Raw genomic sequence first — 922,746 nt, 5'->3', positions numbered from 1 at the left:
CCCATGGGATTGAGGTTTACGTTCCGGAAGGCATCGGACGGGATTTCTTCGGTTTGCCCGGAGGCCGCTTTCTGTTCCTCAGCATGTACGATACGTTCAGCTACGCCCAGCGGAAAAATCCCCACGGCGCAATCGAGGCATTCCAGAGCGCTTTCGCTCCGGACGATCCGGGTGTCGGGCTCGTCATTAAAGTCAATAACCCGCAGTCGGAGATCGTGGAAACGGCTGCGGCAGAGCTGCACAAGCTGAGGGAACGGGTTGCCGGTTGGAGCAATATTTTCCTGATCGAAGGCACACTCTCGCGGGCGGAAGTGAATGCGCTGATGAACGCGGCCGACTGTTTCGTATCGCTGCACCGTTCGGAAGGCTTCGGCCTCGGGCTGGCGGAATCGATGTATCTCGGGAAGCCGGTTATCGGCACGAACTGGTCCGGCAATACCGATTTTATGAACAGCATGAACTCGTGTACGGTTGACTATCGGCTCGTTCCGGTCGGCGTCGATTACGGACCGTATAAAGCATATCAATATTGGGCGGATCCCGATATCGAGCATGCGTCGCACTACATGCGCAGACTGGTTCAGGATGCGGCCTGGCGGGAGCTGATTGCAGGCAGAGGGCAAGCGACGGTCCGCAGCGAGTTCTCCCCCCAGGCGGCCGGGGCGTTGATGGCTCAACGGCTGCGACGCATGAAGCTGCTCGGCTGAGATGAGCCCGAAGGGATGAGAGATGCCGAATGTTGACAACCCCTGTTGCCTTATTCATCTTTAAAAGGCCGGAAACGACTGCCCGCGTATTTGAAGAGATCCGCAAAGCTCAGCCGCAAACGCTGTTTGTGATCGCCGACGGCCCCCGGGCCGATCGGCCCGGGGAGGCGGAGGAGTGCATGGCCGCCCGCGCTGTCGTCAGCCAGGTCGATTGGCCTTGCGATGTTCGCACGAATTTTTCGGACGTAAATCTCGGGTGCGACGTCCGCATTACGAGCGGGCTGGATTGGCTGTTTGGCCAGGTGGAGGAAGCGATCGTCCTGGAAGACGACTGTTTGCCCCATCCGACGTTTTTCCCGTTTTGCCAGGAGCTGCTCGAACATTACCGCCACGATTCCCGGGTGATGATGATCTCGGGAAACAACTTTCAGGCCGGCCGCAAACGGACCGGGGCGAGCTATTATTATTCCCGGCTGTTTCACATATGGGGCTGGGCGACCTGGCGCCGGGCATGGCAGCATTTCGACGCCGGCCTTGCCCGGTGGCCCGAAATACGCGGCGGGGGTTGGCTCGCCGACGTGCTGGCCGACCCGCTGGCGGCGCGTTTTTTCGGGTACATTTATGACAGATGCCACGCAGGGGAAATCAATCCCTGGGATTACAGATGGAATTTCTCCTGCTGGTTGCAAAACGGAGTCAGTATCGCGCCGAACGTGAATCTGGTGAGCAACATCGGCTTTGGAGCGGATGCGGTCCATGCCACGAATCCGGACGACAGGTTGGCCGAAATTCCGGTGCAGGCGATGGAATTTCCGCTTGCGCATCCGGGTTTTATGATTCCGGATACGGTGGCTGACCGGCGTACGATGCAGCAGCAGTTTTATTTGCCCGAGGATAAAGCGGGCCGGCATGGGGCCGCAGCGCAGACGGACCCGGTCGCCCCGACCGGGCAGCAGCCGGATAAGCCGCACGGGCGGGCCTCGGCGCGTGCGGGCAAGAAGCGGCGCCGTCACAGGCGGACCGCTCGCCGCTCCAGAACGGCCAGGCGCATGCGGCAAAAACGCCGGCCACCCCGGAAGCGCAGACGTCCTGTTTGACTCCACGCTTCCGGCGCTTCGGGCGGGAGGGCCGCCGGTTTTTTTCGAGGCGGGCCGCCAGGCGGTTCCGACATCGAAGAAAACCGCCTCCCGTTCCGGAGCTCCATACATATATACGGCTGCACCCGCACCTCATCGAACGTGGGCGGGTGCCCCCATACGGCAGTCACGATAAGACGGTTGTCCCATATTTGTGGGCAGTTTATTCCCGGAATCGTACTCGTACGAAACTGGCTTTTTTTCGCTAAGGAATTATGCCCGGCTGATTTTGTGGAAAACCGGGGGCTCCCCCAAAAGTACCAGGAATAGGCTGCAAAGGTTCACTTCACTTTTGGGGGATTTGTTCCGCATATTCGCTCCGCTGCGACCGGCGAAAGCAGCATCGCGCATCGAAGCGCGGAAGCTGCTTGCAGCCGGTTGCCCTGGAGCGATGCATGGTCGGCGGCGGCTAGTCTCAATCAGGCCGTTTTTTTAATTTTCCTCGAACCTCTGCCGGCGGGTCGGACGACAGCGGATTTCTTTCTTTTGGTCCGGGGAGCTTTGGCTTTATTCGCCGCCGGTTTGCCCGGCTGACGCCGGCTGGCCTGTTTTCCCGCCGCCTGCTTCCGGCTAAAGCGCAGCGATTTGTGGCTCCTTCCGCGTCTCCGCCCGGCATGCGAAACGACAGGAGGGGCGGGATTCGGCATAAGCGGAGCGGGGGGCGCATCAGTCGGCGGCATGGGCACGGGCTCCGGCTGCCCGGCAGCCGGGGTGCCGACAGCTTCCGCAGGCGCTGCCGCAGCCCGCGGAGTTTCCCGGATGACCTTGAGGTAGTAATCGACGTACCGTTCGGTCATGACTTCGGCGGAGAAACGGCTCACCACATACTGCCGCAAAGCGTAAGGAGAGATTTGCGGCACGTCGAAGAGCAGTTTATTCACCATTTCCTCGGGAGATCGGCATATCAATTGGGGAAAGCCGGCCATCACCTCGGGAACGGAGCCGGTGTTCAGAGCAAGCACCCGGGTGCCGCAAGCCATCGCCTCAATCATCACGAGGCCGAACGGCTCCTCCCATAGGCTGGGAAAGAGTACGCAGTCGGCGTGCTTCAATAAATCCTGCTTTTGCTGTCCGCCTACGGAACCGACGTAGATGAGATTCGGATTCGCGAGCAGACGCGGTTCGATCATTGTGCGGAACAGCTCAGGATCATGCTTAGGACCTGCAATGATCAGCCTTCGGTTTGTCCTTTCGGCGATATCGAGCGCGAGCAAAATGCCTTTTTCCCGAATGATTCTGCCCATGAACAGCAAATAATTGTCCTTCAGATCGGAAAACTGATACTGTTCGAACCTTAGCCCGTTATAGATGAAATGCCCTATGTTTTTGCCGGTTTGCTCAAGCGCCCTTCGGCTGACATACACCGGATGACGGACGCCGTTGTTGTTCGTCAAATGCATCGTGCAGACGGTCGGGATCGGCAAATTCATTTTCCCGATGGCGGAGGAAAACGTATGGTCGTGGATCAGATCGGCGCCCTCGGGGAGCGTCCCCAGGACGAATTTTCCGATATCCTCCTCGCTGATCGGCTGCTCCGGGTAGCTGATCAGCTTGCCGCTGCTGCTGCTGCCCGGAGGGGCGAATAAAATGACCTCATGCCCTTTGGCTGCCAAACCCTCCGTCAGCTCGTGTATGGCCCTCTCTGTGCCGCCGTCTCTCGGGGGAGGTACTGTTTCGCAATAAGGAGCCACATGGACGATTCTCATACGTGGGTTTCACCACCTGCTTGCCGATACTCTTCAATTTGCCGGAAAGAGATTTCCTCGAGATCGCGGCCATCTTTGAATGCACGCATCCATTCTGCAATTTTTCCGATCGCCGTTTGCAAATTCCAGCGCGGGTGCCAGCCGAGCTCAAGCTTTGCCTTGGAACAGTCCAGCTTCAAATAATGAGCTTCATGCAGACCGTCCGTTTTGTGTACGACGTAGGAGGCATTGCCTCCCCACTCGCTGCAGATTTGCCGGACGATCCATTCAACCGGCTTCGCGTCGTCGTCGCCGGGGCCGAAGTTCCAGCCCTGGGCATATTTCGCCCCGTTTTCCGTCAAACGCTGAGCCAGCAGCAGATAACCGCTCAGCGGCTCCAGCACGTGCTGCCACGGGCGAATCGCCTGAGGGTGGCGGATGACGACCGGATCGCCGTTCAGCAGCGCGCGAAAGCAGTCGGGGATGAGCCGGTCCGCCGCCCAGTCGCCGCCTCCGATCACGTTGCCGGCCCGGGCGGTTGCAACGCCGACTCCGTGCTGCGCATAATCGGCGGGATGGAAGAAGGAGCTGCGGAAAGCGGCCGTAGCGAGCTCGGAGCAGGCCTTGCTGTTCGAATACGGATCGTACCCTCCGAGCGGCTCGTATTCCCGGTAGCCCCAAGGCCATTCCTTATTCTCGTAGCATTTGTCCGTCGTTACGTTGACGACCGCTTTGACGGCTCCGCCCCGCTGCTTCACCTGCCGGACCGCATCCAGCAAATAAACGGTGCCGAGCACGTTCGTTTCATAAGTCTCCACCGGCATCCGGTATGAATCGCGAACGAGCGGTTGGGCAGCCATATGGATGACGACGTCGGGATCGGCCTTTTGCAGGGCGTCAAGCAAAAGGTTGCGGTCGCGAATATCGCCGGTCACCGAATTCACATACCGGGATATACCGGCTTCCTCGAACAAGCTCGGCCGGGTCGGCGGCTTCAGCGCGTAACCGGTCACCTCGGCGCCGAGCAGGTGAAGCCACATGCAGAGCCAGGAGCCCTTAAAACCGGTATGGCCTGTTACAAAAACGCGTTTGCCTTCCCAAAACGGCCGGGATGCGCCCGGTTCGGCGGCAAGTGGGGCGGTCACTTTTTCCATGGCGCATTCCCCGTTTGCCACAGCTCTTCCAAATAGTTTTTATCCCGCAGCGTATCCATCGGATGCCAAAACCCGTCGAATTTGTATGCGACGAGCTGGCGATCCTTGGCCAACCCTTCGAGCGGTTCTTTCTCCAGAACGGTGTGATCGCCTTCGATATATTCGAGCACTCCCGGTTCCATCACGAAAAATCCGCCGTTAATCCAGCTGTTGTCGCCTTTCGGCTTCTCTTGAAAGCCTTCGACGACATCGTGCTCGTTGATTTGCAGCGCTCCGAATCGCCCCGAAGGCTGGGTTGCCGTTAGGGTAGCCAGCTTCCCGTGCGATTTATGAAACTTGACCAGCTGTTGAATGTCGATGTTGGCTAAGCCATCGCCGTAGGTGAGCATAAACGTCTCGTCTCCGATATATTCGGCGACCCGTTTGATCCTGCCGCCGGTCAGCGTATCTTTCCCGGTCTCCACAAGCGTCACTTTCCATGGCTCGGCGGCGCTTCGGTGAATGATCGCTTCATTTCCCCCCCTGAAATCGAAAGTGACATGAGACTGGTTCATGAAGTAATGCGAGAAATATTCAATAACGACATTGCTTTTATAACCGAGGCAGATGACAAAATCGTTAAATCCGTAATGGGAATAGATCTTCATGATGTGCCAGAGTATCGGTTTTTCTCCGATTTCAATCATTGGCTTGGGCTTGGAATGGGACTCTTCGCTGATTCGCGTGCCGAGTCCGCCAGCCAAGATGACAACCTTCATTCAGGCATCTTCCTTTCCTGTAATAATCAAAACCTATAAGTAATTCTATGTGCGTGTACCAAGCATTGCTTGTTGAACAAACCTATCTTTGCAAAGTTATGCGTTTGTCTTCCGGTTAAACGTCTATACGGATGGGGCAATGTATTCATATTTTATAAAGATCAAGAGATTAAAGGACAGATGCACAGTTCAGCAGGGCGGTGACAGTATGAAAATCGGGGTTTTATGTACGTATCCCGTCTTTGCGGCCGGGCAGGGCGGGCAGCTTCGGACTAACCGGATATGCCGTCGGCTTGGCCGCCGGCACGAGGTGACGATTGTAAGCCAAAACCAGTCTTTGTTTCAAGTGACCCGGCAAGAGCAGGGGTTTAAGGAAATTTGCATTCCGGTAAGCCGCAGCGTGATGGAAAATATCGCATCCTGGCAAATGGGAATGGACGTCTCCGTATCCGACATCGTGATGTCCATGCCGTCCGGCGTCACTCCGGGATTTCGGTCTGCTGCCGACCGGGTGATGAGCGAATCGGATGTGCTCATTGCCTCCCATCCTTATTTGTTCCATTTAATGCAAAAATACGAAGGCCATAAAAAAATTATTTATGACGCTCATAACGTCGAATACGATTTGAAATGCTCCATTCTCCCGGAGGGCACCGCTTCCGATCGTTTGCTGGCTCAAGTGCTGTATGCCGAGCGGGAGGCGGTCTTGAAGAGCGACGAAATATGGGCGTGTTCCTCCGAGGACAAAAATCGGCTGGAGCGGCTGTATTCGGTGCCCGGGCGAAAAATCCGCATTGTGCCGAACGGAGTGGACGTGCGGGAGTTTCCTTTTTACGACGGCGCCTCCAAGCAAAGCTTCAAACATTCCCTCGGCCTCGGCGGCAAAACCGTCGTCGCGTTCATCGGCAGCCTGCATAAGCCGAACATTGAGGCCGCGGAGCAAGTCATTGCATTTGCGAAACAGCTGCCGGATACGCTGTTTATGATGATGGGGGCCGTCTGCGATGCGGTCCGCCGAAGTCCGGTTCCGGCCAACGTCGTTCTTGCCGGGCAGGTGGATGACGAGCTGAAGCGGACCGTTTATCTTGCAGCCGATATCGCCATCAATCCGATGATCACCGGATCCGGATCCAATTTGAAAATGGCCGAATATATGGCTGCAGGTTTGGCTGTTGTTTCGACCCCTGTCGGAGCCAGAGGGTACAGGGTGGAAGATGGCGTACAAGCGCTGATCCGACCTCTTGCCGAATTTCCGGAGACGATATATGAGCTTAAAAAAGACGTTTCCTTGCGCTGGAGGCTATCCACCGCCGGAAGGGCCTATGCCGAACGGTACTTTTCGTGGGATGTGACGGCGGCCGATGTGGAGGAGTCGGTATCCGGCTGGAACGAGGGAGGGAGCGGGTCGTGAGAATGATACAGATGCTTCACAAGCTGTTTCATATCGGTTCGGATATGGAGTACATCGAGCAGCTGTATTGGGAACTGCTTCACCGGGATCCCGATCCGGAAGGGCGGCAGGCTCATGCCGCCGGTCTGAAAGGGCACGTATCCCGAATGAGATTGTTTGAAGCGGTCGTCCTCAGCGAGGAGGCTGCCGATATGGCCTCACGGTTTCAGCTCGCCAATATGGCCTACGAAGCGCCGACCATAGGCACATTGCTCCATAAGCTGCTGCAGCAAAACAACGAGCAGTACGTGATAGGACTTTACCGCGAACTGCTGTGCCGGGAACCGGACCCGGAAAGCTTTGCCCGCCATACATTAGCGTTAGCTTCCGGCGACTCGAGGCTGATCGTGTTTTGCCAATTTGCCGCTTCGGACGAATGCATGCGGCTTTTGTCCTTGCCGAGCTCCCGGCCTCTCGCGCATAAAATACTCGCTCATATTCTTTCTGTGCACAGGGGAAGTCAGGAAGCGGAATTCAACCGATTTTAGCCAAGCAACCGGCTGCCGAACCGGAACGTTTTAACGTATGAGGCGATCAAATAAATACCTCCTAGCTCACCGTTATGGTGGACTAGGAGGTTTTTTTCAATTCGGATGAGTTTCTCTTTCTACCCGTAAATCGGAACTCGCGAACAGCACGGTTTCCTGCGCATAAATCGTATTGTGTCCCAGATAGAATCGGTAGCCCAAGTCAAGACCATTAAGATATTTGGCAATATTGTCAAAATCGCCGATTTGGTGGTAAATCGTGACGGCCAGCTTCGGTTTGAACCTCTTTAAAGTTTGTTCGGCTCCCAAAAGAGCGTGCAGCTCCGCTCCTTCAATATCCATTTTGATAAAATCCACCCTGGAAAGACGATAGCGGGAAACGATTTCGTCAATCGTTATCGTGGTTGTTTCCTCATTTACCTGGTCCGTCTTGAAAAATGAGACGAAGCTGCCCGGACCTTGATCCTTATAATGCAGCAATTGGTTAGGAACATTCCAAAGCGGATGTTCCACTATGGTAATTTTGTCCCGTAGGTGCGGGTTGAGATTCAGATTGGTTTCCATGATTTCCAGGTTGCTGGGAATAAATTCGATGGTATACACATGTCCGGAGTTTCCGATTTCGTCTGCGAAAAAAAGGGCGGTATCGCCAAAGCATCCTCCCGCATCAATGACTATATCACCCGGATCCGTTTTTACAGGAGGGTCTGTTTTATCGTACACATATTGTTTTTCAAGAAATGTTGCGCTTAGGCCGATAGGGAAACAATACAGCTCGAGGTTGTACCCTAGAGGAAGCAAATGAAAATGGTTTAAGTCCCATTGATGGAACTTCGTTTTGAGCGTATTCGCGGAACATATCAATTTTTTAATAAATTGCCGCCTTCTCCAATATTCGGGGTTGTTTAAAGGAAGTTTCACTTTTTTATTTCCGAGTATTCGGAATGCCAAAACTTTAAGCAGCAATTCGCGCGAGGCTTGATCCGCAAGACAGTCGTAAAGGTTTGCGATTCCTTGCAGATGGTTGCGGATTCCCCGTTTTTCCGCTTCCGTATTAAGGACAATGGTATCTCTGACAGGTACCCGCATGAATTCAAATAACTCAATATCGATATTGTACACATAGTCATTTGCTGAGTGATGAAGCACCTCTTTGAGCAGCACATCTAAAAACTCGGTTGAAGGCTCTTCGTCCGTGAAATCAGTTTGAATGCGCCTTTCCGTTTCAAGAATCTTCGATTTTATGAGTTCCTTTTCCCCAGAGCTGCCGGACATCTCCAAAGCCTTGGAATAATACAACCTGGCTTCGGTAAATCGCCCCTGCGAGCTGCAAATATCCCCCAGCTGAAGCAGTAAGCTCCCATTCATGCCATCGAATATGACTGTTTCCTTTAAGGTTTTTTCGATGGCTTCGGTATCTTCCTGCATAGTTTTTTCACAACCTTCCGGATTTTTTCTTTTTAAGGGACAGCTTTAGTATTGATCATACCAATTTATGCACCGGCAAAAAGTTATGTGTGGTACATACGTATGGGGAAAGAACCTTGATTTCCAAGTGACTGGTTTTTTTAAAAAAAAAGCTGTCGAGACGGAGCCTCGACAGCCGATAATATTGTGACTCTTTTCTAACAAGCGAAGATTATCATGGGGGACCTTGGTCACCTTGAGGTCCTTGAACGCCTTGAGGCCCTTGGTCGCCCTGAGGTCCTTGGTCGCCTTGAGGTCCTTGGTCGCCTTGAGGTCCTTGAACACCCTGAGGTCCTTGGTCGCCTTGAGGTCCTTGAACGCCCTGAGGTCCTTGGTCGCCCTGAGGTCCTTGGTCGCCCTGAGGTCCTTGAACGCCTTGAGGTCCTTGAACGCCCTGAGGTCCTTGAACGCCCTGAGGTCCTTGAACGCCTTGAGGTCCTTGGTCACCTTGAGGTCCTTGGTCGCCCTGAGGTCCTTGGTCGCCTTGAGGTCCTTGGTCACCTTGAGGTCCTTGGTCGCCCTGAGGTCCTTGGTCGCCTTGAGGTCCTTGAACGCCTTGAGGTCCTTGGTCGCCCTGAGGTCCTTGGTCGCCCTGAGGTCCTTGAACGCCCTGAGGTCCTTGGTCGCCTTGAGGTCCTTGGTCACCCTGAGGTCCTTGAACGCCCTGAGGTCCTTGGTCACCTTGAGGTCCTTGAACGCCCTGAGGTCCTTGGTCGCCTTGAGGTCCTTGAACGCCTTGAGGTCCTTGAACGCCTTGAGGTCCTTGGTCACCCTGAGGTCCTTGGTCACCCTGAGGTCCTTGAACGCCTTGAGGTCCTTGGTCGCCTTGAGGTCCTTGAACGCCTTGAGGTCCTTGGTCGCCTTGAGGTCCTTGAACGCCTTGAGGTCCTTGGTCACCTTGAGGTCCTTGGTCACCCTGAGGTCCTTGAACGCCCTGAGGCCCTTGGTCGCCTTGAACGCCCTGAGGTCCTTGAACGCCTTGAGGTCCTTGGTCGCCCTGAGGTCCTTGAACGCCCTGAGGCCCTTGGTCGCCTTGAACGCCCTGAGGTCCTTGAACGCCTTGAGGTCCTTGGTCACCCTGAGGTCCTTGGTCACCCTGAGGTCCTTGAACGCCTTGAGGTCCTTGATCGCCCTGAGGTCCTTGGTCACCTTGAGGTCCTTGAACGCCCTGAGGTCCTTGGTCGCCTTGAACGCCCTGAGGTCCTTGAACGCCTTGAGGTCCTTGGTCGCCTTGAGGTCCTTGAACGCCCTGAGGTCCTTGAACGCCTTGAACGCCCTGAGGTCCTTGGTCGCCTTGAGGTCCTTGAACGCCTTGAGGTCCTTGGTCGCCCTGAGGTCCTTGAACGCCCTGAGGTCCTTGGTCACCCTGAGGTCCTTGAACGCCCTGAGGTCCTTGGTCGCCTTGAACGCCTTGAGGTCCTTGGTCGCCTTGAGGTCCTTGAACGCCCTGAGGTCCTTGGTCGCCTTGAACGCCCTGAGGTCCTTGGGCGCCCTGAGGTCCTTGAACGCCCTGAGGTCCTTGGTCGCCTTGAGGTCCTTGAACGCCTTGAGGTCCTTGGTCGCCTTGAGGTCCTTGAACGCCTTGAGGTCCTTGGTCGCCTTGAACGCCCTGAGGTCCTTGGTCGCCTTGAGGTCCTTGAACGCCTTGAGGTCCTTGGTCGCCTTGAGGTCCTTGAACGCCCTGAGGTCCTTGGTCGCCTTGAACGCCTTGAGGTCCTTGGTCGCCTTGAGGTCCTTGAACGCCCTGAGGTCCTTGGTCGCCTTGAACGCCCTGAGGTCCTTGGTCGCCTTGAGGTCCTTGAACGCCTTGAGGTCCTTGGTCGCCTTGAGGTCCTTGAACGCCCTGAGGTCCTTGGTCACCCTGAGGTCCTTGAACGCCCTGAGGTCCTTGGTCACCTTGAGGTCCTTGAACGCCTTGAGGTCCTTGAACGCCTTGAGGTCCTTGGTCGCCCTGAGGTCCTTGAACGCCCTGAGGCCCTTGGTCTCCCTGAGGTCCTTGAACGCCTTGAGGTCCTTGGTCGCCCTGAGGTCCTTGAACGCCTTGAGGTCCTTGAACACCTTGAGGTCCTTGGTCGCCCTGAGGTCCTTGAACGCCTTGAGGTCCTTGGTCGCCTTGAGGTCCTTGGTCACCTTGAGGTCCTTGAACGCCCTGAGGTCCTTGGTCGCCTTGAGGTCCTTGAACGCCCTGAGGTCCTTGAACGCCTTGAGGTCCTTGGTCACCCTGAGGTCCTTGAACGCCCTGAGGTCCTTGAACGCCCTGAGGTCCTTGGTCGCCTTGAACGCCCTGAGGTCCTTGAACGCCCTGAGGTCCTTGAACGCCTTGAGGTCCTTGAACGCCTTGAGGTCCTTGAACGCCCTGAGGTCCTTGGTCACCTTGAGGTCCTTGAACACCTTGAGGTCCTTGAACGCCCTGAGGTCCTTGGTCGCCTTGAACGCCCTGAGGTCCTTGAACGCCTTGAGGTCCTTGAACGCCCTGAGGTCCTTGAACGCCTTGAGGCCCTTGGTCGCCTTGAGGTCCTTGAACGCCCTGAGGTCCTTGAACACCTTGAGGTCCTTGGTCACCTTGAGGTCCTTGAACGCCTTGAGGTCCTTGAACGCCTTGAGGCCCTTGGTCGCCTTGAGGTCCTTGAACGCCCTGAGGTCCTTGAACACCTTGAGGTCCTTGAACGCCTTGGTCACCTTGAGGTCCTTGAACACCTTGAGGTCCTTGAACGCCTTGAGGTCCTTGAACGCCTTGAGGTCCTTGTGGCCCTGCCGGCCCAACCTCCCCGGATGTCCTTGCACCTTCGAAATGAGTATACATTGGATTCGTTACAACCCTAACGGTACCGGCGTTGGGTTGGAGAAATAACCTCACGCTGTCGCCTGGTGCAAGATTCATTTGAGCAGTGAAGTTTGCCACAAACGGCAGTTCGAGGTCGTCCGGGTCTCTGTCTACCAAAGTTGCAGAGGTGTTAGGTCCCACCAGCGCGAGCGCAACAAATTCAACGGAAGGATCTGCCGCCATCAAGAGGCTGACGCTGAACGTATATACGCCGCCCTGGCTGGATACGAATGTGGACGTAGCCGGGTTATATTCGCCGTTTAGATCGTACTCCACCGCTGCAAAGCTTACGAAGAACGGTCCGGCAGGCGTAAATAGTTGATCGAAATTTGCTGAAGCCCTAAAAGCGGATTCGGCCAAATGGATTTCACCTCCGAATATGGAATAGCCTCATTTTCTGAAAACAACTCAGGATCATGAAGCCTTCTAACATGATATGTGGCAATGCGGTACCAGCCTCGGCGGTTGCAGAGGTCAATTCGTATATTTTGGAGAGGCCTATTTTGCAATGATGGAACGTTAGCCCTGTCTCCCCCGGCAAAAATACATAAAATGAAGAAGGCGATAAGGCATCTATACTTGGAACAGGAGCTGAGGACACGTGGCAAAGCAGCAGAAGCAAAGCCCGTATCGCAACAAACCGAACCCTAAAGTGTCGGTGGTCATTCCTGTTTTTAACGAAAAAAAAACGCTGGGGCAGGTGCTTCGCGAGGCTTACCGCGTTCACCGGGATATGGAGGTGATAGTCGTTGCCAACGGCTCCACCGACGGTACTCGGGAGCTCGCCGAACGTTCCGGGGCGAAGGTGATCAGCTTCCGGGAGACGCTCGGTCACGATGTCGGCCGGAGCATCGGGGCCGGCGAAGCCAGGGGGGAAATCGTGCTGTTCCTCGACGGGGACATGGTCATTGCGGCGGCGGAGCTGATTCCGTTTATCCGAGCGGTTGAGCAGGGGGTAGACGTGGCGCTGAATCGGCATTCCGGGGTAACCGACCGCAAGGACGTGCATCAGGTCGTTGCCGCAAAGCACGCGCTTAATGCGATGATCGGGCGCCTCGATCTTGCAGGCGCGTCGCTTACGGCCGTTCCTCATGCGTTAAGCCGGCGAGCCCTTGATGTCATCGGCACGGAACATCTCTCCGTCCCGCCCAAAGCGCAGATGATTGCTGCGATCCGGGGACTCCGTATAGAGGCTGTTCACCATATCAACGTGAGGAAGCTCAACCCGGTGCGAAGAAGAAGCCGGTTTAAAGACCCTGTGGGCGATTTGATCGTCGGTGATCATTTGGAAGCGATCCGCTGGCTGACGGAGAATCGGGACCTTAGGGGCGGCAAGCCGGATTTGGGCCGGAAAAGGGAGATTGTGAGGTGACCGTGATGAAAACGCGCGTACCCCGAAAAGCGGGCAAAAGAAGTAACGCTCGCCGGGAAGCGAGGCAGCGGGTAAGCCTTGTGAAGCGGAGACCGCGGGTCACGGGGCGGAAGCGGCCGGCGAAGCGGGTGTATACGGTCCAAAGTGAAGCGGCATGGCGGCAATGGGGCCTGCAGGCGGGCGAGCAGGATGCCGGCCTTTATTCCATCGAAGGCGAAGGATACCAGAAAAAAGCGTTAAACCGTTACTGGGTGGAACGCGTGAGAAAGGAACAACTGCATTTTAAGACTTGGGAGCATTACTGGGAAGCCGTTAAGGGATATCTCGAAGGTTACGGGCGGAAGTCCGGCATCGCCACTTACGATTGGATGCTTATGCCTACGGACAAGACCGTATCCGCCGTAATGGCCGTAATGAACGAGGAAAAATCGGTGATGGAGGTTCTTCACGAGCTGCACCGGCTTCCGCTGGAGGAAATCATCATCGTGGTAAACGGTACTTCGGACAGCTCGTTCCGGAGTGTGCGGGAAGGCTCCAGCGCTTTGATCGTGCATTATGATGAGCCGCTTGGTTACGATGTCGGCAGAGCGGTCGGGGCGAAGCTGGCCAGCTCGGAAATCGTGTTGTTTCTGGACGGGGACATTCCGGTTCCGGCAGAGCAGCTGATCCCGTTCATCGCCGCCGTCGACCGGGGCACCGACGTCGCTCTTAACCGGATATCCCCTTTTTTGGGCACTTTCGATCAGTGGGATTCCGTCAGTATGATGAAGCAATTTCTAAACCGTATCCTCGGCAGGTCGGATTTGTCCGCGGATTCGCTGACCGCCGTTCCCCATGCGATATCGAGGAAGGCACTCGATACGATCGGCGCCGGAGCGCTGATGGTTCCGCCCAAAGCTCAGGCGCTCGCGATCGCTAAAGGTTTGAAGGTGCAATCACCGTGGAGCGTTGACGTCGTATTCCATAACAAGACGAAGCCGCTCAATACGGGAAGGCATAATCCAGTCGAAGAGATGATCGTCGGTGATCATATTGAGGCGATCGTCACGATGCAGGAGCTCGCCGGAGAACGGCTTGCTTTTCCCGATACTATTCGAAGAAGACATTATGCCGGACGGAGGGGGTAGCCATTGCAAAAGGCAAGCATCATTATTCCGAACCGGAACGGACTGTCTTATTTGCAGCAATGCATCGCCTCCATCGTACGGCATACGGACGTTCCCTATGAAATTATCGTCGTCGACAACGGCTCGAAGGACGGGTCCGTGGAATACTGCCTTAAAGAGCGCAGAAAGGTCCGGCTGGTGTCCGTTCCGTTCAATCGCGGGTTTCCGGGCGCATGCAATTTGGGCCTGAAGCTCGCATCGGGCGACGCGATGCTGCTGCTGAACAACGACGTCATCGTGACGCCGAACTGGCTGTCCAATCTGATGAGATGTCTTTACAGCAGCAGGGAAACCGGTATTGTCGGCCCGACGACGAATTACGCGAGCGGCAGGCAAAGGGTGGATTCCCCTTACGGAAGCCCGGAGCTGGCGGCGCAAGCACCCAATATTCCGGATGCCGGCAAATGGCAGACCGTGCCGAGGCTGGTCGGGTTTTGCTTTCTTATAAAACGCGAGCTGATGGAAACGATCGGGCTTCTGGACGAACAGTTCGCACCGGGCCATTTTGAGGACGACGATTATTGCTTCAGGGCGAGGCTGGCCGGGTTTCAGCTGAAAATCGCAGGAGATACGTTTGTGTATCACCATGGCAGCGCCAGCTTCGGCCAGGAAAGCGAGCAGGTGAAGTCGCTGATCCGCCGCAATTACGACAAATTCGTCGCAAAGTGGGGGTTCGATCCGCACAGCCTTATTTAACGCAAGGGGCAGCTTGACGAAGGTTATTTCTTAATTATAGAGGAGAATGTGTCAGGTAAACGAAAGGGGGAGGCCGGTGGGACAAAGCAGAAGAAAGCATGGCAAAGTCCGCACAACCCGCCCGGCTGTCTCCGGGCGGGACGGCTTTGCGGACGGGCTAAGAGAAGGGTTAAGGCAAGGAGAGGCGTACGGCTACCACGTCGGGGCGTGCGCAAGGATTTGTCAAACAATCCCGCAGGATGGGCGGGCGATGCGGGATGTTCGCGTGTTTTACGTGAAGGAAGGGTTCGCTTCGCTGGATCGCGGAATCATTCATGCGCTTCAGAAACTGGTCAGGGAAGTGGTGCCGCTGCACGAAGCGGACGATGCGGCGGGGCTTGCGCTGCGGCATCGTCCCGACCTCGTGCTCGTGCTGAACGGCACGCGTTTCCCGGTCAGCCAAGCCGATGCGCTGCGGGCTCAGGGGATCCGGGTCGCACTCTGGCTGGTCGACGACCCGTACCATACCGATCTGAGCAGCGTTACGGCGCCGCATTACGATATCGTGTTCACGCATGAGCTCGGCTGCGTGGAGTTTTACCGGCAGCTTGGCTGCCCGCAGGTGCATTACATGCCGCTGGCCGCCGGGCCGGAAACGTATTTTCCGAGAAGGGTGGACGCAGAATACCGCACGGACATTTGCTTTATCGGCAATGCATTCCGGAACCGGCTGGCGTTTATCGACGAGATCGCCCCCTTCTTGGCGGATAAAAAGGTGCTGATCGCCGGTTGGTGGTGGGATCGGCTTTCCCGGTTCGAGCTGCTGCGGGATAAAATCCGGCTGAATACCGACTGGTTGTCTCCGGAGGAAACCTGCAGCTATTACAACGGCGCGAAAATCGTCGTGAACCTGCACCGCGCGGATGACGATCCGTCCAACTTCAACAGCCGGGGCATCGCGGGGGTTTCCGTCAATCCGCGAACGTACGAGATTGGCGCGTGCGGTTCGTTCCAATTGAGCGATCTGCGCGGGGACACGGCCAGCCTGTACCGCCCGGGCGTGGAAATCGCGACATATTCTTCACCGGCGGAATTCATCAGTATAGCCGCATATTATCTTGAGCATGAGCGGGAGCGCGAAGGCATCGCGCTGCGGGGGCTGCGCAGAACGCTGGAGGAGCATACGTACGCGAAGCGGCTTGACTCGCTGCTTGAAGTCGCGCTGGCTTGACCGGCCCCGTTTACGCACGCAGAGGGGGATAGGATAATGACGAAGACGCGCTCATCCAGGAGGCGTTTGCCCGGGCCCGCCCGCAGGAAGGCGAAGCGGAAGAAATCCGCAGGAGCAAGGCGGCAAAGCGAGGCCTATCTCGCCGGCTGGCGGGCGGCGTACCCGCTTGGCTTATCTTACGGCCGCCGTGTCGGCGCTTGTGAAGCGGTTGCCGGCGGGGCAGCCGCAAAGATGACGGAGGCCCGGGTTTGGCCGGTACGCCTGCTGTTCGTGGTTTCCGGCCAGGGAGACCCTTACGCCGCGATCGAACGCGGGCTGCTGGCCAGCTTAAAGCCGCTGGTTGCGGAGGTGATCGCCGTCAGCCCGTTCGACAACGTCGTGCAGACGGCAATGAACGCAAAGCCCGATCTGGTGCTGGTGTTTAACGGCTTAAACTATGTGCATGGCGATACGGTTCAAGCGATTCGCGACTCCGGCATCCGCACGGCGGTCTGGTTTACCGACGACCCGTATTACGCCGATTTGTCCGGCGACATCGCGCTTCGCTACGACGTCGCGTTTACGCAGGAAATCAGCTGCGTGGAGTTTTACCGTAATCTCGGCTGTCCCGAGGTGCATTATTTGCCGCTCGGCGTCGCCGAGAGCATATACCGGCCCGTCCGGGCGGCTGCCGGCTTTCATACCGATATTTGCTTCCTGGGCAGCGGGTACCGGAACCGGATTGCGTTATTCGACGAGCTGGCCCCTTACGTGGCAGGCAAAAAGACACTGATTGCCGGCCGCTGGTGGGAGCGTCTGCAGCGCTACGATATGCTGAGAGAAGCGATTCGCGGCGACGAGGATTGGCTGTCTCCGGCGGATACTTGCGCGTATTATAATGGCGCGAAAATCGTGATCAACTATCATCGCGCTTATGACGACGACGAAATCAATGCCAACCGGCGAAGGCTGCCGGCTCTTTCCCCCAACCCCCGCACTTTCGAGATTGCAGCCTGCGGGGCGTTCCAAATCGTGGATGCGAGGGAGGATTTGGCCCGGTTTTACGTGCCGGGGCAGGAGATAGAAACGTTCTCCTCGGCGGAGGAGCTGGCGGCCAAACTGGATTATTATTTGGCGAACGAGGAAGCACGATGCCGGATCGCCTTAAACGGGCTGGCCCGCACTTTCCGGGAACATACGTACCGGTCGCGGCTGCAGGCGCTTTTGACGCTGGCATTCGGACCGTGACTCCGAGCGGAAATTATCATTGATACAGGCGGTGAGTCCATGAAGCGTGTGCGAAAACGAAAAGTGCCAACGATCGGAAAGAAACGGAGATTGCGCAAAGGCAAACGTACGAAGAAAACGGTCAGAGCCAGGAAAAAATTAATAACGAATCAGCCATTTACCGCCCAGAACATAGACCGCATGCTGGACGAATCTTACGATAAAGGATATAAAGCCGGCTACGGTGCGGGGGCGTTGGCATCGACCGATCAGGTCTCATACGAACGTGGTTACGACGACGGGTATAAGAAAGGATTATACAACGGCGGGGACGGGATCGTGGACTCTCTCCTTCCTCTTGACATTATACTTCCCGAGGTCCCGGTCAGTGAAATCATCGCAGCCGGCATCGAGCAGTTCAGGCACCGGTTTTATACGCTGCAAACCACGCAGGAGGTTGCGGAACAAATCAGCTCCGCGCTTGACGCCAAGCAGCCTTTTTCGCTGGTCCGGCTCGGCGACGGAGAGCTTCTGACGCTTGCCCAGGAGACTGTACTCAGCATCGATCAGGTGAGGAAGGAAGGGAGTTTTCTCCCGTATGCCGGAGTAAACATTCCGGACATCGCGGCGCGCGATCTACTGGTCTCCGCCATAAAACAAGCGACAGTCGTGGGCATTCCCAAGCTTCGCAACGCGACGTACCAGCCTCTGGCCTTCCAGGTGTTCCGGGCGCACGGTATCGATTACCAATCGCTGCGCCTGACCCATTCGCTTGTCAATTATTATTTTTCCCAGGAAGGCTGGCTGAGCAAGCTGCTGAATGGCAGAAAAGTGCTGCTTGTCGGCAATGTCGGCCCGGCGCTTGCGGGCGTGATGTCCGGGCACGGCGTCCGGGTTGCCGGCGTCGTCGCGCCCGTCGACGGCGTGAGGGACATACCTCGCGTCATGGAGGAAATCAAGCCTCGCACGTTCGATATCGCCCTCGTCGCGGCCGGCGTCGCAGCCGTCGTCATCTCGCAGCGCATCGCTACGGAGCTGGGCAAGGTGGCCATCGATTTCGGACATCTGGCCGATTCGCTCGCCAAACGAAAAGAGCCGTTTCGTTAACCCGCTACGGGAAGGAGGAGAAAGTGACGTGAAATTGCAAAAGACGACGAAGCGGCTGAGGCCGGAAAAGCGGATCAAGATCAGGAGGACCGGCAGACGGAGCGTTGCGCCGGGCCGGCAAAACGGGTTCCATACGGGTTACAAAGCCGGCTACGACGCGGGCTACAATATCGGCTTCGATGCGGGACTGACGAATTTTCATCAGCCCTTTTCCGGAACGAGCATCATCATACCGACGTTTAATCAGGTTGAGCTGCTGCGCGACTGTATCGAAAGCATAATCGCCCATACCCCCGAGCCGCACGAGATTATTGTCGTCGACAACGCATCGACGGACGGAACGGCGGAATATTTATATTCGCTTAGACACCAAATACGCTTCAGGATCAATCCGGCGAACATGGGTTTTGCGGGCGGGGTCAATCAAGGGCTCAAAATGGCCCGGGGCGAAACGCTGCTTATTCTGAACAACGATACTGTCGTAACGCAGGGCTGGCTGGCAAACATGCTGCGCTGTCTGAACAGCGACGGAAGAATCGGACTGGTCGGTCCGATGACCAATTACATCAGCGGCAAACAACTGCTGAATGTCTCCTACGGCTCGATCGCGGAAATGCATCGCTTCGCGGAAATGTTCAACCGGCCGGACCCGGCAAGATGGAGGAGGACGGATCGAATTACCGGCTTTTGCGTGCTGCTACGGAGGGAGCTGTTCGCCCGCCTCGGTTATTTTGACGAAGGTTTCGAGAAAGGGAACTGCGAGGACGACGATTTCTGCCTTCGTGTCAAGCTGCTTGGCCATGACCTCGTCATAGCGGGGGATGTGTTCATCCACCATGTGGGCAGCGTCAGCATGAAAGCGCTCGGGGCCGAGATGAACGAGGTGTACGGCAAAAACCTGGAGTTTTACGGCCAAAAATGGGGCAATCTCCCCGAAATCACCGAAGAAGCGAGGCTGTTGTCATCGGAAGGCAAGTCGATGCTCGACTTCTATCCCCGGGAAGCTATCGTATGCGGAAACCAGGGTATGCGATATTGGCTGGACGGCGGCGGGCGCCGGCCGATCCTCGAACAGGACGGCCAGTTATCGCCGGCCGTTCGCCTGTCGCACGTCGAGCTGAGAAGCTGGCCCCTTGGAGAGGCGGTTTCGGAAGCGGCAGTTCGGGAGCGCATAAGTCAGACCGCCGGTCAAACAGGCATTCGGGAAGGCGCTTTGCTTCAGGGAGAGTCGGGACGGATCTACCGTTACGAACAAGGCTCGCTTCGCCGGATCGTATCGGAGCTGGCACTGACGGTTTGGGGGTTTGACCGCAGCGAGACGATTGCTGCGGGCGATGCCGAGCTGGCGTCGCTTCCGAAAGGGCTCCCGATCATCGCTCCCATCTCCATAATGGCCGAAAATCTGTAAAGCCGGCGGACAGCTTTTATCCTTATTTAGGCAGCGAAGCGAGTAGCTTAATTCGGGGCCGGTGCATAAATTAAAACAGAATATGAGCAAGGGGCGTAAATACTTGGAGGAGGGAACTCCATTGCAGAACCATATAACCGACATTTTGTTCCACATGGCCAAATCGCAGGAGGAGATGGCTAATATTATCGAATCCAAACGGCATGTGGCGATGCACCTCGCGTCACTCAGCCACCACATCCCTCATGCGAACCCGGATTTTGGCGATATTCAGGCGCTCGTCGAGCATTCGCTGCTCGTAACGAAAAGCATCAGCGCTTATTTGAACAGCCTGGCCGATTTGGAGGATGCGCTTGGCGACAACCTGGAATGCGTCATGAAGGAGATGGGGGATGAGCCCTCGGAAGAATAACGCGGCTTAAGAGCCGACTATCCCGAAAAGCTGCAAAGCGAGGAGATTACATTGAGCAGAGCTGAATCTTATACAAGAATAATGCAAGCGGCCGCCAAGTTTCAATTCAATATCTCGCTGATTTTGGAGGCCAAGGCAGTCGAAGCCGAAAAGTCCCGCCACTGGATGTGCAACCATCTTTCGCCGGCGGCCTATGACGGACATGCGACGCAGGTCAAGGAAACGATGGACATTCACGACCAGTTGATCGAAGTGATCGACGGATTAACGAAAATGGAAAGCGCCCTGGCCAAAAATATGAAAATTATACTGGGTCACAACAAAGAAGAGGCCGACATGGGCGGTGGTGGCGGACTCGGGGATCTGTTTTCGTTAGGCGGAGGTTTGAAATGAGTTTGGAGCGTGAAAACCGCATCAAGCTTCATATATTGACCTCGCTCGCGCGAAGCCAGCGGGCGCTAACCAAAATGCTGGAGGCCATGGCCGATATTTGTGACGTATCCGGCGAAACCTCAAGGCGGCTCGCGGAAAATATCGAGGTCATAGGCAAATATCAGCGCATTTTAGCGGTTAAGATAACGGGCGTTTCCCCACGGCGCGTCAAGCGGGGTATACCCAACGGGCCATGGCTGAACCGGGAAAAGGTGACGGGGCATTGGCTGGACGGTCCGGACTTCGGTAAGTCCGGATCCTCCGGCTCGGAGATGGGGCAACATCCGCGTTAGAAGCGGTTTTTTGTCGCTTTGGAAAATATGCGCACGTAAAAGGAGGTAACCATAGTGGCTTTGACTTCAACGAAGAAGCGGCCGAAGCGAAAAAAACGAGCCGTCCGAGGGAAAATCGCCCGAAGCGGCGCCAAGCCGCGCAAAAAAAAGCATGCTGCGGGCAAAGGGGCATCCTCCTATCAAGCGAAGTTCAATAAAGGGTACGACGAAGGATACAACCAAGGGTTCGATATCGGTTATGCGGAAGGGTATGAAAAAGGGCACGAGCTTGCTTACAACAAGATTGACCCGTAGAGGGACATGCCCAGCGGGCAAGTCCGAAACGACGTTGAATCAGTCCGATTCGGCCGGGTGCCAATTTTCCGTTAAGGGGTGAGATAAAGCTGAAACTGATCGCCTTCTATTTGCCTCAATTTCATGAAACCGAGGAAAATAATCGTTGGTGGGGAAAAGGGTTTACCGAATGGACCAATACAAGAAAAGCGCAGCCTCTATTCCCCGGACACGACCAGCCGAAAGAACCGTACCAAGATTATTATTATGATTTGACAGACGAGTCTTCAAGAGCATGGCAAGCGCAAATTGCAAGACAATACGGCATTTATGGATTTTGTTATTACCATTATTGGTTTAAGGGAAAAAGGTTTCTTCATAAGCCGCTGGATGCCGTTCTTCAAAACGGGGAGCCCGATTTTCCATTTTGCCTTTCCTGGGCGAACGATCCATGGACAAGAACATGGACCGGTTCTAATCATGAAGTATTGGCCGGTCAGGATTATGGGGAAGAAGCGGATTGGAAAGAACATTTTGAATTTCTTCTGACCGTTTTTAAAGATAAAAGGTATATCAAAGTGGAAAATAAACCTTTATTTCTTATATATCGCCCCAGCGATATTCCACGGTGCGAGGAAATGTTGGAATGCTGGCGAAAATTGGCTGAAGAACATGGGCTGGATGGAATTTATGTTGTACAAACCTTGAATCGATTTCATAATCCCGATCTGAAAGGATTCGATGCCCGCGTCGAATTTGAACCCGGATACACGATGTTTTTAACGAGCGGTATCCATTGCGGAAGATCCGTCGACGGTTATAAGCAAAAGTTTGAACTGATGGATTACGATAAATACTGGTCTTATATACTGGATAGAGAACGGGACAATGCAGCATTGAAAACGTATTTGGGGGCTTTCCTCGATTGGGACAACTCTGCCCGGGTAGGCGGCAGATGGCCGCTCATTTTTACAGGATCGACTCCGAAAAAATTTTGCACCTACTTGACCCGTCAAATAAACAGATCGCTCGAAATAAACAGTGATCTTTTGTTTATCAACGCATGGAATGAATGGGGAGAAGGAACATATCTGGAACCTGATAAAAAGCACGGCTACCAGTACCTGGAGGCGGTTAAGAAAGCGATGGAAAACAATGGATTCCTTGTGAGGTGAACGAACATTACTGAACATCTTTTTCCGATCAGCCAATTATATCAGTACATTGATTCGGTCAGCGGGTGGTTAACGACGGCCGAGCAAACCGCCCTGCTGCATTTACCGTCACTCGTTGATCATTTGGACGGAGAAATCGTTGAGATCGGCTCCTTTAAGGGGAAAAGCACCGTTGCATTGGGGCTCGGGAGCAAGTGGCTGAGCGAGAAGAAACGAAAAATTGTTGCGATTGATCCCTTTATAACGAACGGGTATTATTTTGATTATTTTACAGAATTCCAGAATAATATTCTTAATTACCGTCTCGCAAACTATGTATCGCCGATTAAGAAATTCAGTCATGAAGCCGTTCAAGACTGTCCTGAGCTCATATCCGCCCTTTTTATAGACGGAGACCATAGTTATGCGGGGGTAAAAAGAGATATAGAGCTGTATGCTCCAAGAGTAGTACGCGGAGGATTTATCGCTTTTCATGATTACACAGCTTATGCCGATGTCAGAAGAGCTGTTGATGAACTGTGCGAGAGCAAAGAATATGTTCTTGTTTGCGATTACGACAGCCTGCGGCTCATACGCAAATTGAAACAACAGCTTTAACCAAAAGATCAGGATTCCGGCCGGACAATCCACGTCCACCGGAATCCTGATCTTTTCAAGGCAGCCAACTTCGTCCAAACTCACAAAGAATGTCCATAGCTTTTTTTCACGACGGCCGGCACGCCTGCAGCCATAGTGAAGTCGGGAATATCTTCTTTGACAAAGGCGCCACCCCCGACCATGGACCAGCAACCGATGCGCCGCTTCTCCCGAACCGATGCGCCGATGCCGATATAAGCTCCGTCGCCGATGGCAACGTTGCCTGCCAAATTCACACCCGGAGCGATGGTTACAAAATCGCCGATAACGGTATCGTGGCTGATGGTGGCGTTTCGATTAATAATAACATGACGTCCGATTCTGATATTGTCCGTCATTGTAACCCCATCGCAGATCATACTCCCTTCGCCGACCTCTGTTCTTCGGGATAGCCGGACACGAGGGTGTATCAGCGGGGCGGCGAGCCGGAATCCCGCGCGGACGGTATCATCGGCAAACCTTTTTTTTAAGGCCGGGTCGCCAACTCCGGCGCATACGATTTCCACCTCATGGCGCAGCGCTTCAATATCGGGGAGCGTTCCCAGTACAGGAACGCCGTTCACCGATCGACCTTTCATTTCGGGCCGTTCATCCAGGAATCCCGCGACTTCCACTCCAAGCTCTTCACAAAGCCAGTTTGTTTCGCGGGCGTGTCCACCCGAACCCCAAATCACGATTTTCCTCATTTGCTCGCTTCCCCTCCCATGCTAGCGAGCGCTCCTACAATTGTTTGAACGGTGGTTTCATTCATTTCCTCCCACAACGGCAAGCTGACGATATGTTTAGCCACATGCTCCGTTACACGAAGATTGGAGTGGGGATACCTTTTGAAATGCTTCTGCTGATGGCATGCAGGGGAAAAGTATGTTCTGGCCTCGATGGAATGTGCAGCCAATCGATGGACGACTTCCCGGTTGTCGAGAGAGCTTGGACTCAAGATGGAGAAAAATTGCAGGGGCACGTTTCCTTGTATCTTCTGCACCGACCATCCCTGTTCCAGCAAGCCGGTCCGGGCGAGTTCCCGGCGATAGGAATCGATGATCGCCTTTCGTTTGTCTATGGATGTCTGGAACTGGTCGAAGGTGGCTAAGGCGATTGCGGCAGTATATTCGGAGATTTTACTGTTTAAGCCCGGCATGACCGATTCCCTGGCGCTGGAGAAACCGAAATTCCCGGCCTGGCGAATACGCTGAATGAGGTCCCGGTCTGCACTGTAGACCAAGCCGCCCTCGCCGATACCGAACGTTTTGGTAGCGTGAAAGCTGAATACGACCGCTCCTGTAAAGCCTTTTCCGAATTGCGCGGCTTCCTCGGGAGTGACGGTTCCGAAGCTGGCGGCAGCATCGATGACTACGGGAATTCCTCTATGCACCAACATATTATATACGGATAAATCGATGGCCGTACCGAAAGTGGCGTAAGGGACGACGACCGCTATCTGCGGCCCCAGCTTCTCAACGGTCCGCTCCAACTGATCCCTGTTCATCTGCCAGTCATCGCGCTCGATATCCAGGAAATAGGGCTCAAGACCGCACCATTCGGCGGCGAGCGGGGTGGCTGCGAAAGTAAAGCTGGGCATCACCGCATATTTGCCCTGGGGCCGCTTGCTTTGGGAAATCGCCAGCATGAGGCCGAGAGTAGCGTTATGAACGGTTACCGCCGCCCCTGTACCTTGAAACATTTGATCAATAACGCGTTCCTCGAATTTTTTATTTAAAGGCCCGTAATTGGAGTAAATCCGGCTTTCTTCAATTTGTGCAAAATAGGAAAGCAGCCGCTCCTTTTTGACCAAATTAGGCCGTAGGAAGGGAATTTCAAACATGAGGTGCCCTCATTTCTCTCAGGATTTGCAATAAATGAACATTCACCTTATAGTATGAAACCCTTGAAAATGAGGAACGGCGAATACCTGACTTCCCGATCTTCAGAATTTTAAGAGTCTAGCGTTTTTAAGATCGTTTCAATTCTCAAGATATCCGCGGCAAAATACGGATGGTTTTTTATGCGCTGCTGATAAGACAATAGAGCGGTTTTATACAATTCGTCCGTTTCGAGAAATCCGTCTACTCTTGATGCAATCATCATATCCAACCATTCGCCGAATGCATGGACTCCCAGCGTATTGTTATTTTGATGGGGATGCAGTCGAAAATAACTCAGCGTTTCCGGAATATAAACCGCTTTTCCCTTGGAGAGGAGCGACAACCAGGACGCCAAGTCATTGAGAAGAGTATATTGTTTACCTTGATACATTCCGAACTCCCCGGTAAGGTCGGATTTTTTAAACATCACTGTCGTGGGTTCCCCTATGACATTCAAACAACGGGTTAATGCAGCGTTACCAAGCAATTTTCCGTCCATGATCCTCGTTTCTTGATATAATCGGGCCGTCGCATGGATGGGAGGAAGAACTTCCCCCGATGCACCGATGGTTTGCCGAAAAGACGTAACCAGCTTAATATTATCGAATTCATTAAAGAAGAAGAGCATTTTTGCAATTTTATCCTTATGAAACAAGTCATCGTCCATCAAGTAATTGATATATTCTCCCGATGAGAGATTGAAGCATTTATGCCAGTTTTCAATAAAAAGATTTCGTTCGTTCTTGTAGTATTTGATCTGGGGACAGGAGTTTAAATAAGCGGATTCAACCATTTCCTGCACTTCATTATTGGTGCTGTCGTCACAAATAACGACTTCGATATTCGGATAAGTTTGTTCCAACACACTGTCAATGGCTGCCCGCAGCGTAAGGGGACGGTTATAAGCGGGAATCAGTACGCTAACTAACGGCGATTGCAAGAGGACTCCACCTTTCTTCAAAAATGCCGATCAATTCTTAGGGTATGCGTCTTCGTGAGAAACGTTCATTCATTTTGGGCTGCGAAATTGTAGCACCGGAACAATGACGGAATACACTATGTTTGAAATACAACTTGGTTACAAGAAAAAAACCGGAACTTACGCTCGTTATTGGAGGGGCTTCTTGTTGTAACGAAAGCGAACTTTATGCTTAAGGATAAAGCGGCAAAATGAACGACAAGCTTATTTTTGCCGGAGGGACCGATGATGCGGAAGTCGGACCCGAGGCGGAGTCATGATGATTCATTTCGACATCAAAGAAAGGGGAATGAACTTGTCTTCGGATGCAACGCCTCTATTGACAACTCACCTATTTGTGCCAAGTTATATTTCAAAGGATAAATTGAAAGAAGCCATTGCGAGATTGGAAGAGAACTACATCACCGTTAAGCTGTATGGTCCGGATGATCCGTTATCGGATCGTTCCCCGCATAAACCCCGCGTTTACGTTTCGTTGGGGAAGGATTGGAGAGAATGTTCCACGCTTGTGTCGCTGCCTTTTCACGAAAAAAAGCGGTGGCTTCATTTTCCTTCGCCAGAAGAACTTCAACCGTCGAACGTATTTTATTGTTGGCTTAAACAGACCGACCCTCTCCCGGAAAACAAGCCGATGTCTCCTACCCGTTTTTCTTCAGATGTTCCCTTGGTTTCCGTATTTACAGCCACTTTTAGATCAAAGGATAAAATCGAGCGCCCTTACCGGTCGCTGCTGAACCAGACGTACACGAATTGGGAGTGGGTTATCGTGGACGACTCGGATGATGAGGAGGAAACCTACAAGCAATTTTTGCTTCCTCTGAACGATTCTCGCGTACGCAGGTACAGGCAGGATTCCCGTAACGGATACATTGGGGCGCTCAAGAGATATGCGGCCGGGCTTTGTACGGGAGAGATTTTGGTGGAGGTTGATCATGACGACGAGCTGACTCCCGACTGCTTGCAAAAAATCGTTCAAGCTTTCCGGCAAAATCCCGAATGCGGTTTTGTTTACGGGGATTGCACCGAGGTCTATGCGAGCAACCTCCATGCTCACTGGTATGGCTGGGATTGCGGTTTCGGATACAGTACCCATTACCGGGTTTGGCTGCACAAAATGAACCGGTGGCAAAACGTACAACGACATACGACACTCAATGGGAAGACCATTCGCCACTTGGTCGGTTTACCGAATCATCCCCGTGCCTGGACGAGGGATTGTTACCATTTGGTTGGAGGTCATCGCGATGAATTGCTGGTATCGGACGATTATGACTTGCTGATCCGCACGTTTCTATGCACGAAGTTTGCCGCTGTACCCGACTTGCTCTACATCCAATATCGGAACGAACACGGAAATAACACCACGCTCCTTAGAAATAAGCAGATTCAGATTCTCGTAAGGGAATTGGAGCGGTATTATCGCGACCGAATACGCGGCAGACTGGAGCAGTTCGGATTGCCGGAGCATTTGCCGTACAGACGCGTATGGGAAACCGCTGTGCATGATCCTGCCCGAAAAACGGCCCATATTCTTCATGAAGATTCTTCGAAGACTTCCATCCTGTTTCCCATACCCTTCTCCGCTTCCGAGAAGGAGCATACCCAGCTATGGAGGACCCTTCATAAGGGGGGGGAGACGGGCTTCAGGGAGACCGAGATTGTTGTCGTCGGCCGTATTCCGGCCGATATCGAAAGATTCGCGTCCGCAGCGCCTACGGGAGCCATTCGCTGGTGGCCTATGGAGCCGGATGCCTCGCTGGAAACCTGTATCCAATACGCAAAATATTGCGCTTCCTGTAAAGAGAAAATCGTTGTGCTGCCGTAGTTTCGGAAAGGGTGATTTATGGGAGGCTTTTACTGGAATCAAGCGTTTCCGCATAGGAGAATTTCAACAAAGCTGATCGGGAGAGGCCAATGATTTCATTCATGGGCCTCTTCTCTTTCTCCGTCTCACTTATCGAAGCTGCTCCAGCGCCAGAGCAGCCCCGCGTGCACGAGCCCTCCGCCGAAGCCGTACATCAGCACCGTATCGCCGTCCTTCAGCTGGCCTTCCCGGACGCCACGGTCGAGGGCGAGGGGGATGGTGGCCGCCGATGTGTTGCCGAAACGCTCGATAGTGTGAAGCGTTCGGTCCATGGTTATCCCGGTCCGCTCGCAGACGGATTCGAGAATGCGCAAATTGGCGCTGTGCGGGATGAACCGATCGATGTCGCCGGCGGTCAGCCCGGTTTGCCGGAGCAGCGCCTCAACTCCCGCGGGGACGGTGGTGACGGCGAATTTGTACACTTCGCGTCCGTTTTGCACAACGGTGCCGTCCGCTTTCAGCTCGCGGCCCTGCAGGCGGCTGCTTAAAATCGTGCGGTACAAATGGATCGCTCCCGTACCGTCCGAACCGCCATGGTAGGCAACGAAGCCGGGACGTTCGTCATCGCGTTCGACCAGCACTGCGCCTGCGCCGTCGCCGAACAGGATGCACGTTGTCCGGTCGGTGTAATCGGTCGTTTTCGACAATGCGTCGGCTCCGACGATGAGGATTTTGCGGTGAAGGCCGGCGGTGATCATGCCGTTTGCCAAATGCAGCGCGTAGACGAAGCCGGCGCACGTCGCATTGATATCGAGCGCTCCCGCCCGCGGAAAGCCGAAATGGCCCTGGACGAGGCATGCCGCGCTCGGACAAGCGAGCTCGGCCGTGTGCGTGGCGACGATGATCAAGTCCAAGTCATCCAGCGATACGGGATAGCGGGCGAGCAAATCTTTTACCGCGGCAATACAAAGGTCGCTCGTAAACTGGTCGGGCGCGCAAATGCGGCGTTCCCGAATGCCGGTTCGCTGTACGATCCATTCGTCGCTCGTGTCGACCATGCGCTCAAGGTCGGCATTGGTCAGTATACGTTCGGGGACGTAGCTGCCTATGGCGGTGATGCGGGCTCGGGAAGTGGATTTGGGAAGCCGGCCGATGCTGCCGGAAGCGGACGAACCTGTTGTTTTGAACGACATAAGATCACCTCATAACTTGATTGGAACTTGATATTAGTACCAAGTACTAATATCAGATTACAACATTGTGATTATTCAGTCAATGGTGTGATCTTAGTTTACTTGTGCCGGATCTGCGGGGCTTGATGTTTTCCGGCGATGTTACTTCCGGGAAGCGATTTTTTGCCGCAATGTTTTTTTATGATTCAGCCGAGAACACTTGTGACTTTAGTCATGAGATGAATCGCTTCGGATGTGATGTGCCCCAATTTTGGTGCGTTTTACATCCGGCACATGTTACGCTGTAGTATAAGAAAAAGACAAATAAATATTAGGACATCTTCACAAAATCTATTGACATATGTTATCCTCGGGTTAAGAGGTGGACAATGATGTCAGAAGTTAAACATGGACGAGGGTACGTCTATTCTATTCAATACCACATCGTATGGTGTGTGAAGTACAAGCATAAGGTATTGTCTGACCATGTAGATAAACGGCTCAAGGAAATATTACATAAAATTGCTTCAGACAATGAGATTACCATTACCGAGATCGAAAGCGATCTTGACCATATTCATCTTTTGGTGGACTGTACTCCACAACATTCTATTCCAAGCATAATCAAGGCTCTTAAAGGTGTTTCAGCAAGACTTCTATTCAAAGAGTTTCCAAAACTAAAGAAGGAACTCGGGGGAGGGAACATGTGGAATCCCTCTTATTTTGTAGCAACCGTAAGCGAACACACCGAAGCGCAAATTCGACAGTATATTCAAAATCAGAAAGGTGGTGAAAACCATACAAATCCATAAAGCTTACAAATTTCGTATCTTTCCGAGCCAAGAACAAATCACGCTAATCGCTAAAACAAAATCCGAATTTACACGGCTAAAAGAAGTGGACAGTATAGCGATTCAATCGTCCGTAAAGAACCTTGCGGATGAGTGCAATCCTATACAACCAAGTCGACAAATGGAAATATTGCTGTCATAGACAATAAGATCAAGTTGCCTAAATTGGGATTTGTTCGTATACCAAAACAAAGAGGTTAAAAATCTGAATCTTCGTGACTGGACCTGCCCTTCGTGCCATGAACATCATCAAAGGGGTATAAACGCAAGTCGAAATATTCTTGCCGAAGGCAAAGACTATTTTCAGCGTAAATCGTTATGCCAACCGTAGGGACTACGGGGGTAGCCTGCCTACCTTCGCTCGTTGGAGCGTTTAGCGCAGGAATCTCGCGACTTTAGTCGTGAGAGGTTCAATCGCCGTACATTGTATAAGGGCAATTGCAGTATCCCGGATGCGGAAAAGAAGAGGGGAGAACGGATGTCGCTCAAAACGCTGAAATTGTTTACGATTCTGCTGCCGCCGCTTATTATCGGAGGCTTTGAGTATTTTCGCCATGAAGTGCTGCTGCACATGCTTTCCATGGAAGTCGGCAATTTTTACATTACGGTGCTGACGCTGCTGCTGTCGTTTCTGTTCGCCCAATGGATGTTCCGCAAAATCGAGCGGATGAGCCGCAGGCTCGCCGAGGAACGGGCGCACCGGGCCGTTTACGAAGAGCGGGAGCGGCTTGCCCGGGAGCTTCACGACAACATCGCGCAAATGCTGTTTTTTCTGAATGTGAAGCTGAAGCAGGGGAAAACGGAGGAGGCGCGCTCGGCCGTTACCGAGATCGACAATCACCTGCGGCAGGCGATCTTTAACCTGCGGACGCCGCCGGGCGAAGGGATTTCGCTGCGCCACCGGACGCGCGTGTGGCTGCAGGAGTGGAGCGCGATGACCGGCATCGAAGCGGAGCTGCGCTACGGCGTGCCGGACGGTGTGTTCGACGTGTCGCAGGAGCTGCAGCTGTTCGGCATCATTCAGGAGGCTTGCACGAACATACGCAAGCATTCGCGCGCAAGCCGGGCCGTTGTGACGCTGGAATGGCACCGCGACACGGATGGTCGGCCGGCGGTGCATATTCGTTCGCGCGGCGAATCGCCTGTCACGGACAGCCGCGAGCCGGGCCGTTCTTCAGCGGCGGCCGGCCGCCTTAAGGGCGAAACGCCGGAGGGAAGCGGCGTACCGGCGGGCGGCGCACCGGCTCCCGGCTCCGGGTCGGCCGGGCCGGGCCCCGGTCAAGCGGCCGCCGCAGGCTGGCGCCTGTCGATCAAGGACGACGGCATCGGCATGGCCGTGCCGTCACCGGACCCGACCGCTTACGGGCTGACCTTGCTGCGCAAGAGAGCCCGTGAGCTGGGAGGCGAGCTGCGCGTGCACACCGCTCCCGGCGCCGGGACGGAAATCGAAATTGTGGGAAAGGGCGGATCGTTCGATGAAATACCGACTGCTGATCGCCGACGATCATCCGATGGCCCGTGAGGCCGTTCGCAGTTTGCTGGAGGAAGACCCGCTGTTCGAGCTTGTCGGCGAAGCGAAGGACGGCGAGGAGGCCGTCGCCCTGTGCGGGCGGCTGCTGCCGGACGTCGTACTGATGGATATCAGCATGCCGGGGGTGAGCGGCCTTGCAGCGACCCGCATCATCAAGATGAAGCATCCGCACGTCCGGGTGGTGATGCTGACCGTCTCCGACGATGTGGCCGATTTGTTCACCGCCATTCAATACGGTGCGCAAGGGTACCTGCTCAAAAACATGGACCCCGACGATTGGACGGCGTACCTGCACGCCTTGATGGACGACAGCTCCGAGCTGTCGCGGAATATGGCGGACAAGCTTTTTCACCGGTTTCGCTCGAACCTGCAGCCGGACAGCCCGGATCACCGCGTGCTCTCCGCGCGGGAGCTGGAAATCGTCGCGCGGATCGCAGCGGGCGACAGCAACCGGCAAATCGCCGAGCGGCTTTTTATCACGGAAAATACGGTGAAAAATCATATCAAAAACATACTGGGAAAGCTGGGTATGGATAATCGGGTGCAGCTCACCGCCTATGCGGTTCGGCACGGCTTGACACAGTCCGGACACAATGCGGCGCAGAAATAGCCCGATCGGGTCATGTTTAATTCGGCGAAGATCGGTTAGATTGAGTAATGACCGAGATTAACCGCCGAAAGGAACTGATTTGTTTTGAAGAAACACGTATTTATGCTGCTTATTTGCATGATGATCGCCATTCTCGCTTCCGGAGTAGCCAGCGCTCATGTCACGGTGCTTCCGAACCAGGTCGTTCAAGGAACGTATGAAAAATTCGCCGTCCGCGTGCCGACGGAAAAAGACGTGCCGACTGTCAAGGTGGAAGTGAAGTTTCCTGTAGACGATGTGTCGATTTCCCGTTTCGAACCGAAGCCGGGATGGAGCTATGAAGTGTCGAAAGACGCGAACGGCAAAATTACCGGAGTCGTTTGGACTGCGCAAGGCGAAGGGCTGAAGTCGACGGAATTCGGCGAGTTTTACATGCAGGGCAAAGTCGGCGACAACGCGTCCAAGCTCGTATGGAAAGCGTACCAAACGTACAAGGACGGCACCGTCGTCGAATGGACCGGAGCGGAGGGCTCGGATAAGCCGGCTTCGGTTACGGCCGTAAAGCCGAAGCCGACCGGAGCGGCGACCGACAGTCACGGCAACACCGCCGCTGCCGCCCCGGCAGCCGCTCAACCGGCCGCTTCCGCGGGCGCCGGCTCGCAGGCTCCGCTGTATATGTCGGCGGGTGCGCTCGTATTGTCGCTGATCGCACTGATCGCTTCGCTCACCCGCAGAAAAGCTTCAAGCCGCTGAGATTTCAGCGGCTTTTTGCTATGGCGTGGGGCCGTCCGCGTTTAGGGTGCGTTAGGGTGCGGACGCGCGGCTTGCCCGCCCGAAGCGGGGAGGCGAAAGTCGGCGGGATCCCGCCATAGCGGAAACGCCCCGAACGCTGTTCATAAGCTGTAACGGTTGTGATAGCGCTTATTTAGCTCAAAATACTCATTTTCAAATTCTAACGGTTGCCATTGAGCTTATATGTAGGATTAGCCGATAAGAGATCTGCATATTGCCCAAATAACCTTAACCAGAACCGTTACAATTTTAAAATCGGCATTTTCCCTGCAATAACCTCTGTGGCAACCGTTAAAGTTTTATCGCATCCCATTCATTTTATCGCCGATAATCGACGTGATGTATCTCCATCGAAATGACGTCGATCATAAGCTCTTCTTTTTGCAGCCGTGGTGTATTTTTCCATATATTTGGGGATAGTAAGAGGGACTAACATGAACCACAACGCCTAAGGAGGTCCTTCTAATGTTCACCTCGCGCAAAAAATGGCTTGCTCTGTCCCTGCTTTGCATCATGCTGATGCTCTCAGGCGTCTCATCGGCTTTCGCTTTCGGCAAAACAGCGAGCGGTCCCGACGTCTACGCGGTGCAGGGTATGCTCAAATCGCTCGGTTATTTTCAAGGCAATATTACCGGGTATTACGGTTCGTCAACCGAGACGGCCGTCAAGCTGTTCCAGAGAAGGTACGGCCTGCCGGTGACCGGCGCGGTCGACGACAAAACGTTGGAATCTATTTTGTGGGCATATGCCAACTTGAAAATTCAAAAACAACCGGCGCCTACACCGACTCCAACGCCCGAACCACCGCCGACGCCGGAACCGCCCCCTGCTCCAACGCCGGAACCAACACCTGCTCCAACGCCTGAACCGGCTCCATCGACAGAAATTAGCGCCGAGGAGCAGCAAATGGTCGATCTGGTCAACCAGGCCCGGGCGGATGCCGGTTTGCCGCCGCTGACGGTCGACCCGGCTCTGGTCAAGACCGCGCGGCTGAAAAGTCAGGATATGGTAAGCAACAACTACTTCTCGCACCAGTCGCCGACCTACGGCTCTCCTTTCGACATGCTGCAGAAGTTCGGCATCTCGTACCGCACGGCCGGCGAGAACATCGCCTGCAATCAAAACGTGAGCGCGGCTCACCAGGCTTTGATGAACTCGCAGGGGCACCGGGAAAATATTTTGAGCAAGGACTACACGCATATCGGCGTCGGCATCGTCGACGGCGGACAATGCGGCAAAATGTTCACCCAGCAGTTTATCGGCAAATAACGCAAGAACGACCGGTTTCCTGGCGTACAGGAGCCGGTTTTTTTAATGGCCGCGCCCCCGGCTTGACATGGGACAAAGATCGTTCATACTGGAATGTAGCTGATATTGCCGAAAAAAAGGAGGGGCCGCCATGGAGCCGATCCAGCTCGGTCCGCTGTTCGTGAAGGCGGAAGTTCTTCCGCTTGTCGCGGCGGCTATATTTATTTATGCGGCGCTGCGGCTCCGCTTCAGAAAAGCGGAGGAAGACGTCCGCCATATTCCCGATGCGTTTTTGAACGTGCTCTTCATTTCACTTATATCGTGGAAGCTCAGCTATATGTTGACCGACCCGGTTACGGTGCTGCACCGTCCGCTGGTGCTGCTTTATTTTGACGGGGGAAGCATCGGATATGGAATTGCGGCGTTGCTATCCGGATTATACATTTGGAGACTGACAAGGAAGCGCCGCATTCCGTTCGAGGCGTGGCTCGACGCGGTGCCCGCCGGCTGCTTTGCCGCTTTGTGCGGATATTATGGCGTATACGCCGTTTTGCAGCAGCCGGTCAGCGTGCCGCATCTGATATATGCCGCTGCCGCTGTGCTGCTGCTGGTGTTGTACATGGCCAAGGACGCTTCGGCCCGCAGCATGGTGCAAACGCAAAGAGGCCTGCTTGCCGCCGTGCTGCTGTTCGCGCTATTTACGCTCGGCGAAAACGTTTGGGCCAAGCCGCAGCTCGGCGTTATGCTCGAAGGCATCAAACCGGGGCAAACGGCCCCGGAATTCGAACTTCGCACCTTGGACGGGAAGACGGTCAAGCTGTCGGATTACCGCGGAAAAAAGGTGCTGCTCAATTTCTGGGCGAGCTGGTGCGCCCCTTGCCGCGCCGAAATGCCGGAGATGGAGCGGTTCTTGCAATCGGCCGCAGGCCAGGAGGTCGCCGTGCTTGCGGTCAATCTCGCACACACCGAAGCCCGCAAAACCGATGCCGCCGACTACGCGGCGAAGGAAGGGCTGACGATGACGATTCCGCTGGACGATGACGGTGCGGTGAGCCGCTCCTATCGGGTGATCGCGTATCCGACATCGTACTGGATCGATGCCGCCGGCATCGTCAGGGACCGCGTGCAAGGCCCGATGAGCGAAGCGGCGATGAACGACTACGCGGCGAAGCTGAACGAAAAATAACGAGACCGAGGGAATCGTATGGTGACCAGAAAAGAAGTGGCGGAGCGCGCCGGCGTATCGGTGGCGGTCGTCTCCTACGTGTTCGGCGGCCGGCAGATCGTGAAGGAAAGCACGCGGCAAAAGGTGCTGCAAGCGGCGAAGGAGCTTGGCTATCAGCCGAACCCGATAGCCCGCAGCCTGAAGACAAAGCGGTCGCAGCAGCTTGCGGTGCTTGTAAATCATTTGGGCAATCCGTTCGAGTCCGGCATTTTGCTGGGGCTTGAGCGGCGCGCCCGGGAAGCGGGATATTTTCTTTTCGTGCAGACGTATGCGGAGCAGTTGGAAGAGGAGCTGAAAGCGCTGCTGACCCGCAGGGCGGACGGCATTATTTTGCTCGGGCAAAACCTGAAGAGGTCTACGGTATCGCATTTTTCCGCTCTCGGCGTGCCGATCGTCTCGGTCACCACCCCGGTTGCTTCCAACGCGGCCGTCCCCGCCCTGGATATCGACTGGACCGCGGCATTCATGAAGCTGGTCCGCCACTTAAAGGAGGGGGGCCACAACCGCATCGGTTTTATGGGGAGCGAAAGCCCGTCTCATCACCATGCCTACCGATGCGGCGCTTTTATTCGGGCCGTGCGCCGGGAAGGGCTGGAATTCGATCCGCTCCGGCAGCTCATCTACGCCCAAGGCACCTACGAGACCGGCTATGCCGCGATGCTCGAACGGCTGTCTTCGCCCCATGCGCTACCTTATACCGCGCTTGTCTGCGCAAACGATTTGATGGCCGTCGGAGCTTTGGCCGCCTGCAGGCAGCAAGATCTTCGCGTTCCGGAGCAGCTGGCTGTCGCCGGGTGCGAGAACATCCTCATGTCCTCTCAAACCGCGCCGGCTCTAACCGTAATGGACTATCCGCGAAGCCTTATGGCCCCCGTGGCGGTGGAACGTCTGCTTGGCATGCTCGACGGCAAGCCCGGGGAATCGCTTTTGATGGAAGCGGAGCTGCTGGTCAGGGAGTCGACGGGGAAGACGAGCAGAGCGGAGTAGGTCTGGTGCTTTAGCTTTTACATGACGTTGGAGATATGGTTACGCAATCCTTGTCTTGGACCAACATTTCAAAGACGTGAATTGTACATTATCCATACAAGCAGAGAACATGTGGAGGTCATAGAGAATGGACTTACTCCAGTTTCATTATCCGTATCTTTTGAAGGTGAATCCGTTGTATTAAAAAATGTACTTTTGGATACGGACATTATGTCCTGCCGTTTACCCGGCCGGCGACCCGTTACTCGGCATCGGCGTATGAAGATGCTTCTGGATGAAGCGATAAAGAGCAAGCAGCAAAAGATGGGATACCGGATATATGGGAACCGAATAATACAACTTCCATGAGATATAGTTGAACACGCCGCTTAACACAAAAGTCCATTCAAATAAAACGGAAAATAGGGTCCAACCGATGATATAATAAAGCAGCTTGGTCCCGCGGATGTTCCATTTATCGTAAAAGTACAGAAAAACAAAAGCATAAGGAGGATAGATGAAACACTGAAGCACTCCCGTGGAAATTTCGTAAGACGTATTGTCTCCGCAATAATACAGCTGAAACGGAGTCGCCGCAATGGCATAATCGAATAACTCTACGAAATTGACGGTAAATATCCATATCAGGATTCTCGCGGAAAACGGAAAATGCTTTCGGATAATTAAAAAAAACGATGTACTGACCGTCGCCATCAAAACGACATACCATTCATTCCAACTCATTGTAAAGTTCATCGGTGTAAAGCCCCTTTTTCAGGTGTTTGCGGAAAAATTTCATAACGCCAACGGAGATCAGCAGGATGATGCTCCAGCAAAAAAAGGTCCACCAAACTTTCCAATGCACATGGACGCAGATCCCCAACCAATCCTCAAGCCATTCCATACCGCTCAGCAAAAAGACGAAGAACGCCAGCAAGACCAGTTTGGCTCCGGCCGTTTTCAAAATGACATACCTGTTCAGAAATATGATGCAAAGATACGGATAGAGAACCGTGCGGTTAATGAGATGCGACAATTCCAAGCTTAATATGTCTTGGATCACCAAATATTTAAGGTTCATAACGAACGGGGCTGTGTAATTTTGAACGAGAATCGTGATGCTGAACCAGTACATGGCAATTTCCAGAATATGCAGGTTTTTCTTTGTGAATTTCACGAATAAGGAGATAACGGTTGCATTTGCCAAAATAAAAAAAGCCAAGACCATCGTCTTGAGCCCCCCTAAGAGCGGATAAGGCATGTCCCCTCAAGTCCCCTCGTACCCATCATTGTTTACCAAGCGCATCCAGTGTACTCCTTGGATTCGCCTCGGATTTGGAGTTCCTCGAGTTTTGTCAGCTCTATATCTGCACGAATTCGGAATTCAGAAATCACCGTCTTATTGTTGACGACCGCTTAAGGATTTCATTTCAAAATAACGGACAAGCCTTTGGTTTCCTGCACTTATGAGCAGGCAAACAGGGTAGGCAATTGCAGAATACCAAATACTCCATTGATTATAATAGAGTATGCCAACCTGCAAACTAAGCCACTCATATCCCAATGCCAAAAGTGACCACGCTATGATATAGAGAGTTTGCTTCGAGACTCCTTTATCAAACGGAAAGAAATTGATAAAAGTGATGTTTACAAGCGGGTAGATGATGTAAATAACGAAATAACCCGGAATATCAATGCCTTTACTGAAATAACCAAAAAGCCCCAATTGTAAATTCAAACTGAAATCAATGAGAGTGTCGAAGCAAACGGCGAATAAGGCTGCTGCGTACAAGCACAACGGAGGAAGTTTCTTCGGCATTTTATAAGTTAAGAGCATCAGAACAACTATCGTGATGACAAGCACGGTTATTGCCATATATTCCTCCAAAAGTTTAAAGTGCATTATTTATTATTTCCAAGTATATGGAATCAAATTCCTGACGATTTCGCGGGTAAAAACAAAAAACCCCCTCCCGCGCGGCTCATGCGAACAGCGCAAGAAAGAAGGCTTTGTTTGATTTGCGGTGAAACGCCTCAGATTTGAAGCTCCCCGAGCTTTATCAGCTCTACAACAGCCTGAGAACGGCCTTTGACGTTGAGCTTTTGCATGACGTTGGAGATATGGTTACGCACAGTCTTTTCGCTGATAAATAATTGCTGTGCAATATCCTTAGTGGTTTTGTCTTGGACCAACAGTTCAAAGACCTCGCGTTCACGGTTCGTTAGTAGAAATTTGCTTTTATGATCGCTGCCCTTCAATGGTGTCACCCCTCCTTGCCCGGGTTTTGTATGTTACAAGGTGTAGGGATACAGTCAAAAATATAATATGAGAACGCTGCAAACTTGGTGCGGCAAACCCGCGCGGTTACGGGAAAATGGGCGGAGACACAGCGTTTTCGGGATCGACGCAATCCGCGGGTTGCTTCCGGTTTCGGCAGCAGGACCGTCTTCTCCTTAACGCAAAAAAACGCCGTCCACCGGCCGGTCAGGCACGGTGAAGGCGATTTTGATCGAAGCCGTCAAGGAAAAGTCTGCCGGGTTACACGGATGCGAATCACTACGGCTCGTCGACGTACTCCTCTTTATCGGCGATGGCGTCGGCCGGAACGTCCACTTGCCCCAAACCGGCGTCGGCGCAGCTGTCGTGGAATGACATGGTCTCTTCCTCCCTTTGCCGGTCTTGCTGCTCTTCTTTACGTGACATTCGGATAACCTCCTTTCCTCAGGATATTTTTCCCATATAGGCTAAACCGATTCATTTGATTGTCTTTGTGCACACAAGCCTAGTGTAGGTCAAAAACGGAAAAAAATTGAGATTTCGCACGATAATACAGGAAAAATGGCATTCTTTGGGGGTAATTCGGAAAATTCGAAAATAATGACTCTTGAAAAAGGGCGGGCATCGTTTTTATATTAGTATTAGCAGTCGTTAGTGACGAGTGCTAATACAATTTGACAGGAGGGTTCATTCCATGCTGAAGCCGTTAAGCGATCGAGTCATTATCGAAAAATTGCCTCAGGAAGAAACAACATCCGGCGGCATCGTGCTTCCCGACACAGCAAAGGAGAAGCCCACCCGCGGCAAAGTGGTGGCTGTCGGGGCAGGCCGGCAAGAGAACGGAAAGCGGGTCGCTCCCGAAGTGAGGGAAGGAGACATCATTCTTTACAGCAAATATGCGGGTACCGAGGTCAAGCTTGAAAATAAGGAATATTTGATTTTGAAGGAATCGGATATTCTCGCCATAGCGCAGTAATTCGGAGAACGAGGAGGAGAACGCACGTATGGCAAAACAAATTCGTTTTAGCGAAGAAGCAAGAAGAGCGATGCTGCGGGGGGTGGACACGCTGGCCGATGCGGTCAAGGTAACGCTCGGTCCGAAAGGGCGCAACGTGGTGCTCGGCAAAAAGTTCGGCTCCCCGCTGATTACGAACGATGGGGTGACCATCGCCAAGGAGATCGAGCTTGAGGATTACTATGAAAACATGGGTGCGCAGCTCGTCAAGGAAGTGGCGACAAAAACAAACGACGTGGCGGGTGACGGCACGACGACGGCAACCGTGCTTGCCCAGGCGATGATTCGCGAAGGACTCAAAAACGTGACGGCCGGCGCCAATCCGATGGCCGTGAGAGTCGGCATCGAAAAGGCGGTGCGCGCCGCCGTAGAGGAAATCCGCAGCATTGCGAAGCCGATTGAAGGCAAGTCGTCGATCGCCCAGGTCGCTACGATATCGGCGGCGGACGAATCCGTCGGCGAACTGATCGCCGAGGCGATGGACAAGGTCGGAAAAGACGGCGTCATCACGATCGAGGAGTCCAAAGGCTTCCAGACGGAGCTGAAGCTCGTGGAAGGGATGCAGTTCGACCGCGGCTACATATCGCCTTATATGGTGACGGACAAAGAGAAGATGGAAGCGGTGCTCGAGCAGCCTTATTTGTTTATTACGGATAAGAAGGTATCGAATGTTAAAGAGATGCTGCCCGTTCTGGAAAGCGTCGTGAAAAGCGGCAAGCCGCTACTGATTATCGCCGAAGATGTCGAAGGCGACGCGCTCGCCACGCTCGTCGTCAACAAGCTGCGCGGCACGATGAATGTCGTGGCCGTGAAGGCGCCCGGCTTCGGCGACCGCCGCAAAGCGATGCTGCAGGACATTGCCGTGCTCACGGGAGCGCAGCTGATCAGCGAGGAGCTGGGGCTGAAGATCGATCAGACGAAGCTCGAGCAGCTCGGAAGAGCGGAGCGCGTCATCATCCGCAAGGAGGAGACGATCATTACCGGAGGAGCCGGCAGCAAGAGCGATATCGAAGGGCGCATGCAGGCGATCCGCAAGCAGATCGAGGAGACGACGTCGGATTACGACCGGGAAAAGCTGGAGGAGCGCCTTGCCAAATTGTCCGGCGGCGTAGCCGTCATCCAGGTCGGAGCGGCTACCGAAACCGAGCTGAAGGAGAAGAAGCTGCGCATTGAAGATGCGCTGAACTCGACCCGTGCCGCCGCCCTCGAAGGCATCGTCGCCGGAGGAGGAACCGCCCTGGTGAACGCGATCAAGGCGGTCGAAGCGATCCGCCTGCAAGGCGACGAGCAGGTCGGCGTGAACATCGTAAAGCGGGCGCTGGAGGAGCCGCTGCGCCAAATCGCGGCAAATGCCGGCTGGGAAGGCTCGGTCATCGTCGAGCAGTTGAAGCGCGAGCCGGCAGGACGCGGTTTCAATGCGGCGACCGGCGAATGGGTCGACATGATCGGCGCCGGCATCGTCGATCCGGCGAAGGTGACCCGCTCCGCGCTGCAAAATGCCGCTTCCGTTGCGGCGATGTTCCTGACGACCGAAGCGGCGATCAGCGACAAGCCGGAGAAGGCCAAGAAGCCGGCGCCGGCACCGGATTATGAAGATTAACCTGCTCTCTGAAAGGAGCGCGGGCCATGCGGGAATTTCTGCTGATCTGCGAGGCGTGTGACGAATACACGTCCCTCGGAAGTTACGACGACCGGGAGCGGAGGTTTGAAGGCGAGTATTCCCTGCTTTATAACGAAAAAACGAACAACGACGAGGTGTTGGTCCGCTTCCTCCGCATTCACGCCGGACACCCGCTGTGCGCGGTGGTCAGCGGGTCGGAGGCGTATGCCAAAGCGATTGCTTCCGCACGCCATTTTATGGCCGACGATCTCGATAAAATGGTGGAGGAATCGCTGTGGCGGCAAGGGGAGAAGGAGCAGCAGCTCACGATGGACCGCGAGCTCGGCCGGCTCCAGCTTTCCGTGCTGCGCAAGCTGCTGGAGGAGGAAACGGCGGAGATCGCCGGAAGGACGGCGGCCAGCGCGGCCGAATCGCAGTTTTTGCTCGGCAAGGAAGAAGGGCTGAAGAGAGCGCTTGACATCGTGAGCGAGCTGCTGGAGAAAACCTCGGTTTATTATAGATAAGACATATAAGCCGAATGAAAGAAGAGGCATGATGCCGCCTGAAGAAAAGGAAAGTATCGGTGGCAATTATAAATCTATTACAAAAAAGAGAAGACGCAACTTTATCTGGTTTTTTTGCTGATCATGGCTTTGTTTGAACATGACCCGTAAAAAGATGCACAGGATAAACGGGCGGTCTTCTCTTTTTTCATTCTAACGGATCGGAGGGATTTGTTCATGAAAGCTCTGTTGCTAGCCGGAGGTTTGGGAACGAGGATGAGGCCTCTCACCGAAGGGATGCCGAAACCGATGGCGCCCGTCGGCAACCGCCCGTGGCTGGAGCATTTGGTGCTGCATCTGAAGGAGCAGGGGATTCGGGAATTCGTTATTGCGGTTAAACATTATCCCGACCTGATCCGCGATCATTTCGGGGACGGCGGCCGCCTTGGCGTGCGCATCGAATATGCCGTCGAGACGACGCTGCTCGGTACGGCGGGGGCGATCAAAAATGCCGAGCCGCTGCTCGGCGACCGCTTCCTCGTCATCAACGCCGATATTATTCATCAGCCCGCCGTCGCTCCGCTGCTGGAGGCTCATCTGATGCACGGAGGAGCGGTGACGATCGGGCTGACCGAGGTCGACGATCCTTCCCATTACGGGGTCGTCGAACAGACTCCGGACGGTCGCATTCTGCGTTTTGTAGAGAAACCGGCTCCGGGTGAGGCGCCGTCCAACCGGATTAACGCCGGCATTTATTTGATGGAGAGAGAAGTGCTGCGGCACATTCCGCAGGGACGGGAAGTGTCGATCGAACGCGAGACGTTCCCGCTGCTGATCGAACAAGATCACGGCGTATACGGAACCCCGGTCCGCGGCTACTGGATGGACATGGGAACGCGCGAGCGTTACCGCAAGGTGCACTGGGATTTGCTGGACCGCAAGCTGAACCTTCGGGTTCAAGGAAAGGAGCAGGGAAAAGGCATATGGCTAGGAGAGCATACAAGCGTTGGCGCTGGCGTCTTGTTCGTGCCGCCGGTGCTTATCGGCGACCGTGTCCGCATTGGTGAGCGCAGCATCATCGGCCCTTACGCCGTCATCGGGGACGATTGCGAGCTGGGCCGCGGCGTTCGATGCGCGCAGACGATTTTATGGGACCGCTGCAAGGTATCGCATGCGGCGCAGCTGAACCATTGTATTTTCGGGTACGATTTGGAGATCGGTTCCCGCCACATTTTGTATGAGGCGGTCATGAACCGGATGCCGGAGGTGGGACGCGTATGAATCGAATCGCCTATTTGGGAACGTATGTGCCGAAAAGATGCGGCATCGCGACATACACTCATCACCTGAGGCAAAGCGTAAGGGCGGCCAAGGGCTGGAAGGGCATCGATCCCGTTCTTGCGGTATCGGACCGCAGCGAGCTGGATGCGGGATACGATGCGGCGATTTGGCCGCTGGTCAAGGAAGAGCGGCTTTCGTACCGCAAGGCTGCCGACAAGATCAACGCCAGCGATGTGGCGCTGGTGTCGCTGCAGCATGAATTCGGCATTTTCGGCGGCCAGGCGGGGGCGTATGTGCTCGATTTTCTGGAGCGGCTGAAAAAGCCGGTGGTGACGACATTCCACACCGTGTTCGAGCATCCGCAGGAGCCGTACCGCTCCATCCAGCAGCAAATCGCGGACCGCAGCGACCGGATTTTGGTGATGAGCCGGGAGGCGATCCGTTACGTCGCGGACAGCTTTGCCGTACCGGAGGAGAAGGTGCGCTTCATCCCGCACGGAACGCCAGTTCCGGTGCTCGGAAAGCGACATGCGGTGCGTGACGAGCTCGGTTGGACCGGCCGCAAGGTTGTGATGAGCTTCGGTCTGCTCAGCCGGGGCAAGGGGCTTGAGACGGTGCTGCGCGCGCTTCCCGCCGTCGTTCGGGAAGTGCCCGAGACGCTGTATGCGATCGTCGGGCAAACGCATCCCGAGGTGAGGAAAACTGAGGGAGAGTCATACCGGGAGGAGCTTCGGGCATTGGTTGCCGAGCTCGGTCTTGCCGGGCATGTGGAAATGATCGACCGCTACATGGACGAACAGGAGCTTGTCGCCTGTCTGACCGCCTGCGATTTGTACGTGACGCCGTACCCGGGCCTGCAGCAAATCACGTCGGGGACGCTCGCTTACGCCGTCGGCCTCGGCCGCCCGGTGCTCAGCACGCCGTATGTGTATGCGCAGGATTTGCTGCGCGGCTACGAGGAGCTTCTCGTGCCGGCGCTCGACGTGGCTGCTTGGGAGCGCAAGCTGACGGCGCTGCTGTCCGACCGGATGGCGCTTCAGCGGTGGGAGCGCCGTATGGCGCGCATCGGCGCGGATATGCACTGGCCGCACGTCGGCCTGCAGCATTGGCGGCTGTTTAAGGAGCTGATCCGGGAAGCCGCTATGGACCGTCAGGCGGTGAAAGGATGAGCGGGCAGGCGTACAAGGGGGCTCGGCGGAACTTTTCCGTCGTCCTGCAGGCCCGCGGCGGTTCGGCAAGCGAAGTGCGGAAGGAAAATCGGTGCTGCCCGGTTGTTCCCGAAGTTCTTGATGAACGAGAGAACACGGGAGTGCATGAGGAACCGCAGGTTTTGACCGCCATACCGGCAGTTCGTGGCGAAAAGGAGCGCCGGCAAGAGCAGCTTGACACTCCCGCGCTGTGGAACAGCCGAACCGCCTGGTCCGGCGATACCGGTTCAGGCGGAGGCACTGCCCCGAGCTTCCGCCATTTGCGGCGAATGACGGACGACACCGGCCTGCTGGAGCACAGCCTTGGCAGCATCCCCCGCCGGCGGGAGGGCTACACGACCGACGATAATGCGCGGGCGCTTTGGCTGTGCCTGGAGTGGCTGGAGCTGGCGCCCGAAATAGCGGAGAAGGAGGGGCTTCAGGAGCTGGCCGATACGTATTTGGCGTTTTTGCTGTGGGCGCAGCGGGAGGACGGAAGTTTTCACAACAACTTCCGTTACGACCGGACCCCGGAGGAGGAGGAACATTCCGACGACTGCCTTGGCCGCGCGGTCTGGGCGCTTGCCCTGACGCACCTCGCCTATCCGGGAGGTGCCGGACAGCGCGGCCTCGCAGCGGAAGCGATGCTCGGCAAAGCGCTGCGCATCGTCCGCGGCATGCGTTCGCCGCGCGGCTGGGCATATGCGCTGTCCGCCTGCAGCCGCTTGTATCTTAGCGGCGGACAGGTGCCTTTTCAGCTGATCACCGATCTGGAGAGCCGTCTGCTGTCGCTGTACCGGACGTACGCAGACCGCTCGTGGCGCTGGTTCGAGCCGATCATGAGCTACGGCAACGGCCTTCTGCCGTGGTCGCTGTTCCATGCCTACGACGTGACCGGCAACCGGGATACTCTCGTTGCTGCCGAGGAAAGCCTCGCTTTCCTGATCGAGCGCATGACGGCCCCGCAAGGTTGGCTCCGCCCTGTCGGCAACGACGGCTGGTGCACGCGGGAGGCGTGCAGCCAGTGGGACCAGCAGCCGCTTGACGTCATGAAGCTTGCGCTGGCGGCGGCGGAAGGCTACCGGCTGCTGCGCCGAAGCGTTTACCGCGATGCGGTGGAGGCGTGCCGCGCCTGGTTTTACGGCCGCAATGACGCCGGCGTTCCGCTCGCCGATCCGGGCGAAGGGGCCTGCTGCGACGGCTTGACGCCAAGCGGACCTAATCGCAATCAGGGTGCGGAATCCACTTTGTCTTTTTTGTTGACGGAAGCTATCTGCGTTCGCGTTCGAAAATATGAAACGAGGGAGGACTAGTCGTGGTAAAAGCGGTGACCGGAACATGATTCGCTATCCCGTTAATTTTCCGCTGGGACCTTTCCGCAAATACCGCAAAAACCCGATTTTGGAGCCCCAAGGCGAGTCGTGGGAAGCGAAGGACGTATTTAATCCGGCGGCTGTGGTCAAGGACGGAGCGGTGTATTTGCTGTATCGTGCCGAAGACCGGACCGGGGCGGGCTCCTGGCACGGCACGTCGCGCATCGGGCTTGCCCGCAGCGAGGACGGCGTCCGCTTCGAGCGGCTGAAGGATCCGGTGCTGATGCCGACCGAAGCGCACGAGCAGCCGGGAGGCTGCGAGGATCCGCGCGTCACTTGGCTGGAAGGCACCTATTATATGACATACACCGCTTTTGACGGGGAAACAGCCCGCCTTTGCCTGGCGACATCGCGCGATCTGGAGAATTGGGAGAAAAAGGGGCTGATGCTGCCCGGCTGGAACCCGGGCGAGCGCTGCGAATGGAGCAAGTCCGGGGCCATTGTGCCCATGCGGCTGGGCGGCCGGATGGTGATGTATTTCGGCGATACGGACATCTGGATCGCTTATTCCGACGACGGGGTGCGCTGGGAGCCGCAGCCGGAGCCGGTTATGCGGCGCAGCCCCGATCCGGAAGCTTTCGACAGCGAGCTGATCGAGCCGGGCCCGGCGCCGATTTTGACCGAGGAAGGCATCCTGCTGGTGTACAACGGGGCCAAGCGGCTGCTGCGCGGAAAACGGCGCAACCTGCTGTATTACAGCGTAGGGCAGGCGCTGTTTTCCTACGACGATCCCGCGAAGCTGCTCAGGCGGACGGAACGCCCCGTTTTCGCTCCAAGCACGGCCTCGGAGAAGAAAGGCCAAATCGACGACGTCGTTTTTGCCGAAGGGCTCGTTTTTTACCGCGGCGTCTGGCGGCTTTATTACGGCATGGCCGATTCGCGCATCGGACTGGCTACGTTTTCGGCCCGATAATATGCATGAAGGAGATTGATGTTCTCCGCCCGTTCCGCTATGCTTATACATATTGCCATGTTATTATGCATTAGCAGAAACGAGGAGGATTCATCGATGTTGTTGGGTGCTATTGAAGCGGGGGGAACCAAGTTCGTCTGCGGGATCGGCAGCGAGCACGGAGAGATTTTCGAACGCGTGTCGTTTCCGACGACGACCCCGGAGGAAACGATGGGGCAGGTCGCCGCATTTTTCCGGGACAAGGCTGTGGAAGCCATCGGCATCGGCTCGTTCGGGCCGGTCGATTTGCACAGATCAAGCCCGACGTACGGCTACATCACGACGACCCCGAAGCCGCATTGGGGCAACTATCCGATTTTGGCGGAGCTGCAAAAACACGTCAATGTGCCTGTCGGCTTCGATACGGACGTGAACGCCGCAGCGCTCGGCGAAGCGGAATGGGGGGCGGCCAAAGGGCTGAGCAGCTGCATGTATATGACGATCGGAACCGGCATCGGCGCCGGGGCCATTGTAGAGGAGCGCCTGCTGCACGGTTTGCTGCATCCGGAGATGGGACATATTTTGGTCCGCCGCCACGAAGAGGACCATTTTGCAGGAAACTGTCCGTTTCATAACGATTGTTTGGAAGGCATGGCCGCAGGTCCCGCGATTGAAAAACGGTGGGGCAAGAAAGGTTTCGAGCTTCAGGACAACGCCAAGGTATGGGAGTTCGAGGCTTATTATTTGGCCCAGGCGGTCGTTAACGCCGTTTTGATGCTGTGCCCGCAAAAGGTCATCCTGGGCGGCGGCGTCATGAAGCAGGCGCAGCTGTTTCCGGCCGTCCGCGAGCAGGTTTCGCGCATGCTGAACGGATATGTGCAAAAGCCGGAGCTCGCCGGCGGCATCGACGATTATATCGTTCCGCCGGGCCTCGGCGACAATGCCGGCCTCAGCGGCGCTTTGGTGCTTGCAAAGAAGGAGCTGGAGCTGCAGGCTCAGCGGTAAAGATGGAGCGTCCCTTACGTCATGAAGACAGGGGGCGCACTTTTTTTTGTTCTTAGGAGCTTAGGAAATTATGCATGGCTGATTTTTGTGGATAACCGGGGTCCCCCTAAAAGTACCAGGAACAGGCTGCAAAGGTTCACTTCATTTTTTGAGGGATTTGTTCCCGTCCATCTTCCCCTCCGCCTTCAGAACGGAAGCTCCGTAAAAAAACGAAGGTCGATCACAAATTAGCGCATACCGCTTGAAAGGGCAAACGGTTTATTCTGGAAGAAATCGTCGCTTAAAGCTGATCATAATCCGGAAAGGTGTGGAAGGCATGGCAGATCACAAAGCATTCGTGGAAAAAACGATGCAGATGGACGTACTCGACACTCATACGCATTTGGTGGGCGACCGGCTGCCCGCCCGTGACTTTTGGGAGATCGCCCACTATTTCTGGTTGTTCCGGGAGCTTGAGGCGGGAGGATATCCGGCCGATGCCGCGGAGCTGCCGGAAAAGATGAGGATCGCCGCCTTCCTGGAAGCGCACCGGGCATCCCGAAATACGCTGATGAACTGGGTATTTACGAACATATTCAAGCAGCTCTACGGCATCGACATTCGCGACGAAAATTCGGTGCGGGAAGCCGACGAAGCGGTCCGCGCCTCATCGGCGCAATCCGGCTGGGCACAGTTGGTGGCGGACAAGCTGAACATCCGCGGGTTCGTCGTCAATGTTCCGGAGCACGCGGAATTTCACGGGATGCGTCAGGATGCGCTGCTCATTCCGCGAATCGACGGCAGGCTGAACGGATGGGTGGCGGCCATCCACCAATCGGCGGAACCGCATGCCGCCATGGAGGAGACGAAGCGGGTCATCGGCGAACTGCTGCAATCCTATAAACTGCAGGGCTGCCCCGGCATCATGACGACGCTGCCCCGCTATGAAGCGAGCGCTCACGAATCGTACACGCTCTCGGCCGAATCGAGCCGGGATCAAATTCTTATGATGCTGCTTCACGCGATTTGCGGGGAAGCGGAGCGGAACGGGCTCTTCGTGCAGCTTTTTTTGGGCGTGGAGCGGTCGTGGGGATCGACAGCGGTTCCGGCTAACGATCCGGCGAGAATTCTCAAGCTGACGGGGCTGTTCGAAAAGTATACGTGCCCGTTCGAGCTTGTCGTCGCGTCGGAGATCAACAATCTGGACGTCGTCCAGGCTGCATGGAATCACCCGCATGTCCACGTCGGGGGCTTGTGGTGGTACAATTTCCGCGCAAGCACATATCGGGACTGCATGCAGTATAGGCTGGAGGCGCTGCCCGGCATCAAAAGCTCGCTGATCGCGTCCGACGCCCGGTGCATCGAATGGAGCTTCGGCAAAATTTTGCTTGTCAAACGGCTGCTCGGCGAATTTTTGAGCGAAAAAATCCAAGCCGGCTGGCTGGATGAGGATACCGCCGAGCATGTCGCAAAATGCTGGTTGTATCAAAGCGCGGCTGACCGCTACGGTTTCCGCCCGTAGCTTCGACCGCCCGGCCGCAGGATTATCGGCAGTTCCATTAGAAACCGCGGCCGGTGCGGGGAGATCGATACGGGATGTCCGGATTCTGTATGAAAAATCGAATAGAAGTTCCCTTAAGACAGTAAATCGGTGAAATCTATATGAAAAATCGTATAAACATTTCTCCCCGCACGGAGGGATCTGATAATTTGTATGAAAAATCAGATAGAATTTTACTTTTGGCGCAAATCCCAACTATTCTATTTGAAAAATCATAGATACAAGGTAAAATTGAGACTGCACAAGATTTGAATAAATCCGGAACTCCCATATTTCGCCGACATCGTACACATTTAACCTGATATATCAAATTTGATATGCAAAAATTAACCTTCTTCCGATCGTCATCCCCAAAAAACCGTTCCAGATCTGCTCCGAACCGTCGGCTAAAATCGCAGCAAGTATGCGCAGCTTAACCTGAAATGCATAAACGTTGCATTCGGTATATAGATTGTTCTTCTGAAATCGGTTACAAATAAATTGTAAGCGCTTCATTAAACCCGATGATCTATTGACACACGAGCTGACAGGCAGATGCATTCCTTTGAAAAAGCGAAAGGGGAGTTAGCATGAACCAGAAACGATGGATGGGAAGCTTGGGAACGATCATAATGGCGACGGGCGTTATCGCCGGATGCGGCGGACCGGACAGCGGAAAGCCGGCGGCAGGGGGCTCTTCGCAAGGAGGCAAGGCCGAGGACAACAAACCTTTGGAAATATCGATGGTCGTCCCCCAGGTGGGTGAAGTTCCGGCCAAGGGCAACCCGGTCGAGCAGGAGATCGAGAAGTATACGAATACGAAACTGAACATTCAATGGGCTCCGAGCAATAACTACGACGAGAAAATCAACGTGATGATCGCTTCGGGCGAGCTGCCGAAAATCATGGTGGTCAGGTATTTGCCGAACATCATCGCCAGCGCTCAGGACGGACTGTTTTGGGAAGTCGGGCCGCTCATTAAAAATTACCCGAACCTGGCGGCGCAAAACCAGCAGTATTACGATAACATCACAATAGGGGGCAAGCTGTACGGCGTGCCGCTGTACAGGGAAATCGGTCGCCCGGCCATCGTGTTCCGCAAGGATTGGATGGACGCCATGGGCCTCAAAATGCCCAAAACGTTGGATGAATGGTACAATACGATCAAAGCTTTAACCTTGAACGATCCCGATAAAAACGGCAAAAACGATACGTTCGGCATCATGCTGGACAAAAAGTTCAACCAAGGGGGCAACTCCGTTTTAACCCGGATGGCGGTGGCGCAAGGAGGCTTTAACGAATGGGGTGTGGACAGCAGCGGCAAATTCACTCCTACATTTATGACGCCGCAGTTCATGGACGTGATGAAGCTGTTCCGCCGTCTGTATGCCGAGAAGCTGATCAACCAGGACTTCCCGGCTCTGGAGACGACCGATATGGATCAGAAGTTCGAGGCCGGAACGGTCGGCATCAAAATCAACGGCGTTGCGACCAACGCGGCGAACATTCAGGACCGCATCGTAAAGGTAGTTCCGACCGCTCAGCTGGACATTGCGCATTGGGAAGGACCGCAAGGCATCCGCATCAGCGGCCAGGCCGGAAACAACGGGATGTTCGTTTTCCCGAAAGCGAGCGTCAAAACGGAAGACGAGCTCAAAAAATATTTGAACTTCCTCGATAAAATGATGGACGAACCGATGTCCACGCTGCAAAAACGCGGTTTTGAAGGCAAGCACCATAAGAAAAACAGCGACGGCACCGTGGAATGGATCGATCTGACGGCATTTAACAAAGAGGTGAAGCCGTACCGCGACAACCTGCTCAACTTCGAAACGTACAAAGTGCCGCCACTGAAAGATACGCCGCTTGCGATGAAGGGATACAAAATGGAGCCGGAAGGTCTTAAATATGCGATCGCCAACCCGGCCCTGAACCTCACCTCCAAAACGTATTCCGAACGCGGACGCGAGCTCGACATCATGATTTGGGACGCCGAAACGGCCTATATTGCCGGTAAAATCGACGATAAAGGCTGGGCCGAAGCCGTTGCCAAGTGGCAGAAGTCCGGCGGCGACGCGATGATTAAAGAGTACGAAGAGGCATACGCGAAAAACAAGAAAAAGTAACGGATAAGGACCTTTCCGTAGGAATTAATAAAGCTCTCGCGAACATTGCTTCGCGAGAGCTTTCCTTTTCCCGGTACTCCAAGCCGGTACCGGCAAGGCCGGGGATATTGGGGCGGGTTATTTTCCGGACCGTACCGCTTCCGCGACGGCTTTCGCCGCCTGCTGCAGCGCGTCGCTGCGCGTGTTTTCCGGCAGATCGGCAAGATCGTTCTCCCACAGCTTCACAATGCGGGAAACAAGCTCGGAATCGGACAGTCCGGTCAACTGGGCGAGTGAGGCGCCGGCCTCATAAGCTTCCTTCATCTCCGGATAGATCAGATCGTCCTTGGTGGCTACGGTGTAAGCGTCGCTGACCAATGATTGGAGATGGTTTTTCAGCCAAGCCGAGGAAGCGGAATCGGAAGACGTCGTAGCCTGAGTTTTGTCGGGAGACGTAACGGCCGATTTAATGGAGGAGGCGGCCCGATCGCTCAGCTTGTCGCCCTCTTCCTTGCTGATCAGTCCGGTAGCTACCGCGTCTCCGATACTTTGCAGCAGCGGTGTTACCAGCACATTGACCAAGTCGCTCTCGTTCACGCGGGCGGCGCCGGCCAGCGATTCTCCTGCTTCCAGCCTGGTTTCGATATCGGCGGTTTCCTCCTGCGACAAGCCGACGGCAACGGATTTCACTTCGGCAAGCCGATTTTGAAGCAATGTATTGAAATCAAAGCTGCCCTTCATCGACGTTTTAGCGTATCCCGGAGTGGAAACGGCAGTTTGGATATCGGCATAAAGCTCCGAGCGAAGCTTCTCCAATTGTTCGCCCGTTAAAGTGTAACTTTGCAAAGCTTGATTAATATCGTTTTGCGCCAGCATTCTCAGCTTTTCGTTTAGCTCGGAGGTGCCGATGCCGGAAGCGTCGGCCAAGCTTTGCCCGGCTGAGAGCGCATCCTGAAAGTCGATGTATTCCTTATCGACGGTTAAGGCATACGTTTTTGTCGCGATCCCCTTCATCCAATCGGAAATGAAAAGCTTCGTGTCGAGCGGTGCTTTTACTTTGGTGAACACCGGCCCGTCGTCATCGGCATACGCTTTCGGAGTTAATGCAAGCCCACCGTTAAATAACAGCGCTGCTGAAACAATTGCGGCCACCCATGGTTTCTTTTTTCTCATACGATCTCCACCTTTTTTTGTTTATCATTTCGTACGGAAAATATTCAATGGACAAAATTTCGCATACGAAATATATCTTTATGAAAATATAGCACGGTGGAGAGCGATCGTAAATAGGGTGATCAGGCAAAAATTTGAATTTTATTTGAACGTGATCTTGACATGCAAAAAAGCCGCAACCCGGCGGGTACGGCTTTTTGTCGTTAAGAAAAGTACGTGCGGCTTTATGGGTAACCGGGGCGGTTGTTATTTCCGCAGCAGCTTGCGAACGGCACCGGCCAGCCCGTCCAAAATAATGACCACGCAAATGCATCCCATCGCATACGGAACGACAAGCGGAACGACGCGCAGGTCGTGGATATGGATCCATTTCAGAAAAAGCGGATACAGAAGAAGCAGCGCGATAAGCCCGACCGTTTTGACCATTGCGGGAGTCGTCTATGTTAACCGGATGACGGTAACCGTACCTTCTCCGTCGTTCACCTTCAGAATATGCTTGTTCTTGTCGTAGCTGACGGAGCCGGTACCGATGTCCATTACCGGATCTGCGCCGAGCCCGTAAAACAAATCGTCCGCCATCGTGCGGATGCATTCCCGCTGCTCGTCCTTGCCCATCGCCTGCCAATCGTCCGCTTCCATTTCGAAGAATGTGTATACGCCGCCGATCTGCACGATCGCCGCGGACAGCTCATCCACGATTTCCGAATACTCCCTGCCGAATTTGACGCCCAAGCTGCCATCCTCCTTTGCGATGCATTCGTAAATATTTAACTTGACGTTACTATACCATATTTCGCAGGCGGGAGAGAAGTTATAGGGGCCGAGGCTGCGGAAACAGCGCTTCTTGTGCCGTACGACGGGGCAGACGATTTTGCGTTGACAGCGCTTTATAACACGTGTTATATTCTCGGTGAGAAGGTGATGCCATGACAAAAAGAGTGACCAGCTTCGACGTCGCGAAACGCGCCGGCGTATCGCGCAGCATCGTTTCGGCCGTGCTCAACGGCACGCCGGGCATCGGCGTCAGCGAGGAAAAGCGGCGCGCCGTGCTGCAGGCGATCGAGGAGCTGAACTACAAGGTCGACGCTCAGGCCAAAGCGATGCGGACGGGCCGCAGCGGCTGCATCGGGGCATACGGCGACCTGAGCAATCCGCTGTTTGCGCAGATGCTGGAAGGGCTGCAGGAGGCTTGCGAAGAGGCGGGTTATCACGTGCTGCTGTGCGGCGTCAAGGACCGCTCCAAGCTGATTGGGCTGTACATGCAGCGGCGCATCGACGGCATTGTGACGAAGGATCCGACGGGGTTCTCCGATGAGGAATGGGAAAGGGAGCTGGCCGACCATAAGGTTCCGTTCGTTTCGGTCGAAGGTTTTCCCGAAGCTCCCGGCATCGCCTCGGTGCTGATGGATTACCGGCAGAGCGTGCATATGGCGCTTGATTATTTGCAATCGCGAACGTTGGCGCCGCCCGTCTACGTGGCTATCTATACAGGTGCGAGCCCTGCTCCGAATTGGGGGGACCGCGAGCGGCTGCGGGCGTACCGCGAATGGACCGAGGCGCGCGGCTTCGAGGCCCGCATCGAATGGCGCCGGGACCGGCCGTGGCCGGAGGCGGCTGACGAGTGGGTGCGCTGGCTGGAAGCGCAGCCGAAGCCGGCCGCCGTGCTGGCGAACTGGTCGCGCGGCGCCGTGAGCGTTTACCGCGCTGCCTATAAGCTCGGCTGGCGGATCGGCGAAGACGTGCGCGTGATGGCCGCGGACAACACGGAAAGCGTCAATGACCACCTCGTACCGGCGCTCACCGCGGTTGAGGTGCCCTATCGCGAAATGGGGCGGGCCGCGGCCGCGCGCGTGATCGACTACATCGAGGCGAAGCGACCGCTTGAGGATAAGGAGAAGCTGTGGGTACCGGCCAGGCTTGTTCCGCGGGAAAGCGTTTGAGGATGAACGGCGCGGGGTGAACGATTGCCGGCGAAGGCGAGCGGGGAGTACGGCGGCCGGGGTGCCGGTGAAGGCGAGCGGAGAATATGGCGGCCGGGATGGCACCCCGGCCGGAGAAATTGAAAGATGAGGATCCCGGATCATCGGGCTCTTGGAAACGAAGGGCTCCCGGGTTCTTTCACCGCTGATCATAACACGTGTTATATCCAATAGGCTTTTTCATTCACATGTTGTCTGCTGTCAACAGCCGATACGAAAACATTTTTGGGAGGCGAATCCGCATGTTTTGGACAAAAGAGAAGCTGGCTGCAAGGCTGAAGGAGCTGGAGCGTTTCCGCTACCGCGAGGAGCGGACACTGGCGGGCATGTGCAAGCAGGTAGACCGCGACGGAGCGGTCGGCGCATACCCGCCGGAGGGCGGCGAATGGGAGGACGTGCAGCTCGGCGACCGCTGGAAGGGCCGCGACTGCTACGTTTGGCTGGCCGCACAGGCTGAGATTCCGGCAGAGTGGGCGGGTCGGAAAATCGTCGGACGATTCGACTTCGGCCGTACCGGGGGAGGAAACAACAGCGGCTTCGAGTCGCTGCTATTTGTGAACGGTAAGCCGTATCAAGGCGTCGATTCGAACCATGAAGAAGTGTTTTTCCCGCAGCAGGCGGCAGGGACGACGGTGCGGCTGCATTTCCGGCTGTGGTCCGGACTGAACGGCTACGGCCCTGCGGCGGACATCGAGCATACGCTGCAGATGGCGCGGATCGGCTGGCTGGACGAGGCTGCGGACGACCTGTATTATACGGCTGCGGCCGCTTTGGAAACGGTGCTGCAGCTGGATGAGAAGCGGCCGGAATATCATGAGCTGCTGAAGGCGCTGGATCGCGCGTTTTTGCTGATAGACTGGTCGCAGCCCGGCTCGGACGATTTTTACCGAACGCTTGCGGGGGCTCGCGGGAAGCTGCGCGAAGAGCTGACGAGGCTGCCGAAGCAGCACCCGGTTACCGTCCGCTGCATCGGTCATACGCATATCGACGTGGCGTGGCTGTGGCGTTTAAAGCATACAAGGGAGAAGGCGGCCCGTTCGTTTTCAACCGTGCTGCGGCTGATGGAGCTTTACCCGGACTACATATTTTTGCAAACGCAGCCGCAGCTTTACGATTACATCAAAACCGACTACCCGGAAATTTACGAGCAGATTCGCCAAAGAGTGTCCGAGGGCCGCTGGGAAGCGGGCGGCGCGATGTGGCTGGAAGCGGACTGCAATCTGACCTCGGGCGAGTCGCTCGTGAGACAAATTTTGTACGGCACGCGGTTTTTCAAAAACGAATTCGGCACGGACTGCAAATATTTGTGGCTGCCGGACGTGTTCGGGTACAGCTGGGCGCTGCCGCAAATATTGAAAAAATCGGGCATCGACATGTTCATGACGACGAAGATCAGCTGGAACCAGTACAACCGCATGCCGCACGATACGTTTCTTTGGAGAGGGATCGACGGCAGCGAGGTGCTGACGCATTTTATTACGACTCCGGATCCGGGCGGAAGCGAAGGCGCTTTTTATTACACCTATAACGGAAAAGTGACGCCCCATTCGGTGCAGGGGATTTGGGACGCTTACCGCGACAAGGAACTGAACCAGTCGCTGCTGCTGTCATACGGCTACGGAGACGGCGGAGGCGGGGTCAACCGCGAAATGCTGGAAATGCGCCGCAGGCTCGAGACGATGCCGGGCGTGCCGAAGGTGACGACCGGGCGTGCGGATAGCTACTTCGAAGAGCTGCAGCGGACGGTGGCGGAGTCGGACCGGTACGTGCATACGTGGGACGGCGAGCTGTACCTGGAGCTGCACCGCGGCACCTATACGAGTCAAGCTTACAACAAGCGGGCGAACCGGAAGCTGGAGCTGCTATACCGCGAAACGGAATGGTTGAGCGCGCTGAACAGCGTGCTGCGGGGAGATTGGTCCGGGCACGGCCAAGCGGAGCTGGCCGAAGGCTGGAAAATCATCCTGCGCAATCAGTTCCACGACATCATCCCCGGTTCGTCGATTCGCGAGGTGTACGAGGACAGCCGGCTTGAATATGACGAAGCGTTTCGCCTTGGAAATGGCGTATGGGAGAGGGCGGCGTCGCAGCTGGCGGGGAAAGCGGGCGAGGATGCGGGGCCGCGCATGATCGAAGCGGGGGCCGAAGTGAGGTCCGTGGCCGAAGCGGAGGGCACAGATGCAGCTTCGTGCAGAGGAGCGTTCGCGGCTGAAGCCGGAAAGGCAGGAGAGCACGCGAGGGCAGGGGGGACGGAAGCAGTCCCAGCCGGAAGCGGGGGAGCGGTCCCGGGTGCAGACGCGGCGCGACCGGTGCGTTGGGGCGCTAACGAAGGGGTGCTGCCTTTTGTTGTATTTAACAGCGCTTCATGGGAGCGGAACGGCCTTGTGCAGATCGATGCCGGGGAAGGGCTCCGGTCGGGCATATGGAGCGATGCCGAAGGCAACCGGCTCGAAGCGGCATGTCATGGCGGACGGTGGCTGGTGAAGGCAGCCGGATTGCCGTCCATGGGGTACCGGACGATTTATTTTACGCCGCAGGCGGGCGGCACTTCTTCGGCTGCGGCAGTTTTCGAGCATGGGGCCGGTTGGCTGACTACGCCGCATTACCGGATCGAATGGAATGCGAGCGGGCAGCTGACAAGCCTATACGATAAAGCGCAGCAGCGCGAGGTGCTCGCGGAGGGGGCACGCGGCAACGTGCTTCAGGTGTTCGAGGATAAGCCTAAGAGCCGGCACGAAGCGTGGGACATCGATTTGTTTTATCAGGAAAAGATGCGCACCATCAGTGATCTGCGGTCGGTCGATGTGCTGGAGGAAGGGCCGCTGCGTCTGGTTGTCCGCTTCGAGTGGAGCTACGCGGGATCGACTGTTGCGCAAAATATGATCGTTTATGCGGACAGCCGCAGAATCGATTTCGAGACGAAAGTGGACTGGCAGGAGCGCAGGCAGCTGCTCAAGGTCGCTTTCCCGGTCGGCATCCGCAGCACGGAAGCGACGTACGACATCCAGTTCGGCAACGTCAAGCGGCCGACCCATTGGAATACCAGCTGGGATTACGCACGCTTCGAAACCGTCGGTCATCAATGGGCCGATCTGTCCGAACGCGGATACGGCGTCAGCCTGCTGAACGACTGCAAATACGGCTACGACATCAAGGATAACGTCATGCGTCTCACGCTTATCAAATCGGCGATGGTGCCCGATCCCGAGGCGGATCGGGGGGAGCATACGTTCACTTATGCCCTGTACCCGCACCGCGGCGATTGGCTGGAGGCCGGCACCGTTCAGGCGGCATGGGATTTGAACAGCCCGCTTCGGGCTGCGGAGTGCGGTTCCGCAGGACCGGACGGCGCAAGCGAAATGTCGCTGTTCTCGGCAAGCGGCGGACATATTATAATCGATGCGGTAAAAAAAGCCGAGGACCGCGACTCGGTCGTCCTGCGGCTGCACGAATATGCGGGCGCGCGCGGCAGCATAACGGTGAGAAGCGGCTTAAAGATCGCTTCCTGGCAGGAAACCGACCTGCTGGAACGTCCGGTAGCGGAGCCGGTGCAAGAGGCGGAGCTGCGTTTTGCGATCAAGCCTTATGAAATTAAAACGTTTATGATTGAATTTTTGAAATAAAAAATCAAAATAATGATTGAAACAATAATTTTTATGACGTAAAATAAGATCATGCTTTTCTGTAGGGGCGGCGAAATGCGTTTCGCCGCATTTCATCTTAGGGAGATGATCATTTTGGTCAAAGTCGCATTGATCGGAGCCGGCAACAGGGGAAGCAATTACGCGAGTTATGCTCTTAAACGCCCGCACGAGCTTCAGGTCGTCGCCGTGGCCGAGCCGGACGCGAAGCGACGCGGCAAGCTGGCGGAGCTGCACGGCATTCCCGAGGAGCGGCGGTTTGCGGACTGGAAGCAGCTGCTTGACCAGCCCCGGCTTGCGGACGCGGTCATGATCTGCACGCAGGATCATATGCATTTCGATCCTGTGCTGCAGGCGCTGGAGCAGGGGTACCATGTGCTGGTGGAGAAGCCGATGTCTCCCGAACCGAGGGAAGCGATCCGGATGGCCGAGGAGGCGGAGCGGCGGGGACGGATGCTCGTCGTGTGCCATGTGCTGCGGTATACGCCGTTTTTTTTCGCGGTCAAGCAGCTGCTGGCGGAGGGGCGTATCGGCCGGATCGTCACCGTGCAGTGGAACGAAAACGTCGGCTACTGGCACCAGGCCCACAGCTTCGTACGCGGGCATTGGCGCAGCTCGAAGCAGTCGAGCCCGATGATTTTGGCCAAATGCTGCCATGACCTCGACCTGCTGCAGTGGCTGATCGACGACGAATGCACGCGGCTTTCCTCATTCGGCGGCTTGACCTATTTCCGGCAGGAGAACGCTCCCCAAGGCGCGCCGGAACGCTGCATCGACGGCTGCCCCGTGGAGCACGAATGCGAATATTCGGCGCTCAAATGGTATTACAACGAGATCGACAAATGGCCTCAAAGCACCGTCAGCTTTGAGCCGACCTTTGCCGCCAGGGAAAAGGCGCTGCGGGAAGGTCCCTACGGCAAGTGCGTCTTCCGTACCGACAACGACGTCGTCGACCACCAAGTTGTGAGCATGGAGTTTGCCGGCGGAGCGACGGTCGCTTTTACGATGACGGCTTTCACCAGAGACAGCTCGCGGACGTTCAAGATTATGGGCACCAAGGGCGAAATTCTCGGCCATTTTGAAAAAAATGAACTGGAAATTCGCCACTTTTCCGGGAAAACGGAGATCCTTCGGCCCGAGACGGTCGACGGGAATCATAAAGGCGGGGACGTTGCGCTTATGCGCGAGTTTGTGCGCCTTATGAACGGCGGTGTCCGGGGAGGAGCGAAAACGTCGGGCACCGTATCGGCGCAAAGCCATATGCTCGCTTTTGCAGCCGAACATGCGCGCGTGACCGGCGCTGCGGTCGATATGAAAGCTTTCGCGCAGCAAGTGAGGCATGAGTAGCGCGGAGGCGGAGCTTTGGCGGAGTCGGGAGGAGAGGCGCAGAGCTCGGGGGAATGCTCGGGGGAGCACCGGGTTGCCCATGCGCCTGCTCAGCCGGCCGTTTCCGACAGATTAAGGTGTAGAGCGGGCGGGATGCCCGAGAGCACGGCTCAGCCGGTAGATTCCTGAGGTAAGATCAAGCTCGGAACCCGTGATTCGTTTGTTTGCTGAACGAATCTGCAGTTTCTGCCTTAAGGGAGCGAATAGACGCAATTATTTGTATTATCGCTTACTGTAACGTCCTATAAAGCATCGATAATCGCAAAAATTGGTATTACGTTCTACAAACTTGCGAAAAACAGTCGGCTGGTGCAGATATAAACCAAGTGATTGCGTTTATCGATGCGGATTTGATCGTTTTGCCCTTGAATAAACCAAGTTTTTGCGATTATCGCCGCATTGCTGAGAGCGTGTAAACGTCGGGAGAGCAGGGCGCGGGAAACCGTCGCAACTATTGGTGCGCTGGCAGGTGCCGCGGCAAGAGACATCGCAGCAACGAGCGGCGCGCTGGCAGGTGCCGCGGTAATAAACGGCGTAATATCGGACGGTTCGACGCAAATACGGCCGTTTTCTTTTTCGCATAAAATGAAAGAAACGGTCAAAATGTTGAACGTTCCGTACATTAATCAGAAGGAGTTGGGAAAAATGACGCAGTTCGGTCAATTGACTTATCCGGAAATCAGCTCCCAGGCGGAGGCGCTTCAAGCGGCCTGGACACATTTGGAAAAGCAGCAGGAATGGGTGGACCGGTATTTGGCAAACCGGGAGTATGACGAGGTTATTTTCATCGGCTCAGGCTCCTCGTATTATCAGGCGCAGACGATGGCGGCCACATTCCGCAAATGGACGGGACGCAGCGCGGCGGCGCATCCGTCTTCGGAAATCTTTTTGTTCCGCGAGGCGGCGGCACCGTCCGGTAAAAACTATTTGCTGATCGGCGTATCGCGCTCCGGCGAATCGACGGAAGTGATTTTGGCGCTGGAATCGGTCAAAGGGCTTGCGGGCTGGACGATCGCCGGCATTACGTGCTACGAAGACAGCAAAATGGCGCAAATCTCCGAATGTCTGGTATCGCCGCTCGGCAAGGAGCGCAGCACCGTGATGACGCGCTCGCTGAGCAGCATGACGTTTATGATGCAGGCGGCGATCGCTAAAGCGGCAGGCAACGCGCAGGCGCTGCAGGAGCTGGAGCGTGTCATGAAGCATGACGCGGACGTTGTCCGGACGGCGGACGATTTTATTAAGCCACTGGTGGACAAGGAGACGTTCAATAAATACATTTATTTGGGAATGGGCGCCTACGTCGGGCTGGGGCAGGAAGCCAGCCTGAAAATCAAGGAAATGTCCTATGTCTGGACGGAAAGCTACGGAACGCTGGAGTTCCGTCACGGCCCGAAATCGGTCGTCGATCCGGGCACGCTCGTTTGCTTGCTCGTTTCCGAGCAGGCCCGAGCTTATGAGCTGAAGGTGGCCGAGGAGATGAAGGGCTACGGCGCGTTTGTGCTGCTCATCACGGCAGCTGCGGGGAGCGATACGGCGTTTGCGGATGCGGTTTTTGAAATCGGAGAAGCCGGGGTGTCCGACGAGGCGCGCAGCGTGCTTTATTTGCCTGCGCTCCAGTACTTGGGTTATTATACTGCCATGAAGCGCGGAGTCGATCCGGACTCCCCGAAAAATTTGACGCAAGTGGTGAAAATTTGATTTTAAACGGAAAGGCCTGGGTGAAGGACGAATGAGCGGATCGGAGCAATCCAAAGGCGACAAGCGGCGCGAAGCGATCATGCAGATCGTCAAACGGCAGGGGAAAATTTCGGTTCAAGAGGTTATCGACAAATTTGACTGCTCGGAGGCGACCGCCCGCCGGGATTTGGATGTGCTCGTCAAGAAGGAAGGGCTGATCCGCAGCCTTGGTGGCGTTCAGCTTGGCGGCGCGGCCGCAGGCGTGTTGGGGGGACATGAGCTCCCTTTCCACGAGAAGAAGCAGCTGCTCTGGCTGGAAAAGGAAGCGATCGCCGCGAAGGCGGCCTCCATGGTGAAAGAAGGCGATATCGTCGGCTTGACCGGGGGGACGACGACGTTTTTGATCGCTCGCGCGCTGAAGACAAGCCGCCGCATCACCGTAGTGACGAACGCCGTCAACATTGCGATGGAGCTTGCAGAGGCCGAAGGCGTGCAGATCGTGCTCACCGGCGGGGTCATGCGGTCGAACAGCTTCGAGTTATGCGGCCCGCTTGCGGAAAAAATCGTCGGTTCGCTGCACATCGGACTCATGTTTATGGGGGTGGACGGCGTCACCGCAGAGCACGGGCTGACGACGTTTTCCGAGCAGGAGGCGGACATCGCCCGCCTGATGATGGGACGGGCGGTCCGCACAGTGGCGGTGTTCGACCATACGAAGGTGGGGCGGACGTCGCTGTTTTGCATCGCCCCGCTGGAATCGGTCAGCGCCTGTATTACGGATGCGGCGCTTCCGGAAGCGCTGGCCGGGCATCTGGAGCGGCAAGGTGTCGCGCTTCACGTGGCGGAGCTGTCGGCAGCGGTTGATTGAAGCGGGGGAAGGCGGTTGCATGCTGCGGAGCTGTGAATGGCAATCGCAATGCGGAAGCGGACGAAAAAAATGAACCTGCGGAAGGAAACCCGGTGCCGCGATGCGGCGATGCCGGTGAAACCGCTGCTGACCTAGCCTGCGGCGGCTGCGGTTGAGGAATCTGGAGAGAATTTGACGGCTTTATGCGGAAACGGAAAAAGGTGGGGAATACGATGCATTGTTATTTAGGAGCGGATATCGGCGGTACAAACATCGTCTGCGGCGTCGTCGATGGCGAAGGAAATCTGCTCGCTGCGGATAAATTGCCGACCGAAGCGGCGGGAGGATTCGCCAGCGTGGTCGGCCGCCTGGCCGAAGCGGCGAAGCGGCTGCTGGCCGCGCTGCCGCAATATACGTGCGTGGCGGCAGGGGTCGGCGTGCCCGGCTTCGTCGACCATGAGCGCGGCATCGTCGTGAAGGCCGTCAACCTAGGCTGGGACGACATGCCTCTTGCGGACGAACTGGGCCGGCAGCTCGGCGTGCCGGTACGGATCAACAACGATGTCCGCATGTACATTTACGGTGAAGCGACCGCCGGGGCGGGCCGCGGCCGCAGGTTCGTGCTCGGCGTCACGCTCGGCACGGGCATTGCCGCCGCCACCGTGAACGAAGGGCGGCTTCATTACGGGAGCGGCTCGCGCGCCGGCGAGCTCGGGCATTTCGGCATGCCCGGCATTCCGTACCGCTGCGTGTGCGGCCTGACGGGCTGCCTGGAGACGGTCGCCTCGGCAACGGGCATCGCCCGCCAGGCCCGCGATGCGATTGCGGCGGGCGAGCGAACCGTGCTCGCCGACTGGTTTCCCGGCGAGCGAGCCGCCGAGCTGACCGCCGCCGACGTTTCCCGCGCGTTCGATGCGGGAGATGAAACGGCGCGGCGCATCCTGCGCCATACGGGCACGATGCTCGCGCAGGGGCTGGCGCCGGCGATCTCGCTGATCAGCCCGGATATGCTCGTGCTCGGCGGTGGCGCTTCTAAAGCGGGCGAGCGGCTGTTTGCGCCGATGCGCGAGGAGCTCACGCGGATCGTTCATCCGATGTTTATGAGCGGACTGAAAATCGAGGTGGCCAAACATTTGGACGATGCCGGCATCATCGGCAGCGCCTTGTACGCCCGCGAGCAGACGGCGGCGGGCGGTTGAGAGATTACATTTAAAGGGAGGCACATATATGCCATTAGTATCGTCCACGCCGCTGCTTGCGGCGGCAAGAAGTCAGGGATACGGCGTAGGAGCTTTCAACGTGCATACGCTGGAAATGCTGCAGGCGGTGGTGGAAGCGGCGGAGGAAACGCAGTCACCGCTTATTTTGCAAACGACCGTCGGCACGGTCAAGCACCTCGGACCCGAATATATCGCGGCAGCGGCCACGGTCGCGGCGAATAGAGCCGGCGTGCCGATTGCGCTGCATTTGGACCACTGCACCGATTTCGATCTGATCGTCAGGTGCATTCGGGCCGGCTACACGTCGGTCATGATCGACGCGTCGATGTATCCGTTTGAGGAAAACGTCCGGCTGACGTCCAAGGTCGTCGAGGTCGCGCGCGCTGCCGGAATCAACGCGGAAGCGGAGCTCGGCAAGGTCGGCGGCGTCGAGGACGACATCGTCGTCGCCGAGCACGAAGCGCTGCTCGCCGATCCGGAGGAATGCGCGCGGTTCGTGGAGCTGACCGGCGTGCCGACGCTGGCGCCGGCGATCGGCACGGCCCACGGCATGTATAAGGGGGAGCCGAACATCGATTTCGACCGGATCGGCACGATCGCCTCGAAGGTCGCGGTTCCGCTTGTGCTGCACGGCGGCTCCGGCATTCCCGAAGAGCAGGTGAAGCGCTGCGTGTCGCTTGGTATGGCGAAGATGAACATTGCGACGGAAATCCGGATCGTCTTTTCCGACGCGATCAAGGCTGTTTTTGCAGCCAATCCGGAAGAAAACGATCCGCGGAAATATATGGTCCCGGCGAAAAAAGCGGTGAAGGAAGCGGCGATGGCGAAAATGGCAATGCTCGGCAGCTGCGGCAAAGCCAAGGCGTAAGCCTTTCGCTTACGGGGAGAGAGAACGATGACGATCACGACGGTCACTTTAAACGCGGCCATTGACAAAACGTATTTCCTGCCCCGCTTTCCGCTCGGCAAAGTGACGCGGGTGGGGCAGCTTTCCGCCGACGCAGGCGGCAAAGGCATCAACGCGGCCCGCGTCGCTTCGCTGCTCGGCGCGGATGTCACGGCGACCGGCTTTGCGGGCGGATTCAACGGGCGTTATATCGAAAGCGAGTTGGAAAAGCAGGGAATCGCTCGCGATTTCGTCCATCTGGATGACGAATCTCGAGTTTGTTTAAATATTATCGACGAAGCGGAGGGCACTTCCACCGAGCTGCTGGAGCCGGGCCCGACGATTTCCCCGCAGCAGATGGCTGCATTCAAGGAAAAGCTGGCACAGCTCGCCGCACGCTCCCGCGTTGTCATCTTTAGCGGCAGCCTGCCCGCGGGGGTGGAGAAAGACGCCTACGCCGAGCTGATCAGTATCGCCAAACGGCAGGGCGCCATCACGCTGCTCGATACGAGCGGCGATGCGCTGCGCCTTGGCATCGAAGCGGCGCCTTTCATGATCAAGCCGAACGAAGACGAGGCGGCGCAGCTGACCGGCGAGCCGGCCGATCCGGACCGGCTGCCGCAGCAGCTGGAGCGTTTCGCACGGCAGGGCATCGGCTGCGTCATCGTTTCGCTCGGTGCGGACGGTGCGGTCGCCTTATGGGGCGGCCGCGCCTACCGAGTCCGCGTGCCGCTTGTGCAGGCGGTGAACACGGTCGGCTGCGGCGACGCGTTTACGGCGGGGCTCGCGGTGGCGTTGACGCGTGGGCTTCCGCCGGAGGAGTGCCTGCGGCTTGCCGCCGCGGCGGGAGCGGCCAATGCGCTGCAGCGGCGCACCGGGTATGTCGATGCCGCGGACGTCACGCGACTGGCGGGCGAAGTCCGCGTCGAACATTTTGCATAAAGGCAAGTTAGCTCCGTCGGGAATCGTGGAATGCCGGCAATAAATATTTTATTTGCCTGAGGAGCTTCCGTCATGGTGCACCGAGTACAACGAATCGACGATTGACTCGCCGGGCTCGCTCATAGCTATTTGCCGATGATTATTGAGGCGAGCTCGGGTTTGGCCTGCAAATCGCCGGCCGGGTACCGGACATTCCGTTCGCTCAACCGCGACTTGCAGGACATGAAAAACAAGCTCTCCCTTCCAGAGCGAAAATAAGGCAATAAAAAGTCGCCGTTCCCGGCGGCTTATTTTTGCATGGAACCGGAATGAGTCGCCCGGACAGCGGCGGGGATAGCTGAGAGCAGGCAAAGCCGTCTCTCAGCGAGAAAGTGCGCCTCGCCCGCGGGCGAAAGCGAAAAAACGCGCTCTCAGGCGGGCTGAGCGGCATGGGAGCGCGTTGGAGATAGCTGAGAGCAGGCAGAGCCGTCTCTCAGCCGAGAAAGTGCGCCTCGCCCGCGGGCGAAAGCGCAAAAACGCGCTCTCAGGCGGGCTGAGCCGCATGGGAGCGCGATGGAGATAGCTGAGAGCAGGCAAAGCCGTCTCTCAGCCGAGAAAGTGCGCCTCGCCCGCGGGCGAAAGCACAAAAACGCGCTCTCAGGCGGGCTGAGCGGCATGGGAGCGCGGTCGGGATAGCTGAGAGCAGGCAAAGCCGTCTCTCAGCCGAGAAAGTGCGCCTCGCCCGCGGGAGAAAGCGAAAAAACGCGCTCTCAGGCGGGCCGAGCCGCATGGGAGCGCGATGGAGATAGCTGAGAGCAGGCAAAGCCGTTTCTCAGCCGAGAAAGTGCGCCTCGCCCGCGGGCGAGAGCGCAAAAACGCGCTCTCAGGCGGGCTGAGCCGCATGGGAACGCGGTGGGGAGCCGGGTGCTCTCGGCACGACCTGGATCGCGGATCCGGGCGAGGGACTGATGGCTACGCTCATGCTTCAGCTCCGCGGCGCACAGCTTCCCAAAAACAGCAAAATCGCATACGATTTCTGGACGATGATCTATCAGGCGATCGCCGATTGACCTCAAACAATGGGCGGCTCCGCCGAAGCGGAGGCGCTCTTTTCGAAAAAATGATTCAGCATACTTTCAGCTTCGCTTTAAACTTAATTCACCTTTTGCCGCTATGATGAAGGTAGATTAAGCCTTTAACCGGCAAAAGGAGCTGTTCGAATGAGCTACTTGATCAAAAATTTGCATTTCATCGTTATTCATATCCCCATCGCCATGCTGATCTTCGGTTTCCTGTTCGATCTGTTCGGCAAGCTGCTAAGAAAACCGGAATGGCATACCGCCGGGCTGCTTTGCTTGATCGTCGGCACGCTAGGAGCGATTGCGGCTGTGCTCACCGGTCCGGAAGACCGGAACCCACTCGTACATACGCACGAGTTTTACGGCAAAATAACGATGTTTCTGTTTATTATCCTGACGCTGGTACGGCTGTTTTTTCATTTGAAAAAGAAAAGGGAGCTCGGCGGCAGCGCGGCGTATTTGGCGGTAGCGCTTATAGGGGTACTGCTGGTCGGATATACCGGCCATATCGGCGGGCAGATGGTGCATCCGGACCGCAGCAAGTTTCCGCCGGGACAAATGCGCGAGGGCGGCCAGCAGCAGGGTGGCGCGAATGGCCAAGGCGGGCCGGGTCAAGGGCAGCGACAGGGCGGACCTAACGCGCAGGGAGGCGCAGGCCAAGGTCAAGGGCAGCGGCAGGGCGTACCTGATGCGCAGGGAGGCCCAGGCCAGGGGCAAGCCCCGCAAGGCGGCCAGCCGGCAGGCTCCGGTCAAGGAAGCAAGTAAACGGAGGTGCGGTTTCGCTGAAGCGGGCCGTTCTTTTTTTCGCTTGGGAGCAAACGTTCATTCCATATCCTGAAACCTGGCAAGGGGCGCGAACAAAGCGGTCATATCGATAGATACGCAAGCAAACAGCTCCGAAGTCAGGGTATCCCCTTCGCCATAGACGCCGCGAAGCTGAAGCTTGTCCTGTTCGAGGACGAAACGGTCGATCGTATGGTGGACCGGATCGGCAATCCAATATTCTTTGAGGCCGAACCGCTCGTACAGCGCTTTTTTGCGGATTTTATCGCGATTCGCCGTGCTGGGGGACAAAATTTCCACCAGCAGATCGGGAGCGCCTTCTATCCGCTTCCTGGTAATGATCCCGGCATTTTTGTTCAGGATAAAGATGACGTCGGGCTGAATGATGTTGTTATCGTCCAGATAAACGTCCATCGGAGCGAACAGGATAATTCCATTTGGTTGGCAGGTGCGATGAAGAGCAGTATACAAGCCGCCGATAAGTACTTGATGATCCACAAGGGGAGAAGGCTTCAAATCGTACCGGACTCCGTCGATGATTTCATAACGGTCGGACGGGTCGTAGATTTCCTGCTGTTCCTTCACTGTATTTGCCGCCATGTCAGGCTTGCGAAAAGTACTGTCACCGGAATTCATGGGTTATCACCGATCCTCTCCCCAAATATGCTCATGGCGCGCCCGCCCTTAGCGGGCGTTTTTTTGTTTAAATTCCGTTTAAAAAAGTTGCGTATGCTGGCTTATGGAAGTTGGCGCGAGCGGCCGCGAATGAGCGTATGCTCCCCTGCTAATCTTTCCTGTCCTTATCGACGGTCGCGAGAATACCCCCGAGTATGCGGATTAAATGCTGGCAGTCCTCATGGGATAGCCCGCCAAAATGCGCCTCGATGATCGACTTGCGGTGCGCCCGCATTTTGTCCAGCATGGCCCGGCCTTGCGGCGTAATCTCCAGATAGACGACCCGTCGGTCTTCCTCCGTCCGCTTCCTGATGGCATAGCCGGCCGAAATCAGTTTGTCCGACAGCGTCGTAATTGCTCCCGAGGTAAGGCAAAGCGCCTCGGCAATTTGCGAAACTTTAAGCGGGCCTTCGCTCTCCAGCCTTTCCAGAACAAAACCTTGTGACGAGGTGAAGCCGCCTTCGTCAACTTTGCCCCAGGCGGCGATGATGCGTTTAAGCAACTGCCTGAGCACATGCTCCAGTTCTATTAAATCCTGACTGTCCGACATAGGATGCTCCTTTACTGTAAAACGTTGTTGTCAACATTTTATCACATTTTACAAGAAAAAAATGTATTGACGGATGATTTTACCATATGATAATTTATTGGAGAAACATTTTACGATAAAACAATCTATTGCTAAATGATTTTACAGCAAATTTTTTAATTCGTAAATCATTTTGGAAAGGGGGATGCATACATAATGAATTGGGATCGAAAACTCGAAGAGTTTGAAGATCTGATTCGCATGGGGATACGCGCAACACGGGATCTCGGGGTCGAGCACCCTTTTTCCAAGCAGCAGATGCTGCTGCTTATGACTTTAAAGCGCATGGGCCGCATGACCGTCAGCGAACTGGCGGAGGAGCTGCATTTGTCGGCAAGCGCAACGACGATTGCGATCAATCGTCTTGTGAGGGACGGACATATCGTTCGCACCAGGGACGAAACGGACCGCCGGCTCGTCTGGGTCGTATTGTCGGAGCCTGTAAAGAATTTGATCAATGAATTTTGCAATAAGAGAAATGCGGTGTTGATCAAAATGTTTAATACTGTAACGCCTGAGGAAGTCGATCAATTTATGGCTATCGTGCGCAAAATGGTCGACGGACTGTCCAAACCGGATTGATGTACTTCGTAGAAAAGGCTTCTATCAGAAGCTTTTCGTATAGATGAAAGGAGCTTGTCATTTATGAAGAAAAAGGTGATCATGCTTACGATTCTTGCGCTGGTGCTTCTCGGCGGCGGTGCGGGAGGAACGTATTATTACGCAGTCGCCAGCAAGTACATCAGCACGGAGGATGCCCGCATCCAAGGGGATTTACGGGCGATTTACGCTCCGGGCGCCGGGAAATTGATCGAATGGAACTATAAGGAAGGCGATTCCTTCAAAAAAGGCGACGTGCTCGGCATCGTCGAGACGACACCCGCCCGCGGGAATACGCCGGCCGTGACGATGGACATCCTCGCTCCCGAGGACGGAACGATCATTCAGACGAATCTGATCAAAGATCAGATGGTGTCCGCCAGCAGCGCGCTCGCGCTCAGCACAAACCTCAGCCAGCTGTACGTAACGGCGAATTTGCAGGAAACCGAAATTGCCGACGCCAAGGTGGGCAGCAAAGTTACCATCAAGGTGGACGCTTTTCCGGGGGCTGTTTTGACCGGTCACGTCGAACGGCTCGGGCTCGGCACGAACTCTTCGTTTTCGCTGATGCCGTCCTCCAGCTCCAGCGGTAACTTTACGAAGGTCGTTCAGCGAATTCCGGTGCGGATCGCTTTGGACGATACGCAGGGCAAGCGGCTAGTTCCGGGACTTAACGTCGTGATCAAAATCGAAAAGTAACCGCATGACGGGCAGAAGTTTCTAGCTAAGAAGTTTATGCGAAGCTAATTATTCCGATAAACGGGGCCCTCTCGATACCGGAATTGATTTCGGAAAGCAGCGTCACTTTCAAGGGATTGTTTAGATAGAAGGGAGAGGAGCCTGCATGTCGGACAAAGACAAGGATGAGGCTTCCGGCAGCGCCCAGCAAGCCGGACCCGCTGCGGCGGGAGGCAATGCGATGGCGCAAAAGGGCCAAGGGCTGGCGATGTTTGCGATCATCATCGCGGTGTTTATGGCCATTCTCGATACAAGTATCGTCAACGTCGCGATTCCGAAAATGATGGCCGTTTACGGTGTCGGGCAAAACGATATCGAATGGGTCGTGACGGCGTATTCGCTGGTCAGCGGCGCCTTGATCCCGGTAACCGGATATCTCGGGGACCGCTTCGGCTACAAGCGGATGTTTCTGATCGCGCTTGTGCTGTTTACGATCGGCTCCGGTCTTTGCGGCGTCGCTTGGAGCAACAGCAGCATGATCGTGTTCCGGATTTTCCAGGCGGTCGGCGGCGGCGCGCTTATGCCGATCAGCATGGCGATGATTTTCCGCATGTTCCCGCCGGAGCGCCGGGGGATGGCGATGGGGCTGTTCGGGGTCGCGGTTATGTTCGCCCCCGCCACAGGGCCGACGCTCAGCGGATACATCGTCGAATATTTGGATTGGCGGCTTATTTTTACGATCAACGTGCCGATCGGCATTTTCGATTTCTTCTTGGGGATGGCGGTGCTGAAGGAATTTAAAGCTCCCGTTTCCAAAAAGTTCGACTACTGGGGATTTATTTTCTCCGCTACGGGGCTTGCTGCGCTGCTGTACGGCGTCGGCAAGGTGTCGGAGAAAGGCTGGACCGACTCCGAAGTGCTCATGTTCGTTGGAATCGGGCTCGTTTGTCTCATCATATTCGTAGCGATCGAACTTACGATCGATAACCCGATGCTTGATTTGACGCTGTTCAAGAGCTTGACGTTCTCGCTTTCGCTGCTGCTTTCGAGCGTTGCCACGATCATTATGATGGGCGTATTGTTCTTGCTGCCGGTGTTTTTGCAAAACTTGTCCGGATTGTCTGCGATCCAGACCGGACTTATCCTGCTGCCGCAGTCACTGATGGTCGGCGTGATGATGCCGATCGCCGGGGCGCTGTACGACAAGATCGGCGCCAAGCTGATCGGGTTTCTCGGCCTCTTGATTACGGCATATTCGCTTTACTTGACAGCCCAGCTCGACATCAGCACATCGTATGGGACGATCATCTGGTGGCTGATTATTCGAGCCGTCGGCATGGGACTGATGATGATGCCGCTGCAAACTGCCGGCATGAGCGCGGTTCCGATGGCGAAGCTCGGCCAGGGCACGGCGCTCTCGAATACGGTGCGGCAGGTCAGCGCCGCTTTCGGCATCGCGTGGCTGTCGCTGCTGTTTACGCAGCGCAAAGATTTTCACACCGCTACGCTGAGCGAAGAGCTGAACATGTTTTCCGCCTCCGTCGCGGACGGCTTCAATAAGCTGCAAAGCCAATATATCGCCATGGGACAGGGAGCGGTTCAGGCTCATCAAAGCGCACTCGCTTACCTGGGCGGGCAAATTCAGACAAAGGCGGTTATTTTCGGGCTTGACGACGTGTTTATCGTGACGGCGATTCTTTCCGGAGCATCCGCGTTCCTGGCTTTGTTCCTGAAAGGCAAAGCGAAAGGCGCCGGCGGCGAGAAGATTCACGTCATGGGCGAGTAGGCCGGCTTAATACCAAATCTTTATTCGGGGTGATTGGAATGACAAACAGGCTTGACAAACATATCCGGTGGAAACGCGTCGCCATGACGGGACTGGTCGTACTGGTCAGCGGCGCTCTCGCCGCCGGCTGTTCGGTGTCGAATGCCGGGGAAGGCCCCCGTTCGGTCCGGACGGAGCAGGCCGTAAAAGCAAAAATGAGCGATCAAACGGAAATCGACGCCGACGTCGTTTCCTCTTCGCAGGTGAATGTGGTTGCCAAGGTTGGCGGCGATGTGAAGGAGCTGCTGAAGAAACGCGGCGACGTCGTACAGCAGGGCGAGGTCATTCTCCGCATCGACAGCACGGACGCGCAGCGCAATCGGGAGAAAACGGAGCTGTCGCGGGAAAATTTGCAGGCGCAGCTCGATAAAACGAGCCAGGATCTCGTCACGAACAAGGCCGTGCTGAAAAATACGGTCGAGAAGCTGGAACTTACGCTGGCCGATCTGGAGAAAACGTACAACAACACGCGCAACGATTACGACTCGGGACTTGTGACGAAAACGCAGCTGGAAAAAGCGGAAACGGCGGTCAAGACGACCCGCCTCGACCTGGACACCGCGAAGAAGCAGCTGGCCAATCTCGAGCAGACCGATTCCTTGGCGTCCTTGCGCATTCAGCTCGATTCGACGGAGGTGTCGCTGCGCGACATCGACAAGACGCTGTCCGATTTTGAAGTGAAGGCGCCGATCAGCGGGATATTGACCGATTTTAACCCGGAAGCGGGCATGACGGTTCAGGCCGGATATGTGGCCGGCGTCATTCAGCAGCAAAATCCGATCAAAATCCACGCCGATTTGACGGAATCTGCGGTGAAGCTCGTCAAAGGCAAAAAAGAGCTGCCGTTTACGCTGCAGGGCGCAAGTGACAAATTCACCGGCACTGTCACGTATTTGGCTGACGTGATGAGCCCGCAGAGCAAGACGTACGTGCTTGAACTGAGCGCTTCGAACGCCGACATGAAGCTGAAATCGGGCATGCGGGTGAAGCTGCAGGTCGGCGGCGACTCCACGCAGGATGTGGTCACGGTGCCGACGGCCAGCATCGTCAAGGAAGGCAACGACAACTACGTTTACGTGGTAAACGGCGATCAGGCGGAGAAACGCAAGGTGACCCTGGGACGGACCGGCGATACCGGCCGGGAAGTGACCTCCGGCGTCAAGGAAGGCGAAAAGGTGATCGTCTCCGGCCAGCAGGAGCTCAAGGATAAAGATAAAGTCGCAGTCAGACAGTAAACGGCGTTTTCAACGATGCGGTAAACGGAGGTAAAGCTATGTATAAACCATTGAAAAAAGCGGTCTCGGCCGCCGTCATCTCATCCATGCTGCTCTCATTCCCTTATTCGGCTGCGTGGGCCGAAGACGCCGGCGCAGCCGTAGTGGACACGAGGTACCCGGTCGCTTTATCCGACTCGCTGCAGGTGAAGGTGACCGGCCTGCTCAGCGAGCATACGCTCAGCGGCACACGTGTTGCGGCCGTCGTCAAAATGTACAATGTGTCGGGCGATACGGTCCGCGTGCCGGATTACGAGGTGCGCGTCGTAGCCGGCGGAGCGAAATATACGCTGCGCGGAAGCGCGGATAACGCGGTGTCGGTCCCGCCGATGTCGAGCATCGAGCTCGGCTATATGGCGCAGATCGATTCCGCCGCCGATACCTTAAAGCCGACCGATCTTGTCTGGATCGACGTCAATAAGGATGTGTATCCGAAGGTCGAGACGACGATGCTCGATTTGCCGGTGGCGAACCTCGTCTGGTACGGCGACAGCACGCCGGTGACCGATCCGTCGCAGCTCGTCAAGTGGGGCGATACGTTCACGATCCCTTCGCTCGATTCGCCGCTCACCTACACGCCGGTGAGCCTGACGACCGATTACAAATCGCAAAACCCGGTGAAAGTGATCAAGCTGCTTGTTCACAATCCGGGCGGAACGACGGAAACGGTGCCGAACTTTTCGCTCGACGGCAGGTCCGACAAGCAGGTTTACAAAGGCGCCAGAGCCGACCAGGACGTCACGTCGCTGGATCCAAACCAGAAGAAGTACATTTACTACGCGGTCCCGACCGATCTCGATACGCAGCTGACAGGTTTTACGATCTCGACGCCGCAAAGCTACAAAATCCCGAACCGCACCGATGCGGCGGCTGTCGTCAGCTATTCGATAGGACGTCTCAGCCTGTCGCTGCCTCCGGAAAATGCGGCGCAGGACAGCACCGTTCCGACTTCGTATGTGATGAATACGGTCATCCCGGTCGATCCGCTCAATACGGCGATCAACCCGAACTTGTCCGTATCCGTCGTCGACCTGCAAATGTATGAAAACAAAGGCATGGGTTACCAGACGGGGATCGCCAAGCTGAGAATCCATAACCGCAGCGACAAGCCGCTTCCGGTGCCGCAATTTGCCGCAGAGCTTGCGAACGGCGGATTCTCGTATGCCGGCACCCGCCAAAACGCGACCGCGCAGGTTGTCGTGCCGGATACCGACTACGTCATCAACTATTCGTTCGTGCTGCCGCTCGGCGACGACAAGAACGAGTACATTCTGAAGCTGATCGACGACAAGACGGCGGCTCCGTACCGTTCGACCTTCGCCCAGGTGCTGGTCAGCGTAAACCGGCCGACCTTGGATAACCTGAAGCTGACGATGTACCCTTACGAAGTGACGATCCGCGATTGGGCTCTCAGCAATAAGGCGGGAGTCAGCGCGCTCACGCAGAGCTACAGCTACAGCTATAAGCTGCAGATCAATCTGGATCTGAAGACGCTCGATCCGATCATCGTCGACGGCGGCTACAACAAGCTGCTGATGGAGCTGGAAAACGAAGACGGGCGCAAAATCGCGTCCACGACTTCGACCTTGAACGGCGACAATCGCCTCATCACAGGCGAGCAGGTCATTTACTTCAACGACACCGCATCCGATTCGTTGGAGTACCCGCTCACTCTTAAAATCTACGAAGCGATCGATACGCCAAACGGTACGGCTCGCCGCCTCGTGTCCGCGCTGAAGCAGTAATTGGCGGGAATGGATATGTGCATTTCTTTTCGGATAGGAAAAATATAAAAATAAAAGCTTCATTCGGATAGGTTTTACTAAAAATAAAACATAGATAAAAAAAAGAAAAGGTGGAGATCTCTATGAGAAACCAAAAAGCTTGGATGGCAGCACTTCTTTCTACAACACTTTTGTTCAGCGGCGCGGCTTTGTCCGCTCCGAAAGCCTACGCGGACGATGACGACAGCCTTCCCGTGTTTACGAAAGCGAAGCCCGCTTTGGATACGAAACGGTTCGTCTCCGAATGGATGAGCGATATTTTCACCAAAGCGGTCGCCTTCGCGGGTACGGATAAAGATTACGCCGACATCCGCGACGCTTTGGCGGCAGGGAGCACCTTGGCGGAAGCTACCGGACTCGGATCGGAGCTGAGCCAAAAGCTGCTCGTGCTGGCGGACTCCGGATTGTCGCAGGTTTCGCAAAATTACAGCGTCAGCGCCGAACAGCTGGATACGCTCAGAACGGAGCTGTACAACGAGATTCAGGCCGCCGTGTCGACGCCGGGGTACGTTGCTGAAGTGGAAAAAGGAAAATTTGACTTCAGCAGCCTGCTCGGACAGCGCCTCGCGGAAGCAAAATCGATCGCAGTCGGCATGTCCGATGAAGAGCCGATCGATATCGAGGACGCGCTGAGTGGCGGCCAATCGCTCCTCGGTGCCGCTCAGGTCGACAAGGCAAGCCTGGTCAGCGCGCTTGCCGCTCCTGTGCTTGACGAGATCGAAGCGGCGGTAAACGCCAAGCGGATCAGTGCCGAGGAAGGCAGCAAGCTGACCGACAAGACGCTTTCTTCGATCGAATCGGCCATCGCGGCTCCGGGCGGCGTTCAAGCGGCAGCGGCTTCGTCGTCCGTGACTGCGTCCGTATATGCGCCGGCGAAGTTCAACGCCTCCGCATTCATCCGTCAGCACCTGCGTTCGATCGCCAGCGACGCTTATCTTGTGGCCGAAAAGGACGATCTGGAGTTTGACGAATTGAAACGGTCTTATCTGGACGGAGTTCCTCTTACCCAATTGACCGATCTTCCCGCTTATACGCTGGCAACCCGCATCTTGAAGCTGTGGGAGCCTGAGCTCGCCGACCTGCCGGAGGCAACCCGGAGCGATGTGCTGGAGCAAGCGCTCCGAAGCATCTCCGAAGCTGTCAGCACCGGCGTCAGCGCCAATAAGTAAATAAACCGCAGTCGGAAGCCGTATCCTCCCTTAACAGGGGGATGCGGCTTTTTCGCTTTTCCCTCCACGTAACTTTAACGATCTCTTAACACCGGCTACATATCGACAAGTTACGATAATGAATGAATGATCTCCCGATTCAGGGAAAGAAGGGAATGGTTGAAATGAGGAATATGCTTTCCCCGCAGCCGCATATTCACGAAACGGCGCAGGTCGGCAAAAGCACGGTAGGGGGCTGGACGTCGATAGGCGCGAGGTCGCGGATCAACGAGTCGAGTTTCGGGGACTACAGCTACTGTGTGGATGAAGTGGTTATCAACTATGCGGAAATCGGCAAATTTTGCTCGATTGCCTCCCATGTATGCATCAACCCGGTCAATCATCCGATGTGGCGGGTTACGCAGCATCATATGACTTACCGCCGTGCCGCCTACGGATTTAAAGACAGCGATGACGAGGAATTTTTCGACTGGCGCCGTTCCAATCGAGTGGAGATCGGCCATGACGTATGGATCGGCCACGGCGCTTTCGTCATGTCGGGGGTGAAGGTCGGTACGGGGGCGGTGATCGGCTCCGGCGCCATCGTCACGAAGGACGTCGAGCCCTATACGATTGTGGTGGGGGTTCCGGCGAGGCCTATCCGGGAACGTTTCCCCCGCGATATTGCCGCAAAGCTGCTCGATATCGCTTGGTGGGACTGGACGCGTGAGGAACTGGAAAAACGCTTCGACGACTTCAACGACTTGGCCGAGTTTTTGCGAAAATTTTCCAAATAGTAAGAATCTTCACGCAATCTTAAAATTTGTTTTACATTGCACTGATGTCGACAAGTTACGGTGTTGGTGTGGAAGCGAAAAACACGGAAGGTGAGGTGGATAATGAAGCTGTACGAAGAAGGGCGCAAGCAGATTGCCCGGCATGTGTTAATTGCCGATACGCTGCAATCGGAAATCGACGAAGGTCTTTATCGCGTCGGGCAGCGGCTGCCGTCGGAAGCCGAAATCTGCAGCCGGTTTAAGGAAAACCGGTATACGGTAAGGCAGGCTCTCGATCTTTTGGTCAATACCGGCGTTGTTCGCTCCCATCAGGGCAAAGGGCATTACGTATGCGAAAAACCGCTCGATATCGAATACACGATTACGCCGGGCATGCGTTTCTCCGATGTGATCAGCCGGCTCGGCTGCAAGCCCGGAGCGCAGGTGCTTTCACAGAGGGTTTGCGCGCCTCCTCCCCCTATTGCCCATCATCTGGCTCTGGTCGAAGGGGAACATGCGTACCGGCTCGAAATTCTTCGTTTTGCCGACGACATCCCGCTAAGCTGGAACATTACCTGGCTGCCGGAGCGTTATTTTCCCCAGCTGCTTCGGCACACGGAAACGTTCGTTTCGCTTTACGGTCTGCTATACGAGCATTACGGAACCCGGCTCCAGCGGCTCTGGTCGACGTTTCAGGCGATTTACCCGAACGCGCGGGAGACGCTGTATTTGCGGGTATCCCCGAATACGAATCTGCTTCACATCGAAAGCTTGATGAGAGATCAGCACGGCCGCCCGGTCGAGTATACTTCCGCCAAATACCGCGGAGATCTTTGCAAGGTGTCGATTCATTTTTAATTCGTTCGCTTTTTGATCACACTCTACTATTCCGATTGGAGGGGTTTACATGTTCAAAAAAGCAATGCTGACGATCGCTGCGGCGGTGCTTGCGATCACAGCCGGCTGCGGAACGACGGACAAGCAGTCGGCCGGCTCCGGCGCGCAGCAGGGAGCCCAGCCTGTGCAGGCGGCGGCGAAATGGCCGGAGGTGCTGCGCTTAGGCGTGCTGCCGGGCGAAGAGGAAGGAAAGCTGTCCAGAGGCAACAAGCAGTTTGTCGAGGATTTGGGTAAAGAGCTCGGCATCAAGACGGAGCTGTACATCGGCGAGGATTACACGGCGGTTGTGGAAGCGATGCGGACGAAGAAGATCGACCTCGCTTCGTTCGGTCCTTTCTCTTACATCATTGCAGCGGAACGGAGCGGCGCGGTCGCTATGGCGGTTAAAGCGAAAAACGAATCGGAAGCGTTCTACCATAGTCTGATCGTCGTGCCGGCGAATTCCAAGGCGCAGAAGATCGAGGATCTGAAAGGAAAAACGTTCCTGTTCGCCGATCCGGCTTCGACCTCGGGCCATCTGTTTCCGCGCGCGCTGATGATGAAGCAGCTGAACATCACCAACGATCAGGTGGAGAAATTTTTCTCCAACGTCTCGTTTTCAGGCGGCCACGACAAGTCGATTCTGGCGATCGCCAAAGGAACGGCGGACGGGGCGGGCGTTTGCGACTCCTGCATCAAACGCGTCGTCGACGCGGGGCTCGTCAAGGAATCGGATTACCGCGTCCTTGCCACCTCCGATCCGATTCCGCAAAGCCCGCTCGCTTACCGCAAGGATCTGCCGGCGGATCTCGTCGAGAAGATCAAGCAGTTCATTTTGAACTATCACAAGGATAACAAAAACCCGGCTTTCTTCGGGGGCGGCACGCAGCAGTTTTTCCTCGTGGACGACAGTAAATATCAGGTGGTCCGGGACACCGCCAAGGCACTGAATATGAGTCCCGAAGAGCTCCTGAAATAGGGAAGGGGATTATACGCGCCATGGCAGCCAGCATATTAAAAATCGAACGTTTGCGGAAGGTGTATGCCGACGGTACGGCGGCGCTGCAAGGAATCAATATGGAGGTCCGTCAGGGCGAGTTCGTGGCCGTCATCGGGCCGAGCGGGGCGGGGAAAAGCACGCTGCTGCGCTGCATCAACCGGCTCGTCGAGCCTACCGAAGGCACGGTCTGGTTTAACGGCATGGACGCGACGCGGGCGGGCGGCGGACAAATCCGCAAGCTGCGCCGCGAGGTAGGCATGGTATTCCAAAGCTTCAATCTGATTCAGCGCGTGTCGGTGCTGCGCAACGTGCTGAACGGCCGGCTCGGATATATGGGCAGCTTGAGCGGCGCTCTCGGGCTCTACTCCAAGAAGGATATTGAAGAGGCGAAGCATATTTTAAGCCGCGTAGGCTTGCGGGAGCAAATGTACAAGCGGGCGGACGAGCTGAGCGGCGGGCAGCAGCAGCGGGTGGGCATTGCCCGAGCCTTGTCCCAGAAGCCGCTGCTTATTTTGGCGGACGAGCCGATTGCCAGCCTAGACCCGGTCACCTCGGAAACGGTCATGGAGCATCTGCATTCCATATGCAGGGAGGACGGGATCACTTGTCTCGTCAATCTGCACCAGGTGGAAGTGGCTCGGAAATATGCGACCCGCATCGTCGGCATACACAAGGGCTCGGTCGTGTTTGACGGGCCGCCCGAGCTGCTGACGGGCGAAGTTACGGAAAGGGTGTACGGCCGATGAGCGGGACGGATATCGCCGGTCAATTGGATAACCGGGCGGATCATCGAGCGGAAACCCAAGCGGAGGAGCGGCTTCGGGAGCTGCATCGCCGGAAGCGGCAGATGAGCTGGTCGATCGCTGCAGTCATTGTGGGGATAACCGTGTGGTCTGCAGCCCGGACGGGGTTCTCGTTCAGGGCGCTTGCGGAAGGGACGGGTGAAATATTCCGCTTTATTTTCGTCGATTTTTTGCCGCCGGATGTGACGCGAATCGGCAAGCTGATCGGGCCTGCGCTCGACACGCTGTACATCAGCTTTGTCGCCATGGTGGTAGGGGCGTTTGTTTCCATGTTTTTCGCTTTTCTTGCGGCGCGTACGACAAGCCCGCACCCGCTCGTGCAGGTGGTCGTCCGAGCGCTTTGCTCCGTGCTGCGCAACATCCCGACACTCATCTGGGGTATTCTTTTTGTTGTCGCCTTTGGCCTCGGCACCCTTGTAGGCACGCTCGCTTTAATCGTGACCTCCGTCGGCACGCTGACACGCGCATATGCGGAAATTTTGGAAGAGATCGACATGGGCCAGGTGGAAGCTTTAAGAGCGGCCGGAGCCTCTTATCTGCAGGTGCTTTCGCAGGCCGTGCTGCCGCAATTCATGCCGGGTTTTATCGGATGGTCGCTTTATAAACTCGAGCTCAATGTCAGAGCTTCGACGCTGATCGGCATGGTCGGCGGCGGCGGTCTCGGGTTCGCGATTCAAAAGGGCCTTAAGCTGTTCCAGTTCAAGGAGGTCAGCCTGGCCATCATTATGGTCATAGCGCTGGTGCTTGTGACGGAATTCATTACGAGCAAATTAAGGGAGAGGATCCTATGAGTACGGAGTTTGTGCCGTCCCGGCGGACGGCAGCTGGCGGTGCGGGAGCTGCCGATGCCGCCGTCGCCGATTCCCGGATACATCCGGAAAAGCCGCGGAAGGACCCGGTTTTGCGGGGGGCGGCTGTGTTCGGCGCGTTTTTCTTTGTATTTTGCTTGCACCAACTGGATTTTAACTATACGGTGCTGTTTCAAGGAACGTGGAAGTTTATCCAATCGTTCGCGCTGATGTTTCCGCCCAATGCATCGGAATGGCAGCATGTGCTGGCGGCGGCGCTGGAGACGCTGCAGATCGCTCTGGTTGGGACCGTACTGGCCGTTTGCATCGCTTTCTTTCTCGCTTTTTTGGCCGCGGAAAATATTTCCCCCCGCACCGCTGCCGCGGTCAAAGGGTTTGCTTCGTTTCTTCGCTCGATCCCGACGCTGGTGTGGGCGCTCATCTTTATCGTAGCCGTCGGCATGGGGCCGTTCCCGGGAATACTGGCGATTTGCACTCATGCCACCGGCATGCTGACCAAAGTGTTTTCGCAATCGATCGAAGAGGTGGAGGAAGGCGTCATCGAGGCGATGCGGGCCACCGGAGCGAGCTGGCTTCAGATCGTGTGCCAGGGCATACTCCCCTGCGTGTTCACCTCGTTTTTGGCCTGGAGCGTATTCCGCCTGGAGGTCGATATCGGCGAATCCTCCGTACTCGGCGTCGTGGGCGCCGGGGGGATCGGCTTTGAAATCGCCAACGCCATGCGGGCTTACGAATTCGATTCCGCCTGCTTCGTCGCGCTTGTTATTTTTGCCATGGTATTTACGGTGGAGCTATGCAGCAACCGGCTGAAAACGAAACTTCGAAGGAGGGTTTGATTTGCTGAAAAGATCGCGAATGACGCGGATATTAATAGACGGCGACCCGGCGCTGCTGCACAGGCTGTGCGGGCAAATCGAAGCCCGCTACGAGCCGGCTGTCGTCAAGCCGCCCGAGAAATCGCTCGTCATGAGCAAGGCGCGGGATTCCGTCTCGCAGCAGCCTTTTTACTTGGGCGAGGTGCTTGTCACCGAGTGTACGGTGGCGATAGGGGATGCCCATGGCTTCGGCATTTTGATCGGCGAGGATGCCGAGCGCGCTTACGAGCTTGCCGTCGTCGACGCGGCTCTGAATGCAAAGCTTCCGGAGACGGAAGCGTGGGAGGCGGAGCTGCTGGAGGAAGAGCGGCGGACGGCCGAACGCCGGGCAAGAGAGCATGAGCTGGTGATGAAAACCCGCGTTCATTTTGACACCATGGAGGAATCTTATGGAAAAAAATAGCTCGCACGGGTTCGATCCGATTCACGATACCCAGAAGCTGTACAGGTCGCTGCTGGACGTTATAGCCCGCCCGGGAACGGTAGAACACGCGGTGGAGGACGCGGGTCGGCCGAGTGTGCCCGAGGGCGTCAGCGCCGCTGCAGCCGGAATCGCATTGACGCTGCTCGACGGGGAGGTCGGGTTTGCCGTCCGTTTGAAGGGGCAGGAAGGGCTGGCTGCTTACATCAAACGGATGACATTCAGCAGGGAAGCCGCTGTCGATGCAGCAGATTATATTTTCGCCGACGGTCTTGCCTCAGAGAAGGAGATCCGGTCCGTGATGGCTTCGGCGAAGCGGGGAACGCTCGTTGCGCCCGATCAAAGCGCGACTGTTTTCATCCGTGTGGAGCAGCTGGCGGAAGGCGGACGGGCCCTGCCCGGTGCGGAAGTGCTGCCGCTCCGCTTGAGCGGACCCGGCATACCGGGGGAAGCGGTATGCACAGTGGACGGATTGTCCCCGGTATGGCTGGAGGAGCGGGAGCGGGCGAACGGCGAATATCCGCTTGGCGTCGACTTGTTCCTGTATACGGAAGCGGGCGATCTGACGGCTTTGCCCAGAACGACTCAAGTAAAGGAGGTTGAGCGGCAATGGCATATGTAGCCGTAACGGGCGGCCGGGAGGCGATCGCGCAGGCGGATCGGCTGACGGAATACTACCGCGTGAAAGACACCCATGCCGTATTGCCGGTGGAAGCGGTGGAGAAGCAGCTTCGACTGCTCGTCGACCGGATTATGAGCGAAGGCGGACTGTACGCGCCAGAGCATGCCGCGCTTGCGTTGAAGCAGGCGGAAGGCGACCCGGCGGAGGCGGCGTTTCTGATTCGGGCTTACCGTTCCACGCTTCCGCGCAATCATTATTCGCTTACCGTCGATCCCGCCGATATGCGGGTCATCCGGCGCATCTCCTCGTCGTTTCGCGACATTCCCGGCGGACAGGTGCTTGGTCCGACCTATGATTATACCCACCGGATGCTGAAGTTTGGCCTTAGAGAGGAACGGCTGGACGATATCCGTTCGTTTGTCCGCGAATATTTGCAAGAATCTCTTGACGATTTTACAGCGGACGCTGCCGACGGCACCCCGTTCACCTTCCGCAAGGTGGCCGATTTGCTGCGCGAGCAGGGCTTGATGGGCGCTGCGGAGCGCGCGGAAGCGGAGCCGTTCGACATCACCCGCGAGAAGCTGACGTTCCCGGCGCCGCGCTCCGCCCGCCTGCAGACGCTGGCCCGTGGGGAGACCGGCGCGATGACGGCGCTCGCCTACAGCAGCATGCGCGGCTATGGGGCGGTGCATCCGACGATCGGAGAGCTGCGCGTCGGCTATGCTCCGGTGTACGTTCCGTATCCGGGCGGCGGCCCGGAAGATGAAGACGCGGAACAAGGTTCCGTTTACATCGGAGAAGTGCTGCTGACGGAGGTGGAATCGATCAATTCGTTCACCCAAAATAAACAGTCCGGGCAAGTGCAGTTTGTGCCGGGTTACGGACTTTGCTTCGGACAAAACGAGCTGAAGGCGATCTCCATGTCCATTTTGGAGCGCAGTCTGGAAACGGAAGGCTCGGCGCCGGCGCAGGACGAGGAGTTCGTGCTGATCCACATCGACAGCGTCGAATCGAACGGCTTCGTTTCCCATTTGAAGCTGCCGCATTATATTACGTTCCAGTCTTCTCTCGACCGAATCCGGGAGACGCAGGCGCGGTTTCAGGAACAGAAGAAGGAGGAGAAGGCGCATGAGACCGAAGTTCAACCCGCCGGCGTATAATTTTGCATTTCTCGAAGAAGGCTCGAAGCGGGAAATTCGCCGCAAATCGCTGAAGGCGGTAGCCATTCCCGGCTACCAGGTGCCGTTTGCTTCGCGCGAGCTGCCAATCGGCAGAGGCTGGGGAACGGGCGGCCTGCAGCTGACCCTGTCGATCATCGGGAAGCGGGATGTGCTTAAGGTGATCGACCAAGGCAACGACGACAGCGTCAACGCCGTCAGCATCCGCAGGCTGGTCGAGGAGACGAGCGGCATACGGACGACGGAGGATACCGCTGAAGCCGACGTCATCCAGTCGCGCCACCGGATTCCCGAGGAAAAGCTCCGCGCAGGCCAAATCCTCGTGCTGCAGGTTCCGCAGCCGGAGCCGCTGCGCAAGGTGGAGCGGAAGGAGCAGCTCTCCCGGCGCAAGCATGCCGAGATGGATTACAGCGCCATGTGGCTTACGCTTTATGAGGGCATCGTAAAGTGGGGCGACATTACGCTCGGCGCGGATTATCCGGTCATGGTGCATGAGCGGTACATCATGGCGCCGAGCCCGATTCCGCGCTGGGACAACGTGAAGCTGCATCAGGCCGAGCATCTGACGCTGTTCGGGGCAGGACGCGAGAAGAAAATTTACGCCGTCCCGCCTTTTACGAACGTGAAGCCCCTTGAATTCGAAGATTACCGCTTCAAGGTCGAGTCGTTTGCCGGCAAAAGCTGCCGTCATTGCGGCAGCGCCGGCACGTTTTTGGACGAGGTGGCCGGAGAGTACGGCGAGGGACCATTATACCAATGCTCGGACACCGCCTATTGCAAAAAAATGCAGCAAGCCGGATGGCAGCAAAAGGAGGCGGCATTATGAGCGCGATGCGGTTGGAACAGGAACAGGCAGACACAGGGCGTCTCCTCCTGGAGGAAAAGCCGCTGCTGCACGTACGCGGTCTCGACAAGCGCTTCGGGGCGGGCTGCACAGCTTGCGAGCATCCCCCGGCGGAGGATGCCGATTCGTCGAGGTGCCCGATCTGCGGAAGCATCTGGGCTTGCCGCTCGCTTGATTTTCACTTGTATCCCGGGGAAATTCTCGGTGTCGTCGGGGAAAGCGGCTCCGGCAAAAGCACGATGGTCAAATGCCTGTATTTCGACGAGGAAGTGACCGGAGGCGAGATGACGATCTCGACTTATAAGGACGGCCGGAGCAACCTGTTTCGGGAATCGTCGCAGCAAAAGCGGTACATCCGCAACCATGTGATGGGCATGGTGTATCAAAATCCGTTTCTCGGGCTGCGCATGGCCTTTTCTTCCAGCGGGAACATCGCCGAGAAGCTGTTTGCGGCGGGGCACTTCCACGTTGGCACGATCCGCAAGCGGGCTGCCGAGCTGCTGGACCGCGTCGAGATTCCGGTCTCCCGCATGGACGAGCCGCCCCGGCAGTTCAGCGGAGGCATGCAGCAGCGCGTGCAAATTTCCAAAGCGCTCGCCAACAATCCGCCTCTGCTGCTGCTCGATGAGGTGACGACCGGGCTCGATCTGTCGGTTCAGGCGAAGGTGATCGACCTGATCCGGGATATTCAGCGGGAGCTTCAGGTCGCGATGATCGTCGTTTCGCATGATCTCGGGGTTATCCGGATGCTGGCCGACCGTACGATGGTGATGAAGAACGGACGTATCGTCGAGCACGGGCTGACCGATCAAATTCTTGAAGACCCGCAGCACCCGTATACCCAGCTGCTTGTCCATTCGCTTTTGTAGGGGGCTCATATATATGCTTAAAGTAGATCAGCTTTCCAAAACGTTCGAGCTTTCGATGACGGGCAAAATGACGATTCACCCGTTTCAAGGCCTCTCATTCGAAGCGGCGAAAGGCGAATTTCTCGGCATAGCCGGCCCCAGCGGCATCGGGAAATCATCGATTTTGAAATGCATATACCGGACTTATCTTCCCAGCTCCGGTTCGATCCGGTACGATTCCGGGCTTTACGGCCCGATCGATTTGGCGGCGGCGCCGGAGCGCGCCATCGTGCACTTGCGCCGGACTGAAATCAGCTACGTCACCCAGTTTCTGAAGGTGATTCCGCGGGTTCCGGCCGTCGATGTCGTCGCGGAGAGGCTGCTGCCTCTCGGACTTTCGATGGATGAAGCTCGGAAGCCCGCCGAGGAAATGCTGCAGCGGCTCGGCATCCCCCGGGAGCTGTGGAAGGCGTTCCCGGCAACGTTCAGCGGCGGAGAGCAGCAGCGGGTCAACCTGGCGCGGGCGCTGATCGCAAAGCCGAAGCTGCTTATTCTCGACGAGCCGACCGCATCGCTCGATCACGAAACGAAGAAACGCGTGCTGAACCTTCTGAACGAAATGAAGGAGGAAGGGACGACGATGGTCGGCGTGTTTCACGATTGGGACGTCATGGGGAAGGTGGCCGACCACATCATGGATTTGCGCGCGGTGCTGGGGCAGACTGCGCATGCCCGCTAAATGTTTCGCCAAACATAATGCCACGGCAACTAAAGGAGAGAACTAACGCATGACGGATATTCGAAAAATCTGCGGGGGCCGCATCGTGACCCCGGACGGCATCATCGAGAACGGGACTCTGGTGATGGAGAACGGCGTGATCGCCGAGATTCTGAGATTTCCGCAGGTCCCGGGCCCGAACGATTTGGACGCCGGCGGCATGTTTGTTCTCCCGGGCATCATCGATACGCACAGCGATGCGATCGAGCACGAAATGCAGCCCCGTCCGACGAGCCTGTTCCCGATCGAGCTGTCCTTTTACGAGCTGGAACGGAAACTGGCCGCCCAAGGCATCACGACGATTTATCATTCGCTCAGCATGTGGGACGACAACTCGGCCAAAGAAATCCGCCGCAATCAGTCGGTGAAAAAGGTGATTCGCACGATCCGCGAGTTGGCCTCGCAAAGACGTCTGATCCGCCATCGGGTACACCTCCGCTTCGAGATCGTCAATCTGAGCGCCGTGCCGCATGTCGTGGAGATGCTGGAAGGAGGGGAGCTGGACCAGCTGTCCTTCATGGATCACACGCCGGGACAAGGCCAATACCGCAATCTGGAGGTTCAGAAACGGTTTGTCATGGAGCGGCAGAAGCTCTCGGAGGAAGAGACGCTGAAGCTGCTGGAGGCAAGAAGACAGCAGCCCAAGGTGAGCCGGGAAAACTTGAGCATGGTGGCGGAGCTGGCGAAAAGTAAAGGAGTTCCGCTCGCTTCGCATGACGACGATTCGATCGACAAGCTGGATCTGGTTGAGTCGTGGGGAGCTTCCATCAGCGAGTTTCCCGTCGATTTGCAGGTGGCGCTGGAGGCCAAAAATCGCGGCCTGCATGTCGTAATGGGCGCTCCGAACGTGATGCTCGGCCGCTCCCACAGCAACAATTTGTCCGCGCTGGAGGCGATTCGGGAGGGTGTGGTCGATATTCTTTGCTCCGACTACTACCCGCCGTCCATGCTGCAGGCGGCGTTCCTGCTGCACAAGCTCGGCTATGACCTGCCTTTCGCCTGCAACATGATTTCGCTGAATCCGGCGAAAGCGCTTGGCATCGGCGACCGGACCGGCTCTCTCGAGGCGGGTAAGGACGCGGATGTGCTGCTTGCCTATACGCGTGACGACCGTCCGGTCATCGATCAGGTGCTGGTCGGCGGGCAGACGGTGTGCCGGATGGCCTACCGTCCGGAATCGCCGGCAGCCGTCCGGTCATGAGAGGGGGGTTCGCATGAAGCTCAAGGGCATGGGAGTCAGCTTGCCGATCAGCGATACGACGAGCAATCTGGAGAAGCTGAAAACGAAATTGCATAAAATCGCCGAGCTTGGCTTTGAAACGGTCGAGCTGCCTGTTCAAGCGATGAATATCCTGAAAAACGGCATGATCGACCGCGACCGGCTGACCGCCTACCGCCGTTTGCTGGGCGGCTTTCCGCTCCGCTATACGACGCACGCTCCCTTCGATGTGAATCTGTTTCGCCAGGGCGATGCTTCGGCCGACGAACGGTGCCTGCTTGCCTCCGTGGAGATCAGCGGGACGATCGGGGCCGAGGTGATGGTGTACCATGTAGGCCGGTTCGTCGGGGAGGAGGAGTTTCTTTTCCCGCAGGTGTGGCGAAAGCATTCTTCCGAGGAGAAGGCGGAGCTGATGCTTCGGGAGAGGCAGTGGATGATCCGCGCTGGCGATCTCGGCCGGGAATGCGGCGTCGTCATTGCAATGGAAAATATGCGGCCTTATTTGGATTGTCCGGATTATGCTTATTCGGTCATCCCGCATGTACTTGCCGAGCAGCTTGAGGAGATCGGCCATTCCCATGTCGGGGCCGCATTGGATACGGGGCATTTGGCGCTTTCCGTCCATATGTACGGCCTGGACTGGCACGACGAAATCGAGAAACTTGCGCCCTACGTCGTTCATCTGCACCTTCATGACAATTTCGGCAAAGCCTGCTTTTCAACGGAAAAAAGCCAATACGACCTCACTCCGCTCGGGCGGGGAGATATGCATGCGCCGATCGGGGAGGGCAACCTCCCTTTCGAATTGCTTGCTGCAGGGCTGCGGGCGCGGTTCCACGGCCATGTCATCCACGAAATCCGCGACATGTACGAGCCGCTTTGGCCGGAGCTGCGGGCGCGGTACGAAAAGGCGTTCGGCCCGTATCAAAGAGGGATAAGGGAGGGAGCCGCGCTTGCATAAAGGAATCGTCGATTTGCACTGCCATACGCATCATTCCGACAATCCTTCGACGGTCCGGGAGGTCATCGCTCTCGCCAAGGAACAGGGAGTCAGCCATTTGGCCATTACGGACCACGATACGACCGATGGCCTGCATGAAGCGGCCCGGCTCGGCCGCGAGCTTGGCGTAGACATCGTGCCGGGCATTGAAATTTCCGCTTACGACACAGAGCGAAAACGCCGTGCGCACATTCTCGGCTACAACGTCGAGCCGGGGCATCCGTCGCTGGAAGCGTTATGCGGCCCGCTGCGGGCGAGAAGACATGAGATCTCTCAGCTTATCGTGCAGCGGCTTCAGCAGCACGGTTTCGACATTGCCTGGGAAGACGTTTTGCGTTATGCGCGTGCAGGAAGCACCGTGTTTAAGCAGCACATCATGCATGCGCTTGTGGACAAGGGCTACTGCACCCGTGTGAACGGCGAGCTGCAAAAGCGGCTGTTCGCGCGCGGAGGAGGCGGCACGGAGCCGGGCATCGCCTTTATTTCGATGGAATATGCGGACGCCCGCAAGGCGATTGCCGCCATCCGCGAGGCCGGCGGAGTTGCGGTGCTCGCCCATCCGGGCCAGCTCGGCAACTTCGAGGCGATCGACGAATGGGTGAAAGCGGGCCTGCAGGGCATCGAAGCCGCACATCCGTCGCACAGCGCGGAGGACGAAGCGCTCGCCCGCCTCTATGCGGCGAAGCACGGCCTCGTCATAACCGCCGGCTCGGATTATCACGGCGCGTACGGGAACGAGGCGCATTTGCCCGGCTGCATGGACGCCGGCTTGAATGCGGTCCTTTTGCTGAAGGAAATGTCGTCCGGGAGCCGATCCGTCTGCCCGTAGGTAGACTGGAGAGCGCCGCCTCATGTCATCAGCATAAACCGGGACCATAGAGGAACTATGGTTCGCTAAATGGGTCAATTTTGGTCATTTTTGAGAATTAGCGGAACTCAGGTTCGTTAGTTGTCTGTTTTCCTGCTCCTCAAGCCAGTTTTCGCCGATTTAGCGCATCTCAGTTCCTCTAATTTTTCGACGAGCCCGTTTATCCGAGGATAGCGAACGTGGGTTCCGCTATATGTAGTTCGTACGCTGTTCTGTTTGTCAGGCTCAATCCTCGATCCGTAAGCACCCCTTACCTTACAACAATGAAACGCATCCCTCCCCAATCGGGAAGGATGCGTTTTTCAATTTCGTGCCGAGGATGAACCTTTGGCAGGTAAAGGTATAAGGTACTGGTTAAAACAGCCTTCAAACCAACGGCGTTTAAGTGAAGTCTCTATGACGGAGAATCAGCATGTCCCACCGAAAGAGCGCGGTAATTCCATAACACATCGAGAACGTGAAGGGACTGATCCTCCGTACATTCAATGAGGACAGTGGCTTCACAGGGGATATGCGGTTTTTTAGCTTTTCGTCCGTTAATAAAAGAGCAGCAGCCCACTCCTACCCCAAATCCGGTAAGGGCGCCAATGATTCCCCATATTAGAGGGCCCCATGCGAGCGCAAACCCCATGCTTGCTCCAATAACGGCAAATCCTGTAGCGCAGGATATCCCAATCTCAAAGGGATGCGGACTATGCGGTTGATATTTGTGCTTCTTCCGATCTTTGTCCATGAAAACAACAAGGATTTTTTCTTTGCTGATGGAGCTGCTCTCCAGGTCGGCCAACGCCTGCTCCAGCTCGATCGATTGTTCAAAAATCCCGATAATCAACATGATTCAAGCACCTGCTCAAGGGAAAATTCGAAGCTTGGAGTTCCGGTATCGATTCGCAAGATAATAACGCTGCTCGATCCGAAAGAGATGGTTGTGCTCGCTGGCCGTACGGAAAGAGTGATAAATGGAACCGCCCATAACCGATGGCATAAAAAGCAGCCAATGCGGATGAAGCATGGAAATCGATTCATGAATATGACCGTGCAGCAGGCTTAAGAAAGATTCGTGCATTCTGGATAAGGCGAGGTAAACCCACCACCAAAATATGGCGTAGAAAGCAAGCCCGTACCGATGGTTGTACAGCTGCCCCAAGCCCGGGAAGAAAAAAGAGTATACCGCTCCAATATAGGGGGATTTTTTCTCGAGATATTGGATTTCACTGGGGGAAATGTCCAGGCTCCTTACCGGTTTATAATCTAATATTGCCAGATGGTAAAGCTTTTTTTGATATAAAGCTGACCGAAAGCTGTCTCCAATCGCAATTAAATAGATGATAAGATATCCGAAAGCCCATCGTGGTTCCAATATGGATGTGGCAAGGTCAAATTTGCCGCAAAACGAATACACCATGGCTTCGTTGATGTGGGCTAACGTATTGGTCGTCACTTCGGATAAGGTCAACAAAGTTGCCCTTACATATTGGTTAAGCAGATAATGGCCGAAACCCGGGAAAACAGCGGACCACCAGGCCACCATGTAAGGATTTTGCTGCTTCAATTGCGTAATTCCGAAAACACTGATTTTTGCAAGAGGTCTCCGATTCGGAATGTCCATTTATAAAACCTCCTTCAAAAAGTGTCTGTCATATTATGGTTAAAAGAAGATATTTCCATTCATGTAAATGGTAATTAATTGGAATTTGGGCGAATGTGATCATTGCTTTTACCGGCAATGCGAAGAATTATCAGGTGAGATGAATTTGACAACTGGGGATTACACTTGTAATATTAATTATGTATTACATATGTAATCAACCAAATTAAGGAGGCAAGAAGGATGAGCGATATTCCCAAAATTTCGGACGCGGAATGGGAAGTCATGAAGGTGCTCTGGTCTGATTCGCCCCTCACGGCCAGCGAGGTGATAGAAGCATTAGAGGACCGCACGGATTGGAAACCGAAAACAATAAGAACGCTGTTAAACAGATTAGTGCAAAAACAGGCCATATCGTATTCGCAGGAAGGCAAGATTTATGCTTACTTCCCTCTGGTATCCGAAGATGAGTGCGTAAAATCGGAGACCGCTTCTTTCCTGAAAAGAATTTACGGCGGTGCTTTTAAGCCGCTGCTCGTTAACTTTTTGAAAGAAGAAAAGTTATCTCCGGAAGAAATTAAGGAATTGAAACATATTCTGGAGGACAAAACGAAGGAATAAATGTTAGCTCTGCACCGTGCGGGCAGTCGTTATCTCATTCATTTCATTGGGGAAAGGTAGGGTGAACGTGGTTCGATTTGCGGAACTTTTTGCGGCTCTCTTCGATTGGGTTACCTCTGTCTCCATCATGGCTGCAATCCTGGTTGCATTGGTACGGGCGCTGCAGCAAGTGCTGAAGAATCGATTGAAGCCGCGGTGGCATTACTTCCTGTGGCTGATCGTTATTTTGCGGTTAATTTTGCCGTGGGGCCCGGAGAGTGAATTCAGCATTTATAATTGGATCGGTTATCCCCACTCCGTTTACTCCGCTGTGCAAATCAATCAGGAGGAAGTGTCGACAGCAGCCGATGAACAGGGGTCCGCTTCTCCGGCGGGCTATCGGGATGTATTAGCTGCACTATGGGCGGTTGGCGTATGTCTGCTTGCCCTTTATACCGTCTGGGTCAATTGGGCGTTTGCCCTCAGGATGAAAAAAGAAACCGTTAGGATAACCGATGCACGGGTGTTGGAGCTTTTTCAGCAATGTAAAACCATCATGAAGGTCCATACGCCCATCGGGTTGGTTCAATCCCGCCGTTTGGCGGCTCCAGCTCTATTCGGGTTTTTCAATCCCGTATTAATCATGCCCCACAACATTTCGGAAAGCTTGAACGACGAGCAGCTGCGGCATGTATTCCTGCATGAATTGGCCCATTGCAAACGGAATGACATTAGGGTCAACGGGCTCATGTATGCACTGCTCATTGTTCATTGGTTTAATCCGGTGTTATGGTATGCCTATCGCCGTATGCGGGATGATCAGGAGATCGCAAGTGACGCTCTGGCGCTCAGTTATTTGGCTCCTGACAAACGTCAGGACTATGGATACACGATTATCAAATTGTTGGAAAACTTCTCGCAGCCTGCCAGGGCTATCGGAAATGTATATCTTGTAGGGAACAAAGATCAGCTGAAAAGGAGAATGAGAATGATCAAACAGTTTCGGTCCGGTTCATACCGGTGGTCGTTTCTTGGCATAGCGATCATCATCTTCGTAAGCGGATGTACACTAACGAATCCTAAGGTCGATTCAAGTTCCGCACCTCTTTCCAGTTCAGCAATCTCCAATGAAAAATCGGCTGGAGCCGGGCAGTCACAGGCCCTGGGCGATACAACGCAGACGGCGGTTTCAGGGGATCAGCAGCGGAATGTCTCCGATGATGCAGCGAAACAATCGGCATCCTCCGGTGGGCAGTTGACGACCCCGGAATCTAAACCGGAGACGGCAGGTTCTCGTAATGCAGCATCGGAAGACAAGCCAAGGACCGCACCTTCCTTAAGAGAGCAAACGCCCGCACCGGCGACGCCAAGTCCCGTGCCTGCTGAAGAGACGCGAGCAGCAGCGCCGGAAGAAAAGCCGAGAAAAATGCCTTCGGTAAGAGAGGCGGCACCTGCACCCGCGTCCGCACCTGCAGCTTCACCTGTAAATACACCTGCACCTGCGTCCGCACCTGCATCGGCAGAATTACCGAAGATGTCCCCTGCGGATGGAACAAGAGCCGAAGCGCCGCAAAATCAGCCAAGAACGGTACCTTTCGTAGAAGTGGGAGCTTCTGCCGGAAAATAAAAAGAAATCGGAAGGAATCCGCATTGTAGGCCCGGTTGCGGCCGTATTTTCCTGAATGCCCTGACAACATAAGAAAAAACGAAGAAAAAGGCTGCCGGGTTCGGCGGTCTTTTTCTTTCTTTCGGGCCTGCCTCCGCACGAGGTTAATTTTGCAACAACTTTGGATAGTTTGGAAAATTCCAAAGCGGTTTGAAAGCGCTGTACGATACAGAAGAGGGACTATCCCTTAATCCGAAGCATAATGGAGGGATGATATTGGGAGCACCGGGAAAGCTTGGATCGCTTTTGGCTGGAATTGCGGTACTCGGCGGATGTTTGTTCGCGACGGATGGTTACGCCGCCACGCAGGCGCAGAGCGCTGCCGGAGTTCAATTTTTTGTCGCGCAGGACGGCAGCGATACGAATGACGGATCCCAGGGGAGCCCGTTTGCGACTCTGGAAAGGGCGAGGGATGCCGTACGCTCGCTTAAAAGCGGAGGGGGGCTGCCTGCCGGAGGGGTAACCGTTTACTTGAGAGGGGGACAATACAGGTTTTCCAGTACTTTCCAACTGGATGAGCGGGATTCGGGAACGGCGGAATCGCGGATCACTTACAAAGCTTACGATGGGGAAAAGGTAACCTTTGCCGGAGGCGATACGATCGATCCGTCCCGCTTCCAGCCGGTCGCCGATCCGGCCGTGTTGGCGAGAATTCCGCAGGAAGCGGGCGGCAAGGTGCTGCAGCTCGATCTGAAGTCGCTCGGCATAACGGATTACGGCGTACTCGGAGATAACAAAGCGGTAGCTCCGGAGTTATTTTTCAACGGCACCGTCATGACGCTGGCCCGTTTTCCGAATGCCGGATTTACGACCGTCGATGAGGTGGTGAAGGCCGCGGACAGCGCGGCGGGCACCGGCTATACGTTTACGTTCAAAGACACCGGACTCCACCGCTGGAAAAGCATCGATTACACGTGGATGCTCGGATATTGGGGAAACGACTGGGCGACCAACGATTTGCAAATCAAATCGATCGATTTTGACAAGAAAAGCATCGAAACCTATACGGGGACGAGTTATGCGATGAAGGCGGGCCAGCGGTTTTATTTTTACAATGTGCTGGAGGAGCTCGATTCGCCGGGAGAATGGTATTTGGACCGGAATACCGGCCTGCTTTATTTGTACCCGCCCGCGCCTGTGCAGGGGAAAAAGATTCAGCTGTCCTTGTTCACAGGCAGCATGATCAGCATGAACAACGTGTCGAACGTGACGTTCAGCGACATTGCGATGGAGGTCAACCGCGGCAGCGCGATCGATATCAATGGCGGGGAAAACAACCTGGTAAAAAGCTGCGAAATCAGCAAAATGGGCGGCTACGCGGTCAAAATAAACGGAGGAACAAACAACGGCGTATACGGCTGCCGCATTTACAGCATGGGCAACGGCGGCGTGTCCTTGAACGGCGGCGATGTTGTCACGCTGACTCCGGCGGGCAACTATGCGGATAATAACGATATTTACAACTACGCGAGAATCAAGCTGACCTATACGTCGGCCGTCGAGCTGAACGGGGTCGGCAACCGTGCATCCCATAACAAAATGCACGATGCTCCCCACCTGGCGATCCAGTTCCGCGGCAACGATCATCTCATCGAGTACAACGAGATTTACGATGTGGTCAAAGAAACGGCGGACGCTTCCGCGATTTATTCGGGAAGAAGTTTCGTTTGGCGCGGCAACGTGATCCGGTATAACTATTTTCACGATATTATCGCCAGCGATCTGAGGGTATCCACGGCGGCGATTTATTTGGACGACTACATGAGCGGCGTGGAAATGCGCGGCAACGTATTTTACAAGATCGGCAAGCAAGCGTTCAAACTCGCGAACGGCCGGGAGAATACGGTGGAGAATAACATCGTCATCGACACCGGCACATCGATCGGCTTCATGACGCGCGACTACAAGCCCGGGGAGAAAAACTACATTTCGCTGATGAGCAAATTCGATCAGGTTCCGTACCAAAGCGACATTTGGGCGCAGCGGTATCCGACGCTTCCGGACATTTTGAACGACGAGCCGCTGCTGCCGAAACGGAACGTCGTCCGCAGCAACGCCATCGTGAACAGCGGCGCCATCTCCGGCGACGTCAGCCGGAATATGGAGCTGGGCACCTTTGCCAACAACGCAACCTTTGCGAGCAAGGACGGACTCGGCTTTAACGATCCGGCCGGCGGCAATTTCGGTTTGAAAAGCGATTCGGTGCTGTTCACGCAAATTCCCGGGTTCCAAAACATACCTTTCGAGCAAATCGGCATTCAGGCCACCGGTCTTCCTCCCGCAAACTCGGGCCTCACGGCATCATATTTGACTCGCCCGCAAAATGCCGGCGATTTGACCGTCGGCTTGAAACTAAACGGCAATACGCTCGTATCCGTGAAGGACGAAACGAAGCTGTTGACGCCGGGCAGCGACTACGTCGTCCAAGGCAACACCGTCGTCTTGAAAAAGCAGTACCTGGATTCGCTCGATGACCGTCGAACCGCACTTGCGTTTTCCTTCAGCGCGGGCGATGACGCTTATCTCGTCGTGGATACCGCACCGCCGGCCGGCTCGGAGCTCGGCACGTCTTCCTTGAAATATGCGCTGAACTCGGGCGATGCCACGATTGCCGTCAACCTGAACGGCAATACGCTCGTTTCGGTCAAAGACGGCAGCCGCGTTTTGACGGAAGGCGTCGATTATGTCAACAACGGCTCTTCGGTCACTTTGAAGAAGGTGTATCTTGCGAACCTGCCGCTCGGAACTTACACGCTGACCTTTACGTTCAGCGCCGGGCGCGATGCGGTTTTGACGATGACGGTTGTGCGGGGGAGCCTGACGCTGGGCAAAACGTACGGGGCATCCTCGCAATGGAGCGGCAGCTATGACGCGGCCAAAGCGTTCGATTCGAATCCCGCCACCAGATGGTCTGCGGAAAAAGGAAAAGTAACCGATCAATATGTGTCCGTCGATTTTGGCGATGAAGTGACGTATAACCGGGTTGTCGTCAACGAAAGCTCTTATCCGCGAGTCGATTCTTACGTGCTGCAGTATTCGGAGGACGGCATTAATTACGTCGACATTCCCGGCACGGCGGGGACGTCGATCGGCGCAAATAAGGAGATTGACTTTGCTCCCGTCACGTCGCGATATTTGCGGTTGTGGATGTTTTCGACGAAGCTGGAAGCGGGGACCCGCAAGGAGCCGACCATCAATGAAATCGAAGTATACGATATGGAGGATACGATGGAGGATACGATTCCGCCCGTTATAACGGGAGCCGCCGCAGAGCCGCCCAACGGGAATAACTGGTACAACTCGGATGTTACGGTCCGCTTCACGGCATCGGACAGCGGTTCGGGCATCGCCTTCGTGACGCCCGACACGACGCTCAGCACTGAGGGAGCCGGCCAGTCCGTTGTCGGTACGGCGACGGACAAAGCAGGCAATACGGCTGCTTTCACGGTTTCGGACATCAACATCGACAAGACGTTGCCGACGATCGTCCTAAGCACTACGGCAAGCTACAAAACTACGGATACGTTGACGGTCACCTACGCCGTATATGATGACTTGTCGGGCATTGCCGACTCGGCGGCCGTTCTGAACGGGAAGCCGGTGGAAGCCGGGCAAGCGATCCGGCTGAACGATTTGGCCGGCGTGGGCCGGCTGGAAGTGACTACATCGGACAAAGCCGGCAACAAAGCGGTCCGGACAGCCGCGTTTGAGGTGCTGATTGCCGCAGCCGTTCGAGTGAATCCGGACTCGTTTAACTTAAAAAGAAACGGCGGCGCGAATTCGGTAACCGGGTATATCGAACTGTCTGCCGGATATGACGTATCGCAGACCGAGCTTGCTTCCGTCAGGCTGTCGGCCGGGACAGCTTCCGTTCCCGCGCAAGCCGAGCCATCGGAGATCAAAGACTACGACGGAGACGGGATCAAAGAACTTATGGTGAAATTCGACGGTCAAGCGGTGGCGAACCTGCTGGCGAACGATAGCGGGGACGTTACGCTTGAAGTCAGCGGCAGCCTGCGTGACGGAAGAAAGTTCACCGGTGCCGATACGATTAAGGTTTTGAAATGAAGATCGGTGTAAGAAGGATACGCTTCAATTAAAGCTGCCGCAAGGCGGCTTTTTTCTTTTGGGCGAGCCGAGTGCGAAATTTTGGTTCAAGAGGGCGGCAAGTTTTACAAAAAAAATAGTTGCAATAACATCCTATTCGTCGTATGATGAAATTAGTTGCAATGACATCCTATTTAACATCTCAGCCGGGCATGTGCCATGGAATTGAAATCGAAATCGGAAGCGGACTGCCGGAAGATACTTTAACCTGGCGGTAAATAAAATTGAAGGGTGAGATGAAAAATGATTAACGAGGCATTCCCGTATGAGAAAAAGCGCAAACAGGTATTCGGCTTGGAGATGGCCTATGTGGAGGAAGGAAGCGGTGACCCTATCGTCTTCCTGCATGGCAATCCGGCATCTTCTTATCTCTGGCGCAACATTATTCCTTATGCCCGGAAGTTTGGCCGCTGTATTGCGCCTGATCTCATCGGTATGGGAGATTCCGCAAAGCTTCCGGAAAGCGGGCCCCACTCGTACACCTTTGCCGAGCACCGCCGCTATCTTGACGAGCTGCTCGATCAGCTTGGCGTGAGCGAGCGTGTAACTTTTGTGATGCACGACTGGGGATCGGCACTCGGCTTCGACTGGGCGAAGCGCCATCCCGGTGCGGTCAAAGGCATCGCTTATATGGAAGCGATCATTAAACCGCGCAGTTGGAGTGAAATTCCGGAGAACGGGCGCAAGATTTTCCAAACGCTTCGGACGCCGGAAGGGGAGCGGATGGTGCTTGAAGAAAATTCGTTTATCGAGTTCAACCTGCCGGTGGGCATATTGCGCAAGCTGACGGATGAAGAGATGGCACAGTACCGCCGGCCGTTCCTGGAGCCGGGTGAAAGCCGCCGTCCCACGCTCAGCTGGGCACGCCAGCTTCCATTCGACGGAGATCCGGCTGATGTAACGGAGATTGTCACTGAGTATGGAGAATGGCTGGCGCAAAGCGCGGTTCCCAAACTATTCGTCCGCTGCGACCCCGGCTTGCTGCCGCAATCCCACCTCGATTTTTGCCGTACATGGCCATCGCAGACCGAGGTAACGGTCCCAGGCCGCCACTATCCGCAAGAAGACGCACCCGCTGAAGTGGGCGAAGCGCTTGCCGCATGGTTGAAAAGATTGGATTAACGTTACGTTTAACGAATGATAGGGGGGACAAATGTCGCCCTTTTTTGTCTTGTTCAAAAGTCCGTACGTCCAAAGCTGCCACTTTTCCAATGCGCACCTTTCATGATAAGGTAAACTATATGGCTGGAAGGCGAGGGCGGCTGTCGATGATGTGGAAAAAGAAAGCGCTGACAATTAAAGCGAAGCTGCTGCTTCTTATATTGTTTTTTCTATGCGTGCCGCTGCTTGCCTTCGGGGCGTCGTGGTACGCGAGCTCGACCGAGAGCATCGAGAAAAACGCGATCAGCTACAGCGAGCAGCTCGTGCGGCAGATCAACGGGCAGCTCGATTCGTATTTCGCCGACCTGGAGCGCGTCACGTATCCGCTGCTGCTGCATCCGCACATCCAGACGTTCATGAAGCTCGAGCCGAATGAGCAATACGAGCGGTTTGTGATCAGCAGAAAAATATCCGAAGAGCTGTTTCCGTCGATCATTTTCGGGCGTCCGGACATTTACGGCCTGTCGATTGTGTCCAAAAACGGCATCGCCACGGCCAGCTACAACGGATTAGCCGCAATGGAAAGCTACGAGCAGTACAAGGATGCGCTGCTTGGCGACCAGAACTATAAAATTATGGGATTGTCCTTCAAGGACTATACGCCGGTGCTGACGATCGCGCGGCGTTTTCTCGATACGCTGTCCTACCAGTCGGCGGGGATGCTTGTCGTCCACTTGCGAATGAATGAAATCATAAAAATTTGCGAAAAAATCAAGCTCGGGGAAAGCGGCTTCGTTTGGATCATGGACCAGCAGGGCAATATCGTGTACCACCCCGACAAGGAAAAATGGGGCAAGCCGGTCGGGGACCGCGGCATCCGTCTCAATCTGGACGACCGCAGCGGCTATTACGTGGAAAACGTCGCGGGGGAGAAAATGCTGGTCATATACGACCGTTCGCAGGCCACGGGCTGGACCTTGGTCTCGGAAGTGCCGCTTAGCCAGTTGAACGGCGATTTGGTTCGTTGGCGAAACGTCACCGTATGGATCGGGCTGCTTTTGGTCGGATTGGCGCTGTTTCTCGTCGGCGGCTTCTCGCTGTATATGACCCAATCGCTTTCGCATTTGCAGAGGCTGATGCGCCGGGCGGAGGAGGGCGATCTCACCATCCGGGCGCCGGAGCGGCGCGACGACGAAATCGGCAGCCTGAACCGCAGCTTTAACCGGATGGCCGGCAAAATCCAAAGCCTGATCGAGGAAGTGCAGCATTCCAAGCAAAAGGAAAACGAAATGGAGCTGCGACAGCGCGAGTCTGCGCTGCAGGCGATGCAGTCGCAGATCAATCCGCATTTTTTGTACAATACGCTGGAAATCATTAATTCGTATGCGATTATCGAGGGGGTAAAGCCGATCAGCCGGATGGCGACTTCGCTCGCCGGCATATTCCGCTACAGCATCGGCCACCCGCAGCAGACCGTCACGCTGAAGGAGGAGCTCCGCTACATACGGACCTATCTGGAAATTCAGCAGGAACGGTTCAAGACGCTCCATGTGGAAGCGGACGTGCAGGAAGACGAATTGGGCCGGGTAATGGCCCTCCGGCTGATGATACAGCCGCTTGTGGAAAATGCGTTTAAGCACGGGTATGACCGGCATAAGCTCAAGCCGACGTATATCGGGATTTTCGGAGAGAAGCGCGACGATGTTTACCTGCTGCGGATCGAAGATAGAGGGGGCGGGATGGATCCGGCCTTAAGAGACAAGTATAACGAAATGTTTATGGGAGGCAACGGCGGGACGGCGGAAGCGGGCGGCGATTCGGAAATGATCGCCCCGGCAGTGCAGCCTGGGGCGATAGGTTTGTGGAACGTCCATCAGCGCATCCGTTTAAGCTTCAGCGAGGGCTACGGCCTGTACATCGTAAAATCCGACGAAACGGGCACGATCGTGGAGATGCGGCTCAAATACATGGCTTGATTTCGGAAGGGGGAGCGGTATGTTCAAAGTATTGATCGTCGACGACGAGGTAATGATCAAACGAAGCCTGGCCAAGCTGATTGCGGACAGCCCGTTTGGCTTCGAAGCGGTCGGAGAGGCGGATGACGGAAATGAAGCGCTTGCGTTATGCGAAAAGCTGCGGCCGGACCTGCTCATCACGGACATCAGAATGCCCGTGATGGACGGCTTGGAGTTGGTCAGCGAGGTACGCCTTCACGAGTGGGACATGGACATCGCCATTTTGTCCGGCTACGACGATTTCGCTTACGCGCAGCAGGCCCTTCGGCACGGGGTCGCCGATTATTTGCTGAAGCCGCTGCAGGAAGAGCAGCTTCACGAGCTGCTCGCTAACGTTTCGGCCAGGCTGGAGGAGCGGCGCAGGGCGACGGCAGCGCGGAGCCGGTGGCTGAAGGAATGCAAAGCGCTCGGCGAGGAGCTTGCCGAGCGGCTTTGGCTGCTGAACGAAGAGGAAGCGCAGAGGCGGATGGAGGAAATTTGCGGGCGTTTGTCGGACGATGGGTTGCCCGCCGCCCAGCTCGCCAGCCGTCTGGAGGACGTGCTGGTCTTGGCGGAAGCGGGGCTGCTGGAGCGTGCGCAGGGCGGCTTGGCGGAGCTGGGCAAGCCGCTTCTTTCGGGTGCGGAAGCCCCGGGGCAGCTGCTGGCCCAAGCGAAGGAGGTGCTTCGGCGGCAGGCGGAGCTCATACGCGCGTCGCGCAATTGGGGGCAGCGGCAGTCGATCTCCCGGGCCGTCCGTTTTCTGGAAACGCACTTCGCCGAGGGGGATGTGACGCTGCAGCAGGCAGCCGAGCAGGCGGGCATGTCGGTGTCGTATTTCAGCCGCTGTTTCAAGGAGGAGACAGGGATGAGCTTCACCGACTACGTCATCAAGCTGCGCATGGACAAGGCGATGGAGCTGCTGCGCGACCCCTCCTGCAAAACGCTCGATGCAGCGCTGGCGGTCGGCTACGGCGACTACCCGCATTTTGCCAAGTCGTTCAAGAAGTATTGCGGGTTGTCGCCGAACGAGTATAAGAAGCGGATGGCCGGGGGGAAGTCGGGATAATGCGTGATGCATCATACGGGGGCCGGGATAGTCGGTTGTAGGAACCGCTGTTAATCGTTATAAGCTGAATTACGGGAATGATTCAATGAATTCAAAGCGATTGAGACGTGCTCTAAAAAAAATCAAAATATTCCTTGACGAGAATATTCCTTATGATGTATATTTGAATTGTCCGAAACAAAGAGATTGGATAAGGAGCAATGCCCCGGATAAGCCTGCGGCACTGCTTCGATAAACCGTCAGAGAGGAGGGCCGTTTCACATTAAGCTTTTCAAATAACATTCAAGGCATTTCGTATGTGGGATGATGCGGGAGCGCTCAACAATATAATCTATTAAAGTGAGGTAGGGAATTAATATGGAAACAGGTAAAAATGTAGAAATAACAGTAGAAGCGACTATTCATGCACCGGTTGGAGAAGTGTGGAAATTTTGGAACGAGCCGCAGCATATCACAAAATGGTGCGCCGCTGCCGACGACTGGCATGCGCCGAAAGCAGAAAATGATTTAAGGGTCGGCGGGAAGTTTACTACAAGAATGGAAGCGAAGGATGGCAGCTTTGGATTTGATTTCGGCGGCGTTTATGATGAAGTGAGAACAAATGAGTTTATTTCTTACACGATGGGAGATGGAAGAAAAGTTTCGATTACTTTTATCAGCCAAGGAAACGTCACTAAGGTTGTTGAAACTTTTGACGCGGAAACGACCAATCCTGTTGATATGCAGCAAGCAGGCTGGCAGGCGATTCTGGACAATTTTAAAAAATACAGTGAAGCCTCCAAATAAAATGAGGATAAAAAAACCTTCCTTAAAATTGGAAGGTTTTTTATTTGCAAAAAACGAACTAATGCCCTAAAGTACGAGCGAAAATTTGCAAATTTCTCGTCAAAAAATCCGTGCTGGCAAAAGAGGTTTTCTGAAATTGGCTGTTCATGTCCCGTAAAAAAACTTCCATACTCGACGTGTCCACGTCTGCGAAGCGGTTTTCGATCTTGGTGTTCCGCATATCTTTTATGAGCTTATCGGTTTCTTCCCTATATGTCGATACCCAATCTTTATTTTGGGGAACCTTCTTGGCGAATTCGATGAGAATCTTTCCCCAATCCCCGCCGTTTGTTACGGCATCCTGCAGCCGCTTGTAAGTCTCCGGCTCAAAACGTTTCATTAATTCTCCGGTATTGATGTAGTCATCGGGAGCGCCGATGGGCTTTTGAGGGGGCGTAACATAAGTGGCTTGACCGGTTTCCGGGTCTACGGTTCTTGTTTTGGCGATAGCTGCAATTTGCCGGATGACTCCCAAAAATTTGGAAGAGTCTTCGCCCGTCATATAACGGTCCGCCAAAAATTTCGCTTGAGATAAACCCGATTCCAGCAGGGCGGCTCGCTCCTCCTCGTCCGAGACGGAGCCGTCCGGAAGCAGATTCGATTGGATTAAAGTATAGACCGCTTTGCTGACTTCGGGCGACTTGCCGTTTAATAGACTTTGCAGCGAATCGTTTATTTCAGCCGTACCCCAATAATGCGCCGGCTGCAGCTCGATAGCGTCAACCGCCAATTGCCTGCCCTCCGGGCTGATTTCCAGCAAGTCATAAGACACTTTCGAACCGGGCGAGGTACCCGAGTACAAAGCGGGATGTTGTTGTACCTTTGCAGCGTAGAGGTTCAGAACCGATGAAGCAGCGTATCTGGTTATTTCCACACGGGACACCTCAATTTCTTTTTATTTTTTCTAAAATGTATATCGGAAGTTTCTTCCATAATGTTTATAACTTTCCGCTGTCGGTGAATGAACCCAACGCAACCTGGGGTTGCGGGGCCGCTCAACTAAAGTGGTCTTTACTTCTGCAGGCGGTTAAATCAAGATTAGCTTATCAGTTACAGAAAGGCAGCTGCCGCTATGGTCTTTGTGGAGAAAGCGATCTATTTGGCTTAACCATCGATGAGTTATTAAGGAGTGACGAGGAGTTGACCAATAAGGTGATCAAGAAAGCAAACAATTGGCCCATCCGAAATTAAAGTTTATTTTTGATTGATGCACACCGCACGCGGAAAATTACGCGGATGCCGATGAAGTATGGAGCTTAGACGGCCTTTAACTTACTTGAAAAGACCCTTTGAGCGAAATGGAAAAGTAATGACGGCATAGAAGTCGGTCGGCCATATGTTAAAGAATTAGATTGACAGTTTAAATTTACATGTGTAATAATAACGTTGTCAGATGAATTTACAGATGTAATAGTTTATTTCGGAAAGGAGGATAAGCATGCACAATGTTCCCAAAATATCGGAATCGGAATGGGAAATTATGAAGGTTATCTGGAAGCATAGCCCTATGACCTCAGAGCAAATCATGCTCCAGCTACCTGGTGGGATTGAGTGGAGCGATCAGACCGTACGAACGTTTATTAACAGGCTTTTGAATAAAAAGGCAGTCGGCTTCGAAAGATCGGGAAGAAGTTATCTTTATTTTCCGTTAGTCTCTGAGAAAGATTGCATTCGGGCGGCGAGCGAATCATTTCTCAAAAGAGTATTTAACGGGGCGGCTAACATGATGGTGTCGAATTTTTTGGAAGAAACCGATTTAACAGAACAGGATATCGATCATCTTCAAAAGATTTTGATAGAAAAGAAAAAGGAAAAGATAACGGAGCACAAGGATAATGCATAGAGATAAAATGGAGAGGTAAGCTCATGGATCATTTATATAGTCTCTTTGCATGGTTGTGTTACTCGACGTTGGCGGCGAGCGCCGTTGTCCTGTTTATCATGGTGATTCAAGCCTTGTTTCATCGACATATGAGCCCTCGTATGCGGCATGCGCTCTGGCTGATCGTACTGATTCGACTGCTCCTGCCGGATTTCCCCAATAGTCCTTTAAGTTTATTTAATGCTTTGCAATTGACTTCGGGTGCAGATAGAGCGGTTGCGGATATCCTGTCTTTTGAAACTAATATACCAGCGGAAGTATTACCCAATGATAGAGAGGTGCAACAACTACTTCTTCAGAATCAGAACAATATACCTCCTCAGAACCAGCATCCGATTCTGGAAGCCGTATCACCACATGAAACGGAGAACCAGACACCTTCTTTTACAGCAGTATACCCATTCGTCTTAAAAACTGTTTCGGTAATATGGCTTACAGGAGCGGCCGCAATTCTGGTCTATTTATTCGTGTATATGTGGAGGATCCGAAGAGCACTCAATTCATTTGAAGTCGTTACAGACCCTCGGATTGTCTCCATTATGAATGATTGCAGGAGCAAATTCGGTATTAAGAAGCCAATTGCCTTGTATACGGGACACGACATGAAAAGCCCGCATATTTCCGGGGTGATACATCCGTGGATTTATTTCCCCAAAGAGATAGGAAACCAAATGAATGATGTTCAGCTGTATCATATCATCTCCCACGAGCTGGCTCATTATAAAAGAAATGATATCGCATGGAATTGGCTTGGAGCCTTGGTTCTCGCGATCCACTGGATCAATCCTATAATTTGGATATATATGAAAAAGATGAAAGTAGATATGGAGTTGGCCTGCGATGCCTATGTATTGGAAGTTCTCGGAGAAGCCGAGGCGATACCGTACGGGATGACGATTGTTCAATTTCTGAAGCTTTATACAGTCAACCGCCGCAACCAACCGAGCCTGCTGTATTTCTTTGGAGCGAACAAGCGAAATCAGGTGGTAAGGAGAATTAAGATGATTACATCGTTCAAGAAAGGTACGTATAAGCTCTCATCGATCGCTGTCCTTTGCGTTGCCATCATGGGCTTAACGACGCTAACAAATGCGGCAGAGCCGATATCGGGAGATCCTCCGAAGGAATATGCTGAAGGCACTGCAATAACTGACAAAAGTGAAAATGATACCTCATCCTCCGATCAGGCCAAGCACGAATTGGAGGAAGTAGTAAAGGCTAATGCTAATGATACTAAGTTTAATATCCCAAGTTCTTTACCTGAGGAGTACCGCTTTGAAAAGGGCAATCTTCATACGAAGGGAATGGATGAAGGCAAGCAAACCGAAGTAGAGATACGCAATGTTGAACGCAAAGATGAGACTATATCCGGTAATGTAGATCACTTCGCCATTCATGAAGTAGCAGGATTGGAAGCTTCTTATCAATCTACGAAGGAATACGCTGCCCAAGCGGCAGCTGAGAAGGATGGAAAGGGTGCATTCTCCCCCGATCAGGCCAAGAACGAATTGGAGGAAGTAGTAAAGGCTGCTGGTTTTGAGTTTAAAATCCCGAAATCTTTACCTGAGGGGTATCGCTTCGAAGGGGTTAAGCTGACTACGAAGGGAACGGATGAAAGCAAGCAAACCGAAGTAGAGACACACTATGTTGAGCGCAAAGCGGAGGTTATATCCGGTAATGTAGATTTCTACGCCACTCATGGAGGTGCAGGATTGGAAGCTGTGTATAAATCGATTGAACAAGCCCTGGATACCAAAAAAAGCGGATGGGCGATAAGTCGAACATCTCTGAGAATGAAGGAACTGGGGCTGTTCGCCATGAAGGTGACGGTAAGTTATACAGGGCAAAGCGATAAGCGCTACTATGTATGGGAGGATAGAGGAGTTCAGTATCAATTCCAAGTAACGGGAAAACTTTCGGATCAAGAGCTCATCACTATCGTATCCTCCATGAAATACCCGAATGAAGAGATGAATAAGAGATAATCATGCACGACGAGGGCCGTGCCTCCATAAACCAAATTGAATCAAGGAAGGGTTGTTGAAGATGATTCCTGCTTTAAAGACAACGAAGAATAGAATTCGCCGCTTGATTGCAATCCCTGTAGCCGCTCTGATCGCTATGACCGCAATGGGGGCTTCCTTCACTGCACCCGTAGCCGTGGCAGCGCAGGCTGACGAGCAAGCTACCTCTGTAGATTCCCCATCTATGCTTATCGATGATAGTTGGCACTGGGGGCTAACTCAAGCTGTTAAGAGAGGACTGGCGTCCAAGGTTAATCAAAGCGTTACCCGCAATGGGGTTACGATTACAGTGAAGGAGATATTGTTTAACGAAGCGGAATTGAGCATTGGCTATACAGTGCATGTTGCAGAAGGGCAGCAACGACCTCGCACTAGCGGTACCATTATGATTTGGATCGGCGGGGAGAATTATATTGAGAACTCTATCAGCTCTACAGAAATCGATAGTCAAACGACTGCGCATATTGTGAGTTTGCCCAATATGGGGCAGATTCCCGATGAGTTTGAGCTGAAACTCCAGGAGTTCCGTTCCTTTGAGCAAACATCGCAAAGTCTTCCTGATCAGTGGGAGTTGACGATTCCGATAAAGAAAGATACGAGGGAAACCACTGTGCTCAAACCGATGAGGACCATGTCTTCTGGCGACACGACATATACGGTCAAGGAGATAGCTATAACACCTAGCGGGACTGCAGTCAAGTTTGAACTCGAAATGCCAAAATCTATGAGGGATGGCCTTCACCTTCCTCTTATGGAACTGGAAGATGAAGAAGGATTGAAACATAGCTCTTTAAATTTAAAAGAAATTGGTAGAACTAAGCCTACGGAAAAAGGGTATTTAATTGAGTGTGTTTATCACTTCAGCACTCTGCTGACAGTTCCTGAGTCGATCAAAATCAAGTTTGTTAATGCAAAGTTTTTATTTGAATATCAATTGAAAGTAGAGACTTATAAGACGACAGTGGATTACAAGCCGACCGCAGAGAATCCAATTATGCTGAATACAAGTAAGTCCAAGGTGAAAATTACGAATATCAGCTATGGCAAGGATAAGACCGAGGTTCATTACCAAGGGGATAGTCCCTATACGTTCGATTTGAGTCTGGAAGATGGATCGGGTGAGGAATTCTTATCAAGAAAAACAAGGTTGGTTGACCCGAAAACCTATTCGTTTGTTGCCGAGTTCCCTGCCCTTCCTCCTGACGCCAAGGTAACGATCGTTAATACCGAACGCCACGGGGGATCGAGCTATGTACCGGAGTTGGAAATGACAATTCCAGTCAACCTAAAAAAATAAGATGGCTGCAACGAGGCGGCTGATAAAAAAGGGGAAAGTAATTCCTCCAAGAAGGAGGAACCTCGCGGACATGCAGGGAACCACTGATAATCGGACTGTGCAGTAGCTGCTTTGCGTATCGCGGGCGTTAACCGCTTGAAGTGTGTATCTTAAGGTCATATGATCTAGTTGGATGTCCCCAATTCAAACATAAGATATAAAACGTGGGTGGTACCACGGGAGAATGTAAAAGAACAATCTCTCGTCCCTGACTTAGCTGGCAGGGGCGAGGGATTTTTTTAACATTATAACGGAGTTTTTTGAGAGCTTTCTCAATGTTGCTTTCGCATTCCTGAAGCAACTCAGCAGCTTGTTTGCGGGCTTTAATCGCATCGGAACGATCGCGTGCTTCTTGGGATTTACCCTTTTAATTAACTTACTCGAATAATCGTTCAATTCACTTGTTTTCGTGTCACTTACCTCCAGGCTTTTTATCAATGGAATCAGTGTGACTGTTCCACATATTGTGCAAATATATTGGCTCAACACTGAAGTCAGACCTTTACAAAATTATCCAAGGATGAAAATGGAAAAACATCTGCTATTCCTGTAAAGTTGTAAGTCCCCACCTTTTTCAATTGCTTAATTTCTCCTCATCATAAATTGTTAGCGTTTCACGAAATTGATTTATTATCAGCTTTCGCAGTTGCGGCGGCTCCTCAACAACGGCATCTGATTGGCAACCGATAAAGAAGGAAACCCCCACGTCATATAACCTGGAGAAATCCTTCTCCTAATATACCCGGTTCCGTCCTCAAAAACTGTTAATCCGCTCCCAACCCGGGTTCGACAGTAACCCTCGAAAAGTAGGCACCCTTTTGGGTGCTGTGGACAACTGAAATCCAGATTTGACGCGGCTTTTCGGACTTTTCCACAGGCACTACGACGCGAAAAAATCCAAAAAACTGTAGGCACTAAATTTTTGTGGATAATTAGATATTTTTGTTGCATTTCTTGTAGTATATATTATATCCTGTAGATATGTATATACGAACAATCTCTCGTAAAAATAAAAACGGTTCGATCACCCGTTACGTACAGCTCGCCCATAATGAGCGAAATCCTGTGACCGGAACTCCACAAGCGAAAGTCCTGTACCATTTCGGCCGCGCTGACGAACTGGACATGGAGGGCTTGAAACGTCTTGCCGCCAGCATCCACCGTTTTATTGGCGAGCCGCAAGCGCCCTCTCCATCTTCAGCGCAACCCGCTTCGGTTACGCTCCTTAGCAGTCGTTCGCTGGGCGGCGTATGGCTGCTCGATCAACTTTGGAAGAAGCTTGGTATCGGCGAAGCGATTACACGACGACTTGCCGACCGGGAATACCGCATGCCGGTTGAACGCGCCATCTTTGCCATGGTGGCCAATCGGGCGCTGGCACCAAGCAGCAAGCTGGCGATTGAAGATTGGGTGGATCGTGAAGTGGTCATCCCGGACCTTCCGGCGTTTGACGTGCAGCATGGCTACCGGGCAATGGATTTTCTGCTCACGTCGGAAGAAAGCATCCAGCGTGAAGTGTTCCATACGGTAGCGGATTTGCTGAATCTGGAAGTCGATCTGCTGTTCTTCGACACGACCTCCACGTATTTTGAGACGGAAGAGGACGACGAAGACGATTTTCGCAAAACCGGTTATTCGAAAGACCATCGCCCCGACCTTCCGCAGGTGGTCATCGGTTTTGCTGTCACGCGTGAGGGCATCCCGATTCGTTGTTGGGTGTGGCCGGGCAATACGTCGGATATGAACGTTGTGCCGCAGGTGAAAAAGGATCTGATCGGGTGGAAACTCGGGCGTGTGATTACCGTCGTCGACCGCGGTTTCTCCTCCGAAGACAATCTGCGCGTACTGCAACAGAGCGGCGGCCACTACATTGCCGGGGAGAAGATGACGTCGGGCAAGCCGACCGTCGAAGCGGCACTCGCGCATCCGGGACGTTTCAAAACGATCCGAGACAACCTGGAGGTCAAGGAGATCGTCGTGGGGGATGGCGAAGCGCGCAAGCGATACGTGCTCGTTCGCAATCCGGAAGAAGCAAAGCGGGATGCCGCCCGGCGCGAAGCGCATCTGGAGCAGCTGCGCACGGAGCTTGCCCGGTTGAAGGAACTGGACGGCGAAGCGCATACCGGGGCACACTGCCGTCTACACAGCCATCCGACGTACAAACGGTATCTCAAGACCGACAAGCGCGGCAATCTGCGTATCGATCTGGCCGCCGTCAAAGCGATGGAGCATCTGGACGGCAAATACTTGCTGCGCACCTCTGACGACACCTTGTCCACGGAAGACGTGGCACTCGGGTACAAGCAATTGCTTCAGGTGGAAGCAGCGTTTCGGACACTCAAGCAATCGCTGGAACTGCGGCCGGTCTACCACCGGAAAGAAGAACGGATTCGCGCACATGTCCTGCTTTGCTGGCTGGCCTTGATGCTCATCCGGATTGCAGAAAACCAAACCGGTCAAACGTGGCGCGAGATTCGTTCGCTCATGCAGACGCTGCATCTGGTTGAGTACCGTTTGGATGGTGGAAAGCTGCGGCAACGGACGGAATTAACGGACGAACATCGGGCAATTGTTTCGGCCTTGCAAATCGCAGAACCCCAGCAAATATGGGATATTTCGCTCTCTTGACCCCCAAAAGATGTAGGCACCACACGTAGTTATCCACAACTGCCGCATCCCTTGTCCCGCTTGGGTTTGAGACGGATTGTGCATCTACCGACTGTCGAACCCGGGCCCAAGCCAATCATCGTTTCTGCATAGGAGGACTCCGCGTCTTGTCAATCGAACTAACAATTCATATTCCTCTTGATGTTCCTCACGTTCCCGCTCTTTATCGAACCAATCCGTGATAAGCAGGTTGTCATGACTTTTTTTCTTGTTTGATTAGGGCTGATGGATACGGCCTTGATGCGGTTTGCGCGAAACAGACGGTAATCAGTGCTCTGAAAGTCGTAAGCGGGACAGTACCATTTTCCATTCATAGAATAGAGCCCTACCAATTGAATATCCCTTTCGGTAATTGCCTTTTCCGATTCATAGGTGATATGGAGTATCTTTTGTTCCATGGCTCCTTCAAGCAAGGAAGGCAGATGAAACGCTTCCCATCTCTGCACCGGCACCCAAAATAGAAGCGATGGGACTTATAGATAAATCCACAATTCAAATGCACTTTGTGAGCCAGGTAATTTAATTACCGCCCGATCGCATAGCGCAATTGAACGACGCCGCTGCCCAGGGGCTTGCAGTCCAGCAACTGCACATGCTTATGCTGGTAGTTATTTGTGTCGATTAAAAGATTTAACCCTTTCCCTTCCAACACCGGCGCCACATTGAAAATCACTTCGTCTACTAGTCCTTGGCTTAAAAACGAATTGTGAATATCCGCTCCGCCGCTGATGAGTGCGGTTTGATGGCCCTTTTGCCGCAAGTAATTCAATGCTTCCTGAGGCGATCTTACCACCGTTACGCCGGGGATGTCCTGGATGCTCTTGGATATAACGACGATATCCAGTCCGGCGAAAGGACCGTTCGCGTTTGCCTGCTCCTCTTGGGAGACTCTGCTTGAGTCTTGCATTCCCATAAACGTTCTGCGTCCGACTATGAAATTTCCGGCAGCTTTGGTGTGCGCGGCGAAGTCGTCCAGCGCTTCTTTTTTCGGCGGATTGTCCGGACCTGATTGCGCATAATTGCCGTTAGCGGTTAACGTTGCCCATAAAATAGTTTTCATCATAATACTCCTCCATGTTCTTGTAGTGTCAGGCGTTTTTTTCGGAATTGGCTGCTCCTGTCGATTTACATATTAATGGATCTGTGGTACTTTTGAAAAGTAGTTACAAAAAAGTGCAGTAGTTTCATAAAATGAACTATGGAGTGATAATGATGATGGATCGAACCTGTCCCGGCACTGTTGAACCTATCCTCGAGATCCTGGACAGCAAGTGGACGCTTCTGCTCTTGTTCGAATTGTTTAACGGGACCCGGCGTTTCGGGGAATTACGCCGCAGGCTGCAGCCCATTAGCCCGAAAACTTTGACAGACCGTTTGCGGATGCTGGAGGAGAAGGGAATCGTCACTCGCACTCTTTATCCCGGCGTACCGCTGCATGTCGAATATGAACTTACCGAGTCGGGGCAGGGGCTGCAGCCGATATTTGAGGCTATGTGGACATGGACTCAGCAGTTTGGCGCCTATCTGAAGAAAGAGACAAACGAGGCGGGGGAACAAGGAGAAAAGGTAATGTAATTGAGAGATGCAAAACATGCGATGATATTCAAACGACCTTCCTTTGCGGGAAGGTTTTTTTACTGCAAGTCAACCTCGGAGGCCGGTCGCCGCTTTTCGCTCTTTTTGCGCGGATGGAAGCCCATGCCGGCTATGCTGATCGGCTTTTGAATTTCCGCATAGTTTTCATCAATATCGCAGCGTATCGAATTTAGCAGATGAATGGCGTAAGCTCTGTCATTACCTTCCGGAATCAACTGCAGTAATTTCTCTAACTGTTTTAATCGTGTTTCCGTAACGAATTTCATTTCAAGCCCCCTCAACTTGTGCCCTGCCATATACCATTCGTCCTGATCCGGTAGTTTCGGTCGAAAAGATTTTGCGTACATCATGTGATTTGAATCTTTGCTCATTGACAGAACGCTATAGCCTTTGCTATGCTGACGTAATACCCATTTAATGGGTCAAATTCCAGGGGTGTTAATATGATGCTTCCCATCCACGAACAGTTTATCGAAAAAGTAAAAGAGAAGTTCATTCGGGATCGCCGGTTGGTCGGGCTGCTTGCCGGCGGTTCGATGATAACGGGCGAAATGGATGAGTATAGTGATCTTGACCTGGTTGTCGTGTATCGGGCGGCTTACCGGGAAGAGATCATGAACGAACGTCTGAACATAGCGGGGCAGCCGGGAGGTTTGCTTGCCGCTTTTACGGGCGAGCATGTCGGCGAGCCGCGGTTGATCATCTGCCTGTACGGTCCGTCACCGCTTCATGTCGATTATAAGTTCGTTTCACTTGAGGAGCTTGAGCACCGCATTGAAAATCCTCTCGTACTCTGGGAAAGGGGAACGGAAATCAGTGAAGTACTTCGGCGAACGCAGCCGCTGCATCCTGATCTCGACCCTCAATGGATCGAGGACCGGTTTTGGATCTGGGTGCATTATGGTGCAACGAAGCTGGGGAGAGGCGAATTGTTCGAATTGGTCGATATTCTGAACTTTATCCGCAGCACTGTGCTAGGGCCGCTCATTTTGGCCCAAAATGGGCAGCTTCCCAGAGGCGTGAGGAGGTTGGAGCAGCATGTCCCGGCTGCGATCGCAGAGCTAGAGGAAACCGTCCCCATGCACAGTTCGGAAAGCTGCTACCGCTCGCTGCAAGCGTCCATTCGCATATACCGCCGCCTCCGCGGACATGCGGCCAACCTGGCGGCGCACAGGGAAGATGCCGAAAAGGCATCGACAGCCTTCCTGGATCAGGTGTACGCTTCGCTACGTAAAAGCTGACCCTGAAATGTTACTTGAACAACCCTATCTGAATTTGCCGCCCGGGCACAAATCACCTATATAGCCAAAATGAGGAAGGGGCGATTACGGTAGTAGTATACACTACACAAAAAAATAAAATTGAAATGGGAGCTGCCGCAGTGGGCGGCTTTTTTTTATCGAGATTCATTCATGTAAGCGCACACATCAGGGTAAAAAAACACAACTTTTCGCATAACAACACATAGCGGACCGGATTGAAACCGTTTACTATGAGAGTACTGAAACAAAGTCGACCCCCTGAGAGAGAGGAGCAATCGAGCAATGGATGTGAGAGAGAAGCGGCTTGCTTCGGGGACGCCGGAACCATTTGCGTCCGAGACGCTGCCTGCTTCCGCAGATAACGTGACGCAACGCGTCGGGAACGCCGGAAGCGCCCGCAAGCCGTACGTGCTGAAATATTGGCAAATTTATACGATGGTGCTGCCGGGCGTGCTGTATTTCATCCTTTTCAAGTATGTGCCGCTTACCGGTATTGTTATCGCGTTCCAGGACTATAACGTGTTTAACGGCATTACGGGCAGCCCGTTCGTCGGGTTCAAGCATTTCGTCAACTTGTTCACGTACCCGGAGTTTTTGCGTGTGCTGAAAAATACGCTGCTGATCAGCGTGTACCAGATCGTTTTCGGGTTTCCGGCGCCGATCGTGCTGGCGCTGCTGATGAACGAGGTCAGGCGGATGCTGTTCAAACGGACGGTGCAGACGGTGCTGTACCTTCCGCATTTTTTGTCATGGGTTATCGTCGGGGGGCTTGTGATCAACTTCCTGTCCCCGAGCTCCGGCATGGTGAACGACGTGCTGCGCTGGATGGGGAAGGAGCCGGTGTTTTTCATGCAGGAGCCGGGTTATTTCCGGTCGATTGTCGTCATCTCGGGGATCTGGAAGGAGGTCGGTTGGGGAACGATCATTTATTTGGCCGCCCTGGCAGGCATCAATCCCGAGCTGTACGAGGCGGCGGAGGTGGACGGCGCCGGCCGGATGAGGCAAACGTTCAGCATCACGCTGCCGTCGCTTTTGCCGACGATCATGGTGCTGCTGCTGCTGCGCATCGGGCACATTCTCGACCTCGGCTTCGAGCAGGTGTACATGCTGCTGAATCCGCTCGTGACGTCGACCGGCGAAATCATCGACACGTACATTTACCGGATCGGCCTGCTCGGCGGCCAATACAGCTACACGACGGCGATTGGGCTGTTCAAATCGCTCGTCGGCGTCATTCTCGTGGTCGGCGCCAATCAACTGAGCAAAAAGACAACCGGAAATTCGATTTACTGAGGGGGCGGAAGGCATCATGATCAAAACAACCGCATCGCGGCAAACGTTTCTTACGCTCAACTATATCGTCTTGACGCTGACAAGCCTCGCCATGCTGCTGCCGTTTCTGCATATCGTGGCCGGCTCCTTCAGCGGAGGGACGGCGCTTTCGCAGGGGAGAGTCAGCATCGTTCCGGTCGATTTTACGCTGATCAACTATGCGGCCGTGCTGAAGAACGCCGCGATCTGGAAATCGTTCGGCGTTACGGTGCTGCTGACGGCGGGCGGTACGTGCATCAACTTGTTTTTTACCGCGCTGACGGCGTATGCGTTATCGAGGCCGGAGCTGAAGGGCCGCTCGGCGATTTTGCTGCTGGCGGTGTTCACGATGATTTTCCAGGTGCCGATCATTCCCGGCTACTTGCTCGTCAAGGCGCTCGGCCTGCTGAACACGCTGTGGGCGCTTATCATACCGGGCATGATCAGCGCGTTTAACCTGATCATAATGGTTTCCTTTTTCCGGGAAATCCCCGAGGGGCTTGTGGAGGCGGCCAAAATCGACGGAGCGGGAGAATACCGCACCTGGTGGAGCGTCGTGCTTCCGCTGTCGCTGCCGTCGCTCAGCACGATCGGGCTGTTTTACGCGGTGGGGCATTGGAACGGGTACTTCAGCGCGATCATGTACATCCGCAACCCCGGATTGTTCCCGCTGCAGGTCAAGCTGCGTCAGCTTCTCGTCGACAGCGATACCGAGGCGCTTACGCAAAGCGTCAGCCTGACGCTGCAGTCGGCCGAGGCGATCAAGATGGCCACGATCATCGTGGCGACGCTGCCCATCCTGTTTGTTTACCCGCTGGTCCAGAAGCATTTTATTAAGGGCGCTATGCTCGGATCGGTGAAGGGGTGAGCGTTTTTGAAAAAGGTTTGTTCGTCGGCTCGGCAAAAGACTGGTGAAAAAAGTTCCGCTCCGTGTACCGGCTCATTCCTTCGATCGCTCTTGTTCGCGGATTTCTTGATTATAACGCCATCCGGCGGTTGAAATCCGCTCACAAAGGCGACCGCTTGCGCTTCTCCGGAACGATTCCGTCCCACTCCGCTATTTTCACCGGACTTTTAAAGACGAAGAGCAAGAACCTTTTTTGAAAACGCTATAAAAATAATAATAAAAAAGGAGAAGGTCAAATGAACAAAAGATGGATGACGACGGCAATGGCGGTAACGGTGGCGGCAGGGTCGCTTGCGGGCTGCGCTTCGGACAATGGCAAGGGCGCTTCACCCGGCTCCGCGGGAGGCGGCAGCGACAGCAAGCCGGTCAAGCTGAAGATAGGGATCGGCACGGAAGGGCTGCAGTACATCGAGGGGTCGCCCAATATCAACGAGGATAAATATACGAAAAAGCTGCGGGAGCTGTCGAAGACGGACTTCACGCTCGATCTGATCCCGCACCGCGAGTTCGACCAGAAGCTGACGCTGCTGTTCGCCGGCGGCGAGCTGCCCGATTTGCTGCAAACGCACGGCATCAACAAACCCGAAGTGGCGCCTGCGGTCGACACCGGGGCGATCATTCCGCTGAACGACCTGATCGACAAATACGGGCCGAATCTGAAAAAGAACATTTCCAAGGAGGCGTGGGAGTTCGCCTCGGTCAGCAAAAACGGCAAAATTTACGGCATCCCGAACGTCAACGCCACTCCCAACGGCAACGTGATGATGGTGCGCAAGGATTGGCTCGACAAGCTGGGCATGAAGGCGCCGAAAACGATCGACGAATATATCGATATGCTGCGCGCATTCCGCGACAAAGACCCGAACGGCAACGGCAAAAATGATGAAATTCCGTATTCGGGAAGGGAAAAACTCGCCTTTACCGAGGCGTTTTTCGGGGCGTACGATGCGATTCCGGTCGATTGGAAGTTCGAAAACGGCGAGCTCGTGCCGAATATGATCCGGCCGCAAATGAAAACGGCGCTGGCCACCTACCGCAAATTGTACGAGGAAAAGCTGCTCGACAACGAAGTGTTCGTGCAGGTGGCGAAGGATTGGGACGCCAAAATCAAAGCGAAGGGCATCGTCGGCCTGTGGACCCATGCTCCGCGACTGGCCGACAAATGGTCGGCCGAGGTGAAGACGGGCACTCCGACGGGTGTAGTCGACATCATTCCGGCTCCGACCGGTCCTGACGGCAAGGGCGGATTCAGCATCGGCTCGACGGTCGGCGGCAACATATGGGTCATCCCGAAAACGACAAAAAATCCGGAAAACGCGATCAAGTTCCTCGACTGGTTTTACAGCGACGAAGCGCAGAAGTTTTTGACCTACGGCATCGAGGGTGAAGATTACACGGTGGAAAACGGCAAAATCAACTACAAGTATCCGGTGAAGCAGGAAGATATTTACCGCGAGGAAATGCATTTGACCTGGCTGCGTATGGTCGGCCCGCTTCATTTGACCGATACCGAGTTTATGAAAAACCGCCCGTCCGGCGATCTCGTGCTGAAAGCGATGGATATCGCGAGCAAGGAAGGCCGCAAAAACGACGGGCTCGGCATGCCGTCTTTGCCGACGCTGCAGGCGCGTCCGGAGCTGGGCCGCGACGGCTTGTGGCTGGAAACGGCGGCGAAAATCGTCACCGGCAAGGAGCCGGTCGACTCGTTCGACAAGTTTGTCCTCGACTGGAAAAAACGCGGCGGCGACCAGGTGATCAAGGAAGCGACGGAATGGTACAAGAGCACGCATAAATAAGCGGATAATCATAAGCCCGGGAGGGCCTGGCCGGAGTCAGTCAGGCGGCCGGGCCTTTCGTTTGACCATATCGGCTTGGCCTATCGATAGAAACGGAGGAGATTTGCGATGGTGGTGAATTCGGAGCATTTGGCAGGCACGCATGACTTGATTGGACTTCCCCTGTGGGGGCCGTACACGAAAACATATATGGGCATTTCGCACATCGCGGACGCGGAGCGGGGCATTCGCTTCGATCTGAGCGTATTTCCGGGATTTTACCGGAGAAAGGTGGATGTGCCGAATGTGATGTGGGAATCCGGCTATCATCCGTGGGAAGCGTCGCCGGATCTCGCCTACTTTGCTCATCGGCATGAGCTGGAATGGAAGGACCGCGTATATGCCGACATCGCTTATGCCGCTCCCGGTACCGGTACCACTGCCGGTGCCGGCGAAAATGTGCGGCTTATTCGCTGCAAGCTGGCGAACCGCACCGATATGGAGCAAAACGCGGTTTTGCATTTTATGGCTTCGCTGCATTTGCCGCAGGTGCGTCCGCACGGCGAGGCGCTGCAGACGGTCGGCGTCCGCCTGCCGGAGGGCGCGGTATGGGTGGACGCGCTCGATTACGCGGAGCTGGCCTTCGCCGTGCCGAGACCGAGCGACCGTCTCGTTTACGACGGCTTTTACCGCGCGGAGGTTCGGGCGCAGCGGTTTGTGGGCGGCTCCGCGGTCGGCGCGGGCTTCGGGCGGGATCCGGGCGATCGCGCCGTGTACCGCGTCCACGCGGTGCGGACGCTGGAGCAGGCGGTGCTGCTGCTCCGCTACCGGCTGCCGCAGGGCGAGTCCGCCGCCTTCGCGCTCGAAATCGCGGGCGGCTTCGCGGGCGAGCTGCGGCTGGAAGGCGGCGGCGACGCCGAGCTCGCGGCGGTGCCTTTGGGCCGGCTGGAGCCGGGCGAACACACGGTGTCGCTCGTCTCCGCCGGAGGCTCGGCCCGCCTGGAGCTGGACGGCTTTGCGATCGCCGAAGAGCGGCAGTGCGGACAGGTTGCTTTCGTACCCGACTCGCGCTGTCTGCGCCCGCGCATTGAAACGGGGCCTGCCGCAAACAGCCTGCTTTTGCAATACGAAGGCGTTGACCATGTATACGGCTTGCTTTGGCAGTTTGCCGATTTTGAGATCCGCGAGTTCCACTGCAGCGAGCTGGACCGGTTCATGCGGCATACGGTGCATCATCATGTACACTCGGTGTTTAAGGATGAGAGCGGAGGCGACGGCCATTTCACGAACGTGTTTCTCCGCCCGATCCCGCTCGCCCCGCAAAGCTCGCGGACCGTTTACGGCATGGTATGCGCAGGGAGCAGGGACGAGGTGTTGCGGAGGCTCGCCGCCTGGAACGGTGCGGGTGATCGCTATGCGGCGGCTTTTCAGGAGGCGGAGACAGGAGCCGCTCGGGTCGACCGTACGGCCAACGAAGGCGGGAAGCGGTATGCGCTCAGCCAGCGGTTGATGGCGGCGACGCTGCTCACCAACGTCGTGTATCCGGTATATACGAAGCGCAGCTACATCCGGCACAATACGCCGGGGCGCTGGTGGGACTGCCTGTACACATGGGATTCCGGCTTCATCGGCCTTGGCCTCTCCGAGCTGGATACGCAGCGAGCCGTCGAGTGCCTGAACGCTTATGTGACCGAACCCGGCGATCCGCACGCCGCGTTCATCCATCACGGCAGCATGGTGCCGGTGCAGCATTATCTGTTCCTCGAGCTGTGGAACAAGACGCAGTCGCAGGAGCTGCTCGCCTACTTTTACCCGCGGCTGCGCGAGTATTATTTGTTTTACGCCGGCAAATCGGCCGGCTCGACGACAAGCACGCTGAAGTCGGGCCTCTTGAAAACGTGGGATTACTTTTACAACTCCGGCGGCTGGGACGACTACCCGCCTCAGGTTCACGTGCACCGTGAAAAATTAACGGAGACAGCCGCACCCGTGTCCAATACGTGCCATGCCGTGCGCATTGCGAAAATTCTCAAAATGGCCGCCGCCGCCATCGGCGGGCTGGACGACCACATCGGCGAGTATGAACGGGACATCGCGGCATTCGCCGAGTCGGTGCAGCGGCACGCCTGGGATGAGGAAGCGGGCTACTTCGGCTACGTGCTGCACGACGAAGCCGGACAGCCGGCCGGGCTGCTCCGCCACGAAAGCGGGCAAAATTACAACATGGGGCTCGACGGCATTTACCCGCTCGTAGCGGGCATCGCAACGGCGGATCAGGAGCGGCGCATGGTCGGCCGTATCCAGGATCCTTCGCGGCTGTGGAGCCGCATCGGGCTGTCCACCGTCGACCAAAGCGCGGCCTATTACCGCGCGGATGGGTATTGGAACGGCGCCGTCTGGATGCCGCACCAATGGTTTTTCTGGAAAGCGCTGCTCGGGCTCGGCGAAATTGAAGCCGCCCGCCGGATCGCCCGGACGGCTCTCGATTTGTGGCAGGCGGAGACGGAAGCGACGTACAACTGCTACGAGCATTTTATCGTGCAGTCGGGGAGAGGGGCCGGGTGGCATCATTTCGGCGGTTTGTCTGCGCCTGTGCTTGGCTGGTTCGCCGCTTACCATCGGCCGGGGACACTGACCTGCGGCTTCGACGTTTGGGCGGAACGGGCGAAGTTCAGCGAAGACTGCACCGCATTAACGGCCGATCTTCGGTACTGCGACCGGGCGGACCGGATGCATGCGGCGCTTGTCTGCATGGCGCCGGGATACCGTTACCGGGCAAAATGGAACGGCCGGGAAATCAGCCCGTGCGGGCAGGAGGACGGCATGCTGGAAATGCTGCTTCCGGGTGAGGACGGACAATTGACCGTTGAAACGGAGGCGTAAAACCCGGCGAGGATTTGAGCGAAGACTCGTTCGGGGGCGCAGCGCCGGCGGCGGGAAGGGGAGGCTCGCCCTCCTGACTCCATGTAACATAAACAAACCGATCCCGATCCGGGTCGGTTTGTTTGCTTTTAGTCGACGGTGCTCGCATGCGCCTGTGAACTCCGAACCGAGCTCTTTGCAGAAGGAGGACAAGGGACACACGGAGAATTTAAATAATGAAGAGAAAACGCGTATGACGGTTTCGTTCATCCCCCCCGGGCAAACCTGACAGCACTCCACAAGCACTTAAGGCTCTGCGGAGCAAGGACGGCTTCGGAAGATTAGGGTCCCCGGTGGGTAATTAGGGGGCATTTCATTTTATTTCCTAAAAAAACAAACCTAATTTCTTGAATTTTTCTACTATACCGGGCTGCGAGCATAAACATAGAATGAAATCAGGCTGAATAAACGGGGGGATTCCAATCATGGGGAACACCAAATGCTTGGCCTTGCTTCTAACGATGCCTCTATGCGCGATTGCTGCCTGCAGCAATAATTTTGCCGTTCCTTCGGGTGGTCCGGAGAGCGGGGAAATCCGCGTCTCCGAGCAGAACAAAACAACGATCACCCTCCAAACGCTTCAGTCGGACAAATCGACTCCCGCCTATAAAATAGAAGAAAAACTCGTGAACGACTACATGGCGAGCCATCCCCGCGTCAAAATCGAATTCGACCGGTTAAATACCGAGCAGCAGAAAAGCAAACTGAAAACGCAGGCCGCCTTCGGCGAAATGGCCGATATTACGATGGTCAATCCCGGAGCGCAGATGAAGCCTTATGTCGACGGCGGCATGCTGGCTCCGCTGAACGACATGTTGGATGAAAAGCTGAAAGCGACGTTCCAAAGCGGCGTACTGAACTATTATACGTTTGACGGAAAATTGTATGCGCTTCCATATAATCTGAACATCGCCGGTGTGTTTTACAATAAAGAATTGTTCGCTCAGGCGGGTTTAACGCCGCCCGGCACATTCGAAGGTTTGCTTGAGGCGGTCGAACAGTTCAGGGGTCAGGGAATTACTCCTATGGTCATCGGCGCGAAGGACCGCTGGCCGACCTCGTTTTTGTTTATGGCTATCGTTCAGCGGCTGAACGGAGGCCCGGGTTTTTTGCAGGATGTCATCGACCGCAAGCGGAGGTTCGACGATCCCGTTTTCGTTGAGGCGATTGCGAAGCTGGAGGAGTTGATCCGGGCGAACGCCTTTCAGGAAGGGGCCGTATCGACCGATTCCACGACCGCTTCGGCGCTGTTCCGCAACGGTCAAGCCGCCATGTATTACACGGGCACCTGGGAGGTGCCGAAAATCGAAGTTTCGCCGATCAAGGACAATATCGGTTTTTTCAAATTTCCGACCGTGGACGGGAAGGGCGATTTGAACGATTTCATGATCGCCCCCGGAACGGCATATACGATTTCGGCGGGCAGTAAACATATAAAGGAATGCAAAGATTTTCTGAAATATTTCATGACGAATTACCCGAAGGTGGCGGTTGCGATGAATTCCGCCGTCGGTCTCAGCCAGAAGGTGGACGGCGACTTTCAGGCGGCCGGATATTCCGTGCTGCAAACCGAAATGATCGGGATGTTCAAGGACATTAAAGGGGGAGACATGAATTTCGATAACGTGATCGTTCCGGCTGTCACCCAAACGCATCTGGACAGGCTGCAAAATTTGTTCGTGCAGCCGGCGCGCCCCCTCGACGTGGCGATTGAGCACCAGCTTTCCTGGGAGGCAAGCACGAAGGAGGCGCGCCGATGAAAACATTCCGCTGGAACTCGATCAGCGTGCGGCTGTTCGTTTGGTTTCTGGTTCCGACGCTGTTTCTGCTGTTTTTGCTGACCGGCATTTTTTATACGTACAGCACCAAGCAAATGAACGCCAGAATGACGGAAATTTCCGAGAAAAACGTGCTGCAGGCAGGCGACACGTTCAGTCTGCTGGCCCAGAGCTACAACAGCATGTCGAAGTCGATCACCGCGAGCTCGGACGTGCAGCGGGTGCTGGCGGAGGGGGAGACGACGCCGGCGCTGCAGCTCATTAACGAACGGACGGTCGTGAATGTGCTGGAATCCGTTTTTAACAGCCGAAACGATTTGGCCGGTCTTCATATCATTACGAATTCCGGAAAAATTTACAGCTACGACATGTCGACACCGGTGTACCGTCCCTTTTTGCAAAGCCCATGGTACGAAGCGATCCGCCGCTCCCAAGGGGAAATGATCTGGTTCGGCATGAAGCAGCCGACCTTAACCGTGAAGGACGATCCGGTGTTTTCGTTCGGAAGGATCATTTATGATTTATATTCGCGCAAGCCGCTTGGGGTGCTATTGATCGAAGCGAATCCCCGGCCGATTGTATCGGCATTGGACAATCTTCGCATAGGTCCGCAAAGCAGATCCTACATCATGGACTCCGGCGGGCTCATTTTGGCGGAAACGGGAAAGGCCGAAACGCAGGCAGCGGACATCGACCGTTTGCTGCAAACGAAAGGGGCGGCCCGCATCGCCAGCTCGGCGGACGGGGCGAACCTGATCGTTGCCGCGGATGAACAGCTGTTCAAATGGACTGTGGTCAGCGTGATTCCGAAAGCGGGCTTTCAGGTTCAACTGGAGGAAGCGAACCGTTTTTTTCTCGTCGTGATCATCCTGCTCCTGGCTGCGGCCGTAGTGCTGGCGACGGTGATGTCCAGGTCGATTTCGGCGCCGATCGTCCGGCTCGTCCGGGAAATGAGAGCGGTGGAGCGGGGGAATTTGCATGCGCTGCTGGAGATCCGCTCCTTCGAGGAGATGAACTATTTGGCCGCGAACTTCAACTCGATGGTCGCCAGGGTCCGAAAGCTGGTGGAACGGATGCGCATCGCCACCGCCAGCGAGAAGAACGCCCAGATTTACGCGCTGCAATCCCAGGTGAACCCGCATTTTTTATACAATACGCTCGACATGATTTATTGGGAGCTGGACGAGAGCAACAACGAGAGATTGGGGAATATCGTTTTGGCTCTTTCGAAAATGTTCCGCTACAGCAGCGAATGGGAGCATTCCGACGTAACCTTGCGCGAGGAGCTGGACCAAACGCACAACTACCTTCACATCATCGAAGCCCGCTCCGGCAATTTCTCGGAAATCCGCATCGACATCCCGGACGAATGGCTGCATTTTCCGATTCCGAAAATGACGCTTCAGCCGCTGATCGAAAACGCCGTCATTCACGGCCTTTCCAAGCAGGAGAAGCCGGGGATCATTTGCGTCGACATGGAGATCGGCGAGCAGGATATGAGCATCCGCATCCGGGATAACGGCATCGGCATTCCCGCCCCCAAGCTGCAGGAGCTGCAAACGGTCCTGGACAAGGTGACGCAGCTGGAGATGCAGCATTTCGAAGAGGAGGAGCGGAGCCACCGGGTACCGGAGCCGTTCCATCCACGGGGAACGGAGAAGGCCGGGATCGGGCTGACGAACGTGCACCGGAGGCTTGTATTGAAGTTCGGCCGCCTGTACGGCCTGCATATCGACAGCGAGCCGGACCGCGGGACAACCGTCACGATCCGTTTGCCGAAAAGGGCTCCGGTCGTAAGCGGTGCCTATTCCATGCGAGGAGATGAAGCGTCATGAACGTTCTTGTCGTCGATGATGAAAGATCGATCCGCGAAGGGATCAAACGGACGCTTGCCGGCGCGTTTCCCCATATGCATGTCGCCACCGTCGCGTCCAGCCAGGAGGCGGTCTCCCTGCTGCTGAACGAACGCATCCACATCCTGCTGCTGGACATTATGATGCCGGGGATGAACGGGCTGGAGCTGCTCGCTTCGCTTCGCGAATCCCGGCGGGGAACGAAGGTCGTCATCGTTTCGGCCCATTCCAAATTTTCGTATGCGCAGGAGGCGCTTCGGCTGGGCGCCAGAGATTACGTGGTGAAGCCGGTCGGCAAGGAGCGGCTGATCGACGTCGTCGCCATGCTGGAGCGCGAGTGGCAGGACGATATGCGCCAGCTGTCGCAGAAGGATTGGCTGAAGCTGAACCTGAGTTACTTGCGGGAGGCTGTCTTCCGCCGCTGGATTCAGGGGCTTGACATCGGCAGCTTCGACTTGTCCCGGCTGGCGGAAAAGCACTTGCGGTTTCATTTGTTTTGCATCGAGCTGGAGACGAAACAGGACATGTCTTTAAAAAATTTTGTCGTGGAAAACGTGCTGTCGGAGTGGATCGAAATGAATGGCAGCGGGTTTGTCGTCAGTCTCGAGGCGAACCGCCTGATAGGCGTTGCGACGCTGCGGGACGGCGCCGATATTTTTGCCGTGGAGAAGGGGGCGAGGACCCATCTCGACCGTTGCTTGCGGGATCCTTATCGGATGGTCGTCAGCCGCGAGCTGACCGACTTTTATGCGATTCCGGACGAGATTCCGAAGCTGCTGTCCTCCGGAGTCGCCGTTATGGAGCCCCACGTGCCGGCAAGCAAGGGGGATGAGACGATTCAGATCGCTCTGCAATATATTCGAACGCATTTTCACGACAATTTGTCGCTGGAAAAAGTCGCCTCCATCGTGTACCTGAATCCGATCTACTTCAGCCAGCTGTTCAAGCAAAAAACCGGGACCGGCTACAAGGACTACGTCATCCAATTGCGCATGGAGCGGGCCAAGGAGCTGCTGATGAGCAGGGACCTGCGGGTGGCCGACGTCGCAAAGCTGGTCGGCTACGACGACATTCGCCATTTCACGCAGGTGTTCCGCAAAAAATATAACATGACGCCGACCGAGTACCGGTCGGCGTCGAAATGACCCGCTTGCGAGCGGCAGAGTCTCCCAAGGACGAAGGATTAATGACGCGGCCGGATTTTGGCTTAGTTTATTGCTCGTGTATCATTGCCTGATCCTGCAAAGACCGGTAGAATGTGGACATCGCTATTCTATCTTGTTTGCACAGAAAAGGAGGACATTTTCTTGAAAATAAGCGAATTGTCCAAAAGAACCGGCGCAAGTACCCGGTCCATTAGACACTATGAGAAGAAACAACTGATTTCTGCTATCCGTCTAGAAAACGATTATCGGCAATTCGATGAATCTGCTGTCGAACGTATCAGAACCATTCAATTTTATCTAGGTTTGGGGCTGACCACCGAGCAAATTGAGGAAGTATTGAAATGTGAAGATACCGGTCCGGAAGTATACGAGTTTTGTGATGAAGTGCTTCACACCTATCTAAGTAAGGCGGATCAACTCGCAAAACAAATCCGTACATTGGAAGATGTAAAGCGCCGATTGGACGATCACATTGTGCAAATGGTGGAAATGATGAGACAGCCTCGAGCAAAATAAAGTGAACCCCGGTCCTTAGAACCGGGGTTCATCATATGCTAAGCTGTCGGATCCCTCAGCAGCTCGGTTATGCGCGAGACGGCATCAGTTCCATAGCCCTTGTCGATGGCACGCTGGGCCGTGGCCTTTACGGCCTTAAGAACGCTGACGTCGATATGATGGCTTTCAGCTGTATCGATAATATGTTCTATGCTTGCGACGGCCGAGGCAATATTGGACATGTCGCCCGGATATTGCCTTTTGTCCACATGATCCGCTATTTCGCTGATGAGTTCCGGCAAGGTCTCTACCATAACCCGGGCAAAAACGGCAAAATCCTGGGCAGCAATATTTTCGGCGCCGGCAAGAGCGAGAGCATGTAAGTAGCCGCCCAGGGACGACCAGAAGAAATCCAACAAGGCGACATCATGTGCTGCAGCCCGGCCGGGATCCGCTCCCAGATAAGTAGCAGCACCGCCCAAACTTTGCAAGGTTGGTTGTACAGCCATAAAAACAGGTTCCGGCCCGCTGTACAAGATGGCGGATGCCGAAGTTCCGATGGCGGTCGGCGGGGTCATAATCACCCCGTCGATATATTCGATTCCATTCCGGGAAGCCCAAGCGGCCATCTGGCGGGATTGAGAAGGAGAACCGGTTGTCAGGTTTACCAAAATTCGTCCGCTCACCTCCTTTTTCGAGGGATCGAGGATCGCTCTTACAACGTTATAGTCCGATACACAGACGACGATCACCGGGCTGGCCGCGACTGCCTGAGCGATAGTACTCATCAGAACCGCTCCGTTCCCGACGAGAGCTTCGGCTTTATGTGCCGATCGGTTCCATAATGTTGTCGGATGCCCCGCCCGGAGGAACGCTCCGGCCAATGCCTGTCCCATCGGACCAAGTCCTATGACCGACACCGGCATATGATCCTCACTCAACATGTCATCCCCAGTCTTAACAAAACCTTCTCCTGCTTCATTTTTCTCCAAAGAAAAGTCTCCTTTCGTTATGGGTTCGGCCTTATTATAAAGGTTGACATTAGTGTGAAAGTCAATGATCTGCGGGGACAATAACTGTCGGGACTATGCCGAAAAAGCTTCGAAAGCCCATCCCCGTATGGAAGGATGGGCTTGTTCGATTCCTGGCTATTCAGCGGATCTTGCAGATCCGGCGGCCGGTTGCTTTTCTTCGGATGCTTGCGGATTCGGCTTAAAGTCGATCGGCGCAGCGCCTTCCGCCCGCCAAACTGTTCCTCTTCGTTCGTACTCGAACAACTTTTCCACGGCATGCGCGATTTGCGGCCCCAGCTCGCGCTCAACCAAATAAAAGGCTACGTCAAGCCCTGAAGTTACGCCTCCTCCGGTTACGAGGCGAGGACCGTCTACAACGACTCTGGCATCAACCGGAATGGCGCCGGCAGCTTTTAGCGCAGCCATGCCGATATGGTTGGTAACCGCATGCCTATCCTTGAGCAAACCGTCCATCGCAAGCAGCAAGGAACCCCCGCATACGGTTGCCACAGTGATTTCCTTATTGTCCATCGCTTGTTTTATCAAATCCGGCAAAGCTGTTTCCTTGGCTTTCCATAATATGTTCGGGATGGCGTCTTCCGAATTTCCCGCAGGCTTGCCGGAAGCTCCGGGCACCAAAATAATTCCCGGACGATTGGGATCCAGTGCGGCCTGAGCTTCGAGAGAAGGGCCGTTCAGTCCGCTTGGGACGGAACGTTTGCCTTCTGCCGATACCAACTCGACCGTAAGCGCCCCTTCCGAATACAATCCAGCGGCGGCGAATGTTTCATATGGCGCCAATGCGTCCAGCAGATCGAACCCATCGAATAATACGATTTGAACATGTACATTTTTGTTCTCTGATGCAGCAGGATTGTCCGTTGTTTCCGCACTTGCCGCAGGGGCAGCCAGACTTAAAACGAGCACAAGCGACATGAGCAATCCAAACATTTTTTTCATCCTTAACCCTTTCCTTTCGTTTATGGAGTAACCCGAGTATCTCCGGATTGGCCGATCGTTCTGATGATAATGTCGGGAATGACCAGCAGCAGCACAATGGAGCCGTAAACGCCAATGGTATAGCCGGTAACGTAATTGACGCCGAATCCCTGCTGAAAAAGCGAGGTGATGAGATGAATCAGCATGTTCGTAAAACAAAAGGCGTAACTTCGGATCATCCAGTTCCGGTGCCGGAGGGTCCGTTTCTTTTTGATTTGTGCGAGCGCCGTAACGGTGATAAGCAGCCAAATAATATTCAGCATATTGAATCCCATGCTGCTTATTTTTCCACCGGTGGCGTATGGCGCCATGTATCCGGAAGTCAGTACGACAACAAGTACGGATACGATATACACGTAGCCGTTGATGCGATGGAACTTGCGGCTTTTTTCAAAAAGTCGCTTGGAAAAGTTGAGCAGCCCCGCCGCCATGGCGATGCAGGCAAACGCAACGTGAACGCGCATAACGGTTAACCAGACCGGTAGATGAAGCTCGCGCTTAAGATCGGTTTTATGGCTCAAAAAGGCCTCGGCTCCGGGATCGATTATATAGTTGACCGCCAAAGCGTAAAGGATAAATAAAATATTGACGCAAGCTAAAAGTACATATAATGTGTTCCGCTTCTTCATGTGCTCCCACCCCCGCGGCTCCATATGTAGTGCCTATACGCAATTTCGGGTCAGGACACCCGCTTGCCTGTTAATTTCGATGCCGGCAGCATGCCGGCTTTGGCGATTCCGGTCATGTGATCTCCATCCGCGGCGACCTCGAATTTCAAATTTAAGCGCATCGGTTTCGTGATCTGCAGCGACCAGGCAAGCTTATTGTCCTGCAGTACGGGGTTCAAGAGCTCTACCGTCTCACTCCCTTGAGTTGCTTTGCCTTGGATCATTCCATTACTTGTGGAGATGGAGAGCTTGACCTGCAGTTTCCCAACCGGCGTGGCGATTGTCGTATCCCAATCCCCGTCGAATACGGACGTTTGAGTGATTTTGTTACCCGGACTGCCATAAGTGAATGGCGCTTTGTCCGCCTCGATGTTCGGTTCGCCGCCCGTCCTTGTTTGTTGACCGCCCGGCGCCCTTCCCGTTTCTCTCCAAACCGTCCCCCTCCGTTCAAATTCGAACAACTGCTCTACCGCATGTGCGATGCGCGGTCCCAGCTCGCGTTCCACCAAATACAGCGCTACATCGAGTCCCGAAGTTACGCCGCCGCCGGAAACCAGGTTGCCGTCGTCCACTACGCGTGCCGTAATGGGAATGGCCCCGGTTGCTCCAAGCAGATCCATGCCCAAATGATGGGTTACCGTGGGTCTGCCTTCCAGGAGACCCCCCATGGCGAGCAGCAGGGAGCCGCCGCATACCGCGGCAACTGCGACGTCCTTTTGCATGAGAGCCCGCCCCATCATACCGGTCAATTCCGTATTCATCGCCCGCCCCAGAATAGCCGGGATCGAATTCGGCCCATCACCGTCGACTTCCCCCCCTGCGCCGGGTACGAGAATGATACCCGCACGTTCCGGAGTCAACCTGCCGCTTGCTTCAATCTTTAACCCGCCTATGCCGCTGGGCACGGACCTCGGCCCTTCGGCGGTGACGAGTTCCACGCTTATCGCGTTTTCGGCATACAGTGCGGCGGCGCTAAACACCTCGTAAGGCGCAATGGCATCCAGAAGGTCAAAGCCGTCAAAAAGCACGATTTGAACCGTCAGCATCGATAAAACCTCCTCATATCCGTCTTCGCAAGCACCATTTTAACAAACGAATATCTCAAACGAAGCTGCAAAAAAGTCACAAAACAATAAACAATTCATCACAAATCGGGCGGTCCCGTTAGGTTCTTGCGGAAAAAATGATAAACTGGAATTCAGAGGTGGGATATTCATGAGCAAAGTAAACACGATACTGGTTGTCGACGATGACCCAAGTATCGTCGAACTGTTGAGAGATTTTTTGGAGTATGAAAATTTTCATGTGATGACCGCTTCCGATACCGCAGGGGCGTGGGCCGTGTTTGAGCGGAATACCGTTCATTGCATCATTCTTGACGTTATGATGCCGGGACAAAACGGCTTTGAGTTATGCCGCCGGATTCGGGCGGAGAGTAACGTCCCCATCCTTTTCCTCAGCGCACGCAGCGACGATGTGGACAAGATTCGAGGGCTGACGCTTGGCGGCGATGATTATATCGTCAAGTCCGCTTCGCCCGGCGAGATCGTAGCCAGAGTAAAAGCGGTATTGAGGCGTTCGTCTTCTCGGCTGCAATCGGATGAAAGGATCCTGGATTTGGGCCGCATCAAGCTGAACCTGTCCGCAAGAGAAGTATTAGTGGATGGGAAAAATGTAGATCTCACGCCGAGAGAGTACGAGCTGCTGCGATTGTTTGCCGAACACCCCAGACATGTTTTTTCATATGAACAGCTGCTTGCAAAATTTTGGGACGGGGTGGGCGATAAGCATACGATCCGGGTGCATCTCGGCCGGCTTCGCGAAAAAATCGAATCCGATCCGAACGATCCGAAGTACCTGGTCAACGTATGGGGAGTAGGGTATCGCTTCGAGGGAGGGTAAACATGAAAACGATTCGCCTGCGCAGTTTTTTATTGCTGAGTTTCTTCTTCATACTACAGATGCCTTGGATCTTCTTTATCACAGCACACTTCATGGAGACAAAAACGTTCAACTTGGACAAAAGCGGACCGCAAGACGAGATTCAGCAAAAACAGTTGATAGGCATCGTTCGCCTGATCGAAGCCGGCACGGACAAATGGAGCGATCCGATATGGCAAGATCAATTGCGTACCCAATTGCGGCAAGTGAAGATGGAGGCGGCTATTTTATCTGCGTCGGATCAGGAGATTTTTCGGACTAACCCGGAGCGCCTTGGCGCTTCGTCGTCAACCGAACGGTTCTCCGTCATAGTGGACGGTCAGTTACTCGGAAAGGTCGTCCTTTACCTGCCGAAGTCATATAAGGTTCAAGTGATTTCGATGTTTGCCGGACTATTTCTGGCTTTGTTTATTATCGGTGCTGCAATGCGAAGGTTCCTCCTTAACCCTCTCGAAAAAATGAGTTCAGCCGCCAGACAAGTCGCCGAGGGGGACTGGGATGCGAAGCTGCCTTTGTCCAGGATCACCGAAATCTCCGAAGTACGCGACGGCTTCGACGTGATGGTGAAGGGGCTTCGGGAATCTTTTCGGAAACAAGCGAAATTGGAAGAAGAACGCCGATTCGTGATCGCCGCCGTTGCGCATGATTTGCGGACCCCGCTCTTCGCCCTGCGAGGTTATTTGGACGGCCTGGAGCAAGGCATAGCCCAATCTCCGGAGAAAATAACCAAATATTTGGCGGTTTGCAAGGAAAAATCGGCGCAATTGGACCGGCTTGTAGAGGACCTTTTCACATTTACCAAGATGGAATATTTGGAAATGAAACTTCACTACAAGAGTATTGATTTCAAACACATACTCCAGCAGTCGATGGACAGCCTGAGTCCGCAAGCCCGGCAAAAGCACATCTCGATCGTATGCCATGCTGCAGACGGCTGCTTCATCAGCGGTGACGTGCATTTATTGGAGCGTTCCATCAACAACCTTTTGGATAATGCCGTCAGACATACCCCCTCCAATGGAGAAATTGCCGTTCAATGTTATTTAGAGAACGATCAAGTCAAGTTTACGATTCGCGATACGGGGCCGGGTTTCTCGGCGGAAGAGCTGGAGCGGGTTTTTGAGCCTTTATACCGGGGGGAAATATCCAGGAATCGTTCGACCGGAGGCAGCGGACTGGGGCTCACGATATCGCAAAAAATCATTCGGCGGCACGGAGGCGATCTTGCCGCGGGTAACCATCCGGAGGGAGGAGCGCATCTGGCCGGCTGGATACCGGCAGCGCCGATCCGATTTTAGCTTTGTTTGCCATAACTTTCATGTTTTCGCTTCGTCTAAATGATGGAGGTGATGTCCGGGTATGCGGATGAAAACAATTGCGATGTTGGGAGTGCTGCTGATCGGTTTAAGCCGTGCAGATCAAGTGCTGGATGCGCAGGCGAATACCGTGCAGGTCAGTTTCCCTGCGTTTCCCGTTGTCGTCAACGGGACTTACATGGATGTGAAACACAGCGAATATCCCCCGATTCTTTACAAAGACGTCACGTACTTCCCGATGACTTGGAAAAATACGTCGGCGCTTGGTTTGGCGGTTTCTTGGGATTCGGCGGAAGGGTTATCGCTGCAGAAAAAAGGCGCGTGTGCATCGCCTGAACAGGATTTGGTACCGCAGACGAACGCGGACGATACCGTCCAAGCAGCGGAATTGACACCATTTTCCGTCCAGGTGAACGGAAAATCGATCGATAACGCGAAAGAAACGTATCCGGTCCTGCTTTTCCGCAGCGTCACGTATTTTCCGATGACGTGGCGATTCATACACGATGAGTTCGGCTGGAAGACGAGCTGGGATGCAGCTCGCGGGCTGAGCATCGAATCGTGTGAAGAACAAACCGATAGGCAGGCGGAACAAACCGACTTTTTCAATATAACGAATGGCGGCCTTGTTGCCGTTCAGGGCGATTGGATTTATGCGAATGAGGATCGCAACAAGCTCATTAAATTCAATAAAAACGGGGGTGAAGAAATCAAGCTCGCGGACGATAATGCCGTATCGATCAATATCGTCGGGGAGTGGCTTTACTACGTTGCGGCCGGTTCGGAAGGCGGCATTTACAAAATCAAAACGGACGGAACGCAGCGCAGCCGGATCGTTAACGCACCGGATGCCGTAAGTACGATACGGGTAAAGGACAATTCCATCTATTATGTTCATCGATCGTTTCAGGACCCGGAAGGCGCAACCGGAGGCGATCATCGGCCCGACGGCATCCGCAAAATGAACATCGACGGTACGGGAGACGAGCTGCTCGTCGGCGGCAAAATCAATTATTACATGGCGCTGCATGGTGACAAAATTTATTATCTTCTGGAAGAAGGGGCTGCAAAACATTTGTACGTCATGAATCTTGATGGCTCCGGACAGACAAGGCTGCAGGATGATGTGTTGCGGATGACGGTCGTCGACGGATGGATTTATTTTGCACAAGACAATCAGCTTGGCAAGATGAGCCTTGACGGCTCCGTCGTCATTCCTCTATACAAGGCCGATAAAGTCATTACAGCGCTGAGTTATCGAGACGGGTGGATTTACTTGGCAAGAGGTTTGTTCGGCATCCAAGGGGCTGCAACGATCGAGAGGATCCGGGTGGACGGGTCCGGCCTCGAGGAGATCGCTATGGCGCGGACGACGAGCCTTTATTTTGCCGGGAACACGTTATATTTCCAGCAGGACAATAAGCTGGGTGGAAGTTATCGGTTGGAGCACATAGACATCGAGAAATCGCCTGACGCTGATTAAGGAAACAAAAGTATGAATTACTTGTTGCACCTTACGTAACGTCACGTTTTATACTGAAGACACCGGTAATCAGCTAGCGACAAAGAAAGGAGTGGGTTATGCCGACCGCCTTCCGTTGACGAATTTATTTTCTGGGATCACCTTTGCGACCAGCTTGGCGATTTTTTAAACAAAAATTGAATTGGGAGGATTCGTCTTATGAAACAGCGCTTTACGACTCATGCTACATTTAGCATTGAACGCATTTACCGAGCCGCACCCGAACGCGTATTTGCGGCATGGTCGGACCGGAACGCCAAAGCACGCTGGTATCCGGCTGCGGAGGTATTCGACTTCCGCGTAGGAGGGCGGGAGTTCACTCAAGGCGGGCCTGCGGGCGGGCCGGTCTTTACCTTTGACGCTTATTACCAGGAAATCGTGCCCAATGAACGACTGGTGTATACGTACAGTCTGGACCAAGGGGAACTCCGGATTTCGGTTTCCATCGCAACCGTTGAATTGACCCCCACAGGCGATGGCACTAAACTGGTGTTTACAGAGCAGGGAGCGTTTTTCGACGGCCATGATACGCCGGAACAACTTGAGCAGGGGACACAACAATTGCTGGACCTTCTAGGGAAATCGCTTGGGGAAAGTAATGCGGAAACTTTCGAACTCATATCCCGCCGCAAGCTGGATGCTCCTCGGAATTTGGTCTACCGCGCTTGGACGGAACCGGAACTGCTTGCCCAGTGGTGGGGACCTCACGGTTTCACGAATACGTTCAACTCGTTCGATTTAAGGCCTGAAGGTGTCTGGGAATATACGATGCATGGTCCGGACGGAACGGACTATCCGCACCGAAACGTATTTCAAGAAATCGGGCCTGAACGTATAGTGCTGCGGCACGAGACCGGACATCCCTTTATCGTGACTGCTACGTTCGAGGACACCCAAGGCGGGACAGAAGTTACTTTCCGGCAGAAACTTGCATCGAAGGAAGATTACGACAAGCTCAAACCCATTTGCGAAGAGGGGAATGAACAAAATTTGGACAGGCTCGGATCGCTCTTGAAGAAGATTTGAGAATAGGCTGGATAAATATGGATAATCCCGTCGGACAAGTCCGACGGGCCTCGGTTTGCAGTTCGCTACTTGCCGAGTTCGTCGGCGGTCGGGCCGTAAACGCCCGGGACCGGCTGGTCGAGCAGACGCAAATAGACGCCGAGCTGCGCGCGGTGGTGGACCATGTGGCTCATGCCCATCGTACGGAACGCGATCGCCTTCGGCTGAACGGCCATGACCGTATCGCCGCGACGAAGGGTCCAATCCGAAGCCAACGCCGCTTCGTCGATGGCGTCCAGCGTCCGCTCGAGCTCCCGGATGTTTGTGTCGAATTCGTCCAGCAGAGCCTGGCGGCTCGTTAACGCCGATCTTCGAGTAGACGTGATAGCCAGGTCGATACCCGGATCGCGAAGAATGCCCAACTGCCAATTCAATAGGTTGACGACGTGTGTCGCCAATTCCCCGAGCGTGTGCGACTTTGCGTGCGGTCTCCAACCGAGATGCTCGTCCGGCAAACTTGCCAACAGCCGGCGCGTCCCCGCCCACTCATGCATGACATCCCCGATCAGCAGTGCTTTGTTCAACATCGTCTTTCCCTCCTCATGCGAGCAAGTTTGTCTTGCCCTGCCCTGTCAGTACATATCCCCGGTAAAAGCTTAATCGAAGCCAAAGCGTTTGTAAAGCATGGTTCCCATTTCCATCATACATAAACTGGAAGCTCTATTCATATTTTTATTTTTTTGTGTTTTACTATTATTGAATGGTCTATTGGACCATACGTTTCTCCGGTGGCGGACTCTTTGCACAAGGGGCTAACGAACGAATACAAATTTGAGGTGATTGCTTGAATACAAGGGCTGCAAAAAATTCACGTGCCGCCGCTCCCGGGCTACGCACCGAAGTATCGGCCGCTCCCCGGCCGGATGCTTCGGGTCCCGCCGGTTTAAAGCAGCCGGTCGTGGGCGCCGCTCAACTCCTGCAGCTGCAGCGGACGATCGGCAACCAGTCGCTGCTCAAATGGCTGGGCGGGGAGCAATCAGCTCCGCTGCAGCGCTTCGTCGATCCCGCCGTGACAGGTCCGCTAGTGGGTGCGGTAACGCGCGGTCAAATCTACAACATATACGGCTCTCACGTATGGGAAGAGTACCTACGCGTGTCCGAGCTTATCAAGGAGCGACCCGATCTGAAAACCAAGGCCACCTCTCTGCGTAGAGCCTGGGAGGCTTTCATCGACGAGACGACGACGACTGACGGGCATCCCGATAGTCCGCTGCTCAATCATGCTCAGGCCATTGGTGCGCTCAACTCGCTTATCCAGCAGATCAATGCGGCGGAACAGTCGGTATATGATACCCCGCTATCAAGCGTTAACGAGGACATGAAGATCGGAACGGAGTTCACGTTCACCAATCCGGATATTGCACGACTCAAGATTGGGAAGGACGACTCCATTATGGAGAAGGCCAACGATTATATCAAACGCTGGACTTCCGGCGGTATCGAGATCCCCCCTCAAGGCAAGACCAAAAGCCCTAAAGCCCGGGCGTTCAAATATCAGCTCAAAGAGCTGCAGCGGGAATGGTGGTGGGTGCTCGATATCGATGACGGGTGCATTGAAACGCAGACGGCGCCCACCAGTCTGAAGGATCTCAAGGGCAGCAAGGAAATTCAACACATCATCGATAACGATATATTCAATGCCGCAAAGAAACTTAAACTGGAACCGGATGCCGAGATCGGCGGCGGTCATCTGTCGCTCGATCGGGCGTCCACGTTCGGGGAAAGCTCCGTGGCGTTTCGCAATTTTATTGTGCTTTATACCAATAACGCCGACCATTGGCGTAAACTGGATGCAGACTTCATCAACGCACCGCTCGTCCAAGAGCTGCCTAAGGAATTGCGGGCCGAATTTGTTCGGGTCATCCACGAATTCGATCAGGCGTATAACGGGCCGATACATCAGAAGTGGTCGATCGATCGCCTGGTCAACGAATTGATGAATCGTGTGTTTACATTCGTCAGGACTGTGGAGCAGGTGGGCAACGCACCGCATTATCAAGCGACCAACCTGGAGCATATGCAGGATAAGGACGTATCCGCCAGGCGCATCGAAATGCGCCGCTTTCCGGCGCAAAAAGGGATCAATGATCTGCTGTACGTACATCTGCAGGAGCTGCAGCAACTTATCATAGAGAGTCGCGATAAAAGATTGATTCCTCTGAACGAGATCGATACCGAAACAAATCTAAACGCCGACAAGATCGCGGCTGGCACCGAGGTTGATGTGGAGACGATCATCAGGGCGCAGCAAAAGCTGGACCAGAACAAAAAGCTGTCGCAAAAAGAAGAACGTGAGTACAACAAAAGGTCGCTGCTGGAATCGCCATAATATTTTCCGAATCTATAAATAATTCGTGCAGCAGGTGTGACGGCACTTCGGGATATTTACAGTTGCATGTGAGTCAGCTATACGGGCAGGCTAACGGTTGCCACCGAGCTTATTTGGCTCAAAAGCGTCATTTTTAAATCGTAACGGTTGTGGCAGAGCTTATTTCTCATCTTGAATCCCTCCATACGATGAAAGTTCACAAATAACGGCTCTGGCAACCGTTACCGTTCTGAAATCGCCGATATGGCCCCAATAAGCTCATCTGCAACCGTTACACCATGATCCGCATTATTCGGTGCGGCTTTTCATTTTTTTCAACTGCCGGAGGTATAAGTTTGTTTTTGAAAAAAATATTGCCTAAACTGGTAATGGTTTTCATGACCGTAACCATAATCATCGGCTGCAGCGTTACTCATTCGGTCAACACCAAGTCAACCCAGGAGTTAGCGAAAGACTTGAAGGGGATTTCGGGGTCCGTTGAAAATGTGAAATTTACATTTACCCGCCCCAATCTGCTTATCACGGTTGATGTTACGGAAAATCCGGGCAACGATGCGGTTGAGTCGATTTTGTCAAAAGTCAAGACGTTTGCAACCGTTGACAGCATGAATGAGATCGCCCGGTCCGTTAAATGGAAATTGGAAATATCCGAAATCCGCCTTGTAATCAACGGCGGCAAAGGCGATCAAGCCGGTAGGCGTGTCTATTTCGCACGATATTTCAAGACGTACGACGCCTCGGACAACTCGGAAGAGAATATCGACGGGTATAAGACTTGGTTTGAAGAGGCGGAAGAGAGTTCATTCAAGTAACATGAAGAGGAGCATTTGGGATGAAACCGCAAAAGACGCGGCGCGAGCGCCGATCTTCGCCGCCGTACTCGAGGAAGAGTTGGCTTCTGCTGATGGGCTTCGTCGCATTGGCGGCGGCATGTATCGTCGTGTACAACGGAAGATATTTTCAGGAATGGACTTCAGCGCTTAATCCAAAGGAGGGACGGACGGCGGATGCCGGGGCTCAGAGAGAAGAGGAGCCGGTCCGGCGAATCGCGATCGAGTTTCATATGTCCGACTTCGAAAATGGCTGGCTGAGATATCAGGACGGCGTGGTGAAGACGAATGACGGGGGCGGGCACTGGCAGGAAGCGGATGCAGGTTTGCCGGGCGATCAGGCTGCGGGCAATGTGGCCGCCGATGCGGTGACGTTCGGATTGCTTGACCCCGGCAAGCATCCGCAGCCCGACACAGTAACGGTGGGGTCTAAAACGTTTCTCGTCAAGCAGTCGCAATTTTTGACGGACCGGATCGGGTGGGCGCTCGCAGGCGATACGAAGGAGCTGCCGACTCCGATATTGGTGACGGCAGATGGGGGACAAACCTGGAGCAGCGAGGTCACACCGGACATTCGCGCGATCATGAACGAAGAGAAAGAGCGGCTTCTGCGTATGAAAAAGGAGGCGTCTTTGTACGCTTCGGCCGATATCGCCAAAGCCGTAATCCGCTCGGAGTGGTCGCTCCTTCCGGAAACATCCGCACCGGGCGACGTCGTGCTCGTACGCCATAACAAACCGGGGAAGGTCGAGTGGCTGGGTAAAACGTATGTCCTGCAGCCTTTTGCAGACGGCTATTTCACCTATCTCCCCATCACCATGGGGGCAAAGCCCGGGAAGTATCCGATCGGCGATCAAACGCTAACGATTGAAGCGAAGAAATTCGAAACGCAATACCTGAAAGTAACAAAGCAAATGGAAAGCATGCGCCAGGATACGCAGCGGATTCAGGCGGACCAGAAGAAAATCGATCTGGCGCGCAGCAAGTCGGAGCCGGAGTTTCTTTTTAACGGCCCGTTTGTCCAACCGGTTGAAGGGATTTTGACGACGCCTTACGGATATACCCGCTACGTGAACGGGAAATACGACAGCTCCCATATGGCTATTGATCTGGCTGCGAAGGAAGGCACCCCGATCAAGGCGACCAACGACGGTATCGTCGCATTGGCCGAAAGTTTGTATCTCACCGGGAATTCCATTTACATCGACCATGGAATGGGGCTTTTCTCGCAGTATGCCCATCTGTCCGAGCTGCGGGTAAAAGCAGGCGATCGGGTGAAGCAGGGCGATATCATCGGTCTCGTAGGCACCACCGGGTTCTCGACGGGACCGCATCTGCATTTCACCTTTTGGGCGCATAATGTGCAGGTGAACCCGAACCTCTTTTTCAATACGACACCGTTTCAGTGGCTGAAGGCCAAGTGAAGCCGGGTCCGACGTAAAGGAGCGTTTTCGCCCTACAGGAAAGGTACATTTGACCCTAAAACGGACGTTTGTCTCATTTTATAATGGGACAGGCGTCTGTTTTTTTGTCACAAAATGATAGCGCTATCATGGCGAGGGAGGGGGAACGTCCGCTTCACACAGCAAGTGGCATTTCGCACGATCACGCTTGCTTTCCATTTTCGGAGGAGGTGTCATCATATTGCGCATTGAAATTCAGCGCGTGCTTATCTTCGCATTACTGCTGAATGCGCTGCTTGGCGGAGGCATATGGCTGCAAAACGAGCCGGCGTTCGCCGCAGAGTCAGCGGGGACGGTTTTCATCGACGACGATTTTACGCAAATGGACGACGGTATGACGGCCGAGTCGCTCGGCTATTCGTTCACGGCTCCTGCGTCCGGCACGGGGGCTGCAGCGGTTATGGTCGACCCGAACGGCGGAGGCAAAGGCATGTACGTCGGCGTGGCGGGAGCGGGAACCGGAACGGCGAAAATTGCCAAAACGTTCGCTTCGCCGCAAAAAGGAACGGTCACGGCCGAGTTCAGCTTTATGCAGCCCGGCCCCAAAAAAGTGCAGAACGTCATGTTTTCCCTGATAAGCAGCCAAAACATCCCTGTCGTCCGCATAGGCACGGACAGCAGCACCTCGCGCGGTCTCGTTTATTTTCCGAATACCGCCATACAGGGGATTACCTCATCGTATAATGTGGACGCCTGGTATACGATCAAAGTCGAAGTGAATATGGTGACGCAGCAATTCAACGTCTGGGTGAACGGAGCTTTGTCCGCATCGAGGGCAATGGCCGACAGCAACCTGGACATTTCGCGAATCGAAATCGGCACGCCCAAAGGCGACGGAGGCGAGTACATCGGCAAGCTGAAGGTGAGCGCCGCCGAACCGAGCCTAATACCGAAAGCTCCGGACATTTACTCCTGGGTGCCGCGCGACCAGGAGATCGGCCTCTGGTTCGAATCGGTAACCGCCGCTTCCTACTATTATGTCAAAACGAGGGCGACGGCCGAAGATCCGTGGTATTTGCTGAAGTATACCGGGAAAAACGTTCCGACGGAGCGAAGCTCCGCGAAAAATTATTACGTCGGCACGACGGCCCCGCGGATCGTCAATGGCCAAACGTACGACGTCGGGGTCAGTGCGGTGCTGAAAGATTCCCGGACCGGGCTCTATCACGAGGGTCCGACAACGATCATTCAGGCGGCGCCGAACGCCAACGTTCCGGTTGCAACCCCGGAGAACAGCGTGATCGGCACGATTACGCTGTGGGCTTCCTACTACTCCGCCAATTGGTCGGTAAAATCCGGCATTCATGCCGGCGATGCGCCGTTTGCGTCAAGTACGTACCGGATTACCGGGCTGCCGGCCAAATATTCGCAGATGGACTGGATCAGTCCGGACATCAGATCCCAATCCTACTCGGACAAGCCGCAAATCGCCACGTTTCCGGCAAAAGACCGGGCGACCGTGTATGTGGCGATGGACGATCGGGCAGCGCTGCCCGCTTGGCTGTCCAGCTGGACCGATACGCAGGATAAAATCATACTCGACGGGGGAGCCGTTGCGCTGAAAGTGTACAAGCAGGATTTTGCCCCCGGCGCCACCGTGACGTTGGGTTTGAATACGGCCGCGCCGGCAGGTTCCGGCAATATCGGCTATTTTGTGCTGGCGGAAAGAACGCCGGTCGGCTTGAGCGTGAACCCGGTGAATCCGTGGGTGAATACCCCTGAACTGACGGTTACGGGTTCGGTGTACGAAACCGGCGCCACGCTCACCGTGTACAACAACCAATCGCCAATCTATTCCTCCGTGCTTGCCGAAAGCGCGTTTCGCGTGCCCGTTCCGCTGACGCCGGGAGAAAACCGGTTGGAGCTGACGGCGAAAAGAGCGAACGCCGCGCTTTCCGACCGGATCGCCGTTACGGTCTATTATGACGCGGCTCCGCCGGAGTTGACGATTGCGGCTCCGCCGGCTTCGGTGCGGGAAGCCGTGTATGCGATACAAGGCACGGTGAACGAAAACGCCAATATAACGGTCAAGCTTAACGGCGTTACGGTTGCGGACAGCGTATATGCCGCGGGCGGCGTACCTTTCTCTTATCCGCTGACCTTGGCGGAAGGCGCCAACCACATCGAGATAAATGCAGTTGATGCCGCAGGAAACGCGAGCTCGGCCGAATTGGATGTGACGTATACGTTTTGGGCCGGGGAACCGGAATTTTACGATTTGAACGGACAGCGTCTCGGCACCTTGCCTTCGTCCGGGGATGTGGTCGCGCGCAAGCAGGTTGCGAATACGACAGCCGCGCACAAGCAAATCAGCGTGTTTTTTGTCCTGTTCGACGGGGACCATACGATGATCGATTACTCCTGCGTTGCCACCGATTTTGCTCCCGGGGAGACGAGGACGTTAAGCACCGGATTTACGCTGCCTGCCGCAGGGAGCGGCTACAAGCTGAAGGCGTTTGTTTGGGACAACCTCGGCGGAATGAAGCCGCTCTCGGAAGAAGCCGGGCTGCCGTGATCACAGTCCGATTAGCTAATGCCTATTGCTTATGATGCCGGCTATTTTTCGGAAAACTTAGCGAATGCTTACGATGCAAGCTTTCCTGACGGAAAGCTTTTAGGAGGCTGCTGCATGAACAAAGCCCTGCGTTTAGGGATAAGTTTATTACTTGGAATCCAACTGATTCCGATTGGCTTTTGGACGGACGTTTCTTCGGCCGCGCCGGCTTCTGAGGCTTCGTCGGCGCCGGCACAATCGGCTCCGGTCACCGAGAGCCCGGCCGGCCTGAAGGCGGCTGCGGGCGACGGCCAGGTCGGATTGGCTTGGGAAGCCGTGCCGGGCGCCGCCTATTACAACGTGAAGCGCTCCGAGGTCAGCGGCGGACCGTATACGCAAATCGCCGGCAACGTGGCCGCGGCGGCGTTCACCGATACGCAGCCGGCGAACGGCACGGCGTATTATTACGTCGTAACGGCGGTGAGCGGAGGCACCGAGAGCATGATCTCGAATCAGGCGAAGGCGGTGCCGTACGTTCAGGTTCCCGGCGCGCCGGAGGCACCGGCAGGTTTTTCGGCTACGGCGGACGACGGAAGCGTCAGCCTGACGTGGGATCCGGCGCCCGGCGCCGCTTCCTATACGGTCAAGCGAAGCGAGGCCGCCGGCGGCCCTTATACGGCGGTGGCGAGCGCTCTCTCCGCAACGTCATACAAAGACACCGGCGTCATAAACGGGTCGACGTATTATTACGTCGTAACCGCGACTAATGGAAGCGGGGAAGGCCCGGCTTCGGACGAGCTGGCGGCCGCTCCCGCGAAAGTGATCGTCGTCGATCCGAACGGAAACGGCGATTTCACGACCGTGCAGGCAGCGGTGAGCTCCGTCCCGGCAGGCAATGCGGCCCGCACCGTCATTTTCATCCGGGAAGGGATTTACCGGGAAAAAGTGACCGTGGCCGCGCCCCTCATCAGCTTTGTCGGTGCCGGACGCGACAAAACGAAAATCGTCTGGAACGACTCGAACGCGAAAATGCCGAACCAGCCGCTGAATACGGCAACGGTTACCGTAAACGGCAACCGGTTTACGGCAAGCCACATCACGTTCGAAAACGACGCGCCGCCGTCCGAAGGCCAGGCTTTGGCCGCGGCGGTCAACGCCGATCAGGCCGTATTTGAAAACGTGAAGATGATCGGTTATCAGGATACGCTGTATGCCGGGATCGCCCTGACGAGTCCGCGGATCGGCAGGCAGTATTACCGCCACAGCGTCATCCAGGGACGCGTCGACTACATTTACGGACCGGCTACGGCGGCCGTGTTCGATCATGTGGACGCGGTCAGCATCAATACGCCGGAGACCGGCACCGGCGGCTACGTCACCGCGGCTGCGACGAAAAACACGTCCGATGCGGGGCTTGTTTTCATGAATTCACGTTTGGTGAAAAACGGCACTACGGCCGGCCAGCACTATTTGGGCCGCCCGTGGCAGGATTATCCGACCGTGCGTTACATCAACACGTGGATGGACGATCATATCGCTCCCGCAGGCTGGACGACGATGCAGGTGAATCCATATTTGTTTGCCGAGTATAACAGCATGGGACCGGGGGCAAGCCCGTCCACGCGCGTGCTCGGCACGCAAATGACCGCGGCCGAGGCGAGCGAGCTGACGGTGCCGCGCATATTCGGCGGCTGGGACCCGCAGTCGCAGCCGGTCATCCTCCCGCTCGCGTCGCCGCTAATCAAAGCGGAGGTAGCGCCGGGGCAGCCCGACGGGGTGAACGATACGTACACGAAACCCGTCGTCGTTTCGCTGGGCATCACCCACAACGAATACGGCGCGTACCGCGCGGAATACCGCGTGAACGGCGGGGCCTGGACCGGCTACGCGGCGGAGTTCGAGGTTAGTGCGCAAGGCGCGAACAAGGTGGAATACCGCCTCGTGGACGAGAGCGGCCGTGCGGGAACGATCCAAACGCTCACCGTAAAAATCGATCCGAACGCACAGCGCAAAGTTCCGGCGTTTCCGGGCGCGGAAGGCGGGGCCATGTATGCGACCGGCGGCCGCGGGCAGGACGTCTACGAGGTGACGACGCTCGAAGATTACGCCCCTAGCAAAAATGAAGCGCCGATTCCAGGCTCGTTCCGCGACGCCGTCAGCCAGGGCAACCGGACGATCGTTTTCCGGGTATCGGGCAATATCGGGCTGAAGGAGCGGCTGACGATCGGCGGCAAAAACCTGACGATCGCAGGCCAGACGGCGCCGGGCGACGGGATCGCGCTCAGCGGCTATTGGGTCAATATCGGCAGCGGCGACAGCAACATCATCATCCGCCACATCCGGTTCCGCGGCGGGATCAACCTGCTCGGAGACACGGCGGACGCCTCCGGCGACAACATCATCATCGACCACTGCTCGTTCAGCTGGAGCACCGACGAGACGTTTTCGCTGAAGGAGCATAAAAACATCACGGTGCAGTGGAGCATCGTCAGCGACAGTTTGAACCAGTCGATTCACGGCAAAGGCGCGCACGGGTACGGCGGCATTTGGGGCGGCACGAACGTGACATACCACCACAATCTGATCGCGAACCATGCGAGCCGCAACCCGCGCTTCGACAGGCAGGTCGACGCCGTAAATACGCCGACCAAAATCGATTACCGGAACAACGTCGTGTACAACTGGGGCTTCAATTCGGCGTACGGCGGCGAACAGGCGACGGGTATCAATATGATAAACAACTACTATAAACCCGGCCCGAGCACCTTTGACCGCGTGAAAAAACGGCTCGTCAATCCTTCCAGCCAATACGCCGGAACATGGTACATCGACGGGAACGTCATCGAAGGGTATCCCGACGTGTACGCGGACAACTGGGCGTCGGCCGTTCAACCCGATTACGGACTTTCGTCCGTGACGCGTTTGTCCAGGCCGGCAGCGCTTCCGGATGCGGACGATCCGATCGGCGGGCCCGTTTCCACGGACAGCGCGGAGGAAGCTTATGCGAAGGTGCTGGCCGGAGCCGGGGCTGTTTTGCCGAAGCGGGACTCGCTCGATGCGCGGATTGTAAACGATGTGATCCACGGGACGGGAAAAATCGTCAATACGATCGCCAGCGACGGAGGTTTGCCGGTGCTGAACTCCGAGCCCGCTCCGCAGGATAGCGATCACGACGGCATGCCCGACGATTGGGAGGCCGCGCACGGACTGAACCCGCACGATCCGGCCGACCGGAACGGAGATTACAACGGGGACGGCTATACGAATCTGGAGAAGTATATTAACTCCTTGACGACTTCGGGGTCGGCGAATCCGGATGTAAGCATTACGAATATAACGATGCACCAAATGTTTGCGGCCGGTACGGATATCGCCATCGAAGCGGAAGCGTCGGATAAGGACGGCACCGTCGCGAAGGTCGAGTTTTACGACGGCAGCGTCAAATTGGGCGAGACGGCCTCCGCGCCGCATGTCTTTACGTGGTCCGGCGCCTCGGAGGGCCAGCATTACGTGTATGCCAAAGCGATCGACAACACCGGCACGATGACGCTTTCGTCGGTCAAGATCATCCATGTGAACGGCCCGGAAAACGTGGCGCCGTGGGTTTCCGAAGATATCGGCCAGGTCCGCATTCCCGGGACGGCCAGCCTGTCGGGGACGACCTATAAGGTGAAGGGCTCCGGCAGCATCGGTTCCGGTAACAAGGACAGCTTTCATTATGTGTACCAGCCGGTGCAGGGCAATTTTGAAATGATCGCGAACGTCGCTTTCGCTTCCGAGATCGACAACGGCGTCAGAGTGGGGCTGATGGCCCGCGAGAGCCTGCAAACCGATTCGCGCGCCGCGATGATCGCTTTGTCGGAGGAGGAAGAGGTAGGCGTGCATGCGCAATTTTTGAACAGGAGTGTCCCGGGCGGCGCATTTACGGAGGACGCCGTCGGCAGTGATCTGATCCAGGCGCCTTATTGGTTCAAGCTGGTCAGGGAAGGCAGCGCCGTTACCGGTTACGTCGGCCAAGACAAGGAGCATTGGCGCAAGGTCGGATCGGCGGAGGTTCAGTGGCCGGATCAAATGTACATCGGCATGGCTGTCGATGCGAACAAGTCGACAAGCAACTTCGATTATTTAACAGCTGCAGCGTTTACCGATGTGAGCTTGAAGCGGGGACCGGCTTTCACCGTTACGAATCCGCCTTCCGAAACCGTGGCCGCTCCCGTTTATACGATAAGCGGGCACATGACGGATGCGGCGGTCGTTACGGTGAAAAATAACGGCGCGGTTGCCGCAGGGCCGGAATATATGGAAGCCGGTGCCGATTTTTCAAAAACGATCGCCCTTGCCGAAGGGGAGAATCGTATCGAGATTTCCGCGCAAAACAGCGACGTTTTCGGGGACATGGTCAATACCAGATCGCTAACGGTCATCTATAACAAGCAAGCTGCGATCATTACGCCGGTCGAACCCGTTCCCGCTGACGTTTCCGAGCCTGCGTACACCTTGACGGCCAGCGTCAATAAAGCCGCTTCGGTTGCGGTGAAGCTGAACGGGGAAACGTTGTGGGGCCCCGGGTCGGTGCAGGCTGGCGAACCGTTCAGCGTTCCGCTTGTTTTGCGGGAAGGTCCGAACGAAATCGAGGTTTCGGCTGTCGACGAATACGGCATCGGCACCGTGGGCAAGTACCCGATTCGTTACAACAAAGATTGGGGCGCCGGATTGTTTACGGTCTCGGGCATGACGCTCAGCGATCTGAACGGGGGAGCGATCCCCGGATTAAGCGGAGATATCGATACGCGGGCCGCGGCTTCGTTCCGCAACAACTCCGCCGTTCCGCAAAGCGGCGTCCTCGTTATAGCGCTTTACGACGGGCAGGACCGGATGGTGCGCTATGCGATGGTCGAGCAAACCGTTCCCGGAGGGGCGGAGGCGGCGTTCGAGGGACTGTTCAATTTGCCGGCGAACATAGCGGGTTATAAGCTGAAAGCTTTTGCATGGAACAGCCTTGCCGGCAAACAGCTTGTATCGAACGTCGTGACGAGTCCTTGATCTTGATGCGGCACGGATGCGGAAGGACGGCTTGAGCCGTTTCCTTCCGCCCCGCATTCGAAGGAGGAGAAAGCTTGAAGAGAACGATCATAATCATGCTGTCTTGTTTGTTGCTTATCGCAGCGGCAGTGCCTGCGGCGATGGCTGCGCAGCCGACAGTCGCCGCTTCGCTGAACGACAGCACGGGCATCGTAACGATTACCGGCAGCACGGGCGCCGCGGCCGCCGGTCTTGTCACCGTCCAGGTTCGCAATGCCGCAGGCCAAATCGATTTTCTCGATATGGGGACAAGCGACGCCAAAGGGGATTTCCAGTTCAGCTATAAGCAGAAAAAACGGATCCCCGGAACTTATGCCGTCAGCGTGGGAGGGCAGTTTGCCGGAGCGATCGGAACGACGTCTTTTCCGGTGAATGCTGCGCCGCACCGGCTTGCGGCCAAGCTGACACCCGAAGCGCCGGACGGCCAAAACGGCTGGTACCGTCAGCCGGTCCGGGTCGCTATCGAGGAGCAGAACGGTTCGGCGGATGCCGCCGCCGTTGAATACCGAATCAACCAGGGCGAATGGACGGCGTATGCCGATGCTTTTACCGTGGCCGCGGAAGGCACGAATGTGGTCGAGTACCGCAGCGTGGACGACAGTGGAGTGCGGGGAGATGTGCAGTCGACGACCATCCGTCTGGACCGGACGGCGCCGGTTACGACGGCGGCGGCGAGCCCGGTCGACGGCAAAAACGGCTGGTACGTTTCGAATCCGACCTTGACGCTCACGGCAACGGATAATGTGTCGGTTGCCGCAACGGTTTACCGGGTCGACGGCGGCTTGTGGTCGTCTTATACGCAGCCGGTTACGCTGTCCGTGTACGGCACCCACTCGGTCGAGTACAAAAGCGTCGATCAGGCCGGCAACGAAGAGACCGCCAAATCGGTCACGATGAACATCGACAAGGTACCGCCGACGGTTCGCGTCGTTCTGGACAAAACGACGCTCTGGCCGGCCAACAAAAAAATGGTTACCGTAACGGCCTCCGTTTACGCGGCGGATGACACTTCGCAGATCGACTCGGTCGTGCTGAAGTCGATCACGAGCAGCGAGCCGGGCGGTGCGGACGATATTCAGAACGCGCGGATCGGCACGTTCGACACTTCGTTCAGCCTCCGTGCGGAAAGGGAAGGCCGCGGCTCGGGACGGATTTATACGATCACGTATACCGCCACCGACAAGGCCGGGAACAAAGCCGATGCTTCGGCAACGGTCGTCGTTCCCCACGATCAATCGGGGAAACCGAAGTGAGGTCCGATTAGAGAAGCCGGCGTTCGCAGTTTATGCGGACGCCGGCTTTGTGCTTGTATAGGAAATTATAGCGGGTCTTTTTTTGTGGATAAAATTAGAGCTGAAATGGAGGTAATTATGCTACTGGGAAAATAAAGCATTAGACTCGTCGCTGGCATTAACGGGTCGATAGCTCAACGAACCAAGGAACAGCTCGCCGGTGGCATCTGTTCCTTGGTTGATTAAGCTAAAAAGGGTTTGGGACGCTTTAAGCGAATATATAAACAATTCCAAATCAAAAAAAGGGGTGCTTTTTATATGAAAGTAGGTTCAATAGTACAATTTCTCTATTCAGTTTGTGTATTTCTAGTTATTCTTATTGTTAGTAATGCATTGATAAGAGCTGTATTTGATGCGAATATGAAATCAAATCAGTTATCAAATCAAATAATTTTGGTACTCAGTATTGGCATATCTATTTATTTAACTAGAAAGTTTATTCGCCGCCGTAGTAAGGCATTGATGAAGAAATAGCCGAGATTTAAAGTTTTTTTTATCCAAAGGATTAACGGGTACGTTTGTATGGCCGCATGAAGTGGCTGAAATAATGGTGGTGAAAAGCGTGTGGCAAATAGCTCAGACTCTATTTTTTATAATGGAGTATTGGTATTATTTTGTGATTATCGCCTTATTTATTTTTGTTGTCATTTCATTTAATACTATAAGAAAGAGAAAGAGATTGGAGATCCATAAGAAGTATCGTGAAATGGGAGCTCTAGACAACAAGGATATTGCAAAAGGAGATTAATCAGTCACGAAGATAAAACTTACACACTGAAGCTGCCGCAGAACGATGCCGGCAGCTTCATTAAGAAAGCGGGCACGGGCTGTATTTATATAAATACTTCGACCATCAGTGGACAGACGAGTACCGTCGTCCGTTTATAGTAAAGGTTGATGGAGAGATTGCAGGCTTTGCTTTAATTATGCTGGATGTACCAAAAGAACTTATGAAACTAAGTACATCTCAAAAAACAAATGTAATAAGTGATTTCTTTATTATGAGGAAATACAGGCGTAAAGGGGTAGGTAGACATGTGGCTTATTCACTGTTTGAGATGTTCACAGGTACCTGGGAGATAAGACAAACACTTGCCAACAAGTCTGCATATACGTTCTGGAAATAAGTAATTTCCCAATATAAAGAAAACAAAATTTTTCAAGAACAGATTCTACAGGATGAAAAATGGAATGGTCCTGCATTTGTATTTGATTCAGGAACGATTTGAATTAACGGATACGATAGTTCAAACCTTTTCCTTCCCAAGCTCGTCCTGCGTCATTGTTGTTGAAATCCATATAACTTGAGGGACCAAAGGTGTCGAAGAAGGTTGAGTCAGAGTTTAAGCAATCATCTTCTAATTTAGTTGCATAATCCAAGAGAAATGAAATGCCGGAATGCATCAACGATATTATCAACAACTTGCGTATATCCGTGATCTTTCATATATTTTGTTTGATCCGTATTCGCTTGGTCGGCAGCCGATTTAGATGCAAGTGCATATTCAGCCGTAAGGTCGTTGGTATCCATTGCTGCTTCGATATCTCTCTTTAAGGCTGCAAATTTCGAGGTATTCCCGCATGCCTAAAAGGTCGCAGCTCGCCCCAGTGTAATGGACCTACTCGTAAAATGAAAGAAGAAAAGGCCGAGGGCTAGGATAGCCGTCGGCTAGATCTCTTTAAAGGTCACCCGAAGGGTGATTTTGTTCATCTAAGCATGCAAGCTCGTCGCTAAAAATTTGGAGCAGCGGCAATCCGCTTCCATAGATCAACCGAGATCGTGCAGGGTAACTTCGCTCCGAATAAGGAAACGGGCGTTGATTCCGGCCTGACCGATTCCTTTGGAAATGTAGAAATGGCCATAGGGTCCTGCGTGTAATCCCTTATAAATACCGGCAGCAGCCAGTTTGCCTTTCTTTTTGAATTTGAACAAAAACGGTATGTTGAACTGTTTACCGTGGAAATGGCCTGCCATCAAGTAGGTATACTTGCGATCAATATAAAGTACAAGATTGGGGTCGTGTGTCAGCACAAGGGTCGGTTTGCTTGGATCCACTCTCTTAAATGCGTTGTAAACTTTGCTATGCCTGCTGCAAAAATCATCGATGCCAACAATTTGAAGGTTACCGACGGATGTGGACTGATTGATAAGGACTTTGATGCCCGCGTTTTCGAGAACCCGGATCAGCTGCTTAAATGCAGTGGACTTCAATCGATGATCGTGATTCCCCAATACGGCAAAAACCGGAATACCCGGCTTGGCGATCGCTTGGGCATATCGCTGCACCTTTAATAAATACCGGGGTTTTTCCGTGAAGTCCCCCGTGAGAAAAATGTAATCGGGAGCTTCTTTTTGAATCAAGCGGGTCAATCTTTCCGAACTGATGCGGAGCTTCTCGACATGAAGGTCGCTGATTTGCAAAATCCGGACCCCAAGCCCGCAAGAATAGCGGACGCGTTCCACCTTAAGCCATTGGGTCGGAAAGATCAAAGCGAAATAGATGACGGCAGCGATAAACAAAATTATAATGATGATCATTGAACAAGTCCTTTGCGTGAAATGGATCCAGTTTATGGATTCCTTTATAAAATCATATTTGATGACAGGGATATTATCAATCAATCCTAAAAATATTTATTTCAGGAGCTTGTTCACCAAAACTTAATCTATATTTCATCCTCTCCTAACATCCGATCCTTATATTCGCATTAATTACAATATATAACATAATGCGGGGTATAAGGAAGCGACGGTACCTTGTGACAAGGAACAAGAGGGGAGGAATAGCCAGGTGGTCGGGTATAGCTGTTTGAAGTGCGGGCGATTGCTCGTTGACGAGCAAGAGGATGGTACGATTCGTATCCGGGCGAGACTAATCTTGGCCGTGCAGTCGAGGGAGGTTGTGCAGGTCATTTGCCCGCAATGCAAGGAAAAAGCCGAGCTCCCTTTTATGCTGAAGCCGCTCGGGCCAACGGAATAGCCGGTTTGATAGAGACACCGCTGCGAATTTCATTGAATTTTGTAGACGGCATATTAATTTTCGTGAAAATGATACAATTTGTTTCTTTTTTCGATACGCAACCTTTAAATTGCCCGTACATTCGCTTAACATATTTGTCCAAAAATCATGCTATACTCAATTTGCTGGTACAACGAAGTCCTCGGGACGGCCAAGCTTCTATGGCTGTTTCCCGGGGATTTTTTTGTTGGCGGAAAGGAGGGGAAATGCTGGAGTTCGGTAGGATACGACATGAACAGCGAAGGCGATCGTTACACGGCTGGAAAGGATCGCCAAGGCAGCATGGTCTTGGGCACACTGCATCCGCAATCGTCAGAAATGAAAAATTTGAGGAGGTAATGACCCTATGAAACTGTTCCGTAAATTCGCTCCGGCCTTCATGGCCGCAAGTTTGCTCGCATCCTTATCCCCTGTCGCTCCAGCAGCGCAAGCCGCTTCGAACACGGTTGTCATCGCCGAAGTGTTCAACGGTTCGGACGGCGCCGAAGAGTGGGTGACGCTCGCCAACCTGGGTACGACGGACATCGATTTGACCAACTGGGCTCTGCAGGACTACAGCGGCTCCGGTGCGGCGCAAGCCAAATGGACTTTCCCGTCCGGTTCGAAAATTCAGGCGAAGAAGCTGCTCGTCATTGAGAAAACGGCAGGCAACTCCGGTGCGGCGGCCAAAGGAGTGGCCACAATCACAGGCGGCAGCTTCAATTTTGCCGGCGCCAGCGACCGTCTCGATCTGATCAACGCCTCCAATGCGCTGGTTGACGGCTTAGCTTGGGGTTCCTCCAACTCGGTAGAGGGCTTCAGCATTGCCTCTTCCTCGACCAGCGGCTCGTCGTTCGAGCGCAAGACGGCAACGGACACCGACAAAGCTGCAGATTGGCAGGCGGTTTCCGGTACGGCAGTTCAAGCTTATGCGTGGGCTCCGCTTCCCGGGCAAACAACCAGCGCTCCTGTTATAACGGCAGTATCTCCGGTCGAGAACGCGGTGAATGTAGCTACTACCGCCAACCTGACGGTTACGTTTGATAAAACGGTAGCCCCGGGAACCGGCTCCGTGACGCTGCTGAACAAAACGGATTCCCTGTCGGTCGCCACGTTCAGCCACGCTGACGCCGCCGTCGATGTCGTCGGCAGCACGCTGACCATCGATCTGCCTAATCTGACAGCCGGCAAGGAATACGAGATTACGATTCCGGAAGGGTTTGTTTTAAGCGGCAGCAGCAAAAACGGGTTGAAAACATGGACGTTCTCCACGGCGCCGATCCTCTCTTCGAACATTTCCGCCGTTCGTTCGACTGCGGTCGGACAAATCGTCTCCGTACGCGGTGAAGTTACGGGTGTTTTTGGAAGCAATAATGTATGGATTCAGGATACGACAGCAGGCATTCGCGTATACAAGGCAAACGGGATCAGCGGCTTGACGGTCGGACAAGAAGTCGTCGTATTCGGCACAGTGGCCAACTACAATAACGATCTGGAGCTTGACGTTTATGACATTCAGGTGAAATCCGATAATCTGATCACGCTGCCCGCTCCTTCGGTCGTAGCCGTTAATCAGGTTGGCGAAGCTAACGAAGGCAAACTGGTGAAGGTGCAGAACGTGTGGATCAAATCCGATTATACAACCGGTGCCGGCGGTGTCGTCGTGACCGACGGTACGAACGATCTGGTCGTATATGCACAGGCAGGAACGGATGTGAAGACGTATCTGCAAGGCTTGCCGAAGTCTTCCGCAAACAAGTTCGACATCGTCGGCATCAGCTCCGTCTTCAATACGACGATCGAATTGCTGCCTCGCACAACTTCCGATATTACGGCAAAGTAAGAAGCGGATCATATGAATGAGTAACGGAATACAATCCGGATCGGCCTCCCCACAGGGGAGGCTTTCCGGGTGTTTCCCTTTTCAAAAGCTCGATAAATGGACGAGGAGGACTACAGTGACCAGACGCAAATGGAACAGCCGATTGTGGCTTGCAATGATTTTGCTCGCAGAACTCTGCGCTGCCCTGCTCGGCAGCCTGTCGTGGAGGATCGCCCCGGCGGCCGCTGCTGTCGCGCAAGAGGTGATGATCGTGAAATATCATGCGGGTTCTTACGGTTATTGGATTACACTGGCTAACGTGACGGACCGCGATATCGATCTGACGAATTGGCAAATGAACGATTACAATGCCCCGGGGGATCCGCCGACTGCAAAATGGAAATTTCCCGATCATACGATCATTAAAGCCAAATCGCTCTTGGTTGTAGAGCAGATAGCCGGTTCCGGCACCTCGGAAGCTGTGGCGCACGGAATTCCGGTGGTGAAATCGCCGGGGGAATTGTTATTCGGGTTATCCCGCGGCGGGGATAAGGTATTACTTTGGAACGCAGACGGCCAAATTGCCGATGAGCTCATATTTAATTGGGAGTACCCCGATTCGCCTTACATAATCGAAGGTTTTTTAGGAAGGAGAGAAGCGTACGAACGGGTCTCGACGACGGATACCGATACGGCAGCCGATTGGACGAAAATCGCGAGCCAGGAAACGCCGATTCCGGCGTGGGAGTGGGCACCGCTTGCGGGCAATCCGGCGCCGACCGCTGCGCCTGCGGCGGACAAGCTCCGGTTTGACAACGCGAATCCCGCGTCAGCTGAGGTCACCGGTCAGGATGGAGCCGTGGAAGCCGGCTCCACCGTCAAGGCGTACGGCAGCGCAGCCAAAGAGGCCGTCCTCGGTTCGGCTACAGCAACGGCAACCGGATCGTTCGCTCTGACGTTTAACAATGCGGCGTCTTTGCAGACGGTCTACGTAACGGCCACAGCGCCCGGCAAGTCGGAGAGCGCTGCAACCGCGCTCGGCGCCATTGTAACCGATACGGTCCCGCCGGTCAAAGTATCGAACGTTCCGGCAGACGGAGCGGCGGATGCGGAGCTTGACGCAATAATTAAGTTAACGTTCAATGAACCTGTCGCTGCGGGTTCTATGATACAAAATGTATCTGTAAAAGGTGCAAACAACAGCTCCGTGAGCGGAGTCCAGACGTCCGTAATCGGCAATGAACTGACAATTGCGCACGCTGCTTTCGAACATAACACGACTTACACGGTGACGGTGCCTGCTTCCGCAGTTAAGGATATGGCAGGTAACGGCAACGCGAGCGATATCGTCTGGTCATTCACCACCGTCGCCCGGCCGGAAGACAAAGTGTTGATTGCCAAATATCACGTCGGGAATTTCGGGGGCTGGATTACATTGGCGAATGTGACCGCTCATGATATCGATCTGACGAATTGGCAAATGAACGACTACGTTACACCGATGATAGAAAATCCGAAATGGAAATTCCCCGATCATACGATTATAAAAGCGAAATCGCTGCTTGTCGTCGAAACGAGGTATGGAACGGGTTCGGTCGGAGCTGATACGAACGGAATTCCGGTCGTCACGGCCCCGGCCAACGGCTTCAATATTGCTCATGGTGGAGAAAAGCTGCTGCTGTGGAATGCCTCGGGTCAGCAAGCTGACGAACTCATCTTCAATTACGATTATCCCGATTCTCCCTTCGTGATTCGGGATAATTTAAGCGATAAAATGTCGGTGTTCGAACGAAAATCGACTGACGATACGAACTCTGCGGATGATTGGAAGAAGACGACGGGCGGGACGCCGATCGCCGCATGGGTATGGGCGCCTCTTTCGGGTGACGTGAACCCTCCGCAAACGTCGGCGCCGGATGCCGGGCGCATTCAATTTAACAATGCGACGCCGTCATCGGCCAGAGTGACCGGGCGGGACGGCGCGGTTGAACCGAACGCGAAAGTGATTTTGTTTAACCCGCTCAGCTCGAGCCAAATCGAACAAACGACTACGGCCACCGGTACGGGATCGTTCGAGTTCACTTTCAATAATAGTAACAACCATAAAACGGTGTCCATATCGACGGTTGCGAAAAATAAAACCGGCAGCGCTACCGTGGAGTTGCCGGCGGCTTATGACGAGACGACTCCTGCACCGATCGCAGCTAAATTAAGAGCTGTCTATACCAGCTCGCCTGACGCGGTTGTGCTTGGGCCGGCCGATGCAATTCCTCAAAATGCATTTCTTACCATATATGCGAGTCCGGCCAAAGATACGGTGCTGGCCCAATGGATGATAGGCGGCGGAACCCCCTTTCCGCATACGCTTTATTTTACCAACAGCGGCTTGAACCCGATCGTCTATTTGTCGACTTTAGCGGAAGGGAAGAACGAGAGCGAGCTGGTTGCGCTTCCTGTCGAAACCGATACGGTAAAACCGGCGATTGTCTCCCTCTTTCCGCAAAATGGTGCAACCCAGGTGGCGGTTGATGCCGAAGTAAAAGCCGTATTCAACGAACATATTAAAGGTCATACGGCGTTTGACCAGATTTCAATCAAAGATGAAAACGGCGTTCCGGTATCATTGGTCAACCAGATCTGGAATGAAAAAGAATTCAGCCTATCGCATGCACCCTTTGCCGAAGGCAAGACCTATACGGTGAGGCTTCCGGCCAATTCTTTCTCTGATTACTCAGGAAATGTTGTCGACGAGGACATCGTCTGGTCCTTTACAACCTCCGGCGCTTCGGATACAACGCCTCCGGACAAGCTTTCGTCTTCTCCTGAAGCGGGAGCAACGAATGCGTCGCGGGATGCGGTCGTAAAGATCGTATTCAATGAGCCGATCGCAGCCGGTACGGCGCTCCAACGGATCGCCATCAAGGACGCGGGCGGCAATCCTGTGGCCGGGGTACAAGCTGCAATAAGCGGCAGCGAGCTGACGATTGCGCACGATGCATTCGCTGAAAACACCGTATATACGGTGACGGTGCCCGCCCAGGCCGTTAAGGATGCGGCGGGTAACGGCAATGCAAGCGAAATCGTCTGGTCCTTCAAGACGGCGGACGCGACGGCGGCCAAACCGGTCATCTCGCTGACGGCGAGCGAGTCGGAAGTGCCGGCAGGCACGCCGTTCACCGTGAAAGTGAACGCGGACGATTACACGAACGTATACGGCACGCAAGTGCAACTGACGTATGATCCTGCGCGGTTGCAGCTGCAGGATGAGAATGCAAGCGAGCCGGGAGTGCAGGTGAAAGCCGGAACGCTGTTCGCCGGAGGCGAATCGGCATTGATTGCGAATAAGGCGGATGCGGGAACGATTACGTTCGCCGGGACGCTCGTCGGAGGAACGGGAGGAGCAACCGGAACGGAGCCGGCATCGGTCATCGAGCTGACGTTTATTCCGACAGGCCCTGCGTACGGGGAGACGCAAATCGGGATTTTGAGCGAGCAGGTGAAGCTGGCGGGATATCCGTCGGCGAATCCGGCGGAATGGCAGCTTCCGTTCGACGTGACAGGCAGTCCGCTCAAGGTCAACGTGAAAGCGGGCGGTCCCGATACGGCAGCTCCAACGTGGCCGGAAGGCGGCAGGTTGGAAGCAGGCGGCGTTACGTCAACCGGCTTGACACTGAATTGGCCGGCAGCCAGCGACAACGTAGGTGTTATCGGCTATAAAATTTTGAAGGACGGAGCGGAAGTAACGACGGTTTCCGGCTCTGTGAACAGCTATACCGTGAATGGCTTGACGGCGAACACGGCATACGCCTTCGAGGTTCAGGCAGGCGACGCGGCGGGCAACTGGAGCGCGAAACTGAGCAAGACCGTGACGACTACAGGCGGCTCGCAGGCCGGCAAAGCAATCATCTCGCTGACGGCGAGCGAGTCGGAAGTGCCGGCAGGCACGCCGTTCACCGTGAAAGTGAACGCGGACGACTACACGAACGTATACGGCGCGCAAGTGCAGCTGACGTACGACCCTGCGCGTTTGCAGCTGCAGGATGAGAACACGAGCGAGCCGGGAGTGCAGGTGAAAGCCGGAAAGCTGTTCGCCGGACGCGAATCGGCATTGATTGCGAATAATGTGGATGCCGGGACGATTACGTTCGCCGAAGCGCTTGTCGGAGGAACGGCAGGCGTAACCGGTACGGAACCGGCATCGGTTATTGAACTGACGTTCGTGCCGATCGGCGGGACGTCCGGCAATACGAGCGTGACGATTGCGGCGGATCAGCTGAAGCTGGCGGGATATCCGTCGGCGAATCCGGCGGAATGGCAGCTTCCGTTCGACGTCACGGGCAGCCCGTTGACCGTGAATGTGAACACAAGCGGTCCCGATACGGCGGCTCCGACATGGCCGGAAGGCAGCAAGCTGGAGGCGGATAACGTGACGCATCAGTCCGTTACGCTGAAGTGGCCGCCAGCCACCGACAATACGGCAGTCAAGGGGTATAAGATTTACCGCGAGGAGCTGGCTACCGTCAGCGGAACTGTTTATGGCAGCAAGCGGGTGAATCTCACCGTTCTCGAATCGGTATACCGGGAAGAAGTCGGAACCACTCCGGAAACACTGTTTACGGTAACCGGACTGAAGCCGGATACGGTCTATAATTTCTTTGTGGAAGCCGGCGATGCTGCGGGCAACTGGAGCAAGAACGGCCCGTCCACGCAAATAACGACCAAGAGCGCTCCGCCCAGCGGAGATGCCGAAGCGCCGAGATGGCCGGAGGGCAGCAAGCTGGAGGCGGAAGCAGTTACGCAAACCAACGCGACGCTCCGCTGGACACCGGCTGTCGATAATATGGGCGTCGCGAATTACAAAATTACTAAAGACGGCGTTGAGATAGGATCGGTTTCCGGCGCTGTGTACAGCTACAACGTAACCGGTTTGTCGGCAGGCACGACGTATCTCTTCCAAATCCAAGCCGGCGACGCTGCAGGCAACTGGAGCGCGAACGGCCCGAGCGTACGCGTCACGACGAAGGCCGATACCGCCGGAGATACCGAAGCGCCGGTGTGGCCGCAAGGATCGAGGCTGGAGGCGGCTTCGGTCGGCAGGCACGACGTATCGCTGAAATGGCCGTCGGCAACGGACAACGTCCAGGTTACATCCTATCGAATTTATAAGGGAACCGAACTTCTTACAACGGTCAGCGGTGCCGTGTACCAATATTCGGTCGGCGGATTATCGAGCAATACGACATATGCCTTTGAAGTGCAGGCCGGCGACGCCGCAGGCAACTGGAGCCCGAAACTGAGCCTTTCGGTTAAGACGGATCGCTCCGGCAGCAGCGGTGGCGGCAGCTCCGGAGGCAGCTCTGGCGGCAGCGGCGGAAGTCCTGCCCCGACGACAACCGCATTGACACCTACGGATAACGGAATCGTAGTGCCGGCTGACATGATAAGCACGACCAAAGACGGAGCCGCCACTATCGTAACGATCGATGACAAGAAGCTGGCCGATGTATTTGCTCTCCTGAAGGGCCTAAATGCAAATGCGCAGCGAATCGTGTTTCATATCGACGGGGCAGAGCCGACCGTAACGCTTCGGCTTTCCGCCGGCGTGCTTGCGGATGCGGCACAAGCTGTGCCAAATGCCGTTATTGTCCTTCATTCCGGATCGACAAGCTACGAGCTCCCGATCAACCTGGTCAACCTTGCGCAAACAGCCAAGGAAATGGGGGCGGAGCTCAAGGATATGAAGCTGAATTTAACGTTGACGACTTTGTCAGGGACGAAGCTGAATGAATTGATCACGGGTATGAACGGCGCCACGCTGCTGTCTGCGGCGGAGTTCAAGCTGTCGGTAGAAAGCGCAAGCGGCAGCCGGACGATCGACAGCTTTAACGGCACGATGGTGAAACGGATGATCGCAGTTCCGTCCGGAGCGGACCTGAGCCAACTGACCGGCGTTCGCATCGAGAATGGGCAACCTGCATTCGTGCCGACGGTGTTCCGGATGAACGATGGCGTCATGACAGCGGTCATACTCAGTCCGGTCAACAGCGTTTACGGCGTACTGCAGCACAAGAAATCGTTTAACGATATTGCCGGACACTGGTCACGGGCGGATGTCGAGCTGCTCGCCTCCAAGCTGGTCGTGCAAGGGACCTCGGAAAGCACTTTCTCACCGGATACCGAAGTTACACGTGCGGAATTCGCCGCCCTGCTCGTCCGGGCGCTCGGAATGCCGGCGGGTGAAAAAGGAGCGTCTTTCGGGGACATCACTCCGAGCGACTGGTTCTACGGCGCGGTCAGCGCGGCTTCCAAGGCCGGATTCATCGAAGGCTTCGAGGACGGCTCCTTCAGGCCGAACGCGAAAATTACCCGCGAGCAAATGGCGGTCATGATCTCGCGCGCGTTGAAAGCAGCCGGCAAGTCGGCGGCAGGCGCAGCGAACGGACTGGATAAATTCAGCGATCAATCAAAAGTGAGCGGCTGGGCGAAGGATGCTCTGGGTCAAGCGCTGGAAGCCGGTATCATCAGCGGAATGACCGACTCTACGATTGAGCCGGCGCAAAATGCATCCCGTGCGCAATCGGCGGTCATGCTGAAACGACTGCTGCAATTTGTCGGATACATCAATCCATAACAAGCAGGAGGACAAATCGATGAAGAAACGAATCAAAAAATTATGGCAAAAAGCGGCTTCCAAAGTCTTAAACACAGCGCTGGGCTTAGGTGTTCTGTTCGGCGGATTTGCCGGAACGGGGTATGCGGATTCTTCCGCATCCCCTTCCTATGATGGAGAAGGTGTCATTTCGGCCTACGCGGCGACCGCGTCACCGCTGACCATCGCCCAGGCTCGCCGGCAAGGCAGCGGGAGCGCCACCGTTCGGGGAGAAGTTGTAGCCGTCTATCCGAAGTCGAACGCCTACATTTACGACGGCACGGCCGGGCTGCGAATTTACGGGAACGAAGCGGCCGGACTCGCCTTGGGCTCGGAAATCGAAATCACCGGCAGCCTGACCGATTATAACGGCGATCTGGAGCTCAAATTTCCGTTCACGATCAATCAGCTGACCGGTAACAGCTACCCGACGGCGCAGCCGCTTGAACTGCCTGTAAATCAAGTGGGCGAAGCGAACGAAGGACAGCTTGTGAAAGTGAAAAACGTCTGGATCACCGGCAACTACAGCAGCGGAGACGGCGGCGTGAACGTCACCGACGGCACAGGCAACCTTGTCGTATATGCGCTCGATCAGCCGGGCTTGAAAACGTATTTGCAAAGTCTGCCTACCGGGCAGAGCAACAAATTCGACATCATCGGCGCGAGCTCGGCATTCCGCAACACGATTCAAATATTCCCGCGCGGCGAGGCGGATATCGCTCCGGCTGGCAGCACCGGAGAGCAGAAAACCCCGGTCCCGTCGGCAGCCAGGATCACCTTTAACAACGACAACCCTGCGGCGGCATCTTTGACAGGCCAATCGGGTGCAGTCGCGGCATCGAGCATCGTAAACATCTACAATAACGCCTCCAGGCAGGTTAAAGTCGGCACGGTCACAGCCGATGCAGGCGGTGCGTTTACGCTCACTTTCAATAACAGTGCGTCGCAGTATTCCTCCGTTTATGTGACCGCCTCCGCAGCCGGAAAAACCGAGAGCGATCCGGTGCAAGTATCGGCGCAAACGAGCGGCGGCGAGTGGTATGAGGTAACGGTGACAAGCATTGCCGACGGCGATACGTTTAATTTTACCCCGACGCTGAATGTCGACGGCAGATCGGTAAGCACCGTCCGCATGCTGAACATCGACACCCCGGAAGTCGCGCAAGCGCCCCATGGCGATCAGTCGACCGAAGTGCTGAAATCGATGATCTCAAACGGCACGGCCGTGAAGCTGAGATTGGACCAAACGAAAGTGGACGTATACGGACGGCTGCTCGCCCACGTTTTCCGCAAAAGCGACAATCTTGACGTGAACAAAGAAATGCTGAGGCAGGGCGCCGCCGTCAACTATTACATTTACCCGAACATGCTTTATTTCGAAGAATACGGGGCTGCCGCCAAGCAAGCTGCGGATGAGGGCAAAGGCATCTGGAACCCGGCTAACCCGCTCTCCAAGCTGCCCTACGAATACCGCGCGGCCGGCTGCTCGGAACGGTACGTGGCCGACTACCGCACCAAGAAATATTACATCCCGAAGCGGTATAAAGAAATTCCGTTCGAATACCGCGTCTTCTTCGGTTCGAACAAGCAGGAGGCCAAAAATGCGGTATACACGCCGATTGATCCTGCCGACCCGAGCCACAATCCGCAGACCGATTGTACTACCGGCCAGCTCAAAACGATTTCCGAACTTCGCGCAAACTGGAATACGGAAGAGACGTACCAGGTAATCGGCGAAGTGACGGCGGTTCATGCGCCGGATCACGCCTTCGTGCAGGATGCGACCGGCGGCATCCACCTGTACGGGAAAATTCCGGACAATCTGGCTGTCGGTCAGGAAGTGAGAGTCGACGGCAACGTACAGGAGTTTTATGGCGACCTGGAATTCAAGAACGCCCGGATTGAAGTATTGACGCAGGATGCCATCCCGACGCCTCAACCGCAAGTGCTCAAACTGAACCAAATTAACGAAGCGACCGAAGGTTCGCTGATCGCCGTGAAGAACGTCTGGCTCACGACTAATTATGATGGCGGCAATGGCGGCGTGTATATGACGGACGATACCGGAGCCCGGGTCGTGTTGTACTCGCCGTTCCAAGGCGGCCCGTTCCTGGACGCGCTGCAGGCGCTGCCGAAAGGCACGCAAAATAAATTCGACGTCATCGGCAACGGCTCCGGCTGGAGCAACATTCGGGAAATTTATCCCCGATCACTCGCCGATATCGTTCCCGCGCAAGGCTCGGATCAAATGACGGCTTCACCGGTTGCCGCCAAGCTGACTTTCAACAATGATAACGCCGCGGCTGCTTCGGTTGCCGGTCAGAGCGGCGCGGTCGTGCCGTCCGCCGCAGTGAAGTTTTACAATAACGTTTCCAAGCAGGTTACGATCGGAACCGTCACGGCGGATGCGAGCGGCGCATTTGCGTTCACGTTCGACAACAGTGCCTCGAAGTATTCGTCCATCTATGTTTCTGCGAAAGCTGCGGGCAAAGAGGAAAGTTATTTGACTCAAGCCACGGCAGGAGGAGCCTCCGGGTCCACCATCGCCCAAGCGCGTCAGCAGGGCAGCGGCAGCGTTACCGTTCGGGGCGAAGTCGTGGCCGTGTATCCGAAATCCAATGCCTACATCTACGACGGCACAGCCGGTCTGCGGATTTACGGCAACGAAGCGGCCGGGCTTACCTTGGGTTCGGAAATCGAGATTACCGGCACTTTGACGGATTACAACGGAGATTTGGAGCTGAAATATCCGTTCACGATCAATCCGCTTTCAGGAAACAACTACCCGACGCCGCAGCCGGTTGAGCTTCCCTTAAATCAGGTAGGCGAAGCAAACGAAGGCCAATTGGTGAAAGTGAAAAACGTCTGGATCACCGGCAACTACAGCAGCGGAGACGGCGGCGTGAACGTCACCGACGGTACGGGAACCATTGTCGTCTATGCGCTCGATCAGCCGAATTTGAAAACGTATCTTCAAAGCCTTCCTACAGGACCAAGCAACAAATTCGATATTGTCGGAGCAAGCTCGGTATTCCGCAGCACGATTCAGATTTTCCCGCGTGGGCAGCAGGATATCGCACCGGCCGGACAGCAGAACGATAAAGGCTCGATCAAAGGTATGGTCAAGGCGGAAGGACGCCCCGTTCACAGTGCGATCGAAGTGGTAGCCAAGCATCGAGGAACGGGCCAGGAAACGAAGGTGACAACCGCAGCAGACGGTTCCTTTGCGATTCAGCAATTGCCGGGCGGCTCCTACACACTCAGTGCAAGCCTCAAGCATTACTTCCCCGTGCAAATGAACGTCACCGTTCAGGCCGGACAAGAAGCGGACGCCGGAAATTTGGCGGATTCCGGAAACGGCGGAACCGCCGACGGAATGATGCGCGCGGGCAACACATATGCGGGCGATCAGGAAGTCAACATCTATGACGCGGCCATTGTCGGCGCCAATATAGGCAAGACGACGACGGAAGCACTTTCCGCGGCGGACATTAACGGCGATGGCGTCGTCAATCAGGCGGATATGGATTTGGTGAAGAAAAACTTCTTCTACAAAAAAGCAAGCTAAATGCAGCAGCTTGGAGGGAAACGCCAAATGAACCGATTCCGAAAATCATCTTTCGGGAAATATGCAGCAATGATTGCCGGTTCCGCTTTGACACTGGGGGTGCTCGTTGCCGGGGCCCCCGGTATTCCCAAAGCGAAAGCGGCCTCGACCGGCGTTATGATTGTGGAAGTGTTTAACGGAGCTGCCGCCGATGATGAATGGATCACGTTGGCCAACGTTGGAACGCAGGATAAGGATTTATCGGGCTGGAAAATCCAGGATTACAGCGGCAGCGGCAAACCGCAGCAAAGCTGGGGTTTGCCCGGCGGCACCGTGATTAAGGCCAAGTCGCTCCTGGTCGTCGAAAGAACCTCCGGCGTTTCCCATGCCGCGGAACATGGGGGCACAACGGTAGTCGGCGGCAACTTCAACATCGCCCGCGACAGCGATAGAGTCGATCTGATCGACTCAAGCGGCAATTTGACGGACGGAATCGCATGGGGCGGATCGAATATAACGGAAGGGTTCAGGCTTGGCGAAAGCATCGGCCAATCGTCCTCTTTCGAACGCCAATCGTTGACGGATACGGACAGTGCAAACGACTGGCAGACGCCGACGACGGAAATCGAATCATGGACATGGGCGCCGCTCGATTTGGTCCCTGATCCGGACGGTCCGTCGGCTCAAGCCGTAACCCCGGCAGACGGCGCAGTGAATGCAGCCGTTGCCGACAATTTGACCGTTGTATTCGATAAACCGGTTAACAAGGGGAAAGGGAGCATCAAGATCAGGAACTTGACGGACAACGCCGAATTTCTCTCCATTCCTGTTCAGGATGCAGCGGTGTCGGTCGGAGGTGACGGCGGCAAGGCGCTGATCGTCAATCCGCCAACCGATTTCGAACCGGGCAAACTATATGAAATCACCGTGCCGGTGGGCGCGGTGAAGGCGGACGGCAAGAAAGGCCCCGCCAAAACATGGTCGTTCACCACAGTGGCAGCCGGCAATACGACGCCGGCTCCGGCAGCGGCGAGAATTGTTTTTGACAATACAACCCCCTCCTCGGCAAAAATGACCGGTTCTAACGGTGCGGTTATGCCGGGCAGCGATGTGAAGCTGTACGGCGCCGCGGATAAGCAGCAGCAGCTGGCATCGGCCAAAGCGGATGCGGGCGGAGCATTTTCGCTCACATGGAACAACGCGGCGGACCTGAAAACGGTCTACCTGACGGCGACGGAGTCCGGCAAAAATGAGAGCGCAGCGGCCGCCATCCATGCCAAGAAGGAAGGCGCGGTTTACGAAGTAACCGTCACTTCCGTTACGGACGGCGATACGGTTCACATCTCGCCTCCCGTACTTGGCGAGACGAGGGTGAGGATGCTCTCGATCGATACGCCCGAGAAATCGTATCAGGGACAATCGCAAGGACAGCATGCGACGGATGCGGCAAACAAGCTTGCCGAGCTTGTCCCGGCAGGCACCAAAATACAGCTGGAGCTCGGAACGGAGTCCAAGGATGCTTACGGAAGGCTGCTCGGACATATCCATAGAAGCTCCGACAATATGGACGTCAATAAGGAAATGATCCGAACCGGGCATGCCGTCATGTATTATATTTGGCCGAATATCGCCTATTTGCCGGAATACAGTGCCGCGGGAAAAGAAGCGAAAGACAACGGCCGAGGAATTTGGAACCCGTCTAACCCTCTGGAGGAGCTTCCTTACGAGTTTCGTTTCCGGGTGGACGGCCGCGGCCCCAACAAATATGTCGGCGATTATACAACCAAGAAATACTACGCTCCGGAAAAGTATAAAAGCATTCCTGTCGAAAATCGCGTTTTTTTCTTCGAAGGCCATGAACCGGCCGCGGCAGGCTACACCAGCGGCGACGGTCAACCGGACATCGGGCTGAAGACCATAGCCGAGGCCAGGAAGGGCAGCGGTGCCGTAAAGGTGCGGGGCGAAGTGACAGCCGTATTTAGCCGCAACGCATGGATTCAGGATACGACGGGCGGGGCGCGCTTGTTCGGAGATGCGGCGTCCAATCTGACCGTAGGGGATGAGGTGGAAGTGATCGGCGCCGCTTCCGAATATAATGGCGATTGGGAGATCAAGGATTTCTCGGCCGTCAAATTGAACGGAGATACGATTCCCCCTCCACAGCCGCTTGAGGTTACGGTCAGCCAGGTCGGGGAAGACAATGAAGGCAAGCTGATCCGCGTGAAAAACGCCTGGATTTCGGACAATTACAATACGTCCGCCGGCGGCGTGTACATTACCGACGGCTCAAGAGCCGTGATCGTCTATGATTTAAACGGAAATTTGAAAAACTTTCTGCAAAATCTCCCGAAAGGGGAAAGCAGCAAATTCGATTTTATCGGACCAAGCTCCGTTTACGGCGATACAAGACAAATGTACATCCGCACGCAGGCGGACGTCATTCCGGCCGGCGGCGAGCCGACGGGTAAAGGTGCCGTTAAGGGGAGCGTCAAAGCGGAAGGGCGATCGAATCATGACGCTATCGAGATCGTAGCGAAGCATCAGGGAACGGGGCAGGAGACCGCAGTCCATCCGGCGGCCGACGGCACCTTTACGATTCAGGCGCTGCCCGAAGGCGCTTATACATTGTCGGCCAAGCTCAAGCACTACTTCTCCTTGCAAACGAACGTCACCGTTCAGGCCGGACAGGAAGCGAACGCCGGAAATTTGGCGGCCGCCGGGAACGGCGGAACCGCCGAAGGAACAATGCGCGCGGGCAATACGTATGCGGGCGATCAGGAAGTTAACATCTACGACGCCGCTATCGTCGGCGCCAATACGGGCAAATCGACGCCGGAAGCGTTATCCGCCGCCGACATCAACGGGGACGGTGCGGTGAACGAAGCGGATCTGGAGCTGGTCAGGAAAAACTTCCTGCACAAGCATGTCAGGTAACTGAAAAAAACGCGGTTTTTCACGAAGCTGAACCGACAAAGCGAGGTCAATACCAGGGAACGACGCAAATATTGCGGGCGTTCCCTGTTTTTTTGCGCGGCGGCCGACCGGCGTTTCGTATATAATGGAGGCAAAAGACGCTGCCTAACTGCTCATAAGGAGAACTTGCCATGATGAACAATATAGATGAAATTCGGGAGCGGGAGGAACGATTCCGGATTATCGCCGAGAATACGTTGGATACGATCGTTTTGGTAAATCGCGAAGCTGTCGTCGAATACGTTTCTCCCTCCATCAAAATGCTGTCCGGCTACAGCGAGGACGAATACGAGGGGATGGATGCTTTTGATATCATTCATCCGGAGGACCGCGACCGCGTACGGGAAATTCATGCGGAAGCGGTGCGGCATAGGAAGAGGGCGGATCTGGAATACAGGATCGTGCATGCCGACGGCCGTGTGATGCATATTGAGGCCCGGGTCAAGCCGGTACTAAACGATATGGGGGAGGTCAAATACGTCGTAGCGGTGGCCAGAGATGTTACAGAGCGGAAAAAGGCTGAGGAGCTGCTCGAGAACATCCTGGACAACGTCAACGCCGCCGTTTGGTCGACCGATAAAGACTTTACCCGCTATACGTTTTGCTCCAGAAGCATGGCGAACATTTCCGGCATCCCCAGGGATGAATTCATCTCTTCGCCGATTCGCCTGCACGATCATATCCATCCCGAGGATAACGAGGCGCTAATGGGTGAAGTGAGGCTGAGGCTCGATCAAGGCTTGCCCGTACGCAGGGCGATCCGGTTCATTCATGTGGAAGGGGAGGAGCGGTGGGGGAGGCTCATCGTCCATCCGTGGCTGAACCATAAAGGAGAGGTCGAACGCCTCGACGGGCTCATCATGGACATAACGGACAAAGTCCGCTCCGAACTGGCTCTGGAGGAGAGCGAGCAAAGGTACAAATCGCTCTTCGAACATAACCTGGACGGCGTTTTTTCCATCGAGCTGAACGGCTTTTATTTTGTCAATGCCAATCCCGCATTCGAATTCATTACAGGCATGAAGCTGGAACGACTGAAGGGGCACTGCTTTTTGGGGGTGATCCATGATGAGGATCATCCGGTCGTATTCGAGTCGCTGCTTAAGGTCATGCAGCAGGGGAAGCCGACGCATACCGAGTGCCGCCTCGTCCGTTCCGGACAGGAGGACAAAATCGTCAGCATCACGTTCGTGCCGATTTTCCTTTCCGGCAGCCTGCACGGCATTCACGGGATCGTAAAGGATATCACGAAGCGGAAAATCGAAGAACGGGAGCTGATCCGAAGCGAGGAACGGTACAAGTTTTTGCAGCAAAGCCTGAGCTCGCTGTCACACGATCTTTCCGCAGTGATGAAGGTGTCGGAGCTGGAGCAGCGGCTTACCGAAGAGGTTAGAGCGGTGCTGCAGGTGGATAGCGTGTCTGTCGAAGAAGTGCCGCGGGGGCAGGAAGCCGCGCTAATGGACTCGCAGGACATGTGGATTCCGATCGGAGAGAAGCGGGAGCCGGTCTATTTGCGCATTGCCATGGGGCATGAGCTGATCAGGATAGAGCGGGAATGGCTGGAGACGGTCGTCCGTTATGTCACGCTGCTCTATGACAACCTTAACTTAATCGAAGACTTGATGAGCCGGATTGAAAGCTTGGCCGCCGCAGGCGATAAGCCGAAATGGATGCTGAGACTTCTATTTAAGCTGTCGGAAAAAGAAAGAGCTTCGCTGTCCGGCGATTTGCACGATTCCGTGCTGCAGGACCTGATTATTTGGTACCGCAAGCTGGAGTCGCTGCGTTCCGCAGGAACCTTCGAGCACAGCACGCAGCAGGAGCTGAAGCAGATCGAAGAAGGCCTCCTGGACGCGATTCATCAGATCCGAATTACCTGCAACGAGCTGCGGCCCCCGTTTCTGCTCAAGCTTGGGCTAGCCGAGTCGTTGAAAAGTCTTTTTGAATATACGAGGATGTTTGCTCATTATGAAATCGAATTCCGATCCGAACCGTCCGGGATTATGCTCGGTGAAGAACAGACGATCGGCATGTACCGTGTCGTTCAAGAGCTGCTTAACAATGCGTCCAAACATTCCAAAGCGGATAAAGTGACGATGTCGCTGAACGGCAGCGGGGAGCAAATCCATTTTTCGTATTCCGATAACGGTGTGGGGATGGATTTGTCCGCATTTGAAGGTTCGTTTCAGCATATGGGCATCGCCGGCATCGAAAAAAGGGTGCAGAGTCTGGAAGGGACCGTCGAGATTTGGTCGGCTCCGCAGCAAGGGTTTCACGTCACGATTCGGCTTCCAAAAATGTAGGGAAAGGTGAGCGAGATGGACATCTTATTGGTTGACGATCACCGTTCGGTGGTGGAAGGTACGAAAATGCTGATCGAATCCGAGCCGGGCATGAAGGTCACTATCGAAACCGATGTGTATAAAGTGCCCGACCTGGTTCGGCTGAAGAAGTTCGACGTCATGCTGTTCGATTTGTATATGCCGAATATGAACGGCGCCGATTTGGCGCGTAAAATTTTGGAGTACGTTCCGGACGCCATGATTCTTATTTATTCCGGCTTCGAAATTGCGCCGCATTTCAACCTGCTGATGGAGTCGGGCGTGTCCGGCTTCATTTCCAAAACGTCGACCCGGGAGCAGCTGATCCAGGCGATCCGCTGCGCCGCGAGGAACGAGGCGGTCGTGCCGGTCCGGCTTCTCAGGCAGCTCAGACGTCAGGAGATAGTCGTGCAGAGCGAGACGGGGAGCGAGGAAACGACGATCACGCAGGAGGAGGAGAAGCTGCTCCGGGAGCTGGCCAAAAGCAAGAGCAACAAGGAGATCGCGAAAACGTTGATGATCAGCCAGCGATCGCTTGAGTACAGCTTGACGGGGTTATTTCAGAAGCTGAACGTCGGCTCCAGAGTGGAGGTTATCAAGAAAGCGAAAAGCTTGGGAATTCTTCCCGCAGAGGATCTATATTAAACGAAAGACTGGTCGCGGCGGCCGGTCTTCTTTTTTTGCGCGAAAGGCGCAAATATTTGCGGACGGGGATGCATCGTTTGCGCGTTCGGCTGCCGCCTCGCGGTTTATGATGATTTCATGACAGAGAAGTCGCAGAAAACATCGGATGACCGGGAGGGCTATCAATCATGATCAAGCTTGAAAAAGTAACCAAAATATTCGCTTTGGAAGCGGGCAGCTACACCGCGCTGCAGGAGACCGATCTTCATATTCGGAAAGGCGAATTTATCGCCATCATGGGGCCAAGCGGCTCGGGGAAAAGCACCTTGCTGCAGTTGATCGGGGGCCTCGACCTGCCGACCGCCGGAAGCATTACCGTCGGCGGCATTCGCTTGGACGAATTAAGCGAGAAGGAACGGACATTGTTTCGCCGTACGATGGTCGGTTTCGTGTTCCAAAACTACCAGCTGCTTCCGATGATGACGGTTGCGGAAAATGTCGCTCTTTCCCTGGCGGCCGGCAAAACGCCGAAAGCACAGATCGATTCGACCGTGGAGCAGCTGCTCCGACAGGTCAATCTGGAAGGGAAGGCAGCGAATTTTCCGTCTCAGCTTAGCGGCGGACAGCAGCAGCGCGTGGCTATCGCCAGAGCGCTGGCGATGAAGCCGGGGCTGATTCTGGCCGACGAACCTACGGGAAATTTGGACCGAAAAAACGGTCAGGACATTCTCCACTTGTTATCCCGTTTGAACAAGGAAGACCACATGACCGTGGTGATGGTCACCCACGACCGGCACGCCGCAGAAACGGCGGATCGCATTATCGTACTTAGGGACGGAGCTGTGGTTGATTCGGCAGCGAAAGGAGTGGAACTCCATTGAACAGCTGGCAAATTGCATGGCGCAATCTGATGCGCCGAAAGCTGCGGACGCTGCTGACCGTGATGTCGATCGTGATCGGCGTAGCTTCCACCTTCGGGGTTATCGCTTCCGTCGATTCCGCGAAGAAAGCTTTCCCGCTTTATTTGAAAGCGGCCTTCGGCAAGGCGGATTATACGCTCAACGGAACCGAGGCATACTTCCCGGAAGAGGTGTACGGAGAAGCGCAGAAGCTGCCGAATTCGGTATCCGTTGCCGCGCTGAAACAAAATGCGAAGCTGCATTTGGAGCAGGATGGTTTGACGGCGATTCAAAAGAGGGTCGAGCTGAAAGGATACAGCCGCCTGGATACGGCACTCACCCAGTTCGATCTGATCAAGGGCGATTTAAATGCGGGGGGAGCGGTCATTACCGACCGAACCGCCAAGGTGTGGAAGGCCGATATAGGCGGGACGATCGCGTTCGATACCGACAACGGCGTGAAGACGATCGAAGTAACGGCCATCGTCAAGTATACGGCCGAACTAATGGGACCCTCTAGTTGGGGGATGGCCAAATACCATCCATGGGCGGTTGCCGTTCCGTTAACGGTTGTCCAGAATTGGTTCGGATTGTCCGGCAAAATCGAAAGCGTGCAGATCAAGGCGCTGCCCGGCCTTGACGCCGCAGCGGCGGCGCAGCAGGCGGACGGGCTGGCAAGACGATACGGCAATATCTACATGCAGCCTGTCATTCTTGATTTCGATTCGCAGTTTAGAGACGCGGACACGTTTTTCTTCGCGTTGTACATCGCCGGTTTCCTCGGCATCGCATTGAGTGCGTTTGTTATTTTTAATTCCCTGTACACGACGGTGCATGAGCGAAAGAAAGAGTTCGCCGTGCTGAAGACGATCGGCTATACGCCGGAGCAGCTGCGCGCATTTGTTTTGTTCGAGGTACTGCTGCTGTCATTCGTGGGAACGGCGGCAGGGCTGCTCATCGGGTATGGCCTCGCCCTTCTTCTGAAGTCCGTCATCTTTGCACTGTTCAGCGTCCATGATGCGGGCGGCATGGTGCTTGTTAAAGGGCTCGCCGTTTCCGTACTTGCGGGCGTGGCGATACCGGTGGCGGTTTCCTTATACCCGATGCGCAAGGCCGGGCAGGTCAGCGTCATTGCCGTGCTGAAGGAGAACCGCGCGGAGCCGGCTCCGTTCCGTTACTGGCCGGGTGTAATCGGGTTGCTGCTGATTGCGGCGGCTTTTCAAATCAAACATTTGCTTATGATTTTGCCGATGCTGGCTGGCTTCGCCCTCGTATTTCCTTACCTGTTCAAGATGTTCGTTTTGCTGCTGAAGCCGCTGTATACCCGGCTGGCCGGTTTTAACGGGCAGGTCTCCGCACGCAATCTAACGCGGAATATGAATCGTTCATCCATGACCTCCGTTATTCTTTGTCTGGGCATAGCGATGATTCTTCTGATGAGCTCCCTGAATTCCGCTGTGGTGCAAACCTACGAAAGGGCCATTTATTCTTCTTACGGCGGAAATCTGGATGTGATGTTTCATCATACGGAAAAGACGGATTTGGAGAAGCTGCGGGCCATTGACGGCGTAGCGGACGCGCAAACTTATCCGCTGCAGTCCGCCGTCTGGAATTTGCAGGGTCAAAAACGCAAGCTTCCGGTATACGGCGTCGGCGCGGATTGGATCGACCGGTTCCCGTTATTTGCGGTCCAAGGCACTTCGCACAGCGCTTTGATCCGGGCATTGGGGAATAATGAGATCCTCCTGGACAGATTAGCTTACGGAGCATGGGGTGGCAGCGTAGGAGAGAGCATTTCGCTGGAAACGCTGCAAGGCGTTCAATCCTTCAAAGTAGCCGGTGTCGTCGATACGATGAAAAATAGCGGCTACGGGGCGTTTATGAACGAAAACGGCTTTAGAGAACACTTCGGACTCAAATTCGAAAGAAATGCTCTCGTGCTTAGGAAAGAAAACGCGTCTCCGCTGCAAATAAGGGAAAATATTTATAACGAATTCGGCATCCGCATTGAGAAAATGTTCGGCCCCGAAGATATTGCATCGGTCGTCGGTTCTACGCTGACCGGATCCTTCAGCGTCATCAATTTTTTGATCGTCCTGTCTATCGTCATCTCGGGGATCGGGATTACGAATACGCTGATGATGAGCATTATGGAGCGGATTCGGGAGCTTGCCATGATGCGTGCGGTAGGCGTTACGCGCGGCCAGATCGTTCGCATCGTCGTACTCGAAGGTTTCGGCATCGGGCTTGCCGCAACCGCGATCGGATGTGCCTTCGGAATGCTGCTTATCTACGTGACGTCGACATTTCTTGAAATCCATTCGTTAACCTACCGGTTCGGCGTTTCCGGAATCATCCTTGCCGCCGTCGGATCGTTCGGGATGATCGTCAGTCTGCTCTCCAGTTTCACGCCGGCGTCGAGAGCCGCCAAAACCAATTTAAGCGAGGCGCTTCGTTATGAGTAAAAAATATATCGTCATTTTGTTCGGACTGCTGCTCTGCGTGCTGGTATCGGCGTGCGGAGCGGAACCTTCCTGGGAGAGCGGTAAAGTGACCGAAGCCGCTCCCAAGTTGTCTTCGGAGAATGTGCAGGCGAAATGGACTTTGAACGGCGGGGAGCTTCCCGCCGCCGGCAAGGAGACGCGAATTCAGCTGCAAATTGCGAAAAACGACGGGGCTGCAATCGAACAATTCGAAACGAACCATGAGAAGCTGCTCCATCTGATCGTCATCAGCAAGGATTTATCTTATTTCAATCACGTTCATCCGAGCTATAAGGGGGATGGAACATTCGAGATCGGGAATGTGTTCCCCGCGGGCGGCGAGTATCGGCTGATTGCCGATTTCCAGCCGTCCGGCGGCGATTCGATGACCAAGATGACCTGGACGCGAATCGGAGGGGAACAAACCAAGCCGGCACCGGTTGTGCCGGACAAAGAGCTGGTCCAAGTCGCGGAAGGGAAACGGGTTGCTTTATCCATAGACCGGCTCGAAGCGAAGACGGAGTCGAAGCTGGTGTTTTCGTTCTCCGATGAACGGACCGGAGAGCCGATTTCCGACTTGGAGCCGTATCTCGGGGCGATCGGGCACGTCGTCATTTTGTCGGAGGATGGAGAGCGGTATTTGCACGTTCATGCGGAAGAAGGTCAAACGGCGGGGCCGGAGGCTGTGTTTGAGACGGCGTTCCCGCAAAGCGGAACCTATAAGATTTGGGGCCAGTTTCAAAGGGCTCGGCAAGTGTTTACCGTCGCTTATGTCATAAAAGTACCTTAAAGGAGATGATTGCAGTTGAAAAGGATACTATCCCGAATCGTCGTTTATATTACCGTGACCGCCTTAATTGTGGCTGGGGTTGCCGCTTTCGGCTATTTCGGTTCGCAAAAAGCTTTCTGGCTGGCGCTTCGTGAGGAGCCCGTTCCTTCCCTGCAAAACGTGCAGAAACCGAAATACGATCCGGCAAAACCGACCGTTGCCGTTTTGCTCGGAAATGAAATTACGGAAGGACTTGATTTTACGATTCCGTACCAATTGTTTTCGATGACCGGCGCTTATAATGTGTATGCCGTTGCCGCGGATAACCGGGTGAAGTCGCTTTCCGGCGGCTTGGACGTCGTACCGCATTACTCGGTTCAGGAGCTGGATGATCTGCTGGGCAAAAGCGCCGACATTATTGTCATTCCGTTCATGACCGTAAACGATCCGAAGAAGTACGAGCCTCTCCGTGAGTGGATCATTACGCACAAGGAAACGACACTGCTGAGCATTTGCTCAGGAGCGGACAATTTGGCCGCGACCGGGTTGTTAAACGGCAAGCTCGCGGCGTCTCACTGGCAAACGATGTGGATCCTTCCCAAGAAATATCCGGAAGTGAACTGGCAAAGAGACAAGCGTTATGTGACGAATGCCGATAAAATCATTACTTCGGCCGGCATTTCTTCGGGAATCGACGCCGTTCTTTATGTCATTTCGCAAAAGCTGGGCGAGCCGGCGGCGGCAAAGGTGGCGCAGGAAATGAATTACCCTTCCTACCATTTCCTGAAAAATCCGACCGTAGAACCGTTTTATATGGATTACCGTTTTGCGACCTATGTTTTGAACAACGCTTTTCAATGGAATAAAACAAAGGCCGGCGTGCTGCTCTACAACGGCTTGGAGGAAATGGCCCTCGCCTCCGTTTTCGATATTTATTCCGATACCGGCACGACGCGGGTTCTTTCCGTAGCGGGCTCGGATCAGCCCGTCGTAACGCGGCACGGCCTGAACGTGCTTTCCCGGTATACGCTGGCCGAGATGCCGGCGGTAGACAAAATGATCGTGCCGGGCATCAAGGCCAAGACGCTGGCTGCGGAAGAGATCGCAAGCTGGAACGAAAAAGCGAATCGCATTGCGCTTCAGTTCGTGCACGCCGACAGCCCGAACCGGTTTTTGTTCGAGGTTCAGCTCGAAGATTTGGCGAAGCAGGAAGATCTTCTGACCGCCAAGCATGCCGTAAAGCGGCTCGAATACAGGGCTGACGATATCTATCTCGAAGGCAAGCCGTTCCCGTACGAAACCTATGGCACGCTGCTTCTGACCTTGGTGGGGGCTGGTCTTATCGCGTTTTTGGCGGACAGACGATTTATCGCGAAGCGTGCTTTGCGTGCCGCAGCAGGACGGTGATACAAATGTATCGTCTATCGCCCGGTTGCCGGGAGGCTATTTTGCTCCGCTTCGCCGTGTTCCTTTACCGCAAACCGGTATTGCCCCGAACCGACGCGGATCGCCAGCTCGCCTTCCGCGATGCAGGCGGATTCGATGCCCGGCGCCTCCGCATAGGGGACGCCGTTTTCTTCGACGAATATGTTGAAGTCGACGTCAGTCCGATCCGCCTCCTGATCGAACGCTTCGACAGGAAAGTACACATCGGCCGTACAATTGGCAGGGATGTCCACGCTGATTGACAGGTGCTTTCGGTCTGTGCGACGCCAAGCGACGCGAACCCGGCCTGAGGGGAGCCGGTGCTCGGCTTTGACCTCTTCCATACTGTTCAAGAAGGCCGGTCGGATGACCAATTGATACGTTTCGGAAACGGGATCGAACCGGTAATCGATGCCGGCAAGATAAACATACAGCCACTCCTCCAAATGGCCGAGCATAAAATGGTTTTGCGATTTGCCGACGGTCGGGCCATCCCATGCTTCCGTCAGCGTTGTTGCGCCGTGAACGATCTGGTAGCCGTAGCTCGGATGATCGGTTTGCCGGCTCATCTCGTAAATGACGTCCGAACGGTTATTCGTCGCGAGCGCCAGCAGCACGTAGCGGTGCCCGACATCTCCGGCCGTCGTATGGTATCCCCGCTGGCGAATGTCCTTCAGCAGCCGGGAAAGCACCGCTTCCCGGTGAGGCTCATCCGCAAGCCCAAGCACAAGCGGCATCGCCTGGGAAGATTGGCTGCCGGTGGCGTATTTGGCCGATTCCCGGTCGAAAAAAGCGGCGGCGAACGCCGATTTGACGCGTTCCCGCAAATCGGTGTACCGCTTGGCATCCTCATGACGTCCGAGCAGCTCCGTGATTTGCGCAAATACGTCGACCATATGGAAAAACATTGCCGTTTCCGTATGGGATACGGGTGTGTTCTGGGCGAATCCGGGCGTTTCCGGGCCGGCGTCGTACCAATCCCCAAGCCCTTGGCGGACGATCAAACCGTCCGATTGCGCGGTCACATAATCGATATACGCCTTCATGCCTTCATAATGCTCGGACAAAATCCGGATGTTGCCGTAGCGGGAAAACATATGCCAGCCTGTCAGCACATAGGCGGCGCCCCAAGAAACGGAATCGCGGAACATGCGCCACTCGTCTGCAAACTTCACATATTCGGGAGCGGTAGTGGGCACCATCCCGCCGGGCAGCTGGGCATCGCGGATATCCTCCATCGTTTTCGTCAGCAGCGGTTCGATTCCGTAATTGTAAGCGACGGCCGGGCCCATCAGATGGACCTGCTCCAGCCACCCGAGCTTTTCCCGGTGCGGGCAGTCGGTAAATATGCTTTTCATATTGCTCAGCATCGCCCAGTTGATGATCTCGTGCGTCCGGTTCAGCATCGCGTCCGAGCTCTCGAAGCTGCCTGCCGCCGGCGCATCGGGATAAATCATCCGGCCTTCGATGCGCAGCAGAACGGCGCCGCTTGAATCGGCGGAAGCGGAAGTATCGCCGGCGGCACTGCGCGCAGCCTCGGCAGGGACCACATCGACAACGCCGACAACTCCATCGGCTCCGGCTGCACTGCTATCCTCACTGGCCCATCCATCGGCTCCGACTGCGCCGCTATCCTCGCTGGTCCAGCCGGCGGGAACGGCGCCCTGAATTTGCACATAGCGAAAGCCGTAGTAGCTGAAGCGTGGAGACCAGCGCTCTTCCGTTCCGCTTCCGCTTAAGGTGTAGATGAAGCGGCAGGGGGAACCGGTCCATTTCTGGTTCGCCGTTCCATCATCCTTGAGCAGCTCGGCGGGGGTTAGGACCACCTGCGCGCCTGCCGGGCCGGTTACGGTAATTTCCGCCCAGCCCGAGAAATTTTGTCCGAAATCGGCTACATATACGCCGGGAGCAGGCTGCGATATGCTCACCGGCCGGAACCGTTTCATCACCTTCAGCGGATCGGTCGCCTGCGCTTTCAGCTTCCCGGCGGGGGGAACGACCTCGGCGGCGCTCCTCCAGGCGCCGTTTACGCCAAAGCCGGGCCGGTCCCAGCCGGCCTGCTCGCGGCGCGCGTCGAAGTCTTCGCCTCCGTAGACGCAGGAGAAGGTGATCGGCCCGGAAGCGGTCATCCAGCCTCGATCGCTGGCGATCGTGAGGCGGGTGCCGTCGGTATAAGCGATTTCAAGCTGAATGAGGCACCGCGGCGTGCCGAACGAGCCTTTGAATTTCGCGTAGCGGCCGCCTGGAACATGAAAAAATCCGTTTCCGAGCATGATGCCGACCGCATTGGCGCCTTGCGTCAAATATTCGGTGACGTCGTACACGCAGTACAGGCATGTTTTGTTGTAGTCGGTCCATCCGGGCTCAAGCACGCTGTCGCCGACCTTGCTGCCGTTCAGGCGCAGCTCGAAGTGTCCAAGCCCGCAAATGTAAGCGCGGGCCTGTGCCACCGGCTTATCCAGCGTAAAATCGCGCCGGAACAGAGGCAGCGGAGGCCGCTCGCCTGGCGCTTTGCCGGGCTCGTGCACCTCGTCCGGGGCGGACAACCCGGCTGGCTCGCCGATCCAGCGGGCGGACCAGTCGCTTTCGTGCAGCAGCCCCATTTCCCACCAGGCGGTGGGGCTTTCCGTCATCCGGCCGTGCCGGTCCCACAGCCGGACGCTCCAATAATAGCGCACGCGCGAACGCAGCGGCGGCCCTTCGTACAAAACGTGCACGTTCCTCCGGCTTGCCCGCGTGCCGCTGTCCCAAATGTCGCCGATTCCGCGCCGCGCGTTTTCTTCGCTTTCCGACACGATAATGCGGTAAGCCGATTGCATCTGACCGCGCTCCGGAGAGGGCCGGAAGCTCCAGGAGAACGCCGGCTGCAGGACGTCGACCCCGAGCGGGCATGTTTTGCTTTCCACAAACATTTCATCGATATACATTGGTTCGAATCCCCCTTATGGCAACGGACGGGAGGCAGCTACGGTGATCGTGCGGAACTCCTTGCCCCAGTTTTTCGTCGGATCGCCTTCCTTGTATTTGCGGGAGGCGCAGTAGAAGTGATAAAGCACGCCGTTATGTGTAATGACGGACGGCTTATGGGCGAAAATCTCATCGACGCTGCCTTCTTCGCCGACGCGGATGATCGGCTCCGGGTATTTCTCCCAATGCAGCAGGTCCCGCGAAATGGCGATACCCTCCTGCGCCTGCTTGTAGTTGTAGCCGAAGAAGTACATGACCCACCCGTCTTTGTCCCGCAGCACGCACGGATCGCTGACGAAGCCGGAGTCCCAGGCGTCCGGCGTGACACGCAGCACGGGGTTGTTTTCATACCGCCGCCAGTTCGTCAGATCTTTGGAAAAAGCGACGCCGGTCTGTTCGATCCATCGGCCGGTATTCGTGTTTTTCGCGTTGTAAAACAAATAAAAGGTACCTTCATGCTCGATCAGGCATTCCTTGTACAATCCGCCCTGCTCCCAGTCGGCTCCGTCCTCCGGAACGAGGATCGGCTCCGCAAGCCTGTGCCAGGTGAGCAAATTCTCGTCTTCGCACCAGGCGAGTCCGATTTTCGCCGAGCCTTTCTCGTATCCGAACTCGGGGTAAGCGTGGTAGACGAGCCAATATTTATCGTTCCATTTCTTCAGCACCGGCGCAGCGTCGATCCGGTTTTCCTTCAGAATCCATGTGCCCGCGATGTTTTTCGCATCCCAGTCGGAGCCTTCGTCGCGCCGCAAAATGACGCTCAGATGCTCAAAGTGAAGCAAATCGTCGCTTACGGCCAACGCGGTCTGGTAGCCGGTACCGTCAAATCCGACGTACATCATGTAAAATTTCCCTTTATGCTGAAAAACGAACGGGCAGTCGACCGCCCGCTCGTCAAAACGGCCCGGAATGCCCGATCCGACAAGAACCGGCTTGCCCCATTTATAGGGGGTCAGATACGGCTCGATATTCATTATCGCTGGCTCCTTTGCTTTTTTGGTGGATTTGTTCCTAGAGTACAATCTTACATTTTCGCGAATTGGGGGTAATCGAATCCGATATATAGGCCGATCGTATCGTCAGCCCCGGGATGCATTGACACCGTTTGCATGCGGACGTAGGATGAGGGAAAACCGGAGGATTTTGGCGGGAAAAAGGAGGCGGAGCGAATTGCGGCCGATATGAATATACCGAATGGGGTTTGGCCCACGATGATCACCCCTTTTACGGACGGCGGGGAGGTCGATTACGAAGCGCTCGGACGGCTTGTCGATTGGTACATAGCCGAAGGCGTTCACGGCTTGTTTGCGGTATGCCAGTCGAGCGAAATGTTCTTCTTAAGTTTGAAGGAAAGGGAGAGCATCGCGCGGTTCGTCGTGGAAAAAGCGGCCGGCCGCGTCCCGGTCATAGCCTCGGGGCATATTTCCGACGGCTTCGAACAGCAGGCCGAGGAGCTTCGGCGGATGGCGGCGACCGGAGTGGAAGCGGTCGTCATCGTCAGCAACCGGCTGGCCGGCCCCGATGAATCGGACGAGATATGGCTGAGCCGCGCACAGCAGCTCATTGAAGCGGTGCCGGACGTGCCGTTCGGCATTTACGAATGCCCTTATCCGTACAAACGGCTGATGACGCCGCGGATGCTGAGCTGGTGCGCGGACACGGGCCGGTTTTGGTTCCTCAAGGATACGTGCTGCGATCTGAGCAAAATCGCCGAAAGGCTCGATGCGGTGAAGGGAAGCCCGCTGAAAATTTTCAATGCGAATTCCGCTACGCTGCTGGAATCGCTAAGGCTCGGCGCAGCCGGCTTCAGCGGCGTGATGGCGAATTTTCACCCCGATCTTTACGTGCGGCTTACGGAGCGGTGGAGGGAGGAGCTCGAGGCCGCGGAAACGATTCAGGCGTTTGTCGGGGCGGCGTCGCTGATCGAGCTTCAAATGTACCCGGTCAATGCGAAATACCATTTGCAAAGCCTGGGGCTGCCGCTGTCGATTCGCTGCCGTTCGAAGGATGCCGGCGCGTTTGCGGAAAATCACCGGCTCGAGGTGAACCAGTTGGACGCTCTGTACCGGCTCGTCAAGGGGCGCTTGGAGGCGGCGGTTTCGGACATTGTAAGGTAGTGCGGTGAAACAAAGAGTGCGGTGGAAAAACCAAGCAGACGAAAAGGGTTTGTTTTCATCAACACGGTATTAGTCGATCGATCCCGGTCAGTGGCCGCTTGGCGATACGATGGCGACGGGATTGCAGGTGCGTCATGAATACGGGCAGGCTAACGGTTGCAGCTGAGCTTATTTGGCGTAAAAACGTCATTTTTAAATCGTAACGGTTGTGGCTGAGCTTATTTCTCATCTTGTCTGCCTCAAAACGATGAAAGTTCACAAATAAGCACTGTGGCAACCGTTACCGTTTTGAAATCACCAATTTGGCCCCCTATAAGCTCATCTGCAACCGTTACGCTATTCGCCGCATGAGCCGCAACCGGCTGACGCACCGAGTTCCGCATGAACTTAACCGACCGCCGCACCGAGTTCCGTATGAGCCGTGGCAAACCGCTGCACCATGTACCGCATGCGCCGTAGCCGACCGACGCGCCATGCCGCGATTAAGACTTATACGATTCGTTACCGCTTGGCCGCAAAAGTAGATTCTAAAGGGGAGGAAGCGCTGCGATGCCTTTTCAAGCAAAGGATAAAATCGTGTTTATCGGCGACAGCATTACGGACAAGGGGAGAAAGAAAGACCCGCTGAAGCTGGGCAGCGGCTATGTGCGTATGCTGCACGACTATCTGACTGCGGAATATCCGCAGCTGTCGCTGAAAATCATCAACGAAGGAGTGTCCGGCAACCGCGTGACCGATCTGCAGAAGCGGTGGACCCTGGACGTGCTGGACCATAAGCCGCAGTGGATTTCGATCTCGATCGGCATCAACGACGTGTGGCGGCAGCTCGATTCTCCGGACATCGAGCAGGTGTATCCGGACCGCTACGAGGCGGTGTACCGCAGCCTGCTGGAGCAGGCGAAGGAGCTGCCCGGCTGCCGCTTGATCCTGATGGAGCCGACGGTTATCAAGGAATATCCCGACTCGACGGGAAACCGGCTGCTTCAGCCGTATGTGGAGGCGGTGCGGCGCCTGGCGGAGCAGTTTGACGCCGTGCTCGTGCCGACGCACCGGGCATTCCTCGACTTCATCCGCTGCGACACCGGACAGGACCTGACGACCGACGGCGTTCATATGAACACGCTCGGCGACACGCTGATGGCGACGACGTGGGTCAAGGCGGTCATGGGGGCTTTGCCGCAAAATAAATAGCGCATTTCCAGGCTGCACGCCGTCCCGGTATAGGTGCAGCCTTTCTTTTTGCCCGGATGAGAGCGCTTCAGGTGAGAGGTGTCGGCCTATAAATTGGACGAATTCGGCCTATAAACGGCGGAGGCGATTCCTGTAAACTGTTACCGAACCTGAGTATGCCAAGGGGGAGAGCTTATGACATTTGAAACTTACGATGTTGCCGAAACGGCGGGAAACAGCGGGTGGTTTACGCACGACCGCTTCGGTTTGTTCATTCATTGGGGATTGTATTCGCTCGGCGCGCGACACGAATGGCTGCAGTCGCGGGAGAAAATGTCCGCGGCGCAGTACGGTAAATATTTCAAACGGTTCGACCCGGATTTGTACGATCCGCAGCTGTGGGCCCAGCTCGCTGCGGATGCGGGGATGAAATATTTCGTGGTGACGACGAAGCATCATGAAGGTTTTTGCCTGTGGGACAGCAAGCTTACGGATTATAAAGCGCCGAATACGCCGGCCGGCCGGGACGTGCTCAGGCCGATGGTCGATGCGTTCCGCGAGCGCGGAATGAAGACCGGCTTTTATTATTCGCTGATCGATTGGCATCATCCGCATTATACGGTCGACCCGAAGCACCCGCTGCGGCTGGACCCGCAGTTCATCGAAGATAGCGCGCGCCGGGACTTCACGCAGTACCGCAATTACCTGTTCGGGCAGACGAAGGAGCTTTTGACGGAGTTTGGCCAGGTCGATTTGCTGTTTTACGATTTTTCGTTTCCGGGGGAAAACGGGCTTGCGGGGAAAGGCAAAGACGACTGGGGCAGCGAGGAGCTGGTGAAGCTGGTGCGCTCCTTGCAGCCGGGCATTTTGCTGAACGACCGGCTGCAGGTCGGGGGCGACATCACAACCCCCGAGCAGTATATCCCGACCGATTGGGTCAAGGTAAACGGCAGACGGGTCGTCTGGGAAACGTGCCATACGTTCAGCGGCTCGTGGGGCTACCACCGCGAGGAGGAAACGTGGAAAAGCGTGGACGTGCTCGTCAAAATGCTGATCGACGTCGTGAGCAAGGGCGGCAATTTGCTGCTGAACGTCGGCCCGACCGGCCGCGGCGAATTCGACGAGCGCGCCGTGGACCGGCTCCGAGGCATCGGCGAATGGATGAAGCGGCACAGCCGTTCGATCTACGGCTGCACGCAGGCGCCGGAGGCGTTCGAATGCCCGCCGGACTGCCGGCTGACCTACAATCCGGAGAAAAACCGGATGTATTTGCACGTGTACAGCTGGCCGTTCAAAAACATCCACCTGCGCGGGTTCGCGGGCAAGGTGGAGTACGCTCAGCTGCTGAACGACGCGTCGGAAATCCGTTTCAAGGAAGGCTTCGTGCCGAGCGGCATGGAGGAAGGAGCGTTCCGCGAAGGCCGGGACGAACACACATTGACGCTGTCGCTGCCGGTCAAAAAGCCGAACGTGGCGGTGCCGGTGATCGAACTCTTTTTGAAGTAATGACGAATGGAGGACATCGCTTATCATGAACGCCGTCACTGTCGGATATGACCGTCATCCCGCGCCGCGGGTGGCACACGGAATTGGGCTGCTAATTCGGGCTCTGCAGGACTGCGGCTACAGCGTGCTGGAGGAGGAAGCGGCCTGGACATGGGACAGCTACCGTCTCTCGCCTGGGGATAAAATTTACGTCGGCAGCCGTCTCGAATCGGACCTGCTGCGGCAGCTCGAGGAGCGCGACGTCTTGTTATACCATACGGAAGCCCCGGAAAAAGAAGGCTTCTACATCGCCTCGTGCCCGGGCGGGCTGACCGCCGTCAGCGGCGGGAGCGACTCGGGCGCGCTGTACGGCTGCCTCGAGCTGGCACAGCGCATCCGCGCCGTCGGGCGGCTGCCGGACGACATCGCGTACGGCGATGCGCCGCGTTTTTCGCTGCGGGGGCCGGCGATCGGCCTGCAAAAAACCACGGTGGAGCCGCCGCGGCAGACGTACGAATACCCGATCACGCCGCAGCGGTTTCCATGGTTTTACGACCGCGCGCTGTGGCTGGATTTTCTCGATTTTTTGCTGGAGCAGCGCTGCAACATCGTCTATTTATGGAGCGGGCACCCGTTTTCGTCATTGGTGAAGCTGCCCGATTATCCGGAGGCGCTGGAAGTCACGGAAAAAGAGTTCGCGCTGAACGTCGATACGTTCCGCTGGCTGGCGGAGGAGGCGGACCGGCGGGGCATTTGGCTGGTGCTGAAATTTTACAACATTCATATCCCGCTGCCATTTGCCGAGAAGCACGGCTTAAAGCTGCATCAGCCGAAACCTTTGCCTCTTACCAGCGACTACTATAAGAAATCGATCGCCGCTTTTGTCCGGTCGTTCCCGAACGTCGGGCTGATGGTCTGCTTGGGCGAAGCGCTGCAGGGGCAAATTTACGGCGTCGAATGGTTCAACGAAACGATTCTCGCCGGGCTGCTGGAAGGTCTGAAAGATGCGAACGTGAAGGAAAAGCCGCCGATCATCCTGCGCTCGCACGCCATCGAGCCGCAAAAGGTGATCGAAGCCGCGCTCCCGCTGTATCCGAATTTGTATACGGAAGCCAAATATAACGGCGAGTCGCTGACGACGTATACGCCGCGCGGCAAATGGCAGGACATCCACCGGCGACTCGGCTCGCTGCAGACGGTGCATATCGTCAACGTGCACATTCTCGCCAACCTGGAGCCTTTCCGCTTCGGGGCGCCGTCGTTTATTCAAAAATGCATGCAGGCGGCCAAATACCGGCTGAAGGCGAGCGGGCTCCATCTGTACCCGCTGTTTTTCTGGGATTGGCCGTATTCGCCCGATGCGGCCGAGCCGCGGCTCAGGCAGCTCGACCGCGATTGGATCTGGTTCGCCGCGTGGTTCCGCTACGCGTGGAATCCGGACCGCGATCCGGAAGCGGAGCGGCATTACTGGGCTTGCGTTTTGGCCGGCAGGTACGGCAGCCTCGAGGCGGGGGAAGCGATACTGGACGCCTACGAGGCGTCCGGACAATGCGCGCCCAAGCTGCTGCGGCGGTTCGGCATCACCGAGGGCAACCGGCAGACAATGAGCCTCGGGATGACGATGAGCCAGCTGACGAACCCGGAAAGGCATATGCCGTGGCCGGATTTGTGGGAGTCCCAGTCGCCGCAGGGCGAGCGGTTGGAGGAATATGCGGTCCGCCAGCTGAAGGGCGAGCCGCATGTCGGGGAAACGCCGCCGGAGATTATCGCGGAGGCGAAGCGGCATGCGGAGGAGGCCGTGCAGGCGATCGAACGGGCGCGCGGGCACGTCACCCGGGGCAAGGAAGAATTCACCCGGCTGCTCGGCGACGTACAGGCGATCCATCATATGGTCCGGATGTACGGCCATAAGGTGCGGGCGGCGCTGCTCGTGTTGACCTACAAGCATACCGTGCGGGGGGATTATTTCCAGCGGCTCGATTTGCTCGAGGAAGCCTCAGTCCAGCTGGAAAAAAGCCTGGTTTGGTACCGCGAGCTGACCGCCTTGACGAAAAAAACGTATTTGTACGCGAACAGCATGCAGACTCCGCAGCGGAAGGTGCCGATTCGCGGCGGCCTTGAATACCGGCATTGGGCCGCTTGCCTGCCGGTGTACGAGAAGGAGCTCGCCTGCTTCAAGGCGCGGCTTGGAGAGCTGCGCTCCGGCGTGCTGCCGGAAGCGCTGCAAAACGCCGCGCAGCCGATCGCGGCGTACCGCGAGGCGCCGTTCACGCTGCGTACACCGGGCGTGGAACCGTTCCGCGTGGAGAAGGGAGCGCGCGTGTTTACGGACGGCGACATCCACATCGTCGGATGCGCCGAGGAGCTGAGCGGACTGACGGGCATCCGTTTCGGCCAAATGCAGGCGGGCTTAAGCGGAATCGCCGTCGATATCGAGCTGCTGCAGCCGTCCAAGGTGCTGATCGGCTATTTCAATTCGAAAGACGATCAGTGGCTGCAGGCGCCGAGCCTGGAAGAAAACACGCATGCCGACGACATGGGCGGCTACGAGCCGATTTTGCGGAAAGGGCTGCGCTTATACGCCTACCCTTCGGTTAACGTTCATGCGCTGCAGTTCGGGGCAGGGCGGCATACGCTCGATTTCGGCAAGGGTGCATATCTGATTTTGGGCGTCATTCCGGCCGATCAGGAAACCCGTCCGCGAAACGTCGAGCACAAAAACGACGGCATCGATACGCTCGATTGGCTGTATGAGTAACCCCCGCGGTGACAGGCTTAAACGATTTGGCACGCGGGAGCGAGGAGGAAGTTATGCCCGGTAAACGGCTTGTTTTATGGTACGATAAGCCGGCGGCGGACTGGTTCGGGGCGCTGCCCGTCGGCAACGGGCGTTTCGGCGGCATGGTGTACGGCGGCCCCGCCCGCGAGCGCATTTCACTGAACGAAGACACGCTGTGGTCGGGCGAGCCGCGCGATACGGTCCGCTATGACGCGCAGCACCATCTGGATTCCGTACGCAGGATGATTTTTGCCGGCCAATATGCGGAGGCGGAGGAGACCGTCGAGAAGTACATGCAGGGACCGGAGATCGAATCGTATATGCCGCTCGGCGATTTGGAGCTCGTCTTCGATGAAGGTGAGGAAGGCGGAGGCATCTCCGACTATCGCCGGGAACTCGACCTCGAGCAGGGAATCGTGCGCGTGCAATACAGGAAAGACGGCGTGTTGTACACCCGCGAGCTGTTCGTTTCGGCCGCCGACCAGGTGATGGCGATCCGCTTGCGCTGCGAGCGGAAAACCGGCTTTACCGCCGTTTTACACAGTCCGCTGCAATATTCCGTGCGCAAAACAGCGGAAGGCGGCATCTCGCTTTCCGGGCGCAGCCCGATTCATGTGGAGCCGAATACGGTTAAGTCCACCGATCCCGTTCAATATGCGGAAGGCAGGGGGATCGGCTTTGAGGTCCGCCTGCTTGTCAAGGCGGAGAAGGGCAGGGCGGAAGCGAGCGGCGGCCGGATTCGCGTCAGCGGCGGGAGCGGCGAGATCACGCTGCTGCTGGCCGCGGCGACAAGCTTCGCCGGCTTCGGCAGCGATCCGGCCGCCGGCCCGAGTCCGTCCGTGCTGTGCGAAGCCCGGCTGCGCGAGGCCGAAAGGCTCGGCTACGACAGCCTGAAGGAGCGGCATGTCCGCGAGTATACGGCGCTGTTCGGCCGCGTTGCTCTCGAGTTGGGCGGCGGCGGCTCCGGGGGTGACGACCTGAGCGGCATGCCCACCGACGCCCGCATCGAAGCGGTGAAAAACGGCGGCAGCGATCCCGATCTTGCCGCGCTGTTTTTCCAATACGGCAGGTATTTGCTGCTGTCCAGCTCCCGCCCGGGGACGCAGCCGGCCAACCTGCAGGGCATATGGAACGACAAAACGCAGCCGCCGTGGTGCGGCAGCTGGACGACGAACATCAACCTGGAAATGAATTATTGGCCGGCGGAAGTAGGCCACCTTGCGGAATGCCATCAGCCGCTTTTCGATCTGATCGAGGATTTGCGGATCACCGGGCGTCGCGTGGCCGGCGTCCACTACCGCTGCCGCGGCTGGACCGCACACCACAACATCGACTTGTGGCGGACCGCAACGCCGGTGGGCGGATCGCCGAGCTGGGCGTTTTGGCCGATGGCCGGTGCATGGCTAAGCTTGCATTTGTGGGAGCATTACGCGTTCGGCCAGGACGAGGCGTTTCTCGCCCGGGCTTACCCGGCGATGAAAGAAGCGGCGCTGTTTTGCCTCGATTGGCTCGTCGAGGGGCCGGACGGCCATCTCGTCACCTGCCCGTCGACTTCGCCGGAAAACTTCTTTATCGCTGCAGATGGGAAGAGAAGCAGCGTAACGGCCGGATCGACGATGGATTTGGCGCTGATCCAAGCGTTGTTTGCCCGGTGCATCGAGGCCGGGACCATTTTGAACCGGGACTCCGCGTTTCGCGCTCAGTTGGAGCATGCGCTCACGCGGATGCCGCCGTTTCGGATCGGAAAATACGGGCAGCTGCAGGAGTGGAACGACGATTTCGACGAGTGGGAGCCGGGACACCGCCATACCGCTCATCTGGTTGCGCTCCATCCGCTGGACCTGATCGCGCCATACGGCCAGCCGGAGCTGGCGGAAGCGTGCAGGGCGGCGCTCGAACGCCGGCTCGCCCATGGCGGGGCGCATACGGGATGGAGCTGCGCGTGGATGGTGAGCCTGTGGGCCCGGCTCGGCGAGTCGGAGAAAGCGGCGCATTTTTTGCATGAGCTTCTCGCCGGCCTGCACCCGAACATGATGAACGCCCACCGGCACCCGAAGGTGAAAATGAACATTTTCCAAATCGACGGCAATTTCGCCGGTGCCGCGGGCATCGCGGAAATGCTGCTGCAAAGCCACGCCGGTCTGATTCGCCTGCTTCCGGCCTTGCCCGCGGAGTGGAGCGAGGGCAGCGTCCGCGGTCTCCGGGCGCGCGGAGGCTTCGAGGTCGATATCGATTGGCAGGGCGGGCGGCTGACGCGAGCCATGATCAAATCGGTCGCCGGCAGGACGTGCCGGCTATGGGTCAACGGTCCGGTTCAGGTCAGCCGGGCCGGGCGAAGCGTCGATACGCAGCACGTGGAACCGAACGTAATTTCATTTCCAACCGATGCGGGGTGCCGCTACGAAGTAGTGCCCGGCTCTTCCCGGAATCATCGTCCGTTACGATCGGGGCGGGCCGAGGCGATGACCTCATCCGAAGGAGTCGATGCCTTTTGAAATACATAGGATTCAAGGAGTTTATTTTCGAGGAAGACCGCCCGTTCCGCAGCTGCCATGCCTCGACCCTGGAGCTGCTGCCCGGCGGCGAAGTGATCGCCGCCTGGTTCGGCGGAACGAAGGAAGGCGACGGGGATGTCGCGATATGGATGTCGCGCAGGAGCAAGCGGGGCGGCTGGACGCCTCCTGTCAAGGTCGCCGACAAGGAGGGGGTGCCCCATTGGAACCCCGTCCTTTTCCGAAGAGGGGACGGCGTTCTTTTTCTTTATTATAAAATCGGCGAACGCATTGCGGATTGGGTCACGATGGTGTGCCGTTCGGCCGACAACGGCGTTACGTGGAGCGAGCCGGTTCCGCTAGTGGCGGGCGATACGGGGGGCAGAGGCCCGGTCAAAAACAAGCCGATCGTGCTTCATGACGGGACGATCGCCGCACCCGCGTCACTCGAGCCCGCCTGGGATGCGTTCGTCGACCAGTCGCTTGACGGCGGCGAAACGTGGGTGCGCAGCGAAACGGTGCCGCTGGACCACAGCGTTTTGAAGGGAAAGGGCATCATTCAGCCGACCTTGTGGGAATCGGCCCCTGGTATCGTCCATATGCTGACGCGCAGCACGGAGGGGGCGATCTATCGCAGCGATTCGGCGGACGGTGGGAAAACGTGGTGTCCGGCATATCCGACCGAACTGCCGAACAACAACAGCGGAATCGATCTGGCGAAGCTGGATAACGGCACGCTGGCGCTCGTCTACAATCCGACCCGTCCCGACCCCGGCAAAACGAAAGGGCCAAGATCGCCGCTGGTGCTGCGGCTTTCCCGGGACAACGGCGCGACGTGGGATAACGAACTTATGCTCGATCACGGCGAAAGCCAGTACTCTTATCCGGCCATCGTCGCGAGCGGAAATGACCTATATTTGACCTACACTTGGAAGCGGGAGAGAATCGCCTTTTCCAAAATCACCATTTCGTGGTAGGGGGCGAAACGTGCAGTAAAGGCGCGATTGCCCTATACAATGAGCAAATCACACCATCCCAAACAAAGCGGAGTATTTTATACTATTCATATAGAGGTAATATAATACACCAATATCAAGATTTGGGATGGGGGGATTTTAGCTGAAAGGCACCGAATGGGAAGAAGATTTGCGTGCCGGAAAAAAGGCGCTTCGCACGCTGCCCGGAGCGCTTCTGCTCGGATCGACCGGCGCTCGGCTTTGGGCCGATTACCTGGAGGCGAAGCCCGGATTTTCAGGCAGGTTCGACTTTATTCATAAAGTCAACATTCCTCTTTTATTCGCAGTCGCGAACAATTTGACGGACAGCTGCGAGCCTTGCCGGACGGAATGGCTTCCGAGCCATCTTCATATGGAGTATACGAATCACCTGATTTCGTTCTCGGAACGGAAGTTTATTTCCTGGAACGACTGCGCCGTTTCGTGCCAGACCTGGACCAACCGCAGCGGCGAGGATCTTGTTTTGAAGCTTGAAACGTACGGCGACGCGTTTGCGAAGCGTCAAGGAAGTTATTTGCACGGCTTGTTTCATATCGAGCATTACAGTTTCGATATTGCCTGCGCCATTGCGGTCAGCGATCCGGATTTGTACGGGGAGGTGCGGCTGAAGCCCGGTGAATCGAAGCAGCTTGTGATCGCCGCAGCGCTTGGCATTGCCGGTAAAGACGATTTCGCTCTGCTGCAGAGGCGGGCCGCCGCGTTTGCCGAATCCGGCCTTACCGCCGACCAGGTCATGGAGCGTCAGCGCGGCGAATACGCGGAGTGGTTCGAAAAGGCGCCGCGGTTTGAAAGCAGCGACCCGCTTTTGGACAAAACGTGGAAATACCGGTGGTTTCTGCTCAGGCACAACCTCGCCGATCCGCAGTACGGGAATTTGCCGTATCCGTTGTTTTACGAGGGAAGATCCCACAAGAAAAGCAAGAGGCCGTTCGACAAAGGGGGATGGGAGTTCAGCAAGCTGATCAACCTGTCCGTGCCGCTGCACATCATGGATGCCCGGTGGTATCACGACCCGGTATATTGTGAAGGGGCATTGCGCAACATGAAGGAGCGCCCGGGCGAAGACGGTATGTTCTGCTGCCTGACGGTGGACACGGTGATGCATTCGTTCGCGAATTTCGGCTGCTGGGCGGCTTACCAGCTTTATCTGGTGCACCGCAATACCGCTTTGGCAGCGGAAATGCTGCCGGCCATGAAGGCGAACGTCGCGGCATGGAGCCGCGCTTACGGCAACGAACGCGACCTGCTGCTCATCGAGCCGAAGCATACGCGAACGGGCAAGGAATATCAGCCGAGCTACTGGTATTTCCACGGTTACCCGAAAAATCCGAAGGACAAGACGACGTATACGCATTTGAAAAGGGTCGACCGCGCCGTCTACCATTATCTCAACACGCTTGGGATTGCGAAGCTGTGCGAGGCAGTAGGCGACCCCGAAATGGAAGCGTTTACCCGGCAGGCGGAAAGCATCAAACGGGATATTCTCGGCAAAATGTGGGACGAGGAGACCGCGTTCTTCTACGATTTGCATTTTGAAACCGACGAGAAGGCGTTTGTTAAAAATATCGTCGGCATTTACCCCGGCTGGGCGCAGATGATCGATGAACGGTTCGACGGGATGATCGAGCATCTTTTTAACGAGCAGGAATTTCATACGAAATGTCCGTTTCCGTCGGTTTCCGCCGACTGCCCCGCTTACTCGAGCGAAGGCGGCTGGATGGGGCATTTCGTCAAAGGCCGCAACGGCTGCGTCTGGGACGGGCCGACCTGGCCTTACACGAATTCGATCGCGCTGGATGCGCTCGCCCGGGAAAGCAAGCGAAGAGGCCATCGGTTCGACAATCGGTTCGCCTATTATTTGCGCGAGTATTCGTTCCTGCATTTCATGCAGCGGGATTTGAGCCAGCCCGGTCTGGTCGAGCATTACAACAGCGCGACGGGCGAGCCGCTGAGCGACGAGCAGGAATACAACCATTCGTATTATATCGACCTGGTCGTGTCGCACGTGGCCGGCTTGTCCGTCGAACAGAACCGGCTCGTCCTCGATCCGCTTGATATCGGGCTCGATTATTTTTGCCTCGACCGCATCCGTGCCTGCGGCAAGGAGCTTCGCATCACGTATCGCAGCCCCCGGGCGGCCGAGGCCCGTCCGGATCTGGAGCCGGGCTACCGGCTGTACGTGAACGGCCGGCTCGCTTACGCCGCGGATCGGCTTCGCCGCACGGAGCTTCGCTGGGCGGAGCTTGAGCGGTAGCGGAGCGATCTTGAATTAAGGGCCGTTAGCTATAGGGGGCACCCGCCCATTTCACTCTAACGGACCTCAGTGCCGCTTATGCTTGCCATATGCCCGAATCGCGAATGTAACGGACACCAGCGCCGCTATTAGGCGAAAAAATCGTCTGTTTACGTGTTTTTGCGGTCAATAGCGTCTCCTGTGTCCGTTAGATTTTCAAAGCACTCTATTTTCTTCAATTAGAGGCCGCTGAGTCCGTTAGCGCAGTGGTCGTCATGTGATCGGAAGCACGCCCCGCGACACGGAGCGGGCATGTTTCACCAAGGTTTTCCAAAACTACCCAAACAAAAAAAGTTTGGGTGAGATCTTCAAGAACTTCGGTGAAACGAGCGAAGTGGACGGAGTCGTGCTGGAGAAGCGCAAGCGGTCGCCTTTGTGAACGGATTTCAACCGCTGAAAGCGGCCTAAATGATAGAAATCCGTGAACAAGAGCGATCGGAAGCACGATCAGGAAGCACGATCCGAGACACGCAGCGACATATGTTTCACCAACAATTTTTAAAACGCGAACCCAAAAAAGGAGCGACGAACATGGACCGATTTAACGGAATCGTCTCCCGCCCGGAGGCGGATCCGGACCGCCGGGAAGCCTATCTCCCCGTTCCGGGCCCGAGCGACAACCATGCGGCCAACCTGCTCGAGCTGGACAACGGCGATTTGCTGTGCGTCTGGTTTTCGGGAAGCGGCGAGGGCAATCCCGATACGAACATCGTGATGTCGCGGCTGCCGGCCGGGGCGGACCGCTGGAGCGCACCGCAGCAGCTGTCCGGTAACCCCGAGCGGTCGGAGCAAAATCCGGTGCTGTTTCAGGCGCCGGACGGCAAGCTGTGGCTGCTGCATACGTCCAACGAACCTCACGACCAGAAAACGTCGAGGGTTGTCTGCCGCATTTCCGAAGATCGGGGAGCTGCATGGGGCGAAACCACGGTGCTGCACGAGGGACCGGGGATCTTTTTGAGACAGCCTTTGCTCGTGCTGGCAAACGGGGATTGGCTGCTCCCGGCCTACTACTGCAAGCTGGGCGGACATTACAGCGTCGTGCTGATCAGCACGGACCAAGGCAAGACGTGGAGCGAATACGAAGTGGCGGACAGCGTGCACCGGGTGCAGATGAGCGTGGTGGCGTTGCAGGATGGAACGCTTTATGCGGTGTTCCGCAGCCGTCAGGCGGAGCGGATTTATACGAGCGTTTCCCGGGACAACGGCAGAACGTGGACGGCTCCCGCGAGGAGCGAGCTGCCGAACAACAACTCCTCCATCCAGCTAACGAGGCTGCAAAACGGCCATCTCGCGCTGATTTACAACAACTCCTCCATGGAACGCGATCAGTTCCGCTGGGTGCAGAGCAAGGGCGAGTTCCGCAGAAAACCGCTGCGCACGCCGCTGACGTTGGCCATTTCCGAGGATGAAGGAAAAACGTGGCCGTATTACCGGAACGTGCAGACGGCCGATCTGGAGTACAAGGAGTCCGAAATCGGCTACTCGTACCCTGCTATCGTGCAAAGCCGCGACGGAAAAATTCATATCGCTTTTTCGTATTTGCGCAAGTGCATCAAATATGTGTGCCTGGAAGAGGAATGGGTGAAGCAAGTTTGAGCTGATAGCGGTCCGCAGCCATAAATAGGGGGCGTGGGCACTTCCCGTGTTATGTTGACGGGTTAACGCACGCAATGGAAAACGTGATCTTATCCGAAACGGAAGCGACGCCGAACTGACTGCTTCATAAATTAGAGGAACCGACGTTCGCTATATGAGGTGAATAAGTACATCCGAAAAAAATAGAGGAACTGGGATTCGCTAAATCGTGGAAATTGGTATGCAGATCGTCAAAAATACGTAAATAACGAACCACAGTTCCTTTATTTTTCGCGGCACCTCCCAAATGACCATTTTAGCGCACTGCAGTTCCTCTATGAACCCGGCGACCGGCGACCGGCGGCGGCAAGCGGGGCAGGCGGGGCAAGCCATCCGGCCACATCGGCTTCCGCATCACCGCTCCGCTTGAAACACGCCATGTCAAATGACAAATCATGCACTGGGGTGATAGCATGAATGGGAGAATTGGACATTTAAGCGGCGAGCAGTTTTTTGACGAGAACATGGACATCTTCGTAAACCGGGAATTGGAATCGTTTACAACCCCGCAGCATACCCACGATTTCGTGGAAATCAGCTTTGTCGGGGAAGGAAGCGGTTATCATTACATAGAAGACCAGGTCATTCCCATCAAGCAGGGCGACCTGTTTGTGATTCCGATCGGGGCGTCGCATGTGTACCGGCCGTCCTCTCCGAAGCAGGATAAAATGCTCGTGATCTATAACTGCATTTTCCGCGTCGAATTTCTCGAGAAATGGAAGCATCTTTTGCAGAGGGATTCCTACACTTACGACATCATATATCAGCCCCATCAATGCCCGGCGCGTTGGCTCCATTTTCAAGACAAGCACGATACGTTTTCGACGATCATTCAAAGCATGTACCGGGAATATCTGAAGCGGAGCATCGGCTTCGAGACCTATATGACGGTGCTGCTCATCCAAATGCTGGTCACGATGCAGCGCTTCGAGCTGAAGCACGAAAATGAACCGGCTTCCTTCAGCAGGCTGGAGGAGGTCATTCATTACATCAAATGCAACTATACGCAAAACATATCGGTGCAGGACGTAGCCGACTACTTTTTCTTAAGCGCCAGCCATTTCCAACGGTTGTTCAAAAAATCGACCGGCGTCACATTTACCCAATACCTGCAAAACGTGCGGATACAAAAATGCTGCGAGCTGCTCAAATCGACCGACATTCCGATTTACCAAATAGCCAACCAGGTCGGGTATTTGGATATGAAATTTTTCCATGCGCTGTTCCGCAAAAAGACAGGGGTCACCCCCCGCCAATACAGGCAAAACTTCCAGGAATTCGAGGATAAAGAGATATCGCTTTAGAAGCGGATGAGGCTGCCAACAAGGAATAGCCTCTTTTTTGTGTTTTGGGGGACATCTGAAAGCATGATTCCCCTATAGAGTAAGTTATCATCACCTATAATCGCAAAAATGGATGGAGGTATAATGAGTACAATATTGAAACCGTTCTCACATTTTCACCACACCACTCTCCAAAAATGACGGGAGGTGCCGCATGGGGCGCATTCTTTTGAATCACGTGGAAAAACGATACGGAAAAGAACGGGGCTACGCCGTTAAAGATTTTCATTTGGAAATAAAAGACGGGGAATTTCTCGTCATGGTCGGTCCTTCCGGCTGCGGCAAATCGACGACGCTGCGGATGATCGCGGGCCTTGAGGAAATTTCGTCGGGAGAGCTGTATATCGGCGACCGTTTGGTCAACGATTTGCCGCCCAAGGACCGGGACATCGCGATGGTGTTCCAAAATTATGCGCTTTATCCGAACATGAGTGTATATGAAAATATCGCTTTCGGCCTTCGCTTGCGCAAAATGCCCAAACATGAAATCGACCTTTCCGTGAAAAAATCGTCGAGAACGCTGGAAATCGAGCCGTATCTCGGCCGCAAGCCGAGGCAGCTTTCCGGCGGCCAGCGCCAGCGCGTGGCGCTCGGCCGGGCGATCGTCCGCAATCCGCAGGTGTTTCTGATGGACGAACCGCTGTCCAACCTCGATGCGAAGCTGAGAGTCCAGATGAGGACGGAAATCATCAAGCTTCACAAGCAGCTCGGCGTGACGATGGTATACGTGACGCACGATCAGGTGGAAGCGATGACGATGGGACACCGCATCGTGGTCATGAAGGATGGAGTGATCCAGCAGGTCGATACGCCGCAGATGATTTATGCCAATCCGAAAAACATGTTCGTCGCCGGATTTATCGGGACCCCTCCGATCAATTTTGTCGAAGGCCAGGTTTTGGAAAGCTCGGACGGTTTGCTGGAATTTCATACAAACCGGTATTATTTGAAAATTCCCCAGGCGCAATCGAACATGTTAAGGGAAAAAAAGAAGCTGAACCGGACTGTCGTCATGGGGATACGGTGCGAAAATATTTTGCTCGACCCGGCGGCCCGCGAATCGCATCCCGGTGCGCAAATCGCCGGGGTTCAGAAGATCAACGAGCTGATGGGAGCCGATATGTATGTGTACCTCGATATCGGAGCGCCGGATCTGCTCATTGCGCGGACTCATGCAGGACACGACTTTTTGGAAAACGAGAGGATTACGCTGACGCTTAATATGCAGAAGGCGCTGTTTTTCGATAAAGAGACGACGGAAAATTTATCGTACTAAAGATACGGCGGAGGGATGGAGTTGAAGGCAATGCTACAATTTCGGGTTTGGACGTTGGCCGCGCTGTCGCTTGTCCTCGCGCTCGGTCCGGCCGTTCCCGGACTGGCGGAGGGCGGCGGTTCACCGGGAAGCGCCGTAACGGCCGCCGGCCGCGACGACGCGAATCGTTCCCAATCCGAAGTTTATTATGCGGAGGTGCTTGACCGGTGGAAGCGTGAAGGCGCCACGGCGGAACACTCCGGTCTGATCACGATACCCGGAGCGGGAACGGCGGGGAAGTCGCCGGACGCCCATGTATCCGTTCGGGATTACAACGGGAAAAACGGCGTGCTCGTCTGGAACGCTGCGGCCGACGAATGGATCGAATATGAAATCGACGTCAAGCAGGGCGGTTTGTACGCCATCGAGGTGTCGTATCACCCCTTTGTCGATGCGAAGCACCGCAAGCCGGTTTCCTGGAACGTCGCGCTGGACGGCTCCAATCCTTACCCGGAGGCGAAATCGATCCAGCTGTACCGGCATTGGAAGGACCGGCTGCCCGCACGGACGGACGATAGCGGCGATCAAATCCGGCCTATGGCGGAGGACGTCTCCGGCTGGCTGACCGCCCCGTTCCGGGATTTGGCGGGCAGCTATGAGGATCCGCTGCTTTTCCATTTAACCCCGGGCAAGCACAAAATCCGTTTCTCGGGCAGCGATCCGGTGGCGATCGAGTCGATCACGTTCAAGGCGCCGGAGGCGACGGAGGATTACAAAGCGGCGCGAAGCAGGATGCCGGCGAATGCTGCGCCCGTTAAGGCGGATCCGATCGTCATCGAAGCGGAGGCGGCGCAGTGGAAAAACGATTCCTCCATCCCGCTCGCCTACGATAACGATATCGCCTCCGTGCCTTACGTGCGGGGGAAAATTACGTACAACACGATCGACGGCCAGCGGTGGTCGACCGGCAACCAGGAGGTCAGCTGGAGCTTCGACGTGCCGGAGAGCGGCTATTACAAAATCGCGCTGCGCGCACAGCAGTCGTTTATGTCCAACCGTTCGTCGTTCAGGACGATTATGATCAACGGGAAGGTGCCGTTTTCCGAGCTGAAAGCGTTTCGATTTTTGTACTCGACCGGCTGGAAGGGTATCGTTCTTGGCGACGACAAGGGACAGCCATATGAATTTTATTTGTCCAAAGGAACAAATACGATTTCCATGCGCGTGACGCAGGCCCCGCTGAAACCGGCGATGGTCGAGCTGGAAAAGCATATCGCGGGACTGAAGCAGCTGGCCGCCGATATTAAAGCGCTGACCGGAGGGGTGGATGACCGCAACCGGACGTGGGACATCGACAAAGATTTGCCGGGGTTCACCGATCAACTGCGCGGGGTCAGGCAAGGGCTTGACGATATTCGCGCGCGGCTGGAAACGATCAACGGGCGCCCGGACGCGATTTCGCAAGGGCTTGTTACGGTCGTGGAAGAAATCGATACGCTGCTGGCCGACAAGGACGAAATTCCTTACGAAGGGAGCCGGCTCGTATCGCTGCAAGGAAAAGTGGGAGATTTGATCCAGCAGTTGAACAGTCAGCCGCTTCAGCTCGATCGTCTGTACGTCGTCCCGGTTCAGCAGGATTTTCCGAAAATGGAAGCGTCGTTCATACAAAAGCTGGAGGGTATGGTCGTTAATTTTCTGTACTCCTTCAAGCCGAAGGAAAAATTGAGCAATGTTCAGGACGACGTGCTGAACGTATGGGTTTTGCGCGGCAGGGATTACGTCAATTTGCTGCAGGATATGGCCAACGAGATGTTCACGCCGCAAACCGGGATCAAGGTCAAGGTGAACCTGCTGCCCGATGCGAGTTTGCTCGTGCTGATGAATGCGGCGGGCATCGCGCCCGACGTCACGCTCGGCCTCTCGCAGGATACGCCGTTCGAGTATGCGGTCCGAAACGGCATGTACGATTTGAAGCAGTTCGAGGACTTCGATACCGTGTTTAAACAGTATGCCCCGGGCTCGTGGACCCCGTTTTATTATAACGGAGGGTATTACGGCATGCCGGAGACGCAAACGTTCCAAATGCTGTTTTACCGCAAAGATATTTTGCAAAGCCGCGGGTTAAAGGTGCCGGATACGTGGGACGATCTGTACAAAATGCTGCCGGTGCTGCAGCAAAACGGCATGAACATCACGCCGGTCGGACATATCCCGTTTTTCTTCCAAAACGGCGCCGATTATTTCGAGCCGGACGGTTCGAAAACGGCGATCGGATCGGAAAAAGGGTTCGAGTCGTTCAAAATATGGACCGACCTGTACAACAAATATGCGGTGGACCGCACCGTTTCGAGCTTTTACCAGCATTTCCGCGACGGAACGATGCCGCTTGGCATTGCAGACCTCGGCATGTATATCCAGCTTGCGGTTGCCGCACCCGAGCTGAACGGATGGTGGGGCGTCGCCCCGATCCCCGGCATGAAGCAGGCTGACGGGACCGTTGCCCGCTGGATGGGCGGCGGCATGCAGGCTTCGGCGATTTTCAAGCAGACGAAGAAGCCGAAGGAAGCGTGGGAGTTTCTGAAATGGTGGTCGTCGGCGGAAGTGCAGGAGCGGTACGGGACCGATCTGGAAACGCTGAACGGCGTCAGCTTCCGTTGGAATACGTCCAACATCGACGCATTCGTGCGGCTTCCGTGGAAGGAAGACGATTTGAAAGCGATTATGGAGCAGTGGAGATGGTTCCGGGAAATTCCGAACGTGCCCGGCAGCTACTTCATGGAGCGCGAGCTGCAAAACGCGTGGAACCGCACCGTCGTCGACGGGATCAACTACCGGACCTCGCTGGAAACCGCGATCGTCGACATCGACCGGGAAATTCAACGGAAGATGCAGGAGTTTAATTTTATCGACGCAAACGGCAAGGTCATACGGTCGCTGAACCTGCCGAGCATCGACAAGCCGTGGGAAGGAGCGGATAAGTATGTTAAAAAGTGAGCCTTTGGTGCTGCAGAAGCCGCATTCTTCCGCGAACCGTCTGAGGAATAAGGCGGCTGCGGCGCTGCAAACCATATGGTCGTTCCGGGCCTCTTACATCTTCATCGCGCCGTTTATGGTCTGCTTTATCATCTTTATTATGGTTCCGGTCATCGCCGCGTTTGCGCTTAGCTTTATGTATTACAACTCGCTCGAGCCGCCGCGGTTCGTCGGGTGGGCCAATTTCCGCTACATGCTGTCGCAGGATTTGATCCTGATCAAGTACGCATTGCCGAATACGTTCAAATTTGCGGTCATCGTCGGTCCGGGCGGATACATCGCCTCGTTTTTGCTGGCGTGGCTGATCTCGATTTTGCCCGGCGTTTACCGCAAATGGTTTACGCTGGCGATGTACACCCCGTCCCTTGCTGGCGGGGTGACGATGGGCATCATCTGGATTCCGCTTTTGTCCGGCGACCGGATCGGGTATTTGAACAGCTTCCTGCTGAAGGCCGGCCTCATTAACGAGCCCGTGCTGTGGGTGACGAGCAAGGAATATTTGATGACCTCGATGATTGTCGTCACGCTTTGGTCGAGCATGGGCATCGGCTTTCTGGCGATGCTTGCCGGCATTTTGAACGTCAATCCGGAGCTGTACGAGGCCGCCAAGCTGGACGGCATCCGCAGCAGGCTGGAGGAAATCTGGTACATCACGATCCCTTCCACCAAGCCGCAAATGCTGTTCGGCGCCGTCATGGCGATCGTCGGGGCATTCAAGGCCGGAGGCATCGGGCAGCAGCTGTCCGGGATGAACCCGACGCCGCAGTATGCGGGGCACGTGATCGTCACCCATATTGACGACTACGGCTTCATCCGCTTCGAGCTCGGTTATGCGACGGCGCTCTCCGTATTTTTGCTGGTGCTGATTTATATGGCGAACAAGCTTTGCTGGAGGCTGTTCGGCACGAAGGAGGACGAATAGATGCAGGTCGCGGGGAAGCTGCAGAAGCTTTTTATATGGAAAAAGCGGTCCAAACTGCGCAGCTTGAGTCCGATGGAGAAGTTTTCGGCGATTGTTCTCGTGCTGCTCAGCATTTTTATGCTGCTGCCGCTCGTGTACATATTTAACCATGCATTTAAGCCGTATCAGGAGCTGTTTATTTATCCGCCGAACATTTTTGTCAGAGACCCATCCTTTCAAAATTTCGTGGAGCTGCTGTCCATTACCAAAGGAACGGCGACGCCGATCACGCGGTACATCTTCAACAGCGTGATCGTCGCGATCCTTTGCGTTATCATCGTCACGGTGGTCAGCGCGATGTGCGCTTACCCGATCTCCAAGCACAAGTTTCCCGGGCATAAGCTCGTGTTCGGCTCGATTTTGCTGACGCTGCTGTTCGCTCCCGAAACCGTGGCGATTCCGCGTTATTTGGTCGTCAGCAACCTGGGCATTATGAACACGTATTTGGGACACGTATTGCCGATGGTGGCCGTGCCGACGGGCGTATTTCTGATGAAGCAGTTCATCGACCAGCTTCCGAACGAGCTGATCGATTCGGCGAAAATGGACGGCGCGCGGGAGCATACGATTTTTCTGCGAATCGTCGTTCCGGTCATCATGCCGGCGGTCGCGACGATCGGCATCATCGCGTTCCATGCGGCGTGGGGCAATACGGAGACGTCGACTTTGTTCATGCAGGACGAGGAGATGAAGACTTTTCCGTTCTACATCCACACGCTGACGAGCGGCATGGCCAACAACGTGGCGAGGCAGGGGGCCGCCGCAGCGGCGGCGCTGCTGATGTTTCTGCCGAACCTGATCATCTTCCTGCTGTTCCAGAGCAAGGTGATCGCGACGATGGCGCATTCGGGGATCAAGTGAAGATAAAAGTCCGGCGATGCTCCGCTGCGTGCCCCGGATCGCGCCTTTGAGCGAACCTGTTCACGGATTTTTTGATTTCAGCGGTGAGCTTGTCGAAAAACCTTAAAAATCGGATGAATCCATTTGTCAGGGCGGGGATTCCCCTCCCCCTTATCAAGGGTTCATCTTCAAATCGTTTTTTTGGGGTAGCTTTATTGCTATTCAGCGGTTGAAATCCGTTCTCAAAGGCGATCGCTTCTCCGGTACGATTCCGGCCACTTCGCCGGTTTCACCGGACTTTTTAGAAAGGGGGGAAGAGGCAGTGCAAACCCGGCGTGAAGTCGAGAAATGGGACATATTTGAGCTTGTCCTGCAGGGCCCGTCCGAGGGCAATCCGTTCCGCGATGTCCGGCTGTCCGCACAGTTTCAGTACAAGAACCGGATCGTCAAGCCGGACGGCTTCTACGACGGAAACGGCACGTACCGCATCCGCTTTATGCCGGACCGGGCGGGAGTGTGGCGGTACGTGACCCGCAGCAGCAAGCCCGGGCTGGACGGTCATGCCGGCGAATTCGTCTGCGTGGAGCCGTCCCCCGGCAACCGCGGTCCCGTGCGGGTCAAGGACCGATATTTGTTCGCCTATGAGGACGGTACGCCGTTTATGCCGTTCGGCACGACCTGCTACCACTGGACGCATCACGGCGACGAGCGGATGGAGGCGCTGACCCTGCAAACGCTGAAGGAGTCCCCGTTCAACAAGGTGCGGATGTGCCTGCTGCCGACCCGGGATATGCAGCCTCCGGCTTTCGCTTTTGCCGGAACGTGCCCCGGGGATGCGGATACGACGCGATTCAACCCCGCTTTTTTTGCCCATTTGGAGAAAAGGATCGGGGATTTGCGGCAGCTCGGCATCGAGGCGGATCTGATCTTGTTCCACCCGTACGACAAAGGTCATTGGGGCTTCGACGGTATGGACGAGGAAACGGACCGGTTTTACTTGCGTTACGTCATCGCCAGATTGGCCGCCTTCCGGAACGTTTGGTGGTCGTTGTCGAACGAATACGATTTTAACAAAAACAAAACGGTGGCGGACTGGGACCGGCTCCTTCAGTACGTCCAGCGGTGCGACCCGTACCAGCATCTCCGTTCGATCCATAACGGGACGAAGATGTACAAAACGTCCACCTTGTACGATTATACGAAACCGTGGTTGACGCATCAGAGCATCCAGCATTGGGACGCGGAGCTGACGACGGAATGGAGGGAGCAAGCGGCCAAACCGGTCGTGATCGACGAAATCTCCTATGAGGGAAACAGCTCGAGACGGTGGGGCAACATCTCCGGGGAGGAATTCGTCCACCGCTGCTGGGAAGGGATGTCGCGGGGCGGCTTCGTCTCGCACGGAGAATCGTTCATCGACCGGGAGACGAGGGCCTGGATCTCCGCTGGCGGAGTATTGTACGGGGAGAGCCCGAAGCGGATCGCCTTTTTGCGGAGCATCATGGAGGCAGGCCCGGCGGATTGGATCGAAGCCGCGGAGAAAGGCGCATACCGGCTGCTGTACTTCGGACGGCGCCAGCCGGTTTACCGGCACGTGGAGCTTCCGGAAGATGCGGTCTACCGGGCGGATATCATCGACGCGTGGGAGATGACGGTGACGCCGTTGGACGGCACGTTTACGGGCCGGGTCAAGATCGGGCTGCCGGGCAAGCCCTACATCGCCCTGCGATTGGTGAGGGTATAGGCCGCCCGTGAAGGAGGCCGAGAGCGTGAAAAACCGCCTTTCGGCCTCGAGAAAGCGGCGGGTACAGGCCTGAGAGCGCGAAAAACCCGCTCTCAGGGCATTTCGCCCGCCAAACGGGGTGCCGAAGGAGGCCGAGAGCGTGAAAAACCGCCTTTCAGCCTCGAGAAAGCGGCGGGCACAGGCCTGAGAGCGTGAAAAACCCGCTCTCAGGGCATTTCACCCGCCAGACGAGTGGCCGAGGGGGGCTGAGAGCGTGAAAAACCGCCTTTCAGCCCCGATAAAGCGGCGGGCACAGGCCTGAGAGCGTGAAAAACCCGCTCTCGGGGCGATAAGCCCGCCAAACGGGGGGTTGAAGGGGGCTGAGAGCGTGAAAAACCGCCTTTCAGCCTCGAGAAAGCGGCGGGTACGGGCCTGAGAGCGCGAAAAACCAGCTCTCAGGGCATTTCGCCCGGCCAAACGGGGGGCCAGAGGAGCCCGAGACCGAAATTTCATCGAAGGAGGTGATCCCACTGATCGCAAGCAAGGAGACGGAGCGCTGGGGCGTGTTCGAGCTGGTGCTGGACGGACCTACCGAAGGCAATCCGTTTACGGACGTGCGGCTGAGCGCCCGCTTTAGGCAGGGACTGCTCGAGGCGGAGGCGGAAGGCTTTTACGACGGCGGCGGAATATACCGCATCCGCTTTATGCCTTCGAGCACAGGCGCGTGGACATATGAGACGTCGAGCAGCTGTCCCGGCATGGACGGGATCGCCGGCGAGTTCGTATGCACGGCGGCTCTGCCGGGAAACCGCGGCCCCGTCCGGGTGAAGGATAACGTCCATTTTCAGCACGCGGACGGGACGAAGTTTATCCCGGTGGGCACGGCGTGCCGCTCATGGCATTTGCAGAGCGGCGAGCGGCAGCAGCGGACGCTGGATACGCTGCGGCGGTCGCCGTTCAATCGGGTGAGCATGTGCGTGCTGCCGCACCGAAGCGCATTCGGCGACTGCGAGCCGGAGATTTACCCGTTTGCGGGTACGCCGGAGCGGGGGTTCGATTTTTCCCGCCCGAATCCCGGCTATTTTGCCCGGCTCGAGCAGAAGGTGCGCGATTTGGCCAAAATGAACATCGAAGCGGATCTTGTTTTGTTCCATCCGCATGACGAAGAGCGGTGGGGCTTTGACCGGATGTCTGCGGACGACGACGAGCGGTACGTGCGGTATGTCGTCGCACGGCTCGGCGCTTACCGCAATGTCTGGTGGACGCTGGCGGAAGACAGCGGGGCGATGCCGCACAAAACGGAAGAGATGTGGCGCCGGCTTTTTCTGACGGTTGAGGAATGCGACTGCGGCCGGCATCTGCGTTCGATTCAGGGCGGTCCGGCCGGATACGATTTCGGAGCTCCTTGGGTGACACATGTCAGCCTGCGGCATGACGACGTGCGGGCGGTGTCCGACTGCACGAGACATTTCGGCAAGCCGGCGATCCTTGGCGACTGCGGCTGCGAAGGCAACCTGGACGCCAAGGAATACAGCTTGACTCCCGAGGATATGCTTTTCCGCCTCTGGGAAGGCCATGTTCGCGGTGGTTATGCGACCCACGGGGAAACGTACGACGGCGAAGCGCTTTGGTCGCTGCACGGCGGGCGGCTTTACGGAAAAAGTGCGGAGCGGATCAGATTCATGCGCCGCATTCTGGAGGAAGCGCCGGACGAGGCCGTTTACGGCGGCGAACGGCTCGATGCCGCCATGCTGGAGGTAAGCGGGGAGTACTATTTGCAATATTTCGGCCCGCACCGGTTTTCGTTCAGGGAATTCGCTTTGCCGGAAGGAAGTTATGAAGTCGATGTGATCGATACGTGGAACATGACGGTTGCTTCGCTCGAAGGGAAGTTCACGGGAAGGTTCCGGGTCGATTTGCCTGCAAAGCCGTATTACGCTTTAAGAATCAGGAAAGTGAACGAATGAAAGCCTTTCGCTCAAGATGAAGTAGCAGGGAGAGATCGCAATGGACGATGTGAGAAAATTGGGTGCCGGCAGCAAGCTGTGGTACGAGAAACCGGCCAGAGCCTGGACGGACGCGCTGCCGATCGGCAACGGGCGGCTCGGCGCGATGATTTTTGGCAAAGTGAATCAGGAACGGCTGCAATTAAACGAGGACTCGGTATGGTACGGCGGGCCCGTCAGCGGAGACAATCCGGACGGCCGCAAATATTTGCCGGAAGTGCGCCGATTGCTTATGAAAGGCAACCATGTGGAAGCGGAAGAGCTGGCGCAAATGGGGCTCATGTCGATCCCGAAATCGCTGCATCCTTATCAGCCGCTCGGGGAGCTGCAAATTTATCACGACGGCGAGAAGAAGATGATTTCGAATTATTACCGGGATCTCGATATCGAAAAAGGTATCGCCCACGTCTGCTACGATCTGAACGAAGTGCCGCATATCCGCGAGCTGTTCAGCAGCGCGGTCGACCAGGTGCTCGTCGTCCGCATCACGTGCGGCCGCTCCGCCAAGCTGAATCTGCGGATGAATCTCAGCCGCAGACCTTTTGACGAGGGTACGAGCCGGATCGGCAACGATACGCTGGTGATGAGCGGGCAGTGCGGCAAAGACGGCGTGACATACTGCGCCGCGGTTAAGGCCGTCGCCGAAGGCGGCACGGTGAATGCGATCGGCGATTTTTTGTCCGTTCGCCATACGAATGTGGTGACGCTTTATATCGCCGCCGCGACGACGTTCCGCTTCGAGGATCCGCAGGCCGAATGCATACGGCAGCTTGAGCACGCCGCCCGCAAAGGCTACGAGCGGGTAAAGCAGGACCATGCGGCCGATCATATGTCCAAATTCGGACGGATGAAGCTGGAGCTCGGCCGGTCCAAAGAGGGAGGCGACCTCGCGGCGATGCCGACCGATGCCAGGCTGCAGCGGTTTAAGGAAGGCGGAGACGATCCGGGCCTTATCGCGCTTTATTTTCAATACGGTCGCTACTTGCTGATGGCCAGCTCCCGTCCCGGGTCGAATCCGGCCAATCTGCAGGGGATTTGGAACGAAAGCTTCACCCCTCCGTGGGAGTCGAAATATACGATCAACATCAATACCGAGATGAACTACTGGCCTGCGGAAGTGTGCAATTTGTCCGAATGTCACGAGCCTCTGTTCGACCTGATCGACCGGATGCGGCCGAACGGCAGGAAAACGGCGCAAACCGTATACGGCTGCCGAGGCATCGTAGCCCATCATAACACCGACATGTGGGGGGCGACCCACATTGAAGGGAACTTTATGCCGGGTTCGATCTGGCCGCTCGGCGCCGCGTGGCTGTCCCTTCATCTTTGGGAGCATTTCCGATTCGGCCAGGACGAAAGCTTCCTGCGCGAACGGGCGTATCCGGTGATGAAGGAAGCGGCCGAATTTTTCCTCGATTATTTGTTTGAAGACCAGCAGGGGCGCCTCGTGACCGGGCCTTCCGTTTCTCCGGAAAACAAATACATCGGTCCGAGCGGCAGCGTAGGCAGCTTGTGCATCGGACCGTCCATGGATACGCAAATCATTTACACGCTGCTGCGCGCCTGCATCGACGCCTCCAAGCTGATGCAGACGGACGAAGCGATCCGTTCCGAATGGGAGCGCGTGCTGCAAAAGCTGCCGAAGCCGAAGATCGGCAAGCACGGCCAGCTCCAGGAATGGGTCGAGGACTGGGATGAGGTACATCCGGGGCATCGCCACATTTCTCACCTGTTCGCGCTTCATCCCGGCGAAATCATCCACCCGCGCCATACTCCGGAGCTGGCGCAGGCGGCCAAACGGACGCTGGGGCGCAGGCTCGAGCACGGAGGCGGGCATACAGGCTGGAGCCGCGCGTGGATACTTAACTTTTACGCGCGCCTGGAGGACGGGGAACAGGCCTACGAGCATCTGCGCATGCTGCTGTCGCAGTCGACGCTGCCCAACCTGTTCGACAATCATCCGCCGTTCCAGATCGACGGCAATTTCGGCGGAACTGCCGGCATCGCCGAAATGCTGGTGCAGTCGCACCGCGGCGAAATTGCGCTGCTGCCGGCACTGCCGAAAGCATGGCAGCACGGCAAAATTTCCGGGCTGCGCGCCCGGGGCGGCTTTGAGCTCGACCTCGAATGGGAGGAAGGCGAGCTTGTCCGCTGCACGATCCGGGCGTCTAAAAGCGGCCCCTGCACCATCGTTTGCGGCCGCGGGTCCGCGCAGTTCTTCGTCGAATCGGATGGGATTCCGGCAGCCGTCGAAGCGGCGGAGTCGATGGTAAGGATCGATGCCGAAGCCGGCAAAACATACGTGCTCACCGCAAAAAAGCAGCCGCTGGGCAAAGCGGCGAATGCGGCCCCGGGCCTATAAGCGCGGAGCCGGAAACGGTTCGGACGATGCCGCCCGCATATGCGAGCGGCATCGTCTAACGGGTGCAGCCGAGCTTATTCGGCTCAAAAACGTCAATTTTAATTTGTAACGGTTGTGACGGAGCCTATTTCTCATCTTGTATCCTTCGATACGAGAAAAGTTCACAAATAACCGCTCTGGCAACCGTTACCGATCTGAAAATCGCCTATTTGGCTCCTATAAGCTCATCCGCAACCGTTACTAGCTAAAAACGGTCTGGCGTCTTTAAAAAAACTCCGATAAGGAGTTTTTCTTACTGATACGGATTGACTCCGCCCTGCTTAACCAGCTCCTGAGCCTCGCGAATCGTTTTGTTCATCGCATCTTCGGTCATCCTGAGCGCTGTCTGACTATCCTTGGATTCCTTCGAAATCAAATTCCATACCATATCCGTATTCGTATCGATAAACGTCAAACCGGGTTTGCGGAGCGTCGGCTTGGCGCTCGTTAAATAAAACAGCGACTCGACGCGTTTGCCTCTCCATTCCGCCAAATCTTTGGCGAAAGCTTGCTGTACCGCCGGATCCGCCAGCGTCGGGATAACCCCTTGTTTGGCCAATTCGATTTGATATTCGGGCGACAGCAAATAGGCAATAACCTGAAACGCAAGATCTTTCTTCGTCGATTGATTCGTGATAAACATCCCGTTTGTGTTCGGCTGGAATTTGGCTTTCGGCGCTTCCGGGAAAACAGGCACCGAAGAAATATCGAAATTGATATTTTTGTTTTCGTTAATCAATCTTGTGGCATTTTCCAACGAATCGATGATCATCGCCACGTTGCCTTTGGAAAATTGGTTCGTTTTGACGAGCTGGTTGCCGGGAATATCGTAAAACCGCCGGATGTTGTTGACGATTTTCACCCAATTTCCGGAAGTCAACGAAGCTTTGTCCTCGTTCGGATCCAGCCCGGACTCGCCAAGCTGGTTGAATTTCATATAGTGCGCCGGATTCATCTGGAACCCTTTGTAGGTGATGTCACCGTCCTGGCGCGTCAATCTCTTCGTTTTGTCGTACGCTTCGTCCCAGGTCATGCCGTCCTTCGGGTACTCCTCGCCGAATTTGTCAAAAATATCTTTATTGTAAATCAGCACCCACTCGTTGTTATTGAAGGGAAGGGAATACAGCTTGCCTTCCGATGCGGCGATCGACCGCTGCATATCCGAAGGATTGATTTTGCCGGTGTCGAAATTGTATTTTTTAATAAGCTCGGTCACGTCGTATTCCATCTTGAACCTGCCGACCTGCCTGTACGAGTTTCGCCGGACTTCATCGAAAATAATGTCGGGGATCGTTCCCGCCGCAATCAGATCCTCGTACCTCCTGCCCGGGTTATCCCAGGCGACGTGCTTGAACTGAACGTCCGGAAACTTTTTCTTGAGAAATTGCCCCACCTGTTTGTCGAAAATGTCTTCCTTCACATAAAAAGCCGGCCAAGCCGTGAAGATGAACAACTCGTTTTCCGGCGCTTTGACCGGAGCTTCCTTGACGGCAGCGTTTTCACTCCCGCCTGTGCATCCGCCGACGGCCGCGGCGGCCAAAGCCGTCGTCAGCGATGCGGCAATCAACCGCTTCTTCATTGGTTTACCTCCCGGGTCTTTGTTGGAACACGACTATCGTAACCTACGGCGCACGACCCGATAAATTCTAAAATTTTAAGAAAAGTGGACTGTTTTAAAGTGGATTGCTTCTCCGGGACGGTTCCGCCCCTCTCCGCTGTTTTCACCACGCTTTAATGGGGAGGGGGAGGAGAGCAGCCGCTACCTGTACAGCTTCTGAAATTCGCCCGGCGTTAAGCCCGTTGACTCCTTGAACACGCGGGAAAAATATTTGGCATCCGGGTACCCTACCCGTTCCGCCACTTCAAACGCTTTAAGCCTCGTTCCAACCAGCAGCTGCTTCGCTTTTTTGATGCGCATTTCCTTCAGGCAGGCCGTAAATGACACGCCCAGTTCTTTTTGAAACAAAGAGCTGAGGTATTCCGGCGTAATGCCGCAGGAGTGGGCGAGCTCCTCCAACGTAATTCCGCTTTGATATTGTTCCCGAATGATTTTCAGCGATTTATGGATTACCAGACTGCAGGACTGATGGCATTGCCCGCTGTCTGTGCCGGTTTGATCTTGCGGCAGATCCGGTTCAGGGCGTCCCGTCAAATCCTGCTCCGCCTTAAGCAAGGCATCCTTCAGATCGCCAACGGTAATCGGCTTGAGCAAATACTCGATCACGCTGCCGATCTGCAGCGCCTTACGCGCGTATTCGAATTCCGAATACCCGCTCAGGATGATCGTTCTTGGAATAGTGCCGCACAGCTTCAAACGCTCCAGCATGTCGATTCCGCTCATCATGGGCATGCGAATATCGGTGATGACGAGATCGGGAAGCTCCTGGCGAATGACGATTTCCCCGTCGAGGCCGTTTTCGCATTCTCCGACGACCCGATAGGCGCCGCTCAGTTTGCCAAGCAGGCGTACGATGCCTTGACGCGTTTTTTCCTCATCTTCCACAACTACGATTCTCATTTTTCACCGTCTCCTCAAACGCAGATTGAAAAGGGACCGTCAGGATGACCTTGGTGCCTGTCCCCGGCTCGCTTTCGATCGTGCACTGCGCGCGCTCTCCATAATACAAGTAAAGCCTCTCCGTGACATTGCGGATTCCGATCCCGGAACTACCCGCCGCAATCTCGCGGGCCCCTCTTTCCATTACGGCTCTAACGGCGGACCCATTCATTCCGCAGCCGTTGTCTTCGATTTCTATGCGCAGGCAGCCGGCATCCCCCGCAAAAAAGCGGATATGAAGAGCCGCGTCCGATTTTTTTCCTGCAAAGCCGTGAATGATCGTATTTTCCACAAAAGGTTGAAGCAGCAGCTTATAGATTTTGGCTTTCTTGACGGCCGGATCGAGATGAATGAAATACCGGAACGCATCGTTGAAGCGGGTTTTTTGCAAAAACAAATAATGCTCCAGCCATTCGAGCTCCTGCACAAGCGGCACCATCTGGTTGCTGTGGCTTATGCTGTAGCGGAGGATGTGGGCGAGGCCCTTCAGCATCCGGCTGATTTCGTACTCCTCTTTTTCAATGGCCATCCAGTTGATCGAATCGAGCGTATTGTATAAAAAATGCGGATTGATCTGTGCTTCCAGCGAACGGATCTCCGACTCCTTTTGCTTTTGTACGGCAAGCTTCGTCTCCTCCATGAGCCGGTTCACCGTGGTCATCATTTTGTTAAAGCTGGAGGCGATAATGGAAATTTCATCTCCTTCGGCATCGTCGATTTTGACGTTCAGATTGCCGTGCTCCGTCTGCTTCATGGCGTTTACGATTTTGGATATCGACTGCGTCAGCAGGCCGGAAAAATAATAGATGAGCAGCGTGGAGGCGAGAAGTACCGCAAATCCCGTCCACAGGTTCATGTTTTGCATCGCGTACATTTCTCCGAACATATTCGCCTCTCCCGTCATGCTGACGATGGTCCAGCCGGTTTTTTCGTTAGGGTAGTAGTTGAGAATGGAAGAACGGTTCAGCACCGAAGCCTGGTCGGGCAGACGGTCCTTGCTGAATTCCTTCACGCCCAAAATGTCGGAAAAACGCGCTCCGATCTTTTGTTTATCCGGGAAAGACACGATATTCAAGGCGGGATCGATCAAAAAATTGGCGCTGATCCCGGCGTTCGGCATGTCCATCAACGTCAGGCTGCACGCATCGGAAAGAACGGATTCCTTCAACGTCATGACCAGGTAACCCATTTCCTCCAGACGTTCGGACGTAATGCCGTATAGCCTGCGGGCGATATGAAACATGTAGTCGTCCTTGCCATCCCTGCTGACCGGTTCCGTAACGGTGATCAGCGGATTTTGCCGGATCGCATTGAGCTTCATCACGAGCAGAAACGGCGTCTTGTCCCGGCTCCATAACGAATCCGTTATCTTGTCGTAAGAGACGAGCACGTTGCCGTTTTTATCGAAATAGGTGAATCCGCGTATGCCGTCTCTGGAGTTGGCATAACCGGAAAACGTTTGCAAAAGTTGGTCCGAAGCGGCAAGCTGCTCGAAATCGGAGCCGTGGACCATTTTTTTGGTAGCGGCGATCACATCTTCGTTGACGACGACCTGATAGAGCACATTTTCGTAGTCGGACAAGACGGCGTTCAGGTTTTTATTCGTCTGGATCAGCGTATAGTTCACCAGCTCGTTAATTTTGGATTTCATGGCCCGCGTCGAATTGATATAGGTGAGATAATGCATGCAAAGAAGCGGCAGAATAGCGACGAGTACGAAGGTTGCAACCAGCTTGCCCCTGTAGCTGAGCTTTACTTTTCTTGCGATGCGGTGCACAAATCCACCTTCTTGGAAAAACAGTTTTCTCTATCATAAAAGCTTCCGGGCCGGCCTGCTATACGGCAACCCGTTCATATAGTAGGTGGATCGTCGCATCGTAACCTTTTTATTTTGCCGCGGCACTTATATAGTAAGAACATGGATGAAAGGAGGCGCGAAATATGCTTCATATCGTTAACGGAGATACCGTTGCCGACAAGCTAAGGCAAGGGGGAGTTGAGGGAGATATTTTGGTATGGAGGGAAATATACCCCGTAGGCCCGGTGTTCGGCGATATGGAAAACGAAAGCAACCGGGCGGCAAGGGCCGGGTATCTGGAACAGGTTATGGGAATACCGCAGGCCGAGTATATCGAAATATGCAGGACGCAGGAAAAAAAACTGCAGGACTTTAAGAAGTACGAAGAAGTCGTATTATGGTTTGAGCACGATCTTTTCGATCAGACGATGTTGTGTTATTTGCTCCATTGGTTTGCCAAGCGAGCGTTGGGCAAAACAAAGCTGAGTCTATTGTGTATCGGAGCGTACCCGGGAATCGAGTTATTTAGGGGGCTGGGGCAGCTTACGGCAAAGCAATTGGCGGCTTTGTCCGGCACTTGGCAGCTTGTCGGACGAAAGGAACTTGAACTGGGGAGCAAAATATGGGGGGCTTATTCTTCGGCAGAGATAGAGGATCACAACGGGGTACTTCGTCTGGATACGTCCATTCTGCCTTTCGTTCGCGACGCATTCGAAGCTCATCTGTCCCGGCTTCCGTCCGCCCGCAATGGGCTGGGCATCATAGAGCAAGCGACTTTGGAGACGCTCGCAAGCGGAACGTTAAAGCCGTACGAGCTTTTCCAAAAAGTGGGCAACCAATTGAACATTCTTGGTACGGGGGACTTGGAATATTGGTACCGATTGGCGAAAATGTCGGAAGAACCTTATCCATTAATTTCAATTCGAGGGCCGGTCAATTTTCCCGATTTCAACAATCCGGAATCTTCATTCCACGAATGCGCCGTTTCTTTGACGGAGCTTGGGAGGAACGTTCTGGATGAAAAACAAGATTGGGCAGCCTTAAAGGGACCGGACGATTGGGTTGGGGGACTGCGTCTTAAGGGCAAAGCACCGTTCCGCTGGGACCCGTCCGACAAGACCGCCATCAAGGTGCAAGACGAGGGGTGAAGACCCGCAATACGAATAATGCCGTCCGGCTGCCCGGACGGTTTTTTGCTTGTTCTGCCGATGCGAACGTGGTCGAATCATCCCTACAAAATAGCATGAACCGCCTATAAATGTTTTTTGGCAGTAGTGTAATGTTAGGGTTAGAGGTGAGACTATGGAATTTATAAGACCGGAAGATTATTTGCCAAGCAAGAAGCAGATTGCGGATACGGCGAAATACGGAATCGGCCTGATCGGGTGCGGCAGCATCGCCAATACGGCGCATTTGCCCGCATACCGGAAGTACGGCCTGCATATAGCGGCTTGCTGCGACGTCAATGAGGAAGCGGCGCGCGCCACGGCGGAAAAGTTCGACATCCCGTTCTGGACGACGAATGTAAGCGAGCTTCTCGAGAGGGAGGATGTCGGCGTCATCGATTTGGCGATTCACCCGGAGCCGCGGCTCGAAGTGCTGAGGCTGATCGGCAAGGCGCCGAGGCCGGTGCTCTGCCAGAAGCCGCTTGCGCTTGATCTGGCGCATGCCTTTAAGCTCAGCGAGGAGGCGAAGTGGCTCGGCATCACGCTCGGCGTCAATCAGCAGGCGCGCTGGGCACCGGCCCACAAGGCGTTGAAGCTTACGCTGGAGCAGGGGCTGCTCGGAAAAATATACAGCATTCACCATTACATGCGTTCGTTTCAGGACCAGCCGGGCTGGTGGTGGACGACGATGAAAAATTTCAACATCGTCGATCATGGGGTGCATTACGTCGATCTGTGCCGTTATTTCAACCCTTATCCGGAAGAGGAATGGTCCCGGGTGCACTGCACGACGGCGCAGCTTCGGCAGCAAAACGCGGTGGACCCGCTGATCTATTCGGCGAACGTCGAGTTCGGCCCGAAGGGCGGGCGAAATCGGCTGATGGCTTCGCTGCATTTTAACAATATCGTCAAGGCAAGCCGTTCCCACAGCCACACCTGGTGGATCGACGGCACGGAGGGCAGCGTCTGGTGCACGCAGGACACTTTGTATATGGCACTGAACAAGCATAAAAACGTCGTCCACGAGATCAAGCTGAAAGGAAGCTGGTTCCCGGACGCGTTCGCCGGTTCGATGATCGCCTTCATCGCCGCTACGGAGCAGGGCTCTCCTCCGCCGGTTACGCCGGAAGACAACCTGCAGACCGTCGCCATGACGACCGCGATGGTCGTCTCCAGCCAGGAAGGCTGCGTTGTCGAAAGGGCGGACATCCTGAAAAGGAGCGGGATCGAATGAACAGACTCGGTTTTATGAGCTACAACTATATGGGCTGGAGCGCGGAAGCGATGACCGAAGAGGCCCGCCGGCACGGCTTCGCTTATGTGCAGTTCGATCCGCGGCAGGCGGTGCAGGTAATGGACGAGAGGCCGCTGTCGCCGGAGCGGGCCGAAAAGATTCGGGGACTTTTCGAAGACGCGGGAATTTCCGTTGTCGGCCTTTCCGGGTATACGAATTTGATGAACCCGAATTTGGCGAAAAGGGAGCAAAAACTTCAGCAGCTGGAGCAGATGATCGACCTATGTTCGGCTTACGGAACAAGGTATATCGCGACGGAGACGGGCAGCCTGCATCCGACCAACTCCTGGAAGGATTGCGAGGAAAACCGGACCCCGGAAGCGTGGGATGAGCTGCTGCGTGTTGTCGACAGGCTGCGCGCCCGGGCGGCGAAAAACGGAGCTGTGCTGCTTATCGAAGGGTTTGCGCTTAATGTGCTGGCGACGCCGGAGCAGGCGGCGGACATGATCGGGCGGCTCGGCAGCGAAGGGCTCGGTCTTGTGATGGATCCGTTCAACTATTTGACGCAGGACGATTTGCATTCGCGTGCCCAGCAGGCGGCGATGGCGAACATTTTCGAGCGGATCGGGGCGCACTCCCCGGTTGCCCATGCCAAAGACTCGCTCTACGGCGAGGAGGGCTTTACGACGCCGAGGGTGGGCGCCGGGCAGGCGGATTGGAACATATATGCGGCGCTTCTGGCCGAACGTTTGCCTGATGTGCCGCTCATTCTGGAGCACGCCAAACCGGAGGAAACGGCGGAATGCCTGGAGCTGGTCCGGAAAGCTTTTCATCATGCGGCCGGGAAGTGATCGATCATGAAGGTGCACAAGCCGAAATTAGGTAGACCGAAATTAGGTATTCAGGGCCCCGTCGTCGCCTGGCAGGACCCGTGGGCGGGAGAGGCGTCGGAGCGAATTATGCGGACGGGAACGGGCAGCGTCTGCCCTTCGCAGGATCCGAAGCCGGAGCCGGGATCGTTTGTCCACGCCTTGCGAGGACTAGGGGCCGACTTTTACGTTCATCACGTGATCCCCGAAATGAAAGGGTATTCAGAGCTGCTTGCGGATATCGCGAACGCGGGTATGGACATTTGCCTCGGCAACGAATACGGCAACATCAACGGCCCGTGGGCGGAAGGAACGAACCGGTACGACGTCCCCGACGAAGCGGTGATTCAGGCGGCCCGTTCGGGGAGGTGCATCGGGCTGCTGTACGACGAGCCGGAGCATTTGCAAATCAATGCCGGGCAATACCGGCATGACGGCTGGTTTCCGCACTGGGGAGCCACCGACGGCCTCAGCCTGGCGGCATCCCGCGATAAGGTGCGGCAAGCTGCGGAAGCCCGCGTCCGGCATGTGCGGCGCGTGGCGGAACAGACGGAGGCCGCGGGCAAAGCGATTCCGCTTGTTTCGGAGCATGTGTTTCCGACGATGTTCCATACGTTTGCAAGAGCGGGAATGGACGTATGCCCGAAAATCATGAAGGAATCGTTCCAGTCGCTGCAGCTGTCAACCGCGCTCGGGGCGGCCAAACAATACGGCAGGGCGCTGTGGATTTGCGCCGATTTGTGGGGGCCGGACACGGGCGCGTGGTTTACCCGGTTTCACGGGTTTCCCGGCCATTCTCCGCAGGAGTTCGCATCGGCGCTAAGAATGGGCTACCTGATGGGGCCGACGCATTTGTTCGCGGAAAATATCGACGTGCTGCTGCGGCATACGCCGGCAGGATTCGAAGCGACCGAATTCGGCGAAGTGTGGAAGGAGTTCACCGGCAAATTCGTCCCCGAACATCCGCTCGGCTGGTCGCATTTAGAGGCGGACCCGGATATCGCAGTCATTCATTCGGATGACGGCAACTACGGGCAAAACGAGAGGTTATTCGGCAACCGGGAGCTTGCCGGCGAAGAACATTCGTCCAGCGTCTTTCACATCTGGCACCTGCTCAGCCGCGGAACGATCCCGGCGCACGGCGGCTGCATGCATATACCCGGCTTCGAGTTTCCGCGACATGAATTGAAACGCGAAGTGCCTTACGAAAAATATCCGCTGGAACAAGGGTATGTGTCCGGCCGGAGCAGGCCGGTTCACCCGTTATTTTATCCCGTGGGCAATGTGCTCGCCTTCGACGAGCAGGTTCGCGCGGATCAGCTCGGAAAGCCAAAGCTGGTGCTCGCCGGCGGTTCCTCCCTCTCCCTGGATGCGTGGAAGGCAATCGTCCAAAGAGCGGAGGACGGGGGCACCGTCATCGTTGCCCGCTGGCTGCTTCCCGAGGACTGCCCGGGCTATTTGCGAAGCAGCGGGAAAGTCGGCCTCGGGCAGTGGATCGTCACGGACGACTTTCTGGAGGCCGGCGTGAAAGAAGCCGCCGCCCCTTTCCTCGGGGAAGAGCGCCGCTGGACGCAGCGCTTCGGCAATACGGAAGTGCGGATATACTCCGCCGACCGCGAAGGATTTACTCTCGATTTTGAAATTGTTGATATTAAATAACGTCGGCAGGTTATTGCCGAATCTTTTTAAAGATTTGGTGAAAATAGCGGAGTGGGACGGAATCGTGCCGGAGAAGCGTAAGCGGTCGCCTTTGTAGTAGAATCAGAATTTATAAGCCGGAAGGCGTTAAACATCTGATTCGCAAGAAAAGCTTCCGCTTAAACACGGATGTACATCATCGAATTGGCATCGATCTGAAGCTTTTCTTAACGGATTTCAACCGCCGACAAGCGTTTAAATAAGGAAATCCGTGAACAAGAGCGATCGGAGGTACGATCCGGTACACGCAGCGGTATATTTTCACCGGATCTTTGCCACCGTCGAGGGGGAGTGCATATTGGAAAAAGCGAAGCCATTGGATCCGTTCGCGGAAATCGCATTCCGCGAACATCCCGGAAGTAAATACGAATTGCAGGAAATTCCCCCCATATCCTATGAGAAAAAACATTTCACCCCGGGTCCGGCGAAAGCGGAAAATGCGGCGGTCCCGTCTTACGAGGAGCAGCTCGCCCAGTTTCACGAAGAGCTTGAGCTGCTCCGCGAGAAGTACGCGCCGTTTATGCGGAATTTGACGCCGGCGCCCGGCATGAGGCGCGGCCGGCAGCCTTTTACGCAGTTTCAGTTCCGCTATCAGACGCCGGAGGATGCCCAGTTCAGCCGCGTGCTGGAAGGGGCGGGGGAATGGGAAACGGTGACGATCCCCGACTTTCGCGGGCCGACCGGCGAGACCGGCAGGTGGACGGGGTTTTACCGCACCGAGTTTGCCTATCATGCGGCTCCGGAGGGGAAGCGGGTCTATCTCGTTTTCAAAGGCGTCGACTACAAAGCGACGGTGTACCTGAACCGTAAATGTTTGGGCAGCCACGAGGGGTTTTTCGCTCCGTTCGAATTCGACGTCACCGATTTTTTGCGGGAGCACAACACGCTTGTCGTCGAGGTGCACAACGATTATCCGATGATGGGGGTCGGCGGCACGCGGCTGGACGGCGACAAAATTTATGCGGCGACCGGTCCGGGCTGGGACGACCCGTACAGCGGCTGGAATCATTGCCCGCACGGCGCGGGGATTTACAACCGGGTGTATTTGGAAGAGCGCCCGCAGCTGTTTATTCAGGACATCTTTGTCCGGCCGAACATCGATGAAGATTTCGTCGAAGTATGGATCGACGCGACCAATACGACGAATAAGCTGATGGAGAACTTCGAGCTCACTTTACAAGTGCTGCCGAAAAATTTTGCCGGGGAAGGCCTCGGGCCCATCTCGTTTCCGGTCGCGTACGCCGGGCCCGGCATCAACTTCTACCGGTACAAGGTGGATTTTCCGTCGTTTCGGCTTTGGGAGCCGGAAACCCCGTATTTATACGTGGCGCGTGTCGATGTCTTCGCAGACGGGGAGCGCATCGACAGCCGGGACCGCAGCTTCGGCATGCGGAAGTTCCACATGGACGAACAAAACGAGCCGAAAGGAACGCTTTATCTCAACAACCGTCCGATCCTGCTGAGAGGCGCCAACGAAATGGGCCATCTGCAGCAATGCGTGATGAGAAACGACTTCGCTCAGCTGGCGGACGATATTTTAATCGCAAAGCTGGCGAATTTGAACTTTTACCGGATTACGCAGCGGCCGGTTCAGGAAGAGATTTACGACTATTTCGACATGCTCGGCATGATGCATCAATGCGATCTTCCGACGTTCGGTTTTATCCGCCGCAATCAGTTTGTCGAAGGCGTCCGCCAGGCGGCGGAGATGGAGAGGCTGATCCGCAGCCATCCATCCTCGGTTATCGTATCGCTCATTAACGAGCCGTCCCGCACCGAAAAGCGCCGCAAAGGGCACCGCCATTTGCACCGGAACGAGCTGGAAGCGTTTTTCGTCGCCGCGAGGCAGGCCATTTTTGTCGAAAATCCCGATCGTGTGGTCAAAAACGCGGATGGGGACTACAATCCCCCCACCCGCGAAGGATTGCCCGATTTTCACTGCTATAACATGTGGTACACGAACAATACGATCCCGGTCGGCAAAATGTACAAAGGATTTTTGCCGGCCATCCGCAAAGGCTGGAAGGCCGGGTGCGGCGAGTACGGCACGGAAGGTCTCGACAACATCGAACTGATGATGAGCCGTTATCCGAAGGAATGGCTTCCGTCCGGGGAAAACGACGAAACGTGGCTGCCGAGCCGGATTCACGGCTCGCAAACGTACACGCTGCACGGCGACTGGTTTGCCGAGCAGCGGACGATGCGCGAATGGGTTGAAGCGAGCCAGAAGCACCAAAGCCTGGCGACGAAGCTGATGACGGATGCTTGGCGCCGGCGGGCCGATCTGGTCGTTTCCACGGCCATCCATCTGCTGATCGACGCATGGCCTTCCGGTTGGATGAAAGCGCTCGTCGGCGTCGACCGGATTCCGAAGCCGGCTTATTTTACGTACAGGGATTGCTTGAAGCCGGTGCGCGTCCATTTAAGGTGCGACAGATGGAAGGTGTACGAGGAGGAGACGCTGGAAATCGAAGCGTGGCTTCTGAACGATACGCCGAGGCCGCTCGGCGGATGCCGCATCGTGGCGACGCTGCGCGACGATACCCGCGACTTCGCCAGCTACGAAATCGCCGGCTCCGTTTCCGAAGCGACGTCGCGGTATGCGGGAACGATCCGCTTTTCCGTGCCGCACGTGCAGGACCGCCAAACGCTGCACATGGATGCTTGCCTGCTGGACGGAGCCGGGAATTTGCTGAGCAAGGAACGGTTTTCCTTCGAAGCGTTCGCCAAAACGGGCCGTCCGCAGCCGCGGCGGGCCGCGTTTCTCGATGCGGAGTCGGAGCTGCTCTGCTCGCTGCTCGGTATTTCCGCCGGGCAGTATGACGTGAACGCGGAGCAGTCGGGTCCCTTGATCGTATCCTCCAGAGAAACGTTCGATCGCCATCGTGATCAGGTTCTGGAACGGGTTCGGGCGGGTGCGACCGCGATGCTCGTGCTCAAAGGTCCCGACAGCGGGCCGTGGGACGTCGGTGACACCGTTATAGGAACCGCGAAGCTTAGGCAAATTTACGTCTTGTCGGCGGAAACCGGCGATCCGGGCCTTGCATGGATAAAACCCGACGATTTCGCTTATTTTTACAATTTGACAAGCGACCGGATCGACGGCATAAGCAACTGCCATCTGCTGGGCGACGGAATCGAGCCGATCTTGTTTGCATACCATCCGCAGGACGAACCGGGCGGCAAACGAAAGCTTCCTTTGGTCGGCGTGAAGCGTTTGGGGCAAGGACGGCTGGTTCTCGTGTGCCTGCCGCTGGAGGGAAGAGTCGGCTTCAATCCGACGCTGGACCGGTTTTTACTATCCATTCTCGAGGGAGGAGGGGCTGAAGCATGTACGCCATTGTTAGCCGAAACGGGCGAAGACGGGCAGAAGTTACGGCTGCCCCTGAAGGAATCGGACTCGTTTTACGGGACGGGGACGGAGACCCGGCTCATTTCGCAGGATATTTGAGCGACATGCTGCTTTGCTCGGCGGGCAGGCCATGGCGGCTGAGCAAAGCCGGACCGGAGGCGGTGCAAATCTCCCAAGAGGCGGATGCGATACAAATCAGCGGTACGGTCCAGTCTTTAAGCTTTACGCTAAAGCTGGCTTTCGACCCGCGCGGTTTGCTGGGCCTGCACGTGATCTGGGAAAACCGCACCGACCGCACGCTGCGCGATATGGCCGTAGGTCTCTTGTTCGAGCTGCCGGGGCGGGAAGGAGAGAAGGTGACGATTCCCCATATGATCTACAACAACAATCCTTCGTCCGATCCGACCAGGGCCGTCCCCCGGCTTGGCGAAGGCCCGGGCAAAGGGTTTATTTGCGAGGAGCACCGTTTGCCGATCCCCTGCGTAAACGTGGAATGGACGGACGGGCATAACGGCGAGGAGCGGTTTCTCTCTCTGTTTTCGCTTCCCTCTTATTTCGAGCTTGAGGACGGATCGGTGCAGTACGGCTCGCTCGGTGCGATTCGGGATGAGCATCGGCTGACCTTGGCCGCGCTGAGCGGCGTGCTGATGTTTAACGGCGAGAAAGACATGATCTGCATCGCCAAAAACAAAACCGAACGGTATCACGGCGGCTATACCGACTTTTCCCCCGGCTTTGCTTTAACGAAGGAATACGCTCTTGATTGGGGGCAAGTTGCGCGGCCCGGTCAAGGCTTCCGCGAAATCGTGCGCAAGGGATTAGAGCTGTACGCCCCGGAAGGGGCCAGGCCGCTTTCCCTTGACGAGATGATCCGGCTCAAGACGAATGCGCTGGACGACAGATGGAGAACCGATTGCTGCGGAGCCGCCGGTTACGTGAAATTTTCCGACTCGAACGACTTCGGCAACGTATCGAAGCATCCGCTGCATTTTATGTACGGCTGGACGGGGCAGTGTCTGAAGCTGGCCTGGTGCGATGCCAAGCTGGGGTTTGAAACCGGCCTGGAGGAGCGCGTCTTGAGGTGCCGGCAGGCCGCCGATTTTTATGTGCGCGAAAGCCGGACCGGGGTTCCCGGCTTAAGGCACGGCGTATACCGGCTCGGAGAGGGGCGCTGGGACGGTTTTAGCTGGAACAAGCAGCCCTCCGTCTCGAGCCGCGCCCTGGGGGAAACGATCGCCGATTTGGCGGAGATCGTGCTTTTGTTCCGGCGGCACAGCAGGGATTTGCCGGCAGCATGGATAGAGGCCGTCCGCGAGTCGGCCGACTTTTTCCTCGGCGCCGCGCTGCCGAGCGGCGTGTATCCGGCCGCATGGCTGCCGGAAGGCAGGCCGGCGGAAGAAATGATTACGGCGGCCGGCCTGCCCTGCCTGATCGCCGTCGCGAAAGCGTACCGGGTCACCGGGGAAAGCCGGTATTTGCAGCATGCCGAAGCGGTTATGCGGCGGTATTATGAGCTGCACGCCGAAACGTTCGATCGGCCGTTCGCCCGTTCCACGCTCGATGCGAAGTGCGAGGATAAGGAGGCGGGCATGTATTTTTTTCTGGCCGCCTACGAGCTGTTCCTGCTCACGAGCGAAACGCGCTACCGCGACTGGGCGGAAATTGCCGCAGATTGGCTCCTTACTTTCGTATATATGTGGAACCCCGCCTACGACCGCGGATCGAAGTTCAGGGATGAAGCCTTCCGCGCCGCCGGATGGCCGGGGGTGAGCGTGCAAAATCACCATCTGGACGTATTTTTCCCGACGTTCGAGCTGTGGCGGTTCGGCCGGCTTACAGGCAGCGCGCAGTACGAGCGGCTCGGGCAAATGATGCTCTACGCGATGGGGCAGGGCATCTGCACGAAACCAGGCGAGTGGAACTTCACCGTTGCCGGGGAGCAGGGGGAAGGTTTTTTCCAAACGAACTGGAACCACAGAGGACACAGCAACAGATGGAACCCGTCCTGGGTGGTCGCGCTCGTGCTGCAAAACGCGCTGCGATTCCGGGATGCGGCGGAAACGACGAATGAGGAACGGGAGATGACTGCGTGATGGATAAAGCGATCCCGGATTGGGAAAATATCGAGATCCTGGGACGGAATACGGAGCCGCCGCATGCCGGACTCATGCCCTACGGCGACGTGAAGTCGGCGCTTGAAGGGGAACGGGGGGCATCGCCTTATTACCGTTCGCTGAACGGCAGCTGGGCGTTTTATTATGCGGAAAGCGCCGCGCAGGCTCCCGACCGGTTTTACGATCCCGAATACTCTTCGGACGGCTGGAGCCGGATACCGGTCCCGGGAAACTGGCAGATGCACGGATACGGCCGGCCGCATTACTCCAGCAGCTATTATCCGTTTCCGATCGATCCGCCGCACGTGCCCGGCGATAATCCGGCGGGGTGTTACCGCAGAAGCTTTTTCGTTCCGGAGAATTGGGATGATCGGCAGGTATTTCTCGCTTTCGAAGGCGTCGACTCGGCTTTTCACGTATGGGTGAACGGGCGGCCTGCCGGGTACGGCCAAGGAAGCCATATGCGCTCGGAGTTTCGGATCACTTCTCTGCTTGTGCCCGGAGAAAACGTGGTCGCCGTGCGGGTATACCAATGGAGCGACGGCAGCTATTTGGAGGATCAGGACAAATGGCGGCTGAGCGGCATTTTCCGGGACGTCTATTTGAAAGCGGTGCCGCAGGTGCATATGCGCGATCTGTTTGTGCAAACGGAGTTCGATGAGAGGCTCGCGGATGCGAAGCTGAAGCTTCGTCTTCACGTGAAAAATTACGCAGACCGCGAAGCCGGCCCGCACCGGCTGCGAATATCGCTGCTGGATGCGGAGAGGAAGCCCGTCTGTGAAGGAATCTGCGAAGAGGTGCCGTCGCTCATTTCGAACGAAGAGAAGTTACTGCACGTGGACATCGCGGTCCCGGCTCCGCGCAAATGGTCGGCGGAGGAGCCGAACCTGTACGCGCTGGCGCTGCAGTTGGAGGATGGGCAGGGCGGTCAATCGGAAGCGGTGAGCGTAAACGTCGGATTCCGCGAAGTGCGGATTCGCGACGGGCGGCTTCTGGTCAACGGCAAAGCTGTGAAGCTGAAGGGTGTGAACCGCAATGAATTCCATCCGGAGCTCGGGTTTGCCATCCCGCTGGAATCGATGCTTGAGGATATTCGCCTCATGAAGCGGCACAACATTAATGCAGTCCGCTCCTCGCATTATCCGAACGACACGCGATGGCTCGATTTGTGCGATCTGTACGGCCTGTACGTCATCGACGAGGCGGATTTGGAGACGCACGGCGGCCATTTTATCGGCAATGAGAGCTTTTTGGCGGAAGACCCGCGCTGGAAGGAGGCGTTCCTCGACCGGGCGCGGCGCATGGTGGAGCGGGACAAAAACCATCCGTCGGTCATTGTCTGGTCGCTCGGCAACGAATCGGGCTACGGGCCCAATCACGATGCGATGGCCGAATGGGTGAGGCGCGCCGACCCGACGCGGCCCATCCATTACGAGCGTGCCAAGGACGCGCCGGTCGTCGATATCGTCAGCTGTATGTACCCTTCCTTGGACGTTTTGATCGCGGAAGGGGAAAAAACGGACGATCCGCGGCCTTTTCTGATGTGCGAATTCGCGCACGCGATGGGCAATTCGGTCGGCAATTTGCAGGAGTATTGGGACGCGATTTACCGCTACCCGCGCCTCATCGGCGGTCTGATCTGGGAGTGGGCCGATCTCGGTATCCGGCAAACGTCGGAAACGGGCGAAACGTGGTACGCATACGGCGGCGATTTCGGCGATCATCCGCACAGCGGGCATTTTTGCATCGACGGACTGCTGTTTCCGGACCGTAGGCCGAAAGCGTCGATCCTCGAGCTGAAAAAGGTGATCGAGCCGGTGAAAGCGGAGCTCGTCGATTGGCGGAAGGGGCTTGTGAGCATTCGCAATCTTTACGATTTCAGCACGCTCGCGCATCTGGCCGGATATTGGGCCTTGCTGTGCGACGGCGAAATCGTCGAGCAGGGCGAGCTTCCTGCGCTTGATGTGCCTCCCGGCGAAGAGGCCGCCTTCGTGATACCGTACCAAACGAAGCCGGAGCGTTTGGGCGGAGAAGTGTGGTTCCATCTCCGCTTTACGCTGCGCAAGGCGACAATTTGGGCTCCGCAGGGCCATGAGGTGGCGTGGGCCGATCTTCCGGTCCCCGCTGCCGCGCACGCGGAGCAGCCGCTGATCGCACCGGACGCGATGCCGCTTCTGCGTACGGACGAAACGGAGAAGCTGCTGCACGTCTCCGGGGAGGATTTTTCCATCGCCTTCGATAAAATTCGGGGGGAACCGGTCTCTTTCGAATACAACGGAATTCAGCTGCTGACGTCCGGCCCCAGGATCCATTTATGGAGGGCGACGATCGACAACGATACCCGACAGGCGAAGGAATGGAAAAAGGCGGGCTACGATATGCTGACCGTCCGTGTACAGGACGCGGCGGTTCGCCTGTACGGGGATCGCGCTGTAGAGATTACGGTGAAATCGTCGCTAGGGGCGGCGGGGCTCGGCGTCTGCTTTGCGGCGCAGACGATCTATACCGTGTACGGCACGGGCGACGTCACGATCGCGGCCCGCATCGCGCCGCTGCGCGAGGAGCTTCCGCCACTGCCGCGGTTCGGGCTGCAGTTGGCGATGCCCGGCGAGTTCGACCGGTTCGCATGGTTCGGGCTCGGGCCGCACGAATGCTACGCCGACCGCAAGGCGAGCGGGCGCCTGGGCGTATACGGCGGCCTCGTGCAGGACCAATACGTGCCGTATATCAAACCGCAGGAGAACGGCAGCAAAGCCGATGTGCGTTGGGCGGCGGTGACAAACAAACTCGGCGTCGGGTTGTTTGTAGGCGGCATGCCGCAGCTTGCTGTCGGCGTCAGCCACTACAGCACGGAAGCTCTTGCCAATGCGAAGCATACCGGCGATCTGGTCCGTTTAAACGAAACGATCGTCAGCTTGGATTATCGGCAGGCGCCGCTCGGCAACCACAGCTGTGGGGAAGCGCCGCCGCTGGAGAAGTACTTGCTGATTCCGCAGGAGATGGAATTTTCCTTACGGCTGAAGCCGTTTAGCGGTAAAGATTTGTCGCCGGCGAAGCTGAGCAAGCGGAGGCCGGGGCCGCTGCCGAAACGCGCCGGGGCTCCGGAGGCGCCTGCCGCAGCCGGGGTGGCCGGCTGGCTGCAAGCCCGCGCGCTGCCGATTGCAGCAGCGGAATCGGCTGCCGCGTCGGCGCCGAAACGGGAGGTGGAATCATGAACGGCCGGAAATTTCCGAAAATTATGTACGGCGGCGATTACAACCCGGAGCAGTTTCCGCGGGAAATTTGGGACGAAGACATGCGGCTGTTCCGGCTCGCCGGAATCGACATCGCGACGCTGAACGTATTTTCGTGGGCGCTGAACCAGCCGGACGAAGAAACGTACCGGTTCGATTGGCTGGACGAGATCATGAACAAGCTGCACGAAAACGGGATCCGCGTTTGCCTGGGGACGAGCACGGCGGCACATCCGGCGTGGATGGCCCACAAATACCCCGACGTCCTGACGGTCGGCTACGACGGGCGCCAAAGAAAGTTCGGCCGCAGGCACAACTCCTGCCCGAACAGCCCGACCTTCCGCCGTTACGCCGGACTAATGGCGAGGAAGCTCGCGGAGCGGTACAAGGATCACCCGGCCCTGCTGCTTTGGCATGTGAACAACGAAATCGGCATCCGCTGCTACTGCGGCAACTGCGAGAAGGCGTTTCGCGAGTGGCTGAAAAAGCGTTACGGCGCTTTGGAGGAGCTGAACCGTGCGTGGTATACGCGCTTTTGGGGACACACGTTTTACGACTGGGAAGAGATCGTTCTTCCGAGCGGCTTAAGTGAGGGGCTGTCGGGAGGCAACTCCGACCAGACGGCTTTTCAGGGAATAACGCTCGATTATTACCGGTTTAATTCCGACAGCTGGCTGGAATGTTACCTGATCGAAAGCAGTGCGATCAAGGAAATCATTCCCGATGCGGTCGTCACGACGAATTTTCAAGGGAACGGCACGTACAAGCCGCTCGATTATTTCAAATGGGCCGCCCATCTCGACATCGTCGCGCTCGATATTTATCCGGAAAACCATACGCCGGAAAGCTATATGGCGATGAGATACGACCTGATGCGCGGCCTGAAGGACGGCGCTCCGTTTATGCTGATGGAGCAAAGCCCCGGCGTCATCAACTGGAAGCCGGTGAATCCGTTAAAGCGGCCGGGCGTCATGCGGCTGAGAAGCTACCAGGCGGTGGCGCGGGGAGCGGAATCGGTCATGTTTTTCCAGCTGCGCCGCTCCCTCGGTGCCTACGAGAAGTTTCACGGCGCCGTCATCGACCATGCCGGCCATGAGCACACGCGGGTGTTTCGGGAGTGCGCGGAGCTCGGCGGCGAGCTGAGGCACCTGGGCGATCTTCTGCCGGACTCGCGGGTGACGAGCAAGGTCGGCATTTTGTTCGACTGGGACAACTGGTGGGCTGTGGAGCTCGGCGGCGGACCGTCGGCTCATTTGAAATATCTCGACCAAGTCCAGAAATACTACGATGCGTTTTACGAAAACGGCATCCAGGTCGATTTCATTCATGTCGGCACCGATCTCGCCTCCTACGATTTGGTGGTCGCCCCCGTGCTGTACATGGTGAAGCCCGGTTTCGCCGGGAAGCTGGAACGGTTTGTCCGGGGCGGCGGCACATTTGTCACGACGTTTTACAGCGGAATAGCAAACGAAAGCGATCTGGTGACGCCGGGCGGCTACCCGGGCGAGCTGCGCAGGCTGCTGGGCATATGGGTCGAGGAAATCGACGCGCTGTTTCCGGAGCAAAAAAACGCGATCGTCATGAAAGGGAAGCTCGGACAGCTTCAAGGATCGTACGACTGCGGGCTGATCTGCGAGGTCGTTCACCTCGAAGGGGCGGAAGCGCTTGCGGAATTCGGCAAAGAGTTTTACCGCGGCCGGCCCGCCTTAACGCGTCACCGCTTCGGCAAAGGGCAGGCGTGGTACGCCGCGACGGACCCGAGCCGCGATTTTATGCGGCAGTGGATCAAAGGTTTGTGCGAGGATAAAGGCATTTCGCCTACGCTTGCCGCTCCGCCGGGAGTCGAAGCCGTATGCCGCGAGAAGGACGGCATCCGCTGCCAGTTTATACTGAACCACACCGATCATCCGCAAAAGATCGATATCGGAGAGCGGGAGCAAAGGGATCTGCTCACCGGCGCCCTCCTCAGCGGCGAAGCGGAGCTTCCGCCCAAGGGCATCCTGATTCTCCAGGCTTAGCGGAGTGGCGAAAAAGCGAAGTGGACGGAATCGTGCTGGAGAAGCGTTAGCGGTCGCCTTTGAGAACGGATTTCCACCGCCTAATGGCGGAACATCATTGAATGGGGTCCCCACAAAGTATTTGGAAAAGCTTCATAGATTAACTTCACCTTTGTGGGGCAGAGGAGCGATCGGAAGCACGATCCGGGACACGCAGCGGAGATTTTCGTCACGGCAGCCCAACGGAAATGGAGGTGCAAGCATGAAAATAAGCTTCGGAGCAACGCTTCGCTTGTGGGCGGCTCTTTTGATCGTCCTGGGCGCGGTATGGTCCCCTGCGGCGGCGGACGCCGCAGTGAAATATTCGACCTTTACGAAGGACAGCTACAACAACCTGATCTGGCTGCAGCCGGCCTATTACCCGATCGGCGTCGTCGGACAGGATTTGTACGCGCCGGACCCGGGCAATCCGAAACTTTTGACGAAATCGCCTTTGAAAAATCCGAAGGATATTTTCGTCGATAGCAAAAACGAAATTTATATCGCCGATACCGGGAACAACCGCATCGTCCATATGACCGAAAAGGGGCAGCTGATCCGTTATATCACGCTGCCGGAAAGTCCGCTGAACAAACCGGAGGGGATTTTCGTCACAAAGGAAGGCGAGCTGTTCATCGCCGACTCGGGCAACAAACGGGTGGTCAAGCTGGACAAAAACGGCAAGCTGATGGCGGAGTTCAAGCGGCCCGATTCCAGATACATCCCGGAGAGGTTCGTGTTCGATCCTTCCAAGGTGATGGTCGACGAGCGGGGATTTCTGTACATCGCAGTGCACGGCGGTTACGAAGGACTCGTGCTGCTGGACTCCGGCGGGAAATTTCAAGGTTTCTTCGGCGCCAACAAAACGACCCTCTCCGCGCTCGATGCGCTCAAGCGCTGGCTGTACACGAAGGAAATGTACGCCAACGAGCTGGCCAAAAGGCCGGAGACGATCAACAGCGTCGCCACCGACAAAAACGGCTACATTTATACGGTAACCGGCGGGACGGCCAAATCGGACCAGCTCAAGAAGCTGAATATCAAAGGGGAAAACCTGCTGCGCAGCTCGCAAAAATCGTTCGGCGAGTCCCGCGCGATCGACATGCAGGCGGCGTCCACCGTCAAAGGAGCGCTGAATATTCCGCAGTTGATCGACGTCGCCGTCGACCAAAGCGGCAACATGATCGTGGTCGATCAGCAGTTCAAGTACATAAGCCATTACGACGCTTCCGGCAATTTATTGTATTTCTGGGGAGGCGCATCGGCGGTCGGTTCCTCCCAGGTGGGGCTGCTGAAAAGCCCGGTCGCCCTCGATGTGAATGCCGGCAACGAACTGTTCGTGCTCGACGATCAGGAAAATATCGTGCAGGTGTTCCGTCTGTCGGAGTTCGGCCAAAAGGTCGACAAAGCGAATTTGCTGACTCTCGCCGGAAATTATGAAGCGAGCGAACAGCCTTGGCAGGAGGTGCTGCGGATGAATGCGCAGTTCACCCCGGCGATTTTGGGGCTTGCCAAAGCGGCCATGAAAAAAGGGCAATACGAAGAGGCCAAGCGGCTGTTCAAAGAAGCGGGCGACCAGGAAGGATTTTCCGACGCGTTTTGGCAAATTCGCATGCTGTGGTTTCAGCAAAATTTTTCGCTTATCGCGAGCATCCTTGTAATCGGATCGATCCTTTACGTTGCGCTGGACAAATGGACGGCCAAAAGCAAGCTGCGGCAACGGTGGAGGAGCGGGAGAAAGACGGAAAACCGCTTCATCTTCCATCTGAAGCACGCCTTTTATGTGCTGAAGCATCCGATCGACGGATTCACCGCGATCCGCTATGAGGGGAAGGGCACATACTGGAGCGCCATACTGATCATGGCCGGCGTTTATGCCGCTTTGCTCGTCAAGGAGTTTGCCACCAGCTTCTCCTTTAACGCAGCGACGCGGGTGGATGTGTATTCGATTTTCACCCAATTTTTTATCGTTTGGATCGCCTGGGTTTTCGCCAACTATCTCGTCAGCTCCATTTACCGCGGCGAAGGGCGGTTTCGCGATATTTTCATCGGCAGCGCCCATGCGCTCGTTCCTTACATGATCGTCGGCGTTCCGCTGGCTATCCTGTCGAATTTTATGACGCAGAACGAGATGTCGATTTACAGCTTTTTTGCGGGCGGGATCGTGGTTTGGACGGGGCTGCTGATGTTCTGGAACATTCAGTCGATTCACAATTACAGCGTAGGGGAGACGGTTATGAACATCTTCCTGACGCTCTGCACGATGCTGACGATCGGCGTGCTTATTTTTATTACAACGGGACTGACCAACGATTTTATTTCACTAATCTACGAGATGAGTCAGGAGGCGCTTTTGCGATGACGTGGATTCAGAAAGTGAACAAAACCGCGGCTGCCGCCGGCATCCTGATTCTCGCCCTTATCTTTTACATCGCCGTCAACGTCAAAATCGAATTCAAATCGCCGGACCAGGAGCGCGCCGCCCGGCCGCCCGCGGAAGCGTCGACCGCGCCTCAAGGGTCCAGGCCGGCCGCGCTGCCGAAGGAAAGCGAATTTAAAAGAATAGCGGAAACCGATACGCTGCGCCTCAGCATGGACGACAAAACCGGCCATTTTACGGTCGAGGACAAGCGCAACGGAAATGTGTACCGCTCTTTTCCGAATCCGGAGTATTGGGCTCAGGAGACGATTTCCGAAACGTGGAAAAAACATTTGGCATCGCCGCTGATGGTGCAGTATGTCGACTTTTCGAAAAACATTTTGCAAGCGAAGGAAACGAATTTCGCCGCGGAGGGCGGACAGGTGAAAGACGTTCAGACGATTCCCGGCGGATTCAAGCTGGTATACGATTTGCCGGCCTCCGGGTTTACGATACCGGTCCAGGTAAAAATCGAACAGGATTACATCGAGACGAAAATTATCCGCGAAGGCATCAAGGAAACGAAGATGGGGCTTGTGTGGATCCGGCTGTTTCCTTTCTTCGGGGCGGAATATTCCGCAGGGCAGGATGGATACATGTTCATTCCGGACGGCGCAGGGGCGCTCATCCGCTTTAAGGACAACAAGCTGAACGTCAACAAGCTGTACGATGAAAGCGTATTCGGGCAGGACAACACGTTTGCGGGTTTAAGCAACAACCGGAACCAGATCGTCATGCCGGTATTCGGCATGAAAACGGGCGCCAAAGGGTTTCTCGCGGTGCTGCACGACGGCGAAGAATTCGCCAATATCGTCGCCGCTCCTTCGGGGGTGCTGAGCAATTACAACTGGGTCGCCGCGCAGATGAACTACCGCGCCAGCTTCCTGCAGTTTTCAAGCCGAAACGCTCCGGACGAGTGGGGGTATGTCGATTATAACCGGGATCAAATATTCGGCAGCGACCGCACCGTTCGCTACTACATTTTGGATGGATCAAAGTCGGATTACGTGGGAATGGCCCAGGCATACCGCGGTTATTTGATGAAGGAAAAAGGCGCGAAGCCTCTGGCTCCGAAAGATCCGCATCTACCGCTGCATGTGGACATCATCGGGGGAGACCGGGAAAAAGGCGCGGTGAGCGACCGGTACCTGAACTTGACAACGACGGAAGACGCCGTCCGGATGGTGGATTCCTTGCGCGATAAAGGCATACCCCATATGTCGCTCACGTTCAAAGGCTGGCAGGAGGGCGGCTACAGCTCGCTCGGCAGAACATTTCCGGTCGACTCCCGCATAGGCGGAGACAAGGGGATGAAGGCGTTTATCGACAAAGCCCACAGCTACGGATTTCCGGTTTATCTGGAAACCGAATACATGCTGAACAATACGGGCGCGGGCGGTTTTGATACAAAATTTCACGCGATGGTCAACTTGGCCGGACGAAATCTGATGATGAACGCGCTTTATAACAACGAGCGGGTGCCGGTCGTCAGCAATAAATACGCGCTTGAAATGGTGAACAAAGATCTGAACCGGTATAAGGAAATGGGCGTGGACGGACTCGCTTTCGGCATGATCGGAAGGCGGCTGTTCAGCGATTACAATACCGGGTTCGGAGCGGCCCGGGACGAGTCGCGGGACGTGCAGGAGCGGATTATGCAGCGGGTGAAGGAAACGCTCGGCGGCGTGCAGGGCCGGGCTTCCAATATGTACGCGCTGCCGTATGCCGGTCATATACAGGCGCTCGCCTACGACTACTCCTACGATCTGTTCACGGACGAGGTCGTTCCGTTCGTGCAGATCGCAACGCACGGACTCGTTTCGTACACTTCGGAATACGCGAACAATCGTCAGGAGGATGTCAACGACTTTTTGCGCGACATCGAATACGGGGCCGAACCTTCCTTCATCTTCACGCGGGCGGAAACGAAGGAATTCGTGAATGCGTACGGCATCCGGTTTTACAACACGCAGTTCGCCAATTGGGAGACGTTCGCCGCGGAGCAGTACAAACGGTACGACGAAGCGCTCGGCGACGTACAGGGTGAGTTCATTACCGGCCACCGGACGCTCGCGGACGGCGTCAAGGAAACGACCTACGCGGGCGGAAAGCGGATCATCGTCAACTACGGACTTACACCTTACCGCAGCGGCGATGTGACGGTGGACGCGCAAAACTTTGCGATCATTCGGGGAGGGGCAGGCCGATGAAATCGAGATTCCGATTAAAAACGTCCCTGGTCGAATATTTGGAAGGCGCTGTCTTTATCGCTCCCTGGTTTATCGGCTTTCTGGTGTTTATGGCGTTCCCGCTCGGCTATTCGCTGTTTATGAGCTTTCAGAAGGTGACGATCACCGCAACGAAAACGACGACCCAGTTCATCGGGCTGACCCATTACCGCCGCATTTTGTTCGAGGACGGCAGCATCCTGTACAACCAGCTGCTGCCGTTCCTCCGGCAGGCGCTGTTTATGATCCCGATCATCGTTGTCTTTGCGTTGATGATTGCGATCATCCTGAACCAAAATTTTTCCGGGCGGACGTTTTTCCGGGCCGTCTTCTTCCTTCCCGTGATCCTTGCTACCGGCGAGGTGGTCAGTGAATTTTTGACGGCGGGCGAAGGCGATCTCGGCTTTATGTCCAAGTACAACGTCTCCGGCCTGATCAAAGCCAATTTGTCCGCGACCTGGTCCGGCCCGCTCACATCGATTCTCGACTCGTTCGTGCTCATCCTCTGGTATTCCGGAGTGCAAATTTTGATTTTCCTCGGCGGCAGGCAGACGATTTCGAACTCGGCGTATGAAGCGGCGCGCATCGATGGAGCGGGACCGTGGGAAACGTTTTGGAAAATTACGCTGCCGGCGATGACGCCGTTTATTTTCCTGAACGTCATTTACACGATCGTCGATCTGTTCACGTTCCCGACCAACCCGATTCTCGGCAGAGTCCGGGAAAGCGAATACGGCGAATTCAGCGCGCTGATCTGGATTTATTTTCTCATCATCGGCTTCTTCCTGGCGATTTTCTTCCTGATTTTCGCCAAGGCGACCAAGTCGCAGAGAGGTGCGGCGTAACATCAAACACTATGAACGGGGTGATCTTATGATCGGGGTTAAGTTTAAAACGGAGCATGCACCCGCGCTTTTGAACCGGCTGAACAAAATCCGCTACGCCGTGCTGGGCAGGGAGGCGGATAAAGGGCTGCTGTTCAAGCTGTTCATTTACCTGATTTTGCTCGATACGGCCTATATCTATTTAAAGCCCATCCTGCACATGCTGACGACGATGGTGAAAAACGCGGACGATCTGCTCGATCCGTCCGTGAAATGGTTTCCGCGGGTCATCTACCTCGGTAATTTGCAGGAGGCGTGGGCATGGCTCAAATACCCGAAAGCTTTCGGCATCAGCCTGACGCTTTCGTTGTCCGTTGCTTTGCTGCAAACCTTTTCCTGCGCGGTGACCGGCTTTGCTTTTGCCAGGTTGAAGGTGCCGTTTAAAGGGCTGCTGTTCTCGTTTTTGCTGCTTACGTTTATCGTCCCCGTACAGGTCACGATTTTGCCGAACCTGATTTACGCCAGAGAGCTCGGCCTGCTCAACACGATTTATCCGATCATCGTCCCGGCGTTTTTCGGACTTGGCCTCAAGGGTGCGCTGTTCGTCATCATTTACCGGCAGTTTTTCTCGACCCAGCCGAAGGAGCTGGAAGAGGCGGCGAGGATTGACGGGGCGGGCGTGTTCAAAATTTTTATCAAGGTGATGCTGCCGCTTGCGAAACCGGCCATTCTCGTCGTGTTTTTGTTTTCCTTCATCTGGACGTGGAACGACTTTTACCTGCCGAGCATGTATATGACCGATATCGAAACGCAGCCGCTTTCGAAGGGGATTTCGCGCATCGCGACGGCACTGCGCCAGCAGGCGGAGCAGTACGGGCCGTCCGTCACGGATGAGGCGATCCGCATGGCGACGACGTTCCTGATGATCGTGCCGCCGATGATCCTGTATTCGTTTACGCAGCGCTGGTTCGTGGAAGGCGTCGAAAGAACCGGCCTGGTGGAGTAGTTTCGCAGCTATGGGCTGAGGGGCCGGTGGGCGGTGCTGAGAGGAGGAAAATCCCTCTCTCAGCCGCAGAAAGCGCCGCGCCGGAGCCTGAGAGCGGGAAAAACCCGCTCTCAGGCGGGAGAATGCGACGGCAGGTGCGGTGTGCGTAGCTGAGAGGAGGAAAATGCCTCTCTCAGCCGCAGAAAGTGCCGCGCCGGAGCCTGAGAGCGGGAAAAACCCGCTCTCAGGCGTGAGAATGCGCCGGCGAGGCCGGTGGGCGTAGCTGAGAGGAGGAAAATGCTCCTCTCAGCCGCAGAAAAGTGCCGCGCCGGAGCCTGAGAGCGGGAAAAACCCGCTCTCAGGCGTGAGAATGCGCCGGCGAGGCTTGTGAGCGTAGCAGAGAGGAGGAAAATGCCTCTCTCAGCCGCGGAAAGTGTCGCGCCGGAGCCTGAGAGCGGGAAAAACCCGCTCTCAGGCGAGAGAATGCGCCGGCTGGGCCAGTGAGCGTAGCTGAGAGGAGGAAAATGCCTCTCTCAGCCGCAGAAAGTGCCGCGCCGGAGCCTGAGAGCGGGAAAAACCCGCTCTCAGGCGGAAGAATGCGTCGGCGGGTGCGGTGGGTGTAGCTGAGAGGAGGAAAATCCCTCTCTCAGCCGCTGAAAGCGCCGCGCCGGAGCCTGAGAGCGGGAAAAACCCGCTCTCAGGCGGGAGGTTGCGCCGGCGGGGCCGGTAGGTGGCGCCTCAGCGTGCAACTGGGCCGGATTTTCCGGCTTTCAATTTGTCGAAACGGAGGGCTTGTGAATGAAACGTATGTTCGCTTTTTGCGCGGCCGCTTTATTGGCGGTCGCAATGACGGCCTGCTCTTCGGTGCCGGTCGGCTCGCAGGCGGCATCCGGCAACGCCAAGAAGGTGATGCTGGTCAGAGCCAAGGAAGGAGGCGGCGAGCAGCTGATCATCGACCATTTGAAAAAGATGGGCTACACCGTCTACGATGCCGTCGATGCCAGCTTCAGCGTGGAGGCGGCGAAGGATTACGGGGTCGTGTACATCAGCTCGGCCGTCAATTCGTCCAAAATCGACAGCAAGCTGAAGCAGCTCGCCGTTCCGGTGGTCGTCTCCAAAACGCAGGTCGCCTCCATGCTCGGCATGGGAGGAGCCTCCGGGTTTGGCGAGGCCCCCGGTGTAAAGACGGGGCAGATCAAGGACGGCAAACATCCGGCCGCGGCCGGACTCAAGGATACGGTGGCCATTTACAAGGAGGAGGGAAAAATCTCCTACAGTCTCAGCCCGAGCAGCGAAGCCGCCGTCATCGCGCTGAATCCGGTGAACGGCAACGCGAAGCAAAACACGATTTTCGCTTATGAGAAAGGTGCGAAAAATGCCTTAAACGAGCCGGTTCCCGCGCGGCAGGTGTTTTTCTCTTTGCCGACCGGACAGGAGACGAATTTGACCGACAACGGTTGGAAGCTGTTCGATGCGGCGATACAATGGGCGGCACAAGGCGGGAAGTAGAAGCTTTGTCGGTTTCGCCCAATAAATCCCAATCCATGACAGGAGGAATAAAAAAATGAAACGTTTTCTGGTCATGTCTATCGTTGCCGCGATCGTGTTCGTTTTAACCGCGTGCAGCGGAGCCGCCCCGGCCTCCAAGGACACGCCCGCAGCCGGGAATAAGGTGCTGTTAGTCGGAAGGGACGGGGGCGGAGATGCGATCACCACCAAACGTTTGCGGGAGGTTCACGGCTTCGACGTCAAGATCGTTTCGGACAAAGAAGTGACTTCGGAGCATGCGAACGGGTGTGTGCTTGTGTTTGTCAGCGAATCGGTTAACTCCGGCAAAATACGGGACAAATTTTCCAAGCTGCCCGTGCCGGTCATTTACACCGAGGGGCAATCGACCAGCGATACCGGCATGAGCGTAACCGACGGCTACGGTTCGCTTACGGGCGGAAACTCGGCGAAAACGATACAGATCAAGGACAGCAAACATCCGCTTGCCGCCGGGCTTCAAAACAACGTCGACGTTTACAAGGACAACGGAAAAATGGGCTACGCCACCCCCGGCCCGGAAGCGATCGTCGTGGCAACGGTGCCGAACGAAGACCAGAAAGCGACCATTTTCGCTTACGAGAAAGGTGTGAAAAACGCAAAAGGCGACGTCGTAACAGCCCGCGAGCTGTTCTTTTACATGTTCGAAGGGGAGGAAATCAACCAAACCGAAGACGGCTGGAAGCTGTTCGATGCGGCTGTCCGTTGGGTCACTTCGAAAAAATAACGCGACTCGGGGAGGAAAATGGCCGTGAGAATGTTGCTTGGCTTCATCGTGATCGTCCTGATGGCGTTTGCCGCTGCCTGCTCGGTGCCGGTCGGTCAAGGGGATAAAATCGGCGGTGCCGGTCAAAACAATAAGGTGCTCTTCGTCGGCAAAGACGAAGGGGGAGATGCGATCACCATCAAACATCTAAAAGGGCTTGGGCTCGAAGTGACCGTCGTTTCGGACAAAGAGCTTACTGCGGACGGAGCTTTGAAGTACGGTCTTGTCTTCGTCAGTTCCTCCACGGGTTCGCACCGGGTGGGCAATAAGCTTCTTGCCGCTCCGGTACCGGTTATTTATGCGAAAGCTAAAATATTGGGCGAAGTCGGATTGGCCGACAAGTCGGATACGGAATACGGCGATTTTATCGGCAGGTCGATTGCGATCAAGGCGGCGGACCATCCCCTTGCCGCAGGATTTACGGGCAGCGTGGACGTATTCAAGTCGGACGGCAGCCTCGGCTACGTTTTGCCGCAAGGTGGGCTTATTATCGCCGCCGCTCCCGATGACGAAAGGAAAGCTGTCATTTGCGCGTTCGACAAGGGCGCCAAAAACTTGAGGGGCGAACCCGTACCGGCCAGGCGCATGTACTTTAATTTATCCGGCGGAGAAGAGGTCAATTTGACCGAAAACGGCTGGAAGCTGTTCGAGACGGCCGTTAAATGGGCGATGTCGGGCAATTAGGCCAATCATGCCACAAACAACCTATAAATATAAAATATCACCCAATGAAAGCGTAATGATTTTGTAATAAAGTAAAAATGAACGAAGCGGGCCCGGCCGCTTGCCGATTGTTCCCCCTCTATTTCACTTGTAATTGGATACGTTTACATTACATTCGGAAGTGTGGTGAAGAAAGCGGGGTGAACGGAATCGTGCTGGAGAAGCGTTAGCGGTCGCCTTTGTGAGCGGATTTCCACCGCCGAATTTCGGAACTGCGGAATCCAATCCAAGGGGTCCCCGTAAAGTACCAGGATAAGCTGCGAAGGTTATCTTCACTTTATGGGGCGAAAAAGCGATCGGAAGCACGATCCGGACACGAAGCACGCCATTTCACCACACTTCCGGTCCTCACCCACAATGAAGGAGGTTCTACCGAACCATGAAAAAGCTTCTGAAAACGTGTTTGTTAATGACCTCGGCGATCGCGATGACGGCAGGCTGCACGGCGCTGCCCGCATCGACGGACAAAGCCCAGGAAACGAAAACCGAGAAACCGCAAGCGACCAAAGCGCCGGATAACGAATTGTTCATTTATACGGTATGGCCGGCGTTTTACGTCAAAGAGGAAATTTTTCAAAAGCAGATCGGCGAACCTCTCAAGAAGAAGTTTCCGAACATTACGATCAAACACGTGCATTGGGATAACCCCGGCAGACAATATAAGGATTTGATCGCCGCCGGCACCATTCCGGACATTATCATCGACAACGCCCGGGGCAATCTGCAGAAGGAAATTATGAAAAACGATCTGCAGTACGACATGACCGAGCTGATCAAGAAATTTAACTTTGATACGAGCAAGCTGAATCAGGCCGCTTTCGCACAGATGAAAAACGTGACTCCGGAAGGAAAAATATACGGCCTGCCTTTCCAGCTCAGCGATTTCGTGCTTTTCTACAACAAGGACATCTTCGATAAATTCGGGGTCGATTATCCGAAGGACGGCATGACGTACGATGAGGTTTACGAATTGGCCAAAAAGCTGACCCGCGTCGAAGGGGAAAATACGTACAAGGGCTATCAGCAGCATCCCGGACTGTATATGAACTACAATCAGCTTTCGCTGTCCCCGCTCAGCTTGACGGAAGATAAAGCGGAGCTCAACACGGAGGGATGGAAGCGGCTCGTCGACAACCTGAGAAGATTTTACGAAATTCCGGCCAACCAGTTTACGACCGTGGACGATTTCCCGAAGGGCAAAATGGCGATGTCCGTTCACGTTTCGGAAAAAATCATCCAATGGTACGAGCAAAACAAAAACTTGAATTTCGATATCGTATCGATGCCTTCTTTCCCGGATCTTCCGAATACGAAAGCGCAGCCTAATATGTATGCGGCGTATATTACGAAGCAGTCGACCAAGAAGGATTTGGCTTTCCAGGTGATTGACTATCTCTTGTCCGAAGAGATGCAGGTCGAGCTTTCGAAGGAAGGCATCATCGGACCCCTAGAGAGCAAAAAAGTGCAGGAAGCATTCGGGAAAAATCTCCCGCAAATGCAGGGCAAGCATACACAGGGGATTTTCGCCAGCAAAAACGCGATGCCTCCGGCGGCCCGTGCGAACGGTTTGACTTATGTCGACGTACCGGTGCACAACGTGTTCGCTCCGCTCATTTTCGGCGAATCGAAAGATTCCGCAACGGCGCTTAGAATGATCGAAGAGCAAACGACCAAGGGCATTCAAACCGCGAAGGCGGCAAAATAACGATTCATGCAAAAGGCAAGGGCTTCTTCAACAGGAGAGGCCCTTAAACATGGCCCGGCATACGGGCGAACGGGAGGGCAGTCTTGAGACGCTGCCCGAAGAGCGACTATTTTTTTGCGTAGGAGGAAGAAATTCATGAAGCGTTACTTGTTGTTGCTATTTACCGTGCTGATGGCGTTTTCGATCGCCGCCTGCTCCTCGTCTCCGGGCGGCCAGGCAGCGGGCGAGGCGCCGAAGGCAGCGCAGCCGACGGCATCGCCGAAGCCGACGGCGCCTGCGATCGCCGCATCCCCGTCTCCCGACGCGGGGAAATCTGCGGGGGCGGCAGCCCAGTCACCGCAGCCCGAAAGCAAGCCGTCTCCGTCTCCATCGCCGGAGCCGGGCGATAAAGCGGCGGCCGGGCAGTCGGGCGAAAGCAAGCCGTCTCCCGCCCCCGAGCAGGCCAAACCGCAGTCCGCGCCGCCGGCCGACACGAAACCTTCACCGGCGCCTGAGCCTGAAAAGAAGGCGGAGCCTACTCCGCAGCCCGAGGCGGCCAAACCGTCGCCGCAGCCGGAGGCCAAACCTGCGCCGGCCCCTCAGACCGATGCGAAACCCGCACCCGCATCCGCCCCGAAGGAGCAAATTTCCCCGAAAGGGAAAAAGCTGCTGCTCGTCGGCAGGGAAAACGCTCCGGACGATGTGGTGGTGTCCGCCCGGATGAAGGCGCTCGGCTTCGCGGTCACGATGATGATCGACAGGGAGTTAACCGCTGACGCTACGAAAGGATACGACCTGATTTACATCAGCCAAACGACCAATTCCAAAATGCTCAAAGGCGGGGTAATGAAAGATGTTGCGATTCCGACCGTTTATGTGAAAAACCACGGCATGTTTTACCTGGGGCTGTCTTCGGTCGAGGAAAATACGAACGTGATGAACGTCAAATCGATCGATATTGTCGATCCCGGCCACGAGGTGGCGGGCGGATTATCCGGTTCCGTCGACATTTACAAGGAAACGAACTCCAAAATCGGCATCAGCTACGGCATTCCCGGCAAGGAAGCGAAGGTGATCGCCACCGCCCCCGGCGATAAGGAGAAGGCGGCTATTTATTACTACGACAAAGGGACGAAAGCGGACAATGGGTACGCAGTGAAGGCGCGCATCTCGTTTTTCTTCCTGAACAACGGCTTGCAGGAAAATACGACCGATGAAGGTTGGAAGCTGCTGGATAATCTCGTCGTCTGGACGCTGCAAAACGGGTAGACCGCAAACGACATGGAAAGGGGATTTACCGAAATGAACAAAGGTTGGAAAAGCTCGCTGCTGCTCGCCACAACCATCGTTCTGCTGGCCGGATGCACGGCGATTCCCGCCGGTTCCGAGAAAGAGACGAAAGTCGAAAAGCCCAAATCGCCGGATAACGAATTGTTTATTTTTACGAACTGGCCTTCCTTTTACGTGAAAGAGGACGTATTTGACAAGCACATCGGTCAATTCCTGAAAAAGAAGTTTCCGGATATTACGATCAAACACGTGCATTGGGACAATCCGGGGAGAAGATATGAGGATTTGATTGCTGCCGGCACGATTCCCGACATCATTTTTGACAATACCCGGATGAACGTGCAGAGGTATATTTTCGCCAACGACCTGCAGTACGATATTTCCGAGCTGATCAAAAAATACAACTTCGACGTAAGCAAGCTGAATCCTGCGCTCGTCGCGCAGATGAGAAATTTGACGCCGGAGGGCAAGCTGTACGGCCTCCCTTATAACAACAACGATTTCGTGCTGTTTTACAACAAGGATATCTTCGATAAATTCGGCGTCGAATATCCGAAGGACGGCATGACGTACGACGAAATATACGAGCTGGCCAAAAGGCTGACCCGCGTGGAAGGGGAGATTACGTACAAGGGCTATTCGCAAAACCCCGGCCATTACATGAATTACAACCAGCTCTCGCTGTCCCCGCTCAGCCAGACGGAAGACAAGGGCAGCTTGAACACGCCGGAATGGAAAAAGGTCGTCGACAACCTGAGAAGGTTTTACGAGATTCCGGCGAACCAATTCGATACGGTGGAAACGTTCGCCACCAAGGGCAATATCGCGATGGCGGTCGCGACGGTCGATCACATCGTTTCGTTCCACGAGCAAAACAAAAACCTGAACTTCGACGTCGTTTCCGTTCCTTCGTTCGCCGATGCGCCGAATACGAGGTACCAGCCGAACGTGTATTCGATGTATATTACGAAGCAATCGACGAAAAAGGATTTGGCCTTCCAGGTCATGGCCGCCCTGCTTTCCGAGGAGCATCAGATCGAGCTGGCGAAGGAAGGCGTGATCGTGCCGATGGAAACGAAGGCGGTGCAGGAAGCGTTCGGGCAAAATTTGCCGCAAATGAGAGGGAAAAATACGAAGGCGATCTTTAACGGCAGCACCGCAATGCCTCCGGCAGCGCGGAGCGCAGGGCTGCTTTGGAATGACGTCCCGATGCAAAACGTATTCGATCCGCTTATTTTCAAAGAGTCCAAAGACTCCGCGACCGCGCTGCGAATGATCGAGGAACAAACGACGAAGGCGATTCAAACCGCGAAGGCGGCCAAAGCCGATGTCGACAAAGCTGCAAAGAAGTAAGCCGCACTGCAGAAGGTGCAGTGACTGCTGCGAAGGAGGATGACGGCCGTGGAATCGAGGTGGAGGCGTTCCTTGCTCATCGCTTCATCCCTTGCCTTGCTGGCGGGTTGTACGGACGCTCCGGCATCCGCCCCGGAGGCGGAAACCAAACCGCCCGCCGGGGCTCCGGAGAACGAGCTGTTCATTTATACGGTGTGGCCCGCCTTCTACGTGAAAGAGGATATTTTCGAGAAGCAAATCGGCCGGTTTATCAAGAAGAAATTTCCCGATATCAAAATCAAACACGTGCATTGGGACAATCCGGGCAGGCAGTATAAGGATCTGATCGCAGCAGGGACGATCCCCGACATCGTCATGGACGATTCTTTCCTTAACGTGCAGCGGTATATTTTCGACAATGACCTGCAGTACGACATGCGCGAATTGATCAAAAAGCACAACTTCGACACCGGCAGGCTGAACCCGTCCATGATGGAGAGGATGAAAAACTTGTCCAAGGACGGGGCGATTTACGGACTGCCGTTCCAGGTGGCGGATTACGTGCTGTTTTACAACAAAGACATTTTCGATAAGTTCGGCGTGCCTTACCCTCAAAACGGGATGACCTACGACGAAGCTTACGAGCTGGCCAAACGGCTGACCCGCGTGGAGGGGGAAATTACCTACAAAGGTTATTCGCAAAACCCCGGCCACTATATGAACTACAACCAGCTTTCGCTAAGCCCGCTGCATCAGACCGAGAACAAGGCGTATATGACTACGGACGGGTGGAAAAAGCTGGTCGACAACCTGAGGCGTTTTTATGATATTCCGGCGAACCAGTTCGACACGGTGGAAAAGTTTTCGCAGGGGAATATCGCCATGGCGGTGGCCGCCTCGGACAGAATCGCCAAATTTTACGAGGACAACAAAAACTTGAACTTCGATATTTCGACGGTTCCGTTTTTCGGCGATCTTCCGGACACGCGTTATCAACCGAACGTGTATTCGATGTATGTGACCAAGCAGTCAACGAAAAAGGATTTGGCTTTCCGGGTGATCGACTACCTGCTGAGCGACGAAATGCAGATCGAGTTGTCTAAGGAAGGCATTATCGGACCGGTGCAAACGGATGCGGTCAAAGCGGCGTTCGGCCAAAATCTGCCGCAGATGAAGGGGAAAAATATCGAGGCGGTCTTTTACGGCAAGTATGCCGCAGCCCCACCGGCGCGGGAGCCCGGATTGACCTATTATTACGTGCCGACGCAGTATGTGTTCGATCCGCTCATTTTCAAAGAGTCCAAAGATTCGTTGACGGCTCTGCGCATGACGGAGGAGATGGCGACCAAATCGATCATGGCCGAAAGGAGCAAATAACCTATAAACATGAGACAAAGCCCCTACATTTGGTCGGCGGTTTCGTATTAAGTTATAGGGAGAGTTTGCGTGGTACCGAAACTGATTCCGGGAGGTGCTTGGCGGACTGTAAACGCTTTATTCAATGCTTGGTTTGTCCAACTTATCATGAATCAAAGGAAGGTGTGCCCGAATGAAGAAAGTGATGACTCCTTTTTTATGCTTCCTGCTTATTGCGTTGACATTGTTTCCGATAGCTTTCGCATCGGCGGCCGGAGCGGATACTCCCGGTGCGAAATCCGTGAACGATTTTAAAGATTTGAAGGATCTTCCGCAGGACGTTAAGGCCAAATTCGACGAGCTGATCAAAGGCGGCGTGTTCAGCGGCGTTTCGGACGATACGTTCGGTTTGGACGCTCAGATGGACCGCGCCCAGTTCGCCAAAGTGGCTACGATCATTTTCGCGCTGCCGTTCGACAGCACGGTGACAAAGTCGTCGTTTGCCGATATTCCTTCCGGCCATTGGTCTTTGGCCTATGTCGAGGCGCTTAAGAAAGCCGGACTGACCAACGGCTACGACGCCGAAGGGAAAACGTACAATCCGTCCGGCGCCGTATCCCGCCAGGAGCTTGCCGCGTTCCTGATCCGCGGTCTCGGCCTGGACGATGCCGCCAAGAAGACGACGCCGATTGCCGATGCGACCGTGGACGATTGGGCGAAAGGTTATGCCGCCCTGGCGCTGGAAAAGAACCTCTTGACGAAGCTGGACGACGGCACATTCGGTGGAAAAGTGTCCGCTACGCGGAAAATGCTCGCGCTGGCCGGCTTCGAAGCGAAGAAGCTTTTCGCGGATAAGGGCCAATCCGGGCAAACCCCGGCACAGCAAACCCCGGCGCCGACGCAAACTCCGGGAACGCAGCCGGATACTCCGACGCCGCAGCCTTCGCAGTCCGGCAAGCCGTCCGTTAACGGGAAAAAAGTGGTGATAACGAGCGATATCAAAAATGGCAGCAGTGAATTTCGTGACGAGGAGAAAGCGATGGTGAACCGTCTTCAATCGATGGGCTTCACGGTAACCCGGCTCGCCAGCACGAAGCTGGAATACGACGCCGTGAAAGACTACGATCTGGTGGTCATCGGCTGGTCGACAAACTCCAAATATGTGAAGAAAAAGTTGAAGCCGCTACCGGTACCTATCATCTATAACAAGTCGGTATCGTTCGGCGACGCCGATTTCTCGACGGTTGCGGAAAAAACGAATGTTTCCAAACAAACCTCGATGACTATCAAGGACGGCAGTCATCCGCTCGCAGCCGGGTTGAAAGGCGAAGTGCCGGTCTATTACGAACCGGCTGACATTCAGTATGGAAAACCGAGCAAAGATGCGATCGTGATTGCCACTGCCAAAGATGATGCCGAATTAGGCACGATCATAGCGTACGAAAAAGGCTCTAAGAACGTGCTTGGCGAAACGGTCGCCGCCCGCACCGTTATGTTTGGTCCCGGCGCCCCGCAAATGAAGGAAAACAGCACCGACGAATTGTGGAAACTGTTCGAAGCGTCCGTGATGTGGGCCATCGGCAGCTCCGATTCATCTGCCAAATAGGTTATTTAAAACAAAAACTCCAGTTTGCGGACTGGAGTTTTTTGTTTGAATTGTACGCCCAGCATGGGCGTCATCTTTAGGGTGTAAGTCCCGAACGGGGGCTGGCGAGCGCCTACCGATAGCCGTACGGCAAGGGTGTCCGTCGCGAGGCGGAATCCGAAGGCAAATGCACGGGCCAAGGTACACGAACTCAATTTGAGGCAAGGATAATCGGATGAGTCTCCAATCCAAGACGAAATCCAGAGCCGCCAAAGATTATCATTGTAAACTTGAGTGGTCGCGGGCAGACAGATGGCGCTCTTATCTAGGGAGGCCTGCGGAATACGCGGAGTTACTTCGTAACCGCGGCTGAGAAGCCGCGCTGAATCCGCAGGAGTCAGCAGAGGCCATAGTGCGTGCGTGGCAGCACGATCATCAGGTGGGTTAAAGTCCCGCTGAGTCCCGGACTAGGGGGCTCATATCCAAACTCGGGGGTAACGCCTCGGGGGCCGGTAATTTTTTTTACCGGAGGGCAGGGCGTCTGCCGTGAGGCAGAGTCTGAAGGGCTTGAGGAGAAGTACCAGGCCGTAGTGAAACGGGGCTACCCGAACTCGCGAACCGGTCGGCCAAAGAGGGGGCAAGGTCGAGTCTGCACTATGGAGACGAAGGCGTTACTAGTCCACCTATCGCACCAAGGTGTGTGCGGGCGGCATGGTACGGAAGATGACGATGTGACCCGCGGAGATCTCGTCGCGTCTGAAACGAATGCACCTAAGGGACGGGTTGTAAACAAAGTCGAAGTGATCGCGCCGCGCCCATCACTTCGAAAGATAGCGCGGCAGATTCAGTAACGGTTGCTATAAGGAAATCCCGAAGGGCATACCTGACGCGCGGCGAGAAGTCGGAGAGCCGCATACTACTGTTGAACGGACGAACAACAGAAACGTCCGGACCAGTTACCTACGAGTAACGGGCTCTCTTACATCCAAAAGATGTCTCGAGAGGGGAAGGCGGCTCGCTTTATGGAGACCGGAACTAGAATGAGTTCCGCGAGTAGGCGGCAAGGGAAGGATAGTTCCCTATGCGAAAGACCCAGAACTTGCAGGCGGAGGATACGGAACACATGAAAGCAGACGGCACAGGACGGAAAGCTCACTCTTTAATCGACAAGGTGTATCATCCAACCAATTTGGAGATGGCGTGGGAATCAGTCAGAGTAAATGGAGGCAGTGGTGGAATCGACAAGGTATCCATCTCGGCGTTTCAAGCAGTTAGCCAAGGTGGAACTTGAACGACTGCATGAAGAACTGAAACAAGGAAAGTACCAACCGATGCCGGTCAGACGGATTCTCATTCCCAAGAAAGGGAAGCCAAATGAGAAACGTCCACTTGGTATCCCAGCGATACGAGACCGGGTATGTCAGCAAGCGCTGAAAAACCGATTGGAACCGATCTTCGAACCCATGTTTAGCGAATGTAGCTTCGGATACCGCCCCGGATGTTCTACGCACCAAGCCATGCGGAAGATCTACCTCGAAATTATGGATGGATGCGAATGGATAGTCGATGCAGATCTGCGGGATTTCTTTGGGACGGTTCGCCATGAACCGCTCATTGACATGATTGCGGAGCAAGTAAGTGACGGAAGAATCCTGAAACTGGTCAGACAAATGCTCGAAGCTGGGTATATGGAAAGCGGGAAGAAATATGAAACGCCACGTACACCGCAAGGCAGTGTCATTAGTCCGCTATTCAGCAACATCTACCTGAATCGGTTCGGCCATGAAATGACGGGAAAAGGGTACCGATTGACGCGTTTCGCCGACGATTGGGTGGTTCTCTGCAAAACGCAGGCGGAAGCCGCAAGGGCAATAAGGGATGCGAAAACGATACTGGAGTCCCTCGGGTTAACGCTTCACCCGGACAAAACAAAGATCACCCACATTAAATGGGGGTTTGAGTTTCTGGGTTACAAGCTGAAGCAAGGGAAAGGACTGTCGTTACCGCGGGAAAAGGTGAAGAAGAAACTCAGAACAAATATTTATGCCTATCCCAAGGACAAATCAATCAAATCGTTCATGGATATCATTAGAGTTCGAACGCACAGACGCATACCGCTCACTACCTTCCAAATCATCGACTCCATAAACCCTGTCATACGGGGATGGGGCAACTACTTCCGTAAGGCTCATGTAAGAAAATTGTTTAACCGCCTCCAACGATGGATTATTCGACGCATCTGGAGCCATCGATATAAATACTGGCGCAATGCCGGATGGAAGAAGCTACCGGAATCAACCCTCTATTCCAAATACAGGTTAGTATACCTCCTGTCGTTAATACCGGACTTGAACCTACGAACTGCACCCAGAGGGTGACATGAAGGAAAGCGAATTGCGGGAAAACTGAACGATCCGTTTGAACGAGCGGACGGAGGAAGGCGCAAGCCAACCTCCTTCGACTCTACACGCAAGGTGTTGCAACAGCTTGCGGAAGGGCCGAACCGAAAGGAGAGAGGAAAACGATGCGTTCGTATGAAGAGCAAAGACAGCAGAAAATCTCGCAAGAGAGCTCGCGGCAAAGAGAAGCGGTGAAGCCGTCAGGGTATGCCGGAGCGCCGAGTTCTTCGTCGGCACAAATCGCCCCTTCTCTCTCAAAGACCAAAACGACCTGCTGGAGCGAATGTTCGAAGGAGAGAACCTTCGGCAAGCTTACAAGCGAGTGGTGCAAAACGGAGGAGCCTCGGAGTGGACTGTGTAACGGTAGCGGAGCTACAAGCTTACCTGAAAACGCATTGGGAAACGGTGAAAGCCGAACTCCTCGCGGGAACGTACAGACCCTCGCCAGTCAAACGGGTGGAAATTCCCAAACCCGGAGGCGGCGCGTACGGCTGCTCGGCATCCCGACCGTGATGGACCGATTCCTACAGCAAGCGCTTCTACAAGTGATGAATCCGATCTTCGATGCCCACTTCTCATGGTACAGCTATGGCTTTCGCCAAGGGAAACGAGCACACGACGCGGTCAAGCAAGCACAGAGGTTCATCCAAAGCGGCCTTCGATGGATCGTAGACATGGACTTGGCCAAATTCTTTGATCGAGTGAACCACGATATGCTCATGGTGAGGGTGGCAAAGAAAGTGACGGACAAGCGCGTCCTGAAGCTGATTTGAGCCTACCTAAACGCCGGGGTCATGGCGGATGGAGCGCCAGAGAGAACGGAAGAGGGCACACCGCAAGGAGGCCCATTAAGTCCGCTTCTAACGAACATCTTACTGGATGATTTGGACAAGGAACTAACCAAGCGGGGACTGCGGTTCGTCCCCTACGCGGATGATTGTAACATCTTCGTGGCCAGCAAACGTGCAGGGCAGCGTGTAATGGATTAGGTGACCCGTTTCGTAGAAGGAAAGCTGAAACTAAAAGTGAATCGAGAGAAGAGCGCAGTAGACCGGCCTTGGAACCGCAAGTTCCTAGGATTCAGCTTCCTAAGTGACAGGAAGGCGACGATTCGCCTAGCCCCACAAACCTTCTCGCGAATCAAAGAGAAGGTAAGAGAGCTGACCAACCGAACGCGATCGGCGTCGATGGAAAGCCGAATAAAGCAGCTCAACCAATACCTCATTGGCTGGATAGGCTATTTCCGACTGGCTTCCGCGAAAGGCCACTGCGAGAAGCTTGGCCAGTGGATTCGTCGAAGGCTGCGCATGTGCCTCTGGAAGCAGTGGAAACGGGTGCGCACCCGAATTCGCGAACTTCGAGCACTTGGCGTACCAGAATGGGCCTGTTTTATGATGGCTAATTCCAGACGAGGTGCATGGGAAATGTCTCGAAACATAAATAATGCCCTTCCTACTTCCTATTGGGAAGCGAAAGGGCTGAAAAGTTTACTTTCACGTTACTTGGAGCTTTGTTAACCTTTCGGAACCGCCGTATGCGGACCCGCATGTACGGTGGTGTGTTGGTATGATAAACATGCGGGCTCGGCTCTGCTACAATCAGAGTAGGGTCTCGGAGAAAGCTGTATTCGGACCATGCTAAAAAAACAAGATTCATGCAGCTCTGATCCGAAATGGTATTCAGTCCCCATGGAGCGATCTTTTCGGAGTAAATGGGCGGAAATATCTTGAGAAAGTACGGTTGCCTGAAACAGTGCAAATTGTTGTGCATTCATCATTGAAACTACTAGATTCTGTTCAAAGCGAAATGAATGCACTAGAAGCCGATTTATTCGCCAGAGCTAAGACCAATCCGAATGTTCCCTTACTTATGGGAATACCAGGCATATCGGTATTAAGTGCGCTGACTAACCTTGCCGAAATTGGGGACATAACCAGATTTCTTTCCCCCAAGAAACTTTCATGCTATGCGGGGCTTGTTCCATCTGTTCATCAATCGGGAAAAACGCGATATACGGGGAACATAACGAAAGAAGGACGAACAACGCTGCGATGGATTATGGTCCAATGTGCACAACGAGCAATTCAGAGCAAAGGCAAATTACGTGCTTTCTACTTAGGGCTTAAGGAGAAGAAAGGACATAAGGTTGCGATTGTAGCAACGGCTCGAAAGTTACTGCACATTGTCTGGGCTGTGCTAATCAGGCAAGAGGAGTACAGAGACCTACTTAAGGACTTGCTCGAACGAAAGCTTAAAAAGATGAACAAGCAAGCTTTGAAGTACGAAACGTCTCTAGATGAGCTTTTGTTCATGATCGAGGATTTTGAACTTGAAGTATCTCAAGAATGGCCGGAGGATACTGGTACGGGATAATATTTATAGCTTGCGGCCTGAAAGCTTATAACCAAAGCCCGCTTCCGTCAAGGGGAAAGAACCTTGACAAAACCGAGCTTTGGTTATAAGAGGTTATTAAGCAAGCTAAGAAATAAACTGGGGAGCAATTGACCTACATAAAAAAAGAGGAAACAATATAGTCTCCTCTTATGCGGCAAGTAATGAACTTTTTAATAGATCTTCAGAGAATTTTGTATAGACAATGTGATCTTCTACTGAAAAGTTATATTATCGATATTAGCTCTTACAATCCTGAGACCGCTGGAGAATGCGACTAACTTAACCGTTACATACCCTGTGTATCCGGCAACGTCAATAGCTGTGGTTCCATTATCATAACTGCGATCATTATCCAAATCTATATATTCATTACTACCATCCCACCTATTAATTTCCAGTTCGACGCCGCCTATTCCACTATCCCATGAATCAAAACTCCAATCAATTAAAATTTGGTTTGCATTTGATACATAAGTCGTGCCTGAGACACCTGCCCAGCAAGGAACACCTGAACGAAGGTGCATGTAAGCATAATTTGTCGTACCACCACCTGCTATTTCTGAATCGTTTCGTTTGCACCCATATTCTTCTGCTACCGTCCATGAATTAATTGGTGTACCATCCGCAAATGCGGATTGCGTAAAGGTTAATAAAGCAGCTACCAAAGCAAAAATACTTAGCATTTTTTTAAACTTCATCGTTATTCCTCCAACGCATTTAGTTGTAACCGGCCAGTTACAATGACAAATATACCAAATAATTACATGGGAAAATATAGGGCGATATTATCTAATATATGTTTTGTCCGGGAAAAGCACGAACTGGATCAAATCAACCTACAAAGGTGAAAGAAAACCCTAAATCAAGACAGCGTTTTCATAGTACCGTTAATTTGTAATGCTTTCGGATGCAACATACTGGAGGATGGTTAAATTGCTCAAGAAACGGAAAAATCTTCTTCTCCCGATGCTGGTCCTATGTTGTGCGGTCGTCCCCTTGACCGGCTGCTCCCTGCTCCCGGTGGAAGAGGAGGAGCTGGCTCCGCCTCTGATCCAGCCGGTCAAAGAAACCTTCAGCGTCTACGAAGCGAAGCAGACGAATATCGCCAAACAAATTACCGGAGTGGCGACTTTCGCTTCGGACAAAATGGATTACTTGTATTACAAGGAATCGGGCGGCCGGCTCGTTTCGATGAACGTGAAGCTGAACGACAGGGTAAAATCCGGGGATGTGGTAGCGACGACGGAAACCGAAGATCTGGAAACGAAAATTCGCCTGCAGGAAATTGCGATTGAGAAAATCGAGCTGCAGATGAAGCAGGAAATTGCGGCCAGCGGCGAAGAGAGTCCCGAGTTCCGCTCGAAAATGCTCGATTTGGAAAGCGCGACCCTCCAATTGAAATCGCTGAAAAGCCAGCTCGATAAAGCGAGATTGGTCGCTACGGTCGACGGCATCGTCACGTACATCGATCCGATTCAGCCGGGCGAGCAGGTTACCGCCTACAAGCAGCTCGTGACGATCGCCGACCCGAAGCAGATGAAGCTTGTCTACACGGGATCCAGTCAAAACGACTTGGCCGGTGTGGAAATTCATATGGATGTCGACGTCAAGATCAAAGGAACATCGTATAAGGGGAAGGTCGTGCAAACTCCGATGACGGCACCGCCGAACAACAATAAGGCGATCCAGGACAAAAACGCGAAATCCCTTATCATTGCGGTGGAGGGGCTTCCGGCTGACGTCACGATAGGCAGTCAGGCGGATATTACAATTGTGACGGAAAAAAGGGAGAACGTGCTCGTTATTCCGAGAGCCGGGCTGCGCAGCTACATGGGGCGGGATTACGTGCAGGTGCTGGACGGCGAAAGCCGGAAAGAAATCGACGTGGAGAAAGGCATCGTGGCGGCGACGGAAGTGGAAATCCGCAAAGGGCTGACCGAAGGCCAAAAGGTCATCTTGAACAATTGATGGAACCGGATTGGATCAGGGGGTGGAACATTGGCACTGTTCGTGATGATTTTGCGCAAAATGATCAGCAACAAATGGCTCGAGCTCAGCCTCTTGTTCGGTTTGATATTATCCGTCGCGCTGGCCAGCAGCATGCCGATTTATACGAGCGCCATTCTGCAAAGATTGCTCATTCAGGAGCTGAAGCAGCTGCAGCTAAGCAGCAATCAATACCCCGGCATATATTGGCTGTCGGCCACCATGACCGCCCAGGACGGGCAGAAAAGCGCCAAGCTGCATGAAACCGACATTTTTTTGAAAAAAGCGAGCCCCAGGTTCGGGTTGCCCGTGCAATATTTCGTGCGCGAACGGTCGACCCAGCGGTACGGACTCACTCCCGCCGAGCCGGGCAAAGTGGATGCCGCGAAGCAGCGTTCGGCCGATTTTACCGCCATTGACGGGATGGAGGAGCATATGCGGCTTGTCGACGGGCGTCTTCCGGCCAAGGAGCCGGTAGGGGGCGTATATGAAGCGCTCGTCGTGGCGGAGGCGCTCACCGAGCTCGGAATGGTGCTGGGCACCGAATTCACGATCCAGGACGTGAATACGAAGCAAACGGTTCGCGTCAAGCCGGTCGGGGTATTCGACCGCAAAGATTACGCCGATATCTTTTGGTATAACATTCCGAGCAGCTATAAAAACAGCTTCCTGATCGATTTTGCTTTGTTCGAAAAAGACTTTACCGAAGGCGGCAAACTGAACGTGCAGTCGAGCTACTGGTACTGGGCGCTGGACTATACGAAGATGTCGCTCGCCTCCGCCCGCGATTACCTCGGCACCGGCCGAATGATCGACGAGCACTTGGAGGAGCGTTACGAAGCACATAACAACAACGCGCCGGCCATTGCGACGCTGAGCTCCTATTACGTGAAAGAGACGAATTTGCGGCTTATGTTATGGTCGCTTAACGTGCCGGTCATGCTGATGCTCGCTTTTTATTTGTACATGGTAGCCAACCTGATCGCGGAGCGGCAGAAGACGGAAATCGCCGTGCTGCGCAGCCGTGGAGCGAGCCGTCTGCAAATCGTGCTCAGCTATGTGGCGGAGGGGCTTGTTCTCGGTGCGGTCGCCTTTTTTGCAGGTCCGCATTTGGGGGCGGCGATGACGAAGGTGCTGGGCGCTTCCAGCGGATTTCTCGAGTTCGTGCAGCGCGCCAAACTGGAAGTGTCTTTGAACCGTGACGCCTACCTGTATGCGCTCGTTGCGGTTGGCGCTTCGCTTGTGATGACGCTGATTCCCGTTCTTTTGGCGACAAGGGCGACCATCGTCGGGCATAAGCAGCAATCGGCCAGACAGATGAAGGTTTCGTTCTGGCACAAATATTTCATCGATGTCGTGCTGATCGGGATCGCTCTTTACGGCTTGCAAAATTATAAAATCCGCACGCAGGAGCTGCTGTCGCTCGGTCTCAAATCGGGCGATTTGCGGGTCGATCCGCTGCTGTTTCTCATTCCCGCGCTGTTTATATTGGGGCTCGGCTTGTTCGTGCTGCGCCTGTATCCGTGGTTCATGAGGCTTATTTTCGGCATCGGCAGACGGTGGTGGCCGCCGTCCCTGTACTCCACGTTCATTCAGGTCAGCAGGTCGACCATTCAATACCAGTTTATTATGGTGTTCCTGATCATCACGATCGCCACCGGATTGTTCAGCGCGAGCGCCACTAGAACGATCAACATGAATACGCTTGACAAAATCCGCTATTCCGCCGGCGCCGACATCACGATGCAAATCCATTGGGAAAACGACGCTCCTCCGGCGATTTTGACCGGTCTGCTGGAAGAAGAAGCTTCCGAAGAGGAGGCGTCCGCGGAAACCCAGCTCTCCGATGAAGAACCGGAGGCGCCACATAAAACACAGTACACCGAGCCGTCCTTCCTGCCGTTTACGCAGCTGCCCGGCGTGGAGCATGCCGCCAAGGTGTTTATCAAAAAAGATGCGGTGTTCTCACGGGGCAAAGCGAGCGATACCGTGCAGCTCATGGGCATCGATACGAAAGATTTCGGCCAAACCGCCTGGATGCGCTCCAAGCTGCTCGGGCGTCATTTCAACGAATATTTGAACCTGATCGCGGTGAACCCGTCGGCGGTGTTAATTTCGAAATCGATGGCCGAGGAATACGGCATCAAACCCGGCGACACGATTACGATCGGCTGGTCGCAGGTGGAAAGCGCTCCGTTCACCGTATACGGGACGATAAACTACTGGCCGTCGTGGAATCCGAACCCGGGCGCGGGCGATCAAGTGACGGTCAAGACGAAGCAGGGGACGACCACAAAAGTAAAAAAGCCTATGCTGGTGGTCGGCCATTTGTCGTACATTCAAAACAATCTCGCGCTCGAGCCGTACGAGGTATGGCTGAAGCTGAAGCCCGGCGCAAGCGGCCAGGCCGTATATCAAGGGGTTCGCGATCATGGATATGAAATCGAATCGGTTCGGGATGCGAAGCAGGAGCAGATCAAGGCGATCAACGATCCTTTCCAGCTGGCGATTAACGGCGTGATGACGCTCGGTTTTCTCATATCGATCTGCATTTGCTTTTTCGGCTTCCTGCTGTACTGGATTTTGTCGCTATTTGCGCGAACGCTGCAATTCGGGATTTTGCGGGCGATGGGCATCTCGTTTATCCAGCTTATTGTCATGCTGGCTTCCGAGCAAATCTTGATTTCGGGCAGCGCGATGCTGATCGGGATCGTAACGGGCAACTTTACAAGCCGTCTGTTCGTGCCGTTATTCGAGCTGTCTTTTGACCCGGGCACCCAGGTTCCGCCGTTTAAAGTGACGTTCGATATAAGAGATCAGGTGCGGCTGTATTGGATCGTCAACGTGATGCTCGGCATCGGACTGGCGGTTCTCGGTTACATTGTTTCGCGCATTCGCATTCATCAGGCCGTCAAGCTGGGAGAAGATTAGATGAAAGTACTCGCAACCTATAAATATGCGATAAATCCCCTATAAACGGTGGCGTATCTTCATTTATTTTAGATCTAGTACAAGGTGCATTTATAATTTTACGAAGGAAGGTGTCTGTATGAGAAAGTGCGTTATGTTGTTGCTGTCGTTTCTTCTGCTTGCGACCAATGTGCCTGCGTATGCGGATACGGCTGCAACAGAAAGTTCGCCGGCTGCTAACGAGAGCAAAGCAGTCAAGACCGCCGACGATTTCAAGGATTTGCGGGAGCAGTCGAAGGACCTGAAAGACAAATTTAATCTGTTTATTCGCGAAGGTGCGCTCGCACCCGATTCCGATGAACTGTTCGGAGTCGACAGCATCGCGACCCGCGAGGAATTTTTTAGAGTCGCCAAGGTTGCTTTTTCTCGTTTAACCGATAAAGCGCTTACAAATAATTCCTACTTGGAACAATTTGAAAAGGCCGGACTTATCAATAACGAAGGCATTGTCTACGATGGGGATGACAAAATGAAACGGCAGGATCTTGCCAAATTCCTCATTTATGGACTTGGTATGGTGGATGCAGCAAGAAAAGTGACGCCGATTACAGACCAAAGCCCCGCGAATCTGGACGGCGTCGATAAAACGTTCAGCCGGTTTGTCACGATGGCGCTTCAGCTGAAGATTATGAAAAACCAGGAGGACAACCGTTTCCACGGCGACCGGATGGCGACCCGAAGAATGCTCGTGGATGCATTGTACGAGACGGGGAAATTGTTTGCGGAATTGAACGCCCCGGGCAAAGTATCTTTGACGGAAGCGAAGGCCGTCGGCGCGAAGAAAGTGTCGGCGACTTTCGACCGAATCGTCGATTCCGCAAAGGCGAAGCTCACCGTAAAACGGGACGGAAGCGAACTTGCCGGTACCGCCGAATGGTCGGGCGATCAGAAATCGGCGGTCATCACGCTGGAGGAAAAGTTAAAAAAAGGAACCTATACGGTTGAACTGTCCGGTTTGGACGAGGCAAGCGTGGATAAGAAAAGCGCGGAATTTACGGCGGAAGACGAGCAGATCAAAGCGATCGAGTTTGTCAATCCGTCGGATCAGCTGCCCCGTTCGAAAACGGTGATCGAATTCAAGCAAAAAAATCAATACGGCGAACAAACGGAGTTTACGCTCGGGAAATTTGATATTTATACGGGCAGGCAGCCGTATAAATACTTCCCGAACAATAAGCAGGCTTTTATTCTCGATTTAAGCGGCGAGAAACGCGGAACCCAAATCACCGTTATGGTCAGCGATAAAGAGCGTTCGTTATCGGCGACGAAGACGTTTAAGGTCGGGGATAAGACGCTTGTTTCGAAGGTCGAAGCGGGGGATCTGATTTACGAAGGCAACCGTCAGATCATACAACCCGGGCAAAAAGTGTATCTGCCGTTTGCCGCATATGACCAATATGGCAACCGAATATACGATCTCGATATATTAAAGGAAGGAGTCCGGGTAATGACCGCCGGTGCGCGGTTGTTCAAGGATGAAGACGAGAATGTGTTTTTCGATTACGATGGCGACGGCGTGGAAGAGCTTGAGCTTGTAGCCGACACGGAGGTCGATAAAGACTCGTCGGCGGAGCTGCAGCTCATTGCCCTGGATTCCGGGCAAAGCGTAACGAAAAGGCTCAGCGTGCTAACGCCGAAAAAACCGGCCACCGTGGAAATCAGCGATCCGCCCAGTTTTTTGGCCGACGGGGATGTAAACAAAGTCATCACCCTGATCGTCCGGGATGCGGAAGGCTATCAGCTTACCGCGGACGAAAAGGCAGCGCTGGCCAAAGCCGGGGAGATTCGCGTCACAAGCAAGGGCGGGATCGATCTGGAGTCGTCCGTTCCCGGCGAAACCGGTCCGATCGAGCTTTCCGGGGGAAACAGGGGCGATATTCGCATCAAGGAAGTGAGGGGAACGGCGGAAGGGTCCATTGAGGTCGAGCTGCGGACTAACGGGTTCAGGACAAAGGCTGACTTCGATCTCGTGGAGAAGCGGAAGCCGGTTTTGCTGGAGAAGGACGGTTTTGAGCCATCCCTCGAGTACATGATGACTCCGGGCTCATCCGCTGATTTCAAATCCAAGGTCAGGGATCAATATAATGACGAGTATACGATCACAAACAATGAATACCAGGTATTATACAAGCTGGAGAGGGTGGACGGTTCGCCAGGGGCGTTTACAGGGGAGTTTTCTTTGGGTTCGACGAAGCTTATACTGAACGATCAGAAGCCGACCTTGCGGTTAACGGCTAAAGACACCACGGGGAAAGGCGTTTCGTTGAAGGCGGATGCCAAGCTGAAAGGAACTTATCATATAACGGCGACTTTAGTGCAGGTAGCGGAGAAGTCAGGCGAAGCGGACCCTACGAAGTGGCCGATCGTTAACGAATTGTATTCGCTGACAGGCAAAGCAAAAACCTATACATGGGACGAACTGGAAGACGATGACGAATTAACGTATTGGATAGACTTTGATCCGAATATGTTCGCTTACGGCAAATATTTCGTTGAGAAGGGGTTGAAGGCGAATCCGAACAAGGATGACAGTAAGAAAACCGCAGATGCGGCGGATGCCGCTTATATTTTCGCAAACAACAGGGATCTGACCAAGGAAATTACCAATCAGGTTATCAGGGCGAACAATAAAGAAGGTACGGAGGTTCCATTTCCAAAAGAGGGATACAGGCCGGTTATTAAATTTGTAAATATTGAAAATACAAAAATAGTAGCCATCGATAAAACGTCTTCTTCCACTAGAATAATCGGACTCAATCCGGGCAACACCACAGCCCAGATCGGATTCGAGACGCCGAAAGGCACAAAGACGCTTAAAATTAATTTCAGCATATATACTTCAAATATAGACTTTGACTATATCAAGGTAGGCAACAATAAGGCAATAAATGCTAACGTCAATGAAATCGACGGCCGTTATATATGGGACGGCAAGCTGATGAACGGGGTTACGGTTGTCGATAAGTCAGGCAACTCGTTCAAAAACTCCGCTGATTTTTCGAAAAACACGAACACGGAAAATTTGACCCCGTTCATCGGCGATTTCGGTGTTTCGTTGACTCTGGAGGATATCGCCTACAAACCGGGAACAAAGGATGAAGATAAGGACACGTTTTATATGACGCCCGATTACAAGCTTGTCTTTAAGCCGAAGAGCGGCGTCTATACCGCCAGCAAAGTGAATCTGCAAAGCTTCAAGCTGAGGATGGTCGGCCCCGACAACAAACCGCAAGAAACTGTTGTGACTGTGAAGTAACGCCATATCGATTGCACCCCTGCCGGTTAGCCGGCGGGGGTTTTCACAATGCTGCGCGGTTCGGCATAATCGGCCTATAATCAAGGTCGTAATCGCTAACTCCAGGCTGCCGGCCTCCATTATAATGAGTGTGAAAGTCCGCCGGACTTGGAGATGGGAGGGGCAAGCTTTGGGCAAAAAAAGATACGTCATCTGCGGAGTCAGCACGCGGGCGAACGGCATGTTTATCCGTCCCATGCTGGAGACGTTTTCCGCGCATTGCGAAATCGTCGGCCTGCTCGACGCGGATCCCGGACGGTTCGAAAACTGCTTCCGGAAGTTCCCGACGCTTAAAGGGCTGCCCGTATATTTTCCCGGGCAATTCGGGCAGATGCTCCGGGAGACGGAGCCGGATGTTGTTATTGTCGCGGGGGCGGATTACACCCATGCGGATTATATAGTGCAGGCGCTGGAACATCATCTTGAGGTGATCTCGGAGAAACCGATGGTGACGAGCGGAATCGATTGCCGGCGGGTTTTGGACGCGCAGGCAAGCAGCCGGGGCAAGCTGTACGTCGCCTTTAACTATCGTTATTCTCCCATCCATACGCGAATCAAGGAATTGATTTTGGAGGGGCGGGTAGGCCGGGTAACGTCCATCGATTTGAACTGGTATCTCGATACGTATCACGGGGCGAGTTATTTTAAAAGGTGGAACCGCAAAAGAAGCCACTCCGGAGGGCTGTCGGTACATAAAAGCACGCATCATTTCGATCTGGTCAGCTGGTGGATCGGCCAGAAGCCGGTGGAAGCGTTCGCTTACGGGGCGCTGAACTATTTCGGTCCCGGCGGCGAGCTCAATCCGGCCAAGGAGGACGGCCGGTTTTGCGGCACGTGCCGGGTCAAGACGGATTGTGAATATTTCATGCGTTGGTCGACAAGGAGCAAGGAAATCGTACCCGAGGACGACCACCTGACCCAAATCGACGTGCAGCCGGGCAGCCGGACCGGGTACCGGGCGGACGGGTGCATTTTCGACTCGGAAATCGATATTGAAGATACTTACGCGGCCGCCGTCAAATACGACCGGGGGGCGCTTCTCAGCTACTCGGTCAATTTTTCGCTGCCTTACGAAGGGTACCGCCTCGCCATCAACGGGACGAAGGGGCGGATCGAAACGCAGGAAGTGATGACGAAGCGGACGTCGTATTCGGTCCCGGAACAAACGATCGAATATTTCCCGTTATTCGGAGGAAAGGAAACGATCCATGTCGTCCCGAGGCCCGGAGGGCATGGCGGAGGCGATCCGCTTATTTTGGAGGATCTGTTTCTCGGACCTGACCCGCGCCGGTCTTACGAAATATTGGCGGGTGCCGAGGCGGGGGCCGATTCGGTGCTGACCGGCGAAGCGGTGTGGAAGTCGGTCCAAGCCGGCAGGCCCGTACGTATATCCGATCTTTTGGCATCGGGAATTGCAGAAGGAGGATGCGGCAGCAGTGTTCGATAAACTGGAAAATTCGGGTATCGCCCATTTTGATGTAAAAAGCCAACTGCCCAGGTGGGTGTACGAATCCGCCATGCGTGCGGCGGAAAAAGGCGAGCAGGCGCGCAGCGCGATCGGGAGCAAGGAGGAGCTGAGGCGGCGGCAGCAGAAGATCCGAGAAGGGTTGGAGCAGTGCCTTGGCGGGCTGCCCGCAGCGGCCACCCCGCTTAACCCGCAAATTACCGGCTCCGTACAAGGGGAAGGCTTCCGGGTCGAGAAGGTGATTTTCGAGCCGAGACCTTGCGTGTACGCAACGGCAAACCTTTATATACCGGATGGAACGGACGGTCCACGCGGTGCCGTGCTGGTGTTATGCGGGCATCGCGAGCAGGCGAAGCACTGCGACGAATACCAAACGGTATGCCATTATTTGGTGCACGCCGGACTGATCGTGATGGCGCTCGATCCGGTAGGCCAAGGCGAGCGGTTCGGGTTCTACGATCCGGCTGCAGGGCAGGCGCCGATGACCAGCGTGACGGAGCATGAAAATGTCGGCCGCCAGCTTTTGCCGTTAGGCGACAGCCTGGCCCGTTACATGCTTCATGACGCCGAACGAGCGATCGATTATTTATGCAGCCGGCCGGAGGTCGATCCGCATCGCATCGGGGTCACCGGACATTCCGGAGGCGGTACGCAAACAGCGCTCGTCATGATGCACGATCGGCGGATCGCTGCGGCGGCACCCGGCGGGTTCATCATGAACCGGCCGTATTTTTTGCTGACCGGCAAGGCGCAGGACGCCGAGCAGAAGTGGCCCGGCTTCTCCGCGCTCGGCTTCGATCACGAAGACATCGTGCTGGCGATGGCTCCCCGCCCGGTGCTCGTGCTCGCTACGACGTACGATTCCGTGCCGATCGAGGGGGCGCGGCATACGGTTGCCGTGAACCGCAGGTTTTGGGACATGTACGGCCGGAGCGGCGATCTCGATATTTTCGAGGATGAGAATGTGCACAAGTTTACCCCTGCGCTCGCCCGGGCGGCGGCCCGGTTTTTCTCGGGGCATCTGCTCGGCAGGGAGGTCGACCCGGATGACGGTGCGATCAAGTTGTTTCCTGCCGAGCAGCTGTGGTGCACGCGGAGCGGCCAGGTGGTCGGCGAATTCGCGCAGGCCAAAACCACGCACGCGGAAAACGCCGATCGGCTTGCGGAGTTCGAGGTGTCGCGCCGGGCGCTGCCGGAGCGCGAGCTGAAAAGCCGCGCATTGGCTTGGCTGCACGGCGCCGTATTTTACAACAGGCGGCCTTGCGAGCTCAACCCGCGCATTTCCGGCGCCGGGGAAATCGAACATCTGTGGGTGCTCCGCACGATATGGTGGAGCCAGCACGGGCTGCTGAACCACGCGCTGCAGTTTTTCGACGCCGATGCCTGGGGAAAACGGCTCCCGGTGACGATTGCCGTTTGGGAAGGCGGGACAAGTGTGCTCGAAACCCATGCGGACTGGATTATGGAAACATGCGCCTCGGGAAGGATCGCGATGGTGCTGAATCCGACCGGGATCGGCCCGCTGCTGCCGCACCTGAACTCCCCTACGGATAAGCCGTTCAAACGGTTCGGCGTCATCGACAAGCATACCGACGAGCTGATGTGGCTTGGCGACAGCATGGCCGCCGTGCGCACGTTCGACGTGCTGCGCGCCGTAGAGCTGGCGGCCGGCTTGAAAAACGTCGACCCGGACGATATCCGGCTTTACGGCAGCGGCCGTTATGCCGTATACGCCGGGCTCGCCGCCCTGCTCGATCCGCGCATCCGCAGCGTGCGCATGGAAAACCGGATGAGCAGCATCGGCGATTGGATCCGGGAGCCGTTTTACGACGAAACGGACTCGTTAAGTTTTATTTTGCCGGGGATGCTCCGCTACTTCGATCTGCCGGATGCGGACCGGTGGCTTGCGGAAGAAGGCAGGCTGCAGCAGGTGGCTGCGGAGGAGAGCGGGAAAGAGGCCGCCGGCTAGCGGGGCGGGGGCGGCTTCCCATTGTTGCCAGATGAGACGTGCCATAGCGGAACTATGGTTCGCAGGGCAGGTCAATTTTGAAGGCTGCAGCAGGTGGCCGAAAAGAGCGGGAAAGAGGCCGCCGGCTAGAGGGGCTGTAGACGGCTTCCCATTGTTGCCAGATGAGACGCGACCATAGCGGAACTATGGTTCGCTAATCAGGCCAATTTTGGACGTTTTGGGAGTTAGCGGAACTCAGGTGCGCTATTTGTCTGTTTTCCCGCTCCTCAAGCCATTTTCCACTGATTTAACGCATCCCAGTTCCTCTAATTTTTTCAATGTGCTCATTTACCCAAGAATAACGAACGTGGGTTCCTCTATATTATTTTAGCGGGTTAACAGTTCCAACGTCGTTCTGTCCGTGAGGTTCAATCGGCGATCCATAAGCCCTTGTTAACCTGACGCTTTAGGCGGCTTCCCCGGCAATCCCGCCGACGGCCGCAATCGCAAGCCGGAGTGCAGAAGAAAGGAAGGAAGGACTGCCATGAATGCTACTTGGCTGCAAAAAAAGTTCGCGCAGGCGGATCCCCGCTTCGGCCCGGTGCCTTTCTGGTGGTGGAGCGCCGAAGAGGTCACCGCGGAACGGGTTCGCTGGCAAATGCGGAAGTTCCGGGACGGGGGCCTGCGCAATATCGGCATCATCAATTTGGCTCCGACCGGACCGCAGTACGGCAGTGTGAGCGACCGCCCGGCCTTCGCCAGCGAAGATTGGTGGCGCATGTTCGAGGTCGCGCTGCGGGAGGCGGAGCGGCTTGGCATGTATTTGTGGTTTTACGACCAGATCGGCTTTTCCGGATCGAACATGCCGGCCCGCATTGTCACCGAGCGCCCGGAGGCGGCCGGCTACCAGCTGCGCCGGTTCGCGTCCGGCGAGGAGCTGCCGGAGTTTGCGGACGTGCTGCACGAAACGGGCGACTATACGTACGCAGCGGTGCGCCAAGGCTTCAACTGGCTCGATCCCGCAGCTGCGGCCGAGCTGATCGATCGTGTTCACGGAGAGATGGAGCGGCGTTTTCCGCACGATTTGGGGAAAACGATAGCCGGCAGCTTCCAGGACGAGCTGCCGCCGCTTCCGCTATGGACCCCAAAGCTGTCCATGCTTTACGAAGAACGGTTCGGCGAAGCGCTCGCTCCGCTATTGCCCACCTTGTTCGATCCGCTGCCCGGCTCCGCCACGGTGCGCCGCCGCATGTATCGCCTGGCCGCCGAGCTGGCGGAGCAAGCTTTCTTTATACCGCTCGGCGAGTGGCACAGGCGGCGCGGGATGCTGATCTGCTGCGACCAGGCCGGCCCGGCCCGAAGGGCGGACCCGCATGGAGCGCAGCGCTTGTATTTGGATTATTTCCGCACGCACCGCTGGTTTAATGCAGCCGGAAGCGACATGGATGGGGAGATCAAGCCGCATTCGTCGATAGCACATTTGCACGGTGACCGGAATTCGCGGGTATTTTTGGAAGCGTTCCATTCCAGCGGCTGGGGCGGTACGCTCGAGGAAACGATGCATTGGCTGATCCCGTGGTTTCAGGCCGGGGCGACGGTATACAGTCCGCATGCGGTCTACTACAGTACGCGGGGCGGCTGGTGGGAGTGGGCCCCGCCCGATACGGGGTGGCGGCAGCCGTATTTTGAGCATTATCCGGTATTTGCCGATACGATCAGCCGCATTTGCTTTTTGCTCAGTCAAGGGACGCATGTTTGCGACGTGGCCGTACATTACCCGTCCTATGCGGTGTGCGGGTATATGTCGCTCGCGGACGGCAAACCGGGCGAGCATCCGATGGGAGTGGCGAACCGGGAGCCGAACGGTCAGGTGACGCATATTCAAAACGTCTACCGAAGCATCGCGGGCGGCTGGAACCGCCGGGACAGTGTACAGCCCGGCGTTCTGAAGAAAGCGCGGATCGATTTCGATATCGCCGACGACAGCGCGTTGGAGAAGGCGGTATCCGAAGGGGCGAAGCTGCGAATCACGGACGAACGGTTTTCCGCCCTTCTGCTGTGCGGTACGACGGTTATGGGTGACGCAGCACGCGAGCGGATCGAAGATTGGCTCGGGCAGGGCGGGCTCGTGATCGCCGTCGCCGTGCCGGAGGCGGAGCGGGACCTTGGCGGGGCCATTTACGTCGATACGGCCGAGGAAGCGGCCGCCCTGGTGCAAGCCCGCGTTCCGGCGAGAGCGGAAGGTCCGGGTGAATCGCTGCACCGCAGAACCGGGGATGCCGACATTTTCCTGCTGCTGCCGGAAAACGGAGCGCTGCTGGCGATGCATCAGCCGGCTTGCCCGGAAACGGTTATGCCGGAGCCGGCCGTTTACCGCCTCAAGACGGACCGCGTGCCGCAGCTTTGGGACCCGGTCACCGGCAGCGCCCGACCGCTTGCTTACAAGCGGGAAGGCGATTGGATCAGGCTGCGGGTTCCATTCGTCTCGTGGCCTGCGGCTTTGATCGTTTGCGCCGGAAAGGAGCCGATGCCGGCCTCCGCAGAGCGCATGGCGGAGGTTGCGGGAGACGGCGGACGAACAACTCCGTTTCCCGCTCCGGTTCGCCCATGGTCCGCATCGGTGCCGAAGCTGGAGCTGCCGGCGGACGGCTGGCGTATCCGCGTGGAGCCGACGCTGGATAACCGGTACGGCGATTTTGATCTGCATGGGGAGAAAGGCGGGTTTTTGCCGGTCGAACGGCGCATGGTGAACGTGCGGACGGAGGCCGAGGGGACGGACGGGGAGAAGGAAGGCTGGCATCTGCCGGACCTGGACGAGGCGGGAGATGGCTGGCTGCCGCGATTGTGGAGTGAATCCGCTTGCTGGCACGTATGCCCAGGGGATTCGTTCGAAAAATCGCGCTGCGCGCCGAAGGTGTACAGCAATGTATTCGGCGATTTGTCCATGCGTTCCTGGGCGGGCCGGATGGGCCGGGTGCCGCGCCGGTTTCTGAATCTCGGCGAGGCGAAGAAAGGCGATGCCGTTTGGGCCAAAACCTTTGTGCTTGCACCGGAAGCGGGGCGCTACTGGATCCGCGCGGAAAGTAACTCGAACCTGTCCGGCCGGATCAACGGGGCGGAAATCGAATGGAGCGGAGGGCCGGAGGAGCGGACGGCCTGGATCCGGCTGCGGGAGGGCGCCAACGAGCTGCTGCTCAAGGCCGAAGCGATCGGCAATGGGGCCATTCGGGCGGCCGTTGAGGTAAATCGCCTAGCGAGGCCGCCGCTTCCGAAATGGCTGTTCGCGCGAAACCCGCATCCGCAGTCGAGCCTGGTGAAGCGGATCGAAAGCGCCGGCGACCGTCCTATCCGGCGGGTGCGCCTCGTATTCGCGGCTCGCGGCAGGGCGGCGCTGTTCGTGAACGGAACGAAGGTGACCGAGCACGGAGACTTCAACCCGTATATCCGCCAGGGCCAGGAGGAAGTCGATGTGACGGCATGGTGGCGTTATGGCGTCAACGAAATCAAATTCGCTTTGCCCGAAGGCAAGGGAGAGGTGTTCGCTGACGGACTGGTCGAGCATGCGGACGGCGAGACGATTTCGTTTTGCACCGGGGAGGACTGGGCCGACGATCAGGGGCAGCCGCCGGGCATTCATCATTTCTCCGTGCTGCAGTTTGCGGAAACGGAGTCGCTGTGGATCTCGGCCAGGCCCCACCCGCTGCCGATGGTAGGCTGGCTTATGCCGGACTCCGTTCCGGAGCCGAAGCCGCTCGCTTTCTCGGCCGACCCTGCGGCAATCGGCCGTCCGGTATGGCTGCGCTTCCCGCTGCCCGCCGGCGCAGCAAGCATGCGCATCGTTTGTGCGGGGGAGATGCGCGTTTGGATCGGCGGCGCTGAGGCTGAAGCAAGCGGCGGCGTTGTCCGGTTTGCGCCGCAGCCGGCCGGGACCGTTGCCGCCGTCAAGGTTATACCGGACGGCCCGCTTACGGAGGCCGCCGTTTTGCTCGCGCCGATCCGCTTCGAAACGGTCCCGGCGCAAGGAGCGCTCGGCGACTGGCGAACCGCACTGTGCCTGCCGCATCACAGCGGGGCGGTGGAATACGAAACGGTTTTCGAGGCGCCGGCGCTTGACGAAGGAGAGCTTGATCTCGGTCACGTCCGGGGCACCGCGGAGGTTTGGCTGGACGGCGAGCCGCTCGGGGTACGGCTGTGGAGGCCATACCGGTTTGCGCTCCCGCAGCTCGCCGGAGGCCGACACCGGCTTCGTATCCGGGTGACGAACACGCTCGGCACTCACTACGAAATCGGCAGGCCGACCAGTCTGGTCGGCGGAAATCCGGCTGTAACCTACTGGAGCCGGGAGCGGGCGGAGGAGGAGCGGGAATGGCAGATATGGTTCCCCTCCGGCGGACTATATGGCCCGGTGCGGATTTTGGCCGGAGAGTCGGACGTTTGATTGATTTGCCGCAGATGCGGACGGTTGTCCGATCCCGACCTCTGCAGGACGAACCGTCCCGTCGCAACGGACACCACGGGCGTTATTTGTGCCGGGGAGGGCAAAATTCCGGGTGCCGTGGACCGAGATGACGTTATATCACTGAAAAAGCCCGTCAATCATATTCGAAAGGCCGGGTAACGTCAATCCTGTCCGTTAAAATTTCGATGCCGGAAAATCGGCCGAACAACGGCATCCCGGTCCGTTAGCGTACGTGCCGGAGCCGGATTGCCGGCAATTCTAATGGAGGTGTTACATGAGCGTCGTACTTCGCGGCATTACATGGAATCATACGCGCGGATACGTTCCGATGGTCGCGACTTCGCAGCGTTTTTCCGAGATGTATCCGGACGTTTCGATCGAATGGGACAAACGGTCGTTGCAGGAATTCGCAGACAAGCCGATCCAGTCGTTAATCGAACGATACGACCTGCTGGTGATCGATCATCCTTGGGCGGGCTTCGCAACCCGGTCGCGCGTGCTGCTGCCTTTAAACGAATATATCCCCGTGGAATTTATGCGGGATCAGGCGGACCATTCCGTCGGAAAATCCCACGAGAGTTACCTGTTTGACGGCTGCCAAACGGCGCTGGCTATCGATGCGGCAACTCCGGTCGCCTCCTGGCGGGAGGACGTTTTGCAGCGGCACGGCATGCAGGTGCCGGGGAACTGGCAGGAGCTGCTCCGGCTCGCCGGAAAAAATATCGTCGCCTTCGCGGCCATTCCGATCGACAGCCTGATGAATTTTTACATGTTTTGTCTGGCTCATGGGGAAGAACCTTTTGCCGGGGAAGATGAGGTTGTCTCGAACGATGTCGGACGCGCAGCGCTCGAAACGATGCGGGAGCTTGCTGCGCTCTGCCGGCCGGACATATTCCGCTGGAACCCGATTGCGGTATACGAAGCGATGGCCGGCACGGATGAGATCGGATACTGCCCGTTCGCCTACGGCTATTCCAACTATGCGCGCGAAGGCTATGGAAAACATCGCCTGTCCTTCGGCGACCTGGTCGCATTCGGCGAATCCGGCCGGCTGCGCTCGACGCTCGGCGGAACCGGCCTCGCAATCTCCTCCTCCTGCAAGCATAAGGATGAAGCGTTGAAATATGCGCAGTTTGCCGCGTCTCCCGAAATTCAGCGGACGCTGTATGCGGAAAGCGGCGGACAGCCGGGACACCGCAGCGCATGGACTTGCGACGAGACGAACCGGCGGACGGGAGATTATTTTATCCGCACGCTGCCTGCTCTTGACCGGGCTTATGTGCGGCCGAGGTATAACGGATATTTGCATTTTCAAGACCGGGCCGGGGACCATGTCCGCGAATATATGATGCAGGGCGGCAATCCCGGCGAGGCTCTCGAACGGATGAAGCGCTTGTACCGGGACTCGTTAACTATCGCAAAGGGGTGACACGTATGGCAGCAGCGGATTCCATTTCGTCGGACGGGTTTGAACCGCAGCCAGGTTCCCCTCCGCCGGCACGCTTTGAACCGCGGGGGGACGTTTACCCGCCGGCCGGTCGCGGGCCGAGAAACGTCTCCGACCCGGCGGATGGCCTTGGAAGAGAAGACCATGTCCGACCGCAGGTTGACAGCGGCACGCCGGAGAGCTTCAAACCTTTGGAAGGATTGCTTGTCCTCGATTTTTCCCAGTTTTTATCGGGTCCGTCTGCCGCTTTGCGGCTTGCCGATCTGGGGGCCAGAGTGATCAAGGTGGAACGCCCCGACGGCGGCGATTTGTGCCGCAGGCTGTACATTTCCAACCTGGAGCTGGATGGGGACAGCACGTTGTTTCATTCGATCAACCGCAACAAGGAAAGCGTTTCCGCCAATCTGAAAAACCCGGACGACCTCCGGTTCGTTCGCGCTTTGATCGAAAAGGCGGACGTGATGATCCAAAACTTTCGTCCCGGGGTGATCGAAAGAATCGGCCTGCATTACGAGGCTGTTCGCGAATGGAACCCCCGGCTTGTTTACGGTGAAATTACCGGCTACGGCAAAACCGGCCCATGGAGCGGCAAGCCCGGCCAGGATCTGCTCGTCCAGTCGCTCTCCGGGCTCGCCTGGCTGAACGGGGACGCCGGTCAGCCGCCGGTTCCTTTCGGCCTGTCCGTCGCCGATATGTTTGCCGGCGCGCACCTGGCGCAGGGCATTCTCGCCTGCCTCGTGCGGCGGGGAGTGACGGGTAAGGGAGGGTATGTCGAGGTCAGCCTGCTCGAATCGATCCTCGATTTGCAGTTCGAGGTGTTGACCACGCATCTGAACGACGGAGGCAAGCTGCCGGAGAGAAGTGCGGTCAATAACGCCCACGCTTACCTGGGAGCGCCATACGGCATTTACCGGACTTCGGACGGTTACATCGCTTTGGCGATGGGGTCGGTCATCCAGCTTGGACAGCTGCTTGAGTGCGAGGCTCTGGCGGCTTTTCACGATCCGTCCACCTGGTTTACGTGCAGGGACGAAATCAAAGCCATTCTCAGCGGCCATTTGGCAAAACGGCCCACGGCATACTGGATTTTCCGCCTGGAGCCGGCGGATTATTGGTGCGCCGACGTGCTGAATTGGAAGCAGCTGCTGGAGCATGAAGCTTTCCGCGCCCTGCATATGACGCAAACGACGGTCAACGGCAGCGGGGCGGCGCTCGCGACAACGCGCTGCCCGATCCGCATCGACGGCAAGATGCTGCTCTCCCCCGTAGGCGCACCGAAAATCGGCGAGCATAACAGCAAAATCAAAGCGGAGGTGTTCGGCGGATGATTCGCACCTTGTTTTTTGAAGACTACGAAGTCGGGACGGCGCGCGAGACGTTCGGCAGAACGGTGACGGAGGCGGATATCGTGCTGCACGCCGGGCAAACCGGCGATTTTTACCCGCATCATATGGATGCCGAATGGTGCCGGCAGCAGGATTTCGGCCAGCGCATCGCGCACGGAACGCTAATTTTCAGCGTAGCGGTCGGCATGACGGCGTCCGAGGTCAATCCGGAGGCGTTTTCCTACGGCTACGATCGGCTTCGTTTTGTGAAGCCGGTTTTTATCGGGGATACAATTCGGGTACGGGCGACGATTCATGAAAAAAAGGATCATCCGAAGCGGCCGGAATACGGCATCGTCAGCGAACGCTGCGAGGTGTTCAACCAGCGCGGCGAAACGGTGCTTGCCTGCGAGCATTTGCTCATGGTGAGGAAAAAGACCGTACATTGACGCACAGCGCATCGGACTATTCGTACCGGCTTTTGATGGGGAAGCAACCGTAAGCGGCGACTGCCGCTTCCCATCCTGCTGCAATGGAATCGTGTTTTGAGGGAGGGCTTGCATGGAAGCGAAACGGCTGAAGCTGATCTCGCGGGAGTTCGCCGGTTTTGAAGCGTCATTCGGAGTGCAGGCGCAGCACTTTGAAAACCTCCACCCCGGCTGGAAGATCGACCGCGAATTTGAAGAAATACACCGGCTCTACGAGCGGATGCTTGTCGAAAAAGAAGCGCTTTCCGGCCGGCACGATTTGTTTTTGTGCGTGACGGATTGGCTGCCGGAGGCGATTCGGCAAGGTTATCTGCTGCCGCTTGACGGCTATTTGCGCGAAGATCCGCCGGAGGGCTGGCCGGACGCGTGGGCACCCAGCATGCGCGGGCTGCAGATCGGCGAGGACGGGAAAACGTACGGCATCGCTTATCACGACGGGCCGGAGATGTTCATTTACCGCAGCGATCTGTTTTCCGATCCGCAGGAGAAGGCCGCTTTTTCGGGCCGCTTCGGGTATGAGCTGGCTGTGCCCCGCACCTGGACGCAGTTTGTCGATATCGCCAAATTTTTTACAAGACCCGAAGAAGGTTTGTACGGAGCTTTGACGGCGTCTTATCCTGACGGGCACAACAATGTGTACGACTTTCTCATTCATCTGTGGAGCCGCGGAGGGGAACTCGTGACGACCGGTTGGGAGCCCGTATTTCACCGTTGCGAAGGGCAGGAGGCCCTGCAGTTTTTGGTCGACCTGATCCACAAACACCGGGTGGTGCCAATGGAAGCGCTGGAGATGGACAGCGTGCGGAGCGGGAATTATTTTGCCCAAGGCGGCGTCGCGATGATGTGGAATTGGGCCGGATTTGCCGCCGTAGCGGAAATGCCCAGGGTGTCGCGGATCGCCGGAAAAGTCCGGACCGGCCTTATACCGGGAGGGGATGGACCGGGTGGCCGCCATATGTCGCTGAATATTTACTGGGTTCTCGGCATCGCGGCAGGCAGCCGAAACCCGGACATGGCTTACCGTTTCATCAAGGAAACGGCGTCGGCGGTTATGGACAAAGCAACGTCACTGTGCGGAGGAAACGGCACGCGCCTTTCCACGTGGCGGGACGAAGAGGTGCGCCGAAAGTTCCCGTATTACGAACATATCGAAGAAGTACATAAGCAGGTGAACAGTCCGCTGCCCATTCCGGAGTATCCCGCAATAAACGAAGTCCTGTCGCAAATGGCGGACGATGCTTTGCGGCTTCGCGTTTCCGTGCCGGATGCGCTCGAAAAGGCGGCCGAACAGGTGCGGATTATTTTGAAAAAAGCCGGCCACTGTTGATCGAAGGAATAAGGAGGAGCTTGCGATGAGTTTGGGCGAACTTGATGGCGGGCAGCCGCAGCTTGCATATAAACCGCAGCTGCCGCAAAACCGCACGATGGGGATCGGCATCGTCGGAGCCGGGGAAATTGTCGTGCACGCGCATTTGCCGGCTTACCGGATGGCCGGCTTTCGCGTTATCGGTATCTACGATGCCAATCCGGCCAAAGCGGAAGCGGCCGCGGGCGGCGATCCTTCCATTACGGTATTCCCTACGCTTGAGGCGATGCTTAAGCATCCGGAGGTGCAAATCGTCGACATCGCCGTGCCGGCCAAGTTTCAGCCGGGAATCGCCATACAGGCCGCGCAAAGCGGCAGGCATCTATTATGTCAAAAGCCGCTCGCGGAAAGCTACGGAGCCGCGAAAGAGCTTGTGCGCGCATGCGCCGAGTGCGGCATCAAGGCGGCGGTCAACCAGCAGATGCGCTGGTCCCCGGGCATACAGGCCAGCCGCTCCGTCGTGAAAAACGGGTGGTTGGGCGAGCCGCTTCAGGCGTCCATCCAGGTCAATGTCCGCACTTATTGGGAAAACTGGCCCTGGCTGACGCAAACGCCGACGCTGGAGGTCATGTACCACAGCATTCATTATTTGGACAGCATCCGTTATGTGCTCGGGCTCAGACCCGAATACGTATATGCCGACGGCGCGCGTTTTCCGGGGCAGCCTTACCGTGGGGAAACCCGGACGATGATTCATATCAAATTCCCCGGGGAAGCCCGCGGGCTCGTCCACGATAACCACAACAACCGGATGCCGCAGGACGACTGGTATGCGACATTCCGCTTTGAAGGGACGGAAGGGATCGTCAAGGGAACAAACGGTGCGCTCTATAATTATCCCGAAGGGCGCGAGGACACGGTCGGTTTTTACAGCGGTCGATTGGAATTGGGGAGTCTGTACGAGCCGAAGCTGGAGGGAAGATGGTTCCCTCACGCCTTTATGGGCACGATGGGCGAGCTGATGCGGGCCATTGAGGAAAACCGCGAGCCGGAAAACAGCGCTGCCGACAATCTGATCACATTGCAAACCGTTTTTGCCGCATACCGTTCCATGGCCGAAAATCGTGCGGTATACTTGGAGGAAGTGGATGCGTGAGGATTTTTGGGCAACCTCACGGCATGACCAGCTCAAAACGGGAGGGCGCGAAAATAGATGAGCTTTAATACCGATTTGTTTCTGCAAAATCTGTATGTCGAGGCGGAGCGGAGCCGCTCGTTTAACCAAGCTGCCGCAGGCAGCGCGAAACAGCTTCGGGAGACGCTGAAGAGCAGGCTGATGCAGGCGCTGGGAGGATTCCCCGAGCAAAAGGCTCCTCTTAATCCGGTGCTGCTGGACACGCAGGATTACGGCGACTTTGTGCTGGAGCGCGTGCAGTATACGACGATGGATCAGGTACTTGTCCCCGTCTATGTGCTTAAACCGAAGACGGGTGAGGGGCCATGGCCTGCCGTTCTGGCCTGCCATGGGCACGGCAAAGGGCAAAGAGATGCGCTTGGCATGGCGCCGGACGGAACCTTGCCGGATGAACCGGGAATCCATTCGCGCTTTGCCGTGGAACTTGTCCGCAGGGGACTTCTGGTCGTCGTTCCGGAAATTATGGGCTTCGGTGCAAGAAGGCTTGCGGCGGACATCGAAGCCGACCCGGACGGCGGACGCAGCTCGTGCGCCGTATTATCCGCACATCTGATCATGTACGGCAAAACGCTGGCCGGCATCCGGGTGTACGAGGCGATGAGAGCGCTCGACTATTTGCAAAGCCGCGAGGATGCGGATGCCACAAGGATCGGCACCTTCGGATTTTCAGGCGGCGGTCTGATCGGCGGTTTCACGGCGGCTTTGGATGAACGTATACGCGCGACGGTGATTTGCGGTTATACGAATACATTTCAGGGCAGCATTCTCGCGATGAACCACTGCATCGACAACTACCTGCCCGGCATTCTTCCATATGCCGAGCAGCCTGATCTGCTCGGGCTGATCGCCCCGAGGGACCTGTTCGTCGAGTCGGGCGAAGGTGACCGGATTTTCCCGGTTCGCCACGTGCACGCCGCTATAGACCGTCTCAAAGAAATTTACGCCGAAATGAATGCAGAATCGCATTTTGCAGCGGATTTATTTCCCGGGAAACATCAAATATCGGGCAGACAATCGTTCGATTGGCTGGCTGGGCGGCTTAAGGCGCTCTGACCCGCATTCGGCGGCGCTCCGGTACTACGCCAGGCTGGTTTCACTTTGTGAAATCCAGCCTTTTTTCATGAGGAAAACGACTCGAAAAACGATGAAAGCCGGCGATAGGCTTAACCAATTTCGCTCCCGCGTTCGTACGAATCGCGGATTGAAACTGATAAACCGAACGAAATAGTGACCATTATCCCGTTTAAATAAGCAGCCTAAAATAACATAGAGGAACACATGTTTGTTATTCTCGGATAAATGAGCACAAAAGACTAGAAGTTTTTACATAATTAATGTAGAATTTTGTCAGGCGATGCAGTCCATTACAAGATAGGAGAAGAGCGCAGATGAGAAAGACTCGATGGATGACGATCAAGTTTATGCTGGCAGCGGCAGTCTTTTGTATCTTGTTCCAATCAGCCGTACCGCATACTTTTGCTCAAGAGCTTCCAGACCCTTACAAAAATAAGGATATGACGGAACTAAGGAAGGTGCAGCAGGAAGGTTTGGATAAGATCAATGCCCTACGTAAAGATATGGGCCTCTCCGAAGTACGTTTGAATGAACAATTAAGCCGAAGCGCGCAGTCACACAGCAATTATATTGAATTGAATAAAATAGGATATGTATGTCACCGGGAGGACGAAGGTCATGAAGGGTATACCGCCAAATGGGGTTACGATCGCAATAAGCTATTCGGTTATAGCAACCCTACGAGTGAAGGTGTAACCTACGGAAAAATTTCCAGTGTGACAGAAGGCATCGACAATCTTTTTACTTCGCCTTATCACCGTCTAAGTTTTATACGGCCGGATTTGAGCGAGGTTGGTGTCGGATTCACCCTGAACGGATCTACCGTCATTGAGTTTGGCTATCCCAGCTACAACAGCACGTTGTCCGACAGTCAGATATACCCTTACGATAATCAGCGCAATGTGCAGCCTTACTGGCAAGACATAGAACTGCCTGATCCGCTGATCAGCTATAAGCTTCCTTACATGTCGTACGTGGGATATCCAATTACGATTAATACGGGCAATTCGGCGACTATGGATTTCAAAAGCGCTAAAATCACGAACACCAATGGACAGGATGTTCCTTACTATATCGCCGATCGCACGACAAATCCGGGTTATGGGAATAACTTTGTATTCCTTCTCCCCAAGACACCGCTCGAAATGAATACGAGCTACAAGGTCGAGTTCAAGGCAACGTATCAATCAGGGGGAGTGGAAAAGACGCTCGACAAATCATGGACATTCACGACAGGCAGTCAGATTGTTCCCCAGAAAAAGCTGGAATATCAGTCCAGGAAAGCTAGCGAATGGGCAATCCCTGAATTGGCAATGGCGGACAATAAAGGGCTTGTACCGAAAGCCGTTACTTTCAACAATGCCATTACTCGCGAACAGTTTAGTACGGTCATGACGAAGCTGTATGAAACGTTGACGGGCAAGACGGACCTGGAGACAGCGGACAATCCGTTCACCGATACGAAGAACAGCGACGTGCTGAAAGCTTACAAGTTAGGGATCGTCGAGGGGACATCCTCTGAGAAGTTTTCGCCCATGAACCCGGTGACTAGGGAGCAGATAGCGGTCATGCTGAAGCGTACACTGAGTGCGGCCGGTCGCGATTTGAAGACGACCAGTAGAACCTTCACCGATTTTTCCGACGACGCTTTGATTTCCCAGTGGGCGAAAGAGGCTATCGCCTCCCTCCGAGCCGCCGATGTGGTGCAGGGAGATGAAAAAAACTTCTTCAACCCGGTGCAATCGACTACGGTCGAACAAGCTTCGATCATTGCTTACCGAACGCTGTCCAGTGTCAAATAGTTGCAAGCAAACGATGGAACTAAAGCATTAGTTCAATGAAACAGCGACAGTCAAGGACTTTTCTCGTCCATGGCTGTTGCTGTTTCAATTTCTGGGGATAGTCTAATTTCGCTACCTCGATAAGAAGGACGATACGGAAAAAAAAGAAAGGTAAACAAGCTCATCGCATACCCCTCTACGCACCCAAGCCAAGCGAGTCCGGCATACGTTTTGCGGAAGCAAAACGATGCAGGACAATCGCGAACCCGAGGCACGCAGCCCCCCCAACCCCCTGTGCACTCAAGCCAAGCGAGTCCGGCATACGTTTTGCGGAAGCAAAACGATGCGGGACAATCGCGAACCCGAGGCACGCAGCCCCCCCAACCCTCTGTGCACTCAAGCCAAGCGAGTCCGGCATACGTTTTGCGGAAGCAAAACGATGCGGGACGTTCGCGAGCCCGAGGCACGCAGCCCCCCCAACCCTCTGTGCACTCAAGCCAAGCGAGTCCGGCATACGTTTTGCGGAAGCAAAACGATGCGGGACAAATCGCGAACCCGAGGCACGCAGCCCCACAACCCACCCGGCACCAAAAGTAAAGCGTGTCCGGCATAGGATTTTTCGTCCGCAGGCGAAAAATCCATGCCGGACAAACGCGAACTAGAAGCGAGCATTCCCGTACTACTGGCGGGTCCAGGGCGCCCGAGCGCCTGGGGTCCCCCCGGCGGGGGGATTTAGGGGGGCCTTAATTTATCAAACCAAACTCCTTAAGTTTATGTACTGTTCCAATCCGAAGCGGCGGCATAAAATGAATATACAAATAAATTCATGAATAAATACCCTTTAATGTAAATAAAAGCGCTTACTCACTATTGGTTTTTCGAAGTTATGAGCATTTGATCCCGGACATCCCCGACACTGCGTATATTCGAGGCGCCGATCAACACATCGGTCCTCCAATATAAATCATTCCAAATTAGCGGAGGGAAAACGATGAGGTTCAAAAAAGCATCCGGCCTTCTATGCGCGCTGCTGCTAGCCCCCACCATACTCGCGGCGTGCGAAGGGAGCACACCGCCCCCGACGACCAACCAGCCTCCCAAGCAGGAAGCGGCAAAGCCGCCTGCGACGACACCGCAACCCGCCACAGCCCAGCCGTCCGGCGGAGGAGGGGGCGACGCGAAGGAAACGCCGCGAAACGAGACGCTGTACGTCAACGGCTTGCAGTGGGGGGCGCCTACCAACTTTAACCTGCTCAGCGGCAATCCCGCATTCCCGATCAACTACGGCAACTCCCGCGAGCTCATCTACGAGACGCTGTTTATGATCAACATGAACGACGGCAAGCTGGAGCCGCTGCTCGGCACGAAATATTCGTGGACCGACGATTTGACGTTAAAAGTCGAGCTGAACAAAGATGCGAAATGGAGCGACGGCAAGCCGTTTACGTCCGATGACGTCGTGTATACGTACCAGCTCGGAAAGAAATACCAGATCAACTGGAGCAGCTTCTGGACTTATATGGAAGATGTGGTGGCGGACGGCCCGAACGCAGTGAACATCAAGCTGAAAAAAGACAACCCGAACAAGCTGACCATCCTCGACAGCATCGAGCTTATTCCGATGCTTCCGAAGCACATTTGGGAAGAGATCGAGAAAAAATCGAACAACGATCTGGCGACGATCCGTAAGGAAGTCAATGCAAACCCCGTAGGTACAGGCCCGTATAAGATGTACTTCTACAACGACCAGAAAATTACGATCGTGCGCGACGACAATTATTGGGGCAAGTCGCTGTTCGGCAAGCTGCCCGCTCCGAAGTACATCACCCACGTGATCTACAAGGACAATGCAGCCGGCGACCTTGCGTTCAAAAGCGGCCAGGTCGACGTATCGCAGCAGTTCATTCCGCAGGTGTGGAACATGTGGAAGGGCGGCGCTCCGGTCAAAACTTACCTGAAGGACGCGCCGTATTATTTGCCGGGCTCGATGCCTTCGATCTTCTTCAACTTGTCGAAAAAAGGGCTCGACAACGCCGACGTCCGAAGAGCGATTGCGATGGCGATCGATTACAAAAAGATTTCCGATCTCGCGATGAGCGGCTATTCGGCGGCGATGAAGCCGTCCATCACGCTCGATGCCGATGCGGAAAAGAAATACGTCGACCAGGATGCGATCAAATCGCTGCAGTGGACGACCGATGTCGATGCCGCCAATGCGCTGCTTGACAAAATTGGCGCGAAGAAGGGCGCGGACGGCATCCGCGTGCTGAACGGCACCCGGCTCGGGCCTTATGAGATCGAATGTCCTTACGGCTGGTCGGACTGGAACGCCTCGCTGGAGATCGTCGCGCAAAACGCCAAAGCGATCGGCATCGAAATTCGCACGAAGTTTCCGGAAGCGCCGGTATGGACCAACGATCTGCAAACCGGCAAATTCGATATCATCATGAACACGCCGGCCGGCGGCGTCAGCCCGAGCCAGCCGTGGAACCGGGCTAGAACGATCATGTACTCCAAAGGCGTCGCCCCTGCCGGCGAGCTGGCGTTCTGGAACTGGGGCCGGTACAAAAACGACAAAGCGGATGAAATCATCGACAAGATTCCGACGGTGAACGACGAAGCTCAGCTGAAGTCGCTTTACACCGACCTGACGAAAATTTGGCTGACCGATATTCCCTCCATCCCTCTGATGTACAGACCGTGGGTGTTCCATACGGTAAACGAATCGGTGTGGAAAGGGTTCCCGGCGCAAGGAGACGGCAGCAACATCCCGCCGCAAATCGCGATGGACGGGGCCGGCGTCAAGGCGCTCTACCAAATCCATAACTAACCGCACGGTCAAACGGACGAAGCCTATATTTGGCCGCACAATCCAAATATAGGCTTTTTTCCGAAAGCATATCGATCAGGAGGTGGGAAGTTTGAACGCTTACAGCAAATATTTTTTGAGGAAATTCGGCTGGTATCTCCTGACTTTGGTGATAGCGGTAAGCCTCAATTTTATGCTGCCGAGGATGATCAAGGGCAATCCGGTCAGTGTCATCGCCTCGCAAATGACCCAAGGGATGACGGACAGCGATACGATCAAGAAGGTGTATGAAACGTTCACGAAGGAATTCGGCATCGACAAGCCGCTGCTGACGCAGTACGGCATCTACCTGAAAAATTTGCTCACCGGCAATCTCGGCACCTCTTTCGGCCTCTACCCGAAAAAAGTAAACGATATCCTTGCTTCCGCCGTCCCCTGGACACTGGGCCTGCAGCTGCCGGCGATACTGACCGGCTGGATACTCGGCAACGTGCTCGGGGCGGTCGCCGCCTACAAAAGAGGCGTTTTCGACAAGGCGCTGTTCCCGGTTGCTCTGTTCATCAACTCGATACCGTTTTTTACGTTGGCGATCATTATGCTGTACCTTTTTGCTCTTAACCTGAAATGGTTTCCGCTTCACGGGGGCTACGACTTCCAGATGATCCCGTCGCTCAGTCTCGATTTTATATGGTCGGTCATCCGCCACCATACGCTGCCGTACCTGTCCATCGTACTCGTTACGATCGGCGGCCAAGCCATCGGCATGCGGGAGATGTCCATTTACGAGCTTAACGCGGATTACGTGTTGTACAGCAAGCTGCTCGGCATCCGCGACTCCAAAATCGCCCAGTACGTGTTCAAAAACGCGATGCTGCCGCAAATTACCGGACTCGCGCTGTCCATCGGCACGATGGTGGGAGGCTCGCTCATTTGCGAAATCGTGTTCAGCTACCCGGGCATCGGCACGTGGCTGTTCACCGCCATCCGCCAGCTTGACTATCCGCTGATTTCGGGCTGCACGCTGCTGATCGCGTTTTCGGTGCTGCTGGCCAATTTTACGATAGAGATCGTTTACGGCCTGGTCGACCCGAGAATCAAAGCGGCACAAATGGAGGAGCAATGATATGAAACATTCGCTTGCGATTTTGCTCAAATCCCCCAAATTCATGTTCGGAGCGGTGGCGTTTCTGTGCATGCTCGCGCTCGTTTACATTTATCCGCTGATCAATCGAAGCGACCCGCTGGAAATGATGGCGCTGGCGTTTCAGCCGCCCGATTCGAAGCTGCTGCTCGGCTCCGACAACTTCGGCAGAGATTTGTTTCTGGAGCTGATGTACGGCATCCGCACGTCGATCCGGGTCGGACTGATCGCCGGCGTATTCGCCACGATTATCGGCCTGATCATCGGATTGTGCGCAGGTTATATCGGTGGGCTCGTCGACAACATCTTGACGGCGGTTACGAACATTTTCATCGTCATTCCGTCGTTTATCATTTTGATTCTGATTTCCGTCAGCATCAATTCCCGCAGCTCGCTTGTCACCGCCATCATCATCGGCATTACGAGCTGGCCGTGGACGGCCCGGGCGGTCCGGGCGCAAACGACATCGCTGCGCAACCGGGACCACGTCAACATTGCGAAAATATCCGGACACAGCACGCCGCGTATCATCATATTCGAAATTCTTCCGTATATCGCGTCTTATGTCGTTATGGCTTTTGTTTTACAGACGGCATCGGGCATTTTGTCCGAAGCGTCGATTTCCATGCTCGGGCTTGGGCCGTACAATACGATTTCGCTCGGCATCATCATGAACTGGGCGCTCGTCTTCGAAGCTCCGGTTGCGGGAGCCTGGTGGGCGTTCATTCCGGCGGCATTCGCGATCGCGATCATCACGTTTTCGCTGTACATGATGAACACCGGGATGGACGAAATTTTCAATCCGAAAATAAGGAGCTGACCGGCTTTGAGTCAATATATATTGGAAGTGAAGGGGCTCAGAACGTATTACCGGACGCGGCTGAAGGAGCATGTATATGCGGTGGACGGCGTCGATTTCGTGCTCGAGGACGGCAAGACGCTCGGTATCGCCGGCGAATCGGGGTGCGGCAAATCGACGCTCGCGCTCAGTCTGATGGGCTTTTATTTCCCGCCCCTCCATTATCACAGCGGCTCCATCGCCATCGACGGCACCGACATCATGAAGCTGAACAAGGAGCAGCTCCGCAAGCAAATACTCGGCAGAGAAATCGCGTACATTCCGCAAGCGGCGATGAATGCGCTCAACCCGACGCTGAAAATCATCCGTTTCATCGAGGATATTATGAAGGAGCACCGGCCCGAGCTGAGCAAACAGCAGGTATGGGATATGGCCGCAGAGCGGTTCGAATCGCTGAATTTGTCCTCCAAGGTGCTGAACTCGTATCCGAACGAGCTGTCCGGCGGGATGAAGCAGCGCACCGTCATCGCGATTTCGACGATTTTGAACCCGAAGGTGCTTATCGCCGACGAACCGACCTCGGCGCTCGACGTCACCTCCCAGAAGGCCGTCATCAAGCTGATGAAGGAGCTGCTGGAGAAAAAATACATCCGTTCGCTCGTCTTCATCACCCACGAGCTTCCGCTGCTGTACCACGTGACGGACGATATCGTTGTTATGTACGCCGGGGAAATCGTCGAGCGGGGCACGGCGCACCAAATGATTTTTGACCCGCTGCATCCGTATACAAAAAAGCTGATGGGCTCCATCATCGTCCCCGAAGAGGGGATGAAAGGCCACAAGCTCGAGGCGATTCCGGGCGCGCCGCCGAACCTGAAAAAGGTGCCGCCGGGCTGCCGGTTCGCCGACCGCTGCGAATACGCGCAAAAATCGTGCCGCGAAGGCAAAGTGATGAGCAAGACGGTGGACGGGCGAATTTACCGGTGTTTGTTTGACGTGGGCACGCTGAGAAACTGGTACGAGAACGAGCATCGGAGCGAGGAGGTGAGCGGGAAATGAACGAGCGTCCGGTTTTGATCAGCGGTAAAAAGGTGACGAAGGTGTTCGGGTACGGGCTGAATAAAACGACGGCCGTAAACGGCGTCGATTTCAAGTTCCATGAGGGCGAAATCATCTCGATCGTCGGCGAAAGCGGCAGCGGGAAAACGACGATCGCGAAAATCATCATGGGTCTGCTGAAGGAAACGAGCGGCGAGATCGAATATAAAGGGGCGCCCCGCAAGCTCGGCAGCCATAAAGACCGCAAGATGTACTGGAAAGATATTCAGGCGATTTTTCAGGACCCTTTTTCCTCGTTTAATATTTTTCACAAGGTCGACAAGCTGCTGCTCGACTGTATCAAGCTTCAAGGACTTAAATTATCGAAAGATGAACAGTTTCGCAAAATGAAGGAAGCGTGCTCGTTCGTCAACCTCAAGTTCGAGGAGCTGCACAACAAATATCCGTTCGAGTTGTCCGGCGGGCAAATGCAGCGCCTGATGATCGCGCGGATTTTCATGATGCACCCGAAGGTGCTGATCGCCGACGAGCCGACCTCGATGGTCGACGCCTGCTCGCGCTCCACCATTCTGGATATGCTGCTCAAGCTGCGCGACGAAAACAACATGACGATCATTTTCATCACCCACGACGTCGGCTTGGCTTATTATGTGAGCGATACGATTTACATTATGGAAAAAGGCGTCATCGTTGAAAGCGGCAGCGCCGAGCGGGTGATTTTGACTCCGCAGCACCGGTACACGAAGCAGCTTATTTCCGATGTGCCCAAGCTTCATGAGGAGTGGAATTTGGCTTGATTTGTGCATGCGTAGGCGATAGGGTGGGGTTTGCCCGAGGCAAGCCCCTTTATCATTTTCAAAACGGATGGTTAGATCACACCTCCCGCACCAGTCTTTTTTTCCCCAGCGAAAAACTGATCAGGGCCGCCCCGAGCCCGAGCGTCACGATAACACCGGCCAGCCAAGGGTTATACAGGACGGTGGAAGAGGCGCTGACCATGAATCCCCCCGCTCCGGCTCCGGCTGCAAGCCCCAGGTGGATGATCGAAGTGTTCAAGCTGAGCACGAGATTGGCGGACTGCGGCGCCTGTTGAATAAAGTATGTTTGCACGGCGGGTCCCGCCACGAACATGGATGAGATGATGAACCCGATCAGCACGAGCCCGCCCCATAGCGACTGGGCGAAGAGGGGCAGAACCGCCAAAGCCGCCAAATGAACGATAATGCTGCCGGCAATGATCCGCGAAGCTCCCACCGATCGACGCCGTAACCTCCCAAACGGGAGCCGATCGCACCCAAAACTCCGAAGGCGAGCATGACCATACTGATGCCGGATGCGTTCAGGCCCAGAATATCCGTTATAAACGGCGTCAAATAGGTGAATAAGACGGAGTTGCCGGATTCCCTGAAAAAGGTAAGAAACAAGCCGCTGACGATGACGGCGCTGCCCAGCACCTTGATTTGCTCGCGGAACGGAATCGGCGCATCCCCTTCGATCTCCGGAAGAAGGCGGAAAATGATAAACGCAATCAACAAACTGAACAACCCCAGGATCATGAAAATCGCCTGCCAGCTAAGCCAGCCGGTAATCGCAATCCCGATCGGAACTCCCAAAATCATCGCGCTGCTGAAGCCGAGCACGATCGTGCCGATTGAGCCGCCGATTTTTTCAGGGGGCACTATTTTCGCGACGGCGCCGAACGCGGTAACGAGATAGACGCCGGAGCTTATGCCGAGGATGATTCGGGAGACCATCAAAATTGTAATGTTCGTGCTGGCGTAAGCAACGAGGCAGCCCAATATAAAAGCGGCAAGGGTTCCCGTGATCACCTTCCTTCGCCCCATGCGGGAGGTGAGAGACACCACGACGGGAGTGCCTATCGCAAAAGCGATAGAGTACGCGGTGATCAGTTGTCCGGCAAGGGCGATGGAGACGTTCAGGTCGGCTGCGATCACTTGCAAAATTCCGGAGACAACGAGCTCGGAGGTCGCCGTCAGAAATACACCTAAAGCAAGAATATAAACGGTCATTTTTTGGATTCGGTCCATGGGTATCATTCCTTTTTCCAGAAGTGTTTCGAGATCTCTTGAATGAATTATAAATGGGTTACTTTAAAAATATAAGGAGGCAATTCATTTTGCCATTGTCAAACTATTTGGATCAACTAACAAAAAGTTAGTTTAGGATCCGACGGTGTCTTTTGCGCCAAAATACGCAGAGCGATACATAGGTGACTCCAGCTGCCCTCCCATCTTCCAAAAAATAAGCGTTTTATGCTATCGATCGTCGTTTTCTCGTCTGACAAAAGGTTTGTGGGTCCTTTATCATAAGTGTTGTAGAGGGTTAAGACCCCAAATCGAAAATAACGGGAGGAACACGTATGATCACAAAGGGAAGTCCATTTTCGCTGAAGCAATACGAGGAGGAAGGGTACAGCGGCCCCGTGCAGGGCCTAAGCTTGGAGGAAGCCGACCGGTATTACAATCTGTTTTTCGATGCGCTGGGTCAAAATAAATTCGCTCCCGGACCGACAAAGGTTCCGCTCTCCGCCTGGCATCACAAGCACCGCTGGGCATACGAGCTGGCTACGCACAAGAGCATCGTCGATGCGATGACACAAATACTTGGCGACGACGTAGTGCTCTGGGCGATGCATTTCTGGTACAAAGAGCCGGGCAACGGCAAATACATTCCGTGGCATCAGGACATCAACTACTGGCCGATGGAGCCGGCCATCAATGCGACCGCTTGGGTCAGCCTCGGCTGGTCAATCAAGGAAAACGGCTGTCTGCGTGTCATTCCCGGCACGCATCGGCACCATGTGAAGCATGTGTCGCTGAACGACGGGCAGAGCACGTTTGGCGAAGGATTGCCGGCAGACCTAGTCGACGAATCGATGGCGGTCGATCTCGAAATGTCGCCGGGGCAAATCGCTTTTTTCAACGAAGCGACGATTCACGGGTCGGAGATGAACAGCTCGAACATTCCGCGTGTGGCGTTTTCGGTTCGATATACGACGCCGGAGGTCAAGTTCAAGATGGAGGAATGGGGCGGAGATACGAGTCGTATTCGCACGTTTTTGGTGCGCGGGGCGGATCGATTCGGTTACAACGATGCCATTGCCGGGATCGTGCCGACGGAATAAATGGGGTTGATCGATCAGGCCCCGATTGGATGGAGGCTGCCGTATTTTACAAGGACCGCGAAAAAGCGGCCTCCCTGTATGGTAAAATGGAGGAAACGACACGGAAGGAAGGGGCCGGGATGCTTCAAAATCAGTTCGCCGAATCGCTTCACGTCACGTTTCTGCATATTCGTGAATACGATCTTGACCATACATGGGCGGCCGCGGACCGCGAATTGGCCCATTCCGTGCTGTGGTGCGTGCGGGACGGCAAGTTCTCGCTGCAGCTCAGCGGGAATCGGTACAACGTGGAGGCGGGGGATTTCGCCTTGCTGCCGGCAGGCGCAGAGATCTCTTACCGGGCGGCTTCGACCGCCGTCCGGCTGGTCAGCATCAACTTCGATGCATCGGTGACGCTGCTGCCGGACCGCAGCTGGACGGAGCTGCTGTCCATGCCCGTCCGTTATCCCGAGGCTCTAAGCGGACTCGAGGCCGTGCTCGCCGACATGCTGCACGCATCCGGGACGGCCTCGGCCGGACAAAACCTGCTGCTGCAGTCCGGACTGCTTCGCATCTTGTCCGCTTTGCTGGATCGGCAGCCGGTTCGGCGGACAGAGCCGGGCGCGGACGGGATGGACCGGCGCATCCTCGGCGTGATCGAATACGTGGCCGCGCACCCCGCACTCATGCCCGATACGGCGCAGCTGGCCGAGCTTGCGCAGGTCAGCGAATCGCATCTGCGCAAGCTGTTCATGGACCATACCGGCTTGTCGCCGACCCGCTTCATTCACCGCCTGAAGTAGGAGCAGGCAAAACGCGAGCTCGCCGCGGGAAACCGGCGCGTATCCGAGATCGGCTATGCGCTCGGCTTTGCGGATGCGAACTATTTTACGCGGCTGTTCAAGCAGAAAACCGGCCTCACTCCCCAGCAGTACCGGCAGCAGTATCGGATTTTTGAGGTGTAGCCCCGATGGTTTCACTTTACCTCGCCTGTTTATGGTTACTTGGCAAATGGATTTGCACTTTTGTGCCGGTACCCGGTTTATTTTCGATGATATGAATTCGGCCGGCATCGCCAAAAAGCAGCTTCAATCTATGATTGACAGTCGACAGGCCGCCTACTCCGCTCCAAGCGATACCTTTTTGAAAGCCGACGCCGTTATCTTCCACTTCCACTACATAACCTTGGCCCGACCGGAAACCGTTTATCCTTATGTAATGATCCGGGTGTATCCCGTCTTTAAATCCATGGAGAACGCAGTTGTCCACTAACGGCTGCATTTCCAAAGTATTGTACAAAAAATGTTCGTTATACTGTAGCTTCAATGCGCTGTTTTGCAAATACTCCTTGTCGGTATTTTTTTGCATGTGCCTGATTTACGTATAAGCACGTACGCCGATGCGAGGAACGCAATCATACATATCGCGATGGCGACTTTTGCGGGGAACGATGTCCACCGATTCGGAATGTGCGGATTGCCGGCCGAAACGATTTCCATGCCGAGATACCCTTTTTCGGACCGAATGGTTACAGGTTTGCTGATCGAGTACGATCCGGAGTTATTGACGACCTGAAGACCGGGGGAATCGATTTCTTTCAGATCGATCGAATATTTCAATTCATTCCCCGATGTTACCGAAAACCCGGATGCCATGGATAACTTCATGAGAGCGATTTCATTTTTGTTATTTAAAATCGGGACAAAAATCTCCCTCTGAATAAGCTCTGTCAACTCATAGCGATCATAAGGATCCATCGAAGCGATCTTGTGAATCAGACGTTCGTTGCTGGTGATGCTTACGATTGCCGAATCCAGCAGCGTCTCGTATGGAGTAAAGTAATTGGTCATCAGCTCTTCGTTTCTACGTTCTTCCAATTCCTTATATTGGAACATTAAAATGCCGAATAAAATCGCCGAGGATAAACTGATCAGAACAATGCCCGCGGAAATCTGCTTGGATAGCCGGTAAGTCAGCCTATGTTGAAACGGCATAGACGCTTCCTCCATTTTATTGAAAAAATTAATAAATTCCATGTATTAACAATACAATATTTTTCCATTATTCAAAAGAGGGGGAAATCTAACGTCCGCGTATCCGCTGAGCAAAAGCAAAAGACCGGAACTCCTTATCCGTCGAGGAATCCTGGTCTTTTTAAGCTTGAAATTATTAGGGGAGCGACTGAAAAAAAGCGAATAATAGGCTAGTTATGGATTTAGGTTTCCTGGTGAAACCGCGGGCGAGTAAAACACGTCACTATGCATATGCCGGATTATGTCCCAGTTGCCGGGATTGGTCGTGTCTGGAATGCGGTGCTCCAGAATGGCTTGATATAGGGCGGTTTTTTGTTCCAAATGGGCAACGTGCCGCTTGGCTTCTTCGAGCTTTTCGAGCGCCGATTCCTTATGCTCCATCATGAGTGCGTAGCGTTGCGGAATGGTCGAATCCCCTTCGAGACAGAGATCGACGTACGTTTTGATGACTTCAATCGGCATCCCGGATTGTTTAAGGCATTTAACACCATGCAGCCAGTTGATCGATTCTTCGTCGAACATCCGAATGTTGTTTTGATTGCGCTGTACGCTCGGCACCAGGCCTTTATCCGTGTAAAAACGCACGGCGTGCTCGGTGAGCCCCGTTATCAAGGCGGCTTCTTTGACCGTGTACATGTGCAGCCCTCCCTGGAAAATAAATTTTTGAAGACGACTTGACTTCGTGTAACACGAAGGTTCTAAGCTTATTGTAATGCAAACCAGCCGTAAGCGGAATCCCCGCCGAGGTGCCCGATTCCGGATACGCGCCGTTTGCTGTTATCCATTGAACATGGGGAGGAATTACAATGCAAACCGTAACATTGAACAACGGAGTGAAAATGCCGATCATCGGCTTCGGTGTCTACCAAATTCCCGATGCCGAAGAATGCGAGAATGCGGTATATGAAGCGCTGATGACCGGTTACCGCCTGATCGACACCGCCGCCGGTTACCTGAACGAGGAAGCGGTCGGACGCGCGATCAAGCGCAGCGGCATACCGCGTGAGGAGCTGTTCGTCACGACCAAGCTTTGGGTTCAGGATGCCGGCTACGAGAGTGCCAAGCTGGCGTTTGCCAAATCGCTCAAGAAGCTGCAGTTCGACTATCTCGATCTATACCTGATTCACCAGCCGTTCGGCGATTACTACGGCGCTTGGCGTGCGATGGAAGACCTGTACCGCGAAGGCAAGATCAAGGCGATCGGTGTCAGCAACTTCCTGCCCGACCGTTTGATGGACCTCATCGTGCATAACGAAATCGTGCCCGCCGTCAACCAGATCGAAACGCACCCGTTCTACCAGCAGAACGAGAGCGCCGCTTTTATGAAAGAGCAGGGAGTGCAGCACCAGTCGTGGGCGCCGTTCGCTGAAGGACGGGGCAACATGTTCGGCAACGAAGTGCTGACCTCGATCGCGGAAAAACACAACAAGTCCGTCGCCCAGGTCGTACTGCGCTGGCTTGTTCAGCGAGAAGTCGTTGCTATTCCAAAATCGGTGCGCAAAGAGCGGATCGTCGAAAACTTCGACATTTTCGATTTTGAGCTGAGCACGGACGATATCGAACAAATTTCCGCCCTCGATACGCGGGAAAGTCTTTTCTTATCGTACCACGATCCGAAATTCGTCAAGATGCTGGGCACCTTGAGGGTCGATCTGTAACCTTTGATCGATCGTAAATCTATCACGTGTTTATCCTCATATGTATTAAGAAAGGACAGGGCGGCGCGAACTGTCCTTTCTTTGTTTCAATCCGTAATTCAGCACGCCAAGCCGTTTCCTTCATCGAATCCGAGCATGAGATTCATATTTTGTATCGCAGCCCCCGATGCGCCCTTGCCTAAATTATCGTACCTCGAAATGATATTGATTTTGTCGTTTTGTCCAAAAACAAAAATCTCCAAACGGTTCGTATTGTTGCATTCGGTTATCAGAAAATGCCCTTCGTCAAGATAAGCTTCCGAGTCGAACGGCATCACACGAACAAACCGCTCGGATTCAAAATATGTTGCCAATACTTCATGTACGTCTTTTGCGGAATAGTTTTTAGGCAAACTTCTGCTAATCAAGGGGACCGACATGGCGATGCCTTGGGCATAATTCGCTTTAATGGGCGTAAATAACGGTTCATATAAAAGTCCGGAGTAAAGCTGCATCTCAGGTAAGTGCTTGTGGTTCAGATGCAGCGCATAATGCCTTGGGACATGGAGATTTTTGGCGGCAGCCAACTCCGGGTTCTCATATTCCTCGATTCCGCTTTTTCCGGCTCCGGTATAACCCGTCACGGAATAACATGTAACAGGATAATCCTTTTGAAGAATGCCGGCTTCAATGAGCGGTCTGACGGTGAGAATTAAGCCGGTTGCATGACAACCGGGAACGGAGACTCTCGACGCGGTCCGTATCAATTCCCTTTGATTTTTCAACTCAGGCAAACCGAATGCCCAGTTTTTATCCGTTCTAAAGGCGGTGCTGGCATTTATGATTTTGGTTTTTTCATTTTTTACAAGCGAAACGGCTTCTTTTGCAGCCGAATCGGGAAGACATAAAAAAGCGATATCCGCTGCGTTAAGGAACTTGCTCCGCTCCTCGGGATCTTTTCTTTTGCCGGGGTCAATTCTTAGAATTTCGATGTCCGACAGCCTTGACAAATACTCAAATAGCTTCAAGCCAGTCGTCCCATCCTTTCCGTCAACAAATACTTTGTATTTCATAACCCTCCTCCTCGCATTGTATAATAATTCTTTAACATGAATAATTATACATCATTATTTGAGTCCATCAAGTTTTATTTATATCGATCGCAGGATCGTTAAATGTCTCCAGGGAAACGTGTAGTTTTTTTGGGCCAGTGGCGCCAGTTGTCGGGGCAAAGGTTTTGCGCCAGCAAAACCGAGCGTACAACCGCGAGCGCGAGGCACAAAATGAGCTCCACGCGGCCCCTCACCAAAAGTAAAGCGTGTCAGGCAAAGGTTTTGCGCCAGCAAAACCGAGCCGTCCAAACGCGAGCTTGAGGCACAAATGGCCTTCACGCGGCCTCGCGCCAAAAGTAAAGCGTGTCAGGCAAAGGTTTTGCGCCAGCAAAACCGAGCCGTCCAAACGCGAGCTTGAGGCACAAATGGCCTCCACGCAGCCCCTCGCCAAAAGTAAAGCGTGTCAGGCAAAGGTTTTGCGCCAGCAAAACCGAGCCGTCCAAACGCGAGCTTGAGGCACAAATGAGCTCCACGCGGCCCCTCGCCAAAAGTAAAGCGTGTCGGGGCATAGACTTTTTACCCCCAGGTAAAAAAGCCATGCCCCGACAGACGCGAACTAGCAGCGAGCAGCTTCGCAAACCGGGCGGGTCCAGGGCGCCCGAGCGCCTGGGGTCCCCCTTGCAGGGGGATTTAGGGGGTGAGCCTCGATTTAGGGGGGCATTTTCCTGACATTTTTGTCGTTTTCATGTATAGCTGCCCGCCGGCTTGGCGTGGTATATTAAATCATTACAGGATTTGTTAGCGCTTACACAACGCTGCATGTAGTACAATGAATATACAAAGCTCATCCGCGGGGGAGGAACGGTTCATGAATCAACAGCTGCTGAATGTCATCGTCGTGGACGACGAGCTGCCGCTTCGCCAGGAGCTGCGCTCGTTTCCGTGGGGGAAATGGGGAGCTGCGCTCATCGGCGAGGCCGAAAACGGCGCGGAGGCGCTGCAGCTTTGCCGCGATTATGTGCCGGACGTGGTCGTGACCGACATCACGATGCCGCTTATGGACGGCATTGAGCTGACGCGCGAGCTGCGCCGCCAGTTTCCGCAGGTGCAGGTCATTTTGCTGACCTGCCACAGCGATTTTGGGTATGCCCGCGAAGCGTTAAGGCTCGGGGCGCTCGAATACCTCGTGAAGGTGACACTCGAGGAGGAAGAGATGGAGCAGGCGCTGCACAAAGCGCGCGAGGCGATCGAGCGGGAACGCGCCCACCGCAAAAACGAAAGCGAGGCGCGCCGCCGCGAACAAGCCAAGCTGCTCGCCCGGCTGCTGAAGGATAAACAGACGCCCGACGATAAAATCGTCGCGGCTTTAAGCGCGGCGGGCTTGCTCCGCGAGCTGCCGACCCGCGTCGTGCTGCTGAAGGTCGAAGCGTCGGAGGAGGACATCGCCTTCGTGGGCCAGGAGCTGCAGCTTGCACTCGATCAGGCCGCCTCGCAAGCAGCCCCGGCGTTTTCATGGGTTCCCGTCGGAGGCACGGATTATTTGCTCGCCTTCGGCGAAGCGCTGCCTCCCGCTCAGCTGAGGCTGCGGCTTGACCCGCTGATCGGCGATTTGACGCAAACGATCGGCGACAACCTGCCGTTTCTCGGCGGGGAAGTGCGCCTGTACGCGGTGGTCAGCGAATCGGTTGCGAGCGGAACCGATTTTATCAAAGCGTTCGACCACGCGAAAATGTGGGAGGAAGCGCGGTTTTACGAGCGGGAGCCGCATCCGCCGGTGTTCGTCGGCCGCCCGGTGCCGCTCACTCCGCTCGGCAAAGCGCAGGCCGCGGAGCTGGACGAGCTGCTGCGCGGACTTAGGCTGCAAGCCGAGGCGCTGCAAACATATATGCGCGACACGTTTCCGCGCTGGTGCCTGAAGCACCGCTTCCAACCGGGCGAGCTGAAGAAAGCCGTTGCGGCCGGAATCAGCCTGCAGAGCGCCGCCGGCAGCGCGGATCAAGGCGCGTACGCGCCGCTTGAACAGGCGGAGACGCTGAACGAACTTACCGCTGCGGCGCTGCGCCTGCTCGAGACCCAAAGCGGCGGGCGCCACAGATACCGCAAAGAAGTCCGCGATGCGAAGCTGTATATCGAGCAGCATCTGGAGGAGCCGATCACGCTGCACAGCCTGGCGGAGCAGGTAAGCCTTAGCCCGCATTATCTCAGCCGGCTGTTCCGCGAGGAGGTCGGCGAATCGGTGAACGAATATATGACCCGGCTGCGCATCGAAAAGGCGATCGACATGCTGCAAAATACGAACCTGAAGGTGTACGAGGTGGCCGAAAAGGTCGGCATCCCGAGCTACCGTTATTTTTCCACGATGTTCCGCGAGCGGACGGGTCTGGCGCCGACCGATTTTAAAAAGCAGGCCACGGGAGAGTAAGGAGACGTGATGAACATGAACGGCATCGTTTACTGGTACCGCAGCCTCGGCATTGCCACCAAGCAATTCGTCTTCCTGTTCGTCGTCACGTTCGGCATGTTCATCGCGCTGGCGATGAGCAATTTGCAGGATGCGGAGCATCTGTTCCGCGAGCAGGTGATCAAGGACTCCCAGCAATTGATCGAACGGACGAACCAATATGTGGACTCTTATCTCGACAATGTGCAAAACATGCTCCTGCTGCTGTCGACGCGAAGCGATTTGTTCGAGGACGGCCGGGAGAAGGAAGCGGTCAAAACGCTGCAAAACTTCGCCAACTACAACAGCTCGGTTACCAGGACGCTGTATTTGATCCGCAAGGACGGCAAGGTTTACTCGAATACGCAAGCGTACTACGAAATTCTCGGTAACCCGCATCTGGACAATTTGTACAGACTGGCCGCCGCCAACTACGGGGCGATGAACGTCAGCGAGCCGTATGCGTCGCCGTTGTCCGGCCGGACGATCGCTTACGTACTGCCGGTAACGGACCCGGCGACCGCGGAGCTGCTTGGCGTCGTCGCTGCGGAAATCGACCTGGACCGGCTGACGGGCCGGATCGCTCCGCTGCTCGTGAGCGAGAACCAGACCTTTACGATCATTACGCGAAAAAATAACGTTATCACCCTGTCGGATCCGCAGGATAAGCTGCTGCAGTACGAGCCGGGCACGTTTCCGCCCGAGCTTAAAGAGAGCTTTCTCGAGCAGCTCGGGGATCTGCCGGTCGGAGTCAGAACGATCGACGGCCAGAAGGGCTCGCTCGTCGTGGTCAAATCCGCGGCGAACCGGCTCGGCTGGTCGCTGCTTTCTTTTATCAAGGAGGATTATTTTTACCAAAACGTGCTCCGGCTGTACGATAATTACCGCAATGCCGGCATGGTCTGGCTTGGCGTGCTGCTGGTCGGCACGCTCATCATGTCGCGCCATTTTACGAAGCCGGTGCGCACCCTTGTGGCGAAAATGGACCGCGTCCGCGATCTGGGCGTGCTGCCCTTCATTTCGATCGACCGTCACGACGAGATCGGCCGCCTCGCCAAAAGCTACAACGCGATGATGGAAAGAATTCATGCGCTCATTCAGGAGACGAAGGAGATGGAGGCGAAAAAGAAGCAATACGAGCTGAGCATGCTGCAAAGCCAAATTGCGCCGCATTTTCTGTATAATACGCTCGCATGCATCAGCAGCCTGGCCCGCCAGCGGCGGATCGACGATGTGCGCGAGACGATCAAATCGCTCGTTGCGCTGCTGTCGTTCAGCTTCAACCGGTCGAGCGAATTTGTCACGCTGGGCGAGGAGCTGGAGGGCCTCAAGCGGTACGTTCATATCCAGCGCGTCCGTTACGGCGACATGTTCACGCTGGAGATCGACGTCGAGGATGCCGCGCTGGGCTGCAAAATGCTGAAGCTGACGCTTCAACCTCTGGTCGAAAACGCCATCTTTCACGGCATCGTGCCGAAACGCGAGCCGGGCAGAATCCGCATCTTCGGCCGGATCCGCGGTCAAACGCTGCGGCTGTTCATCTCCGACAATGGGCTTGGCATGGATAAATCGACCGTTTCGCGGCTATTGGCGGAGCGCAAGGAAACGTCGCGCCGCAACACGTTTACCGGCATGGGCGTCATGAACGTGCACGAGCGGGTGCGCATTCACTTCGGGGCCGCATTCGGGCTGAAAATCCGCTCCCGTCCGGGCTGCGGAACGTGGATCAGGCTCAAGATGCCATACGACGAGTGGACGGGGGAGCCCATTTTGCCCGAATCTCCGTAACTCGAACACTTTTGTCGTTTTCATGTATATTCAGGCGTTCCCGATGGTTGCTATACTGGGGGCACGAAATGAAAGCGTAATCAAGAGGTGAACGTATGAAGCAAACCAGTTTGACTGCGGCAGCGGCGGCACCATCCGCACGAGCTTCGCGGCTGCGAGAAATAGGGCGGACGGTATGGCAGTTCCGAGCTTTTTATGCGATGCTGCTGCCAGGGGTAATCTATTATGTGATTTTCCGCTACATCCCGATGTATGGCGTCATCATCGCCTTTAAAGATTTCAACATGATGGAAGGGATCGTAGGCAGCAGTTGGGCCGATCCATGGTACAAGCACTTTCAAGCGTTTTACGAATCGCCGTATTTTTCCCAGCTGCTTACCAATACTTTGCTGATCAGCTTCTACAAACTGATCTTCGGCATGTTTCCGCCTATATTGATGGCGCTGCTGCTCAACGAATGCCGGGTGCGTTGGTTCAAATCGCTGATCCAGACGCTGACGTATATGCCGCATTTTTTGTCCTGGGTCATCATCCTGGGCATTCTGATCGCGCTGTTTTCGCAAAACTCCGGGATCGTCAACCGTTGGATCGTCGAAGCCGGAGGGCAGTCGATCCCGTTTCTCACCTCGACCGATTACTTCCGCAGCATCCTGGTCGGCTCGGAAATATGGCAAAATATCGGCTGGGGCGCGATCATTTACCTCGCGGCCATCGCCGGCATCGACCCGACGCTGTACGAGGCGGCGCGCGTCGACGGCGCAAGCAGGCTGAATATGATCTGGCACATAACGCTGCCGGGCATCCGCAGCGTCATCGTGATGCTGCTTATCCTGAAGCTCGGCCACATCATGGATGCGGGTTTCGATCAAATCTACATTTTATATAACATTCAGGTGTATCCGGTAGCCGACATTTTGGACACATGGGTATTCAGGACCGGCTTGCAGCAGCTGAATTTCAGCCTGGCGTCGGCGGTCGGTTTGTTCAAATCGGCGATCGGTCTCGCGCTGGTGCTGATTTCCAACCGGCTGGCCCGAAGATGGGGGGAAGGCATATGGTAAAAGGTCTCGAGGATCGCGTATTCAACTCCATCGTTTACCTGATTTTGGCTTTGGCCGGCCTGTGTGCGGTGTTTCCGCTTATGTATGTCGTGTCCGTTTCGATCACCCCGTTTGCGGAGGTGCTGAAAAACGGCGGCTTCATCCTGCTGCCCAAATCGATTACGTTCGATGCGTACCGCAAGCTGCTGACCGAATCGGGCATCCCGCGCGCCTTCTGGGTGACCGTGTTCATCACGGTCGTCGGCACGGCGGTCAACCTGGTGCTCACCACGCTGATGGCATACCCGCTCAGCCGTAAAAAACTGCCCGGACGCAGCTTTTTCCTGCTGCTCGTCGTGTTCACGATGTTGTTCAGCGGCGGAATAATTCCGACCTATTTGATCGTCAAAGCGATGGGGCTGCTCGACTCGGTGTGGGCGATGATTTTGCCTGGCGCGATCTGGAGCTTCAATGTTTTGATTATGAAAAGCTTTTTCGAGCAGCTGCCGGAGGAGCTGTTCGAATCCGCCCGGATGGACGGGGCGGGCGAGTTCCGCATCCTGTGGCAAATCGTTTCGCCGCTTTCGCTGCCGGTGATGATGACGGTCGGACTGTTTTATATGGTCGGCCATTGGAACGAATTTTTTCAGGCGATCATGTATGTGACCGACCGGACGTTGTTCCCGCTGCAGGTGATCGTTCGCGAAATATTGATGCTGACGCAGCAGCCGCTGGAGACGGTGGAAAACATGACGCCGACGGAAACGATGCAGATGGCGTCGGTGATGCTGGCCAGCCTGCCGATCATTATCGTGTATCCGTTTATTCAGAAGCATTTTACGAAAGGCATGCTGCTCGGCTCGATCAAAGGCTGACCAACCGCGATGACAATCGGCGTGCGTCAGGCCTGGGCCCGCCGGTTCTCATATATCCACATCATTGCATGGAAAGAAATTGTATGGAAAGAAGGGGAACGGTATGATGAAACAGAGACCGATTTTCGCAGCCGCGGCGGCGGTTGTCCTCACGAGCTCGATCCTGGCCGGCTGCAGCGGGGGCAAAACTGAGCAGCAGGCGGCAAATGCCGGGAGCAGCGGGAACACCGATACGAAGCAGGAAGCGCCCAAATCGAACAAACCGGTAAAACTCGACGTCATCGAGACCGGCAGCGGCTTGCCCGCGCCGGATCAGGACCAGATCAAGCAGGAAATCGACAAGGCGATCGGCACCGAGCTGAACTTGACCGTCTACGCTTCCGGCGACGATTACAAAAACCAGCTGAACGTACGCATGGCCTCCGGCAACTTCCCGGATCTGTTCGCGGTCGACAGGGCGCAGCTGAAGCAGTTTGCCGAGCAAGGGCTGCTTCTTGATTTGACTCCCTACAAGGACAAATTGAAGACGACCGTCGATTTCATCGGCGCGGACAGCCTGAAGAAAGGCACGCAAAACGGCAAGCTGTACGCGATCGCCAAATCGCCGCAAATCCCGTACAACACATTTTGGATTCGCAAGGACTGGCTCGACAAGCTGGGAATGAAGCCGCCGACGACGCCGGATGAGCTGTTGGAAGTCGCGAAAGCGTTTACGGAGAAAGACCCCGACGGCAATGGGAAAAAAGACACCTACGGCATCACCGGCGGCAAGCTCGGCGCATTTTCTCCTGTATTCGGCGCCTACGGCACCGGCTCGCCGGGCAACTTTTACGTGAAGGACGGCAAGCTGGTCAATGCTCTCTACGATCCGGCGATGAAAGATGCGCTCGCTTTTATCAAAAAGATGATCGATGCCGGCGCCGTCGATCCCGAGCTGCTGTCCAACAACAGCACGCAGCAATATCAGCAAAAGGGCATTAAAGGTCAGGCCGGCATCATGTGGATCGACTGGCCGAACGTGACGAAGGACGAATTCGTCGCCCAGATCAAGGCGGTCAACCCGAACGCCGACTGGATTCAGCTGCCTGCGCTGAAAGGTCCCGGCGGCCAGTTCGAAGGCTCGTGGGACATCGGGGCCACCCCGGGCATGTATGCGATTCCGAAAGTGCTGGAGAAAAATCCGGAGAAGCTGAATAAGGTGATTGAACTGCTGAACTTCGTATCGACGAAAGACACCGGATCCGCGCTCGTTCAGTTCGGCATCAAAGGCAAGCATTACAACCTCGAAAACGGCAAAGTGATGCCGACCGATTTGATGGGCAAAGAGGTAGGTTATTCCTGGCTGTACCAGTTTACCGGCCGTCCCGAGATGGAGTATCTGTTCGTCAAGTTCGCCAAGCAGGCTCCGTATATCGAGTTTGCCAACAAGCAGCCGCGCATTCAGGCCTTAAACGGCTTCGTCGACAATCCGACCGGTTACAACAGCGCGGATGCGCAGCGGTTCATGGATGAGGAACTGGCCAAATTCGTTTACGGCAAACGCCCGCTGACCGAATATGACGCTTTCCTCAAAACGCTGGAAACGTCGATGAACTACAAAGCGTATCTCGACGCAGCGACCAAACAGCTGAACGACCTTGGTTTCGGCAAGTAACACGGCGAATCCGGCATTGCGTTTAATTAGGAAGCAGGCGAACGAAACAAACCGTCGTCTGTTTCCCTTTTTCAATAAAATTTACTCGAGTAAAAAAAGGAGAAGATGACTATGATGGAACAAACCGTATGGACGGTAAGCGAAGAGCAAAAGGCGCAAATTCAAGACTGGATGGCGGAGTTTCGGGAAAAAGGCTACCTCGTGCTGCCCGGCGTTTTGCCTGCGGAGAAGGTGGCGCGGCTGAACGCAGCGGTCGACGAAATTTTGGCCGGCGAGCCGGACAGCCTGGCCTATAATATTTACAACTCGGTGGAGCGTCATCCGGAGATTGCGGAGCTGATCGACGAGCCAACGGTGCTGCCGCTGATCGTCAATTTGCTCGGCTACAACATCCAGCTTCACATCTCACATCTGACTATCCGCAAGCCGAACCCTAACAACGAGAAGACCGCCTCACATAGCTTCATCAACTGGCATCAGGACGGGCCGCACCCGCAGTTTCCGCGGATCGGCGGAGTTACGTCCACTTATTATATCAAAACGTGCTACATCCTTAGCGACATGTCTCAGCCGAACCGGGGCAACACGAAGGTGCTGCCGGGCAGCCATAACAAGCCGTTTCAGCCGCAGCACACGGATGTGAACGGGGTGCTCGAAGGCGAGGTGCAGGTATGCGGCCGTCCGGGCGACGTGTTTGTGTTCGCGCAAAACTTGTGGCACTCCGGCGCCCCGAACCACTCGGAATTTACCCGCCGCCAGCTGTTTCTCGGCTACAGCCCGATCTGGATGCGGCCGATCGATTACCGGACCGCATCGCAGCGTCTGCTACTGGATGCGACGCCGATTCGCCGCCAGCTGCTCGGCGTAATCGATGAGAACCCGTTCAAATATTACGTGCCGGGCGATGCGCTGTTACCTTTGAAGTCGCTTTACTTCGGCGGCGGCGAGCACAGCGTGTACGAGTAGCGCGGAGAGGGGGCGGGCGTGAGGAGAGAGGCGTAAAGTCTCTCTGCCGGGGAGCAGTCCGCAGGCGGAGAGCCGGAAAACCCGTCTCTCGGCCGTCCGGTCCTGCCTTGTCGGAGCCCGAGAGCGCAAAAACGCGCTCTCAAGCAAAATATTGCGCCGCCGAAGGCCGGGCCGAAAGCGGAGAGCCTGAAAACCCGTTTCTCGGCGGCCCGGCCCCGCCCCGCTGGTGCCCGAGAGCGCAAAAACGCGCTCTCAGGCAACAGATCGGGCCGCCGGAGGCCGAGCCGAAAGCGGAGAGCGGGAAAACCCGCCTCTCGGCGGCCTGGCCCCGCCCCGCTGGTGCCCGAGAGCGCAAAAACGCGCTCTCAGGCAAAATATTGCGCCGCCGGAGGCCGAGCCGAAAGCCGAGAGCCGTAAAAACCGCCTCTCGGCGGCCTGGTCCCGCCTTGCCGAAGCCTGAGAGCGCAAAAACGCGCTCTCAGGCTTTTTCACTCTCCTCATGCGCTACCCGAAACATATGTCCGTCGATATCGGCGAATGTGAACTCCCTTACTCCCCAGGGCTTGGATTCGATGTCCTGAACAATATCCACCCCATTGTTTTTATACGCTGCGTAAACCTCGTCGGCATTTTCCACAAACCAATACGAATGAGCCCGGTAAACGGCAAAATGCTCCTGCCTGTCCAAATGAATTTCAATTTCTCCACACCGCACCGCCGCATACCCGTCCTCGTCCCATACCCACGCGATCTCAAAACCAAGCTTGTCCCTGTAATACGTCAGCGACTCCGTGACACTTTTTACCGGTAAAATGGGAATTTGACAGCGAATATAGTCTCTCACCCGCTTCACGCTCCTTTCAACTCCATTTTACCGGAAAATCACGACCTCCGCTAAGTAGGGGGATACCAAGTCAGGAGACGCATCGGAATATATTTTTCTTAAAGACAAGCGCCGGGATGTGGTGGTACAATGTGGGTGCTTTTATGACCGGCAACGGTCATCATCGGTAGAGGTGAATCGAACATGACCCTATTTAATCTCAAAACCATACGGGCTAAGCTGATTTTGCTGTTTACGGTCTTTTTTCTGCTGCCGTTTGTTTTATTCGGTTCCATTTGGTATCAGCGCTCCACCGAACTGATCGAAGAAAACGCCATCGCGTCGGCGCAGAAATCCATCGGGCAGGCCAATACGTATCTGAACTATTATTTCGACGATATCGAACGCAGAACGCTTCCCTACATCACTCATCCGCTTATCCAAGCTTTTATGAAGATTACCCCGGAGGATACATACCAACGATACGCGATAACAACGCAAATTCAAAGTCAGGTCATCAACCAAATCATCAATGGGAAAAAAGAAATTTACGGCCTCTCCATCATTTCCGGAAACGGCGTCGTCGCTTCCAATTTGGCGGAAACGATGGACGGACTGACGAACCGCGATTTCAACCAGCTCGAGCCGAAGGGAGACCGCAAGACGAAATTCAATACGATTCATTGGGAAAGCGGCATACCGCTTCTGACGATCAGCAGGAAATTTTCGGATACAAGCACCTACCGTACGGACGGACTTATGTTCATCGATCTTCGGCTCAACGAGCTGTCGGCGCTCATCAGCAATATCGGATCGGGCCAGGCCGGGTTTACGTGGATTTCGGACGGGGAGGGCGGCATTTTGCTTCATCCCGATCAGAGCAAAATCGGCCAAGCCGTGCCCGACTGGTACAAGAACCAAATTCAAAATAAAGAGCGCGGGTCGCTGATTGCGGAGGATTCCGGGGTCAGCAAGCTGATCGTTTTCGAGCGGACGCCGTCGACGGGATGGACGCTGGTGTCCGAGGTCCCGCTGGCCGAATTGACCGGGGACTTGTTTGCGCTAAGAAATGTCACGATCGTGATCTTGTCTGCGGTTACCTTGATTTCGCTGCTCGTTCTCGGCGGATTTACGCTGAATCTGACGAATGCGCTGTCGCATTTGGGCAGGTTGATGAAAAGGGCGGGGAGCGGCGAGATGTTTGTCCGGGCGCATGTCCGTCACGGAAGGCAGGACGAAACAAGCGAGCTGTATGAAAGCTTTAACCACATGGTGGAGAAGCTGCAAAGATTGATTGAGGAAATCCATGCTTCCGAGCTGCGGAAGAAGGAACTTATCATCAAGCAAAGAGAAACGATGCTGAAAGCGATGCAGGCGCAAATCAATCCTCATTTTCTATATAACACCCTGGAGGTCATCAATTCTTATGCGATTTTGGAAAATGTGATGCCGATCAGCCGAATGGCGACTTCGCTTGCAGCCTTGTTCCGATACAGCATTACAAGCGGAGATACCAAGGTGACGCTGTATGAGGAAATGAAACATATCGAGACCTATTTGGACATTCAAAAAGAGCGCTTCGAGCATCTGACTGTCGAACTGCAGGTTGCCTGGAACGAGCTTCCCAATGTTCGCGCTTTGCGCCTCACCCTCCAACCGCTCGTGGAAAATGTTTTCCGGCATGCTTACGAGAAACACGAGCGTTACCCCGATTATATCGGCATACAGGGGGAGGCAGGGGAAACGGGTTATCGCCTGATCGTAATGGACAAAGGGGAAGGCATGCCCCCCGCCGTTATGGAGCGGTTAAACCGCTCCTTCCAGTCGGTAAGCGAAGAAGGCGATCCATTGCCGGAAAACGAACAGGACGATGCAAGCAGGTCCGGCAGGATGGGATTATGGAACGTCCATCAACGTTTGCGGTTAAGCTTCGGCGGCGGATACGGGCTGCATATTTTGAAGTCGGATGAAGAAGGAACATGGATTGAGGTTTATTTGCCGATCGTTACGGGGGGAAAACTGGATGCTTAAAGTCGTTATTGCCGACGATGAAACATTAATTAAAAAAAGCCTGAAAATGATCGTGGAAAAAACCGGACTGTTCGAGGTTGCGGCGGTTTTTACAAATGGCCGGGAAACGCTCGATTTCATGAGGGAAGATCCGGCGGACCTGCTCATTACCGATATCCGGATGCCGGTCATGGACGGCCTCAGCCTGATTTCCGCACTGCGTGAAGAAGGAAATGAAGCCGATGTGATCATCTTGTCCGGGTACGGGGAATTCGAATACGCTCAAAGGGCGATCCGTTTCGGAGTCACCGATTATTTGCTGAAGCCGATCGTGCCGGGGCAGATGCAGGCGATGCTGGAACAAATCGCATCGACACGAAGCCGGCGGAAGCAGCTGCAAGCTTTGCGGCAGGAATCGCTGTGGTATTGCCGGCGGCAGGCGGCGCGCCTGTCCGTCTTCGTGCGCGACATGGACAAGTCCGCCGTCGCTTTGCTGCTGCAAGAAGTCAACGACGGCATCATCCGCATATATGGGGATGATCCGAACGGTAGCATTGCGGTTTATGCGGATTTGCTGACATTTACCCGCAACGAATTGGCGGAAAGCTTCCCGGGTCTTAGCGAGGTTGACCCCGCCGAATGGAATATAACGAAGCCGATGGGCGCACTGAGAGCTCTGGCGAAGAGCCGGATAGACGATTGGATGCGGCATATTGCGTCCGTTCGAAACCACGGAACGGCTCTGGCGGCGAAGAAGGCGATCAAATACATTGAGGACCATATGTTTGACGAAAACCTGTCCTTGCAGTCGGTGGCCGATGAGCTGAATTTATCGGTTTCCTATACGAGCGAATGCATCAAGGAAGAGACCGGCGTCAATTTCACCCAATATGTGATGAACGCGCGCATGGAGCGGGCCAAAGAGTTGATGGCCGATCCGTCGTGTAAAATATACGAGGCTGCGTTTCAGTGCGGCTATACGGATTACGCCCATTTTACGAAAATGTTCAAACGGCATTACGGTTATTCGCCCAAGGAGTATCGCAAACGGCTGCTTGAACCGGGCCAAGGCGAATAACCGGCGAAGAAATGACAAGTTTTGCGGCGCAAACCACATGTACCTTCCGATTGTAGGCGTTTACACTTAGCTTAAACAAGAGGAAGGAGGTTGAGCTATGAGCAAGGGGGCCGACGTGAACGCTGCAGGAACCGTTCCATTAACGGAAAAACATACGCGCAGATCGTCATATTTTATGAAAAATTGGCAAATTTATTCGATGATCGCGCCGGGATTGCTGTTTTTTGTCGTATTTAAATATATTCCGCTCGCAGGGAGTGTCATCGCGTTTCAAGATTACAGCCCGTTCGGGGGAATTGCCGGCAGCCCATTCGTAGGCTTCAAACATTTTTCCGAGCTGTTCAGCTATGAAGAGTTTTTTCTGGTGCTGCGCAATACGCTGGTCATCAGCCTGTATCAGCTGATTTTCGGCTTTCCGGCGCCGATCGTGCTTGCGCTTTTGTTAAACGAGGTGGGTAAAGCTCTATTTAAAAGGGTTACGCAAACCGTCCTGTATATCCCGCATTTCTTGTCGTGGGTCATTGTGGGCGGTATGGTCATCAGCTTGCTTGCGCCGGATACGGGTTTGGTCAACCGGGTTTTGGCCGCATTCGGCACGGAGAAAATCTTTTTCATGCAGGAGCCGTCCTTCTTTCGCAGCATCGTCGTCGTTTCAGGGATTTGGAAGGAAGTCGGCTGGGGAACGATCATTTACTTGGCCGCACTGACCGGCATCAATCCGGAATTATACGAAGCGGCGGAAGTGGATGGTGCCGGGAAGCTGCGGCAGGTGTTCAGCATCACCTTGCCGGCGTTAATGCCGACCATTATGGTGCTGCTGCTGCTCAAAATCGGACATGTGCTGGATCTCGGCTTCGAGCAAATCTATGTACTGCTGAACCCTCTTGTTCGGGTGAGCGGCGATATTTTGGATACATACATTTACCGGGTGGGGCTTCTGGGCGGACAATACAGCTACACGACGGCGGTCGGGCTGTTTAAGTCGGTCGTCGGACTTGTCCTTATCCTCGGAGCGAACGCCATCAGCAAAAGGTCAACGGGGAATTCCCTGTATTAGGAGGAGGAGCATGGGAAGAGTCAGCCGGGCAAGAAAGTGGTTTATCGTCGGCAATTATACGGTGCTTACGCTTGTTTCCTTATGCATGCTGCTGCCGTTCGTCAATATGGTGGCAGGCTCCTTCAGCGGAGGAAACGCTATATTGCAGGGGCTCGTCACCGTATGGCCGGTGAACTTTACTTTGGAAAATTATATCGCCGTTATTAAAAATGCGGGCTTTTGGAAATCCTTCGGCATCACCGTTTATATCACGGTCCTCGGAACTGCGCTTAATCTTGCATTTACTACCCTGATGGCCTACGGCTTGGCCCGTCCCGATTTGAAAGGCCGATCGGCCATCATTCTCGTCGTATTGTTTACGATGATTTTTACCGCCCCGATCATCCCTTCGTTTTTGCTGGTCAAGTCGCTGGGCATGCTGGATACGCTGTGGGCGCTTATGATTCCGTCGCTCGTGAGCGGTTTTAACTTGCTGATTATGATTTCGTTTTTCCAAAACATTCCGGACGGGCTGACCGAGGCGGCAAAAATCGACGGCTGCCACGAATACCGGACGTTATGGAGCATCGTGCTGCCCTTGTCCTTGCCGGTGATGACGACGATCGGCATGTTTTATGCGGTCGGACACTGGAACGGTTATTATGCGGCGATGATGTATTTGCGCGATCCGGGCTGGTTTCCGCTGCAGGTGAAATTGAGACAGATCGTGGTGGACAGTGATACGGCCAGCGTGCTGAACTCTCTTTCTTCGGCGGAGGGCATCAAGATGGCGACGATTATCGTCGCGACCGTGCCGGTCATGATCATCTATCCGTTTGTTCAGAAGCATTTTGTCAAAGGCGCGATGATCGGATCGGTCAAAGGATAGGTTATTTTACTTTTGCAAACATAAGGAGGGTCATCTCTCGTGAAAAAGAAATTTGTAACGTTATTGCTTTGTGCGGCTTTACCCGGAAGTTTGCTTGCGGCCTGCGGGAGCAATGAGCCAAAACCCGCCGCAGGCGGCGAAGCCGCTCCACCTACGGTGAAGCTTGCGCTTAGCACGCGAAACTTTCCGTACATCGAAGCTTCTCCCAACATCAACGAAGATAAATACGTGAACAAGCTTCGGGAGCTTTCCAAAACGAACGTTCGCCTGGAGCTCATCCCGCAAAAGGAATATTCGCAGAAGCTCAATTTAATGTTTGCCGCCGGCGAACTGCCCGACGCGATTCAGGTCGTCAACGGCATAACCTCTCCCGAGGTGGCTCCTGCACTGAGCAACAACGCTTTTTACGACTTGAACGAGCTGATCGATAAATACGCGCCGAGTCTGAAAACGAAAATCGGCAAGGAGCTGTGGAACTCCGCTCTCGTCAGCAAGGACGGGAAAATTTACGCTATTCCGGCCGAGCGCGCGACCCGGAATAATCAAATCGTTTATATCCGCAAAGACTGGCTGGATAAGCTCGGGCTGCAAGTGCCCAAGACGGTGGACGAATATTTGAACGTCCTGCGTGCCTTCCGGGATAAGGATCCTAACGGCAACGGCAAGGCGGATGAAATTCCGTTCTCCGGCCGAATGAATTTCAATTATGCGGAAATTTTCTTCTCCGCTTACGATGTGAGCCTTTCCGGCTGGAAATACGAAAATAATCAGCTGGTGCCTAACTTCATCCGTCCGCAAATGAAAGAGGCTTTGAAGCTGCATCAAAGCATGTATCAGGAAAAGCTGATGGATAACGAGATTTTCCTGAATCAGCCGAAAGATTTTGACTCGAAAGTGAAAGCGACGGCCAGAGTCGGCATGTGGGTGCATGTGCCGGATTATCCGGATAAATGGGCGGCGGAAGTGAAAAGCGGCGATCCGAAGGCGGTCATCATGAATATCCCTGCGCCGATCGGACCGGACGGCAAGGGAGGAAGCTTGATCGGCTCGGCGGTCAATCCGCTTTCCGCATGGGTCATTCCGAGGTCGAACAAACATCCGGAAAATGTACTTAAGTTTTTGGAATGGTATTATTCCGATGCGGCTCAAAAGTTTTTGAACTATGGGCTCGAGGGCGACGATTATACGACTGAATCCGGAAAATTGGTTTACAAACAACCTCAAGTGCAGGCGGACATCGACAGGGAAACGATGCATCTTCATTTCCTCAGATTTATCGGTCCGACGCATTTAACGGATAAGGATTATATCAACGGCCGTGTCAACGGGGACTTGATCACAAAAGCTTTGCAAGTAGCCAACAGCGAAGGCCGTGTCAACGATGCGCTGGATATGCCAATTCCGCCGACGCTTCAATCCAAACCGGAGCTTGGTTATACCGGCCTTTGGATCGAAACCGCCGCCAAGATCATCACCGGCAAGGAATCGATCGACAGCTTCGACAAGTTTGTGGACGATTGGAAGAAACGCGGAGGAGACAAGGTGATTCAGGAAGCGACCGACTGGTATAAGAAGCAGGGGGGCGGCAAATGAGCGGAGCGTTAAGCCACAGAGAGAACATCATACGGAACGAAGGCAGCGCCTTTCCGGGAAAAACGTATACGGAGGTCGTTCTTGCGCCTTCCTATGACGAGGCCAAGCAGCATTTGCTTGGTCCCATGATGGCCATCAACAAGGCTCAGCTTATTATGCTGACGGAGCAGCATTTGATTTCCCCGGAAGAGGGCGGACGGATTGCCGAAGCGATCCGGAGCCTTGACCTGCAGACTATCCGCAGTTCACAATACTCGGGTGAAGTGGAAGATTTGTTTTTTCAGGTGGAGCGGGAGCTGCTTGAACGGGCCGGCGATATAGCCGGAAATCTGCACATCGCGCGCAGCCGCAACGATATGAGCATCGCCATGTTCCGGCTTGCGCTTCGCGATAAGCTGCAAACCGCTTTATCTTCCGTATTGTCCTTAAAAGATCAGCTGCTGGAGTTTGCCGCAGAACATGCCGAGACGCTGATGATCGGGTACACCCATACCCAGCAGGCTCAGCCGACCACATTAGGCCACTATATCATGGCCGTGGTCGATTCGCTGAACCGGGATATGCGGCGATTTGCGAATGCGTACCGCCATCTGAATCAAAGCTCGATGGGGGCAGCCGCACTGACAACCTCCGGCTTCAACATTAACCGGGACCGGATGAGAGAGCTGCTCGGATTTGACGAATTGATCGAAAATTCGTATGACGCGATCGGGGGAGCGGATTACATTGCCGAGCTCATGACGGTCACGCAAATTGCCGCGATCACGCTCGGCCGCTTCGTGCAAGATTTGCTGCTGTGGAGCACCCAGGAGTTTGCGGTTTTGCGGGTTTCCGACCCTTACGTGCAAACGAGCTCGATTATGCCGCAAAAACGCAATCCGGTATCCTTGGAGCATCTGCGTTCCCTGTTATCGAGCTGTGTAGGCAACACCCAGACGGTACTCACGATGATTCACAACACGCCGTTCGGCGATATCGTCGATACGGAAGACGATATGCAGCCGTACGCCTGGAGAAGCCTCGATCTGCTCGATAAGCTGTGCAGGCTGCTCGCCTGCGTGATCGGTACCGCGGAAGTGAATAAGGAAAAGCTGCGCGAACGGGCCGTGTCCAGCTTCGCGACCATCACCGAGCTGGCGGATACGCTCGTGAGAACGGATGGTTTATCCTTCCGCAAAGCTCATCACATTGCGAGCAAAGTCGTGAAGATGGCGTTATCCCAGGGAATCGGCGCTCATGAAGTTACACTCGGGCTTGTCAACGAAGCGGCTTACGAGGTGATCGGAAAACCGCTGCTCATTGACGAGACGAAATTAGTGCTGTCCCTGGACCCCGATTATTTTGTTGCCGTACGTTCTCTGCCCGGCGGTCCCAATCCGAGGGAAGTGAGAAGGATGATTGCCGAGCGAAAGCTTCAGCATGACGAGCACCTGTCATGGCTAAATGCCGCAAAAGAGAAGTCCCTGCAATCGTACCGCCAATTGGATTGGATAGTCGCAGACATGGCGCGGCAAGGGCGTTAATTTAGAATCGCAGGAACCCCGGAGATCAGGTCATCCGGGGTTTTTCAACCGAATGGGGTAAAAAAGAAAGCAGCGTAGGCACCCGCGAACATTCTATGGGTCCACGCATACACTGGAAGTACGAAATGACATTTTTGCCACCTTATTTCGACAAGATATGATATACTTATAGTAGAAATACGAAGTCCAATCATCCTCTTTCCCTTTACATCTGAACACAAGCAGATACCATTCCCTCATTCCTCCCTAATGTCCGTTTCTTTATTGCAAAAAGCACCCTAATAATGCAGACCGTACCTTAAAAATTTGAATTTGCCTTTATCTCAACAAATGGTTCCCGGCGTCACACCGGCTTTGAGACAACCGACACTTCAATTCAAAATCGTTCCTCGTTCCGCAGGCGATCAGTGAAATGGAGGTGCAGCGAAATGAACCGGTCCCAAAAAGCCATCACCAAGGCGGAGACTTACGGCGCAGGCAACTACAAGCCTCTGCCGCTTGTCATCGCCCGCGCCGAAGGGGTTTGGGTGGAAGATCCGGAAGGACGCCGCTACATGGATATGCTCAGCGCCTATTCCGCAGTCAGCCATGGGCACAGGCATCCGAAAATCATCCGGGCGCTTAAAGACCAGGCGGAGCGCGTCACCTTGACGTCGCGGGCGTTTCACCACGAGCTGCTCGGCGAGTTTTACGAGAAGCTGTGCCGTTTGACCGGCATGCAGCGCGTGCTGCCGATGAACACCGGCGCGGAAGCGGTGGAGACGGCGATCAAGGCGACGCGGCGGTGGGCGTACGACGTGAAGCGGGTGCCGGAGGGCAAGGCGGACATCATCGTATGCGAAGGCAATTTTCACGGGAGAACCGTCACGGTTACCTCGTTCTCGTCCTCGCCGGAGTACCGGCGCGGGTTCGGGCCGTTTACGCCGGGCTTCACCGTCATCCCGTACGGCGATACCGCAGCGCTGGAGTCCGCGATCACTCCACATACGGCGGCTTTTCTCGTCGAGCCGGTGCAGGGGGAGGCCGGCGTCGTTTTGCCGCCGGACGGCTTTCTGCGGGAAGCGGCGAAGCTTTGCAAGGAGCGGCAAGTGCTGCTGCTTGCCGACGAAATCCAGACCGGCTTCGGGCGGACCGGCCGGCGTTTTGCCTGCGATTGGGAAGGCGTCACGCCGGATATTCTGATCCTCGGCAAAGCGCTCGGCGGCGGCGTCATGCCCGTATCGGCAATCGCTGCGGACCGCGAGGTGATGGATGTGTTCGATCCGGGCTCGCACGGATCGACGTTCGGCGGCAACCCGCTCGCCTGCGCGGTCGCTATTGCGGCCATGGAGGTGCTGGAGGAGGAGAAGCTGGCGGACAGGTCGCAGACGCTCGGCGCGTATCTGCTGGAGCGGCTGAAGTTCATCAGCAATCCGCATATCCGGGACGTCCGCGGCAAAGGGCTGTTTATCGGCATCGAGCTTGACGTGCCGGCCCGGCCATATTGCGAGCGGCTGATGGAGCTGGGGCTGCTCTGCAAGGAAACGCACGAGCGCGTCATCCGGCTTGCTCCTCCGCTTATCGTCACGAAGGAAGAGCTTGACTGGGCACTCGAGAGATTAAGCGAAGTTTTGCACGAAAAAGAAGGGAGTGGGCAGCCATGATGCCGTATCGTCCGGAACCTTTCACCGATTTTCGAGACCCTCGGGAGGAAGCAGCGCTGCAGGCGGCGATCGCACAGGTGACGGCGCAGCTTGGCGGGACGTGCCCGCTTTTGATCGGCGGCAAGCCGATCGGCACGGAGCGGCACATCGTGTCGATCAACCCTTCGCAGACGGAGCAGGTAATCGGCCGCGCCGCGAAAGCCGATTTGGCGCAGGCGGAGAGCGCCGTTCAGGCGGCGCACGAAGCGTTCCGCACGTGGTCGCGGACCGGCGTGGAGACGCGCGCCGAGCTGCTCTTTAAGGCGGCGGCGATGCTGCGGCGGCGCAAGCACGAGTTTTCCGCGTGGCTTATGCTGGAAGCCGGCAAAAGCCGGGGCGAAGCCGATGCCGAAACGGCCGAAGCGATCGATTTCATGGAATATTACGGCCGGCAAATGTTGGCGCTCGCCGAGCGGGGCGGCCGCGAGCTTATTCCGCTGCAGGGAGAGCGCAACCGGCTCGAATACATTCCGCTCGGCGTCGGCGTCGTTATTCCGCCGTGGAATTTCCCGCTCGCGATTTTGGCCGGCATGACGACGGCCGCGCTTGTGGCGGGCAACACCGTCGTGCTCAAGCCGTCGAGCGCCACGCCGGTTATCGCTTGGCGGTTCGTGCAGCTGCTCCTTGAAGCCGGCCTGCCGGACGGCGTGCTCAGCTTCGTGTCCGGCAGCGGTGCGGAAATCGGCGATTACCTCGTGCAGCACAAGCTGACGCGGTTCGTTTCGTTTACCGGCTCGCGCGAGGTCGGCGTGCGCATGAACGAGCTTGCGGCGCAAACCGCGCCCGGACAAAAGTGGCTCAAACGGTTCATCGGCGAGCTCGGTGGGAAAGACGCGATCGTCGTGGACGCGGATGCCGATCTGGAGCAGGCCGCGCAGGCGATCGTCGTCTCCGCGTTCGGCTACAGCGGGCAAAAATGCTCCGCCTGCTCGCGGGCCATCGTGCACCGCGACGTATACGACGAGGTGCTCGAGCGGTGCATCGCGCTGACCGAAGCGCTGAAGGTCGGCGATGTGCGCGATGCCGCGAACTATACGGGACCGGTCATCGACCGCAGCGCTTATGCCAAAATCCTCGAATACATCGGCATAGCGCAGCGGGAAGGGCGGATCGTGACCGGCGGCGAACCCGCCGAAGCCGCATTCGACGGAGGGAGCGGCTCTGCCGCCGACGCCACTGCCTCTGCGTCCGCTGCTTCGGGTCGTTCCGGCGATGTCCGCGGTTACTTTATCCGGCCGACGATCGTGGAGGGTGTCCGGCCGGAGGCGCGCATCATGCGGGAGGAAATTTTCGGCCCGGTGCTTGCCTTCGCGCGCGCGGACGATTTCCGGCAGGCGCTGGACATCGCCAATGATACGGATTACGGGCTTACCGGATCGGTGTTTACGCGCAGCCGGGCGCATATCGACCTGGCGAAAGCCGATTTCCACGCGGGCAACCTGTATGTCAACCGCAAGTGTACCGGGGCGATCGTCGGCGTGCATCCGTTCGGCGGCTTCAACATGTCGGGCACCGATTCGAAAGCGGGCGGACCGGATTATTTGCTGCTCTTCACCCAGCCGAAGCTGACGTCGGAGCTGCTTTAGCGGATCGATCTTGAATGCAGCCGAGCGGCCGCCGGCAATTTGAATAGAAATTCCGGATCGTTCTGCCTTGAGCCCGCAAGGCCGGTTGGATTTGGCGAATCACCGTTAGCGATATTTTTTCGCCGGGCAGCCCGGCGCTTCGGGAGGAGGAATGGCTGTGAAAGCGGAGGACGTGTTGCGCAGGCTTATTTTTGCGGTGGCGGAAAACCGGATGGTGAGGCGTTTTTTTTACAAGTACGGAATGAAGCTGGGGGTCGGCCGATTTGTCGCCTCGGAGACGCTGGACGGCACCGTGGAAAAGGTGAAGGAGCTGAACCGGCAAGGGCTGGCCGTCACCCTCGATTACCTGGGGGAGAGCGTGACGGACGCGGGACTTGCGGAAGAGGCGGCGAACATGGTGCTGCGCGTGCTGGAAACGATCGACCGGAACCGGCTTGACGCAAACGTATCGGTGAAGCTGACGCAGCTTGGACTCCTGATCGATCCCGCCTTATGCTCGGCGAACATGGAACGCATTGTGACGGAAGCCAAGTCGCGCGGCAGCTTTGTTTGGATCGACATGGAGGATTCCAAGGTCACCTCGGACACGCTTGGCATTTACAAAGGCCTTCTGAAGCGATTCGGCTCCCGATTTGTCGGCATCGTCATTCAATCGTATCTGTATCGTTCCATACCGGATATCCGCGAGCTCGGGCGGCTCGGGGCGCCTATCCGCATCGTGAAGGGAGCTTATAAGGAGCCTCCGGAAGTCGCCTACCCCGATAAAAAAGACGTGGACGCCAGCTACCTGAAGCTGGCCCGTCTCCATATGGGGAATGGCAACTACACGGCGATCGCCACCCACGACGTATCGATCGTTGCCGAAATAAAACGGTACGTTCGGGAACGGGGGATGGGGACCGATCAATTTGAATTCCAGATGCTGTACGGCATCTCGGCGGGGCTGCAGCGCCAGCTTGCGGAAGAGGGCTACCGCGTGCGGGTGTATACGCCGTTCGGCGAGCACTGGTTTCCGTATTTTACACGACGCATTGCGGAACGGCCGGCCAATCTGTGGTTTGTCGCAAAAAACTTGCTTCGCCGTTAAGCGAAGGAGGGGGATGCAGCATGAATCGGTCAAAAATCGGTGACGTTGCATTGATCGGAGTACCGATGGATCTCGGCGCAGACCGGAGAGGAGTCGATATGGGACCGAGCGCAATCCGCTGCGCCGGGGTGACGGAGCGGCTTGCCGGGCTGGGGTTTGCCGTTCGCGATACGGGGGATATTGCGGTTCGCCGCACCGGGCGGCAAGAAAAAGCCGATGCCGAAGCGGCGAACCTCAAGTATTTGGCGGAAATCGCCCGCGTGAGCGGCAAGCTGTGCGACCGCGTGGCCCGCGAGGCGGGCAAAGGCCGCTTCCCGCTCGTGCTTGGCGGCGATCACAGCATCGCGATCGGCACGATCGCCGGCTTAAGCCGAACGCGGGCCCGCCTCGGCGTCATCTGGTACGACGCCCACGGAGATGTCAACACGGCGGAGACGACGCCGTCCGGCAACATTCACGGGATGGCCTTGGCCGCTTCGCTCGGCTTCGGTCACCCGGCGCTGACCGCCATCGGCGGCAGCTCGCCGAAAGTGCAGCCCGAGCATACGGTGCTGCTCGGAGTTCGTTCGCTCGACCCGGGGGAGCGCGTGTTCCTGAAGCAGCTCGGCGTCACGGTATTCACGATGCACGACATCGACCGGCTCGGCATCGCAAACGTGATGGAGCGGACGCTCGATATTGTGACGCGCGGGACGGATGGCGTTCACCTGAGCCTCGATCTTGACGCGCTCGATCCTTACGAAGCGCCGGGTGTCGGCACGCCTGTTCCGGGCGGCATCAGCCTGCGCGAGAGCCATCTCGCGATGGAGATGCTGGCCGACAGCGGCGCGGTCACAAGCGCGGAATTCGTCGACGTTGGACACGGTAAACCGCACCGCCAAGGCGGCGGTCGACCTGATCGCCTCACTGATGGGCGAGAAGATCATGTAGGCTCCGCGGATGCGGTTATTGTTTAAGAACGAACCTCTGGAACGGTTCGTTTTTTTGTTTTTAAGACGATATCCGGATACGATTGCGCGATCAAAGCGGAAGATGGCCAGGCACCTTCCGTTCAATATGAACAATTTGTAAATTTATTAAAAGGGGGCTGGGCTATTACCGTTACTGAACGGATTATTGCTCCATAACTTTGTAAGGTAATGTCACTCACCTTTCAAATGAAGGAGTCCCCGACATGAAAAAGACGACCCGGCTTAAACAATTGATCATTTCGCCATCGCTGGAATTTTTGATGGAAGCGCATAACGGCCTGTCAGCCGCCATTGTTGAAGAAACAGGGTTCAAAGGCATATGGGCCAGCGGGCTGTCGATGTCAGCATCGATGGGCGTCCGCGACAACAACGAAGCTTCATGGACGCAAATTCTTGACAATCTCGAGTTCATGAGCGACGCGACAGCCATTCCGATTTTGCTCGATGGCGATACCGGATACGGAAATTTCAACAATGCCCGGCGACTGGTCAAAAAATTGGAACAGCGTGGAATTGCAGGCGTTTGCATCGAAGATAAGCTATTTCCGAAGACGAATTCGTTTATCGATGGAGAAGCTCAACCGCTGGCTTCTATCGACGAATTTACCGGTAAAATCAAAGCGATGAAAGATACGCAGGCGGATGATGATTTCGTCGTTGTCGCCCGGGTGGAGGCGCTGATTGCAGGTTGGGATATGCAGGAGGCGCTCAGGCGTGCGGAAGCTTACAGATTGGCAGGTGCCGATGCCATCCTTATGCACAGCAAAAAATCCGATTGTACCGAAATTGAAACATTCATGAAGGAATGGGGCGTAAGCGCCGTCATCTGGGCCAACCATAATTTGCGCGCTTCCGTTGCGGCTATGCAGCTTATTTCAAAGCGAATCTTTCAGGAAGAAAGTCTGGTCGGTGCGGAAGGCACTGTGGCTAAGTTGGATGAGATATTCCGGCTGCAAAAGGCAGAAGAACTGCAAAGAGCTGAAAAAATATATCTTCCGACAGCGCGATTGGCAGAAGGTGGACATAGATGATCGAAACTGGAACATGGGGAGACGAACTTCAAAAACTCGGGTTTTCGTCTTTTGTCGGGGTGCCTTGCTCTTATTTGAAAAGCTTGATCAACTACGCGATTAACGAGTGCGATTATATCGGTGCGGCCAATGAAGGCGATGCCGTTGCCATTGCGTCCGGTGCATCTTTGGGCGGAAAAAAAACGGTTGTGCTCATGCAAAATTCGGGTCTTACGAATGCCGTCTCGCCTCTGGCATCGCTCAACTACCCGTTCCGGATTCCGCTGCTCGGATTTATCGGTCTTCGGGGAGAACCGGGAAAACCCGACGAACCCCAACATCAATTGATGGGACAAATTACGACGCGGATGTTGGACCTGCTGAACATACGCCACGCAATATTATCGGACGATCCGGAGCAGGCGAAGCAGCAACTGGCATGGGCAAGTCAGGAAATCGAGCTTCTTCACCCCTTCTTCTTTGTCGTGCGTAAAGACACGTTCACGGAAGTGCCGTTGCTGAAGCAAGAGCACACCTCCGCCAAAAACGTCTTGAAAAAAAAGAAAACGGCACCGGATGAGCTGCCTTCGCGCTACGACGCGCTGGCCGTTATCCACTCGTTAAAAGACGACAAAACGGTGCTTCTTGCCACCACTGGCAAAACCGGGAGGGAATTGTACGATATCGCGGATGCCCCCGGTCATTTGTACATAGTCGGCTCTATGGGGTGCGTCGGATCTCTCGGTCTCGGGCTTGCCCGCTCCGTCCCCGATCTGGATGTCGTCACGATCGACGGAGACGGCTCTCTGTTAATGCGAATGGGAAGTCTGGCAACAATCGGCTTTTGCCATCCGCCCAACCTGCTGCATATCTTACTGGACAATAACGCTCACGATTCGACCGGCGGGCAACGTACGGTTTCGCACCAAGTCGATTTTGCGGAGATTGCGGCTTCCTGCAACTATCGTTCCGTTGGTTATGCCCATAATTTGGATGAACTGAGATCGGCCATCAGCGAATGGAAACGAAACAAAGGACTGACCTTTATCCATATGCGAATTGCTCCGGGCTCCAAGCAGCCGCTCGGCAGGCCGACTATACAACCCTATGAAATAAACCAAAGATTGCAGCGTTTTATCACAGATCATCGCCTCCGGAGGAAGGATTGAAGCGCCATGGAAGCCGTAAAACGGAATATTCTGCTAACCCCCGGCCCCGCCACAACGACTGAAAGCGTGAAACGGGCTCAAATCGTCCCTGATATTTGTCCCAGAGAGGCGGAGTTCGGTTCTTTGCTCGCTTATGTCTCGGAACAATTGACCCGATTGGTTGCCGATCCGAATCTTTACACCACCGTGTTGTTCGGCGGTTCCGGCACGGCCGCAGTGGAAGCTATGCTCAGTTCTGCGGTTGGTTCGGAAGCTGCCGTTATTGTCAACAATGGTGCTTACGGACAGCGAATGTGCGACATTGCCGAAACATACGGCATTCCCTTTCTTGAATTCGTCAGTCCTCCGGCGGAAGCGGTCGATTTGGCTGCTTTAGAATCGTTTATTGCCGGATCCCCGCGCAAGATCTCGCACCTCGCCGTCGTACATCACGAAACGACGACGGGTCTTTTAAACGACGTCGCCTCCATAGGCGAATTGTGCCGCAACTATCGGATCGAGCTGTTGGTGGACGCCATTAGTTCCTTTGCGGCCGTTCCGGTTCGCATGTACGATTTTAATATCAGCTATCTGGCCGCCAGCTCAAATAAAAATATTCAGGGAATGCCCGGCATCGCATTTGTCATAGCCGATAAAAGCCGGTTGGAAAGCCTGCGGAACAACAAGCCGAGAAGCTACTACTTGAATTTGTTTGCTCAATATGACTATTTTGCCCGAACCCGCCAATTGCGGTTTACCCCACCCGTGCAAACGTTCTACGCTCTCAAGCAGGCGATCGAAGAACTGAAAACGGAAGGGATCGAGGCAAGATACAAACGCTATTCAGCCTCTTGGTCCGTATTAATCGAAGGTATTGCCCGACTTGGGTTAAAGCATCTTGTTGATCCCCGGCATCATGCGAAAATCGTCACCGCGATTATGGAGCCCTGCGCTTCCGGATACGATTTTCAGGAAATGCACGATTTTTTTTATGAGAAGGGGTTCACCATTTATCCCGGAAAACTTGATGGAATGAACACATTCAGAATCGCGAATATAGGGGATATCACCTTCAAAGATATAGAAGCCTTTCTGCAACTGCTGGGCGTTTATTTGGGCAACATCGGCTACACCAAACCGAAAGGAGGAGTCTGAGTGGCACTGAGCGGGAATAAGTGGAGGAAATACGTGTATATGAAGAGTTTTGCTGCTCTTGCCCCCCATTTGCCGAATACGAGGCTTATGTCGAAAGACGCTTTATGGCAAATGGTCGGCAAATACGGATACGCCATTGTGAAACCGGCTAACGGAAGCCGGGGACGAGGAGTCATCCAAGTGGCTGCGTTACGGAATGGCGGGTATGAGCTGCATTACGAAAACCGGAAGACGCGAGTTGGCGATTTCGAGCGGGTGTATGCCTATATTCGCCGCATTGTCGGTTCCTCATCTTACCTTGTCCAATGGCGGGTGCCGCGCGCGACGGTGAACGGCCGGCCTTTCGATTTGCGGGTCGTTGTTCAGCGGCGCAGAAATTCCAATAGTTGGAACGTGACGGGCAAACTGGCAAAAGTCGCAGGCAAAGGCTACATCGTCTCTAACATTACCCGGAGCAAAGGCCGCGTTCTCCCCGTTCATGCGGCCATCCGCAGGTCGACCATTATACGCAAGCAGGGTGCGGACGCGAGGGTCCATCGGGTCGCTTTGTTGTCCGCCCATAAACTGGGGAAAATGTATCCGGGGCATCGAATTTTCGGGTTGGATGTTGGACTCGACCGCAGCGGCCACGTCTGGATTATCGAAGCGAATCTTTTCCCGTCCATGTCCCACTTTCTGAAGTTGGGGGACAAAACGATGATCCAGCGCATCCGGGCGTTTAGGAACGGTTGATGTCTCGCCTGTTTTTGTCAGGTTCGTAAAGGAGCTGCGGTTCGCTATTTGCATGTTTGCCGCATTTACCATTTTCCGCCTTGATTGCATGTACGCCATGATACGGGCAGGCTAACGGTTGCAGCCGAGCTTATTTGGCTCAAAAACGTCTTTTTTCCATTGTAACGGTTGTGGCAGAGCTTATTTCTCATCTTGTATCTCTCCATACAAGGAAAGTTCACAAATAACCACTCTGGCAACCGTTACCGTTATGAAATCCCTCATTTAGCTCCTATAAGCTCACCTGCAACCGTTACACTATACCGCATGAGCCGAAACCGACCGCTGCACCATGTAAACGTTTTGTTCAACTTATATAGAAACGTTGCCCCTCTCCGAGAGTGCAAGTAAGACGAGAGTGGAAGTAAGCGTGAAGGCATAAGGTTTTGCGAAAGCAAAACCAAAGCCGACATTCGCGAGTTCGAGGCACAAATGACCACCTCACGGCACCGCATCAAAAGTGCTGCGTGTCCGGCTTAGGATTTTTTAACCGAAGGTAAAAAAACAAGCCGGACAAATGCGAACTAGCAGCGAGTACTCCCTCGAAGAGGGCGGGTCCAGGGCGCCCGAGCGCCTGGGGTCCCCCCAGTGGGGGGACTTAGGGGGGAGGTCAGCGAGCACTCCCTCAAACAGGGCGGGTTCAGGGCGCTTGAGACGCCTTGGATCCCCATTGGGGGGATCTAGCGGGGCCACACTCAGTTGCTTTGTCCCACCGCCACAGTTGAATTGCCGCTCCCGCTTCAAGCCGCCGTTGTACTATGATTAGCTGTACAACAGCCTAAAGGAGCCGATTCACGATGCGGAAAAGGATTTCCCTATTCAATTCCTACGTTTTTATATTTCCGAGCCTGTTTCTGACGCTGGCCTTGGGGATCTACCCGATCGTCTGGGCGCTTCGTTATATGTTCTACGAATATCCGGGATACGGCCAAGAGAAATTTGTCGGGCTCGCCAATTTTTCGCGGCTGCTGCGCGACACGGAGTTTTGGCATTCCGTGGCGAACACGTTCGTGTACGCAGCCGGAAAAATCATTATCGTTTTGCCGATTTCGCTGCTTCTGGCAGTCATACTGAACCGGGGACTGAGGGGCAAAGGGCTGCTGCGCGCCGTCTACTTTATGCCGACGATCATCAGTACGTCCGTCATGTCGATCGTGTTTTTCACCATTTTCAACTCGTATAACGGGCTGCTGAACCAATTTCTGCTCAAGTATGGCCTTACCTCAAAAGCGATCGACTGGCTCGGGCCCGATTACGCCATGCTGACCGTCATTATTACCGCCGTCTGGGGCGCGATCGGCAACTACATGCTGCTGTTCATCGCCGGGCTGCAGGGCATTCCCGAGGATGTTTACGAAAGTGCATCGATCGACGGAGCGAATGCGGTGCAAAAGTTCTGGCACATAACGATCCCGATGCTCGGTCCCGTATTACAGATGATCGTTATGCTCGCGATCATTACGGCGCTGAAAGGCTACGAGAGCATCATGGTCATGACCGAAGGAGGACCGGTCGGCAAGACGACGGTCATGTACCTTTACGTGTACAAGCTGTTTTTCCCGGTTTCCGTGACGAGCTCGACCGTTCAGGAGATTGGCTACGGCAGTGCGGTCGGGTTCGTGACGGCGCTGATCGTCGGAGTGATTACGATTTTCTACTTTTATATGTCGAGAAGGCTCAATCAGGATTAATCCGAACGGAGGTGACACCAACATGAACGTACATTCCAAATCCGGCACCTTCCAAGGAGGATATGTCGCCGGACAGCTCGTAAAGTGGATCTTTCTGCTCGCTACGGCGCTCGTTACGCTGTTTCCGATCGTAATGGCCATACTCGGTTCGTTTAAAACGAACGCGGAGCTGACGGCGGGAGCGACGATACTGCCTTCGGTATGGCAGTTTTCCAACTATGTGACGGCCTGGAAGCAGGCGAACTTCGCGCGATTTACGTGGAACAGCTTGTTCGTAAGCGTCGCGGTGACGGTTGGCACGCTGCTCGTCGCTTCCATGGCCGCCTATGCGATGGACCGCACGAGATTCCCGGGGAAAAAGCTGTACGCCGCCCTGCAGGCCGGCACGATGTTCATCTCGATCGGCGCCGTCGTGCTCCGGCCGCAGTTCGATCTGATGGTCAAGCTGGGCCTTAACAAATCGCTGTGGGGAGTTATCATCATTTTGATCAGCGCGCATGCGACGACGTATTTTATGCTGATCGGCTTTTTCAAAGCGATCCCGCGGGATCTCGACGAGGCCGCCTACATCGACGGCTGCAATTTCTACACCGTTTACTGGCGCATCGTGCTTCCGCTGCTTCGCCCGGCGCTCGGCGTCACCGCCTTGTTTACGTTTCGCGGGGCTTGGAACGAGTATATTTTGCCGCTCGTCTTTACAATGACGAATCCGAAGCTGCAGACGCTGACGGTCGGCCTTGCTAACCTGCGCTACGGGGTCGGCGCCGCCGCAGAGACGCAGCTGATGATGGCAGGAGCGTGCCTCTCTTTTCTGCCGATTCTGGTGGTATATATCGTGGCGAACAAGTCGTTTATGCAGGTTACCGCAGGCGCCGTAAAAGGGTGACGAACCTGGCGCTCGCGGATAAGCAGAAAAGCGTTTTTTCCCTCATCGAAAGTCGGATTGTCCGTCACCGTACCCGAGGACAAGCGATTATGATGGAAGCAGTTACAATTATACAGCCGCACGCGGCATAAGGTACAATGAAAAAGGAGGGTTTTCACACCATGAAGAAGAAACAAATGATGGTGAACGTTTTACTGGGCACCGCGATGATCGCATCGCTCGCCGCTTGCAGCAGCGGCCAACCCGAACAGCCGAAAAACTCGGCGGCGGCCGGAACTTCGGGCACTGCCGCAGGCGGCGCGAAGACGAAGCTGGCCTATTGGACGGTGGACCGTCACGATGCCGATTATATGAAGGATGTCATCAAGAAGTTCAACGAAACGAACAAGGACAACATCGAAGTCGAAATGACCGTGCTTTCCGATAACTTCAACCAGGCGATCGATATCGCCTTTGCCAGCAACCAGGCGCCGGACGTGTTCCGCACCAACGATTTCCCGAACTTTGTGAAAAAAGGATATTTGCTGCCGCTTAACGACCTGCTTACCGACGACATGAAGAAGCGGTTCGGCAATTTGCTGGTCGAAGAGATGAATACGATGGACGGCCAAATTTATTCGCTGCCGAATACGGGGCAATATTGGCGGCTGATTTACAACGTCGACTTGTTCCAAAAGGCCGGAATCAAAGAGCCGCCGAAAACGCTGAAGGAACTGGTCGAAGACGCGAAAAAAATTACGGAAGCCGGTAAAGATATCGGCGCATACGGCTTCGCGGAAAACTTCAAAAATGCGAGCTCCGCATTCAGCCGCATCGTCAACCCGGTCGCTACGCTCAGCGGAACCGGCGAGGTCGACGGCTACAACTACAAGACGGGGCAATTCGATTTCTCGGTGTACAAGCCGGTCGTCGAGGCGCTCCGTCAAATGAAGCAGGATGGCAGCATGCTGCCCGGCGTCGAATCGCTCGACATCGATCCGCTGCGCGCTCAGTTCGCCGCCGGCAAGATCGGCATGTACTTCAACCACTCCGGCGAGCCGGCCGTTTACCAGTCGCAATTCCCGACGAAAGTCAACTGGGCGGCGGCGCTGCCTCCGACAATCGACGGCAACCAGCAGGGAACGGTTTCGGTCATTGCCGGCAACTATATCGGCATCAACAAAAACACGCCGAAGAAAGACGCGGCATGGAAATTTATGCAGTATCTTTATACGCTGGACTTCCAGAAGGAATATCATGAAAAAGGCTTCGGCATTTCGATCGTTCCGGATGTCAATGCGGCCGCGAAGAAGCCGACGATGCCGGGAATCGAAGGTTTCCTGCCGAGCAAGTTCGACGGTCTGTACGCTCCCGCGCCGACCGGCGTGACGGAAGCGAAGGTGGAAGGCACGAAGACGGGCGATACCGTCCTTAAGTATATGCTGAACGGCGGAGACGTGGACAAGGTCTTAAGCGACCTCACCGCCCGCTATAATGCCGCACTCGAGAAAGCGCGCGCCGCCGGCGATACGAAGATGAAGGCGAATCCGGGCTTCGACCCGGGCAAGCTGCAGGGCAGCCTGGCGAAGTAAGCGGGCTTTTGGACGGGAGTAAAATAAGGAAGGGCGCGCTGCGGAAAGCAGCGCGTCTTCTTCTCTTTTGGAAAGAAGGGGGAAGCATGACAACATGGTATTACCGGCTTTCGCTTCGCCGCCGGTTATGGATTTCGTTTCTGCTCTTGACGGTGTTCTCCATAGCGGTAACCGGCATGATGTCGTATTGGATTGCCTCCCGGTCGATCGAGAAGGAAGCGTTTGTCTCCAGCCAAAATACGCTGAATAAATCGTCGCGCGTGTTGGATGAGAAGCTCAGGCACATCATCGTGACAACCTCGTCGATGATGCTGAGCGACGCCTTCAAGGCCGCGATGCAGGATGCCTTTACGAATAATACAGCCTCCTATTACACGAGGCTGTCCTCGATGCAGACGCCGCTCGAACAAATGAAGCTGATCGAACCTTCGATCAAGTCGGTTTTAATTTATACGCCGGTAGGGGAGCTGTACGCAACGACAGATCTGCGCAACAGCCAAAACCGTTTCAAGGATACGCTGTTTTCACGATATCTGGACAATACCGAACGCGTCATTTGGGTGGAGGACCACGAGGACCCGCTTTTTTTGGGGAATCAGCGGGTTATTTCCTTGGTCATGAAGCCGATTACGGATGTGAACGTTCATGATGTTTATGTCGTCGTCAACGTAAAGGAAGACGCGATTCGCGAGGCCGTCACCGACGATTTGCTCGAGCCTGCCGACAACATCTTCCTGATGGCCGCAGCCGGCGAAACCGTGCTTCCGCTCGGCAGCGGGACTGCTTCCTTTCAGCAGGATCCGGCTTTCAAAAAGCTGCTGCAGGATGAGCCGCGCGGATTTTTCAAATACAGCGTGGCGGGCAGTCCGTATCTCGTCAACTACTCCCGGCTGACGATGGTTGACAAGTGGACGCTGGTCAGCGTGCAGGCGCAGTCGGATTTGCTGCGCCAGGTGAACAAGATCAAAATGACCACGCTTTTGATCATGCTCGGCTGCGCCGTACTCGCGCTGCTCCTGTCCAACGTCGTTTCCAGCCTGCTGCTAAAGCCTCTGCACAAGCTGCAGGGGCTGATGAAGAAGGTGGAGCAAAGCAACCTCGAAGTGCGGTTTTCCAGCAAATACGAAGACGAGGTGACGCAGGTCGGACTCAAGTTCAACCGGATGCTGGAGCAGATCGCTTCGCTCATCGAAGATGTCAAAGAAGCCGAGTTCGATAAACGCAAAATGGAGGTCAAGGCGCTGCAGGCGCAAATCGATCCGCATTTTTTGTATAATACGCTCAATACGATCATTTGGAAATCCGAAGCGTCCCGAAACCAGGAGGTTACGGAAATGATCGCTTCGTTGTCTCTGCTGTTTCAGCTCGGCCTTAACGGCGGTAACGAGATGACGACGCTGGCGAAGGAAATCGACCACGTCCGGCAATATTTGCACCTTCAGCAAAAATGCTACGAAGGCCTGTTCGACTATACGGTGGAGGTCGAAGATGAGGCGCTGCTGGAGGAGCAGGTGCTCAAAATCATTTTGCAGCCTCTGGTGGAAAACTCGATTTTGCACGGGTTTCAGGAAATGGAGGGGCTGGGAGCGATCCGGATCTCCGTCACAAGCTCCGGCTCCTTTTTGCGGCTTCGGGTGGAAGACAACGGAGCGGGCATGGACGTCCAGGCCGTCGAGGCCGATATGCGGCTGGAGCAAACGCACAAAAAAAGCTACGCGCTGCGCAATGTATACGGACGTCTGCGGCTGTATTACGGCAGTGAAGCCGATATCCGCCTGTACAGCGAACCTTACGTTTCGACCTCGGTCACATTAACCATCCCACTTGCAAGCAGGTGATCTTTTGATGACAACTGAACTCAGAATGTGCGTCATTGACGATATCAAAACCGTCGTGCAGGGCATTTCAAGCCAAATCGATTGGCAATCTTACGGAATCCGCATTGCCGGCACGGCGGGCAACGGCGAGAAGGGCATCCGGCTGATCCGCGAGACGGCGCCGCACATTGTTCTGACCGATATCCGGATGCCCAGGGTGGACGGACTGGAGATGACCAGGCAGGTTATGGAAAGTTTTCCCGGGACCAAATTTATTTTTTTAAGCGGCTATACCGATTTCGAATATGCGCAGATGGCCGTTCAGCTCGGCGCATTCGATTATATCGTCAAACCGTTTACGCCGCAAAAAATCATCGATGTGGTGCTGAAGGCGAAGCAGGCGGTACTGGAGGAAATGGAGGAAGCGGTCCGCTACCAGGAGATGGAGAGAAAGCTGCGGGAGAGCTTGCCTTATTTGCGGCAGGAGTATTTTCAGCTGCTGCTGCAGTTTCGGACGACTCCCGAGCAGGCGGCAAGGCGCTGGGATTTTCTCCATATCGGACTCGAGCGGGAGCGCTTTGTCGTGATGCTGACGGAAATCGACCAATTCACCGAACAAACCGGTTCGCTTCCCGTACAGGAGGTGGAGCTGATCCGATTTACCGTGCAAAACATTTTGGAAGAGAGCCTGGGGCACTATACCAAAGGATTTGTGTTCCGCGATAACACGAACCGGTTCGTCGTTATTTTCAATCCGCCGCCGGCCGTCACCGTTGAGGCGCTTGCGGAGATGTGCCGCGAGAACGTCGCCAAGTATTCGAGATACACGGTATCCGTGGGCCTTGGGGAAGAAGTGCAGGCTATCCATCAAATTTCGTTTTCTTATGCCCAGGCGCTCTCCGCCCTTTCCTACAGCTTCTATACCGGAGGCAACGCCGTTTACGACTATCGCAAGATGAACCCGGTCCATCAGTCGGCACCGCGATATTCTCCGGAAAAGGAAAAGGAGCTGTTTTATTGCCTGCGCTCCGGCAACGTGGATAAAGCTTGTGCTCTGGTAGACGAATTTTTCGAGGAAACGACGGCAGCATCCGTGCCCCCGCCTCCCGAGGCGGTCAAAGGAGTGTGCGACGAGCTGGCTTTCCTGATCAACCGCGTGTTCCTGGAGAAACTGAATTCCGACGAAATGGTTCGGATCGAACGCCACTTGCTGCATATCAAAACGCTGTCATCGTACAAGCTGAGGGAGCTTAAGGAAAACATCAAGGAGCTGTGCAGAATGGGGTGCGAGCTCATTCAGAAGCGGCAGGCGGAGGACGCGAACCGGCTCGTGGATCAAGTGATCGATCATATCCGCAAAAATTTGTCCGCCAACATGACGGTGAACGATTATGCCAAACTTGTTTACTTGAGCGGCAGCTACTTTGCCAATTTGTTTAAGAAGGTAACGGGCGTGACCGTAGTTCAGTTCGTGACGGCGGAGCGGATGGAACAGGCCAAAATCATGCTCATCGAAGGAAAGCAGGTGCAGGAAATCGCGCAGGCGCTCGGATACGAAGACCGGCCTCATTTCAGCGAGTTGTTCAAGAAGCATACCGGCATGACGCCGTCGGAATTCAAACAGCTGTATAGCGCCAAAGGAACCGGATCGTGAGCAGCGGCGGCATCGGCGGAAACCGGAGCATGCCCGGTTATACGCAATGGGCGATTTGAAAAAATAGAGGAACTGAGATGCGCTAAATCGGTGAAAAATGGCTTGAGGAGTGGAGAAACAGACAAATAGCGCACCTGAGTTCCGCTAATTTCCAAAAATATCCGAAATCGACCCAATTAGCGAACCATAGTTCCGCTATGTTCCCGCCTAACCTGACAATATTGCGGTTACACGGGGCGGTCCGATTTCCGCATGTTGGCGCGAAAGACGGACGGTGCGCAGCCGTTCATTTTTTTGAACGATTTGCTGAATTGAAATTCATCGTTATAACCGCATGCCTCTGCAATCGATTTGAGCGGAATATCCGAATACGATAAGTACCTAATCGCATGCTCGTTGCGGATGCGTTCCAGATACGCTTTGGGGCCCATTCCGCAGCAGCGTGCGAACATTTTTCGCAAGTAGGAGGGCGAAACGGCATGCTTGCGGGCGAGCTCGCGAATGTGCAGCCCTTCGGAAAAATGCTCCTCCAGCTCGGCTTTGATCGCCTGCAGCTTCTGCATGCCGGAATCCGGCGAGCGGTCCGGCGAAGCTTTCCGATGGCCGTACTCCAAAATGGCGAGCAGGTGGCCTTTCGAGGGCAGCTCGCCGCCGGGTCTCGTCGGTATCCAGTCGCGGCAAAGCGCTTCGAACAGCTGGTCCATGCGGAGCGCACGGTCGCCCTCGAACGGCTGCAGAAACGGCAGATCGAGCTTTTCGAGCGGAGCCGGCGACCAGCGGCCGTCTTCGTACCCGCAGGACGAGCAGTCGAAGTACACCATCGTCATGACAAGCGGCGACTCGTCGCTGGAGCGCATGCTCATCTCAAGCCCCGGGGGCAAATAGGCAAGTGTTCCTTTGCGCACGCGAAACGATTCCGTCGTGCGGAATGTGCCCTCTCCCTCGTGAACCCAATAAAACGAATGGCGCGATTTGTTTTGCCGGATGTCCTCCCAGCCTTTGAACGTCATTTTCCTCAGCACCCAAAAAATATGGACGATCAGCCCGTTCAGGTCGTACAGTTCGTTCGGAGCGACAGGTCCGGACAAACCTGCCGGGAGGTTTGGGGCGTTTAAGCCGTCCGGGTGATTCATCGCTTTTAACATACCGTTCATCGATTTCACCGCCTTCCTTGCGCCGGCCCTTCAGCCTGCCGCATGAACCGCCTTATCCTTATTGTACAAGCAGGAGCGTTTTTGACAAGTGTCCGTATCATCCTTGCCATACCGAAGAAAACGCTTTACTGATACAATGAGGGTAGTATGTAATTCATAATCGGTGAAAAGGCGGGGATCCCCATGAATAGTTTCGGCTGGTGTACCGGAGTGCAAAATGCCGGGCTGCTTGCAAAGCTGGGTTTTGATTTTATCGAGCTGCCGCTCGCTCCGATGCAGCTGGAGCAGCCGGACGAGTACCGACGCCAGCTCGAGCTGGTGCTGCAGTCCGAGCTTCCGGTCAAGGCGTTTAACGTGTTTTTTCCAAAGGAAGTGCGGCTTGTCGGTCCCGAGGCCGACCAAGAGCGGATCCGCCGGTACATTGCGACTGCCGCGGACACCTTCGTGAAAACCGGCGCGAGCATCATCGTGCTTGGCAGCGGCGGAGCCCGGAACGTGCCCGAAGATTGGGACAGGGCGCAGGCGGAGGAGCAGTTTTTGCAGGTGCTCTCGTGGTGCGCCGCGGAGCTGAAAGGTACGGGCGTCACGCTTGCGATCGAACCGCTCAACCGCAAGGAATCGAACATCGTGGGCAGCGTCGCGGAAGGCGTCTACTTTGCCAAACAAATCAATGACCCGGCGATCCGGGTGCTTGCGGATTTTTACCATATGGACGAAGAGAAGGAGCCGCTGACGACGCTGCGGGAGCACGGGGAGTGGCTGGCGCACATCCATCTGGCCGATACCGGCCGGCGGAATCCGGGCACGGGGCAGTACGATTACGAAACGTTCTCGTCGCTGCTGAAGGAAATCGGCTACAGCGGCATGATTTCCGCGGAATGTTCGGTTGTGGAGCCGGAAAAAGATATGGCGGAAAGCCTGCAGTTTATGAAGAGCAAGTTCCTGTAGGGAGCCGGGCGACGAACCGGACGGGTCAAAGCGACCTGTCCGGTTTTTTTGTTTTCATACCTGGCCGCCGAAATACGCGCTCATCATGATAATGTTCATGTCCGGCGACAGCCTTCTCACTTCTCGCATAATCTCAAGCCCGTCCGGACCCGGAATGATCAAGTCGAGCAGGATGAGATCGATGTTCTCCCTCCGCACGATATCAAGAGCCGCATTGGCGTTCGAAGCCTGGAAGACGTTCGTAGCACGATGACTGCCGGCACGACAATCAGAGGAAACGAACACGAATCGGAGCGGCCCTCGGCGCCTTTTCGAAGCAAAACACCCTTCTTTGTAGTTTACCGAAGCCGGCCGGGCAGGGTACAGTGATGTCATCCCAACCACGCTACTAATCGCAAAGGAGTCAGCTCGAAATGAACAACGTCAATCTGCAAGTCCGGCGAAACGTCGATTCCGCATCGCCGGCACGCTTAGGCGCAATCGGACGCCGCGTCAGAACCTTCCGCAAGCATATCGGACTCACGCTGCTCGCCTTGCCCGGCCTCGTGCTGCTGTTCGTCTTCCATTATGTCCCGTTGTTCGGCCTGCTGCTTCCGTTCAAAAATTACCGCTACGATCTCGGCGTATGGCACAGTCCGTGGTCCGGGCTCGCAAACTTCGAATTTTTGTTCAAAGGACAGACGCTGATTCGAGCGACTCGCAACACGATCTCGTACAACCTGGTGTTCATCGTGCTCGGCACGTTCCTCGCCGTATGCGTGGCGCTCATGCTGTTCGAGCTGGGCAAAAGGTTCGTCAAGCTGTACCAGACGATTTTGTTCATCCCGTACTTCATCTCGTGGGTCGTCGCCGGCTTCGCGTTCCGAGCGCTGTTCGACATGGATTACGGCGTTGTCAACCGGCTTCTCGTCATGCTCGGCCGGGAGCCCGTTCTGTGGTACAACGACCCGAAGTATTGGCCGTATATTCTCGTTGCCGCAGCGGTATGGAAAGGGATCGGATACGGCGCGGTCATTTATTACGCCGCCTTGATGGGCATCGACTCCGAATATTACGAGGCGGCCCGCATCGACGGCGCGGGCAAGCTGCGGCAGGCGTTCTCGATCTCCGTGCCGCTTATCAAGCCGATCATCGTCATGATGGTCATTCTGCAGATCGGTAAAATCTTTTACAGCGATTTCGGGCTGTTCTACAATGTCCCGCTCAACTCATCGCTGTTGTATCCGGCTACGGACGTCATCGATACGTTCGTCTACCGGTCGCTCATCGATATGGGCGATATCGGGATGGCTTCGGCCGCCGGTCTTTTCCAGTCCGTCGTCGGCTTCGTCCTTGTGCTGATCACGAATTTCATCGTCAAGCGGACGAACGAAGAAAACTCTCTCTTCTAAGGAGCATGTCCCATGAACCGTAACCTGTCGCCCGGCAAGACGCTTATTCACCTGTTTCTGGCGGCCTTATGCGTCGCTTGCCTGTACCCTTTTCTCGTCATTCTCGGCACGTCGTTCCAAAGCCAGAGCGACATACTGAAGCACGGCTACTCGATCGTTCCGAAGGCTTTCACGCTGACGACGTACCGGATGATCATGCACGATCCGGGTGTTCTCATTCACACGTACGGGGTGACGATCGCGACGACGGTCATCGGAACGGCCATCGGCCTATGGGTGACGACGTCGTACGCATTCGCCATCTCGCGCAAAGATTACGCATACCGGTCGCCGCTTGCATTCTTCGTCTTTTTCTCGATGCTGTTCCACGGCGGGATGGTGGCGACCTACATCATGATGGTGAAGTGGCTCGGTCTCAAGAACAGTATGCTCGCGCTCATACTCCCGTACCTCATAAGCGGCTGGTTCGTTCTGCTCATGAAAGGGTTTTTGCAAACGCTGCCCGAAGCGCTGTTCGAATCGGCAAAAATCGACGGGGCGGGGGAGCTGTACATTTTCATCCGCATCGTCATCCCGTTATCGAAGCCTTCGCTGGCGACGCTGGCGTTGTTTCTGTCGCTGCAATATTGGAACGACTGGTGGCTGACGCTTCTGTACAGCGACCGGGAAAGCTTGATGACGCTGCAATATTTACTTATCCGCGTGCTCAAGAACATGGAGTTTCTGAACAGCTCCGAAGCGATCCAATACGGGCTCGTGAAGGAGGGGATGGAGGTGCCCACGCTCGGGGCTCGGATGGCGATGTGCGTCATGGCGGCGGGGCCGATGCTTGTTGTGTTCCCATTGTTTCAAAAATATTTTGTCCGCGGCCTGACCGTCGGCTCCGTGAAAGGGTAGCGGGTTGAGTTAGGCTTGATGGAGGAAAAAAACGCCATTCAACGAATCCATATACATGGGAATCGCCCGTGAATCTGTTCGCCATAGATCGAAATGAATATCGACAGTTCGAAAAGGGAGGCGCATTTTCAAATGATTCGCAATAAAAAAGCCGGAGCCGGCGTTTCGTTACTGCTGGTGACCTCTATTCTGGCAGGCGGTTGCAGCTCCAAATCAGAGGCCGATCCGACGCCGTCGGCAAGCACCAAAGATTTCGTCACCATCTCCTGGTACATGAGGAAGCCGGTCGATAACATGAAGGATCAAGAGGCGGTCGAAGCGGAAGCGAACAAAATCATCAAGGAGAAAATCAACGCGAACCTGAAGTTCAATCTCATCGACGTCGCCAGCTGGGAGGACAAAATGAAAGTGATGTCCGCCGCCGGCGAATCGTACGACCTCGTCTTGACGTCGAGCTGGACGAATCGGCTCGATCTGAACGTGCAGAAGGGAGCATTTCTGCCGCTTGACGACCTGCTTAAGATATACGGGCAGGACATTATGAAGAAGGTTGACCCCCGCGCGTGGAAGGCGGTGACGTTCAACGGCAAAATTATGGGCGTTCCGGCGCAGTCGCCGTATTCGCAGCCGACCGCTTACGTGTTCAAGAAGGATCTCGTCGACAAATACCAGTTCGACTACAAGAAAGTGAAGACGATTCAAGACTTGGAGCCTTTCCTCGAGACGATCAAGAAGAACGAGCCCGGCATCATTCCGCTGCTGGCCGTTGGAGGCGCCTTCATGCCGGGACTCTTGTCCTTCGACTACAACAGCGTTACGAACGGCGTGATGTACGACGAGAAGAATGACAAGGTGGTGCTGTTCTATGACGTCGCCGAGAATATGAATAACTACAGGACGCTGAACGGCTACTACAAGAAAGGCTACGTTGCCAAGGACGCCTCCATCAAGACGGACTGGATCGCCGAGGCGAAGTCGGGCAAATACGCGGTGCAGCGCGATTCGGGCGGCTACACGGAGGACGGGTCGAAGTCGACGGGATTGCTCGGCTTCCCGACGGCCGAGGCGCTCCTCGGATATCCGATGATCCAGACCGGATCGATGACCGGCGGCGTGACCGCGATCAGCAAGACGTCGAAAAATCCGGAGCGCGCCATGATGCTGCTGAACCTCGTCTGGAAGGATAAGACGCTGTCCAACACATTGGCTTACGGCGTGGAGGGCAAGAACTACACCGTCAAAAACGGCAAGGGGACGGACAATCCGACCGTCGAGGCGAACAGCGGAGCGGCGCAGACGTGGGCGATCTGGCACAACTGGCTCGGCCCGCTGTGGGATCAGTGGGATTCCAACTGGAATTCGACCAAGGCGCTCGAGACGATGAAGAAAAATAACGATACGGCGAAGACGTCTCGGCTGCTCGGGTTTATTTTCAACCCGGATCCGGTCAAGACGGAGGTGGCGCAGGTCAATGCGGTGTTTGCGGAGGCGAATCCGATCCTGAGCACCGGCTCGATGCCGGACTTCGACAAATACATTGAAGAATTCAAGCAGAAGCTGAAAAATGCGGGTATCGACAAGCTGCGCGACGAGGTGCAAAAGCAGATCGACGAGTGGAAGAAGCAGAACCCGTAACGGGTTTCAGAAGGTGACGGCGCTACGCAGGCACAGGAGATGGACACGGCAGCTGGAGGGCAGGCGGAGGCAAACTTTCGCCCGCACCTGTTGTCGGGGATAACCCCCAAATGAAGAGAGGAGCGATATGACGTATGAGGAAAATAGCTGTTTATGCGCTCGTGATGACGGTCGTAATGCTGGCTTCGCTTGCTTTGCCGATTGTGCCCATTCCGGCGACGGCGGCTTCGGCGGAAGCAGAGGCCGTGGCGGCGGAGGTGGCGGTTGCGGGAAGCACAGTGGGTTCCGCCCCCGATCCCGTACCGGTCGGTTACCTGATCGACGAAGATTTCTCTTTCCCGTACGCACGCGATCCGGGTGAGGTGAAGGTGTCCGGCTGGGACATCCGGCGGGCAGGCGGCAGCGTATCCTACGGATACGTCAACTGGTTCAAAATCACCGACGGCAGCGCCGTGCTGCCGGTATCGATGAATCGCAAGTTCGTCGCACAGAGCGCGGGAACCGTAACGCTCGAGTTCCGGTTCAAGCCGGCCGCGGCCATGGACGGGACGAAGTGGCTGCTACGCAGCGACAGTACGGACGCGGTCAGCGTGAAGCTGCAGAGCGGCAGTATCGTCTGGGAAGGCGGTGGCGGCCAGACGACCGTGCTGCAGCCCTATTCGGTCAATACGGAATACGGCGTGAAGATCGTGGCCGATATCGACAATGATCGGGCGGACGTGTACGTCAACGGGGCGCTGAAGGCGTCCGGCGCGGCGTTCAAGCAGGCGGTTGCGTCGCTGAACAACTTTCAGGTGCAGACCGGCGATTCGTCGACGGGGGAGCTTTTTTTCTCGCCCGTCAAGCTTTACAAGGGGTATGTCGTCAACGAGAAGTTCATCTCGCTCATGCCGGGCTTTCTGCCGCAGGATTGGCAGACGAACGCTGCGGGCGGTACGATCGCCGTGCAGGAGATGGACAGCGCCTCGCGGCCGGACGTGTACAGCTTGAAGCTGGACGCCGCAGGAGCGACGGGTGCGCTCAGCTTCGCGAAGACCATCCCGGCGCAGACTGGCAATCTCGTGCTGGAATACAGCGTGCTGATTCCACAGAAGAAGGACGGGCTGGCCGCCGAGCTGACGAGCGGCGGGAGCGCGGTTCTCAAGCTGACGACGGCGAACGGAAAGCTCGGTTATGTAGACGGCTCCGGGCAGTTCGTCGCGATATACGATTATGTTCCTAATCTGTGGTATAAGATCAAGGTGAAGCTGAATCGCGTCGCAGGAACGGCGGATATTTATGTGAACAGTAAGCTGAATACGCAAGCGGTTTCAATTGGGGCGGTTGCCGGTCCGGTTGACGGCGTACGATTCTCTATAGCGTCCGGTTCGGTCGGCGGCGTTATGTGGCTGGACGATATCGCGATATATCCGGATTTGCCGCTGCCCGCCGACTACGTGCCTGCCCCCATCGTACCGTCCTATTCCGGCGATCATCTGGTCGGGATACAGACGTGTCCGCTGTGGAGAGAAGGCCATCATCTGGGCTGGGATCCGATCAATCCGTATACGGAGCGGACGCCGTATTTGGGATTTTACGATGAAGGGAGCCCGGAGACTGCGGATTGGGAGATCAAGTGGATGGCCGAGCATGGAGTCGATTTTCAGCTGGCATGCTGGTTTCGGCCGCATGGAGGAAACGGCAATCCGGTTAAAGACCCGTACATGGGTTTCGCGATCAATGACGGGTATATGAATTCGCAATACGGCGACCGGATGAAATTCGCGATCATGTGGGAGAACGGCGCTTCCTCCGCGAACGGCAGCAGCGACTTCCGCAATAATCTCGTGCCGTACTGGATCGAAATGTACTTCAAGGATCCGCGCTATATGAAGATCGACAACAAGCCGGTGATGACGATTTACGGCATGAGCGGCTTGCTGCGGGACTTCGGCGGGACGGTGGCGGGCGTCAAGGCGGAGCTCGACTATTTGCGGAGCGCGGTGAAGCAGGCCGGCTTCGCCGATATCGTGCTGTTGACGACTAACAGCGGCACCGATCCGCAGCAGCTAAGCGACCGGAAGGCGGCCGGGTTCGACGCCATCTACACCTACTCGTGGGGCTATTCGGCCGGGCACGAGGAGCTGCAGAAGGAGATGCTGACGCGGCAAAGCGGCATCGGCGCCATCGACGTGCTGCCGACGATCAGCATGGGGCGCGACGATTTACCGTGGGGGCTGAGCTCGGGGTATTTTGCGACGCCGGGCGAATTTCAGTCGGTTGCGGAGTGGGTGAAGAATTCATATATGCCGTCGCTGCCGGCAGGCAATCTCGGGAAGCGAATCGTTATGCTGGACGACTGGAACGAGTTTGGGGAAGGGCATTTCATTATGCCGGCGGGACTTGCGGGCTTCGGGTATTTGGATGCGATCCGGAACGTCTTCACGGACGGTGGCGCGCATCAGGATGCGGTCCCCACGCAAGCGCAGAAGGACCGGATCGACGTGCTGTATCCGCACGATCGGGTGCCGCCGTTCCGGGCACCGGTTGCGCCGCCGCTGACGAACGACTACAAGAAGTCATGGACGTTCGAGTCAGCTGGCAACAGCGAAGGCTGGAGCCTTGAGAAGCAGATCGATCCGCTCGTCGTCCAGAACGGCGCTTATACGGGCACGTCGATCGCCAGCGATCCGGGAATACGGTCGGCGGACAAACTCGGAATCGATGCGGCGGATGTTCCTTATGTGAAAATCCGGATGAAGAGCAGCGTCGCTTCCGATGGGCAGTTATTTTTCATAACGGATCAGGATGCGGTATGGGATGAGAGCAAGTCGGTGCGCTTTTTCGTCCGGCATAAGGAAGATGCGTACACCGATTACGTTCTGGAGCTGTATAAGAACAAGAAATGGGCGGGCAAAATCCGTCAGCTCCGCTTTGACCCGATGACGACGACGGGGCAATTTGCGATCGACGAGATCGACTTGGTGAATTCGCCCGTGCCCGGAATCAAGCTTTACGTTAACGATACGCTGTACCGGTACAACGATGCGCCGCAAACGACGGACGGCGTACCGATGGTTCCGGGGGCGGACGTGCTCAAGCAGACGGGAGCGGTAACGGAGTGGGATTCGGCCAATCAGGAGCTGATCGCGGTCAAGGGCAGCAGCGTGTATCGGCTGCGCGTCGGCCAAACGAATGCGGCCGCGGACGGAAGGACGATCGCGCTGGAGCATGCGCCTGCCGCGCTTGCGAACGGAACGGTGATGATTCCCGCTTCGTTCTTCGCTCAGGCGTTCGGATATGACGTCTTGTGGGACGCGGCGGCGGGTACGATCAAGCTGTCGACCAAGACGTACGGCTGGGAGTTTAACGGCAGCGGCAGCGAAGGCTGGACGGCTAACGGGCAAATTACCGGTTTGCAGACCGCAAATGGCGAGCTGAGCGGGACATCGGTCGGGACGGACCCTTATCTCACCTCCTCGCACCTTAATTACGACTCTTCAACCATTAAACGAATTCGGATCAAACTCCGGAACGGGACGGCTGCGACGAAGGCGAAGCTGTATTTCACGACGACGGATTCTCCCGGGTGGGCGGAGACGAAGCGGTTCGCGTTCGATATTGTCGCGAACGATACGACGAGCCGCGAGTACGTTATCGATACGACCGGTGCAGCCGGCTGGAGCGGCACGCTCGATCAGCTCCGATTCGATCCGACGGATATGACTGGGTCGTTCGCGATCGACTACATCAGGCTGGACACGAGCACGGCCGTTGCCGTCACGGGAATCAGCCTGAGTAAATCCGCGATTCAGCTTCCGGTCAACCAATCGGAGAGGCTGACCGCGACGATCGCGCCGGCTAACGCGACGAACCGGAACGTTACGTGGAGCTCCGACAATTCGAGCGTGGCGACCGTTGATGCGAGCGGGAACGTGCTGGCGAAGAGGACGGGGAACGCCTATGTGACGGCCACTTCCGCCGACGGAGGGCTGAAGGCGAGCGCGCTCGTGTCCGTATCGCTCAACGCAGCGACGGGCGATAACCTGGTGAAAGATTCCGGCATGGAGGGAACGGCGTACAAGTACGGATCGTACCGCTCGACGCCGACGATGAGCACGGCGGAGCATCACGGCGGCAGCCAGTCTCTTCAAGTGGCCAAGACGGGGCAGTTCGGCAGCGTGTCGTTCACGCTGCCGATCGAAGCGGGCCAAGAGTATTATTACTCCGGCTGGTTCAAGTTGGGGGCGGATGCGGCGAACGGGGAAGTGCCCCGGCTCGGCCTGCAGTATGACGTGGATGGGGTTCGCAAGCAAATCATCATGATGACCGGCCCCAAATTGACGGCAGGAGAATGGACGCAGCTGCACGGTATTTACGCCATTCAAGAGACGGGGCAAGTGAAGAACGTGTCGGTTTACATGTACACCGACCAGCCCGACCGGGCGGATACGTTCTATGTCGATGATTTCGAGGTGCGCAAGGTAACCGCTTACGATTCAACTCCGCCGGTGACGAAGGACGACGTTAAGCCCGGCTGGCAACGCGAAGCGCAGACGGTGACGCTCTCTGCGGCCGACGATCTGACCGGTGTCGCGCATACGTACTATACCGTAGGAGAAGCGACCTATGGGTACGTGGAGGGCAGCGTCATCCATCTTGCGGGCGAAGGCGTGCATTCGCTCCGCTACTACAGTGTAGATGCCGCCGGGAATCGGGAAAGCGAGCATGCGACAACAGTGAAAATAGATAAAACCGCACCCGTCGTTGGCTGGCAGGGGGTTGTGGACGGCCAAAGCTACACCGGCCCCGTGACGCCGACCGCTCTAGCGAGCGATGCGTTAAGCGGCGTCGCGAGCGTCGAGCTGGAGCTGGACGGACAGCCGTGGACGTCCGGGACGGCGATCGACGGAGCGGGCGAGCATACGCTGAAGGTAACGGCGACCGACTATGCGGGGAATGCGATGGCTTCGAGCGTTCATTTTGCGATTGGGAGTGAGACGGCGCTGTCCGTGCAGAATACGGAGGGCGTCTACAGCGACGATGTGCGGCTCCATGCCGTCCTGACCGGACGCCAGGGTGCTCCGCTCGCCGGGAGAACGGTTGCGTTCCGCGTGAACGGAGCGGCCGTCGGCTCGGCGCAGACGGATGCGGCCGGGCGAGCGGAGCTGCGCTATCGCGTCGCGCTCGGTGCGGCGGCGGACGCGGAGTCGCGCGTCTACGACATCGCGTCCGAGTATAACGGTTCGAGCGGCAGCTACGAGCAAGCGAGCCAAGGCAGCGGGCGGCTGACCGTCCGCAAGGAGGACGCGTCCATCGAGTATAAAGGCGCGAGCTTCGCGTTCGACGGAAGCGTCGATCTGGCGGTTCTGGTCGGCCAGAAGGACGACACGCCGGGTGACGTGACCGGCCTGCCGGTACGGTACGCACTATGGCGGGTGCAGGACGACCTGACGGCGGCCCCTGTATCGAATGCGGTGACGCAAGCCGTCTATCGGACGGATGCGCAAGGAATCGCAGCGGTTCGCGCGAGCCTGCCGAACGGGCTGTATATCGTCCGGGCGAGCTTGACCGGCAACGAGTATTACAAGGAAACGGCTTCTCCGGCAGCGCTTCTCATCGTCTACGATCTGTCGTCGCGCAAGCTGACGGTGGATAACGAGGCGAGTGGGGCCACAGGTACAGGCGCAGGGCAGGAGCGCCTGGCGCTGAAGCTGCGGAAGTCCGACCCGGGCTTGACGCCGACCGGGAAACTTCATATCGTCACGCAGCCTCACGGAACGAACATCGAGCTGCAAATATCCGACTGGGCCGTCCAGGACGGCGCCCTGCTGGGAACGGGCGAGCACGGCGGACGAACGTACACCGTGCGGATCGCACCGTCGTTCGTGCCGGACGATAACGGCCGAATGACGCTGCCGGTCACGGTATGGGAAGGCTCGGACACCGCGCGCCCGCCGATTTATCGGTCGGCGGAATAAAATAATATTTCATGAAAAGACCCTTCCGTCGCCCGATCGGGCAACGGAAGGGTCTTGCTCGCTACGCCAACATTTCGGAGTGGGAGGAGGTTACCTAAGGGGCACTACCTGCACCTACCGGTTTGTGGTACGATCCCAGCGCCACCCCATATCGCCTTGGAAATGCAGGCCGCCGTACCATTCTTCCATTCCTGCCGCAATTAATCGACACGCACGCGTGGTCCGTTAGAGGCATGCGGCTCGATTCGAATTGCATGATACCCACTGGCCGAACTACTCCGTAACAACGAATGCCAGTGCCGCTTGCTGCGCTTGAATCACCTTGTCGCACCATATATCGAATTCGGGATCTTCCTTCTGGTACTCCGGATGTGCCAATACGTACTCTACCGTCTGCTTGATCCCTTGATCGAAGCGGGTTGTGGCGACGAAGTCCGGAACCAGTCGCTTCAGCTTCGAATTGTCGAAAACGACGGAGTTCGCCTTATCTCCGAGCAATCCGCCTCTGAAATCCTGTTTGCTGCAGGCAGCAAGAAACTCCGAGGAAACGTGGACCGCTTGAAGCTTTACCCCAAGAGCATCGGCGATCGCCTCATAGATTTGATTCCAGGTAAGGCTCTCATCGGAAGTAATTTGGACGGACTCCCCGATGGCGTGAATATTACCCATTAACCCGATGAACCCTTTGGCGAAATCGCTGCTGTGCGTCATCGTCCAGAGGGACGTACCGTCTCCATGAATGATCACCGGCTTGTTGTCCAGCATGCGTCTGGCTACCTGCCAGGACCCGTTCCGGCCGTGTACGCCAAGCGGAATGGAGCGCTCGTCAAAGGTGTGACTCGGTCTTACGATCGTAATCGGGAAGCCGTCTTCGCGGTATTTTTTCATTAAATATTCTTCGCATGCGATCTTATTTCTCGAGTATTCCCAATACGGGTTGGACAGCGGAGTGCCTTCGGTAATCCGATAATCGGACAGAGGCTTCTGGTATGCGGAAGCGGAGCTTATAAAGATAAACTGCTTCGTTTTCCCTTGAAACAGACGGTAATCTCTCGCCAGCTGTGCAGGTTGAAAGGCGATAAAGTCCGCCACGACATCAAAATTCAATTCTCGAATTAGCTGTGATACCCGTTCCTCGTCGTTAATATCCGCTTGAAGGATGTTAACGTTAACGGGAACACTCTCGCTTCGATTGCCCCTGTTCAGAAGATACAACTCGCAGCCCTTGTCTGATAACTGCTTGGTGATGGCCGAGCTGATCGTTCCCGTTCCTCCAATAAATAGCGCTTTCATGATCACACCTCCGCAAAAACTTCTCTATGTATATTCTCCACCATTTTCCACAATTTCGCAACAAAACGAGTCCAAGCTGCGTTTTGCTGAAGAATAAATGTAGATTTACAGTTATTTATCGTATTGGTAGGGGAGGCGAGTCAAATAACTGTACAATTGCAGTTATTTGTTTTTTGCGGACAACAGCACAAAAAATTGCCTTAACTTGACAATATTGCCCGTGCCCAACTCCTCACCCCCCACGCCCGGGCTCGAGCGTGGGAGCGCCGAACATGACGTCGGCCGTCTTCCGCAGCGCGTATTCCTTCGGTGTAGCGCCGAACCGCTTCTTGAACATGCTGAAAAAGTACGTATCGTTCAAAATCCCCACCTGCTCCGCGATTTCGTACACGCTTAGATGGTGGCGGACGAGCAGGTCGGCGGCGGTCAACAGCCGGACTTCGTTGATGTAGTCGGGGATGGACATATCCTCCGACTCCTTGTACAGCTTGCTTAAGCGCCGGGACGACATTTTCATCATGGCTGCGATCGACGTGAGGCACAGCCCCGGGTCGTGGTAGTTTTGGCGGATATATGCCTTGACCGCCTCGACGACGTAATGGTTCGGGCCGCTCATCTGCTGCTCCTCCTCCTGGCGGATCGACTCCAGAAGCGCATCGCGCATAAGGGACAGAATGTCGTCCATCGTTTCGTTCTCGACGATGCGGCGGCTGATGGCGGCGTAATCGAGCTTATCCTTAAGCAAGTTCGCGAGCCGCAAAATCGAGGCGAGCGCGTTGTAATAATTGAGCGCCGCCGTCTCCTCGAACAGCTCCGTCAACGCACACTCCGTGGCGCCGGCATCGCGGGCGCGAATGGACTCCAGCAGCCGTTCCTCCGCTTCCTTCGAGTACCCGGACTCCCGGTTCGACTCGTTGTCCCTTATGAGCTCCGGCGTTAGAATCGAGCCGTGACCCCAAATAAACCGGTACACGGCTTGATTGAGCGTAGAATGGTACGCCGCCGGCAGTCCCTGGATCGTCTCCGCCGCTTCGCCGATCGAGGCGGTGAACGTTATTTTGAAATAGCGGCCGACCGTCTCGCGCGCCTCCGACAACCGCACCCCCAGCACCGGCAGGAATGACACTGACTCATCACCCGGCGGCAAGCCGACGATCAGCACGACATGATCGTCCTTCATATCGAGCCCTTCGTTCGGATAAGACGAAGCGACGATTTCCGATGCGATGTTGATTATGGCAAACCGAAGCGTTTCCCGCTCCTTCGCCGGGAACGTCATCTGTATATCCTTGTACCTGTCGATCTTCAGCACGATAACGGCATATGGTCCGGTCGGCGGCAGCGAAATCCGCATGTTGCACAGAATAGTCTCCAGCTCCGGCGCGGCGGCGGACACCGGCTCCGTCAGCAGCCGGTTCAGCCAGTAATGCTTCATGACGTCTTTCGTTTCCCGGCGCTCCTTGTCGTACAGATCGAGCTTCTCCATCGATTGCCGGTAGACGGAGATCAGGTACGAGATTTCGTCACCTACGACATCTTTGGCGAAACGCCGGCCGCGATCCGATACGATCGTGCTGATCAAATTGCCGAGCGGCCGGTAAATCCGCTGCGAGATGCCGAACGACAGCAGCAGGGCGACGGCGAGAAAAACGCACGTCACAATCAACATATTCGTCCGCAGCGCGTTCATATATTTGTACACTTCGAGCACCGGCTGCGCCTTTAGCAACGTAAGGTCGGCGCTCACCGCGTTCGTGTACGTGATCATATATTGCTTGCCCTCAAAATCGGTCTTGAAATACCCGTCGGCCCCCGCCTGCGGATGAGACGTCTTATAGGCGTCGAACTGCCGCTTCAGCCATTCCATCATTGGCTTCGTGTCCGGCGTTTCACCCAGAAATTCCTCCTGGCGGTCCATGATGAAGATGCTGTCGCCCTTCTTCGGGTCGATCATATTGATCTGACGGATGTTCTCCAGCAGCCATTCGGGCTTGACGTTGATAACGACGACGCCGTCCGGCTTCTCGTCCGCGAGCGTGTCATAGATGAAATAGGAGAAGACGCGCTCCGTTTCCGTTCGCCCGTTCACGACTTTGCTGATGTCGCGGAAAATAGGGACAAGCCTCGGCAGCGTCTGGTTCGCATTCATGAAATCGACCAGCATCGGGTCGTTGGAAAAGGAGGGGGAACCGAGCGTATATGACTCGCCCAGCTTCGTGTTATAGACGGTGATGGAATGCAAATAAGGACTGGACGACATGAGCGAACTCTGGACTTTGTTCAGCTTGACCGAAACGTCGACGATATTCTCCTGCTCGGCGTACATGACGGACATAATATCGCTGCTTACATACAAATACTTGCACAGGTTGGTGACGGTTTGATCCATCAGATCGATATTGTATTTGATTTGGTACAGCAGCTTTTGGTTGGAATCGTTTTCATTTTTGTTCAGCACGTTCTGCGCATTGATATAGGCGGCGGCGGACAGCACGATCACGACGATCAGAATGACCGTGCTGACGAACAGAACCATTTTGGCAAAGTAGGTGCGGGGTCCGAAAAGCTTCCGTGCTCGCATGCGCCCATCCCTTTCCGACATCGTAATCATATGGTGTGTGAGACTACCATATCCAAATTAGAAATGCCTGTAAATGCCGATGCGCCATTTTATAGGAAATGAACACAATTTGAAGCAGGATTCATCCCGGCTGAGGAATCGAGCGTTGCCCCGCACCCGCTTCCGGTAAGCGAGCGGCGACTGCTTCGTGATCTGCTTGTACACGCAGCCGAAATGCGCGACGCTCTCGAAGCCGGCCTGCTCCGCGACGTTGACCGCTTTTACGTTCGTTTCCCGCAGCGGGCGCTGGGCCTCGCGGACGGTGTTGACGTATTCGACGAACGAGAAGCCCAGCGCTTCCTTGAAGCTGCGGCAAAAATACCCCGGGCTGATATAGCAGGTAATACACCTCATGGAAGTCGTGAAAATGGTTCGCCGCCATCTTGAGAGGGCCGGACATTTTGACATATTCCGCTTCGAAACCGACCCCGGCTGTGTCCTCTACAGCACGCTTTTCGTTCATTATATCAAAATATGCAAAGAAAGGCGACAATTGGAAAAAATAGATTAGAAGCCTTGTTTAAATATATAGAGTTTATATCGCTTGGCTCAAGGGAGTTGGGGGGGGGGGGGGATCAAAGCCCAGTTGGTCGCTATGCTGGCGGAGCTCTACAAGAACGTGAAAACCATAAAAGTTGTCGGGGCGTCCAATATCCAGGCAGAAATGGGGAATGGCGGCACGCACATCATGTTCGGCAGCACATCCGGCGTGAAAGGGAAAGCTACGGTGTATGTAACGGGTTACGACGGTTACAAAGGTTACTTGAATGTGACGACAGAATCGATTCATTAATAGCGGAAAAAAACCGGGCGTAGATCCTCCAAGGATCGCCCGGTTTTTGCATGGTGCGGAAAAGCTGCAGATCGAAAGCTGCAGAGCGTACGACAGGTTCGAGTTACAGATCGAGTAAGCTTTGTACCAGCAGAAACGGCAGTGCCCCGATAGACAGAAAAGCGAACAACAATCCTTTTAATACGGCTTTCACGTTGTCCATACACTCTACCTCCCTTAAGGTTGCCACAAGGGATATCCGGATGCGGGCCGGATCGCGATGTGTTCCATCTGTAAACTATTGTTAGTATAAAGGAAGACAGGCCAGGATTACCTTAAGATAAGCTGAAAATAACATAAATTTGCAAAAGGCAAGCGCGAGCCGCGCATTGCCTTTACAGGCGGTGTCTGCGCCGGTATTCGGACGGGCTGAGCCGCATTTTGCGGCTGAACAGTCTGCTTAAATAAAAGCCGTTTTCATATCCGCAGCACTGCGCGATTTGCTCCAGTGTCATATCCGTTTCCAGCAGAAGCTTTTGTGCTTTGTGCAGGCGGAGGGAGGTGACGTACCCGAGCGGCGTCACACCGTGGGCGGCATGAAAACGGCGCGTAAGCTGCACAGGGGTCAGGCCGAGCTCGCGGGCTACCGTTTTCAGGCTGAGCGGCTCGGCGATGCATGCCTGCAGACGTTCGGCCGTTTCGACCATCAGCGTATCGGCGGTTCGCCCGAGCGCGTCGGCCTGCTTCTGCTCCCATTCCCGGCACCATATATGCCACAGATCGGCCAGCAAATGGTCCAGCCTCTCGTGGCGGGCGGCATCCGCTTTGATCTGCTTCATGTAGGCAAAATCCGAAGCGAGCCGCGCCTGGTCGCGAACCGTTACAAGCCCGGCAGGCACCTGTCCTGTATGAACGGCCGCTTCCGTTTCTCCGGGGTCGGAGGATACCCAACGGACCGTAAAAAAATGAAACGAGACGGGGGAGAGCACCTTCCGGCAAAAAACGGCGCCCGGCGGGCAAAACACCAGATCACCGGCGCACGCGGTTCCGCTATGTTCGCCGATTTGGAAATGGAAGCTGCCTTCCTCCACGGCAAAAAGCACCCAATCCGAATAAGTATCCTCAGCGAGCAAAAAAGCTTCTTTGCGCAGCCAATAAGTGTGGCTCGCCAGATGCGGTTTTATCGTCCATGGGGAGTTCATTTGGGTTCACCTCGTCTTGCTTCCCGTTGTACAAGCTCTGCCTGCCAAATGAGCAGGGACGGTTTTGCTGCTTCCATTATACCACTGATATAATTGGGGAGTATGTACGGCGTTGCAAGTCAAAAAGCGGGGAGGATTTTAATGGCCGGAACGTCTTCATCTAAAATCACATTCGGTCTGGTCGGCGCAGGCTGGCGTTCGGAATTTTATTTGCGCATCGCGGAGGCTGCGCCGGAGCGATTTGAAATTTGCGGTGCGGTTGTTCGCGACGCGGAGAAAGGGCGGGTTTTTCAGGAAACGTGGGGAGTTCGCGCATTTCGCACCGTCGATGAGCTGCTGCGTGCCGCAGAACCCGCATTTATGGTCGTATCGGTACCATGGGCGGCGTGCCCGGATATGATCCGCCTGCTTGCGGAGCGAGGAGTGCCGGTGCTGTCGGAAACGCCCCCGGCACCCGATTTGGCGGGGCTGCTTTCGCTGGTGCCGCTGATGGAGCGGGGCGCGAAGGTCCAGGTGGCGGAGCAGTATCCGTTCCAGCCGATGCATGCCGCAAGGCAAAAAGTTGCGGACAGCGGCAAGCTGGGCACGGTCAGCCAGGTGCAGATGTCCGCTGCCCATGGCTATCATGGCGTGGCGCTGCTGCGCCGGCTGCTGGGCAACCGGTTCGAGCCGGCGCAGATCAGCGCCTATACGTTCGAATCGGACCTTGTCGCCGGTCCGGGCCGCCAAGGCCCGCCGCAGGAGCACAAAATCGTCCGCTCCAGACAAACCGTCGCGACTCTGCGGTACGAAAACGGCAAGCTCGGCGTGTTCGATTTTACGTCGGACCAATATTTCTCATGGATTCGTTCCCCGCGGATTCTGGTGCGCGGCGAGAGCGGGGAAATCGTGAACACGCAGCTTTCTTATTTGGAAAATTTCCAGACGCCTGTGAAGGTGGAGCTGCGCAGAGAGGATGCGGGGAGGGACGGGAACCTCGAAGGTTATTACCACAAGGGTATTTTGGCGGGAAGCGAATGGGTATACCGCAATCCGCTGGCGCCGGCTCGCCTTAGCGACGATGAAATCGCCGTGGCTACGTGCCTGATCCGGATGGCGGAGTATGCGCGGGGCGGCCCTTCCTTTTACGGCTTGGCGGAAGCCTGCCAGGATCACTACGTCTCCTTGCTCATCGGCCAAGCCGCCGAAAGCGGGGAAACGTTAACTTCGACGCAGCAAGCGTGGTGCCGGTTTCGGGAGGCTTAGCAGCTTGAACATTGGCGAAAGAGCCGGAGGCGGCAAAACCGCCTGACCGGCCGGGCCGGGCGCCTGGGGGAGCCATGTGCGGCGTCGAAAGGCGGAAAAACCGCCTGACAGGCTGAGCCGAGCGCTGGCGGAGCCTTGGGAGGTATCGGAGGCAACGCAAACAAACCGCCTTCTTCGGCAGCAAAGCTGCCGGAAGGCGGTTTGTTTGCAGCCGCTCGGGCTGCAAAAGTGTGCACGTTTATAACATAGCGGAACCCACGTTCGCTATTTTCGGATAAATGGGCACATTGGAAAAAATAGAGGAACGGAGATACGCTATATCGATAGAAAACGGCATTTATGTCGGCCAAACAGGCAAATAGATCACCTGAGTTCCGCTAATTTTTCACTATGTCCGGAATCGATCCGCTTAACGAACCATAGTTCCGCTATCGTCCCGCCGTTGTCCCGCCATAGCCACGCTATAGCCACGCAAAACCCGAAAACACCATGCCGATGCTCCTAAACGTCGGCAGCGCAGCGGAAGCCCATATTGCCGGTCGAGCTGTCCGGCGTATTGGCCGTGCGTGCCGCCACCCGGTACCGGTTGCAGTACGATTTGTGGCACAGGTAAGAGCCGCCCCGCATTGAGCGGGCTTGTCCGGTCGGCGGTCCCTTAGGGTCGATCGCCGAGCTTTTCAGGTGGTAATCGCGGCTGAACCAGTCCGCACACCATTCCCACACGTTGCCGGACACGTTATACAGACCGTAGCCGTTCGGCTCGAACGAGCGGGCGGGCGCTGTGGAGGTGTAGCCGTCGCTCATGTTGTTTTTGTCCGGGAATTTCCCCTGCCAAATGTTGCACATGTGCTTGCCGTCCGGTTTCAGCAGGTCGCCCCATGGGTAACGCTTCTGAACGAGCCCGCCGCGCGCGGCGAATTCCCACTCCGCTTCCGTCGGCAGACGTTTTCCCGCCCATTTGCAGTACGCCATCGCGTCGTTCCACGACACATGGGTCACCGGATGGTCCATCCGGTCCCCGATGCTCGAGTCCGGTCCCTCGGGATGCTTCCAGCAGGCGCCTTCCACGTTCCACCACCACGGAGTTTGCTGCACGACATGTTTCACCTTTTTCGCCGTCTCCGGCGAGACAAACAGATGGAACACGAACGACCAGCCGAATCTTTCGGCCTCCGTCACATAGCCGGTCGCAGCGACGAACTCTTGAAACTCGGCGTTTGTCACCGTACACGGATCGATGTAAAAGGGGCTGACCGTCACTTTGCGGATCGGCCCTTCGCCGTCCGACGGAAACCCCTCCTGATCGTCGGTGCCCATCAAAAACTCTCCGCCCACCAAATATATCATGCCGTCGGTCGGTTTTCGGCTTTCCGCCGACTTTCGTTCGGAAAAGGAAGTCAGCGTAATTTCAACGGGCATGGCATCGTGTTTTGTTTCGGAGCCGCGGCTGGCCGAGCAGCAGGCGGGTTTGGATGTTTGATCCATGAGCGGAGCCCCTCTTTCATCGTGAAGTATGGATTATTCCGTAAGTTTATTCGCAACCATGACGGCGGCTCCCGTGACGAGGGCTTCCTCTCCGAGCACGCCCTGGCTGAATTCCACCTGGTACTTCGGATAATAATAAGCGTTCCGCAAAGCGACTTCGGTCGAAACCTCGAAAAACAGCGGATGGCAGCTGATCAGCGAGCCGCCCAAAATCACTTTTTCCGGGTGCAAAATGTTAAGCAAATTCGCGAGGCCGATTCCGAAACAGGTGGCCGTCTGTGTAAAAATGTCCACCGTCAGCGGATCGCCTTCGTGCAGCGCCTGAACGAGATGGTGGAAGCCGATCCGTTCCGGATTCGGCTCCTTCTCCAGCAGCACGCTGCGGCGGCCCATTTTCAGCTTTGCCTGCGCCTCAAGCTCCAGCGCATGAATCGTCGCGTACGATTCCAGGCTGCCGTAATTGCCGCGGTCGCCCAGCCGCTTGCCGTCCGTCTGGATGATCATTTGCCCGATCGATCCTTCCATATCGACGGCGCCGTAAACGACCTTGCCGCCCGTCATCATCGACGAGCGAAGACCGACGCCTACGTGCACGTAGAGCAGATGCTGAGTGTTGTGGCGGCGGTCGGCCCAGTATTCGCCGAGAATCGCCGTGTTCGCTCCGTTGTCGAGCAGCACGGGAAAAGGAAAGCGCTCGCGGAAAAAATCGACGATCCGCACCTGAGTCCAGCCTTGGGCCGGGAAATACAGCGGCTCCAAAATGATGCCGCTGAAACGGTCGAGCGGACCGACCGCACCGATGCCCATGCCCAGCACATCCTGCCCGGCAATCCGGTGGCGCGCCAGCATGTCCGACATCGCGGCGGCCACTTCGCCGAGCAGAAGCTCCGGCGTCATGCTCTCCGTCATCGGCCACCGCTGCGAATCGAGTTTTCTCATGAGCAAGTCGCACAGCACCAGTCTGGAAGCAATCCGGGAAATTTCCAGTCCGAAAACGTACCCGTAATGAGGGTTGATTTCATATAAAATCGGCCTGCGTCCGCCGGTCGAATCTCCGAGTCCCGCCTCGAGGATCAGCTTTTGGGAGACAAGCTCCTCCAGGGTGCGGGTCAGCGTGCTGCCGGTCATCCGGCTTTGCTCCAGCAATTCGATTTTCGACACCGTTCCATGAAAGCGGATCAGTTCGTACACGTCTTTATGTTTACGGCTGGCAATGCGTTCTTCCAGTCGGTTCATGGTTACCTCGCAACATGGTTTTTCCCTCCATTATACAACACAGGATATGGAATTAACCATAGATAGCGATGCCGACCAGACCGGACAGGGCGATGACGTAGACCGGATGAAGGCGAACGAACATGAGGGCGTACAATGCAGCCAGGAATAAGACGACCGCAACGACCGTTTCCATCGAAATGTCTGCGATGATGTGGTTGCTTCTCGCAAACCGGATCGCCCCGTAAAACACGAGTCCCGTCACAATCGGCCGCAAACCGTAAAAAGCCGACTGCACCCAAACGTTTTTATGCACCTTGTAAAAAAACATCGCCACCACCACGACGATAACCAGCGAAGGTACGACCATGCCGAGCGCGGCGCTGACCGCTCCGGCCATACCCGCCGTATGATAGCCGACGAAAACGGCGCTGTTCGTCCCGATCGGTCCCGGCGACATGCCTGCTACCGCGATCGCATCGGTGAATTCCTGGGTCGACATCCAGCCGCGGGACGTCACTTCCCGCTCGATGACCGGAATCATCGCATACCCGCCGCCGAACGAAACGAAGCCGACGCATAAAAACGTCACGAATAAGTCCCACAGCATGAGTGCTCCCCCTCCCATTAACGATGGCTTGAACCACTCCGAACGAAAAACCGGTTTGAAGCAATTGATCAAATTCCGTCCCCGAGATAGTAGTCCGTATATTTGTATTGAACCTGGACCACAGGCTTCGCTTCTTCCTCTTCTTCCTTTTCAATAGGAACTTCGTAACCGAGCTTGATTTTGATCCGGACGAAGACGATGCCGAGAACGGCCCCAAGCATAATGAGAAGGATAGGGTTCAAGTGCGACCACAACATCAGCAGGACGGTAAGAGCTACGGTGAGCAAGGTCGTTTTGTCGACAACAGCCGTTCGCGCGATTTTAAAACCGGCATAGACGATCAGCGCTACGGTGGCAGCCCGAATGCCTTTAAACGCCGCCATTACCTTCGGATGGTCCTGAAATTCGATAAATGCGATGCATAGTCCCGTTACGATTAAAAAAGCGGGAAACAGCACGCCGCATAAAGCGGCGATGGCGCCGGGAATCCCGGCGATCCTATAGCCGACGAAGGTGGCCGAATTCAGCGCAATGGCGCCGGGTACGGATTCGGACACGGCAAAAACGTCCGCAATGTCTTTGCTGCGGATCCATCCCCTTCGTTCCACGACTTCGCGTTCGATGAACGGAATCATCGCGTAGCCCCCGCCGAACGTGACCGGACTGATTTTGAAAAACGACCAAAAAATGCCGAACAGCAGCTTCCACTGCGGAGGAGCTTTCATATCCGACCATCCCTTTTTGTCCTGATATGATCAGTATACATTGCTTTATTTCATTTTGGAATAAACAATTAAACTATTTTCTTAAAAACTAAGAAAATTCGTTTAAATACAGCGGATAATTCCGTCTAAGCTTATAGGGATTAAAGGTCGAACCTGAGTTTGTTTTCCATCTTTTCACCAAAATGAAATTAATTGCGGGTAAAGAGATAGGGTTTACCGTGATTTGCGTTATAAACACGGCGTCAAATGGCGTCAAATATGGTACAATAGCAGGAACGGTTTGTTTTGGAAAGGCAGATATTCGGCGGGAGTGATGGAACGTGTCTGATTGGTTTACCAAAAGTTTCGGCAGCGATTATTTGATCGTCTACAAGCATCGGGATTTGCAAGGGGCTCTCCTGGAAGTGAAACGAATGATCGATTGGCTCGGGTTGCCCCAAGGGGCGGAGGTTCTCGACTTATGCTGCGGCATGGGACGGCATTCGATGGCGTTGGACGAGTTCGGATATAAGGTGACGGGCGTCGACCTGTCGGACGTTTTGCTCGCGGAAGCGAAGCGGATGGATACCGGCGGCAAAGTGCGCTGGCTTAAAGGCGATATGCGCGAGGTGCCGCTTGCGGATACGTTTGACGCGATCGTCAATTTGTTCACGTCGTTCGGCTATTTCGAGGATGATGCGGAGAACGGCAAGGTGCTTCGCGAGATTGACCGGCTTCTGAAGCCGGGCGGGAAGTTTATTATCGATTTTCTCAACCCGGATTATGTGGCTGCGAGCCTTGTTCCCGAATCCGAGCGGAAGGAAGGCGATATGACCATTCGCGAAACCCGGCGCATCGAAGACGGCTATGTGCGCAAGAGGATTGCGATCTCGGAGCCGGGAGAGCCGGAGCGCCATTATCAGGAGCAGGTGAAGCTGTACCGTCCGGAGCAGTTTATGAAGATGATGGAAGGCACCAGCCTAGAGGTCGATCATCTGTACGGAGACTACAATGCTTCGGAGTACGATGCGAAAACATCCCCGCGAATCATCCTCGTCGGGCATAAGGAAGGGTAACGGAACATGGCGATACAGACAGTGCACATACATAATGAAACGATTATTCAGGTCAAGGTGCCGCTGCCGTTCCCGCTTCGCTGGGTCAACAGCTATTTGATCCGCGGAGAAGACGGTCTGACGCTGATCGACCCCGGGCTTCATACCGAGGAAGCGGAGGCCGTATGGCAGTCTGTTTTGGCCGGGCAGGGCTTCCGTTTTGCCGATATCCGCGATATCGTGCTGACGCACCATCACCCGGATCATTACGGCTTGGCCGGGTGGATGCAGGAGCGCAGCGGCGCACCGGTTCGGCTGTCAAGCGCGGGGCTCGGGCAGGTACGGCGGCTGTGGGGGGCCGGTCAGCCGATGACGGAGGCGCTGCTTGAGCTGTTTCGCCGCCACGGCATGGATGAGGCGTTGCTCGTTCCGATGCGGGAGCATATGGACGGCTTCGTTGCGGCCGTCTCGCCGCAGCCCGAAGTGAGCCTGCTCGAGCCGGGGCAGCGCGTGAGGCTGGGCGACCGCGACTACGAAGCGATTCATACGCCGGGACATGCCGCCGGGCACCTGGTGTTCTACGATGCGGAGGAGCGGATCATGTTTTGCGGCGACCACGTGTTGCCGCAAATTACGCCCAACGTAAGTTATCTCCCCGGCGGCATCGACGAAAATCCGCTCGGCTCTTTCCTGCGCAGCCTGGAGGACATCGGCCGCTACCCGGTGGCAAAGGCGTACCCGGGGCACCGCGAGCCGTTCGAGCGCTTCGCGGAGCGCACCGGCGAAATCATAGCGCATCATCACCAGCGAATCGAGCAGATGAGGCGGATCCTCTCGGCCCCGCAAAGCGGATTTGCGGTGTGCCGCGCGATGTTTGGCGACAAGCTGTCGCTTCATCAGCTGCGTTTCGCGTTGTCGGAGACGATCGCGCATCTGATTTATATGGAACAAAGCGGGATGGTGCGCTCCGTCGATACGGAGTCCGGCGTCATTTTGTATCAGGCGGGATGATTGCACAAAAGAAAAGTTGTCCGATGGAGAAAAAAGGAAATATGCCCATTGGTTAACCTTAATTATGCATGTGCGTCATGTAAAAGCAGATTAACGGTTGCTGTCGAGCTTATTTGGCTCAAAAACGTCACTTTTAAATGATAACGGTCGTGGCAGAGCTTAATTCTTATCTTGTACCCCTCAAAACGATGAAAGTTCACAAATAACGGCTCTGGCAACCTTTACAGTACAGAAATGACCCGTTTGGCCCTATTAAGCTCATCCGCAACCGTTACACCTTGTTCCGTATGAGCCGTACCGACCGCTGGACCATGTAAATGTCCGGTTCAACTTATACAGATGCCGGCGGATTTTACCCGCGGCTGACCGACGTCTACAGTAAGTCCTTTTACGGATAGGCCCATGAATTTATTCATGGGCCCGCCCGATTTTTTGCCGTCCCGGAGGGTTATACTACCCAAAAAGCCGCTTCCGGAGGGACAAGCGATGAACAAACAGTATATCATTTTCAACCTGGACGACACGCTGGCCCACTGCAACAAATATTTCGACGAGGTTATCGAGAGGTTCGCCGATACGATGATGGAATGGTTTTCCGATAGGGGAGTGAGCAGAGAGCAGATCAAGCGAAAGCAGCTCGACATCGACCTCGCTTCCGTCCATGAGCATGGCATCACTTCCGCGCATTTCCCGCAATCGTTCGTCGATACATACGAGTTTTTTTGCAAAGAGACGGCTACGGCTTCCGAGCCCGAAAAGGCCGAGCTGGTGCGGCAGTTGGGCAAAAGTGTTTACGACTACGAAGTGGAGCCGTTCCCTTATATGTACGAAACGTTGGATACGTTAAAGGACGAGGGGCATGAGCTGTTTTTGCACACCGGGGGGGATCCGCTGATCCAGCGCAAAAAAATAAGCCAGCTGCAGCTGGCCGCTTATTTTGAAAACCGCGTGTTTGTATCGACATTCAAGGATGCGAAGGCGCTGGATAAAATATTGGGCAGCTACCCGTTCGAACGCTCCCGGACGTGGATGATCGGCAACTCGATCCGCACCGACATCATTCCCGGGCTCGAGAACGGCATCAACGTTATTTATATACCGGCGCAAAGCGAGTGGCAGTATAACATCATGGAGATCGACATAGAACCGAAAGGCGCGTATCTTACGTTGCAATCGCTGAATGAAGTGCCCGAAGCGATCCGCAAGTATTCCATTTCGAATGCAAATTCCTCTTAAGCCAAAAACCTCACGGATCGCGCTGAAGCGCCGGTCGGTGAGGTTTTTTTAACGTCAGTTTTTCCGGTATAGGAAAAAATGGTCTTTGCCTTGATGTTTCGCCATATACATGGCGGCATCGGCCATTTGGATCAGCGTATCGCCGTTCGCGCTGTCTTCCGGATATAGAGACGCGCCCATGCTGCACGTCACTCTGATTTCATGGTCTTGAATATGGATAAGCCGGCTCAGCGATTCAATCATCCGTTTGGCGATCTTCTCCACGTCGCTTTCTTCGTCAAACTGCTGCAGCAAAACGATAAATTCGTCTCCGCCGAGACGGCATATCGTGTCCGGATCGCGGATGCAGTTGATGAGCCGGGCCGAAACGATTTTCAAAATCATGTCGCCGATCGCGTGGCCGTACGTATCGTTGATGCTCTTGAAATCGTCAAGATCGAGATACAGCAGTGCGAGCCGGTGCCCGTACCGTTTGGCGGAAAGCAGCGCTTGCTTATACCGGTCGTGAAACAGCCTGCGGTTGGCAAGGCCGGTCAGCGGATCGTAGTAAGCCAAATGCTGCAGCTCCTCCTCCGCTTTCTTCCGGCTGGAAAGATCGCGGGAGGCTATGAGGATAAGCTTCGGCTCATTTCCCTCTTCCACCGCCGTGAGCTTGCTCTCGATCCAGAGCAGCCCGCCGCTTGCGGTTTTGCAGCGGTATTCCAACGTGGTCGGCGGGGCTCCCTGCACCAGGGAGGGCCAAATCCGGCGCACGTCATCGACGTCCTCCTCGGCCAATCCGGAAAAATACGACTGGCCGACAAGCGCTTCCGGCCGAATGCCTGTCGTAGTGTAAAAGGATGGCGATGCATAACGGACCGTGCCCTGCCCGTCGGCAGCCAGCAGCAGATCCGGAATATGATCGACCAGCAATCGCTTGATGTCGTCGGTGTGATTCATCTCGTCTCACCTCGGTTTGTGCTTGCCCCGAAGCGGCAAATGGTCCGTTATGGGGCTTTTCTAAGATGCCGGTTTATGCCGCTGATTGAACCGTTTTTTGTCCTGAAAGAAAAAACTACCCGGAAATAGAGTAGTTTCGCCCGCAAGATGAAGCACTCTCTTATTTCGGCAACCTTGGCCGCCAAAGGCGGCTATCCGCCTTTCGGCTTGCGGTTTTGCGTCTATCGCTTTTCGGCGGGTTGCTTTTAACAAATAAGATTCGCACGTTCTTCATAAATTCAGACGTAAAACGGTCGCAACAGGTTATATCAACTTTGTTCATTTATATGGAACATCTTCTTTTATTATACTGGATTAATTTACCTGCAACAAGAAAGAGAGTGGTGTCGGCCAGCTTTTCTTGGGACAAATTGTTGGCATAAAACATTCGAAGGCTCGTATACATGAAGTAAAACTAAGCGATTGCTTACGAAGCCGGTTCCGGGGGCTCCCCCAAAAGTAACAGGAATAAGCTGCAGAGGTTGGCATCACTTTTGGGGGACTAGTTCCGGGGGCTCCCCCAAAAGTAACAGGAATAAGCTGCAGAGGTTGACATCACTTTTGGGGGACCGGTTACTGGCGCAAAAACTCTAAGGAGGCTGCATCAAATGAAACCACTCAAGTGGGTACGATGGATCGCGGCAGCGGGCATGGTCGTCCTGGTTACGTCGGGCTGTTCCGTTTTGGGCGATAAGGAAGCAAAGCAATCGATCGATCCTCCGCCATCCGGGGCCGAATCGGCGGTACAAGCCGTCCCCGCGAATGCCGGTGCGGTCAATTTATCGCAGGTGACCTTGTATGCGAAGGATGAGCAAGGATTCGTCGCGCCGGTCACGGTCGATTTGCCGAAAACCGAGTCGATCGCCAAAAAAACGCTCGAATACATGGTGGACGGAGGTCCCGGACAAGGTCTGCTGCCCGCCGGGTTCACGTCGCTTATTCCGAAAGGAACGGAGATCAAGGCGATCAATATTGACAAGAAGGTAGCGACCGTCGATTTTTCGAAATCGTTCGCAACCTACAATGCGCAGGACGAGCGGAAAATACTCGAAGCGATCACCTGGACGCTGACCGGCTTCCCGTCGGTGGAAAAAGTGCAGCTTTGGGTGGAAGGCAAGGCGCTGAAGGAGATGCCCGTAGCGAAAACGCCGCTTGACGATCCGCTTTCCCGGGCGATGGGGATCAACCTGGAGAAGCCGGAGGGCGTGGATTACGGCCAATCGACGCCGGTTACCGTCTACTTTTTGAACCAGAACAAGGCGAATTATACGTATTATGTCCCGGTAACCCGCCTGGTCAAAAGAACCGACAATATCGCCCAAGCGGCGGTCGAGCAGCTCATCGCCGGCCCCGATCAGAAAAAAGGGCTGGCCTCTGTCATGACGCCCGGCGCCGAGCTGCTGCAGCTCAAACAGGAGGGCGGCCTGATCACCGTCAATTTCTCCGACAAGCTTCTCGGACCGGATAAAAAAGTGCCGGCCGAAGCTTTGAAGGCGGTCGTGCTGTCGTTGACCGAAAACGCCGGCACCGGTTCGAAAGTGCAGATCATGGTCAACGGCGAAGCAAAAGTCGCTTCCACGGACAATCAAAACTATACGAAGCCGGTCAGCCGTCCGACACATCTCAATCAAACAAAAATGTAGAAAATATGGAAACTGGCGGGAGTTTTGCTCCTGCTCTTTTTTTCGTTTACAATGAGATGGGATCAAATAGAACCGGGAGGATCGAACAAACCGATGAGAAATGATGGAAGAGGGGCACACGAGCCGCGGGCGGTGCGCATTATTACGGATTACATAAAACATGCGGAAGGGTCGGTTTTGATCGAGGTCGGCGATACGAAGGTCATTTGCACGGCGACCGTTGAGGATCGGGTTCCTCCTTTTATGAAAGGTCAAGGTAAAGGTTGGGTGACGGCGGAATATTCGATGCTGCCCCGCGCGACCCAGGTCCGCAACCAGAGAGAGGCGGCGAAGGGGAAGCTGGGAGGCCGTACGATGGAAATTCAGCGGCTGATCGGCCGGGCGCTCCGTGCGGTCGTCGATCTGGAGGCGCTGGGCGAACGTTCGATTACGCTGGACTGCGATGTGATCCAGGCCGACGGCGGGACGCGCACGACTTCGATTACCGGGGCGTTTGTCGCCATGACCATAGCGATAGACAAGCTGGCCAAGGAAAAGAAGCTGGCCCGTTTTCCGATTACCGATTTTTTGGGCGCAATCAGCGTCGGGGTGATCGATGGGGAAGCGCGAGTGGACCTCAACTACGAGGAGGATTCCAAAGCCAAGGTCGACATGAACCTTGTCATGACCGGCGCAGGGAAATTCGTCGAAGTGCAGGGGACCGGGGAGGAAGCGCCTTTTTCGCGTGAAGAGCTTAGCGCGCTGCTTGAGCTTGGCGAGGCCGGCATTCGTCAAATGATCGGACTGCAGCGGGAAGCGCTCGGTCCGATAGCGCAGCAGATCGGGGGAGGCGTGCATGCAGCCGGGTAAGCAGGTGGTCATTGCGACACGCAACCGGGGGAAGGCGAAGGAATTCGCTTCGCTTTTCCGCGAAAAAGGCATTGAGGTGCTGAGCTTGGCCGATTTTGAAGGCGTGCCGGATATCGTCGAGGACGGCGCGACGTTCGCCGATAACGCGCTGATCAAGGCGCGGGCGGTCGCGCTTGCCCTGCACCTGCCGGCGCTCGCCGACGACTCCGGCCTGTGCGTGGACAAGCTCGGCGGTGCGCCCGGCGTCTACTCCGCCCGCTATTCGGGCGAAGGGGCGACGGACGCGGGCAACAACGCCAAGCTGCTCGCCGAGCTTGGCCGGCTGCGCGGCGAAGCGCCCGCGGACGCCGGCGCACCCGGCGCCGATGCAGGCCGGGCGGCGGAGCCCGCCGTCGTCGCGCAAGCGGGCGGCGGTGCGTCGCCGCTGCTTTCCCCAGCGCGCTTCGTCTGCGCGCTGTGCATGGTGAACGCCGCCGGCGAGGTCATCGCTTCCGCCGAAGAAACGTGCGAAGGCGCGATTATCGCCGAGCCGCGAGGGGAAGGCGGGTTCGGCTACGACCCGCTCTTTTATATCCCCGAGCTCGGCAAAACGATGGCCGAGCTCAGCGTCGCCGAAAAAAACGCCTACAGCCACCGGGGCAAAGCGATCCGCTCGCTTTGGGCACAAGTGTAGCAGACGATAGGGTGCCAGCCGATTTGCTTAGGATATGATGCGCAGGCAATTTTTCGTGGATTCCGGGGTTCTAACGGGCACACGTTACAACTTTACAAACGTAGCGGAACTCACGTTCGCTATTCCCGGATAAATGAGCACATCGAAAAAATAGAGGAACTGAGATGCGCTAAATCGGCGAAAAATGGTTTGAGGAGCGGGAAAACGGACAAATAGCGCACCTGAGTTCCGCTAATTACCGAAAACGTCCCAATTTGGCCTATTTAGCGAACCGTAGTTCCGCTATCGTCCCGCAGCCGAAGCGTAAACAACATTCGTCTCTACGAGATGCTGGGTTACGCCATCTTCGATACCAAACGCGTCAATGACCGTCTCAGCCTGGTGTTTATGGAAAAACGGATGGCCTGAGGGGACCTCGGAACATATTGGGGATTTCGTCCTTACGGACTCCGGAAGCCTTACGGGCAAAGCGGCTCCGTAAACGGGACACCTCTCTCCCGGAAGCAAAAGCCCGGCCGTCGCTCTGCCGAAAGCAAAGCGATTGCCGGGCCGTCTTTTTCCCGCGATTACCGGATCGATACTTTATATGTGCGCAGCCACGTATCCACTTGGGCCAAATAGGCGAACATTTGCGGTCCCGTCATCAGCTGCCCGAACCAGGGCAAATTGAACCGGTTGTCGTCCGTATTTGCGAGCTCGCGGATTTTTTCCACGTTGATGAACTGAAGAAGCGGGGACGCCGGATCGTCCAAAATATCCAGCACCCACCTTTTGACCGCAGCGGTGTAATTCGGATTGTGCGTTTTCGGGTACGGGCTCTTTTTGCGCGCCAGCACATCGTCGGGGAGAATGCCTTTGAGCGCGCGGCGCAAAATGCCTTTTTCGCGTTCGCCGGCCGTTTTCATTTCCCACGGAATGTTCCACACGTACTCCACGAGCCGATGGTCGCAAAACGGTACGCGCACCTCAAGGCCAACCGCCATGCTCATCCGGTCCTTGCGATCAAGCAGGGTCGGCATGAACCGCGTGATGTTCAGATAAGACATCTCGCGCATCCGGTTTTGCTGCGCGTTTTCGCCGGCCAGGCGGGGAACCTCGTTCAGCGCCTGCCGGTACCGCTCCTCGACGTAAGCCTCCGGCTTCACCCAGTCGACCAGCTCGGGCGACAGCAGGGCGATCCGGTCCTTCAGGAAAAGCGACCACGGAAACGTGTCCGCATTCAACGATTCTTCGCGGTGAAACCACGGATAACCGCCGAATACTTCATCCGCGGCTTCGCCGGAAATCGCCACCGTCGCCTCCTTTTTAATTTCCCGGCAAAAAAGCAGCAAGGACCCGTCGACGTCGGCCATGCCGGGCAGGTCGCGCGCCTTCACGGCCGCGGTAAGCGAACCGACCAGCTCCGGCGTATCGAATTCATGGTAATGATGGATCGTGCCCAAATATTCCGTCATCCGCTTGATCCACGGAGCGTCGGAATTGGGCTGAAAAGCGTTCGCTTTAAAGTGCTTGTCATTATCGACATAATCAATGGAATAAGTATGAATTGTGCCTTGACCGGTTTCTTTATAATAGTTTGCAGCGATCGTGGTGAGAGCGCTGGAGTCGAGCCCTCCGGATAAAAGCGTGCAAATCGGCACATCGGAAGCGAGCTGGCGCTTCACCGTATCGATCAGCAGCTCGCGCACCTTCTCCGCCGTCGTTTCCAGATCGTCCGTATGCACGCGGCTTTCCAGCTTCCAGTACGTGCGGATGCTGAAGCCGCCCCGGTCCATCAGCGCGCATTGGCCGGGCTTCAGCTCGTTTAAGTTGCGGTAGACGCCGTGTCCCGGCGTGCGCGCCGGACCGACCGCAAATATTTCGGCGAGCCCTTCTCCGCTGATTTGCGCAGGGAAGTCCGGGTGCGCCAAAATCGACTTCGGCTCCGAACCGAAAATCAAACGCCCGTCCGAATACGTATAAAAGAACGGCTTTACGCCAAGCCGGTCCCTGACCATAAACAGAGACTGCTCCTCCGAATTCCATACCGCGAAAGCAAAAATGCCGTTAAGCCGGTCTACGCAGTCCCGGCCCCATTCGATATATGATACGAGCAGCACCTCGGTATCGCAGGTCGTTTTGAACGTATGGCCGCGCTGCTCCAGCTCCTTTTTCAGCTCGGGCGCGTTGTACAGCTCCCCATTGTATACGATGGAGAAGGTGGCGTCTCCCTGCTGGCGAATCATCGGCTGCGCGCCGTTTGCAGGGTCCATGACGCTGAGGCGGCGATGCCCGAGGGCGCAATGTTCGGAAATCCACGTGCCGGAAGCGTCGGGACCGCGAGGGGTCAGCGTACCCGTCATATCGGCTAAAATGGACGGATACCGGGTCAAGTCCTTGTGCCAATCAATCCATCCAGTAATTCCACACATAGACTTCATCCTTTCTTGGAAAAGGTTGGGCATGCGGCGCCCGGGCTTAAGCGTAGCGATGATAAAGGTTATGCGTAGCATCGGGATAAAATGTCTGTCCAACAGGCGGGTTAGGATAGACAAAACCTCAATTTCCCTTTAAACTACGTATACGGTGTATAGAAATTCGCGCATTTTACCAATCTAACGTTATGCTGTACTTGATTTGGGATGCCGAGCAAATTTTAATCTGTCATAAAGGTGGTCGACATGTATGCCAAAGTTCGTTTTATATTCCCAACAGCAAACCGAATATAAAGTGGCCAAGGACAATTTTGAGAAAGCGAACAAAGCGTTCGAGAAAAAGCTGGCGACGGCAAAAACATTGGGAACTCCGACGCAGGAGAAAATCGAAGAGCTTGTGGAGGAAACCGGTCTTCATAACGCGCTCAACGCACTCAGCCAGGCGGAAAACAATCTGATTGCGTGGTCTCATAAAATGATTCAGGATCAGCCCGATTACGAGCAAAACAAACAGATCATCGACAACATGTACGCCAACATCCACAGGGATCCGCAAACCCGGGCCAAGCTCATTCAGGCTGCGATGAAGCTGACGAAATAAACCCGATTAGAGGGATTCGCCTCCTTTGTACAGGAGGTTTTTTTGCTTTCCGCGGCGAGTTCGGGTACACTGGCTACAAGCGAAAGCGGTCGGAACGAAAAGGCGGTGCGGCATGGACGGGCAAAACGGCGAAAACATTATTTTATTTCCGAAAACGGTCGAGTATTACCAGGCGGAGCTTACCCGGATGCTGGAGACGGAACGGTATGGCCAGGCGATCCGGATGCTCCGGTTTTTGCTGGCTTGCCAAAGCGGGAATCCGGAGGCGCAGCACGAATGGCAGTCTTTGCTTCAGTGGCTGGAGATGATGTTTCCCGAAGAAACTATCGAAGGGACGTTCGAAGGGTCATGGGGTGAAGAGGAGCCGGAACCGACGGAGGACGATCTGCTTCAGTCGACTGTTCGGCAAAAGGCCGAATCGGACCGGCAGTATGCGAAAAAGCTGCTGGCCGCGCTTACGCAGACGGGCAGCGCCGATAAGCAGATGCTCGCTCTCGACCAGCTCGCTTATATCGGCAGTGCGGATATCGACGACGAGGTCAAGCGGTGGCTCGAGTCGGACGAAATGCACCCGGCCGTTCAGTTCAAAGCGCTGCAAGTGCTGAAAAAACGCGGCGCCACAGGACTTATCGAGCTGGACAAATGGAATGAAAAGGTGCTGCTGGATCTGGAAGATACCCCTGCGAGCATGGACGATTTTCCCGCGCAAATCCGCGAAATCGTGCTGAGGGTGCAGGAAATCAGCGAAGTGAGCCAGCCGATGCTTTCCTATTTCGCGGAGGAGACGTGGCGGGACTTTTTGGCTTGTGTTTACGGCACATCCATGTACCGCCAAATGCTGAAGCAGGACGCGGACACCGTCGATGTGTGGGCGTCGGCTCTTCATCTTGTTTTGCAGGAAGCGATGTTTCAGCATGCCGACAAAGACGAAATTTTCGATATGTACGGCATCACTTCGCATATGGCTTTTGCCTGGGAGCAGGCGTACCGGATCATCAAGATGTACATGAGGACGATCGGCCCTCCGAACGTGTAGGAACACTTATCACGATGTAAAGTGAAACGTATAAACATAAAGTTTTGTGACAGCAAAATTCATGCTTACAAATGCGAAAAAGAGGCACAAATTCACTCCAATGGGCACCGCGCTCAACGTAGAGCGTGTCCGACATTCGTTTTGCGTCAGCAAAACTATGGAGGACAAACGCGAACTGGCAGCGAGCACTTCCTCCCTGCGGGCGGGTCCAGGGTGCCTGAGCGCAATGTTGTCAGGTTAAGTGGGAAATAGCGGAACTATGGTTCGCTAAGTGGGGCGATTTCGGACATTTTTGAAAATTAGCGGAACTCAGGTATCTATTTGTCTGTTTTCCCAATCCACAAGCCGTTTTCTGCCGATTTAGCGCATCTCAGTTCCTCTATTTTTTCGATGGGCCCATTTTTCCGAGAATAGCGAACGTAAGCTCCTCTATTTTATAAATTATAAATTACTTATTTTCGAGGAATAACAGTTTTCAAGCGTCATTCGGTCTTCTATGGTTCAGCCCTCGATTTCGTCCATACCTGTTAACCTGACAACATTGCGCCTGAGCGCCTTAAGGGCTTTGCGGAGCAAAGCCGGCTGCGGAAGCCTGGGTCCCCCTTTAGGGGGTGGGGGGTGTCCACTCGATTTAGCAGGTGGCCCCGCCTTGAAATCGAAAACTTATGTGTTATAATGGAATGGTTATATTGGCATATGGACAACCTTAACATTAGCCAGAATGCCGGAACGTGAAAAAGTTAATGGACAATTTTTGGAGGGGAAAGCATAAAATGAAAGCAAGCTGGGAAAAGATAGAGAAGAACGTCGGAGTTCTTGACATTGAGGTAGATGCGGAGCAAGTGGCCACTGCCCTGGACAAAGCTTTTAAGAAGGTATCGCAACAAGTGACCGTACCGGGATTCCGCAAAGGCAAAGTGCCTCGCGCCATTTTTGAAGCCAGATTCGGTGTGGAAAGCTTGTACCAGGAAGCGCTGGATATCATCGTTCCTGAAAGCTATATCGAAGCTGTGCGCGAAACCGAAATTCAGCCGGTAGACCGCCCCGAAGTGGATGTCGAGCAGTTCGGCAAAGGACAAACTCTGAAGTTCAAAGCAAAAGTAACCGTCAAGCCGGAAGTAGAGCTTGGCGAATATAAAGGCATTGAAGTTACCGAACCCGATGTGAAAGTAAGCGCGGAGGAAATCGACGCGGAGCTTTCCCGCTTGCAGCAGCGTCATGCGGAGCTGATTCCGGTCGAAGGCGATGAGCCTGCGCAAAACGGAGACGTCGTTTCGATCGACTTCGAAGGTTTTGTCGACGGAGAAGCTTTCGAAGGCGGCAAGGCGGAGAAGTATTCGCTCGAGCTCGGCTCCGGTTCCTTCATTCCGGGCTTCGAAGAACAGCTCGTCGGCTTGAAAAAAGGCGAAGAGAAGGACATTACCGTCACGTTCCCGGAAGAATACCATGCGGAAAACCTGAAGGGGAAAGAAGCGGTATTCAAAATCCAGCTGCATGATATCAAACGCAAAAACCTCCCTGCGCTGGATGACGAGTTCGCCATGGACGTGAGCGAATTCGAAACGCTGGAAGAGTTCAAAAAAGATCTCGAAAGCAAAATGCAGGAGCGCAAAAAAGCGGAAGCGGACAGCAAGCTGGAAAACGAAGTGGTCGAGAAAGTCGCTGCCGCCGCAACGATCGAGATTCCTCCGGTCATGATCGAAGACGAAGCGGAGCAAATGCTGAGAGAATATGAAAACCGTCTTCGCATGCAGGGCATGAGCCTGGATATGTACTACCAGTTCACCGGCCAAAACGCGGAAGCTTTGAAGGCGGGCTGGCGCGAAGACGCGGAGAAGCGCGTGCGCAACAACCTGGTGCTCGAAGCGATCGCCAAAGCCGAAGGGTTTTCGGTAACCGACGAGGAAGTGGACGAGGAGCTGGAAAAAATGGCTCCGGCTTACAACCGTTCGGCGGATGAGCTGAAGCGCATCTTGGCGGCCAACGGCAACCTGGGCAGCCTGAAAAACGACCTGCTGACAAGAAAAGCAGTTCGATTCTTGGTGGACAACAGCAAGAAAGTTGCTCCTGTCGCTTAACAAACATAATCTATGTCCTTGCGGAAGGAGGCCGGAGCTGGGCGGCTCCGGCTTTGCCTTTCGCAGCCCCGAATACTTGCAGGCACGTGGAACCGTTCAGCGTGCCTTTGTTTTACCCTTAGGAAATACATATACATATAGCTTGGCCGAAATGACATAACACCTTAAACGTGATACAATGAAGAGGTATCCTTTTTTGGGTACACTGAAGGGTGAAGGGGTTGAAAACCAAATGAGTCTGATACCAATGGTAGTTGAGCAGGAAGGCCGCGGAGAGCGTTCCTACGACATATACTCCCGGCTTTTGAAGGATCGTATCATTTTTATCGGAAGCGCTATTGATGACGATGTAGCCAACTTGGTTATTGCGCAACTTCTCTTCTTATCCGCACAGGATTCGGAGAAAGACATACATTTGTATATCAACTCCCCGGGAGGATCGGTTACGGCCGGAATGGGCATCTACGATACGATGCAGTTCATCAAGCCGGACGTATCGACCATCTGCGTCGGGATGGCTGCCAGCATGGGATCTTTGCTGCTGACGGCCGGCGCCAAAGGCAAGCGCTTCGCGCTTCCGAACAGTGAAGTGATGATTCATCAGCCGCTCGGCGGCGTGAGAGGCCAGGCGGCGGACATCAAGATCCATGCCGACTGGATTATCCGCACGAAGCAGAAGCTGAATCAGATCTATGTCGAGCGTACGGGCCAACCGCTGGAGAAGATCGAGCGGGACACCGACCGCGACAATTTCATGAGCGCCGAGGAGGCCAAGGAATACGGCCTGATCGATGCGGTCATTACCCGTAACGAGCTGACTTAAGGAAGGAGTGATTCCATGTTTAAATTTAACGATGAGAAAGGCCAGTTGAAATGCTCCTTCTGCGGCAAGTCGCAGGATCAAGTCCGTAAACTTGTTGCAGGGCCTGGTGTATATATTTGCGACGAATGCATCGAGCTTTGTACGGAAATCGTTGAAGAGGAGCTTGGACATGAAGAAGAGCTCGATCTGAAAGACGTTCCGAAGCCGAAGGAAATCCGCGCGATTTTGGACCAATACGTAATCGGCCAGGACTACGCCAAGAAATCGCTCGCCGTTGCCGTTTACAACCATTACAAGCGGATTAATTCGCAAAGCAAGCTGGAGGACGTCGAGCTGCAAAAAAGCAACATCGTGCTCGTAGGTCCGACAGGCAGCGGGAAAACGCTGCTGGCTCAAACGCTCGCGAAAATCTTGAACGTACCGTTCGCCATTGCCGATGCTACGTCTTTGACGGAAGCCGGTTATGTCGGCGAGGACGTTGAAAATATTTTGCTCAAGCTCATTCAAGCGGCAGATTACGATGTGGAAAAAGCCGAGCGAGGCATCATTTACATCGACGAAATCGATAAAGTGGCGCGCAAGTCGGAAAATCCGTCCATCACCCGCGACGTATCCGGCGAAGGCGTGCAGCAGGCGCTTCTGAAAATTTTGGAAGGTACGGTCGCTTCCGTGCCGCCGCAAGGCGGACGCAAGCATCCGCATCAGGAGTTTATCCAGATCGATACGACGAACATCCTGTTCATTTGCGGCGGCGCATTTGACGGTCTCGAGCAGATCATTAAACGGCGCATCGGCAAAAAGGTGATCGGGTTCGGCACGGACGGCCAAAAGGCCGATTTGAAGCCGGGCGAATATTTGTCGCTCGTTTTGCCGGAAGACCTGCTCAAATTCGGGCTAATTCCCGAGTTCGTCGGCCGTTTACCGGTCATCTCGACGCTCGAGCCGCTCGATGAGGCAGCGCTCGTCCGCATCTTGACCGAGCCGAAAAACGCGCTTGTCAAGCAGTATCAGAAGATGCTGGAGATGGATAACGTTACGCTCGAGTTTACTCCGGAGGCGCTGGAAGCAATCGCCAAGGAAGCGATCAAGCGCAACACCGGCGCACGCGGGCTGCGGGCGATCATTGAAAGCATCATGCTGGAAGTGATGTTCGAAGCGCCTTCCCGCACGGATGTGAACAACTGCGTCATCACTAAAGAAGTCGTTGCGGATAAAATCATCCCGACGCTGACTCATAAAGATGACCAGCCTTCGAAGAAAAAAGAGGAAAGCGCGTAAAGCCAACCTTACAATAAACCGTCAAACAGCCTCCAATTTGAGAAGCGGCGCTGCCGCTTTTCAGAGCGGAGGATGTTTGGCATCATGGGAGAGATCCATTTTATGTTTCATCGTACGGAAACGATCCCGGTCAAAGTAGGAGATTTGACGATCGGCGGCAGTAACGAAGTGATTATTCAGAGCATGTGTACAACCAAGACAGCCGATGTGAAGGCGACCGTTGCCGAAATTCACCGGCTGGAGGAGGCGGGCTGCCAGATCGTCCGCGTAACCGTCAACAACAAGGAAGCGGCTGATGCGATCAAAGAGATCAAGAAGCAGATCTCCATCCCGCTTGTTGCGGATATACATTTTGACCACCGGCTGGCGCTGGCCGCCATCGAAAACGGCATCGACAAGGTCCGGATCAACCCGGGCAATATCGGTCGCCGCGAGAAGGTGGAAGCAGTCGTAAAAGCGTGTAAGGAGCGGAATATTCCGATCCGGATTGGCGTCAATGCGGGGTCCTTGGAAAATCACCTGCTGGAAAAGTACGGCTATCCGACGCCAGAGGCGATGGTGGAAAGCGCTTTGTACCATATCGGGATCTTGGAGGAGCTCGATTTTCACAATATTATCGTCTCCTTGAAAGCGTCGGACGTGCCTATGGCGATTGCAGCTTATACGCAAGCGGCAAAAGCGTTCCGCTACCCGCTGCATTTGGGTATTACCGAGGCAGGCACGCTGTTCTCCGGTACGGTCAAAAGCGCGGCCGGTCTCGGTGTGCTGCTTAATATGGGCCTCGGCTCGACCATCCGCATCTCGCTGAGCGCCGATCCGGTCGAAGAAGTGAAAGTATGCCGCGAGCTGCTGAAAACGTTCGGGCTGATCACCAACGCTGCGACGCTCGTCTCTTGTCCGACGTGCGGACGTCTGGATATCGACTTGTTTTCGATCGCTAACGAGGTCGAGGAATACATCTCCAAGATCAAGGTGCCGATCAAGGTGTCGGTTCTCGGCTGTGCCGTCAACGGCCCGGGCGAAGCCCGCGAGGCGGATATCGGCATCGCCGGCGCCCGCGGCGAAGGGATGCTGTTCCGCTACGGCGAGATGGTCCGCAAAGTGCCGGAAGCCGACCTGCTGAACGAACTCAAGCGCGAGATCGACAATATCGTCAAGCATTACGAAGCGACCGGCGAAATCCCCGGCCGCAAGCAGCATGCCTGATTCGGGCATGTTTAAAAATCATTATGCAAGCCAAAAGGCCATGCCCGACAATGTCGGGTATGGCCTTTTTTTTGTACTGTACTGTGTGTGGGAGTTTGAAAAGTAGAGCGTGTCCGCCATCGGTTTTGCTTAGGGCAAAACCATGCCGGACAAACGCGAGCGCGAGGCACATATACGCTCCTATGGCACCGCTCAACTGTTAAGCGTGTCGGGCATAGGATTTTTTGCGCTGAGCCAAAAAATCCATGTCCGACAGACGCGACCTAGAAGCGAGCATTCCCGGACTACGGGCGGGTCCAGGGCGCCCGAGCGCCTGGGGTCCCCCCGGTGGGGGGATTTAGGGGGGCACAATGGGGCATACCAATACTAAGACCCCTGAAAGGAGGCAAACCTTTTGAAACGCAAATCAATTCTTGCCCTGATGTGCGCATTCGTTATCACAACCGGTACCGCGGCATCTGCGGAACCCGGCAAAGCGGGCGGCGTGCTGGAAGAGCTGCCTGTGCCGCAAACCGCCAAGAAGAAGGTCGCCATCGTTATAGACGATTTCGGCAACAGCATGACGGGCACCGAGGAGATGATGGAGCTGCCGATCCCTTTTACCGCGGCGGTGATGCCGTTTCTCCCGACGACGAAACGCGACGCGGAATGGGCGCACCGTACCGGCCGCCAGGTGATCCTGCATCTGCCGATGGAACCGGTTCGCGGAAAGAAAAGCTGGCTGGGACCGAAGGCGATTACAACCGATCTGAGCGATGAGGAAGTGCGCAAACGTGTGCTCGAGGCGCTTGATGACGTACCCCACGCGGTCGGCATCAATAATCATATGGGCTCCAAGGTGACGGCGGATGAAAGGATTATGCGGATCATTCTCGGGATTTGCAAGGAGAGAGGATTGTTTTATCTCGACAGCCGGACAACGCCGAAGACCGTAGTTCCTAAGCTGGCGGCGGAACTCGGAGTAAAAACGGTCGGCAACGATCTGTTTTTCGACGATATATATACGCGCGGTCACGTCTTGAAGCAAATGCAAAAGCTGCGCAAGCGGATCAAAGAATATGACACGTCCGTTGCCATCGGGCATGTCGGGCCCCCGGGGAAGCACACAGCGGCCGTAATAAAACAATCTGTACCGGGGCTGCAGGCTACCGTCGATTTTGTGCCCGTATCGAAGCTGGTTCGGTAACGAACCGGCTTTTTCAATGGAAATCTTCGAGTTACCGGTTCTTCAGTATCAAATATTGCCGCACCCCGGCGGCGATGCGGTCGGCAAGCAATCGTTGTCCCTGGGGAGTCGTCAAACGCGTACGGTCCTCTTCGTTTGTGATGAAACCAAGCTCCACGATGACGGAAGGTGCTTTCGAGTGATTAAGCAAGTAATAAGGTTTGCCGTACACAGGAAGTTCGGATGTGCCGCAGGCGTCATTCAGCTGTTTTTGCAGCAGCTGAGCCAGCAAAATGCTTTGCGGATTGCGTTGATACAGCACGAGCGGCCCTTTTTTATAAGGCTTGGGAGACCAGTTGATATGCAGGCTGATGACCGCTTTCGGTTTGACCTCGTTCGCCAAATGAGTCCGTTGAGCCAAATCCTTGCGATGGCGCGAATATGAACGCAGCCATTTATTTTCGTCGCTGAGCGCATAATCGTCCACTCGGTTGATCAGCACGGCAAGACCTTGTTTATGTAAATTTTCATAAGTAAGTTTGGCAATTTGCAGGTTCAGGTCCTTTTCGTCCAAATTGCCGTATTTGGTGCCGCTATCGATCCCCCCATGACCTACATCGATCATGACGTCGGTTTGTCCCAATATCGGGTGCGCTTCCGTAAAAGCGGCGAATCCCGCGGCAACCGTCAGGAGCATTACCCAAAGAATCAGTACACGAATGGATTGTCTTTCCATGTAATTTCCTCCCTGGATCAACCGTAAATTCATTTCTTTTCGAACGGATCGCGCCGCCTTATATTCAGTTTTAGCGTTCTCCTTTGCCGCAAAGTCATACATTCGAAGAAAATGTTTGCACCCGCAGGCGATTAACCCGAAAAGGGAAAGGCAATACTACCATGTATTAGCATTGCCGCCGAGTTTCCCTCGCGTTAGACAGCTGCTATTTTTTCCCATGAAGCCCGTGATAACTTTTGAAGCCGGTTTTTGCAGGGCGCAAAAACCATTAGGAGGAGATCAGCATGAGCTTAAGTTTGATTTTGATGGTCATTCAGTTGTTTTTTGCCGTTGTGATCGGGTTGTACTTCTGGAATTTGCTCCGCAACCAGCAGACGAACCGGACCGCTATCGATAAGGAATCGCGAAAAGAGATGGAAAAGCTGCGCAAGCTGCGTTCGATCACGCTTTCTAAGCCGCTTGCCGAAAAAACAAGACCTTCTTCCATGAACGATATCGTCGGGCAAAAGGAGGGACTTAAGGCACTTAAAGCGGCGTTATGCGGCCCTAACCCGCAGCATGTTATCATCTACGGCCCTCCGGGCGTCGGCAAGACGGCAGCGGCCCGCGTCGTGCTTGAGGAAGCGAAGAAAAACGAAAATTCGCCGTTTCGCCAGGATGCGAAATTTACCGAAGTGGATGCGACGACGGCCCGTTTCGACGAACGGGGAATCGCCGATCCGCTGATCGGCTCCGTGCACGATCCGATTTATCAGGGGGCCGGGGCGATGGGCGTTGCCGGAATTCCGCAGCCGAAAGCCGGCGCCGTGACGAAAGCGCATGGGGGGATCTTGTTCATCGATGAAATCGGTGAATTGCATCCTTATCAAATGAATAAATTATTAAAGGTGCTTGAGGACCGTAAAGTATATTTGGAAAGTGCCTACTATAATTCCGAGGACACGAATATCCCGAGCTACATCCACGATATTTTCCAAAACGGGCTGCCGGCCGATTTCCGCCTCGTCGGAGCGACGACGCGGATGCCGCAGGAAATACCGCCGGCGATTCGCTCGCGGTGCATGGAGATCTTTTTCCGGCCGCTGCTTCCAAGCGAGATCGGCGAGATTGCCGCCAACGCGCTGAAAAAAATCGGTTTCCCGGAAAGCACGGAAGCGATCGAAGTCGTGAAGAAATATGCCACGAACGGCCGCGAGGCGGTCAATATCGTGCAGCTCGCTGCGGGACTCGCGATGACGGACAAGCGCGACCACGTGACGCCGGCCGATATGGAATGGGTTATCAACAGCTCGCAAATCCCGCCTCGCCCGGAGAAAAAAATCGCCGCGAAGCCGGAAATCGGCCTCGTCAACGGCTTGGCCGTCTACGGGCCTAACCAGGGCACGCTGATCGACATCGAGGTGACGGCGATTCCCGTCCTTCATCCCGGGACAGGCAGCTTCAACATCACCGGAGTCGTCGACGAGGAGGAGATGGGCGGCGGCAGCCGCACGCTGCGCCGCAAGAGCATGGCCCGCGGCTCCGTGGAAAACGTGCTGACCGTACTCAAACGGCTCGGACTGACACCGCAAAATTACGATCTGCACATCAATTTCCCGGGCGGCATCCCGATCGACGGTCCGTCCGCCGGCATTTCGATGGCGACGGCAATCGCATCGGCCATTCATAAAATCCCGGTCGACAATAAAATCGCGATGACGGGCGAGGTCAGCATCCACGGCAAGGTCAAACCGATCGGCGGCGTTGTCGCTAAGGTGGAGGCGGCTTTTCAAGCCGGTGCGACCAAAGTGATTATCCCGAAGGAGAACTGGCAGGAGATTTTCAGCGGATTAAACGGCCTGGAGGTCATTCCGGTCGATTCGATCGAAGAGGTGCTTTACCATGCCTTAAGCATAGAGCTTCCGGGTTCGATCGATACGGTTCCCGCCTCGGATAGCCTGTCCGCGGCATCGGTGACGATATTGCATGCGGAGTCGTCCGAAAAGTAACGTCCTGAGCGTCGGCCTATCTTTGGCAGTGAAATTGGTGTTTTGCGGCTGAGTTTGATAAAATGTTAACTACAGCAGTGGGAAGTCAAACGGAGGTGCTGACAATGGGACCTAACAAACCAAAGCTGCGGAGGCTGCCTTTGCTGCCTTTGAGAGGGCTGCTCGTATATCCCAGCATGGTGCTCCATTTGGACGTAGGCCGCGAAAAATCGGTCAAGGCTTTGGAGAAGGCCATGGTGGAAGACAGTATGATCCTTCTCTGCTCGCAATCCGAGATTAATATAGAGGAACCGACAACCGAGGATATTTACCGTATCGGGACGATCGCGAAAGTAAGGCAAATGCTCAAGCTGCCGAACGGAACGATTCGGGTGTTGGTCGAAGGTGTCGTGCGCGCGGAAGTGACCGATTTTCTTCCGAACGACACGTATTACGAAGTGATGGTGAAAGAACTGCCGGAGCAGGAGACGACCGATCCGGAGATCGACGCCTTGATGCGAACGGTGCTGAACCAATTCGAGCACTACATCAACCTGTCGAAAAAGGTGACGCCGGAGACGCTCGCCGCGGTGTCCGATATCGACGAGCCCGGACGGCTCGCCGACGTTATCTGCAGCCATCTCTCGCTCAAAATCAAAGACAAGCAGGAAATTCTCGAAACCGTCGATGTGAAGGAACGGCTGGAGAAGCTGCTTAACATTTTGAACAACGAGCGCGAGGTGCTGGAGCTTGAGCGCAAGATCAGCCAGCGCGTCAAGAAGCAGATGGAGAAGACGCAGAAGGAATATTACCTTCGCGAGCAAATGAAGGCGATCCAGAAGGAACTTGGCGACAAGGAAGGCCGCGCAGGCGAAGTCGAGGAGCTGCGTAATCAGCTTGCGGAAGCGGGCGTGCCGGACAAAGTACGGGAGAAGATCGAGAAGGAGATCGACCGACTGGAAAAGATGCCGGCCACTTCTGCGGAAGGCGGCGTCATTCGCAACTATATCGACTGGCTGCTGACGCTGCCGTGGTCGAAGCAGACGGAAGACGACCTGGACATCAAGAAAGCCGAAGAAATTTTGGACGAGGATCATTTCGGCCTGGAGAAGCCGAAGGAGCGCGTACTCGAATATTTGGCCGTGCAAAAGCTGGTGAAAAAGCTGAAAGGGCCGATTCTCTGTCTCGTAGGGCCTCCCGGCGTCGGTAAAACGTCGATCGCGCGGTCGATCGCTCGTTCGCTCGGACGCGAGTTTATTCGCATCTCGCTTGGCGGCGTCAGAGACGAAGCGGAAATCCGCGGACATCGCCGCACGTATGTCGGCGCTATGCCGGGCCGGATCATCCAGGGGATGAAAAACGCCGGCTCGAACAATCCGGTGTTTTTGCTCGACGAAATCGACAAGATGGCGATGGACTTCCGCGGCGACCCGGCTTCGGCGCTGCTCGAGGTGCTCGATCCGGAGCAGAACAGCACTTTTAGCGATCATTTCATAGAAGTTCCGTTTGATTTATCGAACGTGATGTTCGTGACGACCGCCAATGCCATACACAACATTCCGCGACCGCTGCTCGACCGGATGGAAGTGCTGTACATTCCGGGGTATACGGAAATCGAGAAGCTCGAAATCGCGAAAAAATATTTGCTGCCGAAGCAGAAGCGCGATCACGGGCTTGAGGACGGTCAGCTTCACATCGACGAACAGACGCTCATGCGCGTTGTTCGCGAGTATACCCGCGAGGCTGGCGTGCGAAACCTGGAGCAGCAAATCGCTTCCCTGTGCCGTAAAGCTGCCAAGGAAATCGTGGCCGGAAGCTCCGCGGTGCATATTCACCCGGCCAACCTGAAGGATTACCTTGGACCGGCAAAGTTCCGCTTCGGCGTGGCCGAGGAGCGCGACCAGGTGGGCGCCGTAACAGGGCTTGCCTGGACGGAGGTCGGCGGCGAAACGATGGTTATCGAGGTGACAGTGATGCCGGGGAACGGCAAGCTGACGCTGACCGGCAAGCTCGGCGACGTCATGAAGGAATCGGCGCAGGCCGCTTTCAGCTATACGAGATCCCGTGTTGAGCAGCTGAATATACAGCCGGACTTCCATGAAAAATTCGACATCCACATCCACATTCCGGAAGGGGCTATTCCGAAGGACGGTCCTTCGGCCGGGATCACGATGGCGACGGCGCTTATTTCCGCGCTGACGAACATTCCGGTATCGAAGCAGGTCGCGATGACCGGAGAAATTACGCTGCGCGGCAGGGTTTTGCCGATCGGCGGTCTCAAGGAAAAAACGCTCGCTGCTCATCGCGCCGGGATCCGCACGGTTCTTTTGCCCAAGGACAATGAAAAGGATATCGAGGAAATTCCGGAGAGCGTGCGCCGCGAGATCAATTTCTTTCCGGTGTCCCATATGGACGAAGTGCTCCAGCATGCGCTGGTGAAACCCGTTCAGGTTTAGAAATTAATGATGCAAACCAGCTTATTTTGGGAAAGTGTGGAAAAACGATATGAAGGTCAATCAGGCTGAATTTATTATCAGCGCGGTTGGTCCCGCTCAATATCCTGCGGACGCCTTGCCGGAGATCGCTCTGGCAGGGCGTTCCAATGTGGGCAAATCGTCGCTGATCAATCGGATGATTAGCCGCAAAAATTTGGCGCGGACCAGCTCGAAGCCGGGAAAAACCCAGCAGCTGAACTATTACAAAATCAATCAGGACTTATATTTCGTCGATTTGCCCGGCTACGGCTATGCCCAGGTATCGAAAACGGAGCGCGCCAAATGGGGCAAATTCATCGAGCAGTATATTTTGAAGCGGGAATATTTGAAGCTGCTGCTGCATATCATTGACCTGCGCCATCCTCCGACGAAGGACGACCAAAGCATGCACGAATGGCTGAGGGCGAACGGTATTCCGGTATGTGTCGTCACGACCAAGGCGGACAAAATTTCGCGCGGCCAGTGGCAGAAGCACTTGAAAATTATCCGCGAAGGACTCGGCATGGACAAATCCGAGCCGATCGTGCTTTTTTCTTCCGAAACGGGGCAAGGAAAAGACGAATTATGGAGCATTATCGAGCAACATATCGGCTGGGGCGGGCAGGAGACAGAGCCGCCGGCACCGGACACAAGCGCGGAGAAATCCGAAGTTCTTTAATTACGGGAACTTCGGATTTTTTTGTTTAAGCACGGAATAGGCTTGAAGGCTGGCGGCACTTTTGGGGGATTAGCAGCAGTGAAAGCGCTTGTCCAATTTGTCGTCTACGGTAGGGAAACGCAGAACTTACGCAGGGATTCGGAGTTTTTTAAGGATCAGATGCATCTCCCGATGCCGAAATCGCGGATTTTACAGGTTTTCCCCTGAATTCAATGAAATCGTGAGGAGGATTATTAACGGATTATGTAGTATAATGTGATTAGAATAAGCGGAAAGTATAAAGCGTCATGGTTTGAAAACAATGAATCGAGGGATTTTTATGGCAATGAGGTTAGCGACTGAATATGTCAAAACCCGCATGCAACTAACGGAAGAGCAGTTCGCCGAGTTTATTCAAATGTTTGTGAACCATCAAGCTTCGCTCCAGGTCAAAGTGCTGGAAAACGGAAATCATGAGGTGGTACTTCAAGACGACGCGGGTCAAGACGTGATCCTCTCGTTCGAACGGAAATGGAATTATTACGTGCTGCAAGGTTCCTGCCGGATTACGAATATGAATCTGGTCAATCTGATGCGCAAGGCCGTATCATCCTTCAAAGGAAGCGCGATCGTGCACCGCATTTACTCTTCGTACACGATGGTCTATCAATACGAACGCGGAACCGTGGTTAAAATTACGGAAATGAGAGACACCGGGCAAAAAGTGATTTACGAATATCGGGATACCGCAGGAGAACTGCAGCAGCTGTTCCAAAAGGATGCCGTGGAACAGGAAATCGGCATGATTCAGGAGCAGATCGACGGCTTGCTCGATTTGCGGAACAGCATGACGGAAACGGAAATTCGCCGGCACATCGACGGCCGCTTAAAGGCGCTTACGCATCGGCTGTTCGTGCTGGAGGCTTAACTTATATAAATTGTGAGAGAAGAACTCTTTGCTTTTGCGAAGGGTTCTTTTTTGTGCGGAACAGCTTTGCGGATATGTGACGATTTGTTTACAATTGTAAAGAGGTGATGTTAAAGATGGCGGACAAAGATAAGCGCGAAAAAAAGGCGGAGCACGTTAAAGAAGAACCAATGACTTATGCGGAGTATGCGGCATTGCCGGACGACGGGCGGCTTTACGAGCTGGTGGAAGGCAGGTTGGAGATGCTGGCGAGCCCTGAGTTCAAACATCGGCTTGTCATTCGCGCAGTGGATCTAAAAATGAACGATTCCTGCAGGCAGGATTACATCATTGTGCAAGGCCCTGTTGACGTAGTGATCTCGGATTATGAGGTCAGAGTGCCGGATATCGTGATGATCCACCGTTCCCGCTTGAACGTAGCCACCCGCAAACGGATTATCGGACCGCCTGATCTCGTCGTTGAAGTGATGTCCCCATCGACCTTGCGCCGCGACCGGCTCGGCAAACTTCGCTCTTATGCCGCATTCGGCATTCCCGAGTATTGGATCGTTGACCCGAATAACGAGACGCTCGAGCAGTATGTGCTCCAGGATGGGCGCTACGAGCTGCACGAGGTTTATGCAGGGGACGATCAAGTGCGTTCCAAGCGGCTGCCCTGTGTGCTTTTTACAATGAATGAGGTCATGAAGGAGGTTCCCGACTTGCCCGACGAATCTTAACTTGTGCTGGAACACATGGCAAGCATTCGTCATATGTTGTGCATTGTGCGGCGGTTTTATAAGGGAAATACACCCTGCCCAAAAAAAAGTATTGCAATTCTGGTCAATAGATGTTATTTTTATTTTCGTTGAAAATCAATAGGAACCAGGATTCACTCAGGACATTGAATGTTGCGAGAGATTATTCCCTCGGGAAGTGAATGACGTAGGTCCTAGCGGATGAAATTTTCCACAAATTTTATTCCTGGGAAGGGGGAGCCGAAAGATGGAATACTCAACTTTCGGAAGACACGTAGCAGTTGATACTTGGGGAGTCGACTTCGATCTCCTGAACAACGCTGAATGGTTACAAGCGCAAATGGTAGAAGCTGCGGAAGTATGCGGAGCAACGGTTATGTCAGTGCAGTCGAAGCAGTTCGAGCCTCAAGGAGCAACAGTTCTTGTATTATTGTCGGAAAGCCATCTCTCCATTCATACGTATCCTGAGAAAGGGTTCGCGGCACTTGATTGCTACACCTGCGGAGAAACGGTAGATCCACAGCTGGCGATCGATTACTTGGTATCCGTTTTGAAGCCTGAAGTCGTTCATGCGAAAAAATTGGTACGGGGCATGGGCGAGCTGAAGGTAGAAACACCGGAAATGAAACTGGCTCAGCTGGTAAAGTAATATAAACGCTTTTCATTTAACCACGGCGCAATATGCCGTGGTTATTTGTTTTGGCTTTGTCCCATACAATGTTGAAAGGAAGGTTTGGGGGCTGGTTACGGGGAGGGAGCCGGTATGGGGAAAAGACGCACCCGCAAGCTTTGGATGTATGTACTGCTGGCTTTATTCATTGTTTGGCCGGTTTATCATATAACGGAGATGCTCGGAGGCGGAGAAGGGAAGCAGGACGCGACGAAGCTGCTTTATCAAGTATCGCTCTTTCAGATGGAGCTGCTTGGCGGATTTTTGAACGATGCGGCCGGGGCGCAAAATACGTCGGCTTTGAACGAAATGAAGCAGGTGCTTTATTCGGCGCAGTATGCTCACGAGCATCTGGTTTTGGCCGTGGGGGAAAAAGAGCTGTCGGCGCTGCCGTCTTTGAATCAGCTGCTGCAGTACGTTACGCGGCTGCAAATCGGCGGACAGCGGCCGCTCAAATCGGAGGAGGTACAAACGCTGCAGGAAGTGCACAAGCAGTTTGCCGAGCTGTACGACGCCTACAGCAAGCTAATGTCCTCCGGGGATGAAATCATCGGCTCGCAAAACAAGCGGCTGGAAAAGGCGGATAAGGCGATTGGAGAGGCCATTAGGAAGAGGAGCCCTTAACCCCTTGCCTACGACCCCCTAAATCCCCCTGGAAGGGGGACTCCAGGCGCTGCGCCCTGGACCCGCCACCGGTGGAGCTCATGTGTGCCGCAAGCCCGCGAAAGTCCTTCTCTACTTTGCTTACGCAAAGCTGGAGGCGGACTCGCTTTACGTAGGCGGACGGAGCGTAGAGGTGGAGAGTGCCGCAAGCCCGCGAAAGTCCGTCTCTGCTTTGCTTACGCAAAGCTGGAGGCGGACTCGCTTTACGTAGCGGACGGAGCGTGGAGGGGAGTATGAGCTGTGTGTGCGAGAGAGCGAACTCAAGGGGCCGCTTATGACCCATTTGCATAGGAATGGTATGAAAGGATGGAAACTTGAAGAAAATAGCAGGTAGCGTTAAGAACAAAAGTGCGTGAAGCCGGCTAAACAGTTATTCGTACGTCTTCAAATTTTGTTCAAAGATTTTGTCGAAGAAACTTGTCAATCTGTGCTATAATGAAAACAACTTTGAAAATGGGAAGGCAGGTGAACCACATGCACATCGTCGTAGTCGGCTTAAACTATCGTACGGCGCCAGTGGAAATCAGGGAAAAGTTTGCGTTTGCGCCGTCCGATTTGCCCCAGGCGCTGCGGGAGCTTAAGCAAACGAACAGCATCATGGAGTGTGTCATCGTGGGCACCTGCAACCGGACGGAGCTGTACTGCGTAGTCGACCGCGAGCACGTATGCGGGCATTACATTCGCGGCTTCATGGAAAAATGGTTCAGGCTGCCGCGGGACAAGTTCAGCAATCATTTGTACATTTACGAAAACGATGCGGCGATCGAGCATTTGCTGCGCGTGACGAGCGGACTCGATTCGATGGTCATCGGGGAGACGCAAATTTTGGGCCAGGTCAAGGATGCGTTTTTGCTTGCACAGGAGCAGGGGACGACCGGGATCATGTTCAACACGCTGTTCAAGCAGGCGGTGACCATGGCGAAGCGGGCCCATTCCGAAACGTCGATCGGAGAAAACCCGGTATCGGTCAGCTACGCGGCCGTAGAGCTCGGGAAGAGGATTTTCGGCAGCTATGAAGGCAAGACGGTGCTCATTATCGGCGCGGGCAAAATGAGCGAGCTGACCGTCAAGCATCTATACGGCAATGGAGCGGCCAAAGTCATCGTAGCGAACAGGACGCTGCAGAGAGCGCAGGAGCTGGCCGGGAAGTTTAACGGCGCAGCCGGCTCGATGGAGCAGCTGCCGGCATTTTTGGAGGAAGCGGATATCGTCATCAGCTCGACGGGAGCGGCGGATCTTGTGCTCACCCGCGGGCAGCTGGCACCGATTTTGCAGAAACGCAAATCGCGGCCGCTGTTTATGATCGATATTGCGGTGCCGCGGGATTTGGACCCGGGACTGGGAGAGCTGCCGAACGTATTTTTATACGATATTGACGACCTGCAGTCGATTGTAAACAACAACTTGCTGGAACGCCGCAAGGAAGCGGAGAAGATCGAAGCGATGATTCAAGATGAAATAGCCGCTTTCGAGCAGTGGAAAAAAACGCTCGGCGTAAGTCCCGTCATCCAGGCTTTGCAGGAAAAAGCGAACCTGGTGCACGAGCAGACGATGGAAAGCTTGCTCAACAAGCTGCCCGAGCTGAACGAGCGGGAGATCAAAGTCATCCGCAAACTGACGAAAAGCATCGTCAACCAGATGCTGCGCGATCCGATCGTGCGGATTAAGGAAATGGCGGCGGAACGTCATGGGGACGAAGCGCTGGAGATGTTTACGAAAATTTTCGCGCTGGAGGAAGTGCTCGAGGAGAAGCAAGCCGAGCAAGCGAGGCGGGAGCAATTGGCCAAGAAGCTGGCGGCCGCCGAAGCCGCGTCCTTCCGCAAAGAGGAAATGCATGGCCAAGTATCCGTACGGGCGGCCGATGCCTGGGCGAGAAATTAAGCCTTCAGGAGTGGTGCCATGATCACAAAGAGCTGGATGTACGATGCCATTATTTATATATATGCCCTGAGCCTGCTGTTTTACTTTTCGGATTTCGCGCATACGAACCGGGAAGCGAAACGGATGGGGACAGGGTTGCTTTCTTTTGTTTGGGGATTGCAGACGGTGTACTTGATCATGAGTCTGGTTTCTCATCCGGGTCTGAGCGCTTTTTCGGTGTTCGAATCGCTGTTTTTGCTGTCCTGGTTTCTGGTCACCGTATCGCTTGTCGTCAACCGGTTTTTCCGCATCGAATTGTTCGTCTTTTTGATAAACGTGATCGGGTTTTCCGTGCTGGCGCTTAACTTTTTCAGCAATCCGAACGTGTCTCCGACCTTGGGGTCGTGGAAAATCAACGACGAGCTGCTGTTTATCCACATTACGATGGCGATCGCCAGCTATGCGGCATTTGCGATCGCGGCGGTATTTTCCGGGATGCATCTGTTTTTACACCGAAAGCTTAAGGAGAAGCAGTTCACCCAGGTTGTGCGCCGCTTACCCAGCCTCGAAAATACGGACCGTTACGCGTATTTTTCCGTTATCGTAGGTGCGCCGCTCCTGCTGCTCGCGCTTGCTTTGGGAGTGGTATGGATCGTGCTCGAGGGCGACATGAGACTGCTTTATGACCCTAAGGTCGTGAACTCGTGGTTTGTGCTCGCCGCATATATTTTTTATTTGTTTCAACGTCTGGGGATGCGCACACCGGGGAATAAATTAGCTAGATGGAATTTGGCGGCTTTTGCCATTGTCGTGCTTAATTTTATCGTTTCCAACTTTTCCGAATTTCATCAATGGAGCTGAACAGGATGGCGGGACCGTATTACTCCATGATGGCCGATGTACGGGGCAAATTATGCGTCGTTGTCGGCGGCGGAGCTGTCGCCGAGCGGAAGATCGGCTCGCTGCTCGAAGCGGAGGCGAGGGTGTCCGTCATCAGTCCCTCCGGTACCCCTCAGCTGGAAATGTGGGCGGCGGAAGGGCGCATCGAGTTCATCCGGGAGCCGTACGCGGCGCAGCACCGCAGGCTCGTGGAGCAGGCGATGCTTGTGCTGGCGGCAACGGACCAGGCGGCGGTCAACCGCCGGGTGGCGGAGGATGCCGTTTCGCTCGGCAGGTGGGTGAACGTGGCGGACCAGCCGGAAAAAAGCAGCTTTATCGTGCCGTCCTCGCTTCGCAGAGGAAAGCTGACGATCGCCGTCTCCACGTCGGGTGCGAGCCCGGGCGTTTCGGCCCGCATCCGGCAGCGGCTCGAGCAGGAATACGGCGAAGAATATGCGGCTTACATCGACCTGCTCGAGGAGCTGCGAGAGCTGGTGCAGGATAAGCTTGCGGATACAAAAACACGCCAGAAGCTGTCCCGGGCGATGCTCGATTGGGAGCTGCTGCCGGTTATCCGCGCAGGGAAGCTGGAAGAAATTCGCGGCCGTCTTGTCGAGTTGGTTGGCGAACAGCCGGATTTAGACAGATTTGAATACATAGCACAATGGCTTAAGGAGGTGTCGGCATGCGCAAACTCGTAGTAGGAACGCGGCAAAGCGCGCTTGCCTTGACTCAGACGGGACAAGTGGTCGATCATTTGAAGATGCTTTGCAAGGAGCACGGAATCGACTGCGAATTTGAGATAAAAAAAATCGTCACCAAAGGCGATCGTATTTTGGATGTGACCTTGTCCAAGGTTGGGGGCAAAGGTCTTTTTGTCAAGGAAATCGAACAGGCGATGCTGGATGGGGAAATCGATTTCGCGGTGCACAGCATGAAAGATATGCCTGCCGAGCTTCCCGAAGGGCTCGTGATCGGCGCCGTGCCGGTCCGCGAGGATGCGCGCGATTGCATCATCTCGAAAAACGGCAAGGGCCTGGACGAGCTGCCGCAGGGCGCGCTCGTCGGGACAAGCAGTCTGCGCCGCAGCTGCCAGCTGCAGCACGCCCGGCCCGATCTGCGCATCGAGCCGGTGCGCGGCAACATCGATTCGCGGCTGCGCAAGCTCGAAGCCGAAGGCTTCGACGCGATCCTGCTCGCCGCCGCCGGGCTGCACCGGATCGGCTGGCAGGACCGCATCTCCGTTTATTTGCCGACTGATGTCTGCCTGCCGGCGGTCGGCCAAGGGGCCCTCGCTGTCGAGTGCCGCGGCGATGACAAATTCGTGCGCGATCTGCTCGCACTCTATAACGACCCGCCGACCGTGCTGGCCGCATCCGCGGAGCGAAGCTTCCTCGGCCGCCTGAACGGCGGCTGCCAGGTGCCGATAGGCGCCTTCGCCACCGTGCAGGAAGACGGCGCAACGATTCGGCTTACCGGCATGGTCGGCTCGCCGGACGGCAAACAGATGCTGAAGGAGACTTTTGCCGGAACCGATCCGGACAAGCTCGGCAAAGATTTGGCGGACAAGCTGATTGAACAAGGCGCCTCCGAACTGCTTGCCGAGGTAAGGGGATGATGCTGCGGTGAACAAGGGGACCGTTTATTTGGTAGGAGCCGGGCCGGGAGACCCGAAGCTGATTACCATAAAAGGGCTTGAGGCCATCCGGCGCTGCGACGTCATCGTGTATGACCGTTTGGCCAGCCCGAGACTGCTCGCGCACCTTAAACCGGGAGCCGAGAAAATTTTTGTCGGCAAGCTGCCCGATAAACATATGATGAAGCAGGAGGAGATCAACCGGCTGCTGGTCGATCTCGCGCTGCAAGGCAAAACCGTCACCCGCCTGAAGGGCGGCGATCCGAGCGTGTTCGGGCGGGTCGGGGAAGAGGCCGAACTGCTGGCCGAGCACGGCATCCCGTTCGAAATCGTGCCGGGAATTACGTCGGCGATCGCGGTACCGGCTTATGCCGGCATTCCCGTTACGCACCGCGACTTTACGTCATCATTTTCGATCGTAACCGGTCATGAATATAAAAACAAAACTTACACCAGCGTCAACTACGAAAATTTGGCCGGCGCTTCGGGCACGCTGATTTTCCTGATGGGTGTGGCGAACCTGGAAACGATCTGCAGCGAGCTGCTCAAATGGGGCAAACCGCCCGATACCCCGGTTGCGCTTATTCGCTGGGGCACCTGGATGGAGCAGGAGACGATCACGGGCACTTTAGCGGATATTTTGGAAAAAGTGCGCGCGGCGAACTTCCAATCTCCGGCCGTCACCATCGTCGGCAAAGTGGTGCAGCTCAGAGATAAGCTCGCCTGGTTCGAGAAAAAGCCGCTGTTCGGCAAGCGGGTGCTCGTCACCCGCGCGCGAAGCCAATCGAGCGACCTTGTCGCGATGATCGACGAGCTGGGCGGCGAAGCGGTCGAATTTCCGGTTATCCGGCTTCAGCCGCCCTCGGGCGAGCAGGCCCAACGGGAGCGTGACGAGGCGCTCGGCCGGCTGCCTGAATTCGACTGGGTCATGTTTACGAGCGCAAACGGCGTCGAGTATTTTTTCCAAAGGCTGAAGGAACTTAAGATCGACATCAGGGCACTGGCGAACGCACGGATCGCCGCGGTCGGTCCGAAGACGGCGGCGGCACTTGAAAGCCGGGGCTTGATGATCGATATGCTGCCGGCGAAGTTTCAAGCGGAAACGCTGTTCGAAACGATTCAGACGGAACTTAAGGCAGGTCAGCGGGTGCTGCTGCCGACGGCCGATATCGCCCGCGAGGAGTTGCCCAAACGACTGAAGGAGCTCGGCCTCGAGGTGACGGAAATCGACATTTATGAAAATGTCGTTTGTCACGACGGCGGAGCGGAAGTGATCGACATGCTTCAAAACAGGGCGATTCGCATCGTTACTTTTACCAGCTCTTCGACCGTAACGAATTTGCTGAAGGTTCTTGGCGACCTCGGCGTGGAGCAGCCGCTTGAGCTGCTCAAGGGCTGCGAAGTCGCCTGCATCGGTCCTGTGACCGCGCAAACAGCGCAGGAAGCCGGGCTCAACGTAACTTATATTGCTGAAGAAGCGACGGTTCGTTCGCTGATCGACAGTTTAATCCAACAGAAATAAGGTGAAATCATGAGTTTTCCAATCGTTCGCAACCGCAGACTCCGCGGCTCGCAAGCCATTCGCAACCTGGTGCGGGAAACGTCGGTGTCGGTAAATGATCTCATATATCCGCTGTTTGTCACACACGGTTCCAATGTAAAAGAAGAAATTCCGTCCATGCCCGGCGTTTATCATTATTCCATCGACAGGCTGGAGGAGGAGCTTGCCGAGGTTGTCGCATTGGGCATTCAGGCCATTCTCCTGTTCGGCGTGCCGGAGACGAAAGATGCGAAAGGCTCCTCGGCTTACGATCCGAACGGTATCGTGCAGCAGGCCACCCGCAAAATCAAGCAGCTGCATCCGAACCTGCTCGTTGTCGCCGATACCTGCTTGTGCCAGTTCACCGATCACGGCCATTGCGGCGTCGTACACGTGGACGAACACCGGAACTGCGCGGATATCGTCAACGACGAGTCGCTCGAGCTGCTTGTCAAAACAGCCGTATCCCAGGCGGAAGCGGGGGCGGATATTATCGCTCCGTCCAACATGATGGACGGCTTCGTTCATGCCATCCGCCAAGGGCTCGATGAGGCCGGTCTTGAAAACGTGCCGATCATGAGTTATTCAGTCAAATATGCATCGTCGTTTTACGGCCCGTTCCGCGATGCCGCCCATTCGGCGCCGCAGTTCGGCGACCGCAAAACGTACCAAATGGACCCGGCCAACGTACGCGAGGCGATCCGTGAAGCGGAAGCCGACGTCGTCGAAGGAGCCGACATGCTGATGGTCAAGCCGGCTCTCGCCTACATGGACGTTATCCGCGTGATCAAGGAAAACTTCGATCTCCCGCTGGTCGCCTACAACGTCAGCGCCGAATATTCGATGGTGAAGGCCGCCGCTCAAAACGGCTGGATCAACGAGCAGTCGATCGTGATGGAAACGATGATCGGCTTCAAACGCGCCGGCGCCGATTTGATCATCACGTATTTCGCCAAAGACGTTGCCCGTTGGCTGAAAGGGTAAGCCCGGCAACCACTCTAACGGACATCAGCGGCGTTATTGCCCGTCAAATGCGCGGACAGCGAATGTAACGGACGCCAGCGCCGTTATTTGGCGATAATCATCCGTTTACGCGACTTTCGGCCGGATAACATCTCCTGGATCCGTTAGATTTTCAAAAGCGATAAGATGTGCAACATTTTAAAAATCGACAAGCAAGGGGCTGTCCCCCCGAGCCGTGATGACAACGGCTTATGGGAAAGCCCCTCGTTTTATAAAGGCGGAGAAACTTTATAGTTGACGCCGGGCCTGGCCCCTAGCGTGTAGGAGGAGGCACGTCATCGCCGGCACTTAAACAGTGAAGCGTGGCGGCAGCAGATTTTGCTTCAGCAAAATCGATGCCAACAAACGCGGGCACGAGGCACATTCCCTTCCCCCGGCGTCGCGCCAAGAGTACAGCGTGTAAGCCATAGGTTTGCGGGAGCAAACCATGGCTGGCAAACGCGAGCTTGAGGCACGCAGCGACTCCCCGAGCATCGCGCCAACGTAAAGCGTGCCCTGGATGGATTTTTTGGGCGAAGCCAAAAAATCCATCCAGGGCAAACGCGAGCTTGAGGCACGCAGCGACTCCCCGAGCATCGCGCCAACGTAAAGCGTGCCCGGCATGGATTTTTTGGGCGAAGCCAAAAAATCCATGCCGGGCAAACGCGAACCAGCAGCGAGCAGCCCCTCACTGCTGGCGGGTCCAGGGCGCCCGAGCGCAATGTTGTCAGGTTAGGCGGGAACATAGCGGAACTATGGTTCGCTAATCGGGTCGATTTCGGATATTTTTGGAAATTAGCGGAACTCAGGTGCGCTATTTGTCTGTTTCTCCACTCCTCAAGCCATTTTTCACCTATTTAGCGCATCTCAGTTCCTCTATTTTTTCAAATCGCCCTTTTTTCCGAGAATAGCGAACGTGAGTTCCGCTATTTTTATAAACAATAAACTACTTATTTTCGAGGAATAACGTTCCTAGTGTCGCTCGCTCTTATATGGTTCAACCCTTGATTTCGTCCATGCCTGTTAACCTGACAACATTGCGCCCGAGCGCCTTAAGGGCTTTGCGGAGCAAAGCCGGCTACGGAAGCCTGGGGTCCCCCGGTGGGGGGATTTAGGGGGATACCGCCCAACTGTCATACATTTGTCGATATGTATCACAGCAAGTCGGTTGTTGCGCCGGAAAAAGTAGGGCATAATGAGGAGTAGAACTTGAGGGAATATACGGAAATGAGGCGTATGCTCGAATGAATTATAACGATACTTTCCTTCGCGCTTGCAAAAAAGATCAGGTTGACACGCTGCCCGTCTGGTACATGAGGCAAGCGGGACGGTACGACCCGGAATACCGCAAAATCAAAGAAAAATACAGCTTGCTCGAAATTTGCGAGCAGCCCGAACTTGCCGCCGAAGTGACGATGATGCCGGTGAAAAAGCTCGGGGTCGATGCGGCGATTTTGTACTCCGACATCATGAATCCGGTGGCATCGCTCGGCGTGAAATTCGACATCGTCAAAAATGTCGGTCCTGTAATCGAGAATCCGATCCTAACGGCCAAAGATGTAGCCGCACTTCAGCCGATTAACGTCGAAAAGGATTTAAGCCATATTATCAAAACGATCGAGATTTTGGTGCGCGAGCTGAAAGTGCCGCTTATCACGTTTGCCGGGGCGCCGTTTACGATCGCCAGCTACTTGATCGAAGGCAGACCGTCGAAAAGCTACATCCGTACGAAAACGATGATGTACAGCGAGCCGGAAGTGTGGTTTGCGCTGATGGATAAGCTCGGCGACATGGTCATCACGTACCTCAGATCGCATATCGCTGCCGGAGCGAAGGCGGTGCAGCTGTTCGACAGCTGGGTCGGGGCGCTGGCGCCGCACGATTTTGAAAAATACGTGCTGCCGACGATCACCCGTATCTTCGAAGGGCTGGCCGATTTGCCGCAGCCGAAAATTTATTTCCCGGGCGTCAGCTCGGGAGAACTGCTGCCGTACCTTAGCCGCATCCAGGCCGATGTCATCGGTCTTGACTGGCGAGTCTCCATATCGGAAGGCCTCCGCAGGACCGGAGGCAAGTTCGCCGTTCAGGGCAACCTCGATCCGTACGTGCTTACCGCACCGATGAATGTGATCGAGCAGCAGGCAAAGGCGATTATCGACGAGGGCGTCCGGCAGCCGGGATTTATTTTCAACCTGGGACACGGCTTGTTTCCGGAGGCTTCCTTGGACAAGCTGAAGGAGCTGACCTCGTTCATTCACGAATATTCCAAGGACGCGCTTGCCCGGCAAAGCTGGAATCAAAAAGAAAGAAGTGGTGTATAAATGGTGAAGCGTCGCATCGGCGTGCTCGTCATGTCGTACGGTACTCCGGAAAGCCTGGATCAGGTGGAGGCATACTACACGCATATTCGCCGCGGCCATCCGCCTACGGCGGAACAGCTTCATGAACTGACAAGCCGGTATGAGGCGATTGTCGGCGGTTTTTTCCCGCTGAGAGAAAATACGAACAAGCAGGTAGCCGCACTTGAAGAAACGTTAAACCGGACCTATCCGGACATTGAGTTTGTTTGCTACCAGGGGCTGAAGCACGCGTCCCCGTTCATCGAAGACGGAGTGCAGCAAATCGTCAGCGACGGCATAAACGAGGCGGTAGGCGTCGTGCTGGCACCTCATTACTCGGTGATGAGCGTCGGCGGCTACATCAAGCGGGCCCAGGAGAAAGCGGACGAATTGGGGCTTAAAATCACCTTTGTGAAAAGCTACGAGCTGCATCCGAAGCTGATCGAGGCGCTCACCATCCGGGTCAACAAAGCGCTCGGCAAATTCGAGGGTGTGCCGCGGGACAAAGTTCGCGTCATTTTTACCGCGCACAGCTTGCCCGAGCAGATTTTGCAAATGAAGGACCCGTACCCGGATCAGCTGCTCGCTACGTCCAGGGCGGTTGCCGAAAAGACCGGCGTAACGAACTGGCAGTTCGGCTGGCAAAGCGCCGGCAAGACGGCGACGCCTTGGCTCGGCCCGGATATACTCGACATATTGGAAAAAATCCGCAAGGAGGAGCAGGTCGAAAATGCGCTGATCTGTCCGGTCGGATTTGTTTCCGATCATTTGGAAGTGCTCTACGACATCGATATCGAAGCGCAGGCGCTCGCCAGGGAGCTCGGCATGCATCTGGAAAGAACGGAGTCGCTTAACACCGATCCTCTGTACATGGAGACACTTGCGGATGTAGTGCATGCGCAGATTGAGAGAGCCGGATAATAGAAAAAAAAGGGCGCTCCTTTTCGGAGACGCCCGGACTTTTCGTTTACGGGTATGTTCAACCTCTCAGCATCGTTAAATCGAGCCGCATTTCCTGGCCCTGAAATGTCAAAATCTGCTTTTCGTTCAAATCGCGCATTACCTGCATCAGAATCGGCTTCTGCACGCCGGCCATTTGCGAAAGTTCGTCGTAATTCAGCATCATGCGGATAAGGATCAGATTGCCTTGGCGGATGCCGTTTTTGTTCGCGAGCTTGATCAGGTTTTTGATTACGCGGGTCCGGGCATCGAGGAAGGTCAAATCGTACACGTGCTGGTTCGTGTCCCTGAGCCGCTGGCAAAGCTCCTGCATGATGCACAGGCTGATATCGAAATGATCCTTGCACAGCTCGAGAAAGTTGGGGGCCGTTAGCGCGATGAGCACGCTGTCCTCCAACGTTTGAGCGGAAGCCGAGCGGGGTTTGCCGTCGATCAGCGACAGCTCTCCGAAGCTGTCTCCGGATTTGAACAAGGACAATATTTTTTCTTCTCCGGAGTTCGATCTCGTATATATTTTGACGGAGCCGGAGAAAACGACGTAAAACGTGTTGCCCGGTTCTTTTTCGTTAAAAAGAACGGTCCCGGCTTTAAACGATTTTTTCGTGCAAATGTCGGCGATGGCTGTCAACTGGGCTTCGTTCAGCTTGGAAAACAACGAAACCTTTGTCAAATATTCAATCATGGCCTCTCCTCGTTTCTCTGAAACTATCCGTAGTCCGACTTATTATATATCTGTTTGCTATCGTATTACAAGTGAATTTTTAGTAATGACAATGTGCCGGGAGGGTTGGTTTTATGGAAAAAAAACAGAGGGCGGACGCAAAATCGGCCAACGCATTTGCCGAAGCGAAGAAGTATATTCCGGGTGGGGTTAACAGTCCCGTTCGGGCGTTCAAATCGGTCGGACTCACTCCCCTTTTCATGGAGCGGGGAGAAGGAGCTATCGTTTACGACATCGACGGAAACTCGTACATCGATTACATCGGCTCGTGGGGACCGCTGATCGTCGGCCATGCGCACCCGGAGGTGCTGGAAGCGCTGCGCAAGACGATGGAAAAGGGGACCAGCTTCGGCGCGCCGACCGAGCTGGAGACGCTGATGGCGAAGCTCGTCATCGAGCGGGTGCCGTCCGTCGAAGTGGTACGGATGGTCAACTCCGGCACCGAAGCGACGATGAGCGCGCTGCGCCTGGCCCGCGGCTATACGAAGCGCAGCAAAATCGTCAAGTTCGAAGGCTGCTACCACGGGCATGCCGATTCGCTGCTGATCAAGGCCGGATCGGGCGTAGCGACGCTCGGACTTCCCGACAGCCCGGGGGTGCCGGAAAGCATAGCGGTTAATACGATTACGGTGCCTTATAACGATCTGGAGTCGGTGAAGCTTGCCTTCGAACGTTTTGGCGAAGAGATCGCCGCGGTCATCGTGGAGCCGGTGGCCGGCAACATGGGCGTCGTTCCGCCGGGGCCCGGCTTCCTGCAGGGGCTTCGCGACATTACGCAGCGCTATGGCAGCCTGCTTATTTTCGACGAGGTGATGACCGGCTTCCGCGTCGGTTTGAACTGCGCGCAGGGGCTGTACGGCATTACGCCGGATCTCACCTGCCTCGGCAAAGTGATCGGCGGCGGCCTGCCGGTAGGCGCTTACGGCGGCAAACGCGAGATCATGGAAATGATCGCGCCGAGCGGCCCGATTTACCAAGCCGGCACGCTGTCCGGCAACCCGCTGGCAATGGCGGGCGGCTACACGACGCTGCAGCTGCTGGGCCGCCCGGGCGTTTACGAGGAGCTCGAACGCCTGTCGGCGCGGCTCGAGGCGGGTTTTGCGAAAAACGCGAAGGAGCTCGGCGTGCCGAGCACGATCAACCGCGTCGGTTCGATGATCTGCCCGTTTTTCACGGACCGGCAGGTGGTCGACTACGAAACGGCCAAGCAATCCGATCTGCAGAAGTTCAACCGCTACTTTGCCGCATTGCTCGATTGGGGCGTATCGATCGCGCCGTCGCAGTTTGAAGGGATGTTCGTGTCGACGGCACATACGGATGAGCTGATCGACCGCACGATCGAAGCGCATTATGAAGCGCTGAAGAGCTTGTAGAAAGCGAAACGGAGCCGCGGCAAAATTCCTGATAGAAACCCATGCCTGTTGAATAGGCATGGTTTTTTTTCTGTTGACCCGTAAAGTGCGCGGATAAACCAAATATATCCATAAAGGACTATAGCGAAGCTTGTCGAATAATTCTTAATTATGAACATAAGACGAATACTAACCGTTACTGTTATATTTATTTTGTTTTTAGCCGGGATACGGATGACGTGGATATTTGCCGGCTCGCCGCCCGTCCGGGCTATAGCGACACAGGGAATGCTTGATCTTCGCGGTGCGACATGGAGCCGTCCGGTACTTTTGGAGGGCGAATGGAAGTTTTTTCCGCAAAGTTTCCTGATGCAGCCGGGGAACGAAGCTGCGCAAACGGACGGCGTTTCCGCCGTCCTGCCGGGTTCATGGGGAGGCCTTTTCGCCGATCCCGGGCAGGTGACCGGATATGGGAGCTACAGGCTGCGCATACTGCTAGACGATTCAATGGTCGGGAAGCGGCTGACCATCGCGATGCCACCTACGATGTCCGCATCGGAGTTGTTTGTGGATGGAACGAGGCTCGGAGCGGCAGGCATGCCTGGGAAGACGGCGGAAGATACCGTCGCTAACGAGACTCCGTATAATGTCACTTTTATGGCTGACCGTTCCGAAGTGGAGATCATCGTTCACGTCGCCAATTTCGTCAATAAAGTGGGTGGCGGACTGCTCCAATCGATTCAGTTTGGAATCGAAGACGTGGTGATGAGTCACAAACGGTTTTCGATTGCGATGCAGCTGCTCGTCTGTTTTTTCCTGATGATTCATGTGGTGTATGCAGCCGTTTTATTTATGATGGGTGTCCGGCAGCGGGCGCTGTTCACGCTGGCGCTGATGATGATCTGCATCGGTCTTTCGGTTCTTGTCACCGATGACAAGCTGCTGGTCGCATGGCTGAATCTGCCGTACGGCATCAGCTTCAGACTTTATACATTAAGTTATCTTTGGGCAACCGCCCTGCTGCTCATTTTCATCAAACAGCTGTATCCGACGCTGGAGAAGCGGCCCTGGCATCGCTACTTCGGCAGCGCGGTGTTATGCTTGACGGTCGCGGTCGCGTTAATGCCTACGGTTTATGTATCCTGGGTTGACCTGTACTCGATCCCTCTGCTGCTTGCAGGCACCGTCTATATGCCGGTGCTCACACTGCGCGCCACGATGCGGCTTGACGGTGCTGCGATTTTTTTATGGCTCGCTTTTGTCGGCTTGACCGCGAACATGATTTGGGGCGTCCTGAACAGTTTCAGCTTGGTGTTTCGTTCCGTACATTTCTATCCGATCGATTTTATCGTTGCGTTCGTTGCCTTTGTTTGCTACTGGCTCAGAATGTATTTTCGGAATTTGCAGCAGACGGTACGATTGGCATCCGAATTGCAAAAAGCCGACAAGCAGAAAAACGATTTTCTCGCGAATACTTCCCATGAACTTCGCAATCCGCTGCATGGGATGATCAATATTGCACGGAGCGTGCTGGAGCAGGAAAGCGTCTCTCCCGACGTCCGGGAACGGCTTGGACTGCTGGTGACGGTCGGAAAACGAATGTCCATGCTGCTTAACGATCTCTTGGACATGGAACGGCTGCAGCACAAAGGGCTGAAGCTGCATTTGCAAGCCGTACAGGTACAAGCCGCCGTAGACGGCGCCTTCGATATGATCAGGTTTATGACGGAAGGCAAATCGATCGAGCTGCGGGGCGAAATTCCCGAATCGTTCCCTCCGGTATTGGCGGATGAAAACAGGATGATGCAAATTTTATTCAATCTGCTCCACAATGCAGTCAAGTTTACGTCGCAGGGCCATGTCGTCATCAGGGGATTCGTTCGCGGGGAGATTGCGGTGCTGGAAGTGGAAGACACCGGGATCGGCATGGATCGGGAGATGCTGCAGCGGATATTCGAGCCGTACGAACAGGCGGATTCGGCCGTGCAAGGCGGGCTCGGACTTGGGCTGAGCATCAGCAGACAGCTTGCCGAGCTGCACGGCGGGACGCTTGAGGCCGTGTCCGAACCGGGAAAAGGTTCTATCTTCAGGCTGGCACTGCCTTTAGCGCCGGCACCCATTTCGAGGCCGACCCCGATATTCGATGCAGCCGATTCAGGTAAGATGCACTTGGAGCATCACGCCGTAAAGGCAGCGCCGGATGCTGCAAGGACTGCCCCGGCGGCCCAGGTCAGAGCCGGAAAACAAAAGGTGCTTATTGTGGACGACGATCCTGTCAATTTGCACATTTTGAAAGAGATGCTGCCGCGGGATCGTTACCAGATATATGCAGCCAATTCGGCTAACGAGGCGCTTAGGCTTATCGACGAGAAGGAGTGGGATTTGGTCGTAGCGGACGTTATGATGCCCGGGATGTCCGGCTATGAGTTGACTCGTGCGATTCGGCTGCGCTTTGCGATGTCCGAACTGCCGGTGCTCCTCTTGACGGCTCGCAGTCATCCTGAAGATATCGAGGCTGGCTTTCAAGCCGGGGCCAACGATTATGTAACCAAACCGGCCGATGGTTTGGAGCTGCTGCATCGGGTACGGGCGCTGACCGAGCTGAAGTTCACGACTTCGGAACGGGTGCGCCTCGAGGCGGCCCTGCTGCAAGCGCAGGTTCAACCGCATTTTTTGTTCAATACGCTCAACTCGATCGCCGCGTTGAGCGAAATCGATACGATGCGGATGCGGGCATTGCTTTCTGTGTTCGGCGATTACCTGCGGGCAAGCTTCAACTTCCGCAATTCCGAGCGATTAGTGCCGCTAAAGCAGGAGCTGGAATTGGTGCGCGCCTATTTGTTCATAGAGCAGGAGCGATTCGGCGAACGGCTTCGCGTGCAATGGGACATCCCCGACCGGCTGCTGACCGCTCCGGTTCCTCCGCTATCAATCCAGACGTTGGTGGAGAACGGCGTGCGCCACGGCATTATGAAACGGAATCGCGGAGGAACCGTGCGCATTGCGGCGGAGGAAAGCGGCGATTGCGTCGACATCCGGGTGTCGGACGATGGCGTCGGCTTTGACGGAAAAATACTGCATCTGGTGCTGCAGGATCAGCCCGACCCGTCCGTCGGCATCGGGCTGCGAAACACAAACCGTCGTCTTCGCCAGATTTATGGCCGCGGGCTGGATATCGCCAGCATTGCCGGTCAAGGTACGACAGTCAAGTTCCGGGTAAAGAAAGGCGGAGTATAACGGGGCTGCAAAAAGAAAAACCCGCTTCTTGGTCTGTGAACAAGAAGCGGGTTTTTATGTATCAAAAACTACGGTGTCGTTTTTGGCTGCTGCTGCGTCTGCGTTTGTGCTTGCGCGTCCGGCTTCGGCGTAGGCGTAGGGGCAGGCGTCGACGTCGGGGCGGGCGTCGGCTGCGCGCCTGCCGCCGGTGCTCCAGCGCCGCTGCTTGTCCCGCCGCTCGGCGGCGGGCTGCCCGGCCCGATCGACGACGGCAGCGTCCCCGCGCCGCCGCTGTTCGGCGCGGCCGTTCCGCCTGCCGCGCCGGTGCCGGTCCCGCCGCTGCCTGCCGGCTGCCCGGCCGGAGCCTGGGCGCCACTGCCGCCGCCGGCAGGAGCGCCTCCCTGAGCCGGCTTCGTCGGCTCAGGCGAAGCTGTCCCGCCGGTCGTCCCGGCGGCGGGTTTGCTGCCCGAGCCGGCGGGCTCGCCGCCCTTCGGCTCGGAAGCGCCGCCCGGCTTCGCCGCGCCGCCGGTTTCTCCCGGCTTCGTCCCGGTGCCGTTCTCGCCGCTTTTCGGCGTCTCGGTTTTGCCGGGAGCCTCCGTCTTCGCACCGGACGATTCCGGCTTTTCCCCTGCCGGCGTATCGTTTTTTGCCGCCGGCGGGTTTTTCGCCTGGTTGGCTTTAAGCTGCGCTTGTTCCCTCAGGAAATCCGGATGGTCATAGGCACCGCCCGGATCGATTTTCGTGACGTTGTCCCATACCCGCGGCGCATGCACATCTTCCGGATGATCGTAGACGAGGAATGCCGAAGGCAGACGGCGTTCGCCGTAGCGGCTGGAAGGCTTGGTAACCACATCGCCGTTCACGACGAGCTCGGACGATGCGCCGCCGTCCAAAAATCCGGCGTTAATGCAGCCTTCCTCCAGCAGCAGGTCCTGAATCTCTTTGAGCGTCGCGCCTACGCTGTGAGCCTGCCGGCCGTCGACGACGACGAAGATGACCGTTCCGTCGGCCTTTTGTCCGACCGCGGTCCGCGGTCCGCGGCCCCAGCCGCCGTCGCCGCTTGTGATGAGCGGTTTGCCGTTGGCAATGACGCGGGGGTAAAACATAGCCGCCTCCGAGACGCCCAGTTCGCGCAGCTGGAATATATCATACTTGCCGATAACCAGCGTACCTTCCTTCGTAAAACCGACAGTATGCTGCGGCACGCTTCCGTCCTGGTCGGTATAGATCACATCGCCGCCGGCGATAATGGGGCCGATTGGCGCAAAGCCGTTGCCAAGTCCGTCCGGATCGACGAAGCCGCCGGCATTGACGCCGGCTACCGCGCCGGTCCGCTGCACCATGGACGAAATTTTTTCGCCTTCGCCCGGCTTCGACGGGGTCATGATTTTGATCGTCGTAGGATCGTAGACGTACATCTTTTTCCCTTTCCAGAACGGGCCGGAGATGTCTTCGACCTTGATCAGCTCGTCGATCGTGCGGTTTTTGCGGTTTTTGTTTTTGCCTGCAATCTGGATCATTCCGAGATCCTGCTTCTCCGCCGCCGCCAAATCGTAAGATGCCTGCAGCTTGCGGACCATGTAATCCCGCTGTTCCGCGCCCACGAATATCCACGCCCAGTCGCGGTGCTGCGTCGAGATGACGGTCTCGGCCAAAAACTCGCGAATGTTTGCCCCGCTCGGGGTTAAAAATAGAAAGCTCGACGTCAAAAACGTCAAAACCGATACGATCCATAGCAGCTTTTTGAACCAGCTCCAATGGCGGAACAGGTTTTTTGTCGATTGTAAAAATTCAATTGCCGTACTCAATGGATTCCTCTCCCACTTGAAAAAATAGCACTATCCTTAATTCTAGCACATGTAGATTTGATTTAGTAGTCTGCGAGAATGGAACGGACCTATAAGATTATGCCATTTGCATCCTTGAGCGGTATTGGTAAAATGTGCAGTAGGAACGACGCAGAGAGCGAGGGATCCGCAGCTGATGAACAGATACAATTTTTACGGAATTCCGATGGAGGTTTATTTGATGGCGGGGCTGTTTGCCGCCGCTTTGGCCGTTATCGTTTATTTCGCCTACAGGGAGGCCGCCGCGCCGGGGACACGCAGGAAAGATGCCGGAGGCAAGCGATGAGCGGCATTTCATGGAGCCGCAAAGGGGAGTGGCTGGAGCTCAGCGCGTTATCCGGCGTGCGAATGCCGGCCAAGCTGCTCGGCAAGCTGAAGGCGCAGGGCGGCGTCGTGGAACGGTCCGGACGGGTGCTGCTGCGGCTGTTCCCGGATGAGCCGCTACATTGTATGCCGCAGTGGGCGGATATAGAAGTGCTGTATGAGGACGATTTTTGTCTTGTCGTCCACAAACCGGCAGGCATGAAGGTGCATCCGACGGAAGCCGGGGAAGGCGGCACGCTCGATCACGCCGTAGCGTTTCACTACGAGAGCACCGGCCAGGCGTGCCGGGTGCGCCACATTCACCGGCTCGATGAAGATACGACAGGACCCGTGTTGTATGCGAAAAACGAATGGGCCCAGCTGCTGCTTGACGAAGCGATGCGTGAGAAAAAGATCGGCCGCGCTTATGCAGCGGTCGTTCATGGCCGGCCGGATCCTCCGCAGGGCACCGTCGACGCTCCGATCGGCAAAGATCGGCATCACCGCTCGAGAAGACGCGTGTCCGCATCGGGCGACCCGGCCATTACCCATTACGAGCTGGTCGCTTCTTATAAAAATGCTTCTCTGGTGCGCCTGACGCTCAAAACCGGGCGCACTCACCAAATCCGCGTGCATATGAGTTATTTGGGCCATCCGCTGGTCGGCGACGAGCTTTACGGAGGCAGGCCGGACGGGATCGCCAGGCAGGCGCTGCACGGCGAAACGCTTTCCTTCGAGCATCCGCTGAGCGGAGAACGGCTTACCGTCCACGCGCCTTGGCCGGACGATTTCGCCCGTCTGGTCGAACGGTTTGAAAAAATGTAGTCATCGGATTCCTCCCGGAGCCATATACATGTAGAGGCAAACAAACCAGGATTTCATTCCATCTTGAAGGTATAGAATGATTCCGGGAGGGAGGACTTATGGTATCCGAACATCAGATGGGCTTAAGATTCGACATTTACGAACGCGTTCATTTGTCCGAGGGGGCACTAGGCATCAAAGAGCTGGACGAGGTGGAGCTCGTTCCGCATATCCAAGTGCTGTCTCAGGGTGAACAAGCTGTCCTTAGAGGAAATTTGCTGCTGAGCGGCAAATATGTAGACGAGCAGAACGGAGCGGGACGTACGCTTGAGCATCTGATTCCGGTTGAGATCACGCTGCCGATGAACCGGGTAGGGCGCGTGGAGGACATCTCCGTCGATATTGAAAATTTCGATGTCGATCTGCTTTCGACCCGCAGCTTGAACGTTACCGGCGTGCTGTCGCTGAACGGACTTGAGATTGCGCCGGCGGAGCCGCAAAGCTGGCGCGAACCCGAAGAGGAAATCGTCTTTGTGCACCAGGCGGAAGAGGCGCCGTTTACGGCCGAAGAAACGGTCGCGGAAGCGGAGCCCGCGGACCTGTTCAGGGCCGGGCGTGAGGAGGCGCAAACCCATGTGAGTCCGGCGCCGGAGCCCGTCGTGCAGTTGGCTGCGGATGAGCAGGAAACCGCGCAGGTCAGCGCGGCTGCGGAACCGGAGCAGGCGGAGGAGGAAGAAGCGGCTGCGGTTTTCGCCCAGGAGGAGCAAGAGGCTGAATCGGAGCCGGTTGCGGCACAGCCGGCAGCGGAAGTTCCGGAAAAAAAGGAGCTGAAGATCGCCTTCTCGGGCAAAGCGGACCCGGCGGAGGAAGATCCCGTGAAAACGCACGGGTTCAAAACGCTCATACATAACGCGCAGTCGTCGCTCGGCAACGCGCCGCGGCCGCCGGAGCAGCCCGAACCGCGGCCAGCCGCGCCGTCCTCCGACGCCCTGGAATGGAAAAAGCTGTTCCTGAGTTCTGTCCCCGACCAGCGGGAGTTCAAGAAGCTCCGCCTCGTCATTGTCCAAAAGGAACAGACGCTGGAGGAGATCGCCGGCAAATATAATATGAGCCCGCGCGAAATAGCGCTGTTCAACCGGCTTGGCGAACAGGAAGTGAAGCCAGGACAAATCGTATATCTTCCGAGATAAGCGTTCTCGCAGCAGCAGCTTACCCGGCCCCGTTAAGGGGACCGGGTTTTATTTTTCCTAAAATACCTTCAGCAAAAAGCCCAGATAGGCAAGAAACAAAACGAACAAAATAAAGACGTCCAGGCCGTTCGGCAGCAGCAGCGTTCGGACGAACTGTACGCATATAAGCGGAAACAGGACGCCGCGCACGGTGTACCTGATGTTGTACCACCATCTATTCATACCGGTCACTCCTTCAAATGACTTATACCCATTTGTATGAAATTTTTTATGCGAAAGTCCCTGTTTTCGGTTTATAAACGGGCCCTTTCTGGATATGATGAAGATATCAGTATTTTGGGCGGCTCCTGTCAGCCTGAACATATTGACTCACCCGTTCTTGTCGTTTATCATAGAAAAATAAAATATATGGATGAAAAACGTGGAAAGAGAGTAGTACGCAGCCAACCCTTCAGAGAGCGAAACCGCAGCGCTGGAAGGTTTCGTAGGATGTAACTGCCGAAGTCGCTCTGGAGTTGCGCATCTGGCTTTATCGGGCCGGATGCCGCCGGTTGCAGCCGTTATCTGTCTCAAGTGTCGTGCGGTGCGATAGGCCCGCGCGAAATAAAGGTGGTACCACGGAAGCGGATCCTTTCGTCCTTTGCGGCGAAAGGATATTTTTTTTGAGGTCATACTGACGATTTGAAGCGAAAGAGAGGGTTCATCATGGAAGAAATCAAAGACAAGCAATCATCCGTGTCGATGCCGACAACCTACGATCCGAAGGAAGCCGAGAAGAAGTGGTACGACTACTGGCTGAAAAACGAATTTTTCAAAGCGGGGCAGCGCAAGGATGCCGAGACGTATACGATCGTCATTCCTCCGCCGAATGTGACGGGTATGCTGCACATCGGCCATGCGCTCGACTGCACGCTGCAGGATATCATGATCCGCTTCAAGCGGATGCAGGGCTTTGACGCGCTGTGGCTGCCGGGCACCGACCATGCGGGCATCGCGACGCAAACGAAGGTCGAGCAGATGCTGCGCGAGGCGGACGGGACGACGAGATACGACCTCGGCCGCGAGAAATTCCTCGAGAAAGTATGGGAATGGAAGGAAAAGTATGCCGGAACGATCCACGAGCAGTGGGCCAAAATGGGCTTTTCCCTCGACTACTCGCGCGAGCGGTTTACGCTCGACGAAGGGCTGTCCAAGGCGGTCCGCGAAGTATTCGTGAAGCTGTATGAGAAAGGCCTCATTTACCGCGGCAAATATATCATCAACTGGGACCCGGCCGCTCGCACCGCGCTTTCCGACATCGAGGTCGAATACAAAGAGGTGCAGGGGGCGCTGTATCATTTGCAGTATCCTCTCAAGGACGGCAGCGGCTCGATCACCGTCGCCACGACGCGTCCGGAGACGATGCTCGGCGATACCGCCGTGGCCGTTCATCCGGAGGACGAGCGCTACAAGCATATGATCGGCAAAATGCTCGTGCTGCCGATCATCGGCCGCGAAATTCCGGTCGTTGCCGACGAATACGTGGAAAAAGAATTCGGGAGCGGCGCGGTGAAAATTACTCCGGCGCACGATCCGAACGACTTCGAGGTCGGCAAACGGCATAACCTTCCGCAGGTGCTCGTGATGGACGAATCCGGCACGATGAACGAAAATGCCGGGAAGTATCAGGGCATGGACCGTTTCGCCTGCCGCAAGCAGATCGTCGCCGATCTGAAGGAGCAGGGCGTGCTCGTCAAAATCGAGGAGCACGTGCACCAAGTCGGTCATAGCGAGCGCAGCGGCGCCGTTGTCGAGCCGTACTTGTCCACGCAGTGGTTCGTCAAGATGAAGCCGCTGGCGGAAAAAGCCGTTGAAGTGCAAAAAAGCGGCGCCGGAGTGAACTTTGTACCGGACCGCTTCGAGAAAATATATTTGCATTGGATGGAAAATACACGCGATTGGTGCATCTCCCGCCAGCTCTGGTGGGGCCACCGCATTCCGGCGTGGCATTGCGCCGATTGCGGCCAGCTCACCGTTTCCCGCGACGACGTGACGAAATGCTCGCATTGCTCCAGCGCGAACGTGCGTCAGGATAACGATGTGCTCGATACGTGGTTCAGCTCGGCATTGTGGCCGTTTTCCACGCTCGGCTGGCCGGAGCAGACGGAAGACATGAAGCGGTATTACCCGACCAGCTTGCTCGTGACCGGCTTCGATATTATCGGCTTCTGGGTATCGCGGATGATTTTCAGCGCGCTCGAGTTCACCGGGCAAATTCCGTTCAAGGATGTGCTGATCCACGGGCTTGTGCGCGATTCGGAAGGCCGCAAAATGTCGAAATCGCTCGGCAACGGCGTCGATCCGCTCGAGGTTATCGACAAATACGGCGCAGATGCGATGCGGTTCATGTTGTCCACCGGCTCCACGCCGGGGCAGGATTTGCGCTTCCGCTGGGAGCGGGTCGAGCAGGCGCGCAATTTTGCGAACAAGATTTGGAACGCGTCGCGTTTTGCGCTGATGAACCTCGAAGGCTTCACGGCGTCGGACATCGATTTGAGCGGCGAGCTCGGCACGGCGGACCGCTGGATTTTGCACCGTCTGAATGAGACGGTTCGCGATGTGACCCGTCTGATGGACAGCTACGAGTTTGGCGAAACCGGAAGGCTGCTGTATAACTTCATTTGGGACGATCTGTGCGATTGGTATATCGAGTTCGCCAAGCTGCGCTTGTACGGAACGGATGCCAAGGCGAAGAAGCAGACGCAGTCGGTGCTCGCGTATGTGCTTGACCGTACGCAGCGCTTGATCCATCCGTTCATGCCGTTTATTTCCGAGGAAATATGGCAGCATCTGCCTCATTCCGGCGAGACGATTACGCTGGCCGAGTGGCCGAAATACGAGGAGCGCTTCGAGGCGGCGGAATCCGTTCGCGAGATGGAGCTGCTGATGGACATCATCCGCAGCGTCCGCAACATTCGCGCGGAAGTAAACGTGCCGATGAGCAAAAAGGTCGAGCTGCAAATCAAGCCGGCCGGAGACGACGCGCTCGCCATCCTGCGCCGCAACGAAGAGTACGTGCAGCGCTTCTGCAACACATCGTCGCTGACGATCGATCTGTCGCTTGCTGCGCCGGAAAAAGCGATGACCGGCGTCGTCACCGGAGCGGAGCTGTACCTGCCGCTTGCAGGGCTGATCGACATCGCACAAGAGGTGGCCCGTCTCGAGAAGGAACTGAAAACGCTGAACGGAGAAGTCGAGCGGATCGAGAAAAAGCTGGCCAACGAAGGTTTTGTCGCGAAAGCGCCGGCCAAGGTTATCGAGGAAGAGAAGGCGAAGCTGGCCGACTATGCCGATAAAAGGGACAAAGTGACAGCCCGCCTTGCGGAGCTGCGAAGCTGATACAGAAGTCCGGTGAAAAATAGAGGAGTGGACGGAGTCGTGTTGGAGAAGCGTTAGCGGTCGCCTTTGTTCTCGGATTTCAACCGCCGAATGGCGTTTAGATTGAAGAAATCCGAGGACAAGGAAGACCGGAAACACGATCCGGGACACGCAGCGAATGTTTTCGCCGGACTTCTCAACCAAAATGACGGATAGAGCAAGGGAATGACCGGTTTTTGCGAACAGCGGCCGGCGTTCCCTTGCTCGCATCCTATTCGAAAGGAAGGATTGTCATGAGTGAGCAACAAGCGGCCGGCGCTCCTTTTCAGACTGCTCAGGAGGCGATCGATTGGATCGTGAACCTCGTTCCGTTCGGCATTCGGCCGGGGCTGAAGCGTATGGAGAAGCTGATGGAGCTGCTCGATCATCCCGAACGGAGACTGAGATTTATCCATGTAGCCGGTACGAACGGCAAAGGCTCCACATGCGCTTATTTGAGCGAAGTGATCCGTCAATGCGGTTATGACGTCGGTCTTTTTACATCGCCATATATCGAGAAATATTCGAACCGCATCAAGCTGAACGGACAAGACATCCCGGATGAGGATCTGCTTGCGATCGTCAACCTGATCAGGCCGCTCGCCGAGCAGCTCGCGCAAACCGAATACGGACCGCCGACGATGTTCGAGGTGTCGACGACGCTGGCTATCGTTTATTTTGCCAGATATGCTTATCCGGACTTTGTCGTATGGGAAACCGGCCTCGGCGGCCGACTCGATTCGACGAACATCGTATCGCCGATCGTCACGGTCATTACGAACGTCGGCCACGATCATATGGACGTGCTCGGGGATACGCTGGACAAGATCGCCGCGGAGAAGGCGGGCATCATTAAAAACGGCGTGCCGCTGATCAGCGCCGTCGAGCAGCCGGAGGCGCTCGAGGTGATCGAGCGGATCGCCAAAGAACGGAAAAGCACGCTGTATTTGATGAACCGCGAATTCCGTTACGAACCGGTATCTTCCCGTGAAAATCATCAGGTGTTCGATTTCGCCGGACCGTTCCGCGAAGTCCGCGACGTCGCCATTTCCTTGAACGGGCAGCATCAATTCAAAAACGCCGCCGTGGCGCTCATGACCATCGAAGTGCTGCGGCAGTATTACGCGCTGATCGTAGAAGACGAGGATCTGCTCCGCGGGTTTAAAGAGGCCGCATGGCCGGGAAGGCTCGAAATCGTATCGGAACAACCGCGGATTTTAATCGACGGAGCTCATAACCCCGAAGGAGGCGAGACGCTCGCCCATGCTTTGCGGGATACGTATCATTATAAAAAGCTGCATTTTATGATGGGCATGCTGTCAACCAAGAATCATACAGGCTATCTTCGGCATATACTACCATTGGTAAATACACTCATTTTGACCGAGCCGAATTGGCATAAAAAAGCGGATGCGGCGCAGCTTGCCGATCTGGCCAAAACGCTGCTCTCCGAAATGGGCCCTGCAGGCCGTGAGGTGGAAGTGATTGTGGAGCCGGATTGGAAGCGCGCTCTGGAAATATTGAAAAATAAAACGGAACCGGGCGATTTGGCCGTCGTTTCCGGCACGCTGTATTTGATTGGCGACGTCCGTTCCTGGATTCTCCGACAAACCGATTCTGAAAAAGGCTGGTGAGCTTGAAACGTGAATACATCGGAGCATGTGCATTTTATAGGCATCGGCGGCTACGGTATGAGCGCTATAGCCAAGGTGCTTCTTGAAATGGGATACCAAGTATCGGGCTCGGACCTGGCACAGCAGGAGCTGACCGACAAGCTGAAAGCCAAAGGGGCGCAAGTCTACATCGGCCATGAAGCGGAACATGTGAAGGGAGCGGACCTCGTCGTTTATTCCACGGCGCTGCCAAAAGATAACGTCGAAATGCAGGCCGCCGAAGAGCTGAACATCCCGATTTTGCACCGTTCGCAAATGCTCGCCCGGCTTATGAATTCGAAAAAAGGAATCGCTGTCGCCGGGGCGCACGGCAAAACGACGACGTCTTCGATGATCGCTCTTGTGCTGGAGCAGTGCGCGAAAGATCCGACGTTCATTATCGGCGGAGAGATCATGAACGTCGGCAGCAACGCCAAGGCGGGCAAAGGCGACTATGTCGTCGCGGAGGCCGACGAAAGCGACGGCTCGTTTTTGCAGTACCGCCCGCTGCTCGCGCTGGTCAACAATATCGAAGCGGATCATCTGGAAAACTACGACGGCAGCTTTGAAAATTTGAAAAAAGCGTATGCGCAGTTTTTAAGCCAGGTGAAGGAAGACGGCAAAGCGATCGTATGCTACGACGACCCGCATTTGCGCGAAATGATTCCGAATATTAAAAGCGAAGTGATCACGTACGGGATCGATACCGAGGCGGACTTTGTCGCGCGCGATATCCGTTTGGGTGACCGCAAGGTACAATTTAAGGTTTACCGGCAGGGGACCTTGCTTGGCGAAATCCGGCTGTCGGTTCCCGGACGTCACAACGTGTACAATGCGCTCGCTACGTTAATTACGTGCCTGGAAACGGGTCTTGCGTTCGAGCAGATCGCCGAAGCGATTCAGGACTTCAGCGGCGCGAAGCGGCGGTTCCAGGTGCTCGGCGAAGTCGACGACATTCTCGTCATCGACGATTACGCACACCATCCGACGGAAATCGAAGCGACGATCAGCGCCGCCAAGGCGACCGGAAAGCGCATCATCGCGGTGTTCCAGCCGCAGCGTTATACGCGCACGTATTTCCTGTTCGATCAGTTCAGCCGCGCTTTCCCGGAAGCGGACGAGGTCATCATCACCGACATTTATTCTCCCGCAGGGGAAAAACAAATCGAGGGGATCAGTTCCGCGGGGCTCGTCGAGCTGATCAAGCAAAACAGCAACCGGAACGTCCGCTACATTCCGAGCAAAGAAGAGGTCCAGGCTTATTTGCTGGACCGCGTAGCGAGCGGCGACCTCGTGCTGACGATGGGAGCCGGAGACATTTGGAAAGCGGCCGACGGGCTGGCTAAATCGCTTCGCGCAAGGCACGGCGCGTAACGGTGCGGACAGGCAGCACGAGGCATGGCACATAAGAGCGCGGACGAAGTGCTCCGGCGAGCATCCCGCCGGTTTATCGGCTTTACAAGCAAAAACGCAGCGACAAAGGAACAAGCCGTTCCTCTTTCGCTGCGTTTTTTGCGTTTGCCGGAAATAACGGAACTTTCTCGCACCTTATTTTGTTTTGGCGCTGTTTTTCAGCTTCAGGATGAAATCGTCGAGCTCGGCGGTGAGCTCGGTCGGTTTGTATGCCAACTGGTCAATAAGAAGATTGCCGGAGTAAACGGCTTTTCGATTTCCTTGGTATAACGTCATGGCGTATGAGGTATTGTCCGGATAGTTATCGGCTAATTGGAGACGAATGTGCTGCATTCGTTCGGAGATGGCCTGAATGGTGCCCGGCGATTCAAGGATCTTCGTGCGACCCCTCTCGATTTCCAGCTCGATTTTGTCGATTCGCGTCAAATCCAGACCGAGTATCGTGCCAAGAGGCACTCCCTCCTCGCCGGACTTTGCGTCTTCGACGATAGCCAGCTCATAAGCTGCGGTTTGTCCGGGATAGGACAGGAGTGTGAGCTTCGCTTGCCACGCCTCTATGGTTTGGCCCACTTTAAGATCGTCAAATGTCAGCTTGCGATCGTCGCCTTTCCAATGGATATTCGTGTCCTCGGCCATCGAGAACCAATCCGCGTCGGGGATGGGATTTGTTATCCCGAACCTTTTATCGTAGCTAACGATAAGAGCGCGTTTCTTCGTTTTATCCAGCTGCATAAGTTTTCCCGTCAAATCGGGTTTTTCGGACAGAGTAAACGTCGTGACGGACAGCGGAAAAGTTCCTCCGACCGCTTCGAATATGGCGGTTTTCAGCGCCTCCGCTTCCTCGTCGTTTAATTTTTCACGATGATGATAAGGTTTTCGGACCTCGAGACGGTAGATATCGTTTTCCGTATAGCCCGCGACGGGCTTCAACGAGAACCGTTCTAAAATAGGCTCCAGTATACGGAGTTCGGAACTGAATTTCGCGAGGTAGAACGCCGACGAGGGGGTATAAGCCCCTTTCGCCTGCGGAATCTCATAGTGCTCGATTGCTTTGGCCGGGTGAATCCATTTGTCTCCCAAATAGGTACGTACGCGATACCACGGGTGGCATCGCTCCGATTCGGACAGGTCGCCGGCGGGGATGACGCCGTTGCAGAAGATGAGCTGTCCGATGGCCGTTACCTTCTGGGGGGAAAGCATTGCTCCGCTTTTTTGATCGTCCCGAGGCAGGTCGTACATGTCTTCCTCGCCCGTGAAGCCGACCTCCATATAAACCTTGTAATAACGGCCCTCAGCGACGGAAGGACCGCCCCGAACCCATTTCTCGCCGAGCGACGTTTGCACGAGATACCAGATCCCTTCGGTTTCCTCCTCGTCGTGAACCACCGCCGATACGGAAACCTGCTGGTAAGCCGATAAGACGCCAACTTGCCCGGCATCGGCGGAAGCGTCATCGTACAGAGGAGTATCGGCAAGCAGTGCAAGCTCCTCCGGCATTTTGATCTGATCCGCTTGCGCCGCAGCCGGAACCGCACATGCTGCTATTGCAGCGAAAATCAACGTCATAAACATCGTGATGGCACGCGATTTGGTCACGCTCTCCACTCCTTTCCTTAAAGAGAAACGATCGCAGCCCGGAAGACCGTTCCGTTACTTTAACGTCAAAATGAACGCATCCAGCTCGTTCGTTAAAGCCGTCGGGCCGTAGACAAGGTTCTGAATCCATAAATTGCTTGGATAAACGGCTTTCCGATTCCCTTGGTATAACGTCATGGTGTATGAACTTTTGTCAGGATCACGATTCGCTGTTTTCAGCCCGATGTGCTTCATCCGTTCGGAGACGGCCTGTAGAGCGGCTGCGGATTGAATGACGACCTGGCTTCCCTTCTCGAATTCCAGCTCGATTTTATCGATGCGCGTCAAATCGAGGCCGAGTATCGTGCCGAGCGGAATGCCGTCCACCCCCGGGGGAGCTTCTTCGACGATGACAAGCTCATAAGCGGAAGTTTGAGCCGGATAACTCATCGCTCTATATTTGCTGCTCCAGGCATTGACGGTTTGCCCTGCTTTGAGATCGTCCAACGTCAGCCGGCGAATCCCGACTTTTTGCCCTATGCAGGCATCTGCGGTCAGACGTACCCAAACCGCATCAGGATGGGAATTTTCAATACCATCCCTCTTCTCGTGGTTGACAATGAGCACTTTTCGATTCTCTTTATCCAATCCGACGATTTTTCCCGTTACATCGGGATCGGCAGGAAGCGTATAAGTTGTAATGGAGAGCGGGAAGGTTCCGCCGATCTCTTCGAACAGAGCTTTTTTCAGCGCCTCGGCTTCCTCTTCCGTTAATTTTTCGCGATGGTGGTATAGTTTGCGGACTTCCAAATAATTGCTGCCTTTTTCCCGGTACACTGTTAACGCCTCCACGCCCAATCGGGCAAAAAGCGGTTCCAGCTTCGGGATTTTCGAAGAAAGCTGAGAATAGCCTTCTGAACCTGACATCGAGGGCAGGTTTTTAGCCCGATTTGAACCGTATTGTTCGACGGCTTTGGCCGGGTGAATCCATTTTTCCCCTTGACCGGTTAAAATGTGAAACCAGCGCTGGCAGTTCGTTGACGAAGCGGACGAAGCGGAGCGGCTTGCCTTGCCGATATCGCCGGCATCATTGCAGACAACGAGCCGGCCGATCGCGGACACCGTCTGCGGGGAAAGCCGGGCGCCGTTTTTGCCGTCTTCGGCGGGCCGATCATAGACATCCATTTCCCCCGGGAACGTCACCAGCAGCTCGCCAGCCGAGTAATCGCCATTCACGATCGAAGGTCCGCTTCGCAGCCATTTTTCACCTAGCCACGTTTGCACGCGATACCAGCCGGGCTCGGACGGATCCGAGGAGGCCAATTCATCCCGGTCAGCTCCGGTTACGCGGACCGACTGGATAGCGGCAATGACGCCGACAGGATCATTTTCGTCGGACTTGGCATCGTAAACGGGTGTATCCTCGAGCACAGTCAGCTTCGCCGGCGATTCGTTTCCGAGCGCCTCGTCGCTCGCGTAGGTTACGATAACGTGCAATATGGATACGACAAACACTCCCGCTCCAAACAGTTTGAAAATCCGCTTAAAGAGACAGCCTTCCTTCAAGATTTCCACCCCCTTCCAATTCATTAGACGGCGCACGCATACGGAAAGTTTTGCCGGGAGGATAAAATTGGGCCAAAAGGCGGAAAGTAACAATGCGGCAGCAAATAACGGAAGGCAGGTGAACCTATACGATGACCCAGGATACGCAGCGCCACAACAACAAGAAACCTAACGACCAGCAACGGCTGTCCCAGCAGCTGCAGGGAGAACAGCCTTCGGCGGAGCAGGTGGGCGAGAATCGCGGACAGGCGATCGCCTCCGTTCAGCAAAACGACATGCAAAGCTGATTAAAAAATAAAAAATCCCTTCGAACCGCCGATGCAGGCAGTTTGAAGGGATTTTTTCATCGTTTCGGAGAGCTTACCACTCCAGCTTCGATTCGATAAACGCCTTGAGCTCGGCGATAGGCAGACGCTGCTGCTCCATCGTGTCGCGGTCGCGCACGGTCACGCAGCCGTCGGTTTCGGAGTCGAAGTCGTACGTGATGCAAAACGGCGTGCCGATCTCGTCGTGGCGGCGGTACCGTTTGCCGATTGAGCCGGAGTCGTCGTAGTCGACCATGAAATGCTTCGCCAGCTCGCTGAAAATCGCCTGCGCCGGTTCGGCCAGCTTTTTCGAAAGCGGGAACACGGCTGCCTTGTACGGCGCGAGAGCAGGGTGGAAGTGCAGCACGCTGCGGCTGTCATCGCCTTCAAGCTGCTGCTCCTCGTAAGCATCGATGAGGAACGCCAGCGTCACGCGGTCGGCGCCGAGGGAAGGCTCGATGCAGTAAGGGATGTACTTTTCACCGGTTTCCTGGTCGTGGTATTGGAAGTTTTCGCCGCTGTGCTCCATGTGCTGCTTCAGGTCGTAGTCGGTGCGGTCGGCGATGCCCCAAAGCTCGCCCCAGCCGAACGGGAACCGGTATTCGATATCGGTCGTCGCGTTCGAATAGTGGGACAGCTCGTCCTCGGAATGGTCGCGCAGGCGGATGCTCGCCTCCTTGATGCCGAGCTGGAGCAGCCAGTCGCGGCAGAAGCCGCGCCAATATTCGAACCACTGCAGGTCTTCGCACGGCTTGCAGAAAAATTCCAGCTCCATCTGCTCGAACTCGCGCGTGCGGAACGTGAAGTTGCCCGGCGTTATCTCGTTGCGGAAGCTTTTACCGATTTGGCCGATGCCGAACGGCAGCTTTTTGCGCATCGTGCGCTGCACGTTTTTGAAGTTGACGAAAATGCCCTGCGCCGTTTCCGGACGGAGGTATACGGTGTTTGCGGACGACTCGGTGACGCCCTGGAACGTCTTGAACATCAGATTGAATTGACGGATGTCGGTGTAGTCGAAAGCGCCGCAATCCGGGCATACGATGTGATGCTCGCGGATCAGCTCCATCATTTGATCGAAGGACAGACCGTCGACGACCATCTCGATGCCTTTGTCCTGAAGCGCGTTTTCGATCAGCTTATCCGCGCGGTGACGGGCTTTGCACTGCTTGCAGTCGATCATCGGGTCGTTGAAGTTGCCGACGTGGCCGGAAGCGACCCATGCCTGCGGGTTCATTAAAATCGCCGCGTCGAGACCGACGTTGTAAGGCGACTGCTGGATGAACTTTTTCCACCAGGCACGCTTGATGTTGTTTTTCAGCTCGACGCCGAGCGGGCCGTAATCCCACGTGTTGGCGAGACCGCCGTAAATTTCCGAGCCGGGAAAAATAAAGCCGCGGTGCTTCGCGACCGCTACGATTTGATCCATCGTAACGGCTTGTGTTGCTTTGTTTTCAGACATTGTTCATACCTCCTGATCATTTTCGCGGCCAACCTGCCGCAATGGTGCTGCACCACTCGGTGTTCATCAAAAAAGCTCCCGCCCCTGAGGGCAGCCTGCTTGCTGCCCAGGGACGAGAGCGTGCTCCCGCGGTTCCACCCTGGTTGACGCCTTCCTCGCAGGTAATCCACCCGCGCCTTAAGACGTCCGCCTTCGTTGTGACAGCTCCCGATCGCCGTTTCCTTGCCGCATGGTTTCGGGCTTCCACTGTCCCCGAATCGCTGAAAGCAGAGGCGTCAAGTACTTATTCATCGTTCACCGCTGTCCGGATATTTGCATTTGACAACATAGTACATAAACCGCGTACCCGATGTCAAGTCGGGAGGACCGATACGGGCTTCGCTGAAAGAAAATAATCATAATTCCTAGGTTTCTATCATATGCCTGTATTACAAGAATGGACAAGGGAGAGAGATGGGATGAAAAAGGGACGCATCACTTACCGTTTTAACAACGGACAGCGCGAAGAAATTATGCGAGAGACGGATGAAAGCAAAGTCATCCCGCTTTATAAAGAAGAGTTTGAAGTGAAGGAAGAAACGTACCGCGAAGCGGCGGGCGGGCAGCCGGCGCCTCCCGCGGCGGCGCCTCGGCAGCCTGCGGAAATTTTCGATACGCAGCCGCTTAACCCATATACAACGGACTACGGGGCATGGAAAAGCCCGTTCGAAGCCGAAGCGGACCGGATCGAGAAGATCATCCGCAATTCGCAGCCGCGCCGGGAGGAGTACGAGCCGGAAACCGGTTATTACGAGCGGCACAGCCGCTACGAGGAACCGCTCCGCGATCATCAGTATTACGTGCCGGAGGAGAATGTCCGCTACAATAAGCCTCCGGTCGGGTCCTGGCTGAAAATAACGGCGTCGGTTACCGGAGCGGTCGTCACCGGCGTAGCGTTCGGCTTCTTCGTGCTTTCGATGTTTTCCGATCGGGACGAAGGCTCGAAGACAAATCAGGCGGCCGGCACGGCTATCCCGCAAGTATCGGCCCCGGCGTCCGCCTCGAAGATGACGGCCGCCGATTCGGGGAAAACGTCCGCGGACAAGGCGGCTGCCGCCACATCGGCGGCAGGCTCCGCAAGCGCGGCGACGGCTGTGGTCAACATCGGATCGCAATCGTACACGTTCCTTCAGGCCGGCGTGTTCAGCTCCCAGCAGGGGGCGGAGTCCGCGCAGACGGATTTGAAAAAGAAAGGCTTCGGCGGAGCCGTCGACAGCGGCGATAAATTTACCGTATATGCCGGCATGGCGCTGACCCGCGACGACGCGCTCGGCATCAGCCAGCAGCTGAAGCAAAAAAATACGGAAGTGATGATCAAAAACGTCGAGCTGCCCGCTTTGACCAAGGTCAAGTGGAGCGGCAAGCAGACCGACGCGCTGCAAAACTGCCTGACGCAGGGAGCAAAGCTGATTCAGCTGATCGGCAGCCTCGCCCAGCCGCACCTGACCGAAGCGAAGCCGACTGCGCTGGACGAAAAGGCGTTGGCCGCCGTCAAAACGGCGCATCAAACATGGTCCGGCCAGCACGCGGGTATGCACGACGGGCTCCCCGAGAATGCGAAAGCGACGCACCAGCGGATGATCACGGCGATGAACACGGCGATCACTGCGCTGGACGAATACAAGAAAAATCCGGCCCCGTCCTACCTGTGGCAGGCGCAGTCCGCGATGATGCAGTACACGCTCTCGGACAAGGAGCTGCGCAAGGCGATTTCCGCGGAGTAAGCTGCGTAAACGGCCGCCTTCGCATAAATAAACCTTTTTTTGGCATAGTAACATGTGCCGGGAAAAGGTTTATTTTTTTGGAGGTGGCTTACTTGTGAACGTAAGAACAATCCGCTTTAAATGGACAGCGGCGCTGGTCTTATTCCTCTGCGTTTGCTGCGGAATGCCCGCAGTTTTTGCGGACGAGCCGAAGCAGCAAAGCGCTTCTTTCGCCGACCCGACGGCTGAACTTCCGAAGGACGGTTCCGTTCAGTGGGACGGTGAAGTGTATATAGCCCCATTCGCCCGCGTAGTGACGAGCGCAGGAACACGCGTGCAGCTCGGCGCCCGCTCGAACGTGCAGGACAACGCGGTGCTGGACGCATCGCGAAACGATATCGTGCTCGGCGAAGGTGCGATTATCGCACACGGCGCGATGATCAAATCTTCCCGGCCGGCGGCGGTGGCGGCGGAGACGGGCAGGCCGGGCTACGGCAACCCGGGGATCGATGCGCTTGAGCGCTATATGGCCGCCCATCCGTCCGCCTATAAGTGGGGGGCGCTGCCCGCATTCGTCGGCTTTAATGCGGTGGTGGACGGGGCGAATGTATCGGACGGCAGCATGGTGATGCATATGGCGATGGTCGGTCCGGGCATCACGATAAAAAGCGGCATTAAAGTGCTGGCGGGCAAGCGGGTCCGCACGCAAATCGAAGCGGATGACCCGGCGCGGGGCAAGGTCGTTTACTTGAGCGAAAAAGATGTGGAATTTATGAACGGTGTGGTCGAAGTAAATACCGCGCTTGCCGCCGGTTATTCGCAGCTTGCCCGCGAGCAGATAAGCTTCGTCCGGGGGATCGGTTACAATCCCGGCCTTGTTCCCGGAAACGAGCAGCGGGAGCTGCCGACGGTCGGCGGCGTCAAGACGAGGCAGCCGGACACCGGCACATACCGCTACCGGATTATCGGCAACGTGACGATCGGCGATACGCACGGCATTCGCGACAGAGTGTCGCTGCGCGCGGACGAAGGCCCGGTGTTCCGGATCGGCGCCGCGAACCGGTTTCTCGGAGCCAATACGTTTCATGCGCTGCAGCATACGGACATTTCCGCCGGGGACCGGGTGATTCTCGAACCGAACGCAATCGTTCACGGAGGGGCGGGGGAGCACCTTAAGGAAGGCAGGCGGACCGAAATCGGGGACGGCACCGTCATCGGAGCGGGATCGGTCGTATTCGCCTCCAGGCTCGGCTCGAACGTTCGCGTAGGCGCAAACAGTCTTGTCATGGATTCCGTCATTCCGGACGGCACCGTCATCCCGCCGGGAGAAGTATGGAGCGGAGGCAGAAAGCTGTACAAGGTCGAGTGGTGAAATTCGTTTGAAAAAAACGTACACGGCGCCCTTCCGTTTTGGTAGACTATTGCATAGTTAGCCAGTATAAGCGGGAGAGTGATCCAAGCATGCATTTGACGGATATTATCGAAGCTCTGCGGTCCGGAAGCGCGCAGAAATGCGAACTATTCCCCGAGGGGAGCTCAAGGTGGGCGGAGATCCGCACCGCCGCATATTTCAAGCCGCAGCTTGACGCGGTAAGACAGGAAGCTAATCGGCTGCTTCAGGAACCGATTTTGCAGCTTCCTTTTTCATTGTACAAGCTTTACGACGAAACGGGCTCCCGCAAGGAATACGAGAAGGAATATTTCAAGCACCGCCTGAGGCTCAATACGTTTGCGATTATGGCGCTGGCGGATGACGATCCGCGTTATTTGCATGCGCTCGAAGACGCGATTTGGGCGATTTGCGACGAATACACGTGGTGCTTGCCTGCCCATCATCGGGGTAACTTGCTTCGCGTTATCGAACGCGAGCGCCACGAGCGGACAACATGGGACACCTGGGGACCGGAGCCGCGCGAGCATAGGCAAAACGTCGACCTGTTCGCCGCGGAGACGGGTTTCGCTTTGGCGGAAATCACCCACCTGCTCGACGGCCGGCTCGCGGAACTGGTTGCGTACCGGGCGCGGCGGGAAATCCGCGAGCGGGTGCTGGAGCCGTACGCGGCGCCGAATCAGATGTTCTGGTGGGAGACATGCACGAACAATTGGGCTGCGGTATGCGCCGGGTCGGTAGGAGCCGCCGCGATGTACCTGATCCGCGACGATGCGATGCTGGCGCCTTTCGTTTCCCGCGTGCTGGGGACGATGGACAGCTACCTGAGAGGCTTCGAGGACGACGGTGCCTGCACCGAGGGCATCAGCTACTGGACGTACGGCTTCGGCTTCTTCACCTATTTTGCGGCGCTTCTCGAGCAGAGGACGGCGGGCCGGATCAACCTGCTTGACGGCGAAAAAGTGAAGAACATCGCGTTGTTCCAACAAAAATGCTACCTGAACGAAAACTTCACCGTCAGCTTTTCCGACGCATCGCTGAGCCAATCTTACATAGGCGGATTGACGCATTTTTTGAAAACGCGATTCGATGAGCTGGAGGTTCCGGACAGCCGGTACTGCGCCCCGTTTCCTTACGACAACTGCAACCGTTGGGGACATGCGATCCGCTGCCTCGTGTGGACGCGGCCGGATTTCGAAAGCCTGCCGCAGAACGACGCTTCTTATTGGCTGGAGGATGCGGAGTGGCTCATCTCACGTAAAACCGGGCCCGGCGGCGTTGTAGCTTTTGCCGCAAAAGGCGGGCATAATGACGAGCCGCATAACCATAACGACGTCGGTACGTTCATTTTGCATATCGGCGGGGAGACGCTGCTCACCGATACCGGTGCCGGCGAATATACGAAAGCTTATTTCGGCCCGGAGCGTTATTCGATTTTGTGCAACCGCTCGATGGGGCATTCCGTGCCGATTGTCGAAGGCGGCGAGCAGCAGGTAGGCCGCGCGTTTGCGGCGGAGGTGCGGGGCTGCCGGATCTCCGAAGAGGAGGACGTACTTGCCCTGGACATCGCCAAAGCGTACGGCAACGGCAATCTGCTGTCGCTCGTCCGCACGTTCCGTTTTGCGAAAACGGGACATCCGCGGCTGACGTTGACGGACGAGTTCCGGTTCGCCGCAAAACCGACTGCGATCGTCGAGCGGTTCGTCTCGTTTTGCGAGCCGGAGCCCATCGCGCCGGGAGAGATTCGGATTCGCGGGTCCAAACGCAGCGTCTCGATCTTCTACGAAGCGGACAAGCTGGAATTCGGCTTTGAACGGGCTGTCCATATGGACCACGGGTCACGGCCCCGGGATTTATATTTGCTCGATTTTACCGCTAAAAGCACGTCCGAACGGGAAACGTTCCGCTTCGAATTCGGGGAGGATTGACCTTGGAGCGGGACATAAAAAGCTTCCGATCAAAGAGCTGTCGACGTTGATACATTCGTGTGTTTGGGTGGAAGCTTTCCTTGCGTGCACAATGTTCTCATGCGTTAGCGCATTAATAAACTTTTGATACCATAAGGAAAAGCCGGGCCCTCTCTATGAGCAGAGGAGCCCGGCTTTTTTCGGCCGGCTTATTGAGGTTCCCCCGGAAGCACCGGGAATAGGCTTCGAAGAATCGCTTCACTTCCGGGGAACGGATTTGTTCAAATACTTGTCCAGCATCGCCGCCGCTTCCGCGCGGGTCATGCTGCGCTGCGGCATGAAGGCCGTATCGCTCATGCCGTCAATGATCCCGGCCGCACGAAGGCCGTAGATCGATTTCGCCGCCCAATAGTCGGCCGGCACATCTTTGAACGACGCCGCGCCGTTCCAGGCCGGTCCGAAGGAGGAGCCGAGCTGGCGCTGAAACAGCGCCGCCACTTCGGCGCGCGTAATCGGCTGATCCGGGCGCAGCGTGCCGTCCTCGTAGCCGTTAATGAGCCCGGCCGCGGCCGCTTTGGTCATTATGCCGTACGCCCAGTGGGTGGCCGGCAAATCCTTGTACGCTGCGGACGGCTTGTCCGCCGCGCTGCAGCTGTAGACCGCGCCCGTAACCGACGCCGAACCGGCGGAGGAGCACCCCGCGGCTTGTCCCGCCGGGGTCCCGAGCGTGCGGGTCATCAGCGCCACCCATTCGGCGCGCGTCATCGCCCGGTTCGGCTCGAAGCGGTTGCCGACCCCTTCGACGATGCCCTTCTCGTTAAGCCGCAGCACCGCATCGCGTACCCAGTGCCCGATCGTATCGGGCAGCACGTTCGGCGCTTTGTCGCTGACCGGCGGTTTGTACGCTTCGATGCCGTCCGCAATCGCATCGGCAAACTGCTGCCGCACCCCATCGTCGGCGAGCATGTCCGCATCCTGGCGATTGGATAAAAACGCCGTTTCCACCAAAATGCTCGGAACCTGCCCCATCCGAACGACATACACCGAGCTGGGCAGCAGCCCCTTATCGGTTACGCCCATGCTGCGGACAATCGAGGAGAGCACGTCCTGCGCCAGCTCCTTGCTTTGCGGAGTCAGCTCCTTCATTTCCTCGCTCGCCGGATATTGCGGGTTCGGGTACGCATTGTCGTAATAGAGCACCATCGCCCCCCGGGTCGCCGGATTCGAGTAGGAATTCGCATGAATCGAGACGAACAAATCCGGCTGTTTGTCGTTCGTAAATTCAACCCGTCCGCCGAGAGAGACGAACACGTCGGAGTCGCGCGTCATCGAGACGTCGTATCCTCTGGCCGTCAGCTCGTCCTTTAGTCTGCGGGCAATATCGAGGTTGACCGCTTTTTCCTCCAGTCCGTTCACACCTATCGCCCCGGGGTCGGACCCGCCGTGTCCCGCATCGACCACGATGCTGACGGCAAGCGCCTGAAATGGAAATGCCAATAAGATGAGCAGGACGCTTATCAGCAAAACGGTTTGTTTCTTCACGATACCCTTCCTCCCTGATCCCATGGTTTCATTGTACTTAGGAAGAGCTATGCTGTAAGCAGGTAACATTCCCCAGAACCTTTGCAAAATACGTTGCAAAAACGCGTTGTTTCCCCGGCCGGCAAACCTTATAATAGATTTGCCGAAAACTACCATGGAAAGGCTTGAACGTTCCTTGAAGAAAAACACGTTGACTCTTGTTCTTTTGATCCTCTTAGGGGTTGCCGCCGGAACGTTGGTCGGGCAAATGCTGGCGGCCGTGCCGGCTTTCGCTTTTATCACAAAACCCGTCGTCGACATATCGTGGCAGCCGAAAGCCGATCTGATTGTGCTCAAATACGATTTGCAGCTTTGGGTTAAGCTAAACTTAATCAGCATTGTCGGTATAGCCGCCGCCATCTGGATTTATCGCCGATTATAATCCATTCGAACATTTCCGTTTATTTAAGGGGGCTAAATATTCATGCCGCACTCCATACATAATGAGGTAAAGCCAAAAACGTTAATACTCGCTTCCTCATCGCCGCGGCGCCAGAAATTGATCCGCGCGTTTAGGCTTCCTTACGAGATTATCGTCAGCGACGTCGACGAGACCGTAAGCGAAAACCTTGCTCCGGCTCAGGTGGTCGAAGAGCTGTCAATGCGCAAAGCCCGCGCCGTTGCGGACAAAATAGAAGGCCGCGGCAGGCGGCCGGGCATCGTAGTCGGCTCCGATACGATCGTCGTGCTCGGCGGCCAAATTCTCGGCAAGCCGAAGGACGAAGCCGACGCACAGCGCACCCTTCAAGCGCTGCAAGGCCGCGAACATCTTGTTTACAGCGGCGTTGCCTGCATCGACCTGGAAACCGGCTCGGCGAAGGCGAGTCACAGCGTCACGCGGGTACACATGGCCCCGCTTTCCGACCGGCAAATCCGCCGCTACATCGAAACCGGCGAGCCGATGGACAAAGCCGGTGGATACGACAGCACAATGGTACTTAACGATTTTGTCATTGCTGTAAAATCTTTTGTTAAACAATGTAATCAATTACGCAAGGTGGGATAATAACATGAAATTAATCCTTGCTTCATCTTCACCTCGAAGACAAGAATTAATAAAAATGCTTAACATACCTTTTGAGGTTGTCTCAAACGACGTAGACGAGTCTGTAAGCGACGTATTGAGTCCGAGAGAGGTAGTGGAGGAACTTTCACTAAGAAAGGCGAGAGAGGCTTTTAAACGCTTCTCAGATAGTGAGGCGATATTTATCGGCTCTGACACGATAGTAGCAATAAATGGAGAAATTCTTGGAAAACCCGAGGATGACCAAGACGCATATAGAATGCTTAAGTTGATTCAAGGGCAAACTCATCAAGTCTATACTGGTATCACATGTATTTCAGCAATCAAAACTATTACAAAGAGTCGGCTTACAGAAGTAAAAATAAAGCCATTAAGCGACTCAAAAATATTGAACTATATAAACACAGGGGAGCCAAAAGATAAAGCTGGCTCGTATGCTGCTCAAGGTATTGGGGCAACATTAATTGAATCAATTGATGGTGATTATTTTAATGTCGTCGGTTTACCTATTTCTTTATTATCGGACATCCTTGAAGAAGAATTTAATATCTCTGTAATATAAAATTCTTAACTCGACTTTAAATTGTTGGTCGAGTTTTTTATTTTACCAAAAATCCTCCACACTCACATCAAATCCTCATCTCCGTAATCACCCCATTACATATCCTCATATGGTTTAATCAGACTCAGCTAAGAGGGAATTAATACATGATTGGTGTTATTGGATCAGGAGGGGCTAGAGGTAACATTGCTCAAATATCCCATAAAAGAGATTAATCCAAAATAACTTGATCAAATACTAGCGATAATCACAAGTGGATAACTATTTAATTATTCAGATATCTACAAATTTACCCACAAGTTATTCACATAATCAACACACAACACAATTTGGTTTGAGGGTTAGGTTTTCAATACTAATAAAGTAATAGACCGGAAAGAATTCCGGTCACTTTAATGCACTTTAAACTTAAGTCTTAGTAGGGATACCCCCATGGGTCTGTATGCTGCTTAGGCTTATAGGTTACCTTATATAAACCTTCTATCACACCCCAACTGTATAAATAAACGTCATATGTTTTTTCAGCATATTTATCAAGTAGCTCATCGGTATTTAAAATGATTCTGATTTGATTATAGGGGTAAGCATACACTTTCAGTTCATTGCGTGCTTGAAATACGCTCCCACTGCTTGGGACGATTTTAGTTTTAGAATTATCGACGTAATCAAATTTATCCGGTAATTTGCCAATATATTTGGGATCATCATAGGATATTTCGATTTTTTTCACAAACTTGGGCGGTAAGCTTACGTCGATGTTGCTCTTATTGATGGTGCCTTCCTTCGGAACAAAGCCGATGCCTTCAGCATGTGCTGTGATTGGAACACACATTAAGGCGACCATAGCCAAACTGGTAATTTTTTTCGTTACACTTTTCATTTTGTTTTCCTCCCGTATTCAATTGAATCGAACCATCATTCGATCTATGGCTTTATCATAAATGAAACAGGGATTGAGTGATATACTCGAATTTTTGAGTAAGTGAACAGCGACAACATGTCAGTGCTGAAAACAGATTAAATATGCGGGAGTGTCTACTTGGGTATTGTCTCCTCGATTATAACCATTTGCTGTATCACATAAAGGTTAGAAATTAATAAATCAGGAACCATTCCGTACTAATGTTCGTATGATCTCTATATAACATTTAAACTTATAAGAGGGGATTAAATGAATATCTTAGGAGAACATATCGACATTTTTAACTCTGGAGTTATTTCAGTGAAAGTCATTTTGTTATTTTTTTATTAATATTTTTGGGGTTAATCTTACTAGTGTTACGAAAGAAATTAAGCGGTTAAAGAACCTAAAGCGATTGGTTGAAAGTAAACGTTTCGTTTATTCTTATCGATGAGGACTGTCTTCACTCAATGGAGATAGTCCCCGTCTTTTTTATCTCTCATAAGGGAAATAAATAATAATAAAAAAGACAATACAAAAAGGACAATCAAAAATTCAACGAATGCTGTACTTGATTTTGGTTAATTGATAATTTACAAACAATATTGCTGTTAGTAACACTGAAAATCCAATTGGGTGCCCCTTTGAGGGGGGGGGGGCGGGGTGAATTTTGCCCTTGACAAACAAATTTTACGCAGTACAATTTAAGTCAGGAAACATTTCGGTTCAATGGTCATATATTTAAATCCATAACTGCGAAAGCCCTTTTTTTTACCATAAAAGTTGCGCAAGGACAAAAAAGTTAGCTTGACTCATAAATGAGCTGCAAAAAAGTGAGGTGTTCAACATGAACGAGAATGTTCAAGCTGCATTGGCTTCCGACGAAGGCTGGAAATCCGCATCCAAACGACCTTCGCTGCCCGAGGTGTACCGTTCGCTGAAGGTGCCGACGCACGGATCGTGGCTGAAGAAGTTTTTAGCTTTTGTAGGCCCCGGTTATCTCGTAGCGGTCGGTTACATGGACCCCGGAAACTGGGCGACCGACATCGCAGGGGGATCGATGTTCGGCTACACGTTGTTGTCCGTCATCCTGATCTCCAACCTTATGGCGATACTGCTTCAGGCGCTCGCCGGCAAGCTGGGGATCGTCACCGGCAGGGATCTTGCCCAGGCATGCCGCGATCATTACAGCAAACCGGTCTCGATGGTGCTGTGGGTACTGTGCGAGCTGGCGATTGCCGCTTGCGACTTGGCGGAAGTAATAGGCGCCGCGATCGCGCTTAATCTGCTGTTCGGCATACCGCTCGTCTACGGCGTGATCATCACCGTCGTTGACGTGTTCATCATACTGCTGCTGCAAAACAAAGGTTTCCGTTATATCGAATCGCTGGTCATCATTTTGATTTTTACGATCGGTTCCTGCTTTATCGTCGATATTTTCCTCTCCAAACCGGATTTCGCAGGGATTGCGGCAGGGTTTGTGCCGAGCCCGCAAATCGTGACGAACCCGGCGATGCTGTATATCGCGATCGGCATTTTGGGGGCAACGGTTATGCCCCACAATTTATACCTGCATTCCTCGATCGTGCAAACGAGAAAATTCGACCAGTCGCCGGCAGGCAAACGCCAGGCGATCAAATTTGCGACGTGGGACTCTTCGATCGCCTTGTTTTTCGCCCTTTTCATCAACGCGGCCATATTGATCGTATCTGCGGCAACGTTCCATAAGGCGGGCATGACGGAGGTGGCCGAAATCAGCGATGCCTATCAACTGCTGACGCCGCTGCTCGGCACGACGCTCGGCAGCATCCTGTTCGGCGTCGCGCTGCTGGCATCGGGCCAAAACTCTACGCTGACGGGAACGCTGGCCGGCCAAATCGTGATGGAAGGTTTTCTGAACATCCGGCTCCCCGGCTGGATTCGCCGCCTTGTCACCCGGCTTATAGCGATTATTCCAGCCGTCATCGTAACGGCTATCTACGGAGAGAGCGGCACCGCCCAGCTGCTCATTTTAAGCCAGGTCATCCTGTCGCTGCAGCTGTCGTTTGCGGTTATTCCGCTAGTCAAATTTACGGGCGACAAGAAGAAAATGGGCGAATTCGCCAATCCGCTTTGGCTCAAATGTCTGGCATGGTTCGTAGCGATCCTGATCGCCGGGCTCAACGTATACTTGCTGTTTCAAACGTTTTTCGGCGAATAAGCCCCCTGAAGGGACCGTGGAGCTTCAATGCTCCGGGTCCCTTTTTTGCCGTATCGTTTTCAGGGAATCATGCACTTGTATGGCGAACATTCCCAATTGGAATACATTTAGACAAAATGGTATAATGTGATGATTGGAAAACCATTAGCAAACAGACGAATCGAGGGGAACGAAATGGAATCGCGTGGACTAACCTTGCGCGATGTCCCAAGTGAGGAACGACCAAGAGAACGTATGCAGCAGCAGGGGGCACAAGCGCTTAGCAATGCCGAATTGTTGGCTATTTTGCTTAGGACCGGCACGTATTCGGAATCGGCTGTCCACTTGGCGCAGCGGGTCTTGCAGGAAAGCGGAGGCCTACGCCGCCTCGTCGAAATGACGATGGAGCAATTGACGGCGATCAAAGGCATCGGGGAAGCGAAAGCTTTGCAAATTCAGGCGGGCATCGAGCTTGGAAGGCGTCTTGCGCGCAGCTCGATGGGGGAGAAAGTGATCATCCGTTCCCCGCAGGATGCGGCATCGCTTTTGATGGAAGATTTGCGCTATCTGCAAACCGAACATTTCGTCTGCCTTTTTTTAAATACGAAAAACCACGTGATCGGCCAGGAAACACTCTCGGTAGGTTCCTTGAACGCCTCGATCGTGCATCCCCGCGAAGTATTCCGCGCCGCCATCCGGCGGAGCAGCGCCTCAATCATTTGCGCCCATAATCACCCGAGCGGAGACCCGACGCCAAGCCGCGAAGATATCGAAATGACCGGCCGTCTTATGGAAGCGGGGGAAATTATAGGGATTGAGGTTTTGGATCATATTATCATTGGGGACAACCGGTTTTCCAGTTTGAAGGAGCAAGGTTTAATGTAGTAATATGGGGTACAGGCCTTTTTTGGGACGTCTGCCCTTAAAAACGCGAATTGTGTCGAATCATCTGTGGATAAACATGTTTTAGCTTGGAAGGGAGATACATAAGATGTTCGGTGGTTTTACAAAAGATCTGGGAATCGATTTGGGCACAGCCAATACGCTTGTTTATGTTAAAGGAAGAGGCATTGTCGTCAGGGAACCGTCCGTCGTCGCCCTTCGTACCGATACAAAATCGATTGAAGCCGTCGGTAACGACGCGAAAAAAATGATCGGCCGCACGCCGGGCAACATTCGCGCCGTCCGTCCGATGAAAGACGGCGTCATTGCGGATTTCGATACGACGTCGACGATGATCAAATATTTCATCCGCCAGGCGCAAAACAAGCGCTGGCTGTTTCAACGCCATCCGAACGTGATGGTTTGCGTGCCTTCCGGCATCACGGCCGTTGAGAAACGCGCCGTGGAAGACGCCACCAAGCAGGCGGGCGCACGCGATGCCTATACGATCGAAGAACCGTTCGCAGCGGCGATCGGCGCGGATTTGCCCGTATGGGAGCCGACCGGCAGCATGGTCGTCGACATCGGCGGAGGCACGACCGAAGTGGCCGTCATTTCGCTCGGGGGCATCGTAACCAGCCGATCGATCCGCATCGCCGGCGATGAAATGGATGAAGCGGTCACTCAATATATCAAACGCACTTATAACCTGATGATCGGCGAACGCACGGCGGAGCAGATCAAAATGGAGATCGGATCCGCGCTCCGCATGGAGCAGACGGTGACGATGGAAATTCGCGGACGCGATTTGGTCAGCGGATTGCCGAAGACGATGACGATTACATCGGATGAAATCAGCGACGCTTTGTTCGATACGGTAAACAGCATCGTCGATGCGGTGAAGATTACGCTTGAGAAATGTCCGCCCGAACTGTCCGCCGACATAATGGACCGCGGCATCGTGCTTACCGGAGGGGGCGGGCTTTTGCGCAACCTTGACAGGCTGCTGTCCCGCGAAACCGGCATGCCGGTGCTTGTCGCGGAGAATCCGCTCGACTGCGTGGCGATCGGCACGGGGAAGGCGCTCGAGAACATCCACTTGTTCAAGACGCGTTCCGGCCCTACCAGCAAGTACAGAAGATAATCATTTGACTTCTCTTTGGATTTGGAAGGTGCGTAATCAGTGAGGCTTTTGGGGAACAAGCGCCTGCTTATCCTCCTCCTCGGATTGATCTGCTTCATCGCCTTGATGGGCTTGACGTTAGGTCAAAGAGAACGGATCAGTTGGCCGGAAAAGTTTGTTAAAGATACGATATCGTGGACGCAAGGTCTCTTTTACAAGCCCGCTGGATGGATAGCGGGCTTCTTTGAAGATATGCGCCAGCTGCGGACGATTTTTGAGGAAAACAAGGTGCTGAAGATGACTTTGGCCCAATATGCGAGAGATACGACACGGCTGAACGACCTGGAGCTGCAAAACAAACGCCTGAAGGAGGATCTCGGTTTTACGGAACGTCAAAAGCAGATGAACAACTATAAGTTCCGCATAGCCGAAGTCGTTGCCGCGAGCCCCGACCGTTTAAACAATACGATCACGATCAACCTGGGGGAAAAAGACGGGATGAGGCCCAACATGGCCGTCATGTCGGTCGAAGGTTTGGTCGGGCGCATCGTTCAGGTGTCCGCTTTTTATTCCAACGTGCAGCTGCTTTCGAGCATCGACGATACGGCGAGCGACAACAAGGCGATTTCCGTTACCGTGAAAAATAAAGAAAACGAGGCTTTCGGCATGATGGAAAGCTTCGATCCGAAAACCGGCCTTCTTGTCGTCAACAAAATCGAACAGAAGGATCATTTTGCCGTCGGAGACGTCGTCATCACTTCGGGACTCGGTCAAGTATTTCCTCGCGGCATCGAGATCGGAAAAGTCGTGGCCGTTAAAGACGGGGATTTCGGCATCACCTATACGGCAACCGTTCAGCCGTTTGCGTCGCTCGTCCATCTGCGGGAAGTATTCGTCGTTGAAGCTCCCGAAGGTTGAGGTGACCTATGACACGCAATCTGCTATGGCTGTCGATGCTGGGGCTGTTTGTGCTGGAAGGGTCTATTTTGCAATGGCTCATGCCAGCCGTATGGCAATCTAAAGTGCACGTGGCACCGCATTTCATATTGATCGTCGTTCTTTATATCGGACTGTATAAAAATCGGCATACCGCACTGTTTTATGGTCTCGGTTTCGGTCTTTTGCAAGATATGATTTATTATTCCCCGATGCTCGGTCCCATATCCTTCAGTATGGGGCTGGCGGGATATTTAGCCGGACTTGCTCACCGGAGAACTCATAACAGCATTGTGTTCAGCATGATCGTGATCTCTGTCGGCCTTTTGCTTTATGAAATGCTTGTGTTCGGCTTATATACGCTGTTCCGCGTCACCCACCTTGAGCTGCAATGGGTCTTTTTCCATCAAATGCTTCCCAGCATGCTGATCAATCTGCTGTTCGCATTGGCTATATATGTGCCGGTCCGCAAATTTTTCGAGAACGCGCAAAGCATGGCCGAGCAAGAAACGGATTAATTTTTCCGGTGCCCGGAAGGAGATCGGCGTCCACAGAACGAATGGTATAGGGATAAGCAAAAGTTGGGGGTAAAAAACGGAATGACGGCAGTCAAGCATCATGTGACCATCAAAGGTGTTAAGGACGGCCTTGTTTTTATGCTGGACGATACGTGCGATTGGGAAGAGGTGCTGAAGGAGCTTCAGCACAAGCTGGAGAAGACGCACGAGAAAATATTGACCGGGCCGATCATTCACGTGAGCGTGAAGCTGGGCCGCCGGATCGTATCGGACGAGGAAAAGGCCCGCATTCGCAGCATTATAAGCCAGAAAGGCAACCTGCTCATCCAGTCGATCGAGGCGCAAGCGCCGGACGCGCTGCCGAACCCAGATGATCCGAAGCTGGCGATGATGAAAGGGATTGTCCGCTCCGGGCAAACGATCCATCACGACGGCAATCTGCTCTATCTGGGCGACGTGAATCCCGGCGGCAGCATCTTTTGTACGGGCAGCATCTATATTATGGGGTCGCTGCGCGGGATGGCTCATGCCGGCATCGACGGAGACGAGCAGGCGATCATAGCCGCATCGCATCTGAGACCGACCCAGCTGCGCATTGCCGGCATCATCAGCCGCCCCCCCGACGAATGGGGAACAAGCGATACGTTTATGGAATTCGCCTATATCAAAGACGGGCAGATGCAAATCGACAAGGTTCATCAGCTGCACCGGCTTGTTCTTTAAACGTTTTGATTAAAGGAGTTGAGTTCAGTGGGTGAAGCAATCGTAGTCACATCAGGAAAAGGCGGCGTCGGCAAGACGACGACGTCGGCCAACTTAGGCACGGCCCTCGCGCTCCAAGGGAAAAAAGTATGCATGGTCGATACCGATATCGGACTCCGCAATCTCGACGTAGTGATGGGGCTGGAAAACCGCATCATCTACGATCTGGTGGACGTTGCCGACGGGCGCTGCCGGCTGCCGCAAGCGCTCATTAAGGACAAGCGTTTTGACGAGCTTTATCTGCTGCCCGCTGCGCAAACGAAAGACAAACACGCGGTTTCGCCGGAGAGTGTCCGGCAAATTGTGCAGGATTTGAAACAGGATTTCGAATTCGTCATCATCGATTGCCCGGCCGGCATCGAGCAGGGCTTCAAAAACGCCGTCGCCGGCGCCGACAAGGCGATTGTCGTGACGACGCCTGAAAACGCTGCGGTGCGGGACGCCGACCGGATCATCGGGCTTTTGGAGAACGAGAAGATTCATTCGCCGAAGCTGATTGTCAATCGGATTCGTCCGAGCATGGTGAAGAAAGGCGAAATGCTCGACATCGACGAGATTTGCTCCGTGCTTGCGATCGATTTGCTCGGCATCGTGCCGGACGACGAATACGTTATTAAAGCCGCCAATTCAGGGGAACCGACGGTGATGAATCCGACCTCCCGCGCTGCGATCGCTTACCGCAACATTGCGCGCCGCATTTTGGGCGATACCGTGCCGCTCATGTCGCTCGAGGAAAAACCCGGCATGATGAAGCGGCTTAAAAAATTCATGGGGATAGGATGATCCGCGGTGCTTCGCAAATTTAAAAACGTTGACGCATCCATCATCGTTATTTTGCTCATTCTCATGGCGATCAGCGGACTGCTCGTTTACAGCGCCACAGTGGACGATCCGAAAATCGGCTTCGATCTGAAAAAAATGCTGATCATCGACGGGATTGCGGTTTTGGCATTCCTCGGCGTAACCTTTATCGATTACCGGATAATGATGAAAATCGCTCCTTATTTATATATAACCGGCATAGCCCTGCTGGTGGCCGTATATTTGTTCGGGGTGGAAAAAAACAAAGCCAAGAGCTGGTTCAAGCTGTTCGGCAATTTGGAGTTTCAGCCGGCCGAGCTGGTCAAGCTGCTTCTGATCATCGCGCTGGCCGCCTTTTTGGCGAGGAAAAAAGGCGAAAACCTGAAATTCATCACCGGCGTCGTGCCGGTAGGGGTCCTTACGTTCGTCCCGTTTATTCTTGTGCTAATTCAACCGGATCTTGGCAACGCCATTATTTTTCTTGTTATTTTTATCGGCATGCTCTGGATCGGCAATATCAAATACACTCATTTCCTGGTCGGCCTCGCTCTGGCGGTGGGCGGAATAGCTTTGTTTTTATATTTGTTTTCGCATTTTCACGATCCGATCAAAGAGTTTCTCGTCAGCAAGGAAAAGGGCCACTGGGTTGCCCGCATCGATACGTTTCTCGACCCGAACTCGGCGACCTCGGACGAGAGATATCAGGTAGAAAACGCAACGAAAGCAATCGGCTCCGGAGCGCTGTTCGGGGAAAAATATTTGCACGGTTCGTCCGTTCATCGGGGTTATATCCCTTACGCTTATTCCGATTCGATTTTCGTCGTGGTCGGCGAAGAGTTCGGTTTTATGGGCGCGTCCGTGCTGCTGCTGTTATATTTTGTGCTTATTTACAGGATGATTCTGATTTCGCTTCAGTGCGGGGATCACGGAGGATCGTTTATTATAACCGGCATCGTCTCCATGTTCGTTTTCCAGATCTTCGAAAACATCGGCATGCTGATCGGAATTATGCCGCTGACCGGCATCACGCTGCCGTTTATCAGCTACGGAGGAACCTCGCTGATGATCAATATGATGTCGATGGGGCTGGTGATGAGCATCAAGGTGCACCAGGAGAAGGAGCCGAGCTACTGAGGCGGGGTTGGCCCCTCCTTAATTGTAGGGGTGCCCCTAAATCGAACGTTCTCCCCCCCCCTAAACAAGATGACAGAGCGTCACAATAAGATATGAAAATGTTCGAGCGGTTCACGGTTTAAACTCTGTTTAAACCGTGAATTCTTTTTACTACACAGTGCAGGTAAGTCGCCGGGATTTTGAGTGTACGACCTCGCCCCCTAAACTGACTTACCACACCCTGAGAACAAATCTTTGTCGCCACGAGCACACCCATCAAATTTCGGTCTGGGAGGGTGTTGGTAGCCTGTGTAGAAAGGATGATCTATTTGGATGCGATTCGTACTTGCTGCGCCGGCCTCGATGTTCATCAGGCCAACGTTGTTGTTTGCTTGTTAAAAGGCCCTCTTCATCAAAAGCCGACGAAAGTGATTCGGGAGTTTTCTACGGTACTCTCCGGCCTGCTCGAACTAGCCGACTGGCTCACTGAAGAAGGATGCACAGAGATCGCCATGGAAAGCACCGGCATCTTCTGGCAACCTGTTTACAATGTACTTGAAGCTTCTTGCACCATCACTCTGGCCAACGCTGCCCATATTAAAGCCATCAAAGGCCGTAAAACCGATATGAAAGATGCCCAATGGATCGCAGAACTTCATCGGTGCGATTTAATCCGCGGCAGCTTTGTGCCTCCTGTGGAAATCCGCGAATTGCGAGATTTGACGAGATACCGCAAAAAACTCGTTGGGCACGCTACCGCCGAAAGAAACCGCATCTTGAAGGTTCTCGAGATGGCTAACATTAAGCTCTCCACCTTTATGAGCGATGTTTTTGGCGTTTCCGGCCGTCTCATGCTTCAAGCTCTTGTGAATGGCGAAGTTATTGAACCCGCGCAAATCGCCGATCTTGCCAAAGCCTCTCTGCGCTCCAAGATTCCGCAACTCGTTTCTGCTCTCAATGGTCGCGTCACCAAACACCATCGTTCCATGATCGCTAGATCGCTCAAACATCTCGAATTTCTCGAACAATCCATCGCTGAGTTAGAGGCCGACATGGAAGTATACTTCGCACCGTATCAGCGGCAATTAGAGCTATTGGATAGTATTCCTGGTGTTGGCGAGCATACCGCCAAGATCATCTTGGCTGAACTGGGAACGGATATGTCTGTATTTCCCACGGAGATGCACCTATCTTCTTGGGCAGGGCTTAGTCCGGGCAATAATGAGAGTGCCGGTAAAAAAAAAGTACTACCATAACCAAAGGCGATAAAATTCTTAAGTCTGCTCTCACAGAAGCAGCCTGGGCCGCCAGCAACACGAAATCCTACTTAGGTGCAAAGTTCTGGTCCATTACAAGTCGGCGCGGGAAAAACAAGGCTGTCATTGCGATCGCCCATAAGATTCTAGTCATTGCGTACCACATCCTATTGAAGAACGAACCGTACAAAGAACTTGGTGCGGACTATTTAGAGAAACGACGAAGCATTTCCAAGGAAGAGCTAATGATTCGTAGGCTACAAAAATTAGGTTACTCGATACAAAAAGTAGACGAACTTCCCTCAACCAGTTAGGCTCTTTTAAAAAATATTCATTATGGGGACCGGGCATCCTATTGCCTTTTTTCGGCTTTTGACCTCATTTCAATCCATTTTCTCTTCGAAGTGACCTCGAGCTAAACGTTATTTTCCCATCAAATCGCAGTGCCACCCCCTAAATCCCCCTAAAGGGGGACCCCAGGCGCTCGGGCGCCCTGGACCCGCCCGCTGGGAGTTCATGCTCGCTGCTAATGCGCGTTTGTCCGGAATGGATTTTTCGCTGTTTGGCGAAAAATCCTATTCCCGACACGCTTTACTGTTGGAGCGGTGATGAGGGAGGGACTGCGTGCCTCTGGCCCGCGGTTGTCTGGCCATGGTTTTGCCGGGGCAAAACCTATGTCCCGACACGCTCTACTGTTGGCGCGATGTGCGATGTGTGATGCTGCGAGCGACTAAAGCGGAAAATGTAAGTTTGCACAATAAATCGGGTTACTTTAAGAGCAGGTGTCGGACCTGCTCTTTTTTTTAGTTGAAAATGCTTAACAAAAACTCAAATTACTCCGATTCATTATGACGCAGCTAAAAAAAGCGCCCTCACGGGTGCTTTTTTTGCGTACAAGCTCATAGGATGGAGTAAACGAGCTATTTTGCCAAAGAGGGTCGGGAGGAGAAAGAGATGGAAGTGAAGGACAAAGTTCGCCGGCGGAGAATGGACCGGATCAAAGAACTGCGCGAGACTGGCCCGCACGCATCGTTTCCTTTTAAGGAAGCGTATTACGGCGAAGAGGACAAGCAGCCGCAGCCGCCGCTCTATCATAATCCGTATCGGGACAACCACCCGATGAACGATCCGGAATACGTATGGAAAATGAAATGGGAGCGAGATATGGCCGAAGCGGGGAAGGAACGTTGGAATCCGGACGAGCGCTTTCGCTTCGAACCGCCTTCAAAAGGCCAGATCCGAACCAAGCTGATATTATCCGTTTTCGCGTTTGCTGCCGTTTGGGGATTGTTCCAGATCAATCACCCGTTTGCCCAGAAGGGACGCGACTATGTGAGGACCGCTTTGACGGAGTCGTACGATTTTAAACAACTGGCTGCGTGGTATGAAAAGCAGTTTAACGGCACTCCTTCGCTGCTTCCGGCGCTTCGTTCGATCAAGTCGGAGGAGGCGGAGAAGGTTTCCAATATGACAAAGCATTATTTTACCCCGGTACAAGGGAAAATCATCACTTCGTTCGAGCCTTCCCGCCTCGGCATCACCGTGCAGACGAAGGAAGGCAGCCCCGTATTCGCTCTTGATACCGGCCGCGTCATCTATTCGGGCAACAAAGAGGATACGGGGTACACCGTCGTCATCCAGCATGCGAACGGGCTGCAGTCTACTTACGGCTGGTTGGAGCAGCCAAGAGTGGAAGTAAATGATTGGATCAAGGGAGGGGAGACGGTCGGCACGGCGGGGAAAAATAACAGCGCTGCGCTTGGCGGTGCTTCCGGCGGACAAGGGGCGGCGCTTTATTTTGCATTGACGAGAGAAGGCAAGTTCATCAACCCGACGGAAGTGGTTTCCTTTGATTAAATGGGCCGGCTTGGAATGGGGCGGCTTCCGCTTCCGGTTTCACCCTTTGTTTTCGATCCTTCTGCTGTTCTCGGTCATTACGGGCTACGCAGCGGAAATGCTGATCCTGTTCGGCATCGTGCTCATTCACGAGCTTGGCCATCTCACGGCCGCCAAAGGGTTTGGCTGGCAGGTGAGAGAAATACAGCTGCTGCCTTTCGGCGGGGTACTCGTCGTTGACGAGCCCGGCACGGTTCCGGCATGGGAAGAAATCGCCGTGGCGCTGGCCGGCCCGCTGCAAAACGTGCTGATGATTGCTTTTGCCGCCGCCTGTAAATGGGCGGGGCTTTGGTCCGGCGGCTGGTGGGACTACTTTATGCAGGCCAACCTGATCATCGCGCTGTTCAACCTGATGCCGGTGCTGCCGCTCGACGGCGGCAAAATTATGCAAAGCCTGCTCAGCTACCATCTTCCTTATCATCGGGCCATTCAATGGTGTGCGGCGGCCAGCCTGGTCGTCAGCTTGACTATCGTCGGCATGGCTTTTCTCCGGATCGGTTCTCACGGTATCAAGCTGAATGTGCTGATCATCGGACTTTTTTTGATTTTTTCCAATTGGCATACGTACCGCAGCGTTCCTTATCTTTTTTTGCGGTTTTTGATGCATCGCGAAGCGAGGGCGGGAGGTTTTATCGTCAAAGGGGCGCTCGCCCAGCCGATCGTCGTGAACGGACGGCGCAAAGTAGCGGATATACTGCGTCTTTTTATAAAAGAGAAGTATCATCTTATTTATGTGATGGACGAGCGCGGCGTTATCCGTGCGGTGCTGCCCGAGCAGCGTCTGCTTCATACTTATTTCGTCGATAAAAAGCCGGGGTGTGCAGTTTCCGAGCTTTTGATGTAAAATGACATCAAGAGGTGTTCCTAATGAAGCTGATCGCAGTCCATTGCGAAGAGGGATCGACCCGCGTTGCGCTGATGGAGGACGGCAAACTTCAGGAATATTATGAAGAAGGCCAGAAAGACCATCATATTGCAGGGAATATATACATCGGCAAAGTAGTCAATGTGCTTCCCGGCATGCAGGCGGCTTTTGTCGATATCGGACTCAAAAAAAACGCATTTTTATATATAGACGACGTGCTGCCGGCTCATTTGGAAAAACAGCCGAAGGTGAAGCCTCCCATTTCCGATCTGGTCTCGGAAGGCCAGGAGCTTATGGTGCAGGTGATCAAGGAGCCTGTCGGCACGAAGGGGGCGCGCATTACGACGCATTATGCGATTCCCGGCCGTTGGGGCGTATACATGCCCTATGCGGATTACATCGGAATCTCCCGTAAAATCGATTCGGAGGCGGAGCGCGAGCGGCTTAAGGGGCTGACCGCAAAGCTGCTCAAGCCCGGTGAAGGTTTTATCGTCCGGACGATGGCCGAAGGCGAATCGGAAGAAGCCATAGCCGAAGATTTGCGGCTACTTAGAAGCGTATGGCGCACGATCGAAAAAGAGCGGACCTCCGCCACGGGAACGCCGCGGCGCATATACAGCGAAATGAGGCTTATCCCGCGGCTTGTTCGCGATCTTGTCAATCACGAGGTGGACGAGCTGGTGATCGATCATCCGCAGGCGCGGCTCGAGATCGAATCCATGCTGAAGTCCGTCTCTCCGGAATATGCGAATAAGGTGAGGGCGCATAAAGGACAAACGCCGCTGTTCCGGGAGCTCGGAATCGAAGATCAGCTGGAAAAAGCCTTCCATCGCAAAGTGTGGCTGGATAACGGCGCTTATGTGATCGTGGATCGGACGGAGGCGCTGACCGTGTTTGACGTAAATACCGGAAAATATACCGGGTCGGTCGATCTGGGGCAAACGGTGTTTGAAGTCAACATGGCTGCGGCGGAGGAGATTTCGCGGCTGCTGCGTCTGAGGGATATCGGCGGACTGATCATCATCGATTTTATCGATATGGATCACGAGACGCAGCGGCAGGCGGTGGTTCAAAGTCTGGAAGCCCATGCGAGACGCGACCGGACCAAAACGGTAATCGTCGGGTGGACGAAGCTGGGGCTGGTGGAGCTCACCCGCAAGAAGGTGCGGGAAAGCCGGGAACAGCTCGGGCTTGTCGATTGCCCGATCTGCCAAGGCAGCGGCAAGGTGAGGCCGACTTGAACGCCTCCCCAAAAATAAACATTGCAACTGCCGTTTCATTTGTGATATTATGATTTAGTGTGTTGCTATAGCATGCTGTAACCGCTCGAAACGGGTATGCAAGAACATCTGCTTTCATGCAGCGCTGTCACCTGCCGAGGCGAGTCTGAGACATGAGGAGGTGCAACTATGTACGCAATTATCGAAACTGGTGGTAAGCAATACAAAGTCCAAGAGGGCGATGTACTGTACATCGAGAAATTGGAAGCCGGCGAAGGTGAATCCGTTACTTTTGACCGCGTTCTTGCGGTATCCAAGGAAAGCGGGCTCGTTTTCGGAACTCCGACCGTTTCCGGCGCTAACGTTTCCGCGAAAGTGGAAAAGCACGGCAAAGGCGAGAAAATCATCGTTTACAAATACAAGGCTAAGAAAAACTACCACAAGAAGCAAGGTCACCGTCAACCGTACACTAAAGTTGTAATCGAGAAGATTCAAGCCTAAGAGCTGGAGTATTCCCGATGATACGCATAGCGATACGGAGATCGGATGATCGGCATATTGAAGGATTCAGCGTCGAAGGTCATGCGCAGTTCGACGAACCGGGCAAAGATATCGTTTGTGCGGGAGTGTCTGCCGTGACGGTCGGAACGGTCAATGCCGTTGAAGCGCTGCTCGGCGTAAAGCTGGGTCATCGAATGAAGCACGGCTTGCTGAAGGTGAATGTGCCGAAGCAGCTCGAGGCCTCTGTTCGCGATCAGGTTCAGCTTCTGCTCGAGTCCATGGTGGTCATGCTTAAGTCCATTGAACAATCTTACGGTGCATATATAGCAATGCAAGAAACAGGTTCAGACGACAAATTACAACACAAAAGAAGGAGGTAAACTCTCATGTTGCAATTGAATCTTCAGTTGTTCGCTTCCAAGAAGGGTGTAGGTTCGACGAAGAACGGCCGCGACAGCATCGCGAAGCGCCTTGGCGTTAAGCGTGCGGACGGACAAAAAGTGCTTGCGGGCAACATCTTGGTTCGTCAACGCGGAACGAAGATCCACCCGGGCAACAACGTGGGCATCGGTTCCGATGACACGCTGTTCGCGCTGATCGAAGGCGTTGTGAAGTTCGAGCGCTTGGGACGCGACCGCAAAAAAGTGAGCGTCTACCCGGTTGAAGTGGCTCCTGTAGCCGCAGCTGTGGAAGTGTAATAGAGCTAACGTTTAAGCCCTGGCGAACCCGGTTCGTCAGGGCTTTTTACTTTCGTGGGGATATTAGAGAAATGACGCGCATATCGTATAGCGTGTCCGGCACCAATTCGACAGCAGCCGAATCGTGCCGGACAAACGCGAGCCCGAGGCACTCCCTCCCTCACACGGCATCGCTCCAAAAGTAAAGCGGGTCGGGGGATGAAAGTTTTGTCTGCAGATAAAAATTCATCGCCCGACAATCGCGACCTTGGCGGCGATCATCCCCCCAGCGGGCGGAGCCGGGGCGCGTGGGGCGCAATGTTGTCAGGTTAAGCGGGAACATAGCGGAACTATGGTTCGCTAAATGGGAGGTTTCGGGCATGTTTTGGAAATTAGCGGAACTCAGGTGCTCTATTTATCTGTTTTCCCAGTCCATAAGCCATTTTCTGCCGATTTAGCGCATCTCAGTTCCTCTATTTTTTCAAACCGCCCAATTTTCCGAGAATAGCGAACGTGAGTTCCTCTATTTTTATAAATTTGGTCTTCTATGATTCAAGTCTCGATTTCGTCCATACCTCCTAACCTGATAACATGGCGCCCGAGCGCCTTGAGAGCTTTGCGTAGCCAAGCCGGCTTCGGAAGCCTGGAGTCCCCTCCTATTAAGGGGGCGGCTTACCGGATGGGGGAAATCGCTTGGTGAAGTTTTCCAAGCAACATGATATACTGAGTAGGAGTTCGGTCGAAATGCGAAATTGGAGAGATAGGTATGATTCGAAACAAGGGGTCGCAGCTGCTCGCGGGGTTGCTTATCTTGCTGTTACTGCTATGGCTGGTAGCGGGTACGATGGGGTGGATCGGACGAGGCGTAACCGGGCTTGCGCTTTTGCTGCTTTCGATCGTTTTGTGGAAAGGAACGGTCGCGTCGGAGCACCGTGAACGGGCGGCGCTGCTGCAATCCAAGCAAAGGGAATACGAGCACATGCTGATTCGAACGCTCAATCATCACCGTCATGATTGGATGAACGACATTCAGGTTTTGTTCGGATACATACAGTTAAAAAAATATGATAATTTACACCGGTATATGGAGAAAATAAAGTCAAAAATCGAGCAGGAAAGCGCGATTTCCAAATTGGGTGATCCTGCGCTTGTCGCTTATTTGCTTTCGTTCCGAACGCAAACGAACGATGTGCAGCTCGATGTGGAGCTGGAGCAAGATGTGCGGCTTGACGAGCTTCCGCTTGACCACGAAAAAGTCGGCTCGGCGATCATCGTCCTGTTGGATTCGTTCAAGTCGCATGCGCTTCCTTCGCAGGACGGGGAGAACGGGCTTAGTCTGGAGCTGGCGGTAGAGGATAACTATCTGCTGATCGACTGCGTGTACAAGGGGATGTACGCGGCCCGTGAGCTGAAGCAGACACTCGAGCAGTCGGTGCTGCGGGCGGATTCGCATTTGCGCGTGCTTCATGCTGATTTTGAAGAAGGGGAAGCGGTGGTTGCGATCAGCGTTCCTTTTAAATAACAGAGGTGGAAAAAGACGATGTTTGTAGATAAAGCGAAAATTTATGTCAAGGGCGGTGACGGCGGCGACGGGCTCGTTGCGTACCGGCGGGAGAAATATGTGCCGGAAGGAGGGCCGGCCGGCGGCGACGGCGGTAACGGCGGCGACGTCATATTCCGGGTGGACGAAGGGCTGCGCACGCTCGTCGACTTTCGTTACCAGAAGCATTTCAAGGCTGAGCGGGGGGAAAAAGGCCGCAACAAAAGCCAGCACGGCGCCAATGCGGAACATATGATCGTAAGGGTTCCGCCCGGCACGATCGTAATCGACGATGATACGAACGAAATCATCGCCGATTTGACCCGCCACGGTCAGGAGGTCGTGGTGGCCAAAGGCGGCCGCGGCGGCCGCGGCAATATGCGCTTTGCGACGCCGGCCAACCCGGCGCCGGAGATCGCCGAGAACGGCGAAGAGGGCCAGGAGCGCTGGGTCGTGCTGGAGCTGAAGGTGATGGCCGACGTCGGCCTGGTCGGGTTCCCCAGCGTCGGGAAGTCGACGCTGCTTTCGGTGGTATCCGCGGCGAAGCCGAAGATCGCCGCGTATCATTTTACGACGCTGACGCCGAATCTCGGGGTCGTCGACGTAGGCGACGGCCGCAGCTTTGTGATGGCGGATTTGCCGGGGTTGATCGAAGGGGCCCATACGGGGATCGGGCTCGGCCATGAGTTTTTGCGGCACGTCGAGCGTACGCGGGTCATCGTGCACGTCATCGACATGGCCGCGACCGAAGGCCGCGACCCCTATAAAGATTTCGTCAAAATCAACGACGAAATCAAAATGTACAACGCGAAGCTGGAGCAGCGCCCGCAGCTTGTCGTCGCCAACAAGATGGATATGCCGGAGGCGGAGGAGCATTTGGCGCGGTTCCGCGAACAGCTCGGAAAAGATCGGCCGGATGTGACCGTCTTTCCGATTTCCGCGATTTCGCGGCAGGGTGTGCAGGAGCTGCTGTACCGGATCGCCGACCTGCTTGAGACGGTGCCGGAGATGCCGCTTGTCGACGAAGTGTCGGAAGTGGAGGAACGTAAGGTATACCGTCTGGAGCGGCAGGATGACGACGAGTTTACGATACGCAGGGAAAACGAAATGTTTGTTGTGGAAAGTCCGAAAATCGAAAAGATGCTGAAGCGCAGCCAAATGAACTCGCACGATGCGATCATGCGTTTTGCCCGGACGATGCGAAAGATGGGCGTCGATGCCGAGCTGAGGAAGCTGGGCGCCGAAGACGGGCAAATCGTACGCATCGGCGACTTCGAATTCGAGTTCGTGGAACACGAATAGCGGCCGGCGTATTGCGGATAGTTAAAATGGCACGCACAAAACATGTCATGTACATGTTATGTGCGTGCCATTTATTTTTAGTGAAAACGCTGTAAACACGAACGATTAGTTAATAAATTAATGAAATGTTCGTATTTATTGAAAAATGACTCCATAAACAAGAATTTTAAAAAAAATATTTCGTAAAAACCTGAACTTTTTCTCGAAAAACTGTTGAACTTTTCGGAACTCCCTTGTATATTATAAACATGTAATAAAACATAACACGAAATACGAAAGAGAACTTAAAAACATGGGAGGTTATGAGAGATGGATGTAAAAAGCTTTAGGAAGGCGGGGCATACACCCAGTTTATTGTCAGCATTTCTCTACTTTGATGTTAGCTTTATGATTTGGGTGCTCTGCGGAGCCATGGCACTTTACATCACCAAGGATTTCGGTTTGACCGACGCGCAGAAAGCGACGATGGTCGCCCTGCCGAGCCTGGGGGGAGCGATTTTACGGATCCCGATGGGGATATTGGCGGACCGCATCGGCTGCAAGAAAACCGGAATCATCGGCATGTTGATCACGATTATTCCTCTGCTGTGGGGTTGGCTCGGGGGATCTAACCTTGATCAAGTTCACGCTATCGGCCTCTTGCTCGGGATTGCCGGCGCCAGCTTCGGAGTGGCTTTGCCGCTCGCCAGCCGTTGGTACCCGCCGCAATATCAGGGAATCGCGATGGGCATTGCCGGAGCAGGCAACAGCGGAACGGCGATCGCGACGTTTTTCGGTCCGAAGATTGCAGAGACTTACGGTTGGCACGCCGTGTTCGGGTTCGCCATCATTCCGTTGGTTCTCATTCTGATTTCCTTCCTGTTTATGGCGAAAGACAGCCCGAACCAACCGGCGCCGAAAAAGCTCGGAGATTACTTGTCGGTGTTCCGGTACGGGGATACATGGTGGTTCTGCTTGTTCTATGCGCTGACGTTCGGCGGCTTCAGCGGTCTGGCCAACTACTTCAGCATTTTCTTCTACGATATTTACGGCGACAAAGCGATGGCCGGCGGGCTGACCAAAGTGGAGGTCGGGTACCTCGTTACGATCACAGTTATCGCGGGAAGCTTCTTCCGACCTATCGGAGGATATATCGCCGACAAGATGGGCGGCATGAAATTTTTGCAAATATTGTTCGCCTGCGTAACGGTCTTCGCGTTTCTGGTAACGACCATGCCGAGCTCCTTCGTGACGATGCTGCTGTATACGAGCGTGATGATGGCTTGCCTCGGAATGGGGAACGGATCGGTGTTCCAAATCGTACCGCAGCGCTTCCAAAGCGAGATCGGCGTTGTGACGGGCATTGTCGGAGCGGCCGGCGGTTTCGGCGGGTTCCTGCTGCCCAACTACATCCTCGGTCCGCTCAAGCAGGCTACGGGCACGCATGTTGCCGGTTTTATGACCTTGGCGTCCATCGCTCTCGTCGTAACGCTGGTGTTCTATGCGGTATCGCGCAGCTGGAGAAAATCATGGGCTACCGCGGAGAGCGGAGTCAACTTCTAAATCCAATAAAAATGGCGGCCGATCGGCCTGCGGCGAAGTCCGCGGGTCCGGTCGTTCTATGCTTCGCGTGAGGAGGGTGAGACGAGATGAGCGATTTTTTAAAACATTTTCAAAAGCAGCAGACAGCCCTCCATCCCCGGGAAAAAACGACGAAAACGGAGTGCCCGTATTGCAGCGTTCAATGCACTATGAATCTGCATGAAGAAAAAACGATCATGGTCAGCCGTTATTCGGTTTCTCCCAACAAAGAGGACCCCGTGACCGAGGGGAGGTTATGCGTCAAAGGACTGAATGCGCATGCGCATACGATCGACGAGCGCAGGCTCAAATACCCGATGATTCGGGTCGGCGGCAAACTCCAGTCGCAGTCGTGGGAGGAGGCTCTGGATTGGATTCGCGGGCAAATTCAGGATGTGCAGCAGCGTTACGGGCGCGACGCGGTCGGGGTGTACGGAGGGGGAAGCTTGACGAACGAAGAGTGCTACCTGCTCGGCAAATTTGCCCGGGTGGCGCTGCAGACGAAATATATCGATTACAACGGGCGCTTCTGCATGTCGGCGGCGGCAGGCGCCTCAAATCTGACGTTCGGCGTCGACCGGGGACTGACCAATCCGCTGGAGGAAGTGCCTCTTGCCAAATGCATCATTTTGGCCGGCACGAACATTGCGGAATGTCAGCCGACCATCATGCAGTATTTCCGCAAAGCGCGGTCCGAAGGAGCGAAGATCATCGTCATCGACCCGCGCGAAACGGCAACGTGCTCGATTGCCGATCTTCATTTGAAAGTAAAACCGGGCTACGATGCGGCCTTGGTGAACGGCATGCTGAAGGTCATCGTGGAAGAAGGATACGTCGACCGCGATTTCGTGGAGCGCAGGACGAACGGTTTTGAGGAGCTGGCCGATCATTTGAAAAAGGTGTCGCTCGCCGAGGTGGCGGCCTTGACCGGCATCGCGCCGGATTTGATCGTGCAGGCTGCGCGTATGTACGGAGAAGCCGAGACCGGCATGGTGTTTACGGCGCGCGGTGTGGAGCAGCACGCCAGCGGCGTGGCCAACGTCCGCAACTTTCTGAATCTCGTCCTGCTGACCGGCAAAATCGGCAAACCGGGCTGCGGCTACGGCGCCATCACCGGCCAAGCGAACGGCCAGGGCGGCCGCGAGCATGGGCAGAAAGCCGACCAGCTGCCGGGCTACCGGCTGCTCGAAAATCCGGAACACAGGGCGTACATCGCGAAAGTATGGGGGTTTCCCGAAGACCAGCTTCCGCGGAAAGGGGTATCCGCCTACGAGATGATGGAGGCGATCGATCGCGGTGAGATCAAAGGATTGATCATTCTCGGTTCGAATCCGGTCGTCTCGAATCCGAACGCACATCTGGTGGAGCGGGCTTTGAAAAAGCTGCAGTTTCTGATCGTGATCGATCTGTTCGAATCGGAAACGGCCCGCCTTGCCCATATGGTGCTGCCGGGCTCCGCTTATCTCGAGGACGAAGGGACGATGACGCAGCTCGAGGGGCGAGTGTTGGTGCGCCGGGCGATTAAGCCCTTGCCGGGGAAGGCCCGGCTTGACTGGAAAATTCTTTGTGACATCGCCCACTCGCTTGGCAAAGGAGAATATTTCAATTACCGGAATGCGGAGGAAATTTTTGATGAGCTTCGCATCGCTTCGAAAGGCGGGAAAGCCGACTACTCCGGCATGACATACTCCAAGCTGGAGGAGCGGCACGGGATGTTTTGGCCTTGTCCCGAGGAAAGTCATCCGGGGACGCCCCGCATGTTCGAAGAGCGGTTCGAGCACGAAGACGGGAAAGCCCGGCTCGCGCCGATCGAGCATCAAAACCCGAAGGAGGTCGCAAGCCGGAAATATCCTTATCTGCTGACGACCGGACGGGTGCTGCAGCATTATTTGTCCGGTGTGCAGACACGAAATACGTCGGAGCTGAACTCCAAGTACCCGGAGCCGATGCTCGAAATCCATCCGGCGGCGGCGGGGGAAATCGGGCTCGTCAACGGCGGTCACGCGAAAGTGACCTCCAAGCGGGGAACGATCAAGCTGAAGGTCAAATTTTCGGGCAAAATACGGCAGGACACGGTATTCGTTCCTTTCCATTGGGGCGACGAGCAATGTATCAACCGGCTGACCAATCCCGCGCTCGACCCTGCATGCCGGATGCCCGAGTTTAAAGTGTGTGCGGTCAATATTACCCCTGTATAAGAGTGCAGGGGTCCCGAACGTAGGTTCGTAAGCCTGATTTTGGCTTGCGAACTTTGGCGTTTCATCCTATAAACTCCAGAAAGCAGGTGACCACATGAAACAATGGATCAAAGCGGTAGGTACGGGCAAAATAGGATCCCGCAACCTGTCCTACGACGAGGCCGTCGCCGCCGCCCATGCGATAGCGCGGGGGGAATCCACGGATGTGCAGACGGCGGCGTTTTTAATGGCGATGCGGATGAAGGGAGAAGCGGACGATGAGATGATGGGTTTCATCGATGTGTTCCGCAAATATTCGCTTCCTTTCCGGTCGTTTTCCCATTCGCTGAACAGTGCGGGTCCGTATGACGGCCGCCACTATTTTCCGGTGACGATTCCGGTCAGCCTGCTTCTCGCTTCGGTCGGGTTTCCCCAGGTGCTTCACGGGAGCGAATCGCTGCCTCCGAAGCTCGGGCAGTCGATCAAGGAGCTGCTGGAGGGGCTTGGCATCCGAGTGGAGCTCGAGGCGATGTCGTGGGAGAAAATTTTTGTGCAGCTGAACATCGGTTTTATTTGGACGGATTTGATATGCCCGCCGTTCGGCCGGGTGCGCCATGTACGGGAGCAGATGGGGCTGAGGACATTTCTTAACACGGTGGAGAAAGTGATCAATCCGGTGCATTCGCTGAGCACGATTATCGGCGTCAACCATAAAACGGCGATGGACCACCTTATCCAGCTGCTTCCGAAATCCGGTTTCGAGACGGCATACATCGTTCAAGGCATCGAAGGTTCGGAAGATTTGCCGATCTACAAATCGAGCGCCGTGCGCAAGGTGACGCCTTGGGGGGACGAATCGACGAGCATCGATCCGGCGACATTCGGCTTTCAAGGTCAGCCTCTTGAAAAAATGACTAAGGAGGATCAGCTTGAGCTGATCCAGCGGATCGTGCAGGGCGACGACGCGACGGACATACGCAACGAGAGGGAGCATGTTATTTTCAACGCAGGCTTGCGGCTGTATTGGTTCGATAAAGTCGCTTCTTACGAAGAAGGGTTTCAATTGGCCCGCTCGCTGCTGCAGCGGAAAGAGGCGCTTAAGCTGCTGAACAAATGGCGGGAGCTCAGCAATAAATCCGATTTTATGCCGAGGGCGCAGGCGAATTGACAGAACAGGCCGCTTTCGTATGAGCGGTCTTTTATTTATAATAATTATAAAATAATAATTGATTTAAATAACCAAATGGTGTAAGATAGGATTATACCATTTCAGATAGAGAAAGGATGAATGAACATGAGCCGGGTCGTCGAAGCGTTAAACCGTCAAATTGCCGGTTGGAACGTGCTTTATGTTAAACTGCACAACTATCATTGGAACGTCAAAGGACCGCAGTTTTTTACGCTTCATGCGAAGTTTCAGCAATTGTACGAAGAAGCGGCGCTTCACATCGACGAGCTTGCCGAACGGGTGCTCGCTTTGGGAGGCGCACCGATCGCCACCATGAAGCAGTATCTGGAGATCAGCAGCGTGCAGGAGGCAAGCGGTCATGAAACGGCGGAACAAATGGTTGCGGCGATCGTCCATGACTATAAAACCGTCATCGGGGAACTGAAGGAAGGCATGGCGCTCGCGCAAGAGACCGGCGACGAAACGACGTCGGATATGCTGCTGGCCATCCATACCGAGCTGGAAAAGCATGTTTGGATGCTGAACGCCTTTTTGCAATAATATTATTTCAATCAGGTTGTGTAACGTTCGAGGAATGCTTGGCAGACGTATTAGTTAAACTAATCGAGAGACTGTGAGATAAGGCGGGAGAATCCATGCTTTCTAACCAATTGCTGCAGAAACTGAACGAACAGATGAACTATGAGTTTTATTCCTCGCACGTCTATTTGGCGATGGCGGCGTACTGCTCGGCGGAAAGCTTCGACGGATTCGCCAATTTTTTCATCGTACAGGCCGAGGAAGAAAAGTTTCACGCCATGAAAATTTACCATTTCATCAACCGGCTCGGCAAGCGCGCGCTCATTGACGGCATGAAAGCTCCGGTCAACGAGTACGGCTCGTTGCTGGATGCATTCGAGCAGGCGTACGAGCATGAAAAAACCGTGACGAAACGCATCTACGACCTTTCCGACGACGCCTGGAACGAAAGGGAACATGCGACGATCAACTTTTTGAAATGGTTCATCGATGAGCAGGTGGAGGAAGAAGCGACGTTCGACAGCATCATCCAGAAGCTGCGGCGGATCGATAACGACAGCAACGCTTTTTACATGCTCGACGCCGAGCTGGCCAAACGGACGTTTACCCCTCCGGCCGGCGGTGCCGAGGCGTAATAAGACTTTAAACCCGGGTCATGCATAATAAAACGCCTCTTTCGACCATCCTTAAACAAAAGGAGGTGAAAGAGGCCATGGCCAAAGATGTGCTTTGCGAAGTGAATTCGTGCAAATACTGGGGAGCGAACAACAAGTGCAACGCTTCCTCCATTTATGTCGTCAGCCGCAGCAAGCAAGCGTCGAATTCGGAGGAAACGGATTGCAAAACTTTCGAACCTAAAATTTAAGATCGATCTGAGGAGTGTTGCCATGCAACCTCCTCTTTTTTTCGGGAAACTAATCCTATTATGTCCGGAAATGATAATCATTATCAATATTTAAAACTTTGCCCCCGGTACGACGCTTACACGCCGGGGTCTATAAGCTCCGTCCAGCGGACGATCGGGTTTGCGGAGTCATCGATTCCCGCCGTACCGACCCAAATATGGGGAGACGGCCCGTTTTCGAAATAATGGGCCAGGAGCGAGCGGAATATAAACGGGATGTCACGGTTCAGCACATCTTCGCGCGGAATCCAGTGGAGATCGCCCTCGTCGGTCTGCGCTACTTCCCGTTTAAGAGCTGTGGCCGTGTATATAAACTGCTGGCGCACTTCATTCCGGTTCAGGCGGAGCAAAATATATTGCAGCTTCAGATCACGGATATCGTCCTGCGTCAGACCGGTTTCCTCTTCGATTTCCCTCAGGCATGCCGCTTTCGGGTCGCTGATTTCGGAAGGCTCCAGGTGCCCGCCGACGACGGCCCACATGCCGGGGTTCAGCGTGCGCGTTAGAGAACGTTCCATCATCAGCAGATCGTTTTCATAAAACAGCATGGCGGCAGAAATAATTCTTGTGCGGATCAAACGGACAACGCCTCACTTTGACTCGGATTCGGAAACTCCCTTCACTACTTTACCATGTTCCGTACGGGCAAGCTATGGATAGGGGTCGTCGTTCACCGATTTGCCTATTGCCGTAAGCAATCGATTCCTGTATAATGTCCACATGACGAAAACAATCGTCTTTCCGGAGAGGACTGATAGTGTGCTGGAACGCAAGCCTACGGAGTCCAAAGAAACGCAGCAGGAGCGCTACTATTTGGTGCGAGAGGATATGCTGCCGGAAGCGCTGCTGAAGACGATTCAGGCGAAGGAGCTGCTGGCCCGCGGAGAAGTCAAGACGATTCACGAAGCTGTGGATAAAGTGGACCTGAGCCGCAGCGCTTTTTACAAGTACAAGGACGGCGTTTTTCCGCTGAACCGGCTGGAGAGGGAGCGCATCGTCACCATTTCGATGGATTTGGAGCATCGCGCGGGCATTTTGTCCCGGGTGCTGGCGATGATCGCCGGTCTCGAAGGCAACGTGCTGACGATTCACCAAACGATCCCGCTGCAGGGCATGGCTAACGTGGTGATTTCCGTCGATACGAGCATGATGGGCGAGCAGCTCGCCGTGCTGCTGGAGAAACTTCGGGATCAGGACGGCGTCCGCCGGGCGTCGCTGATCGGGCAAGGGTAGACAAAGAGTAAAACGCGGCGTGAATAACCAAAACGCGTTTACATATTACATTCGGGAGGGTACGAGATGAAACCGATCAAGGTAGGATTATTGGGACTCGGAACGGTAGGAACCGGCGTCGTGCGCATCGTGGAAAACCATCAGGACGATTTGCTCAGCCAGACGGGGGCCCCGATTGAAATCGCCAAAATTTTGGTGCAGGACTTGTCCAAACAAAGAAACATTCCGATCAGCCGCGATAAATTGACCGACAATCCGCGCGACGTGATCGAAAATGAGGATATCGACGTCGTTATAGAAGTGATGGGCGGCATCGAGACGGCCAAAACGTACATTCTCGAAGCTCTGGAAAGAGGAAAACATATCGTGACGGCGAATAAAGATTTGATGGCGCTGCACGGACCTGAAATTTTGGCCAAAGCTTCCGAAAAAGGCTGCGACGTGTTTTACGAAGCGAGCGTGGCCGGGGGCATTCCGATTATTCGCACGTTGATCGAAGGTTTTTCGTCGGACCGCATCACGAAAATCATGGGTATCGTCAACGGGACGACCAACTTCATTTTGACCAAGATGAGCCAGGAAGGCGCCGCTTACGAGGATGTGCTGAAGGAAGCGCAGGCGCTCGGCTACGCCGAGGCCGATCCGACCTCCGACGTGGAAGGCTTCGACGCGGCGCGCAAGATGACGATTCTCGGCACGCTTGGCTTCCGCGCGAATGTCGCGCTAGCGGACGTTTCCGTCAAGGGCATCTCGCAGGTGTCCAAGGAGGACATCGCTTACGGCAAAAAGCTCGGCTATGAGGTGAAGCTGCTCGGCATCGCCGAGCGCCAGGACGATCTGATCAGCATCAGCGTTCAGCCGACGATGGTGAAGCAGTCGCATCCGCTCGCTTCCGTGAACGGCGTGTTTAACGCCGTCTACGTATACGGCGAAGCGGTCGGCGAGACGATGTTTTACGGCCCTGGCGCCGGCGAAATGCCGACAGCGACGTCCGTCGTGGCCGATCTTGTCGCCGTCGTGCGCAACGTGAAGCTGGGCATTGGCGGCCGCCGCGCGTTCGTGCCGTACAAGGAGAAGAAGCTGAAGACCGACGAGCAGATCTCCGCGAAGCAGTATATTTTGCTGCATGTGGCGGACAAAGCGGGCGTGCTTGCGCAAATTACGCAGGTGTTTGCCGAATATGACGTCAGCCTGGAATCGGTGCTGCAGCATCCGAATCCGAGCAACCCGAATGCGGAAATCATCATCATCACGCATGAAGCGAACCAGGCGAGCATGAAGAAAGTGCTGAAAAAATTCGAGCAGCTGGACGTCGTCCATGCCATCAAGAGCGTATACCGAGTGGAGGGCTAACGAAACCAATGAGATACATGGGACTTTTGCACACGTACAAGGAATATTTGCCGGTAACTGACAAGACGCCGATGCTGACGCTGCAGGAAGGCAACACGCCGCTCGTGCGCGCGGAAAATTTGTCCGCCGAGCTCGATCTGGACATATATTTTAAATACGAAGGGCTGAACCCGACCGGTTCGTTCAAGGACCGCGGCATGGTGATGGCCGTAGCGAAAGCGATGGAGGAAGGCAGCAGGACGATCATGTGCGCTTCGACGGGCAATACGTCCGCGGCGGCGGCCGCTTATGCGGCGCGCGGCGGTTTGAACTGCATCGTGCTGATCCCGAACAACAACATCGCCCTCGGCAAGCTGGCGCAGGCGATCATTTACGGCGCGAAGGTCATCGCAATCGAAGGCAACTTCGACCGCGCGCTCGAAATCGTGCGGGAAATTACGGCGAAGCACCCGATCACGCTGGTGAATTCGGTGAACCCGTTCCGGATCGAAGGGCAAAAGACGGCCGCATTCGAAGTCGTGCAGCAGCTCGGCAAAGCGCCGGACTACCTGGCGATCCCGGTCGGCAATGCCGGCAACATTACCGCTTACTGGAAAGGCTTTAAGGAATTTTACGACAAAGGCATCTCGAAGTCGCTGCCGAAAATGATCGGCTTCGAAGCGGAAGGCGCAGCGGCGATCGTGCGCGGAGAGCCGATTCCGAATCCGGAGACGATCGCGACGGCAATCCGCATCGGCAACCCGGCGACATGGCAGGGAGCCGCTGCCGCAGCGAAAGATTCCGGCGGGCAGATCAACTTCGTGACCGACGAGCAAATTTTGCACGCGTACAAAACGATCGCCGCCCGCGAAGGCATCTTCGCCGAGCCGGCTTCCGCCGCCTCCATCGCCGGCGTCATGAAGCTGAAGCAGGAAGGATATTTCAGCAAAGGCCAGTCCGTCGTTTGCGTGCTTACCGGTCACGGTCTGAAGGATCCGAACATTGCGATCAAGAGCGTGAGCGCGGAGCCGATGGTCGTTCAAGACTCCGAGCAGGCGGTTATGGAAGCGATCAAGAAGCTGGAAGGCTAAGAGGAGCAGACGGCATGGCACACAATAAAGTTCGCGTCAAAGTTCCGGCCAGCACGGCCAACCTCGGGCCGGGTTTTGACACGCTGGGCATGGCGCTTGACGTATACGCCTGGATCGAGATGGGCATCGCCGAGGAGACTCGCATCGAGCTGTTCGGCGAGCAGATGAAAGGGATACGGGCGGATAAATCGAATTTGGTATATGAAGTGGCGCAGATGGTATTCGCCAAGGCGGGCGTCAGCCACCCCGAGCTGTATATCGGGATGTACAGCGACATCCCGCTCACCCGCGGCATGGGCAGCAGCGCCTCGGCGATCGTCGGCGGCCTTGCCGCCGCCAATGCGCTGATCGGCAGTCCGTTCAGCCGCGACGAGCTGTTTCAGATGGCGACCGCGCTGGAGAAGCACCCCGACAACGTCGGCGCATCTTTGTTCGGCGGCCTTGTCGTCGCCTTCTGGGACGGGGAACGCGCCGAGCATATCCGGATCGAACCTAGCGAACGGCTGGAAGTGCTTGTAGCGATTCCGGAGTTTCAGCTGTCGACGGAAAAAGCCCGCGGAGTGCTGCCCAGGCAGCTGTCCATGAAAGATGCCGTATTCAACGTCGGCCATTCGTCGGTGCTCGTGGCCGCGCTGTGCACGGGCAATCTGGAGATGATACCGCGCGCGATGAAGGATGCGCTGCATCAGCCTTACCGGGCCGCGCTGATCCCCGGCATGGATACGATTTTGCGCGAAGCGACGCAGCACGGCGCGCTGGGGGCCGCGCTGAGCGGCGCAGGGCCGACGCTGCTTGCGCTCGTAGACCGCGAAAGCCCGGAGAAGGCGGGGCTGGAGCGGTTTTTGCTGGAGACGCTCGGCAAGGAAAATATCGGAGCCCGCACGATGTGGCTGCAGCCGGACCGCGGCGGCGTCCAAGTGTTGACAGGTTTTGACGAAAGTAGTACATTATTCGAAAACATTAAAGGAGAGGTCCGGGCATGAAGCGTATCGCCTTACTCGGTCCGGGCACCTTCACCGAGGAATCGGCTCATTACTTTTTAGGCCGGGATTCGTTCGAGTATGTGGGCTGTAAAATGATCGACGACGTTTTTATGTCGACGGCTTCCGGCAAGACCGACCTTAGCGTTATTCCGATCGAGAATACGTTCGAAGGGTCGGTCCTGCTTCATGTGGACTGGCTGGTCAACGAAGTCGAGCTGCCCATTCAGGCCGAATGGGTATACCCGATATCCGTCTGTCTGCTCGGAAAGCGGATTCCCGGAGAAGATGACGCCGCGGCGTTCGGCCGGATCAAGAAAGTTTACTCGCACCATGTGACGCCGGCCCAATGCAGAGGGTTTTTGAAAAATCAATTGCCGCATGCCGATTTGGAGCTGGTCGGCAGCAACGGGGAAGCGGCCAGGCTTGTCCAGGAGATCAGCACCCCCGATGTGGCGGCGATCGGTCCGCTTGCCGCCGGGGCCGTGTACGGGCTCGATGTTTTGGCGGGAAATATCCAGGACCATCGCAACAACTATACCCGCTTCGTGCTGATCGGCAACGAGAAACCGAAGCTGAAGGAAACGGACCGCTACAAGACGACGATTTTGGTTACTCTGCCGGAAGACTTTCCGGGTGCGCTGCACCAGGTGCTCTCCGCGTTTGCCTGGAGGCGGATCAACCTGTCGAAAATCGAGTCGCGTCCGACCAAAAAGAAACTCGGCAGCTATTATTTTTACATCGATATCGAAGGATCTTTGGAATCCGTACTGCTGCCGGCCGCGTTGGAAGAAATTCGGGCGCTCGGCTGCCAGGTCCGCATTTTGGGATGCTACCCCACCTATTCTTATGAGCAGGAGCAAGGTTAACCGCCAAGCTTTCCATATAGCGAAGCTTGCGAGGCAATACAACTTTCAGGAGGTGCAGCCGCAATATGGCACAGTGGATTTATTTAAACGGGGAATTCGTTACGAAAGAGGATGCGAAGGTATCGGTATACGACCACGGTTTTCTTTACGGTGACGGTATATTCGAGGGCATCCGCATTTACGGCGGCAACATTTTCAAATGCAAGGAACATTTGGACCGGCTCTACGATTCCGCCAAATCGATCATGCTGGATATTCCGCTGTCTTACGATGAAATGCAAGCCGCGCTCGTGGAAACGATTCGCCGCAACGGTCTGAAGGACGGCTATATTCGTCTCGTCGTTTCCCGCGGTCCCGGAGACCTTGGCCTTGATCCCCGCCGCTCTCCGAAGGCATGGGTGATCATCATCGTCGAGCAGCTTGCCATCTACCCGGAAGAAGCTTACGTGAACGGCCTCAAAACCGTCTCCGTCTCCACTCGCCGCAATATTCCGGATGCGCTGAACCCGAAAATCAAGTCGCTTAACTATTTGAACAATATTTTGACGAAAATCCAGGCGAACCTCGCGGGCGTCGGCGAAGCGATCATGCTGAACTCGCAAGGATATGTGGCGGAAGGCTCATCCGATAATATATTCATCGTCAAACGCGGCGTCGTGTATACGCCTCCATGCTACTGCGGCGCCCTCGAAGGAATTACCCGCGCAGCCATCATGGAAATTTGCGGCCGCGTCGGGTATACGATCAAGGAAGAACCTTTTACGCTGCATGACGTCTACGTGGCGGACGAAGTGTTTTTTACCGGTACTGCCGCCGAGGTTATCGCCGTACGCGAAGTGGACGCGCGGATCATCGGCACCGGCAAGGCGGGCCCGATCACGACGCATCTGCTGCAGGAATTCCGCAAAATCGTGCAAGTGGACGGCGTCAAAGTATACGAATAACGCACAGCTCGGGAAAATCCCCGGTCTGCTCGCTCCCAGAGAGCGAGAGATCGGGGATTTTTTTGTTTTCGTAAGGTACAAATGCCCATCTGCTGCATACACTGTACTGTTATTATTCCGGCGCACCGCTGAGAAAGCCGGTTTCAGGCAAAATACATTTAGGAGGTTACAAGCAGTGAAAATCCATATCGTCAAAAAAGGCGACACGTTGTATGAGCTGTCCCAAAAATACAACGTCGATCTGGAGAAGCTGATCGCCGCCAATCCGCAAATTGCCGATCCGAATGTGATCGATGTGGGCATGAAAGTAAAAATCCCGACCGGCCCGAAGCCGGTGGAGCCGCCTGCGGATTATTTGTATAAACACGTGGTTGTTCAAGGCGATACGCTCTGGAAGCTGGGCAAAGCATGGGGGATCCCTCTCGCCGATATGATCGCAGCCAATCCGCATTTGAAAAATCCGAACATTCTTTTGACAGGCGATGTCGTATATATCCCGAAATTGAAGCAGCATCACGAACCATCCCATGTCTCGCATGGGCATGTATCCCACGGGCATATGCCTCACGGGCATATGTCTCAGGGGCACATGTCTCAGGGGCACATGTCTCACGGGCATATGTCCCACGGACACATATCCCACGGACATACGTCCCACGGACATATATCTCACGGGCATACGTCTCATGGACATATGTCTCACGGACATATGTCCCCCGGGCATGTATCCCCAGGGAATGTGTCCCATGGAAATATATCGCACGGGCATGTCTCCCATGGACAAATCCACGGATCTCCCGGGCATCATAAAAAGGATACGGGATACATCACGGAGCCCCAGGTTGCTCCTGTCCAGCCGATGCCGATGCCGGAAGTCGGCCACGTCAAGATGCCGGAACCGACCCCGCTGCCGCAGGTGGAGTATACGGCCGTAGAGCCGATGGTCGATCATACGAAACCTCAGCTTCCCGTCATCGAGCCGGCGATTCCGCAGCTGCCGTCGATACATCCTTTCGAACAGTATCAGGTGCCGGCGGTGGAAGTGTCGATTCATGAACAGGAAGTTAACGTTTATCAGGAAAAAGAGTGCCCCGAACCAAACGTATACCCGGGCATCGGCCCTGTGCATTGGCAAGAACCGGAGCTGCCGCAGATGCATCATTTCCAGCAGCCGTTCGACCACGGCCATTACGAGCCGCCGTATCCGATGATGCCGCTCGCGCAGCATTACGGCCCCGTCGCGGACTGCGGATGCGGAGGACCGACCGCAGCCGATTTTGCTCATATGTATGCGATGCATCCGGGCATGATGTCCGGTTACCCGCAGCAGTCTTATCCCTACCCCGAAGCGCAGCTGTCCTCGTATCCGGCGGCCGCGCCGTTTGCCGGGCATTACCCGAACCCCGGTTTCCCGCCGTATGCCGCTCCCGGTGCGTATCCTTACGGGGTGAATCCGTTCCAACCGGCGAAGGAAGATTGCGGCTGCAACCGGAAAGACGACCGTGAAGGTGAAGGAGATCAAAACGGGGTCGCCTCCGTCTCCTCGAAAAAAGCTGCCGCCACGGAAACTAAGAAAAAGACCGTCGTCAGCGCCGTGAAAAAAAGAAAAAAGAAGCCGGTGCGCCGCGTTCGTGAAAACACGCCTTGGCTTAGCCGGTAAAACACGAAAAGCTGCCCGTTTCAGGAGGCAGCTTTTTTAATGTTGTGCGCAGCTAACTTTTGCCGGATACCCGGGAGCCCGATTCAAGGAAAGGATTTGTTCACAAACGTTGGGTCGAGCCAGGTATATTATGCCGAAGGGTTGGGAAAAATAGTTAAAAACGTAGTGTCCATCACATAAACACAAAGTAGAGGGGATTGACATGATGTTTCGGGGCTGGCTCAAACAACTGAAGAAAAAGCTGCGAATGAGGCGCCGCACCTTGGCGTTCGGTCTGATTGTCCTTTTGCTCTGCGCTGTTTCGGCCGTCGTCTACCGGAATGGCTCCGTGGATTGGACAAGCTACGATGCCGATCGGAAAGATCAAAGCGTGTTCAGCCACATTCAGGCCCGGCAAACGCCGAATGAATCGGAGGAGCAGCTGGCGCTTATTCAGCAAGGGAAAGAAAGCAGGGAAACGTTTTACAAGAAATCGTATGTGTGCGGGGAAGAAATCAGCAGTCTCGGGACGATGAGCCCGGAAGAGATTTCGAACTATTACAAGGAGCATCCGCAGCTGGAAGTATCGCTGGATGCCTCCGGCAAAGTGTACGTTGTCGAAAAAATCGACGATCTGTCGCCGCAGTGCAAGGATACCGCATATTTCGGGCTTGACGACAAGGGCAACCTGTCTTTGTTTAACGGCGTGCCCGGCAAGGAGAACGTCATCCGCACCTTTTTTCAGCTCAACATATCGCACCTCGAAAGCAGCCTTCCGCATGATACGGTCAAGCAGCTGTACAGCGGGATTCGCGTAAAAGATCTCGAGGAGTACAACAGCGTCATTTCGACGTTCAGCGACTATGCCGTAGAGGAAACGGAGAAGGCGATGACGGAACCGCATATGTGAATAGCCATGCAGCATAAGGGATAGCCGATATCGGGCTATCCCTTTTTGGGCTTCTCTGCTATAATGGCATATAGAATACATATGTTCGCGTTTGCTTCGCGGACGATCGCGGTTTCGGTTCATGTTCATGGGAGAGTGTGCGGCATGAGAATATTGGGGATTGACCCGGGCATCGCCATCGTGGGCTTCGGGTTTATCGATAAACAGGGGAGCAGGCTTGTCCCCGTGCAGTACGGCAGCATTCAAACGGAGGCGCATACCGACCCGGCTTTGCGGCTGAAAAGCATTTATGAGGCGACACTGCAGCTGATTGACAAATACAAGCCGGATGCGATGTCGATCGAGAAGCTGTTTTTTAACCGGAATGTCACGACGGCGCTGACGGTTGGGCAGGCCCGCGGAGTGCTGATGCTCGCCGCCGTGCAGAGAGGTCTTGAGATCGCCGAATATACGCCGCTTCAGGTGAAGCAGGCGATCGTCGGGTACGGCAAAGCGGAGAAACGCCAGGTGCAGGAGATGGTCAAGATGTTCCTGCATTTGTCCGCCGTTCCGAAACCCGACGACGTGGCGGACGCTCTTGCGGTGGCGATTTGCCATGCCCATTCCTCCACGCTGCATCAAAAAATAAACGAGGTAACGAAGCGATGATCGATTTTTTGCGGGGAACAGTTGCACATAGAGAGATGGATTATGTGGTGTTGGACGTGAAGGGCGTCGGGTACCGCGTGTTTTGCGCCAATCCGTATGCCGTTCAGCATAAAGACGGCGAAGAAGTGACGATGTACATCCATTATAACGTGCGCGAGGATGCGCATTTGCTGTTCGGGTTCTTAAGCCGGGAGGAGCAGTCGCTTTTTCGGAGGCTGATCGAGGTGACGGGCATCGGCCCGAAGGTCGCGATCGGCATCTTGTCCGGCGGGCGCCCCGAAGTGATTGTGGCGGCGATCCAGCAGGAGAACCTGGCGTTTTTAACCCGGCTTCCGGGCATCGGCAAAAAGACGGCGCAGCGCATCGTGCTGGATCTGAAAGACAAGCTGGGCAGCTTGTTCGGGGCTGGAGCGGAAGCGGCCATTGCTCAAGCGGCGGCTAGCGAGCCGATGCTTGCCGGCGGAGCCGGCACAGGGGTGTGGGCGGAAGCGAAGGAAGCGCTGATGGCGCTCGGTTACACCGAGGCGGAAGCCGACCGGGCGGGCCAGGCGATCAAGGCGAAGCTGAAGGACGGCGATACCGTCGATACGGCGATGAAGCTGGCGCTGCAGGCGCTGTATCAGGGAGTGTAGCACGGGAGGAATAACCGATGGAAGACCGCATTATTTCGGCCCATTTGATGATGGAAGACCACACGACGGAGCTCAGCCTCCGCCCGAGGTATTTGAACGAATATATCGGCCAAAGCCAGGCCAAGGAAAACCTGAAAGTGTACATCGAAGCGGCCAAAATGCGCAAGGAAGCGCTCGATCATGTGTTGCTGTACGGGCCGCCGGGCCTCGGCAAAACGACGCTGTCCAACATTATCGCCAACGAGCTCGGCGTGAACATTCGGACGACGTCGGGACCGGCGATAGAACGCCCGGGCGATTTGGCGGCAATACTTACGAATTTGCAGGAAGGCGACGTGCTCTTTATCGACGAAATCCACCGGCTGCACCGCACCGTCGAAGAGGTGCTGTACCCGGCGATGGAGGATTTCGCGCTCGATATCATCATCGGCAAAGGGCCGAGCGCCCGTTCGGTGCGGCTCGATCTGCCTTCGTTTACGCTGATCGGGGCGACGACGCGGGTGGGGCTTTTGTCCGCGCCCTTACGGGACCGCTTCGGGGTTGTCAGCCGGCTCGAGTTTTACACGGTTGACGAGCTCTCCTACATCGTGAGCCGGGCCTCGGACATTTTGCAGGTGCAGATTGTCGGCGAAGCGGCGAGGGAGATCGGGATGCGCTCGCGCGGTACTCCTCGTATCGCCAACCGGCTGCTCAAGCGGGTGCGCGACTTCGCCCAGGTGAAGGGCGACGGCATCATTACGCTCGACATCGCCAAAACCGCTTTGCGTCACATCCAGGTGGACAATCTCGGCCTCGACGAGATCGATCATAAAATGCTGCGCGCCATTGTGCTGAATTTTCAAGGCGGTCCGGTCGGACTCGATACGATCGCCGCGACGATCGGCGAGGAGAGCCAAACGATCGAAGACGTATACGAGCCGTATTTGCTGCAGATCGGCTTTTTGCAGCGGACGCCCCGGGGGCGGATGATTACGCCGCAGGCTTGCGACCATCTGGGATTGCCGCGCCCCAATCAGAACGACTGAAAAATGAACTTAATTAGAAGAGAAACTTTTTCCTGTCCCCCGGAGTCTAATTTTTTTAGACACCTTATGAAGGGGGCTTTTATTTTTTTATGCTGCCGATTCGCCGTTTGTTTTTGTCATTGTGTGCTATCCTGCTGGCGATGAATTACATGCCGCCAACTGTACGGGCCGAGGCGGCCGTGCCGAAGCTGGAGCAAATCCGCGTGGCCTTGTTTATCGATACCGGAAAGTTCAGTCAGACAACGCCGTTTGTAACGATATCTGCGGATAAAAGCTTCGACCTCGCGCTGAAAAGCGACGGCGGCTTGAAGCCGATCGATGCGGGCTTGACGCTGGCCAAGGCGATGGCCGATCAATTTTACGTCGTGCTGCTGGAGACGGGCGATGCGTCCGGTGCCCAGACGCTTTACAAAAAGCTGGACGAGGCGGACAAGCCTGCCGGCATCATCATCAGGCAAAAGACCGGCCAACCTCTGTATCAGGTTTATGCCGGTCCGTATCCGACGAAGGAGACGGCCGCTTCCGCCAAAGATTCGCTTTCCAAGCAAGCGGCGGTCGCACAGTCGATCGGTTCGTTCGCGCCTTATGTGGCGGGAGCGCTTCATTGGAACGCCGGAACGTATGCTACGGAGGCGGAGGCGGTGAGTCAGGCGGCGGCGATCGAGCAGGCCGGATTTGCGGCGAGTGTCGCCTGCCTCGATAACGGCGGCGCCGTATCTTATGCGGTGCTGGTCGGAAACGAAGCGGATGCGGATGCGCTGAATGCGCTGAAATCCTCCTTAGGCAAGGCGCTGCCGAACGTGAGCCTGCAGCCGCTGGGCGCGAATGCCGCATACGTGATCAAGCGCACCGAGGCGGCGGCCGGACAAGCCGGGAGCGCGCTGAGTCAGTTCGTTCTCGGAGGAACGGCCAAATTGGCGGCGACCCCGCGGGAGCCGGGGATCAAGATCGCCGAAAAATCGGGACGCGCTTACCGCGGCAGCCTCGAGCTGTCCGTGCTGACAGGCAAGCTGGCCGTCGTCAACGAGTTGCCTTTCGAGGACTACGTCGCCTCTGTCGTCGGCTCGGAGCTCGGCGCCGGCTGGCCGGCCGAAGCGCTCAAAGCGCAGGCGGTGGCGGCGCGCACCTACGCCTTGAAGTCGGGCAACAAATACGGCATCGCCCATGTGTCGGATTCGACCGCGGACCAGGTGTACAAAGGGATGGCTGCCGAAGCCCCGGCGGTCGTCGATGCGGTGAACGCGACAAAAGGCGAGGTGCTGACCGATAAGGACGGACTTATCACTCCGTATTTCTTTTCCAATGCCGGCGGCATGACCGCAGACCCGGTGGAGGTCTGGGGCAAGCCGATTTCCTATTTAAAAAGCGTGCCGAGTCCCGATGAAGGAGCCGAAACGACCAAACCGACCCAGCCGACCTGGTACCGCGTCACGCTCGCAAACGGCACTTCCGGCTATATCCATTCCGATTATGTGCGGGCGACGGGGCAAAAAAACGACGCCGGGCTTCCGATTTACGAAGCGACCGGCACCAACGTCAACGTGCGGTCCGGTCCGGGAACGGAAAATCCTTCCTTGGCGAAAGTGAATACCGGAGACCGCTTTGCTGTGACGGATCAAAGCAAAGAATCCGGTGGTGGTGGTGCCTACTCGTGGACCCGGGGGCCTTTTACGGCGGACGAGCTGCTTGCGAAAATCAATTCGGCGCTTGCCACGCCGATTTCCAAACTCGAAAGGCTGGAAATAACGGCGCGCGGGCCATCCGGCAGGGTGACGGAAATGAAGGCGAACGGCCAGGTGCTGAAGGTGCCTTACCCGGACAGTCTGCGCAGCTTGTTCGGGGGACTTCCGAGCACGCGGTTTGAAATCGAAGTATCGGGAAGTTATACTATAGGGGGAACCGGCGGATCCGCTGAAAACGGTGCCGCTTCGCCGCCGGTGTATGTGCTGGGCGCAGGCCAGCAGGTGCAAAAGGCGGATGCGGCAAAGCTCTATGCCATTAACGGGAACAGCGAGGTCAAACCGCTGGCTCCTGCGAAGGGGCCGACACAACCGCAGTCCCAAACCCAACCCCAGCAAGGGCAGAGCGGTCCGTTTACCGTTACGTTTAAAGGAACCGGCAACGGCCACGGGCTGGGGATGTCCCAATGGGGAGCGAGAGGCTATGCGCAGCTCGGCTACGACTACATAAAAATTTTGCAAACCTATTACGTCGGGGTTAATATCGATAAGGAATGAAGACCGTATGAACGTGGATTTGTTTGATTTCGAGCTGCCTGAGGAACTGATCGCCCAGACGCCGCTCGCGGACCGGACCGCCTCCCGTCTTCTGACGCTGAACAAGGAAACGGGAGAGGTGCGGCACGGACATTTTGAAGATTTGTTAAACTATGTAAAAGCCGGCGATGTGCTCGTGTTGAACGATACACGGGTCATACCTGCCCGGCTTTTTGGTGTCAAGAGGGACACCGGCGCCAAAGCCGAGCTGCTTTTGCTGAAGCAGCTCGGCGACGACCGTTGGGAAACGCTGGCTCGTCCGGCCAAAAGATTGAAAGCGGGCACCGTGATCGATTTCGGGCCCGAAACGGCGGACGGACAATTAATGGGAGAACCGATGCTGTCCGCCGTCGTCGAAGAAGAAAACGACATGGGGGGACGTATCGTCCGTTTCCGGTACAGCGGCATTTTTAACGAAATTTTGGACCGTCTGGGGTCCATGCCTTTGCCGCCTTACATCAAGGAGCAGCTTCCGGAAAAAGAGCGCTACCAAACCGTGTACGCGAAACATGAGGGCTCGGCGGCCGCTCCGACGGCCGGGCTGCATTTTACGAAACCTTTTTTGGATAAGCTCGTAGTAAAAGGTGTAAAACTAGCCTATATCACCCTGCATGTCGGGCTTGGCACGTTTCGCCCCGTATCGGTGGACAAGGTGGAGGAGCACGAGATGCACGCGGAATTTTACCGCGTCCCGCAAGAAGCGGCGGATCTCATCAACGAGGCGAAAGCGCGGGGGAGCCGTGTGATCGCTGTCGGCACGACGTCGACGAGGACGCTGGAAACCGCGGCGAGGGACCATATGAAGGACGGTAAGCTTGAAGCTTGCCAGGGCTGGACGAGCATTTTCATCTATCCCGGCTACGAATTTCAAATGATCGACGCGATGCTGACGAACTTTCACCTTCCGAAGTCGACGCTGATGATGCTGATCAGCGCGCTTGCCGGGAGAGAGCGGGTGCTGGCCGCCTACCGGGAAGCGATCGAGCGACGGTACCGGTTTTTCAGCTTCGGCGACGCGATGTTTATTTACTAGAGAGAAGTGATCATGATGGCTGTTACTTACGAATATATTAAAACATGCAAGCAATCCGGCGCCCGTCTCGGAAGGGTCCATACGCCGCACGGCGTAATCGATACGCCGGCATTTATGCCGGTCGGGACGCAGGCGACGGTCAAGACGATGAGCCCGGAAGAGCTGAAGGCGATGGACGCCCACATCATTTTGAGCAATACGTACCATCTGTTTCTGCGCCCCGGGCATGAGCTGGTGAAGGCGGCGGGCGGGCTGCACAAGTTCATGAACTGGGACCGCCCGATTTTGACCGACAGCGGCGGCTTCCAGGTGTTCAGCCTCAGCGAGATGCGCAAAATCACCGAGGAGGGCGTCGAGTTCCGCTCGCATTTGAACGGGGACAAGCTGTTTATTTCACCGGAAAAAGCGATGGAAATCCAAAACGCGCTCGGTTCGGACATCATGATGGCGTTCGACGAATGCCCGCCTTTTCCGGCCGAGCACCATTACGTCAAGCAGTCGCTGGAGCGGACAACCCGTTGGGCGGAACGATGCCTGAAGGCGCATGCCCGTCCGCACGACCAGGGGTTGTTTGCGATCGTACAGGGCGGCATGTATGAGGATCTGCGCAAGCAAAGCGCGGCCGAGTTGACTTCCATGGATTTCCCGGGGTATGCTATTGGAGGACTTAGCGTAGGCGAACCGAAACCTCTGATGTATGAGGTGCTGGACTATACGGTTCCGCTGCTTCCGGCGAATAAGCCGCGGTATTTGATGGGCGTCGGCTCGCCCGATGCACTTGTGGAAGGCGCGATTCGCGGCATCGACATGTTCGACTGCGTACTGCCGACACGTATCGCCCGCAACGGTACGGTGATGACTAGCTCGGGCAGACTTGTCGTGCGCAATGCGAAATTCGCCGACGATTTCGGCCCGCTCGATCCGGAATGCAGCTGCTACACGTGCAGCAACTACTCGCGCGCCTACATCCGCCATCTCATCAAAGCGGACGAGTCGTTCGGCATTCGGCTGACGACGTACCATAATCTGCACTTTTTGCTGGAGCTGATGAGGAAAGTGCGCCGGGCGATTCAGGAAGACCGGCTGCTCGATTTTCGCGATGAATTTTTCGCCAAATACGGCATCGACGAGAACAGCAAAGGATTTTAAAGATCGATTTTAGACAAACGACGGTGAATAAAGTAACGGAAAGGGGGGAAATCGATGCGTTTTTTGGCAGAAGAACCGGCTGCTGCGGCAGGAACCGGTATTGAAGGCATGCTGGTCACTTACGGCCCGCTTGTGCTCATGTTTGTTGTGCTCTACTTCCTGCTTATTCGTCCTCAGCAAAAAAGGCAAAAAACACGCAGCATGATGCTGAATTCGCTCAAAAAAGGGGATAAAGTGGTGACGATCGGTGGCCTGCACGGCACCATCCTGGAAATCACCGACGATATCGTCGTATTGCGCGTAAACGACGTGACGAAGCTGACGTTTGACCGCTCGGCGGTCAACTCGGTCACGAGCTCGGCGACAGCCAGCGAGGAGAAGAAGTAGTCCGAAACGGTTCCCGCAAGGGAACCTGTTTTTGTATATTCGCAATTACGCGAACGGAACGAAGAAACGGTATGTACAGCAAAATGGACCGGTGAAGGAACAACACGTTCCCGAACCGGTCCTTTTTGTTTGTTTCGCTAAGGCCGGCATGGCTTGATGACGGTGGCCAGACCGGGTACCCTATTGCCGCAATAAACATGGTTTTACAAGTATTAACGGACTCAGGAACCCTTATTTCGCTCCGGACCGCTCTAATCTGCGGCAAGTCGGTGGAATAACGTCCTTCCAGTCCGCCGGTCGGAGGCACGCACTGACTTCTCAGCATCGCCGCTCCAAAGGTAAAGCGAGCATTCCCGTACTACGAGCAGGTCCAGGGCGTCCCATGCGCAATGTTGCCAAGTTAGGCAGGAACATAGCGGAACTATAGTTCGCTAAGTGGGTCGACTCCGGATATTTTTGGGAATTAGAGGAACTCAGGTGCGCTATTTGTCTGTTTCTCCGCTCCTCAAGCCATTTATCACCGATTTAGCGCATCTCAGTTCCTCTATTTTTTCAAACCGCCCATTTTTCCGAGAATAGCGAACGTGGGTTCCGCTATTTCTATAACAATTCCTAGTGTCATTCGGTTTTTCTATGGCTCAACCCTCGATATCGTCCATACCCGTTAACCTGACAATATTGCGCACAGGGCGCCTTAGGGGCTTTGCGGAACAAAGCCGGCTTCGGAAACCTGGGGTCCCCCGGTGGGGGGCCAAACTATCTCCTCGCATTGACCCCGATAATCCCCCCAATGGCCCCGGAGGCAAAAGTAAGCCCAAGCAAAATCAGTGTCTGCTTGCTGAATCCGGCGTCGTATGCCAGAAATGCCACGATGAAAATGATCGTGCTGTAGAGCAGGCCGAGCAGCCCGCCATGGTACCAGCCTCTTGTTTCGCTGCGCCTGCCGGCAGTCAGTCCGCCGACAAATAAGGAGAGGGCGTGTATTCCGTACGCATAGCCGAGCAAAGACGATTCCTGCATGCTGGTGGAAAACAAAATAAGCGAGGTGACGACCGTTCCTATCGCCATCGTGACGAGGGCGTACAGCAATCCGGAAAAAACGGGGGACGAGGGGCGAACCTGCTTCACTTTATTGATCGGAATCATAGGACTTCCTCCTGAATTCAAGCTCATCTACCACCATTGTATGGGCCCGTACCGGAAAATAGTACAGGTTATGCGCACTTTGCCGTTTGCCAATAATCGGGCGTTTTCCCCTTGCATGACAGGGCCGGTTCGAGGTCAAAATATCCAATGAACTTGAAGAAGGAAGGGGCAAATGGATGGAAATGTTGACCCTTTTTTTTCGTACGGTGTTCATCTATGGAGTCGTATTTGTCATTCTCCGCGTGATGGGGAAAAGAGAGATCGGCAAGCTGTCCGTGTTCGATCTCGTCATCTCCATCATGATCGCCGAGATCGCCGTGTTTGTGCTGGAGGATCTGAACAAACCGATGGTCGAGGGGATTTTGCCGATGGTTACGCTGATGGTCGTCCAACTGACGATCGCATACTTCTCGCTGAAAAGCCAGTTCGTTCGCCGTCTTTTCGAAGGGAACCCCAGCTACATCATTAAAAACGGGCAGTTGAACCGCGAAGAAATGAAGCGCCACCGTTACAATCTGGACGATCTGCTGCTGCAGCTCAGAGAAAACCGGGTGATGAACGTGGCCGATGTCGAGTTTGCGATTTTGGAAAATTCCGGCAAGCTGACCGTGGTCGAGAAAAAAGACAACGTCCCGGCGGCCGAACCCGAAAAGCCGGCCGCTGCCATCCGCTATGAAGGGCTGCCGCTGCCGCTTATCATGGACGGCAAAGTCCAGGATCAAAATCTCGAGAAGATCGGGAAAACGAGGTTTTGGCTGAAGCGCGAGCTGGAAACCAGGGGGGTTAAAGATTTTAAAGAGGTTTTTTTCTGTTCGATCGACCACCGGGGCAAGCTGTTTCTGGATAAAAAGCGGTAGCTCAAACGGGCTACCGCCATATTTTTTTACCGAGCATAAAAATGCGGAGCAAATCGGATTTGTCGATGAGCCGCAGCAGCACGATCATCATCAAATAAACGGCTACGCCGACGGAGCAGGAGAGCATGAAGCGAAAAAAGCCGCTTCCAACCCAATCGGCACCCATCGCCGAATAGCTGCATACTCCGGAAACGAGCATGGCCCCGCCGACTTTGAGAAAATCCAGCATGTCCATGCGAAATTTGAGCAGCCGGACGACGCTTTGAAAATGCAGCAGCGTAACGAGCACGATGTTCAGGTTGATGGCCAGCACGACGCCGAGAATGCCGAATTCCGGCCTGCTGGCGACCCAATAAATGCAGGCAAGCTTGACGACGGAGCCGGCCAGCGTATTGACGAGGGCGTTCCCCGGCCTTTCAAGCGCTTGAAGCGTCGCCTGCAGCGGGGCCTGGAAGTAGATGAACAAAGCGACCGGGGCCATCATTTTCAGCATCGTGCCGACCTGCTCCTGGTTGTATAAGTAAAGGCAAAGCGGTTCGGCAAGCACAAACATGATTGTCGCAAAAGGAGCCCCGGTGACGAGCGCCAGTCTTAAGGACTGGTGCAGGCGGGAATGGATCGTTTTCATGTCCTGATTGGCGGCGGCTTCGGATAAAGACGGCACAAGCGAAACCGAGAGCGAAAAGGTCAGGGCGCTCGGCAGCAGCAAAATCGGAATGACCATGCCCTGAAGGGCGCCGTATTGGGAGGTCGCCACGGCGGTGGCGATTCCGGCGGCGGCGAGGCTTTGCACGGTAAGAATCGACTCAAACAAATAGGAGCAGGATCCGACAAGTTTGCTGCCCGTTACCGGGACGGCGATTTTAAGCAGCTGTTTCAGGTTGGCCAGCCGGCCTGGCGCCAGTTTGGTGCCGATATGCGACTTGGGAAACGGGAACGCTCTGCTCCGGTCTCCCCGATACTGCAGCGCAAGAACGGCCAAAGCGGCAATCTCTCCGACGAGCACGCCGATCATCGCTCCCGCGGCGGCAAATTCCAGTCCATAGGGGAGCAGCATATAAGCGAAGGCGAGCACGGTGACGATGCGGACCGCCGTCTCGACGACCTGCGATAACGCGGTCGGAATCATATTTTGCCGGCCCTGGAAATAACCGCGAAACACTGCGGAAAAGCTGACGATCAAAATGATCGGACTCATGCAGATGAACGTATAATACACCCGCTCGTCCGTAAACAAATGGCGGGTAATCCAGCCCGCGGCGCCGATGCAGGCGGCGGTGAACAAAATGCCAAGCGTGCCGGCGATCGCCAGGGAAATTTTCAAGATGCTGCGGATTCGCGCCTCGTTGTGCTCGGCTTCCGCTTCGGCAACCAGCTTCGCAATGGCAATCGGAATGCCTCCGGCAATGATCGTCAAAACGACGATGAGAAACGGATATCCCATCTGATACAGGCCGACGCCTTCGGGACCGATGATTCGAGGTAAAGCGATGCGCGGAACGAAGCCCAAGATGCGGTTGACGATGCCTGCGGCCAGCAAAATCATAGTCCCTTGAATAAACGACTGCTTGGTCACTTGAACTCCTTCTTCCTCACATGAAAGGTATATATCCATGAATATGCGGAACGTGTCCAAGCTCATGCAAAATTTTTATCCGGGCGGCGTTGATGCAGATAGAGGAAAACGCGGATACGCAGCGAATTGTACATAGATAGACTCATAATCGGGAGGAACGAGAGCGGTGGAACAGGACGATCAACTGCAGCCCGGCAGCGCGGCCGGCGATAATGAGGATACCAAGCTTGCGGAAATCCCGGCCCCGGACAACCGGCTGCCGGAAGCGGCCCAGCCCGAAACCGCAGCCGTCTGGCAGGAGGAGGGCGGCGTCGAGAGTGGCGAAGAAGCCGAAGAAGACGAACCGGTAGAACTATCCGAATCCGATTTGAATGGAGTCATCGAGAGTATGTGCAACAGCAAGGCCGAGGAATTCCGGATGCTCGGATACGAACAGGTAACCGGAAGGGATATTTGGGACTGCGTCAGCGACAAGTACCATAAAACCGGTATGCCCGCTCTGCACCGGGTCGTCAACGACATTTTATCGCTGAAGGTGACGCAGTTTATGAATTGGATGACGATGAACATATATAAAGACCGCCCCTTTTAATGAAAGCGGGCTTTTTGTTTTAAACAAATTTCGCCAAATTCCATCAAAAGGGCGACATTTTTTTGACTCCATTTTTCGCGGTGGGTATAATAGGAATATTGATTATGGAAGGAGATCCGCTGTAGACATGAAAAGAATTTTGGCTTTTATAGGAATAGTGGTCATCGTATTTGCGGCCATCGGCCTCACGAGCCCGGCTTTGCTGAAGAACATCAAGCTTGGCCTCGACCTCAAGGGCGGCTTCGAGATTTTGTATGTCGCTCAGCCGATTGAGCCCGGCGGGGTCGTGACGCAGGATACGCTGCGCGAAACGGCAAGATCGCTCGAACAGCGGGCGAACGCTTCGGGGGTAAGCGAGCCGGAAGTGACGCCGGAGGGCAAGGACCGCATCCGCGTGCGCATCGCCGGCGTAGTCAACGAAACCGAAGTGCGGGCGATTTTGCAAAAGCCTGCCGAGCTGAGCTTCCGCGGACCGGACGGAACGAAAGAGATGGTCGGCAGCGACTTCGTGCAGGGCGGGGCGAAGGTCGGCTTCGACCAGAACAACCGGCCGGAAGTGCAGATCAAGGTGAAGGATCCCGAGAAGTTCCGCAAGGTGACGGAGAAGCTGACGGGACAGACGCTCGCCATCTATTTGGACGAGAACATGCTGTCGGCGCCGCGGGTCAACTATCCGATTACGGACGGCAACGCCGTCATTACGGGCAATTACACTTACGATGAAGCAAAAAAATTGGCCGATACGATCAATCTGGGCGCTTTGCCGCTCAAGCTGACGGAGAAATATACGCAGTCCGTAGGCGCAACGCTCGGGCAGCTGTCGCTGCATCAAACGGTGGAAGCCAGCATCATCGCCTCCATCTTCATCGTCGTGTTTATGCTGGTGCTGTACCGTTTGCCGGGGCTGATCGCAAGCATATCCATCGTCACCTTTACGTGGGCGCTGCTCGGCGTCACGTATTTGATGAACGCGACGCTGACGCTGCCGGGTATCGCCGCCTTCGTGCTCAGCGTGGGCATGGCCGTGGACGCCAACATCATCACTTACGAAAGAATCAAAGATGAGCTGCGCAGCGGAAAAAGCTTGCTGTCCTCGCTAAAATCGGGGTCGCGCAACTCGTTCAGGACGATTATGGACGCCAACATCACAACCATCTTGGCCGCCGTGGTGCTTTATTTCCTCGGCACGGGTTCGATTCAAGGCTTTGCGCTCACGCTGATTTTCAGCATTGTGGTGAGTATTGTGACCAACGTCTTCTTCTCCCGTTTGTTGCTGCACCTGCTCATTCGCAGCAATATTGCGACGAAGCCGGGCTACTATGGGGTAAAGGAGTCGGAAATCAATGCGCTTTAGTTTCGATATCGTCAAACAACGCAAAAAGTTTTTTGCTCTGTCCATCGCCGTTACCGTAATCGGGATTGTCACGATGCTTATATTCGGTTTGAATTACGGCGTCGATTTTAAAGCGGGTACAACGCTGGATATCAACGTCGGACAAACGATCGAAAAGGCAAAGGCCGAGGAGATTATTTCCGGGACGGGGGTCGCACCGGCTGTCGTAACGATAGGCGGAGAGACGAACAATCGCGTGACCGCCCGGTTTGACACGGTGCTTACCCAGGATCAGGTAAACAAGGTCGATAGCTCGTTTAAATCCCAATTCGGCGATAAAGTGTCGAAGGAAGAAAACACGGTGGACCCCGAGCTTGCAAAGGAGCTTGCTTATAAGGCGATTTATGCCGTGCTTATAGCCAGCGTCGGGATTATCATCTACGTGAGCATCCGCTTCGAATGGCGGTTTGCGGTAGCGGGGATCGTAGCGCTGCTGCACGACGCGTTTATCGTCGTCAGCCTGTTTTCGATTTTCCGGCTGGAGGTCAACTTGCCCTTCGTCGCCGCGATACTGACGATCGTCGGTTATTCGATCAACGATACGATCGTTATCTTCGACCGGATACGTGAAAATCTTCGCTTCGCCAAAGTGAAATCGTTTGACGATTTGGCGGACCTTGTCAACCGCAGCATTTGGCAGGTGATGTCGCGATCGATCAACACGGTGATCACGGTGCTCGTGGCTGCGGTTTGCTTGTTCATATTCGGCAGCTCGGCGATTCGCCTGTTCTCGCTCGCGATGATCTTCGGCCTTGTGAGCGGCGCCTACTCATCCATCTTTATCGCGAGCCCGCTTTGGCTCATTATGAAAAGCAAAACGATCGGCAGTTCTAAAAAGAAGGCCGTCGCGTAATAAATAAAGAAAATGCTTCGGACAGTTAACGAATGGCCGCGTAAGTTTTGCTTCCGCGGCTTTTCTTAATCAATGATCAAGGAGTGGCCACATGACAAAACAGCGGGTTCAGAAGGCGGAATTTGCCGCTTGGACGGGTATTGTGGGCAATGTATTGCTGACGCTGATGAAAGGCACTGTCGGGTACATGGCGGGCAGCAAGGCGCTGATCGCCGACGCGGCGCACTCCGCTTCCGATGTGGCGGGTTCCGTTGCCGTGCTGGTCGGGCTTAAAGCGGCGAAGCTGCCGCAAAATGACGACCGACCTTATAAGCACGGCAAATCGGAATCGGCCGCCGCAATCGTCGTCTCCGTTTTTCTCTTGCTAGTTGGCATCGAAATCGCCATCTCATCGGCAAAAGCGATTTATTACGGTGTGAAAACGCCTCCGGCTTGGTACGGACTGATTGCCATCATTATTTCGATTATTGCAAAAGAAGCGATGTTTCAATATAAGTACCGACTCGGAAAAAAGCTCGGCAGCCAATCATTAATTACCAGTGCGTGGGAGCATCGTTCGGATGTATACTCTTCCTTGGCTGCTTTCGCCGGTATTGGCGGAGCGCTGCTCGGCCAACATTTCGGCATCGGCTATATGGTTTATTTGGACCCGATTGCAGGGCTTGTCATTTCCGTCATGATTTTAAAAAGGGGCTACACCTTGCTGATGGAAACCATCCATACGACACCGGACCATGTACTGCACCAGGAAGAGGCCGAGGAGCTGCTCAAAACCGTGCAGCGGGTCAAAGGCGTTATCGCCGTAGACGACTTGAGAGCACGCGAGCACGGGCATTATGTAATCGTCGACGTCAAGATCAGCGTTAACCCGCGCATTACGGTCATGGAAGGCCACGACATCGCCAGAATGGTCAAGATGACCCTGATGAAGCGGTTCATCCACGTTACGGACGTATTCATTCACGTGAATCCTTACGATCCGGGATATCCGTATAAAAATAACGCGGATCCGGAGCAGGATGACGTTCCGCATTTGCTGCATTAGGAGTCTGGGCGGGCAGATTCCGTAAATGACGGCAGCATGCAATACTCGGAGGTGCATAGATGCTTCACCCGAAAGCCCGATGGAATCTGAATGAGGCCAGTCCCGGCACTGCGGAGCGGCTTGCAAGCGAGCTTGGCATTCACCCGCTTGTGGCGCGGCTGCTCGTCGTCCGGGGATTCACCGACATCGAAGAAACGAAAGCATTTTTGTACGCAGGGGCGGAGCAAATTCACGATCCGTACCTGCTCGGCGGCATGAAGGAAGCGGTGGAACGCATTCGGCTTGCTTTGGACCGGCGCGAAAAAATACGCATCTACGGCGATTACGACGCGGACGGGGTCAGCAGCACTTCGCTGATGATCCATTTGCTGCGCCAATTCGATTGCGAGTTCGATTATTACATACCTCATCGCGTACATGAAGGATACGGGCTGAACAACAGTGCGCTCGATCATGCGAAGCGCGGCGGAGTATCGCTGATCGTTACGGTGGACACCGGCATCAGCGCTTATGAAGAAATCGCTTATGCCCGGGACATCGGCATCGACGTGGTCGTGACCGACCACCACGAGCCGCCCGAGGTGCTGCCGGAGGCGACGGCGATCGTCAATCCGAAAAAACCCGGCTGTCCGTATCCGTTCAAGCAGCTCGCCGGCGTCGGGGTTGCACTCAAGCTGGCGCAGGCGCTGCTTGGCCGCTGGCCGGAGGAGCTGCTCGAGATCGCCACGATCGGCACGATCGCCGATTTGATGCCGCTGGTCGGCGAAAACCGGCTTATCGTGAAGGGCGGCTTGAAACGAATGCAGTCGACTTCCTACGTCGGTATCCGGGCGCTGCTCGGCATAGCCGGCGTGGAGTGCAAAGATGTGAACGCCTCGCACATCGGCTTCAGCCTCGGGCCGCGCATCAATGCGAGCGGCCGCCTGGGCAGCGCCGACGATGCGGTGAAGCTGCTGACGAGCGCAAGCGAGCAGGAGGCGGAGCACCTCGCTTTCGGCCTCGACCAGCTCAACAAGGAGCGCCAGCGCATTGTCGACGAAATGACCAAAATGGCGTTCGCCATGATCGAACAAAATCTTGAGTCGGGCGGCCTGCCCAACGTGTTCGTGCTGGCGCACGAAGACTGGAACGTCGGCGTCATCGGCATCGTCGCTTCCAAGGTGCTCGATAAATATTACCGCCCTACGATCATCCTCGGCATCGACCGCGAAACCGGCATGGCCAAAGGCTCCGCCCGCTCCATTATCGGCTTCGACATCCATAAGGCACTTACCCACTGCGCCGATCTGATGGATCATTTCGGAGGGCATCAGGCCGCCGCGGGCATGACTATACATAAAGATCATTTGCAGGAGCTGTCCGACCGTTTGAACCGGCTTGCCGAGGAATGGCTGACCCCGGAAGATTTCATTCCGATTTTGCAGGCGGATATCGAATGCTCGCTGGACGAGGTAACCGTGGACAGCATCCGCCAGTTGGAGCTTCTGGCTCCTTTCGGCCAAGGCAATCCGAGCCCCCGCTTCGTATTCAGCGGGCTTGCGCCGCGCGAGCTGCGGACGATCGGCAAGGATCAGCAGCACTTGAAGCTGTCGCTAAGCAAGGCCGAAGCCGCGGCGGGTGCTGCGCTCGATGCGGTCGGCTTCGGCAAAGGCGCCATGGCCGACTGGATCGCTCCGAGCTCGCGCCTTGATGTGCTTGGCGAGCTGTCGATCAACGAATGGAACGGCACGCGGAAGCCGCAGGTCATGATCCAGGACCTGCGCGTACCGCACGTTCAGGTGTTCGACTGGAGAGGCGCACAGGCCGCAACGGGCAAGCTGCAGGAGCTGTGCCGGAAGCTGCCGGACGGCCCGGCGGTCGTCTTTTTCGATCCTCCGCAGGCGGAGACCGTCGCACGCATGGCCGATGCGTGCGCTTTATGGCAATGTTCGCTTTCCGGCAGCTGGGAGCCGCTGAACGATAAGGCGAAGCGGAGCAGTCTGCAAGGCGCGACGGACGTCGTCATCGGCTCGCTGCCTCCGCTGCTTTCCGACGCGGAGACGTTGATCCGTCTGACGGACGGAGCGGAAAGATATTATGCGGCTTTTTCCGAAGCGCGGAGCGCGGATAGCGCCGTTTTGCCGTCGCGGGATATGTTCAAGGTCGTCTATACGTCGCTGCTGCACGAAGGAAACGCTCCCGACAGGTTTCCGGCGCTGCTGCGCGCTTTGTCCAAGCGGACGGGATTGTCGGAAAAGCTGATTCGGTTTATGATAGAGGTATTTGATGAGCTCGGATTTGTCGAGCGGCGGGGAGAAGCCTATGTGCCCGTGCCTTCCCCGCAGAAAAAAGATTTGTCGCTGTCGCGCAAATATTTGGCGCGCATGTCCCGCGCGGAAGTGGAGCAGGTTTTTGTGTATTCGTCCGGCAAGGAACTTGCGGAATGGATTTGCACCCGCAAGACGGACCGCAGCAGCTTCAAGCAAATTAACCCATTGGAGGAAATCATATGAGATACGAAGAGTATATCCGCGTCATTCCGGACTTTCCGCAGCCGGGCATCAGCTTTAAAGATATCACGACGCTGCTCAAAAACGGCGAGGTATACCGCCAGGTCATTCAGGATTTGGCCGATTATTATAAAGGCAAGGAGATCGACTGCATCGCAGGGCCGGAAGCGCGCGGCTTCGTGATCGGAGCGCCGCTGGCGGTCGCCCTCGGCGTAGGGTTCGTGCCGATCCGCAAGAGCGGCAAGCTGCCGGGCGAGACGATCGAGGCCGATTATGCGCTCGAATACGGCAAAGATAAGCTGGCCATGCACAAGGATGCGATCCAGCAAGGGCAAAAGGTTCTGATCGCCGACGATCTGCTCGCGACCGGCGGAACGATCGCCACGTCGATCAATCTCGTGAAACAGCTCGGCGGCGAGGTGATCGGCGCCGCTTTTATGATCGAACTTACGGAGCTCGGCGGACGGGAAAAGCTGGGCGATATCGACGTAATTTCCCTTGTCAAATACTAAAGACTGACGTCTGTGCGAAAAAAGACTGGTACCCGGAAACTGGGGGATACGGTCTTTTTTCACATTGCCGGCCCGAACAATTGACGAAAACCTCTAAAAAAAGGCATAATGTTATAAAAATCGACTTAAGGGAATGGGTAAAAACGCATGGGGATCGAACAGCTTCTGGAGAAGGCATCGGGCTACTTAAAAGAGAACGATTTAACGCGCATACGGGAAGCGTACGATTTTGCCGAACAGGCCCACTCCGGGCAGGTGCGCAAATCCGGCGAGCCCTATATACTGCACCCGCTGGCGGTGGCCGACATTTTGGTGAACATGCAAATGGACACCACTTCGATCATCGCCGCGCTGCTGCATGATGTCGTGGAGGACACCACCGTATCGCTCGAAACGGTCCGGGAGAAGTTCGGCCCAATTTGCGCCATGCTCGTCGACGGCTTGACCAAGCTGGAAAAGATTAAATTCAAGACGAAGGAAGAGCATCAAAACGAGAATTACCGCAAAATGTTCGTCGCCATGGCGCAGGATATCCGCGTCATTCTGATCAAGCTGGCTGACCGGCTGCACAATATGAGGACGCTGAAACACCAGTCCGAGGAAGCCCAGCGGCGCATCGCGGACGAGACGCTGGAAATTTTTTGCCCGATTGCACACAGGCTCGGTATTTCCGCGATCAAGTGGGAGATGGAGGACATCGCTCTGCGCTACCTCAATCCGCAGCAGTATTACCGGATCGTTAATCTGATGCAGAAAAAGCGGGCGGAACGCGAGCAATATATTCAGGACGTCATCACAAACGTAAGCGACAAGCTGCACGAAATGGGCATCGACGCCGACATTTCAGGGCGGCCTAAGCATATATACAGCATTTATAAAAAGATGACGACGCGCAACAAGCAGTTCAACGAAATTTACGACCTGCTGGCGCTGCGCATCATCGTTGACAATATCAAAGACTGCTACGCGACGCTCGGCATTATCCATACGCTTTGGAAACCGATGCCGGGCCGGTTTAAAGACTACATCGCGATGCCGAAGCCAAACATGTACCAATCGCTGCATACGACCGTCATCGGGCCGAAAGGCGAGCCGCTCGAGGTGCAAATCCGCACGTTCGAGATGCACAAAACGTCCGAGTTCGGTATTGCCGCCCACTGGGCGTACAAGGAAGGTACGGCCGTGCCGGCGGGAACCTTCGAAGAGAAGATGAACTGGTTCCGCGAAATCATCGAGCTGCAGCAGGAGACGAAGGACGCGTCGGAGTTCATGGAATCGCTGAAAATGGACTTTTTCTCGGACCTTGTGTTCGTGTTCACGCCGAAGGGCGAAGTCATCGAGCTCCCGGCCGGCTCCGTGCCGCTCGACTTTGCATACCGGATTCACACCGAGGTCGGCAACCGGACGATCGGGGCGAAGGTGAACGGCCGCATCGTGCCGCTCGATCATCGTCTGAAGACGGGCGACATCATCGAGATTTTGACCTCGAAGCATTCGTACGGCCCAAGCCAGGACTGGATCAAAATCGCGCAGTCGTCGCATGCCCGCAGCAAAATCCGGCAGTGGTTCAAGAAGGAAAAACGCGAGGAAAACGTCGAGAAAGGCAAGGAGGCGGTCGAACGCGAGCTGAAGCGGCTCGGGTTCGAACCGTCCGCGGTCATGACCGACGAGAAGCTGCTGGAAGTGGCGAAGAAGTTCAATTTCAACGAAATTGAAGATATGTATTCCGCCGTCGGTTTCGGCGGGATTACGGCGGCTCAAATATGCACGCGGCTGACCGACGGCATCCGCAAAAAAGCGGAGGAGGCCCAGCAGCAGTCGCTGCAGCTGACGACCGAATACAAGGAAGTGAAGGCGCCTGCGGAGAAAAAGAGCCGTCCCACGCACGGCATTCGCGTCAAGGGCGTCGACAACCTGCTCGTTCGTTTCGCCCGCTGCTGCAATCCGGTGCCGGGGGACCGCATTATCGGCTACATTACGCGCGGCCGCGGCGTTTCGGTCCATCGTCTCGACTGCACGAACATCCCGACCGTGGAGAGCGGCGAGGAAGGGAACCGCGTCATCGAGGTCGAATGGGCGGATTCGGTCGAAGCGAATTACAACGTGGAGATCGAAATTACCGGCCACGACCGGCTTGGCCTTCTGAACGAGGTGCTTCAGGCCGTATCCGAAAGCAAAACGCTCATCTCCGCGGTATCCGGCCGGTCGGACAAAAACAAGGTGGCGCTCATTCACATGACCATCCTGATCCGCAACATCGATCATTTGCATTCCGTCGTGGAGAAAATCAAACGCGTCAAGGACGTATACTCCGTTCAGCGGATTATGCAGACTTAAGGAGCACACGAAACATGAGAATCGTCGTTCAACGAAGCAAAGCGGCGCAGGTGACCGTAGACGGCCGCGTTGTCGGGCAAATTCCGATGGGGCTCGTGCTGCTCGTCGGGATCACTCACGAAGATACAGAGCAGGACGCCAAATATTGCGCCGAGAAGGTGGCGGGACTGCGCATTTTCGAAGACGAGTCCGGCAAAATGAATTTGTCCGTAACGGATGCGGGCGGCGATATTTTATCGATCTCCCAGTTTACGCTGTACGGCGATACCCGCAAGGGGAAACGCCCCAACTTTATGACGGCCGCCCGGCCCGAGCAGGCGGAACCTCTGTACGAGCGGTTCAATGCGTTTCTCCGCGAACAAGGGCTTCGTGTGGAGACCGGTCAATTCGGCGCAATGATGGATGTATCTCTGGTGAACTGGGGGCCCGTGACACTGATCGTGGACAGCAAGTAAAGTATGAATGGGTTCGCGTGTGGACAAGCCTCAGGATTACGTGCCGGGCCCTATGCTGGTTAGAGCCGGGCTATTCTGGCAACAATAGGCGTATCACCTTAAGCAAGGGAGCCTGGTTGCCATGCACCAATCGAGCAAAGAAAAGCTTGTGACGCGGCCGGAACACCAGCTTCTGGCTTACGAGTTCGCCGAAGCGATGTCGCTCGGACCGGCCATGAGCGAGGCGGAAATCGTCGCCGGCCATACGTCCGTACACGAAAAGCTGCGCAGCACGCCGCGGAAGACGTACCGGTAGCGCCCGGATAAGCGGCCGCGGTTGTTTTTGCGGGGAAGTCTGGTATAATGTTGTGGACGGGAACTCAGGGTACCGCGGATGCCGGAAATATCCACGACTGTATGATGGCTGCCTAAGGGCATGCCGCGTTGAAACCATGGTTGTAGACCGCGTGAGTAGGGGCTCAAGGGCGGTCTATTTGCTTTTTTGGGGGAAATAACTATTCGCTTCGGGGGTGGAGACCTTGAAAATCGAAGTACGGCGCAGCGGATTTTCCGAGCATACGACGGAAATTTTTCATATATGCAAATTGTTTTTCGAGGATGTTGAACTTGTATACGAGTCGGCGGACGACGCACCGATGCTGCTGAAGCTGGATGTGCGGGAGGATGCGGCCGCCGAAGAAGTTGAGGTCCGCGGGATGCTGCAGGATCGTGTCACAGGGGAGAGCAGGAGCTGCGAGCAGCGCAGAAGGCTGCCCGCAGGCGGCGGCGAGGTGCTGCGCAGCCGCACCGTCAAGCGGGCGGTCGGCAGCTGCCTGCTGCACATGCTGCAGCAGGCGACAGGGCTGGAGCAGCCTTGGGGTATCCTGACCGGCGTCAGACCGACAAAGCTGATGCATAACCTGCTGATGAAGCATACGCGCGATGAAGCGAAGCAGCTGCTCATCGACGAGTATCTGGTCACGGAGCCGAAGGCGGAGCTGCTGACCGAGGTAGCGGAAAAACAGCTTCAGGTCATACCGGACCTGTTTCATCTGGACCGTGAGGTGAGCGTGTATATCGGCATTCCGTTTTGTCCGACAAAATGCGCTTACTGCACGTTCCCGGCGTATGATATCCGCGGCAACAACGGTTCGGTCGACGCTTTCCTCGAAGGGCTGCATTACGAAATCCGCGAGATGGGCAGATGGATGCGCGAAGCGGGTCTGGATATCACGACGATCTACTGGGGAGGCGGAACGCCGACCAGCATTACGGCCGAACAGATGGACGCTTTGTTCGTGACGATGCACGAGGCGTTTCCCGATATGAGCAAGGTCAGAGAGCTGACGGTGGAGGCGGGAAGACCGGATACGATTACGCCGGAAAAAATCGCCGTCATGAACAAATGGAATGTCGACCGCATCAGCATCAATCCGCAAAGCTTCACGCAGGCGACGTTGGATGCGATCGGCCGGCACCACACGGTGACGGAGACGGTGGAGAAATTCCGGCTCGCCCGGGAAATGGGGCTCGACAACATCAACATGGACCTGATCATCGGCCTGCCGAACGAAGGGCTGAAGGAGCTTGAGCACACGCTCTCGGAAACCGAAAAGCTGATGCCCGAATCGCTGACCGTCCATACGCTGTCGTTCAAAAGAGCGTCGCGGATGACGAAAAACCGGGACGCTTACGAAGTCGCGGAGCGGGACGAAATCGCGGTCATGATGGAGCGGGCTACCCGGTGGACCGCCGGGCACGGCTACAAGCCTTATTACTTGTACCGTCAAAAAAACATCCTTGGCAATCTCGAAAACGTCGGCTATTCTCTCGAAGGCAGAGAGAGCTTGTACAACATCGTGATGATGGAGGAGCGCCAGACGATCATCGGGCTCGGCTGCGGAGCGGTCAGCAAAATCCTGTTTCCGGCCGAGCTGCGCGAGGACGGTTCGGAGCATCAGCGCATCGAGCGTTTCCCGAACCCGAAGGAGCCTTCCGTTTACAATCAAGCGTACAAGGAGTATATCGATAAAAAGATCCGGCTCCTGGACGAAGCGTACCCGGCATCGGTAAAAGCGTAGAGTTGTGCAACCTTATGGCCTGTATTGCCGTAATATATATGGGACGGCATGCAGGCTATTTTTTCATCCTTGGGGAATTGGTGGAAAGCCGGATTACGGATAATCGCGGGGGCTCCATCGGTTTCTATTTTTGCACGTACGATGCTTTATACGGTTACCGGACTAGTTGACGAACCTATTTTTTTACTCGAGGTGTACTATGAGCGAAGGCAATCAATGGCTTGGCAAAGAAAACCGCGGATACGCGATCATTTTGACGGCGATCGTCGTGATGGCCGTCGTGGCGGCCGGCTGGTACATATGGCAGATGAAGCATGGCGGGCCCCGCAAAGCGGCGGGCCAGCCGCAAAAGCTGATGGAGGTCAAATCGGTCGCCGACGTCAAAAGCAGCTACGACGTGATCGTCGTCGGCACCGATCCGGAAGGGGTTGCGGCAGCTGTTTCCGCGGCGCGGAACGGACAGAAGACGCTGCTCGTCGATGGCAAGGAGCGTCCTATTTTGGGCGGTCTGATGACGCTCGGCTGGCTGAACAGCATCGATATGACCGTCGAGCCCGGCAGCATGTCGCGGCAGCCGATGAACAAAGGCATCTTCAGCGAATGGTTCGGCAAAATCGAAGGCGACTCATTTGACGTCGTCACGGCGGCGAATGCCTTTTACCAGATGGTCGCCGCGGAGAAAAACATCGACGTGCTGCTGAAAGCAAAGTCGATCGAACCGCATCTGACGGTTAAAGGCGACGGCGGCAGGACGGTGACCGGCGCCGACATCATCAAAGAGGACGGCAGCAAAATAAGCGTGCAGGCCAAATCGGTGATCGACGCGACGCAGGATGCGGATTTCGCCGCTGCGGCGGGCGTGCCGTTTACGGTCGGCCGGGAGGATCTCGCCGATCCGAAAAGCCGCATGGCCGTTACGGTCGTTTTCCGCTTGAACAACATCACGCCGGAACGGTGGAAGCAGTTTGGCAAGACGATTGCCGCCGAGGATAAGGGCCAGGGCAAATACGGGATTAACGAGCACAGCTTGTGGGGTTTTGACAAAATGCAGGAATATCCGGCCGTCAACAAGGAGCGCGTGCGGATGCGCGGCCTGAACGGCGGACGCCAGAACGACAATACGATGCTCGTGAACGCTTTGCAAATTTTCGGTATCGATCCGTTCGATTCGAAATCGCGCCAGGAGGCGTTCCAGATTGCGAAGGACGAGCTGCCGCATGTGCTCGATTACCTGAAAAAGCAGTATCCCGGCGACTTCGAGGGCGTGGAGCTGGACGCGATCGCGCCGGAGCTGTATGTCCGCGAGTCGCGCCACATGATCGGCGAGTACCGTTTGTCGATTGTCGACGAGCTGGAAAACCGCGATCAATGGGACCGCATCGCCTTCGGCGGATATCCGGTCGACATTCAGCGGACGTCGCCCAAGGATAACGGAGCGGTTGTAATCGATCCCGACAAATATGCGATACCTTTCCGCTCTCTTGTGCCCCAGAAGGTGGACGGCCTGCTCGTCGTCGGCCGCGCGGCCAGCTACGACACGCTGCCGCACGGGTCGGCGCGGGTGATCCCGACCGGCATGGCCGAAGGCGAGGCGGCAGGCGCCGCCGCGAAAATCGCAGCGGACATGAAGCTTTCGTTCCGCCAGCTTTCCGCATCGAAGGATGGCATCGCGAAGCTGCAGGAGCAGCTGAACAAGCAGGGGATGGACCTGAAGCCGTATTCCCCTAAACCTCAGGCGTTTATGGAGAACAAGGCGTATCCCGGCCTGAAGGCGGCCGTTTCCTTGGGACTCGCCACGGGCGGCTACAAAAACGAATTCGATCTTGATAAACCTTCCAACATTCAAAGAATGTTTAACATCGTCGAAGGGACGAAAAAATTCAATCCGACGGCACTGACCGGAAGCGCCGCGAACTGGCTGAGCGGGCTGAAGAACCAGACGGACCCGGCCAAAACGCCGGTAACGCTGGATCAGGCCGCCTATATCATGGCCCAGACGCTTAAAGTTAGCGTGCAGCCGGATAAGGCGGTTGCTGAGCTGGAGAAGCGGGGCATTTTAACGAAAGCGACGCTGGATCAAATTTCGAACAAGCAGTCGCTGAACAACGGCGATACGTATATGCTGGTAAGGGATTGGGCGACGGCGCTCAAATTTAACAAAGATTTAAAATAGCATCCCCGGGATGTTTGACAAAACCAGCTTGACTTTGCCAATTTTCGATATTAAAATAAACTTTAATTGTGAAAGGCAAATCGATCCGTTGATGGGACAAAGTACTTCGAACCTTGCTTATTCAGAGAGGGAAGCCGCCGGCTGCAAGCTTCCTTAAGCGAATCGGACGAACAGACCTCCCGGAGGACATGCGGCGAACCCGAATGAATCCATTCGTTGCAGTAGCCGTATTGCGCAGGCGGGCGTTATCCGCTAGAGTGTGAATGCCGCTTGAACGGATCTGCGTACGCGCGGAACAGGCGGGTTCATAATGTGGGTGGTACCACGGGTGATTCGGTCGTCGATCTCTCGTCCCTGACAATGCTCAGGGGCGGGAGATTTTTTATTTTCAGAGTTGCCAAGTTTTCAGCGGAGCTGAACAATTCGGAAGCTTTTCTTAATTTGAAGAAGGAAGGAGTCAGGGATATGAGCATTCAAAAGCCGACAGGCACGCAGGACCTGCTGCCGGGCGATGTGGAGAAATGGCAGTACATCGAAGGCAAGGCGCGCGAGCTTTGCCGGAGATTTAATTATAAGGAAATCCGGACGCCGATTTTCGAGCATATCGAGCTGTTCCAGCGGGGGGTCGGAGAGACGACGGACATCGTCGAGAAGGAGATGTACGCGTTCAAGGACAAAGGAGACCGCGATCTCGCGCTCAGACCGGAAGGCACGGCCGGCGTCGTGCGGGCGTACGTCGAAAACAAGCTGTTCGGCGAACCGGACGTCAGCAAGCTGTATTATATCGGACCGATGTTCCGCTATGAGCGGCCGCAGGCGGGGCGTCAGCGCCAGTTCCACCAGTTCGGCATCGAGGCGTTCGGCTCGACGGACCCGAGCCTGGATGCGGAAGTCATTGCTCTCGGGTACACCTTCTACAAGGAGCTTGGCCTATCCGGCGTTTCGGTGGAGGTGAACTCCGTCGGAAATCCGGCGTGCCGCAGCGTGTACCGCACGAAGATCCAGGAGTTTTTCGCGCCGGTCAAAGATCAGCTCTGCAAAGATTGCCAGTCGCGTTACGACCGCAATCCGATGCGCATTCTCGACTGCAAGATCGATCAGAAGTACTGCGAGGGCGCGCCGACGATTCTCGAATATTTGGACGAGGAATGCCGGACCCATTTCGAAGCGGTGCAGCGCCACTTGACGGCGATGGACATCCCGTTCACCATCAATCCTCGTTTGGTTCGCGGGCTCGACTACTACACGCACACGGCGTTCGAGTACAAGGCGGCCGGCATCGGCGCGATCGACACGGTCGGCGGCGGCGGACGCTACAACGGCCTCGTGCAGCAGGTCGGCGGCAGCGACCAGCCGGGCGTCGGGCTCGGGCTCGGCATGGAGCGCATCCTGCTCGTGCTGCAGGCGCAAGGAGTGGAGCTGCCGCAGGCAAAGCCGCTTGACGTGTACTTGATCGGGCTCGGCGAGGCGGCGGAAAACGAAATCGTCCGGCTGCTGTTCCGGCTTCGCGAAGCGGATCTGACCGCAGAGAAAGATTACCTCGGCCGCAAAATAAAGGCGCAGATGAAGTCCGCGGACCGCTTCCATGCGAGATACGTAGCCATTCTCGGCGATGACGAGCTGCAGCGCGGCGAGATCACCGTCAAGGAGATGGCAACGGGTGAGCAGATGACGGTGCCTTTAAGCGAGTTCGTTCAGCGCATGAAAGATGCGGCGAATAAATAGCGAAACGGCCGTAAGCTTGCCGGAACGCGGCGGAAAGTAAACCAGTGCATATCAATAGCTCATTTTTCTAAAAATAGGAGGAATCAGTCATGCTGTTAAAAACGCATCATTGTGGGGAATTGACGAAAGCGAACGTAGGGGAAGAAGTCGTGCTGAACGGCTGGGTGTCCGTACGCCGCGACCTCGGCGGAGTTGTTTTCATTGATCTGCGCGACCGCAGCGGCATCGTACAGATCGTATTTAACCCGGAGTTTTCCGCGGAAGCGCATGCGGTGGCGGATAAATGCCGCACCGAGTACGTGCTATCCGTCCGCGGCAAGGTTGTCGACCGTGACCCGGAAACGGTGAATAAAAACCTGAAAACCGGCGAAATCGAAGTGCGCATCACGGAAGCGGAAATTTTGAACGCAGCCAAAACGCCTCCGTTTTTCATCGAGGACGGCATTGAAGTGGACGAAGCGGTTCGCCTGAAGTACCGTTACCTCGACTTGCGCCGTCCGGAAATGCAGCGCACGCTGATGCTGCGCTCCAAAGCCGCCAAGCTGTTCCGCGATTTCCTCGACGAGAACGGCTTCGTGGAAATCGAGACGCCGATTTTGACGAAAAGCACGCCGGAAGGCGCGCGCGATTACCTTGTGCCGAGCCGGGTGCATCCGGGCGAGTTTTTCGCGCTGCCGCAGTCGCCGCAAATTTTCAAGCAGCTGCTGATGGTTGCCGGCATGGAGCGTTACTACCAGATTGCCCGCTGCTTCCGCGACGAAGACCTGCGCGCCGACCGCCAGCCGGAGTTTACCCAGGTGGACATCGAGACGTCGTTCCTGACGCAGGATCAGCTGCTCGAGATGATGGAACGTCTCGTCGTCCGCTTGATGAAGGAAACGGCGGGCGTCGACATCGAAACTCCGTTCCAGCGCATCACCTACGCCGACGCGATGGGCAAATACGGCTCCGACAAGCCGGACCTGCGTTTCGGGCTGGAGCTCGTTGAAGTGACGGACATCGTGGAAAAATCGGGCGTTAAATTATTCGCCGACGTCGCCGCCAAGGGCGGCCAGGTGAAGGCGCTCAACGCGAAAGGCTGCGCGACGTGGAGCCGCAAGGAGATCGACGATCTGCTGCCGTTCGCCGCACGTTACGGAGCGAAGGGATTGGCGTGGATTCAAGTGAAGGACGGCGAATGGAAAGGGCCGATCGTGAAGTTCTTCACGGAGCAGGAAATCGCTGCGCTCGGTGAACGCCTTGGCGCTGAAGAAGGCGACCTGCTGCTGTTCTCCGCCGACACGAAAAAGGTCGTTGCCGACGTGCTCGGCAACCTGCGCCTGAAAATCGGCCGCGACCTCGGCCTGATCGACGAAAGCAAGTTCAAATTCGCCTGGGTCGTCGACTTCCCGCTCTTGGGCTGGGATGAAGACGACAAGCGCTGGGTGGCCGAGCACCATCCGTTTACCCGTCCGCGCGAAGAAGACCTGCATTATTTCGACACCGATCCGGGCAAAATCCGCGCTCAGGCGTACGACCTCGTGCTCAACGGCTACGAAGTGGGCGGCGGCTCGATGCGGATTTACAAGCGCGAAGTGCAGGAGAAAATGTTCGGCGCGCTCGGCTTCTCGAAGGAAGAAGCGAACGAAAAGTTCGGCTTCCTGCTCGAAGCGTTCGAATACGGCACACCTCCGCACGGCGGCATCGCCTTCGGCTTCGACCGTCTCGTGATGCTGATCACCGGCCGCAGCAACCTGAGGGAGACGATCGCATTCCCGAAAACGGCAAGCGCGACCGATCTGCTCACCGATGCGCCGGGACCGGTCGACGACAAGCAGCTGGAGCAGCTGTCGATCCGCCTTGCGCTTAAGGCACCGGCTGCGAAGTAATTCAATACTGAGCCTGGTCTCAGGGCTCTGCACCTTCGCCGGGAACATGCCGTTTAACGCGGTGGGTTCCCATTCGGGGGGCAGTGCCCTTTTTCCAAAGAAAAGGGGTTGTTACCGCTATGCTGCACCAGTTTTCCCGAACGGAGCTTGCGATCGGCCCGGAAGGCCTCGAAGTGATGAAAAACAGCACCGTCGCCGTGCTGGGCATCGGCGGCGTCGGCTCGATCGCCGCGGAGGCGCTGGCCCGCACCGGAGTCGGCCGCATCGTCATGATCGACAAGGACGTTGTCGACATTACGAACATCAATCGTCAGGTTCATGCGCTGATGACGACGGTGGGCCAGCCGAAGGCCGAGCTGATGCGCGACCGCATTTTGCAAATCAATCCGGAATGCGACGCAATTGCGCTGAAAATGTTTTATACGGAAGAGACGTATGAGAAGTTGTTCGAGTATCCGCTCGACTACGTCATCGACGCTTCGGATACGATCAGCTACAAAATCCACCTGATTAAGCAATGTTTGCGCCGCAAAATCAAGATCATTTCCAGCATGGGAGCGGCCAATAAAATGGACCCGACCCGCTTTCAGGTCGCGGACATTTCCAAGACGCACACCGATCCGCTGGCCCGGGTCATCCGCCAAAAGCTGCGCAGCGAAGGCATCAGCAAGGGCGTCAAGGTCGTGTTCTCCGACGAGACGCCGATCAAGCCGCGCGAGGATGTGACGCAGCGCATCGTGCCGGAAAACGCGCCGGAAATCCGCAAGGCGCAGATGCCGCCGGCCAGCAACGCGTTTGTGCCGCCGGTCGCCGGGCTGATCATGGTGAGCGTCGTCGTCCGCGATCTGCTGAAAAAAGCCGGTATTTAACCGGCTCAGATTGTTGAAAAGATGGCCGCCGAAGTGGAACATAAGCTTGCCTGCCCCGGTCATCGTCCAGCCTGTTCGTCCGTGCTGGCATGTGCAAGCACGAGAGCATAGCACCCACCTCGCTGTCATGGAGGCGGGTGCTTTTTTTTGTGATTTTGGAAATTATGCGCAGCCCTCGGTCACATGTGCGTCATGTACACGGGGAGGTTAACGGTTGCTATGGAGCTTATTTGGCTCAAAAACATCATTTTCAAATCATAACGGTTGTGGCAGAGCTTATTTCTCCTCTTTTTTTCATCAAAACGATGAAAGTTCACAAATAACCGCACTGGCAACCGTTACCGTTCTAAAATCACCAATTTAGCACTTATAAGCTCACCTGCAACTGTTACACCATGTACCGCCTGAGCCGAAAACGACCATTACACGCTACCGTTCAGGCATGGGTCGAAAACGAAACCGCACCATCGTCCCGAACAGATGTTTCATTCCCTGCCCGCACATGATACAATAAAAGGACTATCTTTCTACCGAAAAAAGGATTGAGGTTCGCGTTATGGACTTATTCGATTTAGCCGCTTCCAGCGATACGAAAAACCAGCTGCTCGCCGACCGGATGCGGCCGACGACGCTGGACGAATATATCGGGCAGCAGCACATCGTGGGCCCGGGCAAGCTGCTTCGCCGGGCGATCGAAGCCGATCAGGTGAAGTCGATTTTGCTGTACGGCCCTCCGGGCACCGGCAAAACGACGCTGGCGAATATTATCTCCCACTCGACCAAGGGCGAGTTTGTGAAGCTCAATGCCGTAGACGCCTCGGTTAAAGACGTGCGCGACGTGATCGAGCAGGCGAAGCACAATAAATCGCTGTACGGCAAAAAAACGATCCTGTTTCTGGATGAGGTGCACCGCTTTAATACGTCGCGGCAGGACGCGCTGCTCCCTGCGGTGGAGCAGGGCATCATCATTTTCATCGGGGCGACGACCGAGAATCCGTTTCACCACGTGAATGGCGCGCTCCTGTCACGTTCGACGCTGTTTCAACTGGAGCCGCTGACGAAGGAGCATTCGCTCATCGCTATGCGCCGCGCCTTAGCCGACAAGGACAAAGGGCTCGGCTTCCTGCCGCTTTCCGTCGACGAGGAGGCGCTGGAGCATCTCGCGCGCATGGCGAACGGCGACATTCGCCGCGCGCTCAATGCACTGGAGCTGGCGGCGCTGACGACGCCTCCGGAGCGGGACGGCACGATCCGCGTCACGCTGGAGGTGGCGGAAGAGTCGATCCGCCAGGCGATCGTGAAAGCCGACGAATCCACGCAATACGACGTGCTGTCGGCGTTTCACAAAAGCGTCCGCGGCTCGAGCGACGCGGCGCTGTTCTGGTTCCTTTACGCCGTCGAGAAGCTCGGCATGGACCCGATGACGTTTCTGCGGCGGCTTATCGTCGCTTGCAGCGAGGACATCGGGTTGGCCAATCCGCAGGCGATGGTGCAGGCGGTGACGGCGATGGACGCCTACCACAAAATCGGCTGGCCGGAGTCGAAATACGTCATCGCGCAGGCGATTCTTTTTGCCGTGGAAAGCCCGAAATCGAACTCGATCCCGATGGCCATTTCCCGGGTAATGAACGCGTTCGACCGTCTCAAATCGGCGGAGGTGCCGCTTCATCTGCGGGATGCGCATTATAAAGGCGCGGAGAAGCTGGGCCATATCGGCTATATGTATCCGCACGATTATCCGGGTCATTATGTGGTGCAGCAGTACTTGCCGGACGCGGTGAAGCATGAAACGTTTTATATGGCGACGGAGCAGGGAATGGAGGATAAAATCAAGCAAAACCAGGAGCGCCGCCAAAGGTTTAGAGAAAAAGGATAAATGTGATAAGGGATCCTCGATCGTTATCGATTGAGGATTTTTTGCTATATTGAGGGGAATCTCGTATGGCGAAGCAAATGCATTACAACTTTTAAAGGAGTGCAGGCACTGGAACAATATGGGGTAGTACCAGCGTAGCTGACACCACCCGCAAACATACATGGATAAAAATGTAAGAACTCTCCGCTTTTGGAGAGTTCTTTTATGGGTGATAAATGTACAATTGCTGCCTGTTTCGTTAAACTATCGTTTCCCGTTAGCTGAACGATGCTGAAGCCTTTTGGATTTGAACTATTGATCCTTTTTAGTTAACAAACTGGGGTTAAATAGTTTTTTCAAAGCATTTCTTGCACTTTCCCCTTCTCCATCAGACCACCTATTCATTTTTCTGAAATCTGTGTTGTCTGTAATCTGGTCTATATTACCAATCAAACGTTTTTTGGATAACTGTTGAATGTCTGTATCCACAATTTGATTTGCGATGAGGCTAGCAATTTCTTCACCGTTCATTACTTTAAAGGGACGATCAAAAAAGTATGAAACTTCATCAGGAATCCTTTCAGTGATCCCTAGTCCGTTGTGCATACTTGATAGATGTTTGTAAGCTTTATTCAAAGCATGCTCGCGTTCCCTCCATGTAACTGCCGTTTGAGCAGTCCAAAGGTGAGGCATTAGTTGATCAGAACACTTCAAACGTTTAAATGCAGTACCAAACCATTTTGGATAGGGTGCATATTGGCGCTCCATGAAAAAGCAGAGATTTATGATGTCGCGGACAAGGCGTGAAGTGATAATAGCTGAGCCAATTTCGTCACCTATAAAACCCGAACGAAGCATCAGATGTTCTTCTTGACCGATTCGCTGCCAGCTTGATGCCATAAGGTACAACCAAATATCGTGAGGATAATATTCGAATTGTTTGCGCAATTTGGAAAGTTGACCATTATCGTCCCTATAAACTTCCCCACGTGTTATTTCGAGAAGTGACTGTGAAGGAAACGTTAACCAATCTACTGGTTCTAATCGTTCATCTTTGTTAACTGCCAAGTAACCTTCGATGAACCTCGGCACCGTTGTAATTACGCTCTTCCTTATATCAACGGGGAAGCCATAGAACTGTTCCGGAGCTCGCTCGTGCAGAGCTGATTGTATTTGCTCTGAGTACCCGATATCTAGTTGGTCAAGAAAAAGATATACCCTAGGCACCCAATCGTGATCAGTCGACATTTCCGTATCATATCCAAGCACTTCGCTACCTGGACCAATTAGAGCCGATGAATAGGACAAGAAAGAGTAATTGTCCATCATTACAGGCTCAACGATTTCAATATGAAATCGACGGCATAATTCTATTCCTTTAATAAAAGACATTCCCTATTCCTCCAAGTCCATCAATCACAAACATCATTTTTAAGCTCACTTGCTCATTATTTTAAACATAAGCTGAACACAATGTATAGTTAAAAAATTATTTATTGTTGAACTATCGTTTCTCCGTAATGACCTAGTTTTATATACTTTTTCAGTAAACGATCATTGGGAATATCTAATGTTGCTTACCTCGAGAATTTGTCATTATTAGGGTTATTGCGAACAAGGACTGTAGTGTTGCTGCCTCCGGTAATAGTAGAAAATTGTAGCGCCCCCTAACGCAATCCCCCAAATAGGCATAAGCAGCAGCGGCGTTGATGCTCCCCAATTTTGAAAATCGCCGCTCAATGAAAATTGGATAAAGACTTGAATGCCAGAAACGGTTAACAGGATGGAGACAAACCCGGCAGGAACGACGGCTAGTGCAATAGGGACGCGCTTCCCGGCCCAAAACGGAAACCACCGAGGGAAGGTCTCCCCCCAAGGTGTTATAAGTCCATGCGTTAGAACGGCGCCACCAACCGATACCAGGGCAAGGCCCGCTCCAACCCAATCTGCACCTGAATCCTGAAGGCTTTGATACAATTCCTTTGTTACCCCTAGAGGGATTCCCAGCAGCCAGGCAATGCGGGTGATATCGTAATAAGCAGGGGCCAGGATCGCAACATAGGTCAACCACCTTCCCCAGCGCATGGCGGAGCTCGAATCTATCCAACGGCTCGTATCGCTTTTACGCCCGCAATAGGCGCAAGAGATACGGGTTTGACGTTGGAAGGACAACGCTGTCGCTGCCCAAAGCAAACCGCCTGCAAGGCAAATATATTGATTTATCACCGGCCATGTGAAGAAATCGAAATAGTGGAGCGACCGACCGAAAGTAGCCGAGATCAATGAAATAGGAGCATAAGCCACTCCAATGAGAGCGCGGGTATCCGGAATTGTGAAACAGAGAATCGTCGCGGTACTCCAAGCATAAAGAAGCAGAATCGTTCGGGTTACACCGTGCGTATTGAACTTGAACATGAACAGGGCTACCGCACCAAGGAAGCTTAGAATAGTAATGATAGGTCCTGCAACCGAGGGTGTCGCATGTCTAAAAGCCGAATATTGCGCAATAGGATCGTTTAACAAACCTAATGGAAAACCTGAGCCGCCTAACGACCAATACAACCCCAGCGCACCAAAGAAGAGAGTCCAACCAATCGCTGCGAAGCGAGCCCATTCCGGCCAGCGCCTCCACCAGCGCAACGCCGAAAGTTTCAAGCGAGTCGTTGTTGCATGGGATAAGCCACTCCCACTCCAATTTTTTGGTTTCATAGAGTTCACAACTCCTTATACAACTTTAGCTTCAGTATAAGGAGTGTAAGTAAACATGAAGTAAACGGAAGTTCAATTTCACACTAATTATGAGACGCTTGCAACCTGATCGAAAGTGTTGTCCCTTCGCGCGGCTTGCTGTGGACGACTAAATTTCCGCCATGGGCTGCTATAAATTTATTGGCAATGGATAATCCCATGCTCGAACGTGCGGAGGATGTTTGATCTTCATCGTTTTGACCAAGTGTCACGCTGAATCCGACCCCATTATCTTCGATCCGGATCTACGTCGTCCGATCATGAAGCTGCGTGATTCGAACCGCAATCTTGGTACCCTCTGGATTGTGGACGACGGCATTGACGAGCAAATTGCGGATAGCGCGCGTCATCAGCTTCGGATCGCAAGTTACCCAAATGCGGTCTGGATCCGGGTCCATCGAGAATAGATAACCGGTCGCCCAAGGTGCACAGCTGACATCTGCCACCGTTCTGCGCACGAACTCCATGATATCCGCTTCCTCGGCTATTAAAGGAATTTGTCCATGAGGCGTTTCATTAAGATCCTGTACCATTTCTTGCAGATGAACCACTTTTTGATGAATGATTGAAAGAAATTCCTTAAATCGGCTTCCCGAGATACCAACCAATAAGGAGCAAGGTTAGAAGAAAGAGCATGACGCACAAGGTCACCACAAAGACCGAACGATCCCGGACAACAATTGTGGCCAAAACAACCAGGCCGTAACGATCGTTATCGCTTGAATGCAAACGATCAAAACAAAAAAAGCCGTCTGGAGCTGTAGCGCTATGCGAAGTACAAGTTCACGGAATTAACCTCCTGTGGGCGGAACGAACTTGTATCCGATTCCTCGCAGTGTGACGATCAGTTTGGGACGGGTTGGATCGACCTCAAGCTTCTTTCGGAGTCTGGAAATATGGATTACGACCGTTTTTTCATCCCCTTGCACCATGGTGCCCCAGACTTGCTCATATAGTTGCTGAGCAGTGAACACCCGGTTCGGATGTTTGCAAAAATACAGCAGCAGTTCAAGTTCCTTGGCCGGACAAGGAATCTCCACATTGCCCACGATAAGCTGTCCGGTAGTCCGATTAAGGGTAAACGCATCGTACCGGTACACATTCTCCACGCTTATGACATCAGATGCATACAAGCGCTTCGTCTCAAATGAGCTTGAATCCGCGCAATAACTTCCAGCGGTTTGAACGGTTTGGTTACATAATCGTCTCCGCCTAAGAATAGCCCCTGCAGCTTATCCATATCGCTGGATCGGGCAGTTAGAAACAAAATAGGGGTTGTAATGGTCTTGCGTATTTCCGTGCACAGGGAAAATCCATCCATATCTGGCAGCATGACATCCAGAACGATCATGTCAAAACGTGTCGTTCTCATGGCCATAAGTGCCTCTTCGGAGGAACCGGCTTTCGTAATCCGGGTATATCCTTCTTTACGAAAAAGATTCTCAAGCATAATTAGAAAGCCTGCCTCATCATCAACCACTAATATCGATTCATTCCGCACTCCGACATCTCCTTATTTCAGCTCAAAATTTGAGGAAATCGAATACAATCGAAAGCGCAGCCAATGAGCGTGGGGACCAATAAGAGAAGAGGATGGACGTCTTTTCCACTAATCAGCGGCATCCATGACGGAATGGTTTTCCCCCATGGCTTGACGAGTCCTAACAAGTAGAAGCCAGCGAGCATGACCACGACGCCGGCGATATAACTTGCCATTTGAAACCCTTCAGGTTCGGCGAGTCTGCCCGGCAGTCCGATCGATCCACCCGCAGCTTGATAGAATCGAACGAAAACTGCAAATCGTAATTTACATACATACAGTATGTATGTTAATATAAAGACATAACAACCGAAAGGGGTTTTTATTGTGAAAATATCCAGCTTTTATCCAGTAGTTTTGACTGACCGAGTCGCCGCCACATCCGCATTTTACGTGGAGCACTTTGGATTCGAGCAGGTTTTTGAGGCGGAATGGTACGTAAGCTTAAAAATGTCCGGCTCCGGCACTCCGTTCGAGCTGGCTATTCTCGATGCCGCTCACCCGACTATTCCCGAGGCTTATCGGGCGAAGGCAAGGGGGTTGATCCTTAACTTTGAAGTGGAGGACGTTGATGCTGAATACGAACGGCTAATACGTAAAGCCCAGCTTCCTTTGGAGTACGATATCCGCAACGAGGATTTTGGCTAGCGGCATTTCATCACATCCGATCCGAACGGCATATTGATCGATGTCATCACCGTCATCCCTCCGACGGATAGCTATGGCAGTCAGTACACGGAAGAGATATGGAAATAAAGAAGCAAACGTTTTGCGACAGGAGAACTTGCCTACGATGAGAAGAAGCAAAGAGGAGACAAACGAGACGATTCGAAAACTGATGGAAGTAGCCAGAACACATTTTACCGAGCATGGATATGCCAATGCGGCTCTGGAATCGATCGTACAAGAAGCGAATTTGACGCGGGGAGCGGTTTATCATCATTTTCGCAGCAAGAAGGAATTGTTTCGCATCGTGCTGGAAGATGTCCAGCGAGAGGTCGCCGAAAGAGTGGAGCGGGAGGCGTCGGGCAGCGAAGATGTATGGCAGCAGCTGTACCTGGGTTGCCGCGCTTTCCTTATGGCTGCCGTCGAAGAGCGGAATCGGCGGATTATGCTGATTGACGGGCCTGCGATTCTGGGGTGGGAAGTTTGGCGTGAAATGGACAAAAACCATTCCATGCGTTTGCTCCGGGAGCAGCTTGAGATTATGCAGCGCCAGGGATGCTTTGCGAAGGTTCCCCTGGATATATTGACCCATTTTATTTCAGGCGGTTTGAATGAAACGGCGCTATTGCTCGCCAACGAATCTTTGCGGCAGGCCGATATGGATGAAACCATGAAGGTTGTCGCCGTATTTTTGGAAGGTTTTAAACAGAATACAAGCCACTCGCCCGATCCGAGCTAACCTGCAGGGACCTTTCGGCAACCCTATGGCAGCCTCGAACCCGAAATTGCGGAAATTTCCGCTTGGACTTCATCAGCGGATTTTTGCGCATAGTGTCATAGGGTCATGCCTGCAGGTATATACCTTAGTAATACATAGTTCGACTCAGCCGATGCTTACGAAGTAAGTTTTATCTCCGAAAAAACTTTTAGGAGGTGAACCTGTCTCCCCTTAGGGGCGGCAGGAAGCTCATTGAGCAGTGACCCGATACCGACCTGGCTCAGCATAAGTTTGGTCTTGCTGCTGGTGTTTTTGAACGGATTTTTCGTCGCTGCCGAATTCGCGATGGTGAAAGTCCGGCAAAGCCGCATCGACACGCTTGTTCAGCACGGCAACGTAAGGGCAAAGTTCGCACGGGCGGTCATTTCCAATTTGGACGCCTATTTATCGGCATGTCAGCTTGGCATTACTTTGGCGTCTCTCGGACTTGGATGGCTCGGAGAACCGGCCGCGGCGCGTTTGCTGAGACCGCTTTTATCCACGTTCGGTCTGCCTGAGCCGGTCATTCATACCATCTCCTTTATCATCGCATTTGCATTCATCACCGCGCTTCACATCACCTTGGGAGAACAGTTCCCCAAAACATACGCGATTCGCAAATCGGAACAGGTGACGCTTCTGTCTGCTGCTCCGATGATGATTTTTTACAAGCTGATGTACCCTTTTATCTGGTTTCTGAACGGCGTTTCGAACTGGATGCTGCGCAGGTCAGGCATCGAACCGAAGGAGAAGCGCGAATCGGCGCACAACGAAGAAGAGATTCGCATACTGATGAAGGAAAGCAACAAAAGCGGGCTCATAGACAACACCGAGCTTACGCTTGTTGACAATATATTTGAATTTGCCGAAACGACAGCCCGGGAAATCCGCATCCCGCGCACCGATATGATCTGTCTATATGCAAATCTGTCGTACGAGGAAAACAAGGCGATCGCCATTTCCGAGATGCACACACGTTATCCGGTTTGCGATCCGGACAAAGACAATATCATCGGGTTCGTGCATATTAAGGATTTGCTCAAGACGGAAGAGAGCTTCGAAAATATCAAATCGATCGCCAGGCCGATCATGGGCGTTCCCGAATCGATGCAGATCAGCGATCTGCTCAAGCTGATGCAAAAGAAGAAGGCGCAAATGGCGCTGCTGATCGACGAATACGGCGGAACCTCCGGTCTCGTTACGTTTGAGGACATCATCGAGGAGATCGTCGGCGAAATCCAGGATGAATTTGACGAGGAACGTCCGCAAATCGAGAAGCGGGAAGACGGTACATATTCCATAGACGGACGCATGCTGATCGAGGAAGTCAACAGCTTTTTCCAGCTGCAAATCGAATCGGACGATTACGATACGATCGGCGGCTGGATATACTCGCAAACGGAGATCCCCCCTAAAAAGCACCAAAAAATCGTACACGGTCAGCTCGAATTTATCATCGACGAGACCGATCATTTGAGAATTTCGCGCATCGTGGTTAAAAAAGGCGAAGATCACCGCATAAGCGGCGAAGGTATCGGCTTGTCGTCCTGACGCAGCGCCAACGTGAAAAAAGCGAGGCATTCCAGAATACTGGAACCACCTCGCTTTTTGAATCTCCACTTTGCTTGCCGCGCCGCCAATTACACCTGGGCGAGCCCGGTCAAAGCGTACCGTGCATCAAGCGGCACGACCGTATCGATGACGGCGCCGCCCAAGCACTCTTCACCGCTGTAAAAAACAACCGACTGCCCCGGCGTGACCGCTTTTTGCTTCTCGTCGAATGTGACTTCGCAGCGGCCGCCTCCCAAAAACTTTACCGTTACGTCTTGGTCGGGCTGGCGGTAGCGGAATTTCGCCGTGCACTTGAATTCGCCCTCCGGCAGTTTGCCGCTGATCCAGTTCAAATCGCTGGCGACAAGTCCGGTTGAATACAGACTCGGATGCTGCTCTCCTTGCACGACGTACAAAATGTTGCGCTCCAGGTCTTTTCCGGCGACAAACCATGGTTCGCCCGTGCCCGAGCCGCCGATGCCGAGTCCTTGGCGCTGTCCGAGCGTGTAGTACATCAGGCCGTCGTGGCGGCCCTTCAGCTCGCCGTCCCACGTGCGCATTTCGCCGGAGCGGGCGGGCAGATAGCCGCTCAGAAACTCCTTGAAATTGCGCTCGCCGATGAAACAGACGCCGGTGCTGTCTTTTTTCTTGGCTGTTGCAAGCCCCGCTTCGGCAGCCAAACGGCGCACCTCCGATTTCGGCAAATGGCCGATCGGGAACATCGCTTTCGACAGCTGAGCCTGGTTCAGCGCGTTCAGGAAATAGGTTTGATCTTTGCCGGCGTCGACGCCGCGGAGCAGCCGGTAAACGCCGTCCTTTTGCTCCACTCGGGCATAATGGCCGGTCGCCAAATAATCGGCGCCCAGCTCGATCGCCTTTTGCAAAAACTCGCCGAATTTGATTTCCCTGTTGCACATCACATCCGGATTCGGCGTGCGGCCTTTCCGGTATTCGTCGAGAAAATAAGCGAACACTTTATCGTAGTACTGCTTTTCGAAATTGACCGTATAATAAGGGATTCCGATTTGGGCGCAAACGCGGCGCACATCCTCCGCGTCTTCCTCGGCCGTGCAATGGCCGAATTCGTCCGTATCGTCCCAATTTTTCATAAATACGCCGATCACCTCGTAGCCCTGTTCCTTCAGAAGAAGCGCGGAAACGGAAGAATCGACTCCGCCGGACATGCCGAGCACGACACGTGCTTTTTTGCTCATTACGATGACACCGCCTTTCTTGTTGCTGGGGGGTCCCCAAAAAGATCTATCCCTCCATTATACATAGGTTATGCGAAATAATAAAATATTTCATGAATATGTCACGGTTTTTCTCCCACAATAAGCGGAATTATGATACCATAGAAATGATACAGATATGTATGAAATGTTTGCGGGATTTTTGGCAATCCTATATAGATATCGTCGATGCGAATGAGGTGCTAGTTTTGAAGATTTCTACAAAAGGCCGTTATGGACTGACCATCATGATGGAACTCGCGACCAAATACGGAGAAGGCCCCACCTCTTTGAAAAGTATTGCGGAGAAGCACCAGCTTTCCGAGCATTATTTGGAGCAACTTGTAGCGCCTTTGCGAAATGCCGGTTTAGTGAAAAGCATCCGCGGGGCTTACGGAGGATATATACTGTCGAAAATGCCGGAGGAGATTTCTTCAGGCGATGTTATCCGCGTGCTGGAAGGACCGATCAGCCCGGTCGATTTTACCGAAGAGGACGATCCCGCGAAGCGGAACCTGTGGATCCGGATTCGCGACAGCATCGCCGAGGTGCTTGATTCGACAACGCTGGCCGATCTCATTTCATTCAAGGATGAGGGCAAACAAGACAACTATATGTTTTACATTTAACGGTGAAGCGAATGAATATTTACTTGGATCATGCGGCAACGACTCCGGTCCGGCCGGAAGTGCTTGAAGCGATGCTGCCCTATTATAGTAACATTTACGGAAACGCCTCAAGCACGCACGGCTTCGGCCGGGAAGCGCGGGCTGCCATAAATGCGAGCAGGGATTCAATCGCCGAATCGCTCGGCTGCCGTCCGGGTGAGCTTATGTTTACAAGCGGCGGCACGGAAAGCGACAATACGGCGATTTTCGGGGCTGCCGAGGCGCTGCGTGAGAAGGGGCGGCATATCATCACGTCGCAAATCGAACATCATGCCGTACTGCACGCATGCGAGCGGCTGGAGAGATTGGGCTATGAGGTGACGTACTTGCCGGTAAACCCGGCCGGTCTCGTTTCCGTTGAGGATGTGGAGCAAGCGATTCGCCCCGATACGATCCTGATCACCATCATGTATGTCAACAATGAAGTGGGTACGATTCAGCATATAGAAGCCATCGGGGAGTTGGCCCGCAGGCATGGAGTGCTTTTTCATACGGATGCGGTGCAGGCGCTCGGCCATGTTCCGCTTACCTTAAGCGAACTGCCTGTCGACCTTGCCAGCTTCTCCGCACATAAAATCAACGGGCCCAAAGGGATCGGCGCTTTGTACATCGCTCCGAAAGTGAAGATTTCTCCTCTGCTGTACGGAGGCAATCAGGAGCGCAAGCGGCGTCCCGGCACGGAAAACGTAGCGGGAATTGTCGGATTTGCCAAAGCTTTGCAAATTTATGGCGAATCGATGCATGAATTGCAACAAAACTTGGAAAAACTACGTCAAGTATTAGTAGATGGGCTTGAGTCTCAACTCGCAGATTCGTTTGTCATCAACGGAGATCCGGTTCATCGCTCGCCGCATATTTTGAACGTCAGCTTTCCGGGTGTCGGTACGGAGAGCATGCTGATGAATCTGGACCTGGAGGGTGTCGCCGCAGCCAGCGGCTCCGCCTGCACGTCCGGTTCGCTCGAAGTATCCCACGTGCTGAAAGCCATGCGCCTGCCTGAAGAAGTCACGGCTTCCGCGATACGGCTGAGCTTCGGCTACGGCAATACGGTGGAGCAGATGGAAGAGGCCGTCCAGAAAATTGCAACCATTGTGCGGCGTATTCGTATTAAGTAATAGGCGCATTTGCATCATGGAGGGTACACATTTGAGAAAAGCGCGCGACGTGATCGGCCTGCCGGTGATCAGTGTCGATACCGGCAGACAAGTCGGATCGTCTCAGGATCTTTTGCTGAATGAAGAGTGGGAGATCGAGGCGATTCAAATGCAAGTAAAGATGTGGTTTTCTTCTGTGACATACGTCGAATGGAACGATGTGCTCGCCTTGGGCGAAGATGCGATTACGATACCGAGTGAGGATGTTCTTAAGGCGATGGAAGATGATCTTCCGCTTTTTTCGTTGGTTGGGGGCCACAAAAAAGTGAAGGGCATGCCCGTCATCACCGTAAACGGACAGCAGCTCGGGATAGTCGAAGACGTTTATTTGGATGATTTATTGGGAAAACATGTAATAGGTTATGAATTGTCCGAAGGTTTCATTACCGACTTGAAGGAAGGGCGCAAATGGCTGCCCGTTCCCGAAACCGTTATATTGGGCGAGGATGCGATCGTCGTTCCGGTCCGCTGTAATGAGCAGCTGGAAGAAATCTTCGTATCAAAAGTAGAATAGGGTGATAATGATGTTACGGTGTCCAAACTGCAATTCCAAAGATATAGGCAAAATCGGCTCGCACCAGTTTTACTGCTGGGGCTGCTTTATCGAACTGACCGTCAACGGAGACAAAATGTCCGTTTATCAAGTTGAGGAAGACGGCACGCTCAGCTCGCTCGACGATTTGTTTTTCCCGGAAGAGGAAATGCCGCAAGTTCACGCCAACTGAGGTTGGCGTTTTTTTTATGCATAGGAAATTATGCATGGCTGATTTTTGTGGATAACCGGGGGTTCTCCCAAAAGTACTAAGGCTGCAAAGGTTCACTTTTTGGGGGGATTTGTTTTGGCCTCGTGATTCCTACACCATTCATTTCTATTTCCTGTCCTGCTTAATTATGCTTCGAATGGATTAATTCCTACAGGTTGTACATATACTGTACAAGTGTAGCAGATTTCGGCATGGCGGGGAGGTAACGCGGATGGACCGCTTTTTGAAAAACAATACATTCGTCGTTATGGTATACGTGCTGCTTGGCCTGCTCATCCTTTACATGCTGCTGCAAATCAAACCGATCATCGTAGCGGTCTACGGATTTTTGAAAGAAATTTTGGCGCCCTTCATCATCGCGATGATCATTTCGTATGTGCTGAACCCGGTTGTCACATTGCTGGGTTCGCGCAAAGTGCCGAGGACGATCGCGGTGCTGCTCATTTACGCCGTCTTCATTACGTCCACGACGGTCGTGTTGATGAACATGATCCCGATGTTCATGAACCAGCTGCAGCAGCTCAACAACAGCTTGCCGCAAATGGCGATGAAAGCGCAGAGCCTCGTGGACGGGCTGAACGACTTCGAGTTTTTGCCGGACAGCGTCCGTACGGGCATCAACAATTCGCTGGCGAAGCTGGAGCACGGCATCAGTCTCGCGATTTCCAAATCGATCGACGGGATCGGCAGCACCATCAATATGCTCTTTATTGCTTTTATCGTCCCATTTTTGGCTTTTTACATATTAAAAGATTTCCAATTGATCGAAAAAGCGGTGCTTGCCATCGTTCCGAAGCAGCACCGCAAAAATACGACAAAGCTGCTCGTCGACATCGACACGGCGCTTGGTCATTACATCCGCGGCCAGTTTCTCGTATGCGCGATCGTCGGGTCGTGTGCTTACCTCGGTTATTGGCTGATCGATATGCCTTACCCGCTGCTGCTTGCGGCGGTTGTCGCGATTTTTAATATCATCCCTTATTTGGGACCGTTTTTCGGGGCGGCTCCGGCGATCATCATGGCATCCACCATTTCGCTGAAAATGGTTATGCTCGTGGCGTTCGTCAATTTGGTGTGCCAGGTGTTGGAAGGCAATGTGATTTCGCCTCAGGTGGTGGGGCGGTCGCTGCACATGCACCCGCTGATTATCATTTTCGCCCTGCTCGTCGGCGGGGAGCTGGCCGGAGTGATCGGGCTCATTTTGGCGGTGCCGTTTTTCGCCGTGATGAAAGTTATTTTGCAGCATGTGTTTTTGTACTATGTGCATAGACAACCACCCCCTAAATAGAGCGGAGCACCCCCTAAATAGAGCGACACCCCCTAAATCCCCCTTAAGGGGGACCCCAGGCGCTCGGGCGCCCTGGACCCGCCCGTAGGAGGTAATGCTCGCTGCTAGTTCGCGCCTGCCCGGCATCGATTTTTCGCCTGCGGCTCAAAAAATCGGATGCCCGACACGCTTTACTTTTGGAGCGATGATGTGGGGAGGTAATGCGTGCGGCGGGCTCGCGTCTGCCTGGCATGGTTTGCTGGCGCAAACCTGTGCCCGGCACGCTTTACGGGCGGCAGCTTTTAAAAAAATGAAACCATTCCCGGTTTTATCCGTATGAATATAAGGTTGCGCAGCACAACTACAAGTGAATAAGTTTTTGGTTTTTGGAGGAGCCTGTCACCAAGGGCTCCTCTTTGTCATTTTTAGGGATGAGAAAGGATGTAAACGGATGGAACAACAGGCATTGCTAGCAATCGGTATTTTTCTTGTTATTTATGGACTCATCGTTTCGGAGAAGATTCACCGGACCATAGTCGCGATGATCGGCGGCCTACTGATGGTCGTGCTGGGCATCGTTCCGCAGGAGGAGGCGCTGCATCACATCGATTTCAATACGCTCGGGCTGCTCATCGGCATGATGGTGATCGTCAGTATAACGGCGGATACGGGGGTATTCAAATACATCGGCGTCTGGTCGGCGAAAAAAGTGAAGGGCGATCCGGTGCGCCTCCTTATCGCTCTAGGCTTGGTAACGGCCGTCGGCTCGGCGTTTCTCGACAATGTCACGACCGTGCTGCTGATGGTGCCGGTGACCTTCAGCATTACCCGGCAGCTGCAGGTGAATCCGGTGCCGTACCTGATCTCGCAGATCATGGCTTCCAACATCGGGGGCACCGCAACGCTGATCGGAGATCCGCCGAATATTATGATCGGCAGCGCGGTGAAGGAACTGACCTTCATGGCGTTTATCCATAACCTGAGCCTGATTGCCTTCCTCATTTTATTCGCGACAATTCCGCTGTTGGTCTGGATTTACCGCAAGCAGCTTAAGACGACGGAGGAGCTGAGGCTGAGCGTCATGGATCTCGACGAGAAGGCGGAGATTACCGACCCGAAGCTGCTCAGGAAGTGCCTCGCCGTATTGGGACTTACGATCGGCGGATTTTTCGTGCATCAGATCGTTCATCTGGAATCCGCAACCGTCGCTTTGGCCGGCGCCTTTCTGCTGCTGCTGCTCACCGGCGAGCACCATATGGAGGAAGCGCTCGCCAAAGTCGAGTGGACGACGATCTTTTTCTTCGTCGGTTTGTTTGTCCTCGTCGGAGGTTTGATTGAAACCGGGGTCATCGCGAAGCTGGCGCAGTATGCGATCGATGTCACCGGAGGCGATGTGGCCAAAGCGTCATTCCTGATTTTGTGGATGAGCGCGATTGCTTCGGCATTTTTGGACAATATCCCTTTTGTGGCGACGATGATTCCGATGATTCAGGAGATGGGGCTGATGGGGGTCGACCGCCTGGAGCCGTTGTGGTGGAGCCTGGCGCTCGGCGCATGTCTCGGCGGGAACGGCACGCTGATCGGGGCCAGCGCGAATTTGATCGTAGCCGGTTTGTCCTCCAAGGAAGGGCACCCGATTTCGTTTATGACCTACCTGAAGATCGGCTTCCCGCTTATGATTATGTCGATTGTGATCGCTAATCTGTATATTCTTATCCGATATTTGTGAGGTGGCGATGCTATGATCTCATACGATTATGACAAGAAATGCCTGGAGATTTCGGAAAAAAGTAACGGTCCCGACACGGAGTTTCGCATTCGGATTTTATCTCAAGACCAGGACGGGCAGGAAGCGGCTCAGGCGCTTAAGAAAATTCGCTACGATTTCGAGCGGAACGACGTGCTGACCGATGTTTTGTTTTACGTTCACCCGAATCGCGATTACCAAATTATCGTGCGGAAGGACTATTATTTGGACTTCATGCTCAGCTTATTTAAATACGGCCTTTTGTCACAAATCAGCCATAATTCGTGAGAGAATGCAAGCAAAGGTGAGAGCAAAAGCTATGTAAGCGTTATTTTCAGCCGCCGTGAATAACGCCAACGTCAAGCTGATCTTTTTCCTGTTTTACTTTCCTTCATACGGGGAGTAAACTTCATTTTGCAACTGAATATGAAAAACGCTGAATTTTCCCTGAAACCATTCGGGAAAAGCGGGGGAACCAAACGAAATATGGGGTGAATCGGGCGTCATCCGCGCCCGTAGAGCTGCTTCTCACGGCTCGAATCCGACAGCTAACCTCGTAAGCGCTCGTGGGAAGGATAGAACAACCGGTGACAAAAACACAAGGTGCTACCCTTGTGTTTTTTTGTTGTGCGCTCATCCTGCAGCGATATTCAGGCAACGATAACAGGAAAAAGGATTGGATGAGATGACTGAGTATACGTTGAAAAGGCTGTTATTCGGAAAACCGCTTAAGACCAGCGAGCTAGAATCGGAAAAAATGCCGGTTTGGAAGGCGCTGCCGATCCTGTCGTCGGATGCGCTCTCCTCCGTGGCTTACGGCACGGAGCAAATATTGCTGGAGCTGGCCACCGTCGGGATCGCCGCGTTTTATTTTTCGCTGCCCGTGGCGATCTCGATCATTTTGCTGATCGGCATTCTGGTAATGAGCTACCGTCAGGTGATCGAAGCGTATCCGCAGGGCGGCGGCGCCTATATGGTCGCCAAGGAAAACTTGGGTATGACATGGGGACGCCTGACAGGGGTGTCGCTGCTGATCGACTATACGCTGACGGTAGCCGTCTCGATATCGGCCGGCGTTCAGGCGATTACCTCCGCTTTTCCGCAGGCGGTGCCTTACATCGTCGAAATCACCCTTTTGCTCGTATGGCTCATGGTATGGCTGAACCTTCGAGGCACCTCCGAATCCGGCAGCGTGTTCGCCCTGCCGACTTATTTCTTTATCGGCTGCGTGCTGCTGCTGCTCGGCAAAGGCGCCTGGGACCTTGTCACCGGCGCCGAAGCGGTATCGACGGAACTGGCGGTGCCTGAGGTAATGCCGCAGGGGTTGACGCTGTTTGTTCTGCTGAAAGCTTTCTCCTCGGGCTGCTCCGCTGTGACCGGGATCGAGGCGATTTCCGATGCGGTGCCTCATTTCCGCACGCCTTCGACAACCAACGCCAAGCGCACGCTCGTATCGCTCGGAGCGCTGCTGTCGGTCGTCTTCGGCGGTATCACTCTACTGACGCTCGCCTACGGCATAGCCCCGGATCCGCAGGGACATACGTCGGTGCTGTCGATGGTGACGGAGCATGCATTTGGCCGCGGCACGGTGTATTATGCGACGCAGTTCGCGACCATGCTGATTTTGACGTTGGCGGCGAACACCAGCTTTAACGGGTTTCCGATACTGGCGTCGATCATGGCGACGGACAAAAACTTCCCGCGCATGTTCGCCAATCGCGGGGACCGGCTTTCCTACAACTACGGCATCGTGACGCTCGGCATATTGGCCAGTATATTGCTGATTATCTTCGGCGGCAAAACCGATGCGCTGATTCCGCTGTATGCGATCGGGGTGTTTCTCTCCTTTACGCTGGCGCAAAGCGGACTTGTCCGAAAATGGTTCACGGAAAGGCCTAAGGGCTGGCGGCGCAAGCTGACGATCAACGGAGTCGGAGCGCTGTTGTCGCTTGTCGTGCTCATTATTTTCAGCGTCACCAAATTCGCCGAAGGCGCCTGGATCGTTATTTTCATTACGCCGATCCTGCTTATTTTTATTACGAAAATATACCGCCATTATGAGGATCTTGCCGCGGAACTGCGCATATGTCTGGACGACCCGGTTCCGCAAAAGGAATCGGTCATCATTATTCCGATCGCCGGCATTCACCGGGTCGTGCAAACAACGATCGCCTATGCCAAATCGCTTTCGCCGAATGTGATCGCCTTTTATGTGGCGTTTAACGACGAGGATGAAAAGAAGATGGAGGAGAAATGGGAAAAATGGAATCCGGGCGTGCGGCTTGTCATCTTTAAATCCCGTTACCGCGCGATCATTAAGCCGCTTATCGAATTTGCGGACAGAATCGATTCGCACGTCAGCGAAAGACAGACCGTCATGGTGCTGCTCCCCGAATTCATTACTCGCAAATGGTGGCACAGGCTGCTGCACAACCAGTCGGCGCGGCGCATCCGGTCGAAGCTGCTGAAACGCAAAGATATGATCGTCGCTACGGTTCCCTACCATTTGCATGATTAAACCGGCATCCTGCAGCACGGCGTTATTTTCCGGCGAAAAAGAGAAGCCCCTTCTGCCATCAGGCGGAAGGGGCTTCGTCTTGAGGTTTTGAGGTTGGGATTCCATGTTCATCCGCTTTGGCAAGCAGAATGATGAGGTTGGCTGTTGGTAATGAAAATCATTATCAATTGATGATTTTATTTTAATATGGATGAGAATCATTGTCAATAGGAAAATCACATTACTTTTCCGGTTCGTTAGTGTCTCCCCACGTCAGGGAAATATGTGATATACTGGCGTTATTATCCTGTTTACTGGGTAGAAACGGAGCAATTTCTGATGAAGCAAGCATTGATGCCGGCACCCGCTTCGGCGGGATACAAAGATCTTCTGCGCGAAGGAAAGCTTTTTACGCCGATTTTCGCAACCGCCGTTTTTTTGCTTTACCATATGCCTGACTTCGGGCTGGGATCGTTTTGGAAAGCGGCGGGACTCGGTTTTCTAGGCCTCTTTCCGTTATTCGCAGCTTACTATATATTCGATTTTCCGCTGTTTTTGCGGAACTACTTATGGATTCCGCTGGCCGCTTTTTTGCTCATATGGCAGGCAACCGTCGTTTCATTGGCTGCTTTGACCGTCGTGCTTTATTTATTGTTTGTCGCGTTGTTTTACGCGCCTTCACGTTCACGTCTGCAGAGCCGTTCCTTAAGGCCGAATGTGCTGCACCTGTGGAAGCTCGCTTTGAAAAACAGCGATTCGACAAGCGGAAACGTCCAGGAGCAGCTGCCCAAATGTTTGCTGCTGGTTATGCTGTGGGACAAGTTCGCCGAATTCGGCGTTCAAGGACATACCGATTCGGGCGGCCGTCTGGCGCTCGTCGGATTTGCGCTTTGCATCGCCGTATACGGCTGGGCGATTCACCGGTATTTGTTCGACTGGAAGCCCGCCGAATCAAACGGGCCTACCCGCGGGCGCTTCCCGGCAGGCGGCGCGGCGATGGCCAAAAAGGTGATCGTCATCGTCATCGGCGGTTTGCGCAAGGAAAGCTTTGCTTCGGCGGAGACGCCTTTCCTCGACTACTTATGTGAAAACGGTACGGAGTACACACATATGCAAACGGTCTATCCGGCTCGCAGCACCGTCAGCTTCACGTCGATGCTGACCGGAACTTACCCGCGCGAGCACGGGGGCGGGACGGGCCTAATGAACAAGATAGGCCTTCGCGAGGAAACGATTTTCGATGCGCTGCGCAAGGTTGGAAAGATCGGGCTGCTCGTCGGAAGCGCTCCATGGCTGAACTCGCTGGGCGAAGATGGCGAACAGGCGGCTGCGGGGCGGCATAACGGCAGTGCGGACCGCAGCGTTATCGCACGGGCCAAACGTATCATGACGGAGCAATCTCCCGAACTGCTGGTCGTTCATTTGACCGAAGCGGAGCTTGCCGGGTACCGCAGCGGCATATCATCTGACGAATATGTGCAAAAAATCGAAGAAACCGACGAGCTCGCCGAAGAGTTCGTTCATTGGCTGAAAAACCGGGGTTATTTGCGGGACAGCGTGCTCGTCGTTTGCTCCGACCGCGGGCTATCGGAAGGCTTCGGCGGGCATGGCCATATGGATGAAAACGAACGGTTCGTGCCGTTTTTCCTGTTCGGTCCGCGCATCAAGCGGGGGCTGAAGGTGGGTACGTCGTTTTCGCTCATTTCGCTCGCTCCGACCGCGGCATATTTGCTCGGAGCGCCTTATCCGGGGCGAAGCCGGGGGGACGTGCTGGCCGAGGGCATGGATATGACGGAACGATGGGAGTTGGAAAGGCCGGCAAAGGCGGCGGCGAAAGCGGCGCCAAGGGTGCAGACGGAGGAAACGGAAGACGATGTCCCTGTGCGCATCGCGGCGGAAGAGCCTCGCGGAGCGCAGCCGGCTGAGTTCGCCGAACGGCCGGTTCCCGCATGGAAAGCGGCGGTGAAGCCGGCGGATTCGGCGGAGCCGGAAATCGCTGCCGCGCTGGCGGAGGAGACCGCGCCGGAACCGGCGGAACTGGCCGAACCGGACGGCGAAACCGTGCCGGAGCCGGCCCGGGCTGCCGAAACGCCGGAACCGGCCGCAAGGAAGGAACCGGAAGCGACTTCGGCGCCTGAAGCAAAATGGGAGTCGCTTGTGGCGAATCCGCAGGAGCTCACTTCGCCGACGGGCTGGAAACGGCCTAGAGCCGATTATGTGCCGCGCAAAGTGAAAATCGCTCCTCCCGACGAAGAACGTACGGACGATGAACACCAAAGTTGACATCGCTTCGCCGTAAGCTTATAATTTCCTGTAATAACCGTGATTTATATGAAAAGCGTTGAAGAAAACAAGTAAGCCATAGACCGTTAGGCAGAGACGAGGTTTTGGCCGGAATTCGTCCGTAAGGATGCCAGCCAGCTGCGAGAACCTCGCTAATGAAGGATGGCCGAAGCTCTTTCGGAGCGCGGATGCAGCAAACATTCGCCGGCCGGACCCGTTAACGTCCGCAAGAGGAGATTGCGCTTAACCGTACGAGGCGCGCAATAACCAGGGTGGTACCGCGAAACTGATTCGTCCCTGCACGCAGCAGGGGCGTTTTTTAATTTTTAAGGAGGCCAATAAAGTATGAAAGCAGCAGAAATTCGCAAAAAGTGGCTTGACTTCTTCGCCAGCAAAGGGCACAACATCGAACCGAGCGCCCCGCTCGTGCCGCATAACGACCCGTCGCTTCTGTGGATCAATGCGGGAATGGCGCCGCTCAAGCCGTATTTCGACGGCCGTGTCGTGCCGGACAACCCCCGGATCGCCAACTCGCAAAAGTGCATCCGCACCAACGACATCGAGAACGTCGGCAAAACGCGCCGGCACCATACGTTTTTCGAAATGCTCGGCAACTTCTCGATCGGCGATTATTTTAAGGAGGAAGCGATCACGTGGGCGTGGGAGTTTCTGACCGACCCGAAATGGATCGGGTTCGATCCGAATCGCCTTTCGGTTACGATTTATCCCGAGGATACGGAAGCATTCGAATTTTGGAACAAAAAGATCGGCTTGCCTGAGGAGCGCATCTACAAGCTGCAGGACAACTTCTGGGACATCGGCGAAGGTCCGTGCGGACCGTGTACAGAAATTTTTTACGACCGCGGCGACAAATACGGCGATCTTAACGATCCGGAATGCTGGCCCGGCGGCGAAAACGAGCGTTTCCTCGAAGTATGGAACCTCGTGTTTTCGCAGTTCAACCATAACAAGGACGGCAGCTATACGCCGCTTCCGCAAAAAAATATCGATACCGGGGCCGGTCTCGAACGGTTCGCTTCGATCCTGCAGGACGTCGATTCGAACTTCGATACCGACCTGTTCCAGCCGATCATTCAGAAGACATGCGAGCTGGCCGGGGTACAATATCATGTGAATCCGGACCACGATGTGGCGCTGAAGGTGATCGCCGACCACATCCGAACCGTAGCATTTTCCGTGGGCGACGGCGTGCTTCCGTCCAACGAAGGACGCGGTTATATCATCCGCCGTCTGCTGCGCCGCGCGGTCCGTTACGGCAAGGTGCTCGGCATGGATAAGCCGTTCTTATACAAGCTGACATCCATCGTCGGCGACATCATGGGCGTCTATTATCCGGAGGTTGTGGAAAAACGCGAGTTTATCGAAAAGGTGATCCGCACCGAAGAGGAGCGTTTCCACGAAACGCTGTCCGACGGGCTGACCATTCTCGAAGAGATGACATCCCGCGCCAAAGCGGAAGGACGGACGCAAATTTCCGGACCGGACGCGTTCAAACTGTACGATACGTACGGCTTCCCATTCGATCTCACCGAGGATTTCGCCGCCGAGAAAGGCATGACGGTCGACCGCGACGGCTTCGACAAGGCGATGCAGGAGCAGCGTGAGCGCGCGAGGGCGGCTCGTCAGGAATCGGAAAGCATGAAGGTGCAGGGCGGACCGCTTGCCGATTTTACGGTTAAAAGCGAATTTGTTGGATATAATGAATTGGTAACAAGTGCTAAAGTGATTGCGATCGTTCACGAAAACCAGTTTGTCGATTTGGTCGGCACCGGCGAAACGTGCCAGGTCATTCTCGACCGGACGCCGTTTTACGCGGAAAGCGGTGGTCAGGTAAGCGATCACGGCGAAATCGTCAGCGGAGACCTGAAGCTGAAGGTGGACACCGTAAGCAAGGCGCCGCACGGGCAGCACGTGCATACGGTCATTGTCGAATCCGGCGTACTCCGTTCCGGTGAGACGGTGGAAGCGCGCGTATCCGAGGAGCTCCGTCAGGACATCGTGAAAAACCACACGGCGACGCACCTGCTGCACAAAGCGCTGAAGGAAGTGCTCGGCGAGCATGTCAACCAGGCCGGCTCTTTGGTGGCGCCGGAGCGGCTGCGCTTCGACTTCTCGCATTTCGGCGGCATCTCGGCCGAGGAGCTGCAGGATATCGAAGAGCGCGTCAACCGGCAAATTTGGAAAAGCACCGCGCTCGACATTTCGCTGAAGCCGATCGCGGAAGCGAAAGCGATGGGGGCGATGGCGTTGTTCGGCGAAAAATACGGCGATATCGTCCGCGTCGTCCGCGTCGGCGACTACAGCCTGGAGCTGTGCGGCGGCTGCCATGTGCAGAACACGAGCCAAATCGGGCTGTTTAAAATTTTGAGCGAATCGGGCATCGGCTCCGGCGTGCGCCGCATCGAAGCGGTGACCGGACGCCATGCGTATCAATTCCTTGAGCAGCAAATGCAGCTTCTGCGCGAGTCTGCGGCGCTGCTCAAGTCGAACATCCAGGATGTGCCGAAGCGCATCGACGGCTTGTTCGCCCAGCTTAAGGAGCTGTCCCGCGAAAACGAATCGCTGCGCGGCAAGCTGAGCAGCATCGAAGCCGGATCGCTTAAGGATCAGGTGAAGCAGGCGGCGGGCATCTCGCTGCTGGCGGCCCAGGTGAGCGCGGCGGACATGGATTCGCTGCGAACCATCGTCGATCAGATGAAGACGGACATCGGTTCAGGCGTCATCGTGCTCGGCGCCGTCGCCGAAGACAAGGTGAACCTGGTGGCCGCGGTAACCCCGGATCTTGTGTCCAAGGGCTACCACGCCGGTAAAATCATTAAAGAAGTTGCGGCCCGCTGCGGCGGCAGCGGCGGCGGCCGTCCGGACATGGCACAGGCCGGCGGCAAAGACGCGTCCAAGCTGAAGGAAGCGCTGGAGAGCGTAGAATCGCTGCTCTCGGAGCAAGCGGCGAAATAATATCGATACGGTTCCGGAGCCTCGGACGGGCGTCTTGCCCTTCCGGCTCCGAAAAATTTTTTCGCCGTCAACAGGAATATTTCGACAAATGGCGAATATATACAATTAGCAATATTTGGTTAGTGCAGTTTCAGTTTCAGGGGGTGCTGTTATGAGTTCCATGGACAAAACGATGAAGTTCAATGTAAAAGCGGAAGAGATCGAAACATCACCCAAAGAAGTGATTTTGGCCGTGTACGATGCGCTGCAGGAAAAGGGCTACAACCCGATCAACCAGATCGTCGGTTACCTGCTTTCGGGCGATCCGGCTTATATCCCGCGCCATAACAATGCGAGAAGCATGATCCGCAAACGCGAACGCGACGAGCTGATCGAAGAGCTGGTCCGTTCCTATTTGAATCAACATAAATCTTAAGGGATGCGGCCAATGAGGAATCATTGGCCTTTTTAGGAGAATCGGCATGCGCTGGATGGGACTGGACTACGGAGACAAAACGATCGGCGTCGCCGTCAGCGACGAGCTCGGCTGGACGGCGCAGGGGCTTGAGGTCATCCGCCGCCAGAAGGAAGAGCAGGATCTCGAGAGATTGAAGCAAATCGTGGAGCAATACGGCGTCACGGAAATTGTCGTCGGTTTGCCCAAAAACATGAACAATACGGTCGGCCCGCGTGGAGAAATTTGCATTGCATTTGCCCAAAGGCTGGAACAAACAATAGGATTACCCGTACATTTGTGGGACGAACGTTTGACAACCGTATCGGCGCAGCGAACGCTGCTTGAGGCTGATGTAAGCCGCAGGAAACGCAAGCTCGTCGTCGATAAAATGGCGGCAGCGCTTATTTTGCAAGGTTATATGGATTCCAAGAAGAGGTGAAGGCAAGATGTCCAAAGAGGAATTGCTGAATGAAGAAGAGCCGGAGATTATTTACATTCCCGATGATGAAGGCAACGAAGAAGAATTCGAAGTGATCATGAAATTCGAAGTGGACGGCTCGGACAAGAAGTACATGATGGTCGTTCCCGTTGACTCGGGCGACGAAGAAGAAGGCGAAGTATACGCATTCCGTTACGAAGAGGACGGCGACGATCTGCAGCTGTTTACGATCGACGACGAGGAAGAATGGAACATTGTCGAAGAAACGTTTAATACGCTGATGGACGAAATGAACGAAGAGGAAGATTAAAACGCTTCGAAAGCGAGGAACCGTTTTGGCGACATTAAACGATGTGAAAGAGACGAATCAGTTGCGCTCCCAATACGGAGATGATATTATTTTGTATGACGAGCAGGACGAATCGACCGTGTACCGCATTTTGGCCGAATTTTCGCTTGGGGATAAAAGCTATGCGGTGCTGCAGGACGATCAGCTGAAGAAAGAAGAGGAAGTGGCGATCTTTATCGTATCCTCCGGTCCCGGCGGCGAGCTGGAGCTGGAGACGATCGAAGACGACGACGAATGGGAGACGGTCTCCGAGCTTTACGACGAGATGACGTTCCCGGCGGATGTAGATCAGTAAATCTGTTTACGGGAATAAGAACCGAGCGGACGCCGATCCGCTCTTTTTCATTGCATAGGGAATTATAGGATGCCAATTTTTTAGATAACCGGTTAGTTGGTGATTTTTTGGAAGGGGCTTGTAAGGTGTGAGATTGACGCGGATTGCGCTCCTTGGCTTGTTCGTTTTGCTGGGAGCGGCGGCGGGAATATATGGGTATACGGTCAAGGCGCTGAAGCCGATGCCGGCTTCTGTGGAAGTTGTGCAACTCGACATCGCGCCGGGGACCGGACCCGCCGAGGTGGCAAAACAGCTGGAAAAAAGCGGGCTTATCCGAAATGCTTCCGTTTTTACGTATTATTTGAAATGGAAGAAGCAAGGGAGCAAATTCCAGGCGGGACGTTACGCCATGTCGCCGGGGATTACGGTTGATGAAATCATCGAAAAGCTCAATAAAGGGCAAATTGTGAAAGAGGAAATGCTGCGGCTCACGGTGCCGGAAGGCTACACGATCCGGCAAATTGCCGAGAAGATCGGCCAGCAGTTCGGAACCGATGCGGCAGCTTTTATGGGCAAAGCGGATGAGCCGAGAACTCTTGCCGCTAAAGCGGCGCAGGCGATTCCGGATAATCCGGCGATCAGGCACCGGCTGGAGGGGTATCTTTTTCCGGAAACGTATGAGTGGAAAAAGGATGTAACCGTCGACGAAATGATCGACAGGATGCTTTCGGAGCTCGACGTCAAGCTCGGAGAACTGCCCGCGGATTGGCCGGAAGCGTCGAAAGCGAAGGAGTTCGGTTTCCATCAGATTATGACGGTAGCCTCGCTGGTCGAACGCGAAGTGGCTTTGGACGAAGAACGTCCGATCGTGGCCGGCATTATTTACAACCGTCTCACGAAAAATATGAACCTGCAGATCGATGCGACCGTGCAATATTTGTTCGACAAGCCGAAGGAGAGGCTGTTCGAAAAAGATCTGCAGATCGAAAGCCCGTACAATACGTACCTTCATCCCGGTCTTCCGCCCGGCCCGATTGCAAGTCCGAGCTTATCTTCCATCAAGGCGGCGCTTTATCCGGCGGAGACGAAATTTTTGTTTTACGTGACGAAAAAAGACGGCAGCAAGGGACATTTGTTCGCGGAAACGTACGAAGAGCATCAGAAAAACATTGCCGCGAGCCAGAAGATGTCCGAAAAATGAATCCCTGAATGTTAGAGGTGTTGGATGTGAAAAAACCCGAGCTGCTCATTCCTGCAGGCTCCACCGAGCAAATGCTGCGATACATCGATGCGGGCGCCGATGCGGTCGAAGTCGGAGAGCTCCGTTTCGGCATGAGGCTGCCCGGCGAGATGAGGCCGGACGAGCTCGCCGAAGCGATTCCCGCGGCCCATGCGAAAGGCGCCAAAGTGTACGTGCTCGTCAACAACATACTGGACAACGATGCATTGGGCGATTTGCCCGCTTATTTGCAAAAGCTCGGTGAGCTCGGCGCCGATGCGATCGTGTTCGGCGATCCGGCCGTGCTTGTGGCGGCCAAGCAGCATGCGCCGGGAGTGGCGCTGCATTGGAACGCGGAAATGACGTCGACCAACTATGTGACGGCCAACTATTGGGCATCCAAAGGCGCATCGAGAGTGGTGCTCGCGCGCGAGCTCAACTTGGAGCAGGTGCTTGAAATCGGACGCCATGCGAAGATGGATGTGCAGGTTCAGGTGCACGGAATGACGAATATTTATCATTCCAAGCGATCGCTGCTGGTGAATTATATGGAGCATCAAGGCCAATCCCGCAGCAAGGAGGAGCTCGGTCAAAACCGCAAGCTGTTCCTGATTGAGGAGGAGCGCCGCGACGAACGTTACCCGATCTATGAGGACGCCGGCGGCACGCATATTATGAGCGCTGACGATATTTGCATGCTCGAAAGCCTTCATGAACTGATGGAAGGGAAACTCGACAGCTTCAAGATCGAATCGCTGCTGAAAACGACCGAATATAACGAAACGGTGCTGCGCAGCTACCGCCGGGCGATCGACGCATATTGCGCGAATCCCGAAGGGTATGAATTTAATGAGGAGTGGCTCTATGCCATTCGTGAAATACAACCGGAGGGCCGCGAGCTGAGCTTCGGATTTTTCTATAAAGAACAAGTATATTAATTGCTGAAGAGAGGAGTGACACTTTTATGGCTACGTTAACGAAAGAAGAGCTGCTCGGCAAGCGGGTGCGGCTGGAAAAACCCGAGCTGCTTGCGCCTGCAGGCAGCCTGGAAAAGCTGAAGTTCGCCGTTCACTACGGCGCGGATGCGGTGTACATCGGCGGGCAGCAGTACGGCTTGCGCTCGAATGCGGATAATTTTTCGTTCGAGGAGATGCGCGAAGGGGTGGAATTCGCCGCGAAATACGGCGCCAAAGTTTTTGTGGCTACGAATATATACGCCCATAACGAGGATCTAGCCGGGCTGGAAGATTATTTGCGGGGCATTCAGGATGCCGGCGTGGCGGCCATTATCGTCGCCGACCCGGCTATCATCGAAACGTGCAAGCGGGTGGCTCCGAAGCTGGAAATACACCTTAGCACGCAGCAGTCGACGATGAACTGGCAGGCCGTGCAGTTTTGGAAAAACGAAGGTGTCGACCGCGTCGTTTTGGCCCGTGAGGCGAGCATGCAGGAAATTAACGAGATCAAAAAAAATGTCGACATCGAAATCGAGGTGTTCGTCCACGGCGCGATGTGCAGCTCGTATTCGGGCCGCTGCGTCTTGTCCAACCATTTTACGGACCGGGACTCGAACCGCGGCGGCTGCTGCCAGTCGTGCCGCTGGAAATACGATCTGTTCACAAGCGAAGAGGATGCGGTACAGCCGCTCGGCGTGAACGAGCTTCCGCTGTTCGATTCGGAGGACGACGCATTTTCGATGAGCTCCAAGGACTTGTGCATGATCGAGCATGTCCCGGAGCTGATCCGCTCCGGCGTCGACAGCTTTAAAATCGAAGGCCGCATGAAAAGCGTCCATTATGTGGCGACGGTCGTGAACGCATACCGCCAGGCGATCGATTCGTATTTTGCCGATCCAAAGCGGTACGAACTGAAGCAGGAGTGGCGCGAAGAAATTTATAAAGCGGCCAACCGCCCGCTGAATACCGGATTTTTCTTCGATGAGCCGGGCCACGAAGATCACATTTTCGGACCGGAGGACAAAGCTATAGGTTACGATTTCACCGGTCTTGTGATGGAATACGACGAAGCTTCCGGCGAAGCGGTGATCCAGCAGCGCAATCATTTCAAGCCGGGGCAGGAGGTCGAATTTTTCGGACCGAACGGCACCTTTTTCAAGCAAAAGGTCGGAGAAATCCGCGATATGGACGGAAATGTGCTGGATGCGGCGAGGCATCCGCTGCAGCAAATTCGCATGAAGGTGCTGCAGCCCGTACAGCCTTTCGATATGATGCGCAAAAAAACAGGCAAGATGTGAAAATAGGCCTTTTTTCCCGGTGGCCGCCACGAATGGCCGCGGCGACCGGGAAAGAGGCCTTTTTTCATAAAAAATACGAGAAAAGTGTTAAATAATTCACGGGAAAAATGTCGTATCGGCAAGAGGATATTAAATAAATGTGTCGAATGTAACAATATACATAATTTTTTATGCCTAATTTTAGCGTGTAAGCGATTAAACTGGAGGGGAACTGTAGCCTATTGTCGAAATTTGTTTTGCAAGCGAACACGCGTATGCGGCCCGTATCGACTAATCAACATATCAATTACGAATCTGGTGGGTGATTTCTTTGAAGAACAAGTGGGCTGGAATCCAGGAGAGTTTGAAGAAGACGATGAGCAAGACGGGGGAGCTTGCCGGCAAAGCGAACGTGAACAAGCAAAACCTGCAGGCGGTAGGACAGTCGATGAAAAACGTTCGACTGGAGAACCCGGTGAAATCCGTCGGTATGAAGCTGTTTATTATGTTTTTTGTCAGCATTCTGTTTTTTGTTTTGACGGTGGGATTAACCTCGTACAATATATCCAAAGGCGTCATTCAGCGCAAAGTGGCGGATGCTTCCGAGCAAACCGTCATCCAGGCGGGCCAGAAGCTGGACCTTCTGTACGGCATTTATGAGGATCTTTCGCTGCAGATCATGCTTGATAACGATTTGAAAAAAATGCTTGACGATAAAGAAACGATCAATAAAAGCTCGTACGATTATTTGCAGCTGCGCAAATCTCTTTCCGACAAGCTGAACGTATTCATTTATTCGAATAAAACGATCCGTTCTCTTCATCTTTTATCGAAAGAAGGAGAACCGATCACATCCTCGGGATCGGGCAGCTTCCAAAACAGCGTGCAAAACGAAGAGTGGTTCAAGAAGATCATCGATGCCAACGGGAAAGCGCTTTGGCTCGAGACCAAGCCGAAAGGTTATGCCGACCAATCCGGAGCGCCGACCTTTGCCATCGGACGATCTTTGAAATCGTCGTCGAACAACAATGTGCAGGCTGTGATGCTCATGGAAATCGGCATCGATACGCTGGGCAAGGAAGTCGATCAGATCAATATGGGCGAAGGCGGCATCACGTCAATAGCTACCGGTAAAAACAAGGTGGTTTATACCGAAAACAAAGATCTGATCGGTGCGGATTCGACGACGCCGCTGACGGAAGCTGCGCTGCAGGAAAACAGCGGCAATTTGCTGAGCGCCAAGGGCGACATGCAGATCGTTTATTACAAATCGGCCAAGACGGACTGGTTCCTGGTAGGAGCGATGCCGGTAGGCGAACTCGTTAAAGACGCCAAAGTGATTCAGGGAATGACATGGCTAATGGCCTTTATTGCTGCCATTATTGCCGTTATTATCGGCTTCGTCGTAGCCCGGCAGATCGGAAGGCCGATCGTCATGATTCGCAACCTGATGAAGGAAGGCGAGCAGGGCAACCTTCGCGTCCGCACAAACATCAACCGTCAGGATGAAATCGGGCAGCTCGGCGCGAGCTTCAACCAGATGATGGAGAAAATCACCGCGCTCGTGCAGCAGACGAATTTGTCGGCTCAAGAGGTGCTTTCCACCTCGACCGAGCTGTCGGAAGCTTCAAAGAAAACGGCGATGTCGGCCAAAGAGATTGCCGTGGCGACGGAAGAAATCGCCGGCGGCGCATCCAGTCTGGCCGTCGAGTCGGAGCGCGGCAACGAGCTGACCGCACAAATCGGACAGCAGATGAAAGAGGTCATTCAGTCCAACGTGCAGATGGGTACGGCCGCCTCGGAAGTTCATAAATCCAGTGAGCAAGGGATTCAGTATATGTCCGAGCTCATTCAGAAAACGAACAAAACCGAGCAAATGACCCGTTCCATGGTTGAAAAGGTGGACAAGCTGAAGGAAAGCACGCGTTCCATCCGAAAAATTTTGGAGATGCTTAACAATATCACCAAGCAGACGAACATTTTGTCGCTGAACGCCACGATTGAGGCGGCGAGAGCAGGAGCTGCGGGCAAAGGGTTCATGGTCGTCGCCGACGAGATTCGCAAGCTGGCCGATCAATCCCGCCAATCCATCGAAGTGGTCGGGCAAATCACGGAGACCATTCAACGTGAAATCGACGAGACGGTCGGCGTGCTGTCCCAGGCGTATCCGATCTTCCAGGAGCAAATCGGCTCCGTTAAGGAAGCGGACGAAATCTTCAAGCAGGTTCAAGATCAGATGGGCGGATTCATCAATCAGCTGGAAGAAGTTACCGAATCGATCCAGAAGCTCGATCAGTCTCAGGTCGTGCTGTCCGATGCGATGTCGAACGTCAGCGCGGTAGCGGAAGAATCCTCGGCCACTTCCGAGGAGGTAGCCAGCCTCAGCAACGAGCAGCTTAACATCAGCAACGGTCTCGTTAAGCTTTCCGAGAAGCTGGAGGAGCTGTCCAATTCGCTGAAGGAGTCGTTGTCGAAGTTTACAGTGTAAGTCTTTGCCCCCCCCCTAAACAAGATGACAGAGCGTCACAATAAGATATGAAAATGTTCGAGCGGTTCACGGTTTAAACTCTGTTTAAACCGTGAATTCTTTTTACTACACAGTGCAGGTAAGTCGCCGGGATTTTGAGTGTACGACCTCGCCCCCTAAACTGACTTACCACACCCTGAGAACAAATCTTTGTCGCCACGAGCACACCCATCAAATTTCGGTCTGGGAGGGTGTTGGTAGCCTGTGTAGAAAGGATGATCTATTTGGATGCGATTCGTACTTGCTGCGCCGGCCTCGATGTTCATCAGGCCAACGTTGTTGTTTGCTTGTTAAAAGGCCCTCTTCATCAAAAGCCGACGAAAGTGATTCGGGAGTTTTCTACGGTACTCTCCGGCCTGCTCGAACTAGCCGACTGGCTCACTGAAGAAGGATGCACAGAGATCGCCATGGAAAGCACCGGCATCTTCTGGCAACCTGTTTACAATGTACTTGAAGCTTCTTGCACCATCACTCTGGCCAACGCTGCCCATATTAAAGCCATCAAAGGCCGTAAAACCGATATGAAAGATGCCCAATGGATCGCAGAACTTCATCGGTGCGATTTAATCCGCGGCAGCTTTGTGCCTCCTGTGGAAATCCGCGAATTGCGAGATTTGACGAGATACCGCAAAAAACTCGTTGGGCACGCTACCGCCGAAAGAAACCGCATCTTGAAGGTTCTCGAGATGGCTAACATTAAGCTCTCCACCTTTATGAGCGATGTTTTTGGCGTTTCCGGCCGTCTCATGCTTCAAGCTCTTGTGAATGGCGAAGTTATTGAACCCGCGCAAATCGCCGATCTTGCCAAAGCCTCTCTGCGCTCCAAGATTCCGCAACTCGTTTCTGCTCTCAATGGTCGCGTCACCAAACACCATCGTTCCATGATCGCTAGATCGCTCAAACATCTCGAATTTCTCGAACAATCCATCGCTGAGTTAGAGGCCGACATGGAAGTATACTTCGCACCGTATCAGCGGCAATTAGAGCTATTGGATAGTATTCCTGGTGTTGGCGAGCATACCGCCAAGATCATCTTGGCTGAACTGGGAACGGATATGTCTGTATTTCCCACGGAGATGCACCTATCTTCTTGGGCAGGGCTTAGTCCGGGCAATAATGAGAGTGCCGGTAAAAAAAAAGTACTACCATAACCAAAGGCGATAAAATTCTTAAGTCTGCTCTCACAGAAGCAGCCTGGGCCGCCAGCAACACGAAATCCTACTTAGGTGCAAAGTTCTGGTCCATTACAAGTCGGCGCGGGAAAAACAAGGCTGTCATTGCGATCGCCCATAAGATTCTAGTCATTGCGTACCACATCCTATTGAAGAACGAACCGTACAAAGAACTTGGTGCGGACTATTTAGAGAAACGACGAAGCATTTCCAAGGAAGAGCTAATGATTCGTAGGCTACAAAAATTAGGTTACTCGATACAAAAAGTAGACGAACTTCCCTCAACCAGTTAGGCTCTTTTAAAAAATATTCATTATGGGGACCGGGCATCCTATTGCCTTTTTTCGGCTTTTGACCTCATTTCAATCCATTTTCTCTTCGAAGTGACCTCGAGCTAAACGTTATTTTCCCATCAACTCCCCCCATCGGGGGGACCCCAGGCGCTCGGGCGCCCTGGACCCGCCTGCCGGGAGGGACTGTTCGCTGCTAGGTCGCGTGTGTCCGGCATGGATTTATTGCTGATTGGCAATAAATCCCATGCCGGACACGCTTCACTTTGGGAGCGGTGATGCGGGGAGAGGGTGCGTGCCTCGGGCTCGCGATTGTCCTGCACGTTTGGGCTGACGCCGAAAGACGTGCAGGACACGCTCTACAATCGAGAAACAAGGGACACACTTAACTTGAAATACAACGAATAAAATAAACTCAAAAACCTGTCCTTTGCAGACAGGTTTTTTTTGCGTGGAATTGCCCATAATGTCAAATATCGACATTATGGGTTTTATGTGCGGAGGGTTTAAGATGCAAACGGCTCCGGAATTGCGCAAATATCGTGCGTTTATAGCGCTGCTGATTATATCGGCGGCGCTGGTTGCGCTGCTCGGAAGGCTGTTTTATGTGCAGCTTGTCGGGGCGCGAAGTTTGACCGCGCATAAGATTGATCTGGTGGCGGGTTCTGTCTTGCAGAGGGAAAGCGGGATTATATTGGATAGCGGCAGAGGCGACTTTACGGATCGAAACGGGGTTCCGCTCACGGGCAAAACGTTGAATGTGCTGATCGCGTTTCCGGTGAGCCGGGAAGATCGCGGAGACTCCCGACAAATTGAACAATTGGCGGCGATTTTGAAAGTTTCGCCGGATGAGTGGAAAGCTTTTGCTGACCACATCGATAGTCCCCAAATATGGAGCAGCCATGGGCAGACGGCGCCGGCTTCCGGCAAGCCGCACTCCGGTTCCGATACGCCGATCGGCCTGACGGACAAGCAGGTTCGCGAAATCGAAGCGCTGGCGCTGCCACAGGTGAAGGTGGCGTCATACAAGCTGCGTTATGACGACGATCAAATCGCCCGGCATGTCATCGGCTTTATCGGGCAAAATCCGGAGCAAATTACTCGGCGATACGTCGACCAATTCCACAAGGGAGAACTGCAGCTGACGAGCAAAATCGGCGGCGCCGGCCTGGAGAGGACTTTGGAACCGTGGCTTCAAGGGATTGGGACGACATCGATCTCCCTGTTTACGGACGCGGCCGGGCATCCGCTGGATGGGCTGAATACGCGAATCGTTTCTCCGGAAAACGGCTTTTACCCGCTAAAGGCGGTGACGACGCTTGATGCGAACATTCAGCGTAAAATCGAGGAAGTGATGGATCGCCAGCACATCCGCGAAGGCGCCGTCGTTGTGCTGGATGCCGCAAGCGGCGATGTAGCGGCGATGGCCAGCCGCCCGCAGTACGATCCCCGGCACATCGATTTGCCCGGTGGAAGCTGGGCAAACCGCGCCGTCAAAGCGACGATTCCCGGCTCGATTTTCAAAACGGTCGTGGCCGCTGCGGCGCTTGAAGAGAAAGTGGCCAAACCTGGCGATACATTCGATTGCGGGGGAGCTCTGGGCAAATACGGCTTTACCTGCTGGAAAAAAGAGGGTCACGGCCATATTACACTGCGCGAAGCGTTCGCCCAATCGTGCAATATCGCTTTTGGCCTGCTGATGGAACGGCTGACCGGGGAACAGCTCGAGAGAACGGCGAAAAAGCTGGGAATAGGCTCGAAAGTGGGATGGAGCGGCGCATGGATGGGGCAGGACGATTTTCATCAATGGGATGCCGAAGATGCGGGGCAGCTTTTTGCCGTCGGCACTTCGAAAAACGATGAAGGAACATTGATGCAAACGGCTATTGGCCAAAGGGACGTGCGGGTGACGCCACTGCAGGCGGCCAATCTGGTCGTATCTCTCCTGAACAAGGGAGAGGTAAAGTCCCCGAGGGTTGTGCAAAACCTGCTGTTTCAAAACGGCCGGATGCTGGAAAAATTCGCGCCTCATACACTCATTCCGGCAAAGCGAGGCGTATCGGCCAAAACGGCGAACGAGCTGCTGGCATGGATGAACGACGTGGTGGATCACGGTACGGGCAAGCCGCTTGGACAAGCCAAATGGCGTATTGCCGGCAAATCCGGAACGGCGCAGGTAACGACAGGAACGGCCCCTGCCGACAATCAATGGTTTATCGGCTACGGACCGGTGGAGAAGCCCCGTTACGCCGTTTCCGTCGTTGTGGAAAACGTTTCTTCCGGCGAAAAAAACAGGTCGCTTCCGCTGTTCAAGGAAGTGATGGATGTTCTCGCGGCTTTGCGGGAGTAGTTATTTTTAAAGATCGCGGCTTATGCATTGGCGGAATTGTTTCGGAAACGGCGCGCTGATGCTATAATGTATGGGGAGTGATGGATATGGCAAGTCCTCATATTTTGGTCGTCGATGACGATCCGGCTATCGTGTATTTGATTTCCGAATCGCTGAAGGAAGAGAATTACAGCGTATTGACCGCCTTTAGCGGGAGGGAAGCGCTCGAAATCATTGCGAAAAGCGACATATCGCTGCTCATCTTGGATATCATGATGCCGGAAATGGACGGCCTTGAGGTATGCCGGACCATCCGCAGCCGGTTTGCCGCTCCTATTATTTTACTAAGCGGCAAAGACAGGAGCCTCGATAAAGTGATCGGCCTGGAAATCGGCGCCGACGATTATGTGACCAAGCCGTTCCACATCGGCGAGCTCGTTTCCCGCGTCAAGGCGCATCTTCGCCGGGAGGAGCGGGGAAAGGGCGAGCGGCAGCCGACACCGCCGGCGGTGATCAATTTCAAAAACCTTCGCATCAATAAAGATACATTCGAAGTATACAGGCATAGCGAACGGATAGAGCTTTCCACGAAAGAATTTCAGATCCTGGCGTATTTGGCGGAAAACCGCGGCCGAGTTTTGACGAGGGAACAAATCTACGGGGCGATCTGGGGCAGCGAATACGGCGACATCAGCACGGTTACCGTACACATCAAGAACTTGCGCGATAAACTGGATCCCGGAAACCGGCTTATTAAAACCGTTTGGGGAATGGGATACAAATTTGCCGTCGATGAGAACGATTAGGCGAAGGACGATACAGACTTTGCGCGGAGCATGGTCATGCATCGGGCGGAGTCTTTTTTTGTTGTTCAGATTTTGTTCAGGATGCTGTGGTAGGCTGGAAGTTAGGGAAAAGCACGCTTCGAAAGAGGCGTGATCTTTATTATTTTTAATTTTTATTTTATTTTTATCTAATTTTAATTTGTTATAATTGTGCATATAGGTATAATTGACTATGTATTCTTGGATCATTGTGCTTAAGGAACTATATTTATGACGTGTAATTTTCGGCGTCGCCCAACGGCCTATTTAATTGCCGGAATGTGGTAAGGAAGTCACACTGACGAATAAGCTGGTAGTAATATTATCCTTTTTCCAAAAAGGGCTATTTTACTTATAATAGAGTTAAGGTGAGAATAATGCGCGATAAAATACTCGTGATGCTTTCAACGGAAGGGACATACCCGTTTCACCAAGGCGGCGTGAGCACCTGGTGCGACATCCTTGTCAAAAAGCTGGTCGACGTCGATTATGTCGTTTACAGCATTTTGATGGATCCGTTTGTCACCCAGAAATTTGCGCTGCCCTCCCAAACGGGACTCGTTAAAATGCCTCTGTGGGGGACCGAAGAGCCTAGCGAGCATTTGTCCACGCCGTTCTCTCAAAACTATTTGGCGAAAAAGCGGACCACCCGCAAAATCGTTCGTGAGCAGTTTATCCCGTTATTTTGCGAGCTGATCGAGGAGATTATCGCCATTCAGAAAGATCCGCATCGGCTCGCCCGCATCATGCTGGCGCTTCATTTATATTTTGAAGAGTACGACTACAAGGAGAGCTTCAAAGCGGAAGAGACGTGGGAGACTTACAAGCAGATCATTTTTCGCCATCATGCCGATGGGGCCAACAAACTGGCGAGACCTGACTTGTACTGTTTGATTCAAAGTCTCGGCTGGGTATACCGGTTTATGAATATTTTGAACACGCCGGTTCCCGACGTCCATGTGACGCATTCCTCGGCAGCTGCGTTCTGCGGCATTCCGTGCGTGCTTGCCAAGATGAAAAACGGAACTCCGTTTTTGCTGACGGAGCACGGGATTTATTTACGGGAGCAGTACTTGTCAATCGGCAAGAGAGAGTATTCGTCATATCTCAATACTTTCCTGGTTCGCCTGGTGTTATCCATCACTTCCCTGAATTATACGTTTGCCGACCAGGTATCGCCCGTCTGCCAATACAACACGCGTTGGGAAACGAGGTTCCAGGTGCCGCCGGAACGGATTCAGGTGATATATAACGGGGTCGATAAAAATGTGTTCGTCGAAGCGCCGCATGGCGCCCAGGAACGGCCGACGGTCGTAACGGTCGCGCGGATCGATCCGCTGAAGGACATCTTGACATTGATCAAAGCGGCGGCCATGACCAAAGCGAAAATTCCCGACGTAAAGTTTATCATTTACGGTTCGGTGTCGGTGCCTTCCTACTACGAGGAATGCCTGGCGCTCAGGGAACAGCTCGAATTGACGGAAACGGTTATTTTCGCCGGACATACGTCCAACATGTCGGCCGCGTATCAAAGCGGCGATGTCATCGCGCTAACGAGCATTTCCGAAGCGTTCCCTTATTCCGTGGTCGAGGCGATGATGACCGGAAAACCGTGCATCTCCACCGATGTCGGCGGCATTCGCGAAGCGTTGGGCGAAACCGGGATTCTCGTAAATCCGCGCGATTTCGAAGCGTTGTCGGAAGGTCTGGTCAAGCTGCTGAAAAATCCGGACCTTCGCGCAGCGCTCGGTCAGGAAGGCCGCGAGCGTGCGCTCAGTTATTTCACGCTGGAGCGGGTGCTGGAGCTTCACTGGAAGAGCTACGTCAAGCTGGCGCTCGGAGCAAGCGATGCGGCTCTTGTGCAGGAGAAGGAAGACGAATCGCAATCGCGGGAATCCCGTCTGCACCGGCAGCGCGTGTTGGCCGAAAAAGCGTATTCGTTTATGGCCGGCGGCCAGTACCGCGATGCGATCCGGTATTTCAATCTGGCGCTGATGGAGGAGCCGGGTTCCCCGTCCTCGCCGGTGCTGCTGATGGAAATCGCCGAATCGTACAATCAGCTGGGCGAGTTTGACAAGGTGTTCGCAACGATGGAAAAGCAAGCGGCTTTGGCTTATTTGATCGAACACCGCAGCGCGTAAAGCGTGCTGCAACGAATATACGGAAAAGGAGGGGCCCGCATGAGAATGAGATGGAAACGATCGCTGATCGGTTATAAAAAAGATGAGGTTCTCCGGCATTTCTCATCGCTGGAAACCCTGTTTACGGAAACGAAAAAATCGTTGGAAGACGAGCTTGAGCGTCTTCTCGCCGAAAATCGCGGGCACAGCGCACCGACGGAGAGAGGCGGCGTTGTTCGCCCGGACCGGGCAAATCCGGTGAAGCATCATCGGCCGATTGCCGAAACTGGAAAGGATCTTCCAATCTGGGAGCCGAAGGAATTCAAGACGGTGCTGTTCGGATTGAACAGAAGATCGGTTAAACGGCATTTACATAAGCTGAAGCAGCTTCAAGAAAAACAGCTTATGGAGCTGCATGAGCAGATTGGTGCGCTGCGAGCCGAGGTCGGAAGCAGCATTCCGGAGGAGCTGCTGGATATGCCGGCGGAACCGGCATTTGAGCCGGAACGGCCGGTTGTAGCTGCTGAAGCGGCTGCCCCGGTCGAATCGGCGGAAGCATTCGAAACGGCTGGACCCGCTCAACCGGCGGAATCGTTTGAAGCCGCCGAATCGGCTGAGCGGGCGGAAACTTCGGAAGAACTGCCGTCCACGGAAGCCGGAACGTTAGAAGTTACTACGGAAATCCCGGCGGAGAAGGCTCCATCTATCCCTGACGCCGTAAATGCGGAGAAGACAGGGGCTTCGGAAGAAGCGGTCCGCATGGAAGAAGAAACGGCTTTGAAGGAGGCCGCGCCGGCTTCCGCCGCACCTGGAGAAACATTGTCTTCGCCGATAGCGACCGGCGGAAAGGTGATCACGTTTCGGAAACGTGCGGAAGAACCGGCTGTTCAAGCGGTGGCCGCCCCGCGCGAGGTACGGCCGGAAACGCTGCATGAAGCGGCGCAGCCTAAGCCCAAAGCGGTCGGTATGGGGTTTTGGGACAATGCGGACGAATATTTGGAGGCGATCACGGACAGCCGAATCGCTTTCGGCTCTGCGGCGCTGGAGCCCGCGGAAGCGGCCGACATGATGGACGTCGCCAGAACGGAAACCGGATTTTTTGCAAGCGAAGCGGAACCTGCCGCAATCGCGGCAGGTTCCGCCGTCGGCATGGAGCCGCTGCGACAGCCGGGTGTCAAGCCGGCTCCGCCAAGCAGTCCGACATCCGCCGATCCTCCCGCCGCCGAGGAAAAGAAAAATGAGCCGGCTCCGGTCCAGCGGACCGAAGCGGCACCGGCACCGGCAGGACCGGCGGCGACCGGCGGAAGCGAAGCGGTTACCGAAGAAATTCGTCACCTTCGCCGCAAATACATTTTGGGAAAATTGGCCGGAGCCGATTTGTACGATCGCAGCAATCGGCTGATCGTTGCCAAAAATGAGCCGATTACCGAAGAGGTAATGGTGCAGGCCGACCGCGAAGGAAAGCTCGCGGAACTGATCGTAAATATGATTGTTCCGGGGTTGGGGGAGTAACGGATGAATTTGAGCATAGCGGCGGAAAGCCAGGTGCCGGACAAAGATGCGATGCTGGAGCGGCTTCTGGAGGAAGTGCTGGAAAAGCACATGCAGCCGGAAGACCGTTACGAAATCGCCGCAATTCTGGAATCGCTCGGTTGGAACGATTTGCGGGCGGCGCAAACCTTCGGCGTCGAGGACGTATTCGAGCTGGCATCGGACCTCTGGGAGCGAAGCCATGCGAAGGCGAAGTACACGCCGTTCTCCAAAGTCGATCCGATGTCGCTGACGCAATTGATCGTGTCGCTCACGCGGACGTTTCTGCGGGGGGTGCTTTTTGCCATCCCGATGGCGATCTCCGTCATCTCCATGCTTTCTTTGAAATTTTCGTTATGGTCATATGAAAATTTGTCGGTCGAGCTCGCAACGGCTATCGCCATCGGTACAATCCTCAGTTTTGTAACGGTCGGGGGCTTTACTCAGGCTATTGCAAGGCGGGGATTTTTCTATATTATCCAAGGTTACTACAACATGGCCAGGCGGACGACGTTTCATTTTATCGGCAGCGGTTTTATTGTCTGTCTTCTGCTTTGCGCGCTGTTTTTTGTCCTGAATACGGTTATACAGATGTTCCCGTTTAAAATGGTGGGCGTCATCATCTTATATTTTTTCTTTTTGAACACGATCTGGCTGTCGGTGACGGTCATGTACATTCTCAAGAAAGAGCTGCTGTTTTCCGGGCTTATTGCGTTCGGGATCGGGATCGTATTCGTGCTCTTTAAATGGGTTGGCGTGAACATTATATTGTCGCAGCTGATCTCCTTGCTTTTTGTCTCAATGATCAGCATTGCGATCGTCGTCTGGCTGTTCAAGCAGGCCGAGAAACGAGGAGAGAAAGGCATTCAGCCGCAGCTTCCGAAAATGTCCGTCACGCTTTACTCCATCATGCCTTATTTTCTGTACGGATTCATGTATTTCTCGCTTTTGTACGTTGACCGGGTGATGGCTTGGTCGACCAATAACAAATTCACGATGCCTTTTTTAATATGGTTTCGCGGAGAATACGAGCTCGGGCTTGACTTTGCGCTGCTCGTGCTGATCGTGCCGATGGGGATCGCGGAGGTGGTGCTCACCAAGCTGATGATGGACGTGGAAATAAGCCAAAAGAGTTACTGGGGAGACGAAACCGATGTCATGAACACGACGTTCCGCGTGATCTACTACCGGAGGCTGCTTACCATCGGAAGCATTGCGGCGGTCAGCGCCGTCGCGCTCTATTTTACGCTTAAAATGGTATTCTACAAGCTTGACATTCCTATCGGCAAAACGTTGTTCGGCAGCGATCTGACGCATTTCGTATTTATCGTTGCGCTCGTGTCCTACATGTTATTGGCTATGGCGCTGATGAATGCGATCATTCTGTTCTCGCTGTCGCAGCCTTATCTGGTGCTTAGTGCCATCTGGCCTGCTCTTCTGCTTAATGTGACAACGGGATTTTTGCTAAGCCGCTGGCTCAGTTACGAGTATGCCGTATTCGGCCTTTTTCTTGGAGCCGCCGTCTTCATGATTTTATCCACGCGCAACGTCATCAAGGTGTTCCGCAATCTCGACTATTATTTGTACGCGGCGTCGTAAATGAAGACATTCGGACCCGGGGACCGCTTCACATTGAGCAAGGAAGGAGGGATATAACGTATGGAACCGGGCGCCTCGTCGCTTATGTTTATTAAAGTCGCTTTTTCCTTTACCGTTATGTTCATAGTTCTTCCTTCCTTGGTTACCAGATTTAAAGAAGAGGACGATACGATACTCGACAGGCTGTTTATTCCGCTTATTCATTCGACCTTATTCATCATCATTGCGGTTCACCTGCTCGTCGTATTGAAGCTGTTCGAAACGCTGTCGCTTATCGCCGTATGCGTTGCGGGGTTCGTTTATTTTTGGCGGAGAAAATTCGGCGTCGCCCGGATCGATTACGGTACGCGCGTCGTTACGGAGATCTTCGACGTTTCGGAGGATGTCCCCGGCTCTATGAGACAGACAAGGCTGTGGTTCGGACAGCTTTGGAATAACTCCAAAGCGCTGATGCAGCATATGATCCGCCGGATCAGGAAGTATCCGCTCGCCGCCGCTTTGATAGCCGTCACCTTGGGGTATGCGGCTTATGTGCGCTTTCATCATGCTTTTGCCCATCTGTATTTCGCCGCTTCCGACCCATACATTCACGCGAAATGGGCGAAAAGTTTGCTGAAAAACACCCTTTATGTGGATGGGGTTTATCCGCAGGGCTATCCAGCGGTTTTATCGGCAATAAGCGGGTTTTTTATGATCGATCTGTATGGCATCGTCCGTTTTATCGGACCGATCGCCGGCATACTGATCGTGCTTTCGGTAGGTCATTCGGTCAGAAAGTTCGGGGCTAATCCGTACGGCGTATTTATAGCGATGTTCGTCTATACCGGATTTGCCGCACTTCCTTCCTACGTATGGAGGCAGCTGTCCGCACTGCCGATGGAATATGCCGCCGTCTTCGTTCTGCCGGGCCTCGTCTATTGGGTGCTATTTTGCCGTTACGGCAGCAAGCATCATTTGCTGCTCGCGGCCGAATGCTTGCTGCTGACGCTGCTTATGCACCCTTTCAGCACGGCATGCCTTGGCGTCGCGATGGCGGTTGCAGGAGTTATTTATGCATACCGGATTTGGCGGCGCCGGCAGCTATGGACGGTGTTTGCCTACTTGGCGGGAGCGGGAGCGATCGGGCTGCTGCCGATAGGGATCGGACGGCTGCTGGGCATTCCGTTCTACGCAAGCTCTTTTGATTATGTCGTAAACAGTGTCCAGGCAGGGGAAAAGTCGCCTTCGTTCTCCCGGCTTTGGTCCGACTTCGCTGCAGGACCGAATGGCGTTATCCTGCTTTCGGCCGCATTCGCTGCCTTGCTTGCAACGGGGGTGTACATCATTCGTCGAGGGCGGCTAAAGCAGCGGGAAACCGGGCTTCCCGTCTTTATACTTATCAACGTCCTTTTTTTTATGATGTACAAGGCGAAGGAGATCGGGCTTCCGATGCTCGTTCCTCCGGACCGTATGGGGGTGTTTTTTTCGCTGCTGGCGGCTAATCTGTGCGGGTTGGCCTTGCTTGCGCTCGATCGTTTGATGGATGCAGGTACATACAAGCGGTATATCATCGCGGCGGCGGCAATGCTTTTTGCCGGATTTATCGTTATGACCGGTCAAACGGTCAAGGTTCCGATTGGCTACAGGTATCAATACGATGAGTCGGTGCAAGCGTATCTGCACATCAAAAATGAGTTTGAAGCGGGCAATTGGACGATCGTTTCCCCCGTGGAGGAGTATCCTTTGGTCGAAGCTTTCGGATACCATACGAACCTGTGGGAATTCGTGCAAAATATTAGCCCCGGCAGCAAAGAGAAGGTCGGATTTCCGACGGCGCACGTCTTTTTCTTCGTAGAAACGAAGCCGCTTGTCGGAGGGAAGGAAATCGCCCCGTCGGATGCGACAAAGCCGTTTCCCGGCCCGGTCGAAGGAGATTTGGCGGATTTTTATTACCGCAGCAACAACCGGGTCATTCTCGAAGCGAAGCTGAACAACTGGGTTCAGTGGTACATGAAACGGTATCCGGACAAGATGTCCGTTTATTACGATTCCCCTCAATTCAAGGTATATCACCTCAGGCAGTCAGCGGGAACGCCCCCTGCCGAGCTGCCGAAGCTGCCTGAAGAAGAGGTGGGAGTTTGGTAGCAGACAGCACTAACTTTTACAAGGAAACGGAGGGATGGCGTCATGGCGAGCATTTTTACCGTAGACGTGGAAGATTGGTACCAGACGAACGGGCTGAACATTGAGCCCTCGTCCTGGTCTTCCTACGAAGACCGCGTGTATCGCAATACGATGAAAGTGCTCGAGCTGCTGGGCCGTTTTGGGGTTAGTGCCACTTTTTTCGTGCTGGGCTGTGTCGCTCAAAAACATCCCGGGCTGGTGCGGGAAATTCAAAGAGCCGGCCATGAAATCGGGTCGCACGGCGGATGGCATCAGATGGTCAACCGCATGTCGTTAAGGCAGTTTCGGGACGACCTGAGGTTCTCGATCGATGTGCTCCAATATATTACGGGCGAGCCGGTGCGGTATTATCGGGCACCCTCGTGGTCTATTTCTCCTGACCGGTACGCAGCGCTTTCGATCATGGAGGAGGAGGGCATCGTTTGCGACTCCAGTTTACAGCCGTTTCGCACTCCGCTATCCGGCAACAAAGGCGTGCCCGTTCATCCGTTTCGTCCGGTCGTCGATGGGAGACGGCTAAATTTGCTGGAAATTCCGTCCACCGTGCTGAAATGGGGCGGGGCGACGATTCCGTTTTCCGGAGGTTTTTACCTCCGCTTCTGGCCGTCCTGGTTTTCCTCCTGGGCGTTGAGACACGTCCATTCCACGCGGGTAGGGATGATTTATATTCATCCGTGGGAGCTCGATCCGGATTTCCCCCGGCTGAAAAACTTGCCGCCGCTGATTCAGCTCGCGCAATATTACAACCTGCGGTCGATGGAGAAAAAGGTAGCGACTTTGCTGGAGCATTACTCATTTACGACGATGGGGCAATTTATCGCAGCTCATTCGTTTCCTGAATTCGAGCTTCATTCGCTGCAGAGAAGCGGCGTGCCCGAGCCGGGGCATGAGGGGATACGGCCATGAGAAGGCGATTGCTGGAGCTGGCAACAAACAGCGTGCTGCTCATCACGGCGATCAATGCGCTCGGGGCGGTATTGGCGTTCGTACGCGATGTCGTCATGGCAATGTACCTTGGGACGTCCGTGCATGCGGATGCGTTTACCTTGGCTTACTTCGTGCCGGACACGCTGGGCAATAACATTATCGGAACCGCGATCGGCACGGTGTGCGTTCCTGCGTTCGCCAAGCTGTACGCTTCACGCCTGCGAAAAACGTTTAACTCTTCCGTGATGCGGACTGCCGGTATCATGTTTGGCGGGTCGGTGCTGCTTTGGATAGGCTGCATGGCGCTGACGAAACAAATCTCGGTTTGGCTCGGCGGGGGAACGGGACTGCTTGCGCAGACGGTTCACCCGCTGCTCCTTATCGTGCTGCCGATTATGGCGTTATACCCCGCGGCGTTGGTCGGGGCGGGCGCTCATCAATCGCTCCAACGATTTATCGTACCGGTCACAGCCCCGATCTTGGTGAACGCAGCCATTTTGGCGGCCGTATGGGCCGCACTGCTCTTCAAGGTTCCCCAATCGGCAGGAGCGAGCTACGCGGCCTGGGGCGTTGTGGCCGGGACCACCGCCATGTCCGTTTGGATTTGGCTGCCGCTTCTCAAGGTATTCCGACGGCATGCGGACGATTCTCCCGATGCTGAAGGAAAAGCGGAACGGGATGAACGCAAGTTATGGCAATCGTTCGCCTTCTATGCGTTCATTCTGCTCGCGGCGCAGGCGGTGGGCGTGGCGGAAAGATATCTTGCGGCAAGAACGGAAACCGGAGCTGTGGCCGCGCTTAATTTCGCCTACCGGCTGGCGCAGTTTCCGGTATGGGTGTACGTGTCGGCTTTCGGCGTCGTGATGCTGCCGAAGCTGGCGCAGCAGCTGGCGCACGGCAGGACGGGCGAACTGCAAACGACGATCGTTCGTGCGTTGAGCAGCGTGCTGTTTGTCGCCATACCGGTTTCCGCGCTGCTGTGGCTGCTGCGGGAGCCCATCGTTTCGCTGTTGTTCGAGCGCGGCGCATTCGACAGTGCCTCCGTAGAGCTGACCTCCGGCATTCTGGAAGGCTATGCGCTGGCGATCGTGTTTCAGTCGATCAGCGTCATCGCGCTGAGATATTTCCTCGCTGTCGAATCGCTCACCTTATCCGCGGCGATGACGGTGCTCTCGACGGCAGCGACGATCGGTCTCGACTTCGCATTCAGTTCCAGATTCGGCGTTCGCGGGCTCGGCTTCGGTGCCGCGGTGGGCGCATTCATCAGTGCGGCGGGCTTTGCGGCGGCCCTGCATCGCCAGGTCAACATACGGGCCGCCGTACAGCCGGCTTTGCTGATGATTAGCCTTAACATTCCGGCGGCGCTATCGGTAGTCGGATTGGCGGCGTTTGTCAAACGTACCGCCTGGGAGTCGTCGTTCGTTCACAACCTGCTGTTTTTAACGGCCGCGGTTGCCCTTTATTCTACAATTTTGTTAGTGCTGTCTTTAAAATTCAACCTGTTTAATCGGTTATGGGGGGAAATCCAATGGCAGAAACCCTGATCATCATACCAGCGTTTAATGAGGAAAAAAGCATAGGTACGACGCTGCACGATCTGCTTCAATCCGTCCAAGGCGCCGACATTCTCGTTGTGAACGACGGCTCGGTGGATGGCACAGCCGCCATTTCGGGCGCATCGCCGATCTGGGTGCTCAATCACCCGGTCAATCTGGGGTATGGAGCCGCGCTGCAGTCCGGCTACAAGTTTGCGGCCAGACGCGGCTACCGTTACGTCGTGCAGTTCGATGCGGACGGTCAGCACGCTACGGGGGATTTGATCCGGCTGATCGGCGAAATGAGAAAAAACGATACCGACGTCGTGATCGGTTCGCGGTTTCTCGGCGACCCGAATTTTGATCCCGGACTGCGAAAGAAGCTGGCCATTAACACGTTTCGCTCCATCATTTTTGCTTTGACCCAAACGAGGGTGACGGATCCGACTTCAGGATTGCGCGGACTGCATGAAAAGGTATTCCGCTTTTATTCGGAAAAAGGCCGTTTCCCGAGCGATTATCCGGATGCGGATATTATTATCCACATGCTTTTGAACCGGTTTCGGATTCGCGAGTTTCCGATCGGTTCCCGCGAGCGCAAGGAAGGCATCAGCATGCACTCGGGCTTCAAACCGATCATTTATATGTTTAAAGTGATGCTCAGCATCCTGGCGGTGTTTTTAAATCATTGTCTCGTAGACCGGAGGAACCGACATGCCTAGCTTATTAAAATGGTTCGTGTTATTGCTCGGTTTTTCGTTTTCCGGCATCGTCATTTATTTGCTGACCCGCAAAAAAATCAACGAGAAAAACACGCTCGTTTGGCTGGGCGGCACGATCATCATTCTTGTGCTGTCCGTCAACCCGCATTTGCTGGATAGTTTGGCGAAAATCGTCGACGTGGATTATCCCCCGTCGCTGTTGTTTCTTTTTTCCGTGATGGTGCTGCTGCTGCTTAATTTATACCAATCGATCCAAATATCATCCTTACATGATAAAATTAAGGAGCTTTCGCAATATATCGCGCTGCGGGACGCCGAGGATCATACCGGGAGGAGAGAGCACCCGGAAAACGGCTAACGCCTACGGAATATCCATACAAGGAAGGGGGCGCAGGAGATGCCGGCATGGTTCGGGAAAGTTCCTTATCTGCAGCAAGTGCAGGACATGATCGAAAAAGCGGGGCTTACCCAAGATGCGCTTCTCATCATCGCAGCCGCCGCAGTGGCGGTGCTGCTCGCCGTCATTTGGGCTCTAGCGCTTCAGCGCAAGGCCGGTCATACACGCAAGCGGCTGGCACTCACCCGGAAAATCATTCAAACGGTAAAGCCCGATAAAGGGCTGGAAAACAATCTGATCGATCTGCTCGAATTTTTTGACCGGTTTGTCGAAGCTCCCGTGTATGCCTTTTATGTGCACGAACCGAGAAACAACAGTTATACGTTGAAGGCGGTCCGCCATAAGACGAAAGAAATCGGCAGCACAATGTCCGCTTCTGCGGAAAAGAAAAAAGAGAATTATCATCCGCCGCTTTCGGTTCAAGGCGATACCGGAATGATCCGTTCCGGCAAAATCGTCGAAGGGGAAGTGCCGCTGCTCGTAGTCCCTACGGGACAAGGGAAAGGTTTGGTGCGCATCGGTCCCTTATCCGGAAAGCCTTCGAAGAGAACGTTGGCTTCGCTGGACGAGCTCGGCGAGTTGATCGGCCAAATGCTGGACAATTTAACGGCGGCAGAGAAGCTGAAGGCGGAGTCGGATGTCGTGCTCGCTTCCGGCAAGGCGATGCAGCAGATCAATCAGATTGCGCTTCATCCCAGGATGACCGTCGAACTGATGATTCAATTGTCGATGCAAACGATGGCTGCCGCTGGGGGGTGCTACGCCGAGCGTACAGGCGACCGTTATCGGATACCGGTGAGCATTGGGCTGGAAGAGAAGCTGGCCGGCGAATTAACGGAAGATGTCCGGACGCTGGACATGCTCCATCAGCTTGCAGCGAATGAGGAATACGTGCTGCTCCGGCGCGGGGATGCCGTCTTTGCCGGTTTGCCCGCAGCCTTTAAGAGCCTCGGCATGGACGCGATCGTCGTGCTGCAGGTGAACATCGGCACGCCGAATTTTTTGATCTTCTGGTTCGATCGCTTCGGGGATGCGGGGACGGAGCAGGCGGCGCTCAGCACGATGAAAATGGTGCAGCGCGATATCCGCGGCATCATTTCGCATCAAATGTCGCTGAGCCGGCTGGCCGGAACGTATACGGGCATTTTAAAAGGGCTCGCCCAACTGCTCGACAACATGAGCCCATATACCGTCGGATATTCGGAGATGATGAGCCGGTACTCGATCATCATCGCCAAGGAGATCGGGCTCAGCGAGCCGGAGATCCGCGATGTGGCGCTCGCCGCGTATCTCAGCAACATCGGGATGTTCGGGATTTCGGTCAATTTGTATCAAAAAGAAGGCAAATACTCCGATCAGGAATTCGAGCTGATGAAACTTCACGCCGAAGTCGGCGCCTCGATCGTTCGCACGACGCTGGGCAACGAACGCGTGGCCGAATACATTTTGTATCACCACGAACGGATGGACGGAAACGGCTATCCGGCCGGCTTAAAGGGGCGCCAAATTCCGGCCGGCTCGAAGATCATTGCCGTCGTGCAGACGTTTCTCGCCAAAATTAACGGGCGGAAATACCGCGACCCGCTGCCGTTTCATCAGGCGCTGCAAACGCTGCGCGCAGCGAGCGGCACGCAGCTCGACGCTTCGATCGTCGATGCGTTTATCGCCTGGTTCGAACGCAAACAACGGAATCCGAATTTCAATGCCCGATCGCTCGGCTCTTGCTGGGAGATGTGCTGCGTGCCGTCCAGTGTGTGTGAACATTGTCCGGTATACGGCCGCATGGATGTGAATTGCTGGGAGGTCGCGGACAATAACTGTGCGACGCACGGCAAAAAGTGCGAGACGTGCTTCGTTCGCACGGAACATGCCCATCGCACCGAGTGGCTGAAACGGGCGAAGTAGCGACGGAAAAGAAAAACGGAATGCAAAGGAAGATCCCTTACATTCCGTATTTTTTTGCATAGTAGGAGCAAGTTTCCTGCATGCCTTCCTGCAGACTGTACTTCGGGGACCAGGCAAGCTCGCGGAGCGCGGCCGTATTGTCGAGCCGGCTGTGTTCGATATCTCCCGGGCGGGGAGGCCGATATTCCGGCGCGAACGGCTTTTCAAGCTGACGGCACATGATCCGCAGCAGCTCGGTTACGGTTGTCTGCTCGTTCCGGCTTATATTGAACAGCCCTCGGGAGCCCCGATCCAAAGCGGCGATGTTGGCGGATACGATATCTTTGACATAAATGAAATCCCGCGTCTGCTCGCCGCTGCCGAAAATAACCGGCTTTTCTCCGGATAGCAGCTTGTCGACGAAGATCGAAACAACGCCGCCTTCGCCTTTAGGGTCCTGCCTGATGCCGTACACGTTGGCGTAGCGCAGTATGGTGAAATCCAGCCCGTACAAATGGGCGAACGCTTCGATATAATGCTCCGGGGTATGCTTGGAGATGCCGTAAAACGATAGCGGCTTCAGCGGATGCTTCTCGTCCACGGGCAAATATTCGGGAGTGCCGTAGACCGCAGCGGAAGAAGCGTAGACGATTTTGCGCACGCCGTGCTCTCTGCAGTTTTCCAGCAGCTTGATTGTGCCGACAATGTTAATTTCGGCATCAAGCGACGGATGTTTGATGGATGTTTGCACGTCGATCTGCGCCGCGTGATGGATGACAACCTCCGGCTTGAACCCGGAGAATACCGCTCCGAGCGGGTCTTTCACGATGTCCGCTTCGTACAATCGGGCTTCCGGATTGGCATATTCGCGTTTGCCCGTACTGAAATTGTCGAGCACGGCGACGGAATGCCCGAGCCGGATCAGCTCGTCGACAATATGGGAAGCGATAAACCCGGCCCCGCCGGTTACAAGGATTTTCATTGGTGACGACCCCTTTTGGTGCAGATTTGGATTTTGTACGAAAAGATTTGAAATTTACCCTGGTACAGCAATGGTTAAGCGTGTCAGCATAGGGTTTTGTGAAGCAAAACCCATGCAGACAAACGCGAGCCCGAGGCACATATTCGCTCCCCAGGCGCCGCACCAAAAGTACAGCGTGTCCGGCATAGGAAGTTTTACCCTAAGGTAAAACTTCAATGCCGGACAAACGCGACCTAGCAGCGAGCAGCCCCGCTTTTCGGGCGGGTCCAGGGCGCTTGGGGCGCCTGGGGTCCCCCCGGTGGGGGGATTTAGGGGGGCGCGGCGAAGGACCAGCCTGGGGTCCCCCTAGAGGGGGATCTAGGGGGGGTTACACCAGCGACACCGTCCAGTTGGCTTCATCGATCCAACTGCGGTTCGAAAATTCCCTGCCGCGTACGACGACCCGGTCTTCGTATACCTGAATGTACATCCCTTGGGCAACCGAGCCGCTGCTCGAACGGGTGCGGCCAACGGATGCGTTATTGAACCAGTGGAACGTATTATCCTTGTTATAGTGGGACTCGCCGACAAAGTTGCGGTGCGTGTGACCGGAGAGCACAAACACATTTTTATACGGCTTCAAAATATTGCGGAACTCGGTGGCGCGAATAAGCTGATGGGTGCGCCCGTCCATCCCGAGCGCAGGCAGCGGCTGATGGATGAATATGAGCGCCGGCTTGCCGTCGGCATGAGCTTTCATCGTTTCCTGCAGCCAGGCAAGCTGTTCGTCGGAATACCAGGCGCCTTCTCCGACCTCGGGTTTTTCCTGGTAATAAGCTTCCTGGGAAACCATGATCAAATGCACGCCGTTGATCCAGACATCGTTATACGGCTTGCCGTAGCCGAAAAACTCCATAAACCGCTGACGGGACTGGGCATCCGTTTTTCCGTTCGGAACCGTATCGGTGGAAAACTGTCCGTCCTTGTTAAGCCAAACATCGTAATAATCGTGATTTCCCAAATTCGCATGTACGGGCGGAAGCGTATATTTGTCGAGAACGCTTTTCAGCAGCTTGTAATCGCTGGCGCGGCCGAAATCGGTCAAATCGCCGCCAAGGACAATCGCCTCAACCTTCGATTCGAAGTCGGTAACGTCCTTAAGCGCCCAATGCAGCTTCTCGGTCATGGACGACTCGCTTACGGAAATGTGCAGATCGCTGAGCAAAAACATCGACAGCAGCGGTTCCGGCGACACTTTTTTGGGCGGGGCGGGTTCGGAAGCCGACGGTTTCGCCGGTTCGGCCGCGCCCGGGTCCGTCTTGGACACGCTGCGGCTGAACCATTCGAAGAAACCCATGACCCCGAGTGGAATGAACGAAAAAAATACGGCCATCTTTTTGATAAATTTGCGTCTTGAAATCATAGCTAGGCATTCTCCCATGAATGTTGATGTTTTGTTAAGATTCATTATACCGTGGGCAAGGGAACATATACCAGAGCGAGCCCCCGTTTCTGCACAGGAAATCCGGGAAAATCGTGTAAAATTTTTGTGAAATATGAGGAAAGGAGGAGAAGATCAATGTACGCAAGTTTGGTCAATCATCTGGAAGAGGGCACTCATTACGCGTTAGCTTTTGCCGTATTATTTTGGTTCTGGCCCAAGCTCTTGCTTCAGAGGCTTTCGGGCGATACCGCGGAACGGGCGGCGGCGAACTTTATGCGCATGGTGCTCATCATTATCGCCATGGGATACATTTTGGTCGTTTTCCAATTAATGGAGATGATTGCGATCATTGCAGTGTTCGTCATATGGTCGCTGATCCGCTGGAATCGCAACCATTCCGCGGACAAACGCGCCTTTCAGCTGACCACGCTTGTTGCGACCGTCTTTGATTATTTGGAAGGCAGGAAAAAGCTTTTTTCCCGATTGAAACAAAGCTCCGGAGATTACGCGAAAGATTTGAAGCGAAGGCTGCTGCACAGGCTGGCCTCTCCTTGGATCGTCACGGAATGGCTGCTGCTGCTCGCCGTTTTGGCCGGATCGGCGTATGTCCGCTTTTACGATGCATTCATGAACGCCGCGCCGGCTATGTCCGACTCTTATACCGTGCTCGAATGGATGAAGCAGATCGATGAGCGGAAGCTGTTCGAAACGGGCATCTATCCGAAAGGCTTCCATATTTATCTGGACACGATTTTCAAATTTGCCAAAATCGACGCGCTTTATATCAATAAGTACAGCGGACCGTTAAATTCGATTTTGACCATGCTCGGCATCTACTTTGCCGTCTCCAGGTTTACGGGAAAAAAATACGCGGGCATCGTCTCCGCCGTTCTGTACGGATGGTTCGGGTTTATGATCGGTGCCGGCTGGGAACGCCAGGCGGCAACCAACTCGCAGGAGTTTGCGCTCGTATTTGTGCTCCCGACCTTATATTTCTTCCGGAAATATTTGCAGACGACGGACAAGCTGTATTTTTGGACGGCGGTATCCGGTCTAGCCGTAACAGGACTTGTGCACCAATTGATCTATGGCTACTTATGCATGGGCATAGCTTTTCTCGTGGCTGTCCATTGGCTGGGAGGAGTACGCAAGCATGTGAAGCAAACCGTATGGATTGTGGCGGCCGGCGCCGGTTCGGCGGTTATTTCCGCCATACCGGCAGGCATCGGGCTTGCGATGGGCAAAAAGTTTCAGGAGGCTGCACAGGATTTCCTCACAAGCACGGCGGCGAACCTGCATACCCCGAGTCTGGGGACAATGGATTACGCGGCACTCATAGCACTGGGTCTGCTGTTTGTCGGCGTCCTTATAGGCTGGAAAAACGAGAGGCTGCGCACGGCCGGCTTGTTCACCCTGCTTTTTTCGGGAACCACGTTTGCGCTTTATTACTGGGGTGGAGTGGTGACAAAAAGCGTCGTCATCGCGGCCCGCATGGTTGATCTGTGGAGTCTGGCGATTCCGATGACCATAGGCATGAGCTGGGGAGTCGTCTTTGCCGGATTTTCGAAGCGGCCGGCGCTGCGGCTCGCGGAGACCGTCATCGTCTGCGCGCTTATGGCCGGCGTCCTTTATCAATATCCGCTTGAACCGATCGTGCCTTATAAAATGGAACGGAACGATACGGTCGAGCAGTACCTGAGAATCAGCGAACGCCACGCCACGAAGACGTGGATGATCATTTCGCAGGAGGAAGGATACGCGCTGGTTCTTGGCTCGGGATATCACATGTACGTCCGGGAACTGCTGGAACAGTACGATCCGGCCCATAAATATTTGACCATGAAGGGTAAAGCCGAACCAAACAAAAACCTTCCTACCGATGTATACATCTTCGAAGAGAAGTCGGTGTTCCGGACCCATTTCGAACAATTGGCGCCGATTTACGACCGGCGCGAACGGGAATCAAAGCAGTTGGAGCAATGGATCTCGGCATACAAGGAAGCAAACGGCGGCATCGATGTTTTCTTCGAGGACGAGTTCCTGAAGGTTTACCATATTTCGCGTCCGCTTGAATAGCCGCACTCCTGGCCGAGGATGACGCGGAGGAAGCCGGGATATGGCAATATTGAAGGTCAGGAGGGGAATCGGTTGTACGCCAGCTTTTCGAATCATCTCGAACAGGGTGCGCATTACGCATTTGCTTTTGCCGTATTATTCTGGCTTTGGCCCAAGGTTCTATTTCATAGATTCGAAGGCGACACTGCGGAGCGGGCGTTAGCCAATTTTACCCGGATGGTGCTGTTGGTCATCGCGATGGGGTACATATTGGTCGTGACGCGGCTGTTTGAAATGATTGCGATTTTGACCGTACTTACATTTTGGGCGATGTTCAGATGGGTTCGCAAACATACGGCGGACAAACGCGGCAGCCAGTTGATCGCACTGGCCACGTTATGTTTTGATTATTTTGAAGGCAAGTATAAGCTGGTCCCGATTGTCAGGCAGCGGCTCAGCGATTACATGGCCGGTCTCGGAGAACGGTTCAGACGAAGGTTGTCTTCACCGGGCACGATCGCGAAATGGCTGCTTCTCCTCGTCGTAGTGGCCGGGGCGGCATACGTTCGGTTTTACGATGCGGTTAAGTTCGCGGCTCCCGGCATGTCCGATGCCTATACGGTGCTGGAGTGGATGAAAGACATCGATGACCGTGTGCTCTTCAAAACCGGCATTTATCCGAAAGGGTTTCACATCTACCTGGACACGCTGTTCAAATTTGCGAAAATCGACGCGCTGTACATCGATAAATACAGCGGTCCGCTGAATTCGATATTGACCATGCTCGGCATGTATTTTCTGGTATCGCGGTGGACGGGGCAAAAAATCGCAGGCATCGTTTCCGCCGTCGTCTACGGATGGCTCGGCTGGATGGTCGGCGGAAGCTGGGAGCGCCAGGCGGCGACCAACTCGCAGGAGTTTGCGATGGTGTTCCTGTTTCCGACGTTGTATTTTTTTCGAAAATATTTGCAAACCGGCGAAAGGAACTCCTTCTGGACGGCGGCATCCGGGCTTGCGGTAACGGGGCTCGTGCACCAATTGATCTATGGGTATCTCATCCTGGGCATCGCCGTTTTAACTGCGGTTCACTGGCTGGGAGGCATTCGCCCGTATCTCCGTCAAACGTGGCGGATCGTCATGGCGGGGGCCGGATCGGTTGTCGTATCGGCCATTCCGGCCGCAATCGGACTGTCCATGGGGAAAAAGTTCCAGGAAGCGGCTGCGAAATATTTGACCGGGACGACGTCCAATGTACGTTTTCCGGAGCTGTATGCGACGGATTATATGGCCCTGGGTGCCGCGGGGCTGATGCTTGTCTGCGGACTGGCCGTCTGGAAAAACGAAAACCGACGCACCGCTTATATGTTTACGAGTCTGTTCACCCTGCTTACGTTTGTCCTGTGTTATTGGGGCAGCGCCGTTACGCAAAGCATCGTAGTCGCCTCACGTTCGGTGGAGCTGTGGGGACTCATCGTTCCCGTGGCGCTCGGTATGAGCTGGAGCGTATTGTTTGCCGGTGCGGCGAATCGTACGCTTCGTTTCGTGGAAACCGCAGCTGTGATATCGCTGCTGGGAGCCACTCTGGTCTTTTATCCGCTGAAGCCGATCGTGCTTTATAAAATGGAGTGGGACAGCAATGTGGAGCAGTATTTGCGGATAAGCGAGAGCAATGGGCATCGTTCCTGGATGATCTTCTCGCAGGAGGAAGAATATCCGCTGGTTAAAGGCGAAGGGATTCATGCGTATATTAAGGACTTGCTGGAAAATTACGACCCCTCCTATAAATATTTAACCTTGAAAGGTGAATCGGAGCCGAATCGGAAAATTCCAACGGAGATTTATATTTACGAGGAAAAACAGGTATTTCGGACGAACAGAAGTTTCGATCCTGAAGCGGATAAGAAATTGGCCGCCGAATATGACCGGAGAGAAAAAGAAATGAGAGAATTGCAGAAATGGATCCAAACCTACAAGGAAGCGAACGGCGGCATTGAAGTTTTCTACGAGGACGATGTTTTAAGGGTTTATCATATTTCGCGTCCCCTCACGAGAGAAGAGATCGTTCAGCAAATATGGGGAAAATCGGATTAATTTACCGAACACAAGAAGATCGCAGTATTGACGAATTAAAAAGGAGGAGGAGCCATGTCGCTTTTAATCACGGACGGAATGCTTCGCATGGCTTTAGCGGCGGCGAGATCGGTGGGCCGTCGCGGTGTTTTCGTAGGGGTGGGGGAGAAGACGAGATTCACCTCTTCCGCGTTTTCCAAGTATTGCAAAGATCGGTGGGTGTACCCCGATCCGGCGGAACATCCCGATCTGTACTACGATTCGCTCCTCAGGCAAATCGAACTTGGAAAATACCGCGTGATGTTTCCGCTGGACGAGGTTACCTTGGGCGTCGCTTACCGGAAGCGAAGCGAGCTTGGCGAACTCCTCCATTTGCCGCTTCCTCCTGCGGAAAGCTTCAGGATCGCGCAGGATAAAGGGCTTTCCGCGCGTCTGGCGCTTGAGGCGGGCGTGGATGCGCCGAAAACGGAGTTTCCCGGCAATCTTGACGAAGTGCCTCATCTTGCCCGAAAGTTAAACTATCCGCTCGTCATCAAGCCGCGCATAAGCTCCGGGTCGAGAGGAATCCGGATTGTCCGCGATGAAGCGGAGCTCGTTTCAACGTACGGGGAGATTCACCGGATGTATCCTTACCCTGTGCTGCAGGAATACATTCCGCTCGGCACAAGGTACGGGGTCGGGATCTTGTATGACGGCAGCGGCAAACTGAGAGCGGCGTATGCGCATAAAGAGGTTCATCACTTTCCATATCCGATGGGCCCGAGCTCGGCGGTCGAAAGCGTCTGGATGCCGGAGCTGATCGAAAGAACGAAGGCTATTATGGATAAGCTCCCCTGGTACGGGGTCGCTCAGCTCGATTTTATGACGGATCCGCGCGACGGCATTCCTAAATTTATGGAAATCAATCCGCGTTTTTGGAACTCGCTTCAGCTTTCCGTGCAGGCCGGCGTCGACTTCCCGTGGCTGCTTTATCAATTGGCCGTAGGCAACCCGATCGAAGATGTGTTCGACTATAAAATCGGACAAATTTGCCGGAACCTTCTTCCCGGCGAGCTGCTTCATTTTGTGCAAAACCCGGACCGGCTGTCGATGGACCCGCCCCTGTGGGCAGGACCATCCAAGGTGAAGGACGATATTTTGTCGTGGTCCGATCCGATGCCGGCGTTCGGTTTTGCTCTGGCCTGCGGCGCCAACCTGTTCAACCGTAAGCTGTGGAACAAGCTGCTCAAGCGATAAAAGGCGGAATGGGACTGTGTTATGCGGGGCAAATTAGGAGAAGCAGCCGGCTTTGTCCGCCGGCAATCACCTGCATGTTTTCCGGAAAGGAGCACCGCGATGTCCAACTCCAAACAGCCGGATCGGGAAGCTGAAGGAGCGAGTGAGCGCCGAGACACCCTGCCCCTGCAGGAAGAGGCTGCGCTATTTGTTCGCTCGCTGTTCCCCGATCAAATCGATTTTCCTGACGAATACGAAGAAAATACGCAGCCCGAGCAGTAAGCGCGGACTGCGTGAGGACCCCTTATTCATGCGGAATAAGGGGTTTTTGTCTTGCGCCGTTAAGGTACTACGGAAAGTTAGTACTTTTTTTGGAAAACCGTTCGGATATACTGAGATTAAGACGTTGCAGCAGCGAGGTGAAAGGAAGCATGTCAAAAAAATGGGTGGAGCGCGAAGGATTGCGCTGGGTGGAGCAGCAGATCGTGACGCGCGAGCAGTACGAAAGGATTCTTTCTTTATACGATGGAAAAAAACAATCGCCCGGCCTTCTGCCGATATTCGGCAGCATTCTGGTAGGGCTCGGCGTACTCAGCTTTATCGCCGCCAATTGGCAGGATATTGCGGAAGGGCTGCGGCTTGCGATCATCATCGCGGCGATGGCCGGTTTTTACGCGGCAGGGGAAAGGTTGGCCGCCCGCGGTCAGGAAAAGCTGGGAATCGCGCTGATCGGCATCGGGCTCATATCGTTCGGCGGAGGAATCGTGCTGGTCGGACAAATGTTTCACCTGCTGGCGACCGGTGCCGGAGCGATGATCGTTTGGGGAGTCACGGGAATGGTGCTGACGTATTTGTATCGCAGCAGGTACCTGTTTACGCTCAGCCTGATTATTTTTAACATTGCGCAGCTGTACAGCACGATCAGCTTTCATACGTTCAGCTATACGGCGCTGGCGCTGATGACCGCCGGCTTGGGCTTCTACATCTGGAAAGTGAGGCAGAGCGCGCTGCTGATGTGGCTGCTCAATGTTAGCCTCATGATTCAGTCGCTTATTTTGATCGTGTTTATGGACTGGAAGCCGCTCTGGATATTGATTCCGGCATTGCTGCTTTACGCGGCCGGGGATTGGCTTGGGCAGCGGGACCATGCCGGCGCGTTTCAGGCGGCTCCGCTGATCGCGGCGTTTTTGATGGGCGTATTTCTCGTCCTGTTTTACGATGAGGCGTATGGAAACCTAGATTCGTTCCGGGCGGACGCGTCTCTATATTTGCCGGTGCTCCTCGCTCTGCTAGCGGTTTCCGCCGCCGGCAAATACCGCCGGAAACGGGAAGTCAGCGCCGCCGAGTGGCTGCTTTTCCTGCCGCTCATTTATTCGCCCGCCCTGGTGGAGCTGCTCTATCTGGTTGCGCTGTTTCTGTTTTCGCTGTACGTGCTTTGGCGCGGCTACAGCGAGGAGTGGGGCTTCAAAATCAATGTCGGCACCGTGTTGTTCATCTTTACGACGATGATCGCTTACGGCAAGCTGACGTGGGATTTTATGGACAAGTCGCTGTTTTTCGTGATCGGCGGAGTCATTCTGCTCGCGCTCAGCTGGTTTTTGAACCGGCGGCGCAGGCGGTTTTTCAGCGAAGGGAAGGAGGGAGAACGATGACGGAAAGGAGTGTGCTCAAAAAGCGAAGCGGCAAGCTCGGAATAGTTGTGGCCGCGCAAATTTTATTCCTGCTCGTTCTCGCCGGCTCCTACTGGGCCGCAGGCGTATGGGGCCGGGAAATCCGGCTACACACGATCCCGGTGGACCCCCGGGATATGCTGTACGGCGATTACGTCACTTTAACGTATGAGATGAGCCGGCTTAAGCCGGAGATGTGGAAGGAAGCCGGGAAAGCTCCCAAGAAAGGCGACGTCGTGTATGTCGTGCTAATGCAGGACAAGGACGGAGTGTTTCACCCGGAGGCCGCCTACGGCGCCAAACCGGCTTCCGTCAGCGGCGACATGGTCGTAATGAAGGGGCGGGTCGAATATGACATGGGCGAAGCGATAGCCGTCCGATACGGCCTGGAGCGTTACTACGTGCCTGAGGGAACAGGGAAGGAACTGGAGAAAAGGGCGGGAGATATGGTCGTCCGGGTAAAAATCGCCCCGTGGGGCCAGGCGAGAATCGTCGGTTTGGAGTCGTCCGGATAAATTGATTTTGCGCTTTATGCTTTCAGTCTGCAAGAGGAGCGTTAGCGGGGGTTCACGGCAGTTCCGACTCAAACTCAAGCAATTGTCTTGCGGCAAGCCGAGCGGTGGCTTACAATAAGCTTTAAATCGTTAACCGGAAAGGAAAAAGCCGCCATGAACCGAAGATTAAGCGTATGGCTGGAACAATTAAGTTTGCCCGCGGAGCTGCTCCTGCTGGATCGGACCCGGGAGTGGCACGACGATATCGCGTACCCGTTTGCACTGGATGAGCTGCTCTGCCGCAAGGTCGGGCAAGGGATGACCCCGGTGCTGCACATGTGGCGGCATCCGCAGGCGCTGGTGCTGGGCCTGCGCGACAGCCGGCTGCCCGGTGCCGTTCGCGCGATGCGCGAGCTCGAGGAGCAGGGCTGCCGCACCGTCGTGCGCAATTCCGGCGGCGCCGCGGTGCCGCTTGATCCCGGCGTGCTCAACGTCACGCTGGTGCTGCCCAAACCGCCCGGCGGCATCGGCTCGCCCGGCGATTTTCGCGGCGACTTCGAGCTGATGTACCGCATCGTCGGAGCGGCTTTGGAGACCGCCGGCGCGCAGGTGGACAAAGGCGAAATCGCCGGGTCGTATTGCCCCGGCGATTACGACATCTCGATCGGCGGCCGCAAATTTTGCGGGCTCGCCCAGCGCCGGCAGCTGAACGCTTATGCGGTGCAAGCGTTCATCGTGGCCGAGGGCAGCGGCGCCGAACGGGGCGAGCGAGCCCGCGCGTTTTACCGGACGGCGGCCGAAGGCGCCGCGGCGGAGCAGTATCCGCTCGTCGAACCCGAGCGGATGGCGAGCGTCAGCGAGCTGCTCGCGCCGATAACGGCGGAGCAGCTCGCGGGCCGGATCGCCGGCGCGCTGCGCGATGCCGGCGTGACTCTGCGTCCGGCCGCATCCGGCGATTTGCCGGATGCGGCGGACGTCGCAGCGATGGCCGCGGCGCTCCGGGCGCGCTACGCGCCGCCGCGCGCGGAGTAGCCGCAGCGGCGTGTCGCCGCCCGATCCCCCGCGATCGGCGATCGGTGCGGCATGCAGGCTGTTTCGCGCGTTGGATCATCATATGAATCCATTTATAATTGAGGTATATTATTGATTCGGGGAGTGGTTTTCCATGATCGATAAGAAGCAGTTGACCATTCGCTTTCCCCAACCCGTCGTCGATTACTTGACGATGCGGGCGGAAAGCGAAAAAAGTCGTTAAACCATATCGTCGTCGACATGGCTGAGGAATATATGAAGTGGCATGAGGGAGAAAAAGTGCTGCGGGATATTGCGCTCATACGGGAGAAAATTAAGGAAACGAGCGGCATTCACCCCGATTCGACCGGGGAGATCCGACGGTTGAGAGATGGTGAACGATGAGCCGGGTTTGCCTGGACGCAAACATATGGATCAAGGTGCTGACCGAAGAACCGGATACGCAGCTCGCACAGAAGCTTATCGTCCAACAAATACGGCAGCGCACGGAAATCATTGCCCCCAGCCTGATGAAGTTGGAAGTTGGCAGCATTTTGCGAAAAAAATGAAGCCGTAAACTTATAGATAAAGTATGGCTGGACGAGCTGTGGAGCAAGTTCTTATCGCTCCCCATTACATATATAAGCCAGGAGAGCGATGCGGCTTGGCGAAATCGCGGAGCAAAACGATCTTGTACATCTTTACGATGCCGTTTATGTCGCTGTTTCCGAGCAGAATGGCGCTGCATTTTGGACCGCAGATGAAAGCTTGGTGAACTCGCTTCGCCGGACGAAAACGAAGATCAAGCTGCTGCAGCGGGACATGGAGTAAATGTTGTCGCTGGCCATTTACCGCAGCAAATATTTGATCCCTTCGGGCAGCTCGTTTTGCCAAAATCCCCACAAATGTTTGCCGGGTTTTTCCACATACAGCATACGGGAGCTTCTCTCATCGAGAAGCTTTTTTGTTTTGCGGTTTTCCGCGAGAAAATCGAACGTCCCCCGCTCGGTCGTCACTTCCGTTTCGTCAAGGCCGATAAGCATATAAAGCGAAAGCCATGACAAATCCGTCTCCGCCGCGATGCGCTCGCGGGTTTCTTGCAAAAATGCGCCAGATAAGGATAACACCTTGCAAAAAAGGTCAGGATAATCTAAAGCAAGGTGCAGGCTGACAGTTCCTCCGAGGGAATCGCCCGCCAATACGCGATCCTCCGGAGCGGTTCGCACCGGGTAATTTTGCTGGATAAAGGGGATGAGCTCTTCGGCAAAAAATCGGCAGTACACCGGGAAGCGGCTTCCTTCGGGGGCATACTCCGAGGTCCGCGTTTTCGTATCGACATCGACGCCGACGATGATGGCCGGCTCGAAGCTTTCGTCGTAAATAAGCCGGTTCATATGGGTGGCGATGCGGCCGAAATTGAAAAACTGTTCGCCGTCCTGGCAGTAGATGACAGGGTATGACAAAAGCTCGTTGTAACCCGGCGGCAAAAAGATGCGGACCGGTCTTTGCTGCTGCAAAAAAGCGGAAGAAACTTCGGCTTTGACGATGGTGCGTTTGTAGTATAAAGCGTCGTCGGACATGGCGAAACCTCCCATTGTATTATAATAGCAGTGTAAAATCGGTCAACTGTATTATATATTTAGTGAAACTGTTATATTCAAAAAAGAAAATTAAGGCTTATGAAACAACACTTTATATATACAATTTAAAAAAACAGGATTATAATACTACTATAACAGAAAGATGCCGCTCTTTGGCACTTAATTTCAATATGAGGTGAACACGTATGAGCAAGCCTTATGAGGTGCGTGTCGAGAAGGTTCAACCTTTGTCGATACTTGCAACAGACGGTACGATTGTGAATCAGGAAGAAATGCCGAAATTGTCGGACGATCAGCTGCGCGAGCTGATGAGACGCATGGTATTTACCCGCACGTGGGATCAGCGCGCCGTAAACCTGACGCGTCAGGGCCGTCTCGGTTTCTATGCCCCGGTTTCCGGGCAGGAAGCGACGATGGTCGGCAGCGAGTTCGTACTGAATAGGGACGATTTTATTTGCCCGGGATACCGCGACATGCCGCAAATCGTTTGGCACGGTTTGCCGATGTACCAGGCGTTTCTGTATTCCCGCGGTCACCAGCACGGCGGCCAAATTCCCCAGGACGTGCACGTGCTCATGCCGCAAATCATTATCGGCGCGCAGTACCTGCACGCGATGGGCGTGGCGATGGCGTTCAAGAAACGCGGAGAGAAGCGCGTGGCGATTACGTACACCGGCGACGGAGGTTCGTCCGAGGGCGATTTCTACGAAGCGATGAACTTTGCGGGGGCGTTCAAGCTTCCGGCGATTTTCGTCGTACAAAATAACGGCTATGCGATCACAACTCCGTTTGCCAAGCAAACGGCAGCCGAATCGGTAGCGCACAAAGCGGTGGCTGCCGGTATTCGCGGCGTTCAAGTCGACGGTATGGACGTGCTGGCTGTTGCCAAAGCGGTGCAAGATGCGGCGGAGCGCGCGCGCAACGGAGAAGGCGCAACGCTGATCGAAGCGATCACGTACCGGTTCCTGCCGCACTCGATGTCCGGCGACGACCCGTCCAAATACCGGACGAAAGAAGAAACGGCCGAATGGGAGCAAAAGGATCCGCTGCACCGTCTTCGCGAGCTTTTGAAGTCGAAAGGGCTGTGGACCGAGGAAGAGGAGAACCAGATCATCGAGGAAGCGAAGGCGACGGTGGCCGAGCAGATCAAAAAAGCGGAAGAAACCGAAAAAATGACGGTTCCGGGCCTGATCGACAGCATGTTCGAAACGACGCCTTCTCATCTCGAAGAGCAAAAAGCCGAGTTTCTGGGTAAAGGAGAGAAGTAAGTCATGGCACAAATGACAATGATTCAAGCGATAAAGGACGCGATGCGCGTAGAGCTGCAGCGCGATCCGAACGTGCTTTTGTTCGGGGAAGACGTAGGTAAGGTCGGAGGCGTATTCCGTGCGACGGAAGGTCTTCAGGCCGAATTCGGCGAAGAGCGCGTATTCGATACGCCGCTTGCTGAATCTGCGATCGGCGGCTTGGCTGTCGGTTTGGCGGTGCAAGGTTTCCGTCCGGTGGCGGAAATCCAGTTTGTCGGATTTATTTTCGAAGCGATGGACCAAATCTGCGTGCAGGCTGCCCGTCTTCGTTACCGCTCGGGCGGCCGTTATCAAGCTCCGATCGTATTCCGCACGCCGTTCGGCGGCGGGGTTAAAGCGGCCGAGCTGCACACCGACCCGCTCGAGGGGCTTATGGTGCAGACGCCGGGTATCAAGGTCATCGTGCCTTCCAACCCGTATGACGCGAAGGGCCTTCTGATCTCGGCCATCCGCGACAACGATCCGGTCTTTTTTATGGAGCACCTCAACCTGTACCGTTCGTTCCGCGCCGAAGTGCCGGAGGGCGAATACACGGTGCCGATCGGCAAAGCGAACGTCGTTCGCGAAGGTAAAGACGTCACGATCATCACGTACGGCGCGATGGTTCATACGTCGCTCAAAGCAGCGGAAGAGATCGAAAAGCAGCGCGGCGTGAAAGTCGAAGTTATCGACCTGCGCACGCTGATGCCGCTCGATATCGACACGATCGTCGAGTCGATCAAGAAAACGAACCGCGCTATCGTCGTGCAGGAAGCGCAAAAATCAGCCGGCGTCGCTGCGGAAGTGATCGCGCAGATCAACGAGAAGGCGATCCTGCACCTCGAAGCTCCGGTGCTGCGCGTAGCGCCGCCGGATACGGTGTATCCTTTCGCGCAGATCGAAGATCAATGGCTGCCTAGCCCGGCTTCCGTCATCGCCGGTTTGAACAAAGTGCTCGATTTTTAATCGAGCGCCTACAGGCGGCTGCGGGTGGCGGTTAAATAAGGCGGAACCACGGTGCGCAGTTCGATGGAAAATGGACTCCGCCGGAAATAGAGGAACTATGGTGCGCTATTTGATGGAAAACGGACTCCGCCGGAGAAATAGCGGAACCATGGTGCGCTATTTGTCGGAAAATCGAGCTTTGTGCTAACAAAAGTGGCTTTTAGCGAATCCTAGTTCCGCTATTTTCCGAAAGGAACGGCAATGAGCATAGATAACGAACCTCAGTTCCTCTATTTTTTTAAGAACTTGTCGTTCGTCTTTAAAACTTGTCATACCCCGCTTCTGGTCGATAGGGCGGGAGAACTTGTGCAGCAGGAACATACTTACCGGCGAGGACGCAGGGAATAGGCTCAGGTCACTAATCAAGGAGGTCATGAATCGTGGCGATTTTCGAATATAGATTCCCCGAGCTCGGCGAAGGCATTCACGAGGGGGAGATCGTCAAGTGGCATGTAAAGCCCGGCGATGCGGTCAATGATGAGACGATCATCATGGAAGTGCAAAACGACAAGTCGGTCGTTGAAGTGCCTTCCCCGGTAGCGGGCAAAATCGTAGAGATCAAAGTAAGCGAAGGCACGGTGTGCACGATCGGCGACGTCATCGCCGTCATCGACGCCGAAGGCGAAATTCCGGCGCAGGCGCACGGCGGCCATGGCGGCGGACACGCCGAACCGGCCGCTCCCGCGCCGGCGGCAGCCCCGGCACCGGCAGCGGTCGAGCCGGTGGGCAGCGCAGTCGCAGCGAACGTAGCCGCTGCGAAAATCGAGACGCCGCTCGCAGGCGCAGCCGCGCCGGCGGCGCAAGAAGGCGCAGGCACGGCGCAGCTCGTGCTTGCCACCCCGAGCGTGCGCAAGCTCGCACGCGAGAAAGGCGTGCCGCTCGCGCAGGTGCGCGCGACCGGCAAAAACGGCCGCGTCACGCGCGAGGACGTGCTCGCGTTCGCGGCCGGAGGCGGCGCAGCCGCAGCAGCGGCGCCTGCCGAGGCGGCCGAAGCCGCAGCGGCACCGGCAGCGCAAGCGGCCGCGGCGCCTATGGGCGACCGCACCGAGGAGCGCGTGCCGCTGAAGGGCATCCGCAAGGCGATTGCAAGCGCCATGGTCAAGTCGGTGTACACGGCGCCGCACGTGACGCATATGGACGAGGTCGACGTCACCCAGCTCGTCGCGCTGCGTGAAAAAGCGAAGCCGGTCGCCGAGAAGAAAGGCGTCAAGCTGACGTACCTGCCGTTCATCGTGAAGGCGCTCGTCGCGGCAGCCCGCCAGTTCCCGGTCATGAACGCGACGATCGACGAGCAGACGAACGAAATTGTATACAAGAAATATTACAACATCGGCATCGCCACCGATACGGATGCAGGCCTTATCGTTCCGGTCATCCACGACGCCGACCGCAAAAACATCTGGACGATCGCCAGTGCGATCAAGGATTTGGCAACCCGCGGCCGCGAAGGCAAACTCGGCCCGAACGAAATGAAGGGCGGCACGCTGACGATCACCAATATCGGTTCGGCCGGCGGCATGTTCTTTACACCGGTCATCAACTTCCCGGAAGTGGCGATTCTCGGTACGGGACGCATCTCCGAGAAGCCGGTCGTGAAAAACGGCGAAATCGTCATCGCTCCGGTCATGGCGCTGTCGCTTAGCTACGATCACCGCATCATCGACGGCGCAACGGCACAAAATTTCTTGAACTATATCAAACAGCTGCTGGCTGATCCTGAGCTTCTCGTTATGGAGGTGTAAGCGATGGTTGTAGGAGACGCTTCTGTAGAAATCGACGTGCTGGTCATCGGCGCGGGACCCGGCGGATATGTGGCGGCGATCAAAGCCGCCCAGCTCGGCAAAAGCGTACTGCTTGTGGAAAAAGACACCGTCGGCGGAGTCTGCTTGAACCGCGGCTGCATTCCTTCCAAAGCGCTCATTTCTGCGGCCCATCAATACGAGGCGGCGCACGAATCTTCCGAGATCGGCATCACGGCGGAAGGCGTGAAGGTGGATTTCTCCAAGGTGCAGGCGTGGAAAGACGGCATCATTGAGCAAATGACCGGAAAACGCGGCATCGGCGCCCTGCTGAAGAAAAACAAAGTGCAGCTGTTTAACGGCGAAGCGCTGTTCATCAACGAGCATGAAGCCCGCGTGTTTAACGACAACGAGACGGCGCGTTACAAATTCAACCACTGCATCATCGCGACGGGCTCCCGCCCGATCGAACTGAAGGCGTTCCCGTTCGGAGGAAGAATCCTTTCCTCGACCGAAGCGCTCTCCCTCAAGGAGATTCCGCAAAGCCTGATCGTGATCGGCGGCGGCTACATCGGCGTCGAGCTCGGCCAAACGTACGCGAAGTTCGGCACCAAGGTAACGATCCTCGAAGGATCGGACCATATTTTGCCGGGCTTCGAGAAAGAACTGACGAAGCTGGTGGCAGCCAGACTGAAGAACAAAAACGTCGACATCGTCACTGAAGCGCTGGCGCAAAGCTGCGAGAAAACCGACTCCAATGTGACGGTCACTTACACCGTAAAAGGCGAAGAGAAGAAAGTGACCGCCGACTACGTGCTGGTGACGGTCGGACGCCGTCCGAATACGGACGGAGAGCTCGGCCTCGACCTGATCAACCTGGAGATGGGCGAGCGCGGCCTGATCAAAATCAACGAGAAATGCCAGACGAGCATCCCGCACATTTATGCGATCGGAGACATCGTCGCAGGTCCGGCGCTGGCGCATAAAGCGTCGTACGAAGCGAAGGTCGCTGCCGAGTCGATCGCCGGACTGCCTAGCGTAATCGACTACAAATGCATCCCGGCCGTCGTGTTTTCCGATCCGGAGATCGCCAGCGTCGGCCTCAGCGAAACGGAAGCGAAAGCAGCCGGCCACACGGTCGCAATCGGGAAATTCCCGTACGTGGCGAACGGCCGTGCGCTGTCGATGAACTCGCCGGAGGGCTTTGTGAAGCTGGTCGGCGATAAAGAGACGGGTCTTCTGCTCGGCGCGCAAATCGTCGGCTCGGAAGCGTCGAACCTGATTGCGGAGCTGGGCCTTGCCATCGAGATGGGCGCAACGCTGGAAGATATCGCGCTCACGATCCATGCGCACCCGACGCTCGGGGAAATGGTGATGGAAGCTTCGGAAGTGGGACTTGGCCAGCCGATTCATATATAAGATATGCCCGGCGGGCCGAAACGACGGCCTCCCGGGCTTTTTATTTTTTGTTTGAAGAGCAGTCCGTTGACGATAATAGTGACTCTCGAGTTCATTACAAGTTCGTAAGCCGCGGCCGGAGCTGCCGGGTGTGGGTCCGAACATACAAAAAAATCCGTTTCTTGATTCGATCAAGAGACGGATTTTTTCAAGGAACTTCTTACTAAATAACTGAGCACAACATTTACATGTTGTAACGGTTGCAGGTGAGCTTATATGGGCCAAATGAGTGACATCAGAACGATAACGGTTGCCAGAGTGGTTATTTGTGAACTTTCCTCTTTTTGAGGGGTGCTAGATGAGAAATAAGCTCTGCCACAACCGTTACAGGTCAAAAATGACGCTTTTGAGCCAAATAAGCTCGATGGCGACCGTTAGCCTGCCCGTATCTATGCGTACATGCAATCAAAGTTTCCAAACCTAATCTTTTCCTTGGTATTCTTTCAAAAAAAGCGGCATGCTGCCGGAGCCTCCCAACCGAAGCGCGCAAAATGAACGCATGATCTTCGAACGCATCCTTTCCGTTTGATTGATCGTCGGGCGAATTGGGAATCCTAATCAAGGCAAACACCTTTTTGCAGGAAAGGATGAACCTTGATGAGATTTCTCATAAAGTTGGTCATGAACGGAATTATCGTCGTCCCGATGCTGCTCTGGCTTTCGGAGGCTACATTCGTCCAGGCGGCCGTGTCCGCCGTATTGCTTTGCGTGATCGCGTATTGGCTCGGAGACCAGGTGATTTTACGAAATTCGAACAATCTGGTCGCCAGTGTGGCGGACGCCGGGCTCGCTTTCTTCTTTCTGTGGGCGGCTGCCGATTTCATGGACTGGACTTTGACCATGACCGACCTCGCCATTTTGGCCGTCTCCGTAGGCGTTGTCGAGTTTATTTACCACCGTCTTCTCGCCGCGTACGATGGAGCAAGATAACCTTGGCGTGAAACCGGCGCATTGTCTCCTTTTTCCTTGAACCGCCGGCCGGCATAGCTCATAATGATAGTAACGCTTGGCCGGAAGGTGGAGAAGCAGAGTGAAAATCGTCGTTTTGGACGGATATGCTTTAAATCCGGGGGATTTAAGCTGGAGCGGGCTTGCGGAGCTCGGAGAAACGGTCATATACGACCGTACCGCCCCCGGGCAGCTGCCGGAGCGGGCGCAGGGAGCCGATATGCTGTTCACCAATAAAACGGTGCTGGACGAGGCGGCCCTCGCATCGCTGCCCGGACTTCGGTATATCGGCGTGCTGGCCACCGGCTATAATGTGGTCGATGTGCAGGCGGCGGCGAAGCGGGGAGTCGTTGTTACCAACATCCCGGGCTATGGAACGAATTCGGTGGCCCAGCATGCGTTCGCGCTGCTGCTGGAGCTGTGCAACCGGGTCGGTCTGCACGGCGAAGCGGTAAACGCGGGGGAATGGCAGCGCAGCGCCGAGTGGTGCTTCATGAAGTCGCCGTTGACCGAGCTGGCGGGCAAAACGATGGGCATCGTCGGCTTCGGCTCCATCGGGCGGCAGGTGGCGCGAATCGCCTCCGCGTTCGGCATGAACGCCTTCGTTCCGGACCGCGGCAAACCGCTTCCGGCGGAGTTCGCCGCCTATGTCCGGGCCGTGCCGCTGGAGCGGCTGCTGGGTGAAGCCGATGTGATCAGCCTGCACTGCCCGCTAACGCCGGAAACGCAGGGGCTCATCCGCCGCGAAACCCTCCAGCTGATGAAACCAAGCGCGCTGCTCGTCAACACCGCGCGCGGAGCGCTCATCGTGGAGGAGGATTTGGCGGAGGCGCTGAACGAAGGGCGGATTGGCGGAGCTGCGTTGGACGTGCTGGCGCAGGAGCCGCCGAAGGCGGGAAGCCCGCTGATCGGGGCGAAGAACTGCATCGTTACCCCGCATATAGCCTGGGGGACCAAGGAAGCCCGGGCCAGGCTTATGGACTTGGCCGTGCAAAACGCGAAGGCGTTTTTGCAGGGGAAGCCGATCCATGTCGTTAGCCCGGCAAACTGATGAGGACCATGGATAATCGGTGTGCAGCAGATTCGTATTTCGTTTCGCGTGCTTTTTTCCGGCGGGTGCGTTACAATTAATTCTCGGAAAGACTAGCCCACCCGCGGATGGAGGTAGATTTAAACAATGCCATACGTCAATATCAAGATCACCAAAAAAGGCGCGACAGCCGATCAGAAGCAGCAGCTCATCAAAGGTGTGACGGAATTGCTGGAAAACGTGCTGAACAAAAAGCCGGAGTCGACGGTCGTCATTATCGACGAAATCGATACGGATAACTGGGGCATCGGCGGCGAGTCGGTGACGACCAAAAATTTGCGGGAGCAGTAGCCGCCGGGATTGCCTTGCCCGAATATGACTTGACTCATACATAAGACGGTTCTGTTTCCTTGTGGAGCGGAACCTTTTTTTCGGATCGGGACAGGTACGTACTTAAGCCACAGCCGACCTACTTGGGCGAGGCGATACCGATACACGGGGACGGAAGGCTGACGTTTGACCGGTAAAAATTAATAAATTCGTAAGATTTGCACGGGTAAATTCGTAAGATTTCTCAGGTACGATAGGGAAAACACGACAAAGGAGATTTTCCCGTGCCTAGAGATCACGCGTTTTTGCGCCTGGCCGCAATCACTACCGTCATTTTGCTGCTCATGTGCTCTTATTCGCTCGGCAAGCTGTAGATGCCAATTTACCTATTACTTCCATACGGATGCCTGCCGGTCGTTTTTTCCGGACGGGCATCCGTTTCATTTTCCCCGGCAGCAAATTTCCAATATTGCCCGGACCACTCCTCTAAATGATCGCAAATTCTTACTCAGGTCCCATTTTCAAAAATGACTTATCACAGCTTTCGTACTAGTGTCATAATTCGCGAAATTTGTCACTTCACGGCCTCTGACCTATTTGGTATGATTTATATGAACATACCCACTACTGTCTAAGGGACTACTAGTATGAACAAATGGATTATTGCAATATCGATGGTTTGCTGCTTGCTGACGGGGCTCCCTCTGACAGCCGCCGCCAAAGAGGTTCGGGAATCCGGGCCGGCAGCCGTTCAAGGAACGCTTGATGCGGCGGGCTGGAATTTTTCCGGGCAGGGTATGATTTATCTGAACGGCGAGTGGCAGTTTTATTGGCATGCTCTCCTTGAACCGAACGATTTTTCCGCAGCGGGCGCAGTCGTTCCGGAACCGAAGCTGGCGAAGGTGCCCCATGTATGGGGGAGCGGCGCTCCCGGCGATCCCGCACCGGACAATCTCGGCTATGCGACATACCGGCTCGATCTGAAGCTGGGCGAGGGAGATCCGGGCGTTAAATCAATATACATACCTGCGATTGCTACCGCTTATAAGTTATGGGTGAACGGGGAGCTGGCCGCCGAGGTCGGGACAGTAGGCACCGATCCCCACACGATGAAGCCGAAAACAGTCGCCAAAACCGTTCAATTCCATCCGCGGCCGGGAGCGAACGAACTCGTCATACAGGTGTCCAACTACGTGCAGCGCAAGGGCGGGTTATGGACCCCCCTCATGCTGGGCAACAGCAGCGACATCATGTTTCAGCGGGAAAAAAATATCGCCTCTCAGCTTGTCGTTGCCATCGGCCTTCTTACGCTCGGAGCTTATCACCTCGGCTTGTTCATGCTAAGGAAATTCGATACGTTAAGTTTGCTTATCGGCTTGTTTTGTGCGCTGCTTGCGCTGCGGACGCTGCTTCTCGGAGATACGCTGCTTGTGCGGTTTTGGCCGGGGCTCGATTGGGAAGTTGCGGTAAAGCTGGAATATTTGGCTCCTTACGTCGGGGTTCCGCTGTTCGGCTGGTATGTGCGCAAGCTGTACCCGCAGGATGCAAACCGCAGGCTGATTAACGTTTCTCTGGCGGTTGGGGCGCTGTTTTCGCTTGTTGTGCTGCTGTTTCCGGCAATCGTATACACGAGGACGATGCTGGCTTACCAAGCGTTCACGGTGCTCTTGTTCAGTTATTTGCTTTACGTGTTTATGCTGGCCGTCAAGCGAAGAAGAGAGGGAGCGCTGCTGAACGGGGCCGGGACGCTCATCATGTTTGCGTCGGTCATCAACGACGTGCTCTATTACAATCACGTCATCTCTTCGGTGGATTTTGTTCCGTACGGCGTTTTTATTTTTTTGTTCGTACAGACGATGGTCGTTGCGCTCAAATATACGAACGCCTATTATATGGTCCAAAACATGTCCGTGGAGCTTAAAGACGTCAACGCGACGCTGGAGGATAAAATCCGGGAACGCACCGAAGCGCTTGAGCTCAGCAACATGCAGCTGCGCGAAGCCAACGAACATCTGAAGGAGATGGAGGCGGTCCGCAAAGTGATTTTGACGAACATTTCCCATGAGATCGGCACTCCGATGACCGCCGTGCAAGGATACATCAAGGCGCTCCTCGACGGCGTCATTCAGCCCCAGGACCGCAAATACATAAGTATGATTTATGACAAGGTGCTTATGGTCAACCGGCTTACCCAGGATCTGTTCGACTTGTCGAAGCTGGAGTCCGGCAAAGCGAAGTTTGAGACGTGCGAGGTCGCTGCAGAGGATCTGTTCGAGCAATATTTCCGTGAATTCCAGTACGACGTCGAGAAGAAAAACATTCGCTTCGAGATGGAGGAGATCTCGGGCCTGCCGGCCGACCAGTTGGCGCTGCTGACGATCGATCCGGTCCGGATTCAGCAGGTGGTCGGGAATATTGTGTATAATGCGACGAAATTTACCGCACCCGGCGGGCTCATCCGCATCTCGGGCGAGCTGATGCGGGCCCCGGGAGCATCGCTGTGGGAGCTGGTTGTCCGCATTTCCGATACGGGCATCGGAATTGCGCCGGAAGCGGTTCCGCATATCTTCGACCGGTTTTACAAAGGCAGCGCGCCGGAGCATGCGAACAGCGAAGGAACCGGACTCGGGCTCGCCATTGCCAAGGAAATCATAACTTATCACGGCGGAACGATCGGCGTGGAAAGCGTGCTGCGCAAAGGAAGCACGTTTCATTTCACGCTGCCGGTCGAGCTGCTGCCTCTGGAGGTAGAGTAGATGTCAGAAGAACGATTGCTTCTTGTCGAGGACGACCCGGAAATTCGCCAGCTCATCCGGCTTTATTTAAACAGCAGCGGCTATGAGGTCGTCGTCGCGGATAACGGTGCGGAAGGGCTGCGTCTGTTCGAAGCAACGGCACCGGAACTCGTGCTGCTCGACATTCACCTGCCGGGAATGGACGGCTTCGAGGTATGCCGGCAAATCCGCAAAGTGTCGAACATCCCGATTATTTTTATCAGCTGCCGCAAAGATTCCGACGACGTTGTCCAAGGGCTGGAGCTCGGCGGCGACGATTACATCACGAAACCGTTCGATCCGGTCGTCGTGGTCGCCCGGGTACAGGCGAATTTGCGCAGAGCGCCGATTTTTCACCGCACCTGGCATGCGGAGAAGCGGCAGGATAAGAAAAGACTGCTTTCCTTCGAGGGACTGGATATCGATTTGACGCAATTTTGCGTTTTTGTGGGCGATACCCAAGTGGCTCTTTCGGCGAAGGAAATGCAGCTTCTCGTCTTTTTGGCGCAAAATCCGAACCAGGTGTTCACGACCGAAGAGCTGTACCGCAACATTTGGGGGGCGGAAAGCAACTCCGATACCCGCACGGTTCTCGTGCATATCAGCAGCATCCGGAAAAAAATCGAGAGCAATCCGTCCTTTCCCCGTTACATTCAAAACATTCGCGGAATCGGCTACAAGTTTAATGCGGGCTTTGCGGCCGAAGGCCAGTTAAACTAAATTTAAGAGAATTTGATGTTAATTTTAACGAAATCACCGTCATCTGATGGTAATATCAGATCAGGCGGTTGGATTTCTAAGGAGGACGGCATCGATGGACGGTCAATTGTTGAAGCTGCAAACGGAGCTGGCAAGCAAGGGACTTTTGATCTGCTTTACGGGAAAACTGACTCAGGGCATTATTGAAGAGCTCGGAGAGGCGGTCAAAAAGTATTTGGAGACAGAGGAGCGTCTCAAGGCGGACGTTTACGATATTTTTTCGATTTTTATCGAGCAGACGCAAAATATTAAAAATTATTGCAACAGCAAGGAAGGAGCCGATCTGTACGAACAAATCGCCCACTCGTGCATCGTTACGATCGGCAAGACGGAAACCGGCAATTACGTTTGCTCCGGCAACCGGATCGGCAACGAGGATATCGGCAGGCTGAAAGCTGCGCTCGACGAAATTCAGCCTCTCGGCAAGGCGGAGCTCAAGGCGCTTTACAAGACGAAGCTGAAGCAATCGCCTCCGGCGGACAGCGCAGGGGCGGGCATCGGTCTTATCGATATGGCCCGCAAGGCGAGCCGGCCACTCGAATATTCGATTGCCGGCATAGACGACAAGGTTTCCTTTTTTACATTAAGGGCGGAAGTATAGAGTCAGGGGGAAAGAGAATGGAAACTCTGTATGTCGAAGCAACCAAGAGTACGCCGGAGGTCCGCTTTGATCCGCAAAGCAGCGTGCTGTCGTTAAAAGGACAGTCTTATCCGGAAAATGCCTTTAAATTTTACGAGCCTGTTTTCGAATGGGTCGATCGATATATCGCAGCGCTCGGTTCCGAGGAAGTGAGCATCGTGCTGAACTTCCCGTACATCAACACAAGCAGCGCCAAATGCATCATGATGCTCCTGGACCGCTTTAACGACGCGCACCTGCAAGGGAAAAAGCTGCGGATCCAGTGGTTCTGCCGTGAAGATAACGAAAGCGAAATCGAGTGTGCGGAAGAGTTTAAGGAAGATCTGGAGCTGCCCTTTGAAATTATATTTCTTCGCGAGGACTAACGGATGAACAGCAAACCGAGCCGCCAAGTATTCGAAACGGAAATCGGGATTTTGAAGTCAGCCAAACGAACGGTTTTGGATCCGAGCCACGCGGATAACGTATTGACCCCACAATTCCGCGAATTGGTAAACCATTACGAACGTTTGCTTCGCATGTCGATCAAAATTTTCAATATCAGCGATATTCAAGGGAAGCATTTGAAGGAACACGAACTTGAGCTGCAGAGGGTCAACGAGCAGCTGAACCAGCTGGAGCAAGCCCGGCGGCAGCTGATTACCGACATTTCGCACGAGCTTGGCACTCCGATGACTTCGATTCAAGGTTACGTAAAGGCGATGCTCGACGGGATCATCAAGCCGACGCCGCATTATTTGAATCTTGTTCACGATAAAATCACTCATGTGAACCTGCTCGTCGATGAGCTTTTTGAAATATCCAAGCTGGAGTCGAGCCAAACGATGCTGGATTACGCCGATTGCTCGCTCGCCGATGTGCAAAACATGCTCGAGCATCGGCTCGAAGCCGAGGTGAACGGCTGCGGCTACGAACTCCGTTTGGATCGGTACGAAGGAACGGAGGATCCGGACCGGGTCAGGCTTTCCATCGATACCAGCCGTATAGAGCAAGCGACGCGTCACTTGGTATTTTATGCGATGAAGCATACCCCTCCCGGCGGCCGCATCGGGCTGCGGTTCGATCTGCAGGAGGCAAAAGCCGGCGGTGAAGCAGGCATAAAGGACAAGCGCAGCTGTGAGCTCGTCGTGACGATCAGCGACTTCGGCCTCGGCATCGATCAGGCGAATTTCTCATTGCTGATGGATCGCGCGCAAAGAAGCGATTTGGGGCTGACCATAGCCAAAATCATCGTACTTAAGCACCAAGGCCAGATGGGCGTCCGAGAGCCGGGAAAGAACGAGGGCAGCGAAAAATGCCGCGTGTACTTTTCGCTGCCCGCCGTGCTCGCGCCGTAATGCCGGAAAAGGAGGTCGCATGATCATATCCCGGGATAAAAGCGTGATGAGAGTGATCATGTTCGCCAGCGGAGTTATTGTGCTGTCTATTTTGCTGGCCGGCATGCTGGTTTATTTTTTGACGGAAAAAGAGGTTGTCCGTAAGCTGAAGGAGAAAGATCTGGTGTTTGTCGCCGGGTCCGTCGCTTCCAAGGTGGACAGCCGGATTCAACGGGCCAAGGAGTCGTCCCAATTGCTGGCGCAGGATCCCGGTGTCATTGCCTGGCTGCAAAGCGGGGAGAAGGACGAACGGCTTCAGCAATACGCGCTGGACAAGCTGAAGCAGCTGGCCAAAGATTACGACTACAGCAATTCGTTTATCGTAAGTGCGGTCACGAACCATTATTGGACGGAGGAAGGGCGCATCGTCGACACGATGACTCATGACAATCCGCAAAACGAATGGTTTTTCCGGACCATTGAGGCCAAGGTGCCGGTAACCGTTCAGATCGATTACAACGATAAACGTCAGGATACGTTTGCTTTTATCGATGTGTTGATGGGAGACCCGGAGAAGCCGCTCGGCGTGGCCGGAGTCGGCTTGAGCTTGAAAAGCTTGTCGGACGAGTTTGCGAAATACCGCTATGGCAGCAGCAGCCACCTGTGGCTTGTCGATAACTCCGGGACGATCAGCCTGTCGGATAATGTGTTTCACGACGGCAAATCGATCCGCGAATTTATTCCCGACGCGACGGTAAACCAGTTTTTGCCAGGCGGGCACAGGGCGGACAGCCGGGACGGGGGCAAAACGCAGGTGATGGAGTTCACCGATGCCGGCGGCCGGCGGATCGATCTGATCAGCTATCCGCTGCAATCGGCGGACTGGAAGCTTATTTTTCAAATCGACCGGAGCGAAACCGTCTCATTCCTGGAAAAGGTAAAGCTGCATACGTGGATCGCGACGTTTATTTGCATTGTGGCGATGACGTTTCTCTTTTACTTCGTTTCCCGTTATCTGGCCAACCCGTATAAACGGGCCGTCGAGCTCAACAAGCAGCTGGAGCAAATCGTTCAGGAGAGAACGAGGCAGCTCACCGAGCAAACCGTCAAGCTCACCGACAGTATCGACTATGCCCAGCGCATTCAGGAAGCGATACTCCCGTCCGGGGACGTGCTCAACCGCGTCATGAAGGAGTATTTTCTGCTGTGGCAGCCGAGGGATGCGGTTGGCGGAGACTTTTACTGGGTGAAGCCGGCGCGCGAAGGATATTTCGTGGCAGTTGGCGACTGCACGGGGCACGGAGTACCGGGGGCGCTGATGACGATGCTTTCGGTGTCGATCCTTAACCTGGTCGCGGATAACGAGCAGGAGGACAACCCGGCCGTGATTCTGAACAAGGTCAACAAGCTGGTGAAGCAAATGTTGAACCGGGACAGAAGCGGCCCGATCGACGACGACGGGCTCGATCTCGGACTTTGTCACGTGAACGGCCGCGAAATCGTTTTTGCCGGAGCCAAGTGCTCGCTTTATGTAAAAAACGGGCCGCAATTGAACGTGATCAAAGGAGACCGGCGCAGCATAGGCAGCCGGAGAACGGCGGATCACTATACGTTTGAGAATCACCGTCTCACGTTATCGGAGGACAATGCGATTTATATGACGACCGACGGGTATTTGGACCAAAACGGGGGTCTCAAAAACTATTCGTTCGGCAAACAGCGGTTCATCGAAATGATCGAAGCGTACGCAAAGAAGCCGCTGGCGGAGCAGGAACGGGTATTCCGCGAGCAGCTGCTGCGTTATATGGGCAAAGAGCCGCAGCGCGACGATATTACGCTGCTGGGATTCAGGGTTTGATAAGGAAAGAGCATGGGCCGGGCGCGAGAGCGATCCCGGTTTTTTGCGTTCCTGGGAGCTGTCGGGTTCGGGATCGCCGGATCGGCAATGTCAGTCCTCGGACTTTTCGAATCGTTTAAGCGGGGCAAATGCTGCGGACAGCTCGATGTTCACGCAGGAAAGGCGAGGGGAGGTTAAACGGTCTTCCTCACCGTAGGTGGCGGCCAGGTGGAGCTTGTCCTGCTCCAGAAGGAACTGATCGACCGTTTTCAAAATCGGATCGACGATCCAATACTCCAGGACGCCGAACTTCTCGTAGAGCGCTTTTTTGCGGATTTTATCATGGGCGCCGGAGCTGGGGGACAATATTTCGACGAGAAGATCCGGTGTGCCCTTGATTTTGCCGTCCTTAATGATGCGGTCGTTTTCATTGGAGATGAAAATCACGTCGGGCTGCACGACGTTCTCCTCATCCAGATGCACATCCATGGGGGCTACGACGACGATGCCGTTCGGGTTGCACGTGGTTTTCATCGAAGTCCCAAGCTCCATAACCAATACCTGATGGTTCAGCGCAGGAGAAGGTTTCATATCGTAGCGGATGCCGCCGATCAATTCGTACCGTTCCGGTACGTCGTACGTCACGTACTGTTCTTTTACGGAACCTGTCTTTTCTTTATTCGGGGAGGGCGGTTTGGTCATGCGAATCAGCTCCTTCGCGGTTTTTCCATTATTATACCAAATGCGGGGCGAAAGCGGGAGGGACAGGCCGTTGGGGAAATGGCGGCGGCAACACCTGACCGGTATCAAATCTCGCTTATGACAACGGATAATTTATAATTGACATAGCGGGTTAATTCGCCCAGAAACCGATCCAGTTCCTCGTTGGAGGGAAATCGGCATTCCAAAAGGTAGCAGCCCTCCCCGCTGATTTTATATTTATTTGCTATGAATTCGCTTTTCGTTTCCAGAAATGACAGGAACGGCTGATGATCGAAGCTCGTCGTAAAAATAGTAATAAACGAGTGGACGTTATAGCCGGTTTTTCGATAGTTAAGACGAACGGTATAACCTTCGATCACTTCTTCTTCTTCAAGTTTGACCACCCGATTGGCCGCCGCTTGACCGGTCAGATGAACTTTTTCGCCCAACTTCTTCATCGAAATCCGGCCATCTTTGACCAGCTCCTCGAGTATCCGTTTATCCGTATGATCCAGCATAAATCACAACCTCTTTCAAAAATCAAGATAAAACGCCCAACTGCTTGATTCGCATTATGTACGTGTGTTTATAGTAAATGTTAACCTAAAAGAGGAATTTATTAAAGGAGGCACTGACGCATGAAGATTAGACAAATTAGAAATGCGACGATCGTGCTTGAATATGGCGGTCTCACTTTTTTGATCGATCCGTATTTGGCGCCGAAGGGGGCTTATCCGCCTATAACGAACACGGCGAATCCGGTGAACAACCCGACCGTCGATTTGCCGGTTTCCGTAGAGGAAATCGTTCGAACGGACGCCGTCATCGTTACGCACCTGCATCCCGACCACTTTGACGCAGCGGCAATTCGGGCAATTCCGAAGGATGCGAACATGATCGCGCAATCCGAGGAGGATGCTGAAACGATCAGGCGGGAAGGATTTCACAATGTCCAAGCGTTGGATCGCGTTTCCCGCATGGGCGAAGTTCGATTATTTCGGACCCGGGGTCAGCATGGCACCGGTGAAATCGGTCGGTTGATGGGGGACGTTTCCGGTGTGGTTTTCAAACATCCGGACGAGAAAACCTTATATATCGCAGGAGATACGATCTGGTGCGCCGAAGTGGAGGAAGCGGTCCTCACGCATCGGCCGGAAGTGGTTGTCGTTAACGGCGGATCTGCACAATTCCTGCAAGGGGGCCCCATTACGATGGGAAAAGAAGACATCCGCCTTACATGCTCGGCGGCACCGCAGGCGACGGTCATCGTGTCCCATATGGAGGCGCTCAATCATTGCTTTTTGTCAAGGCGCGAGCTGAAGGGCTTCATTGAAGAGAAGGGTCTGGGTACCCGGGTACTGGTGCCTGCCGATGGCGAAACGGTCGAATGTTAATCAGGACGTCAGCCCATTTGTCCCCGGTGGATGCTCCGTCTGCGGAACCGCGATGGCGAGAAATTCATCGCCGCCGGAGCCGGCGGACTTTTCCCGCCGAGTGCGTTATGCAGCGGGCCTTGCATCGCTATGGCTGCTGTGGGGCTCGGTTTTTCTTGCGCTAAAGGTCGTCATTACGGAAATTCCGCCTTATTTGACCGGCGTACGTTTCGTTCTTTGCGGAGCGCTGCTGCTGCTGTGGTGTTTGTGCCGCATGCCCGCCGAAGCTCGTCCGTCCGGCAAACAATGGGCGAATGCGGCGCTCGTCGGCTTGCTGCTCATCGCCGGCGGACAAGGCATGGTTATCGCGGGAGCGCAGATCTTGTCTTCGGCCGTTACCGGCCTGCTTGTTTCTACAATGCCGCTGTGGACGGCGCTGCTGGAATGGGGGATTTTCCGCAGCAGGCCTAATGTAAAGGCCTCGGTCGGCTTGCTGCTTGGCTTTGTCGGCCTTGTCATCCTGATCTCCCCTTCGGGACAAGAGGGGTTAAACCGGATTGGGGTCATATGTATCTTGTCCGCCGCACTCCTGACAGCCGTTGGCACGATTGCCCTGCGGCGCACTGCGCAGCCCGGAGTCATGTACAGTACAGCGGTTCAAATGCTGACAGGCGGTATCGTCATTATGGGAGTCAGTCTCTCCAAAGGAGAATGGGCTCGGCTGCATTTCGCAGCTTTGAAGGGAACGCTGCTTTTGGCTATGGTCTATCTTCTGTTTGTAACCGTCAGCGGTTTTTTGCTGTATTCCTGGCTGCAGCGAAACAGCGCTTCCGTGGCGCTGCCGAACACCGTTTCGTATGTCAGTCCGGTGATCGCCGCTGTGCTTGGATGGGCTTATCTCGGAGAGCCGCTCACAATGCGGATGATCGGAGCAATCGTCATTATTTTGACCGGCGTCGCTTTTATTGTGCTTGCCTCCGGGAGGAAAAGCGGCAAGGTTTCCTGAGCAAATTGGCCGGGTGTCAGAACACCCGGCCAATGAATTATTTTCGTTGAATCCGATTCCGGTTATACTCTCGGCTTCGCTCGGTGTGTAGGCGGAGCGGACAGCGGATCGTCCGGCCAATAATGCTTCGGATACCGGCCTTTCAAGTCTTTTTTGACTTCGAAGTAAGCGTTTTGCCAAAAGCTGGCCAAATCCCGGGTTACCTGCACGGGCCGGTGTGCCGGCGAGAGCAGGTGCAGCGTGAGCGGCACTTTGCCCCGGCCGATGCGCGGCGTATCCGACAGGCCGAACATTTCCTGCAGGCGGACGGCCAGCACGGGGGCGGCGGGATCGCCGTAATCGACGGGAATGCGCGAGCCGCTCGGCACCTGGATATGCGTCGGTGCATGCGCATCGAGTTCCCGGCGCTGCTCCCATGACAGCATCGCTTCGAGAATGTCCGTCAGGTTAAGCCGCTGCAGGTCTCCCGCGCTTTTCATTCCGTGCAGATACGGAATCAGCCAGTCACCTGCGCTTGCGAGCAGCGCCTCGTCCGACATATCCGGCCAGCCCGGATCGACTCTGTGCATGAAGCCGATGCGCTGCCGCAGCTGTCTGGCCGTTTTGGACCACGGCAGCAGCTCCAGCCCTTCGCTCGCTAAAGCGTGCAGCCAGGTGGCGGCCGCCTGCTCCGGACCCGGCGCGTTGACCGGCACGTCCTTCAGCAGCAGCGCGCCGAGCCGGGTTTGCCGGCGCGCTCTGATGGCCCGGGCGTCCGGATCCCAGGCGACGGCCGTTTCGGTTTCGATCTGGTCGCCCAAGTGGCGCTCCAGATCGGCGATGTCCAGCGGCGCCGCCAGGAATATGCGGCTGTCCGCGCCTTGGTCGTCGAGCTCGGCGGCGACGACGTAGGGCTCTTTCGCGAGCGGCTGCACGCCCGCGAAAGCTGCGCCGCGGCCGCTGCGCAGCAGGTAGCGGCCGTCCGCCCGCCGCTGCGCGATGCGCTCCGGGTAGGCGAAGGCGAGCAGCAGCCCGGCCGCGTCGTCGCCGCCAGCGGCGCCGGGCGGCAGCCGCAGCGCCTGCCGCCACGCCTTCGCCTCGGCGAGCGCGCGCCGGCAGGCGGCCTCGTCGGCCGCGGCGCCCGGCGAGGCGCCCGCTGCGACGCGGCGCAGCACCGCGAGGCGCAGCCGCAAGTCCGCGTCCGGGGCGGCGCCGTCGCCGCGCAGGATGTCGCGCTCGCTGAGCAGCGCCGCGAGCTCGCACGCGAGCCCTCCGAGGCGGAGCTCCGCCGCCCGGAGGAGCATATGCGCGAGCCGGGGATGCGCCCCGAGCTCGGCCATCTTGCGCCCGTGGGCGGTGATCGCCCCGGCGCCGTCCAGCGCCCCGAGCTGCGTCAGCAGCTCACGGGCCTGCCCGAGCGCCGCCTGCGGCGGCGGATCGAGCCAGCGCAGCTCGGCGGGATCGGCGGTGCCCCAGGCGGCCAGCTCGAGCGCGAGCGGCGCGAGGTCCGCCGCGAGCAGCTCCGGCGTGCTGCGCGGCGGCAGCAGCCGGTCGTCCGCCTCCGTCCACAGCCGGTAGCAGACGCCCGGCGCCGTGCGCCCGGCCCGGCCGCGCCGCTGATCGGCGGAGGCGCGCGACACGGGCACGGTGATGAGCCGCGTCATCCCGGTCCGCGGCGAAAACCGCGGCGTGCGCGCCAGCCCGCTGTCGATGACGACGCGCACGCCTTCGACCGTCAGGCTCGTCTCGGCGATCGACGTCGCGAGCACGACCTTGCGCTCGCCGGCAGCGCCCGGCGCGATCGCGCGGTCCTGCGCCTCGTGCGGCAGGCTGCCGTGCAGCGGCATCACCCGCACGCGGGGGCCGAGCGCCAGCTCCGCGAGCCGCGCCTCCACGCGCCGGATTTCGCCGGCGCCGGGCAGAAACGCGAGGATGTCGCCGTCCTCGCGTTCGAGCGCATCGCGAACCGCCCGCACGACTTCGGGTTCGATCGGCCCGTCGGGCCGGCGCTGCAAATACCGTGTCTCGACGGGATAGGCGCGTCCTTCACTCGTTACAACCGGCGCATCACCGAGCAGCGCGGCGACCGGCTCCGCATCCAGTGTCGCCGACATGACGAGCACCTTCAGATCGGGGCGCAGCAGCTCCTGCGCCTGCAGCACAAGGGCCAGTCCGAGGTCGGCATGCAGGCTGCGCTCGTGGAACTCGTCGAACAATACGATGCCCGCCTGCTCCAGCGTCGGATCGTCCTGCAGCATCCGTGTAAGCACGCCTTCGGTGATCACTTCGATGCGCGTGGAAGGCCCTGCCTTCGTATCCATCCTCACGCGGTAACCTACGGTTTCGCCGACCGCTTCGCCGAGCTGTGCGGCCATGTAGCGGGCCGCCGATCGCGCGGCGATCCGCCGGGGCTCGAGCATCAGGATGCGCCGGCCCTGAAGCCACGGCTCGTCCAGCAAGGCGAGCGGCACGCGCGTCGTTTTGCCTGCGCCGGGAGACGCCACGAGCACGGCGTTGGCCGAAGCCCGCAGCCGACGGCGAAGCTCGGGAAGCGCGGCATCTATAGGAAGTTGATTCATAAACGGTTCACTCCTGCTTTTGCGGTGATGATGTTCGAGGTCTACTTGGCCAAAGAAAGTCGGCCTAAGTTGAACAAAATTTTACAAGGTGCAGCGGTTGAGCGGTTGGTCCCGGCTCATGAGGTACAGGGAGTAACGGTTGCATCGTTTGGTTCCGGCTCATGCGGTACGGGGAGTAACGGTTGCATCGTTAGGTTCCGGCTCATGAGGTACGGGGTTACGGTTGAGCGGTTGGTCCCGGCTCATGAGGTACGGGGTTACGGTTGAACGGTTGGTCCCGGCTTATGAGGTACGGGGTTACGGTTGCATCGTTCGATTCCGGCGCATGAGGTACGGGGTTACGGTTGAGCGTTCGATCCCGGCTCATGCGGTACATGTGTCATTGTGTAACGGTTGCAGGTGAGCTTATAACGGGCAAACGGGTGATATCGAAACTGTAACGGTTGCCAGGGCGGTTATTTGTGAACTTTCATCGTTTTTGAGGTTACAAGATGAGAAATAAGCTCAGCTACAACCGTTACGATTAAAAATCGGCGTTTTTGACTCAAATAAGCTCTGCAGCAACCGTTAGCCCGCCCGTACATATGAGGCACATGCCGTCAAGGTTCCCCATACGGGGAACTTTCCTCATTCCATCGTATCATACCTATTTTTTGTTCAACTTATATAGTTCACATCATACTTCATCGCGCGGAGCTTGTCACTTGTGCGCTGCCGTCCAAGGTACATGCCGGTGGCGCATCGGAAATGTACGCAGCTGCGAGCGGGCATGTTTGGAATGACTGAGAAATTAGGCGCGGCTGGTTTTGCGAACAATCAGCCTTGTATTTACAGATGCGGGGCGGACAACTATAATCAGATCAACGTTCGTTATGGAGACAGGCAGCTTGAAAAATAACGCGAAATAACCGAAGAAAGGAACGGATCGATGAACTTTCATTTAAAGGAAGCCATCCAGGTTCTGGAACGTACCCCGCAAACACTGGACTATTTGTTGTCCGGCCTATCCGGCAGCTGGCTGCAGAGCAACGAAGGCGAAGGAACCTGGAACGCCGCCGAAGTGGTGGAGCACCTTATTGAAGGTGAGAAAACCAATTGGATGCCCAGGCTCGAGTTTATTCTCCAGGAGGGCGAAGATAAGCCGTTTCCCCCGTTTGACAGGTACGCGCACTTGAAAGCAAAGGAAAAAACGATGGAGCAAAAGCTGCTTGAGTTTAAAACGCTGCGGGCGCAAAGCCTGGCCAAACTCCAAACGCTGATCCGTTCGGAAACGCAGCTGGAATTGACTGGGCGGCACCCGTCTTTGGGAGCGGTGAAAGCAAGGGAGCTGCTGGCCACTTGGGTTGTCCACGATTTGACGCATACCGCGCAAATCGTTCGGGTTATGGCGAAAAGGTACGGGGAGGACGTGGGAGCGTTTAGGGAGCTGCTGAGCATTCTCAAAGCATAAAACTAAGTTGAGACGAGGATCGGGGCGGGAAGCTTCGGTCTTTTTTCATTGAAATGCGGGGTCGATCATCCTCGAAGAACTTGCCAGAAGTTTTTATATGCTTCAGAAAACTTACATCAAGCGTAAGATGAGCCGTTTTCGCTGTATACGCTTACTTAAATGTTATATAATCTAACATAAATCAATGGGCAAACGCCGAAAATTCGATTTTATCTTAAAAATTTGAATACAATTGTAATTCTGTGGGATGGTTAAGCGGATACATGCCGAGATATAATGACGGTGTGAGGTTCGGTGTAAATAAAAATCACATAAATGAAGGAGAGGGTCCCATGAAAAAGCCGGTTCGCAAAACGATGCTGATTGCCGCTTCCATCGCTTTGACCGCAGCCTTAACAGGATGCGGAGATACTGCCGGTCCCACCCAGCAGCAAGGTTCCGGTCAGGCGAAGGACAAAAAAGAAACCGTCACGCTGACGATGGAATACAACTGGTCCACCCCGAACGTGGACAATACGCTGTATAAGGAAAGAATTCAAAAGTTTCTCGAGCAAAATCCGGATATCAAGATCGAAGCGCAGGACATTCCTTCCGCCCAATACCGCACCAAGCTCCGCACCGAGGCGGCAGGCAACAGCATGCCGGATATGTTCGTGCTTTTTCCGAGTGTGGAAATGGAGCCGTATATTGCCGCCGACGTGCTGATGCCGATCGACGAAATTATGGACAACTGGAAAAATATCCTGCCTCCGCAGGCGCTCGCCGGCTATAACGTGAACGGCAAGCAATATGCGATTCCGACCAAGATGACGTTTGTCGACATCATCTATTACCACAAGGACATGCTCGCCAAGGTCGGCTACAACGAGTTTCCGAAAACGTACTCCGACTTCCTGGAGCTGGTGAAGAAGCTGAAGGCTTCCGGAGTCACGCCGCTTGCGATCGGGAACAAAAACAGGTGGCCGATGCAGTCCACCTTCATGTCCGCGGTCGAAGACCGTATCACCGGAAGCGACTTCCTGCCGAAGGTAAACAAGGGGGAAGCGAAGTTTACCGATCCCGATTATGTGAAGGCGCTGAATGTGGTGTCCGATCTCGTCAAGCTCGATGCCTTCAATTCGGACATCAACACGATGGACGAAGTGCAGCAGCAGGACTATTTCCTGCAAAAGAAAGCGGCCATGACGATGACCAGCTCCACCATCGATACGAAATTCCGCAGCGGCAATTCGGATAAAGCGGCCGCCGACAATATCGGCATCGCGCTGTTCCCGGCGATTGAGGGCGGCAAAGGCGACCCGACGAAAAGCGCGGGCGTCATCCAATACGGCATCGGGCTCAGCAAATCGCTGAGCGGGGCGAAGAAGGAAGCGGCGCTGAAGTTTCTGAAATATTTTTACGCTCCCGAGCTGTATCAAAATCTGATGAGCAAAGGCATCGTCGTGCCGGCCAAGGTCGACGCTCCGGCGGATACGAACCCTTATTTGAAAGAGATGCTCAAGCTGACGCAAAACGGTTCGGCGCTTGTGTTCGACAGCGTCATGCAGCCGGCGGTCAAGGATGCGCTGGAAAACGGCATCCAGGCGATCATCACCAAGCAGAAAACCGCGGAGCAGATCGCCAAGGAAATGCAGGACGCCGTCGACAAGGGCAAAAAATAACGCCGCACCGGAGGCGGTTGATTAAATGGGAGGAGCCCATTCCCACCGATTTATCGGCAGCCCCACTTTCGCGTTAGCCGCGATTGCACGAGGGAGGTAAGTAAACTTTGAGCGCTTTATACCTGTCTAACGTTTCTATCGGAGGTTTCTCCTTTTATCAGCTGCTGAGCAGCGGGGAAATGGATATATTCGGATATCTGGAAACCGTCCGGCACCGCTTCGGGCTGCGGTCGGTCGATTTATGGAACGGATTTTTCACGAACCGGGACGACTTTTTCTATCCGGTTGCGGATGACGATACACTTCGAAAAATCAAAGCATCGCTGGATGAAAAAGAGCTGACCGTCGCCAATTTCGCGGTGGACCGGGCCCATATTTGGGACCCGGACCCCGTCATCCGGGAGCGGCTGCACCGAAACGCGCTCGATTATTTGCGGGCGGCCGAGCTGCTTGGCGCACGTACGGTTCGCATCGATACGAGCCGGGGGCCGGTGGAGCGCAGCGAAGAGCAGTTCGCCTACACGGTCGAACGTTACCGCGAATATGCGCAGCGCGCCGCCGACGGCGGATACACGGTAGGGCCGGAAAACCATACCGGCATCTCCCTGGACCCGGTATGGATGAAGGAGCTTGCCGAAGCGGTCGATCATCCGGGATACGGCGTGCTGCTGCACATCGGCCGCTGGCAGGAGGGAGCGCCGCAGGGGGAGCCGCTTCTCGCGCCGTGGGTAAACCACGTGCATCTCGACGCGAAAGCGGCAGCCTCGGAGGATACGGTGAACATCATGCGGATGCTGACGGATCGCGGCTATCGCGGGTACTGGGCCGTCGAGTATAACGCTCCGGCCCATCCTTACATCGAGCTGGAATGGGCGCTTGCTTCGGCGAAACGCTTGCTGGCGCGGGCCGGCTCGCCGGCGGACGGACAAGGAAACGGAGGGACGTAAATTGCGGCAAATCAGATTGGGCGTCGTCGGCGTCGGCATCATCGGAAAAGCGCACCTGGAGGAGTATGCGGGCATTCCCGGCGCGTCGGTGGTCGCCGTGTGCGACATTAACGGGCAGGAAGCCCGCGCGGTGGCGGAGAAATACGGCATCCCGCACGTTTACGCCGACTTCAGGGACATGCTGGCAAGAGACGATATCGATGCGGTGGACGTCTGCCTGCATAATAACTTTCATGCGCCGCTGACCATCGCCGCGCTTCGCGCCGGCAAACACGTATACTGCGAAAAGCCGATCGCCGGCTCCTATTTCGACGGGCAGGCCATGGTGGAGGCGTCCCGCGAATGCGGCAGGATGCTGCATATTCAGCTGGGGACGCTGTACAAGAAGGAGACGAAGGCGGCGAAGGCGCTGATCGCGGACGGGCAGCTCGGCACTTTGTTCCACGCGCGCTCGAACGGTTTTCGCCGCCGGGGCAGGCCTTTCGTAGACGGCTTCGGAACGGCGCATTTCACGCGGAAGGCTTCCGCCGGCGGCGGTGCGCTGCTTGATATGGGAGTTTATCATATCGCGCAAATGCTGTATTTGCTCGGCACGACCGGTGTGGTGCGGATGACGGGCAGAATGTACCAGGAAATGGACATGGACCGGCAGCGCCGCGAGGAAAGCGGCTTCGACGTGGAGGAGCTGGCGACCGGCTTTGTGACTTTGGAAAACGGCGTAACGCTGGATATTTTTGAGGCGTGGGCGGTTCACCTCGGAGGCGTGGAGGGCAGCAGCATCGTCGGCTCGAAGGGCGGAATCCGCCTTCCCTCTTATCATTCCGGCGAGCAGACCGGCGAATTCAGCTTCCATACGACCGTGGCCGACCTTGATTTGAACAGCACCGTCGATTTGAACCGGATGGACATTCGCTGGCACCGCATGAGGGAAAACGAGGATGCCTGCGATTCGTCGCAGCGCCACTGGATAGCGGCGCTGCAAGGACGCGTCCCGCTCTTGCCGACGGCGGAGCTTGCGCTGGCCGTGCAGCTGATCGGCGAAGGATTGTATATTTCCCACACGCAAGGCCGCGAAGTTACCGCGGACGAAGTCAAGGAAACCTCCCGTTCACTTGCTGTCAACATATAACCTTAAGGTCCGGCGAAAAGGGAGCGGAGGAATCGATACGCGACCGCAACTAACCCGTTTTCGCTCAGGCTGCGACAAGATACGTGAAGGGAGGGTGCGTATGCACGCATTGAAACGGGCCGGGTGGAGCGCATTTATCGGAATGCTGCCGGCGCTGGCGATTTATATCGGGATCGCGCTCGTGCCGATCGGCATGTCCTTCTATTATTCGTTTTACAATTGGGACGGATTATCCCCGATGAAATTCATCGGCATCGATAATTTTACGGCAGCTCTAAAAGATGACATTTTCTGGAAAAGTGTGCAAAACAACCTTTTCATGATGGTTACCGGCATTTTCGGACAAATGCCGCTCGGATTGTTTTTCGCGCTGCTGCTGAACCGGTCGCTCAAAGGGCTTAAGGTTTACCGGTCGGTGCTGTTTTTACCCGTCGTCATTTCGGCCGTCATCGTATCGATGATTTGGGGGATGGTGTTCCGGATTGAATCCGGCCTGCTCAACGGCCTGCTCGGTTTGATCGGCCTGGAGCAATGGCGGCAGGATTGGCTCGGCAGCCCGAAGCTCGGCATGCTATCGGTAAGCATTGCCTATATTTGGCAAAACTACGGGTTTTACATGGTCATCTTTCTTGCGGCTTTACAAAATATTTCCGAGGAAATAAAGGAAGCCGCCGTTATGGACGGGGCGACCGGCTGGAGACGATTTTGGTACGTGACTTTGCCGCTGCTGAAGGAAACGATCTGGGTCACGCTGATTTTCGCCATCAGCAACAGCTTCCGCGTTTTCGATCTCATTTACGTGATGACGGCCGGAGGTCCCGCGCATAACACCGAGGTGATGACGATCTACATGTACAACAATGCGTTCCAAAATGCGGACTTCGGTTACGGAAGCGCGATTTCCATGCTGATTCTGCTGTTCAGCCTGATCGCCATCTACGCGGCAAATTTGCTGACGAGGCGCAGCCGGTAAACCGTAACGGCAGAGAAGGAGGAGCCATGCAAACATCACGTTTTAAAATATCGGTCATCCACTCGTTTCTGGCCGTGCTTTGTTTGGCGAACATTATTCCTATCCTTTGGATGATCGTCAGTTCCTTCAAATCCGAGGAAGAATTTTCGGTGAACCCGGTAGGCTGGCCGAAGCTGTGGGATTTCAGCAACTATCCGAAGGCATGGAAGGTCGCCCATCTCGGCACATATTTCTGGAACAGCCTGCTCGTAACGGCGGCCGCAATCGTACTCACGGTGCTGCTCGGCGCCTTATGCTCGTATTTTATAGCCAGATTCGAATTTCGCTGGTCGAAGTGGGTGTACGGTCTCTTTATCGTCGGGATGACGATTCCGATTCACGCCACGCTTGTTCCTATTTTTTCCTTGATGAAAAAGCTAGGGCTGCTGAACACCCAGCTTTCTCTCGTGCTTCCCTACACGGCGTTCCATCTGTCCATCACGATATTTATTCTCGTCGGCTTCATGAAGTCGTTTCCGAAAGATATCGAGGAATCCGCCATCATCGACGGGGGAGGTGCGTACCGGATTTTCTGGTCGATCGTCCTGCCGATGACCAGGCCTGCGCTGGCTACGGTCGTCATCATCAACTTCATTTACAATTGGAATGAATTTTTGTTCGCTTTGGTATTAATCAGCAAAAACGGACTCAAAACGCTGCCGCTCGGGCTGGCGAACTTTGCCGGTACGGAAACGAAGTTTCAGACGATGCAGATGGCGGCTTTGACGATGGCGCTCGCGCCGGTGCTGATCTTTTATATGCTGCTGGAAAAGCAGCTGGTGCAGGGAATGACGGCCGGTGCGGTAAAAGGTTGAATATTTTCCGGTAGATTCCTCCCGAAACTTCTTTTATGATGGATAAAAAGGCGGCATTTTCGGCAGCTGATTCCTGATGAGAAGCTGCCCGTGCCGGGGAGGGGGAGCCTGCGTGAAGTGGAAGCCGGCGAAACTCGGGAGCGTCAGCTTGCGCAAGAAATCGGTTGCGATTTTCGTCCTCTTGGTCACGCTTCCATCGCTGTTTGTCGGGTATGTGTTTCTGAACAGATACGATGCGATCCTGCGGCAGCAGTTCGTCAGTTCCACCGAGAAAAACCTCGGAACGATCGAGATGAACCTGTTTGAGAAAATGAAGGCCGTGGAAGATATGACGGATTATATGATTTATCAAAAGGATTTCCGCAGCTTCATGCAAACTCCGGAAACGCCAGAGACGCAGGACCGGCTGAAGTCGGACCGGGAATCGATCGAAGGTTTCGTCGCCTTCCAGCTGATGTCCAAAAATTATATCAAATCGATTACACTGAAGGGCCTGAATGGCAATGCGATGCAGCTCGGCGAGCCGGTCGACGGGCCCGAGCAGCCCTGGATGGAGCTGGCCAGGTCGAACCGGGGCGGGGTCGTCTGGTCCGATTCGTACCCGTTGGTCAGCGCCTGGACCGGACCGAAGCGTGTCATTTCCTTATTCCGGTTGATCAATTCGTTTGACGATCCGGCCACCTCGGTCGGAATGGTCATCGTCAGGCTGAACGAAGCGGAAATTTCCACGCTTCTGGCCGCCGCCGTTCCGAAGGACCAGGGCTCGCTGTTCATTTTACGGCCGGACGGCACGGTGCTGTTCGATAACGACAAGCAGCTGATCGGCCGGCCATACCCGGTGCCCGGGCTGATCGAGACGGTCCGCCAATTTCCCGGGCAGGTGTCCGCCATCAAATATGAAGGCAAAACGTATTCGGTTATCAGCAGGCAGATGCGATCCACCGGCTGGAGTCTGGTCGCTTTGGTCAAGGACGAGGCGATCGTCGCCAAGACAAGCACGCTGAAAATATCGCTGCAGGTGCTGTTTCTGGCGCTTTTTGTTTTCGGCGTGCTGGCCTTGATCGGCTTTGAGCTGGCGATCATCCGCCCGATGCTGGAGCTGAAGAAACAGACGAGCCGGCTGAAGACCGGCGACTTTTCCGCCCGTGTGACGGTCCGCACGCACGATGAGATTGGCGAGCTGGGCCGACATTTCAACAATATGGTGCAGACGATCAAGGATTTGATCGACAACAAATACAAGCTGGAAATCCGGCAGAAGGAATCCGAGCTGCGCATTTTGCAAAGCCAGATGGATCCGCATTTTCTGTACAACACGCTGGACATGATCCGCTGGACGGCCCGGCTGGAGAAAGCCCAGGAAACGAGCCAGCTCATCGAAGCGCTGTCCGGCTTTTTCCGGATGAGCATGAACCGGGAAAAGCAGATCGCCACGCTGGAAGGCGAGCTCGAGTTCGTCCGCTCGTATTTGAATTTGCAGCAAAAGCGGATGGGCAGCAGGCTGGTTTTCACGCTGCATATGGAGGCGTCGCTGGAGAACGTCCTTCTGCCGCGCCGATTGATTCAACCGCTCGTGGAAAACAGCATCAAACACGGCTTTGTGGCGCGCAAGCGGGGCAGGATCGATGTGCGCTGCTACCGGGGGACGCAGGATGAATTGATCATCGATGTAGCGGACACCGGTGCCGGCTTTACGGAGGAGAAGCTGCGCGACATTCGCCGGGCGTTAGCGGAAAAAAACGGGGATGAGCGGCTGACCGGGCATGCGCTGTGGAACATTCACGAGCTCATCCGACTGATTTACGGCAGCGGCTACGGCGTGGAATTTCCCGCGGAGCTTAACCGGTCCGGAGCTTGCGTCCGGCTGCGGATTCCGATTCAGACGAACGGGCAGGTGGCTGTATGACGATCAAAATGTTAATTGTCGACGACGAACCGATCATATGCCGCGGGCTGCGGGAGACGATTCCGTGGGATACCGTCGGCGTCACGGTGACCGGCGAAGCTTCCGACGGAGCGGAAGCGCTGGAGCTGATCGCCCGGGAGCCGGTCGATCTGGTGCTGACGGATATTCACATGGACGGAATGGACGGTCTGGCTTTGTCCAGGGAGCTGAGAAGCAAGTATCCGCATATCCGCATCATTATTCTCAGCGGATACGACGACTTCGAATACGCCCGTCAAGCCATTCGCATCGGCGTGGAGGATTTTTTGCTGAAGCCCGTCGATATCGACGAGCTGATGGCGATGGTGCGCCGAATCGGAGAGGAGCTCGCACAGGAAGCGGAAGGCCGCAAGCGGCATATACGCGACGGCTGGCTCCATTGGCTGAACCGTTTGCTGCAAAGCGGCGGCTCCTTCCCCGAAGGGGAGGATCGGCCTGCGGTGCCGGAAGGAGCGACCGGCTTTCGGTTTGCCGTCAGCCAGTTGGAAAATTACGGGCTGTGGGCCGGCCGCCTGGCGGATGAAGAACGCAAGTCGCTGCGCCGCAATTGGGAGCATGCGCTTCACGATGCGCTGGGCGGGGAGGGGCTTGACGCGTATTCGCTGTTTTGGCATCCGAACGTGCTGGTCACGCTGTGCATCGAATTCCGTGCAGCGGACATCGATGGCTTGAGGGCGGCGCTGTCCGGGATTACAGTGCCGCAGGCGGAGGAAAGCCGTCTGCTGATCGGCATTTCCCCGGTTTTCCACGGGTTTTCCGAAGCTTATGCCCGCTTTGAAGAGGCCATGGCGGCGGTACAGCTCATTCCGACGCTTAAGGAGCGGACGGTGCTGATCGGCGAGGCGGCGGCGGTCCGCCGCAAAAACCGGGGCGCCTCGATCGCGGCCGAGCTGGAGACCCGGATGCTCGGCTTGCTTTTCGGCGACAGCGAGGCCGAGCTCGACATGGCGGCGGCGGAGCTGATGGAGACGGCCCGGGAGAAGGGCATCCATCCGGCCGACATTGCGCTCGCCGTCAAGGAGCTGAAGATCGCCGTCCGGCGCAGGCTGCGCAGCGGCAGCGCCGCCCTTTCGGAGGAGATCGAGGCGCTGCTGGCCGTTGACATCGATCTTTTTGCCCATAATTCGTACCGGTCGCTGGAGTCGCTCCTTCGCGGCGAGCTGAAGTCGCTGTTTAACCTGATCCGCTCCTCCGCCCACGGCAAAAACCACTGGATGATCGACCGCGTCAAAAAGTATATCGAATCGCGCTACAGCAGCGATGTGAAGGCGTCCGAAGTGGCGGCGTGGCTGCAAATTACGCCGAATTATTTCAGCATCGTGTTCAATCAATATTTCGGCAAAGGCTTTGCGGAATATTTGAACGAGGTGCGCATCGAGCACGCCAAAGCGATGCTGAGCGCTACGCACGACCGGGTGTTTGAGATCGCGGAAAAGGTCGGCTACAACGATTACAAATATTTCTGCTCGATCTTTAAGTCCTACACGGGGCTTACGCCTACGCAGTACCGTAAAATTGCCGAGTCGACATCCGCTTAAGGCGGCAGGCGGGTGCGGGTAAGGGGGTGAGACGTTATGGAGGCGGAGTCGGCCTGTCGGACGAACGTGCGGTCGTTTGCCGCGATCAAGGGCTTTAACTTTTTCATTTACGGCGCGATTGCGGTTTACACGTCTTTTTTTCCGCTTTATATGAAATCGATCGGCGTTTCGGCGCTGCACACCGGTCTGATTATGGCCGGCGGGCCGTTTATTTCCATTGTGGCGAATCCGTTTTGGGGCTACATGAGCGACCGCTGGAATAATATAAAACGGGTGCTGCTTGTGCTGCTGTCCGGCAGTACGGCCGTCATGCTGACGGTATTTTTCGGGGGCTCCTCTTCGCTTGCGGCGCTGTTTGCGCTGATGCTCGCATACTTTTTTTTCCAAAGCCCGCTTTTTTCGCAAAGCAACAGTTTGATCCTGGACGCGATCGAAAATACAGAGCTGCGCTTCGGCGCATTCCGGCTTTGGGGTTCGCTCGGCTGGGCGCTGATAGCGGCGGCCGCCGGCCCGGTTTTGGGGAGCATCGGCATCGGCCGCTTTTGGGCCGTATACGGCATTCTCATGCTCGTTTCCATCAGAATCGCTTTCGCGCTTCCGCAGGGGAAACCGCGGCCGAAGGCGGAAGCGGGGCATGGCGGGTACCTGCGTATTTTCGCGAGCAAGCGGTTTATTGCATTTTTGGCGATCGGCGTTCTGATCTCGATCCCGAACGGAATGAACACGGCGTTCGTATCGATCTATATGTCCGACCTCGGGGGGCATGAAGGGTTGATCGGGGTGTCCGCTTTTTTGACGTCGATTTTCGAGATTCCGGTGTTTCTGCTGTTCGACCGGTATTTGCCGAAAATCGGCCGAGCCTTGATCGGCTGCCTGTGCGCGGTAAGCCTTCTGTATGCGGCGAGGTGGCTGCTGATGTCTTCGGCAGGTTCCGCTTACGAGGTCGCCGTCATCCAAATGATGAACAGCGTCACGTTCGGAGGGTATTACTATATCGGCACGCAGCTTACATACTCGCTGGTGCCCCGCGAGTACCGGGCTTCCGGCCAGGCGCTGTATGCGCTGAGCTGGGGCGGGCTGTCTGGCATCATCGCCGGCATAGCCGGGGGCTGGGTGTTCCAGCACGAGGGTGCGGTCGCGATGTACCGGCTTGGCGCCGTGCTGGCCTTATTCGGGGCCGCCGGGTTTCTGGCCATGTTCGCGCTGGCGAAGCGAAAGGCCGTTTCGTCGGAGTGACGGACGAGCGCATGTGCGTCATGGGTATGGGTACGGGTACGGGCAGGCTAACGGTTGCCGGCGAGCTTATTTGGCTCAAAAACGTCATTTTTACATGGTAACGGTTGTAGATGAGCTTATTCCGCATCTTGTATCCCTCAAAACGACGAAAGTTCGCAAATAACCGCACTGGCAACCGTTACCGTTTTGATCTTACCCTTTTGGCCCTTATAGGCTCAGCTGCAACCGTTACAGCCTGTACCGTACGAACCGCATAGGCAAACCGACCGCTGCACATTGATTGCATAAACCGATACCATACGTAGAACCGAAACCTACCGTTGCACGATGTACCGCATGAGCCGAAACCAAACGTTACACCACGTAACGCATGAGCTGAAACGTCTGTTACACCATGTGCTGCATAGGTCGCAACCGTCCGTTACACCATGTACCGCATGAGCCGAAACCGACCGCTGCACCACGTAAATGTTTAGTTCAACTTGTATAAAACACAAATGTATCTTTATCGAAATGGCTTCGATCGGATAACTTCCGCCGAATCAGGGTCACTCATCCTCAAAGGACTTCGTCAGAGTTCATCTTTTACCTAATCTCAAGGAGGCGTTACGTTTATGGGCAAACTTAAAGTAGGCGTCATCGGCGCAGGTTCGATTTCCGCCATGCATCTGAGCTCGTATGCAAACAACCCGGAGGTCGAGCTCGCCGCCATTTGCGATATGAACCGCGGGCGCGCGGAGGAAAAGGCGGCGAAGTACAACATTCCAAACGTCTACACCGACGCTAGTGACCTGCTGGGGAACGGGGATGTGGATGCGGTGAGCATCTGCACCTGGAACAACACGCACGCCGAGTTCAGCATCGCCGCGCTGGATGCCGGCAAGCACGTGCTTTGCGAGAAGCCGCTTTGCCAGACGGTGGAGCAGGCGCTGGCGGTGCAGGAGGCGGTCCGCCGAAGCGGCAAGGTGTTTCAGGTCGGCTTCGTCCGCCGCTATGGCCAGACGACGCAAATATTGCGGCGGTTTATCGATGCCGGCGAGCTGGGCGAGATTTATTACGCGAAGGCGAGTTATCTGCGCCGTCTCGGCAATCCCGGCGGCTGGTTCAGCGACAAGGAGCGCTCCGGCGGCGGTCCGCTGATCGACATCGGCGTGCATGCGATCGATTTATGCTGGTATTTGATGGGCAAGCCGAAGGTGAAGTCGGTGTCCGGCAATACATACCGCAAGCTGGGCAACCGCGCGAACGTGCAGCATTTATCTTTTTATAAAGCGGCGGATTACGATGCGGACAAAAACGATGTCGAGGATTTGGCGAACGCGCTGATCCGCTTCGAGAACGGCGCGTCGCTTATGGTGGACGTGAGCTTTACGCTGCATGCGGTCAAAAACGAAACGACGATTTCGATCCACGGCACCAAGGGGGGAGCCCAGGTGGAACCCGAACTGCTGCTGGCCACGGAGCGTCACGACGTGATGTTAAACCTACAGCCGCAGGCCGACCGGCTATCGTTTGATTTCGAAGCGGGCTTTCAAAGCGAGATCGACCATTTTGTCGGCTGCTGCCAAGGACGTTTGGAGCCGGTCAGTCCCGTCGAGGACGGCGTCGAGATGATGAAAATATTGTGCGCCATTTACGAATCCGCGGCCGAAGGAAAAGAAATCCGCTTCGATGGCGAGCGCTGAGCCGCTTAAGGGGAGGAAAATCTTATGAAGCTGACGAACAAAATCGGCGTGATGGTGGACAGCTTCGGCGTCGGCGTGCGCCAAGGGCTGGTGAAGGCGCGAGAAGTCGGCGCCGACGGCGTGCAGATATATGCCGTTGCAGGCGAGATGGACCCGCGCGCGCTGACGGCGGCGGACCGCCGGGAACTGAAGACGTATATTGAAGATCTCGGCCTCGAGGTTTCCGCGCTGTGCGGGGACCTTGGCGGCCACGGTTTTCAGGACCGCAAGGCAAATCCGGAAAAAATCGACATGTCGAAGCGGATTTTGGAGCTGGCGCTCGATCTGGGCACGCGGATCGTCACGACGCATATCGGGATTGTGCCGGAGAACCCGGGCGACGAAGTGTATGAGGCGATGCAGACGGCATGCGAGGAGCTCGGGCAGTACGCGAAAAGCATGGACGCCTTCTTCGCGATCGAAACGGGGCCGGAGACGGCGGCCCATTTGAAATCGTTTTTGGATACGCTGAGCACAAACGGCGTATCCGTCAACTTCGATCCCGCCAATATGGTGATGGTGACCGGGGACGACCCGGTCCAAGGCGTGCGGCTGCTCAAGGACTACATCGTCCATACGCATGTGAAGGACGGTCTGCGGCTGCGCGAGGTCGATCCGCGGCTGGTATACGGCGCGCTCGGTTTCGATCCGATGGATCATGAGCATATTGCGCAGATGGCCGCGGGCGGCGACAGCTTCCGCGAGGTGCCGTTAGGCGAAGGCTCGGTCGACTTCGACAGCTATTTTGCCGCGTTGACGGAGATCAGGTACGAAGGTTATTTGACCATCGAGCGGGAAGTGGGCGAGCGCCCGGAGGACGACATCCGCAAAGCCGTGCAGTTCATTAAAAGGTACCGTTAAGCGCCGGATGGGGATATGGGAGGGAATAACGTGAAAACAAGCCTGAGCGTATGGAGCTGCCATTCGTATTTTTACAATCATACATGGAAAAACATCGACTTCATCCGGTTCGCGGGCCGCGAAACCCGCGCCGCTGGCGTGGAGCTGCTTCACCGCTTCTGGTATCCCGATGACGAGAGCCAATCTGCGATCGAAAGGGCGCTGCAGCAGGAAAATCTCGAGGTGGCCTGCGTCGGGGCGAGCAACAATTTCGCGCTGCCGGATGCACAGGAGCGCGCCGGACAGCTGCGGCAGATCACGGAATCGGTCGATATCGCCGCGGCTTACGGGGCGAAGGTCGTGCGCGTCTTTTCCGGCAACCGCCAGGAAGGCGTCGATTTTGCCGAAGCTCGGCGCTGGATCGTCGATGGGCTGAAAGCGGCGGCCGATTACGCCGGCCGCAAAAACGTCGTGTTATGTTTGGAAAACCACGGCTTGTTTGCCGGAAAGGCGGAGCAGGTGCGGGATATCATCCGCGCTGTGGACTCCGAGGCGCTGCGCAGCACGTTTGATATGGGCAACTTTTTGCTGGTCGGCGAGCTGCCCGGCGACGCTCTGGATGTGCTGCAGCCGCTCGTGAATCACGTGCATGCCAAAGATTTTGTACCGGTGGACGGCGGCTATGCCGGAAACACCTACTCGGCATTAAACGGCGACCGTTATGCCGGCAAAGTGCTGGGCGAAGGCGGCGTCGATGTGCACAGTCTGCTGGCCCGGCTTCATCAAGGCGGCTATGATGGGTGGGTCTCGGTCGAATTCGAAGGCGACGAGGAGCAGCGCGACGGTTCGATCCGTTCGGTGGAATATGTGCAAAAGGCGCTGGAGTCGATCCGCAGCTAAAGCGGGATAAGCGTCAAGTAAAACGGAGGACCCGCTTGTGAGATGATTCCCGACATTTCAAAGGAGGAGAATGTATTGCCGGAAACCCCTTGTTTGCTAATCGACGTACCGACGATGATGGCGAATATTCGCGTTATGGCGGACGCCGCGCAGCGCTGCGGTGTAGCGCTGCGTCCCCATGCCAAGACGCATAAAATCCCGTCCGTAGCCAAAGCTCAGCTGGAAGCGGGCGCGGTCGGCATCACCGTCGCGAAAATTTCCGAAGCCGAAGTGATGGCGGAGCACGGCATCGGAGATATTTTTGTCGCCTATCCGCTGGTGACGCCGTCAAAAATTGAAAGAGCGGCGCGGCTTGGCAGGAGGATCCGGCTAATCGTCGGCGTGGACGGCGAAGAAGGCGCGCGCCGGTTGTCGGAGGAGGCCGGACGGCTTGGAGTCACGTTCCAGGTGCGGCTGGAAATCGATACCGGGCTGCAGCGGACCGGCGTATCCCGGGAGCAGGCCGCGGCTCTGGCCCGGCGTATTCATGAGCTTCCCCATTTGCAGCTGACGGGCATTTTCACGTTCCGCGGCGCGCTCCTCGAGGGCAAGCCGACGATGGAATTGCAGCGCGCAGGCCGCGAGGAAGGCGAGCTGATGGTGCAGCTCGCCGAAACGATGCGGGCGGACGGGATCCCGATCGCCGACGTCAGCGTCGGCTCGACGCCGACCGGCCTTTACGCCGCGCAGGTAAAGGGCGTGACGGAAATCCGCCCCGGCACCTACGTGTTTTACGACCGGATGCAGGCCGCCTTCGGCGTCTGCTCGCTGAGTGACTGCGCGGCGTTCATCGAAGCGACGGTCGTCAGCCGCCCGTCGCCGCACTACGCGGTTATCGACGGCGGCAGCAAGACGTTTGCGACCGACGTTCAGCCGGGAACCAACCCGCTGCAGCTGAAAGGCTTCGGCCATATTCTCGAAGCGCCGGAGGCGGTGCTGGAACGGCTTTCCGAGGAGCACGGCGTCATTCGTCTCGAGCCGCATCACCCGCTCAAGGTAGGCGACCGCGTCCGCATCGTCCCGAATCACGTATGCAGCACGCTTAATTTGCACAATCATATTTATTTCGTGGACGGCGGCCGGGTGGAAAAGGTGCCCGTGCTGGCGCGGGGCATGCTGGAATAACGCCGGGTCAACCGGAAGCCGGAAGTCGGAAAGCCGGGAAATCAGGAGAGGGAAACTTCCGGGAAAGGGGACTTTGACGATGCTGGACTTAATTATTCGAAACGGGAAAATCGTCGACGGCACAGGCAATCCGTGGTTTTACGGAGACGTCGGCATAGCGGACGGCAAAATCGCCGCCGTCGGCCGGCTGGATGTGGAGGCGGGGCGGATTATCGATGCGCGGAAACACGTCATCTCGCCGGGATTTATCGACGGACACTGCCATTCCGATCTGATGATTCTCGATTATCCGTACAGTGAGATCAAGCTACGCCAGGGCGTTACGACGGAGGTGATCGGCAACTGCGGTCTCGCTCCGGCGCCGTTTGTCGCGGAACGGGCGGAAATGCTGCAAACGTACGTCCAGCCGGTGCTCGGCTCGACCAAATGGAAGTGGCCATGGGGAACGGTCGGCGAATATATGGATCATGTGGCCGCTTCCCGTCCGTCCGAGCATGTGGCGACCTATGTCGCCCACGGCGCGCTGCGCATCGCGGCGATGGGCTTCGCGAACCGGCCGGCGACGTCCGCCGAGCTGGGGCATATGAAGCGGCTGCTGGAGGAAGGGCTGCAGGCCGGCGCGATCGGCTTCTCGATCGGGCTGCTGTATGCGCCGGGCAGTTATACGTCCAAGGAGGAGTTGGCGGAGCTCTGCCGCGTGCTGCCGAAATACGGCGGCATCTTCTCCACGCACATCCGCGGCGAAGGCAACAATTTGCTTCCTTCGGTGAAGGAAGTCATCTGGATCGCCGAACAAAGCGGCGTCCCTCTGCATATCAGCCATTTGAAGGCAGCCGGCAAACGCAACTGGGGCCAAACGCTGGACGCGCTCGAGCTGATCGCGGACGCGCGAGCCCGCGGTCTGGACGTCACGTGCGACGTGTACCCCTACACCGCAGGCTCCACGATGCTGACCACGGTGCTTCCGCCCTGGACGCTGGAAGGCGGCATCGCCGGCACGCTGGAACGCTTCCGCGATCCGGCGCTGCGCAAGCGGATCAAGCAGGAGCTCGGCGAGGAGCAAACGGAGTGGGACAACCTCGTCTGCTCCACCGGCTGGCAGGCGGTGATCGTCTCGTCGGTCCGCCATCCCGGACACGCGGCGCTGGAAGGCAAATCGATCGCCGAAATCAGCGAGGAGCGCGGTCAGCATCCGGTCGACTGCGTGATGGATTTGCTGCTGGAGGAGGACGGTCAAGTATCCATCGTATATTTTCACATGTCCGACAGCGACGTCGACCAGGTGGTCGGCTGGGAGCAATCGCTGATTGCCTCCGACAGCCTCCACTGCGAAACCGGCAAGCCGCACCCGCGGCTGTACGGCTCGTTCCCGCGCCTGTTTTCCCGGTACGTGCGGGAGAAAAAAACGCTGTCGCTGGAGCAGGCCGTGCGCAAGGTAACCTCGTTCCCGGTGCAGCGGTTCCGGCTTGGCAAACGCGGGCTGATCGTGCCGGGCTACGCCGCCGATCTGACGGTATTCGACCCGGCGGCGATTCGCGACACGGCCACTTATCAGGAGCCGCGGCAATATCCGGAGGGCATCTCCCATGTCATCGTCGGCGGGAATTTGACGCTGGACGCAGGCGTACATACGACGGCGCGAGAAGGTATGCTCCTGCGCGCCGGCCTGTGCAGCTGCGGCTCGGGCTCGGGACATCATCCTCGGTGATTTTTATACTAACCACGATCTAAAGGAGTCGGTTCACATGTCCAAAATTGAAGCGCGTCTGAAAGAACTGAACATCGAGCTGCCCCCCGTGGGAGAGCCTCGTTTCTCCTATATTCCGTGCAACCGGACCGGCAATCTGCTGTACTTGTCCGGCCAGGACTGCCGCATCGACGGCGTCCTCATGTACGAAGGCAAGCTCGGCAGCGATCTGACGATCGAGCAGGGGCAGCAGGCGGCGCGGCAGGTGATCATCAATTGTCTTGCCGTCATGAAGAGCTACCTCGGCGACCTCGACCGCGTCGTGAAAATCGTCAAGCTGCTCGGCTTCGTCAACAGCGCGCCCGGCTTCGCCGATCAGCCTTACGTCATGAACGGCGCGTCCAATTTGCTGATCGACGTTTTCGGCGAGAGCGGGCGGCACGCCAGATCCGCCATCGGCACGAGCGATCTGCCTTTTCATACGCCGGTGGAAATCGAGCTGATTGTTGAGATTCGGGATTAGGCTCGTTCCGCGGCCGAAATACCCTCCGGAATGAATGCGATCAAAAGCCATGCCTTCTCTGCCAGCAGAGATGGGGCATGGCTTTTTTGCCGGCTGCTTCGATCCAGGAAATCGTCTATCTCTCCGTCCTGCGGAGAGTTAGTATTTTTAAGCTGTACATGCACGGTTAGGCACGGGCCCACATAAGATGATACTAATCTCATCATGGGGGTGGCTGACGTGCCTGGATTATTTTCCGCGATAGCACTGTTCATTAAAGAATTAATGCTGCTGGTTTCATATGTAAAAAACAATGCTTTTCCCCAACCGCTCGCCGAAGATGAAGAAGAAAAGCATTTGAGGTTAATGGCCCAAGGCAATCAGCATTCGAGAAATTTGCTCATCGAGCATAATCTGCGTCTCGTGGCCCACATCGTCAAAAAATTCGACAATACCGGTGAGGATCTGGAAGACCTCATCTCCATCGGTACTATTGGCTTGATCAAAGCGATCGAATCGTTTTCGCCGGATAAAGGCACGAAGCTTGCAACGTTCGCGGCACGTTGTATCGAGAACGAAATTCTCATGCATTTGCGTTCGCTCAAAAAAACACGCAAGGACGTCTCTTTGCACGACCCCATCGGGACCGACAAGGAGGGCAATGAAATCACGCTCATCGATATTCTCGGTACGGAGGCCGACGATGTTGTAGATAAAGTGCAGCTGAAGATCGAGAAAAGCAAAATTTACCGTAATTTGGATATATTGGACGAACGGGAACGGGAGGTCGTCGTCGGCCGATTCGGCCTCGAGGCCGGCGGCGAGGAGCGGACGCAGCGGGAGATCGCGAAGGAGCTGGGCATCTCGCGCTCGTACGTGTCACGGATCGAGAAGCGCGCGCTGATGAAGCTGTACCATGAGTTTTATAAGCAAAAACGCTGAATAATCGACCGAAAAGCTTCATTCCGCTTGATCGGATAAAGACACACGAAATGCTGTAAAAGCCATTTCTGAAGAGCCCGGCGCGGGAAAACCGTACGCCGGGTTCTTTGGGATTGGGGCCATCGGTTGGGTGTACCTCTCTACCCGGAGAAGGGAGTTAGTCACCCCCTCCTACTCGATTCGTTTGGGCTACCACGCTCTGCGCTGCTTCTGCACTCGCTTGGGGTCATGGCGGTCCAGCGCTTAAACTGGCGGCTGAAGTGGGCGCTTGATTTATACCGGAGGATCATGGCGATATGATCTATGGACAAGTCCGTCTGAAGCAGCAGGCGCCGGGCTTCGCTTAACAAAATTTCCGACATATATTTGCGGGGAGCCTTCCCGTAAACCTGTTGAAATATCCGGTTCACCTGGGATGGACTTAATTTTAAGGATTCGGCTATATCTTGGACGAATTTTCTTTCGCTGTCTTCCAATTGGCCATGAAGCAGGTTGCTGCGGATCGAAGCCTCAATATATTCGGCGATGCGGCTGGCCAGTAATTCCTTCTTCGTAAGCACGACGTTGTCAGTTTGAGACAGATGTTCCACCAACGTTCCCAAAAGCCCAAACACGGCTGCGTACACCTTCATGCTTTTTGCGGCGGAAAGCGATCGACTCTTGTTTTCAACCGCAAGATTGCATAAGTCCGTTAGGAAGGGAGTCAACTCTTTGACAAGGGGAGAGGAGGCTTCGTAGCAGGCGGCTTGATGGCGCTCCAGCTCTTTGGAGAAAGCGGGATCGGCTACACTGAAGTGCACGCAAAAATAAGTGAAACCACGAGAGCCTGCCGACTTGCACGAATGGATGATTCCCGGACGTATGAAAAGCAGATCTCCCTTTTTTTGATCGTAAATCTGCCCCTCGACGATCATCTTCATGTCCCCTTCGACCATCCAATGAAGCTCGTATATAGGATGTTCATGGGATGGATATGTCCACCGGGAACCCACTTCGCGAATATGCATCCCCATCAGATGAAAGGACATTCGAACGTCGGGAAGCCTGCCTATTTCAACGGAATCGACGATCATTTCAGACATAGTATACGTCCTCCTTGTTCTCCGAACTATTCCATACCCATTATACAGCGCTTTCAAATGGGAGGGAATGCAAGAAATGGGTAATGTTTTTCACGATTAGCGCATCGTCAACCTTGTTGTATTGGTGGTATGTTAGTATTATCACGGGCCGAATCCATGGAAAGAGGGCGGCCGGTTAAGCTTAATAATCGATCCGGCTCACTCATCTAACTGGTATACTAGTGTAACTAGTCATCCTAATTTTTGCAAGCGATTTTGCAAGCACTTAAAGAATGTATGGCGGCTCGTCGTGCTGGAGGAATCTTATGAGTATTCGGATTGACGTTTCAAGAGACAAAAGAGGACTCGTCCGGGATTTCGTTTACGAAACTTTGAAGAAAAACATTATGGAGCTGCGACTCGAGCCGGGGCGGTTTATCTTGGAAAAAGAACTGGTCGAAATGCTCCAGGTGAGCAGGACGCCGATTCGTGAAGCATTGGTTAAACTCACTCAGGAGGAATTAATCGAAACCACTCCTCAGAAGGGCTCCATCATATCGCTTATCGATTTGCAGCATGCGGAAGAATCCCGGTTTATCAGAAAAACCTTGGAATCCGCCGTTGTTCGGGAAGCATGCGAACTGCTCGACAAGGAACAGGTGCTTCATCTGCAAAATCTTGTCTCGCTGCAAGAACTGTGCGAATCCGAACAGAATTATGGGCGTCTGTTTGAGCTCGATGAAGAGTTTCACAAATCGATTATGATCGGCTGCGGCCGGGACCGTACGTGGGGACTTATTCAACAAATGGCGACGCATGACAACCGCATCCGGATTTTACGGCTTGCTTCCGATTCCGACTGGAAAATCATACTTGCCCAGCATCATGGAATTGTTCGCGCCATCAAGGAGAAGGACCCCGACCAAGCGGAAAAAATGCTAAGGGATCATTTGGAGCTGGTCTTGGTTGAAAAAGAAAGTTTAAAACAGAAGCACGCCAAGTTTTTTAAATAAATCTCAAGGAGTGAAAGACAATGATAAAGTAGCCTACCTTGCATTGCCGGACAGCGATATCGAACAAGCTCTGTCGTGCATCATGGGGAGGAACAGCAGCTTATATTCCAAGGGGAAAAGGCGAAAATTTCCGCACCCTGGAAGGTTTATGCATCCACCTCCATGATGTTTTTGTAACCGCTGTCACAGTGCCGGTAGACAGTGGGTTTATGATACTTACGCTCTTAGCAAGCTGAGAAACCAGTAAAATGGAGGTTGTAGTTTATGCAAGCAATGAATAGTAGTGTTGCTCTGGATAAAAAGGATAGCGTTGGAGTACCGCTGCAAAAAAAGAAAGGATTGTTTTACTATTTAAAATTTGATTATATGCTTTACCTTATGCTGCTTGTCCCTGTTGCTTACATAGTGACATTTAAATATGCACCGATGTATGGCATACAGATTGCTTTTAAGGATTACAACATTTTCCAGGGTGTCAGCATGAGTCCGTGGAATAATTTTGAAACATTCAAGCAAATTTTTTCATCGCCACAATTTTTTCAGGTTGTTAGAAACACTTTGATGCTGAACGGTTTGGATTTGCTTGTGGGATTTCCAGCGCCGATTATTTTGGCTATTTTAATAAATGAACTGGCATGGAATAAGTTCAAAAAGGCAAGCCAGACCATACTGTATCTGCCGCATTTCCTTTCCTGGGTTATTATCGGCGGAATTGTTGCTCAGCTGCTTTCTCCCACAGGTATGTTAAACTCCTTAATTAGCCATATGGGTGGGCAACCGATACCGTTCCTCACAAACAAATATGCATGGGTTGCAACTTATTGTTTAGTTGGAGTATGGCAGAACGCAGGATGGGGGACAATTTTGTATCTTGCTGCTATGACGGGAATTGACAAGCAATTGTATGAGGCTGCCGATGCAGATGGCGCGGGAAGATTCAGGAAAATATGGCATATTACACTGCCTGGTATCAGACCAACCATTGTGATCCTTCTGATCCTGCAGCTCGGTAATATTATGGCTATTAACTTCGACCGCCCATTCAACATTCAAAACAACCTTGTCATGGATTTTGGCGACGTTATCAGCACCTATGTATATCGGGTGGGTATTCAATCTGCGAATTTTTCGGTTGGTGCAGCCGTCGGCCTGTTTCAGTCTGTTATTTGCCTAATATTCCTGGTAACCTCCAATTTTCTTACTCGTCGATTAGGCGAAGACGGAATATGGTAAGGAGGTACTGACAATGTCGCAAACTTTAAAAAATAGAGCGGTTGACTATACAGCAGCATTTGTTATTTTAATTGCGGTTTTTATATGTCTGGTTCCTTTCCTCTATATCCTTTCGCAATCACTTAGCTCCAATAGGGCGATTATATCCCAGGCCGTTACGATCTATCCTATAGACTTTAATATAGAGGCCTACAAAGTTGTATTCGGGGATCCCGGTATGCTGTACTCATTGTTCTATACGATAATTCTGACGGGTGTATTTGTGCTTCTTGCATTGACCGTTACCATATTGGCGGCGTACCCGCTGACTAAAAAAAGACTCAAGGGCAGAAATGCTTTGCTGCTAATGATGCTGTTTACCATGTATTTTAGCGGGGGGTTGATCCCGGACTATCTGAATGTAAAGAATCTGAGCCTTCTTGACACGCCATTGGCATTGATTCTTCCGGGCATGATGAGCGTTTACTATATGATCATATTGAAATCGTTCTTTCAGAGCTTGCCTGATAGCCTGGAAGAAGCTGCACACCTCGACGGATGCAACGAACTGCAAATTCTGCTTAAAATTGTGCTGCCTCTTTCCAAGCCGGCACTTGCCACAGTCAGTTTACTATACGCCGTATTCCGGTGGAATTATTTTCAGGATGCTCTTTTCTACATCACAGATCAGGAATTTTATACGATACAGCTTAAGCTGTATAACGTTATCAATATTTCGCAGCAAATGTCCGGTGAGAATGTCAATGTAAATCTGCCTTCAGAGGCATTAAAAGCGGCAAGTATTATGTTTGGTACGGTTCCGATTCTTCTGGTATACCCATGGCTCCAGAAATACTTTGTATCCGGCATTATGATCGGTGCGGTTAAAGGCTGATATGGGTTTGTGAAATGGATTATTCATCTATTTCGCGAATTTGTATAATATTAAATTGAAAAGAGGAGTTGGGTTCTTTGAAGGCAGAGACAAGAAGATCCATCCGTGTTTCTTTGGCAGCGCTGCTAATTGCGTCTACTTTGGCGGCCTGCCAGAGTAATTCGTCAGGCGGCACAAGCAGCACAAGCGGCGCACAAAATGCTGCAGCAGGCGCTGCAAAAGAACATCGTACATTAACTGTTGAAGTTTTCGACAGAGGCAAACCCGGACAGCCGGATTTGAACGATAATTACTGGACAAAGTATATCAACGATAATTTTGGCAAGCAGTTTAATGCCACAGTAAAATTTGTTTCAGTTCCTAGAGCCCAGGAAGTAGACAAGCTGAACGTACTGATGGCAGCCGGCCAAGCACCTGACATTTCCTACACGTACAACCAGGGTGTTGTTTATAATTATGTACAGCAAGGTGGCTTGGCGGAGCTCGATTCAGCTCTCAAGCAGTATGGACCTGCTCTTACAAAGTATCTTGGCGATGATGTATTAAAGTACGGTAAATTTAACGGCAAGCAGTATTCCGTACCGGGCAAGAGGACTGTTCTTGCAGGTTCAAATACGTTTATCCGTAAAGACTGGCTCGATAAGCTGGGTCTTCCTGTTCCCACCACACCGGAACAGTTCTATGACACCATGGTTAAATTCAAAGAGAAGAACCCTGGAAATGTAAGCGGCGTCATTCCTTACGGTTATTCCCTGCAGCCTTTAAATCCCGGGCTGGGCTATATACCGGAAGCCTTTAAACCATCTAACCTTACTGAAGAGCAGTTTGCTACACTTCAGCCGCAACCTATCTGGTTGGCAAACTGGAGTATGCCGGGATTCGATAAAGCTGTTCAATATATGAACAAAATGTATCATGCAGGTTTGATTAGCCCGAATTTCGCAACGGACAAGGACGGAAAACTGCTCGACGCAGATATTTCCAACGGAAAAGTCGGAGCATTCCAGACGAACTGGGATGGTCCGTACAGAACGGCTCCCGGCACCTATGCCAACCTTGTCAAAAATGTTCCTGGTGCTCAGCTTATTCCGATCGACCCATGGCAGAATGATGCGGGCAAACATCCCAAGAACGGGTACAGCCCAAATGGTATGTATATAATCATACCTAAAACAAGTAAAAATGTTGACCTTGCTATACAGTACCTCAACTGGATGTGTGACCCCAAGGTAACACTCTTCCTCCAGAACGGTCAGGAGGGTGTGGACTACAACATGGTTAATGGGGTTCCGAAACAGACAGGAACGACAAATTCAGGCGATAAGATGATGACTGTTGCCAACAACCTCGACTATGATATCCTTTCAAACGGAATCGAACTTGGTGACCAAAAAAAGAATGATGCAGCAATTTCTGCGGGATATCCCGGTTATGAAAAGGATGTAGAGAATGCTTTGAAGGTAAGTATGGTCGATTATTATACTACCTACTTCTATTCAATACCGAATGCGGCTGATGCCAAAAACAACGCAGCGCTTAAGAATCTTTCGGCACAAATGCTTGCAAAACTCATTGTCGCTAAACCGGCTGAAGTGGAAGGCCTGTACAAATCTTTGGTTCAACAGTACATGGATCAGGGCGGCAAGGCAGTTGAAGAAGAGTATATAAAGAATTACAAGGCTCAGAACAGTAAATAATAAGCGATTGATGGTCTGGAAACTGCTCCGTTATGAGCGGTTTCTTTTTTCATGCCGCTACTGCGAACAACGCCATGCGGACGCAGATAGTCCTCCGACAGGCCGAACAGCACTCCATCCTTCTATTCATTATCACCAGGTGTTCCGCTTTAGTGGCAGCGGACATTTTCTATGCAGGAAGACAAAAATTGTTCAAACCGTCGAAATGGCCTGCCCATCAAGAACTGTCGCTTACATGCCGCAGGGGGACATTTTAAAATGAAAGCGTTATCTTTTATGGATAACTATACGATCCCAAGGGAGGGTTAACATGAAGTCAACTTTTCAAAATCGTTTGAACAGTGTACTGGCCTCCGTTCTTGCCGTCGGCTTGCTTGCAGGGTGCTCGGGGGGAGGCGCGCCTCCGGCCGGTGGGAATGACAGTGCTCCAAAACCGGCAGACAATAAGCCGGCCGAGCCGTTGAAGCTTCAAATGATGGTGCCGTCTTTTGCTGACGTGCCCAACATGAACGACGAATATTGGACGGAGTGGCAGAAGAGAACGAATACGAAGCTGGATGTGGAGTGGATACCATCCGGAGACTACGATACGAAGTTCGACCTGGTGCTCGCTTCCGGCAATCTCCCGGAAATTATCGTGGCCCAGTCGGCCACCCGGCCCACCTTGCTGAATGCCATCAAGCAGGGAGCGTTCTGGGACTTAAGCCCGCTGCTCGGCGATTTCAGCAAATATCCGAATTTGAAAAACAACAGCGAAGCGAACGTATGGAACTATATGAAGGTGGACGGTAAAATTTACGGTATTCCCCGCAACCGGCCGCTGATCGACTTGGGCATCAAGATGCGCAAGGATTGGCTGGATAAACTGAATATTCCGATCCCGACAACGATGGACGAATATGCCGCCGCACTGAAGAAGATCGTCGACGGCGACCCGGACGGCAACGGCCAGAAAGATACGATCGGCCTCCTCGGCCACGGCTTCCTGCTGGCCGACGGCGACGGCTCGCTTCTGGCCGCATTCGGCGGGTTAGATCCGATCTTCGACAAAGACGGCGGGCTCATGAAGGAAGCGATGACTCCGCAATACGCCGAGATGGTGGCATGGCTTCGCAAGCTGTATGCGGACGGTGTGCTCGCCAAAGAATTTTCGGCGATTAAGAAGACGCAGGCGGAGGAATTGTTTGCGACGGGCAAAGCGGCTTCCTATGTTCGCAATATTTGGCGCGATTATACCTGGGAACAGGACATTAAGAAGGTGCAGCCGAACGCCCAGGTCATTACATTGCCCCCGATGAAAGGTCCGGGCGGGTACAGTGTCCAGCTCGCGACTCCGTTCTTCGGCGCGATGTATATCTCGAAGAAAGTGCCGGAAGCGAAGGTGCGGCAAATTTTGGACTACATGGAAAAAACGACGACGATGGAATACACCGATTTCAACTACTTCGGCATTGAGGGCGTTCATCATAAGCTGGTGGACGGTCAGCCGGTGCTGACCGATCTCGGCGTGAAGCAGGTGACGACGAACGCGAACCAGGTGTTTGCTCTTGCCTTCAACAACAAGATGAAGGTGCTGAACCCGGCCGCTCCGAAGGCTTACAACGATGCGAAGCTGAAGGAAACCGAGGTATTCACGAAGGTCGGCAAGCTGAACATCTTCAGCATTATCTCGTCCGATACATGGACCAATGTTTGGCCGAAATTCGAAAAGGAATGGCAATCCATGGTGACGAAGGCGATCGTCGGGCAAATTTCGATGGACGAATACAAGGCCTATGTCGACAAGCTGAACGCCAACCCGGATTTCAAGAAGGCCTACCAGGAATTCGCCAAAGCCTACAAGGAATACTTCAATAAATAATGATTCCGACAGGCGTGGCGAGCTCTCGAGGCGGCTGCACCTACGACCTTGAGCATCTCTTTGCGCAAGCAAGAAGGCATAAGACTCATCCATCTCGTTAACCTGACCGGCGGCCGGCCGCGCATCGACGATTACGACATGCCCGTTTTTCAGGAGTAACCGCTCCATTCGGCAAAACTAGTGACAGTTTGACAAAGGAATCGACAAGACAAAAACCGAACTGGGTTAGGAGGTAACTACAATGCCGATTTACAAAGTGGATAATCAGCCGTTTACAGGTCCCCATGTTTTGGATAATCCGCCGCCGTTCCATGAAAAGCTTCTGGATTACGGCGAGCGGCCATACTGGTCGCCGGATGGCAAACGCATCGCTTTTATCGATAAAAACTATGGAGACGTATGCGAGATCGACCTGGAAACGAGACAGGTGCGCAATTTAACGAAAAACAACGGGGGGTACCATTCTTTTCTTAGGGTGCTGTTCCTCGCAAACGGCGATTATTTGCTTATCGGGCCTAAGGAGTTTAAGGACCGGCATACAAGCCGCCATCTGGAATCGGAGCTGTGGGTGATGGATAAAGACGCCAGCCGGCCTCCCAAGCCTCTCGGGCGGAGAATATCCGAAGGTGCCGGCGTATCGACTGTTGCGAACCGCATCACCTATTCCATGCATGGCGGCCATGATCCGAGGATCGGCACGACGCAGGACTACGAATGCCACGTGACGGAAATCGTGTACGGCCCGGACGGTCCCGAGCTGGGTGAGGATCGCGTCATCTACCGCAACGTCAGGGGACGGCACCCCGAGCCGCAGGACTTTAGGAACAACGATACGGAAGTGATCATGGCCGAATATATCGGAAGTCCGTTCCGGACCCCCGACAATTGGAAAACGGTCGTACGCGGTATTAACCTGAATACGCTGGATGTGCGCACTTACATTGACGAAGAATTGACGCATAACGAGTGCGAAGGTATTTTCCCGGACGGAGAGCATATTTGTTTGGAGTCCTCCTGCGATTTCGTTAACCAGTACCCACCTATCGATTTATGGAAGCTGAAGCTGGACGGCTCCGGCCGGCGCGTGAGGATGACCCGCGTGTTTGACCGCGCACCGTGGAGAACGAGCAATTCCAACGTCAGTCCCGACGGAAAATGGCTTGCTTTCATGGTAAACACCTATACCAGCGAAGCCGGATTCGGCATGGGACTCGGGCTCATGAATCTGGAGGAGTGGGAAAAAAGCGAATATGCCCAAATGTGGGAGACGCCGGAGGAAAGGGCCGCAAGCCGAAAATAATAAGCGAGCCGAGTCGGTCGGCTTGATGTTTTGGGAGGTCTTATGGTTAATTGGCTATCGACGATTCTGCGTCCTCAGTGTTCCAAGCGGCTGAGACAAGGGAAGTATTTGCACAAACTGATCTGGCTTGGCTGTATGTCCGTATGCATCCCGATCATTCTCGCGAGCGCGGTGTACTATCAGTTTTCCATGAACCGGGTGAAGCAGCAAATGACGAACGAAAGCGAAGCCTCCCTCACGATTTTGAAGGATAGGACGGAACGTGTGATGCAGACCATTGAGCAGGTATCGCTGCAATTAGCCATAGACCCCCAGCTTACCGACTTTTTCAACCGACAGCTGGCGGACATCGCTTTGAACTGGCACCGGCAATTTTTGGACCGGATTGCGCTGCTTAAAAACAGCAACAGCTTTATCGACGAGATTTACTTTTACAATACGGTGGAGGATCTGGTGTTGTCCAACCGTTACGGCGCGGTCAGCAAGGAGGCTTACAAATACAAGGCGGATATCGACCGTTTATTTGCCGACGGCCGTCTCTCGCAGTGGGCTTATTTGCCGATCAGCGGAAAGGAAGGGTTCATCACCTTCGCCCGGCTGCTGCCCGTCATCGGCAGCAGCACGCCGGAGGGCGTTCTGGTGTTTCAAATGGATATGTCCGTTATAGGGGACATGCTGAGCGCCAATACTTACGTGCTTCCGTTAGGGCAGGATCTGATGATAGCCAACGTTCAGAAGCACCCGGACCCAGGGAAATGGAGCCGGGAAGAGATGAACTCGCTGCTTGCCCGGCTGCCGGCGATCGAGCAAATTCGCACGTCGGACAAAAGCTCGGACCATTTTTTCGCCGAAGGGATCGACGGAGAAGGGGCGCAGTTCCTCTATATGAAAAATGTGTTCGGCCGCACTTACATTACGGTCGTTTCCGATCAGTTGGTAGCGGGCCAGCTCAATTGGATACGCGGAGTCGCCCTGCTCATTTTACTGATTTTTATTTTGGTCGGCGTCATCCTTACCTATTTCAACACCAAACAGGCTTACAACCCGATAGAGCGTTTGATCAAGCACAGCAGAGCGCTCAGCGTCGGGAGAATCCCTTCCAAAGAGGACGAATTCGATTATATTAAGGAATGCCTCGACTTCCTCAATCGGGAAACGGAGAAGCTAGGCGGCTATATGGAGAAAATCGAACCTACGCTCAGGGAAAAATGCATTCAGCAGCTGCTCGACGGAGACTATGTCAGACAAGAGGCGCTGCTTAAAGATTGCGGAACCTATGGCATTTCCGTGACTTCCACCAATGCGGTTCTGGTGGTGGAGGCTGAAAATATCAAGAAAGATAAGCGATTTTTACCGGAGGAAAAAGGGATCATTGCTTTTGTTATCGCCAATGTCATGCAGGAAATTTTGCAGCAGGACGAGGAACTGCAAGGCTTTGTGATCCCCTATCGGGGACGGGGAGTAGCGCTGCTGCAATTCCGGCAGGATCAGGAGCAGGGCAAGGCGCTGCAGAAGACAAAGCGCTACGCCCAATCGGTGTGCGCCTCGTTCAAAAACGCTCTGTCGATCGACGTATCCGTAGGGATCGGACGTTTCTACGCCCACGCGGCCGATGTGCCGGTATCCTACAAGGAGGCGGACATGGCTCTGCAGTATCGCATGTACAAGGAAACGGATCATGTGTTGTTTATTGAAGACATGGAGCATGCGAGAAAGCAGGCGACACTGAGATACCCGAGGCATCTCGAGATGAACATGCTGGATGCTCTGGAAAAAGGAGACGCGGAGGGAGCAGCCGCTTGCTTGTCCGAATTCACGGCCGTCATGCGCGCCTCCGAGTCGTATGTGTTCGTTTATCAAAGCTATCACATGCTTCTTTCCGCAGCCATCGCCTCCTTGGAGAAGCAGGGCGGCAGCATGCTGGATATATTGGAGCACAATTTGTTCGGCCAGCTGAAGGGCAAGATGACCTCTTCGGAAATTTACGATTGGTTTGTGGAAACCTTATTCCCTCTGTACAATTGGCTCGCGGAAAACCAGCGAGGCACGGCCGGGCAATCCGTCATTCAGCAGGTTTGCAGGCATATCAAGGCGCATTGCGGAGAAGGCGACGACGTGTCCCTGGTGCAGTGCGCGGACATGGTGGGGATGAGCCCGTCCTATCTCAGCCGGCTTTTTAAAAAGGAGACCGGCATGAACTTTCTCGACTTTGTCGTCGAATGCAAGGTGGAGGCAGCCAAGAAGCTGCTGACCGAAACGGATCGGACGGTGAGCGATATTGCGTCGGCTGTAGGCTATTCGGAGCGCAATTTGAACCGGATTTTCCAGCGTTTGACCAAGATGTCGCCAAGTGCCTTCAGATCGAAACACCGCTAGGATCGGACACTTCTTGACTCCGTCGGAAGAAATTTGACCGGCCGGAGAATTGCGGCGGAAGTGAACAATTGTCTCTTTCATGCCGCAGCAGCCGGACATACAATCACATTTGTAACCGCTAACAACAGGAAAGCGGCTTCCGGCATGGCTGCTTTAATGCTGCAAGCCTTGTACGGCAAGCCGCCTCTTTCTTAACAGGGGAAGGTGAGCGAGGATGGGGAACGAAATGCCGCAAGTTCCCTACGGCGCCGTATATTTCCGCAAATCGAATCCTCCGCGCGAGGATTGGGAAAGCGACTATGCGGTAGCCAAGGAGGACGGCATGAACCTGTTTCGCCATTGGTTCATGTGGGGGGCAATTGAAACGGCTCCCGGCGTTTACGACTGGCAAGATTATGACCGGCAGATGGAATTGGCGGCGGCGCAGGGGATGAAGACGATTATTGCGGAGATGATCACCTCCGTTCCCGAGTGGGTCGCGGCAGCGCATCCTCATGCGGTTCAGGTGCGCGCGGACGGTACGAAGGTGAGGACGAGGATGGGCGTCAGCAGCGCCACCGGCGGCTTTGGCGAGGGCTCCTCCGGCGTTCTGTGCCTGGACTGCCCCGATGCGATGGAACTGGCCGGACGATTTTTGAAGGAACTCGTGCTTCGATATAGAGACCACCCGGCCATGGCCGGGTACGACGTGTGGAACGAATGCAACTATTCCCCGCACGTATGCTACTGCGAGCATACGAAGAAGAAATTCCGCAGGTGGCTGCGGGACAAATACGGAGGTTTAAAGGAGCTCGGCCTCGCCTGGCACAGGTACAGCTACTCCAGCTGGGATCAGGTCGAGCCTCCCGTTCAGCTTGAGCCTTACCCGGAGTGTATCGATTGGCTCGATTTCAGGAAGATCAACTTCTACGAGCAAATGCAGTGGAGAATCGACCTGATCCGCAGCCTCGACCGGAAAAACCGGATGACCGCCCACGGCATTGCCGGCAGCATAAATGCGATGGCCCTAATGGGGGCGGACGATTGGCTTGCCGCCTCCAAGGTCGAGGTATACGGCTTCACCTGGGTCGCCTCCCGCAAAGGAAGCGAAGCGTGGAAGCAATGGCATGCGGTCGACCTGACGCGGGCCGCTGCCGGCGGCAAGCCGTTCTGGCACGCCGAGGCCCAGGGCGGTCCCCTTTGGCTGCAGCCGCAGGTACTCGGACGTCCCCGTGAGGACGGCCGGGTGACGGAGCCGGAGGACATCCGCATCTGGCAGATGACCTCGTTTGCCGGAGGTGCGAGAGGGCTGCTGTTTCCACGGTGGCGGCCGCTGCTCGACGGACCGCTGTTCGGCGCGTTCGGCGCTTACGCGATGGACGGCTCGCGCACCGAACGCTCGGCGATGGCCAGTGCTATCGCTAATTGGGCTAACGCCCCCAAGCAGAGGGAACTGTTCGAAGCGGCGCCGGTGCAGGGGGACATCGGCATTCTCGTTACGCCGGAAACGCAAACGTTCGATCTTTTGCTGAACCGGGAAGCGCGCGGGCCGTTTTACAGCCACTCCATGTGGGGGGCGTATCAAGGTTTTTTCGATAACAATATCCAAGCGGATTGGGTGCATATCGACCACATCGATCGTTACCGCACGTTATATTGGCCTTACCCGATCATGTGTCTTTTTAAGCATGCCGAGGCGATTAAGCGCTGGGTGGTGCGCGGGGGCGTACTGATCAGCGAAGGCTGCCCGGCCTATTTCGGGGACCGGGGCAAGGTGGGGACCGTACAGCCGAATCAGGGCTTGGAGGAATTATTCGGTGCGTTGCAGGACCGAGTCGAATTTATGCCGGACATCCTCGAAAATCTGACCTTCGAATATGACGGTCTGACCGTTCGCGGGGGCTTATATATGCAGTCTTACAGCTTGGCCGGCGGTACGGTGAAAGGGACCTATGAGGGCGGACTCCCGGCGGTTGTCGAGCATGATTATGGCCGGGGGAAAACGCTGCTGATCGGCACGTTTCCTTCCGAGGGATACTACCGGGGGCAAGACGAAGCAGGCCGCCGATTTTTTGCGGAAGCCGCCGCTTGGGCGGGGATATCGCCGCACGTTCACGTGTCCGACCGCCGTTTGACGGCCCGGTTAAGCGAACGTCCGGATGGATGCCTGTATCTTTGGGTACTGAACCCCGGAAGGGAGGAAGTCGTCGCGGATGTGCAGCTTTCGGCGGAATGGGGGGACCCTCGGCCGGACGGGGTTCATTGGGGGGACTCGGCTCCGGTGCTGTCCGAAAACGGCCTGACGGTCAGGGTACCCGCGAAGGATGCGCTGATCGTACGAATGAGGAAGGTTTGATTGTTGATATGGCTGCCTACGACCGTTAACGGAGGTGTCTTCAATGAAATTAAAAAGCATCGAATCGTTCAGCACACGCAATTTATGCATAGTCCGCGTGAAAACGGACGACGGACTGGAGGGCATCGGCCAAATCGCCCCTTACCACGCCAACATTTCCGCGCTTGTGCTTCATCAGCAGATCGCCCATCATGCGCTTGGCAAGGATGCGGACCGGATCGCCGAGCTGGCGGAGGCCATCGTCACCGCCGAACATAAATTTCCCGGCTCCTACGTATGCAGGGCCGTTGGAGGACTCGATACGGCGCTGTGGGATTTGAAGGGAAAGCGCCTGGGTAAAAGCGTTTGCGAGCTGCTCGGAGGGGAGCGCCGTCCTATCGAGGTATACGGCTCCAGCATGAAGCGGGATATCAGTCCGGAGAAGGAGGCGGAGAGGCTGAAGCGGCTGCAGGAAAAACACGGCTTCCGCGCCTTCAAGTTTCGGATCGGCAACAACTTCGGAGGCGACGTGGACGTGTACCCGGGCAGAACGGAGCAGATCGTGCCGGCGGTACGCAGGGCGCTCGGCGATGAAACGCTGCTGTACGTCGACGCGAACAGCGGCTTTACGCCTTCGCGCGCCATCGAGGTCGGCCGGATGCTGGAGCAGTACGGCGTCGTCCATTACGAGGAGCCCTGCCCTTATCCTTGGCTGGAATGGACGAAGCAGGTGACCGACGCGCTGGACGTTGCAGTGACCGGCGGCGAGCAGGACACCGACCTGGCCCAGTTTCATCGGATGATTTCGATGCATGCCGTCGATATCGTCCAGCCGGATATTTGTTACATCGGCGGGCTGAGCCGGGCGCTCGAGGTTGCCCGCATGGCGCAGGAGGCCGGCATGACGTGCACGCCTCATGCCGCCAACTTGTCCATGGTGACCGTGTTTACGATGCACATGGTCGCCGCCATACCGAACGCCGGCCGCTTTATGGAATTTACGGTGGAATCGGATGCCTGGACGGAAGATCTGTTCACCGCAGGCTTTGAGGTGCGTGACGGCAAGGTGGCAATCCCGGACGATCCGGGCTGGGGCGTGACGGTGCGGCCGGAATGGCTCGAAAACGCGGAGTATCGGATCAGCGAACTATAGGAGGGACGGTATGCAGCCGCAAATTCATCAGCTATTGATGCCGGAAAAGGTCATCTACGGACAAGGGGCGCTGGCTGAGCTAGGGACGGCGGCTTCCGCTTACGGTACGAAAGCGCTGATCATCAGCGACCCGATCATGCTGAAGAGCGGAGTCGTAGAGCAATGCGCCGCATCCTTGCAAACCGCCGCGATCCCGAGCGCGGTCTATACAGGCGTGCTCTCGGAGCCGACGCACCTCTATGTGGAGGAAGCGCTGGCGGCATGCCGGGAGAACGGCTGCGATCTGATCGTAGCGGTCGGCGGGGGCAGCTGCCTGGATACGGCGAAGGCGGTCGCGGTCATGATGCGGAACGGCGGATTTATCGGCGATTACCGGCGGCAGCGGTTTATGCATGCCCCGCTGCCGCTCATGGCCATCCCGACGACCGGTGGGACCGGCTCGGAAATGACCAAGGTCGCCGTCATTACGGATACGCGAAACGACGAGAAAATGATGATCTCGCAGCCTGAGCTGCTGCCCCGGGTCGCAATCGTCGACCCGCTGCTGACGCTGTCGTGTCCGCCGCATGTGACGGCGGCGACCGGCATCGACGCGTTAACTCACGCCGTCGAAGCATACTTATCCCGCAAAGCGCATCCGGTGACGGATGCATTGGCGCTCAGCGCCGTGCGCCACATCTCGGGGCACCTGCTACGCGCATACCGCGGTGGCTCGGATGTGGAGGCCCGCTCGCATATGATGATCGGCTCCATGCTGGCGGGGGCCGCCTTCTCGAACGCCTCCGTTGCCCTCGTTCACGGCATGTCGCGACCGATCGGCGCGCTGTTTCATGTTCCTCACGGCATCTCGAACGCCATGCTGTTTCCAGCCGTGCTGGAGTACAGCATGCCGGAAGCACAGGGCAGGCTGGCCGACATTGGAAAGGTCATGAATCCCGGGCTCGGGGCATCGGCATTGTCGGACGCCGAGTGGGCGAACGCCGTAATCCGACAGATCAAGCAATGGTGCGTGGAGATGAACGTGCCGAACCTCGGGCAATGGGGAATCGACCGGAAGCGGTTCGACGGCTTATTGGGTAAAATGGCCGCCGACGCGATAGCGAGCGGAAGTCCCGCCAATCATCCCAAGGTTCCCGGTGCGGAAGAAATCGTGAAATTGTACCGGGTATGTTACGAATACGATTTTAACCAATAATGGAGGGCTCATCGATATGACCAAAACTTCCTCAAATGCCGTATGGAACATCGTTAGAAATCCACAGGACGCCGTCGCGGCTCACGATTCCGTGATGTGGGCGACCGCACATTTGCAAGAGATATGCAGAGAACGGGGAATTACGCTGTCCGATGCCTCGGATGATCGTGCGGAAATTACTATTGTCATTGCCGGCGCAGCCGGGAAGAATGTGCCGGAGTCGCTTCAGCGCGCCGGACTTTCCGCAGGCGGAGCGGACTCGTTTGCTTTGGTAGCGGATCACGCGGACGGACGGACAACGCTAACGGCTGTCGGCGGCGACTCGCGAGGCCTGATGTACGCGCTTTTGGAAATCGCCGACATCATCCGCCATTCGGAGCGGCCTGCTGCTGCGCTGCAAGGCATCGCGGGGGTTGCGGAGCAGCCGTCGCTGCCTGTGCGAAGCATCAATCGGCTGTTCGTGAGCGAGGTCGAGGATAAACCGTGGTTTTACGATACCAAGTTTTGGAGCGAGTATTTGACGGAGCTGGCCACGCACCGGTTTAACCGGTTTCATTTGGCGCTCGGCATGGGGTATGACTACGGGCATGACCCGGGTGTTCAGGACAACTACTTCTGCTTTGCGTATCCGTATTTCCTTCAGGTGCCGGGGTACGACGTCAGCGTCAAGGGGCTGCCGGAAGGGGAGGCTGAGCGCAATTTGGCGGCGCTGCAGTTCATCAGCGAGGAGGCTCACCGCAGAGGCATCCATTTCCAGCTGGGCATCTGGACGCATGCGTACGATCCGAGCGAAAGCCCGAACGCCAAATACAGCATTGAGGGCGTTCATCCGCAAAATCACGCCGCGTACTGCCGGGATGGGCTTCGCGCTCTGCTCGAGGCATGCCCGCATATCGACGGCGTTACGATTCGCACGCATTACGAGGGGGGGATTCCCGAGCCGGCCCACGAGTTTTGGGCCGTGGTGTTTTCCGGCGTGGCGCAATGCGGGCGCAAGGTGGAGATCGATCTTCACTCCAAGGGAGTCGACGAGCAAATGCTGGGCGTCGCAGTCGATACCGGACTTCCGATCGTGGTATCGCCGAAATATTGGGCGGAGCATATGGGCCCCCCATACCATCAAGCCGCAATTCGGCCGTTGGAGCTGCCTGCGGCCAGTACGGAACGCCCGGATCTGATGGCGATTACCGCCACCTACCGCAGGTTTACGCGATACGGCTACGCCGACTTTTTACGGGAGGACCGCAAGTTCGATGTGCTTTTCCGCATTTGGCCGGGCACGCAGCGCGTGCTGCTGTGGGGCGACCCGGAGATGGCGGCGGGGTACGGCCGGATGGGCGGCTTCTGCGGAGCGCTCGGTGTTGAGCTGTGCGAGCCGCTCACCTTTAAGGCGCGCAAAGGCTCAGGGTCGCCGGGAGGACGCGATCCTTACGCGGACGAATCGTTGAAGCTTGGCGGCGCGGAATGGAAAAAGTATTTGTACAGCTACCGGATATGGGGCCGGCTGCTGTATAACCCGGACACAAATCCGAGCGGCTGGCGTCGTTACCTCTGCGCCGGGTTTGGCGAAGAAGCGGCGCCGTTCTGCGAAGCTGCGCTTGCGCATGCAAGCCGGATTTTGCCGCTGCTTACGGCGGCGCATTTGCCGTCCGCGGCAAACAACCACTTCTGGCCGGAAATGTACGCCAACCTGCCGATCGTAAATACCGGAGCAAGGTCGCATCTCGCCTTCGATACGCCTGCGCCGGGGACGTTCGGAGCGGTCAGCCCTCTGGACCCGGCGTTATTTTACCGGATTGACGAGTTCGCGGACGATGCCGCGCAAGGCTCCCGCCGCAAAGGGAAATATACGCCGCTGGAGGTCGCAGACCGGCTCGATTCTTGGGCGAAAACGGCTCATGAGCAGCTGGCGCAGGCCGCTGGGCGGCTTGGCGGGGCCGGCAGCAGGCCGTCCGTCAAGCGGTTCACGGTCGATGTGACGGTTCAAGCCGAGCTGGGTCTCTTTTTTGCGGAGAAGCTGCGGGCGGGAGTCGCTTACGCGATATTTGAACGTACGCAGGAGGTCTTTCAGCTGCGGGAGGCGGTCAAACGGTACCGGGCGGCGAGAGCGGCTTGGCTTCGGATCGTCGAGGCTACCCAAGGGGTATACCGTGACGACATCACGTTCGGTTATGTGCCTTACATGCGCGGCCATTGGGCCGATCGGCTGCCCGGCATCGACGAGGATCTCGCAGCGATGGAACAGCAGCTTCTCAGCGCCGGAGAGGCCGTCACCGCGGCGGATGTGGAAATTGCCAGCGCCGGCGATGCTTCGGCAGAAGTTCGGGAGCTGCCGGGCGTCCGGCATGACGCGCCCGCCCGTTTCCGCCGGAATGAGGCGATCCCGATCCGCATCACGGTAGAAGGGCAAGCCGCCTCCGCCCGGCTCCATTACCGGCTCGTGCATCAAGCTCAGCCCTACACGGAGGTCGAGATGGCCCGGACAGAGGACGGCGCTTATACAGCAGAAATTCCGGCGAGCTATACCGATAAGCCGTATCCGATCATGTATTTCTTCGAAATGGCCGCAGAGGATGGAACGGCGTGGCTGTCTCCAGGCTTTAACGCCGCCTTCTCCAACCAGCCCTACTATGTGATCCGGCAGTCCGATTAACCTCAACCAAGGAAGGAGCTGGACGTTATGCAGTCCACTGCGCTTACCGAAACCAAAGCTGCCGGCAGCACACGCGGGGCGTCGCGTCTGTGGGTTCGTATTTTGCGGCATAAGTATATGTATTTGCTCGCTCTTCCGGGGATTGCTTACTTTATTTTGTTCAAATTCGTTCCGATGTGGGGGCTTATCATCGCATTTATGAAGTATAACCCGTATGTCGGCATTACCGGCAGCGAGTGGATCGGGCTGAAAAATTTCACCGACCTGTTCACCGACAATAACTTTTACATGATGCTCCGCAATACGTTCGCCATCAACATATTCGGGCTGATTTTCATGTTTCCGGTGCCGATCGTTTTATCCTTGATGTTAAACGAGGTCCGCCACGAGGTGTTTAAGAGGGTGAACCAGTCTATCGTGTATTTGCCGCATTTTCTGTCCTGGGTCGTGGTGGCGAGTATGACGTTTTTCATCCTGTCCTCGGACGTTGGGATCGTCAACAAGCTTATAGCGGCCGCCGGCCATGAGCGCGTAGCCTTCCTGTCCAATCCGAATTATTTCTGGGGGCTGATCACGGCACAAAACATGTGGAAGGAAGCCGGCTGGGGCACGATTATCTTCCTTGCCGCGATGGCCGGGGTCGATCCGCAGCGCTACGAGGCGGCCGTCGTCGACGGAGCGGGCCGCTGGCGGCAAATTTGGCACATTACGCTGCCGGCCATCCGCCCGACCATCATTATTCTGCTGATCCTCCGGCTCGGCCATATGGCCGATGTCGGCTTCGAGCAGGTGCTGCTGATGACCAACCCGCTCGTAATGTCGGTGGCGGAGGTTTTCGACACCTACGCTTATACGATCGGTATTCTCAAAGGGCAGGTCAGCGTCGGGGTGACGGTCGGCATGTTCAAAGGGGTTGTGGGTCTTGTGCTCGTGCTCGCTTCGAATTACATCGTCAAGAAGCTTGGTCACGAAGGCATTTACTAGGGGAAGGAGGAGTTTGCATGAGTCTCGTTACTATGAAAAGACTGACGCTGTTCGATTACGTCAACTACTCGCTGCTGGCGCTGATCTCGCTTGTGTGCGTATTTCCGTTCATTTACGTGTTCAGTGTGTCCTTTACGGATCCGAAGGCGTACATTCCGCTCAAGTTTTACTTGTTTCCGGACCAATGGTCGCTGGCCGCCTACAAGTATATTTTGTCCACGAACAGCTTCCTGAACGCTTTAAAAAGCACCGTTTTCATTACGGTCGTCGGCACGGCGCTCAGCATCGTCACCTCGTTTACGTTCGCCTACGCACTTACCCGGAAAACGATGCCGGGCCGTTCGATCATGCTCAGCGCGGTGGTGTTCACCCTTGTGTTTAACGCCGGGATTCTTCCCAGCTACATTTTGGTAAAATCCCTAGGATTGCTCAACTCGCATTGGTCGCTGATTTGGCCCAGCCTGACCAGCGCCTGGAGTCTCATCGTCATCAAAAGCTTCCTGGAATCGCTCCCTTCCGAGCTGGAGGATTCCGCGCGCATCGACGGCTGCTCCGACATCGGCGTCTTTGTAAGGATAGTCGTTCCGCTGTCCATGCCGGCAATCGCCGCCTTCGTGCTGTTTTTCGCGGTGTCCTTCTGGAACACGTACTTCAATGCGCTCATTTATTTGACGGATGCGAAAAAGTGGACGCTGCAGGTGCTGGTCAAAACGCTCGTCATCGATTCCGATTCCACCGGAGTCGGTCAGGCGGGCGCCGGCGGAGACGACCGGATTGTGCCGCAGGAAACGATCCGCATGGCTTCCATCATGCTGGCCATGGCGCCTATTCTGGTCGTGTATCCGTTTTTGCAAAAGCATTTTGCCAAAGGAGTCATGCTCGGCTCGATCAAGGGCTGACATCGATTACACTGTGACGGGAGGCGGAGGTCCGGGAACCGACCCGGTTTTCCTTCGGGAGCGCTTGATTTCAAGAACATATTCAACTTTCCTGGCAGCGGAAATTTTCCATATCATCGAAGTCGTTTACAGGCTGGACAAACTGCGATAATCTAGTGGTGATGGAAGGCGCAAATGCCCTTGCAGTTTATAAAGACTTTTTTTCCGAAAACTTTCACGTTTTCTTGAAAGCCGCATTTGAAGAGCCGAATTTTCGAGAAAGGAGCTTTCCCATGACAACCACTGTAAACCGCTGCATCAGCGACGAGGCTTTGACCGCTGTCAGCTTATTCGCTATTGAGAACAAACGCGAGTTACATCCTTCTTACGGCACGTTGGACATGGTCTCCTTATTATGTTCTCATATTACGCAAGGTCATTTGATTTCTATCACGGATGCCGATGATCGGGTACTCGGGATGATGACTTACTATCACGGAACGCCGGATAAAGAATTCGAGGATAAGGAAGTCGCCTTCGTCAACTTTGCCATTATGGACAGAGCCTATCGAGGGACACGCCTCTTCGCTAAGGGACTGTATTACATGATGGAGCTCATGATCGAGACACATCCGGAGATACAGGAGCTCCAATTCAACGCGTTATCGGAAAACGCCTATTTATGCGGTCTTTATTCAAAATTTGCTAGTGCCAGTTATACTCAGTCGGGTGCACTTGGCGAAGAAATCGTGTTTTGTGTAAAAGTTCACCAATTAAGGTCTATCTTAACTCGGTTTTACAAGGTATAATTGAAGAAAATTTATTTATATTCGTTAGAAACGGAGGGTTACACATGTTTTTGCCACCACCCAATATCGACAAGAAAACTGGCGGTAAGCTTGGGAGATTCGCTATTCTCAACGACACCCTGAGAGCACTCCCGCAAATGCAACCCCAACCGCAACCTCAGCCGGCGAAGTAATGCTTTTCCTATGTCGACCGTGCACCACGGAACTGGATTACGAGGGTTATATGAAGTTTCTGCTCCGGCACTGCGCAGACCTGAACTTACCGTATGCGTTTGCCGTAAAGCTTAGCTTTATTAGCAGCCCGCTCATATTCGGCAGGGCGATGATGATTCTCTCGGAAGAGGATTACGATGTTGTTGGGGCTGCCGGGTTCGTCTACGGTACTGGTCCTAATGCCTATGAGGATCGCCATATCTGTCAAGTGGAGGTCGCGTATCTGCGTCCGGAATATCGACGAACGACCTTATTTATGCAAGGTCTGATGACGATTCTCGGTGAGATCAAAGCGGGTAGCCCGGATGTCGAAATGATTCAGTTTTGGGTAGCGGAAGCTCAAACGGTTGAGGAAAGGCTTTTCTCTAAATTTCTCGCCTTACCGGGTTCCAAACGGCTAATCGTGAACGGTCTGGCGTGTCATCAGATACTGTTTCGCGAGCTGGAGGACTATTGCCGGAGGTTCGAGGAACGGTTCCGAATGGCCCGGGGATATAGTGAATTCGAGGTATAGCAAAAGGCGCTGATCTACAAGATCAGTGCCTTTTGCTATAACGTACAGAACGGCAATACCGGGGAAGACCTCGAGGATCTTATCTCCATCGGGTAGCAAAAGGAAGCCACCGGCTAAGCCGGTGGTTATAATTTTTCCTGAACCCCCCCCCTGATTACCTTAAAACCCCATTGTGAACTTTTCACAGCTTGGTTACGAAGTAATGGAAATAAGGATTGCGACAAAGCCAGTACACTTGATTGGGCTGCAAAGTCGGTATTGATTTTACTGGAAGCTATGGTACAATTTACCCGGATAGGTGCTCTTCTCTTTGGGTGAGCATGTTTCATAAATTCAAAAGTTCGATACATGGAAAGTTTCAATCAATGAAAGATATCTAAGGATTTTCGGTAAAGGGAGGGTTTGCTTTGCTTAATGTCATTTTTGTAGACGACGAACCCTGGGCTCTTACAGGCATTAAAAATATTATCGATTGGAATAAAGCAGGATTTGACATCACCGGAGCTTTTTTAGATCCGCGGAAAGCACTTGAGAGCATCGTGAGTATTCAGCCGGATATAGTCTTTACCGATATACGTATGCCGGGGATGACCGGACTCAATCTGGTCAGGGAAGCCAGAGAAAAAGGAATTCATTCCGAGTTTGTCATCACAAGCGCTTATAGTGATTTCGAGGTAGCCCGCGGAGCCTTGCAGTATGATGTGTTTCACTATATTCTTAAACCTCTTGACCGGGATGAAGTGGGGACTGTTGCGGACAGGCTCAGGAAAAAACTTACTTCTGCCAACCACCCGGTTCTAATGAGAGTCTTTCAAACCGGCAAACTCATGAATGAAAGACAGAGAGAGGTGCTTGCGTCAGCTGCTGTCCATCCTCATTGTTATGTTGCAGTTGCCGATGCCAAAGATTACAACTGGCCTCCAAAAAAAGATATGTATGTTGGACGATTTTTGCTCGGCGATGGAACAAGCCTCTTTCTGCTTTCGTCAAAGCAGAATCTGGAACCCTTTTTCAACCAGTGGAGGATGTCTGCCGCTGCATGCGGGGTAAGCTTAGGTATAAGTGTACAACGTCCCGGTTTTGAAGATTTCGATCATATGTTTTCCGAAGCTGTCAGCTCCGCTCAATTGGGAATCGATTATTCTGCAAACTCCATAGTAGCGGCGATACAGGTTTATCTTAGCAATAATTACGAAAATGAACTCTCGCTTAGTGAGATCTCCGAAAGATTTTATCTGTCTGAAACATACTTATGCGAGCTTTTCAAGAAGCAGACGGGGATTACGCTAACAGGTTTTTTGACTGCGATCAGAATGAAGCGAGCGGCACACCTGCTTCTGGAAAACGGAGCACCTGTACAGCAAGTGGCTGATATGGTAGGTTATTCAGATTACGGTTATTTTGGAAGGTTATTTAAACGTTTCTTTGGATTTACTCCCAGCAAGTACCGAAAAATTCAGCATGCTGCAATCTACGACAAAAATCTCAGCATGCCGGAGGAGTAAAATTTGGGTTTAACATTGTAAGCGCTTTAGGTATACAGATGACGACTTTTGTGTAGTGACCCTTAACGGAGCGGACCTCAAAGCGATATTGGTCACCAAAGCTGTTCCTTAGACGCTGCTGGATATTATAAAGGCCTATATTCGTTTTTCCATGGGAAGTGCTATCGTCTGTCGGCAGGTTAACGTCATTTATTTTTTTGATATCCTCGTCGGATATGCCGGCACCATTATCGGCAATGTTTAGTAAAAGAGATCCATCATTTTGAAGCCGACCTGATATCCTTATGATGCAGGGCGGCATTTTTTCGGCAAAACCGTGTTTAATTGAGTTTTCTACGATAGGCTGAAGAAACATGGCATGTATAGGATGGTTCATTGCCTCAGGTTGTATTTCCAGCTTGATTGTGTATTTGCCCGGAAAACGCTGGCTCATTACTTTCATGTAGTCGCAAGTATGTTTTATCTCGTCTTGGAGGGTAACGATGGTTCTGGAGCTTATCGAATAACGGAACATGCTGGCCATTGATGTGCAGATATCCTCTATACCTCTAACGCCATAAGCTTGGGCCATGCTGCGCACGCACTCCAAGGTATTAAAAAGAAAATGCGGATTGATTTGGCTCCTGTATGAGAGCAATTCGGCCTTTTGCTGGGCAATCATGGATTGGTAGAGATTTTGCTGGGATTTTCTAATCTCTTTTTGAGAAAGTTCAATTCGCTCCAGCATATCATTGATATCCTCGGCAAGTCTGGCAAGTTCGTCAATTTTCGGTATGCTTATCCTGACTCTATCTTTCCGCAATGAAAGATTTCTCATATCACCGATGATCTGATCTATAGGATTGGTCACGGAGCGCAGCACAAGCTGCATCTGGAGAAAAAGAAGAAAACCGGCGGCAAGTATAATAAAGATGCCGATGCTTTTAATGGGAATAAGTTCGCGAATTAACGAATGTCTGGTGGTCAATGAAACAAAACGCCATCCGAATTCGGGTACCGACACGGAGCTGGTGAGATATTTTTCGCCATTGATGCTCGCTTTGCCACGGCCCTCTTTTGCATTCAGCAATATAGATTGCTCAACTTCATTCACCTCCCGGCTGGAATTTATGATTTTATCTTCAAATACGAGTGCGGTTATACCATCGCTCGATATGCCGGTGCTAAGCTCGCCTGTAAAAGATTTTAGATCGACTACAACCGTACATAAGGCTATATTTCTTTTTTCGCTATAACCTTCTAATATGGAACGGACAGGGAGAAAGTATAAAAAGTAAGGCCCGTTATTGCCGTTGCTATTGTCGAAGAATACATTACTAACGATCGGGCTCCGGAGTGTGATATCTCGAGCCAGTCCGTTTTCCGCCATTGCCTTTTCCCGAATCTCACGGAAACTGTCGCTAATATAAAAGTTATTCATGTTTCGGGATGTAAGGACAATGCTTTTTATATGTTTGCTGCTGTAAATAGAGTCATAAAGAACTTCGGTAGCCGAAGCCTTCAATTTAAAATATTCGGAGGGATTATCCGTTAACAGGAACTGCTGAACGGTAGTCGAGTAAGACACCCGCTTGGCGGCTCTATCGATTTCATTGATTGACATGGCAAGTCTCCGGTCTATCTCATCGGACAGCAGCTCGAACGTTTGATAAGCCCTGCGTTCGATGATAGATTCGATCCCCAAATTGTATATGAGTATTAGAACACCCATGGAGAAAAGAAATAGAAGTGTACTTCCTATCATGCGGCCTCGAATGGAATTGAACTTGCCAATCCTCAACATAGATAAACTCCCATCAAATGGATTGATGACGAACTACAATAATCTGTTTTCATTATATATAGGATTAGACAGTGTTCGCAATATTCGCAATATTCCTAATTTAATCCTATTTCAACCTAATCTAATGCGTATCGCCGTTTACTTGCATCCGCTAAAATTTAAGTATGTATGCGATTAAAAACTTACAAGGTTTATGAAAGCGTTTTAAGAGGGAGATGAAAGTATGACAAGGCTGAGGAAATTAGTAACGATTGGAACTGCTCTATCCATGTCGCTTAGTATTGCAGCATGCAGCAGTGACTCAGGGGAACAGTCGGATCAAAAAAGCACCGATAATTCCAAGCATGTCAAATTTACCATGGCGGCCGTACAAGGGATAGAAGGATTTAATTACACCAACGGCGATGCCCTTGCCAAGTATTATTCCGACAAGTTCAACTACGAATTGGATATGACGGCGCTGAACTGGGACAACTGGAATGAAAGACTCCGGATTTGGATCAACTCGGGCGACATGCCGGATATTGCGGTGTATAACTATATTCATGCGGATGCGGCTTCTTTTGTCGAGCAGGGACTTATCAAGAAGCTTCCCGACGACTGGAAAACCCGCTGGCCTAACGTAGCCAAAGTTTTTAGTAAAACATCACTCGGACCTCAGATGGAAAAAGTTTTCGGCGGAACCTACTTCATTCCAAGAGCGCGTTTTATGAGTAACTTGCCCGGAGATCCATTGCCGAATCATCCAGCCTTGTTTATACGTAAAGATTGGGCTCAAGCTGTCGGTTTCCCTATCAAGTCCGCCTATACGACCTCCGAGATTATTCAGTACGGCAAGCTGTTAAAGGAAAAGGATCCCGGAAAGGTAGGCGACAAATTAATTCCGCTTGCCGAGAATACGAATCATGCCGTTGACTTGTTTGTTGCAAGAAACAGCACTCATTACAATAACTTCTACAAAGACAAAGACGGTAAGTATAAATGGGGCGGAGCTTCCGAAGATACTCTGAGAGGGCTTAAGTTGTTCTCCGAAGCATACCGATCCGGTGTCCTTAGTAAGGACTTCTTCACCGTGAAAAACGAAGAGCATGGTTCTTACTTTAATGTCAAAGGCAATGCGGGTGCCACCTTCTTCCAGGCGCCGACATCAGCTCTTCAGACTTATTTTAATGATTTTCAGGCTAATACAAAACTTGACCCCTATCAAAACATTCATATGGCTATTGTGCTGGGGGAAGATGGCAATTATCATCAGGAAGACCTCATTAATTTCTGGGGCACAATCATCTTTAATCCGAAAATATCCAATGAAAAATTTGAGCGCTATATGGATGTGCTCGATTATAACGCTACTCAAGAGGGCAATACAATAACCAATATGGGGTTAAAAGATGTGGACTGGACTTATGACAGCAACGGCAAAGTAAAATCGCTCTACGACGAAGTAAAGGAAGGCAAGCCGCTTGGCGGTGCAAACGGAAAATATCCTTCCAACGGTTATCTGTTGGGCAGCACGATTCTGTTTGACGATTTCGCATTCGACAATCCCAATTCCGACCAAAGATTAAGGGATTTGTCAAAGCAGCTTTATGCCGAAAAATCGAAAAAAGGTACTCCCGACACTTTTACAAAAGTTAACTGGGATTTATACACCTACGATTCGCCAAGCAAGAGAAGAACCCAAATCGATTACAATACGGAGTACGCTAATCTTGTTACTATGCAGGGCGATATAGAGGCGAACTGGAAGAAATGGGTCGAATCGAAGATGCCGATCATACAGCCGGTTCTTGATGAACTGAACTCGAAATTGGCTAAATAGTCGGCAAATAACTCCGGGAGAGGGGGTTCATATGGAGAATATAGTGGCGGAAAAGAAGAAGGCATCCCTGGATACGAATCGTTCCTCCTTGATGAGCCGCGTGTGGAAGTCCAGGGAAGTGTACCTCCTGCTATTGCCGGGAGTCATATGGTATATCGTTTTTGCTTACATTCCCATGTACGGGTTAACATTGGCGTTTAAAACATATAAAGCCAATCTCGGAATTTTTGGCAGTCCGTGGATTGGACTTGACAACTATACCTATGTTTTTAGAGATCCCGCATTTATTGAATCGATTTGGAAGACGCTGTGGATCAACGCAGGGCGTATCCTGTTTCAGTTCCCCATTCCGATTATATTGGCCCTAATGTTGAATGAAGTGCGTGTGAACAGATATAAAAAGGCTATACAAACGGTCTATACATTCCCCCACTTTTTGTCGTGGATTATCGTTGCCAGCATTATGATTAATACTTTAAACACTCAAGGTATGGTAAACGGTATCATCAAAATGCTGGGCGGGGATGCGGTCAATTTTCTTGGTTCCACTGAAATCTTTAATTCTTTACTGTATTTGACTGAAAACTGGAAGTCGGCGGGTTGGGTCATGATCATTTATCTGGCCGCTATTTCAGGAATTGATACGGAACAGTATGAATCGGCCCAACTCGACGGTTCGAGCCGTTTGCAGACGATGTGGTATATCACCCTTCCGGGTATACAAAATACAATAGTCGTTATGTTGATTTTATCGGTTGGGAATCTGATGAATGCAGGATTCGATCAGATTTTTAATATCAGTAATGCGGCAACCGCCAAAGCCGGTGAAATCCTGGACATGTATATTTATCGAATTACATTTCAGTCTGCTGCCGACTTCTCTTTCTCAAGTGCAGTGAGCTTGTTTCGTTCTGTAATCAACTTTGCTCTGCTGCTGTTCGCTGACCGTGTCTGTAAATGGCTTGGTGCGGAAGGACTGTTTCCGTCCAGGAAAAAGACGGTTCGGGGATAAATCGGATGCGAATCTATATGGGAAAGGAAAGTGAGTATGGCGGGGGTTAAACCAGCATTTAAAAGAGCTTATCATCATAACCAAATACAGACGTTGGATATTGTCCTGTTGGTTATTCTCACATTTTTTGCGATCGCGATCATTTTGCCGTTTATCAACGTTGCCGCCATATCTTTTTCAACACAGCAGGAATATTTGAAAAAAACGGTATTATTGATACCGACGGAAATTACATTTGAAAACTTCAAAGCCTTGTTTGAAGACGGACGCATTTGGGTGGGGTATCGCACAACATTGCTGCTCCTTGTATTAGGATTGCCGCTCAACATGTTTCTGACCACCAGTATGGCTTATGGGCTTAGCCGCCCCGATTTTCCGTTTAAACGATTTTTCGTTTATTTTGTTGTCGTTACGCTGTTGTTTCACGGCGGTATTGTCCCCATGTACCTGTTAATGAAGCAGCTGAAATTAATCAATACAATTTGGTCTGTTGTGCTTGCCTATGGAGTTAATTCATTTTATTTAATCATCATGATGAACTATTTCATGTCGTTGCCGATATCGCTTATGGAGTCGGCCAAGCTTGACGGGGCAAGTGAATGGCGGATCCTCTTTAACATCATATTGCCTTTATCCATGCCTATCATTGCGACAATCTTATTGTTCTATGCCGTGGACCGTTGGAACGAATGGTTTAATGCCATGATATTCATAAGGAAAGGCAATCTTGTTGTCCTGCAGCTTGCTTTAAGGTCTATTGTTATCGATTCCCAGATCAGTCAGCAGATGAACATTTCGAATGTACAAACCGATGTAAAGTTTTCGGAAGGTATGAAAATGGCAGCCGTCATTGTAACGATGATCCCTATCATGTGTGTATTTCCTTTTTTGCAAAAGCATTTTGTCAAGGGGATGCTGGTAGGTGCAATTAAGGCTTAAGTAATTCAAGAAAGAGGTTTTTTCAATGATAAAAAAGGCAAAAGTGACTGTACACCCGGATTATAAGATAGGCAAGGTGGATAAACGTCTGTTTGGCGCTTTTCTCGAGCCGATCGGCAGTTGGGTCTATGGAGGCATCTATAATCCGAAGCACCCGACGGCGGACGACATGGGTTTTCGACGGGATGTCATAGACGCTGTCAAGGAGTTTGATCTTCCGGCCCTTCGTTTTCCCGGAGGCAACTGGGTTTCGGGCTGGGACTGGAAAGATTCCATCGGACCGGTTGAAAACCGTAAGGCGCAGTTGGACCTGGCGTGGTTCCAGATTGAGCCGAACATTATCGGCCATGACGAGTATTTGGAATGGACCAGGCGTGTCCATACAGAACCGATGTACACCATCAATCTCGGTACGGAAGGTATCAAAAGCGCCGCACACTTGGTGGAGTATTCCCGTCATACCGGCGGCACATATTGGTCCGACCTGCGCAAGCGGTATGGGCACCCCGACCCCTATCCCATCAAGACCTGGTATCTTGGAAATGAAATGGACGGCCATTGGCAGATAGGCTCCTGGGAAAAAGACCCTGTCGGCTTCGGTATTCGCACCCATGAGGTTTCCAAGATGGTCAAATGGATTGACAACAAGGCGGAAACCGTTTTTGCAGGCACCTCCGACCATTATAAGCATTTCCCCGAATGGGAAATGGCGGCGCTTGAGATGTGCTACGAATCGGTCGACTACGTATCCCTGCACCACTACCACTCCGCGCCTGAGGGCGACATCGCCAACTATCTCAACATTTCCTCCGTATTCGAAGACTACATCAAGACAACCGTCGCCATTTGTGACTATCTGCAAACCAAGCTGCGTACACCTAAAAAAATGTACATCTCCTTCGACGAATACGGCTGCAACTTTGGGAGGCAGGGCGAGGTTCTCTTCGGGCGCAGAGGCTGGCAGGATGTTACCAAGAGCTACTCTCAATTTGCTCCCAGAGACAATGTCTTTACAAGATATGACCCGGAAAATTATGTAGAGCGCAGGTTTGGTTCCCATCAGATGCTGAATGCCCTTGCCATGGCCTCGGTGCTTCTGACCTTCCTGCGTCATGCGGACCGGATCAAGATAGGATGCATGACCGGCGGCATTCGAAACGCCCTTGCATTTAACGGTGCACATGTGTGGAAGAACGCGGCATATTATCCCTACTATCAGATGAACAAGCTAACCCGCGATGGCATTTCGATCCTGCCCGTGGTCGACGGCCCGACCTTCAACACCGAGCAATTTGCCCTTACAGGCTCCAATCAGTGCCATGCCTACGAGAACGTTCAGGCTATAGAAGCCGCCGTTGTGCAAAATGAGGAAATGGGCGTGGTCTACATCTTCATGATCAACCGGGCAATCGGGGATGACATCGAGGTCAGCTTGGACGTTCGCGGCTTCGATGGTTATAAGCTCGTCGAGCATACGGAGATGTACACCGATGATCTGGAAAAGGGGAATAGCTTCGAAAATCAGGATGCGATAAAACCCATGAAAAATACCGAAACCAAGATGGAAAGCGGCAAAGTGACAGCCATGACCAAGAAGCTTTCATGGAATGTGATTCGCCTTGTGAAATAGCGAGCAAATAACTGAAGGGAGGCATCCAATATGCTTAGAGTGGTGAAAGTTGAAAACGGCATAGTTCAGGGGCTGCCCGCTGCCGACCCCCGTATAACAAGTTTCAAAGGTATCCCATTTGCCGCACCGCCCGTAGGCGAAAACCGCTGGCGTGCCCCACAGCCCGCAAAAGATTGGGAAGGTGTATGGAAAGCATTCGATTTCGCGCCGGCCTCGATGCAGGTAAGGCAAAAGATCGACGTAAATAACATTTATACCAGGGAATGGGCTGTAGATCCGGACATTCCCATGGACGAAGACTGCCTCTACCTGAATGTTTGGACTCCGGCAAACAGTCCCGATGAGAAGCTGCCGGTTTTTGTATGGTACTTCGGCGGCGGGCTGCAGGTCGGTCATCCGGCTGAGATGGAGTTTGACGGCGAACGCATCGCCCGCAGGGGAATTGTGGTGGTAACGATTAACTACCGCCTGAACGTGTTCGGATTTTTATGCCATCCTGAAATAACGGCGGAAGCTCCGGAAGCTCCCGCAAACTTCGGCCACCTTGATCAGCAGGCCGCGACGCAATGGGTCAAACGCAATATCGCGGCTTTTGGCGGCGATCCCGACAACATTACGATTGGCGGACAATCTGCCGGCGGCGGAAGCGTCATGAGCCAGCTCACTTCGCCTCAGAACGAAGGCCTCTTTCAGAGGGCAATTATTCAGAGCGGTGTCATAACCCCGCTTTACCCGGGAGGCCGCATGCCTAGAGTTAGACGCAATCTGGCGGAAGCCGAACAAGAGGGCGTGAAATTTTTTGAGTTTCTTGGAGTTCCCTCCCTTGCAGAAGCCCGTAAGCTTGATGCGGAATATCTCCGCGACAAAATGCTGGAATATAATAAGGGGTTCGGGTTTTGGGGGACCGTTGTTGACCATGTGTTCAGCGTAGGCAATGCATTTGAGCTTTTCCTTGAAAACAAGCGCTGGATGGTACCGGTGCTTTGGGGCCACACTTCCTCCGAATTTTTCAGCGTCCCGAATGTCGAGACACTTGAGGAATTCCGGCAACTGGCCGCCCAGATGTTTGGCGATGATGCCGACGAGTTTCTTGCGCTTTGCCAGGCTCAGTCGGACAACATAGATGAAATAGTGAAAAATGCTTCCGTGAGCGGTTTCGAATATGCGATCCGGATTGCCTCGCAAGCGAGTGCGGATACCGGAGCCAATATCCCGCTGTATTATTACAATTTTGATGCGGAAATACCGGGATGGGATAAACCCGGAACATTCCATTCGGTGGATCTCTGGTTCTTTTTTGAGACCCTCGCCAAATGCTGGAGGCCTTTTGTCGGCAAACATTATGATCTCGCCCGCCAGATGTGCAACTACTGGGCTAACTTTATCCGCACCGGGGATCCGAACGGGAAGGATTCCACGGATGAGGTTATGCCGCAGTGGGATCCCTACACTCCCGAGGCACCGTACGGAATGGTTTTCAAAGATAAACCCGAGTTTGTCAGGGAACAACCTGGCGATTTAATGAAATTCCTTGTGAAACAATACTTCAAGAAAAAAGGGGAACAATCTAATGAAACTGGTAAACGGTGACTATACCCTGATTTTTGAGGAAGGCGGCGTCCAGGTTCAAAAAAACGGCAAACTTCTCTATTTCAACAAACGTCCGATGTTTGTAACGGTAAAGACCGTTGTTGCCCTTAGCGAGTTTTACGACAAAGCTTACGGCGAGATTGCCGTTTCCGGCGATACAATCATCGCCAAAGGTACATTAACCGTGCCTTCCGGCTCTGAATTTTCCTTTGCGGATACTTATGAAGCGACCGGCGCCGGGTTTAAGATAAGCAGGAACGTAAAGGTGCTGAAAGCGGGGGACGAGCTTGGTTTTTCCACCAAGCTTTCCTTTGTAATGACGGAATCGGACGATCCGCATGACTATAACTGTTTCGCACCCGGCGTATGGTACAAGCAAAACGAATTCGCGCGTGAGAACGCCTTTGGCAAAGACCTGGATTGCGAGTATTTCTGGCGGCTGGAGACCGGCTGCGCCCTGCCCTTGTTCGCCATGCAAAACAACGCATCGGGCGAAATGGCGGCAATCTCGCGTTGGGCGGCGGACGTGACCATGCGGTCCCTGGATATTGTACAGGCTGCCAATTATGTGGATCCCAAATTTACCATTGGAGCCGTCGGCATGAGCAAGCCGGAAAGCAGAACCTTGAATTATCTGTATTATGGTTTTGCCGTGCGCAAGGAATTTGAGACGAAGGTCGACGGCTTGTCCATTGATTACGTATACCCGGGCTGCGACGGTCAGATGCCTGCAACAAGGAGGTATGCGGGACTTGATTTCAAGGATCAGTTCAAATCCTTCCAGCGCGTCTGCCATCCGGTGGAGATCGGCTTTGAGCAAAATTACGCCGTAGCAGTGAATTTCGGACACTATAGCAGCTTCCAGCCGATGATGAGAGACATCTGGAGGGTGACCTACGGCCGGCTGCGCGACAAGTTATTTGATATAGATAATGAGCTCCATTTTCACAACTGCATGAAGCTGCTCACCGAATATACGCAGCAGTACGGCGATTCGTACGGATTGCCCTTCTCCTGCCAACTGCCCGACATGGATGTATCCAGCGTGTCCTTCCAATTCGGCTTTGTCGGACAGCAGCCCGGAATCGGTTATCAGCTGCTGCGTTACGGCGATAAGGAAAACGTGCCCGAAGCTTTCGAAAAAGGCGTGAACATCGTTGACTTCTGGGTGCGGACGGCGATGACCGAATCCGGCTTGCCGCATATGTGCTACCATCCCGGCATCAAGAAGTTCGAGCCGTATCCCCATTATATCCGGATGCTTGCCGACGGGATCGAGGCCATTCTGGACGCGTACCTCTATATGCGCAGGATAGGCGACGAGCGGCCGGCGTGGCTGGAATTTTGCAAAAAAACCGCCGATTGGATTGTGAACATGCAAAATGAAGACGGCAGTTTTTACCGTGCATACAATACCGACAGCTCCGTCCGCATGGACTCCAAGGCCAACACGCCCAGCGTGATTCGTTTCTTGGTGCAGTTCTATCTGGTGTCGGGCGATGAAAGATATAAAGCCGCGGCGATCAGGGCGGGGGATTGGTCTTACGATAATGCCTACTTGAACATGGAATACCGGGGCGGCACCTGCGACAACATGGACATCATGGATAAAGAGGCCGGGATCTATGCATTGTTCGGCTTCCTTGCCCTGTACGATCTGACTGGCGAGGATAAGTGGCTGGAAGGCGCGATCGGCGCTGCCGATTATACCGAAACCTGGACCTATGCGTGGACATTCCCCGTGACTACCCCTTGGCCGAAGCATCCGTTCAACAAGTATTCCATCAGCGGACAGAGCATTATCACCATCGGCGGGGGAGCCGATGTGTATATGGCCGCCTGTTCATATACCTATTACCGGCTGTATGTGATTACGGGAGATGAGCATTATCTCGATTTTGCGGAGTTCATCGATAAGAATACCCGACAGTCCAATGATGTGGACGGCAGTATCGGATACATCATGCCCGGCTTGGGGCACGAATCGGGCAATTTTACCGGTCAGATCCTGCAAAGTCACTACCACTGGCTGCCCTGGTGCACTTTTGTGGAAATCGACCCCTCGTCGCGGATGTATGATACCTTTGGCGGCTACGAGATTGCAGATGCCCAAAAACTCAGTCCGGAAGAGAGGGCCAAGAGAAATCGGATTTATGATACAAGTTGTTGGATGTAATTAAACATAACACGAAATTGGATCATACGCACAAAAACAGTTGGCTATGTTATGTTATTTTACAAATATGTGCGGAAGCTGTGTTCGCCTTTTACCTCCCCCTTTATAATGAGAGCAAACGGGGGGAAGGTGGGGGAAAAATGATAAGACGTCTGTTCCATGGATCTTTAACGACCGTCATGGTGTTATTCACGCTTTTGGTTGGCTGCTCGCCGGCAGAGAAGCCCGCGGCATCGCAGCAAACGGATAAACCGGCGTCCGGCGTAAGTCCGGAGAAGAAGCTGGTCCCGATTACGCAGGTAACGAATTGGTTTGCTGAGCCGGAGCATGGGGGGCAATACGCCGCTTTGGCGAAGGGGTACTATAAGGAAGCCGGACTTGATATGAAGATCCAGTCGGGAGGGCCGCAAATTTCGCACATTCAGATCGTCGCCTCCGGCAAAGCGCAGTTCGGCATGGCCCAGGCGGATGAAATTTTGCTGGCCAGAGATCAAGGGATTCCGGTCGTTGCGCTGGCCGCTATATTCCAGAAGACCCCGCAGGCTATTATGTTCCATAAAGGAGAGCCGATCAAGTCGTTCGAGGATTTGAACGGGAGGCTGTCGATTATCGCATCCGGGTCCGCTTACTGGGAATATATCAAGAAAGCTCATAAACTGGATAAAGTCAGTGAGATGGCATATACCGGACAAATGGCCCCTTTCATCAACGATAAAACGGCGGTCATCCAAAGTTATATCACATCGGATCCGTTCACGATGAAAAAGCAAAATTTGGATGTCGATTTTCTTATGGTCCATGATTCCGGATATCAGCCGTACGCAGGCGTCTTATTTACAACCGAGAAATATTTGAAAGAAAATCCCGAGATCGTCAAAGGATATATTCAAGCGTCCATGAAGGGCTGGAACTATTACAAAACGAACTATGAGGAGATCAACCCGGATATCGGCAAAGCGAATCCGGATTTGTCCAAGGAATGGATGACATTCGGAGCGGAGGCGGAAATGCCGCTCATTTTCGGAGGCGATGCGGAGAAGGGCGGGGTGGGAACGATGACCAAGGAGCGCTGGTACGCACTGTCCTCGCAATTGTTCGAGATCGGACTCTTGAAGAAGCAAGAACCGGTTGAAAATACATTTACGACGCAATTTTTAAGCGGCGGCAAATAATTCCGGAGGTGCGTGGCATGTTGAACGATCCGGTAGTGACGAACGATTGGCATGCGGTCATCTTCGCCGCTGACTTGAACGAAACGCCAAGGCAGGTCATCCTCATGGGGGAACGTATCGTATTATTCCGGTCGGATGGGGTTGCCCGAGCGTTTAAAGACCTGTGCATCCACAGAGGGGCCGCCTTATCGCTTGGAAAGGTACAGGGCGGCTGTCTGGTTTGCCCGTATCACGGCTGGTCGTACGACGGCAGCGGCCGCTGCGTGTCGATCCCCCAGCTGCCGAAGGGCTCGGCGATCCCGCCCAAGGCGCAAGCGGCGGCGTATGCTTGCGCCGAGCGGTACGGCATCATATGGGTCAGTCTGAACGAACAAGCCGATACGGGCAAAATTCCCATCTATGAAGAAGCGGACGACCCGTCCTTCCATACCGTCCCGTGCGGCCCTTTTCCGCTTCAGGCCGCCGCTCCGAGGGTCGTGGAAAACTTTCTGGATGTGAGCCATTTGGCCTTTCTGCACGAAGGGTATTTGGGGGATTCCGGGCATCCGGAAATTTCGCCTCACGGAGTGCGGATGGATAACGGCCGCATAATTTCGGATGAGATCGGCGTATATCAGCCCGACCCGGACGGTCGTGGTCTCCCGATGGTCAATTACTACGTGTACGAAGTGTTGAGGCCTCTCACCGCAAGATTGAAGAAGACGAATAAAGAAACGGGCGAAACGTTCTCGATGCTGTTTGCCGCGCTGCCCGAAGGGGAACGGACAACGTCGGTTTTCATTCTCGTATCGCGCAATTATGCCTTCGATATGCCCGACGACGATTACCGGCAATTCCAGAAGCTCATTATCGAGCAGGATGCAGCCGTCGTCGAAAGTCAAAGGCCGGAGCTGCTCCCGTTGGATTTGCAGGAAGAGCTGCATCTGCGTTCCGACCGGATCAGCATCGCATACCGGAAGTGGCTGGCGGAGCTTGGTGTGAAACTGGGGACTTCAATGTAATAAACGGTGATGAGTTTTTAAGGCAAAACGGTGAAGCATACAACTTTATTTCCGACCCGGTCTGCAGTGCAGACCGGGTTTACTGTATGTGCTGCATCTGTTTTCAACAGGCTTTATACCAGGCGAAGGCACTTCAATCCTTGACTGTATCTCCGGGTACCTGTACCATTCTTTTTAGGTCGGGGATATTCGGTCCGGAGGAGCCTCGGGCAGCGGCAAGGAGGGGGCATTCAAGTGTGGCATAGAGCGGCAAAATGGAATACACTGCGCAATCAGATGCTGGCCGGATTCGTTTCCGTCATGATTGTTGTTTTGGTTTGCGCCGGCGTCATCACCTTTCAGTCAGCCTCGACTCTATTAAAAAATAAAGCCGAGAAACAGATAAAACAAACGGCGATCCAGGCGAACGGTAGATTGGAAGCGCTTGTCAACCAGATCGAGACGCTGACGACGCAGGCTGTGAACGATTCGCTTTTGCAGCAGTTGATGCTGTCCACCGCAAACGGGAAAACGGCAAGCTTCGGGCAAAGGCAATCGCTCATGCAGACGGCAAACAAGATACAGGCTTATTCGAGCGGGGTCAGCAGCGTTGAAGTATATACGAAGGACCACTTGCGTCTTTACCCGCTGGACGATCAAAGATTGTCGGACCGGGTGGGAGGAGAATGGATCGATCTGGCGGAAAAAGAAAAGGGCAAGCTTGTTTGGATCGGCATCGACCCGAAAGATCCGGAGTCCGTTCTGGCCATTCGCCGCATTAACTTGATCGATCAATGGTTTTCGAGCGGGGGATACTTGCTGGTTCGGTTGGAAAGGAGTTATTTTCAGTATCAGGCGGGTTTTTCGGACGAAGGGCATCCGGAAATCATGCTGCTCACCGACGCTTCGGCGAAGCCCGTCGTGGCGAGCGGGCCGATGCGGGCCGATTTGGGCGAGCTCGCCGGTGCCGATTCGCAAACGGTGACGTGGGAAGGTCAGCGGTACATCCTGGTCAAGCAGCGTTCCGAGCAAACCGGATGGATGCTGATGATCTTATATCCGCTCAGCGATATCACCGAGGGGATATCCGTATTGCGTCTGGCTATCATTGCAGCCGGGGCGGTAGGCTCCCTGCTGTTTATCATCTTATCGTTTCTCCTTTCGACCATGATTACGCGCCCGCTCAAAAAGCTGATGAGGGCCATGCGGAATACGCGGCAGGGCGTACTGACGCCGAATTCCGCCGTTTCCTTCACATCGGAAATCAATGATCTGAATGCGACATACAATCAGATGGTCGATCATATCAATGGGCTGATCAAGCTCGTTTACGAGAAGGAAATGCTGCAAAGCCGGACGGAGCTGCAGGCGCTGCAGGCGCAGATCAACCCGCATTTTTTGTACAACACGCTGGAAGCGCTGTACTGGTCGCTTCAGGAGAAGGAGCAGGAGGAGCTGGCCGACCTGGTGATCGCCATGTCCGAGCTGTTCCGCTACGTCATCGGGGTGGCGGACAAAGACGAATGGGTGACCGTCGGCGAAGAGCTTGAGCATGTCGAGAGATACTTGAGCATCATGAGCGTACGGTTCGGCTCCCGCTTGACGTGGGACATCCGGGTGGAGCACGGCTGCCGCACCGTCAGCATGCCCAAGCTGCTCATTCAGCCATTGGTGGAAAACGCTATCGTTCACGGGCTCGAAGGAAAGACGCGTCAAGGAACCGTTGTCGTCACCGCCGCATGGTCGCCATCGGACGGCCGCGCCGTACGGATAGCGGTGAACGATGACGGACCGGGCATGGAGGAGGCGCGCTGCCGGGAAGTCCAGGAAGCGATGGCTTCGGGCCGCGCCCTGCCCGGGAAAGGAAAGGGCATGGGCCTATCCAATGTGCAGCGGCGTCTTCAGCTGTATTATGCGCCGCCCGGCGCCGGCGGTCATGGGCTAAGCATCCGCAGCGAGCCCGGGCGCGGGACGACGGTCAGCTTCGATATTCCGGCCGAAGAGGAGGGGATTCATTTTGATACATAAAGAAAAAACGATTCTTGTCGTGGACGACGAACCGCTCACCCGAACCGGGATCGGGAAAACGCTGGAGGCTTGGTCGGCGGGCCGCCACCACATTGTATGCGCGGGCAGCGGGGCGGAGGCGCTGGCGATTTTAAACGGCCGGCCGGTTCACCTGCTCATTACCGATATTCGGATGCCGGAGCTGAGCGGACTGGATATGGTGGAGAAGCTGCGCTCCCAGGGGCAGAAGCTGGTTGTGATCGTCATCTCGGGGCACCCCGATTTTCAATATGCGCAGACCGCAATTCAGCTCGGGGTCGTCAACTATTTGCTCAAGCCGATCCATAAACGCAAACTGCTGGATGCCGTCGAGCAGGCTCTGCGAATCGAAGAAGACCGCGAATGGGTGGAGGCTCTGGAAAAAATGGCGGATCCGCTCCTGATGAGCGCCAAGCAGGAGAGGCAGTACAGTGCGCCCATACAGCAAGCCGTAAGGTACGTCGAAGCAAATTTGCGGGCGCCGCTCGGCATGCGCGAGGTAGCCGGCCACATTCATCTGAACCCGAGTTATTTCAGCGCGCTTTTTAAAGAACAGACCGGACTCACCTTCAGCGAATACGTCGCGCGGAGCCGGCTGCAAAAAGCGAAAGAGCTGCTGATCCAGACGCGGCTGCCGATTGCCGATATTTCGGAGCAGGTCGGATATCAGACGGCCAAATATTTTATCAAGCTGTTCAAAGAATACGAAGGGAAGAGTCCGAGCCAATACCGCAAGGAGGTCGCCGGCGACGAAGGCAAAATCTAAAAATCGTGGAATTTTTCCCGATGGTTGTGACCTACTGGTCTTCCCTTGTAAGCGCTACAATTGTAAACGGAATGAATGACTTTTGTCTTAGGGGGAATGATCGATGAAATCGGGAAAAGCGCTTACAACAGCTATGGCAATTGCAGTCGGACTGACGACGGTGCTTGCGGGCTGCTCGAGCACGGAGGGAAATTCGGCGGCAAGCGGGACGGGCGGAAGCGGCGGAGGCAGCGGTAGCAGCGCAGGCTCCAAGGTGACGATCAAAATGATGCACCTATGGCCTGCAGGAAGCTCGGCCACGCAGAACAAAATCGTGGGCGACATCATTAAGGATTACCAAACTTCACATCCGAACGTGACGATCGAACAGGAGATTCTCGAAAACGAGCAGTATAAAAACAAAATGAAGGTGTTGTCCACCTCCAACGCTCTTCCCGATGTGGGAATGACATGGGCGGCCGGTTACATGGAGCCGTATGTCAAAGGCGATATGTTTGCCCCGGTCGACGACCTGCTGCAGGGCGAGCTCAAGGACAAATTCGTCAAAGGCACTACCGAAGCTTATGCGTTTGGCGGCAAAACGTATGCGCTTCCCGTCGAGCTGAACATCGTTCCGGTTTATTACAACAAGGCGATTTTCGCCAAATACAACCTGCAGCCTCCGAAGACGTACGAGGAGTTCAAAACGATCGTCAAGACGCTCGCCTCAAACGGCGTCACCCCTATTGCTCTGGGCAACAAAGACCGCTGGACCGGCTCATTATGGTACATGTATTTGGCTGACCGCATCGGCGGGCCGGACGCGCTCAAAAAAGCGATCGACCGCAGCGGATCGTTTAACGATCCGAGCCTCATCCGCGCCGCTCAAGAAATTACCGGGCTGGTCGACATGAACGCTTTTAATAAAGGCTTTAACGGCCTTTCCAATGACGAAGGGAAAACCGAATTCATGAACAGCAAAGCCGCCATGTATATGATGGGCACGTGGGAGCTGCCGAACTACACGACCAACAAGGACGTGCCGCAGTCGTTCAAGGACCAGATCGGATTTTTCAAATTCCCGACGGTGGACGGCGGCAAAGGCAACGTCGACAGCTGGGTCGGAGGACCGGGCGTAGGACTGTTCGTCGCGAACAACTCAAAGGTAAAGGATGAGGCGAAAAAATTCGTCAGCTTCTTCGTGCAAAAATGGGGAGAGCTCGCCATCTCCGAAGCCGGCGTCATTCCGGCCACGAAGGTGGACACCTCCAAGGTGAAGCTGCCGCAGCTGTACATCGATCTGCTTAATGAGCTGAACAAGTCGAGCAATCTGACGTTGTTTGCCGATGTCCAGATGAAGCCGGCATCCGCGGAGGTGCACTTGAATATGATTCAGGCGCTGTTCGGCAAGGCGGCGACACCGGAGGAATTCGCGAAGAAACACGAGGAATCGTTGGCTAAAGAAGCCGGTAAATAAGCGGGCAAGACGGATACGGAAAGAACATATCCCCTATTCGCGGTATGTTCTTTCTTTTCGCTGTGGAAGGAGAGAAACATGTGGATAAAGTCATGTCCAACAAAACCGTCGTGGCGTTGTTTGTACTGCCTTCGCTGCTGCTGATCGCCGCCCTCATCTATATGCCGATCGTTTTAACAGGTTTCTACGGTCTGATGAAGTGGGACGGCGTCGGCAAGATGACATACATCGGCCTCGCCAACTATAAGGAGCTGCTCCGCGACAGCCTGTTTTGGAACAGCGTCAAGCATTCGTTTTTGCTGGCGGTATTTTCGGCGCTCAGCCTGCTGGTCTACTTGCTCGTTGCGCTGATCCTGTCGGCGCAAATCCGGGGGGCGGGTTTGCTGCGCAAGCTGTATCTGATCCCGATGCTGCTGTCCTCCGTCGCGATTGCCCAGCTCTGGTTGAAAATATTCCACCCGACCAGCGGCATCCTGAACCGGATGCTGGTCTCGCTCGGGGTGGAGCACACGCCGGAATGGCTGTCCGACCCGTCCATCGTGCTCTATGCGATCTTCATTCCGATTCTGTGGCAGTACGCGGGGTTTTACATCTTGATCTATTATGCCGCCCTGAAAAATGTGCCCGCCTCTCTGATCGAATCGGCCCGCATCGACGGCGCCGGCCCGTGGCGCATCGCCTTTGCAATCCGCATTCCGCTCATCGCCGAAATCTTCAAAGTGACGATCGTCCTTGCGGTCGTAGGCTCGTTGAAATATTTCGACCTGATTTACGTCATGACCGGCGGGGGACCGAACGGCGCCAGCGAAGTGATGGCCTCGTACATGTATCGCAAAGCGTTCAGCGGCTACGATTTCGGATATGCCAGCGCTATCGGCTTTTTCCTGCTGCTCATCTGCTTGTTCATGACATGGTTGATCCGCAAAGCGACCGCCGGGAAAGAAACGATTCAATATTCGTGACGGAAAAGGAGACTCCGATGAGAAACGAGACGATGGGATATGCGGCGAAGCCGGCCGCCTGGTCCGGCAGGCTGCCGGGCCGCCTCGGGTACGGCATTTTATATATCGCGCTGGCGGGAATTGCCGCCATTCAGGTGCTTCCCCTTTTGTGGCTGCTGTTGTTTTCGTTGAAAAACAGCCAGGAAGTATTCAACCTGGCGCCTTTTGCCCTGCCGGAAAAGCTGCGCTGGGAAAATTATGAGAAGGTATGGACCCAGGGGCATATCAGCACGTACTTTTTCAACAGCGTCTGGATGACGGTGGTCGCCGTTGCGGTGACCGTGCTGCTTGCCAGCTTCGTGACGTTCGCCGTGACGCGAATGAAGTGGCGGCTGCGATCGTTCGTGCTGGGTTTGTTTATGGTGGGGCTGATGATTCCCGTGCACTCCACGCTGATTCCGCTGTTCAGCCTGTTTACCAAGCTGCATCTGACCAATCAGCCGATGTCGGTCATTTTGTCGTATATCGCGTTTAATTTACCGATTACGATTATGATCAAGCTGGGCTTTTATTACACGCTTCCGCGGGAGGTGGAGGAGGCGGCCGTTATGGACGGCTGCTCCGTGTATCGGCTGTTTGCCGGCATAACGCTGCCGATGACGGCATCGGTCATTTCAACCGCGGTTATCATCAACATGATCTATAACTGGAACGAGTTTATTTTCGTCAATACGTTCATCAGCTCGGACAAATTCAAGACGTTAACCGTCGGGGTGCAAAATTTCGTCGGTCAGTATACGACGGACTGGGGGGCGATCGGCGCTACGCTTATGATCAGCATCATTCCGATCCTGCTCGCTTTCATCCTGCTCAGCAACCGGATCGTGGAAGGGATCGCGGCGGGATCGGTGAAGGGATAGGCATCCAAGGACAAAGGACAGGCGGCATCCAAGCGGCGCGAGCAGAAGCAAACATGCCCGGAGTGGGAGATTCCCACCCGGGCTTTTTCCCGTGGCGCGGGGTTGAAGTTTCGTGAAGCGAGGAAAGATTCGATTGAATTTGCGACGATCGTAAATTTGTCCCCCTGGTTTCTTAATGCAAGCTTGAGAAGCGCCGGAAATCATAATATTGTTCACCCAATGCGTGCAGATTTTAGGTTTTGGCAGTCTGAGAGGATCGTTACACTATGAAATGTAAACCCTTACATGTCGGATGGCTGTAAACGTTCATGTAAGGGGGTTACAGCGTGGAAACTTTCGATTGGAAGGAGGGGCATTTAATAGAAGGAGTCGTGATAGGCCTGGCGGATCTCCGTGTTTTATTATTTTTGAGGAGGTAATGGAATGGTTAAAAAAAGTTTGTCCGCTTTGTCAGTTACGCTGATCTTCTTCATGGTGATCGGCGTGGTCCCGGTTTTCGCCTCGAATGGACCTATTACATGGGGAACCACGGCAACGGTGACGAACATCAACACCTTTACGGATGCCGGTCCCGACGCCCGCGGAATCAGACCCGGTACATTCGGCTCGGAATATCCGCGGATGTTGAAGCTGGCTAACGGAAACTGGCTTGCCGTCGCGGCGATTTATGACAATAACGGTTATACCAAGGTATCGTGGGGCGGCACGCGCCTGCAGGTGTTCCGCAGTACGGACAACTGCCGGACATGGAGCTTGGCGGCCACGCTTTGGGAGGACGGACGGGACCTGGATAACGGCCAGTTAGCGCAGCTGCCGAACGGGGATATTTTACTTGCGATGCGCTCCGTCCGTTGGCAGGAATCTTACCAGCTGAAAGTGTATAAAAGCACGAATGGGGGATCGAACTGGAGTTATTTAAGCACCATCGATGAAAATAACGGCACACCGGGATCTCTTGGCAACCCGGACAAAGGGGTCTACGAACCGCATATGGGCTTTTTAAACGACGGTTCGCTGGCGGTGATGTATGCGAATGAGAAACACGTGACGGAAAATCCGTCTTACAGCCAGATCATTTCGGAGAAAATTTCCACCAACGGGGGAGCCAGTTGGGGCAGCGAAATTTTTGTAGCGTGGGATCCGGGCAACTCCGCATCCCGCCCCGGCATGCCTGTTTGGACGAAAATGGCGAATGGACAGTACATCGTATCTTTCGAAGTATGCGGCACGCAGGGCTGCAACATTTTTTATAAAAAAAGCGGCGACGGAAAGACGTGGTCCAGCGGCATCGGCACGAAAGTTTCGACCAATCAACACGGCGGGCCGTACATTATTTCCTTGACGGACGGAAGACTTGTGCTTAGCTCGAATTCAAACGTGATTTCAATCAGCAACGACTTCGGCAATACTTGGTACGACAACGACGTGCCGGCTTTCGGCAATACGTTATGGGGAGCCATTTATCAAACGGCGGCGAACGAGATTGCGTTTATTGATTCCGTCGACCGCAGCGTCGGCGGGCACAATATTCAAGTCCGGTTCGGCACGCTGACGACGGCGTATACCAACGATTTTGCTTCGAACGATAACGGCTGGGTTCGTTACGGGGGAAGCTGGAATGTGAGCGGAGGTACGTATAATCTGACCTCGGGCAGTGCGGACAAGTCGGTTCTTACCCCATACCCTTCCGGCCGAAACTACACGCTGGAAGGGGATATCAAGCTGAATAACGCAGGTCAGGGCAGCCTGATCTTCAACGTGACGAATCCTTCAACGGGAACGGACAGCCTCAAGGGTTATGGGGCCGGCATTGATACGGAGGGCCTCGTTTGGCTGGGGCGGTTCAACAACAATTGGACACCGCTGAGTACGGTGAATGCGGCGATCGCAGTCAATACCTGGTACCATATGAAAGTGGTTGTAAACAACGGCAATATCAAAGTGTACGTTGGCGATATGACAACGCCGAAGATCAGCTTTGACGATGCGACTTATACGAACGGTACGGTCGGCGTGCGCGGCGGGTTCGGCAACAGCGTCAGCTTCGACAATATCAAGGTAAACAATCAATGAGCGCGAGCAGAGGAGCCTCCGGGCTCCTCTTTATTTTTGCCTAGGGAGGATATTACATTTCGCCACTCATCGTAAGATCGTCTACCTTCGCCGCTTCTTTCACCGCGCAGACCTTAAATTTGTTCCCCCAAGTCGATCTTTTTATCGGTTCAGGACAAACGTTAATCGCTGTAAAGTATTAACCGAGAGGGAGACTTTTTACGCGAGTATGGAAGGGCTTTCTCCAATCATAAATCAGCGAGAGAGGGGTTTACAAAACAAATGAAAAAGAAGTTAACGAGCATGTTGACGGCAAGTATCGCGCTTGCCCTCGTCGTATCGGGCTGCTCGAGCCCGAAAGAAAGCGGTGCCAAAACCGTGGACTCGCCGGCAGCGGAAACGAAAGCGAACGGCCCGGTGGAAATTACGTTTTGGAATATGTTTGGCGGCGGTGAAGGCGATTTCGTCGATCAAATCATTAAAGGCTTCAACGAGTCCCAGAAGGAAGTGACCGTCAAGCAGCTCCGTCTGGAGTCCAACGAATACTATGCCAAGCTCGGCACGGCGTTATCTTCATCCAAAGGGCCGGACGTGGCGGTCGCTCACGTGGACCGCATCTCGCCTTTCGTAAAAGCGAAGCAGATCGTGCCCGTCGATCAACTGGCGACCAAGGTCGGATTTGATTTGAAGCAGATTGCGGACTCCAACATGAAAAGCGTCACCTATGACGGCAAGCCGTACGCCATTCCGCTCGATACGCATTTCCACATGTTTTATTACAATAAGGATCTGCTCAAAAAAGCCGATCTTCTGAACGATGACGGCACTCCCAAATTGGGCGATCTCTCGCCGGAAGGATTTAAGAAGACACTCGCACAAATCCAGGCTAAAGTGCCCGATGTGCAGGCGCTGGCGGTAAATACGCCTTATTTTCAAGAGCCTTTCCTGAATTTGTACTACGAAGCCGGCGGCGACTTGCTCAATGCGGATTTAACCAAAGCGGCGATCAACAACGATAAGGCACTCAGCGTATTGAAATTTTATTTGGATCTGTACAAGAACAAATACAGCGATGTGAACGACAAAAACCCGTGGGATTCATTCCACAACGGGAAAGCGGCGTTATGGTTCGGCGGCGTATGGGAAGCCGGGCTGCTGCTGGGCGATAAATCGCAGAACATCGGCGCCATGCCGCTTCCGGCGATTTTCGGCAGCCAGACGCATTGGGGCAGCTCGCACTTGCTTGTCGTTCCGTCGTATGTCACTCCCGAGAAGCAAGAGGCGGCGGCGAAGTTCATGAAGTACTTCTCGGCGGTTGGCGGCAAAACGTGGGCGCAAGCAGGACATGTACCGGCGAACAGCGCGGTTACATCGAGCGACGAGTACAAGAAGCTGCCGTACAGAAGTTTCTTTCTTGAAGCTCAAAAAACGGTGAAGTTCGCACCGAAAACCGACAAATACACGACGATTATAACGACGGTATCCGAAGTGCTGCAAAACATCGTTTTCGGCAAGCAAACGCCTGAGGAAGGCTTGAAAAACATGGAGAAACAAATCAACGATATTTTAGCCAACTAATCTTGCGGTTAGAAGCGGGTGAGGCTTCCGGCTTGGAACTAGGGCAGCCTCATCCGCGTTTTGCAGAAAGAGACAAGGAGAATAACCAATGGATACAAAGGTGAGAGAAAGCGAAGGGACATTGGTCCTCCGCAAACCATATGCATTAAGCTTTCTAAACGAATTAAAAGCGATCGTTTATCTGCTGCCGTTCCTCATTCCGTTTGCTGTCTTCTATCTTTGGCCGGTATGCCGCGGGGCCTGGATGAGTCTGCACGTCTGGGGCATTCAAGGGATGCAGAAGTTTGTAGGATTCGGAAATTATAAAAGGATTTTCACCGACCAAGACTTTTACTTGTATGTATGGCACTCTTTTTATTTTGTACTCATCTGCACGCCTACCGTTATCGCGCTCGGCCTTGCGCTGGCCCTGTTGATTAACCAAAATATCCGGTTTCGCACGGCCATCCGCTCCATGTTTTTTCTCCCTTATGTGCTGTCTGTCTCCGTCATCAGTTTTATTTGGCTGCGGCTGTTCGACCCTAAGTACGGTCCGATTAATGCGCTGCTTAAGCTCGTGGGTCTGCCCGGAGATATCCCATGGCTGACCGACAAACATTTTGCATGGTGGGCCATTACGCTGACGACGGATTGGTGGACGGTAGGATTCGTGATGGTGTTGTTTCTGGCCGGTTTGCAGGAAATACCGACGGATCATTACGAAGCTGCGAAAATAGATGGCGCAGGCACCTGGAAGCAATTTTGGCATATTACGCTGCCGGGTTTGTCGAGAGTCATGAAAATACAGGTGTTTTACCAGATCATCGCGAGTTTGAAGCTGTTCGGGCAAGTGCAAATCATGACGGGCGGCGGTCCGGGAGACTCCACGAATACGATGATCCGCTACATTTATGTCACCGGTTTTAAAAAAGATATGTTCGGTCTTGCTTCCGCGCAGTCCATCGTATTTTGCCTTATCATGCTGCTGATCGCAGCGATTCAACTTAAATTAACGGACAGTAAAGACTGACGGAGGTTGAACATGAAATCGATCGCGCTTAATGTCATCGCCGTGGTGCTCGCCATACTATTTATTTTTCCGCTCATCTGGATGCTGCTCGTGTCTCTTAAACCGGATGGAGTCCATGTCTATACGCCCCACGATTGGCTCAAATTTTCGGATCTGAATGTAAACAATTATGTGAAGCTCATTAAGGATTCGCCCATTTTGAGATGGACCTGGAACAGCGCGGTGATCGGTGTGCTGACGACGGTGCTTTCGTTACTGCTCAGCTCGCTCGCGGCATTCTCCTTCTCCAAACTGCCCTTTAAATCGAGAGCATGGTTCTATCTGCTGATCGTATCGGGCCTGCTCATTCCAACCGAAGCGATACTCATTCCGCTTTATGAAACGGCTCTGCACCTTAAGCTCATTGATAACATTTGGGCCATTATTCTTCCGGGGCTTACGAATCCCGTCGGCATCCTGCTGCTCAAGCAGTTCATGGATGGGGTCCCCAAGGATTATATCGAGGCGGCGCAGCTGGACGGGTGCAGGAATTTCGCCCTCTGGTGGCGGATTTGCCTTCCGCTTACGAGATCGGCTATGGTATCGGTGGGCATATTTTTCTTCATCTTATCGTGGAACAATTTTCTGTGGCCTTATTTGTCGATTACCTCACAGGAAAACATGATCTTATCGGCAGGACTTCCCACCTTTTTGTCGAATAATACGATGTCCTTAAATCTGATTATGGCGGCCAGCGCGCTTGCTGCGATTCCAACCATTCTGGTGTTCGCGATTTTGCAGCGTCATATCGTTCAAGGGGTGGCCATGTCGGGAATTAAAGGTTAACCCGGCTTCCCCCTAACTGGAAAGGGGGCTTCATCATTGACCCGGACATCAGGAACTTTCGGCCGATCCCGGTGGAATCGATTTATTTCATGGTTGCATATATGGACGAGCAGCATACGCTACAAATGGATGCTGCTTTTATTTCTTTTTTCGTTAACTCCTTTGCTCGCCATGGGGTTTATTTCTTATTCCATTTCCAAATCGGCGATAAATCATAAGGTGACGGAATACTCCGAACAGCTGCTGAAGCAAACGGCCGAGAACATAGATACCCGGCTGGGGATTTATAAAGATATGATGATGCAGGTCGTGAACAATAACGAAATCGTCTCCATGCTGCGGACGCTTGACAGCACACAAGGGGCACCGTATGACCTGGACAGCCTGACCCTGACGACGAAGTTATCGACGATCATTGCGATCAATCAGGACTTTCAATCGATCTCCTTTATATCCCCGAAGCATTATATAAAAGGAATTTACCGCTGGGGCGACCGCTCGAACGAAAAAGTGGCTCCGTTTCTGCAGACGCTGGAGGACGGAAGCAATTTTCGCTGGTTTCCGACCAGGCTGGGCACGTATGTAGACAGTTTAAATTCACAGAGTGTCCACGTGTTCTCGCTGGCCAAACAGATTTACAAGACGACGGACGACAGTCCGATCGGCATTGTTGCGGTGCTGGACATTCGCGAGGACGTGCTGAAGGAAATCGGCGCTAAAACGACGAAGAGCAACATCGATATCCAAAGTTTCGTCATCGACGGCAACGGACAAATCATTTCGTACCCGGACAGCCGGTTCCTGGGCAGCAGTGTGAAGACGGTCTTGGGCGAAAACGGTTACACGCAAATCGCACGGTCTCCCTTGGAAGAGTCCGGCTTTCCGCTTGAGAACGACGGTCAACGGCTGATCGTGAATTATAAAAAATTGCATACCAACGACTGGACCGTTGTGAATGTGATCTCGGAATCGTCCTTGTATAAGGACTCCAATCGGCTGCTGCAAATCATTATGATCATAGCGGCCATCTGTATTCTTTTTTCAATCCTGACGGCCATGTTCTTGGCCAATTCCATTTCCAGGCCTATCTTGAACATGATTCGTATGATGCGGCAGGTGATGTCGGGAGATTTAAGCGTTCGTTTCAAGGCGAAGCCGCGCAACGACGAATTTGATATATTGGGTGAAAATTTCAACTACATGGTCACCAGAATCGACGAGCTGCTCAAGACGGTTTATGAAGAACAGAATCATAAACGGGTGGCGGAGCTCAAAGCGCTGCAGGCGCAAATCAATCCTCATTTTCTGTATAATACGCTGGATATCATCAAATGGACGGCGCTGCTGCAGAAGGCGAATCATGCTGCGGAAATGGTCAGCCTGCTGTCGCGACTGCTCCGGATCAGTCTGGGCAAGGGAGAAGAAACGGTCACGGTTGAAGAAGAAATCGAGCATGTCCAATGTTACCTCGGAATTCAGAGGTTCAGGTTTAACTTTCATATTGAAACGTTTATTCATCTTGACGAGGGTGTTCATAGACTCCGGACGCCGAAGCTGATTTTGCAGCCGATTGTGGAGAATGCGATACTCCATGCCTTCACGGACCGGGAGACGGGCGGGGTGATTCATATCAGCTGCACGCACCATCCCGGAGCCGGCATCCGGTTTGAAGTGGCGGATAATGGGCGCGGGATGGAACAGACCGATGTAAGAGGCTACAATATGAATCGGGAGTCATCCGGTGAAAAAACAGGCGGTATCGGCCTGGCCAATGTGGATGAGCGGATCAAGCTGATTTGCGGTAAACAATATGGCATTGACATTATAAGCGAGCCCGGAGCCGGTACGCGGATCGGTATTCGGCTTCCTTATATGGAGTAGGGGGGATCCTTATGCTTCGCGTTGTGATTGTCGAAGACGAATATATTGTCAGGTACGGAATTCGCTCTATGATCGATTGGGAAAAGGTGGGATTAACCGTTATCGGCGAAGCTTCCAACGGACAGGAGGCCCTTGATCTCATCAGGCGGGAGCCGCCGGATATTCTGATCACCGACATTAAGATGCCGGTGATGGACGGACTGGCTTTAATAGGGGAAGTACGGAAAATAAGTCCGCACATGAAAATATTGATTCTCAGCAATTTGGAGGATTTTCAATACGCCAAGGAAGCGATCCGTTACGGGGTTTCGGAGTATTTAATCAAGTCGGATATGATGCCGCGGGATTTTGAAGAGGCCTTGATGAAGGTGAAGGAAGCTATTGAAGAAACCACTTCGATTAGCGTTGAGAAGCGGTCGGCAGCGGTTGAGCCCATGTTAAAAGAAAAGCTTCTGCTTGAGCTTGTTCAAGGCTCCCCGGCAGATTCCGAGCGGATACAAAATTCGATTGAAAGCCTGGGACTTCAGGATAACAGGCTGCCGATGTATGTGCTGCATCTCAGCAAGAACGCTTTGCAGCTCAGTGTCACGGAAGAGCAGGCCTATATAAGAAAGGCGTTGGAAAGCGTTGTGGCCGACGAACATGGCGCCGGCTGCGAAATGTTTCCCGATAAGCAGGGCGAAATGAATGTCATTTTATTTTCAGGCGCAGAAATCATTTTAGGTTCAAAGGCCGTGAGGGAGATTGCCGAGGCGCTCCTCGCTCATCTTATGGATAGCTATGCGATGGTTTGCACGATTGGGGTCAGCGGTGGGATCTTATCTTGGGGCGAGCTGCACCACGCTTATGAGCAAGCTTTGTCCGCGGCCAAGCATAAGATGTTTGTCGGCAGCGGCAAAGTCATTGTGTACGGCGTGGATTATGTTCCGGCAGAAAGCCGGCATGCCGAGAATCTGAAAGTCAGCACCAATCATATTCATTCCATGGTTTACGCTTATCAGTCCAAGGAATTGCAGGCGTACTTGGAAGATTTGTTCGGGCAGCTCGCTTCCCGCAAAGATCCCGAAATGGTGCACATCATATCTTTGGAGCTCTTGATTCTGCTTACGACCCTTTGGTCGGATGTATCCAGCGATCAGCGGAGCGTTCTTGATTTGAAGAAGCAATACTTCGAAGAGCTTTCCAAGCTCGAGACGATCGAGATGAGCAAGGCCTGGTTCCTGCAAGCATTCGAGGAGCTTGTCCGGCACATGATTCAAGTTTATAATAACGACCGTAACCGTATCGTTAAAGCGGCGCAATATATGCAGCAGCACTACCAAGAGGAAATTTCTTTGCATTCGATCAGCAGTTTGGTGCATTTAAGCAAAAATTATTTTGCCAACCTGTTCAAAAAAGAAATGGGCGAAAGTTTTCTGGAGCATTTAACGCGCATTCGCATCGAGAAAGCCAAGGAATTGCTGAGAAGCGAGCTCAAGACGGCGGACATAGGACATCTGGTGGGGATCCCGGATCCTAAATATTTTTCCAAGGTGTTTAAAAAAATCGTTTACGTTTCCCCCTCGGAATATCGGAATCGGTTTAGAGGAGAAAGCTAGCCGTCCCTTTCCCCTTGAATTTCACTGCAAACGCTTACTGTTCAACAAAGCAGGTTTGCTTAGGAGCGATGATCATTTTGATGTTCATAAAGCGTGAACGCCTTATCGTACCGCTCGTTTTCATGCTGATGCTCACCTTGTCGGGGTGCTTGAACACCCCGGATGGGAGTGCGGAGCAAGCCACGGCAAACAAAGAATGGAAGCCGGAAAACCAACCCCCCGTCGAGATTTGGTTTTGGAATCCGTTCGGCGGCGGAGAAGGAGATTTTGCCGGGCAAATCATTCAAAGCTTTAACGCTTCGCAGAAACAGGTTTTCGTCAAGCAGCTTCGTCTGGAATCCAACGAGTATTACGTGAAGCTGAGTACGGCGCTATCTTCCGGGAAGGGGCCGGATGTCGCCGTTGTGCATGCCGATCGAATACTGCCCTTCGTCAAGGCGAAGCAGATAACGTCGCTTGATAGTTTGGCAGGCGAAGCGGGTTTTGATTTCAGAGCAATTGAAGACGCCAACATGCGGGATGTGATCTTCCAGGGCAAACCTTATGCGGTACCGATCGATACGCATTTTCACATGCTGTATTATAACAAAACGATTCTGCAAAAAGCCGGTTTGCTGAATGAGGATGACACCCCGAAGCTCGGTGAGCTTTCCCCGGAAGGCTTCATCCGCATGCTGCGGCAAATTCAAACGAAAGTCCCGGGCGTTCAGCCTTTCGCGGTGAACACGCCTTTCTTTCAGGAGCCGTTTCTGGACTTGTATTATGAAGCGGGCGGCGACTTGCTCAGTCCGGATATGACGAAAGCGGCGATCAACAATGAAAAAGCGCTAAGCGTGTTGAAATTTTACCAGCAGCTTTATGCCAATCGTTTGACCGATTTAAGCGATAAAACCCCGTGGGATTCCTTCCACGAGGGGAAAGCCGCACTATGGTTCGGAGGCGTCTGGGAAGCTGGCCATCATTTAAGCGAAAAGTCTTTGCAGGCAGGCATTATGCCCCTTCCGCCCATATTCGGCAGCCCTATGCATTGGGGCAGCTCCCACACGCTGGTGGTCCCCGCTTATGTGAAAAAGGAAAAGCGGCTTGCGGCAATGACGTTTATGAAATATTTTTCCGAAGTCGGCGGGACCACCTGGGGGGAGGCCGGACATGTGCCGGCGAATCGGGCGGTCGTGCAAAGCGAGGCGTACCGGCAGATGCCGTACCGCAAGCTGTTCATCGAAGCGCGGCATCATGTGAAATTTGCGCCGCAAAGCGACAAATATACGGCGATCTATACAACGCTTTCCGAGGATCTCCAAAGCATCGTACTTAAGGGGCTCGATCCGCAAGAAGGACTCGCGGCGCTGGAGAAGAAGATCAACGATATATTAGCCTATTAAAATGCAGCGAAGAAGTCCTTGACTGCCAAGGACTTCTTCGCTTTGCGGGCCAAATCTTGCTTAGCTGCGAGTTGATGGGCTGGTTTATTACTCCGCTTCGATGCTCGGCTTTTGGCCTTCGTTGATTTGGCGAATCCACTCCAAAGGAATCTTCGGCTTGCGGTCGTAGGTAAGCAGCCCGTTGATCTCCTGCTCCACGTCCGTCAGCTGGGTATAGCAGAAGCCCTGCACAACCGGGGATTGCAGAAGAGGATGCACGACGGCCGTCAGGCGGTTGACAAAATCCTCGTCGCTGGCGGCCGAGGAGTAACCCCAGCCTTCCCAGTCGCTCTTGCGGAAGGAGATTCCGCCGAACTCGGAGACGATGATCGGTTCGTTCTCGTATTTATAGCCCGGAACATAAATCCAGCGGCGGCCCGGCTTCGCGCCGACTGCCTTCACCGCGGAGCTGTACCGCTCTGCAAGCACCTCTTCTTTGCTCTCGTAATCGTGGATCGTGCACAAGTCCGATTTTACATGCTCCCAGCCGTCGTTGGATATGACCGGACGTGTCGCATCGAGCGATTTGGTCAAATAATACATCGACAGGGCATGAAATTGCTGAAGCGAATCGACCAGGATGTTAGGAACTCCCCAGCTTTCGTTGATCGGCACCCAAGCCACAATGCAGGGATGGTTGTAATCCCGGTCGATTGCTTCGATCCACTCTTTCGTAACCCTTTCGACATAACGCTCCGAGTAGGCATAGGCGTTGGCCATTTCGCCCCACACGAGCAATCCGAGCTTATCGCACCAATACAAATAACGCGGATCTTCGACTTTTTGATGCTTGCGTGCTCCGTTGAAACCCATCGCCTTGGTCAATTCCACATCTTGTCGGATGGCGTCGTCGGAAGGGGGCGTCAAAAGACCGTCCGGAAAATATCCTTGATCGAGAACGAGCTTCATATAATAGGGTCTGTTGTTCAAAAGAAGCTGCCCGTCCACCACCGATATTTTTCTCATTCCAAAATAACTTCGAACGCGATCCACCTCCCGGCCGTCAACGGTCACAATAAATTCGATATCGTACAAGTTCGGTTTTTCCGGTGTCCACCAGCGTCCGAGCCCGTGGTCGTTAAAATCGTGAAGTTTAATCGTTCTCGCTTCTTCCTCTTGCTGCAGCAAAATGACGTCTTCGGCCACGATTTCTCCGCCAAACGATACGATTGTTTTAAGCATGGCGCCAGACTGTTTGAGCGGGCCGTTAAAGAACGCGCGCACGTGAATTTCGTTGCGGTCAATATCCGGTGTCAGCTTTGTCTTGGCCAAATAAATGTCATGTACGGGTTCCAACCAAACGGTCTGCCAAATACCGGTCGTACGTGTGTAAAATATGCCGCGCGATTTCTCCTCCCAATACTGCTTGCCCCGGGGAAGCGTAACATCCTTGCTGTAGTCCTGCGCGCGGACAACAATCGAATTGCTGCCGTCTTGCAAAGCGCCGGTGATGTCCGCGGAAAAAGGGGTATGTCCGCCTTCGTGCGCGGCAACCAGTTTGCCGTTTACCCATACGCGGGCATCGTAATCGACAGCGCCGAAGTGAAGCAGGACCCGCTTTCCCGCAAATTCGGGCGGCAGCGTCACGTCCTTGCGATACCAGACGATGTCATGAAATTCCGTTTCGCCAATTCCGCTAAGCTTGCTTTGGTAGCAAAACGGAACCTGGATGCGCCTGCCCATCGTCCTCCCCTCATACCAGGTCTGACGAATGCCTTCATCCTGATCGTCGTAGTCAAACTGCCATTCGCCGTTCAAGTTAAGCCAGTCGTTTCTGATAAATTGAGGACGCGGGTATTCCGGTCTAAGCATATTTTTCCACCTCGTAGACATTATGATATTCATATATACATTGTAATATTACAATATACATATGAATATGTAAATGATTTTAAAGCGGTTACATATAATTTTCCTTATGACCATCGATATTTTGCAATGTACGGGGAAAACAGGTACACTTACAAAAGAACAAACTGCCAAGGAGTGTATCCGTTGACGCAAACGAACGAATCGACGAAAAAAATAAGCGCCTCCCAGCTGCTGGAGGTAGCCAAGGCGCTTTCGAGCGAATTGCGGCTGCGAATATTGGAAGCTGTCAGTGAAAGACCGATGAGCGTCACCGAGCTTAGCAAACATCTGGGCGTCGCCCAGCCTACCGTAACCTTGAATATACAAATGCTGGAGGCTGCCGGACTGATCGAATCCGAGCAGAAGCTCGGGAAAGGGAAGATTTGCTCGCGGAGCAGCGATTATTTGCTTCTGGAGCTTCCCAGCGTCCCCATCGACATAGCCGAGCATTTGCAAACGATGGAGATGCCCGTAGGCATGTTCACGGATTTTCTCGTCAAAGCTCCTTGCGGGCTGGTCGGCAGGGAAGGGCTTATCGGCTACGCCGACGATCCGCGCACCTTTTATTTGCCGGAGCGAGCGGATGCGCAGCTCGTCTGGTTCAGCGAGGACGGATTTCTGGAGTATCGCTTCCCGAGCCTGCTACCCGCGCAATCCGGATTTTCATCCATCTCCATAAGCGCCGAAATCTGCTCCGAATATTTGGGATATAATGATGATTGGCTTTCCGACATTACTTTATTTGTGAACGGGCTGGAAATAGGAACATATACGAGCCCCGGCGATTTCGGCAGCTCGAAAGGGGCTTTGACTCCGGGGTGGTGGTACGGGGGAACGCAATACGGCAGCTTGACCGAGTGGACCATCGGTCCGACCGGCAGTCAGCTTAACGGCGAGCGCATCTCCGACGTGTGCCTGGAGCATTTGCAGCTGAGCGAGCAAAAACCGATCGTTATCCGCTTTGAAGTGAAAGCGGACGCCGCCCACCGCGGCGGACTCAATATTTTCGGCGCGGACTTCGGCAACGCCGCACAAGCGATCCGTCTCAGCTTTATACGCTAGGGCGACCGCCGAAAGTTTCCTGCGATTTGACCGGCAATATTGTCGATCTGGTACAGACCGTCAGGCTGTATGTTGACGCGCCTTTGAAGCATGGGTAAAAAACGCATATCCATGTTTTGTTAAATTTGCTACAATGAATGGTAAATACGACCCAAGGAGGCGTTGACATTGAGTAGTTCCAGAGTGCTAAAATGGCTGACCGGGGCATTCGAATTGGTTCTGGCTATTCCTGTGCTGGGCGGAGTCATTGTGATGGGCAGCTCCTACACGGTGCTCGGAATCATGTTTATCCTGCACCTGATCACCTTGATTCTTTCAGCTAACAACAAAGAACCCTTTTATGGTTCCGTGCTCGGCATCATCACGTCGCTGCTCGCGTGGATACCGTTTCTGGGCTGGGTTTTACACCTGATTACGGGGATTTTGCTGATGGTGACCGGGGCCCAACGTCCGAAGTATGGTTCGCCCCCATCCTATTGAGGTATAGCTTGCCGCCCAAAACCCGCGTTTTATGAACATTACATCGAAGTAAGCGCCGAAGCGTCGACTCCATTCAGGGGTCGGCGTTTTTAATGATATACATTTTTTGAAACGATTCAATTTTATAAACCGAATTTAGCATGATATTGTAATAATTTTAATAAAACAGATTGACGAAAGCGCTTATCGGCAGTATATTAATAAATGCGCAATAGCATTTCGAGGCGAAATTAAATTGAAAAAATTGAATCGATTCAAGTGAGAGCGGTGAAACTATTGACAACCATTAAAGACGTGGCCAAACTGGCGGATGTCTCGGTCGGAACCGTATCGAGATATATCAACGGGTACAAAATAAAGGAAGATAACCGGCTGAAGATCGAAGATGCCATCGAACGGCTCAATTTCTCTTTAAACCCGATTGCTAGAGGGCTCAGAACCAATAAAACGTTTACTGTCGGCGTGCTTATACCAAGAATAAGCGATATTTTTTGCACGCAAGTGATTGAGGGGATGGAAGAAGTTTTAAACCCGCTGAATTATGGAATTGTCGTGTGCAGTTCAAACGAAAATGTTATGCAGGAGAAGGAAAAGCTCAAATATTTAAAAAATAAATGCGTGGACGGCGTGATCGTCATGCCTGTCACCTCTACGGAACTGCATGTTGACGAAATGACGGAAAGCGGCATCCCTGTTGTTTTGATCGATCGCCTGGTAGAAGGCCGCGAATTGGATGCCGTCGTATGCGATAACGTCAATGGGGCGTATTCAGCCGTCGAAATGATTATTAACAAAGGGCATCAAAAAATCGGAATTATCGCCGGGCCGCAAAAAATTTATACGGCGAAAGAACGGTTAACCGGTTATCTTCGCGCTTTAAACGATTACAACATTGAAGTGAACGAAGATTACATCGTCTATTCGGAGTATTCTAAATTGGGGGGGATCGAAGCTTTTGATCAACTGATGAGTCTCGAGGACAAGCCTACTGCGATTCTTACGACCAACTATCCTATAACGGTCAACTCGATGAAAGTTTTAATGGAAAAAGGGCTTCAAATGGGCAAGGATATATCGTTATGCGGATATGACCAAACGGAGCTTTTCCAAATGTTTAATCCGCCCGTATCCGTCGTCGTACAGCCTTCCCGGGAAATCGGCATCCAAGCCGCGGAAATTTTGTTAAAAAGAATAAACGGAGATTACAGCCGATTTCCACAAATTCAGCGTTTGAAGACGCAGCTTATAGCAACAGATTCGGTCAAAACGATGTTTTAGATCGAATTTTCCATAAAAAAATGTTGCATCCAGCTTAACCAAAAAAAGGAGGAAGAAAAAAATGAACAAGGTTTTAAATGGTGGTTTGAAAGCGCTTGTAGTTTCCAGTTTGTTTGTTATGGGGGCATGCGGAACTAACACGGGAGCAGGCAGTTCTACGTCTAAAGACGCCAACTCCGCTGCGTCGGGCCAAGGCTCGGGCGCTCATAAAATTGTAATTGGCGCCTCTTTATTGACTCAACAGCATCCTTTTTATGTTTCTCTGAAAAATGCAATGGAAACGGAAGCGAAAGCAAAAGGCGTCGATCTGCAAGTATCCGTTGCAAATCAAGACTTGAATAAGCAGTTGTCGGACATCGAAGACTTTATTACCAAAAAAGTGGATGCGATCGTTATGAGTCCTGTCGATTCGAAAGGCGTTGCAGGGGCGATCAGCAAAGCGAAAGCGGCTCATATCCCGGTAATTACAGTAGACATTCCGGCTGTGGGCGGTGAAACGGACGTTCACGTCGCTACCGACAACTTAACCGGCGGAAAGATTGCCGGCGAAGAAATGGCCAAAGCGATCGGCGATAAAGGAAAAGTCGCTATTATCAGTTATCCTACCGTACAATCGGTTGTTGACCGGGTGACAGGATTTAAGGAAGCTCTCGCCAAACATCCCAACATTAAAGTTGTCGCTGAACAGCCGGGCATTACAAGACCGGAGGCTTTGACGGCAGCTCAAAATATGATTCAATCGAACGGCGATCTGGCGGGGATCTTCGGCTTCGGTGACGACGCAGCATTGGCTGCAGTGGCTGCGATCAAATCGGCAGGCAAAGAAGATCAAATCAAAGTCATCGGTTTTGATGGGATGCAAGAAGCGAAAGATGCGGTTAAAAGCGAAAAATCGTTCTTCTCCGTTATCACGCAGCATCCGGATGAAATCGGCAAGCAAGGTGTAGATGCAGCGTTGAAAGTCATTAACAAAGAGCCCGTCGACAAATTGATTCCGATTACACCAGGCGTCTTCTCCAAGGACGGAGAGAAGAAATAATCCTTCGATGCCTTCCAGGTAGGTACCCGGGAAGGCTTCTCATTATCTCATTAGAGGTGTTGTTATGCGTGACGAAACGATACTCGAACTTAGAAACATCAAGAAGTCGTTTGGAAGCGTAGCCGCCCTTTCAAACGTCAGCTTGCAGGTGAAGAAGGGACGCGTTCACACGCTTCTGGGCGGGAACGGCGCGGGGAAGTCGACGCTGATGAAAATCATTTCGGGAGTCCATCAGCCTGACGAAGGGGAAATCGTATTTAAAGGGGAGAGCATCCGGCTGCAAAATCCGAAGGATGCTCAAGAGAGAGGCATTAGCATTATTTATCAGGAGCTTAGTTTGTGTCCCAATCTAACCGTTGCGGAAAATATATTTGCCAATCGCGAGCCTGCGAACGGATTTTTTATTAACGACAAAAAATTAAATAAAGCTGCCGAAAAGCTTTTGCAGCAAATGGAACTGGACATTTCGCCGACTGCGCTTATTAAGGATTTGAGCATTTCACAACAACAGATGGTGGAAATAGCTAAAGCGTTGTCTTTTCAATCCGAAGTGATCATTATGGACGAACCTACCTCAGCTCTAAGCAGCAAGGAAACGGAAGTGCTGTTTGACAATATTGAAAAGCTGAAGGCAAACGGCGTAGCGATTATCTACATTTCTCACCGCATGGATGAGCTGCTGCAAATATCCGATGAAATTACCGTCATGCGCGACGGAACCTATATCGCTACGGTGGAGAAGAAAGAAGCGGATATTAACCGGTTGATCCAAATGATGATAGGGCGGCAATTAACGGACATTTATCCGACACGGGATTATGAAATCGGTTCGAACGTCGTGCTGGAAATAGAAAACTTTACGAAAACAGGTAAGTTCGAACAGGTCGATTTGCAAGTAAAATCAGGAGAGATTCTTGGCATTTTCGGTTTAATGGGCGCAGGTCGCTCTGACTTGGCTGAGGGAATCTTTGGCATTATCCGGCTTGACGCCGGAACGATGAAGATCAAAGGTCAACAAGTAAAAATCAACAATCCGCAGGATGCCATCAAAAACAAAATAGCGTTCATTACGGAAAACCGTCGCAAGCAAGGTCTTGTTGTAACGGATACCGTAAAAAGAAATATTACCGCTTTGAGTCTTGACAAGCTGCTGTCCAAACTCGGTTTAATCCATGACCCGACAGAAAACAAAATGGCCGAGAACGCCGTAGTCAGCTTAAATGTCAAAACGTCAAGCATTCATCAAACCGTCCTTAATTTAAGCGGCGGCAATCAGCAGAAGGTTGTTTTAGCCAAGTGGCTGGAGATGAATCCGGACATTTTGATTCTCGACGAACCGACAAGGGGCATTGACATCGCTTCGAAAAATGAAATCTATCGCCTGATGAGGCAGCTTGCGCGAAAAGGTACAGCCATTATTATGATTTCTTCGGAGCTTCCCGAGGTTTTGTTTATGAGTGACCGGATGCTTATTATGAGAAATAAAAAAATTGTTAAAGAAGTGACCTATTCAACGACTACGCAGGATGAAGTTATGCTTTACGCGACAGGAGGAAAGTGACCGTGGCGAATACCGATAGTACTGCGTCCGGCAGCAAAATGGCGAGAGTGTCCAATCTTCATTTGATGAAAACGTACGGAGGGATATTAGCCGGACTTCTTGTCCTGATGATTATATTTTCGATCTGTTCCCCTTATTTCCTTAAAGTCAATAATATTTTGAATATAATTCTTCAAGTCTCGATTATTGCAATAAGCGCGTTCGGCATGACATATGCTTTGATTATCGGAGGAATCGATCTGTCGATCGGATCGACCATCGCTTTATCGGGAACGGCTGCAGCGCTTTTGCTGCAAATGAATATTCCGTTCCTGGCGGTCATCTTGGCGGTATTGCTGATTGGGGTTGTCTTAGGGGCGTTTAATGGCGTCTTGATTTCGAAACTGCATATTCCCGCATTTATTGTGACCGTAGCTACAATGGGAATTTATCGAGGGATTGCTTATATTACAACGAATGGCGTACCGATTTCCATCAAAGATCCGTCGTTTTTGGCGTTAGGCAACAATGCCGTTTTGGGAATACAGATTCCGATCATCATATTGTTTGTGCTTTTCTTTATCAACCACGTGATTTTATCGAAGACGAAATTCGGCAGACGTGCTTATATTACCGGAGGCAATGAAGAAGCGGCGGTTTATGCCGGGATTCAAGTGCCGAAAATTAAAATTTGGGTTTATATCATTACAAGCTTGATGGCTGCCATTAGCGGACTTATCCTTGCATCGCGTCTTTATTCAGCCCAGCCGAACGCTGCCAGCGGATATGAATTGGATGCCATTGCCGCAGCGGTTCTGGGAGGAACAAGCCTGAGCGGAGGCAGCGGCAGAATACTTGGGACTTTGCTGGGCGCGATTATTATCGGAGTCATTAATAATGGAATGAATTTGATGAATGTCCCCTACTTTTATCAGCTAATTGTCAAGGGTTTAGTTATTTTGGTTGCCGTTTTTGTAGATGTAAGAAATAAAAAGAGATTGGTTTAATTAAGGAGCAGGTGAAATGGCGGAGATTTTGACCATTGGAGAGATACTGGTAGAAGTTATGGCAAAGGAAGTTGGACAAAAGTTTGAGGAGACAGGCGAATTTTTCGGGCCGTTTCCAAGCGGAGCCCCCGCTATTTTTATCGATCAAGCTGCCAAACTGGGCAGTTCCTGCACAATCGTTTCCAAAGTCGGGGATGACGGATTCGGCAAAATCAATGTTAGCCGTTTAAAGCAGGATGGAGTAGACGTTTCGCAGATCGGCGTTGTCCCGGACAAAACAACGGGCATTGCTTTTGTCACCTATAAGGAAAATGGGGATCGGGACTTCATCTATACGATCAAGGATTCCGCAAGTGCATGCATCTCCCGGGAAAACGTGCGTGAGGAGCTGTTTGCAGGATGCAATTATTTGCATGTGGTGGGCTGCTCAGCCTTTAATGAAGAAATGATTGCCGTTCTTCGTCAAGCCATTGTATATGCCAAAAAATATGATGTAAAAATTTCCTTTGATCCCAATATTCGTAAAGAAATTATGGAGAATGATCAAATTAAAGCGTTTATTTTGTTTGCACTGGCAAACTGCGATATATTTTTGCCCGGGCAGGAAGAGTTGAAGTGGATCACAGGCATTGAGGATGAGGAGAAGGCTGCCCGCTCAGTCCTGAATCAAAAAGCGGCATTCGTCATTGTAAAGAGGGGAAGCAAAGGGTGCCGGGTGTATGAGCCGCATGGTTTTTTTGACGTTGCTCCATATGAAATGAACGAGGTTGATCCGACTGGAGCAGGCGACTGCTTTGCAGGCGCTTTCGTTTCCTTGATGAATCTGGGATGGTCCGCTCAGGAGGCCGTAAACTATGCCAACGCAGCCGGAGCGTTGTCCGTTGCGAAAAAAGGACCGATGGAAGGGACGGTAACCCTCGAAGAAATAGACGCGTTTATGAAAGCGAAGCAAGTATAAAAAAACCGGATTGGACGGTGTGTTGGAATGGCATTAGTTTCGTCTACCCCTTTATTGATAGAAGCAAGAAAAAATGGCTACGGAATCGTAGCTTGCAATGTGCATACCCTGGAAATGCTTCAGGCCGTCGTGGAGGCCGCAGAGGAATGCAGCGCTCCTCTTATTCTTCAAACGACTGTGGGTACAGTTAAGCATTTGGGCATGGATTATATTGTCGCTGCGGCACAGACAGCAGCCCAAAAGGCAAGCGTTCCGATCGCCCTCCATCTGGATCATTGCCAAGAGTTTGAGTTGATTGTGCAATGTATGCGCGCGGGTTATACGTCCGTCATGATTGATGCTTCCATGCATCCCTTTGAGGAAAATGTGAAGCGAACGAAACATGTCGTCAAAATTGCCAAAGCTTTAGGGGTCAATGTTGAAGCGGAGCTTGGAAAAGTCGGCGGAGTGGAAGACGATATCGTAGTGGATGAGAAGGATGCCATGTTGGCCGATCCGGCAGAATGCGCTGAATTTGTCGAATTGACAGGCGTTCCGACACTTGCTCCTGCCATTGGCACAGCCCATGGGATTTATAAAGGCGAGCCCAATATTGCCTTTGACCGGATTTCCGAGATCGCGAGGAATGTATCGGTTCCCCTCGTACTGCACGGAGGTTCCGGTATTCCTGCGGAGCAAGTGAAGCGGTGCGTTTCCCTGGGGATGGCTAAAATGAACGTTGCTACTGAACTCAGGAACGCATTTTCGGGCTCCATTAAGCAATCGTTTATCGACAATCCGACGGAGCTGGATCCGCGCAAATACATGGTACCGGCAAAAGAAGCCGTAAAAAGGCTTGCGATCGAAAAAATCAGCTTGTGCGGATCAGTTGGAAAAGCACATGCGATTTCCTTCAAATAAGATGATGGATCGGATGAAGGAGTGTCATGTTTGTGATTTCTACGTTTACTTTAAATGCTGCCGTCGATAAGTTTTATGTCATTGACGATTTTCAGCTCGATTCGGTAAACCGGGTAAAGAAAATCATCGCCGAGCCTGGAGGGAAAGGCAACAATGTGGCGAAAGTGGCTCATCTTCTGGGTTCGAAAGTAACTGCCTCCGGATTCCTTGGCGGAGCGAACGGGCAAATTGTTCATCAGGAATTACAAAAAAGAGGGATTTCGAGCGAACCGGTTTTCATAGGAAGCCTTACTCGGGAAGCGTTCGCCATCGCGGATCACTTACGCGGAACACTAACGGAAATATTGGAGCCGGGCCCCCGGGTTGAACCTCAGGAATGGGAGCAATTGCGAAGAAAAGCAGGCGAGCTATCAGCTCGAAGCAAAGTGATATGTTTTTCGGGCAGTTTGCCGGCGGGGGCAGCATCCGATGCTTACGCTTCGTTAATCGGGATCGCCAAGGAGGCCGGAGCTTTGACGATTTTGGACAGCAGCGGCGAACCGCTTCGGATAGGAATAGAAAGCGCCCCTTTTCTTTGCAAGCCGAACAGGGATGAATTAGTCCAAATAGTGGGAAAATCGATAAATAGCGCTGCGGACATCATTGCCGCGGCTGAAAGCATATTAGCCCGAGGCGTGCGGCTTGTTGTTGTGTCCATGGACAAGGACGGCTCGATTGTCGTATGCCGTTCGAAAGCTTGGCAAGTCAAGCCGCCGGTCATTCGAACGGTCAACACGGTGGGCTGCGGGGATGCCATGGTTGCCGGCATCGCAAGCTACTTTGACCGCAAGGATGCGATGCCGGATGAGGAGGAGTGGGTGCAAGCCGTCATGTTGGGTACCGCCGCCGCGGCTTCTAACGCAATGCATGAGATTACCGGACATATCGATATTCATGAAGTTCATGATTTGTTGAAAGAGGTACAAGTCACCGAGTTTCTTCCCTACGGGTAACGCGAAAATTGCAAATGGTTGTCAAACTTTTGCAATGTATTGCGTTAAAGTGCTGAATTGCATTCTCCGGCAGAATCATGTATGTTTCAAAATCCAGGAGGTATTTCCTGGATTTTTTTCCTTTTATTTATCCGTTATCGTTGTCAATCTCCCGGTTGTTCCATTCCTTGAACTGATTCAAATCAATTCCCAGTTGCTCCAGAATGTCGTTAATCTCCAAGTTCTTCTTGGTTTCTTCCATCTTCCTTCTTCACTCCTCTTTGGGATGAAAGATGGCCGGTTGCACTACTAGCTCCGTCGAATCCAAGTGCCCAGATACAGATTCGAAATCATTGCGTCCACTTTTTTTGGATTCAGTTTACAGTATTCAAGCCGCGAAAACATGGGAAAAATGTCGAGAAAAAATAATAATGTATAAAAATTTGTTGTTTAGGTGCATGGTTTGCCAAAATGGATTTCCCAATGGCTGTCTGTTGAAGCAGCTTCGCATGGACGAAAACAAGCAGTCGAATTATTGCATAACAGATGTCGAAATATTTCATTGGCATCGGCCCGGGAATTCGGTAATCTTTAAAGGGAGACTGCGTTATGCCGCGAAAGGGGAATTCCGAATGCCGGAATCGCTTGTACGGTTATCCCGACTTTTCAAAGATATGAAGATCAAATACAAGCTGATGGTCGTGCTGCTGCTGCTGATCGCATTCATTTGCATTGTCGTCGTGGCTTCTCTGCAGTTCATTTTCCAGTCCTACGACGAAATGCTGTATGCGCAATCCGCCCGCACCATCTATAATTCGATCGGCGATATCGTACGGTTGAGACAGGAATAGGGATATAGAGAGGAGCTTGTCTACGGCAAGCTCCTCTGTCATGTGCGCAATTCAGCGCATTCTGTCTGCGTTTCTTATGGACTGCGGTGTAGTGGCGAAAACAGCAATCTGTAAGAAATACGACGTGGAGAATTGCCATACAATAAAATCATCTTGACGAATCGATTGGAAGGATGATGGAAAAATATCATGAGTATACTAACCCGGCAATATGAATGGATTCGCCAAACGAGGGAAGTGTTATTCCATTACTGCGAAACGCTCTCGACTTCGGACTATGTGAAGGACCATGAAAGCTTTGGCGGCGCATCGATGCGCAGCCTTCATGCGCATGCGGCGGATTGCTACCTTTTTTGGTTAGGCAGCTTCGCTCTGAAAAGGACAATCGCGCCCATTCCAGCCGAACAGTTTTCGAATGTTCAAGCCATGCGAAAAGTTTTTGCCGGAATCGACCTTCTGGTCGGAGATTTTTTGAACGAATTCGAAGATCAGCCCGATCTTAAAATCCCCGGGACGCCATCCTGGCAGGAAGAGACAATAATGCTAACCCCGCTCTGGTTGTTTACCCACACGACTACTCACGAATTTCACCACAAAGGACAGATCCTATCCATGAGCCGACAGCTCGGTTATATTCCGATGGTTACGGATTTGTATCATCCAACGAGGACGAATGGCTGATGGCGATCTCGTCAAGCTAACATCCAAAAATAAATAAGCGGGAAACAGAACAACATCCCCGTTCGGTAAACGGCACATTAACGGAATGCCGCGATCCGAATCGGGGATTTTTTTGCGAAAAACGTCGATTCGCAACCAATGACAACGAGTGCAACTTATGACTATTCCCGGCTTACCGCCATAGGAACGGCATGCGTCGGCCAATCTGAACAAGCAGGGACTATCGACGGCAATCGGATCCCCCGAGTATGATAAAGCTGCAGTTTCACGGTCATAACCAAATGCCATGGAGAATTGAAAGGAAGGAAGCAGCATGCAAACAAGTTTGAATGCGCGGGTCCCCGCATCTTCGTCCGCGAGGTCGGCGACATTGATGGGCAGACTCGTGCGGAACCGGTGGCTCTATTTTATGGTCCTCCCCGGTCTATTGTACTTTCTTATTTTTAAGTATTGGCCGATGTACGGAATTTTCATCGCATTTAAAGACTATCAGCCGTTTCTCGGCTTCTGGGACAGTCCGTTTGTAGGGCTCAAGCACTTCGACCGCTTTTTCAGCGATTCGAATTTTCTCGTCCTTTTCCGGAATACTCTCATTCTTGCCGCTTATAATATCCTGTTTTTCTTTCCGCTGCCGATCGTAATCGCGCTTATGTTAAACGAACTGAGGCAGGAATTCGTCAAGAGGACCGTGCAAACGCTGGTTTACGTTCCCCACTTTATGTCCTGGGTGGTCGTCGTGGGGATCGCCTACATCTTCTTAACGACGGAAGGCGGCATTGTGAACGAAATGCTCGTTCGTTTCGGCGGAGAAAAAATCAATTTTCTGGTGAGCAACGAGTGGTTCAGGACGATCATTACAGCCGAGGTCATATGGAAAGAAACGGGCTGGGGCACGATCATTTTCCTTGCGGCGCTGGCCGGCGTCGACCCGCAGCTCTATGAAGCGGCACGCATGGACGGCGCGAACCGGCTCCGCCAGCTGTGGCATATTACCCTGCCGGCCATTCGCAGCACTATCGTCATTTTGCTGATTCTGCGATTGGGTCATTTTCTCGATACGGGCTTTGAGCAAATCTTCCTGATGCTGAACGCGATGAACCGGGAGGTCGGAGAGGTGTTTGACACCTATGTTTACTCCGTCGGGATCAGTCAAGGACAATACAGCTTCAGTACGGCGGTCGGCTTGTTTAAGTCGGTCATCGGATTGATTCTTGTCGTCGTATCCAACTATTTGGCCAAAAAATTCGGAGAAGAAGGTATCTACTAGAGCGTGTTCAAAAAGTTATGTTGCTCGGAGGTAGGGATGTACTTCCGGTCGCTCTTGAAATCGTAAATGTATGAATTCATGTAAAGGTTAATTTACGATTTCAAAGGCGAACGCTAACGCTCCTCCAGCACATTCCCTTCTCCTTCGCACGTTTTTTTAACACACTCTACTAGAAAAGAGGTAATCACGTTATGCCGCTCAAGCCAAGCTGGGGAAGCCGCGCATTCGACAGCGTAAACATCGCGCTGCTCGTCGCATTTGCACTGCTTACCGTAATCCCGTTCATCTATGTCATTGCCGGCTCGTTCGCTACGCAGAAGGAATTGCTGCAGAGGGGATTCATCTTGTTCCCGACGGAGTTTTCCCTGGATGCGTACAAATATATTTTTTCGACTCAGACGCTGGTCAGAAGTTTGCTGGTTACCATCTACATCACGGTCACAGGTACGCTGATCAACATCTTCTTTACGTGCTTAATGGCATACCCGTTGGCCCGCAAAGACATGGATTTTCGCAAGCCGATCCTGATGCTGGTCGTCTTCACGATGCTGTTCAGCGGAGGAATGATCCCGACGTTCCTGGTGGTCAAGCAATTGGGAATGATCAATTCCTACTGGTCCTTGCTGATTCCGAGCGCTATCAGCGCCTTTAACCTGATCATTATGCGGAATTTTTTCCAACAGCTGCCGGACGGCCTGGAGGAATCCGCGAAAATCGACGGCTGCAACGACCTTGGAATCTTTTTCCGCATCGTGCTCCCGCTATCCATGCCGGCCATTGCAACATTCTCGTTATTTTATGCGGTGGGACATTGGAATACGTACTTTAACGCAGTGCTGTATATCAATGACAATACCAAATGGCCGATTCAAGTGCTCTTAAGGCAGATTGTCATTTTGGCCTCAGGCGGGATCGGGGACTCCACCGCGATGGATGCGGAATTCGCACCGCCGGAGCAATCGGTGAAGATGGCGGTTATTGTGATATCCACCCTGCCGATCCTGCTTGTATACCCATTTTTGCAGAAACATTTTGCCAAAGGGGTACTGCTAGGCTCGGTTAAGGGTTGAAGATATAATAGGATTAGGAAAAAGGGAGGATTTCTACATGTACAGAAGACATCGAAAGACGCTGGTCAAAACCGGAGCTTTGCTCGCTTCGGTAACGTTGGCCATTACCGCCTGCGGCGGGAAAGAGCAAGCTACCCAGGGAAACGGAGCGAATCAAGGTCCGCTTCAGCTGACGATGATGCTGCCGAGCTACAACGCGGAGCCGATGCCCGCAGACAGCTCGGTTCTCAAGCAGCTCGAGGAAAAAACAAATGCGAAACTTACCGTGTCGTGGGTGCCGGCTTCGTCCTACACGGATAAATTAAGCGCGACCGTCGCATCCGGCGAGCTGCCGAAAACGTTTGTGGCGCTGGAGCCGAAGGCTTCCTTCATTATTAACGCAGCCCGCACCGGCATGTTCTGGGAGGTCGGACCATATCTTAAAAATTACCCGAATCTGAGCAAGATGTCGGATATCGTATTGAAAAACGTATCGATCGACGGCAAAATTTACGGCTTGTACCGCGAGAGAGATCTCGCCCGCTTCGGCCTCATGATCCGTCAGGATTGGTTAACGAACCTGGGGCTGCAGCCGCCGAAAAATATGGATGAGCTTTATAATGTTTTGAAGGCCTTTACAACGGGGGACCCGGACAAAAACGGCAAACAGGACACGATCGGGCTTGCCGTGGGGATGCAGGGCGGAGTTATAGCCGGCTTTAAAGACATCCTGGCTTATATGGGCGGTCCGAACGAATGGGAGCTGAAGGACGGCAAGCTCATTCCGGCCCATATGACGCCGGCTTACATGGACACGATGAAGTTCTACAAAAAATTGTATGACGAGAAAATCATCAATCAGGACTTCGCGCTCATTCCGGATGGCCGGGCCGTGATGTACAAAGGCCAAGCCGGACTTTGGATCGATAATATGCTGGACGGCAAAGGAATAGAGGATAACATCAAAAAGGTCGTTCCGAGTGCGCAAATTAACCTGATCAACCGCATCTCCGGTCCGAAGGGTGAAAGAACCCGCGCCGGCTCCGGCTTTTTGGGCATGTACATGATTCCGAAAACAAGCGTGAAGACGGAAGCGGAGCTGAAGCAAATTCTCACTTATTTCGATAGAGTATCCGAGAAAGATATCCAGAACCTGATGAAGTACGGAATTGAAGGAAAGCAGTACACCGTGGAAAACGGCAGCTATAAGCCGAATACGGATCCGAAAATTAAGGCCGAAATTACGGACGGCAATCAGTTTATGGTTTTGCAAAACGAAGTTGTAAGTTATGGAACGGAATTGGAGAAGCTCAGCACAAAGCTGTTCCAGGACAACGCGAAGATCGCCCTGGCCAACCCTGCGGCGCCGTTTATCTCCAATACGGAGACGGAGAAGGGCAAGGAGCTTTCCAAGATCATTCAGGATGCCACGGTGAAATTCATCATGGGGGCCATCAATGAAAACGACTGGAAGCAAGCCGTGGATAAATGGCTGCAAAGCGGCGGAAGCAAGGTCATAGACGAAATGAATGCGGAATACGCCAAAGTGGCGAAGTGATCAGGCTTGTTGACGGAGGGAGGAAAGGGCCAGCGGACCTTTTCCTCCTGATCGCAAGCGGATCCGAAAGGACTATGCAATGGGAGAGGATTCGGAAGAAACGCCAAAGTTAGCATTTGATGAACAAACGAGTTCTTTGTTCCGTGCGCTCCTTACCCCTCTTCGCGGTATTGCCCCGGGGTCATGCCCACCATTTTACGGAAGGAGCGAATAAAGTTGGCGGAGTTGTTGTACCCCAGGCGTTCGGCGATTTCGGCAATTTTCAGATCGGACTCCTTCAGCCATTTCTTGGCCATGTCAATCCGGTACTGCGCCAAATATTCGCCGAAATTGGTGCCGGTTTCCTGACGGAAAACACGGCTCACATAATGAGGGTGATAATTGATGCGGGAAGCGCACTTTTCCAGCGTCAGGTCCGAATCGAATTCCCGATGAATCATATCGATAACCGCTTCCGAAATATGCTTGAACTGGGAATCGCGGCGGCTGCTCAGCTCCTGAATGTAAGGATGCACAAACGTCGACCGGAACCAAATCTCCATTTCCTTCACGTTTCGAAGCTTGAACAAAGACTGGATCAAGGAAGCTTCATCTTCGGAAATCCGATCCAGGGGAATAGACAATTCCTGCCCGAATTTGAGCAGGTCGACCAGAAACCGCAAGAGCGACAGCTGATAGTCCCGATGCTGCGTATTGGGCTGGAACAGCTCCCCGATAAAACGATTCAAGGCCGCTTCCGACTGCTCCGCATTCCCCGCCCGGATCGCATCGAACAAATTTTGCTCCACTTCATGCGGGAACATGTACAAATTGCTCTTCTGCGGCTGTACGTCCTCTATAAACAAAATCGATTCTTGTCCCAGCCCCACCCTGTATTTGAGCGAGGTCACGGCTTCGTGCAGCGCTTGCCGGGCTTCCGCGAACGAGCCGAACGGTCGGCTGATTCCGATGCTCACTTTCATGTCCAAATATTGATAAATGGCCTTTTGGATCTCGTCAGACAGGGCAAAGATCTGCTCTTTAAACTCGGCCCCTTCCTTCGGAGAGCCGATCAATGTCGCCTGGAAATCCGACGTGACCACCGGAACCAGCCTCTGCTCGGCCGGCACCAGCTCGCCGACAATATTGCCGATGGCGAACATGAGCAAATCCCGGTCCGTCTCCTCATACTTTGTATCCTTCAGCGTATCGATTTGAACGGCCAGCACGCACATGGAAGGCCACGGCTTATCCAAACCGTACAGGCCCAATTTTTCCTCGAAATCTGCCGGACGGATGGCGCCGCCAAACAATTTTTGCACGAAAAATTCCTTGAGCTGCACCTGCTGCCCCCTGAGCTCATTCATGATCAGCGATTGGTTTCGGATCAAATAGTTGACGCGTTCCCCGATCAGCTGAAGCTCGCCGGTTGGCTTCCGGGCGTCGCCCGTGGAAGGAATGCCGGTCAGAGCCGTATAGATGGATCGAATCGGGCTGTACATCTTCTTGGATCCGAACCAGGCGAGAATCAGCGTGACCAGCAGGATGGCCAAACATACGAGCAACGTCATCCAGCCGATGATTTTATTTTGCGCGTTCACCTGTTCGTTGGAGGCCACGGAAACATAATTCCAGCCGTTGTAGGAGGACTTCCGGTATGTGACGGTGACCGTCTCTCCATCCAGCTCGGCGGTATACTGGCCCAAAGCGTCCTGCGTTTCGAGAAGGGGCTTCAAGTAGGGTTGTTCCGACATGTTCTTTCCCAGCTGAGCCCGGTCGCGATGATCGATGATGCGGAAATTTTGATCCAGAATAAACGCGCTGCCGAGTTTGTCGTTCTGAGACGAAATAAACTCCTTCATCACATCGGACGACAGCACGACGCAAATGATCCCTTTCGGATTGACGGCGTTAAAAGGATACTTCTTCACAAAGTAGATGGACTGAAAGGAATTCGCCTGATTGTCCGCTCCTCGTGTCCAGAAGGAGCCCGCTGCCGCACGGGAGAAGGCTTCGAGCTGTGGCTTAAAGTCCAATGAGCTGTATTCGTTTACACCGGTGCTCGAGACCATCCAATCCTTGCTGAGGCTCAGCAGAAAAACATCTTTGATGCCGAGCTCGTAGGTTTGAATTTGCGCAATGCCTTTAAACAGCTCATGCACCATTTCGAAGTCGTGATTCGATATACTTTTATCGAAGGCGCCGGTGACGACGGGGGACTGCAGCAGCTGCGTTGCCGAGTTGTCAATCGTCCTGAGCGTCTGCTCGACGCGCATCTGCATTTGCTGCATAAGCTGCTTATTGCTCTCGTTTACCTTGTCCTGTACGGCCCTGGAGGAATTGTAGTAAGCAAAGGTGCCCAAAAGAATGACCGGTATGGTGCCGATCAAGATGGAAAATAACATCAGCTTGAATAAATAAGACGGTGATCGAAATTTCATAATGCCTCCATGTAGATTTTCCCTAAGTATTTCAATTTTACATGAATACTCGGCAATTAGCCATAAAATCTGCGGGGAGGGGGGAATTGAAAGAGCCGGGAGGCAGTGCCCCCCGGCTTCTTTTTCGCGACTTTATCTGATCTTAGCCTCCTTGGCGATTAAGCCATTTTTGCAGTACAACGGCGTGATTATGGATCGGGTCTTTGGCGGAATAGATCAATGTGACTGGCCGATCGGCGGCCGTTTCGAGCAGTCTGCGGACAAGCGGGATATGGGAAGGGTCTTCCTCCAGTTCACGTTCATAAAGTTTAGCGAATTCCGCGAATCGTTCCGGCCGGTGGCCGAACCATTTTCGGAGATCGGGACTGGGCGCGATCTCCTTCATCCACTCGTCGATTGACGCCTGATCTTTGGAAATTCCCCGTGGCCAAAGCCGGTCGACCAGGATACGGACACCGTCTTGCGGGGAGGGAGGGGCATATATACGTTTTACTTTAAATATGATTTCTTGAGAGTCGGACATTCGAATCCCTCCGTATGTGGGAATACTGATTTTTTACTATTATATGCGAGCTAAAAGTTTATCAAAAGCGTACATCCATAAAGGCAAGGAAATACGCGTTCTACAGGGCATTTAGTTCTGAAAGGGTTTACAATTCGTATGGACGATTTCCAAAATTTGTTGTATGATATTTTTCAGGATCCGGAGCAGCGCTGTAAGTGGACCGCCCCGGAAATCGGGAAGTCGATGATCGGCCGATTGGTACGGATGATGCCGGAGAATGACGCTCCGCCCGAGCAATACGAACGGCTGGGACTGACAGAAAGCTTGAGGAAGGAGTATCAAACGATCAATGTAGCGATGGGAGTGTTCGGTTATGAAAAGGTTACATGAACGTTTAAGTACGCTGCTTCAGGGATGGGTGGAAAAAGGGCCTGCCGGATGCGCCTGTACGGTGGTCCAAAACGGAGAAGTCGTGTATCGGGAGCACTTCGGGTATGCAGATCTGGAAAAGAAAACCGAAATAAAACCCGATACGATTTATCGCATTTATTCCATGACGAAAGTCGTTACCTGCGTGGCGGCTCTCAAGCTGTATGAAAAGGGACTTTATCTGCTGAACGATCCTCTCGAGGAGTATTTGCCGGAGTTTAAAAATCCGCAGGTTTACCGGTATAACGATTTTGGCGTAAGAACCGTATCCCCGGCAACCTCGTCCATACGGGTCAAAGATCTGTTCATGATGACTTCGGGGCTTACCTACGGCGGAGACGGCCTGGAAACCGAACGGCTCACCCGTGCGGCGCTGGCAAACGCTGCCGAAACGATGGACATGCGCGCATTGTCCAAAGCGCTTGCCGCCATTCCGCTTGCGTTCGACCCCGGCACGCACTGGAAGTACGGCACTAGCCATGATGTCCTTGCCGCATTGATCGAAGTGCTGTCCGGAGAAACATTCGGCGAATTTTTAAAGAAGGAAATATTCGAACCGTTAGGGATGCATGACACTTTCTTCCGTATTCCCGAGGATAAGCGCGATAGGCTTTGTACGATGTATGAGCGTTCGGAAGAAGGGACGCTGACCCCTAAATTGGATATGGAAGTCCCGTATCAGCCGGGATGCAGGTATGAAAGCGGCGGAGCGGGTCTTCTGTCGACGATCGGCGACTACACCCGGTTTGCGCAGGCGCTGGCGAGAGGCGGCGAGCTGGATGGAGCCCGGATATTGAGCCGCAAGACGGTGCAGCTGATGGCCTCCAATCATTTGGGACCGCAGCAGATGAAAGATTACAATTGGCTGCAGCAGAAAGGGTACGGCTATGGGCTGGGGGTACGGGTTATGGTCGATCCCGCGGAAGGCGGCTGCAACGGATCGATAGGCGAATTCGGCTGGGCCGGCCTGGCCGGATCGTGGGTGCTGATCGACCCTGCGGAGCAGCTTTCCGTCGTTTATATGCAGCAGATGCTGCCGAGCCTCGAGCCATACATTCATCCGCGTTTGCGCTCCGTCATCTATGGGGCGCTGGAATAAGATAACAGCCCGTCTTCTTTAATGAAGCACGGGCTGTTTCTTATTAAATATGTAGATATATTTATATCACTGAGCTGCGGCAATCGGCCGCCTTACGATTTTTACGTCATAAAACGAAATTTTATTGGAAACGATGTACTCCGGTATTTCTCTTCCATGGGAATGCGACTCCTTGAAGGCGTCGCTGCGCGTCCAGGCGTGGAAGCTTTCTTTTTCCTCCCACCTTGTGACGACAGTCACCTCGTCATACTCTTGGGTATTTTCCGTCAGTAGAACCTCCAGGCCAAGAAAACCGGGCATGGTTTCCACTTTGCCTACTTTGTCAAACCGCTCGATCAGCTTATGCGCATTTCCCTTCGTTATTTGCGATGTATTTGTAACGATGACCATTAATAACTCCTCCTGTTTGCCTCTAAAGTTTTGATAGGGATGATGATAGGGTATTCGTCCTCAAACTTTACTTTCGCTTCGATTCGGTACACTTTTTCCATAAAATGGGTATTGATTATTTCCTTTGGTTTTCCGGTTTCCAAAACTTTGCCTTGCCTCATGGCAATCATATAGTGGCAGTAATTTGCGGCCTGCTGGAGATCGTGCAGCACCATAATGACGGTAAGGCCGTGCTCCCGATTAATCTGCTGCAGCATGTCCATAACTTCCAGCTGATGGGCGATATCCAGAAAAGTGGTAGGCTCATCGAGCAGGATAATATCCGTCCTTTGCGCCAACGCCAGAGCAATACGAGCTTTTTGCTGTTCACCTCCCGATAAAGTATGGTACATCCGGTTTTCATGTCTTTTTGTCCCCGTCGCTTCCATGGCCCAATCCACTATGTTTTCGTCCTCCGACGTCATACGGTCGAACAGACGTTTGTAAGGAGAACGTCCGTACGAAACCAGTTCCCGAACGGTCAGATCGGGCATAACGTTTTTCGATTGGGGGAGCATGGATAAGGTTTGCGCAAATTGAACCGGCTTGTAAGATTTCAGCGGTTTTCCGTCGATGATCACCTGACCTTGATCCGCATTCAGCAAACGGGCGAAGACCTGCAGCAATGTCGATTTTCCGGAGCCGTTGGGACCGACGATAGCGGTAATTTGACCTGCAGGAATAGCCAGCGATATATCATGAAGCTGAAAAGCGCCCACCCTAAGCATAATATTCCCGGTTTGCACGGCTGTCATGGCATGATTCCCCGTTTCTTCAATAAAAATAGGAAAAACGGCGCGCCTAGTCCGGCCAGCAGAATGCCGACGGGAAGCTCGATCGGATCGAACCATGAACGGGCTATGGTGTCGGCCAGCACGACAAGAGCGGCACCTGCAGGTATGGATAGCGGAAGCAGGAAGCGGTAATCTTCGCCGGTCAGCAGCCGGATCGCATGCGGTACCACCAATCCGACAAATCCGACCAAGCCGGCTGCGCTGACAGCAGCGCCAGCGAGCAACGATGACAATAATATAAGAAGAAACCGTTGAAGCTCAACGTTCTGGCCGAGCAGCTTGGCTGAATCGTCGCCCAGGAGCAGAAGATTCGAAGGCTTCGCCGCAAATGCGGTCAAACAAAGTCCGACAAGGGCATAGGGGGCCATAAATCCGAGATGATGCCAGCTCCGACCGCTGAGCCCGCCGGCCAGCCAAGGCAGCACAGCCTGCACCCGGTCGCTGAATATGACCATAATCCCGCTTGTAACCGCGCCAAGTAAAGCGTTGACGGCAACTCCGGCCAATATGATTTTTAAAGGCGAGGCTCCTTTATCCCAAGCCAGCGAGTAAATAACAATTGAAGTGAGAAATGAACCCAAAAACGCCATCATCGGGAGCAGATAGCTGAGCTCGGGAAATACAATCATCGAGATGACGGCGGCCAAACCGCCGCCGGCCGATACTCCAATGATGCCGGGGTCGGCCAAAGGATTTTTCATCACGCCTTGCAGCAAAGCGCCGGAAGCCGCGAGGCATGCCCCGGTCAGCAGTCCGACCAATACTCTGGGCAGCCGTAAATTCATAATAATTTTTTCTTGAAACGGCTGCCCGTCGGCCGTGAAGACGGTCCATATATCATGAAGCGATATCGGGACAGAGCCGTAGGTAAGACCGTACAGGAAAGCAGAAACAAGAAAAATAGGCGTCAAAATGACGGTCAGTTTTCTTCTGAAGCTTCGCTGCTGAATATCCATCGTCATCACTTGGCCTTGTCAAGCAGCTGTTTCATCAGATCGAGCGCTTTGACGATACCGGTACCGGGATTCGTGCCGAATAAATCTGCCGGCAAAACCTCGATACGGTTCGCTTTAACGGCATCCAGGCTGTTCCAGGCGGCGTTTTGCTGCATTTCTTTAATAAACCCGTCTTTAACTTTATCCGCGTTTCCGTGGGTCATGATGAGAATAAGCTGCGGGTTCGACTTCACGATTTTTTCCGTATTGAGCTGGGCGTACTGCGGGTAGTTATCCAACGAGGGATAGTCGGCGGCAATATTTTCTCCCCCGGCTGTCGCGAGAATGTCGCCGCTTAACGAGTTGTTCAAAGCGGCCATATAGGTGCCGGGAGCGCCGTACACCAGCAAAACCCTCGGTTTCCCGGAGCTCTGCGCTGCTTTAAGAGCAGTTGCCTTGCCGTCTATGGCGGCGATCAGCTCACTCGCTTTCCGCTCTTTTTGCAGCATTTGGCCGAACAATTGAATCTGTTTTTTGATTTCGTCGATGGAGTTGGCGCTGCTTAACACCATTTTAGCGCCGGCGCCTTCAACGGCAGAGATATCCTTCATGTTAAGCGGATTGTTCCCAAGCACGGCGTCCGGTTCGAGAAAAGCGATTTTCTCCAAATCGATGCTGTGGGTGGAGCCGACCTGCTCCACATCCGACGCCTCCTTGACCGCAGCCGTTCCGGGCGAGTTCGGACGTCCCACCAGCTTGCCGCCAAGAGCGTAAACGATGTCCATTTCGCCATTGCCCAAAGCGACAAGTTTGCTTGGAACGGTATCGAACACGATTTTACGTCCGGCAAAGTCTGTGATGGAGATTGCCGGGGAAGCCGATTTTGCCGCTGCTTCGGAGCTGCCGCCGCCGCCCGAAGCCGTATGCGCGGAGCCTTCGGATGCAGATGAGCCGCATCCCGCTGTTCCAAAAAGAAAAAAAGCTGCAAGTAGCAAGCAGTATTTCTTCATGCGATTCCTCCCACTGCCAAATCAATTTGTAATTGATAATGAATATCATTGTCAATTAAATGATAATGAATCTCATTATCGGTGTCAATTCAAAATTTAGAAAAATTTGGGGCCGGCTCGTCCAAGTTATGAAGTGAGTTCCGAGGTTGACAATGCCGATATGGGTAGGATACGATCTTACACGTATTTATCTCAGCTATGTTTCTCCACAAAATTCCAAGCGAAAGAAGGGGATTGGCATGGTGTAAACCTGCGCTAAACATAACGGTTAACGTCGGTTGAATGTTGGTATGCAAGGCTTGCTTGCAGCAAAAAATCCGCAGTTTGCGGAGAGGAAGGAATAATTGCGACTATTAAGTGATAATGATTATCATTACCAAGAAAAAGGAGGATTAGATACACGTGAAAATCGTTAAAACTTGGATGATGATTCCGGCTTTATCGCTGCTGCTTTCGAGTTCGTTGTTTGCGGCGACGGGAGTGTTTGCTGCCGATAAATTATCCGACGGGACCTACACAGTCGGCTATTTGGTTAAACAAGCGGAGAACGATTCCGTTTCCATGGCTAACGATTATTTCGAAAAACCGGCCGAACTTTTTGTTTTCGACGGGCGGATGGAGCTGCAGGTTCAGATGAATCACAGCAAATGGATCACCGTCTTCAAGGCTCCCGATCGGGGAGGATTTAAGGATGCACAGATCGTAAGATCGGATGACGCCGCCGATACCCGAGTTGTCCGTTTTCCGGTGGACGACCTGTCGAAACCTTTGCCGTTGAAAATTCACGTTACCGTAGAGAAAATCGACTACGATCATGACTACACGATACGGTTTGTGTTCGACGAAAAAAGTATAAAAGCTGCGGAGGCTGCAAAACCGGGGGGCGGAAATGCTGCCGATAAGACTGCCCCGGCAATGGACGGAATGCCTGCGGCGACGGCCGGCGGCGGGGGCGTCCCGGGAGCGGGAGCAGCGATGAGCCCGGCGTCAGAACAGGCGGCGAATGCGCAGCCGGCGAGGGAATCCGAGCCGCCCGCCGTACAGGGAGGCGACGCCACGGCATCCGCGCCGGCGGGAGGGAGCGCACCATCGGCGACGGCCGGCGGCGGGGGCGTCCCAGGAGCGGGAGCAGCGACGAGCCCGGCACCGGAACAGTCGGCGAATGCGCAGCCGGCGAAGGCATCCGAGCCGCCTGCGATGCAGGGAGGCGACGCCACGGCATCCGCGCCGGCGGGAGGGAGCGTGCCTGCGGCTCAGGGAGTGCGTGTGCCCGTTGAGACCGGCAACCTATCCCCGGACGATGCCGGTAACGGCAAACCTGTGTCCGATAAATCCGGGTACATGTGGCCGATCGTGTTAAGTGCCGTCGTAGCAGCCGCACTTGTTGCGTATGCAGGCTACAGAGTAAAAATGAGGAAAAAGGGGTTGACATAATTTCTCATATATGTTTAAAATCATGGTGTCGACAGCGATGTACACGTTGCCGGCGTTGAAGACAAGGGGTACACGGTTGCGAAATGAAATGTACCTCTGCCACGGGAAGCATTTTTTTTACAGCATGATTGATAATGATTATCATTATCTCTGCATAGTCTTTTCTCTGTGGCACATATCCATGCGTCAAGGAGAGGGGGGATTGAGCCTGTTTCATCACCAAAGCCTGGGTAGAGCTTGATTTATTGCGGCTCCGGTGACGGATGTTTTGCACGGAGGAGTATGCGGTGTGCTTCTCACAGTCAGGCAGCTCTGCAGTAATTTTTTTTGTGATTGTATTGATAATGATTATTATTATCAATACAAAATCGCGTCTCTATTCTCGATTAACCCAAAATTTTCAAAAAACAAGGAGAGTGTTTATTTATGAGACTGTCGACAAAAAAATCGTTTTCGATGATGCTGTTGGTATTTATGATTGCTTTTGCGTTTGCGGTTCCGGCTTTTGCCGCCAGCTCATCTTATGAGTTCTACTATGACAATAACCCCTCATCGCCATTTAACTCGCATCTCAACGGGTTCATCGCCGGCCCTGCCGACGTAACCGGCACTACCGTTACCATTACTTTGGCGGGAGAATATTATGACTACCTGCAAGCCGATAACGGATCCGGCACTTTTGTAACCTACTATCCGACGGTTAACGCCAATGGCGATTCCGTTTTTACTTTCACGAACTCCAATCCTACGTCCGACATCAATACGTATCTTTATGTCAGTGTTCCCGGTCAGCATGCTGCGCTGTACCCTCTGACCATCCATTGGAACTGATATTTCATCCATAACAAAATGTGCCGAGGCGAAAAGTGGTCTTTATTTCCGACCGCTTTTCGTTTTGGCTTTGCTCCAAGACCGATAAAGAAGGAGTGTACCTAAGTGTTGAAAAGCAATATAAGGCAGTCCGTAGCTTTATGCCTGTCGCTGGCATTGTTCCTGTCGTCACTGCTGACCGCCCTGCATATAAATTCCGGAACAGCGGACGCGGCTGCAGCTATTCCGGATAATGTATATCCGGTCAGCTACCGGTATGTGAAGGATGGCACCGGTTATGACTCGGCTGCAAATCTGTATTTGTCCGTTCCCGGTTCAGGCAAACTTATCGTTCAAAACGGCAAAATAAAATTTGAGCATGAAATTGCTCCGCAATATTACGGCTATTTTCAATATCTCGCTTATCGTAATCCCGGCGCCGCCAAGGCGGTCATTAATGCGGCAGCCAATACGGCTGCAGGGACGGAAGGTTATACGCCTTTCCCTGTCCGGACCGCAGATAACGGATCCGGCAATTTAATCGCCACGATCAATATCGAAGACATTACCAAAAAACAAGATGTGCTCATGCATGTCGTGATCAAGAATGCTCCCGAGTTTGGAACCGGTTTTGAATATGATTATTGGTATAACGTTCAGTTGGAAATTGATACGTCAGGCCTTCCCTCGGGAGGAAACGACGGCGGGGGGACCGGCGGCGAGCCCGAACAGCCGGTAACGATCGTACAGCTGCAAAGTCTTGTGTCCGTCTCCAAATCTGTGTATGAAAGCACATATGAAGGGAACGGTTTGGGAGACGTGCCGGCAGGCAGCAAGCTGACGTTCTATACGAAGATCGTGCAGGCGGAAAATTTCATCGCATCCGGGAATACCTCATCCGCCGCAATCAAAGCAGCGTATAATGAACTGATGGCGGCTTACGAGACCTTTACAGCATCGAGATATTCCGCGGACAAAAGGGTCCTTCATTCGCTCATTGCCGTTGTAACTGAATTCAGAGACGGAATCAAAGAGGCCGGTTACGCGGAAGGCAATCCGGGCGGCACCCTCGTTCCCGTATCGCCGGGCGAGTTCATTGTAGGTCCTAAAAACACGATAACGAGTGCGATCGAGAAGGCGCGGAAAGTAGCCGACAATCCCAAGGCAACACAAGCTGAAGTCGACGATGCCGTGAGGATACTCACCGGACAATACAACTCCGCCAAGGATTCTTATTACATAATCAGTTCTGATTCGGTAAAAGTGATTGCCCTGGATTCGCTGAATCCGACAACCGTTCCATCTGCTCATTCATCGCTGATCGCCGGTACCGCTTCATTTATCGGTACTAAAGGAGCAGATACGGGGACCAAAGCGAACATCACGTTTAACACCTCATCGAATATTACCGATGTGAAGGCGCCGAACGTTTCAAGCACCGGCGGCTACACCGCCGTAGAGTCGGCCGTTCCCGCCTTTAAAAAAGGCACGGATACGAATAAACAAATGTTTCAAGTAACCGTCAGAAGATCGAATGTGAATGAAAATACAAAATGGCTCGGGTTAACGTATCTCCGGTATAAAGTGAACGGAGCGGACCAAGTCACTTACCTCAGCTTCAATGCGGATCAGCTCGATGCTTTGAGTCAAGCTGCGGCTGCAGCGCAAAAGCTGCTGGACGCGGCGGCTGTTATCCCGGGAGCGGAAGCGGCTTATGAGGCGGCAAAAAACGCGCTGCAGGCCAAGATTGCCGCAGCCAAGGAAACGGCGGCCAATTTGGCGGCGACCAGGCCGCAAATCTATGAAGCGGGCACGGCTTTGGATCAGGCGTTGAGCGCTTTTAAAGCGACGGTAACGGTATCTTACCCGCTTTACTACTCAACCGTTCATGCGACAAACGACGCTTTCTCCAGCGCAGACAGTTATTTCGTGAAACCGGCTGTCATCACAACGGACAACGACGTTACCTACGCTTCCTTGACGCTAAAAAGCAGCTCTCTCATCAAAGAATTCAAAGTGAAAACAGGCGGTCAATACGTCGATGCGTCTGTCGTTAGCGAGGACACGGCGGCAAATACGAGAGTGGTCCAATTCGCGGTCGACAGCTTGTCTTCGCTGCTTGACGCGAAGGTACGTATCGTAGTGCCTGCGCAATCTTATGATCAAACATACGATATACGCTTGAATTTTAATAATGTGGATAATGGCGCGCTGGCACAAGCTATAGCGGAAGCGACGGCGGCCTATCGGTCTGCGGTGGTTGGCACGGAGCCGGGCCAGTATCCGCAAGCGGCGAAAACGGCGCTTCAGACGGCGATTAATATCGCCGGGGCAGAAGCTTCCCGGTTAACGGGTACGGCCGCACAGTCCGCAGCTGCTCTGGCGGCGCTTCAGCAAGCTTTGAATACATTCAAAGCGTCCGTTATTGTGGCGAATCCTAATCCCAATCCCGGAACCGGAACGGGAGAAATTCCGGACGGCGAATACCCGATCGGCTTCACCATCTACAAGGAAAATACAAACGAGCCGTCGGTAATGTACGATTATGTAGACAAAACAAGCGGAAAATTATCCGTAAGAGGCGGCAAGAAATATATATCGTTCACCTTAAAGCAGGACACGGAAATTTTGAGCTTCAAAACGAAGCTGAATGCAAGCTCTCCGTTAACGGAGACAGCGGTGGTCGCTAGAAACAGTGCCGCCAACGAACGGACCGTGGAATTTGAAGTGGAGGATGTAACGAACAAAGTAGACGGCTGGGTAAAAATTTATTGGGTATTGCCGGCCCCGATTGGAATCTACGACCACGAATACAACGTTCAAATCGGCTTCAGCGACCTGCCGGTCATTCCGGGGCCGGTCAATAAAGCAGCTTTAAACGCGCTGATCGCCGATGCGCAGGCGAAGCATAACGCGGCCGTTGAAGGAACTGCGGCAGGACAGTATCCGGCGGGCTCGAAGGAGGCATTGTCGGCAGCCATTTCGGCGGCACAAGCTGTGGCTGCCAATACGTCGGCGGCACAGGAGCAGGTGGATCAAGCATTGGCCGCTTTGCAGACGGCAGTAAACGCATTTGCTTCGTCGGTTATCACGGCCCCGGGAACCGTTCAATTACCTGATGGCGAATACAAGCTCGAATTTATGATTTATAAAAAAGGAACGGCCGATCAGTCCGTTATGTACGATTATGTGGATCAAACAAGCGGCAAACTGAAGGTCGAGGGAGGCAAAAGATACGTCTCGTTTACTTTGAAGCAGGACGCGGAAATTAAAAGCTTCAAAACAAAGCTGAATGCGGACTCGGAGTTAACGGAAACGACCGTTGTCAGCCGAGACAGCGCAGCCAATACGAGAACCGTTCAATTTGAAGCGGAAGATTTGAACAAAAAAATCGACGGCTGGGTGAAAATTTACTGGGAGCTGCCGGCCCCGATCGGTATTTACGATCACGAATACGACGTTGAAATCGGCTTCGGCGGCATTACGGTGGCGGATTTGTCCAAACCGGTTAACGACGGTCAATACAGCTTCACCTTTGCAGCAGCACCCGATGATCCGGCTGCTGCTCCGATCGGCAGCTTGGTTGAATCCGGCGGCAGTCTGAAGGTCCAAAACGGCAAAAAGCTGGCGACCTTCAAGCTGAAAAACGGCGTAACGGCAAGCAAAATCGTACAGCTGAATGCCGATGGCACGGTGAACAAGGAAATCGTACCGCAGTACTCCGCGAAGCAGCAGCCGGGCCTCGTAAGAGTGCTGGCCGATGAACGGGCGGGTACAAATTTGCAGTTTGAAGCCGACGATTTGACGGCAACGTATGCAATCACGTTATCCTCGGGAGGCACTGAAACGTCGTATAAGCTGCTATTTCTTAGCGTATCTCCTGTAGGTACAGTGACGCCAACGAATCCGGGGAATCCGTCAAATCCCGGAAACGGCAGCGGCGGCACCGGCGGCGGTTCGACCGGAGGCGGGGGTACAGGCGGCGGATCGACGGGGGGCGGCAGCACCGGCGGCACCGGCGGCGGATCAACCGGCAGCTCCAACCTGGCCGAAGGCAAGTACACGGTGAACTACACGATTTTGAAATACGAAACCGACCAAAAATCCGTGATGCAGGACTATGTCATTACACCGGGTATACTTAGCGTCGAAGGCGGCAAGCAATATTTTTCCATGACGCTCAAGCAAAGCAAGGAGATTACTTCGTTTAAAACGGAAGTGAACGGTTCCTTGACGGAAACCGAGGTTATCGAAAGAAACCAGGATAAAAACACCCGTGTTGTCCGCTTTGAAGTGAAAGACTTGTCCGCGAAACTCAAAGGCTGGGTTAAAATCGATTGGGCGGAAATGAACTATTTCCACTCCTACGACATCGAGATATCGTTCGATAAAGCAAGCGCCAAAAAGGTAAGCTCGGATACGAACCTCGGCGGCGGCTCCGGCGCGGTAGTGGCCACGCTGAAAAACGGCGAATACGATTTGAATTTCAAGGTGCTGCAGCATCGGAACAACCTGGAATCCAGATACAACGACGTCTTCGAGCACCCTGCCAAATTGATTGTGAAAGACGGCAAGAGAAACGTCTCTTTGACGATCAACGACCATAAGCAGGTGGACGATTTCAAGGTGGAATCGGAAAAGGAGATTGAAAATGCCGCAGCATCCGGTTTGACGGTGACCACCGAAAAGGTTCTGAATTCCGCCACGGAAGTAAGCAAAGATGAGACGGCGAACAAACGGGTTGTCAGCTTTGAGGCGAAGGATTTGACCGTACCGGTGCATGTGCAGCTGGATATAGTCGTTCCACCGACGGAAGCCGAGCTGGAGCAGCATAAAAAAGATGTGGAAGCAGCGGAAGCAAGCAATGACGGTTATATTCCCCAGCTTCAGAAAAAGATTGAGAAGGTAGACGTCGATTTTGTGTTCGACATTGATGCGTTAGGCAAAAAAGTTCAGGACGAAGAGGCTGCCGGCTCCGAATCCGCAGCTGAAAATCCGGCTGCAACGGAAACAGGAACGCCAACGAGCCTGAGCGACATTGAAAACCACTGGGCTAAAGCAGCGATTGAACGTGCCGTGGCGCTCGGTATTGTCGACGGATATGAGGACGGCAGCTTCCGTCCTGATGGCGAGGTGAGCCGTGCCGAGTTTACGGCAATGATCGGACGTGCGCTCAAGCTGGAAGGCAAGCAGGCGGAGCTGGCGTATGCGGATATTGGCTCGATTCCGGCATGGGCAAAGCCATATTTGGAGCAAGCCGTAGGAGCGGGTATTGTGAACAGCTACGAAGATAATACGTTCCGTGCGGAACGGCAAATTACGCGTTCGGAGATCGCGGTTATGGTTGTCAGAGCGTTAGGCCTTCCGGTTGACCACAATGAAAGCTTGTCTTTCGCGGACGCGGGGCAAATTCCGCAGTGGGCGTACGCACAGGTGGCGGCTGCGGCGAAGAAAGGCATTATTAACGGCAGAGACAACAACGTGTTTGCACCGAACGACAGAGCAACGAGAGCGGAGGCGGTCACGTTGATTATGGCCCTGCTGAACGGCGGCAAGTAATTCGTGGCGTGGCTCTAATCCGATCGGGGATGCCGGGATACCGGCGTCCTCCATGATTTTTCGGATACAGGGGAAAGGAGGAGCAGCACCATGAAGACATGGCTAGGATCAGTGCTGGCTGCCGGCTTGCTGCTGCTGTTTGCAGGTTGCTCCGGGGGCACCGGAGAATCGATTGCCGCTTCGCCGCCGGGTGACGCGTCAGGTGACCGCAGGGTGGTCGCGACTACCGTGGCTGTTACGGAAATGATGGATGCGCTCGGGGTAGATTTGATAGGCATTCCGAAAAGCTATAAAAAATTGCCGGAACGGTATAATGGCGTCACACAAATCGGCAATCCGATGAGTCCCAATATGGAGGTCGTAAAATCGCTCGCCCCGACCGACGTATTGTCGGTTACGACTTTGCAGTACGATCTGGCCCCCGTTTTTAAAAATGCCGGAATCCATGCGGATTTTCTCGACTTGACCAGCGTGGAGAAGATGAACGAAGCGATACGGGCGCTTGGAACGAGATACGGTAAGGAGAAGCAGGCGGAGGCGATCATAGCCGAATTTAACCACACGATGGCTGAGGTGAGGGAACAAACGGAAGGTAAGAAGCAGCCGTCGGTTCTGATTTTATTGGGGGTGCCCGGCAGTTATTTGGTCGCCACCGAACGTTCTTATATCGGCGACCTTGTCAGGCTCGCCGGCGGGAAAAATATCGTGCAGGGAGAGACCGTGGAATATTTGGCTTCCAACACCGAATATTTGCAGCAGGCGAATCCCGATGTCATTCTCAGGGCGGCCCACGGCTTGCCCGAAGAGGTAGTGGAGATGTTCGACAAGGAGTTTAAGAAAAACGATATATGGAAGCATTTCGAAGCGGTCAAACACAATCGGGTATACGACTTGCCGGAGGAGCTGTTCGGCACGACCGGGAACCTCGCTGCGCCTAAAGCGCTCCAAGCTTTGCTGAAAATGCTGTATCCGTAAACGGCGGAAGCACGTTGCCATTATTTCGTATATGAAGGAACCATACAATGAAAAAAACATGGGCGAGTATGATTGTTGCGGTTGTTTTGCTGGTTGTGCTTACGGTGGTATCGGCAACCACAGGAAGCATCAAGGTGGGCGGTCTGGAGCTCATCCAAGGACTGATTAGCGGAACGAACAAAAGCGTGCAGGTGATTAAAGATTTGCGCTTGCCGAGAATTATTGTCGCTTTATTTGTCGGAGCGGCTTTGGCGGTGTCCGGTGTGCTCCTTCAGGCGGTGATGAGAAGTCCGCTCGCCGACGCCGGCGTCATCGGCATTTCTTCGGGATCCGGAGTGTTTTCCCTGCTGTTTGTCACCTTGTTTCCAACGTTTTTTTTCTGGCTGCCGTTGTTTGCATTTTTAGGAGGGGCTATAGCGTGTTTTCTCGTTTATTCGCTATCGTGGAAAAGCGGTCTCAGTCCGATCCGCATTATATTGGTAGGCATCGCGGTTAACGCGACCTTCGCCGGTTTGGGGCAATCGTTTAACTACCGGGGCAGCTACGCGGTGACGAGCATCAACCCGGCGACGACGTCGACATTTACGATGAAAACGTGGGGCGATGTTCAAGTGATGGCCATTTACGGCACTCTGGGACTTATTGTCGCGCTGATGCTTGCTTCATGGTGCAACCTGCTGTCCCTGCAGGATAAATCGGCCCAAAACCTGGGTCTTAACGTAACCAAGGCGCGGCTCGTTGTTTCGATCGTCGCTGTTTTGCTGGCGGCTGCCGCTACGGCCATCGGTGGATTAATCGCCTTTGTCGGACTTCTTATCCCGCATATCTCCAGGCTGCTCGTCGGCTCGGACCACAAGGTGCTTATCCCTTTTTCGGCTCTTGCCGGCGCCTTGCTGATTTTGCTCGCGGACACGCTTGGAAGGACCGTTCTCGCGCCTTCGGAAATACCGGCTTCCATTATTATGACAGTCATCGGCGGGCCGTTTTTAATATTTTTACTGAGGAAGAGTGAACGGCTTCATGGAAATTAGAGCGGTAACGTTTTCGTACAATAACAAAACCGATCAGTTGAAGTCGGTGAGCGGCACAATAGAAACCGGGAAAATAACGACGATTATCGGTCCGAACGGCTGCGGCAAATCGACGCTTCTCGGCGTGATGTCGCGCAATCTTACTCCGCGCAGCGGTCAGGTTGTCATGGACGGCAAGGCGATCGCCGCTTATAAGCCGAAGGAGCTTGCCAAAAAACTGGCTGTCGTGCACCAGCATAACGATGCTCCCTCGGATATGACGGTGGAGAGGCTGGTCGGCTTCGGACGGATGGCCCACAGAAGTATGTTTGCTTCTCCCGCCGGGGAGGACACGGAGGCTGTGGAGCAGGCGCTCACCCGCACTAATCTGCAAGCTGTCCGGAAGTTGACCATAGACCGGCTGTCCGGCGGAGAGAGGCAAAGGGTGTGGATCGCGATGTCGCTCGCGCAGAACACGCCGTTTTTATTTTTGGACGAACCGACGACATACTTGGATATTTATTACCAGTTCGAGCTGCTCGAACTGATCAAACGCCTGAACACCGAACACGGGCTGACTATCGTGATGGTGCTGCATGACATTAACCAGGCGATTCGTTACAGCGATCTGCTTATCGTGATGAAAAGCGGAGAGATCGTTGGGGCCGGCGCGCCGGATGAGGTGATTACGGAAGAAATGGTGAAAACGATATACGGAGTTGAAGTTGCCGTCAAGAAGGACCCGCTGGCAGGCATGTATATAGTTCCTTTAGGGATTTAACCCGATGGAACGGGACGAACTGCCCGATCCCTGAAACTCCAGGGTGAGGGCAGTTTTTTCGCCCCAAAACAAGATGGTGAGGCATGTTTAATTTGTCTTCTTGGATATCGACCCGAAATATTCCAAAACTACCTCGCGGAATTCCAGAGCCGCCCGCGAAATGTAACGGCTTTTGCGCCATAATAAAGCAATCTCCCGCACCAACTCGTGTCCCTCTACTTGGAGATAATGCATACGGTCCCGTAGATTCATTGCCGTGCTTGGTATGAAGGCAATGCCGATTCCGGCTTCCACAAGAGCGCTTAACCTGGCGGGTTCATTTCCTTCATACACATATTTGGGTGTAAACCCGACCGATTCGCATACAGAGTCCAATAGATCGCGAGTGCCGTGGCCTTTCCTAACGCCGACAAACCATTCATCCTTTAATTCCGGCAAGGACACGCTGCTTCGGTCAGTCAGCCGATGCCCCGCCGGAACAGCTATGAGGATGGGGTCGATGTATACGATTTGACACTCTATGTCATCTTCCTCAATAGGAGGGGAGGATAAGCAGAAGTCGACCTCTCCCCGATGAATAAGCGTAACCATTTCCTGCGTGGTCAGCATTTGCACATGAAAATGGATATGGGGCCGTTTTTTCCTAAACTCATGTAGGATATGGGGCAGCATACCTGCGGTATTCACCGCCAAATTCAGCGTGCCGTATTCCGGGTTGGACAAATCGCTGAGCTCCTGCCTCCCCTGTTCCAATTCAAACAACGCCTTTTCCGCCCGGCGAAGAAATCTGTTTCCGTATTCATTAAGCCGCAGCTTCCTCCCGGTCCGATCGAACAGGGGCACCCCCAGATCTTCCTCCAGGCGCCCGATCGTTTTGCTTAGCGACGACTGAGTAACATGCAGACTTCGCGCCGCTTCGGTCATATGTTCCAATCGGGCCACCGCGAGAAAATATTGCAATTGAAGAAGTTCCACTTCGACCCCTCCATTCATTCCTTTCAGTCAATGAAATCATAACATAAAATGCGTTGGAGTAAATAATTGATTTCAAGTACGATGTCATCAAGACATTATGGGAGGGAATCGAAATGAATGCTCGCAATTGGTGGTTGATGATTTCCGTAGGACTGGGGATGCTGCTCAACCCGTTAAATTCTTCGATGGTCGCCGTCGCTATTCCCAGGCTGCAGCATGAGTTCCAGCTTGACTTTACCGTTGTTTCCTGGATTATTTTCACCTTTTATATTGCAAGTGCTATCTCTAATCCTGTCGTGGGAAAGGCCAGCGATTTATTCGGCCGCAGGAACATATTCCTTGCCGGGCTTATTGTAGCCTTCACCGCATCGTTATCAGCTCCGCTGTCGCCAAACTTCGGGTGGCTCCTCGTGCTGCGCATTGTACAATCCATCGGAACAAGCATGACGATTTCGGCCGGAATGGCTATTATGCGTATTCATATTAAGGAGAAACAAGCGACCGCACTGTCCGTTGTGACCATCTTCCAATCCGGAGCGGCAGCCATTGGACCTTTTATCGGCGGAGTTTTGATTCACTGGTGGGACTGGCCCGCTATTTTTTTCGTCAATATTCCGTTCGTAGCGGCAAGCTTTCTATTCTCTTGGAGGATGATTCCAAAGGATGAAACCTCACCAACCGTTGTATCGGGCATATCCTTTCGTAAATGGTTGGATTTGATCGATGCGCCGGGGATTTTGCTCTTCACAGCGGGTTTGGTTCCCCTGCTCGTCGGATTATTGTCGGTAAAATCATCCGGGCATGTCTCGTTGGCATATGTCGTTGTCGGGCTGACAGGCCTTGTTCTTCTGGGTGCTTTCGTACGTCATGAGATAAAGACGTCGTCACCCTTCATACCTTTGCGCACATTGGCCAAATATCCGGCGATCACTTGGGTTAATGTCCAGTTCATGGTCGTAAACTTACTGTTTTACGCCCTCTTTTTCGGGATTCCGTCCTACTTGCAAACGGTGCGTCATATCAGCGAGTTTCATACAGGAGTTCTCATGTTAAGTTTGGGAGTATGCTCGCTCGTCGCTTCTCCGCTGGCAGGACGATGGATCGATAAATCGGGACCCAGGCCGGCATTGCTCGTGTCCGCAATCCTGATGACACTCGGGTCCGTATGGATCGTGACATGGAATCAAACTTCTCCGCTTATCAGCGTCTGTCTGGCATTGGCTGCATTCGGTATCAGCAACGGGTTGAACAATGTCGGCATGCAAGCGGCTCTATTCAAAAGTTCTCCAAAAGAAATCATCGGTGTGGCATCCGGTTTATTCAGTACATCAAGAAACCTGGGAGCCATTCTCTCTTCGCTGCTCATAGGCATCGTTATGGGAGGCGAATTCAGCTTCGGGGGATTTCAAGTGCTGGGAATTATCCTCACGGCGGTTGCATTCTCCTTGGTATTCATGAATCGGCGGCGCCAAGAGCCGAGGCAATGGCAAGAGCCGTAGGCGATCATCAGTAATTCCTGCATCGACAGCTTCAAAATATTCAGATAAAATAAATACAGCTTTGTAAGTATTTTGAAGCAAGGAGAGGTCGGGATCGATGGCCGCAAATTCCGCCAGTGTCTTGAAAATACTCATTGTCGACGATGAATATTTTGTCAGGGTCGGTTTGCAAACTACGATCGATTGGCATGAGCATCATCTTGAAGTCGTAGGCGAGGCCGAGGACGGGGAAACCGGCCTCGAGATGGCCGTCCGGTTAAAACCCGATATTATTTTAACCGATATGAATATGCCTTTTTTGGATGGGCTCGGGTTCATGGAACAAATGCGAAACCGCGGGGTCACGGCGAAGGTGATCGTACTGAGCGGATACGACGATTTTCAATATGCCCGGGGATCCATCGCGTACGGCGTTTCGGATTATTTGATGAAGCCGATCGAGAACGACAAGCTGCTCGCCTCGGTGAACAAAGTAGCGGACGCCATCCGTAAGGAAAGGATGACGGAGAGCATTTATAAGGCGAAGCTGATTCAAGATCTGCTTGTCGTCCTGAAGCAGCTTCGCAGCAGGAAAACGGCCGGCACGGACAAGGTGGTCAAAGATGCAATCGATTATATCCGGCGGAATTACGATAAAAATTTATCGGTCGGCGAGATAGCCGAAAAACTGTACACCAGCCCTTCGAATTTGATGCATGCTTTCAAAAAAAACACGTCGATGACCGTAAACGATTACATCACCGAATATCGGATCGAGAAAGCCAAAGCGCTGTTAAGCACGAACCGGTACAAAATTTACGAAGTTTGCATTCGGGTTGGCATGAAGGACCCGAGGCATTTCAGCCAACTGTTTAAAAGATATACGAATGTGACCCCGAAAGAATACATGAAAAGTCGTATTTACGACTGAACGGGGGGCAACCGGGAATGCTTGCATTAGGCAAAATGAAAATCAACAGCCGGATTTTCTGGCTTATTTTTATTTGTCTGCTGTTGTCGTCCGCCGCGATTTTCCAAACGTCCCGCATCGCCGTGCAGAAAAATATAGAAGACTCCATGTATAACTACGTGAGGCTGAATCAGGAAAAGGCCGGAGCGAACGTAGAGAGCGTCATCGACCAAGTCAATATGTTATCCGTTCGGCTGCAGACCAATAGCGAGATATACAATTTGCTGGAGGATGCCCGTCCGGAGGGGGAGAAGCAGGCGAAGCTGATCGATCTGCTGAACGATATGATGATCGACCGGACGATTGTAGGCGATATTGTTATTTTGACACACCATGGCAGCGCTTATAATTACAACAGACAGCAGCCGGCCGATATGCCCGGCCGCTCTTATCTGAATGAAATCGAACATTCGAATACCCCCGTCTGGGGCGGAGTGAAAAAGGATGCGGACGGAAATTCCCATATCCTGCTCGGCCGAAGATACCAAAACTTTTTCACAGGCCAAAATTTGGGCTGCCTTGTCGTTTATATCAAGGAGAGAGCCATTCATAATATTTTAAAAGATGTGATCGTCCCGGATCGGGGATATTCCTTTTTGACGGCGGACGATTCGTACATATTGTCTTATCCGGCGCCGGAGCGGGCAGGCGCAACGATATTCGACAACGATGTTTTTATGGCGGGATCCGAGCTGAGCTTTAAGAAAATCTCATTAGCGGGCAAACCCGCTATCGTGACCCGCTATCCGCTGCGCGGCAATTTGGCGAAGCTGGGGTCGAACTGGAGCATCGTCAGCGTCGTTTCCGACGAAAAGCTTTTGGAAAATGTGAATAAAATCAATACGTATGCGGCATTTATCCAGATCGCTCTGCTGCTTGTCGCCATCCTCATTTCTTATTATGTCTCCAAGCGGATCATTTTGCCCATCCGAAGGCTGAACGGCAAAATCAATCAATTTAACGGGGACGCGACAGTCGTTCCGTTTCGGAAGTCGAAGGACGAATTATGGGTATTGGAAAACAGCTTCAACGAAATGGTCGTCCGCATTCGCGAGCTGATCGAGCGGCAAAACGAGGAGAAGGACCGGCAGCGTGAAATGGAGCTGGTTGCCCTGCAGGCTCAGATCAATCCTCATTTTCTTTATAATACGCTGGATGCGATCGGGTGGATGGCCAAGATTCACAAGCAGAAAAATATCGAGGAGATTGTCGTGGCGTTATCCCATTTTTATCGGCTCGGGCTTCATAAAGGGGATAAATATATTACCGTTGAAGAAGAGCTGGGCATCGCCAGGAGTTATATTGCGATTGAAACGATGCGCACTCCCGGCAAGTTTGAAGTGGAATACGACATTTCCGGGGAAATATTACATTTTATGATGCTTAAAATGCTTCTGCAGCCGTTGATTGAAAATGCGATTAAACACGGAATTCGCGGGAAGCGGGGAAAAGGACGCCTCGTCATTAAAGGTTACCGCTCCGGGGACGAAATCCGGTTTGAAATTACCGACGACGGGGCCGGTTTTGCGGTGGGCGAGCTGGAGAAAGCGGACGCCGCGCCCCGTTATAACGGCGGAGGTTACGGAATCCGCAACGTTAACGAACGAATCCGTCTCGAATACGGCGCCGAATACGGCGTAACGATTATAAGCGCCATAGGGCGGGGGACCACTTCGATCGTGACGGTCAGGCCGAAGTGAGTTTACAAGAACGCCCGGATTTTTTTGTAAAGCTCGGCGAGAGGCCGGACGATGCTCCTTTTTAACAAAACGGCAAGCAAAACGGCAAGCGAGCTGGAGAGCAGCGTCAGCAGAAACAGGGACACTTTCAATGAATGAAGCTTCGACATGGCGTTCTCCAGCGGAATATCCATGACGATCTTGTCGGTGCCGGAGCCCAGTACCGGACGGAACAAAATAAGCCGGTCTCCGCTATCGGAAACAAACGCCCCTTCGGGGGCTTGTTGGATGATATCGAGGTCTTCCGTGTCGAGAGCGTCCTTGTTGGCGTCGGGGAGCATTCGGGCGATATTTTTGCCGTCGTGGAACAGGAACGTTTGGCTCCGGCGGAAAAGGGAATTGGTCGTATTGAAAAAATCCAAAGCTTTTGCGGCATCAAGATCGACAATCATGATGCCGAGCAGGGATCCGCTATCGTCGAAAGCTTTTAGCAAATAAGTTAAAGTTCCGCCCGAACGGTTCGCCGTGCCGCCGGCGCCATCCTCGCCGTCTCTGATCACCCACGCGGATTTTTCCGAAGATTGGCCGATGAAATTGCGGATCGCCCGGTTTTCCTGCAGCGTCTGAAACGGCGGCATGTTGGACATCCGACTGAGCGAATAGACGGTTCCGTCGATTTTATAGATCGATATTCCTAAAACTTTCAAATTCAGACCGACGGAAAGATTATCGAGCACCGGCTGCAGCTCCATCGATACTTTCGGCTGCCTGATTTCATCGGCCATCATCGGGTTATTCAAGATGACCTTCGCAGTTTCTTCGATCGAGTTCATATATTGAACGAGCTGTTCGTTGGAGTTGCGAAAATAATTGTTCGAGACTTCGATAAATTCCGCCTGAACGGTTCTTTTCGCCCATTGGAAAGAAAAGATGGCAATCAGGATGGTGCACACCGATATAGTTGAAAGCGCAATCATGACGATTCTGAGAGACAGAAGCCGGAACATCACCGCACCTCCCTATTCTGGAACGTATGTAGCTGCATTATAACAGTTTTACGAACATTTTTGCAGAATCGCATCATTTATCGCCCTGTAAGAAAGCGTTATTATTAAAGCAGCAACGTTGCGAAGAAACGAAAAATGAGACAAAAGGGCGGTGCACGCTGTTCTATGAAGAAACGATTGATGGCAGGACTTGGCCTCATGACCGTGCTGGCCACAGCTGCGGCTTGTTCGGGCAACAATGGTGCAAGCGGTACAAGCAACGACCCGTCAGCGGCAGCAGGAGGCACAAAGCAAGTCGTTTTTCATAACGGAGATTGGGTAAAGGACGAAGACAAAAGACTTCCTCAGTTCAACGCCTGGAAACAAAAGCTGGAATCGGAAAATCCGAATCTGAAGGTCGTTCCGGATTACTACGCTTACGATGTGAATACGTTTCTTCCGAAGGCGGAAAGCGGCCAACTGCCCAACATGTTCAATACCGTCTTTACGGAACCGACGAAAATTATTAATGCCGGGTATGCCGCGGACATTACCGAGTATATGAAGAAATACGGCTTCGATAAAGCGGTGAATCCGGACATGCTGAAGCTGGTTTCGAAGGACGGCAAAATATACGGAATACCCGATAGCGGCTATTACATGGGGATCTGGTATAACGTCAATTTGTTCAAGCAGGCCGGATTGCTGGATGATAAAGGCGTGCCGAAATTCCCGAAAACCTACGACGAATTGGCCGAAACCGCGAAAATCATTAAGGACAAGACCGGCAAAGCGGGCTTTTTCTTCCCGACCAAAAACAACCAGGGCGGCTGGCAATTTATGACCATCGCCTGGGCCTATGGGGCCGAGTTCGAAAAGCAGGTCGACGGCAAATGGAAGGCGGTGTTCAACAGTCCGGAAGCGGTTCAGGCTTTGCAATATGTCAAAGATCTCAAATGGAAATACAATGTGCTGCCGGACAATGTGCTGGTCAATATCGACGACGGATTCAAGCTGTTCGGGACCGACCAGGTCGCCATGGGATTTGCCTCGACCGACTGGGCTAAACACCCCGTTAACGATTATAAGATGAGCAAGGACAATATGGCGATGTCGGCGATACCGGCCGGCCCGAAGGGCCGGGTGGCCTTATTCGGAGGCAATCTCAAAATGTTCGCCAACAACGCGTCGCCGGAGCAAATTGAAGCCGGTTTCAAATGGATCAAGGTGGTCGGCAAGTCGCCGGATATAGATCCGGAATCGTTGAAAGGTTTGGAAGAGCAGCTTGCCAACGATAAAAACTTGAACCGGGTCACCGGGGTTCACGGCTTGCTTCCGTGGGTGAACAAGGAAAAGATCGATGCGATGAATGCGCTTTATGAGAAATATACCAACGTCAATATCGATCTTTGGAAAGATTACATGGACAACAAAGGGGTAACTATCAAACCGGAAGAGCCGATCAACGCCCAGGAGCTTTATAAAGGCTTGGATGCCGTCATCCAGGCGGTGCTCACAGATAAAAACGCGGATCCGAAAGCTTTGCTCGACAAGGCCGCTGCGGATTTTCAAAAGGATTATTTGGACAAAGCGAAGTAAATCCGGAAGGATGGCAGACCCGGCGTCTGCCATTCGTCCTCATCATTCGTAAAGGATGGATCGGCTTTGGATGCAGCGCAGCAGCAACAGAAACAGCATGCGGTACGCACCGCAGCGAAACCCGGGTCATGGAGGAAAACATTCGGGGAGATCACTTCATGGTTGTTGATTGTTCCCAGCCTCGTATTTTTTATCGTCTTTCACTGGGAGCCGCTCCTTTCGGGCATCGTCTTGTCGTTTTATAAAACCGAAGGGTACCGGGCTGTACAGTTTATAGGCTTGCAAAACTACATCGACGTGATCACAAATTCCGTTTTTCAGCAGACGCTTGTCAACACGTTTCTATATGTGATCTGGTCGCTGATTATCGGATTCCTCGTTCCGATTGCCGCAGCGATCATGATTAACGAGATGCGGATGTTTCAATCGTTTTTCAAATTTGCCGTGTTTTTCCCCGGAATGGTGCCGGGAATCGCTGCGGCGCTGCTTTACGTCATTTTGTTCGAACCCGGCGCGGGCGGAATTTTAAATGCGCTCATCGGCAAAATCGGATTGCCTCCGTCGCAATGGCTGCAAAATGCCCAGTTGACGATTCCTCTCATTGTACTGGTCATGACCTGGAGAAGCTTTGGAGCGACGGCGATCATCTACTTGGCGGGTCTGCAAGGAATCAATCACGAGCTGTACGAAGCCGCCTCGCTGGACGGGGCCGGAGTTTGGCGGAAGCTGAGGCATATCACGATTCCGCAAATATCTTCTTTTGTCGGGATGCTGCTGATCCTGCAGGTGATCGGCGTGTTTCAGGTGCTGTACGAGCCGCTGACGATGACCGAAGGCGGCCCGAACAACGCATCGATGTCGCTGAGCCTGCTCAGCTATCAATATGCGTTTCGTTATTTCCAGGCAGGCCAGTCGTTGGCGGTCGGAGGCATATCGTTCGTTATCATCTCGCTTATCACGATCGTTTATTACTTAATAAACAAAAAAGACCGGACCGACTAGGCGGTGGGAGAAAAAGCATGAAGGAAACAAACGGTATCATCAGTGCGCTGGATTATAAAAATCCCGGGGTTAAGCTGCTTTATTGGCTGGTTATGCTTGTGCTTTTTGGGATATCGCTGATTTGCCTGCTTCCCCCTTTATGGCTGCTGGCTTCAAGCGTGAAAAACATTAAGGAGTTTTTTAGCGTCCCTCCTACGCTTATTCCGCACTCCTTCGAGATTCATAAGCTGTGGGAAACGTGGCGCGAGCTGAATTTTACGCAGCTTTATTTAAACACGGCCTATATCACTGCAGGTTCGATCGTATTTGCCATCGTGTTTAACGGCATCATGGGGTATTTTCTGGCTGTGCTCAAACCTAGAGGCAGCAAATTATTGTTTGCCGTCATCATGTGGACGATGTTAATGCCGAACACGCTCGGCATCGTGCCGATATTCCAAAATATCATTTCTTTTCCGCTGCTTGGCGCGAATTTGATGAATTCATTTTGGCCGATGTGGATGATGGCGGGGTCCTCGGCTTTTTACGTCATCATTTTCAAAAGTTTTTTCGAAAAGATTCCTCCTTCTCTGATTGAAGCCGCGAGGCTCGACGGGGGAAGCAAGCTCGCCGTCTTCGGCCGCATTGTCCTGCCCATGAGCAAACCTATTCTCGCCACCATTACGATTTTTACGGTCAATGCGGCATGGGCCGATTTTTTCTGGCCGTTTATGGTGCTGAAAAAGAAGCAGATGTGGTCGGTGGCGGTGGCTGTTTACAATTTGAAAGAACTGGTGCCGATGGATATTCAGTTCATCGCATTGACGTTTGCGATTATTCCTCCTGCGATTTTGTTTATTTTATTTCAAAAGTATATTATGCAAGGTTTTACTTTCAGTGGAATCAAGTAAAAAAATCGCATCCCTGCAAACGCTGTCGGGATCAGCGAAGATTGGCGGTTTCCATGATTTAACGGAATATGATTGGAACCGTTTTATGGATTTTGCAGATCGATATCGATGAAATCGGGGTTCATGCGGCCTGTTCGGGTTCGGCTGCATGAGCCCGTTTTTTTTTGCACACCACAGCAAGATCCGTTAAATTCTCAGCAATAATCGACATTCCGGCCAATTTCATCTGTGATATGATCTGATTGTAAACGCTAACACGATATGAGGGAGTGTCGAAATGAAAACAAAAATAAAGTCGGCGATGTTATCCGTTCTTGCAGCTGTTACCGCTTTCAGCTTGACCGCCTGCTCGGGAGGCGCAAAAACCGGCGCACAAGATGCCGGAAAAAGCGACTCCGGCACCAAAAAGGAAGTCACCCTCGATTTTCTTTGGTTTACCGACGGCATTGAAGGCGATGTCATGAAAGGGATTGTAGCCGATTATCAGAAGCAAAATCCCAACGTGAAGATCAACCTGATCGATGTTGCCTATAAGGATTTGGCAACGAAGCTGAAAACGATGATTTCCGGCGGCAAACCGCCCGCATTGGCCCGCATGACCGATACGGGATTGTTCGCCAATCAAGCCTTGGATTTAACGCCGTATGTCGGCAGCGCGGACAGCTTTACCTCCCAGTTTATAGATTCCATCAAGCCTTATTATGTGGTGGACAACAAAATCATTGCCGCCCCGATGGACGTTACGGCTAACGGCATCATCTACAACAAAACGTTGTTCGATAAAGCGGGAGTCAAGGTACCGACCTCCAAAGATAACGTCTGGACATGGGACGAGTTTACCGCCGCTCTCAAGCAAGTCATGGATAAGGGCGGAGCCAAATACGGTCTCGTATGGGATTTCACGCCTCACCGGTGGTCCACCATGCTGTATCAATTCGGCGGCAGCATGATCAGTGCGGACGGTAAAAAAGCGGCCATTAACAGTCCGGAAGGCGTACAGGCATTGGAATATTTCGTCAAGCTGCATAAAGACGGCATTATTCCCCAATCGGTCTGGTTAGGCTCGGAAAACCCGAACAACCTGTTCCGTTCCGGAACGGTAGCTGTTCATTGGGCGGGCAACTGGATGCTCAGCAACTATAAGGACATCAACAACTTTGAATGGGGCGTCACCTATATGCCCAAGCAAAAAATCCGCTCCTCCGTACCCGGCGGCAAATATGTAATGGCTTTCAAAGGTTCGGGTGTGGAAAAAGAAGCGGCGGAATTTATCAAATATTTATCCTCCAAAGAAGTGAACGCCAAATACGACAAAGATTCGTTGTTCATCAGCCCGCGCAAAGACAATGCCAAGCTGGATTATGCCTTCGGCAAAGAGATGTTCGAAGTGTTTGCCGACGAGCTGGCCAATACGACTCCGCTTGCGGCTAACGATTGGTCCAGACAGGACGTCGTTCCGAAATTTTCCACCGATTTGAAAAATAACATCGTTGAGGCAATCTCGGGCAAAACGACCGCGAAAGACGCGCTGGACAAAACGGCCAAGCTGATCGACAAGGCGATCGGCGAGCAAGGCAAATAAATATTTTGTGCCATGTAAGGGCTACCCATGCGGTAGCTCCTTCTCTTTGGCAAAATCGATCAAGCAGGGAGCGTGGCGGCACATGGCGCATTATGCCCATTTTCCCACCAATACCGCATTGAAGCGGGAGCGCATCTACATTCGGCATCAGGTTTCGGAATGGCAGGACAGCTGGCCGCTTCACACGCACGACGGTTACGAAATATATTTTTTCCATCAAGGCAACGTCAATGTAATCGTCGGGAATGAAATTTATCAAATGCAGCCCGGCGACATGCTGCTGTTCAGCGGCGATGTGCTTCATCGTCCGAACCCCGCGAAAGACGTTCCGTATATCCGGAGCTACATCAATTTTACGGCGGACTACATCCAGGAGATGGCCGGCGAAGAGCTGCAGCAGAAGCTTCTCGGTTTGTTCAGCCATCCGAACGGCCTGCTGATCCGTTGGAGTGAAGGCGGCGCGAAGGAAATAGACGACCATTACGCCGCCATGTTTAACGAGAAAGAGAAGGAATCGATCGGAAAAGAATTTATGATGCAAAGCCTGATGGTGCAGCTCCTCCTGAAAATTTACCGCAAATCGAAAGAGATGTACGCTCATCTGACCGTGCCGGCGCAATCGCAGAAAGAGACGAACGTCCGCCGCATTTTAACGTACCTGAATCAGCACTATAAAGAGTCGATCGCTTTGGAGGAACTTTCCAAGGCGATGCATTTAAACAAATATTACATGTGCCATTCTTTCAAAGAGGTCACCGGGATATCCATCAACAACTATATTACGCGCAAGCGGATTGATGAAGGCAAAAAATTGCTGCGGTTATCGGACGAACCGGTCGGGCTCGTCTCGGAGCTTCTCGGCTTCAACAATCCGATCCATTTCAGCCGCATGTTCAAGCAGTATGCCGGCGTCTCTCCGCAGGCATACCGAAAATTACATCAGGAATGAAGGGAAGAATATAAAGATGACAACCGGCAGCAGCTATTTGACATATTCTCCGTTAAAGCTAAACCATCTTGTAATAAACCGCTGGCTGGTCAGCGGCATTTTGACCCGGAACGTACGGTTCGAACCGATGACGATGGAAGGGGATATCAACGACTGGCTGATTAAAGGTTTTTCCATTCATGAAAATCCTTGCCGCAAGGAATTTGTCGATGCAAGGCGCTCGTCCAAACCGGAGCTTCCGTTTTCCGGGCCGCCTTCGCTTGGCGGCAAAGTTTCGCTCTGGGGAGCGGAAGCGGAATGGGAAATTTATTTCCCCTGGGGAAACTCTCGGGTGGAAGAGTCCGGTTTTTATTATGTCCCCACGCACATGCTGCGATACGCTTACACGACCGTGGTCAGTCCTGCCGCGCACAAAGCGGTGTTTAACCTGAAAACGTGCGGAGCGGTGGCGCTCTGGGTGAACGGTCGCCAGGTGTGCGACTTCACGCCTTTCACAAGAAACATCGAACAGAAGACGCAGGTGGAAATTGAGCTCCAAGCCGGGGAAAACGAATTTATCGCCTGCCACGAGGACTTGGCGGAGCGCGATACGCTTTATCATTATACGTTGGAATACACAGGCTCCGAACAGCTTGAAATCCGCCTCCCACTTACGGAATCGGAATCTGCCAGGGATGTGGCGGCCATGGAAGATGCGTTCCACCGGGCGTATTTCCCGAAGGACAGCGTAACCGACGACGAGATCCGCATCGTCTTTGAACGGCCTTTTGGTCGGGGGATCACGTTCGATGTGAGCTACAGCAGTTTCTTCAGCGGGCAATATACGATGAAGAGAGAGCTTGAAGCCGGACGGCAAAATCTGATTTTGGGCCACACCTCCGATTTCGGAGTGGACTATAAATATTTTGAGCTGAGCACCCGCATCGGCAATGCGAAGATCCGCAAGCTGTTCGGCATCGAGCTGCACAACAACCGGTTCCAGCCTCAAAACAGCGAAGCGATGACGGTGCAGGAACGCAAGCGAACGGCGCTGGAGTGCGTTGCGGCGCTGGGCATTCCGAATATTCATACGGCGATCGCCAAGCTGAAAACCGGGGGAGCCCCCGAAGTAACCGGAGACATGATCCTTGACGGACTTGTCGGCATTCAGGAGAGACGGGACTGCGCCGATTTTTATTTGATCGCTTTGTTCCGCTTTTGGCGCGATTACCGCGACAGCGGCTTGTTCGACGAAGATTTCTGGGGCCGGGTCAAGGATACGATTCTTGGCTTCCGTTACTGGATAGATGAGCCGGGGGACGATGTGATGTGGTTTTTCAGCGAAAACCATGCGCTGCTGTTCCATAGCTGCCAGCTGCTGGCAGGCCAGCTGTTCCCTGACGATATATTTACAAATAGCGGCGAAACCGGGGCTGAGAGACAGGCGAAGGCGGAGCGCCAGCTGATCGGCTGGTTCGAACGATTTTTTGCCGAAGGATTGGCCGAATGGAATTCCAGCGCCTACATCCCGATCGATTTCCTCGGACTCATACAGCTTTACGACCTGGCCGAGCTGCCGGTTTTGCGGGAGCAAGCCAAGCGGGCGATGGACATGCTGTACGTGTACATGTTAACCGAAGCCCATGACGGCTATTTGACGTCTACGTTCGGGCGCAGCTACGAGAAAGAATTGCTCGGCAACCATGCGGCGGGAACGACCTCGCTTATTTGGGCCGGTTACGGCGTGGGCAACGTTAACAGCACTTCCTTTAATGTGTCGGTTTACTTGTCGGATTACACGCCGCCGCAGGAATTGGCCGAACTGACGAAGCTGAGCCCGGAGGAGGAGCTGGAATTCCGGCTGGAACAAGGCAAAGACGGGTACGCCAAGCTGATTCATTACCGGACGGGCTCCTTTGTGCTGTCGAGCATCTCCGATTTCCGCGCCGGCCTGAAAGGATACCAGGAGCATGTCCTGCATCTCGCCTTTTCCCCCGAAGCGCAAATCTGGGTGAACCATCCGGGAGAGATTTATTCCCACGGCTCGGGGCGGCCGAGCTTCTGGGCGGGGAACGGTTATTTGCCGAAGGTCGGACAAGTCAAGGGGCTTGGAATCTTACTTTTCAATATCGATCCCGAGCACGACGCCGACTATACGCACGCCTATTTCCCGACATATGCATTTACCCGGGTCGAGGCACGCGGATCGTGGTTTTTCGGCGAAAGAGAGGGAGGTTATGCCGCCGTTTACGCAGCAGGCGGCTTGGAGCTGAACCAAACCGGCATTACCCGCGGACGCGAGCTCATATCGAAAGGGCGCCGTAATATTTGGCTTGTGACGGCGGCGGGCCGTGAGGAATTCGGCTCGTTCGAGCAGTTCGTCGATGCCATGGTGAAGATGCCGTGCGAAGTATCGACGGAAGATTTGCAGGTGCGGCTCGCGGATCCGCGATACGGAGAAGTGCGTTTTGGCTGGCAGGGGCCGCTGACCGTAAACGGCGAGGCTGTGCAAATCGCGGGCTGCGGGGCGGAAGGCAGATTGGTGCGAAACAAAAGGGAGGTTTCCTTCAGATGAACCGTGAGACAATTTTAAGCGCGATCCGGCGTGTGTCCGATGCTATGAAGTCCATGAAAAACGAAGGAATGGACGAAATTTATCCGATAGGGCTCATTGACATTCATCTGTGGGAATGGCCGCAAGGCGTAGGGCTCTACGGGATGTATCAGTATTACCAGGAGACGAAGGATGCGGAAACTTTGCGGTTTTTGCAAGATTGGTTCGATGCCCGCATCCGCGAAGGATTGCCCGAGAAAAACGTCAATACGTGCTCGCCGCTGCTGACGCTGATCTCTTTATGCGAGCTCACCGGCAATGAAGAGTATATCCGGATTTGCGACGAGTGGAGCCGCTGGATCATGGACAATAAAGACGGCTTGATCCGGACCGGGGACGGTGCGTTCCAGCATATGATTACGGGAGATCCGAATGACGGGCAAATTTTGATCGACACGCTTTTCATGACCGTGCTTTTCTTTACGAAGGCGGGCGTCTATTTTGGGCGGCCGGAGTATGTCGAAGAGGCGAAAAAACAGTTTTTGATCCATATCAAATATTTGTACGACCGGCACTCCGGGCTGTTTTTTCACGGATGGGACTTTAATGGAAGGCATAACTACGGAGCCGTGCGTTGGGGGCGCGGCAACGGCTGGTATACGTGCGGCATCGTCGATTTTCTCGACATGGCCCCGATGGAGGACGGAATCAAGCAATATTTGCTCGATACGATGCGCAGCCAGGTTCAAGCCCTCGCTTCGCTTCAAACGGATGACGGCATGTGGCATACGGTGCTGGACGATCCTTCGTCCTATAAGGAAACGTCTTGTACGGCCGCTTTCGGCTACGGCATTTTGAAAGCTGTGCGCAAAGGTTACCTGGAGCACGATTATTTGCCTATCGGGCAAAAGGCGCTCGCGGCCGTGCTGGATCGGATCGACGCAAACGGCGTCGTGCAGCAGGTTTCGTACGGCACGCCGGTAGGCAATGATGCGCAGTTTTACAAAGATATCCCGATTTCCCCGATGACCTACGGTCAAGCTTTAACGCTCCTCATATTGATGGAAGGTTTGCGCCATGTCAATGGTTCGAACGGTTAACATTAAAAAAATGGCGTCATTCCGCTGAGGGATGGCGCTTTTTTTTTCAGCTGCATCCTATCGAACAAAACGACGACGGCTTCGAACAAAAGTGCAGCATGACCGCCATCCGCAATAAAAAAGCACTTAATCCAAACAAATGTCGGTCTGAAAACCTTTTCCGAACAAGTATAATAACAGCACCTTCATATTGAGGAGAGATTTACATGATATCGGTGGAAAAATATTGGGAAAATCTGAACGTCCTGCATGTGAACAGGGAGGCTCCCCGGGCGCATTACATTCCGTACTCCAGCGAAGCCGACGCATCGGCCGGCAAGCGCGGTCTCTCCCCGTATTATCAGACGCTGAACGGAAGCTGGAAATTCAAATATTACGCCAGCGTCAGGCTGGTGGAGGACGGATTTTACGAAGATAACGCCGAAGTCGGCGGCTGGGACGATCTGATTGTTCCGTCCTGCTGGCAGGTGAACGGCTACGATCAGTGCCATTACACGAATGTGAATTATCCGTTTCCTTGCGATCCGCCCTTCGTCCCTCAGCAAAATCCGGCCGGATTGTATGTAAGGGAATTCAACATCTCCGAGCAATGGGACGGAAAAGAGAAATATATCGTTTTTGAAGGAGTCAATTCCTGCTTTTACCTCTGGCTGAACGGCGCCTTTGTCGGCTACAGCCAAGGCAGCAGAGTGCCCGCCGAGTTTAACTTGACTCCCTATATCCGCAGCGGCAAAAACCGTTTGGCGGTGATGGTGCTGAAGTGGTGCGACGGGACATATTTGGAGGATCAGGATTTGTGGAGATTTTCCGGCATTTTCCGGGATGTCTACTTGCTTGCGAGAAGCCCCCGCCACGTCAGAGACGTGTTTAACCGTCAGGAGCTCTCCGCGGATTATGCGAAAGCATGGATCCGTTGCGAGATCGAAACGACCGGGTTATTGGATGTACAGGTGGAATTGAAGGACTCCCGTAACGGGACCGTCAGTATAGGGAAAGCGGAGATCGACGGAGCGGGCGCCGTGCGGCTCGAGGTCGATCGGCCGGCGCTTTGGAATGCCGAGAAGCCTGTTTTGTATCATTTATACATATCCGCCGGAGATGAAGTGCTGCGGTTTCAAGTCGGCTTCCGCAAGGTGGAAATCAAGGACGGGGTGTTTATGATCAACGGACAACCCGTAAAGCTGAAGGGTGTCAACCGCCACGATTCCCATCCGGAGCTTGGGCAGACGATACCGCTTCTTCATATGATCCGTGATTTGAAGCTGATGAAACAGCACAACGTCAATACGATTCGAACGTCGCATTATCCGAACGATCCCCGTTTTCTCGAGCTCTGCAACGAATACGGTTTTTATGTCATCGACGAAGCGGACCTGGAATGCCATGGCGTCCTTCATGCCGGCGATTATCATATGCTGTCGAAAAATCCGGCGTGGGAGTCCGCTTTTGTGGAGCGGGCTATCAGGATGGTGGAGCGGGATAAAAACCACCCTTCGATCATTATGTGGTCCATGGGGAACGAATCGGGTTATGACGCCAATCATATGGCGATGGCGAGGTGGACCAAAGCCCGCGACGCGTCGAGACCGGTTCATTACGAAGGCGTCGATCCGCGGCATAAAGGCAGTCCGGACACGGAAGTCATCGATGTGGAAGGCCGGATGTATTCCTCGCCGGAATATATCGAACAGTACGCAAAGGACCCGCGCAGCTTAAAGCCAATGTTTTTGTGCGAATACAGCCATGCGATGGGGAACGGCCCCGGCGATTTAAAGGATTATTGGGATGTGATTTACAAATACCCGAAGCTGATGGGCGGCTGTGTGTGGGAATGGTCGGATCACGGCATCAAAACGAAAACGGAGGCCGGAACCGAATATTTCGCCTACGGCGGCGATTTTGGCGATCAGCCGAACGACGGCAATTTCTGCATCGACGGGTTGGTCAGCCCGGACCGGGTGCCCCACAAGGGACTTCTCGAGCTGAAAAAAGTGATCGCTCCGGTGCGGTTTGAAGCGGTGGATGCCGCGGCCGGGATATTTCAAGTCACCAATTTGTACGATTTCTCCGATCTGTCGGAGCTGGTTCTAGTCTGGAAAATGGAAAAAGACGGCGCTGCCGTCGAGCAGGGGGAAGTTATCGATCTGCAGGTACCGCCGCACGAATCACGGGCGATTACGCTGCCGTACGCAGCGGAGCAATCGGAAGGGCGCCGCTTCGTCCATCTTTCCTGCCGGACAAAACGGGACAGCCGGTGGGCGGCAGCGGGGCATGAAATTACTTTCGAGCAGTTTGAGCTTCCGTCTGCGCCGATGCCTGCTGCTCCAATTCGGCGGAAGCTGCCCAAGATCCATGTGCAGCGCCAGGGTGAGCTTGTGATCGTCGAAGGCTTTGACTTCCGGCATGTGTTTGATTTGTATGACGGGACCTTCGTGAACATTTCCAAGCACGGCCTGGAGATGCTTCAAGCTCCGGCTTCTTTTACGATTTGGCGCGCGCCTACGGATAACGACCGGAAAATCAAGCTCAAATGGATGGAAGAAGGTTACGACAGAGCGCAGATGCGCGTTTACCGCGCGGAAATCGTGGAACAAACGGAGACGGCGCTTGACATCGAGGTTCATTTCTCCCTCGGCGGATATATCAAAATTCCGATTTTGCACGGAACAGCCCTTTGGAGAGTGGACGGATCGGGGGACATTTCGCTTAAGGTGAAGGTTCGCGTCCGGGAGGGGCTGGTGTTTTTGCCGCGCTTCGGTCTTCAGCTTGCCATGCCGAAAGGCATGGAAGAGGTGGAATATTTCGGCCTCGGACCGCATGAAAGCTACATCGACAAGCGCCACAGCGTGAAAAGAGGCAAGTATATCACGAGGGTGGATCGGATGATGGAAAATTATATCATGCCTCAGGAAACCGGCTCAAGGTACGGAACGGAATGGGCGATCGTCTCCAACGAGCAGGGGATGGGGCTGAAATTCAGCGCTCCGAATACTTTTTCTTTCAATGCGCTGCACTTTACTCCCGAGGACTTGACCGCCGCGACGCATAACTACGAATTGACCGCCGTTAAACGCGAGGAAACGATCGTTCACCTCGATTACAAAATGAGCGGCGTCGGGTCAAACTCGTGCGGACCGGAGCTTTTGCCGCAGTACCGTCTGGATGAAAAAGAGTTTGCATTTGAAATCGGCATCCAACCTATTTTTAATGAGGATGAATAAGGGCTCCACATTTGCGTCCCCTAAGCCGCCGCTTAGGGGACGTCCCCGTCCGCGGGGAATGTAGGATTATGTCGTTTTTTCGTGTATACTGTTAATAAATCAACGATAAGAAGGTTGAACCTATGGTCCACCGCGTGCTGCGATCCAGGGCGATGTCCCGCCTGCAAATAACGAAGAGCGTACACGCCAAGCTGGTTATGTTTTTTTTATGTGTGGCGATATTGCCTGTAGCCACGTTATGTTATTTCTCGTACAACAAATCGGCGCAAATCGTAAATTCGCAGTTCGGCAGTTATGGGATGTACGCCGTCGAGCAGTTAAAGCTTCATTTGGACACGAGCCTCAGGCAAATGGACAGCGTGACGGGATATATTCTCAACTACTTGATATCGTCGCCGATCGTCATTGAAAACGAGGCGCCGGGCACATACAGTCAGTTTTTGGAGGAGAAGAGCTTTAAACGGCTGCTGGCCTCTTTGGAGAACGCTAACATTTTAAGCGTGAACATCGTAACGACGTCCGGGAGGCTGATCGGCAACGACGCCATCAATCCGGACAAGCTGCTGAGTTCGTCTTTTTGGCATCGCGTTTCAGCGGGCGGAGGCAGGCAAGTGGTCATTCATAGGCCGGATTATTACAGCGCTTCGTCATCCGTAAACGAGGTCATCAGCCTGATCGTTCCGATTAAAAATCAGTTCGGTCTGCCGGCGGGCAGCAAAGTTTTGATCGATATGAAAGCGGATGCGATCATGAAGCTGGTACGCGACTTCGAAACGGATACCCGGTCGCATTTGCAAATCCGCAACCGGGATGGAGCCGTGCTGATTCAAACGTCCTCCGGATACGAGGCTTCCTCCAGCGATATCGTATGGTCGAAAAACCTGGAGACGGAAAACTGGGTGGTGGAGGCGAGAATCCCGTATCACGACTTCTACGAGTCCTCCGGCGTCATCCTGAAATATTCGCTGCGGATTGCGATTGTGGCGCTTATATTCGGGGCGTTGATCGGATGGTTTTTCTCGTTCCGGTTTACGAGACCGATTCAAAAGCTCACGCAATCCATACGCAGGTTCGGGGAAGGCGATCTGTCCATTCGGACCCCGGTTTATACGAAGGATGAATTAGGTTTTTTGAGCGAGTCGTTTAACCGGATGACCGGGCAAATCAGGGATCTTATCGAGGAAATCAGTCTCAAGGAGAAGCTGAAAAGCGAAGCCGAGTTGAAAACGCTTCACTATCAAATCAATCCCCATCTGCTGTTCAATACGCTCAATTCCATTCAATGGAAGGCGAGGCTGGCCGGACAGGACGATATTCAAAAAATGCTCCATCACCTGATCGCCGTATTGGAAGGGAGCTTCAACATTCAGCAGGTGCTGGTGCCTTTTCACAAGGAGCTGGAAGTTGCCCTGAACTATATGGAGATTCAGAGGTACCGGTACGGGGATGTATTCACCTATGCCGTGCAAGCCGAGGACCATTTGGCGGATTGCTTGATTCCGCGCATGGTTTTGCAGCCGCTGCTGGAAAACATTTTCTTCCACGGATTTGTTGACGGTAAAGGACATATCGACATCCGCATTACCGGCTCCGAACGGCTGATCCGGCTCGAGATTGCGGATAACGGCATGGGCATCAAACCCGAACATATGAAGTACATTGAGCAAGGTCAAAAAGTGCCCGGAAAAAAAGGAGGGCTCGGAATGCGGAATGTAGACGAGAGGTTCAAGCTGCATTTTGGAGACGGCTACGGGATAACGGTACAGTCGCAAAGAAATCAAGGCACGAAGGTGATTATGACATGGCCCAAAACGGTCTGAACGACAGCCTCATCAAAGTATTGATCGTCGACGACGAGCAGCTCGTACGAAAAGGGCTGCGCCTCACGGTGGACTGGGAGAAACACGGCATGGCCGTCGTGGCCGACGCTCCCAACGGCAGTCTGGGCTGGGAGAAGTTCCGGCAATTTTCGCCGCAGCTTGTAATCACCGACGTCGTCATGCCCGAGATGGACGGAGTCGAATTGGCCGCGAAAATCAAACAAGCGCGGCCCGGCACGAAAATATTGTTTTTAAGCTGCCATCGCGACTTTACCTACGCGGTGCAGGGCATCCAGGTGGGCATCTCGGATTATATCGTAAAAACGAGCCTTGACGATAAGGTTTTGGACGAGTGTCTGGAAAAAGTCAAAAAAGAGATTGTCGAGGAAATGAAGCGCGATGCCGCCGGCGGTCAAGCGGCTCAGCCTGAAGACGATGTGCTGGGCGACTGGCTTTGCGGCAGCTCGCCGGCGGCTTTGCAGCCGCTAAAACAGCGGCTCGAGAAAGAATGGAAGCCGCTGACGGCGGGCGCGTATGTCATTCATATTTACTCCGGCGCCCAGCCCGAAAGCAGTGTGCTGAATGCGGCTTCGCAGCGCATGGAGACCTCGTTCGGCCGGCAGGAGTTTGCCGCAGCCTCAAGCCTGCAAACCGGCTCGGTATTTTGGCTTTGCCGGCCGGAGACGCTTTATGTGGCGGACGAGGAGCTGGTGCGGATGAAAATGGCCGGGCCGGGAATCGTCTGGAGAAAATCGGGCATGGTGCAAAGTGCCGACCAGTGGCTTGCGGCCGTTCATCGTCTGCACAGGCTGAGGCTGATTGAAATGAATACCGTGCTGCAGGGAGATTCGCATAAAGAGGAGATTTTGCAGGCGATCGATTATATTGAGCAGCATTTGCACCTGGACTTAAGAGCGTCCGAGATTGCCGCCAAGATCGGAATGAGCCGCAGCTATTTCAGCACGATTTTTAAAGAGATGACGGGCGAAAGCCTGATATCGTTTATCTCCAAGCGCAAACTGGAACGGGCCCAACATTTGCTTCGGGCAACCTCGCTCAAGACGGAAGAGATCGCCGAAAAGGTCGGCATTTTCGACACCAAATATTTTTCCAAATGGTTCAAGAAATGCGCGGCACTGACGCCGGGACAATACCGTACGCAAACAAAATGACGATTCGTTCAAACAAATATACTGGGACGCCCGTGCCGGACGCGGCGTTCTTTTTGTTTCCGAATAAAAGTGCACCGATTCCAAACATCTGTCTGTGTGAAACCCCTTTCAACGGAGTTATGATGAAGGTGTAATCAAAAAAGGGAGGTTCAGAGATTCATGAGGAAAAAAGGTTGGTCCTTGGCGGTGGCGGCATGCATGTCGGCATCGCTCATCGTCAGCGCCTGCTCGAATTCGAATCCGGGCGAGGCGGGAAAAAGCAACGAAGGCTCGAAGCCGGCGGCTTCTTCGGAGAAGGTCAAGCTGGTGGTCTGGATTTGGGAATCGGCGAAGACGGGCCTGGATTTAAACATGGACGATTTTAAAAAGCAATATCCGAACATCGATATCGAATTTCAGCTTATGAAATCGACGGATTTGTACCAGAAGTACCTGGTTTCCTCCAACACCGGAGACGCGCTGCCGGATATCGTCGCGCTCGAATCGACGAATTTGTCGCAGATGGTGCAGATCGATTCCCTGCTCGATATCACATCCCGCGTACAGCCCTATAAAGACAAAATGAACGCCTACAAGTGGGAGGACGCCACCAAAGACGGCAAAATCTACGCGATGCCGTGGGACAGCGGCCCTGTCGTGATGTTTTACCGCAACGATATTTTCGCCAAAGCCGGCTTGCCGACGGACCCTCAGGAGGTTTCGCAAAAAATCCGCACCTGGGAAGATTATTACGAAGCCGCCAAGCTGATCAAGGAAAAAACCGGCGTGTTGATGTACGGCGATTCCAAAACGAACTCCAGCAACCGGATGTTCGAGTCCATGATGTGGCAGCGCGGGTTGTGGTATTTTGACAAGCAGGGGAATGTGACCGTCGACTCGCCGGAAGTGAAAAATGTAGCCGATTTTCTCGTCAAAATGCAAAAGGAAGGTTTGGTATACGATGCCCGCGCCAATACCGACCCATGGGGCAATGCGATCAAGGACGGCAAAATAGCCACGGTCGTAGGAGGCTCGTGGCATGACGCGATCATCGAAACCCAATATTCGCCGAACGATAAAGGCAAATGGTCGGTCGCGATGATGCCGAAATGGTCCAAAGACGATAAGTACACGGGAGCGAATCAAGGCGGTTCCAATATGGCCATCAACAAAAATTCCAAGCATCCGGAAGAGGCGTGGAAATTTATCGAGTTTATGTTGGGCAAGGAATCGTCGCAGGTAAAGATGATGACCAAGGCAGGACTGTTCCCGGCGCTTAGCACGGCTTACAGCGATCCGGCGATCAACGAGCCGTCCGCTTACTTTAACGGACAGCCGATTCGCAAAGTATACGCGGATTCGCTGAAGTCGACCTACCCGCTTGCCTACGGCTCGGACTTCCCGCTGGCCAACAAGCTGATGACGGACGTTTGGGCGCAAGTATTCCTGAATAACGCGCCGACGGACAAGGCCTTGAAATCGATGGCCGACGATCTTCGCCAAAAAACGAAGAGAAAGTAAACATCGTAAGTATTACCGGGCATCACTTCATTCGAGCGATTGCTGGAGGCAGCAGTTCATGGAGAATGCCCGGTTTTTTTGCCCGACAGGAGGAGAGACCGCATGAGAGCGTCGAGCTGGAAATGGCAGCTTAAATTTGCTCCGTACTTATATATTTCGCCTTATTTTTTATTGTTTTTGGTGTTTTCGCTATATCCGGCCTTCTACTCGGTATATATCAGCTTTACCGATTGGAACGGTTCCAAGGCCAAAGCCTTTATCGGCCTGGAAAACTACGCGGCGCTGTTTGCCGATTCCCGATTCTGGCTGTCGCTTTGGAACAGCGTGGTCATCTTTTTGTTATACGTGCCGTTGATGCTGTTTCTTGCGCTTGTTCTCGCCAGCTTGCTCAATGCGAATTGGATGGTAGGCAAAGGGTTTTTCCGGATGGCGCTGTTTGTTCCCAACTTCGTTTCCGTCGTGGCGGTGTCCTTCGTCTTTGTGCTCATCTTTAATACGCAGGACGGGCTGCTCAACAACGTGCTGAGGAATATCGGGTGGATCGGCCAGCCGATCCCCTGGCTGGAGTCCCCTTGGTATGCGAGAATTTCCGTGGCGTTGATGGTCTTGTACCGCTGGCTCGGCTACAACATGCTGCTTATGCTGACCGGGCTGCAGAGCATCCCGAAAGATTTGTACGAAGCGGCTTATGTGGACGGCGCCTCGAAGGTGAAAAGCTTTTTTCTGATTACGGTGCCGCTGGTCAAGCGCATTGCGCTGTTTTGCACGGTGTTATCGACGATAGGGACGTTTTCTTTGTTTACGGAGCCTTTTATCCTGACCAAGGGCGGACCGTTAAGCTCGACGTTAACGCCGGTGCTGATGCTGTACAGCGAAAGCTTCGAAGGTTTTCATTTCGGATACGGCTCCGCGATTGCCGTTTGTTTTTTCATTCTCATGATGTCGATTTCCTTCATCCAAATGCGATTGTTCGACGATAAACATTAAGGGAAGGCGGGAGCAGTTTTGGCCAGTACCGTACATTCTTCCAATGCGGCGCCGGGAACCGGCAGGGGAGCGCGCTGGCTGCCGGCGGCCGTTTTTTTGGGCTTGGTTGTCGTAGCCTTCTTCATGCTGGTTCCGCTCTTTTGGCTGCTTAGCTCGTCATTAAAGCAGATTAGCGAAATCTTCACAAATCCTCCGATCTGGATTCCCCGGACCTTGCAGTGGGGGAACTTCGCGGAGCTGTTTGTAAACCGCGGGTTCGGAACCATTGCCTGGAACAGTTTGCTGTTGTCCTCCGTTTTCACGGCAGCGGCGCTGCTGTTATGCGGCCTGGGGGGCTTTGCGTTCGCCAAATATCATTTTCGCGGCAAAAACGTGCTGTTTATGTTTGTGCTCGCTTCGCTGATGATTCCGCACGAAGCGACGATGATTCCGCTGTTCGTCATTTACAAGCAGCTTCATCTGATCGACAACATATGGGGCGTCATTCTCCCGGATCTGGCGAACGCCTTCGGCATCTTTTTCATGAGGCAGTATTGCGCGTCCCTTCCGGACGAAATGATGGAAGCCGCCAGAATCGACGGCTGCTCCGAATTCAAGCTGTTCCGCAAAATCATCCTGCCCAACTTGAAATCGGCGTTCGCCGCACTCGGGATTATTTTGTTTGTGAAGCAGTGGAACAACTTTTTATGGCCGGTCATCATCCTGCGCTCCAAGGAAAACATGACGCTCGCCGTTGCCCTGAAGGCGCTGGAGGACAGCAACAACACTCCGTACCATTTGATTATGGCCGGCTCCGTAATCAGCGTGGTTCCGCTTTTAATCATTGTACTCGTGTTCCAGAAGCAGCTGATTTCCGGCCTTACCGAAGGCTCCGTCAAAGGTTGAGCGAAGCGGGGGATCGGGAAGCGGACGCCGCAAACGGCAAAGATCGCCAAGACACCGCCTGTTTCGGCAGGGCGCCTGGCGATCTTTTTTGTGTTCCGACAACGGTTTGAACCTTCCGCCTCTTACCCCTTGGTTCCGCCCTGCAGGCCGAAGCCTTTGGACATAAATTGCTGGGACAGCATATAGAGCACGACCGACGGGATGGCATAAAGCACGGAAAATGCCGCCAATTTGCCGTAATCGACCATGCCGTATTGCCCGAAAAACTGATACAGCTTGAGCGCCGCCGGGAATTTCTCGGGCGTGTTCAAAAGAATATAAGGAACGAAGAAATTGCCCCAGCTTCCGGAAAACGTAAAGATGGCCACCGTACATATGCCCGGCACCATCAACGGCGCCACGATCTTGCGTATGCCGGTAAAGACGGAGGCCCCGTCGACCCAGGCGGCCTCCTCCATGTCGCTTGGCACCGAGTCCATAAAATTTTTGAGCATCCAGATGCCGTAGGGCATCGACGAGGCGACATGAAATAAAATTACGCCGGCGATATTGTCGTATAGCTTGATGCTCAGAAACAGCTGATACACCGGAACCATGACGGCCGTGATGGGCAGCGAAGTCATGAACAGGATGGTCAGCATAAACGGCTTCTTGTATTTCAGCTGATAACGCGATAAAGGATAAGCCGCAAGCAAACCCAAAAGAACGACGAGAGCGGCCTGGCCGAGCGACATGATCAAACCGATCAGAAACGCGCGCTGATTGGGCCGGCTGGCGATCACTTCCGCGTAGTTGTTGATCGTCACGGAGCCTGGCAGCTTAAGCGATTGCATCGCGTTGGGATCGACGGACGCAACAAGAACCCAGAGCAGCGGCAGCAGGAAACATATCCCGATGAACATAAGCATGGCGTAAGGCAGGATGCGGTAAATGATTTTACGCTGGTTCGCAGTCATACGTCGTCTCCTCGCAGTTTTACTCTTTCAAAGAGCGGATATAGAACAAGCTGAGCACAACGCCCATCAGCAGCAGCAGCAGCGATATCGCCGTACCGTACCCGAGCTGGTAATTGACAAACGCCTGGTTATACATAAAGATGGGCAGGGTAGTCGTTGCCGTTCCCGGGCCCCCGCCGGTCATCGCATAGATGAGTCCGAACACCCCCAACGTCTGCAGCGTAACGAGCATCATATTGGTCGTAATGGTTCCCTTGATATAAGGCAGGATGATGGTTGTTAAAATTTTCCATTTTGACGCCCCGTCCACCAGCGCCGCTTCTTCGATTTCCTGCGGCACATCGTCCAGCGCCGCCTGAAACACGAGCATGGAAAAGGCCGTGCCGTGCCAAATGTTGGCCAAAATAATCGTCAGCATGGGAACGGTATACAGCCAGGCGACCGTGTGTATGCCGAAAAAGGCAAGCAGTGCGTTCAGCGTGCCCTCATCGGCGAAAAAGCTGTACAGGCACAGCGCGCAAACGATTTCCGGCGTTACCCAGCCGGCCAAAACGACGGTTCCGATCGCCCTCCGAAACGTTTTGTTTTTATGCTTCATCAGGATGGCGATAATAAATCCGAGCACCTGTTGGCCGACGACGGCGGAGCCGAACAGAAAGACAAGCGTATTCCAGATGCTGATTTTCACGCTCGGGTCCGCAAACATGCGGATGTAATTGTCCAGGCCGACGAACTTGAGTTCCTTGGCGGATTCGCCGGTTAAAGCCAGGTTCGTGAACGAATAAAAAAACGTGAGCAGGATGGGATACACAAAAAAGACAAGCATGACGGCTACCGATGGAAATAAATAATAAATCCATGTCGGATGTTTTCTTTTTCCGGACGAAAGAGGGATTGCCGCACTACTCATTTATCGTGCTCCTTCCATTACTTCACGATGACGTTGTTTTCCCCGACAATTCTCGTGACGTCCTGCTGGTATTTTTTCTGCGCGTCGGCCGGGGATGTACCCGTCGCCACCGCTTCCACCATCGTCTGAATTTGCGTGGACACCTCGGGGTATTTGTCCCGGGCCGGTCTGAATTCGGCGTTTTGCAAATATTGCGTGGCAATATCGTTAAACGGCATTTTCGTATATTCCGGATCTTTTGCGACATCCGCACGGACCGTGATGTTGCCGGACGCAATGACGAGCTTTTTGGTGTTTTCTTTATTCAGCGCATACTTGATAAAATCCCACGCTTCGTCTTTATTTTTGGCATTGCTCGGAATCGACAGCGCCCAGCCGCCGGCCAGCGTAATCGACCCCGGAGCCTGCCCTTTGCTGGTCGGCATCGGGGCAAACCCTAAGACGTCCTTATATTCCGGCCACGGAGCCGCTCCGGTCGGCAAATAATTGCCCGTAATCCAGGAGCCGTCCAAGGAGATGGCCAGCTTGCCCTTCGGCAAATATTCGCGCGTGGCGGAGTTGCCGGCCTGCCCGTTCAACACTTTGGACAGCGGCGGACCGAGCTTCTCTTTGTTGACGGTATCCACGAAGGTAAGCGCATCCAATATGCCTTGGCTTTTCACGATCCATTTGGAGCTTGCATCGTCGAAGAGCCTTTCTCCCGTTCCGTAAAGCAGCATTTCGTAGGTTTGCATGGAGGTCGCTTCGCCGGTAGCTTTTCCCATGTTCATCCAAATCGGGACGACGTCGTTCGCCGCTTTTTGCTTGACCGTTCTCGCCGCATTCAGCACTTCGTCCCAGTTTTTCGGCTTCCAGTCTTCGGGAAGTCCGACTTGCTTGAAAATTTGCTTATTGTACCAAAGCCCCCTGGAGTCGGTGTTGTAAGGAACGCCGTATATTTTGCCGTCGCTCGCGGTAACCCCTTTTTTCATCGCTTCGATAAACGAACCGTTGCTCCAATCTTCCCAGCCTTTCAGCCTGTCGTCCAAAGGGGTGAGGAAGCCGGCGCTCGCATCGGAGTTGAGCATGAAGGTGTCTTCGGTGACGATATCCGGGGCCGTATCTTTCGATTTTAACGCCAGCGCGATTTTCGCAAAATAATCTCCCTCGGAAGCCTGGATGGGCGTCGGCTTAATTTCCACGTTTTTGTTCGGGTAGCTGGAAGAGACGGCTTTAATCCATTTGTAGAGCGTGCCGTTTTCGCCGGTGCCGTCGTCTCTGTACGTGATGGTGATCGTTTTCTTGGCCGTTTCGGCAGGCTGCGGCGCATCGCTTTTTTGGGGAGTCGGGGTTGCGCCGCCTCCGGGGGGCGGACTGGCGCTCGTCCCGCCGTTATTCGAACAACCGAACAACATGGACGCGCACAAAAAGCAAGCCGTGACGGTAAACATTTTTTTTTGGCTGGTAGCCATAGGGTTTGCCTCCTCGTATGAATGGTCGTGGAAAAAAAGGATAAAGAAGTTAAGCGATTACCTCCTTTGTTTCTAGATTATGTAACGGTCAATTATTCCATGCCAGATGAGGGGGATAAAGCCACCGGATCGCCCGGCTCAGGCGAGAGGCAGTCCCGCGAAATAAGGGGGTTATAGGAAGATGGGAAAAAAACGAGTATAATTTAAAAACATGAATCAAGCTTCCGTTTGGGCTCGGTTCATGTTTTTTCCAGGTTGGAGGGGGGACCCGGTTTATGAAGCTTTATTCGATTAAAAGGCTGTTTTTGCCCGCCGTGAGCATTCAGGGGAAAATCTTCGTTGCGTTCAGTCTGGTCACTCTGCTCGGAATCGCCGCCGTAACGGGCATCGTTTATCTGTATATGAGGGAAAACGTGAAAAACAACGCCTTCACCTCCGTCATGGACAGCATCCGGCAGGCCGACGAATCGCTGAACGTGCGGCTGGAGGAAATCGGCCGGTTAAATACGGTCGTCGCCACCAACAATACGGTGCTTACCACTCTGCAGAGCGAGACGGAGGAGCCGAGCTACGAATGGTTCCAGGAGCAAAAGCGGATCGAGGAGTTTTTATCTGCGGTGATCGCCTACAAGCCTTATATATCGCGGGCTGCGATCGCCGGATTAAACGGCAAGGTGTTTTTCGTCGGCGCTCCTTGGCTGGATAAAACCGTATTAAAGACGCCGATGATGAACTACTTGCTGCAAAACGGCTCGGGGCACGCCTATTTTCATCAAACCGGCGCAAACGACACCATCGTAACGGGCCGCGAGCTCCGCTATAACCGAAAGGTGATCGGTCTCGTCATGTTTGATCTCAGCGGCGATATTATCAAGAAAACGTATGATGTCAAACCTACGCCGGACAGCATGCTGTATGTGATCGACGATAAAAACGATTTCATCTACGAACCGAAGGCAAGCGCCGTGGACAAGGAAACGGTCATCCGGTTAAACGGGGAGCTGGCCGGCGCCAACGCTCCGGTGGAGCGGATCATCGATCAGAAATCGTATCTGGTCGTCAGCCGGAAATCGGATTATACGGGCTGGAGCACGCTGGCGCTTGTCCCGATGAAATCGCTTTTAAACGAAACGGTTCGCATACGCAACGTGCTGGCTCAAGTCGCCATCGTCGTATTTATTATCATCGTCATCGGCACCTTGCAGGTGTCTTCGAGAATTACAAGAAATATCCGCATGCTCCGTTCGATGATGATGCATGTGATGGAAGGCAATATGACGCTGCCCGCCGCAGAGATTCGCTCCAAGGATGAAATCGGCCAGCTTTATCAGGCGTTCAAGCGCATGGTGGCGGAGCTGAAGCGATTGCTTGAGGGGATCGTGACGACCGAACGGGAGAAACGCGAGGCGGAGCTGGCCGTGCTGCAGGCGCAAATCCGTCCCCATTTTCTGTATAACACGCTGAATACGGTCAAATATTTGGCCAAGCTCAATGGGGTGCCGAACATCGTGGAGGTATCCGAATCGTTGATCGAGCTGATGCGCGGCGTATTGGGGAACTCGAACGAGTACCTCACCTTGCAGGATGAGCTGCAGTATGTCCGCAGCTACGTAAATATCGAAAAATACAAGTACGTCGAACCTATCGATGTCCATATCGAAGTCGAAGACGACAAGCTGCTGCAGTGCCGTGTGCTAAAGCTGATGCTGCAGCCGATCGTGGAAAATGCGATTATTCATGGAATCGCTTCCGCTGAGCAAGAGGGTCTTGTGCACATCCGGATCAATAAGGAGCGGCAGGAGCTGCGGATCGAAGTGACGGACAACGGCAAAGGCATGACGAAGGAGCAGATGGAAGCGATTTTTGAAGCGAGAGACAACCGGAGCGGCCGCTTCAGCGGCATGGGGGTCCGCAACGTGCACGAACGCATCGTGCGTCTTTACGGGGAGCCCTACGGCGTGTTTCTTGACAGCGAGCCGGGGCGGTATACCCGGGTGCAGATCCGCTTTCCGCTCATTGAGAATACGGACCATATGCAAAAGGGGGAATAAACGATGTTTCGGGTATTACTTGTCGACGACGAGGCGCTGGCGCGCAACGATGTGAAAAGCTTGATCGATTGGGAGCGGCACGGGTTTACGATATGCGGCGAAGCGCAAAACGGCCCGGCTGCGCTTACGATGATGGAGCGGCAGCCTCCGCATATCGCGATATTGGATGTGAGCATGCCGGCGATGAACGGGGTGGAGCTCAGCCGCATCGTCAAGGAACGGTTTCCCCAAGTGAAAACGATCATGCTGAGCAGCTTTGACGATTACGATTACGTGCGGGCGTCCCTGACCAACGGGGCGATGGACTATTTGCTCAAGCACCGCTTGAAGCCGGCCGCTCTTCTGTCGCTTTTGAATAAAGCGGCCCGGGAACTGCAGCACGAAGAACGCGAGCATGAAGCCCGCAGCGCGCAAACTAAAATTATCGAACGTTTAAGTCCGGTCATTCACCGCGAATACGTATCGGGGCTCGCCAGTGATGCGCAGGACGCCGGCGAGGAGCTGGAGGCGTACGCGCGGGACAACCGGCTTTATCAAGGTTCCGTCATTTATGCGGCCGCGGCCGTGCAGATCGTTCCTTTCCTGCTTCTGACGGAGTCGTTGACCGATGTGCGGAAAAACGAATTTGTGCAGCGGGCCACCGATGTGATGCAGATGGCGGTCGGCGACATTCATAAACGGACGGTAGCATATGCGGGAGAGGGGCGTTTTGTCGTTCTGTTCTCCTCCGCGGACCGCAGCGAGCATGCGGCGACCGCCCAAATCAATCAAGCTTTATCCAGCGTGTCTCACTCTCTCGAGAAATTTCTGAACCTGAAATGCATCTATGCCGCAGGGCCGCTGTGCGGGAGCTTGAAGCAGCTTGCAGCCAGCTACAGCAAGGCGAACCGGCAAATCGGCGAAATGCTGCATCAGGGCTCCGGCACATCCGTTCATCGGGAGTCTCTGTTTATGGAGGAGCAGAAGCAGCTGCTGCTTTTTTTGGAGCAGCTGGACGAGGAACGGATTCGCCGGGTTATTTCGGCCATCTTTGACGCGCTAAGGGCCCAGCCGTTCTACTCCATGACGGTGCAGCTCATGGCCGGCGAAATGCTGCATATGGCGGAAATGGCATGGAAACGGCATTTACCTCATGCCTCGACGGCCGATCCGGAGCATATCCCGCCGCGAAGCGATCTCGGACGGATCGGCAGCACTGCCGAACTGGGAGATTGGTTCGCCCGTTACTTCGCGAAAATCGTGGAAGCGATCAAAAAGGAACGCGAGGGAGGACCGTATTCGCGCCATATTTCGAAAGCCGTCCAATTTATCGCGGACCATTACGCCTCCGATATTTCGCTGGACATGGCGGCGCATGCGCTCAATTTGAACTCCTCCTACTTAAGCAGATTGTTTAAAGAAGAAACGCAAATGACGTTCACCGAATACTTAAACCGGGTGCGCATTAAAAAAAGCTGCGTGCTGATGCAGTCCGGCGCCTATTCCTTGAAACAGATCAGCGGCGAGGTCGGGTTTGCGAATTATACGTACTTTTTCAAAGTGTTCAAGGCGGTCACCGGCATGACCCCTCAGGCGTATATGGACAGTTTGAAGCCGTCAAAGAAGTAGAATGGAAAGTCATAAATTTGCAATCGTCCGGCGGAAAAAAACGGTTACAATAGGAATCAACCTTTGGAAAACGCTTTCTTTTTCCGGGGCAACAACTTGATTGGAGGAGCTGGAAAAATGAAAAGAAATTGGGGGACAGCAGTGCTTTCCGCTTTGGTCGTGTCCGGGTTGACGCTTACCGCCTGCAATTCGAATACCCCGGGCAAAGACAATGGCGGCGAATCCAAAGACGGCGCCGCGAAAAATGTGGCTTCAGCCGGTTTTCCGATCGTCAAAGAGCCGATTAAGCTGAAGATGTTCACGAGGATCGCGCCGTCCAACGGACCGTTTAAGGATATGCCGGTATTCCAGGATTATGAGAAGATGAGCAACATTCAGGTGGAGTTTATCGAGGCGCCGACGGACGGTTTTAACGAGAAAAAGAACCTGCTCTTCGCATCGAACGAACTCCCGGATGCTCTGTACCGCGCCGGCCTTACCCCGCTGGAGGCGATCCGTTACGGTTCGGCCGGACAACTTATCCCGCTGGAGAAGCTGATCGATGCGTACGCGCCAAACTTGAAAAAGCTGATGGATACGTACCCGGAGATCCGCTCCTCCATCACAACGCCGGAAGGTCATATTTACGCGATTCCGGGCATTGTGACCGTAGGTTCGGCGAGAACCGACAAGAAATGGATCAATCAGGTATGGCTGAAGAAGCTTGGCCTCAAGGAGCCCGAGACGACGGACGATCTGTACGAGGTACTGAAAGCGTTCCGCGACAAAGACCCGAACGGTAACGGCAAGCCGGACGAAATTCCGATGACGGCGCGAAACGGCCTCAGCATCGTGCCGATCATGGCCGGTTCCTTCGGCCTGGACTTCCAGCTCGGGTACAACATCAACCTGGAAAACGACAAGGTGCAAATTTGGATGGGCAACGACCGGAATAAGGAATTGCTGATGTACCTGAACAAGCTGTATTCGGAAAAGCTGCTGGACCAGGAGCTGTTCACACAGAAAGAAGCTCAATATTTGGCCAAGCAGGGGACGGGAAACACCGGCTTCTTCTTCGACCAGACGAACAATCCGATGCTGGACGGCAAAGTGTCGGATCAATATATCGGCATAGCCCCGCCCAAAGGACCGCACGGCGACAGGCTGCAGCTTGCCGCTCCGGTGCCGAGGGACTTCGGAGCTTTCGCCATCACCTCGGTCAACAAATATCCGGAAGCGACGATGCGCTGGATCGATTACTTCTACAGCGACGAAGGGTCCACCATGCTGCGGTTCGGCCGGCAAGGAGAAAATTACGAGCTGCGGGACGGCATCCCTTATTATACGGACACTTTCCTCGCGACGGGCAACCAGTCGAAAATTACGCCGTATGCCGGAGGCGGGGCGCCGCATCTGATCAGCGACAAGGTCGCTTCGTTCATCAATCCGCCGCAGGTTCAGGAAGCGCAAAAGAAACTCGATCCGTACATGCCGAAAATCCGCTACGCATCCCCTATGTTCGACGAAGCGACGGCCCAGAAAATCAACGTGCTGCGCAACGATATCGACAAGTATTACGAGGAGCAGAGCACCAAGTTCATCGCAGGCGCACTCAGCTTCGACAAATGGGGAGAGTTCCAGGCTACGTTGAAGAAAATGAACATCGACGAGCTGCAGAAGCTGTACCAGGAAGCTTACGACAACCTCAAGAAGCAAAAATAACGACCCGAGAATAGCTGGAGGGCTGCACATGAAAAGTACGGCTAGTACGGCGGGCGCCGCGTCCCGGTCCAAACCGGGGCGCTCCGGCCTGCTTAAAGCGATGGCCAGTCGGTACGATCTTTACCTGATGCTGCTCATTCCTGTCGTTTGGTACCTGGTGTTCCATTACGGACCTTTGTACGGGCTGCAGATCGCGTTTAAAAACTTCAGTCCGGCCAGAGGGATCCTCGGCAGCAAATGGGTGGGCCTCGATCATTTCGAACGTTTCGTGGAGTCGTATTATTTCTGGAGACTATTGTGGAATACCGTTTCGATCAACCTGTTTTCTCTGCTGTTTGCGTTTCCGATTCCGATCCTTCTGGCTTTGCTCATTAACGAAATCCGCAGCAAAGCGTTCAGCAAAATCGTGCAAAACGTGACGTACATTCCGCATTTCGTTTCCGTCGTCGTCATGGTGGGCATGCTGATGCTGTTTTTGTCCCCGCGGGGAGGTCCCGTCAATGCGATCATTCAGGCGTTCGGCGCGGAACCGGTACGGTTTTTGGATTCGGCGGCGTGGTTCAAAACGATCTTTATCGGATCCAACATATGGCAAAACATGGGGTGGCAGTCGATCATTTATATCGCGGCTCTCAGCGGCGTTAACCCGCAGCTGTACGAGGCGGCCAAGATGGACGGAGCCAGCCGGCTGCGGCGCATTTGGCACGTATCGCTTCCGGGCATTCTCCCGGTCATCGTCATCCTGCTCATTCTCGATGTCGGGCATTTCATGAATGTCGGCTTCGAGAAAATTTTGCTCATGCAAAATAATTTAAATCTGGAATCGAGCGACGTCATATCCACCTTCGTCTACACGACGGGTATTCTGAAGGGCGAATACAGCTATACGGCGGCCATCGGTTTGTTTAACTCCGTCGTGAACCTGGCGCTGCTCATTCTGGTGAACCGCTTTGCCCGCAAAAAGGCCGAGACAAGCTTATGGTGAGGAGGGCCGTGCGATGACGAAACAACAAACGATCAAGATCGCGAAATCGGATGAAAAAATATTCGATGCCGTCGTGAACATACTGGCCGCCCTTGTATTGATAGCGGTGCTCTATCCGCTGCTCTTTATCGTCAGCGCCTCCTTCAGCGACCCCGCGCTGGTGCTGAGCGGCGAAGTGCTTTTGCTGCCGAAGCAGGTGACGCTGGAGGCATACAAAAATGTGTTTGAAAACGGTCAAATATGGAACGGATATAAAAATACGATCGTGTATACGGTGGTTGGAACCGCGATCAATCTGATCATGACGACGCTGGCCGCTTACCCGCTTTCGAGGCCCGATTTGCCCGGGCGGGGAGTCGTTATGTTTTTCATTACGCTGACGATGTTTTTCAGCGGGGGTCTCATTCCGTCGTATCTCCTCGTCAAAAGCCTGGGGATGGTCGACACGATGTGGGCTCTTATCATCCCGGGCGCTATCGCCACCTATAATTTGATCGTCATGAGAACGTATTTCCAGTCGAGCATTCCATGGGAGATTCAGGAGGCTGCACATATGGACGGCTGCTCGAACTGGAAGCTGCTCACCCATATCATATTGCCGCTGTCCAAGCCGATCCTGGCGGTGATGGTGCTGTTTTACGCGGTCGGCCACTGGAATTCGTATTTCAATGCGTTGATTTACATCCGCAGCAAAGATATGTATCCGCTGCAGCTCGTGCTGCGCGAGGTGCTGATGGTCAGCCAGGCGGATGCCGTGGACAGCAATGTGGGGCTGGAATCGAAAGTGCTGCTCGCCGAAAGCGTCAAATATGTGGTCATCATCATTTCCAGCCTGCCGGTATTGGTGATGTATCCTTTTGTGCAGAAGCATTTTGTAAAGGGCGTTATGATCGGTTCTTTGAAAGGATAACGGAATGAAAGGGAGATATGCGGTTATGGTGCAATCGACAGCCAAGATTCGGGTGAACCCCGGGCAAGCGGGCAAGGACAAAATCAACCCTTTTTTGTTCGGGCATTTTGTGGAAGATATCCGCGACCATATGGAAGCGATGCTCGCCTATCCGCTTGCGGATATGGATTTTGAAAGCACGGACGCGGTGCACAGAGGGCTTTCCGGCCGCTGGCGTCCGTATACGAACGGGAAAAGCACCGTCTATGCGCTGGAGCCTGCGGCTGCGCGCCATTCCGGGCACAGCCAGATGATCCGCATCTATAGCGACGACGAAGCTTATGCGGGCGTCAGCCAGGCCATCGCCGTGAAACGGGACGCGCAGGGTTACCGGTTGGCGGTTTATGCCAGAGCTTCGGTCGAGATCAAGTTCGTCGTTGCCGAAATTGCGGACACGATGAGCGGCGACGTGCTTGGCCGGACGCGGATCGATATCGTCAGCCACGACTGGCGGCGTTACGAAATGCGCCTTGCGGTGGAGCGGGATTGCGAGCATGCGGAATTCCGGCTGTACGTGCCGGCGGACCATGAGCGCTGGCTCGATCACGTATCGACGGGGATGCTGTGGCTCGATCATATTTCGCTGCTGCCTTCGGACAGCGTCGGCAACGTTCGCAAGGAAGTCGTCGATATGACCAGGGAGCTTAACGCCGGCATGATGAGGCTTGCCGGCAATTACATCAGCGCCTATCACTGGCGGCAGGCGATCGGCCCTGAGCTGGAACGGCCTTGCATCGTCAACGAAGCCTGGGGAGGCTGGACGAACAAATACTTCGGCACGGACGAGTTTATCCGGTTTTGCCGCGAATTGAACGTGGAGCCGCTCATTTGCGTCAACGACGGGTCGGGCACACCGGAGGAGGCGGCCGAGTGGATCGAATACTGCAACGGCGGCGCCGATACGCCGATGGGAAGGCTGAGAGCGGCGAACGGGCACCCTAAGCCGTACGGCGTGAAGTATTGGGAGATCGGCAACGAAGTTTGGGGAGCTTGGCAGGTCGGCCATTGCAGCGCCGAGCAATTTGCGGAGCGTTACGTTCGATTTGCCGAGTCCATGAAGGCCGCCGATCCGGGGATCGTGCTGCTCGCCTGCGGGCATACGAACATGGAGTGGAACCGGGTATTATTGGAGCGTGCCGCCGAGCAGGTCGATTATTTGACGCTGCATTTGTACCACGGATACAACCGGTTCGGGATGAACGACCGTACGCCGAGGGAAGAGCGGTATAAGGCGATCGTTTCGTACCCGGAATGGACGCGTGAATCGATGCGGCAGCTGCGCGAGATGTTCGGGTCGGATGAACGGTATGCCCATCTGAAGGTGGCGATTACGGAGTACAACACGATGTATTACCCGAACACCATGCGCAAAGGGCTCCCGGATGAACATACGCTCGAAGCGGCGGTGGCGAACGCGGCCAATTTAAACGAGTTTATCCGAAACAGCGATCTGATCGAAATCGGCAGCTTCTCGGATTTGGTCAACGGCTGGCTGGGCGGATGCATCCGCGTGGGGGATTATTACGCAGACCAGTTTCGCGGCAAGACGAAGGGCTGGAGCGGTAAATCGCTCGCCGTTTACGGCACTCCGTCCTATTATGTGATGAACATGTATGCGAACCGCGATCTGGGACACGTCGTAGCGAGCGAGACGGAATGCGGCGTCTTCAACGTGAGCAGCTCAGTGCCCGGCGCGCCGCAGCTGGATGAGCTGCCGAATCTGGACGTGGTCGCTTGCGTGAACTTCAGCGGGGATAAGCTGACGGTTTTTATCGTGAACCGGGGGCTGGAGGCGGCGTTAGCCGAAGTGCAGCTCGGCGGATTCGCCGAGTCGGGGACGGCCCGCCTGCTCGAATTGACGGCGAATCATTACGAAGCGATCAACAGCGTGCAGCAGCCGGACGCCGTCGTTTGCGAAGCTCATGATCTGCCGTTTTCGCAAGGAAAGGTGACCTGCCAGCTCAGAGCGTCTTCCGTCTATGCGCTCGAAATCGCGCGCTGACGGTTTCGCGCCTGCCCAGGAAGGAGGACGGACGATGCCGACCGGGAAAACGTGGACGTTGTTTTGTGCCGCAGGCCTTCTCGTCGCAGCGATTGCATTTGTCTCTCTCCAGCCTTCGGAAAAGAAAGGGGAGGACCGGATGGCGGTCACGCTGCGCCAAACGTACGAGAATCCGTTCGTATTGGATCGGGAATGGGAGGATTACGGCATCGGAGATCCTTACGTTCTCCGTTATGACGGCAAATATTATCTATATTGCAGCACGAAGGACCGGAGGGTCGGGGTTAAGGCATGGAGCTCCGACGATCTCGTCAACTGGCGCTACGAAGGCTTGGTGACGGAGGAACCCGTCAGCGAAGGCGCTTATGCGCCGGAGGTCGTTTATTGGAACGGATCGTTTTACATGTACACGTCCCCTGCGGGGAAAGGGCATTACGTCCTGCAAAGCGACAAGCCGACCGGACCGTTCGTGAAGAAGACGGACAATCTGGGCCTGACGATCGACGGCTCCGTTTTTATCGATGACGATGGGAAATGGTACTTTACGCACGCCAAATTCGGCGGCATCATGGCGAGCCCGATGAGCAGCCCTTATACGATCGAGCCGGGCAAGCAGTTAAACGCCTCGCTCGGGCATTGGACGGAAGGTTCGATGATCATCAAGCGAAACGGACGATATTTCATCACGTATACGGGCAATCATGTGTTCAGCAAAGGATACCGCGTCAATTACGGGGTAAACCGCGAATCTCCGATCGGCACGTATGCGATTCCCGAAAACAACCCGATTCTTATTTCCACCGCGAACGATTTTAACGGTCTAGGCCACAGCGCGACGGTGATGGGACCGGATATGGATTCCTATTATATCGTGTACCACAGCCTGGTCGGCCGCTCCGCGGAAGGCCCTCCCGTGCGCCGGCTGAACCTGGACAGACTCGTGTTTAACGGCGACAAAATGTCCGTTCTCGGGCCGACGCACGGGACGCCGCAGGAGGTGCCGGAGCTGCCGGTTTTCCGCGACTCGCCGGGTGCCGCTCCGTCTGCGGACCGCTGGGAGCGCGCCGGCCGGAACGGGGGCGGCGACGTTTTGCTGGCCCGGACGGGCACGGAGGGCCGGTACACCGCCGAATATAATTTCCGGCTCGGCGGTTCGGCCTCCTCGCTCGACGCCTTGTTCGCCTATGGGGACTCGGCCAATTACCGCGCCGCCCGCGTGAACGGGGCTGCAATGGAACTGGAGCTGATCGAAAGCGCGAACGGCAGCGAGACGGTCGCCGCCGCAAGGCCGCTCCCGGAGGGCACCGATCTGACGAAGCTGCACACGATCCGCATCGAGTCGGACGCAGCCGGTACGAAGCTTTTCTGGGACGGGCTGCTTCGGATCGAGCAGGACGGGGTGGCCGCAAAACCGGGCCGCATCGGCTATGCGTGGCCGCAAGGGGCGAAGCCGGAGCTGCGGTACACCGCCTTTTCCAATGAAGCAGGGGGCAGCAGCGACCGGAAGGCGATCAAACCGCTGCCCGGCGCAGTGGAGGCCGTTCACGGTTCTCACGACGGCAATCCGGCCGTCCGCTCGGGCATGACGCCCGACGGCAGCGATGCCGTGGTTCTGTCCAAGAAGGGAGACGGCCTCTCCTTCCCGGTGAACGTCCGCCAGGACGGAGATTATCTGCTATCGGTGAACGTGTCGAAAGCGTCGGCGGGTTCGACGCTGGCGGTGGAAATAGGCGGAGCGGAAAAGAAAATCAGGCTGGACGCTTCCCTGTTTGCCGGCGATGCCGATTGGACGAAAGTGCCGCTTGGCATATTCGCGCTGAAGCAAGGGCCGCAGTGGCTGACGCTGCGCCGGGAGAAAGGCGAGATCGCGCTTCGGTATATCGAAGCGAACGTGACGTCACCCGTGCCGGAGCAATCGGCCGTTAAGCCGGCGAGCGTCGGCATTTTCAATCGGTTCGGCGGCGATCCCGGCTGGACGGACTATACCGTGAGCTTCGATGTAACTTTGAAGGAAGCGGCAACGGAGGAGATCGGAGTGCTGCTGCGCACGTCGAACGAGTCCGAATTCCGCGACCAGGTCAAGGATGCTTTCATGGGCTACGCGCTTGCGTTCCGTAGCGGCAAGGTCGTCTTGTCGCGCGTGAGCTACGAAAATGCGGCGGAAAAAACATCCGCCCCGCTGACCTTTACGCCCGGTCAAACCCGCCGGATGACGGTGAAGCTGAAGGGGGCGTCGGTCGCGGTTTTCACCGGCGACGGCAGCGAGCCGATTTTGCAGTGGACCGACCCGAACGCATTTCTTCTCGGCCGCGTCGGCCTGCGGGGCGTATCGACCGCTTGGACAATATCGCCGCTGACGGTAAGTAAATAAATAATAATAATAGAAGAGTGGTGAAATAGCGAAGTGGACGGAATCGTGCTGGAGAAGCGCAAGCGTTCGCCTTTGCCCTCGGATTTCGACTGCCAAATGGCGTTTAATAAGAAATCCGAGGGCAAGTGCGATCGGAAGTACGATCCGGAAACGCAGCGGATAGTTCACCACTCTTCTAACAGAGAGGCAGGAGGAACGGGATGACAACCAAGAAATATATAAAAAATTACCCCAGACCCCATTTCGTAAGGGACAACTGGGTCGATCTGAACGGCGAGTGGCGGTTCGGCTTCGACGATGCGGACGCTGGCGAAGCCGCAGGATGGCCGCGGAACTTCGGCGGAGACCGCACCATCACCGTCCCGTTCACTTACGAGACGAAGGCAAGCGGTATCGGAGAAGAGGCTCACCATCCTTTCGTCTGGTACAACAGGCAGCTGGACATTCCAGCCGAAGCCGCCGGCAAGCGGATTCTGCTGCATTTTCAAGCGGTCGATTATATCGCGAAAATATGGGTAAACGGCGAATACGTCGGCAGACATCGTGGCGGTTATACGGCGTTTTCGTTCGACATTGCTCCCTATGTGAAGTACGGGGCCGTGAATGAGCTGACGGTCAAGGCGGAGGACAGCAAGGACGCCACCCAACCGCGCGGCAAGCAGCGCTGGGTGGACGACAACTTCGAATGCTTTTACGTGCAGACGACGGGCATTTGGCAGTCCGTTTGGCTCGAATACGTAGAGCGGGAATACATCGATTCGGTGAAAATCACGCCGGATTTGGATGCTTCCAGCGTGCTTTTCGAGTATCAAGTCAAAGGCGACGTACACCCCGGCAGCCCGCTGCGGCTGGAAACGGTCATCACGATGAAGGATCGTCAGGTCAAGCGGGCGAGCCTGACGATCGACCGTCCATGGCTTGCGCTGGAGGTCGATCTCGTACACGAGATGAACGGGCCGTGGAAGCGCTGCTACTGGGCGCCGGAACGTCCGAACCTGTACGATGTGGAGTTTATTTTGTACCGCGGCGATGTCGTGATCGACCATGTTTATTCCTATTTCGGCATGCGCAAAATATCCATCGAGAAGGGCCAAGTGCTGCTCAACAATGTGCCGGTTTACCAGCGGCTGCTGCTCGACCAAGGCTACTGGCCGGACAGCCATTTGACTCCTCCTTCCGAGGAGGCGCTGATCGAGGATATCGATCTGCTGCTGCGGATGGGGTATAACGGCGTCCGCAAGCACATGAAGGTGGAAGATGCAAGGTTCCTGTATTGGTGCGACGTCAAAGGCGTGCTCGTCTGGTCCGAGATGGCGGCGACCTTCGAGTTTAACGACAATGCGGTGCAGCATTTTACGGAGGAGTGGATGGAAATTGTCCGCCAGCAGTACAACCACCCTTCGATTATCACCTGGGTTCCGTTCAACGAATCATGGGGGATCATGAACATATACAAGGACCGCCGGCAGCAAAAGTTCACCGAGGCGATCTATCATTTGACCAAGGCGTTCGATCCGAACCGCCCTGTCATTACAAACGACGGCTGGGAGCATACGGTGTCGGATATTTTGACGCTGCACGATTACGTGGAAAAGAAGGAGCAGTTCCTTAAGCGTTACGCAGGCAAGGATGAAATCGTGAACAACGAGAAGACGTGTAACCAATGGAAATACGCTTTTGCTGACGGCTACGGCTATAAAGGGCAGCCGATTATCATAAGCGAATTCGGCGGCATCGCCTTCCAGTCCGACAAGGGCTGGGGCTACGGCAACCAGGTCGCTTCCGAAGAGGCGTTCCTCGAACGATTCCGCGGCATTCACGAAGCGATCAAGATGACGGATTACATCGTCGGGTACTGCTACACGCAAATTACCGACGTTCAGCAGGAGATAAACGGTCTGCTGACCGAGGATCGCAAACCGAAAGTGCCGATCGAGAAGATCCGGGAGATCAATCTTTCCTGAAAATAGCCATTTAACGGCGAAAAACGCCTTCCTCCGCAGCCAAGTAGGCGCGGAGGAAGGCGTTTTTTTATTTTCCAGGAAATTATGCGTAACTCGTTTGTGTCCATATCCGGCGGCTCTGTTCCCGGCAAATGTTGTCCGATGCTCGATGAATACTGACCCATGCGGATGCTCGTTGTTAAGAGATGATTGGTCACCGAAAGTAACCTGCTTTGCGAATATCATCGATGAGTGTCGGCCGCGATGGATTCCAGCCGAGTTGCTCTCGCGTTATTTCTGCCGAGACCGGAGCATCAAGCTCAGCGAAGTGCCTGAACCAACCGAAGTGCGCGGATGCTTCATCAGCGGAGATCGAAACAACGGGAATTCCCAGTCCGTGTCCGATCGCAACGGCAATTTCGCGGAAGGGGATGCCTGGCTCGGCGACGGCGTGAAAACGCGCGCCCGGTATTTTATTAGTGAGAGCGAGCCGGTAAAGGCGAGCCGAATCCAAGCGGTGAACGGCACTCCAACGATTATTCCCTTCACCGATGTAAGCTGAGACACCTTTCTCACGAGCAATGTTAATCAACAAAGGGATAAAACCGTGATCACCTTCTCCATGGACAGTAGGAGAAAGGCGAACAACGCTGATACACACTCCACGCGCTGCGACTGCGTCTGCGGCTTGCTCAGATAAAACACGCGGAAATTGTTGAGGGGTAAAGATCGAGCGGTCGGTTTCGCGTGCCAGCTTACCCGGCATAACCAACGCCGTTCCTGAGGTAACAATAAACGGGCGTTGAGATCCTTCGAGCACCTTTCCCATTGTTTCGATTGCTTGAAGATCGTTTTCACAGTTTTGCCGATGCTTAGCGGCTTCGTCATTTTCGCTAAACGCGGTATTAAACCCTGCGTGAATAACCGCATCGCATTCGCCGGCACCTTTGCGTAAGCTCGCCAGATCCTCGAGATCGCCGCGCAATACGTCGATTCCATCGCTTTCAAGTTTTGCCGCCGACTTGTCGGAGCGGGCAAGTCCCAAAACCTTATGACCGCTATGGATGAGCTCTTGGGCTATCGCTGATCCCACAAATCCCGTCGCTCCAGTCAAAAAGACTCTCATATTTCAACCTCCGTTATATACAGTGTTACTGACCAAATGGAGACGATCCATCCCGGACATCCCCAACTTCATAAGGATCAAGCTTTATGGTCAAAAGCAAATGATCGCTGAACTCTTTTGCATTAATTCGCACTTGATATCGTGCTCATCTTCGAAAGTTTCTGCAATGATCGAAGGCACCCGTCTTTATCACCCCTTTTCGTGCGGGCTTATGTTGTACGCCGCAGTTTTATAATAATGCTTCGCTCTCATGACAAACAGGACCGTGTTTATAACACTGTGGGGCATGTTAGTATTGAGGATACTAGTACAATTGCTATAATGATACCGAGGTGGTTTTCGTGGATAATGAAACAAGAAGAAAAGAACTTGCAGATTTTTTGCGTACGCGCAGACTGCGTCTGAGACCGACGGACGTTGGTTTAAAGATTGATACATCTCGTCGCCGGACGCCCGGGTTAAGGCGGGAAGAGGTTGCGAGTTTATCCGGCATTTCCCTCCCCTGGTACACCGCGCTGGAACAAGGAAGAGATATCCGAGTTTCCGAGCAAATACTGCTTAGCTTGGCAAGAACTCTTCAGCTCAACGAGGATGAGCGGAGTCACTTTTTTATTCTGGCGAATCCGTCTTCAACTGCACACGCATTGGTGGCAGCGGATGAACCCATCCCGCCAGCCCTTCAACAGATTCTCGACAGACTTGGCACCTACCCCGCCTATATATTCAATAAACGTTGGAACGTGATTGCATGGAACGATGCTGCCCGTGCTCTAATTGGAAATTTCGATCAACTTGAGGAAATCGAAAGGAACATCCTTTGGCGTGTTTTTACGATGGAAGAAAACAAAAAACATATTGTTGATTGGAAAAAATTCGCCACAATGATGGTGGCGCAGTTTAGAAGTCAATACGCCCTGTACATGAATGATCCATGGTATCAGAACATCGTTAGTCAATTAAGTGACGTCAGTGCTGAATTTCGGGAGTTATGGGGGCGGCACGATGTTTCTACAAGTACAGTAGGAAAAAAGGAGATTCTTCATCCCGAGGTGGGGCCGTTGGAATTTGTCTACACGACCTTCACGATTTCCGAAAACGGTGACTTAATGATGACCGTGTATACTCCGGTCGAAGGTACAGGAACCGATAAGCGGATGGAGAAATTCCTTGAACAAGTTGCGGGGAACCATCAAACAGACCGAACTAATAGGGGACTGTTATGCCGCTCATAAAGGTGCTCAAACATAGAGGAACTCACATTCGTTATTTTCGGGAAATAAGCGCATCTGAGTTCCTTTATTCTTGGCGAATCAGTCGAAATGGCCATGATAGCGCACTGTAGTTCCTTTATGACCCGGGGGGCAGAAGAACAGCTAGATGTTTGGACTTAACCTGACAACATTGCGCTTGGGACGCCTTGAGGGCTTTGCTCCGCAAAGCCGGCTTTGGAAGCACGGGGTCCCCCCCATTGGGGGGGCTCCATTTACGCATGATGTATACGCGGCATCGGCAGCGGTTCTTTCCCAAGCTCGGCCCAAACGTATTTGAGCAGCAGCTCGGATTTCAGCGCCGCATAACCCGGATCGTTCCATAAGTTTCGCAGCTCGCCGGGATCCTCCTGAAGATCGAAAATTTCCCCGTAAGTCTGATTATAGTAAACGGTGATCTTATACCTTTCGTCCACATACGTTTTCTGGTGGATCGTCGTAGGTTCATGGCGAAACTCGCAGATCGCATGGTCTCTTGCCTGGCTTTTGCGGCCCAACCAGACATCCCGCTGATCGACGCCGGTCATCGCAGGAGGGATCGGGATGCCGCAGAACGATAAAAACGTCGGCGCGAGATCGACGAGCGACTGGATCGCTCCCGACACTTGTCCGGCCGGCACTTGACCGGGGTATCTCACGATGAAAGGAAGCCTGATCAAATCTTCGTAATGAAAGCCGCCTTTCGCCTGAAGCCCGTGCTGGCCGTAAAAATGTCCGTGGTCCGTAGTGAACACGACGATGGTGTTTTCGGCAAGTCCCAGTTCGTCCAGCTTGTCGAGAATGTTTCCGATATATTTGTCCATCATGCTGATCATTCCGTAATAAACGGCCACCAGCTTCTTTTTGTCATAATCCGTCAGCCTGAACTTGGTTCCGTACTCGTAATAAAGATGGGAGCGGTAACCGTGTATGCCGAATCCCGTCTCCATCAAGTCGCTGAAGATCGGGTTTTCCTCCTGCGTTTTCGCGAAATGCGGCGGATTCTGGTCATGTTCGCCAGGCACGGCCTGCGGAATCGTCAGCGCGTCCGGATCGTACATCGTGTCCCAAGGCTCGGGCACCAAATATTCGGGATGAGGGTCGAAAAAGCTCGCCCACATGAAAAAAGGCTCCTCCGACTCCTTGTACCCGGCCAGCAGCGCGTTCGTGCGTTCGGCGATCCACGTATTATAATGGTACTCCTCCGGAATCGGCCACTTGTAGGTTAAGGAAGGATCCATCGTGCCGGTCGGAGGAAGGAAATAATCCCTCCAGTTCGCGCACCCTTTCTGCTCCATCCATAAAGCATAGTGCTGGCCGACATGAGCCTCGTTGGTATGGTTACGCGCCAGCTCCACGTGATCGAAGCCGTAAAACGGTCCGTTAAACGTTTTCCAAAACTCCAAATCCTGAAGAACCGGATACGCTTCCAGGGAAGGAAATTCGTCCGTCGACTTCAAAGGTTGAAAATGCGCTTTGCCGACGAGAGCGGTACGATACCCGGCGGCCTGGAAATCTTCTCCTACCGTATGCCTGTCTTCGAGCAGCTTTGTTCCCAGCGTCCATGCGCCGTGCTGGCTCGGATACATGCCCGTAATGATGGAGGCTCTGCTCGGCGTACAGGTCGGATTGGGGCAATATGCCCGGGAGAACGTCGTGCCCTCGCGCACCAACCGGTCCAAATTCGGAGTATGTACCTCCTTGTTAAACGCTCCGATCGTATTCCAATGCTGCTGGTCGCTTGTGATTAGCAAAATGTTAGGTTTTTTCATAATGAGAAATCCCCTCCTATTATGATAATATTGAATTTATAAGGAAATTCATATGGCATCTTGTTGTATATTGATTATCATTTTGTTATCTTCGGGAGTGACCTGAATGCAGGAATACGATCATGAGCTTGCGGAATTTATATACTATACGCCGGGGAGATTGGATAAGGAAAGTCAAATTTGGCCGGTTCGCGCAGGCCGCAGCATAGCGAAGCCGAGCTACAGGGTGGGACCGAAGAGGATCGAATGTTACAGTCTTCACTTTGTCGTGGAAGGAAACATTCATTTCGAGTTTCAGGACAAGCGAGTGGAGCTCGGAAAACATCATTTGTTTTGTTTGTTTCCCGGCTTCACCTATCATTACTCGATTGCAGCATCGGAACCGCCGCTCCGGTTAAGCTGGATCGCTATAGATGGGCCCAGGGCGAAAGCATTGCTGGAGCTCACCGGATTAACGCCGGAGAACCCGTATACTCATCTGGAAAACATCTCCGCCGTTGAAAAAACGTTAGAAGAGATCCATCAGTTGATGCGGGATGCGGCGGGCTGGAAACCGGCGGTGCCGCTGCAGCTGCAGAGCTTGCTGTTCGGGTTGTTTGCAGCTGTAACGCCGGACAACGTTCCGAAGCCGGAAAACGAACCGGCCGGCTGGATTCGCGAATGCATCGGTTTTATGGAGCTGCATGCGGCAGAGGGGATATCGGTACAGCAGGTAGCGGCGTTTGCGGGAGTGCACCGCTCTTATTTCTCAAGCGTCTTTACCCGCCAGGTGGGCATGAGCCCGCTGGGCTACCTGCAAAAAATCCGCATGGAGAAAGCGGGGCGGCTGCTTCGCGAAACGGACGCCGCCGTTACCGAAATCGCCTTGTCTCTCGGTTATCCGAATTTATTTTCATTTACGAGGGCGTTCAAAAATTATTACTCGGTAGCTCCGGGGATTTTTCGGTCCGGGGCTGGAGGTTAAGCCTGGAAATTGCAACTTAAGTCTCCCTGTCAATCCGTCGACTCGCCTCCTTGCATCGCGGCGCGGTAATCGCGGGGCGTTTCGCCCGTGCGTTTTTTAAACGCTGCGCTGAAATAGTATTGATTGGCATAACCTACTTTTTCGCTGATTTCCATGATCTTCATCTGAGTATGCGCGAGCAGTTCCTTCGCTTTATGGATCCGTACCGCGGTAATGCAATCGGAAATGGTTTGTCCTTTCGCTTTTTTGAAAAGAGCCCCCAAATAACTCGGACTTACATTGACGAAGGAGGAAATCGTTCCGAGGCTCAGATCCGCATCCATGTAGTGCTGATGAATATAGTCCATCACCTGTCCGGCGATCTGATTGTGGCTGGTTTCCACCGATTCCTGCAGCTTGTGGCAGGCCTGCGCGGAAATTTCATACAATCGCTCGCATAACGTCGCTGCGGTTTCATAACGGTCCAGCTTCGCAAACAAATCCGAGATCATTTCCAAAATGGGGCCCGCATCGATCCCGGTATCGTAGAAAAACCGGATTAACCGGGCAAGCAGCGAATAAACGAAGGCGATAATCCCGTTTTTGCCGGGATAACGGCTTGACCATTCCGATGCCAGGTTTCCGGTAAATTCGCGAATACCGGCGAGATCCTTCTCGGAAATGAGGCGGATCAGCTTTTCTTCATATCCGGACAAGAAGGAGATCGGAGCGGGAGGATGGGCCCGTACATCTTGAATATTAAAGATGCGGCCTTCCCCGAAAATAAATTTGAAGCCGGCCGCCGTTTTCGCATTTTCATAGGAGGAGGATATGTGCCAGATGCTTGGAACGATGTCCCCGATGCCTACGGTTAGAGACAGCGGCGCAGCCTCGTATTTTTCGTTAAGCTCCGATAGCCGCCCGTATACGGTTCGCAGGAGATTCGCATTGCCGCGGCCGCTGCTGCCCAAAATGACAATGATATGATTCGCCTGTGGGAAGCAGTAGGTCAAGCTGAGATCTGCAAACGTTTGTTCGATCTCGCTGAGCAGAGTGAGCAGGAGGACGTGGTAACGTTCGATGCCGAAGCCGGCTTTCGTTTCCGCGGAATTATCGATTTGAATGAGCGCGCAAACATATTCGTCCTGCCCGAGATCGATATTCAAGTAGGCAGCCTGGTCGGCCAAATGAAATTCCGCGTAATCGGGAGCGGCGCCGATCAAGTCCGAGAAAAACTTTTGCATCAGAGCGGGCCGGCTTTGCTTCAATTGCTCCAGCATCTTTTGCTCCTGCTCCGCTTTGGCGAGCACCTTCCGCGCAACCTCGGCTAGATAACCGAAATCGACCGGTTTCTCCACATAGTCGCACACACCGAGGCGGATGGCTTCCTTGGCATAATCAAAGTCGTCGTACGCGCTGATCAGAATGATTTTCATGTAAGGTTTATTTTTTAAAATTTGCTTCGACATGTCGAGCCCGTTCATTTGCGGCATCGCAATATCGGAAACGATCAGATCGACCTCGGCTTTTTCGAGCAGCTCAAGCACGTCGGCCGCCCTTGTAAAAACGGCGTAAACTTCCGCGCCGATGGCCCGCCAATCGATGTTTTTGCACAGCCCTTCCAATGCCAGTTCGTTATCGTCCACGAGAACCACTTTTTTCATTCCTTATGTCCCTCCCCTCACAATTCCATATTATCGGAAATCATTTGCGGAAACCGCAGAATGACCGTCGTGCCGGCTCCTTCTTCGCTGTCGATGTGCAGGCCTGCGGCCGATTTGCCGTACAAAATCAACCTCATATGGACATTGTTCAACGCGTAAAACCGCTCGGCATGGACCGACTTTTGCCCGAGCGAATCGCGTATCTGCTTCAGGCGATCCGCAGCGATCCCCGCTCCGTTGTCCTTTATATAAATGGCGATATCTTCGTCAAAATAATGGATGCCGACGGAAATGCGGAGCGTTTTCCCCGTGCCGGTCCATGCGTGGCGGATGCAATTTTCAAGCAGCGGCTGCAAGGAAAACTTCGGGATCAGAAAGTGCCGTATGCCGTCGTCCATCGTGACCGTCCACGAAAGAGCGCCGACATTCACCTTCTCCATGTCCAAATAAAGCGAAGCAATTTGCCACTCGTCTTCGATCGTAACGAGCTCGTCCCCTTTCCTCAGGATCAATCGGTAAAATTTGGCCAAGCGGGTGATCATCGCGTTCGCATCTTCTATGCGGCCCAGCGACTGGCACGTTTTGATCGACTCCAGGATGTTATAAAGGAAATGCGGGTTGATTTTCGATTGCAGCAGCTGGTAGCGCAGTTTTTCCTCCTGCAGGTTCAGCTCAAGCATCTTGTCGAAGTTGTCGTTTATTTTTCGAACCATCATATTGAAAACGTGGGCGAGGTGATCGAGCTCATCCCGGTAAATATGTTCCGGTACGACAGGAATATGCAGATCGGTCAGCTTCTCGTTGGTCTCCTGCAGAGTGAACGCCGACATCACCTTGGACATGCGCCGAACCTTCGTGCTCAGATTGTTCGATATGAAGAAGCTGGTCACAACGGCCGCAACAATGACGAGAAGTACGGTGATGAGCAGAATATCGACCAAAATGTTGATATGCTCCGTAACGTAACGGTTGGGAACATCGGTGACGACGTACCAATTCGTTACCGGGTTAAAATGGGCGATAATTTGCGATTGACCAAAGGAGAGCGGCCGGCCGCCGCTTTGAATAATGGCCTGCAGCTCTTTCGGATCGATCGCCGTATTCAGCTTGTCATGGTTCGGGTGCGAAACGATCCGGCCGCTCTTGTCGACGATATAACTTTGCACGGCCGGGTCGGGACTGCTGCCGGCGAGCACGGCGGAAATTTCTTTCTCGTCGATATCGATAAAGTAAGCGTATTCAAGATTGTCGCTGTCCTGCTTTTTGAAAGCATTGTATACGGTGATGTAATCCCTTTTCCCGGCGGGGCTTTGAACAACGAAGGGTTCCTCATAATTGGTCAGCAGCCGCCACTGCAGCCGGTTCACGTTTTGCTTCAGCACCTCCTCCGTGAAGCCCCGTTTGGACAAATCGGCAATCTTGAAAAACGTAATCCCTTGATTGCTGAACAGCAGATCCGGTTTGGTGTACACGTTAATGTTGACGAAATTGAAGGTCGAATCGAGGTTGGAAATATTGTTTTTGATGTAATTGAACCGGTCGAGCTGATCGGAGACCGAAATGCTGGGCTGCAAAATCAGCGTGTACATATAATACTGCATCGCATTGGAGGCATACTCCATTTGCTGGAACCGGTTCGTGAGCGACTCGTTCAGCCGGTTGCTGGAGTATGTGACGGAGTTCAAAATACCGTCCCGGGCAATATTGTAGGATAACCGGAACGATAACACGCCGACGAGAATAAGCGGGACGATCGCGATGAGAAGAAAGCTGAACGTCAGCTTGTTGCGAAAGCTGCTTAGCTTGATCCGAATCCAAAGCGGTATGGCTGACATGATCCGCATATTATTCACCGTTCGATTAGAATTTACATGAGTTATAACATATAGCCTGCCGGTTGGCAACCGCTCTGCACATAGTCGATGGAAAATTATAAATTCGTGATGGAATATTATATTTAAACGCTTTCATTCCAATTTTATAATCGAGTTGAAAAAAAACAGCAAACAAACGGGAGGTTCGCAAATGAAAAAGACAGCATGTTCATTACTGGCATCGTTGACAGCGGTTACATTAACCCTGGCAGGATGCACAAGCCCCGGTTCCGGTACGGGCACGGGAAGCTCCGGCTCCGGCGACGCAAAATCCGCTTCCGGCGGCAAAAACGAGATTACGCTTTATACGATCATGTCGACCAATCCGAAGTTTCAGGAATGGCTGGACGACGCCCAGAAAAAAACGGGAATCAAGATCAATGCGGTCGCCGCCCCGAGCGATTCCGACACCCGCCAGCAAAAAATCTCGACGATACTTTCGTCCAAGGACAGCTCGGTCGACGTCTTTGAGATCAACGATGAAATGGCCACATCCTTCAAAAATTCCGGATGGCTGGAGCCGTTGCAGGATAAGGTCATTACAAGCGATATCCGCAGCAAGCTGCCGCAGGGATATGTGAAAGACATGCTGACATCCGCCAAAGGAGATTTGATCGGCGTGCCTAGCTATCAAGGTTATTTGGCGCTTTGGGTCGATCAGAAAAAGCTGGATGCGGCCGGAATGAAATCGCTAGAAACCAAGGACGATTTCATCAAGTTTGCGAAGGCGAGCACAAAGGACGGCCAGTTCGGATACGGCGGATCCTGGGAAAAGACGTACGTATTTAACGAAATCGCCACTTTCGTTAACCTGTTCGGCGGGGATTATTTCGACTGGACGAATCCGGCCAGCCGGGAAGCGGTCAAATTCATGTACGATATGGCGAATACGTGGAAGGTGACCCCGGTGGACCAAATCGCCGACAAATACGAGCAGATGAATCAAAAGTTCATCGACGGCAAATATGCGATGGTCTTTATGTGGGGGACGGGAACCGACTACCAGAAAGCGGGCCGGTACGGCAAAGACCAGATCCATATTGTCAATACGCCGATGTTTGCCAAGAGAAGCGTATTCACCGACTCCTGGAGTTACGTCCTGAACTCGGCCTCGAAAAACAAGGATGCGGCCATCAAGTTTTTGCAGTATACCGCAAGCGAGGACGGCGAGCTGAAGGGCTGGACGAGTTTCGGCAGATATCCCGCAAGATCCGATGTGGCAAGCAAGCCGGAAGTGTCCGGCGATATTAAAGACATTTATTCCGTCATCCAATCGACGAACGAAATTCACGGCCGCCCGATGCTGCCGCAAACGATGGAGTTTATTTCCGAGATGGGGACCCTTTTTCAGAACTATATTCAAAATAAAATATCGCTCGACGAGTTTTGCGCGAAAGCCCAGGAAGCGGTCAAGAAGTACAAATAATACAACAGGAAAGGCGCGTTACCATGTATGAAGGCAAAAAATACGTAACGATAGCTTGGCTGCTCGTTCTTCCGGCGCTGCTCATCCGGGTTTTTACAACGATATATCCGATCGTGGAGACGTTCTACATCAGTTTTTTTGACGTAAAGCTGCTCAGAGGCATTCATCAATTCGTCGGCTTTCAAAACTACATCAATATTTTTCGCGATTCGAAAGTGCAGGAATCGATCGGTTTTACCGTAGTGTTCGTTGCAGGCTCCATGCTCGGCCACATCGTGCTGGGCATTATGCTGGCGCTCATCTTAAACATGAAAATAGCCGGACAGCGCGTGCTCCGAACGATCGTGCTGCTTCCGTGGGCGATGCCGATGGTGGTCATCGCCATGGCTTCGAAATGGGCGTTTAACAACGACTACGGCCTGGTCAACAACTTCATCCGCTGGTTTAACCCATCGTTTCAACTGGATTGGCTTATTCACGCGAACACAGCCCGCAATGCGGTGATCGCCGTCGATTTGTGGAAGGACCTTCCTTTTTTTGCGATCCTGATTCTTGCCGGCCTGCAGTTCATTTCCGCCGAAATGTATGAAGCGGCCAAAATCGACGGCGCCGGGGCCATTCGCTCGTTTTTCAAAATCACTCTGCCTCTGATCTCGCGAAATATTTTGGTGCTGAGCATCTTTTTTACGATGTGGCGAATCACCTCGTTTGATGTGGTGTACGCCATGACGAGCGGGGGGCCCGGCGAAAGCACCGCGCTGATCGCCTACCGCATCACAACGGAGGCGTTTACGAACCTGAATACCGGGTATGCCGCGTCCATTGCGGTCGTGCTGTTTATCGTGATGGCGATTTTGAGCGGAATCAGCATGGCTGCGGCCAAACGTTTCGATTATTAAGGAGCGATCAAGCATGGTTACCAAAGGCTTCAGGCCGATATTGCTGCGGTGCTTTATGTGGACGCTCGCGGCTATCGTCGCGTTTCTCATTTTATTTCCGCTGTGGTGGATATTTATTTCTTCGATCACCCCGGCCGGGGAGCTGTTCTCCAAGCCTCTCAAATATTGGCCGGTACATCCGACGCTGGAGAGCTACCAATATTTGATAGATCATGTAGGGCTGCTCTCGAAAATAGGGAATACGGTCATTATCGTCGGACTGTCCATTGTGATCGGCATGATTGTAGCCGTTATGGCCGCCTTCAGCTTCGCCCGGTTCAGAAACAAGGGGTTATCCTTGGCCGTTGCCTTTCTGCTCGGCTCGATGCTGATTCCCGACGTGGTGACGGCCCGGCCGCTCTACGACTTTTTGCGGCAAATGCAGCTGTACGATACGTATACGGGGCTCATCATCCTGTACATCAGCGGCCTTCTGCCGTTTACGATCCTCATCTTGCAAAACTTTCTGAACGATATCCCGGTTTCCATCGAAGAGTCGGCGTCGCTGGACGGCTGCGGGTTCTTGCAGTCGATGATGTATGTGACGCTGCCGCTATTAAGGCCCGCGCTTGCGACGGTCTGCATCGTCAACTTTATTACGTGTTTGAACAACTTTTTTACGCCGCTGTTTTATTCGAACGGAATTTCGGTGCTTTCCACCGCCATTACACAGCTGCCGCTCAGGGACAACATGTATGCGGTGCCGTGGGATTTGGTCAGCGCGATGGGCTGGATCATCATCCTGCCGATCATTATATTTGTCGCCGTCTTCCAGAGACAAATTATGGAGGGGATTATGGCGGGCGGCATCAAAGGATAAATTTCGAGAGGAGAAAATGCAATGAGTTATAATCCATTCCTGGGCGGCCTTTCGGCGCTCCCATTATTGAGCGGCGGCAGGAGCCGGGCGATCACCGCGGAAAATCCCGATGGAAAAATCGGCGGAGGAGGAACGGCCGCCAGTCACCTCGGCCCTTCGCGCAAAGGCTCGCCGTGTCTCCGCGACATACAGCCGGGCGCGACCGTCACGCTGGCCGAGATCGAAGGGCCGGGAGTCATCGAGCATATTTGGATGACGGTGACGGACCGTACGGAAAAGGACTGTTACGTGCTCAGGGATCTTGTGCTCAGGATGTACTGGGATGACGAAACGGCTCCTTCCGTGGAAAGCCCGCTGGGCGATTTCTTTTGCAACGGCTTTGCGAGAGGCTGCACCGTCAATTCCCTGCCTGTCGTTGTGAATCCGACCCGGGGCTTCAACAGCTATTTCCCGATGCCTTTCCGCAAGAAGGCGAAGATCACCGTTGAAAATCAGCATGAAGCGCCGATTCCCGCGTTGTTTTACCAAATCGATTACTGCCTGCACGACGAGCTGCCGGAAAACACGGCGTATTTTCACGCTCAGTGGAACCGGCAGCGGATCACCGAAAAGGCGCAGGATTACGTGATTTTGGATAACGTCAAAGGGAAAGGGCAATACGTCGGCACCTACCTGGCGCTTACGACCCTGGAAAGATACTGGTGGGGAGAAGGGGAAGTGAAAATATATATGGACGGCGACGATGCGTATCCGACGATCTGCGGCACCGGAACGGAGGATTATTTCGGCGGGGCCTGGAGCTTCGCAACGCAGAAAGACGGAAAAACCGTGGAAAATACGTACTGCACTCCGTTTATGGGGTATCCCTACTATTCGCGTCACGACGAGGTCGTTCACAATTTATATCATAATGACGATTGCCCGCCGATGAGAGGTTTTTACCGCTGGCACATTCTCGATCCGATTCGGTTTGCGGAAGACATCAAGGTCACGATCCAGCAGATCGGGGTATATAAAAAAGGGCTGTTCGAAAGGCAGGACGACGTCGCATCGGTCGCTTATTGGTACCAGACGGAGCCGCATAACGGTTTCAAGCCGCTGATGAGCAAGGAGGACAGATGGCCGAGGTAACGCGAGGGCACCGGTCATTGCATTATTTCCGGAAGCAACTTAAGATTAAAAAGGAGGGTCAGGCTGCCTTCAGGGCGGCCTGATCAGACTGTTGCAAAACCCCCATTTTTTTATCATCCCATGATAAGGGTGAGGGGTATTCGCCGGAGGAGTTTACGTCCGGCCTTTGAAATCGTGTGAATACCGCCTATTCTAATAAAATCACACGATGTTTATGGGGTCCCCGCAAAGTAATAGGAATAAGCTTCGAAGCAGATCTTCACTTTGTGGGGGGGAAGGAGTCGGCCGGAGGCGATACCCCCACCCATGACTTATGGATGAATTCTACCTTTGGGGGTTTTCAACAAACTCGTAGGCTGCCTTCAGGGCGGCCTGATCTTCCCGATCCCGCTGAGAAAGGGGGCTTCCTGGTGGGAAAAAGAAAATCCGCTGCCGCCGTTCAAATAGCTTTGGTTGTTTTAACCGGAGCACTTGCCGCCTGCAGCGGTAACAACCGACCGTCCGCGAACGTTCCGTCCGAAGACAAGGCCGGCTTGTCCGATCCGAATCGGACGATTACGATCATGACCCAGGACTCCGCACAAGCCGGTTGGCCGGCGTTCCGGAATAAAGTGCGGGACGCGACGGGCGTTACGCTGAACGTGGTCGCCACTCCGTCCAATCCCGACGACATGGTTGCCAAAATGACGACGCTGCTTTCTTCCGGCGATAACTCCGTGGACATTATGCACATCAACGACGAACTGATCACCGCTTTCTCCAGAGCCGGATATTTGGAGCCGCTGGAGAAGGAGATCATGACTCCGGATGTTGTGAAAAATTATTCCCAGCAATACGTGAAGGACATGATTATGTTCAAGGGAAGCATATTTTCGGTGCCGAGTTACCTGGAGGTGCTCGCCTTCTGGGTGAACCATGAGATGCTGAAGCAGGCGGGGGTGGACGTTCCGCGGACGAAAGACGAATTCCTCGCCTTTGCGAAAGCGGTTACAAAAAACGGCGTATTCGGCTATGGAGGCGCTTGGGAGAAAAGCTACGTTTTTAACGAAATCGGCACCTTCGTCAATTTGTTCGGCGGCGATTACTATGACTGGTCGAACCCTAAAACCCAGGAAGCATTGAGGTTTATGCACGACCTTGTCCATAAGGAGAAGGTGACGCCGATCTCGCAGCTGGCCGATATTTACGATCCGATGCTTCAGAAGTTCATCGACGGCAAATACGGGATGCTTTTCATGTATACCGGTGCGATTCCGACGCTGCAGAGAGCCGGCAAATACGGGCCGGACAAACTGGACATCGTGCCGATGCCGAATTTTGGCACAAATGACGCTTTCATGGCTTCGTGGCATTATGTGCTGAATAAATCGTCCGGGAAGAAGGAAGCCGCCGGGAAAGTGCTGGCTTATTTGGCGAGCAAAGAGGGCCAACTGGCCAACAGCGAGATGTCGGGCAGATTGGCCGCCCGGCTGGATGTGATCGACGATCCCGGCTATAAAGGCCTCGGCGTCGAGAAGGTGCGGGATTACATCAAACATAGCAATCTTCGCGGCAGGCCGATGGTTCCCCAGTCGATGGAATATATCAATGGCATCGGCGCTATTTTTCAAAAGTACGTTTCCGACGAAATCACCCTGGATGAGGCTGTAATCAAGGCGAAGAAGGAGACCGCCAGACTGGCTGCCCAATAACCGGCTTTGATCCGGCGCAGCCCGTCTTGCTTAATTCCTACTTGACAGGTTTGAATTGTTGGATTATTATTTCCCTAAATCGTTACAACCTTTGCAACGAAGCCCATTGGACAGCCAAAGGCTCCGGCAACCTCCCCTACGGGAGATCTGCAGGAGTCTTTTTTCCTGTGGAAAAAAATCGGCCAATAACGAAAAAGAGAAAGCAAGGAGAGGAACAAAGATGAAAAGATTAAGATTGCCTTTTATGTCCATGATCGCCGCCATAGTTATATTGGCGGTTGCCGGCTGCGCGAAACCCGCGGAGACGAAAACGGCGGCGCCGGCGGGTCAGACGCCTGCAGCATCGTCCCAGGCAGCGCCCTCCAACCCGGCGGGCGAGAAAGCGAAGCTGAAGGTCGGCATTTCCGCGGGGGTCGAGGAGGACATTTGGAAAAAAGTGAAGGAAGTCGCCGCAAAAGACAATTTGGAGATTGAGATCGTTACATTTAACGATTACATACAGCCGAACAAGGCGCTGGCGGACGGCCAACTGGACGCCAATGCGTTCCAGCACGAGCCTTATCTGAATCAGTTCAAGGCGGACAACAAGCTGGACATCGTAAAGCTGGCGAATACGCTTAATTTTCCGATAGGGCTGTATTCCAAAAAAATCAAAAACGTTTCGGAGATCAAGGAAGGCGACGAGCTTGGTTTGCCGAACGACCCTACTAACGGGGCCCGGGCACTCATTTTGTTCGAGCGGGCGGGCTTGATCAAGCTGAAGGAAGGCGTGGGAGTTAAAGCGACCGTCCGGGATATCGTGGACAATCCGAAGAAGCTGAAATTCAAGGAGCTCGAAGCCCCTTTCATCCCGAAAGCTTTGCCGGATTTGACCGCTGCGGTTATCAATACGAATTATGCGGTGGATAACGGTTTTGTGCCTACCAAGGACGCGATTTTTATCGAGCCGAAAGATTCCCCCTGGGTCAATCTGATTGCGGTGCGCACAGCCGATAAAGACAAACCGGTATTTCAAAGGCTGGTGAAAGCCTACCATTCCGACGAGGTGAAAAAATTCGTGGTGGATAAGTACGGCAGCTTCATCGTTCCATCCTGGTAAGCCGCCAGTACGGCAGAAGATGAGGGAGAGCGCTTCATGATTGAATTGATCGACGTCAGCAAAACGTTTGAACAAAAGGGAATACGCGTCGAAGCGGTAAAAAGGGCCAATATTCGTATCGAAAAGGGCGAAATATTCGGCATCATCGGGTACAGCGGGGCCGGCAAAAGCTCGCTGCTGCGCTGCATCAATTATTTGGAAAAACCGACCTCGGGAAGCATCCGGATCAACGGAGTGGAGATGTCGCAATTAAACGAGCGCGGACTGAGGGAGATGCGCAGAAAGATCGGCATGATCTTTCAACACTTTAACCTGCTTTCGTCGGGAACCGTCTACCAAAATGTCGCCGCACCGCTCGAGCTTGCCAAAGTTCCGAGGAAGCGGATAGATGCCAAAGTCGGAGAACTGCTTGAGCTGGTAGGACTTCAGGATAAAGAGAGGGCCTATCCGCGCCAGCTGTCCGGAGGGCAAAAACAGCGCGTCGCCATCGCCAGGGCGCTGGCGAACGACCCGGAAATTTTGCTGTGCGACGAAGCCACGTCGGCGCTGGACCCGCAGACCACGGATTCGATTCTCGATTTACTCAGCGATATTAACCGCAAATTCAAAATTACGATCGTTCTTATTACGCATGAAATGCACGTGATCAAAAAAATATGCGACCGGGTCGCGGTGATGGAAAAAGGCGTGATTGTCGAGCAGGGCCCGGTGATCGACTTGTTTTATTCGCCGCGAACCGAAACCGCCCGCAAGTTTATCCGAAGCGTTTTTGACGCGGATATTCCGGAAACGCTGCTGAACGAATTGGAGCGCCGGGGGAGCGGGCAGGGCGCTTTCATCCGCATCTCATTTATCGGCGAATCGGCGATGGAGCCGGTTTTGGCCGATTTAACGGCTCAATTCGCTTTGCGCCCCAGCATCGTGTATGGGAATATCGTTCAAATCAAAGACAAGCTGTTCGGCGCGCTGGTATTGTTCATAACGGGCGATCGCAATGCGCTGGAGAAGGGCATGCGCTTCCTGGAGAGACGGAATCTAAGGGTAGAGGTCATCCGGCATGTTGGATAAAATAGCGGAAAAAGCCGATCTTTATGTGAAATCGATCAACGAAACGGCGATCATGGTCGGATATTCGCTGGTCATCTCCAGCGCCATCGGGCTGCTGCTCGGCGTGCTGCTGGTAGTGCTCAGGCCCGGCCATCTGTATGGCAATTCAGCCGTTTATCATACGCTTAATGCCATCATTAATGTCATTCGCTCCATCCCTTTTATCATTATCATGGTGGCCATCATCCCGTTAACCAAATGGCTCGTCGGTACGACGATCGGAGTGAAGGGGGCGATCGTTCCGCTCGTTTTTTATACGGCGCCTTACATTTCCCGCCTCATGGAAACCGCGCTGCTTGAGGTCGACCCCGGAGTCATTGAGGCTTACAAGGCGATGGGGGCCACCAAACGGCAAATTATTTATCGCGTTATTTTGAGAGAGGCCCGGCCGGCTTTGATTCTCGGTCTTACGATCGCAACGATCGGGCTCGTAGGAGCGTCGGCGATGGCCGGCGTGATGGGAGCGGGGGGCTTGGGCGATGTAGCCATCCGGTTCGGATATCAGCGCTGGGAGCCGGACGTCATGTACACCTCCGTCCTATTGCTCATCGTGATCGTTCAGGTGGTTCAAACGGCAGGCAACTGGATCTCAAGGAAGCTTAGAAAATAATCAAACATCCTCGACCCAATGAAGAGAGGTTGAGGATGTTTTTGCGTTGGCAGAGCGCCGGATTCGACGAACCGTTACATCTGAGAGCCGTCGATCACGTTCCGGAGCACTTTGATAAACTCGCCGGCGGCCTTGGACATATGTTTGCTTTTAAGCCGAATCCATCCGAAATGAAGCATTAACTCATTATCCTTGATATCGAGCGGAATGATTTCCCCGGACTGGACGTAAGGGTCCTTCCTGATCGAGAAGTCCGGATAAAATCCGATGGCGACTCCTTCGGCGATCAATTTTTTGGCCGCCTCCGTATAGCCGATCGTCAGCAGCACGTTCAGCCGGTCGGTTTTCAGCAGCTTTTTTAAATATTCCTCCTGCCGGTAACCCGGCTTGAACGTAATGATCGGCTCATCGGCGATGACCTCCGCGGGCATGGGGTTATACAGGGGAACGGGGGAATGCTTGCCGATGCAGGCCACGTAGGTTCCGGTAAGCATGCGGTGAAATTCGATCCGGTTGTCGATCAGATCGCCCGGCTGCGAAGAGATGAAGCCAAGATCCGCCCGTCCGGCGATGACGTCCTGCATGATCTGCTTCGTGCCGTCCTCACTCACTTCGAGGCGGACGTGCGGGTGCTTTTTCTTGTAGATGGACAGCACGTCGCTCAGGAAGGCGTTGCACATGCTCGGGATGGCGGCGATTTGCAAGTTTCCCGTCAAGGACTGGGATTCGGCGCGGGCCTCGTCGTAAATATCCTGTACGAGGTTCAAGGCGCTTTGCGCTTTTTTCAGCAGCGTTTGCCCCGTCTTGGTCAGCTGAACGCCGGAGCGGGAGCGCTCGAACAGCTTGACGTTCAGCTCCTTTTCAAGGTCTGAGATTCCCTGGCTGATGCTCGGCTGGGAAATATGCAGATGCCCGGCGGCCAGCGAAAACGATTGATGCCTGGCTACTTCGACAAAGTATTGAAGCTGTTCGATACGCATTTTCGCACCTCCATTGTATAGGCATTGACTATATTAATATTAACATTCCGTATTTTACTTCAGCAATAGTTATATTTATGATGAAGATGAAAGCGCTTGAAATTTCCTTAAACCATGCAAGGAGCAGGTGATCATAACAACGATGGGACCGCTTACCGGAGTAAAAGTTATCGAAATTGCGCACTGGCTGGTAGCGCCTTACTGCGCCAATATGTTGTCCGATCTGGGAGCCGAGGTCATCAAGATCGAGCCGCTTTCGGGAGATCAGGTGCGGAGCTCCGGGAGTTATTTTAAAAATGGAGAAAGTTATTTGTTTGCCGCCTACAACCACGGAAAGCAATCGATCTCCCTCAATCTGAAAGATCCCGACGGGCTCGGCATAGCGCGAGACTTGTGCCGCGGGGCGGATGTCGTTTTGGAAAATTACCGTCCCGGCACGTGCGAGCGGCTCGGACTCGGTTACGAAAGCTTGCGGCGGCTGAATCCCGGCCTCGTTTATTGTTCGATCTCCGCATTCGGCGACACGCCGGGTTACGCCCACCGGCCGGGGATGGATCCGATCGTTCAGGGCATGGGCGGAGCGATGAGCGTGACCGGCGAGCCGGGCGGAAAGCCGGTGCTGGTCGGCATTCCGGTCGCCGACAACTCGACGGCCTACATCGCCTTCGGAGCGATCTGCGGAGCGCTTCTCGAGCGGGAGCGAACCGGGAAGGGACAGCGCATTCAACTGAACCTGATCGATACGATGGTGTTTAACCTGTCGACGCGCTTCGGGCAATATATCGCATCGGGGAAGCCGCCGTCCGCCATGGGCAGCCAGCACGCCGAAGTCGTTCCGTATCAGGCGTTTCCGACGGCGAACGGCTGGCTGATGGCCGGGGCCCAGTCCGATCGGGCGTGGGCGGTGTTTTGCGAGGCGATCGGAAGGCCGGAGTTGGCGAGCCACCCGGATTACGAAACGAACCGCCTGCGCGTCAAAAACAGGGAGACGCTGTCCGGGCTGCTCAACGGCGTATTCGCTCAAAAGCCGACGGAGGATTGGTGTGCGATTTTTGCCGAGCGCAATGTGCTTCACGGGCCGATCTGGAACGTGGAGGAGCTCGTGAACAGCGACTTGATTCGCGAGCACGGCCTGATCGAAAAGGTCGATCATGCGGTGTTCGGCAAGCTGCCGGTCATCCGGACGCCGATCGCTTACTCGGAGAGTGAAGTGAAAATTCAAGGCCCGCCTCCGCTGCTGGGCGAGCATACGCTGGACATATTGCGGAAGCTCGGTCGCAGCGAAGACGAGATTTCCGATCTGATCGCGCGCAAGGTCGTTTATGCGAAGCCCGGCCAGGCCGGAGATTACGCGGTGCAAGTGCCCGGGAGCGATACCGCATGAACTGGCCGCAGCACGTCAAGGTGAAGGAGGTCGGCCCCCGCGACGGCTTGCAGAACGAAAGCGTGTTCGTTCCGACGGAGCATAAAATCGCTTGGATCGACCGATTGTCTTCGGCCGGATTCGATTATATCGAAGTGACGTCATTTGTCAGCCCCAAATGGATTCCGCAGCTTGCCGACGCCATTCAGGTCGCAAGGGGGATAACCAGAAAACCGGGAGTCATCTATGCGGCGCTCGTGCCGAACATGAGGGGGCTGGAGCTGGCGCTGGAAGCGGGCGTCGACGAGGCGGCGGTGTTTATGTCCGCCAGCGAAACGCATAACCGCAAAAACATCAACAAGCCGGTTGCGGATACGTTCCCCATTTTGCGAGAGGTGGTCAACGAAGCGCGGAGCGCCGGCAAATCGGTGCGCGGGTATGTGTCCACCGTATTCGGCTGCCCCTATGAAGGCAAGGTGGACATCGACCGTGTCGTGCGGGTTGCCGATGAATTGTTCGCGATGGAAATCGGCGAAATCTCGCTCGGCGATACGATCGGTGCGGCGAATCCCAGGCAGGTGGAAGCGGTGCTGGAGCAGCTCCTGAGGCGCTATCCCGCCGAACGTCTGGCGCTGCATTACCATGACACAAGAGGCACTGCGCTTGCAAACATTCTGGTATCCATGAATATGGGCATAACCCGCTTCGATGCATCTGCCGGAGGACTGGGAGGATGCCCTTATGCACCCGGGGCAAGCGGAAATATGGCGACGGAGGATCTGGTTTACTGCCTGAGGGAGATGGAAATCGAAACGGGTGTCGATTTTGAAAAGCTTATGGATGCCGCACGGTATATTCAGGAGCAAATAGGGAGAACGCTGCCGAGCCGCAATCTGCTTGCGTGTCCGCCGCAAACAACGACGGAAGGAGACGGTCCATGAATTCCGCTATGATTGAACAAATTGAAAGCGGTTTACCGGCCGCAACGCACGAAACGGGTGTCTCCGAAGCTGTCCGGGTCGAAATGCGCGACGGCATTGCCTTGATGACAAGGATTTATTTGCCGAAAGGCGAAGGGCCTTGGCCGGTCGTTTTGATCCGCCATCCGTATCCCGGCATGCTTCCGCTGCTCGAGGCGACGGCGGCCGTCTTGTCGAAGCGCGGCTATGCGGCGGTCGTGCAGGACTGCCGGGGCACCGGGGAATCCGCGGGAGCTTGGGTTCCTTTCGTCCATGAAGGCGATGACGGCATCGACACGATCGAATGGATCAAACGGCAAGGCTGGGCGAACGGGCGCATCGGCACATACGGCGCATCGTATTTGAGCGCCGTTCAGTGGGCGATGGCGGACCGCGTTCCGCCGGAGGTGAAGGCGATGTGCATCAGCGGCTTCACGACCGAGCGGTACCGGCAAAATTATATGAACGGCATGTTCCGCCACGACGTTTACACCGGCTGGGCGATCGGCAACTCCGGCGTGAAGGATGTGCGCACGGAGGGCTTGTTTCGCAGAGCCGTTCAGGTGAAGCCGCACATCGCGATGGACCGCGAGTTGTTCGGAGTCGAGCTGCCGTGGTACCGCAAATGGATCACGAGCGTAAGCCCCGAAGACGAGTATTGGCAAAGCGGTTTTTGGGCGGAGCTGAAGGAGATCCCGAAGCGCGTGCGAACCCCGATCCTGATGGCGGACGGATGGTTCGACCAGCATTTGGACGGTATGGTGAGGGATTACGGAAAGCTGCCGGAAGAGACGCGCAGGAGAAGCCGGTTTTTCCTCGGCCCGTGGACGCACGCGATGGTTCCTTCGGGAGATTTGGACTATCCGGATCACGACCGTTTTGTGCTGCTGAGGGAAGCGCTGACATGGTTCGACCGCCATTTGAAGGGGGAGCCTTATCCTGAGCCGCTCGGCGATCTGCAGACGTACGTGATCCGCGAAGGTCGCTGGCGGCGCTGGGACGGGGCGATCGCTCCGACCGAAATGCGGCGTTTTTACCTGCACAAGGACGAGGATACCGGTTCGCTGCAGCTGACGGAAACGGCCCGGGACCGGAACGGCAGCGCCCGCTACACGTACGACCCGAGTTATCCGGTTCCGACAAAGGGAGGAGCGGCGCTGCTGCGTTACCTCGGAGGCGAGCCGGACGCGGCGAAAGCGGCCAGCGTCGTTCAGGACCCGCCGGGATACCGGGACGATGTGATTTCGTTCCTCTCGGAGCCGCTGCAGCACGATCTTCGCATCGCGGGTATGATGAAGGCGCGGTTAATCGTCAGCAGCGATGCGGAGGATACCGCCTTTACGGTAAACGTCATGGAGGTGTTTGCGGACGGTGCGGCCTATAACATCCGGGACGGGATAACGAGCCTCGCCTACCGGGGCGGCGCCCCGCGTCCGCTCGATTACCGGCCGCACGAGCCGGCCCGGATCGAAATCGAATGTTGGCCGATCACATGGACGCTTAAAGCCGGCTCGCGCCTCAGGCTCGACATCTCGTCCTCCAACTTCCCGGCTTATCATGCGCATCCGAATTTGGCCGGACCTTGGGCGCTGCAAACCGAAGTGCGTTTGGCGGAGCAGACCGTATATTACGGCGGGAAACATTCTTCCTATCTGGAAATACCTGTCGTCGATTGAAAGGAGGAAGACGGCTTGTCTTATGAGGATGTCGTTATTGTAAGCGCCGCAAGAACGCCGATCGGCAGCTTTGGCGGCGCGTTCAAGGATGTCCCGGCTGTGCGGTTAGGAGCGATTGCCGTGCGGGCCGCGATGGAGCGCGCCGGACTTGAGCCGGGGCAGGCTGACGAAGTGATTATGGGCAACGTGCTGCAGGCCGGATTGGGTCAAAATCCGGCAAGGCAGGCCGCGATGGCGGCCGGACTGCCGCAGGAGATTCCCGCTGTCACCGTGAACAAAGTTTGCGGCTCCGGCCTGAAGGCGGTTCAGCTCGCCTGGCAGTCGATCCGCGCTGGAGAAAGCGAGATTGTCGTCGCCGGCGGCATGGAGAACATGACCCTGGCGCCGTATTTGCTGCCGGGAGCACGGGCCGGATACAAAATGGGCAACCAGGCGCTTGAGGACGGCATGATTCGCGACGGCCTGTGGTGCGCGATTGCCGATTGCCATATGGGAATTACCGCGGAAAACTTGTGCGGCAGGTACGCCTTGACCCGGGAAATGCTGGATCTCTTCGCGTATGAAAGCCAGCGGAAAGCGGCTGCCGCCCGGGCGGCAGGGAAGTTCGACGAGGAAATCGTACCGGTCGAAGTTCCCCGGCGCAAAGGGGAGCCGCTCGTCGTTATAACCGACGAATACCCGCGCCCCGATACAAGCCCGGAAGCTCTCGCCAAGCTTCGCCCGGCCTTTAAGGAAGGCGGCCTCGTCACCGCGGGGAATTCCTCGGGCCTGAACGACGGCGCTGCGGCGCTGGTTCTGATGAGCGGCCGGAAAGCCGCAGCGCTGGGGCTCACGCCGCTCTCGGTCATTCGCGCGAACGCGGCGGCCGGCGTCGATCCGTCCGTCATGGGCATCGGTCCGGTTCCGGCTGCCTTGAAGGCGCTGGACAAAGCGGGACTGGCGATGGCGGATCTCGGGCTTATCGAGGCGAACGAAGCTTTTGCCGCCCAATCGCTCGCGGTTATCCGGCAGCTGGACGCGAATCCGGAGCTGGTTAACGTGAACGGCGGAGCCATCGCCCTCGGCCATCCGATCGGGGCGAGCGGCGCGCGGATTCTCGTCACCCTGCTGCACGAGATGAAGCGTCGCGGCCCGGTGCGCTTCGGACTTGCCGCGCTGTGCATCGGCGGCGGTCAAGGCATTGCGACGATCGTCGAGAAAGCTTAGCTCGTACCAAGATAAGGGGGATCGAAAAGTGAAGCAGGTTTTTCATTCGTTTGAGGAGGCGGTTCGGGCCATTCCGGACGGCGCCGTGCTGATGGTCGGCGGATTCGGCCTTGTCGGCATTCCGGAAAATTTGATCATCGCTTTGGCGAAGAGCGGCACGAGCAATTTGACCGTCATCTCCAACAACTGCGGCGTCGACGACTGGGGGCTCGTTCTGCTGCTGCGAAACAAGCAGATCAGGAAGATGATCGCCTCCTACGTAGGCGAGAACAAAGAGTTCGAACGGCAGGTGCTGTCCGGCGAGCTGGAGGTCGAGCTGCTGCCGCAGGGGACGCTCGCGGAGAAAATCCGCGCCGGCGGAGCGGGGATTCCGGCCTTTTATACGCCGGCCGGCGTCGGAACGCCGCTTGCCGAGGGCCGGGAAATCCGCCGCTTCGGCGGCAAGGACTATTTGCTGGAGGAAGCGCTCACCGCGGATTTCAGCCTGGTGCGGGCGGCGAAGGGCGATGCGATGGGCAATCTCGTCTACGGCAAGACGGCGCGCAACTTCAACCCGATGATGGCGGCCGCAGGGCGGGTGACGATCGCCGAGGTGGAGGAACTCGTCGAGCCCGGCGCTCTCGATCCGGAGGCGATCCACACGCCGGGCATTTACGTTCAGGCGCTCGTCGCCGGCAGGCAGCAGAAGCGGATCGAAAAGCTGACGACGAAGCATAAAGGAGGGAACGGCTGACATGAGCGGCGAAAAGCTGACCGTAAGGGAGAGAATAGCAAGGCGCGCGGAGCGGGAAATCCAGTCCGGCTTTTACGTCAACCTGGGCATCGGCATTCCGACGCTGGTCGCCAGCTTTATATCGGCGGATAAGCAGGTCGTGCTGCAGTCGGAAAACGGACTGCTCGGCATCGGCCCTTATCCTTCGCCGGAAGAGGTCGATCCGGACCTGATCAACGCCGGGAAGGAAACGGTGACGGCGATAACCGGGGCCTCCTTTTTCAGCAGCGCCGAATCGTTCGCGATGATCCGCGGCGGACATATCGATCTGGCCATTTTGGGCGCGATGGAGGTATCGGCGGAAGGGGATCTGGCCAACTGGATGATTCCCGGCAAAATGATCAAAGGCATGGGCGGAGCGATGGATCTTGTGCACGGGGCGAAGCGTATCGTTGTCGTCATGGACCATGTGAGCAAGGACGGCGCGCCGAAAATTGTGGAGAGCTGCACGTTACCCTTAACCGGCAAACGCGTCGTGAACCGCATCATTACCGACCGGGCCGTCATCGACGTCACGCCGGAAGGGCTGAGGCTGGCAGAAGTGGCGCGCGGTTTTACGGCCAGCGATATCGAGCGCGACACCGGAGCCGCACTGCTGACGGACGGGCAAATGTTGACCGACGCTTTTTAACGCATGTAACTTGAGGAGGGTACAAGGTGAAGGGAAAAAGGAAGCTACATGTCATTTTGACCGCTATATTATCGTTATCGTTCCTTCTTTATGGCTGCAGCAGCGATCAGGCGGGAGGGGGCGGCGCTTCGGGCGAAGCCGGCTCATCCAAATCCGGCAAAAGTGAAAGCGTATTCAAGATTGCAATGGGAAACAATCCGAAAATTATCGGTTATCCGGCCGAAGTGACCAATAACGGGCCGCTTCCTTATCTCGATCCGGTCGTTCAGGCGCTGGCCCGCTTCGACGAAAAAGGGAACCTCGTGCCGTGGCTTGCGGAAAGCTGGGAGACGGACGCCAAGGGCAAGACGATTACGTTCAAGCTGCGCAAGGGCGTCAAATACAGCGACAATACCGATTTCGACGCCGAATCTGTGAAGTGGAACATCGAAAAGTATATCGAAAACAAACGAAGCGAGACGAACAACATTCAATCGATGGACGTCGTCGATCCCGGCACGATCCGCCTTACTCTGAAGGAGTGGAATTCCAGCACGCTGCAGGCGGTCGGTTATTTCGTGCGTTACATTTCGCCGACGGCGTTTAAAGCGCACGACAAAGAGTGGGCGTACAAAAACCCGGTCGGCACAGGCCCTTACCTGCTGGACAAATGGCAGGTCAACGTGTCCGTCAGCTACAAGAAAAATCCGGCTTATTGGGAGCTGGGCAAACCGAAGACGGACCGGATCGAGATGCTGATCATCGAGGATGCCCAGACCGCGGCTTCCGCTTTGAAAGCGGGAGAGGTCGACGAAATTCAGGCAAGCAACATCGATATCGCCAAGGAGCTGATCGATTCGAAGAAATTCGATGTCGTTCTTCACAAAAACGGCGTCGGAGCCGTCGGCGTGGGCATCGTTCCGGACAGCCGAACGAAGGGATCGCCTTTTGCCGACGTGAGAGTCCGCCAGGCGATGTCATATGCGATCGATGAAAAGGCGATAGCGGAAACGTTCGGCAAAGGGTATTACGTAACGACCAACCAATGGGGCGCTCCCGATGCCGTGACCTATAACCGGGACGTCGCCGGATACCCTTATAACCCGCAAAAGGCCAAACAGCTGCTCGCCGAAGCCGGATACCCGAACGGATTCAAGACCAAATTATTTTCCGGCGCCTCGACGAAAGATCCGTTTACCGCCGTCCAAAGCTATCTCGCCGCCGTAGGCATCAATGCGGAGCTGGTGGTCGTCGACGAAGCGAAGGTGCAGGATCTGTACTTCAACACCTGGGAGGGCGGCCTGATGGGCCATTTCCACTCGGTGCAGCCGGATCTCGGGCTTTACATGTACAGACACCTCGATCCGAACGGGGCGTTTTACGCCAAAGGGATCGATCATCCGGAAGACGTGCTTCAGCTGCTTAAAGAAAATCAGCAGGCGCCGAGCGACCAGGTGAAAAAAGATACGTCCATGCAAATCCAGAAGCTTGTCTACGACAAATACGATATTTTCGGAAAGCCGCTGTACATTCCGATGGGCATCTTCATCAAGCAAAAATACGTGAAGGACGACGGATTCGGATTGACGCATCTTTCATATTGGACGCCGGGCGACGTTCGCCTCGAAAAGTAAGGGGAGTGCAGATGATACCTTTTATCGCTCGGCGTGTTGTCCAGACGGTGATCGTAATTTTTGCGGTGACGCTTCTCGTGTTTTTCATTATGCGGTCCATGCCCGGCGATCCCGTCGTGATGATGCTCGGTCCCGACGCTTCGCCGGAGCAGATCGCGTTTTACACGAAGCAGTTCGGCTTCGACCAGCCCTTGCCGGTTCAGTATGTGAAGTGGCTCGGCAGCGTCATGCAGGGGGAATTCGGCAAGTCGATCGCTTACAGGCAGGATATCGGACCGTTTATTTGGGAGAGATTCAAGGTGACGCTCACGATTGCGGTACCGGCCTTCGTCATTTCGGTTGTTCTAGGTGTGCTTCTCGGCGTAGCTGCCGCCGTAAGAAGGGGCGGCGCCGCCGATTCGGTCATTACCGTGATGGCCAACTTGGGCATGGCAACGCCGATTTTTTGGCTCAGCATCCTGTGCGTTTACGTTTTCAGCCTGAAATTGGGGTGGCTGCCGGTTCAAGGTTTCACATGGCCGTCCGACAATTTGGCGCTGGCGGTCAGGAAAATGATTATGCCGGTTTGCATTTTGTCGCTCGGCCCGCTGGCGCAGTTCGCCAGACAGACCCGTTCCGCCATGCTGGAAGTGATTCGTCAGGATTATATCCGGACCGGACGGTCCAAGGGCCTCGGCGAAAGGACCGTCATTTTCAGGCACGCCTTGCGCAACGCGCTGATCCCGATCATTACATTGATGGGCATACAGCTCGGGCACATGCTTGGCGGGTCGGTGCTGATCGAGCAGGTGTACGTCATTCCCGGCATGGGCAACATGCTCATTACGGCGATTTTGAACAAAGATTATCAGCTTGTGCAAAGCGCCGTTTTCGTCATCGCGTCGGGCGTATCGGCATGCAATTTGCTCGTGGATATCGCCTACGGGGTGGTCGACCCGCGAATCAGAATCAGTTGAAAGGAGCGGCAGCATGCAAACAGAAGCAAAGCAAGTCGGAAGCGGTGTTATGCCGGTCATCGAGGAAGCCGCAGGAGTGCCGCCGAAGTCAAAAGAGTGGAAGCGCTTTTGGCGGACGATGCTGTCCAGAAAAATCGTCGTGCTGGGCATGGCGGTGCTGGCGATCGCTTTTTTGACCGCGGTCTTCGCCCCATTCATAGCCCCTTACGATCCGGTTGCGCAAAATTTGTCGAATTCCTTAAAGCCGCCGTCCTCCCAGCATCTGCTCGGCACGGATGCGCTCGGGCGCGACGTATTGTCGCGCATTATTTACGGCACGCGCGTATCGCTTGCGGTAGGGTTCGTATCGGTCGCCATCGCCGGCACCGTCGGCATGCTGCTCGGCCTCGTTTCCGGCTATGCGGGAGGCTGGGTGGAGGCCGTCGTCATGCGCATGATGGATGTGATGATGTCCGTTCCGCTCATTATTTTGGCGCTGTTTATCGGCAGCGTGCTCGGAAAAGGTCTCGGCAACGTGATGCTCGCGGTCGGGATCGGGCTGATTCCGACGTACGCGCGGCTGACCCGCGGCCAGGTGAAAAGCATCAAGCAGCTCGACTATGTAACGGCGGGAACGATCAGCGGAGCGGGCAAGCTGAAAAACGCCTTCGTGCACATTTTGCCTAACTGCATTTCGCCGAATATCGTGCTGATGACGATGAATCTCGGGGCCGCCATCCTTATCGAAGCGGCGCTCAGCTTTCTCGGGCTCGGCATCAATCCGCCGATGGCTTCGTGGGGGGCGATGGTCAGCGACGGCTACAATCATCTGCGCACGCTGCCGGTTTTGTCGATCGCTCCGGGCGTCGTTATCATGCTTGTCGTCCTGGCGTTTAATATTGTCGGCGACGCCCTCAGGGATACGCTCGATCCGAGATTAAGAGGCTCATTATAAGCTGAAGAGGTGACATGCCGGTGCATCTATACGAAGTGAACCGTTTGGAGACGAGATTCAAGCAGGACGGCGGCATTTTGCAGGCGGTCAATCAAGTTTCCTATTACATTGACGAAGGGGAAATCGTCGCGTTCGTCGGGGAAAGCGGCAGCGGCAAATCGGTTACGCAATATTCCGGGCTGCAGCTGATCGAGATGCCTCCCGGCGAAATCGCCGCGGGTCAGGTGCTGTTCGCCGGCGACGATTTGCTGAAGTACGGGCCGCGGAGCAAGCGGCTGCAGGAGGTGCGCGGCGGGAAGATCGGCGTCGTTTTTCAGGAGCCGATGACGTCGCTTAACCCCGTCATGACCGTAGGCAAGCAGATCGAGGAGTCCGTGATGCTTCACCTCGGCATGAACCGCGCTCAGGCGAGAAGCCGCGCGATCGAGCTGATGAAGCAGGTCGGCATTCCGGATGCGGAGCAGCGGGTCGGCTATTATCCCCACCAGTTCAGCGGCGGCATGAGGCAGCGGATCATGATCGCGATGGCGCTCTCCTGCAATCCGAAAATGCTGATCGCCGACGAGGCGACGACGGCGCTGGACGTGACGACGCAGGCGCAAATCCTCGAGCTGCTCAAAGATTTGGTGAAAAAAACGGGTACGGCGCTGGTGCTCGTTACGCATAATCTGAGCCTGGTCGCCCGCTATGCCGACCGCATTTATGTCATGTACGCCGGGGAAATTGTGGAGTCGGGCAGCTGTACGGAGCTTTTTGCCAACCCACGCCATCCGTATACGATCGGACTGATGAAGGCGGTGCCGAGTCTGGACGATCCGAAGGACCGAAGGCTCGTCCCGATCGAAGGCATCACTCCCGACCTGAGAAACCGGACCGACGTTTGCCAGTTTCTCCCGCGCTGCGCGTATGCGACCGAGGCGTGTGCATTTAAACCGGCCCCCCGGGTCAGGGAGGTGCCGAACGCTCCGGGGCATCAAACCGCCTGCCATCACGACATCACCGTAAAGACGGTGCCTTCCCGCATCAAGGAGGAGCAGGTTCGTCCGGTCAAGGAAGCCGTTCATCAGCCTAAACCGGAGGACGTCATTTTGAACGTGCAAAATTTGACCGTTTCGTTTCCGGTGGTGAAGGGCCTTTTGCGCCGCAAAACCGGAGAAATCCGGGCCGTTGACAACGTCAGCTTCCAGGTGAGAAAAGGGGAGACGTTCGGGCTTGTCGGCGAAAGCGGCTGCGGCAAGTCGACCATGGCGAGAGCTTTATTGAAGCTGTACCAGCCTTCCGGCGGCAGGATTCTGTTTCACGGCACCGATTATACGGGCATGCCGGAAGGAAAGCTGCGCGATTTCCGCAGGAGGATGTCGATGATTTTCCAGGATCCTTACGGCTCTCTAGACCCGAGACAGCGCGCCGGCGACATCGTCGGGGAGCCGTTGAAAAATTTCGGGCTGGTGAAGGACGAACGCGAGTATCGGGAGCGGGTGGCCGAGCTGTTCCGGCTCGTCGGCTTAAGCCCTGCGCTGCAGGACCGGGTGCCGCACGAATTCAGCGGAGGCCAGCGCCAGCGGCTCGGCATTGCCCGGGCGATCGCCAGCAATCCCGATTTTATCGTCTGCGACGAGGCGATTTCCGCCCTGGACGTATCGATCCAGGCGCAGATCATCAACCTGCTTGAGGATTTGCAGGAGAAGCTCGGGCTGACGTACTTGTTTATCGCACATGATCTCACCGTCGTCAGGCATATCAGCGACCGGATCGCCGTCATGTATCTCGGGCAAATCGTCGAAATCGCCGATTGGAAATCTTTGTACGAGCAGCCTTTGCATCCTTATACGCAGGCACTCCTCGAAGCCGTGCCCGTGCCCGATCCCGTCGTGGAGGCGCAGCGCGAACGCTCGATCATCCGGGGCGAGGTGCCGAGCTTGCTGAACAAGCCGAAGGGCTGTCCCTTTTCGGGCCGCTGCCCGCTCGCTGCGGACGAATGCCGGCAGGAGGTTCCCGCACTGCGGTATGTGAAGGACGGCCACGGGGTAGCCTGCTTCAAAGTTTAGAAGTTTGACGGACGACGGATTGGAATTGGCGAATGAGTTGACTGCTGGCTGGCGAAGGATGAGGAGGTTAAGCGCATGCATGCGAACGACAGGGGACATCGTCATGTTTACGTGCCGATGAGGGACGGGATGAAGCTTTCCACGTATATCAAACTTCCGGAAGGAAGCGGCCCGTGGCCGGTGATCGTAAGCCGCACGCCGTATCCCGCAGCTTTGCCGGTCTGGCTGCAGAGAGCGGAGTTTTGGGCGGAGCAAGGATATGCCTTCGTTATTCAGGAATGCAGGGGAACAGGCCGCTCGGAAGGGGAATGGGTCCCTTTCGTCCATGAGATGAATGACGGGCTGGACAGTTTGCTGTGGACTATAAGGCAGCGATGGTCGAACGGCAAATTGGCCACCTACGGCTCTTCCTACCACGGCACGCTGCAGTGGTGCATGGCCGAGCATTTGCCCCCGGAAGTGAAGACGATGTACATCGCTTTCGCCGGCATTGAGCGGTACCGGCAAAACTATATGAACGGCATGTTCCGGCATGACATTTATACGGTATGGGCGCTCGGCAATTCCGGACATCACCCGCTGCTGCCGCCCGACAAGTTATACCGGGAAGCATTGTCCGTTCGGCCGCATATCGAGATGGACCGAAGGCTGTTCGGACAAACGCTGCCCTGGTACCGGGATTGGGTGACGGAGGTCGATCCGGCGAGTTCTTACTGGAATACGGGGTTATGGGCGTATTTGAAGGAGACCCCGCGGAAAACGAAGGTGCCGGTCATGCTGGTTGCCGGATGGTTCGACCATAATTTGGAGGCATCCGTTTTAAGTTATAACAAGCTTCCGGAGGACATCAGGAGGAAAAGCTTTTTCTTGATCGGCCCGTGGGTCCATACGCAGGATATTTCCGGCGACCTGGAGTACCCGAATCATGACGTATGGGGGCCTCAACAAACCAAAGCCGCGTTGATGTGGTTTGACCATCATCTGAAAGGGAAGCCGCTTGCGGCGGGGGACATCGCAGGAACCGTTCAAACGTATACGATCGGGGAAGGGAGCTGGAAAAGCCGGGACGGATGGATCCGCGGCACAGACAGCATCCGCTATTATTTGTCGGCCGGTCAGGGTGAGCACACACTGACGCCCGGAAAGCCGGACCGGGATCGGCCGGTTACGTTCGACTACGATCCCGATCGTCCGGTGCCGACCAGGGGCGGGGCGGCGCTGATGGCTTATTTGACGGGAGCCCCGGACGCTTCCCGGCCGGCCAGCGTCGTTCAGGATAAGCCCGGAACAAGGGGGGACGTCATTTCCTTCGTCTCCGATGAAATCCGGGAGCCTCTGCGGATTGCCGGGCGGATCAAGGCGTGTTTGTACGTAAGCTCGGATGCGGAGGACACTTCCTTTACGGTATGTGTCATGGAGCAGCGCAGCGACGGCACATCCTACAATATTCGCGACGGCATTACGAGCCTGCGCTTTCGAAACGGCCGGCTGTCGGCTTACCGGCCGAACGAGACGGTTCCGGCGGAAATCGAGCTGTGGCCGATCACATGGACGATCCGCAAAGGCTCCCGGCTCAGGGTGGACATTTCATCGTCCAACTTTCCCGCTTATCACCTGCATCCGAATACGGCAGGACCTTGGGCGCTGCAGGAAACGGTAAAAAAAGCAAGGCAAACGCTGCGTACCGGGGGATCCTGCCCTTCCTGGATCGACATTCCCCTGGATGGAGTGACGCCCGGCACAGCCTCGTCTTAAGCCAAAATCTCGTCAATCCGCGTCAGTTCCTCGACGGTGAAGCTCATGTTGCTCAAAGCGCCGACGGCATCTTCGATCTGGCCGACCTTGCTGGCCCCGATCAATGCCGAGGTGACGCGGCCGCCGCGCAGTACCCAGGCGAGCGCCATTTGCGAAAGCTTCTGGTCTCTTTCCAGCGCCATCTCATTCAGCTTGCGGACCTTGTCGAGCTTGTCTTCGGTGAGCTCTTCCGGACGGAGGAAAACGCTCGGTCCGGCGGCGCGGGAATCCGGCGCGATTCCGTTCAAATAGCGGTCGGTCAAAATGCCTTTGTTGAGCGGAGAAAAAACGATGGAGCCGATGCCTTCCTCGTCCAGCACATCCAGCAGCCCCTCTTCGATCCACCTGGACATCATCGAGTAATTCGGCTGGTGAATAAGACATGGTGTCCCGAGGCTGCGCAAAATGCGCGCGGCTTCCCGAGTAGCCTCCGGCCGGTAGTTGGAAATGCCGACATAAAGCGCTTTTCCTTGGCGAACGACGAGGTCGAGCGCGGCCATCGTTTCTTCGAGCGGCGTATTCGGGTCCGGACGGTGGTGGTAATAAATGTCCACGTAGTCAAGTCCCATCCGCTTCAAGCTTTGGTCCAGGCTGGCCACCAGGTTTTTCTTCGAGCCCCACTCCCCGTAAGGCCCCGGCCACATATAATAACCCGCTTTGGTCGAAATGATCATCTCGTCCCGGTACGGCAGGAAATCCTGCCTCAGCAAGCGGCCGAACGTTTCTTCGGCCGAACCCGGAGGCGGGCCGTAATTGTTGGCGAGATCGAAATGGGTGATGCCCAGATCGAACGCCCTGCGCAGCATCGCTCTGCCGTTTTCGTACGTATCGATTCCGCCGAAATTATGCCACAGTCCGAGCGAAATGGCGGGCAGCTTCAAGCCGCTCCTCCCGCAGCGGTTATATGTCATATTGGCGTATCTTTCGGCATGTGCCGAATAAGTCATCGGAACAACCTCCTCCATATTTTTGCCGCCAACCCGTATTCCGGCTGGAGCCTCCTGCTTATTATAGCCGACGATCGGACATCGGCCCATGTCGGCATGTAATCTGAATATGGCATGATGTCGTTTTCTACTGCTTCCGGTATTCTCTGGGGGAGAAGCCGCTCATTTTTTTGAACATTTTGGAAAACAACAGCGCGTCCTGGTATCCGACCGAGCGGGCGATTTCCGCGACCGTAAGCGTTCCTTTTTTCAGCTGCTCGCAGGCCCTTTCCATTCGGTAAAAGAGCAAATACTGCTGCGGCGAACGGCCGGTTGCTTCCTTAAAGATGGCGGACAAATATTTGCGGTCGAGCCCGATCATCGAAGCAAGCTGGCGAACCGTTATGTTTTCGCCGTAATGGCTGTGCAGAAAATCGAGGCAGCGGTGAACGTATTCATCCCTTGTCCGGCGGCCGGCGGAATTGGTTTTGGACGCGGGAGCCAGCTCAACCAAAGCCGACAAAAACTGAAGCAGCAGCGCGCCAAGCCGCAAATCTTTACCGTATTCAAGCTGAACGGCTTCGTTCAGCAGATCATAAAGGTTCGGCATCAGCCGCATATCCATAGGAAAGACGGGGCGGTCCGGCGTTAACGAAGTCCGCATCATGATGGAATCGGCCCGCTCGCCCCGGAAACCGATCCAGGAATACGTCCAAGGGTCGGCTTCGTCCGCCTGATAAAAGATGATGCGGCCCGGAAACGCCAGGAAAGCTTGCCCCGCCGCGAGCGTATACGTCTCCCCGGAAGTGCGGACGATACCGCGACCTTTATGGATAAAGTGCACTTTATACATGTCCCTGACGCCGGGGCCGTAGGAATGATTCGGTTTGCACGCTTCCTTGCCCCAATACATCAAGATCAGCTCCGGAGCGTCGCTAAAAGGCGGTTCCGGGTTGTAGTGAAAGACGGCCATAACTTGTCATCTGCCTTCTTCGTAGTGTTCATATACCGACATCATACCATAAAAATCAAGCACACCGGTCTGTTGGAGGCGCAGCTTTTCACAATTTCGGGGGTAGACATCTTTGTATACATATTGTATCATTAGTGGTGTGGATGAGTCCGGTTGCTCATTTTATCGGCATCTTGTCTACATGGGGTTACAATTTGTATCATTGATTATGGATCCTACTCTTGGAGGTGATTCGGCATACAAGCGAATCGATCGGCGATTCGGTCTTCGGTCTTTCAGTGGAAGCGCGGCTCTCCGCGAGGCTTGGCGGCCTGTTTGCTATTCGCTGCGGGCATCGGCTTTATTCTGCAGCCTTGGTGGTCGGAGCGCATGCAGGAGAAGCAGCAGTCGAAGCTGCTTGCCCATTGGGACCAATACCGGCATGCATCGGAGCAGAACAACGACGCTCCTCATTCGCTTCCTACCATCCGTTCGCCGTCTCAACCGTCATCCGATTCAACCGACCCGGCGCCACCCGCTCAAGCATTCGCCGAATCTGAGGCAGCCGGGGTACCGGAAGCAGCCGTTTCCGCGGCAGTGCGGGAGCCGGAACCTAAAGGGAGCCCTGCGATCATCGATGGCATGGCTGTGCACGGCACGATCTCCATCGAAAGCCTGGATTTGCGGGAGCCCATCCTGGAAGGCGCGACGGAGGAAACGCTGAGGTACGGCATCGGCATCGTTGAAACGGACCGGCGGCCCGGAGAAACAGGCAATTTTGTGCTGGCCGGACATAATAGCCGAACGCCCGGCAAACACTTTAACCGGATCCACGAATTGAAGACGGATGACAAGATCGTGATTGCGACAGCGGATTCCGCTTATTTGTATGCGGTTACTGCGAAATTTGTCGTTGAGCCGGATGACTTGTCCGTGCTTGCACAAAACGCGGACGCGGCGGAGCTGACGCTGATTACGTGCGATCAAATCGTAAACCCGACCCATCGGCTCATCGTGAAAGCGCGGCTGAAATCGGAAATGCCATCCCAAGTAAGGAAGGATGAGGGGAAGAGGAAAACATGAAGATAAGAAACCGACAATTGCGCATTTGCGCGATACTGCTGCTGCTAAGCGCATTATTCCAGCCGGTCGCCGCATTAGCCGCTGGCCCGGAGGACGCAGTGATCGGGCTTACGCTGTCCAGCAACCAAAGCGTGGTGCCTTCCGGGCAGCCTTTTACGTATACGATTGATTACAGCGTCTCCAGCAATACCGTTGCCAGCTTCGAGAATGCGCAAATCAAATTAAATTTGCCCGAGCAAGTCAAATGCGAAAAAACGGAAAACGACGGCCGGACGAAATCCATGTGTCCGGACGGAACGGGGCCTGTCGTTTTTGAATTTAAGGGCTCTTTGCCCGCCGGATCTGCAGGGAAGCTTCAGGTTAATGCCAGTTTTCCGAATTACATAACTCCTGACGGAACTACGGCAGTGGCTACGAGCGAATTCACAAGCGGCATCGCCTCGAAAACGTCGAATGCCGTTACCGTGAAGGCAGAGGCCAACTCCAATTGGGTGCTTGCCAAACAGAAAACGAGTCCGGTGCCGAACCCGCTGCCGGGCGGCGAAGTCGTTTATACGGTTACATTAACCGATAAAGCAGACAGCAAATACGGCAGACTTCAGCTTAGCAGCATTCGGATGTGGGATGAGCTTCCGGTGGGGGCGACTTGCATATCCGCTTCCGAAGGGGTTTGTGACAATAATAACCGCGGAGTTTCCTGGTCGGTCAACGCCCCCCTAAGGGACAGCAAATCGTTTACGGTCAAGGTCAAATATGACGCGTCAGTATCCGGCACGGTGACGAATAACGTTTATGCCGATGTAACGCCTATAGGTCAAGCGCCGATTCATCTCAAGGCTTCCGCGTCCCATTCGTTTGCCGGGAAAACGGATAACGGAGTACAGGGCGTTTTCAACAAGGATGTAAATCCTCGTCAAAGGGAAATTTCCCCTGGACAGGATGTTACTTTCAGCATTTCGGGGATTCGTCAACGAGCTAATGATACAATTCATAACGTAAAGATTGAAGATATGACGCCGGCCGGACTGAACCTGAAATCGGTAAAACTGGCTCAGCTGCAAAATATGAGCTCCGTTACCTACGGCGTATACTACACGACGGATACGGGAGCCGCGTCGAACTGGACGCTCTGGACGGTAGCCTCCGCCGAAGGCGGGCAGGTGCTGGAAACTTCCGCGCTGCCCGGCAAAGTGACCGGCGTCAAGTTCGATCTCGGCGATCTGCCTGTCGATTTCGTGCAATCGAGGCCGTTTGAGCTCGTTTACAACGCTTCTGACAGTTTGACCGTCCCGGAAGGCGGCCTCCCGATCAAAAATGAGGCAAAAATAAGCTATACGTTTGACGGTATCCCTAAGAGCGCCACGGATGTGGCGGAAGTCCGGATCGTCAACCCGCGGCCTCTGCTGGAGGTCAAAAAATCGGTGCTAAACGGCGACAAAAACTATTACTTCAACCCCGGCGATACGGTAAAATTCGCCGTTACGGTCGCGAACACCGTTTACAGCAGCGACGAATTCCGGGATCCGGTCATCTTCGATTTGCTTCCGGCCGAATTGGAACTGGAGGGGAATCCGGTTGTACAATACGATGCGCTCGGAAAGCAGCCGAAGTTCGAGGCCGTTCCGGATTACAAAGGGACGGGGCGCACCCTGCTGCTCTGGAAATGGCAGGCCGAGGACGGCAATGCCGCCGCTTTGCCTGTAGGAAAATCGGTTGCGGTTACATTCGATGCGAAAATCAAGCCGTATGCGCCGACGGGTATTCTCTGGAACAGAGTAGAAGTGCTTTCCAAAAAACACGATTATTTGAATGACATCAACTTTGCAAAACAAACAACGGATCCTGACGATCATGACGGCGACGGCAAAACGGCGAACGACAAGCTCGTCTTTGCCGAGGACGATTTTTACGTCAATAACGTCACTGCTGTCGATTCCGTGAAGTGGGTGCACGGCGAGCTCGACGTAAATCCGGACGGCAGCCCGAAATGGACGAAGTATCCCGATAAAGGCAAAACAACGCCTGGGGGTATTGTCGATTATAAGCTGATCATCACGAACAACGGCAACCGGGATGTCAAGGATGTCGTCGTTGTCGATGCGCTGCCTCGAGTCGGCGATACGGGTGTTGTCGTCTCCTCGCCGCGCGGCAGCCTGTGGGGGCCGATCCTGTCCGGAGTCGTGGCCGTACCCGAGTCCGTCAACGGCAAAGTGAAGATCTACTACTCGACGGACGCCAAGGTGACGATGACCGAAGGCTCCTGGTCGCAAACGCTGCCTGCCGATATTACGAAAGTGACGGCGCTGAAATTCGTTTTCGAACCAGGGTATGTTTTGAGGCCTGGAGAAAACGTCGAGTTGGTCTGGCCGATGAGGGCTCCCGTAGGGGCGCCGACGAACGGAGAGACCGCTTGGAACTCTTTCGGTTTTGTTGCGACGATAATCAACGATAATGCGGTAATGCTTCCGACGGAGCCGAATAAAGTCGGCATGCAAATCGTCGCCAATCCGAAAGCGGAGCTCGGCAATTACGTCTGGTACGACGAAAACGGCGACGGTATCCAAAACGAAGATGCTTCGCATGGCGTGAACGGCGTTATTGTCCATTTGTTTAAAGCGGACGGCACTGAGCTTCCGCACACGGTAACAGGGAATGACTTCCAAGGAAGGCCGGGGTATTATACGTTCCCCAATCTCGAGGCGGGCTCGTATTATGTAAGATTCGATCTGCCTGCCGCATACCAGGGCTGGACTTCGCCAAGCAAGGCCGGAGACGCGGAGAAAGATTCCGACGCCAAATCGGACGGAACGACGAATATCATCACCCTTTCAGGCGGCCAACAGAACTTGACGCTTGATGCGGGATTGATCAAGTCGAGTTCGAATCCGGGCGGAGGCAACGGAAACAATCCGGGCAACGGGAACAATCCGGGCAACGGGAACAATCCGGGCAACGGAAACACCGGCGGAGGAGACTCGTCCGACGGCGGTTCATCGGGTGACGGCGATTCGTCCGGCGGCGGCGGAAATACGCCCGGTGGCGGCACGCAGCCCGGAACGAACGGGTCCGGCGGCGGCCCGGCTCCGGGAACGCCGCCCGCAGGCAGCGGCAATCCGCCTGGCGGCACGGCGCCTTCCGGAGCGCCTAAAGGCAGCAGTCCGCAAGACGGGACAACGCCAAACGGATCGGGGCCGAACGGATCCCAATCCGGCAGCGGGCCATCCGCTCCGTCCGGCGACAAGCCGGCGGGCGAACCGGATGTGCAATCCCCGGCTGACGAAACGCCGGCAGCGGATACAAGCGGAAGCAATCCCGAAACATCCGGCGCAGCTTCCCCTAAGAAGACGCTGCCGCAAACAGGCGAAACGGCTCCGATGGCTCCATGGATAGGCGTTCTTCTTTGTGCGGCAGCGCTTGGTCTATGGTTTGGACGCAGCCCGCGGAATCGTAACATGTAGCACAATTCATGCAGTGAAGAGATTCGGCGATCGCCGAGTTTGGCAGCGACGGAACAGGATCATTCGACATAACGAATGGTCCTGTTCTTTGCGGTTCAAGGGCAGATGAAAGTCTCTTGAGTCGGTTGCGCGACGGTTCGGCCGGCTGGGGAGGAGAGGAGATTAAGGACGGTTTTTATCGGAATCGTTCGGGCTGCCCTCGGCCGATTTGCCGAAGCAAAATTCGAGCAAACGATTCGCATCCAAACCCAGTTCCTTTGAAACTTTGATTATATCTAGTTCTTTAGTATTATGATTTCTATTACCTGTAAGCATGTGTGTTAATCTCCTCATCAGGAATATATTACTATTTTACTAGATATAACCCATTGATTACTATCGAAAATTATTTTTAAGTTAATTAAAAAAATTTAATTATATTTTAATAAAGTATACTTGTTCGGGGAGTGTGGTGAAAAAATTCACAAATATATGTAAGGAAAATCCCCGTAACAGGGATTAAGCGCAAGTGGGGGGAAATTGGAAATGATGGAATGAGCGTTCAAACGAGGAGATTATATGTAATCGTTTCCAAAAACAGGTATATTGCCGAGTGATTTATGAACGTGTTATTTCATCGATCGTTCGGCACGGATAAAAGCGATGAATCGTTTTGCTTCTTCGAGCGTCAGTTTTTTTCCGTCAATGGTAAAGTTGAATTTTTCCAAAATCTTGCTGTCCGAAAGCTCCAGGCTATCCACAAACTCTCTGATGTCCGGATCGAGTTCGTTTTGGGGGTCATCGACGCGTCCGACCAAATAATCTACAGATACTTTAAAAAGATCGGCTATCTTGAGAATGGTTTCGTAGTCAGGTTCTCTTCGATTATTTTCGTAATGGGAAAGCGAGGCGCGCGTTATACCTAATTTGCTGGACAGGTCCTCCTGGGTCATGGAATGCTTCTCTCTTAATAACGCAATGCGTTCACCGTATTTCACAGCCAGATCACCTCTTTTGTGCAGTCTAAATTTTGAGTATCTCCCATTTTCTAAAAAATAACAAAAAAAACTTGACCTAGATACGAAATGTATCATATATTAAAATTAATGAAGCGGGTACTGATTGGTACTGCTTGCAAAAAACTTGCTGCATTGACATTTCACATTTATTTTATTCCAAAAAATAAACTTTAGGAAGTGTTTTTTACGTGAAAAGGGAGAAAGTCCTAATTTTAAAAAAAAGGAAATAGTCCTATTAACAATATTATGGAAATAACCGACAATGTATAATGTAGGCTTAAACAAGGGTACTCTGAGGAGGATAAGGATGGAAGACAGGACAAGGAATTTGGATATGAAAAAAGTGTTTTACCAACTCGGTCTGGACATAAATAAGTTAATCAACACTTCGATTGAAAGCAATTCCACCCCGGCTCTCAAGGAATCTCCCGCTCTCGAAAGGCAATCGAACAGCCACCCGACCGCCAGCAAGCTTGAAAGTCTTGCCACTGACGATACAAATGGTATCGATTTTCAGGTATAGATTAGCAGCTCTGGATTCGTTCCGGTTCAGTTGTTTTTCGGTTTTGATATTAGAGTGGAACAAATGCCTACCGGATACAGCGTATTATTAATATAAATAAATCCGGTGTTGAAAATAGTGTCGCTTTTTGTTTTCGATTTATGATGAAAGGCCCGGCAACGGATGCACCAGTACATGAAAATTCTCCTTTTTCTGAGACTGTGGTATTTGCATATCTATACTGTAACAAATTGTATCGATAATTTGAACCCTTTTTTCTTGCCTAATCTACAATTTTAGACAAATATCCGCATAACATCGAGGTTTTCCGGAGATTTGGTGCATCCACAATGATACAAAATGTGACAAAAAATGTTGAAAGGGAGTTGTAAGAAATGGAAACTTGCAAGATTAGCGGTTGTTCGAACCCGGTCAAAGCCAAACAGCTGTGCTCCAAGCATCATCAACGGCTTAGACGGACGGGAAGGTACGATCTGCGGAGGGAACGCCAGGATCACATTTGCTCGGAACCCGGGTGCGGAAACAAATACCACGCCCGGTCCCTGTGCAAAAAACATTATCAGCGCTGGTTTTACTCGAAACAAAAAAAGGCGGTATACCCTGTTTTTGCTAATTTCATTAGGCTGAGATTCAATGCGCAGTAGTATAAGCTGCAACATCATTTTACGTGGAGTGAGTCGACTTGCGGATGACTTTGATCGGTATAAAGGCGGCAGCAGCGGCGTTATGGGCGCTAGTGCTGTTCATTTTTACGTGTGCCGTTAATTTGGATAATGCCTTTAAGGGCAAGGTCTTAATTGTATGGCATCCTTATTCGAATTACCGCGATTTCTTTATATTTGACGATATGTTCAAGACACACTCTCACGTTTTCATAATCAAAGCAGGACATTTTTTGGGATTCGCAATTCTGGATTTGCTTATCTATGCACTCATAAAACATCGGGCATACTCTGCGCTTCTTACCATTGCATTTGCGGTAGTGACGGAGATTTTACAGCTGCATACGTTTAGAGACGGTAGATTGTACGATGTCCTCGTTGATGCGGCCGGTGTGATGGCATCCCATTATTGGTTGATGTTAATTCAAAGCCGGGTTTTGCGCCGAAGGTTAGCCGAGTAAATCCTCAATCCAGACGGGATCCCCCAGTTTTCCTCGATTTTGCCCCATAAAAGGTAAAAAAACCTAAATTCAGCTTGACAAAGATACAAAACGTATCATAAATTAGATATTAGGGTACGTTTTGTATTTGAGGTCCTATTACTAATCATAGAAGTAAGGGAAGAATAGTTATGATCTATGAAACGCTTAAGCCTGGAAAATACGATGATCTGGAATGTCTAATGACCATTCGCGAGATGAACGGAAAAAAAGTAGAGACGAAATTCGCGCCGATCCGGTTGGAAAGCTTAGGCTCGTCCGGTCTTCGTTTTATTTCGCGGTTAAATATTCCGATCGTTCCGGACACGGTGCTTTCGTTTAAGCTGATTCTGCCTCATTCCTCCATCGTAATTGACGGCAGATTGACCGGACAGGAAAAGGCGGAGGACGGACATTACCTTTACCCGGTCGAATTTTTGATGGATCATGCCGAGCGGTCCCGCTTTCGTTTTCTCGCCAAGCATATTTTGGCTGCAAAACGCGATGAGGGATTGCAAACTTTCGCGTTTAGCGCATACGAAGCAAGCTTCCCGGAAGTGGGGGAGGTGCTAGATGTGCATACGTAGCCTATTTTTATGCCAGGGACGATACGAAATGTAACCGACACTAGTTGAAAATATTATTTTGTATCATGCAATATGCCGGGGGGAAAGCGATTACATCGTTTCCGGGATGTTTCGGCCGCTCTTGGAGACAAACGGATAGGAAAGGATTGATACTGCCAAGATGAAATTAGGGAAGCGAATTTCTAAGCTGCGTGAGCAAAGGCATATTACGCAAGGAGAATTGGCACAGATTATCGGGGTGACCCGTGCAGCCCTTTCTCATTATGAGAATGACCGCAGACAGCCTGATTATGAAACTTTGATCAAGATCGCAAGGTTTTTTTCCGTTAGCGTCGAGTATGTCATGGAAGGCGAACATAATAACCATATTCAAGGGTAGGCACAGTTTCAGTTTTTTTATATAAAGAAAGAGGCGTTTTTCATCGGCTCATGGTCTGCGGTGACCGTCGTAATCGAATTCGCCGGTCATCGGATAGATGTGTTCCGAGGCACGTTCACATCCCCTATTTCGGAGCTTCACCGCGTTTTCCCTCGAGCTTGCTATGCATCTTCAACGCGCCCCGTTTCCCGTGTTATTCCTCATAGAGCAACGTGTTGCCGGGTGGTTTTCTCCAAATTAAAATGCCCCAGCCCATGCTTTCTCTTGATCTTCATTTGTAGAAAAGAAACGAATTGCATCGAAAATAGTGAGCGATTTCTTTGAAAAAATGGTTGACAGGATACAGAATGTATCATATAGTAAGTAATGTGAAAATGATACATATTGTATCAGAGGGTTCGAAATAACATTTTTAACTATGATTATTGGAGGAATCGGTAAATGGAACTCAAAGAGTATTTGCAAATCATAAAGAAGCGTCTATGGCTTATAGCTATAGTTGTCCTCGTTTCGACAATAACTACGATCTTTTTCAGCTACGTCAATAATGTCCCGATTTACCAGGCGTCTACGAAGCTAATTGTGAATAAGACGGTCGAATTGGATCAGATGGGCAAGGAGCAGATGGATTTTGGAGCTATGGCCATAAACATCAGACTGATCGACACCTATAAAGAGATCATCAATACTCCCGCGATTATGGATAAAGTCGTTATGAGGTACCCGGATTTGCAGCTTACCCCTGAACAGCTCGCTTCGATCGTTAACGTATCCGCCTTTAACGGTACCCAGGTCATGACGCTCAGCGTAATGGATACCTCCTATGCAAGAGCCGTCAAGATCGTCAACGCCGTTTCCGAAGTGTTCCAAACGGAAATCCCCAAAATCATGAAGGTTGACAATGTTACCATCTTAAACCCGGCCAAGCTGACGGATGCACCCAAACCGCTGAATTCCAAAGCCAATCAATATGTGATCATCAGCTTTGCGGTTTCGCTTTTGTTCGGGATCGGCATCGCCTTTCTGCTTGAGTATTTGAACGATACGATCAAAAGGGAAGAAGATATTCAAAAAATTTTCGGCGCGCCGATGCTCTCAACGATTCCTATTATGAAGAAATCCGAGCTGAAATCGTCGGGCCGCGCCGTCACTCCAAGAAAGGTGGGGGAATATGCCAAAGGCAGCATCTAATATTCCAATCGTAACGCATCTGAGTCCAAGCTCTCCGACATCGGAAGCATACCGGATTTTGCGGATCAATATCGATTTTGCCGGAAACGGCAATGAACTGAAAACCATTGCGGTCGTATCGTCCAATCGGGGCGAAGGGAAAACGACAACGCTTCTCAACTTGGCCGTCGCTTATGCACAGGCCGGCAGGAAAGTTCTCGTCGTCGACGGCGATCTTCGCCATCCGTCCCTGCATCTTGCCTTCGGCGGAGATAATCGGGTCGGGCTGACAAGTCTCTTTGCGGCCAGCTCCCCGAACTTAAACGAAATTGTCCGGAGTACGGGCATCGAAAATGTGGACTGCATCACTTCCGGATCGGCGATTTCCAATCCTTCCGAGCTTGCCGCGTCCAAAAAGATGGATGCGCTGCTGGATGAATTGAAGACGCGTTACGATGTCATTCTGATCGATACGCCCCCGTCCTCCGCATTTATTGACGCCAAGGTCATAGCGGCCAAAAGCGACGGCGTGCTCGTTGTCGTCGAATACGGCAAGGTGAAACGCGCGGCAGCCCAAAAGCTGAAGGAAGATTTGGCGCACGTCAAAGCGAACGTTATCGGAACCGTGTTTAACAAGTCGGATGGAACGGTAACCGCAGCATATTAATAATCACGCTTCTTTAATAAAACAGGTAATGTCTACTACACCTTTATCATTGTAGGCACTCGGCCATGCTGTGGGTTCAAAGGAACCTTAGACATTTCATTGTCAAGGGTGTGGCGTGAGGGAGGGTTAGATGCCCTATTTCTCTTGATTTATTTTCTAAAAACTCTAGTTATATCGTTTTATCCGAGATTGCGGCGAGAAGGCGAAGTGGATGGAATCGTGCCTTAAGAAGCGTTTAGTGTTCGCCGACCTACGCCGATAAGACGGTATAATTAGTTTTTTTAACGCGAAAATCAAGCCATATCTTAATGCAGAAAACGGAGGAGTATACATGAAACAAGTGCGAAAGGCCATCATCCCCGCCGCAGGGCTCGGGACGAGATTTCTGCCCGCCACCAAGGCGATGCCGAAGGAAATGCTGCCGATCATCGATAAACCGACGATTCAGTACATCGTGGAAGAAGCGGTGGAAGCCGGCATCGAAGACATTATCATCGTGACCGGTAAAGGAAAAAGGGCGATCGAAGATCATTTCGACCACGCATTCGAGCTCGAAAACAACCTGGCGGAGAAAGGCAAGCTGAAGCTGCTTGAAGCCGTACAGCGTTCGTCCAAGGTCGATATCCATTACATACGTCAAAAAGAGCCGAAGGGTCTCGGCCATGCGGTCTGGTGCGCGAGAAGATTTATCGGCGACGAGCCGTTTGCGGTGCTGCTCGGCGACGACATCGTGCAAGCCGAAGTTCCCTGCTTGAAGCAGCTCATCCACCAGTATGAAAGCACCGGCGGGTCGATCATCGGGGTCCAGCCGGTAGCGGATAGCGAAACCCAGCGATACGGCATTATCGATCCGATAGCGAAAGAGGGGAGATTATATCAAGTCCGCACGTTTGTCGAGAAACCGCCGGCCGGGCAGGCTCCTTCGAATTTGGCCATCATGGGGCGTTATATTTTAAATCCGGAAATATTCCGGTTTCTGGACCTTCAAGAGGAGGGTGCCGGCGGCGAGATTCAACTGACCGATGCGATTCGCAGATTAAATGAGATTCAAAACGTATATGCCTATCATTTCCAAGGGGTACGTTATGACGTGGGGGAAAAGCTTGGTTTTATTTTGACGACGCTCGATTTCGCCATGCAAAATTCGGAATTGCGGACGCAGCTGCTGGAGGAAATGGAAAAAATGGTGCGCAAGCAATCCCAGGCCATCGGCTAGACAGGAGAATCGAATATGAAAGTTACGGTTATTGGCACAGGTTATGTCGGGTTGACAACGGGAGTCACGTTAGCATATCTCGGGCATGAGGTCACTTGCGTCGATCTGGATATCGGCAAGATCGATCGGCTGAACGATGGCGTTTTGCCGATATTCGAACCGGGATTGGGCGAGCTTATGGCGGAGTCGCGGGACCGCCTTGCTTTCACCACATCTTATCTGGATTCGGTGCTGGAGGCGGACGTTATCTTTTTCGCGGTAGGCACGCCGGCGGGGCCGGACGGATCGCCCAATCTTTCCTACCTGCTTGCGGCCGTCGAAAATACAACCCGGTATTTGAGCGGGAAAGAGAAGCCGACCGTGCTGGTGAACAAAAGCACCGTGCCGGTCGGGACGGCGGATCAGATTGCCGGGATGATCGATGAGGCCGGCTTGGGCGACAAGGTTTCCGTAGCTTCCAATCCCGAATTTTTATCGCAAAGCAAGGCGGTTTACGATACGTTGTATCCGGATCGGATCGTTGTCGGAGGCGACGACTCGTCGGTAGCGGTTCTGACCGATTTGTACTCTTCGATTATTAGCCAAAGCTTCAAGGCTCCCGACCATACGCCGCGGCCGGCAGGGCTCACGCATGTGCCGCTCATCAGAGTCGACCGAAGAAGTGCGGAGCTTGCCAAGTATGCGGCCAACGCGTTTCTTTCCATGAAAATCAGCTTCATCAACGAAATTGCCAACGTATGCGACAGGGTCGGCGCCGATGTGACGAACGTCGCCCGGATTATCGGAACGGATCCGCGAATCGGCTCATCGTTCCTCAGGGCCGGCATCGGATACGGAGGAAGCTGTTTTCCGAAGGATACAAAAGCGCTGCAGTATATCGCCGACACGAACGGCTACGAATTCAAGCTGCTGTCCGCCGTCATCGAAGTCAATAACGAGCAGAAATACAGAGTCATCGAAAAGCTCAGAGAACATGTATACCCGATTTACGGGGAAAAGATCGCGGTGCTCGGCCTTACGTTCAAGCCGGGAACCGACGATTTGCGCGAAGCGCCGAGCATTCCGATCATCAATGCTTTGATCGATGAGGGGGCGGAGGTTTTCGTGCACGATCCCGTCGCTCTGGAGAAAGCGCGCCCCCTGCTGCCGGCCAAAGTCCGCTTGAGAAGCAATCTGGAGGAAGTTTTAAAAAATGCGGGAGCGGCGCTGCTTGTCACGGAATGGCCGGAATACGTGAACCTTGAGCCGGATTATTTGCGCTCCGTCATGCGCCGGCCTTTGCTTATTGACGGGCGCAATGCGCTGGGCGAGAGCCGGCGTGCCGGTCTGGAGTATGACGGGATCGGATTGGGCAATCCGAACCGCGATCAGCAAACAGGAAGGAGGAGCCACGTTTCGTGAGACAAAAAAGAAGCAAGTCGCGTTCATTATGGACAGCTCTGAAAATAACCGGTGCCGCCGGCCTCGCCGTGTCCATTATCGCAGTTGCAGGGTGTTCGTTCGCAGTGCTTCCGGCGGACAAAGCTCTGAACTCCGCTCAAGTCGAGTCCGCGGTGAAGATGGAGAAAATCGCCAAGCAAAAAATCGCCGAGCCTCTTGAACTGCCGGCCGAGGTACTGTCCTCCGTGCAGATCGATGCGCTCGCCAAAACGGGCGGAGACGTCGGGGCAATTTTGAAAAAACGCGGCGATCTGGTGGAAGAAGGCGAGGTTATCGTCAAGCTCAGCTCGGAGGATGCGGACAGACAGCGAACCCAGGCGCAGCTCTCCCTGCAAAACGCGCAGGAGGCGATCGAACTCGCAGCGAAAGAAACGAGAAGCAGCAAGCTGGAGCTGGACCGCTCCGTTCAGAAGCTGGAGCTCGAAGTGGAAGAATTGACGAAAAAATTTAACAAGCTGAGGAACGATTACGACCGCGGCAAAGGGACGAAAGCCGAGCTGAACCAGGCCGAGGTTGAGCTGAAAAAAAACCAGATGGACCTGGACGCTCTAAAGCAAAAGCAAAAAACATCGGATGCTTCCGACAAGATCGCCTCATTGAAATCGCAGCAGCTTAATGCGCAGCTTGCGCTGCAGCAGGCGGAGCAGGTGCTGGCGAATCTGGAGGTGAAATCGCCGGTCAGCGGTATTTTGACGGATCTGCCCGTAGTCCCTGGGATGACGGTGCAGGCGGGCAGCCGTGTAGGGCAAGTCGTCAAGCTCGATCCGATCAAAATCAAGGTGCTGTTAAACGAAGAAACAGCGAAAATCGCGCGCGGCAAAACGGAGCTGACCTATTATGTACCAGGGTCGGAGCAAAAATCAAAAGGCAAAATCACCTACGTGTCCGCGGTCATTGACCCGCAGACGAAAGCGTATGAGCTCAATTTGGAAGTGCCGAACAAGGATATGGCCCTGAAGCCGGGCATGAGAGCGCGGGTGCAGCTGTCCGACGAGAGCGAGCAAACCGTGCTCGCCGTTCCGCTGCAAAGCGTAATCCGGGAGCCCGGCGGGGAAACTTTCGTGTTCGTAAACTCCGGGGATATTGCGGAAAAACGCCAGATTCAGCTGGGCCGCTCCAACGATTTTTTCGCTGAAGTGCTTTCCGGTGTGAAGGAAGGGGAAATGATCGTCGTTTCCGGTAAAGAGCTTTTGAAGGATAAAGATAAGATTCCCATGGCTTCTGCCGAAGGACGAAAATAACCATGGAGGCTTGCATAGTGAAAAATTGGAAGAAAAACATGGCAGCAGTAATGCTTTCAACTTCTTTGCTGACATCCGCGTTCCCGTATCCGTTGTACGCCGATGGAACGACTTCGGCTGCGGCTTCCACCGCAGCTTACAAATTGACAGATACTTTAAACGCAGAGGTTAAGAGCGTTATTAATGAACAGCTGTCCGGGAAAACAAGACTCGGCGCAGTCATTCGATTGCATAATACGGGGACGGAGCTTACTCGTGTCCCCGAGTACGAGGTCAGGGTGGAATCGAACGCCGGCGTGACTTATACGCTGCGTCCGAGTGCCGGTAATCCTACCGTTGTTCTGCCGCAGGAAAAAGTCGAGCTCAGTTATATGATTGTCGTCAATCGGGTCGACCAAATCTCCTTATCCGCGATGACGTGGGTCAGAATCGATGACTTCAAATACCCGATTGTCGAGACGAAGGTGCTGTCCATCCCTATTTCGTCCATGGAATGGCATGGAAGCAATGCGGCCGTGACGGACAGCAGTTGGGTGCGAAGCTGGGGGGAATCTTTTACAATCCCGGTTTTATCGCCCGCATTGGAGTTTACGCCGGTCAATCTGAACGATCAAAACACGGATGAGGGACCTGTCACCGTCGTTACCTTGCTTGCCGAAAATAAAGGAACGATGAAGGAGACGATCCCCGAATTCAGGCTGGACGGCAAATCGGATCAGAAGGTTTATACGGGACGAAGAGTCAAGCAGGAATCGAAGCCGGTGGTCACGCTGGATCCCGGGGAAAAACAGCAGGTGTATTTTGCGATACCTACGGAGAGCGGCGCCAGGCTGAAGAGTGTGGACGTTGTCACTCCGGAAACGTTTATCGAGGCGGATCAGAGCAAGGTCGAGTATGCGGTAGGACGCATGAATATTCAGCTTCCGGACAACGCGAACGCTCCGGCCTCCGCGAATGCGGTCCCCATGAACGATGTGAACAAGCCGATCGCCTTCGATCCGTTCAGCAAATTTATACCGGCCGGCGTTAAAATGTATATGGTGGAACTGCATGTGCATGAAGGAGAAGGGGACGGGTACAAAACGCTTATTGCCAAATTTAAGCTGGAAAACCAAAGCGACAACCCGCTGCCGGTTCCTAATTTCCAGGCGGAGCTGCTCGGCTCCGACGGCAAGAGCTACAAGGGCACGCGGCAAAAGACGGTCGCCCAGTCGCTTACCCCCAACTTGGGGTATGTGATCAGCTACTCCTTCATCATGCCTAACACGGAAACAGGAGAAAATCTGCGAATGAAGCTGCTTGACGGCGAATCCGCGTATCCTTTCAGCATCCCGATCGCAACCTTCGGGGTATACGCTCAAAAAGAAGATAACGAATCCGCTATAAACATGTACCCGTTCCGCGTGAAGCTTAAGGACTGGAGCAAGGTCGAGAATATTTATTATGGAGGCGGCAAAGGCAATTATTCGTATCGATTAAAGCTTGATTTGGACATCGAACGCGAGGAAAACATCGTCGTCGATCAAAATTTCTCGAAATTGAAAGTGGAATTGGCCGATTCGCTCGGCCGCATTTTGGATGATGAAGACATTCCGTTCACCGGCGTGGGCCGTCTTACGAGCGGCTGGCAGTCGGTCTCGTTTGAAAATTTGCGCATCGATCAGTTCGATTCCAATTTTATCATTCGGATCTACGAAACGATCGATACACCGTTCGGCGAAGCGAAGCGGCTCGTTAAAACGTTGACGCAATAGCGAATTACTGGGAAGGCGGGGTGAGCTCCGGTTGAGGATCAGTGTTTTGATACCAACCTATCGCCGATTAAATGATTTGACCCGATGCCTCGATGCCATCAAGCGTCAAACCATGCCCCCGTATGAGATCATTGTCATCACCCGCAATGACGATACGGAAACGCTGAACTATTTGAAAAGCTTCTCCGCCGGCGATAATCAGACCAAAACCGTTACGATTCACATTCCCGGCGTCGTACAGGCGATGAACAAAGGGTTGGCAGAAGTTTCCGGAGATATTGTCGCGATAACGGACGATGATTCCGAGCCGCATTCCGACTGGCTGGAGAGGATGGATCGCTATTTTGCGGAGGATCCGAAGATCGGCGGTGTCGGCGGCAGGGATTGGATTTGCGAGAACGGAAGATTTATCGACAAGGGAGCGGAAGTGGTCGGCAAACTGCAATGGTTCGGCAGAATGATCGGAAATCATCATCTTGGCATAGGGCCTGCCCGGGAGGTCGATTTTTTGAAAGGGGTGAACTGCGCTTACCGCACGGAGCTTCTGAAGAAAAGAGGCTTCGATGTGAGATTGCTCGGAACGGGAGCGCAGGTTCATTGGGAGCTAAGCATCGGCCTGGCTTTAAAAAAGACGGGCTGGAAGCTGGTTTATGACCCAGCCATTGCGGTTCGTCATTTTCCCGCACAGCGTTTTGACGAAGACAAGAGAAACGAATTTAACCCGCAGGCGCTGCGAAACGCCGTCCATAACGAGACATTGATTATCATGGAACATATCTCGTTTTTCCGAAAGCTGGGATTTTTTCTTTGGGCCGGCCTGATTGGAACTTCGCATTCGCCTGGTCTTATTCGTTTGCTGATTCTTCTGTTGAAGCCGGGAAGGCATTCTCTGCTCAAATATTACCACAGCTTGTCGGGTCGTCTGATGGGAATCGATTCGTGGAGAAAATACGTGAAAAAAGCACGTACGAATCTATACGAAGCGGCATCTTTTTCAAAAATGCGGGGGGATTAACGTTGAAGATTGGAATCGTAATGCCGCTGGCGGGACAGCGGGGGGGAGCGGAACTCATGCTGCTCCACCTTCTTCGCGCCAATAGACATACAACGATGATCGATTACTCAGTAGCCTTTTTGGAGGACGGTCCGCTTGTCCGGCAGGTCAGCGACATGGGGTACTCCGTAAAGGTTATCCAATCCGGAAAGCTGCGTCAACTTCACAAGTATACTTCAGCGGTATTTTCAATCTGGCAGTGGCTAAGGAAAGAAAAGGTCGATCTGGTTATGTCATGGATGACGAAGGCGCATCTGTATGCCGGTCCTGCAGCGGTCATAGCAGGTCTTGACGCCGTCTGGTGGCAGCACGGGTTGCCGGTCGTCGGTTGGATAGACAGGTGTGCCGGGGCGATCCCGGCGAAGGCGATACTGTGTTGCTCCGAAGCGGCGCTGATGCACCAGAGCAAGCTGACTCCCCAAGTGGCCGGCAAGGTGATCCATCCTGCGGTCGATTTGAACGTATTTAACCAAAGCGTCATGCCTGCCAAGGAGGAAATTCGCGAAGAGCTCGGGCTTCCGCAAGGAATACCGATTGTCGGCATGGTGGCCAGATTGCAAAGATGGAAAGGCGTTCATATCTTCGTGGAAGCCGCCTCAAGGGTGGCTAGAAAACATCCCGATGTTCATTTTGTCGTCGTTGGAGGTGACCATTTCTCCGAGCCGGATTATCCTCATCTTCTGAAGGCTCAGGCAGATAAGGAAGGACTCGCTGGCCGGATTCATTTTACCGGCCAGCAGGCGAACGTTCAATCGTGGATTTTATCCTTCGATATTCTCGTCCATGCCTCCGTCGGAACAGAGCCGTTCGGAATGGTTATCATTGAGGGAATGGCGCTCGGCAAAGCGGTGATTGCATCAAAGGCGGGAGGGCCCCTGGAGATTATTACAGACGGGGAGAACGGATTGCTGGTGCCGCCCAATCATCCGGACAGCTTGGCAGCTGCTATGATGAAGCTCATCGAAGACCGGGAATATTATCAGGCGCTCAGCGGCGCTGCGGTGGAACGGGCCGGGCTGTTCGGTACGGAGCGTCTCGCGCGTGAAGTGGCTGATTATTTATCAGTGTGCATCCGCAACCCGCAATATGAAACGAAATCAATGAAAAAAGCGACTTAACTAGGGAAGCAGGTTGTTCATTTGAACACGATCGTTTATAAAATCCAGGAAAATAAAGTTGTGAAGTGGGTGCTGTCCATTTCACTTCTTTTATTTTTTGCTTACTACATCGGTAAAATGATGCTCAACCCGGGAATGATCAGACTTTTATTAGCTTCCGCCATTGTTTTGATACTGTTTGCCGTCAGCCGGAGGAAGCCGGCCGTTACCATCTATGCGTTAATCGTCTTTTTGCCGTTTTTAGGGATAATTAGACGCATATTAATCCCGGTAGCAGGCTGGAGTTCGAACGATCCAATCGTGATCATAGGTCCGTCGATAGTGCTGTTGCTTACAGCAAAATGGTTTTATGAGAAGTATATTCGACGAGAAACAATAGCAAACGACACTCAATTATTTCGGTTGGTTCGCGCAATGATCATAGTTGATGTAATACAAATTTTCAATCCTTTGCAGGGTAGTTTGTTAACCGGTATAGCCGGTGCCATCTTCTATACGGTTCCCGTTTGCTATATGGTTATAGGCCGTGAATATTTCAACGAAAACTGGCTTAAAAGGATATATGCTACCGTTTTTTTTATCGGTATTATTGCTGCGGTTTATGGTTACAAACAGTTTTGGTTCGGATTGTACCCTTTTGAAGAAGCTTGGGTCGAACTGTCCGGATACACCGCTCTTAAAGTTTATGACGTGACCAGGCCCATTTCCATGTTCTCCAACGCCGCCGAGTACGCTCATTATTTGGGGGTCGCGGCTGTGATTGGCTGGGGTTATTTTCTCCGCGGGAAGTACTCAACAAAAATTATTGCGTTGATCAGCGTGGCGGTATTATATTCAGCCCTATTTATCGAATCGGGGCGGGGTATTATCGTGACTACGACAGTAGCTTTGACCATCATGACCATCCTTAGCGTGAAGACAGTAGTTAGCAGGTTATTGATATCGTGCATAGCATTTGCCTCATTGTTGGGACTATTTGCAGTAATGTCCAAACTAAATACAGAAAATGACCTGATTTATCATTCTGTCTCGGGATTAACCGATCCATTCGGTGAACATTCCACTCTTCCGGGACATATCGATTTGTTGTTCGCCGGGCTAATAAAAGGAATAATGAATCCCCTGGGGTACGGTTTGGGGAGCACGACAATAGCAGCCGGGAAGTTTACGGGGAGCATCATCTCTTCGGAGGTTGATTTCAGCAATAAATTTTTGGCCACCGGTATCATAGGTGGTGTGATTTATTTAACGATTATAATTAAAACGTCCTTGCTAGCGATGAAGCAAGCGATCTCTGGCAGTTCAACACATTTGATTATTTTGGGCATTGTGATTACCGAAGGCGCGAACTGGTTAACCGGCGGTCATTATTCAGTAGTCCCGCTGATCTGGATTTCTATCGCTTTTCTTGACATAACTTCAGCTGTATCAAACAAAAAAATGACGAATTTAGGGGAAACCAAAAATATCAAGGAATTAAGATGAGGATGACTATGGAACATCAAGGCAAAGCCAACGCTTCATCAGCGCAGTTATCAGCGAAACATAGACCCACGTTGCTGTCGCAAACGATTCAAACGTTTTCCAGTATGTTCGGGGTACTGGCAATCAATGTGATATCTTCGATTATTCTCTCCCGCGGACTTTCTCCCGACGATCGTGGATTATACCTGGGGATAACTATGTGGAGCGGATTTATCCTTGGGCTTTGCGATATCGGAATTTATGTGACGACGGTATATCTATGGGGGAAAAATACGGAAGCTCAGCGTAAGGATATATTTGCAACGCTTGCCGTATGGTCGATATTTACAGGATTGGTTGCAGTAATAATTGCGTTGTGTATCTCCGGTTGGGTTGTTAAGGGGCGGTTTGACGATCAGGGGATGTTTGCTGTGAAGTTGTTCCTGGTTTCGTCCTTCGGCGGCCCACTGTCGAGTATGATTTCCGGTGTTCTTGCCGCAGAACAAAGGTTTTCTACTGTAAATCTCGTGAGGATTGGCGTGCCTGCCGCCTATACGCTGATATTGTTTATCTTTTTCATTGCTGATGTTCTCAGCGTAACCATTTGCCTTATTACCACAACCATCATCTCACTCCTCGGACTTTTGCCGTATCTATGGGAAGCCTGGCCGTATTGCAAGTCGATGGGCCGCTTTCGCTTGTCTATTCTTCGTCAAGGGGTTTGGTACGGAATAAAAGGTTACGGCGGGATTGTGATCAATGTATTCGGAAACAACGGGACCCAGCTTTTTCTTTTTTCGTTGGCGCCATCGGCTTTGGCTTTCTTTCAAACGGCCAACAGCGCAACCGGAGTGCTATGGGCAATTCCAAGGGCAATTGGAATTACAAGTTTTCCGAGTATGGTATCAGAAGAGGAAAATTTGCATAAAAAAGTATGTCAATACTTACGATTGACCACTTTGGTAACCACGTTTTCTGCCATTTCTCTTGGACTGGCGGTGCCGTTCTTGATCCCTTTACTATTCGGCAAAGCATATACGCCGGCAATCATTCCAGCTCTGCTACTGCTTCCGGGGGCACTGTTCGGGGGAATTTCGGATATTTTAGGAGGCGCGATCAGCAGCACAGGCAGAACTCTGCATAATACGGTGACGAGCGCTGTTTACGTAGGTACAACATTGGGCAGCATGGCTCTTAGCATAAACGCTTGGGGGATGAATGGCGCAGCCTTTTCGATTGTAGCCGGCTTTTTTGCGGGTTTCATGGTCAGATTCATCTGGTATCACTTTACCGTCAGGTACATCAATCCGACAGATCTGCTCCCGCGCGTGTCGGATGTGCAGGAGGTGTTTCGTATAGCACTGGGCGTCTTCAAGAAGCTGAGCAGAAGAAGGGTGAACGTATGAATTGTTAGGATTAGGGGGATTCCATGACTGCTTCATTTAATAATTACAACATTCGATTATCGGTTTGCATCTGTACTCGAAATCGACCGGAGGATTTGTTGAAGGCGCTGCTTTCCATCAACGAATCCCATATTCCCATCCATGAAACGATCGTGTCGGATGACAGTACGGATAATCGTACGGAAAAACTCGTGAAAGAGCATTTTCCGAATGTCCTCTATTTGGCTGGCCCGAGAAAAGGATTGTCGGCCAACAGAAACAACGCTATCAGGGCCGCTACCGGCACTCATCTCATGTTTATTGACGATGACGTTGTGCTGGCAGCCGATTTCTTGGAGAAAATTTGTCAATCGCTGCTTGAAAATGAGCCGTTGTACGGACGAAAGCTCATCATTACCGGGCTGGAAAACAAGAGAGGCGACATCATCTATCCTCACGACCAGACGTTCCTGGGTTTTCAGAAAAGGAGATATGAGGGCGGAGATGCGATCAAAACGGTCGTCATCAACAGCACCGTGTTTCCGATGTCCCTGTTTGAGGAGATTTTGTTCGACGAGCAGCTGATCTACGGTTATGAGGAAGTCGATTTCGCCACTCGCGCGGTCGGCCGCGGATATACGATTGTCTTGACGGAAGAAGCTGTCAATTTTCATTATCCGTCCGAGGTGAACCGCGACTTTTACAGGCCGCATATCGTGACCTCAAGGCTTTATGTCACGTTCAAAAAGTACATGTATACGGAAAAAAAGGCTGCAAAGGCTGTTTCGTTCCTGCTCGTCGCGTTCACTCACGCGATGCTTCACGGCATAAAAGCGGAGGGAGCAGCGGGTCTTTCGAAATCGCTCGGCGCAATTGCAAGTTCGATAAGATATATCCGGGTACATACGAAGCAAGCTAGTAAGATAAGAAAAACTTCAAACGAAGTCCTTCAAGGATAAGGAGGGGAACGATGAACATTCTTTCGACGGGAATGGGGTGGATCGATCATACGCCGGGCGGACTCAATCGGTATTTTGCCGACTATTTGGCGGCGATGAAGCATTCCGGGCATGTCATACAAGGATTAATGACGGCTCATGGAGAGCATACGACAGCACCGGCCTATATCCGCGATGTGCTCCCGAAGCCGGTGAAGCTATCGGCGTTTGCTCGAGTGAGAGCTTTTCGCGAAAAGGTGAAAATGTCGGTGGAGCGGGACCAGCCGGAAGTGTTTAATCCCCATTTCGCGTTGTACTCTTCGCTGATTACCAGAAGCCTACTGCCGAGGCATGTGCCGATCGTCACGCATTTTCATGGACCTTGGGCGCAGGAATCGCTTGTCGAGGATCGGGGGCAGGAGCTGGGGCAAAAAATGCGGTATCAAATCAAGAAAAATGTGGAGCTGTTGGCGTATCGCAGGTCCGATCATTTCATCGTGCTGAGCCGTTATTTCAAAGATATTTTGGCCGATGGCTATGGCATTGCAGACGAACGCATCCACATCGTTCCCGGTGCGGTCGACGTTCAGCGGTTCCGGCCTGCAGAGGACCGAATGGCCGTTCGCAGGTCTCTGCGGCTGAGGGACGACCAAAAGGTGCTGTTTTGTGCCAGAAGGCTGGTCAACCGGATGGGAATTGACCGGTTAATCCGGGCGATGGCGATTGTCGTGGAGGAAGCGGACAATTCCGTTCTATATGTCGCCGGAGACGGGCATTTACGGGAACAGTTGAAGCAACTGGCGAAGGAGCTCGGATTAAGCGCCTCGATTCATTTTCTCGGCAGGGTGTCCAATGAGGAGTTGGTCACATGGTTTCAAGCGGCGGATCTCAGTATCGTGCCTACGGTAGCGCTGGAAGGGTTCGGGCTTGTGACGGTCGAGGCGCTAGCCTGCGGCACTCCGGTGCTCGGCACACCTTCCGGCGGGACCAAGGAAATTCTCGAACGGTTTTCCAGCGAATTGCTGTTCCGGGACAGTACGCCGGAAGCGATGGCCCATAAAATCGTTTCCGTTTTGAGCGGCGAATGCGCCATTCCTTCCCGTGAACATTGCCGAGAGCATATACTTCAACGGTATACATGGAGCAAGATCGCCGAAACGATTACACAAATATTTGAGCAAGCGATCGAAGAACGGAAAGGAGTCGGATGAGGATGAATATAGCGTTCTATAATCATACCAGCGTCGTGAGCGGAGCGGAGATCAGCCTGCTGCTCACCGCCAGAAATTTATCCAAGGCTCGTCCCTTCTTGTTTGTTCCGGAGGGGGAACTGCTTGAGCGTGCCAAGGAGTCCGGACTGCCGGTCATCAGCATACCGAGCTACCGGGCGAGGCTTTCCAAAAATCCTTTTCGTCTTGCAAAAGATATGCTTGGAATGGCTTGGGCAGGCTACAAATTCGCCCAGACGATCCGCCGCCACGAGATCGACCTTATCCATGCGAACTCTTTGCGCGCGGGTATTATGGCGGTGCTATTTAGTTGGTTACACCGGCGTCCGGTCATTTGGCACGTTCGCGACATTCCGCCGCAAGGTGTCGTCGGACGCGGCATCAATCAACTGGCCAAATGGACAGTGCAAGCGCTCGTTGGCATTTCCCAATCGGTCTTGGCAGGGTTCGACCAAAAGAAGTTGGGGGATAAACTGCACCTTGTGCATAACGGGGTCGAACTTCAGGAGATTGCCGCCATCGAACGGCTGAGATACAAAAAAAACATAAGGCAAGAGTTGAACACTCCGATGCAAAGCCACGCGATGGTCATTATCGGCCAAATTACACCTTGGAAGCGGCAGATCGATGCGATTCGCGCTGCATACGAGCTGCGTCAGGCCGGACATGACGTACATCTTTGGGTAGTCGGGGAAGCGAAGTTCCGCCAGGAAAATATCGAGTATATGGAAAAATTAAAACGACTGGCAAGCGATCTAGGGATCGAGGACCGCGTCCGGTTTACCGGTTTTCGCAACGATGTGCTGGAGATCTGCTGCGCGGCGGATCTTCTTTTTTTATGCTCGGATAGCGAGCCGTTCGGACGTGTCATTATTGAAGCGATGTCCCAATCCATTCCCGTTGTCGGAACAAATGCAGGCGGAGTTCCGGAGATCATCGTTCACAACCATTGTGGCTTGTTGTATGAAGTGGGCGATGTGGAAGAGCTGGTGCAGTGTGCGAGCCGACTGTTAACCGATTCCCGGCTCAGACAATTGATGGGAAGCAATGCGGCAAGACGTGTTAGGGAGCATTTTACGATACAGAGCACAGTCGACAAAGTAGAGAAAATCTACGCGCAGCTGTTGTCCGGAGGCAGCAGAGTTCGTGCGGAAAACCCAGAGGTGGGGAGAGGGATTACATGAATGGCGAGTTGCGGGTGGCAATCGTTCACGATTATTTGAACCAAATGGGCGGAGCCGAAAGAGTTGTCGCCGTTTTGCATCAGATGTTTCCCCAGGCACCCATCTATACGACGATCGTTGATCGGGAACGGCTGATGAAGGAATTGAAGGATGCGGATATCCGCACGACCTGGATGCAAAAAATTCCCGGCATTTTAAAGAGATTCAAGCTGTTTTTCTGGCTTTACCCTTTCGCTGTCCAATCAATGAATTTGCGCGGCTACGACCTGATCATCAGCTCCAGCAGCGCTTATGCGAAGGGAGCTCCCGTTGGAAGGGACGCGATTCATATATGTTATTGCCACACTCCGATGCGGTTTGCCTGGGACTTCTCGACCTATATGGAAGGGATGAAGGTACCGAGGCTTGTCAAATGGATAGCCCAGTCCATGGTACTGCCTTTGAAATTATGGGATAAGGCCAAGTCCCGGGGAATCCACCATTTGATCGCCAACTCGTCGGTTGTGCAAAAACGGATCAAAGACCACTATGGGTTGTCGTCCACCGTGATCTTTCCCCCGGTAGGCGTCTCGCGGTTCCATGTGGCCGAACGGCGAAACGGCGGCGGTTATTTCCTTATCGTGTCCCGGCTTGTATCGTATAAACGTATCGATTTGGCTGTCGAGGCTTGCACAAAGGCAAACAAACAGCTGGTCGTCATCGGGGACGGCCCAGATCGGGAGCGGCTCCAGAAGCTAGCCGGTCCAACAGTGCAATTTCTCGGCAGATTGCCGGATATCCAGGTCGTTCAATATATGAAGATGTGCCGCGCATTGATTTTCCCGGGTATCGAGGATTTCGGCATTACGCCGCTTGAGGCGAACGCCTGCGGCAGGCCAGTGATCGCATTTCGCGGTGGCGGCGCGCTTGATACCATAATCCCGGGACTGAACGGACAATTTTTTGCAGAGCAAAAGGCAGAGTCTCTTGCCGAAGTTATAGCGCAGTTCGACGAGGCCAACTGGGACCCTGTAACAATTCGCCGGCACGCCGAAAAATATGATGAAGCCCGGTTCATCCGGGAACTGTCGGCATTTATCGAAGCTGCGGCGAAAGCGAAAGAACCTACCCTGACCTATCGTACGACGGTGCCGGAAACTTTGTGAAAATTAAAGGAGGTGTCATGCTTGAACCCAACTGTCTCGGTCATAATAGCGGCGTATAAGGTAGAACCATATATTGAAGAAGCCATTCAATCCGTGTTGGGGCAAACATTTCAAGATTTTGAAATCATCGTGGTGGATGATTGCTCTCCAGATAAAACTGCAGATGCGGTTAAAAAAATTAAGGACCATCGCGTGCGTCTGTTGGAAAATTCTGAAAACAGGGGGCCTTCTTACTCGAGGAATCGCGGTATTAATGAGTCTCGCGGGAAATGGATTGCCATTTTGGATGCCGACGACTGGTGGCACGAAAACCGGCTTCGCGATTTATTATCGCTTGCCGAAGAGAAACAGGCTGAGATCGTATGCGACGATCTATTTTTGATTAATGACGGAGAAAGCGATCCGTGGAATACTTACCTCAAATCAAGAGAAGCCGTAATCGGAACAATCAATGAAGTTTTTTTCGTTGATGCAGTTAAGATGATTGAGGATGATTATGGTTATTTGCAGCCTTTAATATCTTCCGCATTAATAAAGTTTCATCGAGTTGAATACGAAAATGAATTATTTTACGGAGAAGATTTTAGATTTTTGTTGGAGTGCATCATAGCCGGCGGAGGCATGTTCGTTACTCCTCAACCGATGTATTTTTACAGATTCAGAGGAAATTCGCTTTCTACCGATTCCGGGAAACTAATAAAATCTTTTTCAGCTCAGATCGAGTCGACCAATCAATTAATCGGTAAATATGCTCACGACAAACGCGTAGTTTCGGCATTAAAAAAATTCAGAAATAAAAAACAACTGAATTTGCACGAAATTATGATCGTGGAAAACGTAAAAGTCAAGAAATTTATGAAAGCATTATCCTTACTTTTCAGCAGCCCGAATGTGATAAAATCTCTTCTTAGAAAGCTAATTCAACAATAAGCTGGGAGGACCGTATCGTTGCACATGAAAACATTTCCTAAAATCCAAAGCTTTATTATCAATAATATTGCTGCGAACTCCCCGCGAAAAGTAAGACATAAAATCTATAAATTATGCGGATTGAATACTTACTCGCATCGAATTATGGGCGGATGTTATTTTCTTGGCAATAATATTACGATCGGAAAAAATATTTTCATAAATTATCGCTGTTTCTTCGATTCCGAACATCAATCCATTGAAATCGGAGAAAACGTAAATATAGCATTTGGGGTCATGTTTTGCACTTCGACACACAAGATTGGTCACATGCTGAACAGAGCCGGAGAAACCGTCGGTCTTCCTATTAAAGTAGGCAACGGCTGCTGGATAGGTGCTGGCGCTGTCATACTGCCGGGTGTGACAATTGGTGAAGGTTGTATTATAGCGGCCGGCGCTGTTGTGAACAAGGAATGTTTGCCAAACGGACTATATGCGGGAGTTCCCGCCAAACGCATGAAAGAGCTGGGCTGAAATAGAGGCCAACGGAGGAAGAGCCATGCCTAAATTTGTCGTTAACAAATTAATTGCGGGTAGTAGGGCTTCATACTATTTCGATGCATTAAGATGGATATCCGCTTTTTATGTTTTGATTTTTCACCTTAGACCCGTTTTGTTTAAAGGATTCAGCAATCTTGAGAATCAAACGTTATTTATTAAAATAATTTATACGATTACCAGCTTAGGGTTCGAATTTGTCTTGTTGTTTTTCGTTCTAAGCGGTTTTTTAATCTCGTCCAGTGTGATCAGGTCCATTCAAGAGGGAACCTGGTCGTGGAAAACGTATTTAACCAACCGTCTAACAAGACTTTGGATCGTTTTAATACCCGCTCTTATTTTGACGAATCTTTGGGCTCAGTTCCAATTGACGAACTATCCGGATTCCTATTTTTTTAACGATAATATGAAAATAACCGACTTCTTGGGAAATATGTTTTTTTTGCAAGGGGTTTTTGTTGATAACTATGGCGGCAATTTGGCATTATGGAGTCTCGCCAACGAATTTTGGTATTACATATTATTTCCGTGCATCGTCCTGACGTTTAAGTCTAAACGGTTGCCGCAAAAGATCATGTACGGCTCTATTGTCATTGTTTCCGGGATCGTGCTCGGAAAAGAAATCATGATGTTTTTCCTGGTTTGGCTGCTTGGGACCTTGCTCGTCATACTGCCTTCGCCGCCCATTTCCCGAAACATTCTTCTTCGGGGCATGTTGCCTTTGAACATGATATGTCTGGCCGTGTCATTGTTTATCGGAAAATATTTTGCGGGAAATGCCAACGATCCTTTTGCCCAACGATTTTCTGCAGAATTTCTCGTTTCCCTTTGTTTTGCCTCTTTGCTGTATATCATTCTCCACTCGGTTAATCAAAGGGCGGAGGCCATCAATTCCCGCCGGTTCAACATTCATGTTTTTCTTGCAGGATTTTCTTATACGCTGTACTTGACACATTATCCGCTGATCAACTTTATACGGGTTTGGCTGGGAGACGGAACATGGGGAGTCTGGAACCCGGATTTAAAGCATTTTTTACTGTCCCTAATGGTAACGGCAATGATTTTAGGCTATGCCTTAGTAGTAGCTTATCTCACCGAAATGCGCACGGATAAGGTTAGAAGATGGGTCGGTCAATTGCTCGGGCGCCCGGGAAAAAAATTAAACCTGAAAGCGCAGGTATACAAGGGGTAATTGCCGCCCGAAGCGCCGACGGATCGCGGCATCTCAACGTATAATAAGGCAGAAACTTTGATAGGATACGGGTGGTATTACGATGAATATTTGTATAGTCACGCATAAATTGCTCAAGGGTGACGGGCAGGCCAGAGTTAACTATGAAATTGTCAAGGAGCTGCTCGATCAGAATTATCACGTAACCGTATTTGCAAGCGGTGTTGCCCCGGAACTACTCGAGAAGCCGGGTATTCACTGGATTAAAGTGCCGGTATCGGGGTGGCCTACCCAACTGCTCAAAAATCATGTTTTCGCAACCATAAGCAGTTTGCTCCTGCTCAAGCACCGCAGCAAATTCGATCTGGTCATGGTCAACGGGTTCATCACGTGGGCCCGCAGCGATATTAATGCCGTTCATTTCGTACACAGCTCGTGGATCAAGTCCTCGGTCCACCCGTCACGCCTCAATAAAAATATGTCCGGGTTCTATCAATTTCTGTTTACTTATAGCAATTCGATTCTGGAGAAGTTAGCGTTTTCCCGGGCTAAAATAATTGTTCCGGTATCGGAGAAGGTAAAGAAGGAGCTGGAAGAGATCAATCCGGCCCTGGATCTTCGTGTTATCATGAATGGTGTGGATATTGAGGAGTTTTACCCTGATAAAAATAAAAGCCGTTCGGAACTCGATCTTCCGGGCAATGTGCCTCTAGCATTGTTTGCCGGGGACATAAAATCGCCGAGAAAAAATTTGGACTCCGTGCTGAAAGCTCTCTGCGATGTGAAAAATCTTCACTTGGCGGTGGCGGGGGCTACGCAAGGCAGTCCTTATATAAAAATGGCGGAACAGCTCGGGCTTGAAGGGCGGGTGCATTTCCTGGGATTTCGCAAGGATATTGCTCAGCTCATGAAATGCGTCGATTTCTTCGTTTTTCCATCCAGGTACGAAGCATGCACTCTCGTCGTTATCGAAGCACTTGCTTCCGGGCTACCGGTCATAACGACTTACCAATCGGGGGTATCGGAATTGATCGAGTCGGATCGCAAAGCCGGGGTTGTGCTTGGTAATTCGGAGGATGTCGCCGGATTGCGAAATGCAATGAACCTGCTGTGCGGAGATGAAGAATTACGAAAACAAATGGGGGCAAACGCCCGAATCATTGCCGAACGGCAAAGCTGGCGGTCGGTTGCAGCCAAATACATAGATCTCTTTAAAGAAGTGGCGAAATCGCCGGAGAAGGCCATAGTCGTACCATCTTACATTCGCCAAGGGGCTGTAGGAAATGAAAACGAGTGATTACAAGATCTTAAGCTTCGCTACCCAAGGCAGCGGCGGCGATGACGAGAACAGGCTCAGAGCTTTGCTCAGCCAAATACCGGCGCAGTTTTATCCGTTTGAAAAGCGGAAAAAGTGGCTCAATTTTTGGAAGCTGCTGAAGTATATTTTTCGCGAGCGTCCTCATCTGGTCGTAATGGAAGGAACGGGGATCGCCGGAGGTTTGGCTCTTATTTTCGGGAACATGCTCGCCAAGGTGCCCTATATCGTAAGCAGTGGCGACGCGGTCGGTCCCTTCGTGGCAAGCAAGGTTGCCACGCTCGCCCCCCTATTTCAATGGTATGAGAGGCTGCTCTATAAACGGTCAACCGGTTTTATCGGTTGGACTCCGTATTTGGCAGGGCGGGCGCTCACGTACGGCGCCAAATATGCCATGACCGCAGCGGGGTGGGCGCCGTTTGAATTTTCGGACGAACAGCTTCAAGCGTCGCGCAGAAAAATTCGGGAAATGTACCGGATCCCGGAAAATCACATCGTCGTCGGTATCGTAGGTTCGCTTAATTGGAATAAGCGGATCGGCTACTGTTATGGTTATGAATTGGTCAAGGCGATGCAAACTTTGAAACGCGAAAATGTGACCGTACTTATCGTAGGGGATGGGAACGGCAAATCAAAGCTTGAACAATTATCCGGGGAACGGCTTGGAAAGAACATCGTCTTTACGGGGCGTGTTCCACGCGAGGCGGTGCCCGGTTATTTGGCGTCTATGGACCTGGCCAGCTTACCGCAAAGCGTGGACCAGGTAGGAAGTTTCCGTTATACGACCAAAGTCAGCGAATATTTGTCCGTCGGGCTGCCGATCGTGACGGGAAGAATTCCGATGTCCTACGACATCAACAGAGAAAGCATTTACCGGATCCATGGAAATAAACCGTGGGAGCCTGCCTACATTCATTCGTTGTCCGAATTGATGGAGAACATGACTATGGAAGAATTGCAGCAAAAAAAAGCAAAAGTTCAACGCAACTTATCGATTTTCGATAAAGAATCGCAAATCATTGGCGTGAGCGAATTTATCCGGGATATATTGTCCCAGTCTTTGCGAAATAATGCCAAGACGTGATATATAAAAAGAGAGGAGTGGAATGGCCTGATTTATCGCAAGCGTGTTTTATTTATTTTGCCTTTGTTTTTATGGAGTTCCTTCATATTTTATTTATCCTCGCAGCCGTTTAGCGACCAAACGATGCTTCCTTTTTTACAGAAACATATACCTCAATATCGGCTTAGCCAGGCGCTCCCCAACGTCACCGTCATATATGGGAAATATAATATTCCCGCGAAACGTTATCCTTACCAATTCGTTCAATTCATTCTCCGCAAAACTGCCCATCTGATTATGTACTTCACACTGGCTACGCTACTTTATGTTGCGACGATACCTTACAAGCTGCGGAGGGGCATCAGATTTTTTATGGTAATAGCCCTGGTCGGGGGAGTCGCTGCTCTCGATGAACTGTACCAGTCAACCAATTTCTTAAGAACCGGGTCTATTCAAGATGTGGGGCTTGATCTGGTCGGTGGAGTAATAGGACTACTCATAAGCATGGCGATTTTTAGGAGGTGGATTGGATGTTTAAATCGGTCAGATTCAAAAGATGTTACAAGTTAATAACGATCGTCTGCTTGACGATCGGCTTGATTGCTCCTGCCCATTCGTTTGCAGGCATAGATTCCGACGTTCAGCAAAATATGGATAGAATCGGAAAAAACGATGGGGAAACGCAGATGGCCGAACTGAAGGGTCCTTATGCCGACCCTGCGCAGCAGGAAGTTGCTTTCGGACTACGGTCATTTTTCCATGCTCCGTGGCGCAGTTACATGGATACTTGGGATGCTTCGAGGTATCTGGATGTGCTCGGCATCAACTTTAATGTCGAACAGGGCGAGGCCGAAGCGACAGCACAGGTGTTAGAGGAAGCAGGTATTCGTTCCGCCAGAGTTGAAGTCGGGTGGGGGGAATTAGATTTTGATGACGATACCCAATTTCGGGATTGGAATTATAAAAGTTTGATGATGAAAGTTGCGGCTTTGAGAAAACATCATATTCGTCCGCTAATCCTGCTTAATTTCAACTCGGGAATGCCCAGTCCCAGCAGGGAATGGACGGTCAAATTAACAAAGCCAGCCACTGCGGGAGACCGGGAAATCTATATCGACGATACTTCGAAAATACGGGTCAAATATACAGGCCTGAACCGGGTGGCCCGACATACGATGTTTCCGGTCATAACCGGCGTTGACGCGGCAACCGGAAAATGTACGCTCTCGGCGCCCCTTCCCAAGGATTTGCCTGCGGGTGATTTGTTTTTGGTTCAATTGAAATACCAGCCTTTCTCCGGACTCGAATTTTCCGATGGAACGCCGAATCCTGCAGCGCAGGAAACGATAGACGGATGGATGCGGTATATCAAGACCGTCACCTCTACCCTCAAGGACATGCTGGAAACGGAGGGGCAAGCCGATGCAGGCTTCGATCTCGAAGTTTATAATGAATATACGTTTGGATACCATTTTATGGACATTAATTATTATTATGAACCCAAGCTTTCCTTTTCCAAGCCGATAAGCTACACCCAGAGCGATGGAGTGACCAAGGACGGGCCGGAAATCATATTGCCGTTAACCGCGGATTACGTGAAAAATCCGGAAAACCGGCTGCCCGGAGTCAATGTCATCAGCGGATTCTCCAACCAGCGGCCTTGGGATAACGGAACGGAGATGTGGCTGAATCAGGACGGCTTCAGCAAGCATTATTATACAGGTTATTCTCCGGATGAGTCCCCGATTGTCCCTGGAAATACAGACGATAAAAAGCTGTATATCGATGCTCTCGGCAAATTGGATGGCAAACGAAACCCGGATAACTACGATCATTCGGTAGCCGGCAGCTATCTCGTACCCGCGCATATGTCAGCTTTTCCCGAACGGCACTTCTATTTCTATCAATCGGAATCGGCAGTTCGGGACATTCAACCTTTCCCCGGGCCCTGGACTCACCATTTCAGGTATGCAAATCCAGGCAACGGGAAAGTACCTCAGGTCTGGATGTCGGAAACGAATTATGCCCGCATGTTGTTTGCGCGTGAATTGATAGACAAATTGGGCATTTCCGCCAAGGACGAAAAATTAGTATCGCTCATGCACTATATCGGAACAAAAACGACGTTGCGCAATTACATCTTCTTTGGACACAAAGGCTATCACACAATTAATCTGTATGCGGCAAAATCGGAAGATACCGGATTCACGGTTATTCCCGAGGCTTTCTATTCAGAGTTAAAGAAAAACAATTATGTTTTAACAGATTCGGTCAAGCAATTGGCCGGCCCTCAGCTAAGAGCAGTGGCGAATGTAACGAACCTGATAAAAACAGGAAAAAAGATCGACACGCCAAGGGCTCTAAAAGTCGACCGCATCGTGGAGTATAAGCCGCGGCTCGTTTTCGAGGGCGATGGAACACCGGAGCATCCCGACCGGTATAACCGGGACGACTTGGCCGTGCTGCCTTACCAATTGGACGCGGGCAAATTTGCAATCGGCTACTATGTAGTGACAAGAAACATGACTCATTCGTACGATACGACGAAAGATGTGCTTGATCCGGACCGATATGCAATGCCGATGCAAAGCTTTGATATTACGTTCTCCAACATTTGCGGCGAACGCGCCTCCGTTTATGCTTATGATCCGATTGAAGATACAAAGCACCCGGTGCAAATTGTGGATTCGGATGCGAGCCATATTACGGTAAAGGTGGATAGCGTGGATTATCCCCGTTTCCTTATCGTTGAAGAAGCGTCGGAAGGTCCGCTAATTGAAAATGTGGTTTTGGAAAAGACGGTGGAAGGAGCGAAAGCCTCTTTCGTCCCGAGCGTGGACGGAACCGTTCAAATCAGCTGGGGTCCTTACCCGGTTAGGGGCGGAGGCTCTTTCAAAGAGGAGCGGTACACGAACTCAAAGCCCCGAACTCTTGTCTCCGAGGCGGAGATAAGCTCTGTCAATTACTTTAAAACATTGCCGGCTGAGCCGGGTTTCTGGCGCTGGACCGGATCGGTTGTGCCGAATTATTCGGAAAACTATACGTTCGTTGTCTCGACCGATCAAATGAACACGATTCGCGTTTGGGTGGAGGACAGTCTGGTCGTGGAGGGGAACGGGAAGGTAAGCGGCTCCATCCCGCTTGAAGCGGGAAAATCATACCGAATCAGAGCGGAATACACCAATGAATACGCGAATCCTCATACCATGATCTTGTATTGGTTCAGTGACAGCCAGCCCAAAGAACTGGTAGCTCCGGATGCGTCCGGAACAAATCAGATAACCAGAAAGGTGCGCGCCGGGAAAAAAGAAACGGTTCTTCTGCCGGGCATGAACGCGGGAGACGGAATAAAGCTGGAACTGAGCGACGGAAATGTCACAACCCGCTTTCCCCAGTGGAGTTATGATCTGAAAGGCGTTTTGCACGAAACAACGAAGTAGGTTGCGGGGTGTGTTCATACGCAATGAACACACCTTTATTTTTTACGCATTTAAAAAAATGAAATTGGATATTGACATGATACAATTTGTATACTAAATTAAAGATGATGAATGATACGAATTGTAACACATTACGGAGGACACTATGATCATCTCTTTTCTACAGTCATTGTATGATCCGACAATTTCGCTTTCCTGGAAAGAGCAGCAATACGAACAAGTTCTTCAGGATATTGAATTATTCGCACTTTCGTCGCAGGTTTATCACTTACTCAACGGGAGAGATAACGACCGGCTACCTCCGTCTTTTATGAATAAATTACGCAGTAAACATATGAGCGGCCTTCATCAAAATCTCTTTATGAAACATAAAGAGGAGGAAGCGATCCGAAGTCTGGAGGCGATCGGTCTCCCGGTTATTCCGCTTAAAGGGGTTCATTTTGCGCAGCGGTATTTCAATCATTTCGCCGCAAGGGTGAGCAGCGACGTTGACCTGCTTGTACCGCTGGTCCGGCTGGATGAAGCCATTGAGTGCATGTCGAAGCTGGGCTATATTTACGAAACGACCCGGGATCATCATGCGCGGATGCCGGATAAAAACGGACTGATGATGGAGCTACATTGGACGCTCGACAAGCAGCATTGGTCCGACCTGCACGTCGAACCGTTCTGGCAAAAAGCCGAAAGTTTGAACGGCTACCGGTTCGTAAAGCAGCTGTCCGATCTCCATACGTTTTATTTTATTTGTCTGCATGGAGCCAGACATCAAATGGACTCGCTTCGGTATATATTGGACGTCGTCCAAATGATTCACCGGTGCGGCCCCAGGCTGGACTACAGGGAGCTTACGGCACAGGCGGCGCAAGACAAAACATACAAGCGGATTCAGGCCGTACTTTCTATCGTTTACCGGCTATTTCCTCACCTGCAAGAGCTCAAGCCGCTTCCATTCGATATGATAGAAACGCACTGGAATTACAACGTCATCAGAGATGCCAAACTGGGAGTCCGGACGAAAAACTATTACCTATACAAGTTTTTCTTCAAGCATCTCATCTTCGATACGTTCAGGCACCAAATGAAATCGCTGCATCGGGCTTACTAAGGAAGGAGAACTGCAATGCTGGAACACTTTTACGTTCGGATCGCCGAGCACCGTTTGGTGCTCGGCACCGAATCTGATTTCGTCAAAGCTTTCATTTGCCAAAAGTATGGAGCTTCATTAATAGAAAGCGAGATTCTTCCGGAAGCGGACATCGCTGTTTCCATATTCGACGGATACGGCGGCCCGTTCGTGGATTACAACGTAAACGTAACGACTGCAGACGAAGTCATCGTTTACAAACGGGCCGATTATCTCATAGAAGCGGACAAAGAATACAGGGAAGCCCGCATTCACGTATATGACGATTTCGCATTGAAGCATGCGATGGTCAATTTGTACAGCGCCTATATTACCCGGAAGGAGTGGGGGCTCCTGATCCATTCCTCCTGCCTGCTCGAGCATGGCAAAGCTTACATGTTTGCCGGACATTCCGGAGCGGGCAAGTCTACGGTCGTCCGGCTTTCGCAGCCGAGGCCGATCTTGTCCGACGAGGCGACGATTGTCAAAATTGCGGGCGACGAAACGGTCATTTACAATTCCCCTTTCCGAAGCGATACCGATTTACCGGACATTGCGGGCACTTACCCGCTGACGGCGATCCAAATATTGCGCCAGTCGCTTGATATTCGCAGACTTCGCATGGGGGGCATGGAAGGGCTGCAGCAAATTTTCCAACGCGTGTTTTATTGGGCGCACGACCCGGAGGAAACGAAGAAGGTGTTCCGCATGTGCAGCAAGCTAACCGGACACGTGCCCGTATACGAGCTGTTTTTTCAAAAGAATGACAAGTTCTGGGAGGAAATATCATGAGCACACAATTTGTACGAAGCATGAACGTGGAAGCGATGCAGGTGGAAGAAGAATGGCTTATTCTTAACGCGGATCAGTATACGGTCACCAAACTGAATGAAGCCGGCGGAATATGCTGGGCGCTGCTGAAGGAACCGAACACCATAGATTCTCTCGCCTTGGAACTCCAGAAGCATTACGACATTACGGCGGAAGAAGCGAAAGAGGATGTCATGACGTTTTTATCGCAGCTTTCGCAGCTCGGGCTTATCGAATATGCAAGCTAATGCGGATATCATCCGGGCCATGAGGCTGCTTATGGACAAACAAGGATACATTGACATCGTCTCGCACGGACTCAGCATGCTGCCTTTTATCCGCACGGGAAACGTCTGTCGCTTTGTGCCGGTCGAGCCGGCGCAGCTTCGAAAGGGCGATATCGTCTTATTTCACACGGATGCAGGGACGCTGGTCGGACATCGGCTGATCGATATCAGCCTTGCCGGCCGGCAATGGATCATTTTGTGCAAAGGGGATTCGAACCCGTATCCCGACGAGCCTGTTACATCCGACCGAATCATCGGGAGAATGGTTTCCATCCGCAAGTCTGCGCGTACGATGGATACGTCCAGTTATTGGATCAGGCTGTGGGGGAAATATGTAGTCCGCCTTCCTTGGCTGTCCCTGTCCATCCACACTTGCCTCAAGGTCATCAAAAAATTGCGGGGAATGAGAAATCGCCTATGGGCCTCTTGAAAAAAATGACGCTAACCTGGAAACGGTATCTGGAGATCGGCAACATCAGGAAACCTCTCGCTTTGATTATGCCGTATGTTTTGCGATATTGGGAAATTTATTTCTGGTTATTCTTGCTGCTGTTCAGCGGTATCGGAGTGACCTTGTTTTTTACCTGGTTTCTGCAAAACATTACGGATGCCGCATTGCGGCGAAACGCCGATGAAGTCAGGGAGCTGCTGATGTACGGCGTGCTTTTTACCGTCTTAACCGGAGTCATCGGCTACTTCAGCACATACCTCGAATCCACCGCACTCGTCAAAGTCCGCACCGATTTGAAAAACGCTCTGTTCCACCATATGCTGCGTCTTCCTGCAAAATATTACGGCGAACACCATTCCGGGGAAATGGTCTCCCGGATGACCAACGATGTGAATAACATTGACGGAGCGATAGGCAGCAATATGCTCAGCGTGATCCGATTGCCGCTTATGGCTTTGGGCGCGTTCCTCTATTTGATTAACATCAACTGGAGGCTTGCCTTGATCTGCACGCTGATCGGCCCTTTGGCCGCCTTGTCGGGAGCCGTATTCGGCAAGCTGATCCGCCGCAACAGCAGAGCTGTGCACGATGCGCTCGGCAAGCTGCACAGCTTCCTGAACGAAAGCTTCTCCGGTTATACCGTGATCCGTTCGTTTACTTTGGAAAAAACGATGCATCGGCGTTATGAGGGAATAAACGGAAATCTGCTGTCGCTCGAGCTGAAGATCGCCCGATTGCGCGGATGGTTTCAAGCCGGAGCAGGCTCTGTCGGTACGATATCGTATCTGGTATGTCTCGGGGCCGGGGTGCAGTTTGTGATGAGCCAGCATATGTCGATCGGCGATTTGCTCGCTTTTGTCAGCCTGGTGCAGTTTCTGGTTTATCCGCTTACCGGACTTGCCGGCATGTGGGGAGCTTTCCAACGTTCCGTTGCTGCTTTGGAAAGAGTCGAAGAGGTGTTCCGTGAGGTTCCCGAAACTCGCGAGCTGCCTTCTTTTCAGCCGGTCCAAGGGTTCCGCGGTTCGATTGATCTCAAAGATATCCGATTCAGCTATGACGGCAAGGTGAATGCTTTGGACAATTTCAACCTGTCGATTCCGGCCGGCAAAACGGTCGCTTTGGTCGGTCCGAGCGGAGCCGGAAAAAGCACGATTTTGAGCCTGTTGATGGGCTTCTACAAGCCGCAATCCGGCGAAATTTTGTTTGACTCGCACGAATCAAGCCTGATGTCGTTCCCGGAGCTCCGCAGCTGTACGGCGTATGTATCGCAGGATACGTTCCTGTTTGACGGAACCATAAGGGACAATATCGTCTGCGGCAAGGAGGGGGCCAGCGAGCTGGAGCTTATCCGTGCGGCCAAAGAAGCGAACGCTCATGATTTTATTATGGCGCTGCCGGATGGCTACGATACGGAAATCGGAGAACGAGGGGTTAAGCTGTCGGGCGGGCAAAAACAAAGAATTGCCATTGCCAGGGCGATCCTCAAGGATGCTCCGATCTTGCTGCTTGACGAGGCAACCTCCGCTTTGGACAGCGAAACGGAGCTGCAGGTTCAGGACGCCTTAAACAAGCTTATGAAGCAGCGGACGACGATCGTGATCGCCCATCGGCTATCAACGATTCATCACGCCGACCTCATCGCCGTTATCGATCGGGGGCAGGTCGTAGAGCAGGGAACGCATCAGGAGCTGATCGGCAGGAACGGTCTGTACGCCAAGCTGTATCGGATCCAATACAATCAGGAGATAGAATCGGGCTCGGAGAGAAATGTGCTGGGTGAACGAAGTTTTCGTCTTTGAATTTGACTATGAAACGGTTTTCGTCAAAAGAAAAAGAGCAGGAATGATGATACTTCCTGCTCTCTTTTCTTTTGTTCCGCATTAACGCTCGAACCACGTCAGGTCCGGTTTCAGACAAACTTGCTTGCCGGTAGCTGTGACCGCCGGGCTGTTCGGAGGGTTACAGGACAACAATGTTTCGAATTGTACCAGTTCATGGTTTAAAACAATGGGTCTGGAATAAACTTTCTTTTCCATATAATCACCTCCTTAGCCAAATTTTTTTGATACAAATCGTATCACAATTCACATTATAATCGAATCATTGTCATAAGTCTAGAGGGTTTTCATGAAAAAAATTACGAAATTTGCTGAAAAAACGGTTGACATGATACTTATTGTATCATAGAGTTAGGAGTGTATAGATACGATGTGTATCGGTTTTTGCATTTTCATAGACAGATAAATCTATTTGGAGGGATGCGAGATGAAAAAAGTGAAGAAAGCGATCATTCCGGCCGCAGGGCTTGGAACCAGGTTCCTGCCGGCCACCAAGGCAATGCCCAAGGAAATGCTTCCCATCATCGATAAGCCGACCATCCAGTACATCGTCGAAGAGGCCGTCGAATCGGGTATCGAGGACATCATCATTGTAACCGGCAAAGGGAAGCGGGCGATCGAGGACCACTTCGACCACGCGTTCGAGCTCGAGATGAATTTGGCGGAAAAGGGAAAGATCCGGCTGTTGGAAGAAGTTCGGCGCTCGTCGGGCGTTGATATTCATTACATAAGGCAAAAAGAACCTCGCGGCTTGGGCCATGCGGTTTGGTGCGCCAGAAGGTTTATCGGCGACGAACCGTTCGCGGTGCTGCTCGGCGACGATATCGTGCAATCCGAGGTGCCCTGTCTGAAGCAGCTTATTCAGGAATATGAGACGACCGGGGCGTCGGTCATCGGGGTTCAGCCGGTGCCGGATCATGAAACGCAGCGTTACGGAATTATCGATCCGAAAGCCAAGCAAGGCCGTCTGTACCAGGTAAGAAATTTTGTGGAGAAGCCGCAGCCCGGTCAAGCGCCCTCCAACATGGCGATTATGGGGCGTTACGTGCTGACGCCGGACATATTCCGGATCCTGGATTTGCAGGAGGAAGGGGCAGGCGGAGAAATTCAGCTCACCGATGCCATCCAGAAGCTGAATGAACTGGAGCAGGTTTACGCTTATCATTTCCAGGGCGTCCGCTACGATGTCGGGGAGAAGCTCGGATTCATTTTAACGACGCTCGATTTTGCGCTTCGCCACCAGGAGCTCCGGGGTCCGCTTTTACAAGCGATGGAGGAGTTTCTGGAAAAAAGCACGCTGCCTAAAGTTATAGGATAGAAAGGGTAGGGCGGTATGTCCAATTATTCAAACGAAGGGGAACTTTTGAGTTCAAGGTCGTATTATGCCGATGCTTCGGTTCAACCGGCAAGGTCAAACCGATGGCTGTACCTGAGGATCAAAAGAGCGGTCGATGTATTGGGTTCGCTCGCCGGCCTGCTGATTTGTTTGGTTCTGTTTCTCGTGATTGCTGTGCTGATCAAGCTCGAAGACCCGAAGGGCACGGTTTTCTTCAGACAGGTCCGGATCGGCAAAGACGGCAAGCCGTTTTATATGTACAAATTCCGCTCCATGGTTTGGAACGCGGAGCAGCTGCTGCAGGATTTGATCGCGAAAAACGAAATCGAAGGCGCGATGTTTAAAATCAAGGACGATCCGAGGATCACCAAGGTTGGAAAAATTCTTCGCGTGACGAGCCTCGACGAGCTTCCGCAGCTGTGGAACGTACTCAAGGGGGATATGAGCCTGGTCGGACCGAGGCCCCCGCTTCCGCGGGAGGTTGAGCAGTACACAAGCTACGACAAACAGCGGTTAACGGTGACTCCGGGATGCACCGGCCTTTGGCAGGTGAGCGGAAGAAACTCCTTGTCGTTCGGGCAAATGGTGGAGCTGGATTTGTACTACATCCGCAACCGCAGCCTGTGGATGGATTTAAAGCTGATCGTCAAAACCGTATGGGTGATGCTGTTTCCCCGGGATGCTTACTAAACAAGGACGGCAGATGGGAAACGGCTCCTGGAGGAAATGAAACAGGAAGGGGAGCCGAAATGAAGCTGGTTTTATTGTCCGGAGGGTCCGGCAAGCGATTATGGCCTTTATCGAACGATTCGAGATCCAAACAATTTTTAAAGGTGCTTCAAGGACCGGATCACTCCTTGGAGTCGATGGTTCAAAGGGTGTGGAGGCAGCTCGGTTCGGCCGGACTTGCGCGCGATTCTTTTATCGCTACGGGCAAAGGGCAGGCGGAGATGATCCAAAGTCAGGTAGGGGCGGACGTTCCGCTGATCATCGAACCCGAGCGCCGGGATACGTTCCCGGCTATTGCGCTGGCTGCCGTGTACTTATACTCCGTGGAAGGCGTCAGCACAAGCGAGGTCGTCACCGTGATGCCGGTGGATCCGTATGTGGACGATGCTTTTTTTACGAAAATGAAAGAGCTGGAAACGGTTGTCCGCCGGACAGATGCGGAGCTTGCCCTCATGGGCGTGCAGCCGACCTATCCTTCGGAGAAATACGGGTACATCGTCCCGGACGAATCCGCGCGTATCGAAACCGAAATCGGCTATCCGGTAAAGCGCTTTGCGGAAAAGCCCAGCGAGGCCAAAGCGAAGGAGCTTATCGAGCAGCGTGCATTATGGAATTGCGGGGTTTTCGCATTCAAGCTGGATTATTTGATCAATTTGCTGATCGAAAAGAAACTCCCGATTCAATACGAGGAAATGGTCAGGCAATACGCCAAGTTTCCTCAAATCAGCTTCGATTACGAGGTCGTGGAGAAAGCGGAGCGTGTCATGGCGGTTCCTTACGATGGGGAGTGGAAAGACCTCGGGACCTGGAATACGTTAACGGAAGAAATCGAATCTTCGGTTATCGGCATCGGCGCCGTGAGTCCCGATTCCCGAAACACGCATTTGATCAATGAGCTGGATATTCCGGTAGCGGTGCTCGGAGTCAGCGACATCATCGTATCCGCCAGTCCGGACGGCATATTGGTCGCCGAGAAGAATGCTTCGCCGAAAGTGAAAGACTTTATCAAACGCTTCGAGCAGCGTCCGATGTATGAGGAACGGCGTTGGGGAACTTACCGGGTGCTCGATTACAAAAAATTCGATATGTATAACGAAGTGTTAACCAAGCGGATTTGCGTGAGCGCCGGAAAAAATTTAAGCTACCAGATGCACTATAAGCGCTGTGAGGTATGGACCGTGATTGCCGGTGAAGGAGAGCTCGTATTAAACGAAGAGTTTCAATTCCTGAAGGCCGGCGATGTGGTCAAGATCCCGCAGGGAGCGAGACACAGCATAAGGGCTGTTACCGATCTGGAAATCATCGAGGTGCAGACGGGCAGCGAGCTGGTGGAGGAAGATATTTTCCGCTTGCGCGAATCGTGGGATGAGATCGTGGATTATTGTCATCGCCGGAAAGGCATAACGCCCGAACGGGCAGGGAGGCAGCACCGGTTCAGCTGAGCCAAAGATGACAATACAAGAAGAGGAAGTGCCGGCGGCACCTCCTCTTCTTCATCATGACGTTATCTGTAGTAGAACGTTCCGTCCGGACGCAAGCATACTTGCTGCTGAGTATCGAGTTTGGTCGCCGGAATGTTCGGCGGATTGCACGAAAGCAGAGTCTCGAACGTAATGACTTCGTGCGCCAATACTTGAGGTTTGACGTAAGCCTTTTTCATACTATCATCTCCTTTGTTTTTTAATAGGATCAGAAAGATTGCGTTTTCATCAGAGCCGATGCCTCCTGATCCTTCAAGAAAAACTTCCGCCGATCGGCGGTCGCTGTTCTTTGAGGTGCTTTTTGAAACTTCGTTAGAAGTTTTTCTTACTATCAAGTATATTCAAATCCAAATCAAATATACCAATTTCTTGTACAACGTGACGGTTTAAGAGAAAGAAAAATCCAACGAAAATAGAGGTGGGTCATGAGCACGTTAACCCGGGTGGAAGAGCATTATGAGATGTGGCTGAGCGATCCGGCGGTCGATGTGGCTACGAAGAAGGAGCTTTTGTCCATTAAGGATCAGCCTAAGGAAATCGAAGACAGGTTTTACCGGGATTTGGAATTCGGCACGGGCGGACTTCGCGGAGTGATGGGAGCGGGCACGAACCGTGTGAACATATATACTGTCGGGCGGGCAACGCAAGGACTTGCGCAATATTTGCTGAAATCGGGCAAAGCCGCCCCGGCGGCTGTCATCGCCTACGATTCCCGGCACGGGTCGCCGGAATTCGCCTTGGAAACGGCGCTTGTGCTGGCGGGCAACGGCATCAAGGCGTACGTTTTCGAATCGCTTCGCCCGACGCCGGAGCTGTCGTTCGCCGTGCGCCGGCTTGCGGCGGATGCCGGGGTGGTCATCACCGCCAGCCATAATCCGCCCGAGTACAACGGGTATAAAGTATACGGCGCGGACGGAGGACAGCTTGTCCCGGAGCAGGCCGAGAAGGTGATCGCCGAGATTCGAGGGGTGTCGTCGTTTGCAGCCGTGAAAAAGCTTCCCCGCAGCGACGCGGAAGCAAAAGGGCTGGTTGAGTGGATCGGCCGGGAGATCGACGAGCAGTACATCGCCGCCGTTTCCGCCGTCAGCCGGAACCGGGAGGTTGTGAAACGGATGAGCCCGGACTTCCGCATCGTGTATACGCCGCTTCACGGCGCGGGCAATCGCGCTGTGCGTGCCGCGCTTCGGGAAATCGGCTTCACGCAGGTGCATGTCGCCTTGGAGCAGGAGCAGCCGGACGGGAGCTTCCCGACCGTGAAGTCGCCCAATCCGGAGGAGCGGGACACCTTCGCGCTCGCCTTGGAGCTCGCCGGCCGGGTGGATGCCGATGTGATCGTCGGCACGGATCCGGACTGCGACCGGATGGGGGCGGCGGTGAAGGATCCGGCCGGGAATTACGTGATGCTTACGGGCAATCAATCCGGAGCCATTATGGTCGATTATTTGCTCGGAAGCATGAAGGAAAGCGGAGAGCTGCCGCTAAACGGCATCGTGATCAAAACGATTGTCACGAGCGAGCTGGGGGCGGCCATCGCTCGGCACTATGGAGCCGAAACCTTGAATACGCTCACCGGGTTCAAATATATCGGCGAAAAAATGACTCAATTCGATGCATCGGGCGAATACCGGTTTTTGTTCGGCTATGAGGAAAGCTTCGGTTATTTGGCCGGAAATTATGCCAGAGACAAGGACGCCGTTGTGGCGGCAATGCTCATTTGCGAAGCTGCGGCATATTACAAAAGCAAAGGAAAAACGCTGTACGATGTGCTGCAGGAGCTTTACCGGCGCCACGGCTTTTATCAGGAGCGGCTCGAATCCCGCACACTGAAAGGTAAGGACGGGGTCATGCAAATTCAGGCCATTATGGACCGTTGGCGGAACAAGCCGCCGTCAGAGCTGAACGGCCTTCGGGTGACGATGGTGGAGGATTTCAGCCAAGGTCTGTACGGCTTGCCCAAGGAAAATGTGTTGAAATATACGCTTGAGGACGAATCCTGGTTCTGTCTTAGGCCGTCGGGAACCGAACCGAAAATCAAAATCTATTTCGCGGTCAAAAGAAATTCCGGAGCGGAAGCCGAGGAGGCTATCGACGCTTTGACGCAAACCGTGATGGCCGGCATCGTCTAAAATTCGCACAAATAAACCTCTTTGAGGCAAGCAGATGCCTTAAAGAGGTTTAATCATGTACTTGTCGAATGGCGGGCAACCGCATACGTCGATGAATGTCAGGTTAGCGATCTTTCGGCACGAATAAAGGCGATGAATCGTTTGGCTTCCTCGGGAGTGAGTTTTTTGCCGTCGATGGTCAGGCTGAATTGCTCAAGAATTTTATGGTCCGAAAGTTCCAGGCTGTCGACAAAATCTCTGACATCTTCGTCCAATTCGTTATGAGGGTCATTAACGCGCCCGACCAAATAATCGATGGATACGTTAAACAGGTCGGCGATTTTCAGCATTGTTCCATAGTCGGGCTCTCTGCGATTGTTCTCGTAATGCGAGAGAGAAGCGCGGGTTATCCCGAGCTTACCTGATAAATCCTCTTGAGTCATCGAATACTTTTCTCTTAATTGCGCAATGCGTTCCCCGTACTTCAAAACCTGTCACCCCAATATTTACGATCTGAAAAACCAAGTTTGATACGATTTGTATTAAAAACGTAGAAAATAACATGCTAATGTTAATAAATTGTATCATAGATTTTTGTATTATTCAAAAAAAATATTCAAAATTGCGCTTATTCGATCTTTGTCCGAAGCTGCAGGGAGAAGCCCGGCCACGAAACAGGGGAGGCGCTCCGAGATGCGCCTCCCCTGCGTATGTTTGCGGTCATATCTCTTTTTTGATGCTTTCCATGAAGTTTTTAAACGTATCCGAGGTTTGCTCTCCTTCCAAACGTTTCGCTTCCTTGCCTTCTTTATAGTAAATCAAGGTCGGGGTTCCTTTAATGCCGTACTGATCCCAACCGCTCTTGAATTCATCGAGATTGAACTGCTTAATGGATACGTTCATTTCTTTGGCAAGAGGCATCAGTACAGGCGAGGTCACCTTGCAGTGCGGGCAAGTGGACCCGAAGTAGTAGACGATAAAGCTTTCTTTATTCGTGAGCTTCCGGTTCAGTTCGTCCGGTAAAATAATGTTCTGGTAATTCGGATCGTCGAGTATTTTAAGGGTTTCCGGGTTAAGTTTCTCCGGTGCAATCCCGTAAACGTTGTTCGCGTATTTCGCATATTTCGCTTGCGTGGAATGCTGATTGAAGAAATAAACGGCGCCGAATAATCCTATGATGATGATCAAATAAACGAACAGTTTTTTCATGGAAGGTTCCTCCGTGTTTGTGCTCTATGATACATATAGTATCACCAAAATGCACCTTTGGCAATAAGGTCAATCTGTTTTTGCTAAATTATAACATTGATATTAGGCAAAATCAGCGAATATTTGATGGCAGTCGACATATATGGGCCTTAAAAAATCAAAAATACCTATTTACAACGATACATAATGTATCTTATGATAGGTCTGTAAGACTATATTGCCGCAAAGGAGTCTGAGAGTCCTATGAAGAAGGTCTGGAGTTTATGGCTGGCACTGTCTTTGTTTTCGCTGATGTTTGCGTCGGCGGCATTCGGCGAGAAGGCAGGCGGGGGAGGAGGAGGGAAGGCGGGAACGACGTTAAACGCCTCGGTGACGGCCGAAGGTTACCGCGTCAAGAAGATGACGTATGACTGGAGTATTGCCAAATCGGTTAACATCGAGCGCCCGGTCGTGGAACGCAGCAAGCCGTTTACTTTGGCATACACGCTGAAGGCGACCCGCACGCTGATCTCCGAAACGGAACAAACCGGCGTGCGCGGAGTCGTTACGGTGACGAACGGCGGTGCCAAGCCGACGGAAAATTTGAAAATCGTCGCATTCCTCGAAAACGTGCCGGGCGCTTCCGCGACGGTCATTCCGAGCGAACCGCTTGCGCCGGGACAAACCAAATCGTATCCGGTGAGCATGGTTTTCGCCGGCAGCAGCAGCTCGTCCTATAAGCTGGTTGCGCAAGTGACGATCACGAATCATTCTGGCAGTCTCGGAATACCGAAAGGGCCGACACCCAAGCAAGGAGGCATCAAGATTCCGGCGAGCGCAATGATCGAATCCGTTGATGCAAGCGCTGTTATTAACGATGCGGCTGTCTGCCCCACGGGATTTACGTGTACGCCGAACAAGCCGGCCACGTGGACATTAAACCAAAGCGGCGACATTTCTTACAGCATGACGGTCACCAATTCGTCCGCGCCGGCAAAATCGCTGTTCGCCCTTGTGAATACGGCAAGGCTGACGGAAAACACGTCGGGCGAGCAGCGTTCGGCAAGCAAAACGGTGTTGATCTTTACCGGATGCGGCTGCACCGGCCCGTGAGCCGGATATCTGTTCCATCTAAGCACGACGCCATGAAAAAATGTTTAGGAGGAATTGTTCGATGAAGAAACCGAAGTATGTAAAACCGGCCGTTTTGGAATCGGAGCTTATCGTGTTCGAAACGAGCTTGTCCAGCGGATGCGATTGCATAACGACCATCCGGCTGGGTGACGAATTTATCCGAGTATGTCAAAAGGGCGACACCTGGTATCCGCTGTAAAGCCGCTCGTCTAAAGTGAAGATGAGGACGAAGGTGCCCCCCGGAATGCTTTACCGGATCTCCGGGGGCGCAGCTTTCATGAATGCGATTCAGCTTGCCGGGTTTTTGTCCGCGGAACAAAAAGCGGACAAACGCGGGTGGCGCGCAGCACACTGCAATCGCTGCGTTCAGCGCAAGGCCAAAGCGTCAAGACGCCTTTTCGCCTCCTCATACACGTCCGCGGGTAGAGGTCCTTTCTCCGCATGCCGAATGTTTTCCGTCAGATGATCGGGGTTTTTGGTGCCGACGATCGTTGTTGTCATGTGAGGGTGGGTTAAGGTGAAGCGAAGCAGAAACCCCGTCCGCTGCTCGCCTTCCTCCAGCAGTTCGTCAAGTTTGGCCGCCTCCCAGACGGCCCAGCGTTCGGCCGAACCCCGGCCGATGCCGGGTTCGCCTTGACCGACGCCTCCGCGGACGATAATGCCGGCACCTGTTCCGCAAGCCTCCGTAATCCATTGTTCGTGCTCGCGTTCGAGAGCGGAATACGGGATTTGAAACGTATCGAAGTCCCGCGAACGAATGTATGAGGGCAGATGCGGCAGGTAGGAGGATATCCCGATCCAGCGCACTTTGCCGGTGGCTTGAATCTCTTTCAGCACGTCGGTCAGCCGGCCTTCTTCAGCCTGCTCCACCGTCGGGCCGTGCAGCTGGAGCACGTCGACATAGTCCGTTTTCATTCGTTTCAGGCTCGTATCGATATTGTGCAGCAGATTGTCCCGGGTCCAAACGTGCGGCGTTTCGTCGTGGTCGCCGCAGTCGACGAGCGTGCAGCCGCACTTGGTAGCAAGAAAAAATTCATTCCGGCGGCCGCTGATAAAACGTCCGATCAGCTCCTCGCTTCGGCCGTAATCATAAGAAGTGTCGATGAAATTGATGCCCGCATCGAGAACGGCATGTAATATTCGCTCCGCCTCGCTATCTTCGACAGGTCTTCCTTTCCAGACTCGCGGACCACGGATTTCCATCGCCCCGAAACCCAGCTTCGTTACGCGAAGCCCGGTCCGGCCCAAAGTCGCTTTTTCCATAATCCCGGCTCCTTTACAAGCGCACGTCGACGGACGGACCGTCCGACTCGCTTCTTCGGGCCGATTCAAGCTCCTCTTCCCAGGTCAAGTGGCGGTATGGCTCGGCCCGCTCGTCGCGCTCAAACCATCGCAGGAAGTCCTGCCACATGGAGACGCTCCATGTTGAATCGATCTGCGCTGTCGTATATGTTTTGTCCTTCAAGCGGATAAATCCGAAGACGTCGCGAACCTGGGACTTCTCCGCGTGGATGGCCGTGAGCTCGGCGAGATGGGCGGGAATGAATATAACGCCGGACGGCGTCCCAAGCACCACATCACCCGGCAGACAGACAGCCCGCCCGATGCGGGTCGGCACGTTCATGCCGACCATCGTAACGTCCGCGATGGCCGTCGGATCGCTGCCGCGAAAATAGACGTTGATATTTTCGATCTCCATGACCTGCTGGTTGTCCCGGATGCCCCCCCAAATGACTGCTCCGCCCCGTTTGGTGCGCGTCGAGATAGCCGTCGACAAATTGCCTCCCACATACGTACCCTGGTAAATTTTATCGAACATATCGACGACAACGACATCGTCCTCCTCCAAGGAGTCGATGACCCACTGGTTAAAAAAACCTCGGCGGCCTTCCTGCTCATGACCGTAGTTCAGCAGCGTTTCGTGCAGATCGGGGCGCTTCGGTACCATGACCGCGGTCACGGCCCGGCCAACCATCACCTTGTCCGGATGAATGATCTTAAAATCGCCTTCGAATTGATAATGGTACCCCCTCGACCAGAGGGGCCCCCAAGCCTCTTCCAGCGTAATTTTCCCCAGACGGCGCAGCACGCCCTCCGGCACCTTGGGCCGTCCGTTCGGAAACCGCTCTCCTTGCCAGAGCGGCGTCCATTGAATAATATCTTCGGCATGATCGAATTTCATTGCAGGCACCTCGCTTTGGTTTGATTTTTGGAAAAAGAGGGGGAAGCTTTAGCTCCACAAACGGTCGTGTGACCAGTACCGGTTCCATTGGTCGGTTGCTTCCCATAAACCCGGGATTTCCGCATGAAGATGCTGGGCGATGACCTCGTCGTTCAGCGATTCGATGCCAAGGCCCGGGGCGTCCGGGACGGTTATAAAACCGTTTTGCACGAGCGGCTTCGGCAGCTTGCCGACGATCAGATCGTCCCACCAATCGACGTCGACGGAATGGAATTCGAGCGCCAGGAAATTTTCCGTCGCGGCGGCGGCATGGACGGCGGCCAGGCAGGCGATCGGACTTTCCGCCATATGGATGGCCATCGCGACGCCGTACTCCTGGGCCATATCGCCGATTTTTTTCGTCTCCAAAATGCCTCCCGTCGTCAGCACGTCCGGATGGATGACGGAAACGCCTCCCGATTCGAGCAGGGGCCGGAAATTTTCCTTCAAGTAAATATCTTCGCCGGTGCAAATCGGCGTCGTCACGGATCTCGCAAGCTGTGCGTATTGGTCGGTGTACTGCCACGGAATCATATCTTCCATCCAGGCCAAATTGAACTTGTCGATCCGTCTTCCGAGCTTGATGCAGTCCTGCAGCCCGATATGGCCGAAATGGTCGATCGCGAGCGGCACTTCGTACCCGATGACGGCCCGGACCTCGGCGACATATTGCTCCAGCATGTCAAGCCCTTTCTCGGTTACATGAATGCCTGTAAAAGGGTGGGCGATATTGTAAATATCATAGTGGCGGTTTCGCAATTGTCTAAGCTCCTGCTCCGGCAAATTCGCGTTTTTGCGGTTATGCCATGCCCCCGACAGCGCTCTCATTTCTTCCAAAAAGCCGAGAGGAGCGCTGAGCGTCCCCGGTTCATGAATGATTTGGTTGATGCCGAGATCCATTTTCAGAAACGTAAATCCTTTTTCCATTCTTTTCTTCAAGGCGGCGCCCATTGCGGAGCCGCTGTCTTTGCCGCCCACGTCGGTATCGCAGTACATGCGGATTTTGTCGCGGAACTTGCCGCCGAGCATCTGATAAACCGGAATGCCGTAAGCTTTGCCGGCAATATCCCAAAGCGCGATCTCCAGCCCGCTGACGCCGCCCCCTTGCCGAGCATGCCCTCCGAACTGCTTGATGCGCCGGAACAGCTTGTCGATATGGCACGGATTTTCGCCCAGTAGCCTCGCTTTCAGCATAAGGGCGAACGTTTTGTCGGCGCCGTCGCGCACTTCGCCGAAGCCGACGATTCCTTGATTTGTGTACACCTTGATCAAGCTGCAGTGCATCGGGGCGCCGGCAATATCGGCGAAGCGGATATCGGTGATTTTCAGGTCGGAGGGCCGGGAATACGTATTGACATGGGCAAGCGTGCTTTCATAATTTTCCTGTTTCAGCATGGAACCTCTCCTTTGCAGAATAAGTTGACCCAAAATTTACAGAAGCATGCTGGCGCCGTCCAGCCGAATCGTCGCGCCGGACATAAACTCCGTGTCGTCCGAGGCGATGTAACACACGAGGCTGCCGACGTCCGAAGGCAGCCCGACGCGTCCGAGCGGAAACTTTTTACGGCTGGGAGGCTTGCGCGGTTCCTTGTATTTGCCGACGTCCACCGCGCCGGGAGCGATGGTGTTCACGGTAATGCCGTATTGCGCAAGCTCGATTGCGCATTCCCTGCCCAGCATCTTGACGCCGCCTTTGCTCATGCAGTAAACGACGTCGAAGTCGGTCGGCCTTTTACCGTGCACGGAGGAGATATTGACGATGCGGCCGGCCTGTTTCTTTTTCATAAAAGGCACGACAGCCTGGATGCACTGCCAATAGCCCTTCAGATTGATGGCCATCATGCGGTCGAACTGTTCCTCGGTATAATCGGACCAATCGCAGTTAAGCTGGAGCGCTGCGTTGTTGATTAAAATATCGATGCCTCCAAAATGCGCCGCCGTCTCGTCGACCATCCGGCGTATCTCATCCTGGCAGGCGACAGCGGCCTTCACGAGGATCGCTTCGCCCCCCAACTCGTCGATCCGTCTCTTCGTATCGGCAGCCCCGGATTCGCTGGAGTTGTAATGAACGGCCACCTTGGCGCCTTGTTTGGCGAGCTCCAGCGCGATCCCTTTGCCGATCCCTGTGCCCGCCCCGGTGACCAGAGCCGTTTTTCCCGCTACGCTCATAAGGCTTCCCCTCCTCGGTTGTTTAGTTGAATTTATAGACTTGCGGATACTCTGGCTTGCCGAAATTTGGTAGAGCGTGTTGGCATAGAGTTTTGCGTCAGCAAAACCTATGCCGACAAACGCGGGCAAGAGGCACGCATCCGCTCCAAAAGTCTCCGCTCCTGAAGTTAAGCGTGTCAGGCATAGGATTTTTTAGCGAAAGCAAAAATCCATGCCGGACAAACGCGAACTAGCAGCGAGCACTCCCTCCCTAAGGGCGGGTCCAGGGCGCCCGAGCGCCTGGGGTCCCCCTTTAGGGGGATTTAGGGGGTGCCCCTCGATTTAGGGGGTGTCCCTCAATTTAGGGGGTGCCCCTTGACTCAGAAGCTGAAATGGAATGGTCCCCCGGTGGGGGACTTGGTGGGGGGCTCACCTTACTATCCATATAATGCATCAAAAACCCGCCGTCCAGCCGGATATCCGCCCCGTTCAAATACTGCGCTTCGTCCCGGCAAAGAAAGCAGGCGAGCTCGGCCAAGTCGTCGCAAGTGCCCAATTCGCCGCTTGGCACTTTATAACGGTACGAATCGTACAGCGACGAGAGCTCGCTTTGGAACAAAACGTCCGAACCTTCGACCGGCCCCATTTCGATAAGGTTCACCCTGATCCCATGCCGGCCGAGAAAAATCGCAGCTTCGCGGGCAAGCATTTTGACGGCGCCTTGCGACGCACTGTAAGGAAACGACGCGCCCGTCGGTTTCTCCCCATGGATGGAGCCGACCAAAACGACCGAACCGCCGCCCCGGGCAGCCATTCGCCGGCCGACCGTCTGCGTGCAGAAGAAGGCCGATTTGGCGTTGGCGTTCAAAATGTCGAGAAACAGCGCTTCGCCGCATGTTTCCACAAGAGCCGGCCCGATGGCGCGGTTATTGTGCACAAGCGCCGTAACGGCGCCAAGCTCCCGTTCGGCCTCGTCCAGCATGGCTGAAATATGGCTGCTTTTGCATAAGTCAATATTGACGATGTGCGCCTTCGTCCCGTCGGTTCGGGATAATTCCGGCAAATTCGACAATTCCTTGCCGCCGGATGCGCTGTTCAGAAGCAGACCGGCGCCTTCGCGGGCAAACCGCCGAATGAGCGCTTTTCCGGAATCGCTGTCGGCATCCGTGATAAACACGACCTGTTTGGACAAGTTTCCTGCACCTCCTCGGGTTCGTCAAAACATTTGAGCGGAGTACGTTACGTTGCCCCCGGTACATGACCATCTTACAAAGCGAGCGGGGAGGAAGGCGATGCCATAATATTTTGATTTTGTTTGATTTTTTTGGAAAGCGCTTGACAAAATCTGGATGGCCTCATACGATACTATTATCGATTATCGATAATTTGCTTTTTCGCCGCAGAAAGGTGGGATTCGCCAATCATGGAAACCGCGAACCTGGCGCGAGCTCCGATTTCTCTCAGCGAGCATGTGTATATTTCTTTAAAAAAGAAGATCATGAAGGGGGAATTGCCGCCCGGACACCGCCTGATCGTCCTTGAGATCGCGGGGGAATTCAGCGTCAGCCAAGCTCCGGTAAGGGAAGCGCTGGAGAGGCTCAAGCAGGAAGGACTGATCGTCGGCAAAACGAACAAGGGCTCCGCCGTTTCCGAAATTACGGCCAAGGAAATTCGCGACATTTACGAGCTGCGCCAGCTGATTGAAGGCCACGCGCTGCGGGCGATGATGAAAGCGCTCACAGCCGAAGACATCAGCCGACTGGAGCAAATCGTCGCGGGAATGAGGGCGTCCGTTGACGAAGGGGACCCTGACCGGCTGGTCGAGCTGGATATGGCGTTTCATGGGTATTTTTACGAACGGAGCGGCAATGAGCTGCTTCAGGACATTTGGAACAGCATCAAAACGAAAATTATGCGCTTTATCACCATTACGAATCAGGATCATAAAGGTTACAGCATCCCAAATTCGCATACGGAGCTGCTCGAGCTTATTAAAACGGGGGACGCAGACCGTACGGAGGAGAAACTGATCCGGGGATTTGATTTTTACAAGCAGTATACGGGATAACCTTACGGCGACCGACGTATTCATAACTTTTCTACCTGAGGGGATGAACGGATATGAACAAAAGCACGACCGTACCCGCCTATGGGGCTGACAGGGGGGCGGGGAAGCGGGCCGACTGGGACAGGGAGCTGGCCGGCCTCATCCGAAGCGGCCGCATCCGGCCGGAGGAATTCAGGGCGAGGCTCACGAACTTGGGAATCCGCGCCTATTTCTCCTACCCGACCCTGGCCTTGTTCGAACTGAGCCCGAACCCGCCCCATGCCGGGCCGGCCGACAGCGGGATCCTCGAAGCTTGCGAGGCCATCGAACGCAATGCGCCGGCCGGCTGCATCACATTCATCGACGAACCAAGCCGCATCGGCATGATTTTCTCCTGGGACGACAGGGAGAAGCTCCATCGTCTGCACGGCATCCTCCAAAATCATTACTCGCAACCATTCTCCGGCACGGTGACGACCGCCATCGGCAATCCGTGCCGGCACCTCTCGGACCTGCACATCGGTTACAATCAAGCAGCGTCTGCGCTAACTCACAAATATTATCAGGGAATCGCGGAAATCATCTATTTCAGCAGCGTAAAACCTTTTTCAAGCGAGGTGAAATATCCGGACGATAAGGAAGAGGAGCTGTTTCAGCTTATTCAGGGCGGCCGGACCGCGAATGCGGTCGAGAGGGCCGTCGATGCCTTCTATGAAGCTCTGCTGCAAGGCGGATTGCCGAAGCCGGAGCAAGTAAACGACGCTTCAGCCCATCTGCTGATCAGCCTCGAGCTTCGGATCAAAACCTATGCCCGCGAGAGTCCTACCGTGAAACCGGACATCATGGCCGTGCTGCAAACGCAGACGTTGGATGAGATGAAAAGGAGCGTTTGCGGGTACGTGAAAAGCGTGAGCGATTGTTTTTCCAGAGACGGCCTTCAGCGCACGATTATAAAAAAGGCGCTTGCATTGATGGAAAATGAATACGACAAAGCATCGCTCCCTTACGTGGCGGAGAAGGTGTTCATCACGCCCGCATACCTCAGCACGCTGTTTAAAACGAACATGGGCGTCACCTTCATCGAGCATTTGACCGACATTCGGATCGGCAACGCGAAGAGGCTGCTGAGGCAAACGCACCTGAAAAACTATGAGGTGGCCGAGAAGGTAGGTTACCATGATTCCAGGTATTTCAGCCAAATTTTCAAGAAGAAGGTCGGACTGTCTCCCAGCGAATTTCGCGATGCGAATTAAAAAAAACAAACATTTTCAATAAATCCTCTACTGTTCAAGACGATGCCGGTCTGATACTTTGTTAATTACGATAAATCAAGTTTGTTTGAAAGCGCTTCTAAAATGGAAATTAAGTGGAAGGAGCAGTTCCGGATGATTGCGAAAACGTCTGTGTATCAGGAGTCTGCATTATCCCGGCTGCGCAAAAGTGCGGCGTTCGGACGCCAGCATATAGCCGGCTATTTGTTTATCTCGCCGTGGTTGATCGGCTTTTTTCTGCTGACGTTGTGGCCGATTGTCAGATCGTTTTATCTTTCCTTCACGGAATATTCGCTGCTGGAGGACCCTTCATGGGTCGGCCTTAGCAACTACGAGGAGATCTTCCTCCGTGACGAAATATTCAAACAATCGCTCAAAGTCACCTTCACCTTCGTTCTTTTCTCCGTGCCGCTGAAGCTGCTTTTTTCCTTGATGGTCGCCATGCTGCTGAATCGGAGCATTCGCGGCATCAATGTGTACCGGACCGCGATTTACTTCCCTTCGCTGATCGGCGGCAGCATCGCCGTTTCCGTGCTTTGGCGAAACATGTTCGATTTGAAAGGGTATGTGAATCACGTGCTCGGCTGGTTTGGCATTCAAGGCGTCGGCTGGCTGTCCAATCCGGATACGTCGCTGGCGACGCTGGTGCTCTTAAACGCCTGGCAGTTCGGGTCGACGATGGTCATTTTCCTCGCAGGGCTGAAGCAAATACCGCAAGATTTGTACGAATCCGCATCGGTTGACGGCGCGAACCCTCTCCGCAAGTTTTTCCATATTACGCTGCCCATGCTGTCCCCGGTCATGTTCTTTAACCTGGTTCTCGGCGTCATCGGCTCTTTCCAAATGTTTACGTCCGCCTTCATCATCACGAAAGGGGGACCGGCCAACTCCACGTATATGTATGCATTGTTTCTTTTTGAAAAAGCGTTCAAGCATTACCAGATGGGCTATGCCTCCGCGCTCGCGTGGATCCTGCTGATCATTATCGCCGTGCTGACCGCGCTTAACTTTCTCGTGTCCAAATATTGGGTGTACTACGAGTCGGAAGGAGGACGTGCGAACGGATGAGAACCCAACGGTCGAAAAACCTCGTCAGCCAGCTTGTGCTGCCCGTCATGTCGTTCCTTATGCTGTATCCGGTATTTTGGTGGATAGGGGCTTCGCTCAAGAAAAATTCGGAAATGGGCTCGCCGTCGATTTGGCCGGAGGAGCCGATGTGGGAAAATTTCACCAAAGGCTGGTTCATTTCCGCGGATTACAATTTCACGACCTTCTATGCCAACACGCTGATGATGGAGTTTTTCAACGTGCTGGGAGGTGTCGTGACAAGCGCTCTGGTCGCATACGGGTTCGCGCGCCTGAACTTCAAGTTTCGCGGATTTTGGTTTTCGATTTTGCTGCTGACGCTGATGCTGCCGGGGCAGGTGACGATCATTCCGCAGTACATCTTTTACAACAACCTGGGGCTCGTCAACAGCTATATTCCGCTTATACTGCCTCATTTTCTCGGCGGCGGCGCGTTTTTCATCTTCCTGCTCGTACAGTTTATCCGGGGTATTCCGCGGGAGCTGGACGAAGCGGCGAAAATCGACGGCGCATCGGTGTACGGCATCTTCCTGCGCATCATTTTCCCGCTTGTTAAGCCGGCGCTCGTGACGGTGGCGATTTTCACATTCATCTGGAGCTGGGACGACTTCTTCGGGCAGGTGCTTTATTTAAGCTCGATCGAAAAATATACCGTCAGCCTCGGGCTGCGCATGTTTGTCGACCAGTTCGAAGTCCAGTGGGGGCAGCTGCTGGCCATGTCTCTGCTGTCGGTTCTTCCTTCCGTCATCGTGTTTTTCCTGGCGCAGAAGCATTTCGTCGAAGGGATTGCTACTACCGGCATTAAAGGGTAGTTTCAATAAAATTCATGATAAAGGGAAGGGGCTTAAAGATCATGTCGCAACGAACAAAAAGGTTATCTGCGCTGGCGGCCGTAACGCTGTCCGGCGCACTCGCCCTGGCGGGCTGCAGCGGAGGGAGCGCTCCGGCTTCCGGCAAGTCGGGAAACGCGGACGGGAAGAAGGAGGGAAGCGGCCCGGTCAACATGAAGATCATGTGGTGGGGGCCAGACGCCAGACACCAGGCTACGCTGAAGGCGATCGAGCTGTATCAGCAGCAGAACGGGAACGTCAAGTTTACGTCGGAATATTTGGACTGGGACGCATATTGGACAAAGCTGACGACGCTGGCCGCCTCGAAATCGATGACCGACGTGCTGCAAATGGACGGAGCCTACATTCAGGATTACGCCAAACGCGGACTGCTGGAGGATTTGTCCGACGTCGACTTGAAGGGCATTGTCGATCCGAAAATTTTGGAAAATCTGAAAATCGGCGGCAAGCTGTACGGCATTCCGCTCAGCCATAACGGATCGGGCATCGTTTTCAACAAAGCCGAGCTGGAGGCGGCCGGCATCAAGCTGCCCGCAAAAGATTGGACTTGGGACGATTACTTTGCGTTTGCGAAGGAAGCGCGGTCCAAATTGCCGAAGGATAAATACGGCATATCCGATTCTTCCACCGGTTGGGATTGGTATCAGTTTTATCAGACGTCTTACGGCAAAGGTCCGGTCATGGTCGACGGCACCAAGTTTAACCTGGACAAAGACTTATGGTACAAATTCAACCAAACGTACGAGCAGTTTCGCAAGGACGGCGTTGTGCCTCCGGCTCAGGTGCAGGCCGCGTTCAAGGAAAACGACCCGAAATCGGACCCGATGGCTTCCGGCACCGTCATGACAAGAGGGGCCACGGTCGGCTCCGTCAGCGTGCTGGAAGGGCTCATGCCGGGCAAGGTCGCCGTCGTGAACAACCCGGTCGGCCCGTCCGGTGGCGGCTGGGCGCAGTCGACCATCTTCCTCAGCGTCAGCAGCTCCTCGGCCAATAAAGCGGAAGCGAAAAAATTCGCGAGATGGTTCATTACGGACCAGGAGGCCGGCAAAATCCTGGGTACGACCCGCGGAATCCCGATCAATCAGCAAATTTATAAGACTCTCGAGCCGAATTTGAAAAAAACGGATACCATCGGCAAAGATTTGCTGGAAGCGGCAATCGGCAAAGCGCTGCCGTTTTACCCGGCGCCTCCGGGATGGGAGGACTACGTCAAGACGTATCAAACGGAAATGGAATCGGTGATGTTCGGCAAGCAATCGCTCGATCAGGCGTACGAGAAAATCGTGAAAAAAGGCAAGGACATCGAAGCGAAGCTGAGCAAAAAATAAGGAAGGGAGCGGTGCAGCATGCAATTGGCGGAATTTTTGCCTTCCCGCCCGACCAGGCTGTGGCATCTGGCGAAGCAGATGGGCGTAGATTACGCGGTAGGCCCCCTGCCTTGGGAAGAAAAGGAGCGGAAGCCGTGGGATTTCATGAGTCTGCTTCATATGAAGATGCGCTTCGAGGACTTCGGCTTCAAGCTCGCGGTCATCGAATCGGCTCCGCCGACGAACAAGATCAAGCTCGGCTTGCCGGGGCGCGACGAGGAAATCGAGTCCATGCAGCAGTTGATCGAGAGCATGGGGGCGGCGGGCATCCCGGTATTATGTTATAATTTCATGGCACAGTTCAACTGGTTTCGCACTTCGACGACGACAGCTACCCGTGGAGGAGCGCTCGTATCGAGCTACGACCATTCGCTTATGCAAAATGCTCCGCTCACCGAAGCGGGAACCGTTTCGGAGGAACGGCTCTGGGAAAACCTGCATTATTATTTGGAGCGCATCGTTCCGGCAGCCGAGAAAGCAAAGGTGCGCCTGGCGCTGCACCCCGACGACCCGCCGGTTTCCCCGATTCGCGGCGTGTCGCGGATACTGCGCAGCGCCGAGGCGCTGCAGCGGGCGATCGATCTTGTGCCGAGCGAATACAGCGGCATCACGTTGTGCCAGGGGACGCTCGCGACGGCGGGCGAGCATATTCCGAGCGTCATCCGCCGGTTTGCGGCGCAAAACAAGCTGTTTTTCGTCCATTTCCGGGACGTGCGCGGGACGGCGGAAAAGTTCGCGGAGACGTTCCACGACGACGGCAAAACGGATATGTACGAAGCGATGAAGACGTATGTCGAAGTCGGGTACCAGGGGCTGTGCCGGCCCGACCATGTGCCGACCATGGAAGGGGAAGACAACGCCAATCCCGGCTACGAAACGCTCGGCCGTTTGTTTGGCGTCGGCTATATCAAAGGATTGATGGAGGCGGCTTGCGCCGAGCGTCATCCGCACGGTTCGGTGGCAAACGCGATTCACGCGAAAGGATGATTTTCATGAGCGGTCAAGACCGGCAGGAGCAGGCGGATCAAGCGAATGTTCAAGGCATCCGCCATATGGTCATTTTTAATTTGAAACATCCGCAAGGTTCGTTGGAAGCGGAACAATTCCTGCAGGACGGAAGGGAAATATTGACATCGATACCCGTTGTCCGCAACTTCGCCGTGTTCCGGCAGGTCAGCGTCAAAAACGACTACGACTACGGGTTTTCGATGGATTTTGCCAGCCAGGACGACTATGACAGCTATAACGCGCATCCGCTGCATGTGAAGTTCGTGCGGGAGCGGTGGGAGACGGAAGTGGAACGGTTTTTGGAAATCGACTTCGTGCAGAAGTGACGGTGTTTTCAAGGGAAACGGCAGGAAAACCTTATCTTTTGGCGGGAAGGCCCGGTGTCGGGCTGCCGCCGGGGATGAGGTTTTTTTGTGTTATGCTCGAAACATCGCTGCGCAAGTGCAACTTTTTTAATGCCGGATCGTCTTTTTACATGTGTGCCAAATTATGTTACTTATGGGGGTAATCCGGCTTATGCTTTATTTTACTAAAGAAATGTACGAGAAAATGCAGGTCTGCGGTTATTTGCGGGTGGTCCCTCATCTGAACGAGCAAAGCGAAGAATCGATAGAATGGTTCGCTGCACAAGGCCGCGATTACCGCTCCGAAAGGCGGCAGGAATTTCTGCATCTCAAACCGCTTTTGCTCAAATATGTGCCGGACTACCGCGTTTCGGCCATATTCGAGCAATTCGTAGCGGAAACCGAACCGCGTACCGAAGAATTGACCGAATATGTCAGTCAATGGGCCGAGAAATATGACAAAGAGTGGTTGACGGCATCCCGGAGCAGCCGGGAGGAGTATCATGAAATTCGCTCCAAGCTTCCCGAAAACTTTACGGCGATGTATGAGAAACACAATCTGCACGATGCCAAAATCATATCCGTTCAATCGTCCGAAGACGGCGTCGTCGTTGTCAAACTGGACGGGAGCGGTTCGTTAGGGCTATACGGCACCGGTTACTTGACCTTTGAAGATGTGCATATTTGCGAAATACCCGACGATGCGGACGGAGACTGGTGGCTGTACGATGAAGTTCATTTGACGCCGGAAGGCCATATGGACTTTAGAGCCTTATTGCATGCCAGCTCGGGCCCAGCCGGGGAAATCGTTCCCCTGCACGAGCTTCGGATTGTCGCGCGGGGCTTCAAATTCGCGCTGGAGAAATTTGCGGAGGCCGAAGTGTGCCAGGTAGAAGGTTTGAGGAAGTCGGAATAATTTGCAGCTGCTCCGAAGCGATCTGCCCCTCCAATCGGGCGAGAGGAGCACCCTGGCAGATACGGATACCGAACCCGAACGACATGTGCGGATTCGGTTTGCGCCGGGGTTCAAAGCGGTTCGGGTCCTTGATCTATTATCGGACTAGCAAAGCTTGGGGTGATATTTTGGCGAGGCGGTATCCGTGGTTAAGCGTTACCTTTCTTTCCTGTTTTTTGTTCGGTTGTTTCTATGTGGCCACATTTGTTGTCGCAGCGGTAAGCTACAGTATGTTTTCCGCTGAGCCCGCGGATATGTCCCGGGAAATATCGTGGATCTATTACGGCGTCTTGTTCTCGGTGTTACCTTATTTACCGATGGGTGTCCTGCTTTACGGGTATGTGGGACGTGCTCCGCTGATCCTTGCCATTCATGGGGTAGGGGTAAGTTTTTTGCTCGAGAAGGGATTGTTTGTTTATCTGGGGACATTGCTCGGTACGGGGTACCCGTGGTACGGGCGAAACTTTCCTGCGAGCGGACACGCTGTTCTTTGCGAGGAACTGCCGATGTTCTGCGGCTCTTACGTTTGGAGTTACAGCATTTGGAGCACGGCTGCAGCTCTAGGGGTCTTTTATGCCGGTGCCATGATCGGCAAGAGGGTGAGATATAAGCAGCGTTAACAGGTGAACTTGAGAAAAACCGATGTTATGCATATTTTTGGAAAAAAATGCGTATACTATCCGTTCGAAGAGAGTCTTTACTCATGGGAGGACGGTCAGCATGCGCTTTAAAGACGTATTTTCCATCATCGGCCCCGCCATGGTCGGGCCGTCCAGCTCCCATACGGCCGGGGCCGTCCGCCTCGGGCGGGTCGCCCGCGAGCTGCTCGGCTGCACGCCGGAGCGGGCGGACATCGCCTTTTTCGGCTCGTTCGCCGATACGTATCGCGGGCATGGCACCGATCTTGCGGTAGCCGCCGGCCTGCTCGGCTGCGATACGGACGATATGCGGATTCCGCAGTCGCTCGAATTGGCTGTGGAGGCGGGGATGCAGGTGTTTTTTCGGTCGGGCCGAGGGCTTGCGGCGCATCCGAACACGGCGGAAATCCGGCTTATCGCCGGGGATAGGGAAGTCCATATGCGCGGCGCCTCGATCGGCGGGGGGAACATCGAGATCGAAAACGTGAACGGCTTCGATGTCCGTTTCTCGGCGATGTACCCGACGCTGCTCGTGTTTCACGCCGACAGGCCGGGTATGATTGCGGCGATAGCCGGGATGCTGGGCCGGGAAAACATCAATATCGGGTCGATGGATCTCGACCGCAAGGGGCGAAGCGGCGCCGCATTGACCGCGATCGAGTCCGACAGCGGCTTCGCTCCGGAGCTGCTGGAGCGTTTGTCCGCGCTGTCGGATGTTACGGATGTCCGGGTCATCGACATCACGGAGGGCGGCCGATGAGATTCCGCACGCTGGAGCAGCTGGCCGCCGTTTGCCGGGAAGAGGGCAAGCCGATTTCGCAGGTGATGCTCGAGGATCAGGCGCACGAATCGGGCCGTCCGATGGAGCAGGAGCGGGCGAAGATGGTCGCCTATTACGAAGTGATGAAAACGGCGGTGCGCAAAGGGCTCACCGAGTCCACGCTGTCCCGCAGCGGGCTGACCGGGCTCGATGCGCAGCGGCTTATGGCATACCGCGCAGGGGACGGCGGTTTGCTCGGAAGCGAGGCGTCGCTCGCGATGGCTTATGCGCTGGCCGTCTCCGAGGTGAACGCGTCGATGGGCCGCATCGTCGCGACGCCGACGGCCGGCTCGTGCGGCGTCATTCCCGGCGCGTTCGTCAGCGCGCAGGAGCGGTTCGGCTGGAGCGACGGGCAGATGGTCGCCGGGCTGTTTTGCGCCGGGGCGATCGGGTATGTGATCGCCAACAACTCTTTTGTGTCCGGCGCCGAAGGCGGCTGCCAGGCCGAGGTCGGCTCGGCCATCGGCATGGCGGCGGGCGCGCTCGTGGAGCTGCGCGGCGGATCGCCGGCGCAGGCGGTGCACGCGGTCGGCCTCGCGCTGAAAAACACGCTCGGCCTCATCTGCGACCCCGTAGCCGGGCTCGTCGAGGTGCCGTGCATCATCCGCAACGGCTTTGGTGCGGTTACCGCACTGGCGGCCGCGGATATGGCGCTGGCCGGCGTGCGCAGCGTCATCCCGTCGGACGAAGTGATCCAGGTGATGCTGGAGATCGGCAGCGGCATGCCGGAGAAGCATCGAGAGACGGCGAAAGGCGGTCTCGCGCAGACGCCGACCGGCCGCCGCATCATGCGCGAGCTGTACGGCAAGGACGGCGCCGACCGCAAGGCGATCCGGCGTGGCTTTCCGGGCGGTCGCCGGGAAGAAGGCGATACCCCGTGAGCGATTTGCGCCAGAGCAGATGTGCATGTGCTCACTGTGAGAGTACCCAGAGTTTTCCAGAACGCTATGCCGCTGCCATCTCGACGAACTCTATAGGTTGAACCAAACATTTACATGTTACAGCGGTGCAGCGGTCGGTTTCGGCTCATGCGGTAAATGCGGTACATGGCGTAACGGTTGCAGTTGAGCTTAAAGGGGCCAAATGGGTGATTTCCGAACGGCAACGGTTGCCAGAGCGGTTATTTGTGAACTTTCATCGTATGGAGGAAGAAAAGTTGAGAAATAAGCTCTCCCATAACCGTTACAATTTAAAAATGACGTTTTTGAGCCAAATAAGCTCGTCAGCAACCGTTAACCTACCCGTATCCATAGCGCCTATGCAATCGGTCTTTCGAAAATGAGGACATTCCCTTTTTTAGTGGTAGTGTCGTGGTTTTGGTCAATTGAACCCATTGTGAGTTCCAATTGATATCCAAATGGACTACTATGCAGCATTCTGCCATTTATGTAAACTATTTAAAATCCAAGTACAAAGCTTGACTGTACTTGGATTTTTTGCGTGGGCATTTATGAACTCACTCTCCACGCACCAAACGCGGGCCCGCGGCACTCAGAAACTCCAAAGGCACCGCGTCATAAGTGCAGCGTGCCCGGCATAGGATTTTTGACGCGAAGCGCAAAAATCCATGCCTGACAAACGCGAACTAGAAGCGAGCACTCTCTCCAACTGTGCGGGTCCAGGGCGCCCGAGCGCCTTGAGGGCTTTGCGCAGCAAAGCCGGCTTCGGAAGCCTGTGGTCCTCCCGCTGGGGGGAATTAGGATGGCGCTACCTTTCATTAAAAGATTTTAATAAAGTTGATTTAATTTTATGGAGGAATAACTAGAAAAATGACGAATTTTGTAGTAAAAAATCGAATGACCGGGGGATGTGTAATCGTGGAGGGCAAAATAGTAAAACAAGAGCTTTTTGCAGAGGAGCTTTCCGTACTTCGAAACGCTCAGGCGGATCTGCAAAGAAGGAACTTCGCCGCCGGGGAGCTTCAAACGAGGTATGAGCTGCTGGTCGACGAATATGCCAAGCTGTTAAGAACAACGGTAAAGCTTGCGCGGGTCGGCGATATTCACGGACAAAATCTCGTCAACCAAAACAAACGGCTGAAGGAGCAGTCGGAAACCGATTACCTCACAGGGCTGTTCAACCGGCGCAAGTTTTGGACGAGCATACCGGTTTGGGCGGCGGAAGGCAGGCCGTTTGTGCTTATGCTGCTCGATATCGACCGATTTAAACAAGTCAACGACCTCTACGGCCATTTGTCCGGCGATGAGGTGCTGCGGTCGTTTGCGGGCATTTTAACGGACCAGAGCCGGTCAGGGGATTTGGTTTGCCGCAGCGGCGGCGAGGAGTTTGCCGTATTGATCCGCGACGTCACTGTTTCCCAAGCGGTATCGATCGCCGAGCGGATGCGCCTCAAGGTGGAGAGCACCGGCTTTCGTTTAGCCTCCGGAGAGCCGATTCGGATTACTGTCTCCATCGGTCTGGTCGAGTACGCGGACGGAATGAGTGCGGAGCAGATGCTGCTGCGCGCGGATGACGCTCTCTATTTGTCCAAGCAGCAGGGCCGAAACCGGGTCAGCGTATGCCCTGCTGCCGATAACTTGACACCGCTTTAAATGTTGAAAAAAGAGTTGGCGTCTCAACCGGCCAAGCTTTAAACTGGAAATACGAATCGGCCAAACCGCCGACCGCCAAACGGAAGGACAGGTGGACATGGAGAACCGGCGTCTGATCGCCCAGTTTCTAAAGCTTACCCGCAGCACGAAATGGGAGTTAAAAGGAAAAGTTCAACTGCAGTTCAACAACCATCATGCGCAAGGCATGATTCGCATCGGCGATCGCTTTTATTTATCTTCGGTGGAGCTGATCGAGAAGCCGGTATCGTACGGCGAATCTTCCCCTGACGGGTTTGACCGTTCTCCCGGCCGGGGAATCGGCCATCTGTTTGTTTTCGACCGGGAAGGCAAGCTGCAGCACGATCTCTGTCTGGGTGAAGGCGATATGTATCATCCCGGCGGCATCGATTATGACGGCGAGCATATTTGGGTGCCTGTCGCCGAATACCGACCGCACAGCCGCTCCATTATATATAAAGTCGACCCGAAATCGATGAAAGTGGGGGAGGCTTTTCGGGTGAACGATCATATCGGCGGAGCAGTCCGCGAAGGCAGGGACGGCAGGCTCATCGGAAACAGCTGGGGCTCGCGCAAATTTTATGTTTGGACCCCGGACGGGGAAGAGCTGCTCGCGCAAAACAATTCAAGTCACTTTGTAGACTATCAGGACGGACATTACGCCGGCGAGGGAAAAATGATAGCAAGCGGCATCGCGGAGCTGCCGAATTATGCTGGAGGTGCGGGTGCGCCTTACGAGCTGGGCGGGTTGGCCCTGATCGATACGAACACCCTCCAGACGGTTCATGAGGTGCCGGTTACGGAGCTGTCTCCGTTCGGGCACGTGATTACCCGCAATCCTGTGTTTCTGGAGAGCGCCGGCCTGCAGCTTCGTCTGTATGCCGTTCCGGACGACGATAACGGATCATTGCTCATCTATGAAGCGGCCGTTCCGCCCGACACTCGTAAAAAATAGAGGAACGAACATCGGAAATGCCGGGATTCCGCACGAAATTTTCCGATATGCGCACAGCCACCGCGAGTGCTTTGTGAATATGCTGATACCAGCACATCAGGTCGGAGGTGAATCCTATGGCGAAATCGGTTGTCCGCAGCGGCGCCAAAAAGCGGCGGACCCGTTATCCGCAGCCGTCGCCGCCTTTTTTTCCGGACCCCGCGAAAATGGTAAGACTCCGTCAAAACGACTCTTTAACGGACAACATCCGTCAACCGGAGCTGCCGGCTTTTTCGTTCGACGATTTGATGAAACAAATGGATCAAATGCTGTCGATGATGAACCGGGTGCAGAAGCTGTACGGTTCGTTCCGGCAGTTCGAACCGGCCATGCAATGGATCGGCCGGTTCCTGTTCCCCGGAGGCGGGCAGAAGTAAACTCGGCAAGATGAGCTTTATCTTGAAAAAGAAACGCCTTAGGAAGACGGCTGCGATGCAGGGCCTCCTGCTCCTCCAGCCGGACCAAGGCGTTATTTTTTTGAAAAAAGGGCCGAATTCAGCAATCTGGAAGAAGTGGGCGGCGGTTATTTAAAAATACTGTCGGAAACGTAATAAATTTTTTGCGTATTTTGTTTATTTACCGGGTCTGTAACTATAGTGAAATAAACGTTGCCGTTTTTCGTCTGTACTCCCTCGATTTCATGGGTTCCTACGTTGGTAATCTTCACAAGGGATTTATATACTCCCGTGTCCGACAACATGGCGATCTGCGGAATATCGCCTTCCGCGCCGCCTGACGTATAGATTTCCGTATTTCCGAGCATATCGACACCCTGGAAAGAACCGTTCGGCCTGATTATGGCATCGCCCGACTGCGTAAAGCTGGCAACGCAGGCACCGACCGCCTCCGCGCTGTCCATTCGTACCTGCTCATTGCCGTCAAGCAGCTTGTTCAATGCAACCGTATCATAAATGGACCAGGTTACGTTTCCTTCTGCCGTTTGTATGCGGAAAACCGTATGGGTACTGTTGCCTCCGGCATCAACACGATAGGTGTCGCCTAATCTCGAACCGGTTTCATTGGCGTAATTCATATAGGTGAACCGATGGAGATCCGTATAATCATATGTCGCGCCGGCTTTGTATTGAAGCCTGGCCACCTGGAGCGACCAGTTATACGTTGTTGAAGGATCCGCTTTGGAACTGAAATAAAAGTAATTGATATTATTGTAAGTATACATATCCAGCGTTTGGCAGTGACCGGCATTGGTGACGGTCATCTCATCGACGTAGGTCGCGTCGCTTCCATTGATGAGCAATCTGGAAAGATAACATGTTCCCCCGGACCGTTGGGTCACGTAAACATACGTTGAAGCGATATAAGCTTTTTGAACGGCCACGTTATATTTTAGTCCTTTGAGATTGTATGCGAGTGTTGCCGAAGCATTTACGGTTTTCCCGGGAGTTGCCGCTGCCGCAAATACGGGCGAAACCGATATTGCCGAGACAAGAATGGCAAGAATAAATGAGGCAAGCATTTTTAATTGCCTTTTCATAAGGCTGGGCGATTGAATTTGAAACATTACAGATACCTCCATTCAAAATAATAATCGAATTCGACTGGTTTTGGTTTGCCTCCGAAAGCTTACACGGAAGAACACTTCTCGAAAAAAGGACGGTCGCAGTCTCCTCCTTTCTGCGGATAGCAAGCCTAATGACAATAAAAACCCGGACGTCAGCATTCGCACCGCAAGGAGAGAATGCAACATCCGGGTTTTCTCATAGACTCCACCCGTTACATGATGGCAGGCATATTCAAAATCGATTACGCACTTTATTTTCCGGCAAATCCATGGAGTTTGCAAGATAAAGTTTTGTAAACACCAGCTCTAAAATGAAGCTGGTATGGCTCGACTATTCCATTCGTTTTCATGCCATTTTTATCAATAAAAATCAAATGAAGTTAAAAAGTTTTTCCGCCCCCCCTTGCATTAGAGCGCGCTCTAACGTTTAAACTGGGATCAGACATCAAACAAGGAGCTGGTTTCAATGAAAAATCGTTATGAGTTCGGTATGGAGATGCTGAGAAAAGTAGACGGTCAAGCGGGAGAAGAGGTCGTCGCCCCGCTCGGCGACTTGGGAAAAATTTTGGCGGAGGTATTCGGCGACATTTACGGCCGCGACCATTTAAGCCTGCGGGAAAGGGAAATCGCCACGATTGCCATGCTGACCGTGCTTGGCAAAGAGCCGCAGTTGAAGGTGCACATCCGCGCCGGACTGAACGTAGGTCTGACGCCGAAGGAAATCGAGGAGACGATTATCCATACCGTGCCCTACTCGGGTTTTCCTCCCGCAATTAACGCAATGAATCTGCTAAGGGGTATGAACGTGCAAAACCTGGACAAATAAGCTTATAATGGTGCCATGAACACTTCGTATACAATCCAGCAAGTTGCCGGGATGACCGGTTTGTCTCCGCATACGCTGCGATACTATGAAAAAGCCGGCCTCATCCGCACGGTCGGCCGCGATGGCAGCGGCTATCGCTTGTACTCCGAGAACGACGTCGAGTGGCTTCGTTTTTTGATACGCCTTCGCGATACTGGAATGCCTATCCGTCAAATGCAGCAGTTCGCCGAGCTTCGTTACCGCGGCGACGAGACGGTCGGCGAGAGGAGGCGGCTGCTCGATATTCATAAAGAGGAGGTCCTCCAGCAGATCGGCCGGCTCACCGAGGCATTGGAAGCTATAGAGCGGAAATCGGAGTATTACAAGGAGATGGAGCGGCAGCAGGGCCGCCAAACTTAAACGAAATTTATCAATTTAGTCTGACCTCCTGTGGTAAAATGGACATGTTGTGCGGGACGGCTATTTCCAAACTTTCCAAGTCTGGCACAATCCCACAAACAAAGGAGGAGAATTGATGAATTTGAAACGTCGACTTGCCCGCGCTTTGTCCGCTTTGGCGCTCACCGTGGTCATCGCCGGGTCTGCCCTGCTTCCGGCGCAGCATGCCCAGGCCGAAGGGCCTTCGGATCCGGCTCCCGTCATTCAACCTGTCGGCACGCCTAACGGCAAAAAAGTGCTTTTTGACAACACGCACGGCCAAACCGCCGGCGCAGCGGACTGGGTTATCGACGGCGGCTTCTCGGATTTTGCGAATGCGCTGGCCGGAAGCGGCTACTACGTGAAGGAACTGCGCAAGTCAAGCCCGATCACGCTGACGGACCTGCAGGATTACGACGTCGTCGTCATCGGGGAAGCGAACATTCCCTATAAAACGTCGGAACAGTCCGCCATGCTGCAGTACGTGCAAAACGGCGGCAGCATCTTTTTTATCGCGGATCATTACAATGCAGACCGCAACAAAAACCGGTGGGACGCCTCGGAAGTGTTCAACGGGTACCGCCGCGGAGCGTGGGCGAATCCGGCACAAGGCATGAGCGCGGAGGAGGCCGCATCGGCGGCAATGCAGGATGTCGCCAGCTCCGACTGGCTGGCGGCGAACTTCGGCGTACGCTTCCGCTATAACGCGATCGGCGACGTGAACGCGACGAATATCGTCGCACCGTCCCAGGCATTTAACATCACGAGCGGGGTATCGTCCGTTGCCGTGCATGCGGGGTCGACCTTGGCGATCATCGATCCGAACAAAGCCAAAGGCATCGTTTATTTGCCGGCGACAACGGCGAAATGGGCGAATGCGGTAGACCAGGGCGTATACGCTGGCGGCGGCGTGAGCGAGGGGCCGTTTGCCGCGGTTTCCAAGGTTGGCGCGGGTAAAGCCGGTTTTATCGGAGATTCGTCTCCGGTCAAAGATGCGACGCCGAAGTATTTGCGCGAGGAAACCGGAGGCTCCAAAACGACGTACGACGGCTTCAAGGAAGTCGATGACGATACGCTGCTTGTCAATATGGTCAATTGGCTTTCGACCCACGAAAGCTATACGAGCCTCAGTCAAGTGGCGGGGCTGACGCTTGATCAGCCGACGCCGCTGCTTTCCATGGAAACGCCGCAAACGTCCACGGAACCTCAGCCCGAACCGTGGGCCGCACCCGCGGCCGGCTATAAATGGTGGGATTCTTCCACCTTCAAGTCAGGCTCTTACGGTTACTCGAGTGGAGGCAGTGGCGGCACGGGCACGAACGTGTTCATTTCCGAATACGTCGAAGGCAGTAGTTACAACAAGGCGCTTGAGATTTACAACGGGTCCGGCGCGGCTATCGATTTGAGCGCATATACGATCGCCCAATCGAATACGTCTACCGTCATCAGCTTGAGCGGCACGTTGAACAGCGGCTCCGTCTACGTGATCGCGAATCCGAACGCGTCAAGCGGCGTACTTGCGAAGGCGAACATGACCAGCTCCGCTTTGTCGTTTAACGGCGACGATTCGGTATCGTTGAAGAAAAACGGCACGGTTATCGACGTGGTCGGCACGGCGGGAACCTCCTTCGGGACGGACAAGACGCTCGTGCGCAAAAGCACGGTAACCGCCGGCAGCACGAGTTATGACGCAGCGCAGTGGGACAGCTATGCGGCGGATACGTTTACTTATCTCGGCACTCATACCGTTCAGTCCGCCAATCATGCGCCTGTGGTCGCTTCTCCACTAGCCGACCGCACGGCGACGGCAGGCAGCGGCGCGTTTACGGTCGATGCATCGGGGACCTTCAGCGACCAGGACGGCGATACTCTCACGCTCACCGCGTCATCGGGCAATGCGAGCGCGGCGACCGTTTCGGTCAGCGGCATGACGATCACTGTCACTCCGCTTGCCGCCGGCACCGCGACCATCACGGTAACGGCAAATGACGGCAAGGGAGGCACGGTAAGCGACGCCTTCGTCGTCACGGTGACCAGCGCGCAAACCGTAACGCTAAGCGAGACGTTTGAGAGCGGCAGCAAGGGATCCTATACAGCCGGCAATGTGACGCTTTCCAGCGGCTCATGGTATTTCGACAATGCGCTGATCGGCAACCTGACTTCGGATGCGAAAAACGGCGTGCAATCGGCTCGCGTGAAAGCGGCCGGCTCCATAGCGATGAACTTTAACGTATCCGGCGCCGCCAGCGTGAAAGTGAAACATGCGAATTTCGGCACCGACACCGGAGCGACGTGGAAGCTGCAAAAGTCGCTGAACGGCGGATCGACGTGGACCGATGTATCCGGCACGTTCAGCAGCACCGCGGCATTGACCGAACAAACCATAGCGGTGGGAGAAAGCGCAGCGGTCCGTTTCCGGATTGTCGTATCGGGCACTTCGGGCAGCCGTCTCAACTTCGATGACTTCCAAATCGTCAAATAACCGCTGAATTGCTTCAGGTCGGATTCACCCGAAACCAAATTCAACAAAACCGATTCATAACCGCAAAGCCTCGGCTTATTCGCGCCGAGGCTTTTTGGTATGGAGTCTTAGGGCCCAATGATATAAGTCAATAGTTGGTGCACACAGCTGGCTAAAAGGTTTCGTGTGGAGTTTAAAAATGCTGTTGACATGACACTGCTTGGGGCGGTCGGCCTGACGGCAGACGAATTGAAGGGGAACGGCGGAACATCATCTTGAAAAAAGGCAAAATTAGTCTTTCATCGCACGAGAAAATTTGGTAGAATTTTAGTATAATTTGATGAAATTTGTCGAATTTACACGATGTTATCGGAGGTTTGGAGAGCGATTAACAATAGGAGCGGATGCGTTCATGAAACTGCAGAATAAAATAACGGTATACATCGGAGTGACAACCTTCCTGTTATTATCGCTCCTTTATTTGATCTCCGAAAGGGAGTTCGTGGATAAATATAAACAGATCGAACTCGAGTATGCACGGGACGGGATGAAACGGGTACTGCTGGCATTTTTTGATGAGTACAGCAACTTGGGAGCGATTACAATCAATTATGCCGGTTGGGACGATACGTACCGATTTGTAGCAAGGCCGGAAATTCCCCCATCCGACGATCCATATTTGCGAACGAATTACCCGGATTCGCTGTTTCAATCGAGCAGGCTCAGTGCAGCGCTGCTGTTTAATACGGAGAACCGGGTATATTTTGCCAAAGCTTACGATGTGGCGGGACAAAAGCCGCTCGGGTACCCGTACGAGTTGATCGACGATTTGCTTGGCCGTCATTCCTTCTTCATCCGGCAGCCCGATGCGTCGTCGCGGAAACAGGGGATCGTCGTTGTCGGCGGCAAACCGCTGATCGCCGCCGCTTATCCGGTTTTGACCAGCGACAACGAAGGACCCGTTCGCGGAACTCTCGTATTTGCCCGGTGGCTGGACGGCCACTATATGGATTACATATCCGATAAAGCGGATACGTCCTTATCTTATTCGCTCGTCGACCCCTCGTTTGCCCCGCCGCCGGGTGCGGGAACGGTAATATCCAGGGGCCAATCCTTGCCCTATTGGGCCGATGTCGATGATGCTTATATCCACAGTCATGCCGTCATTTCCGATATCGACAACAATCCCGCGATTGTGCTCGAATATACGCTGCCGAGGGATTTTTCCATCCAGGCGCAGAAGAGCATCCGGTTTTACATGCTGTTTTTTGCCGCTTCCGGTCTCGCCTTCCTGCTGCTCGTCAGCTTCGTGCTGCACCGTACGCTGTTCCGAAGGCTGAACGGCGGGATAGCGGCTATGAAACGGATCGAAACGAAGCAGGATTTTTCGCTGCGGATCGCGGAATACGGCGGCGACGAGCTGACCGAACTGGAAAAATCGTTTAACCGGATGATGACCTCGCTTGAGGGTGCACAGCAAAAAATCGTGTATCAGGCCGATCATGATGCGATGACAGGGCTGGCCAACCGCAAAGGGTTCTTTGCGATGCTGGAGGAAAAAATCCGGATGTGCAGCGTCCGGGGAATGCATTTTACCGTGCTGTTCGTCGATTTGGACCGGTTCAAGCTCGTGAACGATACGTTCGGCCATCATATCGGGGATCTGCTGCTTAAAGAGGCGGCGAAGCGAATTCAAAGCTGTTTGCAGGAGGACGACTTTCTATGCCGGCTGGGGGGCGACGAGTTTTGCATTATTACCGGCAGCGGCTATGACGATGGGCAAATTAACCGTCTGGCTTCCGCCATTCAAAACACGTTGGATTCTCCTTTCATGCTGGAGGGCCACCAAGCCTCGATATCCGCCAGCATCGGCATCAGCAAATACCCGGAGCACGGCACCGACAGCGAAAGCCTGCTGCAGCATTCCGACGCGGCGATGCTCGATGTGAAGGAAAGCGGCAAGGCGAGCTTCAGGTGGTATACGGATGCCGTTGAAACGCAAAGAACGAGACGGCTGATGATGGAAAATTTGCTGCGCAAGGCGATCGAAAATAACGAGCTGCTGCTTCATTACCAGCCGAAATGGGACGTCGAACGCAGGAAGGTAACGGGGGTGGAGGCGCTGCTTCGCTGGCGAAATCCGCAGCTTGGAGCCGTTTCGCCGGCCGAGTTTATCCCGATTGCGGAAGCGTCCGGAATGATTAACGAGATCGGCGAATGGGTCATGCGCACGGCATGCCGGCAGTATGCCGCATGGAAAGCGGAGATGAAGGAAGTGGTTTTCCGGGTAGCCGTCAACGTATCGGGCGTTCAGCTGTTGCAGCCGAATTTCGTCGGGCGGACGCGCGATATTTTCAGGGAGGAGCAGGTCGATCCGATTCACTTTGAGCTGGAGGTGACGGAGAGCTTCGCCATTGCCAATTTCGACGATGTGATACATATTTTAAACGATTTGCGGGGAATGGGTTTCGTGCTTTCGATCGACGATTTCGGCGCAGGATATTCGTCGTTAAAATATTTATACCAGCTTCCGGTTCAGTCGATGAAAATCGACAAATCGCTGACCGACCGGCTGGAGGACAGCTCGCGCAGCCGCGTCATCGTTTCGACGCTGATCGATATGGCGCATCGGCTGAATCTTTCCGTTGTCGCCGAAGGCGTGGAGACGAGCGACCAGCTGAATTTGCTGCAGCATTATCATTGCGATTGGATCCAGGGATATCTGATCAGCAAGCCGGTCCCGGCGGAAGAAATTCCCGGTATCTTGAAGCAGTTCCGGGCCGGCTGACGACTTCGATTTTTCGGAAGTAAAGATAAGCTTTTCCAAACGTGTTATAATAATCTCGTAATTTATTGCAAAGGAGAGTTCGTATGAAATATTATGCCGTGTTTTTGAAAATGATCGACCCGCAAAAGAGCCAGGAATCCCGTCCCGCTCACCTCGAATATTTGGCCAAGCGCAAGGGGGAAGGGAAAATTTTTGCGTACGGCCGGTTTGCCGATGGCGCGGGCGGGCTCGTCATATACATCGCCGAATCGGAAGCGGAGGTGCGGCAGTTGGCCGCTGAAGATCCGTACATCGTTAATGGAGCCCGGGAAGCCGAAATTCACGAGTGGGAAATGATGACGGATGCCGTGCTGCCCGGAGTGTCGCTGGATTAAGATACGACAAAACAGAAAGCTTTCGCTTATAATGAGGACAGACATTCATCGTCTGTCCTTTTTGTTTTGCGGATAATCATTTGGGGGATTTGGGGGGCAACCGCTTATGTTCTACTCGTTAAAAAACCGGCTGATCGCATTTTTCGTCGTGTTGCTCGTCCTGTCGTTCAGCACGATGTCGTACCTGCTTTTCAGCGAATCCCGCTCGATCATCCGATCGTATATCGAGTCTTCCGCCCTTGAGAAAATGGATGAATACGGATCGTTTATCAATATGGCGCTGATGCAGATGTACGACTTGGCGTCGCTCGTATTTAACAGCGATAAGACGAAAAATTGGGATATCGCCTTGTCCGACCCGGCTTTGCCGGAAGGGGAAAAGATGCTGGCGAACCTCAATTTAAGCGATTTTTTGACGCAGACGACCAACAACTACTCCGGGGTATCCTCCGTCTCCGTTTACAGGCAGGAGGGATTGTGGATCAGCGCCGGCAAAAAGGTGGTGGCGGACAACTCATTTCTCGGCGAGGCGTGGTACAACGATTTTGTCGCCCGCGGCAGCCACTGGGTGCCGGCCCACAAGGATGCGGTGGAAGCGGGAAACTTCCGCCCGTACCAGGTCGTAAGCCTGCTGCTGCCGATCGGTTCGTTCGAGCTGTCGACCGCCAAAAACGTGATGAAAATCAACGTCAGCGAAGATTTTTTTCTCGAGCCGTTAAACCGCATTCATTTGGGGGAAAGCGGAACGATTTTCCTGCTCGACCAGGACGGACGCCCGATCCTGTCGCAAAATCAATATTACGCCCACACCGAAGCGATCGAAAAAGTGGCGCAGGTCATGGCAGGCCCCCTGCAGCAGGGCGTCGTTTATTTTCAGAACGATCGGGGGGCCACCGACATCCTCGTTTACAAGAAGCTGAAGCTGAACAATTGGCTGCTCGTCGGTTTCGTGTCGGAAGGCGATCTGTATGCCAAGCTCATCAAGCTGCGCTCCACCATGCTCGTCTTCTCGTCCATGCTGCTGATTGCCGCCATCGTGATTGCGACCTGGCTGTCCTACGGCATTACGAAACCGCTTTCCCGGCTCGTTTCGGCCATGCGCCATGTGCAGAAAGGCGATTTTGCCATCGCCGAGAGCCGCATTCCTCCGGACGGCAGCGTGCGCGGCGAAGTCGGCTACGCCATTTCGACTTTCCGGAACATGGTGCAGCAGCTGAGGCACCATATCAAGGTGGAATTCGAGCTGAAGCTGCTGCGCCAGCAGGCGGAATACAGGGCGCTGCTCATGCAGATCAACCCGCATTTTCTGTTTAATACGCTGGAGCTGCTCAGCAGTCTGGCGATGCAGCGCCGAACGAAAGATTCGGTCAAGGTGATCGAATCGCTCGGCAAGATGCTGCGTTTCTCCTTGAAAATCAGCGACGATCTGATTCCGCTCGAGGAGGAGCTCAAATATTTGCGCCACTATATATCGATTTTGCAAATCCGCTTCGGAGAGCGGCTGCAGATTGACCTGCAGGAAGAAGGCGAGCCGCGGGGAGCGCTCATGGTCAAATTCATTTTGCAGCCGCTCGTCGAAAATGCGGTGAAATACAGCTTCCAGACGAACGCCTCGGCGAAGGTCGGCATTCGCATTTCAGCAAGCGAAGGCCGCCTGCGGTTCGACGTATCCGATAACGGCCCCGGTATGCCTGGGGAGCTTGTGAGGAAGCTGCAGGAGGAGTCGGCGCACTCCCGTTTCGAGCACATTTTGAGCCGGGGGGGAGAAGGCCAGATCGGTCTGCGCAACGTACTGGCCCGGTGCCGGCTGTACTACGGCTCATTGTTTACGTTTGCCGTCGATTCGCAGGCAGGTCAAGGCACCCGCCTGGAACTTCAATTGCCCGTACAGGAGGTAACGCATAATGTACCAAGTATTGATCGTGGATGACGAGCCGGAAATCCGCCAGGGGCTCCGGCTGAAGGCCGACTGGGAACGCCTCGGCTTCCGGGTGGCGTCCGAAGCGGCGAACGGAGCGGAGGCGCTTGACGTGCTGGCCGGCGCGGCGGTCGACGTGGTGATCACGGATATGAACATGCCGGTCATGAACGGGGTTTCTTTTTTGGAGGAATGCCGGGAGCAGTATCCGGGGCTGAAGCTGATCGTGCTGACAGGCTACGAGGATTTTCATTACGCCAAAGCGGCGGTCCGAAACCAGGCAAGAGACTATTTGCTGAAGCCGGTCACGCAGGACGAGCTGGAGGAGGCTTTGGCCAAAGTCCGGCGGGAGCTCGATGCCGAGCGGGATTTGCAGGACCAGCAGGAGTTGGTGAAGTGGCGGCTGTCGCAATATTACAAGGAAATGAAGGAGCATTTTATCGTCCATCTGGTCAGGGGAGAACAGGATAATGAGCGGGCCGCGATGGAAAAAGCCCGGCTTTTCGAGCTGGAGCCGTGGGCCGGGAGCAGCGTCCGGTTCGTGACGGCGGGGCTGAGGGAACGGACGTCCGCCGCCGCGTCCGGTGCGAAGGATGGCCCCGGCGCAGGCGCTCCGGGACCGGGAGCGGCTTCTGCGCAAAGATTAGCCGGTGCGGCAGGCAAAGCAAACGATGCCGCGGAGACGGCGCCCGCAGCGGCGGAAGCGGCGAAGGAGCGCACGCCGGACAAGCTGCGCCTGCCTTTCGGGATGCTGTGCCGCGAGTTTGCCGGAACGTGGCCGCGGCAGCCGCTTGTGTTTCGCGATGCGCATTACCCGGCGCTGATGCATTTTATTCTCCTCGGGGATGACGAGGCGGCTGAGGTTTTTGCCAGGGAGCTGCGCTCCTGCATCGCCGGGCATTTGGGTTTCGAACCGGTTGTCGGCATCGGGCGGCAGGCGGCCGGGTTCAAGATGTGGAGGGAGGGTTATCTGTCCTCGCTGCTCGCTTGGAACGTAGCGGAAAGCGGCGTCCGCTATGCGTCGAAGCATTCGGACGGCAAGGCGGCGCTGGCCGACGATTTGGCCAAGGTGATCCAGCGGCAGCTGATGAAGGGCGAGCTGGAAGCGTTCCGGCAAACGGTGCGCAAGGAGCTGACGGCCGCTTTTTTCGAATCGCAGGCGCAATTCGTCAAGCTGATTTTTCAGCTGTATTTGCTGCTCGATTCGATGGCGTACACGGCCGGCGCTGCGCTGGATGCCGGGGACCAGCTTTGGATGCGGCCCGACATGGCGCTGGAGCTCGGGACCGTGGAGAAGGCGGAGCGGTTTTTGACCCGGCTCGGGGAAAGCATTTATCAAAGGTCGCAGATGGACCCGGACGACACGGATGCGTCGGCAATCCGGTCGGCCCGGCGGCTCATCGACGAACAATACATGTACGACCTGAACCTGACGATGCTGGCGGAGCGGTTCAACTATAATCCGTCGTATTTTTCTGAGCTGTTCAAAGCAAAGACGGGAAAAACGTTTATCCAATATTTGACCGAAGTGCGCATGGCTCAGGCGGTTCGCCTGCTTGAAGAAACGACGCTCGGCCTGTGGGATATCGCCGAACTGACCGGTTTTACGAGCGCCAGCTACTTCAGCTCGAAATTCAAGCGGATGTACGGAGTGGCTCCTTCCGAATTCAGACAGCGGCCACCCGAAAAATTTGAAAGCGGGCTCCCGAAAAAATAGCATTCATCTCGTTTGCGTCCGGCCTTATGATGAATTTGCGGCCATTTTGTTAACCGGTCCTTATGAATTCATCGAAAGGGAGGCTCCCATGCAAACGACGCGCAGATCCGCTATATGGCGGCAGGACCGCACCGCTTATTTGTTTTTGCTTCCGTGGCTGGTCGGCTTTTTCTGCCTGACGCTGGGCCCGATGCTCGGTTCGTTTTATTTGTCGCTGACCAAATACAATTTGTTAACGCCTCCGAAATGGCTTGGCCTCGGGAATTACGGGCAAATCTTCAAGGAGGACGATTCGTTTTACCGCTCCTTGAAGCTGACGTTCGAATACGTGCTGTATTCCGTGCCGCTTCGCCTGCTGTTCGCGCTGCTCGTCGCAATGGCTTTGAACAAAGGCATACGCGCGCTCGGGCTGTACCGGACGGTGTATTACATCCCTTCGCTGCTTGGGGGAAGCGTCGCGATCGCGATCGTCTGGAGAAAGCTGTTCGACGGGGAAGGGCTGCTCAACCAGTTTCTGGGTTTGTTCGGAATCCAGGGCCCGGCATGGATCGCCAATCCCAACTATGTGCTGTACACGATCGTCACCTTGTCTGTCTGGCAGTTCGGCTCGGCGATGGTTATATTTCTCGCCGGCCTGAAGCAAATCCCTACCGACTTGTACGAGGCGTCGCAGGTGGACGGCGCGGGCAAAACCCGGCAGTTTTTCCAAATCACGCTGCCGCTGCTGTCGCCGGTTCTTTTTTTCAATCTGGTCATGGGCATCATCAATTCGTTTCAGGTGTTCACTCCGGGTTACGTCATCGGAGACGGCCGGGGCGGACCGATCGACTCGACGCTGTTTTACACGCTGTATTTGTACCTGAAAGGCTTTTCGTTCTTCGACATGGGCTACGCCTCCGCGCTGGCCTGGATTATGCTGGCTGTCATTGCGGCATTCACGGCGATCGTGTTTGCGACCTCGAAATATTGGGTGTTTTACGGCGACGGCAAGGAAGGGAGGGGATGACGAGATGAACCATGTGGAGATGCGGACAAGGCAGACGGCAATCGTACGTCCCGCTGCCAGGACGCGTTCATACGCTCAGGCGGTCAAGCATGTTCTCATTATCGCTTTCGGGCTGCTGATGATGTATCCGGTGCTATGGCTGCTCAGCAGCTCGTTTAAGCCGAACGATCTGATCTTCACCGACACGAGCCTTTGGCCGAAAACGTTCACGCTGAGCAATTACGCCAACGGCTGGAAAGGGCTGCAGGGCGTCTCGTTCGGCCGTTTTTTCGCCAATTCGCTGCAAATTTCCGTGTTGTCCGTGCTCGGCAACGTCATTACCTGCTCGCTTGCGGCATTCGCTTTCGCCCGGCTCGAGTTTCGCTTGAAACGGCTCTGGTTCAGCATGATGCTGGTGACGATCATGCTTCCGTATCACGTCACCCTCGTGCCGCAGTACGTGCTCTACAACAAATTCGAATGGATCAACACATATTTGCCCTTGATCGTTCCGAAGTGGCTTGCCCACGATTCGTTTTTCATCCTGCTGATGGTTCAATTCATCCGCGGCCTCCCGAAGGAACTTGATGAGAGCGCCACCATCGACGGCTGCGGACACGGGCAAATTTATTTGCGGATCGTACTGCCGATGCTCGTACCGGCGCTCATCACCACTTCGATTTTCACGTTCATCTGGACATGGGATGACTTTTTCAGCCAGATGATCTATTTGAATAACATCAAGCTGTTTACGGTGCAGCTAGGCATCCGTTCGCTTTTCGACCCGTCCGGGCAGTCGGATTGGGGGGCGCTGCTGGCGATGTCCGTTTTGTCGCTCGCGCCGATCATGGTGATTTTCCTGTCATTTCAAAAATATTTCGTCGACGGCATTGCGACAACCGGACTGAAGTGAACTTATCATTTGAATACAGGGGGAATTTGAAAATGAAAAAACGATCTTGGCTGGCGGCATTAACTATGCTGACCGTTGTCACATCGGCCTGCGCCGGCGGAGGCACGGCGGGAACGACAGGCGGTGCGGGGGCGGCGGCGCCGAAAGCGGGGGATAACGGCGGCGGCAAAGCCGCTCCGGTCGAGCTGCGCATTATGTGGTGGGGCGACCAGAAGCGGGCGGACATCACCAACCAGGCGCTGCGCAAGTTTGAGGAGAAAAACCCGGGCATCAAGGTTGTCGGCGAATTCGCACCGAGCTCCGGCTACTTCGACAAGCTGAACACGCAGCTTGCGTCCGGCACGGCACCCGATGTTTTCTTCCTCGGCGGCAATGTCGTCGATTATGCCAACAAAGGCGTGCTGCTCGATCTCGGCCCCTATGTCGGCAAAGAGCTGGATCTGTCCGATATGGACAAGGGGATGGTCGAATACGGTACGTTCAAAGGCAAGCTGCTTCACATCTCGGCGGGAGCCAATGCGCGCGGCATCATCGTCAATACGGAGCTGTTTAACAAAGCGGGGCTTCCCGTGCCCCAGGACGGCTGGACGTGGGACGATTTTGCCAAAACAAGCAAGGAGATTGCCGACAAGCTCGGCAAAGGGTACTTCGGCACGTACGATTTTACGGTGGACGGCATGGACATTTCGCTCAAGCAAAGAGGCAAGCAGCTTTACGACATGGAGGGCGGCAAGCTTGGCTTCGAGCAGAAGGACGCAGAGGAATGGTTCCTGTATTGGGATAAAATGCGCAAGGACGGCGGCGTCGTCACGCCGGAGCTGCAGGTGTCGAACCCGCCTAGCGATACGAGCAAGTCGCTGATTGTCACCGGCAAAGCGGCGATGGGTCTGACCGCCTCCAACCAGCTCGTCGCTCACCAAAACCTGACCAAGGACAAATTGACGCTCGTTCAGGTTCCGCGCGGCCCGAAAGGGACCGGCGTCGTGTTCGAGTCGAGCCAAGGCTTGTCCGGTTACGCCAAAACGAAGCATCCGAAGGAAGTGGCGATGCTGATGAACTACTGGATCAACGACCCGGATGCGGCGAAAATTTTGGGCAACGACCGCGGCGTTCCGGTCACCTCGAAAAATCGCGATCTGCTCAAAAAAGACGCCGGACCTGTCGACCAAATCATCTACGATTATACGAGCAGCGTATCGGAAGCGACGAAAAAGGAGCCGGTCAAGGTCAGCTACAACCCTCCGGGTTTCACCGAATACTCCAAGTTGGCGGAGACGACGGTCCAGGAGATCGGCTTCGGCAAAAAAGACGTGAAGAAAGGCGTCGAAGATTTTTACAACGGTACGGTCAAAATATTCAACAATAATAAGTAAAAGGTGAACAGCTTTATCCGGCTGTTCGGTCAAGCGAGGCTGCCTTGGGCGGCCTTCTTGATCGTTGTTGGCGTAAGGCGGGCGGAGGGCGGGGCTGCGGGCGATTGCATGTAGACATGTTATGTCGCCTGCGGTTTGATCATACGAATGTTGAGCCGCAGGGGCGTTCCCGTGTTTCTTAATACGGAGATATGGCGTACTCTGCGGGAATAAACGCAGTTTCTTGTTTTATCTCGCTGATTGCCTTCGCTTTGGGAGCTATAAGCGCAAAAAGTTGTATTATTATGGGTCTTTGTCCAGAAAACGGGTGAATATGGGGACGATAATACAAGCCATTGCGTCTATTGGTGAAACTTGGCTGATTCCGTCCGGGATAAGCCAAGCTATTGGTATTATCGCCGCAGGGCCGCAGGAGCAGGCTTCCGCCGCAAGCACGGCCGAGGTAAAAATGACGGCGGGCATGGGATGATTTTCCGCACGTTTGCGGGCGAGCTGATGCTGGCGCTTCATTCGCCCAACAAAACGCCGGAGGAGCGGCCGAAGTTCTTGCGCATTATCGAAAAAGAAGGGAAAATAGAACTTGCCAACAATCGATAATGGAGGCTAGTCCGTATGAACCGCATCGAATTGGAAAGAGTGAAGCCGCACCAGGCCGGGGTTGCCGCGGAAGGCATCGACCGGTTTCTCGACCTGGTCGCCGACAAGCAGATCAATTTGCACAGCTTTATGCTGCTGCGCCACGGCAAGGTGGCGGCCGAAGGATATTTCCGGCCTTTTGACGGCCGGATGCTGCACAATATTTATTCGGTCAGCAAAAGCGTGACCTCGGCGGCAATCGGCATTGCCATCGGTGAAGGCCTTCTCTCGCTGGAGGATCATATTGTCGATTTTTTCCCGGAAAAGCTGGAAGGCGGAGGCGCGGTTCACCCTTACACGGCGCGGATGAAGGTAAAACATCTGCTTGCCATGGCGACCGTTCACCCGAAATCGACGGATACGACCGTAGACGATTGGGTAAAATCGTTTTTGACGACGCCGCCGACCCATCCGCCCGGAACGATCTTCGCCTACGATACGACCGGAACGCATACGCTTTGCGCGATTATCCAAAAGCTCGCCGGGACGTCGCTTCACGAATACGTGAAATCCCGGCTGCTCGAACCGCTTGGCATCGGGGAGATCGAATGGGAAACCTGCCCGATGAACATCAATAAAGGCGGCGGCGGGATCAAATGCCGTACGGAGGACATGGCCCGGTTCGGCCAGCTTTATTTGCAGAAGGGCGTGTGGAACGGCCGGCAGGTGCTGCCGGAAGGATGGGCGGAGCTGAGCACGGCCCGGCACATCGACAATTCGAATTCAACCTTTCTGCTTGACGGGAAAAAAGGCTACGGCTACCAGTTTTGGCGGTCGCGCCATAACTCGTACTGCGCCTTCGGCATGGGCGGGCAGTTCGTCGTCGTCATACCGGAAAAGGACGCGGTGTTCGTGTCCACGGCCAATACGCTGGCAAGCAGGGACGGGCATCAGCTTATACTCGACTGCCTGTGGGAGGCGCTTTATCCGGCGCTGTCCGATCGGCCTCCGCAAGATGCGGCGCTGGAGGAGCGGGTGGCACAGCGCCTCGAGAAGCTGACGCTAATCTTGCCGGCGGGAACGCCGGAATCGGCGGCAAGCCGGCGTCTCGCCGGCGGTGCACGCTACGCGCTTGCGGAGAATCCGTTCGGATTCGAAGCCTGCGAATTCGTGTTTGCAGCCGAAGGCGAAGGAGAGGTCCGCTTCCATGGCGGAGCCGGACAGGCGGACATCAGATTCGGCCTGAACCGCTGGGTAACGGGTGACAGCTTTAAGGGGTCGCCTTACGCAGGCGGCGCGACTTGGGTGGATGATCGCACCTTGGTGCTGCAAATTCAGCTGCTGAGCCGTCTGCAGATGTACACGGTAACGTGCCGCTTCGACGACGAAGAAGTCGTCATCCACTATTTGCCGGCGGGCGCGGAGGAGAAAGAAGACGCGTCCTGTTATTTAAACGGCATCGCACGCGAATAACGAGAGAACGGGAACTTCCCGCATGATTCGGAGCCTTTCCGAAGATGCGGGAAGTTTTTTTTGAAAACGGAATTGCCTTGAGATTTAACTAAAGTTTGCCGCTATCGTTTTCATAAAATTCTCGTCCGAATTTTCCACTCTCATCCTCATCAAAAACTCGGCATCTTCCCCGGCAAGATAGCGGAAACGATCCGTTGGGTCGTTGGCGGCTTCGAAAATCGTCTTGGCGATCAGTTCCGGTGGGGAGGAGTGCTTCCGAAAACTTTCCATTTGTTTGTTTACCACCAATTCAGTATAAGCGCCGTATGCCTCCAGAGAATCGTCCGTTAAAATATCGAGCGATCTTCCGGTAAAGTCCGTGGCCACGTTTCCGGGCTCCACGACTTTTATCTTGATATGATGAGTGGCCAGTTCATAGAACAGCGATTCGGAAAGCCCTTCAACGGCAAATTTGCTCGCATGATAAAGGGACAGAAGCGGAAAGGCGACTCGGCCTGCTGTGGAGGAGATGTTGATGATCGTGCCTCCTTGACTCGCCCTGAAGTGAGGCAGAATTGCTTTGGTTGTATGGATAACACCAAATACATTGACATCGAATTGTTTTTTAATTTGAAGATCGTTCGCCGCTTCGAGAGCGCCGACAGCCGCATATCCGGCATTATTCAGCAATACGTCGATTTTGCCGAAACGCTCGATACCTTTCGCGATGGCTTCGGCAATCGTTTCTTTCTCCAGAACATCCAATTTGGTGACCAGGACACGGTCCATTTGATTCAATTCCTTCTCTTTCTCCGGGGAACGCATCGTTGCGACAACGTTCCATCCTTGCTGCGAAAAGTACACGGCGGCTGCTCTGCCAATACCCGAAGATGCGCCCGTTATTAGAATGGTTTTCATATCAATTCCTCCCTCGGTGTTTGGATACAGGAAGATTATACAACAGAAAAATAACGAAGTAAACTAATTTAATAAAAATAGTATAAAAATATTAATTATATAAAAATTGTTTAATTCATTTGCTGTTGAGTATGCCTTACAAGCGGATTGCAAAGCGCACTTGTGTTATTCTCACATTTTGCATCGTAGGTGAGATCACATCCATTTCATACGATAGCGCAAAAGTCGGTTTTATCCACCTTTTCTACCCGGGCGTGGACTGACTTTCCGAAGCTCGCCGTGCTAACATGGATGGCAGAGCGCTCGCTAACAAGTACCGAAAGGCGGATGAACGATTTGAAAAAGACCGACGCGATTGCTTTGCAAAACGTGAACATTCACGACGGGTTTTGGTCCAAGCGGCAGCGGCTTGTGCGCGATGTCGTCATTCCTTACCAATGGGATGCGTTAAACGACCGCATACCTGGCGCAGAGCCGAGCCATACGATCGAAAACTTCCGGATCGCCGCCGGCGAATCGGAAGGCTCGTATTACGGCATGGTGTTTCAGGACAGCGATTTGTCCAAATGGCTCGAAACGGTCGGCTTCCAGCTCAGTCTGCAGCGGGACGAGCAGCTGGAACGGCTCGCCGACGAGACGATTGCCCTGATCGGACGGGCGCAGCGTGAAGACGGCTATCTGAACACCTACTTTACGGTGAAAAAGCCGGGAGAGCGCTGGACGAACCTGCGCGACGACCATGAGCTTTACTGCGCGGGACATTTCATCGAAGCGGCCGTCGCTTATCATGAGGCGACCGGAAAGCGGCAGGTGCTGGACATCGCCTGTGCTTTCGCCGATCATATCGGCAACGTGTTCGGACCCGGCCCGGACCGGCTTCGCGGCTATGACGGCCATCCGGAAATCGAGCTCGCGCTCGTGAAACTGTACAAAGCGACAGGCAGCCGCAGCTATTTGGAGCTTTCCAAGTTTTTCGTAGAGGAGCGCGGCCGCCGGCCGCATTTTTTCGACGAAGAGGAAGAAAGACGAATGGTCAAGCGGCCGACCGACCGCCGATACGACTATTTTCAGGCGCATCTTCCCGTCCGCGAGCAGCATACGGCCGAGGGCCACTCGGTCCGCGCCGTGTATTTGTACAGCGGTATGGCGGATTTGGCCGCCGAATACGGGGATGCCGAGCTGCTCGAGGTGTGCCGCAAGCTGTGGCATAACGTGACGCGCAGGCGCATGTATATCACCGGCGGCATCGGCTCTTCGGCCCATCAGGAGCGGTTTACGGTCGATTACGATTTGCCGGCGGATCGGGCGTATGCGGAAACGTGCGCTAGCATCGGCCTTGTGTTCTGGGCGCAGCGGATGCTGGAAATCGACCCGGACCGCGAATACGCGGATGTGATCGAACGCGCGCTGTATAACGGCCTGCTCAGCGGCATATCGCTCGACGGCAAGAGCTACTTCTACGTCAACCCGCTGGAGGTGTGGCCGAGCGCCTGCAATCATCGCCATGACATGAAATCGGTCAAAACGACGCGCCAGCCCTGGTTCGGCTGCGCCTGCTGCCCGCCGAACATATCCCGGCTCATCGCATCGCTCGGCCGGTATATTTATTCAAGCAGCGACGACGGGCTTTACGTACACCAGTATATCGGGAGCACGGTGAAGCAAACCGTCGGAGGCGTCCAAACGGAGCTGACGCAAACGACCGGGTATCCTTGGCACGGTCAGGTGACGCTGACCGTTTCTCCGGAACGGGCGGCCGAATTTGCCGTGGCGGTCCGTCTGCCCGGCTGGTGCAAAGAGCCGAAGCTGACCGTGAACGGAGCGGAGGTGGACGTATCCGGCGCGGGCGCCGTCAGCAATGGTTATGCTAAAATCCGCCGCGTATGGGAGCCGGGGGACCGGATCGAGCTGACGCTGCCGATGGAGGTGGAGGTCGTGCGGCCGAACCCGCATATCCGCGATTGCGCCGGGAAGGTCGCTTTGCAGCGCGGGCCTGTCGTTTACTGCCTGGAGGAAGCGGATAACGGAAGCAACCTGCGCGATGTGACGCTCAGCACGGGGGGAGAATTTATTGTGGAGCATGACGGGGAGCTTCTTGGGGGCGTTACGCTCATCCGCGCGCAAGGCTGGCAAACCGCTCCGGACGCGGCTTCGGAATCGCTCTACACGACTGAAGCGCCTCCGAGGACGGCGGTTTCCTTGACCGCCATCCCGTATTTTGCCTGGGCGAACCGAGGCGAAGGCGAAATGCTGGTGTGGGTGCGTGAAGCTTGAGAAGTTCATCGATTATTCATATGCGTCTGGTAAAACGCCTTCCGAAATTCGGAGGGCGTTATTTTTTCGTATTTTTTAAACAGCCGCATAAAATATTTCTCGTCTCCGATGCCGACGGCCTCGGCAATTTCCTTGATGCTATGTCCGGTTCGCGACAATAGATCCTTCGCTTTGGACAGCTTGAGCTTATGGATGTATTCGTGCAAATTCATGCCGGTATGTTTCTTGAAGAAACGGGACAAGTAATCTTTATTGTAATTAAAGCGGCCTGCAATCGTTCCGACGGAGAGATCTTCGGACGAATGGATACGCACCCACTCCATAATTCGCGCGATATTCGTCTCGGCCGGCGTTCGGTTTTGAGCGATCAGGAAGTGAGTCACCGTCTGCTCGGACAGCTCGATGAGCAGCGAGGTCAGGAAATAATCCGCCGCCTGCCCGGTGTAATAATCGGAGCTGGCGACGTGCTGCAGCTGCTGGAACAAAATATGAAGCCGTTCGATGCCGTCCGGTCTCGAAAACAGCGGCAGGTACAAATTGTGCAGCCGCCGGCTCGATTCGAGGCGGTTGCGGGCCGGCGCGAGCTCCGCGGCCAGAACCGTTTCGGCAATAATCTCATGGCGCCCGGAGCAGTGGAAATGAAGCCACAAAAACGACACATCGGGCGAACAGGGGGCGTAGCCGAAATGCACGCGCCCCGGCAGCAGCAATAGCACATCGCCGGGACCTATTTCGTACCGGGTATCGTCCTGCTGGATATACAGCGTTTCATGAACGCCGATAATCAGCTCGTAGCTGTCGATCACGCGCTTCGAATGCGTCCAAGGCGCGCTGGAGACGAATTGTCCCGCGGAAGCGAACCGCAGCGGCTCGTCAATAGCGGCTTTGATATAAACGGACAACTCCGCCCACCTCCTCATAAGAATTGAAATATGACAAGAGGCGGCATAATCCTGCTTTTTCTGTAAAAAAAGGTCGCTGCCGAGCCGGATAAGGAGTAAAATGGTAAATGGTTGATTTTGAAACAAACCGGTAAAGGAGAATCGGAATGATATTTGCAAAAGACGACAAACTGGTGATGATCGGCGATTCCATTACGGATACCGGGCGGCTCAAGCCGATCGGCGAAGGGAAAAACGATGCGCTCGGAAACGGCTACGTGTCGGTCGTAAACGCCATGCTGCATACGTTTTATCCGCAGCTCGGCATTCGGGTCGTCAATATGGGCATCAGCGGCAATACGACCCGCAACCTGGTGGAGCGCTGGCAAACGGATGTGATCGATCTGAAGCCGGACTGGCTGTCGATCATGATCGGCATCAACGATGTTTGGCGGCAGTACGACCGTCCGACGATCAGGGAGGCACACGTCTATCTGGATGAATACCGCAGCAATTTGGACGGGCTGGTGAAGCAAACGCTTCCGCTCGTCAAAGGCATCATCCTGATGACGCCGTATTATATCGAGCCGAACAAGGAGGACGCGATGCGCAGGTCGATGGATCAATACGGGGAAGCCGTGAGGGAGATCGCCGAAAAATACGGCACGAGGTTTGTCGATACGCAAAAATGCTTCGACTCGCTGCTGGAGCATATGTACCCGGCGACGCTGGCATGGGATCGGGTGCACCCGAATTTGACCGGACATATGGCGCTGGCCCGCGGATTTTTGGATGCGGTGGGATTTTCCTGGAAGTAACTAAAGGAGCGGTATCGGATGAGTTCCGTTATCGCTCTTTTTCTTTTTTTGTTGCGACGTATCTTTAGTTAGATTGCTGTACAGGATGAGCGGTTCCACCCATAGATTCATAGGATGAGCCATGCTATAATCCCAGTAATTCGGGAGTTGGAAGCGCTTTTAGGAGGAGGAACCGACAATAATCATCTGATTTGTGTGGGTGCAGTTACTACTTGAAGGAGGGATATTAGTATGATGAAAAAAGTCTTAAGCAGTTTGGCGATAGGAAGTTTGCTCGTAACTTCATCTTATGCTGCTGCGGGCGGTAAAGCAGAGGCAGCGGTGATTACTTCAATTCCTAATACGACTAAGGTCGAAAAGCGTTATGATGCCAGCTTTTTATCCGTAACCGGCTACGCTTCTTTAGGAGTAAATGATCGAAGCTCATATGTGGGAACATCCTATTATCGTACGGTTAGTAATGGAAGAGAGTTTCTACAGGCAATTCTGGATGCGAGTCAAGGTGCGGTTAAAGTAATTGAAGTGACCGATGATATTAACTTGGGATGGACGGAATTAGCTCTGGATTCAACGGAAAGAGCAAAGTATAACTTCATTACAAATTATCCGAAACCTTCGAACGGATTCACGAATCCGCTGTTAATCGCTTCCGGCGTGTCCAAATTAAACATTTCGAATGTAAACGGGTTAACCATTTTCTCCACATCCGGCAAGACCATCAGGCATGCGGAATTAAAGCTGCAGGGTTCATCCAACGATATTGTCATAAGAAATCTCAAATTCGACGAAATGTGGCAATGGGACGATTCCGGAAAGCATAAAGAGGTGGGTTGGTCATTCATCAAGGTGAATGGCGCTAACAATGTATGGATAGACCATTGTAAGTTTACCATAGCGGCAGACGGAATGATTGACATGGAAAACGGCGCATCCAATGTAACGTTCTCATGGAATGAATTCGGATTGGAAGCAACCGAACATCCGGATGAGAGCAGCTCTATTTATCAGTCCATCGAATATATGGAGCAAAAATATGCAGCAGGCGCATTGGACCCATCAACCAGCGTTTACTATAAAATGCGTAACGAAGGCGCTACCAAAAATCAGATTATGGCTTATGCAGCCTATCACTCTAAAGTTCATTTGGTAGGCTCCGGCGATAAGGATTATACGAATTATGTAAGCCCCACCGGGGTCGAGGTCAAAGATGGAAATCAAAGACTTAGATTGACCATGGCGTACAATCGTTATACGAATGTCGGACAACGTTTGCCGATGATTCGTCAGGGAGCCGGCCATGTGTTTAACAATTTTTTTGATAATTCGACGCATCAGAATGTACTGGATAGTGTATACGCCATCTCGAAATACGGCGGAGATACATTATCGCGCGGAGTGAATTCAAGAAACGGCGCTTCGATCGCGGCGGATACTAATGTTTATAACGCATTTAACGAACCTCTGATCGGTGCGGAACGTCAAGGCGACGATACGGCAAATATGAGTGCCCCCTTTAACGAGTTATTTAAAGATGCGCTCAACCACAGTTTAATTGTAAATTCAAAAATAACAAACAAAAGCGGATCTTATATTGGAAGCAGCTGGGATAATCATGGCGATAATTTGTTTACCAAGGGATTCACTTGGTATGATAAATCAACGATCGGAAAATGGGCTTGGTCTTCACATATCGTCGGGGTAGAAAATATGAGTAAATCGAACCCGCCCAGCACACCGTTTACTTTCACCTATAATTACGACGAGCAATTGCCATATGCGTATAAAACCGTTCCGCTAAACAGCGTTGTACCCACCGTCGCAAAATACGCCGGAATATCGAAAAAAATCCGGTTTACTGCTGCTGACTGGTTAAAAACAACCTATACGGATGCAAATTCGACTATGGAGGCGGAAAGCTACGACAAGGAAGAGTAGAAGGCTTTTATATCGAATATAATCCGTACATGAAAAGGTCACCGCGCAAAGGTGATCTTTTTCATGTTTGTTGATAAAATTACCCGTAGATCGGACTCGATCCGGGGCTTCCGAATTACAGCAAAGGAGATGTACGGCTTGCACATACTGTATAAAGAGTTTTCCGATTCACATGAAATTATGGTGTACGAAACGGAGGAGCTTGAGGATGAACGGGGACATTTCCGGGTTCTGCAATTTTCGAACGAAGCCATACAAGGGGCGATCGATTTAAATCGCCCGGAACGAATTGTGCTTGAGTACCCGAGAGCCATCATACATCTCATGGAGTTCAATAATCCGTCGTTTGAAAATGTATTTGTCATCGGTCACGGGATCGGGACTATCGCCAAACACTATGAGAGCAAACGGGTTACGGTAGCGGAGATCGACGAAAAGGTCGTGGAATTAAGCAGGCAATATTTCGGATATGGCAAAGATAACGTGAAGATCGGAGACGGACGTCAAATTTTGGAGCAAGAAAAGCCGCAAACGTACGAATACATTGTATTGGATGCGTTCACGGATAGGGGGACTCCGCTGCATTTAACGTCCGGGGAATTTTTTGCGATGGCGGATGAAAAGCTCGATTCCCGCGGCGCTCTTATCATGAATTTGATGGGAAAGGGAGCCAAAGACAAGTCGATCGATGCCGTTCGTTTAACGCTTGGCGAACAATTTACGTATGTCCGCTCGTTTTTCCTGCCGACGGAGGGTTCCAGAGACCTGCAAAACATCATAATGATCGGCAGCCACCGTCCCGTCGGCTTTCGGGCGAGAAATATGGCGGGATTTACGGAATACTGAGCTCACGGCCATTTGGATGGTACTGCGGGGTCTGCGCTAATCAAGATAAGTCACATACGGCGCAAAAATCCGATCATTTATTGATTTTGTACGGCTTGGGCGCGAGGCAGAATCCAAACGGACCGCAGCCGTTTGATCAGCGGATATTCAATCCATTTGTACAACAGGCTGCACAGCAGTAAAGAGGCAACGAAGCTTAACATGACGGTCATGCCCGGACCGATAAAGTTTGCCGCATGAGCCGCTCTCAGGAGCTTAAAGAGCACCGAGAGGCACGGTAAGCTGAACAGTAAAATCGAATAGGAGGCATTCCCGAATTCATGCAGCGGCTTGCACCAAGCCGGAAGCGGACGTCCCATTTGGCTGATTCCGAGAACGACCAGACCGGCCGCAGCCGTATAGCTTGTATGGATATAACCGAAACCGGGCATCTGCAGACGCAGCAGCCAGACGGCCGGCAAGACAAGCAGCCCTCCGGCAATGCAGATCAGCCCCAGACCTTGGTTCAAACGAATGCGTCCAGCCAAATATCCGATCGCCATTCCTGTTATAAATTCCAAATGATATCCGTTAAACAAAAACTGTGTGATGGTGTTATCCTCCAGCCGGATAAATCCGAACGATTTTAAAACGATCATAAACGACCAGACCGTAAAAACGACCGCCGCATTCGAAGGTTTGAATAAAAAATACAGCGAAAACATCCAGTAAAAGAAAACGATATAAACGAGCGACCACGATACTTCTAATATCGGGGGATGTATGTACGGCAGCAAAAGAAGCGAATGAATAATGTCTTTTGGGTTGGTTTCATAACCGAATCCAAATTTGGGATTCAAGAAATATACGGGTATGATAACCAAATTGATAATCCAATATAACGGATATATGCGGATCAACCTTTTCAGCATAAATGACGACCACATGCCATGGTTAGAAAACTTTCCGTGATAGATGGAGTACATCATATAACCGGTGAGCACAAAAAAGAAAGCATATCCGCCGGATACGGGAATATTGGCCACATTCAAAAAGTTGTAGTTAAAATATTTGTAGCCCATTTCGCATGTATGAAAAAAAAGCACCATAACGACGGCAAAGCCGCGAACCGATTGAATGATCGGGTTTCTTGATTCCTCTTTACCCATGTGCAACTTCTCCCTTTTATCTCTAAGTCGTTTTTTTCTTTCCCCTTCTCCAGTTACCCATTGTATTAAAGAAAACTTAACGTCACCTGATCATCAGCTTAAAATCTGCTGAATGCCGGAAACCGTTATTTGCGATGGTAAACACAATATTCCCTCTTGCTAGTATACAAGAATACAAGTATATTTGAACTATACATCATTTTAGGCGCAAAAGGAGGAACCCGCTCATGAAAATGGTTTTTCGCTGGTACGGCGAAGGCAACGACACGGTCACGCTGCAGCAGATCAAGCAGATTCCCGGTGTAGAGGGCATCGTTTGGGCGCTGCACGACGTGCCTGCAGGCGAGGAATGGCCGATGGATAAAATCTTGGCCTACAAGAAACAAGCTGACGAATACGGGCTTCACCTTGAGGTGGTCGAAAGCGTCAACGTCCATGAGGACATCAAGCTCGGTTTGCCGACCCGGGACCGGTACATCGAAAATTACAAGCGAACGATCGAGAAGGTCGCCAAGGTCGGCGCCAAGGTGATCTGCTACAACTTCATGCCGGTGTTCGACTGGATCCGGACCGATTTGCACAAGCGGCTGGAGGACGGTTCGACGGCGCTTTTTTACGAAAAAGCGAAGGTTGAGGATATGGATCCGATGGAGCTCGTCCGCAAAATCAACGAGAATCCCGAATTCACGATGCCGGGCTGGGAGCCGGAGCGGATGGGCCGGCTGACCGAGCTTTTCGAAGCATATAAGCAGGTGACGGAGGAGGATCTGTGGCGCAATTTGCACTATTTCCTTGAGCAGATTATCCCGGTCGCCGAGGCGAACGGCGTCAAAATGGCGATTCATCCCGACGACCCGCCGTGGCCGATGTTCGGTTTGCCGCGCATCGTGACGTGCAGGGACAATATCCGCCGGCTGCTGAAGCTGGTCGATAGTCCGTACAACGGCGTCACCTTGTGCAGCGGCTCGCTTGGCGTCAATCCGGACAACGATATCGTCGCCATGATCAAGGAGTTTGCCGGCCGTATTCCGTTCGCGCATATCCGCAACGTACGGTTGTACGCGAACGGCGATTTTATCGAAACGTCCCACCGCTCCGCCGACGGTTCGGTCGATATTTGCGGGATTGTCCAGGCATACCATGAAACGGGTTTTACGGGATATGCGCGGCCGGACCATGGTCGGCATATTTGGGATGAGCAGTGCCGGCCGGGTTACGGATTGTATGACCGGGCTCTCGGCATCATGTATTTGTGGGGAATTTGGGATTCGATGGAACGATTAAAAACCGGAACACCGTTAAACAGGAGGGAACCATATGCTGCCCATTAATGAAAATTTACGCGGAAAAGTCGCCGTCATTACCGGCGGAAGCGGGGTGCTTTGCTCGGCGATGGCCCGGGAGCTGGGCCGGCAGGGAGTCAAGGTGGCGATTTTGAACCGTACCGCCGAAAAAGGGGAAAGCGTCGCTCGCGACATCCGCGAAGCCGGAGGCGAAGCGATCGCCGTCGCCTGTGACGTACTTAGTGCGGAAAGCGTCAAAACGGCGGAGCAGATCGTTACGGAGAAACTCGGCGTCTGCGATATTTTGATCAACGGAGCGGGGGGCAACCATCCGAAGGGAAGCACGACGAACGAAACACTGAAGCCGGAAGATCTCGTGAACAAGGATATCACGACGTTTTTCGATCTCAGCGAGGAAGGGTTCTCTTATGTATTTAACCTCAATTTTCTCGGCACCCTCATTCCGACGCAGGTATTTTCCAGGCAGATGGTAGGCAGAAAAGGTGCCGTCGTCATCAACATGTCGTCGATGAGCGCGCCGAGCCCGATGACGAAAGTACCGGCTTACAGCGCGGCCAAGGCGGCGATCGAAAACTTCACGCAGTGGCTTGCCGTGCACATGGCCGACGTCGGCATCCGGGTCAATGCGATCGCGCCGGGATTTTTCCTGACCGAGCAAAACCGCAGGCTGCTCACCAACGAAGACGGTTCACTGACCGAGAGATCGCACAAGATCATCACGCATACTCCGATGAGGCGGTTCGGACGCCCGGATGATCTGCTCGGCACACTGCTTTGGCTTGCCGACGACAATATGTCCGGCTTCGTGACCGGCATTACGGTCCCTGTCGACGGCGGATTTATGGCTTACTCCGGGGTGTAGAAAATCAGTGCCGGGCACCGGCATACGCGCTAAAACGGCTCTCATTCGGCATCATGTGCCGGCGGACAGCCGTTTTTTTCAATTACGGAATGCAGCCGATGACCCGCGCGGAAAGGCCGATGTGATATATTTTCAAGTGTGGGCTTGATCTTGGGCTTGGTAAAGCGGATAATCATGTTAAACATGGAGAACGGGAGGAACGAAATGATGAAATCAGGATTAAACAATGAAGACAGGAGCACCATTGCATCTGTGGAGGGCAGAGAACTTGTCGTCACCCGCGTTTTTAACGCTCCGCGGGAGCTCGTGTTCAAAACGTGGACCGATCCCGAGCATTTGCCGCATTGGTGGGGACCGAAAGGCTTTACGATCACGACACACGAAATCGATGTGAGACCGGGTGGCGTATGGAGGTATATTATGCACGGTCCGGACGGCGTCGATTACGACAACAAGATCGTCTATACCGAAGTGGCAAGCCCCGAACGGCTCGTTTACGCCCATGGCGGAGGCGACGACGATCAGGAGGAGCCTTTTCATGTGACGGTGACATTTGCCGGGCAGGACGGCAGGACGGAACTCACGATGCGGATGGTGTTCAAATCGGCCGAGGAGCTGGAGAAGGTTGTGAAGGAGCACGGCGCCATCGAAGGGGCGAAATCGACGCTCGACCGTCTCGAAGAGCAGCTGCAGAAGCAATTGAACCGATAGTTATCGCCAGGTGCAAAGAAAGCGGGCCGCCTTGTTGGCAGACCCGCTTTTTTTGTTTCCGGAAATGATTGCACGGCTAACTTTCGCGGATAACCGAGGGCTTTGTTTGGTATGCTATCACTTCTTCTCCGGCATTCTGACTTCCAGCTCGCTCAAATAATTGGAAGTTGATGTGCTTCTGGGTTCCCGGAATTCGAATTCGGCCGAGTCTGCGTAGGTTCCGACGTAATTTAACCTTATTTCCATAGGAATCGGGTCGTGTCCGGGCGGCAGCCATCGGGCGGTCGCTTTGTACTTGCCGATCGGAATTTCATCAATGCCAAGGCCGCCGTCAATCGGCCCCGCGTGTTTCGTTATCGTTTTCCCCGGGTTGCCGTCGAGCAGCGGACCGATCGGTGTCAGCGTCAATTCCAGATCGGTAATACGAAATTCAGGTAAGGAATCGTCGAACGAATAATAAGGATAAATATAAACCTGCCCGTTAAAATTCGTCCAGGTAAAATTGCGAACGGCTCCCCGGCTTCCTGCAAACGGCGTATCCGAGTCGTCTTCAGGGTGGAATTTGAACGTCTTTCCGTTAAATTTCCGGGTGATATCGGCGGTCATCGTCCAGGATGTAGCGATCCGCGGCAGCTCAATGACATAGTGGCCGCTCTCATCGGTAACCCCGCTGACGTTGCTGTCGTAAGTCAAATTGTTGTTCGCGTATACGACGACATCAGGCAGCGGATGTCCCAACATGTCGCGAACATAACCTTTGACAACATAGGGCTCGGCTGTTTCGGATGAAGCATCCGGTATCGGTGTCGGAGTAGGCTGCGGTGTCGGCTCCGGACCTGTGCCGGATCCCGAACCCGTGCCGATTCCGGCTTCTTCAATCTTGATGGTTGCCACCCCGCCGACATTGTTGTAAGCAACTTGATATCCGCTGTTCTCCGCTACAAAGCGCAGCGGAACCATGGTGTGACCGTTGATAATCCGGGCGGGCACGCTTAAAGCGACATCGTTTCCGTTTACTTTGGCCGTATTGCTGTCGATCGTTAACTGGATAGTAAGACTACCCTTCGTTCCGATCGCCTGCCGGGTCGATCCCGTCTCCTGCCATTTCACGGTAAAGCCCAAAGTTTCGAAAAGTTTGCGGAACGGGACGAGCGTCGAGCCTTCTTGGATGACAGGCGCCGCATCGTCAAACGCAATCTCATGGCCTTTAAAAACGACATGGACAGCCGGTCCTTCTTCGGAAGATGGAGTTGGAGCCGGACTTGGCGAAGGTACGGGTGTCGGTGCAGGTGTCGGTGTAGATGGCGTCGTACTCGGCGAAGGCGAAGGTACGGGTGTCGGTGCAGGCGGCGTCGGACTTGGAGCGGGAGAAGGCGTCGGCGACGACGGGGACGCTCCATCCGCCACCATCGGCTGCTTATATTTGATCGGTTTGGACTCGACCGTGCCTTGCGGCGTTTCGATCTCAAGCACATAATACTGTGTTTCTTTGATCGTGCCGTTGTTGCTGGCGTACAAATCGAACGTAAGCGACCCTTCGAATTCGCCTACAGGCTCATTTTTATCTTTTCGAAATCCCGGATTGACGATTTCAGTTATGCGTGACGTGCCGTTGTCCGTGGTGACGGTTTTTTCCTGCACAATGCCAAGCAGCCACCCGGTGGTGACGCGGTTCGTTCTCCATACGCCCTGGGAATTGTCTTTTCCGCTTTCGTTTGTCGATCGCAGTACGACTGACTTAATGACCGTCTTTTGCGCGAGGTTAAGCAGCAGCCTGAAATGGCCGTCCTTGCTGCCCTCCGGCGTGAAGTCCGCCGAACCGACTACGTCGGATGCCGTATCCAGCAAACTGAATTCCTTGATGGTCACGCCGTCCGGCGGAGTTTCGCCGAATGCGAATGAGATGCTTGCATAAGCAAGCGCGCCTGCCAGAACCGAGCTTATGGCGATGGCGCGAATTTTTTTCGATAAATGAATCATCGCAGCTGTTTCCTCCCCTATGTTTTTGCAAAAACAAGTATCGCAGGTTCGGTGTGAAACCGATAGTATCCCAAAGAATACCTTTCCAGGGTCCGAAAGGATACTTTTATGCGGCTGCATAAGTCGCGTCGGAAATCCCGAATAAAGGATTAAGCCGCGCAAGCATCGAATAGTATGTTGGATGAAAGGACAGGGAGTGTTCAGCATGCCGTTTGAGACAAACAACCTTGCCAAGAGAGAAAAACAATATATCGTCGGTCGCGATCGGGAGCTGCAGCAGTTCGAACAATTGCTCCGGCAGGCCGACTTGGGAATAAATGCGCAAATCTTGCACGTTTACGGTACCGGCGGTGTGGGCAAAAGCACTGTGCTGCGTTTATGCCAGGACATGGCGGAGGAAGCCGGGGTTTGTTTCCTTATGCTGGATAGCCGGGATTTTGTACATACGGAAAGCGGCTTCTGCACGGCATTGCTCAAGTTATTGCGCAGCAGGGTACATAATCTCGGACACCCCGACGCGATATCGGATGATGTCCGTAAGAGCTGTATGACCATGATCGAACGGCTGGCGGAGGAATGCCGTGTGGTGCTGGCGTTAGACACGTTCGAGGAAATGCTTGACATGGAAGCCTGGCTTCGAGACCGGTTTATTCCTGGGCTCCCCTGCGGGACGGTTGTGCTCACGGCCGGGCGCCGGCCGCTCAAAGGAGCTTGGATCGTATCGCCGGCATGGCGGGAATTGATTCGCCAACTCCCGATTTTGCACCTGAACAAAGACGATTGCGGCAAATATGCCAAATTGTGCGGCATACAGGAAGAAGAGCGTATCGAATACTTGTGGAAGAGGTCGAAAGGACACCCGCTGACTCTGTCTATGGCTGTTGCCGCCCAATTGTATGAGAGTGACGCAGTCGTGGCGCCTGACACGGATTGGTTCGAGGATATGGCAACCTTATGGCTCAAGGAAGTCCCCGACGATGAACTCAGAGCCGTCGTGGAAGCGGCATCCGTACTGCTGCGGTTTAACCAGGAACTGCTGTCCTTTGTGATGGAAAAAGAGATACCGTTCCAGCTGTTCGACCAACTGAAGTCGCTTTCCTTTGTCCGGCAATCGGCGAACGGATGGCAGCTGCACGACCTGATGAGCGAGTTTACGAGCAAACAATTCCGGGAAAGACAGCCTGATCTCTACAACCGCTATAAGGAACGCAGCGCTTATTATTATGCGAAAATAATCGTTGCTTCCTCCGGAACGAAGCAAGCGGCCTGGGAAATCGCGCAGCTATTTCGGTACGCGGACATTAAGGTGCTTAAAGCCATTGCCGGCGATATTCCGGGCAACTCGCTTTATTGGGAGCCGGTCACGGAATCTACGTTAGCGGATGCCGCCGCTTATTTGAGATGGCGCGAAAATTGCGAAGAAGGAATGTCCGGAAGCGAAATCGATCCGGAGAGCGGGGAACGGTTTCGGATCGATTACTCCGCGGAGGTTCTTCGCCTCAGTTCGGGGGGGATCGATGTCCATGAGCTTTTTCGGCTTGCGCCGGAATCGCTCAAGCTGCTTCGGGGGCAGGACGGACGTGACCACGGACTGGCCGTCATTGTGCCTATTCACTCGGGGACGTTAAGCTGGCTGGAACGGGATCCAATCAGTCGGCCTTATTTCTCTTCGTTGATACCCGAGGAACGAAGCCGTTTAGTTACGCCTCGTGATCGGCCGGCCGGTTGGTTTATGAGGACGATGGATTTTACAAATGTGCTTGATCCGGCATCGCGAACGCATGGAGTGCATTTGATCTATTCCTACATGTGCATGGGGGGGTATTCGTCTGTTCCCCTTATCCGACGGAAATTTCCAAGAAGATTTACCCGGAGCTCGGTTTCCGGGTCGTCAAGGAAGCAGCGCATACCCATTATGATGGGAAAACCAAGACCTATACGTATGCGATCGATACGAGAGAGAGCAAGCTTTGCGAATTTTTCGAGATGCTGTTTCGGAAAGCGGGGCTTGATTGGCAGCGGGCTTTGAAATCCTTCCACACTAATGCCGGCGACGAGCGGAAAGCGGCTTTGCTCAAGCAGTTTACGGTTCGCGAGCGGGAGGTTATCGAATGTGTAATAAGCGGAGGCTCAAACGCGGAGGTGGCCAGCCGTCTGTTTATCAGCGAGGTGACCGTAAAAAAGCATCTCAGGTCGATTTACGCCAAACTGGGGATCAGCACAAGAACGCAGCTTGTCAGTAAAATAATGGCCGAATCATAGCGAATATCTATAGATCGGGTTTTGTAGCGGCGCAGCCCGCATTCCATGCATGAGCTGGCTGTCCGCTTTCATAACATAAATAGAATCTACAGAAGGAACGAAGAAACGTTCCGGCAGGAGGTTTTATTTATGTTCATTTATACGGTAAGATCAGGGGAATCCCTATATTCCATTGCACATAAATACCGCGTTTCACTCGAGGCTGTCCAATCCGTCAACCAGCTGCCGGCCGGAACGCTCGTTCCCGGCCAAGATCTGATCATCCCGACGAACCATTATATCGTGCAGCCTGGAGATTCGTTATATCTTATCGCCAGAATGAGCTACCTCTCCATTCAAACTATCATGACCGCGAACGGATTGAATTCATACGCCTTAACGGTCGGCCAGCGGATTTACTTGCCGCCGCGGTCTAAAGCAATCGCGGATAATCTCAGCTTTATCGTCCCCACGGAACCGTCCGAAGTGGAGGCACTCATTCGAACGTATCAATCGGTTTCTACTTATATCGCCGTGTTCGACTATCATATCTCGGCGGAGGGTGAGCTTAGCCAGTTGGACGATACGTTCGTGATCCGGACTTTGCGGAGCCATCGCATTGTGCCGCTGGCCACAGTCACCAACCTGACGGCGGCCGGTTTCAGTGCGGAACTGGCGAGCACGGTATTGAACGATGCCGCGCGCAGAAGCCGCTTGGTGGAACGCATTTACCGTCTTATGACAAACAAGCATTATGGCGGAGTGATGATCGATTTTGAAAGGGTAAAAGGAGAGGATCGGGAGACATTCACGGAGTTTCTGCGGCTTCTTGCCCGCCGGCTGAAAGAGGGAGGGTATGTGACCGCCGTCGCGGTGCCTCCGAAGACACGGGAGGATATTCCGTGGATGCTGGGCTACGATTACAGGGGAATTGGCGCTGCCGTCGACCTGGTGTTTATTATGGCGTACGACTGGCACGAGATCAGCACTCCGCCCGGGCCGGTCGCGCCAATCGGCGCGGTCCGTCAAACTCTGGGTTTTGCGATCGAGCGCATGGACCGGCGCAAAATATTGCTTGGTTTGCCAAGGTACGGCTACGACTGGGCGGCTCCGTTCACGAACCCGGCAAATAACCGGGCCGTATCCGTACAAACGGCCATTCAGCTTGCCTTCCGGCACCGTGTTCCGATCAGCTATTCGGTGAGGGACGAACAAGCTTATTTCTCCTATCGAAACGGGCAAGGCAGGCTGCATCAGGTTTGGTTTGAGAATATCAGAGGGCGGGCGGCCAAGCTCGATCTGGCGGTACGTCTGCGCATTCGCGGGGGAGGTTCGTGGCAGCTCGGGCTGGAGTTTCCGCAGTCGAGTTATCTCGTCAACGCCTTTGTTCAAGCCCGCAAGCTGATTTGACCGGCAATCCTCAGGGAGTTCAGGAGCTACCACGGCGGCTCCTTTTCGCATTTACGCATATATTGTATGATGACAGTAAATCGGGCATCCCGCTTGGCGCAAGCGGGATGCTTTTGTGCGCTTGGCAGCGCATCGTACTAACGGGTGAAAGTCCCGAGCGCACCGCGGGGTGGCGGAAGCGCATAGCCGACTGGTAGTGCTCTGGCCGTAAGGGAGGGTGCGGAGGATCAGAAGGCAAAACCCGGAACAGGCGGCATGAACCATGTTGGCTGGCGAAGCCGGATAACCCTGCAAGAGAAGGGGACGTCCTATACCACCATAGGCTTCGAAAGTTAGGAGGACTGGATTCGGGGGAAAGACGATGACGTGACCCAAGGAGGGCTTATCGTCTTCCGCATAGCGGTAAACTCTTTTCAAGGCTTATAGGGCTAAGACAGAATGATGGATGGTGAGCAGTCATACGAAGGGATAGTAGTGAGAAAGCTTGCCGGAAAAGCCGCAATGGCAAGTGAACCGACACCAACGTTGTCGGTGCAAGCTTAGACCCAAAAGGCAAAGACTTGGTGCGAAGCCCGGAACCGTGGAAGAAAAGCATAACCACCTAGGAAGCCGTCATGTGCCAGACAGAAGCCGGGGAGCCAAGAAGAGCGAAGAGCCGGGGCTGAACAAAAGGGTAGGCCGTCTGGGGCGGAGTACCGAAGGGGAACCGGAAAGGCTGAAAGATTAGCTATACGTCCGGAAACTGAAAGGGAAGGAACACGAGACATGAAGGAAGGAAAAGGAGAGGTAGGCTTTCGTGAGGGAGTAGAAGTCCCGAGAAAACGCAGATGGCACAGCCTCATCGACAAGATATGGGCGATGCCGAACCTTGAGGAGGCATTCCGGGAGGTCAAGCGCAACCGGGGAGCAGCGGGAGTAGACGGAGTGACCATAAAGGTATTCGAGAGTGAACTGGAGCGTAACTTAAGAACGCTTCAGCAGGAGCTGCGGGCGAAGGCATACAAGCCGATGCCGGTCAGGCGCATGTACATTTCCAAGGAAAATGGGGGTCAAAGGCCGCTCGGGATACCCGCAATTCGCGATCGCGTAGTACAGGCGGCGACCCGCCGAATCCTCGAACCGATTTACGAGGCGACATTTATGGAGTGTAGTTTTGGGTTTCGCCCGGGACGCAGTGCACACATGGCGCTGGAGAACATTCGGAAAGATCTCATGGATGGATACGTTTATGTGATCGACGCCGACCTGAAATCGTATTTCGATCTCATTCCACATGACAAGTTGCTTAAGGCCGTCAAGGAAGAAGTGGTGGATGGTAGTGTCCTAAAGCTCATAGAAAGCTTCTTAAAGTCCGGAGTCATGGAGAACGGAAGTTTTCACCTGAACGAGCAAGGAAGTCCACAGGGTGGGGTTATTAGTCCGCTTTTGGCGAATATCTACCTAAACCCGCTGGATAAGCTCATGACTGAACGGAAGCACCGTATAACACGGTACGCCGATGATTTTGTGATCTGCTGCAAATCCCAAAAGGGGGCAGAGAGGGTACTCCAAGGTGTTATTCGTCTACTGGAACAAGAGCTTGGGCTCAAAGTACACCCGGAGAAAACCAAGATCGTGAACAACTTGGAACAGTCCTTTATGTTCCTAGGTCATGAGTTTAAACCGGGATTTTGGGTTACTCCATCCTCGAAAGCCAAACAGAAATTTAAAGAACGCGTGAAAGCAATTACGCGGCGGAACCAAACGGTGAATGTGGAACAGCTGATCCGAAAGAAGTTGAATCCATATTTACGTGGATGGGGTAGCTATTTTGGCTGGGGCAACGTAGGAAGTCTGATGAGAGAGTACGATGCATGGATAAGGAGAAGGCTCCGGATGGTACAGTTGCGGAGCTGGAAAAAGCCGAAGAACTTCTACAGGGCACTAAGAAAGAATAAGTGGAGGGGAGAGCTTCCCAAGATGCGTATGTTCGCATGGAGAAGCTCGCTATCCAAGCCAGCCAGTGTTGCAATGCCAAACGATTGGTTCAGAGAAAGAGGTCTCGTTTTTCTCGTAGACATCTATAATGAACATCATCCCCAGCGGGGATAAGCGCGGAGGAGCCGGATGCGATGACCCGCACGTCCGGTTCTGTGAGAGGCCCATGAATTCATTCATGGGCCTACTCGATTTTTGTAAAGAAATTATGCAGCTGTCGCTTTTTTTCCCCCGGCCGTCCTGCCGCTGAAGGTGAATGAAAGATAAGCGAAGCCGAGCGCTAGCCGCCGGCGCCCATTGTGAAGTAGGCAATTCTTTAAGACGTAGTACGATTTTTCGTACCGTTCGCCTCACCTTTGGAAAATTTGTTCTGCTATACTATTAACCGGCCTTGAAGTATGATAAGGATTGATCTCATATATTCGACACCGGGAGGGTAAGCGTCTTGATGCAGGCGGCAAAAAAACGCGGCTTTTCGATTTACGAATATTTGACGCTGAGGCGGAGAATTTTCATCATTTTTTTGTGCAGCACGCTCATCCCGTTTCTGATCATCGGGCTCATCTCCTATTATGCGATTTACTCCATCCTGACGAATAAGATACATACCGGCATCCAGAGCAATTTGAAGCAGGTCGAGCTGTCGCTGGAAAATACGATCGGCAACCTCAATCACGTATCCCAACAGCTCGCGGAAGGCGGCACGTTCGGCAAAAAGCTGGACCAGCTGCTCTCCGAACAAGAGCCGTATTGGCGGTCCTATCTGACCGACGAACTGAAAAATGAGCTGAGCATTCTCACCTTCACGAACCCGTCCATCGGCTTGACGTTTTATTATTTTCAGAAGGAAGACCGTTACGACTTTGAAAATCTCGGGGTGAAGGAAGGCTTTTCGGCGAAAAAGCTGCCCTTGCTGGCGCAGTATTACCGCATCTCCTATTACGGTCCGCATATTTCGAACAACCGCTTCGACAACGGGTACGTGCTGTCCGCTTTGCGGCAGGTCGATTTGCCGGAGCGCGACGACGTATACGTCTATATCGAATCCAGCTTCAAGCTTACGCAAAACATTCTCAGCAACGATCAGTTCGGCAGCGCGCTGTCGCATATCATCTTGGACAACGGCGGGAGAATCGCCTACAGCGAGCTTCCGGCCGTGTTCCCGCAGGATACGGTGGCGGGCGATTTTATGTCCGGCGGCAAGTCCGGGGTCCATGGGGATTACTACTGGTTTAAGGAAACCAGCAATCAAGGCTGGAGCGTCATCACAGTCATTCCGAAAACGGATTATAACAAAGAAATGAACCGCTGGCTTACCCAGATCCTATTGTTTTCGCTGCTGTTTCTCCCCGTCAGCGTGCTGCTGGCCTGGCTGCTGTGGAAAATGGTGTACAGGCCGCTCAACGATTTTAACCGGGAAATCAAGCTCATGTCGCAAAACAGGCAGCAAACGGCAGCCGTCCGCACGAAAATTCCCGAGTTCGACTACTTGTTAAACCAGTTCCGGCAGATGAAAAAGCAAATTTGGGAGCTGTTTGCGGAGGTGGAGCAAAAGGAGAAGCGCCGGATCGACCTGGAGGTCGAGAAACTGCTGTATCAGATCAATCCGCATTTTCTGATGAACTCGCTCGACACGGTGCATTGGCTTGCCGTCATGAACGGCCAGCAGGAGATCGACCGGCTAGTGCAGTCGCTCAACAAGCTGCTTTATTACAATCTGGGCAAGCTCGGGCAAAGCTCCACCGTGCAGGAAGAAATCGATGCACTGAGGCAGTATTTGACCTTGCAGCAAATCCGCTACGATTTCCAGTTTGACGTGCGGATTCATGTGGACGACGATGTGCTCAAGGTGCCGATACCGCGGTTTATTTTGCAGCCGCTTGTGGAAAATTCGCTGTATCACGGCTTGAATGATGACGGTTACATTCAGGTCGACGTCAGGTTGAACGGTTCCGTGATCGAAGTGTCGATTCGCGATAACGGCGCCGGCATGTCGGAGGAGACGATCCACAACCTGCTGCACAGCAGAGAAGCGGAGGGCCGCAAAGTCGGCATGGGCATCGGGATGAACTACGTGAAAAGAATGATTGAAAGCCAGTACGGCGAACGGGGAAAGCTGAGCATCGAAAGCGCCGTCGGCCAAGGAACGTCGATTTATTTGCAAATTCCGATTTCGGAGGTGGAAGCGGCGCATGCTTAAAGTGCTTGTTGTCGATGACGATAAACTGGTCCGTAAAGGCCTTATTTCCGCTATGCCCTGGGAGAGGTTCGGCATGCAGGTCGTCGGTGAGGCGAATAACGGCCGGAAAGCGCTGGAATTCATCGAATCGGCCGATGTCGACCTGCTGCTGACCGATCTGGCGATGCCGGTCATGTCGGGCATCGAGCTGATGCGGGAGGTGCGCGTCCGGTTCCCGGGCGTACACATCGTCGTGCTGACCTTGCACCAGGATTTTGAATACGTGCAGGAAGCGCTGAGGCTCGGGGCTGTCGATTATATCGCCAAGGTGGAGCTTGAGCAGGAAGTGTTCGACGAAGTGCTGGAGCGCATTTCCCGCCGCATTCGCGAGCTGGAAGGCGGGCGGAAAGCCGGTCGCGGCGATGAAGGCGGGGAAGCGGCCGCAAACGAAACGGACCGGGCGGGTGGGCACCCGGACGAACGGGCGCGGGAGGAGCAGGAAAGGCCCGCTTTTTACGAGCGCCGTGCGAATGAAGCCGGGAGCCGTGTTCCGGCAGACGATGTCGAGGCCGCTCTCGGGCTGCAGGATCCGGAGGAAGGCGTAAAGCGGCTGAGGAGCGAATGGACCTCCTACGGCTGGATTCATCAGGACGCGGCGTATGACAGGCTTACCGGACTCCTGCATGCGCTGAGGCTGCCGCAGCCCCGTCTGATCGGGCTGCTGTATTCGCTCGCCGACCATTGGAACCGGCTGTTTCAGCCCGTTTACGGCGCGGCCATCGAGCTCGGCGAACCGTTCGATTATTGGTACGAGGCGGAGGAATGGCTTCGCCGCGTCAGGGAAACGCTGCGGCGGGCGATGGGGAAGTCGGCCTTTTCGCAGGAAGTGTTCGAAGCGGTGATGAAGGCCGTCGACCTGATCCACGAAGAGGCGCATACGCCGCTGACGGCCGCCGACGTGGCGAAGCGGGTGAACATGAGCCGCAGCTATTTCAGCCAATGCTTCAAAGATATCGTCGGCAGCACCTTCAACGATTACATCCGCCATGTCCGAATGGACAAAGCGAAAAATTATTTGCTGCAAACAAGCAAGCCGATCCATTGGATCGCCGAGCATACCGGTTATTCGGACGAAAAATATTTCAGCCGCACGTTTCGCGAGCATACGGGCCTGCTGCCCAGCGAATACAGGCAGACGTTTCGCACCGGGGGAGAATCGTCCGCCAAATAGGGGGAAATTTGTCAGCCGGCTGCATATATAGCGCTTCGACCGCGCGACCGGCTCCGGTCATTTCTCCCCCGTATTTCGAAACCGCTTTCTATCTTAAGAAGCGGTTCTTTTATGTTAGTTTATAGGTGTATCGATCAATTCCGCAAAAGAAAGCAGGGGAGTTCATGAAAATAATGAAAAAAAGCGCAGCGGTTACGCTTGCCGCCGCACTGGTCATCGTATCCGCTTGCAGCAGCGCGAAGCCTGCGGAAGGGCCTCAGGCGGCCGGCGACAATGCCCCCAAGGACAAAGGAGCGGCCGGCGCTCCGGCAGCAGCGGCAGACCCGTTCGGCAAATATGAGAGCACGGTGACGATCAACATCGGCAAGGAGATCAACCCGTCCGACAAAACGCTGCCGCCGGGCGACAGCTCGGAAAACAACCAATACACCCGCTACGTGAAGGAGCAGCTGAACATCGAGACGAAAAACGCCTGGCAGGCGGCGACCGGCAAAGATTACGACCAGAAGGTCAATCTGTCGATCGCAAGCAACGATCTGCCGGATGCGATGATCGTCAACGACACGCAGCTGCGGCAAATGCTGAAGGCCGGCCAGCTCGCCGATTTGACCGACGTGTTCAACAAATACGCCTCTCCGGCGATCAAGAGCATCATGAACTCTACCCAGGGGTTGGCGCAGAAAGCCGTTACGTTTAACGGAAAAATGATGGCGATCCCCAACGTCACCACTGAATCGGACATGGTGCATATCATGTGGATCCGCAAAGATTGGCTTGACAAGCTCGGTCTGGAGCCTCCGAAAACGATCGACGACCTGGAGAAGGTGGCCAAGGCATTTGTCGAGCAAGACCCGGACGGCAACGGCAAAGCCGATACGATCGGCATTACCGGACCGCAGTCCGGCGGACTGATTCATGCGAACTTCATCGCTCCGAACAACAACAACTACGGCTTTGACCCGGTTTTTTCCGCGTACCACGCGTATCCGGGATTTTGGCTGAAGGGAAGCGACAGCAAAGCGGTGTACGGCTCGATTTTGCCGGAGACGAAGCAGGCGCTCGCCAAGCTGCAGGATTTGTATAAAAAAGGGCTGATCGACAAGGAAATGAGCGTGCGCAAGGATGCGTCGGAGCCGATCAAGAGCGGCAAATCCGGGATCTGGTTCGGCATGTGGTGGGCCGGCTACGGGGCGCTCGGCGATGCGATCAAAAACGACCCGAAGGCGAACTGGCAGGCCTATGCGGTGCCGCTGGACGCGAGCGGCGAATTTACACCGCATATGGGAACGCCGTCCAACAAGTTCCTTGTTGTCCGAAAAGGCTACGAGCATCCGGAAGCGGCGCTGAAAATGATCAATTTGCTGCTGAGGGACGAGTCGAAACTGGACGTGAAGGTATCGCTAGACAACTATCCGCTGCGGCTTGTGTACGCACCGATGGACGAGATGGACGTCACGTATAAAATGCTGAAGGAAGTGCTTGCCGGAACGAAAAAGCCGGAGGAGCTCGATCTGCCGGGCTACAAGCTGCTCAAGGCCGATGCGCAAAACGTCAAGAAGGTCAAGCTCGAGCCTTACGACAAATACGATATCCAGTATTGGGACCCAATGGCCGACCTGGGCGTCTGGAAGCGGATGTACTCCACGTTCGTGGGCGTAGGAGCGCTCCAGAAGCCGTTCAAGAAAACGTACAGCCTCACTTACTCGCAAACGAAGACGATGGAAAGCAAATGGGCTACGCTCGACAAGCTGGAGAAGGAAGCTTTCCTGAAAATCATCATGGGCGCGGCTCCTGTCGATTCGTTCGATCAATTCGTGCAGGAGTGGAAAAAACAGGGCGGAGACCAGATCACGGCGGAAGTGGACGAAATGGCGAAGCAGTAATCGAAGCAGCATAGCGAGGATTCGGGCGCCGGTTGAACGTAAGCGGCGCCCGTCCATACTTAAGCGCGGTAGGGAGTGAGACGAAGCATGGGGAACAAAGGATTTGTCAAGCATTACTATGTCATGCTTCTGCCGGGAATGATTTGGCTGACGCTGTTCAGCATCGTGCCGATGTTCGGGTTTGTCATCGCGTTTCAGGACTACAATCCCGGGCTGGGAATGCTTCATTCCGAATGGATCGGCCTGGAAAACTTCAAATATTTGCTGTCTTTAAGCGACAGCAGGACGGTGTTCGTGAACACGCTCGTTATCGCGGTCATGAAAATCGTCGCCAACCTGATCGTGCCGCTCGTCTTTGCGTTAATGCTGAATGAGCTGCGGCTGGCCGTATTAAAGCGATGGATTCAAACCGTCGTCTATTTGCCGCACTTTTTGTCGTGGGTCATCTTGTCGGGGATACTGCTCGACGTGTTTTCGTACAAAGGGCCGGTCAATACGATCATGTCGTGGTTCGGCGCCGAGCCGATTTTGTTTTTCGGGAGAGCGGATTTGTTCCCGTTTCTCATCGTCGGCAGCGACGTGTGGAAGGAATTCGGCTTTAACACGATCATCTACCTTGCCGCCCTGACGGGTATCAACCCGTCGCTGTACGAGGCGGCCGCCATCGACGGCGCCACGCGCCTGCAGCGGCTGTGGAACGTGACGCTGCCGGGCATCGTCACGACCGTCGTGCTGCTCGCCGTGCTCAGCCTCGGCAACGTGCTGAACGCCGGCTTCGACCAGGTGTTCAACCTGTACAATCCGCTCGTTTACTCGACCGGCGACATCATCGACACCTGGGTGTACCGGACGGGGCTTGTCAACCTGCAGTACGGGCTCGCCACCGCGATGGGGCTGTTTAAATCCGTGATCAGCTTCGTGCTGATCGTCACCTCCTATGTGCTGGCGTCCAAGTTTGCCAATTACCGCATTTTTTAACATAAAGGGGCATGGCTATGGTCAGGGAAACAACATTCGGCTCCAAGGCGTTCGACGTGCTGCTGATCGTGCTTTTGGTCGGCATCGCGCTCCTTTGCATCCTGCCGCTCTGGTATACGCTGTGCGTGTCGCTCAGCGCCAATTCCGCAGCGGCGGCCGGGATGGTCGGCTTATGGCCGGTCGGCTTCAATTTTAACTCGTATAACGAAATCATGGGCGACAGCAAGTTTTTCAATTCGTTTTGGATTTCCGTCAAAAGGGTCGTGCTCGGCGCCGGCGTCAGCTTTATCGTCACCGTGCTGATGGCGTACCCGCTGTCCAAAAACGCCAAGGAATTCCCGCTGCGCAACGTGTTTATGTGGATTCTCGTGTTCACGATGCTGTTCAACGGCGGACTGATCCCGTGGTACCAAACGGTGAAGGCGCTGGGACTCATCAACAGCATCTGGGCGCTCGTGCTCGGGCACAGCGTGCCGATGTTCAACGTCATTCTCGTCGTCAACTATTTCCGCAACCTGCCCAAGGAACTGGAGGAGGCGGCGCTCGTCGACGGAGCCGGGCCGTGGTATATGCTGGTCAAGCTGTACATTCCGCTCGCCGTGCCGGTGCTCGCCACCGTGACGCTGTTCAGCATCGTGTACCACTGGAACGAGTTTTTCAACGGCCTCGTGCTGATGTCGAAGGCGGACCATTATCCGCTGCAAACGTACATCCAGCAGCTCGTCGTCGTCATCGATGCTTCGACGATGGATACGGAGCAGCTCAAACGTCTGAGCGAGCTGTCGAACCAGACGCTCAATGCGGCGAAAATTTTCATCGCGATGATTCCGGTGCTGCTCATTTATCCGTTTCTGCAGCGGTTTTTCATTCACGGCATCACGCTCGGTTCGGTGAAGGAGTAATATGCGCGTATGGCGGCGAATGCCTTTCGGCCTTCGCCGCCGTTTATTTTTATCCCGGAAACTATCGTCTGCGAGGGATTATTTACGGCGGATTCCCGGGGCCAAGGGAGGATTTCCCGTCGGCCGGGAAATTGGGCGGGAGACGTCGGGAAATGAGTCAGGTTCGATTTACGGAAACGTCACACTGGCTATATAATGCAATCAGATCATAAAGAGCCGTCTTCAAGGGAGCATTCTGAATAATATGATACAAAACGTATATATTACTTGTCAGTCCGTCTGATTAATGATACAATTTGTTACGTTTTGTTGATCCAGCTTTTTTGACTGGCTGCTAAAGGTGGTGATGTTGGAGAGATCAATTTCGATATATGCCGAAACGTAACATTTGGAAATTCGATATTATGGCAGGAGGTACATGCATGAATTTTCATCGACGGTTAATGAGTTCAAAATTAAGATCGGCTTTTTTATTGTTAATGAGTTTACTGATTTCGCTTCCGGGTTTCGCTTTTGCCGACAAAGAAACTCCGGAGGCCAAGCCGACGCCGTTCGCCCCGAAGGATAATAATGCCTTCAGCGCCCTCGCTCTTCCGAACGGGGAAATCGGCAACGAGCATATTCAAGCCAATATCGGCACGAACGGCAGATTCAACATGGGAATCAAAAAGCAGCAGTCGGGCGACGAATGGTACAACATCATTTATAGTTGGCCCAGCTATCCGAACACATCCTTTACCACGGTGAAGGTTGACGGTACGGATCGGGTATACGGGCTTGACGCCGCCGGATATACGTCTTTTGTTACGGCACCGCACAATGTGGACGATACGACGAACGAGGCTTTATGGAAAATGGGAGACGTGTCCGTCAAGCAGGTGCTGCAAACGGCATTGAATCCGGCCACCGGAATCCCCGACGCCTTCAAGATTCGTTATACGATTACCAATGCGGGTACGCAAAACCATAGCGTCGGCCTTCGCATGATGGTCGACACGATGGTGGAAGGCAACGACCATGCACCTTTCCGGGTACCGACAGCCGGCGGCATCGAATCCGTCGATTACGAAAAAGATTATTTCGGCCAGCAAGTGCCCGGATTTTGGCAAGCCTTTAAAACATTCGAAAACCCGGATATCAGCGCTCAATACACGATGAAAGGCAGCGATGCGACCGCGCCGGACCGGTTTACGATCGCCAGCTGGTCCTCCATCAACAATACGCTCTGGGATTATAATATCACTGCGAACCGGAAAACCGGAGACAGCGCCGTCGGCATGTGGTGGAATCCGACAACGCTTGCGCCGGGGGAAACCAGAACAATCGTAACTTACTACGGCAGACCGGGCGTAGGCGGCGACCAAACTCTCGTGCTGAGCGGCAGACAGCGTCTGTCGTATCCGGAATGGTCGACGTCTCCATCCAATTTGATCGCCTATTTAAACAACAATTTGGGCATGAATTTGTCCAATGTCACCTTGCAGCTTGTGCCGGGAGACAATGGGTTAAGCCTTGTTGACGGCGATGCCGTTCATGATTTGGGCAATATTCCGGCAGGAACGATCAGCCAAACGACCTGGAGAGTAAAACCTACCGCGGAGGGCGTCCATCCGCTGACCGTGAAAGCATTCCGGGAAGGCGCTGCCGATCCGTTTGCTACCGCGACTTACGAAATTGAAGCACTGGCTCCAGTGGTGCCGCCTAACGTTTCGATCGGAGGAGGCCGTGGAAGCCAAAACGACGGTACGCCGGTAGCCGGCAGAACGACGCCGCTGACGGTCAACGCATCCTTTAATAACCCGTCTGCGTCCGCGGTTAAGTTCGTGGCGACCGATGCAACAGGCGACAAGTATGAAGCTCAAATGAGCACGCAAAACGGCATCGACTGGACGATTAGTTTCATTCCGAGCCAAGCAGGTTTGTGGGAAACGCCTTTGGAAATCGAAATCGTTCCCACATATCCGGGCAACCAAACGGGCCCGCCCCTCGAATTTGAGGTGGTATTGATCGATCCGAGTGGCATTGTGTACAATGCGGCCAAAGGAAACCAGAACGATTGGCCGCTGCCCAGAGCCACGGTCGTATTGCAATACAACGATCCGGCGCTCGGCGCTTGGGTCAATATGAGTGAGGAAGCCTATCCGGGCAGAATGAATCCGATCACGAACCCTCAAGCGACAGGCGAAGACGGCCGGTTTGCTTGGGATACGGCGGCAGGTCAATATCGCGTCATCGTCAGCCGTCCCGGCTTCGAGACCGCCACGAGCCGCACGGTTACCGTTCCGCCTGCGGTAACGGATTTGCACGTAGGATTGACGCCGACGGACCACGTGGCCCCGAGCCTTACGGTAAGCGGAGTGACCTACGGCGAGACCTATACGGAGCCCGTGAACGTTCAGTTCCATGCGTCCGACGATGTATCGGGAGTACGCTTCGTCTCTTACAAGCTCGATAACGGACAGCCGCAAAAGGTTAACGGCAGCAGCGGAACCATTCCGGTATCTGCGGTAGGCGCGCATACGATCGATTTCACGGTGGCCGACCACGCGGGGAACGAATTTGCCAAGAAAGTAGCGTTTACGATAAAGTCTTCGGACTCCGTGGCTCCCGTAACGACCTTGACGGCAAACCCTGCCACCCCGAACGGGGCAAACGGCTGGTATACGTCGAACGTTACGGTAAGCTTGAGCGCAGTTGACAACCCTTCCGGGTCGGGTGTGGATAAAATCCGGTACCGTTTGAACGGCGGGGCCTGGAACGAGTATACTGCGCCGTTCGCGCTGAGCACGGACGGCATCTATGCCATCGATTATTTCAGCACGGACAAAGCGGGGAACAGCGAAGCCGCCAAAACCGGAACGGTCAAGCTCGATAAGACGCTGCCTGTAACGAAATACAACCTGGATCCGGTCCAATCGACGAGTTCGTCGGGCAGAACCTACATTTCCGGCTTCAAGGTGACCCTGACCCCGACCGACAACCAATCCACCGTGACCGGAACCGTGTACCGTATTAACGGCTCATCGTGGCAGCCGTATTCGGCACCTTTTGAAATTCAGGCGGCCACGGCCAAAACCGTCGAGTACTACAGCACGGATGGCGCGGGCAATAAAGAATCGATCAACCTGATGGACTTTATCCGCGGCATTTTTACGGGGAATAAATAAGAAGGGAGATTGAAGCGCATGGAAATGACGGAAAAAAAGCAGTATGCGGCACCTAAAGTCATTCAGCATGAGCTCATCGTGTTCGAGACGGCTTTAAGCAGCGGAATGTGCCCGAACGGCTATCATTGGGAATTCCAGATGTCCCCTTCAGGATTTTGGCAGCGGGTGTGCGTGAAGGACTGACGTATGGCTCACCGGCACGATAAGTTAGGATAAATGGACCGAAGACTAGTGCAAAAAGCGCATGGCCGCAACCCGGCTGTGCGCTTTTGTGCGCTTGGCAGCGCATCGTACTAACGGGTGAAAGTCCCGAGCGCACCGCGGGGTGGCGGAAGCGCATAGCCGACTGGTAGTGCTCTGGCCGTAAGGGAGGGTGCGGAGGATCAGAAGGCAAAACCCGGAACAGGCGGCATGAACCATGTTGGCTGGCGAAGCCGGATAACCCTGCAAGAGAAGGGGACGTCCTATACCACCATAGGCTTCGAAAGTTAGGAGGACTGGATTCGGGGGAAAGACGATGACGTGACCCAAGGAGGGCTTATCGTCTTCCGCATAGCGGTAAACTCTTTTCAAGGCTTATAGGGCTAAGACAGAATGATGGATGGTGAGCAGTCATACGAAGGGATAGTAGTGAGAAAGCTTGCCGGAAAAGCCGCAATGGCAAGTGAACCGACACCAACGTTGTCGGTGCAAGCTTAGACCCAAAAGGCAAAGACTTGGTGCGAAGCCCGGAACCGTGGAAGAAAAGCATAACCACCTAGGAAGCCGTCATGTGCCAGACAGAAGCCGGGGAGCCAAGAAGAGCGAAGAGCCGGGGCTGAACAAAAGGGTAGGCCGTCTGGGGCGGAGTACCGAAGGGGAACCGGAAAGGCTGAAAGATTAGCTATACGTCCGGAAACTGAAAGGGAAGGAACACGAGACATGAAGGAAGGAAAAGGAGAGGTAGGCTTTCGTGAGGGAGTAGAAGTCCCGAGAAAACGCAGATGGCACAGCCTCATCGACAAGATATGGGCGATGCCGAACCTTGAGGAGGCATTCCGGGAGGTCAAGCGCAACCGGGGAGCAGCGGGAGTAGACGGAGTGACCATAAAGGTATTCGAGAGTGAACTGGAGCGTAACTTAAGAACGCTTCAGCAGGAGCTGCGGGCGAAGGCATACAAGCCGATGCCGGTCAGGCGCATGTACATTTCCAAGGAAAATGGGGGTCAAAGGCCGCTCGGGATACCCGCAATTCGCGATCGCGTAGTACAGGCGGCGACCCGCCGAATCCTCGAACCGATTTACGAGGCGACATTTATGGAGTGTAGTTTTGGGTTTCGCCCGGGACGCAGTGCACACATGGCGCTGGAGAACATTCGGAAAGATCTCATGGATGGATACGTTTATGTGATCGACGCCGACCTGAAATCGTATTTCGATCTCATTCCACATGACAAGTTGCTTAAGGCCGTCAAGGAAGAAGTGGTGGATGGTAGTGTCCTAAAGCTCATAGAAAGCTTCTTAAAGTCCGGAGTCATGGAGAACGGAAGTTTTCACCTGAACGAGCAAGGAAGTCCACAGGGTGGGGTTATTAGTCCGCTTTTGGCGAATATCTACCTAAACCCGCTGGATAAGCTCATGACTGAACGGAAGCACCGTATAACACGGTACGCCGATGATTTTGTGATCTGCTGCAAATCCCAAAAGGGGGCAGAGAGGGTACTCCAAGGTGTTATTCGTCTACTGGAACAAGAGCTTGGGCTCAAAGTACACCCGGAGAAAACCAAGATCGTGAACAACTTGGAACAGTCCTTTATGTTCCTAGGTCATGAGTTTAAACCGGGATTTTGGGTTACTCCATCCTCGAAAGCCAAACAGAAATTTAAAGAACGCGTGAAAGCAATTACGCGGCGGAACCAAACGGTGAATGTGGAACAGCTGATCCGAAAGAAGTTGAATCCATATTTACGTGGATGGGGTAGCTATTTTGGCTGGGGCAACGTAGGAAGTCTGATGAGAGAGTACGATGCATGGATAAGGAGAAGGCTCCGGATGGTACAGTTGCGGAGCTGGAAAAAGCCGAAGAACTTCTACAGGGCACTAAGAAAGAATAAGTGGAGGGGAGAGCTTCCCAAGATGCGTATGTTCGCATGGAGAAGCTCGCTATCCAAGCCAGCCAGTGTTGCAATGCCAAACGATTGGTTCAGAGAAAGAGGTCTCGTTTTTCTCGTAGACATCTATAATGAACATCATCCCCAGCGGGGATAAGCGCGGAGGAGCCGGATGCGATGACCCGCACGTCCGGTTCTGTGAGAGGCCCATGAATTCATTCATGGGCCTACTCGATTTTCCTTTTCGCGAACGACCCGGAAATGGGCGGGCAGGACTTTGGGAGGAAAGAAAATCAAAAGGCCGTCAATTTTTGTCGAGAAACGGTCGGAAATTATATGTTATACTTTGGAGAGCTTAAGCCATTGTTCGTATCCGTATAGGAAAGTAGGGAGATGACGAATATGTTGATATTATTTCTGACGACGGCCCACAACAGTATGAGTCAACGGATGTATGCGGAATTGACCGGGCGCGGACACCGGATTGCCATCCAAATAGTGAATTCCGAACAGGACATGATAGATGCCGCCGAGCGGCACGAACCCGAACTCATTCTAGCGCCGTTTCTCAAAATAATGATACCGAAATCCGTTTGGAGCCGGCACACTACTTTAGTCGTGCATCCCGGGATTAAAGGCGACCGGGGGCCGTTTTCGCTGGACTGGGCGATCATGGACGGAAACGAAGAGTGGGGCGTGACGCTGCTTCAGGCCGATGAGGAAATGGACGCCGGCGACATATGGGCGACCGCTCATTTTCGGATGAAAAATGTGAGCAAAAGCCGGCTATACCGTCACGAAGTGACCCAGGCGGCGGTAAAATGCGTGTTGGAAGCGATTGAATCCATCGGCAAGAACGACTTTCGTCCGGAGCCGCTGGATTATTCCAAGGATGATGTAAAAGGGAAGCTGCACCCGAAAATCACGCAGGCGGACCGCAGAATCGATTGGGCTCAGACCACCGAAGCGATAGCCAAAAAAATCCGTGCAGCCGACAGTCATCCCGGCGTATTGGACGAAATGTTCGGACAACCGGTGTACCTTTTCGGCGCGCATGAGGAAGATTTGCTGAAAGGGGTGCCCGGAGAAATATTGGGTTACCGGGACGGAGCCGTCTGCCGTGCGACCGGAGACGGAGCGATATGGATTACGCACGTGAAACCGAAAGGCTGCTTCAAGCTGCCGGCCGCTCTGGCATTCAAGGACCGGTTGGACCTGATCCCGCATTTGCCCTTGTCCCCTTTTGCCAAGTACGAAGGCCGTACATATAGAGAAATCTTTTATGAGGAAAAGAACCGGGTAGGCTATTTGCATTTTGACTTTTACAACGGGGCGATGTCGACGGAGCAGTGCATCCGGTTAAAAGAGGCGTATCTGGAAGCGTCGAAGCGGGATATCAAAGTCATCGTGCTGATGGGAGGCATCGATTTTTGGTCGAACGGCATCCATCTGAACGTCATCGAGCATGCGGAAAGTCCTGCCGACGAATCGTGGGCCAACATCAACGCCATGAACGATTTGGTGCGGGAGATCGTTTTGACCGGCTCCAGGATCACGATATCGGCGATGCAGGGAAATGCCGGTGCCGGCGGCGTGATTTTAGCGCTCGCCGCCGATCGCGTATATGCCAGAGAGGGGATAGTTCTGAACCCGCATTACAAAAAAATGGGGGGATTATACGGTTCGGAGTACTGGACCTATCTCCTGCCGGGTCGGGTCGGCCCGAACAAAGCCTTGGAGCTGACGGAACAATGCCTGCCGATCGGCACGGCGTCCGCCGAATCGATAGGTCTAGTTGACGGCGTATTTGGCGAAGATCAAGAGGCCTTTTGCAGCCGAGTCGAACAAATTGCGCAGGAATTGGCCGAATCGCCGAATTATGCCCAATTTCTGCAAGCCAAAAGGGAAAAGCGTTTCAAGGACGAGCAAAGCAAACCGCTGGAACATTACCGCAGCGAGGAGCTTCGGAAAATGCGGATTAATTTTTACGGTGAAAATCCCGCTTACCATGAGGCGAGACGCCAATTTGTCTATAAGCTTTCCTGTTCCGTCGAAGCGGCGGGGGATGTCAGGAGCGAAACTGCGGTTACCTAGAGAAGCTGCTGCAATCATGGGTGTTTTATAACGGATAGTATATAAGTTAAACAAAAGATTTATATGGCGCAGCGGACGGTTTTGACTCATACGGCTTACACGGATGGTGTAACGGTTGCAGATGAGCTTAAAGGGGCTAAGATCGGTGATTTCCGAACGGTAACGGTTGCCAGAGCGGTTATTTGTGAACTTTCATCGTTTTGAGGGATACGAAATGAAAAATAAGCTCTGCCACAACCGTTACGATTTAAAAATGATGTTTTTTAGCCAAATAAGCTCCACAGCAACCGTTAAGCTGCCCGTGAACGGGACCTTGGCGCACATGCAATCCCGTTACCATCGCAGCATGCATGATCGTTAGTTAAAAAAGCCGTCGGGGCGAAGTGCCTGACGGCTTTTTTCAGGTTTATGAGCGCTGCCGGCCCGTGTGTGATGAAAATTGCTGGATAAAATATTCACCGGCAATTATGATTAGAATGAGCTGTTTTGAATAAAGTGCAAGAAGGTAAAAGGGAAGAGTAGCGAACAGATTGCAAGCGCTTTAACACGTAACGACGAGGAGGATTGTTTATGCACGAACCGACCGAATCCATCGCATCCATCATGGGAAAAGACGACCCGCAGCTGTACGACGTCACGACTCACGCTCCGGGGGCGGAGGGCAAGCTTCCGCTGACCGACGAGCTGCTGCGCCATGCGCCGAGCGGCGACTTGTTCGGTATGTCGCAAAACGCCGGTATGGGCTGGAAGCCGGGCTTGCTCGGCGGCAAGCAGTTTCTCATCCTCAGCACGCAGGGGGGCATACGGCGGGATGACGGCACGCCGGTAGCGCTCGGCTATCATACCGGCCACTGGGAGGTCGGACTGCTGATGAAAGCGGCGGCTGAGGAAATCGCCGCGCACGGCGGCATTCCGTTCGCCGGCTACGTCAGCGATCCTTGCGACGGGCGGTCGCAGGGGACGACCGGCATGTTCGATTCGCTGCCGTACCGCAACGATGCCGCTGTCGTGTTTCGCCGGCTGATCCGTTCGCTGCCCACGCGCAAAGGGGTCATCGGCGTCGCCACGTGCGACAAAGGCTTGCCGGCGATGATGCTTGCGCTCGCCGGGATGCACGACCTCCCGGGGGTGATCGTGCCCGGCGGGGTAACGCTGCCGCCGAGCGTAGGGGAGGACGCCGGCAAAATTCAAACGATCGGCGCCCGCTATGCCAGCGGCGAGATCAGCCTGGACGAGGCGGCCGACCTCGGCTGCCGCGCCTGCGCGACGCCCGGGGGAGGCTGCCAGTTTCTCGGCACGGCGGCGACGTCGCAGGTTGTGGCCGAGGCGATGGGCCTCGCGGTGCCGCATTCGGCGCTCGCCCCTTCCGGCCAGCCGGTATGGGAGGAGATCGGCCGGCAGTCGGCGAGGGCGGTCATGGCGCTCGAAGCCCGAGGCTTGCGGATGCGCGACATCCTGACCGACGCGTCGATAAGCAACGCGATGGCCGTGCACGCCGCGTTCGGCGGATCGACGAACCTGCTGCTGCACATTCCCGCCATTGCCCATGCAGCCGGTCTCGCTGTGCCGGCGGTCAGCGACTGGATCCGCGTCAACCGCAGTGTGCCGCGGCTCGTCAGCGTGCTGCCGAACGGCCCGATATACCACCCGACCGTTCGCGTGTTTTTGGCCGGCGGGGTGCCGGAGGTGATGCTGCATTTGAGAAAACTCGGCGTGCTGGACGAAACGGCGCTTACCGTAACCGGACGCAAGCTCGGCGACGTGCTCGACTGGTGGGCGGACTCGCCGCGCCGGCACGAGCTGCGGAGGCAGCTGATCGAGAAGGACGGCGTCGACCCGGACACGGTTATTATGGGACCGGAGAAGGCGAAGCAGATGGGCATCACCTCGACGGTTACGTTTCCGACCGGAAATATCGCTCCGGAAGGTTCGGTCATCAAGTCGACGTCGATCGATCCGACGGTGCTGGACGAGGACGGCGTTTACCGCCATACCGGCAGAGCCAAGGTGTTCACCACCGAGCGGGCGGCGATCGCCGCGATCAAGAGCGGGAGCATTCATGCGGGCGACGTCATGGTGCTGCTCGGCCGCGGCCCGTCGGGAACCGGCATGGAGGAGACGTACCAGCTCACCTCGGCGCTGAAGCATCTGCCGTTCGGCAAACATGTGTCGCTCATTACGGACGCGCGGTTTTCCGGCGTCTCCACGGGGGCGTGCATCGGACACGTCGGTCCGGAGGCTTTGGCCGGCGGCCCGATCGGAAAGCTGCGCGACGGCGATCTGATCGAAATCGTCGTCGATCGGGGCAAGCTGGAAGGCAGCGTCAATTTCATCGGCGAAGACGACGCTTTGTATACGCCGGAGGAAGGCGCGCGTGTGCTGGCGCAGCGGCCCTTCCACCCGGAGATGAAGCCGGACGGCGCCCTGCCGGACGACACCCGGCTGTGGGCCGCTCTGCAGGCGGTCAGCGGCGGTACGTGGCGGGGCAACGTATACGACGTCGATCGCATCGTGGCCGCGCTGGAGGCCGGAAAAAAAGCGCTCGGCTGGACTTAGCGCAGCGGAAAATTTCAATTGACAGGACATTCGCCTTCATGCTAATCTTTAAATCATATAAATCCAATCGGAATTAAAGTGTATTCTACCGGACCACCGGAGACGTTCGCCCGCTTTGCAGCGGGGAGGGACGTCTCCTTTTTTTGTCCGGCATGGTAAACGCCGATTTTCCCTATTGGACCGCCAAAGGGCAGCGGATAATTCATTTTCACTTACCAATCAAGCGGGGGATGAGCATATGGCAAAAGTCCTTATCGGCAGCAAAAAGAAATTTTTCGGCATCGTTCTGGCTGTATGGATGGCAGCGCTGGCGGGCTGCGGCACCGCGCAAAACGCCGGCTCTTCGAACGCCGCAGCTTCCGGAGGAGCGCAGCCGGCATCCGGAGCGGCCAAGGAGAAGGTCGTCGTCAACATCGGCGTACAAGGCAAGACGGGCATTTTCCCGTATGCCCGGGAAAAGGGCTATTTCGAGAAGGCGTTCGCCAAAGCAGGCGCGGAAGTCAAATGGACCGAATTTGCCAGCGGACCTCCGCATTTTGAGGCGATCGCCGCGGGCCGGATCGATTTCGGCGCCGTCGGCGGAACGCCGGTCGTTTCCGCACAGACGGGCGGCGTCGATTTTAAAGCGATCGCGGTCACTTCGGACGGGAAAACCGGCAATTTTATCGTCATTCCGAAAAACAGCCCGATCAAGGAGCTGAAAGATTTAAAAGGCAAAAAAATCGCCGTCGCCAAAGGCAGCAGCGCCTACAACTTCTTATACATGGCGATCGACCGTGCCGGCCTGAAGGGCAGCGATGTGAAGGAAATCCAGCTGCAGCCGGACGAAGCGAGACCGGCACTGGATTCCGGAGCCGTCGACGCCTGGTCGATATGGGAGCCTTACGCCACGACGGCGGTGTTTCAAACCGGAGCGAAAATATTGGTATCGGGGCAAGATCTGAACATCAACGCGCCAAGCTTCCTGATCGCCAGAACGAAGTTTTTGCAGGATCATCCCGATCTTGCCGTCGTGTTCCTGAAAGCTTACGAGGAGGCGCGCAAATATTATACGGGACATTTCGACGAGGTGGCCGAGGAGCTGTCCAAGTCGCAGAAGCTGGACCGCGCGATCGTCGACCAGGTGCTGAAAAACTCCAGCCCGATCCTCTCGCCGGCAACGCCCGAGTATGCCAAAGCACATCAGGAACAGGCCGATTTCCTGTACTCCGTCGGAGCGATCAACAAAAAGCTCGATACGTCCAAGGTTATTGAAAACAAGTATGTCGAGCAGGCGCTGAAGGAGTTAGGTACGCAAAAATAAGGAGGGGATTCGGATGAGTAAGGAAGCGCAGCTCAAAATCGAACGTTTGAACAAGTCGTTCGCCGGCCCGCAAGGGGCGATCCGGGTGCTGGATCAGATTCAGCTTCATGTGAAGCAGGGGGAATTCATTACGATCATCGGGCCGAGCGGCTGCGGCAAAAGCACCTTGCTGAAAATCATCGCCGGGCTGGATACGAAACACGACGGGCTGGTCGAGCTCGGCGGCAGTCCGGTGAAGGCTCCCGGCATCGATAAAGGGTTTATTTTTCAGGAGCACCGGCTGTTCCCATGGCTGACGGTGGAGAAAAACATCGCCGCCGATTTGCCGCTGAGCGATCCCGGGGTACGCAGCCGCGTAAACGAGCTGATTGAGCTTGTCAAGCTGCAGGGCTTCGAAAAAGCGTACCCGCGCGAGCTGTCGGGAGGCATGGCGCAGCGCGTGGCGATCGCCAGGGCGCTGCTGCGCAGGCCCAAGGTGCTGCTGCTCGACGAGCCGTTCGGAGCATTGGATGCGTTCACCAGGGCCCACATGCAGGAAGCTCTGCTCGATATATGGCGGGAAAACGGAACGACGATGATTCTCGTCACGCACGATATCGACGAAGCGGTGTTTCTCGCGAACCGGGTTGTCGTCATGAAATCGCGACCGGGCTCAATCCGCACGATCATCCCGATCGACCTGCCGTATCCGCGTAAAAGAGCCAGCGTATCGTTTCAGGAATTCCGCCACAAGGTGCTCGGCGAGTTCGAGCGGGTGGAGGAGCTGGAGCTGGTGGACAGCTCCGGGATATAGGCGTCCGCGCGAAAGCACGACATATTCACATTTGAGTTCCAATCATAACGAATACCCGCATCTTTCGCCAAACGGAAGTGCGGGTATTTTTTGCGTATATGAATCGCGCTTGCGCAGATGTGTCCGGAGAGCGATTTCTTCCTGTAATATAGCAATTGGGAAAAATTTGCATTGAACTTCTATGAAAAATGTCGTAGTATTTTTTTCGTATCTGGTAAAAAAGACCTTGTTTTCAGAAAGTTAATATTTAACTTTGTTGAATATTGTTGTAAATTCGACGGCTTTGTCGTAATATAGTTTAAGAAAAAGAAACTGCATATTATCTATCTTGCGATAACGGCAAACTCCCCGAAAGGTGAGGACGCAAAGCCACGGGCCTAAGGAAATTTATTTCTACGGCAGCCGGGTTACCGAACAAGGGAATAGGGAAATCCATCCTTTGTCAGGGTGGATTTTTTTGTTCTTTTTTGAAAATAGTTTTCACTGATAGATAGTCATGCACACTTTGATAGGAGGATTAGAGAGATGAGAGAAAAACTGAAGTGGGGAACGATGTGGGGCTTGAAAAATTCCATTAAAGCCAAGCTGGTCGTCGGCTGTTTATTGCTGTCCCTTGTGCCTCTGCTGATCACCACGCTGATTTTGACGAAGCTTTCCAATTCGGCCACGACGCTGGAGGCCAACGACAAGGAGATCAAAGTGGCGCAGGATACATCCAGATACGTGGACTATTGGATTCAGAATAAAATCAACGTCGTTCAAAATATTATGAAGGCTCATCCGGAATTTAAAGCGGGGGACAAAAATCACATTTTATCCGTGCTCAAACAAATCGGCGAAGTGGACCAGGAGGTCGAGTATTACGCTTATGTCGATAAAGACGCCAACAGCACGAACTGGTCGGGGCAAACGTCGAATGTGGCGGAAAGAGAATATTACATCAAAGCCAAGTCTACAAAGAAGCCGGCCATCAGCGATATGCTCATCAATCAGAAGACGGGAAAATACATCATTGTCGTGTCCGTTCCATTGCTGGACGGCGATAATTTTCTGGGCACGATCAACTGCGTCTTGAATCCCACCATACTGGGCAACTTGACCAACCAGATCAAGATAGGCAATACCGGACTCGGGTATTTGTGGTCGGAATCCGGAACGTTCATCTCCCATCCCAAAGAAGACCATTACGGCAAAAAAATGGACGATTTCTTCAGTCCCGAGCAAGTTCAGCAGTTTAAAGATACGGTTTTTCAAAACGACGTCGGCACGGTCGATTTTGTAAACTCCGAAGGCAAGCACAAATTGGCGGCCTACAGCACCGTTCCTACTACCGGTTGGAAAGTGATGGTGACTCAGGACAGTCAGGAAGTGTATGCCGCCAGGGACCAATTTTTGAAAATTTGCGTTGTCATTTTGGTGGTCGCCTGCATTTTGGTCGTGCTCGTTTCTTTGATCGCGGGCCGGCAGGTTTCCAAGCCGCTGCTTGTTATTTCTGGCGCGCTCCGTCAAGCCGCCGAGGGTGACTTGACATCCCGGCTTGGCGTAAGAACGCGGGATGAGATCGGACAAATATCGGAAAGCGTGAACGTGATGTTCGATTCCATCAGCGCGATGATCAGGCAGGTCAACCAAACGTCGGAGCATCTCGCCGCTTCCTCCGAGGAGTTAACGGCGATTTCGGCGCAAAACGTCGAGTCTTCCAAGCAAATCGGCATCTCCCTCGATAATGTGGTCGGCGGCTCGGAGAAGCAAGCGCAGGCAGCTCAGCAAAATGTGGCCGCGATGGAGGAGATGTCTGTCGGGATTACGCGGATCGCCGGGTCTGCGGCAAGCGTGTCCGACGCTGCGTTAAGCTCGTCCGAAGAGGCCAAGCAGGGGAATGTAGTCGTGCAAAAGGCGGTTGCCCAAATGGATGCGATTCAGACGACCGTCAAACGGACTTCGTCGGAAATTTCGCAGCTCGGAGAGCTTTCTTCCAAAATCGGCGAAATCGTTCATGTCATCGGGGAAATTGCCAACCAAACCCAAATGCTCTCGCTCAACGCCTCGATCGAGGCTGCGCGCGCGGGTGAACATGGAAGAGGTTTTTCCGTCGTCGCCAATGAGGTGAAGAAGCTTGCCGACCAGACGAAGACGGCTTCCGCCAACATTGCGGAGCTGATTGAAGAGGTGCAGAAAACGACGGACAAAGCGATTCACGCTATGCAGGAAGGCGTCGACGTGGTCGACAGCGGCACGCAATTAATGACGCAGGTCGGCTCGGTATTCGAAACGATCTACAGCTCCATTCAGCACGTTACGGAGCAAATCCAGGAAATTTCCGCTTCCACGGAGCAAATATCCGCCGGAACCGAGCAGGTCACTTCCTCGATGAACGAGGTGGCCTCGATTTCGGATAAATCGTTCACGAACGCGCAGGCGATCGCGGCCTCGTCTCAAGAGCAGCTTGCCTCTATGGAAGAGATATCCGCATCCAGCGAAACGCTCAGCCAAATGGCTCAAGAGCTTCAGGAAACTTTATCCAAATTTATCGTCCGATAATCGACCATCTTAAGGAGGAGCTTCCGTGTCAAACAAAGATTCGAACAACCCGAAACATATGTCCAGACGCAACTTTCTGAAATCTTCCGGAATAGCGATCGGGGGAGCGGTACTTGGCGGCGCTGCCATGAGCGGTTTATGGCTCGGCAAAAAACCGGCCCAGCAGCAGCATCCGGCTGAGCAGAAGGCCGCCGATTACAATCAGGCGTTGATGTTTTTTAACCAGGAGCAGTTTTTTATTACGGAGGCGGCGGTCGAGCGTATTTTCCCGAAAGACGAACTCGGCCCGGGGGCGAAGGAGATCGGCGTCGCCATTTACATCGATCATCAGCTTGCCGGTCCATGGGGGATTAACGCGAAAGATTATATGATGGGGCCTTTTTTCAAGGGGGAGGCGACGCAGGGAAGCCAAACCCAACTAAGACGGGCCGATATATTCACCCTCGGGCTGAAGGGACTGAAAGATTACAGTCAAAAAAAGTACAGTAAAAGCTTCCAGGATCTCGCGGAAAACGAGCAGGACGACGTTTTGAAAGTGTTCGAAAAAGGGGAGGAGTTTTCTCTGCCCGGCATTTCGACGAAAACGTTTTTTAACCTGCTTTACTCCTTGACGCTGGAAGGACTTTACTCGGATCCGCTGTACGGAGGCAATAAGGATATGATGGGCTGGGAGCTTAAAAAGTACCCGGGCAACCAAATGAGTTATTTGGATCTGATTGAAAAAGACGGGTTTATCCATATGAAGCCGAAAAGTCTTCGCGATCATTTGAATCACTAACCGGAGAAAGGAAAGGGACCATGGCTAATCAATTACCTAAAGTACCCGTCGTTATCGTAGGGATGGGCTGGGCCGGAGGCATCATCGCCGCCGAGCTGACCAAAGCGGGAGTCAAGGTTGTCGGGCTGGAACGCGGCAAAGGCCGGGATACCGGCGATTACTATATGTCTCATGACGAGCTTCGCTATTCGTTCCGTCATGAAATGATGCAGGATCTTTCGAAAGAAACGGTGACGTTCCGCAATAACGAGAAGATGCGCGCCCTGCCGATGCGCTCGTACGGGTCTTTTATTATCGGGGACGGGCTCGGCGGCTCCGGTTCGCACTGGAACGGCCAGAACTACCGTTTTCTTCCGTACGATTTCCAAATCCGCTCCAAGACGATAGAGCGTTACGGCGCCAAAAAAATTCCCGAAGGCATGACGATTCAGGACTGGGGCATCACGTACGACGAGCTGGAGCCGTATTTTGACAAATACGAAAAGATGGCGGGCATCTCCGGTGATCCCGAACAAAATCCGATGGTCGGAAAACGCTCGAACCCGTTCCCGACGCCTCCTATGAAAAAAACGCCGGTCATGAAAATGTTCGAGGAAGCCGCGAGAAAGCTCGGCTACCATCCGTACACGATCCCTTCGGCGAATTTGTCGGAGCAGTACAAAAACCCGGACGGCATCGAACGGGCGGCCTGCCAATACTGCGCGTTCTGCGACCGTTACGGATGCGAATACGGCGCCAAAGCCGATCCGGTCGTCACCGTCATTCCGGTAGCCCAGCAAACGGGCAATCTGGAAATCCGCACGTTCTCGAACGTAACGAAAATATTGCATGACGGCGTCAAGGCAAGCGGTGTCGTTTACGTGAACACGCTCACCGGCGAGGAATTTGAGCAGCCGGCGGATGTCGTGATCCTGGCAAGCTACGTCTTTAACAACGTCAGGCTGCTGCTTCATTCCAAGCTTGGCAAGCCGTACGATCCTTCATCCGGAACCGGAGTCGTCGGCAGAAACTATGCTTATCAGGTGCAGTCCGCCAAGGCTGTCGGGTTTTTCGACGACAAGGAATTCAATCTTTATATGGGCGCCGGCGCCCTGGGTTCGATTTTCGACGATTTTAACGGCGATAATTTCGACCACTCCAATTTGAATTTCATTCACGGGGGAGGCATACGGATTACCCAAACCGGACAGCGCCCGATTGCGAGCAACACCGTACCGAAGGACACGCCGAAATGGGGCAAAGCGTTCAAGCAGGCGTCGATCAAATACGCGAACTCCACGCTCGTCGTAGGCACTCAAGGCTCGAACATGCCGTGGAAGCATCATTATCTCGATCTGGATCCGACTTACAAAGACGCGTACGGCGTGCCTTTGATCCGCTTGACTTACGATTTCGAGGACCAGGACAAGCAGATGGCCAAATTTCTCGGCGAGAAGGCGGGCGAAGTGCTGAAGGCGATGAATCCGACCAAGATGGAAGTGAACAATACGGTGAACGCGTACGATATCGTTCCGTACCAGTCGACGCATAATACCGGCGGTGTCGTCATGGGCGCCGATCCGGCGACGTCCGCGGTCAATACGTACTCCCAAATGTGGGATGCGGAAAACGTATTTGTCGTCGGCGCCTCTTCGTTCCCGCACAACAGCGGGTACAACCCTACGGGAACCGTCGGGGCGCTTGCCTACCGCGCTGCCGAAGGCATCCTGAAATATATCAAGCAAGGCGGTTCTTTGGTTTAAATGAACCCGAAAAGTGGCCTGAGCAAAGATTCGTTCTTTGCCCGGCCACTTTTCCACTTTTCAGATTGGGACTTCATGGGCATAATATATAGGTGGAAGCCGCCTGCTAATTTATGAAACATTTGTATTGACTAAGTATTTTAAATGGGGGATAATACCATAGGTATGAAAAGGAGGAGAAAATGTTGGCTAAGAAGACGAATCGCGGTATAGTGACGCTCGGGCTGCTGGCCGCCCTTTTTGTCGGAGCGCTCGATGCGATGGTTGTGAGCACGGCGATGCCGCGCATTACGACGGAATTGCAGGGACTCAGCCTGATCAGTTGGATCTTTTCCATCTACACGCTGACGACTTGCGTTGCGACGCCGATATTCGGCAAGCTGGCCGATTTGTACGGCAGAAGATCGGTGTTTACGATCGGACTTGCCCTGTTCGTTCTCGGCTCGATATTGTGCGGTGCCGCACAGTCGATGCCGCAGCTGATCTGGTTCCGCGCAATCCAGGGGATCGGTGCGGGGGCTTTGACGCCGGTGACGTTTACGATCATCGGAGATTTGTACCCGGGAGAGCAGCGGGCCAAGATCCAGGGCGTGTTCTCTTCGGTTTGGTCCGTCGCGGGGCTTCTCGGACCGCTTGTCGGCGGATATTTCGTCGACCAGCTGACGTGGCGGTGGATTTTTTACATGAACGTGCCGGTCGGCATCATTTCCTTCGTGCTCGTATTCGGCTTTTTGCATGAACAGTTCGAGAAGAAGAAGAAAAGCATCGATTACTTGGGTGCCGTTACGTTTACGGTCGGCATCACCTCTTTGATGTATGCGCTGCTCAACATCGGGGAGTCGGGGGCGGTAAGCCCGACGCTCATCGCAGTCCTGTTTGCGGTTGCGGCGATTTTTCTCGCTTTGTTCCTGGGGGTGGAAAGACGGGCGAAGGAGCCGATGCTGCCGCTCGTGTTGTTCAAAAACCGCATGCTGACGATTCCGTACGCGATGAGCTTTATCGGTTTTACCATCACCGCAGGAGTTACGATTTATTTGCCTTTGTGGATTCAAGAACTTCTTGGCGAGAGCGCCACAAGCTCCGGTCTGACGCTGATGCCGATGTCCATCGCATGGCCGATCGCCGCCAATATTACGGGAAGATACATGTTCAAGCTGGGACCGAAACGGTTTATCGTCGGAGGAGCCATTCTCGTCGTGCTGGGAGCTATCTGGCTGTGGACGGTCGGACTCGGGACGCCGGCTTGGCAGTTGGCCGTCATTATTAGCATCATCGGCTTCGGAATGGGCTGTATGACAACGCCGGCAATGGTGCTCATTCAAACGTCGGTCGGCTGGCAAATGCGCGGCGTAGCTACGGCGACCAACTCGTTTATGAACACGTTCGGGCAAACCGTCGGCGTGGCCGTTTACGGAATGCTATTCAATAGCGTCGTTTCCGGCGGGCAGACAGCCGCGGCGCTGGCCGGCGGGATGCACCTCGTTTTCGGAGTTGTTCTCTTGCTGTCAGTTATCAATCTGGTGACCGTATGCTTCCTCCCGGCCAAGCAGCAGTCGCCCGACCAGCAGCCGGTGCAATCCGGAGCTGCCGCCGGTTAAGACTGCGTTCGCGCAGTCTTTTTCTTTTTTTCGGCAGAGGGCTGCCGCTTTATCTTGGTTCGAGGGGAGCTACCGCCGATTTTTTTTGCAGACGCGCCCGTGAAAAGGCCAGCCGGTACAACCCCAGGTGAGCGCTCAGCAGAAGCAGGTATATCGGGAACGAGAAAGCGAGCCGGTAGCCGTCCTTGTAATGAAACTGTCCAACTTTCACACCTACCGTTTCGAGGGAGATCCCGAGCAGCGCCCAAACGAGGATGTACAGGATGATCGAAAAACCGCGTATTCGAAACCGCTCGTAACCGAATATAAACCAATATCCGAACGGCATATACATCGCATAGGAAATGATATCAAAAAATTGGTACTTTGCCTGGTCGCCGAAATCGTAAAGATCAAACGGCGGTATGCCGATCGTATGGTCGAAGATCAAGCCGAATGTGATGCCGATAAGCATATTAAAGGTTGTCTGCATCGGGGAAAAGCTCCGCGGGAACAAACGGATCGCCGCGAGTCCGATAACAGTCAGCCCGATAACCAACCACTCGTTTCCGTTAAAATGAGTATCATAAACGATATTATCGGTCATCGCACCCAGCCTTCCTTGGCTGCCATCCATTGGAAAGTTTTACCGACCAACAGGATGTAGGCCATCATGGCGGCAATCATCACGGACTCGTCGAATAAATTCCAGCCATTGTCCATCAGGACGTTATACTGCCGAAGCGCATAACCGGTGATCAGCTGCATGGCAACCGCATAAACCGATATTCCCCAGCGCACGCCGGCTTTTCTTGTTGTCAAAAACACGTTGGCAAAGGTAAGCAATACGAAAGTGACGGTTAAATCGTTATGAATAATGAGCGATATGAAATGGGGGACATTTTGATTCATTATAAATAACCGGAGATCGTATCCGATAATGGTCAGCTTGTTGGTAAGCACGCACTCCGCAGCCATAAACAAAAGAAAATTGACGGATAGCGGCAGCTTGCGGGGCAGGCTGATCAGCACATGGATGCAAAACCACGCGAAAAGGACGAAGATGACGACAACCATGCTCGGAACCCTCCCCTGTCAAAAACGGACAAGCCGAAATCGACGTTATGGCATAGATATTGCTCATTTTTTCCAAGAGGGTTAAGTTTTATGTAAAAAATGTCATCCCGTGCTGCATCATCGCGGCTTTGCAGGCTTCGCCGGTGACCTGCCGGAAGCGAATCGGCCTCCCCAGCACCTCGGATATGATCTGTGCCGCACCGTTCTGTGCTAAAATAATGGTAATCCGCCCGGAGAGATTCCGGCAATCGGCAATCATGCCTTTTCTTTGTGTAGACAACATCCCGGCGTTTTTATTGTCTTTGAATCTGCGAAAATTGCTTGCTTTCATGTTTGCGGCAGGCTGGACAGGAAAGGGAGACACCACTGCATGAAGAGACAAACCGCTTTGGACAAGCTGAAGAGCAAGGCAAGAAGCATCAAGCAAAACATATATGTCCTATACCTGGCCTACAAAGACCCGAGAGTTCCACGGTACGCGAAATTATTTGCCGTATGCGTTGTCGCCTACGCTTTCAGTCCAATCGATCTGATTCCCGACTTCATTCCGGTTTTAGGATATTTGGACGATTTGATCATCGTTCCTCTCGGCATCTCGCTGGCGCTCAAAATGATTCCGGAGCCTGTCCTCGCAGATTGCAGGGTCAAAGCGGAGGAGCTGAGGAAAAACGGAAAACCGAAAAACTGGTTCACCGGCGCGTTATTTATTGCAGTATGGATTTTAGCCGCCTTATGGATAGGGAAGCTTTTGTACGGTTGGCTGAAACGATAATTTTTCAATGGAGGCGTGAATATAATGAAAACGCTTAAAGGTTTGGCCGACTGGCTGAGCGGAATGGAGCTTGTCGATCTGTCGCACGAGCTGGAGGAAGACATGCCGGTATATCCGACGCATTCCCGGTATGTACATTCAAAATGGGATTCGTTTGAAACGGGAAGTCCGGCGCTCGTATGCCAGCTGCTTATCGGCGAACATTGCGGCACGCATATGGACGCGACGGGGCATTTTTTGCAGGAAGGCCATCCGCAGCATCAATATATGGCGCAGACGCCTTTGGAGAGGTGCATAGGCAGGGCGCTAACGCTGGATTTCGGCCATTATGAGGCTGGCGATCTGGTTTCCAAGGAAGAGATTATTTCCTGGGAAAAGTCGAACGGCGAAATCGGCGGGGGCGATATCGTGCTGCTGCGGTTCGGCTGGGACCGTTACTGGGCCCCGCGCTCCGTAAGCAGGGCGTACACGGATCGTTGGCCGGGCATCGACGGAGAGGCAGCGGCTTACTTGGCCGCAAAAGGCATCAAGGCGGTCGGCTGCGATACGCTGGCGATCGACGGCTCCTTGTCCAAGGGCAATCCGGCGCATTATGCGCTGCTCGGCAGCGGCATCAACATTTTTGAAAATTTGAAGGGGCTGGACCGCATTCTGGGTGAGTCGCTTTTCATCGGATTTCCTCTGAAAATCAAGGGGGGATCGGGTTCGCCGATCCGGGCGGCCGCCTTCATTTCACGAGCACGATAAGTACGGGCAGCAGGAGAAACGAGGCCAATGTCGTCCACAGGATGCATTTGGACACGAAGTTCGGCGACGCGTCGAATTTTTCCGCCAGGATGACGGCATTTACCGCTGCCGGCATGGATGCCAAAATAAGCAGTACCGCAAACAGCGTTCCCTGGATGCGCAGCGCGAGCAAAATGATGGCGGCAAGCAGCGGGGACAGCAGCAGCCTGATGCCGATGCCCGCCCAAAACGCCTTCTGTACATTGCGAAGCAGCTCGCCGCCCTGCACACTGATCATCTGCGCTCCCAGCACGCAGAGAACGATGGGCGAATAGGCGCCGGAAACCATGGCGATCCCTTTGTCCACCGTTGCCGGGATGGGAAAGTCCAGCATGCGTACGAGCACGGCCGCCGCCGCCGCATAAATGGACGGAAGCCGGAACACGGATTTGAAGGCGTCTTTCATTGCAAATTGCGAACGGGCGGCCAAGTAAATGCCCACGGTGTTGACAAGAATCATTTGGATGATGACGTATACCGACGCTTTGTCGAGGCCGAGTTGGCCGAAAGCGAGCAGCACGAGCGGGAGTCCGTAATTGACGCTGTTCGTCAACGTCGAAACGAGGGTGAGGCCGGCAAGCTGCGGGGCGGACAACCCGAGTATTTTGGAAACCGCAACGGCGGCGGCCCAAAGCACGATAAAGTTGAATATGCAAAAAAGCAGCGTTTGCGACACGTCGTTAAGCGAGATTTCCGCTTTCGTCAACGTTTCGAAAATGAGCGCAGGGCTTAAAAAATACAAGGCCAACGTCAGCAGCGGTTTGGTATCGAGTTTTTGGTACCGCTTTAGCAAAATGCCAACGATGACCGGGATGGAAATGGGAACGAACACCTGGTACAAAGTGGCGAGGACCGTCTGGATCATCGGTAAAATCCTTTCCGCAATCAGCGCAGATATCTTTTTTAGATTATCAAAAGAGGAACGTTTGGTCCAAGATGAAAAAGCTATCGGTTTATCGATAATGCCTATGAGTGACGTTATGTTTTGATGTGTATTAAATGTGGAATTTAAAATTATATATTGCGTTTTAAATGTCGGTAATTTATATTTATGACATACCATATTATAAAGGAGCGAATCCGGTATGATCATTTCCGGCGAATTATCGGCAAGCAATGAGACGGGAAACGTGCAAAAGCTCGATTTGGGCGTTGTCATTTGCAAGTGGTGCAATCAAGTTCTAACCACGATACCGACGAACGGCGTTACGAAAATATACGGCGAATGCAAGGACGGCGCTTGCAAAGAGAGCAATCATAAAAATCATTAGGATTACGTACAAAAGGCGGCTCGCGTGAGCCGCCTTTTTGTATGAAGAAAAAGCCGCTGCTTCGCGGCTTTTTTTGTTACTACATCGCGTACGCGGGGAAAGAAGGATAACCGAATTCGAGCTCGTCCAGGCACGCCGGGCAAACCTCGCCGCGGCTCAGCATATTCGCGGTAAAGGCGCAGCACCTCGGGCATGCCCGGTTATTAGGGTCCGAGTCCTGATCGTCAGCCGCCGGGTCATGCTGATTTTTCTCCATGGCGGGTAATGCGGAGGCAGTTTGCATGTTATGCATCGATCCTTTCTTCATAATAATGGTCAGGGTGAAAATAGCAACTTTATTAGTATACAATATATTTAAATAGTATGCATTAATTACCTTGGCATGTGGCAAAAAGATGCGTTTTATATTGCCTGTTTCGGAAACCTAATTGGCAGTCTATACCGTATGATTCACTCTATTCCCGCATTTGTTCAGCGATTATGGTTCGGATTTTATTTTAGTTGACTTGATTTCGATCTGAACGTTTTATCCGAGGAGGACAAAGACAGGGTCGAGAAAGAGGCGTGCTACCGCGCTATGCCTGCCGGGTATAGCAGGCAGCAGTCGACCCGTCCGCAGACTTTGTCCTATGCGCTTGCCGACTCTCCGGCCGGACAGCTGGCCTGGATGGCCGAGAAGTTTTAGTAAACGATGCCTATCCTTGACACAGCTTTCTGCGGGTGGAACAATGGAACTGTCGGATGCGGCACCGGATTTCACCCAATGAGAGCGAGGCGGAAGTAATGAAGCAAATTGTAATCATCGGCAGCATCAATATGGATGTCATCAATCGCGTGAAAAAGCACCCCGTTCCGGGGGAGACGATTAAAAGCTTTTCGACGGCGTACATGCCGGGAGGCAAGGGAGCGAACCAGGCTGTGGCCGCGGCGCGTTCGGGAGCGCGCGTCGCGATGGCCGGCGCCGTCGGGAGCGATGCGTTCGCCTCGGAGCTGGTCGCATCGCTGCGGGCGAGCGGAGTCGATACCGGCTTCGTGCTGCGCAAGGAGGGCACGTCGGGGCTCGCCTTCATCACTGTGGACGAGTCCGGGGAAAACAACATTATACTGGCGGAAGGAGCCAACGGGGCGCTTACGCCCGAAGATTTGGCGCCGGTTTGGGAGCGGCCCGAATTGCTTGCGATTTTGCTGCAGAACGAAATCCCGTGGGAGACGAACCGCGAAGCGATGCACAAAGCGAAAGAGCGGGGCGTTCGCGTCATTTTCAATCCGGCTCCGGCGATGTCGCTCCCGGCGGATATGCTGCCGTATATCGGCACGCTGGTGCTGAATCAATCGGAAGCCGAACAGGTGACGGGCCTTCGCGCCGAGCGGCCGGACGAGGCGGAGAGGGCCGCGGAGCAGTTGATTGCTTCCGGAGTCGGTGAAGTTATCATCACGCTAGGAGCGGAAGGCTCGCTGTATATGAACAAACAGGGAGAGCGCATCTTTACGCCGGCGTTCCGGGTGCAGGCGGTCGATACGACGGCGGCCGGCGATACGTTTATCGGCGCCTTTGCCGCATCGCTTGCGGCGGGGAAAGCGGTTCGCGACGCGCTTGTCTTCGCCTCCGCCGCCGCTGCGCTGACCGTGACGCGGAAAGGGGCGCAGGAATCGATACCGGACGCAGATGAGATCGAGCGGTTTTTGCAGCAAAATCAATAGTACATACCTTTTGAGGCGCAGCGGCACTTCGCATAGTAGCGAACGTGTCTGCTGCGCCTCATCGCTTTTTTTTTTTAGATAAAGAATGGAGATGTTAGTTCATGGGGAAAATTGTAAACGTTAAAGGGGGTGGTCCTCATGATGCGGGTTGTGTTCAGCTTTTTATTTTGGTTGGCGGCGTTATATTTCAATGATGCGTCCGTATGGAAAAAAAACGCACGCAACGCTGTTATTCATGATTGCCGGAAATTATTTGGTTACCCTTATCACTTATAACTTTCCTTTATGGGATTTGAGCTCGGAGTTAGGCGGACATTTAATCAACGATACTTATCTTAATGTTGTTGTTTACCCGCCCACCGTTTTTTTGTTGATGAGGTTTTACCCTAACGCCAAAAAGGTTATCTATCGAATATTGTACATATCCTTTTGCGCTTCCGTATTTACGCTTGTAGAGCTGATTGAATATTACTGCGGCAACATACATTATTATAACAATTGGAACATTTGGAAATCATTATTTGTCAATTTAGGGATGTTTTCGGTATTAAGAATACATTATTCGAAGCCGCTTCTGGCCTACATCCTTTTTATGATTGAGGTCGCTGCTTTGATTATCATTTGTAAAATCCCGTTATCCGGGATCAAATAAAGTGCTGCAGAATAATTTTCCTCCATTCGGTCAAAATTACCTCATAATCGCCGGAAGGAGGAAGTATCCGACTTATGAAGACGACCAAATATGCCAATATGCTGAGCATGACCGAGCTCGATTCTGCGGAAAAACGGCTGTACCCTTTTGACATATTATCGAAGCTGCAAAAAGAAACCCCGGTTCGCTACGATGCCTCGAGAGAGTGCTGGGATATTTTTTCATACGAAGACGTGCACCGGGTACTGAAAGATCCGGGAACGTTTTCCTCCGCCAGGGGCATGAACGCCGGACAAAATATGCTGTTTATGGATCCGCCGAAGCATACGCAGATGCGTGATTTGGTAAACAAGGCGTTTACGCCGCGGGCGATTCAGGAGCTGGAGCCCCGCATCCGGTCGATCGCGGAGGAGCTGCTGGAGCAAGCCGGCGGGGAAATCGAACTCGTCGGCGGGTTTGCTACGCCTCTGCCGGTCATCGTCATCGCGGAGCTTCTTGGCGTTCCGGCGGAAGACCGCGCGTTTTTCAAGAGATGGTCGGACGTGCTGGTCGAAGGGGCGGAGGATTTATCGGATGAAGCGTTTCAGAAAATTTCGGAAAAGCGGATGCAAACCGTTCAGGAGCTTTTCGGCTATTTCAAAAAAATACTCGAAATCCGCTCCAAACGCCCGCAGGAAGATTTGATTTCGGCGCTTATTGCGGCTGAAATTAACGGAGAAAAGCTGACGGAGACCGAGGTGATCAGCTTCTGCATCCTGCTTTTGGCCGCGGGAAACGAAACGACGACCAATCTGATCACGAACTCCGTGCGCATCCTGACGGAGCAGCCGGCCCTGCAGGAAGAGCTTTCCGGCGACCCGGAGCTGATTCCGGGATTCATCGAGGAATCGCTGCGGTATTATCCGCCGATTGTGGCCATCGGCCGCGTCGCCACCCGGGATGTCGAAATCGGTGCGCATACGGTCAGAGAGGGCGAGCAGGTCATTTCCTGGGTCGGGGCGGCCAACCGCGACGAAGCGAAGTTTACGGAGCCGGGACGCTTCGACATGCGCCGCAAGCCGAACCCCCATATGTCATTCGGCTTCGGCATTCATTTTTGCCTCGGTGCGCCGCTCGCGCGGCTGGAAGGCAAAATCGCCCTGCGGATGCTGCTTGAGCGTTATAAAGAGATAGCGCTCGTACCCGGCCAACCGCTCGTTCCGATACCGAGCTCGTTTGTATTCGGCGTCAAAAATTACCCTGTAACCTGGAAACCGGGAATGTAGGTTAAGAACGGTTGAGAGTTAATTTTTCCCCGACGATAAGCGGCGAACGATGATATGCTGGCAGTAGCATATAAAGGGAGGCGATGCTTATGGAAAGCCATGTTCAAACGATTCGGGCAAAATCCAAGGCGGGGGAAGGTGCATCGACGGCCCGGTAAACTGCAGCTTCCCTCTCGACGGGTCTGTCCACCGTCGTGCAATGCGATAACTCGCGCCGGAAGAAGCGCGAGCTATTGGAAAGGGGTATCAATATGGCGGATCAAGATCATGAGCATTCAGGCAGGAACGATGCCATCGTGCTTTCCTCCGGGAAGTCGGTGATACGAAAGGACGGCGTCGTGCTCCGGCCGTCGGGACCGTGGACTCCCCATGTACATTCGTTATTGCGGCATTTGCGGAAAGCGGGAATCGAATTCGTGCCGGCCGTCATCGGCTCGGGTCTGGATAACGAAGGCCGCGAAACGGTGAGTTATATGGAAGGGGAGTTCGTACATCCCGGTCCTTGGAGCGACGAAGGGATCGTGGAGGTCGGCAAGATGCTGCGCCGGCTCCATGATGCATCCGCTTCGTTCGCACCTGCGGCGGATGCGGTGTGGAAGCCGTGGTTTTTGCGGGAGCCGGGGGATTCCAAGCGGGTGTTCAGCCACGGCGATGTGGCGCCATGGAATATGGTGACGCAAAAAGGGATGCCGTTTGCGCTGATCGATTGGGAATATGCCGGTCCGGTCGATCCGCTGGCGGAGCTTGCGAGAGTATGCTGGCTTTTTCCCCAGCTTCATGACGACGATGTCGCGGAGATGGTCGGTCTGCCCTCCCCGGACGTAAGAGCCCGGCAGGTTCGCCTGCTTGCGGACGCGTACGGAGCGAGTTCCCTGCAGCGGCGCAAGTTGTACGAGCTTATTCTCGAAGTCGTCGTCCGCGAGACGGCGGAAGAGGCGGTAGAGCTGCGGGCCACTCCGGAAAGCCGCGGCCCGCTCTGGGGGCTGGCCTGGAGAGCGCGGGCAGCAGCTTGGATACTGCGGCACCGCACCCTTTTGCTGCAAGCGCTGGCTTAGCAGGTTGCTTCGGCCTACAACCGGGTTCGTAAAGGACCCCGGGTATGCTCAACCCACGTTCTCTCGCTCATCAGGTTCATAAAGGAACTACAGTGCGCTAAAATGCTCATTTCCGGTGATTTGCCAAGAATAAAGGAACTCAGATGCGTTATTTGCATGTTTTTCTCCTCCTCATGCCATTTTTCGCCGTTTTAGCGCATCTGAGTTCCTCTATTTTTTCGGGTATGCTCATTTCCACCGATTAGCGCACCTCAGTTCCTCTGTTTTTCAAATGTGCTTATTATTGCTGCTGCGGTAATAGAGCGCCCTCGATCCCACGGCTCGAATTTCGCACGACGAGCTGCGTATCGATGAACGATTTCGTCCTGACCGTACCGCGGTTTTCGATCATGGCGAGCAGGTTGGAGACGGCAAGCTCGGCGATTTTTGCTTTTTCCACGTGAACGGTTGTCAGTTCGGGCGTGACGATCATCGATTCCTGGATATTGTCGAAGCCGATGACGGAGATGTCCTCCGGCACGCGGATGCCAAGCTCGGCGAGCGATTTGATGACGCTGATGGCGATGTAGTCGCACTCGCAGAACAGTGCCGTCGGCAGAGGGCCTGTGAGCCCGGCTATGCTGCGTTTGAACTCCTCCTGGGAAGCAATGGTGACGGGGGAGACGGAAAAAATATGCCTGTCACCGACCGACAGGCCGTCCTCGGCGAGCGCCTGCATAAAGCCTTTTTTGCGGCAGTCGAAGTTGTACATGCGCGAATGCGACTGCACGTAGCCGATTCTTCGATGACCGCCGTCCAGCAGGTGGCGTCCGGCTTGATAAGCGCCCATGACGTTGTTCATGACGATGAAGTTTACATTGAGCGTTTCAAAGCATGTATCGAGCACGACGAGATTCGGCTGTTTTTGCGCGACATGGCTGATTTGCTCGCGGGTCAAATTCGTGCCGAGCAAAATCATGCCGTTCGATTCATGCTCCGCCTCCAGCGCGGATATGGCATGTTCGAAACGGTCCATCGGCACCGAAGAGAAAAACAGGGAGTACCCCCGAACCCGGCACTGCTCCTCGATATCATGGATTAGCTCCATGAAAAAAGGCTGGGACGAATATTGCTCCAAAACAATGCCGGAATTGACGCAGGCGACAAAACGCAGCGTATGTGAAATGCCATACGTTTTTTCCGGTTTGACCGATCCTCTCGGCAAGTAGCCGCTTTCCTTCACAATCTCCAATATTTTAAGCCGCGTTTCCTGGCTGATCCCGGGTTTCCCGCTGATCGCGAGAGAAACGGACGATTTGGACACCCCGGCCAATCGGGCGACATCCTCCATTTTCATGATGTTCATCCGCTCCTTTAGCAGCATCTACAAAATAACAACTAAACAAGTTTAGTTTAAATGCTGCTAATTTATAATGCAACAATTAATTTTTATGGATATTAAGCGATTTCAAGAATATATTTAGCTTATAACCATATTAAATTTAGAATAGTTTACTAAAAATAGGTTGACGGTTTAGTTTGGCGGTGCTATTATTTGGTTGAGCGGGGGAACTATATCCGTTATCGCCCAAATTCGATTGCGTTAATTAAAATGCTGAAAACAGGGAGGGTCACAGCGAAGGGAGGAAAAACTGAGCAAAATGACAGCGTTTTCAAGTTAAATCCATAACCGCAAAACAAGTTTACTAAACAAAAATGGGAGGCGGTATACATGATTAGGGGGAAATTTGGATTTAAGCTGGGGACGATCGTTTCGCTGGCAGCTATGCTGGCGGCGTGCTCGCCGGGCGGCGGTGCGCCGGCGGACAGCAAGGGGGCGGACGGCGGGAAGAACGGCAACCAGAATGTCGAGCTGCGTATCATGTGGTGGGGCTCGCAGGTACGCCACGACGCCACGCTGAAGGTGATCGATTTGTTTGAGAAGAAGAACCCGAACATCAAGATCAGCGCGGAATATTTGGGCAGCGACGGCTACTGGGATAAGCTGAACACGCAGATCGCCGGAGGCAACGCGCCGGATCTGATCCAGCTCGGCAACAACTATCCCGACTACGTGGCGAGAAACGCTCTGCTGGACCTCCGGCCTTATCTCGGCAAAGAGATCAATGTGGACAATTTCGACAAGGCAACGGTCGATTCGGGCGATTTGAACGGCAAGCTGTACGGCATCAACCTCGGCTCGAACGCATTCGGCATCGCTTATAATACCGAGCTGATCAAAAAAGCGGGGATGCAGCCGCCGACCGGCAATTGGACCTGGGACGAGTTCGGCAAATATGCCGCCGATTTGACCAAGGCGCTCGGCAAAGGGAATTACGGCGCCACCGACGAATCCGCATTGCCTCTGTACCTCAACTATTTCGCGCGACAAAGCAACAAGACACTGTACAAGGACGGCAAGGTCGGCCTCGGCAAAGAGGATATCGAGAAATGGTTCACGATGTGGGATAACTTCCGCAAGGCGGGCAGCGTGCCTCCGGCGGAATTCACCGCGGGTTATACCGAGCAGCCTGACAACTCCTCTTTTGTCGAAGGCAAAACCGCCATGCATCTGATCTGGTCGAACCAGGTGAATGCCTACCAGAAAAACATGAAGGACGAAATCAATATCGTCATGCCTCCGAGCGGCGGTTCCGGTTCCGCGCAAGGGCTGTGGCTGCAGCCGAGCCAATTCATGTCCGTCAACGCCAATACGAAACATCCGAAGGAAGCGGCGGCGTTCATCAGTTTTATGGTGAACGATCCGGAAGCGACGATGATTCTCGGCAGCGAGCGCGGCGTCCCCGGCTCGTCCAAGGTGCGCGAGGCGCTGAAGGCGCAGGCAACCCCGATCGACAAGAAAATTTACGATTACGTCGATCTGGTGGCAAAAAATGCCCGCACCGTCGACCGCGAAATTCCGAACGGGAAAGAATTCGAATCGTCGATCAAAACGCTCAGTCAAAAAATCGCGTTCGGCAAAGATACGATTCCGAACGCTTCCCAGGAGCTTTTCCAAACCGCGGAAAAGGTCATCGGCAAAAAATAATACATGCCTGAAAGCCTCAGAACCCGGACTCGGATGATTTCATTCGGGTCCGTGTCTTAAGAATCGCACAAATATCCGGCAGCGAAAGAAGGGGTTTGCATGAATTCCGTTACCGCCGCGCGCAGCGGAAAATCCGGGACGGCCCGCACTTATCTCGTCAAGCTATGGAAAAAAAACCGCGTCGCATACTTGTTTCTTCTGCCTTGGCTCGTCGGCCTGTTCGTGCTCACGCTCGGCCCGATGGTCAACTCGTTCTATTATTCTCTGACGAAGTTTGATCTCATCTCGCCGCCCAAATTCGTCGGTTTGGAAAATTACAAGACGATGTTCACCGCGGATCCGCGTTATTTCACTTCGCTCAAGGTCACGTTCACCTACGTGTTTACGTCGGTGCCGCTAAAGCTCATTTTCGCGCTGCTGGTCGCTGCCCTCATGAACCGCGGTCTGCGGGGCCTGGGCTTTTACCGGACGCTGTATTATCTCCCGACGCTGCTCGGCGGCAGCGTGGCGATCGCCGTATTATGGCGGAAAATATTCGGCGCCTCCGGCATCGTCAACCAGTTTTTGCTCAAATTCGGCATTCATGCTCCGGACTGGATCGCCAATCCGAAATATGCGCTGTATTCGATCGTCGCTTTGTCGGTTTGGCAGTTCGGCTCTTCGATGATCATTTTTTTGGCCGGGCTGAAGCAAATTCCGCAGGACTTTTATGAGGCGGCCCAAGTTGACGGGGCGAGCAAAATCAAGCAGTTTTTCTTCATTACGATTCCGCTTTTGACGCCGGTTATCTTTTTCAACCTGGTTATCCAGCTCATCGGCGCATTCCAGGCGTTTACGCAATCGTTCATCATCAGCGGCGGGCAGGGCGGTCCGATCGATTCGACGCTCTTTTACACGCTGTATCTGTATTTGAAGGGATTCGCCTTTTACGAGATGGGCTACGCTTCGGCGATGGCTTGGGTGCTGCTGCTTATCATCGGCGTGTTTACGGCTGTTATTTTCGCATCCTCCAAATATTGGGTGCACTACGGGGACGGGGGGAAATGAGATGGCGCAAGCTAACGCACTGAATCGTCTTTTACTGCACGCCATCATTATAATCGTCGGCCTGCTTATGCTGTATCCGATCCTGTGGCTCATCTCCAGCTCCTTCAAGCCTTCCAATCTGATCTTTACCGATTTGAGCTTATGGCCGAAGGAAGTGACGCTGGGCAACTACATCAAGGGATGGGCCGGCATTTCGCGGGTGAAGTTTTCCACCTTTTTCGTCAATTCGTTTATTGTCGCGTCGCTTTGCGTTCTCGGCAATCTGCTGTCGTGCTCGCTGGCGGCATACGCGTTCGGACGGCTGGATTTCAGTCTGAAAAAGCTGTGGTTCTCGATCATGCTGCTGACGATCATGCTTCCGCACCATGTGACGATTATTCCGCAGTACATCCTGTTCAAGCAGTTTAACTGGATCGATACGTATTACCCGCTTACGGTGCCGAAGTGGCTGGCGACGGATGCGTTTTTCATCTTCCTGATGGTGCAGTTCATCCGCGGTTTGCCGAAGGAGCTGGATGAATCGGCGACGATCGACGGCTGCGGGCAAGCGCAGATTTACTGGCGGATCATATTGCCGCTCGCCGTGCCGGCGCTGATTACGACCGCGATCTTCACGTTCATCTGGACGTGGGACGACTTTTTCAGCCAACTGCTATATTTGAACACGGCGAAGCTGTATACGATCCCGCTCGGGCTGCGCTTGTTCATGGACTCGTCGGGAGATTCCAACTGGGGCGCGCTGTTTGCGATGTCGGTGCTGTCGCTGGTGCCGAGCCTCGTGATCTTTTTCAGCTGCCAAAAATATTTCGTCGAAGGTATCTCCACCTCGGGGATCAAGGGGTAGGCAGCCGAGAGCGGGTAAAACCGCCTAACAGCGTGCCGACCGAGCGCAGGAGAGGGCCGAGAGGCGGAAAAACCGGCTGTCAGGCCGGTTGGAGCTGCGGGAAGAGGCCTGTGGGCGCCCGAGAGCGGGTAAAACCGCCTAACAGCATGCCGACCGAGCGCAGGGGAGGGCCGAGAGGCGGAAAAACCGGCTAACAGTCGGATATGGTGGTGCTTTAAGAACGGCGACGGTAACCGGGGCGGATAAAACCGTCATGCCAGAAGGTTAGGCGAGTCGGGAAGCCCCGCTCTCACCGCGCCGCAGCTAAATAAATCTAACTAAGCGGAGTGATGTCGATGACAACGGAGCAGCAGACAGATCGAATCGAGCGGTGGGGGCTTTTTGAGATCAGCCTGACCGGGCCGGACTCCGGCAATCCGTATAAGGACGTGCATGCGGCGGCCGAGTTTCGGTACGGGCACCGCACGGTGAAGGTCGCCGGCTTTTACGACGGAAACGGCGTCTATAAAATCCGCTTCATGCCGGACACGGTAGGGGAGTGGACATATTCGGCGGAGCTTCGGGCAAATCCGGTGAGCGGAGCCGGCAGCGGACTGGAAGGCGGCAAAACCGGACTCAATGCCGCCGAATCGGGCGCAAGTAATTCCGGGCCGACGCCCGTCGGAACCGCAAGTCCGGCCGGTTCGCAGGATGGCGCAGCCGGATCGGCCCGCAGCACCGCGGGAGACGTGACCGGTCCGATTGCCGGCGCATCCGGGCGCTTCGAGTGCGTCCCGGCTTCGGCGGGAAACCATGGGCCGGTCCGCGTCCGCGACGAGCGGCGATTCGTCTACGAAGACGGGACGGCGTACGTGCCGGTCGGCACGACGTGTTACGTCTGGACGCATCAGGAGCCGGCTCTGCAGGAGACGACGCTGCAGACGCTGGCGGCAGCGCCTTTTAACAAAATCCGGATGTGCGTGTTCCCGAAAAGGTACAGCTTCAATACAAACGAGCCGGAGCATTTCCCGTTCGCCGGCTCCCGCGAGGAAGGCTTTGACCTGACCCGCTTTAACCCGGCGTATTGGGCGAATCTGGAGCGGCGCATCCTCGACTTGCAGCGGCTTGGCGTCGAAGCGGATCTGATCCTTTTTCACCCGTATGACAAAGGGCATTGGGGTTTCGACCGGATGGATGCGGAGACGGACGAGTTTTACCTGCGTTACACGATCGCCCGGCTGGGGGCATTCCGCAATGTATGGTGGTCGCTCGCAAACGAATTCGACTTCATGACGGAGAAAAGGATGGACGACTGGGACCGCTTTTTCCGCATTGTGCAGACGAACGACCCTTACGGGCACTTGCGCTCAATCCATAACGGGACGAAAATGTACGATCCGACGACCCTTGTCATCTATGATCACAGCAAGCCGTGGGTCACGCATGTGAGCATGCAGTACTGGGAGCTGCAAAGCGTCACCGCCTGGCGCAAAACGTACCGCAAGCCGGTCGTCGTCGATGAGTGCTGCTATGAGGGAAACCTGCCGCAGCGCTGGGGCAATATTACGGGCGAGGACATGACGGCGCGTTTCTGGGACGGCTTCGCGCGGGGCGGTTATGTCGGTCATGGCGAAACGTTTTTGAACCCGGAGGAGGTGGTTTGGTGGTCCAAGGGCGGGAAGCTGTACGGCGAGAGCCCGGAGAGGATCGCTTTTCTCAGGCGAATCTTTGAGGAGATGCCGGAGTCGGCGGGGCCGCTCGAAAGCTTCCGCGACGCGCCGACGATCGGGACCGAAGGAGAGTATTATTTGCAATATTTCGGCATACACAGGCCGGCGTACAGGGAGCTGCCGCTCCCCGAAGGTAAGAAATTTCAAGTGGACATCATCGATACGTGGAACATGACGGTCACGACGCTGGGCAGCGAATGCGAAGGGCTAACCCGAGTCGATATGCCGGGAAGGCCGTACATCGCGATCAGAGCGCGTGCCGTTTGACGGTGAGGCAATACGATGCCGGATGGACCGGCAAAAAAATATCGGGAGGAACCCCCTTATGGCGAAAATTACGTTAGGCTACGCGCCGACAAGACGGTTTGTTTTCAGCGCGGAGGATGCGTTCAAATACAAGGTGCTCATTCGCAATAAAATCGAAAGCTTCGGCCTCGACATGGACATCGTCGACCTGGAAGGGCTGAACACCGAGGGGCTGCTGTACGACGACAACTTCAATGCGGAGGAAATCATCAAGCATTTTAAACAGCACGAGGTGGATGCGGTGTTTTTCCCGCACTGCAACTTCGGCACGGAAGATACGGTGGCGCGGGTCGCCAAGGCGCTCGGCAAGCCGGTGCTGCTGTGGGGGCCGCGCGACGAAAGCCCGCTCGAAGACGGCATGCGGCTGCGCGACACGCAGTGCGGGCTGTTCGCGACCGGCAAGGTGCTGCGCCGCTTTAACGTGCCGTTCACGTACATCACGAACAGCCGGGTCGACGATCCGGTGTTCGAGCGCGGCTTCAAAAACTTCGTGGCCGCCGCCAACGTGGTGAAGGAGTTCCGGCGCTTGCGCATTTTGCAAATCGCGCCGCGTCCGGCGTCCTTTTGGACGATGATCTGCAACGAAGGCGAGCTGCTGGAGCGGTTCGGCATCGAAATTCATCCGATCACGCTGGAGGATATCAAAAGCGCGACGAAAAAAGCCGCCGCCTCCGACACGCCGGCGCTGCTGGCGGCTATTCAATATATTAAGGAAACGCTCGATTATTCCGAGGTCGGAGAAGAGGCGGTCCGCAAAATCGCCGCGCTGAAAGTCGCGATGAAGGATTACGCGGTCAAAACGGGCAGCACCGCAATTGCGATCCAGTGCTGGTCGTCACTGCAGGACGCGCTCGGCATCATGCCTTGCCTGGCTAACGCGATCCTCACGGACGAGCAAATTCCGGTCACTTGCGAAACGGACATTCACGGTGCCATCACCTCGGTGATGGTGCAGGCCGCGACGATGAATGCGGCGCCGACGTTTTTCGCCGATTTGACGATTCGCCACCCGGAAAACCCAAACGGCGAGCTGCTGTTTCACTGCGGCAACTTCCCGGTATCGCTCACGGTGGAGCAGGATAAGCCGAAGCTGCGCAAGCACTTCCTGTTCGATGATCATTCGCCGGGCACGCACGAAGGGGAGATCAAGGGCGGCACGATGACGCTTGCGCGTTTTGACGGGGACCATGGGGAATATTCGATTTTTCTCGGAAAAGCGAAGGGCATCCAGGGACCGTATACGCGAGGTTCGTATGTATGGGTGGAAGTGAACGACTGGCCGTTGTGGGAGGAAAAACTCGTCAAAGGCCCATACGTGCACCACTCCGTTGGCATTCACGCCGACGTGATCCCCGTGCTGTACGAGGCGTGCACCTATATCCCCGGCCTTACGCCGGACCCTGTCGATCCGACGGTGGCGGAAATTCAGGCTTGGCTGCGCGGCAGCGATTTGAAATGACCATGTACAGAGAAAGGGTGGAGAAGCCATGAATATCGACGAATTGCGGCGAAAAGCGGTGCAGATCCGCATGGACCTGCTGCGCATGATCCATCATGCGAAAACGGGCCATACCGGCTCGTCGCTCAGCAATACGGACATTTTGGTCGCTCTTTATTACGGGGTGATGCGAGTGGACGCCGCCCGCCCGAAATGGGAGGAGCGCGACCGCTTTATCGCAAGCAAGGGGCATGCCGTCGAATCGCTGTACTGCATTTTGGCGGACAAAGGGTTTTTCCCGAAGGAGGAGCTTAAGACGTACAGCCGTTTCGGTTCGCGGCTCATCGGGCATCCGAACAACAAGGTGCCGGGAGTCGAGATGAACACCGGGGCGCTCGGACACGGGCTGTCGATTGCGGTGGGCATGGCGAAGGCGGCGAAAATGGACGGCAAGCCGTATCGGGTCTACACGCTGATGGGTGACGGCGAGCAGGCGGAAGGATCGGTGTGGGAGGCGGCGATGGCCGGGGCCCATTACAAGCTCGACAACCTGATCGGCATCATCGACCGCAACAAGCTGCAGATCAGCGGCACGACCGAGGAGGTCATGGGGCTGGAGCCGCTTGAGGAAAAGTGGGCCGCGTTCGGCTGGAACGTCGTCCCCGTTAACGGCAACGACATGGCGGAGTTGGTGGATGCGCTGCAGGCCGCTCCGCGCGAGGCGGGAAAGCCGATTTTGCTGATGGCGTACACGACCAAGGGCAAAGGCGTGTCGTTTGCGGAAAATGTGCCGCATTGGCACCATCATGTGCCAAGCGACGCCGAGCTGGAGCAGGCGCTGGCCGAGCTTGCGGGACAATTGCAGGAGATTGCGGGGGATCGGGTATGAACCAAATAGCGAACAGACAGGCGCTTTGCGAAAAACTGCTCGAGCTTGCGAGGAAGGACCGCGATATCGTGCTGCTCGCCAGCGACTCGCGGGGCTCGGCGTCGATGGTGCCGTTTGTCAAGGAGCTGCCGGAGCAGTTCGTCGAAACCGGCATCGCCGAGCAAAATATCGTCGGCATCGCCGCGGGGCTGGCGCATTCCGGGAAAAAGCCGTGGGTGACATCCCCGGCGTGTTTTCTGAGCATGCGCGCGATCGAGCAGGTGAAGGTGGACGTGGCTTATTCCGCCACGAACGTGAAGCTGATCGGCATCAGCGGGGGCGTCAGCTACGGCGCGCTAGGCATGTCGCACCATTCGCTGCAGGATATCGCCGTCACCCGGGCGATTCCGGGGCTGGCGGTCATCCTGCCGGCGGACCGGCACGAAACGAAGCGGATGACCGAAGCGCTTGCTGCGCACGAAGGCGGCGTTTATGTGCGGATCGGACGCAACCCGGTCGAGGACAGCTACGAGTCGGACGATTACCCGTTCGAAATCGGCAAGGCGGTCACGATGCGGGAAGGCAATGACGTAACGCTGATTGCAGCCGGGGAAACGGTACGTGTGGCGCTGGACGCCGCAGACCTGCTCCGCGCGGATGGGGTCGGCTGCCGCGTGCTCAATATGCATACGATCAAGCCGCTCGATACGGAGGCGATTTTAAAGGCGGCGGAGGAAACCGGACGGATCATTACGCTGGAGGAGCACAGCATTTATGGCGGACTCGGTGCGGCCGTAGCCGAAACGGTCGTGCAGCACCGCCCGGTGCCGATGCGGATACTCGGCATTCCCGACGAGCCGGCGATCACCGGCAAAACGTCGGAGGTGTTTGCGCATTACGGCATCAGCGCGGCGAACGTCCGTACCGTGGCGCTGGCGATGTCTGGCAAGGGGTGAAGGGGCTCGAATGGAGAAGCAATGGATTATCGCCGTTGACCAAAGCACCTCGGGTACAAAAGCTCTGCTGATCGACCGCAGCGGCGTCGTTCGCTCCAAGTTTTCGCTCGATCACAGGCAGTTTTACCCTAAACCCGGCTGGGCGGAGCACGATCCGCTGGAAATTTACGGCAACGTAGTGACGGCGATTCGCGAGGTGTTGCGGGAGGCGGAGGCGGTCCCGCAGCAGCTGGCGGCTATCGCGATCACCAACCAGCGGGAAACGGCGGTCGTCTGGGACGGGGACACCGGGGAGCCCGTGTATAACGCGATCGTTTGGCAATGCCGGCGTACGGCCGCGTTTTGCGACGGGCTCAAGCAGGACGGCCATGAGCGGACGGTGCAGGGGAAGACCGGACTTGTGATCGATCCGTATTTTTCCGCGAGCAAGTTTCGCTGGATTTTGGATCATGCCGAGCCGGTTGTCTCCGGGCGGGCGAGGAAGCTGCTGGCCGGCACGATCGACAGCTGGCTCATCTGGAAGCTGACCGGCGGTGCGGTGCATGCGACCGATTATACGAACGCGAGCCGAACCTCGCTGTTCAACATTCATTCGCTGCAGTGGGATCCGGAGCTGATTCGGCTGTTCGGCGTAGGCGGCGTAACGCTGCCGGAGCCGCGGCCGAGCGATGCCGTCTACGGCCACACCGCCGACCCGGCGCTGTTTGCCGAGCAGGTGCCGATATGCGGCGTCATCGGCGACTCGCAGGCGGCGCTGTTCGGGCAGATGTGCCACCGCCCGGGCATGGCCAAGGCGACTTACGGCACCGGCACGTCCGTCATGATGAATACCGGCGCACGGCCGGCGAACCCGGCGAACGGGCTTGTTGCGACGATCGCCTGGGGATGCGGCGGCAAGGTCGACTATGCGCTGGAGGGCATCATCCACAGCACCGGCGACTGCGTGAAGTGGGTGCGCGACCAGCTCGGGCTGTTCGCCGACTACGCCGATGCGGAGGCGCAGGCGGCCGAGCTCGCGGATAACGAGGGCGTCTACCTCGTTCCTGCGTTCGTCGGGCTCGGCGCGCCGTACTGGGCGCCGAACGCGCGGGCGGCGCTCGTCGGCATGAGCCGCCGCACCGATCGGCGGCACATCATCCGCGCCGCCTTCGAAAGCATCGCCTACCAGGTGCGGGAAACGGTGGAGCTGATGGAGGCCGAGGCCGGCGTCCCTTTGCAGGAGCTGCGCGCGGACGGCGGGGCGACCGGCAACCGGTTCGTCATGCAGTTTCAGGCGGATCTGCTGCAAACGCGGCTCGTGCAGGGGGCCGTTCCCGAGCTTTCGGCCATCGGCTGCGCGATGCTCGGCGGACTCGGCAGCGGCTTCTGGAGCGGGCCGGAGCAGCTCGCCGAGCTGATTCCGAGCGGCGGCGAGTATGCGCCGCTCATGGAGCGGGCGGTCCGCGACGCCTATTATGCAGGCTGGAAAAACGCCGTTCGCGCGGTGATTGCGTAGCGGCTCGGCGTTTTCGATGATTGCTTTAGCCTATGGCGCAAGGAGGCGTTGACATCAGTGAATACCACCTGGCGGGTTGAGCGATGGTGTGTGTTTGAACTCGCTTTGCCCGGTATGTACGATGCCCCGGAAAACCGGGGAGCGAGAGTCGTTTTTCGCAAAGGAGACAGAGTCGTCGTGGCGGCGGCTTTCGGCGTTTCCGGCGGTACGCCCCGCATCCGGTTTATGCCGGATGAAGAAGGCGAATGGTCTTACGAGGTGACGGGCGTTCCGGCGGGAGGCGAGCCGGCTTGCGGCAGCCTGCTTTGCACGGCCCCGGCCGCCGGCAACAAGGGGCCGGTTCGCGTTTCCGGCGAACGTTCCTTTGCCTACGCCGACGGAACGCCGTATTATCCGTTCGGCACAACGTGCTTGCACGGGCTGCGGCGGGAAAACGCGGCGCACACAGTGGCGTCGCTTACGCAAAGTCCGTTCAACAAGGTTCGGATAAGCGTCGGGCTCAGCGCCGCGGAGCCGGAGCTGCAGGCGCTGGAAGAAGCGATAGCGGCGCTGATGCAAAAGGGCATAGAAGCGGAGCTGCTGCTCGACATTGAAGACAGGGATCAAGGCGGTATTGCGCGGAAACAACGTACGGGGCGGGAGGGTGGACCGGAGTCCGGACAGCGGGATGGTTGGACGCCGGACGGTGGACCGGAGCCCGTGGAGCAGGCCGGCTCGACGCCGGAAGGCGGACCGGAGCTTAGGCAGCGGGATGAATGGACGCCGGACGGTGGACTGGAGCCCGGGGAGCGGGACCGCAGGCTCGAACAGCTGGCCGCCCGTTTTGCCGCGTACCGCAATGTGTGGTGGGCTTTGCGGCCCGGAGATCAGGGACGAAACGGGTGCTCGCGCTCGTGGCGGGAGAGGGAACGATTGCTCCGGATCATTCGGGAGAACGATCCGTACGGCCATCTGCTGACGATCCACAGCGACGAACCTTTAACGGATTTCGGCGACCGCGCGATTACGCACGTCAGCCTGCGAAGCGGTGACCCGAGTCAAACGTCGGCTTATGCGCAATTGCACGGCAAGCCGGTCATCCTCGACGAATGCGGCTGCGAAGGAAACGCGCCGGCGCGGGAAGCGAGCCTGCCCGGCGAGGAAATGGTCAGCCGCATATGGACCGCCGTATGCCGGGGAGGCTACGCGGGACACGGCGAGATGCTGCTGCCGGGCGCGAAGGAGGATGCCGCTTACGAGGAGCCAGGCGGTTTAACCGGGCGATCGGAGGACGATTCCTTGACGTACGCTGCGCGTATCGGGGCCGCCTCGCCGGCGCAGAGCGAAGAGTCCGCGGCATCCCGAGCCGAAGCTCCGAACCCCGGGGCGGAAGGCGAAGCGGCCGCACCGGGCTGCATTGCGGCACCCTCCCGCGGCAACACCTGCTGGCACACGCACGGAGGCGCGGTGCGCGGGGAGGCGTCAGCCCGCATCGCGTTTCTTCGCGGCATCCTGGAAGCCGCGCCCACGGGCCTGCGGTATATGCCGGAATTTTACGACGCCGCCACGATAGGGATGGACGGCGTGTATTACTTGCAATATTTCGGCATTCACCGGTTTCCGTACCGGCAGTTCGAACTGCCGGAAGGACGTTATGCCGTGGATATCGTGGACACATGGAACATGACGGTTCTGACGCTGCCGGTTCTCTATGAAGGCAGCATGCGCATAGAGCTGCCGTCGCAGCCCTACTACGCGCTGCGCATCCGCAGCACGGCCGCAAGAGAGGGCGCTTTGCAAGGAGCTGCGATCAGCGAGAAGGACAGAGAGGCGCTTAGGCAGCGAGCGGAGGAAAACGACAATTTCATACGCCCGGCGAAGCGGATGGGTGCCATAGGAACGGAGGGAGCACGATGAACGGCGGCAATGCGGATTACGGCGAAAAACAAACGGAAGTCGAGCGTTGGGGCCGGTTCGAAATCGGCTTCCGCGGTCCGGAAGAGGGCAATCCGTTCCGCGAGGTTTCATTCCGCGCTGCCTTTCGCCACGGCAATCGGGTGGTGGAGGCGGACGGCTTTTACGACGGCGGCGGCGTCTACAAGCTGCGCTTCATGCCCGATGCCGAAGGGGAATGGAGCTTCGTGACGTACAGCAGCTGCCACGAGCTTGGCGGTCTGAGGGGGAGCTTTCGCGTCATCCCTCCGGGCCCGGCCAATCATGGACCGATTCGCGTCAAGGATACGTACCGCTTCGAATACGAGGACGGTACGCCTTATCTTCCGTTCGGCACGACGCTGTACCATTGGTTTCACCATGGCAGCGAAGAGGAGGAGCGGCAGACGCTGGAGACGCTGGCCGCTTCACCGTTCAATAAGGCGCGCATGTGCGTGCTGCCGACCGGGGCGATGGATCCGCCAATGCTCGCGTTCGCCGGAAACCGGACCGGCGGTCATGACGTCAGCCGGTTTAATCCGGACTTTTTCGCCCATCTGGAGCGGCGCATCGAAGATTTGCAGCGGCTTGGAATCGAGGCGGACGTCATCCTTTTTCACCCGTACGATCAGGAAGTGTGGGGGTTCGAGCAGATGGAGCCGGAGACGGAGGAGGCATATTTGCGTTATGTAATTGCGCGGCTGTCCGCTTACCGGAACGTCTGGTGGTCGATCGCCAACGAATACGATTTCAACAAGCATAAAACGGTGGCGGACTGGGACCGGCTGCTTCGCTTCGTGCAGGCGCGCGATCCTTACGGCCGTCTGCGTTCGATTCATAATGGGACCAAAATGTACGATTACGAACGCACTTCCACCTACGACTTCTCCAAGCCGTGGATAACGCATCAGAGCGTGCAGCATTGGGAGCCCGGCCTGACGGCAAGCTGGCTGAAAACACACAGGAAGCCGCTCGTCCTCGACGAAATGTGCTACGAAGGGAACGCGCCCCGCAGATGGGGGAACATTTCCGGCGAGGAGCTTGTGCGGCGTTTTTGGGAAACGATGGTGCAGGGAGGGTATGCTTCCCATGGCGAAGTGTTTTTCGAAAAAAGCGACTGGATCTCCAAAGGAGGCCGGCTGATCGGAGACAGCCCGCAGCGGATCGCCTTTTTGCGGAAGCTTATGGAGCAAGGGCTGCCGGATGTGTGGCGGCCGGAGGGGGAACGCGAACTGTTTTGGCATTATTTCGGCATAAGCCGCCCGTCCTCCTGGGAGCTGAAGCTGCCGGAGGGGAAGGCATACGCCGTCGATCTGGTCGATACGTGGGAGATGACCGTGGAACGGCTCACCTGGTTAGCCAAAGGCGAATGCAGCATCGGGCTGCCGGGCAAATCGTATATGGCATTGCGTTTGAGGCAGGTGCAGTAAATCCAAATCCATATGGAGGGGATTCCCTTGAATCGAAAACATGCAGCTGTGTCGATCGGCTTGCTCGCAGCGTTAACGCTTGCGGCAGGCTGCACAAGTGGAACCGTGGAAACCGCAGAGCCCAAGGAAGCCGACCCGCAGGCCGTCCCTGCGCCCGGCAATGCCGGACCGGTGGAGATCACCGTTTATTCGGCGCCCGGCGACTCCGAGGAGTCGTGGAACGAAAATTTCGGTAACGCCATCAAGAAGAAGTTCCCGAACTATACGATCAAGTTCATCAATCCCCGCGGCAACGATGCGTTGAAAATTCAAAACCAGATCACGGCCGGGCAAAATATCGATATTTACTATGAATCGATCGGCGGCTTTTTTTCCAGTGTGCCGGACAACAACCTGCAGTTCGATTTGACCGACCTGATCAAAAAGTACAAGGTCGATTTAAGCCGTTTCGAACCTACCGCGATCGAAGCGATGAAGAAATCGGCAGGCGGGCAGATTTGGGGACTTCCGGTTTATACCAACAATATGATTTTGTATTACAATAAAGATATATTCGACAAATTTGCGGTTGCTTACCCGAAGGACGGAATGACGTGGGACGAGGTGACGGCGCTTTCAAAGCAGCTGAACAAACGGGACGGAGGCAAACAATATATGGGCCTTGCCGTTTCTCCGTCCCATGTGATCCGAATGAATCCGTATTCCGTGCCGCTTGTCGATCCTCAGTCGCTGCAGGCAACGATCAATAAGGATGAGCGATGGAAAAAAATGTTCCAGACGTTCTTCGAAGATCCGGCATCGGACGCCGGCTACAGGGAGGGGATTCAGGCGCGTGGCAACAAGTTGCCCTACACCGACCAGTTTACGAAGGATCAGACGTTGGCGATGTTCGTCATGATCTCCACCTTGCCGACACTTTTGCCGCAGGATTTCGCCCAGGTCAACTGGGATATGACGTCCGCGCCGACGTTCCAGGATTTGCCCGGCACAGGCACGCAAAGCTACCCGACGTACTTTCTGATCCCGAACTTCAGCAAACATAAGGAAGAGGCTTTTCAAATTATCCAGTACTTGACCTCCGATGAAGTGCAAAAGGAAAACGCGAAAAAAGGGGTCATGTCCGTGCTGAAAGGCGACGAATTCAAAACCGCCTACGGACAGGAAAGCCGGTTTAAGGATAAAAACCTTAAGGCCGCATTTTACAACTCCTTTGCTCCGATCATGCCGAAAACGAAATACGATTCGATTGTGGAAAAAGCATATACGAAATCGGTGGTCGATCTGTCCCTGGGAAACATAGATCTGAACACGCTGCGGCGGAATGCGGAGGAGGAGGCAAACAAAGGGATTGCAAGTCTCGCCAATAAATAACCTGTTTCGCAAAAAGCCAATTATAAAGCCTTAAAAGCCAAACTTTCGGGAGGAGAAACCAATGAGTTTAACCATACGCAGACTGAGGGTGGAAGGAACTAAGCGCCCTTTGGGTCTGGATACGCTGCGGCCCAGATTCAGCTGGCTGCTGGAGTCGGAGCAAACGGCGCAAATGCAAAGCGCTTACCGTATTCTTGTCGCGTCCGGGGAAGAGCCGCTTCGGCGCGGCGAAGCGGATGTGTGGGACAGCGGGAAAGTCGAATCGGACCGTTCCGTACAAATTGTCTACGAGGGAGCTCCGCTTGAATCGGGCAAAGTTTACTATTGGAAGGTGCAGGTGTGGGACCGGTCGGGAGAAGCGTCCGATTGGAGCGGCATCGAGTATTGGTCGATGGGGCTGCTCGGGCAAAGCGAATGGAAATCGTCCTGGATCGGCAAAACGATGGACAGTGAAGCGGAGCTTCCCCCGGCGTTATATTTGCGCAAGGAGTTCACGGTCGACCGTCCGGTACGGAGAGCCACGCTCTACAGTACGGCGCTCGGCGTTTACGAACCGCACTTGAACGGCTCGCAGGTCGGCGATCACCGCTTCGCTCCCGGCTGGACCGATTATAACATTCGCACGCAGTACCAGACGTTCGATGTGACGGGCTCGGTCCGGATCGGGGCCAACGCGCTCGGCGCCATTCTCGGCACGGGCTGGTACGCCGGTCATGTCGGCATGATGGGCCGGCAAATTTACGGCACAAGCCCGCGCCTCCTGATGCAGCTTGAGCTGGAGTACGAGGACGGCAAGCGCGAGCTGGTTATATCCGACGGGTCGTGGAGCATGAATACCGGGCCGATCGCATACTCGGACATTTTGATGGGGGAAACGTACGATGCCCGTGAGGAATGGCCGGGCTGGGACGTCCCCGGATTCGCGGAAAGCGGCTGGCAGCGGGCGGAGACGTTCGAGCCTTACGAAGGCAAGCTGGTGGCGCAAATCGATCCGCCCGTGCGCGTGACGGAGTCGCTTGTGCCGGTCAAAATGTGGCGCACCGAATGGGGCACGTTTATGTTCGACATGGGCCAAAACATGGTCGGCTGGGTGCGCCTCAAGGCTGGCGGCGTGGCAGGCACACGCATCTCCGTCAGCCATGCCGAGATGCTGCAGGAAGACGGGCGCCTGTACACGGAAAATTTGCGCCGGGCGGTGCAAAAGGACGTTTACGTGCTGCGCGGCGAAGGCGTCGAAACGTTCGAGCCGCATTTTACGTTCCATGGCTTCCGCTTCGTCGAGGTGGAAGGGCTTGCCGGTGAACCGTCGGCGGACACCGTGACCGGCAGAGTCGTTCATTCCGACACGCCGGCGGTCGGAGCGCTGATGACGTCCGACGAGATGGTTAACCGGCTGATCAGCAACATCCGCTGGGGCCAGCGCGGCAACTATTTGAGCGTGCCGACGGACTGCCCGCAGCGCGACGAGCGGCTCGGCTGGACGGGCGACGCGCAAATTTTCATCCGCACCGCGTCGTACAACATGGACGTTTCGCGTTTTTTCGTCAAGTATATGAACGACATCACCGACTTCCAAAGCCCGGAAGGCGCTTTCCCCGATGTCGCTCCGGATGCGGGCTGGTTCGAGTTCAAGCAGGTGAGCAGCGTCAAATGGTTCGCGCCGGACAATGCAGGTTGGGGCGATGCGGGCGTGATTATTCCGTGGACGCTCTACCTGATGTACGAAGACCGCGCCATTCTCGAAGACAATTATGACGCGATGAAGCGGTGGGTCGAATACTTGAAGGCGAACAGCAATAACCTCATTCGCCCGGACTACGCCAACTACGGAGATTGGCTGTCGATCAACGCGGATACGCCGAAGGATGTGCTCGCCACCGCTTATTTTGCCTACAGCGCGAAGCTGTTCTCGCAGATTGCCGGGGTGCTTGGCCGAAGCGAAGACGAACGGCGGTACCGCGAGCTGTTCGAGCAGATCGGCGAGGCGTTCGTGCGCGAGTACGTCGATGAGACGGGCATGATTCGCGGAGATACGCAAACCGTTTACGTGCTGGCGCTCTACTTCGGGCTTCTGCCGGAAAAGCTGAAGCCGCTTGCGGTGAACCGTTTGGAGCAGCTGATCCGGGAAAACGGCAACCATTTGTCCACCGGCTTCCTCGGTGTAGGGTACCTGCTGCCGGCGCTGACCGAAAACGGGCTGGAGGAGCTCGCGTACACGCTGCTGCATCAGGATACGTTCCCGTCGTGGCTTTATTCGGTGAGGCACGGCGCGACGACGATTTGGGAGCGCTGGGACGGCTGGACGGACATGGGCGGCTTCCAAGACCCCGGCATGAATTCGTTCAACCATTACTCGCTCGGCTCGGTCGGCGAATGGATGTACCGCTATATGGCCGGAATCGACGCCGACCCGCAGCAGCCGGGGTTCAAGCATATCGTCATTCACCCGAGACCGGGCGGCAGGCTGACGGAGGTGCGGGCGAGCTTCGAAAGCGGATACGGCCTGATCGGCTCGTCCTGGAAAAAAAAAGGCGACCGCTTCACGCTGGAAATCGATGTCCCGGTCAACACCACCGCCACGGTATACGTGCCCGACGGCGAGCTGACCGTGCCCGCGGGGGCCGAAGAACTGCCCGCTTCCGCAGCCGGAAAGCGGACATTCCGCGTCGGCTCCGGGCGGTATGAATTTGTAAGCCGAAGCTTGGGGTAACCTTGTTTACGGCCTAGGGGAAGGAGACGGCACGTATGGAACAGCAGCACCTGGCTTATGCCGATTCGCTGAGGACTTACATCCGCAGCAAGATGGACGTTACGCTGAAGGAACCGGTGCATTTTTTGAAATATCCGTTTGTCGATCCCGGCTCGATTTATGACGGCAATCTGTGGGATTGGGATTCGTTTTGGGCCGTCTATGCGCTGCTGAATTTGGCGGAGGGGACGGAGGAAAAGAAGCGGATTTTGCGGCACGCCAAAGGCAACGTCCACAATTTTATGGACCACCAGCTCGAGGACGGCTACATCCCGATGATGATCTGCAAATGGGATAGCGCGGAGCCGTATTTGATCGAAAAGCATAAGCAGGGGCACATACTGAACATGCATAAGCCGTTTTTGTGCCAGCAGATCGCTTTGATCAGCGGCTGGTCCGGCGACGTGGAATGGGTGCGCGGCTATGCCGATAAGCTGGAAGCATATTTCGCCTGCTATGACCGCCATTACTATCACGAGCGCACCGGGCTTTATGTATGGGCGGACGACGTGATGATCGGGATGGACAACGACCCGGCGACGTTCGGGCGGCCGCGGTTTTCGACGGCGAACACGTTCCTGAACGGGTTTATGGTGAGCGAGCTGAAGGCGATGGCTTTGATCTGCCGCAAGCTCGGCCGCGAAGACCGGGCCGCTCATTACCGAGCGAAAGCCGACGCCTTGGCGGAGGCGGTGCGGGAAGAAGGCTGGGACCGGCGCGACAAGTTTTTTTATTCGGTCGATGTCGATATTGAGACGCGCGCCTACGACTGGTTTCATAAAGGGCTCGGCGTATTCTGGAAATCGCTGCCGATCAAAATCCGCGCCTGGACCGGGTTCATTCCGCTCTGGTCGGGCATCGCGGAGCCGGCCCAAGCGGCGTTTCTCGCGCTGGAGCATGCACAGGACCGGAACACGTTCCGCAGCCGGTACGGCATTTGTTCGCTTGCACGCGACGAGAAGATGTACGACATCTCGGCTACGAACAACCCGTCGAACTGGCTCGGTCCGATCTGGATCGTCGTGAACTATGTCGTGTTCCGGGGCCTTATGAATTACGGCTTCCGCAAGCAAGCCGGGGACATTCTCCGCGGCACGCTGGAGCTGCTCGGCCGGGACCTTGAGAAGACGGGCACGCTGCATGAATATTACGACCCGGAAACGGGAGCGCCCGTCATGAACGGCGGCTTCCTCAACTGGAACCTGCTCGTGCTGAACATGGTGGACGAATGGAACGGCGCGGAGCCGCTCAGCCGGTTTTTGAACGAGTGAACATTCGCCAACTGGAACGGGGAAGCGGGCTGCGGCAGGTAGAAAGTCTCGAGGGGGGCGTTTGGCCGTGGCCGGGAACCAACGGGTGGGGACCAGGGCCGGCAGGCCGGAAGCTTGTCCGGGAAGTCCGGAAACTTGCGATATAGAATGCCGGGCTCATAGCGGAACTGCAGTTCGCTTAAAACGGCAGAATCCGGCCGTTTTCACAATTAGCGGAACTGTAGTTCGCTAAATCGGCAGAATCCGGCCGTTTTCCTAATTAACGGAACTGTAGTTCGCTAAATCGGCAGAATCCGGCCGTTTTCCTAATTAACGGAACTGTAGTTCGCTAATTAGGCGGATTCCGGCCGTTTTCTCCAAATTAGCGGAACTGCAGTGCGTTAAATGCCTGATTTTTCGGTTAGCGGACCGTTTGAAGCCAGATTAGAGGAAAATAGTTCCTTTAATTTTGCGGATGAGGGAACTTCGTTGAAAATAGCGGAAATAATTTCCGCTATTGCCGGGCGGTTCTTGGGGAACGGAAGGCCTGTTCCGATGCTGCCGCCTCGCCGGCCTGCCGTGCTGCAGACCGGCCGTTCACGGCCGATCGTAAACGGCTGGCGGGGAATCCCAAGAGTGTCGGCCCATGCGTCATCGGGGGCGGCATCCCGCCGCGGGTAGGGGACCCTGCCGGGCTTAAATCGCGCGGCTCGACTGCCGGACGACGAGCTTCGTATCGATCAGCGATTTCGTCTTCACCGTGCTGCCGCCTTCGATCATATCAACCAGCGTCGAGACGGCGAGCTCCGCAATTTTCCCTTTCTCCACGTGCACGGTTGTGAGCTCGGGAGAAATGACCGTCGCCTCGTGAATATCGTCGAAGCCGACGATCGAGATGTCCTCCGGCACGCGGATGCCGAGCTCGGTCAACGTTTTGACGACGCTGATCGCGATGTAGTCGCATTCGCAGAACAAGGCGGTCGGCATCCGGTCGCCGAGCGCGGCGAACCGCTCCTTCAGCTCCTCCTGGGCGGAAAACGTCGTCGGAGCGGCGGAGAAGAGAAGCTCCTCGTCCGGACCGATGCCTTCTTCGCCGAGCGCACTCAGGAAGCCTTTTTTGCGGGAATCGAAATTGTGCATCCGCGAATGGGATTGGACGTAGCCGATGCGCCGATGGCCGAGGTCCATGAGATGCCTGGCGGCCTGATATGCGCCCATCACATTGTTCATTACGATAAAATGCACCGGGAGCGTCTCGTAGCACGTGTCAAGCACGACGAGGCGGGGCTGCTTGCCGGCGACGAACTGCACCTGCCGAGCGGTCAGGTTTGTCCCGAGCAGGATGATGCCGCCGGACTCGTGCCCCTCCTCCAGCTCAGCGACGGCCGATTCGAAGTCGCCGGTATGAACGGAGGAGAACAACAGCGAATATCCGCGGGAACGGCACTGCTCTTCGATATCGTGGATCAGCTCCATGAAAAAGGGCTGCTTGTAATACTGCTCCAAAACGATGCCGGAATTCGTGCAGGCGACAAAACGCAGCGTGTTGCTGACGCCGGATGCTTGGCCGGCCCTGACCATCGGTCTGGGTAAATAGCCGGTGTCCTTCACGATTTTCAATATTTTCTCGCGCGTTTCCGCGCCGATGCCGGGTTTGCCGCTAAGCGCGATCGAAACCGCCGATTTGGAGACGCCTGCGAGCTTCGCGATGTCTTCCATTTTCATACAGAATACTCTCCTTTGAGCCCGAAGGAAAACGTTTCAAATTACGTTCAGTGTACTATGATTCGAATGTTTTTGCCAATATCGGAAAGCGAGGCGGTTTACCCAATGAGAAACTTTATGCCCTATGATGTGCCGCAGCAAAAAAAGATCAGGCTGATCGTCAACACCGATGCGAAAAACGAGGCCGACGACCAGTTTGCGATCGTTCACGCGCTGCTGACTCCGCGTTTTAATATCAAAGGCATTATCGCCGCACATTTCGGCACCCACCGGACGACGGAATCGATGATGGAAAGCTACTGCGAATGCGAGCATATTTTGTCGCTGATGGGCATGACCGGCGAGGTCGATTTGTACAAGGGCGCCGAACGGGCGATTCCGGACGAGACGACCCCGGTCCATTCCGAAGGAGCGGACCTGATCATCCGCGAGGCGCTGAAGGACGACCCGATGCCGCTGTATGTCGTGTTTCTCGGTCCGCTGACCGATCTGGCCAGCGCTTATTTGGCCGAGCCGCGCATTGCGGGACGGCTGACGGCGGTCTGGATCGGCGGCGGCAAATGGCCGGAAGGCGAGCGGGAGTTCAACCTGATGAACGACATCGACGCGGCCAACGTAGTGATGGCTTCGCCGATCGACCTGTGGATGGTGCCGCGTACCGTCTATGCGACGATTCGCGTCTCGCTCGCGGAGCTGGCGCTTAAAGTTCGTCCATACGGTGAGATCGGGCAATATTTGTTCCGTCAAATGATCGAGGTGAACGAAGCCGGCGCGAACAATCCGGAGTTTCCTTACGGTGAAATGTGGTCGCTGGGCGATTCTCCGGCGATCAGCCTGCTGATCAACCAGCACCGGTACCATTACGAGCTGAAGCCGGCGCCGCGTTTTACGAAGGATATGTTTTACGTGCACTACCAAAATGAAAGAATGATCCGCGTCTACAACTATGTCGACTCGAGGTTTACGCTGGAGGATATGTTTGCCAAAATCGCGCTGTTCCACGCTTACAAGGAATAGGACCGGCCACGAATACGCGCGTTTTTTTGCCGCAGCCGAGTGGAAGGAGACGACCCCCATGCCCGAACATACAAACGAAAACAATCATCCGGTTCCGCTGCTCCGCGGGGATTATCCGGATCCGTCGATCGTCAGAGTCGGTTCGGATTACTACATGACGCACTCCTCGCTGCATTATACGCCCGGGCTGCTCATCTGGCATTCCACCGATCTGTTTCGCTGGAGACCTGTCGGAAAGGCTCTCGAAGCTCATGCCGGCAACGTTTATGCACCTGAGCTTATTTTTGCGGACGGACGGTTCTGCATCTATTTTCCGAGCAATCATACGATTTATGCGGTGACGGCGGAACGGCCGGAAGGGCCATGGAGCGATCCGGTCCCGTTGCACATCGACGGAATCGATCCGGGGCATCTGCGGGCTCCGGACGGGAAGCGATATTTGTACATCAATAACGGAAAAATGGCGGAGCTGCGGCAGGGCGGGCTTGCGGTCAACAGCGAGCTGCGCAAAGTATACGACGGATGGCCGATTCCGGACGACATGCTCGTCGAAGGCTTTTGCCTGGAGTCGCCGAAGCTGCTGTACAAGGACGGTTATTATCATATGGTGTCCGCCCAAGGCGGAACCGCCGGGCCGGCAACGAGCCATATGGCCGTGTCGTCGCGCAGCCGGTCTCCTTGCGGACCTTGGGAGCATTCGCCGTACAATCCGGTTGTACACACGGAGTCGGCGGAAGAGCGGTGGTGGTCCAAAGGCCACGGCACTCTGGTGGATACCCCGGACGGGCGGTGGTACATCGTTTATCATGCCTACGAAAAAGGCTTTTACCCGCTGGGGCGCATGACGCTGATCGAACCGGTGGAATGGACGGAGGACGGCTGGTTTCGTTTATCCGCATGGAGCGTGGAGGAGCGCAAGCTGGCGGCGGAGCTGGAGGAGCTGCCGAACGGGCTTGCGCTGTCGGACGATTTTCGCTCGAACCGTCTCGGGCTGCAGTGGAGCTTCTGGAAGGAGCATGAGCGATCACGGTATGCGGCGGGAGACGGAGTGCTGCGCTTGAAAGCGAAAGGATCGTCCCCCGCGGACGCAAATCCGCTGCTGTGTGCGCCTCCCGATCCGGCGTATGAGGCTCAGGTGGAGGTCAGCTTCGGCACGGAGGGGGCGGCAGGGCTTGTGCTTTTTTACAACGAGAAAACCTTTTCCGGCATCGCCGTTTCCGCCGGGGAGCTGATCCGTTTTCGGCGCGGTCAGGCGGGAGCGCAGATTCCATTTGACGGCGCAAAGGGATGCATTCATTTGAAGCTGAGAAACGACAGGCACACGGTGACGCTATACTATAGCGAGAATGGAGAGCTTTGGACCCGGTTTCCTTCCGCCATAGACGTCTCCGCTTATCACCATAACGCTTTCGGAGAGTTCCTCAGCCTGCGGCTCGGTTTGTACGCATCCGGGAGCGGTGAGGCGGAGTTCAGGGATTTTCGCTACACGGCGCTGGGCTGAGGCGATAACGACAGCGAAAGGGGCGACTGTGCTTGAACATCGTGGGTTCATGGCTTCGCACGGCCGTACAGCCGATCCGCGCGCGCTTTCATACGATACGCTACAAAATGTTCGTGATCTTCCTGCTGATCACCGTGCCGAGCATCGCCACCATCGGGGTTGTCTCCTATTCGTATTCGTACGAGTCGCAGAAAGACCGGGTCGAAGGCGTGGGCAAAATGTCGGTGTCGCAAATTCAGCGCAACCTCGATTTTCATCTGGAGCAGGTCAAAAACAAGCTGCTTTCGCCGTATTACAACAGCGAGTTTATCGATACGATCAACCGGTACGATGAGCTGGGCGACGTGCAAAGGCTGCAATTTCATCAAAGCATGCGCGATTTTTTCTCGAAAAATTTCTACGTTCCGCCGCAGCGGGATTTGGCGGGATTTTACATTTTTCTGGGAAGCGGAGAGCTGATTTACCAAACGGCGGGACTTGACCCCGATCTGCTCAAGGAAAGCTATCGCAGCGAAGATTGGGTGCGGCGCACTGTGGATCGGCGGGGCACGGTATACTTCAGCGGCGCCTATCCCGATCATATTCGCGGCGAGCGCCGGTTTTTGTACGGCGCCTCGATCATGGTACGCGATTTGTCCAGCAACCGCAACATGTACAGCATCATTCGCTCGGAGTACAAGTTCGACTCGATCGAAGAAATGAGCCGACTTTCCGGCCTCGGCAGTTCGAGCAAGGTGCTGCTGCTGGACGGAGACAGCCGCGTGCTGTATTCGACGGGCGAGGAGACGCCCGGAACGCCATGGCGGCTGTCCGCCGCTCCCGTGCTGACCGAAGCGCAAAGCTTCTGGCTCGAAAGCGGGGCGCAAAAGTGGCTCGTCAGCGGCATCCGCTCGGGAGTGGCGGACTGGTCGATCCTGATCCTCACGCCGGAGAAGGAAGTGTTTGACGCCGCGATCAAAATCCGCCAATCGACCTGGATCGTCGCGCTCACCGCGCTGATCGTCACGGCGGCGATGTCGGCGCTGTTTTCCTCGTATTTGACGAAGCCGATTCTGACTTTGTACCGGGCGGTGAGCGCCGTCAAGCAGGGCAATCTGAGCATCCGCGCGCAGGTTAACCGCGACGACGAGACCGGCAAAATCGCCGTCAATTTCAACAGCATGGTCGACGAGATCCAAAACCTGATCAACACCAAATACGTTTACCAGCTTAAGCTGCGGGAAGCGGAGCTGGCGATGCTGTATTCGCAGATCAACCCGCATTTTTTGTACAACACGCTCGACAGCATCCGTTCGATGGCCGACTACTACGACGCGGAAGAAATCGTGCAGATGACGACGTCGCTGGCCGATATGTTCCGCTACAGCACGACGAGCAGCGAAATGGTTACCGTGGAACAGGAGCTTCGACATATCCGCGATTATTTGACGATTCAGCTGCTGCGCTTCGGCTCGAAGATTCAGGTGAAGATGGACGTCGCCGAGCCGCTTATGACGCGCCGCATCCCGAAAATGACTTTGCAGCCTCTCGTGGAAAACGCGATCTACCACGGTCTGGAAAAAAAGAAAGGCCCTGGCCTGCTGACGATCCGCGGCTGGGAGGAGGGCGAGTCGATCGGCTTTGCCGTCGAAGACGACGGGGAGGGGATCGAGCCGTCGCGGCTGGAGCGCATCCGCGCGGCGCTGCGGGCGATTGAGCAAGGCCCCGCGGCAATCCACGACAACCGCTCGATGGGCATCGGGCTGATCAACGTGCATGCGAGACTGGCGATCAAATTTGGCGCAGGCTATGAGATGCGCGTAAGCAGTGCGCCCCGGCAGGGCACGTCGGTGACGATCCGGCTGCCGAAAGGCGATGCCGGGCCGGGCGACGGCAGGTGAAGCCGGGCAGAGCGAGGCCGCGAGCCGAGGGGCGGAAAAACCGGCTGACAGCCGGATCGGACGCCCGCGGCGAGTCCCGAGAGCCGGAAAAACCGGCTCTCGGGCCGGGACGGCTGGCGTGTGGAGCGAGGCAACGCGCTTAGTGGCGGAAAAACCGGCTGACAGCCGGATCGGACGCCCGCGGCGAAGCCTGAAAGCGGGAAAAACCGGCTCTCGGGCCGGGACGGCTGGCGCGTGGAGCGAAGAAGCGGGCCGCCTCCAACATGTCAGATCAGCAAACAAAACAAGTCAGAAACGACCATTCACCCTGAAAACGCTTTCCATTACACTTGAATTGTAAACAACTACAATCAGGGGGATGAAACTCATGGGTCACAACTTGAGATGGAAACGCTTATCTGCTGTTGCTCTCAGCGGTATCGCCTTGGCATCGCTAACCGCCTGCGGTACCGGAGCGCCGGCGCAAACCGGCGGCAGCGCAGCTTCGGGAGGAGCCCAGTCGCCCGCGCCTGCGGCGAAAAAAGCCGATCCGGTGACGCTCACCTTCGTCGTGCCGAATACGACGACGACGCAGCCTTATGTCGATATTTTCAAAAAATACGAGGAAAAGACCGGCAACAAGGTCGAGATTCAGGCGCTGCCGAGCGGGGAGGATTACGGAAGGCTGCTGCTCACCCGCTTTTCGACCAAGGATTATCCGGATCTGTTTTACATGGACCCGGGCACGAAGCAATACGTGAAATTTCGCGCCGACGAAGAGCTTTACGACTTCACGAACGAGGATTTTACCCAGCGCATGACCGACAGCATCAAGCAGTTCCAGACGTTGAACGGCAAAATTTACGGCATCCCGTGGGGCTCCTCCGGCGGACTCGGCTTTTATTACAACAAGGATGCGTTCAAAAAAGCCGGCGTCGACGTGCCAAGCAATTACGCGGATCTGCTCACCGTCCTGGGCAAGCTGAAGGCGGCCGGCATTACGCCGATGTACGAGGCGGTCAAGGATGCCTGGCCGGTGCAAATTTTTTCGCTCGCCGGCTGGTCTACGTTCGTCGATCCGGCGATCGGCAAGGATGGCGTCGACAAGCTCGAGCGCAATGAACTGAAGCTTGCCGACATCCCGCAGCTGAAGCAGCTGTTCCAGCGCCAATACGAGCTGAAGAGCAAGGGCTACTACCAAAACAGCCCGCTCGCCGGCACATACGACGAGCAGCAGGACTTGCTCGGCAAAGGCCAAGTCGGCGTCGTGCTTCAGCTCGAAAGCATGCTGCCGTCGCTCGCCAAAAAATTCGGCGAAGACTTCGTGCGCACGAAGATCGGTTTTTTCCCGATGCCGTCCGACACGGACAAGGGCGTCGCGACGATCACTCCGCCGAACCAACTGCTCGTGCCGAAAAACGGCAAAAAAGCGAAGGCGGCCGTCGATCTGATCCGCTTCATGACGACGAAGGAGGCACTCGACATCTGGTATAAGGCCAACCCCGGCGTGCCGGTATATAAGGAAGCGACGTCCCAGCTTTATCCTGCGCAGGAGGATGTCGTGAAATATACGCAGGAGGGCAAGGCGCAGGTCAATATCAAAAACCGTCTGACGGCGTCGATGGTCGACTACGATAAAATTTTGCAGAACATGTTCATTAACGGCAATGTGGACGAGGCGCTAAAGCAGGTGGACGACAAGTACCGCAAGGACGGCGCGAACAAAAAGCTGCCGGGATTTTAAGCGGGGATACGGGGACTCACGACATGGTAAAATCGCTCAAATACCCTTACTACTTCGTTCTGCCCGCGCTGCTCATCTACACGCTGCTGTCGGTGACGCCGAAGCTGATGGGCTTTTATTACAGCATGACCGACTGGAATTTGCATGCGAAGGAAATTGCGTTCATCGGTCTGGACAATTACCGGAAAATGTTCGCAGATGAAGAGATGATCGGCGCGTTCAAAAATACGATCGTTTTCGCCTTCTTCGCAACGATCCTGCAAAACGTTTGCGGGCTCGGCCTGGCCATGCTGCTGAACGCGAAGCTGCGGCTGCAAAACGTGCTGCGCACCGTTTTTTTCCTGCCCTACGTGATCGCCCCGATCATCACGGGCTACATTTTCACGGCGCTGTACCATCCTGAGCACGGCCTCGTCAACGAGGCGCTGCGCCTGATCGGGCTGGGTGCGCTGGCCCAGGACTGGCTGAACGATCCGAACTATGCGATGTTTTCCGTCATCGTCACGGACATTTGGCGGCTGTCGGGCTTCGCGATGGTCATTTACCTGGCGGGGCTGCAAATCATTCCGAAAGATTTGACGGAAGCGGCACAAATCGATGGGGCCGGCTTTTGGCAAAGGTTCAGAAACATCATTTTCCCATTGCTCGCCCCGTCGTTCACGGTCAATTTCCTGCTGTCGCTCATCGGATCGATGAAGGTGTTCGAGCTGGTGATGGTGCTGACCCGGGGCGGCCCGGGTTACGCGACGCAGGTGTTTAACACGTATATACTGAGCGCCTTCAGTTCGGGAATTTACGGGTACGGCACCGCCGTGAACGTCGTGCTGTTCCTGCTGATCACCGCGATCGGCATTCCCGTTCTGGTCGGGCTGCGGCGAAGGGAGCTGGAGATGTGAAACGTGCGACTTATTCGCGGCTCCTTCTTGAGCTTGCGGCGGTGCTGCTGGCCTGCTGCGTGATCGTTCCATTTGCGATGATCTGCATCGGCTCGGTCAAAAACGTGCGCGAAGCCGCGCTTTTCTCCTTGTCGCTGCCGACCGAATGGGCTTTCGGCAACTATGCGGAAGTGGTGAAGGCCGCCCATATCGGCCGCGGTTTTTTCAACAGCTTTTTCATCTCCGGACTGGTTGTGCTGAGTGTGGCCGTATGCGCTTCGATGGCGGCCTTCGTGATCCAGCGCCGAAACGACAGGCTGCTTCGCGCGGTGTATTACCTGTTCATCATGGGGCTGATCGTACCGGCGTCGATCATTCCGACGATCAAGCTGATGATGGACCTGCACATTCACAATACGTATCCGGGCATCGTGCTTTATTATACGTCCGTGCTGCTGCCGTTCTCCGTGTTCCTGCTGACGGGTTTTATGAAGTCGGTGCCGCGGGAGCTGGACGAATCGGCGGTGATCGATGGCTGCGGCTTTTTCCGCCTGTATGTGTCCATAGTATTGCCGCTGCTCATCTCGGTGCTCGTCACGGTGACGATCGTCGTCATGATGGCGGTATGGAACGACTTTTTCGGGCCGTTTTACCTGATTACCGACAGCACGAAATGGACGATCATTCTTTCCGTATACAGCTTCGTGACGCAATACAACACAAATTGGGGGCTCGTGTTCGCTTTTATGGTGATGGTCATCTCCCCGGTGCTGGTCATTTATTTGTTTCTGCAAAAATATATCATCGAGGGGCTCACGGCCGGTTCGTTAAAAGGCTGAATGGCGGAACGAAGCGGCGAGGCGTGAGAGCTCCGTTAATTATGGGCAGGGGCCGGCAGCCGGTCACGCCTGCGAATGGAAAATTCCCGCAAATTTGGGCGATGAATTGATGGGCGGCTCGATTCATTTCGGGAGGAGGACCTTTCATGATCAAAGTGATCGTCGTCGACGACGAGGTTTGGGTGCGCAAAGGCATCGTCAAGGCGATCGACTGGGAGCGGCATGGACTGCAGCTGGCCGGCGAGGCGGCGGACGGCGAAGATGCGTATGCGCTCGCGCTGCAGCTTATGCCTCACATCATGCTGATCGACATGCGCATGCCCGGCATGGACGGCAGACAGCTGCTGCGGCTGCTCAAGGAGCGGTTTCCGCAGATGATCGCGATCGTGATCAGCGGGTATTCGCATTTTGAGTATACGCGGGAAGCGATACTGCAAGGGGCGTTCGATTACGTGCTCAAGCCGATCAAAAAAACGGAGCTCGCGCAAACGCTGCAAAAAGCGGCGGAGGAAGCGAGGCGCCGCTTCGGGATATCCGCGGCAAGCGGCTTGCGTGCGGGTGACAAGGGCGGGGACAACCCTGTCGACAACCCCGGCTCTGAAGGCTTCGCCAAGGCCGGTTTTGACGGAACGACAGGGGCCGGCGGCGGCGCGCACAGCGGGCACGGTTGGACCGTGGGACCGGACGAAACTGGCAGACCGGCGTCCGCCGCGCTGGGCGATGCCGCCGGTTCGGGGGCAGGCCGGACAACCGGGCCAAACAGGCCAGACGGTTCCGAGTTTGGCTGCGGCGGGGCGGTAGCGGGCGGAGTGAGTGCCGCGGAGATACGGCCGCACCTGCGCCGGCGTCAGCCGAGCATCGTCGAAAGCATCGTGCTGGACATCATGAACGAGTATGACAAGCCGCTTGCGCTCAGTGATTTTGCCAGAAAATACCATATCAATCCCGATTATTTAAGCCGTTTGTTCAAAAAGGAAACGGGAAAAACGTTCAGCGACTTCGTGACGGAATGCCGCATCGGGAAGGCGAAGGAGCTGCTGGAGCGAACGAACTACAAATATTTTGAAATATCGAATCTGGTCGGCTACGAGGATTACCGCCACTTCAGCCAGGTTTTCAAAAGGTCGGTCGGCATGACGCCGGGAGAATACAAGCACCGCACCGGCTGAAGGGGCGAGCCGGACGGAAACGAACGGCGAAAACCGTCGGGCCCGAAGGCTGGCCGTAAGCGGGAGCGCGGGACGGAACGGGAGAAGGAAGACGAGTAGCAGCGGGTAATCAAACCGTGGCAAGAGTTCGAAACGGAAGCGAAGGGCAAAAGAACCCGGAAAACAGAAAGGATTTGATAAACGATGAGTCAAAACGGACAAAAGCTGATACCCGACACGCTGATGCTGGAGGATAGGGCGAGACACGTGCTGAATGCGATTATCAGCATAGCCGACGACGATCATGAAGGCATTCCTTTTTTTAGCGCCAATCTGATGGAGAAGCCGGCGTTTATGCGGCATGGGGACTGGGACTACGGCTCCAGCCACGGCAGGATGGTCGATGCGCTCGTGCTCGCCAGACATATGACCGGGGCGACCGACGGCCTGGACGTAGAGGAGCGGTACCGCAGCAATTTGCTCAGCTTTTTCAAGGATGACGGGCTGAGCTACCGGCAAAATAATCCGAAAACGAACTGGGAGCCGAACGCGAACATGATCGACCAGCGTGCGGTTATTCTTGCGCTTACCTCGTGGTATATGTCGACCGGCGACCGCAAGGTGAAAGAAGCGGCCGACAAACATGTGGCGGCGCTGAAGCGCATCGCCGTGAAAGAACGCGACGTATGGTATTACCCGAACTCGGAGTACAAATACGGAGGCTGGCCGTCGGCCAACGCCGTTCAGCTTCGGCTTGCTCCCGATCCGGCGGCATTTTGCGGGCGGCTGGTGATGCCCCTGCTCAAGTACCATGAGCTCACGGGCAACGGGGACGCGCTCGAGCTGTGTGAGTTTTTCTCGGCGATGATCGTGCGGCGCAGCGGCGTGTTTAATCCGGACGGCAGCTTCAACGACGCACTCGCTTACCGAAGCGGCCATTTCCATACACGCATCGGCACGCTCGACGCGCTTGCCCGCTTCGGCTACTACACGCATGACGCGTCGCTGATTCATTTTGTGAAAAAAAGCTACGACTGGGCGCTTACCTGGTGCACCTCGTTCGGCTGGACGCCGGGCGACATGCACGAGCAGGCGTACGAGCACGAGACGTGCTCGCTTGTCGACCTGATCGCTACGGGCATAACGCTGGCGCGCAGCGGCTATACGGAATATTGGTCGGTGGTCGAGCGGTTCCTGCGCAACCATTTGACGGAGTCGCAGCTGCTGGACCTCAGCTGGGTCGAGGATCTGGACGACAAATCGCAGGACGATGTCGGCTTGAAAACATACTACCGCGTAGCGGAGCGCACGCGCGGCGCGTTCGCCGGATACTCGGCTCCGAACGATTTTTGCTGCGACCTGCCGCACGGGCGCGGGCATACGAGCGACCTGCAGACGTGCTGCATCGGGTCCGGCACGCGCGGGCTGTTCATGGGCTGGAGCAATACGGTCACCGAAGAAAACGGTACGGTATCCGTCAACTTCCTGCTCAACCGCGGCTCGCAGTGGCTAGACGTACACAGCCACCTGCCGCATGAGGGCAAGGTCGTGCTGGATGTACGCAAACCGCTGAAGCGGCTGTTGGTGCGCATTCCCGAGTGGGCGGGCTACGCCAAAGTCGAGGTTCGGCGCGAGCGGGGCGATGCGGTGCGTCATCAGTCGGGCGGAGAGCCGAGCATGTGGGTCAAAGACCGCTTCCTCGTGCTCGGAGAGGCGAGCGAAGGCGAGCGCATTACGGTGACATTCCCGCTCAGCCACCGGCAGACGGTGGAGAAGGCGATGGGGCAGGAATTTATTACGAAGTGGCGCGGCGACGACGTGATTCATTTGTCGCCGGAGGGCGTGTACCATCCGTTTTATAACAACCGCAAAGTGTTCGATACGGCACCGATGCGCGCCGGCGATTACCGCAGGTTGGAACGCGAGTTTTACTGGTAAGCACGGCGGTCGGGCGGCGCTCATAGCGGAGCACGCGTGGTTGACGGCGGTCGGGCGGAGCTCGCAGCGAAGCACGCGTGGTTGACGGTGGCCAGGTGGAGCTCGCAGCGAAGTATGCGTGGTTGACGGCGGCCAGGCGGCATTCATAGCGGAACTGAGGTGCTCTAAATTGCCGATTTTCGATTGCCGGTAAAAGTTAACGGAACTGAGATGCGCTAATTGACGGTTTTTTAGTCCCGCCGGCCATTTTTCACGGATTTAGAGGAAAATAGTTCCTTTATTATTACGCGGAAGCCAAATTGCAAGCTAATAGAGGATATGAGGTGCGCTATTTCCGGCGCGGGTTCGGGAAAATACCCCGCTGCCGCTCCGGGGCGGCGCAGCAGCGCAAACGATACGAAGAAGCGATAGGAGGAACGGACGATGAAAACGGTAGTCGCCGTATATACCGGCCAGGGATTGGCCGATCCGCTGAAAAGCATATTTAACGAAGTGATGCCGGACTGCCGGCTGGTCAACATCATCGACGACGGTCTGATTCACGATGTGAACCGCGAAGGCGCGGTGACCAAGGCGATCGTGCGCCGCCTTGTCGGGTATTACCGGCAGGCGGCGGATATGGGAGCCGACGTCATTCTCAACACCTGCTCGTCGGTCGGCGAGGTGGTCGATATAGCCCGGCCGATGTTCGACGTGCCGATCGTCAAAATCGACGAGAGCATGGCCGGCGAAGCGGTGCGCCGCTACGGGAGCATCGGCGTCATCGCCACGCTGCGGTCCACGCTGGCGCCGACCGTGCGGCTGATCCGCATGCAGGCGTCGGCCCAGGGGCGAGCCGTTTCGGTGACGGAGGGGCTCGCGGACGGCGCTTACCAGGCGCTGATCGGCGGCAAGCCGGAGGAGCACGACCGGCTCATCGCGGAAGCGGCGGAGAAGGCCGCCGCTTCCTGCGATGCGCTTGTGCTCGCGCAGGGCTCGATGGCGCGGATGGAGCAGGCGCTGGCCGAGCGCACGGGCAAGCCGGTGCTGTCCAGCCCGCGGCTCGGGCTTATGGCAGTGAAAGCCGCGCTCGGGCGGGGCGGCGCTTGAGCGGGGGAGGGCCAGTGATGTCGGAGCAGTTACGCGAGGAAGTATACGCCACGTATTTGATCGAAACGCCGCTCGAGCTGGAGCGTGCCGCCGAGGTGATGGCCGGCGAGCAGTCAACCGGCACCTTCACTGCGGTGCCGGGGGAGACCGACGAGCTGCGCAGCCGTCACGGCGCGCGGATCGTCGCCGTCCGGCCGCTCGGCGAGGTCGACTCGCCGTCGCTGCCGGGGGCGATGCCGCCCCGGAACGGCGGCCGCTACCGGAGGGGAGAAGTTGTGCTGGCGTTTCCGACGCACAACTTCGGGCCGTCGCTGCCGAACCTGCTGTCCGCCGTCGCCGGCAATTTGTATGAGCTGCAGCAGTTTTCCGGGCTGCGGCTCACCGATCTGGAGCTGTCAGCCTCGTTTGCGGCCAAATACCCCGGACCGAAGTTCGGCATCGCCGGAACGAGGCGGCTCGCCGGCGTACACGGGCGGCCGCTGATCGGCACCATCGTCAAGCCGAGCATCGGACTTTCCGTAGAGGAGCTGCGCGTCATGGTGCGGGAGCTGGCGGAGGCGGGGCTCGATTTTATTAAGGACGACGAGCTTAATGCAAATCCCCCCTTCGCCCCGCTCGAGAAAAAGGTTCCCGCCGTAATGGAGGAAATCGAGCGGATCGCCGACCGGACCGGGAAAAAGGTCATGTACGCGTTTAACATCACCGGCGATATCGATGAAATGAAGCGGCATCACGACATCGTCGTCCGGCATGGCGGCACGTGTGTAATGGCGAGCGTCAACAGCATCGGGTTCACCGGCCTTGCTCACCTGAACAGCTACAGCGAGCTGCCGATCCACGGCCATCGCAACCAGTTCGGCTACATGACGCGCTGCCCGCTGCTCGGCATCGATTTTATCGCCTACCAGAAGCTGTGCCGGCTTGCCGGGGCGGATCATTTGCACGTGAACGGGCTGAACGGCAAGTTTTATGAAAGCAATGAGTCGGTCATCCGCTCCGTGCGGGGGTGTTTGACGCCGATGCTCGGAGGGTACGGGACGATGCCGGTGCTGTCATCGGGGCAATCGGCCTTGTCGGCGGAGCCGTCCTACCGGGCGCTGCAAACGTGCGACGTCATTCATTTGGCCGGCGGCGGCATTTTGGCGCATCCGGACGGGGCGGCGGCGGGAGCGGAAAGCATGAGGCTGGCGTGGGAAGCGGCGATGAATGGCATATCGCTGGAGGATTACGCGCGGGAGCATCCGGCGCTGCGGCGTGCTATGGAGAAGTTCGGCGGTATCCATGGAAAAGGGGGAGCTTAAGGTGGGGGATACGGAATCGCAGCTGCTGCTCGCCTTTTACGGCGATGACTTCACCGGCTCGACCGACGCGCTGGAGGCGCTGGCCAAAAGCGGAGCGAAAACGGTGCTGTTCCTGGCGCCGCCCTCCGCGGAGCTGCTTGCTGCGCGTTTCCCGGACGTGCGGTGCGTCGGCGTAGCGGGAGTCAGCCGCTCGCTCGGACCGGAGGAGATGGAGCGGGAGCTGCGCCCCGCCTTCGAAGCGCTGCGCGAGCTGGGACCGAAGGTCGTGCATTACAAAGTATGCTCGACCTTCGACTCGTCGCCGCACGTCGGCAGCATCGGCAAAGCGGTGGACATCGGCGCCGAAGCATTCGGCCGGCAGCGGTTCGTTCCGGTGCTGGCCGGAGTTCCCGCGCTCGGGCGCTACACGCTGTTCGGCCATCATTTCGCAGCCTCGATCGGCGGCATATATCGGCTTGATCGCCATCCGGTCATGTCGCGCCATCCCGTAACGCCGATGGACGAAGCCGACCTGCGCCTGCATCTGGCGAAGCAGACGGAGCGGAGCATCGGCCTCCTCTCTGTGCTTGATCAGCAAGCGGGGCCGGAGGCGATGCAGGTGCGGCTCGAGGAGCGCCTCCGCGAAGGCTGCGGCATTATCCTGTTCGACGTGCTGGACGATGCGCTGCTGAAAAGAGTCGGCGGGCTGCTGTGGCGGGAAGCGGAGCGGGGCCCGCTGTTTGCGGCCGGCTCCTCCGGCGTCGAATACGCGCTCGCCGCACATTGGATTGACGCCGGGCTGATCGGCGATAGCTTCCCTTCCCCGCGCGAGCCCGGCCCCGCGGAGCAGCTGCTCGTCATCTCGGGCAGCTGCTCGCCCGTCACGGCGGGGCAAATCGATCACAGCCTGCGGCAGGGGTTCGCCCTCCTGAAAGCGCCCGTGCTGGAGCTCGCGCACTCCGACCCGGCCCGGGTGCAGCAGGCCGAGGAGCGGCTCGTCCTGCAGGCGGAAGAGGCGCTGCGCAGCGGGCGCAGCGTCGTCGTCTGCACGTCGCTCGGTCCGGACGACGATACGATCGGGCCGCTTCGCGAGCTGCTGGCCTCCCGCGGGCTCCCCGCCTCCGAGTCCGGGCGGCTGCTCGGCGCCGGTCTCGGCCGCGCCGCCCGGCGGCTTGCTGCAGGCTGCGGCCTGCGTAGGCTGCTCGTGGCGGGAGGCGATACGTCGGGCTACATCGTGAAGGAGCTCGGCATCTATGCGCTCGAGCTGCTCGCGCCGCTGGTGCCCGGCGGCCCGCTGTGCCGCGCTTTTGCCGAAGAACCGGCGCTGGACGGGCTGGAGCTGGCGCTTAAGGGCGGGCAGGTCGGCCCGCCCGATTATTTTGTCCGGGTGCAGCAAGGCAGGCTAGACCGGTAACGAACTTTTGGCGGAGCCCGCGGTTATCCGCCAAAAGCAGTTGCGCCTAATTTCCTGAAAAGCCCTTCCGTTCATCTGACGGCCAGACGAACGGGAGGGCTTATTTGCCGTAAATTCAAAAAATCTTACAATAGTCAACTAAAATTTGTCTAAAATTGGTGAAGGAATTGTGAGAAATTTGTAGAATGTTTAACAAATATATACACGGAAATTTTTGGCGGCCATTAGACAGGAGGTCATTTTTTTGCTGAAGTTGTTTAAACCCGGGATGTATTTGCTCGACCGTCTGACTTACTCCAAAAAGTTCGCCTTCCTCGGCGTCTTTTTATTGCTCTGCATCGTTGCTGCCATGACTTTGCTCATTACCGAATTGAACCACTCGATCAAATCCAACGAGAAGGAAATCGTGGGGGTCGAACAAATCATACCTATTCGGGCGTTGATGGAAAATATTCAGTCCTATCGGTCGGCGGCAGACACCGCGCTGGAAGGCGGCGCTCCGAACAAGGGGCAGCTCGCTGCGCTGGCAAGCGGAATCGATCAAAGCATTCAGAAGGTGGATGCCGTTTACCGGACGTCGGGGAAAGATACGAACTCCGAGGAGAAGTGGATCGGCCTGAAGGACGACTGGAAAGCGTTCAAGGGCAAGGAAAACGGCCTGACGCCTTTGGAGAAATTCGAGCAGCTGACGGCTATGTTAAATAAAAGCACGGGGCTCGTTTCGGATGTTGGCGACGCTTCCAACCTGATCCTCGACCCTTCGTATGACAGCTATTATTTGATGGATGCCGTGATCAATCATTTGCCGCTGATGACCGAAGCGATAGCGCAAAGCCAGTCTCTGATCCAACGCGGAAAGGTTAAAGAAAGCCTGACGCTGGAAGAGAGAAAGGCTCTTTTGACGTATTCCGTGCAGATGAACGTTGCCATGGACGCATTGAAAAAAGGAATGGCCGGCGCTTTCAAAAGCAATCCCGGCATCAATCCGGCTTTGGATACGTCGCTGAACAAGCTGGCGGCGTCGACGGCCGGCTACTATGAAGCGATCAATGATGCGGTCGTTACATCCGTGAACGTTGCCAAGCTGAACGCTTCTTATGATTTGGCAGCAAGCTCCATGAACGCCGCTTATCAGGTTTACGACTTAAGCTTGCCCGAGCTGCGCGCCATCATCCAGGAACGTGTCGACGATTACAAGAACCGCATGTTTTGGGTAACGGCAGGCACTTTGCTTGGCGTCATCGTCGCTCTTTATTTGTTCATTTCGTTTATTTACGAGACCAGGGGAGTGATCGAGAAGCTGAAGGTTTCCTCGCAGCTGATGGCAAACGGCGACTTGACCGCCCGCGTCGAGCTGTCCGGACGCGACGAAATGCAGCAGGTCGCGATGTCGATTAACCAGGTCGCGGAAAGCTTCGGTCAGATGATCACCGAAATATACCAAACGGCGATGAAGCTCGATCATTCGTCGAACGATTTGATCAAGATTTCCGACCATATGACCGTCTATTGCGGTGAGATTGACAATATGAACCGGAAGACCGGCATTGTCAGCGATGCCGTGGAACAGATCACCCGCCGCATCTCCGAGACGGCCGAAGGAGCGGCCCATATCAACGAGAACATCAAGGGCATTTTTGCGGCGATCGAAGGCATGTCCACCAATATGGGAACGCTCGCGGCGGCATCGGAGCAAGTTTCGACCAGTTCGGAGGAGATCGCGCGCACGGTCACGCAAATATCGGGCAGCATTCAGACGGTTTCCCGTTCGTCCAGCGACGTATCCAATTCCGTAAACAATGTTGCGGCCTCCATTAAGGAAATCGATATGTCGCTGAACGAGGTAAGCCACAACTGCGAGCGCTCGCTGCATATTACCGACAATGCGGAAAGAAGAGCGATCGAAACGAAAAATATCATCGAAAAGCTGAACCGCTCCTCCAAGCAAATCGGCAAAATTGTCAACGTCATCCACGAAATCGCGGAGCAAACCAACATGCTGGCGCTTAATGCGGCCATTGAGGCTGCCGGGGCCGGAGAAGCGGGGAAAGGCTTTGCCGTCGTCGCCAACGAAGTCAAGGAGCTGGCGAAGCAGACGGCCGAAGCTACGGACGAGATCAGCCAGCAGATCGAAGACATGCAGCAAAATATGGGCGATGCGGTGCAGGCCGTCGATACGATCGCAGATGTCGTCATCGAGATCACCTCGATTTCCAACAACATCGCCGCCGCCGTCACGCAGCAGTCGTCCGCGGCCAACGAAATTTCCGCGGCGGTTGCCGCCGCAGCGGCCGAAGTCAACCTGATCAGCCGGGAGATCAGCGATATTGCCGCCAATTCGCTTCAAGTGTCCGTCGTCGTTTCGGAATCTTCCAGCGGCATTCAGGAAATGGCGGTTTCCACGTCGACGCTGTCGTTTACGGCGGCCGATGTTGTCGGCAAGACGGAGGCGGCTTCCGAGCAAATCAACCTGATCGCCAGGTCGAGCTCGGAAATTTCCCAGAAGGCTGTGGAAATAGCCAGCAATGTTCGCGAAATCGTGCAGACGTCCGCCGACTCGTTCACCGGAGCGGAGGAAACGGCCAAAACGGCCAAAGAGCTGGCGGAGATGGCGAAGCAAATGGGAACCTGGGTACAGCAGTTTAAAATATAAGAGGTGGCCCTGTTGCAGAATCAGGAATTTCTTAAAGACTTTATAGAAGAAGCGGTCAGCCACCTCGACAGCCTGGAGATGGGACTCGTCCAAATGGGGGAGGGCAGTGAGGACCCGGAAATATTGAATACGATTTTTCGGGCCGTACACAGCATCAAGGGTACCGCCGGATTTTTCGCGTTGAAAAACATCGTCGCTTTGGCCCATGCGATGGAGAACATTTTCGGCGAGCTGAAAAAAAGCGTCTTCGTAGCCGATCAATCGTTGATTGACCGGCTTCTTGCGGCCACCGACATCTTGCGGGCCATGATCATGGACGTGGAAACGAGCGACGGGCTGGATATATCCGATGTACTAGCCCAATTGTCGGAACAGCAAGGCGAACGCGAAATTGCCGTTCCTCCGCAAGCGGCGCGGGACGATGAGAGCGCGGGGCTCGAGGGCCCTCCCGCCCCCTCCGAAGAGGAAGCCAAAAAGCAGCCGGAAAATCCGAAAGATACGATTCGCGTCCCTGTCTCCCTGCTCAACGATCTGCTGAATCTGGTCGGAGAAATGGTGCTCGGCCGCAATCAGCTGCTGCGGACTTTGCGATCGTACCGCAAGGCGGTTCCGGGCCTCAGCGCCGTTTTGCAAAACATTGACGGCACAACCTCCGAGCTCCAGGATAAAATTATGCAAGCCCGCATGCAGCCGGTATCGAAGGTGTTCGACAAGTTCCCGCGGATGATTCGCGAGCTCTCCAAAGAGCTCGGCAAAGATATCGATCTGCAAATGGAAGGAACCGGCGTGGAACTCGACAAGTCCTTGATCGAAGCGCTGGCCGACCCGCTTAACCATTTGATCCGGAACGCCGCCGACCACGGGATCGAGCGGCCGGATGAACGGGAGAGGGCGGGAAAGCCGAAGACCGGAACGATCTCGCTGAAAGCTTCCCATGTCGGGGATCACGTGACGATCGACGTAGCGGATGACGGCGCCGGTATCCGGGTTGACAAAATCGCGGACAAGGCCGTGCAGCAAGGGCTTCTCAGCCGTATGGAGGCAGCCGAACTAAGCGAAAGCGAGCTGCTGAACTATGTGTTTCATCCCGGTTTGTCTTCCGCCGAGAAGGTGACGAACATCTCCGGCAGAGGAATCGGAATGGACGTTGTAAAGACGAACATCGAAAAAATCGGCGGGGCCGTCGAAATCCGCACGGCACAGGGCAAGGGAACCGTTTTTCATTTGACGCTGCCGCTCACCCTGGCGATCATCCCTTCGCTCATCGTGGAGACGGGAGGGTATAAATTCGCGCTTCCGCAGGTGAATCTGCAGGAGATGCTGCGCATCAAGCCCAACAATCCGGACAAACGGTTCGAACGGCTCAAAAATAGCTGGGTGCTGCGGCTTAGAGGAAAGCTGATTCCGGTCGTTCAGCTTGCCGATGTGCTCGGGATCAGGGAAGACTCCTTTGACCCGGAGGACAAAGTGTCTCACGTTTTGGTGCTCAAATCGGGGACGAAACGTTACGGGCTTGCCGTGGATGTCATTCACGACCGCGAGGAGATTTTGGTGAAATCGTTGCCCCGTTTCTTTAACCGTTCCGCCTGCTACTCCGGGGTAACCATTATGGGGGACGGCAAAACGGCGCTTATTTTGGACCCGGAGGGCATCGCCGGGAAAGCGAACCTGCGCTTTTATGAGGAGACGGAGCAAACGGCCGTACAGAAGGCCGAAAGTATGGACGAGCGGCAAAATTTGCTGCTGTTCGGCTGCTCGGGCCCGGAAACGCTCGGCATCGATCTTTCGTTTGTCGTCCGGGTCGAAAAAATCGACGCGTCGCAAATCGAGAAGGTCGGGGACAAGGAGTTCATTCAATTCCGCGGGGACGCCCTGCGCATCATCCGGCCGGAACAGTATCTTCCGCTGCGCCGGGTCCAAACCGATGTACAGAACCTCTATGTGATCATCCCCAAGCTGGTCAAACATCCGATCGGTCTGTTAATCGAGAAGATTCACGATACGCTGGTGACCGACGTGCGGTATACGGGGGAGGAGGTTAAGGCGAAGGGGCTGATCGGCCAGACGATTATAGGCGGTACGCTGGTGCAGCTCGTTCATATTTACGAGCTGCTGGAAATGGCGGCTCCGGAATATTACCCACCGCTGCCGTATGCGAACAAATCGAAAGGCACCGTCTTGCTGGTGGAAGATACCCCCTATTTTGCAAGAATGGTCGGAAATTTCCTGGAATCGGATTATTATGAGACGCTGCTCGCGGCCAATGTCAAGGAAGCCTGGAGCATCCTGCAGGAACGCCCCATCGACGCGGTGCTGTGCGACGCCCAGATGCTGCACCCGCACGGCGCCCAGCTGGCGAAGCGGATTCGTGCGGACGCGCGGCTTCAGGCGATGCCGGTCATCGCGCTCGCTTCCGCCGCCGGGAGCCGAATGACACAGGAAACGATGGAGGCCGGATTCGACGATGTGGCCTTAAAGCTCGACAAAGACCGGCTGCTGGAAACGATCCGGGAGCTGCTGCGGGGAAGGAGGGAGCTGCATGAAGGGAAGGGTGCTGACCTTTTATCTATGTGATTGCCTGTACGGGCTCGATATTTCGAAGGTGAAGGAGATCAGCCGTCACGCGGACTTTACGCCTGTTCCCGATGCGCCGGAACATATTGCCGGCCTTCTCAATATGCGCGGCAAAATCGTCACGTTGTTCGACCTGGCCAAGCTGCTCGGGCATCCCCCGGCAGACGGCATTCGCCGCACGGCCTGCATCATTTTGAAAAACACGGAAGACGAGCCCGATTACGCCGGGTTGCTGATCGACCGGCCGGATTCGGTCATCGATATCGAAGAGGCTTTTTGCGAGCGGCCTCAAGACCATTTGGAGAACCATAGCGGCTGCATACGCGAGGTTGTGAAATTGAAAGACAGGCTGCTTATGATCATCGATCCCGGGTGCATTTATCAAGCCGGCTGACCGCGAGGGATACCCGGAAGCGAGCCGGGAGATGCAAGGGACAGGCAATGAATTTCAGAATAAGGGGGGTTATCGTTTATGCACCGTATCTTTCCAGACTATCCCGAATCCAAACTGCTAATCATCGACGACCAAAAAACGGTTGCGTATATTTTAGCCAAGCTGCTGAATGAAGCCGGCTATGACGATGTCACTTATATCCACGATCCCCGGGAAGCTTTGTCCACCTGCGAACAGCTGAAGCCCGACCTGATCCTGCTTGATTTGACGATGCCTTATTTAAGCGGCTTCGATCTGCTGGAGCTGTTTAAGAAAGAGAAGTCCCAACAATCCATTCCGATTATCGTGCTTACCTCCGATCAGGACCAGGAATCGAAGCTGAAGGCGCTCGCGCTCGGCGCCAGCGATTTTTTGCCGAAGCCGGTCGACCGGGTGGAGCTGCTCGTTCGGATCAAAAACAACCTGGAAATTCGCTACCAGCACAAGCTGCTGGAGCAAAAGGTGGCCGAACGGACGCGGGAGCTGAAGGAAACCCAAATCGAGATTATACAGCGGCTTGTCAAAGCGGCCGAGTACCGGGACAACGATACCGGGGATCATATCGTGCGCATGAGCATGTTATGTTTTCATTTGGCCAAGGCGGCCGGACTGCCGGATGAGGAGTGCGAGCTGATCCGCTATGCCAGCTCGATGCACGATGTGGGCAAAATCGGCATTCCCGACAGCATTTTGCTTAAGCCGGGGAAGCTGACGGACGAGGAGTTCGCCGAAATGAAAAACCATACGCTGATCGGCGGCAAAATGCTGTCGAACAGCGATACGAAAGTTCTGCAAATGGCGGAAGAAATCGCCGTCACCCACCACGAAAGATGGGACGGTTCCGGCTATCCGTCCGGGCTGGCAGGCGAGGCGATCCCGCTCGCCGGTCGCATTACGTCGATTTGCGACGTATTCGATGCGCTGACTTCCATCCGGCCGTACAAAAAGGCATGGCCGCTGGGAGAGGCGATGGAGGAGATCAAGAGGCTCCGGGGCACCCATTTCGATCCGGAGCTCGCCGATATTTTCATCGCCGCGCTGCCGTCCATTATCGAAAGCGATCTGATTTTTTCCCATCTCAAAAAATAGAGCAAAAGCCCATGAGATCATCTTATGGGCTTTTGGTTTGGGATGGCCCCCCGCTGCCGGCATATTTTTTAAAGATCGGCTTCATCTTGGCCACGACATACGAACTGCCGCCCCGGCGTTTGACGTCCTCGACCATAATGGCGACGAGCAGATCGGGACGGCCCGCGTTAAATTCGACGAACCAGCCGTTTTCCTGACCGTCCTCGCCTTTTTTCTGCTTCAGCTCGGCGGTGCCGGTTTTCCCGGCGATCGCAAGGCCGGGGATATAGGCGCCATGGCCGTATCCTTTCGGATCGCTGACCGCCTGAATCAAATATTGCTTGATCAGTTCGGCGGTCTCGGGGCGGACGATGCCCGCTTTCCAAGGTGCCGCCTGCTCTTTGCGCTGCTCCGCCAGCAGCACGGGGGCGATGAGATCGCCTTTGTTTGCGAAGGGGGTATAAGATAGCGCCACATGAAGCACGCTCATCTGCACTTCGCCTTGTCCGTAAGCGGAATCCGCGAGCTGGATATCGCTTTTGATTCCGTCGTTCGCGATTGTGGCGACCTGGAACGGATACGGGATCGGCAGCTTCTCGCCGAAGCCGAACGGAAGCACGCCGTCGTAAAACTTCTTGCCGCCCATATCCAAAGCTTCCTGCGCGAAAAAAATGTTGTCCGAGTTGACGAGCGCGTCGCGCATCGTTTCGCTCGGAACGTCGCGGTCGCGGGTGACGTAGTAGCTTCCCCAAGACGCGTCTTTGGTCCAATGCAAGCCGTCGATGCGCCGAACCTTGTCCGGGGACGATACTTTGGCGTCGAGGCCTGCCGCCGCCGTAATCGTTTTGAATACGGAGCCCGGCGCGTAAAGCTTCGTAAACCGGTTAAACAGCGGTTTGAGCGGGTCGCTGTTCCATTCGTTCCATTTCTCGGCGCTAAGGCCCTGGACGAAGGCGTTAGGGTCGTAGCTGGGGCTGCTGACCAGCGCCAGCACATCGCCGCTTACCAGGTGAATCGCCGCCGCCGCGCCGGCGTCGCCTTTGAACTGCACATAAATGTCCCTCTGCAAGTCGCTGTCGATCGTCACCCGGATCGTCTCGCCCGGCTGCGGCTCCCTGCGCGCAAGCGTCTCCTTGACGTTTCCCTTCGCATCGGTTATAGCGACAACCGCTCCGTCTTTGCCTTTCAGCCTTGCCTCGAAAATTTGCTCCAGCCCCGCCTTCCCGATTTTATCGTCCGGCCCGTAGCCTTGATCCTTCAGCTTGGCGAGCTCCTCCGCATTGATCGTCCGGACGTATCCCGTCAGATGGGCCGCGGCTTCGCCGAGAGGGTAAACGCGGACGCCTTTTTCCTGGAACGAAACGCCCGGAACGCCCTGAAGCGTCTGGAGCATCTTGCTGTCCGCCGGACCGACCGGCACGAAGTAGCCGGGTTTTACCCAGGAAGCGCCGAGCTCCTTGTTAATGTCGTCCACCGTCATCTTCAGCATCCCGGCGACTTGCTCCTTCGTCTGCTCGGCCTGCGCGCCGAGCTCGCCCGGAACGAGTCCGACCATCGTAACAGTGCCGTTTATGGCAAGGCCGCTGCCGCTGCGATCGACGATGGAGCCGCGGGGCGCTTTAAGAGTCTGTGCCGTCACTTTGTCCCCGTCCTTCATGGGCGGAAAAATCAGCGAAGGGTTCCAATCGACGCCCCACACGCTGTTATTGTCTTTGACCAGGCTCATTTGATGGGCGAACTCCACGGGTCCGGCCATGGTCGCCATCTCCGCTTGATACCGGAATTGCGCCTTGTCCCCGGCCGTCTTGGATGCATCCGCCGGCGGGGACGCAGGCAGCTTTTCGACCTTGAGCTGCTTCGCTTCGATTCCGCTGTAGATCGCTTCGTATTTTTGGCCAAACGATTCTTTCGTTATCTTTTCCTTCGAGCCGGGGCTCAGCAGATCGTACATGGCATCGAAATTGCTTTGCTGCCAATAGGAGACGTACTTCTGAAAAATTTGCTCGGCGGTTTCCTTCTTTTGCATCTTCTCGCAGCCGGCCAAAGCGCAGATCAAAACCAGCAGCACTATTCGCTTTTTCATAAATTTCCTCCTGTCGTTCGGAATTCGGATAACCCTTTGCTAACATAAAATATTCCGGCAAGCCGTTCCATCGCTGAGCGGTAACAGATAAGTCACAGGAAGCTGACAATTTGTCTGCGTCATTTTCGAAAAAAATTCAGCGTTTTCGGCGGGGGTGCGGTCGCTTATAATGAAGTTATGCAAGCCGGAACGATTCGTCAGAGGAGGAATCCGAATGAAGCCGATCAAGCTGGGAATGGTAGGCAGCGGAGATATCAGCAACCGGTTTTTCGATCAGGCGGCGAAGCTGGAGCACGTCGAGTTTGCGGCGACGTGCGCAAGGCGCCTCGAAAACGCCGGGAAGAAAGCAAGGACTTATGGGGTCCCGAGGTGGTACGACGATTACCGAAAAATGATGGATGCCGAAGAGCTGGACGCCGTCGTCGTCACGACGCCCCATTCGGTGCATGCCGAAGTGGTGCTGGCAGCGCTGGAGCGGGGACTTCACGTGCTCAACGAAAAGCCGATGGCGACCCGGTTCGACGATTGCCGCAGCATGGTGGAGCTGGCCGAGGAGAAGGGTCTTATTTTCATGAGCCTGCCGTACGACCTGAATCCGGCTTTCACGACTGCGCTGAACTATGTAAACGAGGAAACGATCGGCAAAATTACCGGGGCGGAAGCGCAGCTCAACATCCCCGGGCCGGGGCGCGACAACTGGTATTATAACCGCGAAATTTCGCACGGCGGTGCCGTTCTCGACTGCCTCGTCTATCCGGTCAGCCGCCTCATTACGCTGCTCGGGCCGGCGCGCAGCGTTACGGCGGAGGTAGGGACGCTGATCCCGAACCGCATCGTGGACGGGGGCAAGCGCATACATAGCGATGTAGACGACAACGTGACGCTCATCGTGGAATTTGCCGGAGGGCAGCATGCGGTCATTCGCTCGCTGTGGGGCACCTCCATCAAGCAAAACAATACGCTGATCTACGGGCGCAAAGGAACCGTTGCGCTGAACGACAGCGGGTTCCCGCTTGTCGTTCACTCTCCGCATGCGCCTATCGGGGATGCGGAGCAAGTCGCATGGCGCGGTTATGCCGACTGCTATGCTCCGAGGCTGCTCGACCCGCCGGATTCGGAGCGGGACATCATGAGCCACTTCGTCCACTGCCTGCGCTCCGGCCAGCAGCCTAAGCAGCACGGACGGCTTCAGCTTCACGTGCACGAGGTCCTGTTCGGCGCCTACGAATCCGCGGCCAGCGGACGGCGCTACGAGCTGACCACGACGTTCGAAGCGTGGAACAAGCTGCCGGCCTCAATTTTCGATACGAAAAGCGAATTTATTTAGGCGGCGCCGGTGGCGGGCCGAAGCTCTCACAAAGAGTTTCGGCCCATTTTCAATCTTCGTATGCTAAAATGGAGGCATCATGTCAGACGAGGAGCAAGGATATGACGAATTTCACCGGAAAGGCGATCATCATCGGCGCGGGAATCGGCGGACTGAGCTGCGCTATCGCGCTGCAAAGGGAAGGCTGGCAGGTTGCCGTTTTCGAGGAGAAAAGCTCGTTTGCGGAGGCCGGCGCCGGTATCGCTCTGGCTGCGAACGCGATGAAAGCGCTGGATAAGCTTGGGGTGTCCGGGCGGATTCGCTCGGAAGGAGCGCTGGTCGGCAGGGCGGAGATACGCACCTGGGAAGGCAAGCCGCTGACCGCTCTGCCCGTCTCCGAACAAGCCGGGCGTTACGGGACGCACAGTTATCTCATACACCGGGCCAGCTTGCACCGTATTTTGCTGAACGAGCTGGAGGATAAGGGAACGTTCGTTCGTTTAAACAAAAAGCTGCTTGCGTTTGAGCAGGACGGAAATAAAGCGGCGGCGATATTTGCGGACGGCACCCGGGAGGAAGGCGATTTTCTGATCGGAGCGGACGGGATCCATTCTTCGGTGCGAAAACAACTTTTCGGACCCGACAAGATGCGATATGCCGGGTATGTGGCGCTACGGGGTACATGTTCGTTTAAGGACGAACGGTTTTCGATGGAAGAAGGCGGAGGCTTTGAGGCGTGGGGCCCCGGCAAACGGTTCGGCTGCTCCCGGCTCGGACAAGGCCTCACCTTTTGGTTCGCCGCACTCAATTCCCCCGAAGGAGTCCATATCCCGCCGGCTGAAAGGAAACGAGAGGCACTCCGGCACTTTCGAGGATGGTTCGAGCCGATCGAATCGGTGATCGAGTCCACCGATGAATCGGCCATCCTCGCCCACGATATATTCGACCGCAAGCCCCTTTCAAGGTGGACCCGCGGGCGGGTTACTTTGCTCGGCGACGCCGCGCACCCGATGCTGCCGAACCTCGGTCAAGGAGGCGCGCAGGCGATGGAGGACGCGATCGTTCTTGCGCGTGCGTTACAAGAGCACAAGGTGCCGGAAGCTTTGCAGGTTTACGAAGCAAAAAGGATTCCGCGGACAACGGAGGTTGTTCGGCAATCCAGACGGATGGGACGTTTGGTGCAGCTGGAAAATCCGCTTGCGATCGGAGTGAGAAACGTTTTGCTCAGAGCCGTTTCGCCACGGATGCAGATGCAGCGGCTGCATTGGCTGATCGGATACGAATGTTAAACGATTTTTTTCGCCGATCTTGTCACAAATCGAAATCCCCAAACGACTTAAGGGTAAAACGTTGGGAGGGGATTCGTATGGATCGAAACAAAAGGGATATCGTTGTGGTTGGTGGCGGACTCGGCGGCTGGATAGCCGCCGTTTATGCGGCGAGAGCGGGCAAGCGGGTATTGCTCGCGGAAAAGGCGAATGCGTTCGGCGGAAGGGCGGGGACGGTCGTACGGGATGGCGTGGCGCTTAATTTGGGTGCGCACGCCGTCTACCGGGACGGCGAGCTGCCCGCCATTCTTAAGGAGCTGGGTATCGTGCCGGCCGGCGGCGTTCCCGCTTCAGCAGGCCATGGCGTTTGGAACGGCGGGATCCACACGCTGCCGGGATCGCCGATGTCACTGCTGGCGACACGGATGCTCTCCTGGCGCGGGAAGGTCGAGCTCGGCCGGATCATGGCCAAAGTGAAAAAACTGGACGAAAACCGGCTTCCTGCCGGTACTTTGAGAGAGTGGGCGGAACGCAACATCCGCGAGCCGCAGGCGCGGCACCTCATCTATACGCTTTGCCGGACGGCTTCTTACGCGCACCGGCCGGACATTCAGCTGGCCGGGCCGGTGGTTAGGCAGATCAAGCACGTATTGAACGGTGGTGTGCTTTACGTGGACGGCGGATGGCAAACCATGATCGACAGCCTCCGGAAGACGGCGGAGGCAACCGGAAGAGTCGAAGCCGTGAGCGGGAAAGCCGTGCTGAAGGTGAGCAAAGCGGAACGACTGTATGAGGATTTGGCCGATTCGCCGGAAAACGGCAGGTTCGCGGTGCGGTTCGCTGACGGTGAAACGGTGGTTGCGGATGGAGTCATTTTGGCGGTGCCGCCTGCCGAATGCTGCCGTATCTTCGAAGGCGCGGATCGCACCGTGCTGGAAATATGGCGCAAGCAGGCACGGCCGGTCACGTCGGCTTGCCTTGACCTGGTCATGCGGAAGCTTCCGCGGCCGGACATTCAGTTCGTCATGGGCGTCGATTCGCCGTTTCTGTTTACGAATTTGTCGCGGGCTTCCAAGCTAAGCGATAACGGGCTTATTGCCGTCTCCATGCTCAAATATCACGGCGCCGCCCAGCCGGACGCCGAGCGGGATAGAGCGGACATCGAACGCACGCTCGATTTATTGCAGCCCGGCTGGCGGCAGGAGGTCGTGGGCCGTCAATATTTGCCGAACATGATCGTCGTCCACGATCATCCGCATGCGATGCGCACCTCGATTCCTGGCCCCGCCGTTTCGGAAATGCCGGGGCTCTATGTGGCGGGAGACTGGGCGGGACACCGCGAGCTGCTGGCCGACGCCGCGGCAGCAAGCGCAAAACGCGCCGCCGAGGCTTGCCTTCGCGAGGTATCGCAATATACGGCAGGGGGAGGAAGGAATGGAAGTAGACCAGCTGTATGAAACATATAGACCGCTGTTGTTTTCAATTGCATACCGGCTGCTCGGCAGCGTGACGGAAGCCGAGGATACCGTGCAGGAAACGTTCCTGGCCTGGAGCGAACGAAGCGGCCGGGACGGTGCCCACGCGGAAGCGGTCCGGAACGAAAAGGCCTTTTTGTGCCGGATCGTTACGAATATATGCAATGACCGGATACGAAAGCTGAGCCGGCGGCGGGAAACGTATATCGGCCCGTGGCTGCCGGAACCTCTGATCGAAGATGCCGGCAGCCCGGAGGATGCCTGCATCCGCAAGGAAACGGTCCAAACCGCTTATCTGCTTATGCTGCAGCAGCTGAGCGAAGCGGAGCGGACCGTCTTTGTGCTCCGGGAGGCGTTCGGCTTCAGCTATGACGAAATCGCCGAGATGATGGGCAAAAGCGCTGCGAACTGCCGGCAAATTTACCGCAGAGCCCGGCGCGGAATGCCGGCAAATGCGAAACCCGACGCCGATCCGGCGGTTCGCCCCCAGAGCGAGCGGGCACTGAATATCCTGCTCGAGTTTGCACATTCGCTCGAACGCGGCGACATAGCTCGCACGCTGCAGCTGCTTACGAGCGATGCCGTTCTGCTCTCCGACGGTGGCGGCAAAGTGAAAGCGGCGCTTAACCCGATACACACCCCGGAGCGGATCATCGCTTTTGTCACCGGTACCGCAGCCAAGCTGCCGCCGGAAATCCGCATGTCGATCCGCACCGTCAACGGGCTGCCCGGCTTTGTTTATTCATTGAACGGCGCAGCGGTATATGTCGTTTCCCTCGCAATCGAGGGCGACCGCATTGCGGCAATTTATATGGTTTCGAACCCCGACAAGTTGATTCACTTGAATCGAAATCGCAGGAGTTAATAAAAATTTACTTAAACAGGACTATTTGTGACAATTCTGTGATAAAATCTTGATGGTAAATTTATCACGGAGGGATCGGTATGGGTCCGAGGTTAATTAAAATCGCTTCGCT

727 protein-coding genes, 8 pseudogenes, 3 riboswitches and 2 other annotated features (2 of these 740 only partly in view) are annotated in these 922,746 nt (G+C 54.5%); of the genes and pseudogenes, 607 read left to right on the top strand and 128 right to left on the bottom strand.

From position 1 onward, the window contains the following. Positions 1-707, top strand: partial view of a glycosyltransferase gene (locus MYS68_RS20840; RefSeq protein ID WP_248927691.1) — the 3' portion only. 652 nt of this gene lie to the left of the window's left edge; only the last 707 of its 1,359 coding nucleotides appear in the window; its start codon lies beyond the left edge, outside the window; the stop codon is at positions 705-707. Positions 708-736: 29 nt separating this feature from the next. Beyond that, the gene (locus MYS68_RS20835) at positions 737-1,804 is read left to right on the top strand and encodes a glycosyltransferase family 2 protein (protein WP_248927690.1); all 1,068 of its coding nucleotides are present in this window, start codon (positions 737-739) and stop codon (positions 1,802-1,804) included. Positions 1,805-2,262: 458 nt separating this feature from the next. Here the strand turns inward: MYS68_RS20835 and MYS68_RS20830 are convergent, their stop codons facing one another. From MYS68_RS20830 to rfbF, 3 genes are read right to left on the bottom strand one after another with little or no spacing between them, the layout of a single operon-like run. Next, on the bottom strand, positions 2,263-3,549 hold the full coding sequence (locus MYS68_RS20830) for a glycosyltransferase family 4 protein (RefSeq protein WP_248927689.1): 1,287 nt from the start codon (positions 3,547-3,549) through the stop codon (positions 2,263-2,265). Beyond that, on the bottom strand, positions 3,546-4,682 hold the full coding sequence (rfbG, locus tag MYS68_RS20825; protein ID WP_248927688.1) for a CDP-glucose 4,6-dehydratase: 1,137 nt from the start codon (positions 4,680-4,682) through the stop codon (positions 3,546-3,548). The genes MYS68_RS20830 and rfbG overlap by 4 nt, the downstream gene beginning before the upstream one ends. Next, positions 4,670-5,440, bottom strand: a complete 771-nt coding sequence (gene rfbF, locus MYS68_RS20820) for a glucose-1-phosphate cytidylyltransferase (RefSeq protein WP_248927687.1) — start codon at positions 5,438-5,440, stop codon at positions 4,670-4,672. The genes rfbG and rfbF overlap by 13 nt, the downstream gene beginning before the upstream one ends. Before the next feature lie 208 nt (positions 5,441-5,648). Between rfbF and MYS68_RS20815 the strand changes: the two genes are divergently transcribed. Continuing rightward, positions 5,649-6,851: a glycosyltransferase family 4 protein gene (locus MYS68_RS20815; RefSeq protein ID WP_248927686.1), complete on the top strand. Its 1,203-nt coding sequence runs from the start codon at positions 5,649-5,651 to the stop codon at positions 6,849-6,851. 2 nt (positions 6,852-6,853) lie between these two features. Then, positions 6,854-7,378 (top strand): DUF4214 domain-containing protein, encoded by a 525-nt coding sequence (locus MYS68_RS20810; RefSeq protein WP_248930971.1) that lies wholly within the window; start codon positions 6,854-6,856, stop codon positions 7,376-7,378. Between the two features lie 96 nt (positions 7,379-7,474). On the opposite strand, the gene MYS68_RS20805 is transcribed toward MYS68_RS20810, so the two are convergent. Both MYS68_RS20805 and MYS68_RS20800 read right to left on the bottom strand, forming a co-directional pair. Continuing rightward, on the bottom strand, positions 7,475-8,806 hold the full coding sequence (locus tag MYS68_RS20805) for an FkbM family methyltransferase (protein ID WP_248927685.1): 1,332 nt from the start codon (positions 8,804-8,806) through the stop codon (positions 7,475-7,477). Between the two features lie 45 nt (positions 8,807-8,851). Further along, positions 8,852-11,608: a hypothetical protein gene (locus tag MYS68_RS20800; protein WP_248927684.1), complete on the bottom strand. Its 2,757-nt coding sequence runs from the start codon at positions 11,606-11,608 to the stop codon at positions 8,852-8,854. A 662-nt stretch (positions 11,609-12,270) separates the two neighbouring features. On the opposite strand from MYS68_RS20800, the gene MYS68_RS20795 reads away from it, so the two are divergent. The 13 genes from MYS68_RS20795 (at position 12,271) to MYS68_RS20735 (ending at position 23,016) form a co-directional block, all read left to right on the top strand. Then, positions 12,271-13,041 (top strand): glycosyltransferase family 2 protein, encoded by a 771-nt coding sequence (locus MYS68_RS20795; protein WP_248927683.1) that lies wholly within the window; start codon positions 12,271-12,273, stop codon positions 13,039-13,041. Positions 13,042-13,046: 5 nt separating this feature from the next. Then, entirely contained in the window at positions 13,047-14,168 is a 1,122-nt protein-coding gene (locus tag MYS68_RS20790) for a glycosyltransferase family 2 protein (protein WP_248930970.1), read from the top strand. A gap of 3 nt (positions 14,169-14,171) precedes the next feature. After that, positions 14,172-14,903, top strand: coding sequence for a glycosyltransferase family 2 protein (locus MYS68_RS20785; RefSeq protein ID WP_248927682.1), 732 nt, complete (start codon positions 14,172-14,174; stop codon positions 14,901-14,903). Positions 14,904-14,979: 76 nt separating this feature from the next. After that, complete coding sequence (locus MYS68_RS20780) at positions 14,980-16,113, top strand: CgeB family protein (RefSeq protein ID WP_248927681.1); 1,134 nt, start codon at positions 14,980-14,982, stop codon at positions 16,111-16,113. A gap of 36 nt (positions 16,114-16,149) precedes the next feature. After that, positions 16,150-17,340: a CgeB family protein gene (locus MYS68_RS20775; RefSeq protein WP_248927680.1), complete on the top strand. Its 1,191-nt coding sequence runs from the start codon at positions 16,150-16,152 to the stop codon at positions 17,338-17,340. 39 nt (positions 17,341-17,379) lie between these two features. Next, entirely contained in the window at positions 17,380-18,426 is a 1,047-nt protein-coding gene (locus MYS68_RS20770; RefSeq protein WP_248927679.1) for a GT-D fold domain-containing protein, read from the top strand. 28 nt (positions 18,427-18,454) lie between these two features. Next, positions 18,455-19,834 (top strand): glycosyltransferase family 2 protein, encoded by a 1,380-nt coding sequence (locus tag MYS68_RS20765; protein ID WP_248927678.1) that lies wholly within the window; start codon positions 18,455-18,457, stop codon positions 19,832-19,834. A gap of 121 nt (positions 19,835-19,955) precedes the next feature. Further along, complete coding sequence (locus tag MYS68_RS20760) at positions 19,956-20,246, top strand: hypothetical protein (protein ID WP_248927677.1); 291 nt, start codon at positions 19,956-19,958, stop codon at positions 20,244-20,246. Between the two features lie 51 nt (positions 20,247-20,297). After that, positions 20,298-20,639, top strand: a complete 342-nt coding sequence (locus MYS68_RS20755) for an alpha-helical endospore appendage domain-containing protein (RefSeq protein ID WP_248927676.1) — start codon at positions 20,298-20,300, stop codon at positions 20,637-20,639. Beyond that, complete coding sequence (locus tag MYS68_RS20750; protein WP_248927675.1) at positions 20,636-20,971, top strand: hypothetical protein; 336 nt, start codon at positions 20,636-20,638, stop codon at positions 20,969-20,971. The genes MYS68_RS20755 and MYS68_RS20750 overlap by 4 nt, the downstream gene beginning before the upstream one ends. 54 nt (positions 20,972-21,025) lie before the next feature. Continuing rightward, positions 21,026-21,265 (top strand): hypothetical protein, encoded by a 240-nt coding sequence (locus MYS68_RS20745; protein WP_248927674.1) that lies wholly within the window; start codon positions 21,026-21,028, stop codon positions 21,263-21,265. Positions 21,266-21,354: 89 nt separating this feature from the next. Further along, on the top strand, positions 21,355-22,419 hold the full coding sequence (locus tag MYS68_RS20740; RefSeq protein WP_248930969.1) for a glycosyltransferase WbsX family protein: 1,065 nt from the start codon (positions 21,355-21,357) through the stop codon (positions 22,417-22,419). Positions 22,420-22,542: 123 nt separating this feature from the next. Further along, positions 22,543-23,016, top strand: coding sequence for a class I SAM-dependent methyltransferase (locus MYS68_RS20735; protein ID WP_248927673.1), 474 nt, complete (start codon positions 22,543-22,545; stop codon positions 23,014-23,016). A gap of 80 nt (positions 23,017-23,096) precedes the next feature. Here the strand turns inward: MYS68_RS20735 and MYS68_RS20730 are convergent, their stop codons facing one another. From MYS68_RS20730 to MYS68_RS20720, 3 genes are all read right to left on the bottom strand, one after another. After that, positions 23,097-23,741: an acetyltransferase gene (locus MYS68_RS20730; RefSeq protein ID WP_248927672.1), complete on the bottom strand. Its 645-nt coding sequence runs from the start codon at positions 23,739-23,741 to the stop codon at positions 23,097-23,099. Next, a complete protein-coding gene (locus MYS68_RS20725) occupies positions 23,738-24,877 on the bottom strand; it encodes a DegT/DnrJ/EryC1/StrS family aminotransferase (protein WP_248927671.1) in 1,140 nt (379 codons plus the stop codon). Before MYS68_RS20725 ends, MYS68_RS20730 begins: the two co-directional genes overlap by 4 nt. 110 nt (positions 24,878-24,987) lie before the next feature. Then, positions 24,988-25,857 carry a glycosyltransferase family 2 protein gene (locus MYS68_RS20720; RefSeq protein ID WP_248927670.1) on the bottom strand — a complete coding sequence of 290 codons (870 nt, stop codon included), beginning with the start codon at positions 25,855-25,857 and terminating at the stop codon, positions 24,988-24,990. A 334-nt stretch (positions 25,858-26,191) separates the two neighbouring features. Between MYS68_RS20720 and MYS68_RS20715 the strand changes: the two genes are divergently transcribed. Further along, a complete protein-coding gene (locus tag MYS68_RS20715; protein ID WP_248930968.1) occupies positions 26,192-27,721 on the top strand; it encodes a glycosyltransferase in 1,530 nt (509 codons plus the stop codon). 125 nt (positions 27,722-27,846) lie between these two features. Here the strand turns inward: MYS68_RS20715 and MYS68_RS20710 are convergent, their stop codons facing one another. Then, positions 27,847-28,893 carry a ketoacyl-ACP synthase III gene (locus MYS68_RS20710; RefSeq protein WP_248927669.1) on the bottom strand — a complete coding sequence of 349 codons (1,047 nt, stop codon included), beginning with the start codon at positions 28,891-28,893 and terminating at the stop codon, positions 27,847-27,849. Between the two features lie 371 nt (positions 28,894-29,264). Between MYS68_RS20710 and tnpA the strand changes: the two genes are divergently transcribed. From tnpA to MYS68_RS20665, 9 genes and pseudogenes are all read left to right on the top strand, one after another. Next, positions 29,265-29,684 (top strand): IS200/IS605 family transposase, encoded by a 420-nt coding sequence (tnpA, locus tag MYS68_RS20705; protein WP_248930967.1) that lies wholly within the window; start codon positions 29,265-29,267, stop codon positions 29,682-29,684. Then, a pseudogene (locus tag MYS68_RS20700) lies at positions 29,671-29,918 on the top strand (helix-turn-helix domain-containing protein); the annotation flags it as partial. The gene tnpA and the pseudogene MYS68_RS20700, both read left to right, overlap by 14 nt. Then, positions 29,896-30,054: a transposase gene (locus MYS68_RS20695; RefSeq protein ID WP_248927668.1), complete on the top strand. Its 159-nt coding sequence runs from the start codon at positions 29,896-29,898 to the stop codon at positions 30,052-30,054. The pseudogene MYS68_RS20700 and the gene MYS68_RS20695, both read left to right, overlap by 23 nt. A gap of 147 nt (positions 30,055-30,201) precedes the next feature. Further along, the gene (locus MYS68_RS39120) at positions 30,202-31,245 is read left to right on the top strand and encodes a sensor histidine kinase (protein WP_420852144.1); all 1,044 of its coding nucleotides are present in this window, start codon (positions 30,202-30,204) and stop codon (positions 31,243-31,245) included. Next, entirely contained in the window at positions 31,199-31,864 is a 666-nt protein-coding gene (locus MYS68_RS20685; protein ID WP_248927667.1) for a response regulator, read from the top strand. The genes MYS68_RS39120 and MYS68_RS20685 overlap by 47 nt, the downstream gene beginning before the upstream one ends. Before the next feature lie 102 nt (positions 31,865-31,966). Next, positions 31,967-32,596 carry a YcnI family copper-binding membrane protein gene (locus MYS68_RS20680; protein ID WP_420852233.1) on the top strand — a complete coding sequence of 210 codons (630 nt, stop codon included), beginning with the start codon at positions 31,967-31,969 and terminating at the stop codon, positions 32,594-32,596. Positions 32,597-33,100: 504 nt separating this feature from the next. Beyond that, a complete protein-coding gene (locus tag MYS68_RS20675) occupies positions 33,101-33,904 on the top strand; it encodes a CAP domain-containing protein (RefSeq protein ID WP_248927665.1) in 804 nt (267 codons plus the stop codon). A gap of 130 nt (positions 33,905-34,034) precedes the next feature. Next, positions 34,035-35,069, top strand: coding sequence for a TlpA family protein disulfide reductase (locus tag MYS68_RS20670; RefSeq protein ID WP_248927664.1), 1,035 nt, complete (start codon positions 34,035-34,037; stop codon positions 35,067-35,069). Positions 35,070-35,087: 18 nt separating this feature from the next. After that, the gene (locus MYS68_RS20665) at positions 35,088-36,095 is read left to right on the top strand and encodes a LacI family DNA-binding transcriptional regulator (RefSeq protein ID WP_248927663.1); all 1,008 of its coding nucleotides are present in this window, start codon (positions 35,088-35,090) and stop codon (positions 36,093-36,095) included. A 222-nt stretch (positions 36,096-36,317) separates the two neighbouring features. On the opposite strand, the gene MYS68_RS20660 is transcribed toward MYS68_RS20665, so the two are convergent. From MYS68_RS20660 to MYS68_RS20640, 5 genes are all read right to left on the bottom strand, one after another. Further along, positions 36,318-36,830, bottom strand: coding sequence for a hypothetical protein (locus MYS68_RS20660; RefSeq protein ID WP_248927662.1), 513 nt, complete (start codon positions 36,828-36,830; stop codon positions 36,318-36,320). Continuing rightward, the gene (locus MYS68_RS20655) at positions 36,805-37,302 is read right to left on the bottom strand and encodes a hypothetical protein (RefSeq protein WP_248927661.1); all 498 of its coding nucleotides are present in this window, start codon (positions 37,300-37,302) and stop codon (positions 36,805-36,807) included. Before MYS68_RS20655 ends, MYS68_RS20660 begins: the two co-directional genes overlap by 26 nt. A gap of 171 nt (positions 37,303-37,473) precedes the next feature. Then, on the bottom strand, positions 37,474-37,950 hold the full coding sequence (locus tag MYS68_RS20650) for a CBO0543 family protein (protein WP_248927660.1): 477 nt from the start codon (positions 37,948-37,950) through the stop codon (positions 37,474-37,476). Between the two features lie 158 nt (positions 37,951-38,108). Continuing rightward, complete coding sequence (locus tag MYS68_RS20645) at positions 38,109-38,333, bottom strand: helix-turn-helix domain-containing protein (protein WP_010493958.1); 225 nt, start codon at positions 38,331-38,333, stop codon at positions 38,109-38,111. Positions 38,334-38,631: 298 nt separating this feature from the next. After that, a complete protein-coding gene (locus tag MYS68_RS20640; RefSeq protein ID WP_248927659.1) occupies positions 38,632-38,778 on the bottom strand; it encodes a hypothetical protein in 147 nt (48 codons plus the stop codon). Positions 38,779-39,046: 268 nt separating this feature from the next. On the opposite strand from MYS68_RS20640, the gene groES reads away from it, so the two are divergent. The 10 genes from groES (at position 39,047) to MYS68_RS20590 (ending at position 50,853) form a co-directional block, all read left to right on the top strand. Next, positions 39,047-39,328, top strand: coding sequence for a co-chaperone GroES (gene groES, locus MYS68_RS20635; protein ID WP_248927658.1), 282 nt, complete (start codon positions 39,047-39,049; stop codon positions 39,326-39,328). Between the two features lie 28 nt (positions 39,329-39,356). Continuing rightward, complete coding sequence (groL, locus tag MYS68_RS20630; RefSeq protein WP_248927657.1) at positions 39,357-40,967, top strand: chaperonin GroEL; 1,611 nt, start codon at positions 39,357-39,359, stop codon at positions 40,965-40,967. Between the two features lie 26 nt (positions 40,968-40,993). Continuing rightward, positions 40,994-41,491, top strand: coding sequence for a hypothetical protein (locus tag MYS68_RS20625; RefSeq protein WP_248927656.1), 498 nt, complete (start codon positions 40,994-40,996; stop codon positions 41,489-41,491). A 216-nt stretch (positions 41,492-41,707) separates the two neighbouring features. Beyond that, positions 41,708-42,751, top strand: coding sequence for a nucleotidyltransferase family protein (locus MYS68_RS20620; protein ID WP_248927655.1), 1,044 nt, complete (start codon positions 41,708-41,710; stop codon positions 42,749-42,751). Further along, positions 42,748-43,920: a glycosyltransferase family 4 protein gene (locus MYS68_RS20615; RefSeq protein ID WP_248927654.1), complete on the top strand. Its 1,173-nt coding sequence runs from the start codon at positions 42,748-42,750 to the stop codon at positions 43,918-43,920. The genes MYS68_RS20620 and MYS68_RS20615 overlap by 4 nt, the downstream gene beginning before the upstream one ends. After that, positions 43,917-45,251 (top strand): glycosyl transferase, encoded by a 1,335-nt coding sequence (locus tag MYS68_RS20610; protein ID WP_248927653.1) that lies wholly within the window; start codon positions 43,917-43,919, stop codon positions 45,249-45,251. Before MYS68_RS20615 ends, MYS68_RS20610 begins: the two co-directional genes overlap by 4 nt. A 25-nt stretch (positions 45,252-45,276) precedes the next feature. Beyond that, complete coding sequence (locus MYS68_RS20605; protein ID WP_248927652.1) at positions 45,277-46,224, top strand: glycoside hydrolase family 130 protein; 948 nt, start codon at positions 45,277-45,279, stop codon at positions 46,222-46,224. A gap of 96 nt (positions 46,225-46,320) precedes the next feature. Next, a complete protein-coding gene (locus tag MYS68_RS20600; RefSeq protein ID WP_275983499.1) occupies positions 46,321-47,208 on the top strand; it encodes an ROK family protein in 888 nt (295 codons plus the stop codon). Between the two features lie 316 nt (positions 47,209-47,524). Next, entirely contained in the window at positions 47,525-48,709 is a 1,185-nt protein-coding gene (locus MYS68_RS20595) for a glucuronate isomerase (protein ID WP_248927651.1), read from the top strand. Between the two features lie 608 nt (positions 48,710-49,317). Then, positions 49,318-50,853: an extracellular solute-binding protein gene (locus MYS68_RS20590; protein ID WP_248927650.1), complete on the top strand. Its 1,536-nt coding sequence runs from the start codon at positions 49,318-49,320 to the stop codon at positions 50,851-50,853. Between the two features lie 117 nt (positions 50,854-50,970). On the opposite strand, the gene MYS68_RS20585 is transcribed toward MYS68_RS20590, so the two are convergent. The 3 genes from MYS68_RS20585 to MYS68_RS20575 form a co-directional block, all read right to left on the bottom strand. Continuing rightward, positions 50,971-52,005 (bottom strand): hypothetical protein, encoded by a 1,035-nt coding sequence (locus MYS68_RS20585; RefSeq protein ID WP_248927649.1) that lies wholly within the window; start codon positions 52,003-52,005, stop codon positions 50,971-50,973. Between the two features lie 246 nt (positions 52,006-52,251). Further along, complete coding sequence (locus MYS68_RS20580; RefSeq protein WP_248927648.1) at positions 52,252-52,431, bottom strand: hypothetical protein; 180 nt, start codon at positions 52,429-52,431, stop codon at positions 52,252-52,254. Between the two features lie 12 nt (positions 52,432-52,443). After that, complete coding sequence (locus MYS68_RS20575; protein WP_248927647.1) at positions 52,444-52,737, bottom strand: hypothetical protein; 294 nt, start codon at positions 52,735-52,737, stop codon at positions 52,444-52,446. Between the two features lie 194 nt (positions 52,738-52,931). On the opposite strand from MYS68_RS20575, the gene MYS68_RS20570 reads away from it, so the two are divergent. The 3 genes from MYS68_RS20570 (at position 52,932) to MYS68_RS20560 (ending at position 58,972) form a co-directional block, all read left to right on the top strand. Then, a complete protein-coding gene (locus MYS68_RS20570; RefSeq protein WP_248927646.1) occupies positions 52,932-53,945 on the top strand; it encodes a LacI family DNA-binding transcriptional regulator in 1,014 nt (337 codons plus the stop codon). Positions 53,946-54,226: 281 nt separating this feature from the next. Further along, entirely contained in the window at positions 54,227-57,607 is a 3,381-nt protein-coding gene (locus MYS68_RS20565; protein ID WP_248927645.1) for an alpha-mannosidase, read from the top strand. A gap of 114 nt (positions 57,608-57,721) precedes the next feature. After that, complete coding sequence (locus MYS68_RS20560) at positions 57,722-58,972, top strand: Gfo/Idh/MocA family protein (protein ID WP_248927644.1); 1,251 nt, start codon at positions 57,722-57,724, stop codon at positions 58,970-58,972. A gap of 320 nt (positions 58,973-59,292) precedes the next feature. Here MYS68_RS20560 and MYS68_RS20555 read toward each other — a convergent pair whose 3' ends face one another. Further along, positions 59,293-59,613, bottom strand: a complete 321-nt coding sequence (locus MYS68_RS20555) for a hypothetical protein (protein ID WP_248927643.1) — start codon at positions 59,611-59,613, stop codon at positions 59,293-59,295. A 43-nt stretch (positions 59,614-59,656) separates the two neighbouring features. On the opposite strand from MYS68_RS20555, the gene MYS68_RS20550 reads away from it, so the two are divergent. From MYS68_RS20550 to MYS68_RS20525, 6 genes are all read left to right on the top strand, one after another. Next, on the top strand, positions 59,657-60,712 hold the full coding sequence (locus MYS68_RS20550; RefSeq protein ID WP_248927642.1) for an SIS domain-containing protein: 1,056 nt from the start codon (positions 59,657-59,659) through the stop codon (positions 60,710-60,712). A gap of 31 nt (positions 60,713-60,743) precedes the next feature. Next, positions 60,744-61,559: a DeoR/GlpR family DNA-binding transcription regulator gene (locus MYS68_RS20545; protein WP_248927641.1), complete on the top strand. Its 816-nt coding sequence runs from the start codon at positions 60,744-60,746 to the stop codon at positions 61,557-61,559. 212 nt (positions 61,560-61,771) lie between these two features. Beyond that, positions 61,772-62,737 (top strand): ROK family protein, encoded by a 966-nt coding sequence (locus MYS68_RS20540; RefSeq protein WP_248927640.1) that lies wholly within the window; start codon positions 61,772-61,774, stop codon positions 62,735-62,737. 28 nt (positions 62,738-62,765) lie between these two features. Next, positions 62,766-63,626: a class II fructose-bisphosphate aldolase gene (locus MYS68_RS20535; RefSeq protein ID WP_248927639.1), complete on the top strand. Its 861-nt coding sequence runs from the start codon at positions 62,766-62,768 to the stop codon at positions 63,624-63,626. A 27-nt stretch (positions 63,627-63,653) separates the two neighbouring features. Beyond that, positions 63,654-64,586: a 1-phosphofructokinase gene (gene pfkB / locus MYS68_RS20530; protein ID WP_248927638.1), complete on the top strand. Its 933-nt coding sequence runs from the start codon at positions 63,654-63,656 to the stop codon at positions 64,584-64,586. Positions 64,587-65,785: 1,199 nt separating this feature from the next. Beyond that, complete coding sequence (locus MYS68_RS20525) at positions 65,786-66,409, top strand: DUF2231 domain-containing protein (protein ID WP_248927637.1); 624 nt, start codon at positions 65,786-65,788, stop codon at positions 66,407-66,409. Between the two features lie 57 nt (positions 66,410-66,466). On the opposite strand, the gene MYS68_RS20520 is transcribed toward MYS68_RS20525, so the two are convergent. Then, complete coding sequence (locus tag MYS68_RS20520; RefSeq protein WP_248927636.1) at positions 66,467-67,012, bottom strand: Uma2 family endonuclease; 546 nt, start codon at positions 67,010-67,012, stop codon at positions 66,467-66,469. A 199-nt stretch (positions 67,013-67,211) separates the two neighbouring features. After that, complete coding sequence (locus MYS68_RS20515) at positions 67,212-67,652, bottom strand: MarR family winged helix-turn-helix transcriptional regulator (RefSeq protein WP_248927635.1); 441 nt, start codon at positions 67,650-67,652, stop codon at positions 67,212-67,214. A 195-nt stretch (positions 67,653-67,847) separates the two neighbouring features. On the opposite strand from MYS68_RS20515, the gene MYS68_RS20510 reads away from it, so the two are divergent. The 21 genes from MYS68_RS20510 to MYS68_RS20410 all read left to right on the top strand — a co-directional run bounded on the left by MYS68_RS20510 (position 67,848) and on the right by MYS68_RS20410 (position 87,878). Next, positions 67,848-68,273 carry a MarR family winged helix-turn-helix transcriptional regulator gene (locus tag MYS68_RS20510; protein WP_248927634.1) on the top strand — a complete coding sequence of 142 codons (426 nt, stop codon included), beginning with the start codon at positions 67,848-67,850 and terminating at the stop codon, positions 68,271-68,273. Between the two features lie 63 nt (positions 68,274-68,336). After that, the gene (locus tag MYS68_RS20505) at positions 68,337-68,990 is read left to right on the top strand and encodes a biotin/lipoyl-containing protein (RefSeq protein ID WP_248927633.1); all 654 of its coding nucleotides are present in this window, start codon (positions 68,337-68,339) and stop codon (positions 68,988-68,990) included. A 145-nt stretch (positions 68,991-69,135) separates the two neighbouring features. Then, complete coding sequence (locus tag MYS68_RS20500; protein ID WP_248927632.1) at positions 69,136-70,755, top strand: DHA2 family efflux MFS transporter permease subunit; 1,620 nt, start codon at positions 69,136-69,138, stop codon at positions 70,753-70,755. Positions 70,756-70,793: 38 nt separating this feature from the next. Beyond that, complete coding sequence (locus tag MYS68_RS20495; RefSeq protein WP_248927631.1) at positions 70,794-72,029, top strand: efflux RND transporter periplasmic adaptor subunit; 1,236 nt, start codon at positions 70,794-70,796, stop codon at positions 72,027-72,029. Between the two features lie 38 nt (positions 72,030-72,067). After that, positions 72,068-73,813, top strand: coding sequence for a hypothetical protein (locus MYS68_RS20490; RefSeq protein WP_248927630.1), 1,746 nt, complete (start codon positions 72,068-72,070; stop codon positions 73,811-73,813). 122 nt (positions 73,814-73,935) lie between these two features. After that, positions 73,936-75,021, top strand: a complete 1,086-nt coding sequence (locus tag MYS68_RS20485) for a hypothetical protein (protein ID WP_248927629.1) — start codon at positions 73,936-73,938, stop codon at positions 75,019-75,021. Positions 75,022-75,194: 173 nt separating this feature from the next. Beyond that, on the top strand, positions 75,195-75,797 hold the full coding sequence (locus tag MYS68_RS20480; protein WP_420852232.1) for an LbetaH domain-containing protein: 603 nt from the start codon (positions 75,195-75,197) through the stop codon (positions 75,795-75,797). Between the two features lie 102 nt (positions 75,798-75,899). Next, the gene (locus MYS68_RS20475) at positions 75,900-76,634 is read left to right on the top strand and encodes a GntR family transcriptional regulator (RefSeq protein WP_248927627.1); all 735 of its coding nucleotides are present in this window, start codon (positions 75,900-75,902) and stop codon (positions 76,632-76,634) included. A gap of 49 nt (positions 76,635-76,683) precedes the next feature. Further along, positions 76,684-77,631 carry a phosphonate ABC transporter substrate-binding protein gene (gene phnD / locus MYS68_RS20470; protein ID WP_248927626.1) on the top strand — a complete coding sequence of 316 codons (948 nt, stop codon included), beginning with the start codon at positions 76,684-76,686 and terminating at the stop codon, positions 77,629-77,631. A 20-nt stretch (positions 77,632-77,651) separates the two neighbouring features. Beyond that, a complete protein-coding gene (gene phnC, locus MYS68_RS20465; RefSeq protein ID WP_248927625.1) occupies positions 77,652-78,398 on the top strand; it encodes a phosphonate ABC transporter ATP-binding protein in 747 nt (248 codons plus the stop codon). Further along, entirely contained in the window at positions 78,395-79,246 is an 852-nt protein-coding gene (phnE, locus tag MYS68_RS20460; protein WP_248927624.1) for a phosphonate ABC transporter, permease protein PhnE, read from the top strand. Before phnC ends, phnE (MYS68_RS20460) begins: the two co-directional genes overlap by 4 nt. Next, the gene (phnE, locus tag MYS68_RS20455; RefSeq protein WP_248927623.1) at positions 79,243-80,100 is read left to right on the top strand and encodes a phosphonate ABC transporter, permease protein PhnE; all 858 of its coding nucleotides are present in this window, start codon (positions 79,243-79,245) and stop codon (positions 80,098-80,100) included. The genes phnE (MYS68_RS20460) and phnE (MYS68_RS20455) overlap by 4 nt, the downstream gene beginning before the upstream one ends. A gap of 1 nt (position 80,101) precedes the next feature. After that, entirely contained in the window at positions 80,102-80,542 is a 441-nt protein-coding gene (gene phnG / locus MYS68_RS20450; protein ID WP_248927622.1) for a phosphonate C-P lyase system protein PhnG, read from the top strand. Beyond that, complete coding sequence (gene phnH / locus MYS68_RS20445; RefSeq protein WP_248927621.1) at positions 80,529-81,182, top strand: phosphonate C-P lyase system protein PhnH; 654 nt, start codon at positions 80,529-80,531, stop codon at positions 81,180-81,182. The genes phnG and phnH overlap by 14 nt, the downstream gene beginning before the upstream one ends. Continuing rightward, a complete protein-coding gene (locus MYS68_RS20440; protein WP_248927620.1) occupies positions 81,170-82,342 on the top strand; it encodes a carbon-phosphorus lyase complex subunit PhnI in 1,173 nt (390 codons plus the stop codon). The genes phnH and MYS68_RS20440 overlap by 13 nt, the downstream gene beginning before the upstream one ends. Further along, entirely contained in the window at positions 82,311-83,186 is an 876-nt protein-coding gene (locus MYS68_RS20435; RefSeq protein ID WP_248927619.1) for an alpha-D-ribose 1-methylphosphonate 5-phosphate C-P-lyase PhnJ, read from the top strand. Before MYS68_RS20440 ends, MYS68_RS20435 begins: the two co-directional genes overlap by 32 nt. A gap of 5 nt (positions 83,187-83,191) precedes the next feature. Beyond that, positions 83,192-84,073, top strand: coding sequence for an ATP-binding cassette domain-containing protein (locus MYS68_RS20430; RefSeq protein WP_248930965.1), 882 nt, complete (start codon positions 83,192-83,194; stop codon positions 84,071-84,073). 13 nt (positions 84,074-84,086) lie between these two features. Beyond that, complete coding sequence (gene phnL / locus MYS68_RS20425) at positions 84,087-84,791, top strand: phosphonate C-P lyase system protein PhnL (protein WP_248927618.1); 705 nt, start codon at positions 84,087-84,089, stop codon at positions 84,789-84,791. A gap of 49 nt (positions 84,792-84,840) precedes the next feature. After that, entirely contained in the window at positions 84,841-86,031 is a 1,191-nt protein-coding gene (locus MYS68_RS20420) for an alpha-D-ribose 1-methylphosphonate 5-triphosphate diphosphatase (RefSeq protein ID WP_248927617.1), read from the top strand. Between the two features lie 13 nt (positions 86,032-86,044). Next, the gene (locus MYS68_RS20415) at positions 86,045-87,010 is read left to right on the top strand and encodes a sugar phosphate isomerase/epimerase family protein (RefSeq protein ID WP_248927616.1); all 966 of its coding nucleotides are present in this window, start codon (positions 86,045-86,047) and stop codon (positions 87,008-87,010) included. Continuing rightward, positions 87,003-87,878: a PHP domain-containing protein gene (locus MYS68_RS20410; RefSeq protein ID WP_248927615.1), complete on the top strand. Its 876-nt coding sequence runs from the start codon at positions 87,003-87,005 to the stop codon at positions 87,876-87,878. The genes MYS68_RS20415 and MYS68_RS20410 overlap by 8 nt, the downstream gene beginning before the upstream one ends. 433 nt (positions 87,879-88,311) lie before the next feature. Here the strand turns inward: MYS68_RS20410 and MYS68_RS20405 are convergent, their stop codons facing one another. Together MYS68_RS20405 and MYS68_RS20400 are read right to left on the bottom strand one after the other, a co-directional pair. After that, positions 88,312-88,752, bottom strand: a complete 441-nt coding sequence (locus tag MYS68_RS20405) for a hypothetical protein (protein ID WP_248927614.1) — start codon at positions 88,750-88,752, stop codon at positions 88,312-88,314. Positions 88,753-88,767: 15 nt separating this feature from the next. Beyond that, on the bottom strand, positions 88,768-89,526 hold the full coding sequence (locus MYS68_RS20400; protein WP_248927613.1) for a hypothetical protein: 759 nt from the start codon (positions 89,524-89,526) through the stop codon (positions 88,768-88,770). 222 nt (positions 89,527-89,748) lie between these two features. Between MYS68_RS20400 and MYS68_RS20395 the strand changes: the two genes are divergently transcribed. The 7 genes from MYS68_RS20395 (at position 89,749) to MYS68_RS20365 (ending at position 100,825) form a co-directional block, all read left to right on the top strand. Then, on the top strand, positions 89,749-90,126 hold the full coding sequence (locus MYS68_RS20395; protein ID WP_248927612.1) for a BlaI/MecI/CopY family transcriptional regulator: 378 nt from the start codon (positions 89,749-89,751) through the stop codon (positions 90,124-90,126). Positions 90,127-90,187: 61 nt separating this feature from the next. Next, on the top strand, positions 90,188-91,732 hold the full coding sequence (locus MYS68_RS20390; protein ID WP_248927611.1) for a M56 family metallopeptidase: 1,545 nt from the start codon (positions 90,188-90,190) through the stop codon (positions 91,730-91,732). Positions 91,733-91,987: 255 nt separating this feature from the next. Next, positions 91,988-95,839, top strand: coding sequence for a X2-like carbohydrate binding domain-containing protein (locus MYS68_RS20385; protein WP_248927610.1), 3,852 nt, complete (start codon positions 91,988-91,990; stop codon positions 95,837-95,839). Between the two features lie 282 nt (positions 95,840-96,121). Next, positions 96,122-97,000, top strand: a complete 879-nt coding sequence (locus tag MYS68_RS20380; protein ID WP_248927609.1) for a haloalkane dehalogenase — start codon at positions 96,122-96,124, stop codon at positions 96,998-97,000. A gap of 146 nt (positions 97,001-97,146) precedes the next feature. After that, a complete protein-coding gene (locus tag MYS68_RS20375) occupies positions 97,147-98,955 on the top strand; it encodes a sensor histidine kinase (protein WP_248927608.1) in 1,809 nt (602 codons plus the stop codon). Between the two features lie 19 nt (positions 98,956-98,974). Continuing rightward, positions 98,975-100,039: a response regulator transcription factor gene (locus MYS68_RS20370; protein WP_248927607.1), complete on the top strand. Its 1,065-nt coding sequence runs from the start codon at positions 98,975-98,977 to the stop codon at positions 100,037-100,039. 357 nt (positions 100,040-100,396) lie between these two features. After that, positions 100,397-100,825 (top strand): SRPBCC family protein, encoded by a 429-nt coding sequence (locus tag MYS68_RS20365; protein WP_248927606.1) that lies wholly within the window; start codon positions 100,397-100,399, stop codon positions 100,823-100,825. A 58-nt stretch (positions 100,826-100,883) separates the two neighbouring features. On the opposite strand, the gene MYS68_RS20360 is transcribed toward MYS68_RS20365, so the two are convergent. Further along, positions 100,884-101,594 (bottom strand): hypothetical protein, encoded by a 711-nt coding sequence (locus tag MYS68_RS20360; protein WP_248927605.1) that lies wholly within the window; start codon positions 101,592-101,594, stop codon positions 100,884-100,886. Positions 101,595-101,953: 359 nt separating this feature from the next. Here MYS68_RS20360 and MYS68_RS20355 point away from each other — a divergent pair. The 5 genes and pseudogenes from MYS68_RS20355 to MYS68_RS20335 form a co-directional block, all read left to right on the top strand. After that, positions 101,954-102,069 (top strand): annotated as a pseudogene (locus MYS68_RS20355) (helix-turn-helix domain-containing protein); the annotation flags it as partial. 233 nt (positions 102,070-102,302) lie between these two features. Beyond that, positions 102,303-102,707: a BlaI/MecI/CopY family transcriptional regulator gene (locus tag MYS68_RS20350; RefSeq protein ID WP_248927604.1), complete on the top strand. Its 405-nt coding sequence runs from the start codon at positions 102,303-102,305 to the stop codon at positions 102,705-102,707. Positions 102,708-102,730: 23 nt separating this feature from the next. After that, positions 102,731-104,731 carry a M56 family metallopeptidase gene (locus MYS68_RS20345; protein ID WP_248927603.1) on the top strand — a complete coding sequence of 667 codons (2,001 nt, stop codon included), beginning with the start codon at positions 102,731-102,733 and terminating at the stop codon, positions 104,729-104,731. A gap of 61 nt (positions 104,732-104,792) precedes the next feature. Continuing rightward, positions 104,793-106,067: a DUF4179 domain-containing protein gene (locus MYS68_RS20340; RefSeq protein ID WP_248927602.1), complete on the top strand. Its 1,275-nt coding sequence runs from the start codon at positions 104,793-104,795 to the stop codon at positions 106,065-106,067. Positions 106,068-107,087: 1,020 nt separating this feature from the next. Next, positions 107,088-108,734: an IS1634 family transposase gene (locus MYS68_RS20335; RefSeq protein WP_248924599.1), complete on the top strand. Its 1,647-nt coding sequence runs from the start codon at positions 107,088-107,090 to the stop codon at positions 108,732-108,734. 158 nt (positions 108,735-108,892) lie between these two features. Here MYS68_RS20335 and MYS68_RS20330 read toward each other — a convergent pair whose 3' ends face one another. Both MYS68_RS20330 and MYS68_RS20325 read right to left on the bottom strand, forming a co-directional pair. Further along, on the bottom strand, positions 108,893-109,219 hold the full coding sequence (locus tag MYS68_RS20330) for a WYL domain-containing protein (protein WP_338043593.1): 327 nt from the start codon (positions 109,217-109,219) through the stop codon (positions 108,893-108,895). Positions 109,220-109,296: 77 nt separating this feature from the next. Continuing rightward, on the bottom strand, positions 109,297-109,836 hold the full coding sequence (locus tag MYS68_RS20325; protein WP_248927600.1) for a dihydrofolate reductase family protein: 540 nt from the start codon (positions 109,834-109,836) through the stop codon (positions 109,297-109,299). A 149-nt stretch (positions 109,837-109,985) separates the two neighbouring features. On the opposite strand from MYS68_RS20325, the gene MYS68_RS20320 reads away from it, so the two are divergent. Beyond that, a complete protein-coding gene (locus MYS68_RS20320; RefSeq protein ID WP_248927599.1) occupies positions 109,986-110,348 on the top strand; it encodes a winged helix-turn-helix transcriptional regulator in 363 nt (120 codons plus the stop codon). A 59-nt stretch (positions 110,349-110,407) separates the two neighbouring features. On the opposite strand, the gene MYS68_RS20315 is transcribed toward MYS68_RS20320, so the two are convergent. Then, entirely contained in the window at positions 110,408-110,635 is a 228-nt protein-coding gene (locus MYS68_RS20315; protein WP_248927598.1) for a hypothetical protein, read from the bottom strand. 177 nt (positions 110,636-110,812) lie between these two features. On the opposite strand from MYS68_RS20315, the gene MYS68_RS20310 reads away from it, so the two are divergent. The 9 genes from MYS68_RS20310 (at position 110,813) to MYS68_RS20270 (ending at position 123,859) form a co-directional block, all read left to right on the top strand. Beyond that, on the top strand, positions 110,813-111,610 hold the full coding sequence (locus MYS68_RS20310; protein ID WP_248927597.1) for a nucleotidyltransferase domain-containing protein: 798 nt from the start codon (positions 110,813-110,815) through the stop codon (positions 111,608-111,610). Between the two features lie 303 nt (positions 111,611-111,913). Next, positions 111,914-112,924: an ABC transporter permease gene (locus tag MYS68_RS20305; RefSeq protein ID WP_420852143.1), complete on the top strand. Its 1,011-nt coding sequence runs from the start codon at positions 111,914-111,916 to the stop codon at positions 112,922-112,924. Positions 112,925-112,940: 16 nt separating this feature from the next. Further along, positions 112,941-113,810, top strand: coding sequence for a carbohydrate ABC transporter permease (locus MYS68_RS20300; protein WP_248927596.1), 870 nt, complete (start codon positions 112,941-112,943; stop codon positions 113,808-113,810). Between the two features lie 275 nt (positions 113,811-114,085). After that, entirely contained in the window at positions 114,086-115,645 is a 1,560-nt protein-coding gene (locus MYS68_RS20295) for an extracellular solute-binding protein (RefSeq protein WP_248927595.1), read from the top strand. A 108-nt stretch (positions 115,646-115,753) separates the two neighbouring features. Then, positions 115,754-118,507, top strand: a complete 2,754-nt coding sequence (locus tag MYS68_RS20290; protein WP_248927594.1) for an MGH1-like glycoside hydrolase domain-containing protein — start codon at positions 115,754-115,756, stop codon at positions 118,505-118,507. 464 nt (positions 118,508-118,971) lie between these two features. After that, on the top strand, positions 118,972-120,306 hold the full coding sequence (locus tag MYS68_RS20285) for an extracellular solute-binding protein (protein ID WP_248927593.1): 1,335 nt from the start codon (positions 118,972-118,974) through the stop codon (positions 120,304-120,306). Then, entirely contained in the window at positions 120,303-122,159 is a 1,857-nt protein-coding gene (locus MYS68_RS20280; protein ID WP_248927592.1) for a sensor histidine kinase, read from the top strand. The genes MYS68_RS20285 and MYS68_RS20280 overlap by 4 nt, the downstream gene beginning before the upstream one ends. Beyond that, the gene (locus MYS68_RS20275; protein WP_248927591.1) at positions 122,156-123,322 is read left to right on the top strand and encodes a response regulator; all 1,167 of its coding nucleotides are present in this window, start codon (positions 122,156-122,158) and stop codon (positions 123,320-123,322) included. The genes MYS68_RS20280 and MYS68_RS20275 overlap by 4 nt, the downstream gene beginning before the upstream one ends. Before the next feature lie 162 nt (positions 123,323-123,484). Beyond that, a complete protein-coding gene (locus MYS68_RS20270) occupies positions 123,485-123,859 on the top strand; it encodes a MerR family transcriptional regulator (protein WP_248927590.1) in 375 nt (124 codons plus the stop codon). 38 nt (positions 123,860-123,897) lie between these two features. Here the strand turns inward: MYS68_RS20270 and MYS68_RS20265 are convergent, their stop codons facing one another. The 4 genes from MYS68_RS20265 to MYS68_RS20250 form a co-directional block, all read right to left on the bottom strand. Next, positions 123,898-124,830, bottom strand: a complete 933-nt coding sequence (locus tag MYS68_RS20265) for an NAD(P)-dependent oxidoreductase (protein WP_248927589.1) — start codon at positions 124,828-124,830, stop codon at positions 123,898-123,900. A 156-nt stretch (positions 124,831-124,986) separates the two neighbouring features. Next, entirely contained in the window at positions 124,987-125,811 is an 825-nt protein-coding gene (locus MYS68_RS20260; protein ID WP_248927588.1) for a DJ-1/PfpI family protein, read from the bottom strand. Between the two features lie 20 nt (positions 125,812-125,831). Further along, positions 125,832-126,479: a DUF2306 domain-containing protein gene (locus MYS68_RS20255; protein WP_248927587.1), complete on the bottom strand. Its 648-nt coding sequence runs from the start codon at positions 126,477-126,479 to the stop codon at positions 125,832-125,834. 50 nt (positions 126,480-126,529) lie between these two features. Continuing rightward, complete coding sequence (locus tag MYS68_RS20250; RefSeq protein WP_248927586.1) at positions 126,530-127,564, bottom strand: DJ-1/PfpI family protein; 1,035 nt, start codon at positions 127,562-127,564, stop codon at positions 126,530-126,532. A gap of 169 nt (positions 127,565-127,733) precedes the next feature. Between MYS68_RS20250 and MYS68_RS20245 the strand changes: the two genes are divergently transcribed. The 4 genes from MYS68_RS20245 to MYS68_RS38880 all read left to right on the top strand — a co-directional run bounded on the left by MYS68_RS20245 (position 127,734) and on the right by MYS68_RS38880 (position 132,323). Continuing rightward, positions 127,734-128,420, top strand: coding sequence for a response regulator transcription factor (locus MYS68_RS20245; RefSeq protein ID WP_248927585.1), 687 nt, complete (start codon positions 127,734-127,736; stop codon positions 128,418-128,420). A gap of 2 nt (positions 128,421-128,422) precedes the next feature. Further along, entirely contained in the window at positions 128,423-129,757 is a 1,335-nt protein-coding gene (locus MYS68_RS20240) for a sensor histidine kinase (RefSeq protein ID WP_248927584.1), read from the top strand. 61 nt (positions 129,758-129,818) lie between these two features. Next, entirely contained in the window at positions 129,819-131,258 is a 1,440-nt protein-coding gene (locus MYS68_RS20235) for a DUF5050 domain-containing protein (protein WP_248927583.1), read from the top strand. A 198-nt stretch (positions 131,259-131,456) separates the two neighbouring features. Next, on the top strand, positions 131,457-132,323 hold the full coding sequence (locus MYS68_RS38880) for an SRPBCC family protein (protein WP_338043591.1): 867 nt from the start codon (positions 131,457-131,459) through the stop codon (positions 132,321-132,323). A gap of 65 nt (positions 132,324-132,388) precedes the next feature. On the opposite strand, the gene MYS68_RS20220 is transcribed toward MYS68_RS38880, so the two are convergent. Further along, positions 132,389-132,889 (bottom strand): DinB family protein, encoded by a 501-nt coding sequence (locus MYS68_RS20220; RefSeq protein WP_420852142.1) that lies wholly within the window; start codon positions 132,887-132,889, stop codon positions 132,389-132,391. Between the two features lie 257 nt (positions 132,890-133,146). Here MYS68_RS20220 and MYS68_RS20215 point away from each other — a divergent pair, with 257 nt between their 5' ends. The 7 genes from MYS68_RS20215 to MYS68_RS20185 all read left to right on the top strand — a co-directional run bounded on the left by MYS68_RS20215 (position 133,147) and on the right by MYS68_RS20185 (position 146,979). Continuing rightward, positions 133,147-134,691 carry a hypothetical protein gene (locus MYS68_RS20215; protein WP_248927582.1) on the top strand — a complete coding sequence of 515 codons (1,545 nt, stop codon included), beginning with the start codon at positions 133,147-133,149 and terminating at the stop codon, positions 134,689-134,691. A 341-nt stretch (positions 134,692-135,032) separates the two neighbouring features. Next, positions 135,033-135,503 carry a hypothetical protein gene (locus MYS68_RS20210; RefSeq protein WP_248927581.1) on the top strand — a complete coding sequence of 157 codons (471 nt, stop codon included), beginning with the start codon at positions 135,033-135,035 and terminating at the stop codon, positions 135,501-135,503. 20 nt (positions 135,504-135,523) lie between these two features. Continuing rightward, positions 135,524-136,945, top strand: a complete 1,422-nt coding sequence (locus tag MYS68_RS20205) for a M23 family metallopeptidase (protein ID WP_248927580.1) — start codon at positions 135,524-135,526, stop codon at positions 136,943-136,945. A gap of 220 nt (positions 136,946-137,165) precedes the next feature. Further along, on the top strand, positions 137,166-139,499 hold the full coding sequence (locus MYS68_RS20200; RefSeq protein ID WP_248927579.1) for a pectin esterase: 2,334 nt from the start codon (positions 137,166-137,168) through the stop codon (positions 139,497-139,499). 114 nt (positions 139,500-139,613) lie between these two features. Continuing rightward, positions 139,614-144,521, top strand: a complete 4,908-nt coding sequence (locus MYS68_RS20195; protein ID WP_248927578.1) for a pectinesterase family protein — start codon at positions 139,614-139,616, stop codon at positions 144,519-144,521. Positions 144,522-144,595: 74 nt separating this feature from the next. Then, a complete protein-coding gene (locus tag MYS68_RS20190) occupies positions 144,596-145,813 on the top strand; it encodes an OmpL47-type beta-barrel domain-containing protein (RefSeq protein ID WP_248927577.1) in 1,218 nt (405 codons plus the stop codon). An 866-nt stretch (positions 145,814-146,679) separates the two neighbouring features. Further along, on the top strand, positions 146,680-146,979 hold the full coding sequence (locus MYS68_RS20185) for a GNAT family N-acetyltransferase (protein WP_275983945.1): 300 nt from the start codon (positions 146,680-146,682) through the stop codon (positions 146,977-146,979). 641 nt (positions 146,980-147,620) lie between these two features. Here MYS68_RS20185 and MYS68_RS20180 read toward each other — a convergent pair. Next, positions 147,621-148,274, bottom strand: coding sequence for a metallophosphoesterase (locus MYS68_RS20180; protein ID WP_248927576.1), 654 nt, complete (start codon positions 148,272-148,274; stop codon positions 147,621-147,623). A 944-nt stretch (positions 148,275-149,218) separates the two neighbouring features. Between MYS68_RS20180 and MYS68_RS20175 the strand changes: the two genes are divergently transcribed. The 10 genes from MYS68_RS20175 to MYS68_RS20130 all read left to right on the top strand — a co-directional run bounded on the left by MYS68_RS20175 (position 149,219) and on the right by MYS68_RS20130 (position 172,345). Further along, positions 149,219-150,694: a lamin tail domain-containing protein gene (locus tag MYS68_RS20175; RefSeq protein ID WP_248927575.1), complete on the top strand. Its 1,476-nt coding sequence runs from the start codon at positions 149,219-149,221 to the stop codon at positions 150,692-150,694. Positions 150,695-150,809: 115 nt separating this feature from the next. Continuing rightward, positions 150,810-157,304, top strand: a complete 6,495-nt coding sequence (locus MYS68_RS20170) for an Ig-like domain-containing protein (protein ID WP_248927574.1) — start codon at positions 150,810-150,812, stop codon at positions 157,302-157,304. Between the two features lie 19 nt (positions 157,305-157,323). Further along, on the top strand, positions 157,324-160,890 hold the full coding sequence (locus MYS68_RS20165; protein ID WP_248927573.1) for a thermonuclease family protein: 3,567 nt from the start codon (positions 157,324-157,326) through the stop codon (positions 160,888-160,890). 27 nt (positions 160,891-160,917) lie between these two features. Further along, the gene (locus MYS68_RS20160; protein WP_248927572.1) at positions 160,918-163,803 is read left to right on the top strand and encodes a thermonuclease family protein; all 2,886 of its coding nucleotides are present in this window, start codon (positions 160,918-160,920) and stop codon (positions 163,801-163,803) included. A 170-nt stretch (positions 163,804-163,973) separates the two neighbouring features. Further along, on the top strand, positions 163,974-166,145 hold the full coding sequence (locus MYS68_RS20155) for a sensor histidine kinase (RefSeq protein WP_248927571.1): 2,172 nt from the start codon (positions 163,974-163,976) through the stop codon (positions 166,143-166,145). A gap of 15 nt (positions 166,146-166,160) precedes the next feature. Continuing rightward, on the top strand, positions 166,161-166,808 hold the full coding sequence (locus MYS68_RS20150; RefSeq protein WP_248927570.1) for a response regulator transcription factor: 648 nt from the start codon (positions 166,161-166,163) through the stop codon (positions 166,806-166,808). 167 nt (positions 166,809-166,975) lie between these two features. Further along, positions 166,976-167,668, top strand: a complete 693-nt coding sequence (locus MYS68_RS20145; protein ID WP_248927569.1) for an ABC transporter ATP-binding protein — start codon at positions 166,976-166,978, stop codon at positions 167,666-167,668. After that, positions 167,665-170,151 (top strand): FtsX-like permease family protein, encoded by a 2,487-nt coding sequence (locus MYS68_RS20140; RefSeq protein ID WP_248927568.1) that lies wholly within the window; start codon positions 167,665-167,667, stop codon positions 170,149-170,151. The genes MYS68_RS20145 and MYS68_RS20140 overlap by 4 nt, the downstream gene beginning before the upstream one ends. Continuing rightward, positions 170,144-170,959, top strand: coding sequence for a hypothetical protein (locus MYS68_RS20135; protein ID WP_248927567.1), 816 nt, complete (start codon positions 170,144-170,146; stop codon positions 170,957-170,959). Before MYS68_RS20140 ends, MYS68_RS20135 begins: the two co-directional genes overlap by 8 nt. Before the next feature lie 15 nt (positions 170,960-170,974). Next, positions 170,975-172,345: a DJ-1/PfpI family protein gene (locus MYS68_RS20130; protein ID WP_248927566.1), complete on the top strand. Its 1,371-nt coding sequence runs from the start codon at positions 170,975-170,977 to the stop codon at positions 172,343-172,345. A gap of 14 nt (positions 172,346-172,359) precedes the next feature. On the opposite strand, the gene MYS68_RS20125 is transcribed toward MYS68_RS20130, so the two are convergent. Beyond that, on the bottom strand, positions 172,360-175,290 hold the full coding sequence (locus MYS68_RS20125; RefSeq protein WP_248927565.1) for an alpha-L-rhamnosidase: 2,931 nt from the start codon (positions 175,288-175,290) through the stop codon (positions 172,360-172,362). Positions 175,291-175,305: 15 nt separating this feature from the next. Further along, a complete protein-coding gene (locus tag MYS68_RS20120) occupies positions 175,306-176,304 on the bottom strand; it encodes a family 43 glycosylhydrolase (protein ID WP_248927564.1) in 999 nt (332 codons plus the stop codon). A gap of 207 nt (positions 176,305-176,511) precedes the next feature. On the opposite strand from MYS68_RS20120, the gene MYS68_RS20115 reads away from it, so the two are divergent. The 16 genes from MYS68_RS20115 (at position 176,512) to MYS68_RS20040 (ending at position 203,840) form a co-directional block, all read left to right on the top strand. After that, complete coding sequence (locus MYS68_RS20115) at positions 176,512-177,447, top strand: dihydrodipicolinate synthase family protein (protein WP_275983497.1); 936 nt, start codon at positions 176,512-176,514, stop codon at positions 177,445-177,447. A gap of 549 nt (positions 177,448-177,996) precedes the next feature. Further along, a complete protein-coding gene (locus tag MYS68_RS20110; protein WP_248927562.1) occupies positions 177,997-178,638 on the top strand; it encodes an SGNH/GDSL hydrolase family protein in 642 nt (213 codons plus the stop codon). A 174-nt stretch (positions 178,639-178,812) separates the two neighbouring features. Next, positions 178,813-180,123 (top strand): alpha-L-fucosidase, encoded by a 1,311-nt coding sequence (locus MYS68_RS20105; RefSeq protein ID WP_248927561.1) that lies wholly within the window; start codon positions 178,813-178,815, stop codon positions 180,121-180,123. A gap of 25 nt (positions 180,124-180,148) precedes the next feature. After that, positions 180,149-182,860, top strand: a complete 2,712-nt coding sequence (locus MYS68_RS20100; protein ID WP_248927560.1) for a hypothetical protein — start codon at positions 180,149-180,151, stop codon at positions 182,858-182,860. Positions 182,861-182,913: 53 nt separating this feature from the next. Beyond that, on the top strand, positions 182,914-185,376 hold the full coding sequence (locus MYS68_RS20095) for a glycoside hydrolase family 95 protein (RefSeq protein WP_248927559.1): 2,463 nt from the start codon (positions 182,914-182,916) through the stop codon (positions 185,374-185,376). Next, complete coding sequence (locus MYS68_RS20090) at positions 185,373-186,350, top strand: sialidase family protein (RefSeq protein ID WP_248927558.1); 978 nt, start codon at positions 185,373-185,375, stop codon at positions 186,348-186,350. Before MYS68_RS20095 ends, MYS68_RS20090 begins: the two co-directional genes overlap by 4 nt. Before the next feature lie 169 nt (positions 186,351-186,519). Next, positions 186,520-188,643, top strand: a complete 2,124-nt coding sequence (locus tag MYS68_RS20085; protein WP_248927557.1) for an MGH1-like glycoside hydrolase domain-containing protein — start codon at positions 186,520-186,522, stop codon at positions 188,641-188,643. A 570-nt stretch (positions 188,644-189,213) separates the two neighbouring features. Beyond that, positions 189,214-190,278: a sialidase family protein gene (locus MYS68_RS20080; RefSeq protein ID WP_248927556.1), complete on the top strand. Its 1,065-nt coding sequence runs from the start codon at positions 189,214-189,216 to the stop codon at positions 190,276-190,278. 452 nt (positions 190,279-190,730) lie between these two features. Then, positions 190,731-191,621, top strand: coding sequence for an AraC family transcriptional regulator (locus MYS68_RS20075; RefSeq protein ID WP_248927555.1), 891 nt, complete (start codon positions 190,731-190,733; stop codon positions 191,619-191,621). A 193-nt stretch (positions 191,622-191,814) separates the two neighbouring features. Then, complete coding sequence (locus MYS68_RS20070) at positions 191,815-192,936, top strand: ABC transporter ATP-binding protein (RefSeq protein WP_248927554.1); 1,122 nt, start codon at positions 191,815-191,817, stop codon at positions 192,934-192,936. 15 nt (positions 192,937-192,951) lie between these two features. After that, a complete protein-coding gene (locus tag MYS68_RS20065; protein WP_248927553.1) occupies positions 192,952-195,909 on the top strand; it encodes an extracellular solute-binding protein in 2,958 nt (985 codons plus the stop codon). Further along, a complete protein-coding gene (locus tag MYS68_RS20060; protein ID WP_248927552.1) occupies positions 195,896-196,870 on the top strand; it encodes a carbohydrate ABC transporter permease in 975 nt (324 codons plus the stop codon). The genes MYS68_RS20065 and MYS68_RS20060 overlap by 14 nt, the downstream gene beginning before the upstream one ends. Continuing rightward, positions 196,871-197,770, top strand: a complete 900-nt coding sequence (locus MYS68_RS20055) for a carbohydrate ABC transporter permease (protein ID WP_248927551.1) — start codon at positions 196,871-196,873, stop codon at positions 197,768-197,770. 301 nt (positions 197,771-198,071) lie between these two features. Next, complete coding sequence (locus tag MYS68_RS20050; RefSeq protein ID WP_248927550.1) at positions 198,072-199,493, top strand: DUF5060 domain-containing protein; 1,422 nt, start codon at positions 198,072-198,074, stop codon at positions 199,491-199,493. 500 nt (positions 199,494-199,993) lie between these two features. Beyond that, positions 199,994-201,439 (top strand): DUF5605 domain-containing protein, encoded by a 1,446-nt coding sequence (locus MYS68_RS20045; protein ID WP_248927549.1) that lies wholly within the window; start codon positions 199,994-199,996, stop codon positions 201,437-201,439. A gap of 40 nt (positions 201,440-201,479) precedes the next feature. Beyond that, a complete protein-coding gene (locus tag MYS68_RS20040; protein WP_248927548.1) occupies positions 201,480-203,840 on the top strand; it encodes a glycoside hydrolase family 95 protein in 2,361 nt (786 codons plus the stop codon). A gap of 292 nt (positions 203,841-204,132) precedes the next feature. Here MYS68_RS20040 and MYS68_RS20035 read toward each other — a convergent pair whose 3' ends face one another. From MYS68_RS20035 to MYS68_RS38875, 3 genes are all read right to left on the bottom strand, one after another. Beyond that, the gene (locus MYS68_RS20035; RefSeq protein ID WP_248927547.1) at positions 204,133-205,458 is read right to left on the bottom strand and encodes an ABC transporter substrate-binding protein; all 1,326 of its coding nucleotides are present in this window, start codon (positions 205,456-205,458) and stop codon (positions 204,133-204,135) included. Between the two features lie 180 nt (positions 205,459-205,638). Then, on the bottom strand, positions 205,639-206,397 hold the full coding sequence (locus MYS68_RS20030; protein WP_248927546.1) for a response regulator transcription factor: 759 nt from the start codon (positions 206,395-206,397) through the stop codon (positions 205,639-205,641). Continuing rightward, positions 206,372-208,213, bottom strand: a complete 1,842-nt coding sequence (locus MYS68_RS38875) for a cache domain-containing sensor histidine kinase (protein WP_248927545.1) — start codon at positions 208,211-208,213, stop codon at positions 206,372-206,374. The genes MYS68_RS20030 and MYS68_RS38875 overlap by 26 nt, the downstream gene beginning before the upstream one ends. A gap of 164 nt (positions 208,214-208,377) precedes the next feature. Between MYS68_RS38875 and MYS68_RS20020 the strand changes: the two genes are divergently transcribed. The 23 genes and pseudogenes from MYS68_RS20020 (at position 208,378) to MYS68_RS19910 (ending at position 245,445) form a co-directional block, all read left to right on the top strand. Continuing rightward, on the top strand, positions 208,378-209,382 hold the full coding sequence (locus MYS68_RS20020) for a DUF1835 domain-containing protein (RefSeq protein ID WP_248927544.1): 1,005 nt from the start codon (positions 208,378-208,380) through the stop codon (positions 209,380-209,382). A 154-nt stretch (positions 209,383-209,536) separates the two neighbouring features. Beyond that, positions 209,537-210,634, top strand: coding sequence for a Gfo/Idh/MocA family protein (locus MYS68_RS20015; protein ID WP_248927543.1), 1,098 nt, complete (start codon positions 209,537-209,539; stop codon positions 210,632-210,634). Next, on the top strand, positions 210,631-211,485 hold the full coding sequence (locus tag MYS68_RS20010) for a sugar phosphate isomerase/epimerase family protein (RefSeq protein ID WP_248927542.1): 855 nt from the start codon (positions 210,631-210,633) through the stop codon (positions 211,483-211,485). Before MYS68_RS20015 ends, MYS68_RS20010 begins: the two co-directional genes overlap by 4 nt. A 6-nt stretch (positions 211,486-211,491) precedes the next feature. Continuing rightward, a complete protein-coding gene (locus MYS68_RS20005; RefSeq protein WP_248927541.1) occupies positions 211,492-213,162 on the top strand; it encodes a hypothetical protein in 1,671 nt (556 codons plus the stop codon). A 337-nt stretch (positions 213,163-213,499) separates the two neighbouring features. After that, positions 213,500-216,652: a glycoside hydrolase family 2 protein gene (locus MYS68_RS20000; RefSeq protein ID WP_248927540.1), complete on the top strand. Its 3,153-nt coding sequence runs from the start codon at positions 213,500-213,502 to the stop codon at positions 216,650-216,652. Continuing rightward, positions 216,541-218,646: a hypothetical protein gene (locus MYS68_RS38870; RefSeq protein WP_248930960.1), complete on the top strand. Its 2,106-nt coding sequence runs from the start codon at positions 216,541-216,543 to the stop codon at positions 218,644-218,646. Before MYS68_RS20000 ends, MYS68_RS38870 begins: the two co-directional genes overlap by 112 nt. Beyond that, the gene (gene lacZ, locus MYS68_RS19990) at positions 218,646-221,882 is read left to right on the top strand and encodes a beta-galactosidase, LacZ type (protein WP_248927539.1); all 3,237 of its coding nucleotides are present in this window, start codon (positions 218,646-218,648) and stop codon (positions 221,880-221,882) included. The genes MYS68_RS38870 and lacZ overlap by 1 nt, the downstream gene beginning before the upstream one ends. Next, a complete protein-coding gene (locus MYS68_RS19985) occupies positions 221,879-223,918 on the top strand; it encodes a beta-galactosidase (RefSeq protein WP_248927538.1) in 2,040 nt (679 codons plus the stop codon). The genes lacZ and MYS68_RS19985 overlap by 4 nt, the downstream gene beginning before the upstream one ends. 241 nt (positions 223,919-224,159) lie before the next feature. After that, positions 224,160-226,298: a YIP1 family protein gene (locus tag MYS68_RS19980; protein ID WP_248927537.1), complete on the top strand. Its 2,139-nt coding sequence runs from the start codon at positions 224,160-224,162 to the stop codon at positions 226,296-226,298. Beyond that, positions 226,295-228,565, top strand: coding sequence for a DUF5696 domain-containing protein (locus MYS68_RS19975; protein ID WP_248927536.1), 2,271 nt, complete (start codon positions 226,295-226,297; stop codon positions 228,563-228,565). Before MYS68_RS19980 ends, MYS68_RS19975 begins: the two co-directional genes overlap by 4 nt. Continuing rightward, on the top strand, positions 228,562-229,428 hold the full coding sequence (locus tag MYS68_RS19970) for a carbohydrate ABC transporter permease (RefSeq protein WP_248927535.1): 867 nt from the start codon (positions 228,562-228,564) through the stop codon (positions 229,426-229,428). Before MYS68_RS19975 ends, MYS68_RS19970 begins: the two co-directional genes overlap by 4 nt. Positions 229,429-229,456: 28 nt before the next feature. After that, on the top strand, positions 229,457-230,413 hold the full coding sequence (locus tag MYS68_RS19965; RefSeq protein WP_248927534.1) for a carbohydrate ABC transporter permease: 957 nt from the start codon (positions 229,457-229,459) through the stop codon (positions 230,411-230,413). A 777-nt stretch (positions 230,414-231,190) separates the two neighbouring features. After that, positions 231,191-231,901: a hypothetical protein gene (locus MYS68_RS19960; RefSeq protein ID WP_248927533.1), complete on the top strand. Its 711-nt coding sequence runs from the start codon at positions 231,191-231,193 to the stop codon at positions 231,899-231,901. Positions 231,902-231,956: 55 nt separating this feature from the next. Next, positions 231,957-232,664 (top strand): hypothetical protein, encoded by a 708-nt coding sequence (locus MYS68_RS19955; protein WP_248927532.1) that lies wholly within the window; start codon positions 231,957-231,959, stop codon positions 232,662-232,664. A gap of 24 nt (positions 232,665-232,688) precedes the next feature. Further along, a complete protein-coding gene (locus MYS68_RS19950) occupies positions 232,689-233,387 on the top strand; it encodes a hypothetical protein (protein WP_248927531.1) in 699 nt (232 codons plus the stop codon). Between the two features lie 418 nt (positions 233,388-233,805). Then, on the top strand, positions 233,806-235,131 hold the full coding sequence (locus tag MYS68_RS19945) for an ABC transporter substrate-binding protein (protein WP_248927530.1): 1,326 nt from the start codon (positions 233,806-233,808) through the stop codon (positions 235,129-235,131). A 135-nt stretch (positions 235,132-235,266) separates the two neighbouring features. After that, entirely contained in the window at positions 235,267-236,379 is a 1,113-nt protein-coding gene (locus MYS68_RS19940; protein WP_248927529.1) for a DEAD/DEAH box helicase family protein, read from the top strand. 33 nt (positions 236,380-236,412) lie between these two features. Continuing rightward, positions 236,413-237,753: an ABC transporter substrate-binding protein gene (locus MYS68_RS19935; protein ID WP_248927528.1), complete on the top strand. Its 1,341-nt coding sequence runs from the start codon at positions 236,413-236,415 to the stop codon at positions 237,751-237,753. A gap of 48 nt (positions 237,754-237,801) precedes the next feature. Beyond that, on the top strand, positions 237,802-239,109 hold the full coding sequence (locus tag MYS68_RS19930) for an ABC transporter substrate-binding protein (protein WP_248927527.1): 1,308 nt from the start codon (positions 237,802-237,804) through the stop codon (positions 239,107-239,109). Positions 239,110-239,281: 172 nt separating this feature from the next. After that, on the top strand, positions 239,282-240,694 hold the full coding sequence (locus tag MYS68_RS19925) for an S-layer homology domain-containing protein (protein ID WP_248927526.1): 1,413 nt from the start codon (positions 239,282-239,284) through the stop codon (positions 240,692-240,694). A gap of 1,211 nt (positions 240,695-241,905) precedes the next feature. After that, positions 241,906-243,051, top strand: a complete 1,146-nt coding sequence (ltrA, locus tag MYS68_RS19920; protein ID WP_248927525.1) for a group II intron reverse transcriptase/maturase — start codon at positions 241,906-241,908, stop codon at positions 243,049-243,051. 146 nt (positions 243,052-243,197) lie between these two features. Then, positions 243,198-244,589 (top strand): annotated as a pseudogene (gene ltrA, locus MYS68_RS19915) (group II intron reverse transcriptase/maturase). A 133-nt stretch (positions 244,590-244,722) separates the two neighbouring features. Next, on the top strand, positions 244,723-245,445 hold the full coding sequence (locus MYS68_RS19910) for an IS110 family RNA-guided transposase (protein WP_338043674.1): 723 nt from the start codon (positions 244,723-244,725) through the stop codon (positions 245,443-245,445). 233 nt (positions 245,446-245,678) lie between these two features. On the opposite strand, the gene MYS68_RS19905 is transcribed toward MYS68_RS19910, so the two are convergent. Further along, on the bottom strand, positions 245,679-246,164 hold the full coding sequence (locus tag MYS68_RS19905) for a hypothetical protein (RefSeq protein WP_248927524.1): 486 nt from the start codon (positions 246,162-246,164) through the stop codon (positions 245,679-245,681). A 235-nt stretch (positions 246,165-246,399) separates the two neighbouring features. On the opposite strand from MYS68_RS19905, the gene MYS68_RS19900 reads away from it, so the two are divergent. From MYS68_RS19900 to MYS68_RS19815, 18 genes are all read left to right on the top strand, one after another. Beyond that, on the top strand, positions 246,400-247,434 hold the full coding sequence (locus MYS68_RS19900) for an efflux RND transporter periplasmic adaptor subunit (protein WP_248927523.1): 1,035 nt from the start codon (positions 246,400-246,402) through the stop codon (positions 247,432-247,434). A gap of 30 nt (positions 247,435-247,464) precedes the next feature. Continuing rightward, entirely contained in the window at positions 247,465-250,383 is a 2,919-nt protein-coding gene (locus MYS68_RS19895) for an ABC transporter permease (RefSeq protein ID WP_248927522.1), read from the top strand. Positions 250,384-250,501: 118 nt separating this feature from the next. After that, positions 250,502-253,678 (top strand): hypothetical protein, encoded by a 3,177-nt coding sequence (locus tag MYS68_RS19890; protein ID WP_248927521.1) that lies wholly within the window; start codon positions 250,502-250,504, stop codon positions 253,676-253,678. Between the two features lie 169 nt (positions 253,679-253,847). Further along, complete coding sequence (locus tag MYS68_RS19885) at positions 253,848-255,164, top strand: Gfo/Idh/MocA family protein (protein WP_275983495.1); 1,317 nt, start codon at positions 253,848-253,850, stop codon at positions 255,162-255,164. Next, positions 255,154-257,151, top strand: coding sequence for an alpha/beta hydrolase family protein (locus MYS68_RS19880; RefSeq protein WP_248927520.1), 1,998 nt, complete (start codon positions 255,154-255,156; stop codon positions 257,149-257,151). The genes MYS68_RS19885 and MYS68_RS19880 overlap by 11 nt, the downstream gene beginning before the upstream one ends. A 523-nt stretch (positions 257,152-257,674) precedes the next feature. Beyond that, entirely contained in the window at positions 257,675-261,568 is a 3,894-nt protein-coding gene (locus MYS68_RS19875; protein ID WP_248927519.1) for a glycosyl hydrolase family 2 protein, read from the top strand. Between the two features lie 295 nt (positions 261,569-261,863). Next, positions 261,864-263,018 (top strand): ABC transporter substrate-binding protein, encoded by a 1,155-nt coding sequence (locus MYS68_RS19870; protein WP_248927518.1) that lies wholly within the window; start codon positions 261,864-261,866, stop codon positions 263,016-263,018. Positions 263,019-263,023: 5 nt separating this feature from the next. After that, a complete protein-coding gene (locus MYS68_RS19865; RefSeq protein ID WP_248927517.1) occupies positions 263,024-264,364 on the top strand; it encodes a CaiB/BaiF CoA transferase family protein in 1,341 nt (446 codons plus the stop codon). Next, on the top strand, positions 264,361-264,810 hold the full coding sequence (locus MYS68_RS19860; RefSeq protein WP_248927516.1) for a MaoC family dehydratase: 450 nt from the start codon (positions 264,361-264,363) through the stop codon (positions 264,808-264,810). Before MYS68_RS19865 ends, MYS68_RS19860 begins: the two co-directional genes overlap by 4 nt. Before the next feature lie 112 nt (positions 264,811-264,922). Beyond that, a complete protein-coding gene (locus tag MYS68_RS19855; protein WP_248927515.1) occupies positions 264,923-266,176 on the top strand; it encodes an extracellular solute-binding protein in 1,254 nt (417 codons plus the stop codon). Between the two features lie 25 nt (positions 266,177-266,201). After that, positions 266,202-267,311 carry a Gfo/Idh/MocA family protein gene (locus MYS68_RS19850; protein ID WP_248927514.1) on the top strand — a complete coding sequence of 370 codons (1,110 nt, stop codon included), beginning with the start codon at positions 266,202-266,204 and terminating at the stop codon, positions 267,309-267,311. A gap of 57 nt (positions 267,312-267,368) precedes the next feature. Next, positions 267,369-268,403 carry an alpha/beta hydrolase family protein gene (locus MYS68_RS19845; protein ID WP_248927513.1) on the top strand — a complete coding sequence of 345 codons (1,035 nt, stop codon included), beginning with the start codon at positions 267,369-267,371 and terminating at the stop codon, positions 268,401-268,403. A gap of 335 nt (positions 268,404-268,738) precedes the next feature. Next, entirely contained in the window at positions 268,739-270,226 is a 1,488-nt protein-coding gene (locus MYS68_RS19840; protein WP_248927512.1) for a CAP and S-layer homology domain-containing protein, read from the top strand. 970 nt (positions 270,227-271,196) lie between these two features. Then, entirely contained in the window at positions 271,197-273,035 is a 1,839-nt protein-coding gene (locus tag MYS68_RS19835) for an ABC transporter substrate-binding protein (protein ID WP_248927511.1), read from the top strand. 91 nt (positions 273,036-273,126) lie between these two features. Further along, positions 273,127-274,137, top strand: coding sequence for an ABC transporter permease (locus MYS68_RS19830; RefSeq protein ID WP_248927510.1), 1,011 nt, complete (start codon positions 273,127-273,129; stop codon positions 274,135-274,137). A gap of 1 nt (position 274,138) precedes the next feature. Continuing rightward, positions 274,139-274,975 carry an ABC transporter permease gene (locus MYS68_RS19825; protein WP_248927509.1) on the top strand — a complete coding sequence of 279 codons (837 nt, stop codon included), beginning with the start codon at positions 274,139-274,141 and terminating at the stop codon, positions 274,973-274,975. Positions 274,976-274,981: 6 nt separating this feature from the next. After that, a complete protein-coding gene (locus MYS68_RS19820) occupies positions 274,982-276,013 on the top strand; it encodes an ABC transporter ATP-binding protein (protein WP_248927508.1) in 1,032 nt (343 codons plus the stop codon). Continuing rightward, positions 276,010-276,810, top strand: coding sequence for an ABC transporter ATP-binding protein (locus MYS68_RS19815; protein ID WP_248927507.1), 801 nt, complete (start codon positions 276,010-276,012; stop codon positions 276,808-276,810). Before MYS68_RS19820 ends, MYS68_RS19815 begins: the two co-directional genes overlap by 4 nt. Positions 276,811-276,886: 76 nt before the next feature. On the opposite strand, the gene MYS68_RS38865 is transcribed toward MYS68_RS19815, so the two are convergent. Both MYS68_RS38865 and MYS68_RS19810 read right to left on the bottom strand, forming a co-directional pair. After that, the gene (locus MYS68_RS38865) at positions 276,887-277,171 is read right to left on the bottom strand and encodes a hypothetical protein (RefSeq protein WP_338043590.1); all 285 of its coding nucleotides are present in this window, start codon (positions 277,169-277,171) and stop codon (positions 276,887-276,889) included. Then, entirely contained in the window at positions 277,165-278,061 is an 897-nt protein-coding gene (locus MYS68_RS19810) for an MFS transporter (RefSeq protein WP_338043589.1), read from the bottom strand. Before MYS68_RS19810 ends, MYS68_RS38865 begins: the two co-directional genes overlap by 7 nt. Positions 278,062-278,393: 332 nt before the next feature. Here MYS68_RS19810 and MYS68_RS19805 point away from each other — a divergent pair, with 332 nt between their 5' ends. From MYS68_RS19805 to MYS68_RS39115, 3 genes and pseudogenes are all read left to right on the top strand, one after another. After that, entirely contained in the window at positions 278,394-279,158 is a 765-nt protein-coding gene (locus MYS68_RS19805) for a phytanoyl-CoA dioxygenase family protein (protein WP_248927506.1), read from the top strand. Positions 279,159-279,277: 119 nt separating this feature from the next. Next, positions 279,278-279,940 carry an AraC family ligand binding domain-containing protein gene (locus MYS68_RS19800; protein ID WP_248927505.1) on the top strand — a complete coding sequence of 221 codons (663 nt, stop codon included), beginning with the start codon at positions 279,278-279,280 and terminating at the stop codon, positions 279,938-279,940. A gap of 12 nt (positions 279,941-279,952) precedes the next feature. Further along, positions 279,953-280,102, top strand: a pseudogene (locus tag MYS68_RS39115) (helix-turn-helix domain-containing protein); the annotation flags it as partial. A gap of 16 nt (positions 280,103-280,118) precedes the next feature. Here the strand turns inward: MYS68_RS39115 and MYS68_RS19795 are convergent. The 3 genes from MYS68_RS19795 to MYS68_RS19785 all read right to left on the bottom strand — a co-directional run bounded on the left by MYS68_RS19795 (position 280,119) and on the right by MYS68_RS19785 (position 281,806). Further along, on the bottom strand, positions 280,119-280,478 hold the full coding sequence (locus tag MYS68_RS19795) for an ATP-binding protein (RefSeq protein WP_248927504.1): 360 nt from the start codon (positions 280,476-280,478) through the stop codon (positions 280,119-280,121). Beyond that, a complete protein-coding gene (locus MYS68_RS19790) occupies positions 280,460-281,131 on the bottom strand; it encodes a hypothetical protein (protein ID WP_248927503.1) in 672 nt (223 codons plus the stop codon). The genes MYS68_RS19795 and MYS68_RS19790 overlap by 19 nt, the downstream gene beginning before the upstream one ends. A gap of 213 nt (positions 281,132-281,344) precedes the next feature. Next, positions 281,345-281,806 (bottom strand): MerR family transcriptional regulator, encoded by a 462-nt coding sequence (locus MYS68_RS19785; RefSeq protein ID WP_248927502.1) that lies wholly within the window; start codon positions 281,804-281,806, stop codon positions 281,345-281,347. 170 nt (positions 281,807-281,976) lie between these two features. Between MYS68_RS19785 and MYS68_RS19780 the strand changes: the two genes are divergently transcribed. Next, positions 281,977-282,828: an aldo/keto reductase gene (locus tag MYS68_RS19780; RefSeq protein WP_248927501.1), complete on the top strand. Its 852-nt coding sequence runs from the start codon at positions 281,977-281,979 to the stop codon at positions 282,826-282,828. Positions 282,829-282,926: 98 nt separating this feature from the next. Here the strand turns inward: MYS68_RS19780 and argC are convergent, their stop codons facing one another. Continuing rightward, positions 282,927-283,880 carry an N-acetyl-gamma-glutamyl-phosphate reductase gene (argC, locus tag MYS68_RS19775; RefSeq protein WP_248927500.1) on the bottom strand — a complete coding sequence of 318 codons (954 nt, stop codon included), beginning with the start codon at positions 283,878-283,880 and terminating at the stop codon, positions 282,927-282,929. A gap of 847 nt (positions 283,881-284,727) precedes the next feature. Here argC and MYS68_RS19770 point away from each other — a divergent pair. From MYS68_RS19770 to MYS68_RS19745, 6 genes are all read left to right on the top strand, one after another. Continuing rightward, positions 284,728-286,281 carry a response regulator transcription factor gene (locus MYS68_RS19770; RefSeq protein WP_248927499.1) on the top strand — a complete coding sequence of 518 codons (1,554 nt, stop codon included), beginning with the start codon at positions 284,728-284,730 and terminating at the stop codon, positions 286,279-286,281. 15 nt (positions 286,282-286,296) lie between these two features. Beyond that, positions 286,297-288,087 (top strand): cache domain-containing sensor histidine kinase, encoded by a 1,791-nt coding sequence (locus tag MYS68_RS19765; protein ID WP_248927498.1) that lies wholly within the window; start codon positions 286,297-286,299, stop codon positions 288,085-288,087. Between the two features lie 95 nt (positions 288,088-288,182). Continuing rightward, positions 288,183-289,148 carry an ABC transporter permease gene (locus MYS68_RS19760; protein ID WP_248927497.1) on the top strand — a complete coding sequence of 322 codons (966 nt, stop codon included), beginning with the start codon at positions 288,183-288,185 and terminating at the stop codon, positions 289,146-289,148. Then, positions 289,142-290,002, top strand: a complete 861-nt coding sequence (locus MYS68_RS19755) for a carbohydrate ABC transporter permease (RefSeq protein ID WP_248927496.1) — start codon at positions 289,142-289,144, stop codon at positions 290,000-290,002. Before MYS68_RS19760 ends, MYS68_RS19755 begins: the two co-directional genes overlap by 7 nt. Before the next feature lie 106 nt (positions 290,003-290,108). Further along, a complete protein-coding gene (locus MYS68_RS19750; protein WP_248930957.1) occupies positions 290,109-291,656 on the top strand; it encodes an extracellular solute-binding protein in 1,548 nt (515 codons plus the stop codon). Between the two features lie 171 nt (positions 291,657-291,827). Next, the gene (locus MYS68_RS19745) at positions 291,828-292,622 is read left to right on the top strand and encodes a phytanoyl-CoA dioxygenase family protein (protein WP_248930956.1); all 795 of its coding nucleotides are present in this window, start codon (positions 291,828-291,830) and stop codon (positions 292,620-292,622) included. A 478-nt stretch (positions 292,623-293,100) separates the two neighbouring features. On the opposite strand, the gene MYS68_RS19740 is transcribed toward MYS68_RS19745, so the two are convergent. Beyond that, positions 293,101-293,466 (bottom strand): bleomycin resistance protein, encoded by a 366-nt coding sequence (locus MYS68_RS19740; protein ID WP_248927495.1) that lies wholly within the window; start codon positions 293,464-293,466, stop codon positions 293,101-293,103. A gap of 183 nt (positions 293,467-293,649) precedes the next feature. On the opposite strand from MYS68_RS19740, the gene MYS68_RS19735 reads away from it, so the two are divergent. The 19 genes and pseudogenes from MYS68_RS19735 to MYS68_RS19645 all read left to right on the top strand — a co-directional run bounded on the left by MYS68_RS19735 (position 293,650) and on the right by MYS68_RS19645 (position 318,603). Further along, positions 293,650-295,476: a cache domain-containing sensor histidine kinase gene (locus MYS68_RS19735; protein ID WP_248927494.1), complete on the top strand. Its 1,827-nt coding sequence runs from the start codon at positions 293,650-293,652 to the stop codon at positions 295,474-295,476. Then, positions 295,469-296,533: a response regulator transcription factor gene (locus MYS68_RS19730; RefSeq protein ID WP_248927493.1), complete on the top strand. Its 1,065-nt coding sequence runs from the start codon at positions 295,469-295,471 to the stop codon at positions 296,531-296,533. The genes MYS68_RS19735 and MYS68_RS19730 overlap by 8 nt, the downstream gene beginning before the upstream one ends. A gap of 97 nt (positions 296,534-296,630) precedes the next feature. Further along, a complete protein-coding gene (locus MYS68_RS19725) occupies positions 296,631-297,590 on the top strand; it encodes an ABC transporter permease (protein WP_248927492.1) in 960 nt (319 codons plus the stop codon). A 10-nt stretch (positions 297,591-297,600) separates the two neighbouring features. After that, positions 297,601-298,458, top strand: a complete 858-nt coding sequence (locus MYS68_RS19720) for a carbohydrate ABC transporter permease (RefSeq protein WP_248927491.1) — start codon at positions 297,601-297,603, stop codon at positions 298,456-298,458. Positions 298,459-298,497: 39 nt separating this feature from the next. Then, positions 298,498-300,051, top strand: a complete 1,554-nt coding sequence (locus MYS68_RS19715) for an extracellular solute-binding protein (protein WP_248927490.1) — start codon at positions 298,498-298,500, stop codon at positions 300,049-300,051. Then, positions 300,048-301,574, top strand: a complete 1,527-nt coding sequence (gene argH, locus MYS68_RS19710) for an argininosuccinate lyase (RefSeq protein WP_248927489.1) — start codon at positions 300,048-300,050, stop codon at positions 301,572-301,574. The genes MYS68_RS19715 and argH overlap by 4 nt, the downstream gene beginning before the upstream one ends. A 428-nt stretch (positions 301,575-302,002) precedes the next feature. After that, complete coding sequence (locus MYS68_RS19705; RefSeq protein ID WP_248927488.1) at positions 302,003-303,217, top strand: ornithine--oxo-acid transaminase; 1,215 nt, start codon at positions 302,003-302,005, stop codon at positions 303,215-303,217. Beyond that, complete coding sequence (gene pruA, locus MYS68_RS19700) at positions 303,214-304,842, top strand: L-glutamate gamma-semialdehyde dehydrogenase (RefSeq protein ID WP_248927487.1); 1,629 nt, start codon at positions 303,214-303,216, stop codon at positions 304,840-304,842. The genes MYS68_RS19705 and pruA overlap by 4 nt, the downstream gene beginning before the upstream one ends. Before the next feature lie 157 nt (positions 304,843-304,999). Further along, positions 305,000-305,929: a proline dehydrogenase family protein gene (locus tag MYS68_RS19695; protein ID WP_248927486.1), complete on the top strand. Its 930-nt coding sequence runs from the start codon at positions 305,000-305,002 to the stop codon at positions 305,927-305,929. Between the two features lie 20 nt (positions 305,930-305,949). Beyond that, positions 305,950-306,859: pseudogene (gene rocF, locus MYS68_RS19690) on the top strand (arginase). Positions 306,860-307,103: 244 nt separating this feature from the next. After that, positions 307,104-307,931 carry an isocitrate lyase/phosphoenolpyruvate mutase family protein gene (locus MYS68_RS19685; protein ID WP_248927485.1) on the top strand — a complete coding sequence of 276 codons (828 nt, stop codon included), beginning with the start codon at positions 307,104-307,106 and terminating at the stop codon, positions 307,929-307,931. After that, positions 307,928-309,079 carry a phosphonopyruvate decarboxylase gene (aepY, locus tag MYS68_RS19680; RefSeq protein WP_248927484.1) on the top strand — a complete coding sequence of 384 codons (1,152 nt, stop codon included), beginning with the start codon at positions 307,928-307,930 and terminating at the stop codon, positions 309,077-309,079. The genes MYS68_RS19685 and aepY overlap by 4 nt, the downstream gene beginning before the upstream one ends. Positions 309,080-309,085: 6 nt before the next feature. Then, positions 309,086-310,213, top strand: coding sequence for a 2-aminoethylphosphonate aminotransferase (locus MYS68_RS19675; protein WP_248927483.1), 1,128 nt, complete (start codon positions 309,086-309,088; stop codon positions 310,211-310,213). Beyond that, the gene (locus MYS68_RS19670; protein WP_248927482.1) at positions 310,214-310,945 is read left to right on the top strand and encodes a YheC/YheD family protein; all 732 of its coding nucleotides are present in this window, start codon (positions 310,214-310,216) and stop codon (positions 310,943-310,945) included. Positions 310,946-311,781: 836 nt separating this feature from the next. Next, positions 311,782-312,675, top strand: coding sequence for a carbohydrate ABC transporter permease (locus tag MYS68_RS19665; RefSeq protein WP_248927481.1), 894 nt, complete (start codon positions 311,782-311,784; stop codon positions 312,673-312,675). A gap of 22 nt (positions 312,676-312,697) precedes the next feature. Next, positions 312,698-313,561, top strand: coding sequence for a carbohydrate ABC transporter permease (locus tag MYS68_RS19660; protein WP_248927480.1), 864 nt, complete (start codon positions 312,698-312,700; stop codon positions 313,559-313,561). Between the two features lie 161 nt (positions 313,562-313,722). Further along, positions 313,723-315,132 carry an ABC transporter substrate-binding protein gene (locus MYS68_RS19655; protein WP_248927479.1) on the top strand — a complete coding sequence of 470 codons (1,410 nt, stop codon included), beginning with the start codon at positions 313,723-313,725 and terminating at the stop codon, positions 315,130-315,132. A gap of 86 nt (positions 315,133-315,218) precedes the next feature. Next, positions 315,219-316,970 (top strand): sensor histidine kinase, encoded by a 1,752-nt coding sequence (locus MYS68_RS19650; RefSeq protein ID WP_248927478.1) that lies wholly within the window; start codon positions 315,219-315,221, stop codon positions 316,968-316,970. A 7-nt stretch (positions 316,971-316,977) separates the two neighbouring features. Then, complete coding sequence (locus tag MYS68_RS19645; protein ID WP_248927477.1) at positions 316,978-318,603, top strand: response regulator; 1,626 nt, start codon at positions 316,978-316,980, stop codon at positions 318,601-318,603. Between the two features lie 227 nt (positions 318,604-318,830). Here MYS68_RS19645 and MYS68_RS19640 read toward each other — a convergent pair whose 3' ends face one another. Continuing rightward, positions 318,831-319,757: an AraC family transcriptional regulator gene (locus tag MYS68_RS19640; RefSeq protein ID WP_248927476.1), complete on the bottom strand. Its 927-nt coding sequence runs from the start codon at positions 319,755-319,757 to the stop codon at positions 318,831-318,833. A 183-nt stretch (positions 319,758-319,940) separates the two neighbouring features. On the opposite strand from MYS68_RS19640, the gene MYS68_RS19635 reads away from it, so the two are divergent. Beyond that, positions 319,941-320,705: a sugar phosphate isomerase/epimerase family protein gene (locus tag MYS68_RS19635; RefSeq protein WP_248927475.1), complete on the top strand. Its 765-nt coding sequence runs from the start codon at positions 319,941-319,943 to the stop codon at positions 320,703-320,705. Positions 320,706-320,759: 54 nt separating this feature from the next. On the opposite strand, the gene MYS68_RS19630 is transcribed toward MYS68_RS19635, so the two are convergent. After that, positions 320,760-320,990: a response regulator gene (locus MYS68_RS19630; protein WP_248927474.1), complete on the bottom strand. Its 231-nt coding sequence runs from the start codon at positions 320,988-320,990 to the stop codon at positions 320,760-320,762. A 128-nt stretch (positions 320,991-321,118) separates the two neighbouring features. Here MYS68_RS19630 and MYS68_RS19625 point away from each other — a divergent pair, with 128 nt between their 5' ends. The 4 genes from MYS68_RS19625 to MYS68_RS19610 all read left to right on the top strand — a co-directional run bounded on the left by MYS68_RS19625 (position 321,119) and on the right by MYS68_RS19610 (position 330,588). Then, positions 321,119-322,096, top strand: coding sequence for an ABC transporter permease (locus MYS68_RS19625; protein ID WP_248927473.1), 978 nt, complete (start codon positions 321,119-321,121; stop codon positions 322,094-322,096). 12 nt (positions 322,097-322,108) lie between these two features. Then, complete coding sequence (locus MYS68_RS19620) at positions 322,109-322,993, top strand: carbohydrate ABC transporter permease (RefSeq protein WP_248927472.1); 885 nt, start codon at positions 322,109-322,111, stop codon at positions 322,991-322,993. Between the two features lie 132 nt (positions 322,994-323,125). After that, complete coding sequence (locus MYS68_RS19615; protein WP_248927471.1) at positions 323,126-324,628, top strand: DUF3502 domain-containing protein; 1,503 nt, start codon at positions 323,126-323,128, stop codon at positions 324,626-324,628. Between the two features lie 134 nt (positions 324,629-324,762). Then, positions 324,763-330,588 carry an OmpL47-type beta-barrel domain-containing protein gene (locus tag MYS68_RS19610; RefSeq protein ID WP_248927470.1) on the top strand — a complete coding sequence of 1,942 codons (5,826 nt, stop codon included), beginning with the start codon at positions 324,763-324,765 and terminating at the stop codon, positions 330,586-330,588. 273 nt (positions 330,589-330,861) lie between these two features. Here the strand turns inward: MYS68_RS19610 and MYS68_RS19605 are convergent, their stop codons facing one another. The 3 genes from MYS68_RS19605 to MYS68_RS19595 form a co-directional block, all read right to left on the bottom strand. After that, complete coding sequence (locus MYS68_RS19605; protein ID WP_248927469.1) at positions 330,862-331,881, bottom strand: SDR family oxidoreductase; 1,020 nt, start codon at positions 331,879-331,881, stop codon at positions 330,862-330,864. A gap of 232 nt (positions 331,882-332,113) precedes the next feature. Beyond that, complete coding sequence (locus MYS68_RS19600; protein WP_248927468.1) at positions 332,114-334,462, bottom strand: helix-turn-helix domain-containing protein; 2,349 nt, start codon at positions 334,460-334,462, stop codon at positions 332,114-332,116. A gap of 57 nt (positions 334,463-334,519) precedes the next feature. Then, the gene (locus MYS68_RS19595) at positions 334,520-334,855 is read right to left on the bottom strand and encodes a helix-turn-helix domain-containing protein (protein WP_248927467.1); all 336 of its coding nucleotides are present in this window, start codon (positions 334,853-334,855) and stop codon (positions 334,520-334,522) included. 265 nt (positions 334,856-335,120) lie between these two features. Between MYS68_RS19595 and MYS68_RS19590 the strand changes: the two genes are divergently transcribed. Beyond that, positions 335,121-335,294 (top strand): hypothetical protein, encoded by a 174-nt coding sequence (locus MYS68_RS19590; RefSeq protein ID WP_248927466.1) that lies wholly within the window; start codon positions 335,121-335,123, stop codon positions 335,292-335,294. 374 nt (positions 335,295-335,668) lie between these two features. Here the strand turns inward: MYS68_RS19590 and MYS68_RS19585 are convergent, their stop codons facing one another. Beyond that, positions 335,669-336,475: a helix-turn-helix domain-containing protein gene (locus MYS68_RS19585; RefSeq protein ID WP_248927465.1), complete on the bottom strand. Its 807-nt coding sequence runs from the start codon at positions 336,473-336,475 to the stop codon at positions 335,669-335,671. Positions 336,476-336,616: 141 nt separating this feature from the next. Between MYS68_RS19585 and MYS68_RS19580 the strand changes: the two genes are divergently transcribed. Beyond that, entirely contained in the window at positions 336,617-337,720 is a 1,104-nt protein-coding gene (locus tag MYS68_RS19580) for a Gfo/Idh/MocA family protein (protein WP_248927464.1), read from the top strand. 501 nt (positions 337,721-338,221) lie between these two features. Here the strand turns inward: MYS68_RS19580 and MYS68_RS19575 are convergent. From MYS68_RS19575 to MYS68_RS19560, 4 genes are all read right to left on the bottom strand, one after another. Continuing rightward, on the bottom strand, positions 338,222-339,205 hold the full coding sequence (locus MYS68_RS19575) for a formylglycine-generating enzyme family protein (RefSeq protein WP_248927463.1): 984 nt from the start codon (positions 339,203-339,205) through the stop codon (positions 338,222-338,224). A 33-nt stretch (positions 339,206-339,238) separates the two neighbouring features. Next, positions 339,239-340,441 (bottom strand): ROK family protein, encoded by a 1,203-nt coding sequence (locus MYS68_RS19570; protein WP_248927462.1) that lies wholly within the window; start codon positions 340,439-340,441, stop codon positions 339,239-339,241. A 52-nt stretch (positions 340,442-340,493) separates the two neighbouring features. Further along, positions 340,494-341,030 carry a chromate transporter gene (locus MYS68_RS19565; protein WP_248927461.1) on the bottom strand — a complete coding sequence of 179 codons (537 nt, stop codon included), beginning with the start codon at positions 341,028-341,030 and terminating at the stop codon, positions 340,494-340,496. Between the two features lie 68 nt (positions 341,031-341,098). Continuing rightward, positions 341,099-341,755, bottom strand: coding sequence for a chromate transporter (locus MYS68_RS19560; RefSeq protein ID WP_248927460.1), 657 nt, complete (start codon positions 341,753-341,755; stop codon positions 341,099-341,101). A gap of 320 nt (positions 341,756-342,075) precedes the next feature. Between MYS68_RS19560 and MYS68_RS19555 the strand changes: the two genes are divergently transcribed. The 3 genes from MYS68_RS19555 to MYS68_RS19545 all read left to right on the top strand — a co-directional run bounded on the left by MYS68_RS19555 (position 342,076) and on the right by MYS68_RS19545 (position 345,036). Then, entirely contained in the window at positions 342,076-342,810 is a 735-nt protein-coding gene (locus MYS68_RS19555) for a class I SAM-dependent methyltransferase (protein ID WP_248927459.1), read from the top strand. A gap of 6 nt (positions 342,811-342,816) precedes the next feature. Then, the gene (locus MYS68_RS19550; RefSeq protein ID WP_248927458.1) at positions 342,817-343,800 is read left to right on the top strand and encodes an MBL fold metallo-hydrolase; all 984 of its coding nucleotides are present in this window, start codon (positions 342,817-342,819) and stop codon (positions 343,798-343,800) included. A gap of 486 nt (positions 343,801-344,286) precedes the next feature. After that, a complete protein-coding gene (locus MYS68_RS19545) occupies positions 344,287-345,036 on the top strand; it encodes an HAD family hydrolase (RefSeq protein WP_248927457.1) in 750 nt (249 codons plus the stop codon). Positions 345,037-345,090: 54 nt separating this feature from the next. On the opposite strand, the gene MYS68_RS19540 is transcribed toward MYS68_RS19545, so the two are convergent. Then, positions 345,091-345,975: a sensor domain-containing diguanylate cyclase gene (locus MYS68_RS19540; RefSeq protein ID WP_248927456.1), complete on the bottom strand. Its 885-nt coding sequence runs from the start codon at positions 345,973-345,975 to the stop codon at positions 345,091-345,093. A gap of 647 nt (positions 345,976-346,622) precedes the next feature. Here MYS68_RS19540 and MYS68_RS19535 point away from each other — a divergent pair. The 3 genes from MYS68_RS19535 (at position 346,623) to MYS68_RS19525 (ending at position 349,179) form a co-directional block, all read left to right on the top strand. Continuing rightward, positions 346,623-347,657, top strand: a complete 1,035-nt coding sequence (locus MYS68_RS19535) for a GerMN domain-containing protein (RefSeq protein ID WP_248927455.1) — start codon at positions 346,623-346,625, stop codon at positions 347,655-347,657. Between the two features lie 93 nt (positions 347,658-347,750). After that, positions 347,751-348,506, top strand: coding sequence for a ribonuclease PH (gene rph, locus MYS68_RS19530; RefSeq protein ID WP_248927454.1), 756 nt, complete (start codon positions 347,751-347,753; stop codon positions 348,504-348,506). Continuing rightward, positions 348,493-349,179, top strand: a complete 687-nt coding sequence (locus tag MYS68_RS19525; protein WP_248927453.1) for a non-canonical purine NTP pyrophosphatase — start codon at positions 348,493-348,495, stop codon at positions 349,177-349,179. The genes rph and MYS68_RS19525 overlap by 14 nt, the downstream gene beginning before the upstream one ends. 566 nt (positions 349,180-349,745) lie before the next feature. On the opposite strand, the gene asnB is transcribed toward MYS68_RS19525, so the two are convergent. Continuing rightward, complete coding sequence (gene asnB / locus MYS68_RS19520; protein ID WP_248927452.1) at positions 349,746-351,590, bottom strand: asparagine synthase (glutamine-hydrolyzing); 1,845 nt, start codon at positions 351,588-351,590, stop codon at positions 349,746-349,748. Between the two features lie 253 nt (positions 351,591-351,843). On the opposite strand from asnB, the gene MYS68_RS19515 reads away from it, so the two are divergent. The 7 genes from MYS68_RS19515 (at position 351,844) to MYS68_RS19485 (ending at position 359,801) form a co-directional block, all read left to right on the top strand. After that, positions 351,844-352,194, top strand: a complete 351-nt coding sequence (locus tag MYS68_RS19515; RefSeq protein ID WP_248927451.1) for a hypothetical protein — start codon at positions 351,844-351,846, stop codon at positions 352,192-352,194. 112 nt (positions 352,195-352,306) lie between these two features. After that, positions 352,307-353,230, top strand: coding sequence for a hypothetical protein (locus MYS68_RS19510; protein WP_248927450.1), 924 nt, complete (start codon positions 352,307-352,309; stop codon positions 353,228-353,230). 773 nt (positions 353,231-354,003) lie between these two features. Beyond that, the gene (gene tig, locus MYS68_RS19505; protein WP_248927449.1) at positions 354,004-355,308 is read left to right on the top strand and encodes a trigger factor; all 1,305 of its coding nucleotides are present in this window, start codon (positions 354,004-354,006) and stop codon (positions 355,306-355,308) included. A 232-nt stretch (positions 355,309-355,540) separates the two neighbouring features. Beyond that, a complete protein-coding gene (gene clpP / locus MYS68_RS19500) occupies positions 355,541-356,131 on the top strand; it encodes an ATP-dependent Clp endopeptidase proteolytic subunit ClpP (RefSeq protein ID WP_248927448.1) in 591 nt (196 codons plus the stop codon). 15 nt (positions 356,132-356,146) lie between these two features. Then, the gene (gene clpX, locus MYS68_RS19495; RefSeq protein WP_248927447.1) at positions 356,147-357,409 is read left to right on the top strand and encodes an ATP-dependent protease ATP-binding subunit ClpX; all 1,263 of its coding nucleotides are present in this window, start codon (positions 356,147-356,149) and stop codon (positions 357,407-357,409) included. 102 nt (positions 357,410-357,511) lie between these two features. Next, entirely contained in the window at positions 357,512-358,615 is a 1,104-nt protein-coding gene (ispG, locus tag MYS68_RS19490) for a flavodoxin-dependent (E)-4-hydroxy-3-methylbut-2-enyl-diphosphate synthase (RefSeq protein ID WP_248927446.1), read from the top strand. Between the two features lie 394 nt (positions 358,616-359,009). After that, positions 359,010-359,801: a divergent polysaccharide deacetylase family protein gene (locus MYS68_RS19485; RefSeq protein ID WP_248927445.1), complete on the top strand. Its 792-nt coding sequence runs from the start codon at positions 359,010-359,012 to the stop codon at positions 359,799-359,801. Positions 359,802-359,832: 31 nt separating this feature from the next. Here the strand turns inward: MYS68_RS19485 and MYS68_RS19480 are convergent, their stop codons facing one another. Then, positions 359,833-360,516 carry an N-acetylmuramoyl-L-alanine amidase family protein gene (locus tag MYS68_RS19480; RefSeq protein ID WP_248927444.1) on the bottom strand — a complete coding sequence of 228 codons (684 nt, stop codon included), beginning with the start codon at positions 360,514-360,516 and terminating at the stop codon, positions 359,833-359,835. Positions 360,517-360,800: 284 nt separating this feature from the next. On the opposite strand from MYS68_RS19480, the gene lonB reads away from it, so the two are divergent. The 13 genes from lonB (at position 360,801) to hemB (ending at position 375,512) form a co-directional block, all read left to right on the top strand. After that, positions 360,801-362,504 carry an ATP-dependent protease LonB gene (lonB, locus tag MYS68_RS19475; RefSeq protein WP_248927443.1) on the top strand — a complete coding sequence of 568 codons (1,704 nt, stop codon included), beginning with the start codon at positions 360,801-360,803 and terminating at the stop codon, positions 362,502-362,504. A gap of 104 nt (positions 362,505-362,608) precedes the next feature. Beyond that, a complete protein-coding gene (lon, locus tag MYS68_RS19470; protein WP_248927442.1) occupies positions 362,609-364,939 on the top strand; it encodes an endopeptidase La in 2,331 nt (776 codons plus the stop codon). Between the two features lie 49 nt (positions 364,940-364,988). Next, positions 364,989-365,636 carry a ribosome biogenesis GTP-binding protein YihA/YsxC gene (gene yihA, locus MYS68_RS19465; RefSeq protein ID WP_248927441.1) on the top strand — a complete coding sequence of 216 codons (648 nt, stop codon included), beginning with the start codon at positions 364,989-364,991 and terminating at the stop codon, positions 365,634-365,636. 319 nt (positions 365,637-365,955) lie between these two features. Then, complete coding sequence (locus MYS68_RS19460) at positions 365,956-366,543, top strand: non-ribosomal peptide synthetase module (protein WP_248927440.1); 588 nt, start codon at positions 365,956-365,958, stop codon at positions 366,541-366,543. A 116-nt stretch (positions 366,544-366,659) separates the two neighbouring features. Next, positions 366,660-367,262 carry a Uma2 family endonuclease gene (locus tag MYS68_RS19455; protein ID WP_248927439.1) on the top strand — a complete coding sequence of 201 codons (603 nt, stop codon included), beginning with the start codon at positions 366,660-366,662 and terminating at the stop codon, positions 367,260-367,262. Between the two features lie 265 nt (positions 367,263-367,527). Continuing rightward, positions 367,528-367,929 (top strand): adenosylmethionine decarboxylase, encoded by a 402-nt coding sequence (gene speD / locus MYS68_RS19450; RefSeq protein WP_248927438.1) that lies wholly within the window; start codon positions 367,528-367,530, stop codon positions 367,927-367,929. 114 nt (positions 367,930-368,043) lie between these two features. Then, complete coding sequence (locus tag MYS68_RS19445; protein ID WP_248927437.1) at positions 368,044-368,574, top strand: S-adenosylmethionine decarboxylase; 531 nt, start codon at positions 368,044-368,046, stop codon at positions 368,572-368,574. 513 nt (positions 368,575-369,087) lie between these two features. Further along, entirely contained in the window at positions 369,088-370,494 is a 1,407-nt protein-coding gene (hemA, locus tag MYS68_RS19440) for a glutamyl-tRNA reductase (RefSeq protein ID WP_248927436.1), read from the top strand. Between the two features lie 18 nt (positions 370,495-370,512). Next, positions 370,513-371,334, top strand: coding sequence for a cytochrome c biogenesis protein CcsA (gene ccsA, locus MYS68_RS19435; protein WP_248927435.1), 822 nt, complete (start codon positions 370,513-370,515; stop codon positions 371,332-371,334). A gap of 5 nt (positions 371,335-371,339) precedes the next feature. Then, on the top strand, positions 371,340-372,053 hold the full coding sequence (locus MYS68_RS19430; protein WP_248927434.1) for a precorrin-2 dehydrogenase/sirohydrochlorin ferrochelatase family protein: 714 nt from the start codon (positions 371,340-371,342) through the stop codon (positions 372,051-372,053). Further along, positions 372,038-372,970, top strand: a complete 933-nt coding sequence (gene hemC / locus MYS68_RS19425) for a hydroxymethylbilane synthase (protein WP_248927433.1) — start codon at positions 372,038-372,040, stop codon at positions 372,968-372,970. The genes MYS68_RS19430 and hemC overlap by 16 nt, the downstream gene beginning before the upstream one ends. A 7-nt stretch (positions 372,971-372,977) precedes the next feature. Then, positions 372,978-374,510 carry a uroporphyrinogen-III C-methyltransferase gene (gene cobA / locus MYS68_RS19420; protein WP_248927432.1) on the top strand — a complete coding sequence of 511 codons (1,533 nt, stop codon included), beginning with the start codon at positions 372,978-372,980 and terminating at the stop codon, positions 374,508-374,510. Positions 374,511-374,519: 9 nt separating this feature from the next. Then, on the top strand, positions 374,520-375,512 hold the full coding sequence (hemB, locus tag MYS68_RS19415; RefSeq protein ID WP_248927431.1) for a porphobilinogen synthase: 993 nt from the start codon (positions 374,520-374,522) through the stop codon (positions 375,510-375,512). 327 nt (positions 375,513-375,839) lie between these two features. On the opposite strand, the gene MYS68_RS19410 is transcribed toward hemB, so the two are convergent. Further along, on the bottom strand, positions 375,840-376,184 hold the full coding sequence (locus MYS68_RS19410) for a hypothetical protein (protein ID WP_248927430.1): 345 nt from the start codon (positions 376,182-376,184) through the stop codon (positions 375,840-375,842). 590 nt (positions 376,185-376,774) lie between these two features. Between MYS68_RS19410 and hemE the strand changes: the two genes are divergently transcribed. Together hemE and hemH are read left to right on the top strand one after the other, a co-directional pair. Then, positions 376,775-377,851: a uroporphyrinogen decarboxylase gene (gene hemE, locus MYS68_RS19405; protein WP_248927429.1), complete on the top strand. Its 1,077-nt coding sequence runs from the start codon at positions 376,775-376,777 to the stop codon at positions 377,849-377,851. A 3-nt stretch (positions 377,852-377,854) separates the two neighbouring features. Continuing rightward, on the top strand, positions 377,855-378,790 hold the full coding sequence (gene hemH, locus MYS68_RS19400; protein ID WP_248930955.1) for a ferrochelatase: 936 nt from the start codon (positions 377,855-377,857) through the stop codon (positions 378,788-378,790). A 58-nt stretch (positions 378,791-378,848) separates the two neighbouring features. On the opposite strand, the gene MYS68_RS19395 is transcribed toward hemH, so the two are convergent. Beyond that, a complete protein-coding gene (locus tag MYS68_RS19395) occupies positions 378,849-379,511 on the bottom strand; it encodes a Crp/Fnr family transcriptional regulator (protein WP_248927428.1) in 663 nt (220 codons plus the stop codon). A 113-nt stretch (positions 379,512-379,624) separates the two neighbouring features. On the opposite strand from MYS68_RS19395, the gene hemL reads away from it, so the two are divergent. Together hemL and MYS68_RS19385 are read left to right on the top strand one after the other, a co-directional pair. Continuing rightward, positions 379,625-380,923, top strand: a complete 1,299-nt coding sequence (gene hemL, locus MYS68_RS19390; RefSeq protein WP_248927427.1) for a glutamate-1-semialdehyde 2,1-aminomutase — start codon at positions 379,625-379,627, stop codon at positions 380,921-380,923. A gap of 213 nt (positions 380,924-381,136) precedes the next feature. Beyond that, complete coding sequence (locus MYS68_RS19385) at positions 381,137-384,139, top strand: hybrid sensor histidine kinase/response regulator (protein ID WP_248927426.1); 3,003 nt, start codon at positions 381,137-381,139, stop codon at positions 384,137-384,139. Positions 384,140-384,207: 68 nt separating this feature from the next. On the opposite strand, the gene MYS68_RS19380 is transcribed toward MYS68_RS19385, so the two are convergent. Continuing rightward, positions 384,208-385,926 carry a phosphodiester glycosidase family protein gene (locus MYS68_RS19380; protein ID WP_248927425.1) on the bottom strand — a complete coding sequence of 573 codons (1,719 nt, stop codon included), beginning with the start codon at positions 385,924-385,926 and terminating at the stop codon, positions 384,208-384,210. A gap of 175 nt (positions 385,927-386,101) precedes the next feature. Between MYS68_RS19380 and MYS68_RS19375 the strand changes: the two genes are divergently transcribed. From MYS68_RS19375 to MYS68_RS19365, 3 genes are all read left to right on the top strand, one after another. Next, positions 386,102-386,251 (top strand): hypothetical protein, encoded by a 150-nt coding sequence (locus tag MYS68_RS19375; RefSeq protein WP_248927424.1) that lies wholly within the window; start codon positions 386,102-386,104, stop codon positions 386,249-386,251. Then, entirely contained in the window at positions 386,248-387,093 is an 846-nt protein-coding gene (locus MYS68_RS19370) for an RluA family pseudouridine synthase (protein WP_248927423.1), read from the top strand. Before MYS68_RS19375 ends, MYS68_RS19370 begins: the two co-directional genes overlap by 4 nt. A 98-nt stretch (positions 387,094-387,191) precedes the next feature. Then, entirely contained in the window at positions 387,192-388,262 is a 1,071-nt protein-coding gene (locus tag MYS68_RS19365; RefSeq protein WP_248927422.1) for a LysM peptidoglycan-binding domain-containing protein, read from the top strand. A 57-nt stretch (positions 388,263-388,319) separates the two neighbouring features. On the opposite strand, the gene MYS68_RS19360 is transcribed toward MYS68_RS19365, so the two are convergent. Continuing rightward, positions 388,320-388,484, bottom strand: coding sequence for a hypothetical protein (locus MYS68_RS19360; RefSeq protein ID WP_248927421.1), 165 nt, complete (start codon positions 388,482-388,484; stop codon positions 388,320-388,322). Between the two features lie 191 nt (positions 388,485-388,675). After that, positions 388,676-388,906: a binding site (T-box leader), on the top strand. 61 nt (positions 388,907-388,967) lie between these two features. Between MYS68_RS19360 and MYS68_RS19355 the strand changes: the two genes are divergently transcribed. The 3 genes from MYS68_RS19355 to murC all read left to right on the top strand — a co-directional run bounded on the left by MYS68_RS19355 (position 388,968) and on the right by murC (position 394,684). Continuing rightward, entirely contained in the window at positions 388,968-391,640 is a 2,673-nt protein-coding gene (locus MYS68_RS19355; protein ID WP_248927420.1) for a valine--tRNA ligase, read from the top strand. Between the two features lie 272 nt (positions 391,641-391,912). Next, entirely contained in the window at positions 391,913-393,292 is a 1,380-nt protein-coding gene (locus tag MYS68_RS19350) for a bifunctional folylpolyglutamate synthase/dihydrofolate synthase (RefSeq protein ID WP_248927419.1), read from the top strand. Positions 393,293-393,301: 9 nt separating this feature from the next. After that, the gene (gene murC, locus MYS68_RS19345; protein WP_248927418.1) at positions 393,302-394,684 is read left to right on the top strand and encodes a UDP-N-acetylmuramate--L-alanine ligase; all 1,383 of its coding nucleotides are present in this window, start codon (positions 393,302-393,304) and stop codon (positions 394,682-394,684) included. Between the two features lie 174 nt (positions 394,685-394,858). Here murC and MYS68_RS19340 read toward each other — a convergent pair whose 3' ends face one another. After that, positions 394,859-396,319, bottom strand: a complete 1,461-nt coding sequence (locus MYS68_RS19340) for a hypothetical protein (RefSeq protein WP_248927417.1) — start codon at positions 396,317-396,319, stop codon at positions 394,859-394,861. Positions 396,320-396,373: 54 nt separating this feature from the next. Next, positions 396,374-397,864, bottom strand: coding sequence for a YobA family protein (locus MYS68_RS19335; RefSeq protein ID WP_248927416.1), 1,491 nt, complete (start codon positions 397,862-397,864; stop codon positions 396,374-396,376). A gap of 131 nt (positions 397,865-397,995) precedes the next feature. On the opposite strand from MYS68_RS19335, the gene MYS68_RS19330 reads away from it, so the two are divergent. After that, the gene (locus MYS68_RS19330) at positions 397,996-398,151 is read left to right on the top strand and encodes a hypothetical protein (protein WP_248927415.1); all 156 of its coding nucleotides are present in this window, start codon (positions 397,996-397,998) and stop codon (positions 398,149-398,151) included. Between the two features lie 73 nt (positions 398,152-398,224). Here MYS68_RS19330 and MYS68_RS19325 read toward each other — a convergent pair whose 3' ends face one another. After that, the gene (locus MYS68_RS19325) at positions 398,225-399,628 is read right to left on the bottom strand and encodes a glycine--tRNA ligase (RefSeq protein ID WP_248927414.1); all 1,404 of its coding nucleotides are present in this window, start codon (positions 399,626-399,628) and stop codon (positions 398,225-398,227) included. 458 nt (positions 399,629-400,086) lie between these two features. Here MYS68_RS19325 and MYS68_RS19320 point away from each other — a divergent pair, with 458 nt between their 5' ends. The 3 genes from MYS68_RS19320 to MYS68_RS19310 all read left to right on the top strand — a co-directional run bounded on the left by MYS68_RS19320 (position 400,087) and on the right by MYS68_RS19310 (position 404,688). Continuing rightward, positions 400,087-401,391: an SPOR domain-containing protein gene (locus MYS68_RS19320; protein WP_248927413.1), complete on the top strand. Its 1,305-nt coding sequence runs from the start codon at positions 400,087-400,089 to the stop codon at positions 401,389-401,391. A gap of 94 nt (positions 401,392-401,485) precedes the next feature. Continuing rightward, entirely contained in the window at positions 401,486-402,742 is a 1,257-nt protein-coding gene (locus MYS68_RS19315; RefSeq protein ID WP_248927412.1) for an LbetaH domain-containing protein, read from the top strand. A gap of 89 nt (positions 402,743-402,831) precedes the next feature. Continuing rightward, positions 402,832-404,688: a heparinase II/III domain-containing protein gene (locus MYS68_RS19310; RefSeq protein ID WP_248927411.1), complete on the top strand. Its 1,857-nt coding sequence runs from the start codon at positions 402,832-402,834 to the stop codon at positions 404,686-404,688. Positions 404,689-404,925: 237 nt separating this feature from the next. Here the strand turns inward: MYS68_RS19310 and MYS68_RS19305 are convergent, their stop codons facing one another. Beyond that, positions 404,926-406,209 carry an N-acetylmuramoyl-L-alanine amidase gene (locus MYS68_RS19305; protein ID WP_248927410.1) on the bottom strand — a complete coding sequence of 428 codons (1,284 nt, stop codon included), beginning with the start codon at positions 406,207-406,209 and terminating at the stop codon, positions 404,926-404,928. A 175-nt stretch (positions 406,210-406,384) separates the two neighbouring features. On the opposite strand from MYS68_RS19305, the gene MYS68_RS19300 reads away from it, so the two are divergent. Genes MYS68_RS19300 through MYS68_RS19290 form a run of 3 tightly spaced genes read left to right on the top strand, consistent with a single transcriptional unit; the run spans position 406,385 to position 407,834 of the window. After that, positions 406,385-406,630 (top strand): DUF4321 domain-containing protein, encoded by a 246-nt coding sequence (locus MYS68_RS19300; protein ID WP_248927409.1) that lies wholly within the window; start codon positions 406,385-406,387, stop codon positions 406,628-406,630. A 42-nt stretch (positions 406,631-406,672) separates the two neighbouring features. Further along, positions 406,673-407,254: a Maf family protein gene (locus MYS68_RS19295; protein WP_248927408.1), complete on the top strand. Its 582-nt coding sequence runs from the start codon at positions 406,673-406,675 to the stop codon at positions 407,252-407,254. 4 nt (positions 407,255-407,258) lie between these two features. Then, the gene (locus tag MYS68_RS19290; RefSeq protein ID WP_248927407.1) at positions 407,259-407,834 is read left to right on the top strand and encodes a Maf family protein; all 576 of its coding nucleotides are present in this window, start codon (positions 407,259-407,261) and stop codon (positions 407,832-407,834) included. A 415-nt stretch (positions 407,835-408,249) separates the two neighbouring features. Here MYS68_RS19290 and MYS68_RS19285 read toward each other — a convergent pair whose 3' ends face one another. After that, positions 408,250-408,714 carry a hypothetical protein gene (locus tag MYS68_RS19285; RefSeq protein ID WP_248927406.1) on the bottom strand — a complete coding sequence of 155 codons (465 nt, stop codon included), beginning with the start codon at positions 408,712-408,714 and terminating at the stop codon, positions 408,250-408,252. A gap of 868 nt (positions 408,715-409,582) precedes the next feature. Between MYS68_RS19285 and MYS68_RS19280 the strand changes: the two genes are divergently transcribed. The 23 genes from MYS68_RS19280 to MYS68_RS19170 all read left to right on the top strand — a co-directional run bounded on the left by MYS68_RS19280 (position 409,583) and on the right by MYS68_RS19170 (position 432,616). Beyond that, the gene (locus MYS68_RS19280) at positions 409,583-410,935 is read left to right on the top strand and encodes an Nramp family divalent metal transporter (RefSeq protein WP_248927405.1); all 1,353 of its coding nucleotides are present in this window, start codon (positions 409,583-409,585) and stop codon (positions 410,933-410,935) included. A gap of 174 nt (positions 410,936-411,109) precedes the next feature. Beyond that, positions 411,110-411,799 (top strand): RadC family protein, encoded by a 690-nt coding sequence (gene radC, locus MYS68_RS19275; RefSeq protein ID WP_248927404.1) that lies wholly within the window; start codon positions 411,110-411,112, stop codon positions 411,797-411,799. A gap of 106 nt (positions 411,800-411,905) precedes the next feature. After that, positions 411,906-412,940 (top strand): rod shape-determining protein, encoded by a 1,035-nt coding sequence (locus MYS68_RS19270; RefSeq protein ID WP_248927403.1) that lies wholly within the window; start codon positions 411,906-411,908, stop codon positions 412,938-412,940. A 39-nt stretch (positions 412,941-412,979) separates the two neighbouring features. Continuing rightward, a complete protein-coding gene (gene mreC / locus MYS68_RS19265) occupies positions 412,980-413,837 on the top strand; it encodes a rod shape-determining protein MreC (protein ID WP_248927402.1) in 858 nt (285 codons plus the stop codon). Positions 413,838-413,845: 8 nt separating this feature from the next. After that, a complete protein-coding gene (gene mreD / locus MYS68_RS19260; protein WP_248927401.1) occupies positions 413,846-414,373 on the top strand; it encodes a rod shape-determining protein MreD in 528 nt (175 codons plus the stop codon). 81 nt (positions 414,374-414,454) lie between these two features. Beyond that, positions 414,455-415,096: a septum site-determining protein MinC gene (locus MYS68_RS19255; RefSeq protein WP_248927400.1), complete on the top strand. Its 642-nt coding sequence runs from the start codon at positions 414,455-414,457 to the stop codon at positions 415,094-415,096. 27 nt (positions 415,097-415,123) lie between these two features. Continuing rightward, positions 415,124-415,918: a septum site-determining protein MinD gene (gene minD, locus MYS68_RS19250; RefSeq protein ID WP_248927399.1), complete on the top strand. Its 795-nt coding sequence runs from the start codon at positions 415,124-415,126 to the stop codon at positions 415,916-415,918. A 6-nt stretch (positions 415,919-415,924) separates the two neighbouring features. After that, entirely contained in the window at positions 415,925-417,070 is a 1,146-nt protein-coding gene (locus MYS68_RS19245) for an FtsW/RodA/SpoVE family cell cycle protein (protein ID WP_248927398.1), read from the top strand. Positions 417,071-417,378: 308 nt separating this feature from the next. Further along, positions 417,379-418,305 carry an IS110 family RNA-guided transposase gene (locus tag MYS68_RS19240; RefSeq protein WP_248925012.1) on the top strand — a complete coding sequence of 309 codons (927 nt, stop codon included), beginning with the start codon at positions 417,379-417,381 and terminating at the stop codon, positions 418,303-418,305. Positions 418,306-419,259: 954 nt separating this feature from the next. Then, the gene (locus MYS68_RS19235) at positions 419,260-420,162 is read left to right on the top strand and encodes a M23 family metallopeptidase (protein WP_248927397.1); all 903 of its coding nucleotides are present in this window, start codon (positions 419,260-419,262) and stop codon (positions 420,160-420,162) included. Then, positions 420,155-421,045, top strand: coding sequence for a M50 family metallopeptidase (locus tag MYS68_RS19230; protein WP_248927396.1), 891 nt, complete (start codon positions 420,155-420,157; stop codon positions 421,043-421,045). The genes MYS68_RS19235 and MYS68_RS19230 overlap by 8 nt, the downstream gene beginning before the upstream one ends. 23 nt (positions 421,046-421,068) lie before the next feature. Continuing rightward, positions 421,069-422,307: an Rne/Rng family ribonuclease gene (locus tag MYS68_RS19225; protein WP_248927395.1), complete on the top strand. Its 1,239-nt coding sequence runs from the start codon at positions 421,069-421,071 to the stop codon at positions 422,305-422,307. A 69-nt stretch (positions 422,308-422,376) separates the two neighbouring features. Further along, positions 422,377-422,464: a sequence feature (ribosomal protein L21 leader region), on the top strand. Positions 422,465-422,475: 11 nt separating this feature from the next. After that, on the top strand, positions 422,476-422,787 hold the full coding sequence (gene rplU / locus MYS68_RS19220) for a 50S ribosomal protein L21 (protein ID WP_248927394.1): 312 nt from the start codon (positions 422,476-422,478) through the stop codon (positions 422,785-422,787). A gap of 17 nt (positions 422,788-422,804) precedes the next feature. Next, the gene (locus tag MYS68_RS19215) at positions 422,805-423,167 is read left to right on the top strand and encodes a ribosomal-processing cysteine protease Prp (protein WP_248927393.1); all 363 of its coding nucleotides are present in this window, start codon (positions 422,805-422,807) and stop codon (positions 423,165-423,167) included. A gap of 6 nt (positions 423,168-423,173) precedes the next feature. Then, positions 423,174-423,485, top strand: a complete 312-nt coding sequence (gene rpmA / locus MYS68_RS19210; RefSeq protein ID WP_248927392.1) for a 50S ribosomal protein L27 — start codon at positions 423,174-423,176, stop codon at positions 423,483-423,485. 745 nt (positions 423,486-424,230) lie between these two features. Then, positions 424,231-424,986 carry a Spo0B domain-containing protein gene (locus tag MYS68_RS19205; protein ID WP_248927391.1) on the top strand — a complete coding sequence of 252 codons (756 nt, stop codon included), beginning with the start codon at positions 424,231-424,233 and terminating at the stop codon, positions 424,984-424,986. 18 nt (positions 424,987-425,004) lie between these two features. Then, the gene (gene obgE, locus MYS68_RS19200; RefSeq protein WP_248927390.1) at positions 425,005-426,306 is read left to right on the top strand and encodes a GTPase ObgE; all 1,302 of its coding nucleotides are present in this window, start codon (positions 425,005-425,007) and stop codon (positions 426,304-426,306) included. Between the two features lie 309 nt (positions 426,307-426,615). Next, complete coding sequence (locus tag MYS68_RS19195) at positions 426,616-427,848, top strand: MFS transporter (protein ID WP_248927389.1); 1,233 nt, start codon at positions 426,616-426,618, stop codon at positions 427,846-427,848. An 86-nt stretch (positions 427,849-427,934) separates the two neighbouring features. Continuing rightward, the gene (nasC, locus tag MYS68_RS19190; protein ID WP_248927388.1) at positions 427,935-430,064 is read left to right on the top strand and encodes an assimilatory nitrate reductase catalytic subunit NasC; all 2,130 of its coding nucleotides are present in this window, start codon (positions 427,935-427,937) and stop codon (positions 430,062-430,064) included. 94 nt (positions 430,065-430,158) lie between these two features. Next, positions 430,159-431,211, top strand: a complete 1,053-nt coding sequence (locus MYS68_RS19185; RefSeq protein WP_248927387.1) for an anthranilate phosphoribosyltransferase — start codon at positions 430,159-430,161, stop codon at positions 431,209-431,211. 126 nt (positions 431,212-431,337) lie between these two features. Then, positions 431,338-431,772, top strand: coding sequence for a Dps family protein (locus tag MYS68_RS19180; protein WP_420852141.1), 435 nt, complete (start codon positions 431,338-431,340; stop codon positions 431,770-431,772). A 95-nt stretch (positions 431,773-431,867) separates the two neighbouring features. Then, positions 431,868-432,386: a ferritin gene (locus MYS68_RS19175; protein WP_248927385.1), complete on the top strand. Its 519-nt coding sequence runs from the start codon at positions 431,868-431,870 to the stop codon at positions 432,384-432,386. Positions 432,387-432,463: 77 nt separating this feature from the next. Beyond that, positions 432,464-432,616 (top strand): DUF1540 domain-containing protein, encoded by a 153-nt coding sequence (locus MYS68_RS19170; protein ID WP_248927384.1) that lies wholly within the window; start codon positions 432,464-432,466, stop codon positions 432,614-432,616. A 116-nt stretch (positions 432,617-432,732) separates the two neighbouring features. On the opposite strand, the gene MYS68_RS19165 is transcribed toward MYS68_RS19170, so the two are convergent. Next, the gene (locus MYS68_RS19165) at positions 432,733-433,233 is read right to left on the bottom strand and encodes an NUDIX domain-containing protein (protein ID WP_248927383.1); all 501 of its coding nucleotides are present in this window, start codon (positions 433,231-433,233) and stop codon (positions 432,733-432,735) included. Between the two features lie 181 nt (positions 433,234-433,414). On the opposite strand from MYS68_RS19165, the gene MYS68_RS19160 reads away from it, so the two are divergent. From MYS68_RS19160 to yajC, 15 genes are all read left to right on the top strand, one after another. Further along, positions 433,415-433,888 carry an ACT domain-containing protein gene (locus MYS68_RS19160; RefSeq protein WP_338043588.1) on the top strand — a complete coding sequence of 158 codons (474 nt, stop codon included), beginning with the start codon at positions 433,415-433,417 and terminating at the stop codon, positions 433,886-433,888. Positions 433,889-433,954: 66 nt separating this feature from the next. Next, positions 433,955-435,241, top strand: coding sequence for a homoserine dehydrogenase (locus tag MYS68_RS19155; RefSeq protein ID WP_248927382.1), 1,287 nt, complete (start codon positions 433,955-433,957; stop codon positions 435,239-435,241). Between the two features lie 8 nt (positions 435,242-435,249). After that, on the top strand, positions 435,250-436,311 hold the full coding sequence (gene thrC / locus MYS68_RS19150) for a threonine synthase (protein ID WP_248927381.1): 1,062 nt from the start codon (positions 435,250-435,252) through the stop codon (positions 436,309-436,311). Between the two features lie 14 nt (positions 436,312-436,325). Beyond that, a complete protein-coding gene (gene thrB, locus MYS68_RS19145; RefSeq protein WP_248927380.1) occupies positions 436,326-437,294 on the top strand; it encodes a homoserine kinase in 969 nt (322 codons plus the stop codon). After that, on the top strand, positions 437,291-438,160 hold the full coding sequence (pheA, locus tag MYS68_RS19140) for a prephenate dehydratase (protein ID WP_248927379.1): 870 nt from the start codon (positions 437,291-437,293) through the stop codon (positions 438,158-438,160). Before thrB ends, pheA begins: the two co-directional genes overlap by 4 nt. 65 nt (positions 438,161-438,225) lie before the next feature. After that, complete coding sequence (gene ilvE / locus MYS68_RS19135; RefSeq protein WP_248927378.1) at positions 438,226-439,104, top strand: branched-chain-amino-acid transaminase; 879 nt, start codon at positions 438,226-438,228, stop codon at positions 439,102-439,104. Between the two features lie 175 nt (positions 439,105-439,279). Continuing rightward, entirely contained in the window at positions 439,280-440,764 is a 1,485-nt protein-coding gene (locus tag MYS68_RS19130) for a LysM peptidoglycan-binding domain-containing protein (protein ID WP_248927377.1), read from the top strand. A gap of 202 nt (positions 440,765-440,966) precedes the next feature. After that, the gene (locus MYS68_RS19125) at positions 440,967-441,653 is read left to right on the top strand and encodes a BofC C-terminal domain-containing protein (protein ID WP_248927376.1); all 687 of its coding nucleotides are present in this window, start codon (positions 440,967-440,969) and stop codon (positions 441,651-441,653) included. 144 nt (positions 441,654-441,797) lie between these two features. Next, positions 441,798-442,301: a crossover junction endodeoxyribonuclease RuvC gene (gene ruvC / locus MYS68_RS19120; RefSeq protein ID WP_248927375.1), complete on the top strand. Its 504-nt coding sequence runs from the start codon at positions 441,798-441,800 to the stop codon at positions 442,299-442,301. Beyond that, positions 442,298-442,933 carry a Holliday junction branch migration protein RuvA gene (gene ruvA / locus MYS68_RS19115; protein WP_248927374.1) on the top strand — a complete coding sequence of 212 codons (636 nt, stop codon included), beginning with the start codon at positions 442,298-442,300 and terminating at the stop codon, positions 442,931-442,933. The genes ruvC and ruvA overlap by 4 nt, the downstream gene beginning before the upstream one ends. A gap of 17 nt (positions 442,934-442,950) precedes the next feature. After that, entirely contained in the window at positions 442,951-443,958 is a 1,008-nt protein-coding gene (gene ruvB, locus MYS68_RS19110) for a Holliday junction branch migration DNA helicase RuvB (protein WP_248927373.1), read from the top strand. A gap of 89 nt (positions 443,959-444,047) precedes the next feature. Continuing rightward, positions 444,048-446,195 (top strand): SpoIID/LytB domain-containing protein, encoded by a 2,148-nt coding sequence (locus tag MYS68_RS19105; RefSeq protein ID WP_248927372.1) that lies wholly within the window; start codon positions 444,048-444,050, stop codon positions 446,193-446,195. A 7-nt stretch (positions 446,196-446,202) separates the two neighbouring features. Beyond that, positions 446,203-447,267: a tRNA preQ1(34) S-adenosylmethionine ribosyltransferase-isomerase QueA gene (gene queA, locus MYS68_RS19100; RefSeq protein ID WP_248927371.1), complete on the top strand. Its 1,065-nt coding sequence runs from the start codon at positions 446,203-446,205 to the stop codon at positions 447,265-447,267. A gap of 12 nt (positions 447,268-447,279) precedes the next feature. Beyond that, positions 447,280-448,416, top strand: a complete 1,137-nt coding sequence (tgt, locus tag MYS68_RS19095; RefSeq protein WP_248927370.1) for a tRNA guanosine(34) transglycosylase Tgt — start codon at positions 447,280-447,282, stop codon at positions 448,414-448,416. A gap of 54 nt (positions 448,417-448,470) precedes the next feature. After that, positions 448,471-448,803: a preprotein translocase subunit YajC gene (gene yajC / locus MYS68_RS19090; RefSeq protein ID WP_420852140.1), complete on the top strand. Its 333-nt coding sequence runs from the start codon at positions 448,471-448,473 to the stop codon at positions 448,801-448,803. 756 nt (positions 448,804-449,559) lie between these two features. Here yajC and MYS68_RS19085 read toward each other — a convergent pair. Next, the gene (locus MYS68_RS19085; protein WP_248927369.1) at positions 449,560-449,949 is read right to left on the bottom strand and encodes a TIGR04086 family membrane protein; all 390 of its coding nucleotides are present in this window, start codon (positions 449,947-449,949) and stop codon (positions 449,560-449,562) included. A gap of 176 nt (positions 449,950-450,125) precedes the next feature. Between MYS68_RS19085 and MYS68_RS19080 the strand changes: the two genes are divergently transcribed. After that, a complete protein-coding gene (locus tag MYS68_RS19080; RefSeq protein ID WP_248927368.1) occupies positions 450,126-450,806 on the top strand; it encodes a DUF421 domain-containing protein in 681 nt (226 codons plus the stop codon). Positions 450,807-450,816: 10 nt separating this feature from the next. Here the strand turns inward: MYS68_RS19080 and spoVB are convergent, their stop codons facing one another. Further along, positions 450,817-452,382 carry a stage V sporulation protein B gene (gene spoVB / locus MYS68_RS19075; protein WP_248927367.1) on the bottom strand — a complete coding sequence of 522 codons (1,566 nt, stop codon included), beginning with the start codon at positions 452,380-452,382 and terminating at the stop codon, positions 450,817-450,819. Positions 452,383-452,548: 166 nt separating this feature from the next. Here spoVB and MYS68_RS38860 point away from each other — a divergent pair, with 166 nt between their 5' ends. The 15 genes from MYS68_RS38860 (at position 452,549) to MYS68_RS19000 (ending at position 472,629) form a co-directional block, all read left to right on the top strand. Further along, complete coding sequence (locus tag MYS68_RS38860; protein WP_338043587.1) at positions 452,549-452,974, top strand: post-transcriptional regulator; 426 nt, start codon at positions 452,549-452,551, stop codon at positions 452,972-452,974. 127 nt (positions 452,975-453,101) lie between these two features. Then, entirely contained in the window at positions 453,102-454,328 is a 1,227-nt protein-coding gene (secD, locus tag MYS68_RS19065) for a protein translocase subunit SecD (protein WP_248927366.1), read from the top strand. Next, positions 454,318-455,220 carry a protein translocase subunit SecF gene (secF, locus tag MYS68_RS19060; protein WP_248927365.1) on the top strand — a complete coding sequence of 301 codons (903 nt, stop codon included), beginning with the start codon at positions 454,318-454,320 and terminating at the stop codon, positions 455,218-455,220. The genes secD and secF overlap by 11 nt, the downstream gene beginning before the upstream one ends. Positions 455,221-455,311: 91 nt before the next feature. Then, positions 455,312-456,265: a cation diffusion facilitator family transporter gene (locus tag MYS68_RS19055; protein WP_248927364.1), complete on the top strand. Its 954-nt coding sequence runs from the start codon at positions 455,312-455,314 to the stop codon at positions 456,263-456,265. 59 nt (positions 456,266-456,324) lie between these two features. Beyond that, complete coding sequence (gene recJ / locus MYS68_RS19050; RefSeq protein WP_248927363.1) at positions 456,325-458,757, top strand: single-stranded-DNA-specific exonuclease RecJ; 2,433 nt, start codon at positions 456,325-456,327, stop codon at positions 458,755-458,757. Further along, entirely contained in the window at positions 458,754-459,266 is a 513-nt protein-coding gene (locus MYS68_RS19045) for an adenine phosphoribosyltransferase (protein WP_248927362.1), read from the top strand. Before recJ ends, MYS68_RS19045 begins: the two co-directional genes overlap by 4 nt. A 147-nt stretch (positions 459,267-459,413) precedes the next feature. Further along, positions 459,414-461,603, top strand: a complete 2,190-nt coding sequence (locus tag MYS68_RS19040; RefSeq protein WP_248927361.1) for a RelA/SpoT family protein — start codon at positions 459,414-459,416, stop codon at positions 461,601-461,603. A gap of 14 nt (positions 461,604-461,617) precedes the next feature. Further along, on the top strand, positions 461,618-462,058 hold the full coding sequence (gene dtd, locus MYS68_RS19035; RefSeq protein ID WP_248927360.1) for a D-aminoacyl-tRNA deacylase: 441 nt from the start codon (positions 461,618-461,620) through the stop codon (positions 462,056-462,058). A gap of 121 nt (positions 462,059-462,179) precedes the next feature. Next, positions 462,180-462,353: a hypothetical protein gene (locus tag MYS68_RS19030; protein ID WP_248927359.1), complete on the top strand. Its 174-nt coding sequence runs from the start codon at positions 462,180-462,182 to the stop codon at positions 462,351-462,353. Between the two features lie 214 nt (positions 462,354-462,567). Further along, positions 462,568-464,118, top strand: a complete 1,551-nt coding sequence (locus tag MYS68_RS19025; RefSeq protein ID WP_420852139.1) for a coproporphyrinogen III oxidase — start codon at positions 462,568-462,570, stop codon at positions 464,116-464,118. Positions 464,119-464,317: 199 nt separating this feature from the next. Continuing rightward, positions 464,318-466,291 (top strand): FAD-dependent oxidoreductase, encoded by a 1,974-nt coding sequence (locus MYS68_RS19020; RefSeq protein ID WP_248927357.1) that lies wholly within the window; start codon positions 464,318-464,320, stop codon positions 466,289-466,291. A 465-nt stretch (positions 466,292-466,756) separates the two neighbouring features. Continuing rightward, positions 466,757-468,016: a histidine--tRNA ligase gene (hisS, locus tag MYS68_RS19015; RefSeq protein WP_248927356.1), complete on the top strand. Its 1,260-nt coding sequence runs from the start codon at positions 466,757-466,759 to the stop codon at positions 468,014-468,016. Positions 468,017-468,105: 89 nt separating this feature from the next. After that, positions 468,106-469,884 carry an aspartate--tRNA ligase gene (gene aspS, locus MYS68_RS19010; RefSeq protein ID WP_248927355.1) on the top strand — a complete coding sequence of 593 codons (1,779 nt, stop codon included), beginning with the start codon at positions 468,106-468,108 and terminating at the stop codon, positions 469,882-469,884. A 119-nt stretch (positions 469,885-470,003) separates the two neighbouring features. Further along, the gene (locus tag MYS68_RS19005; RefSeq protein WP_248927354.1) at positions 470,004-470,753 is read left to right on the top strand and encodes a tRNA threonylcarbamoyladenosine dehydratase; all 750 of its coding nucleotides are present in this window, start codon (positions 470,004-470,006) and stop codon (positions 470,751-470,753) included. A 556-nt stretch (positions 470,754-471,309) separates the two neighbouring features. Then, positions 471,310-472,629: a replication-associated recombination protein A gene (locus tag MYS68_RS19000; protein ID WP_248927353.1), complete on the top strand. Its 1,320-nt coding sequence runs from the start codon at positions 471,310-471,312 to the stop codon at positions 472,627-472,629. Between the two features lie 291 nt (positions 472,630-472,920). Here MYS68_RS19000 and MYS68_RS18995 read toward each other — a convergent pair whose 3' ends face one another. The 5 genes and pseudogenes from MYS68_RS18995 to MYS68_RS18975 all read right to left on the bottom strand — a co-directional run bounded on the left by MYS68_RS18995 (position 472,921) and on the right by MYS68_RS18975 (position 476,857). Further along, a complete protein-coding gene (locus tag MYS68_RS18995; protein ID WP_248927352.1) occupies positions 472,921-474,000 on the bottom strand; it encodes a DUF4037 domain-containing protein in 1,080 nt (359 codons plus the stop codon). Positions 474,001-474,213: 213 nt separating this feature from the next. Beyond that, a complete protein-coding gene (locus tag MYS68_RS18990) occupies positions 474,214-475,317 on the bottom strand; it encodes a hypothetical protein (protein ID WP_248927351.1) in 1,104 nt (367 codons plus the stop codon). A gap of 83 nt (positions 475,318-475,400) precedes the next feature. Next, positions 475,401-475,595: an ATP-binding protein gene (locus tag MYS68_RS18985; RefSeq protein WP_338043673.1), complete on the bottom strand. Its 195-nt coding sequence runs from the start codon at positions 475,593-475,595 to the stop codon at positions 475,401-475,403. Positions 475,596-475,601: 6 nt separating this feature from the next. Further along, a complete protein-coding gene (locus MYS68_RS18980; protein WP_248927349.1) occupies positions 475,602-475,889 on the bottom strand; it encodes a histidine kinase in 288 nt (95 codons plus the stop codon). Between the two features lie 258 nt (positions 475,890-476,147). Then, positions 476,148-476,857: pseudogene (locus MYS68_RS18975) on the bottom strand (response regulator transcription factor). 366 nt (positions 476,858-477,223) lie between these two features. On the opposite strand from MYS68_RS18975, the pseudogene MYS68_RS18970 reads away from it, so the two are divergent. The 3 genes and pseudogenes from MYS68_RS18970 (at position 477,224) to MYS68_RS18960 (ending at position 479,870) form a co-directional block, all read left to right on the top strand. Then, a pseudogene (locus tag MYS68_RS18970) lies at positions 477,224-477,652 on the top strand (VOC family protein). A 37-nt stretch (positions 477,653-477,689) separates the two neighbouring features. Then, positions 477,690-478,301, top strand: coding sequence for a TetR/AcrR family transcriptional regulator (locus tag MYS68_RS18965; protein WP_248927348.1), 612 nt, complete (start codon positions 477,690-477,692; stop codon positions 478,299-478,301). Between the two features lie 231 nt (positions 478,302-478,532). After that, positions 478,533-479,870, top strand: a complete 1,338-nt coding sequence (locus MYS68_RS18960) for a hemolysin family protein (protein ID WP_248927347.1) — start codon at positions 478,533-478,535, stop codon at positions 479,868-479,870. Positions 479,871-479,959: 89 nt separating this feature from the next. Here MYS68_RS18960 and mnmA read toward each other — a convergent pair whose 3' ends face one another. After that, positions 479,960-481,084, bottom strand: a complete 1,125-nt coding sequence (mnmA, locus tag MYS68_RS18955; RefSeq protein ID WP_248927346.1) for a tRNA 2-thiouridine(34) synthase MnmA — start codon at positions 481,082-481,084, stop codon at positions 479,960-479,962. A gap of 227 nt (positions 481,085-481,311) precedes the next feature. Here mnmA and cymR point away from each other — a divergent pair, with 227 nt between their 5' ends. From cymR to MYS68_RS18805, 30 genes are all read left to right on the top strand, one after another. Beyond that, positions 481,312-481,731 carry a cysteine metabolism transcriptional regulator CymR gene (gene cymR, locus MYS68_RS18950; protein ID WP_248927345.1) on the top strand — a complete coding sequence of 140 codons (420 nt, stop codon included), beginning with the start codon at positions 481,312-481,314 and terminating at the stop codon, positions 481,729-481,731. An 11-nt stretch (positions 481,732-481,742) separates the two neighbouring features. Continuing rightward, positions 481,743-482,885, top strand: coding sequence for a cysteine desulfurase family protein (locus MYS68_RS18945; RefSeq protein WP_248927344.1), 1,143 nt, complete (start codon positions 481,743-481,745; stop codon positions 482,883-482,885). A gap of 31 nt (positions 482,886-482,916) precedes the next feature. Beyond that, positions 482,917-483,438, top strand: a complete 522-nt coding sequence (locus tag MYS68_RS18940) for a PRC-barrel domain-containing protein (protein WP_248927343.1) — start codon at positions 482,917-482,919, stop codon at positions 483,436-483,438. A 10-nt stretch (positions 483,439-483,448) separates the two neighbouring features. After that, on the top strand, positions 483,449-483,649 hold the full coding sequence (locus MYS68_RS18935) for a hypothetical protein (protein WP_248927342.1): 201 nt from the start codon (positions 483,449-483,451) through the stop codon (positions 483,647-483,649). 250 nt (positions 483,650-483,899) lie between these two features. After that, positions 483,900-484,976 (top strand): AI-2E family transporter, encoded by a 1,077-nt coding sequence (locus MYS68_RS18930; RefSeq protein ID WP_248927341.1) that lies wholly within the window; start codon positions 483,900-483,902, stop codon positions 484,974-484,976. A 430-nt stretch (positions 484,977-485,406) separates the two neighbouring features. Further along, complete coding sequence (locus MYS68_RS18925; RefSeq protein WP_248927340.1) at positions 485,407-486,684, top strand: ArsB/NhaD family transporter; 1,278 nt, start codon at positions 485,407-485,409, stop codon at positions 486,682-486,684. 12 nt (positions 486,685-486,696) lie between these two features. After that, positions 486,697-486,990: a hypothetical protein gene (locus MYS68_RS18920; RefSeq protein ID WP_248927339.1), complete on the top strand. Its 294-nt coding sequence runs from the start codon at positions 486,697-486,699 to the stop codon at positions 486,988-486,990. A 136-nt stretch (positions 486,991-487,126) separates the two neighbouring features. After that, a riboswitch (cyclic di-AMP (ydaO/yuaA leader) is annotated at positions 487,127-487,280 on the top strand. Between the two features lie 107 nt (positions 487,281-487,387). Then, positions 487,388-489,220, top strand: a complete 1,833-nt coding sequence (locus tag MYS68_RS18915; protein ID WP_248927338.1) for an APC family permease — start codon at positions 487,388-487,390, stop codon at positions 489,218-489,220. Positions 489,221-489,538: 318 nt separating this feature from the next. Next, positions 489,539-491,482 (top strand): alkaline phosphatase family protein, encoded by a 1,944-nt coding sequence (locus MYS68_RS18910; protein WP_248927337.1) that lies wholly within the window; start codon positions 489,539-489,541, stop codon positions 491,480-491,482. 345 nt (positions 491,483-491,827) lie between these two features. Beyond that, positions 491,828-494,458, top strand: a complete 2,631-nt coding sequence (gene alaS / locus MYS68_RS18905; protein ID WP_248927336.1) for an alanine--tRNA ligase — start codon at positions 491,828-491,830, stop codon at positions 494,456-494,458. A gap of 151 nt (positions 494,459-494,609) precedes the next feature. Next, the gene (locus tag MYS68_RS18900) at positions 494,610-494,873 is read left to right on the top strand and encodes an IreB family regulatory phosphoprotein (RefSeq protein ID WP_248927335.1); all 264 of its coding nucleotides are present in this window, start codon (positions 494,610-494,612) and stop codon (positions 494,871-494,873) included. A gap of 46 nt (positions 494,874-494,919) precedes the next feature. Continuing rightward, complete coding sequence (gene ruvX / locus MYS68_RS18895; RefSeq protein WP_248927334.1) at positions 494,920-495,333, top strand: Holliday junction resolvase RuvX; 414 nt, start codon at positions 494,920-494,922, stop codon at positions 495,331-495,333. 7 nt (positions 495,334-495,340) lie between these two features. Further along, entirely contained in the window at positions 495,341-495,643 is a 303-nt protein-coding gene (locus MYS68_RS18890; protein ID WP_248927333.1) for a DUF1292 domain-containing protein, read from the top strand. 25 nt (positions 495,644-495,668) lie between these two features. Then, complete coding sequence (locus MYS68_RS18885) at positions 495,669-495,977, top strand: DUF1292 domain-containing protein (RefSeq protein ID WP_248927332.1); 309 nt, start codon at positions 495,669-495,671, stop codon at positions 495,975-495,977. Positions 495,978-496,104: 127 nt separating this feature from the next. Then, entirely contained in the window at positions 496,105-497,157 is a 1,053-nt protein-coding gene (gene mltG / locus MYS68_RS18880) for an endolytic transglycosylase MltG (RefSeq protein ID WP_248927331.1), read from the top strand. 71 nt (positions 497,158-497,228) lie between these two features. After that, the gene (locus tag MYS68_RS18875) at positions 497,229-498,113 is read left to right on the top strand and encodes a peptidase U32 family protein (RefSeq protein ID WP_420852231.1); all 885 of its coding nucleotides are present in this window, start codon (positions 497,229-497,231) and stop codon (positions 498,111-498,113) included. 26 nt (positions 498,114-498,139) lie between these two features. Further along, the gene (locus MYS68_RS18870; protein ID WP_248927329.1) at positions 498,140-499,429 is read left to right on the top strand and encodes a peptidase U32 family protein; all 1,290 of its coding nucleotides are present in this window, start codon (positions 498,140-498,142) and stop codon (positions 499,427-499,429) included. Positions 499,430-499,856: 427 nt separating this feature from the next. Then, positions 499,857-501,896 carry a methyl-accepting chemotaxis protein gene (locus MYS68_RS18865; protein ID WP_420852230.1) on the top strand — a complete coding sequence of 680 codons (2,040 nt, stop codon included), beginning with the start codon at positions 499,857-499,859 and terminating at the stop codon, positions 501,894-501,896. 263 nt (positions 501,897-502,159) lie between these two features. Continuing rightward, a complete protein-coding gene (locus MYS68_RS18860; RefSeq protein ID WP_248925012.1) occupies positions 502,160-503,086 on the top strand; it encodes an IS110 family RNA-guided transposase in 927 nt (308 codons plus the stop codon). A gap of 822 nt (positions 503,087-503,908) precedes the next feature. Then, positions 503,909-505,747 (top strand): peptidoglycan D,D-transpeptidase FtsI family protein, encoded by a 1,839-nt coding sequence (locus MYS68_RS18855; RefSeq protein ID WP_248927327.1) that lies wholly within the window; start codon positions 503,909-503,911, stop codon positions 505,745-505,747. A gap of 86 nt (positions 505,748-505,833) precedes the next feature. Continuing rightward, on the top strand, positions 505,834-506,532 hold the full coding sequence (locus tag MYS68_RS18850) for a response regulator transcription factor (protein ID WP_248927326.1): 699 nt from the start codon (positions 505,834-505,836) through the stop codon (positions 506,530-506,532). A gap of 395 nt (positions 506,533-506,927) precedes the next feature. Beyond that, a complete protein-coding gene (gene pelF / locus MYS68_RS18845) occupies positions 506,928-508,691 on the top strand; it encodes a GT4 family glycosyltransferase PelF (protein ID WP_248927325.1) in 1,764 nt (587 codons plus the stop codon). A 39-nt stretch (positions 508,692-508,730) separates the two neighbouring features. Further along, positions 508,731-510,182 (top strand): hypothetical protein, encoded by a 1,452-nt coding sequence (locus MYS68_RS18840; protein ID WP_248927324.1) that lies wholly within the window; start codon positions 508,731-508,733, stop codon positions 510,180-510,182. Positions 510,183-510,185: 3 nt separating this feature from the next. After that, positions 510,186-511,799, top strand: coding sequence for a hypothetical protein (locus MYS68_RS18835; protein ID WP_248927323.1), 1,614 nt, complete (start codon positions 510,186-510,188; stop codon positions 511,797-511,799). Positions 511,800-511,859: 60 nt separating this feature from the next. Further along, the gene (locus tag MYS68_RS18830) at positions 511,860-513,923 is read left to right on the top strand and encodes a hypothetical protein (RefSeq protein ID WP_248927322.1); all 2,064 of its coding nucleotides are present in this window, start codon (positions 511,860-511,862) and stop codon (positions 513,921-513,923) included. A 42-nt stretch (positions 513,924-513,965) separates the two neighbouring features. Further along, on the top strand, positions 513,966-514,868 hold the full coding sequence (locus MYS68_RS18825; RefSeq protein ID WP_248927321.1) for a DUF3473 domain-containing protein: 903 nt from the start codon (positions 513,966-513,968) through the stop codon (positions 514,866-514,868). Further along, positions 514,865-516,433 carry a murein biosynthesis integral membrane protein MurJ gene (gene murJ, locus MYS68_RS18820; RefSeq protein WP_248927320.1) on the top strand — a complete coding sequence of 523 codons (1,569 nt, stop codon included), beginning with the start codon at positions 514,865-514,867 and terminating at the stop codon, positions 516,431-516,433. The genes MYS68_RS18825 and murJ overlap by 4 nt, the downstream gene beginning before the upstream one ends. Further along, positions 516,418-517,146 carry a glycosyltransferase family 2 protein gene (locus MYS68_RS18815; RefSeq protein ID WP_248927319.1) on the top strand — a complete coding sequence of 243 codons (729 nt, stop codon included), beginning with the start codon at positions 516,418-516,420 and terminating at the stop codon, positions 517,144-517,146. The genes murJ and MYS68_RS18815 overlap by 16 nt, the downstream gene beginning before the upstream one ends. Continuing rightward, complete coding sequence (locus MYS68_RS18810) at positions 517,139-517,504, top strand: DUF2304 domain-containing protein (protein WP_248927318.1); 366 nt, start codon at positions 517,139-517,141, stop codon at positions 517,502-517,504. The genes MYS68_RS18815 and MYS68_RS18810 overlap by 8 nt, the downstream gene beginning before the upstream one ends. A 39-nt stretch (positions 517,505-517,543) precedes the next feature. Next, entirely contained in the window at positions 517,544-519,448 is a 1,905-nt protein-coding gene (locus MYS68_RS18805; RefSeq protein ID WP_248927317.1) for an HD-GYP domain-containing protein, read from the top strand. A 37-nt stretch (positions 519,449-519,485) separates the two neighbouring features. Here MYS68_RS18805 and MYS68_RS18800 read toward each other — a convergent pair whose 3' ends face one another. Continuing rightward, positions 519,486-520,409, bottom strand: a complete 924-nt coding sequence (locus MYS68_RS18800) for an NAD-dependent epimerase/dehydratase family protein (protein ID WP_248927316.1) — start codon at positions 520,407-520,409, stop codon at positions 519,486-519,488. A 367-nt stretch (positions 520,410-520,776) separates the two neighbouring features. Continuing rightward, on the bottom strand, positions 520,777-521,811 hold the full coding sequence (locus MYS68_RS18795; protein WP_248927315.1) for a metallophosphoesterase family protein: 1,035 nt from the start codon (positions 521,809-521,811) through the stop codon (positions 520,777-520,779). A gap of 156 nt (positions 521,812-521,967) precedes the next feature. On the opposite strand from MYS68_RS18795, the gene MYS68_RS18790 reads away from it, so the two are divergent. From MYS68_RS18790 to MYS68_RS18750, 9 genes are all read left to right on the top strand, one after another. After that, entirely contained in the window at positions 521,968-523,908 is a 1,941-nt protein-coding gene (locus tag MYS68_RS18790; protein ID WP_248927314.1) for a hypothetical protein, read from the top strand. 72 nt (positions 523,909-523,980) lie between these two features. Continuing rightward, positions 523,981-525,978: a hypothetical protein gene (locus tag MYS68_RS18785; RefSeq protein WP_248927313.1), complete on the top strand. Its 1,998-nt coding sequence runs from the start codon at positions 523,981-523,983 to the stop codon at positions 525,976-525,978. A 54-nt stretch (positions 525,979-526,032) separates the two neighbouring features. After that, entirely contained in the window at positions 526,033-527,193 is a 1,161-nt protein-coding gene (locus MYS68_RS18780) for a carboxylate--amine ligase (protein ID WP_248927312.1), read from the top strand. Positions 527,194-527,292: 99 nt separating this feature from the next. Further along, on the top strand, positions 527,293-527,454 hold the full coding sequence (locus MYS68_RS18775; RefSeq protein ID WP_248927311.1) for a hypothetical protein: 162 nt from the start codon (positions 527,293-527,295) through the stop codon (positions 527,452-527,454). 149 nt (positions 527,455-527,603) lie between these two features. After that, positions 527,604-528,824, top strand: a complete 1,221-nt coding sequence (locus MYS68_RS18770) for a DUF2157 domain-containing protein (RefSeq protein ID WP_248927310.1) — start codon at positions 527,604-527,606, stop codon at positions 528,822-528,824. Beyond that, positions 528,821-529,357, top strand: a complete 537-nt coding sequence (locus tag MYS68_RS18765) for a GDYXXLXY domain-containing protein (RefSeq protein WP_248927309.1) — start codon at positions 528,821-528,823, stop codon at positions 529,355-529,357. Before MYS68_RS18770 ends, MYS68_RS18765 begins: the two co-directional genes overlap by 4 nt. A 153-nt stretch (positions 529,358-529,510) precedes the next feature. Continuing rightward, complete coding sequence (locus MYS68_RS18760; RefSeq protein WP_248927308.1) at positions 529,511-530,368, top strand: lipoate--protein ligase family protein; 858 nt, start codon at positions 529,511-529,513, stop codon at positions 530,366-530,368. 380 nt (positions 530,369-530,748) lie between these two features. Next, on the top strand, positions 530,749-530,916 hold the full coding sequence (locus tag MYS68_RS18755; RefSeq protein ID WP_248927307.1) for a type II toxin-antitoxin system VapC family toxin: 168 nt from the start codon (positions 530,749-530,751) through the stop codon (positions 530,914-530,916). Positions 530,917-531,004: 88 nt separating this feature from the next. Then, positions 531,005-531,178, top strand: a complete 174-nt coding sequence (locus MYS68_RS18750; RefSeq protein ID WP_248927306.1) for a PIN domain-containing protein — start codon at positions 531,005-531,007, stop codon at positions 531,176-531,178. A 17-nt stretch (positions 531,179-531,195) separates the two neighbouring features. Here MYS68_RS18750 and MYS68_RS18745 read toward each other — a convergent pair whose 3' ends face one another. Next, the gene (locus MYS68_RS18745) at positions 531,196-531,927 is read right to left on the bottom strand and encodes an alpha/beta hydrolase (RefSeq protein ID WP_248927305.1); all 732 of its coding nucleotides are present in this window, start codon (positions 531,925-531,927) and stop codon (positions 531,196-531,198) included. Positions 531,928-532,133: 206 nt separating this feature from the next. On the opposite strand from MYS68_RS18745, the gene pdhA reads away from it, so the two are divergent. The 13 genes from pdhA to MYS68_RS18680 all read left to right on the top strand — a co-directional run bounded on the left by pdhA (position 532,134) and on the right by MYS68_RS18680 (position 547,091). Beyond that, positions 532,134-533,216, top strand: coding sequence for a pyruvate dehydrogenase (acetyl-transferring) E1 component subunit alpha (pdhA, locus tag MYS68_RS18740; RefSeq protein ID WP_248927304.1), 1,083 nt, complete (start codon positions 532,134-532,136; stop codon positions 533,214-533,216). 3 nt (positions 533,217-533,219) lie between these two features. After that, positions 533,220-534,200, top strand: coding sequence for an alpha-ketoacid dehydrogenase subunit beta (locus MYS68_RS18735; RefSeq protein WP_248927303.1), 981 nt, complete (start codon positions 533,220-533,222; stop codon positions 534,198-534,200). A 419-nt stretch (positions 534,201-534,619) separates the two neighbouring features. Beyond that, positions 534,620-535,981: a dihydrolipoamide acetyltransferase family protein gene (locus MYS68_RS18730; protein WP_248927302.1), complete on the top strand. Its 1,362-nt coding sequence runs from the start codon at positions 534,620-534,622 to the stop codon at positions 535,979-535,981. A gap of 3 nt (positions 535,982-535,984) precedes the next feature. After that, a complete protein-coding gene (gene lpdA / locus MYS68_RS18725) occupies positions 535,985-537,397 on the top strand; it encodes a dihydrolipoyl dehydrogenase (protein WP_248927301.1) in 1,413 nt (470 codons plus the stop codon). 636 nt (positions 537,398-538,033) lie between these two features. Next, entirely contained in the window at positions 538,034-538,366 is a 333-nt protein-coding gene (locus MYS68_RS18720; RefSeq protein ID WP_248927300.1) for a DUF2512 family protein, read from the top strand. Positions 538,367-538,466: 100 nt separating this feature from the next. Continuing rightward, entirely contained in the window at positions 538,467-539,435 is a 969-nt protein-coding gene (locus tag MYS68_RS18715) for a D-2-hydroxyacid dehydrogenase (protein ID WP_248927299.1), read from the top strand. A 126-nt stretch (positions 539,436-539,561) separates the two neighbouring features. Continuing rightward, positions 539,562-539,765, top strand: coding sequence for a tautomerase family protein (locus MYS68_RS18710; RefSeq protein ID WP_248927298.1), 204 nt, complete (start codon positions 539,562-539,564; stop codon positions 539,763-539,765). Between the two features lie 626 nt (positions 539,766-540,391). Then, entirely contained in the window at positions 540,392-542,500 is a 2,109-nt protein-coding gene (locus MYS68_RS18705) for a sensor histidine kinase (protein ID WP_248927297.1), read from the top strand. Continuing rightward, positions 542,501-543,238: a response regulator transcription factor gene (locus MYS68_RS18700; RefSeq protein ID WP_248927296.1), complete on the top strand. Its 738-nt coding sequence runs from the start codon at positions 542,501-542,503 to the stop codon at positions 543,236-543,238. Between the two features lie 94 nt (positions 543,239-543,332). After that, the gene (locus MYS68_RS18695) at positions 543,333-543,878 is read left to right on the top strand and encodes a SiaB family protein kinase (protein WP_248927295.1); all 546 of its coding nucleotides are present in this window, start codon (positions 543,333-543,335) and stop codon (positions 543,876-543,878) included. A 17-nt stretch (positions 543,879-543,895) separates the two neighbouring features. After that, positions 543,896-544,282, top strand: a complete 387-nt coding sequence (locus tag MYS68_RS18690) for a DUF1987 domain-containing protein (RefSeq protein WP_248927294.1) — start codon at positions 543,896-543,898, stop codon at positions 544,280-544,282. A 3-nt stretch (positions 544,283-544,285) separates the two neighbouring features. Further along, positions 544,286-545,254, top strand: coding sequence for a sensor histidine kinase (locus MYS68_RS18685; RefSeq protein WP_248927293.1), 969 nt, complete (start codon positions 544,286-544,288; stop codon positions 545,252-545,254). Positions 545,255-545,273: 19 nt separating this feature from the next. Then, the gene (locus tag MYS68_RS18680; protein ID WP_248927292.1) at positions 545,274-547,091 is read left to right on the top strand and encodes a SpoIIE family protein phosphatase; all 1,818 of its coding nucleotides are present in this window, start codon (positions 545,274-545,276) and stop codon (positions 547,089-547,091) included. A 90-nt stretch (positions 547,092-547,181) separates the two neighbouring features. Here MYS68_RS18680 and MYS68_RS18675 read toward each other — a convergent pair whose 3' ends face one another. Then, positions 547,182-547,772, bottom strand: a complete 591-nt coding sequence (locus MYS68_RS18675) for a Uma2 family endonuclease (RefSeq protein WP_248927291.1) — start codon at positions 547,770-547,772, stop codon at positions 547,182-547,184. A gap of 104 nt (positions 547,773-547,876) precedes the next feature. Beyond that, positions 547,877-548,290: an Lrp/AsnC family transcriptional regulator gene (locus MYS68_RS18670; protein ID WP_248927290.1), complete on the bottom strand. Its 414-nt coding sequence runs from the start codon at positions 548,288-548,290 to the stop codon at positions 547,877-547,879. 120 nt (positions 548,291-548,410) lie between these two features. Between MYS68_RS18670 and MYS68_RS18665 the strand changes: the two genes are divergently transcribed. Continuing rightward, positions 548,411-549,166: an MBL fold metallo-hydrolase gene (locus MYS68_RS18665; RefSeq protein WP_248927289.1), complete on the top strand. Its 756-nt coding sequence runs from the start codon at positions 548,411-548,413 to the stop codon at positions 549,164-549,166. Next, entirely contained in the window at positions 549,144-550,151 is a 1,008-nt protein-coding gene (locus MYS68_RS18660) for an EamA family transporter (RefSeq protein WP_248927288.1), read from the top strand. Before MYS68_RS18665 ends, MYS68_RS18660 begins: the two co-directional genes overlap by 23 nt. Before the next feature lie 62 nt (positions 550,152-550,213). Here the strand turns inward: MYS68_RS18660 and hrpB are convergent, their stop codons facing one another. After that, complete coding sequence (gene hrpB, locus MYS68_RS18655; RefSeq protein ID WP_248927287.1) at positions 550,214-552,709, bottom strand: ATP-dependent helicase HrpB; 2,496 nt, start codon at positions 552,707-552,709, stop codon at positions 550,214-550,216. Between the two features lie 928 nt (positions 552,710-553,637). Between hrpB and MYS68_RS18650 the strand changes: the two genes are divergently transcribed. From MYS68_RS18650 to sigK, 16 genes are all read left to right on the top strand, one after another. Continuing rightward, the gene (locus tag MYS68_RS18650; protein ID WP_248927286.1) at positions 553,638-554,159 is read left to right on the top strand and encodes a DinB family protein; all 522 of its coding nucleotides are present in this window, start codon (positions 553,638-553,640) and stop codon (positions 554,157-554,159) included. A 332-nt stretch (positions 554,160-554,491) separates the two neighbouring features. Beyond that, on the top strand, positions 554,492-555,820 hold the full coding sequence (locus MYS68_RS18645) for an extracellular solute-binding protein (RefSeq protein WP_248927285.1): 1,329 nt from the start codon (positions 554,492-554,494) through the stop codon (positions 555,818-555,820). A gap of 107 nt (positions 555,821-555,927) precedes the next feature. After that, the gene (locus MYS68_RS18640) at positions 555,928-556,767 is read left to right on the top strand and encodes a sugar phosphate isomerase/epimerase family protein (protein ID WP_248927284.1); all 840 of its coding nucleotides are present in this window, start codon (positions 555,928-555,930) and stop codon (positions 556,765-556,767) included. Between the two features lies 1 nt (position 556,768). After that, positions 556,769-557,896 carry a Gfo/Idh/MocA family protein gene (locus MYS68_RS18635; RefSeq protein WP_248927283.1) on the top strand — a complete coding sequence of 376 codons (1,128 nt, stop codon included), beginning with the start codon at positions 556,769-556,771 and terminating at the stop codon, positions 557,894-557,896. A gap of 100 nt (positions 557,897-557,996) precedes the next feature. Continuing rightward, positions 557,997-558,869: a carbohydrate ABC transporter permease gene (locus MYS68_RS18630; protein WP_248927282.1), complete on the top strand. Its 873-nt coding sequence runs from the start codon at positions 557,997-557,999 to the stop codon at positions 558,867-558,869. Positions 558,870-558,895: 26 nt separating this feature from the next. Next, positions 558,896-559,723: a carbohydrate ABC transporter permease gene (locus tag MYS68_RS18625; protein ID WP_248927281.1), complete on the top strand. Its 828-nt coding sequence runs from the start codon at positions 558,896-558,898 to the stop codon at positions 559,721-559,723. A 112-nt stretch (positions 559,724-559,835) separates the two neighbouring features. Then, a complete protein-coding gene (locus MYS68_RS18620) occupies positions 559,836-561,629 on the top strand; it encodes a sensor histidine kinase (RefSeq protein WP_248927280.1) in 1,794 nt (597 codons plus the stop codon). Then, positions 561,626-563,206 carry a response regulator gene (locus MYS68_RS18615; RefSeq protein ID WP_248927279.1) on the top strand — a complete coding sequence of 527 codons (1,581 nt, stop codon included), beginning with the start codon at positions 561,626-561,628 and terminating at the stop codon, positions 563,204-563,206. The genes MYS68_RS18620 and MYS68_RS18615 overlap by 4 nt, the downstream gene beginning before the upstream one ends. Before the next feature lie 36 nt (positions 563,207-563,242). Beyond that, positions 563,243-564,442, top strand: coding sequence for an MFS transporter (locus MYS68_RS18610; protein ID WP_248927278.1), 1,200 nt, complete (start codon positions 563,243-563,245; stop codon positions 564,440-564,442). Positions 564,443-565,056: 614 nt separating this feature from the next. Continuing rightward, positions 565,057-566,127: a Gfo/Idh/MocA family protein gene (locus tag MYS68_RS18605; RefSeq protein ID WP_248927277.1), complete on the top strand. Its 1,071-nt coding sequence runs from the start codon at positions 565,057-565,059 to the stop codon at positions 566,125-566,127. 24 nt (positions 566,128-566,151) lie between these two features. After that, positions 566,152-567,027, top strand: a complete 876-nt coding sequence (locus MYS68_RS18600; protein WP_248927276.1) for a sugar phosphate isomerase/epimerase family protein — start codon at positions 566,152-566,154, stop codon at positions 567,025-567,027. Between the two features lie 30 nt (positions 567,028-567,057). Next, positions 567,058-567,906 carry a sugar phosphate isomerase/epimerase family protein gene (locus MYS68_RS18595; RefSeq protein ID WP_248927275.1) on the top strand — a complete coding sequence of 283 codons (849 nt, stop codon included), beginning with the start codon at positions 567,058-567,060 and terminating at the stop codon, positions 567,904-567,906. A gap of 42 nt (positions 567,907-567,948) precedes the next feature. After that, on the top strand, positions 567,949-569,070 hold the full coding sequence (locus MYS68_RS18590; protein ID WP_248927274.1) for an alanine racemase: 1,122 nt from the start codon (positions 567,949-567,951) through the stop codon (positions 569,068-569,070). Between the two features lie 79 nt (positions 569,071-569,149). After that, positions 569,150-570,778 (top strand): N-acyl-D-amino-acid deacylase family protein, encoded by a 1,629-nt coding sequence (locus MYS68_RS18585; protein ID WP_248927273.1) that lies wholly within the window; start codon positions 569,150-569,152, stop codon positions 570,776-570,778. A gap of 37 nt (positions 570,779-570,815) precedes the next feature. Beyond that, on the top strand, positions 570,816-571,280 hold the full coding sequence (locus MYS68_RS18580) for a RidA family protein (protein WP_248927272.1): 465 nt from the start codon (positions 570,816-570,818) through the stop codon (positions 571,278-571,280). 219 nt (positions 571,281-571,499) lie between these two features. Beyond that, entirely contained in the window at positions 571,500-572,201 is a 702-nt protein-coding gene (sigK, locus tag MYS68_RS18575) for an RNA polymerase sporulation sigma factor SigK (protein WP_248927271.1), read from the top strand. A gap of 161 nt (positions 572,202-572,362) precedes the next feature. Here the strand turns inward: sigK and MYS68_RS18570 are convergent, their stop codons facing one another. Further along, positions 572,363-573,283, bottom strand: a complete 921-nt coding sequence (locus MYS68_RS18570; RefSeq protein WP_248927270.1) for a helix-turn-helix domain-containing protein — start codon at positions 573,281-573,283, stop codon at positions 572,363-572,365. Between the two features lie 305 nt (positions 573,284-573,588). Here MYS68_RS18570 and MYS68_RS18565 point away from each other — a divergent pair, with 305 nt between their 5' ends. From MYS68_RS18565 to MYS68_RS18490, 16 genes are all read left to right on the top strand, one after another. Next, positions 573,589-574,275 carry a GntR family transcriptional regulator gene (locus MYS68_RS18565; protein ID WP_248927269.1) on the top strand — a complete coding sequence of 229 codons (687 nt, stop codon included), beginning with the start codon at positions 573,589-573,591 and terminating at the stop codon, positions 574,273-574,275. A gap of 264 nt (positions 574,276-574,539) precedes the next feature. Beyond that, positions 574,540-575,508 (top strand): ABC transporter permease, encoded by a 969-nt coding sequence (locus tag MYS68_RS18560; protein WP_248927268.1) that lies wholly within the window; start codon positions 574,540-574,542, stop codon positions 575,506-575,508. 13 nt (positions 575,509-575,521) lie between these two features. Next, the gene (locus MYS68_RS18555; protein WP_248927267.1) at positions 575,522-576,382 is read left to right on the top strand and encodes a carbohydrate ABC transporter permease; all 861 of its coding nucleotides are present in this window, start codon (positions 575,522-575,524) and stop codon (positions 576,380-576,382) included. Between the two features lie 77 nt (positions 576,383-576,459). Then, on the top strand, positions 576,460-578,079 hold the full coding sequence (locus tag MYS68_RS18550; RefSeq protein WP_248927266.1) for an extracellular solute-binding protein: 1,620 nt from the start codon (positions 576,460-576,462) through the stop codon (positions 578,077-578,079). Positions 578,080-578,389: 310 nt separating this feature from the next. After that, entirely contained in the window at positions 578,390-579,940 is a 1,551-nt protein-coding gene (locus tag MYS68_RS18545; protein ID WP_248927265.1) for an extracellular solute-binding protein, read from the top strand. A gap of 241 nt (positions 579,941-580,181) precedes the next feature. Continuing rightward, entirely contained in the window at positions 580,182-581,240 is a 1,059-nt protein-coding gene (locus MYS68_RS18540) for a TolB-like translocation protein (protein WP_248927264.1), read from the top strand. A gap of 42 nt (positions 581,241-581,282) precedes the next feature. Then, entirely contained in the window at positions 581,283-583,616 is a 2,334-nt protein-coding gene (locus MYS68_RS18535) for a helix-turn-helix domain-containing protein (protein WP_248927263.1), read from the top strand. A gap of 214 nt (positions 583,617-583,830) precedes the next feature. Then, on the top strand, positions 583,831-585,951 hold the full coding sequence (locus MYS68_RS18530) for a beta-galactosidase (RefSeq protein ID WP_248927262.1): 2,121 nt from the start codon (positions 583,831-583,833) through the stop codon (positions 585,949-585,951). Between the two features lie 43 nt (positions 585,952-585,994). After that, entirely contained in the window at positions 585,995-587,083 is a 1,089-nt protein-coding gene (locus MYS68_RS18525) for a mandelate racemase/muconate lactonizing enzyme family protein (RefSeq protein WP_248927261.1), read from the top strand. Positions 587,084-587,093: 10 nt separating this feature from the next. Continuing rightward, a complete protein-coding gene (locus MYS68_RS18520) occupies positions 587,094-588,278 on the top strand; it encodes an iron-containing alcohol dehydrogenase (protein ID WP_248927260.1) in 1,185 nt (394 codons plus the stop codon). Between the two features lie 16 nt (positions 588,279-588,294). Beyond that, positions 588,295-590,931 (top strand): hypothetical protein, encoded by a 2,637-nt coding sequence (locus MYS68_RS18515; protein ID WP_248927259.1) that lies wholly within the window; start codon positions 588,295-588,297, stop codon positions 590,929-590,931. A 27-nt stretch (positions 590,932-590,958) separates the two neighbouring features. Beyond that, complete coding sequence (locus MYS68_RS18510) at positions 590,959-591,915, top strand: ABC transporter permease (protein ID WP_248927258.1); 957 nt, start codon at positions 590,959-590,961, stop codon at positions 591,913-591,915. 17 nt (positions 591,916-591,932) lie between these two features. After that, entirely contained in the window at positions 591,933-592,814 is an 882-nt protein-coding gene (locus MYS68_RS18505; protein WP_248927257.1) for a carbohydrate ABC transporter permease, read from the top strand. 272 nt (positions 592,815-593,086) lie between these two features. Next, a complete protein-coding gene (locus MYS68_RS18500) occupies positions 593,087-593,602 on the top strand; it encodes a hypothetical protein (protein WP_248927256.1) in 516 nt (171 codons plus the stop codon). 223 nt (positions 593,603-593,825) lie between these two features. Beyond that, positions 593,826-594,329, top strand: coding sequence for a hypothetical protein (locus MYS68_RS18495; protein ID WP_248927255.1), 504 nt, complete (start codon positions 593,826-593,828; stop codon positions 594,327-594,329). A gap of 407 nt (positions 594,330-594,736) precedes the next feature. Further along, positions 594,737-595,834: a response regulator transcription factor gene (locus MYS68_RS18490; protein WP_248927254.1), complete on the top strand. Its 1,098-nt coding sequence runs from the start codon at positions 594,737-594,739 to the stop codon at positions 595,832-595,834. Here MYS68_RS18490 and MYS68_RS18485 read toward each other — a convergent pair. Further along, positions 595,815-597,437 (bottom strand): sensor histidine kinase, encoded by a 1,623-nt coding sequence (locus MYS68_RS18485; RefSeq protein WP_248927253.1) that lies wholly within the window; start codon positions 597,435-597,437, stop codon positions 595,815-595,817. The two genes, MYS68_RS18490 and MYS68_RS18485, sit on opposite strands and share 20 nt — an antisense overlap. A gap of 403 nt (positions 597,438-597,840) precedes the next feature. Between MYS68_RS18485 and MYS68_RS18480 the strand changes: the two genes are divergently transcribed. The 20 genes from MYS68_RS18480 to MYS68_RS18385 all read left to right on the top strand — a co-directional run bounded on the left by MYS68_RS18480 (position 597,841) and on the right by MYS68_RS18385 (position 625,392). Next, positions 597,841-599,439, top strand: a complete 1,599-nt coding sequence (locus MYS68_RS18480; RefSeq protein WP_248927252.1) for a type 2 periplasmic-binding domain-containing protein — start codon at positions 597,841-597,843, stop codon at positions 599,437-599,439. A 31-nt stretch (positions 599,440-599,470) separates the two neighbouring features. Further along, positions 599,471-600,451 carry an ABC transporter permease gene (locus tag MYS68_RS18475; RefSeq protein ID WP_248927251.1) on the top strand — a complete coding sequence of 327 codons (981 nt, stop codon included), beginning with the start codon at positions 599,471-599,473 and terminating at the stop codon, positions 600,449-600,451. Between the two features lie 36 nt (positions 600,452-600,487). Further along, the gene (locus tag MYS68_RS18470) at positions 600,488-601,390 is read left to right on the top strand and encodes a carbohydrate ABC transporter permease (RefSeq protein WP_248927250.1); all 903 of its coding nucleotides are present in this window, start codon (positions 600,488-600,490) and stop codon (positions 601,388-601,390) included. Between the two features lie 25 nt (positions 601,391-601,415). Beyond that, positions 601,416-603,020 carry an alpha-L-arabinofuranosidase C-terminal domain-containing protein gene (locus MYS68_RS18465; protein ID WP_248927249.1) on the top strand — a complete coding sequence of 535 codons (1,605 nt, stop codon included), beginning with the start codon at positions 601,416-601,418 and terminating at the stop codon, positions 603,018-603,020. Between the two features lie 30 nt (positions 603,021-603,050). Beyond that, positions 603,051-604,610, top strand: coding sequence for a carboxylesterase/lipase family protein (locus tag MYS68_RS18460; protein ID WP_248927248.1), 1,560 nt, complete (start codon positions 603,051-603,053; stop codon positions 604,608-604,610). Continuing rightward, a complete protein-coding gene (locus MYS68_RS18455; RefSeq protein WP_248927247.1) occupies positions 604,591-606,786 on the top strand; it encodes a hypothetical protein in 2,196 nt (731 codons plus the stop codon). The genes MYS68_RS18460 and MYS68_RS18455 overlap by 20 nt, the downstream gene beginning before the upstream one ends. 140 nt (positions 606,787-606,926) lie before the next feature. Further along, positions 606,927-607,958, top strand: a complete 1,032-nt coding sequence (locus MYS68_RS18450; RefSeq protein WP_248927246.1) for an ABC transporter substrate-binding protein — start codon at positions 606,927-606,929, stop codon at positions 607,956-607,958. A gap of 17 nt (positions 607,959-607,975) precedes the next feature. Next, positions 607,976-608,959, top strand: a complete 984-nt coding sequence (locus MYS68_RS18445) for an aromatic ring-hydroxylating dioxygenase subunit alpha (protein ID WP_248927245.1) — start codon at positions 607,976-607,978, stop codon at positions 608,957-608,959. 234 nt (positions 608,960-609,193) lie between these two features. Continuing rightward, positions 609,194-610,966, top strand: a complete 1,773-nt coding sequence (locus MYS68_RS18440) for a sensor histidine kinase (RefSeq protein ID WP_248927244.1) — start codon at positions 609,194-609,196, stop codon at positions 610,964-610,966. Beyond that, positions 610,956-611,750, top strand: coding sequence for a response regulator transcription factor (locus tag MYS68_RS18435; RefSeq protein ID WP_275983490.1), 795 nt, complete (start codon positions 610,956-610,958; stop codon positions 611,748-611,750). Before MYS68_RS18440 ends, MYS68_RS18435 begins: the two co-directional genes overlap by 11 nt. Before the next feature lie 103 nt (positions 611,751-611,853). Beyond that, positions 611,854-613,206, top strand: coding sequence for an extracellular solute-binding protein (locus MYS68_RS18430; protein WP_248927243.1), 1,353 nt, complete (start codon positions 611,854-611,856; stop codon positions 613,204-613,206). A gap of 80 nt (positions 613,207-613,286) precedes the next feature. Then, positions 613,287-614,168 (top strand): carbohydrate ABC transporter permease, encoded by an 882-nt coding sequence (locus MYS68_RS18425; protein WP_248927242.1) that lies wholly within the window; start codon positions 613,287-613,289, stop codon positions 614,166-614,168. Between the two features lie 32 nt (positions 614,169-614,200). Then, positions 614,201-615,067, top strand: coding sequence for a carbohydrate ABC transporter permease (locus MYS68_RS18420; RefSeq protein ID WP_248930950.1), 867 nt, complete (start codon positions 614,201-614,203; stop codon positions 615,065-615,067). A gap of 423 nt (positions 615,068-615,490) precedes the next feature. Further along, entirely contained in the window at positions 615,491-617,140 is a 1,650-nt protein-coding gene (locus MYS68_RS18415) for a 3-keto-alpha-glucoside-1,2-lyase-like domain-containing protein (protein WP_248927241.1), read from the top strand. 261 nt (positions 617,141-617,401) lie between these two features. After that, on the top strand, positions 617,402-618,697 hold the full coding sequence (locus tag MYS68_RS18410; protein ID WP_248927240.1) for an ABC transporter substrate-binding protein: 1,296 nt from the start codon (positions 617,402-617,404) through the stop codon (positions 618,695-618,697). 88 nt (positions 618,698-618,785) lie between these two features. Continuing rightward, positions 618,786-619,706, top strand: coding sequence for a carbohydrate ABC transporter permease (locus tag MYS68_RS18405; RefSeq protein WP_248927239.1), 921 nt, complete (start codon positions 618,786-618,788; stop codon positions 619,704-619,706). Positions 619,707-619,718: 12 nt separating this feature from the next. Next, on the top strand, positions 619,719-620,531 hold the full coding sequence (locus tag MYS68_RS18400) for a carbohydrate ABC transporter permease (RefSeq protein ID WP_248927238.1): 813 nt from the start codon (positions 619,719-619,721) through the stop codon (positions 620,529-620,531). 36 nt (positions 620,532-620,567) lie between these two features. Continuing rightward, a complete protein-coding gene (locus MYS68_RS18395) occupies positions 620,568-622,412 on the top strand; it encodes a cache domain-containing sensor histidine kinase (RefSeq protein ID WP_248927237.1) in 1,845 nt (614 codons plus the stop codon). Between the two features lie 11 nt (positions 622,413-622,423). After that, positions 622,424-624,010, top strand: a complete 1,587-nt coding sequence (locus tag MYS68_RS18390; RefSeq protein ID WP_248927236.1) for a response regulator — start codon at positions 622,424-622,426, stop codon at positions 624,008-624,010. An 80-nt stretch (positions 624,011-624,090) separates the two neighbouring features. After that, positions 624,091-625,392 (top strand): ABC transporter substrate-binding protein, encoded by a 1,302-nt coding sequence (locus MYS68_RS18385; RefSeq protein ID WP_248930949.1) that lies wholly within the window; start codon positions 624,091-624,093, stop codon positions 625,390-625,392. Positions 625,393-625,479: 87 nt separating this feature from the next. On the opposite strand, the gene MYS68_RS18380 is transcribed toward MYS68_RS18385, so the two are convergent. Next, positions 625,480-627,243, bottom strand: coding sequence for a glycoside hydrolase family 2 protein (locus tag MYS68_RS18380; RefSeq protein ID WP_248927235.1), 1,764 nt, complete (start codon positions 627,241-627,243; stop codon positions 625,480-625,482). Between the two features lie 183 nt (positions 627,244-627,426). Here MYS68_RS18380 and MYS68_RS18375 point away from each other — a divergent pair, with 183 nt between their 5' ends. The 14 genes from MYS68_RS18375 to MYS68_RS18310 all read left to right on the top strand — a co-directional run bounded on the left by MYS68_RS18375 (position 627,427) and on the right by MYS68_RS18310 (position 641,923). Further along, entirely contained in the window at positions 627,427-628,344 is a 918-nt protein-coding gene (locus MYS68_RS18375) for an ArsR/SmtB family transcription factor (protein ID WP_248927234.1), read from the top strand. Between the two features lie 168 nt (positions 628,345-628,512). Further along, the gene (locus tag MYS68_RS18370; RefSeq protein ID WP_248927233.1) at positions 628,513-628,824 is read left to right on the top strand and encodes a hypothetical protein; all 312 of its coding nucleotides are present in this window, start codon (positions 628,513-628,515) and stop codon (positions 628,822-628,824) included. A gap of 276 nt (positions 628,825-629,100) precedes the next feature. Continuing rightward, entirely contained in the window at positions 629,101-630,102 is a 1,002-nt protein-coding gene (locus tag MYS68_RS18365; RefSeq protein WP_248927232.1) for a LacI family DNA-binding transcriptional regulator, read from the top strand. Positions 630,103-630,163: 61 nt separating this feature from the next. Further along, complete coding sequence (locus tag MYS68_RS18360) at positions 630,164-631,141, top strand: substrate-binding domain-containing protein (protein ID WP_248927231.1); 978 nt, start codon at positions 630,164-630,166, stop codon at positions 631,139-631,141. 64 nt (positions 631,142-631,205) lie between these two features. Next, complete coding sequence (locus MYS68_RS18355; protein ID WP_248927230.1) at positions 631,206-632,702, top strand: sugar ABC transporter ATP-binding protein; 1,497 nt, start codon at positions 631,206-631,208, stop codon at positions 632,700-632,702. Between the two features lie 2 nt (positions 632,703-632,704). Further along, a complete protein-coding gene (locus MYS68_RS18350; RefSeq protein ID WP_338043586.1) occupies positions 632,705-633,688 on the top strand; it encodes an ABC transporter permease in 984 nt (327 codons plus the stop codon). A gap of 16 nt (positions 633,689-633,704) precedes the next feature. Next, a complete protein-coding gene (locus MYS68_RS18345) occupies positions 633,705-634,646 on the top strand; it encodes a sugar kinase (protein ID WP_248927229.1) in 942 nt (313 codons plus the stop codon). Positions 634,647-634,673: 27 nt separating this feature from the next. Then, positions 634,674-635,546, top strand: a complete 873-nt coding sequence (locus tag MYS68_RS18340; protein ID WP_248927228.1) for a class II fructose-bisphosphate aldolase — start codon at positions 634,674-634,676, stop codon at positions 635,544-635,546. 32 nt (positions 635,547-635,578) lie between these two features. Then, a complete protein-coding gene (locus tag MYS68_RS18335) occupies positions 635,579-636,538 on the top strand; it encodes a 1-phosphofructokinase family hexose kinase (RefSeq protein ID WP_248927227.1) in 960 nt (319 codons plus the stop codon). Between the two features lie 265 nt (positions 636,539-636,803). Continuing rightward, positions 636,804-636,887: riboswitch (cyclic di-GMP riboswitch) on the bottom strand. A 262-nt stretch (positions 636,888-637,149) separates the two neighbouring features. Then, positions 637,150-637,368: a hypothetical protein gene (locus tag MYS68_RS18330; protein ID WP_248927226.1), complete on the top strand. Its 219-nt coding sequence runs from the start codon at positions 637,150-637,152 to the stop codon at positions 637,366-637,368. Between the two features lie 189 nt (positions 637,369-637,557). Beyond that, on the top strand, positions 637,558-638,049 hold the full coding sequence (locus tag MYS68_RS18325) for a DinB family protein (protein WP_248927225.1): 492 nt from the start codon (positions 637,558-637,560) through the stop codon (positions 638,047-638,049). 313 nt (positions 638,050-638,362) lie between these two features. Then, positions 638,363-639,316: an ABC transporter permease gene (locus MYS68_RS18320; RefSeq protein ID WP_248927224.1), complete on the top strand. Its 954-nt coding sequence runs from the start codon at positions 638,363-638,365 to the stop codon at positions 639,314-639,316. A gap of 191 nt (positions 639,317-639,507) precedes the next feature. Continuing rightward, positions 639,508-640,386 carry a carbohydrate ABC transporter permease gene (locus MYS68_RS18315; protein ID WP_248927223.1) on the top strand — a complete coding sequence of 293 codons (879 nt, stop codon included), beginning with the start codon at positions 639,508-639,510 and terminating at the stop codon, positions 640,384-640,386. A gap of 37 nt (positions 640,387-640,423) precedes the next feature. Continuing rightward, positions 640,424-641,923 carry an extracellular solute-binding protein gene (locus tag MYS68_RS18310; protein WP_248927222.1) on the top strand — a complete coding sequence of 500 codons (1,500 nt, stop codon included), beginning with the start codon at positions 640,424-640,426 and terminating at the stop codon, positions 641,921-641,923. Positions 641,924-642,075: 152 nt separating this feature from the next. On the opposite strand, the gene MYS68_RS18305 is transcribed toward MYS68_RS18310, so the two are convergent. Both MYS68_RS18305 and MYS68_RS18300 read right to left on the bottom strand, forming a co-directional pair. Further along, the gene (locus MYS68_RS18305) at positions 642,076-644,343 is read right to left on the bottom strand and encodes a helix-turn-helix domain-containing protein (protein WP_248927221.1); all 2,268 of its coding nucleotides are present in this window, start codon (positions 644,341-644,343) and stop codon (positions 642,076-642,078) included. 142 nt (positions 644,344-644,485) lie between these two features. After that, positions 644,486-644,866, bottom strand: a complete 381-nt coding sequence (locus MYS68_RS18300; protein ID WP_248927220.1) for a DUF488 domain-containing protein — start codon at positions 644,864-644,866, stop codon at positions 644,486-644,488. A 138-nt stretch (positions 644,867-645,004) separates the two neighbouring features. Here MYS68_RS18300 and MYS68_RS18295 point away from each other — a divergent pair, with 138 nt between their 5' ends. Both MYS68_RS18295 and MYS68_RS18290 read left to right on the top strand, forming a co-directional pair. After that, positions 645,005-645,238 (top strand): hypothetical protein, encoded by a 234-nt coding sequence (locus tag MYS68_RS18295; protein ID WP_248927219.1) that lies wholly within the window; start codon positions 645,005-645,007, stop codon positions 645,236-645,238. Further along, complete coding sequence (locus MYS68_RS18290; RefSeq protein WP_248927218.1) at positions 645,222-646,376, top strand: serine hydrolase domain-containing protein; 1,155 nt, start codon at positions 645,222-645,224, stop codon at positions 646,374-646,376. The genes MYS68_RS18295 and MYS68_RS18290 overlap by 17 nt, the downstream gene beginning before the upstream one ends. Positions 646,377-646,442: 66 nt before the next feature. Here the strand turns inward: MYS68_RS18290 and isdG are convergent, their stop codons facing one another. From isdG to MYS68_RS18270, 4 genes are read right to left on the bottom strand one after another with little or no spacing between them, the layout of a single operon-like run. Next, entirely contained in the window at positions 646,443-646,766 is a 324-nt protein-coding gene (isdG, locus tag MYS68_RS18285) for a heme oxygenase (RefSeq protein ID WP_248927217.1), read from the bottom strand. Further along, positions 646,766-647,560, bottom strand: coding sequence for an ABC transporter ATP-binding protein (locus MYS68_RS18280; RefSeq protein WP_248927216.1), 795 nt, complete (start codon positions 647,558-647,560; stop codon positions 646,766-646,768). The genes isdG and MYS68_RS18280 overlap by 1 nt, the downstream gene beginning before the upstream one ends. Next, a complete protein-coding gene (locus tag MYS68_RS18275) occupies positions 647,557-648,555 on the bottom strand; it encodes a FecCD family ABC transporter permease (protein ID WP_248930947.1) in 999 nt (332 codons plus the stop codon). Before MYS68_RS18275 ends, MYS68_RS18280 begins: the two co-directional genes overlap by 4 nt. Positions 648,556-648,560: 5 nt before the next feature. After that, a complete protein-coding gene (locus MYS68_RS18270) occupies positions 648,561-649,544 on the bottom strand; it encodes an ABC transporter substrate-binding protein (protein WP_248927215.1) in 984 nt (327 codons plus the stop codon). A 402-nt stretch (positions 649,545-649,946) separates the two neighbouring features. Between MYS68_RS18270 and isdC the strand changes: the two genes are divergently transcribed. The 6 genes from isdC to MYS68_RS18240 all read left to right on the top strand — a co-directional run bounded on the left by isdC (position 649,947) and on the right by MYS68_RS18240 (position 660,113). Continuing rightward, positions 649,947-650,978, top strand: a complete 1,032-nt coding sequence (gene isdC / locus MYS68_RS38560; RefSeq protein WP_420852138.1) for a heme uptake protein IsdC — start codon at positions 649,947-649,949, stop codon at positions 650,976-650,978. Positions 650,979-651,404: 426 nt separating this feature from the next. Continuing rightward, complete coding sequence (locus MYS68_RS18260; protein WP_248927214.1) at positions 651,405-651,809, top strand: hypothetical protein; 405 nt, start codon at positions 651,405-651,407, stop codon at positions 651,807-651,809. A 105-nt stretch (positions 651,810-651,914) separates the two neighbouring features. Further along, a complete protein-coding gene (locus MYS68_RS18255) occupies positions 651,915-657,347 on the top strand; it encodes an NEAT domain-containing protein (protein ID WP_248927213.1) in 5,433 nt (1,810 codons plus the stop codon). Positions 657,348-657,437: 90 nt separating this feature from the next. Further along, positions 657,438-658,322, top strand: coding sequence for a heme ABC transporter substrate-binding protein IsdE (gene isdE / locus MYS68_RS18250; protein WP_248927212.1), 885 nt, complete (start codon positions 657,438-657,440; stop codon positions 658,320-658,322). Between the two features lie 47 nt (positions 658,323-658,369). Then, the gene (locus MYS68_RS18245; RefSeq protein WP_248927211.1) at positions 658,370-659,353 is read left to right on the top strand and encodes a FecCD family ABC transporter permease; all 984 of its coding nucleotides are present in this window, start codon (positions 658,370-658,372) and stop codon (positions 659,351-659,353) included. Next, a complete protein-coding gene (locus MYS68_RS18240; protein ID WP_248927210.1) occupies positions 659,343-660,113 on the top strand; it encodes an ABC transporter ATP-binding protein in 771 nt (256 codons plus the stop codon). Before MYS68_RS18245 ends, MYS68_RS18240 begins: the two co-directional genes overlap by 11 nt. Positions 660,114-660,200: 87 nt before the next feature. On the opposite strand, the gene MYS68_RS18235 is transcribed toward MYS68_RS18240, so the two are convergent. Next, positions 660,201-661,088 (bottom strand): LysR family transcriptional regulator, encoded by an 888-nt coding sequence (locus MYS68_RS18235; RefSeq protein WP_248927209.1) that lies wholly within the window; start codon positions 661,086-661,088, stop codon positions 660,201-660,203. Positions 661,089-661,201: 113 nt separating this feature from the next. Between MYS68_RS18235 and MYS68_RS18230 the strand changes: the two genes are divergently transcribed. The 3 genes from MYS68_RS18230 (at position 661,202) to MYS68_RS18220 (ending at position 665,236) form a co-directional block, all read left to right on the top strand. Then, positions 661,202-662,587, top strand: a complete 1,386-nt coding sequence (locus tag MYS68_RS18230) for an MFS transporter (RefSeq protein ID WP_248927208.1) — start codon at positions 661,202-661,204, stop codon at positions 662,585-662,587. Between the two features lie 97 nt (positions 662,588-662,684). After that, a complete protein-coding gene (locus tag MYS68_RS18225) occupies positions 662,685-663,497 on the top strand; it encodes a response regulator transcription factor (RefSeq protein ID WP_248927207.1) in 813 nt (270 codons plus the stop codon). A 17-nt stretch (positions 663,498-663,514) separates the two neighbouring features. Then, positions 663,515-665,236, top strand: coding sequence for a cache domain-containing sensor histidine kinase (locus tag MYS68_RS18220; RefSeq protein WP_248927206.1), 1,722 nt, complete (start codon positions 663,515-663,517; stop codon positions 665,234-665,236). Positions 665,237-665,238: 2 nt separating this feature from the next. Here MYS68_RS18220 and MYS68_RS18215 read toward each other — a convergent pair whose 3' ends face one another. After that, a complete protein-coding gene (locus tag MYS68_RS18215; RefSeq protein WP_248927205.1) occupies positions 665,239-666,222 on the bottom strand; it encodes a hypothetical protein in 984 nt (327 codons plus the stop codon). A 165-nt stretch (positions 666,223-666,387) separates the two neighbouring features. Here MYS68_RS18215 and MYS68_RS18210 point away from each other — a divergent pair, with 165 nt between their 5' ends. The 13 genes from MYS68_RS18210 to MYS68_RS18150 all read left to right on the top strand — a co-directional run bounded on the left by MYS68_RS18210 (position 666,388) and on the right by MYS68_RS18150 (position 685,441). Continuing rightward, entirely contained in the window at positions 666,388-667,800 is a 1,413-nt protein-coding gene (locus tag MYS68_RS18210; protein ID WP_248927204.1) for an ABC transporter substrate-binding protein, read from the top strand. Between the two features lie 162 nt (positions 667,801-667,962). Then, the gene (locus MYS68_RS18205; RefSeq protein ID WP_248927203.1) at positions 667,963-668,802 is read left to right on the top strand and encodes a carbohydrate ABC transporter permease; all 840 of its coding nucleotides are present in this window, start codon (positions 667,963-667,965) and stop codon (positions 668,800-668,802) included. Between the two features lie 17 nt (positions 668,803-668,819). Next, positions 668,820-669,692 (top strand): carbohydrate ABC transporter permease, encoded by an 873-nt coding sequence (locus MYS68_RS18200; RefSeq protein ID WP_248927202.1) that lies wholly within the window; start codon positions 668,820-668,822, stop codon positions 669,690-669,692. 277 nt (positions 669,693-669,969) lie between these two features. Then, positions 669,970-671,274, top strand: a complete 1,305-nt coding sequence (locus MYS68_RS18195; RefSeq protein WP_248927201.1) for an ABC transporter substrate-binding protein — start codon at positions 669,970-669,972, stop codon at positions 671,272-671,274. Positions 671,275-671,320: 46 nt separating this feature from the next. Beyond that, a complete protein-coding gene (locus MYS68_RS18190) occupies positions 671,321-672,223 on the top strand; it encodes an AraC family transcriptional regulator (RefSeq protein WP_338043584.1) in 903 nt (300 codons plus the stop codon). Positions 672,224-672,239: 16 nt separating this feature from the next. After that, positions 672,240-674,777, top strand: a complete 2,538-nt coding sequence (locus MYS68_RS18185; RefSeq protein ID WP_248927200.1) for a hypothetical protein — start codon at positions 672,240-672,242, stop codon at positions 674,775-674,777. Continuing rightward, positions 674,774-675,856 carry a beta-galactosidase BglB gene (bglB, locus tag MYS68_RS18180; protein ID WP_248927199.1) on the top strand — a complete coding sequence of 361 codons (1,083 nt, stop codon included), beginning with the start codon at positions 674,774-674,776 and terminating at the stop codon, positions 675,854-675,856. The genes MYS68_RS18185 and bglB overlap by 4 nt, the downstream gene beginning before the upstream one ends. Before the next feature lie 206 nt (positions 675,857-676,062). Further along, positions 676,063-679,077 (top strand): glycoside hydrolase family 2 TIM barrel-domain containing protein, encoded by a 3,015-nt coding sequence (locus tag MYS68_RS18175; RefSeq protein ID WP_248927198.1) that lies wholly within the window; start codon positions 676,063-676,065, stop codon positions 679,075-679,077. Between the two features lie 122 nt (positions 679,078-679,199). Next, positions 679,200-680,897, top strand: a complete 1,698-nt coding sequence (locus tag MYS68_RS18170; protein ID WP_248927197.1) for a sensor histidine kinase — start codon at positions 679,200-679,202, stop codon at positions 680,895-680,897. Next, complete coding sequence (locus MYS68_RS18165) at positions 680,879-682,069, top strand: response regulator transcription factor (RefSeq protein WP_248927196.1); 1,191 nt, start codon at positions 680,879-680,881, stop codon at positions 682,067-682,069. The genes MYS68_RS18170 and MYS68_RS18165 overlap by 19 nt, the downstream gene beginning before the upstream one ends. A 159-nt stretch (positions 682,070-682,228) precedes the next feature. Beyond that, entirely contained in the window at positions 682,229-683,569 is a 1,341-nt protein-coding gene (locus MYS68_RS18160; RefSeq protein WP_248927195.1) for an ABC transporter substrate-binding protein, read from the top strand. Between the two features lie 102 nt (positions 683,570-683,671). After that, a complete protein-coding gene (locus MYS68_RS18155; RefSeq protein ID WP_248927194.1) occupies positions 683,672-684,556 on the top strand; it encodes a carbohydrate ABC transporter permease in 885 nt (294 codons plus the stop codon). 18 nt (positions 684,557-684,574) lie between these two features. Then, positions 684,575-685,441, top strand: a complete 867-nt coding sequence (locus MYS68_RS18150) for a carbohydrate ABC transporter permease (protein ID WP_248927193.1) — start codon at positions 684,575-684,577, stop codon at positions 685,439-685,441. A 122-nt stretch (positions 685,442-685,563) separates the two neighbouring features. On the opposite strand, the gene MYS68_RS18145 is transcribed toward MYS68_RS18150, so the two are convergent. From MYS68_RS18145 to MYS68_RS18135, 3 genes are read right to left on the bottom strand one after another with little or no spacing between them, the layout of a single operon-like run. Beyond that, the gene (locus tag MYS68_RS18145; protein WP_248927192.1) at positions 685,564-686,397 is read right to left on the bottom strand and encodes a carbohydrate ABC transporter permease; all 834 of its coding nucleotides are present in this window, start codon (positions 686,395-686,397) and stop codon (positions 685,564-685,566) included. A gap of 19 nt (positions 686,398-686,416) precedes the next feature. Next, positions 686,417-687,307 (bottom strand): carbohydrate ABC transporter permease, encoded by an 891-nt coding sequence (locus tag MYS68_RS18140; protein ID WP_248927191.1) that lies wholly within the window; start codon positions 687,305-687,307, stop codon positions 686,417-686,419. Positions 687,308-687,324: 17 nt separating this feature from the next. After that, positions 687,325-688,758: an ABC transporter substrate-binding protein gene (locus MYS68_RS18135; protein ID WP_248927190.1), complete on the bottom strand. Its 1,434-nt coding sequence runs from the start codon at positions 688,756-688,758 to the stop codon at positions 687,325-687,327. 275 nt (positions 688,759-689,033) lie between these two features. On the opposite strand from MYS68_RS18135, the gene MYS68_RS18130 reads away from it, so the two are divergent. The 8 genes from MYS68_RS18130 to MYS68_RS18095 all read left to right on the top strand — a co-directional run bounded on the left by MYS68_RS18130 (position 689,034) and on the right by MYS68_RS18095 (position 702,389). Then, entirely contained in the window at positions 689,034-690,809 is a 1,776-nt protein-coding gene (locus MYS68_RS18130; RefSeq protein WP_248927189.1) for a cache domain-containing sensor histidine kinase, read from the top strand. Positions 690,810-690,812: 3 nt separating this feature from the next. Next, positions 690,813-692,417, top strand: a complete 1,605-nt coding sequence (locus tag MYS68_RS18125) for a response regulator transcription factor (protein ID WP_248927188.1) — start codon at positions 690,813-690,815, stop codon at positions 692,415-692,417. 117 nt (positions 692,418-692,534) lie between these two features. After that, positions 692,535-694,118: an extracellular solute-binding protein gene (locus MYS68_RS18120; protein WP_248927187.1), complete on the top strand. Its 1,584-nt coding sequence runs from the start codon at positions 692,535-692,537 to the stop codon at positions 694,116-694,118. A 28-nt stretch (positions 694,119-694,146) separates the two neighbouring features. Further along, the gene (locus MYS68_RS18115; protein ID WP_248927186.1) at positions 694,147-695,103 is read left to right on the top strand and encodes an ABC transporter permease; all 957 of its coding nucleotides are present in this window, start codon (positions 694,147-694,149) and stop codon (positions 695,101-695,103) included. Positions 695,104-695,116: 13 nt separating this feature from the next. Beyond that, complete coding sequence (locus MYS68_RS18110; protein ID WP_248927185.1) at positions 695,117-696,013, top strand: carbohydrate ABC transporter permease; 897 nt, start codon at positions 695,117-695,119, stop codon at positions 696,011-696,013. A 25-nt stretch (positions 696,014-696,038) separates the two neighbouring features. Then, entirely contained in the window at positions 696,039-698,054 is a 2,016-nt protein-coding gene (locus MYS68_RS18105) for an alpha-L-arabinofuranosidase C-terminal domain-containing protein (protein WP_248927184.1), read from the top strand. Positions 698,055-698,088: 34 nt separating this feature from the next. Continuing rightward, positions 698,089-700,425, top strand: coding sequence for a family 43 glycosylhydrolase (locus MYS68_RS18100; protein WP_248927183.1), 2,337 nt, complete (start codon positions 698,089-698,091; stop codon positions 700,423-700,425). Between the two features lie 200 nt (positions 700,426-700,625). Continuing rightward, positions 700,626-702,389, top strand: a complete 1,764-nt coding sequence (locus MYS68_RS18095) for a glycoside hydrolase family 2 protein (RefSeq protein ID WP_248927182.1) — start codon at positions 700,626-700,628, stop codon at positions 702,387-702,389. 193 nt (positions 702,390-702,582) lie between these two features. On the opposite strand, the gene MYS68_RS18090 is transcribed toward MYS68_RS18095, so the two are convergent. After that, complete coding sequence (locus MYS68_RS18090) at positions 702,583-703,494, bottom strand: SDR family oxidoreductase (protein ID WP_248927181.1); 912 nt, start codon at positions 703,492-703,494, stop codon at positions 702,583-702,585. A gap of 341 nt (positions 703,495-703,835) precedes the next feature. Between MYS68_RS18090 and MYS68_RS18085 the strand changes: the two genes are divergently transcribed. After that, positions 703,836-704,726 (top strand): helix-turn-helix transcriptional regulator, encoded by an 891-nt coding sequence (locus MYS68_RS18085; protein WP_248927180.1) that lies wholly within the window; start codon positions 703,836-703,838, stop codon positions 704,724-704,726. 251 nt (positions 704,727-704,977) lie between these two features. Here MYS68_RS18085 and MYS68_RS18080 read toward each other — a convergent pair whose 3' ends face one another. Next, positions 704,978-706,513: a sulfatase family protein gene (locus tag MYS68_RS18080; RefSeq protein WP_248927179.1), complete on the bottom strand. Its 1,536-nt coding sequence runs from the start codon at positions 706,511-706,513 to the stop codon at positions 704,978-704,980. A 106-nt stretch (positions 706,514-706,619) separates the two neighbouring features. Between MYS68_RS18080 and MYS68_RS18075 the strand changes: the two genes are divergently transcribed. Beyond that, positions 706,620-707,477 carry an AraC family transcriptional regulator gene (locus MYS68_RS18075; RefSeq protein ID WP_248927178.1) on the top strand — a complete coding sequence of 286 codons (858 nt, stop codon included), beginning with the start codon at positions 706,620-706,622 and terminating at the stop codon, positions 707,475-707,477. A 29-nt stretch (positions 707,478-707,506) separates the two neighbouring features. Here MYS68_RS18075 and MYS68_RS18070 read toward each other — a convergent pair whose 3' ends face one another. Together MYS68_RS18070 and MYS68_RS18065 are read right to left on the bottom strand one after the other, a co-directional pair. After that, complete coding sequence (locus MYS68_RS18070; protein ID WP_248927177.1) at positions 707,507-709,120, bottom strand: response regulator; 1,614 nt, start codon at positions 709,118-709,120, stop codon at positions 707,507-707,509. Positions 709,121-709,137: 17 nt separating this feature from the next. Next, positions 709,138-710,964 (bottom strand): cache domain-containing sensor histidine kinase, encoded by a 1,827-nt coding sequence (locus tag MYS68_RS18065; RefSeq protein WP_248927176.1) that lies wholly within the window; start codon positions 710,962-710,964, stop codon positions 709,138-709,140. Positions 710,965-711,145: 181 nt separating this feature from the next. Between MYS68_RS18065 and MYS68_RS18060 the strand changes: the two genes are divergently transcribed. The 8 genes from MYS68_RS18060 (at position 711,146) to MYS68_RS18025 (ending at position 719,816) form a co-directional block, all read left to right on the top strand. After that, positions 711,146-712,420 carry a sugar ABC transporter substrate-binding protein gene (locus tag MYS68_RS18060; RefSeq protein ID WP_248927175.1) on the top strand — a complete coding sequence of 425 codons (1,275 nt, stop codon included), beginning with the start codon at positions 711,146-711,148 and terminating at the stop codon, positions 712,418-712,420. 23 nt (positions 712,421-712,443) lie between these two features. Beyond that, positions 712,444-713,319, top strand: coding sequence for a carbohydrate ABC transporter permease (locus MYS68_RS18055; RefSeq protein ID WP_248927174.1), 876 nt, complete (start codon positions 712,444-712,446; stop codon positions 713,317-713,319). Between the two features lie 13 nt (positions 713,320-713,332). Beyond that, complete coding sequence (locus MYS68_RS18050) at positions 713,333-714,178, top strand: carbohydrate ABC transporter permease (protein ID WP_248927173.1); 846 nt, start codon at positions 713,333-713,335, stop codon at positions 714,176-714,178. Positions 714,179-714,199: 21 nt separating this feature from the next. After that, positions 714,200-715,309 (top strand): glycoside hydrolase family 172 protein, encoded by a 1,110-nt coding sequence (locus MYS68_RS18045; protein ID WP_248927172.1) that lies wholly within the window; start codon positions 714,200-714,202, stop codon positions 715,307-715,309. A 410-nt stretch (positions 715,310-715,719) separates the two neighbouring features. After that, positions 715,720-717,000 (top strand): ABC transporter substrate-binding protein, encoded by a 1,281-nt coding sequence (locus MYS68_RS18040; protein ID WP_248927171.1) that lies wholly within the window; start codon positions 715,720-715,722, stop codon positions 716,998-717,000. 220 nt (positions 717,001-717,220) lie between these two features. After that, a complete protein-coding gene (locus MYS68_RS18035; protein WP_248927170.1) occupies positions 717,221-718,099 on the top strand; it encodes a MetQ/NlpA family ABC transporter substrate-binding protein in 879 nt (292 codons plus the stop codon). A gap of 36 nt (positions 718,100-718,135) precedes the next feature. Beyond that, on the top strand, positions 718,136-719,167 hold the full coding sequence (locus tag MYS68_RS18030) for a methionine ABC transporter ATP-binding protein (RefSeq protein WP_248927169.1): 1,032 nt from the start codon (positions 718,136-718,138) through the stop codon (positions 719,165-719,167). Beyond that, a complete protein-coding gene (locus MYS68_RS18025) occupies positions 719,157-719,816 on the top strand; it encodes a methionine ABC transporter permease (protein WP_248927168.1) in 660 nt (219 codons plus the stop codon). Before MYS68_RS18030 ends, MYS68_RS18025 begins: the two co-directional genes overlap by 11 nt. 74 nt (positions 719,817-719,890) lie before the next feature. Here the strand turns inward: MYS68_RS18025 and MYS68_RS18020 are convergent, their stop codons facing one another. Then, positions 719,891-720,796, bottom strand: a complete 906-nt coding sequence (locus tag MYS68_RS18020) for a LysR family transcriptional regulator (RefSeq protein WP_248927167.1) — start codon at positions 720,794-720,796, stop codon at positions 719,891-719,893. A 127-nt stretch (positions 720,797-720,923) separates the two neighbouring features. Here MYS68_RS18020 and MYS68_RS18015 point away from each other — a divergent pair, with 127 nt between their 5' ends. The 11 genes from MYS68_RS18015 to MYS68_RS17965 all read left to right on the top strand — a co-directional run bounded on the left by MYS68_RS18015 (position 720,924) and on the right by MYS68_RS17965 (position 734,709). After that, positions 720,924-722,180 carry a CaiB/BaiF CoA transferase family protein gene (locus MYS68_RS18015; protein WP_248927166.1) on the top strand — a complete coding sequence of 419 codons (1,257 nt, stop codon included), beginning with the start codon at positions 720,924-720,926 and terminating at the stop codon, positions 722,178-722,180. After that, positions 722,177-723,100, top strand: a complete 924-nt coding sequence (locus MYS68_RS18010; RefSeq protein ID WP_248927165.1) for a hydroxymethylglutaryl-CoA lyase — start codon at positions 722,177-722,179, stop codon at positions 723,098-723,100. Before MYS68_RS18015 ends, MYS68_RS18010 begins: the two co-directional genes overlap by 4 nt. After that, a complete protein-coding gene (locus tag MYS68_RS18005; protein ID WP_248927164.1) occupies positions 723,097-724,794 on the top strand; it encodes a CocE/NonD family hydrolase in 1,698 nt (565 codons plus the stop codon). The genes MYS68_RS18010 and MYS68_RS18005 overlap by 4 nt, the downstream gene beginning before the upstream one ends. A 15-nt stretch (positions 724,795-724,809) precedes the next feature. Further along, positions 724,810-726,000, top strand: coding sequence for an acetyl-CoA C-acetyltransferase (locus MYS68_RS18000; protein ID WP_248927163.1), 1,191 nt, complete (start codon positions 724,810-724,812; stop codon positions 725,998-726,000). A 28-nt stretch (positions 726,001-726,028) separates the two neighbouring features. Then, positions 726,029-726,733, top strand: a complete 705-nt coding sequence (locus tag MYS68_RS17995; RefSeq protein ID WP_248927162.1) for a CoA transferase subunit A — start codon at positions 726,029-726,031, stop codon at positions 726,731-726,733. Position 726,734: 1 nt separating this feature from the next. Beyond that, positions 726,735-727,403 (top strand): 3-oxoacid CoA-transferase subunit B, encoded by a 669-nt coding sequence (locus MYS68_RS17990; RefSeq protein ID WP_248927161.1) that lies wholly within the window; start codon positions 726,735-726,737, stop codon positions 727,401-727,403. A gap of 26 nt (positions 727,404-727,429) precedes the next feature. After that, positions 727,430-729,016, top strand: coding sequence for an ABC transporter substrate-binding protein (locus tag MYS68_RS17985; RefSeq protein ID WP_248927160.1), 1,587 nt, complete (start codon positions 727,430-727,432; stop codon positions 729,014-729,016). Between the two features lie 11 nt (positions 729,017-729,027). Then, positions 729,028-729,972, top strand: coding sequence for an ABC transporter permease (locus tag MYS68_RS17980; RefSeq protein WP_248927159.1), 945 nt, complete (start codon positions 729,028-729,030; stop codon positions 729,970-729,972). A 13-nt stretch (positions 729,973-729,985) separates the two neighbouring features. Beyond that, a complete protein-coding gene (locus MYS68_RS17975; RefSeq protein WP_248927158.1) occupies positions 729,986-730,906 on the top strand; it encodes an ABC transporter permease in 921 nt (306 codons plus the stop codon). A 14-nt stretch (positions 730,907-730,920) separates the two neighbouring features. Next, on the top strand, positions 730,921-732,954 hold the full coding sequence (locus MYS68_RS17970; RefSeq protein ID WP_248927157.1) for a dipeptide ABC transporter ATP-binding protein: 2,034 nt from the start codon (positions 730,921-730,923) through the stop codon (positions 732,952-732,954). 75 nt (positions 732,955-733,029) lie between these two features. Next, on the top strand, positions 733,030-734,709 hold the full coding sequence (locus tag MYS68_RS17965) for a CocE/NonD family hydrolase (protein WP_248927156.1): 1,680 nt from the start codon (positions 733,030-733,032) through the stop codon (positions 734,707-734,709). Here MYS68_RS17965 and mgrA read toward each other — a convergent pair. Then, entirely contained in the window at positions 734,706-735,695 is a 990-nt protein-coding gene (gene mgrA / locus MYS68_RS17960) for an L-glyceraldehyde 3-phosphate reductase (protein ID WP_248927155.1), read from the bottom strand. The genes MYS68_RS17965 and mgrA overlap by 4 nt on opposite strands. A 127-nt stretch (positions 735,696-735,822) precedes the next feature. Next, positions 735,823-736,647, bottom strand: coding sequence for an AraC family transcriptional regulator (locus MYS68_RS17955; protein ID WP_248927154.1), 825 nt, complete (start codon positions 736,645-736,647; stop codon positions 735,823-735,825). A gap of 315 nt (positions 736,648-736,962) precedes the next feature. Here MYS68_RS17955 and MYS68_RS17950 point away from each other — a divergent pair, with 315 nt between their 5' ends. Both MYS68_RS17950 and MYS68_RS17945 read left to right on the top strand, forming a co-directional pair. Continuing rightward, positions 736,963-737,709: a class D sortase gene (locus tag MYS68_RS17950; RefSeq protein WP_248927153.1), complete on the top strand. Its 747-nt coding sequence runs from the start codon at positions 736,963-736,965 to the stop codon at positions 737,707-737,709. Beyond that, positions 737,706-741,167, top strand: coding sequence for an SdrD B-like domain-containing protein (locus MYS68_RS17945; RefSeq protein WP_248927152.1), 3,462 nt, complete (start codon positions 737,706-737,708; stop codon positions 741,165-741,167). Before MYS68_RS17950 ends, MYS68_RS17945 begins: the two co-directional genes overlap by 4 nt. 608 nt (positions 741,168-741,775) lie before the next feature. On the opposite strand, the gene MYS68_RS17940 is transcribed toward MYS68_RS17945, so the two are convergent. Continuing rightward, positions 741,776-742,144, bottom strand: a complete 369-nt coding sequence (locus tag MYS68_RS17940) for a helix-turn-helix domain-containing protein (protein WP_248927151.1) — start codon at positions 742,142-742,144, stop codon at positions 741,776-741,778. A 328-nt stretch (positions 742,145-742,472) separates the two neighbouring features. On the opposite strand from MYS68_RS17940, the gene MYS68_RS17935 reads away from it, so the two are divergent. After that, complete coding sequence (locus MYS68_RS17935; RefSeq protein ID WP_248927150.1) at positions 742,473-742,688, top strand: hypothetical protein; 216 nt, start codon at positions 742,473-742,475, stop codon at positions 742,686-742,688. 26 nt (positions 742,689-742,714) lie between these two features. Here MYS68_RS17935 and MYS68_RS39110 read toward each other — a convergent pair whose 3' ends face one another. Next, the gene (locus tag MYS68_RS39110; RefSeq protein WP_420852137.1) at positions 742,715-742,864 is read right to left on the bottom strand and encodes a DUF3973 domain-containing protein; all 150 of its coding nucleotides are present in this window, start codon (positions 742,862-742,864) and stop codon (positions 742,715-742,717) included. Between the two features lie 512 nt (positions 742,865-743,376). Here MYS68_RS39110 and MYS68_RS17930 point away from each other — a divergent pair. The 29 genes from MYS68_RS17930 (at position 743,377) to MYS68_RS17795 (ending at position 774,726) form a co-directional block, all read left to right on the top strand. Beyond that, positions 743,377-743,811, top strand: a complete 435-nt coding sequence (locus tag MYS68_RS17930) for a VanZ family protein (protein ID WP_248930945.1) — start codon at positions 743,377-743,379, stop codon at positions 743,809-743,811. A 170-nt stretch (positions 743,812-743,981) separates the two neighbouring features. Beyond that, positions 743,982-744,416, top strand: a complete 435-nt coding sequence (locus tag MYS68_RS17925; RefSeq protein ID WP_248927149.1) for a hypothetical protein — start codon at positions 743,982-743,984, stop codon at positions 744,414-744,416. Positions 744,417-744,576: 160 nt separating this feature from the next. Next, positions 744,577-744,795, top strand: a complete 219-nt coding sequence (locus MYS68_RS17920) for a helix-turn-helix domain-containing protein (protein ID WP_248927148.1) — start codon at positions 744,577-744,579, stop codon at positions 744,793-744,795. Positions 744,796-745,236: 441 nt separating this feature from the next. Beyond that, positions 745,237-745,986, top strand: a complete 750-nt coding sequence (locus MYS68_RS17915) for a YveK family protein (protein ID WP_248927147.1) — start codon at positions 745,237-745,239, stop codon at positions 745,984-745,986. Beyond that, entirely contained in the window at positions 745,967-746,632 is a 666-nt protein-coding gene (locus MYS68_RS17910) for a CpsD/CapB family tyrosine-protein kinase (RefSeq protein WP_248927146.1), read from the top strand. Before MYS68_RS17915 ends, MYS68_RS17910 begins: the two co-directional genes overlap by 20 nt. 331 nt (positions 746,633-746,963) lie before the next feature. After that, positions 746,964-747,848, top strand: a complete 885-nt coding sequence (gene galU, locus MYS68_RS17905; RefSeq protein ID WP_248927145.1) for a UTP--glucose-1-phosphate uridylyltransferase GalU — start codon at positions 746,964-746,966, stop codon at positions 747,846-747,848. Positions 747,849-747,863: 15 nt separating this feature from the next. Further along, positions 747,864-749,249 (top strand): UDP-glucose dehydrogenase family protein, encoded by a 1,386-nt coding sequence (locus MYS68_RS17900; protein WP_248927144.1) that lies wholly within the window; start codon positions 747,864-747,866, stop codon positions 749,247-749,249. Continuing rightward, positions 749,246-750,529 carry an efflux RND transporter periplasmic adaptor subunit gene (locus MYS68_RS17895; protein ID WP_248927143.1) on the top strand — a complete coding sequence of 428 codons (1,284 nt, stop codon included), beginning with the start codon at positions 749,246-749,248 and terminating at the stop codon, positions 750,527-750,529. Before MYS68_RS17900 ends, MYS68_RS17895 begins: the two co-directional genes overlap by 4 nt. 17 nt (positions 750,530-750,546) lie before the next feature. Next, positions 750,547-752,283 carry a hypothetical protein gene (locus MYS68_RS17890; RefSeq protein WP_248927142.1) on the top strand — a complete coding sequence of 579 codons (1,737 nt, stop codon included), beginning with the start codon at positions 750,547-750,549 and terminating at the stop codon, positions 752,281-752,283. A 46-nt stretch (positions 752,284-752,329) separates the two neighbouring features. Continuing rightward, positions 752,330-753,298 (top strand): glycosyltransferase family 2 protein, encoded by a 969-nt coding sequence (locus tag MYS68_RS17885; RefSeq protein ID WP_248927141.1) that lies wholly within the window; start codon positions 752,330-752,332, stop codon positions 753,296-753,298. A gap of 2 nt (positions 753,299-753,300) precedes the next feature. Continuing rightward, the gene (locus tag MYS68_RS17880; RefSeq protein ID WP_248927140.1) at positions 753,301-754,455 is read left to right on the top strand and encodes a glycosyltransferase family 4 protein; all 1,155 of its coding nucleotides are present in this window, start codon (positions 753,301-753,303) and stop codon (positions 754,453-754,455) included. A gap of 21 nt (positions 754,456-754,476) precedes the next feature. Beyond that, on the top strand, positions 754,477-755,940 hold the full coding sequence (locus tag MYS68_RS17875; RefSeq protein ID WP_248927139.1) for a hypothetical protein: 1,464 nt from the start codon (positions 754,477-754,479) through the stop codon (positions 755,938-755,940). Between the two features lie 8 nt (positions 755,941-755,948). Further along, positions 755,949-757,325 carry a lipopolysaccharide biosynthesis protein gene (locus MYS68_RS17870; RefSeq protein ID WP_248927138.1) on the top strand — a complete coding sequence of 459 codons (1,377 nt, stop codon included), beginning with the start codon at positions 755,949-755,951 and terminating at the stop codon, positions 757,323-757,325. 23 nt (positions 757,326-757,348) lie between these two features. Then, on the top strand, positions 757,349-758,263 hold the full coding sequence (locus MYS68_RS17865; protein ID WP_275983486.1) for a glycosyltransferase family 2 protein: 915 nt from the start codon (positions 757,349-757,351) through the stop codon (positions 758,261-758,263). An 11-nt stretch (positions 758,264-758,274) separates the two neighbouring features. Then, the gene (locus MYS68_RS17860) at positions 758,275-759,453 is read left to right on the top strand and encodes a glycosyltransferase family 4 protein (RefSeq protein WP_248927136.1); all 1,179 of its coding nucleotides are present in this window, start codon (positions 758,275-758,277) and stop codon (positions 759,451-759,453) included. 2 nt (positions 759,454-759,455) lie between these two features. Beyond that, positions 759,456-760,655, top strand: coding sequence for a glycosyltransferase family 4 protein (locus MYS68_RS17855; RefSeq protein WP_248927135.1), 1,200 nt, complete (start codon positions 759,456-759,458; stop codon positions 760,653-760,655). After that, complete coding sequence (locus MYS68_RS17850) at positions 760,652-761,800, top strand: glycosyltransferase (RefSeq protein ID WP_248927134.1); 1,149 nt, start codon at positions 760,652-760,654, stop codon at positions 761,798-761,800. Before MYS68_RS17855 ends, MYS68_RS17850 begins: the two co-directional genes overlap by 4 nt. A 21-nt stretch (positions 761,801-761,821) precedes the next feature. Continuing rightward, positions 761,822-762,730, top strand: coding sequence for a glycosyltransferase family 2 protein (locus MYS68_RS17845; RefSeq protein ID WP_248927133.1), 909 nt, complete (start codon positions 761,822-761,824; stop codon positions 762,728-762,730). Positions 762,731-762,754: 24 nt separating this feature from the next. After that, entirely contained in the window at positions 762,755-763,243 is a 489-nt protein-coding gene (locus tag MYS68_RS17840; RefSeq protein ID WP_248930944.1) for an acyltransferase, read from the top strand. A 25-nt stretch (positions 763,244-763,268) separates the two neighbouring features. Then, positions 763,269-764,459 carry an acyltransferase family protein gene (locus MYS68_RS17835; RefSeq protein WP_248927132.1) on the top strand — a complete coding sequence of 397 codons (1,191 nt, stop codon included), beginning with the start codon at positions 763,269-763,271 and terminating at the stop codon, positions 764,457-764,459. Positions 764,460-764,541: 82 nt separating this feature from the next. After that, entirely contained in the window at positions 764,542-765,735 is a 1,194-nt protein-coding gene (locus MYS68_RS17830) for a glycosyltransferase family 4 protein (protein ID WP_248927131.1), read from the top strand. After that, entirely contained in the window at positions 765,722-766,837 is a 1,116-nt protein-coding gene (locus MYS68_RS17825) for a glycosyltransferase (RefSeq protein WP_248927130.1), read from the top strand. The genes MYS68_RS17830 and MYS68_RS17825 overlap by 14 nt, the downstream gene beginning before the upstream one ends. A 57-nt stretch (positions 766,838-766,894) precedes the next feature. After that, on the top strand, positions 766,895-767,386 hold the full coding sequence (locus MYS68_RS39105; RefSeq protein WP_420852136.1) for a VanZ family protein: 492 nt from the start codon (positions 766,895-766,897) through the stop codon (positions 767,384-767,386). Then, positions 767,347-770,256 (top strand): PA14 domain-containing protein, encoded by a 2,910-nt coding sequence (locus MYS68_RS17820; protein WP_248927129.1) that lies wholly within the window; start codon positions 767,347-767,349, stop codon positions 770,254-770,256. The genes MYS68_RS39105 and MYS68_RS17820 overlap by 40 nt, the downstream gene beginning before the upstream one ends. Before the next feature lie 145 nt (positions 770,257-770,401). Beyond that, positions 770,402-771,361: a nucleotidyltransferase family protein gene (locus tag MYS68_RS17815; RefSeq protein ID WP_248927128.1), complete on the top strand. Its 960-nt coding sequence runs from the start codon at positions 770,402-770,404 to the stop codon at positions 771,359-771,361. Positions 771,362-771,376: 15 nt separating this feature from the next. Further along, complete coding sequence (locus tag MYS68_RS17810; RefSeq protein ID WP_248927127.1) at positions 771,377-772,171, top strand: hypothetical protein; 795 nt, start codon at positions 771,377-771,379, stop codon at positions 772,169-772,171. After that, complete coding sequence (locus MYS68_RS17805; RefSeq protein ID WP_248927126.1) at positions 772,168-772,437, top strand: PqqD family protein; 270 nt, start codon at positions 772,168-772,170, stop codon at positions 772,435-772,437. The genes MYS68_RS17810 and MYS68_RS17805 overlap by 4 nt, the downstream gene beginning before the upstream one ends. 31 nt (positions 772,438-772,468) lie before the next feature. Further along, a complete protein-coding gene (locus MYS68_RS17800; RefSeq protein ID WP_248927125.1) occupies positions 772,469-772,906 on the top strand; it encodes a signal peptidase I in 438 nt (145 codons plus the stop codon). Then, positions 772,894-774,726 (top strand): ABC transporter ATP-binding protein, encoded by a 1,833-nt coding sequence (locus MYS68_RS17795; protein WP_248927124.1) that lies wholly within the window; start codon positions 772,894-772,896, stop codon positions 774,724-774,726. The genes MYS68_RS17800 and MYS68_RS17795 overlap by 13 nt, the downstream gene beginning before the upstream one ends. Positions 774,727-774,807: 81 nt before the next feature. On the opposite strand, the gene MYS68_RS17790 is transcribed toward MYS68_RS17795, so the two are convergent. Continuing rightward, positions 774,808-774,963: a hypothetical protein gene (locus tag MYS68_RS17790; protein ID WP_248927123.1), complete on the bottom strand. Its 156-nt coding sequence runs from the start codon at positions 774,961-774,963 to the stop codon at positions 774,808-774,810. 229 nt (positions 774,964-775,192) lie between these two features. Between MYS68_RS17790 and galU (MYS68_RS17785) the strand changes: the two genes are divergently transcribed. The 3 genes from galU (MYS68_RS17785) to MYS68_RS17775 are packed head-to-tail and all read left to right on the top strand — an operon-like array spanning position 775,193 to position 778,272. Further along, a complete protein-coding gene (gene galU, locus MYS68_RS17785; protein WP_248927122.1) occupies positions 775,193-776,083 on the top strand; it encodes a UTP--glucose-1-phosphate uridylyltransferase GalU in 891 nt (296 codons plus the stop codon). A 15-nt stretch (positions 776,084-776,098) separates the two neighbouring features. Continuing rightward, complete coding sequence (locus tag MYS68_RS17780; RefSeq protein ID WP_248927121.1) at positions 776,099-776,791, top strand: sugar transferase; 693 nt, start codon at positions 776,099-776,101, stop codon at positions 776,789-776,791. Between the two features lie 59 nt (positions 776,792-776,850). Next, positions 776,851-778,272, top strand: a complete 1,422-nt coding sequence (locus MYS68_RS17775; protein WP_248927120.1) for a sugar phosphate nucleotidyltransferase — start codon at positions 776,851-776,853, stop codon at positions 778,270-778,272. A 62-nt stretch (positions 778,273-778,334) separates the two neighbouring features. On the opposite strand, the gene MYS68_RS17770 is transcribed toward MYS68_RS17775, so the two are convergent. Continuing rightward, entirely contained in the window at positions 778,335-778,490 is a 156-nt protein-coding gene (locus MYS68_RS17770) for a hypothetical protein (protein WP_248927119.1), read from the bottom strand. 246 nt (positions 778,491-778,736) lie between these two features. Between MYS68_RS17770 and MYS68_RS17765 the strand changes: the two genes are divergently transcribed. Next, positions 778,737-780,437: a phospho-sugar mutase gene (locus MYS68_RS17765; protein ID WP_248927118.1), complete on the top strand. Its 1,701-nt coding sequence runs from the start codon at positions 778,737-778,739 to the stop codon at positions 780,435-780,437. Positions 780,438-780,535: 98 nt separating this feature from the next. On the opposite strand, the gene MYS68_RS17760 is transcribed toward MYS68_RS17765, so the two are convergent. Both MYS68_RS17760 and MYS68_RS17755 read right to left on the bottom strand, forming a co-directional pair. After that, entirely contained in the window at positions 780,536-780,904 is a 369-nt protein-coding gene (locus MYS68_RS17760) for a helix-turn-helix domain-containing protein (RefSeq protein WP_248927117.1), read from the bottom strand. Positions 780,905-781,136: 232 nt separating this feature from the next. Beyond that, positions 781,137-781,625, bottom strand: a complete 489-nt coding sequence (locus MYS68_RS17755) for a thioredoxin family protein (RefSeq protein WP_248927116.1) — start codon at positions 781,623-781,625, stop codon at positions 781,137-781,139. Between the two features lie 243 nt (positions 781,626-781,868). Between MYS68_RS17755 and MYS68_RS17750 the strand changes: the two genes are divergently transcribed. Then, complete coding sequence (locus MYS68_RS17750) at positions 781,869-782,717, top strand: hypothetical protein (RefSeq protein WP_248927115.1); 849 nt, start codon at positions 781,869-781,871, stop codon at positions 782,715-782,717. A 61-nt stretch (positions 782,718-782,778) separates the two neighbouring features. Further along, positions 782,779-782,937, top strand: coding sequence for a hypothetical protein (locus tag MYS68_RS17745; RefSeq protein ID WP_248927114.1), 159 nt, complete (start codon positions 782,779-782,781; stop codon positions 782,935-782,937). Between the two features lie 167 nt (positions 782,938-783,104). Here MYS68_RS17745 and MYS68_RS17740 read toward each other — a convergent pair whose 3' ends face one another. From MYS68_RS17740 to MYS68_RS17720, 5 genes are all read right to left on the bottom strand, one after another. After that, positions 783,105-784,001: an aldo/keto reductase gene (locus MYS68_RS17740; RefSeq protein WP_248927113.1), complete on the bottom strand. Its 897-nt coding sequence runs from the start codon at positions 783,999-784,001 to the stop codon at positions 783,105-783,107. 13 nt (positions 784,002-784,014) lie between these two features. Further along, positions 784,015-784,920: an RraA family protein gene (locus tag MYS68_RS17735; protein WP_248927112.1), complete on the bottom strand. Its 906-nt coding sequence runs from the start codon at positions 784,918-784,920 to the stop codon at positions 784,015-784,017. A gap of 48 nt (positions 784,921-784,968) precedes the next feature. Beyond that, complete coding sequence (locus MYS68_RS17730) at positions 784,969-786,354, bottom strand: mandelate racemase/muconate lactonizing enzyme family protein (protein WP_248927111.1); 1,386 nt, start codon at positions 786,352-786,354, stop codon at positions 784,969-784,971. 36 nt (positions 786,355-786,390) lie between these two features. Further along, positions 786,391-787,128 carry an SDR family NAD(P)-dependent oxidoreductase gene (locus MYS68_RS17725; protein ID WP_248927110.1) on the bottom strand — a complete coding sequence of 246 codons (738 nt, stop codon included), beginning with the start codon at positions 787,126-787,128 and terminating at the stop codon, positions 786,391-786,393. A 340-nt stretch (positions 787,129-787,468) separates the two neighbouring features. Continuing rightward, complete coding sequence (locus MYS68_RS17720; RefSeq protein ID WP_248927109.1) at positions 787,469-788,299, bottom strand: SDR family NAD(P)-dependent oxidoreductase; 831 nt, start codon at positions 788,297-788,299, stop codon at positions 787,469-787,471. Positions 788,300-788,530: 231 nt separating this feature from the next. On the opposite strand from MYS68_RS17720, the gene MYS68_RS17715 reads away from it, so the two are divergent. The 8 genes from MYS68_RS17715 to MYS68_RS17680 all read left to right on the top strand — a co-directional run bounded on the left by MYS68_RS17715 (position 788,531) and on the right by MYS68_RS17680 (position 795,997). Beyond that, a complete protein-coding gene (locus MYS68_RS17715) occupies positions 788,531-789,175 on the top strand; it encodes a GntR family transcriptional regulator (protein ID WP_248927108.1) in 645 nt (214 codons plus the stop codon). 53 nt (positions 789,176-789,228) lie between these two features. Further along, positions 789,229-790,407, top strand: a complete 1,179-nt coding sequence (locus MYS68_RS17710; RefSeq protein WP_248927107.1) for a helix-turn-helix domain-containing protein — start codon at positions 789,229-789,231, stop codon at positions 790,405-790,407. A 132-nt stretch (positions 790,408-790,539) separates the two neighbouring features. Next, complete coding sequence (locus MYS68_RS17705) at positions 790,540-791,493, top strand: carbohydrate ABC transporter permease (RefSeq protein WP_248927106.1); 954 nt, start codon at positions 790,540-790,542, stop codon at positions 791,491-791,493. Then, the gene (locus MYS68_RS17700; RefSeq protein ID WP_248927105.1) at positions 791,490-792,323 is read left to right on the top strand and encodes a carbohydrate ABC transporter permease; all 834 of its coding nucleotides are present in this window, start codon (positions 791,490-791,492) and stop codon (positions 792,321-792,323) included. Before MYS68_RS17705 ends, MYS68_RS17700 begins: the two co-directional genes overlap by 4 nt. A gap of 41 nt (positions 792,324-792,364) precedes the next feature. Next, complete coding sequence (locus MYS68_RS17695) at positions 792,365-793,690, top strand: ABC transporter substrate-binding protein (RefSeq protein WP_248927104.1); 1,326 nt, start codon at positions 792,365-792,367, stop codon at positions 793,688-793,690. 18 nt (positions 793,691-793,708) lie between these two features. Further along, complete coding sequence (locus tag MYS68_RS17690; RefSeq protein ID WP_248927103.1) at positions 793,709-794,716, top strand: mannonate dehydratase; 1,008 nt, start codon at positions 793,709-793,711, stop codon at positions 794,714-794,716. 5 nt (positions 794,717-794,721) lie between these two features. Then, positions 794,722-795,063 (top strand): Dabb family protein, encoded by a 342-nt coding sequence (locus tag MYS68_RS17685; protein WP_248927102.1) that lies wholly within the window; start codon positions 794,722-794,724, stop codon positions 795,061-795,063. Between the two features lie 190 nt (positions 795,064-795,253). After that, a complete protein-coding gene (locus MYS68_RS17680; protein WP_248927101.1) occupies positions 795,254-795,997 on the top strand; it encodes a DUF4085 family protein in 744 nt (247 codons plus the stop codon). Here MYS68_RS17680 and MYS68_RS39100 read toward each other — a convergent pair. Continuing rightward, positions 795,927-796,124 (bottom strand): annotated as a pseudogene (locus tag MYS68_RS39100) (cytochrome P450); the annotation flags it as partial. The gene MYS68_RS17680 and the pseudogene MYS68_RS39100 overlap by 71 nt on opposite strands. A gap of 106 nt (positions 796,125-796,230) precedes the next feature. Between MYS68_RS39100 and MYS68_RS17670 the strand changes: the two are divergent. From MYS68_RS17670 to MYS68_RS17645, 6 genes are all read left to right on the top strand, one after another. Continuing rightward, positions 796,231-796,656, top strand: a complete 426-nt coding sequence (locus tag MYS68_RS17670; protein WP_248927100.1) for a hypothetical protein — start codon at positions 796,231-796,233, stop codon at positions 796,654-796,656. Between the two features lie 100 nt (positions 796,657-796,756). After that, entirely contained in the window at positions 796,757-797,434 is a 678-nt protein-coding gene (gene sdaAB / locus MYS68_RS17665; protein WP_248927099.1) for an L-serine ammonia-lyase, iron-sulfur-dependent subunit beta, read from the top strand. Continuing rightward, positions 797,431-798,375: an L-serine ammonia-lyase, iron-sulfur-dependent, subunit alpha gene (sdaAA, locus tag MYS68_RS17660; RefSeq protein WP_248927098.1), complete on the top strand. Its 945-nt coding sequence runs from the start codon at positions 797,431-797,433 to the stop codon at positions 798,373-798,375. The genes sdaAB and sdaAA overlap by 4 nt, the downstream gene beginning before the upstream one ends. 936 nt (positions 798,376-799,311) lie before the next feature. Beyond that, positions 799,312-800,046 carry a GGDEF domain-containing protein gene (locus MYS68_RS17655; RefSeq protein WP_248927097.1) on the top strand — a complete coding sequence of 245 codons (735 nt, stop codon included), beginning with the start codon at positions 799,312-799,314 and terminating at the stop codon, positions 800,044-800,046. 97 nt (positions 800,047-800,143) lie between these two features. Beyond that, complete coding sequence (locus tag MYS68_RS17650) at positions 800,144-801,019, top strand: DUF6454 family protein (RefSeq protein ID WP_248927096.1); 876 nt, start codon at positions 800,144-800,146, stop codon at positions 801,017-801,019. A gap of 116 nt (positions 801,020-801,135) precedes the next feature. Continuing rightward, the gene (locus MYS68_RS17645; protein ID WP_248927095.1) at positions 801,136-801,435 is read left to right on the top strand and encodes a hypothetical protein; all 300 of its coding nucleotides are present in this window, start codon (positions 801,136-801,138) and stop codon (positions 801,433-801,435) included. A gap of 146 nt (positions 801,436-801,581) precedes the next feature. Here MYS68_RS17645 and MYS68_RS17640 read toward each other — a convergent pair whose 3' ends face one another. Next, the gene (locus MYS68_RS17640) at positions 801,582-802,580 is read right to left on the bottom strand and encodes a phage baseplate protein (RefSeq protein ID WP_248927094.1); all 999 of its coding nucleotides are present in this window, start codon (positions 802,578-802,580) and stop codon (positions 801,582-801,584) included. Positions 802,581-803,046: 466 nt separating this feature from the next. On the opposite strand from MYS68_RS17640, the gene MYS68_RS17635 reads away from it, so the two are divergent. The 12 genes from MYS68_RS17635 to MYS68_RS17580 all read left to right on the top strand — a co-directional run bounded on the left by MYS68_RS17635 (position 803,047) and on the right by MYS68_RS17580 (position 818,401). After that, positions 803,047-803,406 carry a carboxymuconolactone decarboxylase family protein gene (locus MYS68_RS17635; RefSeq protein ID WP_248927093.1) on the top strand — a complete coding sequence of 120 codons (360 nt, stop codon included), beginning with the start codon at positions 803,047-803,049 and terminating at the stop codon, positions 803,404-803,406. Between the two features lie 15 nt (positions 803,407-803,421). After that, on the top strand, positions 803,422-803,805 hold the full coding sequence (locus MYS68_RS17630; RefSeq protein ID WP_275983485.1) for a MerR family transcriptional regulator: 384 nt from the start codon (positions 803,422-803,424) through the stop codon (positions 803,803-803,805). Positions 803,806-803,920: 115 nt separating this feature from the next. Then, a complete protein-coding gene (locus tag MYS68_RS17625; protein WP_248927091.1) occupies positions 803,921-806,305 on the top strand; it encodes a lamin tail domain-containing protein in 2,385 nt (794 codons plus the stop codon). 391 nt (positions 806,306-806,696) lie between these two features. Beyond that, on the top strand, positions 806,697-809,072 hold the full coding sequence (locus tag MYS68_RS17620; RefSeq protein ID WP_248927090.1) for a bifunctional diguanylate cyclase/phosphodiesterase: 2,376 nt from the start codon (positions 806,697-806,699) through the stop codon (positions 809,070-809,072). Positions 809,073-809,155: 83 nt separating this feature from the next. Beyond that, entirely contained in the window at positions 809,156-809,446 is a 291-nt protein-coding gene (locus MYS68_RS17615) for a YciI family protein (protein WP_248927089.1), read from the top strand. 106 nt (positions 809,447-809,552) lie between these two features. Continuing rightward, positions 809,553-811,376 (top strand): cache domain-containing sensor histidine kinase, encoded by a 1,824-nt coding sequence (locus tag MYS68_RS17610; RefSeq protein WP_248927088.1) that lies wholly within the window; start codon positions 809,553-809,555, stop codon positions 811,374-811,376. After that, positions 811,351-813,081 (top strand): response regulator transcription factor, encoded by a 1,731-nt coding sequence (locus MYS68_RS17605; RefSeq protein ID WP_248927087.1) that lies wholly within the window; start codon positions 811,351-811,353, stop codon positions 813,079-813,081. The genes MYS68_RS17610 and MYS68_RS17605 overlap by 26 nt, the downstream gene beginning before the upstream one ends. Positions 813,082-813,169: 88 nt before the next feature. Further along, the gene (locus MYS68_RS17600) at positions 813,170-814,087 is read left to right on the top strand and encodes a carbohydrate ABC transporter permease (RefSeq protein WP_248927086.1); all 918 of its coding nucleotides are present in this window, start codon (positions 813,170-813,172) and stop codon (positions 814,085-814,087) included. Between the two features lie 19 nt (positions 814,088-814,106). Then, positions 814,107-814,979, top strand: a complete 873-nt coding sequence (locus MYS68_RS17595) for a carbohydrate ABC transporter permease (protein WP_248930943.1) — start codon at positions 814,107-814,109, stop codon at positions 814,977-814,979. Positions 814,980-815,011: 32 nt separating this feature from the next. Then, on the top strand, positions 815,012-816,352 hold the full coding sequence (locus MYS68_RS17590) for an ABC transporter substrate-binding protein (protein WP_248927085.1): 1,341 nt from the start codon (positions 815,012-815,014) through the stop codon (positions 816,350-816,352). A 354-nt stretch (positions 816,353-816,706) separates the two neighbouring features. Then, positions 816,707-816,949 (top strand): hypothetical protein, encoded by a 243-nt coding sequence (locus MYS68_RS17585; protein ID WP_248927084.1) that lies wholly within the window; start codon positions 816,707-816,709, stop codon positions 816,947-816,949. A gap of 15 nt (positions 816,950-816,964) precedes the next feature. Beyond that, positions 816,965-818,401, top strand: coding sequence for a serine hydrolase domain-containing protein (locus MYS68_RS17580; protein WP_248927083.1), 1,437 nt, complete (start codon positions 816,965-816,967; stop codon positions 818,399-818,401). A gap of 84 nt (positions 818,402-818,485) precedes the next feature. Here MYS68_RS17580 and MYS68_RS17575 read toward each other — a convergent pair whose 3' ends face one another. Then, positions 818,486-819,298, bottom strand: coding sequence for an SDR family oxidoreductase (locus tag MYS68_RS17575; protein ID WP_248927082.1), 813 nt, complete (start codon positions 819,296-819,298; stop codon positions 818,486-818,488). Positions 819,299-819,625: 327 nt separating this feature from the next. Between MYS68_RS17575 and MYS68_RS17570 the strand changes: the two genes are divergently transcribed. Further along, on the top strand, positions 819,626-821,572 hold the full coding sequence (locus tag MYS68_RS17570; RefSeq protein ID WP_420852135.1) for a glycoside hydrolase family 127 protein: 1,947 nt from the start codon (positions 819,626-819,628) through the stop codon (positions 821,570-821,572). Positions 821,573-821,577: 5 nt separating this feature from the next. Here MYS68_RS17570 and MYS68_RS17565 read toward each other — a convergent pair whose 3' ends face one another. Further along, positions 821,578-822,474 carry a helix-turn-helix transcriptional regulator gene (locus MYS68_RS17565; RefSeq protein ID WP_248927080.1) on the bottom strand — a complete coding sequence of 299 codons (897 nt, stop codon included), beginning with the start codon at positions 822,472-822,474 and terminating at the stop codon, positions 821,578-821,580. A 146-nt stretch (positions 822,475-822,620) separates the two neighbouring features. Here MYS68_RS17565 and MYS68_RS17560 point away from each other — a divergent pair, with 146 nt between their 5' ends. The 3 genes from MYS68_RS17560 to MYS68_RS17550 all read left to right on the top strand — a co-directional run bounded on the left by MYS68_RS17560 (position 822,621) and on the right by MYS68_RS17550 (position 826,052). Beyond that, the gene (locus MYS68_RS17560; RefSeq protein ID WP_248927079.1) at positions 822,621-823,271 is read left to right on the top strand and encodes an SGNH/GDSL hydrolase family protein; all 651 of its coding nucleotides are present in this window, start codon (positions 822,621-822,623) and stop codon (positions 823,269-823,271) included. Positions 823,272-823,502: 231 nt separating this feature from the next. Further along, entirely contained in the window at positions 823,503-825,206 is a 1,704-nt protein-coding gene (locus tag MYS68_RS17555; RefSeq protein WP_248927078.1) for a pectate lyase family protein, read from the top strand. A 129-nt stretch (positions 825,207-825,335) separates the two neighbouring features. Beyond that, positions 825,336-826,052 carry a spermidine synthase gene (locus MYS68_RS17550; RefSeq protein WP_248930942.1) on the top strand — a complete coding sequence of 239 codons (717 nt, stop codon included), beginning with the start codon at positions 825,336-825,338 and terminating at the stop codon, positions 826,050-826,052. A gap of 77 nt (positions 826,053-826,129) precedes the next feature. On the opposite strand, the gene MYS68_RS17545 is transcribed toward MYS68_RS17550, so the two are convergent. Continuing rightward, positions 826,130-827,200: an acyltransferase family protein gene (locus MYS68_RS17545; protein WP_248927077.1), complete on the bottom strand. Its 1,071-nt coding sequence runs from the start codon at positions 827,198-827,200 to the stop codon at positions 826,130-826,132. 227 nt (positions 827,201-827,427) lie between these two features. Between MYS68_RS17545 and uxuA the strand changes: the two genes are divergently transcribed. The 3 genes from uxuA (at position 827,428) to MYS68_RS17530 (ending at position 830,077) form a co-directional block, all read left to right on the top strand. After that, positions 827,428-828,531 carry a mannonate dehydratase gene (gene uxuA, locus MYS68_RS17540; protein WP_248927076.1) on the top strand — a complete coding sequence of 368 codons (1,104 nt, stop codon included), beginning with the start codon at positions 827,428-827,430 and terminating at the stop codon, positions 828,529-828,531. Then, complete coding sequence (locus MYS68_RS17535) at positions 828,518-829,366, top strand: SDR family oxidoreductase (protein WP_248927075.1); 849 nt, start codon at positions 828,518-828,520, stop codon at positions 829,364-829,366. The genes uxuA and MYS68_RS17535 overlap by 14 nt, the downstream gene beginning before the upstream one ends. A 204-nt stretch (positions 829,367-829,570) precedes the next feature. Continuing rightward, the gene (locus MYS68_RS17530) at positions 829,571-830,077 is read left to right on the top strand and encodes an SRPBCC family protein (protein ID WP_248927074.1); all 507 of its coding nucleotides are present in this window, start codon (positions 829,571-829,573) and stop codon (positions 830,075-830,077) included. A gap of 117 nt (positions 830,078-830,194) precedes the next feature. Here the strand turns inward: MYS68_RS17530 and MYS68_RS17525 are convergent, their stop codons facing one another. Continuing rightward, positions 830,195-832,057 carry a stalk domain-containing protein gene (locus MYS68_RS17525; protein WP_248927073.1) on the bottom strand — a complete coding sequence of 621 codons (1,863 nt, stop codon included), beginning with the start codon at positions 832,055-832,057 and terminating at the stop codon, positions 830,195-830,197. Positions 832,058-832,262: 205 nt separating this feature from the next. Here MYS68_RS17525 and MYS68_RS17520 point away from each other — a divergent pair, with 205 nt between their 5' ends. The 20 genes from MYS68_RS17520 (at position 832,263) to MYS68_RS17425 (ending at position 863,520) form a co-directional block, all read left to right on the top strand. Further along, entirely contained in the window at positions 832,263-834,086 is a 1,824-nt protein-coding gene (locus MYS68_RS17520) for an AAA family ATPase (RefSeq protein WP_248927072.1), read from the top strand. Beyond that, positions 834,044-834,319, top strand: a complete 276-nt coding sequence (locus MYS68_RS17515; RefSeq protein WP_248927071.1) for a response regulator transcription factor — start codon at positions 834,044-834,046, stop codon at positions 834,317-834,319. The genes MYS68_RS17520 and MYS68_RS17515 overlap by 43 nt, the downstream gene beginning before the upstream one ends. Before the next feature lie 129 nt (positions 834,320-834,448). Then, entirely contained in the window at positions 834,449-835,708 is a 1,260-nt protein-coding gene (locus MYS68_RS17510; protein ID WP_248927070.1) for a glycoside hydrolase family 18 protein, read from the top strand. Positions 835,709-836,473: 765 nt separating this feature from the next. Beyond that, complete coding sequence (gene ltrA, locus MYS68_RS17505) at positions 836,474-837,799, top strand: group II intron reverse transcriptase/maturase (protein ID WP_248924450.1); 1,326 nt, start codon at positions 836,474-836,476, stop codon at positions 837,797-837,799. A 334-nt stretch (positions 837,800-838,133) separates the two neighbouring features. Further along, the gene (locus tag MYS68_RS17500) at positions 838,134-839,885 is read left to right on the top strand and encodes a sensor histidine kinase (protein ID WP_248930941.1); all 1,752 of its coding nucleotides are present in this window, start codon (positions 838,134-838,136) and stop codon (positions 839,883-839,885) included. Next, a complete protein-coding gene (locus MYS68_RS17495) occupies positions 839,878-841,095 on the top strand; it encodes a response regulator (protein ID WP_248927069.1) in 1,218 nt (405 codons plus the stop codon). The genes MYS68_RS17500 and MYS68_RS17495 overlap by 8 nt, the downstream gene beginning before the upstream one ends. A gap of 164 nt (positions 841,096-841,259) precedes the next feature. Further along, positions 841,260-842,978, top strand: coding sequence for an extracellular solute-binding protein (locus tag MYS68_RS17490; RefSeq protein WP_248927068.1), 1,719 nt, complete (start codon positions 841,260-841,262; stop codon positions 842,976-842,978). A gap of 87 nt (positions 842,979-843,065) precedes the next feature. After that, positions 843,066-843,956: an ABC transporter permease gene (locus MYS68_RS17485; RefSeq protein WP_248927067.1), complete on the top strand. Its 891-nt coding sequence runs from the start codon at positions 843,066-843,068 to the stop codon at positions 843,954-843,956. Between the two features lie 17 nt (positions 843,957-843,973). Continuing rightward, positions 843,974-844,858, top strand: coding sequence for a carbohydrate ABC transporter permease (locus MYS68_RS17480; protein WP_248927066.1), 885 nt, complete (start codon positions 843,974-843,976; stop codon positions 844,856-844,858). A 422-nt stretch (positions 844,859-845,280) separates the two neighbouring features. Continuing rightward, a complete protein-coding gene (locus tag MYS68_RS17475; RefSeq protein ID WP_248927065.1) occupies positions 845,281-848,025 on the top strand; it encodes a carboxypeptidase-like regulatory domain-containing protein in 2,745 nt (914 codons plus the stop codon). Between the two features lie 18 nt (positions 848,026-848,043). Further along, positions 848,044-848,208 (top strand): hypothetical protein, encoded by a 165-nt coding sequence (locus MYS68_RS17470; protein WP_248927064.1) that lies wholly within the window; start codon positions 848,044-848,046, stop codon positions 848,206-848,208. Between the two features lie 738 nt (positions 848,209-848,946). Continuing rightward, on the top strand, positions 848,947-850,272 hold the full coding sequence (gene ltrA / locus MYS68_RS17465; RefSeq protein WP_248924450.1) for a group II intron reverse transcriptase/maturase: 1,326 nt from the start codon (positions 848,947-848,949) through the stop codon (positions 850,270-850,272). A 245-nt stretch (positions 850,273-850,517) separates the two neighbouring features. Continuing rightward, positions 850,518-852,209 carry a hydrogenase maturation protein gene (locus MYS68_RS17460; protein WP_248927063.1) on the top strand — a complete coding sequence of 564 codons (1,692 nt, stop codon included), beginning with the start codon at positions 850,518-850,520 and terminating at the stop codon, positions 852,207-852,209. 570 nt (positions 852,210-852,779) lie between these two features. Beyond that, a complete protein-coding gene (locus MYS68_RS17455) occupies positions 852,780-854,765 on the top strand; it encodes a YjhG/YagF family D-xylonate dehydratase (protein WP_248927062.1) in 1,986 nt (661 codons plus the stop codon). A gap of 238 nt (positions 854,766-855,003) precedes the next feature. Continuing rightward, positions 855,004-856,068 carry an aliphatic sulfonate ABC transporter substrate-binding protein gene (locus tag MYS68_RS17450; protein WP_248927061.1) on the top strand — a complete coding sequence of 355 codons (1,065 nt, stop codon included), beginning with the start codon at positions 855,004-855,006 and terminating at the stop codon, positions 856,066-856,068. 13 nt (positions 856,069-856,081) lie between these two features. Further along, positions 856,082-856,861: an ABC transporter ATP-binding protein gene (locus tag MYS68_RS17445; protein WP_248927060.1), complete on the top strand. Its 780-nt coding sequence runs from the start codon at positions 856,082-856,084 to the stop codon at positions 856,859-856,861. Positions 856,862-857,189: 328 nt separating this feature from the next. After that, a riboswitch (cyclic di-GMP riboswitch) is annotated at positions 857,190-857,276 on the top strand. Positions 857,277-857,386: 110 nt separating this feature from the next. After that, positions 857,387-859,402: a methyl-accepting chemotaxis protein gene (locus tag MYS68_RS17440; protein WP_248927059.1), complete on the top strand. Its 2,016-nt coding sequence runs from the start codon at positions 857,387-857,389 to the stop codon at positions 859,400-859,402. Between the two features lie 25 nt (positions 859,403-859,427). After that, positions 859,428-860,180 carry a gluconate 2-dehydrogenase subunit 3 family protein gene (locus tag MYS68_RS17435; protein ID WP_248927058.1) on the top strand — a complete coding sequence of 251 codons (753 nt, stop codon included), beginning with the start codon at positions 859,428-859,430 and terminating at the stop codon, positions 860,178-860,180. A 20-nt stretch (positions 860,181-860,200) separates the two neighbouring features. Further along, positions 860,201-861,922 carry a GMC family oxidoreductase gene (locus MYS68_RS17430; protein ID WP_248927057.1) on the top strand — a complete coding sequence of 574 codons (1,722 nt, stop codon included), beginning with the start codon at positions 860,201-860,203 and terminating at the stop codon, positions 861,920-861,922. Positions 861,923-862,104: 182 nt separating this feature from the next. Continuing rightward, positions 862,105-863,520, top strand: coding sequence for an MDR family MFS transporter (locus MYS68_RS17425; RefSeq protein WP_248927056.1), 1,416 nt, complete (start codon positions 862,105-862,107; stop codon positions 863,518-863,520). A gap of 49 nt (positions 863,521-863,569) precedes the next feature. Here MYS68_RS17425 and MYS68_RS17420 read toward each other — a convergent pair whose 3' ends face one another. The 3 genes from MYS68_RS17420 to MYS68_RS17410 all read right to left on the bottom strand — a co-directional run bounded on the left by MYS68_RS17420 (position 863,570) and on the right by MYS68_RS17410 (position 864,907). After that, positions 863,570-864,106: a hypothetical protein gene (locus tag MYS68_RS17420; RefSeq protein WP_248927055.1), complete on the bottom strand. Its 537-nt coding sequence runs from the start codon at positions 864,104-864,106 to the stop codon at positions 863,570-863,572. Next, complete coding sequence (locus MYS68_RS17415; RefSeq protein WP_248927054.1) at positions 864,103-864,576, bottom strand: hypothetical protein; 474 nt, start codon at positions 864,574-864,576, stop codon at positions 864,103-864,105. The genes MYS68_RS17420 and MYS68_RS17415 overlap by 4 nt, the downstream gene beginning before the upstream one ends. A gap of 88 nt (positions 864,577-864,664) precedes the next feature. After that, on the bottom strand, positions 864,665-864,907 hold the full coding sequence (locus tag MYS68_RS17410; protein WP_248927053.1) for a hypothetical protein: 243 nt from the start codon (positions 864,905-864,907) through the stop codon (positions 864,665-864,667). Positions 864,908-864,946: 39 nt separating this feature from the next. Between MYS68_RS17410 and MYS68_RS17405 the strand changes: the two genes are divergently transcribed. Together MYS68_RS17405 and MYS68_RS17400 are read left to right on the top strand one after the other, a co-directional pair. Continuing rightward, a complete protein-coding gene (locus tag MYS68_RS17405; RefSeq protein ID WP_248927052.1) occupies positions 864,947-865,348 on the top strand; it encodes a YkvA family protein in 402 nt (133 codons plus the stop codon). A 24-nt stretch (positions 865,349-865,372) separates the two neighbouring features. Further along, the gene (locus MYS68_RS17400; RefSeq protein WP_248927051.1) at positions 865,373-866,095 is read left to right on the top strand and encodes a cyclase family protein; all 723 of its coding nucleotides are present in this window, start codon (positions 865,373-865,375) and stop codon (positions 866,093-866,095) included. Here the strand turns inward: MYS68_RS17400 and MYS68_RS17395 are convergent. Then, positions 866,076-866,999 carry an AEC family transporter gene (locus MYS68_RS17395; protein ID WP_248927050.1) on the bottom strand — a complete coding sequence of 308 codons (924 nt, stop codon included), beginning with the start codon at positions 866,997-866,999 and terminating at the stop codon, positions 866,076-866,078. The genes MYS68_RS17400 and MYS68_RS17395 overlap by 20 nt on opposite strands. 220 nt (positions 867,000-867,219) lie before the next feature. On the opposite strand from MYS68_RS17395, the gene MYS68_RS17390 reads away from it, so the two are divergent. Continuing rightward, a complete protein-coding gene (locus MYS68_RS17390) occupies positions 867,220-867,405 on the top strand; it encodes a GapA-binding peptide SR1P (RefSeq protein WP_248927049.1) in 186 nt (61 codons plus the stop codon). Between the two features lie 79 nt (positions 867,406-867,484). Here MYS68_RS17390 and MYS68_RS17385 read toward each other — a convergent pair whose 3' ends face one another. After that, positions 867,485-867,697, bottom strand: a complete 213-nt coding sequence (locus MYS68_RS17385; RefSeq protein WP_248927048.1) for a hypothetical protein — start codon at positions 867,695-867,697, stop codon at positions 867,485-867,487. Between the two features lie 491 nt (positions 867,698-868,188). Here MYS68_RS17385 and rbsK point away from each other — a divergent pair, with 491 nt between their 5' ends. From rbsK to MYS68_RS17370, 4 genes are all read left to right on the top strand, one after another. Beyond that, positions 868,189-869,106 (top strand): ribokinase, encoded by a 918-nt coding sequence (gene rbsK / locus MYS68_RS17380; RefSeq protein WP_248927047.1) that lies wholly within the window; start codon positions 868,189-868,191, stop codon positions 869,104-869,106. Between the two features lie 190 nt (positions 869,107-869,296). Further along, positions 869,297-869,758 carry a CBO0543 family protein gene (locus MYS68_RS39095; protein ID WP_420852134.1) on the top strand — a complete coding sequence of 154 codons (462 nt, stop codon included), beginning with the start codon at positions 869,297-869,299 and terminating at the stop codon, positions 869,756-869,758. Positions 869,759-869,832: 74 nt separating this feature from the next. Next, a complete protein-coding gene (locus MYS68_RS17375) occupies positions 869,833-871,023 on the top strand; it encodes a cytochrome P450 (RefSeq protein ID WP_248927046.1) in 1,191 nt (396 codons plus the stop codon). Positions 871,024-871,274: 251 nt separating this feature from the next. Then, positions 871,275-872,078 carry an aminoglycoside phosphotransferase family protein gene (locus tag MYS68_RS17370; protein WP_248927045.1) on the top strand — a complete coding sequence of 268 codons (804 nt, stop codon included), beginning with the start codon at positions 871,275-871,277 and terminating at the stop codon, positions 872,076-872,078. Positions 872,079-872,358: 280 nt separating this feature from the next. Here MYS68_RS17370 and MYS68_RS17365 read toward each other — a convergent pair whose 3' ends face one another. Beyond that, positions 872,359-873,414, bottom strand: coding sequence for a substrate-binding domain-containing protein (locus MYS68_RS17365; RefSeq protein ID WP_248927044.1), 1,056 nt, complete (start codon positions 873,412-873,414; stop codon positions 872,359-872,361). A 375-nt stretch (positions 873,415-873,789) separates the two neighbouring features. On the opposite strand from MYS68_RS17365, the gene MYS68_RS17360 reads away from it, so the two are divergent. The 13 genes from MYS68_RS17360 (at position 873,790) to MYS68_RS17300 (ending at position 892,501) form a co-directional block, all read left to right on the top strand. After that, entirely contained in the window at positions 873,790-875,106 is a 1,317-nt protein-coding gene (locus tag MYS68_RS17360; protein ID WP_248927043.1) for an ABC transporter substrate-binding protein, read from the top strand. A 99-nt stretch (positions 875,107-875,205) separates the two neighbouring features. Further along, complete coding sequence (locus MYS68_RS17355) at positions 875,206-876,153, top strand: carbohydrate ABC transporter permease (protein WP_248927042.1); 948 nt, start codon at positions 875,206-875,208, stop codon at positions 876,151-876,153. Between the two features lies 1 nt (position 876,154). Then, positions 876,155-876,997 carry a carbohydrate ABC transporter permease gene (locus tag MYS68_RS17350; RefSeq protein ID WP_248927041.1) on the top strand — a complete coding sequence of 281 codons (843 nt, stop codon included), beginning with the start codon at positions 876,155-876,157 and terminating at the stop codon, positions 876,995-876,997. 335 nt (positions 876,998-877,332) lie between these two features. After that, positions 877,333-878,973, top strand: coding sequence for a DUF5605 domain-containing protein (locus MYS68_RS17345; RefSeq protein WP_420852133.1), 1,641 nt, complete (start codon positions 877,333-877,335; stop codon positions 878,971-878,973). 58 nt (positions 878,974-879,031) lie between these two features. Next, positions 879,032-880,471, top strand: coding sequence for an L-fucose/L-arabinose isomerase family protein (locus MYS68_RS17340; RefSeq protein WP_248927039.1), 1,440 nt, complete (start codon positions 879,032-879,034; stop codon positions 880,469-880,471). A gap of 28 nt (positions 880,472-880,499) precedes the next feature. Beyond that, the gene (locus MYS68_RS17335) at positions 880,500-881,339 is read left to right on the top strand and encodes a transketolase (protein WP_248927038.1); all 840 of its coding nucleotides are present in this window, start codon (positions 880,500-880,502) and stop codon (positions 881,337-881,339) included. Continuing rightward, the gene (locus MYS68_RS17330; protein WP_248927037.1) at positions 881,336-882,274 is read left to right on the top strand and encodes a transketolase family protein; all 939 of its coding nucleotides are present in this window, start codon (positions 881,336-881,338) and stop codon (positions 882,272-882,274) included. The genes MYS68_RS17335 and MYS68_RS17330 overlap by 4 nt, the downstream gene beginning before the upstream one ends. A gap of 10 nt (positions 882,275-882,284) precedes the next feature. Continuing rightward, entirely contained in the window at positions 882,285-883,769 is a 1,485-nt protein-coding gene (locus MYS68_RS17325) for an FGGY family carbohydrate kinase (RefSeq protein ID WP_248927036.1), read from the top strand. A 57-nt stretch (positions 883,770-883,826) separates the two neighbouring features. Beyond that, positions 883,827-885,665, top strand: a complete 1,839-nt coding sequence (locus MYS68_RS17320) for a DUF5605 domain-containing protein (RefSeq protein ID WP_248927035.1) — start codon at positions 883,827-883,829, stop codon at positions 885,663-885,665. Next, the gene (locus MYS68_RS17315; RefSeq protein ID WP_248927034.1) at positions 885,662-887,110 is read left to right on the top strand and encodes an apiosidase-like domain-containing protein; all 1,449 of its coding nucleotides are present in this window, start codon (positions 885,662-885,664) and stop codon (positions 887,108-887,110) included. The genes MYS68_RS17320 and MYS68_RS17315 overlap by 4 nt, the downstream gene beginning before the upstream one ends. A 27-nt stretch (positions 887,111-887,137) precedes the next feature. After that, positions 887,138-888,481: an ABC transporter substrate-binding protein gene (locus tag MYS68_RS17310; protein WP_248927033.1), complete on the top strand. Its 1,344-nt coding sequence runs from the start codon at positions 887,138-887,140 to the stop codon at positions 888,479-888,481. Between the two features lie 61 nt (positions 888,482-888,542). Beyond that, a complete protein-coding gene (locus tag MYS68_RS17305) occupies positions 888,543-891,191 on the top strand; it encodes a glycoside hydrolase family 78 protein (protein WP_248927032.1) in 2,649 nt (882 codons plus the stop codon). Between the two features lie 35 nt (positions 891,192-891,226). After that, entirely contained in the window at positions 891,227-892,501 is a 1,275-nt protein-coding gene (locus MYS68_RS17300; RefSeq protein ID WP_248927031.1) for an MGH1-like glycoside hydrolase domain-containing protein, read from the top strand. Between the two features lie 675 nt (positions 892,502-893,176). Here MYS68_RS17300 and MYS68_RS17295 read toward each other — a convergent pair. Continuing rightward, positions 893,177-894,205: a LacI family DNA-binding transcriptional regulator gene (locus MYS68_RS17295; protein ID WP_248927030.1), complete on the bottom strand. Its 1,029-nt coding sequence runs from the start codon at positions 894,203-894,205 to the stop codon at positions 893,177-893,179. A 105-nt stretch (positions 894,206-894,310) separates the two neighbouring features. Between MYS68_RS17295 and MYS68_RS17290 the strand changes: the two genes are divergently transcribed. The 15 genes from MYS68_RS17290 to MYS68_RS17220 all read left to right on the top strand — a co-directional run bounded on the left by MYS68_RS17290 (position 894,311) and on the right by MYS68_RS17220 (position 915,658). Continuing rightward, positions 894,311-895,222, top strand: a complete 912-nt coding sequence (locus MYS68_RS17290) for a nucleoside hydrolase (protein WP_248927029.1) — start codon at positions 894,311-894,313, stop codon at positions 895,220-895,222. A gap of 58 nt (positions 895,223-895,280) precedes the next feature. Then, a complete protein-coding gene (locus tag MYS68_RS17285; protein ID WP_248927028.1) occupies positions 895,281-896,723 on the top strand; it encodes a family 43 glycosylhydrolase in 1,443 nt (480 codons plus the stop codon). Between the two features lie 41 nt (positions 896,724-896,764). Further along, positions 896,765-898,603, top strand: coding sequence for a sensor histidine kinase (locus tag MYS68_RS17280; RefSeq protein WP_248930940.1), 1,839 nt, complete (start codon positions 896,765-896,767; stop codon positions 898,601-898,603). 367 nt (positions 898,604-898,970) lie between these two features. Further along, on the top strand, positions 898,971-900,326 hold the full coding sequence (locus tag MYS68_RS17275) for an ABC transporter substrate-binding protein (RefSeq protein WP_248927027.1): 1,356 nt from the start codon (positions 898,971-898,973) through the stop codon (positions 900,324-900,326). A gap of 23 nt (positions 900,327-900,349) precedes the next feature. Then, positions 900,350-901,222 carry a carbohydrate ABC transporter permease gene (locus MYS68_RS17270; RefSeq protein ID WP_248927026.1) on the top strand — a complete coding sequence of 291 codons (873 nt, stop codon included), beginning with the start codon at positions 900,350-900,352 and terminating at the stop codon, positions 901,220-901,222. Beyond that, positions 901,219-902,040, top strand: a complete 822-nt coding sequence (locus tag MYS68_RS17265) for a carbohydrate ABC transporter permease (RefSeq protein ID WP_248927025.1) — start codon at positions 901,219-901,221, stop codon at positions 902,038-902,040. The genes MYS68_RS17270 and MYS68_RS17265 overlap by 4 nt, the downstream gene beginning before the upstream one ends. A 146-nt stretch (positions 902,041-902,186) precedes the next feature. Then, entirely contained in the window at positions 902,187-903,209 is a 1,023-nt protein-coding gene (locus MYS68_RS17260) for a response regulator transcription factor (protein WP_248927024.1), read from the top strand. 183 nt (positions 903,210-903,392) lie between these two features. Then, positions 903,393-905,126, top strand: coding sequence for a glycoside hydrolase family protein (locus MYS68_RS17255; protein ID WP_248927023.1), 1,734 nt, complete (start codon positions 903,393-903,395; stop codon positions 905,124-905,126). Between the two features lie 423 nt (positions 905,127-905,549). Further along, positions 905,550-906,215 carry an aspartate/glutamate racemase family protein gene (locus MYS68_RS17250; RefSeq protein ID WP_248927022.1) on the top strand — a complete coding sequence of 222 codons (666 nt, stop codon included), beginning with the start codon at positions 905,550-905,552 and terminating at the stop codon, positions 906,213-906,215. Positions 906,216-906,232: 17 nt separating this feature from the next. Then, positions 906,233-907,516, top strand: a complete 1,284-nt coding sequence (locus tag MYS68_RS17245) for a ribulose-bisphosphate carboxylase large subunit family protein (protein WP_248927021.1) — start codon at positions 906,233-906,235, stop codon at positions 907,514-907,516. After that, positions 907,422-908,909, top strand: coding sequence for a four-carbon acid sugar kinase family protein (locus tag MYS68_RS17240; RefSeq protein ID WP_248927020.1), 1,488 nt, complete (start codon positions 907,422-907,424; stop codon positions 908,907-908,909). Before MYS68_RS17245 ends, MYS68_RS17240 begins: the two co-directional genes overlap by 95 nt. A 244-nt stretch (positions 908,910-909,153) precedes the next feature. Then, a complete protein-coding gene (locus MYS68_RS17235) occupies positions 909,154-911,562 on the top strand; it encodes a methyl-accepting chemotaxis protein (RefSeq protein ID WP_248927019.1) in 2,409 nt (802 codons plus the stop codon). 12 nt (positions 911,563-911,574) lie between these two features. Further along, complete coding sequence (locus MYS68_RS17230) at positions 911,575-914,136, top strand: hybrid sensor histidine kinase/response regulator (RefSeq protein ID WP_248927018.1); 2,562 nt, start codon at positions 911,575-911,577, stop codon at positions 914,134-914,136. Further along, positions 914,102-914,530, top strand: coding sequence for a chemotaxis protein CheW (locus MYS68_RS17225; RefSeq protein WP_248927017.1), 429 nt, complete (start codon positions 914,102-914,104; stop codon positions 914,528-914,530). The genes MYS68_RS17230 and MYS68_RS17225 overlap by 35 nt, the downstream gene beginning before the upstream one ends. A 78-nt stretch (positions 914,531-914,608) precedes the next feature. Then, positions 914,609-915,658: an HD domain-containing phosphohydrolase gene (locus tag MYS68_RS17220; protein WP_248927016.1), complete on the top strand. Its 1,050-nt coding sequence runs from the start codon at positions 914,609-914,611 to the stop codon at positions 915,656-915,658. A 22-nt stretch (positions 915,659-915,680) separates the two neighbouring features. Here the strand turns inward: MYS68_RS17220 and MYS68_RS17215 are convergent, their stop codons facing one another. Then, complete coding sequence (locus tag MYS68_RS17215; protein ID WP_248927015.1) at positions 915,681-917,720, bottom strand: penicillin-binding transpeptidase domain-containing protein; 2,040 nt, start codon at positions 917,718-917,720, stop codon at positions 915,681-915,683. 214 nt (positions 917,721-917,934) lie between these two features. Here MYS68_RS17215 and MYS68_RS17210 point away from each other — a divergent pair, with 214 nt between their 5' ends. From MYS68_RS17210 to MYS68_RS17190, 5 genes are all read left to right on the top strand, one after another. Beyond that, on the top strand, positions 917,935-919,047 hold the full coding sequence (locus MYS68_RS17210) for a Gfo/Idh/MocA family protein (protein ID WP_248927014.1): 1,113 nt from the start codon (positions 917,935-917,937) through the stop codon (positions 919,045-919,047). 101 nt (positions 919,048-919,148) lie between these two features. Further along, positions 919,149-920,315: an FAD-dependent oxidoreductase gene (locus MYS68_RS17205; RefSeq protein ID WP_248927013.1), complete on the top strand. Its 1,167-nt coding sequence runs from the start codon at positions 919,149-919,151 to the stop codon at positions 920,313-920,315. A 77-nt stretch (positions 920,316-920,392) separates the two neighbouring features. Then, positions 920,393-921,751: an FAD-dependent oxidoreductase gene (locus MYS68_RS17200; RefSeq protein WP_248927012.1), complete on the top strand. Its 1,359-nt coding sequence runs from the start codon at positions 920,393-920,395 to the stop codon at positions 921,749-921,751. After that, entirely contained in the window at positions 921,729-922,634 is a 906-nt protein-coding gene (locus MYS68_RS17195) for an RNA polymerase sigma-70 factor (RefSeq protein ID WP_248927011.1), read from the top strand. Before MYS68_RS17200 ends, MYS68_RS17195 begins: the two co-directional genes overlap by 23 nt. An 80-nt stretch (positions 922,635-922,714) precedes the next feature. Continuing rightward, positions 922,715-922,746, top strand: partial view of a cytochrome-c oxidase gene (locus MYS68_RS17190; protein ID WP_248927010.1) — the start only. 382 nt of this gene lie beyond the right edge of the window; 32 of the gene's 414 nt are visible here — the first part of the coding sequence; its start codon is at positions 922,715-922,717; the stop codon falls past the right edge of the window.

The organism is Paenibacillus hamazuiensis, assembly GCF_023276405.1.
In the GTDB taxonomy this organism is placed as follows: Bacteria; Bacillota; Bacilli; order Paenibacillales; family NBRC-103111; genus Paenibacillus_AF; species Paenibacillus_AF hamazuiensis.
The sequence above is the reverse complement of the archived record's forward strand: the minus strand, read 5'-3'. Positions and strand labels throughout refer to the sequence as shown.

Excerpts from the sequence above, each read along its gene's own strand:
- MYS68_RS17725 (WP_248927110.1), bottom strand. The coding sequence starts at position 787,128 with ATGAGCGTAGCGGGAAAAACGGCTCTGGTCACCGGGGCGGGCACAGGG.
- dtd (WP_248927360.1), top strand. The coding sequence starts at position 461,618 with ATGAGAATCGTCGTTCAACGAAGCAAAGCGGCGCAGGTGACCGTAGAC.
- MYS68_RS17550 (WP_248930942.1), top strand. The coding sequence starts at position 825,336 with ATGTACGGCTTGCACATACTGTATAAAGAGTTTTCCGATTCACATGAA.
- MYS68_RS19565 (WP_248927461.1), bottom strand. The coding sequence starts at position 341,030 with ATGCTGTGGGACTTATTCGTGACGTTTTTATGCGTCGGCTTCGTTTCG.
- MYS68_RS20610 (WP_248927653.1), top strand. The coding sequence starts at position 43,917 with ATGAGCGGGCAGGCGTACAAGGGGGCTCGGCGGAACTTTTCCGTCGTC.
- MYS68_RS17790 (WP_248927123.1), bottom strand. The coding sequence starts at position 774,963 with ATGGAAAAGAAAGTTTATTCCAGACCCATTGTTTTAAACCATGAACTG.
- MYS68_RS17990 (WP_248927161.1), top strand. The coding sequence starts at position 726,735 with ATGAGCGGCGAAAAGCTGACCGTAAGGGAGAGAATAGCAAGGCGCGCG.
- MYS68_RS18220 (WP_248927206.1), top strand. The coding sequence starts at position 663,515 with ATGCTTGCATTAGGCAAAATGAAAATCAACAGCCGGATTTTCTGGCTT.
- MYS68_RS17650 (WP_248927096.1), top strand. The coding sequence starts at position 800,144 with ATGGAGAACCGGCGTCTGATCGCCCAGTTTCTAAAGCTTACCCGCAGC.
- MYS68_RS17225 (WP_248927017.1), top strand. The coding sequence starts at position 914,102 with ATGAAGGGAAGGGTGCTGACCTTTTATCTATGTGATTGCCTGTACGGG.
- MYS68_RS18430 (WP_248927243.1), top strand. The coding sequence starts at position 611,854 with ATGAAATCGGGAAAAGCGCTTACAACAGCTATGGCAATTGCAGTCGGA.
- MYS68_RS18855 (WP_248927327.1), top strand. The coding sequence starts at position 503,909 with ATGCAAACGGCTCCGGAATTGCGCAAATATCGTGCGTTTATAGCGCTG.
- MYS68_RS17555 (WP_248927078.1), top strand. The coding sequence starts at position 823,503 with ATGATGAAAAAAGTCTTAAGCAGTTTGGCGATAGGAAGTTTGCTCGTA.
- MYS68_RS18380 (WP_248927235.1), bottom strand. The coding sequence starts at position 627,243 with ATGCTTAGACCGGAATACCCGCGTCCTCAATTTATCAGAAACGACTGG.
- ccsA (WP_248927435.1), top strand. The coding sequence starts at position 370,513 with ATGATCACAAAGAGCTGGATGTACGATGCCATTATTTATATATATGCC.
- MYS68_RS18925 (WP_248927340.1), top strand. The coding sequence starts at position 485,407 with ATGGAACAACAGGCATTGCTAGCAATCGGTATTTTTCTTGTTATTTAT.
- MYS68_RS19835 (WP_248927511.1), top strand. The coding sequence starts at position 271,197 with ATGAGGTTCAAAAAAGCATCCGGCCTTCTATGCGCGCTGCTGCTAGCC.
- MYS68_RS18790 (WP_248927314.1), top strand. The coding sequence starts at position 521,968 with ATGTACGCAAGTTTGGTCAATCATCTGGAAGAGGGCACTCATTACGCG.
- MYS68_RS39095 (WP_420852134.1), top strand. The coding sequence starts at position 869,297 with ATGATGCGTCCGTATGGAAAAAAAACGCACGCAACGCTGTTATTCATG.
- MYS68_RS20435 (WP_248927619.1), top strand. The coding sequence starts at position 82,311 with ATGAGACCGAAGTTCAACCCGCCGGCGTATAATTTTGCATTTCTCGAA.
- MYS68_RS19005 (WP_248927354.1), top strand. The coding sequence starts at position 470,004 with ATGCTGCACCAGTTTTCCCGAACGGAGCTTGCGATCGGCCCGGAAGGC.
- MYS68_RS18485 (WP_248927253.1), bottom strand. The coding sequence starts at position 597,437 with ATGTCAATCAATGAAATCGATAGAGCCGCCAAGCGGGTGTCTTACTCG.
- MYS68_RS17630 (WP_275983485.1), top strand. The coding sequence starts at position 803,422 with ATGAACACTTCGTATACAATCCAGCAAGTTGCCGGGATGACCGGTTTG.
- clpX (WP_248927447.1), top strand. The coding sequence starts at position 356,147 with ATGTTTAAATTTAACGATGAGAAAGGCCAGTTGAAATGCTCCTTCTGC.
- MYS68_RS19580 (WP_248927464.1), top strand. The coding sequence starts at position 336,617 with ATGGCCGGAACGTCTTCATCTAAAATCACATTCGGTCTGGTCGGCGCA.
- MYS68_RS20290 (WP_248927594.1), top strand. The coding sequence starts at position 115,754 with ATGGTGGTGAATTCGGAGCATTTGGCAGGCACGCATGACTTGATTGGA.
- MYS68_RS17685 (WP_248927102.1), top strand. The coding sequence starts at position 794,722 with ATGAGCGGTCAAGACCGGCAGGAGCAGGCGGATCAAGCGAATGTTCAA.
- MYS68_RS17470 (WP_248927064.1), top strand. The coding sequence starts at position 848,044 with ATGGAAATGACGGAAAAAAAGCAGTATGCGGCACCTAAAGTCATTCAG.
- MYS68_RS19960 (WP_248927533.1), top strand. The coding sequence starts at position 231,191 with ATGAAACGTATGTTCGCTTTTTGCGCGGCCGCTTTATTGGCGGTCGCA.
- lonB (WP_248927443.1), top strand. The coding sequence starts at position 360,801 with ATGAGCTTAAGTTTGATTTTGATGGTCATTCAGTTGTTTTTTGCCGTT.
- MYS68_RS19635 (WP_248927475.1), top strand. The coding sequence starts at position 319,941 with ATGAATAGTTTCGGCTGGTGTACCGGAGTGCAAAATGCCGGGCTGCTT.
- MYS68_RS17200 (WP_248927012.1), top strand. The coding sequence starts at position 920,393 with ATGGATCGAAACAAAAGGGATATCGTTGTGGTTGGTGGCGGACTCGGC.
- MYS68_RS18070 (WP_248927177.1), bottom strand. The coding sequence starts at position 709,120 with ATGAAAAAAGTGGTTCTCGTGGACGATAACGAACTGGCATTGGAAGGG.
- MYS68_RS17560 (WP_248927079.1), top strand. The coding sequence starts at position 822,621 with ATGATATTTGCAAAAGACGACAAACTGGTGATGATCGGCGATTCCATT.
- MYS68_RS17605 (WP_248927087.1), top strand. The coding sequence starts at position 811,351 with ATGTACCAAGTATTGATCGTGGATGACGAGCCGGAAATCCGCCAGGGG.
- MYS68_RS19810 (WP_338043589.1), bottom strand. The coding sequence starts at position 278,061 with ATGGACCGAATCCAAAAAATGACCGTTTATATTCTTGCTTTAGGTGTA.
- MYS68_RS18050 (WP_248927173.1), top strand. The coding sequence starts at position 713,333 with ATGGTTACCAAAGGCTTCAGGCCGATATTGCTGCGGTGCTTTATGTGG.
- MYS68_RS20055 (WP_248927551.1), top strand. The coding sequence starts at position 196,871 with ATGCAGGTCGCGGGGAAGCTGCAGAAGCTTTTTATATGGAAAAAGCGG.
- MYS68_RS18475 (WP_248927251.1), top strand. The coding sequence starts at position 599,471 with ATGGAGAATATAGTGGCGGAAAAGAAGAAGGCATCCCTGGATACGAAT.
- MYS68_RS19570 (WP_248927462.1), bottom strand. The coding sequence starts at position 340,441 with ATGAACCGACTGGAAGAACGCATTGCCAGCCGTAAACATAAAGACGTG.
- MYS68_RS20035 (WP_248927547.1), bottom strand. The coding sequence starts at position 205,458 with ATGAAGAAGCGGTTGATTGCCGCATCGCTGACGACGGCTTTGGCCGCC.
- MYS68_RS17795 (WP_248927124.1), top strand. The coding sequence starts at position 772,894 with ATGGGCCTCTTGAAAAAAATGACGCTAACCTGGAAACGGTATCTGGAG.
- MYS68_RS18515 (WP_248927259.1), top strand. The coding sequence starts at position 588,295 with ATGACCAAAACTTCCTCAAATGCCGTATGGAACATCGTTAGAAATCCA.
- MYS68_RS18580 (WP_248927272.1), top strand. The coding sequence starts at position 570,816 with ATGTCCAAAATTGAAGCGCGTCTGAAAGAACTGAACATCGAGCTGCCC.
- tig (WP_248927449.1), top strand. The coding sequence starts at position 354,004 with ATGAAAGCAAGCTGGGAAAAGATAGAGAAGAACGTCGGAGTTCTTGAC.
- MYS68_RS19395 (WP_248927428.1), bottom strand. The coding sequence starts at position 379,511 with ATGATTGAATATTTGACAAAGGTTTCGTTGTTTTCCAAGCTGAACGAA.
- MYS68_RS18105 (WP_248927184.1), top strand. The coding sequence starts at position 696,039 with ATGGTGCAATCGACAGCCAAGATTCGGGTGAACCCCGGGCAAGCGGGC.
- MYS68_RS18505 (WP_248927257.1), top strand. The coding sequence starts at position 591,933 with ATGAGTCTCGTTACTATGAAAAGACTGACGCTGTTCGATTACGTCAAC.
- MYS68_RS19535 (WP_248927455.1), top strand. The coding sequence starts at position 346,623 with ATGAAACCACTCAAGTGGGTACGATGGATCGCGGCAGCGGGCATGGTC.
- MYS68_RS17365 (WP_248927044.1), bottom strand. The coding sequence starts at position 873,414 with ATGAAAATGGAGGATGTCGCCCGATTGGCCGGGGTGTCCAAATCGTCC.
- MYS68_RS17980 (WP_248927159.1), top strand. The coding sequence starts at position 729,028 with ATGATACCTTTTATCGCTCGGCGTGTTGTCCAGACGGTGATCGTAATT.
- MYS68_RS20565 (WP_248927645.1), top strand. The coding sequence starts at position 54,227 with ATGTTTTGGACAAAAGAGAAGCTGGCTGCAAGGCTGAAGGAGCTGGAG.
- MYS68_RS18300 (WP_248927220.1), bottom strand. The coding sequence starts at position 644,866 with ATGTCCGACTCTCAAGAAATCATATTTAAAGTAAAACGTATATATGCC.
- MYS68_RS20540 (WP_248927640.1), top strand. The coding sequence starts at position 61,772 with ATGCATTGTTATTTAGGAGCGGATATCGGCGGTACAAACATCGTCTGC.
- MYS68_RS20150 (WP_248927570.1), top strand. The coding sequence starts at position 166,161 with ATGGACATCTTATTGGTTGACGATCACCGTTCGGTGGTGGAAGGTACG.
- MYS68_RS18945 (WP_248927344.1), top strand. The coding sequence starts at position 481,743 with ATGAATATTTACTTGGATCATGCGGCAACGACTCCGGTCCGGCCGGAA.
- MYS68_RS17850 (WP_248927134.1), top strand. The coding sequence starts at position 760,652 with ATGAATGGCGAGTTGCGGGTGGCAATCGTTCACGATTATTTGAACCAA.
- MYS68_RS18800 (WP_248927316.1), bottom strand. The coding sequence starts at position 520,409 with ATGAAAATCCTTGTAACCGGCGGGGCCGGGTTTATCGCTTCCCATATT.
- MYS68_RS17915 (WP_248927147.1), top strand. The coding sequence starts at position 745,237 with ATGGAACTCAAAGAGTATTTGCAAATCATAAAGAAGCGTCTATGGCTT.
- phnD (WP_248927626.1), top strand. The coding sequence starts at position 76,684 with ATGTTCAAAAAAGCAATGCTGACGATCGCTGCGGCGGTGCTTGCGATC.
- MYS68_RS20335 (WP_248924599.1), top strand. The coding sequence starts at position 107,088 with ATGTATATACGAACAATCTCTCGTAAAAATAAAAACGGTTCGATCACC.
- MYS68_RS19280 (WP_248927405.1), top strand. The coding sequence starts at position 409,583 with ATGAACGAGAATGTTCAAGCTGCATTGGCTTCCGACGAAGGCTGGAAA.
- MYS68_RS18230 (WP_248927208.1), top strand. The coding sequence starts at position 661,202 with ATGAATGCTCGCAATTGGTGGTTGATGATTTCCGTAGGACTGGGGATG.
- MYS68_RS18700 (WP_248927296.1), top strand. The coding sequence starts at position 542,501 with ATGTCAGAAGAACGATTGCTTCTTGTCGAGGACGACCCGGAAATTCGC.
- MYS68_RS18760 (WP_248927308.1), top strand. The coding sequence starts at position 529,511 with ATGAACCGAAGATTAAGCGTATGGCTGGAACAATTAAGTTTGCCCGCG.
- MYS68_RS19350 (WP_248927419.1), top strand. The coding sequence starts at position 391,913 with ATGAGTGAGCAACAAGCGGCCGGCGCTCCTTTTCAGACTGCTCAGGAG.
- MYS68_RS18685 (WP_248927293.1), top strand. The coding sequence starts at position 544,286 with ATGAACAGCAAACCGAGCCGCCAAGTATTCGAAACGGAAATCGGGATT.
- MYS68_RS17975 (WP_248927158.1), top strand. The coding sequence starts at position 729,986 with ATGCAAACAGAAGCAAAGCAAGTCGGAAGCGGTGTTATGCCGGTCATC.
- MYS68_RS18200 (WP_248927202.1), top strand. The coding sequence starts at position 668,820 with ATGAAGGAAACAAACGGTATCATCAGTGCGCTGGATTATAAAAATCCC.
- MYS68_RS17255 (WP_248927023.1), top strand. The coding sequence starts at position 903,393 with ATGAGTCAAAACGGACAAAAGCTGATACCCGACACGCTGATGCTGGAG.
- MYS68_RS17495 (WP_248927069.1), top strand. The coding sequence starts at position 839,878 with ATGCTTAAAGTGCTTGTTGTCGATGACGATAAACTGGTCCGTAAAGGC.
- MYS68_RS18260 (WP_248927214.1), top strand. The coding sequence starts at position 651,405 with ATGAGACTGTCGACAAAAAAATCGTTTTCGATGATGCTGTTGGTATTT.
- MYS68_RS18355 (WP_248927230.1), top strand. The coding sequence starts at position 631,206 with ATGCGTGACGAAACGATACTCGAACTTAGAAACATCAAGAAGTCGTTT.
- MYS68_RS18410 (WP_248927240.1), top strand. The coding sequence starts at position 617,402 with ATGAAAAAGAAGTTAACGAGCATGTTGACGGCAAGTATCGCGCTTGCC.
- MYS68_RS17370 (WP_248927045.1), top strand. The coding sequence starts at position 871,275 with ATGGCGGATCAAGATCATGAGCATTCAGGCAGGAACGATGCCATCGTG.
- MYS68_RS17400 (WP_248927051.1), top strand. The coding sequence starts at position 865,373 with ATGAAAACGCTTAAAGGTTTGGCCGACTGGCTGAGCGGAATGGAGCTT.
- MYS68_RS19195 (WP_248927389.1), top strand. The coding sequence starts at position 426,616 with ATGGATGTAAAAAGCTTTAGGAAGGCGGGGCATACACCCAGTTTATTG.
- MYS68_RS18125 (WP_248927188.1), top strand. The coding sequence starts at position 690,813 with ATGTTTCGGGTATTACTTGTCGACGACGAGGCGCTGGCGCGCAACGAT.
- tnpA (WP_248930967.1), top strand. The coding sequence starts at position 29,265 with ATGTCAGAAGTTAAACATGGACGAGGGTACGTCTATTCTATTCAATAC.
- phnE (WP_248927624.1), top strand. The coding sequence starts at position 78,395 with ATGAGCGGGACGGATATCGCCGGTCAATTGGATAACCGGGCGGATCAT.
- MYS68_RS19660 (WP_248927480.1), top strand. The coding sequence starts at position 312,698 with ATGAACGTACATTCCAAATCCGGCACCTTCCAAGGAGGATATGTCGCC.
- MYS68_RS20080 (WP_248927556.1), top strand. The coding sequence starts at position 189,214 with ATGGACCGATTTAACGGAATCGTCTCCCGCCCGGAGGCGGATCCGGAC.
- MYS68_RS19310 (WP_248927411.1), top strand. The coding sequence starts at position 402,832 with ATGCATTTGACGGATATTATCGAAGCTCTGCGGTCCGGAAGCGCGCAG.
- MYS68_RS18570 (WP_248927270.1), bottom strand. The coding sequence starts at position 573,283 with ATGTCTGAAATGATCGTCGATTCCGTTGAAATAGGCAGGCTTCCCGAC.
- MYS68_RS19270 (WP_248927403.1), top strand. The coding sequence starts at position 411,906 with ATGTTCGGTGGTTTTACAAAAGATCTGGGAATCGATTTGGGCACAGCC.
- MYS68_RS19770 (WP_248927499.1), top strand. The coding sequence starts at position 284,728 with ATGAATCAACAGCTGCTGAATGTCATCGTCGTGGACGACGAGCTGCCG.
- MYS68_RS18690 (WP_248927294.1), top strand. The coding sequence starts at position 543,896 with ATGGAAACTCTGTATGTCGAAGCAACCAAGAGTACGCCGGAGGTCCGC.
- ruvC (WP_248927375.1), top strand. The coding sequence starts at position 441,798 with ATGAGAATATTGGGGATTGACCCGGGCATCGCCATCGTGGGCTTCGGG.
- MYS68_RS17455 (WP_248927062.1), top strand. The coding sequence starts at position 852,780 with ATGCACGAACCGACCGAATCCATCGCATCCATCATGGGAAAAGACGAC.
- MYS68_RS18060 (WP_248927175.1), top strand. The coding sequence starts at position 711,146 with ATGAAAAAGACAGCATGTTCATTACTGGCATCGTTGACAGCGGTTACA.
- MYS68_RS19985 (WP_248927538.1), top strand. The coding sequence starts at position 221,879 with ATGAACGGCCGGAAATTTCCGAAAATTATGTACGGCGGCGATTACAAC.
- MYS68_RS18555 (WP_248927267.1), top strand. The coding sequence starts at position 575,522 with ATGTCGCAAACTTTAAAAAATAGAGCGGTTGACTATACAGCAGCATTT.
- MYS68_RS19875 (WP_248927519.1), top strand. The coding sequence starts at position 257,675 with ATGAATGCTACTTGGCTGCAAAAAAAGTTCGCGCAGGCGGATCCCCGC.
- MYS68_RS18325 (WP_248927225.1), top strand. The coding sequence starts at position 637,558 with ATGAGTATACTAACCCGGCAATATGAATGGATTCGCCAAACGAGGGAA.
- MYS68_RS18405 (WP_248927239.1), top strand. The coding sequence starts at position 618,786 with ATGGATACAAAGGTGAGAGAAAGCGAAGGGACATTGGTCCTCCGCAAA.
- MYS68_RS18650 (WP_248927286.1), top strand. The coding sequence starts at position 553,638 with ATGAACTTTCATTTAAAGGAAGCCATCCAGGTTCTGGAACGTACCCCG.
- MYS68_RS18675 (WP_248927291.1), bottom strand. The coding sequence starts at position 547,772 with ATGACCAAACCGCCCTCCCCGAATAAAGAAAAGACAGGTTCCGTAAAA.
- MYS68_RS18630 (WP_248927282.1), top strand. The coding sequence starts at position 557,997 with ATGCACGCATTGAAACGGGCCGGGTGGAGCGCATTTATCGGAATGCTG.
- MYS68_RS19935 (WP_248927528.1), top strand. The coding sequence starts at position 236,413 with ATGAACAAAGGTTGGAAAAGCTCGCTGCTGCTCGCCACAACCATCGTT.
- MYS68_RS18480 (WP_248927252.1), top strand. The coding sequence starts at position 597,841 with ATGACAAGGCTGAGGAAATTAGTAACGATTGGAACTGCTCTATCCATG.
- MYS68_RS19360 (WP_248927421.1), bottom strand. The coding sequence starts at position 388,484 with ATGAATAGATGGTGGTACAACATCAGGTACACCGTGCGCGGCGTCCTG.
- MYS68_RS18525 (WP_248927261.1), top strand. The coding sequence starts at position 585,995 with ATGAAATTAAAAAGCATCGAATCGTTCAGCACACGCAATTTATGCATA.
- MYS68_RS18390 (WP_248927236.1), top strand. The coding sequence starts at position 622,424 with ATGCTTCGCGTTGTGATTGTCGAAGACGAATATATTGTCAGGTACGGA.
- MYS68_RS17965 (WP_248927156.1), top strand. The coding sequence starts at position 733,030 with ATGCATGCGAACGACAGGGGACATCGTCATGTTTACGTGCCGATGAGG.
- MYS68_RS17750 (WP_248927115.1), top strand. The coding sequence starts at position 781,869 with ATGAAGAAGGTCTGGAGTTTATGGCTGGCACTGTCTTTGTTTTCGCTG.
- MYS68_RS18530 (WP_248927262.1), top strand. The coding sequence starts at position 583,831 with ATGGGGAACGAAATGCCGCAAGTTCCCTACGGCGCCGTATATTTCCGC.
- MYS68_RS19330 (WP_248927415.1), top strand. The coding sequence starts at position 397,996 with ATGACCCAGGATACGCAGCGCCACAACAACAAGAAACCTAACGACCAG.
- MYS68_RS20075 (WP_248927555.1), top strand. The coding sequence starts at position 190,731 with ATGAATGGGAGAATTGGACATTTAAGCGGCGAGCAGTTTTTTGACGAG.
- MYS68_RS18310 (WP_248927222.1), top strand. The coding sequence starts at position 640,424 with ATGTACAGAAGACATCGAAAGACGCTGGTCAAAACCGGAGCTTTGCTC.
- ltrA (WP_248924450.1), top strand. The coding sequence starts at position 836,474 with ATGAAGGAAGGAAAAGGAGAGGTAGGCTTTCGTGAGGGAGTAGAAGTC.
- MYS68_RS18295 (WP_248927219.1), top strand. The coding sequence starts at position 645,005 with ATGGACGATTTCCAAAATTTGTTGTATGATATTTTTCAGGATCCGGAG.
- uxuA (WP_248927076.1), top strand. The coding sequence starts at position 827,428 with ATGAAAATGGTTTTTCGCTGGTACGGCGAAGGCAACGACACGGTCACG.
- MYS68_RS20400 (WP_248927613.1), bottom strand. The coding sequence starts at position 89,526 with ATGGACATTCCGAATCGGAGACCTCTTGCAAAAATCAGTGTTTTCGGA.
- MYS68_RS18010 (WP_248927165.1), top strand. The coding sequence starts at position 722,177 with ATGAACTGGCCGCAGCACGTCAAGGTGAAGGAGGTCGGCCCCCGCGAC.
- isdG (WP_248927217.1), bottom strand. The coding sequence starts at position 646,766 with ATGGTCATCGTTACAAATACATCGCAAATAACGAAGGGAAATGCGCAT.
- MYS68_RS18045 (WP_248927172.1), top strand. The coding sequence starts at position 714,200 with ATGAGTTATAATCCATTCCTGGGCGGCCTTTCGGCGCTCCCATTATTG.
- MYS68_RS20670 (WP_248927664.1), top strand. The coding sequence starts at position 34,035 with ATGGAGCCGATCCAGCTCGGTCCGCTGTTCGTGAAGGCGGAAGTTCTT.
- MYS68_RS17195 (WP_248927011.1), top strand. The coding sequence starts at position 921,729 with ATGGAAGTAGACCAGCTGTATGAAACATATAGACCGCTGTTGTTTTCA.
- MYS68_RS39120 (WP_420852144.1), top strand. The coding sequence starts at position 30,202 with ATGTCGCTCAAAACGCTGAAATTGTTTACGATTCTGCTGCCGCCGCTT.
- hemB (WP_248927431.1), top strand. The coding sequence starts at position 374,520 with ATGAGTTTTCCAATCGTTCGCAACCGCAGACTCCGCGGCTCGCAAGCC.
- MYS68_RS17625 (WP_248927091.1), top strand. The coding sequence starts at position 803,921 with ATGAATTTGAAACGTCGACTTGCCCGCGCTTTGTCCGCTTTGGCGCTC.
- MYS68_RS19410 (WP_248927430.1), bottom strand. The coding sequence starts at position 376,184 with ATGGATTTTTTGGCTTCGCCCAAAAAATCCATGCCGGGCACGCTTTAC.
- MYS68_RS19790 (WP_248927503.1), bottom strand. The coding sequence starts at position 281,131 with ATGCCGTTTCAACATAGGCTGACTTACCGGCTATCCAAGCAGATTTCC.
- MYS68_RS17715 (WP_248927108.1), top strand. The coding sequence starts at position 788,531 with ATGGAAACCGCGAACCTGGCGCGAGCTCCGATTTCTCTCAGCGAGCAT.
- MYS68_RS20375 (WP_248927608.1), top strand. The coding sequence starts at position 97,147 with ATGATGTGGAAAAAGAAAGCGCTGACAATTAAAGCGAAGCTGCTGCTT.
- MYS68_RS17425 (WP_248927056.1), top strand. The coding sequence starts at position 862,105 with ATGTTGGCTAAGAAGACGAATCGCGGTATAGTGACGCTCGGGCTGCTG.
- MYS68_RS20680 (WP_420852233.1), top strand. The coding sequence starts at position 31,967 with ATGCTGCTTATTTGCATGATGATCGCCATTCTCGCTTCCGGAGTAGCC.
- MYS68_RS19040 (WP_248927361.1), top strand. The coding sequence starts at position 459,414 with ATGGGGATCGAACAGCTTCTGGAGAAGGCATCGGGCTACTTAAAAGAG.
- MYS68_RS18080 (WP_248927179.1), bottom strand. The coding sequence starts at position 706,513 with ATGAAAAAACCTAACATTTTGCTAATCACAAGCGACCAGCAGCATTGG.
- MYS68_RS17600 (WP_248927086.1), top strand. The coding sequence starts at position 813,170 with ATGCAAACGACGCGCAGATCCGCTATATGGCGGCAGGACCGCACCGCT.
- MYS68_RS18805 (WP_248927317.1), top strand. The coding sequence starts at position 517,544 with ATGCCGGCATGGTTCGGGAAAGTTCCTTATCTGCAGCAAGTGCAGGAC.
- MYS68_RS17335 (WP_248927038.1), top strand. The coding sequence starts at position 880,500 with ATGAATATCGACGAATTGCGGCGAAAAGCGGTGCAGATCCGCATGGAC.
- MYS68_RS19765 (WP_248927498.1), top strand. The coding sequence starts at position 286,297 with ATGAACGGCATCGTTTACTGGTACCGCAGCCTCGGCATTGCCACCAAG.
- MYS68_RS19890 (WP_248927521.1), top strand. The coding sequence starts at position 250,502 with ATGAGAAAGTGCGTTATGTTGTTGCTGTCGTTTCTTCTGCTTGCGACC.
- MYS68_RS18560 (WP_248927268.1), top strand. The coding sequence starts at position 574,540 with ATGCAAGCAATGAATAGTAGTGTTGCTCTGGATAAAAAGGATAGCGTT.
- MYS68_RS20345 (WP_248927603.1), top strand. The coding sequence starts at position 102,731 with ATGGATCATTTATATAGTCTCTTTGCATGGTTGTGTTACTCGACGTTG.
- MYS68_RS20175 (WP_248927575.1), top strand. The coding sequence starts at position 149,219 with ATGAAACTGTTCCGTAAATTCGCTCCGGCCTTCATGGCCGCAAGTTTG.
- MYS68_RS19560 (WP_248927460.1), bottom strand. The coding sequence starts at position 341,755 with ATGAAAGCTCCTCCGCAGTGGAAGCTGCTGTTCGGCATTTTTTGGTCG.
- phnE (WP_248927623.1), top strand. The coding sequence starts at position 79,243 with ATGAGTACGGAGTTTGTGCCGTCCCGGCGGACGGCAGCTGGCGGTGCG.
- phnC (WP_248927625.1), top strand. The coding sequence starts at position 77,652 with ATGGCAGCCAGCATATTAAAAATCGAACGTTTGCGGAAGGTGTATGCC.
- MYS68_RS18025 (WP_248927168.1), top strand. The coding sequence starts at position 719,157 with ATGTTGGATAAAATAGCGGAAAAAGCCGATCTTTATGTGAAATCGATC.
- MYS68_RS17270 (WP_248927026.1), top strand. The coding sequence starts at position 900,350 with ATGGTAAAATCGCTCAAATACCCTTACTACTTCGTTCTGCCCGCGCTG.
- MYS68_RS17305 (WP_248927032.1), top strand. The coding sequence starts at position 888,543 with ATGAGTTTAACCATACGCAGACTGAGGGTGGAAGGAACTAAGCGCCCT.
- MYS68_RS19480 (WP_248927444.1), bottom strand. The coding sequence starts at position 360,516 with ATGGAAAGACAATCCATTCGTGTACTGATTCTTTGGGTAATGCTCCTG.
- MYS68_RS17705 (WP_248927106.1), top strand. The coding sequence starts at position 790,540 with ATGATTGCGAAAACGTCTGTGTATCAGGAGTCTGCATTATCCCGGCTG.
- MYS68_RS20195 (WP_248927578.1), top strand. The coding sequence starts at position 139,614 with ATGAACAAAGCCCTGCGTTTAGGGATAAGTTTATTACTTGGAATCCAA.
- sdaAB (WP_248927099.1), top strand. The coding sequence starts at position 796,757 with ATGCGCTTTAAAGACGTATTTTCCATCATCGGCCCCGCCATGGTCGGG.
- obgE (WP_248927390.1), top strand. The coding sequence starts at position 425,005 with ATGTTTGTAGATAAAGCGAAAATTTATGTCAAGGGCGGTGACGGCGGC.
- MYS68_RS18415 (WP_248927241.1), top strand. The coding sequence starts at position 615,491 with ATGGTTAAAAAAAGTTTGTCCGCTTTGTCAGTTACGCTGATCTTCTTC.
- MYS68_RS19030 (WP_248927359.1), top strand. The coding sequence starts at position 462,180 with ATGCACCAATCGAGCAAAGAAAAGCTTGTGACGCGGCCGGAACACCAG.
- MYS68_RS17355 (WP_248927042.1), top strand. The coding sequence starts at position 875,206 with ATGAATTCCGTTACCGCCGCGCGCAGCGGAAAATCCGGGACGGCCCGC.
- MYS68_RS18495 (WP_248927255.1), top strand. The coding sequence starts at position 593,826 with ATGAAGTTTCTGCTCCGGCACTGCGCAGACCTGAACTTACCGTATGCG.
- MYS68_RS20240 (WP_248927584.1), top strand. The coding sequence starts at position 128,423 with ATGAAAACGATTCGCCTGCGCAGTTTTTTATTGCTGAGTTTCTTCTTC.
- MYS68_RS18935 (WP_248927342.1), top strand. The coding sequence starts at position 483,449 with ATGTTACGGTGTCCAAACTGCAATTCCAAAGATATAGGCAAAATCGGC.
- MYS68_RS18705 (WP_248927297.1), top strand. The coding sequence starts at position 540,392 with ATGAACAAATGGATTATTGCAATATCGATGGTTTGCTGCTTGCTGACG.
- MYS68_RS17240 (WP_248927020.1), top strand. The coding sequence starts at position 907,422 with ATGGCATATCGCTGGAGGATTACGCGCGGGAGCATCCGGCGCTGCGGC.
- MYS68_RS17450 (WP_248927061.1), top strand. The coding sequence starts at position 855,004 with ATGGCAAAAGTCCTTATCGGCAGCAAAAAGAAATTTTTCGGCATCGTT.
- MYS68_RS18215 (WP_248927205.1), bottom strand. The coding sequence starts at position 666,222 with ATGTTCCGGCTTCTGTCTCTCAGAATCGTCATGATTGCGCTTTCAACT.
- MYS68_RS17635 (WP_248927093.1), top strand. The coding sequence starts at position 803,047 with ATGAAAAATCGTTATGAGTTCGGTATGGAGATGCTGAGAAAAGTAGAC.
- MYS68_RS19685 (WP_248927485.1), top strand. The coding sequence starts at position 307,104 with ATGAAAAAGACGACCCGGCTTAAACAATTGATCATTTCGCCATCGCTG.
- MYS68_RS18420 (WP_248930950.1), top strand. The coding sequence starts at position 614,201 with ATGGGATATGCGGCGAAGCCGGCCGCCTGGTCCGGCAGGCTGCCGGGC.
- MYS68_RS18075 (WP_248927178.1), top strand. The coding sequence starts at position 706,620 with ATGCAGGAATACGATCATGAGCTTGCGGAATTTATATACTATACGCCG.
- MYS68_RS17815 (WP_248927128.1), top strand. The coding sequence starts at position 770,402 with ATGATCATCTCTTTTCTACAGTCATTGTATGATCCGACAATTTCGCTT.
- MYS68_RS19180 (WP_420852141.1), top strand. The coding sequence starts at position 431,338 with ATGAGCCGGGTCGTCGAAGCGTTAAACCGTCAAATTGCCGGTTGGAAC.
- MYS68_RS18130 (WP_248927189.1), top strand. The coding sequence starts at position 689,034 with ATGAAGCTTTATTCGATTAAAAGGCTGTTTTTGCCCGCCGTGAGCATT.
- MYS68_RS18030 (WP_248927169.1), top strand. The coding sequence starts at position 718,136 with ATGATTGAATTGATCGACGTCAGCAAAACGTTTGAACAAAAGGGAATA.
- MYS68_RS20110 (WP_248927562.1), top strand. The coding sequence starts at position 177,997 with ATGCCTTTTCAAGCAAAGGATAAAATCGTGTTTATCGGCGACAGCATT.
- MYS68_RS19625 (WP_248927473.1), top strand. The coding sequence starts at position 321,119 with ATGAACAACGTCAATCTGCAAGTCCGGCGAAACGTCGATTCCGCATCG.
- MYS68_RS18510 (WP_248927258.1), top strand. The coding sequence starts at position 590,959 with ATGCAGTCCACTGCGCTTACCGAAACCAAAGCTGCCGGCAGCACACGC.
- MYS68_RS17900 (WP_248927144.1), top strand. The coding sequence starts at position 747,864 with ATGAAAGTTACGGTTATTGGCACAGGTTATGTCGGGTTGACAACGGGA.
- MYS68_RS18330 (WP_248927226.1), top strand. The coding sequence starts at position 637,150 with ATGCCGGAATCGCTTGTACGGTTATCCCGACTTTTCAAAGATATGAAG.
- MYS68_RS19850 (WP_248927514.1), top strand. The coding sequence starts at position 266,202 with ATGAGTTTGGGCGAACTTGATGGCGGGCAGCCGCAGCTTGCATATAAA.
- ilvE (WP_248927378.1), top strand. The coding sequence starts at position 438,226 with ATGGCACAGTGGATTTATTTAAACGGGGAATTCGTTACGAAAGAGGAT.
- hemL (WP_248927427.1), top strand. The coding sequence starts at position 379,625 with ATGGAAAAAAAACAGAGGGCGGACGCAAAATCGGCCAACGCATTTGCC.
- MYS68_RS18540 (WP_248927264.1), top strand. The coding sequence starts at position 580,182 with ATGCCGATTTACAAAGTGGATAATCAGCCGTTTACAGGTCCCCATGTT.
- argC (WP_248927500.1), bottom strand. The coding sequence starts at position 283,880 with ATGAAATACAAAGTATTTGTTGACGGAAAGGATGGGACGACTGGCTTG.
- MYS68_RS20490 (WP_248927630.1), top strand. The coding sequence starts at position 72,068 with ATGTATAAACCATTGAAAAAAGCGGTCTCGGCCGCCGTCATCTCATCC.
- MYS68_RS17315 (WP_248927034.1), top strand. The coding sequence starts at position 885,662 with ATGAACGGCGGCAATGCGGATTACGGCGAAAAACAAACGGAAGTCGAG.
- MYS68_RS17295 (WP_248927030.1), bottom strand. The coding sequence starts at position 894,205 with ATGAAAATGGAAGACATCGCGAAGCTCGCAGGCGTCTCCAAATCGGCG.
- groL (WP_248927657.1), top strand. The coding sequence starts at position 39,357 with ATGGCAAAACAAATTCGTTTTAGCGAAGAAGCAAGAAGAGCGATGCTG.
- MYS68_RS18135 (WP_248927190.1), bottom strand. The coding sequence starts at position 688,758 with ATGGCTACCAGCCAAAAAAAAATGTTTACCGTCACGGCTTGCTTTTTG.
- MYS68_RS20790 (WP_248930970.1), top strand. The coding sequence starts at position 13,047 with ATGAAAACGCGCGTACCCCGAAAAGCGGGCAAAAGAAGTAACGCTCGC.
- MYS68_RS19705 (WP_248927488.1), top strand. The coding sequence starts at position 302,003 with ATGAACCGGTCCCAAAAAGCCATCACCAAGGCGGAGACTTACGGCGCA.
- MYS68_RS17500 (WP_248930941.1), top strand. The coding sequence starts at position 838,134 with ATGCAGGCGGCAAAAAAACGCGGCTTTTCGATTTACGAATATTTGACG.
- MYS68_RS17920 (WP_248927148.1), top strand. The coding sequence starts at position 744,577 with ATGAAATTAGGGAAGCGAATTTCTAAGCTGCGTGAGCAAAGGCATATT.
- MYS68_RS20485 (WP_248927629.1), top strand. The coding sequence starts at position 73,936 with ATGAGAAACCAAAAAGCTTGGATGGCAGCACTTCTTTCTACAACACTT.
- MYS68_RS18535 (WP_248927263.1), top strand. The coding sequence starts at position 581,283 with ATGGTTAATTGGCTATCGACGATTCTGCGTCCTCAGTGTTCCAAGCGG.
- MYS68_RS17765 (WP_248927118.1), top strand. The coding sequence starts at position 778,737 with ATGAGCACGTTAACCCGGGTGGAAGAGCATTATGAGATGTGGCTGAGC.
- MYS68_RS20145 (WP_248927569.1), top strand. The coding sequence starts at position 166,976 with ATGATCAAGCTTGAAAAAGTAACCAAAATATTCGCTTTGGAAGCGGGC.
- MYS68_RS20415 (WP_248927616.1), top strand. The coding sequence starts at position 86,045 with ATGAAGCTCAAGGGCATGGGAGTCAGCTTGCCGATCAGCGATACGACG.
- MYS68_RS17645 (WP_248927095.1), top strand. The coding sequence starts at position 801,136 with ATGGCGAAATCGGTTGTCCGCAGCGGCGCCAAAAAGCGGCGGACCCGT.
- thrB (WP_248927380.1), top strand. The coding sequence starts at position 436,326 with ATGGCACACAATAAAGTTCGCGTCAAAGTTCCGGCCAGCACGGCCAAC.
- pelF (WP_248927325.1), top strand. The coding sequence starts at position 506,928 with ATGCGCGATAAAATACTCGTGATGCTTTCAACGGAAGGGACATACCCG.
- MYS68_RS19085 (WP_248927369.1), bottom strand. The coding sequence starts at position 449,949 with ATGATTCCGATCAATAAAGTGAAGCAGGTTCGCCCCTCGTCCCCCGTT.
- MYS68_RS18470 (WP_248927250.1), top strand. The coding sequence starts at position 600,488 with ATGGCGGGGGTTAAACCAGCATTTAAAAGAGCTTATCATCATAACCAA.
- MYS68_RS17395 (WP_248927050.1), bottom strand. The coding sequence starts at position 866,999 with ATGATCCAGACGGTCCTCGCCACTTTGTACCAGGTGTTCGTTCCCATT.
- MYS68_RS38880 (WP_338043591.1), top strand. The coding sequence starts at position 131,457 with ATGAAACAGCGCTTTACGACTCATGCTACATTTAGCATTGAACGCATT.
- MYS68_RS17345 (WP_420852133.1), top strand. The coding sequence starts at position 877,333 with ATGACAACGGAGCAGCAGACAGATCGAATCGAGCGGTGGGGGCTTTTT.
- MYS68_RS19175 (WP_248927385.1), top strand. The coding sequence starts at position 431,868 with ATGCTTTCTAACCAATTGCTGCAGAAACTGAACGAACAGATGAACTAT.
- MYS68_RS17485 (WP_248927067.1), top strand. The coding sequence starts at position 843,066 with ATGGGGAACAAAGGATTTGTCAAGCATTACTATGTCATGCTTCTGCCG.
- MYS68_RS19730 (WP_248927493.1), top strand. The coding sequence starts at position 295,469 with ATGCTTAAAGTCGTTATTGCCGACGATGAAACATTAATTAAAAAAAGC.
- MYS68_RS17610 (WP_248927088.1), top strand. The coding sequence starts at position 809,553 with ATGTTCTACTCGTTAAAAAACCGGCTGATCGCATTTTTCGTCGTGTTG.
- MYS68_RS17780 (WP_248927121.1), top strand. The coding sequence starts at position 776,099 with ATGTCCAATTATTCAAACGAAGGGGAACTTTTGAGTTCAAGGTCGTAT.
- MYS68_RS20805 (WP_248927685.1), bottom strand. The coding sequence starts at position 8,806 with ATGCAGGAAGATACCGAAGCCATCGAAAAAACCTTAAAGGAAACAGTC.
- MYS68_RS20295 (WP_248927595.1), top strand. The coding sequence starts at position 114,086 with ATGAACAAAAGATGGATGACGACGGCAATGGCGGTAACGGTGGCGGCA.
- MYS68_RS18320 (WP_248927224.1), top strand. The coding sequence starts at position 638,363 with ATGCAAACAAGTTTGAATGCGCGGGTCCCCGCATCTTCGTCCGCGAGG.
- MYS68_RS17835 (WP_248927132.1), top strand. The coding sequence starts at position 763,269 with ATGCCTAAATTTGTCGTTAACAAATTAATTGCGGGTAGTAGGGCTTCA.
- MYS68_RS20730 (WP_248927672.1), bottom strand. The coding sequence starts at position 23,741 with ATGAGGAAAATCGTGATTTGGGGTTCGGGTGGACACGCCCGCGAAACA.
- MYS68_RS20545 (WP_248927641.1), top strand. The coding sequence starts at position 60,744 with ATGAGCGGATCGGAGCAATCCAAAGGCGACAAGCGGCGCGAAGCGATC.
- MYS68_RS20100 (WP_248927560.1), top strand. The coding sequence starts at position 180,149 with ATGAACGCCGTCACTGTCGGATATGACCGTCATCCCGCGCCGCGGGTG.
- mgrA (WP_248927155.1), bottom strand. The coding sequence starts at position 735,695 with ATGACTTATTCGGCACATGCCGAAAGATACGCCAATATGACATATAAC.
- groES (WP_248927658.1), top strand. The coding sequence starts at position 39,047 with ATGCTGAAGCCGTTAAGCGATCGAGTCATTATCGAAAAATTGCCTCAG.
- MYS68_RS18545 (WP_248927265.1), top strand. The coding sequence starts at position 578,390 with ATGAAGTCAACTTTTCAAAATCGTTTGAACAGTGTACTGGCCTCCGTT.
- MYS68_RS17620 (WP_248927090.1), top strand. The coding sequence starts at position 806,697 with ATGAAACTGCAGAATAAAATAACGGTATACATCGGAGTGACAACCTTC.
- alaS (WP_248927336.1), top strand. The coding sequence starts at position 491,828 with ATGAAAGCAGCAGAAATTCGCAAAAAGTGGCTTGACTTCTTCGCCAGC.
- MYS68_RS20420 (WP_248927617.1), top strand. The coding sequence starts at position 84,841 with ATGACGGATATTCGAAAAATCTGCGGGGGCCGCATCGTGACCCCGGAC.
- MYS68_RS19000 (WP_248927353.1), top strand. The coding sequence starts at position 471,310 with ATGGACTTATTCGATTTAGCCGCTTCCAGCGATACGAAAAACCAGCTG.
- MYS68_RS17755 (WP_248927116.1), bottom strand. The coding sequence starts at position 781,625 with ATGAAAAAACTGTTCGTTTATTTGATCATCATCATAGGATTATTCGGC.
- MYS68_RS18780 (WP_248927312.1), top strand. The coding sequence starts at position 526,033 with ATGTCGCTTTTAATCACGGACGGAATGCTTCGCATGGCTTTAGCGGCG.
- MYS68_RS19455 (WP_248927439.1), top strand. The coding sequence starts at position 366,660 with ATGGCGGACAAAGATAAGCGCGAAAAAAAGGCGGAGCACGTTAAAGAA.
- MYS68_RS20535 (WP_248927639.1), top strand. The coding sequence starts at position 62,766 with ATGCCATTAGTATCGTCCACGCCGCTGCTTGCGGCGGCAAGAAGTCAG.
- MYS68_RS18245 (WP_248927211.1), top strand. The coding sequence starts at position 658,370 with ATGAAAAAAACATGGGCGAGTATGATTGTTGCGGTTGTTTTGCTGGTT.
- MYS68_RS20160 (WP_248927572.1), top strand. The coding sequence starts at position 160,918 with ATGAACCGATTCCGAAAATCATCTTTCGGGAAATATGCAGCAATGATT.
- MYS68_RS19845 (WP_248927513.1), top strand. The coding sequence starts at position 267,369 with ATGAGCTTTAATACCGATTTGTTTCTGCAAAATCTGTATGTCGAGGCG.
- MYS68_RS18115 (WP_248927186.1), top strand. The coding sequence starts at position 694,147 with ATGAAAAGTACGGCTAGTACGGCGGGCGCCGCGTCCCGGTCCAAACCG.
- MYS68_RS19285 (WP_248927406.1), bottom strand. The coding sequence starts at position 408,714 with ATGAAAAGTGTAACGAAAAAAATTACCAGTTTGGCTATGGTCGCCTTA.
- lpdA (WP_248927301.1), top strand. The coding sequence starts at position 535,985 with ATGGTTGTAGGAGACGCTTCTGTAGAAATCGACGTGCTGGTCATCGGC.
- MYS68_RS19445 (WP_248927437.1), top strand. The coding sequence starts at position 368,044 with ATGGGGAAAAGACGCACCCGCAAGCTTTGGATGTATGTACTGCTGGCT.
- MYS68_RS17830 (WP_248927131.1), top strand. The coding sequence starts at position 764,542 with ATGAATATTTGTATAGTCACGCATAAATTGCTCAAGGGTGACGGGCAG.
- MYS68_RS20480 (WP_420852232.1), top strand. The coding sequence starts at position 75,195 with ATGCTTTCCCCGCAGCCGCATATTCACGAAACGGCGCAGGTCGGCAAA.
- MYS68_RS18155 (WP_248927194.1), top strand. The coding sequence starts at position 683,672 with ATGAGAGCGTCGAGCTGGAAATGGCAGCTTAAATTTGCTCCGTACTTA.
- MYS68_RS19650 (WP_248927478.1), top strand. The coding sequence starts at position 315,219 with ATGACAACATGGTATTACCGGCTTTCGCTTCGCCGCCGGTTATGGATT.
- MYS68_RS20505 (WP_248927633.1), top strand. The coding sequence starts at position 68,337 with ATGAAGAAAAAGGTGATCATGCTTACGATTCTTGCGCTGGTGCTTCTC.
- MYS68_RS20710 (WP_248927669.1), bottom strand. The coding sequence starts at position 28,893 with ATGTCGTTCAAAACAACAGGTTCGTCCGCTTCCGGCAGCATCGGCCGG.
- MYS68_RS19170 (WP_248927384.1), top strand. The coding sequence starts at position 432,464 with ATGGCCAAAGATGTGCTTTGCGAAGTGAATTCGTGCAAATACTGGGGA.
- MYS68_RS20205 (WP_248927580.1), top strand. The coding sequence starts at position 135,524 with ATGAAACCGCAAAAGACGCGGCGCGAGCGCCGATCTTCGCCGCCGTAC.
- MYS68_RS19385 (WP_248927426.1), top strand. The coding sequence starts at position 381,137 with ATGACGTGGATATTTGCCGGCTCGCCGCCCGTCCGGGCTATAGCGACA.
- rbsK (WP_248927047.1), top strand. The coding sequence starts at position 868,189 with ATGAAGCAAATTGTAATCATCGGCAGCATCAATATGGATGTCATCAAT.
- MYS68_RS19020 (WP_248927357.1), top strand. The coding sequence starts at position 464,318 with ATGAGCGAAGGCAATCAATGGCTTGGCAAAGAAAACCGCGGATACGCG.
- MYS68_RS18625 (WP_248927281.1), top strand. The coding sequence starts at position 558,896 with ATGCAAACATCACGTTTTAAAATATCGGTCATCCACTCGTTTCTGGCC.
- MYS68_RS17640 (WP_248927094.1), bottom strand. The coding sequence starts at position 802,580 with ATGTTTCAAATTCAATCGCCCAGCCTTATGAAAAGGCAATTAAAAATG.
- MYS68_RS19725 (WP_248927492.1), top strand. The coding sequence starts at position 296,631 with ATGAGCAAGGGGGCCGACGTGAACGCTGCAGGAACCGTTCCATTAACG.
- pheA (WP_248927379.1), top strand. The coding sequence starts at position 437,291 with ATGAAGCGTATCGCCTTACTCGGTCCGGGCACCTTCACCGAGGAATCG.
- MYS68_RS20640 (WP_248927659.1), bottom strand. The coding sequence starts at position 38,778 with ATGTCACGTAAAGAAGAGCAGCAAGACCGGCAAAGGGAGGAAGAGACC.
- MYS68_RS18645 (WP_248927285.1), top strand. The coding sequence starts at position 554,492 with ATGAAAAAGCCGGTTCGCAAAACGATGCTGATTGCCGCTTCCATCGCT.
- MYS68_RS20440 (WP_248927620.1), top strand. The coding sequence starts at position 81,170 with ATGGCATATGTAGCCGTAACGGGCGGCCGGGAGGCGATCGCGCAGGCG.
- MYS68_RS17590 (WP_248927085.1), top strand. The coding sequence starts at position 815,012 with ATGAAAAAACGATCTTGGCTGGCGGCATTAACTATGCTGACCGTTGTC.
- MYS68_RS19970 (WP_248927535.1), top strand. The coding sequence starts at position 228,562 with ATGAAATCGAGATTCCGATTAAAAACGTCCCTGGTCGAATATTTGGAA.
- rph (WP_248927454.1), top strand. The coding sequence starts at position 347,751 with ATGAGAAATGATGGAAGAGGGGCACACGAGCCGCGGGCGGTGCGCATT.
- MYS68_RS17275 (WP_248927027.1), top strand. The coding sequence starts at position 898,971 with ATGGGTCACAACTTGAGATGGAAACGCTTATCTGCTGTTGCTCTCAGC.
- MYS68_RS19940 (WP_248927529.1), top strand. The coding sequence starts at position 235,267 with ATGAAGCGTTACTTGTTGTTGCTATTTACCGTGCTGATGGCGTTTTCG.
- recJ (WP_248927363.1), top strand. The coding sequence starts at position 456,325 with ATGCTTCACCCGAAAGCCCGATGGAATCTGAATGAGGCCAGTCCCGGC.
- MYS68_RS19925 (WP_248927526.1), top strand. The coding sequence starts at position 239,282 with ATGAAGAAAGTGATGACTCCTTTTTTATGCTTCCTGCTTATTGCGTTG.
- MYS68_RS18890 (WP_248927333.1), top strand. The coding sequence starts at position 495,341 with ATGTCCAAAGAGGAATTGCTGAATGAAGAAGAGCCGGAGATTATTTAC.
- MYS68_RS17285 (WP_248927028.1), top strand. The coding sequence starts at position 895,281 with ATGCCCGAACATACAAACGAAAACAATCATCCGGTTCCGCTGCTCCGC.
- MYS68_RS17340 (WP_248927039.1), top strand. The coding sequence starts at position 879,032 with ATGGCGAAAATTACGTTAGGCTACGCGCCGACAAGACGGTTTGTTTTC.
- MYS68_RS17955 (WP_248927154.1), bottom strand. The coding sequence starts at position 736,647 with ATGGCCGTCTTTCACTACAACCCGGAACCGCCTTTTAGCGACGCTCCG.
- MYS68_RS20585 (WP_248927649.1), bottom strand. The coding sequence starts at position 52,005 with ATGAGAAAAAAGAAACCATGGGTGGCCGCAATTGTTTCAGCAGCGCTG.
- MYS68_RS17855 (WP_248927135.1), top strand. The coding sequence starts at position 759,456 with ATGAATATAGCGTTCTATAATCATACCAGCGTCGTGAGCGGAGCGGAG.
- MYS68_RS19575 (WP_248927463.1), bottom strand. The coding sequence starts at position 339,205 with ATGGATCAAACATCCAAACCCGCCTGCTGCTCGGCCAGCCGCGGCTCC.
- galU (WP_248927145.1), top strand. The coding sequence starts at position 746,964 with ATGAAACAAGTGCGAAAGGCCATCATCCCCGCCGCAGGGCTCGGGACG.
- MYS68_RS20275 (WP_248927591.1), top strand. The coding sequence starts at position 122,156 with ATGAACGTTCTTGTCGTCGATGATGAAAGATCGATCCGCGAAGGGATC.
- hisS (WP_248927356.1), top strand. The coding sequence starts at position 466,757 with ATGAGCATTCAAAAGCCGACAGGCACGCAGGACCTGCTGCCGGGCGAT.
- MYS68_RS20600 (WP_275983499.1), top strand. The coding sequence starts at position 46,321 with ATGTTGTTGGGTGCTATTGAAGCGGGGGGAACCAAGTTCGTCTGCGGG.
- MYS68_RS17385 (WP_248927048.1), bottom strand. The coding sequence starts at position 867,697 with ATGCATAACATGCAAACTGCCTCCGCATTACCCGCCATGGAGAAAAAT.
- MYS68_RS20325 (WP_248927600.1), bottom strand. The coding sequence starts at position 109,836 with ATGATGAAAACTATTTTATGGGCAACGTTAACCGCTAACGGCAATTAT.
- MYS68_RS19655 (WP_248927479.1), top strand. The coding sequence starts at position 313,723 with ATGAAGAAGAAACAAATGATGGTGAACGTTTTACTGGGCACCGCGATG.
- MYS68_RS18445 (WP_248927245.1), top strand. The coding sequence starts at position 607,976 with ATGTTGAACGATCCGGTAGTGACGAACGATTGGCATGCGGTCATCTTC.
- MYS68_RS20115 (WP_275983497.1), top strand. The coding sequence starts at position 176,512 with ATGAATATACCGAATGGGGTTTGGCCCACGATGATCACCCCTTTTACG.
- MYS68_RS19785 (WP_248927502.1), bottom strand. The coding sequence starts at position 281,806 with ATGTACACGGTCAAAGAAGCCGCCTTGATAACGGGGCTCACCGAGCAC.
- MYS68_RS18270 (WP_248927215.1), bottom strand. The coding sequence starts at position 649,544 with ATGAAGAAATACTGCTTGCTACTTGCAGCTTTTTTTCTTTTTGGAACA.
- MYS68_RS17330 (WP_248927037.1), top strand. The coding sequence starts at position 881,336 with ATGAACCAAATAGCGAACAGACAGGCGCTTTGCGAAAAACTGCTCGAG.
- MYS68_RS19540 (WP_248927456.1), bottom strand. The coding sequence starts at position 345,975 with ATGAATCACACCGACGACATCAAGCGATTGCTGGTCGATCATATTCCG.
- MYS68_RS18455 (WP_248927247.1), top strand. The coding sequence starts at position 604,591 with ATGAAACTGGTAAACGGTGACTATACCCTGATTTTTGAGGAAGGCGGC.
- clpP (WP_248927448.1), top strand. The coding sequence starts at position 355,541 with ATGAGTCTGATACCAATGGTAGTTGAGCAGGAAGGCCGCGGAGAGCGT.
- MYS68_RS17210 (WP_248927014.1), top strand. The coding sequence starts at position 917,935 with ATGAAGCCGATCAAGCTGGGAATGGTAGGCAGCGGAGATATCAGCAAC.
- MYS68_RS18915 (WP_248927338.1), top strand. The coding sequence starts at position 487,388 with ATGACTGAGTATACGTTGAAAAGGCTGTTATTCGGAAAACCGCTTAAG.
- MYS68_RS18020 (WP_248927167.1), bottom strand. The coding sequence starts at position 720,796 with ATGCGTATCGAACAGCTTCAATACTTTGTCGAAGTAGCCAGGCATCAA.
- MYS68_RS20120 (WP_248927564.1), bottom strand. The coding sequence starts at position 176,304 with ATGAATATCGAGCCGTATCTGACCCCCTATAAATGGGGCAAGCCGGTT.
- MYS68_RS20070 (WP_248927554.1), top strand. The coding sequence starts at position 191,815 with ATGGGGCGCATTCTTTTGAATCACGTGGAAAAACGATACGGAAAAGAA.
- MYS68_RS19645 (WP_248927477.1), top strand. The coding sequence starts at position 316,978 with ATGACAACTGAACTCAGAATGTGCGTCATTGACGATATCAAAACCGTC.
- MYS68_RS18240 (WP_248927210.1), top strand. The coding sequence starts at position 659,343 with ATGGAAATTAGAGCGGTAACGTTTTCGTACAATAACAAAACCGATCAG.
- MYS68_RS18195 (WP_248927201.1), top strand. The coding sequence starts at position 669,970 with ATGAAAACAAAAATAAAGTCGGCGATGTTATCCGTTCTTGCAGCTGTT.
- MYS68_RS20510 (WP_248927634.1), top strand. The coding sequence starts at position 67,848 with ATGAATTGGGATCGAAAACTCGAAGAGTTTGAAGATCTGATTCGCATG.
- hrpB (WP_248927287.1), bottom strand. The coding sequence starts at position 552,709 with ATGAATCAACTTCCTATAGATGCCGCGCTTCCCGAGCTTCGCCGTCGG.
- MYS68_RS17205 (WP_248927013.1), top strand. The coding sequence starts at position 919,149 with ATGACGAATTTCACCGGAAAGGCGATCATCATCGGCGCGGGAATCGGC.
- pdhA (WP_248927304.1), top strand. The coding sequence starts at position 532,134 with ATGAGCAAGCCTTATGAGGTGCGTGTCGAGAAGGTTCAACCTTTGTCG.
- MYS68_RS19665 (WP_248927481.1), top strand. The coding sequence starts at position 311,782 with ATGCGGAAAAGGATTTCCCTATTCAATTCCTACGTTTTTATATTTCCG.
- rplU (WP_248927394.1), top strand. The coding sequence starts at position 422,476 with ATGTACGCAATTATCGAAACTGGTGGTAAGCAATACAAAGTCCAAGAG.
- MYS68_RS19525 (WP_248927453.1), top strand. The coding sequence starts at position 348,493 with ATGCAGCCGGGTAAGCAGGTGGTCATTGCGACACGCAACCGGGGGAAG.
- MYS68_RS17745 (WP_248927114.1), top strand. The coding sequence starts at position 782,779 with ATGAAGAAACCGAAGTATGTAAAACCGGCCGTTTTGGAATCGGAGCTT.
- MYS68_RS17360 (WP_248927043.1), top strand. The coding sequence starts at position 873,790 with ATGATTAGGGGGAAATTTGGATTTAAGCTGGGGACGATCGTTTCGCTG.
- MYS68_RS19510 (WP_248927450.1), top strand. The coding sequence starts at position 352,307 with ATGGACGGGCAAAACGGCGAAAACATTATTTTATTTCCGAAAACGGTC.
- MYS68_RS17300 (WP_248927031.1), top strand. The coding sequence starts at position 891,227 with ATGGAACAGCAGCACCTGGCTTATGCCGATTCGCTGAGGACTTACATC.
- MYS68_RS19320 (WP_248927413.1), top strand. The coding sequence starts at position 400,087 with ATGAAAAAGGGACGCATCACTTACCGTTTTAACAACGGACAGCGCGAA.
- MYS68_RS19745 (WP_248930956.1), top strand. The coding sequence starts at position 291,828 with ATGGCGGAGTTTCGGGAAAAAGGCTACCTCGTGCTGCCCGGCGTTTTG.
- MYS68_RS18750 (WP_248927306.1), top strand. The coding sequence starts at position 531,005 with ATGCGGCTTGGCGAAATCGCGGAGCAAAACGATCTTGTACATCTTTAC.
- MYS68_RS18140 (WP_248927191.1), bottom strand. The coding sequence starts at position 687,307 with ATGAGTAGTGCGGCAATCCCTCTTTCGTCCGGAAAAAGAAAACATCCG.
- MYS68_RS19800 (WP_248927505.1), top strand. The coding sequence starts at position 279,278 with ATGCTTCAAAATCAGTTCGCCGAATCGCTTCACGTCACGTTTCTGCAT.
- MYS68_RS18160 (WP_248927195.1), top strand. The coding sequence starts at position 682,229 with ATGAGGAAAAAAGGTTGGTCCTTGGCGGTGGCGGCATGCATGTCGGCA.
- MYS68_RS19615 (WP_248927471.1), top strand. The coding sequence starts at position 323,126 with ATGATTCGCAATAAAAAAGCCGGAGCCGGCGTTTCGTTACTGCTGGTG.
- MYS68_RS20750 (WP_248927675.1), top strand. The coding sequence starts at position 20,636 with ATGAGTTTGGAGCGTGAAAACCGCATCAAGCTTCATATATTGACCTCG.
- MYS68_RS20320 (WP_248927599.1), top strand. The coding sequence starts at position 109,986 with ATGATGGATCGAACCTGTCCCGGCACTGTTGAACCTATCCTCGAGATC.
- MYS68_RS20065 (WP_248927553.1), top strand. The coding sequence starts at position 192,952 with ATGGAGTTGAAGGCAATGCTACAATTTCGGGTTTGGACGTTGGCCGCG.
- MYS68_RS19620 (WP_248927472.1), top strand. The coding sequence starts at position 322,109 with ATGAACCGTAACCTGTCGCCCGGCAAGACGCTTATTCACCTGTTTCTG.
- MYS68_RS18850 (WP_248927326.1), top strand. The coding sequence starts at position 505,834 with ATGGCAAGTCCTCATATTTTGGTCGTCGATGACGATCCGGCTATCGTG.
- MYS68_RS17490 (WP_248927068.1), top strand. The coding sequence starts at position 841,260 with ATGAAAATAATGAAAAAAAGCGCAGCGGTTACGCTTGCCGCCGCACTG.
- MYS68_RS19955 (WP_248927532.1), top strand. The coding sequence starts at position 231,957 with ATGAAACGTTTTCTGGTCATGTCTATCGTTGCCGCGATCGTGTTCGTT.
- MYS68_RS19155 (WP_248927382.1), top strand. The coding sequence starts at position 433,955 with ATGAAACCGATCAAGGTAGGATTATTGGGACTCGGAACGGTAGGAACC.
- mnmA (WP_248927346.1), bottom strand. The coding sequence starts at position 481,084 with ATGAGCAAAAAAGCACGTGTCGTGCTCGGCATGTCCGGCGGAGTCGAT.
- asnB (WP_248927452.1), bottom strand. The coding sequence starts at position 351,590 with ATGTGTGGAATTACTGGATGGATTGATTGGCACAAGGACTTGACCCGG.
- MYS68_RS19860 (WP_248927516.1), top strand. The coding sequence starts at position 264,361 with ATGATTCGCACCTTGTTTTTTGAAGACTACGAAGTCGGGACGGCGCGC.
- MYS68_RS18695 (WP_248927295.1), top strand. The coding sequence starts at position 543,333 with ATGGACGGTCAATTGTTGAAGCTGCAAACGGAGCTGGCAAGCAAGGGA.
- MYS68_RS17615 (WP_248927089.1), top strand. The coding sequence starts at position 809,156 with ATGAAATATTATGCCGTGTTTTTGAAAATGATCGACCCGCAAAAGAGC.
- MYS68_RS20135 (WP_248927567.1), top strand. The coding sequence starts at position 170,144 with ATGAGTAAAAAATATATCGTCATTTTGTTCGGACTGCTGCTCTGCGTG.
- MYS68_RS19825 (WP_248927509.1), top strand. The coding sequence starts at position 274,139 with ATGAAACATTCGCTTGCGATTTTGCTCAAATCCCCCAAATTCATGTTC.
- MYS68_RS19430 (WP_248927434.1), top strand. The coding sequence starts at position 371,340 with ATGGCGGGACCGTATTACTCCATGATGGCCGATGTACGGGGCAAATTA.
- MYS68_RS17460 (WP_248927063.1), top strand. The coding sequence starts at position 850,518 with ATGTTGATATTATTTCTGACGACGGCCCACAACAGTATGAGTCAACGG.
- MYS68_RS18110 (WP_248927185.1), top strand. The coding sequence starts at position 695,117 with ATGACGAAACAACAAACGATCAAGATCGCGAAATCGGATGAAAAAATA.
- MYS68_RS18910 (WP_248927337.1), top strand. The coding sequence starts at position 489,539 with ATGAAGCAAGCATTGATGCCGGCACCCGCTTCGGCGGGATACAAAGAT.
- sdaAA (WP_248927098.1), top strand. The coding sequence starts at position 797,431 with ATGAGATTCCGCACGCTGGAGCAGCTGGCCGCCGTTTGCCGGGAAGAG.
- MYS68_RS20655 (WP_248927661.1), bottom strand. The coding sequence starts at position 37,302 with ATGGTCTTGGCTTTTTTTATTTTGGCAAATGCAACCGTTATCTCCTTA.
- MYS68_RS20570 (WP_248927646.1), top strand. The coding sequence starts at position 52,932 with ATGACAAAAAGAGTGACCAGCTTCGACGTCGCGAAACGCGCCGGCGTA.
- MYS68_RS20245 (WP_248927585.1), top strand. The coding sequence starts at position 127,734 with ATGAGCAAAGTAAACACGATACTGGTTGTCGACGATGACCCAAGTATC.
- pfkB (WP_248927638.1), top strand. The coding sequence starts at position 63,654 with ATGACGATCACGACGGTCACTTTAAACGCGGCCATTGACAAAACGTAT.
- MYS68_RS18755 (WP_248927307.1), top strand. The coding sequence starts at position 530,749 with ATGAGCCGGGTTTGCCTGGACGCAAACATATGGATCAAGGTGCTGACC.
- MYS68_RS20380 (WP_248927609.1), top strand. The coding sequence starts at position 96,122 with ATGATTAACGAGGCATTCCCGTATGAGAAAAAGCGCAAACAGGTATTC.
- MYS68_RS20015 (WP_248927543.1), top strand. The coding sequence starts at position 209,537 with ATGGAATTTATAAGACCGGAAGATTATTTGCCAAGCAAGAAGCAGATT.
- thrC (WP_248927381.1), top strand. The coding sequence starts at position 435,250 with ATGAGATACATGGGACTTTTGCACACGTACAAGGAATATTTGCCGGTA.
- MYS68_RS19600 (WP_248927468.1), bottom strand. The coding sequence starts at position 334,462 with ATGCGAGCACGGAAGCTTTTCGGACCCCGCACCTACTTTGCCAAAATG.
- MYS68_RS18340 (WP_248927228.1), top strand. The coding sequence starts at position 634,674 with ATGGCATTAGTTTCGTCTACCCCTTTATTGATAGAAGCAAGAAAAAAT.
- MYS68_RS20105 (WP_248927561.1), top strand. The coding sequence starts at position 178,813 with ATGACATTTGAAACTTACGATGTTGCCGAAACGGCGGGAAACAGCGGG.
- MYS68_RS19605 (WP_248927469.1), bottom strand. The coding sequence starts at position 331,881 with ATGAAAGCGCTATTTATTGGAGGAACGGGAACGATCAGCTCGGCCATC.
- MYS68_RS19080 (WP_248927368.1), top strand. The coding sequence starts at position 450,126 with ATGGAAATGTTGACCCTTTTTTTTCGTACGGTGTTCATCTATGGAGTC.
- MYS68_RS19945 (WP_248927530.1), top strand. The coding sequence starts at position 233,806 with ATGAAAAAGCTTCTGAAAACGTGTTTGTTAATGACCTCGGCGATCGCG.
- MYS68_RS19375 (WP_248927424.1), top strand. The coding sequence starts at position 386,102 with ATGAACAGATACAATTTTTACGGAATTCCGATGGAGGTTTATTTGATG.
- MYS68_RS20500 (WP_248927632.1), top strand. The coding sequence starts at position 69,136 with ATGTCGGACAAAGACAAGGATGAGGCTTCCGGCAGCGCCCAGCAAGCC.
- MYS68_RS18055 (WP_248927174.1), top strand. The coding sequence starts at position 712,444 with ATGTATGAAGGCAAAAAATACGTAACGATAGCTTGGCTGCTCGTTCTT.
- MYS68_RS17735 (WP_248927112.1), bottom strand. The coding sequence starts at position 784,920 with ATGAAATTCGATCATGCCGAAGATATTATTCAATGGACGCCGCTCTGG.
- MYS68_RS20315 (WP_248927598.1), bottom strand. The coding sequence starts at position 110,635 with ATGAAATTCGTTACGGAAACACGATTAAAACAGTTAGAGAAATTACTG.
- MYS68_RS17945 (WP_248927152.1), top strand. The coding sequence starts at position 737,706 with ATGAAGATAAGAAACCGACAATTGCGCATTTGCGCGATACTGCTGCTG.
- MYS68_RS18280 (WP_248927216.1), bottom strand. The coding sequence starts at position 647,560 with ATGACAGCCGTGCAAACCGGGAATATTATGCTTAGGGTGGGCGCTTTT.
- MYS68_RS20005 (WP_248927541.1), top strand. The coding sequence starts at position 211,492 with ATGAAGGTGCACAAGCCGAAATTAGGTAGACCGAAATTAGGTATTCAG.
- MYS68_RS20770 (WP_248927679.1), top strand. The coding sequence starts at position 17,380 with ATGAAGCGTGTGCGAAAACGAAAAGTGCCAACGATCGGAAAGAAACGG.
- MYS68_RS18065 (WP_248927176.1), bottom strand. The coding sequence starts at position 710,964 with ATGCGGATCATGTCAGCCATACCGCTTTGGATTCGGATCAAGCTAAGC.
- MYS68_RS18720 (WP_248927300.1), top strand. The coding sequence starts at position 538,034 with ATGAGATTTCTCATAAAGTTGGTCATGAACGGAATTATCGTCGTCCCG.
- MYS68_RS18680 (WP_248927292.1), top strand. The coding sequence starts at position 545,274 with ATGATCATATCCCGGGATAAAAGCGTGATGAGAGTGATCATGTTCGCC.
- rfbF (WP_248927687.1), bottom strand. The coding sequence starts at position 5,440 with ATGAAGGTTGTCATCTTGGCTGGCGGACTCGGCACGCGAATCAGCGAA.
- MYS68_RS19675 (WP_248927483.1), top strand. The coding sequence starts at position 309,086 with ATGGAAGCCGTAAAACGGAATATTCTGCTAACCCCCGGCCCCGCCACA.
- MYS68_RS17595 (WP_248930943.1), top strand. The coding sequence starts at position 814,107 with ATGCGGACAAGGCAGACGGCAATCGTACGTCCCGCTGCCAGGACGCGT.
- bglB (WP_248927199.1), top strand. The coding sequence starts at position 674,774 with ATGAACCGTGAGACAATTTTAAGCGCGATCCGGCGTGTGTCCGATGCT.
- MYS68_RS19045 (WP_248927362.1), top strand. The coding sequence starts at position 458,754 with ATGAGATACGAAGAGTATATCCGCGTCATTCCGGACTTTCCGCAGCCG.
- MYS68_RS18100 (WP_248927183.1), top strand. The coding sequence starts at position 698,089 with ATGCCGACCGGGAAAACGTGGACGTTGTTTTGTGCCGCAGGCCTTCTC.
- MYS68_RS17810 (WP_248927127.1), top strand. The coding sequence starts at position 771,377 with ATGCTGGAACACTTTTACGTTCGGATCGCCGAGCACCGTTTGGTGCTC.
- MYS68_RS18165 (WP_248927196.1), top strand. The coding sequence starts at position 680,879 with ATGGCCCAAAACGGTCTGAACGACAGCCTCATCAAAGTATTGATCGTC.
- MYS68_RS18005 (WP_248927164.1), top strand. The coding sequence starts at position 723,097 with ATGAATTCCGCTATGATTGAACAAATTGAAAGCGGTTTACCGGCCGCA.
- MYS68_RS20430 (WP_248930965.1), top strand. The coding sequence starts at position 83,192 with ATGCGGTTGGAACAGGAACAGGCAGACACAGGGCGTCTCCTCCTGGAG.
- MYS68_RS17410 (WP_248927053.1), bottom strand. The coding sequence starts at position 864,907 with ATGAAAGCAAGCAATTTTCGCAGATTCAAAGACAATAAAAACGCCGGG.
- MYS68_RS19370 (WP_248927423.1), top strand. The coding sequence starts at position 386,248 with ATGAGCGGCATTTCATGGAGCCGCAAAGGGGAGTGGCTGGAGCTCAGC.
- ltrA (WP_248924450.1), top strand. The coding sequence starts at position 848,947 with ATGAAGGAAGGAAAAGGAGAGGTAGGCTTTCGTGAGGGAGTAGAAGTC.
- MYS68_RS19325 (WP_248927414.1), bottom strand. The coding sequence starts at position 399,628 with ATGTCTGAAAACAAAGCAACACAAGCCGTTACGATGGATCAAATCGTA.
- isdE (WP_248927212.1), top strand. The coding sequence starts at position 657,438 with ATGAAGACATGGCTAGGATCAGTGCTGGCTGCCGGCTTGCTGCTGCTG.
- MYS68_RS19515 (WP_248927451.1), top strand. The coding sequence starts at position 351,844 with ATGCCAAAGTTCGTTTTATATTCCCAACAGCAAACCGAATATAAAGTG.
- MYS68_RS19055 (WP_248927364.1), top strand. The coding sequence starts at position 455,312 with ATGACAAAACAGCGGGTTCAGAAGGCGGAATTTGCCGCTTGGACGGGT.
- MYS68_RS17700 (WP_248927105.1), top strand. The coding sequence starts at position 791,490 with ATGAGAACCCAACGGTCGAAAAACCTCGTCAGCCAGCTTGTGCTGCCC.
- MYS68_RS17730 (WP_248927111.1), bottom strand. The coding sequence starts at position 786,354 with ATGCTGAAACAGGAAAATTATGAAAGCACGCTTGCCCATGTCAATACG.
- MYS68_RS17870 (WP_248927138.1), top strand. The coding sequence starts at position 755,949 with ATGGAACATCAAGGCAAAGCCAACGCTTCATCAGCGCAGTTATCAGCG.
- MYS68_RS18605 (WP_248927277.1), top strand. The coding sequence starts at position 565,057 with ATGGGCAAACTTAAAGTAGGCGTCATCGGCGCAGGTTCGATTTCCGCC.
- MYS68_RS19235 (WP_248927397.1), top strand. The coding sequence starts at position 419,260 with ATGGAAGTGAAGGACAAAGTTCGCCGGCGGAGAATGGACCGGATCAAA.
- MYS68_RS17290 (WP_248927029.1), top strand. The coding sequence starts at position 894,311 with ATGAGAAACTTTATGCCCTATGATGTGCCGCAGCAAAAAAAGATCAGG.
- MYS68_RS18840 (WP_248927324.1), top strand. The coding sequence starts at position 508,731 with ATGAGAATGAGATGGAAACGATCGCTGATCGGTTATAAAAAAGATGAG.
- MYS68_RS18385 (WP_248930949.1), top strand. The coding sequence starts at position 624,091 with ATGTTCATAAAGCGTGAACGCCTTATCGTACCGCTCGTTTTCATGCTG.
- MYS68_RS19205 (WP_248927391.1), top strand. The coding sequence starts at position 424,231 with ATGATTCGAAACAAGGGGTCGCAGCTGCTCGCGGGGTTGCTTATCTTG.
- MYS68_RS20155 (WP_248927571.1), top strand. The coding sequence starts at position 163,974 with ATGATGAACAATATAGATGAAATTCGGGAGCGGGAGGAACGATTCCGG.
- pruA (WP_248927487.1), top strand. The coding sequence starts at position 303,214 with ATGATGCCGTATCGTCCGGAACCTTTCACCGATTTTCGAGACCCTCGG.
- MYS68_RS17420 (WP_248927055.1), bottom strand. The coding sequence starts at position 864,106 with ATGACCGATAATATCGTTTATGATACTCATTTTAACGGAAACGAGTGG.
- MYS68_RS17415 (WP_248927054.1), bottom strand. The coding sequence starts at position 864,576 with ATGGTTGTCGTCATCTTCGTCCTTTTCGCGTGGTTTTGCATCCATGTG.
- MYS68_RS18875 (WP_420852231.1), top strand. The coding sequence starts at position 497,229 with ATGCTGCGATACATCGATGCGGGCGCCGATGCGGTCGAAGTCGGAGAG.
- MYS68_RS19840 (WP_248927512.1), top strand. The coding sequence starts at position 268,739 with ATGAGAAAGACTCGATGGATGACGATCAAGTTTATGCTGGCAGCGGCA.
- MYS68_RS20040 (WP_248927548.1), top strand. The coding sequence starts at position 201,480 with ATGGACGATGTGAGAAAATTGGGTGCCGGCAGCAAGCTGTGGTACGAG.
- MYS68_RS20815 (WP_248927686.1), top strand. The coding sequence starts at position 5,649 with ATGAAAATCGGGGTTTTATGTACGTATCCCGTCTTTGCGGCCGGGCAG.
- MYS68_RS17680 (WP_248927101.1), top strand. The coding sequence starts at position 795,254 with ATGCTTTATTTTACTAAAGAAATGTACGAGAAAATGCAGGTCTGCGGT.
- MYS68_RS18830 (WP_248927322.1), top strand. The coding sequence starts at position 511,860 with ATGGAACCGGGCGCCTCGTCGCTTATGTTTATTAAAGTCGCTTTTTCC.
- MYS68_RS18500 (WP_248927256.1), top strand. The coding sequence starts at position 593,087 with ATGACAACCACTGTAAACCGCTGCATCAGCGACGAGGCTTTGACCGCT.
- MYS68_RS20365 (WP_248927606.1), top strand. The coding sequence starts at position 100,397 with ATGGAAACAGGTAAAAATGTAGAAATAACAGTAGAAGCGACTATTCAT.
- MYS68_RS17440 (WP_248927059.1), top strand. The coding sequence starts at position 857,387 with ATGAGAGAAAAACTGAAGTGGGGAACGATGTGGGGCTTGAAAAATTCC.
- MYS68_RS19460 (WP_248927440.1), top strand. The coding sequence starts at position 365,956 with ATGGCAATGAGGTTAGCGACTGAATATGTCAAAACCCGCATGCAACTA.
- MYS68_RS20255 (WP_248927587.1), bottom strand. The coding sequence starts at position 126,479 with ATGAAGAAGCGGAACACATTATATGTACTTTTAGCTTGCGTCAATATT.
- MYS68_RS17325 (WP_248927036.1), top strand. The coding sequence starts at position 882,285 with ATGGAGAAGCAATGGATTATCGCCGTTGACCAAAGCACCTCGGGTACA.
- nasC (WP_248927388.1), top strand. The coding sequence starts at position 427,935 with ATGAGCGATTTTTTAAAACATTTTCAAAAGCAGCAGACAGCCCTCCAT.
- MYS68_RS17245 (WP_248927021.1), top strand. The coding sequence starts at position 906,233 with ATGTCGGAGCAGTTACGCGAGGAAGTATACGCCACGTATTTGATCGAA.
- MYS68_RS17390 (WP_248927049.1), top strand. The coding sequence starts at position 867,220 with ATGATCATTTCCGGCGAATTATCGGCAAGCAATGAGACGGGAAACGTG.
- MYS68_RS18610 (WP_248927278.1), top strand. The coding sequence starts at position 563,243 with ATGGAGGCGGAGTCGGCCTGTCGGACGAACGTGCGGTCGTTTGCCGCG.
- MYS68_RS18765 (WP_248927309.1), top strand. The coding sequence starts at position 528,821 with ATGACGGAAAGGAGTGTGCTCAAAAAGCGAAGCGGCAAGCTCGGAATA.
- MYS68_RS20060 (WP_248927552.1), top strand. The coding sequence starts at position 195,896 with ATGTTAAAAAGTGAGCCTTTGGTGCTGCAGAAGCCGCATTCTTCCGCG.
- tgt (WP_248927370.1), top strand. The coding sequence starts at position 447,280 with ATGATGGCTGTTACTTACGAATATATTAAAACATGCAAGCAATCCGGC.
- MYS68_RS20605 (WP_248927652.1), top strand. The coding sequence starts at position 45,277 with ATGATTCGCTATCCCGTTAATTTTCCGCTGGGACCTTTCCGCAAATAC.
- MYS68_RS20300 (WP_248927596.1), top strand. The coding sequence starts at position 112,941 with ATGATCAAAACAACCGCATCGCGGCAAACGTTTCTTACGCTCAACTAT.
- MYS68_RS20495 (WP_248927631.1), top strand. The coding sequence starts at position 70,794 with ATGACAAACAGGCTTGACAAACATATCCGGTGGAAACGCGTCGCCATG.
- ruvB (WP_248927373.1), top strand. The coding sequence starts at position 442,951 with ATGGAAGACCGCATTATTTCGGCCCATTTGATGATGGAAGACCACACG.
- radC (WP_248927404.1), top strand. The coding sequence starts at position 411,110 with ATGGAATCGCGTGGACTAACCTTGCGCGATGTCCCAAGTGAGGAACGA.
- MYS68_RS20620 (WP_248927655.1), top strand. The coding sequence starts at position 41,708 with ATGAAAGCTCTGTTGCTAGCCGGAGGTTTGGGAACGAGGATGAGGCCT.
- MYS68_RS20835 (WP_248927690.1), top strand. The coding sequence starts at position 737 with ATGTTGACAACCCCTGTTGCCTTATTCATCTTTAAAAGGCCGGAAACG.
- MYS68_RS18520 (WP_248927260.1), top strand. The coding sequence starts at position 587,094 with ATGCAGCCGCAAATTCATCAGCTATTGATGCCGGAAAAGGTCATCTAC.
- MYS68_RS18120 (WP_248927187.1), top strand. The coding sequence starts at position 692,535 with ATGAAAAGAAATTGGGGGACAGCAGTGCTTTCCGCTTTGGTCGTGTCC.
- MYS68_RS17260 (WP_248927024.1), top strand. The coding sequence starts at position 902,187 with ATGATCAAAGTGATCGTCGTCGACGACGAGGTTTGGGTGCGCAAAGGC.
- MYS68_RS20810 (WP_248930971.1), top strand. The coding sequence starts at position 6,854 with ATGATACAGATGCTTCACAAGCTGTTTCATATCGGTTCGGATATGGAG.
- MYS68_RS19255 (WP_248927400.1), top strand. The coding sequence starts at position 414,455 with ATGACGGCAGTCAAGCATCATGTGACCATCAAAGGTGTTAAGGACGGC.
- MYS68_RS18360 (WP_248927231.1), top strand. The coding sequence starts at position 630,164 with ATGAACAAGGTTTTAAATGGTGGTTTGAAAGCGCTTGTAGTTTCCAGT.
- MYS68_RS17510 (WP_248927070.1), top strand. The coding sequence starts at position 834,449 with ATGTTCATTTATACGGTAAGATCAGGGGAATCCCTATATTCCATTGCA.
- MYS68_RS19975 (WP_248927536.1), top strand. The coding sequence starts at position 226,295 with ATGACGTGGATTCAGAAAGTGAACAAAACCGCGGCTGCCGCCGGCATC.
- MYS68_RS18870 (WP_248927329.1), top strand. The coding sequence starts at position 498,140 with ATGGCTACGTTAACGAAAGAAGAGCTGCTCGGCAAGCGGGTGCGGCTG.
- MYS68_RS20305 (WP_420852143.1), top strand. The coding sequence starts at position 111,914 with ATGGATGTGAGAGAGAAGCGGCTTGCTTCGGGGACGCCGGAACCATTT.
- MYS68_RS20725 (WP_248927671.1), bottom strand. The coding sequence starts at position 24,877 with ATGTTTGAAATTCCCTTCCTACGGCCTAATTTGGTCAAAAAGGAGCGG.
- MYS68_RS17910 (WP_248927146.1), top strand. The coding sequence starts at position 745,967 with ATGCCAAAGGCAGCATCTAATATTCCAATCGTAACGCATCTGAGTCCA.
- MYS68_RS18810 (WP_248927318.1), top strand. The coding sequence starts at position 517,139 with ATGCCTAGCTTATTAAAATGGTTCGTGTTATTGCTCGGTTTTTCGTTT.
- MYS68_RS18930 (WP_248927341.1), top strand. The coding sequence starts at position 483,900 with ATGGACCGCTTTTTGAAAAACAATACATTCGTCGTTATGGTATACGTG.
- MYS68_RS19550 (WP_248927458.1), top strand. The coding sequence starts at position 342,817 with ATGGCGATACAGACAGTGCACATACATAATGAAACGATTATTCAGGTC.
- MYS68_RS19750 (WP_248930957.1), top strand. The coding sequence starts at position 290,109 with ATGAAACAGAGACCGATTTTCGCAGCCGCGGCGGCGGTTGTCCTCACG.
- MYS68_RS20220 (WP_420852142.1), bottom strand. The coding sequence starts at position 132,889 with ATGTTGAACAAAGCACTGCTGATCGGGGATGTCATGCATGAGTGGGCG.
- MYS68_RS18815 (WP_248927319.1), top strand. The coding sequence starts at position 516,418 with ATGGCAGAAACCCTGATCATCATACCAGCGTTTAATGAGGAAAAAAGC.
- MYS68_RS17220 (WP_248927016.1), top strand. The coding sequence starts at position 914,609 with ATGCACCGTATCTTTCCAGACTATCCCGAATCCAAACTGCTAATCATC.
- MYS68_RS39110 (WP_420852137.1), bottom strand. The coding sequence starts at position 742,864 with ATGTACTGGTGCATCCGTTGCCGGGCCTTTCATCATAAATCGAAAACA.
- MYS68_RS19965 (WP_248927534.1), top strand. The coding sequence starts at position 229,457 with ATGATCGGGGTTAAGTTTAAAACGGAGCATGCACCCGCGCTTTTGAAC.
- MYS68_RS20405 (WP_248927614.1), bottom strand. The coding sequence starts at position 88,752 with ATGTTGATTATCGGGATTTTTGAACAATCGATCGAGCTGGAGCAGGCG.
- MYS68_RS20685 (WP_248927667.1), top strand. The coding sequence starts at position 31,199 with ATGAAATACCGACTGCTGATCGCCGACGATCATCCGATGGCCCGTGAG.
- MYS68_RS18710 (WP_248927298.1), top strand. The coding sequence starts at position 539,562 with ATGCCATACGTCAATATCAAGATCACCAAAAAAGGCGCGACAGCCGAT.
- MYS68_RS20310 (WP_248927597.1), top strand. The coding sequence starts at position 110,813 with ATGATGCTTCCCATCCACGAACAGTTTATCGAAAAAGTAAAAGAGAAG.
- MYS68_RS20350 (WP_248927604.1), top strand. The coding sequence starts at position 102,303 with ATGCACAATGTTCCCAAAATATCGGAATCGGAATGGGAAATTATGAAG.
- MYS68_RS17575 (WP_248927082.1), bottom strand. The coding sequence starts at position 819,298 with ATGAAAACCATTCTAATAACGGGCGCATCTTCGGGTATTGGCAGAGCA.
- MYS68_RS19780 (WP_248927501.1), top strand. The coding sequence starts at position 281,977 with ATGCAAACCGTAACATTGAACAACGGAGTGAAAATGCCGATCATCGGC.
- MYS68_RS18450 (WP_248927246.1), top strand. The coding sequence starts at position 606,927 with ATGATAAGACGTCTGTTCCATGGATCTTTAACGACCGTCATGGTGTTA.
- MYS68_RS17935 (WP_248927150.1), top strand. The coding sequence starts at position 742,473 with ATGGAAGACAGGACAAGGAATTTGGATATGAAAAAAGTGTTTTACCAA.
- secD (WP_248927366.1), top strand. The coding sequence starts at position 453,102 with ATGAAAAGAATTTTGGCTTTTATAGGAATAGTGGTCATCGTATTTGCG.
- MYS68_RS17740 (WP_248927113.1), bottom strand. The coding sequence starts at position 784,001 with ATGGAAAAAGCGACTTTGGGCCGGACCGGGCTTCGCGTAACGAAGCTG.
- MYS68_RS19365 (WP_248927422.1), top strand. The coding sequence starts at position 387,192 with ATGGTATCCGAACATCAGATGGGCTTAAGATTCGACATTTACGAACGC.
- MYS68_RS17545 (WP_248927077.1), bottom strand. The coding sequence starts at position 827,200 with ATGGGTAAAGAGGAATCAAGAAACCCGATCATTCAATCGGTTCGCGGC.
- MYS68_RS17215 (WP_248927015.1), bottom strand. The coding sequence starts at position 917,720 with ATGAAAAAGCGAATAGTGCTGCTGGTTTTGATCTGCGCTTTGGCCGGC.
- MYS68_RS18665 (WP_248927289.1), top strand. The coding sequence starts at position 548,411 with ATGAAGATTAGACAAATTAGAAATGCGACGATCGTGCTTGAATATGGC.
- hemA (WP_248927436.1), top strand. The coding sequence starts at position 369,088 with ATGCACATCGTCGTAGTCGGCTTAAACTATCGTACGGCGCCAGTGGAA.
- MYS68_RS20595 (WP_248927651.1), top strand. The coding sequence starts at position 47,525 with ATGGCAGATCACAAAGCATTCGTGGAAAAAACGATGCAGATGGACGTA.
- MYS68_RS17350 (WP_248927041.1), top strand. The coding sequence starts at position 876,155 with ATGGCGCAAGCTAACGCACTGAATCGTCTTTTACTGCACGCCATCATT.
- MYS68_RS19185 (WP_248927387.1), top strand. The coding sequence starts at position 430,159 with ATGAAACAATGGATCAAAGCGGTAGGTACGGGCAAAATAGGATCCCGC.
- argH (WP_248927489.1), top strand. The coding sequence starts at position 300,048 with ATGAGCGGAGCGTTAAGCCACAGAGAGAACATCATACGGAACGAAGGC.
- MYS68_RS17445 (WP_248927060.1), top strand. The coding sequence starts at position 856,082 with ATGAGTAAGGAAGCGCAGCTCAAAATCGAACGTTTGAACAAGTCGTTC.
- MYS68_RS20285 (WP_248927593.1), top strand. The coding sequence starts at position 118,972 with ATGGGGAACACCAAATGCTTGGCCTTGCTTCTAACGATGCCTCTATGC.
- MYS68_RS17525 (WP_248927073.1), bottom strand. The coding sequence starts at position 832,057 with ATGATTCATTTATCGAAAAAAATTCGCGCCATCGCCATAAGCTCGGTT.
- ruvA (WP_248927374.1), top strand. The coding sequence starts at position 442,298 with ATGATCGATTTTTTGCGGGGAACAGTTGCACATAGAGAGATGGATTAT.
- MYS68_RS17820 (WP_248927129.1), top strand. The coding sequence starts at position 767,347 with ATGTTTAAATCGGTCAGATTCAAAAGATGTTACAAGTTAATAACGATC.
- MYS68_RS17710 (WP_248927107.1), top strand. The coding sequence starts at position 789,229 with ATGAACAAAAGCACGACCGTACCCGCCTATGGGGCTGACAGGGGGGCG.
- MYS68_RS18275 (WP_248930947.1), bottom strand. The coding sequence starts at position 648,555 with ATGGATATTCAGCAGCGAAGCTTCAGAAGAAAACTGACCGTCATTTTG.
- MYS68_RS19760 (WP_248927497.1), top strand. The coding sequence starts at position 288,183 with ATGAAGCAAACCAGTTTGACTGCGGCAGCGGCGGCACCATCCGCACGA.
- MYS68_RS18585 (WP_248927273.1), top strand. The coding sequence starts at position 569,150 with ATGCTGGACTTAATTATTCGAAACGGGAAAATCGTCGACGGCACAGGC.
- MYS68_RS20125 (WP_248927565.1), bottom strand. The coding sequence starts at position 175,290 with ATGTATATCGATGAAATGTTTGTGGAAAGCAAAACATGCCCGCTCGGG.
- MYS68_RS18900 (WP_248927335.1), top strand. The coding sequence starts at position 494,610 with ATGAGTTCCATGGACAAAACGATGAAGTTCAATGTAAAAGCGGAAGAG.
- MYS68_RS18865 (WP_420852230.1), top strand. The coding sequence starts at position 499,857 with ATGAAAAACGTTCGACTGGAGAACCCGGTGAAATCCGTCGGTATGAAG.
- MYS68_RS18995 (WP_248927352.1), bottom strand. The coding sequence starts at position 474,000 with ATGTCTTTTATTAAAGGAATAGAATTATGCCGTCGATTTCATATTGAA.
- MYS68_RS20590 (WP_248927650.1), top strand. The coding sequence starts at position 49,318 with ATGAACCAGAAACGATGGATGGGAAGCTTGGGAACGATCATAATGGCG.
- MYS68_RS18290 (WP_248927218.1), top strand. The coding sequence starts at position 645,222 with ATGAAAAGGTTACATGAACGTTTAAGTACGCTGCTTCAGGGATGGGTG.
- MYS68_RS20550 (WP_248927642.1), top strand. The coding sequence starts at position 59,657 with ATGACGCAGTTCGGTCAATTGACTTATCCGGAAATCAGCTCCCAGGCG.
- MYS68_RS20615 (WP_248927654.1), top strand. The coding sequence starts at position 42,748 with ATGAATCGAATCGCCTATTTGGGAACGTATGTGCCGAAAAGATGCGGC.
- MYS68_RS20165 (WP_248927573.1), top strand. The coding sequence starts at position 157,324 with ATGAAGAAACGAATCAAAAAATTATGGCAAAAAGCGGCTTCCAAAGTC.
- MYS68_RS17925 (WP_248927149.1), top strand. The coding sequence starts at position 743,982 with ATGATCTATGAAACGCTTAAGCCTGGAAAATACGATGATCTGGAATGT.
- MYS68_RS20260 (WP_248927588.1), bottom strand. The coding sequence starts at position 125,811 with ATGAAAAAAATGTTTGGATTGCTCATGTCGCTTGTGCTCGTTTTAAGT.
- MYS68_RS17480 (WP_248927066.1), top strand. The coding sequence starts at position 843,974 with ATGGTCAGGGAAACAACATTCGGCTCCAAGGCGTTCGACGTGCTGCTG.
- MYS68_RS20030 (WP_248927546.1), bottom strand. The coding sequence starts at position 206,397 with ATGAGAATCGTAGTTGTGGAAGATGAGGAAAAAACGCGTCAAGGCATC.
- MYS68_RS17430 (WP_248927057.1), top strand. The coding sequence starts at position 860,201 with ATGGCTAATCAATTACCTAAAGTACCCGTCGTTATCGTAGGGATGGGC.
- MYS68_RS17690 (WP_248927103.1), top strand. The coding sequence starts at position 793,709 with ATGCAATTGGCGGAATTTTTGCCTTCCCGCCCGACCAGGCTGTGGCAT.
- MYS68_RS18770 (WP_248927310.1), top strand. The coding sequence starts at position 527,604 with ATGTCAAAAAAATGGGTGGAGCGCGAAGGATTGCGCTGGGTGGAGCAG.
- MYS68_RS20775 (WP_248927680.1), top strand. The coding sequence starts at position 16,150 with ATGACGAAGACGCGCTCATCCAGGAGGCGTTTGCCCGGGCCCGCCCGC.
- MYS68_RS18775 (WP_248927311.1), top strand. The coding sequence starts at position 527,293 with ATGTCCAACTCCAAACAGCCGGATCGGGAAGCTGAAGGAGCGAGTGAG.
- aspS (WP_248927355.1), top strand. The coding sequence starts at position 468,106 with ATGCTGTTAAAAACGCATCATTGTGGGGAATTGACGAAAGCGAACGTA.
- MYS68_RS17530 (WP_248927074.1), top strand. The coding sequence starts at position 829,571 with ATGATGAAATCAGGATTAAACAATGAAGACAGGAGCACCATTGCATCT.
- MYS68_RS17580 (WP_248927083.1), top strand. The coding sequence starts at position 816,965 with ATGAACCGCATCGAATTGGAAAGAGTGAAGCCGCACCAGGCCGGGGTT.
- MYS68_RS18465 (WP_248927249.1), top strand. The coding sequence starts at position 601,416 with ATGATAAAAAAGGCAAAAGTGACTGTACACCCGGATTATAAGATAGGC.
- MYS68_RS18035 (WP_248927170.1), top strand. The coding sequence starts at position 717,221 with ATGAAAAGATTAAGATTGCCTTTTATGTCCATGATCGCCGCCATAGTT.
- MYS68_RS18600 (WP_248927276.1), top strand. The coding sequence starts at position 566,152 with ATGAAGCTGACGAACAAAATCGGCGTGATGGTGGACAGCTTCGGCGTC.
- MYS68_RS17840 (WP_248930944.1), top strand. The coding sequence starts at position 762,755 with ATGAAAACATTTCCTAAAATCCAAAGCTTTATTATCAATAATATTGCT.
- MYS68_RS20675 (WP_248927665.1), top strand. The coding sequence starts at position 33,101 with ATGTTCACCTCGCGCAAAAAATGGCTTGCTCTGTCCCTGCTTTGCATC.
- MYS68_RS20830 (WP_248927689.1), bottom strand. The coding sequence starts at position 3,549 with ATGAGAATCGTCCATGTGGCTCCTTATTGCGAAACAGTACCTCCCCCG.
- MYS68_RS18305 (WP_248927221.1), bottom strand. The coding sequence starts at position 644,343 with ATGAAATTTCGATCACCGTCTTATTTATTCAAGCTGATGTTATTTTCC.
- queA (WP_248927371.1), top strand. The coding sequence starts at position 446,203 with ATGAACGTGGATTTGTTTGATTTCGAGCTGCCTGAGGAACTGATCGCC.
- MYS68_RS18460 (WP_248927248.1), top strand. The coding sequence starts at position 603,051 with ATGCTTAGAGTGGTGAAAGTTGAAAACGGCATAGTTCAGGGGCTGCCC.
- MYS68_RS20665 (WP_248927663.1), top strand. The coding sequence starts at position 35,088 with ATGGTGACCAGAAAAGAAGTGGCGGAGCGCGCCGGCGTATCGGTGGCG.
- MYS68_RS17515 (WP_248927071.1), top strand. The coding sequence starts at position 834,044 with ATGCTGTTTCGGAAAGCGGGGCTTGATTGGCAGCGGGCTTTGAAATCC.
- MYS68_RS17695 (WP_248927104.1), top strand. The coding sequence starts at position 792,365 with ATGTCGCAACGAACAAAAAGGTTATCTGCGCTGGCGGCCGTAACGCTG.
- ruvX (WP_248927334.1), top strand. The coding sequence starts at position 494,920 with ATGCGCTGGATGGGACTGGACTACGGAGACAAAACGATCGGCGTCGCC.
- MYS68_RS20395 (WP_248927612.1), top strand. The coding sequence starts at position 89,749 with ATGAGCGATATTCCCAAAATTTCGGACGCGGAATGGGAAGTCATGAAG.
- speD (WP_248927438.1), top strand. The coding sequence starts at position 367,528 with ATGGAATACTCAACTTTCGGAAGACACGTAGCAGTTGATACTTGGGGA.
- MYS68_RS18185 (WP_248927200.1), top strand. The coding sequence starts at position 672,240 with ATGACAACCGGCAGCAGCTATTTGACATATTCTCCGTTAAAGCTAAAC.
- MYS68_RS17475 (WP_248927065.1), top strand. The coding sequence starts at position 845,281 with ATGAATTTTCATCGACGGTTAATGAGTTCAAAATTAAGATCGGCTTTT.
- MYS68_RS18660 (WP_248927288.1), top strand. The coding sequence starts at position 549,144 with ATGGCGAAACGGTCGAATGTTAATCAGGACGTCAGCCCATTTGTCCCC.
- MYS68_RS18980 (WP_248927349.1), bottom strand. The coding sequence starts at position 475,889 with ATGGTACAGGATCTTAATGAAACGCCTCATGGACAAATTCCTTTAATA.
- MYS68_RS19610 (WP_248927470.1), top strand. The coding sequence starts at position 324,763 with ATGAGGAAAATAGCTGTTTATGCGCTCGTGATGACGGTCGTAATGCTG.
- MYS68_RS19815 (WP_248927507.1), top strand. The coding sequence starts at position 276,010 with ATGAACGAGCGTCCGGTTTTGATCAGCGGTAAAAAGGTGACGAAGGTG.
- MYS68_RS18835 (WP_248927323.1), top strand. The coding sequence starts at position 510,186 with ATGAATTTGAGCATAGCGGCGGAAAGCCAGGTGCCGGACAAAGATGCG.
- MYS68_RS18345 (WP_248927229.1), top strand. The coding sequence starts at position 633,705 with ATGGCGGAGATTTTGACCATTGGAGAGATACTGGTAGAAGTTATGGCA.
- murJ (WP_248927320.1), top strand. The coding sequence starts at position 514,865 with ATGAGAAGGCGATTGCTGGAGCTGGCAACAAACAGCGTGCTGCTCATC.
- MYS68_RS19870 (WP_248927518.1), top strand. The coding sequence starts at position 261,864 with ATGAGCGTCGTACTTCGCGGCATTACATGGAATCATACGCGCGGATAC.
- MYS68_RS18615 (WP_248927279.1), top strand. The coding sequence starts at position 561,626 with ATGACGATCAAAATGTTAATTGTCGACGACGAACCGATCATATGCCGC.
- MYS68_RS19215 (WP_248927393.1), top strand. The coding sequence starts at position 422,805 with ATGATACGCATAGCGATACGGAGATCGGATGATCGGCATATTGAAGGA.
- aepY (WP_248927484.1), top strand. The coding sequence starts at position 307,928 with ATGATCGAAACTGGAACATGGGGAGACGAACTTCAAAAACTCGGGTTT.
- MYS68_RS19980 (WP_248927537.1), top strand. The coding sequence starts at position 224,160 with ATGAAAATAAGCTTCGGAGCAACGCTTCGCTTGTGGGCGGCTCTTTTG.
- MYS68_RS17375 (WP_248927046.1), top strand. The coding sequence starts at position 869,833 with ATGAAGACGACCAAATATGCCAATATGCTGAGCATGACCGAGCTCGAT.
- MYS68_RS18225 (WP_248927207.1), top strand. The coding sequence starts at position 662,685 with ATGGCCGCAAATTCCGCCAGTGTCTTGAAAATACTCATTGTCGACGAT.
- MYS68_RS18175 (WP_248927198.1), top strand. The coding sequence starts at position 676,063 with ATGATATCGGTGGAAAAATATTGGGAAAATCTGAACGTCCTGCATGTG.
- MYS68_RS19595 (WP_248927467.1), bottom strand. The coding sequence starts at position 334,855 with ATGAGGTGTATTACCTGCTATATCAGCCCGGGGTATTTTTGCCGCAGC.
- phnL (WP_248927618.1), top strand. The coding sequence starts at position 84,087 with ATGCTTAAAGTAGATCAGCTTTCCAAAACGTTCGAGCTTTCGATGACG.
- MYS68_RS20010 (WP_248927542.1), top strand. The coding sequence starts at position 210,631 with ATGAACAGACTCGGTTTTATGAGCTACAACTATATGGGCTGGAGCGCG.
- MYS68_RS19805 (WP_248927506.1), top strand. The coding sequence starts at position 278,394 with ATGATCACAAAGGGAAGTCCATTTTCGCTGAAGCAATACGAGGAGGAA.
- MYS68_RS18825 (WP_248927321.1), top strand. The coding sequence starts at position 513,966 with ATGGCGAGCATTTTTACCGTAGACGTGGAAGATTGGTACCAGACGAAC.
- MYS68_RS17825 (WP_248927130.1), top strand. The coding sequence starts at position 765,722 with ATGAAAACGAGTGATTACAAGATCTTAAGCTTCGCTACCCAAGGCAGC.
- phnH (WP_248927621.1), top strand. The coding sequence starts at position 80,529 with ATGGAAAAAAATAGCTCGCACGGGTTCGATCCGATTCACGATACCCAG.
- MYS68_RS20660 (WP_248927662.1), bottom strand. The coding sequence starts at position 36,830 with ATGAACTTTACAATGAGTTGGAATGAATGGTATGTCGTTTTGATGGCG.
- MYS68_RS17250 (WP_248927022.1), top strand. The coding sequence starts at position 905,550 with ATGAAAACGGTAGTCGCCGTATATACCGGCCAGGGATTGGCCGATCCG.
- MYS68_RS18670 (WP_248927290.1), bottom strand. The coding sequence starts at position 548,290 with ATGCTGGATCATACGGATAAACGGATACTCGAGGAGCTGGTCAAAGAT.
- MYS68_RS18210 (WP_248927204.1), top strand. The coding sequence starts at position 666,388 with ATGAAGAAACGATTGATGGCAGGACTTGGCCTCATGACCGTGCTGGCC.
- MYS68_RS17405 (WP_248927052.1), top strand. The coding sequence starts at position 864,947 with ATGAAGAGACAAACCGCTTTGGACAAGCTGAAGAGCAAGGCAAGAAGC.
- MYS68_RS19545 (WP_248927457.1), top strand. The coding sequence starts at position 344,287 with ATGAACAAACAGTATATCATTTTCAACCTGGACGACACGCTGGCCCAC.
- MYS68_RS20650 (WP_248927660.1), bottom strand. The coding sequence starts at position 37,950 with ATGGCAATAACCGTGCTTGTCATCACGATAGTTGTTCTGATGCTCTTA.
- MYS68_RS18565 (WP_248927269.1), top strand. The coding sequence starts at position 573,589 with ATGAGTATTCGGATTGACGTTTCAAGAGACAAAAGAGGACTCGTCCGG.
- MYS68_RS17800 (WP_248927125.1), top strand. The coding sequence starts at position 772,469 with ATGGACAAACAAGGATACATTGACATCGTCTCGCACGGACTCAGCATG.
- hemC (WP_248927433.1), top strand. The coding sequence starts at position 372,038 with ATGCGCAAACTCGTAGTAGGAACGCGGCAAAGCGCGCTTGCCTTGACT.
- MYS68_RS17865 (WP_275983486.1), top strand. The coding sequence starts at position 757,349 with ATGACTGCTTCATTTAATAATTACAACATTCGATTATCGGTTTGCATC.
- MYS68_RS19755 (WP_248927496.1), top strand. The coding sequence starts at position 289,142 with ATGGTAAAAGGTCTCGAGGATCGCGTATTCAACTCCATCGTTTACCTG.
- MYS68_RS18965 (WP_248927348.1), top strand. The coding sequence starts at position 477,690 with ATGAGAAGAAGCAAAGAGGAGACAAACGAGACGATTCGAAAACTGATG.
- MYS68_RS19640 (WP_248927476.1), bottom strand. The coding sequence starts at position 319,757 with ATGAACGGTATGTTAAAAGCGATGAATCACCCGGACGGCTTAAACGCC.
- mreD (WP_248927401.1), top strand. The coding sequence starts at position 413,846 with ATGACACGCAATCTGCTATGGCTGTCGATGCTGGGGCTGTTTGTGCTG.
- MYS68_RS19290 (WP_248927407.1), top strand. The coding sequence starts at position 407,259 with ATGAAATTAATCCTTGCTTCATCTTCACCTCGAAGACAAGAATTAATA.
- MYS68_RS19905 (WP_248927524.1), bottom strand. The coding sequence starts at position 246,164 with ATGAAGTTTAAAAAAATGCTAAGTATTTTTGCTTTGGTAGCTGCTTTA.
- MYS68_RS19125 (WP_248927376.1), top strand. The coding sequence starts at position 440,967 with ATGATGTTTCGGGGCTGGCTCAAACAACTGAAGAAAAAGCTGCGAATG.
- MYS68_RS20340 (WP_248927602.1), top strand. The coding sequence starts at position 104,793 with ATGATTCCTGCTTTAAAGACAACGAAGAATAGAATTCGCCGCTTGATT.
- MYS68_RS19855 (WP_248927515.1), top strand. The coding sequence starts at position 264,923 with ATGGAAGCGAAACGGCTGAAGCTGATCTCGCGGGAGTTCGCCGGTTTT.
- MYS68_RS18145 (WP_248927192.1), bottom strand. The coding sequence starts at position 686,397 with ATGACTGCGAACCAGCGTAAAATCATTTACCGCATCCTGCCTTACGCC.
- MYS68_RS17770 (WP_248927119.1), bottom strand. The coding sequence starts at position 778,490 with ATGAAAAAGGCTTACGTCAAACCTCAAGTATTGGCGCACGAAGTCATT.
- lon (WP_248927442.1), top strand. The coding sequence starts at position 362,609 with ATGGGACCTAACAAACCAAAGCTGCGGAGGCTGCCTTTGCTGCCTTTG.
- yihA (WP_248927441.1), top strand. The coding sequence starts at position 364,989 with ATGAAGGTCAATCAGGCTGAATTTATTATCAGCGCGGTTGGTCCCGCT.
- MYS68_RS20095 (WP_248927559.1), top strand. The coding sequence starts at position 182,914 with ATGCCCGGTAAACGGCTTGTTTTATGGTACGATAAGCCGGCGGCGGAC.
- MYS68_RS20280 (WP_248927592.1), top strand. The coding sequence starts at position 120,303 with ATGAAAACATTCCGCTGGAACTCGATCAGCGTGCGGCTGTTCGTTTGG.
- galU (WP_248927122.1), top strand. The coding sequence starts at position 775,193 with ATGAAAAAAGTGAAGAAAGCGATCATTCCGGCCGCAGGGCTTGGAACC.
- MYS68_RS19105 (WP_248927372.1), top strand. The coding sequence starts at position 444,048 with ATGCTGCCGATTCGCCGTTTGTTTTTGTCATTGTGTGCTATCCTGCTG.
- MYS68_RS18920 (WP_248927339.1), top strand. The coding sequence starts at position 486,697 with ATGATCTCATACGATTATGACAAGAAATGCCTGGAGATTTCGGAAAAA.
- MYS68_RS17535 (WP_248927075.1), top strand. The coding sequence starts at position 828,518 with ATGCTGCCCATTAATGAAAATTTACGCGGAAAAGTCGCCGTCATTACC.
- MYS68_RS19295 (WP_248927408.1), top strand. The coding sequence starts at position 406,673 with ATGCCGCACTCCATACATAATGAGGTAAAGCCAAAAACGTTAATACTC.
- MYS68_RS18745 (WP_248927305.1), bottom strand. The coding sequence starts at position 531,927 with ATGTCCGACGACGCTTTATACTACAAACGCACCATCGTCAAAGCCGAA.
- MYS68_RS17805 (WP_248927126.1), top strand. The coding sequence starts at position 772,168 with ATGAGCACACAATTTGTACGAAGCATGAACGTGGAAGCGATGCAGGTG.
- MYS68_RS18400 (WP_248927238.1), top strand. The coding sequence starts at position 619,719 with ATGAAATCGATCGCGCTTAATGTCATCGCCGTGGTGCTCGCCATACTA.
- MYS68_RS17775 (WP_248927120.1), top strand. The coding sequence starts at position 776,851 with ATGAAGCTGGTTTTATTGTCCGGAGGGTCCGGCAAGCGATTATGGCCT.
- MYS68_RS20370 (WP_248927607.1), top strand. The coding sequence starts at position 98,975 with ATGTTCAAAGTATTGATCGTCGACGACGAGGTAATGATCAAACGAAGC.
- MYS68_RS20250 (WP_248927586.1), bottom strand. The coding sequence starts at position 127,564 with ATGCTGACGGTTCAAATCGTGCTTTTTGACGGCTTTGACCTTCTGGAT.
- MYS68_RS19585 (WP_248927465.1), bottom strand. The coding sequence starts at position 336,475 with ATGAACTCCCCATGGACGATAAAACCGCATCTGGCGAGCCACACTTAT.
- MYS68_RS17860 (WP_248927136.1), top strand. The coding sequence starts at position 758,275 with ATGAACATTCTTTCGACGGGAATGGGGTGGATCGATCATACGCCGGGC.
- MYS68_RS17930 (WP_248930945.1), top strand. The coding sequence starts at position 743,377 with ATGACTTTGATCGGTATAAAGGCGGCAGCAGCGGCGTTATGGGCGCTA.
- MYS68_RS19865 (WP_248927517.1), top strand. The coding sequence starts at position 263,024 with ATGGCAGCAGCGGATTCCATTTCGTCGGACGGGTTTGAACCGCAGCCA.
- MYS68_RS18170 (WP_248927197.1), top strand. The coding sequence starts at position 679,200 with ATGGTCCACCGCGTGCTGCGATCCAGGGCGATGTCCCGCCTGCAAATA.
- MYS68_RS18795 (WP_248927315.1), bottom strand. The coding sequence starts at position 521,811 with ATGATTTCAAGACGCAAATTTATCAAAAAGATGGCCGTATTTTTTTCG.
- MYS68_RS20525 (WP_248927637.1), top strand. The coding sequence starts at position 65,786 with ATGAGCTACTTGATCAAAAATTTGCATTTCATCGTTATTCATATCCCC.
- yajC (WP_420852140.1), top strand. The coding sequence starts at position 448,471 with ATGCGTTTTTTGGCAGAAGAACCGGCTGCTGCGGCAGGAACCGGTATT.
- MYS68_RS17570 (WP_420852135.1), top strand. The coding sequence starts at position 819,626 with ATGAACGATTTGAAAAAGACCGACGCGATTGCTTTGCAAAACGTGAAC.
- MYS68_RS18095 (WP_248927182.1), top strand. The coding sequence starts at position 700,626 with ATGACAACCAAGAAATATATAAAAAATTACCCCAGACCCCATTTCGTA.
- MYS68_RS19355 (WP_248927420.1), top strand. The coding sequence starts at position 388,968 with ATGGAAGAAATCAAAGACAAGCAATCATCCGTGTCGATGCCGACAACC.
- lacZ (WP_248927539.1), top strand. The coding sequence starts at position 218,646 with ATGGATAAAGCGATCCCGGATTGGGAAAATATCGAGATCCTGGGACGG.
- MYS68_RS20235 (WP_248927583.1), top strand. The coding sequence starts at position 129,819 with ATGCGGATGAAAACAATTGCGATGTTGGGAGTGCTGCTGATCGGTTTA.
- MYS68_RS19720 (WP_248927491.1), top strand. The coding sequence starts at position 297,601 with ATGGGAAGAGTCAGCCGGGCAAGAAAGTGGTTTATCGTCGGCAATTAT.
- MYS68_RS20580 (WP_248927648.1), bottom strand. The coding sequence starts at position 52,431 with ATGGTCAAAACGGTCGGGCTTATCGCGCTGCTTCTTCTGTATCCGCTT.
- ispG (WP_248927446.1), top strand. The coding sequence starts at position 357,512 with ATGTTTCATCGTACGGAAACGATCCCGGTCAAAGTAGGAGATTTGACG.
- MYS68_RS20475 (WP_248927627.1), top strand. The coding sequence starts at position 75,900 with ATGAAGCTGTACGAAGAAGGGCGCAAGCAGATTGCCCGGCATGTGTTA.
- MYS68_RS18315 (WP_248927223.1), top strand. The coding sequence starts at position 639,508 with ATGCCGCTCAAGCCAAGCTGGGGAAGCCGCGCATTCGACAGCGTAAAC.
- MYS68_RS18090 (WP_248927181.1), bottom strand. The coding sequence starts at position 703,494 with ATGAGAGTCTTTTTGACTGGAGCGACGGGATTTGTGGGATCAGCGATA.
- MYS68_RS20020 (WP_248927544.1), top strand. The coding sequence starts at position 208,378 with ATGCTTCATATCGTTAACGGAGATACCGTTGCCGACAAGCTAAGGCAA.
- MYS68_RS17970 (WP_248927157.1), top strand. The coding sequence starts at position 730,921 with ATGCCGGTGCATCTATACGAAGTGAACCGTTTGGAGACGAGATTCAAG.
- MYS68_RS20625 (WP_248927656.1), top strand. The coding sequence starts at position 40,994 with ATGCGGGAATTTCTGCTGATCTGCGAGGCGTGTGACGAATACACGTCC.
- secF (WP_248927365.1), top strand. The coding sequence starts at position 454,318 with ATGCGCTTTAGTTTCGATATCGTCAAACAACGCAAAAAGTTTTTTGCT.
- rpmA (WP_248927392.1), top strand. The coding sequence starts at position 423,174 with ATGTTGCAATTGAATCTTCAGTTGTTCGCTTCCAAGAAGGGTGTAGGT.
- hemE (WP_248927429.1), top strand. The coding sequence starts at position 376,775 with ATGAATTATAACGATACTTTCCTTCGCGCTTGCAAAAAAGATCAGGTT.
- MYS68_RS18990 (WP_248927351.1), bottom strand. The coding sequence starts at position 475,317 with ATGAAACCAAAAAATTGGAGTGGGAGTGGCTTATCCCATGCAACAACG.
- MYS68_RS19735 (WP_248927494.1), top strand. The coding sequence starts at position 293,650 with ATGACCCTATTTAATCTCAAAACCATACGGGCTAAGCTGATTTTGCTG.
- MYS68_RS20515 (WP_248927635.1), bottom strand. The coding sequence starts at position 67,652 with ATGTCGGACAGTCAGGATTTAATAGAACTGGAGCATGTGCTCAGGCAG.
- rfbG (WP_248927688.1), bottom strand. The coding sequence starts at position 4,682 with ATGGAAAAAGTGACCGCCCCACTTGCCGCCGAACCGGGCGCATCCCGG.
- MYS68_RS18735 (WP_248927303.1), top strand. The coding sequence starts at position 533,220 with ATGGCACAAATGACAATGATTCAAGCGATAAAGGACGCGATGCGCGTA.
- MYS68_RS18590 (WP_248927274.1), top strand. The coding sequence starts at position 567,949 with ATGATTCCCGACATTTCAAAGGAGGAGAATGTATTGCCGGAAACCCCT.
- MYS68_RS19225 (WP_248927395.1), top strand. The coding sequence starts at position 421,069 with ATGAAGCTGATCGCAGTCCATTGCGAAGAGGGATCGACCCGCGTTGCG.
- MYS68_RS17520 (WP_248927072.1), top strand. The coding sequence starts at position 832,263 with ATGCCGTTTGAGACAAACAACCTTGCCAAGAGAGAAAAACAATATATC.